Genomic DNA, 922746 nt, shown 5'->3' with positions numbered 1-922746 from the left:
TTCGTTGCACAAAATTTCTCTGAGGCACTTTAGTTGAGTTTGGGGTTTAGAGTTCTGAGTTATGAAAGAGGTTTCAGGTTGCAGGTGTAAGGTTTCAGGGTGTTGGGGGATTTGGGTATTGGGGTGTTAGGGAAGCGTGTTAATTAAACACTTTTGCCCTCCCCCCTCTTGAGGGGGGATAAAGGGGGGTTTACCCTTTGCCCTACCTTAAAATACCTTAACCCTAGAGTTAATCTAACTCAAAATTAGCGATGATAATCGCTGTAAAAGCAAAGGCTAAGACTACAGGCATGGGACAATTTAAAAAATAACTGAAAACTCCTCCCGCAATACTAATCGCAACACTAATTGACAACCATATTTTTTCCTCTGGGGAAAAACCTTTTTCTGCCTTAATTTCCATTAAAGTTTCTTTGGGAATGGGTAAAGGCATTACACTGTGGGGGGGAAAAGCCCAATAATCACGACACTCCAAAAACCAGTCTGTCCAACCATTATGATCACACCACTCTTGAATCCAATCATCACAAAAATGCTTCATCATCCCTGAAATTTATCTTTTCTACAAATGATTTCACCTTATCAAATCTTTTTTTTAAGAGATCATTTTCTTTATCAAATTTAATATTAAAAGTTATAAGTATATTTACTTATTTGATTTTTAGTATTCATTAGACGTCTCCAACAATTCTCAAAATAAGGGAACCAAGCCCTAACTACGAGCCTATATTAATATTTTATGGAGATGTCTATTGTTTCCCTGTCTTGGCTTCACTCAAATCTTAAAAACCTACCCTTGTAAGCCCTCGAGAAGAGGGAGGAGAAGGGGGAAGAGTTAAGACTTTGAGTCATTTTCACAAATTAATAAAAAATGTAAGTTAAATGCGTCTTAGCTTATTATTACTGAACGACTGAGATTAATGAGAGCAATATACTTTACAATACTTAATGTTGACCGTTAATCAAAATCGAGTAATCATGAGTGCAAAAGTAGAGATTTATACTTGGAGTAGTTGTCCTTTTTGTCTCCGTGCAAAGGCTTTACTAAGAGAAAAACAGATAGAATTTACCGAATATTGTATTGATGGAGATAACGCCGCTAGAATGGCAATGACGGAAAGAGCAAATGGGCGTAGTAGCTTACCTCAAATTTTCATTGATGATCAACATATTGGTGGTTGTGATGATATTTATGCCCTCGATCGCGCTGGAAAGTTAGACCAAATTTTGTATAGTTAAAATGAAAAAGTTTCTTTTTATTATAGATCCGATCGCACAATTAGATCCTACTCATGATAGTAGTGTGGCAATGATGGAATCTGCCCAAGTTTTAGGGCATGAGGTTTATATTACTACCATTGATAAATTAAGCGTTGTAGGTGGTAAAGCCTATGGTCATATTTCTCCTGTCACCTTAAAACCTGTACAATTAATTGAAGGAAAGTGGATTGCTGAAAAAGAATGGTATCAAGTAGGAGATGCTTTTTTTTCTCCTCTGGAATTTTGTGATGTAGTGTTAATGCGTAAAGATCCGCCTGTTACAACTGCTTATCTTTATGCTACTTACATCCTAGATTTAGTTGATTCTCAAAAAACAAAGGTTGTTAATTCTCCTCAAGGAATTCGTGGGGCTAACGAAAAAATGTACGCTCTACAATTTACCGACGTTATTCCTGAAACCATTGTTACTCAAAGTAAGAAAGTAATTGCCGACTTTTTACAAGAAAAACAAGCCTTAATCCTTAAACCCTTGGGGGGCAAAGCGGGAGAAGGCATCTTATTTATGCAAGAAGGCGATCGCAATTTTAACTCCTTAATTGAAATTAGCACCAAACAAGGACAAGAACCAATTATGGTTCAAGAATACTTACCATCGGCAAAAGAAGGGGATAAAAGAATTATTCTCTTGGGGGGTAAACCCATTGGAGCAGTTAATCGTATTCCTACGGGTAAAGAATTTAGAGGTAATATGGCTGTAGGTGGCAGAGTAGCTCAAACAGAAATAACTCCGAGGGAATTGGAAATTTGTGATGCGATCGCACCTACTCTTCTTGATGATGGTTTAATTTTTGTTGGTATAGATGTAATTGGCGGTTATCTCACGGAAATCAATGTTACCAGTCCGACTGGTATTAGGGAAATAGACCGTTTAGACCATGTTAATTTAGGACAAGAAACGATTAAATTCCTTTTAGAAGTTGAATAAGTTAATAAGCAGAAGTCGGGAGTCAGAAGTCTCCCCTCATCTCCTCATCACCGTAAGGGTTGAATATATTCAACCCCTAACACCTGCAACCTGACACCTAACCTTATCGAATATTCTTAAACCGAACTGAGGTTAATTATTAATTATTTATCGGTTGGTCATCTTTCCAATTGCCATCAATGACCGTGCCATCAGCAAAATTATAAACTCCTCTGCCATTTTTCTTCCCATTAACAAACTCTCCTTTATAGGTGTCTCCATTGGCATAATCGCAAATGACATCGCCATTTAATTGATTATTTTTAAATGTGCCTTGACAGACATCCCCATTCGCAAAAGTAAAAATTCCTTCTCCCTCAAATTGTCCATTCACAAATTCGCCGTCGTAACGATTACCATTGGCAAATTTATATATACCCTTACCAACTTGTTTGCCGTTTTCAAAATCTCCCTCATATACTCCGCCATCTGCAAATTTATAAATACCCTTACCATGAGGAATACCATTTTTTATTTCCCCCTCATAACTATCTCCATCAGCATATTTACGCTCACCTTTACCACTGATTCTTCCTTCTTGAAAAGTACCTTGATAAATACCGCCATCAGCAAAAGTATAGATTCCTTCTCCTTGAGGTTGACTATCCACTAATAATCCTTCATAGCGATCGCCATTTTCATAAGTACAAATACCTTGGCCATTAATTTTACCGTCAGTTACCATTCCAGTACAACTGTCCCCATTACTATAGATAAATGTACCTTCCCCTTGGGGCAAACCATTGACAAAATTTCCCTCATAGCGACTACCATCAGTAGAGGTATAAACCCCTTTCCCTTCTGGCTTACCTTCTTTAAACTCTCCCTCATACTTATCCCCTTCGGGAAAAACTCTTACACCTTGCCCCTCAAATTGGCTATTTTGAAATTCACCTTCATAGTAACCACCATTGGCAAAAGTATATTTTCCTTTACCTTGCTTTTCCCCATCGACAAAATTACCCTCGTAGCGATCGCCATTACTAAAAGTACATTTGGCTTCACCGTTAAGATTACCCCCTGAAACCTCACCTTCGCATTTACCGCCATCGGGAAGAGTAATAGTATTAGCAAAAACAGGCGATGATGTCATCGTCATGTTGTTGAGAATAGCACTTAATAGGGATATTAATAAGAGATTTTTCGCTTTCATTGTAATGATTTCTGCTTTTTTGATGTGATTTTTAAGACTAATGCAGAGATGATTTATTGATTTAATTATCAACTTAATATCTTATATTAATTAATAATTATTAGCAAGTAATAGCCAAAAAAAATCGAAAATAAGGGGTTTTAGAATTTGAAAGTTAGTTTATAGTTGAATTAATTTCTGATTAATTAAGAACTTTTGTAACTTTATTGCTAATTAAACTAATCATTACAGCACTTATTGCCATTAAGAAAGCCATACCACTACCTGAAGGTAAGGAATATTGTGATTGTAGTAAGGATTCAAAAATGCGATCGCATTTTGTGGCTATATCAATTAAGGTAATACCAAGATAAACCTACCTAGGGAAATCAAACACTCGCTAAGGTTGTAGAAATAATGCAAAATCCCGAACCAGCATCATTACAATTAATAATTTGTTTATAGGAGGTGCGATCGATTAAAATACCCGTTAACGGGGTAATGATAATTTGGAGTAATCGATAAAACACAAGGATAAGTGCGATCGCTATCAGGATAAAATAATATCTTTTACCTATCTTGGACGAGATAAAATCCATATTAATACTAAAAATTCTTTTGCTGGTTTAATTGAGGAAATTAAAAATAATTCTCTATGGAAAAGTCTGAAGGCGGTTAAGTTCGATCGAGTTTACTATGTTAATTTTATGGCATAGGGGTAAGTCATATTTTAGGTACAGATGGAGTAATAGATTATCTTTTTAAATATCCAGCAAATCTTCCTTCTTGATCATTAAGATTTTATCTGGGCTTACGCATTTTTAATAAAAATAAGGGTTTTGAGATTTTTTATCTTTGCTACTTTCAAAATGACGATGTTTTATTCGATGTACGTAAATCATGAGAAAAGATGATGATGAAAGTTTATCTTAAGACTTTTGCTTTATTTTAATGAGAATTATTTTTACTTATGTTATTCTATTTAATGATATATGATCAGTAATGTGCTTTATGGTCTATTGATGAGCTTAATATAAGAAGTAATTATTAAACTATGGCAAAAATCATAACATCAAACGACTGGGAGGAAATTTGGGCAGAAAGTCATGATAATGGTACATATATTTCTTATTCAAGGAATAAATACGGGTATATCATTCAGGGAAAACATCCCTATTTAGGTAGAAATCGTTGTTATGGCATTGATTTACGCAATGGATTATCGATCGAATACAATGAAGTAGAATTTAGCGATGATCTAGTTATTCTAAGAGATAAATTAAATCAACCTCTATTCGGGTTAAGTTTTTTCTTGTCGGGAAAAGTCAGAATTGAGCGTCATGGTTTAACAGGTAAAAGTGAGGAATCTATCGGTAGATATTACTCAGATTGTAATTGTGATGTCAAAGAAACAGAATGGTGGACAAAAGGAGAAAAGTTCAGTCGCATTTATATAGAAATTGAGCCACAAAAGTTTTTTAATAGTTTTTCCCAAGAAGATTTATCTCAAATCCCCCCTTTTTTGCGTCAAACTTTAGTAGAAAAACAAACGCAACCTTATTATGATCAAGGTAACATTACAAGGGAGATGCAAAAAATATTACGACAAATCTTAAATTGCCCTTACCAGGGTTTTATGAAACAGATATATTTGGAAAGCAAATCAGTAGAGTTAATAGCCCTTCATTGTCAACAATTTCAGCAAAATCAGCTTCAAGATTGCCGTTTACAAACAGGAAATTTAAGTGATATTGACAGAATATATCAAGCAAAAGAAATTTTATTAAAAAACTTAGAAAACCCTCCCACTTTAATGGAATTATCAAGACGAGTAGGATTAAATGATTTTAAATTAAAGCGAGGATTTAGGGAACTATTCGGCACATCAACCTTCAAATATTTACACGATTATCGACTCGAACAAGCTAAACAGTTACTAACATCAGGAGAAATGAAAGTTGAAGATGTGGCATTGAAAGTAGGTTTTAATAGTCGTAGTTATTTTGCTTCTGCGTTTCGTCAAAAATATGGAGTTAACCCTAAACAGTTTCAAAAGATATATAATTAATAATAAAATACATAACCCTGAATCATATAAAATTTTTTATAAATATCTATCTATGAATATTAAATACTTAGAACATAAAGTTCGTTTTTTAACTAATGAAAAAGGACAAAAAACTGATGTTTTAATACCCTTAATAGTTTGGGAAAAACTTATCAGCTTATTAAACGAAAAATTATCGGAAAATAGTAATACAAAAGCAGAATTAATTGCTGAATTAAAACAAAGTCTATTAGATGCACAAGAAGGTAAAACTTTTCCCTTAGAAGAACTTTGGGAAGGAATAGAATAGAAAATGACAGAAATTCGTTACACTCTTCCTTTTCAACGTCAGCTTAAACAATTAGCAAAACGTTATCGCAACATCAAAAACGATATTCAACCTACTGTTAAAGAGTTACAAAAAGGAAATTTTGTTGGGAATCAAATTAAAGGTGTACAGCAAACAATTTTCAAAGTAAGAGCTAAAAATACAGATATTCCCACAGGAAAAAGTGGAGGATATAGAATAATTTATCAGGTAATTTCTGGTGAAATTGTCTTACTTTTACTCATTTACGCCAAGTCGGATACTGCTAATATTACAGTTCAGGAAATAGAAAAAATTATTAAAGAAACCTTAAATTAACTAAAGTGAGCTTTTAATCCCTGTACCGTTCAAAAAAAAATCCGTCTGGCGTTCAAATTAAAATTATATATTCCTTATCATCTAATTAACAATTTTTCTTAATAATTCTAGTTTAGTGTGAGGAAGTATAATTAAATCAATGCAATTAAATCGGTTTTTTCTTTATCTGTTGCCTATAGTCACTATTACTTTATTGATTGATATTTCCGTTAAAGCGGAAGAATCAAAAGTACTTAGACTGAGTAAAATTGAACCCATTGCTCAGAAAGCAGAGTTACTTTTAGCTCAAGAAATAGTAGAAATTAGAGGTATTAAGCTCGAACCTTCGGAGACTGGATTACAAATTATTCTTGAAACCGAATCCTTATCAAAATTACAACCCCTAATTTACACTCAGGAAAATACTCTAATTATTGATGTTTTAGATGTCGTGTTAGCCCTTTCCGATGGTGAGGAGTTTAGGGCAGAAAATCCGAGTGATCAGATTTCAGAAATTAGGGCAACTCCTTTGGATAATAACGCTATCAGAATTATTGTCACTGGTAAAACAGGGATTCCCACGGCTCAAGTTGTACCCTCTGAAAGTAATTTAGTTTTGAGTTTGACGGCAGGAGATACGGCAACATCCGAAACAGAAATTGAAGTTGTGGCAACTCAAGAAGGGCAGGAGGATACAGGTTATTTTGTGCCAGATACTTCCACCGCAACTCGCACGGAAACATCCTTACAGGATATTCCTCAATCTATTCAGGTTATTCCCCAACAGGTAATAAGAGATCAACGATCAGATGTTTCTGATGCACTTCTTAATGCACCTAGTGTTCGTAACTCTGCACCTTCTAATTTCGATTCGTTGCGACTGCGAGTTAGGGGATTTTTTAGTCAACCTACTCTGAATGGAATAAAGGAGACGAACGGCTTATCATCCAATGTTGGACCTGATTTAACAGGAATTGAAAGAATTGAAGTTATTGGAGGGCCAAACTCTGTTATTTTGGGTGCAACTTCCCCAGGTGGTACGGTTAATTTTGTCACAAAACAACCTTTAAGGGATCCCTATTATTTTGTAGAGGCAACCTTTGGTAGTTTTGACTTTTATCGTGGTGAAGTGGACTTATCTGGTCCATTAGATGAGGAGGAAAAAGTATTATATCGACTTAACGCATCTTATCGAGATCAAGGATTTTTCACTGAACGGAGTCAAACAAGAAATCTAGTAATTGCACCGGTTTTAAGTCTGGAACTGGGAGAAAATACAAATCTGACTGTTGAGGGAATTTATAAGTATTTAGAACAAGAAGACTACAATTTAGGTTTACCCGCCATTGGGACAATATTTTCTAATCCCAACGGGCAAATACCCAATACCCGCATTACGAATGAGGGTGATCTTGATGTTACTACTGCTAGGATTGGATATAGGTTAGAACATAAATTTAATGAGAATTTATCACTTAACAACGTTTTTCGATACGGATACCTTAACTATGATGGTATTGGTATTAATATTGGTTCTCAACTTCTAAGTGATAATCGCACATTACTAAGAACAGCTAATGATCTCAATGATCGTTATCGTGACTATAGATTTACAACCAACTTGGCAGGAAAATTTTTAACTGGTTCGATCGCACATCAATTACTCTTTGGTATTGATTTGGGAAGATTAAATAATAGTCTCAAATTCACGGGGAGATCAGGCGCGCCTATAGATTTATTTAATCCTATTTACGGTCAACCGGCAGGAGTTGTTACATTTGAACTTGATACCAATACCGTCACAGATGAACTTGGTATCTTATTACAAGATCAGGTAACAATTACAGAAAACTTAAAGTTACTCATCAGTGGTAGATTTGATACTTTCATGCAAACTAATAAAGATTTTCTGGCAGATACGGAGACAAGTCAATCAGGAAGTGCTTTTAGTCCTCGTGTGGGTATTGTTTATCAGCCAATTAAACCTATTTCCCTTTATTTTAATTTTAGTCGCTCATTCGAGCCTGCGATCGGTACGGCTTTTGATGGCAGTAACTTTGAACCCACTAGAGGTACACAATATGAAGTTGGAGTAAAAGCAAATTTGAATGAGAGACTTTCAGCTACCTTGGCATTTTATGATATTACTCAATCAAACGTTTTAACTAGCGATCCCAATAATATAGGCTTTTCTATTCAAACAGGAGAACAAAATAGTCAAGGAATAGAACTTAGTGTTGCAGGTGAAATTTTGTCAGGGTGGAATATTATTGCTAGTTATGCCTATAATGACGGTCGTGTAACTCAAGATAACAGTATCCCTGTAGGCAACCGAATACAAGGAACAACAGCTAATGCGGCTAGTTTATGGACAACTTACGAAATTCAAGAAGGAGATTTACAAGGTTTGGGTTTTGGTTTGGGGTTGTTTTATGTGGGCGATCGCGCTGGAGATACGGGCAATACATTTGAAGTTCCTAATTATTTAAGAACTGATGCGGCTATTTTTTATAGGCGTAATAATTTTAGTGCCGCAATCAATATTAAAAACCTCTTTGACACAGACTATTTTGAAAATGCTTTCAATAACTTAAGGGTTTCTTATGGCGCACCATTTACTGTTCAGGGGACTATTTCATGGAAGTTTTAAGCCAATCCCACCTTCGCCAAACTTCCCACCTTTACAAGGGGGGATTGAGGGGGGTTAAACACCTTTTTTTTCTACTATTTTTATCGGGAATTTTGATATTTTCTGTGTTATCTTGTGGTGTTAATAACAGTCTTAAAGATTCTCAAGTATCAAATCAAGATTGTCGAGTCGTGCAACACGCTAGGGGTGAGACTTGTATCCCTCTTAATCCTCAACGAATTGTCACTCTCGATTTTAACTCTCTTGCGGTTATTTTGGCTTTGGATGTAAAACCGATCGCCACTTGGATAACTACTGAAATCGAAGACGATTTTCCCTATTTTCAAAATAAAACCGATGACATAGAAGTTTTGCGTAATTCATCAGGTCAGCCTAATTTGGAAAAACTTTTATCTCTTAAACCCGATTTAATTCTCGTTATTTCTCATTCATGGTTTGAGCCAATCTATGATAAATTGTCACAAATTGCACCCACTGTAATTTTGCCTTGGGAGGAAATCAAAGGAGATTGGAAACAACATCTTCAGGAGGCTGGAAGGGTTTTTGATCAAACGGAAAAGGCGAATCAATTAATGGATGATTATGATAATCGTATTCAAGAATTGAAAGGTTTAATGGGCGATCGCCCCCCGAAAATCTCATTTATGTTTGTTGCTGATGGGCAAATCGTCATTACTCGTCAAAAATCCTTTGCTGGTGGTATTTTACATGAGTTAGGATTTTTAAATCCCCTCTTTACTGACTCTGGGGATAATGACTTGCCCATTTCTGAGGAAATATTACCTACTATTGATAGTGATATTCTTTTTGTCGCACCATTGAAAAAGGATGATCGATCGGTGATTGAAAAACTACAACAAAAGCCTTTATGGTCAAAAGTCAAAGCAGTACAAAATAATCAAGTATATGTCGTGGATTTTTCCGTGTGGCGTGGGCTTAATATTTTTGCCGCCCATGAAGTGCTTAATGATCTTGAAAAATATCTTGTAAATACTCCTTAAAATTATGGCTAAACATACTTTATTTGTCTGTAAATCCTGTCATCGCGCCTCCCAAGAGCGTCCCGAAAATCCCCCTTTTGATGATGACATTTTCCTTGATAAATTAAACGCTTTATGCAGTGAACAATTCCTCGATGATGAGATAGAAATTCGATCTATAGGCTGTTTATGGGCTTGCGATCGTGGTTGTGTTGTCTCCGTTGGAAGTGTTGATAAACCTACTTATTTATTTGTCAATCTTACCCCAGAAGAAAGCAGTCTCCCCTTAATGGAATTTCTGCAATTATATCTCCATAGTAAAAAAGGTAATATCCCGTAGAAAAAATTACCTGAACATTTGCAGTCTGGGATTTTCGCCCAAATTCCTCCTCTTGGGTTGAGTTAAGGAAAATTTCACATTCTGATTAGGGCTAAAGCCCTTACTACGAAAGCTTTAAAAATATTTCCCCAAGGTAGAAATAGTATGATAGATAGAAATAAGATAATCAATGTAAGAAAATTATGAAAATGATCCAAGTAAAAGGCGAGATTAAACAAGGTGAATTAAAGATAAAAACTCCACTAGAAATGAGTGATGGAGAAGTTGATTTAATTATCTTCAAACAAAGTCAAGAAGCTGAGGAGTTTCAAACTATGCGTCAGTTAGCCAAAGAAAACGGTTATGATTCTAGGGAAAAAATTATGGACTTAATTCATCAAGTTAAGTTAGAAATGCTCGAAGAAAAAGGTAGAACTAAATAATGTTTAATCTTCAGCGTTTATGTCTTGATACAAATGTTTATATTATTGGCATTGAGGATGTAGATTCTCCAGAGGCTAAAATACTGAAAGCCATCGGATATTTTGGCAAAGACAACACTACCATTGATGCTGAAATTATTTTATCCCATGAAGTAATAGACCAAATTAGACGTGTGGGTAAATATTTATGGAATAAGGATAAAACGGGTTTTGCTATTAGTTTAATTTGGTCAAGATTGAATTTTCATTACGTTGATGTTGATTTTAGGTGGCGTGAATTGTCTTCCAAAATTGTTTCTCAAGGAGTTATCCCTACAGAAGATGTGGAAATATACTTAACGGCTAAATTAGGCTTATGTGATTGTTTTGTTTCATCAAATCGAGGCTTAATTAAGGCTATTGCAGATTTTGAATGTTTAACCCCTTCTGAATTTGTTAATAAGTATTTTGAGAGTATCAACTAATTATGGCGAAAACTAGGGTTTTAGAACCGGTTTGAAAAGTGGTAATTTTGACTTGATTTTGAATATTGATCCCCTCTATCCCCTTGAAAAAGGCGAAAATACAATGAAAATCCCTTGTTTATTAAGAAAGATTTAGGAGGATTTCAAACTTTTAAAACAACTTCATTAAACATCACTATTAATTTATCTAACTATGTCATCAAAAAATCATCCCCTTTTCAGACTATTAAAATACAGTAAAAACTATCAAACTCAAATCTCGATCGCAACTATTGCCACTATTTTAAATACTATATTCGATCTTGCCCCTTCCTACTTGATTGGTGTAGCAGTAGATATTGTGGTGTTAAAAGAAGATTCATTTATTGCTCAATGGGGTTTCACTAATACCATTACTCAATTAGCCATTCTCTCTTTGATTACTCTATTGGTATGGAGTTTAGAGTCACTGTCAGAGTTTATTTATGAGCGTCTGTGGCGTAATTTAGCTCAAACTTTGCAACATGAATTAAGATTTGATGCCTATAGTCATTTACAAGAATTAGAATTAAGCTATTTTGAAGAACGATCAACGGGTACGCTATTATCTATCTTAAATGACGATATTAACCAACTGGAAAGGTTTTTGGATTCGGGTGCGGAAAGTATTATTCGCTTTATCACCACCATAATTTTTGTAGGTGGTTCTTTTATACTAATTGCTCCCCAAGTGGCATGGTTAGCTATTTTACCTATTCCTTTTATTTTATGGGGATCATTGGCATTTCAAAAACGACTTGCCCCTCTTTATGCAGATGTAAGGGATAAAGCAGGATTGATTAATACTCGTCTAGCTAACAATATTTCGGGCATTGCAACCATCAAAAGTTTTACCGCCGAAATTTATGAACAATCGAGGGTAAAAAATGAAAGCGAAGCCTATCGCCGTAGTAACCGAAGTGCGATCGCCCTTTCTTCTGTTTTTATTCCTGCTATTCGTTTAATCATCGTCATGGGGTTTATCGCAACCTTATTTTTTGGGGGGGTTGCTGTCAGTCAGAATCAATTAACCGTAGGCACTTACGGCTTTATGGTGTTTATCGTTCAATATCTTTTATGGCCTTTTGCTACTTTAAGCGAATTGATGGATCAATATCAAAGGGCAATGGCTTCTATTCGGCGAGTCATGGGTTTACTTGATACTCCTATTAGGATTCATTCAGGAAATAAAACCTTCTCCACACCAATAAAGGGGGAAATTTCCATCGTCAATGTGAATTTTGCTTATGACAATGGGGTAAAAGTGCTAAAAAATTTATCCATGGACATTCGAGCTAAGAGTAATATCGGTATTGTCGGGGCAACAGGTTCAGGAAAAAGCACTTTAGTTAAATTATTACTAAGATTTTATGAAATTGATCACGGAGAAATTACCATTGATGGTGTTAATATCCAAGAATTATATTTACATGATCTCAGAAAGGCGATCGCATGGGTAAGTCAGGATGTGTTTTTATTTCATGGCACGGTAGCTGAAAATATCGCTTATGGTAACTTTGACGCTACTTTAACAGAAATCATCCAAGCGGCCAAATTAGCAGAATGTGATGACTTTATTCAACAATTACCCCAAGGATACGATACCATCGTAGGAGAAAGAGGGCAAAAACTTTCAGGAGGACAAAGACAACGCATTGCGATCGCCAGGGGCATCCTAAAAAATCCCCCTATTTTAATCTTAGATGAGGCTACCTCCGCAGTGGATAACGAAACCGAAGCCGCTATCCAAAAATCGTTGCAAGTGATTACTAAAGATAGAACAACTATTGCCATCGCCCATCGTCTTTCAACTATAAGGAATTGCGATCGCATTTATGTCATGGATAAAGGGCAAATAGTCGAGCAAGGAAAACATGAAGAATTATTAGCATTAGAAGGAATTTATCATAGCCTTTGGGCGGTGCAGTCGGGAATTAATTAGGGGTTTACTGAATAGGTCTCAAACTCTTACCTACCAAAAGATTAACATCATAACAGGTGTTCTTCAAAATGGGTTATAATCGTTTCCAACTCAATAAAACCGCAGTGCGATCGACAATTCTTCGACTAAAATAAAATCCCTAGGGCGACAATAACCATTTAAGAGGGTAGCGAAGGGTAGGTTTTAGGTTTCAGGTTTCAGGTTTCAGGTTTCAAGTACATGAATAGTATTTTGTCTTTACGAAATAAATAGCCAGACATATTACATATTATCTCAAAATGTTGATAATACAATAGTTTTGCCTATTATTTGAACCATTGAGTAAATAGAGATAATGATAAATATTAGTGGATACAAAATCTAACACCTAACACCTGCTACCTGCTACCTATAAGGTTTTTAGAGTTATTATCCCTCCTTCAGCTTTAACTCTTAGCCCCGAATTCTGAGAGTTAATCTTGCACTAATCAAGAATATTTGCCACTTTACTGCTAACTAAAATAATTATAGTGGCACTTATTGCGATCAAGAAAGCCATACCACTACCTGAAGGTAAGGAATATTGTGATTGTAGCAAAGGTTCAAAAATGCGATCGCTCAATACTCCTGCGGTTAAACTAGAGCAAGTTGTAACTAGAATACCAATGAGATAATCAGCACCAAAAACCCTACCTTGTAAATGATGAGGAATTTTAGCATACCATATAGCCATATAAGAACTCATCATCAAAGGGTGATGAAACGACCATGCAAATCTTGCTATAATCCAAAAACTAGGTAAAGAAGCTAAAGCCAAAATTAAGATACTTATTCCAGTGCCTAAAAAACCCGTAAAAATACCTCGTCTAAGTTTTTTGAATCCTCCCCACACACTAACTATTAATCCCCCCACTACTCCACCCAAACCTCCTCCAGCTACCACTATGCCCAAAATTTGGCTATTACTGTCAGTTTTGGCTAATATCATCGGTTGATATAGAGTTTCGCTAATATCATTGAAAAAGCTAAATAAAGATACCATTATCACCATTGATAACAATTCAGGATGGGAGTAAATATAACGAAATCCAAAGGTTAAATTGGAGAGGTGATTAACTTTTTCTTGATCTTGTTTGATAGTATGAGGAATATGGATCATCAGGATAAAACAAAATGCGATCGCAAATGTTCCCATATCAATTAAGGTAATACCGAATAAACCTATCAGGGGAAATAAAACACCAGCCAAAGCTGGGGAAATAATCCCCGCACCGTAAACCACCATCGCTCCCATACTACTAGCACGAGTGTGATGTTTTTCGGGCAAAATCAGGGGGATAAGGGTAGAGTAGGTAAGAGATTGAATATTACCAAAGCAACCAATAACCGAAGCAATGAGATAAATATGCCATACTTGCAGAGTCCCCAAAAAGGCGAGAATCCCTACGGAAATAGTACAAAATGCCGAACCTGTATCGCTGATAATTAATAATTGTTTGCGAGAGGTTCGATCGATTAAAATACCCGTTAAAGGAGTAATGATCACTTGGGGTAATTGATAAAATACAAGGATAAGTGCGATCGCAGTGGCAGATTCGGTTTTTTGCCACACCCATAGAGTGAGGGTAAAGTAAGTCATGGCACTACCCACGGCGGAAAATAATTGCCCTAACCAAAGAATAATAAAGGTTTTCACATTAAAAAATATCTCACGCAAAGGCGCAAAGGGTTATAATTTTGGTAGTAGTTGTGTTTTAAGCTCGTTAAGGTATAATTCTGTGCCGATCGCACCTGTTAAACCAAGACACATATAAGCAGGAATATAATAAACTCTCCCTTCTTTACTAGCTTCTAAAGATTGGGCGATTTCGTTTTTTGCCCATGCTTGTTGTGTCTCAGTCAGTTGATGTTGTGCAAAATTGTCTATATCCTTGAGGGTTTCTGGTTGGCTGAAGTTATACCCTAACAAGATGATGGAGTCCGCTTTTTCTAATTGAGGTAAAATTTCAAGGGAAATAGGGGTGCGAGTATCAGGCTGAGAAGGGTTCGATTTCGGTGGCGATACCAGTTGAAACCCTAAATCCTTCACCAATGAACTACAAAGCCCCCTTGAATTATCAGAAATTAATTCTTGTAATCCTTTCGCATAGAGTAAAAGCACTTTCGGATGTTTCTTGACTACGGGAGCAAATTCTGTTTTTGCCTTTGCTATTTGAGCTTGAGTTGTTTGTAATAGTTCTTCCGCTTGAGTTTCACGGTTAACTGCTTGGGCGATCGTCTTCATATTTTCCATTGGTTTATCCCAATCTAAAATGAGAGTAGGAGCGATTTTTGATAACATTTCGTATTGACTAGCGTTATTGATTTCAACCCCTAAAATCAAGTCTGGTTTAACCTTTAAAATCTGTTCAATATTGGGAGTATAAGCAATACCCACATTAGTCATGGACTCATTGATATACTTTCCTAAATAGGGGATTTGTTCTAAAGGATTGGTATAATCTTTGGTATAAAAACCGATATGATCAGCAAAAGCAATGGCTTGAACTTGTAAAGCTAAAAGAGGTTCTAAAACATTAGGCCCCAATGCTACAATTCTTTTTGGTTCATCACATATCTTCGCTTCCCCCATTTGATGGCTAATCGAACGACAATTATCATCATTATTATTAGAGATAGAAGTAGAAGTATTCCTAGTACAAGAAATTAAGAAAAAACCAATAATTAGCCGAAAAAAATAGTTAAAGTTTCTCATATAAATAATTCTTAATATTGACCATAAAATTAAACCAATTACTTTGACAAAAATAAATTGATGGACTTTGAAATTATCAGCAATATTACTGAAATTGAAAACATAGCTGTTGGTAATTCAATTCGAGATCTCGATCGTCTTCGTAAGATTTATGGTGGAAAGCGTTGGCGTAAACTCAAGGGCATAGCAACAATTCGTTTAACGAATGGTAAAATTAGAAAAGCAGAAATACATTGGTACGAAGCACATGGCATTGGCAAAAGAGAAATAAAAAGAAAACGTTATTTAGATTAAGACTATGAAAAATTATCAATTTGCAGTCTGTTTAAACAATCAAAATTATCCTGCCTCCTTAGAATTACATAAAATTTATCGTGTTATTCCTGATGAAGAAGCACAACTCGATGGAGATTTAAGAATCATTGATGAAAGTGGAGAAGATTACTTATATCCTGCCACTTATTTCTCACTAATTGAGTTACCCATCGATGTCCAAAAATCCCTCTTAGTAGTAGCTTAAAACTTAATCGACACCGAACCAATCACTGTCAAAGGTTGCCCAAAAGCATTACCAAAATTTCGAGAATTAAAAGTACTACTGATATACTTAACATCAAAAAGATTATTAACATTAAGGGCAATACGCCAATCTTCCTGATTATAAAAAACAGCCATATTCGTCACAAAATAATCCCCTACTTTGTAACTGTTAGCTAAATCACCGTAGCGATCGCCCACATAGTTAAAACCTAAACCAAATCCTAAACCTTTCACATCGCCTTCTTGAAACTCATAAGTAGTCCATAATCCAGCACTGTTATAAGGGGCATTAAATAAACGATTACCTACAGGGATAGTATTGTCTTTAGTAACTCTGGCATCGGTATAAGCATAGTTTGCAATAATTCTCCAACCGGGTAAGATTTCCCCTGCTATATCAAGCTCAAACCCCTGAGAGCGCTGTTCCCCTGAAAGTACGGAAAACAGAGGATTCACTGGATCTGCCGTTACCACATTTTGCTTAGTAATATCAAAATAAGCTAAAGTAGTAAACATTTTTCCTTCTAAAAATTCTGCTTTTACCCCTACCTCAAAACCTTCTGCCGTCTCTGGCTCAAAGGCGTTACCCTTAGAATCTGAACCAAAATTAGGCTTAAAGGATTGGGAATAATTACCATAAATTGATACGGTTTCTATGGGCTTATAAATAAATCCCACCCTTGGACTCCATTTATTGTCTGATCTGTTTACTGAGGTTGCGTCATAGTTCGGATTAATACGAAAATCGATCACATCATAACGAATACTACCGACTAAAATAAATTTATCTCCGAAATTAACCTGGTCTTGCAGAAATACTCCATAGCGATCGTACTGAGTATCAAAGGGTGCGAAAGGTTCTAACTCACTTAAATCAGGGCGAGGAATAGCCCCATAAACAGGATCAAAAATATTAAATAAAACTGGAGTACTAAAATCAACTCTCGTATATTGCTCATCAAAACGATTAAAATTTAAGTCTAATCCCGCTAAAAGAGTATGTTTCACCGAACCTGTCTTAAAATTCCCTACCACATTGGTTTGAATGGTATAATCATCGGAACGATAAGAGCGATCAGCATAAAATAAACTAATATTACCCGTCTTTTCATCCACAAAAAATGGCAATAAGGGGAACACATTATAATTCTGATTAATGTAACGAAAACCATGATTAAAAGTCCAGTCATCGTTAAATTCATGTTTAAAATCATAGCCAACGTTGATAGTGGTATTTTTTAATGTATCATCAAGCTCACCGACAACTCGACTAGATGGCACATTAAATACTCCTTTTCCTCTTGCCGGAATACCTAAGTCAAAGGGGTTTTGCTCATCAGTATATTCTAAAAGCACCGTAAAACTGGTTTTGTCACCAATATCCCACGTTAATACAGGAGCAATAAAAAGTCTTTGAGTATCCACCGTAAAATCTCGGAAACCTGCATCATTAAAGTAGGCAAAGTTTAAACGATAACGCAATGATTTGTCTTCCGTTAAAGGGCCTGAAATGTCGATCGTCGGACGAATAAGAGTATAACTTCCTACCTGTAAACCTACCTCATAAAACGGCTCAAATAACGGTCTTTTGGTGACTAAATTAATAATACCCCCTGGATCGTTTTGTCCATAAAGTACGGAAGAAGGCCCCTTTAATACCTCTACTCTTTCCACGTTAGCGGTTTCTTGAGTGCCAAGATTATCATTTACTCGAAAACCATCCCGCAAAATTGGCCCTCCCGTAAAGTTATCGCTAGTAAATCCCCTAATGGTAAGGCTTGTACTAGCACCGAAAGGACTTAAACGTCCAATCACGTTACTAACATTGCGCAAAGCATCGTCCACCCGAATCACCTGTTGATCTCTTAATACTTGTTGAGGTACAACTTGAATTGATTGAGGTGTATCAAGAATTGGCGTATCTGTGCGAGTTGCGGTACTTGCTGAGGGTACAAAATAATTATTTTCCTGCTGTGCTTCTGCGGTAGCGATGATTTCGATCGAACTCTCTGTTTCCCCTGTAGATGTGCCTTGTTTAGCAGTTAAAATCGTCTCTGATAGGCTTGTTTGAATGTCCACAACGGGGGGAGCGTTTGTACCTGTAATACTTACTCTGACTCGATTATCGGGCAGATTGACCACATTAATTAAAGCAATACCTTCCACTGGATTACTAAGTAAAAATTCTTCTCCCGTTGCCAGATTAAGCACGACGTTAGGAATATCCGCAATAAGAGCATTTTCTGTAATGGTAATCTCAGGAGATGATAATTGCTCATTAGTTTGTAATAAAAGGTTAATACCTTCTTCTGTTTGTGTTACTTCAATATTGTTAATTTCAATAATGTTATTCTGTGTCGTTTCTGCTGGAGAGTTATTGATAATATTTTGCTCGATAATATTAGTTTCCTGTGCCAACACCGATGGACAGAATAAACTGACTGTAAGTACTGTCATTGAAAGATTTTGCCCAATTTTCTTCATTTTATTTTTTGCCTCACTTACCCTAATTAATGCAAATATTTATTATTAGTCAGTAAATGATAGGGGATTTAAGCAAGACTAATCTTTGTGAAACGGACTTTTTTCTTTGTGAAACAGACTTTTTTAGCAATTAGTCAAAAAATTTATAGTTGAACCGATTTAATTAAAAATTATTATCAATAAACTTGAAATTTCGTTTACAATGAATAACGTTATTTTCTTCACTGAGTCATTATCTATCAATTATGACTATTATTATTACTCCTGAAGATAATCAAATTCTATGGGAAGAAACGCTCAAAAATACTTATGTGGATTCTTTAGACTGTAACGATATTACCTATCCTTTTTCATCCATAATGGGGGATGGTTACAGCAGAGAAATAAAATTGACAAGGGGATTAACTATAGAGATTCTCAATTGTGATATTACTCAACACTATTTACTTAAAAATAATGAGACGGCAAGAGACAATATCATATTTCATTTTCATCTTTTTGGCTATCATCAAGACTTAGATACGATCGTTAATAATCAAGAATTTGCTTTATATGGCACTGGTTTTGTACCTCAACAAATTAATGAAGTGCCTCCTCAAAAGGTTTTAGAAGTGAATATTCACGTTGATACGGAAAGATTAATCTCTTATATTGGGAGTAAAGATGGAGAATTACCAAAACCGTTACATAACTTTATTAAACCCCTTACGAGACAAAGTTATGCCTGTGTAGGGAAAGTTACCCCTATGTTAGAAGGGATTTTATGGCAAATATTACGTTGTCCTTTTCAGGGTATCACAAAGCGTATATATCTTGAGGCAAAAGCCTTAGAATTAATTGGTTTAGTCATAGCTGAACAAATAGAAGCATTATCTCAAGAATCTTGTTATCCTAAAAGTTCGATCGAGCAGTGCCGTTGTACGATCGCCCGTATTCATTCAGCAAAAAGCATACTCCTTGCAAATCTGCATCAACCCCCATCCATCGCAGAATTAGCCCGACAAGTGCAGTTAAACGAATATACTCTAAAGCAGGGTTTTAAAGAAGTTTTTAAGACTACTATTTTTGACTACTTACGCAACTATAGACTACAACAGGCAAAGCAGTTATTGGAAACAGGACAAATGGGAGTAAAAGAGGTGATGAATGCGGTAGGATATTGTGATCGACATCATTTTGCTATGGCTTTTCGGAAGAAATTTAATGTCAATCCAAGAGATTATTTAAAGGGTTATCGATTCTAGCTGTAAAGGTAATTTCTCTTGCAAAGACGCAAAGAAAGGTACAAAGTTTTTTTGTCATCTAAGGTGATACTCAATTTTCCCCACCAAAAAAATTCCCTCTACCCCACCAAAGTCTCTTGCATTGTCATAGGGTAATCAGTAACCTATTGTTTATTGCAAATTATTCTAAATATTGGTGTGAGAAAAATGACACAACAACCCCCTAAATACTTCCCGAAGCGATCGCTCTTAATCACCTTCGTTATCACTATTTTCTCTATATTTGATTCTCCTCCAACGAAAGCTAATGAGAATAGTTTATTAATTTCTGAGATTAAAACTAATGTTAAGCAGTCATCATTTATTGATAATAATTTAAAACAGTCTGATATTTTAAGAGTAGGTGATTTACCTTCTATTTCTCAAAAAGCAGAGCAACTTTTAGCACAAGATATAGTACAAGTAACAGGAGTGAAAATAGAACCCTCTGAGACAGGATTACAAATTATCCTTGACACAGAATCTCGATCAAATCTACAACCTTTGATATATAGTCAAGAAAATACTCTCATTATCGACATTTTAGAAGCAGTTTTAGCCCTTGCTGATGGTGATGAGTTCAATGTTGAAAATCCTACCAATGACATTACTACAATTCGGGTAACACCCTTAAATTCTAATGCCATAAGAATTACCATAACGGGTAAAACAGGGATTCCCACTGCTCAGGTTATACCCTCAGACAATAATTTAGTTTTGAGTGTAACGGCTGATAGTCAAACCGCCTCTGAGACAGAAATTGAAATTGTGGCAACCCAAGAAGGGCAACAAGAAACAGGCTATTTTGTTCCCAACTCCTCTACTGCTACAAGAACAGATACACCCTTACTTGATGTTCCTCAATCGGTTCAGGTAGTACCACAACAAGTATTGCGAGATCAACAAATCACTCGTTTAGATGATGCCCTGAGAAATGTGCCGGGGGTAACTCAAAATTTTGGACCTGGTTCTGCTGTTTACTATAGAATTAGGGGTTTTGAAGCCTTAGATAATAATTTTCTCAGAAATGGATTACCTGATCCGGGGGCGGGGGAATTAGTAGAACTTTCGAGTATAGAGCAGGTTGAAGTGTTAAAAGGGCCAGCATCGGTATTATTCGGTTTTGGGAATCCCGGAGGTACAATTAATTTAATCACCAAAAGCCCTTTATCTGATCCTTTTTATCAGGTTGATGCTAGTTTTGGCAGTGAGAATTTTTATCGAGGTGCGATCGACTTTTCTGGCCCCTTAAATGACTCAAAAACGTTACTATATCGTTTCAATACGGCTTATCGTAACTCAGGAAGTTTTATTGATGATTATACTAGCGAATTTTTTGGCATCTCTCCTGTGATTGATGTAAAGATAGGCAATAATACTAGCCTAACAGTAGAAGGAGATTATTTGATTGCGACAGACTATTTTCGTCCTCCCGGAGTGCCGACAGTGGGTACTGTGTTATCTAATCCTAATGGAAAAGTCCCCCGTAATCGTAACCTAGCTGAACCAAATGATATAACTGAGCAAAAGGTAACGAGAATCGGCTATAGACTAGAACATAAATTCAGCGATAATTGGTTATTACGCAACGCTTTTGCTTATAACTATCGTGACTATTACGATAAATTACATTTGCCTAGTGGTTTAGAGGCGGATGGTAGAACTTTGAATCGTTTTTATCGTGAGTATGAATTTGATAGCACGGCTTATAGTTTGACAACCAATGCCATTGGTAAGTTTTCCATGGGTTTAACTAAGCATGAGTTGTTAATGGGAATAGATATAAACCGTTTTGAAAATAAAACCCCCAGTTTTAGAGGTACAGCAGGTTCACCCATTGATATATTTAACCCTGTTTATGGGCAACCAATTCCCGTGCTTACAGGTGACAATTTTAGTGATACAACCATAACAAAATCATTAGGGATTTATCTACAAGATCAAATTACTTTCACTGAGCAATTAAAATTTGTCTTAGGGGTTCGTTTTGACACTTTTGATCAAACCTACGAAAATTTTACAGCCAATACAGAAAGTAGTAGTTCTGATAGTGCTTTTAGTCCTCGTTTTGGTATTATTTATCAACCCATTCCCACAGTTTCTATTTACGGTAGTTATATAAGTTCTTTTGCTCCTGCTTATGGTGCATTTCTCTTTGATGGAGCTTTAAATAATTCTTTTGAACCTCAACAGGGTGGACAGTTTGAGATTGGGGTAAAAACCGATTTTAGCGATCAACTTTCTGCAACTCTCGCATTTTATGATATAATCCTTCGTAATGTTTTAACGGAAGATCCTAATAATCCGGGCTTTCAAATTCAAACAGGAGAGCAAAACAGTCAGGGATTTGAATTTAGCTTAACGGGGGAAATCTTGCCGGGATGGAATATTATTGCAGGTTATGCTTATACCAATGCTAAAATTACTCAAGACAATACTTATCCCGTAGGTAATCAATTACCGAATACGCCTTACAATTCCTTTAACTTATGGACAACCTACGAACTGCAAGAAGGTGATTTACAGGGGTTAGGCTTTGGTTTAGGCTTCTTTTATATGGGCGATCGCCAAGGAGATTTAAGCAACACTTATACTGTACCGATTTATTTTCGCACGGATGCCGCCATTTTCTATAATCGAGATCAATTTAGAGTTGCCCTTAATTTCCGTAACTTATTCGACATAGAATACTTTGAATATGGAGTAAATTCAACCCGTGTTCAATACGGACAACCCTTTACCGTCTTAGGTAGCCTTTCTTGGAAATTTTAATAAACTTAGCGAACTTCTTTGCGCCTTTGCGCCTTTGCGTGAGATTATTCACAATTTAATAAATCGCAACCAAGATCTCTGTTTTACGGGTATTGATTTTGAAAATAATTATGAGATATTTTTGCCGTTGGTTAATATTGGGCTTAATTGGATTTATTCTCGTTACCGCCTGTCATCATACATCCCCTTCCTCACCACTAACGGGAGATTGTCGCATAATACAGCATAGCATGGGAGAAACTTGTGTTCCCCAAAATCCTCAACAGGTGGTTACTTTATCCTTAGCGACTTTAGGAAATACGATCTCCCTTGGAGTAAAACCCATTGCCACCACTAATGAAGTTCATCAAGGCAACCCATCTGTAACATTTGTATCAGGAAACCCTGAAGGAGTCAAACTTATTGGGCTGAAAGAGCCTAATTTAGAGATATTATCTCAACTTAAACCAGATTTAATCATCGGGGCAGATTGGTATAAAGGGATTTATCCTCAACTATCTCAAATTGCACCAACGGTTTTAGGGGAATTAAATTACACTCATTGGGATAGGCATTTAAGTTTTATTGCTGAAGCATTGGGGAAACAAGAAGCGGAAAAAGCTCTTTGGGCTAATTATAACCAACGGATAAAGGATTAAAATTAGCATTAGGCGATCGCTATCAAGATAAAACGGTATCATTTATTTATTTTGGACGAGATAAAATCCATATTGATGCTAAAAATTCCTTTGCTGGTTTAATTTTAGAAGATGCTGGTTTAAAACGCCCTGATTCACAAAATCAAGATGCTCCCTATGGTGCATTACCTATATCTTTAGAGGAGTTAAATAAAGCAGATGGAGATATTTTATTTGTCACAACTTATTCCGATGATGGTACTAAAATTTTAGAAGAAATTAAAAATAATCCCCTATGGCAAAATCTGAAGGCGGTTAAGTTCGATCGAGTTTATTATGTTAATTTTATGGCATGGGGAGCAAGTCATATTTTAGGTACAGATGGAGTTATTGATGATCTTTTTAAATATCTAGGAAATATTCCTTCCTGATCTTAAAAACCAGATTACTGTATAGCATTCCTAGGTTTGTTGTCAAAAAGGATACGATACCATCGTGGGGGAAAGGGGGCAAAAACTCTCAGGAGGACAAAGACAACGGATTGCGATCGCTCGTGCTATCCTGAAGAATCCACCTATTTTAATCTTAGATGAGGCTACCTCGGCGGTGGATAACGAAACCGAAGCCGCTATCCAAAAATCGTTACAGGTAATTACTAAAGATAGAACAACTAATGAATAGTAAATCAGAAATCTTTTAACTTTCTTAAAAATTGTAAAAAACTTAGCGAACTTCTTTGCGTCATGAGTGCCTTTCCGTGAGACAAAAAAATATGACTTATTAATATTAAAAGTGCGGTAATAGTATTCTCATTTTCTATTAATTTTTCACTTGCTTAATTGATAACTTTTTGGACTTTGGGCGAATTTGCGTCTAAATGCTGTGCTAAAGGCTTCAGGGTTGGAATAGCCTACGCTATGGGCAATTTGGGCAATAGTTAAGTTAGAATTTCTTAATAATTCTTGGGCTTGTTCCATGCGATAATTATACAAATAACCGAATACCGTTGTGCCGAAAAGTTGTTTAAATCCTTGTTTTAAGGTGCGATCGTTTAAGCCTACTTTTTGGGATAATTCTTTTAATGAAGGGGGATTAAGATAAGATTTAATTAAAATATCTTTGGCATATTCTACTCGATCGAGATCTTCTTTTTTAATACTTAATTTTTGAGAAGAAACACTGGATAAATCACAACTATTAAATTGCAGGGAAAATAATTCTAAGGCTTTACTTTCTAAATATACTTGCCTTGTTAAACCATGATAAGGACATTGATAAATTTGATGTAAGGCTCTGACTATTTCTGGGCTGTTTTTTCCTAAAGATAGATGAAATTTAGAAGTGCGATCGCCTCTTATTAACTTTTGTAAAGAGGTTGTTTTTTCTTCTGTACAAAAACTATGAAAATAATGTATAGGTGCATAAATACTAATTATTCTAATTTCTGTCTTGCAAGACCATTTTTCTATTTCCGTTAAATCAGGTAGATGGTAAAGATAATTTTCTCCCTTCGATTCTGTGTATTCAGACTTAATTTCAGAAGTATTTAGTGTTTCCACCATAGACATTCCAGATAGATAAAAATGAGCTGTCAAAGGAAAAGCACTTTCATGTCTTCTTTCCAGATACATTGTATCTTTTAATTGTACTTTAATAATTTCAATTGTTAATCCCCCTCTTAAATTAATCTGGCGGTTATATCCTTTTCCAACTCTAGGGGGAAGATGAATAATTGTCTCTTCATTATTATTTTCAAAAGAAAATTCATTCCAATTCACTACTCTCTCGCTCTTTTGAGAATAATTAGGCAAAAAGATAATTGTATTGGGGTCAAATTGAAAAGAATCATCCATGTCATATACAAGAATATTCCTAATTATTGTAACGGGGGATTATCGGAATCATTTTCCTCAAGATTAGTCTCTTTTGTTGGTGTTTCAGAAGGTAATGTTTCCTGTTGATTTTGTTCTAATTCCTGCTGTTTTCTCAATTCTTCCTCTCTTTTTTCTCTTTCAATTCTTGCTTGTGCTTCCCTTTCCTGTCGCTCTTTTTCAAGCTGTCTTTGACGCTCTAATCTTTCTTTTTCAAGCTGTGCTTGTCTTGCTTGACGCTCTTTTTCTTGTTCTAATCTCGCTTGTCTTTCTGCCGCTTCTTTTTTCTGACGAGCGATGCGATCGAATTCTGAACCCGCTACGGTAAAGTTAATACTAACCTGCACCGAAGCATTATTCACACCGGGAGAAGAAAAACGCATTTTTCTCGCCGCTAGCAATGCCTGTCGATTAACCTCTCCGTTACTATGAGAACCAACCACACTAACCCCTAAAACATTACCATTGCTATCAAGGTTAACTTTAACAGTTGCTTTACCCTCCACCCCTTGTAATGCAGAAGGATACTCAGGATTACAATTACTAATACATTTAATACTTTCAGGCGGGGGAGGAGTCGGTTTTGCTTGGGGGCGTGATGGTACGGATTGACTAGTAGCGGCAATATTACTGGGAATGCCAGATACAGTATTTTGGGAGTTATTATTGCTGGTTTGACTACTGCCACGACTTAAACTATTTCTTAAATTACCGACTTCTTCTCCTTGACTACTACTAACGGCACTGGGAGTATTGTTACTACTACGAGATAATCTTCCACTGGAAACGGGGGTGTCTTGGGTAACACGGGCAACGGTGGAAGACTGACCATTATTACGACTTTCTGCCCTTGGGGATGAGTTTAAACTACTACTTAAAGAATTACTATTATCGTTGATGGGTTTTACTGCACGGGGAATATTATTTTTGACTGGTGCATTACTGGTTAAAACCTCTTGAGATGGAGAAATAGGGGATTCAGGCGATGGAGTGATTGAAGGTTGAGGAGTTGTTTCCGTAATCTGCTCTGGTTTTGGGTTATTTTCAATTGCTTCTGATGTTTTTTGAGGTTGCGGAGTAGGATTTACTCTAGCAACTTCTTGCATAGGAGGATTTGGTTTTGTTTCTCTCTTATTCACCGTTGGTTGCGGTGGTACTTCTCTTGTTTGAGGTAAGGGGGGTTTTACAGTTTCTAATTTTGGTTGAGGTTTTTCTTCTGGCTGGGGTTTTTCTTCTGGCTTAACTTCAGGCTCTTGTACAACGATAAATTCAATAGGCTTAGTTTCTTCCGTTAAGGGTTTTTCGATCGAGTTTAGAACTCTAAACATAATACCATGAAGTGCGATCGAACCTAAAACCCCAATGGCAAGAAGTTTTCTTGTTTTTTTTATTTCCTGTTGACGTTGCTCAATACAAGTTACTGAATAAGTCATGATGAATTAATTATTTTAAAGTGAATCAGGCTGTTTTATGACGAAGAAGGCTTTTTTTACTAACCCTCATTTTGCTAATCTTTTTTAACTTTATCGATATATCTTTGCGTTAAAATCTAAACTTTGTTATAGTAAAATATTAAATTAATTAATAATAATTTGCAACTATTTAAAGCAAGTCAATGTCCACAATTGAACTATTAAAAGCAGGGGGTATTGTTTCAATTCCTCTATTGGTCTTTTCTGTGATCACAATAGCTTTGATCATAGAACGTTTTTGGTTTTGGCTGAGGATAAAGTCGAGAGAAAGAGTTTTAGTGAAAGAAGTATTAAAAATTTATCCCTCAGATTGTGTAACAGTGATTAATAAATTAAGAAAAAATCTTGATTTACCCATTGCCAGAATCTTTTTAGAATCTCTTGAATTAGAAAATGCTAATGCTACTGAGTTTCGTTTAGCTTTAGAGACTGCTACCCAAGCAGAGTTACCCTTATTGAAAAGATTTAACACTTTTTTTCAAACAGTCATTACTGTTGCACCATTGCTAGGATTACTCGGCACAATATTAGGTTTAATTCAATCTTTTGCTTCCCTAGATTTGGGCAATACAGGAGGCACAAACACCGCCGGAGTTACAGGGGGTATCAGTGAAGCATTAGTTTCTACCGTAATGGGCTTAGTGGTAGCTATTGTTACTTTGATGTTTGCTAACGTCTTTCGCTCTTTTTATTTACGCCAAATCGCTTTAATTCAAGAATATGGTGGACAATTAGAACTTTTGTATCGTCGTTTCTACGAAAAAGGAGGAGAAGAGAAAGCCTATGCGAATACCTGATGAGCAAGATGTGCAAGGGGAAATTAATATAGTACCAATGATTGATGCTATTTTCTCAATTTTGGCGTTCTTCATTATATCTAGTATTTCTTTAATTAGATCAGAAGGTTTGCCCGTTAATTTACCTTCCGCAAAAACAACGGAATCTCAAAAAGTTGCTCAAATCAATGTTACTATTCAGCCTGATGGCAAAGTTTTTTTAAACAAGCAACCGATAGAAGTTAATGGTTTGCAAGGGGCAGTTACAAAACTAATCCCCAACAGTGAGCAGAGCATGGTAATTATTAACGCCGATGAAAAAGTATCTCATGGAATAGTTGTATCGGTGATGGATGAATTAAGACAAATTAAAGGGGTTGGTTTAGCTATTTCTGCAAAGAAAAAATAAGGCTTTTAAATAGGGGTTGATGAGAAAGTGGTGTAAAGAGTTTAAGCTACAGTCCAAAATATCTATGAATCAGAGACTTTAGCAAGGATAATGATTTTTCATAAATTGCTATTTTTATCAATTATTTTGATGCAGATAAGGGTAGATTTCAGGTTTCAGGTTTCAGGTTGCAGGTGTTAGGGATAGGGGGATGAGGAGATGAGGGGAGAGGGGGAAACAAGTAATTAGTTCAGAGTTCAGAGTTCGGAGTTTTTAATTCTTAATTCTTAATTTTTCCTTTGCCCTTTTACTTTGCACATTGCCCTTTTTGTTATCACTCATAGACGAAAATTTATCCTTAACTCAGGTAAATATAGATTTTTAGGATTTTATTGCGCTTAAAATCCTTGTTTGAAAAGGGTTTCGATTGCCAACAGTAAAGCCTAGATAGTTATTGTGGAATAAAAAGCCGTTTTTGAGTTAGCTGTAGGATAAACGCTCACTAACCGCTATACGGCACAAAACACAAATACAAATAATATTCTTAGTGTACATGATTTGACTTCTACTGTTAGATTCGAGACTTGCCAGATTTTTTTCCACTTATACTAGCAAATATTTGCAATAACTGTTATTTTAATATAGATATTCTAAACAAAACACAAATACAAATAATATATGAAAATGAATCATAGATTATTGCTAGGTAGTTCAGCCCTTGCATGGGGTTTAATTCTGTTATCTAACCCTCAAGCTCAGGCTCAAACATCCACTGATAAATACTATAATAATTCTCAACAACTATCACTTACTGTTAAAGATTTAAGTCAAGAAAAAACAGAAGCCAAATGGTTAGTACAAAATAATATTATTACCATTACAGATATTGAAATAAACGATACAGATTCTGGATTACAATTAATCATAGAAGGCGATCGCACCTCTGAATTACAACCCTTGATTTTCCCCTTTGAAAATACTCTAATTGTAGAATTTATCGAAGCGAGATTAGAGACAGATTTTCGAGAGACGGATATTAGCGAGGAAATTACCGCCATTGAAGGGGTGAATTTAGAAAATGGAGGCGTAAGAATCACTGTTACGGGTAAAAATAACCCTCCCTCCGCTCAAATTATCCCTTCTGATAGTAATTTAGTATTATCTGTTACCCCTGAAAGTAGTGTAGCAAGTGAAGAAGGAGAAGAAGAAGCCCAAACCATAGAATTAGTGGTAACGGCAAATAGAGCGCAAGAGGAAGAGCAAAAAGTTCCTCGCTCGATTACAGTAATCAATCGTCAAGAAATTGAACAACAAAGTAAAATAAGCAGAGATTTAGGGGAAATTTTGCCTAAATTAGTGCCGGGGTTAGCTCCTTCTACCCAAACATCAAGTATTTTTGGTCAACCTTTACGAGGAAGAAATGTTGGGGTTTTAATTGATGGTGTACCTCAAAGTACTAATCGTAATGCTCAAAGGGATTTACGCAATATTGATCCTAGTTCCATTGAAAGAATTGAAATTTTGCGTGGGCCTAGTGCTATCTATGGGGATGGTGCAACAGGGGGTTTGATTAATATTATTACTCGTCAAGCAGAAGATCAGCCTTTTGTTGCTAGAACTAATATTGGTTTTGACAGTATTTTAACTAATTTTGCTGACAGTTTTGGCTTTAATGTGGAGCAGTATTTTGGTGGTAAAAGTGAGGGCTTGAGTTACGTTTTCAACACCTCCTATAGCACTACGGGAGGATTTTTTGACAGTGAGAACGATCGCATCCCTCCAGATCCTCAAGGGCAAGGGGGTTTAGCGGATTTGAACACCTTTAATATTTTGGGTAAAATCGGTTATGACATTGATGAAAACCAAAAAATACAGTTTAGTATCAGTTACTATGATGATCAACAAAATAGTAAATATACATTAGATCCCACTCCTTCAGGACGTAAAGCAGAAGCGAGAAGGGGTTTAAGATTGCCAAATCAGCCGAATACAGAAAACTTGGTTTTAAACCTTAGCTATAATAATCAATCCCTTTGGGGAAGTCGCCTTTCTTCTCAGCTATATTATCGGGATTACTCAACCCGTTTTTTCCCATTTGATTTACGCAGTAGTGCCGCCTTCGGCAACAATGTCTTACAATCAGAAGTACAGTCAGAAAAAATTGGTACTAGATTCGACATTGACAGTCCTATTTTGCCCGATGATCAACTAAATATTCTTTGGGGTTTAGACTATTTTCACGAAGACTCATCCCAACCTGCTGATATATTTGATTCCCAAGTTTTTGCCCGCAGTGATGGTTTAGTATTCCAAAAAACTGGTTCTGGCTTTTTATCCCCTCCTACAGGACAAGATAATATTGGTTTATTTGCACAATTAAGATGGCAACCCATCGAGCAATTTTCCCTTAGTGGTGGTATTCGTCAAGAATTTGTTGATGTGAGCGTTAATAGTTTCACTACTTTGGGAGGTAATCGAGTACAAGGGGGTAATTTGAATTATGATGCGACTCTCTTTAATATCGGTGGAGTTTATGCTTTCAATGATAATATCAATGTCTTTGCTAACTTTGCTCAAGGTTTTTCCATTGCTGATGTGGCGAGGGCTTTGCGTACTGCTCCTAATGCTTCAAGGGTTACACAATTAAATCCTGCCGCCCAAAAAGTAGATACCTATGAGGTAGGAATTAGAGGTAATTGGGATAATGTTCAAGCCTCTTTAGCTTATTTTTACAGTTACTCTGATTTGGGTACAACTTTTGATGCTGATTTTGATATTATCCGAGATCCTCAAAGAATACAAGGTATTGAAGGAGATATTAACTATGATATTAATGAGGATTGGAGTATTGGCGGAACATTGACATGGACGACTGGATGGCGCGATCCTGAAGGTAATGGAGATTTTGATACTCCTTTGGGTAATACCCTAATTCCTCCTGTGAAGCTAACAGCTTATGTTGAAAATCAAACTACTGATACATGGCGTAATCGTTTACAATTCTTGTATTCTGGCGATCGCAATCCGTCAGGGGAAGGTTTTGATCTCGATCCTGTATATAGCTATTTTACTGCGGATTTCATTAGTAGTTTAAAACTCGGTAACGGGGAATTAAGCGTCGGCATTGAGAACTTATTTAATACGTTTTACTATCCTAATATTGCTCAAATTTATGGCGGCAGAAGTCAGAGTGCGGCCAAGGGTATGAGCTTAACGGTGGGTTATCGCTTTGAATGGTAACTTCCTGTAGGATTTGAGAGTATTGAGGGGATAAGAAAAAGGGAAAATGGAAGAAGTTTTTTTATTGCTAATTCCTCATTCTTTTCCTAGAGTACCATCCCCACAAACCTACAAAAAACATTCCTACAGAACATAAAACGTACAACAAATTCATTCCCGCACCCTTTTGCGTACCGAAAAGAGGGCTAAAAATATTATCCGTCATCATCCAAGGCTCAAAAATGCGATCGGCTAAAATACCTCCTAATAAAGCCGAAATAGCACCAACTCCCAATCTTAACCAACTACTAAAAGCAAAAATTCTTCCTTGTAAATTAGATGGAATGAGATCTAAATAAAGACCTTGACGGGTACTATAAATTAAAGGAAAATTTAAACTAGAGCAAAACTGTAATGGTAGCCAAATTAATATAGATTGACCAAAACCAAAGATTAATTTACAGATACTAGCTCCCATTATTCCTATAATAAAACCCTTAAATCTATTTTTTATTTTTCCCCAAAAAGTAATAATTAATCCCCCCATTACTCCCCCAATTCCTGCCGATGCACTTATGCTACCCAAAATAAATGTATTTCCATCGGTGCGAGAAAGAATTAATGGTTTAAAAATACTTCCTCCAATATCGTGGATAAACCAGAATAAAATCTCGATTGTTATTATTGTCAAAAAGTATTTGTTTTCTTTTAAATAAATAAATATTTCTGTTAAATTATCTGTAATTTTATTAGAATGCAATTTTATCTTTTTTTCTTTAATAGGAGTAATAATAACTGTAAAAATAGCCAAAATTAAGGTAAATAAATCTATAAATAAAATACCTGTTAAACTAATTATGGGATATAAAAAACCTGCTAATGCCGGAGCAACAATTTGTGAACCGTAATTTAGAATTGAGGTTAAACTACCTGCACGGATATAATTTTCTGGGGTAACTAAATCAGCCGTAATGCTTTCACTGGCTAAGGATTGCAGTTGAGAAAAGGGAGAAGTTATCGCAATTAATAGATAAATATGCCAAATTTCTAAACTAGAAAAAGTGTAAATTAATAATAAAATAACACTAACTGTTCCCGTTATTATATCTCCTAAAATCATTAACAATTTTCGCTCAAATCTATCAACAATAACACCCATAAATAATCCTGTAATTAAAGTTGGGGCAAGAAAAGCAAAAGAAATAAAAGCTAGTGCAGTGGCAGTGCCTGTTTTTTCCCATGCCCAAATAGTTAAGGCAAAATTAGTCATATTACTACCAATAGTTGATAATAATTGACCACTCCAAATAATTAAAAATTTCCTCACAATTAATTTACTAAAATTTTTTTCTTTTTCTTAATATCTTAAAATAACTCAAATCTACTCCATATTTCTCTTGTAGATGTACTTTTTTCTCTTGTAGAGGTACTTTTTATTTACTCTCTCAGATAGTTTACTGGGATAGTTGATTATTCTTGGTTGATAAATACCAACTCCATAAACCAATTAAAAAAAGTGCGATCGCACTTAGGGTATATAATAAACTTATTCCTGCACTTTTCCCCATACCAAAAACAAAGCTAAATATATTTTCTTGAGTCATTAAAGGGACAAAAAAATAATCAGCTAAAAAACCACCTAAACTGTAGGCAATCAAAGAAAAAATTAAAATACCCATTCGTTGAAAAGCTAAAATTTTACCTTGACTATTTAAAGGAGTTTCTCTTAACCAAATAGTGGTTTCTGCACTTCCTAAAATAGGAAAATGAAAAGAAGAAAAAAATTGGGCTATTATCCAAATAAAATATACATTACTAAATCCAAAAACTATTTTACTTACTCCTGCTCCAATCATACCAATAAAAACTCCCTTCATCGGGTGAGAAAAACCCCCTTTAGTGACAATAAATAAAGCACCTATTACTCCGCCAATACCAGCAGAAGTAGCGATATGAGAGTAAATTATTTGATCATTATTGGTTCGAGCTAAAATTAAAGGTGCATAAATAGAATCTCCCAAGTCATGAAAAAACTGGAAAAGACAAGTTATTATTAGGAGATTTTTTAAGAGCTTATTATTTTTTATATACTGATAACTACTTTTTATTTCTGTAAATAAAATAGCATTTTTATGATAATTAGATGTAACTAAATTTTCTCGATTTTTATGGTTATTAGAAGATGGTATTTGAACAAAATAAATAGTTATTAAGGCAAGAAAAAAAGTACCTATATCCACCATTAAAATTCCTTGTAAATTAATTAAAGGATATAATATTCCTGCCATTGCAGGGGCGATAATACGAGAGCCATAGCCAGATAAAAACTCTAAACTGTTGGCTCGATCGAACTGATGAGAAGGTATCATTAAGGGAATAGTTGTTGTATAGGCTAATTCTTGAATTGAACCAAAACAATTATTAATAAAAGTGGTGATATATAAATCTGTGATGGTTAATTGTTGATTTAATTGCTGAAAAAGCAGAAAAATAGTACTTAAAACGGCAACAAGATCCCCTAAAATCATTAATAATTTGCGTGTGCGTAGTGTGCCTTTAACATCGCACCTATCTACTAAGTAACCTGCTAAGGGAGCAACAAAAATTTGCGGTAATTGTTGAAAAAACCAGAGTAAAGAAAGGCTAGAGGCTTGAGAAGTAGAATCCCATGTCCAGAAAATAAGGGCAAAAGTAGTGATACGACTGCCAATTAAAGAAAAACTTTGACCAAGCCAAAGAATAATAAAAGAATAAATACTATTGTTTTTCATCCACTAAATAACGAAATAAATCATCAATTACTGCATGGGCGGCGATTAAACTAGGTACATTCCAATAGGGGGGAATTTGATATGCTTGATTTGTTTTAACTGCTTCGAGTTGTTGCCAGAGAGGATCTTTTTTTAATTTTTCTAATTGTGCTATGGCAGAGTTTTCCGTCTGTTCACTAACTCCATAAGTCCATAAAAAATAACATCCCCATCGGCTAAGGACATTTGTTCTCGACTAATTATAATTTGAAACGGAGATTTACCTTTTATCCCCTGATTTTGAAAGGCTGGACGAGATAAACCTGTATCCTCTAAAATACTCCCTGCAAAAGAGTTATTTAGATAAAGGCTTATTTGTTGAGGATAAACTCTTACTAAAGATACTTGCGTTTGAGATAATTTTGACCCCATTTTCTGTTTAAATTCGACTAATCGCCCTTGATATTTTTGCAATAACTGTTTTATTTCCTCCTGTTTTCCCAAAACTTTTCCGTAAAAAAGAAGGTTTTTCTGCCATTCTCCATTTGTTTCCCCCTCATCTCCTTATCTCCCTAACACCTGCAACCGTCAAACCTGACACCTAACCTTATCGGATATTCTTAAACCGAACTGAGGTTAAATTGATTACCAAGAAATACCATACTTAACACTAATGGTTCGCCCACTTCCTGCACTGTAAAAGGTGTTAGAAAAGCCTTGAGTCCTTTGGGAGTAAAGGGCAAAATAAAAGGTATCTAATAGGTTTTCAATGCCAATTTGTAATGTACCTTGTCCTAATTTTATGCTACTAATTAAGTCTAAGAGAAAGTAACTATAAACGGGACTAGGATCGACTCCTTCATCAAACGCAGAACTGCGATACCCCATAAAATATTAAATTGAGGGCTAACAGGAGTATCAACACTGAACCTAGTTCCCCAATTTTGGGAGTTTAATTCCCCTTGAAAGATACCGAAGGTACCGGGGCGGCGATCGCGCGGATCACTACGACTGACGTTATCCCGATAGTAAATTTGAGTATCCAGACTGCTCCCCCATAAATCGTTATGACTGTAACTTAAGTTGAGGAGAATATTTTGATCCATTTGAGGACCACCGCCATTAGGAAATTCTAAAGTACCAACCCGTAAGGCTCTTGCTTTCCTTCTTCCTTCTATATAATCTACAGCAGGATCTGAAATAAATGGACTTTCTCGGCGATCATAAAAATAGTTAGCAGTGAATTGGAGTCTTTGATTTTCGTCAAATTGAACCCCTAATTTACCTAAAAGGTTGAAGGTTTCGCTTTCATCTGTTCCTTGAATAGTGGGAATGCGATCGCCCTGTGCATCAAAAGAAGCCCCAGAATCTTTACGAGATAAATCAATGAGAAAATCAAAATCGTCTTTCTTCCCTGAAATACCATAGCGAAGAAAATTCCCAAAACTTTCTCCCTGCAATTCGCCTAGTGTGGCATCTATACCTATTTCCGCCGTAGAAACAAAACTTTCTTCCGTTGGGCGACGAGTAATGATGTTAATAATTCCTCCTGTTGCTTCCCCACCATATAAAGCCGAAGGTCCTCTTAATACTTCAATCCGTTCAATGGCATTGGGGGAAATGGTTTGTAATTCTCGATCGAAGTCTCGGTTATTGACGTTTAAAGGTACACCATCAATTAAAATAGAGGCATTTCTACCCCGCAAAGAAGAAGCCGTAAAAGCGCGATCGGATGGAGGACCAAACCCCGGTACTAACTTCCCTAAAATCGTGCCTAAATCCTCTGTTAAAGCCGTTTGCTCTTCTATTTGTTGACGATTAATCACTGTTACAGAACGGGGAATACGTCTTAATTCGTCAGGTTTTCTTGTGGCAGTGACAATTAAATCAATGGTTTCGGGAATTTCTTGATATTTTTGTGCCTGAGAAAAATCTGATACTGCCTCTGCTTTCAAGGTTAATATTTTGTCTCCCTGAATAATATTTACTTTGGGTAGATTATCTTTTCCTGTAATTCTAATTTGCACATTGCGATCGACTTTTTCTGCTTCTACCGTTGTAATTGCCTCATCAGGAGTAGATAAAATCACATTATTATCGTTGGGCAAACCTAAATCTACATCTAAAATTTCAATAATAATGGTATTTCCTTCTCTGTATTCTTGAATAAGTAATGGCTCATCTGTCAAACTTTTCATTTGTACATCTACCCCCGTTGTTGTTGCTTGGGCTTGAATATCAAAAATTAAATTGACTACCTCTTGAGCTTGAACTAATTGTATAAATGCGATCGGCAATAAACCTGCCATTAAACAAGTGGAATTTATAAAACGTTGCATTATTTGTCCTCACACCATTAATCGTTAAAAAGTAATTGATAAATTTTCTTAAAAAGACTTTGAAATAATATGGTAGAGGTAAAGTAAAAAGAAAATTTCTTAGTAACGGATTATTTTTTCTCTCAAACGGATTTTTTTAGAATTAAGAATTAAGAATTAAAAATTAAAAAGTAACAATTTTAAAAATCACCCTCATCACTCTATCCCCTCATCACCTCATCACAAACTGCTTTGCTTTTGATATTGTTTCGGGGAAACCCCAAATTCCGCCTTAAAAGCCGAAGAAAAACTGCCCAAACTTTTATAACCAACTTGGGAAGCAACCCCAGCAATATTATAATTGTAATCTTTAATTAATCTTTGGGCTTCTAATAAACGATAATGACGCAAATAACCGAAAACCGTCATTTGAAAACAATGTAGAAAACCTTTTTTTAATTTATAATCATTTAAGCCCACTTGTCGTGCTAAATTGATTAAAGAAGGTGGATCTTTATAATTATTAATCAGAATATTTTTTGCTTGATAAATCCTTTCTATATCATCACGATTAAAAGATAATTTTTGTTCTATTTCTAATGTCAAAATTTGTTCAAACTGAAGCCTTAATAAATCCATTATTTTACTTTCTAAATACATTTGAGCTAAACAGCCTTGATAGGGACAATCAATAATCTGTTTTAAAAGTGTTTCTAAGTGAGCAGAGGTTTGACAGTTATATAAAAAAGGTTCTATTTCTTGGTCTTTTCTCCATCTTTCTAAATGCTGAAAAAGAGGATGATTTGATTCAAAGCATAGATGATTCAAAAATTCTTTATCGATAATTAATTTGATCGCTAAAATAGGTTTGTTTGCTGGTATTTCGTCCTTTTCGATCGTATCTTTAATTAAAAATAATTGATTGTTTTTTGGAGTAACTTCACGGGATAAAAATAAATTATCTACAGTAGAAGTATAACCACCTTTAAGATAAAAACTAGACACTAACTGAGACGAGGATTCAACTTTATCTATTTCAATAATTTTTTGATGGTAACAATAATCTTGTATTAAAACTGTCAAGCCATTTCTTAATTCTATTTCCCGCCAAAAACCTGTCCCTAAATAGGGGGGAAAAGGAGTAATCGTTTCAGTCTTACTTCTATATTCTTTGATTTCTCCTTTCTCAATGCTTTCTTGCCATATTGCTTTAAATTCTTCTGTGGAAATAGAAATAGTCACTATTTTCAGCTTGCTACTTATTGATAATAATTAGCATTATATTAGAAATTATATTAATAAACAAGATTGATAAAAATAGTTATCCAAAACTCGATTATTGATTTTTTGGTGTTGGTAAATTAAGCTCTTAATATGTTGGGGTGGTGGGGTTGAATATATTCAATTCTTATGGGAAATTTCTTTTTTATCTTAACTTCGTTCACGACCAAAGGGAGTGTAAGAGATAAAGGCGAACTCTCCGAACTCAGACTAAAATTGATTTAAAGGGTTTCGCCTTTTAGTAATAATATACTGATGTAAGATCTCAATTTATGAAGATTTTAAAATTTCGTTTATAGCGTCAACTATAGGATTAACAAAATCTCGATCTGTCCAATACTGTCCATGACTTAAAGGAGTCCAACTGGAGAAGACATTTCCTGTATCAATTTCAAAATCTTCCACTAATTTATTATAGTCTTCGGAAAGAGGTTGCAAAGGCCAACCTAAACAATCGTCTTTGTCGTAATAATTTTTCCATTGGAATTCTGAATTAGGTTTTTTAAATGCTTGAATACTATCAAAACCTGCTACAAAAATCGGAATATTACATCCTGAAGTGAATAAAAATTTCATTGTTTTCAACTTCAAAAAATCAATCTCATCGTCGTGGGGATTTATATAATCAGAAGAATTCTCATCCCAAATAGTTTCATCCTTATCTTCTTTTTGAGAGTCCCAAATATAATTTGAAATGACTTGACAGCCAAGAGATTGAGCAATAACAATTAAAGGGCATTGGCTATTTTGAAGATTATTTTTTGTGGAACGTAAACTCTCCACGATAATTTTTTGAGTTTGTTTATATACACTATTTTCTTCTTTGGGTTTATGTTCAAGACTTACGGCATCGGAAAAAGCAAACAAGAAAAATTTTCTCAGTTGAAGCCAACGAAGTTTCTCAGAAGGTTCACACTGCATCTTATTCCAAATATTGTACTGATTATCTTGTAAAACTGGTTGATAATAAATTGATTCAAAATGAATTTCCTTCTCTACATCAACAGAAAGTTTTTTTAGTCTTATTTTTAGTAGATTTTCCAATTCACAAGAAAATGTAGATTCAGTTTCTCCCATACCATGAATTGTTAAGATACCCAATTTTTTTGTTTTTATCATAATTTTTACTATTCATGAAAATTCTACTATTCTAATTGATGATTTTTTTTAAGTTTATTAAATAAAAATAAAGAACAAAATGAGGGACTTTTTCTTAGCTTTATTTTATATTAAAAATCTTGATCTATTTGGATATATTTTGATTAATAATTTAACAAAAACTCTCTTAATTGCTCTAAAATATACTCAGATGCGATCGCGCCATTTAAACCATTCCACAAAGCATAACTAGCAAAATAAACTTGATTATTAAGAGTAGCAGGTAGAGATTTTGTGAGAGAATTTTCTTGCCAATCTTGTTTTATCGTTGCGGTTTGATTAGCTAAAATTTCTGAATTACTTTTATTTTTTACGTCGGTATTATAACCTAAAATAAAAATCCAGTCCGCTTGTTTACCAATATCAGGTAAAGATTCCAAGGAAATGGGCATGGTAACACTAGAATTATCATTAGAAATAGTAATTATTTCAAAACCTAATTGACTAAAAATATTACCTAAATCACTATTTTTACTAAGCATAAATAAACTATCATTTAAACCATTTCCTGCTAAAAATAAAACTTGATTTTTATTATTAATAATTTCGGTAAAATCTGCCTTAGTTTGATTTAATTGATTTTCATAGTTATTGATAATTGTTTGAGCTTTTTCCGTTTCATTTAAAGCTGTTGCTAATGTTGTTAAATCTTGTTGCCATTTTCCCTTAATGGTACGATCTTTAAATAATAAATTAGGAGCAATTTGTGACAAAAAATTATACTGAGTTTGATTCCGAGTTTCTCCCAAAATTAAGTCTGGTTTAATTTTAGATAACACTTCTAAAGAAGGATTATTGGCATTACCTAAATTATAAGGCTCAGTGGTGATTAAATTTCCTAAAATGGGATCAATTTCTTTGACGTTAGTAATTTTTTCCCCTTTTTCAAATCCAAAATAACCACCAAAGCCATAGGGTTGATAACCTAAAGAAAGAATTTGAGCAAGATTATAACTACCTAGCACAGCGATTTTCTCTATTTTTTGACATATTTCAGTTATACCAAAATCATGGCTAATATTTTGACAATTATTGGTATCATTAGCTGATTGATTATTACCATTTTGACAGGCAATAATGAGGAATATTGTGCAAAAAAAAAGGATAAATTTAATTGAGATTTTTCTCATAATATATTTAGTTAGTAGTGAGGGCTTTAGCCCTTATTTTCAGAATATTTAAAACCCTAAAGGGTTTACTACAAACCTATTTAAAATTTGACGGAAATTGAACCAATAACCGTAAAAGGTTCGCCCGGATAGATTTCATTTACCCTTCTATTTTCTGAAGCTCGAATATAATTAACATCAAAAATATTTCTAAAATTAAGAGCAACACGCCAATTATCTCGATTATAGAAAATACCTGCATTAGTGAGAAAATAACTATCAAGGGTAAAACTATTGGCATTATCTCCAAAACGTTGATCAACATAATTGAAACCTAAACCAAAGCCTAAACCTTGTAAATCTCCCTGTTGAATTTCGTAACTTGTCCAAAAATTAAAGCTATTGGGTGGCACACTATAAAGTTTATTTCCTTCTAAACCTTGATTATCTTGGGTTATTTTGGCATCAATATAGGCATAGTTAGCAACCATATTCCAACCCGGGAGAATCTCTCCGATTAAGTCTAACTCGAAGCCTTCGCTTTTTTGCTCCCCTGTGGCAACGGAAAAGTTAGGAAAATCAGGATCAGGAGTGGCTACATTTCTCTTGGTAAGATTAAAATAAGATGCGGTAAAAGATAGTTTTTTGTCTAGTAATTCTGTTTTAATACCGAACTCAAATTGTTCTCCTTCTTCGGGATCAAGTAAGTTACCATTGACTGTAATGGCACTATTAGGTACAAATGAGCGACTATAACTACCGTATAAGGAAATAGGCTCTATGGGTTGATAAACTAAACCAATACGAGGAGTAAACGCATCATTGTTTTGACTATCAGTTGAGCCTTCTGGGCTAAATACTGAAGGGCGATTGGTGTTACTTTGATCGATACTATCATAGCGAAATCCGGCTAATAATTTAAGGTTATCAGTAAAAGCGATTTGATCTTGTAAAAAGAAGCCAAAAGCGTCAACAGTGGTATCTCCATCAAAGAAAACAGGCTCTTCTTGAAAATTAGGACGAGGTACAGTATTGTAAATGGGGTTAAAAATATTGATGGGTATATTGGTAAAAAAGTCTCCTCTACCAATGTTATTCAAATCCTGTCTTTTAAAAAAGTCAATTCCTGCTAATAGTTGATGTTCGATCGCACCTGTGTTAAATTTACCCACAGTGTCCAATCTAATTTCATAGGTTTCGCTAGGTTGATCTAAAGAGATAAAATTACGGCTCAATATGCCTGTTTCTTCGTTCAAACTTCCAGCATTTGCTGTCTCAAAATAGGAATCATAAGAAAGATAGTTAAAAGCATGACGAATTTTCCAATTATCACTGAAATTATACTCAAAACGATAGCCTAGTCTTAGTTGCTCAATTCTAGCAATATCATTAGGTTCACCTAAATTACGCTCTCTGGGTATATTAGCAACTTTATCACCGAGGGCGGTTAAACCAAAATCATTGGGGCGCTCATCATTCAAATATTCCACATTCACCAGTAAGTTGACTTTTTCCGTTTCCCAACTAAAAACAGGGCTAATGAAAAATCGTCGAATATCCGTGTCAAAATCTCGAAAAGAGGCTTCACTTTGATAGGACGCATTAACACGATAGAATAAGTTACCCTCACCATCAGGATTAAATGGTCCTGAAATATCAAAACTCGGACGAATTAAACCTCGATTACCTACTTGCAATTGTGCCTCGTAAAAGGGTTGCTTTAAGGGTTTTTTGGTGACTAAATTGATAACACCTCCCGGCTCAACTACCCCGAATAGAATGGATGCAGGACCTTTTAACACCTCAATTCGCTCTAAATTACCTAAGTCAGGAAAACCAATATTACCAAATCTACCGAAGGTTTGACGAAATCCATCCCTTAACACAGAGGCATCGCTGAAACCCCTAATTTGAAACCTTTGCCCACGGGGATCAGCCGAAGTTTGTTGTACTCCGCTCACATTGCGTAACGCATCTCCTAAATCAAGTAATTGTTGATCTCTGATGATTTGTTCAGGTATAACTTGAATAGATTGGGGTACATCTCGAATAGGAGTATCAGTAAGAGTTGCGGTGGTGGCATCAGGGATGAAATAATCTTCTTCTTGTACTTCTTGAGTAGCGACAATTTCGATTTGTTCTTCAGTTTGGGTTATGTCTGCGATGGTGATTCCAAAAACTAAGTTATCATTGATTGATGTCACCTCAACGGTAGGCAATTGATTATTTCCTGCGATGGTAATACGCACACCGCCCTCAACGTTAATCGCCTGAATCTCCTGAATATCATCGGTGGGATTTAATTGTAAAAATTCTTCTTCTTGACTAAGGCTTAATTGAGTGTCTATAAATTCAATGATTAAGTTGTTTTTATCAGGAAAAATAAGCGGTTGTAAACTGTTAAGATTGTTTCCTTGTAAAATCAATTTTAATTTATTATCAGTCTCTCTTAACTCAATATTAGTAATGATAGAATCAATAGTAACCTGAGCAAATAAATGATTATCTTTATTAATTATTAAATTCTCAGCTTTAACATTATGTTGATTAATTAAAGGAATTAATCCTATTAAAGTCATGAAAAATAGCAGTTTGTTTGTTTTCATCTCCCCACACTATTAATATATTTTCTCAACTAAAAATTAAAGATAACCTGAGGTGCGATCGAATTTCTCTTGCAGAGGTACTTTTTTTCTCTTGGAAAGGTACTTTTTCAAAAAAGAAGGGAATAAAAATTGGCTCTATTACCTTGAGTATGCGAATTATTGGTTAGGGTAGGCAAGAGGTAAGCGTTTGAGTCATTTTTAAAAACTAATAAAAACCGAAATTAATTGTGTCTTAGCTTATAAAATATCTAAAGTAAAAAATATTATTAACCTTTAGAATTAATTTGTTATAACTATCGTATGAGAGCCATACTTTATTTATTGTGATTATGCTACTAAAATTTCAGAGAAATAATATTGAAAATTTATGTTTATTCAAATACAGGAAAAAATTAAGCAAGTAAAAGAAAAAAAATTAAAAGTATTAGACTTAAGTTATGATTGCGATCGAGAAGAACAAAAATTAGAGAAAATACCCCCAGAAATTTTTGACTTAAAACAATTAGAATATCTCTCTTTAAGGGGTCATAGTTTAAAGAAAATTCCCCAAGAAATTAATAATCTTATTAATTTGCAATATCTGGATTTATCATCAAATCAATTAGATGAGATACCATCAGAAATGGGGAGTCTTATTTCCTTAGAACATTTAGACTTATCAAGGAATCAATTATTTTGTTTACCTACTACTTTTGTTAATTTAAATAGTCTGATTTATCTTGATTTATCTATTAATCAGTTTTCAGAATTTCCTGAATTTTTAGGAGAAATTGCTAGTTTAAAATATTTATCTTTTGCAGTAAATCGTCTTTATAGCCTGCCAGAATCGATTATCAAATTAAGTAATCTTAACCATTTAGATTTATCTAAAAACAAATTTGTTAGATTTCCCGAATTTATAACCTCTTTAAAAAAATTAACTTACTTAGATTTGTCCGTGAATCAACTAACCAGCCTGCCAGAAAATATTGATCAATTATCTGAGTTAAGAGATTTAGGTTTATTGAATAATCAAATAAAAACTTTACCAACTTCTATGATTAACATGACTAATTTAGAATATATGGAATTATGGGATAATCCTTTACCGAAAAATTTGTCAAGAGAAATAGGATTTGAGGATATTAGAAAATATTTTGATTCTTTAAGATAAGGTGTTTGTTTTCTAATTCATAAAGTAAAATGCTGAGAAAAGATTAACTATGGTTAAACTCCAAATAAAACTATGGTCAGTATCAGTAAAAAAGATTTATTTCAAGCTAAATTAACGGGTAATTTGATCAACTTAGAAAATCAATTACAAAACTATTTTACTAACTCAAATAACTTATCCGATTTTACTCAGGATGAAACAAAAAATAATCTCCATACTTTAACAAAAATTTATTTATATCAAAGAAAATATGACGAAGCAAAACAACTTATTAACTCGATACTAGAAGCGAAAATAACACTATTAGGAGAGGAAAATCATGAAGTAGTTTTTATTTTAGAAAATTTAGCTTTTATTACTTATTTAGAAACTTATTATCCTTTTTTTCAAGACGCTACAGAAGCAAAAAAATTATATCTTAAGTTATTAGCAATTCAAAAACAATTATATGGTCAAAATAGCCTCAAAATAGTTCAAACTTTGATAGTAATAGGTGTTATTAGCACTCAGCAAGAAGCTCCAGCATTTCTTGCTCAAGCTCTTCATATATGTGATAGTACTTTAACAGATAATGACATAGAATTGGCTTATTTTTTATGGCAAATAGGTTCAGCTTTATTTGATAAATGTTATTTTTTTGGTGCTGAATCTTCCGAGTTAGAATATATAGAAGTTGTTTTAACAGAATCCTTAGAAATTTGCCAAAAATACCTGCCTGAGTCTCATCCTTTATTTATTTCTTGTATGATTAATTTAGCCGAAGCTAAACATCATTTAACTCATTATGAATCTGCCGAAAAATTACTAAGAAAAAGTCTTGCTGAATATGAAAAAAGGTTCTATCCTTTTCATCCACAAATATTCAACTTACGTTACAATTTAATAGTTAATTTGCAAATGCAGAGCAAACACGAAGAATTGGTAGAATTAAAAAAAATACAAGATAATTATCGAGAATATCACGAAAAAAGAATCAAAGGAATTGTATTTAGTGTTCCTGATGTTGATACCACCTTATATCCTATCGAAGATATTTTAACAGAAGAAGATCAAGAGTTAGATTTTGATTTTGCTAATGAGTACCAAAAAATGATAGAAAAACAACGAGAATATTTATCTCAAGATAATTTTTATGTCGCTAATTCTTTGGAAAATTCAGCTTATGAAAATTTAAGAAAATCCGAATTATTTTTATTAAATGAAGTTGAAACTTTATTTTTAAGAGCTTTACAGATTAAAGGTAAAATTTTAGGTCATAATCATGACGAAGTTTTAGATATATTAGCAAGTTTAGCTTATGTTTATGAGTTACAACAAGATCAAGATTCTTATGAACTTTGTTCTCAAGAAATAGCTAAATTAAAAATGACGAAATAATCATATGGTTAAACCTTCTACTTTCTTTCTAAGTACATTTTTATTTCCCCTACAAAAATTTCAGCCTGTTTAAATAATTCTTCTGTTACAGGTAAATCAGGCTGCAACATTTCTCCGTAATCATGGGCTTTTCTTTCATCACTTGAGATAATAGGGGATTTGCCCCTACTGCTCCATATTTAATTTGTTCTTCTGTAACTACAAAAGTAGATATGATTCGATCATGTTGAAATCCTATTTCCCAAGCTAAATCATAAATCATTTCTCGCAATGATCGATCTAAAAAATTAACTTTAATAAAGACATCTAAATCAGAATCAGGTTGTGCATCACCCCTAGCACGTGAGCCAAAAATACGCATATCGACAACAGGAGTTATAGATTCGAGACGACAACGAAATTCATTAGCTATTTGAAAATCCAAATTTTCCATAAAATTTAAGAATTAAGAATTAACACATATCACCTCATCACCCTATTAGAATTTTAGACCATAACTTAAACTAATAGTTATATTTTGTCTTGTATAAGTAATATTCAAGCTAAAAAGAATAAAAAATTAATAAATCAGGGGCATAATTTGATCTAAAAAAGCAGATAATGATTTTGTACCTGTAGTTAAACCTCCTACTTTTTCTTCCTCTAAAGGATAAACTTGATTATTTTTTACTGCTTTTAATTCCTGCCAAAAACTATCTTTTCTTAAATCTCCTAATAAATTTGAAGAAGGGGATTTTACTAAAACAAAAATAATATCAGGATTTATCGTTAAAATTTCTTCTGAAGATAAACTAACCCAATTAATGGCACTGGGATTATTCCCAGAAATTGACCAAGGATAGTTCGTTAATTCGTCTAGCACTGAGCCTAATAATGATTCTTTAGTGGCAATAAAAAAGTTTCCTTTATATCCATTAGTCACCAAAACAATTTTCTCATTATTAGCTTGTTTTTTATAATTATCTAATTTAGCAGTAAATTTATTTTTAGCAACTTTAAATTCTTCATCTTTATTGAGTAAATTAGCAAATTTTTCTAAATTATCGATCGCATCTTCGTAGGTTTCTATTTCAATTAAAAATACAGGTGCGATCGCATCTAAGGTATTCCTTTGACTACTATATCCTGCTAGATGTCCAACAATTAAATCTGGTTTAAGTTTTAATAACTGCTCTAAATTTGGTTCTCCATAGCCCGAAATGGGTATTATATTTTTACCTTTTTCTCCGAAATAAATATCACTTTTTGCTAAATTTAATAACATATTATGCACAGCGATGGGAGGATGATTTAATTCTGCTAAAATATCAATACAACTAAGATGTAAACAAACTATTTTTTCAGGAATTTTACTAAATTTGAGCTCATGATTAGACGCATCAGTAACAGATATTAAGTAATCATTATTGATTATATTATTCTCAACAGTTAAAGATTGTTTTTGACAACTGTTTAAGGGAATTATTAAGCTAAAAAAGAGGAGAAAAGAGAATAGTTTTATCATGATCTAGTAATCTTAAATAACCTCAGTTCGGTTTAAGAATATTGGATAAGGGTAGGTGTCAGGTTTCAGGTTGCAGGTTGCAGGTGTTGAGAGAAAGTAATGAGTAACAAATAATGAGTGTTCGGGGTTTTTAATTCCTAATTCTTAATTTTTCCTTTGCCCTCCCCCCTCTCGAGGGGGGATATAAGGGGGGTTTGCCTCTTGCCTCTTGCCTTTTTTCTCCATCATTCATAGATGAAAATTTATCCCGAACTCAGGTTAAATATTGTGTAAAAAATTAATGATTAGGAAAAATCTCAAAAATACTAACTAGCTCTCCTTCCTCCTTCCCCTTATCCCCCCTTCCTCTCATCCCCTCATCCCCCCTTCTCTTCATTCCCCATCATACTACTTTAAAAGTTAATTTTGTAACCTACCCTTAAATTAATACCACTAGCGGCGGCGTTGAAGATTTCGTTGAAACCACTTAAAAATTGTGATTGCACAGGTGCATATTGATTATTGAATAAGTTTTGAATACCTATTTGTAATGTACCTTGTCCTAATTTGACATTACTAATATAATCTACAGTGAAATAATCTGTAACCGGTACTGCATCCACGCCATCTTTAAAAGCTCGATCGCGGTTTGCTACATAAAGAAATTGTAAGCGATTATTCCAACTGGGGGTAGTTTGATGCTCAATATATCCCGTTAATTTGATTGGTTGAATGCGAAAAGTAGAGATAGGTAAATAACTACCGTTATCATCTTCGTCATTTTCTCCCTCAGTCCAACTAAATGTACCACCCAATGACCAATAATCGTTAAGTTGCGTGTCGAGGGTGGCTTCTATGCCGTAAATACGTTCAGGCGCTCTTACTAATTGGGAAACACCATCATTAAAAGCATAGTCTTCTCCTAAATCTGATGTATTGTAAAATCCTGAAATGGAGGCTTGAATATTATTCCATTGCCCTCGCAAACCGATTTCATAGTTATTGACTTTGATAGGTTCAGTTAGCTGTAAGTTTTGATTAATATTGGTGAAATCTGGGGGAGGAGTACGCAATACACCACCAAAGGCAGGTACAGAAAAACCTTGAGCAAAACTAGCAAAGATATTGAATTGTTCAGTAATTTTATATACAGTACCAAGATTAAATACGGTGGCGTTAAAATCAAGGTTTCCTCCCTTAATGGCTGTACCAGAAAAAGTAGTATAATCATCTACTTCTAAACCGATTCTCTCATGACGCAATCCGCCACTGATTAACCAGTTTGGGTTAACATCCCAGCGCACTTGTCCAAATAGTCCTAATTGTCCTAAAGTATGCAGTGGTACAAAAGTTCGCTCATCAATTTTCCGTAAAGTGCCGTTATTATCAAAAGAAACGGGATCAAATACTTCAAAGGGTGCTTGATTGTCCTCTTTCACATAATCCAAACCCCAAACAACGTTAGATTCTCCTCCCATAAATGTTAAAGGGGTATCTATTTGTAATCTTGTCCCCCATTTGTCACCTGTTGCTCTCTGACGGACGATCGCATCAAAGAAACCTCCCCGAAAATCTCCCGCCCCTACAATAGAGGTATAATCACGATAATAAACTTGGGCTAGGGCTTTACTACCCATTAAATCATCATGGGTGTAGGTAGCAGAAACGAAAATATTTTGATCTCCGGCTAAATCTGTTCCCTTTGTGTCAGAGTTAACTCTTAATGCCCTCGCTTTTTGAATGCCGTCAATATTCCTAATGGCAGGGTCTGAAATATAGTTAGTATCTTGCCTCCCATCATAGAAATTGAAAGTTAACTGTAATTTTTGGTTTTCATCAAAATAAAAGGCACTTTTGGCAAGAATGCTGTAAGCAGTGGCATCGATAACTCCTCCTCCGCTAGTTTCAGGAATGCGATCGCCCTCAGCGTCAAAAAAAGCACCGTTATCTTCCCGTTTAACAAATAAGAGATAATCTACCTCTCCAGATTTAGAAGTACCAGAAACCAAACCCCCAACCCGATTATAAAAACTATCGCCGGGGTGAGTTAAAGACAAACCCAAACCTGCGGATAATTCCGTTTCCAAAGTTTCAGGGGAGGGAAAACGAGTAATAATATTAATTAAACCTCCTGTGGCTTGTCCGCCATAAATCGCTGTCGGACCTCGTACAACTTCGATTCGCTCAATAACATCAGGATCAATGGTTCTTAATTCCCGATCTAAGCCATAATTGGAGGTTAACGGCACACCATCAATTAAAATTAAAGGACTTCTTCCCCGTAAATTTTGAATTATAGAGCGAGGAGTGCTTTCACTAGGAGGAGGGCCAAAACCGGGGACTAAATTCCCTAAAATAGTTCTTAAATCGTTGGTAATATTTGTTTGTTCTTCAATTTGAGGACGATTAATTATTGTCACAGAACGAGGTATATTTTCCACTTCTTCTTCACTACGGTTAGCTGTTACCACTAATTCGATGGTTTCTTCTTCTTCCTCTGGATTGGTGGCAATATCGGAATCAGATACTGGAGTGACAGATAAGATAAAACTATTGTCATCGGCAGGGATAATTTGAGCAGAAGGGGCTTGATTTTTGCCTTTAATGGTCATTCTGACTACATTTCCCTCCAAAGGCTCTACCGTAATGGCGGTAATTTCTTCGCTGATATTTTCCTGTTGCAATCCCTCAAATCCTAGTTGAGTCTCTAAAAATTCAATAACTAAGTTATTCTCATTAGGAAAAATTAACGGTTGCAAGGGTTCTGAAGAATCATTTTCGACTAAAATTTGTAATCCTGTTTCTGTGGGTTCAAAAAAAATGTTGTTAATAGTAATAATTTTCGTTTCTTGAGCTAGTAAAAGGTTCGATCGCAAATCAGAATCAATAGTTTCCGCTCTTACTATCATGGGATTTGCACCCAAAATCATTAAGCCTGTCAAAGATAAAAAGTAAAATTGTTTTTTCATTCCTTCACACCAAAATTTTAAAGAAATATATCGCAATCTTCGATATTTATAAAACCAGAGTAAATAAAAAATGTTCTCAATAACTCTTAAATCACAGGATAAAGAATTTTGATAGGCTTTTTTTGCTCGAAAATTACTTTTTTTTGCTGTAGAGGAACTTTTCTTTGCTCATGAGGCTTGTAGTGATACCTTTAGCCATTGATTATCTTTACTCATGAGGTTTGTAGTGATGGCTTTAGCCATTAATTAAAAGCGGATTAAATTGAGTTGGTGAATTATAGCTAAACATCAATTTTGATCTAAATTTCAAGTATTGTTTCTGGTTAATCCATCTGATTAATTAGGATAGTAGCTGATAAATTTTCGGTGTCACACCAAATTGTTTCTGAAAAGCCTTTGTGAATGCACTATGACTACTATAACCCACAAGAGAAGAAATTAGAGAAATATTCGTCTTTTTTTCTCTTAGTAATTCTCCAGCTATTTTTAAACGATATTGACGTAAATAACCGAATACTGTGGTGTTAAATACTTGATGAAAACCTTGTTCTAATTTACGATTACTTAATCTTACCTGTTGTGCTAAATCAGATAAAGTAGGAGGATTATCAAAATTTTTTTCGATGATTTCTTTTGCTTGATAAATTGCCTCCACATCACTAGAATTAAATGAAGATGTTTGAGAAAAATAAGGGCGATCGCACTTAGTTAATAAATCAAAATATAAAGCAATTAATTCTAAAGATTTACCTTCTAAATAAATATTTTTAATTAATCCTTGATAAGGGCAATTAATAATTTGTTTGATCACTAATTCTATAGCGGAACTGAATTTTAAAGGATAACTTAAGGAAAAGTTTTTTTGTTCTTGTGATAAAATTGACTTGAGACAAGGAGGAAAATTTTGTTCGTAACTATTTTCTAAAAAATCAGAAAACTTATTCATATCTAAATGAATATCAACTCCTTTATTTACACTATTTCCTTGATATTTTACGATCGCACCTTGACGATGTTTGCCAATAATATAAGAATATTTATTAAAATTAAAATAATGGTTATTAATCTGACAATCAGACTTTAATTTAAAAGCAAATTCAATACAATCCGTTTCTTCATTGCTATTATCTATAATTAAATCTTGATTTAATTGATAACTATGAATGGTTAATTTTATTCCGCTATTTAACCAAATATGTTGTTTATAACCCTCACCTAATAAAGGAGGATATAACATTGTTATTTCTGTATTTTCATCATTAAATGATTGCGGATTTTCAGCAAGGGTGTAGTTTTCTAATAAATCCCAAAAATCTAGGCTAGAAAGATTAATTGTCATGATTCAAAAATTTAAAATTAAAGTATAAAAAATTATCGAAATACCATTTTTTGTATTAACTCACCTGAGTTGAAGACTCTGATATTAGCGTTAAAATAGCTAATTATAGACAAAAAGAGTAGATAAATTGATTATGTTTAGATTTAAAATCTATTCCCAGAAAGCTGAAATAATAATTGGATTTAGTTAAAAATTAGCTAAAATTCATAGACTAATGTTTTCCATTAATTCTTATTTAATAATCCCCTCTTGCCCTTCTCCCCTTTTAAGGGGAGACACAGAGGGGTTTGCCTACCAAACACTAATAATTTACACGACGAGAAGTGATAGAGCTAAAATTCATTGTTTAACGATGAGCTAATTGAAAAAGTTTAGGAGTAACGCCGAATTGTTTTTGAAAAGCGGCATTAAATGAGGTGGCACTGGCATAACCAATTGTTTGAGCAACAACCCCTACATTTTTCTGTTTTTTGAGCAAATTCTGAGCTAAATTCATTCGATAATGATATAAATAATCAAATACCGTAGTATGAAATATTTGTCGAAAACCCTCTTTTAATTTACGAGTGTTAATGCCCACTTGACGAGATAATTCTATTAAAGATGGTGGATTGTTATAGTTATCAACTATAATTTTTTCAGCATGATATATTGCTTCTATATCCTCTTTTTTTAGTTTAATTTTGATTTGTTTTACCTGTTCAATTTGTCTTAAACTATTAATTTTTAAAGCTAATAATTCCAGCGTTTTTGCTTCTAAATATATTTGTTTTGTTATACCTTGAAAAGAACAATTTATAATTTGTGAAATTACCATTTTCATTTGAGGTGAAATAATTTGCGGTAAGGAAACAGGTAGATTATTATTACCAAGAAAAAAAGGTTTTAAACTTTGGGGTAAACTGTCATCATAATCATTAATTAACGATTCTACTAAAGATTCGTTTAAGTGAATATCTACTGCTTTAGAAGGAATATTTGCTAATTCCTGCCATATATCTCCTTCATTATTTTTGCCAATTACATAGCAAAATCCGTCTTTTACACTAATATTAATATTGGGTGGAATGTACTGGGGCAAACTCAATTTAAAAGCAATCTCTAAAGTTTCATCTATATTTTCTCGATTATCAATGATGACATTTTCAAATAGTTGGTAATTATGAATAATTAATGAAATTCCGTTACGTAATACAATCTCTCTTTTATATCCTTTTCCTAGCCATTCAGGGGCTAAATAAGTGCGATCGCACTTATCCTTAATTAAATTAGGGTTGATGGTGGAAGTATATTGTTGAGATAACTTTTTTAACTCATGATTGTCAAACTTGATGGTCATTATCGATAATTTCTATTATTACCACTATCTTTAATTGCTAGTAATTATAAATTAAATTTAGAATATTGGATACTATCCGACTTGTAAATGTTATTCTCCTCCCTCATAATTTTTCCTAAAGCATAAAAATATACTCTGCTTCTCTCATCTTTTCATAAATAATTTCTGATTGCTATATATAATATAGTTATTGCAAAATTTTACTAAAAAGTGCATCATTAAAGATGCGATCGAAAAATAAGGGAAGTAGTTTATGTTGTTAGAATCACCTTTAACCCTAGATGAGTGCCAATTTTGTAACCTTGTCTCCCAAAATAATGGCGAAGACCCATTAGGGAGTGCTGGATGCTATGATCAATGGTTAATGATGGAATTACCTCAACCATGGGAAGCCAAATTCTGGACTAGCAGAGAAGAATTAAAACCCTTCGTTTCTCTCATGTCTGAATTAATCTCTCAGGGAAAATTAAATAAATTTCGTCTAAGCGCGATCGCACCTGATAAAATATACTCAGAAAAAGGCTTAACCCGTGTAATTTATTATTATCGCCCGGGGGAATTATTTACTAACCTAGAAAAAAGAGAATATCTCTTACCCCTTGATAAAATCAACGACTTAGCTATTAGCTTAATTACATCATCAAATCTGGATGAATTTGAAACATATAGAAAAAATTCAGATAATATCAGAGAAATTTTAGTTTGTACTCATGGCAATGTAGATGTAGCCTGTAGTCGTTTTGGTTATCCTATTTATGAAAAATTGAGAAAAGAATATAGCGATGAAAATTTGAGAGTATGGCGTTGTAGTCATATTGGCGGCCATCGTTTTGCACCAACTTTAATTGACTTTCCCAGTGGTAGATATTGGGGACATTTAAACTTAGAAATATTAGAAACATTAATTAATTCCCCAGAAGATATTAACAAATTGCGTCCTTATTATCGAGGCTGGAGTGGGGTATCATATTTAGAACAAATTTTTGAAGCTAAATTGTGGCAAGAAATAGGCAAAAAATGGTTAACTTATCCAAAAACAGGTAGAGTTATTGCACAAGAAAAAGTAGAAAACGAAGAAGAAGAAGAGCCAAATTGGGCTGAAATTGAAATAAGTTATTTAGAATTAGAAACTCAAAAAGTAATTACTCGTAAAGGAAAATTAGAAGCCAAAAAAGAAATATTGACATTGGCTAAATCGGGTAACAATGAGTTATTTCCTGTTAAACAATATCAACTTAATGTCAATTTTTGAAACTAATAAATAGCAACAGATACAGGAGTTTTTAAATATTAATTAATCAATTATTAAGAAAAAACGCTCCCCTCTACTGCGGGAGAGGGGTTGGGGGTGAGGGCAAGATAATTTTGCCCTGACTTTGAAAAAACCCTGCTTTCTTTCTCTCCTTAATCATTTTGTGTTAATTGTGCCAATTGTGTTAAGGTATCTTTCACTTTTGCCATACTGCCCGGATTAACTAAGCCATAATAGTCAAAAGTATAAATACGATCGCGCTTTACTGCATTTAATTCACTCCAAAAATCCTCTTGTTTCAACTGTTCTAAAATTCCTTCTCTAGCAGGATCAACTATAATAATTACCTCGGGATTTGTCTCTAAGATTTTTTCAGGAGAAAGGGTCACATATCCACTAAATTGACCACTTCCCTGTAAATCTGCTACCACATTATTAACCTTAAATTGAGTTAATAAATCTCCCGTCCAACTATTTTTATTCGGAGCTAAAATCGGCTGACGACTCACTAAAACCAACGTGGAAATATTTGACTCTAACTTTGCGGGTAATAAACTTTGATAACTATCTAATAACGGTTGTGGATCAGCATCGATCGCACCTGCTAAGATTTTAATGGTATCCTGTAGAGCCAACCAACTATCAACTTTTGTGGAAACAGTATTAACTCCCAACTCCTCTAATTTAGCCAAAGTTTGATCACTAAAACCATCTGCACCCACTACCAAATCAGGCTTCAGCTCCATTATCTTTTCCAAATCAGGCTGCGATCGCCCTTCACTTACAGTTGTAATATCTTGAAAACGGGGATCTTGTTTAATTAAACTGCTACCTGCAACCCCCACCAACTTAGAAGCATCTAACTGATGAATTATATCCGCACTAAGGGAAGTAAGGGCAACCACTCGCTCCGCTTGACTAATTGGCTCTTGCTTACTAATTATCTCTTGGGAATTATTATTAGTTGTAGTATTAGTCGGATTAGTGCAACCATTGATACTTAAACCGAAGAGAAACACTAGAGATAATTTTAAAATTAATTGAGATGCGATTGAATTTTTCATAATAAAAACCAAAAAATTAAAAATTAAAAAATAAACAATTATCATCTTCCTATGGTGAAACAGGCATCTTGCTTGTAACTCAGTCGATGTCTATTAAACCAGTCAAAAACGGAAAACAAAATTAACAGCCGCATTAAACCCCGGAGGAGCAAAACGCTTTAAATTAGGATCATCATTAGTTAAACCCCGAACATCTGACCAAACGTAGTATTCTGAGTTAAAGAGATTGAATAAACCCACATTCAAAGAAGCATTTTTAGAGAAATTGTAATAACCCAACAAATCCAATAAAAAATAACCATTGGGCGCAAATAAATCATCCCCATCAATGCGACTCCTATTTTTTGCCGAGACAAAAGTACCAATTAAATCAGTACCCCATCTATCTTCAGGAGCTTTATAACGCAACCCCAATACCGCCTCAAAAGGATTAACAGAGTTCAAAGGTACTGAGCCACTGCCTGAATCATTATTTCCCTCAGCCCAAGCTAAACTAGCAATAATACTGACACCATCTTCTCTAGTGGGGTTAAAGAAATATTCCGCTTTTGCTTCCACACCATAAATTTCTGCACTGTCGATATTTTGACTTTGAAAAAGAGAAAAACCATCACTTTCACGAGTGCCAACACTAACATTATCAATAAAATCTTGATAATCGTTGTAAAATCCAGCCAGACTAAAATCAATAGAAGGATAAGCGCCTCGAATACCTATTTCAAAACTATTGCTTGTCTCAGGCTTTAAATTAGCATTGGGTAACACTGCATAACCAAAGGCAAAATTAGTAAAACCGATATTAGCGTCATCATAAGGAGGACTGCGAAAACCCCTTGCATACTGCCCATATAAAGCTAATTCAGGAGTAGGCTTATAAACAATCCCAATTTTGGGAGAAAATGCCGAATCATTACGATTTTCTACCTTAAAGTTATCCACATTGATACGGCGAAAATCATCATCTTCATTAGCATTTAAACTGAAATAATCCCAACGAATCCCCGGAATAATAGAAAACTGACCTATTTCAATCTCATCTTGTACATATAACCCTAATCTTAAAGTATCCGTATCAGGAAAAGTTTTATTGGGAAACTCTTCTCCTATCACAAACTTACTAATACTACCATCAGGAAAAATTAAAGTATTATCTCTAGGGCGAGAAGTGCTAGTGTTAAACACCTCTAAACCATAAACTAGGCGATGGGAAGCACTACCCGTCATAAAATCACTTTGTAATTGTACCTCACCGCCGATGACATCCTGCTCAAATTTATTTACTTCGTCTCGTACCACAGGAATAAAACTAGGTCTGCCTCTCCCGAAACTTTGTTGAATACCCTCCGAGATTTTTTCTTCTTTAATCTCCGCATTTTGATAGTAAAATTTAGCGTTGAGATTTTGTAACCATCCCGTTTCATTTTCATAGTTATAATCTAAGCTAAAACGGTTACGATTACGAGTATCAGTAGCAGTGACATTTTGGCGATCGAAAAATACTAGATTAGGAGGACGAACATTAAAAGGAGTTGTGCCAATTTCATTTAAGATAATAGTGTCCGTTGTTCCTTGTAAAAATTCCCCTGTTAGTTTTAAGCTATTATTGTCATCAAAATTATAAACTAACTTACTGGTAATACTATAATCAGTAATATCTTGGGGATTAACTTGCACCCCTGAAGCAGTCTTTAATGCTGAACCTCCTGAATAGGTGGCAACGGTAGAAAATTGTAATTTACCCTCCTCATCTTCTCCAGCAATAACCCCTGTCACCGATACGCTTTCATCCGCAGTATCATAGGTAACTTGTCCACTGGTATAAAAAGAATTACCGAAAGTATCTAAATAGTCTTGAGGGTCTTTTGTGATAAAAGAAACCACACCCCCAATGGCATCACTACCGTATAAAGCGGAAGCAGGACCTTTAATAATTTCCACTCTTTTGATAGTCTCTAAGTTGAAATAATCTCTACCTCTACCGACATAGTTATCTGGTACACGAATACCATCAACTTGCAGTAAAACCCGATTACCGTCAATTCCCCTAATGTTGAAATCTTGATTACCAAAGCGATTGGCGTTTCTCCCCACAGATACCCCCGGCTCATATCGAACTAAATCTCGAATATCTTGGACTAATTGTCTTTCTATCTGTTGAGAATCAATTATGGTGATGGAACTACTAGAATCAAGTAATCTTCTGGGAGTGCGAGTGCCTGTAATGGTAATAGTTAAGTCACTAATATCCGGGAAATTTTGAGCAGTAGTGGCATCAGTTTCCCTTATGGCAAAGGTTAAATTATTATCTGTGGGAATAATCTCTGCTTGGGGTATGGTGTTATTTTTACCTGTAATTACCATTCTCACGAAGGAATCGTTAACGGTTGTGGCGGTAATTTGAGTAATATTTGCTGTGGGGTTTATTTCGTTTAATTCATAATTTATTTTTGCTTCTAATAATTCGATAATCAGGTTATTATTTTCAGTTAAAATAATGGGAACTAATGACTTACCTGATTTGGTTAAAATAGTAATTTCTAATCCTGTTTCTGCTTCATTAAAAATAATATCGGTTATTTCTTCTAAGTTTTCATTGTTTTGAGCTATTACAGAATTATTATGATTATTTAAAATTAGTCTATTTTCTGCTTTTACAGGCTCAATAGTAACAAAAATTAGAGGTATTAATAAAGTATATTTAATTATTTGTATTTGTGTTTTTAACATAGTTAAAAAATTAATAATGAAGAATTAATAATTAGTAATTAACCTCCCCCTCTCACCCTTTTCCCTCATCATCTAACAGCTAAAGAAGGAGTAAGAGGACAAATTTGCTTCCCAACGGGGGTATTGAGAATCATTACTTCTACGTTGAAAACCTCGGCGATATTGGTTTCCGTTAACACTTCTTCAGTTTCACCCACTGTGTATAATCTTCCCTGTCGCATAAAAGCAATGCGATCGCTGTATCGGGCGGCAAGGTTAATTTCGTGTAAGACGGTAATGATGGTTAAACCCTCAAGATGAAGTCGTTTGAGCAGTTCTAACAGTTGTAATTGATAGTGAATATCAAGATAGGTAGTCGGTTCATCTAATAGCAACACTTGGGGATTTTGGGCTAAAGCTAGGGCTAAAAAAGCCCTTTGTCTTTCCCCCCCTGACAGTTGAGATACAGGTCGATCAGCATAGGATTCTAACTCAGTTTGAGCTAAGGCTTCATTCACAGCGATGCGATCGCACTTTGTTAAATCCCACTGATACCATGATTGATGGGGGGTACGCCCTAAACTGACTAATTGTCGTACGGTTAAACCAGAGGGAATAATTTGTTGTTGAGGTAAAATAGCGATACGTTTTGCTACGGTTTGAGGGGGCAAACAATGAATTTCCTTACCATCAAGTAAAACTTTCCCCGTGATAGGAGGAAGAATCCGAGCCAAAAGTTTGAGAAAAGTAGATTTTCCCGAACCATTCGCCCCCACTAGACTTAACCATTCCCCCTGTTGTAAATCCAAATCGAGATGATGAACAATAACACGACTGTCATAGCCACCACTCAGGTTATAACTATTTAAAGGCATGATAGGAATTAAGAATGAAAAATGAAAAATGATTAATCAACTTCCCCCTCTCCCCTCATCACCCTATCCCCAATCTCAAAAAGAGCGTTTATACAACAACCAAACAAATAAAGGCGAACCCACCAAAGCAGTTACTGCACCGACAGGTAACTCCACCGCACCGATACGGGAAAGCAAATCCGCCCATGATAGTACGATTGCACCCCCCACCGCCGATAAAGGAATCAACAATCGATAGTCATTACTTTTGAGTAAAAACCGCATAGAATGGGGTACAAGTAAGCCCACAAATCCAATTAAACCCGCTATACTCACAGCACTCGCCGCCAATAGAGTTGCCGTGCCTCCAATTAATAAGCGCGATCGCGCCAACGGAATCCCTAACCCTACCGCTAACTCATCTCCCAAATTGAGAACATTAACAAAACGAGCTAACAAACAAGCGATAATGAGAGCTATGAGAATATAAGGAGTAGCAGTATTTAACTCTGTCCAACCTCGTCCATTAAGACTACCGACAATCCAGTTTAAGGCTTTTTGAATCCTGCCATCCTCCGATAGTATTAATAAAGTAGTTTGGATAGCACCAAAAAGGGAAGAAACCGCTACACCGCCAAGAATGAGACGCTCTACATTTATGTCATTATTCTGCCGTGCTAAAAAGTAAACTAACATAGTCGTCAAAACAGCCCCTAACCAAGAAGCTACAGGTATGAGAAATAAGAATAAGTCAAAGGTAATCAGAACCACAACTACTAAACCAGCACCAGCAGAAATCCCCAACAAAAAAGGAGTAGCTAAAGAGTTGCGTAACATTCCCTGCAAAAGCGCACCAGAAGTGCCTAAAGCAGACCCCACGACAAAAGCCGCAAGGATGCGCGGTAAGCGTAAATCCCAGACAATCACTTGATTTAACTCTGCCCCTCGATGCCATAGTGCTTGATAAATTTCCTCTAAACTGAGAGAAACAGAGCCTATTGACAAAGATAAGCAGAAAGTAATTAGTAGCCCTAAACTAATAGAAATAATTACTATTAATATTCTTCTATTCTCCGAAGGTATTTCTTTGAGAATAGACGAATCGACAGAATTAGCCTCCATTAATTTAGTTTTGTTTAGTGAATAATAAAAGAGGTTCAGAAAATCCCTTAGAAATAAAAGGAACTGTCTCTGCTAGGAGTGAGCAGAGCCTGTAAGCTCCCTCTGGTGTGCGTCCAATAGTTTTCTATGGCATCATCTATTTCTGAACAAGACTTTCAAAACCTTAGATAAGGTTATAACAGATTTTTTAAATTATTGCAAATAATATGCAATTATATTGATTAATATTTTCAACTTAGTTATAATTCAAATCATAAAAGTTATAAATATAACTTCAGTTCGGTTTAAGAATATCAGATAAGGGTTCGGAGTTAGTTAGGTGATGGGGGGATGAGGGGATGAGGTGTCAGGTTTCAGATTTCAGGTTTTAGAAGAAAGTAATGAGTGTTCTTAATTCTTAATTCTTAATTTTTCCTTTGCCCCTTGCCCCTTGCCCCTTGCCCTTTTTGCCACCACTCATAGATAAAAATTTATCCCGAATTCAGGTTAAATATAAGGAAGATTGATGACTCAAATACAAACCGTTAGTGCAGAAGATTTGTTTCGTAGAGCCTACCAGTCGAATTATGGAATCTCATTAAGACGGTAAAATAGATTCTATTGAGTTTCATTTTTCTAATATTTCTTTGATTTCATAGCTTGAGAATAACCATATTGTTGGGTTACACTTTATGTTTCCCAACTTACCCACCATTAACGATGAAATATTTATTTTTTTATTTAACAATTATTTTCTTTTCTCTCACTTTCACTGGATGTAACTATAGCCCCACCGAAGATTTAACGGTAACGATGTCATCCGAAAAAACATCTATTAACCAAGATGAAAAGATGAGGTCTATCTCTCATAGTATGGGTGTAACCCAAGTTGTAGAAAATCCTCAACGGGTTATAATTCTCACTAATGAAGGTACAGATATATTATTAGCATTGGGAGTTAAGCCCATAGGTGCAGTAAAATCTTGGCAGGGAGATCCCTTTTATGATTACATTGAAAATAAAATGACCGATGTTATGGTGATTGGGGATGAATTTAAGCCTAATTTAGAGTTAATCGTTTCCCTCAAACCTGATTTAATTATCGGTAGTAAGGTGCGCCAAGAACAATTATATCCCCAATTAAGTGCGATCGCACCTACGGTATTTTCGGAGACTATTGGAGTAACATGGAAAGATAATTTAAAACTCTATGCCCAAGCCGTTAACAAAGAAGCAGAAGCGGAAAAACTTTTACAGGAATGGGGGCAGAAAGTAGCCACATTCAAAGAGAAATTAGGAGATAATCCTCCCACCGTATCTTTAGTGCGTTTTATTGCAGGAAATACCCGTCTTTACTATGAACAATCATTTCCCGGGCAAATTGTCGCAGAATTGGGATTAAAGCGCCCTCCTGCTCAACAAAAAAAAGATTTTGCTGACGAAATTGCGATCGAAAATATCCCTTTATTGGATGCAGATTACTTATTTTATTTTACAGATAGTTCTCAAGGAGAAAAAGGAAAAGCATCGGAAGAAAAGTGGTTAAATCATCCTTTATGGCAGAATTTAGAAGTAGTAAAAAATGGACAAATTTATCAAGTAAGTGATGCACATTGGACGAGTTCAAGTGGTATTTTAGCCGCTCATAAAATATTAGATGATTTAGATAATTTTATATTCAAAAAAATGGAATAAAAAATAGAATAGTTTTTATACTCATATCTTGACTGATAAAGGTGCAAAACAGGGAAAAGTAATAAAAATTGATAAAAAAACATTAACATTGATTTTAAATATTTAGCTTTATAGTATTAATATCCTTGTGCAAGATTTCAGTTCTAAAGTGGTTATGATAAATTGATAGAGAATAACTTGTATAACATTTATTGAATAGTTTTCATAGTAAAATAAAAGTCTATAAATTATGGTTCTTCAGAGTGTGGTTATGATAAATTAATAAAAAATAACTCCCATAACTTTTATTGAATAGTGTTTATAGTAAAATAAAAACTAAAAGTTTATAAATTATTATTTAATAATCCCCTATTGCCTATTGCCTCTTGCCTTTCAGCCTACCCTAACTAATAATTTACATATTCAAAGTAATAGAGTCCAAAGTTTTTTTGATAAATTACTTAATTCGACTTAATACGTAATCTGTTAGCTCTCTTAAAGAATCAGTGGCAGGGCAAGAAGGTAAATATTGCAACTCTTTTAAGGCTAACTGACTATGCTGATGTGCTAAATCTCTCGCTTTTTCAATACCGTTACTATCGTAAACTAAAGCTAAAGCCTGATCTAAATCTCCTTCTTCACTGAATTCCCTCTCAATAAGGATACTAAGGGAAGGTTTTTCTTCCATAGCAAATAATACAGGGGCAGTTAAATTACCACAGGCTAAATCTGAACCTGCTGGTTTACCCAATACTTCTGTAGGAGAGGTAAAGTCAAGAATATCATCTACTATTTGAAAAGCTAAACCGATATTACGTCCGTAACTATAAATTTGATTTGCAATTCCTTCTCCTGCATCACTCAATATAGCGGCGGCTTTTGCACTATTGGCAATCAAAGAAGCTGTTTTAAAATAACTTTTCTGTAAATATTTTTCTAAACTAACATTAGTGTCAAAACAACTTAAACCTTGTTGAATTTCCCCTTCTGCAAAATCCCTAATTACCTCTGACAATAGCTTGACTACCTGTAGATTATCTAAATTAGCCAAATACCATGAAGACTGCGCAAAAAGAAAGTCCCCAGCTAATACTGCTACACGATTACCAAATAAACTATTGACGGTTGCTACTTGTCTTCTTAACTCTGCTTCATCTACTACATCATCATGAACTAAACTGGCAGTATGAATCATTTCTGTTATTTCTGCTAAACGACGATGACGAGGAGTTAAGTCATCTCCTTTCATTGTTGCTCTTGATACTAATAGCACAATAGCGGGACGAATTCTTTTTCCACCAGCCGTGAATAAATGCTCTGCCGCCGCCCCTAAGATGGGATGTTGGGCTTGAACTAGGCTGGTTAAGTTATCAATCAGAATTGATAAGTCTTTTTCTACAGGGGTGAATATCGAGGTTGCAGTTGTCATTGATGAGTAGAATAGCTAAAAATAGTTTACGAAAGTTTACATATCTTATTGTTATTTTAAGCTATGGTTTCCCCTGTTAGATCTACTTAACAAGATTTTTTCTTGTTTTTTTTAGTGCTACTATGGTGGAAATGCTTATATAATAATGTTTTGAGGATTTGTAATTTTTTTTTTATTTTTCCCCATTTTTTTTTAATCTATGTTATTCTATGAAATAGAGGGGAGTTTGTCCATAAAGTCGCAATTTCCCTAGATTACTTGAAAGAAAGAATCCGAATTCTCCATCGATTGAGAAGGGCTTGATTGGAAATTTCTTGTTACAGTCAAAAAATAATTTGGAGAAGAATAAAGATATTTTCGTTTTATTTGATTTTTATTCCTCTCTAATGGTTAGATATAGTTTTTTGACTATTAGCATTATTTTTTAGATTAGCCAGAAGATGGATGAAACTCTGTAAGTTGTTTCTGAAATAATTAAGTTAATCAAGGGCGATCGCACTTTTAGTGATAATTAATAATTAAGTATAGTAACAAATGCTTTGAAGAAGATAGACAATATTTTTAGTGGTTGATAAGTAGTTTAAAAAGCTAGTTATTTACTACAAAAACAGTCCAAAGGGCAAAGCTAAATGATGTAATGGGCAAGGTGATTTCTGCAAGTAGTTTGATACAGCAAAAATTACTCGTCTCTAAAGACAGAATTTTAAACCCATTATTTTTGATAGAACAATATAATCATTTCAGCTTTGGTCTAAGTAAAAAATATACATACTAATTATTAAGCAGACAAAATTATCCCCCAAAATCTACCTCAGTGGGTTTGGTTTTTTTGATTTTGCCCAGAGGTCTATCTTATTGAGTTTAGGACAGTTTTCTATTGTTATAAAACTAAGTCCTAGTCGGTTTGGTATCAATTTATTCTTTTTCACTTATTGAATCAAAGATGGAAGGATTCTTGATTAATATTCACCATTTACTTGAACCATTACCATGGGGGTTTATCTATGCTAATACCATTAATTGCTTTGTTGTATATCGTCTTAGTTTATTTTTTGCTAACTACTATTTCCCACTGGGAGAAAAAAGGTAGTCAGAAAAAGATTTTTTCTCGTTTTTATCGTTAGGGAAACCAAATCAAAAATTAGGAATTAGTCTTATTAATTTTAAAAAAATATAAAGGCTTCCTCCCTTTCAAGAAGAAGCCTCGGTTTTTTATATAGACTTATTTATGTTTAAGGTCTTTATTAAGGCTGACCTCATTTTATCCTCAGGAACTATATTTACACGTTTTTGAATTTATATGGAGTTTCTTAATATTTTTTTTAGATTTTATAAATTTATATCGCCTTTTGTAAATAAATATTAATTTGTTTTAATTTTTATGAAGAGAAACTCCTAATTGTTGGGAAATCCAAACCTCAAAATTGCGGATAGAAAATTTTTTCGGAGCATGGGGAGAAATCATTGGCTCTACTAAAATAGTAAAAACCCCTAGTCTATTACCTGCTAATACATCAGTAAAGAGGCGATCGCCCACCATAGCAATTTGTTCTAAGGGTAGATTCATGGCTTTAACGGCTTCTCTAAGTTTGCGACGAGAAGGTTTACCTGCACCATAAATGAAGGGCAAATTAAGGTATTGTGCGATGGTTGCAATACGATTTTGACTAAGATTGTTACTTACAAGCCAAAGATCTACATAAGGGCGTATTTCTTCCACCCATGTTAATAATTCAGGGGAAATAATCCGCTCATTCCAAGGAACTAAGGTTTCATCCACATCGAGAATTAAGCCTTTCAAATTATGTCTTTGGATCACATCTGGGGTGATATGAATAACTATATCTCCCAATACAAGGTCTGGTTGTAAAATTTTGGCTTTAGACATTTAATTCAATTAACAACTAATAATCAACAATTGAGAGGTGTTAGGTGTCAGGTTTTAGGTTTTAGGTATCAGGTGTCAGGTTTAACGGTTTTAATTAATTACTAATTATTATTTCCCCAGTAGTAGGTTCAAAAAGATAAATTTGCTCTAAATCTAGTTGGAGTTTTAGTTCATCACCCATTTTCCCTTGCCACTGAATGGGTAATTGTAAATTAATGTTAATCTCTGAGTCAACTATCTTAGCATTAACTAAAACTTCTTTTCCTAATGGTTCGATAACTTCAACTGTTGTCACAAGAAAATTATCAAGAGCATTTTCTTGATCCTTTACTAAGGTAATATATTCTGGGCGAATACCTAAATCCCAACCTTGTCCGTTATGAAAATTGTATTGCTTGAGAAAAGGAGGAGGTAATCGGAGGGATTGTTGTTCATTAATCCAAAATGCTCCATCGTGGTAGGTAACAGGGATGATATTCATGGATGGTGTGCCTAAAAAAGTAGCTACCATGCGATTGACTGGGTTTTGATAAATTTCTGCTGGTGTACCTATTTGCTGTATTCTACCCTGATTTAAAACCACGATGCGATCGCCTAATGTCATAGCCTCAACTTGATCATGGGTAACATAAACTGTAGTAATACCCACTTGAGAATGTAATTTTTTTAATTCTGTCCTTGTTTGATCTCTTAATTTTGCGTCTAAATTAGATAAAGGCTCATCTAACAAAAATACCTTTGGTTGTCTAATAATCGCCCTACCTAAAGCAACTCTTTGTTGTTGCCCTCCCGATAGCTGTTTGGGTTTACGCATTAAAAGATGACCAATATCAAGAATTTCTGCCACTTGTTTAATTTTATTATCTATCAGCGACTTTTTTTCTCCCCGCATTCTTAAGCCAAAACCAAGATTATCAGCAACAGTTAAATGAGGATATAAAGCATAATTTTGAAAAACCATCGCCACATCTCTTTCTCTAGCGGGAATTTCATTCATTAAAACACCATCAAAATAGAGATTTCCCTCACTAATAGACTCTAATCCTGCAATACTTCTCAAAATCGTTGACTTACCACAACCCGAAGGACCTACTAAAACCCAAAATTCTCCATCAGGTACTTCAAAGGTTATATTGCTAATAACTTTTACTTGATTATACGAACGGGCAATGTTTTGTAGTGTAACCGTTGCCATAGTAAAAAATTAGGAATTAGTAATTATGAATTAAGAAAAGGGCAAGTTAAAAGGACAACGGGCAAAGGTGAATAGTGAACAGTTAAAAACTCTTAACTTTTAAGTAGCTCCACTTAATTAAACGTAAAATAGGCTCGGTTAGCAGTAAGGGCTTCAGCCCTTATTTCAAGAACGTTAAAACCCCTAAAGGGCTAACTACAAACTTTCTTTTATTTAATTGGCTCTACTTATCCTCATTACCCATTACTTGTTTCCCCCTCTCTCCTTATCCCCCCAACACCCTAACACCAGCAACCGGCAACCTGAAATCTCTTTCTGAACTCCGAACTTATTTTTAGTTATCAATGAGAGATAAATTACCCCATTTGGGATCAGAAAATGCTTGAATTAAAATATGACCAGCAACGGCTTTAATATCATCCTCACTATAGTTTCTGATTTCGGGCCAAAGGTCAGGGCGTTCTGTATTTACGTGTAATAAAGTAAGATCTTCTTCCCCGTCATAGCTAGTAGGATGCTCGATATAGTCCATTAAACCAACTAAGTTGTCTCTTGCAGGTAAAGCATTAGCTAAAGCCTCTTTACTTAAACTGACGTTGGGATTAGTTTTGGTTTTACCTTGAATGTGACATTGAGCACAATTACTTACAAATAAACGAGAACCTTTTAACGCCTCTTGGTTAGATAAAGTAATAGTTTCTCCAGACTCATTCAGGGGAATAGTACGAATTTCTTCACTTAAACTTAAAGCATTTGCGCTACCGACAAAGGATTGCCATGCAAAAATAACCCCGACAATGAAAATTAAAACAAATTTTTTCATAATTTTGAAACAAATATTTTTTCTTAGTATTTTTGAGGTTCTGATTTATACCCTAATTATTTTCTCTCAAAATCGGTTCATCTTTGAGCAATTATTGTAAAGTTTTGTTAATAATATTGTGTTGAAAGGCAATAAAAAAGGATAGAACGACTGTCCTACCCTCATTTTTTCTGAACTTAATAAATAACTTAAAAGTTACTGCTAAATAATAAATCTACTTAGTTGAGTTACACTTCTGAGCCAACTTCATCGCTATAGCTAGAAGAAAAGCCTCCAGAAAGAATATCAGCTTCTTTGACAAAGCCACTGTAAGCCTCCATACCATGTTCGCCAATATCCAAACCTTTGACTTCTTCTTCGCCAGAAACTCGAATACCAACGGTTGCTTGGAGAGCGTACCAAACGATGAAGCTAAAAGCGACGGTAAAACCACCGATGGATAAGATACCAATAATCTGATTGATGAGAAGAGCTACTCCGCCTCCTGTTAACAATCCGCCCTCAGTGGCAAAGATACCCACCGCTAAAGTTCCCCAAATACCGCAAACTAAGTGAACAGAGGTTGCACCTACAGGGTCATCAATTTTTAATACTTGGTCAAACATGGCAACGGAATAGACGACGATTATACCTGCGATCGCACCAATGATAATAGAACTGAAATAACCAACACTAGCACATCCTGCAGTAATACCGACTAAACCAGCTAAGATACCGTTAATAATCATAGAAAGATCGGGTTTGCCGTCTTTTAACCAAGAAGTAAAAGTTGCGGTGATACCACCAGCGGCGGCGGCTAAGTTAGTAGTAACAGCGATATAAGGAACGTTAGCAGTAGCGGCTAATTCAGAACCGGGGTTGAAACCAAACCAACCAATCCAGAGAATTAAACATCCGAGAGTAGCAATACTCATATTGTGACCGGGGATAGCACTAACTTTACCATCAGAGGAATATTTCCCTTGACGAGGTCCTAATACTGCGGCACCCACTAAAGCCGCCCATCCACCAACAGAGTGAACCACTGTTGAACCAGCAAAGTCAGAGAAGCCTAATTCACTTAACCAACCACCATCCCAAACCCAATGCCCTGTAACAGCGTAGGAAATGGCTACTAATAACGCACTGAAGATTAAAAACGCATCGAATCGAACCCTTTCAGCTACCGCACCAGATACGATGGTAGCGGCAGTGGCGGCGAAGGCTACTTGGAATAAGAAAGAGATAGCCGCAGGTACTGCTTCTGGATAATTTGCATCACCGTAGGGAGTACCATCACCATTGAAGAAGAAGCCTTGTAAACCGATGAAACCGTTTCCTTCTCCGTACATCAATCCAAAACCAATTGCCCAATAAGCAATAGTTGCGATCGCAAACACGATCAAGTTTTTCGCTAGAATATTAACAGCGTTTTTTTGGCGACAGAAACCAGTTTCTAACATTGCGAAACCAGCATTCATGAAAATAACCAAAACAGAACAAAACAGTAAAAACACTGTATCCAAAACGATTTTCACTTGTTCTAAGTCTTCGGGGCCATCGTAACCCTGTGCCATTGCCGCACCATCCCACACCGCAACAATAATCGCCGTCAATGGGATACAAGCCAACCAATAAGGAGAAATTCTGCTAGTTATTTTAGAAATAAAATTAAGAATAATACTATCTTGATTTTCTTTTAAAGATCTTCTCAGACCTCTTTTTCTAGGGATCGTCACCATAATTATTAATTCAATTTACTCGTGAGATAACCGTTAATAAATAAATAATTGATTAACCTATCAATTAACTGTTAAATATTCATATGTTTTATTAGCTCTTTTCTGTATCAAACAATACAATAAAGCCCTGTAATTGCTTAAATATGCTGAAAGAATTTTGGTTTAGTCTCAATCCCCTATATATATTCATCCTTCAGCACTTAGGTGTCTATTTAGGAGGATTTTTATTAATTTACGGTTTTTTGTTCTTTCTCTTACGCCCTTTATTTCGCAGTTTAGAAAGAGACATTGCTTTAGTTACCCTAAATATTTCTGGTTATCCTTTACTCAGTATTTTTACTTTTTTTAATCTTAAATTTACCCTTTATGATTTGGAAAATTTTGTTGGCAAGGATATATTGCAAAAGATTTTAAATGCTTGTCTAATTGTCGTAATTAGTTATTGGCTAGTGGCAATTATCAAAAAAGTTATTATTTATTATCTCAAACAATATACAAAGCAAAGTGAAGTCATGTGGGATGATGTACTTTTACCACTGGTAGAAGCAGTTTTACCCGTCATGGTTTTTTTACTGGGGGGTGTTTTTGTTTTAAACAATTTCGGGGTGGATTTAACGGGTATTTGGGTGGCTTTAGGGGGGGCAACTTTTATTATTGGTTTTGCCCTAAAAGATATATTGGCTAATTTTTTTAGCGGTATTGTTTTGTTAATTGATACTCCTTTTCAATTCGGAGATGTATTGCGATTGGAAGATGGTTCTATCGGGATGTTGTGCCGTATCGGAGTTAGAGTGACCCAAATTTACTTATTTAATCATCATTGTGATATTTATATACCTAATAGTGTTTTGCAAAATCAAAATATTACTAATCTCAGCCGCCCTACATCCTATTATTATTATTCTACAACCATTGAAATACCTGCGGAATTAGAAGTAGATTATCTAAAAAGTTTAATTACTGAAACCGTCTTAGCACATCCTGATACTTTAGCCGATATTGAAAAGAAAATAGCTTTGATTGATCGTTTTTATCTATGTGAAGAAGAAACGAATAACAGTTTGACAGAACAACAAATAAGTGGAAAAAATAGGCTTTTAGCAGAACAAAAAGTTAATATTAAATTGCAAGAAATTGAAGAATTTTTAGAGGCTTTAGTAATTACTTTACAGTTTGCAGAAAAGGGTGGTTTAACATCGGAAGAACTAGAAAATATTTATCAAGAATATCAAGAAATATTAGTTTTAATTGGTTTAAATATTAACTCAGAAATTAATACTGATAATCTCTTAAATACTACTTTTTCTGAATCTCAAGCTCCAGATGGTTTGATAGAATTAGTAAGAGAATGGTATCGTTTTTGGCTTAAAGACCCTAATTTAAAAGAAGAAGACTTATATTTAATTCCTCAAGAATGGGAAAGAAAAATTACTTTATTAAAGAAAAGAACTTATCGACTTTATCAAAAAATTACAAATCCTCAATTAGAAGAAACTCGATTAGATGATTATGTTTTGGAGTTAAGTGATTGGTTTAAATCTCGTTTTAAAGAGCGTAAAAAATGGCAAGACCCACAAATTTGGATCACTGCTTTAAATCATGATGAGGGTTTTCTTTATTATGAATTTAAAATTAATTTTTTTGTAGATGATATTAAATTAGAATACGGCAAAAGAGGCGATCGCATCGCCAGTCAGATTAACCAAGAAATCCTGCGAATTGTTAAACCAGAGAGAAAACAACACCAGTAAAATAAAAATGTCATTAAATATTAACAATTATCAACAAAAATCAATATTTACTTACTGAATAACAAAAAAAAGGTATTAACTATTATATTTAACGAACAAAATTCTTAACAAAATAAATTTATATTTAACCACTAGGGATATAAAGATACATTATTTTTTTATGTTAACAAGTATAAAAAAATATTAAATATTAAATAATCATAAAAGGAGTGCTATTTAACAAAAAATTATCTATATTTAACTTAAAAGTAGTATGGAAACATAAGAAAAATGGATAAAATAGTAACCAAAAAGGATAGAAATGACAATACTATTATTTTGTTAAAGTATAGTAAAGGGAAAAGAAACTTTAGAAAACAAAATTTTGCTGGAATTAATCTCTCAGGACTATCTTTAATAGACATTGACCTATCAGAAACAGATTTAAGTTGTGCAAATCTCGAAAATTGTGACTTAAGGGGAGCAAACTTAAGTAAATCGTGCCTCAAAGGGTCAAATCTCAAAGGTTGTAATTTAAGAGGTGCAATATTGAATGAAGCAGACTTAAGTTATGGAAATCTTAACCACGTTAACTTAACCAAAGCCCGATGCAAAAAAACAAATTTTTATCGTAGTCATATTAGTTCTGCTAATTTACAAAATTCTTATTTTTCTGAAGCCAATTTAGTAGCAACTTCTCTTAATAAAAGTGATTTAAGCTATGGAAATTTTCAAAAGGCTAATTTGAATCATGGATTTTTAACAGGAAGTAATTTAACCCGAACAAATTTTCAAGAAGCAAATCTAACTAACGCTTGTCTGATTCGGGCAATAATAGACAAGACTCTTTTTCAAGGTGCAGAATATAATCTACAAACTTTATTTGATCATCATTTTCTCCCTGAAAAGCATGGAATGAGTGAAGGGGGATATATTTCTGTTGCCGAAATTGTTAATAGTTTGAACTATTTAAGCAAAACAGGTTCTCATTATTTAGGTAAATCAATAATAGTAAAATATTTGGAAAAATCTCGTCCTCATTGTGAATGGGTTAATAGCTTTAAAATTACCAATAAAGGCTCAATTCATTATCAAGGTGCATTGACAGAAATCATTAGTGATTTTGAATTAAAATGGTATCAAGAATGGGTGAAAAATTATATTCAAAATTGTTCCATTATGGTTAAAGGATTTATTGATTTATTAGAACAAGATAAAATATTCCTACAACAAGATAAGATAGTTTCTCCACAGTACCTAAATTACAATTTAGAGCAAAAAATTTCTTAAATCTTGATTCATAACTCATGTGAAAATATTTGACTCTTCTATAGTTAAGAATTAAGAATTAAGAATGAAAAACCACGAATACCTGTACGGGCGAATGGCCATTCGCCCCTACTTCCCCCTTTCCCCTCATCACCTACTACCTGCAACCTGCAACCTGACACCTGACACCTAACCTTATCGGATATTCTTAAACCGAATTGAGGTTATTTAATAACTCCCTATTGCCTTTCTTAAAGTAAAGTAAACGTAAAATTAATTCTGTTCACCCACTTAAAACTCTTTATAATAATGTTCTATGAATGCTCAGATTTAAATTCTTTTCTACAGGATATTAATCATTACTATCAAGAATATAACTTACAAAAAAAGACTCGTTTTTTTCAATACATAAACATGGCTAAATTTTCCCCCTTTTTGTCTTCTCTTGAAACAGAAAAAGACCAAAATAAGAAATGTCATGTATTTTCAATGAAGTTTTACGAATCAATGGAAAAAGCATTATCGAAGGCTTTAGTTGAAAATCAGTTTGAACTTTATTACCAACCATTTATCTGTTTTAACACCCGCAAGATTGTCGCCGTGGAGGCTTTAATTCGTTGGAATCATCCTTATTGGGGATTAATTTCTCCTGATAAATTCATTCCCATCGCAGAAAAAAGTGGATTAATTCTTCCCTTGGGGGAATGGATTATTAGAGAGGCTTGTTTAGACATTCAAGAATTTTTATCGTATCCCCTCAAATTAGCCATTAATATTTCTCCTCATCAGCTACAGGATACTTTTTTTCTTAGGAATATGATCAAGATTCTTCAAGAAACCAAGTTTTACCCACAAAATTTAAGTTTAGAAATCACCGAAGGAATTTTTTTAGAAAATTCCACTAATGTTATAAAACTGATGGTAAAACTGAAAAAGATGGGTATTTCTCTGGCTTTAGATGATTTTGGCACGGGTTATGCAGGTTTAAAATACTTGAACGATTTTCCCTTTGATGTTATTAAATTAGATAAATCATTTATTCACAATATTGCTCGTAAATCTCGACAAAAGGCGATTGTTAATAGTATGGTAACTTTAGCAAAAACTTTGAATTTAACTGTTCATGTAGAAGGCATTGAGAACAATGATGATTTGAATTGGATTATATCTGAAGGCATTAATCAAGGACAGGGCTATTTTTTTAGTCCTCCTTTATCAATTAACCAATTAAAATCGTTTCTGAAAATTTGGGTATATTTATAATAAGTTCGTTTTTGTTTCTTCACTAAAAATACTTACGTTTACTCTTCAAAAAATAAAGAAACTTCAAAAAAATAATTAGGAAATTATGACCGTCTTTGTCTCATAGGTAGATATTTTGACATAATCTCTAAGTTTATAAAATTTATTCTTGTTAGAAAATACATAATCCTTAGACAAACTGCTTCATAAAAAATTCACAATTAAATTTTTATTTTTGAGTATAAATACTGCACTTTTTATTATGTAAAATTTCAACAAAATTTGTTAAAGTTTTGTTAAAAAACTCAAAAAAAAGGCTGATTTTAGTCAAAAAAATTGTTAATATAAAGAAAAAATAAAAAAAATCATAAATAGATAACAAAAAACTTAATATAAACAACGGTTCCTAAAAACAGAGAGGAATAAAAACAAAATTAAGGTAGGAAGAAAAATGTTAGCAAACACCGCAGTAATTGATATTCAAGCACAATATAACTCAGGGGAAAGAAATTTTCCTAAGTTGCAACTCAGAAGAATTGACCTTAGAAACGCTCAACTAAAAGGAGTCAATCTCGGAGGTTGCGATTTAAGTTATGCTGATTTAAGGGATGCCGACTTGAGCGGTGCTGACTTGAGTAAATGCTATCTCAATGAAGCAAATCTCAGTGGGGCAAATCTCACTGGTGCAAACTTAACAGGAGCATACTTAATTAAAGCCTACCTAACTAAAGTTAATTTCCAAAAAGCAATCGTTAAAGAGGCTTATTTTACGGGTAGTTTTCTAACTAGAGCAAACTTTTATAAAGCAGACTTATCTGGGGCATTCCTCAATGGCGCTCATCTGAATGGAGGTATTTTTAAAGACGCATCCTATGATAATACTACTCGTTTTGATAAGGGATTTAACCCTGAATCCTTAGGAATGCAAAAAGTTTCTTCTTTTAATCTTGCCACTAGCAAAAAAGTAACCATTGGAGAAATCATAACTAATTTTGAAACCATTGCATCTATTACTAGTAAGTATTTAGGTGGGACTATTACAGGCAAAAATTTTGAAGATAGTCGCCCTGATGTGGAATGGTTAAGAGAATTTTCTATGGACAAAAATGGTAAGGTAAATTTTAATGGTTCTCTGTCTCATCAAGCTACTACGATACAATTGAAATGGTTTGAAAAATGGACTAATGCTTTTGTGAAAAAATCGTCCATGATTATTCAAGACTTGCCCAATATCATCGAAGAAAAACATTTAACTGTGGACTATTTAATAAAAAAAGGTGTTGCTTAATTAATTTATCTAAGTAGCAAAGAACTATAATTTCAAATTTTTTTTCTTATTTAAAGGTTGATCATTTTCAAAAATATAATCAGCTTATTTTATCTTTATTTATTCAATTATGAATAATATTTAAGAAATCAAAAGATTGTTAAAAAAAGTGAGCAAAAAATCAAAATTACTAATAACATAATAAGAAAAGGATTAGGATTTTGACAAATTAAGTCTTTCACTTTTAGAAGTTAATTAATAATCTCTTAATTAAATTTTATTTTAGAGGAAATAAAAGCCCATGACATTCACACCAACAAAAAGCGATCGCATCGTTGAGAAAATTAGCAAAAATCTCTGGAAGAGTAAATATCCCAAAAAACACGATCACTACACTTTGGAAGACTTTTTTCATTTCGATACCAACAGGGGGGATATTACCGATTGGAATGAGTCCAGAAACGTTCTTGTAACCGAAGATTTTATCGTTGGTTTAATAGAAGGATTAGAAGAAGAAGTCGGTTCTGCCTCCAGTGTGGTTATGTACAACATCGGTAAAGCATGGGGTGTTAGAGACGCAGAATTTTTTGAAAAATGGTTTCAAGAAGAATACGAATACCCTAAAAATATCCATGACATGAACTTACTCTATGTTTTAGAAGCATGGTGGTGGCCTTTTACAACTCAAGGATGGGGCAACTGGGATGTGGACTTAAGTGAACAGAAAAACGGCTTCATGTTTGTTAATATTTTCGATTCCGCCGTCGCTCGTACCCTCGGAGATGTGGGGAAACCCGTTTGTCATATTTATGCCGGTCTTATGGCTGGTTTTTTTAGTCGCTTTATCAATAAACCCCTTAACTGCATTGAAATTCAGTGCTATTCTATGGGTGAAACCTATTGTAAATTTTTGTTGGGAAAACAAGATCGCATCGATGCGGCAACATTTTGGCAAAACGAGGGGGCGGGGGCTAAAGATATTCAGAAAAAATTAGTTAATGGAGAATATCTCAAATGATGTTATCAACCTCTACCGTTGAGGATTTCTTTCAAAGAGCAAATTGGCAGGGATTAAAACAAATTCCAGTCTTCGACGAAGAAGTTACTTCGGAAGTTTTTACGGGAGAAGAGTCTTTAAAACCAGAATTAAACTTTACCGTTGAAAAATTCTTTGCTCTCAATAATTGGTCCGGCAAAACGCAGGTTTTTACTAAGCCTATCTCCGCAGAAGAAGAATTGGAACTATCAGAACAAGGTACTTATAAACCTGTTTACTCCTTGAAAATGACTGTTGCTGAGTTTTTTCAGCGTATGGTATGGCAGGGGCAAGGTAAAAAGAGACAATTAAATATAGCTTCCATACCGGCTATGGATCAAACTCTAATATCTGAACCTGAAAAAAGACAAATTAACGTCAAAGATTTATCCGATTTGTTATAAGGAAAAATTATGTATCCAGAACTACAGGCATTAATTCACGAATCAGAACATCAATATCTACAACAGTCAGACTTAGATAAATTAACCCAAGAAGTCTCGACATTGAAACAAAGATTAGCAGTTTATCGAGTTTTAAGAGATCAAGAAATTAGCATTTTTCAAGCAATAGCAGATAAGTTATTGGAAAATCTCCCCCAAGAAAAGACCCGCAAAATAGAAACTTGTGTGCGTCACTGGTTATTAGTTACTCGTTATGGTGCGATGGCGATGTTATTAAATAATCCTGAATTTTTAGAGCATCGTTTATTAGAGTGGTTGACGGATATTGTTCAAGCCCACGAATATCAAGTCATCTCAGAAAACTTACATTCTTTACTAATCAAAAAATTAGAAAATGTATTAGAAGATGACGGTATTAAATATATCCAACCATTTTTAGATCAAGCTCAACGTCATATTACTGAAGCAGTTTGTATCTAGGTTGATTGGTGAGAGAAGGGAAAAGGCAACAGTGGAAATAAGGGCTAAAGCCCTCACTACAAGCTAGTTTAGTTGTTCTAAGAAATTCTTTAGTAAGAGGAAAAATCAATGATTTCTGTAGCGGATTTAGTCAGAGAAAAACCTTTAAAAGGTAATTATTTCGCTCCTTCAGCCTATGTGCAGGGAGATTTTGAGTTAGGGTTGCTTGAAACTCGTTTAGGCTCTCGTTTAATTGCTTTGCCAGAAGTTTTTTTACAGGGGGTTTATGAGGGTTTAAATGAAGAATTAGGACAAGCGTCAGGTTTAGTGCTTTACAATTGCGGGAAATGGTGGGGTAAAAGTTTTTATCGTCGTTTTTTGCAAGAGGTGAGTGAATATTATGAAACTCCTTTGGCACAAATGGAAATGGTGGAGTTTTTGAGTTGTTTAAAACAATGTTGGAAAACTCACGGTTGGGGAGTGATTGAGTTTAATTTTGACTATTATTCTCAAGGTTTTATCGTGGTTAATACGGTTAATTCTCCTTTTGCCCAAGCCGCCCCCCAAGGTGAAGGTTTCGCTTGTCAACCTGAAGCAGGTATTTTAACCTCTTTCTTTAGCCAATTAACAGGAGAGGATTTATTGGCTCTGCAAACTTCCTGTGAGTCTATGGGTGCAAGTGCTAACTATTTCATTATTGGTTTAAATGAAAGAATGAAGTCTGCAAAAGCGTGGTTAGAGGAAGGGCATGATCATGAAATGGTAATCAATTTACTTTGTAGCGGTTCATCTGAGGCTTAAAAGTGATTGAAAATCAAGTTTATTTCTCGTTCATATATCAGTTAACCTGAAGGTAGTAGTAGATTATTTAAGGTAAGGATAATGGCAAAAACGATTAGATTAGACCCTCTTGGGAAAGAAACGGCAATTAAAACTAACGATAATCTTTTGTCGGGTTTACTGAAAAATGAATTAAATGTCATGCAAGAATGTGGCGGTAGGGGAATGTGTTCTACTTGTCATGTTTATATCAAAGAAGGGATGGAAAGTCTTTCTCCTCTCAATCGTCGGGAAAAAAGAACTTTAGAAGTTATTACCACTTGTAAGATGAATTCCCGTTTAGCTTGTCAAGCGAGGGTGATTGGAGATGGGGTTGTGGTGGAACTTCCTTCGGGGATGTATTTAAGTCAGATTGATGATGTTGAGTCTTTGATTGGTAGAAGAGCTCAGCAAAATATCCTTCATCCTATTTCTGGGAAGATTTTAGTGGAGGAAGGTAAGTTAATTACTCGCTCGATGATTACTCAATTGAGTGATACTAAGGGTGAAGTATCTAAATATTTAGCTCAAAGTGTTGATGCTATTTAATTTATTTAATCAATAAGGGAGTTTTAGATTATGTTAAGACAATTTTCTGATTTAACTTTAGAAGTGGATGGACGTTATGCTCAAGATTATGAGCTACAGTTTTTAGAAGATTATCTCGATTCTCATCAGTTAAGAATGAGTGCTTATATTAAAATTAGAGATAATGCTCAGGCAATTTGCGATCGCGTCAAAGAAGAAAAACAAAAACTTCATCCTAACTGGAAAGACTATTATGTCACTTGTTTAAGAGATATGGTGGATTTATTGCGTTACAGTGCCACTGCTTTATTATTTGATGACATGGAAAGATTACGCACGAATATGTTGTTATGGTTTCAAACTATTTCCCGTGCCTATAATTTTACTGATGATAATATTGAAACCTATGATTTGTTATTGAAGGTTGTACCTGAGTTTCTTACGCCTGAAGAAGCTAAATATGCGATCCCTGCATTTGAGCTTAATTGTGCAGTTTTGGTTTAGTCAGTCAGAAGGTATTTCCGTTTTTTGGTGGTGCGAGGGAAAAGAAAAGATGAATTTGGGAAAAGGGCAATAATTAGATTATTTTCCTCTATTAACTATTAACTATCTCAATGGAGTATTTATTTAATCATGATGGAAAAACAACAAGACATTCTCGGCTATGTAGGCTTAGGTATTTCGGCGGTAGGTGCGATCGCATCTATTGCAACAGCTAACGTGGCTTATGCTTCTGCTGGTTTAACGGTGGGGGTAGGTTGTAATGTATTTAGTCGTAAACAACAGTATGAGGGATTGGTAAATGCCTACAATCAACAACAGGAAACTATTAATGAACTAACTCAAAAAATTGAGAGCAATCACGTTGAATTAAATCAAACTTTGATGGATTATAAAGCGGATTTAGGCACAAGCATGGAAAGGCTACAGCATTCTATTCAAGAACTTCTTAATAGTCAAAAAGCAGACATTGCTCAAGAGATTAAACGCCTAGATTTACAACATCAAGAATTAAATAATGTTGTTAGCAATCTCAAAGAAGTGGAAAATCTTTCCCAAGAATTGCGTAATAATGCTGATTCTGCTGATTTCTTTTATCAACGGGGTGTGGGTTATGAAAAATTAGGTAATATAACAGGTGCGATCGAAGATTACACCGAAGCCATTAAACGAGATGGGAATATGGCAAAAGCCTACCATAAAAGAGGGGTTTTATATCTCGATAGTAATATGAAACAAAAAGCAGTGGATGACTTGCGCAAAGCGGCATTATTATATTTTGAACAGGGTGATATAGACAGCTATCATCAAGCCAGAGAAATGAGTCGCAATATTCATGACTTGAAGATGGAAGCTAATGGTAAAGCAACAGAGATGGTTGTTGGTTCAGAATTGTTTTCTTAAAATTTCATTTATTTACAAAATAAATACTAATCCTCTCACGGGTTGAATAATATTCAACCCCTACTAGCCATTAAAAATATCGGTCTTTTACAATTCGATATAAAATTGGGGGAAACAAAAATCAATGGTAAATTAAACTTAAATTTAACAAGATTACCATTATTTTGATTTATGACTATTAATATTGATCCTATTGATAATATATCCGTTGATATTAGCAATATTAGAACGGTTGTTAATTTATTTGATAATTTTGACGATCCTTTTACTACAGGAAAAGTCGCCAATTTTAATTTGACAGATAATTCCATTGGTAATGGAGAAATCAATATTGTTTTATTTGACCAAACGGGAGAAGGAGCCCCAATTACTGTCAATAATTTTATCAATTATGTCAATGGTGGTCGCTATGATTACTCTATTATTCATCGTTCCGTAGTTACCCCTACTCCTTTCGTCATTCAAGGAGGAGGTTTTACTGTCAATAACTTGACTCTTAATCGTGTGCCGACAAATTCTCCAATTCAGAATGAATTTAGTGAAGAGCGTTCTAATGTTAGGGGTACAATTGCCATGGCAAAGCTGGGAGATGACCCCAATAGCGCTACAAGTCAATGGTTTTTTAATTTGGGGGATAATTCTGGTAATTTAGATAATCAAAATGGTGGGTTTACGGTTTTTGGACAGGTTTTATCTCAAAGAGATTTGAATACTGTAGATGCGATCGCATCTTTGCCAGTGGTAAATGCTTCTAGTCTAAATTCTGCTTTTAATACATTACCTGTTAATCCGAAAAATGTTGATGTTAATAATCCTAGCCTCAATCAAGATGAAGACTTTATTCGTTTTGAAAGTATTACGGTTCAAGATGTAGCTGAATTAACTTTTACCGTAGAAAGAAATACTAACCCTGAAGTTGTCACCGCCACTATTGACACTGAGGGAAACCTCATTTTAGACTACGGTAGCTTTTTCAAAACTCCCCTCTATCGCTTCCAAAACCAAGATTTACCCGGCACATATTTATTTGTGGGAGAAGAAGAAAGACAGAATATTCTCCGTAATTTCCGCAATTTTAAGGAAGAAGGATTAGCTTTCAAAACCGCTAGTCAAGCCGATGGAGATACTATTGCAACAGGGGAAACAGATATTACCATCAAAGCCACCAATCTTTTGGGAGAATCTGTTAGAGATACTTTTAATATCAACGTGACAGGGAATATACCAGAAAATGAAAATCAAGATCAATTAATTCGTTTCAATCGTTTTCAAAATAGAGATATACCCGGTACTTATCTTTATGCGGCAGAGGAAGAAAGTCGTAATATTCGTCAAAACTATACCAATTTTATTGAAGAAGGTATCGCTTTTTATACTTATGGAGCAGATGCTAATTTAGGACAAGATATTTACCGTTTTCAAAATACGAGTCAACCCGGTACATATTTATTTGTAGGGGAAGAGGAGAAAAATAGTATTCTTGCTAACTATCCTCAATTTGTTTTAGAAGGGGTTGCTTTTGAAGTAGCAATTTAGAGGCAAAACTCTTGTATGATGATGAGTAGTTAATCTATATTCTCACGAGTTATCATACAAGACACCCATGACAATTAACATTACTCCTATTAGCGATCAATCTTTTAATCTTGAAACCAGTAGCACTACCATTAATTTATTGAATCATTTTGATGATCCTTTAACCACTGGAAAAGTAGCTAATTTTAATTTAGAGGATAATTCTTTAGGTAGTGGTGAAATTAATATTGTTTTATTTGACCAAACAGGAGAGGGCGCGCCCATTGCAGTCAATAATTTTACTAGTTACGTTGATGGTGGTAGTTATAACAACTCCATCATTGATCGTTCTTTTTCTACTTCTCAATCCAAATATATTTTAGGGGGGGCTTATACTGTCGAGAATTTAGAAGTTAAACGTATTACTCCCAGTGCACCTATTGAGGATGAATTTAGCTCCCAACGGTCCAATAAAGCTGGTACGATTGCTATGTATAAGCTAACAGATGAAGCCAATAGTGCCAGAAATCGATGGGTTTTTAATGTTGGTGATAATCCTGATTTTGATACCCGTGGTGGTGGTTTGACTGTTTTTGGTCAAGTTTTATCCCCAGAAGATTTGAATACAGTAGGCGCGATCGCATCTTTACCCGTTACCAATACTTCTTTGCCGGTAATTAATCCAGTCACCTCTTCTCAATTTTCAACTTTTTTTTCTCGCCTACCCGTTAATGATAATACTATTGCCAACGATTTTAATTTTCCCTATCCCTCTTATCCATTCACCGAAGATAATCAATTTGTCCGCTTTGAAAATATTACCATTGACAATGTACTCGAATTCACCTTCACTGTAGAAAGTAATACTGATCCTGATGTTGTTAGTGCTAGTTTTGATAATCAAGGAAACCTCATTTTAGATTACGGTAGCTCTTTAAAAACTCCCCTCTATCGCTTCCAAAATCAAGATTTACCCGGTACATATTTATTTGTCGGTGAGCAAGAAAGACAAAGTATTCTCAGTAATTTCCGCAATTTTAAGGAAGAGGGATTAGCCTTCAAAACCGCTAGTCAAGCCAATGGAGATACCATTAAGACAGGAGAAACGGATATTACCATCAAAGCCACCAATCTATTGGGAGAATCCGCCAGACAGAGTTTTAAAGTCAGTGTGACAGGAGATGTACCAGAAAATGAAAATCAAGATCAATTAATTCGTTTCAATCGTTTTCAAAATAGGGATATACCCGGTACTTATCTTTATGCGGCAGAGGAGGAAAGTCGTAATATTCGTCAAAACTATACCAACTTTATCGAAGAAGGTATCGCTTTTTATACTTATGGAGCAGACGCTAATTTAGGACAAGATATTTACCGTTTTCAAAATACCAGTCAACCCGGTACATATTTATTTGTAGGAGAAGAAGAGAAAAATAGTATTCTCGCCAACTATCCTCAATTTGTTTTAGAAGGAGTTGCTTTTGAAGTCGCTGTTTAAACTTATCTAAACTAACTGACGTTACGCACTTATTGATGTGTTAAGTTAAGGGAGGTTTCAGGTTTCAGGTTTCAGGTTTCAGGAAATAATAAAAATGATTGAACTAAAAAGTTATCGAGATTTAACGATTTGGCAAAAATCAATGGATTTGGTAGTAATATGTTATCTATCAATTAACTTCTCAATTTCCCAAAACAGAAATTTATGGTTTAAGTAGTCAAATACAAAGAGCCGCAGTTTCAATTCCTGCCAACATCGTAGAAGGAAAAGGGAGAAATCATTTGGGTGATTATATTCGTCATCTTTCTATGGCAAATGGCTCACTCAAAGAATTAGAAACTCATTTGATGATTGTAGGACGATTAGGCTATCTTAACCTGAGTTCGGGATAAATTTTCATCTATGAATGATGGAGAAAAAAAGGCAAAAGGCAAGAGGCAAGAGGCGAACCCCCCTTTATCCCCCCTCAAGAGGGGGGAGGGCAAAGGAAAAATTAAGAATTAGGAATTAAAAACCCCGAACACTCATTATTTGTTACTCATTACTTTCTCTCAACACCTGCTGTTCCTGCAACCTGAAACCTGACACCTACCCTTATCCAATATTCTTAAACCGAACTGAGGTTATCTTAAAGAGCAAGAATTAAAAGTTACTTTAAACAAATGTGAGGAAATTGGCAGAATGTTACATAGTTTAATCGAAAAACTAAGTCAAAATAAAAAAGGGTGAATTTTTCTGACTTTAAACCTGACACCTGATACCTGACACCTGATACCTCAAAACAACAACTAATTATCTTTTTGCGTAACATCAGTAAACTAACTAAAATCTTAAAGTCACATCTTTAACTTTTTCAATAATTTTTAAGGGGTTAAAGGGCTTTGTTAAATAAGCATTTGCCCCTAAATCCATGGCTTTTTGTCGGTGTAAATCATTGTCACGGGATGTAAGTATAATTACAGGTAAATTTTTCCATGCCTCCGATGCTCGAATTAACTGTAATACTTTGTAACCGTCAAATCCGGGCATTTCTAAATCGCAAATAGCCAAATCAAAATGCTCTGATGTACTTTGTAAGGTATTCCATGCTTCCTTACCATCTCGACATTGAGTAACGTTATAACCCACTTGAGTTAAAGTACGATTCAGGGTTCGTCTGACAGCCACAGAGTCATCAATAATCATAATTGATAACTCATCCATCTTAACCGTTAGAGTCTCTTTCTCTATTTCCTTTAACTGTCGTTTGCTTTCTCTTTGAATGAGTAGGGATTTAAAGTAATCAGGAACGAAAATAGGAACAACAGTTCCACTACCTAAGATTGTACAACCTCCTAAATAAGGGGGAATTGCCACAGTATCATCCAAACTTTTACTGACTAAGGGTTTTTCATCCACTACCGCATCCACTGCCATAACGACTTTTTCTCCCCCAATTTGCAATAGTAAACCTGCATAGGGTTGTCCCATGTCAATGGATAAATTAGGTGCATTGTAGGGTAATATTTGTGCGAGATTATAAAAAGAAATTCTTTCGTCTTCCCATAATATTTGATTATCTTGAATTTCGTGGTCAGAAAGACGAATTACTCGCAAGACATTTTCGGAAGGAATCGCCACTGTATGAGAACCAATTTTAACTAGGAGCAAAGAAATAATATTCAATGCCATAGGAATTTTTAGCTGAAAGATTGTGCCTTTTCCTATTTCTGTCTTTACCTCAATAGTACCTCTTAATTTTTCAATTTCCGCTTTAACAATATCCATACCCATCCCTCTCCCTGACAAGTCACTAACTTGAGAGGCAGTGGAAAATCCGGGGGAAAAAATAGTTCCTAAAATTTCCTCTCTGGGGAGTTGATCAAATTCTTTATTTTGAGGAAATAAGCCAAGCATTTTTGCTTTTTCATAGACTTTTTTAATATCTATTCCTTGCCCATCATCAGCAATAGTTAAAATCACATTATTTCCTTCTAGTTTTGCACTTAATTTAATTTGTGCGGGGTTCGATTTCCCTTTTTTTTCTCTTATATCTGGCATTTCTATACCATGATCAAAAGCATTTCTGATAATATGATTAAAGGGTGTTCTGAGAGTTTCAATAATATTTTGGTCAATTAAAACTTGTTCTCCTTCTATAATTAATTGAACAGATTTATGGTAATCTTTATTTAATTTTTCGAGAGGTTTAACAAAACTTCCTGCTAAGTTAATAAAAGGAACTAAGCGCACTTCTCTTAATTCTTGATCAAGGGTATCAAGACATTTTCTCATATCAATCAAAGTCTCTTGAAATTCCCGATTAACTAAGTCAAAATCTTCTCTTAATTCTTGGATTTGAATAATCAATTCTGTTAAACTTTGTAGGGTTGTGTGAATTTGGGTATATTCATCAAATTCTAGGGTGTCAAACTCTATTTTCTCTTCATTTTTCGCTTTTGAACTATGACCATTATGATTAAAATTTTCTTTTTCTCTAACGCTGAATTGATCATACAGATATTCCAGCTGTTCTTTTAAAGGAGATAATAGCCTTGTCCTTTTTTTCAGACTTAAACTCCCTCTTTTTATTTGATTTTCATAGAGGCTTAATTGTTCGTAAAAAACTAATAGTTGTCCTGTTAAATCACCCATTTTATTAACCTTATTAATGGGGATTCTCAAATTACGATTATTACTAGGTAAAGGCGGCTTTTCTAAATTAAATTTAGGCTTATTTTCTGCTATTTTTTGCGGCGTTACTACTGCTGGTTGTTGTTCTATAATTAGTTGTTCAATTTTTTCTGGAGCATCCCCTAATAATAATTTTTGAAAGTAGTCAGAATATTGAGGAAGTTGAGGATTAGTTTCGACAAGATATAGTTGTTTATTCTTTTCTATAAGTGCGATCGCTTCTTTGGTAAAATTAATAATATCATCCTCAGAAGCTGATTTTAACTGTTTAATTAATTGACTAATTTCTACCAACCAATGACAATTAAGAGCTTGACCTAATAATTCACATTCTTCTAATAGAGTATCAATACTGTTTTTGACATTTTTAGGGGTAGCTAAATCCTCACTTTCAATAATTTCTTGCACTCTTTGAATGCAATCAGATAAATCTGACTCTAGGGCAGTTTTGATAAAACTATCATCAGCAAACCCGATTTCCGCCAGTTCATTACTGGGGTTTAAACCTTTTAAAAACTCATCTAATGCAATAATTAATTCATCAGCAGAATGGGTATCTAATAAGCAAGAATTTTTCTCTAATTCCACTAAATTTTCTAATTCTTCAATACCCAAAACTAATAACCCTAAAGTTGTATCCAAATCTTCCACTCTATCTTGTTGTAGGGCTTCAAATAAATCCTCTATTCGATGAGCCAATTTACTAACTAAAGGCATTTCTGCCATTCCTGCACCCCCTTTAATGGAGTGGGCGGCACGACCTAATTCTTTATAAACATCATGTAAATTCTGATTATTTTTAGACTCATTTAAAATCTGCTTTAAATCTTCAATGCCCCTCGTTAAAATCTCTAAAAATTCGGGGGCATCTTCTTCTAAAAAACAATTTCTGGCTTCAAGGGCGATCGCAGCTAAACTATTGGCATCTAACATGGCTTAATGGTGAATAATGAGTAATGATAGGGGAGTAGGGAGAATTAACAATTAAGAATTAAGAATTAAAAAATTTCCTAACAACTGACACCTGATACCTAATCATTGGTTCATTGAAGAATTAGTTGACTTGGAAACGAGATGCAGACTGTTGCATTTCCATCGCTACTTTTACCAACTCTTGTAAAGATTCTGATACTTGATTGGCTTCTTGAGCGGTTTCTGTTGTCACCGTTGCTACTTCTCGCATTTTCTCGTTTACCTTCTGAGAGGTGTTTTTCTGCTCTGTAATACTATTGGCGATGGATTCTAATAGGTTGTCAATATCATTACTGATTTGAGCTAATTTTTGCAGAGTTTCTTTGGTGTCTTTGACTAATTTCGTCCCTGTAACCACCTGAGTGGTGCTTTCTTCCATCATCCTCATCATTTCGCTAGTTTCCTCTTGAATCGTTACTACTAATTGCTCAATTTCTTGGGTTGAAAATGTCACCTGTTCCGCTAGTCTGCGTACCTCATCTGCTACCACTCGGAAGCCCTGTCCGTTTTCTCCCGCCCTTGCGGCCTCAATGGATGCGTTAAAAGCGAGAAGGTTGGTTTTTTCAGAAATACTAGAAATGATACTCACAATTTTAGAAATTTCTTGGGATGAGTCGGCTAAACGTTTGGCTTTTTTAGCGGTGTCGGCTACGGTTTGACGAATTTGATAAATACTGTTTACAGTTTCATCGATGATTTTTTCCCCTTCTTGGGCAGTGAGACGAGATTCTCTGGAGATAGAAGCGGCGTTTTGGGTTGATTCGCTAATTTTCTCACTTTCTTGCGCAATTTCCGCAATAGAAGCCCCAATGGCTTGAATGGACATATCTTGTTTACTGGAGTTTTGGGCTAAATGACTGACTGACTGCCCATTGGCTAAAGCTGTTTCATGAACTTGATTAGCAGAGGTGACAACTTGTTGTACCAATCGCTGAAGATTATTTAAGGTGGAGTTAAACGCATCAGCAATAGAGCCTACTTCCCCTGATACTACTTCCGCTTGTACCGTTAAATTACCCTTACTGGCTTCTTCGATGTCGAGGAGGAGGTTAATTACGTTTTTCTGGAGGTTTTCCCGTTGTTGTTTCTGGAATTGGGCTTCTTTTTCCCGTTGTTGGGCAATGTCTTCAATGGCTTCTGTATAGTCTTCAATTCTTTCTGCCATTTCGTTAAAGGTTTTTGCTAATTGTCCCACTTCATCCTCGGAGGTAATTTCTGCTCTGACATTGCGATCGCCTTTTCCGATTCTTTGGGCAGATTTTTGTAATCTTTGAATGGGTTTAGTTAAAGCACGTCCAAAGATAATCGCTAAAATAATTGCCACGATTAAGGAAGCAACTCCAGCTAAAATTTGATAGGTTAAACTTTGACTGAGTAACCTTTGTAACTGTACTTCAGGAGTACCTCGCACCACAAAAGCAATCTCTTCCCCTCTGAAGTTGGGTAAGGCTTTCACCGCCACGGTAAACCATTGATTTTCAATCAAGAGGCGATCGAAAATATTGCCTCCTACCCCTGTTTCGGCGGTTTGAATTAAGTTTAAATCGGGTAAAGGAATGTTATTTTGAAACTCATCGCTTCCTGCTTCTTGTAAACCAGATGTGACTAACTCAAATCTTCCGTTATTAAACATATAGATTGCCCCATATCCCCCCCCAACTGCGTCTAAAGTTCGTTTTAAAAAGAGGGTTTTACCATTGACAATTTCCCCCGCCATTAAGATAGCAATAACTTGCTGAGATTGAGGATCAGTAACAGGAGTAAAGCTAAAGTTAACTAAGACATCTTGATCAGAAATACTATTAGGTAAAGGGGGTTTTTCTTTTTCAATTTCTGCCCAAGGAATAATCGCATTAGTTTGCATTCTTCTTGGAAATTGTACTACTTCAGAAACAAGATTTTTGGGGTCAAAAATTTCTCCTCCACGATCATCATTAGCGTTGACAATAATTCGTTTATCTAAGCCAATTAAGGTAGCATATTCAATTTGTCTGGCATTAGTTTCGTTGCGTAAAATTTGCCTAACAGTATCTCTTAAATTACTAGGAACTTGTCCATTTTGTTGATAATTTCTAGCGGCTTCAATAATAGCAATATTATCACTTTGTCCCCTAAATCCTGACTCCATCTCACTAATGCGAGAATTATAATTAATCACTGACACGGCTAACTCCGCTATGGACTGGTTTTCTAGCTGACTTCGCCCTAAAACTACGGTAATTAATCGCCCGGCTAACACCACCCCAAAAACGGAAATAGAACTAGAAATAAATAGAGCAATAAATTGTTTATAAGCAATGGGTAAATTAACTAATCTTTGCCATAAATTAACTTTCTTTTTCTTAACTTTTTTCTCTTTTTTGTCCTTATCTAAAACAATATCTTCTTTTGTTAATTGTTCTTTTTGAATCTCTGCGATCGCAACCTTAGCACTTTCGGCAAATACTTCCTCGTTGTCTTGTTCAATAATTTGTTCATATACTGCTACTGCTTCATTGTAATATTTTTCTTGTTGAAACGCAGTGGCAAGATTCAGTTTTGCGATTAAATCTTGAGGATTTTCCTGAACCTTTTTTTGAAGATTAATAATATTATCAGAAAATTCTTTGGTTTTGGTTTTTTGTTCCTGTAAATTTGCCATGAGAGTAACTCCGTATAAAGTAAAATATTGATAATTAAGTAAAACTTTAAAGATAAAAAATAATAACTAATTACTATTTAAGTAAATTTGAATATTATTCATATTTAAAATTGGTAATAACTCTGTCTCATCCTGAATAAAACTGTCCACATATTCACTTAAAAGAGGAATAGGTAAACTTTGCCCTAAATTATCTTGAGTAATTTTATCCTGCAAAAAGTCTTTAATTTCTCCTAATTTCTTGACGATCAAACCCACATTATTTCTACCTAATTTAGTAACTAAAATAGTACTAGAACTAAGACGATTAGAAAAAGAAGGAATATTTTGCAATAGTAAAGATAAATCTAATAACCACAGTAAAATACCCCTTTGACTAATTAACCCCAAAAGACTATTTTTCACCCCCGGAATGGGACAAATATCAGCATAATTAACCGTTATAACCTCCTGTATTTGTTCTAAGGGAATAGCGATTTTTTTTTGATTGGTCAATTCGACAATAAAATAATCCATAGAAGAATTAAGAATTAAAAATTAAGAATTAAAAAAAGGAGTCAGGTAATTTCTCCCCACTCATTACTCATTACTCATTACTCATTACTTAATCAAAGATAATTCTTGACAGTATTCAACAAATCAGTGGGACTATAGGGCTTTGTAATATAAGCAGTACCTCCTTGTCTTAGTGCCCAAAATTTATCAAAATCTTCGTCTTTGGTAGTTACGAAAATAATGGGAACGGTTTTATAATTCATTTCCTTACGAATATGACGACAAACATCTAAACCGCTCATATCCGGCATAACAATATCCATCAAAATTAAATCTGGTTGTCCATTATTGGTTAACCATTTCAAAGCGGATTCTCCATTGTCGGCTAACTCTACTTCCACGTCCAAAGTTTGTAATAAACCATTAACTAGGCGTTGTTGGGATTTAGAATCATCGACTACTAAAATTTTTTTCATACTTTTAAAAATTATTTTTAAAATTGATTAAACAGCTTTTTGAATGTTATCTTGTATTGATTGTACTAATTCTTGGGGATTAAAAGGCTTAGAAATGTATCCTACAGCACCAACCATTTTTGCTTTAACCCTATCTAAAACTCCATCTCTACCTGTTAACATCAAGATAGGAATATCTTTGAGTAAAGCTGATTGACGTAGCATATAGGCTAATTTATAGCCGTCAATATCAGGCATATTGATGTCCATAAGAATTAGATCCGGTTTTTGTCGGACAAAGCTACTCATAGCTTTAGCAGGTTCGGTAATGCTTACCACATCAAATCCTCCTGCAATTAAAGTCATTTTGACTATCCTCTGAATAGCTTGACTGTCATCAATACAAGCAATAAGGGGTTTGTCTTCAGTCTCAGTGGGTTCTTGAAAAGGACTGATGGTGATAATATCTGATTTGATTAGGGGATGTAATAGTAAGGCTAAATCTAAAACAGAATGACGGGAATAAGCGGCAATATCATACAAGGTACGACGATCATCTAAGTAGGGTTTTAATTGTTCAACTTCTTGATATTCGGACATTCTATTACCAAAATGGGTTTTTAAAATATCCCAATTATTCACTCGAGGACGAACAAAAGGAGAAGAAATACATTCTCTGAGAGTAACCCATCCCCTTACTTTCGATTTTACAGGTTCAATCAGAGATTTTAAACTAAGGTTGAGAATTAAAGGGTCTAAACCAACAATTTTTTCAAAGGAAATCGTAGCACGAGGTAAAGCTAAACAAAGTGCGATCGCTTCTTGAGTCATATAACTAAGGATGGTGCGAATCTTCTGCATATCCAAATCACCATCACGCCAATGCTGACAAATAAAACCATAATCATCTTCCAATTCTTGAGGTATGTAAAAACCATGATCAGGATAACACCGAGATAAAAGATATCTAATTCTTTCTCTTTTACCATTAATACTATGGGCATAGTGAATCTTTCCCTCACCTAGATAAATCAGCCACCTTACCGATTCATCATTGGGATCTTGAATCATTAATTTACCCGAAACTTTTTTTGCTAATAATCCCTGTAAGGCTTTATAGGGAATGGCAACTATTTCCTTAACATTAGGAGAAGTAACAGTCTTTCTGGTCATGGTCGCAATCATAATATTACAGTTTAATTCAATTAAAAATTACTATCTTTAAATACAGTCTTTATTCCCACCTTGAATAAGATTTTTACTCAGAAAAAAACCTTTTTATTTTCACCATTTACCCTTAACTTTGTCTTAACCTAAGAGAGAATAAAGTTATAGATGATTCCTTAATTAAAAGCATAACAAAAGATGTTTTTTTTGAGATAAAGATGTGTTCCAGAACACAATAAGTAAAAGAAAAAGTATATTCTTTAACCAAAAAGTGATCTTCAAAAAATAATAAAAATTGTGGGTTAGTTAACAAACAAGAAAAAACAAATAACTCAGTAAAAATACTGAATTTTTATAAACAATTAATAATGTTAGAAGATAGAGAGTGTAGAAAAACTTATAGAGGTAGATTTTTGACAACAAAATCATTGAATTCTGGTTTATTTTTATCTTAAAGATCCTGCAAAATGGACTGGTGAAGGTAGGGAATAGGGAAAACCTCTCTGTTTCCCTCCTTTTAAGGGGAAAAGGGGAACAATAATTGAGAAAAACTTATCAAAATTGATTTTAAAAATTTTGTTTTTCAGTATTACTGTACTGGTGCAAGAACTCAGTTTATCCTATTTTCTGGGTCTTGGCACATTTTTTTATTGCTTAATAAGTATATAGTGATTTATATTGTTAAAATAATTATTGATCAGAATAAAAACATCATTTATGATTAATGATCTTGATTTTAGGAAAAAATATGATACTCTTAGAGCAAAATTTTCGTCCTAATTAGCAAAGATTCGGTTAAGATTACCTAAACAGTATTAATATTGTCCAAGATAACGGGCGTGAGGAGCAAATATCGATGAATTTGAAAAAGTCTGCGTTGAAAACCTTAAAGGAAACCAGTCGCACGTTTTATATCCCCATTAGTCGTTTACCTGATAGTTTGCAAGATGCAGTGACTTCTGCTTATTTATGTATGAGGGCGATTGATGAGATTGAAGATCATCCCCATATTGAGAATAATATAAAGAGGGAAATTCTTACTCAAATTAGTGCTAGTTTGCAGTCTATTAGTAATGATACTGCGGTAGAAGATATTACTGCTTATATTGAACCTTACAAACATTTATTGCCTGAAGTTAGTTATCGTTTTGCTGAATGGGCAACTCTTGCTCCTGTCTCTATTGCAGGTCGAATTTGGGAGGCAACGGCGGCAATGAGCGATCGCATGGCTTATTGGGCTGACAAAAATTGGGTTATAAAAACTAAGGCGGATTTAGATCAATATACTTTCAGTGTGGCGGGTTCTGTGGGTTTACTACTTTCTGATTTATGGGCATGGTACGACAACACAAAGACAAATAGAGAAGAAGCGATAGCATTTGGGAGAGGTTTACAGGCAGTCAATATTTTACGTAATCATCAAGAAGACAAATTAAGGGGCGTAAGTTTTTTCCCCGAAGGATGGCAGTTAGAAGATATGCACCAATATGCCCGTTATAACCTTACCTTAGCAGATTCTTACACTAAATCTTTACCTAAAGGTCCTGCTTTACAATTTTGTCAAATTCCCTTAACTTTAGCTCATGCAACCCTAGATGTTTTAATTTTAGGCAAACCAAAACTTACTCGTAATGATGTTATGGCTTTAGTGGCACAGGTGTGCGGTTAATGTTAAGAATTGGCTATAATTGAGCGAGAATTTTGTAGAAATTAGAACCCTTAGAAGAATAATTGATAACTGAGAATAAAGAGGGGTTTAAGCCCCTTCTCAAAGGCTTAATTACATAAGGATTTTTGTTGAATTCGTCATTATAATTAGTGTGAGGAGGAAGACCATTGAATTTTTGGGTAGAAGAAAGATTACAATGTTTACAACAGGCTTTTAATTCTGAATATTGTCAAGCAGTTGAGCAAGTCAGTCATTTATTAGCTAATCGTTTTCAAGCAGGACATACTCTGTTAATTTGTGGTAATGGCGGTTCTGCCGCAGACGCTCAACATATTGCCGCCGAATTTGTCGGAAGATTTCAAATAGATCGACCCGGATTACCTGCGATCGCATTAGGCACAAACCCCGCAACTCTTACAGCATGGGGCAATGATCACGAATTTGAAACTATTTTCGCCCGTCAAGTACAATCCTTTGGCAAAGCAGGGGATTTATTATGGGTATTGTCCACATCGGGGCGATCGCGCAATATTCTTCATGCTTTGAAAGTAGCCAAAGAAAAAGGTTTAATTACCATTGGTATGGCAGGAAATAATGGCGGAATGATTAGTAGTTTAATTGACTATCCCCTTTTTGTGGCAGAAAAAAATACTCCTTATGTTCAAGAAATACATCTAATTACATACCATCGTATTTGCCAACAAGTTGAAGCCATGTTGTTTGCAGAAAACATCGTCGAAAAGAAAATAGCAGTGTAGGACATGACCTGAGTTTGGCGTTCGGAGTTAAAATTAATAGATATTTAACCTCAACTCAGGTTAAGCAAATGATGAATTCTTCTTTGATAAATTGGCAAAAATTAGCAGAAATTAAAGAGCTAAAAGATTACTTTAATGATGATTTTCAAGAATTTAAAAATAGCATCTGTCATTACTTAAAAATAATGGCAAAAATGACCTCAACCAGTATTCAAGAAATCGCTATTATTAGGGCTTTAGAAGTTACTAACGGCTGTACCCAACACTCTTACCGCAGAAATGATTCAGACTCTCTATCTGTGGAGCAAACCAGAGAATGTATGAAGTTATCAATTTCCTCTATTCGTAATCAGGAAATCATCTTAAAAAATGGTGATGTCTTGGAATTTTCTCCTGAAACAAAAGAATTGATGACTCATATTAGAACCTTATATATGGATGCTTTTAAAAATAATATTGCGTCTCAAGAAAAAGAATTTTATGCCTTTTCAACAGCTCAATTTTTAGCTTGTGGAAAAGAAAAAATAGATTATGGTTTTCAAGTGGTTAAGGATAATTATCAAGATTTATTTACTGATACATTTATCAATAAAGGGATTAAATATATAGAAAAATATTTAGAAGCAATTAAAAATTAAATGGGTTCTATCACTTTGAGTATGTAAATTATTAGTTAGGGCAGGCTGAAAGGCAAGAGGCAATGGGCAATAGGGGATTATTAAATAATAATTTATAAACTTTTAGTTTTTATTTTACTATAAACACTATTCAACAAAGATTATGGAAGTTATTTTCTATTAATTTATCATAACCATTGTAGAAGAAACATTAAATGTTAGTTCTTTTAGAGAGAAAAGGAATTTATTTTTTGCCACCATAACAAACAGTTTCTAACTAACCTCAGCTCGGAGTTATTAATTATCAACTATTTACCTTTGCCTTTCCCCCTCGAGAGCAGGGTTTTTTCATTCTCAAAAATGTCAATGTTTGAAACTAACAAATAGTAACAGATACCTTAAGGGGGGACAATAACTCTAAAAACCTTATAGGTAGCAGGTAGCAGGTGTTAGGTGTTAGGTTTTGTCTCCACTAATATTTATCATTATCTCTATTTACTCAATGGTTCAAATAATAGGCAAAACTATTGGATTATCAACATTTTGAGATAATATGTCGGGCTATTTATTTCGTAAAGACAAAATACTGTTCATGTATTTAAAACCTGCAACCTGAAACCTGAAACCTAAAACCTACCCTCACTGCAGTTTCATTGTCTCCCCGTCAGAACAGATACAGGAGTTTTTAAGTATTAATTAATCAATTATTAAGAAAAAACGCTCCCCTCTACTGTGGGAGAGGGGTTGGGGGTGAGGGCAAGATAATTTTGCCCTGACTTTGAAAAAACCCTGGGGATAAAGGGGGGTTTGCTCATTGCCCTTTTCGCCATTACTCACTGCTGTTAATTTACCTCATAATTATAAGAAATGCTATAAATTTAAAAAAATGACTAATAACTGGTTCTCAGGCACTGTAAACACCGTCATGGGTGTAAAAAAAGAAAGCCAAAATAATAATCAAGAAAACATCCCTTTAAACGGAAAAAAAATTGTTAGCTATCTTGCTGGAACACTGGCTCAAATTGGCTTAATGATCTTGACTCTATGGCTAGCAAATAAAGGTTTTGAGAGTTTAATTAAATACAATTTGAATGAAAAAATTAATATATCAATAGTATGTCTTTTTCTCACCTTTTTTACTATTCGTTCCCGATTTTTCTCCCCTCTTGATAATACTCGATCGCGCCGTCAATATGATCAAGTTATTCGTCCAAAATGGGCGCCTCCTCCATTCGTATTTCCCATAGTGTGGATGAGTATTGGGGTATTAAGAATCGTCTCATCTTATCTGGTGTGGCAAAAATTAGACCAAAATTTTCTTGCTATTCCCTTAATTGTCTTTGCTATTCATTTAGCCTTGGGAGATACATGGAATACTATTTTCACCGTTGAAGGTAGATACGCCTTAGCTGTACCTGTTGTAATATTAGGCCCATTACTATCATCTATTATTCTTGCGGTGCTTTATGGGCAAATAATACCTTTAGCAGGGTGGCTAATATTTCCTTCTTGCGTTTGGTTAGTTGTTGCCTCCGCCTTAGTAACCCGTATCTGGCAGTTAAATAGGGGTTAGAAAGAGGTGTTAGGTTTCAGGGTGTTGGGGGATGAAGGGGAAACTAATCCTTAAATTGCTAATTGTTAATTGCTCTTTTCTTGCATTGAATAACCACAAAAATAAAGTTTAATTGATAAAAATTATCAGATTTTAGGTCATTTAATATAAACTGAAGAATAATGACTTAAGAACGCCCAAAAAAACTGGGATTTAATTATGGCTCTTAATCTTGCATCCAATCGCACCGCTACATCCGTTGACCCTTCCACTGGTATTAATCACATTGTTTGGGCAGATAATGAGTTTATATACCATGCCACCTATGATGAAAATTCAGGTACTTGGGAAAATGCAAATGCGATCGCATCTTTAGGTAATCAAACTATTAGTAATCTTAACTTAGTCATTAATGATAGTTTAATTAGTGAAGGGCAAAGTCAATTGCCCGGGTTAGTGGTAGTATGGCAAGAGGGACAAAAAAACGACAGCGAATTATACTATACAGCCGCCCAATATGATGAGGTTCAAAATTTACAATGGTTAGACACTCCCCAACCTTTAACTGTTGATGAAGTAGCGGATTTAGAGCCAAAAGTTATAGTAAAAGATAATGAGATAATAGTAGTTAGTACGAAGGTTGATATTAATAATGTTGAAAATTTATCCATAAAAGAAGATACAGACGTTTATTTTCAACAATTCACCGTCGATAGCAGTTTATTCACATCTCCACAAAATGTAAGTGTTGCCAACGCCGTTTACTCTCCCCGTCTTGTTAATAATGGCGTAATTAATACAGGAGTCGTTAGAAATGCCTCTTATAATCCCTTCACCGAGAACGAAATTTTAGCTTTTAATGAAACTATTTTAGCCTCTGAGGATAGCTCATTTGAAGGTTTACTTGGCTCGTGGAGTGCCCAAATTTATTTTTCTGGTAGCTTACTCGACTCATGGAAATTAATTGATAGTACTCCTAATGATAGCTTTTTGCGATCGATAATCAAACCCTTTTTCGAGATTTTTGAAATTGAAGGAGTGTTAAAAAGTGGGGTATCTCCAGAGTGGCTTGGTAATCAGGAGCGATCATTATTTGTGGAAACTGTAGCTAATTTAAAGGTAAAAACACCCCTTGAATTAACTGCCCCTTGGAAAGTCAAAAATGATGCAGGAGGAGAAGAAGATTCAAAATCTCCTATTAGTATTGGTGCTTCCATCGATTCTAAATACAGTTTTGAGCCTAATTCACCCTTCGATTTAACTCAAATATTAGATAAAATTACCGTAAGTGCATCCTTAAAGTTTCCCGTTGTTTCTGCCGCCGAAACCGCAGGATTTTTCACCCTTGATTTAACTGGTAGCATTGGTGCAGACTGGGAAGTTACGGGGACTCCTGATCCCATTGGGGGAGATTATTTCCCTGATAATTTTGGGGCGGCGTTGGGTGTTTTAGGCGTAGGTGCTTTAGCTCAGGGTACTATCTTATTATTAACTTTAGATAACAGTAGTAATTTATCTAGTGCTATCCTTGCAGATTTGGCTATTAGTTTAGGAGAAACCTTTGGTGCTTATATCAATGGTATTGCAGAAGGGCTGGACTTTAGTAGTACGATCGGATTTCCCATTATTAGTGCAGGGTTGAGTGGAGAAGTTAAAATTCCTGTTATCCCTATCTTTAGTGCAGGAGTGGATATAGGTACAACTGCCGCCGTTAACTGGGGTTTAGGTGATACAGATACAACTTTTACCCTTAACTTTCCCATTGATTTTAACGTCAAATTAGGTCCTCTCGGCTTTGGCTTAGACTTTTATCCCGGTTGGTCATGGACTATTTTTGACAATGATAATACTTCAAATGCCGTTACTGCAAATTTGGTGTTAGCTAGTGAGTCTCAAGCTCAAGTGATAGGCTCATTACTATATGTAAATTTAGGAGCAACTTTTACAGAGTTACCGAATCCTGATGATTTTACTGTCACTGTTACTGATATAAGTGGTAATGAAGAAATAATAGAAGTTTTTAACGTTTTACAAGGAAATTCTGATACTTCCGTCATCTTGCAGTTAAAAAATGTTATTCCTCCTTCTGCTAATGCTAATTATTTAACCTCAGATAATCCTGACACCACGGAAAACCCCATTGTGTTAAGTTTCACGAATAATGAGGGTTTAGTGGATACTAACGGGAATCTTATCCCCAATATCAACAATTTATCGGTAGAAAACAATACCCCTGATACTTTTAACTTTACTTTTAACCCCACTACGGGCAATAGTCAAAATTACAGTAATTCTTTAGCCATTCAAACTCAATCAGCATTAGAAAATATTGAGGCGGATTTAAGTCAAGATAATTTTCTCAATCTTAGTTTAACCAGTGGTGGTTCGGTTTTGGCGACTTGGGTGGCGGATGTGCCTCCTATTAAACCCATTGCAGGTTTTGTTAATGGCAGTGTTATTACTCTCAATTTTGTGGATACTTTGGGTAATTCTGGGGGTAATGAACCAAATCTTAATCAATTTACCGTCACAGATGAAGATAATAATAGTTACACCGTTGAGAATATTAGTAACTTAGGTAATAGTATCACCTTAACCCTCGATCGCACCGTAGCCCAAGATACCGCATTAACCATTGATTATCAAATCGCTTCTACCACCAATAACAATGAAAGTCTTTATATCCTCAATAGCACCACTAACACTAAACTATGGATTGATAATTTTGAAAGTCTTGCTTTAACCAATATTACTGGTACTAACAATGCTCCTATTTTACTAGGTATAGGTGCAATAGTCGAAAATATTAACAGTAATAAAATTACCCTTGTTTTTGACCAAAATTTGAGCGGAAATCCCATCAATAGTCAATTTGAAGTTATTAACAATGGAGTTACTTATGATATTAACCCAACTGTAACCATTAATAATAATACCGTTATTTTGACCGTTGAACCCCCTACAGGCTCGAATTTGATTGGTATTGGGGATTTAGTGACAGTCAGTTACACGGGGAGTAATACTCAAACTCAGCAACCGTTAACGGGTAGTGGTGGCGTGGTAGCGGATTTTAGTAACGCTCCTGTTATCACCTCTGATGATACTCTCACCACAGTTATTAAATATGGTTTCGGTCCTTCGGGAGATAATTTATTATCTAATATTACTAGCATTCCCGGTTCTACTGGTTTAAATTTATATCCTGTTACCGCTTTAGATCAAGAGGGAAATAGTGTCATTGTTTGGGCAAATGTCGATAGCACAAATATTCCTGTTAATTTAACTCCGGGGGAATACTATACTCAAGAACAATTTGAGAATATAACCGATATTTTAGCTACTTCTGATCTGTACTACTCTATTTATAATCCCAACAGTGGAGAATGGACTATTGCAGAAGCGATCGAAACTTTAGCAGGAACAGATAGTAAAATAACATTAGGGCAAGGGGTTGATGGTAATTTGATGGCAGTGTGGTTAAATACCAACAACGGAGAAACTAATATTTATTGGTCAACCCTAACCTATAATAACGGAACACCTAACTGGAGTACCCCTCAAATACTATCAGACAATGCCAAACCTGATCCTCTTACTGAATTAACTATAACCACCTTAAATGGTCAACCTGCGGTATTTTGGACAGAAACTCAACCACTATCCTACTATGAGTTAACTACTTCTGAACAACCATTAATTTATTATCGTCTGGCAGAAACCGAGGGCATTGCCCTAGTTAATGAAGGAATTTTAGGGGCTGGAGGTAATGGCACTTATAGCGGTGATGATGTAACTTTTAATCAACAAGGTGCATTAGAAAACACTACCACTGGTAAAGGAGATTCTAATACTTCAGTCTGGTTTAAAGCAGGAAACAATCAAATTTCTAGTGCCACATCTGGGGTAATTCCCTTATCGGGTAACTCTTTCAGTCTTGAATTTTGGTTTAAGCCTACCGCCGTTAATGAGAATCAAAGTGTTAATCTTATTGCCTTAGAAAATATCCTCAATTTTTCTGCTCGTGTCAACTCTGGTGATGATTCATTCTTTTCCCTCAATATAAATGGTGAGACTCTGCAAACAAGAGACGGATTTCAAATCTCCCCTAATGATTGGTCTTATATTGTTTTAACTTATGATGAAACTAATGGTTCGATCGAACTTTACCTTAACGGTGAATCTTTGCAAGTATATTCGACTAATACAGGGGAAAATGTCGATACTCTGAATTTAGATATTCCTGATAACACTACCATAACCTTAGCTGATCCGAATAACTCTAATGGTATTTATCTTGACGAAGTAGCTTTTTATAACAAGGCACTCAGTTATAGTGATACGCCAAGCAATTTTAATGATATTGAAAATTTAACAGGTTCAGATATTGCCCAAATTTTACTCAATACTAACGATATTGGCAATAAATATAACTCTCAATATATCACTCCAACCCCATCGGGTGCGAAAAGTTATTATGTCACCTATGACTCAGAATCAAGTATCTGGGAAAATCCTGAACAAATTGAGCCAGAATTTGAAGTTATTCCTACTCAATTATCCTCTGCTAATAAGCCTGAATGGGATATAGTTTCTGCCACTTCTGCTAACAATAACGGTAACATTACCCCCAATGGCACACCTGATATTTATTTACCTCTCAACCTTACTAATCAAACTATCAACACGGTAATTAATTCGATCGAAGTTACTGCTCAAACAGGCTCAGGTACTACTTTAACATGGAGTATTGGCACAGGGGCAGGTAATCAATTAGGGGTTGTACAAAATAATAAATTACTTAATCCCTTAAATCCTGATGGGAGTTTTGCTTATACTGTTCTCAATCCTACCCTTGATTTTGATTTATTTGTCGATGCAGGTTCGATCGATCCTTCTACCTTATCTAACTTTCAATATTCTATCAATGGAGGTAATCCTGTCAACTTCTCTCCTGCGGATGTAACCAGTGAACCCACAACCGTTAACTCTAATCAAGTGATGGGCATTGCAACTGTTACCGAAGCTAATGATTCATCTCTTGCCTTAATCGATAGTGGTTTTATTACTAATACCGATAATGTAGCCATAGGTTATGTCATTACTAACGGCGATTTAAACAATGACGGCAACACTGATGTTGTTATCGGCAATCGGGGTTATACGGATACAGAAGGCAATGTGTTAGAAAATGGCACAATACAAATATTATTCGGTGGCGGTAGTGTATTGAGTAACAGTCAAACCAATCCTTTAACAACTACTGATTTAAGTGGTAATCCTGACGGTGTTTTGATTAAAGGTATTGCAGATGGTGGCGATGGTAACGGTGATTATTCCCTCAGTTTAGCGACTGGGGATGTTAATGGTGATGGTTTTGATGATTTGGTTATTGGTGCACCCAATGTGAATAATGGACAAGGTGCAGTTTATGTCATTTATGGTTCAGCTAGTTTAGCAGGTAAAACTATTGATGTTACTAATTTAGGCTCTCAAGGTTATACTATCACACCTAATATCTCAGGTTCTGTCGCTTTTGGTTATTCCGTAGCGGTGGGAAATTTCAACGGTGGAAGCAGTGCAGATATTGCTATCGGTACACCGGGGGCTAATAATGGTAACGGAGAAGTTTATGTTGCCTATGATGGAAATAGTAACTATTCCACTGTCTATAGTTCACAAATTGAGGGAGAATTAGCCGGTTATTCTCTTGGTGTGTCTGCCTACAAAGGAACATCTAGCCCTAGTACTTTTACTAAAAATACCTCCGATGATCTTATTATAGGTGCGATCGGGTATAACGGAAATGTCAATAATGATTGGGCAGGGGCAGATGATCTTCCTGACGGTACAAATGACCTAAATAGTTATCCTAGTTCTTCCTCCGTGCAGTTGGGTGCAGTGTATGTATTTCGGAGTAATGGCACAACGAGCAATACTTTTTCCTCAACTCCTTATGTTAGTTACACGGGAGCAAATATAGCCAACAGTAATGGCACGGCTAATAATATTTTAGCAGGAAGTGCTTTAGCTAGTGCTGATTTAGATGGTGATGGTACTCAAGATTTGGCGATCGCATCTGAGGGAGCAAACGATAATAATGGGGGAGTATATGTTATCAAAGGAGGGGTTTCGAGTAACAGTAATTATCAAAACCTTGCTACCGTTGCAAATCTGAATATTGTGGGAGGCATTGCCAAAAGTGAAACAGGGGCGGTGATTACCTCCGCAGGAGATTTAAACCAAGATGAGTACGAAGATTTTTTGATTACCGCACCCCAAGCAGGAAACGGCACAGGGCAAAGTTATGTGCTTTTTGGGCCATTAGATTTAAGCCAAATCGGTAAAACATTTGATCTCAACGTCACCGCCAATGACAGCAAAACCACTTTCTTACTTAATGGTAGTCTGCCCTATCAGTTAGCAGGTACAGCAGGAAGAAGTATCGGTGATGTAAATAATGATGGTGTCAATGATTTAATGATAAGCGCCCCCAATGCAGGACAAATTTATAGTCTTTATGGACATCCTTGGTTAGCGGATGATGGTAGCATCAAACTAGCGAATATTACTGCCGATAATGGTTTTGTCATAGATGGCAATTCCTACAGTAGCTTTGATATTGGTGGAATTCCCGTTTCTCAACAACAACTAAATACCTCTTCTGCCTTAGCAACCAATAATGGGGTTGTTTATCTTGCCTATAAAGGTCAAAGTAACAATAATTTATTCCTTACAACCAGTAGCAATCAAGGACAAACATGGAGTAATTTTATCAGTCTTCCTGGTGGCATGACAACGGATAAACCACCTTCGATCGCATTTTATAATGGTGTTTTATATTTAGCTTATAAAGGGGTGGGAAATGATCAAATTAACATCACCTACAGCACAAATAATGGTCAAACTTGGAGTAATCAATATCAAATTTCAGGACAATCAACCCCAGATACTCCCACTTTAGTCGTTTATCAAGGAGAATTACTGGTTTTATTTACCTCTAATGATTCTCAAAGTCGCCTTATTTATACTCATTCAAATAATCCTCAATCGGGCAATTCTTGGTCATCCAATCAAACTATATTGACATCATCGGGGGGTAGTAATCAAACATCGGCTAACGCCATGAGTGCTACGGTTTTAAATGATAATCTTTACATTGCCTATGAGGGAGGAACAAAAAGTAGCCCTTCTACTAACTATTATATTACTTGGACTGATGACACAGATTTGAATAGCCTCTCTTGGAATCTTCATCAAGAGGAGAATATTAAAGCTACAGGTGCAGTGGGATTAACTTCTGATCAAAATAGTCTTTACTTAACTTATCGAGATAGCAACAATAATATTTATTTAGGTAATTCTAATAATGGCAATAATTGGTCTGAATTTTCCCTTATTCCTTCTCAGGATGCCATCGCAACTCCCACTCCCATTATTTCAGGAGGAGAATTAATTATTAGCTACCCTGATCAAAATAATGCCATAGATGTTATTAGTTCTGATATTCCTTATCTAAGTGCGATCGAAGCTGGAAACATAAATATAATTTTAGGGGATGTTAATGGAGATGGTTTTGCGGATATTCTCTCAGGAGGAGAAGGCGGATTAGTTATTGTCTTTGGTGGTAGCACCCAAGATTTATTAGACGGTGCTAGTGGAAGTCAAGATTTAATTATCACCCTAGAAAATGATTTAATTGTAGATGCGGTAAAACTAGGAGATTACAACGGTGATGGTTTAAAAGATTTCGGTGTTTTAACGGAAAATGGCGATTTTTACTTGATTTTGGGTAATACTAACCTTGCAACTCTTACCAATTTATCTCTCACAGAATTTGCCATTAATAATACCGTCAACGTTAATACCATAGGAGACTATAACGGTGATGGTTATGATGATTTTGTAGCCGAGAAAGACGGACAAATTCAACTATTTTTAGGTAATGCGGAAGGAAGTATCACCAATAGCTCGGCGCAGATGAGTTTGGAAAACTTTACCATTGGCGGATTAGGGGATTTTAATGGCGATGGTTATGATGATTTTGGTTATGGACTTCCTCAAGCTAACATTATTGATGATAATAACCCCATTGGTAATGGACAATTTACCTCCTATCTCGGAAACAGTGAATCTCAATTTAACAATCCCGTCACCATTAATCCTTTTGAGGCTTCTATTTACTCAGGGGCGTTAACATCAAGTCAATGGGGGATTTATGGCTCAACTGATAGTAATTCCGTTGTTAATATTAACTCGACTATATCAACTCAAGGAGTGGATTTATCGCCCTCCATCGTGGCTTACAATGGCTATTTGTATATGGTGCGTAATGATAATAATAATAATGACCTTTGGGTACAAAGAAGTCGTGATGGTTATAACTGGGAAGGAGAAGTTAATTTAGGTAGTAATTTTCAAACAGATAAGAAAACTTCTTTAGCTGTCTTTAACAATACTCTCTATTTGGGTTTTAGAGATGTCTCAGAAAGGGTTATGTATGCTTCTGCGGTGGAAGATGACAGTAACGTTGCAGGAATTCGTTTTAATAATCCCATTCAGGTAAGTGGGAATAATCAGTTTCAGGAAAGTGTTGATGGGCCTTCTTTGATTGAATTTCAAGATCAATTATATGTATTCTTTATTTCCACTGATGGCACTAGGGAAATTATTTATTCTGTTTCTGATACCGCTAATAGTAGTAGTTGGAGTGCTAAAAAGAATGTATTTGCTAGTAGTTTTAATCAATCCAGCGATCATCGTGTTAGTACAACTATTTTCAATGATCAATTATATGTAGCTTTTACAGGCAATGGTAATAATTCTCTCAATGTAGCTTCTAGCGGTAATGGTACAGATTGGAGTCGTACAGTATTGTCACAGTTTGCTAGTTCTGAAGGCCCTTCTATCGTAGCAGGAAATGATCAGCTTTATTTATTCCATGAGGGAGCAACTTCTAGCGGTGGCAATGATTTTCAGGTATTTTATCCTACCTCTACCGATGGAGTTAACTGGACAAATGCGATCGCTCTTGATGATAATGTAATTGATGATGCACCCTATGCCACATTTTTTAATCAAAGTATTTATGTGGCAATGGCAGGGTTAAATGATGATTCTCTCAATGTTTATGTATCTGATCCATTTTATGAAAGTAATCAAACTCAACAATTAGGTAGTCAACTCCAAACCATTGGCGATTTTAATGGAGATGGTATCGAAGATTTTGCCGTTTTAGCAGAAGGTTATATTGCTGATTTAGGAATTTTAGATGATTTAGCCTATAAAAATAATCGAGGTGCATTATTTATCTACTATGGTAAAACTACTGATATAACGAATACTTCTCTCCCTGATGTAGTTTTAGCTTATTCGACAGTTTCTGATGGTGATGATCTTTATCAGATGACTAATTTTAGCGCCATCGGTGATACTAATGGTGATGGTTTTGACGATATTGCCATTTCCTCTCCTAATACTTCTCTCACCAGTGACAAAACAGAAGATGGAGTGGTAACGGTGGTATTCGGTGGCACGAGTTGGGGAAATCAATACTCGAAAGATAATCCCTTTGACTTAAGAAGCCTGAGTAATAATCAAAATTCCACTAATAACTCTAATGATAACGGTTTTACCATAAAAGGTTTAGCCAGTTCTCAAGCAGGTGTTGCCCTTGACGGAGGCGATGACGTTAACGGTGATGGATTTAGTGATTTTGTTATCGGGGCGCCGGGGAATGATGATAATTTGAGTTTTGTCTTGTTTGGTAGTGACTTCACCAAAAAAATTAATCAAATAGGTTCGATCGGCGATGATATAATGATTGGTACAGCCACAGGAGAAACATTTATTGGTAGCCAAGGAGAAGACCAAATTTATACCAATGGTGGCGTTGATGTTGTTTATAGTGGCAATGATGATGACTTTATCACCGTTAGTGATACTTATTTCCGCCGTATAGATGGTGGCACGGGAGTAGATATATTAAAATTTGCTGGTTACAATGGGCAGGATTGGGATTTAACTAAACTTTCAGGGCGTTTACGCAACTTGGAAATTCTCGTCATAGAAGATTATGGGGCAAATACCCTCACTCTCAACTCTCTCACCGTTAATCAAATCTCAGACAATAACACCATTACAGTGGTGATGGATAAAGATGATACTCTCAATCTAAGTTCGGATTTTGCAGAAGATGGATTCGTTAATCAATACAATCAAAGATTTATCCGCTATACTTCCAATACCTCATCAGCGACAGTTTTAGTCAACAGTTTTAACGATGTCAATTACTCTCCTATTGATTTCTCCTTATACAACACAGGAGTAGATGATTCAGGAGTTAAAAAACCCAATGGTACTATTGAAGATATACACTATGAATTAACATCATTCCCCTCAACCAGTGTCGGAGAAATTATTATTACCGACGGTAATACTACCATCTCAAGTTTTATCCAACCTAATCAACGTAATAGTAATAATAGCCTAAGCACTGCACCGGGAGACTATACTTATAAAACCTATTTGACAATTCCTGAAAGCGTTAATCCCAATGGTATATCTATCAATGGAAAATGGGCTACTGATGATGAAGGTATAACGATAAAAGTAAACGGAGTTGCTCAAAATCTATCGGTAAATCCTAATTTTAATACTGGTTTTGTGCCTTTTACTCTGGATGAAGGATTTATTTCAGGAGAGAATGCGATCGAGTTTACTGTCAATAACGCAGGTACTACCAATAATCAAACCTACTTGCAAGTACAATTTGAGAATTTTTTTGTTGCTAACGGCAATGCAAGTATAAAATTTAGTGCACCTACCACTAACTCTCCTGAAGTAATTACCATTGCTGAAATTAGCGAAAGTGCGTCTGTTTCTGCTCAATTAAATCAAGGAATTTCTAGTGATATTTTCACCGCCGATAATGTCGATGATAGCCAAACTCGTTTATTTGTTTCTAACCCCACTGCTAACGAAGCGAGTGGAGAAATAGAGTTTACTATTCAACGCACAGGAAACTTAAATAAATATGTCCAAGCTCACTATATCAGCACCGATGGAAGGGCAAAAGCAGGAAGCGACTATAATCCCGTGCTAGGAAGATTAATATTTGCCCCCGGAGAAACAACTAAAACTGTTTCCGTGCCTTTACCTTTAGATGATGTTTATACTGGCACAAGGGAATTTGGTTTACTGGTAACTCTCGAAAAAGAAAGTAATACTCCCCTTAATGATCAATTTTCTATTTATGTTGATCCCACAGATGGACAAATTCGTAATTGGAATCATATCATACTCGATCGCCCTTTGAGTGTTATGAATGGTGATTTAGAATTTAGAGTGACAGCCAATGAGGGAAAAGCCGAGACAAAAATTTACTTTGAAGGAGACAGTAATTTTAATAGTTACTACATTTTTAATCTCAAAACCGAAAAATATGAACCCTTTATTCTTAACGGTGATTTTGGGGCAGAATTATTTGACGAAAATGGAGACGGTAAAAATGACGGTGTTATTCTAAATCTCCAAGATGGTAGCGACTACGACTTAGATGGTGCAGAAAATGGAATCATTCATAAAAGAGGATTTTTCGCCGATGGCGATGCCCCAGAAATCATTTTAGACACTGCCATGTATCGTTTTCGCAGTTTAAACACTGACAGCAGTTATCTTTACGTGGGTGAGGAGGAAAGAAACTCTATTTTAACCAACTACACAAATAGCTTTATTGAAGAGGGATTAGCCTTTTACGTCTCTGATACCCCTGAAGATGGTTTAATCGCCTTCAATCGTTTTCGCAATACTAACCAGACAGGAGGATATATTTACGCAGGAGAGGAGGAAAGTCAGTCAATACAAGCAAATTATCCTAATTTTGCCTTTGAAGGCATTGCTTTTTATACTTATCCTCAAGGCTCACAAATGGCAAATGATATTACTCGCTTTCAAAATAGTATAGGAGGGGCATATATTTATACAGCCTCTCCAGAAACACAAACAGTTATTACCAATTACGCAGATAGTTTCAATCTTGAAGGTTTAGCTTTCGAGGCTTTAGTTTAAACCTCAGTTTGGTTTAAGAATACCCGATAAGGTTAGGTGTCAGGTGTCAGGTTGCAGGTGTTAGCGAATGGGGGGATGAGATAATGAGGGGAAAGGGGGAAACAAGTAATAAATAATAAATAAGTAGTAAGTATTCGTGGTTTTTCATTCTTAATTCTTAATTCTTAACTATTTAACGTCAGTTTGCATTAAGGCAATTTTATCGTTATTTCTAAGAAGCTATAAGGTTTTCTGACTACGAGAAAATAATGCTTTCAGCTTATCCAAAACTCAGGTTAGTTTGGCTGAGGTGTTAAGTTTTAGAGTGTTGGGGTGTTAGGCGATTGGGGTATTGGGGTATTAGAGAAGCGTGTTAATTAAACACTTTTGCCCTCCCCCCTCTCGAGGGAGGATAATAAAGGGGGGTTTACCTCTTGCCTTTTAACTTTGCCCCTTGCCCTTTGCCCTTTTAACATTAATTCCTAATTCCTAATTCAATTAGTTTATTTGTATAACTCTGTAGCTAAACGAAAAGCTAAAATACCGGGGATTAAAGCAATAACCAAAGCTACAAATACTTGAGTTTCAGAAATAGACATAAGAAAAAACTCCTGTAATAAAGGTAAATTGATACAATTTGTAAATTACTATTTAATGTGCCTTAAGATGGTAATAATTGCATGAGTTTGTAATAATTTGCAACAGAATTGAGTAAGTTATGGTTTTATCTCGTTGGTTTGCTTCGGCTAATAAAATAAATATTCACACAAATGCTCTTGCATCTAAAATAAAACAAGATCCTTACTATCGCTTTCAATCAGACTTAGAAATCGAGATTGGAGCGCAATTGGGAATAAAAATAGATGTGAATATTGCTTCTGTAGATGATTGGCTAAGACTGCCGGGTATTTCCATTACTCAGGCGAGGAGTTTAGTAGAAATCATTAATTCTGGAATAAATTTTCTCTGCTTGGAAGATTTAGCGGCGGCGTTGGGAGTATCAGTTTTAAAAATACAATCGTGGCAACCTATTTTATATTTTGCCTATTATGCTGATGATAGTTTTCATGCACCAGCAAAAGTTAATCCTAATAATGCTACGCTTAACCAATTAATAAAAATTCCTAATTTAAGCCAAGATATAGCTCAACAAATCCTGATTGATAGAGAAAGTAATGGTAAATATCGTCATATTGCTGATTTACAAAAAAGACTTAATCTAACTCCAGATTTTGCCTATCACTTAATGAATTATTTTCAGTTTTCTAATTAGGATTTAAGGGCAAGGGATAAACAACAATGGGCAATAGGCAATTAGTGAATGGTGAATAGTGAATAGTTGATAATTAAGAATTAAGAATTAAAAACCCCAAACACTTGTACGGGCGAATGGCCATTCGGCCCTACTTCCCCCTCTCCCCTCATCTCCTAAACACTCTAACACCTGCAACCCGAAACCCGATACCTGATACCTACCTTTATCCGATATTTTTAAACCGAACTGAGGTTATTATTATTGATTGAAAGAAATCCCCTAGTCTCTAATTTGCACAGGCATAATTAAATAAGTCATTTGAGCGCCACTGAGAGGGGTAGCAATAACGGGTTGGGTTGCACCATTAAATTGAAACTTGATTTCATTGGCAGATAGGGCTTTTAATCCATCCATCAAGTAGCGGATATTGAAACCTATTTCAAAGTTATCCCCGTTAATTTCGGCACTAATAGACTCTTTGGCGTTACCTAATTCTTTTGCTTCTACGGATAAGGTTACTTGCTCGTTATCAGAATTCAAGGTAAACTTGACGAGATTATTTTTTTGATCACTTAACACAGAGACTCTTTCTAAACTCTCAATCATCCGTTTGCGATCAACTACCATTGTACGCTCAAAATTGTTAGGAATCAACTGGTTATAGTTGGGATATGCACCGTCTAATTTTCGACTGGTAAGGTTTTGTTGCCCTAATTCAAAGACTACTTGCCCTTCATCGACAAATAAGGCAATGGATTCTCCTTCTTTTGCCATGGAAAGGATTTTTTCTAATTCTCTCAAAGCACGGGCAGGAATGGTTATAGTGAAATTTTGTGCTTCGGTAATGGGGGGATTAGAGTTAATTTCTTCTTCTTCTGATTCTTTTGTCTCCTCAATGGCACTGGTTTTAACAACAGCCAAACGATGGCCATCAGTGGCGGCAAACTCGAGGGTATCAAGATTGCGGGTTAAATGTACTCCTGTTAGAATTTGTTTAGTTTCATCGTTACTTGCGGCAAATAATGAGCCTTTTAAACCTTCATTTAAAGCGGCTACGGGTAATAAAAAGGCTTCTTCTCTTTCCACAACGGGTAATTCAGGATATTCTTCTCCTTTGACTCCTCTTAGCTGAAATTTTCCTGAGAGGGAGTTTATGGTAACGAGGGGATTTTCTTCCATTTCCTCTTCTTCGTAGGAAATAGTTACTTCTCCTTCTGGTAAACGGGCAATAATATCATTTAATAGTTTTGCAGGTAGGGTGATTACTCCTTCTTCTTCTACTTCGGCACAAAAGCAACTGCGCATTCCTAAACTCAAATCAAAGCCTGTAAGGGTGACTTGATTTTTTGTCTGATTTGCCACTAATAATACATTAGCTAAAATCGGATGAGTAGGACGAGTTGGCACAGCACGGCTAACTAATGATAAATTATTTTTGAGATCAACTTGAGAGCAAACTATTTTCACGGTTTTTTGATGGGCTTAACTACTTAGGACTATTGTACTCAAATGTTTTTAATTTAAACACAATCTTTCATTTTACCTCAGTTCGATGCAAGAATATCGGCTAAGGATAGGTTTTAGGTTTTAGGTGGCAGGTGTCAGGTTTGGTTTTTTAATATTGACTCATTACTCACTCATATTAAAAACAAAAAAATCAATTTATTAACTGTTATTGCCAAAAGAGGTTAAGTTTAACTCCAAATTTTAAGCTATGAACACCAGTTTATTCTAATTTATTTGTAAAGAAGTTGGCTAATGGCAGTTAGTTTTTGTTTTAGCAGTGCAAAATTGATAGGTTTACTCATATAATCATCCATTCCTGCATTTAAACATAAGATGCGATCGCTGTCCATGGCGTTTGCTGTCATTGCCATAATATAAGGTTGTTTTTCTGGGAGTAGATTTTGCCTAATCCATTTAGTGGTAGCGATACCATCCATTTCAGGCATCTGCATATCCATCAATATTAAGTTATAGTCTTTCTGTTGAAGAATTTGAATTGCATCTACGCCGTGATTAGCAATATCTGCGTGATAGCCTAACTTTTTTAGTGTTAGTGATATGACTTTTTGATTTACTAAATTATCTTCAACAATGAGAATTTTGAGAGAAGACTGACGAGTTAAAGAAGAAACAGAAGTCGAAACAATAGAAGAAGTTTGGGGATTGTTACTGACGGATAAAACAACCCTAAAATAAAAACTAGAACCTTTATTTTCTTCGCTTTCTAACCAAATTTCTCCTTCCATCATCTCTACTAAGCCTTTACAAATAGCTAATCCTAAACCTGTGCCACCATACTTGCGGTTAATAGAAGCATCTAATTGGGAAAAAGGTTGAAACAATTTTGATTGTTTATGAAGGGGAATGCCGATACCTGTATCTTGAACTATAAATAAAATTTGATAGGCTGATAGTTTCTCATTGGGGTTAATTTTTTTACCTTGAACAATTATTTTAACTTCCCCTTGTCTGGTAAATTTTATGGCATTTGCGACTAAATTAAGTAAAATCTGCCTTAAACGAATTATATCTCCTAAAAAGTAATCGGGAAGAGAATCATCAATCTCAAAAGTTAAGGATAAATTTTTCTCTTGGGCTTGAAATTGCAGTAAATCAATAACCTTTTTTACACACTGTCTCAGGGAAAAATTTTTTGTTTCTAACTCTAGTTTGTTTGATTCAATTTTCGAGAAATTAAGAATATCATTGATGATTGTCAATAAACTTTCTCCACCGTCACGAATGGTGAGTAAAAATTCTTTTTGAATGTTGTTTAAAGGAGTATCTTCTAGGAGATTAACCATACCTAAAATACCATTCATGGGAGTGCGAATTTCATGGCTAATCATCGCTAAAAACTGACTTTTGGCTAAGTTTGCTGTTTCAGCCTCTTGCTTGGCTTTAATTAATAGTCGATTACGTTGTTTAAATTCAAATAAAAGATAAACGCTCCATGCTAATAAACCAGCTAAGATTAAACCAATTATTAATATTATATGAGGGAGTATTGAGCGGTACTTTTTCAGAAAAGAGTTATTGGGAATAATCGTTATTTTCCAGTCGATGCCTCTATATTGTAATTCTGTGGATTGTTGCCATTGTAAATTGTCTTTAGGAGATGCATAGGTGCTACTGTAGATTAGTTGAGAATCTTCATAAATAAAAATTTGATAACCTTTCCATGCCTCTTGACGCAAAAGACTGTAGAGAAAACTATTAAGTTTAACAACGCTAATAAGAAAACCGTCAAATTGAGGAGGTTTGTTTGCTTGGGGAATCAAAAGAGGAATATAAATAATAAATCCTTTATCTCCTTGAATTAAATTGAGTGTGGGACTAATATAAATTGTATTATTGGCGATAGAAGTTGCGATCGCATCTTTTCGTTTATTTTCAAATTTGATATAAAGATTTTTAACATCTTCATTACCTTTTTCAGGTACTAACCAAGTGACATAATATTGAGGATTAACCCATTGAATCGCCTGATACCCAGTATAGTCCTCTATATACTCAAGGGCATCTTTTTCCCATCTTTCCTTGGGAGTGCCTTTTTCGTTTTGCCATCGTTTCTGCATCCTTTCTAAGGCTAATACTCTTGTTTTTAACTCTAACTCTGTTTTTTGCCGTAAAGAAATTAACTGAGTTTGTACTAAATTTTCTACCTGACGGTGATTATATTCTACGAGAAAACTAAAGGTTATAATAGTAATTATCATTACTGTTATCCCTATGGATATGGATATGATTGTCTGAGGTTTACGCCACAGAAGATTAAACATTTTCATCGACATATAGGGATGAGTAATGAAATTGAGGTGCTGAATTAAATATTGGGGAGAAATTAATGGTTCTCTGATTGTGAGTATGTAAATTATTAGTTAGGAAAGGTGTCAGGTGGCAGGTTTGACGGTTAAATAATAAATATTAACTTATAACAATTAATTTTTTTTTTGTTAATTCCTTATTTTACATAGCTTACAGCAATTATTTTTTATTAATTTATCATAGCTACTGTAGAAGAGCCAAATTAATTATTAACTGAGATATTTTCTTGAGTAGTCAACTGAAGGAAAACTTCCTCTAAAGAGGCTTTTAATCGTCTCATTTCATAAATACCCACTCCTTCATGAACTAACATAGAGGCTATTTCTTTGCCCACTTCAGAATCGTTTTTCAACGACAATTTTATTATAAAACGATTATCAATTCCTGTTATAGGTTCAATGATAATTTTGTCAATTGCTTCTATTTTTTTCAGTTTAGAGGTTAAACCATTAACTTCTCCTTCCACCTCTAAATGATAACCCTTATTATTAAGTTGTTGTAAAAGTTCCTCTGTTTTTCCTGTAGCGATTACCATACCCTGATTAATTATAGTGACTGTATCACAAGTCATGGTTACTTCAGGCAAGATATGGGTTGATAAAATAATGGTTTTTTCTTTTGCCAAACTTTTAATTAAGTTACGCACCTCAATAATCTGACGAGGATCTAAACCAACGGTAGGTTCATCTAAAATAATAACAGGAGGATCATGAATTATGGCTTGGGCAATACCCACTCTCTGACGGTATCCCTTTGATAATTTACCAATAATACTATTGGCACGATCTTCTATTTGACATAATTCTATTGCTTTTTTGAGGGATGAAGTGCGATCGCATCTAGGAATATTTTTAATTTTCCCGACAAAATCGAGATATTCTGTCACCGTCATTTCTGGATAGAGAGGGGGATTTTCGGGTAGATAACCAATTCTTTCTCTAACAGCAAGGGGATTTTCATGGACTTCAAAACCATCAATGATTGCTTTGCCGGTAGTCGCAGGGATATAACCACTCAAAATGCGCATTGTGGTAGTTTTTCCTGCCCCATTTGCCCCCAATAAGCCTAAAATTGAGCCTTTTTCTACGGAAAAGGAAATATCCTTGATTGCTTGGGTTGAACCGTAGTTTTTACTTAATTTTTCGACAGTAATCATTGTTTTTTAACTTCAGTTCAGTTTAAGAATATAGGATTAAGGTTAGGTGTCAGGTTTCAGGTGGTAGGGGATGAGGGGATGAGGGGAAACAAGTAATGAGTTAGGAATTAGTTAGGGGCGAATGGCCATTCGCCCGTACAGAAGTTATTAATTATCAACTATTTACCTTTGCCCTCCCCTCTATTTCGGAGGGATAAAGGGGGGTTTGCCCATTACCCTTTTCTTAAAAGTTATAGCAAACTATCCATCAACTCCATGATTTTGACTGCTTCAGGATGAATTGAGTCTTTTTCCTCTGTTTCCTTGGCGATAGCAGACTCTAATAACCCTTTCATGGCAATTAACTTAAGGCTATTTTCTGCAAAGGTAGCACTAATAGCGTCAGCAGAGCTAGTATAACCGATCGCACCTAAGTCCATCAAGGCGGATCTTCTCAATTGTAGCTCTTTTCCTTGCAAAGCAGTAACAAGAATTTCCCCATAACTATCTTCTTCTGTTAGTTGATACATTGCCCTTGCCGCACCATAAGCCACTTTAGGAATAGGATGTTTAAGAAAAGGCTTAATTAAGTTTAGGGCATTTTTTGCCTTTAAAGTACCTAAAGCCTCAATAATCGCCTCATAGGGTTCATGGGGATGAGGTTTTCCTAGGGGTGTACCCTTACCATATTTTGTTAATTCTTCCCCGTCAACCGCCGTTTCTAATAATTTCATCAAAGGTGCGATCGCTCTTGTATCATTTAACATTTCTAGGGCTTGGGCGGCAGATTCACGGACATAATAATCATCACAATCCAAGCATTTAATGAGAGGTTCAACAGACCGATTAAAACCCAATTTTCCTAGGGCTTTAGCGGCATTTCTGCGCAGGGGAAAACCACCATCAGGGGCGCGATCCTCTTTATCTTCTAAAGCCTGAATAAGAGCATTTACTGCCTCATCTGTAGCAACTCTGAATTTGCCTAACCACCAAGCGGCATAGTACCTCATACCGAGGTCTTCTTTTTGTAGTAAGTTAGCTATTGCTTTTTCTGGAGTTAAATTTGCTTCTGTCACGGTTTTTTCTTAGTTAATGAATAATTAATGAGTTCGGTGTTATGAAAGAGGTTTCAGGTTTTAGGTGTCAGGTTTCAGGGTTTTCATTAATTACTAATTCCTAATTACTAATTGCCTTTGCCTCTTGCTTTTTCTATTAGTATCTCTTATTCTCTTCAGTAGTATAATTAATTTTTCTTGTCAGGGAATAAATCATCAAGGGATTCGATGGTATCTTCTGGGGGAATTTCCTTTTCTTTCTCTTCCTCTTGAGTGTCTGTCTTAGGTGATATTTGCTCTTCTACAACGAGATTTTCTGCTTGAGAAGTCACAGTGGTTTCTATTTCAGATTCAATGTTTACATTCTCCTCCATGACTTCTGTATTTTCTTCTGTTATTTTGCTTTCTCCCTCCTCAACATCATTTTCTTTTTCCTCTTCCACAACTACTGATTTATCTTTTATGTCCTCGTTGGCTTCTTCTTGAGAATCGCTAATTAATTCTTCTTCTATGACTTTTTCCTCATCACTCTCTTGAGAAATTTCGCTTACCTCCTGATTATCTTTTTCTTCTTCTTGTGAGGATTCTGTAACATCTAAGTTTGCGATCGCTTCTTCGACTTCTACGGCGGTGGATTCAGGGTCAATTTCTTCCTCTAAATCGTCGATTTCATCCAAAAGGGATTCTGGTAATTCATCATTAACCGATTTGGAAGAAGTTTCGGCGGGTGATTTGCGGAAAATATTTCTAATTCGACCAATTAAGTTTATTTTTGGCTTATTTTCTGCTTTTTCTGTCTCATTATCTGGGGTTGTATCTGCATTATCTATTTCTATCTCCTCATCCTCTGAGGTAGTATCTATTTTTTGTTCTTCTTTACCCTCATCACTAATTGCTATGTCTTTTTCTAACTGAGGAGGAGTAGTTACTTCTTCGATGGTGTCTCTAATAACTTCTTCCCTATATGCTTTAATTTCCGTTTCTGTAGGCTGATTTTTAATTTGAGTTTCTTCTTTTGTGGTTGAAGCGACTGTGGGGGAAATTTCTTCTTTTTCCTCTGGAGGAGTGGTGATAGTTTCTGATGGTTTTTCTGGTGGGCTAGTTGTAACAACGGGTTTTTTCTTACCTAACTGGGATACCTTTGCCAACAGTTGAGCAATAAAAGTTAGAACTGAAAACCCTTCTAAGGCTTGATTTGATTGAGATTCTGCGATTAGGGCTTGTCTTAATTTACTATTTTCCCAAATAAATGCGATCGCTATTGCAACTCCTGCACATTGTCCTAGTAATACAGCACCAGTTATTCTACCTGCACAAATCCATAACACAAGGGCATAAAATAAGCCTAAACCACTCCATAAAAAATCATCTTTCCTATGTATTTTGGGACGAATAAAAGCATTTATATATAGAGATAAACTGGTTATTGCCACAAGAATTGCCAGAAAATAAGCTAACATCGCTTCTTTACCTTTTATAGATTATTTCTGTGATTATTATAAGTCATTAGTTCAATTAACAATTAGGAAAAGTTAAAAGGACAGAGTTAAAAGGCAAGAGGCAAAAGGCAAAACCCCCTTTATCCCCCCTCGAGAGGGGGGAGGGCAAAAGTGTTTAATTAACACGCTTCCCCAACACCTCAATATCCCTGACATCTTTTTCCGTAATCATCTCCAAACTAGGGTCATGAGAAAATAATCGTTACATTTCTTTTCGTTAGTTATGAAGTGTATAACTCTGGTGATAAGCTAAAAAATGCACTAAATTTAAGAAACAAATATATAATGAGCGAATTGCCTTGTCTATTACGGGTTGCCCGTGGTGAAGTTTTAGATCGTCCTCCTGTATGGATGATGCGTCAAGCTGGTAGATATATGAAAGTCTATCGTGATTTGAGAGATAAATATCCTAGTTTCCGTGAGCGTTCAGAAAATCCTGATTTAGCTATTGAAATTTCCCTTCAACCTTGGCGCGCTTTTCAGCCTGATGGGGTAATTATGTTTTCTGATATTTTAACTCCTTTACCCGGTATGGGTATTCCTTTTGATATTATTGAAAGTAAAGGTCCTATTATTGATCCTCCTATTCGTAGTTTGGCTCAAATTGAGCAGTTACATCCTCTACAACCAGAGGAGTCTTTACCCTTCATTAAAACTATCCTTAATACTTTACGTCAGGAAGTTGCCAATAAATCAACGGTTTTAGGGTTTGTGGGTGCGCCTTGGACTTTGGCGGCTTATGCTATTGAGGGTAAAAGCTCTAAAAACTATGCTGTAATTAAAAGTATGGCTTTTTCTGAGCCTGATATGCTTCACAAATTATTAGGTAAAATTGCTGATGCGATCGCAACTTATGTGCGTTATCAAATCGACTGTGGAGCTCAAGTAGTTCAGATGTTTGATTCTTGGGCAGGAGAATTAAGCCCTCAAGACTATGAAACTTTTGCTTTACCTTATCAAAAACGAGTGGTAGAACAAGTTAAAGCTACTCATCCTGATACCCCTTTAATTCTATATATTAGTGGTAGTGCAGGAGTCTTGGAAAGAATGGGACAATCAGGGGTTGATATTGTTAGCGTCGATTGGACTGTGGATATGGCAGAAGCTAGACAAAGACTCGGCAAAGAGATGAAGGTGCAGGGAAATATTGACCCCGGAGTTTTATTTGGCTCACCCGAATTCATTAGGGAAAGAATCCATGACACTGTTGCAAAAGCAGGAAAAGGTGGACATATTCTTAATTTAGGCCATGGTGTCTTAGTGGGGACTCCTGAAGATCATGTTAGAGTTTTCTTTGAAACTGCTAAATCTATTAGATATTAATTGATATAAGAAAGGGCGGGGGCAGAGTAAAAAGGCAAGAGGCAAGAGGCAAACCCCCCTTTATCCCCCCTCTCGAGGGGGGAGGGCAAAAGTGTTTAATTAACCTCCCGTAAGGGTTGAATATATTCAACCCCTACCCCCCCAATCCCCTAACCCCGAACCCCGAACTCCTAACTCAGATGTTATCTTTGAAAAAAGAGTTTACCCCTTACTTTTGAATGTTGTTACCTTCTTGGCTAGTAATAGGTGCGATCGCACTTTTGTTGAGTATTGTTATTAATCGCATACCTGCCGATGACTTACGTTGGTTTTTTCGGCTTAAGCGCCCCTCATGGTTAACTTTTGAGTTTCTTATCCCCTTTATCTGGATTTTTATTTTTGTCTGTTTAGTCTTATCTGCTAGTTTGGTTTGGGATAGCAATATCAATCTTTTTCCCAAAATAATGCTTATGTCTTCCTACGCCATATTACAAGTGTCCATACTAGCTTATACAAGAGTGATGTGTGCTGTGCGTAGTTTAGTGGTGGGAACTGCGATCGGGGCTTTTGGCTTTTTTATTGGTTTAATTTTGGCTTTTTTCGTGGCAAAAGTCGATTCTTCTGCATTGACTCTATTGATGCCATATCTTTTATGGAGTCCTATTGGTACATATGTAACTTGGGCAATGATTCCTTTAAATCGCAATGATATATAGTTACCTGAGTTGGGCGAAAAAAGTATTGAAAAATAATGAGTAGAGGCTTAGAATCGGCAAAATTTTCCCCGAAAAAATCAATTTTAATAATTTTTTATCAATTCTTATCACTTTTCCTTATTATCTTCTCCACTTTTAAGGGGAGACACAGAGGGGTTTTCCCTATTCTTTACCTTAACTTGCAATTTTATATCGAACTCATGTTTTCATTAAATGAAAATTTTTCCATCGGGCATCGTTGCACCCTCTAAAATCGCCTCTGACAAATTAACTCCCGATAAGTCTGCATCCCTTAAACTAGCACCACTTAAATTGGTATCTTTTAATATCGCCCCATTAAGACAAGCACCCCAAAGATAAGCACCTCGTAAGTTTGCCCCTGTTAAATCTGCACCTCTTAGGTTAACTAAGTTCAAATTGGCAAAACTTAAGTCCGCATTGCGCAAATCCGTTTCACTGAGATTACTTTTCATTAAGTTAGCTTGTACTATTTCTGCTCCTTTCATTTGCCCATGATACAATTGGACATTTTTTAAATTGGCTTTGTGCAAGACGCTACGACGGAAAAAAGCACCAGTGAGATTACTTCCTGAAAAATCCGCTCCATAAAGTTTTGTACCACTTAATTTTGCTTCTTCTAAATCCATCCCGCTAAAGTTCAAACCGTGTAAGTCTAAACCGTTAAGAAATGCCCCCTTTAATTTTATGCCGTATAAGGTTGCCCCCCTTAAGTTTGCACCGCTCAACCTCGCATGGTTTAAATTTGTCCAATTTAGATTTGCCCCTTGTAAATTTGCCCCTCGAAGATTAATTCCATCGAGATTTGCACCACATAGGTTAACCCCGGGTAGATTTGCCATGTAAAGACTCACCCATGTTAAAACTGCACCGCTTAATGTTGCTCCCTGTAAATCTGCTTTATGTAATTGAGCGCCTCTTAAATCTGCCTTGGTTAAGTCGGCTTCTATCAGTTGAGCTTCTTTTAACTTAACAAAACTTAAATTTGCCCCATATAAAAACGCTCCTCTTAAATCTGATTCTAAAAGAAAACAACGCTCTAAATCTGACCATGCAAGATGGGTTTCAATCATTTTGGAGTAAGAAAAGTTAGAATTACTCAGTTTTATTCCACTTAAATTACTTTTGCTTAAATTAGTGTTGCGAAAATCTCGATCGCCCTCTTGATAGCGTTTGATAACATCGGTAACAGTCATTTCCTTTTCTCCTTAAAAGATAGCGAAATGGGGTATTAAATCATTTTTTATTAACTAATAATATTAAATGAAAAAAAACAACCTCTCCCTATATTTTATATTCTTTGATTTATCTCTCATTTTTTATCAACAAATTCACATTAAATTTATCGAAACTTGATTTTTATTAATAAAAATACACATCATCTAAGTTTAGAGTTCAGAGTTTGTGATTATAATTTTTTCTTAATAGAATAAGTTACTCCCAACAATAAAATCAAAGCACCGATGACCACTAACAACTGAGGTATTTCTTGAAAAAACCACCATGCAAATAAACTGGAAATAACAGGCTCAAATAAAATCAATAAAGAAATAGTGGTAGGAGAAAAGTATTTTAAAGACCAATTTAAACTTGTATGACCAATTATTTGAGAGATAATAGCCATTAAAATTAAATATATATAAATATTTAAGGAATGACCTCCATAGCTAGTTCCGAAAAGTGGAGGTAAAGGTAATAAACATAATGCTCCTGTGAAGTAAGCAATAGTAACGTATTGTTTTGTGGTAAGTCCTTTCTGTTGTGCCAATGTGCCTAGTAGGATATAGCCACTAGCAAACCAACTACCCATTAATGCCAATATTGCACCTAATAAAGGATTTGAGCTAAAACTATTACCTCCATGGGCAAAGGCAATCAATACACTACCTAAGACTGCGATCGCAATACCGATAATGGTTTTTCGAGTTAATTTTTGTCCTAAGCACCACCAAGAAAGCAAAGCCACCCATAAGGGATTAGTAGTGACGAGACTCACGGAAGCGGCAACGGAAGTAAAACCTAATGAGCTTATCCATGTGGCAAAATGTAGCCCTAAACAAATACCAGCCCCCAAACCGTAATAAACAGCAGAAGAATGATTCTTGTTGATTGTCCATAAATCACCATAAGAGGGAATTAAGAGAAGGGTAGAAATTATTAATCTACCTGCGGCGATGAATAAACTAAATCCAACGGTAACTTCATTTATTTCCCGTTGAGATAAACGCACAAAAATAGCGGCTAAAGAAACGCAGATAATGCCAACTCCTAGAATAGTTCTTTTTTGCCAGTCTGATGGAATGTTCACTTATGAAAAATTGTAGGTATATTCTTTTTATTTTTACGATGAATGATATAAACAAAAATTAATAATAATTAACAATATATTATCTTTCTGTCTTTTATTTCCTTACTGAAGTATAGTAAATTTAGATATTCAATGATATTTTGGGGAGTTCAATATGGATAATTATTCTCCTGCTCACGTTACATTAATTAATAGTAAATTAAAAGAAAAAGTAGAGTATATTCTTTCTAGTCAATCCCTTAATTTAATGGGCAGATCTCCTGATTGTCAAGTAGTTTTAGATCCTCAAGAATATATTACTGTATCCCGTTATCATGCACAAATTCAATTAATAGAAAAAGATGATAATTTTTCTTGGCAAATAGAAGATAAAGGAACAACCAATGGTACTTTTATTAATGGGGAAAAAATCGTTTCTCCTTATACCCTGAAAAGCGGCGATCGCATCTTACTAGGATTAAAAGGACCAGAATTTATTTTCACTACAGAAATATTGAATCCAACGGTATTAGTTGAAGATTCTCCCTCAGAGATTAATCAAGATAAAGATAAATTAGAAAATCAAGATATAAATACCGAGACGCTAAAAGAAGATATAACAAACAAGAAAACTAATAAAGAAAAAATAGTTACTAATAAAATAGAAAAAGAAGAAGAAAATAATCAAAATTTACCTCAAGAAAAAAGAACAGATAAACCGAAAATTGAAAAAGAAAAAATTAACCTTGATACTTATTTAAAACCAATTAGTATTTCTGAAAAAAGTCTTTTCAATTTATTGAATTTTCAAGACATAGCTACCTTAGAAATAGATAGCAAAGAAGTTCAATGTTGCGTATTTAATCCTCAAAATCAATTAATTGCGATCGCACTTTCTAACAAAAACATAGAAATATGGGAATGGCAAACAAAAACAAGAATTTTAACCCTAGAAAATGCCCATAGAATTAGTGTAAATAGCTTAAACTTTAGCCATGATAGTAAAAAATTAATTAGTGGTGGTAGCGATAAAATAGTTAAAATTTGGGATATAGAAAATCAAGTAGAAATAGCATCCTTGTCAGGGCATAAAATGGCAATAAATACCCTCTGTTTTAGTCAAGATGATAAATTGTTAGCGAGTAGTGGCAGTGATAAAATAATTAAAATTTGGAATGTAGAAAATCAAGCAGAAATAGCATCCTTATCAGGGCATAAAATGGCTGTAAATAGCCTTTATTTTAGTAATGATAACCACTATCTAATTAGTGGAGGAGGAGATAAATTAATCAAAATTTGGAATATAGAAAAACAAGAAGAAGAAAAAAATATCAAAATGGAAAATAAATCTCCTATTCAATCCTTAACTTTTAGTCCTGATAATAAATTAATTATTTGTTTACTTCAAGATGGAAAAATTTGTATTTATGACCGAGAAAAAGAAACAGAATTAATCACTTTAACATCTCCTGATATATGGGGAGAATTAATTGCAATTAATCAAAATGGAAATTTATTCATCAGCAAATCCCCAGATAAAGGCATTGTTATTGGGCAAATTTAACCCTGTTGTTTCCTGTTGTTTACCCTCGGCAACACCACTTTTTCATCAACCCTCAATTAAAACCATCAAATCTGTTATCTGAAACCCGAAACTTAACCAAATTCAATATCCTTATGCCAAACTAAGGTTAATTAATTCTCGAAGTTGGTAAAAATAAAAAATTATATATTTCTGCTATATTTGCTAATATTAGTTAATTCTAATCAAAATCTCCCAATGACTTATGTTAGCCCACGATACCTTACCAAAAAGAAATACTAATGCTGTCGTAAAAAATAAATCCCTTAATCAAAGAGATTTTCGCCCTAAATCTAGTCATTCCCACAATCAAGAACAAACCTTAAATAAAAACCCTAGGCGCGTTCAAGAAAGAAATAGTCATACTTCTCAATCTTCAGAATCAATACAGTATCCTCTATGGTTAAAAAGTTTTATCGTCCTTAATCATTTTTCATCTGTTATTTGTGGTCTGAGTGTTGGTACGGCATTGGTAATGTATGGTATGACAGTTTATGCCCCAAAGCAGTGGACTAATAAATATCATCAGTTACAAAATTTGCAAAAACAAGAAAGACAATTTACTTTTACTGATGAAGTTCTGAAGGATACATTGGCAGAATCCGCCCAACAGCAGGGATCTGGTTTTGTAAATCCAGACCAGAGTAAGCCCCCTATTTTCTTACCAGAAACTAATGCCACCGCCATTACCCAAAAATCAATTAATCCAGTCAAAATTAAAAAAGTCAACCCTATTTATCCTGTTGCCTATTAACATTAAACTGATTGGTTCTGTTGCTTCTCATTGTGGTAAATTGTTGATTAGGACAAGGATGAGTAAAAGCCCTCTGTATTTCCCCTTTTAAGGGGATAAGGTAACAAGAAAATTGTCAAATGATAAACAATAATTTATAAACTTTTAACTTTATATTTAACCTGAAACTTTTTAAAGGTTAATTTATCATAACTACGGTAGAAGAATCAATTTATTTCTTTTTAGTCAATTGTTTGTAATAATGCTAAATTATTTAACTTCCTCAAGATGAATGTTTTTAAACTAAAATCTGATAATGACCATGTTGGTAACTCTCAATCTAACAGTAAATTGAGTAACCTAAAATTAGCTTTTACTCAGTTAAATTTTGATACATGGATTAGACTATTACTGATTTGGTTGTTTTTAGTTTTTGGAGCAACTGGTTTAGGATGGCGACTATATAAATTACAAATAGTCAAGGGAGATGAGTTAGTTAAACTGGCAAAACAGCAACAAACATATAACTTTCGTCCATATATTCCCCGTCGCTCGGTTACGGATGCACGGGGTAATGTTATTGCCCTTGATAAAGTGGTTTATAAGGTTTATGTTCATCCTGTGATGTTAAATGAGGATAAGGATGTAGTTGCTGAAAAATTAGCAACTATTCTTACAGACAGGGACAAAAATGAGATTTTAAAAGTTTTAAATAGTGGTGATACTGGCATCGTTTTAGCTCGAACTGTAACGGAAGACCAAGGAAATAGTATTAAAGAATTGGGATTTGAAGGAATTGACCTAGAAAAACGCTATGCTCGTTTCTACCCTCAAGGGGAATTGTTTGCTGACATAATCGGTTATGTGGATACAGAACATAGTGGACAGGCGGGAATAGAATATAGTCAGCAAGATTTATTAGAACGAGATTTAACTCAACTAGATTTCAAATCGATGATGACGGTAAAAAAAGATGGTGAGGGGGCTATTATTCCTGCTTCTTTGCCTGATGGTATCGTCCAATTAGATGATTTACAACTACAACTTACCCTTGATACAAAACTACAAAGGGCGGCAAGGGATTCTCTCAAAGCACAAATTAAAAAATTTAATGCGAAACGAGGGGCAGTTATCGTCATGAATGTGCATACAGGGGAGATAGTTTCTCTAGTGAGTGAACCTACTTACGATCCTAATAATTATTCGAGCTATGATTTTGCCCTTTACAAAAATTGGACTGTAACAGATAGTTATGAGCCGGGTTCAACTTTTAAACCCATAAATATTGCGATCGCACTTGATGAGGGGGTTATTGATTCTAACTCAAGAGTATTAGACGCTCCCAGTGTGGTAATTGATGGATGGCCTATTTCTAATGCTTCTAAAACGGGAAAAGGGTGGGTGAGTATCACCAAAGCCATGGAAGATTCTAGTAATACAGCTATGATTTATACCATGAAAAAACTAAGCCGAGAAAAATACTACCAAAGATTAGAAGAATTAGGCTTAGATAAATTAATGGGAGTTGATTTACCTTTTGAAGCCACAGGATATATAAAGCCGAAAAATATTTTCACCGCCAGAGACATCGAAACAGCAGTATCTGCCTTTGGACAAGGATTATCTCTCACTCCTTTAAAATTAGTACAACTTCACGCGGCCATTGCTAATGGAGGAAAGCTAGTTACCCCTCACGTTGTCAAAGGTTTAGTTAATGCAGAAGGAGAAATAGAATCTAGTGCTTCATTAAAAACTAAACAGGTATTTTCCCCCGAATCTGCCCGTAGTGTCAACCTTATGATGCAGTCAGTAGTTGCCAATGGTACAGGTAAAGCCGCTCAGATAGAAGGCTATCACATAGGCGGTAAAACAGGAACAGCCCAAAAACATGATGGTAGAGGAAGATATAAAGCAGATGCTAAAATCACCAGTTTTATTTCCATTTTACCCAGTGATGATCCTCAATATATTGTTTTTGCCGTAGTAGATGAACCAAAAGGAGCAAATACTTATGGCTCAACTGTTGCCGCTCCTGTAGTTAAAGATGTTATTAAAGCCATTATTAGGACTTATGGAATTCCCCCTTCCTATACTCCCTAAAAGCTAAAAGTTTTTTATTTTCAATTTATTTTTATCTTTTAACGTGAAGTTATTTAGCTGTAATTACTTCCACATAACGTAATATTTTTTCTTTTATTTTAAAGCCTTGACGGACAATTTTTGTGATGGTTTGTTCGGGTATATCATCACGAATTTCTCTATCTACCACTTTACAAACACTAAAATCAGGGGTATCTTCATCAAAATCAATTCTTTCTACTTCTCTACGGGATAAAATAGTTAACAATTTCTCTTGCATAGTGTTGACAAATTTAGGTAATCTTTTAAAGGCTTTGGGGTTAAAATTTTCCTCTTGTAAATTATTATCTAAGTAATCAATTAAAAATTCTAAACTATCAAAAATATCTAATAATTCACTATATAAAGCCTCTTCTTTTGCTTCACTTTCTTGTTGTTGAATTTTGACTAATTGTTGTAATTTAGTTTTTTCTTTCAACAGGTTTTGATTTTCTGATAGTAGTTTGTCTCTTTGAGTTTTTGTGATAATTAACCCGTCTTTTTCTGGTTGATTTTTCTGGGATGAAAAAATATTTTTCCACAAATTAATACTATTCATAATTTTATATTTATTTAGAGAGTTAAATAAGTCTTAAGAAAATAGTTGTTTGCCTAAAGTGCGATCGCGCTCTGAAATTATTTCACTTTCCTGATAGGCTTGATCTAAATTATCAAACTCAGGAACTAAATTAATTACGGGAATAGGTTCATTTAAAGCAGATAAATCATGATTTTTAAACCTTTGAATTAACGGTAAATTAGGTCTAAGAAAATCTGCAATTAAACGCTGTTGATTATCCATTAACTGCTTTCTAGCTTCGGCAATTTGTTTAGGATTATACTTCTTTTTTTTCATTGCCATGGCAAAGGCTTTGACTATTTCAGCATGAGAAGCGGCAGGAGATACTTCTAAAACATCATAAGGATTAGGTATTATTTTATCATTTTTAATCATATTTAAACCTCTTAATTAAATAATTTTTAATGCACGATAAACCTCTCGAAAATTAGGCTCATGAGGACAAATTTGATAAGCCCATCTTCCTAATTGTTGTAAAGTTTCCCAGTCTAATTCCCTCGCTTCTGCACCCTTTAATGCAATTTCTACACAAATAGAAGCTACTAAATATTTAATTTCTTGATTGGAAGAATATCTTGCTTTTCTTACGGCATCTTCAAAGCGATTTTGTTTGAGTAGTTTATCAATTTCTTCTGCTTCTCGACTATATTCTAATCTACTCAGTAAATCTATAACTAAAGGGTTATTTCTATCAATATTTTGTACATCTTTTAGTTTATTAATAGCTTGGGAAAAAGATATTTTTTCATCGGCTACTTGTTGAGAAATTTCTCTCGCTTTAAACTCCGCTAAATAGCTGGCAGATTGATTTGATTTTAATAAATCATACCAGAATTGAGCAAATTCTAAATGCTCTTTTAAATCCTCTATTTTTTGTCTTTGTTTTTCACATAATTTATTAATATTTTCTACCCAATCATGATTATTTTTTATTTCTGTTTGAGAAATTTCTAAGGGATTTTTTGCTTTTCTCCAGCTATGATGTTGTAGATAATAACACCCCTCATAATAGTTTATTAAATGATAGGCTAGTTTTTCTACTCCCGATGAATGTTGTTGAGATGGTTTAATTTTAATCGCCCTTTCTGTGTCGTTTTTCAAACAAGCGGCAACGGCTAAACCATAATTAGTAAATAAGGTTGACAGTTTATCTGTTTTTAATTGAATACTTTTTAATTGTGTTTGATGTTGTAAATAAAATCCGGGAGTGATAAATATTTGTTTGATTTTTATTCCCATCTGGGGTGGATTGCCCATTAATTCTAAGGCTAGATTTTCTCTTCTCAATACATCTCGAAGCTGATAGTATTTATCTAGGTTATTATCTTTATATTTGTCGATCGCACCTTCTACTATTTTAATCAAATCTTCTCTTATTTTTTCATAGTTAATCTCATTGATATTCAACCAAGATATATTCTGGAAAACCTCACTTTTGTTAATATTTAACAATACTGTCATCCAACAATTAATCCATCTTTCTATATAGTTTTCATCTAGTTGGGCTTGATAATAAAGTGCGATCGCCATATTATGTAAAGTGGTTAAATTCGGACTCTGTTTAAATTCTTGCTCTAATTGATTTATAATCTTAATTAAATTTTGAGATTGCCATAGTTGATGTTGTAAAGCTGGTTGGATATGTTTGTTTAAATTATGATCAATTTTGGGATCATAACCGTATTGTTTAAGGAAATTTTGACAGTAATTTTTTGCCTCTTGATATTGAGATTCTTTAACTAAATCTTCAATTTTTTTAATGATTTGTATTTTTTCTCTTTCAATTAAACTTTTTAATGATTCTTTGCTAGTATTAATGGTTGGATTATTAACTAATTTCCATTCTTTGACTGCATTTTGATAGTCATTTTTTTGTAGATAAATAAAACCCCGTAAATAATTTGCCCTTTCTGTCTGAAAATTTTTTAAATAAGATAGAGCAGAGGTAAAATTATGTTGTTTGATGTCAATCAATGCTAATCGATAAGAAGCATCTTTTAATTGGGGTAATTTAGATAAAGCAGATAAATACTGTTTTTTAGCAAGAGTTAGATTATCAATTTTTTCAGCCATTAAACCTTGTCGATAGTCAGTTTTCGCATCAATAACTATCCGCAATTTTTCTTTTAATTCATTCCCATCTTGACGCTGAAATTTATCTAAGGCAACTTCTAATTGATTATAGGCAGAAATGAAATTGCCTTGTTGAGCAAGGGATTTAATAATTTTTAAGTCATTTTCATATTGAATCTGTAGTTTTATTTGATATTCACATTCAATAATTTCTTTATCTAAATCAGCAACTCTATATATTTTTTGTGCATCTAATAAGTAGGGTAATCCTTCTTTGAAAAATCCCGTATCAACTAAATTTTTCCCTTTTTGATACAAAGACTGAAATTTATTTCTACTATTAATTTTATCCTTTAAAACTTGAGCCGTAACAGTAGATTCAGTATCATATAAAATTTCATTAGATTTTTCTAAATATTCTAGGGCTTTAGTTAAAAAACTATTATCAAAAGGATCATTTTTATCTTGTTCAATTAAATTTTTTCCTTGATTTATATAGTGCCTAGCTTTATTCAGATTTAATCGCCATTCTGTTAATTTTGTTTTGACATTTTCTAATAAATAACCCCCAGACATTTCTCTAACTATTTGCTCACGCCAAGAGGGATTTTCTTTCCATAAAGATAAAATTTCTTCCCCTAGCTTAATCGCTTCCTCCAGTTTTTTTAACTTAGCTAATTCCTTCGCCTCTAAAAACTTTTTCTGACTTTTCTCTGAATTTTCAAAAACTGCTTTTGTTTTAGCAATAAAATCAAATAAACCCATCGATATTACCTCTGCATATAAGATTGATTAGTTTGACATAATTCTGTTAAATTAGGAATTAAAATGACTTGTCCTATTTGTAAATTTTGGGGATTATTAATAGTCGGATTCGCTTGAAAAATTAGTTGCCAACCGTCTCCATCACCATAAAAACGTAACCCTAACATATAAAGAGAATCACCAGATTTAACTCGATAATTAAAGCCTCCACACCAATTTAATTCAGGCTTAATTGCTTCTGATTTTTTTGCTACTTCTGTGGATTGATTTTTGTTTTGATTGATAGCTTGTAAACGGTTATTGAAGTTATTTTTTGAAACAAAATAGCCAGTCAAATTACCTACTAATAATCCCATTATTAACACGCTAGCTAGAGTAATGATAAATAATTTTTGTGACTTTTTATTATCTTTTTCTTCTACTTGTGGTAACTCTTTTAAAAGTTTGATAGTAGATAAATCTGTCTCACAATTAGGACAAATATTCGTTTCAATTTCAGTGCGATCGCACACTGGACAAGTTAATTTTTCAGTCATTTTGTTATATATTTAAAAAATAAAATTAAGCTCCAAAAAATTGATTAAAAAAGCTAAAAATAGATGTTACTATCTCGCAAAGAATATCGATAAATAAACCAAAAAAGTTAAATTTATGACGTTGTTTTCTTTTTCTCTTTTTATCAGTTTTATCTGAGTTTTCTTGTTTCTCTAAATCAGTAATTTTTTCAGTCATAAAAACTCCATAATTTTTCTAGGTTGGGCTACACTTTGTTAACCCAACACATTTTTTGACAATTAACGAGTCAAGCCAGTAGCAACCACTCCTGTGGGTAAATCTTGATCAATATACTCTCGTATTTCTTCTAGTAATTCACGATAGAGGCGATCGCTTGTATTGCCATCTCCTCTTTCCATCGCATCGAGAAGATTGATAAACTTAGTTTCTAAAACCTTACCGTGAGAGGGTGCAATACGACAGGCGCGAGCGACACCAAAACGAATTAACAAGAGAATACGCACTAAATCAGGCAAATTATCAAATTCCCGACTACCATCTTCCGCCAATCTCTGCATCGCTGAAACATTATTGCTATCAACCGCATTTTGCATTTCCGACACTAAAATTTTGAGGCGGTTAACTTGATCCTCGTGCATAATATGAGAACAGAATTCTAAAGCAAAATTGAAATCTCTTAAATACATCAATATGGTATCGCGATCGCCACAAGCAAAAGCCTCTAATTCTTTAAGTTTTTCTTCTGCAACCTGTTGTCTATCTCGCTGTAAAACCCCATTGAGATATATTTGATTTGATGCTCTTACAATCTCACCCGCTAATTCATTAGCATTTTGCACCCCATATTCTGTTAAGTTACCCTCTTGATTAAGTTTATGAATTAACTCCTCAACTTTTTGATTAATTTGTTCATCATGATTACCCCTAGAAAAACTACCACTAACCCGAATCGAAGGATTATTTTTCAGACAAGCAGTCATGGTTAAAGCAGAATTTTGCTCATCTAACTCTACCATCACATCAACTTCCGTGCCTCTAGGGTAAGGTTTATCTAACGCTAACCACATATCCCCAATACGCTCATCATTTTTGCGTAAATCAATGCCTTCCCTTACTTCATCAGGGCTAAAAAACTTAAAATGGATTAACTCTTGCCCTTCCCCTTCAGTTTTGAAAGTATGATTCTTTTGAATCGGTAAAACTTCCCCTTGCTTAATTAATTGATAACGAGGATCATCCACTAATTGGATACAATAATCACGAGATACAGTGCCAACCACTTCCGTGACACCAGCAGACACAATACCCGCACCTTCAGCAACAGCATACATGGGGCGAGGATGCACCACCACTTTATCATTTCCAAAAGCCTTTTTCACCTCCTCTTGTACCAATGGTATCTGGCTTGAACCCCCCACCATTAAAACAATATCAATCATATCCGTAGGATAGTCCGAATACTTAATGGCATCGTGACAAATTTCGATACTACGCTTCACCAAAGGCAAAATCATCGCCTCAAATTCTTTCCTTATGATAGTTATATCAATGGGGATTGCCATACCAAACTCGTCAAGGAGGGGAGTAGAGGGATTAACTTTGGCTTCGGTTTTACTGCTTAAATCAATTTTTGCTCTTTCTGTGGCAATTTTCAAATCCGCTTTAAATCTTATTTGTTGGTAGTAAGGCATATTAGCAATTAAGGTATCAATACTATCTAATCCTTCTTCCTTCGCTACCTTCTGCTTAACTAATTCAGCTAACTTGTTATCAATATCATCACCCCCTAACCATAAATCTCCTGCTTTACCCGATTCAATAAAATGACTTCCTGCGGTAGTAATCAAAGATGAGTCAAAAGTACCACCACCAAAATCATATACCAAGATAGTTTTAACATCATCGCTATTGGGCTTAAAACCGTAGGAAATAGCCGCCGCAGTGGGTTCAGGTAATAAAACAGGTTTTCCTAAACCAGCCCTTACAGAAGCGATTTCCGTGGCGTAGCGTTGTTTATCATTAAAGTAAGCAGGTATAGTGATAACAGCTTTAGTAATATTGCCCGTTTGCCCCATATTTTCCTGATAGGCTTGAGCATTTTCTACCACTTGTTTGAGAATTTCTGCACTAATGTCTTCGGGTTGATACTCTTTGCCTCCCAACCACACAGAGAGACTGTTTTCTGTGCCTTCGCTGGATTGAGTAATTTTATAACCGAAGTTTTTTAACTGCTGTTGCACCACATCATCCCCAAAACCACGCCCCATTAAACGTTTGATGGAGATAATAACGTTTTCTGGATCTTGTAATAATTGATTATAGGCTTCTTTACCGACTATTAAACTATTATTAGAAAAGGATACAACAGACCTAACTAAAGTACCATGTTTTGGATCATCAACAACTTGTGCTTCTGCAAATTTGAAAGCGGCAACGGAGTTGGTTGTGCCTAAGTCAATTCCGACTATATTTCCCATAATTGATAGTTAATTTTTTCTTTGCTATCTACTTATCAGTAGCAAAATGTGAATTTATGCAAATTAGGGAAATTTTTTTGAAATTTAATGATTAACCTGAGTTCGGGATAAATTTTCATCTATGAATGATGGAGAAAAAAAGGCAAGAGGCAAGAGGCAAGAGGCAAACCCCCCTTATATCCCCCCTCGAGAGGGGGGAGGGCAAAGGAAAAATTAAGAATTAGGAATTAGGAATTAAAAACCCCGAACACTCATTATTTGTTACTCATTACTTTCTCTCAACACCTGCAACCTGCAACCTGAAACCTGACACCTACCCTTATCCAATATTCTTAAACCGAACTGAGGTTGATTAGTAATTAGCAATTAAGACAAGACAACGGGCAAAGGTAAATAGTGGATAATAAATAATAAATAACTCTTAACTCTCATCCTTGTTACTCATTACTTGTTTCTCCCCATCACCTCATCCCCCTTTCTGCTCAACTCCTAACTATTTGTGCTTTCTCTTAAATATGCTTCAATAAAAGCCTCTAAATTACCATCTAAAACATCATCGACGGCGGCTGTTTCCACATTGGTACGCACATCTTTAACTAATTGATAAGGATGAAACACATAATTTCTTATTTGATTACCCCAAGCGGCTTCTACTATATCCCCTCGAATATCTGCGATCGCTTTTGCCCTTTGTTCCTCTAAAATAACTAAGAGTTTACCCTTTAAAATAGCTAAGGCTTTTTCCTTATTTTGAAGTTGCGATCGCTCCTGAGTACATCTGACCGCTATACCCGTGGGAATATGAACAATTCTCACCGCCGTTTCCACCTTATTAACATTTTGTCCTCCTTTACCTCCTGCCCTAGAGGTAGTAACTTCTAAATCTTTTTCAGGAATATCAATCTTAATGGCTTCCTCTCCCAAACTGGGCATCACATCCACCCCAGCAAAGCTGGTTTGACGCTTTCCATTCGCATTATAAGGAGAAATTCTGACTAGACGATGAGTGCCTTTTTCTCCCTTAAGATAACCAAAAGCATATTTCCCATCTATCTCTAAAGTTGCCGATTTAATCCCCGCCTCATCCCCTTCGGAAAGTTCCGTCAAAGTGACTCGATAATTCTGATTTTCCGCCCAACGAGTGTACATTCTCAATAACATTTGCGCCCAATCCTGAGCATCTGTACCACCAGCACCAGCATTAATCGTTAAAATAGCACCTTTTTGATCATAAGTTCCACTCAATAATTGCTGTAATTCCCATTTGTCTAAATCTTGGGCAAGAGATTTTAAATTACATTGGGCCTCGTTAAATAATTCTGAGTCTAATTCCATCTCTAATAACTCAACAATCGCCTTTGTGTCTTCCAAACTACTCTGCCATTGATGAAATGTATCCCATAAAGACTTGAAATCATTTAATTGCTGTAGAGTTTCCTGTGCCTTTTCCCCTGCTTCCCAAAACTCTGGCTGTGCGGCAACTTGTTCTAAATCCCTAATTTGTGCGTTGAGATTAGGTAAGTCAAAGATAGTCCTGAGTTTTACCCAGGCGCTCAGAGATTATGCTTATATCTTTCTTTAGTTCTGATAATTCCATTGCTATTGAATAATTGTGAAAAAAATTACCGACAACACCAGATATTATCAAAAAAACTGACTATTGTCGAATCTCAACGTCTCTATTGCTTCTCGTCATGTAAATTATTGGTTAGGGGAGACACTCTCACACTCATTAAATAATATTTAAACACTATTGCCCTCCCCCTATCTCCCGCTCTTTTTTCTTTCTCGAAAATAAAACAGCCCTAGGGATAAAGGGGGGTTTGCCTCTTGCTTTTTATTTATCATAACCACACTCTGAAGAGCCATCTCAACAAACTTCAAGAATCAAAAATATCAAATTTATTCAACTTATAAGTAAAGTTACTTTTCGATTGGGAAATATCTTTATAATTTGCGTTAAAATTGTGAGAAAAGACTAACTCTATGACCAATCATTAGTAATTAATAAATTCAAAGATTAAAAAATTTTTGATGAAAAATTGGTCTGTTTTCCGTTTATCTGCAAATTTGTTGTCATATTACTCACATAGGGAATGCCCATAGAATTTGATTATTGGTGGCGTATTATTCTCCCTCCTGTTGCTGGGGGAGTAATTGGATATTTTACTAACGATTTAGCCATAAAAATGCTATTTCGTCCTTACAAACCTATTCATTTATGGGGGAGAAGATTACCTTTTACTCCCGGATTAATTCCCCGTAATCAAGAAAGGTTAGCTAAAAGAGTTTCCGACACAATTATGAATTCTCTTTTAACCCCAGAAGAATTACAAAAACTAGCAAAAAGACTTTTACAAATTGATAGAGTTAAATCCGCTATTTTATGGTTATTGCAATTAGCATTAAAACAAATCAAAGAGGATAAACAACAAAAAACAGCTAAAATCTTAGCAGATATTTTAAGAGATTTATTTGGCGATTCAATCCCTAAACTCCTAAAAACTTTATCCAGAAGAGGGGATTTTTTAGAAACTCAAATTAATCAAATATTCGATCGCATCTTATTAGAATTGAGAATGAATGAAAGTCAAGCGAGACAACTATCAGACTGGCTTTTAAAGGTGGTGTTTTCCCCTGACTTAATCAGACAAGCATTGATTAATTTTTTGACAGATAGAAACATAAATGTTATTGATGAAGGATTCAAAGAAAAAACCAGTGGCACTTATTGGGTAGTAGCCAATTTATTCGGAGTAAAAAATGCCCTAAGTCGTTTAAGAAGTTTTTGTTTAGATGATAAAGAAACCGCTAATACAAGAATTCAAGAACTACTATTATCCTTAGAAATTAGAACAAGATTAAAAGAATTTTTCCTCGATTTATCTTTACAAAATTTACCCGTAGCCACCGTCAAACAATTAAGAGAAACGACTAATAATGCTGTTAGGGATTATCTTCAGGAAAAAGGAGCAGAATTACTTCATGAATTTAGTTATAGTATTGATTGGGATAAAATTTCAGTATTAATCGTTAATCGCTTACAATCTTCTAGTGTGGTTAACAGTTCATTAGAAGTAATTAGTGAAGAACTAGCCTTAATTTTAGAGCGTTATTTAGAAGAAGATTTAGAAAAAATTGTCACCGAAGCTATCCCGATTTTATCCATTGATCAGGTTATCATTGATAGAGTTAATGCTACAAGTCCTGAACAATTAGAAGTAGCAACCCAAAGTATAGTTAAGAATGAGTTACAAGCCATTGTTAATTTAGGTGGTGTTTTAGGAGTTTTTATCGGCGCATTGCAGAGTTTGATATTATGGTTTAGTAATTAGGTTACTCACTTATTTCCAATGTTAAGTTGAGGTAAGTTTTGGGAAGAAAAGAGGATAAGGTGATGAGGGGAGGGGGTGAGGGGGAAATGAGTTAGTTAGGGGCGAATGGCCATTCGCCCGTACAGGAGTTGGGAGTTTTTAATTATCAACTATTCACTATTCACTATTCACTATTCACTATTCACTATTCACTATTCACTATTCACTATTCACTATTCACTATTCACCTTTGCCCTTTGCCCCTTTAACTTCTAATTACTAATTGAATTCGTGGCTAATTTTTTGACTCTGTTAATAATATTCAGTTTTGGTGCATCTATTGGTAGTTTTCTTAATGTGGTAATTTATCGTATCCCAGAAAAGATTTCTCTTGTTTACCCTCCATCTCGATGCCCAAAATGTAAACATCCCCTAGGCAAAACTGAGAATATTCCTGTGGTTGGTTGGCTATGGTTGAAGGGTAAATGTCGTTGGTGTCATACCCCTATTTCTCCTCGTTATCCTTTGATTGAAGCAATGACGGGTTTTTTCTTTGTTTTGATTTTTCAACATTTTGGTTTTTCTTGGTTAACTCTGGGTTACATGGCTTTTATTAGTTGGTTAATTGCTTTGGCGTTAATCGATTTTGATACCATGACTCTACCTAATTCTCTCACTCAATCAGGATTGGTTTTAGGTTTATTTTGGCAAGGATGGTTTGGTTTTAACCTCAGTGATGGAAATGTCAAAGGTTTAGTTTTATCTTTATTTTCTGCTATCGTTGGCGGTGTAGTGGGAATTTGGTTATTTGATACTATTTTAATTGTTGGTAGTATCGTGTTTGGTAAGGCGGCAATGGGAGGCGGCGACCCCAAGTTAGCCAGTATGATAGGAGTATGGTTAGGATGGCAAGGAGTTTTAATAACTGGTTTTTTGGCTTGTGCTGTAGGTACAATTGTGGGTATAGGTGCGATCGCATTTCGGTTGATGAAAAAAGGACAACCCATGCCTTTCGGGCCTTATCTAGTAATAGGTGCAATTATTACGATGTTTTGGGGAGACTATCTAATATCTAGCTACTTAGAATTAGTCGGTTTTTGACACTGCCCTCCCTGAAGTTGTCTGTTGGGAGAAATATTATGAGTGAGAGGAAGAAATTGTAATCAAAATTGCCATAGCTGAAAAATATCTCTAATTTTGCTAGGATTATTTCAGCTAATTAGACGACAAATATTGCCATTAGTTTTCATTTATCCATAACTTACTTATTTCTCTAATAAGATTTTCTCACCCTAATCCAATCACAAAAAAGCTCAATGATTAATTTTTCCAGACGCAATTTTCTACAAGGAGTAGGATTCTCTCTCGCCTCTCTATATATGTGGAATCATCAAGCAACTACAGCCTATGGTAAAACTTTAGCTGAATCTAATACTCGTAAATTAGCCTTTTTGGTGGGTATTAATCACTATGCCCATGGGGATAGTCTTCATGGTTGCGTCACGGATGTTGAGTTACAAAGACAATTGCTAATTCATCGTTTTGGCTTTTTTCCTGAAGATATTGTTGTTTTAACCGATAAACAAGCTACTAGAGAAAATATTTTAACAGCTTTTCAAGAACATCTTTGCCTTCAAGCTAATGCTAATGACGTAGTTGTTTTCCACTTTAGTGGCTATGGCAGACAAGTTAAGTTATTTTCCAGTGATGATAATCGCAATTTAGTCGATAGTTTAGTCGTTTATGATAGTTTACGCTCCGATTCTGAGTTTTCCCATCCATTTGTCGATGATATTTTATTAGATACTTTAGTTAAATTAGCAGAGTCATTAAAAACAACTAAATATACCCTTGTTTTAGATACCAGTTTTATTCCTTCTCCCCTGACAATTAGGAATAAATTATCTTTGAGATCTTATGATTTTCAACCTAACTTAATTATTAGTGAAAAGGAGCAAGACTTTTATCAAAAATTGGTCAAAAGTAATAGTAATTCAATTATTAAAAACAACCAAAACAAATCTTTGCAAGGGCTAATTTTATCTCCTTCTCAAGATAGTATTTCTGTCGAAATAAATAGTCTCAATTTTAAATCAGGGCTATTCACATACAACCTAACTCAATCTCTTTGGCAAGAATTTCCTTCCACGGCTAACTTAGCCCTAATGAAAAATATTGCATCTCAAATGGCTTTATATCACGGTAATAAAGAAAAGATAGATTTTACTACTGATAATAAAAGCGACGTTTTATCTTATCATTTACCCCTTGAAGTTAATAATCGTGGTTCAGCAATTGTAACTAAAATTATTGAATCAAATGTCATAGAATTAGAACTACTAGGACTTCCCTTATTAGTATTATCTAACTATTGTTTAAATTCTTGTTTTAGGGTAGATAATGATGAGCAATTTGTCGTTGTACAAATTAATTCTTTACAAGGAAACAAGGCAAAAGGAATTGTGATTCAAGGAGATAAAAATTTACTTAAAATTAATACTGTTTTGCAGGAATATATTAGAGTGATAAATCAGGATACGGGTCTAAATATTGCTTTAAATGATACCCTCGAAAAAATTGAAAAAGTTGATGCTACAAGTGCTTTAAGTGTAATTGACAATGTTGTTTCTATTAGTAATATTGGTGAAACTTTTGCTGATTGTATCCTTGATAAACTAACCTCAGAAGATGGTAATATTGACGGCTATGGCTTATATTCTCCCACAGGGGTTTTATATCCCAATACAACGCCTCAATCTCCCCATGAAGCAGTTTCTACTGCGGTTAAGCGCTTAACTAAACCTTTAAAAACTACTCTTGCTTCTAAATTATTTAACCTTACATATAATCAATATTCTTCTACTTTACCAGTGAATATTGCCTTAGAAATTACTCATGATAACATTTCTTCAACCCATTCAAAATATACTTTTAATAGTAAGTTAAATAAACCCCATGAATCAGCTAATGTTCACCCAGATAATTTATTAATTAATATTCCTTTAGGCAGTCAATTTACGATCAACATTAATAATGAAACTGAAAAAAATTTATACTATTTACTCTTAGGAATTAATTCTTCCAGAGAAGCGATCGCATATTTTTCTCCTCATTCTACCTTAATCTCCCCCCAAGACAAAATTTCTATACCTGAAAATGCTAGTCCTTTAAAATGGATTGTTAACGCAGGTAAAGGCATAGGAGAATTAATCATTATTGTTAGTAAATTTTCTTTTGAAAATACCCTAAAAAATATCGACAAAATGATAGAAATGAAAAAAGATATGGAACAAATAATAATTTTAGAAAATCCCGAATTAGTTGCTAAATCTATACTGCAGGACATCCATCAAAATAGTGATATTAATCCACAATTATTTAATAACTATAATGATATTTATGCTCTTAATATGAATAACTGGGCAACTTTTAGATATGTATATGAAATTAATTAGAACTAGAGATTAGCCTTCTTGGTTTTTTTGTTGTCTAACTAATTCAACCCCCTTAGAAGTGCCTAAACGAGTCGCTCCGGCATTAATAAGTGCGATCGCATTTTCTAAGGTTTTAATACCTCCAGAGGCTTTTATTTCAATCCTGCCCTTTGTAATTTCTTGGAGAAATTTAACATCCTCCACCGTAGCACCCCCAAACCATCCCGTGCTAGTCTTGAGAAAAGAAACCCCCGCATCCATACAAATTTCAGCCGCTAAACGCTTTTCCGTTGGAGTTAATACAGAAGTTTCTAAAATAGCCTTGATAACTTGTCCTGTTTCTTCCACAATGGAAGCCATCTCTTTATAAATTAACTCGGAATTACCCTCCCTTAACCATCCAAGATTAATAACAACATCCAACTCCTGCACCCCATTTTCCACCGCTTCTTGAGCTTCAAAAACCTTACAATTAGTAGTGCTAGCCCCGGAAGGAAAACCGATAACAGTACAAACCTTTGATTTTTGATTATGAAGCAACTCCGCCGCCACTTTCACTGCCGAAGGATAAACGCACACGGAGGCAAAATTGTACTGTATCGCCACTTTACAAGCATTTTCAACGTCTTTTCTCGTCGCTGTTGGTTGTAAAAGAGCAAAATCAATATAATCCGCAATATCAATATCTGTAGCCGAAATAAAATTACTTCTCATTATCAATTTTTAATAATTAAATCTTTATATGTAATTTTCAAGCAAAGCTAGATTCTTAACTTGAGTTTGATGAAAAAAGTATTGAAAAATAAGGAATTGAAGCCTATTAATCAACGAAATTTCCCCGGAAACAATCAATTATTAAATTGATAAAAAATGTATTTAAAATCAATTTCAACAAATTTTTGTGTCAATTCTTGTTGCTCTTCTCTATTTCCTATTTCCTAACTTCTCCCGTCAATTTTTGGCTAGGAGCAAAATCCGAGTATTACCTATTTCCGAATACAAATGATGTACCCTAGCATTTAGATAAACTCTATACCTGACCCAATTAAAATTAAATTTGCTTTCAATTAACTTTCATCTTCCGTAGGGCGAGTTTGACTAGGAGATGACTCATAAAGAGAATCTAATTTTTGTCTTGCATCTTCTACAGATACAGAACGAATTACCAATAGTGGTTCATTAATCGGTTTGCCTTGCTCATCATATAATTCAGGATGACTAGCCTGATATGGAGAATTTTGGCGGGATTTACTAGGTCTAGGAGTATCAGTCCAAGTACCTCTTTGAGTATCAGCACTAATGGTAATCAAACTGCGAATCAAGTTGCTAATAGCAAAAAAAGCAATGACTGTAAAAGCTAAAATATAAATAAGATGTAACATTTCAACCTCTTATCAATAGTTACTATATAGTTTTTATATATCGAAAATTTCAGAAAAAAAGACCAACCTGATTTTTAATCAATCATTCACCTTTTTGTTTTACTTCTCGCCACCTTCGAGCAACATCCCAACATTCAGCTACTAACTGATGCCAAGGTAATAATACTCTAGTATCAACTCCTGCTTGTCCATCGGTGACATTAAAAAGCATCCTTGCCGTTTCAACCTCTCCTTGAGCTTGTTTTAATCTGTTTAATAGCCCCGTTTGTTCTTCTTGAGAAAGAAAAGGCATATTTTCCGACTCCAACAAGGAAGAAGAACGAGAAAACCAGTATTTAAAATCCTCTAGTAGAGGTAACAAGATTTTCCTGAGTAGTTCTTTTTCAGTAGGTTGAGATGGTTGCATGGTGGTATTTTTTCTTATACTTATTCTACTATTCTAGTTGTTATCTTAACTAAATTTACAAAATTTTACAGATTTCTCATTATCTGTCAAAACGAAATTTAGTAAACCAATTTTCTATTTTTTGGTTAGCTAAAGATACTCGTCAAATTCAAACCCCTATAAACTGAGATAATGTTAAAAAGTGATTTATTAATTTACCGTTATAGCGGAGAAACTATTGTTCCTAAAAAATTACCTTTACAGCCTCGTTTTATTGATTTAGCGTGGGAACAAATAGATTGTTTTGAAAGCTATCTTGGCAAAACTCAGGGGGAATTAGACGCAAAACTCCAAGAATTAGAGGGGGATAGCCCAGACTATCGAGTGAAGAGAGGGTTAGCTCATTTACTCAAAAGTAATTTTTCTCAATTTAACATAGTCAGTCCCCTTGAACCTCAGATATTACGAAAAAAAGTATTTGAAGCGGCGGCAAAATTACCATCTATTCCGCAAAATCGCAGTAAAACCCTAGATGCGATCGCATCTTCTTTAACCGCAGAACTACATAGAGAAGTTTTACCCCAAGAGATAGAAAAAGGACTTTATGCTGACTTACTAGAAAACAGAATTTTAACTGAATTTGATGCTCCCTCCCCAGAAACTTTAATACATCGCTATAACCTCTCCCAAGTACAAGGAATTTTTTACCGTGCTAGTCATATTCTCATTCATGCCCACCGTAATGACCCCGGAGAATATAAACTTTTGTTTCGTTATCTAAAATTATTTCAATTAATGGCATATATCGAAGGAGATGCAGACACAGGATTTACCATTACTATTGATGGGCCTACCAGCTTATTTAAAGTCAGTAATCGTTACGGTTTAGCCCTAGCAAAAATGATACCAGCCTTACTCCATGTAAGCAAATGGAAACTAGAAGCCAAATTGAAAATAAAAGACTTTTACAGTAAACGAGAAAAAATAGGTCATTTTTATTTAGACGATAACTGCGGTTTAGTAACTCACTATGCCAACAACAAAACCTATGACAGTCTATTAGAAGAATCCTTTGCTAAAGGATGGGAAAAACTAAAAACCCCATGGCGTTTGGAAAGAGAAGTCGATTTAATTCCCCTGCCCGGTAGTGTCATGATTCCTGATTTTCGTCTTGTGCATCCTGATGGGAGAGATTTCTTACTAGAAATAGTGGGTTATTGGCGCCCTGAATATCTACAAAAAAAGTTTTATCAAGTACGTCGAGCAGAAACTAACAACTTAATCCTCGCAGTATCCGAGCGTTTAAACCTAGCTAAAGCAGGAGTCAATTTTAAAGATTTACCCCATAAACTTATTTGGTTTAAAAATAAATTGTCTCCTAAAGAAGTCCTAAACATATTGCCAGATGAAGTGTAATTCATTGCAAAATAGCCAAAGTCTCCTGAGTCCAATATAACCTAAGTTCAGGCTAAATTTTCATCTATGAGTGATGATGAAGAGGGCAAGAGGCAAAAGTGTTCAATAAAAATAAACTTCTCCCTAACACCTGCAACCTGAAACCTGACACCTGAAACCTAATCTTATCCGATATTCTAAAACCGAACTGAGGTTAAATAAAAATATTAACCCTTACTCCTTGTGTTTCCCCATTAAAATATATTTCCTTTGACCTTGCCCTTTGTCCTTTGTCCTAATCTCTTTCGCTATTTTTCCTATCTTCACCAAAATATATTAAAGGAAAATTGTTAAAAAGTATTAAGAAAATGAGGCGAAAGGTAGCATCATATCGCAAAATAATCACCGAAGAGATGTTAAGCCTCTGACAAAAAATAATCAGTAAAAGTAACCTCAAAAGGTTATACTGATTAAAAGAAAAAACTCAGCAAGAAATTGAATAGGGTTTTTCAAATCTCCAGACCAGCTTAACGGAATTTCTGGTTTAATTAATAAATAGTATTTAACAAATTATTTGGAGGAATCCATAAATGAGTATTGTCACGAAATCCATCGTGAATGCTGACGCAGAAGCACGTTACTTAAGCCCCGGTGAATTAGACAGAATCAAAGCATTCGTTACCTCCGGTGAAGCTCGTTTACGCATCGCTGAAACCTTAACTGGTGCTCGTGAACGTATCGTTAAAGAAGCTGGCGATCGCCTCTTCCAAAAACGTCCTGATGTTGTTTCTCCCGGCGGAAACGCTTACGGTGAAGAAATGACTGCTACCTGTTTACGTGATATGGACTACTACTTACGTTTAATCTCCTATGGTGTAGTAGCTGGTGATGTTACCCCCATTGAAGAAATCGGTTTAGTTGGTGTAAAAGAAATGTACAAATCTTTAGGTACTGACGTTGGTGCAGTAGCTCAAAGTGTACGTGAAATGAAAGAAGTAGCCACCGCTTTAATGTCCGCAGAAGACGCAGCAGAAGCTGGTACTTACTTCGACTACGTTATCGGTGCTATGCAATAGGATTGAGATTTTATTTCGTTCTCTCCTATTTAACCAATAATATTACTCTGCTAAAACAGTAAGCAAAAGTTCATTTAAGTAAAAAAGGAAATAACAATGCAAGACGCAATTACTGCCGTAATCAACTCTTCTGACGTACAAGGTAAATACCTCGACGCTGGTTCTTTAGGCAAACTCAAAACCTACTTCCAAACGGGACAACTCCGTGTTCGTGCAGCTAGTGTAATTAGTGCTAACGCTGCTACCATCGTTAAAGAAGCTGTAGCTAAATCTTTATTATACTCCGATGTAACTCGCCCCGGTGGAAATATGTACACCACCCGTCGTTACGCCGCTTGTATTCGTGACTTAGACTACTATCTCCGTTATGCTACCTATGCAATGTTAGCTGGTGATGCTTCTATTCTCGATGAGCGTGTATTAAATGGTTTAAAAGAAACCTACAACTCTTTAGGTGTACCCATTAGCTCCACCATTCAAGCTATCCAAGCAATGAAAGAAGTTACCGCTAGTTTAGTCGGTGCTGACGCTGGCAAAGAAATGGGTGTTTACTTCGACTACATCTGCTCTGGCTTAAGCTAATTTGACTAGAAACTTCAGTCACCATTAACTGCTTAAGGCTTAACTATTGAGGTTAGGAATGTCCAGAGTGAGTGCTAGTTTAATTGAAACCTAATTTTGATAATTTTGGCTTAGTTGATTTAGCATTGACTCTTGACTCCTGACCATCAAATGATATAAATAAGATTTTAGTTTTAAAATTACTAATCCAGAAATAAGGCTGGAATCAAATTTTTTTTAAGATTATAGTTTCGGGTTTTTAATAACTATTTAAGGAGCTTTGCCCCATGAGAATGTTTAAAGTAACGGCTTGTGTCCCAAGTCAAACCAGAATTAGAACTCAAAGAGAATTACAAAATACTTACTTTACCAAATTAGTTCCCTACGAAAATTGGTTCAAAGAGCAACAAAGAATCCAAAAAATGGGTGGTTCTATTGTTAAAGTTGAGTTAGCAACTGGTCGCCCCGGTACTAATACTGGCTTAAAATAGATTTATACCATAGGTAGATTTGATTATAACCTAAATTAATAATGAGGGTGGAAAGTTATTATTCTGCTCTTATTTTTTTGTTTACCTCTTTATCTTCATCTTCTAAAAACTTATTGCAACGAATACGAAATAATTAAAATATTGTTAAATTTCTAAAATAAAGTACCCAAATGTTATTTTTTTTACACAACTAACTAATAGTTGGTATATAATTAGATTTAGGTGAGGAGTGAAATAAGTAAAAGTCCTTGAGGTCGAAACATGGCAAGACTCTCGGGGGCTTTTTCTTTTTGATTTGAAGACAAATCACATTCAATCAAGTTAGATGAATCATGAGTATTAATTCTAATTTTCCCGAATCTGCATCATCAGCAAATATTAGAACTCCCCCTTGGGGTATGGTTGCCGTTTTAGAACAAGGTAAAAATTACCGTATTAACAAGATTACCGTTAAGCCGGGACATCATATCAGTACTCAACTTCACTATCATCGTAGCGAACATTGGGTCGTAGTTGCGGGAACAGCAAAAGTAACCTTTAATGGAAAAGAGCAACTTTTATTGCCTAAACAGTCAACTTATGTTCCTATGAATACTCGTCATAGAGTAGAAAATCCGGGGGTTGTGCCTCTGGTAATGATTGAAATTCAAAATGGGGAATATTTAGGGGATGATGATATAATTCGTTTTCCTGACGAAGAATGATCAAATATTTATATATAAGAAAGAATGCGTATTGTTTTTTTTGGGACACCTGAATTTGCAGTTACTACTTTAGAAAAATTAATTATTACAGACAATCACGAAATAATCGCCGTTGTAACCCAACCAGATAAAAAAAGAGGTAGAGGAAGTCAAATGATTCCTTCCCCAGTGAAACAGGTAGCGTTAAAAAATGGTTTACCAATATGGCAACCGTCAAGAATAAAAAAAGATCAAGAAACTTTACAGCGACTCAAAGATAGCCAAGCAGATGTTTTTGTAGTTGTCGCTTATGGACAAATTCTTTCCTCGGAAATATTAGCAATACCAAAATTTGGTTGTGTCAATGTTCATGGTTCTATTTTGCCTGAATATAGAGGAGCCGCCCCTATTCAATGGAGTCTCTTTGATGGGAAGAAGGAAACTGGTATTACCACTATGTTAATGAATGAGGGTATGGACACAGGAGATATGCTACTAAAATCTTATACTCCCATTAATTTATTTACCAATTTTAATGATCTATCTGTTCAACTAGCAAATCAAGGTGCTGATTTATTGTTAGAAACTTTGGAGAAAATTAGTTTAGGACAACTTACCCCTATTCCTCAAAATGATACAAAAGCAACCTATGCTAGATTAATAAGTAAAGAAGACTATACCATTGACTGGTCTAAATCTGCCTTAGAAATTCATAATCAAATTCGTGGATTTTATCCTAATTGCGTAACAATATTTCGGGGACAAAATCTGAAGATAACTCAAAGTTTGCCTTTGGGAGAAATTGAAAACTTAGAATTACCCCCTCAATTTCAAAAACTCCCTAATTATCTACAAGGCATCAATGAAATTTCAGGCAATGTTGGGGAGATCGTAAAAACTATTAAAAATTTTGGTTTTGTGGTGCAAACGGGAAACGGTTTATTACTGATTTTAGAAGTACAGTTAGCGGGGAAAAAGTTACAGTCAGCATGGAGTTTTATTAATGGGACAAGGTTAGAGGTTGGAGAGAGTTTAATTTCTGAAGTTAGTTAAAGATATGACATTTTCAACAGTGTAAAGGTTATTTCTCGAAGCACTTTTGCCCATCAGCCGATCTGAAGTTAGTTAACGTCAGTTCGGGTTAAGGCAATTTTATTGTTATTTCTAAGAAGCTATAAGGTTTTCCGACTACGAAAAAATAGTGCTTTCAGCTTGTCCAAAATTCAGGTTACTTATTATTTCTCTAAACTGATAAGCAAAAAGAGGATAGCTGAAGAAAAATAAATTGCTGAAATTGTTCCCATAATTTAGGATTACGCCACCCTTTGATCACTTCTTCTTCAAGAATGTCTAGGGCAGATGAAGGAGTGTAAGTGGTTTTGGATTGACGATTTTTGGTTAGAGCATAGTATATATCAACTAATTGAAAAATTTGTGCAAGATAAGGAATTTGTTCCATAGTTAAACCATCTGGATAACCACTACCATCATATTTTTCGTGATGATGACGAATTATTTTTAACAAATTAGGACGATTGTGTAAAGGTTGGCAAATTTGTTCTCCGATAACACAGTGTTGATGAATTATTTCTTTTTCTTCTGATGTTAATGCTCCATGTTTGTGGAAAATATAATCGGGAATACTCACTGTTCCTATATCATGAATATAAGCGGCGAATACTAAATCTTCTATATCGCTATGAGGTAATTCTAAATACTCAGCAAAACCTCTAACTAAATTTGCTAACTGAAATGATGATTGATAGTCATAACCAGATTTTGCTTTTATTAAAGTGGCGAGATTGAGCAAAACTTTTTGAGTTTGATTTAGAACTTCATTGAGGCGTTTTTGTTGAGCGAGATTTTTGAGTTTTGGGTACAAAACAGTATGATCGAGTGGTTTTAATACTACATCTTCTGCTCCTGCTTTCAAAGCTTGATGACGCAGTTGGGATTCTTCTGTAACAGACATCAATAAAACGGGGATTGATTGAGTATGAGGTTCGAGTTTTAGATGCTTAGTCAATTCCACACCGTTAATTTCTGGCATTACTACATCGGCAAGAATAACGTCGGGTTGTTCTTCAAAAGCAATTTTTAATGCTTGACGACTATCATTAACTTCTACCACTCTATAACCTTGATATTGCACTAAATCAACGGCGTGAAGTAAACTCAAAGGTTGATCATCTACTACCATAACCTTACTCGGTGTAGAAACTGTGGGAAGGGTTATTTCCTGTGTGCTGAGTTCTTGCACTTGTTTACATTTAATCATAATTAATCACAACCCTCTATATTTTTTATTTAATTTATATAGCAATCCTATTTGAATCACTGCATTTACTCCTTTTCACAAAGAGCAATGAAAGGAATTTTATTTACAAATGATTTCGGAATGCTACACAAAAATCGAAGAAATATTAAATTTTATTTTTTCTATTTTATTGATACTTCTATTGTTAGATATTTATGATGGATTGTCATCAGTTAATTTACGCAATTTTTTCGGATTAAACCATCTTTTTTTCCACTTACTTGTTGATTCTAAATTACTTAATAGTTGCTCTTTTTCTCTTCTTTTTTTGATAATTTCTGCTGTATCCCTTAAGGATAAATCTCGGAAGGGAATTGATGCTCTCGTTTGTAAATGTTCTAATTCCATTAATGATAGAGGGGGCAGTATTCTTTCATTGTAACTAGCTAAAGTTCCGGGCGATCGCCTCCCGATACAAAAGTTTGCACCTAATTTTAATCCTGCTAATTGTAAGGCTGTGCGTACTGCGGCAGAGCAAGAATAAGTCGCTAAAATACCTTCTTGATTAAGACATTTTGCCACTAAAGATAAAAATTCTACAGTCCATAATTGAGGGCATTTAGGGGGGGAAAAGGGGTCAAGAAAAATAGCATCTCCCTGCCAATTTTGTTCTACTAAAGATGCGATCGCATCTCTTGCATCTCCAATTAATAAACTTAATTTAAAGTTAGGTGAAATTACTTGTTTGTTAATAATTAATTCTTGTAAAATATCGACAATTGTTGGTTGCCAATCATTTAGCAGATTATTATTTAAGGCTTGAATGGGAACATTTTCATCTAATTCTAAACCAATGATTTCTATAAAGCACTGAGGATTCTCTTTCAGAATATAGTCTATAGCCGCCGCCGTATTATAACCTAAACCAAAACAAATATCGAGAATGCGTAAATGATTTTGATACTTAATTTTTTCTGGTATCTGACAACCTTTTATATAAGTTATTTCTGCTTCTGTTTTTGCTCCATATTTAGTATGGAATGTTTCTCCAAACTCTGACGAGTAAAAAGTTTTTGAACCATCTTCCGTGATTCTTGTTTCAAAAGATGTCATGATGTCATAAAGAAAAAAAGTTAAGAATTAGGATTTAAGTTTGGCTCTATCAGTTTGAGTATGTAAATTATTAGTTAGGGTAGGCAATAGGAGATTATTAAATAATAACCTATAAACTTTTAGTTTTTATTTTGCTATAAACACTATTCAATAAAGGTTATGGAAGTCCTGTTTCTCTTAATTTATTATAACCACACTCTGAAGAGCTTTAAGTTTTTTAAAATTAAGGAATTAATTATAGAAAAAATCATTAATAGTTTGAGCAACAAATTCTATATTTTCCTGAGTCAATTCTGGGTAAATTGGTAAACTTAAAACTTCTTGCGCTAACTTCATTGAAATAGGATTTGGGTAGTATTTATCTTTATAAACAGGTAATTGATCTTGAGGAATGGGATAGTAAATCATTGAGCCTATGCCTTGTTGAGCTAAATATTCTTTCAGTTGATCTCTTTTTCCATTTATTACTCTGATGGTATATTGATGAAAAACATGACCTTTACTAATATTAGGAGTAATGATATTTTCGTTATTTGCTAATAGGTGATTATAAATTTCTGCAACTTTTTGTCTTGTTTGATTCCACTGATTTATATACTTTAATTTTACTCTTAAAATACAGGCTTGTAAACTATCAAGGCGTGAATTATAACCTAACAATTCATTGTGATAATTCTTTTTTGAGCCGTGAACTCGCAACATTTTCGCTAACTCAGCAAGTTCATCATCATTCGTGACAATCATTCCTGCGTCTCCGTATGCCCCTAGGTTTTTGGTGGGATAGAAAGAATAAGCACCGAAATCCCCTAAATTACCCACGTATTTACCAACTAAGGAATCTCTTAAGGGTTTTTGACAGTTTTCCTGACAATCTGGACAATCACCATAGTATATTGCACCAAATGCTTGAGCACAATCTTCGATAACCTTTAAGTTATGTTGTTTGGCGATTTCCTGAATTTTCCCCATAGCGGCAGGTTGTCCATAAAGGTGTACAGGTATAATTGCTTTGGTTTTTGGGGTAATTTTTTCTAAAATTGAGCTGGCATCGATGTTGAAAGTGGTGGTAGAAATATCAGCAAAAATGGGTGTCGCCCCGACAATACTGATAGATTCAGCCGTAGCATAAAAAGAAAATGAAGTGGTAATAACTTCGTCTCCCGCTCCTATATTTAAAGCTCTCAAGGCAATAACTAAGGCATCTGTTCCAGAATTTACCCCAATAGCGTGTTTCACACCTAAATAATCGGCTATTTCTGTTTCTAGGGCTGTTACTTCTGAACCTAGAACAAATTGAGTTGATTCTAATACAGAGGCGATCGCACTATCGATTTCCCCCTTTAAGGATTGGTATTGAGGCTTTAAATCAAGAATGGGAATTTTCATGAATGACTACTAAGAGGATGATTAATCTAAGAGTTTACACTATTTTTTCATCGGAAAAAACATCATCATTCAGGAGATTGAGAAGGAGGATTTGGGGTGTTTGTAGATGGATTATTTTGCTGTGCTAAACCTTGTTTAATAAAACTTAGGGCTTCTTGATAACTTTGATTTTCTGGTTGAAGACTTACTAATTTTTCCATTAGGGGTAGGGCAGAAGCTAAATCTCCACCAGATAGATAAATTTGAACTAGCTTTTCTAAGGCAAAAATGTTATCAGGTTCTCTTTGCAAAACCAATTTATAACCCTGAGCCTCTTTTTCTAAAATTGCTTGAGCCGAATCAGTTTCTTGTTGTTGAGGTTGATTGGCATTACTAGGACTTTTCAACATTTTTACAACGCCAAAAATTGAAAAAGAGAAAAAAGAAAGCCCAGATAAAATTACTAAAACCCTACGAAAAATTTGTTTAGGAGTGGTTTTTTTATTTGTGTTAACCATTAGTTATAGAAATATTTTAAGCAAGTATCATTAACTATTTTACCCTCGACAAATCCAAGACCATGCAACATTTAGGGTAGAATTATTTTTATACTCGTAATGTGATTGATGTTTATAACCCATGATTTTTCCCGATTTTTCTGCATTTTCTAACCTTGTTCATCAGGGAAATTTTATTCCTGTTTATCGAGAATTGGTAGCGGATTTAGAAACCCCTGTTTCTGCTTGGTATAAAGTTTGTGCAGACCAGCCCCATAGTTTCTTGTTAGAGTCAGTAGAAGGTGGGGAAAATTTAGGAAGATATAGCTTTTTAGGTTGTGATCCGGTTTGGATACTAGAAGCAAGGGGAAATCAGACCAAACAAGTTCATCGTGACGGTAAAATCGAAACTTTTTCAGGAAATCCCTTTAACATCCTCTCTCAATGTTTAGAAACTATTAAACCTGTTAAATTACCAGAGTTGCCCCCCGGTATTGGCGGACTATTTGGCTATTGGGGTTATGAGTTAATTTCTTGGATTGAACCACGAGTCAACGTTTATCCTGCCTCTGCGGAAAGTTTACCCGATGGTATTTGGATGCAGGTAGATAATTTATTGATTTTTGATCAAGTTAAAAGAAAAATATGGGCGATCGCATATGCAGATTTAAGACAGGAGCATTTAAGCCTAGAAGAAATCTACAATCAGGCTTGTGACAAAATTTCTAAATTAGTTTTAAAGCTACAATTACCTTTACCTGTATCCGCAAAACCCCTTGAATTTAACCCCCCGCCAAAAACTCAAAAAAATCATCGCATTCAATACAAAAGCAACACCAGCAAAGAGGCATTTTGTGCCAATGTGGAAAAAGCTAAAGAATACATTAAAGCAGGAGATATTTTTCAAGTAGTCATTTCTCAGAAATTACAATCTCATTATCAAGGTCATCCTTTTGAGTTGTATCGCTCTTTACGTTTGATTAACCCTTCCCCTTATATGGCTTACTATAACTTTCACGGATGGCAGTTAATCGGCTCTTCTCCTGAAGTAATGGTTAAAGCAGAAAAAACTAATGATGGTAAAACCAAAGCCGTAGTCCGTCCCATTGCAGGAACACGTCCAAGGGGCAGAAACTATCAAGAAGACCAATTTTTAGCCCAAGACTTACTCAATGATCCCAAAGAAAGGGCAGAACACGTCATGTTAGTAGATTTAGGCAGAAATGACTTAGGCAGGGTCTGTGTAAAAGGAAGCGTGGAAGTCGATGAATTGATGGTTATTGAACGTTATTCCCACGTAATGCACATAGTTAGTAATGTTGTGGGGGAGTTAGCAGGGGATTACTGTGCATGGGATTTACTAAAGGCGGCTTTCCCCGCAGGTACAGTAAGTGGAGCGCCTAAAATTCGAGCAATGGAAATTATTAATGAACTTGAACCCGAAAGGAGGGGACCTTATTCTGGGGTTTATGGTTACTATGATTTTGAAGGACAGTTAAATACTGCTATCACAATTAGAACGATGGTTGTGGAAACCCTTTCTGGGACGGAAAATCACTTGGTATCCGTTCAAGCTGGAGCAGGCTTAGTCGCTGACTCAGATCCAGACAAGGAGTATCAAGAAACTTTGAATAAAGCTAGAGGTTTGCTAGAGGCGATTAGTAGCTTAAGCTAAGTGAAAATTCGTAATAAAAAAAGGGCAAATTTTTGTGACTTTAAACCTGACACCTGATACCTGACACCTGATACCTGACACCTGAAATTTATTTCATAACTCCGAACCCAAATAATGATTCAGGTTGCTTAAACTCAGAGAATCATTAATAATTGATTCTTGTTAACTCAATTGTCATTTTTAACATGGGTGTTGAACTCCGAAGCTATGTCTATCTCGATCGATTACAACCTCAACACGCTTCCTATATAGGTACGGTTGCTCTAGGATTTTTACCTTTACCCGGTGATGCTTCTTTATGGATTGAAATATCCCCCGGAATTGAAATAAATCGAATTACTGATGTGGCTTTGAAGTCTGCTGTAGTCAGACCGGGAGTTCAATTTGTGGAACGTCTTTATGGTTTATTGGAGATTCATTCTAGTAATCAAGGGGAAGTGAAAACGGCTGGAATGGCGATTTTAGATGCTTTAGGTGTGAGTGAAAAAGATTCTCTTAAACCAGAGGTGGTTTCTAGCCAAATTATTCGCAATATTGACCCTTATCAAGCCCAAATCATTAATCGTAATCGTCGAGGACAAATGTTGTTAGCAGGAGAAACTCTTTATGTGTTGGAAGTTAAACCAGCCGCTTATGCGGCATTGGCGGCAAACGAAGCGGAGAAGGCGGCGTTGATTAATATTTTGACGGTTCAGGCGGTGGGTAGTTTTGGACGACTTTATTTAGGAGGTGCTGAAAGGGATATTAAGGCAGGGGCGGCGGCGGCTTTAGATGCGATCGCAAATATCGGTGGGAGAGTAAGTGTTTCAAAAATAAATGAATAAAAAAACTCTTTGTTTATGGGAATTATAAATAATCCTCATCCTCAGATAAGTTAAGACAAACCTATAATGGTTTAATAAGATAAAAAATTACTATTAAAGAGGATTTAATTTATGGTAGCGACCACCGTTCAAAAAACCTCTCATCGTTTAACTACGCAAATTGATATTATTGCTAAGGATACTACCGCAATTCGTTCTTTAGATTGGGATCGTGATCGCTTTGATATTGAATTTGGTTTGCAAAACGGCACAACTTATAATTCCTATATTATCGAGTCAGAAAAAAAGGCTTTAGTTGATACCTCTCATCTTAAATTTAAACAGTTATACTTTGACGCATTAAATCAGGTTATTAATCCCCAAGATCTTGATTATCTGATTATTTCCCACACTGAACCTGATCATAGTGGCTTAGTTAAAGACTTGTTAGAAATTGGTCCCCACATTACGGTAGTGGCTTCTAAAGTTGCCATTCAATTTTTAGAGGGATTTGTTCACCTCGATTTTAAAAAACAGATTGTCAAAAATGGCGATCGCCTCGATTTAGGTAATGGTCATGTAATCGAATTTGTTAATGCTCCTAATTTGCATTGGCCCGACACCATTTTTAGCTACGATCATGGTACTGGTATTATGTTTACCTGTGATGCTTTTGGGATGCACTATTGTAGTGATTATCTCTACGACGAAAATTTACAAGACATTGAGCCAGACTACCGCTTTTATTATGAGTGTTTGATGGCACCAAATGCCCGTTCGGTTTTATCCGCCATGAAAAGAATGGACGCATTGGGAGAAATTAACCTTGTAGCTAATGGTCACGGACCTATTCTCAAGTATAATGTCAAAGAATTGCTCGATCGCTATCACCGTTGGAGTAGCGAACAAAGTAAAGGGGAAAAAACGGTTGCAGTATTTTATATTTCTGATTATGGATACAGCGATCGCATCTCTCAAGCTATTGCCAAAGGAATTACCAAAACTGGGATTACAGTAGAAATGTTCGATCTCAATGGCATAGAAATTCAAGAAATTCCCGAAATAGTAAGTTCTAGTGCAGGAATAGTCTTGGGAATGCCCCCCCTATCATCTCAAGCCTTAAACAACAAAGTTGGCACAATTTTAGCTACAGTTAACAGCAAGCAATACTTTGGCTTATACGAGTCTTATGGTGGCGATGACGAACCTATCGATCCTTTAGGGACTAAACTAAGAGATTTAGGCTTAAATGAAGCCTTTGCCTCTATTCGGATTAAAGAAACTCCCCTAGAAACCACTTATCAAATATGCGAAGAGTCTGGAGTTGACTTAGGACAGTTTTTAACCAAAAAAGCAACCATTAAGCAAAGAAAAGCCCTTGATAGTGACTTAGATAAAGCCATTGGGCGTATAAGTGGTGGTTTATATATTATTACAGCCCAAAAAGGTGAAACTAACGGAGCTATGTTAGCTTCTTGGGTAACACAGGCTAGTTTTGAACCCCCCGGATTTACCGTTGCCGTTGCTAAAGATCGTGCGATCGAATCCTTACTACAAGTAGATGATACCTTTGTTTTAAATATCCTTGAAGAAGGAAACTATCAAAACTTAATGAAACACTTTTTAAAACGTTTCCCCCCCGGTGCTGATCGTTTTGCAGGAGTAAAAGTTCAAACAGCCAATAATGGTTCACCCATTCTCATTGATGCCTTAGCCTACTTAGAATGTCAAGTCGTTAGTAGAATGGATTGCGGGGATCATTGGATCGTTTATAGTAAAGTTACAGCAGGTAGAGTTTCAAAATCAGACGCATTAACCGCCGTACATCATCGCAAAGTCGGTAATTACTATTAAGAATAGGTAATCTCAGTTCAGAGTTCGGGGTTCGGAAAGGTTTTCTGACTACGAGAAAATAATGCTTTCAGCTTATCCAAAACTCAGGTTATTCACCTTTGCCCTCCCCCCTCTCGAGAGGGATAAAGGGGGGTTTGCCCCTAGCCCTTTTAATAAAAAAAGAATTAAAAGCTAATCAGAAATGAAAAAAATAGGCAGTTTAGGAGAAAAAATAATTGCCCAGTGGTTAATAAATAAAGGTTATTCTGTTATAGAATCAAATTGGCATTGTCGTTGGGGTGAAATTGACCTTATAGTAATAAATAAAAGTTTAAAAGAGATTATATTTGTTGAAGTTAAAACTCGCAGTATAAAAAATTGGGATGATAATGGGCTATACTCTATTAATAACAAAAAACAAGAAAAACTCTGGTTAACAGCTAGTTTATTTTTAGAAAAAAATCAAATATTTACTGATTGGAACTGTCGTTTTGATATTGCTTTATTAACTTACAAAAAATTAACTAACTTTGGGACAGTATTTTCTGTTAATGATAATTGTTTAAGACCAAAGTTTAACTATGAAGGCTATCAATTTGAAATGGTTGATTATTTGGAAAATGCTTTTTAATCTGATCTTCTGCACGTCAAATAGTATTCTACAAGACAATTCAGAATTTAGAATATATTTTTTGGCGTTGCTTAATCATGGTATGAAATTTACTGAAATTATGCCAAAAATTGAGACATCAAAATATTATCATTACTGCAAGAATGCCCATTTCCCCAACCCCATCTAAATGAGAAATCATATACAAAATCAGTAAAGCCTATTTTTTTGTTACTAGATTATCCCCTAACTTTCCATTGAGGAATCTTCAATTGTTTATCAATGCTTTTTCTGCTATAATTGCACTCATGGTAAGGATTGAAAACCTAAATTTTAAGGTCAATTATCTTAACTTAATCGATAGTTGTCTAAGTATAACTAATTGTTATAGTTCATGAAGATCAAAATATATTGCATTTTCCGCAGTATTGACAGAAACAGAAGTTAGTAATAAAGCAACACTATGGGTATCAGAGAAATAGTTGATAATTCAAGCGATTTAGAATTTAGAATCGTTAGATTGATGCTAGTGCCAATAGAAATAGAATTAACTTTTATTAAAGAAATAGCTACTATTCCTTTAGTCTCAGCTCAAAATTAGTGGACTCTCTACTAAATTCTGTTTAGGATTGCCTTGTTAGTTAATAAATTCGCTATTCTCCTGATTATTTTTGCGAGGAGAAAAGTCAAGTATTTACTTTTTTAAAATTATGTATAAAGATATAATTAGTCACCGATTAAAACTTTCATTCTAAGATGATATGAGTCTAATTGTGAACATGGAAAAGTCGGGTTTTTTAAATTTTACAACTTTTAGGAAACTGAAAATATAAAGTATGAAAAACTTTATTTATTCCTGAAGTCAATAGGACAAAGTTCGATGGGCAAAGGGCAAAATGATTTTGCAAGTACCTTGACAAACCAAAAATTACTCGTCTTAAAAGACTGAGTTTTAAACCCATTGTTCTTTGATAAATGATAAAGAAACGATAGGATAAGTTAATAAAAAATGATTTTCTGGGAATCACAAGAATTTATGAAGAGATATAAAAAAACTTTCCTAAGTTAAGAAAATTAAGAAAAACTAATCCATGAGACTACATAAAAACAAGGCAAAATTTTAAGATTGAACTAACATTAATAATTGATTTCTTTACCATAATTACTTTGTCTTTTCATAACTAATTGTGATTAAAACAGTTGAAAGTCAGACTCTTTTTATTAGCTTTATATCGTTAACTAAACATTATCTGATTGTGACAAATTTAAGCAAAATATTTTCAAAATTATCAACACAGAAGCGAAAATTTTGTGAGGGAATTGAATGCCAAAACAAATAATAATTGCAGAAAAAAATCATATAGCGGCAGTATTTGCTGAAGATCAAATTCAAGAATTAGTGGTTGCTACCGGAAACCAACAGGTAGGAGATATTTATTTAGGAACAGTCGAAAATGTTATTTCGGGTATTGATGCGGCTTTTGTCAATATAGGCGATGCGGAAAAGAATGGTTTTATCCATGTTACTGATTTGGGTCCTTTACGATTAAAAAGAAGTGCAGGGGCGATTACTGAATTATTAACTCCTCATCAATCCGTATTGGTTCAAGTAATGAAAGAACCTACAGGAACAAAAGGACCTCGTTTGACAGGTAATATTAGTTTACCGGGGCGTTATTTGGTGTTAATGCCTTATGGAAAGGGAGTTAGTCTTTCTCGACGTATCAAGAATGATAATGAGCGTAATCGCCTTAGAGCATTAGCTATTCTTTTGAAACCTGCGGGGATGGGTTTGTTGGTTCGCACAGAAGCTGATGGTAAAGGAGAAGATGCGATTATTGAGGATTTGGAGTTTCTCAAAAAACAGTGGGAAAAAATCCAACAGGAAGCGAATACCTTAAATCCTCCTGCGTTGTTGAATCGAGATGATGATTTCATTCAACGGGTTTTGCGAGATATGTATAGTGACGATGTTAATCGTATTGTAGTTGATTCTGATGATGCGGTAAGAAGGGTCAAAAAACAGTTAAATAATTGGGGAAGTGGTAAAAATCCTCATGGTTTATTAATTGACTCTCATCAAGATAGCCGTTCTATTTTAGATTATTTCCGAGTTAATAGTGCCATTAAAGAAGCATTGAAACCGAGGGTTGATTTACCTTCTGGGGGATATATTATCATTGAACCCACAGAAGCATTAACGGTAATTGATGTTAACTCTGGCTCTTTTACTCATTCAGCGACTTCCCGAGAAACGGTTTTATGGACTAATACTGAAGCTGCGATCGAAATTGCTCGTCAGTTAAAATTACGTAATATTGGTGGGGTGATTGTGGTTGACTTCATTGATATGGATTCTCGCCGAGATAAATTAAAATTGTTAGAGCATTTTAACCGAGTTTTACAAAGCGATAAGGCTAGACCTCAAATCGCACAGTTATCAGAATTAGGATTAGTGGAACTAACTCGTAAGCGTCAGGGTAAAAATATTTATGAATTATTTAGTCAACCCTGTAGTCATTGTGGTGGTTTAGGCTTAGTGGGTCATTTCCCCGGGCATTATGATTTAGAAAGTCTTACTTCTAATAATTATTATCAACCTCCTCAAATTAGCAAAACAGAGAAGCCTATTCTCGATGAAAAAATTATTTCTCTTGATGATTTTAGTAGCGATAATGATGAGTTAGATTTAGTTAATCATCCTAGTTATCAAGAAAGCAACAATGGTAATAGTCGTCGCCGTCGTCGTCGTCGAGAAAATGGGGTGAAAGAAGAGCCTATTTTAGCGGGAAGTAATGGTAATGGGGGAGAGACTGAAAGTAAGCCTGAAAGAAAAGAGCGTAGTTTATTATCTCGTTCTTTACGCAGAGATGAAAGTCAGTGGGAAAAAGTGGTAGTAGAAATGACTCCTGCGGAGCAAGATGTTTATGCTTTTATGGGGGTTTCTCCTTTACTCCGTTTAGAACAAGAATTTAAAGACCCTAAATCGGTTTTAGTTTATGTGCGTAATCCAGAGGAGCAGGAAAATATAGAAAATATAGATACTGCCACGGAAAAAAATCAGCAAGAGGATATAGAAATAGCTGATGATGAGGACAAAAATGCGATCGAGGTAGCTCCCGCCGCCGAGGTTATTTTCCCCCAAGGGAAGGAAACGATGGTAAATGAATTAGAAATTGATGTACAAGTGGGAGAAGTGGATGAGCAAATAGAATTAGAGGAAGATGACCACTTTGAGGAAAGTTCCAAAGAAGTCTTTGATGGTGATAATAGTGAAACTGCTGAAGAAACTATTACTGATGCCATTATAAAAGAGGCGTCACAGAGCGATCGCCCCGTTGTCAGAACCCGTCGTCGTCGCACTTCTCGTAATTCTTGATTTTAGTTAACTAACCTCAGTTCGGTTTAAGAATATCCGATAAGGTTAGGTGTTAGGTGTCAGGTTGCAGGAACAGCAGGTGGTAGGGGTTTTTAGCAAGGGGCTTAAGCCCTTTGTTTAAGTCAGTTCGGATTAAGGCAATTTTATCGTTATTTCTAAGTTATTTCTAAGAAGCTATAAGGTTTTTTGACTACGAGTTGGTCTGCTTTCAGCTTATCCAAAACTCAGGTTAACTAGGAATTGGTAATCAAAGGGTAAGGGGCAAGGGGCAAAGGTAAATAGTGTTGGGGTGAATAGTGAGTAGTGAATAGTGAATAGTGAGTAGTTGATAATTACTCGTTACTCGTTACTCATTACTTTTTTCTAAAACCTGAAACCTGAAACCTGAAACCCGACATCTTATCTCCCTGTCACCTCCTCCCCCCATAACCCCCTATTCTCATTATTCCTTAATTTCTATACTCGTGAATAACGTAAGGTAAACTAATTACTCTCCCCTCTGCTTTTCCTATTTTCACCTGTAATCCTTCTCCTCCTGCTTTGGTGCGAATATAACCAAGGGCAAAAGGTTCATTTTCATAATTAATGAAACTGGTAATTCTTCCTATTTTTTCTTCTCCTAAAAAAATAGTATTTTCTATGTCTGGATTAATTTCTTGGTTTAATTTTATACCCCAGAGTCTTTGTTTAACTCCTTTATAAGTATTTAATCTAGCAATGGTTTCCTGTCCAATATAACAGCCTTTACTAAATGAAATTGAGTCCCATAAGCCTGTTTCTAAAGGGTTAAAATCTTCTGTTAATTCTTTTTCTGGGGCTGGTCTGCCTCTTAATACTCTTAGGATTTCCCATTCTTTACTACCTATTAATTTAGGTTTTTTTTCGATTAATTTCTGCCAAATAATGTCTGCTTGATCTTGGTTAACTATTAAGTTATATCCTTTTATTTTTAAGTTACATCCCACAGTTAATAAAATTTCTATACCATCTATGGTTAAATTTTGGTGATAAAATTCTGGCTTTTCTAATATTTCTTTATCTACCCAATTACTTAATAATTCTTGACTGTTATTACCGAATATTGTAAATATTTTATAATCTGAGGAAATATCCTTTAATTCTACTTTATCAAAAGGAAATATATAACGATCCATCCATTGGTATAATTTCTGATTTTGATTTGGTGATGTTAATAATAAAACTTCTTCCTCTTTAAAGTAAACACTAACTAAATCGATATTTCTACCAGTAGAATTGACAAAAACTGTATCACATCCTTGCCCAGATTTTAAAGATTGAATATCATTTGTGCTTTGATTATGTAAAAACCTAAGACGATCGCATCCTGTAACTTTTAATAAACCCCAATCACTGCGATCGCACAAAAAAATGTTATCTTCCCATTGAGAAAGGGAAAAATTTTGATTGTTAAAAGTCAATGGTACTTCAAGATTTTCTGCAAAAACTGCCCCTGATTGTATCTGTAATTCCTTTAATTTATTCATAATATTATGGTCAAGCCAATGAAAACTTGTGATCAATGATACTAAATATAATCTTCTTTCATGAGCATAATTAATGCCATAAATCATAATTGATATAAAAATGTTACCTTTAATTGAAGCTATTTTAAATGGTATTAGCATTGGCTCAGTCTTGCTCATCGCCGCTTTAGGGTTAGCGATTGTTTTCGGTTTGATGGGGGTAATTAATCTCGCTCACGGTGAATTAATGATGATTGGTGCTTATACCACCTTTGTGATCCAGAATATATTTAAGCCTTTAGGTGAACCTTTTTTCGATTGGTATATTATCGTTGCCATTCCCGTTGCTTTTATCGTTACAGCATTAGCAGGACTAATTTTAGAAAAAGGAGTCATAAAATTTCTCTATGGCAGACCTTTAGAAACCCTTTTAGCAACATGGGGAGTTAGTTTAATTCTGCGTCAATTTGTGCGTAGCGTTAACGGCTCAATGGCTATCGGTTTAACTATTTTTTCCCTTCTCTTTTTCGGGGCGATGTTTTTCTTTTCCCGCCGTCAAAATTGGTTACAAATTCGCAACCTTTTCCTTTATATTACCTTACCTCTCACAGGTGCGATCGCAATTACCACAGGAATTTTAATCAATCAATCTCAAAATAAATCCCTAACAACTCCCTGGTTTAGTGCCAGAAACGTGGATGTAACCGCCCCAGAATGGTTAAGAGGAGGAATACCTTTAGGAGACTTTCAATTTCCCACTGCCCGTATTTTTATTATCGTTTTAACCTTACTTTGTTTAGCAGGAGTATATTGGTTTTTAAATGTCACAGACTGGGGCTTAAAAATTCGTGCTGTTACCCAAAACCGTACCATGAGTTCTTGTTTAGGTATTCCCACCGCTACCGTTGACGCTCTTACCTTCGCCCTCGGTTCAGGTTTAGCAGGGATTGCAGGAGTCGCCATCAGCCTTTTAGGCTCAGTGGGACCAAACACAGGACAAAACTATATTGTTGATGCGTTTATGGTGGTGGTAGTAGGAGGAGTTGGTAATCTTTTAGGTTCAATCATCGCCGCCTTTGCCATTGGCACTGTTAGTTATATTGTCGGTTCTGGCACTCTTGGTTTAATAATTATGTCTCAAGAATCCTTAACTCCTTTATTAGACATCGTCAACTTTTTTGCAACCACAAGTATGGCGAAAGTTCTTGTTTTCGTAATTATTATTGGTTTTCTGCAAGTTAAACCCTCTGGTATTTTCCCTCAAAAAGGACGCACCGCAGAATTATAAGCTGACGTTACGCAATTAATTTAGAGTTTTATTAGGTTTCAGGTTGCAGGTTGCAGGTTGCAGGTTGCAGGTTGCAGGTGCTAGGGTGATGAGGAGATGAGGGGAGAGGGAGAAACAAGTAATGAGTAATGAGTAAGGGGTAATGAGTTAAGGGTTTTTAATTCTTAATTCTTAATTCTTAATTTTCAACTATTCACTATTCACTATTCACTATTTGCCTCATTCTTCTATCACTGAGGGCTTAAGATTCATCGGTAAATAAAAAGTAAAACAACTCCCCTGATTTTTTTCTGATGTTAGAGTAATATCCCCCCCATGAAGCCTTGCTAATTCACGAGAAATTACTAACCCTAAACCGCTACCTCTATGTTTTTTTTGCAGATGAGTTTGTAATTGAGAGAAAGGTTTAAATAATTTACTTTGAGATTCTTTATCTATGCCAATACCTGTATCAATAATTTGAAAAATTAGATTATTTTTTTCTTTAGTAACTTCAAGAGTTACAGAGCCTTTTTCGGTGAATTTTACAGCATTGGAAAGAAGATTAACTAATATTTGTTTTATACGTCTTTGATCTGCAAAACAATAACTAATATCTGAACTTATTTCCAAATTTAAGTTTAAATTTTTTTCATCAGCCTTAGTTTTTATCAGTGCTAAAGATGATTCACAAAGCTCATATACTAATATTTGTTCAATAAATAATTCTTCTTTTTCTGCTTGTATTTTACTGATGTCTAGCAAATCACTAATTAATTCTAAGAGATATGTTCCCGACTGATAAATTGCATCTATATATTGAGCTTGTTTTGGGTTTAAATCTCCATATAATCTTTGCTGTAACATTTTTGCAAATCCAATTACTGCGGCGATGGGAGTTCTTAATTCATGATTCATGTGGGAGATATATTGACTCTGATTTCTGTGATTTTCTTTGAGCCTTTCTTCTTCTTTTTTTAGGGTTTCTTGTTTTTCTTCAAGGGTTTGATTATAAAGATATAAGGTAATATATTTAGCAATAGTATCAATTTCTTTTATTTTGTTTTTTAAAAATTTTTTATTGGATTCAGTCTCTATGTATAAATAACCCAGATGATACTTTTTAAAAATTAAGGGAATAATGTATATATTTTCACGATTTTTCTGCACCTCATTTTTGGGAAAATTGCTGTAACAACTATAATTTGAATTTAAAATTAATTCATCTTTAATTCTTTTTTTGATAACTTCTAATTTATTTTCTCTTTCTCCCATTAATATTCGATCATATATAATTTCTATCTCATCTTCGTTTTCTGCTAATTGTTGACAAACAATAATATTTTTTACTTCAATTAATTCAGAAATAAAATTTACACAGGAGTTGCAAAAATCTTCTAAATTTTCTGCTGTTTCTAGCAAGAATAGTAGGGAATTATTTTTATCTAAATTTTGATTGTTATCTATGACATCATTATCTTCTACGACAATATTATAGGACATAATTTTCCATGATTTATTCAGTTAAACATCTAAGGTAAATGGTTAAACGAAGTATATAATTTATACATCTACACTCCTAGTTTTTTCTAGGTTCTAACCTTCATTACTGTTTAAAACTGCCTCCGAGAAAAAATTAAAATACTAATTGTTAACAGCAAAACAATATATAAAATTGCGTAAACAACACTACTTAATAGTTCTCCTGTAGAAGGCAAAATGTTATAAACAGCCTCATTTTTTAAATTGAGTCTCTCCAGATCTGGTAAGATTAAAAACAATGCTTTTGTAATTTTTTCAATGCTGGGATTCTCAGTGATTCTACCTAATTCTAATAGATCTCGGCTCAAATGTCCCATAATATAGACCCCAAAACTGAGGAGAGTTGCTAAAATCGAGCTAGTAAAAACCCCAAAAGTCATGGCTACTGCAGTTAATAGGGCTAATTCTAGTAAAATAAATGCGATCGCAACCAAAAGACTAACTAAAGGGAAAGCAATACCTAACATTGCCATAAGAGCGAAATAAGTAATTGTCATTACAGCAACTAACACCAAAAGCACCGTAGATAAACCTAAGTGTTTTCCGACAATAAATTCTGTATTCGTTATGGGCTTAGGCACAAGAATTAAAACAGTTTTTTTCTCAATCTCCTTATTAATTAATCCAGTACCTACAAAGATAGCTACGATCGCACCTAATAAACTGATACCACCGATACCTAAATCAAGGAAAATTTTTTCATCCGCACTAACAGCAATGGGGGGAAGAATGCGAGACGCTAACACCAAAATGAGGACAAACAAACCGATAACATATAAAATACGATCTCTAATTACTTCACGAAAACCATTAGTTGCGATCGCAAAAATACGGCTTATATTCATGATTAGTTCATTCTCTCATCAATAATAAAATACTTTAAATAGCAATCCTTTAAGGAATACCATAAAGCAATTTTAACAAAAAAACGCCCCTCGCCTATGGGAGAGGGGTTGGGGGTGAGGGAAAATTAACCTACAAACCACCCTCAACTATGGCAATCTCTTCCGCCGTCAACCCATACAACTTATAAACCATTTCATCTATCTTTCTCTCTAATTTTTCTGTATCTGCTTCAGGATTTTCTTTCTTTTTCTCTAATATTTTTTCCACTATTTCCATAAATGTTTTTTCTTCTCTTTCACTTATTTTTTTTATCGGTAATTCCTCTAAATAAATTTTTTTCATTCTAAATGCCTGACTACCTAAAACAGAAACAATAGTTTTAAGATAAAACCAAATTAAACTAGAATTTAATAATCCTAATAAATAATAATTACCACCATTTAAAATCCAACAAGTATCTAATGTGTAAAATTTATTATTATCCCAACAAAAACTACTTCTTGATGAAAACTCAGGATACATTATTTTAGGTTTCTCAAAATCTTCCCAATAATTAGAAGCAAATCTCTGTAAAGCATACCATTCGTATCTGATACCAGTTTCAGATTTGTTTCTTTGTGAAAGTTTATCTTTAAATTGTAAAAGATGATTATAAATGGCTGAATATTCATTTTTAAATTGATTTTCAGATATTGTAGAAACACCTTTGATTGAGTTATCTTTATGTAAAGGAAAATGCCAAGGAATATAAATTAACCATAAATCTTGGAAATTAGGATAGTATTTTTGAATATCCCTACCACGCAATAAAGGCTTCATTATCTCGGCTGATTTACTATCTTGATTAATTAAATTTTCCCTTGTTTTACCATCAATAATAAACGCTTCATTATAACCAGTTTTAATACCATAATTGATAGTAATATCCCAGTTTTTTAAAGGTGTGCCTTGACTTTCAACTTTTCTTTTAATTCTTAATACTTCTGAAGATTCAAAACTCCAACTATCTATAGTTAAATTGCTTTGTAAAAAATCTCGCTTAACCTCTGCTAAACATTGCCTAAAATTATTAATATTGAGATGATAACTGGCAAAATTGCCGTATAGAAAATGATGATTATTAATTTTATTTTTCACAAAACCCACAATACAAGCATCTACCGTCGCTTCCTCGAACACTGATAAACCACTAAAATCAATAAAATGAGTTAAAGCAGTATTATCTAATAAAAATTGACGCATTTTTTGCCCATAATTAGCACGAGTAAACTTGTTAGAAATGATAAACTGAAAAACACCGTTAACTTTAAGCAAATTAAAACCTAATTCCACAAAATAAGTAAGCAAATCAGCAATAGAATGATAAATTTGATATTTACTTTTTAAAATAGGCTTTAATGCAGAAAATTCCTCTTGACGAATATAGGGGGGATTACCGATGATGATGTCAAAACCAAGAAAATCCCCATTGTCATCGAGAATTTCGGGAAACTCAAAACGCCACTCAAAACCATTTTGATAAATACGATTATCCCTTTTATCTTCTCTCTCCAACCGTAATTTATTAATCTCTTTTTCTAACTGTTTTTGTTTTTTCTCCCTTGCCTTTTTTTCCTTCGCCGTTTCCGCAAACAAAGAAGTTTGATTCACTAAACCATTTAACTCCCCTTCCAACTGCCGTAAACGAGTAGAAATAGCATCAACTCCCGTAATCTCACTGCTAAGACTTGCCTTAATTTCATTGATTACCCTTTCAACTCTTTGTTTTTCCTGCTTACTCTCAGGGTTGCGATAGGCTTTCACCGCCTCCTTATATTCAGCAATTTGACGCTTTACCTTCGGTGAGGAGATACTATCCTTTAAATCAAAACGACTAATTAAAGAATTACCACACTTAATATTAATATCGATATTCGGTAAAGTTTGCAGAGGAAAAAAAGAAAAACCACCGCCTCTTATTCCCCTCTCCTGCGGGAGAGGGGCTAGGGGTGAGGGTAAATTCTCCTGTGAGAGAGGAGTTAGGGATGAGGATAAAACCCCATTGTCAGGAATAATATAATAGGCATTTTTTAACAACTCAATCCAAAGACGCAAACGGCATATTTTCACCGAATTAATATTTATATCTACCCCAAATAAGCAATTTTCAATAATCACTTGCTTTTCGTGAAATAAAGCCTCTTGAATCCGTCTTGATTCTCGATTTTTAGGATTATAAGCAAAAGGTTTATTATCTTCATCAGTTACTATTAATTCATCATTTTCCACCGTGACAAAATAATCAGTTTTTTTGATGGTTTTTCCTTGCCTATCAAGCAAAATATTCAATTCACTCTTGAGGGCGATAATTTCATTTAAAGCCGAAACTAAAAAATGTCCACTACCCACCGCAGGATCGCATATTTTGATACTATTAATAATCTGGTTAGCTTCTTGTTTATCCTCTATTTTTTCATACAAATCATCAATATTTTGACAATTCCATCCTTTAACTTGATTAAACTTATTGACAATAGCACGGCGAATAGTTTCCCGACACATATACATAGTAATGAAACCAGGGGTAAAATAAGAACCATCTTGATAACCGTTAATTTTCTCAAAGATTAACCCCAATACCGAGGCATTAATGAGAGTTTTATTATCTTCTTGAATTTCTAAACTGCCCTCACTACTAAAATCATAGGCAGAAAGAAAGTTAAATAAATAATCAAGGGTTTTTTGCGGTTGAGTAAGAGGTTTTCCTTGACTATCTTTTAAAACCGTATGGGAATATAAATCTAATTCTATCTGATAATTAAGGCTACTAATACCAATAGTTTGTCTTTCAATAACTGTTACTTCAAAAAGTGAACTATTAAGATAAGGAATATGGTTAAATTTAGCTTGAATATCTGCTTTTCTTTCGTGATTTTGTTTTGCTAATACTTGAAAAAAGAGACATTCTAACTCGTGAAAATTAGTGATTATTTTGCTATTAAGAAAATTAAATCCCCTTAACTCATCGTTACTAAAGTCTCTCCTCGCCTTTGGGAGAGGGGTTGGGGGTGAGGGTAAAAGAGGGGTTAGAGGGGAGTTATAGCGAATTAGTTGCGCCTCAAGAAGTTTAAGAAATAAAATGCGGTTAACCCATGTAATAACTAATTCTAAAGCGATATTAAAGAGTCTTTGTTGATAATTTTCGCCGTATTCTTCAGGATTTTGCAGATAATGGACTTTTTCGCTAATATCTAACTGATTGATAGTATTTTCTAACAATGAAGCGGAGTGCCGTTGATTTTCGGGTAATCTTTGAATAATTTTCTTGCTTCCCTGTTTAACTTCTGCTAATCCAATAATGTGTAATAATTCGCTGTAAAAACCTTGATCTAAACTATTACTATCGTTGGCAAAAGGTTGTTTTAAAAGGTGTTGAGGAGAGAAAAATTTATATAAAATAATTAACTCTTTTTCATCTTCTTTTTTATAGAAATTATTTAAAGTAAAATGAATACAGTTATCTTTTAACTCATTTTCTACCTTATTAATAGTAGTTTTAGCAATTTCTTGATAGAAAAAATTACGATTACTACTAGATAATAATTTGTTATTAAAATCATCAAATAATTTAATAAGTTTTTTATCTTGATAAAATAATTTTTCAAATAAAGTGGCAGGGAAAACATAAAAATCAAGAGAGTTAGTAATAATTAAATGCTTTAATTCTAGGTTTTTATTAATAACTCTTTCCTGTAAATAGTAAAAAAGAAGTTGCTGTAATGATTTACTATTAAACTTCTGCTCATTAATCATTTCTTGGCTGTTAGTGGGGCTTTTAGTTTCGATAATTACCCCTACAGATGATTTGGCATTTTTACCATTATAAATAACTAGATCATGGCTTTCCTTAGTATTTATATAATAGTTAGGATGGTAATAAGTCTGTTTAAAAAAGTTAGCTAAATTGTTTTTATGATATTCTTCTGTTTCGCTTAAATTAGTGTTGATTTGAGTGTATAATTCTTGTAAATTCTGTTTGAATTGATTAATTTCTTGTCGTGAGGGCTTAACTTTTAAAAAGGCTTTATTCAGACTATGAAGAATCGTTTTCATTGATTAATCATGGGTGAGGATTTCAACTATCAATCTAATTGTAATATATAACTCACATCTTGCACAAATACACCGTAGCTATTTCCAAAAATTGGGGTCTTATGCCCGAAATACGGTGCAAAAATCCCCATTTAATTTTAACCCCGAACTCCTGTACGGGTGAATGGCCATTCGCCCCTAACTAACTCCGAACCCATTTAATCTCCTTGGTGTAAATACCGAATTGTCATCAAAATGAGAATTATGTTAAGTTTAGTTAAGCAATAGTTGTTACAATAAAATAGATATAAAAAGCAGAAAAGATAAAATAAGTTAACAACTTATACCCTTTTGCAAACAAACAAAATAAGAAAATATGAAATTATCGTGGCGTACAGTCCTATTATGGACGATTCCTTTTTTAGTAATAGGATTTTTCATTTGGCAAGGAAGTTTTGCGACTAATGTGGGTAACACTGCTAATACTGCTAGTACTCGCATGACCTATGGTAGATTTTTAGAATACTTAGACAAGGGTAGAGTCAGCAGTGTTGATTTGTATGAAGGTGGTCGTACTGCAATTGTAGAAGCGATCGATCCTGAGTTACATCAAGTACAAAGATTAAGAGTTGACTTACCCGGTACTTCTCCTGAGTTAGTTACCAAGTTAAGAGAATCTGGGGTTAATTTTGATTCTCATCCTGTTCGTAATGAAGGTGCTATTTGGGGCATTTTAGGTAATTTAGTCTTCCCCGTATTGTTGATTGCTTCTCTATTTTTCCTTTTCCGTCGCTCCAGTAATATGCCCGGTGGCCCCGGACAGGCGATGAATTTTGGTAAGTCCAAAGCCCGTTTTATGATGGAAGCCAAAACTGGTGTTATGTTTGATGATGTGGCGGGTATTGATGAGGCAAAAGAAGAATTACAAGAAGTTGTTACTTTCTTAAAACAGCCTGAGAAGTTTACTGCTGTTGGTGCAAGAATTCCTAAAGGTGTTTTATTAGTAGGTCCTCCCGGAACTGGTAAAACTTTATTGGCAAAAGCGATCGCAGGAGAGGCTGGTGTTCCTTTCTTCAGCATTTCTGGATCTGAGTTTGTAGAAATGTTTGTGGGTGTAGGTGCTTCCCGTGTCCGTGATTTATTCAAAAAAGCGAAAGAAAATGCTCCCTGTCTAATCTTTATCGATGAGATTGATGCTGTGGGCAGACAGAGAGGTGCAGGTATCGGTGGTGGTAACGATGAAAGAGAACAAACCTTAAACCAATTATTAACAGAAATGGATGGTTTTGAAGGTAATACTGGTATTATCGTCATTGCCGCTACTAACCGCGCTGATGTTTTAGATAGTGCTTTGATGCGTCCTGGACGTTTTGACCGTCAAGTAATGGTTGATCCCCCTGATTTCAAAGGTAGAGTTGGTGTTTTAGAAGTTCACGCTCGTAATAAAAAAATCGCCCCCGAAATTTCCATAGAAGCGATCGCACGTCGCACCCCCGGATTCAGTGGAGCAGATTTAGCTAACTTACTCAATGAAGCGGCAATTTTAACCGCCCGTCGTCGTAAACCTGAAATTACCATGGCAGAAATTGATGATGCGGTGGATCGGGTTATTGCAGGTATGGAAGGCACTCCTTTAGTGGACAGTAAGAGTAAACGTCTGATTGCTTATCATGAAGTAGGTCATGCGATCGTCGGTACATTACTAAAAGATCACGATCCTGTCCAGAAAGTAACCTTAATTCCTCGTGGACAAGCTCAAGGTTTAACATGGTTTACCCCCAACGAAGAGCAAGGATTAATCACCAAAGCTCAATTAATGGCTAGAATTGCTGGAGCAATGGGAGGCCGTGCCGCCGAGGAAGAAATTTTTGGCGATGACGAAGTAACCACCGGTGCAGGAGGAGACTTACAACAGGTTACAGGAATGGCTCGTCAAATGGTAACACGTTTCGGCATGAGCGAGTTAGGACCTCTTTCTCTGGAAGGACAAGGAGGAGAAGTTTTCTTAGGGGGAGGCTTAATGAACAGAGCTGAATATTCCGAAGAAAGTGCCGCTCGTATTGACGGTCAAATTAAGATGATTGCCGAACATGGTCATAAGATGGCAAGGCAAATTATCCGTGATAACCGTGAAGTGATCGATCGCCTTGTGGATTTATTGATCGAAAAAGAAACCATTGATGGGGAAGAATTCCGCCAAATCGTGGCAGAATACACCGAAGTTCCTGAAAAAGAACAGTTTATTCCTCAACTGTAAAAATTTACATTATCTCTCGATAAAATAGATAAAATTTAGGGGTTTTAGCTTTTCTAAGACCCTTTTTTTGTGCTTAACCTGCAACCTGCAACCTGAAACCTGAAACCTGACACCTAACCTTATCGGATATTCTTACTTAAACCAAACTGAGGTTTCTTAAGTAATTAAAGGTCGGATTTGATCAACTATTCCCCGACTTTTTGCATCGGGTGTAATAAACTCTATTTGTTCACTTTGACCTATTCCTAATCCTAACTCAACAGCTCTTTGAATTTGCTCTAACTCCCATATTGATCCATTAGATACCTGATTTGTTGTACCTAATAAACGAAGTAGGGCGATCGCAACTACATCTATTGCAACTCGATCGACTCCTGCTAAAATGACGTTAGAGCGGACTTTTTTTCCAGACGCAGGTCCCCCATTAACAAAGGCTTCCACCCCGTCTAAAAGAACTAGAGAAGGCTTATAGGCTTGATTAATTTCCGCAATCATTAACCGTTGATGGGCAGAAGAATGTAAGTCTCCCATATAGTTAAAGGAGTCTCCCGGTACGTATTTTGCTACCATTCCCACCGAATTTTTGAGAGAAAGGGTAAAATGTCCCCCATATTGATGAGTTTTTAAGCAACAGGTATTGACAATTGCTTCTGAGTCTAAAATAGGACGAGCAAAGGCAAAGCCCTTCTGCCAGTGTGTTCCTTCCGCAGAGATATATTGCCATTTTTCGGCTTCCATTTCATCAAAAACAAGGGTTTTTACACCGTATTTTTCTCCCAATTGAAAAACCCCTTTTTGCTCCATCGCTTGGCGGGTATCTGCCATTCCAGAGCGATCGCCAATGGTCATTTCTCCTACTTGAGCGCCTTGAAATTCTTGAATCAAGGTTTCTAAGAGTTGACTATCAGTAGCCGCAGGGGCAGGATCACCAGTGTTATAGTTAGGCTTAAGAAAAACAGTTTTACCCTTTAATCCAGTGGGTTGTAAAAGATCCAATGCCTGACGAGTACCAGCAGAACGATCCTCATTATAAACCAGTACTACTTTACTTATTTGAGGCGGATTTAAAGGGGAAGATGAGGCAGATTGAGCCGTTACCTTGTTATCGGCAACAGTTGAATTAATAGCACGACAGGCGGAGGGAAATAAAGATGCACCAGTGGCTAAAGTTGCTAAACGTAAGACTTGTCTTCTTTGTAAAGGTCTATCTGAAGGCATAATTGAAGAATTAGAAACTTTTTTCTAGGATAACGAACATTATTTGAAATCTTGGATGGATTGGAAATTTATCGGGCAAAAGCAAAAGTTAATTAAATTCGTGGGAGAAAATTCCTAAATTACTGCATAAATCAGAAAAATGAGACTGATAGATCAATAAGAGCTAAAAGAATTTATTATCTATGTCAAAGAAAAACATTGTCTGTTTCTTATTGATTTTATTGCTTTGTTTTATACCTGTTCAAGAAGCCCATGCTGGTAATTTATCTTTGTTTTCTTCTCTGGAATGGAATCAAGAGCAAACCAATTTCAGCAAAAATCCTCAAAATTTTTCTCAAGAGATTCAAAACCGCCTCAACAGTACCAGAGATAGTATTGGTCAATTAGCTTTATTAATATCACATCCTTGGGGTACTTATGATTATACTAGACCCATTTTTGTTGCTCCTAGAGATGGAGGTGGGATTATTTTTGAAGTTGATATACACTGGCATCGAAATTTAAATTCCCGCAATCATGTTACCAGAATAGCTTGGGAAATAGTTAATAACAAACATTATAAGGCTTCTGTTATTTGGGATGACTCTACTTTCAGCCCAATTCATGAGGAAGAAGTTAACGATTTTTTCCGACAACTTTTACCAAATTAAATTTATTTTTTCTTTTATATATTCAATTATATTGAACTAAAAATTATGTTATCAAATATTACTAATTATACCATAAATAACAGTTTAGAAACGGGTAAAAATATGCTTAAAGAATTAGGAGATCGAGCTATTAATAGTTCTAATAATTTGACTGATGCAATGTCAAAAAATGTTCAATCTAGCCTAGAGTCTTTGTGGAATAATTGGATTGGAAATCATCCTCTCATTGGATTTTTTGTTTCTCATCCTCTTATTTTTATTATTGTCATGATAACTTTAGTTTTAACTATTTGGGGAGTAATTCAGATGATTCCCTCATTATTAGTGCGACTGTGGTTATCTGTGTTTAAATCACCTTTTATCTTAGGAAAATCATTACTGAAAAATAATCAGCAAGATACTCTTAAAGAAGAATTTTATCAACTAATTTTAAACAAGTTAGATGCGATCGAATCTAAGCAAAATCAATTAGAACAACAGTTATCTCAATCAAAAAATCAACAACCTGATTAACAGTTATTATATAACCGATGCTATTTTTTTGTAATAACATCAAGACTCCATTAATTTTCTTAATTTACCTTCTAGTTTGAAATTAAATATGAACAAATTTATCGAAGTTTCTTGTTAGCTTAATCTTAATTTCTAACGGGACTTTTTTCCCTTAAAATTATGACTGTTAAATATTAATGAGAATTAACCAATGAGTGAATATCAATACTACGAATTTCAAACATTAGATCAACCTTTAACAAAGCAACAACAGCAGAAAATTTCCCAGTTATCTAGTCGAGTTAGGTTAAACTCAAGAAAGGCTATTTTTACTTATAGCTACGGTGATTTTCCTGCAAATGAAGATCAGATTTTAGCTGATTATTTTGATGCTCTATTTTACATAGCGAATTGGGGAACAGTGAAATTAATGTTTCGTTTCCCTATCTCTTTAGTTAATATTAACGAATTAAAAAAATACACTTATGATGATTTTATTACTATCGATAAAATAGGTAGTTATTTAATCCTCAAAATAGAAATTAATGACGAGGAAAGAAGTGACTGGATAGAAGAAGATAACAGTTATTTAGATGATTTAATAGAGCTTAGACAACAAATTTTAGCACAAGATTATCGAGTGCTTTATCTAGCATGGTTAAAAGCGATCGAATTGAGTAAATTATACGATGATGCCCCATTGAAAGATATTCCAGAACCTCCCATTCCCCATGGTTTAAATCAACTATCAGAATCATTAAAAATTTTTGTTGAACTATTTGAAGTTAATCAAAATTTGATAAAAGTAGGAGCAACTAATAGTTCTAAAATTACGCCCATACCAGATAATATTTTTTTAGAAAATATCAGTAAACTATCTAATATTGAAAAAGATGATTTTTTATCGAGATTACTACAAGAAGAACCAAATCTTAGCTTAAAATTAAAGCAAAAATTATTAGAATTAAGTGAGTTAACTAATAATAAAACTACCATCGAAAAACGTACAATTAAGCAGTTATTCACAGAAGCGGAAAAAATTGCACAATCAGAGGAAAAAAGACAAAAAGAAGAAGCAAGGCAGAAAAAAATTAAGGAATTAAAGGCTTTTGCTAATCAAGAAAATCAAGCATGGCTAAATGTTGACAATCTTATTCAAAAATCAAACCCCAAAGCCTATGATGAAGCGAAGATGATATTAATAAAGCTGAAAGAATTAGCTATTTATCAGGGAAAAGAAGTGGAATTCTATCATAAATTAGAAGATATAAAACAAAAGTATTCCAGAAGACCAACATTTATTGCACGTCTAAATAATCTATAGTATTTCTCTTTATTTTTTGCTGAAAAATCTACAACTAAGCAATTAATTATTAGCAGAAACGAAATAAATTGCTCAATTAGAACATTACAAAAAAGATAAAAATAGAAGTTAAGATAGGAAAAATCAAAAAATTAATTTTGCTTTTCAAACTGCATTTTCGTTTACTTTTTTCTTTACTCTTTCCAACACCTAAAAAACAGGCTATGAATTTTATAGCCAAGTATCAATAGTTATTTTTTTATAAGTCAAGGCGCATTTAATTTGACATTTTTATTAGCTTTTGAGAATTACTATAACTCTCTATTGTTGTCTTTTGCCCACCTTTATCGGTAAACTTTCGATGCGTCCTAAATTAACTTTAGTTAATCAGATTCCCAATTTTCACAGGCAATTAAATCACCAATTTGGTCTCTTAATAAATAATCGCATTGTTCTAATTCACATTCAACACAAACCCATTCCCTAGCGGGGATGTATTGACATAAAATGTAAATGGGTTGATGACGACTAACAACTCCTTTTTCCACTAAATGACGTGCCTCGTCTCTAATCATCTCAATTGAGTAATCCGTGGCGTTTTTGGTTAAAGTTTTCATCATTTTTGCCCCGTTAATTTTTATCTTGTTTCAATACTTAATATAGTCTAACCCAAGGGAATTGATTATAGTTACTTAATGTATCTTAAATTACATTTTTCTAAAAAAAAATCAGATATCCTAAAGGGTTGCTATAAGCCTAATAGAGAAAAAATACTATAAAAAATCCCCTTTAACAATGTCAAATTTTCCTGACAAATTAAATAGAAATTTTAGGGCTAATTCTTGGGCAATAGGCATTTGTCCATAGGAAAATACCCAAGGTATAGATTTTGGCATATGGGATAAAAACCAATTTTTAACATAAGGGCTACCATAAATAACTACCCCTTGAAGATTATTTTCGGTGAATAATTTAAGATAGAATTTTTGACTTTCAGGGGTTAAACCTGCCCTTCCTCGAAAAGGATTTCCTCGTAAAAAAACCTGTAATAGTAATGGTTGTTGAGTATTTTGTACTGAAAATAGATTATATTCATCAAAAACCTGACGATGATAACCTCTTGTTTGTGGTATTGTAATAGCAGGTGAGCTGCGATCGAGGTATTCACAATTTAATAAATCTTCCACCACAACTAAATTTATTCCCTCAGAGGCATTTTGAATGGGTATATTGCCCCCTCTACTCATACTTTGGGCTAAAATTTCATTCACTGCTTGACTGGCTTCTAAACTGTAAATATCACTCATAGAATGAGATTGTGAATTCACACTTTCACCAAATAGTTTTTGTTTGGCATAAGTAACACGTAAATAACTTTCATCAATGCGACTTTCCGATAAAATACCCGAATCTATGGCTTTAATTACCGATTTAATTGCTATCTCTGGATTTTCAGGCATGAGTAAAATATCCGCCCCTGCCTGTAGCGCTTTAACGGCGATTTCTTCTGGGGAAGCATATTTTTTTACTCCCCCCATAATTAAAGCATCGGTAATAATCAAACCCTCAAAACCCATTTTTTTCCGTAACAAATCCATTAACACCTTTGGTGAAAGAGTCGCAGGATTGTAGGAGTCTAGGGCATTTACCAACAAATGGGCAGTCATAACGCTATCAACTTTTTCCTTAATAACCCTTTCAAATGCAACTAATTCAAGGGATTGTAAACGCTCTAAACTATGATTAATAATGGGTAAATCAAGATGAGAATCTGTTGCTGTGTCACCATGACCGGGAAAATGTTTTGCACTTGTTAAGATAGGATAATTATGACAACCCCTAACAAAAGCAGAAGTTAAATCTTCCACTGTTTTTAATTTATCTCCAAAAGCACGAACATTAATAACGGGATTATCAGGATTGTTATTAATATCTGTCACAGGGGCTAAAATCCAGTTAATACCAATGGCAAGGGCTTCTAGGGCGGTAATTTCTCCCATTTTTTCGGCATATTTAATCGCCAAACTCGGATTCTCATTGTAAATTTCCGCTAATGCCATCGGAGGAGGAAACCAAGACGCACCAGAAAATCTTTGCCCTACTCCTTCCTCTATATCGGCGGCAATAAATAAAGGTGTTTTTGCCCATGTTTGCAATTGTTGAGTGCGATAGGCGATTTCTGCACAGCTACCTCCTAATAAAATAACTCCACCTAAATTCAATTCTTCTATCCATTTTTTCAATTGGGGTTGAGTGGCTTCCCATGCGGGATAACGTATTTGATGATCAAAAATATAACCTGTGGTGCGTACAATAATTAATTGCCCAATTTTTTCAGGCAGAGAGAGTTTTTCAACTGGTAACATAACTTAATGAATAAAAAATTAAGAATTATTTGAAATCTAGTATTTACTATACTCAGTAAAGGAATAAAGTATTCAGGGTTAGTATAAAAACGTTTTACCCTCACCCCCAACCCCTCTCCCACAGGGCGAGGGGAGAATTTTTCCGAATATATTGATTAATTAAAACACCCTGCTTTTTGAGCAATCCCCAATTATTATTGATTATTTTCTCGAAAACAGTAAGCACACATTCCCCAACGGTTTAATTCTCCCTCTGGGCAAAAACTTTGACAACAGGGGCAAGTAGAGTTATTTTTTGCTCTTTGTTTAATAATTTCAAACCATTGTTGCAGGGCTTCTTGAGGGGTTTCTTTAGGCTGTGTGATAAACTCCGTCGATTCGACTAGACTAGGATGACTTAAGTTTGTTTCTGCTTCTGGAATGGGGGGAGTGTTTTGACTATACCATTTTCCAAAAACAAAATATATGTCTTTGATGGGATTCTGAATACGGCGATTAATTTTGATAATCAAAGTGCGTCTTTGTAAGGATAATTCTTGAGCCCATACTGCACTTTGAGTGGCAATGAACAATACTTCTTCTTTAAGATAAATAGGAGATGTATGTTGTGCTATCTTTTGATTAACAATTTCATACCAGATTTTTTTTAACTCATAGTATCTTCTTTGTTTTTCCCATTGTGGTTGAGAGAGAATAGAATTTAGTAATTTATCGATCGAATTTAAGGTCATTAATAGATTATGAGTAAAGTACCTATGTCAGTTCATCCCCTGATAAAAAAGATTATACAAAATTTAGATTTAGATCTTGGAGCAGAATTAAGACGCTATGAAAAGAATACAGTGGATAGCGATATTCTAATTCCTGAATTAATAGAAACTGAATCTATTGACTTGCCCTCAAATTCTAGTTCTTTAGTTTATCATCTCCCTCTTGATAACTACGATGAAGATGGTGAAGATGATGAAGATGAGCCAATACCCGTTGCTTCTCGATTGATAAGCCGCGATCGAGCTTCCTTACTAGATTTAATCTTAACTCCTTGGGGAATTTTTGGAATAATTATGTTTTTCGGAACGAATATTTTGATATTTTTAGGAATCAATAACTTTAATTTCAACAGTTCAAATCAAAAGGCAGAAATAGTTGATCAGAGTAGAAAAGATCAACAAATCATTAATGAAGTGACACCAGAAATAGAACAAAAAGATGAGCAAATAATAGACGAGCAAATAAAAGAAGAAAATGAACAAAAATCTCCTCCTTTACCCTCATCTCTCCCAAGTGTAGATAATGCAAATATTAAAAATAGTATTCCCGCATCTCCCTATCCTGATTTAAAAACAGCTTTAATGAAGGAAATTAATAATAACGAATTAAGTGAATCCTCTTTACCATTACCTCCCCCTTTATCGGAAGAAAACTCAAATACATTACCGAATCAAGATGAGCCTATAGAGGCTAATTCCTCCTCTCAAAATAATCAAAAAAAAGAATATATTATATTAACTAATTATGAAAATATGACTCAATTTAATAATATAAAAAAAGAAATTCCTAACGCTTTTATAACTAATATTGAAGGAGAAATGAAAATTCAGCTAGGAGTTTTTAACACAGAAATAGAAGCTAAAACAAAATCTCAGCAATGGCAAAAACAAGGTATTAAAACTTTCTTGAAGTGATTTATTTCCTGTCAACTTCTAGCCCACTTTCTTTGGTCAAATAGTTTTGTCAAAAGAATTCAGAATGTTTTTTTTGCTCTTTATTTAATCTAATCACAATTAAGCCACCTTAAATAAAAAATAGAGATCTATTATAATAAATAGACCTCTTAAGTAAAATATGGCTAACGACAAGCGTAAAAAATTATCTTTAATTTGTGGAGTTATTTATTAAATCCATAACTGCCTCATACTTAGGTGAACTTTGATTTAAACCCTCTGTTAAACCCCAATAACCATATTTACCATAAGAACCAACATCATTAAAGTTAATAAATTCTCCTCCCCCCATGTTAAACCATGTTTGAAAATACTCTTTATAAATTTCACCCATGCGAGGATCACGGTTAGCCTTGGCAAATAAATCAATTATTTCAGGTGTTGCCGTTTTATCGACTAAGTGTTGTCCTCCTTCGTAAGCCACTAAGGAAAGACCTTGTTCTTTTGCTAATTGAAGATAGCTGCTCATATCTTGATAGGATTTTGCTAATGCACCACCACTAGGACTATTGCTTAATAAACCGCCATTATTGATTTCGTCAAATAGTTTGCTTAAGCCTCCATCAGCTTCTTTTGTCCAAGATATTAGTGTATCTTTGTTATTACTATTGCCAATATAACCGCCAAAATAAGGTGCGATCGCAATTTTCAATGATTTAACCTTTTTATTAATCATAGGTTTGTAAATACTTAGTAATTGAGTCAACAATCATAACCCAATTCTTTTAAATCAAATCCAATTAAATGACTGGTTTTTTGATTACTAAAATTAAATGTGTTTTTTACACGCTCATTAATAGATTCCTTCCAATGATTTTCAATTCCTTCATGTAACTTTAATGGTAATAAATTTGATATGATTTTCATAGGTTTATATAAAAATTTGTTCTTAACCAACCTACCTAAATTTTCTTCATAGGAAGGTCCTGCTAATCGGTTAAAAAATCTCATATACATTAGTTCTAATCCTTGATGACCAATGTTAGACGGCTTTATATCAATATTGGGCACATTTGATATATTAAGAAAATTTAATAATTTTTCAAAAAAGAGTTGTTGATTAAATTTTAATAGCTCCAAAGGCAATACTAAAACTTTATTTTTTCCAAACAAGTTTTGATAATATTCAATCAGTTTATCAAATTCAAAAAAGTCTAAATACATTGGTGTTTCTAAAAAAGGTTTTGAAGTGTTATTTATGCTAAAAAATTATCAATTGTGGCTGTTCCACCAACTATAATATATTGCCGGTAAAGAGACATTAGCATTGATTTTTGTTCTCTAATAATAATAAAAATTTTCGCCTCTGGAAAAGTTGAACAAAAACGATCTGCAACTTCTTTTCCCCAATAACCACATAGAGGGCTTCCAACTAAATCCTCATGAGATAAAACGGGAATAAGTCCCTTTTGAGAAATTTGATTTATTTTAGATAATAAATTTTGACGAACCTGATCTGATTCAAAATCAAAACTATTTGTACTAGCAAACTGAAAAAAAGTTTCACGATAGGATAAAAGATTCAGAAAGCCTTGTTGTTCATTATCGAAAAAGTATTGTTGTAACCAGCTAGATGCACATTTTGCATATCCTACATGAATTAATAAATTATTAATCTCGTTATTCATTATCGTAATTAAATTTTTGTTAAAAGTTGAATAATAACTGCAAATCAAAATACCTTAGTTAAAATTCAAGTTCAGATTTTTTAAGACCGATCGCATCTCTTGGGCTAATTTATACTTATAGGTATCCCGTTGATTATAAACTAGAATTTTTAATTCTAAGATTAACAAATCTACATAGTATAAAATCAAAGCAAAAATTTTGCCATAACATTTAGATTGCACTAAATATCTACCTTGCCAATAATAGGTTTTTCTTTTTAACTGTGCCATTTTTTCTTCATCGGAAGAACCGCCACCTAAATGAATAATAGAAACAGTAGGATCATAATAACGACGCCATCCTGCTTTATAGACACGATAGTTAAATTCGATGTCTTCTCCATAAAAGAAAAAATCTTCATCCAAACCGCCAATTTTCCTTAAAAGAGAGCCTCTAATCAAGAGAAAAGCACCTCCTAACCAGTCAACATCTTTTTTCGTATTTTCTTTATCCCAAGTGTCATCATCAATGTTCGCCCAGTTGAATAAAAAGGGTAAATACCACGGTAAACCTAAAGCAGAAATAAGCGATCGCATCGGATTTGGAAATTTTCGAGTTACATTCTGTAAAGAACCATCTTCATTTAACAATTTACAACTCATCACACCAATATCTTTTTGCTCCTCCATCACTTGTAAACAGTATTCTAAGGTGCGATCGTACACAATTGTATCGCTATTAAGTAATAAAGCATATTCATGATTGGAAAAAGTTTCTCAACCTCGATTATTCCCCCCCGAAAAACCCCAATTTTTGGATTCAGCTAAAACCGTAACCCATTGCCAATTATTTTCTTTTATTATTTGATTTATTTTTTCTGGCGAACCATCTTGAGAATTATTATCTACAACAACAACATGACTATTTTTGATTTTTACTATTTGATTTGACAGAGATTTTAGACAATTAATTGTTAAATCAGGAGTTTTATAATTAACAATAACAATGAGCAATGTTAGACCCGTTTCCATTTTCATAATTAAAGTAGGAACTTTATAATTGATTTAAAAACAATTTTCTTAATCATAGTTTTAATATTTTTTAGCAATCTATTTTTCAATACTTTTGGTTCTTCTACAGTGGTTATGATGAATTAATAGAAAATAACTTCCTAAATAGTGTTTATAGTAAAATAAAAACTAAAAGTTTATAAATTATTATTTAATAATCCCCTATTGCCTATTGCCTCTTGCCTTTCAGCCTACCCTAACTAATAATTTACATACTCAAACTGATAGAGCCATACTTTTTTCATCGAAATCAGTTTTTGTCTGATGGATTTTTGATTTACTCAGCAGACCCTAGTCATTAATTCTTCATAGATAAACCGATACGTTTTAATTTTTCGTTAACCTCTAACACTCTTACTTTTACAACCTGCCCGACTCTGACAACCTCTGTAACATCACTCACGAAGCGATCGCACATTTGGGATATATGTACTAAACCATCTTGATGCACACCTATATCCACGAAAGCACCAAAATTAACCACATTAGTGACAACTCCCTCTAAAATCATACCTTCTTTTAAATCGGTAATTTCCGTGACACCCTCCTTAAAAGTAGCATACTGAAATTCAGCACGAGGATCGCGCCCGGGTTTTTCCAATTCTTGAATAATATCTTGTAGGGTAGGTAAGCCAATTTCGTCAGTGATATACTGCTTTAAATCTAGTTTTTTCAGATGTTGATTAAGTTGAGTTATTTCCGTTAAAGGTACTTTTAAATCACTAGAAATTTTTTTAACAATGGGATAACTTTCTGGATGCACAGCAGTATTATCCAAAGGATTATCACCGTCTCGAATACGTAAAAAACCTCCTGCCAATTCAAAAGTTTTTGACCCTAATTTCTTAACTTTTAGTAATTCTTTTCTATTTTTAAATACCCCTTTTTCATTGCGATACTGCACAATATTATTCGCAATAGTGCTATTAATTCCAGAGACAAAAACTAACAATTCCTTAGAAGCAGTATTCAAATCAACTCCCACATAATTAACACAACTTTCGACAGTTTCTTCTAATTTTTGTTTCAATAATTTTTGATCCACATCGTGTTGATACTGCCCTATTCCAATGGATTTTGGGTCAATTTTCACCAATTCGGCAAGGGGATCTTGTAACCTCCTACCAATACTAATCGCACCTCTGACGGTGACATCCAAATCAGGAAATTCACTAATCGCCACATCACTAGCGGAATAAATAGACGCACCAGACTCATTCACCATCACCTTGATGGGTTTAGTGTCAATCTCCTTTAACACCTCCGTGACAAAATCATCGGTTTCCCGGGAAGCAGTGCCGTTACCAATGGCAATTAAAGCAATATGATATTTTTGGATTAGTTTTTTTAAGCTATTTTTGGCAAGATTTCTTTTTTCTGACCCATTATGAGGAAATATTGCCTGATACTCTAAAAATTGCCCTGTTTCGGAAAGAATCGCCACTTTGCAACCCGTACGAAACCCCGGATCAATACCCATTGTCGGTTTCATCCCTGCAGGAGGAGATAATAACAATTCTCGCAAATTTGCCTCAAAGGTTTTAATTGACTCTGTATCTGCCCATATTTTCATTTCTGAACGCACATCTCGCAGTAAAGCTGGTTTTAATAAGCGATTAAAGCTATCTTTAATAGTTTCTTGGTAAAATTGCTTAATTTCAGGGTTTTTGGTTTTAATTATCTTGGACTCTAAATAGTTAATTGCCCTTTCTTCCTCAAAATCAACGTCTAAACTGAGGATTTTTTCTCCTTCTCCTCGATATAAAGCAAGAATGTTATGGGGGGCGATTTTGGTTAATTTACAGGTAAAACTACGATACATCTCATACTTTGTGCTTCCTTCGGGGTAATCTTTTTTTATCTGAGAGACAAAAGTACCGTTATTCAAAATAAATTCTCTCAAATAGGCTCTTAATTCAGCTTTTTCGGCGATTTCTTCCGCTAAAATATCCCTTGCACCGCTTAAGGCTTCTTCACTGCTGTTAACACTATCAGAGACATATTTTTCGGCTTCTTGACTCAAAGAAATTACCTCTTGTCTCTTGCCTTTTGCCTTTTGCCCATCTTCCGATTGATTTTGATTTTTAACCCACTCTGCTAAGGAAGTTAAACCTTTTTCTCTGGCAATAGTAGCACGGGTTCTCTTTTTAGGTTTATAAGGCAAATAAAGGTCTTCGAGTTCATTTTTTTGTAAACAAGCGGTAATTTGAGCCTTTAAGGGTTCACTGAGTTTGTTTTGAGAGGCGATCGCATCTAAGATAAATTGCCTTCTTTGCTCTAATTCTTGGAGATAATTAAAACGCTCTTGAATGTCTCTTAATTGTATCTCATTGAGTGACCCAGTGCGTTCTTTGCGGTAACGAGCGATAAAGGGGATGGTTGCCCCTTCATTAAGCAACTCTAAGGCACTTTCGACGTTTTCGAGATTGAGGGATAATTCAGAAGCTATAACTTGAGGAATATTGAGCATAGGCTAATAGGACTTTTTGCTAAAATTTTACACTAAAACGAAAACTTGAGTTCAATGTTCCGAGTTCAGGGGAGGTGATTATGAGGGGAGCGATTGAGAGGGGGAAGTAGGGGCGAATGGCCATTCGCCCGTACAGGAGTTATTCTTTCAGTCGTGAACGAAGTTTTGAATTATCAACTATTCACTAATTGCCCATTGCCTACCCTAATCAATAATTTAGATACCTAAAGTAAGAGAGCCTTATTTCTTTACATTTGTTAAGAGAAAATATAGAAAAGTTTACATTTTTTTTTATGTTTAAGATAAATAAAATATTCTGGTAAATTAATCAAAATATAAGCTACTGTGAAAATATGAGAACCATAAAAAAGATAAATAATAATTAAATTCTCAGAGAAAAAACTGTCTAATTAATGTCTCGTTGAAAAATAGAAAAGGAGTATAAATTATGAATGATAGGGTAGAAACTCCTGCCAGAAATGTGGCAATTGTCGGTCCTTATTCTAGTGGGAAAACCACTTTGTTAGAAAGTTTATTATTCGTTTCAGGAGCAATTAATCGAAAAGGACGTGTGGAAGATGGTAATACCATTGGGGATAATTCCATCGAAGCAAAAAACAGGCAAATGAGCGTGGAAGTCAGTTCAGGTTATACGGAATATGAAGATATAAATTTTACCTTTCTCGATTGTCCGGGGTCCGTGGAATTTATGCAAGAAACCTATAATGCTTTAGTGGGAGCAGGTACGGCAGTGGTTGTCTGTGAACCTTCTGTAAGTAGGGTTTTAACTCTCGCACCTTTGTTTAAGTTTCTTGATGATTGGCAGATTCCCCATCTAGTTTATATCAATAAGATGGATCGATCGCAAGATGATTTTATGGATGTTTTAAATGCCATTAAAGATGTATCTAGTCGTCCTCTGGTACCGCAACAGTATCCCATTAAACAGGATCATGATATTATCGGCTATATTGATTTAATTACAGAACAAGCATACCATTATCATCAAGGAGATAAAGCAGATTTAGTTCCTTTTCCTGAAAATCTTAAGGAGTTAGAAACCCAAGCAAGACAGGAAATGCTAGAAACCCTTGCTGATTTTGATGATCATTTATTGGAAGAGTTGATTGAAGATATTGAACCCTCTAAAGAGGAAATTTTAAAAGATTTAAAGCAGGACTTAAGTGCAGATTTAATTGTACCTGTTTTCTTTGGTATGGCAAAAGAGGATTATGGGGTGCGTCCACTACTAGATTGTCTCATCAAAGAAGCCCCATCTCCCAATATTACTGCGGAAAGGAGAGGATTAAAAACCGTTGCCCATAGCCCTGTTATTGCTCAGGTATTAAAAACTTATTACAGTCCCCAAGGAGGAAGGTTATCTTTGGTACGGGTATGGCAAGGAAAAATTACAGATGGCATGACTCTTAATGGGGTCAGAGTGGGCGGTATTTATCGTTTAATGGGAGGACAACAAAAATCTCAAAATATAGCACAAGTGGGGGAAATCGTTGCTCTAGCAAGGTTAGAAGGAATAAAAACAGGAGACACTCTTACCGATTCCGAGAAGGAAATCAAGCCCTTACCAAAAGCGAATTTAATCCCCCCTGTATATGCCCAAGCAGTGACAGCCGAACATCGTCGGGATGAAGTGAAAATTTCAGGTGCGATCGCAAAAATCTTAGAAGAAGATCCCTCTCTCAAATGGGAACAAGATGAAAACACCCATGAAGTAATACTTTGGGGACAAGGAGCAATTCATTTGCAGGTAACACTGGAGCGACTAAGCAATAAATATAACCTGTCTATGGTGGCACAAAATCCCAAAATTCCCTATAAAGAAACTATCCGCAAATCCACACAAGTTCATGGACGTTATAAGCATCAAAGTGGTGGCCATGGGGCGTTTGGAGATGTTTATTTAGACATCAAACCTCTAGCAAGGGGCGAAGGTTTCCAATTCCATGAAACCATTGTGGGGGGAGTTGTTCCCAAACAGTATATTCCGGGGGTAGAAACAGGAGTTAGAGAATATTTACAACAAGGTCCTTTAGGTTATCCTGTGGTAGATGTGGATGTAACCCTTACCGATGGCTCTTATCACTCTGTAGATAGTTCTGAACAGGCTTTTAAACAAGCCGCTCGTATTGCCATGACAGAGGGAATTGTACAGTGTGATCCTATTTTGCTTGAACCTGTTTTATTGGTGGACATTTTCACTCCCAATGAGTTTACATCAAAGGTTTTGCAACTGGTTTCTGCCCATCGGGGACAAATTCTTGGTTATGAGGGTGTAAGGGATTGGAAAAATTGGGATCAAGTCAATGCTTATCTTCCCCAGGGAGAAATGCAAGATTTTATTATTGAATTGCGATCGCTTTCTTTGGGAGTAGGCTTTTTTAACTGGCAATATGACCACTTAGAAATAGTCCCTGATAAGGTTTCTCACCAAGTCTTAGCGGCTTAAAAACAGGTAGGTGTCAGGTTTCAGGTGAGAGGGTGTTTAGGGGATGAGGAGATAAGGGGATGAGGGGAGAGGGAGAAATAAGTAATGAGTTAGTTAGGGGCGAATGGCTATTCGCCCGTACAGGAGTTAGGGATTTTTAATTCTTAATTATCAACTATTCACTATTCATCTTTGCCCTCCCCCCTCGAGAGGGGGGATAAAGGGGGGTTTGCCCTTTTAAAATCTATTTACCCTCTGCCTTTTTTTCCCAATCTGCAATATTCCATGTTTTAAAATCCCAAGGAGTTAAATTCACACCAAATAAATTATTACTAACTCCCACCACATCCGCACGGTGAATGAGAGGAATTACCGCCGCTTCTTCTACCAATAAATCATTCATCTGTTTGAATATTTCCGCCCTTGTCTGTGGATTTAATTCTTTGGTTGCCTTTTGCCAGAGTTGATCATATTCAGGATTACAGTAGCGAGAGTAATTATCCCCAGACCAATTATTACTTTTTTGAGGAATATTATCACAAGTATGATTTTTTAAATAAGCGATCGGATCTGGGCTTAAGTTACCTGTTGTAAACATTTGAACATCAGCAGAAAATTTTTCCACAGTATCATTATTACTAGGATCACTAGAAAATAAGACACTAGCATCAACACTTTTTAATTCCACTCCCACCCCTAAAGATTGCCAGTTTTGTTTAACAATAGCTTGAGTTTTTTGCCGTAAAGGATTAACAGAGGTTTGAAAAACAATCTTCATTTCTACACCATTTTTATCTCTGATGCCATCCCCATTGGTGTCTTTCCATCCTGCCTCATCTAACAGTTGAGACGCTTTTTCTGGATTATACGTCATTAAATTTTCTGAGGATACATATTCTTCTGGTGCAACAATATAGTTATTCGTTGCTTTTCCCGTCACACCATACAACTGGTTAGCAATAGTTTCTTTGTCCACTGCCATTGCTAGGGCTTGTCTCACTTTTACATCGGAAAAGAAAGGATGAGGATATTGTAAACTCGATTTTTCTCCTTCATCTGTGCTACGATTTGGATCGGTAAAATTAAAGATTATTCTTTCACTCAAAGACCCAAAATTAGCCACCAATTGACCTTTTCCACTCTTTTGCAGACTTTCGAGAATATTCGCCTCAACCTGTAAATTATGGGCAAAATCAGCCTCTCCCGTTTGTAATACAGCCCTAGCGGCAGACGTGGCATCCCCTCCCCCTTTAATTTCAATTTGTTCAAAATTCAATTTTTCTGGTTGACGGTAGTAGGAGTTAGGCTGATAAATAACAGAATCTCCAGGCTTGAATCGTACTACTTTATAAGCTCCCGTTCCCACTGGCATAAGGTTATAAGGAGCTTCTCGCACATTGGCACCGTTATATTGGGCATATAAATGTTGAGGTAAAATTAAACCTGCATTTCCCACAAACACTGAATACCAAGCCGGGGTAACTTCTTTAAATGAAACTTTGACGGTATAGTCATCTAATGTTTCTACTTTATCAACGATGGCATAATCTCCAGCATTAACACTACCCACTTGAGGATTAGTAATGAATTCGTAGGTAAAAACGACATCTTTAGCTGTAAAAGGTTGACCATCAGACCATTTTACATCTTTTCGTAATTTCCAGACTACAGATTTTCCATCCTTGCCAATACCTCCATTCTCCAGAGTTGGTATTTCTTGAGCTAGGATAGGTATAAGTTTACCTTCTTTGTCAAAAGATGCTAAAGGTTCAAGAGTAAGACGACTAGCTTCAGAATCTTTAAATCCTGTGGAGAGATGAGGATTAAGAATTGTCGGTGCTTGCCAATAAAGTAATTTTGCCTGTTTCAAATTATTGATATTGGAAGACTGAGAATCGGAGTTACAAGCAATTAGGGCTAAACTGCTCAGACAAATAGTAAGATAACCAGAAAGTCTTTTCAATTTCTTCATAATCAATAACTAAGCAAAATTTTTACCCCATTTTAATCAGATTTTGTTTTATTGCTTAAAAAAGGTTTCAGGTGTCAGGTTAAATAAAAATTAAGAGTTTATTTTTGCCATGCAGGATGAGAAAGTAACGCATCCATTACTCTTACACCCCTAAGTTGATTTGATAGGGGTAAATGCCCGATAGGTGCAGACAAATCCCAGATGAATTCTTGAGGATATTTTGTCCATTTGTTGCCACTTTTCCATTTTAATTTAGTCCAAAGTTGAGTATAGTCTTTGCCTAAAGATAACCACAATTGACGTTGGATTTGATAACCAAATTTGCCTTCAGAGTAGGTTTGCCAAAGAGTATCAATGGTCAACAAATCTGTTTCTGGGAATTTTTCTACTTCGGTGAAATATACCCATTTCCTTCTAATGGCTGTTTCTCCTGCTAATTCACAAAGTTTTACTCTGGTTAAACTATCTGCTTCTTGATATTTTTTTGCTATCAATAATTCTTGTAATTCACTGTAATCAATATTCTTTTCTGAGGATAATTGAACGATTCCTTGGGGAAAATGTTGATTTAAAAAGGTCTCATTTTCTGGATGATTACTATGTTTTAATACTTGATATATTTTACCTTTTAGTGGTGATACTTCTTCGGGATTAGATAATAAAAAATCTCTTAAAAATTGGTAATTTTCTTCTCCTTTTTCAACAATCTCATCAATTAAAGCTATTTTATTTTTATCAGAAGTTTTGGCAAATTTATCTTTAAGGGTTTCTAATTCATTCATTGTTGATTATTTGTTATTTTAAAATATTCTTTTTAAGATAATTTCTATTACCTCTAATTCAAGATTTTATTTTGAATAATGGCTAATAGTTTTTTATATTTTTAGAAATTAGTTAGATAGTTATTATAATTTTATGAGTTAAACAAAGAAACAATAATAAACTAAATTTATCAATTATTATTTTTTCACCCCTACCATTTTACCATTATGGTCTTGAGAAAGAAAAGGAGAATTGAGGGGAATCTTTAATAATTAGGTAAAAGTAACATGATAAAGAAGCAATAACATAGTGGCAATAACTGCACCAAGAAAAGTATTAATAATATTAACGATTTCATTGGTTAGCCAATCTATTTTTTCCTGTAAAGTTGCCCCAATAACGCTTTCTAGGTTAGTAGCGATGAAAGCTGAGATAAGGCATATCACAATACCAATCGGATTGATTAAATTTGTAAGATAACCCAAAAGTGCGATCGCACCACTGGCAATTATACCAGTTATAGTACCTTCTAAACTAATAGCACCTTCTGTACCTCTAGCCACTGGTTGTAAAGTAGTAATTAAAAAAGTGCGTTTACCGTATGCTTTACCAATTTCACTCGCGCAGGTATCGGATAACTTAGTAGCAAAACTAGCCACATAAGCGATGAGAAAAAAATCATCTCCAGAATCAGTGAAACCATAACCCAACGCACAAATAAAGGCAATCAAAGCACTACCCCATACATTTTCTACACTTCTGACTCCTTCTCTTTTTTCTGCAATTCCTTCCGCCATTTTCTGTGCCATACCTACTTTTGTAATTGCAGAGCCTACTAAAAAATAGAACATAACGACAAGATACCCTTGCCACTGAAGACAACCCCAAACAACAACCCCCAAAATCCAAGCATTGAGATAACCCATAACTGTTAGTAACTTTTTGGGGAGCAAAAGTGCGATCGCTAGTAATATTGTATTAATAGTAATCCCCAGTAGCCATGGGTTTTGCAAAATCACGTTAATGATATTCATTGTTTTATTCTCAACCCTTAATAATATTTACCTAACACCCTAATTCCTCAGCTATTGTCAAAATTTATGTTTAGTTTATGTTTACAAATTTATTGACTCTTAAGCGCCAACTGGTTGAGAAAGATAACCTAATTTTTCCAAACCTTGTAAAACTTTGTTAACACTTTCGTCTAATTCTTCAAGGTCTGTGCGACACTCAATTTCAGGATTAGTAGGAGGTTCATAAGGGTCACTGATACCAGTAAACATCTTGATTTCACCTGCACGGGCTTTTTTGTATAATCCTTTAACATCTCTATCTTCACAGACGGCTAGAGGTGCATTTACGAAAACTTCAACAAAGTTGCCTATTTTAGCCCTAACTTCTTCTCTGATAGCACGATAGGGAGAAATGGCAGAAACAATTACGATTACACCATTACGGGTTAATAGTTGAGAAACAAAACCTATACGGCGGATATTTTCGTCTCTATCTTCTTTACTGAATCCTAATCCTTTGGTTAAATTAGTACGTACAATGTCACCATCAAGCACTTCTATTTTATAACCTTGTTCTCTTAACTTTGCTTCTACCTGTTTACTAATGGTTGTTTTACCTGCACCACTTAAACCAGTAAACCAAATTGTTACGCCCTTATGTTCCATATTTTTCAATAGTATTTTTGTCTATAAGTTAATATTCTTTTGAGTATTGTACAAGTGCCTGTTACTCCAAACAAGAAATAAATATTTACAAGAAATAAATATTTAACCTCTGTTCAATACAAAATTGTCGGTTAAGATTTTACGGTATTGAGGTGAACAAGGGCAATGAGCAATGAATTTGATCGCTGCTCAGTAACATTCTTCTATTGATAATAGGGATTATAACGAAGATCGGTACATCCATAATCAATATCCATTTTATAGTAGTAATATTTGAATTCAGCAACAGTGGTAAATTCTGAAGTTAAACTTTAAATTTTTTATTTTCTAATTACACCCCACCAAGTCATGCAATAGGCGATCGCACAAGCTAAAAATAAAATTAACGCTGGAATATTATAAAAGAGTAGGCTCTTAGCCAAAGTACCTAAACCAAAGGCTAGTGTAAAAATTAACCAAATATACCAGTTACCAAGTTGATAAACAATATTTAACTTCCTATTGGCACTATTTTTGTTGAGTTGATCAAAAATTTGCGGCTTCATTAATTCCACTACTGAATATAGCACCATAATCAACCATAACGGTGTGGTCAATACCCAGACTAGAAAAGGACAACTGTTTCCAAGTTGGTAATAGAGAACAATTTGGTAGAGATGGAGCAGGTGAGAGATAGTTAATATCAGCCAGAGATAGCGGCGGTTAGTTTGCAACCATTGTCCTAAATCTCTAAAAATATTCAGTGTCACCAGTGGTTTAGCCACAAAAACTAATAAGAAAGGTAAGGCTGTTGTTAAGGAACTGAAGCGCAGAACAGTAAGGACGTTCTCAATAGTAATTTGAGGATAAAGTATCAGACCAGATACTATTACCATAAAAATAGTAGTAATTACCACTCCTGTCCATCCTAAAGATGCTCGCTCTTGTATTTCCATAAATATTACTTAATATTGAATTAAACAATAATAAATGATATTCTAGTGCAAAATTTAGACCTTATTTTCTACTTCCTAAAAAATTTATAATTAAAGGGGATATTTCTTCAGAAAAATGTTCTTGAGGATAGTGTTTTGCTTCTGGCAATGGTGTTAATTTTAGTTTATTATTCGTTTTAATTAAGTTTTCTACAGAGTCAATTTCTAGCCAAGGGTCTTCATTTCCCCAAATAATTAAACAAGGTTTTTCCCATGTTTTTAAACCTGTTTCTATTTCTTTTGTTGTTTGTTTTAATTGTAAATTTTTGACTATGGTTACTAACATTCTTCCTGCGGCGGATGATGTGACAATAGGTTTTCGATATAAGGCTAAATTATTATCAGAAATCACGAATCCTGAACCTTTTTCTAAGGTGCGATCGACTATTAAAGGATCTTGTGTTACCATATCTCCTAAAAGGGGAAATCCGCATTGAGCAATCTGCCAAGGTAATTTTGCCTCAGTAGTAATAGGTGCGTTTAATATTACCAAATGGTCTATTTTTTCTGGATATTTAAGGGCGTATTGGATGCCAATTGTGCCGAGAAAACCTTGAATAATTAAGGATACTTTTTCTAATTCTAACGTTTCAATAAAATCTTTTAAAGCCTCAATAAAATTATCTGGTTTGTAACCAAATTCTCTTTTTTCTGGTATGTCTGAAAATCCCCATCCTAACCAATCAGGTGCGATCGCACGATAGCCATATTCTGCTAAACTAGGCATCATTTCCAACCAACTAAAACTTTGAGAGAATAAACCATGTAATAAAATTACTGGGACTTTATTATTCTCTTGAGGTGGTAACATTTCCCGATAAAACCATTCAAAATTGCCGACTTTAATTTTCTTTTCTTGTATTTCCACAGATTTTTATTATTATTAAATATTTTTAACCAAATTACAGCATTTGCTGTTATAGGATTAATTAAACTATTTTTTGTTCTTTTACTCAAATTTTTCTTACTTTCAAACGCTATTGTGCATATACAAAAAGGCAAAGTTAAAAGGGTAAGGGGCAAAAGTAAATGGTGAATAGTGAATAATGAATAATGAATAATGAATAGTGAATAGTGAATAATTCCGAACACTCATTACTCATTACTCATTACTCGTTACTTATTACTTATTACTTATTACTTTTTCCAACACCTGAAACCTGAAATCTACCTCAATCAGACTATAATAAATATTGTTATAAAGTTATATGATTAATTAATTATTGGTATTATGACGATCGCATCTAGTTGGATTTATGGGTTAATGGGAGGTATTCTCATTGGAGTAAGTGCCAGTATTTTACTTGCGTTTAATGGGCGTATTGCAGGAATTAGTGGCATGATTAACGGAGTTTTAGAATTTTCGCCTACTCAACGATGGCGTTGGTATTTTTTGGGAGGAATGATTGCAGGGGGATTTATTTATGAGTACATTTTACCCCTTCCTTCCACTCCTGCCTCTGGTGTCGCAGTTATCCCCATGATTTTGGGCGGTTTATTAGTTGGTTGGGGGACAAGAATGGGGAATGGTTGTACTAGCGGTCATGGTGTTTGTGGTTTGGGTAGGTTATCGATGCGATCGCTTGTATCGGTTATTAGTTTTTTGGCATCAGGAATGATAACTGTTTATATCACTAGACATTTAATCAATTAGAGTAGTTTCGTTTCTTCTTTCTTTAATTCATCACCCTGTTTTCTATTTCCATCAGTATTTTTATTGTCTTACTAAATATAACTCAAATTAAATTGAAAAAATGATGAAAAAACAAAGTGTAATTGCCCTAATTAGTGGATTATTATTCGGTTTAGGATTAAGTATTTCTCAGATGGTTGACAGAGAAAGAGTCTTAGGATTTTTAGATGTGGCGGGTAAATGGGATGCAACTTTAATGTTTGTCTTGGGGGGTGCAGTGGGAGTAACTTTGATTACTTTTCGTTTTATTCTCAAATTAAAACACCCTCTTTTTGAGCAAAAATTTTATTTGCCTAGCCGTCAGGATATTGATCTAAAATTAATTTTGGGTGCGGTTATTTTTGGTATCGGTTGGGGTATTGGCGGTTATTGTCCAGGACCTGCTGTTACTTCCTTAGTACAATTGAGTATCAACCCGATTATTTTTATTCTTGCTTTTATTATTGGCTCATTAGGATATGAAAAAATCATGGGTAATGAGTAATTAAAACAAGACAACAAGCAATGAATAGTGTTGGGGTGAATAGTAAATAATAAAAAACTCCTAACTCTCATCCTCATTACTTGTTTCTCCCTGTCAACCCCTCCCCCTCATCTCCCCATCCCCTTAACAACTAATCCCCCTAATACCCTAAATCCTTTAATCCTCTAGTATCCGATTATGGAAAGTAAATTACTGCGAGTCGAATGTTTATTAAAAGGAGTAGCTGATGCTACAAATTATTTACTTACGGTAAAAGATTATAATCAGGGTATTAATCAGGCTTTAGATACTTTAGGAAAAGCAACAAAACTCGATCGCATCTATATATTTAATGTACACCCTCATCCTCAATGGAAAAAACCTGCTTATAGTCAACTATGGGAATGGGTAGCCGAAGGAATCACTCCAGAAATAGATAATCCTTATCTACAAAATATGCCTTTTGATGACTTTATACCTCGATGGTATGATATATTGTCGTCAGGTGGCACTGTCGCAGGAAATGTCAGGGATTTTCCTGAACTAGAAAGAATTGTTCTTCAACCTCAAGGTATTTTATCTTTATTAGTTGTACCTATTCTTATTAAAGATGAATTTTGGGGTTTTGTCGGTTTTGATGATTGTCATCGTGAACGACATTGGACTGAAATTGAAATTTCTACCTTAAGAGCGATCGCAGGTAGTATTGGGGGTATAATTGCAAGAAATCAGGCAGAGCGAGAATTACAAAATCTTAACCAAGAATTAGAAAAAAGAATTGAAACTAGAACCCAACAACTATTAATAGCAAAAGAAGAAGCCGATAAAGCCAATCAGGCAAAAAGTGAATTTCTAGCAAGGATGAGTCATGAATTACGTACTTCATTAAATGGAATTTTAGGGTTTTGCCAACTACTAAATAGAGATGAAAATTTAACTTCTTTACAAAGAGAAAACTTAAAAATAATTAATAGCAGTGGAGAACATTTACTTAACCTTATTAACGATATTTTAGAATTAACTAAAATCGAAGTGGGTAAAATATCTCTTAATATTACTGACTGTGACTTAGATAAATTACTAGACAGTCTGAGAGATATGTTTTATCTAAAAATCTCAGAGAAAAATTTAGAATTAATAATTACTCGTGATGTCGATATACCAAATCATGTTCGCTTAGATGAAAGAAAACTCAAACAAGTATTAATTAACTTACTTCATAATGCTATTAAGTTTACTCATAAAGGACAAATTAGTCTCAAAATACAATCTATAAAAGATAATAAAAATATAGAAAAAACTAACTTATTATTTATAGTAAAAGATACAGGAGTAGGCATTACTCCAGAAGAACTAAAAATTATATTTAAACCTTTTGAACAAACACAATTAGGAATTAAATCTAATCAGGGCAATGGTTTAGGTCTTTCTATCTCTAAGAAATTAGTAAAATTAATGGGAGGAAATTTACAAGTAAAAAGTAGCTTAAATCAAGGCTCTTCTTTTTATTTTCAGATTCCCGCAACCATCATTAAGAAAAATAAAAATATTACAAAACACTCTTTTGATGATAGATTAAATTTAAAACCATCTCCAGAAAAAAATAAAATTTTAATAGTAGAAGATATAGAAATAAATCGTCAATTTTTAATTAAATTATTAAGTCCGATGAGCTTTAATATTTATATTGCAGAGGATGGAGAAAAAGCTCTTGATTTGTGGGAAAAACATTTACCAGATTTGATATTAATGGATGTACAGATACCTATTTTAAATGGTTTAGAAGTAACACAAATTATTAGAGAGAAAAAAAATTTACCTCAGCCTAAAATTATCATTGTTTCTGCTAGTGCCTTTGCTAACGATGTTGAAAAAGCTACTTGTCAAGGTTGTGATGATTTTGTAATGAAACCTATTATCGAAAACATATTATTGAGCAAAATAGCCCAACATTTAGGCATAGAGTTAAGTACAAAAATATCAACTAATGAGGAAAGAGAAACTTTAGAGGAAAAAGAAAAATTAATTAAAAGCAACTTACAAAAGATGCCTTCAGATTGGGTTAAAAAATTAAATAAAGCCGCAAAAGAATTAAATAGAGACAAAATATCTTCACTTCTTCAATTAATTCCTTCTGAATATGATCCACTAGCAAGAATATTAAATAAAATGATAAAAGAGTATGATTTTGAGCAAATAATCAGGCTAACTCAATAATGATCAATGAATATTTTTCCTCAGCAAAACTCATTAGGCACAGTTTTAATTGTTGATGATGTTTTAGAAAATCTTGATTTATTGTCCCAAACGTTGACTTCTCAAGGTTATCAGGTGCGTTGTGCAAAAAATGGCTATTTGGCTTTGATGAGTATTAAGCATGAATTGCCAGATTTAATCTTATTAGATATAAAGATGCCGGGGATGAATGGTTATCAGGTTTGTCAAAATTTAAAAGAGAATTATAAGACGAAAGATATACCGATAATTTTTTTGAGTTCAGCCTATGAAACAGAAGAGAAAATACAAGCCTTTGCGGTTGGAGGAGTTGATTATATTACTAAACCTTTTGAAGTTGCGGAGGTATTAGCCAGAGTTAACACCCAAATGGGTTTATTAAAGACACAACTAGAATTAAAACAATTAAATCAAGAGTTAGAGAAAAGGATAAAAAGAAGAACTGATGAACTAGAAAGATTAAATCAAGAATTACGGTTAGAAAATGAAGAAAGAAAAAAAATTCAAGAAAAGTTAATCTATGATGCTTTACATGATTCTTTAACTAATTTACCTAATCGTACTTTATTTATTGATCGAGTCAAGATGTTGATTCGTCATTGTCATCGTTTTCCTAGTTTCCAATTTGCTATTTTATTTATAGATTTAGACCGCTTCAAGTTAATTAATGATAGCTTAGGACATCATGCGGGCGATCGCCTTTTAGTTTTTTGCGGACAGCTATTCCAAAAATGTGTAAGAGAAAGTGATACGGTTGCCCGTTTAGGAGGGGATGAATTTGGTATTTTACTAGATAATATTAGCGATGTTACCCATGCCATTGATACAGCAGAAACCATCAAAATGCAGTTAAGTAAATCATCTCCCTTATTTAATCATCATTTTAGCCCCTCTGCCAGTATTGGTATTGTTATTGGCAATTATCAGTGTCAAAATGCCACCGATTTATTACGCAATGCTGATATAGCTATGTATCGTGCTAAAGAAATGGGGAAAGCTAGATACGCTATTTTTAACCAAGAATTACATCAACAAGCAATCCAACGTTTAGAAATAGAAAGTGATTTAAAAAAAGCACTGGCATTCAACGAGATGCTCGTATATTATCAACCAATAGTTGAGCTACAAACAAAGCGTTTGAAAGGATTTGAATGTTTAATTAGATGGCAACACCCCAAAAAAGGTTTAATTTCCCCCCTTGAATTTATTCCCATCGCCGAAGAATGTGGTTTAATTTCTTCTCTAGGAGACTGGGTATTACAGGAATCCTGTCGTCAATTAAAGCAGTGGCAAACAAGATATAGCCATCACTCGGAATTAAGCATCAATGTTAATTTCTCCCCCAAACAATTTGAAGATATTTATTTACCCCAAACAATTCATAATGTTTTACTCGACAATGAATTAGAGCCTCATCATCTAAACATAGAAATTACGGAAAATGTATTTTTGTCCAACAACATTACGGTGAGTAAAATTTTAAGCCAACTAGATAAGTTACAAATACCCATAAGCCTAGATGATTTCGGCACGGGTTACTCTTCTCTTAGTTATCTTCATCGCTTCCCCATTAGTGTTATTAAGATAGATGGCTCATTTATTAGACAAATGCAAAACCATAACAAATATTTAGAAATAGTGAAAACCATTACGACTTTAGGACATACTTTAGGAATGAAAATTATTGCCGAAGGAATTGAAACGGAGAGACAACTACACACACTGCAAGAATTAGGATGTGAATTTGGTCAAGGATATTTTTTTGGTAAACCCCTTCAAGCCTCTGTCGCAGAGAAATTAATTCAAATATCGAATAAAGATTAAACTTATGTAACTCGATCGCATCTTTATAAGAATGATTGCATAAAATGAAAAATGGAGACTGATATATAACAAGAAACCACAAGAGAAAAACTTAAATCATGGCAATTTCATTACAAAAAGGGCAAAGAGTCTCACTAGATAAAGTTGCCCCCGGATTAAATGCGGCTTTCATCGGCTTAGGTTGGGATGTAAATACAACAGATACAGGAGTGGATTTTGACTTAGATGCCTCTGTTTTTCTGCTCAATAGCAATGAAAAGCTAATTTCTGACCAACATTTTATCTTTTATAATAATCTCACAAGTCCAGACCCTGAAAAATCTATTAAACACATGGGAGATAATCTCACAGGAGAAGGAGACGGAGATGACGAAGTTATTATCGTTGACTTAAGAAAAGTACCAACAGATGTCAATCGTATAGTTGTAACTGTAACTATTTATGATGCAGATAAGAGAAAACAAAATTTTGGTCAAGTCAGAAACGCCTTTGTCAGATTAGTAAATGTAGAAACCAAAGAAGAAGTTTTACGCTATGACTTAGAAGAAGACTTTTCCACAGAAACCGCTTTAATTATGGCAGAAATTTACCGCAAAGATGGTGAATGGCGTATGAATGCCGTTGGGGCTGGTTATCAAGGAGGTTTACAGGCTTTACTCAATCGTTATCAATAAGAAGCAAAGGGCAAAGGGCAAAGATGAATAATGAATAGTGAATAGTTGATAATTAAGAATTAAGAATTAAAAACCCTTAACTCCTGTACGGGCGAATGGTCATTCGCTCCTAACTAACTCATTACTTATTTCTCCCTCTCCCCTCATCCCCTTATCTCCTCATCCCCTAAACACCCTAACACCTGAAACCTGCTACCTGATACTTCTATACTACTTATTGCTCACTATTTATTACTTATTAATCATCATGGGAATTAATTTACAAAAAGGACAAAGAATTTCACTAAAAAAAGAAGCCCCTAAATTAGAACAACTAATGTGTGGTTTAGGTTGGGATGTCGCCAAGAAAAAAGGCGGTTTTTTAAGTGGTTTGTTTACCACAGATTTTGATTTAGATGCTTCGGTTTTATGTTTGAATCAAGATGGTAAAATAAAATCAAATAGTGAAATCGTTTTCTTCGGCAATTTACGTCATTATTCTGATGCGATTAATCACATGGGAGATAATCTGACTGGCGCCGGAGATGGTGATGATGAACAAATATTAGTCAAATTACCTTTGATTCCTCAAAATATTCACAAATTAGTTTTTGTGGTTAATATTTATAATGCCTTAGAAAGAAGTCAAGATTTTTCCCAAGTAGAAAATGCTTTTGTGCGTTTGGTTAACTTAAGCAATAATCAGGAAATCGCTCGTTATACTCTCTCTGGAAATGGTTATCAAGGAAAAACAGGGATGATTATGGCAGAAATTGCCCGTGTAGGTGACGATTGGGAAATGATGGCAAAAGGTGAAGGTTTTCAGGTAAAAAGTTTGGGTGATGTAATGAAACTTTATAGTTAATAGTTTTATAGTGAATAATGAATAGTGGATAGTCAATTGATTTCAATTTGGAATTAGGAAAGGGCAATTAATAATTAGGAATTAGTAATTAAAGCCTGAAACCTGAAACCTAAAACCTCTATCTTATTCATTACTCATTATCCTTCAACTCCTAATTCTTAAAATCTATGTTTAAACCTCTATCTGATTTGGTTAAATCTTTCGGCAAAGACTCTGGTAATTTATTAGCAAATCGCTATCAGTTAGTTAGTCAAATAGGCAGGGGGGCAATGGGGCAGGTTTATAGAGCCATTGATACTCAATCAGGTGACAACATTGTTGCTATTAAGTTTTTGTCTCAAGCCTTATTAGATGATAAAATGCGTTCTCGTTTTGAGAATGAAGCAAAAATAAGTGCTTTATTAGGGGAACAAAGTCAGCATATTGTTAGGGTTAAAGATTATGGAATTAGTGAAAATCAAGTTCCTTTTTATGTAATGGAGTACCTTGAAGGGGATGATTTAGACAGCCTCATCAAGAAAAAAACTATTTCTGTAGGTAGATTTTTATATTTAATTAAACAAATTTGTTTAGGGTTGGAATGCGCCCATAATGGTATTTTAGTCAATGGACAATTAGCCACTATCATTCATCGTGATATTAAGCCTAGTAATATTTTCTTAGCTAAGACTGGAGAAGGAGATGTTATCGCTAAAATTCTCGATTTTGGCATCGCTCAAATTCAAGAGCCAGAACAGGCTTCAACTCAACAACGCTTCATGGGTACTCCAGAATACTGCTCTCCTGAACAAATGGCAGAAGAAGAGTTACAGCCTACTTCAGATATTTATAGTTTGGGGGTGTTAATGTATCAAATGTTAACTCAAAAAACTCCGATTACCGCAGATGGCAAAACTTTTCAGGCATGGTTTAAGGCACATCATGAGAATATTCCAAAGCCTTTACCTAGTTATCTTCCTTTACCTCCTGAGTTACATGATTTAATTATGAAATGTCTATCTAAGTCGAGATGCGATCGCCCTCAAAATATAGGTGAAATTTTAAAGATTATTACTCCATTAGAGAGAGAATATAACAGAAAAAATAATCCTGAAATTAATAGTAATCCCGACTCATTTGCCAAAAGAAAAACAGTATCTAGTGAAAATTTACCATTACTAACAGTTTATGCTCAAAGTAATTGGCCTAAAGATAAACCCCAGAAAAAAATAGTTTTTCCCTGTTTAACAGAAGCTCAAGAAGGGAGTTTTTCCAGTTTATGGACTATGTTAGAGTCAGATGAAGTTAATCGTTTCATTCCTAAGTCAACTTTTTGTTTTAATCATTTTCTATTTCAACTAAATCCTCATCCGATGATTTTATGGGCTAATTTATTGTATCGCCGTAATTATGAACCTAAATGGCTACCTTGCTATTTAGATTTAAAAACAGAAATTGGCTCTCAAATAGTTAATAATTTAATTAGTAAAAATCTCTATTATATTCTTTTATTTGAATTAGAAAAACCTCATAAATATAAACAGTTATTAACGGTAAAAATTAATGAAGATAAAGCAAAAAAAATAGAACAATTTTTGAGTAAAATGACTCTTTCTCCTTCTTCTCGGTCTCAAGCACAAGTAAGCAAAATAGCTTTGAAAAAACAGTTTGAATCTGTTAAAGATACAATTATTGCGGCAATTAGTCGTAGTAAATAACCTCAATTCTGTTCCAGAATATCGGATAAGGGTAGGTATCAGGTTGCAGGTTGCAGGTGTCAGGTTTAGGGGAGTAATGAGTAATGAGTAATGAGTAACGAGTAACGAGTAATTATCAACTATCAACTATTCACTATTCACTATTCACTATTCACTAATTGCCCTTTGCCTCTTGCCTCTTGCCTACCCTAACCAAAATTCCCATACTCAAAGTAATAAAGCCATAATTTAGGTTAATTATTTTGATTATTGCCACAACAAGTATCTATACCTAAACTTTGTAAGATAATATCACTTACTGCATTTGCGATCGCAAACTCACTGTAAAAACTTTTCTGAAAATCAAAAGATTGCATTTCTGTAACAATAGCAATAACTAACGAACCAAGGTCATTTTCTCCCTCTAAACGATGACGAATAAAAATTTGAGCGGCACGGTTAGCAATGGTTTCGTTAACTAGCTCAGGGATGAATTCATTATCTAGCCATTGATGTAAAGATTTTTTTAACCAACTACGCTCTTTTTCAGGATTTTCCACGGGAGGTAAAACAATAGGTGGAATTGGTTGAGACATGATTAAATATTAGTATATGTTTCCTTCTTTAATAGAAATTATATACATTTGGTTGTGCACATGATCGATGTTCCCTCCATCATTCAGGGATATGCCCACGGTAATTTTTTAATGGCGGATGATAAACAACAATTAGGATGGTATTCTAGCAATCAAAGAGCCTTAATCCCTCTTGATCATCAATTTCACTATCCTAAATCCTTACGGAGGGTAATCAATCAAAATCGCTTTTCCGTAGCCATTAATCAAGATTTTTTAGGAGTATGTTGTGGTTGTGCGCAAAGAGAAACCACATGGATTTCATCAGAATTAATTCAAATTTACTTAGAATTGAATAAAGCAGGATGGGCTTACAGTTTTGAAACTTGGCAGGATGGAAAACTAGCAGGAGGAATTCTAGGTATTGTAATTAGAGGGGCATTTATTGGAGAATCAATGTTTTACCATGTACCAGATGCTTCAAAGGTGGCAATGGTAAAATTAGTGGAACATCTACGACAAAGAAATTTTATTCTGTTTGATGCTCAGATGCAAAACCCCCACTTAGAAAGATTTGGTTCTTATATCATCGATAATCGTAAGTATATGGGTTTATTGGCAAAAGCCCTTGAAGCTAATTGTGATTTTATCTAGTTAACCTGAGTTCGGGATAAATTTTCATCGGTGAGTGATGGCGAAAAGGGCAATTAAAAATTAGTAATTAACCTCAGTTCGGTTTAAGAATATTGGATGAGGGTAGGTTTCAGGTTTCGGAGTTATTATTCAGCCCAATACTATTTATTTTTGTCTCTTGCCCCCCGCCTCTCGAGGGGAGTTTTTTCAAAGTCAGGGCAAAATTATCTTGCCCTCACCCCCAACCCCTCTCCCACAGTAGAGGGGAGCGTTTTTTCTTAATAATTGATTAATTAATACTTAAAAACTCCTGTATCTGTTACTATTTGTTAACCTGAGTTTTGGATAAGCTGAAAGCAGACCAACTCGTAGTCAAAAAACCTTATAGCTTCTTAGAAATAACTTAGAAATAACGATAAAATTGCCTTAATCCGAACTGACTTAAACAAGGGGCTTAAGCCCCTTGCTAAAAACCCCTACCACCTGCTGTTCCTGCTGTTCCTGACACCTGACACCTAACCTTATCAGATATTCTTAAACCGAACTGAGGTTATTTGTTAGTTTCAAATAGTTTCAAAAATTGACATTTTTGAGAATGAAAAAACCCTGCCTCTCGAGGGGGGATAAAGGGGAGTTTGCCCTTTTCTTAATCACTCCCCATGAAAATTTACCCTGAACTCAGGTTAGTTTATTTTTTTTAGGTGTGGGGCTTCTCAGCAATCTAAAATGATTAGTTTAGAAAAAGCCCGAATTAGAGACTTCTGAGCCATTGAGTAGTCCTAAACTGTTCTCAATGAATTGATCCAGAAATGTTTGAGCTTCATTCATATTACCAATATAGCCAACTCCCGCTACTTGTTGATTAAAGGCTTGAAAGCGATCGCTCGATGAACTTAAACCCTGTCCAAAAGAACCAAAAAGATTAGCATTGTTAGCCCATTGTGCGTCACTCCACTCTGCGGAAGAAGCAAGAAAACTAACCCGAGTGCGATCGTCCACATTAAAACGAATAATTGCATCATCATAATCTAAATCTCCTCCACCGAGTATGTCTTCAAAGCCCCAAGTGTTATAACCAAGGTTGGTAACGTGGTCAAAATTATCCACATTGGCGTTTTTATAGGCAAAGAAAACATTTTCAAACTCTTCTGCTGAACCATTAACCGCCATAAAGGGTGCAAACAATTCATCCCCACTGAGGTTAAAGCTAAAAGGCACTGTTTCTAAATCTGCTAGGCTAAGATTTGCATTGGTATCCGTCAGACGATTAAACTCGCTGAGAGCTATGGTTTGATATTCGGGGTTATTTGGGCTATAGGTATTACCATCAGAGTCTATGACTGTACCATTTTCATCTAGGACACGGTAAAATCCAACGGTATTGTTAAAGGCGGCTTCACGGAAAATTGAACCAGAAATGGTATATTCAATTTCACTGGAATTATTCTGGGTGTCAACGAGGTCAATATTAGGATTTGGGTCAGTAATGGGGATGGTATTATTTTCTGGTTGGAAACTGGTATAGTCAGTTACCGTTGATTGCAAAATCGCCAAGGGTAATTGAGATTTGCTTAAACCATCATCTACCGCTTGATTCCATCGTTGGATTTCCTGAGAAGAAGGATTGCGAGAGTAAAGGGTTTCACTGGTGACATTAACTATGGTTTCAACGGATGAGTCTTCAAGGGATGCCCCAAAGTGGTTAACAATTTCTGCTTGACTTTCAGGAGAGCTTATAAAGCTATCGACAAAATCATCAACCTTGTCAAAATCGGGCATTTTCGCAGACCAATTGGCACTGCCTGTGGGATCACTGAGTCTCCCGAAATAGGCTTGATATAATAAACGGGTAAGGTTATATCGATCCATGGTGTTATCAGGAATATTATTATCCCCAATACCTTCTAAATCAAATACTCCTACTTGACCAATAGTTTCAATATTTAGGTTAAGTTGCTGAGTATTATCTAGTAAATTTGAACCGCTAGAAGGTGTACCATTTACTTCATTGCCTGTGGCAAAAAGAATTTTTGGATCTTGATTTTCTGGAGCTAATCCAGAGGTAAGATCGAAACTTTGTACTAATAAACCACCATTACCTAATGCTCCACCAAAAATCGGGGTAACGCTATGACCTAAACCTTCTGCTTCAGGTACATTGAGAGTGCTTAAGTCAACTAGGTTAAAGATACTGGGATTAAGATTGGTAACAATATCTTCTGTTCCCATGTCCATATTATGGTTATTGTGTTCACTATGACCCCCATGACTTCCATGACCCCCATGACCAATGGTGCTACCGTCGGAAGTGGCGATAAAGTGTCCTGCACCCAATTGGAAGGTATAAACCCCCGTTTCTGTGGGAGAATTGGCAGTTAAAATCAGATTTTCTAGGGCTATTTGTGCATATTGGTTGAAGCCACTGGTAAGGGTAATTTCTGAGGCTTGGGCGAGGGTTTCGTTTTCGATTAAAGCATCGGCTAATAAGGCTTGATCTGGTTGGTAGCCTCCTTCAAATTGTCCTGTTTGTAATAAAAGTGCGATCGCAGCTCCATCTAAAATACTTAAATGAACTCCATTGGTAGTACGATAGGCAATAGCTAAATCCGCAAAATTATCTAAATTGTAATCGCCTGTACTCATAGTAACCTGTTCAGGACGTAAACCCGCAACAGGATCAAGATTATCCCCTTCAATGTCAATGAATTCCCAAGGATCAAATTCAAAAATTTCCGTCCAGTCTTCTCCTTGGGAGTCAGTATTCCAACCTGTTACGGTGAAGTCGGTTAAATTAACAGAACCGTCGTTATTTACTTGAGTAAAACCTGCGGTAGTTATATCATTGCGGTTATCTCCGCTCAAATCAGAAATTACTGCCCAAGGTGCTAAATTACTATTTTCATAGGGTTTAAAACTGCTGAGTAAGTTAGTTTGGTTTGTCAATAAACTAGCACCATCATAGACTCGGACTAAACCATCTCCTTCGGTGGTAATTACGACTTCTTGGACAAAATCACTACTAACATCTCCTGTTTGTCCTCTTCTAGGAGTTACATCAACATTTCCGTCAAGGCTCACAGTATAAGACTTAAAATCAGAAGCTCGATAAACTGTGACATTAATATTATTATCATCAGTGCGATCGAAGTTAAAATGTTCTGCAGGAATTAACCAACTATCATCGGTATTTTCAATCACTTGAATTGCCATCATCATCCCCGCATCTTCATGGGGCAGAATATGACAGTGGAAAACATAAGTTCCTAAAAAGTCTTGGAATAGCATCCGAATAGTTTGATTATTTGCTCCCCAAGTTGCTAAAGGCAGAGTATTGTTAGGGTCGATCGCCTCTGGTAAAGTGGTAAAAGTACCCTGTAAAGGATCTTTTTGTAAAACCTCTCCAGAACTAGCATCATAGTAGTGATAGCCAGAACTATTGAGCATTGTCACATCTTCAAGATTACGTTTTTCTGGTAACTCAGTATCACTATCCAACACTTGATAATCATTGATATGGATGTGGAAAGGATGTCCAATATACTTAGTGGGTGCGTTGATACTCCAATTTTTAAGGGTCCATTCTTCGATCGTGCCTAACTGAGCTGTAACCAAAGGACCAAAAGGAAAAACATGATCATTAATCAGAAAAGGATTTTCATAACCTAACCATGTACCCTCCTCATCCCTTGGCAAAGCCGTAAAAGTTTGATATTCCTGTCCTGTTGACTCTTCATAGGCTTTTAAAGCCTCTTGGGTTGCCGCATCTCTTTCTGTAGGATCTCGTCCTACTAATACATCTTTTGTCCAGTTAAACTCTCTTCCCCTCGCAGGTTGCCACTGTTCATCAAATAAATTTACACTAGGTACTTTATTGGGATCATACTCCTCTGGAGTAGTTGTCGGTAAAATATCTTGTACAGGAATAGTAGTATTAATCTGATTAATAAAATCTTCCTGTTGAGCAGGGCTTAAATTTTCAGTACCTTCAGGAACAGTCAAAATAGCCAAAGGACCTGCCGCCTGAGAATTTTCTGAACTTAATTCAGGATAACCACCCATATTCGTAACATTGTAGGTTAACCCATCTTTTTCAAAAGAGTAAACCGAAGTTAATTCTGTAGTGCCACTTTCAAGATAAAATAAAACATCGACTCTTTTCCCGGGTGCTAGGGAAATAATATCTTCTCCTTTTGTGTAATCAGTCGGTGCAGAAGCCCCTTGAGGAGTATATGAACCTAAAACCCCTTCCGCTCGGCGAATTTCAGGGTATTGATGACCATCTTCTCCATAAATGAATAAGGGTATGGGTTCTAAGGTTGTATTACCATCATTGTCTGTAACTCTTTGTTGCAAACTAACATTATAGTAAGCCTGATTACTTTGATTGCTTAAAGAAATACTTTGCCAACCGCCCACGGTTTCTCGATTAGGCTGAAACTCTCCGTTTACTGTCACCATAGTTAAACGGTTAACCAAACCCCCTAAGCTGTCATAGGAAGTTAGCCTTAAACTGGGGTTTTCTTCTCCTTCGGTTTCGTCTGCACCAAAATCAAGATCAATATTTTTGAGAACCGCTAAATTACGGGGTATATCTTCTAGGCTAGGAATGCGACTGAGGGGATCTCCAATTTGAATAAATCCCGATTGCCCCCCATAAACCTGAGCGTTAACAGAAGGGTGATAATGGGGATGATACCAATAAGAACCAATACCATGATCATCAGGTATATCAATATTTGTTGTCCAACTTTGTCCAGTGGTATAACGACTAACTACATTATCTCCAAAACCTCCGGGGGCAGTATGGGCGCCGTGAAAATGGAAATTAGTGGAAGTTGTCCCTCCCAAACCAGCACTACCACCATTGCCATAGGAACTATTACGCACTAGAGTAGCCGCTTGAATTTGTTCGGTGGTTAATCCGGGAATTGTGATTTCATTATCAAAATTAATGCGTAAATCTTCCCCGGGTTGCATAATTAATGTAGGTCCGGGATAGCTAGTGGTAACTGTATCTCCATTGGGAAGACCGTAGGTATATAAAAAGTTTGGCAACCAAAGAGGGGGGGTTTCTCCTTGGGCAACATCTAAATTATCTAAAAGATTTTGAGCATCGAAAATAGAGCGGACGATTTCATCGTTATTATACGTACTCCATTTACCCACAGGATCATAGTTATCGTTGTCTTGGATTGCTGTATAAAGTTCATCGGTGGTTTGTCCTTGGGCTGACCAAAATTCGTCCGTATTCGCCCCTTGATCAAATCCCGGTCCTGTATAGCCAATAAGTCTTAAGTTATAGATAGAATTATTACGAGATTTGCCTGTCCAACCATTGACGATCGCATTTTTGTATTGAGTAAACAGAGAATTAGGACTATTAACAGCAGTTAAACCATTTGCTCCCAATAAAAAATCATTAACAAATTGATCCACATTCGTAATTTGTACGGGGTTACTGCTAATATCGAGATCAATTTCTAAATCTTGACGAGGTTGATTATTATTTTCAATAATGCCCGTTTGAGGATCATAACTGAGACTAGAACTTAAAACAATGTTGGGATTACCTTCGGGAGTTGTAGGGAATATAGCACCGAGGCGATAGAAAAAAGAATCTGACATGATCAACTATCCATTAAAATCGGTAAATTTAAAATAGTTAAAATTTTAATGATTTTTGGCGAAAAAAAGACCTCTTGTCTCAAAAATTTTATTTTTTCTTTACAAACTGTCAATTTTAGATCTTTATTCTCAATATTGCTATAAAATCCTAATATATTAGAAATAAAAAGAGAAGTTAATAGTCACAAAAAGAAAACACCAAAATACAGCGATAAAAGGTTATATAGCAATACTAGCTGAGTTTTATTAACTACTATTTGATAAAAGTAAAAAGCCTGAAGCAAAAGGTAAAAGGGATAGTATCTTCAATGTTTTTTTCTGATAATTGATTATTTATAAATGATTAAGAATTACTATAAGTTAACTTGATTATTAATTTTTAGATAATTTTTGGTTTTTTTTTTAGTGTGGAACAAAAACAAATTGATAACTTTTTTTTAAATTTATTTAAAGGTTTCTATTAATAATAATTAATACTAATTTACCTTATATTTTTTATGGTAATTGTATATTTTTGTTACAGTCATTAATATTTGTTGCGTCGGTTACTGGTAATTAATGCTATTTTGTATGGTTGAATGGAACTAATAGCAAGGAGATAGAGTTAGTGGGTTTCGGTTTAAATGCCCGTTCGGCGGGTCTAAATTTATGTCATGAGAATGCGGAAGAATTTGCAATGACAATGCCTTCTGTGGATTTTGTTCAAGTGCATCCAGAGCATTTTCTACAGGACTTAGGGGGTAATTATGTTTATGCTTTTGAAAAATTAAAGGAAAATTATCCTCTTACCTTTCATGGTTTTGGTTTATCTATAGGTTCGATCGCACCTTTGCCAGAAAATTATCTAAAATTGGTTAAACGCTTACTAGCAGAAAATGAAGGAAGTTTTTTTTCAGAACATTTTTCATGGAGTTCCGTTTCTCATCACCATTTCCATGATTTAATACCCTTTCCTTTTACCCAAGAAGTTTTAGACTATTTTTGCGAAAGAGTTGAACAGGTGCAAGAATATCTCGGTAGTGAGATTTTATTAGAAAATATTAGTAGTTATATGCGTTTCAGCATTTCTGAAATGGACGAAATAGCCTTTATGAATGAAGTGTTTAAACGTACTGGAGCAAAAATGTTATTGGATCTTAACAATCTCTGGGCTAACGCTCAAAACTTTGAAGAAGATGCCTTAGAGAGAATGATGGCAATTAAGCCTGAATATGTCCAAAGTTATCATTTAGCAGGTTGTACAGCTTGGGGAGATAATAATTATATTGACTATCATGGAGAAGCCGTTAGAGATGAAGTATGGCAACTATATCAAAAAGCAATGGAGGTATTCGGAGCTAAACCGACTTTAATTGAATGGGAAAATAATATTCCTCCCATTAGCCGAACCGTGGAAGAAGTCCATAAAGCTAAAGCTATTTTAACGAAAGCCTAGAATTCTATTCAAGCTCAATTCGTGCCAATAATCGCCGATGAGGACAGGTTTCAGATATGACAATACGGCTAGTAAATTAGTTAAGAGGAGGAGAAAAGGGGATGTGGGGAGAGGAGAAAGCCAGTCATAAGTTCAGAGTTTTTAATTCTTAATTTTTAATTCTTCATTTTTTCTTTGCCCTACCATAACCAGAAAAATTTATCTTGAACTCAGATTAGTTTACTTTTTCGAGAAGATTGGAATTTCTAATTTTTGAAAATAATATGATACATCCTCAATTAGAAGAAATAATTAGTAAGTTAAAACAGTCTTTTATTAACTTATATAATACTAAATTAGACAAAATTATTTTATATGGATCTCAAGGGAGAAAAGATGCTCAAATACATTCAGATATTGATATTTTAGTAGTTCTTAAAGGCAACATTGATCCTTATAAAGAAATAGATAGAACTGGAGATATTATCTATCAAATAAGTTTAGATTATGATGTAGTTTTATCTCGTCATTTTATCTCTTCTGATAAATTTAATCATAATAATAATCCATTTTTGCACAATGTAAAAAAAGAGGGAATTATACTGTGAAATTAGAGGTTAATAAATTAATTAAAAAGGCTAAAGAGAGTTTAGTTGCTTCAGAAATTTTAACTCAAAACAAACTTTAGAGACTACATACATAATGACAAAAATAGAGACATGGGAAGATACAGGGCAAGGTTATCCTCTACGTTGGTGGGTTTTGCCGATAGTTTGTTTACCAACTCTGGCGATGTTACTAGATGGAAATATTGTCTTTATTGCCTTACCTGCCATTGGTGATACTTTCCGTGATTTTCCCAATTTAGGAGAGTGGGTATTAGCTTCTTTTTCCTTGGTGGCGGCGGCTCTTTCCTTACCTGCGGGGGAATTGGGCGATCGCATCGGCTTAAGAAAGGTATTTAGCTGGGGTTTATGGTTATTTATTCTCGGTAGTGGTATTTGTTTTTTTGCTTTTAAAGGTTGGATATTAATTTTGGGTAGGGTGATATGTGCCTGTGGGGCGGCAATTCTTGCCCCTGTTGCCTTGGCTTGTTTACGGCGTATTTTTCCTCCAAAAGAACAGGCGATCGCCTTTGGTTATTGGTCTGCGAGTGTCACCATTGGTACAGTGATTGGACCATTTTTAGGAGGATTTTTAGAACATATTGCTAGTTGGCATTGGGTCTTTTTTGCCCCTGTAGTACCTGCTGCGATCGGACTTTTGGGACTGCCTTTATTACCTTTGCTTCCTGCGAAACAAATCTCCTTCAAACCTGACTACATAGGCATAACTACCATCGGCTTTGCTATCTTTTTCTTTCTCTTTTTCCTGATGGAAAGTCCGAATTTATCCCCTAGTCTTAACATTTTGATTATCTGCCTTTTCTTGCTAACGGTGGTAATGTGGCGACAAAGTGCGAATAAACCATCGGCGGTTATCCCTTTAAATATTATTACTCGTAATAGTTGGTATGTTCCTTCTGTTTTACAACTATTTATTCGAGCATTGTTTGTATTTGTTATGACTTGTTTAACGGTTTATTTTCAAGAAGGGAGAAGTTTATCTGCTTTAGACACATCTATTCATATTTTGCCTTTAAGTATCTTGTCAGGGGTTGTTTCTCTTGCCAGTGGCTATTTAGAAAAATCTTTCGGAGTCAAATATTTAATGATGGCAACTCTAACTTTAACCGCCTTAGGTTTTTGGTCTTTGCGAGATATTCCCCTATCTGGATTTGATGGGGGTGACTGGTTTGGCATAGTGGCATTTGGTATCCTTTATGGTAACACCGCCCAACTTTCTCACCAAGCCTTAGTTCATTTTTCCAAATCCCAAGCCATGAGAGGTTCAGCGATTAATACCTTAACCATTAACTTAGGTTTAGCTTTAGGAGCGGCTATTTATAGTATTTTTATCTCAATTGCCTTACCATTAAATTTAAAACAGCAGTCTAATTGGCAATTCCCCGTTGAGATACCTAGCAGTGTTCAAGAAATACTTAATCAGGTAGATCAAAATCTTCATACCTCAAGTCATAGTCAATCGTTACAGGCTTTACAAGAATCTTTAGCCCACAGTTTTGGCTTTGGTTTTGCATTGTGTGCTATTTCCTGTTTAATCGCCATTGCCATTACCTACAGTATGCGTCCATTTTCATCGAATTAACTATTCACTATTCATTATTCACTAATTGCTATTGATGATTAAAAACAATCCTACCACTGCTGAATATGCAGTACAACGTCTAGCTGATTTAGGAATTCGCCATGTTTTTGGCTTACCCGGAGATTATGCCTTTCCTATCGATGATGCGATCGAATCTAACCCTAATTTAACATGGATTGTCTGTAGTAATGAATTGAATGCCGCCTACAGTGCTGACGGTTATGCCCGTGTTTTTGGGGCGTCTATCCTTAGCACCACCTATGGAGTGGGAGAATTAGGTGCGATCGCAGGTGTCATGGGGGCTAAAGCAGAAAGATTACCTATTTTTCATCTGGTGGGGATGCCTTCGACTAGGTTAATGCGGACTCGCAAACCTTTACATCATACTTTCGGGGATGGAGAATTTAACCATTTTCATCAATTATCCTCCGCAACCGCCTGTGTTAGCACCATCTTAACCCCAGAAAATGCAATTACCGAAATGGAAAGAGTAATTGCGATCGCACTTTCCCAACGACAACCAGCAATTATCGCCATAGCTGGGGATTACGCTCAAATGCCAGTGATAGGCAATCCCATACAGGGAGTACCATTACATCAAGTTTCACCCCCAAAAAGTAACCCTCAAGAGTTAGAGTGTGCCGTTAAAACTATCTTACAAAGATTAGAACAAGCCCAACAACCCGTTATTCTTCCCTGTTTTACCCTACTGCGCTACGGATTAACAGAACAATTCACCCACCTTCTTAAAGTTACTGGTATTCCCTACGCCACCACCAGAATTGATAAAGCCGTAATTTCTGAATCTCATCCCTTATATATGGGTATGTATCGAGGAGCAACTTCAGAATCTGCCCTCCGAGAATATGTAGAATCTGCGGACTTAATTCTTGACATAGGAGGAGTATTATTTGATGATGTTTCTACAGGTCATGGTTCAGCAAGACTCGATCGAGAAAAGATTATTTCCATTCATCCCCATCATGTAGAAATTCTCTCTAATATTTGTCATATTAATTCCCAATCCCATACTTATAGCCCTGTTTGGATAGGGGATGTCATTAGTAACCTTATAGAGAATATTAAACCCATTTCCTCCAAAAAATTTCCCCAACCTTCCCCCATTACCCTCGAAAAAAATGCTTCTCAAGCTATTACTTGGCAAACCCTCCGAGCCACAATGCAAAATTTCCTGGAAGCGGAAGATATTTTAATCTGTGAATCTGGTTTAAGCGTTGCTTTCTTATCATCCTTACTATTACCAAAAAACTGTAGCTTTCATAATCAAACCCTTTGGGCGGCTATTGGTTGGGCAACTCCTGCCACATTTGGAGCGGCTTTGGCTAATCCCCAACGACGAGTTATCTTAGTTACAGGCGATGGTGCTCATCAACTTACGGCAAATGAAATTGGCACTATGGGGCGTTATGGAGTTAAACCCATAATTATTGTCTTAAATAATGGCATTTTTGGTATTGAAGAATTTTTAGCAGGAAATAAATCTAATATTTACAATGTTTTATCTCCTTGGAATTATGCTCAGATACCTCATGCAATGGGTTGCGAAAACTGGTACTGTCAAAAAGTTACATCTTTAGATGAATTAAACAACGCCCTTGAAAAAGCAAGACTTCACAATAATGGGGCTTATATAGAAGTTGTTTTAACCGAGAAAATTCCCCCCGCTTTATCTGAAAAAATATACGCTCAACGCTATCAATTATTACCCATAGACACTTATCTGAGTTCGGGATAAATTTTCATAGGGAGTATTGAGAAAAGGAAAAAAGTCAAGAGGCAAAGATGAATAGTGAATAGTAAATAGTGAATAATTAAAAACTCCGAACCCTCATTACTCATTATTCATTACTTATTGCTTTCTCCTAACACCTGCAACCTGAAACTTCAAACCTGCTCTTACCCATTGGTAAGAAGTTAAGCAAAAGTGATTTTTGTCAATGATTTGTTTATAAAAACTAACAATCGCTCTAATCCTTTATTATCCATAACTTAGCGGATTTGACTACCTTAGACTAAATACTCAGAATTTGTTATTCTTATGATTTATGAAAAAGTGCGATCGAAACCCAAAAATAGACCCATCTCACTGATTTTGAGCAAAATAAAACTTCCATCTACAAATGTAACCCCACTGATGGTAAAACTTATTCTTTATCCCCAACTTCAGAAGTAGATCATTTTCCTTATGTTTGCTTCACAAATGATATTAGCAAAGAAGGTATAGAAATCGATGTTTCTAACTTTAATATTACTAATTCTAGTCTGACGGAGATTGTGACCCAATCAATTAACCAATGCGGTGTCAAAGCTAATTATTATGGTGTATATATCAAATCAACATGGTCATCGGTTGTTTTAACCATTGCATCGAAGTTATGTTTATGGCAGTGGGCAAGAATGAAAAATTTTGTTTCTGATGATATTTTTAGTGCAGAAGATAATATCTACACATCATTACAACATTTTTACTGTGCTGATCAAGAACACCCTGATAACCCAATGAAATACTTGGGTAAAGCGAATTCATGGCGCTTAATTGGAATGTATGCCAGTGAACCAAAAACAGGTTTAGTTACAGTACCACAACCTAATCAAAATTTACATATACATGGTATTTGTACAGAAAAAAATTGGGGTGGCCACGTACATCATGAACATAAGATGAGCAAGTTACTCCATATTGATAGTTTAATTATCTATCCCCTTCAAGAAGTTGAAGTAATTGAATCAGATTTAACGATTAAGGATGCAGTATGGCTTGATGATAACCTTGTTTTTACTGTTGTTAACCAAGGATTATTAGATGTGAGTAATCTTCAAATTCACATAGTTCCTAATAATCAATATAGCTCATACATTGGTTGTCGCATTCCCTGGTTAAGCGCTGGTAATTCTTTTAAAATTAATATTCCTAAAAATAAGATTAAATTAAAAACAGGAAAAAACATCATAAATATCATTGCAGACCCAGACAATTTGATTTTAGAAGCCAATGAAAATAACAATATAATGACCCTTGAGGTTTCTATTTCCCCTGTTTAATCTTGGGGCAGATTTCAGATAAAGACTATAACTTGATCTCAGTTCGGTTTAAGAATATCCGATAAGGTTAGGTGTCAGGTTTCAGGTTGCAGGTTGCAGGTGTTAGGATGATGACCAGATGAGAAGAAAGGATGAGAGGAGGAAATAGAGGCTTAGGGTTTGGGGTGGTAGGGGTTTTTAGCAAGGGGCTTAAGCCCCTTGTTTAAGTCAGTTCGGGTTAAGGCAATTTTATCGTTATTTCTAAGAAGAAGCCATAAGGTTTTCTGACTACAAGTTGGGATGCTTTCAGCTTATCCAAAACTCAGGTTAACTTAATCAATTCTACGGCATCTTTACCATCGATCGCATCTAAATAAACTTTTACTTTTTCCTCTTTAGCGGTAGGTAGAGCTTTGCCGATAAAGTCAGGGTGAATAGGTACTTGTCGATGACCTCGATCAACTAAAACTAACAATTTAATAATTTCTGGTCTGCCATACTCTGTAACAGCGTTTAAAGCGGCTCTAATGGTTCTTCCCTTATAAATCACATCATCCACCAAAATTACGGTTTTACCCGTCAAATCAAAGGGTATTTCGGTCTTCTGAGGCGTTCTGGTTTTGATTTGGTCTAAATCATCTCGAAAGAAAGTTATATCTAGCGCACCAACTGCCACCTTAACTTGTTCAATCATTTCTATCTGATTGGCTAATAGATAAGCCAAAGGAACACCCCTTGTATAAATACCCAAGAGGACAACTTGAGATAAGTCTGGTGCTTCCTCGACTATTTGTGAAGCTAAACGAATTAAAGTACGACGTATTTCGTCTGCTGAAAGTATTTCTATTATTTGACGAGCCATTATTTAGATAGATTACATTTGAGTGTATAGATTAAGACGTAAATAAGTGTTCGGGGTTCGGGGTTCGGAGTTAAACTTAACATATAAGTGGCCCCACTTAATTAAACGTAAAATAGGCTCAGTTAGTAGTGAGGGCTTCAGCCCTTATTTCCAGAACCTTTTAAACCCCTAAAGGGGTAACTACAAACTTTCTTTTATTTAATTGAATCTACTTATTATAAATTGAAATAATCAAGAATTAAAAATTAACCGTTCTTCATTTTCCATCCTCACTAATACCTCTACACCCAAAATTAGGATCAACATTGACTGAGCTATGGATTCTCATTGTCATCTATCGACTTGTTTTCCGTTTCTTCTACTGCTAGATTTTCATTTTCATTTAGTAATTGATTTTCCGTTTCCCCTATTGACGAATTCTCATTTTTTTCACTGGATTGATTTTCTATTCCTTCCACCGAGACGAGAACTACAGTTATATTATCTGAACCTCCCCCGTCTTTTGCGTTTTGAATGAGAGTTTTAGCCGCCTGTTCTAGGTTTTCTAGTTCTTGTAAAGATTTGTTAATCAAATCATCGGGTACTTCTTCGGTTAAGCCATCACTACAAAGCAAGAAGCGATCGCCGTTTTGGACATCATCCATTTTTTGTATATCAATACCTTCGTATAAGTCTCTACGTCCTAAACACTGAGAAAGAACGTGTCTCCAAGGATGATATTTTGCATCTTCAGGGGTAATTTCTCCAGCCCGAATCGCTTGAGAGATCCAAGTATGATCGAGGGTAATTTGATTCAATTCCCCATTACGCCAACGGTAAAGGCGGGAATCCCCCACGTGGGCTCGCCATGTTTCATCTTCTCTAAAGACAACTAACACAAGAGTTGTTCCCATGTCCGCCCTTTCAGGATGAAGCACTTGATCTTCTAAAATGCCTTCATTTGCTTGATAAATTGACTTTTCGATTAAATCATAAGAGTCGATGGGTGCATCCCAATTGGCTTCTAGGTATTCTCTAATGACTTCTACTGCAATGCGACTGGCTTCTTCTCCTCCGGCATGACCTCCCATACCATCAGCAAGGATAAAAAAACGTCCTTCGGGGTCTGTATAGTGGTTATCTTGGTTGTAGGGTCTAACTAACCCCGGATCAGTTAACCCAATAGATGTACATTTCATACGGTCAATTAATTGATACTAATATTTATAGTTTACGGTCTAATCTATCTAATTGTCTCAATAAACGGAACAAAGATACAGAGGGAAAAATACTTAAAACAAAAACTGCGATCGCAATTTGCCATAAGCCGTTAACAATTAGTATCGTAGCAGATAAAATTAAAGCTCCCACAAATAGACTATAATTAGTAGCCATCTGCATCCCTGCAATACGTCGCAAAAGGCGATCTGACTCTTGGGAACGAACTCTAATGCGTATATCTCCCCGTTCTAATTTTTCGATGGCATCTTCTAAGCGTCGGGGTAAACCTAAAGCAGTATTGCTTACTTGCACTGCCTGACGACTTAATTCATCAAACAATGACTTACCACCATCATTACTAAATTCTGACATAATTTGTAAAGCGAAAGGTTGTGCTACTTCCATAAAGTTAAATTCTGGATCTAATCCCTTGCCCACTCCCTCTAAAGTAGAAAAAGCTCTCATCACAAAAGTAAAAGTAGCGGGAAAGCGGAAGGGTTGATCATAAGCGATTTCAAATAAATCCTCGCTAATTTGATTGATGGATTGTTCCTCGAAAGGCTTATCCATGAAGTTATCTAACATGAACTGAATTGACCTGCGCACAGGACCGGGATCATCTGTAACAGATAAAGCCTCTAAATCCACCAACGCAGAAACGACGCGATCGGCATTTTTTTCGGTAATCCCGAATAACATCTCAATCAACTTTTCTTTGACATTGGTTTTAATATGCCCCATCATACCGAAATCATAAAAGATTAAAGCACCATCGGGAGCTACAGCTAAATTACCCGGATGAGGATCAGCATGGAAGAAACCATCATTCAACAACTGCTGTAAATAGGCTTTTGCCCCTAATCTTGCCAAAATTTTGCGATCGAGTCCTGCCGCTTCAAGAGCTTCATAATGGCTAATTTTAATCCCCGGCATATACTCCAAAGTTAGAACTCGAGGAGAAGTATAACGCCAATAAACTTTAGGAACATTAACCCAATTCACCCCCCGAAAATTACGGCGAAAAGTATCTGCATTGCGCCCCTCATTCAAATAATCTGTTTCTAGCCAAAGAATACGACTACATTCTTCATAAATCCCTAACCAGTCTCTACCCTTACCCCAACGGGGATGATTTTGAAAATAGCGGGTAATTTGCTTAAGAATCCCTAAATCAATAGTAAATAATTGGGGTAATCCGGGGCGTTGAATTTTGATTACCACTTCTTCCCCTGATTTTAACTGTGCCTTATGTACCTGTCCCAAACTAGCCGCCGCCAGAGGAGTAGGATCAACACTGAGAAATAAATCCTCTAAAGGCTTACCTAAATCTTTCTCAATAATCGATCGCACCTGTTCAAAACTAAAGGCTGGAACTCGATCCTGTAACTTAGACAGCTCGTCCACATACTCGATGGGAAAAATATCTGCACGGGTAGAGAACAATTGACCTACCTTAATAAAAGTAGGACCTAACTCCAGTAAATTTTCTCTAATCCATGCCGCTTGAATACGACGACGGGCGCTTCTTTTTTCCTCAGTATAACCATTAACATAAGTCCATTTTTTACTGTTACGCCATAGTTTAAACAAAAGGATTAACACAAAAGTCCAAATATCAATACGACGACGCAAACGGGAATAATTACTACGATTCCAACGATAAGTTTTTTTCCCTTTTTCTAATTTAGGCTTCACATTAACAGAAGCAAAATCGGGGCTAGATTGTAAGTATTTTTCTGTATTAGAGTAAGCTGAAGACACTGATTGTTATTTTATGAAAGTTTTACTAAAAAAATATATTGACTTTATTTTCAATCTTAAAAGAAACCAGAAAAAATTATATTTAGAACAAATCCAGAGACAAATATATTATTAATCCCTAAAACTTGCCCATCGAATATTTTTTCCTAAGAATCTTCATTATTTTGACGATAATTATTTAATTCTGCCTTTAAACGAGCAATTTCCGCCCTTAGTTCATCTAATAACTCTTGTAAATCCACCTCTGTATTAGCTTCTACTGTAATAGTGGTATCAGTATTACTAGATTGTTGTTTTGCCTTCTCTGCTCTGGCTTTGACTTCTTGGGCAAACTCTTGTAATCTCTGCCTAGTCTCCGCATCAAACTTACCAATATCACTGAGAATATGAGTTAGACTATCTTCTGCTTTTTCGGTTAAAACCTCAGTTAAGGCTTTGCTGAGATAATAAAAATCATTAATTGGGTTAGTCATTGGTAATGTTAATATTTCTTAATGGTTTTTAACAAATTATATCTGAGATTTTCAGATTCCGTTGAGATTATTTTGAACTATTCTCTCCTGAGTTGGATTTATCCGCCATTCTTTAAGATCAATGTACCTTTTTGTACCTGAGTTCGATATAAAATTGTTGAGTGGTGGTAGGGAAAAAGGAAAACCCCTATGTGTCTTCCCTTAAAAGGGGTAGAAGGGGAACAGGGAACAGTATTTATACTTACATAACCTCAGTTCGGTTTAAGAATATCGAATAAGAGTAGGTGTCAGGTTTCAGGTTTCAGGTGTTGGGGTGATGAGGAGATAAGGGGAGAGGGGGAAGTAGGGGCGAAGGGCCATTCGCCCGTACAGGAGTTAGGAGTTCAGAGTTTTTAATTCTTAATTTTTAATTTTTAATTCTTAATTATCAACTATTCACTATTCACTAATTGCCTTGTCTTAATTACTAATTACTAATTTTTAATTACCCCCTGTCCAAAGCAAAAACTATCAGTTAAACTGTTACATTTGTTTATGGAAAGTACGATTAATTACGTCTAACTGCTGTTCACGGGTTAGTTTAATGAAGTTGACGGCATAACCTGATACACGAATGGTTAATTGAGGATATTGTTCAGGATGATCCATCGCATCAAGGAGAGTTTCTCGGTTAAATACGTTAACATTGATATGATGTCCTGTATCGTGGAAATAACCATCTAACATCCCTGCAAGGTTATTGATTCTCGCTTCAGGAGTTTTACCCAATGCGTCGGGAATGATAGAGAAAGTATAGGAAATACCGTCTTGGGCATCTTCATAGGGTAACTTAGCAATGGAAGCCATAGATGCGATCGCACCTTTGGTATCTCTGCCGTGCATGGGATTCGCACCGGGAGCAAATGGTTCACCTGCCTTACGTCCATCGGGAGTGCTACCTGTTTTTTTGCCATAGACTACATTAGAAGTAATAGTCAAAATGGATTGAGTGGGAGTGGCATTACGATAGGCTTTGTTACGGCGTACTTTGTTCATAAAATCACTAACTAAGTTTATCGCAATCTCATCGGAGCGATCGTCGTTGTTACCAAATTTGGGATAATCTCCCTCTACTTCATAATCTACCGCTAAACCTTGTTCATTGCGAATCACTTTGACCCGACTATATTTTATCGCCGATAAAGCATCCGCTACCACCGACAACCCAGCCATACCACAAGCCATTGTCCGATAAACGTCGCGATCGTGTAAAGCCATTTCGATGCGTTCATAGCTATACTTATCGTGCATATAATGAATCACATTGAGGGTGTTAACGTAGAGTTTAGCTAACCATGTTACCAATAAATCAAACTTAGCACTTACTTCGTCATAATCTAGGTAATCCCCTGTAATTGGTGCATAAGGAGGTGCAACTTGCATCCCAGTATTTTCATCTTTACCGCCATTGATAGCATAAAGTAAGGCTTTGGCTAGATTAACCCGTGCGCCGAAAAACTGCATCTGTTTACCGATTCTCATGGCAGAAACGCAACAAGCAATACCATAGTCATCCCCGTATTCAGGACGCATTAAATCATCATTTTCGTATTGAATAGAACTAGAGTCAATGGACACTTTCGCACAATAACGTTTAAATGCGATGGGCAATTTTTCTGACCATAAAACCGTTAAATTTGGTTCTGGGGCAGGACCTAGATTATACAATGTATGCAAGAAACGGAAACTGCTTTTAGTAACTAAAGGACGACCATCTTCTCCCATACCGCCGATTACTTCCGTAACCCAAACGGGATCTCCAGAAAAAAGCTGATTGTATTCTGGTGCGCGTAGAAAACGAACCATACGCAATTTAATTACAAATTGATCAATCAACTCTTGGGCTTCTGCTTCGGTTATTAGACCTTTTGCCAAATCTCTGACTATGTAAATATCAAGGAAAGTGGAAGTACGACCGAGAGACATCGCCGCCCCATTTTGTTCTTTAATTGCCGCTAAATAGCCAAAATAAGTCCATTGGATAGCTTCTTGGGCGGTAGTAGCGGGTTTCGAGATGTCAAAACCGTAGCTTTGTGCCATTTCCTTTAGTTCATTTAAGGCTTTAATCTGCTCGAAAATTTCTTCTCTTAAACGAATGGTATCTTCATCCATGAAATCATATTCGAGGGAAAGTAGTTGATTTTGTTTATCTTGAATGAGAAAATCAACACCGTATAAAGCTACTCGACGATAATCACCGATAATTCTACCTCTACCATAAGCATCAGGTAAACCAGTAATAATTCCTGATTTACGAGCTTTTTTCATTTCGGTAGTGTAAGCAGAAAATACGCCATCATTATGAGTTTTACGATACTTAGTGAATATATCACGAGTTTCAGGATCAATATCATAACCGTATGCTTTTAATGAACCTTCTACGACTCTGATACCGCCAAAGGGCATAATAGACCGTTTTAAGGGCTTATCGGTTTGTAAACCAACAATTTTTTCTAAATCTTTATTAACGTAACCTGCAGGATAGGCGGTGATGGTGGAGGGAATTTTGGTTTCTGTGTCTAAAATACCTTTTTCCCGCTCTTCTTTCATCAATAGTTTTACTTCTGTCCAAAGGTTATTAGTGCAGGAGGTAGCATCTGTTAAAAAAGATTCATCACCTGTGTAGGGAGTATAATTTTTCTGAATAAAATCTCGAACATTAACCTCTTTTGTCCATTTACCTGTTTTGAATCCTTGCCAGGGTTGAGTTGAAAATTCTTCTCTAGCGTGGTCTGTAGGTTTATCTGTAAGGTGAACCATACTTTTTTACCTCGCAAAATATTTGGTTAATAATTTATTTTTCCTTACTTATTATTATAAACTAAATTGGCTTATTAACTAATGAAAAAAATATTTTTTTATTTGCTAAAGATTATATTTATTTACCAAAAATAATGTTGAAATTAATTAGTCTGTTATATTTTTTTACATATTATTTCTTTATAGTAAAAAATCTCTTGATTTCTTAGGAATAGTTGCTAGATAAAAGTCTCCCTTGATTTTTGTTGTATATTAATCAATTCTTCTTAACAAGAATAAAAATATAATGTGTTTTCCCCTATACAATTTTCTAAGTTCGATTACAAATTAATAACGGCTAAGTAACTATATTTCTTTAATATTTTTTTTGGAATATTACTAAAACTTTATAAAAGTTAATTTTTTATCAATATTGTAAATTTTTATCAATATTTTCTCATTTTTTATCTTCTCCTTGATTAATGGATTTGCAGAGAATAAACAAGGGGCTTAAGCCTGTCAATCAGCTAAGATGGAGTTAAATTAACCTCAGTTCTGTTTAAGAATATCCCATAAGATTAGGTGTCAGGTGTCAGGTGTTGGGGATAGGGGGATGAGGGGATGAGGTGATGAGGGGAGAGGGTGAGAGGGAGAAGTAGGGGCTTAGGGTGGTAGGGGTTGAATATATTCAACCCTTACAAGAAATTTCTTTTTTATCTTAACTCCGAACTCAAATGATTACCCTTTTCGCCATCACTCATAGATAAAATTTATCTCGAACTCAGGTTATTAATAGTCAAGTTTAAGAAAACCATTCTGAGCCGATTCCTCTTGCCATCATGGAAGCCATTAAGGGAATTAAGGTAAATCCCACTAACTCAAAGGCAATAATTCCCTTTAATATTTTATATTTGTTGAGACTTATTTCGGGGGCTTTATCTTCTAGTAAAGATTTAACCCAAAGAATAAAAGAAATGGTAGGGTATAAAGACACAGTACCAACAATGAAATAAAGAGCTATTTTTGCCCAAAATACTGGTTGGTGCATATAGTAAGCGGTATCTTTCGCAAAATATAAAACTCTTAAGATTCCAGTGATTAAGATGACTACTGCGGCGGCACCATAGGCACTATCTGCCCAAACTATACGCCATGCTTCTTTTGTTGTTAATTTTTCTTTGAGGGTCAAAAATTCGATCGCCAAGGATGCAAAAATAACTCCTATACTTAGATAATGAAAATAGGCTGTAATGGCACTAGCCCACATAATTAACTCCTGATTAATAATTTACGAGAATAACAGTATTAATTTTATCCCAGTATCGTTATCCTTTTTTCTGTTTGTTAGGACTAGCTAATCTTTTCTCCACTCAGAATAAAAATAGGTGCGATCGCAGCAAAAACTTGACTTAATCCTCTTTTTTCTAATCTATTAATAGAAGATTGAACTACCTCAATATTACAAGCTCTTAATTCAGCTAATCCTTCAGAAATTTGATAGAGGTTTTCCAAATTACTTGCCGTTGCCACTAACCTTCCTCCTTCAGGTAAATAACCCCAACAAGAAGTTAAAATGTTTTTGATTGATTTGCCGCCACCAATACAGATGCGATCGGGTTTTTCTGGTAAAGTATCGAAACAATCTGGAGCATTTCCTTCTACCACTTCCACATTTTCCACCTCAAAACGCCGACAATTTTGCCGTATTAAACCTGCTACCTCTGGATCTCTTTCTATGGCGATAATTTTTGTATTTGGGCATAATAAGCCTATTTCAATGGAAATTGTCCCTGTACCTGCACCTATATCCCAAATAACTGATTTTTCTTCTAATCTTAACCCAGATAAAATTAGTAACCTTACCTCTCTTTTTGTCATAGGAATACCCGGGAGGCGATCGAATAATTCATCAGGAATACCAGGAGTTTTATATTGCCACATATTGTTAAATAACCTCAGTTCAACATCGTAATTGTAAATTTGGCGGAATAAATAAGTAATCTGAGTTCGGGATAAATTTTCACTCATCGGAGTGATGGCGAAAAGGGTAATGGTAAATAGTGTTGGGGTGTTGGGGTGTTGGGGTGAATAATTAATCATTAATAACTCCGAACACTCATTACTCATTACTCGTTACTTATTACTTTCTTCAACACCTGCAACCTGAAACCTGACACCTGACACCTACTCTTATCCGATATTCTTAAACCGAACTGAGGTTAAGTAATGAGTTGGGATAAGGGTTGATGAGGGAAGTATCCAGAAGCAATTCTTAATGATTACACTGTTTAAGAGTTCTATCTTTTAGACCTTTGTGTCCAAACACTAGAAATCAAAATAAAGCACATCAGAAAATAGATAGTTGTTACAACTCCATTCAAATATAGTAAACGCACCGCCCAAATATCAGAAGTGATATTGCCTCCCATCCATAAACTACCATAAACTATCAGCCAAATTAATCCCCACTTTAAAGATAAACGAGCGGTTTTTTTTTCTTTCTGTTCTAAATTAGATTTATAGTTTAAATTGACTAAAGACCAAATAGGTCCAAACAATGGCATTAGATAAAGAGATAGTTGGAATTTGTCTAATTTATCTTGAGGATCTTCTTTCATAGATTAATTAAAATGATAGAATCTATAGGGTTAAGGGAAAACGCCAAGATTAAAAACAAGGTTTAAACAGGAATATCTAAAATCTTTTCAATGCCCTTTGCATTTCTCTTTGATCTTCCCTACGTTTAATGGTTTCTCTTTTATCATGAAGTTTTTTCCCTTTACCTAGCCCTAAACTAACTTTAACCCATTCTCCTCTCAAATACATCTTTAACGGAACTAAAGTTAAACCTTTTTCCTGTAATGCACCAATTAACTTATTAATTTCTTTTTTATGTAATAACAATTTGCGATCGCGCTTTGGTTCATGATTAAAATATTTACCAGTGGTATCATAAGGAGAAATATGCACATTAGTTAACCAAGCCTCCCCATTACGAATTAAAGCATAACCATCTCTTAAATTGACTCTTCCTGCCCTAATAGACTTAACTTCCGTACCCACTAATTGGACTCCTGCCTCATAAGTCTCTAAAATCTCATATAAATATCTTGCCTGACGATTATCACTAATTATCTTCACTTTGTCACTCATTTAATAACCTTCTATCACATCTTTTTATCGACAATCCTTTCATTCTAACAAAATTGGCAAAACCTTGAACCGATTGGAATATTATGCTAAGACTGATTAAACTTTTCTGACTTTAATCTTCTAAACTCGTGGTTTTATAAAAGAAATATAAAGAAGTCAAACCTGACATCTTTTATCGAACTGAGGTAATGAGGAATTTTTTTCCTCTAGTAAATTAATCTTGTTAAACAACTATAATCTAAATAGTCATGATAGCTTTTATAAATTTCAAAGCTCGGTAATTTAACTTTAAAACTAGGGGGAATAATAAATTGATGAATAGGGTAATTTTTTCTTATATTAACAATATCATAATAAATTTTTTCCCATTTACTTAAGCACCTTAAAAATAATTGGAACTGGGAATATAAGTTTTCATACTTGTCCACTAGAGCAATATACTGGAATATTTTAGCAATATTGATAAGTTTAGTATCATCGTCTTCTTTGATCTTAATAACTTTATTAGCAATTTCAATTAAAAAATCTCCCTCTGATTTTGCAAATAATAAAAATGGTTTAATATCTTCAATCATTCCATTTTTTGTTTCTTCAATAAAATTACTAAGTCTCGTAAAATTATCCCAGTTAGTTAAATTGTTTACTCTGAGTAAATCGAGAAAATATAAAAGATTTTCTACTTCAGATATAGAAATAAAATAAGCTAAATATTTGTCTATTATTTTTATTTCCCTTGTTTCTTTGAATTGGCATTTAAAACTATAGTGGAGTTTAATTAACTTTTCTTGAAAAATCAATTTATGATGATTTTCCTTGATTAGATCATATACGGAATCATAAAATGCGAGTAAAGATGGTTGGTTATATTTCTTCTCAATTTTGGTGATAGATCTTAAGTTATCTAGGTTATTAAGAATAATCTTAAAAAACTCTTTTCCAACTAGAAAATAATGCTTTTTGGTTTGACAATATTTTTGAAAATAGCCTTCTAAACGAGCATAAATTAGAAAGTCTGAATGGGTAAATTTTTGATTAAATAATGCTTTTAATGTAACACTAACGCTTTCTAGTTTTTCAAGATGATAGTCATGTAAAGAGATTATTTCTGGACAGATATGAGTACGAGAATATTGTTTAAAGAGGTAGTCAACAAGAGGTTTATCACCGACGAGAGGACGATTCCACCAAGGCTTATCGGCTTTTCTTCCTATGGTTAATTCTATACTCATTTTTTTGTCCCCCATAGTTAACTACAACACCTCCTTTACTTCCTATCATAATGTCTTTTTTTGCTTAATTAATCAGTATATTTATGGATTTTCACAAAATATTTATAAATAAATGTAACTTTGTCTAGTTGTTTATTTTCTCTTTTTAGAAATACTTAAATATTTTTATTTAGTTATTTATAGTTACGTGATTAAGGAGAACTTGTAAGTTTAAAAAATATTACAAACTATCATCTCATTGCTTAAACTTTGGTAGGCTTTTAGCAGTTAACATGAAAAATAAAGCAATCATGCCTTAATAAGTCCTGAGTTCAGAATAAATTTTCATCAATGAGTGAATAGTTAATAGTTAATAGTGAATAGTTGATAATTACTCATTACTCATTACTCCCCTAAACCTGAAACCTACCCTTATCCGATACTTTTAAATCGAACTGAGATTAATAAAAGGTTTAATATAGCTTGAAATTTATAGATAAAAACATGGTTAATATTTTTTCTGACATCGACTTTAATACCCTCAAAAATAATCCTGATTTTAAAGAAGATAGTGTGCGAGAAGTAATTATTTTACCCCTCTTAAAAAGTCTTGGTTATACAGAAAAAAATATCATTCGTAGCAAAACTTTACAGCATCCTTTTCTTAAAGTTGGTAGTAAAAAACGCAAAATTAATTTAATCCCTGATTATTTGCTAAAAATTGAAAATAATTATGCTTGGGTATTGGATGCTAAAGCCCCGAGTGAGAATATTAAAGAAGGTGAGCATATTGAGCAAGTTTATAGTTATGCCATTCATCCTGAAGTGAGAAGTATTTATTTTGCTCTATGCAATGGCGTTGAATTTAGTTTGTTTAAAACTTCTGGTTATGATACTCCTATTTTATATTTTTTTCTCGATGAATTTGATTATTATTCTGATAAGTTAGCTCAATTTTTGTCTTTAAATAGTTTTCAAGTCGGTAAAAATTTCCAATACTTCCCCCCTTCTCAAGGGGGGATAAAGGGGGGTTTTTCTTCTCAAGAAACGTTTTACCCTCACCCCCAACCCCTCTCCCACAGGCGAGGGGAGAAAGAGAATTTTGATTACTTAAATCGCCCTTTATTAAGTGAAATTATCCCGAAAAAACAATCGGCAAAAAGACATTTTGGGGTGCATGGTTATTTCACCAAACAAGTTTGGAATGTGGTGGCATAATATATCAAAAATTTTAGTCAACCCAATGATACTATTCTTGATCCTTTTGGTGGTAGTGGTGTCACCGCCGTTGAGGCTTTAATGAATAATAGAAAAGCGATACATATAGACATTAATCCTCTGGCTATTTTTCTGGTTAACTCTCTCATTTCTCCCGTTAATTTTGATGAGTTAAATGAGGCTTTTAATCGGGTAAAATCTGCCTATCAAAAAAACGAACCAACTACCCCAGAAGAGATTAAAAAAGCCCTTAAACAATATCCTTATCCTCAAGGTTTTAAACTGCCTAAAGGTTCGGATGTTGATACCATAGAAAAGTTATTTAGTGATAAACAATTAGCTCAATTAGCCTTTTTAAAATATCTCATAAATAAAGAGAAGAATAAAAATATTCGAGATACTTTAATGTTAATGTTTTCTGGACTTTTAACTAAAGTAAATCTAACTTATCATAACAACTCAAAAAGACCAGCACCGGGTCAAGAGAATTCATCAGTTTTTCAATATTATCGTTATAGAATTGCCCCTAAACCTACAGATTTAGACTTAATAACTTACTTTGAATTGAGATTTAAAAAAGTAATTTCAGCTAAAAAGGAGATGGAATATTTTATCAATGAAAAAACCATTTCTAATGCTCAAATTGTCAAAGCATCGGCGACAGATTTAAGTTTTATACCTAATGAAAGTATAGATTATATTTACACTGATCCACCTTACGGCAAAAAAATTCCCTACCTAGATTTATCCACTATGTGGAATGGTTGGCTAGATTTAGAAGTCACTGAAAATGACTATAATTTAGAAGCTATTGAGGGAGGAGAAAAGCAAAAATCGAAGGATGAATATAACGAATTAATCGCTAAAAGTATCAAGGAAATGTATCGAGTGTTAAAATTTGACAGGTGGTTATCTTTTGTATTCGCCCATAAAGATCCCGAATTTTGGCATTTAATCATCGATACGGCGGAAAGTTGCGGTTTTGAATATCGAGGGGCAGTAGCACAAAAAAATGGTCAAACTAGCTTCAAAAAACGCCAAAATCCTTTTACTGTGTTATCTGGGCAATTAATCATAAATTTTTGTAAAGTGCGTACTCCTAAAGCGATTATGAAGGCTAATTTAGGAATGGATATAGCAGAAATTGTTATCCAAACTATTGAGGGAGTAATTGCTAAAAATGATGGGGCGACTCTTGAGCAAATTAACGATGAATTAATTATTAAGGGTTTAGAATTAGGCTTTTTAGATTTATTAAAAAAAGAATATTCAGATTTAACACCGATATTATTAGATAATTTTGACTATGATGAGAAAACAGAATTATTTACTCTTAAAAAGGATACTAAATTCAAGTCTCATATAGATGTAAAATTGAGAATTAAGTATTATTTAATCAGTTATTTAAGACGTATGGAAAGGGAAAATAAAACTACGACTTTTGATGAAATTGTATTAAATATTTTACCTTTATTAAAAAATGGTACAACTCCTGAAAATCAGACAATTTTAACAGTATTAGAAGATATAGGGGAGAGAGTGGGGGAAAACCATTGGAAATTGAAAGGAGAAGGACAATTAAGCCTATTTTAACCTCAATTTAATTAAGCATAAACAAAATTAATTATGAATAAAGAATAGTTTTAAGCGTCAATAATTTCAATTGGATATAAAAATGATACTTTCAGGATTAGAAATGATTTTTACTGCTTCATTGCTAAGAGTTGGATTATCCGTTAACCACCATAAAAGAGTATGGGTATCTAAAAGATAACTCATTCATCAACCCCTGTAAAACTATTGATTATTGATTCAGGAAGGGTATCAAAATCCTCAGCCATGGTTACTTTTCCTTTCCAATAACCTGGTTTTCGAGGTTCAGAATTGGCAGTATAGGGAATTATTTTAACGAGGGGTTTTCCTGCTTTGGAAATAATTACATCTTCTCCTTGTAAAACTGCTTCTATCAATTTCGATAATTGACTTTTGGCTTGTTGAATATTAGTTATTTTCATACTTAAATTTATTATAAAAATTTTAAAATGATGTAATATTTACTTAAAATTATCAAATAGCTGAAGTTTCAAAAGCCATAGTTGATAATTAAGAAATTAAAAACCCCCAACTCCTATACGGGCGAATGGCCATTCGCTCCTACTTCTCCCTCTCTCCTCATCACCTCATCCCCTTATCCCCCTATCCCCAACACCGTAAGGGTTGAATATATTCAACCCCTACAACCTGACACCTACTCTTATCCGATATTCTTAAACCGAACTGAGGTTAATTATCAAAATTATCAATGATAGCTTGGGCAAATTCAGAACATTTTAACGGTGGTTCTACGGGAGGAGTCATCATTCTGGCTAAATCGTAGGTAACTTGACGAGATGCGATCGCACGACTGATACCATTACGAATTAAATCGGCGGCTTCCTGCCATCCCATAAACTCTAACATCATTACCCCAGAAAGAATAACTGAACCCGGGTTGATGCGATCGAGTCCTGCGTGTTTCGGGGCTGTTCCATGGGTAGCTTCAAAAATAGCACAGTTGTCACCAATATTAGCACCCGGTCCCATGCCTAAACCACCCACAATGGCGGCGGCGGCATCAGAGAGATAATCCCCGTTTAAGTTCATGGTGGCTAAAATAGAATATTCATCAGGGCGAGTTTGAATCTGTTGGAAGATACTATCAGCGATGCGATCGTTTATCATGATTTTATCTTGCCATTGTCCATTACCATGGGTATCCCAAATCGTATTTAATACTGATTCTACTTCCTTTTTAATAGTTTCTTTTTTCTCAGGGGTGAGAGAATCATAACCCGGTTCAATTTGACGGGCGTTATCTTCTATGGAAATATCGGGATTAGCTTCTTTATTACTTAAAATCCAAGACTCCCTTTCAGTGACACATTCTGCACGAAATTCAGTAGTTGCTAACTCATAACCCCAATCACGAAAAGCCCCTTCTGTGTATTTCATGATATTACCTTTGTGAACCAAAGTCACCATTTGCTTATGTTTTGGTAATCTAAGGGCATTTTGAATGGCACGACGCACCAACCGTTGAGAACCTTTTTTAGAAATAGGTTTGATACCAATACCAGCATCAAGGGGAATTTGTTTGTTTTTAAACTCAGCAGTAGCGGGGATTAATTCTTCATTGAGGAGAGAAATTAGCTTTGCACCGACTTCTGAACCTTGTTTCCATTCAATGCCAAGATAAATATCTTCTGTATTTTCCCGATAGACTATTACATCTAATTTTTCAGGACTTTTATGGGGAGATGGTGTACCTTCATAATAACGACAAGGGCGCACACAAGCATAAAGATCGAAAATTTGTCTTAAAGCCACATTTAAAGAGCGAATCCCGCCACCCACAGGAGTGGTTAAAGGACCTTTTATCGCAATACCATATTCTCTAATAGCAGTTAAAGTATCTTCAGGGAGGTATTGATAAGTACCATATTTTTCACAAGCCTCATCCCCCGCATAAATTTTAAACCAATTTATTTTACGTTTGCCACCATAAGCCTTTTCTACTGCGGCATTAATCACTTTTTCAGTAGCAGGCCAAATATCCACTCCTGTACCATCTCCTCTAATGAAGGGAATAATAGGATCATCAGGTACAATAGGTTGTCCATTATCAAATTTTATTTTACTTCCAACTTCAGGGGGAGTTAATTTTTCAAACATATTCAATTAATTTACAGTCTATTTTTTTTACAACTATATAATGGTACGGCAAAACTATTCTTTAAGGGGGTAAATGTACGAAGAAGTTAATGGATTTTCTTCCAAATTACTCTGAAAACAAAAATAAGATAAAGCAAAAATGTAATTAGATTCTGCACAACTAAAATTTATGAGGATAGATTATGATTCCTAACAAAAATCAAATAAATATTTCTCATCACGCCATTAGTCAATTATGTCAAAAATATCATATTAAAAAACTAGCTCTTTTTGGCTCGGTATTAAGAGATGATTTTACTTCTCAAAGTGATATAGACATCTTAGTGGAATTTATTGAAGGTAAAACCCCCGGTTTTCGTTTTATCGAAATTCAAGATAAATTAACTCAATTATTAGGGCGAACTGTTGATCTAAATACTGCTCAAGATTTAAGTTGTTATTTTCGAGATGAAGTGGTAAACAATGCACAGGTGATTTATGAGAAAAACTGATATTGTACGTTTACAACACATGATAGATTCTGGAAAAAAGGCGATTTCTTTTACCCTCAATAGACAAAGAGTAGATTTAGATCAAGATGAAATGCTTACCCTTGCATTGGTACGTCTTTTGGAAATTTTAGGAGAAGCGGGAAAAAACGTTTCTGAAGCCACCAAAGCAAAATCTCCAAATATACCTTGGCGTTTAATTTGTGGTACGCGCGATCGCCTGATTCATGCCTATTTTGATATTAATCTGGATATAGTATGGGAAATTGTGAATCAAGATTTGCCTTCTCTTATTCCCCAATTAGAAAGCCTATTAAATGAAATTAAAAATAATTAATTATCTAAGCTAAACTAAGCTAAGACGCATTTAACATACCATTTTATTTGGATTATTTTGGATGTTGCGTTGATCACTTTTAAATGCAAAAATTATTTACATCTTTTTTGAGAATCAACCCTATGTTGGTTAAGCAGGGTATTTTGGTAGCTACCTTCGTTTTATATCCTTTATCTTGTTACGGTGGAGAAAAAGAACCATTTTTTCAATTTTCTGATAGAGAAGTTTTTCTAGTTTCTAGTCTTGATGATTCTTTGTCTTTGGAAGAAGGAATAATTATTAGAAAATTCAATTTTATCGGTAATACTGCTTTTAGTAATCATCAATTAGCGGAGGCTGTTAAACCTTTTACCCAGAGAAAAATTACTTTTACCGAACTTTTAGAGGTAGAAAAGATAATTACTAATTTATATACAGAAAATGGTTATATCAATTCTGGAGCGATTATTAATGCAGGACAAAAGTTTAATCCTCGACAAGCAGTTATTACGGTGGAAATTATCGAGGGTAGTGTTTCTGAAATAAAGGTTGAAGGTTTAAAAAGATTAAGAACGGACTATGTTAAAAATCGTCTGCAAATTGCCACGGCAACTCCTTTTAATGTTAATAGATTATATGAAGCCTTACAGGTTTTACAACTCAATACTTTAATTGCAAATATTTCTGCAGAATTGGTTGCGGGGGTAGTTCCTCAAGAAAGTATTTTATTAGTTAATGTTACTGAAAGTGATTCTTTTAGTTTTATGCCTATCTTTAATAATGGGCGTAGTTCGAGTGTGGGTAGTTTTAGGAGAGGGGTGAGGATTAAAGAAGATAATTTATTTGGTTTTGGAGATGCGATCGATTTTTCTTATTTTAATACCGATGGAAGCAATACTTTTAATGGTAGTTATAGTATTCCAGTGAATAGTTATAACGGAAAGATAGAATTTGCTGGGGGTTTTAATGATACTAGAATAATTCAAGAACCTTTTGATGTGTTAAATATTACAGGAAACTCCGAATATTATGAAATTAGTTTTTATCAGCCTGTGATGGAAAAACCGACCCAAGAATTTGGTTTAGGAGTGACTTTCAGTAAGGAATCTAGTCGTAGTTTTTTAGATGGTGAACCATTTCCCTTTTCTTTAGGGGCTGATATTAAAGGCAATACCGAAGTGAGTGCCATTCGTTTTTTTCAAAATTGGACTATCAGACAACCCCAAGATGTGTTTAACTTGAAGTCAGAATTTAGTTTGGGTATAGAGGCTTTTGGGGCGACAATTAATGAAGAATTACCCGATAGTCGTTTTTTGTCATGGCGTAGTCAGTTGCAGTATGTCAGACAATTAGCACCAGATAGCTTATTTATTTTTCAAACAGATTTACAACTAGCTAATGATAATTTAGTCACCTTAGAGCAGTTTTATCTTGGAGGTTTATACAGTGTTAGGGGTTATCCTCAAGATATTCGAGTGACGGATAATGGTTTATTGCTGACTACAGAGGCATGGTTTCCCATTTTGCGAGTGAAAGATATTTGGCAAAATCAAGATGGTGTTTTACAAATTATTCCTTTTGTTGATTTTGGGGTTGGCTGGAATGTGGGCAAAATTCCCAACCCTTCTCCTAATACCCTTATGGGAGTTGGTTTAGGACTTCAATGGCAGATGGGAAATAATTTTAATGCTCGTATTGATTACGGAATTCCTCTTATTCACATTGAGAGGTCAAAAAATTCTTTGAATGATGAGGGTATTTATTTAAATATAAACGCTAATTTTTAAATTATTGTGATTTTGTTCTTTAAAGCCAGATTTTTGAAATAGTATCTTAAATAATCCTTAATTTTCTCTTATTTATTAGTAATTATTCCCTAAATACATAATCGTTTAAAAAATTAGTTTTTCAAGCAACAAAAAAAATATAATTGCTATAAGATAATAGTTATTAACCAATGTAAGTTTAATGGTTTTCAATATCAACTATGAATGTTTATAAATCGATTAATCATAATTATGTCTTTTCTCGAATAATTTTAAGTACTTTATTAGGGTCAACTATTTTTTCTTTTGGTAACTTGAATGTAGAGGCTAAAAATAGTCTTACTGTATCTGATGAAAATCAAGAACAAATTGACTATTTGAGCAAAAATTTAATCAGTCTTGAAAATACAAATAATTCTATTCAATATCGTAAAGGGGGAAGTAATTCTGATATTCCCTACATCATCACTCCCCGTTACACTTTAATCTCTGATAACACTCCCACTCTACATTGGAATGAAGTTGAAGGGGCAAGTAGTTATTTGGTGAAAATTCAAGGGGGAGATATTAACTGGCAACAGGAAGTTAAGGATACTACTGTTGTTTACTCGGGAGCAGAAATGCTCAAAAGTGGTATAGACTATTTTGTTTCTGTGGAAGCTGATACGGGGGTATCTTCCTTGGATGATAGTGGTGCAAAATTAGGTTTTCGCTTAATTACCTCTGAACAATCAAATTCTTTACAAGATGCGATCGCACCTATTCAAACATCAAATCTTAGTCAAGAGGAAAAAGGGATTAAACTAGCTGAAAAATACCATCAATTAAATTTAAATGCAGATGCGATCGCAATTTTAGAACAATTAAAAGCCGAAGGTAGTAAATCCGCTCAAGTGTATCGTCTTCTTGGTGATACCTATGCTAAAACGGGATTAAACTTACTAGCTGAAGAGAATTATCTTACCGCCATTGAACTAGAATCCGCTAATAATAATTTGGAAAGTGTAACAGAAATCCAAGCCTCTCTTGTGGGAGTAAAAATAATGTTGGGCAAATTAGAAGAAGCCGAGGAGTTAAATCAACAAGCCCAAGCAGGATATAGTAAATTGGGCAATGTCGATAAAGGGCAAGAATTAAACCGCACTCTTACCGCTTTAACTCAAGGCAATAGCGAAAATCCTATCCGCACTCGTGGTAGTAGTCAACAGACTAATTCGGCTCAAAATCAAATCGATCAAGTTGTCACCCCTAATTTTGGCAATGACTGGCCTTAAACTATCTAAGTTTTGCTCAAGTTAACAACTTAGCTTATTATTAACCTGAGTTTTGGATAAGCTGAAAGCATTATCTTGTGGTCAGAAAACCTTATAGCTTCTTAGAAATAAGAATAAAATGGCCTTAACCCGAACTGACGTTAAATAGTTAAGAATTAAAAATTAAGAATTAAGAATTAAAAACCCCTAACTCCTAACTCCTCATCACCTCATCCCCCCATCCCCTAACACCTGCAACCTGAAACCTGACACCTATCCTTTTTCGATATTCTTAAACCGAACTGAGGTTATTATTACTAAGCACTTATCCAATGTATAAACACCGTCACTATCACTGGACTATATTTTCGGGGAGATTATGGCTAAATTCCCTTGCTATTGTAGGATTAACGGGATTATTGACTTCCAATCAAATTGATGCTCAAGTAATACCCGATCGCACTCTTGGTAAGGAAAGTTCCATTGTTACCCCGAATCTTACTATTAATGGGATTCCCAGTGAGCGAATAGATGGCGGTGCTGTTAGGAATACAAACTTATTTCATAGTTTTCAAGAATTTAATATTGGTAACGGTAGAGGGGTTTACTTTAACAATCCTGCTGGTATAGAAAATATTTTTACCAGAATAACAGGGCAAAATGTATCAAAAATATTAGGAACTTTGGGAGTATTAGGTAACAGTAATCTTTTTTTGCTCAATCCTAACGGTATTATATTTGGTCCTAATGCCACACTGGACTTAAAAGGCTCATTTATCGGTAGTACGGCTGATAGTGTTGTGTTTGGAAATGGGGTGAAATTTAGTGCCACAAATCCTGAAAATATACCCTTACTCACCATTGGCATTCCCATTGGATTGGAATTTCGCGCTAACTCTGGAGAAATTTCCGTTCAAGGAGAAGGAAGTAACCTGTTTTTAGATTTTTCTAACGGTTCTATAGTACCAGATCAAAGAAATGCGGGACTAGAAGTGTCCACAGGCAAAACCCTAGGTTTATTAGGCTCAAAAATAAATATTACAGGAGGTAACTTAACCGCAGACTCAGGTACGATCGAACTTTGGTCAGTAATTGACGGTAATTTAAGGCTTACTTTTAATGATCAATCCTTAAGAGTTAATAGTAATGCTGTTTCTCAATATGGAGACATTGAACTAATAAATAATGCCTCTGTTTACTTAAGCGGAACAAGTTCAGGGGGGATTAATGTCAATAGTCAAAATTTAACATTAAAAAATGGTTCTTCTTTTGTCACTTTAACTACGGGACAAACAAAAGGGGAAGATTTGAATTTTAAGATTGTCGATTCCGTTTTATTAACTGGTTCATCTCCTAACCAATTACCGAGTGGCTTCTATACTCAAACTTTTGGTGCTGGTAGTGCCGGAAATTTAACCCTTGAAACGGGAAACCTAACCCTCGGAGGTGCTTTAATTTCTGCAAGTACTTTTGGCGAGGGGAATGCAGGACAATTAAGAATATTAGCCAGAGATTCTATTAATTTAATTGATGATGGTTTTGGTGTTACTTTTATCGTAGCTGACTCAGAATCATCGGGTAACGGTGGCAACGTTTTCATTGAAACAAAAAATTTAACTTTAGTAAATGGGGCTCAAATATCAGTAAGTGCTTTTGGTAGTGGAAACAGTGGAAAACTGGACGTTAAAGCATCAGACACCATTCAAATTATCGGTGAAGGACAAGCATTTCCTTCAGGATTATTTGCCCAAGCTATTCGTGCTGGTAATGGAGGGGATTTAACGGTTAAAACAGGGCGTTTGCTTATTCGAGATGGAGGTTTAATCTCCGTTGGCACTCAAGGCAGTGGTAAGGGGGGACAATTAACCATTGATGCTTCTGAGTCTGTCGAATTAACTGGTACAAGAATTATTGGTGTTGGTTCTCGTTTAATTTCAGGTACGGTGGGAACTGGCAATAGTGGTAATATTATTGTTAATACCAAAGATTTAAGAATTTTAAATGGTGCGGAAATTTCTGTCAGTAGTGTTTTTGGCACATTTGTAGGGCAAGGAACACCGGGTAACTTACAAATCAATGCTAATTCTATTTTTCTCAACAATCAGGGACAAATTACCGCAGAAAGTGGTTCAGGAGAAGGGGGTAATATCAACCTACAAGCGAAAGAAAGACTAGAATTGCGTAACAATAGTCAAATTTCTGCCACCGCAGGTACAGAAGGAGGAGGAGGAAACGGGGGTAATATTTTTATCGATTCTCCTTTTATTATTGCTCCTCCCAATGGAGATAGTGATATTACCGCTAATGCTTTTGAGGGGCAAGGGGGAAATATTATTGTTAATAGTCAGGGAATTTTTGGAATTGAGTTTAGAGAAAATCAAACCCCAAAAAGTGACATTACCGCTAGTTCTCAATTTGGACGCTCTGGAAATGTGGAAATTAGCACTCCTAATGTTAATCCTAGTCAAGGTTTAGTGGAATTGGTGAAAAATCCTGTTAATCCTGCTGATTTAGTTGAAGTGAATGCTTGTAGTAAGGGGCAAGAAAGCGAATTTATTATTACAGGGCGTGGTGGTTTGCCTCCTAATCCTGCATCAATTTTAAACGGTGATTTACTGTTGCCAGACTTTGGTATAACAAATAATTCTCTAGCTCAACAAACTAAAGTTACTTCTGTTGCTTCTAAAACACCCGCTCAAGGATGGCGAATGGTGGGAGAAAATGAGATGGTTTTAACGGCTAATACTCCTAGTAATAATTTAATTGAAAAAGGAATTAACCATTATGAAAACGGTCAATTTCAAGAAGCTATTACAAAGTGGCAAGAAGCCTTAAAAGAATTTGAAGAAGATAGTTTAACTCAGTCTATTATTTTTAATAACATTGCGATCGCACTTACACAATTAGGGGAATGGGAAAAAGCAGAGGAAACAGTTAAAACCAGTCAGGAAATCTTAAATAAGATATCTAATAATAGTCAATTAAAACAGTCTATACAGGCTCAATTTTTTAATAACCTAGCCATAATAGAATTAGCCAGAGGTGATGGGTTACAAGCCCTAAAATACTGGCAATCTGCTACTCAAATTTATGAGCAAATAGGTGATCAAAAAGGAGTTATTCGCAGTTTAATTAATCAGAGTAAAGCCTTAAAATATTTGGGTTTAAATCTCCAAGCGAAACAATTATTACAAGAAATTAATACAAATTTGGAACTAATTTCCGATCCTTTATTAAAGGTTGCTGGAGGGAAAAATTATGGGGATGTTTTGCGTTTGCTGGGTGATTTTTCTCAATCAGAACAGGTATTAGAAAAAAGTCTTGCGATCGCGCAGCGCCTCAGCTTTGCTGAGAACGCACAAGAAAACTTATTACCCAATTATGTAAATCAAATTCAACTAAGTTTAGGAAATACTTATTTTGCCCAAAATAACATCACTAAAGCCCTTGAATATTATCAAGAAACAGATACTAATAGTCCCTTTTTAAATTTAGAAATTCAAAGTCAACTCAATAAATTAAAACTTTTAATACAACGAAGAAGATTCTTTTCTTTGAAAAATTTACTTCCAGAAATTTATAATAAAATTAATAATTTACCTCCTAGTAATACCAGTATTTATGCACAAATTAACTTCGTTAATAGCCTTGATAACCTAGCTAAAATAACTTCTGAATATCAAGATTTTGATAAAATTTTAATCTTAGAAAATGCTTTAAAACAAGCCCAAAAAATTGGAGATAAAAGAGCAGAAGCCTATGTTTTAACATATCTAGGGGAGCAATATGAACAGCAAAAACAATGGACACAAGCAGAAAATATAACCAAATCTGCACTTATTATCACTGGACAAATTCAAGGAGATGACATAGCCTATCTAGCTCAATGGCAATTAGCAAGAATACTCAAAGCCAAAGGAGATAAACAAGGGGCAATAACTGCTTATAATCTAGCTTTTGATACTCTAAAAGACTTACGCAACGATTTAGTAACCGTTAACCGAGAAGTACAATTTTCTTTTCGGGAAAGTGTTGAACCTATTTACAGAGAGTTAGTCGCCTTATTATTAGAGGGAGATATTTCCCAAAGCAATTTAATTCAAGCTAGAGAGATTATGGAGTCTTTACAATTAGCTGAATTGGATAATTTCTTTAAGGACACCTGCTCTACGACAAAACCAGTTCAAGTTGATCAAATTGATCCTACCACTGCGGTTATTTATCCTATCATACTGCGCGATCGCCTCGATGTCATTGTGTCTTTACCGGGACAACCCCTGATTCATTACTCAACCCCTTTAAATCAAGATAAAGTAAGACAAATAGTCACCAATTTACAAAAAGCCTTATATGAAGACCCCCTTCAAACTGGACGTATTACAAACAACTATCAAGAAGACGCTCAAACCTTATATCAATCTCTAATTCAGCCCATAGAAACCAAACTGCAATCCAATCAAATCAAAAATCTTACGTTTGTCTTAGATGGTATATTAAGAAATATTCCTATGGCAATCCTCTACGATGGAGAAAAATATCTACTCGAAAAATATTCGATCGCACTTACTCCGGGATTACAAATTTTAGATCCTCAACCTTTTCAACGAAGCCAATTAAGAGCTTTAACCGCAGGTTTAACCGAAGCCCGTCAGAATTTTAGCGCCCTTCCCAACGTCAAAATAGAATTGACAGAAATTGAAAATGAAATAAATTCGAAGGTTCTTCTCAATCAAGAATTCACCAAGACTAATTTAGAAAAATTAATTCAAAATAATAATTTCCCTATCCTTCATTTAGCAACTCATGGTCAATTTAGCTCTAATATCGAAGACACATTTATCTTAACTTGGGATGAATCTATAAACACAAAAGAATTAGATCGTATTTTAAGCCGAGACTTTGCTTCCGACTCATCACCCTTAGAATTATTAGTTTTAAGTGCTTGTCAAACCGCTACAGGAGACGAAAGAGCGGCATTAGGTTTAGCCGGAATTGCTGTTAGGGCAGGAGCTAGAAGCACTCTGGCAACCTTATGGTTAGTAGATGATAGAGCAACCACCGAACTGATGGTTAAATTTTATCAGGAGTTAGCCCGAACAGAAGTAACAAAAGCCGAAGCATTACGCCAAGCCCAATTGTCTTTATTAAAAGACGGTAAACATCAGCATCCCTTCTTTTGGGCTCCATTTGTTTTAGTGGGTAATTGGTTGTAATAAAAAGGGCAAGGGGCAAAAACGAATAGTGAATAGTAAATAGTGAATAGTTGATAACTACTCGTTATATCAAATCCGCTTAATTGCACATGGTATAATCAAGAGGATGTATATTTGTTGTCGTAGATTTTGACCAATGCCTTCAAGAATCAAAATTGAACCCCATTTAAGTTTACAAGAATTAGAACAAGGGTATCGAAAAGCCAAACAAGGGATTGAAAAAATTCACTACCAAGTGATTTGGTTATTAGCACAAGGGAAACGAACCTCTTATGTTTCCCACGTTACAGGATATAGCTTAAGTTGGATTTACGAACTTGTTCGTAGTTATAATCGTTCGGGTGCAAAAATGTTGGGGGATCAAAGACAACATAATCGGGGTAGAAAACCGTTATTAGACGATCAACAATTAGCTCTGCTATATCAAAGATTACAATCACCCCCCGATGATCAAGGACTTTGGAATGGTGTCAAAGTCGCAAAATGGCTCACTCAACTTCTAGATCGTACTATTTCTCCTCAAAGAGGATGGGAATATCTTAAAGGATTAGAATATCGTCTCCGATGTCCTCGTCCAAATCATCAAAATTCTAGCTGCCTTGAACAAAATGAATGGAAAAATCAACTAGCAGAAAAAAAAAAAAGATTCAACAAGAATATCCCGACGCGGACGTTCAAGTGTGGGCTGAGGATGAGCATCGTTTAGGACTCAAACCAGTATTGAGAAGAGTATGGGTAGAAAAAGGTTATCAACCGATAGCTACGGTCAATTGGCGTTTTCAATGGTTGTGGTTATATGGCTTTGTGGAACCAAATACAGGAGAGACATATTGGTGGCTACTACCATATGTAAATACTGAATTGTTTAATCGAGTCTTAAAAGATTTTGCACAGCACTATGAAATAGGTAAAAACAAAAGGGTGATTTTAGCAATGGATCAAGCTGGTTGGCATCCGATTAAAGAAACGACGGAAATACCAGAGGGAATCCACGTTATGCTGATGCCTTCTCACTCTCCAGAATTACAACCGGCAGAACGTTTGTGGCCATTAATAAATGAGGCCATCGCTAATAGGACATTTAAAAATTTAGAAGAGTTAGAAGAGGTAGTTATTAGTAGATGCAAAAAAATTATGGAAGAAAAAGAAATAGTTAAAGGAATAGCCAATTTTTATTGGTGGCCTAATTAATATCTTTTAGTGTGGCTAATTAAACGGATTTGATATTACTCGTTACTCGTTACTCATTACTTTCTTCTGAAACCTGAAACCCTGTAGGGGCGAATGGCCATTCGCCCCTACGTCTTCCTCTCCCCTCATGCCCTCATCACCGTAAGGGTTGAATATATTCAACCCCTACCCCCCTTATCCAAATATTGTTAAGCCAAACTAAGGTTTAGTTAGTTGGTAAGATACCCAGTTTAACAGCCACGCTTAAATCTTGATCATCTCGACGTAAATTTAAAGTTAACTCTGAGCCAACTTTTCTGGATTCCACAATTTTTTGTACTTGAGTAGAATCTTGAATTTTTTCTCCTTCTACTCCTTGGATAACATCCCCTGATTTTAAACCTGCTTGAGCCGCAGGAGAGTTGGGCATAACATTAACAATTAAAACCCCTTCTTCATCAACTAAATTCGGTTTATTCATTTCCTGTAATCGCTCTTTGGTTTGTTCATTGAGAGAAACCATACTAATACCGATATAAGGATGTTCTACTTTACCATCAGCAATTAAGGTTTGGGCAATTTGTGCCGCCCGATTGATAGGAATTGCAAATCCCAATCCCTGAGCATTTTGAATAATGGCGGTGTTGATGCCAATTACTTCTCCGTTTGCATTTAAAAGAGGACCTCCTGAATTACCGGGGTTAATAGCCGCATCTGTTTGAATAAAGTCTAAACGCTTATCTCCCACGCCAATCTCAGAACTCGATCGCCCCGTAGCACTAATAATACCAGTAGTTACAGTATTATCCAAACCCAAAGGATTCCCAATTGCGATCGCCCATTCTCCGATTACCAAATCATCAGAATTACCTATTTCTAAAACGGGCAGATTTTCTGCGTTAATTTGAATGACGGCTAAATCAGTAAGAGGATCAGATCCTAACACTTTACCTTCAAAAACTCGACCATCTTTTAGATTAACAGTTACTTCTGTCGCTCCATCAACTACGTGAGCATTAGTCAAAATTTTACCATCTTCACTGATAATAAAACCAGATCCTGTACCTCTTTGAATTTGCTCATCAGGAATTTGAGGGACGCGATCGCCAAAAAACTGACGGAAAAAAGGATCATTAAACATCGGTGGAACATTAGTTGCAACCTTACGAGAAGCGTTAATTCTGACAACTCCAGGACCAACTTCCCGTACAACTTGAGACACGAAATTAAGGTTGTCATTATTGGGCAATGCACTGACGGTAGAATCATCATTATAAACTTTATCTTCTTTGAGAAGACTATTCTCGCCATCTCTTGTAAAGGCAAATAATTGAGGGGTATTAACTAAATAGTTAGTTCCCACTCCTATACCCGCACCTAATAATAGTAAAGATGCACCTGTTGTTAATCTTTGAATAAATTTATTAACCATAACAGCTCAAACCTCTCTAAAAATAATACAAAATATAAAAATAATTAATTACTAGACTGAAAAGAAAATAAGATAAAAATAATTGCTACACAAATAGATTAATCACACGAACAAAAAAATAAAAAAAGTCAGGGATTAAAGGTGCGAAGGAGCTAAAGAGGAAAACCTATCTTTCTCCCTGACACTTAATACTATAAACAACCGATATGACTTTGATGTGAACCTAAGATGAAATTTTAGTGACATTTAGCCGCCGCATTAACTAACTCATTGGCTACTTTAATAGAATAGGGTTTTATCAGCCACCAAATAAAAGGAGATAGCCACCCTCGGAGGGTAATAGAATAAGCAATATAACTACCGCATAAAGTGGACTCAATTTGATAAGTTATTCTTTGCTCAATACCCGGAATCGCCAGTAAACGAATACTCAACAATTCTCTAGGGCGGACACTTTCTACAAAAGCACGAATAGGAAAAGGAGTCAAACGGGTGACGACAGAAAAAATTAACCCCGGTTTAGGAATTAAGCCCTTAGGTAAATTTGTTTGGGAAAAAAGAGGATGCCATGACATATCTGCTAAATTAATTAATTTTCCCCACACCATATCCACTGGAACACTAGAAGCGACTCGATAGGTTTTATACAGGGAACATTTACATAATAATTTGCCACCTTCTGTCAATAATTTAAAAGAAAAATTTAAAATCATGGTCTTCACGGATTGACGAATACTTGGTGGAAAAATCTTTTATATAGATCACACCATTATCTATGATAACCACTAATAAATAATGTGAACTACCCAACACCAAATTCTAAAATAATAGAGTGTTCTATATGTTTTACAATAATTCTATAAATTGGAAAATGACAAGGATTTACTGATTTTGACCAAAGGAGTTTTAAAACCTTCGTGAGATTGAGAGTCTTGGATGTATATGTGTAAATATTTTAACTTAATGTCGAAAGAAGTCCCACGCCTAGTTTTCCACAAAAAAGACAGTTAAACAGGCGTATGGATGAATTTCGACCAGTAAATGAAATCGACCGTAGGGAATCCACACAAAATGAAAAATCTATGTTAGAATCTATTTATCAATAACCTAGTTTCTGATAATGCTAAAAGTAGTCAAAGTAAGATTATATCCTACAAATCCACAGAAAGAATCGTTAGCTAAGGCTTTTGGTTCTTGCCGTTGGTTGTGGAATCATTTTCATGCTTTGACTAATGAAACATACAAGCAAACAGGTAAAGGGTTATCTCGTTATGACTTGCAAAAGCAATTACCTTCTCTCAAGAAAGAATATGAATGGCTAACAGAAACATACTCCCAATGTTTACAAGTGGTTTGTCTCAATCTAAGTCGTTCTTTTATCAACTTTTTTGAGAAACGGGCTTCTTTTCCTAGATTCAAGTCTAAGCATGGTAAGCAGTCTCTTAGCTATCCTCAAAATGTCAAAATCAAAGGAGATATAATTATTTTTCCGAAGTTAGGAGAGATTTATGCTAAGATTCATCGTTCTATAGATGGTGAAATCAAGACTGTAACTATCTCTAAAAATAAAGCGGAGCAGTATTATGCGTCTATTTTATTTGAAGATGGAAAAGAACAACCATTACCAAACACTGAAGGTAAAGCAATCGGGTTGGATATGGGGATAAAAGATTTTTGTGTCACCAGTGATGGTTCTAAGTTTGATAACCCTAGATGGTTAGCTCGTCATGAACGCAACTTAAAAAATAAACAGAAAGATTTATCTCGTAAACAAAAAGGCTCAAATAACCGTAATAAAGCCCGAATCAAAGTAGCAAAGGTTCATAATAAAATATCTCGCACTCGTGAGGATTTTCACCATAAACTATCACGCAGGATAGTAAACGAAAACCAAGTTGTAATATGTGAGAATCTAAACATCAAAGGGATGGTAAAAAACCATTGTCTAGCTAAGTCAATACAACAGGTAGGTTGGGGACAATTTCAGACAATGCTCAAGTATAAATGTGAACAAGAAGGTAAGATTTATCTTGAAATAGATAGATTTTTTCCTAGTTCCAAAACTTGTAATCATTGTTTGAATATTGTAGATAGCTTACCTTTAGATATTAGACAGTGGGAATGTCCTAGATGTAAAACCAAACACGACAGGGATATGAACGCATCATGTAATATCAGGGATGAAGGACTGCGAATATTGTCGTTAGGAACTAGCGAGTCAGCATCTTGCCCAGATGTAAGACCTAGTAAGGGTGGACGTAAGAAAGCCACTACTAGGCTATCTGTTGGAGATGAAGCCCACACCATAAATCTTTGATTTTGGTGTTGGGTAGTTCACGAATTATCAACATAATTTAATCTTAGAGGCAGTGAGCGAAAAATAACGGTTTTTTGTAGAATAACAACATTATCCTCCCTAGTAATTAGATTTCAAGAGAGAAAACGGTTGATAAGTTTTTTGATGATTCGCTTATAATAATCTGTGGCTATTATATTCTTTACTATGATATTAATAATATTTTTTTTGCACTAAATATGAAGCTATTAAGGTATTTTTTTCTCAAGCAATTAAGTTTTTTTTTCTGGTTAACTTTATTATTTAATCCTCATATTAGTGTTGCTCAGGAAATAAAAAAACCCAATCCTTTAACTACAAATTTTAGTAGTGATTTAATTCCTAGTATTGACAGAGAAATTACCCCATTTGAGAAAAAAAGAATTAGAAATAGAATTGATGAGTTAAATAATTTAGCTGGTGCAGAATTATCTCAAGGTAATGATGATGATGCCTTTTCTGCGTGGTATGAAGCTATTAATTTAAGTAGATATTTGGGCATAGAAGCTGAGATAAAAATGATTAATCAGGTGGGTAAAGTAGCTTGGGATAAAAGTAGAAATCAAGATATTAATTTTCTCACAGAACGATTAAATATAATTGAAAGTCAAGCCACAGAAAATAAAGAATTAGATGAGGATTTTTTGGCTATTTTAATTGATGCCCATGAAGTTTTGCACAATATAGATCAGTCTATTACTCTCAATCAAAGTAATTTAGAAATTGCCCGTAACAATAATGATACTGATCAAATTAAGTCAAGTTTGGAAAAGTTAGGAAATCTTTATCTTGCCAAGTTCGACTATTACAGTGCTGAACCCATTTTTAAGGAACTTTTAGAAATTGCCCGTCAAAATGAGGACTATTTAGGAGAAGGTATTTATTTACGGAAGTTAGCTGAAATAAGTCAGGCTTTAGTTAATCCTGCTAATTCTGTTAAATATAAAGAGGAATTAGTGGAAAATGGTTTACAAAATCAAAATTTAGCTTCTTTAGCTATGTTAAAAATTGCCATTGGCGATGATTATAAAAGTTTAAATGACCCTCAATCTGCTAGTCAATCTTATCAAGAAGCCTTTAACACTGCTTGGAGTAATCAACAATATGCGATCGCAGGAGATGCTCTTAAGAAACTAGGAAAACTATATCAAGAATATGAGCAATGGGATTCGGCACTGCAAATCTATCAAGAATTAATCAAGATAGAACAACAGTCTTATAATCTTTATGGTTTAATGAATACTTATGATTATATGGCAATAATTTATCAACAAAAAGAAGAAGAAAATCAAGCACTTCAATACTGGCAAAAAGCCTTAGAAATTGCCCGTCATCTTAATTATAAAGAAGATTATTTTTTCAATAAAATTAGTCGTGTTAATGAGGAATAAGTTAGAGATTCGTTTATTGGGGTATTGAGAAGAAACAAGTAACGAGTTGAGAGTTAGAAGCTACTAATTGTCAAATATTTAGTTGTGCCTTTTGCTTTTGCTTCCTCAAAACACTTTTCAGCACCCTTTAAATTGGTAAAAAATTCTTGATAATAGTTAATAATTGATTAGAAATAATCGGTTTGCTTAAATAATCATCCATACCTAATTGTAAACACTTTTCTCTTTCTCCTTTGACTGTTCCTGCGGTGAGAGCGATAATAGGAGTATGGGTATTTGTCTCTTTTTCTTTTGCTCGAATCATGGAAGTTGCTTCATATCCGCTAAGTAGAGGCATTTGTAAATCCATTAAAATTAAATCGGGTTGGATTTCTATAAATTTTGCAACGGCTTCTTCCCCGTTTTTGGCTTTAATAATTTTGGCTTGAGGTAATATTTTTGTAATCATGGCTTTGGCAAGAGTTAAGTTAACTCGATTATCCTCTGCAATCAAAATTGTGATGTGAGAGTAACTTGGTTGTGAGATTGTATTCGATTCTATGGGAATAACGGGGGTATTCGCTTTTATTTTTAGTTGTGAGAGAGCGGTAAAAAGTCTATTTAAAGTAATAGGTTTGCTTTGCTGACTCTGAATTCCTAATTCTTTACAGGCTTGATGAATAAAACTATCTTCTGGGGTACTATGGAGAAGAATAATGGGTAATTCTTCGGGAGAGATAAAGAGTTTTTGTCTAATGTGGCGAATTAGTTCAATTCCATCCATGTCAGGCATTTCGTAGTCAACTATGGCGGCTTGATATGTATTACTTTTTGTCAGTTTTTTAATTGCGATCGCACTTTCGTTGACAATATCAGAGTTAATATTTTTCAGAGCCAACATATCTTGAAGAATACAACTATTATTAAAATTATCATCAACAAGTAAAACTTTGTTAATACTCTCTAAACCCTGATAATGGATTATTTCTCCCGCTTCGGTGATAAGATTAAGAGTAAAGAAGAAAGTGCTACCTTTACCTAATTCGCTGGTAAGATTGAGCTTACTACCCATTAAATTAAGTAGTTTGCTAGAAATAGTTAAGCCTAAACCTGTACCACCATATTTACGGGTTGTGGATTCATCTTCTTGAGTAAAAGCCTGAAAAATAATGTCTTGCTTTTGAGGAGAAATACCAATACCAGTATCTCTAACGGAAAAAAGTATAGTGGATTTTTCGTCTTTAGAAGGTAGTAGTTTGATATTTAATTCAATCTCTCCTTTATTCGTGAATTTAGTGGCATTTCCTAGAAGATTAATTAAAATTTGTTTTAGTCTAATCTCATCGGTATAAGCAAAACGGGGCAAATCAGGACTAACATTCAATAATAGTTCAATGTTATGGTTATCTGTGATTTTGTAGCGAATTAAATCAGTGACTTGGGTTGCTAATTCCCATAAATCAACTTTTTCATAACTAATTTCGAGTTTCCCTGCTTCAATTTTAGAAAAATCAAGAATATCATTGATTAACTCTAATAATAGATTTCCCGATTGGTGAACTAATTTTAAATATTTTTTTTGAGTAAAGTTAAGGGAAGTTTGCAAAAGTAGTTCAGAAAAACCAATAACTCCGTTAAGAGGAGTGCGAATTTCATGACTCATATTCGCCAAAAATTCTGATTTTGCCTTACTTCCCGCTTCAGCTTTTTCTCTTGCTTGTTGTAAATTTGCTTCTAATCGATTTCTATCAATGGCACTGGCTATACTATCAGCAAAACTAGATAATAAAGCAACTTCTCCTTCTGTCCATAATTTTTCTTGATGGCAACAACTAAAACCAATCATAGCAATGGCAATATTATTATTCATGATGGGAATATAAACTAATCCCTGAATATCCATTTTTAATAATTCTTGTTTGAAGGGAATATTATCGTCTATGTGTTTGGTAAGAATTTGAAAGGTTTTACCGGCTAAAACATTCTCGGCGGCGGGGGAAAAGGCGGAGGAAGGAATATTCTGTAGGAAAGGATTTTTGATAGTCGGTTGTTTGCCGTCACCATAGCATTCATATTCTTGACTGAAAAATATTTCTGTTGCTTCATGGCGAATACTAATATAGTAAGACTTGTCGGCTTCTATTGCTTTAAGAATAATTGATAAGGATTTATAGATTGCTTGGTTAATATTTTTATTAGATAGCAACTCTTTTGTAGCTTGTGCGATCGCAACTAAGACTTTTTCTTTCTGATATAAAATTTGATTGGTGTTTTTTAATTCATTTTCAAAGGTTTTTTCTGAGGTAATATCTCTGACAATTCCTTCTATTCTGTAAGGAATTCTTTTGTCATCATAAATATATCTAGCTTTATTGTTAATCCATTTAACTTGCCCTTGAGTGGTAATAATACGATATTGTGCTGAAAAACAACCATAATTTGACAAGTCTTGCCACATTTTCCCAAGCATGGGTTTATCTTCGGGATGAATAAATTTTTCCCACAGAGAATTATCTGTTATCCATTCTTCATAAGGCAAACCATATATATCTTCTACACATCGACTAACAAAAAGGGTTTTTAACTCTGGATAACTCATCGCCCATACTACTTCGCTTAAAGATTCTAAAATTGTCCGAATCTCATTTTTTGTTTCTCTTAATTCATCCTGAGCATTTTTGTAGTCTGTAATATCAACTTGTGTGCCAAACCAAAACCAATCACCATTTCTATCTTTTTGGGGCTGTGATTGAACCTGCATCCAGCGAGTTTTATCATTGACAACTACTCTCGCTATATGATTGAAAGATGACTTAGATGCGATCGCTTTTTCACTTTTCTTGAGAAATAAATCTCGATCATCAGCATGAATTATGTTAATAGCGCAAGAAGCATCTTTTAAAACATCTTCCGCTTTCAAACCATTTAAAGCACACCAAACAGGGCTAACATAGGTAAAACTGGAATCTTGGGCTAACTTATAAATGCCGATGGGAATAAAAGAAATTAACTGATTATACTCCCTTGTTTTTTCTTGTAATGCAATCTGACTTCGTTTTTGTTGATCAATATCTTGTATTGAACCATATATTCTCACACACTTACCCTCTTGAAACTCAGGTTGAATAATTGCCCTAACCCAAATCTCTTTACCCTTTGCTGTAACTAAAATTGCCTCTAAAAATCCCGTTTTACCCTCATTAATGGCTTGATTAACCACTTTAATAACATAGTCTCTATTTTTCCCTTGCTTATAAAAATTAATACCTTCTTCTAAAGAAGGTTGAGAGTCAAGGGGAATTTCATGAATTATTTTCGTCATCTCAGTCCAATAATTTTCTCCAGTCAACAGATTGACTTCCCAGCCTCCAACTCTGGCTAGTCGATTGGTTTCTGTGAGTAATTCTTTTGTTTTAATTAATTCAAACTCTCTTGTCTTCTTTTCTGTTATATCCCTTGCCGTTGCATAAATTAAGCCATCTTGACGATAGGCATTCCAATGTAGATAAATATAGTTACCTTGAGAATGACGATAGCGATTTTCAAAATTGATTAATTTCCCCTGATTTATAAGTTGTTGATTTGCTTCAAGAGTCTTAGCAACATCATCGGGATGAATAAAATTAAGATAGGAAAAACTCTCTAAAACATCTAATGAGTAACCCAAAATATCTTCCCAAGCCTTACTCACTTTAACAAAATTACCTTGTAAGTCAGCAACACATAATAAATCTAAAGATAGAGAAAAAAAGTTATCTAAATGAATTTTTTGCTTTCGAGTATCTCTTTCCCTATGAGGTTTAAATTTATTTTCCGTCATTCTCTTTGCCCATATCAAAAAAATTGATCTTTATAAGTTCACATTGAGTCTAAGATTAATAACTCAGTTTACCTGAATTCGATATAAAAGTATAACTTTTGTCTTTTCTTATCCTTATATTCTTAATCCTAGAACAAAGAACTAATTTTAGTATCTAATTCAGAAATACATCGAGATTTATAAAGACAATAATTCACTCCTAAATTAATTAAATATTTTTTTATTTTCTATTATTAATGGTAATAGTGTCATATAGAGATATATTCAAATTGAGAATATTTATGAATTGTTTGGATTATATTTAATTGTTTTTCTATGAAATGGAAAGAAAAATAAACTAAAATTGAATAAGGATTTTTTGAAAATAAAATCAAGCTGAAAATCTTTATTTTCTATTAATAAAAGATTCTATTTTTTGCGGTAAGTTAACTATTAACTGTGTCAATGTAATTCTTATTATCATTATTTTTTACAATTTTTTATTACTAGAATAGACTTTTTCGATAGCCGCTTTTACTTCTTGTAATCAAATGGTTTCCCCTTTTATTTCTATTTGCAAATTATGGGTTAACTTAATTTTAATAATTTCTCTCCATAGTTGCGGTCACCAAAGGTGGGACTACGCAAATCGCAACTTCATAACCAGTATGGATTAAAGTTTCTAAAGTATAACTAATGGACAACACTAAGAGATTTGCGAATAAGAAACTCTATTTCTTCTTTTCCAAACTCTTTAGCTAGTTTTAGTATTTTTTGTATAAAGATAAACGTCAATCATCAATTATCAATCAGGAGACTTAAGCCACTGCGTAAGCCACTTTCAAAGCCCAGATAATTAAAGCGGCAATACTACCTAGAATAATGACCGCAGACACCGCCACAACTATGGGTTTATCTGCCCCGTCAAATTTCATAATGCCACGATTTAAGTCAGACATAGGAAAATATTATTTTTAATTTAAAAATTGCCTACCTTATACATTAACTTAAAACCAATCTCACGGTTCAAATATGAGAAAAATGTCAATATTCTTAACTATCTTGGGGAAGTTAGGGGATGGGGGGATGAGGGAGATAAGGTTTCAGGTTTCAGGTGTTTAGGGGAATAATGAGTAATGAGTAACGAGTAATTATCAACTATTCACCATTCACTATTCACTATTCACTATTTCCTGTCTTAACCAGAAAACTTAAATGCACTCCTAATTTAGTTAAGATTCAAATGTTCACAGGCTTTATCGGTGACAACCCTACCCCTTGGAGTTCGATTAAGAAAACCTATCTGTAATAAATAAGGTTCATATACTTCCTCAATGGTTTTTGAGTCTTCCCCCGTAGCGGCTGCGATCGCATCTAGTCCAACAGGACCTCGGTTAAACTGTTCAATCATAGTAGTCAGAATTAATCTATCAGTCCAATCTAATCCCAAACCATCCACATTATGTAAATCTAGAGCTTCACAAGCTAGAGTTTGATTTATCGCCTTTTCTCCCTTCACTTGAACATAATCTCTTACTCTTCTTAGTAAACGGTTAGCTATACGGGGTGTACCTCTCGAACGACTAGCAATTGCGATCGCACCTTGTTCATCGATAGTCAAATTAAGGATTTGAGCAGAGCGTAACACAATTTCTTTTAACTCATCAATGTGGTAAAATTGTAGTCTTTGGATTAAACCGAAGCGATCGCGCAAAGGAGAAGTTAAAGAACCGATTTTCGTTGTTGCCCCAATCAGAGTAAAAGGAGCAAGGGGAATACTGCGAATTTTTGCCCCCTGCCCTTTCCCGATGGTAATATCTAAACGTCCATCCTCCATCGCTGGATATAGCAACTCCTCTGTAACACGATTCAGCCGATGGATCTCATCAATAAACAATATATCTCCCTTTTTAAGACTCACCAGTAAGCCTGTAATATCCCTAGGACGTTCAAGAGCAGGAGCTGCGGTAATCTTGCAATTTACCCCCATTTCCCCCGCTAAAATTAAAGACATGGTAGTTTTGCCTAACCCCGGAGGACCATAAAGTAAAATATGATCCAAAGGTTCATTTCTTTGTTTTGCCGCCTGAATGGCAATGGACATAACTTCCTTTAAGTCTTTTTGTCCGATATAATCAGCAAAGCGGTGAGGACGAATTTTGTCATCACTTTCTAAGACATCCTCAACTATTTCCGTCGGTAAAAGAATCTCTTTATCTTCATTCTGTGGTGTGTTAAAAGGTTTTTTCTTTAATTGTCTTTGTTTAGGTAGTTGATTATTCTTATCTGAAGATGATGATCTTTTTATAGCCATTGATGTTTTAATCTAAATTGTTGATGGTTTCTCTGGACTTCTTCCCGAAGTCAAGCAACAGGCAACAGTAGTAAAATTAGTTTTAAACTGCACTAATTTTATCTTAATTCTTATCCCTTATGGAAGTTGCGAATTATTGCTGAGTTAACAAAGGAAGATTCTGATAAATTGCTTATTTCCACAGTTTATTGGGATTTTAAATTAGCTAATTAATTAACGGAAAGTATGCAGGTCATTTTTTTGATTCTGCATATTTTTTCTCACCTCTCCTGATATGTAAGTAACGATTAAATTATCTTAATTTTTTAATACACCTAATTATTAAGCTGATAGTTTAAACATAATTGATCGACAAACAAAAAAATAGGCATTAAAAATCATGACAACACCATCAAGAAAAGGATTATCTCGTTTTATCACTACTGAAGCTATTCCTCCTGAATATAAAGATAGTTACGAAAAAATTTGGGATGCTGTGAGACAGGCTTTTAATACTCCTCGCCCTGAAAGTGTAGGTTATTGGCGTTATCCATTATTTTTACAAGTTGGCGATCGCCGTAAAGAGCCTGATATTTTAATAATTGATCGAGAATGGGGAATTATTACTATTGAAGTTTGTCTAGCAACTATTGAACAAATTAGTTGGCTTGATGGAAATAATATCAATTTCTATGAACAACAATTAATCGATAATTTTAAAATAAATAATATTTCTAAATACGTTCAAGTCTTGCGGAAATATTGTGATTTAGAACCGATAAAAAACCAAGAATCAAACATTAACAATAAAGTCATTGGCAAAACTTTAATAGCCTTTCCTTATATTAGCACAGATCAATGGCAATCAAGAGGATGGCAGGGAATAGAAGAAGGTAGCCCTTTTATTTTTAACAATCAATTAGGGGAAGTTGGCTTAAAAAAACGTATTGAAAAAGCTAATCATATTATTGAAGGTGAATCATTAAATGAGCAACAATATAAGTCACTTTTGAGTGTTATTAGTGGCACATCAATTTTAAGAAAACAATTACCAAATATTAACTCCCATCAAGGAAAAACTCGTTATAACATCTTAGCAGAAGCCCAAAAATTAATGTATGAATGGGATGTTAAGCAAGAATGGGCTAGTAAATCAGTTCCTCCCGGCCCGCAACGAGTCAGAGGTATAGCAGGTTCAGGTAAAACAGTTTTATTCAGTCAAAAAGCAGTTATCACCCATTTAAAACATCCTGATTGGAAAGTCGCTTTTGTCTTTTTTACCCGTAGTTTATATCTGTACTTTAGACTAAATAAAAAGGAAATCAGGATACAAGAGACTTTTAAAGAAAATAGAGAGACAATAAAAATAACCACAAATTTGATTCTCTCTCTATGAACAAATATAGCAGACTTCAACAATTTCGTTTTGACACTCATCAAATGTTGGTCAAAAGTAAGGATGCCGCTTTTCAGTTAATGGATAGTATCATGGCTACTGAAAATGCTCGTAGTCTGGCAGAATTTTCTTTGTCCCCCTTTTTTCACCGCCAATGGTCTAGTACATATGAAGCAATAGAAGATTGTCGTCCTAATGGCAACAAATTTATGAGAAGATATATTCAAGAAATTCCCATTTTAGAATATTTTTTATTTGGCATCGACCATACTCGGTGGGAATTTGAAGATAGTCCCACCATGAAAGACAGAACTTATCAATATTCTCATTGCTCTGTCCACTCATCAGTAATAGGACAAGGGTATAGTACCATTGCATGGTTGCCCCAATTAGATCATCAAGGTAGTTGGACATTACCTTTAAGACATGAAAGAATTACATCCTTTGAAACTCCTTTAAATAAGGCAACGTGGCAACTCAAACAAGTTTGTCAAAAATTACCATCCAACATCCCCAAATTAGTGGTCTTAGATTGCGAGTATGGGAACGCTACTTTCCTTAAACAAACGGCAAATGTTAAGGTGAGCAAACTAATTCGAGTTCGTTCTAATCTCTGTTTTTATGGAAATCCTGAGCCTTATAGTGGTAGAGGAAGACCAAAAAAACATGGTGACAAATGGAAGTTAAATGAGTCTGATAATTTCCCCTGTGCGGATGAAGTCTTGGAAATGGAAGATCCATCTTTGGGACAAATACGAGTCAGTAAATGGACACAACTCCATTTTTACAACGCACCATTACAAACACTGACTTTATTGAAAATTGAACGATTAAACCCAAAAAAAACGGGAAGTAAACATCGCCCACTATGGTTAATCTGGGTAGGAGAGGAGTTTTTATCATTAGAAAAGATTTGGAGCCAATACAGTAGAAGGTTTGGTGTAGATCATTGGTATCGTTTTGCCAAACAGAGATTGCATTGGACTTTACCCAATTTTCGCACTCCAATCCAATGTCAAAGATGGAGTGATTTAATTGTTAATATTACTTGGCAATTATGGCTTTCAAAGGATTTAGTCCAAGAACACCATTTACCATGGCAAAAACCACAAGAGAATTTAACCCCTCAAAGGGTAGCTCGGTCAATGATTTCATTATTGATGGAGATTGGAAGTCCGACCCAAACTCCCAAAAGTCGGGGAAAATCCAATGGTTGGCAAAAAGGGAGAAAAAGAAATAAAGCAAAAGTTTATCCCACCATCAAAAAACGGCAATCCAAAAGTAAAAAAAGGCGAAAAACGTAACTTTTAAGAAATAACTAACTCAATTTATTTTCTCTGAGGGCTAATTTTTATTAGCTTACTTATTGCCGTGCAATATTTTCTTAGTCTAAAGTACAGTTATATGATCAAATAGAAAAATTATTCGAGTTATGGATAGAACGTTTTACTAATGGGGAAGTAACCTTTAAAAATGATAGTAATTCTAATTTAAGAGTGCTTCATGCTTGGGGTGCAAAAGAAAGAGATGGCTTATATGGTGAATTATGTAAAGAATTTAACATCACAAAATTATTACCACAAAATACAGGGCAAGGAAATCCTAATCATAGTTTAGCTTATGGATGTCGAGATTTTTTAACCAAAAAACCTCAATTTCATCCTATATTTGATGCTCTAATTATTGATGAAGGACAAGATTTAGTAACGGGAAATGATAATTTAAAATTTATCGTTGATGATGAAAAAAAAGAAGCTATTTACTGGTTAGCTTATCAGTCTTTAAAATCCGTTGACGAAAATGATCCTACTCAAAAACGTTTAATTTGGGCTTATGATGAGTCTCAAACTATCCACTCTCCAAATGCGATCGCACCTAACGCAGAAGTTATATTTGGAAAAAAATTAAGTCAAATATTGGGGGGTGAAAGTGGAGGTATTTATTCAGGAAATATCCGTAAAGCCTATGATATGGAAAGGTGTTATCGTACCCCAGGCAATATTCTCACGACTGCTTATGCTTTGGGTACGGGATTATTGAGAGAAGGTGATATTATTCATCCAAGGCGGATGCGGAAAAAAGACTTACAAGCTATTGGTTTCGAGGTTAAAGGTGATTTTAGAAGTACAACTAAACCTATTACTATCACTCGCCCAAAAGAAAACTCACCTAATTCTATACCTGATTTATGGCAGGATTCAGTAATCGAATTTAATACTTATAATTCCCGTGAAGAAGAACTTTTTGCCTTAGTAGATAAAATTAAGTTTAACTTAGAACAAGATCAATTAAAATCAAGTCGTAATATTTTAGTTATTGCTTTAGGGTACACTACACCTCCCTTATATACGGGTAACAAATTAGAAGAAACTATTGCTAACTTTTTAGTAAAAGAAGGAATTAATATTTATATTCCCAGTGCGCCCAATACTAACCAAATTAAGTTTAATTGGCAAGTTAGTAATCCCGATCGATTTTGGCATAACGATGCGATAACCGTATCAAGGATCGATCGCACTAAAGGCAATGAGGCGGATATGGTTTATATTGTTGGCTTAGATCATATCGCAGAAAATGAAAGTGATCCGAAATTGCGAAATCAGTTATTTGTCGCTTTAACTCGCTCTCGTGGATGGGTTAATATGAGCGGTATTGGGGATTATCCTTTTTATGAAGAAGTTAGAAAAGTGATGGAACAAAAGGACACTTTTATTTTTACTATTAAAGGTGTTACTCCCCCCGAAGATGCCAACGATGATTTAACAGAAGAAGAAGAAAACGAACTTTAATTTTATAAAAAAAACTTTCTGGTGGGCATTGCCCACCTTACAAAATTAAATGTAGGAGAACCTAAAATTATGTGTAAATTATCGATCGAACTTGTACCGCAAACTTGTTGGTTTTCTAATGTCAGAGATCATGTGGACAAAAAAACATGGGATCTACTCCGAAAAGATACCTATAAAAAAGCCAATTATAAATGCGAAATTTGTGGAGGAATTGGAGAAAAACATCCCGTAGAATGCCACGAAATTTGGCACTATGACGATGAAAAATACATTCAAACACTAATGGGATTAACTGCCCTTTGTCCAAGTTGTCATCAAGTCAAACATATAGGATTAGCAAGAGTTAGAGGAAAAGAAGCAGAAGCAAAAAAACATTTAGCTAAAGTTAATAATTGGTCAACCTTACAAGTAGAAAATTATCTCGCAAAAGTTTGGTCTCAATGGACACAAAGAAGTCAATTTAACTGGAAATTAGATCTTTCTTGGTTAGAAGAAAATTTTAATATTAAAGTAACTGAAAAAAGATAATTAAGTCAAGGATTCCAAAATTCTATATCACCAAAAAAACCCAAATCTTTATAATCAATAGTCCAAATTTTACCCTGATATTTTTTAGCAATTACTATTACCGAAGCATCTTCTAAAGTACCTCCCCAATGGGAAAAATTCAACACTAAATCCGATATACTCACAAAATCTGATTCAGAGATAGTCACAATTACTGTTTCCTTCTGAATAACACTTAATAATTTCTGTGCTATCTTCGGTGATTCATTGCGAGATACAAACTTATAAACTTCAAATAATATGGGTAAAGGAGTTAAAACTTCCCCAAAAAGAAGGGAAATTTGGCTAAAACCGAGTTTAGCTTCACTATGATAGTTATCTCTTTCAGATACTAACGCTATTAATGGTCCTGCATCTAATACTAATCGTTTCATTAGCGGTTATTTATATTTGTAGAGGCATCCTTCGGCGCATTTTTAACTATTCCTGCTAACTTTAATAACCCTTCACCATTACGAGGGCGTAACTTTTCTTTTAATGCCATTTGTACTACGCTAGAGGGATTTTCTTGAGGATGCTGTTTTAAATAATTAGTTAATTCTTCCCATAATTCATCGGGTATATATAAAGTTTTTTTCATGATAATTATGTGTAAGTATGACTAATATCATACTAGCTTATTTTTCATCTTTTTAATAACTGGGTATTCATATATTTGTCTATGTTGATATTATCTTCAAGAGAGAATATGATCAGATTTTCCATACGGTTTTCTATCACATCAATACCAGCAATATACTCAGCATAAAAGTAATTATGCAAAAACTCTTCATTCAATAGTCTATTATGACTTTTGCCATATATTCTAGCGACATGATGTATTGTATATCTGGGTGAGCATATACTCGAAAATAGGGAAATGATGTCGTAGGTTAAACTATCATATTCATAGTAATATCCAGTTAACATCGCTACAAGACCATCACAAAATTGTTGAAAAGTAGATACATGAGTTAGGGGTACTATTGATTCAGCTACCTCATGAACGATACCTACACCTTCTTTCCTATTAGAATAGTATGAATATATCAGATATTTGAGAGACGGAAAATATTGATTTTTGTCAAATGTTTAGTATAGGGTGAATCGTTCTGGAATCTGTACTCCTAATATTGCATTGAAAGTCTGGTAGTTGTATGGAAACATTATTTTCTGTAGTCATGTACCATGAAATTATTGATATACTTTAATAGCTTTAGTTTGTCCTCAAAATCTAATGCCTTGATAATAGTATATTCGGTTTGGTTACTTTCTTTCTTCGGAGTCAAATAATATGTTTAACAGTTCATACTTTTTTGTTAAATAATCTGCATAAATTACAAATTATTCCCTGATATATAAGTAGCAGAAAAATCAGAGAGTAAAAATTATGGATACTTGGAAACAACTCAAATCCACTTATAGAAAAGCCTACCATCAAATTACCACTGAAAAACCCCATGAAGATGAACAAAAATATAAAACCTTTGCTTCTTGCGTTGCTATACTATGTCATGATAACGTCAAATACTCTCTGCGCGATCGCCTCTCCTATTTAACTAAATTATTAGACTTATCAGGAGGACCTACAGTCAGAGAACACGCCTGTATTCAGTCTGCCTATGCCATTGGTGATGCGGTAGAAATTAAACATCATGGAATGACAAGCTATGCTTTAGACGAGAGATTTCCCCTGCCCGGTACATGGGATTATCAAAAAGCCTATAATTTCTCTATTCCCCATATCTTCGGCAAAATAATGCCTATTCATATAAAAGTGTGGTTAGAAGAAAATTGTTTTGATGACTCTCCCGAAGACATCCTAGAAATTCAAACACTCTTAGAAACTTCATCCGATTACCAGTATTAAAAGCACATAATTTTCTAATTTTTCACTGATATATAAGTGGAAGATAAAGTTATGAAAAAATCAACTATGGATAATATCAAAGAAATTAGAGACTATCTTTATAACGAATTGTGCAACCTTGAATCTAAAGACAAACATAATCGAGACTTAATGAGGAGAAAAATTAATCAACTTAATTTACTGTTAGAAATGTTAGACAATTTTGAAGAAGAATTAACCCGATACGAATTGATGAACAATACCCAACTTAAATTAAATCATATTGAAACGCAGGAGTATCCCTTATAAAAAATATGAAGCAAATATTCAATTTATTTTACATGATTACTTTTATCTATAGTATAAGTTTTTCCGCTTATTTAGGTTGGTGGATTTTGCGTGATTGGAAGGCTTTAGAGTATTCTCATAATGTCGAAAAAAATTATGATGTCTCTATACATCACCGAATCAATTTAGTGGCAGAAGGCACTGGATTTTTATTATTAAACTGTCTTACTGCTATGAGTGTTATTGGCTTAAATATTAATAATCGAAAAAAAGGTTAATTATCTTTTATATATATAATCAAAAAACATTATTATACTATGTTTTAAATAGTATATTTTAGCTAAATGAAACAAATATTTAATGTATTTTATCTAATTGCTTTTATTTATAGTATCAGTCTTTCTGCTTATGTCGGTTGGTGGATTTTGCGTGATTGGAAGGCTTTAGATTATTCTCATAATGTTGAAAAAAATTATGACATCTCTATACATCACCGAATCAATTTAGCTGGAGAAGCCCCTGTCTTTTTATTGTTAAATTGTCTTACTGCCATGAGTGTAATTGGGTTAAATATTAACAATCGTCAAGACTCTTAATCTATTTTTATCATTTTGTAGGGGTTTAATATTATTCACTGGTGTCAACTTAGGCAGTAAGCAAAAATAAATTTTACACTTTAAGAAGCGCTTACACTTTCAACTTGTACCAAAGCACGATCGCACCCTGAATATTATCTCTGATTATCAAAAAATCGGCGAAATTGATAAAGCGAAGGAATAATTAATCATTTTCTTGAATTAAGTTGAATTTCAATAATTATTACTACTATATTAAACTACTAATTTTTTGCTTAACTTTTAATAATTGAATCTCAATTTCTTTGCCTTTCTCTTGTTGGTTAGTGTTGTTTTTTTGCAATTCATTTTTTGTCAAATTAATATCCCATAATAGTTCATCATAAAATTTAATGGATTCAGCAATACTAACCTGATAATCATTTCTTATTTCTATGGCTAAATCATGGTAATTTTGACGACATTGATTTCTAGCTTCTTTTAATCTTTGCTCATATTTTCTTTCTTCATCTTTTTCTTTCTCATTCATACATATATCAACAGCAAAGCCTAATACTGCAAAAATAGGAGCAATTCCTCGAATATTTTTAGCCATTTTAAACGCACCCCAAGGTTTAAATTTTACCCCTAAATTTTTACCCACATTATAGACAACATCTCTTGTCGCTTTGGATGCAAAATTACCCATAAAATTAAAGGCGTTACCAGCATATTTCCCATAATTATAATTACTATTTGACCCATTAAAATTATAGTCTTGAGTTTTTTTCTTTTCTCTAAATTCAACTTCTACTTTTTGCCCTAAAAGGGATTGTCCTAGTTGTTGCAACTCATTTTCTAAATTATTTAACTCTGATTTAAGGTCATTATTTATCTCTGTAATTATTTTCTCTATTGATAAATTAATTTGTTGTTGAGCATTAGTAATTTCTTGATTAATTTCATCTTCATTGTAACATCCATCGATTTTATTGGCTACTTTATCACCAATCATCATTATCTCATGTTCAAGCTGATTTAAAGCAGAATTGTAAATATTTTTAGCTCTAATTTGAGAGGCTTCTATAATATTTTTTTCCCTTCTTAATAACTCTAATAAATAAGCAATAGAGTCATCATCTGTTACTAATAAATTATAGCTTTTTTCTAATAAGTCCACTAATTTATGTAAGGGAGTGATTAATTTTGCTGTTAGTTTATTTTTATCGATTAATATTTGTAAAGAGTTTAAAAAATCATTAAAATTAGATTCTTCAATCAAGTATTTTTTTTCATCCTCATCATTTTCGTAACGGGCTTGTAAATAGGAATCAGCATCAATAAAACAAGTATAAAAATCTTGATAATGATGAGGGTTAATTACGGTAGAAATAGTTTTTAAAAGTTCGCTTTTTTCTCCTGTTTCACGACTCATTTTATTAATAACTAATATCATTTGTCCGACTCTTTGCATATCATTTGCTACTTTTTTAAAGAAGTCTCCTCCTTGAGGGTTAAAAAGCTCATTAGGTACAACAAATACTAATAAATCTGAGTCAGAAATTTTCTTTAAAGTAATGTCATCATGATCATTTCTTCCTGCATAAATTCCGGGAGTATCAATTAATAAAACCTCATTCCATTGATATTCAGTTACTTTATCGGTGCAAATTTCAGGGCTAATAAGAATAGCAGAATTTCCAGTTAAGGATTTAATTAAAGTTGATTTTCCTGCGTTATATTGTCCAATAAAAGAGATGGTTAATTTAGGTTGTTTTTGATGTTCTAACCAAAAGCTATTAAAATCATCAATTAACATTTTTATTTGTGGTTCAGTGCATGAATTTATCATACTTAAACTAGATAAAACTAGCTCTTTAATAGCATTAGATTCACAGGTAAATGAAAAGTTAAACATAAATTTTTTATCCTGATTTTTTAGTTAGAGTATTTGGACATTTTTAGAAAAGTTAAGAGTTAGAGATTCCTTCGCTATCCCTCGAAATGAAATAAAATCTTTTCCATTGCGTAAATTATCATTTATTTAATTAGATATTTTTTTTAGCTGATTGTTGCAAGATTAAATATTTATCTGTCTCTAATCGATTAAAAATATCTTTGATACGAACTTTAATGGTTAAAAGTTCATTATTGATAGAGTATAATTCTTGACGAGACAAAGAAAAAGAAGATAAAATATCTTGTTCAATATCTTTAAACTGGGTTTCAATTTTTTTGTGAATATCTCCAATAAGATTTATTTGTTGTCTATCAATATCTTGAATTAAGTCATTTTTTAACTTATCTTTTTTCTGCTGAAACTCTTTTTTATCTTGATGTTTTAAACCTCCTGAAAATAATCCTGCAACAATACTTACTCCAGTAGTAACCCATCCTGCCACAACAACCCAACCGGCTGGATTCCACCAATTAGCGGCAACAAAAGCCACCGCACCAATACCACTAAATAATAAACCTAAATTTTTAACAAAGTCTCCAAATCCTGCTTTATAAAAATTTTCAAATTGATAATAAAATTCTATATGTTCTGTATCATATTTATACTCTCTTTCAAATTCTATAAATTTTGCTTTTAATTCCTTTCCATATTTTTCAAAAAGTATCTTAATAGATTTGTTTAATTTAGCACTAAATTCTTTCTCTATTTTTTTTAATATTTTTTCTGCATTTTGATTTCCTAGAGAATCGTCTATAAAAACAAGTATTTCTTGTTTAAATCGTCTAAATAGTTGTTTAATTTCATTATCAACATCTCTTTTACTATCATTTATTTGTTGAAAAAATATTCTTTTAATTTCTTGTTCTTTACTTTGAAAAAAGTTAATTTTATCAGCTATATTTTTCTCAATAAAATCTAATTGTTTTCTTATGTCGTTAATTAATACTTTTGTGCCTTCAAAAAAAGTAGAAGCTCGTCTTTCATTCCCATTTTTATAAACATCTTCAGCGATGATAGAATAAACTTTATCTAGTTTACTTAATTGCCATAATTCGGTTTTATATTCTTGATATTCTGATTGATTACTCAAAAATCCAGCCCTTGCATGAATATCAATAATTGTCACTTCTTCAATGGTTAAATGTTGTTTAACATAAGTCTTAATATGGTTATGATGTCCTGATAATCTTTCTTCGTCAAAGGTTTTTTCAGGTTTAGCTAAAAATCGTTTTATCTGGGTTTCATTTTCCAGTTTTCCTTTGACATTTAATAAGACAATAAAAGGTTTTTCAATGTGACTTAACCTTCCCATTTGTTCAAATTCTGACGGTTGTACAGAGTCATCGCTAGTAAGAAATAATACCATATCCGCTTCGTTGATCGATTTATTGGCTTTTTCGGTGTCTTCTTCTCCTTCGTAGGCATCAATACCCGGAGTATCAATTAATCGTAGATGATTCCATCGATATTCTTGGACATCTCTGGTGGTGCGTTGCCCTCCTTTGCCGATCGTGCTACCATCACCATTAGTTAAGGCTTCTCGAATAGTGCTTTTTCCTGCCCTTGTGCGTCCAAATAAGGCTATACTATAATCTTGGAGGTGTGTTTTCTTAATAGCTAAAGATTCATTTAATTGTTGTAAATCTTGGGTTAAAATATTGTCTATCAGTTGAGTTATATAATTAAATAGTTTTTTAATTTCTCTGTGCTTATGGTTAGAATTACTGTAATTCTTTTTATTGATATTATTCTTAAAACTAGCTAAAATGTTGGCTAACTCTTGACTATATTTTAAGTTAATATTGTAAGATTTGATCGCAATTTCTTGACAAGATTCTAAAGCAAGTTCAAAGTCTGAAGGTTTACCTTCTTTTTTAATAGATTTTGATATTAATATTTCTTTATTGTTATTATTTGTTTTAACTTTAATAGCTAATTGCTCTAAAATATTTGTTTGTTTTTCTCGATTTTTTGCATTAATAAAATTGTTAATATCTTGACGCAACAAATCAACTCCTCGAATATCTATTTGAGGACTATTTTCTGTAGGATTATAACCTCTTGTACAAGTTAAATAAATTTGATCTACATTGAGATAATTTGCCCATTGAGAAACTGTGTAATTTATCCAATCAGAAAAGCAGTTATCCCATTTATCCATACCATTTAAAACAACAAAGACATTAGATTTATAGATACTTAGTTTTTGAAAAATGTATTTGTGTCCATACACTGGATAACCGTCAATAACCAGAATTACTAAGTCTATATCATTGATTATATTTATAATTTTATGATTTTCAAAATATTCATCATGAATAGGAGGAGTATCAATTAAATAAACATCATCATTAAAAAATTTTTGAATCACAAAATCTTTTGTTAGGTGAGTTTGTATTCCTACTTTACTGACTTGTAAGGCTTGTCTGCGACTTAATTGTAACAAGGCATTCATTAACGAACTTTTGCCTGTGTTAGCCCTTCCCATGATGGCGATATTAAAACTTTGGGATAAATCGATATTGTTTAGCATATTTAGCATATTGGAAACTCCATTGATAAGTAAAAATACTTAATTTAAGGTTCGATCGAAGCGAAATATATTTTCTCTCTCTCTATAGTTATCAGTCTCATTTTTCTGATTTATGCAAAATTTACTTAGTGAAATTGAGAAAAAAGATAATTAACTACTTAAAATCCTTAAACAAATATTCTTGAGACGATGTTTAAGCCATTGGAAAATCTGTATATTTACGAGTTTCAGGATCATGAAAAGCTAACATAACATAATATGGTCTTTTCTTAACACCGAATATATTACTCTCAATTTGCATAATTTTTCGATTCTTTCCTGATATGTAAATAGGCAAACATCACCCATAACTAAACATAACTAAAATATGGAAATAACTTTAAACAAAGCTAATAAGCTACTTAATAAGTTTAAATCCGAGCGCAAAAATTTACGAGCAGTGTTTAACCGTGTGCGTTACTACCATGAAGACGAAAAAGTTGAAGCCATTACCTCCGTTGAAGTGAGTTTAGCTAACCTTACTCCCAGAGTAGCCGATGAAATCCAAAGAATGATCAATACTTATCGCAATCAACTGCAAGAATGTTTGGATATTGAAGCGGATTTTTTCAAACTCAAAGAGGCTATTTTTGTTAATAATCAACGCACGGGCATTTCTGAAAAGCTAAGTCAAATTGAGTTTTTAACCTCGAAAGTGGGCTTATATGATGATTTGATTAACGAGAAGAAACGCAATAAAAGGGTTACTTTAACCGTTGAAGATATTAACTATGAGTTATTACGGGAAAACTTATCAGGGCAGGATGGTTCGGGAAAATTGTATATTCAAGTATTTGATGTTGACAGATTAGCTCAAGAGCGTCAAGAGGCAATTACTCAAATGAACCAAGCGGAGGATGAAATTGCTAGGATTAACAATAATACTACTATTAACATTGATTTTACCCTTGCCAGTCGTCGCTTATTGGGTTTAGATTAAATTTGCCAAAAATTTTTTCCAGAAATTTGCATAATTTTTAATTTCTCTCCTGATATATAAATGGAGGTAAAATTCGTCTCTTGGCTACTCGGTTAGCCATTAAGTACATTTTATGTACATCCGAAGTGCATTGACCATAACAATAACATTACCTTAGACGTACCTAGCTGTCTGCCCTTAAACTGTTGTTGGTTGTTGTCTTGGCGACAGTAATCTGTTTACCTGATTTAAGTTCGTTGTTACCCTTAATGTGTTCAAAGTCAATGCACTATTAACAAGGGAGTGAGAGTATTTTATTATTCTTACTCTCTTTCAATTTTAATCCTATGAAAATTCGATCTAACTTTCATTTTATGCTGATAACATAACTTTTTTTACCACTTTCAAGGATTTTCCTGCGGATTTGGCTTATATTGTTAATGAGGATAAATCGGAAAAAGTTGTGTTGAGCGATCTCGGAGAGATCCGCATTGCGGCACGCCTCTTTAGTATCATTAGAGAAAATGGGTAGTGAAGAAAGACAGAAATTACTAATATTATTAAGTATTTATGAAGTAAGAAATATTGCTAATAACAGAGAAGAAGAAAAAACAATTACCCAAACAATCCGGAATATTAAATATAATGTTGTTAAAAATAAAGTTTCTACACTTTATCAAGAAAAGTAATATCAATTAGTTAAAAAAGCTATTCATTGGTTTATTTCTTATTTTAATTAGTGGATTTCTAAACAAGCTAAAAAATAACTGTCAAAACAAAAATACTTTTAATATGTCTATTGTTTCACACATTTTAATCGGTTGCCCCAGTAGCGGAAAATCAACTCTAGCTAATCATATAATTAAACAATATTCTAATTATCAAATTATCTCCACTGATAACATTAGACAACAACTTTTTGGAGACGAAAATATACAGGGTGATTGGCAGTTAATTGAAACGGAAATATTTAAACAAATTGACAGTTATATTCAAGCAGAAAAACCAATTATTTATGATGCCACTAACGCTAAAAGATGGTGGCGAATTTCTCTGTTAGAAAAGTTAGCAAAATATGAAAATGCTAACTGGATTGGTTGGTATTTAAAAACCCCTTTAAATGTTTGTTTAGAATGGAATCAAGAGCGAAAACGTCAAGTACCAGATGATGTTATAACTAATTTATATCAATCCCTAAGAAATTTTCCACCTCTTCCTGCGGAAGGTTTTTTAGCTGTTTATAACATACCTTTTAAAGAAGGTAAATTAGAAATTAATCAATTCAATGATAAAGTTTCAAAATTAAATCGAGTACAAGTCAATCGCACCAATCGCACTGCCAATAGTAAAATACAATTTCATCCTTATTCAAGATTACTAGACTTCGATCGCATCTTCCACTTAATTAGCCTTATAATTAAATATCCCAATCTTGGCAACCTCTCAGAATCCAATCCTGAATTAATCAGAGAAATCTTTGGAGATGAGATTAAATTTAACAGTGAAATAGAAGAAATTTGTGGCTTTTTAACAAAATATTATGACAAAATTTATGCTCAACCAGAAGCCATTAAACAAGACTTAATCTGGCTGGAAAAAATGGGTATTATTAATCAACAAAATTATGAACCATTACCAGATATTGAAATAGTAAATATTGACGATTTAGTAACCCATCCTTACTCAGATATTGAACCATTTACCAGACTAATAAAAACCATTCATTTTATCATCTATCATCCTCTAACTTATAAAGATAAAGAAGGATGTTTGCAAAGTTTAATTGAAGCCATGCAACAAGAAAAAGTTATTAATATTAATTGTGGAGATAGTATTCGTAAAGATATAGAAAAAGTTTTAAAACCCTTTGGCATTTTCCCCGATTTTACCATGAAAAAAGGCTATTTTATCGGCACAGGAATTTTATCTCAAACAGATTTAATCAAGGTATTTCGCTTATTAGAAGCCCAAGCTAATAGTTTATCAGATCCTGTCGCTTTATCAGTCTATGAAACCTTTAAAAGTCGTTTAGGAAATGCTAAAATCGCTCACTCTGAAAGTTACCCTGTCAGGGCAATTTATAATAAAAATATTGTTGATTTAAACAGTCTTCCTAATGATTCTTTAGCCAAAAAAATTGATGTCTTAGAAGATGCGATCGCCTCTGGAGAATTATTAGAATTAAATCGCTTTTTAGGCAGTGCCGAATTTTATAAAGATGACTCTCAATATAATCAAACAGAGGATAATAGTTATTTTCTAATTTATCCATTACAAATAGTTTTTCATAACATTGGATGGTATTTAGGTTATGAATATGCAGAAGGAGTAAATAAAGGATTATTTAAGTTTGAAAGATTAGATAGATTATTTTTATGTAGAAAGACTCATCAATCAAGGGAAATGAAACAACAAATAAACGCCTTAAATAAATTACAAAAACTATATCAAGCTAGCGGAGGAATCTTCCTTGGAAATAACGTCAAATTGCAAAAACAATATCTCGATACTAAACAAAAAAGCAAAGCTGAAATAACTATGGAATTATGGTTTAATAATCATATTTTTAAGTTTATCAGTGAAGGTACAAATCGCTTCCCTTTACAACAAATGAAAATGTCAGCCCGTCTTCATAAAAATCATGAAACAAATCCTCTTTTTACCCTAAAAAAAACAGAAGATAAAAACTTTCCTAATCGTTTTCAAGTAAAATTACCGATATGGTCATTAGAAGACATTGATTTATTACGGTGGATTGTTGGTTTTGGTGGACAAGTTAAGGTAATTAATCCCCCCGAATTAGTAAATAAAGTTAAACAAATAGGGGAGGCTATTGCTCTTTTATATTAAAGTTTAATTTTCTGTAGTAGAATTAACTTGATAATCTTTGATGATATTAATAATTTGTTGACTACTAATATTAGCCTGTTCTGATTTTGTATAAACAGTTAATAAAACTACTGTATTTTCTATTTTCACATAATAAATAAAACGTTATCCGCAACTTTTTCTTTTTGAATACCACTATTTTTTACTCTTACTTTAAATACCTGATGATTAATACCAGATACTCTATCTCTCAGTAATTATTTTATGTTTTTACTTTTTAATAAGCGGGTAACGCGATTCGAACGCGCGACATTCACCTTGGCAAGGTGACGCTCTACCACTGAGCTATACCCGCATCTTTTTGTTTGCGACATTTAATATTGTGTCAAAAAAATAAAAAAATGTCAAGGTTTTTCTTAAAATTTTTCCCGTTCTCAAGGTAAACTCTTAGAAAAATGAAAATTAATCTTTCAACACATAGCCTACGCCTCTAACAGTCTGAATAATTCTTTTTTCCTTATTCGATTCTAATTTCAGTCGCAGGTATCTTACATATACTTCAATGATATTAGAATCTCCGCCAAAATCATAACCCCAAACTTTTTCTAAAATTTGATCACGAGTTAATACTTGTCGAGGGTGGGAAATTAAATATTCCATTAAGTCATATTCCGTAGCGGTTAAATCGATGATGCGATCGCCTCTTTTTACTTCACGGGTACGACGATTCAAGCTCAAATCAAGAAAGTGTAGTTCGTCGGGGTCTTCTTCATTGCTTTTGCGTAAATGGACTCGTAACCTAGATAATAATTCTTCAATACCAAAAGGTTTAACAATATAATCATCCGCCCCTGCATCTAAACCAGCCACACGATCATTGATTTCATCCCTTGCAGTTAAAAGGATAATAGGAATCATGCAGCCTAAACTACGTAACTGACGACAAACATCAAAACCAGACATTTGGGGTAACATCCAGTCTAGCAAAATCAGGTCAGGATTAATTTTTTGAGCAACCTTTAATCCTTCTTTTCCATCTGGTGCGATCGCAACTTCATAGCCTTCATATTGCAACTCTAACTCCAAAAACTTAGCTAATTTTTGCTCATCTTCTACCACTAAAATCTTACTCATTTTTCTCTTTATCTTTCTCTATGGTTTATATCTTAACCTGAGTTCGTGATAAATTTTCATCGATGAGTCATGGCAAAAAGGGCAAAGGGCAAAGGGCAAGGGGCAAAGGTAAATGGTTGATAATTAAAAATTAAGAATTGAAAACCCCGAACTGAGATTTTTTTATAGAACTAAGATAACCTCAGTTCGGTTTAAGAATATCCAACAAGGTTAGGTGTCAGGTTGCAGGTTGCAGGTTGCAGGTTGCAGGTTGCAGGTGGTAGGGGTTTTTAGCAAGGGGCTTAAGCCCCTTGTTTAAGTCAGTTCGGATTAAGGCAATTTTATCGTTGTTTCTAAGAAGCTATAAGGTTTTCTGACTAGGAGAAAATAATGCTTTCAGCTTATCCCGAACTCAGGTTAAGATAATAAAAAAGGAGGCGACAATGCCTCCAGAAAAATGAGAAGTTATCAAATAGTTTGTTTAGACATCGTAATACAATGCAAACTCATAAGGATGAGGACGAAGACGCATAGGGTTAATTTCATTATCTAACTTATACTCAATCCAATTATTGATAAAGTCTTCAGTAAATACCCCACCTTCTGTTAAGAAAGCATTATCTTGTTCTAAAGCCTCTAAAGCCTGTTCTAAAGAGCCGGGAGTGGAAGGAATTTTGCTTAATTCCTCTGGGGAAAGATCATAAATATCCACATCCAAAGGTTCACCCGGATCAATTTCATTTTTAATACCATCAATACCTGCACAAAGCATTGCGGCAAAGGCTAGGTAAGGATTGCTAGTAGCATCAGGACAACGGAATTCTAAACGTTTCGCTTTAGGATTTGTACCAGATAAAGGAATACGTACAGAAGCCGAGCGATTACCTTGGGAGTAAGCTAAGTTAACAGGAGCTTCAAAACCCGGAACTAAACGCTTATAAGAGTTAGTGGAGGGATTACTAAAAGCTAAAATTGCAGGAGCGTGTTTTAAAATACCACCAATATAGTGTAAAGCCATTTTACTTAAGTTGGCATAACCATCACCCCAGAATAAAGGTTGACCATCTTTCCAAATAGATTGGTGAGTGTGCATCCCTGAACCATTATCATTAAATAAAGGCTTAGGCATGAAGGTAACAGTTCTACCATACTTCTTGGCAACATTTTTAATCACATACTTATAAGTCATTAAATAGTCTGCCGCCTCTATCAAAGTAGCAAAACGAAAACCTAATTCATTTTGTCCACCAGTAGCAACCTCATGATGATGCTTTTCAATGGGTACACCACATTCAGCCATTGTTAAAAGCATTTCCGTACGCATATCCTGCATCGTGTCTGTGGGGGGTACGGGGAAATAGCCTTGTTTGTAACCCGGTTTATAACCTAAATTTCCGCCTTCTTCTTCTTTTCCAGAATTCCAACGTCCTTCTACACTGTCAACATAATAGTATCCCTTGTTTTCCGTTTGATCGAAACGAACATCATCAAACACAAAAAACTCCGCCTCAGGACCAAAATAAGCAGTATCTCCGATGCCACTTTGAGCTAAATACTCTACAGCTTTTTGAGCGATACTACGAGGATCTCTGGAGTACCATTCCCCAGTACGAGGTTCTTTGATACTACAAATCATGCTAAGGGTAGGTTCTTTGCAGAAAGGATCAATCCACGCAGTGGTAGGATCAGGAACCATTGCCATATCAGATTCATTAATAGCTTTCCAACCACGAATACTAGAACCATCAAAAGGCACACCATCCACAAAAGAAGATTCGTCTATTTGATCGTAGTAAAAAGAGCAATGTTGCCAAGTACCGGGTAAATCGATAAATTTGAGGTCGATAATTTTGATATTCTGATCTTGAATCATTTTCAAGACTTCTTGGGGAGTTCCGGGCATTAAATTATTTCTCCTTTATTTCTTGTCGTTACTTTTATGTCTTACTCACAAGTCTTAATCCTAAGCACAGTCAAACCTAAGTTTTGTAGCTATTGATACATATATATAAATATTTATTGTCTTTATGCTAATTTTGCATAACTGACAGAAGACACAGCGAAGATGTAAAGAAAAGTTATACTAGCACCATATAAACAAACAATTTTTATAATCTTTTTATATTTAACTACTCCAATAAAGCATAAGATGACTGTTCAAATTAAGCTCAATGAACGCCATCATAAAGTATTACAGGCAACTATTAAGCATTACATCGCAACGGCTGAACCAGTGGGGTCAAAAACTTTAATGAAAGAGTATGACTTTAGCGTTAGTTCTGCGACAATTCGTAATGCGATGGGGAAATTAGAAAAGGCTGGTTTTTTATATCAACCTTATACTTCTGCCGGGCGTATCCCCTCTGATTCCGGTTATCGTGTTTACGTGGATCAACTTTTAACGGAACAAAATACTGTTAAAGTTTCCCTTGATCCTTTTCTCGATGCTACTTGGCTCAATTTATCCGGGCGTTATGAAATTCTTTTTCAAAAAATAACAAAAATTCTTGCAGAAGTAAGTGGCTGTATTGCTTTAATTACCCTACCTCAAGTCTCAGGTAATATTATTCATCATCTTCAGTTAGTTCGAGTTGCTGATAATAAAATTATGTTGGTGATCGTCATAGATAATTACCAAACAGAATCTTTCGTCTTAGATAGTAAGGAATTAACGTTTAATTCTCAAAAGTTACATCCTGAAGTTCTTGATAGTGAGCTAGAAATTTTATCGAATTTTTTAAATCATAAATTAAAGGGTAAATCTCTGAGGGAAATTAATCATTTAGATGGCAGTGAGTTGGATAATGATTTTAAACTTTACACAGATTTTATTAATCATTTGCTCACAAAGATAAAGTCTAGTTATCATTTAGCTCAAAGTACTCCTATTTTATTGCAGGGATTCTCACAATTAGTACAACAACCTGAATTTTCAAGTATAGATCAGGTTAAAATTCTGTTAAATTTTTTAGAAACAGAGCAAAAACAGCTTCTACCTCTTTTATTTAATATTAATGAAAATTTGGACGGAAAAAGAGTAAAAATTCATATTGGTTCAGAAAACCCATTGGAGTCGATGCGCTCTTGTAGCTTAATATCTGCTTATTATTTTCAAGAAGATTATCCTGTGGGTAGTGTTGGCATTATTGGACCGACGAGAATGCCCTATGAACAGGCGATCGCCCTTGTTGAATGTACGGCTAATTATCTATCTGAAAAAATGTAATTTACTTAAGTTCGGGATAAATTTTCATCTATAAGTGATGGTGAAAAGGGCAAGGGGCAAAGTAAAAGGGCAAACCCCCCTTTATCCCCCCTCGAGAGGGGGGAGAGCAAAGGTAAATAGTGAATAGTTGATAATTACTCGTTGCTCCTTACTCATTACTTTCTTCTAAAACCTGAAACCTGAAACCTTATCTCCCTCTCCCCTCATCCCCCCATCTCCCAAACACCTACCCTTATCCGATATTTTTAAACTGAACTGAGATTAAATATGTTTTGTTACTTAGATAATGTAAGATTTAGATTTGATTCATTATCCAAAGAGAAAATTCTTCCTGACTCAATGGCTTAGAAAATAAATATCCTTGTCCATAATTACAGTTTAGTTTTTGTAAAATTTCTAGTTGTGTTTCTGTTTCAATTCCTTCACAAACAACATTTAATTCGAGATTATGACAAAGGGTAATTATTCCTTGTAAAAATTTAATATTTTTAGGATGAGTATTTAATGGTTTAACAAATGCTTTATCAATTTTTATTTGATTTAAAGGAAAATTCCTCAATCTAGCTAGAGAAGAATAACCAGTACCAAAATCATCGATCGCAATTTTAACTCCTAGTTTTTTGATTTCTGATAAAATTTTTGTAATATTTTGAATTTGATGAGCAATGATTGATTCTGTAATTTCTATACGTAAATTATGAGGTGAAATTTGGGTTTTGTTTAAAACATCTTTAATTTGTTGTAAGATATTTCCCTGCTCAAATTGTTGCTCACTAACATTGACATTTATACAAACATTTTCTGGAATTAAATTGGCTTCTTGCCACTGTTTCAATTGATTACAAGCCTTATTTAACACTAATTTGCCAAGGCTAATCATCAGCCCACTTTGTTCGGCGATGGGCAAAAATTTATTAGGATTTAAAAATCCTAATTCTGGATGTTGCCAACGCACTAAAGATTCAATACTGGTTATTTTTCCTGTTTTTAAATCTATTATAGGTTGGTAATAAATAATTAAATTATCTTTTTCAATGGATTTTCTCAGATCATTTTGTAATTGTAAACGCCTGATAAAATCGTCATACATTTCTCTCCCGAAAACTTGATAATCTCCTTTGCCTTTATTTTTTACTTGATACATGGCTATGTCGGCATCTCTAAATAAATCCTCTGCACGAAGATAAGGAGAATTTGTAGTTTGATTATGACTTAAGACAATTCCAATACTACAGGTGGTAAAAAATTCCTGATTATGAATATAAAAAGGTGAGCTTATCTCTACTTGAATTTTTTCTGCAACTGCGATCGCATCTTCAACTTTAGTGATAGAATCGAGGAGAATTGCAAATTCATCTCCCCCTAACCTTGCCACCATATGGGAAGAGGATAAACAACGGCGTAAACTATAGGCAATATCAATGAGAAATTTATCTCCTGCTAAATGTCCAAGACTATCATTAATAGTTTTAAAATTATCTAAGTCAACCAATAATAAAGCAAATAGCTGATGAGGAGTATTCTTAGCTTCCTGCAACAAATTTTCTAAGGTTGCCATAAAATAAGCCCTGTTGGGTAATTTCGTTAGAAAATCGGTATTCGCCGCTTCAATTAACTTAGTTTCCATAAAGCGACGTTTAGTAACGTCCTGAAAAATAGTCACGAAACATTGTTTTTCTCTTTCCCCAATAATAGTAGTTGTTATTTCTAACCATTTAACCTCTCCTTTTTTCGTGATGATGCGTTTTTCTACCGAAGTTGGATTAAGATTAGTAGAAAAGCAAATTTCTCGCAAATATTCTTGGGTGGATACCGTATCTTCTGGATGAATAAAAAAATAGCCTGACTGTTGTCTTAATTCATTTTCTGAGTAATCCAATAATTTACACAAAGTATTGTTAACTATTTCTAGTCTGTAGTCAACATCATGGATAGCAATGCCCACAGCTACTTGGTTAAAAATACCATTTAATAAGTCTTCTCGTTGCTTAATTTTCCCCGCCATTTCCCGTAAGGCTTTACTCAACACCATTCTTTCATCTCGAAACACAGAAAACATGAAATTAGTGTCTGAAATGTCTATATCTGGTTGATAATTGCCTTCTCCCACAGCTTGGGCATATTTTTGTAATTTTCCTAAACGGGTAGTTAAGAAATGGGATAATCCGATAATGGAACAGAAAAAAATAGGATAGGATATGACAAAAAAAGATAAAAATCTTTCACGAATATCTTTTTGTATCTCATTTATTTCTTCTGTTTGCATATCTGCGCCTATTCCCGCAATTATTTGTCCTGATGAATCTTTGATGGGTGCATAATAAGTTATCCAACTCCCCCATTTATCTTTGTAAAAATTTCGATAAACTGTAGCCCCTTCTGCAAGAGTTTGTAAATGATATGATGTGGCGGGGGCAGATTCTAAGAAATCAACGCTTTTTTGAGGGTTTTTTCCTCTCCATACATCTACTAAATAGATAATTTCGGTTTTATCTGTGGGGGATAATTGAGAGATATTGGGGTGAGTAAAAGTAAATAAAAAAATATTGGGGTGTAACTGGTTTATCTTTTCCATCCATTGTAGTTGACTTTTGTAGCGTGGATCGTCTGAACTACCTTCTTCATTGGCTTTGCCTTCTTGGAATAGTTGCTTTAACTCTTCTGTATCAATCTGTTGCGAAGATGCGATCGCAACTTGTTTCAAATTATTTGTCAAACGTTCTAAACTTCGCTTCATACTACTTCTATAAGACCACCAGTAAAGACACAGAAAAAAAAGAGTAAATACAACTGTGTAGCTAATTAGTATTTTTGTCCGCAGACTAATAAATTTTTTCATAGGATTATGGACGAACTGAGTGTAACAAAAGCACTACAAAGGTAAAAAATAATTTGGCTTTAGTAATCACTGACATTGATACGATAAACTAGGAATGATTTTTGGATAACAATATTAATTTAACTTAAATAAGCGAATACTCTCCTAGAAATAGGTATTTTATTTAACAAATAATTTCTTTTATTTTCTTTTCCTGAAAATTAATCCCATTTTCTTTAAATTACTTGATGATTTATAGCTGGCTAAGATTAAGAATTAACTGTTCAAGTATTTCTGGTAACAATTCTAAGGAATAATAGTTACACTTGTATTGTGCATTAACTGCGATCGCACCTACAAAATTATCATCCAAAGAAAAATTATTAATTTGCCATTGAGAGTAAGAGTTAGTACAAAAATTAATAGTATTTAATCCGCCGGATAATCCCTCTCCTATAGCTTTTAAATAGGCTTCTTTTTTTGTCCAAAATTGGTAAAAAGTTTTAACTTGTTCTTCTTTTTTTAAATGCTGTAAATATTGATATTCTTCCTGTGCAAAAAATCTTTTTGCTATCCTTAATAAATTATTATTATCTTCTAGTTCCTCTAAATCAACCCCTAAATTTAATAGAGAGAAACAATAAATTATATCTGTTTTACTATGAGATAAATTAAAATTTAAACCTATATTGTTTATGCTAAAATCTAATACAGGCTTACCTTTTTTATTATAAAAAAAGAATATCTCCTCTGGTTTTATTAATAAATAATTTGCTAAAATAACTCTTAAAATACCTTTATTTACTAAATAGCTATTACATCTTTCTTGAGATTTAAAATATAGAGCTTTATTCAGTTCATCATCAGACAAAAGACTTTTAAAAAAAGGAATAAAATCTAAAAAATTACTAACATTACCATAAAAAAGATGAACATCATAGGGAAATAAAGAAAAGGGTAAAATAGAAATCTTTTGCCAAGATTGTAAATCCCAGAAAGTCATAAAAGCATCAAAACTTTAAGCGCATTTAGGTATAATCAACAAACTAAAATTCCTCTATTACCTGAGTTCAGAGTTAAAGTAAAACGATATTGATGAAAAAGGCAAATAAATTGATTTGTTATCTTCTATTTTTTTATTCACCAACAAATACTCAGAAAATCTTTACCTTCAAACCTGTGGGTTGAACATTGCTCAACCCCTACAACACCGTCAAACCCATCCAAATCGGATATTCTTATATCAAACCGAGGTTATATGATCCCCTCTAATTCTAACTCCTCAATCATTTGTAAACCACGAGGATCACCCAATCTTAGTAAAGCCATCTTCGCATCTTCCTTAACCCCTAAATCCTTATCCTCTACTAATGCCTCAATTAAAGCATCGATCGCAGTGGCATAAACAACATTGTAAGGTAATTCACGACATAATTGTCCAATAGTCCAACCGCAATTACTACGCACTGCTGGAACTTCGTCTTGTCTCAAGGCTTTAATTAACACTGGTAAAGCAGTAATGGTATCTTCATAATTCAACTTAGCAATATTTGCCAAACTACTAGCCGCCCATAAACGAACCGCACTAATATCAGTTTTAAGAGCATTTAACAAAGGTTCAAAAGCTCGCTCGTCGCCATTATTACCCAAAGCCCAAACAATGCCTTTACGCACATAGCCATTCCAATCGTTCTTGAGAGTATTAATTAAAGGAACAACAGCACTTTCATCGGTATTTCGTCCAAGGGCATAAGCAGAACTAACCCGAATTAAAGGACAACTATTATTTAAAAATTCGATTAAAATAGGAATTGCTCTGGGTTCGCTAATTTCGCAAAAAGCCCGAACAGCTTGGATTTGCTCCTGTTTATTATCACTGCGAATCAACTGTAACATTAATTCTGGATCAGGAGCAGGAGAAGACTCAACCTCAATGTCGTCCAATGGATCGAGGTCGGAATCAAAATCAATAGCGGTTTGCTTTAAACTTAGATCATTCATATAAATTAATGATACATGATCAGCCCCAAGAGGTTAATAGTTTAGTATCAATTATGACGAAAAATTACCAAGAAATAAGTACTTCATCAGGATACCAAAATGCGTTCCCCAATGAAACCCTCTCAGTAATTGCTTTGGGGAGTAACTTAGGAGATAGTCAGAAAATTTTAAATGAAGCCATTTTCACCCTCAAAGAAACAGAAAAAATACAATTAATTAATCATTCCCATTGGTATCAAACCAAGCCCGTAGGACCTCCTCAACCAGACTACTTAAATGGCTGTGCCATTATCAATACAACTCTTAGCCCTCATCAACTGCTCAACACTTTGCTCGAAATAGAAAAAAAATTTGGCAGGGAAAGAAAAGAAAAATGGGGAGCTCGCACCCTTGACCTAGATTTAATCTTTTATGGAGACTTAATTTTAAATACTTCCACCCTAGAAATTCCTCATCCAAGAATGAGAGAAAGAACCTTTGTCCTTGAACCCCTTGCAGAAATAGCCCCCCATTGGATTGATCCCGTAACGGGTTTAAGGGTATCTGAATTACTAATCAACATCTCAGAAAATAAGACGTTAAATTTAGAGGCTTAGAGTGTCACGGGGATGAGAGGAGAGGGGGAAATAAGTAATGAGTAACGAGTAATTATCAACTATTCACTATTTACCTTTGCCCTCCCCCCTCGAGAGGGGGGATAAAGGGGGGTTTGCCCTTTTAACTTTGCTCCTTACTTTTTCAGCAATTTTAAATAGTTAAGATGAATTTAACATTAATTTTTGTAACAAAATATTAATTAAATGTGACTGGATGAATAACCAGAAAAAACTAAAATAAATGGCAGAAGAATAGGGATTATAAGGTTAAATAACTGAAGTAAAGAAGAATAATTCCGATAAAAATTGTTAATAAAGACTCTTAATTTGATAAAGTAGATCACGATAAATCTAACTATACTTATTCTTTAGCCAAAGAGACTAAGTACCCATTAAGATTAAAAATTTAAAGAAGATTGACAAAGAGAGGTTTAACTATGAGATTTCGTAGCCTGTTCGTGGCTTTCCTCATCGTCTGCTTAGGTTTTTTGAATGCTTGTAGCGACAATGTAGCCAAAGCGTACGATCCTAATACAATTACTTATGATGAAATTTTAAATACTGGATTAGCAAATAAATGCCCCGAAATTTCTGAGTTTACTCGTGGTAGCATTGCTATTTCTCCTGATGAACCTTTAGCTATTGTGGATATGTGCTTAGAACCACAAGAATACTTTGTAAAAGAAGAACCTGTAAATAAAAGACAGGAGGCTAAATTTGTTCAAGGTAAGCTCTTAACCAGAGATACCACCAGCTTAGAGCAAATCAGAGGTACTTTAACCGTTGATGAAGAAGGGGTTTTAACCTTAACTGAATTAGACGGTATTGACTTCCAAATCGCTACAGTTTTATTACCCGGAGGCGAACAAGTACCTTTCTTCTTCACCATCAAAAAAATGGTTGCTACTACCGAACCCGGTTTCACTGCGGTTAATACTTCTGCTGACTTTAGTGGTGAGTTTAAAGTGCCTTCCTATCGTGGTGCTTCTTTCTTAGATCCTAAAGGACGTGGTTTAAGTAGTGGTTATGATAACGCTGTTGCTTTACCTGCTGGTGCGGACAAAGAAGATTATCTTCGCAGTAATTTAAAGCAGTATGAAACCAGAAATGGCGAAATTTCTTTACAAATCACAAAAGTAGATGGTGAAACTGGAGAAATCTCTGGAGTATTTGAAAGTGAACAACCTTCTTCTACTGATTTAGGTGCAGAAGAACCCGAAGAAGTTAAAATTCGTGGTGTTTTCTATGCTCGTTTAGAACCCCAAATCTAGGTTATTAGTTCGGAGTTCGGGGTTCGGGGTTCAGGGTTTTTTAAAGTAGGTAGGGGTTGAATATATTCAACCCGTACAAAGTGGAGGATGAATCTTCATTCACCTGAAACCTGACACCTGAAACCTGACACCTATTTTATAAATTCTACATTTTTCATTCTTCAATATAATGTCTTTATTTGATTGGTTTGATAATTTGCGTAAGTCTGAACCAGAGATAAAACCTCAGCAGGAGAGAGAAATTGCTGATGGTTTATGGACAAAATGTCCTAAGTGTGGAGTTTTATCTTATACAAAAGATTTACAGGCTAATAATATGGTTTGCTTGGAATGCGAACATCATATGCCTGTTTATAGTGATGAAAGAATTAGTCAGTTAATTGACCACGATACATGGCAACCTTTAAATCATCATATTAATCCCACAGATCCCCTCAATTTTCACGATCGCAAGGCTTATAGCGATCGCCTCTTGGAATTAAAAACAAAAACTTCTCTTACTGATGCAGTACAAACTGGTGTTGGTTTAATTGATGGTTTACCCATTGCTCTAGGGGTTATGGATTTTCGTTTCATGGGGGGAAGTATGGGGTCTGTTGTGGGAGAAAGATTGACCCGTTTGATCGAGTATGCTACTGCTAATATGATGCCAGTGGTGATTATTTGTGCTTCTGGTGGTGCAAGAATGCAGGAAGGAATGTTAAGTTTAATGCAGATGGCAAAAATTTCAGGGGCGTTGCAAAGACATCAAGAAAAAAAACTTCTCTACATTCCCGTCTTAACTCATCCTACTACTGGAGGGGTAACTGCTAGTTTTGCGATGTTGGGAGATTTGATTTTAGCTGAACCGAAGGCAACTATTGGTTTTGCGGGAAGAAGAGTCATTGAACAAACTTTGAGGGAAAAATTACCTGACGGTTTCCAAACTTCAGAGTATTTATTACAACATGGTTTTGTAGATGCGATCGTATCTCGTACTCAATTAAAGAAAACTCTTGCTCACTTGATCAGTTTACATCAGCCGTTTTATCCCATAGGAATGAAGAATTAAGAGGGAGCATATCCCCTGCAAATGTGAATGAAGTTGGAGAATTTTTTTCGGAGACATTGTCTAGCATATTTGGAAAAGTTAGGTTTTGCTTCATGTGCTTGATGCTTGGATTGATTTTAGTAAAGATATTAGAATCAGAAAGAGAAGATGAGAAATGCGATCGCACCTTTATAAAGAGTATCGGAGTACTTTAATTACTAATATTGTTATTGATTATGTATAAATAAACTAATTTATAATTATCAAAATATCATGAATACAAAAACATTTAAAATATCTCTGACCTTTGAAGACATCTTAAATTTAGCCAAACAACTCTCAAACTCTGAACAAAATATACTGATTAAAGAATTACAAAAAAATATAATCACTGATGAAAAAGACAGTCTAATTGATGTGTGTGAAAGAATTGGTAGAAATGCTCAAACTAGAGGATTAACAGAAGAAAAACTAGCGGATTTACTTGCTGATGAATCTTAAAAAAATTATCCTTGATACTAACATTTTAATTAGTGCAATATTAAATCCTGATGGCACTGCTAGAAAGACATTAGAAAAAGCCTATGGTCAGTTTACAATAGTTCAAAGTGAGGAAACTTATCAAGAATTAAAAACGAGAATTTATAAACCTAAATTTGATAAATATATCTCAAATGCGGAAAGAGAAGACTTTTTAACGGCAATGCAAAATAATAGTTTATTTATTCAGACAATATCTAAAATTAGTGATTGTAGAGATATGGAAGATAATAAGTTTTTAGAACTAGCAAAAGATGCCCAAGCCATTTGTTTAATAACAGGTGACAAAGATCTTTTAACCCTAAAAAGTCTTAATCAATATCAAAATTTGATTATCACTGCCAGAGAATTCATGGAATTGTATTAGTAATATAAAGCGAATTGTATTGAAAAAATAAACTTCTATGATTCACATACCCTTATCGGACTTGTCTGAAACTGTCCAAAATCTAGTTAACCAAGCACGAATGACAGGTGATAACTTAACAATTACTGGAGAAGGAAAACCCTTAGCAGTTATTCAACCTATTAAGGAGAAAAAAAGGGCAACCTTCAGGGTGATGAAACATAGAGGAAAAATATTAGGTGATATAGTTGAACCTACATCTAACCTCGTTACTTGGGATGCTTTATCATGAAACTTTTACTAAATACTCATATTTGGCTTTGGTATCTTTTCGGAGATTCTCACCTTTCCAATAATCTAATCAAAACTATCGAAGATGAAATATTTAAAATTAATCTCTTTATTTCTAGCTACAGTTTTAATTTTTTATAGTTGGAGTAAATGGAGTTATAGTCAACCTATAGTTGACAATCGAGGTGAAATCAGGGGGGTTTGGTTAACAAATATTGACAGTGAGATTCTTTTTTCTTCTCAAAATACACAAAATGCGATCGCATCTCTCAAGGAACTAAATTTTAATAGTCTTTATCCTACCGTTTGGAATTGGGGTTACACCCTTTATCCCAGTCAAGTGGCAGAAAAAGTTATTGGCAGTAAAATTGATCCCCACGAAGGTTTGCAAAATAGAGATGTTTTAGCTGAAATTATTACAAAAGCTCATCAGAGTAATATGAGGGTAATTCCTTGGTTTGAATTTGGTTTTATGGCTCCTGCTGATTCTGTTTTAGCCACGTCTCATCCTCAATGGTTAACCAGAAGAAAAGATGATAGTGAAATTTGGATGGAGGGAAAAACCCATGAAAGAGTGTGGTTAAATCCCCTTCATCCCCAAGTACAAGAATTTATCACAGATTTAGTAGTAGAAATAGTTACTAACTACGATATTGATGGGATACAATTTGATGATCATTTTGGCTACCCCTCTGAATTTGGTTATGATAGCTATACAACTGGACTATATCGTAGAGAACACCAAGGCAAATTACCTCCCTTAGACTATCTTGACCCCGAATGGATTGAGTGGCGATCGCACAAAATTACTGAGTATATGGAAACCCTGTTTCACAAAATAAAAGCAATCAAGCAAAATGTAATAGTTTCCGTTTCTCCTAATCCTCAAGAGTTTTCCAAAGAAATGTTTTTACTAGATTGGGCAAAATGGGAAAGAAAAGGCTTTATTGAAGAATTGATAGTACAAATTTATAGAGATAATATGGAGGCTTTTAACCGAGAATTAGTCCAAAAAGACTTACAATTAGCAAAAGATCATATTCCAACTGCGATCGGTATCTTAACAGGATTGAAAGGAAGACCAGTTAATCTCGACTTAATTGAAGCACAAATTAACACCACCAGAGAACAAAATTTTGCAGGAGTCTCTTTCTTTTTCTATGAAAGTCTTTGGAATATTGCCTCAGAAACTCCTCAAGAAAGGCAGGAATTCTGGGCAAAAATCTTTAGTGATAAAGAAGTTTACTAATTGAACGTTAGCTCTACACCGCCTAGTGGAAATAAACCTTTACAATAATTAACAATACACATTTGAATCAATGAATTATCAACCGCAATTATGCAATCAATTTTTAATTTTGAACAATTTATTAACTACGAATTGCTAAAAAACATTTACGAAGGTTGGCAAAAAATTAAAGCGGGGTTAAGTTTAGCCCACAAAAATTTTAGCACCGAAGTTCGTCAAAGAATATTTCCCTATGAACTGCCCCTAGAAAAAGTTTCATCAGAAACATGGACAGTTTTACAGGCTAGATTAGATCAAATTATTGAAGAAGATTGGCAGGATGCAAAAGAAGGAGTTTATCCCATTAACCTTCTATTTGATACCGATTGGGGAAAATTTTTACAAGCATATATCGGTATTTGGTTCGACTATCCTCAGACATGGCAAAGAATCAAAAATAATCACTTTCAAGACTTACCTCCAAATATTGACTCAAATAAATATCCTCAATACTACCGTCGCAATTTTCATTATCAAACTGATGGCTATTTGAGTGAACATTCTGCTAACATCTATGATTTACAAGTTGATATTCTTTTTAACGGTGTTACCGATGCCATGCGTCGCCGTATTCTCAAACCCTTAAAACAAGGCTTAAATACTTTGAATTCTAGTAGCAATCCGAAAATATTAGATGTTGCCTGTGGAACTGGTAGAACGTTAAAATTTATTCGGGCAACTTTTCCCCATGCCAGTTTATATGGGATAGATTTATCAGCCCCATACTTACGCAAAGCCAATGAATTATTATCCCAACTCCCTCAAGAATTGCCCCAATTAGTAGAGGGTAATGGGGAAGAATTACCTTATCAAGATAACTATTTTCAAGGTGTCACCAGTGTCTTTCTTTTTCATGAGTTACCTAATCCAGTGAGACAAAAGGTAATTAATGAATGCTACCGTGTTTTGCAAGCAGGTGGAATATGTATTTTTGCAGATTCGATGCAATTATCTGATTCTCCCGAATTAGAAACGATGATGACTAATTTCCCCATTGCTTTTCATGAACCTTTTTACAATGATTATATTCGGGATGATTTAAAATCTCGTTTGAATGTAGCTGGTTTTAGAAATATTCGGGAAGAAGTTCACGGTTTTAGTAAATATTGGATTGCGACAAAATAATTGATTCAAGTTATGAGACTGAAGCTGAGATATAATACCTGAATTTTAGTATTAAATGGCCTCAGTTCGGTTTAAGAATATCGGATAAGTTTAGGTGTCGGGTGGTAGGGGTTGAATATACTCAATTCTTACGGTGTCAGGGAAGACGAGAGTTCGCTGTGCTTGTTCCGCAAAGCGTTACGGGGTTAGTTAGGGGCGAATGGCCATTCGGCCGTACAGGAGTTTTTAATTCTTAATTCTTCGTTTTTTCTTTGCCCTTTTTACTTTTTGCCTACCCTCCTGACACCATTTTTTTGTCAGCCTCTATATGCTACCGACTTTTTCGAGTAAGATGTGAAAATGATAAAGCTAAAGTTAAATATTAATTAAGGATATACCTCATAATGGTTGACTCGATTATGTATCAAGAGGATGGTTATGTTGTGTTAGAAACTAATCAGCCTGAACAATTATTAACAGAGATGGAATTATTACAAAAATTAGAACAAGTTATCGAAAGTTGCCAAGATATACCTTCAGACATTAATAGTATTGACTCTCTTTCGGAAAAAGCAAAGTATCTTTTAGAAAACTATTGCGAATTTAACATTGATGATGATAACTCCTTACAATGGTATGTGGTGCGCTGGGAAAAAAGATAGATATAACAATCATGAGTTATTTTACTGATTTTAAAATTACTTTTGCTCCTCTGTGTTTAACAGAAGTTTATCAATTAGCTGATAATCCTGCCAATGGTGCGATCGCACTCATGAGTGGCACAGTTCGTTGTCAAACAGAAGGAAAAAAAGTGGAATACTTGGAATATCAGGCTTATGAGCCGATGGCAGTGACAATATTTAAGCAGATAGGAGCAAATTTAGTTAACCAATATCCTGACATAAATAGTATTATCATTCATCATCGTGTTGGTAAGTTAGTCATAGGAGATATTAGTGTTTTAGTCGCCGTGGGATGCCCTCATCGTCGGGAGGCTTTTAAGGCTTGTCAATATGCCATTGATACTCTTAAACATAATGCACCTATTTGGAAAAAAGAACATTTTGCCGATGGTGCTAGTAGTTGGGTAAGTATTGGAATGTGCGAAGCACTTATATAAACCTCAGTTCGGTTTAAGAGTATCCGATAAGGTTAGGTGTCAGGTTGCAGGTTGCAGGTGTTAGGGGATGGGGGGATGAGGGGAAAGGGGGAAGTAGGGGCGAATGGCCATTCGCCCGTACAGGTATTCGTGGTTTTTCATTCTTAATTCTTAATTTTTTATTCTTAATTCTTAACTATTTAACGTCAGTTCGGATTAAGGCAATTTTATCGTTATTTCTAAGAAGCTATAAGGTTTTCTGACTACGAGTTGGGATGCTTTCAGCTTATCCAAAACTCAGGTTAATTAATCAATTATTAAGAAAAAACGCTCCCCTCTACTGTGGGAGAGGGCTTGGAGGTGAGGGCAAGATAATTTTGCCCTGACTTTGAAAAAACCCTGCCTAAAAAGGGGATAAGGGGCAAAGGTAAAGAATGGGAATAAGAATTAAAAACTCCTAATCCCAAACTCTGATTCATCGACTGGTGACTAATTCATTGGACAATTGACTAATGGCTTTAAAGGCAACATCCCATAATTTTTGGGGTTGTAATTCTGGTTGAAATAATGTCCATAGTCTTTTCACTTCTTCTGTATGAAGGCGGTCATCTTCTATTAGAGCGTTTAATAGTTGACGGCGCAAGTATTCTCCTTCTTCTGAAACGAGAAACTGTAGTCCTAATCCTGCGGTGGGTAAAAGGTTAAAGCGATGATCAGAACGTGCGATCGCAATCATATTTTCTAATCTTTCCCATTGAAACTTACCGTCTTTGAAAAGCACTTCTAGTAAACGTTTACGCATGGCGGGAGATTCTTCTGTTAAGAGTCTTCGGGAAACGTAAGGGAAGGATACTTCAACAATACGGAAATCTCGATTTAAACTTAATGCTAATCCTTCTTGAGTTACCAATGAACGGATAATCAGGGCAAATTTTGCTGGTACTCGGAAAGGATATTCATACATCAATTCAGAAAAATCATCGGTGATGGTTTTAAAGTTAAAATCCCCTACACTCTGATCTATGGCATTACCAAAAACCTTTTCTAAGGCTGGTACAATGGGCATAATATCTGTTTCGGGAGTTAAAAACCCCAATTTGACAAAATCACGGGCTAAAGCCTCATAATCACGATTTATCAGTTGTACCACAGAAGATGCGATCGTTTCTTTTGCTTCTTCGCTTAATTGATCCATCATGCCAAAATCGATGTAAGCCATTCTACCATCGGGCATAGCAAATAAGTTACCGGGATGGGGATCAGCATGGAAGAACCCATGTTCTAATAACTGTTTTAAACCAGATGTAACTCCCACTCGAATAATATCATCTGTGTTCAGCCCTGCGGCTTTAATCGTATCTAAATCGTTGAGTTTATAACCGTTAATCCATTCTAAAGTTAAAACATTTTTGCTGGTGTAACGCCAATATATCGCAGGTACTTTCACCTCTTCATCATCACGGAAATTAGCGGCAAATTTTTCTGCATTCCTACCTTCATTTAAGTAGTCAATTTCTTCAAATAATTTAGTCCCAAATTCATCAACAATTAACGCTAAATCATGACCTAAATTTAGGGGTAAAAAAGGACTAATCCAATGGGAAGCCCAACGCATTAAATATAAATCTAGGGTAATTACAGGCATTAAATTAGGACGTTGTACCTTAATCGCCACTTCTTCTCCTGTATGCAGAAAGCCTCGATATACTTGACCTAAACTAGCGGCGGCTACTGGCTTAGGAGATATTTCTCTGTAAGCGTCTTCTATTTTCAGGTCTAATTCTTTTTCAATAATACTGAAAGCTAAATCATTATCAAAAGGCGGTAGTTGATCTTGTAATTTAATTAATTCTTCTAAAAAATCCCTACGAATTAGATCAGGTCTGGTGGAAAGTGCTTGACCTACTTTAATAAATGTAGGTCCTAATTTTGTGAGTATTTTTCTTATTTGTTCGGCTCTTTTTAGTTTGTTTTTTTCTTCTAAATTAAACCACTTATCTAAAATTAATTGGATAATAAAAATACCAAAATAGGTAATAATTTTTAACCCTCTCCAAATTGCTAACCAAGGACGACGATTGTAATATTGTGCGATCGCATCAGGAGAATATCTCAGTAAGGAGTCATTTTCAAGATTTTTGTCTGAAAAAGCGGATTTATTCACTTTTTGAATCAGTTTTAATATAAATAATTTTTAATAGTTAGGGTTTATTATAGCAGGGACTTTGTTCGAGTGAGTTAGGAGTTAATTAGGAGCGAATGGCCATTCGCCCGTACAGAGTTTGGAGTTAAAAGTTATTAATTGTCAATTATTTAATAATCCCCTATTGCCTATCCTAACTAATAATTTACAGACTCAAACTGATAGAGCCCCAATTTTTTGAATTTCCATTATAAATTGATGAGAGATAAAAGGAATTAAATTTCGCTGACGAGTTGCTTTTCCTTCGGCGAAGATGACTAATAAATAGGAGGTTGAATTAGGTAGGGTAATATATGCACAATCATGACGTACTTGCGAAGTCCATCCAGCTTTAGACCAAATTTGAGCATTATTAGGTACACTTTCGCCTATAAAACCATTAATTTGATTTTCTTCGTCATTTATCCCTATCTTTTTTTTACTGGCATCTCTTTTTAGCAAATTTCGCATTTTTTCACAGGCTTTCTCTGTGACGACTAAATTATTCATGATGCTATAAAGTAATCTAGCAACAGCATTGGTAGTTAACATATTTCGATTCTCATAGTTTTCACCCAAAAATATTCTTTCTCTTCCATAAGCACCATCGCACCAAGTTTTCTGATTAACGTTGATAGAGGCAAATTCTTCCCAGTTATAATTCTGGAAATAGTCATTTATCATATTCCTTTGTTTTTGCCATTGAAGAAATTCTAATTCTGGTAATTCATACCCTGACGTAGTTTGAGTTAGAGTATCCATAACTAGACTGGTGGCATCATTACTCGATTCTACAATCATATCTCTGACAGCGCGATCGAACTCTGAGGAGGGTTGAATTTTTCCCTGATTTAACCATTCTTCCACCGCCACTAAATAGAATAATTTGACAATACTTGCAGGATAAATTTTTTCGTTTCCCCGATAGCTAAAACCCTGCAAAGGAGATTTCTCTTTATTCTCCATAACCACCGTCAAAGCAATGTTATTTTTTTTTAACGAAGGGAATTTTTGCCATGTCTTTTCTAAAATATTCTCTGTGGTTTGAGAAAGATGATGATTAGTGACAAAAAAAGTCATCGGAAATCTCCAAAAATTGATAATAAAATTAATGTAACCAATTTTTCTCTTAACTAACCTCGATAATTGATTATTAGTTGTTAAAGTATAGATGTTAAGTTTTATAACAATTGAAATCTTACTATGTTAGAACTATATCAATTTGAACTTTCTCAATTTTCCGAAAAGGTTAGGCTTATCCTTGACTACAAGGGCTTAGAATACAAAAAAGTAGAAGTTACCCCCGGTATTGGACAATTAGAAGTTTATAAAATTTCAGGACAAAGACAAGTTCCCGTATTAAAAGATGGTGATACTGTTATTGCCGATTCAACGGAAATTGCTTTATATTTGGATCGCAAATACCCTGAAAAACCATTAATTCCCACCGATGGAGTTGCTAGAGGTAAATGTTTATTGATGGAAGAATGGGCGGATGAATCCTTGGGTTTAAAAGGGCGTAAGGCTTTCTTTCATGCGTTAAATCATTATCCCAGTTTTCGCTCTTCTTTTCTGCCCGAAAATACCCCTGATATTCTCAAGACTTTTGTTAATGCTTTCCCTTCAGAAATTATGGATGTTTTCAGTTTGGGAGTAGGTTTCGGAAAAGATGTTTTAAAAGAAGCTGAAAAGGGTTTAAAGCAAGATTTAGAGGCTTTAACTTTGATTTTACATGACCAACCCTATCTAACCGGAGATAAACCAACTTTAGCCGATTTGACTGTGGCGGCTTTGACGACTATCATTAAGTTTCCTTCTGTGGCTTATTATGATTTGGATATTAATTTAGAAGGGAAGGGTATTCCGGGTTTAGCAGATAATAGCGCTTATGAGCCTTTCTTTACATGGCGCGATCGCATCTATGCTGATTTTAGACAACCCGTAGATAAATCTAACCGTAATAATTCTAGTGGAAATAGTGGAGATAGTAAACCAACCACCATTGAGATTGAGTAGTTTAGTAATTATAATCATTCAAAAGAAAGGTTTATAGAGGCTTGGGGTATAGGGATGTTAGGGTGGTAGGGGTTGAATATATTTAACCCTTACGAGAAGTTAAGTAAACACTTTTGCCCTCTCCCCTCTCGAGGGGGGATAAACGGGGTTTCTTTTAAAGGGAGACACAGAGGGGTTTGCCCCTTGCCCTTTTAATTGTTAATTTTTAATTGTTAATTGGATGGAATTTGAAATTACTGGAAAAGATTTATTTAATTGGTATCAATCAGCAAAAAGAGATTGTTTAAATAACAATATTAATATTAGTGAACTTAATTTATTTATTATAGAATTAACATCTTTAAATAAACTTAATTTACAGTTAAATAATTATCAAAATCAAGAGTCAATAAACAGTAAATTTTCCTTAGATAAATTAGAAAAAATCTGGAATTTGAGGATAACTAAACGTTGCCCTATTCAATATCTAATTGGTGAGTGTCATTGGCGTAATTTCACATTAAAAGTAACTCCTGATGTTTTGATTCCTCGTCCTGAAACAGAGTTAATTATAGACTTAGCTTCAGAAATTACATTCAATTATTCTTATTTAAAAACAGGTAATTTTCTTGATTTAGGAACAGGTAGCGGTGCGATCGCACTAGGATTAGCCGAGGCGTTCCCAAATAGCTATATTTATGCAGTTGACAAGAGTGAATCTGCCTTAAAAATTGCCCAAGAAAACGCCCTTAAATACGGTTTTGAGTCGAGAGTTAAATTTTGTCATGGTTCTTGGTTTGACCCTATAAATGACCTCAAAAATAGCTTTAGCTTGATTGTTTCCAACCCCCCTTATATTCCCTCACAAATGGTATTAGAATTAGAGCCTGAAGTAGTAAATCATGAACCAAAAATTGCTTTAGATGGAGGAGAAGACGGTTTAAAAGACATTCGTTATTTAATTGAAAATTCTCCCAATTTTTTAGTGAAAGATGGGTTTTTAATCTTAGAAATTATGGCAGGACAAGGTAAAATAGTTGAAAATCTTTTAAAAGAAAATGGCAGTTATAAAAATATTAAAATTGAGTATGATTTAGCAGGTTTAGATAGATTTGCGATCGGTATAGCTACTACACCTTAAGTCACCCAAAGCTACGTTATGAGTGCATAGTCGCTTCCTCGGGAAAAAATCATCAATTCTCCTCGGGTTATGATATATTTTGAGGAGTCATTTTTGATGGTTAAATTGTATGAAAATTATCGACTCAAAAGGTCGTTTATTCGGCAAAATTAGTATTTTAGATTTAGGTGCGATCGCAGTTATAGTTTTAGTTTTAATTGGTATTTTCATTGTACCAGGTCCAAAAGGTTCGATCGCACAAGTGGGTAGTGGGGGAGATACTATAGAATTAAATTTATTGGTAAGGGGTTTAAGCGTCAAAAATCCTCAAGAGTTTCTTCGCTCACTAGAAAATTCTTCCGTTAAAATTATCGTTAGAAATGAACCGGCAGGAAATTTAAATATAGAATCAGTGGAAGAATTGCCCAATTATGTGGTTGCAACTCAACCTGATGGTAGCGTTAAATCTTTATTAGACCCTCGTCCCATTGTTGCTTTAAGTACAGATATGATTCTATACATGAATGGCAAAGGTTCAATGACTAATGATGGCGCAATTTTAGCCAACCAAAAAGTAAAAATTGGTACAGTGTTAGAATTAGACGGCAGCAATTATAATTTTCGTGGCAGTGTTATTGATGTCAGAAAGAAAGAATAACCGAAATTCAGAATTCCGATTTAAAATTTAGATTATAATAGCTTGGGCTTTGCCCAGCTTTACCTACACTTACGGATTTAAAATAACGGCGTTGGGGAATTAAGCTATGATTTTTAATTTAGAGCGGAAATGGGCAATAAGCAATGATACTTGAGTGTTGGACACTTGGAGCAATTCAATAATGCTTTGCATCACGATTAATTAAGCAACCCCAAAATTACCATATCAACTGTTGTTTGCACAATGTTGTGATTGGGCAACGATAACCAACAATTTATCGATAACATCTCTTAATTCTTTGCTTAATGCCGAAGAATTATTTACCATAATAGAAAAAACTACATCATCATCTTTAGTTCTTAAATAGCCCGATAAAGCAGATACTCCCGTCAAAGTTCCAGTTTTTCCCCATAAGTTATTGTCGATTATATCTTCATTCTGAAAACGGTTTTTTAGAGTGCCATTAACACCAGCTAAACTTAAAGAATTTCTGAAAGTTTTTGCATATTCAGTTTTATCCATTAATTTTAATAAAGTTACAAGACTTTTGGGAGTCACTAAATTTTGACGAGATAAACCAGAAGCATCCTTTAGAGAATAATCATTAGATAATAGCCCAATATTTTCTAATATCTTTGTCTGGGAAATAAACTTTGTATCTTGGTTCGTTGCTAAATAACTTAATAAAATTTCAGCATATAAATTATTACTATTTTGATTAATTTCCGCAATTAAATTGTTACTATTAGGAGAGTTAATTTCTAACAACAAATTAGCATCACTTAAATCTATATTTTTTTGATCGATAATTTCTGTTTTTTCTACTTGGATACCATTATTTTGCAGAATTGCTATTAAAGAATCTTGAAAATATTGCTCAGGATTGGGAATAGATAACCACCAATTATCATCATGATTATTAACAGGGAGATTTCCCTCAATTCTTAACCTAGATTCTAAACCCATAGGGTTTAAATTAATACTATATTCTTCATCTTCACTAACAGTTACTCCTTCATTGGTAATAAGCCATTGTTTTCCTGCTAATTTATCAGACCATTTTAATAATATTTGTTTACCGACTTGACTAGGGGTTAAACTTAAAGTAACAGTATTTTCCTCCAAAATAAAACTATTAATAGGAACAGCATAGTAAAAATATAAATCTGAAAATTCCCAGCTATTATTAAAAGGATATTTAATAGGAGAACTATTCACTAAAATTAAATTTTTAACATGATTAATATTTAACTGTTGCAGTTTTTTGGCTATATCCTCTAAATCAGACTTCGTAATAGTGGGATCACCTTTTCCTATAATAATTAATTCATCTATAAATTCTTCTTTTCCCTTAATATAAATAGGAGTTTTGATAGTAAAATTTTCCCCAAAATTTAATAAAAAAGAAGCAGTAGTGAATAATTTAACATTAGAAGCTGGAATAAAATATTTATTCTCATTTAACTTATATAAAGTCTGATTTTTATTAAGTTTTTCGATTAAAATTCCCCAATTTTCTCTACTTCTTTCTGACTGATTAAGAATGCTATTAATAGCTGATTCTAAACCTTGAATACAAACCTGACTTTGATTATACTCCGATAATTCTTTTACCTCTGCTTTACTACTTAAACTATAAAAAAAGATATTATAAAAACCGATTAAGATACTCAATAATACTCTATAGAAAATATTTTTTTTAATCATTGATAAAACCTATAAATAGAAAAATGCCAGAGAAACAATCCCTGACATTTAGCAATTATATTATTATCCGATAATTATGAGTAAAATGTAGCACCAATAAAAACTTTGTCTGCCACAATATCTCAATTTATTTATTTAAGATAATAAAGTTTTTCCGCTTCTAATTGTTCAACTAAAGCAATTTGACCTTTTGCTTTTGCAACTTCTATGCGACGCTCTAAACTTTTAATTAAGTTTGTTCTGTGCGCCTGACGAGCATTTTCAAGAGTTTTTTGACTAATCATTTTCTTTTCTCCTATATATAGATTCAAATTAAAGATATAAAGAGAGAAATAGAGAATAAAATCAGGTAAGTAAATTTATATCCCTTCTCTCTTTCGTCTATGTTTATTGATATTTACTATTGAAGTCCTACTTGTTCAGATGCTCTTTCTAACATAGTAGCTTGACGATTACTTTTACGTTGACGATTATCAACCATTAATAAACGCGCTTGTTGACCAATAGAACTGATATTGCTAGTATTATTATTGAATTTAGCTTTCATAATTCGCCTCCTCTAATTTTCGATGAGTTTAGATTCGAGGCGCGTTCCTTCAGAAGCCATTACTTCTTACTTCCGTCTGACTGTTAAGCAGATGAACGATTTATCCTTACTCTTTTAATATAACTAAAAAGTATCAAATTTGACAACTTTCTTCTCTAACAAATTGTAAAGACTATAAGTATGATATTTTGGGAAAAATTGCTTTATTTTCAATTACTAAATGTAAGTTTAGTTCAATACAAAAACATCGGGTTTAAGGTGGTTTCAAGTTTTAGGTGGCAGGTTTGACGTTGAGTATTTTATCAAAATTTATCAGTCAATCAAAGAATTTAAAGAAAAAAATCAATAAACATAACTTTTTTGTAAATTCTGATGACTCTGGATTATAAAAACAAAACTATTGCCCGTTACTTCTTGTTTTTTCGCCTACCTTCACCTAAGAAATTTTTCCACAAAACCCAATTACTAATTCCTCATTTCTCAAGAAACAACACAACTATTCTTCTGTTTCTTCTTCTTCCTTAGTAGGATAAACGAAACCGTTTGCTTTACCAGTTAAAACAGATTTACCTAAAGATAAGGCTCTTTGAGCTTGTAATTCTGCTTTTTTAAACCAATGAGCGCGACGTTGATTACGTTTAGATTTAGATGTTTTCTTCTTAGGTACTGCCATAGGTTTTAAATAATATAATAAGTATTTTAGTTATTGACACAATTTTACTATTTTAACCATAGTTGATAGATCGTGACAATAGTTTATTTGCCCGTATCAGTGGTTAATTGTAATATTTCAGGGGAATCAAGGGTAGAAGTTGTTTTTTTACCAGACAAACAAGATTTTATTTTTGCCAAAACTTTTTCTTGATCAATCGGTTTTCCTAAAAACCCATTAGCACCGACTAATTTACTTCGGAGTCTGTCAATCATACCATCGTTGCTAGTAAGGATAATGATAGGTACGTCTTTCAACGCAGAAACACGACGAATTTGGGAACAAAGTTCATAACCATTAATAATAGGCATGACTAAATCCAAAAAGATTAAATCGGGTTTCCTTTTCAATATTTGTGATAAGGCTTTTAGAGGTTCTCTAATAGAAAGATATTGATAACCCGCATCAGTGATAATATGTTCCATTATTTCACAAATTTGTGAGCTATCATCAACGCAAACGATTAATTGTTGATAAGTGGTTTTTGTTATTTTATAATTCTGATTCGTGACACCAATTAGGGTAATAGCAACAGGTTGATCTTCAATTTCGATGAGGGTAATTAAGTCTTGTTCAAAGTAGGGTTTTAACCATACGGTAATTTTAAAAATAGTTAGGTTTAATTTATCTGCTATTTCTGTTAAGGGATACTTCCCATTAAGTAAAGAAACTAATTTTTTGTAGGTTTTTTCTTTTCCTTTAAAATGTTGTTGCAATAAGACAGGATTTTTAATAACAGGTGCATAATGGGGAATTAAATGGGTTAAACCGAATTTTTGCCAATGTTGCCATTCGACTTCTAACTCCATCAATATTGATTCAATTTTTAGTAAACTAACAGAAGTTTTTAGCCCAGATTCTTCCGGAAAATTGTCTTCAATAGTAATGACATCATATTTTAATTTTTCTATAAATTCAGCTTGATAAATATCAAATAAAGCCTGTTTAATTTTAATTTTTATCAGAGATAATGCTTGTTCTTTCGTAATTAAAAACCTTTGTAATAAAGAGACTATTAAATGATAGTTCCAACATTCAAATTCTTTCGATTTTTGAATATCTAAAAGATGAGTATCTAAGTCAGGACAATTTTTTTCTAGCAACCTTTGCCATTCACGATAAGGATGATAACCGCCATCTGCCCAGACTAAACGACTCAAACAAAAATAAACACGCCATTCTTTTCCGTCTGCTTTTTTGACATCAATTCTTCCTGTGAATTTTTTCCCTTTCAAAGATAGTAGTGCTTTTTTAAATACTCCTGAACTACTCATTTCTTTCCTTTTTATGATATTAACTTTAGTTGGTAAATGACGAGATTAACAATGAGAGCTATTGTTAAGAAATGATGGTTTGATTGCTATTGCTAGTACGACAATTTTCTGCTTTTTAATATTCTATTACTAATGTGACTAATTAAATTTTCGTTTGAGTGTTATTGATTTTATTAATACCTAGATTAAATATAACGTTAAAAGTTTATTAACATTTAGTGAGCTTTAAAATATTTATTAATTGCTGTGTAGAGTAGTTTACCTTTGCATTTTGATTGATTTTCAGTTATGATTAGCATTGATATTAAGATTCGTTAAGTTTGATGAAAACTTTTGGCTGTTTAATTATTAGAGAAAAAGCATTCTCACTTTCTTATTCTTACTCTGATAGTCCCCCATAACTTAGATGTTTAGGGTAAGTAAAGAGATAGTGAAAATATAGGATAATCTTTGACTTATATAAAAATATAAATCAACCTTAGTTCAGCATAAAAAAGATAAGAGCAGGTTTTAGAGGTTGACTAATGTTCGATTTCGACCCTTATGATGAAAGGTTTAGCGGTTGAATTTTTCAAACATTAGATTTAGTCAATATCTTTAATTCCTAATTGCTAATTGAAATAACCTTTACATTCCTGAAAATTTTATATCGAATTCAGGTTGGATTATTAAATCCGTACTTTACGAATAGAGATTGAGCAAAATTATCCTTTACTACTCATGTTGAGATTGAGTTTAACATGAAAAAATTTTTATTTAATTGTTAGTAATTCATAAAAAACAAAAACAATACAATGCAAATAACTAATCAAATTCATTTCCGGAATCTCAGGGGAGATATTTTTGGAGGTTTAACTGCGGCGGTGGTGGCTTTACCTATGGCATTGGCATTTGGTATCGCTTCTGGGGCCGGTGCATCTGCTGGTATGTGGGGGGCAATCTTAATTGGCTTTTTTGCTTCTTTGTTTGGTGGTACTCCTAGTTTAATCTCAGAGCCTACAGGTCCGATGACGGTTATTGTTACTGCTGTAATTGCTGATTTGATGGCGAGAAATCCTGAAACGGGTTTAGCAATGGCATTTACCGTTATCATGATGGCTGGATGTTTTCAAATTTTGTTTGGGGTGTTAAAACTCGGTAAATATATCACAATGCTACCTTATAACGTTATTTCTGGGTTTATGACGGGCATTGGGGTGATTCTTATTTTTATTCAAATAGCACCTTTCCTAGGTCAAGAAACTCCTAAAGGTGGCGTTTTTGGGGTGATCCAAAATTTCCCTGAATTATTAGGTAATATTAATCCTCCCGAATTAATTTTGGGTATCATCACCCTTGTTATTTTGTTTTTATATCCTCGTAAATGGAAAAATGTTGTTCCGCCTCAACTAACGGCTTTATTAATTGGTACGATTATTGCTACTCTATTTTTCAGTAATTATGATATTCGTACTATTTCCACTATCGGTGAAATTACCCCCGGATTGCCTAGTTGGCAAATGCCTACTTGGAATATGGACAACTTACGCTTGATGTTTGTCAATGCCATTGTTTTAGCAACAGTAGGTTCGATCGACTGTTTACTTACTTGTCTGGTTTGTGATAGTTTAACCCGTACAGAGCATAAATCTGATAAAGAATTGATCGGACAAGGAATTGCAAACTTAATTACTGGTTTATGTGGTGGTGTTGCTGGTTCAGGTGCTACTACTGCTAGTGTTGTGAGTATTCAAGCAGGGGGTAGAAGTGCTGTTGCAGGTATTGTTCGGGCTTTAGTGTTATTAATTATTGTATTGTGGGCGGCACCTCTTACTTCTGGGATTCCTTTAGCAGTATTAGCCGGGATTGTGCTAAAAGTGGGGATTAATATTATTGACTGGAATTTCCTCCGAAGAGTTCACAAAATTTCTTGGAAAGCCGCAGGAATTGTTTATAGCGTGGTGTTATTAACTGTTTTTGTGGATTTAATGGTAGCGGTAGCAGTTGGGGTATTTATCGCTAATATTTTAACTATCGATCGCCTCTCAGAATTACAATCCAATGCGGTTAAAGCCATTACTGATGCTGATGATCAAATTGTCTTAAGTAATGAAGAAAAACAGATTCTTGACTTAGCTAACGGACGTTTATTATTATTCCATCTCAGTGGACCAATGATTTTTGGGGTAGCTAAAGCTATTTCCCGTGAACATAGTGCCATTGATAACTATGATGTGATTCTGGTGGATTTGTCGGAAGTGCCAGTATTAGGGGTGACATCCTCCCTTGCCATTGAAAATGCAATCCAAGAAGCGATCGATCTTGAACGAGAAGTAATTGTTGTTGGTGCTACTGGTAAAGTTAAGCGCCGCTTAGAAAAATTGGGTATTGCAGGTTTAATTCCGGGACATCACTGGATGGGCGATCGCCTTACTGCATTACAAGAGGGTTTAGCAATTGTGCGAGAAAAACAAAGTCACAACTATGAAGCAATAAAAAATTAGACTTTTTGCAGAAGTCAGAGGACGAAAACAGTGATAAAATTTGGTTTTAAACGTTGCTGATTTTAGCTTAATTTTTATTGTGCAAGAGATCTATAAAAAAATTTTTGATTCTAAATGATTACGGGTGTATGATTGATACACCTTTTTTTTATCTCAGTTATTTCGCTAGAATATTCGATTTAGCCAGGTTTCGGATTTTGGGGGCGAATAATCTTTCATCCTGTGGTTTAGTGGTTTAAGACTCTTGAAATTGTGATTATTCCATCAAGAATTGAAAATGAGAAAATCAATTCCTAAGAGATAAAATTTATATATAAAGGAGAATAAGCTCCTATCAATATCTCAATTATTAATAGTTAATGTCTATTGAAACAATTTACGGAAACTTACAAGGATTAAAACCCAGCCAATTCAAACAGTTACAAAAACTATATCATCAAAGAATAAGCGGCGATCGCATCTCTACCGTTGACCTCGCCGAAAGAATAGCCAACCTTAGCACAGAGTTAAAACAGCCCTTGAGCGTCTATCTAAATCGTCGTGGACAGGTGATTAGGGTAGGAGTCGGTACACCCCGTCAAACCCAAATTCCCCCCCTAGAATTGCCTCGTTACGGTGAGTTAAGACTATCAGGGATTCGTTGTTTAAGCACCTCGTTAAAGCCTACTCCCCCCAGTGAAGCTAGTTTAACCGCAATGGTAAGACAAAGATTAGATGCTTTAGTTATATTAACCCTGACAGGTCAAGGAATAATACGCAAAGGAGGAGGAGCGAGAGGATTTGTGGATAAAGCCTATTTATGTCATTTGCTACCCCTCAAAGATACCGATAATTATTGGGATGTATCACATCCTCAATCCTTAGAAGATATAGTCGAACAAGATTTTCTCGATTTAGTTAATAACTTAGAAGCAGAATTTAGCCGAGAATTTATTGCTCAAGAAGTTTCACCCCAACAAGAAAGAGTTTTATTAGTGGGCTTACACACAGGAGATAGAGAAGAACAAAAATTCCAAGATAATCTACAGGAATTAGCCTTACTGGTAGATAGTGCCGGAGGAAAAGTATTAGCTACCATCGAGCAAAAACGCTCTCACCCCCATCCTCAAACCCTTGTTGGTGCAGGAAAGGTAGAAGAAATAGCCCTACAAGTACAAACATTAGGAGCAAATTTAGTGGTATTTGATCGGGATTTATCCCCTGCTCAGGTACGCAATTTAGAGTTACAATTAGGGGTCAGAGTGGTCGATCGCACCGAAGTAATCTTAGATATATTCGCCCAGAGGGCGCAGTCAAGGGCAGGTAAATTACAAGTAGAATTAGCCCAATTAGAATATATGTTACCCAGACTAACAGGGAGAGGACAAGCCATGTCTCGATTAGGTGGCGGTATCGGCACCAGAGGCCCTGGTGAAACAAAATTAGAAACAGAAAGAAGGGCTATTCAAAAAAGAATCACCAGACTACAGCAAGAAGTAAACCAACTGCAATCCCATCGCTCAAGACTACGTCAACAAAGACAAGCCCATGAAATAACCAGCATTGCCATTGTCGGTTATACAAATGCAGGAAAATCCACCTTAATTAACACCCTTACCAATGCCGATGTTTACACCGCAGATCAATTATTTGCTACATTAGACCCCACCACCAGAAGATTGACTATTACAGACCCTAACACATCTGATACAACCACATTGTTAATGACCGATACTGTGGGTTTTATCCATGAATTGCCCCCTCCTCTTGTGGATTCTTTTCGGGCAACCCTAGAAGAAGTAACCGAAGCGGATGCACTATTACACGTTGTGGACTTGTCTCATCCTGCTTGGGAAAGTCATATTGAATCTGTTAAAGCAATTCTTGCTCAAATGCCTCTAGCCCCTTCCGTAGAATTAATTGCCCTCAACAAAATAGATAAGGCAAAGAGTGAACATTTAACCATTGCCAAGGAAAAATATCCCCAAGCGGTTTTTATTTCTGCTCAACAACGTCATGGTTTAACTACATTGCGCGATCGACTTTTACAATTAGTTGCTAGTAATTAAAATAAGGCAAGAGGCAAAGGTAAATAATTAAGAATTAAAAACTCCGAATACTTATTACTTTCTTCTAAAACCTGCAACCTGAAACCTGACACCTGACACCTTATCCCCCTGCAATCTGAAACCTGACATCCCAACACCAGTTAGTGTTATGCTTTGGACATAACCACATAAGTATTTTGAGAAATAAATTTAAGCTGAGAATGACAAGTGAGCAGTACCAACAAAAATTAGTTGTCGATAAAGGAGGAATTAGAATTGATGTTTGGTTAGGAGATAATATCGACAGTATATCTCGATCGCGCCTACAAAAACTCATCAGTGAAGGACAAGTTATCGTTAATCAGCAAGTATGTGAGAGTAAAAAAACTATTTTAAAAACAGGAGATGAAGTAATAGTTAGAATACCGCCTCCTGTTTCTTCTCATCTTATCCCCGAAGCTATTCCCCTAGATATTCTTTATGAGGATGAATATTTACTCATTATCAATAAACCTGCTAACTTTGTGGTACATCCAGCACCGGGTCATAGTCAGGGAACTTTAGTAAATGCTTTATTATCCCATTGTCCTGATTTAAAAGGTATTGGTGGTGTTGAACGTCCCGGCATAGTTCATAGACTAGACAAAGATACAACAGGAGCGATGGTAGTAGCTAAAACAGAGCCAGTTTTACACCATTTACAGGGACAAATCAAGGCAAAAACGGCAAAAAGAGAGTATTTAGGGGTTGTTTATGGTTCTCCTTCGGTTTCAAGTGGTATCGTGAATTTACCCATCGGCAGACATCCATGCGATCGCAAAAAAATGTCAATTTTATCGGAGGATAAAGGAGGAAAACCGGCTGTTACCCATTGGCTATTAAAAGAAAGAATCGGTAATTATAGTTTAATTCACTATGAATTAGAAACAGGCAGAACTCACCAAATTAGGGTACATAGCAGTCATATAGGACATCCTATCATCGGAGATCCTTTATATTCTTCTCATGGCAAATCCGTCGGAGTTAATCTGACAGGACAAGCCCTACACGCTTTTCGTCTCACTTTAACTCATCCTATCACTAATAATACCTTAGAAGCGATCGCACCTTTACCCCAAGAGTTCGAGAAATTATTACGCATTTTAAGACTAAAAATTCATAGCTAGAGATGAGGGGAAGGGGGAAACAAGTAATGAGTGGAGAAAAGGTGTCAGGTTTCAGGTTTCGGATTGCAGGTGAGGAGGAGATGGGGAGATGAGGGGAAGGGGTGAGAGGGGGAAATGAGAGTTTGCTGTGCTTGTACACTCCTTTCAGTCGTGAACAGAGTTTTTAATTATTCACTATTCACTATTCACTTTTAAAACATTCTTAACAATTGAACCCCGATAAATTTTATAACCTGATAGTAGAGAAGAAAATAATTCTTGAATGTAAATAGAAATAGCTACAAATCAATCTTTATGAGTCAGAATTTAATTACAGTAGCGTATATTGGTGCTAGTGCTTTGTTTATCCTTAGTCTAGCAGGGTTATCTAATCAAGAAACTGCCCAGAAAGGTAATATATACGGAATTTCGGGAATGGCGATCGCATTTATTGCCACAGCATTTAGTCCACAAGTAACAAACTATACCACGTTGATAGGGGCGATTATTCCTGCGGTAATTATTGGGGCAATCTTAGCCAGTAGAGTGGCGATGACGGCGATGCCGGAGTTAGTAGCAATTCTGCATAGTTTTGTCGGTTTAGCCGCCGTTTTAGTGGGAGTAGGTAATTACTTACAACCTGAATCAGGGTTAGTGGGTGCAGAGGCCTTTATTCATCAAATAGAGATTTATGTAGGAGTATTTATCGGTGCGGTTACTTTTACTGGTTCAATTGTCGCTTTTGGTAAATTAAGAGCAATCATTAGTTCAAAACCTTTGATGTTACCGGCTAGACATCTACTGAATATAGGAATGTTAGGCGCAACCATTTATTTGGGTTATGATTTTCTTCACTCCGAATTTGGCTTACAACCTCTCCTCATTATGACGGGTATTGCTTGTTTGTTAGGAATCCATCTTGTTGCCGCTATTGGTGGGGCAGACATGCCAGTGGTTATCTCTATGTTAAATAGTTATTCTGGATGGGCTGCGGCGGCCGCAGGTTTTATGCTCAATAATGATTTATTAATTATTACTGGTGCTTTAGTGGGTAGTAGTGGGGCGATTTTAAGTTATATCATGTGTAAAGCGATGAATCGTTCTTTTATTAGTGTTATTTTAGGAGGATTTGGCGAAGGAAGTTCTAACAAGAGTAATTCTGCTCAAAAACAAGAAGTGGGAGAAGCTGTTGCTACTAATGTGGAAGAAGTTGCTGATTTATTAGTTAATGCTAAAAATGTCATCATTACCCCCGGTTATGGCATGGCTGTTGCTCAAGCACAACACGGAGTTTCTGAAATTACTAAGTTATTGCGCGATCGCAAAATTAATGTTCGTTTTGGTATTCACCCCGTAGCAGGACGTTTACCCGGTCATATGAATGTATTGTTAGCAGAAGCAAATGTTCCCTATGACATTGTTTTAGAAATGGACGAAATTAACGAAGATTTTTCTGAGACTGATGTGGTTTTAGTGATTGGAGCAAATGATACTGTTAATCCTAGCGCTTTAGAAGACCCCAATAGTGCGATCGCAGGTATGCCTGTATTAGAAGTATGGAAAGCAGAAAACAGTATTGTGATGAAACGTAGTTTAGCCACTGGTTATGCAGGAGTGGATAATCCTTTATTTTATAAAGAAAATACAAAAATGCTTTTCGGTGATGCTAAAGCTAATGTTGACGCTTTATTAGTAGCATTGAGAGAAAAAACTAGCAAGGGGAAAGCTAACAATAAAGTTTTAGTAACTGCATAGCCTAAGACCTATTAATTTTACCTGAGTTCGATAAAAAATTGTCGGTTCGGGTAAGCAATAGGGAACAGAAAACAAGCAAAAGCATTAATGATTAACATAAAATACTTTTAAATTGATTTTAAATAGTTTTTCCTTTAAATTAATTATGACTCTCTTGCTTCTCACCTTATCTGTCAACACCTTACAATACTCCGAACCCCGTTCACGAGCGAAGGGAGTGCAAGAGCCGAAGCTGAACTTTGAACCCTAACATCTCAATACCCTGTCACCGGCTTCTTTCTTACTTTTTGTCTAAGTTTTGGGGTTATTGAAAAAAAATTTTGTGAAAAGTTGGTTTTTTTGTTGACTTTTTTTAAAAGGTTCGTTATATTAATATATGTGCGTTAAACGAGCGAAAACAAAGCAAGTCAAGCGTTACAAGTCCAAGCCCCCATCGTCTAGAGGCCTAGGACACCTCCCTTTCACGGAGGCGACAGGGATTCGAATTCCCTTGGGGGTATATAATAAAGGAGGGTTAACAGCCCTCTTTTTTTGTGCAAAAGATTATTATAGTTATCTGAATCTGAGTTCGGGATAAATTTTCATCTATGAGTGATAGTGAAAAGGGCAAGGGGCAAAGGTGAATAATTAAAAATTAAAAATTAAAAATTCCGAACTACTAACTCAGGTGTTTTTATTTTTGTTTAGAGGATAATTCTCAAAAATGATTTAGGATTGCTATATATAATTTAATTTGATCTAATCTAAGATTGTTTAACCAAGAAGAATGAAACTGCCTTCTGTCAGAGACACCGCTAAAAAAGCACTTAATTTATTTCGAGTTGACGAAGAGGAAATAAAAAAAATATTAGCAGAAGTGCGATCGCAACTTCCCACTACTGAAGCTCTTTTGATTGGAAAACCACAAGCAGGAAAAAGCTCTATTGTGAGGGGATTAACTGGGGTAGGAAAGGAAATTGTGGGGCAGGGGTTTCGCCCTCATACTCAACATACCGAGCGTTATGCTTATCCTTCGGAAGATTTACCTCTATTAATTTTTACTGATACCGTTGGTTTAGGAGATATAAATAACAGTACAGAGGTCATAATTGAAGAATTAACGGCTGAATTAGAGCGAGAAAGCAAAAAAGCCAGAATATTAATTCTTACGGTGAAAATTAACGATTTCGCTACGGATAGCCTTAAGATGGTAGCGGAAAATCTCCAGAAAAAATATCCTCAGATTCCTTGCTTACTGGTAGTTACATCGTTACATGAACTTTACCCTAATTGTGACACTAATCACCCTGATTATCCCCCCACTTTTTCTGAAATAGATAGGGCATTTATAGAAATTAAAAATACTTTTCAAGGATTATTTGACCAAGCTGTTTTAATTGATTTTACCCTAGAAGAAGATGAATATAATCCTGTTTTTTATGGTTTAGAAGCCCTAAGAGATTCTTTAGCGGAGTTATTACCTTCTGCTGAAGCTCAAACAATTCACAAGTTATTAGATCAAACAGTGGACTCTCAATTAGGAAGCATTTATAGAGATGTGGCTAGGCGTTATATCCTAGCCTTTTCCATTATGGCTGGTACGGTTGCGGCAGTGCCTTTACCTTTTGCTACGATGCCCGTTTTAACTGCCTTAGAAGTGACGATGGTGGGGGTATTAGGTCAACTTTATGGACAGAAAATCAGCGCTTCTCAAGCAGGTGGTATTTTAAGTGCGATCGCAGGAGGATTTTTAGCACAAGCCATAGGTAGAGAGTTAATTAAGTTTGTACCGGGATTTGGTTCTGTGGTAGCCGCTTCTTGGGCTGGTGCTTATACATGGGCTTTAGGGGAAGGGGCTTGTGTTTATTTTGGAGATTTAATGGGGGGCAAAAAACCAGATCCAAATCAAATTAAGGAAGTTATGAAAGATGCTTTTGATAATGCGAAAAAAAAGTTTAAATAAGCGATATTCGATATTCAGGAAATAAAAGAAAAAAGGAAAATTTATTATTCTTTATTATTCAAATTGTCTGTAAATACTGCTCTAAGTCTTCTACTAAGCGAGTTAACTCTGCTTCGCTAGTAAGTCTTATTTGAGGGCTTCTGAGGGTAACTAATACTTTAGCAGAGAAAGGACTAGGGTAAATATTGGGATTGCAAAAAAGTTCTAAAAATACATCTCCTGTATATTGATATTCCATTGCTGTTTTTGGGGTTGGTTTGCCTCCCGTTTTATTTTGCAAGGCGATTTCTTTAAGACTTTGCATTAAATGATTAATTTCTGTCTGTAAATTTTCCGCCGCACTAGAGGTAAAGTTAAAGGAAACTGAACCTTGAATTAAATTAAGTGTTAATTGACTCATACTAACGATAAATTAATGAATAGTGAATAGATTTCAGTTAAAAATTGAGAGTTAAGAATTAGTTTTCGCCTCTCCCCCTCTCTCCTTATCACCCATCTCCCCTCATCACCCTGAACCCCGAACCCTTAATTCAATTATCCTCGTAATCTTCGAAAAGCAATTCTTCAAGAATCCAACTTACTTCTTCTTCTTGAGACTGTATTATATTGATTTTACCAAAACCATCTTTCTCGCCGATGAATAAAATGGGGCTTAAAGGGGTGCAAATATTATATTTTTGTTCTTCTGAGTAAAAACTTGCTAAAAACTGTAATTCTTCGGGTTCTATTTCTGAGGTGTGTTCTTCAATTTCTAAGCTAATAATATTATTTTCTTCTAAAGGTGGTAATTCTCCACTAGCAGTTAAGATAAAACCTGTACGCTTCAAATATAAATTTAATTCTCCTAAAACAGCTTTTGCATCATCAAAGATACCATCAAGTTCTTCTTTATCTTCTACCATAACGGTTTCGCTATATTCATTATCTTCAGAATCTATTTCTTCCGTTAAAATGACAATGGCTAGATCAATAGGCATTAATAAAACGTATATTTTGCCATCATATTCAATTTCATTCTCAATATAACAATCGAGAGATCGCCCCTCATCGTCAAAGATGGTGACAATCTCAGTATCATCATATTGCCCACTATCAGAGGAAAATCCGGGGGAGGACATAATTTTTAATTTAGCTAGAGTTTAGGTAAAAATAGTTTGTAAAATTCAGAATATCATGGTTTGAGATCAGAATGTTAAACTGATAGGGAAAATTAGCGTGAAGAATAATAGTTTTTCTAATATTATTGATTATTTATTTACCCTTATATCCTTAATACGAATATTTTGAGTTAAAACAGTGGTGGATGAGACAACAAGTTCCTTTGCAATGACGGAAAATGCGGAAGATGAATTAGCCTCTGTGGTAGCGGTTAAAAAAGGTAGTTTGCCAAAATTTTATTTGAACGTTTTTAAGCGTCGTTGGTTAATTATCCTTACTTTCGCTGTTTCTGGTTTTGTTCCTGCATTTTTATGGAGTAAAACAGATCCTGTTATTTACCCCGGTAGTTTTAAAATGTTAGTTGAACCTGTAACCTCCGCAGAAAAACTAACTGAACCGACAACTTTAGCTCGAACGGGTGGTAATGTTAATGAAGAGTTACTTTCTATTGATTACCCAACAATTTTACGAATTCTCAAGAGCAACAATATTCTTCAACAGATAGCAGAAAAAGTTAATCAAAATAATCCTTTATATCCACCTGCTTACTTGATAAAAACATTTCAAAAAGATTTAGGTTTGACACCGGCAGAGTCTCTTAGTGCCTCTACTCTTAGTCAAGATCCAAAAAGACAACGGTTGTTATTGGATTTACAAGCTATAGACACACAAATTGCTCAACAGTCAGCACAGTTAACAGAAAACCATCCCAATACATTAAATCTACAAGACCAAAAAGATAATATTACTAATTTATTAGAAAAGGAAACGACCAGAGTTTTACAGGAAAATAAAATAGATCCTAATGTTAACCCCAGAGTTTTTGCCTATCAGGATTCTAGTCGTTTAGCTTTAATTCAAAAGTTGATTGAAACACAAAATCAAATTGATACTCTTTCTTCTCGTTATCAGTCTTTAAAAAATAGCCAAACTCAAACTGGTTCACAATTAGCAGTAATGCCGGGCGTCATCAAAGAGTATAATGACCTCGATCGCCAAATTTCACTAGATACAACTATACTAAATCAATTAACTAATCAGAGGGAAACCCTAGGAGTGGAAATTGCCCAAAAACAGATTCCTTGGCAAATTCTGTCCCCTCCACAAACAGCCATTGATGAATTTGGTAATTTGAAGGGATATTCTCCTGAGCCAGAAAAAAAATTGGCACTTGGTACAGGTTTGGGCACAATTTTAGGGTTATTAGTTGCGATCGCGCTTGAGAAGAGGAGAGATATAATTCATGAAACAAGTGATTTAGAGTATGCTTTTGGTTTACCAATTTTAGGGGTAGTAGAATTAGAGGAAAAGAAAAAAGACCAAGTTACCCTTGAAGAAGAAAATTTTTTCCGTGACTCAAAAAACGTTTATCAAAAGATAACTCCTGTACATATATCACTTTCTCAGGTTTATACAAATCTCCATTTTCAATTACCCAATAGTCATCAAAATCGCATCCTTATTACTTCTTTACATCCCACTCTCAGAAAAACCTTTACATTTAAGTTCAGAAGTTGCTCAAAATTTAGTAGATCAAATTGCACAACATTATGCTTTGACTATTTATAATAGTTCTTTTTTCCTTGAATCTTTTGATTTAAGTTTACTTGCTCAGAAAACAGAAGGTATTGTTATGGTTGTTAAATTAAGACAAACTTCTTTTTCTCAACTCAAAGATGCGATCGCACGTATTCAAACCTATGATCTCACTTTTTTGGGCTTTGTTGTCATTGAATAATAATTAACTTCAGTTCGGTTTAAGAATATCGGAGAAGGATAGGTGTCAGGTGTTTGGGTAGAGGGATGGGGAGATGAGGGGATGAGGGGAGAGGGTGATAAGGTGTCGGGTTTCAGGTTTCAGGTTTCAGGTTTTAGAAGAAAGTAATGAGTAACGAGTAACGAGTAATTATCAACTATTCACTATTCACTATAAACTATTCACTTTTGCCCTTTTCGCTATCACTTATAGATGGAAATTTATCCCAAACTTAGAGTGTCTTAACCATTTGTTATCCTAAACTTGCTATATTGCCAAATCAAACCATTGGAATAAAAATCATGTTTGAAAAAATATTACTATCTAACCCCAGTGCAGAGAATCCTAGCTCTTTACGTCCTCGGAAGGGAATTATTATTGGTTTAGGGCAAGTCGGATTAGCTTGTGCTTATTCGATGTTAATTCAAGATTGTTTTGATGAGTTAGTTTTACAAGATATTGCATCGGATAAACTTGAAGGAGAAGTAATGGATTTTTCCCATGGAATGCCTTTTATTCCACCCACAGACATCAAAGCTGGAACCATCGCCAATGAAGGAAGAAATGCAGATATTGTGATTATTACAGCAGGAGTTGCTCAAAAAGAAGGGGAAAGTCGCCTGAGTTTGCTAGAAAGAAATATTGCCATTTACAAAAAAATTCTCGCTGATGTTGTTAAATATTGTCCTGAAGCAATTATCTTAGTGGTAACAAACCCTGTGGACATTATGACCTATGCAACCCTTAAAATTACTGGGTTTCCTAGTTCCCGAATTATTGGTAGTGGTACTGTGCTTGATACTGCGCGTTTTCGTACCCTATTAGCTAAAGAAATGGATATTGACCCTCGTAGTGTCCATGCTTATATCATTGGTGAACATGGAGATAGTGAAGTTCCTGTATGGAGTACCGCTAATGTTGGAGGAATGAAACTTGTGCCGAATACGTGGGCTGATTTACCTGAAGATGAAAAAGCTACTTTATCGGGAATTTTTCAAAAAGTTCAAAATGCGGCTTATGATATTATCAAATTAAAAGGCTATACTTCTTATGCTATAGGTTTAGCCACTACAGATATTGTAAAGGCAATTCTCAATTCTCAGGAAAGAATTTTAACGGTTAGTGGTTTAATGACGGGTATGTACGGTATTGAGGATGTTTGTCTAAGTATTCCGAGGGTTGTTAGTGAAAGAGGTATCATTAAGACTGTTAATCTAACTCTTTCTGAAGATGAGGAAAAGTTATTACAACAATCGGCAAAGATGTTAAAAGAAGTGTTTGATAAGATTAATTACTGAAAATGTATTTCATAAATACGAATGAATCTAAGTTATTTGTCCATAGAGGAACTTTTTTTAATTTTTGGCATATTAATATTAGCCAGTGTATTTGCTAGTAAAATAGCATCTCGTTTAGGAGTTCCTGCCTTACTTTTGTTTTTGTTGATTGGTATTCTTTCTGGAAGTCAAGGTGTCGGTGGTATCGACTTTGAAAGTTATGGTGTCAGTCAGTATGTTGCCGATTCGGCTTTGGTAATTATTCTTTTTTCAGGAGGGTTAGATAGTAAATGGCGACAAATACGTCCTATCATCAAAGAAGGTTTACTTCTTTCAACCTTAGGAGTTTGTATCACAGCCGTTTTAGTCGGTAGTTTTGCATGGCTTATTCTTGGTAGTTTTTCTAGTTTTAATTTGGGGGTTAACGGTATTAGTTGGACGGAAGGTTTATTATTAGGTGCGATCGTATCTTCTACAGATGCGGCGGCTGTTTTTTCCATATTAAAGTCCAGCAATATCAGATTAAAAAATAATTTACAACCTCTTTTGGAACTAGAATCTGGTAGCAATGACCCCACAGCAATACTTCTAGCCACTTCTATCATCGGGGTTTTAGCACAAGGAGTATTTAATCCTACTGTTATCATTTTTAGTTTATTACTACAAATACTAATAGGTTCTTTTTTTGGCTACTACGGTGGTTTGTTAATGGTGTGGGTGATTAACCGTATTCAATTGGCTTCAGATGGACTTTATCCTGTTTGTGCTTTTGGTTTATTACTTATGATTTTTAGTATCACGGCTTTTGCTCGTGGTAATCCTTTTCTTGCCGTTTATATTATAGGTATTGTTTTTAGTAATAGTAATGTTTTGAAAAAAGAATTAATTATTAGTTTTCATGATGGTTTATCGTGGTTGATGGAAATAACAATGTTTTTAACTCTTGGTTTATTAGTCTTTCCTTCTGATTTACTTTCTAATATTAGTGTCGGAATTGCGATCGCACTCTTTTTAATTTTAATTGCCCGTCCTATTAGTGTATTTTTGTGTCTTGCACCTTTTTCTAAATATAAACAAGCGGATAAGTTATTTGTTTCGTGGGTTGGCTTAAGAGGGGCAGTACCGATTGTACTTTCTATCATGCCTATTACTCAAGGTTTTGAGTACGCAGATCAAATTTTTAACCTTGTGTTTTTCTTAGTAATTATCTCGGTTTTAATTCAAGGATTATCTCTTACACCGATGGCAAGATTTCTTAAAGTGATAGACTAGATTTCTTACAGAAATCAGGAAAGAGGGAATAGTGATGAAATTCACTGTAAAACGCCCAAATTTTACTTAAAACTATCTCGTATAGTTATTCTTTTGGAAATTTTTTGAGCACAAAATAACATTGTTCAGCAATTTCCATACCTTTTTGCCAAATTATTAAATCTTTAAAGTCTTTTATCTCTGACATCTTGAAGTCTTTAATATCAAAAAATATTTTAACACCTTTGCCTTTTGCCCCTTGCCCTTTGCTCCTTTAACTTTGCCCTTGAGCGCATAAATGTTATATCCAACTGGTATTTCTGCTGATAATATTGATGATTAATGAAAACTTAATTGAATAACTATGCTCAAAATCGAACTACCTCAAATTCCTTCCTCTGCATGGCAATGTGAAATCGGCAAAGAATGGGAAAAACCCTATACAGTACGCTACGCTAGCAATTTAGATGATGGAGCTAATCATGGTATGCCTTTGGGTGGTTTTGGTGGTGGTTGTGTTGGTAGAGGGGTAAATGGTGAATTTAATCTTTGGCACATTGATGGTGGTAATCATATTTATCAGTCTTTACCAGCTTGTCAGTTTAGTGTTTTTGAGCAAGTAGAAGGAGAACCTCCCCAAGTATATGCCATGAGTACTAATTCCCCTACTGATGGTAGTTTATCAAGTTGGGCATGGTATCCCCAAGGAAAAGGTACATATTCCGCACTTTATCCTCGTAGTTGGTTTGACTATCAAGGGGTGTTTAAATCTCGTCTTATCTGTGAGCAGTTTTCTCCTATTTGGGCAGGAAGTTACCAAGAATCTAGTTATCCTTTGGCTGTGTTTGAGTGGAGTGTGCATAATCCTACTGATAAGGAAATAACCCTGAGTATTATGTTTACATGGCAAAATAGTGTGGGTTGGTTTACTAATGCTATTAAGTCTCCCACTGTAAAAGTTAGGGATGATGGTAGTCCTGAGTATGAATATCGACCAAAATGGGGAGATAGCACGGGTAATCTTAATCAGTGGATTCAGGATAATTTTAGGGTAGGATGTTTGTTCGATCGCATCCGTATGGAAGAACAACCCCAAGAAGGGGAGGGGCAATGGGCAATTTCTAGCATTACAAACCCTAGCTTAGAAGTCTTTTATCATAGTCGTTGGAATCCCAAGGGAGATGGTGCAGATATATGGGATTATTTTGCCATGAATGGCTCTTTACCAGATTATCAGGATGAGACACCCGCCGAACCCGGAGAACAAATTGCGGGGGCAATGGCGATTAGATTTACAGTTAAACCCGGGAAAACAAAAAAAATTCCTTTTATCCTAGCATGGGACTTTCCTGTAACCGAATTTGCCCAAGGAATCACTTATTATCGCCGTTATACGGATTTTTTTGGTAGAAATGGTCGTAACGCTTGGGCAATTGTACGCACAGCATTGAAACACCATGATATGTGGCAAAATCGCATTAAAGAGTGGCAGAAACCAATCCTAGATCGAGGTGATTTACCAGAATGGCTAAAAATGGCTTTATTTAACGAATTATATTTGTTGAGTGAAGGAGGAAGTTTATGGACTGCGGCAACAGAAAATGACCCTGTGGGACAATTTGGGGTTTTAGAATGTATTGATTATCGTTGGTATGAAAGTTTAGATGTACGTTTATATGGTTCTTTTCCTCTAATCATGATGTGGCCTCGTTTAGATAAATCAATTATGGAGGCTTTTAGTCGGGCAATTCCTACAGAAGATAAAACCCCTCGTATCATCGGTTATAATCAGACACAGGCTATCAGGAAGGCAAAAGGAGCAACCCCCCACGATTTAGGCGCACCAAATGAGCATCCTTGGGAAAAAAGTAACTATACCAGTTATCAAGACTGTAATTTATGGAAAGATTTGGGCTGTGATTTTGTTTTGCTAGTTTATCGAGATTATTTATTTACTGGTGGTTTAGATCAAGATTTCTTGTGGGAATGTTGGGATAGTGTGGTGGAAACTCTCCATTATGTGAAAACTTTTGATTTAGATGGTGATGGTATCCCTGAAAATTCTGGCGCTCCTGATCAAACTTTTGATGATTGGCGTTTACAGGGTATTAGTGCTTACTGTGGCGGTTTATGGATTGCAGGATTAGAAGCGGCTATCGCTATTGGCAATACATTGATTGCAAATCCCCCTATGAATCCTAGTTTACAACCTGATGATTACCCCCAAGGAATTAAAGATGCGATCGCAGTTTTTCAACAATGGTTAACTCAAGCAAGAAGTCTTTATCATGAAACTCTTTGGAATGGGGAATATTACCGCCTCGACAGTGAAAGTGGTTCAGATGTGGTTATGGCTGATCAACTATGCGGACAGTTTTATGCTCAATTATTAGGATTACCCGATGTTGTAGAATCGAAATATGTAAAATCTACCCTCAGAAAAGTATATGATGCTTGTTTCTTAAAATTTCATGATGGTAAATTTGGTATTGCCAATGGAGTAAAACCCGACGGAAAACCTGTTAAAGAAAATGACACTCATCCTTTAGAAGTGTGGACAGGTATTAATTATGGTATCGTTGCTTTTATGATTCTCAACGGCATGAAACAAGAGGGGTTAAGAGTCGCAGAAACGGTGGTGAAACAAGTCTATGAAAATGGGCTACAATTTCGCACCCCTGAAGCGATTACAGCAGTAGGTACATTTCGAGCGAGTCATTATCTAAGGGCAATGGCAGTGTGGGCTATTTACTATAGTCTGGAGAAAAAATAGCAATTTATGAAAAATAACTATCATTTTTAAGGTCTTTGAGACTGTTTCTTGTTCTCTACTTTCCTGATACCACTTTTTCATCAACCTTCTTCCCTATCTTAACCAGACAACTTAAATGCACTCCTAGCTTAATCACTCCTTGATTCCCTCAACAAGTCTGTGAAAAACTCGCACAGATGCGATCGCTCTTTATTTTTTTTAAGTAACGTTAAAATAGAACCTAGGTTAACTATAGTTAACAAAATGAACAGGATTAAACGCCTATAATTAGTTATCAGTATCCCATAAGGATCTAAATCTATGATTGATATAATTATTATTACAATTTTTGTCCTTGCCTTTGGAGGTGTTGGTTTTGACATAGTCGAACTTCTCCCCTCCGAAATTCAAAATCAGGTATCGAACATCCAAGCCTTAAGATGGTTGGTGGCAGGTTTTGCATCCATTATCGGTTTAGCCATAGGTTTAGTGGCACAAACTACCTACCGTCGTTTAGAACAAAAAATCCGTCAAACACCGATTGAAGTTATTATCACCAGAGCTATTGGCTTGGCAATGGGTTTATTATTAGCAAACTTATTATTAGCACCTATTTTCTTATTGCCCGTGCCGAACAACTTTAGCTTTATAAAACCCATGATTGCGATTTTGGGTAGCGTTATGTTTACTGTTTTAGGAGTATCTTTAGCCGACACTCACGGACGTACTTTTTTACGTCTGATTAATCCTAACAGTATTGAGTCAATGTTAGTTGCAGAAGGCACATTAACCCCTGTTGCCACAAAAATTTTAGATACCAGTTGTATTATTGATGGCAGAATACAACAATTATTAGCCACTGGTTTTATTGAAGGTCAAATTTTAGTCCCTCAATTTATTCTCGCCGAATTGCAACAACTAGCCGATGCCACTAATGACCAAAAAAGAGTGAGAGGCAGAAGAGGCTTAGATATTCTCAATCAAATGCAAGAAGAATATCCCGATAAAATAGTCATTCATCCTGAAGAATATGAAGAAGTTACAACTGTGGACGCTAAACTACTTCATTTAGCCCATGATATTAATGCAGTTTTAATCACCAATGATTTTAACTTGAGTAAAGTTGCAACTTTGCAGAAAATTACCATACTCAATGTCAATGATTTAGCTCAGGCAGTACGCCCAATTTATCTACCAGGGGATTATATAGATCTCAAAATTCTTAAACACGGAAAAGAACCTACTCAAGGAATTGGTTACTTAGATGACGGTACAATGGTCGTAGTTGAAGAAGCAAATGGCCATGTAGGAGAAGAGCTAAGAGTTGTTGTTACTTCAGCTTTACAAACCTCTGCTGGTAGAATGATTTTTGCTAAAACCTACGCTTCTGCTGTTTCCTGATCAATCTTATTGTGATAAGTCTTTACTCAGTCTCAACTTTAATCTTATCTAGCTCAAAAAAATGCCTAATTAACCTAAAACCTGATACCTGAAACCCGACACCTGACACCTAGTTAAAAGCGTCCTTTAAAGCCGTACGAGCCGCTAAGTTGCTTCTTGTGGTTGCTAAAATGTCGGCTTCTCTTTGTAGCCTTTCCCCTGTGTTATCTATTTCCAGCAGTGCTTGTTGTTCACTCGCTACCCCATAAAGGTTACTAGCAACCCAGTAGGATAATTCTATCGGTTGAGTAGGTAAGTTTTCAGGTAACTCTATTTTTTGATCTGTTAATTTAGCTGAAAGTTTAACAACATCATGGAGTAATGTGGTTACTTCTTCGGCTTTTGGTTGGAGATTTTCTTGGGGGGGTAGGTCTTCAAACCATTCCACTAAACCAACTCTATAAGGTTTTTGTCTCACATATTCGAGTAGTCTAAACCTTTGTTGTCCTAGGGTAAGCACCTTCATGCGATCGTCTGGTAATCTTTCAAAGTGAATTATCTCAGCACAACATCCCACTTTTGCTATTTCTCCACTAATAGGGTCTATCATTAATACTCCAAAACGTCGATCATATTCAAGAATTGTATTCATCATCATGCGATAACGAAACTCAAAAATATGTAGGGGTAAAGGGCGCCCCGGAAATAGCACAACTTCAGGGAGGGGAAATAATGGTAATTCTCTTACTGCAATGGAGGATGATGCCATAATTTTTATTTTTGTAGGTTGTTTCTTATAATTTTACTAATTTTCTTCTTTTTCTTCTGTGGTTTCTCGTCCAAATTTCCCTAAAAATCGATAAATTTACCCAGTTTATTGGTTATGAATTTCAAATTAACCTAAGTTTAGAATAAATTTGTTTGGTTATGGTAACGGATGAAAAATTAGGAATTAAGACCGGGCAAAGGTAAATAGTTGATAATTAATAGCTCCGAACTAGTCTCCCCCAACACCCTGACACCTGCAACCTGAAACTTACCCTTATCCGATATTTTTGCATGAAACTGAGGTGTTAAAGTAATGAAAGCGTACATTAGAGACAATATTCTTTACATCAATAAAGAGGACATTCCTGAGTATCAAAAAGGGAAATCTGTCGTTAGAAATAATTATTTTTGGGCGTTAAAATCTATCAGCGACTATGCACCTTTTAATGGTGATTGGGAATTTTGTTCTGAAATTTGGATTGCTTTAGGTAGGATGTTGTTATTTTTCTATAATTCTGGTTACTTGGGCGATCGCGAAACCATGTTAGAATTTGAGGACGATGTCTTGATCCCTGATGAATTAAGAGCAGTTTCAACAAAACTTTAAGACTTAAACCCCATGGCAACCTTTCTTCGTCCCTTAAGTTATAAATATCAATGGTTATACGATACAATTTCTCGTCTGGCGGCAATTCCTGTGGGGGGAGAAAAAAAATTTCGTGAATTAGCCTTATTAGATTTACCAATAACCAAGGAGAGCAAAATATTAGACCTTTGTTGTGGTGCAGGACAAACTACTAAATTTTTAATCAATTATTCCACTAATGTAACAGGTTTAGATATTTCTCCTCTTTCCTTAGAAAAAGCTAAGAAAAATGTTCCTCAAGCAAAATATATTGAGGGTTTTGCTCAAAAAATGCCCTTACCTGATCAATACTTTGATATTGTACATACCAGCGTTGCCTTACACGAAATGACGACAGATGAATTAGAGGCAATCTTTGCGGAAGTTTATCGAGTCTTAAAGCCAGAAGGAATATTTACTTTTATTGATTTACATAAGCCTCATAATCCCCTATTTATTCCGGGTATTTTTGCTTTTATGTGGTTATTTGAAACCGATACTGCATGGCAGTTATTGAAGACGGATTTATCGGTCAAATTAATTGATTCTGGATTTAGTATTTTAAAACAAAAATTATATGCAGGAGGCAGTTTACAGGTTATTCAGGCAAAAAAGCCATTAATTTAAGGGTTGATTAAAAAAAGTATTTTGATTGAAAAGTTTTATCATTCATTAATCACCATCAAAAAAGCCCCAATCATGGGGCTTAAAACTTCTTATTGGATTAATCTTAAGAAATTAGAGAGCGTTACCACGAGGTAATACTTCTTCAGGGAAGACAAATCTTTCATGAGGTTGATCTTGAGGTGCCATCCATGCACGTAAACCTTCATTTAATAAGATGTTTTTGGTGTAGAAAGTTTCAAATTCAGGATCTTCTGCCGCTCTTAACTCCTGAGATACGAAGTCATAAGCACGGAGGTTGAAGCCTAAACCAACAACACCGATCGCACTCATCCATAATCCTGTTACAGGAACAAATAACATGAAGAAGTGTAACCAACGTTTGTTAGAGAAAGCAATCCCGAAGATTTGAGACCAGAAACGGTTAGCTGTCACCATGGAATAGGTTTCTTCTGCCTGAGTAGGTTCAAAAGCACGGAAAGTGTTTGCTTGTTCGCCGTCTTGGAATAATGTGTTCTCTACTGTTGCACCGTGAATTGCACAAAGTAAAGCTCCTCCTAACACACCAGCAACTCCCATCATGTGGAAAGGATTGAGAGTCCAGTTGTGGAATCCTTGGAAGAACAAGATGAAACGGAAGATACCCGCAACACCGAAGCTAGGTGCAAAGAACCAGCTAGATTGTCCTAAAGGATACATTAAGAATACGCTTACAAATACAGCGATAGGAGCAGAAAATGCGATCGCATTGTAAGGACGAATACCCACAAGACGAGCAATTTCAAACTGACGTAACATGAAGCCAATTAAACCAAAAGCTCCGTGTAATGCTACGAAAGTCCATAAACCGCCGATTTGACACCAACGGGTGAAATCTCCTTGAGCTTCAGGACCCCATAAAAACAAGAGGGAATGTCCAAAAACATCCGCAGGAGAAGAAACAGCAACGGTTAAGAAGTTAGCACCCTCTAAATAGGAACTAGCTAAACCGTGGGTGTACCAAGAAGTAACAAAAGTTGTACCAGTTAACCAACCACCCAAAGCTAAATAAGCACAAGGGAAAAGAAGGATACCAGACCAACCAACGAATACAAAGCGGTCTCTTTTAAGCCAGTCATCAAGGACATCAAACCATCCTCTTTCTGGCGCACGTCCGACTGCAATGGTCATAAAATAAACTCCGAATGAATATAATTACAACAACGTTTCTTATTTCTCAAGTCTAAATTACTGTTAAAATCAGTTTACAATGACTTACTGAGAAAAGTTTACTTTTCTTAACGTTATATTTATAGTACCATTCTATGGGAAAATATCAAAATTTGACAACTCATTTGTTAAAAAAAGATTAAAAATATTAAAATCGGTTAAGCTAAAATTAGAGCCTATTTATAAGATTACACTGCAATTATTAATATGATTACAATTGATTTATTAGTGAGATATATTCCTGTTCCTTTATCCGTAGAAAAAAAAGAAGAAAGTGAAGCTCAAACCCTTTACAATCAGATCATCGAAGCGATGAAAAGTTCAGAAACTCAAATTGTAGAACTCACTTGCGATAAACAAACTGATAAAAAAATTGCTGTTATTAGTGATCAAATTACGGGAGTAGTAATTTCTCAGAAAGACGGTACAAGTAAAGGCAACAACGTACCCGGATTCTTTGCCGCCCTTGCCGAGAAGTAAGTTAAGTACATAGTTCAACGTTATACTTTTAGGGTTTTCGGGTGTTAGGGTATTAGGAAAATTTTTTGGTTCTACATTCTAAATTTTTATTTTGAGTAAATCAGATATTGCGATCGCAGTTGAAAATCTCAGATTTTCTTGGAGTCCACAAACATCGGTTTTAAACTCTTGTAGTCTTACTGTGCCAAAAGGTGAGTTGTGGATGTTACTAGGAAATAACGGTTGTGGTAAATCTACTTTATTGAGATTATTAGCGAATTTACTAATTGCCGATGAAGGTCATATTTATACTGATTCTCCTCTCGGCTTTGTCTTCCAAAATCCAGATCATCAATTGGTAATGCCAACGGTGGCCGCAGATATTGCTTTTGGCTTAGTTTCTGAAAAATTGAGCTTATCTCAGATTAAAGTAAGGGTAAGAGAAGCCCTCTGTGCTGTTAATCTCCTCGAATTAGAGGATAGACCCATTTATGCCCTCAGTGGTGGACAAAAACAACGTATAGCCATTGCAGGTGCGATCGCACGTCATTGTCAGGTATTATTATTAGATGAACCTACAGCATTATTAGACCCAGATACTCAAATAGAGCTAGTAGCTCTCGTACAAAAAATTGTCAAAGAAAGAAATATTACTGCCTTATGGGTGACACATCGTCTCGAGGAATTAAATTATGCAGACGGCTATTTTTTATTAAAAGAAGGTAAAGTAGTATCACAAGGGAATCCAAGGGAATTATTTAAGAATTAGTGGCAATTGTTACGACTTCAAGATTAAATTTTTGTTAAAATCTACCATTATGACAGCACCAAAAATTAATCTTAGTAAAATATATATGCAAGGAAATGAATGCTACTATTTCTCAGGCTATCTTATTAGTGGATGGCTACAATGTCATCGGTTCATGGGCTTACCTCCAGAGTATAAGAGACCAAAAAGGCCTTGAATACGCCAGAAACTCTTTAATTGAAAGTTTAATTAACTATTCTGGTTATAAAGAGTTAGAAACAAAAATAGTTTTTGATGCCCATTATCAAAAAACTGTTAAAAATGAAGAAAAATACAGTAAAAGTCTTTCTGTTCACTACACATCATATTCAGAAACGGCAGATACTTACATAGAAAAATTTTGTGCTTCTTTTGTTCGTCAAAACCCAGAGAGTCGCACAAGGATAATAGTTGCAACATCAGATCAAGCTCAACGTCACACGGTAGTAGGTTATGGGGCAGAATGGATGTCTGCTCAAAAACTAGCCAAAGAAGTTGATTTTACAAGTATAAGGCAGAAAAAAAACTTACGTTATCGACCAAAGTCTCAAGGTCGTTTTCTGTTCAATTCCCTTGATAGTAAAACTCAACAGGCATTGGTGAAGATGAGATTTGGAGGTGGATAAAGAAAAATTTAGCCAAAATCGTTGAATTATTCTATTAAGACTGTTATGATAGTATTTGGTCTTAAGCGGACGTGGCGGAATTGGTAGACGCGCTAGATTTAGGTTCTAGTATCTCTGATGTGAGAGTTCGAGTCTCTCCGTCCGCATTCTCTAGGTTTCTTTTCTCTTCATCGTTTCAGAAACTTTCTTTTATATTAATTAGTTTTTTTCAATTATTCTTCAATAGTTAAAAAACATTAAGATACTTGTGACAAGTTACATGAAAATAAACGTAAACCATCTACTTTTAATAAAAAAATAACGACAAAACAACCTTTCAGAAAATAATAATACATTGTCAAATATAAATATATCAATGCTTGTAGATTAAAAGTAGAGGAAAAGTAGAATAATACTTATATAGCTATTTATAAACTTATATTTTATAAGCATTTAAACAAAAGCTAAAAAGTAGAGGATTGAGTAGATGAAAGTAGAGAATTTTTATTCATTACCACTAAATCCGAAACGGGTTTTGTTTTTTATTATTGGCAACACGTTTCTGTTTTGACGGTTTCCATTTTGACAGGATTATAATCTCGTCAATTCTAGGTTATTAATCCAAACTCGTTTTAGTTAGTTCTGGTTCAATCACATCCCAAAATAAGTGCGAAGGCTGTGGGCTAGATTTGCACTTGTCTAATTTCTTTCTTTTTGTTTCCACCTTTCATCTTCTCCGAGAAAAAAGAAAGAGTGATCACCCTTAATTTTTAATGATTTCAGGACTTTAGCTCACTCAAGCTAATTAAACAATTCATTTGGCGACCTTAAATATAGCTCGCTAACGAACGGTGGAGCAAAAGAGAACTCCTCAAAAAGCCTTCTCACCGACTGAATCACTATTTATGCTGTTCTGTACCATATCTTTCAAATTCATCTGAAATCTTAGAGAAAAGTGAATAATCCCTCTTACCTTTTTTCTTCGTTTCTATTGCACTTTTTGAGGCAATTTCTAAACCGTTTCATTGACAGACCTTAAATATAGGTCTATATCGAGCGATAACGGAAAACTGATTACTTGAAAACTTTTCAGAGCAACTAACATAGGGATATTTAATGGTTGTTTTCAAGGAAAAAAGAAGCTGAGGAGAAAATTCTGCAAAATCCAAAAGCTCTTGAGGTATTTTTCACCGCCAGAAGATTAGAGAAAATTACAAGAATTTTTACTTAATCACTTCCAGAAACTCAATGAAGTATGAATTATTGAAGCACGAAACAAAGTAATTTATGGTTGCATGTCTTTGAAATACTTTGATGAGAGTACCAACAAATTATAAATACGAAAAATAAATATTCAATTTAAGACACCTAGAAGGACTTATTTTGCCCTTTCAATACCTTCAGGATTAATCAAAATATTATTATGTAATAATCGCAAATAAACGTATATATATTAGGAAAAAATCACTACAATAATTACAGTAATTAAACTTATAAAGTAAGCACACTACTTAAAATCGGAATGTACAAGTATTTTTGGTCAATAAATATGTTATACTTAGGGGACTAGATAAAAAAGTATAATCGGAGTGTACAAAAATTTATGGTTAGTTTAAATAGTCTTAAGAATCTTAAGCAAGGAGGACAACCGACAAAATGGAAAAATACCCCAACAAAAGCAATAAGAATACCAGTAATATTTGAGGATAAAATATTAGCTTATGCACAACAATTAGATCTATGTTTAAGTTCTGATAATCATAATAATAATCGGAGTGTACAAAAGTTTTTAATTGAAATAGCAAATAAAATTGATAATAAAGAAAAAGGCTATAAGAGTAATTCTGCTAGTCAACTAATCAAAGATTTAAAAGATTTAATTAAAGAGATTTAAAATGAAAGAGCAAAGAATAAAAAAAAGAGTCACGACTTATTTTAAAGAAGAAGACTTAATCAAAATGGATGATTTTTGCAAAAAGCATAACATTAAAAGAACAGAATTTTTAGAGAGAGCATTAAACCACTTTGTTAATTCTATTGAAAATGATTTGAATTTATTATCTCTTGCCTATTATTCTGTTTCTGATTGTAATTGGTTAAGATTAGCCGTTGATGATTTTTTATATGATTTATGGGACTCTTACTATCAAGATGAGGATATTGAACCCGATAAAATTCTTGAAGAAGAAAATGTTAAATGGCATGAATATCCTGAAATGATTGAAAAATACGGTTTTGAAAAAGTAGTATCAATCTTAATTAAGTTTATATCTGCGGAAAATAATCTAAGATTTAAAAGGCATAGATTATTATAATCTTATGACTGTTTTTTTGTTATATTAAAAACATCCTTTCAATTCCTACCTGAAAGGACATTACAAAAAAACCAGAAGGTGTTTGCGGTACACCCCAAAACCGTGTGATTACTTAGTTTTTGAAAGTATCTAACTACTTTCAATTAATTCAATTAAAAAATTAATTAATTTAATTATATGACAAAAAATAACAGTTTTTCCCTAACTGAGCTTTTTAGTTCAGATCGTTTTGCTGTATGTCGTGATAAAGAATACTATGAAAAATCATGGCAAAAAGGTAAATCTTATGACTATTGCCAAAAACAATTAAAAATCGGTAAACCTAATGGCTATGGATTGTTAACAGGTGAATTTAATGGAGTAGGTATTGTTTCCATAGACTTTGATGGTGATAGTGCGGATCAAGTAGCTAAAGCTATTGGTTCATGGTTACTCAATCAAGATAGTATGTGTTGGTCAAGTGGCAAAAAAGGTCATTATCAGATTGCATATCAGATACCCACTGAACACTTAGCTCTATGGCAACATATCAGCAAATATGACTTAACCAAATATAAAAACTATTCTGCTATCAATGGCGATCATCTTGAAATACGCTATAAAGGTTGTGCGAGTGTCTTACCCCCCTCTGTTCACCCTGAAACAGGTTATTATAAGTGGATTAAGGAAATCTCCCCCCGTTGTCTATCTTTTCAAGAGTCTTATGATTTACTCAATACCTGTTTAATTTTCATCAAGGATAATGACTTATCTCCTCAAGATGAATTGAGATTAATTGAAACCGCTTTATCTCATATTCTTAGTGATGACTACCATCAATGGGTAACAGTGGGTATGGCATTGTACAATCATGGAGTTGATTTTGATATTTGGGATAAATGGAGTGCTACCAGTGCTAAATATGATGGCAAGGGAATAGAGAAAAAATGGGATAGTTTTAAAAAGGGTTATAAAGTAGGGATAGGTACATTATTTTACCTTGCAAAAAATAATGGTTTTAATCAGTCTCAATGGATGAGAGAGAACCTCAAAAGAAATGTCAAAATACTGTCTAAAACTTATGAAAAATCTGGGAACGATATTAATGAAAATAACGTTCCTTTTTTGTTTGAACAATTAGTAAATAAGTTAGCACAACCTGAGATTAATGAGTCACAAAGATTCTTAGAAATAGGTCAATTCTGCACACAATATAAAGTAGCCCCTAGCTGACTGGTTACAGCGATTAATGCCAAAATAGAACGGGTAAATAAAACCATTGAATTAGAGAATGTAAAATCTAATTTAGATGATTTGATTAATGTTCCCCATGAGTCATTAGATTTAAACTATATTTTTGGGGATTATTTGGCAGAATATATTAAAGAATCAGCTAAAGAAATTCCTACTAATCCAGATGCTATAGTCACGATACTTTTACCTGTTTTAGCATCGGTTATCGGTACAAGATCAAGAATCATTGTTAATCCTAATACTCGTTATATTGTGCCTTTTATTATCCGTTCTATGATTTTTGCTTATATCGTGACTAAATGTCAAGAGGGTATGCTTAACAGTCAATTGTTAAAAATCTTTGAGTTGTTAAAGAAAAAAGGTGAGATTACTAGCACGGATGTAAAACGGTTTATTTGGGAGTTTAAGAGCGTTCCTAATGGTGATATTAACGAGTTGCTATTATCCTTAGTGGAATTAAGTAAAGCCCAACAAATACCGACTAAAAAGGGTATCAAAATCAAGGTAATGTAACTCGCTTAAAATATATACTTACAAAGTATTGAAACATAGTGACTAAGAATTAACCTAAAAACTAAAAGTAGATGAATCCTCTACTTTTAAAAAAGATGCTTTTAACTCTTTGATAATAAGGGTTTTAAGTATTTCTTTTTTTTGACCTCTACTTTTACCTCTACTTTTTGGAATGCTTATATAATAAAGGTTTAAGGTATTATTACAACGTAATCGTAGATAAAGTAGAGGATTTTAGACAGAATATGATCCTTTTTCTTCATTTGAAGATGAAAGTTTATGTTTACATTTCATTTTAACTACATATTTATGCAATAAGTATTTTAGATTTATATGTGACAATAATTAATCAGGATACTGTAGTTGATAAATCTGACAAAGAAGTTTTATTAAATCTTCTTTTTTGGGATTAGTTGGCAAATCATCTAAGAGTTTTAACGCAGTTTCAAAGGGGATCGGATTACGTTTCGCATTTTTGTATAAATCTATAGTTGTTTGACCTGAGAAATCTTGATAGTATTTGGCATTAACCGTTTCAGAATGTCCTAAAGATTTACAACGAACGGTGTCACTAATACCTGCTTGGATACCATTAGCATTACCTAATTTTCTTAAAGTGTGTGTTTGTGATACTTTATAGCCTAAAAATTTAGTTGACCATTGTTCTATTCTTTGATTAGCATTTCTTGAGTAAATATTAAAACTTTTATGATAAAAGTTAGGTACATTCTTAATCTCTAATAAATCAATAATATTTGGATAGGTAGGGGGTATTAATGGCATAGCAATTCTAGCTCCTGTTTTTACTTTTTGATTACCCCATAAAGTGAAATTACCAATATAAATTATATTATCTTTATTATCAGGATTATTTAATGCTTTAAATATGGTTTTATCCTTACTATTTTCTTGAGGATCATTTGCTGGAATATAGTCTCTAGTTAAGTTTTTAATAGCCGCTACCTCAGCTATTCTTAAACCATAAACCAACTGAATAGAATAAACCCATAACCAAAATTTACGATTATTTTCCCTTAATGAATGACTATCTTTAATAGATAATACAGCAACTCTTAATTTTAAAAAATCTTCAATACTAATTGATTGTTCTTCACGATTAAATGTATTTTTTTTCTTTGCATTAGTTTTTAGTTTTAATTTGCTTAATTTGTTATAAATTGTTTTTAGTTGATTGACTTCACATAGTTTAAGAAAAGCATTTAAACATTCTTGATATTTTTGTGTTTCTCTATCTGACTCATAGCTAATTAAAGAGTCATATAACAATTCATAAGATACTTGTTTCTCTTGATTATGTATTTTTTGATAATAATAACCATAAGCTCGTTTATAGCTTTTATAGTCAGTTTCTTTACTACGTTGTAAGCCACGCCGATCATTTTGACTGAAAAACCATGATTCAACTTTATTGATGGCATTAGCAACGGTTATAAGGTCATTAGTAGCGTTTTGATTTATTCCCTTGATGGTTTCATCATACCAAGCCCAAAACTCTATTTCTGACTCATAACCCTTTAATTGTTCATTAATTTGGATTGCTTTTTCTAAGCAACGGTTTAATCCTAAAGTCGTAAAATTTTCTCCAGTGGCATGATCAGATCTTTTTTTGTATTGTGTTTTGAATAAAAAATATAACTTATTACCACGTTTAAACAGTGATATACCTTTAGGCATTTGAGACTTGATATATTTAAAGTATTCAAGTATATCGTTATAACCTTGATAATCTTTTCCCATATTTTTCAACAATTTTTCAACAAATCACTTAAAACCTTGATATTTAGTAAGTTAGAGTTAATTTTAAATTGCCGATAATCATTGAAAAATAAACATTAATATAAATTAACTAGAGTTCGAGTCTCTCCGTCCGCATTCTCTGAGTTTTTTCATGAAAATTAAAACCTGTACAGTAACATATTATTTATTATCGGTAGCATATTAGTTGTATCTTAATAGATTAGATGCTTTTCGTAGCTCTGGTTTTTTTATTACAATGTTAGATATTAACACTGGCTCTTCAAAGTGTGGTTATGATAAATTAATAGAACACAACTTCTATAACCTTTATTGAATAGTGTTTATAGTAAAATAAAAACTAAAAGTTGATAAATTATTATTTAATAATTGCCTATTGCCTGTTGCCCACCCTAACCAATAATTGACAGACTCAAAGCAATAGAGCTTTCGCACTCTTGTCTCTTCTCTCTTTTCTTTTTCCTATCTCCACTAAAATAGAAAAGAAATTATTTATTGTGAAGAAATATGACAGTTGCTCAGAGTAGTTCTATCTCTCAATTTTGGCAGGAGACTTTTGCTCTAAACAAACGTTTATTCATACAGTTAAAACGTCGTCCTTCTACCCTTGTAGCGGGGGTAATTCAGCCTTTTATGTGGTTAATTTTATTTGGGGCATTATTTAGGGGCGCGCCTCAAGGATTATTTGGCAATGATCTTAATTATGCTCAATTTTTAGCCCCCGGTATTATTGTTTTTACAGCTTTTTCTGGAGCATTGAATGCTGGTTTACCTGTAATGTTCGATCGAGAATTTGGTTTTTTAAATCGTCTTTTAGTTGCTCCTTTAACCTCTCGTTTTTCCATTGTCATGGCTTCGGTAATTTATATTATTACTCTTAGTCTGATTCAAACCGCCGTAATTGTTATTGCTAGTGCTTTTATTGGTGCTGGTTTACCTAGTTTTGCTGGACTAAGCGCGATCGCACTTATTGTCTTTTTAATCGTCTTAGGAGTTACGGGTTTAAGTCTAGGATTTGCTTTTGCATTGCCGGGGCATATCGAATTAATTGCCGTCATTTTCGTAATTAATTTACCCTTATTGTTTGCTAGTACTGCTTTAGCACCATTATCTTTCATGGCAAAATGGTTACAGATAGTTGCAAGTCTCAACCCTTTAACCTATGCTATTGAACCCATACGCTATATTTATCAAAATAGTGATTGGAGTCTTTCTAGTGTCGTGATGAATACTCCCTGGGTTGATTTTAGTTTAGTTACCGTATTATCTATACTATTGACTTTTGACTTAGTTATTTTACTAACTATTAAACCCCTTTTAAGTCGCCGTTTTGCCTAATTCCCTCGATTTTTCATCTTAAACTAAAGCATTTTTTTATCTCTTTTTTCTAAATACCAACTTCACTAATTAATTTTTAAATTATCATTAAATTTCAGTGAGTAAGGGGTTTTACCCCTTATAAATACTACCCTTTTTTATCCTCATCATCGAGGTTATAATTATATTTATTATCTAAGTTCAAAAGTATAGATTAATGATTAAGCAAGGGGATTTGGTAGAAGTTGAAATCGATGATGTTAGTAGCGAAGGCAGTGGAGTAGCAAGGGTTGATCAACAAGTAGTTTTTATCCCCAATACCGTAACAGGCGATCGCATCTCAAGTAGAATAGTGAGAGTTAAAAAGAAATATGCTCAAGGGCAATTAGAAGAATTCAGAAAAAACTCAGCTTATCGTATTCGCCCTCGTTGTATCGTTGCCGATAAATGTGGTGGTTGTCAGTGGCAACATATTAATTATTCATATCAATTACAACTTAAGCAAAACCAAGTAAAAGAAACCCTAACTCGCATCGGTGGATTTGCTGATTTACAGGTAGAACCCATTATTTCAGGAGAAGACTTAAGTTATCGTAACAAAGTTAACTACCCCCTCGGAGTTTCGCACACAGGACAAATTAAAGCAGGATATTATCGTCAGGGCAGTCATCAAATTGTTAATATAAATCAATGCCCTATTCAAGATCAACGTTTAAATCCTCTCCTTGCAGAAATAAAGCAGGATTTACAACAATTGCAAATACCCATTTATGATGAAAAAAACCATAAGGGTGCATTGCGTCATCTCTGTTTTCGCATCGGCAAAAATACGGGAGAGATATTACTAACCCTTGTTAGTGCCGAATTAAGTGATGATGCCATGGATAAACAAGCAGAAAAATGGATGAAACGTTATCCCAATTTAGTCGGAGTAACTCTTAACTATAATCCTCAAAAAACAAACGTTATTTTTGGGCAAAAAACAGAATTACTGGCAGGAAGACCTTATTTAATAGAGCAATTTGCCCGACTAAATTACCATTTAAGGGCAGAAACCTTTTTTCAAGTTAATACAACTGTTGCCGAGGATTTGTTGACCGCTATTTTAAATAAATTATCTCTAACAGGAGAAGAAACAGTCCTTGATCTTTATTGTGGAGTTGGTACTTTTACACTACCCTTTGCTCAAAAAGTGAAAAAAGCCATCGGTGTTGAGTCTTATTCTCTTTCCATTGAACAAGCCCAAAGAAATGCAGAAATTAATAATATCGACAATGTAGAATTTATCACTGAAACTACAGAAACATTTTTACCTACTTTAGAGACAAAACCAGATTTAGTTATCCTTGATCCTCCCCGCAAAGGCTGTCAAACGGAAGTAATTGAATCTTTAAAACAGATTAAATCTAATTTTATCTTATACATTAGTTGCCATCCTGCTACCCTCGCCAGAGATTTACAATTACTTTGTCAAGAAGGAGATTATCGAATTATGTTTGTACAACCTGCTGACTTTTTCCCTCAAACTCCCCATGTTGAAACTGCTGTTATCTTGACAAGAATATCCTAAGAGAGACGCTAATGAGTATTTTAAGGGCAAAGTTAAAAGAGCAAACCCCCCTTCATCCCGAGGGGGGAGGGCAAAGGAAAATAGTGAATAGTTGATAATTAATAACTTCTAACTCCTGTACGGGCGAATGGCCATTCGCCCCTAACTAACTCCGAACCCTGACACCTATCCTTCTCCGATATTCTTAAACCGAACTGAGGTTATCTATTATGAAGCCCAAGTTTTAGCACGATTAACAGCTTCTAGCCAGCGATCGCATCTTTGTTTTCGTTCATTTTCCGACATTTTTGGTTCAAAAACTTTAGTATCACTTTTAATCTGCTGAATTTGGCTTAAATTATCCCAGTAACCAACTCCTAAACCTGCAAGATAACCAACACCTTTTGCTGTAAGCTCAATTTCTTGGGGTCTTTCCACAGGAATGCCGAGAATATCAGCTTGAAATTGCAAAAGGAAATCACTTCTTGCCGCCCCACCATCAACAGTTAATAATTCCAAAGGTGTATGGGAGTCTTCTTCTAAAGCCTTTACTACATCATAAACTTGAAAAGCAATACCCTCTAAAGTTGCCCTTGCAATGTGAGCTTTTGTTGTACCTCTGTCTATTCCAACGATTGTACCACGAGCATATTGATCCCAATAAGGAGAACCTAAACCAGCTAAAGCAGGAACAAAATAAACATCTCCAGTATCAGGCACTGAATTAGCTAGGGTATTTACTTCATCGGCATTATTGATGATACCTAAACCATCTCTTAACCATGTAATTGCCGAACCACTAGCCAATATACTGCCTTCTAAACCGTAAGTAATTTCGTTATTAAAACGCCAACAAATAGTTGACAAGAGGCTTTTAGCAGAAGGTACTAAAGTTTTACCTGTGGGAGAAATTAAAAAGCAACCCGTGCCGTATGTATTTTTAGCAATACCCTTATGAAAGCCTGTATGTCCAAAGGTTGCCGCTTGTTGATCCCCTGCAACTCCTGAAATGGGTATTTGCTCTCCGAAAACTTCTGAAGAAGTGTATGCAACGATACCACTATTATCGCATAGTTGAGGTAACATAGATTCGGGAATATTGAATAAGTCTAATAAAACAACATCCCACTTTACCTTGTTGACATTGAGTAAAAGGGTGCGAGAAGCGTTACTTACATCGGTAATATGTTTTTTGCCCCCCGTCAAATGCCAAATTAACCAAGAATCGATCGTACCGAAAGCTAGTTTTCCTTGATTTGCAAGATTTCGAGCATTTTCTACATGGTCTAAAATCCATTCTACTTTACTAGCAGAGAAATAAGCATCTAAAAGCAATCCCGAGCGATTTTTAACCTCTTTTTGTAATTCTCTTTCCTTAAGATTGTCAATTTTTGCTGAAGTTCTTCTGTCTTGCCAAACAATTGCATTATAAATAGGTTTCCCCGTCTCCTTATTCCACACAACCGTTGTTTCTCGTTGATTGGTGATGCCAATACCCTCTATTTGTTTTTTCTCAATATTTCCTTGTTCAATGGCTTTTTCTACCACTGATAAAACAGATTGCCAAATTTCAAGGGGATCGTGTTCTACTTCTCCGGGATTAGGATAGTATTGGGTAAACTCTTGCTGTGCCGAAGAAATAACGTTACCATCTTTGTTAAATATTAATGCTCTCGAACTGGTTGTTCCCTGATCGATTGCCAAAATGTATTTATCCATTATAGTTAGCCTTGATTTTGTGTTCATTCTTTATGGTAACTATTAATGGGGGTTGATAAAAAAGTGATGTCAGGGAAGTGGGTGTCAGGTTTCAGGTGTTAGGGGATGGGGGGATGAAGTGATGAGGTGATGAGGGGAAAGGGGGAAACAAGTAATAAATAAGTAGTAAGTATTTAGTAAGTATTTGTGGTTTTTCATTTTTAATTCTTAATTCTTAACTATTTAACGTCAGTTCGGGTTAAGGCAATTTTATTCTTATTTCTAAGAAACTATAAGGTTTTCTGACTACGAGAAAATAACGCTTTCAGCTTATCCAAAACTCAGGTTAATTACTAATTACCTACCGCTTATATTTTCACATTGAACTAAAACTAAACATAAGGGGTAACATCTTCTTTACACTCATCAGCTAAAAAGGATAAAGAGCGAAATCTTAAGCCTACTAACTGTTCATATAGAGGATTTAATTTACACATAGGGGGAATATGAACAATTTTTTTGCCAAATAAAACAATATCACGTTCAAAAGGACATTGAGAAGGTACCATTTTACAAATAAAACGAGCTAATCTAGGATCTTGAACGTTCATGTCATCCAACCAGTTTTTAACAGGTTTCAATAAGTCTGGAGGGTGACTTTCTTCTTGACTTGTATCTTCTTCTTTCTCTGGATTCCATAAGGTGGCTTCTAAGGATTTTAAGGCTTCAATATCTAAACCCAAAGCCTCCTGAAAAGCATGAACTGCATCCGCTTCTGATTGGCTATATACCCCATTTGCGATCGCCATCATGACTGCGGTACGGAGGAAATTTTCTTTAGTATCGAGTTCATCTCCTAAAGCCTCGGCTAATTCTTGAGGGGTAATAGGTTCTAAATCACCTAAATTTGTGTTAGGTGCTAATTCATCTTGAGTTAAACTAGCAATAAATTCTTTCTCTTCAGGATCAAAATTGCCATCGGCATAGGCAACAGTTAGTAAACCCCGTAACCATGCAGAAATTTGTTTATCACTATATTGATTTAATCTTTCGTTGTTTGTCATCGTTTTGAATAATATATTTGAATGATATTTATATTCAGCAATTGAGCAATGGGCAATGGTAAATAGTGAATAGTTGATAATTAAGAATTAAAAACTCCGAACTCGTTTCCCCTAACATCTTAAACCCTTACAACTAAGGCAATTTTAGGGATCAACCCATTTACCATCGGCTTTGATTAAATTAATTAACTCTTTTACTCCCTCTGTCTCTGGTACTTTTTTGATTTCTTCTCTACCACGATACAGGGAAATATAGCCGGGTTGCTTACCTACATACCCATAGTCTGCGTCCGCCATTTCCCCCGGTCCATTAACAATACAGCCCATTACAGCTATATCTAATCCTGTTAGGTGTTTGGTTGCTTCTCTAACCTGATGTAATACTTCTTCTAAGTTGAATAAAGTACGTCCACAGGAAGGACAAGCCACATATTCTACCATTGTTTTCCGTAATCCTAAAGCCTGTAAAATGCTATAACAAACAGGAATTTCTTTTTCTGGGGCTTCTGTTAAGGATACTCGGATGGTGTCGCCAATCCCTTCTGCTAACAAAGTACCAATTCCTGCTGTGGATTTTATCCTGCCATATTCTCCATCTCCTGCTTCGGTAACTCCTAAATGTAGAGGATAATCCATTCCCAACTCATCCATTCTTTTTACCATGAGACGATATGCCGCCAACATTACAGGCACACGAGAGGCTTTCATGGAAATGACTAGATTACGAAAATCTAAAGACTCACAAATTTTGATAAACTCTAGGGCTGATTCTACCATCCCCTCTGGAGTGTCACCATAGGTAAAAAGCATTCTTTCTGATAAAGAGCCATGATTAACGCCGATACGCATTGCTTTTCCTTGTTCTCTTAAGGAAACAACTAATGGTTCTAATGTTTCTTTGATTTTTTCCCCAATTTGGGCAAATTCTTCCGCAGAATAAGAGGTGCGATCGCTGCTTGGTTTTTCAAATACGTATAACCCCGGATTTATTCTTACTTTATCAACGTGTTTAGCCACTTCTAGGGCAATTTTCATTCCATTATGATGCACGTCAGCAACTAAGGGAACAGGTTGATAAGTTTGTGCTAATTTGGCTTTAATTTCCCCAACTGCTTTCGCATGGGCAAGACTTGGCACTGTCACCCTAACAATTTCGCAACCAATTTCATGTAAACGACGGATAGCCGCAACGGAGGCATCAACATCGAGAGTATCTTCGTTGATCATAGATTGTACTACAACAGGGTTGTTACCCCCAACAGTTACGTTTCCGACTTTGACAGGGCGAGTTTTGCGTCTATGAATAGTAGTATCAAATAAGTTATTGTCTAAATCCCTTAGAGGTTTATCAATAGTTTGCATCGTCTTGCTTTTATGGCTATTGTTTATAATCAATTTTATTTTAAAGGACAATGACAGGGTTTTTAATAATAAACCTTTATTCTCTTGTTCTAAGGTAGATATTTTTTTTCAAGATGTTAAGAATAATAACTTTATAATTATTAAATTTTCTTAAAGTATTTTTATGGAGCAAATCTTAACATATTGACTAAAATCAGACAAATATTTACCATTTTCCATGGTTAGTATTTTTAATAAGTGATTCTACAGTATTTTTTAAGTAAGTGTCTTATATAGCAATGCTATTTGAGTTGTGTTAATTCTTTTGTTGTAAAAAGCAAAAGGTAAGAGGCAAAAGGTAATGAAGATTATATATTCGGTGTTTTTTTCTAATAATTAATTTTTTATCAATGATTTATAAGTACTATATATCAAGAAAAAGATAAATATTCTTGATGGTTAATTTAACAGATATATGGTTGAAAAAATTGAAAATAATTTAACATTTAACATCTTGATTTATCTATAGACAAAAAATAAATTACTAGATCTCATTTTTATTAATTTAGAGTTAATATATTAATTAAGAGGCAGTCAGAAATTTGGAATTCAAGACTGAAATGATAATTATGTTGAAAAATAACTTGAACTGTCATACAAATTCTTTAGGAATTTTTGTCATATTATCACTTATAAGTGTCAATAGTTTAATGGTTGAACCCAGTTTTGCCCAAACTTCTTCCTCACCCATAGAAGAAGATGTGTCTATTACTGGAGATTCCTTACAGGGCTTGGACTCTAGTAGTCTTGCTGGAAATCAGTCCAATACTCCAAAATGGGATGTAACCGTTGAAAGGGAAAAGAAAAAACCCAGTTTTAGCACGGGAAATGAATTTTTTGATTCTTTATTACAAAAGCAATCTGAACCTCCCAAAACCTCTACAGAGGAAAAAATTAACACAAACAAGGGGGATGTTCCAGTTAATCAAGGAGGTACAATTCCTTTATTTAATTTCTAACAGAGATTAGTTATTTTTAATTAAAAAATTAAGCTCACTTAGCTGTTTAAGATGAGGTTTTTGGGTTGTATTAGGTAAGAAGCGAGAAATAATGAGCTAAAGTGGGAAAAATTTATGGCTCTATCAGTTTGAGTATGTAAATTATTAGTTAGGGTAGGCTGAAAGGCAAGAGGCAATGGGGGATTATTAAATAATAATTTATGAACTTTTAGTTTTTATCTTAGCTATAAACACTATTCAATAAAGGGTGTGGAAGTTATTTTCTACTAATCTATCATAACCACTGTAGAAGAACCAAATTTATTTTCAATTTTTGCTGATTATTTAATGGCTAATTACTAAAGATTTCTGCCTCTTTAAGCAGGGGAGCGTTTTTGTCTTTTTCTGAAAGAATTGGAGTTTCTTTTAAGTTCCAATTAAGGTCAATTTCTGGATCATTCCAACGAATTGATCTATCATATTGTGAACTATAAAAATTATTGGTTTTATACAAAACATCGGCAGTTTCAGAAAGCACTAAAAAGCCGTGAGCAAAACCTTCTGGAATCCAGAGTTGTTTTTGGTTTTCTGCACTCAGTTTGACAGCAACCCATTGTTTAAAAGTGGGTGATGATTTTCTTATATCAACTGCTACATCTAATATTTCTCCGTTAATCACTCTAACTAATTTGGCTTGTTTTTGTTGTATTTGATAATGTAATCCTCTTAAGACATTTCGTTGAGAATGGGAGTGATTATCTTGGACAAAGTTGGGATTTAAGCCTGTTTTTTCTTGAAAAGTTCGAGCGTTAAAACTTTCATAAAAAAAACCTCTATCATCTTGAAAAACTTTAGGTTGAATGATAAAAACTTCGGGGATTTCAGTAGTGATAATTTCCATAATATATATAATTTGTCTAGTTTTTGAGAATAAAAAATACCTTGTATTGATTGCCCAGATTTTTAATTAATAAAGACTTCTACTACTTTACTTAAACCAACGGAATTAGAGGCTTTAAATAAGATGCGATCGCCTTCTTTTGTTATATTTTGTAAAGCGGAAATTAAATCTTTATGGTTGCTATAAATTTGAGAAGGAATACCATTTGCACCTTCAGCAATTTGTTTTGTTGCTTCCTCATCGGCTAAAATCAAGACTAAATCAAGGTTTAACTCTTTTATAGTTTCTCCTACCTGACGATGTAATATAGGTGCATAGTCTCCTAATTCTTTCATCGTCCCCAACACTGCTATTTTACGTTTTCCATCAGTTTGGGCTAAAAGTTTTAAGGAAGCCAACATGGATTCATAACCCGCATTATAGGTTTCGTCTAACACCAAAATATCATTGGGCAGAGAATAACGTTTTGCTCTTCCTTTTGGTAAATTAACTTCTATACCTTGTTGTAAAAGAGTTAAATCTAACCCTAAAACTTTGGCTGTAGCTATTGCTCCTAGATAATTTAGGGCATTATGTTCTCCAAGTAAAGGTAATGGGTAGAGTTGATTATCTACTTTAAGGGTGGAGTCGTTGATTAATTCTCCCCGAAAATTTCCCGATTTCAAACCATAGGTAATAGTTTCTCCTGTCCAAACTTTTGTTGCTGTTGCTACCAATAAATCATTATCTCCGTTAATAATTGCTACTCCTGAATTATCCATATTTGCTAATAATTCACACTTTGCTTCGGCGATAGCTTCTCGTGAACCTAATAAACCAATATGAGCAGTTCCTACATTCGTAATTACACCAATATTTGGTTGGGCAATTTCAGTTAATAAAGCAATTTGCCCTTTCCCTCTCATCGCCATTTCTATGACGGCATAATTATCAGTTTCATCTATTTGTAAAAGAGTTTTTGGTACACCAATTTCATTATTATAATTGGCTTCTGTTTTTAGGACTTTTCCTTGTGTTTTTAAAACAGCACTAATTAATTCTTTTGTAGTTGTTTTTCCTACTGAACCTGTTACCCCAATAACTGGTAATCCTAAATTTTGTCGCCACCATTGAGCTATTTTTTGATAGGCTTCAAGAGTATTTTTTACCTGTAAAATGGGAGAATTTTTGTTAATTAAGTTACTATATTTTTCATTAACAATAGATGCGATCGCACCTTTTTCAAAAGCATTATCAAGGAAATCATGACCATTAAAATTTTCGCCCTCTAAAGCTAAAAAAATTTCTCCTCTTTTTAAAGTACGAGTATCGGTACTAATTCCCAAACAATTTTCTGCTAAAATCTGAGAAGAAAAAGAAGAACATTTAGCCTCAGTAATTTCACGGATAAAATCAACATTTGCAAAAGTTTTCATAAAAAGAAAATATAAAAAATCAGTAATTTAAACGATATGAAAAATAAGCATTTATATTAGAATTTTAGTTAGAGGTGAAAACATCCTTACGCAAAATTCTTCAACAATAATTAAACAAAAATATATCACATCATGAACTGCCGTGAATATCAACTCTTTATCAAAACGCCAATACAACAATATCATAGGAGATGAACAATATCTCTATGATCATTTGCTAGAGTGTGTTAAGACCAAATCACCTCAGCAGGTGTTGGATAGATTTAGACATTTATTCATTCAGGCAAGAAATTACGACGATCAGAAAGTATTAGAAGTTTTAGCCAAATTAATTGCCACCAAACGGGCAGAATTAAACTTCCCTTCCGTGTTAAATCGTTGTTGCCATATTCTCATCAATATGTGGCAGTTGAACCCGAAAACCCAACCTTTTATCGTTGAGTTGGTTGAGCTGTTTAACTATCTTCCTTCTGGAGTAGGTATTGGTAAATCTTATTCTAGTCGTATGGTGCAGTTGGTTAGACATTTTTTAACCACTGATTACTATAAACAAATTCAACGTCTCGCAGTTATTATTGGCGAGAATCAAGGGCGAAAAAATAACCTCATTCCCACAAAGCCGAAACAAGAAACAGTGGGAAACCTAATCACTCGTTATCCTTATTTGTATGATCATTGTTTATTAAGTGTTGATAGTAGTTCTGAACAACAACAAACTGTTTATCAAGTCAAAAATCAGTTAGAGAAAAAATTTGAAACGGAATTATCTCAATTTGTTACTTATCAAATAAGGGTAGCACAGGCAGGTAGAGAAAAAATGGCACAACAGGAAAGAGAAAGAATTATTAAACCTGTTACTAATCCTACCCTATTAAGTGATCGTGATTTAGGAAGAAGTTTGAAACATTATGTAGGACCTGTGGAAAATGGCTATTCCTATCAGGATTTATCCCGTAGTTTTTTAACCCATACTAGTGATGTGCGTAATTATCAATTATTCAAAGATGATTTATATGAGTACATAATACAATCCGTAGATGGCAAGTATGGCAAACATAGCTTCAATAAAAGACTTTATGACAAAATGCAGGATTTATACCCCAAATATAATCAAACCAAACCCGATGAATTTCTAAAAATGCGTACTTATAGTCAGGTTTTTAATTATCTTATTGTCGAAAGTCCCCAAAATCCAAATCATTTGGTATTTATGGATATGATTAGTAATATGGGAACAACAAAAACCATTGGCTTAATGTTAAAGTTAGTCTTAGTTTGCAGTAAAGTTAAACCATACTTAGAAAAAAGATTCTCTATCTTATTCAATCACTACGAGTCTTTCACCAGAGAAGGTGCAGGGTGGCTAGTTAGAAGTTTGGAAAAAGTCCATGTAGCTTTTAGTGTTAATTTTGGTAATGTTGATATGTCTTTCTTGAGAAGAATTTATGCCAAAAATTAACTTTCATGACAAATTATCCTCGGTGAGGTTATTTAAAAAAAATATGGCTCTCTTACTGCTCGTCGTGTAAATTATTGGTTAGGAAAAGGTGTCAGGTGGTAGGTGGCAGGTTTGACGGTTAAAGAATAAAAATAATAAATATTAACGGCTCTATCACTTCTCGTCGTGTAAATTATTAGTTAGGGTAGGCAAGAGGCAATAGGGGATTATTAAATAATAATTTATAAACTTTTAGTTTTTGTTTTACTATAAATACTATTCAATAAAGGTTATGGAAGTCCTGTTTCTCTTAATTTATCATAACCACTATAGAAGAACCATATTAACTTATAACAATTACCTGAGTTTTGGATAAGCTGAAAGCATTATTTTCTCCTAGTCAGAAAACCTTATAGCTTCTTCTTAGAAATAACGATAAAATTCCCTTAACTCGAACTGACGTTAAATAGTTAAGAATTAAGAATTAAAAATTAAGAATTAAGAATGAAAAACCACGAATACCTGTACGGGCGAATGGCCATTCGCCCCTACTTCCCCCTTTCCCCTCATCACCTCATCCCCCCATCCACTACCACCTGTAACCTGCAACCTGACACCTAACCTTATCAGATATTCTTAAACCCAACTGAGGTTAGATAATTACTTAAATTTATCCATTCTTCAAGACTTAAATTTTCTGCACGAGCGTGAGGATTGAGATTAAGTTTTTCTAAAGTGTCATTTAATTTTTCAGGAGAAATTAAAGATTTTAAATTATTTTTCAGCATCTTTCTTCTACTAGAAAAACCTAATTTAATTAAACTGTCTAAAAAAGCTGGATTTTTAGCAGGATTAACTAGATTTCGAGGCGTTATTTTTACTACTACAGAATCAACTTTTGGCGGAGGATAAAAGTCCCTAGCTGGAACAGTACAAACTATTTCACAGTCTGCTAAATATTGCACTTTTAGGGTTAGCGCCCCATAAACTTTATTATTCGGCTCTGCTGTAAGTCTTTCCCCTACTTCTTTCTGAATTAATAAAACGATCGCATCTAATTGTTTTTCTGCAGGTTTACTAATAGTGCCTAAAAGTTTTTCGATAATAGGACCTGTGATATTATAAGGTATATTCGCAACCACTTTGTTGTAAGCTAAAAAATCAGGAAAAGGTTGTAAAATTTCTGGTAAATTTAACTCTAAAAAATCTCCTTCTAACAAGAGAAAATTATCTGTTTTTCCATAGTCATTTACTAATTTTTTACATAAATCCCGATCAATTTCCACTGCCAATAATTTGTCAACTAAGGGTAATAATCTTTTTGTTAAAACCCCTGTACCCGGTCCTATTTCTAAAATGCGATCGCCCTGAGTACCAGTTTGGGGATTACTTTTATTTAACTCAGCAGAAAAAATTATTGTATCTAAGGCTTTTTGACTTTTTAACCAGTGTTGTCCAAACTGTTTTCGGGGTCTAATGGTCATCACAAACGCTTAAAGGTGCAATGTATAAGTATAACATTAACTTCATTTATCGAACAGAAAATGTAATCAAAAAAGGGAAATTTGTTGCCCAATACTGATATGATGATAAAGACCCAATCATATTTAATAGTTACCAGTAATCCTCAAATGTCTATTAATCCTTCAATTCCCCTCAGTCAATCAATCCCTGTGGATAAAATTCAATATAATGAGCAAGGATTAGTACCAGCTATTACCCAAGATTATCTTGATGGTACAGTGTTAATGATGGCGTGGATGAATAAGGAATCTCTACGTAAAACCCTTGAGACAGGAGAAGCATGGTATTGGAGTCGTTCTCGTCAAGAATTATGGCACAAAGGAGCTACTTCTGGGCATATTCAAAAAGTGAAAACAATCCGTTACGATTGTGATAGTGATGCCCTTTTACTTACCATTGAGCAGGTTGGTGATGTTGCCTGTCATACAGGAGAAAGAAGTTGTTTTCATCAAATTGATCATTCCAAGTCTGCCCCATCTGCGGATACTTTAACAGAATTGTTTAAAATAATATGCGATCGCAAAGAACACCCCGTTGAAGGTTCTTACACCTGTAAATTGTACGAAGGGGGAGATAACAAAATTCTCAAAAAGATTGGCGAAGAAAGTGCCGAGGTTGTTATGGCTTGTAAAGATAATGACCCCGATGAAATTGTCGCTGAAGTTGCTGATCTATTTTATCATACCCTTGTTGCTTTAGCTTACCATAAGGTTAACTTACGGGATGTTTACAAAAAATTGCAAGAAAGAAGAAGATAATTTAGCTCAACGGACAAAAAAGTAAAAAGCAAGGAGTAAAAGGGAAAGGATTTTTTAGAATACTCTAATGACTATTTATTATTTTCCTAATATTTTTTGATTAATATTGACTGTACATTTGTATCTTGATAAAACTTAACTATAATTTTTCAAATGACAGATATAGATCTCTTAATGATGAATCGGTGTATCCAACTGGCTAAACAAGCAGAGGGAAAAACATCTCCTAATCCATTAGTGGGAGCAGTCATTGTCAAAAATGGAGAGATTGTCGGAGAAGGGTATCATCCTCAAGCAGGATTACCCCATGCGGAAGTTTATGCCCTAAAACAAGCAGGAGAAAGGGCGAAGAATGCTACGGTTTATGTTAATTTAGAACCTTGTAACCATTATGGTAAAACTCCCCCTTGCACTGAGGCTTTAATTGGGGCGGGAGTAAAGAGGGTTGTAGTAGGAATGATTGACCCTGATGAGAGGGTTTCTGGCAGGGGAATAAAACGATTAGCCGAATCAGGCATAGAAGTAAAAATTGGGGTAGCAGAAGATGCTTGTTTGCGTTTGAATGAGGCTTTTATTCATCGTGTTAAAACAGGATTGCCTTTTGGGGTTTTTAAGTATGCTATGACATTAGATGGGAAAATAGCGACGGATACGGGGCATAGTCAATGGATTACAGGAAAGTCGGCACGACATTTTGTTCATGAGTTGAGAAGTATATCATCAGCTGTAATTATTGGAGGTAATACCTTACGACGAGACAATCCTTTGCTTACTACTCACGGTTTAACGTCTCATAATCCTCTGCGGGTGGTGATAACTGCTTCTTTTGATTTACCTACTTCTGCTCAATTATGGCAACAAGATACGGCTAAAACTGTTGTTTTTACCACTCCTCAGCCTGATTCTTCTTTAAAAGATAGTTTACTGTCTCAGGGGGTGGAAATTGTGGAAATAGCGAATCTTAACACGACTATGGTTATGGAAAATTTAGCCAAAAGGGGATGTAATTCTGTTTTATGGGAATGTGGCGGAAATTTGGCAAAAGATGCGATCGCATCTGGTAATATTCAAAAAATATACTGTTTCATTGCTCCCAAAATTATCGGTGGAAAGGGTCTTTTTTCTCCCATTGGAGACATGAAAATAGATAACATGAATAATGCTTTGGCTCTAAAAAACACTTCTATTCGTCAAATAGATGCTGATTTTTTAATTGAAGGTTATTTGAATTTTAATTAATTTTAAAAATACAATATGGCTCTATCACTTCTCGTCGTGTAAATTATTAGTGTTTGGTAGGCAAGAGGCAAGAGGCAATAGGCAATAGGGGATTATTAAACAATTAATAATTTATAAACTTTTAATTTTTATTTTACTATAAACACTATTCAATAAAGGTTATGGAAGTTATTTTTTATTAATTTATCATAACCACACTCTGAAGAACCTACAATATTACTTAAAAATACTAAAATCTCTCAAAAAATAGTCTGATGAAACAAAAAATAAACAAAAGATATATTTATCAACAAATTTTTATAACCCTTAGCCTATCAATAATACCCCTAAACTCTGTTTGTGCAGAACCTGTTATTTATGATTTCACTGTTAACGTAACAGAAGGCTCTCTCAAAGACAATACTTACGATGGCTTTATTATCTATGATGATGAAACAGTTACAGGTGCGGAAGAAGAAATGATTACAGTTGAGGATGGTTTAAAAGTCTGTATGAATTTCTTTAATAAAAACTATGACGAAACTAAAGACTCTGACTATCCCCAATACCCCCAATTGATTCTTAAAGACGGCAAACCTGAAAGTTTGGACTTTTGGCTAGAGCCTAATCCTCGTCGTCAATGGTGGAACAAAAATGGTTGGTTAGTAACCGTTACACAACGTCCAGAAAATAGCAATTTGCCCGTTAATTGCCCAAATGGTGTTACACCATAAAAATATAATTATGGTGAGAGAGTAAGGAATTTGAACTGTTGCCTCTTTCCAGATGCGAAATTGCTTATCCTCGGCGACACCACTTTTTCATCAATCCCTAATTATTAATTAACCTGAGTTTTGGATAAGCTGAAAGCATTATCCTGTGGTCAGAAAACCTTATAGCTTCTTCTTAGAAATAATAATAAAATTGTCTTAACCCGAACTGAGGTTATACCCCAAAACCCCAAGCCCCTACTTCTCTCTCTCATCCTCTCATCACTCTAACACCTGCAACCTGACACCTAACCTTATCAGATATTCTTAAACCGAACTGAGGTTAATTATTCATTTTTATAGACTAAGTTAACTCAATTTGTGAGTCATCACCAATCATAAAACTTAAGGCTTTAGGGCGTTTCGGCACAAAATGTATTTTTGCTCTTTGCCCAATCACACTATCAACTATTCTTTGCTCAATACCTTTTACTTCCGCCGATTTTAAAATTACACTATGCTCAAGATCAATCTCACTTAAGTGAACATTGTCAGCAATACTCGAATAAGGACCGATAAAACAGTTTTCCAGATGACAATTATCTCCAATAATCACAGGACCCCTAATAGTTGAGTTAATAATTGTTGTGTTTTTTCCTATTTTAACTCTGCCAATAATTTGACTATTATCTGTAATTTCATATTTATAATCTGCTGTTAAATTAGTATCCAAAATAATACGGTTAGCCTCTAATAAATCATCTTTTTTTCCCGTATCTAACCACCAATTTTTTAATTCTTGAGCTGAAACAGGTTTTTTATTTTCAATTAAAGATTGAATGGCATCTGTTATTTCCAACTCTCCCCTAGCAGAAGGTTTTAGATGATTAATCACTTCATGAATTGCAGAAGAGAAAAAATAAATGCCCACCAACGCTAAATTAGAGGGAGGATTTTTTGGCTTTTCTATTAATTCTAAAACCTCCCCTTTTTCATTAATTTTTGCTACTCCAAAAGCCGTAGGATTAGATACTTTTCTAAGTAAAATTAAAGCATCTAATTGTTTTTCCTTAAAATCTTGTAAATATAAATCTAAATCCTCTGCAATTAAGTTGTCTCCCAAGTACATAACAAAAGGGGAATCCGTCAAAAAAGGCTGAGCGATTTTTACTGCATGGGCTAAACCGTCAGGGCTATCTTGATGAATATAAGTTATTTTTGCTCCAAATCTGCTACCATCACCAGTTTTTTTCTGTATTTCTTCCCCTGTTTCAGGGCTGATAATTATACCTATATCCGTAATTCCCGCTCTCACAATCGCTTCGATACCATACCAAAGAATCGGTTTATTTGCCACCGGTACAAGTTGCTTTGCTCCCGTATAAGTGAGGGGTCTTAAACGAGTCCCTTTTCCACCAGATAGAATTAATGCTTTCATGATAATACAAAAATTGGCGTTTCTGAGTTTTAGATATGATTTTTAGTTTAGGTGGGAAAGAGGCAAAGGAAAAGAGGCAAAGGCAATTACAAAGTAATTAAAACTACTTACTACTTAACAGTTTCTCTTGTCCTAATACTTTTATGCCCAACAGAGGTTGTTAGACCTCTTGCAAAATAAGAATTTAAGATAGAATTAGTGGAATTTACAACCAATCTTTATCATTGTTCCCTGTTTCCTCACTTCTCCAAGAAGTCTATTTTACCGATAAATCTCTTTTGTGATTAATCAACGCTTTATAAATGAAAAAGAATAGCTACAATGGATATATGCCTATACATTGTCAATTAATATTAAGAAATATTAAGAAAAATGTTAAAGACTGTTGCAAAAACAGGGAAAAATTTATCGGTGTGACCGTTTTAGCTTAAATTCCTAAACATAAGCCATTTATAATCAAATAAGATATTTTTAACAACATTAATTTTTAGGAGATAAATCGTGACAATTAGGGTTGCAGTAGTTGGCGGAGGTCCTGCAGGTTCTTCTACCGCAGAAGTGTTGGCGAAGGCTGGTATTGAAACTTATCTATTTGAAAGAAAGTTAGACAACGCTAAACCTTGTGGAGGGGCAATTCCTCTTTGTATGGTTAGCGAATTTGATTTACCCCCCGAAATTATTGATCGCCGTGTGCGCAAAATGAAGATGATTTCCCCTTCTAATATTGAGGTGAATATTGGACAAACCCTCAAAGATGATGAATATATCGGGATGTGTCGTCGGGAAGTTTTAGATGGTTTTATGCGCGATCGCGCCGCTAAATTAGGGGCAAATTTAATTAATGGAACAGTATATCAATTAGATATTCCTTCTAACGACCGTGACCCTTATGTGCTTCATTATGCAGATCACTCCAATGGTACGGCCCAAGGGGAAATGAAAACATTAAAAGTGGATTTAGTCGTTGGTGCGGATGGTGCTAACTCTCGTATTGCAAAAGCCATCGATGCTGGAGATTACAACTATGCGATCGCATTCCAAGAAAGAATTAGATTGCCTGAAGATAAAATGGCATACTATGAAGATCTTGCAGAAATGTATGTTGGTAATGATGTCTCTCCAGACTTTTATGCGTGGGTATTCCCTAAATATGACCACGTTGCCGTTGGTACGGGTACAATGAAAGTTAATAAAGCCATTATCAAGGATTTACAAGCGGGTATTCGTAAACGTGCCGCTAAACGCCTTGAAGGGGGAGAAATCATCAAAGTGGAAGCCCACCCCATTCCTGAACATCCTCGTCCCCGTCGTGTAGTGGGTAGAGTTGCCCTTGTGGGCGATGCGGCTGGAACTGTTACCAAATCTTCTGGGGAAGGTATTTACTTCGCCGCTAAATCTGGCAGAATGTGTGCAGAAATGATTGTGGAAGCTAGTAATAACGGTCAAAAAGTGCCTTCTGAAGCCGATCTCAAAACCTATATCAAACGTTGGGATAAAAAATATGGTGCTACCTACCTAGTATTAGACATTTTACAGAGAGTCTTTTACCGTAGTGATGCAACTCGTGAGGCTTTTGTGGAAATGTGTGCTGACATTGATGTACAAAAAATTACCTTTGATAGCTATCTCTACAAAACCGTTGTCCCCAGTAATCCATTGGTACAAATGAAAATTACTGCTAAAACCATTGGTAGCCTTTTAAGAGGTAACGCCTTAGCACCTTAATTAAATCCCTGTTTCACGTCAAAGGGCAAGGGGCAAAGGTGAATGATGAATAGTTAATAATTAAAAACTCCTAACCCCCAACTAATATTCCCCTAATATCCTAGTACTAATGGATACTTTATTCGGAACTTGATTTGATAAAGATTCTTTATAGGTTTTTAAGATGAGCAATGGTTCATCTTATTTTTTTTGCAAATTTATTTCCCATTAGAAAAATCTTGGAATCCATCACAAAACCCTTTATCATGGGATTAATGAATTATATTAGAATAGTTTTTTAACTGATTTCAGGAAACTATCAACAAAAAATATATCAATAAATTTATTAGGAGAATAATCAATGACTGCTGAAAGTATGTTGTTTAACGGAGCAATTCTTTGTTTTGTTGTTGTTTTAATTGGTTTAGCTTGGGGCTTTCTTTTACTAAAACTCACAGGTGAAAGCGAGTAATAAAGTAATAAAAAAGAGAAAGGTGGGCATTGCCCACCCTCAAATTAGATCAAAGAAAAATTAAACTATTTATTTGTTAGGCTGAGGAGTCATGCGCAAATAAGGTTTAATTTCTGTAACTCCTTTGGGGAATTTTTGTTTCGCTTCTTCAGTGGGAATGGAGGGAACAACTACGCAATCTCCACCATCTTGCCAGTTAGCTGGTGTTGCAACTTGATGGTTGTCAGTTAACTGTAAAGAATCAATAACTCTTAAGATTTCATCAAAGTTACGCCCCGTACTAGCAGGATAGGTAATAGTTAAGCGTAATTTTTTGTTAGGGTCGATGATAAAAACACTTCTCACAGTAAGATTATTGAGAGAGTTCGGATGAATCATACCATATAAGTCAGCTACTTTACGGTCTTCATCGGCAAGAATAGGGTAGTTAACTTGAGTGTTTTGAGTTTCATTAATATCTTGAATCCAACCTTGATGAGATTCAACACCATCAACGCTTAAGGCTAAAATTTTGACGTTGCGTTTATCAAATTCAGATTTTAAACTAGCTACAGTGCCTAATTCTGTGGTGCAAACTGGTGTATAGTCAGCAGGATGGGAAAACAAGACGACCCAACTGTCTCCAGCCCAATCATAAAAAGAAATTTCTCCTTGGCTAGATGCCTGGGTAAAATCAGGAACTTGATCTCCTAACTGTAATGTCATAAATTTTATCTTTGTTTATATTTCAACTAAAATTTCTAGTTAAAATTGTCTCATATTTTTCTGTATTCATTGTACCAATTATCATTTTTTCTGTTATTCTTTACAAATCTTTACTTATTTTCTGGGTTAAAGGGTTATTTCACTGATAGAATCTTATAGCAACCGAGTCTAGTAATACTATCCATTTGGTAAATATGGGAGTATTTTCCCCTGAAGATGGGAATTTCTCTGGTTCAATAAAATCAATAAATATAAGATAATTATTAAAATAATCTCAATTCTTGGAGGTAAAATTTTGATGAAATTATGGCGTAACTTTATTACTTTTATTGCTGTTACTTTTTTTGTTTGTGCTGGAGTTTTTCATGCACCTGTACAGGCTTTAGATTTTAACACCGTACTACAGGCTAGTCCTCGCATGGTAGCGGCGGAAACAAATCGTCGCAATGCGGCAGATGATTTGTTAACCACTGAATTCGGTCAAAAAATCGACATCAATAACAGTGATATTCGTGATTTTCGTGAGTTGAAAGGCTTTTATCCTAAGTTAGCTAGTATTATTATCCAGAATGCTCCCTATGAGCAAGTAGAGGATGTTTTAAATATCCCCGGCTTAAGTGAAAGCCAAAAGGAAAGATTACAAGCTAATTTAGATAATTTCACTGCTAATCCTCAGTCTAGTGTTTTTAATGAAGGTGATGAGCGTTATAACGCTGGCGTCTATTAATTATTAACTCCATATATACGAAAAAGCGATCGCATCTTTTTGATTTTTTAACTATCTCGGTGCGATCGCACTTTACTTTGAATTGAATTTAATAACCTTACCGCCTACTTATTTTATTAATCTACAGTTTCATAATCTCCGGTAATAGTTTCATCTTTATCATAGTCAAAGTCTAAATCACTATCATCCTCAGATATTTGACTTAAACCGCTCAAAATTTCGTCCTCAATACTCTTAAAGTCGTCGTCATCTTCCAAACTTTCATAAACAGTCGATTCCGCTGAAGGAGAATCATTCCCCATAACAGTTGCGTCTTCTGTAGAATTGTAAGCCTGCGCACCAATATTAACTACTTTATCTCGTAATTCATTAACCATAAGCTCAACTTCTGAAACGGAGATATTTGTATTCTCCATCGCCTCAGTAGCTCTGCGCTCAAGGGTTTGTATTTCTTGTTTAAAATCTTCCCCCACTAAATTAGGAGTTTTTTCTACCATGAGCTGGTAATTGTACATCAAACTGTCTAATTGTTTTTTGAACTCCACTAAATCTAGGCGACGACGATCCTGAGCCGCATATTTCTGAGCGGCTTCTTTCATACTCTCAATTTCAGAAGAACTCAAAGCCCCCGTATTTGTAATAAGAATACTTTTTTCTTGTCCTGTACCCTTATCTTTTGCCGAAACCTTTAAAATTCCATCCACATCAATATCAAAAGAAACCTCGATTTGGGGAACTCCCCTCGGTGCTGGTGGAATTCCAGTCAAGAGGAATTTTCCTAAACTTTTATTATCTTTTGCCATAGGGCGCTCGCCCTGTAAAACATGGACTTCTACCGAAGTTTGACCATCCACGGCTGTTGAAAAAACCTGAGTCCGACTAGTGGGAATAGTTGTATTGCGGTCAATGATTTTGGTACATACCTCTCCTAATGTCTCTAATCCCAAAGATAAAGGGGTTACATCCAACAATAAAAGATTTCTAACTTCTCCACCTAAAACACCACCTTGTACTGCCGCCCCCAACGCTACCGCCTCATCAGGATTAACGGATCGATCTATGGGAATTTGTTTTCCAAAATATTCTTCTATCTTATTGGAAATAGCAGGAATACGAGTTGAACCACCAACTAATACAATTCTGTTTACTTCTTCTTTCGTCAATTCAGAATCTTTCAAAGCCTGTTCCATCGGCGGAATAATCATTTCTACCAAAGGAGCAATTAATTCTTCCAATTGGGGACGAGATAACTCTAATTCTAAATGTTTTGGTCCATTATCATCTGCCGTGATAAAAGGTAAATTGATCGATGTTTCCGATAAATTAGACAATTCTATTTTTGCTTTTTCGGCGGCTTCTCTCAAACGTTGTAGAGCCATTTTATCCGTACTTAAATCAATTCCTTCCTGTTCTTTAAACTTTTCAATCAACCATTTAACAATTATGGCATCAAAATCATCCCCTCCTAGCTGATTATTCCCAGAAGTGGAAATAACCTCAAAGATACCATTACCTAACTGTAGTAAAGAAACATCAAATGTTCCCCCGCCTAAGTCAAAAACTAAAACGTGTTGATCCTCATCTTGTTTATCTAAACCGTAAGCTAACGCCGCCGCCGTGGGTTCATTAATAATTCTCATTACCTCCAAACCCGCAATTACCCCTGCATCTTTAGTTGCTTGTCTTTGAGCATCACTAAAATAAGCTGGAACTGTAATCACCGCCTGAGTCACCGTTTCTCCCAAAAAGCTTTCTGCATCAGTTTTTAGCTTTTGCAAAATCATCGAGGAAATTTCCTGAGGAGTATATTGCTTCCCCTGAATATCGACGTCAACGGTGTTATCTTTTCCTTTGACGCATTTATAAGTCACTCGATTTCTTTCTTCTTCCGTCTCTTCCCATCTACGGCCAATAAAACGCTTGATACTATAGATAGTATTTTCAGCATTAGTGACAGCTTGTCTTTTGGCTAATTGACCAACTAGGCGCTGACTACCCTTGCCAAAACCGACAATACTGGGAGTCGTTCTTGAACCTTCTTGGTTAGTGATGACGAGGGGTTTTCCCCCTTCTAAGACAGCAACGCAACTATTGGTTGTTCCTAGATCTATTCCTATTACTTTTCCCATAGTTAATAGTGATGGCGGTGTTACATTTGAGTTATTGTAATTTAATTATAGTCAGAACCTTTGATGATTTAAACAATTTCTTGACTATTCTTGACTATTTTCTGGGGTTTCCGATTCTGAATCGGTATTTTCAGATTCATTTTCCCCCGGCATAGCTACTTTTACCATAGCGTAGCGCAATACTTGGTCATCAATCATATAACCTCTCACCAACTGCTCTATGACAGTACCTTCAGGATATTCATTTGTGGGTTCTCTGAGCATTGCTTCATGGAAATTTGGATCGAAAGGTTGATTTTCTGGACGCATTGCTGATACACCAACTTTTTTTAAACCTTCGACTAAAATTTTATATACTCCCTGATAACTTTTATGAATAGTCATTTCTCCTTCATTGGCAGGTTTAATTTGACTTCTAGCTCTCTCAAAGTTATCTACGGCTGGTAAAATTTCATTAATGATTTTTTTCTTGACTTGAGATTCTAATTCTTCTTTTTCTCTACTGGTACGACGACGGAAATTATCAAAATCGGCAGTCAGGCGCATAAACTGACTGGTAGCACTTTTTACCTGCTCTTCTTTTAGTTCTAGTTCTTGTTTTAGAGATTCTATTTCTTTTTGTAAGGATTCAACAACACTATTTAATTCATTATTTTCAGTCTGTGGTTCTGTGGTATCAGCTTTTGAAGGTTCAGCGTTTTCTTCATCGTTTACAACAGTTTCAGAAACTGGTTGCTGTTCAAAATCTGTGTCCATAACTTCTAATTCTTGGTTATTTATTTCTTCGGAAGGGGAAGAGTTTGTTTCATGATCGGCAATATCTGTTTTTTTGTCTAATTCAGGATAGTTGTCCGCTTCACTCATCATAGCTTTAATATTGTCCTTCAATAAAATTTGTCAATAGTAATACTAATTATAAGCATACTATTTTCATGATCCCAAAATCAAGATATTTATGGTTAAAAGTGGACGAAAATAGAAAATAAATTTTAGTGGATATACTCTTTTTGTGAAATCTTTTTAAAATATTGATTATATATCATAAATATAGTATGGAAATAAATATCAAAAATTATTATCATAAATTTGTAATGTTTACTTTAGTGTTAGATATATTAACTAGATTTTAGACCTAACATTATCTGAGCTTGATATAAAATTATCGGTTAAGGTTAGCAAAGGGGAATAGGGAACAGGGAATAGAGTTTATAGTTGACATAAACTGGGGTTAAATTGATTTTAAATACATTTTCCTAAATTTAATGATTTTTTCAGGAAAAATTTTGTCGATTATATAGATCTAAACTCCTTATTTTTCAACACTTTTTTCATTAAAGTCAGATAGAAATATAATTGAAAAAGAATAAAGTCCATGTGGAAAATATTTAAGAAACGGAAAAGGTAGAAACACTCATTGAAAATTATTAGCGAAAAATCTTCTTAAAAGGTTAATTAAAGTTATTGTTTTTATGAATTTTTGTCGTTTAAAGACGCTTTGTCTTATTTATTGAAGTTGACAAAATTTAGTTTTTGTTTACACCTATTATTTAATAATAATTATGTTTGCTTATAATATTGCTTAATTTATCAATTATTAGTTTCTTTATTTCTTATTTTCTGTCTAAACTTACGCAAGTCTTTCATTACTTCTTCTGCATTTTGATAGCGATCGCTGAAGTGATAACGAGTCATTTTTTTGATTATACTAGCAGTTGGGCGGCTGACATATTCTTGACTATTCCAAATAATTTCCCCTGTTTTATCGTCTCTGGGTAGTTTATTAGGAAAATTACCTGTTAGGCAGTGAATTGCTAACATTCCCGTGGCGTAAATATCACTACCGAGACAAGGTTGTCCTGCTAATTGTTCGGGAGCGGCATAGCCTTCATTGCCAATGATAACGGTTTTCTGGTCGCTTTTACGAGATATTTGCTTAACCGCTCCAAAGTCAATCAAAACAATAGAATTATTGGTGTTGCGACGAATAATATTATCGGGTTTTATGTCTCTGTGAATTAAATTATATTCTTGAATAAAAGTCAGAATTGACATGATTTCTTCTATAAGAATTAAAACATCTTTTTCTCTATATTTTCCTTTTTCTCTTATTTCTCTCATAATGGTTTTTCCTTCAATATATTCTTGAATCAAGAAAAACTCATTATTTTCTTCTATATATGCTAGTAGTTGAGGTATTTTTTCATGAGTACCAACTTTTTCTAAAATTTTAGCTTCCGTTCTGAACAAACGTTGAACAATTTTTAAAAATTTTGGCTCTTTTGAAGAGGGTGTTAACCTTTTAACGACACAGTAGGGTTTACCGGGGCGTTGTAAGTCTCTCGATAAATAGGTACTGCCGAAACTACCTTTCCCTAGGGCTTTGACAATTTCATAGCGATTAACAATTAAAGAGCCTTGCTCATAGTTGATGATTGAAGGAGCATCGGTAATTTGCGATCGATTCTCCAATAACATTTGTAGCATAGCGATGGATTTTTCTTGGTCTGCTACTTGTTTTTGAATGGTTAATTGTTCTTGTTTTGCCTGATAAGCATTATAACTAACAAGTGCGATCGCACCTCCAAAAAAAGCAAATAGAGGAGAAATAATGGGAATCCATCCCCCCCAAAAAGAAATAATAACGGCACTACCAACAATAATCACAATGGCAACACCTTGCCCTAAAATCATCACTAAAGGGCGAGAAAGAAACAGAATAGAACAACTACCTATCAAACCCCAAAAATAAATCCAGAGAATTTCTTGCCACTCTTGCCAACTCCAGATTAAAGGTTGCCCGTCAATGGCAGAAGTTAAAATTTGACTAGCCATATAACTATGAAGAGTTACCCCCGGCATTAACACCACATCCTCACCTTGACGACTGAAGGGGGTATAAAAAGTATCTTTCAAACTAGGTGCAGAAACACCCATGAAAATAATTTTGTTAGTAATTAATTCGGGGCTAACATTCCCTTGCAAAACCTCATTTAAAGTTACCGTGGGAGTGGGCTTATCTCCTCGGCGATAGTCAATCATAATTTGATAACCATTCGCATCAATATTTTGGTAAGCTCCAATAGTCTGATTAAGGGGTTTAAGGGTTGTTTTACCTAATTTTAATAAACCGTCTTCGGTGATTTCTGGCTCAATTCCCTCCGCCATTAAATAACTCAATGCCATTTGTAACCCCAGAGAGTAAGGAGTGGGGCATCTACTTTCTTGAGGATCAACATAAAATAAATTACGCCTTACTACTCCATCACCATCTATCACTATATCTGCAAAACCGACTAAGTCCATAGCAATAGTTGAAGGAGGAGACACCGCAGGTTGATTTTGCGATTCTAACTTACAAACCGCAGAAATATTGTTACTAACACTAAAAATATTTTTTAACTTTTCTGCTCCCGGCTCAACAGGCAAATCACGATATAAATCAATACCAATACCATAGGGATTATGTTGTGAAAGATTATTGAGGCTTTTAGCTAAAGTAGCGTCACTAATCGGCCATTTTCCTTCTGCTTGAATATCGTCTTCCGTTATTAATACTGTCAGTATGCGATTATCTTCTTTTTCAGCTAAACGTAATCTAATAAGTTTGTCATATGTTCCTAAATCAAAATATTCAAATCCTCCCCCTTGTTTAAGAATTACTGTTAATGTACTAGCAATAACCGAAGCACTAATCACAGCAAAACTGGTTTTTCGCCATGATTTTTGATTTAACCATTGAGAGAAGGATGTTGCCATGATGATAAAGGATTGATAATGAAGAATGAAAAATTAATTAGCTTCTCCCCAATATCCCAATACCTAAAATACCCCAAACTCCGGAATCCTAACTAAATAGTAGAATGTCCTAACGCCAATCCCATAACCAACATTCCTAAAACAAGGAAAGGTTGAGCGCTGGCTTGATATTTAACATCATTTTTTAAGGGATCACGCAAAAAATACATATCTTGGAAGGTGATTTGGGGAATAACTAGGAGTAATAGTATAGTAGCGTAAAGATTTTGACCTAGATAAATTAAATATCCCCCCATGGCAATCTGAAACACATCAATCATAATTACACAAATCCAAGCGGCAGTAGTTACCCCAAACATAACAGGTAATGATTTTAAACCTAAAGTGCGATCGCCCTCCACGCTTTTGAAATCATTAACAACGGCAATACCTAAACCTGCCATACTGTAAACTAAAGTAAGAATAACAACAGTCCAGTTTAACTCTCCGAATAAAGCATGACCTGCCCACCAAGGTAAAGCAATATAACTTGAACCTAAAGCATAATTACCCAGCCAACCATTTTGTTTTAATTTCAATGGCGGAGCAGAATAAATATAAGAAATAAAAGAACCACCTATTGCTAAACAAGTAAGAATAGGAAATTCATGACCTGCCCACACATCCAAACCGTAGGCAACCCCAATTCCTGCAAACAATAAAATTAAAATTTGAGCTACCACTTGGGGGACAGAAATAGCTCCAGAAGGGATAGGGCGATAAGGCTCGTTAATAGCGTCAATGTCACGATCATAAAAATCGTTAATAGTTTGAGTATAACCAGCTAAAAGGGGTCCAGACATTAACATACAAGTTAAAGCCATCATAAAATCCTCAAATCCCCACACATAACCCCCTGAAGAAGCCGCACCACAGACAACACCCCAAATCAGAGGAATCCACGTGATCGGTTTCATTAACTGAAGCCTAATTTGCCAAATACTTTTTGCTTGAGAAGCCCCTTTCATTCCTAGTAGTTGACGGGCTTTAGATCCTTTATCCTCTCGATCTAACTCTACTTTTGTATAGTCTTTATCTTCTGTATTAGTCATTACACTTAAATTTAGACAGCTAATGTTTCTGAATAATTAACAAAATAGCATAACAGGCAGTTAACAATTTGGAATTGGGAATTAGTAATTAAGACAAGGCAATTAGTGAATAGTGAATAGTTGATAATTAAGAATTAAGAATTAAAAACTCTGAACACTCATTACTTTCTTCTAAAACCTGAAACCTGAAACCTGACACCTGACACCTTATCTCCCTCTCCCCTCATCCCCCCATTCCCCCAATATCCGCCACCTAAAACCTCTTTCCAAATTCTCCGAACCCTGAACCCCCAAAACCTTAACTTTCCAATTACCCAACGATATAAGTTTATTTAACTAACACTGGTTTTTTTGCCTCTTGATAATCATTAACTATTTTACGAAAAGCATCTCCGTCTATAGTTTCTTTTTCAATCAACAAATCAACTAAAGAATCTATTAAAGGTCTATTTTCTCGGATAATAGCTTTTGCATTTTCATAGCATTGAGTAACCATAAAGCGAATTTGAGAGTCAATTTTTGCGGCTATTTCCTGAGAATATTCAGAGCGACTCATGGGGTCATTTCCAAGGAAAACGGGTTGATCATTTTCTTCCAAAGCGAATAAACCTAAGTCGGACATCCCAAATTTTGTCACCATCTGACGGGTTAAATAAGTTACTTTTTCAATGTCATTTCCCGCCCCTGTGGTTACTTCATCATTACCGAAAATAACGTCTTCTGCGGCTCTACCTCCTAACAAGCCAGTGACACGGGCAAATAATTGGGTTTTAGAAACTAATCCTTGGTCTTCTTCTGGGGTAAACCATGTTAAACCTTTTGCTTGTCCCCGGGGTACTAAGGTAACTTTTTCAACAGGATCATGCCCTTTTGTTAATGTTCCAACGATCGCATGACCAATTTCATGATAAGCAATTAGTCTTTTACTTTTACTATCTACAAGGGGAGTGCCTTCCATTCCCGCAATTACCCTGTCAATGGCTAAATCAATTTCCTCCATGGTAATCGCTTCTTTTCTGCGTCTAGCGGTAAGAATTGCCGCCTCGTTGAGTAAGTTTGCTAAATCTGCTCCTGAAAACCCGGGAGTGCGTTGAGAAATGGTTTTAAGAGAAACTTCGGGGTCAATTTTTTTATTGGCGGCATGAACTTCAAGGATGGCTAGTCTGCCTTCTAAATCAGGATAATCTACCATAACTTGGCGATCGAATCTTCCGGGGCGTAATAAGGCACTGTCTAAGACATCTGGGCGGTTAGTAGCGGCGATGACGATAATTCCTGTATTTCCCTCAAAACCGTCCATTTCAGTTAAAAGCTGGTTAAGGGTTTGCTCTCTTTCATCATTACCACCACCGATACCACTACCTCTTTGTCTGCCCACTGCGTCAATTTCATCAATAAAAATTAGACAGGGAGCATTTTCTTTGGCTTTACGGAACAAATCACGGACACGGGAAGCCCCAACCCCCACAAACATTTCTACAAACTCAGAGCCAGAAATACTGAAAAAGGGAACTTGTGCTTCACCTGCGATCGCTTTTGCTAAAAGAGTTTTCCCTGTACCGGGAGGTCCTATTAATAATACACCCCTAGGAATTCTAGCCCCGATAGCTGTGAATTTATCAGGACTTTTGAGAAACGTAACTACCTCTTGTAATTCTTCTTTCGCTTCTTCTATTCCTGCTACATCTTTAAATTCAATACCCGTTGCTGATTCCATTTGAAACCTTGCCCGTGACTTACCAAAATTCATTGCCCCGGCGGCACTACTAGCCGAGCGTTTGATTAACAAAAATAAGCCAACAATGAGCATGAAAAGGATAGCTACTTGGATTGTATTAATAACTTGAGTGCTACTAGCAGAACCTGACTCAACCACAAAATCAATGCCTTTTTCTCTAATTTTGGCAATTAATTCTGGATTTTGATTGAATAAATCAACTCTTTCTGGGGATTTTTGATCACCATTTTTTAAATAAACACTAGCTATATTCGTAGTGGGATCAATAACTATTCTCTGTACTTCTCCTGTTTCAATACTGCGAAGTAAATCACTATAGCTAAACTGTTGAGTTTTATTTTGTTGAGCAAAAGCAGAACTTCCCACCATGAAAGTTTGCATCAAGACTAAACTACTAGCAATTAAATTAACTATTTTATTTCTCTTACTTTTTTGACGACGCTCTAATTTAAAAATACTCATTATTAATGATTCCTGAAAAATAATTATGAGAATAATGGCAAATGGTTCTTAATTTTTCATTCTACTTCCTATTCCCTGAAGAATGCCTTTGCCGATTAAACCAATACCCTTGCCGACTACTTCTGTAAGCAAATAAACCAGCAACTTGCCTAAGCTATCCCCTAGAGATTTGACTCCTTTAGCGAGACTATCTCTTAATTCAATTAAAATAGTAACACCCCATGGTATTCCCTTGATGGTATTTAGTTCTTGATAACGGGGATGAGTAATCTGACAACAGACTATTCCCTCATAGGTCAATCTTAACATTTCGTATTGGTCTTCAAATATATTTTTTGGATTTTGCCAGTATTTTTCTCGGCGATATTTCCAAACTAAATTATTGCGAAACATTGCTACTTTACGGGAAGATTTTAATTCTGGTTGGAAAATATTATGTTTAAGAATAGAGTTATCAGCAAAATTGTTAAGGATGAATTCTACAGTAAAGTTAGCGATATTTAAGATGGTATTTTGTAAAATAATTTCTTCTATTTCTAGGCTATTTTCATTTCCATAAGAGTAAGTAAAATTATCAATGGTAATTTCTTTTTTTTCTATTTCATATATAAGAAAGTCTTGAATAAAAGGAATTTTTATTAACTCATTGGTTCCTAATTTCTCTCCCTGATTAATAATTAAATTAACTAATTCTAAATTTTGTTTGGATTCATTTTCTATGGATGAGGGTAAGTATCTTTGTAAAAATTTGAGAGTTGAGTTTTGCCATAATTCTTTAATAAAGGTTTCAACTCTTTTTTCCAGTTCTTCCCTATTGAGTTGTAATTTCTCTGTTTCTAATATTAATTCTTCCCATTCTTGTAAAATAATAATCAGTAATTCTTTTTGTTTACTATTGATTAATATGTCTGTTGCTTGAATTTTTTTTGTATAATTTGTCAGGTTTTTCTGAATTTTTAACAGGGTTAAATCATAGACATTTTCAGGTTGATTAACCAGAATAATAGCATTGGATTTTTCTGTTTTAGCCTTATTTTTATCTTGCTTTTTTACTCTATTAGTATTGTCATCACCGTTTGAATTTGATATTTGATTAAAATTTAGTTGAAAATTTAATAAAGTGCGATCGCTCTCTGACAGAAAACGATTAATCAACCATTTTGCTAATTTTAATTCTCTTTTTCTACCATGCCAATAAATCACATCTGCGGGGGATAATTGATGAGTTTTTGTGTGATTATTAATTTCTTTTATTTGTCTCTCAATTTCTTTGATTCCTCCCTGACATTGAAGGGCTAACCAACTATTGAAATTATTTTGATTGCTTGATAAGCTCTGATTTTGAGTTAAATATTGTTCTCCCTTCGCACAAATTCGAATAATTTTAATTAGCTCATCAATTTCAATATTTTTATAACAATATCCTTTAACAATAGAAAGGGAAGTTAAATCATAAATTAATCCTCTCGGATTAACCATTAATAAGATATTTAACTCTGGATATTCTTTAACCAATAAAGATAAATCTTGGAAAAATTTTTTTACCCTATCTGGATACTTTTCCCAATCAAGAGCGACGGCAACTAAATCACAATTATAATTTTTGATCAGAGAAAAAATATCTTTTAATTTTCCTGTAGCGATAATATTAATGTCTTGATAAATCTCATCTTTACAAATCTCTTTTAACCCTAAAGAAAAAATAGGATCTTCATCTAATAAAATGACATTGATTGAGGATTGAGACTCATTAATAGACATCACATAAACGATTTATTTGAGTATGAGAGGGGGTTAGAAGTTTGGAGTTCGGGGTTTGGAGTTCGGAAAGAGTTTTCAGGTTTCAGGTGTTTTTTATTATTTATTGTCAACTATAAATATAAACTATTCACCATTATCCATTACCCTTCTCCCCTAAAAAGGGGAGACACAGAGGGGTTTCCCTGTTGTCTTGTCTTAATTACTAATTACTGATTATCTATGATGCTAAAGCAACTTCAATCATTTGCTGTAGTTCACCAGTTTGATACATTTCAATCATGATGTCACTACCGCCGATAAATTCACCATTAACATATACTTGGGGTATGGTAGGCCAATTGGAATATTCTTTAATTCCCTGACGAATATCATAATCAGATAATACATCAAATGTTTGAAAAGGAACACCGATAGTATTTAATATTTGGACGACATTATTAGAAAAACCACATTGGGGCATTAATTTTGTGCCTTTCATAAATACCACGATGCGATCGCTCTTAAGAATATCTTCAATACGTTGTTTTAATTCAGGAGTCATAAGTCTTCAATAAGATAAAAAACAATAAATACAAAAAATTAAGAATTACAGGTTCAAAATTATCTCTGATATATTCAGGATTTAAGATTAACTCTTTAAACCAGACCAAGTAGAAGGGGTATAGGTTTTTAAAGCCAAAGCGTGAATCGCTTCTGATTGTAACTCCGCTTGAAGGGCGGAATAAACCAGTTGATGTTGTTTAACTTTGGTTTTACCCTCAAATTGGGAGGAAACAACGATCGCTTCTAAGTGATCTCCTCCTCCCGTCAAATCCTTAATTACTACCTCAGCGTCTGGAATTTCTTGCTGAATAGTTTTTTTAACCTGTTCCAAACTGACCATATTTTTTTAGCTTGGTAATATTTTTTGATGCTTAAATAATAGTTATTTTTATCATATCTCAATATGAGATTTACTTCAAAAGCAGTATTATAAAAAATGAAATAATGAGAAAAACAAGAGCAAAAAGTAACTAAATTGACTTTAATAATATAAACATTGATTTTTACTTTTTTTGAGTTTTAGTTTTTTAGTACTAACATAAATTTATTGGTATTAATAAATACTTTTACTATCTATTGTCCTTTATCTATTAACCAAAATTTTTGTCAATAAATTTTTTTTCCCTGATCTTTTTTCTAATTAGAGTTTACTATTGGGAGTCATAAGCCCATCAAAATCAAGAGTTTTGAGCCATCACTAACTAAAAAAAGCCTCTAAAACCCAAATTTTCCGTAAAAATAAAGGATTTTTTGCCTATCTAGTCAAATATTTTTGATACAAGTCAGCCATTGAAAAATAATAACTATGCTAAATAAAGTCTTTGATTTCTAAGGACTATACTTTAAACCTGCCACCTGAAACCTGACACCTACCCTCGGCGACACAACTTTTTCATCAATCCCTAATTACTGATCGGGAGATTCAATGGGAGTTTGCACAAAACCGATTTCGTATAATTGTTGGTAAGATTTTTTACCTAATTCACTACTAGGGTTTTGAGAACGAATAATTTGAATTAAAAGAGGTACAGCTAATTCAGGTTTATTTTGAGCCCTATGTACTAAAGCTAATTGATAAGTTGATTCATCTCTAAAACTAGCGGTTTTTAAAGCACCTGCCCTTTGCTCTTCTGTGATGCGATTATCTATACCAGCAAAACTTTCTGCTAATTGTAGATAAAAATTGGACAATTGGTTAAAAATTCTTCTCGCTTGTTGTAATTTAGTCGCCGCCAAGTCATAATTTTCTTGACTAATCGCTTCTTCTGCTTCCTGCATTAATCTTTGTCCTCCTTCTAAGCTAAGTAAACTCTCCGTTTGATTTATCGGGGTAACGGTATTTTCTTCGATAATTACTTCCTCCGTAACTGTTTCATTTTGAGCTACTAAAGAAGAATTTATATTAGTTTGTGCGTAGCTAGGAAGTTGAAAAGCAGTAAGAGAGACAACTAATCCTAAACATTGACTAAATCTCATAGAAGATAACAGAGACAACATGAACCAATCCTGTTTTAATTAAATGACTGAATTAAATTTTAAAGTATCTTAACACCTTATCAACCTTTTGCCCGATCGCTTCACTAAATCAATTTTTCCGCTAGGGATAAATTAAAGTATTTTTCCCCATAATTTTCACCCTGTATCACCCGAAATGGTAAGTCTTTTTCTCCCAGATGATTTAAAACTAATATTGCTTCATCAAAATTTTGCTTTTCCGTATATTGATTTACAGTGACAACTGTTTTCAAACCTGCTTTAACGGCGGCAGTTAATCCTTGATTTGTATCTTCAATGGCAATACATTCATGGGGTGATAAATTAAGTTTTTCCAGTGCTAATAAGTAAATATCTGGTGCTGGTTTTTTTCTCTCTACCATATCCCCCGCCGCTATCACTTCAAACCAACTAGCCATAGGATTTCCTAAACTGGTTTCTAATAGTGCCTCCACATTTGCTACAGAAGCCGTAGATGCGATCGCAACTTTTACCCCCTGAGAATAAGCCTCTTGAATTAATCTTTTCACTCCCAAACGTAAAGGAATAGAATTATTTTCCAGTAATTGACGATAATATCTACTTTTTAGTAAATGTAAATGGGCAATAAACTCATCTAAAGACTGATTAATATTAAAAGAAGGCAAATAATTAGAAATATAATATCTAATACGCTCCTTTCCGCCCCCAATCTCCAATAACTCTCCATATAAATCCACATCCCAATGCCATGACAAATTCTCTCGCTCAAAAGCCCGATTAAAAGCTATTCTATGACCATCTCTTTCCGTTTCTGCGATCGTACCATCTACATCAAATATAATTGCCTTCAGATTCATAAAGTTAATACCTCCCGTAAAAATCAAACCCAATTATAACTTCAGTTCGAGATAACATAGATATAGTAAATATCCACAAAAAACTTAAACCATTATGAGTGAACCAGAAAACCTTTTACAAAAAGCATTTTATCTAGGAGTAGGTATTGCAGGATTAGCCGTAGAAAAAGCTAACGATGCCCTACAAGAATTAAAAGAACAAGCCGATAAATTAGTCATTAATGGTGAGTTTCCCCACAGACTACAACAAATAGCCGATGAAATGGTTAATAAAGGGAAAATGAATACAGAAGAAGCCCGTAAATTTGTCGATGAAATTCTCCAACAACAAAATAATCAAAAAACCAGCAAAGAAGAAAATAGCAACTCTTCAGAGCCTCGCATCATTGAAATTATCACTGAGGAAGAAGAAGACAAGGCATAAAGACTCAATTATGATATAATTTGAGAGATTTTAAACCCAATAGATTGACCAATGGCAGAGACGCGCGCAAAAATAGCAGTGGATGCAATGGGCGGAGATAATGCCCCTCAAGAAATCGTAGCTGGTGCAATTAGAGCTTCAGCAGAACTAGATGTCGATATACTTTTAGTCGGCGATCCTGAAGCTATTCAGGCACAATTAGATCACCATGGTTGTACCTCGACCAATATTGAAATAGTAGCCGCCGATGGAGTTGTCTCGATGGAAGAAGAGGCTCTTGTGGGGGTTCGTCGTAAGCCGAATGCTTCTATTAATGTGGCAATGGGGTTAGTAAGGGAAAATAGAGCCCAAGCAGTAGTTTCGGCTGGACATTCAGGAGCCGCAATGGCCGCCGCTTTACTCGGACTCGGCAGACTCAAAGGAATCGATCGCCCCGCTATTGGTGCTGTTTTTCCCACCATGTATGCCAATAAATCAGTAATTGTCCTCGATGTTGGAGCAAATGTGGACTCTAAACCTAAATACTTAGAACAATTTGCCCTCATGGGAACAGTTTATAGTAAGTATGTATTGGGAGTTGAAGATCCAAAAGTAGGCTTGATCAATATCGGTGAGGAATCAAGCAAAGGGAATGAATTAGCAAAAGAAACTTATAAATTACTTTCTGAGAATCCGAAAATCCCCTTTATCGGTAATGCAGAAGGCAGAGACGTTCTTTCCGGAAACTTTGATGTCATCGTTTGCGATGGCTTTGTGGGAAATGTCTTGTTAAAATTTGCCGAAGCGGTAGGGGAGATTATGTTACAAATAATCAAAGAGGAATTACCCTATGGAGTCAGAGGTAAAATTGGTACAGGTATTTTGAAACCAAATTTGCGTCGCATCAAGCAAAGAATTGATCACGCAGAGCATGGAGGGGCTTTATTATTCGGGGTAAATGGAGTTTGTATTATAAGTCACGGTAGTTCTCAGGCGCCTTCTATCTTTAGTGCCATTCGTATCGCTAAAGAAGCGGTGGATAATCAAGTATTAGACCGTATCCGCAATTTTCAAGGAGAGAAATCCGTTAGTAATGAGCAGTTAGGAATTACTAATTAACTATTGAATAGGTTTAGGTATCAGGTATCAGGTGGCAGGTTTTTAGTGTAAATTGAGTACAAATTAGAAAACGTCATTTTTCCCAAAAATCGTGGGTCTTAGATTCCCTGCCGTTTACGGCATTAGTGATATATAATATTTTTTTGGAGGAAAGGTAATCAACCTCGTAGCCTTTGTGAGGGCAAAACGAAATAAAAATTCTTTTTCTACTAAATAAGTGTATAACGTCAGTTAACGAATTAATCTTTATCAATCCGAACTAGAGTGAACTACCCACACTGACCTGACGGTAAAGTCTAGGCTTCCTACCCAAAGAAATGCTTTTTACTTCGAGAAGTAACCAGACTTACTTTCTGGCGATAGGCTTTATCCCCCATTCCAGAGGTCATAATTTTGTTTAGTTTTGTCACCCAATGAGTGCTCATTTATGATCATTGCTTACAAGAGGAACAGTGAAGTATTGGGGCTATCCTTGAAGATAGGTAGTCTCTAGCCTTTATACAACGGGGAGTTCGCCGACTACGGCTACATCTCTCTAGCACCGATTAAGTTAATTATACCATAAACCTTGCCCGTAATTCATGAGGGGAACCGGGGCAGAACTATTTCCGCTCTTTAAAAGCCCCGTCTCACACCTGTTTAATTATTGTTTTTGTCGAAAACTAGGTGTGAGGCTTCTTACGGAAGAAGCTAAAATAACTGATAAATGAATCGATATATTAAGTTTATTAAGTTTTATCCCTATTACTATGAATTCTACCAAAGAAAAAGTACAATCTATGTTGAGAAAATTACCAGATGATTGCACAATTGAAGATATACAGTATCACTTATATGTACTGGGAAAAATTCGTCAAGGCTTACAAATAGCCGATACTCAAGGAGTTTTACAACAAGCAGAAGTAGAAGGGTTGTTAAATAAATGGCTTATCGAGTAGTTTGGTCTCCTAAAGCAGTAGAAGATGTAGAGGCGATCGCAGCTTATATTGCAAGGGATTCACCGTCTTATGCGGCGGCAGTAGTACAAAAAGTAATTGAAATAACCGATGAATTAACCCAAGATGCCACTAAAGGCAGACTAATTCCAGAAATTGAGGAATCAAAAGTAATGGAACAATTTGCTTATAGCTATCGTTTATTGTATCGCATTGAAGGAGAAACAGTAACCGTAGCCGCCCTGATTCACGGCAAAAGACTACTTTACTTAACTGACTAGCCTATTTCAATGGGGAATGAGGAATGAAGAGATTACAAACTCTTCCAAACAAAAGTTATCTGACGCTTATCATCCGTTAGTTTTATCAAAAAGCAAGAGGTTACTTTGAATAGTAGATTACTTCTGAAGCAAGAATTATTAGACAGTATTAGTAAAGTCGCTCAAACTCTCAATATTAATCCTCAATATCCGATTACTGATACCCTGATTTCCGGAGACGATAGCCTTAAAATAGAGAAAATAACACTTAATTTAGAAGCCCTTAATCCTTTTCCTAAACCATTAGTTTATGGCGTAAATTTATTAGATGGAATTTGGCAATTAAATTATTCAACTGCAAGGGAAATAAGGTCTTTAAATAAATTACCTTTAGGTTTAAAGTTGAGGCAAGTTTATCAAATAATTGATACCCAAAAAACATCTTTTTTTAACGTGGCTTTTGTGGAACATTCCTCTGGTTTGGTTAAAGGTTATGTAAAAGTTACCGCTACTTTTTCCCCTCAAATTAAAGATGGTGATTTGCTTCCCCAAGATACTATTAACGTTAATTTTGATAAGCGTTTTTTAGCTATTCAAAAAATAGTTAATATAAAAACCCCCATTTTTGAACCTGTCAAAGTATTTAACGCCAGAAATCCTCAAGGGCGAATACCTAGTTTAAAAGTCACTTATATTGACGAATCAATGCGTATTGGTAGAGGAGGTGACGGCAGTCTATTTATACTTTCTAAAGTTAACAAAATTGCTGATTCATAAGTTTATTTTAGGGGTAATGAGCAAAGGGCAAGGGGCAAACCCCCCTTTATCCCCAAGGTTTTTTCAAAGTCTGGGTAAAATTATCTTGCCCTAACCCCCAACCCCTCTCCCACAGTAGGGGGGAGCGTTTTTTATTAATAATTGATTAATTAATACTTAAAAACTCCTGTATCTGTTCTGACGGGGAGACAATGAAACTGCAGTGAGGGTAGGTTTTAGGTTTCAGGTTTCAGGTTGCAGGTTTTAAATACATGAATAGTGTTTTGTATTTACGAAATAAATAGCCAGACATATTATCTCAAAATGTTGATAATCCAATAGTTTTGCCTATTATTTGAACCATTGAGTAAATAGAGATAATGATAAATATTAGTGGAGACAAAACCTAACACCTGCTACCTGCTACCTATAAGGTTTTTAGAGTTATTGTCCCCCCTTAAGGTATCTGTTACTATTTGTTAACCTGAGTTTTGGATAAGCTGAAAGCATCCCAACTCGCAGTCAGAAAACCTTATGGTTTCTTAGAAATAACGATAAAATTGCCTTAATCCGAACTGACTTAAACAAGGGGCTTAAGCCCCTTGCTAAAAACCCCTACCACCTGCAACCTGCAACCTGACACCTGACACCTAACCTTATCAGATATTCTTAAACCGAACTGAGGTTATTTGTTAGTTTCAAAACTTGACATTTTTGAGAATGAAAAAACCCTGCTTTATCCCCCCTCAAGAGGGGCGAGGGCAAAGGTAAATGGTGAATAGTTGAGAATTAAGAATTAAAAACTCCGAACACCTGTACGGGCGAATAGCCATTGCCCCTACTTCCCCCTCTCACCTCATCACCTCATCACCCTCTCCTCCAAACTCATTTCCCCTCAACCCCCCAATACCCTATTCAATTTCTATCTGTTTGATATTTTGTCCTAAAGTTTGTAACTCTTGCTTTATTTCTTCTTCATTTCCTACCACTAAAGTCACAATTTTGTCTGGGTGTAAATATTCTTGAGCAACGTTCAAAACATCATCTATTTGAGTATTTTTTACCCCTTGTTGATAGTCAAATATAAAGTTTTGGGGGTAATCATAATATTCATAAGTCATCATTCGAGATAGGGTTTGACTAGGATTCTGAAATTTAAAGACAAAAGAGTTAAGTATAGAGTCTTTGGCATAGTTTAATTCCGCTTCTGTAATGGGTTGAGTGCGTAATTTCTCGATTTCTTCTTTCATCGTTTTGATGAATTGAGTTGTTGTATCAGTTTTTGTTTGGCCTCCTGCTACAAATAAACCGGGGTAGTCATAAGCACCTTGCCAAATACCATAGACAGAATAAGCTAATCCTTGGCGAGATCTGATTTCATTATGTAGTCTGCCTCCAAAGCCATTTAAAACCCCATTCATGACGCTAAGGGTAGGATAATTAGGATCATTTAATTTACCAGCTAAATGACCGAGTAAAATATTACTTTGAGTTAGTTGTGGTTGATCAGCAATAAATATTCCTTTGCTCTTTTCTTGTTTTGAAGTGATTGTGTCAAATGTTGGTTTTACCTGTGAATTTCCTTGCCAGTTACCAAAGTATTGAGCAATCTTTTCTTTTATTTGGGAAGAATCAAAGTCTCCGACTATACCCAAAATAATTCCCTCTGGACGAACATATTTACTATGAAAATTTTTAATGTCTGATTGTTGTATATTGTCTAGGGTATTATACTCAATTGTTCTTGCATAGGGGTTATTTTCTCCATAAACAAGTTTTTTGAATTCCCTACTGGCTATGTTTCCGGGGTCATCATTACGACGTGCGATCGCACCTTTTGCTTGAGTTTTCAATACTTCTAGCTGTTGAGAGTCGAAGGCTGGAGATTGTATTACTTCGGCAAAAAGAGGAAAAATAGTGTCTAAATCGTAACTGAGAGAGGAAAAACTAACACTACCCATCGTTTCATCAATAGAAGATTCGATCGCAGCCGCTTTTTGCTCTAAAATAGAATTTAATTGCTCTGGAGAATAATTAGCCGTACCACCTAAACGAATTAAACTCCCCGTTAATTCAGCTAAACCGACTTGAGAAGGGGGATCAAACCTTGACCCTGTGCGAATCACAGCATTACCACTGATTAAGGGTAAACGATGATCCTCTATCAGATAGATTACCATACCATTATCCAATTGATAACGTTCATATTCAGGCAACTTAATTTCCGCTAGAGGGGGAAATTGTAAATCCCGATAAGTAGAGGGAGTAACATCCGCAAAAGCAACATGATGGGTAGTAATGACAATAGCGATGGTTATAAAAGTGAATCCCAACCATTGCCATATTTTGCCTAATTTTTTGATCATAATTTCTAATAATAATAGCTTTTAGTTAAACCAATAGCTAACACCTAAAACCACAAAAAACTACCTTAAATTAAATAAGTATAACTGCGTAAATTTTCCTCATAGTTTTTAATCAATCTTTGAGAATTATCTAAGTCAATTTGATTTTTTGCTAAAGCATTTTCTGTCAAACAACGAAGTTTTTCTGTTAAATCCTCAGCAGAATATTCCACGTATTTTAACACCTCTGTTACAGTATCTCCTTTGACGACATATTTGATTTGATAAGCATCTTTTTTACATTCAATATGCACCACATTTATATCCCCAAAAAGATTATGCAAATTCCCCATAATTTCTTGATAAGCTCCGACTAAAAACATACCTAAATAATAGGGTTTAAAATCATTACTTTCAGGAATTAAATTATCAATATTTTCATCATTTTTATTAGTCTCTAAAGAGTGTAATTCTAAAGATTTTTTTACATCTAATAAATCAATAAACTTATCTATTTTCCCATCGCTATCACAAGTTAAATCAGCTAGAATTGCCTTTTTATTTGGTTTTTCATTAAGTCGATGAATAGGTAAAACAGGAAATAATTGATCAATTGCCCAAGCATCAGGGGCGGATTGAAATACGGACAAATTAACATAATAGGTAGAAATCATTAAGTCAGCTAAATCATTTAAATCATCACTAACATAAGATTCTTTTTGGGTAATTTCATAAATTTTACGACAGCATCCCCAATAAATTTGTTCAGCCTTTGCCCTTTCTTTTAAGGTTAAATAGCCAAAGTTAAATAAACTGATAGCTTCATCTTTAAACTGCACCGCATCATGGTACATTTCTTGATAGTTTTCTTCATCAATATTTTCGTAAGTTTCCCATAAATTTCTAATAACTAAATGTTCTTTTTCTTCTCCAATAATCGGTAATTCTTGAGGCGGATTATTACTATTTACTACATTAAATATTAACACAGAATGATGAGATGCGATCGCTCTTCCACTTTCACTAACAAGAATTGGATGGGGAATATTTTTTTCATCACAGGCATCTTTTACCGCCGCCACAATATCATTGGCATAGTTTTGCATATTGTAGTTTTTAGAGGCATAAAAATTGGTTTTTGAACCATCATAGTCCACAGCTAAACCACCACCAACATCAAGATATTTCATCCCTGCCCCCATCGTTACCAACTGCACATAAATTTGACTAGCTTCTCTAATAGCATCTTTGATAACAGCAATGGAAGAAATTTGCGAACCAATGTGAAAATGTAACAATTGTAAACACTCTAATTGATCAGTTTTTTCTAGTCTATTCACCACTGCAACAATTTCGGGAATAGTTAAACCAAATTTAGCTTTTTCCCCGGTGGAATCTCCCCAATGCCCAGAGCCTTTTGTTTGTAATTTTGCCCTTACTCCTAATTGAGGTTTTAAGTTAAATTTTTTGCTTAATTCTAAGATAATATAAAGCTCATTTATTTGCTCAATTACTATAATTAAATTATGTCCTACCTGTTGAGCTAAAAGGGCAGTTTCTAAATAATCTTCATCTTTATAACCATTACAAATAAGTAAAGTTTCTCCCGTTTCATCTACTTCTAAAGTAGCCAAAGCAATCATTAATTCTGGTTTTGAACCCACTTCTAAGCCAAAATGATAAGGTTTTCCGTACTCTACCAAAGCTTCTACCAATTGACGATGTTGGTTACATTTAATTGGATAAACCCCTCGATAAACATTGTTATAATCATAGCGTGCGATCGCATCTTCAATACAAGAATGTAAGCGTTGTAAACGGTCAGCTAAAATGTCAGAAAAACGAATTAATAAAGGTAACTGAATATCTCTTTTTTGTAAATTTTTAACTAATTCAAATAAATCAATTTTATAATCATTACCTTGAGGAGAAACGGTAATGTTTCCTAACTCGTTTATGGCAAAATAGGGATGCCCCCAACCTTCAATTTGATATAAATTATTACTATCTTCAATAGTCCATAAATCGTTCATGTTTATTTCTACCAACTATGTCGTTATATAACTCTAATCAATATTAATTCCTTGTTGACGCAACTTTTCTTTTAATTCCTGTAACTCTTTTTCCGCCTTTTCTGCTCTTTTTTCTTGTTCTTTTTGTTCTAAAATAGCTTTTTGTACGGACTCGTCTCCCGTTAAGAGTAGATTACCACTTTGATCACACCAACGCAACCATACCCCGTTAACATTTTCAAATTCTCCCTCCCATACCGTTAACCCCAAATTAACTCCTTCTAACCAAGTATCAGAAGTTTCCTGATAATGTATTCCCGTTAGTTTAAATATCTTTAAAACTTGATCACTTAGATATTTTTGTGGATCATAAACTCCATAATAACTCACCCTCATATCTTGATAAATTTTTAGTTTTTCTTCTAATTCTCCTCCTACTTTATTAGAGACAATTTCGAGGGCAAATTCAGGAGGCTTACCAAATTCCCAGATTAGATAACAACGATGATTTTTTTCCCAGAAATTCTCAGGAGTAGTAACATTTAAACTCAAGAAAAAATCTGGAACAATGGGGGGTTTTCCAATACTATAATAAATACCAACATTGGCATCTGCTAAAAAAATCACTTCTTTTCTGGCATGGTAAAGAATGCTAGTTAAAAATCTTTGTTGTTTTGCTGAACCAAAATTATCCACGGGGGTATCATCCTCTGTAATTAAATGACTAACATCAGGTTTGGGGATAAATTCAACTTCATTACCTGTTGGTATTTGTATTTGTGTTACCATTCTTATCTACTTCCTTAAACCTTTCTTTTCATTGTAACTTTAAATTTGCTCTTCTTTGCTGAAAACTTGTTATATTAAAACGAGTTAGTATGACCAACATCAATGGAAATAAAAGGATATGTTAACTTTACCTCGCAAGAAATTTGCCATTGAAGAATATCATCAAATAATCGCATCGGGAGTATTGAAAGAAGACTATTTAATTGAGTTAATTAATGGGGAAATTTTTGAAATGTCACCAGTGGGATTTAGACACGCATCTTGCGTAAATAAATTAAATCAATTACTAAGTTTAAAATTAGGAAATAAAGCTATTATTAGCATTCAAAATCCCATTAAACTTAATGATAATTCAGAACCACAACCCGATATTGTTTTATTAAAACCTCGTCATGATTTTTATGCAAATCAGCATCCTACCGTTGAAGATATTTTCTTATTAATTGAAGTGGCGGATAGTAGTATAGAATATGATCGCACTTTTAAAATTCCCATTTATGCAGAAAATAAAGTACAAGAAGTGTGGTTAGTTGATCTCAATCAAAACTTATTAGAAGTATATCAAAATCCTCAGACAAATTATTATCAAAGTATCAAAAAACTTTCTTCTCAAGATTCTATTACTTTAACTCAACCAGAAACTATCGCCGTAAAACTCGATCGCATTTTGTTTTAGTTTATGGTAATTTGATTGAATGAAAAATATTATATTGAAATCAGTCGAAATAGAAGAATATGTTAACTTTACCTCGGAAAAAATTTGCCCTTGAAGAATATCATCAAATAATAGCTTCAGGAGTATTGAAAGAAGATTATTTAATTGAGTTAATTAATGGGGAAATTTTTGAAATGTCACCAGTGGGATTTAGACACGCATCTTGTGTCAAAAAAATTAATTATTTATTTGCGGAAAAATTAGGTTCAAAAGTGATCATTGGGGTACAAGATCCGATTAAACTTAATGATAATTCAGAACCACAACCCGATATTGTTTTATTAAAACCTCGTCATGATTTTTATGCAAATCAGCATCCTACCGTTGAAGATATTTTTTTATTAATTGAAGTGGCGGATAGTAGTATAGAATACGATCGCACTTTTAAAATTCCCATTTATGCAGAAAATAAAGTACAAGAAGTGTGGTTAGTTGATCTCAATCAAAACTTATTAGAAGTATATCAAAATCCTCAGACAAACTATTATCAAAATATCAAAAAACTTTCTTCTCAAGATTCTATTACTTTAACTCAACCAGAAACTATCACCGTAAAACTTGATCGCATTTTATTTTAGTTTATGGTAATTTGCATAAAAATTATAGCTTTTATAAAATTAAGTGATTATTGATTGTTAATAGTCAACTGAATCATCCCTTGTAAATGTTGTAAAACCGATTCTTTCCGTTTTTGTTTCGTTGAAGGAGAAACACTAGATTTCCAAAACAATAACTCTGTATTTATCAACTTCCAATAACGATGAGTTTCCCTTTGCCAAGATTGCCATTGAGGAAAAGCAGAAACATCTATATTATTCTCTTCAAAAGTTATTATCTCTGTTTGTAAATAATTTTGAATTTTTCGCCATTGAGAAAATATTTGATCTATATCATCAGAATTACTCATAAAAATCTTTTGGAATTCTACCAATAAATTTAACCAGTCAGATAATAAGGGAAAATGTGATTTAGGTAACATTTATACAAAATTGAGTTAGAATAAAAAAATCTAATTACAATTAATATCAACTCTGAAAAAAAGTTTAAACAATCTTTAGTAGAAACAAGATAAATCAGGATAAATTGATTCTCCCTCTGATTATCAGGATTAATGAAAATACCAGAGAGAGATGTCCTAATAGTTATCACTAAAGGCTTATTAACTAATTCAGATGAGAGTAAAAACATCAAAGAAAGTGAAAATATAGACTTCTTTGATACTTCTATAAATTTGCTTGAGAGAGAGTAATTTATTTAAGCATTTATAGAACAAAAATAGTTAATTATACCTAGAGTTTATCTAATCTTTATTTTACCCCAAATTATCTGATTATGAGTCCTATTACACTAATACCTGAATCCACAGACAACAAAACTTATCAAGTCTATATTCCCAATTGGCTAAATAACTGCTTAATTGGAGATCAAAACGATGAAAATAATAACCTAATATGTCGAGCTTTTCAATTCGCCTATTCCTTACACGAAGGGCAAATGCGTAAATCTGGAGAGCCCTATATAGCCCATCCCATAGCTGTTGCCGAGTTATTAAGAGACTTGGGAGGAGATAGCGAAATGATTGCGGCGGGATTCTTGCATGATGTGGTAGAAGATACCCCTACAACTCCCGAAGATATAGAAGTAATGTTTGGTAAAAATGTGCGTCAGTTAGTAGAAGCAGTTACCAAATTATCTAAATTTAACTTTTCTAGCAAAACCGAGAGACAAGCGGAAAATTTTCGCCGAATGTTTATCGCTATGGCTCAAGATATACGAGTGATCGTGGTAAAATTGGCTGATAGACTTCATAATATGCGCACCCTTGACTTTTTGCCCCCAGAAAAACAACGCCTCATTGCTGAAGAAACTAAAGAAATTTTTGCACCTTTAGCCAATCGCCTAGGTATTTGGCATTTTAAATGGGAATTAGAAGATTTATCTTTCAAGTATCTTCATCCCGAAGCCTACAACAAAATAAAAAACTTAATTGCCGAAAGACGCACTGATAGAGAGGCAAGAATTGAAAACGTTATCGACACCATTAACCAACGTTTAGAAAACTTAGGCATTCATCCTGTAGAAGTGAAAGGAAGACCAAAGCATCTTTATGGAATATATCATAAGATGATGCGTCAAAAAAAGGAATTTGAGCAAATTTATGACATCGCCGCCGTGCGTATAATTGTTAATACCAATGATGAATGTTATCGTACCTTAGCCGTGGTGCATGATGCTTTTCGCCCTATTCCGGGCAGATTTAAAGACTATATTGGTTTACCTAAGCCCAACTTATACCAATCGTTACATACTACTGTGGTGAATAGTAACGGGCGCCCCTTAGAAATTCAAATTCGCACCCTCGAGATGCACTATGTGGCTGAATATGGGATTGCTGCCCACTGGAAATATAAGGAAACGGGGCATTCTAATCATCGTCATCTTTCTAGTGATGATGAAAAATTCACTTGGTTAAGGCAATTACTAGATTGGCAAAAAGATTTAAAAGATGCCCAAGAATATGTTGATAACCTCAAGGAAAATTTATTCGATGATGATGTTTATGCTTTTACTCCTAATGGGGATGTCATTGCTTTAGCCAGAGGTGCAACAGCAGTAGATTTTGCTTATCGCATCCATAGCGAAGTAGGCAATCATATGAAAGGTGCAAGAATTAACGATAAATGGTCTCCTTTAGATCAACCCCTGCAAAATGGTGATATAGTGGAGATTATTACGGCAAATAATAGCCATCCGAGTCTTGATTGGTTGAATTTTGTTGTTACTCCTAGTGCAAAAAATCGTATTCGTCAATGGTACAAGCGATCGCACCGTGATGAGAATATAGCCAGAGGAAGGGAGTTATTAGAGAAAGAATTGGGTAAAAATGGTTTAGAATCTTTGCTGAAATCTGACACCATGCAGAAAGTAGCCCAAAAATGCAATTTTCAAAAAGTAGATGACTTATTAGCGGCTTTGGGCTATGGAGAGTTAACCTGCACCCAAATTATTAACCGTTTGCGAGAGGAAAATAAACAACAAACCACGGAAAAACCTCAAACCTTAGCAGAAGAAAGCAGTGCAACCCTTACTAACACCCCTCAACAAAAAACTAATTATCGAGAAATTGATGGCAATAAATATCCCATTGCGGGGATAGAGGGTTTGATGTATCACATTGCCGGATGTTGTAAACCCCTACCAGGAGAAAATATTATTGGGGTTGTAACAAATACTCGTGGTATTTCCATTCATCATCATGACTGCCCTAATGTTCATAATATCCCCGGTGAAAGACTAATTCCAGTGGGTTGGAATCCTCGCAAAACCAATCAACGGAATGCTACTTATCCCATTGATATAGTCATTGAAACTATTGACAGAGTCGGTATTTTACGAGATATTTTAGGACGTTTAAGTGATCAAAATATTAATGTTAGTAATGCAGGAGTAAAAACTTATGTGGGTAAACCTGCCTTAATTTCTTTAACTATTGATGTGCAGGATTATCATCAGTATGAATGTGTGATAGGTAAAATTAAAGATATGAGCGATGTTTTAAATATTCGCCGTGTCAGTGAAATTGGCTAACTGTAACAATCGGAGTGAAAATCCCTACTTTTAGTGTGGCGAAGTAGGGAAAAATTAAATCAAACTTGACACTTGAAACTAGACTAATGCTTTTTGCAGATAGGGTTTAAGATCATTGATAATTCATGATATGATGATAATGTAAGGGCTATTTATCCTATTAAAAAGTAAGTTATGGAGAAAGTTTTAATTTCATCAGGAACAAAACAAAAAATTACTGTGACAGTTGATAGTAATCTGATTGCTGATATTGATAACTTTACTAATAATCGCTCTGCCGCAGTGGAAGAAGCTCTTTTTTTATGGCGACAACAACAATTTGAGGCTAAATTGCGTGAATTTTATTTGAATCGCTCTGGTAATGCTTTAAAAGATGATGAGAATTGGAGTGAAACTACTCAAGATAATGCTATCGCAAATTGGGATGAATCAACGGAGAATAGTTAATGTCAGATTTTGATGTTTTTCCCCGTCAAGGAGAAATATATCTTTGTCGAGCCTCAAAACAATCTGGGGATACAAAAAAACGCCCCGTAGTGGTGGTATCTTTAGATGTCAGAAATCAATATAGTTCAACCGTTTTAGTTGTGCCTTTTTCTTCTTTTATCGAAGGAATTGAAAATAATCCTTGTCGAGTTTTAGTTAAAAAAGGTGAAGGGGGTTTAATGGTTGATTCTGTAGCAATGGCGGATTTAATTACTAATATAAAAAAGAATTATCTTGAATCCAGTGTTTATGGTGTAATTAGTCAATCTTATTTAACCAAAATTCAAAGGGCAATTTCTTTGAGTATGGGTGTTTTTTTGTAAAGCAAAATCAGCTTTTATACAGTAGTTATGATAAATTAACAGAAAATAATTAACAGGAACTTTGATAGCTATGGTTTTAATTATTTCAAAAATAAAATCGTTATAAATTAACATTTTTATTTAACCTGACACCTTTCCTAAGCAACAATTTATATACTCAAAGTGAGAAAGCCAAAAAATGACTGATTTTTTAGCAACTTTTAATCAAATTATTGATAAGTCTTCTTCTAACCCTTCCACAAAAAATGTCTATGAGGCTTTAATTTCGGCGGAAAAATACGCTAATCAAAATAAGATTAAATATGATTTTTCTCAATTATTAGGTAGTTGGCAATTATGTTTTATTACTGGGACAAAAAAAAGTCAACAACAAAGGGGAAACTTCTTAAAAAATGGCTTTTATTTACCAGCGATCGCATCTATTATAATTAATTATTCTATTCCTGAAAATCTCCAACAAAATAAAAATCAAGGCATAATTGAAAATATAGTTAAATTCGGCTTAGTACAGTTTAATGTTAGTGGCGTTTGTAAATTTATTAATAATAAAAATATCTTAGCATTTGACTTTTTATACCTAAAAATGTTTATATTAGGAGCAAAAATATATGAAACGGAAATTAGAGGTGGTAAAGAAAATGAAACTACTTTTTGGGATGCCTCTTTAAAAGACTTAGCTTTTTTTCGTTATTTTCTAGTGGATGAAAATTTTATTTGTGCCAGAGGTAAGGGAGGAGGATTAGCTTTTTGGAAGAAAAAATAAGGCTATTTTTACGCTCATCTTGATAAATATTGTTATCCGTTATCCACCCTAAGCGACAACTTTATATCGAACTCAGATAAATAATAAATAACCTCAGTTCGGTTTAAGAATATCGGATAAGAGTAGGTGTCAGGTGTCAGGTTTCAGGTTGCAGGTGTTGGAGAAAGTAATAAGTAACGAGTAATGAGTAATGAGTGTTCGGAGTTATCAATGATTAATTATTCGCCCCAACACTATTTACTATTACCCTTTTTGCCATCACTCATCAGTGAAAATTTATCCCGAACTCAGATTAAATAAAGTTACAAAAGTTTGATTTTATTCCCCTTCAGATTTTGAGCATTCTAGTTGGGTTTATAATGGTTCTAGTTGCCTCTCATTAAGTCTTTATTATGAAAAAACTATTACTTACCTGTGCTTTTATTGTCGGTGTTAGCCTTGCCTTACTTAATTTTCAAGGTTTAGCAGTTAAGGGTGAATTTGATTCTATTATTATTAATTTTCGTCAAGATATTTCTCAAACAGAGTTAGAATATAACCTGAGTGCGATCGCATCTCAACTGAAACAAGTACCGATTTTGAATAGTATTTTTTCCGAAGAAGAAAGAATTTACATTGTAGAGGGAGATAAGAAAACCATCAAAAAAATCAGAAAATCTCCTTTTAAAAGTGATATTGAATATGTAGAACCGAACTATATTTATCATAGTTTAGAAGTTCCCAACGATCCCGCCTATTCTCAACAGTGGAATTTGCGCAGTATCAATATTGAACAAGCATGGGAAGACAGCAAAGGAGAAGGTGTCACCATTGCGGTAATTGACACAGGAGTAAGTAAAGTACCCGACTTAGAAAATACCGAGTTTGTAGAAGGATATAATTTTGTTGATAATACCATTAATGCTGACGATGATATAGGTCACGGAACGCACGTAGCAGGTACAATCGCACAATCTACCAATAATAACTATGGTGTGGCAGGTATTGCTTACAAAGCAAAAATTATGCCCTTAAAAGTGTTAGGAGAGCATGGTGGTAGTATTGCAGACATAGCCGAAGCCATTAAATTTGCCGCCGATAAAGGAGCGGATGTAATTAATATGAGTTTAGGGGGAGGAGGAGATAGTCAATTAATGCAGTCTGCCATCAAATATGCCCACGATAAAGGAGTTGTCATCGTAGCGGCGGCGGGGAATGAAAATCGTAACTCTGCGGTATTTCCTGCTCGTTATCCTCAAGTTATTAGTGTAGCGGCTATTGATTCTGCGGGGCTTAAAGCTCCCTATTCTAACTTTGGGGCAGGAGTGGATATATCAGCCCCCGGAGGTAGTGAAACAGGCAAAATTTTGCAAGAAACCATCAATCCAGAGAATAAACAACCCGAATTTATCGGTTATCAGGGAACAAGTATGGCCGCCCCCCACGTGGCAGGAGTAGCGGCATTAGTAAAAGCTACAGGGATGGAAAATCCAGATGAAGTGAGAGAAGTTTTAATTCAATCAGCCCGTAGAGTAGAAAAAGACCCCTTAAACCATTATGGAGCAGGGCAATTAGACGCAACTCAAGCGGTGAGAATGGCACTTAAAGGAAAAATTACCCCGAAAGACTTTTTACGCTGGTTAAAAGAAAATGGCTATCTCAACCCTGTTTTTTGGATTAATGGTGGCACTATCACCCTTTTACCGAAATTAGCAATGGTTCTAGGTTCATATTTACTAGCATGGTTTTTACGTAATTATGTCGTTTTCAACCTCAGTTTGAGTGCAGGATTAGTAACTGGCAGTAGCGGTTTATTCTTCCTACAAGGATTATATTTATTTGATTTACCTCAATGGCCTTTTCGTTTAATGGGTAGTTCTGTGCCAGAATTAGGTAATGTGGTTATGGGTACACCTAGTTTAAATCCCTTGTTTGCTAGTGTTTTAATCCCCTTTATTCTGGTTGTTTTATTTCTTCAACATCCTCAACTTAAATGGGGTGCGATCGGGTGTAGTTTAGGTGTGGCATCTTGTCTTGGGATTACTGCTTTTCTAAATCCTTTTGTGTGGGGTTTAGGTTATGGGTTAATGTCTCAAATATTTCTCTTAATCAATGCTTTAATGTGTGTTGGATTAGCTTATTTAGCCAGTAAAAGTGCTTCTTTCAATTAATCTGACCTCAGTTCGGTTTTAGAATATTGGATAAAAGGTGAGGGGGTGAGAGGGGGAAGCGAATGGCCATTTGCCCGTACAGGTGTTCAGAGTTTTTAATTCTTAATTCTTAATTCTTAATTCTCAACTATTCACTATTTACCCTTGCCCTTTACCCCTAATTGAAATCACATCCTAAGCTATCTCTAGTGGCAACCCCTGTGATAGAATTAACCCCAGAAGCTCGATCGCACATTAAAGCTACTTGATAACGGTCAATTACTGCCCCTGTAAAGTCTGCACCCTCTATATTTGTATCATAGAAACGAGTACGAGTTGCGATCGCATCTGTAAAAATAGCGTTGCGTAAGTCAGCAAAATCAAGGGTAACACGATCAATCAATGAGCCTGTAAAGTTGGTTTCCCGTAAATCAGCACCGAACAAAATTCCTTCTGTCATCACAGAATTAGTGAGATTAGATTGATAAAAAGAAGCATTGCGTAGATTAGAAGCGGCAAAAACTGAACCTGTTAAGTCTCGGTGAGAAAAGTCTTCCCCTTCTAGTTGGGCATAGGTAAAATTAACCGCCGTTTGGGCGTTAACAGATTGGGGAGTAAGAAGAATAAAACTAATGGCTAATAACAGTAGAATAATTGCTTTAACGATGAGGGGAAAAAAGCGAGAAATAAAATTGACAATGGGAGAAGGAAGATTGAAAATTGAAAGACGAACTTGGTTAATTAATTCTTGATTAGCCATAAACAATTATTGCAAAAATTCTTGAGCTTCATGTTAATTGTAACCAGTATTAGTGAATTGCAAAGGGAAATAAGCAGGGTTTCTCCTTCTCAAAAAATTGGGTTTGTGCCAACTATGGGCGCATTACATTCGGGGCATGAAAGTTTAATTCAACGGGCAGTTACGGAAACAGATTTTGTGGTAGTGAGTATATTTGTCAATCCGCTACAGTTTGGCAAAAATGAAGATTTAGATCAATATCCAAGACCATTAGAGCAAGATAAGGCAATATGTAAGCAATTAGGGGTTAAGCTCTTATTTACTCCTTCTGTGACAGAAATTTATCCTTCAGAAGAAGAAACCACCATCGTCAATCCCCCCACTGCTATGACTTCGGTTTTGTGTGGAAAATATCGTCAAGGGCATTTTCAGGGAGTGGCTACTATCGTCACTAAATTATTCAACCTAGTCCGTCCAAATGTTGCCTATTTTGGGCAAAAAGACGCTCAACAAGTGGCTATTATCCAAAAAATGACAAAAGACCTCAATATTCCTGTAAAGGTGCAATCTTGCCCCGTTATTCGGGAAAAATCAGGGTTAGCTTTGAGTTCTCGTAATCAGTATTTATCCTCTGAGGAAAAGGAAAAAGCTACTTTACTTTATCGCAGTTTAAGCAAAGCACAACGAGCTTTTCAAGAGGGGCAAAGGGATTGTCAGAAATTGTTACAGATTGTTAAGGAGGAATTTAGATCCCCCCAAACCCCCCTTAATAAGGGGGGCTTAAATCTCGATAATTCCCTTAATAAGGAGAGCTTAAATCTTAATGATTCTCTTAATAAAAAGGGCTTAAATGATATAAATATACAATTGCAATATGTAGAAATAGTTGAGCCTAAAACTTTGCAACCCTTGACGGAAATAAGCGATTCTGCTTTAATTGCGATCGCAGCTTATATTGGTAATACTCGTTTGATAGATAATGTGATTTTAACAGTGACTAAACCGATTATAGCCCTTGATGGACCGGCAGGGGCAGGAAAATCAACCGTTAGCCGTCGTTTAGCTCGTGAATTGGGTTATGTTTATTTGGATACTGGAGCGATGTATCGGGCGATTACTTGGTTGGTGATGGAAAATAATATTAATGTTGAAGATGAAGAAAGTATTGCTTCTTTAGTTGCAAATGTGCAGTTAGAATTGTTACCTAGTGATAATTTACAAATTCCTGTAACGGTAAAAATTAATGGGCAGGATATAACAAAAGAGATTCGCACCCCAAGAGTTACTAATCAGGTGTCAAAAGTTGCGGCACAATCTGCGGTAAGAGAAAAAATGGTAGCATTACAACAAGAATACGGAGCAAAAGGGGGTATTGTGGCAGAAGGGCGAGATATTGGCACGAATGTTTTTCCCCATGCTCAATTAAAGATATTTTTAACCGCTACTCCCCAAGCAAGAGCGAAGAGACGTTTAATTGATTTACAAAATCAAGGAGAAAGTAATATTGATTTAGATACTTTAATCAAGGAAATAGAGGAAAGAGATTACTTAGACAGTACAAGAGCTATTGCACCCTTGAAAAAAGCCGAAGATGCGATCGAGCTTATTACTGATAATTTAACTATAGATCAGGTCATTGAAAAAATCAAAAGCTATCTTATTTTAGTTTAGAGTTAAGAAAGAGGTGACAGGTTGCAGGTTTCAGGTGTTAGGGCGATGAGGAGATGAGGGGAGGGGGAGAAACAAGTAAGGAGTAATGAGTTCAGGGTTTTTAATTCTTAATTCTTAATTCTTAATTTTTAATTATCAACTATTAACTATTAACTATTAACTATTAACTATTAACTATTAACTATTAACTATTAACTATTAACTATTAACTATTAACTATTAACTATTAACTATTAACTATTTACCTTTGCCCTTTGCCCTTTGCCCTTTCACAACCAAAAAATCAATACAACTGAGCTACTTAACTACACAATAGTTAACATCTACATAATAATTAACATTTAATCTTTTTTTGGGGTTTTTTGCTTCTCTCAAATCATTTCTCCAAAGATGCGATCGCATTTTATTTATCATTAAACCCTTGCTAAATGGCAATTTAAGAGAATATTAAGCAATCATAAATCTAAAAGTTTGCTTTTAAACATAATTACTATAAATTAATTGACAAAATACTAAAACTAATAAAATAAAGGCTTAAAAAAGAATTTAAGGCTAAAAAATTAAATTAAAATCTAAATCAACAAAATAGAGTCCTATAGCTACCAAATATAAAACCATAGCACCTGTTAATTTCCTAAAAATTAGTCAATAATGCAAAAAGAATAAATTTTAATCAGACATTAGTAAAATGACTTTAACCCTAGCAGTATATGGAAAAGGTGGTATCGGTAAATCTACCACAAGTTGCAATATTTCCACCGCCCTCGCTAAAAGAGGCAAAAAAGTATTACAAATAGGATGCGACCCGAAACACGATAGCACTTTTACCCTCACGGGTTTTTTAATTCCCACTATTATCGACACCCTACAAGAAAAAGATTTTCACTATGAAGATATTTGGCCTGAAGATGTTATTTATAAAGGCTATGCAGGAGTTGATTGCGTTGAAGCTGGTGGCCCTCCTGCGGGGGCTGGTTGCGGTGGCTATGTGGTAGGGGAAACGGTTAAATTACTCAAGGAGTTAAATGCCTTTGATGAGTATGATGTGATTTTATTTGATGTTTTAGGAGATGTTGTCTGCGGGGGATTTGCCGCCCCTCTCAACTATGCTGATTACTGTTTAATTGTTACTGATAATGGATTTGATGCTTTATTTGCCGCCAATCGCATCGCCGCCTCAGTCAGAGAAAAAGCACGCACCCATCCCCTTCGTCTAGCAGGGTTAATTGGTAATCGCACCTCGAAACGGGATTTAATTGATAAATATGTATCCCATGTGGCAATGCCTGTGTTGGAAGTTTTACCCTTAATTGAAGACATCCGAGTATCCAGAGTCAAGGGAAAAACCTTATTTGAAATGGCAGAAAAAGACCCAACTTTAGATTATGTGTGTGACTTTTACTTAAATATTGCCGATCAAATTTTAGCATTACCAGAAGGAGTTGTCCCTAGTGAAGCCCACGACAGAGAATTATTCGGTTTACTTTCCGATTATTATTTGAATCCTCCTCAAGCCAAAGAAGAGAAAGAGGATGAATTAGAGTTAATGATAGTATAACTCAGTCAGAAGTGAGGGTTGGGCAATGTTCAACCTTTTATTGATCTAACTAAGGGAATTGTGGAAAATTTTGAGTTAAATAATTATTAATTCATCATAAAAGATTGAGTTTGTAGTAATGGCTTCAGCCATTTTAGGTTCGCTCATTGAAAAATAACCTGTGAAGTTTTGATAAATCAATTACCAAAATTTAGTTAGGGATTTACTGTTTTTCCTTTAGATGATTTTAGACAAAAAATAAGGCAATTTAACAACACAATTTAACTCATTTATTCTCAGTAAATTAGAAAAAGGGCTAAAGCCCTTACTACGAACAAAAAGAATTAGTTTATATCAACAATATAGAATTACAAAATTATGACTTTTACACCCGAAAAAACTGCTACTCCTGAATTAAATTTTGAATGCGAAACCGGTAATTATCACACTTTTTGCCCTATCAGTTGCGTGGCTTGGTTATATCAAAAAATTGAAGATAGTTTCTTCTTAGTTATTGGTACAAAAACCTGCGGTTATTTCCTTCAAAATGCGATGGGAGTAATGATTTTCGCTGAACCTCGTTACGCTATGGCTGAACTCGAAGAAGGAGATATTTCCGCCCAATTAAACGACTATAATGAATTAAAACGCCTCTGTGATCAAATAAAGCGCGATCGCAATCCAAGTGTAATTGTTTGGATTGGTACTTGTACCACAGAAATTATCAAGATGGATTTAGAAGGTATCGCTCCTCAGTTAGAACAAGAAATTGGTATCCCTATTGTGGTAGCTCGTGCTAATGGTTTAGATTATGCCTTTACTCAAGGAGAAGATACGGTATTAGCGGCCATGGCGAATCGTTGTCCGAAGGAAGCAGAGGTTAAACAGATAGAAGATAAGCAAGAAAGAAATGCCATCCAGAAATTACTTAATTTTGGCAAAAAACAGGAAGAAACAGTTCATAACGAATATCACGAGCATCCCCCATTAGTCTTATTTGGTTCATTACCTGATCCTGTTGTTACTAATTTAACCCTAGAGTTGAAGAAACAGGGAGTCAAAATCGATGGTTGGCTACCTGCGAAACGTTATACCGAGTTACCCATAATTGATGAAGGTTATTATGTGGCAGGAGTAAATCCTTTCTTGAGTCGCACTGCTACCACTTTAATGCGTCGCCGTAAGTGTAAGCTCATTGGCGCACCCTTCCCTATTGGGCCTGATGGCACTAGGGCATGGATTGAGAAAATTTGCTCTGTATTAGGAGTTGAGCCTCAAGGTTTAGAAGAAAGAGAGGCAAAAATCTGGGAAAATCTGCAAGATTATGTTGATTTAATTAAAGGTAAGTCAGTTTTCTTTATGGGTGACAATTTACTCGAAATTTCTCTTGCTCGTTTCTTAATTCGTTGCGGTATGACCGTGCCTGAAATTGGTATTCCTTATATGGATAAACGCTATCAAAAAGCAGAATTAGAGTTTCTTGCCCAAACTTGTCAGGAAATGGGGGTATCTCTACCTACTATTGTGGAAAAACCTGATAACTATAATCAATTACAAAGAATCAAAAAAATTCAACCTGATTTGGTGATAACGGGTATGGCTCACGCTAATCCTTTAGAAGCAAGAGGAATCAGCACAAAATGGTCTGTAGAGTTCACTTTTGCCCAAATTCATGGTTTTACTAATGCCCGTGATATTTTAGAGTTAGTAACTCGTCCTTTAAGACGTAATAATAATTTGAAGGATTTAGGTTGGAGTAAATTAGTTAAAGAAGAAGCAACTTTGTAATGGAAAAAAACTTAATTAACCTCAGTTCGGTTTAAGAATATCCGATAAGGTTAGGTGTCAGGTTTGACGGTTGCAGGTTGCAGGTGGTAGGGGTTTTTAGCAAGGGGCTTAAGCCCCTTGTTTAACGTTAGTTCGGGTTAAGGCAATTTTATCGTTATTTCTAAGAAGCTATAAGGTTTTCTGACGACGAGTTGGGATGCTTTCAGCTTATCCAAAACTCAGGTTAATTATTGGGAATTAGGAAAGGATAAAAAGGGCAAAGGAGGAATAAAAAATAGTTAACTACTAAATTCGATCGCACTTTGATAATATTGCATACCCCAAAAAATTAAATCAGGATCGATAATTAGTTTTTGACTAAAATCAGGATCAATATCTGCTAAATATCGAGATAATAATAAAGCGTCTCCCCCTGTCAAAACGACTTTACTTTGGGGATATTTTTTGAACCAATCTTGAGCAAAATCTTTGATTCCCGCAACGATAGTATAAACGACACCACTTTGGATGGCACAGGGGGTATTTGTCGCCCAACGGGGAGTTATCTCCCCCATAATTTGTACTTCAGGTAAAGCGGCTGTGTTAAAGAAAAGGGTTTGTAATTGTAATCTTACCCCCGGCATAATAGCCCCCCCTTGAAAGTTTTGTTTCTCATCTGCTCCCGAAAAGGTTAAAGCTGTACCACTATCAATTACTAGGCAAGGAAAACCATAATGACATCCTCCCCCCCATAAAGCTAAGATGCGATCGCACCCCATACTATCATAAATATTGTGTAGGGGTATTTTTTGATAATTAATGATAATTGTTTGAGGTAAGGAAAGATAAATTTTCGTAGCCGATGGCACAACCGAAGCCACATATAAAGACATTCGACTCTGAATATGGCCAAAAAGCTCCTCATCTAAAACCGCTTCTAATTCTTTGACAGTATCCGCCGAAAGGGTATTCCATGTTTTTCTTAATTCTTTACCCTGAAAATAAGCCCAATGGAGTCGAGAATTACCAATCATCAAGCCTAACCAATTTTCCATTATGTCTTTTTATCTCACCCCCAAAATAATTCCTAACAGTAAAATAAAGCCAATCCAGACATTCTGACTAAAAATTTGACCATAATTAATCGAATCCTGATTAATGCCCCTAATTTGGATATACTGCCCCACCCATAAAATAACTGCGATCGCCCATGCTACCCCAAAAAAGAGGTTGAAACCATTAACCATCGCAATATAAGCAAATAAACCAGCCGTAAGGGCATAAAATAAGCCGACTGCATCCCCCACCAAATCATCAAAAAAGATGGCACTCGAATTGATTCCCACCTTGAGATCATCTTCTTTATCACTCATAGCATATACCGTATCAAACCCCATCGTCCATGTTACCGTTGCCCCCCACAACAACCAGGTATTATTATTCAAATTCCCTGTCACCGCACTCCAACTGATTAATACAGCAAATCCCCACGCCAATGATAAAACCAATTGAGGCACAGGAAAAACCCTCTTTGCTAAAGGATAACAGACAATAAAAGGTACAGCCCCCACACAAAGCCAAAAACTGAGGGCATTAAGATAAAAAGCCAACACCGCCGCACAAGCTAAACTAATAAAAAAGACAACTATTCCCACCCTTACCGATAAGGCACGGGAGGCAAGAGGGCGAGTTTTAGTTCTTTCCACCTGATTATCAAGATTTCGATCCCATAAATCATTAATAACACAACCAGCCGCACTGGTAGCTAAACTGCCGAGAATAACAACCCCAACTAAAGGTAAAGGAGGTTTTCCCTCTCCAGCTAAAAATAAAGCCCACAATGCAGGTATCATTAAGATAAGTCTTCCTGCGGGTTTATCCCAACGCAACAATTTAACGATATTTTCCACCAAAGATGATGATTTTAGTTCAGGGGAAGAAACCATAATTTCAAGTAGATTCAAATTCTTTGTCTAAACCTTTTGTTATTGTATCTTAATCAGTGAAAATAATAATTAAGACAAGGCAATGGACAAAGGTAAATAGTGAATAGTGAATAGTGAATAGTTGAGAATTAAGAATTAAAAATTAAAAACTCCCAACACTCATTACTCATTACTCATTACTCGTTACTTATTACTTTCTCCAACACCTGCAACCTGAAACCCTGTACGGGCGAATGGCCATTCGCCCCTACTTCTCCCTCATCACCTCATCACCTCACCATGCCAAACCCTCCGATGCTACCTGAAACAGACTGAATTATGATTTATTGCCAAGGAAATTAAGGATTGCATTAAAAACTCTTTTATCTTCCAGCATCCACCGATGAATTAATACAGGGAAATTTACCTCTTTTCCTACTCCCATAACAGAACTTTTAGGAGGCAAAATCATAGCATCAAAAGGAGTCCACATCACTAGGGTTTCAATTTTACTTAATATATCTTTTACATCATTATTTAAGTCCTGTAAAAATTCACTATTTGGACGCATCTGTTGAATACCTTTTAGGGGTAGAAAATGAGCGTTATTTGTACCGTTATTAGGAGCAGAAATACTAACATATTTATTAACTCTATCAATACCGTCTAATCTCTGTAAATAGTATCTAGTAACTAATCCCCCCATGCTAAAACCAATTAAGTTTATTTTTTCTTGCTCATGAAAATTATTGTTTATGAATTGTTTAAGTTGTTGTGCTAAATCTCTTAAGTCGGCAATACCAATGCTAGGAATTAGGTCAATAGTATGGGGTTGATAACCGTATTTTTCCAAAATATTACCCATGGATTGAAATATTTTCCCTGTATCTGTAATACCGTGAACCATTAATACTTTTTTTTGATTCATTTTTATCTAATTGCCTCTTGCCTACCAAACACGAATAATCGACACGACGAGAAGTGATAGAGCCTAAATTACTGTTTAATAATTGTCTTTTCTCTTCCTAAACTAATAATTTACATAACAAGAAGCAAGAGATCAACAAATTTAATTTATGGTAAGAAAATTCCCTCATTGGCAACAGATTGAATAAATTTTGTCGCCTCATCCACAGGTAAAGGATAACTGAAAAAATAACCTTGCATAGTGTCACATTGTAGATTTTTAAGTAGGTAGGCTTGTTCTTGACTTTCTACCCCTTCTGCAACCACTTGTAAATTGAAGCCTTTTCCTAGAGTTATCACTGCCGAAATAATGGCTAAGTCGCTGGGTTCATTTTTTAAATCTCTGACAAAACTTTGGTCTATTTTTATTTTTTGAAAAGGAAATTTTTTTAAATAACCGACAGAAGAATAACCAGAGCCAAAATCGTCCATAGTAATAGAAATACCTATTTCTGTCAATTCTTCTAAAATTTCTTGGGTTAATTCTGGATGAACAATAATACTTGTTTCTGTTATTTCTAGCTCTAAATATTCTGGCTCTAATTTTGTTTCTTTAAGAATTTGTTTGAGTGATGTGACTAGGTTTGGTTGACATTGCCTAGGGGATAAGTTAACTGCTATTTTAAGGGGAGTTAAACCTGATTGTTGCCATTTTTTATTTTGTTCACAAGCCGTAAATAAAACCCATTCTCCGATGCTATTAATAAATCCTGTTTCTTCGGCAATAGGTATAAATTGGTCTGGTGATACCATTCCTAAATCGGGGTGTTGCCAACGAATTAAGGCTTCCATTCCCGTTACTTTACCTGTGTTAATATTTATCTGCGGTTGATAATATAAGCAGAGTTGGCTTTCTCTTATTGCTTGATAAAGGTTTGTTTCTAAGTGTAATAATTCTGTATTTCTTTTGTTCATGGAGGGATTATAATACTGATATTGATTCCCGCCACTATCTTTACTGCGATATAAGGCTATGTCAGCATTTTTGACTAAGTTTTCTGGGTTTTCACCGTCTTGAGGATAAATAGCTATACCCATACTTAAATGGCAGTATAGTTGATATTCGGAAATAATTATCGGTTGTTTAAGGCTATTAAATATCCTTTTAGAGACAATGGTTGCATCTTGAGGATTTTTGATTTCTGATAACAGTATGGTGAATTCATCCCCTCCCCAACGGGCAATTACATCAGCACTCCTGAGACAGTTTTTTATTCTTATAGCTACTTCTTGCAAAAAGCGATCGCCTACATCGTGACCTAAAGTATCATTAATATGCTTGAAACGATCTAAATCAATAAATATTACAGCTAGTTTACTTTTATACCTTTGAGAACGTGCGATCGCCTTATATAGTTGTTCATTAAATAGATTTCTGTTGCCTAGCTGTGTAAGTAAGTCATGACAGGCTTGATAACATAGCATCTCCTGTGCCATTTTTCTTTCTGTAATATCTCGGACTGCATAGCAAATATATTCTTTAGCACCATAGTAAATACTACTAATATTGACTTCAACATCAATGAAGTGACGGTTGCGATGACGATGAATAGATTCTTGAACTAAATTAAGACGATTTTTTTGAACTTTACGGATTATACTATCATGTACTTCAGGATCAGTGGCTAAAACATCATAAATTTTTAAGGTTAAAATTTCCTCGTTACTATAACCGATTAGACTACAATAGGCTTGATTTGCTTCAATAATTTGTTTAGAAATAGGATCAACTAAAATTATTCCTTCAGATATTTGTCTTACTACTGCTCGATATTTTTCTTCATTTTCTTGCAAATTTTTTTCTAAGGTATATCTATCTTCAAAACAAAAAATATAGCTTTCAATAATATCTTGTTGCTGTTTATAATTAGCATACTGAGTATAGCATTTATTTTGATGTTTAATTTCTCTGATACAAAAATTATTGCCATTTGATTTCAAATCTTGATGTAAATTATCCACAAAAGGATTAGGATAACTATTACGATTAAAATCGGGGAAAAAGTCTTTAAAAAATGAATTAAAGTGAATTATTTTTCCATCTTTATTTATATGAATGTAAGGGGCTTTAATATGGTTATTATTTTGATGTAAAGTAAATAAAACTTCCCTAATAAATTTTTCCTCTTGCTCTTGATTTTCTTCTGTAATAGTAGTTTGTGAAGAAGATATTTTTGGGTATTTAGAATTTATGACAATGTTAGATGAATTAACTGATGATATATTCTCCTCTGAAATAGCTAAATAGCTACCACTTTCTTCATTAATAATTTCATAACAAATTTCAACTTCATTGCCCCCTATTTTTATGGAGTCTCCAGAACTCAATTCATACGACAAACATTTATTCCCATTAATAAATATACCATTAGAGCTACGATTTCCCTTTAAATCACCATCAATAATCCAAAAAAGAGTTTGTTGATTCTCTCCCTTGTATTTTACTGGTAGTATCGTACAATGAAATCGAGATATTGTTGGATGATGAATAACAATTTTATTACTAGAATGACGCCCAATAGAGTGTATTTCATTGCTCAATACTATTCTTTGTCTTATATCCCCATAAGTAATATGTATTATATGTTTTAGTTCTACTGGTTCATTCATTCCCAATAACCTCTAAAGTTATTTTATTGTTTAATTGAATTATTCTTTGATCTGAAAAAATATTAACCTAAATTCGGTCTTTTAGTCATTAATAATTACTGTAAAATTTTCTAATTATTACCATTCTTTTTAAATTTATAACATTAAAGATTGTCAAACACAAAAAAAATCGCTATAATGTGTAAGCGTATTTTATAAATGGGTGCGTAGCTCAGCCGGATAGAGCAACTGCCTTCTAAGCAGTCGGTCACAGGTTCGAATCCTGTCGCACCCGTCCATTTTTTCATTTTCCGTAAAGTCGATGAATGTTATTATCTACTGTGCTTATTTCATGTTGAAATCATTTATACTTGCCCTCATCCGATATTCTTGAGTTAAATAAGTGCGTGAAGCCAGTTAATATATATTCTGATAAACCATTATTTATCAATGATCAAGAATAATTATGCCTTTAATTAAAGTTCAAACATCTATCGCTAATCCTGATCAAGAAAAAGTCAAAGATTTATTGAAGAATTTATCCCATAAATTAGTTAAACCAGAGTCTTATTAATGACAATATTTGAATCTGATTTACCCATGAGTTTCGCTGGTACTTTTGACCCTGTGTGCTATTTGGAAATTAAAAGTGTTGGTACAATGAGTTCTAGTCAGAGTGAACTACCGTAAACCAAATCAAAGATTATGGTGTAGGTTTCCTACCCAAAGAAATGCTTTTTACTTCGAGAAGTAACCAGACTTACTTTCTGGCGATAGGCTTTGCCCCCCCGTTCCAGAGGTCATATAATTCTGTTTAGTTTTGTCACCAACCTTTGTTCATTTAAGTATTCCAACTTGTTTAAGAGGAACAGTGAGGTTTGGGCTATCAGATAATATCTGACAGGTAGTCTCTAGGTTTTTTTTGCAACGGGAAGTTCGCCGACTACGGCTACTCTTTCTTATACCGCTTGATCAGATCATAGCACAAACCTTGTCCGTAATTCATCTCACACCTGTTTAATTATTGTTTTTGTCGAAAACTAGGTGTGAGGCTTCCTACAGAAGAAGCTAAAAATCGTATATATATTGAATTTGCTGACGCAAAAGGGTATTTATGGGGTTGGAATGGATCAACTTTTTAAGTTATCATTTCTTTGATTATTAAAGCGGTAGCGGGGGCTAGTAAAACACCATTACGATAATGTCCCGTTGCTAAGATAATATTTTTGTAGGGTTCTAATTTTTCAATTATAGGAGCAGATTTCCCTTCGGGACGTGGTCTTTTCCCTGTCCATGATAACATGATGGGAGCTTGGGCTAAACTGGGACAAAATGCGATCGCATCTGAGCGTAAATTTTGTAATAATTGGTCTTTTGCAATGACTTCTCCCTTACTATCAGGAAATTCGACGGTTGCCCCTAACCAAAACTCATTATTACCCATAGGGGCGATATGAATATCATTTCCCGTAATGACTGGATTAAAATCCTCTTTGCTTTGCCATTGGTCATATTTTACTAACAATGCTTGTCCTAATACTGGTTTAATTTCGATGGGTATGTGCAATGATTCTAATAGAGAAGAAGTACCTAAACCCGTTGCTATAATTACTATATCTGCAGATAAAGATTGATTTTCTAAAATAACTTCAGTATGATTTTCCGAACGAATATTCAAACCCTTAACTTTCTCTCCGAAAATACATTTAACTCCTTTCATCGATGCACCTTTGACAAGGGCTTTAGTTAAAAATGTAGGACTAACCTGCCAATCATCAGGGGAATAAACAGCCCCAACTATTGAAGAAGTGTTAATTTCTGGACAATGAAATTTTAATAAAGATTGATCCCAAATATCCAATTTATAGCCCTGAGAAGCCCTAAATTGGGCTAATTTTGCGTATCTTTGAAGTTGTTCCTCTGTAAATAATAACTTGACAATACCCTGCCGATTATGGGGAATTGATAAACCTGTGAAATTTTCTAATTCGGAAATCAAAGTTTTATATCGCTTAAGACTTAACTCCCTTAATTTCCAAGCTCTGCCTTTCGTTTTAAGACTAATAATTGCCATTAAAATTCCCAAAGCCGCCCCAGTTGCCCCCGTGCCTGGATTTTTTTCATCGATTAAGGTAATATCAAATTCAGAATTATTACTTAGTTCATATGCGATCGCACTTCCTACAATACCACTACCGACAATAATAATTTTTTTCATTACTTTGATAATCTCATTCACAATAGGCGCAACTTTAATATATTGTAACCCCAGTTATGACTCTGTCTCCATGGACTCAGTTATTCAGTAGGAATATGTGATTTAGGAAGGTATCAGGTTTTAGGCGGTAGGTGTTAGAGTGTTTAGGTGATGAGGTGATGAGGGGAGAGGGCAATCATCGGAAATAGTGCTTTTCAAACAGATTTTTAGGTTAATTTAATTCTAGTTTTTATTTTGTACTAGGTCTATTATTGATATAGATGGATTTTTATAAGTAGAAATGAAGAAAAGAGTAACCCTTAGTTTTCCCCGTACAGTGGTACAAATGCCCGTTACTTATCGATTGGCAAAAGAATTTAACATTGCGGCAAATATTATTCGAGCGGCTGTTGCCCCAAATCAAGTCGGGAAACTGGTTTTAGAGTTATCGGGAGATATTGATCAATTAGAAGCTGCGATCGATTGGATGAAAAGCAATAACATAGGAGTATCCCTAACAACAGGAGAAATAGTTATTGATGAGGAAATTTGTGTTCACTGCGGTTTGTGTACAGGAGTATGTCCCACAGAATCTTTAACCATTAATCCTAGTAGTTATCAATTACAATTTAGGCAACAAACTTGTATTGTTTGTGAACAATGTATTCCCACTTGCCCTGTACAAGCTATTACAAGCAATATGTAACACTTACTTGGGGTTATAAGGAAAAATTTGGTGGTAAAGGTAGAAGTCACCGAGTCACCAAATCAGTAAAAGTGCTTATAAATTAAGGTATTTACCCTAATTTTTAGTTTTTAGGAGATATTCTTTATCATATTTTGTTTCAACATAAGTCCTCAAAAAATATTTAATTTTCAATTGAATTTTTAACAAAAAAACCTATGAAATATTCAACTATTTTTGGCACTGGAGCGTATTTTCTTATTTCATTCTCTTTAATTTCCTCTTTTTTACCAGATAAAGTATTAGCGGAAACACAGATTAAGAATCAATTAGAGTTAACCAATGAAACACCAGCATTTCAAGGTAAAAGGCTAACCGAAGGAGACTTATCCATTGAAATTGATTTCCAGCCCTATAATTTTGAAAGTAATGACAATAATTTAAAATATAGACTTTTTTATCAAGGAAAAGAAAAATTAAAAGCATCTAAAGAGACTTTTTTTTCTCAAGTTTATTTTCAACCCTCAGAAAAAGATAATCCCTATCCTTACATTGTTATTGAAACCTACAGTGGTGGTGCTCATTGTTGTACAAGTTTTTATATTTATACATGGTTGGATGGAGAATTTGTTGAAACCAGTATCGAAAATTTAAACTCCGGCGGAGGAGTTTTTAAAGACTTAAAAGGGGATAATTCTTTGCAATTTGTGACTAATGATAATAGTTTTCTTTATGCTTTTAGTTCTTATGCAGGGTCTTATCCTCCTAGTTTAATTTATGACGTAGGAAAAGGAGAACTAATCGAAAATACTCGTAACTATCCTAATTATCTACGAGAAACCGCCGATAATATGCTAACAGCCCTACAAGAAGGAATAGCAAATGATTATGAAGTCAATGGGGTTTTAGCTGGATATGTGGCTCAAAAAATTTTACTAGATGAGTATGAAGAAGGTTGGCAATTTATGTTAGAAAACTTCGATCGTAATGATACTACTGGTTTAACTATTTATAATGCAGAACTTGAAGAAGTCGGACAACATCCCGATTTCCCCACCGCTTTAAAAGCATTTCTTCAAGAAAGAGGTTATTTAAAAGGAAATTAAAGAGCGTCATAATTATCATTAATAAAAAAAATGGATGATTTTTTAATCGCTATTATTGATTATTAAACAATTGTAATAACTTAAATAAATTAACTTTTGTCTCTGCTGTTGTTTCCCCCAAAAGTCCTGCAATTTCTTGGGCAACTTTCATCTGATTATTAACAACATTATTTACTTGTTTAATCATTTGTTCTTGCATTTTTGTTAATTCTTTCTTTTGTTTAATTTCAGACGTTAGATCTATCATTATGCAGAGAATCAAATTTTTTTCTTCTATAGGGTAAATAAATTCTTTAACAAATATCTCTGGTTTAGGATATTCTTTAATTGAATTTTCTATATTTTTATTCTCTTTCCAAGCACTTTTTAAATGTTCTATATCACCGAGAATATTAACAGCTGATTGACCTTTGATTGCACAACTTTCCAGTTTAAATAGTGTACAAAAAGCAGGGTTAACCAACTGAATTTCTAGGTCAGAATTGACGGCAATTAGTGCATTGGGGTGATATTCCCACGCTAATTTATAGAGATAGTTATGATTATTTTCTAACATTATTTTAATCAGTGCTTTGAGGAAAATATTACTTTAAAGGGAGTATAATTTAAGATTTAAACTTAATAAATAAGGAAAAAATAGCTATAAATTAATTTTATTTAATCATGGGTAAAATTTCATGGATAAATTTTTCTTCTAAGTTTTGAGGGCTAATATTAATAAATAAATGGTCTTTAAATTTCATAACAATTCCCGAGCTACAAGTTTCTAAGCAAAAACAACCTTTTAATTCAACTATTTGGTCTATATTATACTCACTCATTAATGCTTGTAGTTTTGGTAAAACTTCATAAACTCCTAACTGATGACAGGCTGAACCCATACATAAAAATAAGTTTTCTTTAAGCATTTTTCCTCTTTGAAAAGCTCGAACAAATGTTATTCCACATCAAGCTAAAAATCGCTTTATTATCCTCCTATTTAATAAATTTTCTAAGGTCGAAATTCTTATTTTCCCCGTTTGAAAGACACTCTTTTTCTTGAGTAAGAATTAATAATATTCTCTCACTATAGTCAACTGCTCCTTTTAATTGTTGTTGTAATCTATCTAATCCGCCATTGGCATATTCTTCAAAAATTTTAATTCTGGCTTCTTCTTGATTCTCTTCATAGCTAGAAATAATATTTAAGTTGTGGGTGCTAGTAATGCCTAACAGTTTAAATAAAGATTCATAACCACGGGAGTTAAAAACCTCTATACTGATGGGGGAAGGTTCTTTTGCGATCGCACCTAAAGTCACAGAAAAATTATACCTTTTACCTAAAGCGGCGGCGAAAGCCATTAAATCCGCATAAGTAGAAAATACTCCTTGGGGATTATCAGGAGAGATTACTAAATTTTGGACTAAATCAGCTTTATCCTGAGATATTCTAACTCTATTAGACATAATTTTTATGAATTAAAAGGCAAAGTAACAAGGGCAAGGGACAAGGGGCAAAGGGCAAAGGTAAATAGTTGATAATTAATAACTTCTAACTCTTAACTCCTAACTCCGAAACCTGACACCTGACACCTCTTTCCTAACATCCCAAACAATAAATTAATTGCTATTTTTCTCCTCTTTCACTGGTTCTTTTTTACTAATGGAAGGAATTTCAGGGTCTGTTAAATCAATATAGATAATATCTTCTCGACGCACTTGGGCAGTAATAACTTTAAGTTTTTCTAATACCATTAGTTGTTGTGGAAATTTTTTCTGGGTATAAGCACCTAAGTATATTTTTCCTAAGTCCGTAAGTAGTACTAGGTTAGTAGGATTTTGCCAGTCAACGGTATTAATCTTGACAGTAGATTGAGTCAAAAACCCATATAATTCTTGCCAATAAGGAAGATAAGTCTGGGGCGCTCCAATTATTTTTAATGTCGGTAGTTGCTCTGGATTTTCTTTTAAATTGTGGTACACTTCATTAGAAACAAATACTCCATCTTCATCTAAATATCCGATAGTTTGAATTGTTAATTTATTGGTTTTTTCCTCTATTTCAGGAGCAAGTGCGATCGCAACTGGTTTTTTCTCTTCTAAAGAAATTTTTAAATGAGGGGGGAATAACTCTTTTTGAATAACAACATTGTTAACTGGTGCTAAAGTCTGTAAATTTTTGCCTAACTCTTGGGTGGATAGCTTCAATAAAGATTGAGGATACTGTAAAGGAATTAAACTACGCACCTCATCATCACTAAGTAAATTATTACCTTCAATATCTATCTGCTGACTATTCTTAATTACCCAATTAGGTAAAGTAATAAACCAAAACACTCCCCCTGTTAAAGATAAAATCATCAAAAAACGTACTACTGCAATAAAATCTCGCCATCTACGCTCTTTTTTTCTTTCTTCTCGGCGACTTCTAATGGTAGTAGTGGAAACAAAAGTTTGATTAGCCATTGATTTACCAATGATGGTTTCAACCACGATAATAAATAATTGACCCTATTCTAGTTAACAATGGACAATTCTTCACTATTTACTATTTACTATTTAACCTCAGTTCGATTTAAATATCCTATAAGGTCAGGTTGCAAGAGGGGGATGAGGGGATGAGGGAGAAGTAGGGGCGAATGGCCATTCGCCCCTACCGGAGTTCAGGGTTTTTAATTCTTAATTTTTAATTTTTAATTATCAACTATTAACTATTTACCTTTGTCCATTGCCTGTTGCCTATTATTGCCTGTTGCCTATTTAATAACGATTTAGACGGGTTCTAGCTTATCTGTTTTTATCAGTCTTAATATTTCCTTTATAATTAAATCTAGGTAAATTTATATTGAGAAATTAACAATAATTCTTTTACCTCACTAATTCTATATATTTCTAATTATTTACAATGATTTCTCGCCAACATTCTTCAGGTAATGTCATGGAAAATCCCATTTCTGCTATTTCATCTTCATCGACACAAAAATTATCTGACTTAGTAGGAAAAAATAGGTCAGAAGAAGTGACATTGTTGGCGGCGGCGGTTCATAGCGCTCATGATTCTATTGTAATTACAGATACACAACTAGATTATCCAGGACCAAGAATAGTATTTGTAAATAAGGCTTTCACGAAAATGACTGGGTATCAGGAGAGTGAAATTATAGGCAAAACTCCTCGTATTTTACAAGGACCAAATACAGATCGTACAATTTTTAGAGAATTAAAAAATAATTTAAGAAAGGGAAAAGTCTTTTTTGGAGAAGCAATCAACTATCGTAAGGATGGCACGGAATTTTATAATCAATGGCATATTGAACCTATTTATAATTCGGAAGGGAAATTAACTCATTATTTAGCTATTCAAAGAGATGTAACTGAAAAAAAAGAAGCGGAGAAAAAATTAATCTATGATGCTTTTCATGATTCTTTAACGGGTTTATACAATCGAGGTTGGTTTCTCAATGAATTACATAAAAGTTTGATCAAGGCAAATCAATGTCAAGATTCTATGTTTGCTCTTTTGTTTTTAGATTTGGATGGTTTTAAGTTAATTAATGATACTTTAGGGCATTCAGTGGGGGATGTTTTTTTACAAGAAGTAGCCCAAAGAATCAAAAAAAGTATTCGCCCTCAAGATAAATTAGCTCGTTTGGGGGGAGATGAGTTTACAATTATCATTGAGAACGTGAATGATTTAAGTATTGTTTCTAAAATTGCCGATCGCATCCAATTTAATCTACAGAAACCTTTAACTTTAGGCTCTCAAGAGGTATTTACGTCTTGCAGTATCGGAATTGCTTTAAGTAATTTGGGTTATGAAACTCAAGAGGAAATGTTAAGAGATGCAGACTTAGCTATGTATCGGGCGAAATCTTTGGGGAAGTCTCGCTCGGCAATTTTTAATAAAACCATGCACCAAGTGGCAGTTAAACGCTTAAATTTAGAAAATGATTTGCGTAAAGCCCTTGAAAGAGAACAATTAGAGCTTTTTTATCAACCAATAGTTTCGGTTAGTGAGCAAACCATAGTCGGCTTTGAGTCTTTATTGCGTTGGCATCATCCCGAAAAAGGTGCAATTTCTCCCGCCGAGTTTATTCCTTTAGCCGAAGAAACGGGTCTGATTATTGATATTGGTAAATGGGTACTAACAAAGGCTTGTGAGCAATCAAGAAAGTTTAATCAGTTAAATTCAAGTAATTCTTTATTTATGAATATTAACTTGTCTCCCCGTCAATTTAAACAGTCTGATTTAGTTGCGACAGTGGATGATATTCTACAAAAAACAAAATGCGATCGCCACTTAATTAAATTAGAAATTACCGAAAGTGCTATTTTAGGAAATAATAATACTGCAGATTTAATGTTAAAAGAATTAAAGGAATTAGGTGTAAAATTGTGTATTGATGACTTTGGTACAGGTTATTCGTCTCTCAGTCGCTTATATCAGTTTCCCATCGATATTTTGAAAGTTGATTCCTGTTTTATTCGTGCCATTGGAAAACATGAAAAAAAAGAAAAAATCCTTGCAAGTATAGTGAATTTAGCTCATAACTTAGATATGGAAGTAGTGGCGGAGGGAGTAGAAACAGAATTTCAACTAAACAAAGTTAAACAGTATCAATGTGAATATGTGCAAGGTTACTTATTTGGTCATCCCCAGTCAAGTCAAGACATTGAAAAACTCATTAGAAGTTAGTAACTCTTAGCTCAGATAACTTAATTCAAATAACTTATACTTAAAGATGGAAAGATTTTAATTATAATGGCTTTCTTTATCAATGAAATATTCAAGACTGTTATGGGGGTTTTTCGTCTTTCTTTGTCCAGTAAAAATATCGGAAGTTTTAGCACAAAATCCCAGTGAAACAGTTACCATTGGAATTTACGAAAATCAGCCAAAGGTTTTTTTTAATGAGGATAAGAAACCTTCTGGTTTTTGGGTGGATATTATTAATGAAATTGGTAAGCAAGAAAATTGGTCTATTAACTATATTCCCTGTGAATGGAGTCAGTGTTTAAGTTTAGTGGAGCAGGGCAAGTTAGATTTGATGTTAGATGTTGCCTATTCTCCAGAGCGCGATCGCATCTTTGATTTTAACCATGAAGTAGTTGTAGCTAGTTGGTCTCAGGTTTATGCTCGTAGAGGTCTTAAGTTAGAGACAATATTAGATTTAGACGGCAAAAAGGTAGGAGTTTTAAAAGATAGCATTCAACAAGAAGACATTAATCAATACATGAAATCCTTCGGTATTTCTTCTGAGCTGGTGGAAATAGATAGTTTTGAACAGATATTCGTACTTTTGGAAAAGGGAGATATTGATGCGGGAATTATCAATCATCTTTTCGGGAAAATTGCTCAAACTAAGTTTAATGTTGAAAAAACAAATATTTTATTAAATCCAGCCCGTTTACATTTTATCGTTAGAGATAAAGATCCGAAATCACTATTACCAAAATTGGATCGCCAATTAGAAAAATTAATAGACAATGCGGATTCTGTTTATTATCAAGCGAAACAAAAATGGTTAGAACCAGAGTCTAAATTTAGTTGGTTAACTGTTAAAAATGAAATAATAGATTTGGTTTTTTATCTACCTTTTATTGGTTTATTTTTTCTTCTACTTCGGAATTTTTCTCTCAAAAAAGAAGTTAATCACCGCATAGCTTTAGAAAAAAAGTTAAAGGATAGTCAACAAAGTTATGCCAGTCTGGCTTCTTCTTTACCTGTGGGAATTTTTCGGACTAATAATCAATTTCAATGTATTTATGTTAATCATCATTATACAACCCTAACGGGTATTTCCTTTAAGGATGCGATCGCAGATAAATGGAAAAATGCCTTTCACCCCGATGATAAAGAATCCATTTTAAGGTTATGGGAAAAGTCCATCAAAGAGAAAACTATATTTGAGATGGAATGCCGTTTTCAGCATCGTGATGGCAAAGTTGTTTGGGTTTATACTCAATCTTTACCAGAATATGACAGCGAAGGAAATTTAAAAGGTTATGTGGGAACTTTAACGGATATTAGCGATCGCAAATTAGCAGAGTTGGCACTCAAAGAAAGTGAACAAAGATTCCGCAACATGGCGAAAAATGTACCCGGGGCGATTTTCCGTTATATTTTATATCCCGACTATACTGATAAAGTTATTTATATGAGTGATGGATGTTATGAACTTTGGGAAATTAAAGCCGAAGAAATTACCGATAGTATTAAAATTCTTTGGAATTTGGTTCACCCAGAAGATATACCAGCTATGCAGGAATCTATACTCAAATCAGCACAAACATTACAACCTTGGTTTTGGCAATGGCGAATTACAACCCCTTCAGGTAAGAAAAAATGGTTAGAAGGCTTTGGCAGACCGACAAAACTAGATGATGATACGGTACTTTGGGATAGTTTGATTATGGATGTTAGTAATCGTAAACAAGCAGAAATAAATTTAGCTAAAAGTGAAGAACGTTTGCGCTTAGTCACAGAAAATATGAGTGACTTAATTTGTTTATTTAATGCCGAGAAAAAACTGATTTATGCAACTCCTTCTTGTGAGTCTTTATTGGGTTATACCGCAACGGAGTTAAAAGAAATAGATTTAGAAGCACTTTTTCACCCTGATGATCATAGCTATATTTATGATAATTGTTCTCTTTATTCCACCCATAGTGATGAAGATAGTCGAACTATTACCTATCGCATTCTTTCTAAATCCGGGGATTATATCTGGTTAGAAACCCTTAGCAAAAAAATCTATGATGACCAAGGAAATTTACTTTATATACAAACGACATCAAGGGATGTGAGCGATCGCATCTCTATGGAAGTACAATTAAAACATGATGCTCTCCATGATAAATTAACGGGATTACCTAATCGTAATTTATTAATCAAAAGACTTGATTTAGCTTTAAAAAGAAATCGTCGTTACGCTCAATCTAACTTTGCCCTTTTATTTTTTGATCTCGACAACTTTAAATTAGTGAATGATAGTTTAGGTCATTTAATTGGCGATGAATTATTATTACAAATTGGGACATTATTACAAACTTTTATTCGAGATACAGATATAGCCGCCCGTTTAGGAGGAGATGAATTTGTCATTCTCCTTGAAGATATAAAAGAAGTAGAACAAGCCGTAGTAGTTGCTAGAAGAATTTTAGACTCGATGCGATCGCCGTTTATGGTTTCTAACCGACAGGTATTTACGAACAGTAGCATTGGAATTGTCATTGGTAATCATAAACATAAAACACCTCAAGATGTTCTCAGAGACGCGGATATAGCGATGTATAGGGCAAAACACCAAGGAAAAGGGAAATATGCCATTTTTGACCCCCATATGCACCAACAAACTGTCCTCAGACTAAATTTGGAAAATAATTTAAGAAAGGCGTTAGAGGAAAATCAATTTGTACTTTATTATCAACCAATTATTAATTTAGATAAACTAACTACCGAAGGATTTGAAGTTTTAATTAGATGGCAACATCCCCAAGAAGGGATTGTATTTCCTTGCGATTTTATCAGTGTAATGGAGGAGATTGGTTTAATTAATGATTTGGGAGAGTGGATTTTTAAAACTGCCTGTCAACAATTATCTCAATGGCAAAATCAGTTTAATTTACCCTTAAAAATTAATATTAATCTTTCGGTGCAACAACTCACAGAATCTATTATTCCCTTACTCGACAAAATTCTCGATATTTACCCCATTCAACAAAATACATTAGTGTTGGAAATTACCGAAAGTATGTTGATTAAAGATTTTGAAGGCACTAATAATTTATTAAGCCAGATAAAACAAAGAAGCATTCAAATCAGTATTGATGATTTTGGTACAGGATACTCTTGTTTAGGATATTTACATCAATTATCCGTGGACGCTTTAAAAATAGATCGCAGTTTTATGAATTTTTCTTCTTCTAAAAACCACAATCAAGTAATTGTTAGCTCTATTTTAGCTTTAGCTCAATCTTTAGGAATACGCGCGATCGCAGAAGGTATTGAAACGGAAGAACAAAGACAATGGTTAATTAGCCAAAAGTGTAAACTAGGACAAGGATATTTGTTTTCACCCCCCATAGCAAAAGACAAAGCGACAGACTGGCTAAATTTTCAAAGACTTAATTAACCTCAGTTCGGTTTAAGAATATCGGATAAGGGTAGGTTTCAGGTTTCAGGTTGCAGGTGTTAGGGTGATGAGGGGATGAGGAGAGAGGGAGAAACAAGTAATGAGTTAGTTAGGGGCGAATGGCTATTCGCCCGTACAGGAGTTAGGGGTTTTTAATTCTTAATTCTTAATTCTTAATTCTCAACTATTCACTATTCATCTTTGCCCCTTGCCCTTTGACCTTTAATATCTTTCATCAATAATAATCCATTCATAACCATTGATAATTCCCTGAAAATAATCCGCCATTGTCTCAATAGGATAAGGTGTATTGCCATTTTGTCCAAACCATCGCTCATAAATATCGATCGCACTTGGAGTATCAGTAGTAACACCTTGCATAAATTTAACGATAGCCTTATTAACTAAACCACGCCATTGAGACTCATCTTCAGGAACAGTACAAGCATAAGACTCAATCATGTAGGGAAATTCAGGGACAATTTCATAATCTTGACCGTTATCACTTTGTTTTTTCAAAGCCTGTAGTAAAATTCCATCTCCTGCAAATCCGTCTAAATCGCCCTTCTGTAACATTGCCCACCCCTCTTCCTCACTTTTAACAGGAACAAGAGTTGCTGATGAAGCATATATTTTCATCGCTTTTTCATTAGTGGTATTAGGAATAACCCCAACTTTTGCACCGGTTAGATTATCACTGTTAGCAAAACCACTGCCTCGGTTAACAATCATCTGAGTGCCACTCGCAAAATAACTAACCGTAAAATCAACAAATTTTTCCCTTTCCCATGTTACGGTAGTCGAACCACATTCAATATCAATAGAACCATCTTGGATTTGCTCAAAACGATTACTGGGATTGATTCTCACAAATTCTAAGGTAACTGGTGTATTTAATTGCTTTTGAGCCTCTGCCTGTATTAACTCAAGAATATCAACAGAATACCCTACGGGTTTTCCCTGCTCATTACGAAAAGCAAAAGGGGGAGTATCATCTCGATAACCAGCACGAATCACCCCTGTTTCCTTTATTCTTTCCAAGACAGTACCAGCCAAGACAGGGCTTGAGCATAAGCCTAGACAAGTAAAAGCGACACCAATATTTAGTAATTTTTTCCACATGGACAGGTTTTAAATAATTAAAGAATGAATAATTTAATGATTAAAAGGCTATAAGCAACATTTTTATTTATGAGACTTCTGGTAAAAATTACGAATTTACCACCGTAAAACAGGCATCTTGCCTGTATTTCTGGAGATCTCTATTCTGCTAACATTTCGCCTCTTAATCTTATACCTAATTCCTAATTCCTCATTGTTGATAATTTCTAGTAGTTTCTCATTCTTTGAAAACGAGTTTGACCTAAATTATATCGGTTAGAAGAAGATTCTTCTCCGTCAATTCGGTCAATTTTTGTGGAATTGTTACTATTATCTTCAATTCTGTGATATTTTCCTGATTTATCAATTTCTTTACGAGGCTCTGCTTCAGGGGCAACAATTTCTTGTATTGTGCCTTGTTGTAATATTTCTTCCTCAGAAATCGGCTCTGTAGTGGATTCGATAGTATTTGGTTCAAGAATAGACTCAATATTATTTTGATCACTATTTTGATTTTGTTCCTCTAACATATTGGGAACTACATCTTGGGGTGCAGACGCAGAATTATAGCTAAAATAAACGTGACCTAGTATTTTCCCCTCATAGGTTCTTTTGGTAAAACGCCATCCGGGATTTAAAATAATTTTCATAGGAGATTCGCTGATTCCCTTTGCAGAGCCAATTACCACGGGAGGTTGACCCGGACTACGACGATTTAAGCCCATTAACAATAAATTTCCGTCTTTTTCCACTAGACTGAGAATATACTCTAAGCCGTAATCTTGACTGTCATAACGAATAGAATAACCGTTAGCGTCCGTGCTACGGCGACAATGTCCACTAAAATCAAAATTTAATAGTAATAGATCTACATTGACGGGATTTGCTCCTGTTTCATTCCAACATTGATTTTTACCCGGAATTTGTTCGATGACGATTAAATTATATTTATCTTCTCCGTAGGGTTGAGCTACCGCAATAAATTCTTCTTGAGGGACTTCTGTTTCCTGAAAAGTAACTGATTTTGCGGAGTTGATAGGTAGAAAACTAGCTAAGGCTGTTAAAGCGATAATTGAAAGTTTCCGAGAGACTAGGGATTTAAACATATTTATTACCAATAGATAGATATTTTGCTCACACTGAAAATATTGCCACAAGAAATAAAGATCAAGCAATAATCCTGACTAAAAAGGAATAAAGTAATTATCCTTTTCCTGATATGTTATCTGACTTGTTGTTTCTTAGTCATGTTCCTTCCATTTTTATTTTTGTTTTTATCATTTTTATTACAAAACTTTTTTAATAGGGCTAAAGCATTTAGTTAGTTTTTTAGCTCTCAACAAGTTGACTAATCAATATAATATAATGCCCTAAGTTAATTTGCCCTTGGTTTGATGGAGGATATTGGAAAAAAGAAACTTCTCGTTGTATTTCACAGGGAAAAGGAGGAAATTTTATTAATAACTAAACAATAGAAAATAATTATTTATTTATATTATTTTGTGAACAAATGTTCAAGAATTAAAGTGTAATAAGAAAATTTATTTTTATTTTATTTTTTTATATTTATTTAAAACTTAGATATAAGCCTAAAGGTCTGAAATTATTATTAGACAATCAATTGATTCAGAGGTAATAGTTTTTGCTTAAAAATATTTTTTCAAAATTATCCCCTATTTGGGTATTGAAAAATAAATAAATTCAAGTAATAATATACAAAATAAGGAAAAATGTAATCTTAAAAATTTTGTGTGTGAGGAATTGAAAATGAATAATCGTTTTTTTTCTACTCTCGTTTTAATGGGAGTAAGTGCGATCGCATTTTTTCCATCTCAAGTGAGAAGTAATCCTGTTAATAATGCAGATATTTTGCAACAGTTGGAAAACTATAATCAAGAAAACAGCAAAAAAAGCCAAAATCAAGTCACTTCGGTTTCACAATTAAGAGATGTATCACCCACAGACTGGGCATTTGAAGCCTTAAGAAGTTTGGTGGAGCGTTACGGTTGTATTGTCGGTTATCCCGATCGCACCTACCGAGGAAATAGAGCTTTAAGTCGCTACGAATTTGCCGCCGGTTTAAATGCTTGTATGCAACAAATGGAAAGGTTAATTGCTTCTAGTGAGTCAGTGTTAAGGGAAGATATAGAGAAATTAAAGCGTTTAATGAGCGAATTTGAAGCAGAATTAGCGGCTTTAGGGGCAAAAGTTGACAATTTAGAGGGTAGAGTAGCTTTCTTAGAGGATCATCAATTTTCTACTACCACTAAGCTAACAGGAGAAGTCGTAATCGGATTAGCTAGTATTTTTAATGGGCAGAAAAATAACGGTAGCGAAAATATTGAACAAGTACCAGTTTTAGGGAATCGTACCCGTTTAGAGTTCAACACCAGCTTTACAGGAAGAGATTTACTTTATACTCGTTTAGCCACTGGTAACTTCCCGGATTTTGCTGATACGGCAAATACTCCTCAAGCAACTCTTGCCTTTGCTCAACCCGATGATAATGATGTAGCGGTGGAAGTTTTAAACTACAATTTCCCGATCAGTGACAATGTTACTTTATGGTTAGAAGCCACTGGGGGTGCATTTGACGACTTTACCAATACCTTAAGTATTTTAGATGGAGATGGTGGCAGTGGTGCGTTATCTGTCTTTGGTACTCGTAACTTTGCTTACTACGAAGGAGAAGGGTCTGGTTTAGCCTTGGAGGGCAATTTTGGACAATTTGGTTGGAGTGTTGGATATTTAGCCTCTGACGCTTCTTCTCCTCAAAATGGAGAGGGATTGTTCAACGGTGCTTATGGGCTTTTAGGACAAGTGGGCTACTATCCAAATGATAATTTCGGTATTGCTTTTGCTTATGGACATGGATATAACACAAGTGCGATCGCAGCTAATAGCCGTAAATTTAGTGAAACCATTGCCCTTGCTAACGATGACATCAATACATCTCACAACACCTACTCTTTAACCATGTCATGGCAATTAGCCGAAAGTTTTGTTTTGGGTGCATGGGGTGGCTACTCAAAAGTTTCAAACCTAAACTCTTTTGATAACGGTTTATACACTGTAGGGCGAGGCACATCCGACTACTGGTATTGGGCGGCCACTCTTGGTTTTCCCGACTTATTTAAAGAGGGTAACTTAGGAGGTATTATCGTTGGTATGCAACCTTGGCAGTCAGAGAGTAATATCAGAGTTAATGGAGAAAGACTGAGAAATGATGATAATTCTTTCCATGTAGAGGCATTTTATCAATATGCTCTCAACGATAATATTAGTATCACCCCTGGGGTTGTTGTTGTGACCAATCCTGCTAATAATACTAATAACGATCCTTTAGTTATTGGTACGATTAGAACTACATTCACTTTCTAAAAGGTTTTAGGGTGTTTAGGGGATGAGGAGATGAGGGGAGAGGGAGAAACAAGTAATGAGTTAGTTAGGGGCGAATGGCCATTCGCCCGTACAGGAGTTAAGGGTTTTTAATTCTTAATTCTTAATTCTTAATTCTCAACTATTCACTATTCATCTTTGCCCTTTACCCTTTTTTAATCTTTTATTGCTATAATTGTTTTTTTCGTTGAGTGTGGCAATGGATAAGATCACCATCGTGTTAGTTGAAAGTCATGATCTAACGAGGATTGGATTAATTAACGCCCTTAAGGATTTTGCACATATAAAAGTCATTGGGGAAGCATCAAAAATTCAAGAAGGGTTTAATCTTATTCAAGAAAAAAATCCCGATATTGTTATTATTGATTTAGCTTTATTCAGTACTGAAGAAATTGAATTTATCCGTCAGTTGAAAAAATTTCATTCCTCAGAAGAGAAGCCACTCAAACTTATAGTTTTAATGATAGAGAGTGATGAAGATTCTGTTTTACAAGCCTTTGCCCTCGGTGCAGACTCTTACTGTTTAAAAAACGTTTCCATCGATAATTTACAACAGGCGATACAAGTTACCCACGAAGGAGATAGTTGGATTGAACCAGCGATCGCATCTATTATTTTAGAACAAGCAAAAAAAAGTTATCAGAAAAAAACAGAAGATTTAAACACAAAAGATATAGAAAAAATAGAAATAGAACCATTATCTCCAGAATCTCAGGAAATTATCGACAATTCATCCCTAACAGACCGAGAAATGGAAGTATTAGAGTTAATTGTTGCAGGAAAAAACAATGCAGAAATAGCAGAAGACTTATATATTTCCATCGGCACTGTGAAAACCCATGTTCGTAGTATTCTTGCTAAACTTTGTGTGTGCGATCGTACCCAAGCCGCCGTCCATGCTTTACGCTCTGGTTTAGTAAATTAACCTGAGTTCGGTTTAAGAATATTGGATAAGGGCAGGTTTCAGGTTGCAGGTGGCAGGTTTCAGATGAAATTAGTTCAGAGTTCAGGGTTACTTACTTTACTATTATTCACTATTGCCCTTCTCCCCTTTTAAGGGGAGACACAGAGGGGTTTCCCTAATGCCCTTTGCCCTCTAAAAAAACTATCTACCACCAACAGTGATAGAATCTACCTTAATATGAGGTTGCCCTACAGTGACATAAATACTCCCACTCACAGAACCGCAGAAACCTGCCGCTAAACCTAAATCTTGAGATGACATAGAGATTTTAGTCATAATTTCTTTCGCTTCACCAATCAGAGTAGCACCCTTTAATGGTTTGGTTATTTTGCCATTTTCGATTAGATAGGCTTCATCTACGCCGAAATTAAACTCTCCTGTGGGGCCAACACTGCCACCGCCCATTTTTTTGCAGTAAATACCCTTATCCACCGAAGCAAAAACTTCATCAAGGGTATATTCACCGGGAGCAATATAAGTATTGCGCATACGAGAAGCGGCGGGGAAGCTATAACTTTGTCTTCTACCACTCCCTGTACGAGGATGATTAGTACGAATTGAACCAGCACGATCTGCCAAAAAGTTCTTTAAAATGCCATTTTCAATTAAAAGAGTACGTTGAGGAGGCATTCCTTCATCATCCATATCAATACTACCAAATGCTTGTTCTGTTAAGCCTTCATCCCATGCGGTTAAATTTTCATGGGCTATTTTCTCTCCTTTTTTGTCCATGAAAGGAGTGCTTTTTCTTTCGATTTGAGTTGTTTCGAGAAGATGGCCACAGGCTTCATGGAAAATTACTCCACCAAATTGATTTGCCATGATTACAGGATATTGACCAGATTCCACATAATCGGCATAAAGCATTTTTCCAGCGGATTCTGCAACTTCTTCCGCTACTGTGTCATAATTCCAGTTTCTCAGAAAATCGGGGTTGCTGGTGTCTCCATCTCTTTTACCAATGGATGAGCGATGTTCTCCATCTGCACACAATAAATTATAGCCCACGGATTGGGTTAAACGAATATCACGGGCAAAAGTGCCATCACTAGAAGCAACCAAAACTTCTTGCCAGTCACGAAAATAAGCGGCACGGCGGGATTGTACATGATTTGCAATTTTGTTTAATTGATGATTGGCACTGAGGAGAATATCTCCCATCTCTTGCATATTGCTACAGTTACCTAACCATATATCTTTATTTTTGGCGGTAGCGTAATCTCTAAATATTTCTAAGTTAATTTCAGGAATAAAAGCTGTACCTTGGGGGATAGTTAAACCTAAAATGGAGAGGGCTTTTTCTAAGGCTTGTTTTAAGCCATTAAAGGTTAAATCATTGGTACTTACATAACAGTCTTGTTTGCCCCGAAATACCCGAACCCCTGCCCCTGTCGAAAGTCTAGGGGTAATACTGGTAATAATATCATCTTCTGCCAAGCAACTGATATAGTTAGCTTTTTCTAAGAAAAATTCGATAAAATCTGCACCAGATGCCCTGCCTATACCAAGAAGGGTTGAAAGGGGTTTTTCCCATGTTAAATCGAAGCGATCGCCTGTGGGATGATAAGATAAATTCGGGATTTCACGAGATATTAGTAAAGTTGGGGACATATTTTATAACTATTACTATAATTACTGTTGATTTTTTGCTTTATATCCTGTCTATTATAGTTACTAATTTTATGGACAAATATCCACTCAATTAGCTTTATAGACTTTAACGTCTAATGGCTTAACTACAAAGCTCACTATCGAGTCCTTAATCCTAAAAGATTAAACTTCTCGACTACTTTTGGTGGTTTTATTTCTAGCTAAAACTTTTACGTTGGTAGCTTAATAGTTAAGGAAAAATTAACTGAATCCTTACCAACAACCCCATAGTTTTAAGGTGAAATATTTAATTTTTAAGGTTCATTTAATCTTATTTATAACATATTTGACCATAAATTCGGTAAAATAATTTAATACGTCAAGTTTTTGTTTCTTCCGAATGCCTTAGTTGAAAGAATTTAGGGTTGCTAATTTTTAGATAACCTCAGTTCTGTTTCAGAATATCGGATAAGATTAGGTGTCAGGTTGCAGGTTTTAGGGGAATGAGGGGATGAGGGGAAGTTAAGTAAACACTTTTGCCTCTTTCCTACCAAACATCAACAATTTACATACTCAAAGTAATAGAGCTATTGATAATAACGAAAAATATTTGGTTCTTCTACAGTGGTTATAATAAATTAATAGAAAATAAATTTCATAACCTTTATTGAATAGTGTTTATAGTAAAACAAAAACTAAAAGTTTATAAATTATTCTTTAATAATCCCCTATTGCCTATTGCCTCTTGCCTACCCTAACTAATAATTTACATACTCAAAGTGATAGAGCCAATATTTTACTTTTTTTTGCGATCTTCCCAACGATAAAGAAAAACCATAATAGCAATTACTGTTATTTGTACAAATAAATTATAAATGTTATCACTAACGTTTTTTCCTGCTAATAATTGAGCGAAAAAGATAAAAGCTCCGATCGCACCTGATGCTCCTAAACCTAAATAAATAAACTTTCTTAAACCTTTATAAGGGGCTTGGGCTTCTGCTTTTAAATAGGCGTATTTTTCAGAGCTTAATTTATTATTTTTCTGATTATCAGAATTATTATTCATAAAAATTATTTAAAAATAAAATGTTGTTTAATCATATCAAAGAAAGAGCAATCCCAATAGTCATAATGACCAACAATGAGATCATCTTTCAATTTTAATTCACTTCTTCCTGACACAGAAATAAAAGGTTTCCACGGTAATGGACTATTCCAAGACATTGTCCAACGGGTATTAATTTGATTTTCTATTTGATTTATTTCATGTAATTCTAAGTTTAAATTACTAAACCATTTTCTTAAAAAAGCAATCATTTCCTGATATTTTTTTAGTCCATAAAAATCATAAACAGGATCTTTAAAATGGACATTTTCGGCATAAATTGCATAGGTTTGATCTTCAGGAAATTTTTGATAATCTTCTTTGATAATATCGATTAAATTCATTTTTTTATATTAATTTATACTAAATTAGAAAACTGTATTTGATAAATAGTCCAAATATCCACTAACCAGAGAAAAAAGGTAAAAAAGAACAAAAAAATATACATCCAAGGTTGTGCTAAAGGACGAATATCTGTCGTATCAATGTTGGTTTTATTCTGCACCTGTTGAACCATTTTGGCAAAACCAGCAATTCTCATCGGTAGTAAATAGGCTTTATCTCTATTTTTTGAGACAAAATAATAGACTAATCCTCCTTGCCCTGTAGTACGCATTTTCAGACTATCAATTTCTCTCCAAGATAAATGCCATCCCTTACGCCATAACCATTTTACCCATTGAGGATAGGTGACGGCTATACCCTCATTATCAACGATGACTCTTTCACTCAAAATAGCAAAAATTGCGATCGCACCTAAGCCAATGAGTAAGGAAAGTAACCAAATAGGGAAATTGAGAGAAGTTGTTTTGAGCAGAAAAGGCAAAGGAATTGTTAAGGCGAAATAAAGATTAAGAAGGGTTATTTTGATTAAAGGAGAAATAGGATAAATTGATGATTCCATAATAATTTTTTTATCGCATTTATTAAAATTATGAGGCTTAAGCCCCTTTTTGCATCTTGCTTACCCTCACTTAGATTAAGTTATGCGGGGCAGTGAGTCTAATTTATCGACGGGAAATATCCATTAAAAACTGCTTACTATTTTTCACAAACTTTGATTTAGGCATATTACTATACCAACGAAATAAAACTTTTCCTAATAATTGAGGATCATGGCGAACATAAGCACTATCTCGATTCTCACTCATGACATTTGCTTTAACAATTCTTCGACCCAATTTTTCCACCTCTTCCCGATCCAAATATACAGGATGACAATGTTTTTCTGCATACTTTCTCAAAGCCTCTGGAGAAGGTTGTCTTCCCTGCACTAAAACCGCATCAAATATTTTTTTCCCACACACTTTATCTATCGCTTTAATATGATCACTAACTGTATAACCATCGGTTTCTCCCTTTTGAGTCATTATATTACATACATAAATTTTAGGAGCAGAGCTATTCAAAATAGCTTCTCTAATTTCAGGTACTAATAAATTAGGAATAATACTTGTGTATAAACTACCGGGCCCTAAAATGATATATTCTGCCTGTTGAATTGCCTTAACTACCGCCGGGGTAGCAGGTGGATTAGTGGGATTACATCCTAGTTCAACTATTTTCCCTCCAGCATCAGGAATATTAGACTCTCCATAAATAACTCTGCCATCCTCTAATCTTGCCCACAAAGTGACATCTTCTAGGGTTGCCGGTAAAACTTTCCCCTGAATCGCTAATACCTTAGAACTTTTTGCGATCGCACCTTCTAAATCACCAGTAATATTAGTCATAGCGGTTAAAAATAAATTACCAAAACTATGACCATTTAATCCTTCCCCTGCGGTAAAACGATACTGGAATAACTCTGTCAATAATTTTTCTTCATCAGCCAATGCCGCCATACAATTGCGAATATCCCCGGGAGGTAAAATACCCATTTCTCGTCTAAGCCTTCCCGATGAACCCCCATCATCAGCAACCGTTACAATAGCGGTAATATTAGCACTATATTCTTTTAAACCCCGTAATAAAGTTGATAAACCAGTACCACCTCCAATAGCTACTATTTTTGTCCCCTTATTTAAACGACGATAATGCCAAAGCACATCGATTAATTCTTCATCTTTATCTGGTTTTAAAACCTCTGTAATTGAACCTAAAGTGCGAGTTTGCCCCCACAATAATAAAAATAAACCCAGAAACAAAACTAAGGGGCCAGAAATATGGCTAGGAATATAATTAGTAATTTGATCTAAAGTATTAAAAATAAACTCAAAAATGCGAAAAACAGGAGTTAAGTTACTCCAAATAGCTAATCCTAGGGCAATCATAAAAGCCCCAATAATGCTCGTAAGTAGCCAACGCTTCACAAAAATTCCGGGGGAAAGCCATTTAAAAAGATGATTGACTTTTTTTCGGTGTCGGGGTTTTTTTTCCATAATCTTTGAGGGATTTTCTGCAAAACAGGGATAGTAGTTTAATTAATCAAGATTATATCTGAATTCTCAAAAACAAATCGGGGTAAATATGGAAGGTTTCAGGTGTTACGGTGTTTGGGGGATGAGGAGATAAGGGGGGTTTGCCCTTTTCGCCATCATTCATAGATGAAAATTTATCCCGAACTCAGGTTACTTAGTTAATTTTACGTAGAATAATACGGAAAATACTTAAATTATTACAAGTTTATTCGCCATAATTGACATCTAGTCTAAAATAGAGACAGCAAAGGTGTATCTTTATATTTTTAATCTTTTTAATTAAATTACTTGTCACAAAACCCTTAATAATGCCTTCCCCCGATAATTTTTCATCTATTGAATCATCAGAGAATAGATTTTTGTCTCGGCAATCACTCCCCGCCGTTTGGAAATATATCACGGTTGCGATCGCATATTTTGTCACAGCAATACTTTCAGATTACTTTACTACTTATCCAGAAACAGGTTCAACTCCCATTTGGATTGCTGGAGGAGTAGGAGTAGGTTTAATCTGTATTTGGGGGGATTCTTTATGGTGGGCTTTATTAATAGGCATTTTAGGGGCAGAAATATTGATTTATCAAAGTTGGCTAGGTATTCCTGAGCTAATTTTAACTTTAACTATCACGGCAATTTCCACTTTAGGTAAGTTATTGGCTGTGTATTTAATACAATTATCCGTTGGTAGCTATCAATTTATTTGTCGTATAGAAAATACCATTAAGTTTATTGCCTATGGTTGTTTCTTGAGTCACTTACCTGTCGCTTTTCTCTGTGCTTTAATCATTTGCCTATTAGGAAAAGCACCTTGGGAATTATATTTTGATATAGCTTTAACTTGGTGGTTAAGTGATGCCTTCGGTATTTTGGTTTTTACCCCTTTAATTATTGCGTGGAATAATTATTTCTCAGGTTTTTTGGTGAAGGTTAATCGTTGTTATTGGCAAAGTGTCATCATTGTCGCTTTAACTATCATTATCATTTATTATGTTTCTATCGGTTACAACGTTGAATATTTACTTATACCTTTACTGGTGTGGACTGTTTTTAAGTTTCAGGAATTAGGTGGAACACTATTAACTTTAATTATTGCTATTACTTTAGGCGTAACAACTCTCAACGGTAATACTTCTTTTTCTCAAGATAATATTAGAGGTTCTTTACTTTTTTTACAATCTTTTATTGCTTGTATTGCCATTACAACTTTGGTTTTGAGTGCTGTATTAAATGAAAAAAATCAAACGGAAAAAGATTTAGCTCTAGCAAATGAAAACTTAAGAGCAAAGAATTTACAGTTAAAGGATTTAAGTAAACAACAAAGGGAAGATAGACGACAAAGGGAAAAAATTTTAGTCGAATATAATAAAGCCCTCAAAACTCAGTTAAACTTAGCAAAAGCCAAAGAAAAAGCAGAAATTGTCGCAAAAGCTAAAAGTGAGTTTCTCGCTAACATGAGCCATGAAATTCGCACTCCAATGAATGGGGTAATCGGTATGGCGCAACTATTATCTCTTACCCATCTGAATGAAGAGCAACAAACCTATGTCCATACTATTATCGATAGTGGGGAAACTTTGCTAACTATCATTAATGACATTCTTGATTTTTCTAAAATTGAATCAGGTAATTTACAATTAGAAGAACGTCCTTTTGCTTTTCGGGAAATCATTAAAACTATTATTAATTTACTTTCTCCCCAAGCAGAAAAAAATAATATCCGAATTTCTTGTTTTATTGCACCACAAATTCCCTCTAATTTATTGGGTGATAGCATTCGTTTCAGGCAAATACTGCTTAATTTAATGGGTAATAGTATTAAGTTTACTCACGTTGGTAGCATTAAGATTTATGCAGATATAAAAAATGTTTATAGTCAACAGGGATGGCAAGAATATGAAATAATGATCAGAGTGGAAGATACTGGAGTTGGCATAGAACGCGATCGCCTCTCTTATTTATTTCAACCATTTTCTCAAGCAGATAATTCAATTACCCGTAAGTATGGCGGTACAGGTTTAGGGTTAGCTATTAGTAAAACTTTGATCAACCTAATGGGGGGTACAATTTGGGTTGAAAGTAACGGTAATATCGGTGGTTTTCCCCCAGAAAACTGGTTTTATCATCGCCAAAAACAACCGGGATCAACATTTTATTTTACATTTCGGGCAAAAGAAGTTCTTAGATGTTATTTAACATCAAAAAAATCTTTTTGTATTATTGAGAATTTAGACAATATCAAACCGTCAAATCTCCAGATTCTTTTAGCTGAAGATAATCTTGTTAACCAAAAAGTGACTCTTTCCTTTCTAAAAAAATTGGGATATAGTGCAGACATTGCCAAAAACGGATTAGAAGTCTTAAACAAAATCGAAAACAAGACTTATGACATCATCTTAATGGATGTACAAATGCCCGAAATGGATGGTTTAACCACCACAAAAAAAATTAGAGAAATGTCCATCAAACAACCTTTTATTATCGCTTTAACTGCCAATGCTTTAGATCAAGATCAACAAATGTGCTTATTTGCAGGAATGAATGATTATATTCGTAAACCAGTGAAAATAAATGAACTTAATCAAGCTATTTTGAAAATTAAGAACTGACGTTACGCACTTATTCATGTGTTAAGTTAAGGGAGGTGTCAGGTTTCAGCTTTCAGGTATTAGGGTTTTAGAGGGAAATTTCTTTTTTATATTAACTCTGAACTCTGAACTCCGTTCACGACTGAAAAAAGTGTACGAGCGCAGCGAACTCTCTGAACTCTCATCCCCCTAATCCCCAAACTAAGGTATTATAAGGGTTATAGTTTATTTTTCTCAATTTCAGAAACAAAGTATAAAGTATTATGAGTAAATCCTTTAATTATGATTTAATTATTATAGGTGCTGGTGTCGGAGGTCATGGTGCCGCTTTACACGCTGTTAAATGCGGTTTGAAAACTGCCATTGTGGAAGCAGGAGACATGGGTGGTACTTGCGTTAATCGTGGCTGTATCCCTTCTAAAGCCCTTTTAGCCGCTTCTGGAAAAGTAAGAGAGTTAAGAGAAACTGAACATTTACAGTCTATGGGGGTTACTGTCGGCGGTGTTAGTTTTGATAGAGGTGCGATCGCATCTCATGCTAATGATTTAGTTAGTAAAATTCAATCAGATTTAACTAATAGCTTAAGCCGTTTGAAAGTAGATATTATCAGAGGTTGGGGTAAAGTAGCTGAATCTCAAAAAGTTATCGTTATCGGGGATGATGGTTCAGAGAAAGTCATCACAGCGAAAGATATTATGTTGTGTCCGGGTTCAGTGCCTTTTGTGCCTAGAGGGGTAGAAGTGGACGGAAAAACCGTTTATACTAGCGATCAAGCGGTAAAATTAGAGTCTTTGCCTCAGTGGATTGCTATTATCGGTAGTGGTTATATTGGTTTAGAATTTGCTGATGTTTACACTGCTTTAGGTTCAGAAATTACCATGATTGAAGCCATGGATCAATTAATGCCTACCTTTGATCCTGATATTGCTAAAATTGCTGAAAGAGTATTAATTAATAGCCGTGACATTGAAACCTACACAGGCGTATTTGCCACCAAAATTACCCCCGGAAATCCAGTAAAAATAGAATTAACAGACGCTAAAACCAAAGAAATAGTTGATGTATTGGAGGTTGACGCTTGTTTAGTAGCCACAGGGCGCATTCCTGCCACCAAAAACCTCGGTTTAGAAAATCTCGGCATTGAAACCGAAAGGGGCTTTATTCCCGTCAACGATAAAATGCAAGTGTTAAAAGATGGTAAAGTTGTACCCCATTTATGGGCAGTCGGTGACGCTAATGGTAAAATGATGTTAGCCCATGCCGCATCAGGACAGGGTATCATTGCTGTAGAAAATATGTGCGGTAGAGACAAAACCATTGATTATCGTAGTATTCCCGCCGCCGCTTTTACTCATCCCGAAATTAGCTATGTGGGCTTAAATGAGCCTCAAGCCAAGGAATTAGGCAAAAATTATGGTTTTGAGGTAGCCACCGCTAGAACCTACTTTAAGGGCAATTCTAAAGCCTTAGCAGAGAAAGAAACAGACGGGATCGCTAAAATTATTTTCCGCAAAGATACAGGGGAATTACTCGGAGTCCATATTATTGGTATTCACGCCTCGGATTTAATTCAAGAAGCGGCAAATGCGATCGCATCTCGTCAAACCGTTCATGAATTAGCCTTTAATGTTCATGCCCATCCTACCTTATCGGAGGTATTAGACGAGGCTTACAAACGGGCAAGTTAATTTTGAGTAAGGAGTAATGAGTAGGGGCGAACGGCCGTTTGCCCGTACATGAGTAAGGAGAATTAAATAAAATCTGAAACCTGACACCTCTCAATTGTTAATTATTAATTAAAAACATGAATTACTTAGTTGCTGTATTGTCCGATCGCATCCAAGCAGAAGATGCTTACACTGCGCTTGAAAAAGCGGGTATTCCCACAAAACAAATATCAATTTTAGGAAAAGGTTATAAAAGTGCCGATGAGTTTGGTTTAATTAAACCTGAAGATGAGGGGCGTAAAAATGCCATTAGAATGGCTTATTGGTTAGTGCCGTTTGGTTTTTTTGGTGGCTATACTTTTGATGCCATTACCAGTATTGATACCTTTGGTTGGGCTGGTGAACCTTTTAACCATATTATAGGTGGTTTTTTAGGTGCGATCGGTGGTGCTATGGGTAGTTTTTTTGTGGGGGGAAGTATCGGTTTAGCAGAGGGTAGTGGTGATGCTCTACCTTATCGTAATCGTCTTAATCAGGGTAAGTATTTAATCATTGTTGAAGGAGATCAAATGACCAAAAATCAGGCTACTAGAATTTTAAAAGTTTTTGAGCCTGAAAATTTACAGGGCTATCAAGGATGATTAAGGGGAAAAGGGCAAGGGGCAGGGGGCAAAGGTAAATAGCGAATAGTGAATAGTTGATAATTAAGAATTAAGAATTAAGAATTAAAAACCCTTAACTCCTGTACGGGCGAATGGCCATTCGCCCCTAACTAACTCATTACTTGTTTCTCCCTCTCCCCTCATCCCCTCATCCCCTCATCTCCCCATCTCCCTAACACCTGCAACCTGACACCTAACCTTATCGGATATTCTTAAATCGAACTGAGGTTACTAAACTACTACTTTTTAAAATTATTCACCCAATCCTCTAAAACCTTTCCTGCCACTTCTCTGCCTCCTAAACCAAAAGCAAGTGCGATCGCAACTGCAATACCACCAGTTAATAAGCCAAAAGCGAGATTAACAATATTTGGGGCAATGCCGATTCTTTCTAAAGCCATAGCTGAAACCATGACAATAATAGCAATACGAGCCGTTTGGGCAAGAAAATTCGACTGATTAGTGCCAGAGTTAGCAATTAATCTGAATACTAAATTGGCAAAGTATAAGCCAATGGCAAAAACCAATAACCCCGCTAAAATTTGTCCTGAAAGAACCAGAATAAAAGCCACAACGCTTCTAAGGGCATCTATTTCCAAAATGTCGACTGCTGTTAAAGATGCAACTAACATTACTGCCACTAAGACGATAACTCCCACAATTTGAGAAGGAGTTTGCTGGGTAGTTGTTTGGATATTATTCTCTACTTCTTCTGTTTCTTCTGCTTGAGGACTTTCTTGGGTTACTCCTAGCCAAATGAAAATATTATTGAATCCGACAGTAGTTAAAAGATTTGTAATTAATTCAGATAAATATTGCCCTGCGACATAAGCCAAACCAATAATTACGATCGCGGCAAAAAGTTTTGGTAATATATTTAATACCTGATTGAGCATTTCTGTGGCAGGAGTAGAAATGGCATCAATTTGCAAAGCATCAAGGGCAGTTATGGCAATAGGTATTAAGACTAATACATACACCACAGAACCAACTATTTGAGCCAAAGATTGACTATTTTCCTTTCTGCCTAAACCGAATTTTTCTCCGATTTGATTTATACCACTAGCCATTAACAGATTTGTTACAACCTTTTTAATGATTTGTGCAATTACCCAACCAATGGCCGCAATAATTATCGCCGCAAAAACATTGGGTAAAATGCCAACAATTTCATTAACTAACTCTTCTAAAGGACGTAAAGTTCCCTCTAACCTTAAAACACCTAAAAGAGCAGGTAAAAATAAAAGATAAATGAACCAGTAAAGGGCGTTACCAATTGTTTCGCTTAAAGCAATAGTTTCTGTTTCTGAATTTTCCCCTTGTATCTGTTGATTCAAACGTTTATCTACTTCTAGTTTGCCTAAAGCACTCACCACTAAAAGTTTAATCACTGTGGCTAATGCCCAAGCCAATGCAAGCAATAAAACTGCTCCCCCTATACGAGGCAAAAACTGAGTTATTTCCTGTAGTAAGGCATTTAAAGGTTGAGAAACAACTTCTAAATCTAAAGCGTTAAGAAAAGCAACAATAACGAATAAACTAATAATCCAACCGACTATTTCTCCAATCCATTGTTCAATCGGTAAAGAAGAAGGGTCTTCGCTATTAGTAATCCAAGCGGCAATTTTATTGTCGATTTCAGTTTTGTGTAACCATTTTTTTACTTGCCCTTTAAAAAGACTGGCAAAAATCAAACCTATTACCAGAATTAAAAGGGCTTTTGCTATGACAATCAGATTTTCTCCCAATGCCCCATCTAAGGAGAATGTGTTTATGGGGTTTTCAATCTGAGCGAGAATATTTACTGTCTTAAAAGACGGATTCAATAAAGAATTGTCAAACATTATTTTTACTATTTTTGATTCTTTACGTTTTTTCTATCTTACTTATATTTCATTTTTTATTCAAATTTCTTTTCTCTAATTTATTCTTAAATATTCCTCCAAAAAGTAAAAATTTTAATTAATATCCAATTCATATCCGATAAAAAAGAGCTTTTTTGAGTCAATTTGTCGATTTTAATTCAAGTTTCAAGAAAAAAGTAATATCTTTCTAGGATTATCAAAATTAGTTTTATAGATTATAAATATAAATTGCGTTAACAAAAAAATACGATTATTTAAACTATATTTATTCAGTTTAAACTAGAAAAATATAGCAAAATAAGTTTATAGAATTTATTAATTAATAAAATTTTATCAGTAAAAAATTAAGTTTTTAATAACTCTTTTCAATGAATTTAATACTATTTTTAGTAGATTAATATCACTTTTCCTCTTTTTTAATCTTTCTTTTCCCTCAAAAGTAAATAAATTACTATCACTAATAAATGATATTGAGTTAATTAATCATTGCTTAGAATTAGCTGAACAAATCAAAACCCTTTTCAACTAAAAGTTTTAAGTACAATAAAATCGGAAAAAAATGCAAAAAATAGTTTTTTGTCTCCAAAAAAACTGTATTAAATTATTTCACCGAATTTATGGTCAAATATGTTGTAAATAAGATTAAATGAACCTTAAAAATTAAATATTTCACCTTAAAACTATGGGGTTGTTGGTAAGGATTCAGTTAATTTTTCCTTAACTATTGGGCTACCAACGTAAAAGTTTTAGCTAGAAATAAAACCACCAAAAGTAGTCGAGAAGTTTAATCTTTTAGGATTAAGGACTCGATAGTGAGCTTTGTAGTTAAGCCATTAGACGTTAAAGTCTATAAAGCTAATTGAGTGGATATTTGTCCATAAAATTAGTAACTATTTCTAGCTAATCCGAATCAAGATAATTGAGGCTGTTCTACAGTAGTTAACTTGAGTTCTGGATAAATTATCGATGAGTGATGGCAAAAAGAGCAAGGGGCAAGGGGCAAAGGTAAATAGTTGATAATTAAGAATTAAGAATTAAGAATTAAAAACCTCTAATTCATTACTCATCACTCCCTCTTAAACAAAGATTTTAGAATGAAATAGCCCTGCCTTAAAAAGCGAGATACAGAGGGGTTTCCCAAATCCGCTACCGAAAATAATAATTTACACGATGACAAGTAATAGAGCCATAATTGATACAAAATAACAATTTATGAAAAATTAGTTATTGCCGTTCGAGTCTTTGATTTATAAATATTTTGAACTGTTGTCCGTTAGCTATTCTCCGTTGCTTACCCTCGGTCTGAGATCTTGCACCAGTACACTAATACTAGAAAACGAAACCTTTAAAATCAATTTTAATAATTTTTTTATCAATTTTTATTACTTTCCCCTGTTTTCTACCTTCACCAGTCCATTTTTGGCTACAAGATCTGAGTCAGTGACACCAGTTTTTCGTCAACCTCTATTTAATCATTACTGTTTTGGCAATTTCCTTAATGGTTTCTGTAATGGGGTGGTCTTCATATTTCAACGAAAAAATACCATTACTAGCAAGTCTGATGACATCTTTTGATTCTGGCAAAATTCCCACTACAGGAAGACCATAGGTACTTTCTATTTGTTCTGACATTTTCATGAAGTTATATGCCGCTAATGCCTTGTTAATAATTAAAAATATTTGGGGTACTTTGAGTTTTTGTGCAACTTCCACCGTTACCGCAGTTCCCTGAAAGTCTTGTTTATCGGGACGCAAAACCACAAACACAATATCAGAAAATGTGAGAGATAAAAGAGTTTCTTCGTTTAAGCCGGGGTGAGTGTCAATAAATAAATAGTCTAGTTTTAATTTGTCCACTAGGCTTTGAAAACCATCAAATAACAACTCAATGTCAAATCCTTCTCTGAGAATACGAGAAATATCATTGATTTTCATACTGGAAGGAAGTAGATATATCTTGCTATCTTTATGGGCATTTTCTTGTAAAACATGGGTTACATCACAAGCGACTTTTTCTATGGGACATTGACCCCAAAGAAAATCATTAAGAGTATATTCTAGTTTTTTCTCATTGACACCGAAAAGAATATGAACCCCCGGAGATTGAATATCAGTATCTACTATTCCGACTCTATTTCCCTGACTTGCGACAATACTGGCAATATTAGCAGTGAGATTTGATTTTCCGGTACCACCTCTGTAGGAATGAATTGAAATTATTTTAGCCATAAAAAAATCCTCTTGAAAATCTTTTTTTATCTTAATCAACAAAATAAATAACTTAATAAATTATTTTTAATTTTTAACGGCTCTTTGTAGTTCTGCTTTAGCTCTGTTATAACCTAAGACGGCATTGAGTAAATTATTTTGAGCTTGAACTAAACGAGTTTGAGCGTCTAAAACTTCTGTTTGAGTTGTAACACCTGCACTGAATCGAATTTGGGCGGCTTCGACTGCTTCTTGGGCTCGATTGACCGCTTGTCTTGCTGTGTCAATATTTTCGATTTGGGAGGGTAATTGTAAGTATGACCGTTCTACTTGAAAGCGTATGGAATCGGCTTCTTGAGAGTATTCTTGATCGGTTCTAGCAATGTCTGCATCGGCTTGTCTTGCCCTTGCGTTAGCCGCACCACCGTCAAAAAAGTTCCAGTTTAACTGTAAGCCAAAAGCATATCCTGTGGAAAAATTACCATCTACTAAGGTATTGATTCTGGGGTCATCGGTATAAGATTGTAACATTTGATAATTAGCAAACAAGGCTAAAGTTGGTCTAACTTGTGCTAGGGCAATTTGTCTTTGGGCTTCAAAACTTTTACGTTGGGCTAATTTTTGTTGTAGTTCAACTCGGTTTTTGTATGCCATGATGATGCTTTCTTCTAGGGAATATTCCCAAAGATCACTCATTGCGATCGCATCTGAGGCAGATGGTGTAACAGTGGGGGGTAAATTTAATAAACGAGCTAAATTACGTTGTGAGGTTTGTTGAACGGTTTGGGAATTTCTTAAGTTTTGTATGGAGTTATCGAGTTCAACTTGGGCATTAAGTAAATCCACACGGGTGGCTAACTGGGCTTCTAGTTGCAACTGTAAGCCTTCTAATCTAATCTGTCGGTTAGTTACGTCACTTTGGTTAATTTTTACTTCTTGATCTGCTTGTTGAAGGTCATAGTAAGCTAAGGTGACATTTAAAACCAGTTCATTTTCAATTCTTTGAACTTCTAACTGGTTGATTAAAACTTGTTCTGAGGCAGAGTTGATAGTTGCTTGACGACCGGGAGAGTAAATATTATAGTTTAAGCTCACAGTACCATCAATGAAAGTACCCGCATAATTTTTGATGTCTCTTAGGGCTTCCCTACTGCTTTCTAAAGAACTTTGAGCGCTCAGAAGATTTTGTTCAACATTATTTCTTTCTATCAATAAAGAAACGATGGTTGGTATGACAGTGGGATCAGCAGGGTTCAATTGTTCTAATACACTATCAATCTGATCAAGTTGATTTTCAATGGCGGGAATAGAAGACTCTAACTGTGCTATTTGATTTTCCGTGTCTTGTTCACTCGCCTCGGTGGATAAACCTTGAGAAGCCTCCTCTCGGCGAGAAGCAGTAACCGCCGCCGAAAGAGTAGGAAATAGTGCAGCTCTGGCTTCGTCTAAGACGGCTTGACTTTTCTCTAAGTTAATTTTGGCTATTTTTAACTGTTGACTATTTCCCTTGGCAACTGCGATCGCATCTTCTAAAGATAAAGGAATAGTAACGGTTTCTACTTCTTGGGGAGTTGTTGGCAACTCTAAAGGATTCGGGTTGACTCGTAAGTCTGGAGGAATACTATTTTCAACCTCTGAAGGGTTTTGACTTAAGAATAATTTTTCATATTCAGAGAAATTAAATTCTTGTGTATCAATAGTTTGATACTGATCATCAATAAAAGGAGTGATTTCTTCTTTTTTTTGGTCTGCCATATTTAACAAAAGTTCATTTGCTAACAAAGATTTTTGAGCGACAAACAGAGTGGTTATGTTAACAAAAGTTAATATCAGAAGATTAAAACCACTACCTCTAAAAACTTTATTTTTAGAAATATAAATCATTAGAAATTTTTTCATTATCTTCATTTATGATGGTAGGAAAAAAGTTTAAAAAGTATAATGGACAAAATACAATCACGTTATAAAACCTTAACCAAATTTAAACTAAATGAATCCGAAATTGAAGAATTATTAACTTATAACGAAAATAAGTTCAAACAAAATAGTAATATCAATGATTTTATTTCTTTCCCACTAAAATCAGAACCTCACGTAAAAATTTGGCAAAATTATAAAACCTTAGCTGATAAAATTGGTACTAATAATAGCTTAACTTTTCCATTAGTTCAACTGAAATTTCCCGTGCGAGAGGGCATGAGTCAAAATGAACAATATCTTCGGGCAGTGCGCAAGGGAGAATGTGAAGAAAATTTCCGATTTGAGGGAGGATTACAATTAACAGACCCAGATAATTTACAACTGGAAATAAAAGATACTCTTGCAGGAGCAATACCTATTATCATTGCCCCTAATCGTCAAGACTTTGAGCTTTTAATTCAAGCCATCACCAAAAAAAATGAACCTGTAACCATTCCCCCATCCATGGGAGCTTGTATAATTGGGGGTTATAACAATTGGGATCGAATCAAACAATATCGTCTTGAATGGGAAAAAAATAATCCTAACCATTGCACCCAAGAAGATTGGAATCAAGAATTTAAAAGACTAATACCCCAAAAATCTTTATATCAAGACCGTTTTATTATTCTTAGTCAAGGCTTTTATAGCAATGTTAGTGCCACTCAACTAGGTTTAACAGAACAACAGTGGCAAAAACTATCTCTCACTATTCGTTTAGAGCATGAGTGCACTCATTATTTCACCCGTAGAGTGCTTAACTATATGGGCAATAACTTACTAGATGAGCTTATTGCTGATTACCAAGGAATTGTGGCGGCTTTAGGGTATTTTCGGGCTGATTGGTTTCTCCACTTTGTTGGTTTGGAATCCTTCCCAAATTATCGTCAGGGAGGAAGACTGGAAAACTATCGAGGAAACCCTCCTTTATCAGATCAAGCATTTAAAATACTTCAGAATTTGGTAAAAACCGCCGCGGAAAATTTAGAGCAATTTCATAACAAATACTTTAACTCTACTCCCACAAAACAAGAAAGTATTTCCTTACTAATGGCTTTAACAACTTTAACATTAGAAGAATTGGCTTCCGATGATTTCGAGACTCTTGTTCAAGAATCTATAAATTATCAAAAAAAATTCTTTAAGATTGAGTAAATATGGTTATACTTTGGACAAGAATAATTGACTCTGAAAAAAAGGAGAAAATCAAGGAGAAATAGGTAATATTCAGATCTTGACCCAAAGAATAGATGACTAATGAAGGTGACAAACAGAGTTGAGTAATAATTTTAATTGAAGCATACTCAAGATATTTGTACCATTTTAGCTAGTTAGTCGATGTTATTTTAAAGCAAGATCCCTAATAATAATCAGTATTTTTTATTATCTCAAATTACCAACTTCGCCAAAATAAAACAAATTATAAGATTGCGGAGAATAAATTGAATTATGACAGATGTTTTATTACAGGAACTAAGCAATAGCGATATTGAATGGCTCAAAAACACAGGTCAAACTCAAAGAGTCGCTGTTAACACCCTTTTAATTGAACAGACAAAACAAGTTGATTTTGTTTATATCATTATTCAGGGAGAATTTATTGCTACTTTAACCCGTCATGAAAAAGGACGACTAGGAGAAGTTTTTGCCGCTTTAGAAGATAATCAAAGTCTTGAACAAGAAATTGGCAAATTTTCTGAGGGTGAAATTTTGGGGGAAATGAGTTTTTTAGAAGTGAATCCCGCCGCTAATAGTATAAGAGCGATCGCAGATTCTGTGGTTTTAAGTATTCCCCGTGAATCCCTAAATCAAAAATTACAACAAGATTATGGATTTGCCGCTCGATTTTATCGAGGAATGACCATACTGTTACTCGAAAGATTCCAACATCTAATCACTCTCTATTTGAAAAAAAGACTAGGTCAAATAGCCCCCCTCCAAGAAGTGTCTCTCATTTTTGGTGAACTAAGAGATTCAGATGTGGACTGGTTTCTACAAAAAGGTAAATTAGAAACATTCCCTGCTAATACCGTTTTAATTCAATCAGGGGAGCAAGTAGAAAATATTTATATATTGCTTCAAGGAGTAATGAATGTTTCTGTGAGTGAACAGAAAAAAAATCGTCTCAATAGCATTTTTGCTCTTTTAGAAAGTGACGACAATACATCCTCCGCCCCTGTAGAGCGAGAAATTGGTCACATATCAAGGGGAGAAATAGTAGGAGAAATTGCGGTTTTAGAATCCCATCGCTCCTACTGCACAATTAAAACCTTAGAAAACTGTTCTGTTTTGGTCATCTCAAGACAACAAATGATTCTTAAACTACAGCAAGACGTCGGTATGGCATCACGCTTTTATCGAGTAATTGCAAAACTAATGTCAGGTAGGGTGCAAGGCATGATTAGTCGTCTGGGGTTCGGCAAAACTTCTTATTCCCAAGGAGAGACACTATCCCAAGATACAACTTATGAAGATGAAATCGACTTAGATGTTATGGATAATCTGACCCTCGGCGGTGCAAGATTTGATTGGATGCTAAGAAGATTAAAAGTTAGTTAATATTTGATGACAAAAATTTGATATGTCCTTATTTTCCATTGGCACATTAGCACATTAGTTGAAACATCAAACAGATAACGAAATATTAGTATATAAGGGAAATTCATATAGCAATGAGTAAACTATTCAGACAAGAATCTCTCGAACGTCTTTCTTCCCCAGAAAGATTAGACCAATTAATGCAGGTTATAAACCCCAAAGCATGGGTACCTTTAACCGCAATGAGTTCTTTAGTATTAGTAGGAGGACTTTGGAGTGTTTTTGGTCGTATTCCCCTGACAGTAACAGGTCAAGGAATTTTAGTTCAACCTCGCCGTGTGGTTCAAGTTCAAGCCCTAGGGCAAGGAAGAATTATCACATTAAATGTCAAATCAGGTGATGTGATCAAAGAAGGAGAAATATTAGGCACTATTGACCAATCCTCTTTAAGACAACAATTAGCCCAAGAAAAACAAAAATTAGCCGATTTACTCAATCAAAATCGGGATACAACACAAGCAGAAGGACTAAAAAGAGAACTAGAAAGAGGAACTTTAGAACAAAGAAAAGATAACTTAGAAAAAACCCTCGATCGCGAATCTATCATACCTGTTTTACGAGAAGAAAATTTTGCACTATTAGAAAAAAACCGTATCAACCTACAAAAAAGTCTTGAGAACCTCGAAACAAACGTTCCTCTCGTGCGTAAAAGAAGTATTACTGCCCTTGAAGAACAAAGAAAAAGTTTAAATGAGCGTATTCGGCAAATTAATGTCCTACTACCCACCCTCAAAGAAAGAATTGAAAGTCGCCGTAAACTCCTCGAAAAGCAATTAATTACAGGGGATGCCCTCTTAAGCGCAGAACAACAACTATTTGAAAATATTGCCTCATTATCTAACCTAGAAGCAGAATTAAGTCAACTAGATGTGAGAGAAGCCCAAATAGAAAGAGAATATCTACAAGGTTTAGATCAAATCAATAATCTTAAAAGTAAGCTCCAAGAAATAGAAGTACAAAAAACAGATATGCAACGACAATATCTGGAAAGTCTCAATCGTCTTGATGATATTCAAAATAAAATAGACGAAGTTAACAGCCAAATAGCCAGTCTAGATCAACAAAAACTAGAATCATCCTTTAACAGATCCAATCAAGTCGATGAAGTAAAGCGTAAAATAGCCCAATTAGAACTTCAATTAGCGGATCAAGGAAAAATTATCAGTAAACATCATGGCAAGATTTTAGAATTAGCCATCGTACCGGGTCAAGTAATTCAAAGTGGTACTCGTGTTGGCTCTATTGAAATAGATGAAGAAAATAGTCCTTTGATTAGTGTTACCTATCTTGCCGACAGAGATGGACAAAAAGTCAAAGAAGGGATGACAGTTCAAGTGACTCCTAGTCTCGTCAAAAGAGAAAGATACGGAGGAATTTTAGGTAAAGTAACCGATGTCTCAGATTTTCCCGTCACAACTCAAGACATGACTGCAATTATCGGTAATCCAGAATTAGCCCAACAATTAGGACAAGAAAAAGCACCCATACAAGTATTTGCTGAATTGGAAAAAGACCCTAACACTTTTAGCGGTTATAAATGGTCTTCTTCTAAGGGTCCTAATGAAGAACTATCCCCCGGCACTACCACCACAACTCGTATTCAAGTGGGAGAAGTTGCACCAATTTCCTACATTATTCCCTTATTTAGATCTTGGACTGGAGTTTATTAAAATTTGCTTTAAAATACTTTAAAAAAGCTAAAATTTACAATAAAACACTCTAATTTAATTTAACCTATATTTTATAATTAGGTCTATAAAAACTATTTTTAGAATTTAATTTAACTAATTTTATTACCACAACACCTGAGTTCGATAAACAATTAATAATTTAGTAATTAGCAATTAATTAAAAGCCTGAAACCTGATACTTTCCCAAACTCGATATTCTTGCATCGAACTGAGGTCATAACAATGGCTGATGATTACTTTTTTTACTTTTAAGATTGGATGTTATAAATTATGGCTTTTGCATTTTTATCAAAACTGTTTTCTTCTCCCCAAACAAAAAGAGTTCGTACTCCTACAGTTATTCAAATGGAAGCGGTGGAGTGTGGTGCGGCGGCTCTGGGGATTATTTTAGGTTATCACCGTCGTATTGTACCGTTGCCCGAATTAAGGCGAGAGTGTGGGGTATCTAGAGATGGTAGTAAAGCATCAAATGTATTAAAAGCGGCTAGAATATACGGCTTAAATGCGAAGGGTTTTAAAAAATCCTTAGAAGAAGTGCAAAAACTTCCTCCCCCTTATATTGTTTTTTGGAATTTTAACCACTTTTTAGTTGTAGAAGGATTCGTAAAAAATAAAGTCTATCTCAATGATCCCGCTTCAGGTCCTAGAAGCATTACCTTAGAAGAATTTGACCAAGGTTTCACAGGAGTTGTCTTAGTTTTTGAACCGGGGGCAGATTTCACCAAAGGAGGTAAAAAACAAGGAATTATACCTGCTTTAACTGCTCGTTTACAAAATTCTCACGCCGCAATTTTATTTTGTCTTTTAACAGGTCTATTTTTAACGATTCCTCGATTAGCCGTACCAGCGTTTACTCAAGTTTTTATTGATGAGGTGATAGTAGAAGGTCGGCAAGACTGGCTCAAACCGTTATTGTTAGTAATGCTATTTGCCGTTATCCTCATAGGAGTTTTGGCAAGATTGAGGTTGACTTATTTGCGAAGATTGATGCTGAAACTGTCAATTTCTATGTCAGGGCAATTTTTATGGCATACTTTGCGCCTCCCCATTGGTTTTTATGCCCAAAGATACGCAGGAGAAATCAGTAATCGATCGCAGCTTAATCAAAAGGTTGCTAATATTTTATCAGGACAGTTAGCCACAACGATCATTGATACGGTGATGATTGTCTTTTATGCCTTAATCATGTTTCTTTATGATTGGGTATTAACAATAATGGTTATTTTCTTTGCCGCCATTAATTTCGTCGCTCTGAGATATTTAGCCCGTACCAGATTAGATGCCAATGCCCGATTAGCCCAAGAGAGCGGAAAAGTGGCAGGGGTTGCCATTGGGGGAATTATGACCATTGAAACAGTGAAAGCCGCAGGTTTAGAGTCAGACCTATTTTCTAAATTTGCAGGTTACTATTCTAAAATGGTTAATGCTCAACAGGAATTGAGTTTACCCTCTCAAGTTTTATCTTCTATTCCTAGTTTGTTAACCTCCCTTGCAACCACCGCTATTTTAGTGGTAGGAGGTTTTCGGGTGATGAATGGCAATCTTAGTATTGGTATGTTGATTGCTTATCAGGCTTTAACTCAAAGTTTTTTATCTCCAGTGAATAACCTACTTAATTTCGGTAGCACTTTACAGGAATTAGAGGCAGATTTAGGACGCTTAGATGATGTTTTAGCCAATCCTATTGATACTGAAGTGGAAAGAGGGGAACAGGTAGAAACAGAAACCAATACCCAACTAGCAACGGTGAACCAAGATAATTTTAAACTAAAAGGTTATATTGAATTACGCAATATTAGTTTTGGTTATAGCCGTTTAGAACCCCCTTTAATCAGCAATTTCAGCTTAAGTATCAAACCCGGGCAAAGAGTAGCTTTAGTAGGAGGCAGTGGTTCAGGTAAATCCACCGTCGCAAAATTAGTAACGGGACTTTATGCGCCTTGGGAAGGGGAAATTTTATTTGATGGTATTCCTCGCACTCGTTTATCAAGAGCAGTTTTAGCTAATTCTTTGGCAATGGTGGAGCAGGAAATCTTCCTTTTCGCAGGTTTAGTACGGGATAACTTAACTCTTTGGGATTCTACTGTACCTGAAGAATATATCATTCAAGCCTGTGAAGATGCGGCAATTCATGATTTGATTTTAGCTATGCCGGGGGGTTATGAAGGGGAGTTAATTGAAGGGGGTATGAATATGAGTGGAGGACAGAGGCAACGCCTAGAAATTGCCCGGGCTTTAGTGCGAAATCCCTCAATTTTGGTCTTGGATGAAGCCACCAGTGCCCTTGATGCAGAAACAGAGTTAATTATCGATCGCAATTTGCGCCGTCGAGGCTGTTCTTGTGTTGTGGTTGCTCACCGATTAAGTACGATTCGAGATTGTGATGAAATTATCGTTTTAGATCGAGGCAAAGTAGTACAACGGGGAACTCATGAGGAACTAAGGGAACAAGGAGGTATTTATGCCCAGTTAACCAGTTCCCAAGAAACCGAAGAAGAAGAACAAGAACAAGGAGTGTTGATCTAAAGCTATGACAGAACAAACTTTATTACCCGAACAAATTTTAGTTAAAGGTAACGAACCTTTATTGTTAAATGACCCTCAAACCGTGTGGTTAGTGGAATCAGGTTCATTAGTATTATTTTCTACCCTGATTGAAGATGATAAGCCTCAAGATATTCGCCGTTATTTATTCACCGCCGTAGAGGGAGAAATTTTACTAGGAGTTGATTTTCTCTCGGATGAATATGGCATAATTGCGGTGGGTTTAGAGGAAACGGTTTTAAGAAAGTTCTCTTTTCAAGATTTTTTTGAACCCTTGATCCACAAAACTTCTGATTCTGACCCCAATCAAGATCTAAAACAGATTACCCCATTAGAAACATGGTTACATCATTGGGATGAGTGGTTAGCCCGACAGTATGTAAAAATCACTGAATTTCCCTTAAGTTTGGTTACAGCCGAGGGTAGTCATTTTATTTCTTTAATTGAAGGGCAAAGTCTTCAAGCTAGAAAAGGGCAGGTAGCTTGGATTGACGTTCGCTCAGGAAGTTTCCATTGGATGGGATTAGAGGAAATAATGCTTGAGTCGAATTGCTCTGTTTTTCCCCTGACTCCTGAAATGTGGTTAAATACAAAAGAACAGACGGAAATTTATACTTGTCCCACTTCTGATTTAGAAAATTGTCAAGATTTAAGTCTTAGTTTAAATCAATTTCATCGTTATCTATTGCATTATCTTCGCTTAGTTGTTGTCAAGGAACAAGAGGAAAATTTTCAACAGTTTCAGCAACGGCAGGAACTCAATGTTCAGGTGACAGAAAGTGCCTTGGGGGGATTAAAAGAAGTTTTACACCCTGAAGAGGTGGGCTTTTTCCAAGAGGGAATGCCTTTATTAGTTGCCGCAGGAGCTATCGGCAGAGTTCAAGGAATTACTGTTCTTCCTCCTGCTAAGTCAGAAGATTTAAGTCGGATTAAAGATCCCCTAGATGCGATCGCACGGGCTTCTCAATTTCGTACCCGTCGGGTGTTATTAATGGGGGAATGGTGGAAACAAGAAAACGGACCTCTTTTAGCTTATACCCTAGAAGAAAATAATCCTGTGGCATTACTACCCCATCGGGGTAATAAATACGTTTTGTTTGATCCAATTACGAAAACGAAAACTCCTGTTAATGAGGCGATTGCTGAAACTTTGTCGGTGGAAGCCTATATGTTTTATCGCCCTCTGCCTGGTGGCATTTCCCATTTTTTGGAAGTGTTTAAATTTGGTATTCGGGGTTATGAAAAAGACGTAATTGCCATTGGTGTTATGGGTACAGTTGGTACTCTTATGGGGATGGTAACACCTCAAGCGACTAACCTTTTAGTTAATAATGCGATTCCTGACAGTGATCAAGGTTTGTTATGGCAAATCGGTTTAGCTTTATTTGCGGCGGCTTTTGGACAAGCGGCTTTTCAGTTAGCCCAAGGGATTTTTTCTTTAAGGGTAGAGAGTGCGGCTGATGGGGTTTTGCAACCCGCCGTATGGGATCGCTTAATTAAACTCAGTCCCGCTTTTTTCCGTAAATATGCCACAGGGGATTTATTGGTGCGTTTGTTGGCGGTGGGGCAAATTCGTTCTCAGTTAAGTGGGGCGACTCAACGTACTCTTTTAAGTGGTATTTTCGCCCTGTTAAATTTGGGGTTAATGTTTATTTACAGTGTCAAATTAGCTTTAGTGGCAATGGGCATAACCCTTGTAGCGGCAATTGTTACCACTGTTTCTAGTACCATGCTTGTACGCCGACAAAGGAAAACAGAGGAGTTAGACGGGGAGTTAAATGGTCTAAGTATCGAGTTAATTAACGGAGTTTCAAAATTGAGGGTAGCGGCCGCCGAAGAAAGGGCTTTTGCGGCTTGGGCAAAAAAATTCGGTCAACGGACAAAGTTAATGGCTGGTATTCAAAGAATTAATGATAGTGTTACGGTCGTCACAGAAGTCTTACCCTTAATGAGTTCGGTATTATTATTTTGGTTTGCCATTATGTTTATTCAAGGTGCGATCGCAAAAGGCATACCGGGAGGCTTAAATGCAGGTACTTTCTTAGCTTTTAACTCTGCTTTTGGCACTTTTTTTAGTGGTGTAACCGATTTGAGTGTTACTATTACCGATGTTTTAGAAATTGTCCCCCTATGGGAAAGGGCAAAACCTATTTTAGACGGGAAACCCGAAGCAGACGTTACCAGTGCTGACCCTGGACGTTTAACAGGACGTTTTACAGTAGATCACGTTACTTTTCGTTATCGTGAAGATGGTCCCTTAATTTTAGATGATGTCACCATTGAAGCAAACCCCGGAGAATTCATTGCTCTGGTGGGTCCTTCCGGTAGTGGTAAATCAACAATCATGCGTTTGTTGCTTGGTTTTGAAACCCCTTTAGCTGGAACAATCTATTATGATGGACAAGATTTAGCAGGTTTAAATCCTCAAGCCGTCAGGCGACAATTAGGGGTTGTTTTGCAAAATGGACGTATCGGTGCCGGTTCTCTGTTTGATAATATTACTTCCGGGGCTTTAGTTACCCTTGATGAGGCTTGGGAAGCGGCAAGAATGGCGGGTTTTGCCGAAGATATTGAACAAATGCCTATGGGGATGCACACGGTTATTAGTGAGGGGGGAACAAACCTTTCTGGGGGTCAAAGACAAAGGCTTTTAATTGCCCGTGCCTTGGTTTTAAAACCAAAAATTATTTTCCTTGATGAGGCCACAAGCGCCCTTGATAATCGTACTCAATCCATTGTCACCAAAAGCCTCGATCGCATGAACGCCACTAGAGTAGCGGTAGCCCACCGTTTAAGCACCATCCGTAACGCCGATCGCATCTATGTTTTAGAAGCAGGGCGAGTGGTGCAGGTAGGTAATTTTGATCAACTGATCCAAGAAGATGGATTATTCGCTAGACTTGCCGCCCGACAATTAGAGTAACCTCAGTTTGGTCGGGTTTGACGGTTGCAGGTGTTGAGGTATTAGGGGATTAGGGAATTAGGGTGTTAGGGGATTAGGGGCTTAGGGTGTTGGGGGTAAATGAGAGTTTGCTGTGCTTGTACATTCCTTTCAATCGTGAACGGAGTTTTTAATTATCAACTATCAACTATTCACTATTCACTAATTCATTTTATCTATTACCGATAAAACAAAGACTATCTCTGTTGTTGGGGCAAAATTGTCGTGCTACTGGATTTTGATGTAGATATACTCTTTCTAAATTTTTTAAATCCCACAGGGGTTTGATTCCTGCTTCTGTTACTTGATTGTTATTGAGAGATAATTCTTCTAGTTTGCTCAGTTTTGCTAAAGGAGTTAAATCAGAAATTTGATTATTATCTAACGATAATTCTTGTAAGTTAGTTAAATTTGCTAAGGGTTTTAAATCGCTAATTTTATTTTCTCTAGCATATAATTCTTGTAAGTTAGTTAAATTTTCTAGTGGTTTTAAATCACTGATTTTATTCTGATTAATATATAAAGTATTAATTTTTTTTAGATATTTAATTGCTTCAAAATTATTAGTATTAATATTGCTGATATATAATTTTTCGAGGTTATTTAATGATTTTAAAGGGGTTAAATCTTGAATGGGATTATGACCTAAAACTACTTTCTTTAAATTAGTCATCGATTGTAGAGGGGAAATATCGACAATATTGTTATTGTATAGATTTAAGTCTGTAAGATTGATAAAACTTTTGAGTGGTCTTAAGTCGGAAATATTTTGATTTGCTATAGTTAGGGTGAATACTCTAGGGGCGATTTCAGCGGCTTCTGCACAATTTTTTACATTTAAAGCCTTAGTGATTGCATTAATGGTTTTTTCTGTTTCAGCAGATAATGATTGTTGTTCGCACCATTGACTAAAACTCATGTTTGAATTTTGTGCATTCACTTGTATCGGTGAATAAATAAGAGGGGAAATAATTACACTGGCAACAAATAAACTTTTTTTAATTAAGGACATTCTTAACCTCTATTACACTTTTTTTTAGTTAATATTTTTCTTAAATTAGTTCATATTAACATCATTTTTCACTTTGTTTCTCAATTTATTATCTATTTTTAGACTGTATAATAATATCAATAAAAAACTAATTCCCATAACTCCTGCAATGGGATTTTTATCTATTCCTGTTATCCAAGATGGTACTAAGTTGTTATATTTTACCATTTGTCCTACATTTACAATATAGTATCCCCACACTAAGCCACTATGAATGCCAATACTAATACCCAATAAGTTAAGATGCGATCGCTTCCCTAATACTAAAATATATCCTAAAATAACTAAAGCGGGAAAAGTAACACTGGTACGAATTACTTCAGGTAGGGGTTTAATGAAATGTAAAAAAGCAAAAATAAAAGCATTTAAACCAGCAGAAAAAGCCAGAGAAAAATCTCTTTCTAATTCCCATAATAAAAAGCCTCGAAAAAATAATTCTTCTGCCAAGCCAATACCAATGGCACTTATAAATCCTTCTGTTAAGAGTTTAACCAAGGGTAAAGAAGGAGACTGAAAACTTACCCACCCCAATAAAAATTCAACTCCAAATAATAGCCAATTAGAAATAAAACCAATAATTAAACCTTTGATTAAAAAAAGAAAATTGGTGCGAGAAAAAACTAAACCATAACTTTTAAAAATATTCGATTTATCATACACAAATTGACCCCAAAACTTAACCAAAAATAGAAAAATGACAAATAAAATTGCCATGGTTATAATAGTAGTTAAATTAGGATCTTTTGCTCCTAGAAAATAATAAGTAGAGAGTAAAAAAGGAGACCAAATAAATAGTAAGGCTAAGACAAATAGCCCTAACCTTACAACTATAGGATAATTTTTGATATGAGATAAAAGCAAAATGAGGACAATTAATAATTAATATAAATAGTAATAATAAACCATTATTCCGCAGGTTCGATCGTGCTAGTTAAACCTTTACTTTTTAAACTTTCACAATAAAACTCAGCGTGTTCCAAAGCACATACTGTTACTAAACCAACACCATTTGTATGAGCTTCCATCATTACACTAACCGCTTGAGGTTCACTCATTCCAACGGTTTCCATCAGGGTTTCTACGACATATTCCATCGTATTGAAACTGTCATTATGCAGTAAAACTCGATAACCCGGATGATGTTTTTTTTCACTATTAGCTTTTGTTTGCGGATTTTGAATAACCTGAGTTGCCATAAAAGTTGATAACCTCCATCTGTATAATAAATAGTGAATAATTAATAGTTAATAGTGGATCACTAATTAATGATATTAACAAGTTATTTAACCACTAATTCTCGATCAACATAATTCCTAATTCTTCTAATCCCCCAACAGACATCGCCATAAATATATACAGGCAGAATGACTTTTTTACCCCTTAAAAATCCTAATTTTTATCAAAACTCCAATAGAATAACTAAGCTAAGACGAAATCAACATCACTTGTGCCTTCCGTTTCACCTTCCCCAGATTGTAATTTTGCTCCGTTAATTTCTACGGCAAAGGGAGTATTTCCCATCTTTAAATTATAGTCTGTGGCAGAATCGGTATAGCCTACACTAGCAATCATTTGTCTTCCACTGTCAGTATATTGAAAAACAAGCATTTGATTTTTAGATTTTTCGTTATCGTATGCCCAGATTACCATATACTGTTTATCCTGATATTCAAATACTTTGGGAGGGCGATTAGGGTTGTAGCGCCCCGACTTACCAAAACTTTTATCAAGGAAATCTTGAACGGAAGAAGTTTCGACAACGGCAAAAGCAACCTCTTCTTCTGGATTAGAAATTTGAGCATCTTCGGGGGTTTCGGGTAATGCTTCTTGCTGTTTTTTATTTTGGAAATAATCAACGGCTTTTTTTACTCCCACAGCACCAACAGCCGCTATTCCAGCACCAATGAGGACGTTGCGTAATTTACTCATGATAGTTTTTTAATTTCTTGTGTCTAACTAATCTTTATCTTACAGCACTTTTTAATGGTACAAACTACTTCTTGACACGGTAGCGATGCTCATTCTAAAGCATTTTAGTAGTGGGCTAGGAAATATAAACATCTAAATCAAATCGTCAGGGAAAGAGTGAGCAACAGGCAACAAGTAAACGTTTGAATGATAACAAGGGGCTTAAGCCCGTCGCCTAATAAAAAAGTTAGGTTTAATAGATCTTAGATGACTTCTTAAGTATAAAGATACTAATAGTTTAAAATTAATTTTGAGAAAAATTAACCAAAACCTAAAGCCTGAAACCTACTTAGAGAGTCATATTTCTATATCGCACTTCGGCTAAATTTGATAAAATATGGACTCAGTATCACACAAGGAAATAACTGCTAATGAGGGAAAAAATTACCATTCTCAAAGAAAATCTAGCCCGTACAATTGTGGGGAAGGATGATGCCATTAAATTAGTTTTAGTTGCTTTATTAAGTGGAGGTCATGCTTTACTAGAAGATGTACCCGGAGTGGGTAAAACCCTCTTAGCGAAATCTCTTGCAAAATCAATTAATGGTAAGTTTCAGCGTATCCAATGCACTCCTGATTTATTGCCTAGTGATGTAACAGGAACAAATGTTTGGAATCCCAACAGTCGAGAATTTGAGTTTTTAGCAGGTCCTGCTTTTGCGAATGTTTTACTAGCAGATGAAATCAATAGGGCTACTCCGAGAACTCAATCCGCATTATTAGAAGTAATGGAAGAAAAACAAATTACCATTGACGGAGTTGCTAAGATTGTACCGATACCTTTTTTTGTTATTGCCACACAAAACCCTGTAGAGTATCAGGGAACTTTTCCCTTACCAGAAGCACAAATGGACAGATTTGCTATTTCTTTGAGCCTTGGTTATCCCTCCTTTGAGGAAGAGTTGCAAATGTTAGAAAAGCAGTTAAATCCTACTTTAGTGGAAGAATTAGAACCCTGTGTGAGTTTACAAGACGTGAAAGATTTACAAAAAGAGGTATTTTCAGTTAGGGTTGCGCCAGAGATTCAAAAGTATATCGTTAATTTAATCAATGCTTCTCGTCAGGATGATGATATTGCTTTGGGAGTAAGTCCTAGGGGAACAATTGCTCTACAAAAAGCATCTCAGGCTTTAGCTTTCTTGGAAGGGAGAGATTATGTTATTCCCGATGATATTAAATTTTTAGCACCTAGTGTATTATCTCATCGTTTGATTCCAGCAGGAGGCAGAAATGCAAAAGTGATTGTAGCTCGGTTACTCAATACTGTTGCGATCGCGGAGTAATATCGAGGGCAAACGTATAATGCCACCGGAACGGGGAGGGGATAATTGTCAACTGTTCATTTTAAGGGGTATCATGTTTTTTAGGTCAAAAAAAAGAAAAAAAGTAACTTTACCACTAATATTAGCTTTAATAGTCCTTTTCTGTTCGATTTTTGGATGGGGTGCATCCTTAGCGATGAATCATCAATCTTTGACCGCAGGAACAAAATCTGTTGATAAGGCAGTAGGTAACTTTGTTATTGGTAAAGACTTATACTTAGAAAATTGTTCCACTTGCCATATACCAATTCCTCCCGCCGTTTTACCCTCGGAAACATGGCAGACAATTTTGGAAAATCCGGGTAATCATTATGGTGTAAGAATAGATGGCATTGTCCGTTTTACCCAAGTTTTAATGTGGCAATATTTACAGCAATACTCAAGGCAACTGCTAAAAGATGAACCTCGACCAAAATTTATTGCCCAGTCTCGTTACTTTTTCGCTCTACATCCTGATATAAAATTTACAACCCCAGTTACTCACAATACCTGTATTGAGTGTCATAATCGAGCTATAGAATTTGACTACAGTGTCACTAACGAGTAAATGAGTCAGAAGTAGGTAGCAGGTTTCAGGTAGCAGGTTTCAGGTAGCAGGTTTCAGGTGTTTTTATTATTTATGATCAAACTATAAACTATTGCCTATTGCCCACCCTCATGAAACCATTTTTTCATCAACCCCTAATCACTAATTGAAATGGCTATCAGGAAATTACCAGACAACTTAATTAAATTAATTGCCGCAGGAGAAGTTATAGATTCATTAGTAGCCGTTGTCAGAGAGTTAGTAGAAAATAGTTTAGATGCAAAAGCCGATCGCATTTTTGTGTCCATTTATCCAGAAACATGGAATTTACAAGTAGCCGACAACGGAGAAGGTATTACCCAAGAAGATTTACCTCTGACGATTCAACCCCATGCCACCAGTAAAATAAACAATACTAATGATTTAATTAATATTCACACGTTAGGATTTAGGGGTGAAGCCTTACATAGTATCGCTCAGTTAGCACAGATTAATATTAGCAGTCGGGTTACTAATGATTGCGGTTGGGAAATTATGGCAGAAAATGCCCAACTACAACATATTTATCCCAAACCTTCAGCCGTGGGGACAATAGTAAGAGTTAACGACTTATTTGGCAATATGCCTGTGAGAAGACAGGTAAATCCCCCTTTTAAACAGCAGTTGAAAAAAATTCAAATTTTGTTAGGAGAATTTGCTTTATGTCATCCTCATATTACTTGGCAATTATTAGTGAATGATCGCTTAATTTTTTCCATTAGTCGTAGTAATTCTGCGGATAAAATTTTACCGCAATTATTAAAAACTATTCATTATTCTGATTTAAAAACTATAAAAAAAGCAATTGATACTCCCTATGAAAAATCTATTTCTCACCTTGAATTAGTTTTAGGATTACCCGATCGCATCTCTCGTCCTCGACCAGATTGGGTTAAGATAGGAATCAACGGTAGAATAATCAAATGCCCTGAGTTAGAATCAGCTATTTATAGCAGTTTTCATCGTACCTTAGAAAGGGATCGTTTTCCCGTCGCCTTTTTACATTTACAAACATCTCCTCGACAAATAGACTGGAATCGACACCCTGCTAAAGCAGAAATTTTCTTAGATAATATTGAATTTTGGCAGGAACAAATTAAAGATACTATTGCAGAAATTTTTAAATTAACTGATAATAATATATCTCAAAAATGGGAGAATAAAAGAGTCGAAAATATCCTTAAATTAGCAGAGAATAAGAGTATTTATCACCTAGAAACGCCGGAAATCAAAGAAAGAGAAAAAAGTCCAGAAGAAAATATCGGTTTAATTGATTTACAAGTCATAGCTCAAGCAAGAAATACATATATTGTTGCAGAACATTCCCAAGGAATATGGTTAATAGAACAACACATCGCCCATGAGAGAATTATCTATGAACAATTACAAAATCAATGGGAAATAGTAGCCTTAGAAAATCCCATTATTTTAGATAAATTACTACCTAAACAAATAGAACAACTAAATAATATTGGTTTGGAAATAGAAACTTTTGGGGAGGATTTATGGGCATTAAGAGCCATTCCTAAAATACTTTTAAATAGAGATGATTCTCTGTCGGCAATCATGGAATTAAGTTATGGAGGAGATCTCAATTCTGCCCAAGTTGCGATCGCCTGTAGAAGTGCCATTCGTAATGGTGAAAAACTGACCATTAAACAGATGCAAAACATCGTTGATAATTGGAAAATCACGAAAAATCCCCACACCTGCCCCCATGGCAGACCCATTTATTTATCCCTAGAAGAGTCTTCTTTATATCGCTTTTTCCGCCGTCATTGGGTATTAGGAAAAAGTCATGGCATTGAGGAAAAAAAGACATGAGCCACCCCCCCCTGATCGCTACGGATCAAGAAAAAGGTGGCTATATTCCTATATTTGAATTATAACAAATTAGAAAAATAATGTCAATAGTTTTTATGTTCTTTTTAAGCTATTTCAAATAAATTTATTAGTAACGATATTAACGGTAAAGTATGTATTTTATTGTACAAAGGTTGAATAAAAAATTTTTTTCAATAAAATATATACAAGGGAAAATATAAAAATTAATAGATAAATAATCATAAAAATGCACAAAATTCCAGTAACGGTAATCACAGGCTTTTTAGGTGCGGGAAAAACTACTCTTTTACGACACTTATTACAAAATAATCAGGGAAGAAAAATTGCGGTTTTAGTCAATGAATTTGGAGAAGTAGGCATTGACGGAGATTTGTTGCGAAGTTGTCAGGTATGCGATACCGAGGAAGAAGAAAATAACATCATTGAATTAACAAATGGCTGTCTTTGTTGCACAGTCCAAGAAGAATTTTATCCGACCATGCAAGAGTTATTAACAAGGAAAGATGCGATCGACTCTATCATTATTGAAACATCCGGATTAGCTTTACCAAAACCCCTCGTACAAGCCTTTAAATGGCAAGAAATTCGCACCCACGCCACCGTTGACGGTGTGGTGACGGTAGTTGATGCCCAAGCCTTAGCTAATGGTACATTGGTGGGAGATTTAGAAGCCTTAGAAGCCCAAAGGGCGGATGATCCTAGTTTAGACCATGAAACCCCCATAGAGGAACTATTCGAGGATCAATTAGCCTGTGCCGATTTAGTATTATTAACCAAAACTGATTTAATTAGCGAAACGGATTTAACTCAAGTGAAGTCTTGGTTAGAAAAAGAATTACGTCAAGGAGTAAAGGTGATACCCTGTCATCAAGGAAAAATTAACCCTGATATTTTACTCGGTTTTAACGCCGCCGTGGAAGATGATTTAAACAATCGCCCTTCCCATCATGATACAGAAGAAGACCACGATCACGATGATGATATAAATTCCCTTGAGTTAGTAATTCCCGAAACTTCCAACCCACAAGATTTAATCCAAGAATTACATAGACTAATCACAAAATTTGAAATTTACCGCATCAAAGGATTTGTTAACGTTCCCGATAAACCCATGAGAATGGTATTACAGGGAGTGGGCGATCGCATCGAAACATTTTTTGATCGTCTTTGGAAACCTGAAGATAACCGAGTAACCCGCCTTGTAATCATCGGCAAAAATTTAGAAAAACAAAAAATCAATCAAGAATTAAATAACCTTAGTTCGGTTTAAGAATATCCGATAAGGTTAGGTGTCAGGTGTCGGGTTGCAGGTTTCAGGTGGTAGGGGATGAGGTGATGAGGGGAAAGGGGGAAACAAGTAATAAATAATAAATAAGTATTCATGGTTTTTCATTCTCAATTCTTAATTTTTCATTCTTAATTCTTAACTATTTAACGTCAGTTCGGATTAAGGCAATTTTATCGTTATTTCCCCAATCTCCCAAACCTTAAATTTGGCAACCTGATTGTTTCTAAGAGTCAATGCCTGATACTATAAAACCTGATCCTTTATCAACTTAACAAAAATTTATATGAGTAATATTATAGAGACGATCGCGCCTCATGGAGGGCATTTAGTCAATCGAGTGGCAACTCCTGCCGAAAGAGATGAATTTATGGCACAAGCAGATAGCCTTCCTAGAATTGAATTAGATGATCGTGCTTTATCTGATTTAGTGATGATTGCTATTGGTGGTTTTAGTCCTCTCAACGGGTTTATGGCACAGGATGACTACGAAAGAGTCGTAGAAGAAATGCGTTTAATGAACGGATTACCTTGGGCTGTACCTGTAACCCTTTCTGTTAGTGCAGAAGTAGCGGAACCCTTAAAAGAAGGTAGTTGGGTACGTTTAGATGATCATACTGGTAGATTTGTTGGCGTATTGGAATTAACCCAGAAATACCGCTATAACAAAACCCATGAAGCAGTAAACGTGTATCGCACCGATGAAGAAAAACATCCCGGAGTTAAAGTGGTTTACGAACAAGGAGAAATCAACCTTGCAGGGCCTATCTGGCTACTACAAAGAGACGATCACCCCTACTTCCCTAAATATCAAATTGATCCCGCCGAATCCCGTAAAATGTTTGTAGAAAGAGGCTGGAAAACCGTTGTCGGCTTCCAAACTCGTAACCCCATTCACCGCGCCCACGAATACATCATCAAATGTGCCTTAGAAATCGTTGACGGTTTATTCCTTCATCCCCTCGTTGGTGCAACTAAAAGCGATGACATTCCTGCCGATGTAAGAATGCGTTGTTATGAGATTATGGTGGACAACTACTTCCCCCAAAACCGAGTTATTCTTGCCATCAATCCATCCGCTATGCGTTACGCAGGTCCTCGGGAAGCCATTTTCCATGCTTTGATTCGCAAAAACTACGGTTGTACTCATTTTATCGTTGGTAGAGATCACGCAGGGGTAGGCGACTACTATGGTACTTATGATGCTCAACATATTTTTGATGAATTTAAACCAGAAGAATTAGGCATCACCCCTCTTAAATTTGAACACGCCTTCTATTGTACTCGCACAAATCAAATGGCAACCTCAAAAACCAGCCCTGCTACCAAAGAAGAAAGAATCCACTTATCAGGTACAAAAGTAAGAGAAATGTTGCGTCGTGGTGAATTGCCACCTCCAGAATTCTCTCGCCCTAAAGTGGCGGCTGAATTGGCTAAAGCTATGCACCAATAGGGATTAGAAGTTCGGAGTTCGAGGAGTTCGGGGTTAAACATTCCCTACTCAAACTAGAGTTTATAATGAATAAAAAAGAAAAACAATCTTCGTCATGGCCAAAAAACAATCTAAAGCATTTAAAGATTTACAAAATCTAAAACCCATAGAAAAAAAACAAAAGATTAAAATAAGTAGAAAAAAATCATCTTCTCTTGATAATTTTGCTCATGATATAAAGGAAAACCATCCTGATTTAGTTATGAGAAAAGTCAAAAAAGGAGAATTGAAAATGTCTGAGGTAATATGGAATTTTGTCGCCCCAGAGATGGAAATCGTAAGTGATTTAGAAGAAGGTCATAGGTTAGTTTCTGTGGCAATATTAGCATGGAACTTATCCCTATTACCTGAACAAGAAAGAAAAGATAATATTAATAATTATTTAGTAGATTTAGGTATTGATAATGACCCTTTAGAAAGTCAGGCTTTTAAAAAATTTGTACAAGGTTTTATTGACAGAAAATTAAAATATTTTGCTGATATTGATCGTGTTATTTTTGATTTTAAGTTAGAGGAACGACGAGACACTTTTCATCTTTCTATCGCTTCCCAACTTAATGAAGATTAAACATTTTCTAATGGTTTATTCATGGTTTCAATTCTTAAGAAATAAGTTAAAACTGCCGCTAATAAACAAATAACAACTAAAAAATATAATACATTATTAACTCCTATTTTAACCCTGAGAATAGGTAATAAAAAAGTGCCTAAAACAGCCCCTGATTTTGCGATCGCAGCCGACAATCCCGCACCACTAGCCCGAATAGAAGTAGGAAAAACCTCTCCTGAAAGTAGAAAAGTCGTGGAATTAGGACCAGCATTCATAGAAAAATTAAAGATAAAAAATCCTGTAAAAACCAAAATTAAATTAGAATTACTGACCCCTGCTAAAGCTAAAAGAAATAAGCCTAAAGCCATACCAATGAAGCCGAAAATTTGTAGTTTAATTCTGCCTATTTTATCTACTAACAAAACAGCCGCTAAAAAACCAATGATTAAGAATAAATCAACAATAGCCGAACCTTGTGCCGATTGACTTTGACTTAATAAAAAATTATCCTCTTGGGTAAAAGCTAAAACGGCGATAATCGTAGGGGTAAAAATGCCAATGCCATAAGTGGCAATATCTTGTAAAAACCATGGTAAAGAAGCAAATAAAGTATTTTTGAGATATTTTTTCGAGAATAAAGTATTGTAATTAAAGTCGTTTTCTTGAGGTTGAGGATCAGTTTCAGGGGTGATTTTTATATTTATATCTAATAATTCTGAGGCGGCAAGAGTAGCTTCTTGATAATCCCCTTTAGCAATAAAATAACGAGGACTTTCTAATAAAAATTGCATCCTTAAAAAGCCGACTAAAATAGCTAAAATTAAACCGACTCCGAGCATAATTCGCCAACCATATTGAACAGCAAAAATAGTCGCATCATCAGAGAAAAAAAGACATCCTTTAATGACTAAAATACCCGTTAAAGCACCTAATAAAGCACCCACAGCCTGAAAAGTGAATGCACCGACAACCATTCTTCCCCGCAGTCGAGAAGGAATATTTTCCGTAATATAGGCAACACTAATCGGATAATCAGCACCAATACCAATGCCGACTAAAAAGCGGAAGAAAATTAAAGAAAAAGCGTCCCAAGCTAAAGCAGTACCTGCACTAGAAACGATAAAAATTATGACATCAATTAATAACATTTTTTGTCGCCCAATTTTATCCGTTATTGCCCCTAAAGTTAGTGAGCCAATTAGTGAACCAAAAATTGCCGCTACTGCCACCGAACCAATTTGGGCAGGAGTTAGTAAAAAATCTTTTTCGAGGAAAGGTAAAGCAATGCCGATGATGAAAAAATCAAAGCCATCAAGGGCGATTAATCCTGCGGATAAAATCCATAATAACCACATGGGAGTAGTTAGTTTTGATTTGTCTAATGCTTGTTCAAATTGACTCATTTTCTCTCAACTATAAAATTTCCATTACTGACGTTAAAATACTCAATCAATCATATTCCTTAAACCACAACAAGCACTATATGCGATCGCGATCGCATCAACACTATCATCAATAGGTAAATCAGGTAAATCAAATAACTGTTGTAAGGTAGAAGCAATTTCTGCTTTTTTTGCCCTACCATTGCCTAAATGAGCTTTCCAACTAGACTGATGAAGAAAAATAGGGGTCAAATGAGCGTCTCGAAAACAAACCAAATTAATAACCCCTAAAGCCTGTAAGACTCCTCCAGCCGCTTTAATTTGACGATTAAAAAAAGGCATTTCAATGGCAACTCCTTCTGGTTGAAACTCATTAATAATACTAACAAAATCTATCTCTATTTCCGCTAAACGCTCTCCCGTCGTCATCTTCTTACTGGTTTCAATAATTCCGTACTCAATAATTTCCGGTAAAGAAGTTTCATTTCCTGACAAAATTGCCCAACCAATAATCGCTAATCCCGGATCAATTCCTAACCAAATCATATTTTTTATCTTAAATAATCTTTTAAGTATATCTTGACAAAATGCTAACTTAATGATTAAATTGATTTTCAGTAGATCACAATGGGTAAATCTTTACTTTTTGATCTTTATGACTATTCTATGAGTCGAACAACTAGACTAACCTATGACAGAGGAACATTAATCCTACATCCGCCACCTAGAGGTAAAGCATGGATTGATTACGCCACTTGGGACGATCGCATCGAAAAATTCCGTATTCAGGCTTTAGACTATCGCTACTTAATAGAAACCTTACAGAGTGAGGATATTGACCTAATTGACTCGGCAAAAGAATTTTATCCTTTAGACATAAAATTACAGGGTAATAAAACCCCATACCCCCATCAAAAAGAAGCCTTAGAAGCATGGAAACAAGCCCAGAGACAGGGAGTTGTCGTATTACCAACGGCGGCAGGAAAAACTTTTTTAGCTCAAATGGCGATCGCATCTACTCCTAGAACAACTTTAATTGTAGTACCAACATTGGATTTAATGCACCAATGGTACGCAGAAATAAAGGCTTCCTTTAGTAATATAGAAGTAGGCTTATTAGGAGGAGGTTCTCATGATCGCACCCCCATTTTGATTGCAACCTATCATAGTGCCGCAATTCACGCCAAAACTTTAGGGAATCATTACGGACTGTTAATTTTTGATGAGTGTCATCATTTACCCACAGACTTTTTTCAAGTTATAGCCGAAGAATCGATCGCACCTTATCGCTTAGGTTTAACTGCAACCCCAGAAAGAGAGGATGGCGGCCACCATTATTTGAACCGTTTAATAGGCTCAGTTATTTATCGTAAAACCCCCGAAGAATTATCAGGAAAAACTCTTGCTCAACATCAGGTTATTTCTTTAAAAGTAAAACTAAAAAAAGAAGAAAAACAACGTTATGAACAAGCAATAAAAACAAGAAATAATTTCTTAAAACAAAATAATATTTCCCTGTCCAGTTTGCAAGGATGGCAACTTTTTGTTCAAGCTAGTTGTCGCTCAAACCAAGGCAGACAAGCAATGTTAGCCCATAGAGAAGCAAAAGAAATTTCTATGGGAACTCAAGGTAAATTAAGACTATTAACTGAATTAATAGAAAAGCATTATCCTGACAAAATTCTTATTTTTACGAATGACAATAATACTGTATATAAAATTTCTCAAGAATATTTAATTCCTGCAATTACCTATCAAACTCCTGTAAAAGAAAGACATGAAATTCTCCAAAAATATAAAGAAGGAGATTACAAAATAATTGTTGCTTCTCATGTGTTAAACGAAGGGGTGGACGTACCTTCCGCTAAGATAGCAATAATTTTATCTGGTACTGGTTCAACAAGGGAATATATCCAAAGATTAGGAAGAATTTTAAGAAAGGCAAATCAAGGGGAAAAATTCGCAATTTTGTATGAAATAGTGGCAGAAGATACCAGTGAGGAAAAAACTTCTGCAAGGAGAAAAGGAGAAACTAATTACTCAGTCAATAAACCTAATAACAATCAAGGGGAAATTATTTTTTATCCTCAAATCAATCAGGGCTTGAGGGCGGCAGAGCCTAAAACTACATGGGGAGAGGAAGAGTAGATATTAGCGTTAGGGAGAAAGAGAGATGAGGGGAGAGGGAGATAAGGTGTCAGGTGTCAGGTGTCAGGTTTCAGGTTTTAGAAGAAAGTAATGAGTGTTCAGAGTTTTTAATTCTTCATTCTTAATTCTTAATTATCAACTATTCACTATTCACTAATTGCCCTTTTCTTAATTCTTCGATTCCATTAATTGAAAACACTGAGAAGCGATCGCCCAGTCCTCTTTTGTTGGTATAATCAGTATCTTAGAGTTAGAGTCAGCAGTAGCAATATTTTCATTGAAGAGGGATTGGCTATTTTTCTCTAAATCCAATTTCAAACCAAGAAAACCCAAACCTTGACAAACTTTTTCTCGGATAAAAGCAGAATTTTCCCCTACTCCTGCAGTAAAAACTAAAGCGTCTAAACTACCCAATGATGGTAACATAGATGCGATCGCTTCTTGTAATCGAAAAATGTACATTTCTATTGCCAAAATCGCTTTCGGATTATTTTCGGATTTAGCCTTTAAAATAGTCCTTAAATCAGAAGAAATTTCGGACATTCCCCATAAACCAGATTCTTTATTCAAAATATGGTTAATTTTTTCCCCATCATAGCCATATTCGGTCATAAGATGAATTACAATTGCAGGATCAATAGAGCCGCAACGAGTACCCATCATCACCCCTTCTAAAGGAGTAAACCCCATAGTTGTATTAACACTTTGCCCATTTTTTACTGCTGTAATTGAGCAACCATTACCTAAATGACAGGTGACTAAATTCAAATTCTTTAAAGGTTGCTGTAAAATCTCAGAAGTACGTTGAGAAACATATTCATGGGAGATACCATGAAAACCATATCTTTGAATACCCCGCTTATAGAATTCATGATTAAGAGGATAAATTTTAGCGTAAAGAGGAATATTTGTATGAAAAGCAGTATCAAATACAGCTACTTGGGGTATGTCACCCAAAATATTTTCCACACTCTCTATCCCTTCTAAATGGGCGGGGTTATGATTAGGGGCAAGGGGAATTAATTTTTCAATGGTGGCTTTAACTTCAGAATTGATAAGGGTTGCTTGAGAGTATTTTGTTCCTCCATGAACCACTCTATGTCCAACTACATCTATATCGGATAGATGCTCTAAAACCTTAGTTTCACCCTCAACCATCGTTTTAAGCATAGTCTTAATGCTTTCTAGGCGATTATGGTCTGATAAATAGGTAGAATATTCTTGACCATTACTTTTCACCTTTAATAAAGTATGTCCTAAGTTCAGTGTCCAATCAATAGTTGCCTCCCAGATAGGAGAAACAAAATTTGGTTTTTTTCCTCGACTATCTAAGTCATATAAACAACTTTTTTGAGAACTAGAACCAGCATTAAGAACTAAGACTTTCATGGTTTATTTTAATAATTTCTGCTTTACTTTGCGCAAACGGCTAGAAAGACTCCTGACAATTTCTAAAGAAAATAAGGGGGTTTCTTGTAATAAGAATAAAAATCTTTCTCTATTTAATTCCGCTATTTTGCATTCTGTAAGTGCGATCGCCGTGGTACATCTGTTATGTTCAGGCTGGACTAAAGCCCCTTCTCCAAAAACATCATGTTGATGTATTGTTTCCACCACCTGATCATCTTTTCTTAATTCTATTTCCCCAGACATTAAAGCAAACATACAATTTCCTTTCTCCCCTTGACGAAAGATAACCTCTCCGGGTTGAAAAGTTTTGACTGGTAAATGATTAAAAAAAAGATCTACTACTTCACTTGGTTCTAGCATATTTATAATTTAATCCAAATAAATTTAACAATTACTTTACTATCTTCTCAGGATTTGCTCTCATTATAGGTTAAGAATTATTTAAGAATCATTTTGAATTTACTAGAAAAGCCTCTCAGATTTTAGCTAACTATTTGAAGATAAAATAATGTATTTAAAACATTCATAAATTAAATCCCCTTGAGATAGAATTACTAATCGAATTTCGATGTTAAAATACCTGAATTTAACTAAATACAAGTTATGGTCTAACAGTTTTTACTGTTTAACTTTTATCACTCTGATGAGTTTATGAAAAGATTGAAAATAAGGAAATGAATAAAGGTAAATGTGAGCATAAAATTTCCTCACTTTTCTCATTTTTTTGAGCATAAACCCATTAAAAAATTGTTATGGGATTCAATTAAAACCTAATATATTAATAAAGAATAGGCAATAAGCTATAGTGATAATTCTTAAAAAGAAGTGATAATTCTTAAAAAGATCATCAAAGATAAATAAAAAATTAATAAGTAGAATAAAATAAAAAGAAAAAAGAAACTCAAGTGAATGTAAATTTATCGTGGAAATAAATAAAAAAAGTAAGAAAAAATAAATATTAAGTGTTGAAAAATAAGTAGTTTCAATCTTCACTAAAAAAGTTTATTTTTCTCATTTGAGAATAACAATTATTTTTTTAGGGCAGAATGTGGGTTATATCGAACTCAGCGAAGAATTTAGTTTTAGTAGATTAGGGTGTTAGTGAAGAAACTTATTCTTAAACTGCTAATTTTTACCTGCCTTTATCCTTTGCTTTTTAACCAACACAACCAGAAAAGTTGACCCTGAACTCAGATTTTTTTACAATTTATCTCGAATTATCACAGAAATACGCAAACAACAAAGATAATTATTTTATCAGATCTCCTTTTAAGTTTCAGGTACAAATGCAATGAATAAAATCAATTTTGTTCGCTTTCAACAAATCTATAGTCAATGGTGTAACAAAAAGAAAATTAAGGCTATTTTTCGTTGGTTGAGGATGCTAACTTATCGTTTGATGCCTCCTTCTCATCCTGAAGAAATCAAAACTCTTCATTTACAATTATCTCAAGATTCCGCTTGGAGCAAAGATTTTATTTTATGTACTGTTTCTTCTTGTTTAATCGCCACTTTTGGTTTAATTGCTAACAGTAGTGCGGTTATTATTGGAGCAATGATTGTGGCACCGTTAATGTTACCTCTGAGAGGACTAGCTTTTTCCGCTTGTGAGGGGGAATTATTGCTGTTTCGGAGAGCCTTTTTATCAATTGTGGGGGCTACCTTAGTCTCACTATTTCTCTCTAGTTTTATTGCTCAATTAGTGGGACTTCAAGAAGTTAGCTCAGAAATTTCTGCTCGAACTCAACCTAATTTAATTGATTTAGGTATTGCTATTAGTGCTGGTGCAATTAGTGGTTTTGGCAAGGTTAGAAAAGGTATTAGTGATACTTTAGCGGGAACTGCGATCGCAGTTGCTCTTATGCCTCCTTTATGTGTGGTGGGTATTTCTTTAACTATGGATAATTATAGTTATGCACTTGGAGCTTTTTTATTATATGCAACGAACTTACTTGGTATTACTCTTGCTTGTATGATTGTGTTTATCATCTCTGGTTATACTAAACCCAGTCAAGCATTGGGATGGACTTCTTTGTTAACTTTATTATTAATTATTCCCCTCAGTGCCAGCTTTTATCGCCTAATACAGCAACAACGCATTGAAAGAGAAATTCGAGCAAAACTTGTCAACGAAACTATCACCGTTGGTACAGGAGTGGAAGATACTCAAATTCAGGTTATATGGACAACTCAAACACCTACTATTTATGTAACCATGGAAACTGACAAAGAAATAACCCCTAATCAAGTACGCTTAGTACAAGATTTTCTCAATCAACGTTTACAAAGAGAATTTGAATTAGTTTTTTATGTCGTTCCTCTTCATCGTATTACCACAGAAATTCCTACAGATAACCCTCAACCATCGGATATAACAAAACCAACTAAAGATAATATTCGTTGGCAAATAGACAAAAATAATTATCTCAAACCTTATTCCCCATAAAATCTTAATCAACTAGAGCAAAATTTAAACTAATTTAACGGTAACTTTGCACCAACTGACCAACTATGCAAGAATAAAAGACTGTATATCCGTATTTTTAAATTTATTTCATCTAAAAATTAATCTTAACTATGAAAATAGGCGATCGCGTTAAAGTTAAAGAATCTGTGATAGTTTATCATCATCCTGAACATAAAAAAGAACCTTTTGACATCAAAGGAATGGAAGGAGAATTGATTAAAATCGTAACCGAGTGGCAAGGAAGACCTGTTAGCGCTAATTTTCCTTATCTGGTTCAATTTAGCAAAAAATTTAAAGCTCACTTAAGAGAAGAAGAAATTACCATAGTAGAGTCATAAACAATAGACCTCTTGCAAAATAAGAATTAAAATAAAATTAGTGCAGTTTAAACCCCATTTTATCACTGTTCCTTGTAGCCTATTCCCTGTTGCCTAATTTATGCGAGAAGTCTAATATATCATCCCTAGTGAAAAAAAATATAACCAAAACTCAATATTTTTGATATATATGTTACTAGGGAACAAAAAATAAAGAAATTTTATGTTGTGTCTGGATTTACCACCAATTGGCGCTAATGAGAAAGCATCAGTCAACTATGATATTCTTGTAGTTGAAGATGAGCAGTTGATTCGCAATATGATTGCCTTAAATCTTGCAGATGAGGGTTACAATGTAATTCAAGCAGAAAATGGCAGAGAAGCATTAAACGTTCTTGAGCGTATTGGAGAAGAAAACTCCAAAGAAAAAATAGATCTGATTATTCTTGATTTAATGTTACCAGAAGTCAATGGCTTAGATATTTGTCGTTTACTACGTTATCGAGGAAATAATATTCCTATCCTTATTTTGAGTGCCAAAGCGGCTGAAACAGACAGAGTCTTGGGCTTAGAAATAGGTGCAGACGACTATGTAACTAAACCTTTCAGTATGAAAGAACTTATTGCTCGTTGTCGTGCCTTACTACGCCGAAATAACATCAATAACAATATCTCCAGTGCTATTCGTCAATTTAAAGATATAACTTTATATACAACAGAGTGTAGGGTAACTGTCAGAGGAGAAGAAGTAAGTCTTTCGCCTAAAGAATTTCGTCTTTTAGAACTATTTATGACTTATCCAAAAAGAGTTTGGGATAGGGAACAACTCATCGAAAATATCTGGGGTGCTGATTTTCTAGGAGATACAAAAACCGTTGATGTCCATATTCGTTGGCTAAGGGAAAAATTAGAGCTTGATCCTAGCAATCCTGAATATATAGTAACGGTAAGAGGATTTGGTTATCGTTTCGGATAAAAATTGAGTATTAATAAAAAACCTCAGTTCGGTTTAAAAATATCTAATAAGGTTAGGTTTCAGGTTTCAGGTGTTAGAGTAATGAGTAATGAGTGTTCTGAATTTTTAATTTTTAATTTTTAATTCCTAATTATCAACTATTCACCTTTGCCCTCCTCCCTCGAAAGAGGGGATAAAGGGGGGTTTGCCCTTTGCCCTTTTCTCCATCATTCATAGATGAAAATTTATCCCAAACTCAGGTTAAAAAGATAAGCTCAATACAAAGAGAATTTGTTGCGTTTTGATGCTATCCACTGTGTTTTACCAGAAATCTATCTCGCTCTATGGGTCATACATACCTTGGGGAGATAAGCCCCTCTGGGTTAATTTAAGCAATTAAGTTAATTTAAAGGCTGTCAGTGAACCTAGAATACTTTCAGTTTCGGGTCAAGGAATGTCAAAATAACAGCGAAGAAAATGAAGTAAACGATCTTTTAAACTATATAGCAATTTTTCCTCAGAATCCTTGGCTTTCAATCCTTAGGAGTTATCAAATTTTTCAAATCTGGTTTTTGTGCAATATGAAACGTATTAAATAAAATAAATTAAATAAAAAAAATTTGATGTTGCTTAATCATAGTATGAAATGTACTAAAATTATGCCAGAAATTGAGACATCAAAATATTATCACGATCGCAAGAGTACCCATTCTCTATTTCACACCTAAATGAGAAATCACTAAAATCAGCAACGTCAAGAATTTTTCAAGATGCTAAATGTCAGCAATTTGCCTTTTTTTATTCCCTAACGTCATTAAAATTATTAAATCGGCAAAATCTAACATCTTTGTCGTTATTTAATCTTTTGAAACAGAAGGGAGAGTGCAACAATTCACTTCATCTAAACAGATTTTTCCCCACTGCAAAGCCCAACGCACTAACTCCACACGATTATCAGTTTTGGTTTTAGAAAGAATATTACTAATATGATTATCAACAGTTCTTTTACTAATCTCTAGTTTATCTGCAATATCATGATTAGTTAGTCCTGTCGCTACTAATTCAAGGATTTCTAATTCCCTTTCTGATAAAATTGGAAATTCTGACGTGTTGCCAGTAGTCATAAGTGTTTTTAATCCAGTATTTTTGCTTATTATTATTCTTATTTTATCTCAAATCACGACAAACTCTAAAGTTTTCAATGAAAGAGTATCATCAGGAAAAGGCTACAATTGCAATTTTGTTTAGTAAAAATTAATTATTATTGGTAACATCGTATATACAACAAATATTTTTTTAATTCTGAATTGAGTCAAACTTTATGACTTCATTCAAAGTCTAAACAATAATGAACTAGCAAAAATTTGATTCTAAATAACTATATTTTATTTTTAATAATATTTTTTCGTGCATTTTGACAATATTTCTCTTATTCAAATATTAGCTGTTTTGTCTGCATCAGCGGCAGGAGGATTGAGAATAGGTTTACCCCTACTAATTATTGGTTTAATTAGAATAGATCAACTCTGGCATAATATACCTTTTCTTTCGTCATTTCCTCCGCAAGTTGTCATTGGCATTTTGAGTAGTTGGTCATTATTTGAACTATTAGGCAATAAAAAATTAATTGGATTAAGAATAATACAAATTATTCAGTTGATTTTTAGTCCTTTTGCGGGGGGAATAATGGCGGTAGGTGTTGCTCGTTTATTAGAGGTACAAATAACTCCTTTATGGTTTTTAGGATTAATAGGAGGCTTATTTGCATTCGTATTAAAATTAGTTCAAGTTGGCTGGTTTTTCCGTTTAGGAAAAATACCAATCATATTTATTTTTATCGAAGATTTTTTATCTGCTATTTTAGTTATATTTGCCTTGGATGCCCCTGAAAATGGAGGTTTAATTGCTATGCTATTACTTTGGATCGCAATACGTAGTTCTACAGAATGGAAATATCGAAGGGAAACTATTAGCGAAAAATAAGTTTCAATGAGGAATTAAGAATACGCAACGGGTAAAAGGTAAAGTTAAAAGGGCAAACCCCTCTTTATCCGCCCTCAAGAGGGGGAGGGCAAAGGTGAATAGTTGATAATTAGGAATTAAGAATTAAAAATTCCGAACACTCATTACTCATTACCCTAACACCTGAAACCTGACACCTCCTCTTGTTAGCAACTAGCTCCTGTTAGAATAATCTGCGATCGCACTTATATAGAGAAAATGTACAATTAAGATTCCGCCCCAAATCAGACTAAATTGACTAGCCCAAGACCACTCAGGATGATTAAAATTGTGAAAAAACCATACACCCGAATTAGTAGCGATAAAAAGTGCAGTATGGACAGCAAAATTCATGCGATCATCTAATTTACGAAATTCAGGATCATTTTGACGATCAGGTTTTCTGGGCCAACGTGGAGGCATAATTTTTGAAATAACTCAGATAAAATTTACACATTTCTTTATATTATACTCAGTAACAATAAAAAGCATCGAATGATAATCTAATTAAAGAGACTGTTGGGACTCTACACTTTTTGAAAATCTAGTCTTTTAACATATAATGAGATCTCGCATTAGTAAAGCAATACTTAAAAAACCTTTAAAATGAATTTTAATAAATTTTTTGTCAATTATTATTGCTTTTATCTTTTCTTTAGCTTCACCAGACAATTTTATATCAAAATTAAGCAACTGTAGTAATACCACTTTTTCATCAACTCCTAATTATTTAGATACTGACTTCAAATGGAAATAAAAAATACTTTACTCAAAGAAAAATTATCAACCCCTTTAAAAATAGGTTCAGTGGTTGTTAATAGTAGAGTTTTACAATCTCCCCTTTCAGGGGTAACAGACTTAGTATTTCGCCGATTAGTAAGACGCTATGCCCCTGAGTCAATGACTTATACAGAGATGGTAAGTGCGACCGAAATTCACCACCTACAACAATTACCCAGATTAATGGAAATTGATCCCCATGAGCAACCCATAAGTATTCAACTATTTGATTGTCGTCCTGATTTCATGGCAGAAGCCGCCCAAAAAGCCGTTCAAGAAGGGGCAAAAACCATTGATATAAATATGGGATGTCCAGTAAATAAGATTACCAAAAAAGGCGGTGGTTCTCGCTTACTCAGACAACCAGAAATTGCCGAAGCGATTGTTAAAGAAGTAGAAAAAGCTGTAAATGTACCTGTTACGGTAAAAACTCGTATTGGTTGGAATGATGATGAAATTAATATCCTTGATTTTGCCGAAAAAATGGAAATAGCAGGAGCTCAAATGATTACTATTCATGGACGTACCCGTGAGCAGGGTTATACTGGTAAGGCTAGATGGGATATAATCGCTCAGGTAAAGGAGAAATTGAGTATTCCTGTTATTGCCAATGGTGATATTTTTTCAGTAGAGGATGCCATTCGTTGTTTAGAAATAACTAATGCTGATGGCATCATGTGTTCTCGTGGCACTTTGGGTTATCCTTTTTTAGTCGGACAAATTGATCATTTTTTTAAAACGGGGCAATTGTTACCTATTCCTTCTCTATCAGAACGTTTAGAATGTGCGAAAGAACATTTAATGGGTTTATGGGAATATAAGGGCAAAAGGGGCATTTATCAAGCTCGAAAACATCTTACATGGTACTGTCAGGGGTTTAAAGGGGCGGCGGAATTTAGAGATCAATGTACTCGCATTGATACTGTAGAAGAAGGTATTAATCTTTTACAAAATGCAATTACACAACTAAAACTTTCTCTTTAAAACTATCCTCATTTATACTCACGAAATGGAGCTACGCGATCGCAAAGCAATAAAACGGGAGTTAATTTCAACCTGAATTTGATATTGAATATAGTTACTATCAAAGAAAAGATTTGTTATAATATAAGTTTGCATTTTATTAGGAGAACAACGGCAATTATGGCTGGATCAATCGTCAACGCTGATGTTTGGATTAGTGAGTATATCACCCCTTACGATATTTATGCTCACGGAATTACCAGTATTTTGGCACATAAGAAAACCCCTTATCAAGAAATGTATATTGTGGAAAGTGGTGCTTATGGTAAGGCTTTGGTATTGGATGGTAAATGGCAATCTTGCACGGGAGATGAGTTTTTATACCATGAAGCATTAGTACATCCAGCTATGGTAAATCATCCTAATCCTGAAAATGTTTTGATTCTAGGAGGCGGAGAAGGTGCAACGACTAGAGAAGTTTTCCGTTGGCATAGTGTTAAACAAGCGAAAATGGTAGATATTGATGGGGATGTAGTGGAAGCCTGTAAAGAGTATTTACCGGAAATGCACCAAGGTTCGTTTGATGATCCTCGTTTAGATTTAGTGATTGGTGATGCTTTTGAAGTTATTGATAACAGTGAAGCAAAATGGGATGTAATTATTTCTGATTTGTCTGACCCCATTGAAGAAGGACCTTCTTTCCAATTATTTACTCAAGAATATTTTGCTCGTCTTAAGAAAATTTTGAGAGAAAATGGCATCGTTGTAATACAAGCAGGTCCGATCGCACCTGCAAATTTACATATTCATGGACGTTTAGTAAATACCCTGAAAACAGTTTTTAGCAACGTTCACTCTTATTTTGCCCCAACTTGCACTTATGGGTCATCTTGGGGGTTTGCAATAGCCTCTGAGGCAACATTTGAAACTAGACCAAACCCTGAAAAAGTTGACCTTTTACTCGAACAAAAAACCACTGCTGATTTTCGCTCTTTTGATGGTATTAGCCTATTAGGAATGTTACAAACTCCGGGTTATGTCCGTCAATGTATTGAGAAAGAAACAGAAGTTTATACTATGACAAAACCGCCCAAATTCTTCGGAAAAGGAGTTAGCAATTAACATGAGTTAGGAATTAGGAGTTAGGAGTTTCATGCCCTTTTGACACTCCTCAGCCTAAAGGCGTGGGGATTCTTAGTTCAACCACATCCCTTAAATTCACTTAATTGCTTAAATCAATTCAGAGGGGATTATGTCCCCAAGCGTATGACCCTTTTCAGAGTCGGTTCGGGTATGCCCTACCCTACCTGAAAACTTGAATACTTTGTTTTCTGTGCTTATCAGCTCAAAGACTTTACCTGTCGGAGCTTTTCCCAACAGAACCTTATGACTTTGGTTTTCAAGGTTCAATGAATCGATTAGATTCGAGGTTTTTAAAGAGGTTGATTACCTTTCCTCTAAGAAAATAATAACACACTGATGCCCTAAAGGGCAGGGAACCTTAGACCCACAGATTTTTGGTAAAGAAAAATTGGCAGAAGAATTAGTTTTAAAATGAGTTAGGAATTTAGAGTTAAAACAAAAAGATATTGATAAAAAAGTCAATACAGCAATTTTCATTTCGTTAAACCACACTTTGCATTCTCCTTTGCGACTTTGTGAGAGATAAAAAATGTAGTTTATTGATAAAAAAAGCGCTGTAAATTAATTTTTATGGCTCTTGCCTTTTGCCTCTTGCCTCTTGCCGACAAAACACCAATAATTTACATACTCAAAGTAATAAAGCCATTTTTATTTTTAATTTTTTGATTCACTGACAAATATTTAGGAAATTTTACCTGACACCTGACACCGAATACTTCACGGTAGATATTTTTGAACAACAAATAAACCAGTCAAACCCACTGCTAATAAGGCAAAAAATAAAGCAATATTCACATTAACATGAAGTTTTCTTGCCCAAGGGCGAGAAGGATGTATCTGAGTTGAAGTCCATGCAGATAATAAAACTAATGTAACAACGGTTAAACCTGCTGGTAAATGCCAAGAGTGTCCTAAACTACCATAATATCCTATAGTTCCCATTAAACCGATAGATAGAAGAATAAGGATAAGAATCACTAAGATTGTGCCTGTAATCCAATGAAAAGGGCGTAACCAAGAAGGGCGAGGTTTTTTTTCTGTACGATTCTTCCACAAATATATTCCCGAAAATGCCAGAAGTAAATATCCTGTGATACTTAATCCCATTGACCAAGCGGCGATTTTCCACAACCAAAGAAAAGAAGGTAAATTCATCAGAATTAGAAATTACAAGAACTATTGCAATTAGCAAATAGTCAATAGTGAATAGTTAATATACCCCGAACCCCGAACCTAACCCCGATAACTTATTGTAACCATTAATGATCGTCTATTTTCCAGTAATTATTAATAAATGAAGGGATAAAGTATCAGTAAAAGTAATCAGAGGTAAACCTCAATATGGAATAAAAACCGATAAGATAGGTAACAACTAGATTAAAATGAGTTATTATCTTATCTTCATAAAAGACGACCTTTGAAGTCGTTGAGTTTAGATTTGCTCACATAAACTATACAGGAGATTTAACAATTTATGCAACAACTTGTCGAACCTACCATAGACTTCAACAGTGACGTATATAAGGATGCTTATAGTCGCATTAATGCCATTGTAATCGAGGGTGAACAGGAAGCCCATGATAATTACATGGACATGATACCCATGCTCCCAAATCATGAAAAAGAATTAGCCAGTTTGGCAAAAATGGAATTTCGTCACAAAAAGGGTTTTCAATCCTGTGGTAGAAATTTGAGTGTCACTCCTGATATGGATTTTGCTCAAAAATATTTTGCCGAGTTGCACAGTAATTTCCAAAAAGCTAAGGAAGAAGGAAAAATTGTCACTTGTTTACTCATTCAGGCTTTAATTATTGAAGCATTTGCGATCGCAGCTTATAATATTTATATCCCTGTAGCTGATCCTTTTGCTCGTAAAATTACTGAAGGTGTTGTAAAAGACGAATACTTACATCTTAACTTTGGTGAAGAATGGTTAAAAGCAAATTTTGAGGCATCTAAAGCTGAATTAGAAGAAGCTAACCGTCAAAATTTACCTATTATTTGGAGAATGTTAAATGAGGTAGAAAAAGACGCAAAAACTTTAGGAATGCCCAAAGAAGAGCTAATTGAAGACTTTATGATTAGTTATGGAGAGGCTTTAGCTAATATCGGCTTTTCCACCCGTGAAATTATGAAAATGTCCTCCTATGGCTTAAGAGGAGCATAATAGGGTTCGGAAGTTTTGAGTTCGGGGTTCAGGGTTTTTTATTCTTAATTATCGACCATTTACCTTTGCCTCCCCGCTAAATAGGGGGGGTTTACCCTTTACCCATAGCCCTTTTGTTAATTACTAAAGTTCTTCGTTTTGGAACTATTTGCTATAGTAGTTATTTAAGTTCTCTCATTTAGCCATTGAGGAAATTTTGGCATGAATAGAGAACTATCATCTCCCCACAATCTACTATGCTATGAACCGTCAAATATTTACATGGGAAATTCCCCTTTATAGACTGAAATCAAAGGAACTTTGGTGGGAATGGTTTTATGTTCTCATTTTATTTTGTGCTGCGATTTTTTTATTTTCTCTCAATTTAGGGGCATTACCTTTAAGGGATTGGGATGAAGGTACATTTGCTCAAGTAGCAAAGGAGATTTATGAATCATCTTTTTCCCATTGGCACTGGCTTTTCCCAACAATTTGGCAGGAACCTTATCTCAATAAACCTCCTCTCATTCACAGTTTAACGGCTGTAGTATATAGTTTCTTGGGGGTTAGTGAATTTTCCACGCGCATCATAGGAGCGACTTTGACGGCTAGTTCTGTTCCTTTACTATATTTACTCGCCAGAGAGCTATTCTTGCCCCGTTATTATGCTTTATTTTCATCTTTAGCTTATTTGACCATGATGCCTGTAATACGTCATGGACGCTTGGCGATGTTAGATGGTGCAACTTTATGTTTTCAATTATTGTTATTTCTTTGTTTGTTAAAAACTAGAAGAGATTTAAGGTGGGCTTTTCCTGTTGGTCTTAGTTTAGCATTAATTTGTTTAACTAAAGGATGGATGATGGGAGTATTATTAGGTGCGATCGCATTTTTATTCCTTCTTTGGGATACACCGAGACTACTTACTTCTTTTTATCTTTGGAGTGGGATTATTTTAGGGGTTTTACCTGTCGTTGCTTGGTATGCGGCACAGTATCTCTATTATGGAGAAACCTTTATTCATACTGCCATTCAAGAACAATCTTTGAATCGAGTTTTTACTGCTGTAGAAGGTAATCAAGGAGCGGTTTGGTATTATTTAGTTGAATTAATAAAGTATCCTTATCCTTGGATTTTTTTAGCATTGTGGGGATTTAAACTTGCTTGGGAAAATCTGAATTGGAGTTGGTCAAAATTTATTTTAATTAGTAGTAGTATTTATCTTATTGTTATTTCCTTAATGGGTACAAAACTTCCTTGGTATGTAATGCCCATATATCCTTCTCTTGCTTTAGCAGTGGGAGTGGCTTTAGGAGAAGTCAAATCTCTACCCTCTTATATTTCTTACCCTTCTGCTTGGAAACAATTTTTCTCTTTGCTTACAGTTGCTATTATGGGGGGCTTCATTTATTTTGCCATTACGAAGCCAGAGGATCAGCATTTACTAACAATTTTCATCCTACTTTTTATTACTTTTTTATCGGTAACTATACTGTTAAGAAAAAAAGACCAACAATTTATTCCCGTGTTATTTTGGGGAATGTTTGTATCACTGATGGTGTTTTTCTCCTCAAACCATTGGTTGTGGGAGTTAAATGAGGCTTTTGCAGTTAAACCAGTGGCAAACTTGGTCAATGAATTTGTACCCAAGGACAAAAAGGTATATATTAATTTTGATTATGAGCGCCCATCCTTAAACTTTTATAGTGAGCGTCAAGTTACAGCCATTAATGAAGAAGAATTGAAACAATTAATAAAATCTCCGAACTATTTATTAGTTAATCATAAAATTTTAGAGAGTTTAAATCTCGTTTCTGATAAAGATAATATTTACTGTAATTTATCTGATAATATTCCTGAACAATCTACCCATTCATTTAATTGTTTTGAAGCCGTTACTAAACCTAAATCTAATTTCACTCTCTTAAAACCTATTCAATGAATAATATCAACCATTTATTTAAACAATTACATTTACAATCAACTAACCATAAAAAGTATGTAACTCTAAAAAAAATCGGTATTAGCTTACTGTGGTTTATTTTTTGGCTACTAATTTATGGTATTTGTGTCTTTATTCAACCTGAATTGGTATTCATTCCTATGCTTTTAAATTTGCCTTTAGCAACTTTTTTTTGTATAGGAATTATCCTACAATTTTTATCTATTTTTATTTTTCATTACCCAGAATCTTATGATATTCTTGTTAAATTTCTAGTTCTTTTTTTTTCGTTTTCTCTTAATTTCATTTATCGTAATTTAATTTTTCAAAATCCTATTTCCCTAGGAAAAATTATTAAATTTAGAGCTATTGAATTTTTGCTTTGGCTTATTCCTTGGTTAATTACTATATTGTTTTTAGGAACAATTGTACGCCTAACTCAGTAATTATCTACATATGAAATTATCAGTAAAAATACTTAAAGAACTAAAATTTTGGCAATGAGATATTAGAAAGAAGTTGATAAAACAACGTTACCCGTTACTTGTTGCCCTTTATACTTCTTAATTCACTTAGCTACAAAATCTCTGATGTAAGCTATAACTGAGGGAAAGAGAAATCAAGATAATATAAAAAATTTAAGGAGTAAATTGTGCGCGTTTTATTGGTATATCCCGTTTTTCCACCTACATTTTGGTCTTATGATAAAAGTCTGGAATTAGTCAATCGTAAAGTTTTACTCCCCCCTCTTGGTTTAATAACCGTTGCGGCAATTCTACCTCAAACATGGGAAATGAAATTAGTCGATCGCAATATTCGGGCTGTTACAGAGGATGAATGGGCATGGGCGGATATAGTCCTTTTCTCAGGGATGATTGTACAAAAGACGGATTTATTATCTCAAATAGTGGAAGCCAAACAAAGAGGAAAATTAGTAGCTGTGGGTGGACCTTATGCTACATCTGTACCCGAAGAAATAGAAGGAGCAGATTTTCTCGTTTTAGATGAAGGAGAAATTACTTTACCAGAATTTGTGAAAGCCGTAGAAAGAGGTGAAACTCAAGGCATTTTTCGCACCGATGAGAAACCAAGTGTCACGGAAACTCCCATCCCCCGTTACGATTTATTGGAATTAGATGCCTATGATTCCATGTCTGTACAATTTTCCCGTGGTTGCCCTTTTCAATGTGAGTTTTGTGATATTATTGTACTCTATGGTCGTAAACCTCGCACTAAAACCCCACAACAACTGCTCAAAGAATTAGATTATCTCTATGAGTTAGGATGGCGCAGAGGCATTTTTATGGTGGATGATAATTTCATTGGAAATAAGCGCAACGTCAAATTATTACTCAAAGAATTAAAAGTATGGCAACAACAACATCAATATCCATTTCGTTTTAACACAGAGGCTTCTGTTGATTTAGCCCAAGATGAGGAATTAATGGAGTTAATGGTTGAGTGTTATTTTGATGCGGTATTCTTAGGAATTGAAACTCCTGATGAAGAAAGTTTAAAATTAACCAAAAAATTTCAAAATACCCGTAATTCTCTTGAAGAAACCATTGATACTCTTATTCGAGCAGGAATTAGACCCATGGCAGGTTTTATCATTGGTTTTGACGGTGAAAAACAAGGATCAGGCGATCGCATCATTGAATTTGTAGAAAGAGCGGCTATTCCTACGGCTATGTTTGGGATGTTACAGGCTTTACCCAATACAGCATTATGGACAAGATTAGAAAAAGAAGGCAGACTGCGTCATGACGGCAAACAGGATATTAACCAAAGCACTCTGATGAATTTTATCCCCACTCGCCCCATAGATGAAATTGCCCAAGAATATATTAAAGCCTTTTGGGAATTATATGATCCCCATACATTTCTCGATCGCACCTATCGTTGTTTTTTAAAACTGGGTGCGCCGAAAGCTAAACCTCCTTTTAAACTACCCTCCTTAATAGACTTAAAAGCCCTTGCCATAGTAGTTTGGCGACAAGGAATCAAAAGAGATACTCGCTGGAAATTCTGGCATCATCTTTTTAGTATTATCAAGAATAACCCCCCCGTCTGGGAACATTATCTAACTGTATGCGCCCATAACGAGCATTTTCTCCAATATCGTCAAATTGTACGCATGGAAATAGATGCTCAACTTCAAGAGTTTAAACAACGAGAAGAAAATAAAAAATTAGTACCCGAAGTTGTTCTCAATTCCTAGATACTTTAACATCTAATTCTCAGTAGGGAAGGTTTCGGGTGTCAGGTTTCAGGTTTCAGGGTGTTTAGGGGATGGGGTGATGAGGGGAAGGGGAGATGAGGGGAGAGGGAGATAAGGTGTCGGGTTTCAGGTTTCAGGTTTTAGAAGAAAGTAATGAGTAACGAGTAACGAGTAATTATCAACTATTGACTATTGACTATTCACTATTCATTAAATTGCCCTTTTCACCATCACTCACTCATAGATGAAAATTGATCTCGAACTCAGGTTAATTACCTTTTACCCCAATGAATCGCTATCATAGAAATTTAGATACTTTGTCTGAAATATTGCAGAATTAAAAACATTTCCTAGAAATTATGACCATTAAAACCCCCGTAGAATTTCAAGACGAATTTGACGTAATCGTAATTGGTGGAGGACATTCTGGTTGTGAAGCCGCCTTAGCAAGTGCAAGACTCGGATGTCGCACCATGATGTTAACTCTCAATCTCGATAAAATCGCTTGGCAACCTTGTAATCCTGCGGTGGGTGGTCCTGCAAAATCTCAGTTAACCCATGAAGTAGATGCTTTAGGTGGCGAAATTGGCAAAATGGCCGATCGCACCTATTTACAGAAAAGAGTTTTAAATAATTCCAGAGGTCCTGCGGTATGGGCATTACGGGCGCAAACCGATAAAAGAGAATACGCCGCCGTGATGAAAAACATTGTCGAAAATGAGCCTAATTTGTCCTTAAGAGAAGGCATGGTGACAGATTTAGTATTAGGCAAAAACGATGAAGTAATCGGAGTGCAAACCTATTTCGGCACTTGCTTTAAAACCAAAGCCGTAGTGCTTACCACAGGTACATTTTTGGGGGGGAAAATCTGGATTGGCGGTAAATCTATGGATGCAGGAAGGGCAGGAGAATTTGCCGCCGTAGGCTTAACAGAAACCCTCAACGATTTAGGCTTTGAAACCGACAGACTGAAAACAGGAACACCAGCCCGGGTTGACAAGCGCACCGTTGACTATAGCAAAATGGAAGTACAACCCCCCGATGAACAAGTGCGTTGGTTTAGTTTTGATCCTGAAGTATGGATTGAAAAAGAACAGATGAACTGTTACTTAACCCGTACTACTGCCCAAACCCATCAATTAATTAAAGATAATCTCCATTTATCGCCCATTTACGGTGGTTTTATCGATTCTAAAGGACCGAGATATTGCCCTAGTATTGAGGATAAAATTGTCCGTTTTGCTGATAAAGAAAGCCATCAAATCTTCATTGAGCCTGAAGGCAGAGACATCCCAGAGCTTTATATTCAAGGGTTTTCCACTGGTTTGCCCGAAAACATCCAATTAGCCATGTTACACACCCTTCCCGGGCTAGAAAACTGCGTTATGTTGCGTCCTGCTTATGCGGTGGAATACGATTATTTACCCGCCACTCAATGTTATCCTACCCTGATGACGAAAAAAATTGAGGGGTTATTTTCCGCAGGGCAAATTAATGGTACAACAGGTTATGAAGAAGCCGCCGCGCAAGGCATTGTGGCAGGGATAAACGCCGCCCGATTTGCCCAAAATAAAGAAATGATTATCTTTCCCCGTGAACAAAGTTACTTAGGAACTTTAATTGATGACCTTTGTACTAAAGAATTGCGTGAACCTTACCGAATGTTAACATCTCGTTCTGAATATCGTCTCACATTACGCTCTGATAATGCGGATCAGAGATTGACCCCTTTAGGGCGAGAAATTGGTTTAATCTGCGATCGCCGTTGGGATCTATATCAACGTAAACAAGCGAATATCATCGCTGAACAAGAAAGACTCTATGAAACGAGAATTAAAGAGAGAGACGAGGTAGCTTTGCAAATAGTAAAGGATACCCAACAGAAGATAAAAGGCTCAATTACCCTTGCAGATTTGTTACGTCGTCCGGGTTTTCACTATGAAGATTTAAGCCGATATAATTTGCATAATGAAGAGTTAAATCAAGCGGAAAAAGAAGGGGCAGAAATTGAAATTAAATACTCAGGATATATTAAAAGGCAACAAAATCAGATCGAACAAATTGCCCGTCATAGTAATAAGAAATTAGATGAAAATTTGGACTATATGGCTATAGAAACTCTATCCATGGAAGCAAGGGAAAAACTAACGAAAGTCAAACCTTTAACCGTTGGACAAGCATCCCGTATTGGGGGAGTCAATCCTGCAGATGTCAATGCTTTATTAATTTATTTAGAGTTGCAAAATAATAAAAATCAAGATTTAGTTAAAGGTTGAGAAAAACTCACTAATTTGACAACTAAAATCGGGTAATAATGCACTACTAATGGAATCTCCCTCCATTAGAGTCATCACTAATCTTAATTGACTCTGAACACGACGATAAACTTCTACTTGTTTTAATTGCCAATCTACTATCCAATATTCTCTTACTCCTCGATTAGAATACAATTTTAACTTTATCTCTTTATCTCTTTTTATATCATTGGATTTCTGAGATAAAACTTCTATCACTAACTCAGGCACACTGGTAAAATGTCCCGCCTCATCCACACAAGATTTTAATCTTTCATGACTAATCCAAATTAGATCAGGAATAACATTATTATCATCGCTGAAAATTATACTTGGATTGATAATTGCTTCTCCTAATTTACTTTGACTTGACCAAATATCTAAAACTGTCGCTATTTTTGTAATGCAGATTTGATGTTTCCAATGAGGCGCTCTGGTCACGTATAATTCTCCATCAATAATTTCATATCGATAATCATTTTCTGGTAATAACTCCAAGTCTGCCCTTGTCCATTTCATCACAGTTTTAGGACTAACACTCATATCCTTTTATTTATTATTTCAAAAAACTCCTAACCCCTAACTCCTAATTCCTAACTCTAAACTCCTAATAATTTAGATTTGGGATTCTTGACGTGCGATCGCAGCTTGTTCAGGATGAATACCTAAACGGGTTAAATTCAAACGCCCTTTATTATCAAAGCCACGAATTTTGACCACAATTTCATCACCAATAGCGACTTCATCTTCCACTTTACCCACACGATGCTCTGCTAATTGGGAAATGTGAATCATGCCCTCTTTACCCGGCAACACTTCCACAAAAGCACCGATGTCAATGATGCGAGTAACACGTCCTAAATAGACATCTCCTTCATTAAGTTTGCGAGTCATGGTTTGAATGATACGTTTTGCTTGTTGCGCCCTTTCTGCTTGGGTTGCACAGATAGTAACAGTACCATCATCGCTAATATCTATTTTAGAACCAGTTTGCTCGGTAATCGCCTTAATGGTTTTACCACCGGGGCCAATCACTAAACCAATCATTTCTGGATCAATTTTCATGGTCATTAAACGAGGTGCATAGGAAGACAATTCCTTGCGAGGTTCACTAATGGTTTTTAACATTTCTCCGAGGATATGCAAACGGGCATCTTTTGCCTGATTAATGGCTTTGGCAATCACTTCGATACTTAAACCAGTAATTTTCATATCCATTTGCAACGCAGTAATACCATCATCTGTACCTGCTACTTTGAAATCCATATCCCCCAAAAAGTCTTCAATACCTTGAATATCGGTGAGAATACGAATTTCATCTCCTTCTTTAATCAAACCCATCGCCGCTCCACTTACAGGCTTAGTAATAGGTACACCTGCATCCATTAACGCAAGGGTAGAACCGCATACCGAACCCATGGAGGTTGAACCGTTGGAAGACATCACCTCAGATACGACTCGAATCACATAGGGAAATTCTTGTTGAGGAGGTAATACAGGGGTTATTGCTCTTTCTGCTAACGCACCATGCCCGATTTCCCGTCTTCCGGGCGATCGCAATGGCTTTGTCTCACCCACAGAGTAAGGGGGGAAATTGTAATGATGTAAATAGCGTTTTTCAATATCAGGGTGTAAATCATCCGCTAAATCCTGAGCATCTCCAGCAGTTCCTAAAGTGGCAATAGAAAGCACTTGGGTTAAACCTCTTTGGAATAAAGCACTACCGTGAACTCTAGGAGGTAACAAACGTACACGAGAAGAAATGGGACGCACTTGATCTAATTTTCGTCCATCAACCCTTACCCCTTCCTCAATAATTTGTTGACGCATTAATTTTTTGGTCAATTTCTTAAAGAGGCTTGGTATTAATTTAGAGTTTTCCGTCACCGCCACTTTAATTTCGTTATCATCCTCTAAAGCGTTGATTGCTTCTTCTACTTTTTCTAATTGGATTTTATCTAACGCTTCATCTCGCAGTTTTTTATCTAAATCAAATTGAGAGAGAACTTTTTTGATCTCTTCGGAGGCTTGTTGATTAATAAAATTTAATACCTCTTGATTTTCCTCTTCTTTTTCCTCCACAACAATACTAATACCTAATTCCTGAATTAAGTCTTGTTGGGCTTTAATTAACTCTTGGATTGCCTCATAGCCAAATTCGATCGCTTCTATGACATCTTGTTCAGGCAATTGATTCGCACCAGCTTCCACCATCACGACTCCATCAGGTGTACCTGCCACCACTAAATCTAAATCACCTTTTTCGATTTCACGGAAAGTAGGATTAATGATAAACTCATCATTTAATAAACCCACACGCACCGCCGCCATCGGTCCAGCAAAAGGAATTTGAGCCACTAAAGTTGCCACTGATGCCCCTGTCACCGCTAATACATCGGGGGGTACTTCCTCATCCATAGACAAAGTAGTTGCCACGATTTGAATGTCATCCCTTAACCAAGAAGGAAATAAAGGACGTAAGGGGCGATCGATTAAACGACCTGTTAAAATAGCCCTTTCAGGGGGTTTGCCTTCTCTGCGTAAAAATCCTCCCGGAATTCTTCCAGCCGCATATAATCTTTCTTCGTAATCCACAGTTAAGGGTAAAAAATCAATACCTTCTCTTCCTGCACTACGAGTTGCTGTAACGAATACTGCTGTTTCTCCAGCCTGAATTAAAACCGCACCACCAGCTTGAGGAGCTAATAATCCTACCTGTATTTTTATATCTCTTCCTTCAAAAAAAGAAATTGATTTATTATATTCTTCCATTCAAAATTTCCTTATACTTCACTTTTATCTCTATACACTATGTAATCCTAACATTTTGCAGGTCTAACTCACTAGATATTAATTGTTATTTATTATTTGCTTGAACTGTGTATTAAGTAAAATTATCATTACATTAATGTACGCTAGCGTACGGACGAAAAAATAAATTTTATAAAATATTGTAAATATAAAGTTTTTTAGATAATACTTTGAGCAAGAAAAATATAAATTCTGAAAATCAGTTATTAAATAACCTACCCTTATCAGAATATCAAAGGCTTTTGCCCCATTTACAGGAAGTGATGTTAGTTTCAGGATCAGTATTACATGAACCTTATGATGCTATTAATTATGCCTATTTCCCTGTATCCGCAATGATTTCCTTAGTGTCAATTATGGAAGATGGTTCAACGACAAAAATTGGTTTAATTGGTAACGAAGGAATGATTGGTGTACCTATTTTTTTAGCTTAATTGGCGAGAAGCCTCACGCCTAATTTTCGACTAAAAAAATACATCAAATAGGCGTGGGATGAATCGCCCAACAAAAAAAATATCCGAAGGATTCCACATTTCCTCGAATTTGTGTTAACATAAATTATATCAAACCTCGTTTGCTCTAACTTAATGTTAAAAGTCATTAAAATCAGAATTTATCCAGATTCATCTCAAAAACTAGCACTGGCAAAAGCCTTTGGTAGTTGTAGATGGCTTTGGAATCATTTTTTGAATTTAATGAATGAGACTTATAAACAGACAGGTAAAGGTTTATCAGGTTACGATGTTAAGAAGTTAATCCCTGAGCTAAAAAAACAGGAGGAAACTTCTTGGTTGTCTGAAACTTACTCTCAGTGCTTACAACAGGTTTGTTTAAATCTTGGAGTAGCCTTTAATAATTTCTTTGAAAAAAGAGCAAAGTATCCTAATTTTAAAAGCAAACATGGTAAGCAGTCTTTACAATACCCTAGTAATGTCAGTATTAAAGGCGACTGTCTTAATGTTCCTAAAATTGGTTTGGTTTATGCAAAAATTCACCGTCCTATTGATGGAAAAATTAAAACCGTAACTATTACCAAGAATTGTTGTAATCAATATTATGCCTCTGTCTTGGTTGATGATGGTAAAGATAAACCAAAAGTAAGCTCTGAAGGTAAAGCTATAGGAATTGATTTAGGATTAAATCATTTTGCTATTACCAGTGATGGGAGTAAGTTTGATAACCCAAAAATATTAAAAAAACATGAAGTTAACTTAAAGAGAAAACAGCAACAATTATCCCGTAAACAAAAAGGGTCAAATAATCGAAATAAAGCAAGATTAAAAGTTGCTAAAGTACATAAAAAAATTACTAATTGCCGTGAGGATTTTCTACACAAACTATCTCGTAGGATAGTAAACGAAAACCAAGTTATAGTGCTAGAAGACCTCAATGTTAAAGGTATGATAAAAAATCATTGCCTAGCCAAAGCTATTCAACAGGTAGGTTGGGGGCAATTTTGTACCATGCTTAAATATAAAGCGGAACAAGAAAGATGAATTAGATTTAACTCAAGAGTTTATTTCTAATATGCTAGGAGTCCGCCGTGCGGGAGTTACAATCGCGGCCCATGCACTACAAGATGCAGGAATTATTCGCTATAACCGTGGAAAAATAGTGATTTTAGATCATAAAAAATTAGAAAAGGCTTCTTGTGAATGTTATCGGGTTGTTCAAAATGAATTCATACGTTTATTAGGATCTCGCAGAGGATAAAAATGGCTCTATCAGTTTGAGTATGTAAATTATTAGTTAGGGTAGGCTGAAAGGCAAGAGGCAATAGGCAATAGGCAATAGGGGGTTATTAAATAATAATTTATAAACTTTAAGAATGAAAAACCACGAATACTTACTACTTATTTATTATTTATTACTTGTTTCCCTCTTTCCCCTCATCACCTCATCTCCCCATCCCCCCATCCCCTAACACCTGAAACCTGCAACCTGACACCTGACCTTCTCCGATATTCTTAAACCGAACTGAGGTTAATTAGCAATCATATCTAAGTTAGTATTAACGGAATCTTAACTTAGCACTATCTGTGGATAAAAATCAAATCTCTGACAATCAAATACTAGCTTCAATTTCTCAAGATGATTATAAAATGCTATTTTCTCACTTAGAAAAAGTTTCTTTATTATCTGGACAAGTAATTTATCAACAACACAAAGTAATCGAGTATGTTTATTTCCCTCTGCATTCAATGATTTCTCTGGTTCATAATTTATCAAATCAAACAACAACGGAAATAGCTTTGATTGGTAATGAGGGGTTTGTTGGTTTATCTGTGTTTTTAGGCGGTAATATTGCTAGTGGTGATGCTATTGTGCAAATACCAGATAGTGCCATGAGACTTGATGTTAAGATATTTGAGGCAGAATTTAAGCGATTATTAAATTTTTCCTAGGTAATTCATGATTATTCCGACAAATTGAAGGTCAATAGCTTAAGATTAAAATACATAATCCATTTAATTATTAATATTTTAAGATAGTGTTGTTTCGTTCTAAAATTTTTTCCATTCTCTTAAGTCTTGGTGTGGTTTCTGTTTGCCCATCTGTGGTAAAAGCACAGACTTTGTTACCCTACACACCAGAATTAAATAGTGAATACTTGGATAATTATGGTTTTCAACTAATACAAGATGCTGTGAAATTAATTCATTTTCGAGAATTTGATTTGGCTTCTTCTCGTGCAAGGTTGGCAGTGCAGTTATCTCCTAATCATTATGAAACATGGTTTATTCTAGGTACATTAGAAATTCAGACGGGACAAATTGAGCAGGGTGTCAATGCCTTATTAGAAGCGAAAAAACTAGCACCAGAAGAGTCAGAGGTTTTATTTTCTTTGGGTAATGCTTATTTTCAGTTAGCCGAATATGAATCTGCTGTCAAAGAGTTAAAAGCTGGTCTTAAAATTAGTGATGAAGTTCCACAGGCTTATTTTGATTTAGGTAATGCTTATCTCAAACTGAATCAGTATGGAGAGGCAATCACTGCTTATCAGGAATCGATTAAGTTAGAGTCACAGTTTTGGCCTGCCATCAATAATATTGGTTTAGTGGAGTATGAACAAGGAAAAACGAATGAGGCAATAGCTTCTTGGCGAAAGGCTTTAGAAATTGATTCTCAACAAGCTGAACCTACTTTGGCGATCGCAGTTGCTATGTACTCACAAGGAAAACAACAAGAAGGGATAAAACTAGCTCAACAGGCTTTAAGTTTAGATAACAGTTATGGTGAAATTGACTTTTTAATTGAAAATCTTTGGGGAGAAAACCTAATTGAAGATACCCGTAAACTGTTTGCTAATAGTGAAATTGCATCTTTGCTAGAAAACTAAAACTAGGTTTCACAGTGTTGTTTAGTAACTCGATGGCGATAGGCAAACATATCGTGAAGACGAGAATTAACCCACCAACCTAAACATATTTCGCTTAACCATCCCCCCGGAATTTCATACTCTATTTTATCGGTAAGGCGAGTATTAGCCCCTTCGGTTTGAAATTGATGATAATGAGTCCAAGATACCATTGGACCTTTAATTTGTTCATCAGTAAATTGTTTGTATTTTTCGTATTGACTATGTCTGGCAATCCACGGAATATTAATAAAACCAAACATCAAGACAAATTCTGATGTTGCTCCCACTTCTAAACCCCCTTCCCTACGAATAACTTTTACTGGTTGCCAAGGGGGCGTTAATATTTGCAAAATATCTTCTCGCTCGTGAAAATGCCATACTTTGTCGATGGGGGCATTAATGACACTAGAATATTTAAAATTTAACATGAGAGTGAATAGTGAATATTGAGTAGTGAATAGTGAATAATTGATAATCAAAAAACTCTCAATTATCTAACACTTTCTTCTAACCTATAGATTCTAACTGAGTTCGATGAAAAAGGTATTGAAAAATAAGGAGTTGAGACTTAGAATTGGCGAAATTTTCTCCGAAAAAATTAACTTTCTTGAGAAAAAATGTATTTCAAATCAATTTAACTGTAGTTTGTATCAATTATAAATACTATTGCTTTTTGCCCTCCCCCCTCTCGAGGGGGGATAAAGGGGAGTTTGTCTCTTGCCTACCCTAACCGACAATTTTATATCGAACTCAGGTGATTTTGTCCCGAACAGAGGTTATATTGAAGACTGTTATAATTGTGAAACTGTACTTAAATAAGTAATTTTATTTTTGGAATATTAATGAAAATTCGTCGTCAACAACCATCTCCTCCCGTTGCTATCGAAACTCTACGTTATCAAGTTAAATTACCTGAGAGTGAACCTCAAAATATTTTAGAAAAAATTGTTTGGCAAAAAGAAGAAGAAGTGGCAAGGATGCGAGAAAAGGTATCTTTGTTAGAGTTACGAAAACAAGTTAGTCAATTAAATGATGCACCTCTTGACTTTCTCAGTGCCTTAAAAAATTCATCTCGTCAACCTGCTTTAATTGCAGAAGTGAAAAAAGCCTCTCCTAGTAAGGGTTTAATTAGGGAAGATTTTGATCCTGAAGTCATTGCCAAAGAATATGAAAAAGCGGGCGCAACTTGTTTATCTGTTTTAACGGATAGAGAGTTTTTTCAAGGGAGTTTTGATAATTTAAGTATTGTGAGAAATGCGGTCAAAATTCCCCTTTTATGTAAGGAATTTATTATCTATCCCTATCAAATTTATTTAGCTCGTTTACAGGGAGCAGACGCAGTTTTACTTATTGCCGCTATTCTTAAAGATGCTGATATTAATTACTTTTTAAAGATTATTAATGGTTTAGGAATGACTGCCTTAATTGAGGTTCATACCCTAGAAGAGTGCGATCGTATTTTAAATATTGAAGGGGTAAAATTAATGGGAATTAATAATCGTAATTTACAAGATTTTTCGGTGGATTTAAACACTACAAAAAATATTTTATTAGCCCGTCAAGACATTATTAAGGAGAAACAAATAACCGTTGTTAGTGAATCAGGTTTATACGAGAAAAAAGACCTTGATTTTGTTCAGTCTGCAGGGGCAAATGCTGTTTTAATTGGAGAATCTTTAATGAGACAGGAAAATTTAGTTAGTGCGATCGAAAATTTATATCAGGGGTAATATTTAACATCCATTTGGCATAAGAGTATAGGATTTGAGATGGTTTCAAGCCTTAAGTGTGCTTAAATTATCCCCAATATCTAACACTCAAATATTACCATTGCCTATTGCCTATTCCAGATCTCAACTAAAAATCATACCTTAATTCAACAACGCCTTTTTAATAAATTAATGATATGGGATTTGCCGTTGAGATTAAAACCTTTTCCCTTACCCTCATCTATTATCCTTTACTGCCTGATTAAGTCGAAAGAGAAATCATTACCGATCGAGTTTCTTTTTGTTTATGATAGAGAGATATGTTATAACTGGGCATTTTTGATTTTATTATGACCAATCAGCCAGACAGAATTATTATATTTGATACCACTTTAAGAGATGGAGAACAATCTCCCGGGGCGAGTTTAAATGTAGAAGAAAAATTAAATATAGCCAAAGCCCTATCTAAATTAGGAGTTGATGTTATTGAGGCGGGATTTCCCCATGCTAGTCCGGGGGATTTTAACGCTGTACAAAGAATTGCAGAAACCGTAGGCACGGAAAATGGCCCCACCATTTGTGGTTTAGCAAGGGCAACTAAGCAAGATATTAAAAGTGCAGGAGAAGCTCTTAAACCTGCTTTTAAACGCAGAATCCATACTTTTTTAGCTACCTCTGATATTCACCTTGAGTATAAGTTGAAAAAAACCAGAGCTGATGTATTACAGATTGTGCCTGAAATGGTAGCCTATGCCAAAACATTTACTGATGATGTAGAATTTTCCCCTGAAGATGCAGGAAGAAGTGATCCTGAATTTCTCTATCAAGTTTTAGAAGCTGCGATCGCATCTGGAGCGACAACAGTAAATATCCCCGATACAGTAGGTTACACAACTCCTAGCGAATACGGTGCATTAATCAAAGGAATTAAAGATAATGTGCCGAATATTGACCAAGCAATTATATCTGTGCATGGACACAATGATTTAGGTTTAGCCGTTGCTAATTTCCTTGAAGCAGTGAAAAACGGAGCAAGACAATTAGAATGTACCATTAATGGCATCGGTGAAAGAGCAGGAAATGCGGCATTGGAAGAATTAGTGATGGCTCTTCATGTGCGCCGTCAGTATTTTAACCCCTTCTTGGGTCGTCCAACTGATTCTACTGAACCTTTAACTAACATTGACACAAAACAAATTTATAAAACCTCCCGCTTGGTATCTAACCTAACTGGCATGATGGTGCAACCCAACAAAGCTATAGTGGGGGCGAATGCCTTTGCCCATGAGTCGGGAATTCATCAAGATGGCGTTTTGAAAAACCGTCTCACCTATGAGATTATGGACGCAGAATCCATCGGTTTAACCACTAACCAAATTGTATTAGGTAAGCTATCTGGTCGTAATGCTTTCCGTACCCGTTTACAGGAATTGGGCTTTGAATTGTCCGAAGATGATTTGAATAAAGCCTTCTTGCGTTTTAAAGAAGTGGCAGACAAAAAACGGGAAATCACTGATTGGGATTTAGAAGCCATTGTTAATGACGAAATTCAACAACCCCCCGAATTATTCCGTTTGGAATTAGTACAAGTTTCCTGTGGTGATCATTCTTCTCCTACCGCCACAATAACCCTAAGAACCCCAGACGGTAAGGAGTTGAGTGACGCTTCCATCGGAACTGGACCTGTGGATGCAGTTTATAAAGCCATTAATCGAGTGGTAAATATTCCTAATGAATTGACGGAATATTCAGTCAAATCCGTTACTGCTGGTATCGATGCTATGGGAGAAGTTACTATTCGTCTTAAACATGAGGGTAAAACCTATTCAGGTTATGCGGCGAATACAGATGTTATTGTTGCTTCTGCCCGTGCTTACGTCAGTGCTTTAAATCGTCTTTATGCGGCTTTGGAAAATAGAAAGGGAAATCCCGATTTAGCTTTAGCTAATCAGTAATTGGCTCTTAAATTTGCCCTTAAGATTATTTTTGAATAGTGAATAATTGATAATGCTAATGATTAATTACTCCCCTAAACCTGACACCTGACACCTGCAACCTGAAACCTAAACTCCCTGACACCTACCCTTATCCGATATTCTTAAACCGAACTGAGATTATTTAAACATATATTTATCTTAGAAGGGGAATTTAATCCCCTTTTTTTTATTCAAAAACTATGGGAAAATAATGGTAAAAGTAAGGTGACAAAATAGTAAACTAATGGTGCAGTAAATACATAACTATCAGTGCGATCGAGAATTCCACCATGACCGGGAATTAATTGCCCAGAATCTTTAACACCGGCATCTCTTTTCATCATCGACTCCATTAAATCTCCTAATAGACTAACCACTCCGATTAATAAACCTAAAAAAGAACCAGTAATTATCCACGCATCCCACTGCAATAACCATGCACCAACTAAACCTACCAAAATACTTCCTGTAATTCCTGACAGAGAACCCTCAACGGTTTTTTTCGGACTAATATGAGATAATTTAGTTTTACCAAAATTCTTCCCGATTAAATAAGCACCAATATCCGCCGCCCAAATACAAGCCATTGCCATAAAAGTCAGTTTAAGGGCATCAGGAAAACTACTAATATCAAAAGGATGTATGGGAAAATAACCATCTAAAGGTAAATTATGAATATTGGGAATAGATTGAGCATAAGCAGTATTTTGATCTAAACTAACTCTTAAACGTATCCAATAGCTAGGTAAATATCCTGCATAAAACAGCCCTAAAATAGAAGTTGATATATCCGCAATGGTTGCTAACTTCGGTTGAAAGAGCAAATAAAAACAAATTAACGCCCCTGCAAGGGCAAAGGTTGCATCCGTTAAATTAGGAACAAAAGTGGCAGTGATTAATAATAGTTGAGAAACTACTAGAGTGGTTTTTGCGGCGGGTTCGATTCCTTTAGCTTTAACTAAACGAAAATACTCTAATTGGGCGAGAAAGACTATCACACCAAAACAGATGGTAAAATATAAACCCCCCAATATAATCATTATCAAAGCAAGGGCGATCGCAACTATAGTACTAATAGTTCTGGCATAAGGCATATCTTAACAATTGACAACATATTTGGGACTAATCTTTTATTTTACCTTAAAATTTAAGACAATCAGGATCATATTTTCTTTAGTAATAGATAAAATAACATGGTGAATAACTTTGATCAAATTTCCTTACTATTGCATCAAAGTACCATCGGAAAACATCTTCCGCAGAATCTTTATGTGCATATTTCTACTTTAGATTTTTTAGATAAATCTATTCAAGAATATGAATTAAAAGCGAGGAAAACTATTAATAATATAAGCACCTTCACTCTCATTAAATTTAGTTTGAGTGAACCAAAAATATCCTATTTATTTTATCCTGAATTTTTAACTAATCCTCATCCTCCTTTAGCCAAAAGTATCGTTGTTAATTTAAAGGATTTAACAACCAAAAATATAGAATATTCTCAGAGTAATAATCCCCCTATTTTGCACCGCAAAGAAACTTTTTTAACTCCCAACCATCCAAACTATCAAAAATTTGCATATTTAACCCATCTCGAAGAAAAACTAGGACTTTTAGACAATCCTCGCTACATAGGAACTCAAAAACAATGGAAGCAATTATTACAAGATAATTTTATTAGTTTTTTCGACCACTTTTTAATTTGTAATCTTAATGATAATCCAGCAGAATTTATAAAAATTAAGCGTCACCGTGCCGCTATGGTAAGAAATAGACTTTCTCGTCCTGTAAGATTAGTCTTAGAAGCAGGTTTATTTGCAGAAAAAAATAGTTTTTTTGACTATGGTTGCGGTCATGGCTTAGATGTTGAAATCATCAAAGAAAAAGGCTTTATCAGTCATGGATGGGATCCTTATTATCAACCTTATAATCCTTTCAAAAAAGCAGATATTGTTAATTTAGGTTATATAATAAATGTGATTGAAAATGTCACAGAAAGACGAGAAGCATTAATCAAAGCATGGTCATTAACAAAAGAAATATTAATTGTTTCTGCTCAAGTTTTAATTGACGATCGCACTTCTGGTTATATGATTTATGGAGATGGCATTGTTACCGAGAGAAATACTTTTCAAAAATATTATGAACAAGAAGAATTAAAAAACTACATTGAACAAGTTTTAAATGAAGAAGCAATACCCATTGGCTTAGGAGTATTTTTAGTTTTTAGAAATGTAGAAAAAGCTAATAATTTTCGTCTTTCAAGGTTTCATTCACGGGTTAAATCTCCTCGTATTTTATCCCCTGCCAAAAAATTCGCTGACTATGAAGAATTATTAAAACCATTAATGGATTTTTATAGTGAAAGAGGAAGACTACCTCAAAAAGGGGAGTTACTTCAAGAAGAAAAAATTAAGGCAGAATTTAGAACTTATCGACAAGCATTTAAAGTTATTTTACAAGTAACAGATCAAAAAGAATGGGATAAAATTGAAGATCAAAGAAGACAAGATATATTACTTTATTTAGCCTTAAGTCGTTTTAGCAAACGCCCTACTATTAGACAACTATCTTCTACACTAAAAGCAGATATAAAAAGTTTATTTGGTAGCTATCAAGGAGCTTGTTTTTTAGCAGATGAAATGTTAATAACCCTAGGTAATTTGGAAATTGTAAGAAAAATTTGTGAGGAAATGACATTTGGTAAACTCTTTGAAAAAAGCTATTTAGTACATATTAATAATTTAGATAATTTACCTACCTTACTGAGATTATATGAAGGGTGTGCCAGCAGAACAGTGGGCAGAATGGAAACAGCAAATTTAATCAGATTCCATCTCAATATTCCTCGCATTAGTTATTTATATGTTCCCAATTTTGACACAGAAAAAGAACCAATTTTGTTTTCAACAATGAGTATTGATTTACAAGATTTGCGGGTAAAATATCGTAATTATGATAACGAACCAAATCCACCAACAGTTAAAGATAAAGAAAAACTGATACTGAGAGATTTACAATAACCTTTGAAAAAATAGCAAGGGGCAAAGGGCAAATGTAATTAATTAGTTTCTCGTAAGGGTTGAATATTTTCAACCCCTACCACCTGCAACCTGACACCTAACCTTATCGGATATTCTTAAACCGAACTGAGGTTAAATATTCCTAATTCTTTGGTGTCGAATGGTGTTAATATTTTGTAACAAATAAATTATTTACAATAGTCATTAAAATCAAAAGTTTATCTATGTATTATTTTCCAGAGCCTCCTTTAGGGTTATTGTTTTTTGGTTTTTTTATTGGTGTTACTTGTGGTTTAGCTTTTGAATCAACATTAAAACAACAGGTTAATATTTGGATGAAGCGGGGACAAAAAAATAGAACATCTGATATGAGTGCGATGTCTCGTCTAACTTTACCATTTTTTGGGGTTTGTCTCGGAATTTGTATTTTTCTAGCGGCGGGTTTAGAGATTTTTACTTATAACCGTGTTATATCCTATCTCATTTCTGGGGCTTTAACTCTTCTAATTGGTGGTTTAATTTGGAATCAATTACAAAAACTGATTATTCAATTATTAGAAGGAGGCTCAAAAGCTCTCGATTTAGATGCTTTTTACTAAAAAACCGAAGTTACACACAATATAACCTCTGTTATTCAGTAAGAATATCCGATAAGGTTAGGTGTCAGGCAAGTTGCAGGTTGCAGGTGTTAGGGAGATGAGAAGATGAGGGGAGAGGGGGAAGTAGGGGCTTAGGGTTTGGGGTGGTAGGTAGGAGTTGAATATATTTTTAACGTCAGTTCGGATTAAGGCAATTTTATCGTTATTTCTAAGAAGAAGCTATAAGGTTTTCTGACTAGGAGAAAATAATGCTTTCAGCTTATCCAAAACTCAGGTTAACAAGTACGTAACGTCAGTTAATAAAACTATTTTCTTCTAATAACTTTTCTGCGTCTGTACCCAAGATAATGGTAATGTCGGAATCAATATCTCCTGTAGATGAATATTCTAATTCACCAAAATTTAACACCCTTTGAATTTGTTGGGCTGATTCATTATCCCCTTTCTGGACAATAATTTGAGTGGTAGTGGTGGGAATAGTGGATTTTTGACTAATGTAAACATTGCGATAACCGTTTTCTCCTAACAATTCCGCTAATTTATCATCTAATTGTCGGTTGGGAGTGGCGTTTTTGATAGCTATACGGATACGGCTGGGAGAAAGGCGGTTATATGGGGTTGCATTTTCGATTTGTAAGTATTCTTCGATAACGCTTTGCTTATTCTCCTCGGAAATTAGCCAATAACTTAGTTGATATTCTCTAGGATAGCTTGGACGTCCGGGTAACATTAACATTCTAATATCTTTTTTGTCTAAACCAAGCGCAAAACCTGCCAGTGTCATTATTTGTGAAGATGTTAAATCTGTATCTATTTCTTCTTGCAATAAGTCAATTATTTGCGGTGTTTTAAATATCATTTGGGGCGATCGCATCTTGTCACCCAATGCTTTCAACAGTATTTGTTGTCGTTGTACCCTACCTATATCACCTAAATTATCTTGACGAAAACGAGCAAACTGTTCTGCTTCTTCTCCATTTAAGACTTGTTTTCCTTGTTTTAAATCAATATACAATCCTTGAGTGCGATCGATGTATTGCATATCTACAGGCACATAAACCTCCACACCCCCAACCAAATCCACTAACTTTTTAAATGCGTCAGTAGTCACCCTGATATAATGATCTACTGTAACACCGTTTAAATTATCTTGAATAACCTCTTTAACTAAAGGCACTCCCCCTCTTGCATTTGCCCCATTAATCTTTGTGTAAGCCCCATTTGGTAAACGCACACGACTATCCCTCGGAATAGATAGCATTTTTAAGGTATGAGTTTCAGGTTCTAAACGTACCAGTAACATTGTATCACTACGACCGGTAAATTTATCTATACCCTCGGCATTAGGCACTCTATCAATACCCATTACTAAGATATTAGTTGACTGCTCAAGAGGTGACGTAAATAACGCTGACAAACCAAAACGTTTCAAAGCCTGTAACTTTTCCGTAAAAGGCTCTATATTTACAGGCAAAGGGCTTTTCAATGCCACTGTCATACCCACAAAACCCGAAACAGCCGCAGTGAGGGTAAAACATCCTCCCCAAATAAAGCCCTGTAATAAAGGAGAAACTGATTTTTTCACAGAATAGGTTTTTTTTATTTTAGATTTAGAATTATAGGATTGACGTGCCAATTTATTTTCGGGTTCAAAAATTGAGGTTGTTTTTGTGGTTTAGATCACTGATACATATACCATACTATAGTGACCTTAAATGACTTCGTCAAAAAGAATTTCTTGACAAATTCAATTACAATTTTTCTGGAAGAGGGAAATAGACATCTGGTAAAGAATTCGATTTTTCTGAGCATTTCGGGCTTATAGCTAGACTTATGAACAAGTATGATAAATAATTGAACATTTATAAGCAAGAATTATTATTTATTTTTTACCCTTCCAATTTCATTTGATTTAGATTTTATATAGAATCAGCAAACATTTTTAATTATGAGAAATAACAAATTTATACCTGTTATTTTAGCAGGAGGAAAAGGAGAAAGATTTTGGCCTTTAAGTCGTTTACAACGTCCAAAACAGTTTCTGTGTTTGGATAACAGTGATGAAAGTTTATTGCAAACCACCGCAAATCGCTTATTAAACCTAGCAGGAGGTTGGCAAAATTTATTGGTTATCACCTCTGAGTTATTAGCGGAAGGGGTGAAACAGCAGTTACCCTCATTGCCACCTGATAATATTTTAGTTGAACCCACAGCAAAAGATACAGCCCCCGCTGTTACATGGGCTAGTTTAGAAGTAAAGCGTCGCTATGGTGAAGATGCAATTACAGCTTTTTTTCCTGCGGATCATTATATCGGGAATCAAGAACAATTTGAGAAAATCATTGAGACTGGAATAAAATATGCTCAAGAAAAGCAAGGTATCATCACTTTAGGAATTAAACCAGACTATCCTTCCACCGGTTATGGTTATATTGAACAAGGGGAGAAACAAGAAGAAAATGATGGTATTTCCTTCTATCGAGTAACTCGCTTTACTGAAAAACCTGACGAGAAGACAGCAAAAGAGTTTATTGCAACGCAAAAATATAGTTGGAATAGTGGAATGTTTATTTTTCCTGTAGAAGTGGTGTTAGAAGAATTACAAAAACACGCACCGCAAATTTTACAACCTTTACAAGAAAAGGGAAAGTCAGCTTATACACAGTTAGAAAAAATTAGTATTGACTATGCCTTAATGGAAAAAACTGATTTAGCTTACGTGATTCGGGCCGAATTTGGTTGGGATGATTTAGGAGATTGGAATGCTTTAGAAAGACTTTTGGCAAAGGAAAATAACAATATTCTGGTGGGAGATTCTCTTAATCAAGATAGCGAAAATAATATTATTTATAACAATCAGTCTGACGAAATTGTCATGACGATTGGGGTAGAAGATTTAGTTATTGTTAGGGAAGGAAATGCCACTCTAATTGCCCATAAAAATAAAACACAGGATATTAAAAAAGCTCTCAAATTATTACAACAAAGAGAAAATAAAGATAATTTCTTATAATTAGGCGTTTCGGAGAAAGTAATGAGTAATCAGTAAGGAGTAATGAGTAGAGACAAAGGGTGATGAGAGGAGAGGAGGAAACAAGTAATAAATAATAAGTGTTCGGAGTTTTTAATTCTTAATTCTTAATTATGAACTCAACTATTTACCTTTGCCCTCCCCCTCTCGAGGGGGGATAAAGGGGGGTTTGCCTCTTGCCCATTGCCCTTTTCCCTATCACTCATAGATGAAAATTTATCCCAAACTCAGGTTATCTAGTTATTTTAACCCCTAACCCCTAACTCCGAACCCTAAAGCCAAATTTAGTTAGCTTTTGCTAATAAAGGATTTTCTCTTTGGGCATTGATGATGACTTTTCCATCTTCGCCAATATCCACAATAGCAGAGTCACCCTCTTGAAGACGTTTAGATAAAATTTCCTCTGCTAAAATATCTTCAAGTAGTCTCATGATAGCACGACGTAAAGGTCTAGCTCCATAAGCAGGGTTAAATCCTTCTTCGATTAGACGCTCTTTGAATTTATCGGTTACTTGTAAGGTAATTTCTTGCTCAGTTAAACGGGCAAAGACTTCTTTTAACAAGATTTCCGAAATTTCTTTTACTTCTTCTTTATTGAGTTGACGGAAGACGATTATTTCATCTAAGCGGTTGAGAAACTCTGGACGGAAGTAGTTTTTCAATTCTTCGTTAACTAGAGAACGAATGCGATTGTATTGAGATTCATTTTGATCTTCTTCCAATTCAAATCCTAAACCACCGCCACCTTTTTCAATGACTTTTGAACCGATGTTCGAGGTCATGATTAAGAGGGTGTTTTTAAAGTCAACGGTACGACCTTTAGAATCGGTCAAGCGTCCATCTTCTAAAATTTGTAGTAGTAGGTTAAATACATCAGGATGGGCTTTTTCAATTTCATCGAAAAGCACTACAGTATAAGGACGACGACGAACTGCTTCTGTTAGCTGTCCTCCTTCGTTATAACCTACATACCCGGGAGGAGAGCCAATTAATTTAGAAACAGTATGGCGTTCCATGAATTCTGACATATCTAAGCGAATCATTGCATCCTCTGAGCCAAAGAAGTAGGTTGCAAGAGCTTTGGTAAGTTCGGTTTTACCTACACCAGTGGGACCAGAAAAGATGAAAGATGCGATCGGACGGTTAGGATTTTTCAGGCCCACTCTAGCACGACGAATAGCACGAGAAATAGCTTTTACAGCGTCTTCCTGACCGATAATTCTTTGATGGAGAGTTTCTTCCATGTGTAAGAGTTTATCAGCTTCAGATTCGGTTAATTTTTGAACGGGTACACCAGTCCAAGAAGCAACGATATGAGCTATTTCTTCTTCATCGACAATGGGATTATCGTTAATGTCGGCACTTTTTTTCTTCTGATCTGCTAAAGATCTGATTTCGGCTTTAATCTCCATTTCTCGATCGCGCAATTCTCCTGCTTTATCGAAATCTTGGGATCTCACCGCTTCATCTTTTTCTTTAAGAACTTGTCTCAATTCTTGGTCTAATTCTTTTGCTTCGGGAGGAAGTTGAGAATTTAAGAGGCGTACTCTTGAACCAGCCTCATCAATAAGGTCAATAGCTTTATCTGGTAAATAGCGATCGCTGATATAACGATCAGACAATTTAGCCGCCGCCGCTAAAGCCTCATCAGCAATTTTGAGCTTGTGATGTTGCTCATATTTTTCCCGTAACCCGAATAAAATTTCGATGGTTTCTTCTACGCTAGGTTCACCCACCATGACGGGCTGAAAACGTCTTGCTAAAGCCGCATCTCTTTCAATATGCTTACGATATTCATCAAGAGTGGTGGCACCGATACACTGTAACTCACCTCTAGCTAAAGCAGGTTTGAGGATATTCGCCGCATCGATCGCACCTTCTGCCGCCCCAGCACCAATTAAAGTATGAACCTCATCAATTACAAGAATAACATTTCCTGCTTGACGGATTTCATCCATGATTTTTTTGAGTCTTTCTTCAAACTCACCACGATATTTCGTACCAGCTACCAATAAACCAATATCAAGGGTGACAACTCTTTTTTCTTCCAATAAATCAGGAACATCTTTATTCGCTATACGTTGAGCTAAACCTTCTGCGATCGCAGTTTTACCAACCCCGGGTTCACCAATTAACACAGGATTATTTTTAGTGCGACGACCCAAAATTTGGATTACCCGTTCAATCTCTTTTTGACGACCAACCACAGGATCTAATTTCCCATCCACCGCCAAAACCGTCAAATTAGAGCCAAATTCATCCAAAGTAGGAGTTTTATTAGAGCGACTACCACCACCCACACCTACTGCAGTGGTTTCTGTTTCACCTAACATCCGAATTACTTGAGTGCGAACCTTACCTAAGTCCACTCCCAGATTTTCTAAAACTCTAGCGGCAACCCCTTCTCCTTCACGAATTAAACCGAGAAGCAAATGTTCTGTACCGATGTAATTATGACCTAATTGACGAGCTTCTTCCAAAGATAATTCTAGGACTCTTTTCGCTCTTGGAGTGAATGGAATTTCTACCGCTACAAAACCAGAACCACGCCCAATAATTTTTTCTACTTCAATCCGAGCGTCTTTGAGATTAACTCCCATCGATTTGAGCACCTTTGCCGCTACTCCAGTGCCTTCTCCAATCAAACCGAGCAGTATTTGCTCAGTACCAACAAAGTTATGACCCAAGCGACGAGCTTCTTCTTGGGCTAACATAATCACTTTTATCGCTTTTTCTGTGAAGCGTTCAAACATAATTGTCTTTACTCACCCTATGCCATGTTTATAGCTGATTTTAACATAGGATTAGGGTTAGTCTGTGTCTGAGGGTACATTCAATTGTTCGGTAATCTGTATTAACACTTTGAAAAAAGGAAAAAACAGCCATTTTAGAAAACAAGAAAAATAATTGTCACCTCAGAAAAATAGCCTTTATTTACTTTTGTTGTTCAGCAATAATATCAAGTTACCTGAGCTCTGGATAAATTTTCATCTATGAGTGATGACTAAAAGCAGGGCTGTTTCATTTTCGAGAAAGAAAAAAGAGCGGGAGATAAGGGGAGAGGGAGATGGGGGGATTTTTGATTTGTAGATTTTAAGTAAGAATAAAAAATCTTGAAACAATCAATTAATCATAATAAATTATCAAAACTCATTACTCATTGCTGTTACAGTCGAACGAGAAGTCACCTTCTCGCACTCTGCTTCAAAACTGTACGTGCGACTTTCACCGCATACAGCTCCTGAATAACAAAGCTCTTGACATGAGCAGAAATTAATCTATTTCCTTGTTTGATGAGTTTTCACAGCTATATCTTTTACCTCAAAAAGGGTATCCAAAGCATAACACCATTACTTATCCCCAAACATCTTTGTTATCCGTCTCTTGTCTGCCTATCTTTGGAGTTACCCAAAGCATTTGCTTTTAGAGACATCCTCTCCCTTCAATGGTTTATGGATGGTTTCCTACTGTTTTCACAGAACCGTTGAGGGTTACTTCGTTCCTAATCATCATTGATTGAACTGTTAGGATGATGCTATCCACCGAGAACTATATGGGATACTTGTAAATAACGTAACGACATTATTTACCCTAGTTCCATTAACATTTTGTTCATAGCTTAACAGCCCCTTTAGCTATTTGTAATTAACGATGGTTCAGATACATCTTGACTTTCGCTATCCATAAGTTCTTGCTTGGCGGGTGTCCAATGGGGGCTATCAGATACCGCCTTCTCTCCTCGCTCATCACCAGAAAGTTACCAATTTTCCAGCAACAGGAGACGCTTTCACTCCAAGTATCAAGAGGGTAGGATTTACACCTACATGATGATTAAGTTGTCAATGTACTAAATAAATTGATACATTGCCGCTAATCCCCTAGATTATAAATCTAGTTTCTAGCGAACGAATCGCACCGTTACTTATTACTCCCTCTTAAACAAAGATTTTAGTATGAAACAGCCCTGCCCTTTCCCCTCATCCCCCCATTCCTGACACCTACCCTTATCCGATATTATTAAACCGAACTGAGGTTATATAAACTGCTATGAAATTAATTTTAAACAGATTTTTCCCAAATTTAATAATGTTTTCAAGGAAAATCTTGTCGATTAATAGCTCTCAAATCCTTATTTTTCAATACTTTTTTCATCGAGCTTAGATAAGAATGGTTTGTTTATTTTTAATTTCTAACTTTCCATTGAAATCTATTAACTATCCACCATTAACTATTCACTATTCACTATTAACCCAAAGAAGTTTTGTCTCAAACTGATGTAATCAACCAGCAAAAATCATAAGAAAAATTTTCATTTGATATTATGGTGAAGGTGAAAATTATTTGAAATACAGGAAAATATCAAAAACAAATAACATCACTTTTTGAACAAGAATAAAACTCCCTAGAAAATTGAATGATATTTGAAGAATGAAAAAAATAGTAATTTTGTTTATTATCTCCTTACTAATGGTCCTAACATTACCCCAACCTTCAAAAATATGGGGTCAAACATCCTTTGCAGAGATTAGAGGAGTCTGGATTACGAAAAATGATAGTGATATATGGTTAGATACTCCTAAATTGGAATCAAGTATTCAAGAATTAGCTCAACTTAACTTTAATACTATTTATCCTGTTGTCTGGAATTCTGGTTATGTTTCTTATGATAGTGCTGTGGCAAAAAGAGTAGGAATACCTATCATTAAAGCGGGTAATAATAAAGACATGATTGCAGAAATTACTTATCAAGGTCATTTAAATCGACTTTTGGTTGTACCTTGGTTTGAGTTTGGTTTTATGGCTCCTCCTTCTTCGGAGTTAGCACTTAAGCATCCTAGATGGTTAACCAATAGGCGAGATGGCAGTAAGATAGGAAATAGTGCGGCCGGGCAAGTTGTCTGGCTAAACCCTTTTCATCCTCAAGTGCAACAGTTTATAACTGATTTAGTTCTGGAAATTTGTACCCGCTATCGAGTAGATGGTATTCAATTTGATGATCATATGGCGCTACCACGAGACTTTGGATATGATCCTTATACCGTAAATCTTTATAAACAAGAAACGAAAAAAAACCCTCCTGCTAATCCTCAAGATAGAGAATGGGTAAAATGGCGTGCTGATAAAATTACTGATTTCATGGTGAGATTAAATACTCTTCTTAAACAAAGAAATCCCAATTTTATTTTTTCTGTTGCTCCTAATCCTTACTCCACTGCTTATAATCTCTTTTTACAGGATTGGAAAAGATGGGTTAATTTAGGTATTGTGGATGAATTAATTATTCAAGTTTACCGCCCAGATTTGAATAGTTTTGTTCGGGAATTGAATGTACCTGAAGTGCAAAATGCTCGTAAAAAAATACCTACAGGGGTTGCGATTCTAACAGGACTAAGAAATAATCCAAGCCCGATAACTCTTATTGAAGACAAGGTTAGACAAGCAAGAAGATATAGATTAGGTGTCTCATTTTTCTATTATGAAACTCTTTGGATAGAAAAACCAACTGAAACACCCGATTTGAGAAAAGCTGTTGTTAGGGCTTTATTTTACAATCCTCAGCCTCGTTTTCCTGTCAGTAAAATATGAGGTTAGTTCAGTTTAAAAATATCAATTAAGGTGTCAGGGTGTTTAGGAGATGGGGAGATGAGGGGATTAGGGTGTTAGGGTTAGTGTTATTAATTGAACACTTTTGCCCTTTACCCTTTCCAGTATTACTCAGAGATGAAAATTGATCCTGAATTCAGGATAGGATTGCCATACAAGCTAGAAGTTGACACTCCTCGGCATGAATGCACGAGGATTCTTGGTTCATCGAGTCCACTTAAACTAACCCAATTGCTTAAATTAGTCCAGAGATGGTTCTCTCCTCAAGCGTATGCTCTATTTCAATAGCGGTTCGGGTATGCCCTACCCTACCTGAGAAATTAAAATACTTGGTTTCTCTGTACTTACTGCTCAAAGACTTTACCTGTCGGAGCTTTTCCCGACAGAACCCTATGACTTTGGTTTTCAAGACGGAGCTTACAAGCTCCTGAACCAAGTTCAGGAGACAGCTCCTCGTTCAATAAATCGATTAGATTCGAGGTTTTTAAAGAGGTTGATTACCTTTCCTCTAAAAAAATGTTATGTATCACTAATGCCGTAAACGGCAGGGAACTTTAGACCCACGATTTTTTGGTAAAAATAGAATTTATTTTCGGTTTTAACGCTTGTAAACTAATGCCACCACGATGGGCAACCATTACCCCAATCGCTTCTAAATAAGAGTTAACGGTGACAACATTTAAGCCTAATTTTTCTGGGGTGACATCTAAAACCGTGCTATTTTCTTTTACAGCAATTATTAAAGTATTCAAGCCACTAAAGCTGAGGGTTGCACTTCCGCCACAGGCATTTGCAGGAACAATTAAACAATTTACATCCTCTGCCCAAAAGCTATAGTTGTCTTTTGTTAGTGTATATTGAGGGGCTCGACTTAAACCAACTAACACGCAAGGAAGAAATGTAAAACCTAATTCCTCAGCGGCCGCTTTTGGTGATATATTAATATCTAAGGGTAAAGGGGATAAAGCCGGGGCGTGAGCGCTAGGGATTTGAAACTCTCTTACTAATAAGTGAGAAATCACTGCCTCTGCCCCTGCTAAAGCATCAACACCTTCTCCATAACGATAATTTTGTAGGGCTTGGCTATCATTATCATCAGGAAACCGAGCAATAACGGCAAGGGCATTAACTTTCCTTTCTTTAATCAGTTTTTCTCCTGCTCTTAATAAACTATCTGGGTTTTTGATCGTACCCCAACTTGCTCCGCTATCAGCAATTCTTAACTCTACTCCTAATGGTTCATCGGTAATAATATATTCGTTGATTTCTATTCCTAAAGTTGCCCTAACAGCATCAATAGTTTGTATATGTCGGTAGAATAATTCTGTTTCAATACTTTGATCGAAAATGATACCGATATTATTTTGTCTGACTGGTTGCAATCCCCATTTGGCACTGGCAAATTGGTCGAGGGCGTATCCTTCTACATAATAGATGTTATCTGTTGACCAATATAAATTTGCCCCATTCATAACATTAGGGTGGGTAATGAGGCGATCGCATCCTTGTGCTATGGCTCTTGCTATGGGTAGTGCATCCCCGGCATAACCGCCTATATCAGCACCGATTCCTGTGGGAATAATTAAAACTGTGGAGTAAGGTTTATTGTTAGTCACTTATCTGGTTATTATTGCTTCTACTTTAACTTTTTTTTCTATTTCATTTACTGAGGTAATTGCCCATCTTAAGGGTTTACCCTGCTGATTTAATGTTTGTTCAATTTCCTGTTTAAGGATAAGAGGATTCGCTGGTAAGGCTATTTCCGTACTAATAAAATGAGTTGTCATTATCCCATGGTAGTAATGAATAACTGGTGTAAAAAAATTCTATCAAAAAAGAAACTCTATTCTCGACCTCAGTTGGATAATATCGATTATTTTTAACTCGGAAGATAGGTTATATGATTATTTGAAGTATCAGTAAACAAGTTAAGCAGAATATATTTTGGTATTTTGATTGATAATGCCATATTTAGGAGCAAAAATCATCGCTAAAATGAAAATTATGGTCATTAAAACGACAATACTTCCCCCCGTAGAAACATCAAAATGATAACTTAAATAAGTGCCTAAAACACAAGATAGAACACTACTAACTATTGATAAGATTAACATTTGATCAAAACGATCTGTAAGTAAATATGCGATCGCACCCGGGGTTACTAACATCGCTACTACCATAATAATTCCCGCCGTTTGTAAAGCCGTTACAATAGTCAAAGCTAAAAGAGATAGCAATGTATAGTAGATAGTTTTGGTATTTAAGCCGATAGCCTTAGCATGATTGGGATCAAAACAAAAAAGTAGTAAATCTTTACGACGTATTAAAATTACAACTAAAGTAATACCACCTGCAATTAGAGTTTGAACAATATCTTCTGGGGAGATACCCAAAACATTACCAAATAAAATATGAAATAAATCGATGTTACTAGGAATTTTGGTAACTAAAACTAAGCCGAGGGCAAAAAATCCTGTAAAAATTACACCTATTACGGTATCTTCTTTAAGACGAGTTTTTGATTTCACATAACCAATGGCCACCGTTGCACCAAAACCAAAAATAAACGCACCAAGGGCAAAAGGAATATTTAAAGCGTAGGCTACGACTACCCCCGGCACAACTGCATGGGAAACCGCATCTCCCATTAATGACCACCCTTTGAGGGTTATATAACAAGATAATACCGCACAAACAATCCCCACAAAGGCACTTACCCAAATAGCCTTCACCATAAAACTATGCTGTAAGGGTTCAAGTAACCATGAGACTAAACTAGAAAACACAATCATTTTAATTGGAAATTAGTAATTAAGACAAGGCAAAAGGCAAGAGGCAAAGGAAAAATTAAGAATTAAGAATTAAAAACTCCGAACACCTGTACGGGCGAATGGCCATTCGCCCCTACTTCCCCCTCTCCCCTCATCCCCCATCCCCTCATCACCTGTGACACCTGCAACCTGACACCTGAAACCTGAAACCTCTTTCTCATTGCTCCCCTAAACCTGAAACCTAAAACCTGACACCTCATTCCTAACTTTGAACTCTCTAATCCCTTAATTAAATATTTGCTTAACACTATTCATGGGTAAACCGCCAAAAGTCATGGTTAAATTTTCCTCCGTAAAGGTTTCCTCCGTGACTCCTTCCGCTAAGATAGTACGATTTAAAAGGATAGTGCGGTCGGCGTAGCCGCACCTTCGGTGACCGCAAAATGTAGCAATAGAAGCTAAATCATGGGTAGAAATTAAAATTGTATGTCCTTCTTCTCTCAATTGTATTAAAAGGTCAATGATATTTTTCTCTGTTTTTACATCAACCCCCGTAAAAGGCTCATCTAAAAGAATAACTTTACCCTCTTGTGCCAAAGCCCTTGCCAGAAAAGCTCGTTTTTTTTGTCCTCCCGATAATTCCCCTATTTGCCGATGACGAAAATCGACCAAATTCACCCTTTCTAAACTTTCCATTACTAATCGACGGTCTTTTTGACTGGGAATACGTAGAAAATTCATATAACCATAACGCCCCATCATTACCACATCAAAAACGCTGACGGGAAAATCCCAATCTACTTCATCTGCTTGAGGCACATAAGCCATTAATTGAGATTTTTGGGCTTCAGAAACGGATAAATTACCAATACTAACTTTACCCACTGTTGGTTTTAAAAAACCCATAATCGCCTTAAATAGAGTCGATTTACCCCCACCATTAGGACCAACCAAAGCCGTTATTGATCCCTGTTTGACACTGGAAGAAGCATTATAAAGGGCTAATTTCCCATTGCTGTAGGTAACGCTGAGATTCTCGAAATTAATATTTAAGGGTTGAGTTGGGGTTTTCATCATTGATTTTATCCTTAAAGTTTATAAATGAGGTTTTTGGGTAAAAATTATGTTATGTTTTGGTTGACAATTTTTAGTTTTTAGAGAGCATTGTTAACTATTAGTTGACATTGATTTTTTATTTGTCAATTAGGAAAAAATTTTTAATTGTTCACTCCTGCTAACAAACCATTAGTAATAGTGCGAATATCGTATTCTAATAAGTCCAGATAAGTCGGCACTGCACCTTCTTCACTTGAAAGAGAATCCACATATAGATTTCCGCCAAATCTTGCCCCTGTAGTTTTTGCCACTTGTTTTTGTCCTTCATCATTGACAGTAGTTTCACAAAAAATAGTAGGAATATTATTCGCTTCAACTTTTTCAATCACCGATTGCACCTGTTTCGGGGTGAATTGTTGTTCAGCATTGATAGGCCATAGATAAATCTCTTTTAAGTCGTAATCTCTGGCTAAATAGGAAAACGCCCCTTCGCAACTGACTAAATATCTTTTATCTTCGGGAATCCTCGCTAAATCAGACTCTAAGATGCGATCGAGTTCTTTGATTTTATCGCTATAAACCTTTGCATTATTATTATAAGTATCAGCATTCTCTGGATCTAATTCCACAAAAGCCTGACGAATATTCTCCACATAAATTAAAGCATTTTGGGGAGACATCCAAGCATGAGGATTTGGCTTATTGATATAAGCACCTTCTTTAATCGGAATTGGTTCAATACCTTCAGTTAATACGACAGAAGGAACATCTTGCACATTTCCTAAAAATTGTTCCATCCAGCGTTCTAAATTCATGCCATTATAAAGAACTAAATCCGCTGATTCAGCTTTCACTAGATCACTAGGAGTAGGCTCATAACCGTGAATTTCAGCCCCAACACGGGTTATTGATTCAACAATTAATTTATCTCCAGCCACATTTTTCGCCATGTCAGCTAAGATAGTGAAGCTAGTTAAAACCTTCTTTTTTCCTTGCTCATTATTCAACTCTGTATTATTTATTTGTTCACTTTCTGGATTACTGCTCTGGTTTATTTCTGACGAGCCATTACACCCTATCAAAGCAAATCCCAGTAAAACAGTAAATATTAAAAGTTTATTTTGAGATTGTGAAAACCTTATCATAAAGATTTTTCATTTTTTATTCATTTTCTTTTCATAATATCTTAAAATTTACCCAAACATCAACCATCATTTTTGATAAACAACCTTAGTTTTACTTGTATTAGTTGAATTAGGGGATAAAAGGAAACGAAACTAAAACATCAATCTTTAATCTGGGGCTGATGAAAAAGTGGTGTCGCCGAGGGTTGGCAATAAGCAATTAAAAATTAATAATTAATTAAAATCTGACCTGCTCCTAATCGGATATTTTTAAGCCCAACCGTTAAGTTATAAGCAACCTTTCTCAGATAAAACTAAGGAATGTAGAGACAAATTAGTTTCAGAACAGTTGTATCTTAAATTATAGACAATTATAAAGTACGAAAAGAATTGACTTTAGTTATGCTGACATTGTCCGAGAGTTAGCAAGTTTTTTTCTCAAAAACCTGTGGGTCTAAAGCCCTTTCATATAGGGCATTAGTGTGTTATGATTTTCTTGGAGGCAAGGTAATCAACCTCTTAAAAAACCTCAAATCTAATCAATTCACAGAATCTTGAAAACTGGCGATATGAGGTTATTAATTATTAAGAGGAAGGCTTCTCACGATGAAATCTCTAAGCTGATAAGCACAGAGAAACAAAGAATTAAGTATTCTTTACGGTAGGGTAGGGGGCATACCCGAACCGACTTTGAAATGGTTCATACGCTTGAGGACATAATACCCTCTGGATTGATTTAAGCAATTAAAATAAAATGGATGTAGTTGAATCAAAAATCCTTGCACCTTCAAATTAAGGAGTGTCAACTTCTCACTCTGCATTATATTTCAAAATAGTGCAGAATTGTTCCCAACCACAATTATTTATAGACTTAGCTAAATTGTGATTTGTTGCGATGTTTTTCACTGCCGGATTTTCTACACAAATGACTTTTAATTATAGTTAAAAAACTAGCGATAACTAATACCTTTTGCTCGTCAGTAGAATATATTCTATAGCGATATAGTTTTAACACTTTAATGACTTGATGTAACTTATTAGTATTAATTCATCATAAGCAATAAGGAATGGTAATGTTTTACTAAAAAACATAAATCTGCCATAAACGATGGAGTTTTTAACCCATTATTTTCGGCAAAGAAGGAAAATTAAGCCATAATTATCTCTGATTTTTTTGTGAGGAAAAATAAATAACGTTTTTACTCGTTAACTTTTTCAACCCTTTCTAATTGCCACAAAATTTGATTGCCCTCTCGTCTAACCCTAGAAACAATCCAATTACGCCATGACCATTCTTCTCCTCTACTGGTGACTGCACTCGCGTTAATATCCATTAAATCTGCTAATTCCGAACTTGTAATTAAATAGCCATTACGAGAAATATCTTCAGCAATATGTAAAGTGTCAATCATGTTTTTTAACTGTTTAACTCTTTCATCACGAGTTAAATTTTGTTCTTCCCCATTATTGTTAAGTAATTCGTTCATGATTATTCTTTGAGTTATCTATTTTTACTTACTTTTCTGTAATCTATTCTACCATCTGTAATGATAAATTATACTCAAAAAAAAACTAATTTGACATAGAAATTACTTCTTAATTTAATTTATTTTTATTTCTATTATCTGAAATCATTTCCACGAAAAACTCTCTCTATCACTCAATTTTAGTAGATTCTTGATTTTGGTTACTTTATTTAAATTATTATTTAAGTGATAACACTTAGATCTATTAAGTATTTATTTTGTTCATGACTTTCTTTACACAAACTTTATAAAAGTTGAATCCTTATAATGGATTTTTATTATTTAAATAAATGAGCAAAAAAAATTAAAGAAAGTACTCTTAAATAATTCAAGAGAATAAAATAGGAGTAAATATGATTTTTTTATCTATCAGCATTATATTTATGATTTTTACTGATAGAGATACAGTTTTGTTGTAAAACTATGTTTAATTGACTGTTTCGTTATTTTGCATTTTTTGTATTTGTCTTAATTGTTCGTGTTGTTGCTGTATTTGAATAGACAAAGAGTTACAAACTAAATCACATAAGTCAAAGACGAAGGGATTAGAAATTTGATAATATACATTGATACCTTTTTGAGTCCGGGCCACAATTCCCGCTTGTGCTAAGATTTTCAGGTGTTTAGATACATTGGCTTGTCCCAATCCTGTTTTATCGATGATTTCTGTAACATTTTTTGAACCAGTCCTCAAACAACACACAATATTTAAACGACTGGTTTCTGATAAGACTTTAAAAAAATCAGCAACCAAATCTAAAGCGGCAGGGGGCATTTGTGCCATTAAGCAATCAGATAAAGATTGAGTATTATTTTTTTCTTCAACTTGAGAATAGGACTTGTTAATCATTTTTATTCAACGAATACTTATCTGCTTTGATTGATGTTTAAAAGTAAAGGATTCTCTAAATACACATTTCATAATGTGAAAACAAATAGGGTATAAAATAGGGTACATTGTTGATTATTATTAGTCCCTATTATTGAGCTTTTACCTGTATCATCAATAATTGATTATATCATGATAAAGTAAATTAACGAAAGTTCGGATTATTCGTTTTACTGCAAATGAATAAATCTGTTGATAGTTATTCTAAAAAAGAGATAAGTTGCCATAATTAAGATAAAAAGTTTATTAAGCCAGTCTCCTCTAAGCGCGTAAAAAGTCTGTTGATGACGACGATAAATAGTATCTATGTGGGTTTGATATTCATTAAGATTAGAAAGCCAAACAGTATCACCACGAGGATTAACTATTGCTGAGTATCCTGTATTAGCAGCCCTTGCCATCCATTTCCCTGTTTCTATGGCACGCATAACATCTTGAGCGTGGTGTTGGAAAGGCATACTATTCCTATAGTGAGCATTGTTAGCCGCAGTAATGACAAATTCTCCTCCTTTCAAGGCTTGTTGTCTAAATATTTCACTAAAAGCAGAATCATAGCAAATAGCAACTATAACAGGCAATTTAAATTGTTTGCTCTCGTCTTGTAGGGTAATGATAAAACTTTGATTATAATTTCCTGCAACTAACTGAGTATCAAGAGGGGATAAACGACGGATAACATCTCCTAAAATTTGTTGAAAGGGAATATATTCTCCTAGGGGAACTAATTTTATTTTATCGTATCTGCTAATAACATTTCCATTTTTATCAATACTGAATAAACTATTAGTATAATCGTAAGTACTAAGAGTTTTAAATGCACCTAAAATAATGGGTATTTTGTTTTCTTTGACTGTTTTATAAAAACTCGTATTTTTTTCTATATCTTCATTAAAAAAAGGTAAAGCTGTTTCAGGAGTTATGATTAAATCAACATTTTTTTGTGCTAGGGTTTCATAACCTTTTTTGTAGTTAACTAATGCTTTTTTTAAACCTGGATCATATAGTTTAATTTCATTGGGTATATTTCCCTGAATAATCCCGACTTTAATCGCTTTATTAGGGGAATCTTGAAGAGGTGTTTTGTAGATTAACCAACCATAAATATGGATAGATATAAAAACAAATAATGTAATAAAAAGTACCAATTGAAAATATTTTCTATCTTGATTTACAGGTATTAAATATGTTTTAATAGTATAAAAAATAAGGAAATTTATTAATAAAATAAAAGCGGTAAGAGTGGTTGTTCCAGAAATAGTTAATAACTGTAAGATTGGTAAATTATATGGACTTTGAGTATAAGCTAAAGATGACCACCAAAGAGAGCCAAGACTCCAACATTTTTCTAAAATACACCAACTACTAATTCCCAAAATAAAGATAATCCAAGAATAAAAATGTGATTTACTATATTCTATTTTGATGATAAAGTTAATTAATCCAGACCAAATAGTAACTAAAATTGCTCCCCAAAAAGTGATGAAAAGCCAACAGATTAAAGCTATTAATAAACTATATAACCAAGGAATACCCATCCAAGTCATGGGATGAATTCCCGTAATCCAGAATAAAGCAGTACCATGATAACCAAATCCCCACAAAAAACCGGCGAAAGTGGCGGTAAAAAATGATTTATGTATGGCAAAAATAAGGGGAATAAGAGCTACATAAGCTAGAAAATAGCAGTTGAAAGGGGCAACAGTTAACCCCATTAATACGCCCCCAAAAAGAGCTATTATCAAACTGGGTATGTGTAAAAGAAATTTTGAAGATGAAGAGAGAGGAGAATGTAAGATATAAGAAAATTTTTTGTCAATCAAGGCTTTTATCTTTGCGATATTTCATTGGTTATTGATTATACAGCGAAGGAATAATTGTTATAGGATGACTGATTATAATTCATTTACCAAACAGGATCAGAATAAAGATTAATAGTTAGTTCTTCTATACCACTAGGAACGGAACTAATACAAGCACAAATAGGAGTTCCATCATCTAATTCTACTTCACAAGCATGACAAGATCCCATTAAACATCCCGTTGGAATAAAAACATTTCCACGTTTTGCAACATCGAGCAATGGTTCGCCTGTTTCTGCTTCAACAGTAACATTATCAGGTAAGAAAGTCACTTTTACAGTAGTCATAGAAATGTTTATTTTTAATAGTATAAAATTCTACTGTACAAGTTCAAAAAGAGAAAGGGCAAGGGGCAATGGTTGATAATTAAGAATTAAGAATTAAGAATTAAAAACTCCTAACTCCTGTACGGGCGAATGGCCATTCGCCCCTACTTCCCCCTATCACCTCATCCTCCCTTCGCTCTAATTGTTGCTCCCTAATTCTTAAGAGTGATAACCATTTCCTAATTTCTGCTTATAATGAAGTGGATAATTAAATGCGTGTGAGATAGGTTAAAGTCGTGGATGAGTTAAGGGAAGTATTAGAGTTAGCCTCCGAAGAAGAAATACATCAAGTTACGCAAATTTTATTTTGTCGTCGTTTTAACCCTTTGGACTACTGGCAAACCCCTACACCCCATGATGTTCAGAGCCTAGATTGGCAAACATCTTTAGATTATATTGAAAATCGATTTAGGTTTTTAGCCGCAGATGGTTTTACTGTTTTACGGGGGCAGTATCATTCTTTACGATATAAGGATATTTTAATTAGGGTATGTCGTTATCTACAAATATCTTATAGTAGAAGCATGGATGCGATCGCGCTTGAGTCAGAAATTTTTTTACACCTATTACAGAAGGCATGGGAAAAAATGTCTCCTCGGGAGCAATATTCTTTGAGACAAAAGGTGATTAATTCTTTAGCAAATCATCCTCAACCCCAGCCTTTACCTGTCAGTTTACAACATGATCCTCTCAAAATTTTAGTTAGGGGAGGAGGTTTAGTTGCTGTTAACTCTCTTTTTAAACCTTGGTTATTACAAAAAATAGCCCAACAATTTGCTATTCATTTCGCTACATATCAAGTTACTAAAAATACTTTGATAAAAGGCAGTCTAGCCACTGCTAATCAATTACAAGGTTATGTCAGCTTACAAATGGCAAAAAGGGGCATGGTGATGGCTTCTGCTCGATATACTGCGGTGAGAAGTTTTTTTGCTTTTCTTACTCCTGCTTTATGGGCTTGTTTTTTTGCTGATTTAGGATGGAGAGCGATCGCAACTAACTATACTAGAATTATACCCGTTGTGTTTGCTTTGGCTCAAATACGCTTAACCAGAGGAGATTTTAATTAAGAATTAAGAATGGCTCTATCAGTTTGAGTATGTAAATTATTAGTGTTTGGTAGGCAAGAGGCAAGAGGCAATAGGTAATAGGGGATTATTAAATAATAATTTATAAACTTTTAATTTTTATTTTACTATAAACACTATTCAATAAAGGTTATGGAAGTCCTGTTTTTCTTAATTTATCATAACCACTGTAGAAGAACCTTAAGAATTAAGAATTAAGAATTAAGAATGAAAAACCACAAATACTTATTACTAATTTATTATTTATTACTTGTTTCCCCCTTTCCCCTCATCCCCCCATCTCCTCATCACCCTAACACCTACTACCTGCAACCTGACACCCGACACCTGACACCTAACCTTATCCGATATTCTTAAACCGAACTGAGGTTAACTAATGATTTGTTTCTCCCTCTAAATCATACTTTTGAATTTTGCCTTCCTCAGTTTCTTTCAATTTCAGTTACCCTGACTCACCATTTTTAATTGATTAATAGTTTCTAGGGTTTTTCTTTTTTCTCGTTGTAATGGTTTTTGCACTGCCTCTAAAGGTAATTGATCAATTTTTGCGATCGCAATATCGAAATTTTTGACTGCTTCTTCTAAAACGAGAATATTATTGTCTGTTTGTCCTTTGTTTCTGAGTATTTGCCCTTTTAAGTAATATAACTCTGGATTTAACGGCGTACTTTCTAATGCTTTGTTAACAAATGTAAGAGCTAAATCATAATCTCCTAAATCTCTGTAAGCAAGAGCGATACCACGATTAACTAAATACTGAGGAGAGGCATAGGTTTGTAAATTAGCGATAGCCTGTTGAGGACTAGAAAAAGGTAAATTAACCGCTAAAAATAAGTTTAAATAACCTTTAATTAAGTTTAATTCTGGATCAGTAGAATCTATTCTTTCCGCCTGATCAAAATAGTTGAAAACAGCTTGTAATCTAGTAATAGCTGCGATCGCCCCCTTACTTTGATATTCGCTAGCACCCATTAAAAAATTGCCCACTGCCAAATACAGATTACTACGTAAAGGATCGTCATTGCGGATAGCTTTAGCATAATCCAAGGTTTTTTGAGCATAAATATCCAAATTATTCCAATCCTGTTCCGTATAAGCCAAAGAAGCCCGTAAAGCCGCCGACATAGGATCATTAAAACTGCTTTTTTTAGGTAAAGCAAGATACTCTTTCGCTTCTACATAATTCCCCTCTTCAAATAAAGCCTTAAACGCCAACTCCGTTTCCTCACTAATATTACGAGGATTAACTGTGCGAAAAGGATCACCCGCAAAAGCTGAAGAAGCAAAACTAATCACCGTCAAACTAGATAAAATCCCCGAGGAAACCAAAGACCACAAAAAAAGATGCTTTTTGTCCCTCAACCCATTGAAAAATCGGTGAATATAACTAAAACGATTAACAAAAACAAAGCTCATAACTCATACCATGATAAAGCCTTAGAATAAAGCAATTTGCTTAAAATTCTAACTCAAAGTTTTTCCAGTTTTTATAATTAAACCTTAGTTATTTAGCCAAATCATTGGATAAGGGCGGGTTTTATTTTTTTAATATTGACTCATTAGTCACTCATATTGAAAATAAGAAAATCAATTTATTTACTGTTTTTGTCAAAATTTGTTGATTTTAACTTCGTTCATGACCGAGATTAGTGTAAAAGCCAAAACGAACTCTCAGAACATAGAACTCTGAACTCAGACAGTTGAGTGAGTCCCATATTTTGTTGTTAAATATATTTGACTACATAGACCCAGATTCCTAAAAGTTTTCTGAAAAAGAGAACGACTTAAGTTATAATCTTGCTGAGTATAATTATCTAAGCAATTATATTAGTTTTGCGCAGGAAAAAAATTTTCCTGTCACCCTTTGACGCAATATTAAAGGGCTAGATTCTTAAAATTAATAATAACAACTAGATTTAGATTATCTTCTATTATTTTAATTTTATACTGAAGGGTAATGCCGTCTTTATTTTATTAGCCATGAACGAACCTGATTTCAACCGAGCCAAGCAATCTATAGAATCTACTCCCAAAATAAAGTCCCCCAATGGTAGTCACACTAACCCCAATGCAGGGAAAAAAATGCGACCAAAAGATGAGTCACCTGATTTAAACATGAATTCTAATTCGATTACTCCCAGTAATATCGCAAAAATAAAAGTAATTGGAGTTGGCGGTGGCGGTTGTAATGCCGTCAATAGGATGATCCAAAGTAGTGTGGTGGGGGTTGATTTCTGGCAAATAAATACAGACGCTCAAGCCTTAGCTCAATCCATGACTACTTATTGCTTACAGATTGGGCAAAAATTAACCAGAGGTTTAGGGGCTGGTGGTAATCCTGCCATTGGTCAAAAGGCGGCAGAAGAATCTAGGGATGAAATAGCAAAAGCCCTTGAAAATACTGATTTAGTATTTATTACTGCTGGGATGGGGGGTGGTACAGGAACAGGAGCGGCGCCAATTGTGGCAGAAATTGCTAAGGATATGGGCTGTTTAACGGTGGGGGTTGTAACTCGTCCTTTTACTTTTGAGGGTCGTCGTCGAACTAATCAGGCAGATGAGGGCATTAGAGCTTTAGAAAGTAAAGTCGATACTCTTATTGTCATTCCGAATAATCAGTTATTGGCAGTTATTCCTCCTGAAACTCCCCTGCAAGAATCTTTCCGCATGGCTGATGATACTTTGCGTCAAGGAGTACAAGGCATTTCTGACATTATTACCATCCCGGGCTTAGTCAACGTTGATTTTGCCGATGTCAGAGCGGTTATGGCAGATGCTGGATCAGCTTTAATGGGTATTGGTATTGGCTCTGGTAAATCAAGGGCAAAAGAAGGTGCGATCGCAGCTATTTCTTCCCCATTAATTGAGTCTTCCATTGAAGGAGCAACAGGGGTAGTTTTAAACATTACTGGTGGAAAGGATTTAACCCTACACGAAGTAAACGCCGCCGCAGAGACTATTTATGAAATTGTCGATCCCAATGCTAATATTATTTTCGGGGCTGTGATTGACGAAAAAATGCAGGGAGAAGTAAGAGTAACAGTGATTGCCACTGGTTTTTCAGGAGAGAAAAAAAATAATCCTGATCGTGCTAAAACCATCCCATCTCCGCCAAACCTAGATTCTCCCACCTCAGAAAATAAAGAAACCGCTAATAACTCTCCTGAAACTGATCCTCAAAGTATATCTTCTGGATTAGATATTCCTGAATTTCTACAACGTCGTCGTTTTCCTCGCAGTTAGGAAAGAGGTGTCAAGTTTCAGGTTGCAGGTGTCAGAGTGTGGAGGTATTGGGGTTTTAGGGGGAAACAAGTAATGAGAGTTCGCTATGCTCGTACACTCCTTTCGGTCATGAATGGGGTTTTTAATTTTTAATTTTTAATTTTTCATTCTTAATTCTTAATTCTTAATTATTTACCTTTGCCCTTTGCCTCTTAGCCTTTGTCCTCCCTTGACAATTGTACTAAGATATAAACTAGCTTAATATAAGTTACATAGATGAATTTAAACGAATATACATTAAAAACAAGAGAAACTGCTATATATCCACCAGAAACTTTTTTGGAATATCTGACTCTCGGTTTAGCCAGTGAGGCGGGGGAAGTCAGTGGAGTAGTAAAAAAATATATTAGAAAGGATCAAAATTTAGATGTTGCTAAAGAAAAATTAGAAAAAGAATTAGGGGATGTGATGTGGTATTGGGCAAGATTATGCGACGAGTTAGGTTTAGATCCTCAACAAGTAATTGAGAACAACATTAAAAAACTACAAGCAAGAAAAGTAAATCAAACCTTACAAGGAGATGGAGATGATCGATAATTTAGAAATGTTAGATCCCTTATTTGCCGTTGAAGTATTAAGTAAATGCGATCGCCCCAATTTACTTTGTTATCTAGCTATGCACCAAGACTATAGCGAAGACTTCGTCTATAGTGAGATGTCTAAATTGGCTAATTACTCAGAAGCAGAATTGGGAGATAGAATCGTCCGCAATTGCGTGAATAAATCCCATTGGGGTATTCTTGAACATCCATCTATCACCTTTAATGTTATCAATTTTCCCCATTCCGTAATGGTTCAGGCTAGAACCCACAGAGTCGGTGTATCTTTTGATTGTCAGTCTCAAAGATATACTTGTAAGAGAATTTTACGTCTTGCTCAACAAATAGAAGAAACCCCAGAAGATGCCATAAATTTAATTGAAAAAGTCTTTTATTTTCGTGCTGTAGCCCATTATTTTGACAGAGAAGGAAATAAATATTTTTACTCTCCATCAGCCCGTAATCAAGATATTTTATTTACTCAAAAAGCAGTCTTGTATTATGCTGAAAAAGTAAATCAACAAGGCTACGCCCCTGAACACGCAAGGGATTTATTAACTCAAAATCTCCGACAACATTTTGTCGTTAGTTTTAATGCCCGTAGTTTACTACACTTCTGCGATTTGCGTTTACCAAAAGATGCACAACCAGAAATTAGAAATTTAGCCGAATTAATTTTTGAACATTTCCAAAAGTGGATGCCTGAAGTTGCGAATGTCTATGCTAAGAAAAGAATGGGTAAAAATCTTCTTGCTCCCTAATTTTTAACTTAGTTTAAATTAACTAAAAAATCGTTATAGAATGAAATTAAAGAATTAAATTAGCTATTATGAACTTAGATCAGCAACTACGAAACTTGATCCAAGAAGCCCCTAATTATGGTGTCCCTGCGGTTATTATGGAAAATGGGGTAATCCCTATTATTAATGCTTTTGCTCAACAATTAGGTCATCAAGAATATTATCTAAGACAAACTTTAGACAACAACTTGGTATTAACAATATTGGGTAGTGATCAACATCCAGAGTTAGAAAAGAAAGTAATCTATGCTTTTCCTAGCGTTCAATCCGCCGCACAATTCCCCGACAGTAAAATTGATAGTCCAGATATTGTTGCCCAACAAGTTCCTGTCAGTCAAATACTTTTTCAAATGTTTACAATGAAAGGCGTTGATAGTGTTATTTTTGTAGATGAACCCAATCAATACCAACAAAGTAAAGAAGTTTATTGCGATAAATTACAATCAGCAATTAGACAAAATTTGAGTAACTTGATAAACTCCGCTACTTCTCCTAACCGACTTGCTTAGAGAAAATCTTTTAAGGGTAGGTGTCAGGTGGTAGGGGTTGAATATATTCAACCCTTACGGTATTTAAGGGATGATGAGTAATAAGTGTTCGGAATTTTTAATTTTTAATTTTTAATTCTTAATTCTTAATTCCTAATTATCAACTATTCGCTTTTGCCCTCCCCCCTCTCGAGGGAGGATAAAGGGAGGCTTGCCCTTTTCTCCATCATTCATAGATGAAAATTTATCCCGAACTTAGGTAGATTTATATTTTTTCGTAATTACGCTTTGATACTTATTATAAATTTCGATTCCGGGGATAGGGGTGTTAAACTCTTCAGGTATTTCAAATTCATCGGGGTCATAATGTTCACGAATTTCTTTTAAAATTAGGTAAAAATGACTCCATGAAGTCATCACTTCTAATAGGCGAAGAAATTGAATATATATATCTTGGTATTTTTGTTTCATAGCAATGTATTGAAGCATCCTCGCATAATCTTCTTCCCTCGTTTTATCAATAGGCAATTCAATGACTTTCCCTAGTTGGTCAAATAAATCTTGATTTGCTCTTACCAAAATTTTTATATCATTAAAATCTAGCAAATTTCTTTTTAATAGGTATTGGACTATTTCCGATATTATTCTTAATAAGGAAAAATTCTCTAGTTGATATTTTTTAAAAAGGTACATTAATTTAATACCTAACTCATCTTGACGGGCTAATTTTTTGAGAGTTTCAGTATATACATTAATAGCATCTTTTCCTTCTTCACTATGAATTTCTGGTAATATTTCTTGCTGTTTTTGTTCTAATTTCTTAATGAATTCTTCAGAGTTTAATTGTTGTTCAAGTAAACCGAGAAGAAAGCGATACATTTCTTGTTGTTTACTACTACGATAGGATAACTCTATTTGTTCAATTTTCAAAAAACTATTTCTGGCTTCTACGGCAACTCTAAATAATGCAATATAATTTTTTAGACCTTTATATTCTCCAATTTCATAGGCAAACAATTTAGAAATATGGACAAATTCCAAAAATTCAGGATTATTGAATTCATTGTTATCTAAGGCTTTAGCTATGGGCGTAAGTATTTTCAATTCTCCGAAAACTCTTTGATGATGCTCAATCACTTCCTCCGGGATACTATCATGAGGTTTATGAATTATGGATTCTAATTTTTCTAGCATACTTTTATCTCCCCAAAGAGGGCGATTCCACCAAGGCTGTAAGTTACTGTTAGATGTTTTATCTGCCATATTTTTTACCAGAAGAGATTAGAGAAAAAGTTAGGGAAGTTGACGCAAAAAGTCTGTAAAGTTTTTGATATTTAATAAATCGTTAATTACGATCATAAATTAAAATTGAATTTAATGATACACTTTTTGAATGAATAAGGGTTAATTTTTGTCTTGTGAGGTTAGCCTTTTGTATTGCTTATTTTATAATCCACCTAATAGGTAGTTAAGTTAATGGTTTTTTATCTATGATTAAAACAGCAATGGGTCTAAAAATAAACCCTGAAACTTTCCAAGAAAAAATTAAAGCGGTTGTTGCGAAGGAAATTCAGCTTGAGTTGGAGTGCCAAATTGAGTTACCAGAAAATGATCAATTGCTGATTTTTATTAATAGTTATTCTGAAGATATTTTAACAAAAATTATTAATTTAATAAAAGAGATTATTGCTGATTATAAAATTACTGATTATTACTCAATTGTTAATATTGAAAATCAAGATATAGTTTATTTTTCTTCTGTAAATGGATCTGAAAATAATCAAGATTTATCTAATGTGATAGAAAATATAGAAGATGGAAAAGCCTCAAATACTTTTTATAAGTCTGCAAATTTTTCAGCAGGTTTTATCATTTTTATTTTAGGAGTTATTTCTTTAACTATTTTTGGTGTTACTTACTATTTCACTCGTCCCTGTGTTTTAGGTACTTGTACTTTGATTACAGATACAGAAGTTGCGACAAATAATTTATTTAATCAGTTAGAAACAAATAATTTAACGGATAGTAAAATCAAAGAATTGATTGCTGATTTAGTTCAAAATATCGAAACTTTAAAAACTATACCATCTTGGTCTAAGGAACATGATCAAGCTCAAATGCTTATTAGTAGTTACCAAGAAAAGATTAATGATTTACAGTTATTTTTAGATGCTAAAAGTGTTGCTACTAATGCTCAAAATATGAGTGAAAAATTACCTCTTTCTTTGGATGAATGGTTAAGGGTCAAGCAATTTTGGCAAGATGCGATCGCACTTTTGAATAAAATAAAAAGTGAAGAATTTAAAGAATTTAAAACCTTAAGAATTAACTCCTATCAACAACAATTATCCTTTGTAAACAAACAAATAGAGAAAGAAAATTTAGCAATTAATAAACAAGAAAACGCCGAAAAAATAGTAGCACAAATCAAGGGAGAAAATAATATTACTAATAGTTTAGAAGCCCTGAAAGAAAGAGAAAAAAAATGGAAATCTGCCATCCAAGAAATAGAACAAATTCCACCTCAAACTGCAGTATATCAAGAAAAAGAAGAAATTATTAATGATTATCTTCAGCAAATTAGTAAAATTCAAAAGAAAATTACCATTGAAGAAAACGCATTAAATCTGAAAAAAAATATAGAAGAGAAAATGAAATCTGCCCAAGAGCAAGAAAAACAAAATCAATGGACAAAAGCAGTTAATTTATGGCAAGAAGTTATTAATTTAACTGGTACTATTCCCCCAGATAGTTGGTTAAAAGATGAGATTGAAAAACAAAAAAACGAAGCTGAAGGAAAATTAGAAATTGCCCAAGGTGCGTTAAAAAAAGCAGTTAAAAGAGAGGAAATAAAAACCAAATTAAGAGAAATTTGTCAAAGTTCAGAAAGAATATGTAGTTATACTGTTAGTGATAGTAATATTAAAGTTTACTTAACAGATGAGTACATCCAAAAAATTACTTCTCTTTCGGTAATGAGTGATTTAACCAATAATAATGAACAAGAAAAACAGATAATTAATCATATTAATCAGGTAGAGAAAAACTATCAATATATTAGCTCTAAATATCAAATACCAGTGGAAATATATAATCCTCAACAAAAGTTAATTATGATTTATAATAGTTATTTATAATTTTTGAATATAAGTTGAAAATAAAACTAATAAAAAACTTATAAAATTCTGTAAAATTTGATGCTAATAATCAAAACTCATTTAACCTATAATAAGCGAGTCAAAACAGAATCTAAAGCAATGTTAATTACAAGAACTCAAAAAAGGAAAATTCAATTAATTATCAACAAAATCCAGAAATCTTCTAGTTGGCAAGGTTGTGTTTTATTAAGTGTTATTCTACTCTTGTGTTCTAGTTATGCGGTTTATGCTCAAGATAGTTCTACTTCCTTAGAAATAATTACAGGAGAGTTAAAAGTAGGATTAGATACTTTATGGGTAGTAATAGCTTCAATTTTGGTTATTGCGATGAATGCGGGTTTTGCGATGTTGGAAACTGGATTTTGTCGCAGTAAAAACGCCGTTAATTTACTCTCCAAAAACTTAATTGTTTTTGCCGTATCAACTTTGGCTTTTTGGGCTATCGGATTCGGTTTAATGTTTGCCGATGGAAATAGTTTTATTGGCACTCAGGGATTTTTTTTACAAGGAGCAGATAACAGCCCCGCCACGGGAGACGCTTATGAAGGGGTTTACAACGCCTTGAGTTGGGCTGGAGTGCCTCTGTCGGCAAAATTTTTATTTCAGGTGGCTTTTGCTGGTACGGCGGCGACAATCGTCTCTGGTGCGGTGGCAGAGAGGGTTAAATTCATTGATTTTTTATTTTTCAGTTTTTTCTTAGTTGCGATCGCATATCCGATTATAGGGCATTGGACTTGGGGAGGTGGATGGTTAGCAGACGCTGGATTTCAGGATTTTGCAGGTTCAACAGTAGTGCATTCTGTAGGGGGATGGTGTGCTTTAACAGGAGCAATAATTTTAGGACCAAGACTAGGAAAATATTTATCGGATGGTGGTATAGTACCCCTACCCGGTCATAATTTAAGTTTGGCAACTTTGGGGTGTTTTATTCTTTGGATTGGTTGGTTTGGCTTCAACCCCGGCTCAACCATGGCGGTAGGAGAAGATATAGCCTATATTGCGGTGGTGACGAATTTAGCGGCTGCCTCTGGGGGATTGACAGGCACTATTAGTAGTTGGGTATTAGCAGGAAAACCTGATTTATCTCTAAGCATCAACGGTATTTTATCAGGATTAGTAGCAATTACTGCAGGATGTTCAATGGTATCTTATTCTAGTGCCGTTACTATTGGGGCATTAGCTGGTATTTTGGTGGTTTTTTCTGTCTATATGTTGGATAAATTAAAAATTGATGATCCCGTCGGTGCAGTATCAGTACACTTAGTTAACGGTATTTGGGGTACTATTGCCGTAGGTTTATTCGCTGATGAGAACATTACAGGGGATGAAAGTATTGCGGGTTTCTTTAGTAATGGTACTTTTGCATTACTTGGATCACAGATTTTAGGGGTTGTTAGTGTGGGTATTGCGATGATTATTTTTAGCACGATGTTTTGGGTTGTGCTAAGGTCTATTTTTGGCTTAAGAGTTTCTCAGGAAGAGGAATACTTAGGTTTAGATATTGGTGAACATGGTATGGAGGCTTATACTGGATTTTTTGATTTTGAAGGAGAAAGCCAATAGTAATTAAATTTAGTTCGGAGTTATGAAAGAGGTTTCAGGTTTCAGGTTTCAGGTTTCAGGTTGCAGGTGTTAATTAATTACTAATTGCCTTTGCCCATTATCTATTGCCTATTCCTCATTCCCGATCTAAACTAAAAATCATAGCCTAATTCACCAACGCTGAATTAAATTTTTTTCAATCCCCAACTGCTGATGTTAAGTGAGAATAATGTTTATATAATTGAGGATTTATTGACCGAGGAAAAGTATTTTTTAGCTAAGAAATATATTGAAAACTTATTAGAAACAAATCAGGAAAATTATCTTCTCAAAAATTATTTAGCGATAACATATCTTTGTTTAGAAGAAAATGATTTAAGTGCTGCTATTTACTTAGAATTGTTATTAAATATTGATGAATTAGAAATAGATAGTATTACGGAAACTATTTTTAAAATTGCCCAACTTAAATATAGTCAACATAATTTTAATTTAGCAATAGAGTTATATTATCAAGGATTAGAATTAAATCCCAATTATGTCGGTGCTTATATTGATTTAGCTCACATTTTTGCTCAACAAAGTAATATTGATTTAGGGATAGAAGTCTTAAAAAAATTATTAGAAAATCAACCTAACTGTATTATTGCTTATGAAAATTTGGGTAAATTATGGGAAGATATAAAAGAATGGAAAAATGCGATCGCAGTCTATGAACAAAGTAAAAAAATAGAGCCTCAAAATTTACAAATTCTCTCCTCCTTAGCAAATTGTTACCTCCAAATTGATGATTTTAACTCCGCAAGAAACATCTTAAAAGAAATAATAAAAATCAATCCTCACCACATTCAAAGCTATGGGCAATTGGGTTATGTTTATCTCATGGAAAAAAAATTAAATTTAGTTGTCGATACATGGAAAATATTAATTAATCAAATACCCAAAATTATTAATGACTACCAAAACTGGTATCAACAAGAAATAGTAATTAAAGTAAATAAAGAAGAAGTAATTAAACTAAATATTGACTTAATTGATAGTTTACAAACGAATAAATCATTAGGAGAAATTAGTCAGAATATCGGTCATATATTATTTAAGCAAGGAAAATATAAATTAGCCATCTATTATTATCAAGTTTCATTAGAACACAAAGTAGAAAATGATACCATTTATACTAATTTAATTGTTAGCCTTTTCTACCAAAATCAGTACGATAATATTAATATTTATCTTGAGAAACTGAAGGTAATTAACTCTCATCAATATCAAATAATTACACAACAAATTAATTCTAACTTAGACAATAAAAAAGAAGATGAGTATCAAATTAATAATCCCGTCAATCAATATTATGAAACAGCCTATGAATGGGCAAAACAAAATAATCGATTAGAAACAAACTATTATCCTTTTGAGTTAGACAACTACTTATACTTAAAACCACCAAAAACTATTCATAAACAAAATCATCCCAGTTTTTACTTCCCTGAAAAAATAGAACTACCTAAACCTTTTCTTGTCAAAATTCCTAACGGTAAAGTTTATTTAAAAAAGACAGAAGGAAGTAGTGCCATTATCACAGAAAATAATTATTTAATTGGTGATTTATCTCCTGAATCTCCTGCTTTAAGTCCAAATCATCCTGATAGTCACCCTAGTAAACATTCTCTCTTAAAAAGCACTTTTCTTCCGACTAAAACAACAATAAAAGGTAAAGTTTTAGTATTAGCTGGTTTATTAAACAACGTTTATTTTCATTGGCTATTTGATATTTTGCCCCGTCTCTATTTAGTTGAATTATTGGGAATAAATTGGCAAGATATTGATTATATTCTAGTGGATTATAGAACAAATTTTCAAAAAGAAACTTTACAAATATTTAATATACCACCAGAAAAAATATTACCCCTTTCATTTCCTTTATATCTTCAAGCTGAAGAATTAATTATTCCTTCCTTCCCCGGTTGTATCGCTTGGATGCCTTCTTGGAGTTGTCAATATTTAAAAAATAAATTATTAGGATACAACAAAGAGCAAAAACCCCATAAAAAATTATATATAACCAGAAATAATGCCCATAGTCGTCGTCTTATTAATGAGCAAGAATTAATAAAATTATTGAAAAAAAATGAATTTGAAATAGTTGATTTAGAGTCATTTTCTGTTAAACAACAAGCAGAATTACTATCTCAGGCAAAAATAATTATTTCTCCTCATGGTAGTGGTTTAAGTAACCTTGTTTTTTGTCAACCTAATACTAAAGTTGTGGAAATATTTGCACCGAATTATGTTTATCCTTGCTATTGGTTGGTAAGTAATTTAGTTGATTTAGATTACCATTATATAATTGGTGAAACTATCGGTAGTTTTCACTTTCACTCTTTCCTTTATCCTGATAGTAGATTAGAGGATATTTATTTGGAAAACCCCAAGGCTATATTGGATTTAATTCTGTTATAGCACTCACTAAGTTGTTTAGGACGCTCAAAAATTCTTTTTTTTGTTCATAATGACAATTAGAAATTTAACGATGTATTATCTGACGGTTAACTACCTTAACCAATAATTTAGATAATTAATTTAGATAACAATAAGTTAAGAGAACCAAAAATGATTAATTTAGAGGTGATAAAACATTATCAAACTAATGGCATTAATTGTGATGTTACTACCAAAGATGTTATCAATAAACTTCAGGATTGGGATCGCCGATTTGGTGTTACTATCAGTGATGTAGAGCATGATCAAGTAACGGTATATTTTCAAACATTACCAGATAATTTACAAGAATTAGCGATCGAAATTTATGATTTTTGTCCTGATGTCATCGATCAAGGTTATGGTTGTATGGATGATATGTTATCAATGATGTCCGAATCGAGTCAAGAAATTAATGAGGAAATAAGGGCATTACTTGAAGGAGTTGACATGGATAACCCAGATTTTGGGTTGCAAATTTTGGCAAATGTTCTCAAAATTGAGCAAAAAGTTAGCTTATGGTGGGATTAGCTCACTAATTAATCTAAAACTCCCACTCGTTCATCTCAACAACTAAGGGCAGTAAAAATTATTGTATCGAACTCAGGTTATTATAAAGAAAATATTAAGTTTCATTGCTATAATCGCTATTTATGACAGCCCAATTAACTAATCCGAATAAAGTAGAACATAGTAAAGTTAAATCTGGAATCAAACAAGCTCAAGATTATTTATTTTCCCTACAAGAAAAAGATGGTCATTGGTGTGCCTATCTCGAATCTAATGTCACTCTCACCGCAGAAGCAGTCTTATTATATAAAATTTGGGGAATTGACTCCCATAAACCTCTTCATAAAATAGAACATTATTTGCGATCGCAGCAGAGAGAACACGGTGGTTGGGAACTATATTACGGTGATGGAGGAGATTTAAGCACATCAGTAGAAGCCTATATGGCATTGAGATTACTGGGTGTTGCCCAAGAGGATGAAGCCCTAACCAAAGCGAAAAGATTTATCTTAAGTAAGGGTGGTATTAGTAAAAGTCGCATCTTTACCAAATTTCACCTAGCGATTATTGGTTGCTATGATTGGCGAGGAGTGCCTTCTATTCCTCCTTGGATTATGTTATTACCCCAAAATCCTATTTTTACCATCTATGAAATGTCTAGTTGGGCAAGAAGTAGCACTGTACCTTTATTAATCGTATTTGATCAAAAACCCGTTTTCAAGATCGAGCCCAAAATTAACCTCGACGAATTATACAGCGAAGGCAAAGAAAATGTTAAATATGAGTTGCCCCGCAGTGGAGATTGGACAGATATTTTTGTACAATTAGACAACCTATTTAAATTTGCCGAAGACATCAATTTTGTACCCTTCAAAGAAGAAAGTATTAGGGCGGCACAGAAATGGATTATTGAAAGGGAAGAAGCAACAGGAGATTGGGGGGGAATTATTCCTGCCATGTTAAACTCTCTGTTTGCCTTCAAAACTCTTAACTATCACGTCAATGACCCCATGGTAGCACGGGGATTGGAAGCAGTGGAAAATTTTGCCCTTGAAACCCACGATGATTATTTAGTACAAGCCTGTGTTTCTCCTGTGTGGGATACTGCATGGTGTTTACGAGCTTTAGTGGAGTCAGGAGTTGCCCCTAATCATCCTGCTTTAATAAAAGGGGGAGAGTGGTTATTAGACAAGCAAATTTTAGATTATGGTGATTGGGTAGTCAAAAATCCTCACGGCAAACCCGGGGGCTGGGCGTTTGAGTATGAAAACCGTTTTTATCCTGATATGGATGATTCTTCTGTGGTAATTATGACTCTTCACCAACTAGAGTTACCTAGAGAAGATTTAAAAAAAGAAGCGATTTTGCGGTGTTTGCGTTGGATTGAAACCATGCAATGTCATAATTATGGTTGGGCGGCTTTTGACATCAACAACGATGCTAATTGGTTAAATTTACTACCCTATGCCGATTTAAAGGCGATGATTGATCCTGCGACGGCGGATATTACTGCTAGAGTATTAGAAATGGTGGGTAGTTGTGATTTGCCGATGTCTTCTAGTAAAGTTCAAAAAGCGATCGCATTTTTACTTCATCAACAGGAAAATGATGGTAGTTGGTTTGGTAGATGGGGAGTTAACTATATCTATGGCACATCTGGGGCATTATCCGCATTAGCTGTAATTGCACCTCAAACCAGTCAAGAAGCCATGAAAAAAGGTATTAACTGGTTAATTAACTGTCAAAATCCCGATGGTGGTTGGGGTGAAACCTGCGATAGTTATAAAAATCCTGCATTGAAAGGTAAAGGAAATTCCACCGCCTCTCAAACAGCATGGGCATTAATTGGTTTACTTGATGCTGGTAAGGCTTTGGGCAAATTTGAACAGGATAGTATTAATAAAGGAATTAATTATTTACTATCTTCTCAAACTGAAACAGGTACATGGGAAGAAAAAGAATTTACAGGTACAGGATTCCCTCAACATTTTTATATCAACTATCATTTATATCGTCATTATTTTCCTTTAATTGCATTAGGAAGATTTGAAAATTTTTTAGTATAAATTTATCTTAATTTTTCTTAAAAAGAACATAAAAACTGTTGACAAAATATTCTTTTATTGGTTATAATATAGGAGAATATCACATAGCCACCTTTTCTTGAGCCGTAGCGTTCGAGGAGGTGGCTGTTGTTTTTTTTGAGTTAATTATTTATGAGTTAAGGTGTTAGGTATAAATTAGTTAGGGATTAGGAGTTTTTAATTATCAACTATTCACTATTCACTAATTGTTCTTTATTCCAAATTTTTTAAAGGAGTCCACCCCGGAGTCCATAAATTACGATCTTTTAATTGTTTGGCGTTAATCCAAAATCTGACTTGGCTATCACAAGAAGACATCATTTCTGCAAATACCCATTTATCTTCATTTTTGCGGTTAATTACTTGAAAATGCCTCCACCCCCAAGTCTTTTGTGCGGCTGTCCACTTTGAACCTAGAAGATGAGGGAATTTCTGTTTTTTCGCCATTTTGGTAATGATTAAGTTATGATTGCTACAATGTTTTTTGTTTACTGTTCCTCATTATCCTAAGATAACTTTCAAAAATAATAAATATAATCTGAGTTCGATATAAAATTTTCTGTTTATGGCAGAAAAAAGACAAGGGTAAAAAGCGAGGGTGAATAGTGTTGGGTAAGTAGTTGACAAGTAATAGTATAATTAAACACCTTATACCTGCCTTTATCCAACATTCTTATGTCGAACCGAGGTTAAATATAAGACAATTTCTATGTCTTTAAACTAATCTAGGAATAAATTAATCTTTGTAATCGCTGATATGGTCAAGATGTCACTAACTAAAATAGCTTTTATTTTTATTTTCAATGTCTCTCCATTATTTGTCATAAGTATTAGTAAACCAGTTCAAGCACAAACCCCCTCTTCATCTTCCGATAGTCTTTTACATAATGCTTTACCTCCTTTAAAACCCACTTCTCAACGGTCTATTTTGCCAGAAAATAAGGCTTATACTCTTGATACGGGAGATGTGATTCAAGTAACGGTTTTTGGTTTACCTGATCAAGGAGGGGTTGCACAGGTGTTTAATGATGGTACTGTTACTTTTCCCTTAATTGGGACTGTTAATGTGAGGGGAAAAACGATTATGGAGGTAAATGATTTACTAGCAAGTCTATATAGTCGTTATTTAAAACGTCCTTCTATTACAGTTATTTTACAACAACCTAGACCTCTAGAAGTTGCCATCGTGGGAGAAGTTAATGTGCCGGGGAACTATAATTTGTCTGGTGGTACTCAAATTCAGCAAAAAGAAGGACAAACCCAAATAGCTTCTAATACTCCTTCTTTACCAAAGGTTTCTGATTTATTTACCCTTGCAGGGGGTTTAACGGTTTCGGCGGATGTTCGACAAATTCAACTCAAGAGAAGGGAAAAAGGGAAAGAGGTGTTTTATGTGCTAGATTTTTGGCAACTACTGCAAGAAGGAGATTTAGCCCAAGACGTGAAATTAAAAGATGGTGATGTGATTATTGTTCCTAAAAAAGATGTCATTGACCCTAATGAGTATAGACAATTAGCGGATGCAACTTTTGGGATTAAATATGTTGAACCTCCCAATGTTACTATTGTGGGGGAGGTTAACCGCCCGGGTTCTTATACTGTACCCATTGAACAAGGTCTTCCTCGTCTTACAACTGCGATACAACAAAGTGGTGGCATTCGGGAGTTAGCGGATATTAGAAATATTGTGATTTCGAGAACCACTAGAGATGCTAAACAGCAAAAAATAGAGGTTAATTTGTGGGAAATGTTAGAATCGGGGGATATAAATAGGGATGTTTTATTGCGTGACGGAGATACGATTTTTATTCCGACGGCGAAGGAACTTGAACCCAGTGAGGCTCAAAGGTTAGCTTCTGCTAATTTTGCTCCTGATGAGATTGTGGTGAATGTGGTTGGTTCGGTACGAAATCCGGGTTCAACGGTTTTAAAGCCGAATACTTCTTTGAATAATGCGATTTTAGCGGCAGGGGGTTTTGATGAAAGGAGAGCAGATAGTAGTACGGTGGAGTTGATTAGAGTTAATCCTAACGGCACTGTTACAAAAAGAAATATTCCTGTCAATTTGGCGGCCGAGGTGAATGAGCAAACAAATCCGATTCTCAAAAATAATGATGTGATTGTGATTAATCGTAGTGCGATCGCAGCTTTTGGAGATAGTGTCGAAAGTGTTTTAGGTCCTATTGGTAGGAGTTTTTCACTGTTAGGATTTTTCAATATTTTTCAGTAAAATGATTGTGGGGGGTAAAGAGTTTTTTATATTGAAATTTATTTTAATTTTAGGAGTTGTTAATGTTACCAGAAAAGTCTAATATTTCTTCTTTTTCTAAGTCTAATAATTACGATAAAAATTCTTTTGCTTCAGGAGAAATAAATCAAGGTTTTGTCCCTTCTCTTTCAGCATTGGAAAATAATTTGGAGAAAAAAGAACAATCTCAAGAAGAAGATAACGGTAAGACTCCCTATTTATTAGAATTATTCAAAAGGCGTTGGGCTTTTATTTTGGGTGCAACCTTGGGAGTCACAACTGGGGTGACTTGGTGGACTTTTCAACAATCTCCTATTTATCAGGGTAAATTCATGTTGTTAGTAGAAAAACCCATGGAAAGCCAAACACAGCAAAATCAACTTGGAACTGGGCTTGATGGAGGAAATACAAATACTAATATTGACTATAGTACAGAAGTTCAAATATTAGGTAGTGCTAGTGTTTTAAGTCCTATTTTAAAGGAAATTTCTGATCGTTATCCAGATATTTATGAGGATATTAATTTACAGAATTTAGAGAATTTGGATATAAAACAATTGGATAAAACCAAACTAATTGAGGTTAGTTTTCGAGATGAAGATCCTGAAAAAATAGCTTTTGTGTTAGATACTATTGCTTCTGAATATTTAGAAAATGGACTGAATTCAGGAGAGCAAAATATTGGAGAAGGCTTAAAATTTGTTCGTAGTCAGATACCTATTTTAGAAAAAAATATTAATAATTTACAAACAAAAATAGAAAAGTTAAGAACCGATTATAAATTTATTGATCCACAAATTCAAGCAACGGAATTAACCCAACAATTAGTTGCTACAGAAAAGGAATTCTTTGCCACTCAAATACAAATTCAAGAAGCAGAATCGGCTTATAATAGTATTCAACAAAATCTTAAATTATCTCCTGAAGATGCGATCGCACTTAGTTATTTAACAGAATCACCAAGGTATCAAAACTTATTAAAACAGTTACAAGAAATTGAAATTGAATTGGCGAAACAGTCGGCAGTTTTTACAGATTTAAGTCCACAAATTATTACCTTAAAAGACAAACAAAATAATATTCTTAATTTAATAGAGCAAGAGAAAGCTAGATACTCTTTAAGAAATAACAATCAAAAGAATCTACAAGAAGCGATCGCAATTCCTAGTAAAATGAGGGATAAATTAACTCAAGATTTAATTGCAAAAAGAGACGAAATTAAAGTTTTAAATAGTAAAAAAGATAGTTTACAAAAAGTATTAGATAACCTTAACCAAAGAATTGCCAGTTTACCCGCCGTTACTCGTGAATATAATAATTTACAAAGAGAATTAAATACCTCGACAGAAAGTTTAAAGCGCTTCTTAGAAACAAGAGAAAAACTAGAGTTAAATAATATTCAAAATAATCTTAATTGGCAAATTATCTCTCCTCCTCAAGTGGGAGAAAGTCCTGTTTATCCCATTCCTCTTTACAATCTGTTATTCGGTTTATTCGGGGGTTTAACTTTTGGTACGGTGGTTGCTTCAATTATAGATAAATGCGATCGCAGTATTTACGATGTTAAAAAACTAAAAACAGTTACTCAACTGCCTATCTTAGCAGAAATACCTTTTGATAAAAATATTAATTTAACTACTAAAAAACAAAATATTCCCGCTTTTTTTACCTCTAATTCTCCTCAGAAAGAATCATTAGAAAAAGACAAACTTTCACTATCTTCTAGTTTAGAATCCTTCCGTAATCTTTACACAAATATTAGTTTATTAACCCCCAATTTACCCTCAAAATCTGTTGTTATTAGTTCTTCCATTCCCAGAGAAGGTAAATCAACTATTAGCTTAAATCTTGCCAAGGTAGCCACTAGTATGGGACAAAAAGTATTATTAATAGATACAGATTTTCGACTACCTCAATTGCATATATTAGTAAATGTTGACAATAATCAAGGTCTAACTCATATCCTTACAGGCAAAATTCCTTGGCAAAATGCGATTCAATCTCCCAGTCAATGGGATAACCTTTCTATTATCACCGTGGGAGAAGTATTGTCAGATCCAAGTAGCTTATTGTATAGTCAAGCAATGTCCACGATGATGCAACAAATACAAGCGTCTCAACAGTTTGATTTGATTATTTATGATAGTCCTTCTTTATTAAGTTTTTCTGACGGTAAAATAATAGCATCTCAAACAAATGGATTAATTCTCGTGGTCAAAATTGGTAGCACTAAAGATTATGAATTGAGGCACGTTTATGAACAATTAAGAGTTACCAATACAAGAATATTAGGATTAATTTCTAACGAAATAAGATAACCTATAAAGAAAATCAGTTAATATTTCCCCATTATGAACGATATTGAAGTCCGTGTACAAAAATTGGAAACTGAAATCAGTCGCTTAACAAATCTGATTGAAGAATTACAAGAACAATTTATTTTACTACCAGATATTGCTAGATACGGTACATTACAAAAATTTTTAAAAAATAAGGATTTTCGAGAAGCAGATATAGAAACCACTAGAATAATGTTAGAAGTAGCAGGAGAACAAAGAGAAACCCTCTCTCCCGAAGATGTTAGTAAGTACCCGTGTAACTCTCTACAGGTTATAGATCAAATGTGGTATAAGTATAGTAGTGGGAAATTCAGTTTCGGAGTACAATTAAAAAATTATTATGAGGCGGGGGGTGATATTGATACCATTAGGGCTCAAGATGTCAAAGTTTTAACGAAGTTTGCAGACAAAGTAGGATGGTTAAACGAGAATAAACAACCCAGATTTTCTGAATATGATGATTGGGATTTTAGTTTATCTGCCCCTGATGGTTGTTTTCCTGCTCACTGGTGGAAATCTCCCTATGGGTTAAAAATGGTTACATTTTTCTTTTCTCGTCTTATTTCTTGCAATTTAATTTGATGTCTTTTTTCTATTTTTTCATATTAATTGATTTATTTATTCTGGAGGAGTTTGAAAAATAATTTCTTTAATTTCTGCTGATTTTGTCGTCATATTTAAAATCTCATTACCATATTTTTATTCATTCTAACTTATATTTTATAATAAACTAGACCCTGAAGGGATCTGCTACGCAGTACGCACCTCCCACACTTAAGAAATGCGATCTAATCTCTTCTAATAAGCCATATTATTATTACCATTTAGAAGGATTATTAGGATGTAATTGATCATTTTCCCACGATAAAGAATTATTTTGTATATATTCTTTAATTCTTTCTAAAGATGGATCATTTTTAATGATATGCTCATAATAATTACGTTGCCAAACGGGATTTTTAGGTGTATCACGAATAATATTAATTCTTTTAGTTGTTGCTGATTTAAAACCAGCTATCAATGAAGATAATGATTTAGGTTTCATTGATATTCGTTGCTGTGATGATTGAATGGTTTGTAGGGGCGAACGGCCGTTCGCCCCTACTACAATATTTTTATTTATTTGTTGATCAATAATTACAATTCCATGAAAATGATTAGGCATAATAACAAATTCATCTAATTCAATTTCTCTTCTAATTTCTGCTGATTTTAACCATTCTTCTTTTACCAATTCACCAAAATTATTTAAGATTATTTGATGATTAATAATTTCACCAAATAAACATTGACGTTCATAACAACAAATGGTAATAAAATAAAATCCTGATTGAGAATAATCATATCCTTTTAAACGAATTGATTGACGTTTATGTATATCAGGGTTATATTTCATAATTAATTATTTTAGATTTTATTGTAAACTAAGTTATTTTTTTTTACTCAAAAGATGCGATCGCCCTTAAGTTCGTAGTAAGTCATTTAGGGTTCAATTATGGATACTGGTAAATTAAATTCAGTCAAGTATGAATAAATTTAATAAATGTTGGTTTAATATTTATTTTTCAAAATTTTTTTGATTTCTTTCACATCTTCAGATAAATCTGCTATTACAAAAAAGAAAGCCGCTAAAGCCATTTGTGATAAGCCAACAATTGAGAAAGCTGGATAACCAGAGCCAAAAGAGATAATAATAACTAAAGCTCCTATAATCAAGAAAAAAATACTTATAGCCTTTAATAGTTTTTTCGTATCCATGTCAATTTGATTAATAACAACTACACAAGAAAGTATAACAAATGAGTAAAACTTTATTTAGCTTTATTTAACTCGATACATTGAATACAAAACCCCTGTTCATGACCTTGATATGCTTAAAATAGTAAATTATTGTAAAAAATATAAGCATAAATACTATGACTTGGTTAGAAACATATCATCAACACGTTGAAGAAAGAGCCAAATTAGGCATTCCCCCCTTACCTCTTAACGCCGAACAAACATCACACCTGTGCGAAATGTTGCAGAATCCCCCAGAGGAATTAAAAGAAGAATTAATGATGTTACTGCGCGATCGCATTCCTCCCGGAGTGGACGAAGCATCCTACGTCAAAGCAGGATTTTTAACCGCCGTGGCAAAAGGAGAATTAACATCCCCCATTATCTCCAAACAAGGAGCAGTGAGCTTATTGGGTACAATGATGGGAGGTTATAACGTGCAATCCCTCGTCAGTTTACTAAAATCTGCTGATAATACCGTAGCATCCGAAGCCGCCAACGCCCTTAGTAAAACCCTCTTAGTCTTCGATGCCTTTAACGATGTCTTAGAATTATCCGAAAACAATTCCTACGCCAAACAAGTAATTGACGCATGGGCAGAAGCGTCATGGTTTATCAGTAAGCCCAAAGTAGCGGAATCCATCACCGTGACAGTGTTTAAAGTGCCGGGAGAAACCAACACCGATGACCTATCCCCCGCTCCCCATGCCACCACTCGCCCTGACATTCCTTTACACGCCTTAGCGATGTTGGAATCGAGAATGCCTGAAGGGTTAGAAACCATTGCTAAATTAAAAGAAAAAGGACACCCTGTGGCTTATGTCGGTGACGTAGTGGGTACAGGTTCTTCTCGTAAGTCTGCAATCAATTCCGTTTTGTGGCATTTAGGAGAAGAAATCCCCTTTGTACCTAATAAAAAGTCGGGCGGTTATGTCTTAGGAGGCAAGATTGCACCTATCTTCTTTAACACCGCCGAAGATTCTGGAGCATTACCCATCGAGTGCGATGTCACCAACTTAAATACAGGGGATGTCATCACTATTTATCCCTACGAAGGCAAAATCACCGACGAAAACGGCGAAACCATTACTACTTTTACTCTCAAGCCTGAAACCATTTTAGACGAAGTGAGAGCAGGAGGACGCATTCCCCTTTTAATTGGACGTGCCTTAACCGATAAAACTCGCCAAGCATTAGGATTAGAGCCTAGCACCTTATTTGTACGCCCCCAAGCCCCTGCTGACACTGGCAAAGGGTTTACTTTAGCTCAAAAAATGGTAGGAAAAGCCTGTGGTGTGGAAGGAATCCGCCCCGGCACTTCCTGCGAACCGATAATGACTACCGTAGGTTCTCAAGATACCACTGGACCTATGACAAGAGACGAATTAAAAGAATTAGCTTGTTTAGGATTCAATGCAGATTTAACCTTACAAACCTTCTGCCATACTGCCGCTTATCCTAAACCCGTTGACATCAAAACCCATAAAGAATTACCCGATTTCTTCTCTACTCGTGGCGGTGTTGCCTTACGCCCGGGAGATGGTATCATTCACTCATGGTTAAATAGAATGTTATTACCTGATACTGTCGGCACAGGAGGCGATTCTCATACCCGTTTCCCTTTGGGTATCTCTTTCCCCGCAGGTTCAGGTTTAGTGGCATTTGCGGCGGCTTTGGGGGCGATGCCTTTAGATATGCCTGAGTCGGTTTTAGTCAAATTCACAGGGGAATTGCAACCCGGAGTTACTTTACGAGACATCGTTAACGCTATTCCTTGGGTAGCTATGCAGGAAGGTAAGTTAACCGTTGGCAAGGAGAATAAAATCAACGTCTTTAACGGGCGTATCATGGAAATGGAAGGCTTACCCGATTTAAAAGTGGAACAGGCTTTCGAGTTAACTGACGCTACTGCGGAGCGTTCTTGTTCTGGTAGTACAATTAAACTCAGTGAAGAAACCGTAGCCGAATACTTGCGATCTAACGTTAGTTTAATGAAGAATATGATCGCACGGGGTTATCAGGATGCACGTACATTATTGCGCCGTATTGCCAAGATGGAGGAATGGTTAGCGAATCCCTCTCTTATGTCTGCGGATGAAAATGCTGAATATGCAGATATTATCACCGTCAATTTAAGTGAAATCAAAGAGCCGATTGTTGCCGCTCCTAATGACCCTGATAATGTAAAACTGATGAGCGAATGTGCTGGTGATAAAGTGGATGAAGTTTTCATCGGTTCTTGTATGACAAATATAGGACATTACCGTGCGGCGGCAAAAATCCTTGAGGGTGCTGGTACAGTGAAAGGGCGTTTATGGATTTGTCCTCCTACCCGTATGGATGAGCAACAGTTACGCAATGAAGGGGTTTACGGCGTATTTGCGGCGGCAGGTGCAAGAACTGAAATGCCGGGTTGTTCTTTATGTATGGGTAATCAGGCAAGGGTTGAGGATAATGCGACAGTTTTCTCAACTTCTACTCGTAACTTTAACAATCGTATGGGTAAAGGTGCAAGGGTTTATCTCGGTAGTGCTGAGTTAGCGGCAGTTTGTGCTTTATTGGGTAAAATTCCTACTGTGGAAGAATATAGCGCGATCGTCTCTGAGAAAATCGATCCTTTCAAGGGTGAATTATACCGTTATTTAAACTTCAATGAAATTGACGGATTTGAGGATGAAGGGCGCGTAATTCCTTTAGATCAAATGCCGAAAATTGAGGACATTTTGGGTATGCCAGTATAATAATTATCGGGTGGGCATTGCCCACCTTTTAAGAAGATATGTCTTGATATAAAATAATGTCAAAAAGAGACAGTTTACATTTATCCTTTTATCCTTGCGTCATGCTTTAGAAAAAGATGGTTGGAAAATTACTGATGATCCTTTAATTTTAGTTCTGGAAAACACCTTACTAAAAGCTGATTTAGGTGCTGAAAAATTTTTTACAGCAGAAAAAAATAATCAGAAAATTGCGGTTGAAGTTAAAGATTTTGATTCTCCTTCGGTGATTAGTGAATAAAAAAAAACCATCGGACAAATGCAATTTTATCAATGGGCTTTAGAAGAGCAAGAACCGAAAAGAAAATTGTTTTTGGCAATTCGTCAATCTGTATATTTAAAACATTTTCAAAAACCTATTTTTCAATTAGCTATTAAACGAAATAAAATCAATTTAATTATTTTTAATTCACAAAAAGAGGATATTTTACAATGGATAAATCAATAACATACGCTGACATTTTAACTAAAGTTTTAAGACAACAATCAGCTATTCAACCTCGATTACAAAATTTGAAAATTAGTTCTGGTGAAATGGAATATTCAATTTAGATAATATCACTTTTGAAAAGGAGTTAAGGAAAGGATGCGATCGAACTTTAGGTTGATTTGGAAGTATAATCGCTACTATTTTAATAATCTTTCATATTCTTCATGACTTCCTATCCAAACCCAAATATAATCTTCTCCATCTTTAAAAGCTAAAGCACGGTAATTAATACCAACTCTAACTGACCAGAATTTTCCGACTTTTTTGAAATATAAAGAAGGATGATTTAAGTCATTTTTTAAAAGTTCAAAATTCTTTTTCGCTAATATTTGAATTGATTCAGGTAACTGATAAAAACAGTTCCAAAATCTACCATTAGTTCGATGCACCTATAACTCCTGTAGTTGATTTTTAGTCTTTTCTAATAAGGCTTCCTCAATCAGAAAATCAAGTTTTCCATCATTAGAATCTTGCTCAATTTGCTTTTCCCATTGTTGAGTATCTAATTCATTAATCCAATTTTTTAAATAGGTAAAGTCATCTGAGGTAAGAGTTTCAATTTCTGCTTGAATTAATTGTAATTTTGTCATCTCAATTATCTTTTAACAATAGTTTTCCCTATTTTTCTTCTATGTTACCATTTTATAAAAAAATGCGATCGCACTTTAGATCAACACTTTTGCATAAGCATATCTAATCGTATATATTTAAAACATTTACAAAAACCTATTTTTCAATTAGCTATTAATCGACATTGAATCATGTTTATTTCTAATCATAGTCTTTCTTCTGTACCTTGCCCCTGTGGAAGTCAAAAGCCGTTAAATCAATGTTGTGATGTCTATTTACAAGGACAATTACCCGCACCTACCGCAGAAAAATTAATGCGATCGCGCTATTCGGCTTACTGTCTCAAAAATATAGATTACCTATTCAACACAGAACATCCTAAATACCGCAAACCCAATAGTAGAGCCATGATTACGGCAACTGCTAACAGTCTTATATGGCTTGGTTTAACCGTACTTAACACCGAGAGAGGCAAATCTGAGGATGAAACGGGTATTGTGGAGTTTATCGCAGTATATCAAGAAGGAAAATCTGTCGCTCAACTGCACGAGCGATCGAATTTTATCAAGGAAAAAGGTAAATGGTATTATACTGATGGAGAGATTTTACCACCCATTCAACCCAAAAAAAACGAACCTTGTTGGTGCAACAGTGGCAAAAAGTTTAAATTGTGTCACGGTAAAACTAGGTGATGAAAGGTGCGATTGCTTTTAAACCTTCCCATTGAGATATAATGATGAGTCGAACAAGCACGGGACAATATAGAGTGATATGAAAGTAATTATTATAGGTGGAAATGGTTTTGTCGGTTCGGCTTATAAGCGTTTTTGTGAAAAAAACAGTATCGATCATTTAATAGTAAATAGACATAATTATCACGACTATATTGGTACTAAAGCCGATATTTTAATTAATGCTAATGGCAACTCTAAAAAGTTTTTAGCTACTCAAGAGCCTTTAGTTGATTTTGATGCTTCAGTGCGATCGCTCCGACAATCTCTAATTGATTTTCCCTGTGATAAATATGTATTTTTATCTTCCTGCGATGTCTATTCTGATTGTTCAAGTTACGAGTCAACAAAAGAAGATGTTGTCATTGATATTAGCAAACAAAGCCCCTACGGTTTTCATAAATATTTAGCAGAATTATGTGTTCAACATTGCCATCATGATTGGTTAATTTTCCGCATGGGAGGATTTGTGGGTGAACATTTAAAGAAAAATGCAATCTTTGATATTTTATGGGGCGATCGCCTTTGGTTACATCCAGAAAGCAAATTGCAGTATATTAATACCGATATAGCGGCCATGAGAGTGATGGAAATAATAAAAAAAGGCTACTCTCAAGAAATATTTAATCTTTGCGGCAATGGGGTAATTGAGTTACAGGAAGTGTTAAACATGACTAATAGAGAAGTTGAAATCAATACGGAAGCGAAACCCGTTCATTATGAAGTGAATATTGATAAAATTCAGTCAGTGACTGATATTCCTTCCACTCGTGACGCAGTGATTGATTTTGTTCAAAGTAATAGATAATGAATTTGGCTTTATATTTTATTAATAATGCTCTCGTGTTTCTTTATCTAGCAGTCAACACATGAAAAGTAACTCTAAATCTCCTTATCAAAAACTAATGCTGAGAATATTGCATAATTTGCAAGGATTATCAGTAATTTTAGCGGTTATTACTGCTTTTTGGACATATAACACTTATGATGGACGTTGGGGCAAAATTGCTTTTCTTCCTGACTGGAAAGAAATAGAGGGGATACATGGAACTTTTGGCTTATGGGTATTATTAATATTACCTATTTTTATTATCTATAGTATTCATAAACAAGCCCAAAAATTAATTCAAAAAGATAGTTTAGATAAACTAAAATTAATTAATAAACCTATTTGGTGGTACTCCCTTCATCGTCTAGTTAATACTTTTAGTATTTTCGCTTTAATATTTGCCGTTTTTAGTGGAAAAATGATGGATGAAAAATGGTTGCCTCAAGGAGAATTAAATCATTATTGGTACTATTTGCATCTTATTTCACTGATTATTGTTGTTTTAGCTATAGCGTTCCATGTATTAATTATAGCAAAAATAGGCAGTTTTAGTTTTTTATTATCAATCTTTAAACTCGATTTTAGAGAGGACGAAAACCCTAAATATTGGCCAAATAAAATTAAATCATTGCCTGAAAATTATCGAGAAATTATGATTAATGAATGGACAAAAACTCCTGCTTATTTAAAGATTAGTGAAATAGTTTTGATTTTCACCATTATTTTAGCTTGGGTTATTTCTTGGCTTAAATGATACAAGTTTGAAGAGATGAGGAGAGAAGGTATTAGGAGAATATTCGAGTATTGGGGTATTGGGATGTTGGGGCAGGGCTGTTTCAAAATAAAAAATTAGGTTAACTGAGATTAAGTAAGAGTAAGAGTAAGAGTAAGATATACAAGGATTTTTTTCTATTAGTTAAAACTTTATGAACAAAAATCCCCTCATCTCCCTCACCCCCTATCTCCCGCTCTTTTTTCTTTCTTGAAAATGAAACAGCCCTGGGATGTTGGGGTGATGAGAGGAGAAACGAGTTAGGAGTTAAGAGTTACTAATTATCAACTATTCACTATTAATTATTAATTATTTACCTTTGCCTCTTACCTTTGCCCCTTGCCCTTTTAACTTTGCCCTTTTTTAATCTATTCACTTTTGCCCTTTGCTCGTTGCCTAATACCACCAGACAGTTAATGTTAATTTTAGATCAAACTCAGGTGATAACGATAATAAGCGGCGCAAGCACCTTCAGAAGATACCATCGGTGCGCCTAGCGGATTTTCAGGAGTGCATTTATTTCCAAAGGCTTGACACTGATGAGGTTTTTTTATTCCTTGTAAGATTTGACCACTAATACAATTATTATCAGCGTTTGATGTGGTAGTGGAAACATGATTAAATTTTGTCTCTGCATCAAACATTACATATTTTTCTCTTAATTTAAAGCCACTGTTATCTATATTTCCTATACCACGCCATTGATAATTTGTGATTTCAAATATTTGATTAATCAGTTTTTGAGCTTCTTTATTTCCTTCTTTTTTTACACATCTACTATACTGATTTTCTACTTTATTTTCCTTTTTTTCTAGTTGTTGAACACATAAATAAATTCCTTGTAAAATATCAGCAGGTTCAAAGCCAGTGACGATAATAGGTATTTGATATTTTTGAGAAATAGTTTCATATTGATGATAACCCATAACAGTACAAACATGACCCGCCGCTAAAAAACCTTGTACTTGACATTGAGTGGAGGATAAAATTGCTTCCATGGCAGGAGGTACTAAAACATGAGAAACTAAGAGGGAAAAGTTATTTAATTGCTTTTTATCCGCTTGATATACAGTCATGGCGGTAGTGGGGGCGGTGGTTTCAAATCCCACAGCAAAAAATATTATTTCTTTATGGGGGTTTTCTTCGGCAATTTTGATGCAGTCGAGGGGAGAATAAACGATGCGAATATCTGCCCCTTTTGCTTTAATACTCAGTAAATCTTCTTTACTACCGGGAACTCTTAACATATCCCCAAAAGAACATAATATCACATTAGGTAAAGATGCGATCGCACCTGCTTTGTCTATTTTCTCAATATCGGTGACACAAACAGGACATCCAGGACCATGTATTAAAGAGATTTCAGAAGGTAATAATTGATCTAAGCCGTATTTCAAAATAGAATGGGTTTGACCGCCACAAATTTCCATAATCTGCCAAGATTTAGTCGTAATTTCCCTAATTCTTTGAGCATACTGTTTTACTACCGTTGAATCTCTATATTCGTCAACAAATTTCATCTCACATCATCTGATTATTTTGTTTATTACTTACTAGGCTAAGACGCATTTAACTTACATTTTTTATTAATTTGTGAAAATGACTCAAAGTCTTAACTCTTCCCTCTTCCCCTCTCCCCTCTCGAGGGGGGATAAAGGGGGTTTCCCTTTTCCCTACCATCACCATTCTATTTAAATTCTCCCTTAGTTCTTGAAAATAACTCCAAAGTTTACCTATTGCCCATTCCCTGTCTTAACTAGACAACTTAAGTGCAAATCGACTTATACTCATTATTTATCCAAATTACTTTTATCCTTTCGATTTTTTACCATATGCCTTTGCTGATGCCTTAATCCAAATAAAAGCTGCGATCGAAAATGGAACGGTAGCGGCTATAATGCCTGTTATTAAAGGGTGATTTTGGGCGATGGGCGACACCAGAAAAAAAACAATAATACCTAAACAATAAATTAAACCGATAAAAGGTAAACCAATTACTAAAAAAGCGAAACGACTATCTTTATCCATATAAGCCTCTATTGTGAGAGAAAATTACCAAAAATAACTAATTTCATAACTTAATTCTGTCAACATTTTCCTTAGCAAAGGAAGACTCAAACCAATAACATTACTGTGACAACCTTCTATTTTTTCGATAAAAACTCCCCCTTTTCCTTCCAAGGCAAAACAACCAGCACACTTTAAAGGCTCACCAGTAGCTACATAAGCTCTAATTTGTTCGTCGGTGACATCAGCAAAGTAAACATCTGTAACACCACATTGAACAATTTGACGATTATTGATAGTATCTATTAATCCATGACCAGTATAAAGCCTCCCCATTTTACCACGCATATACTGCCAACGTGCGATCGCAACTTCTTCATCTTCAGGTTTACCATAAATTTCCCCATCCACTAAAAGCAAAGAATCACAGCCCAAGATAAGAGAATCATGATAGTTTTGGGCGACTACCTCCGCTTTTTTCATTGCCAAAGTATTCACTAAATCTATAGGTTGAGGTAGATTAATCAACGATTCATCATAGTCACTTTTATGAACTATAGGTTCAATACCTATCATACGTAATAACTTTAGTCTTGCAGGAGAAGCAGAAGCAAGGACAAATTTAGGTGTCATAAAAATTGATTTAGAATATATTTCAATACATTTTCATTGTAAGTCTTAACTAATAATGATAACGACATTGAATAATAATAACCTCATCGTCTAAGACTTGATAAATTAAGCGATGCTCTTGATTAATACGTCTTGACCATAATCCGCTAAAATCAAACTTTAACGGCTCAGGTTTGCCAATACCATCAAATGGATTTCTTTTTATATCTTTAATGATTTGATTAATTCTTTTTAAGATTTTTTTATCCTGACTTTGCCAATATAAATAATCATGCCAACCGTCTTCTAAAAAGGAAATTTTCATGACTACTATTCTTCTTCGATTAATTCATGACTTTCGTATTTTCCTTGTTTTAATTCTCCTAATGCTTTATAAAGTCGCTGAGCATTTTTTGGACTCCGTAATAAATATAAAGTCTCTTCGATCGCGCTATAATCCTCAAGGGACATCATTACCACAGGCTTTGCAGATTGACGAGTAATAATAATCGGAGTATGATTTTCGCAAACTTCATTCATTACATGGGTAAAGTTTTTTCGAGCCTGAGTATAAGTAATTACATCCATAATGTTTAGAGACTAATTCTATTTTTAGTTTACCGTTTATGTACTTATATGGTTGATCATACCTCAGTTCGATTTGAAGAAGGCAAAAAGCAATCATTTTGATTTAGAGAGGGAAATTCTGACTTGCCTCCCCCTAAAGCAGGGTTTTTTCATTCTCAAAAATGTCAATTTTTGAAACTAACAAATAGTAACAGATACAGGAGTTTTTAAGTATTAATTAATCAATTATTAAGAAAAAACGCTCCCCTCTACTATGGGAGAGGGGTTGGGGGTGAGGGCAAGATAATTTTGCCCTGATTTTGAAAAAACCTTCCCCCTAAAGGTGTTGAGTCAAAGAAGCAAAAGAGCCTATTTTTTCAACTCTAGTGTATAGTAATATAAGGCTACAGGTTGATCAAAAGCTACAAAATAATCGGGGTCTTGAGGTGATAAGTAAATAGCAGTAAATTGCTTTGCTTTAATCAAATTTGAGTTAATTAAATGATATTTAGTGGTTGTTTCTACTAAGTTTAAATAAACACTATTAGGACGGCGAAAAAATTGCCTTGTTACTTCACTGGTAATAAAATCTTTCTCAGAAATATTCTCTTGTTGCCTACCGATAACCGTTGAAATTAGTTCATTTTCTCCTCTAAACTTAGTAATTTGCTCCGTTGTATTATTAGGATTTATCACAACTTTTTCCACATTATCTATTCCTAAATAGGCTTGTGCAATAGATAAACTATTGAATTTACGATCCGCTATGATAATGATTTGTTTATTAATTTTTTGCGGTACAAAATTATCCTGTTGAGGATAAAAACTACTCTCAATAAACTTAACTGAAAACTGTATTTTTTTATCTATATATTCATTATTTTGCTCAAAACCCGGTGTTTGAAACTTAGGTGCTAAAGGGGCAATTTGTTCCTTTAAAATACTTGTAACTTCCCATTTTCCCTCAAACCAATCAGGAAAAATTAAGTCTTTTTCAGGTTTTGGTAATAAAATTTTCTGTTGCCATGACGGATATTGATTAATTCTATCTTCTAAGGAAAGGGCGAAAATAGGATTGATGTTTGTAACCAGAATAGAGATAATGACGATAAGCAAATAAATAAATTTTTTCAACATTAATAATAATTTTCGATTACTAATTATTAATTTTTGATTGATTTTATGCCTAATTTTGTGATACAAAACTAAAATTATAAACATTATAAATAATAATCATTAGGCTCTATATTTATGGTTTTAACTTTAGAAAATCTGATCGCTATGGCAGAGGATCAATTAACTGAGTATAGTACAGATGCGAGAAAAATAGAAAAATTACGCCGTAAAATAGGAATCGCTTTAAATTTTCAAGAACAACAAAAACTTAAACAAGAATTGTTAAATAAAATGCCTCAAGGATTTTGGGCAAAAAAAATTGAAAGTCAGCGTCAATCTTTCGCCTTACCTTTTTGGGGTATCGGTGGATTAGGTTTATTATTGGGTATTTCTTCTCAACAATATTTAGATTTTCTTGCACCTGCGATCGCAATTCCCATTGCTATTAAAATTCAACAATATGGTTGGAAATTACAAGCCCAAAAATTATTATTAAAAACTTTTGAAGATATTGAAAAACGAATAGAAAACAGTTAGTAATTACTGATTAGCAACAAAAACAGTATTATTTTCTATCTTTACTTGATAAATGGGCAAATCAGAAATGGCTAACCCCTCCACCACCTTGCCATCTTCTTGAAATTTAGAATTATGGCAGGGACAAATAAAAAGATTTTCCTGCTTATTCCACTCTACTAAACAACCCATGTGGGTACAAGTAGGCTCGATCGCAATCAGAGAATTATCTTCTTTTAAAATTACTAAAACAGCACCTATCTCTAAATTTTCATTCAGTAAAAAACCATTTTCCTCCAAATCAGTCAAAGAACCTAATTTATAAAAATTATTTTCAGTTTCTTGGGCAAAAACTTTATGAAAAACAGGTAAAAAAGTAGTAAAAATGAAGGAAAAAAGAGTTAAACTAAAGAATCTGCGTCTTTTCAATTAATAACTCCTAACGGATAATATTGGTCTAAAATTGTATCTTAATTACTCACAAAATCATATTACTTATTACTTATTATAAAAATTATAACAAGCCCACTAAATGTAAAGGACCATGACCACTAATTAACTCAATTAAAAGTGCTAAAAAACCCACCATAGCTAAACGCCCATTCCAAACCTCAGCAACGGTAGTTAAACCCCATTCCCATTTTTCTTGGGGATACATCTTCATATTCTTCTTAGGATGGGTAACTTGATCAAACCTTAGAGGGGTTTCTTCTAACGCAGAAGTAGTTAAATTAGTTAAAGCATCAATAAACATCGGATGAGTATTTAAAGCAGGAACTCGCTTAAAGTTACTGATACCAACTTCCTCCGCCACTTCTCTATACTCTAAGTCAATTTCTTGTAAAGTCTCAATATGCTCGGAAACAAAGCTAATAGGCACAACTAATAAATCTTTGATATTTTTCGCCCCCAACTCCTCCAACGCATCCTCCGTATAAGGTTTCAACCATTCCACAGGCCCAACTTTGCTCTGATAAGCAAGAATATAAGGATTACCTGTATTCAAGGTTTTCATGATCAATTGAGTACATTCTTCAATTTCCACTTGATAAGGATCACCTGCTTCAGTAACATAAGTTTTTGGTACACCATGGGCGCTAAAGAAAATATATACTTTCTCTGGTTGTTCAAACTGTTGTAACTCTTGTTTAATCAAATCTGCCATCGCTGACAAATAATCAGGGTGATTATACCAAGAAGGAATTAAAGTATATTCTATTTTTTGTAATTGAGGATCTGTTTTCCACATTTCTTCCAACACCCTAAAACTAGAGCCACTGGTACTAATGGAAAATTGGGGATATAAAGGTAAAATAACCAGCTTTTCAATGCCATCCTCCTTAATACGTGCGATCGCTTCCTCCGTGAAAGGATGCCAATAACGCATTCCCACATATACTTGAATATCAGACCCCTGCCCAGATAACTTAGACTGTAAAGCCTGAGCTTGAGCCTCGGTTATTTGTAACAAAGGTGAACCACCACCAATTTCTAAATAGTTTTCCTCCGATTTCTTACTGCGCAGAGTAGAAATTAACCAAGCAAGAGGTTTTTGTAACCAAGGAAAAGGCAAACGGATGATTTCAGGATCAGAAAATAGATTATATAAAAAAGGACGTACATCCTCTAGTTTTTCTGGACCACCTAAATTTAATAATAATACTCCTGTACGACCCATGATTTTTATAATGATTATACTTAAATTTTCTTTACTAAGTGTAACAATTTATGATTGCTAATTTAGAATCAAAATGTACAAACTGCCCTTAAAAGACACTTATTGATGATGATATATTGGTTTTTGTTAAAGATTTTAATAATTTATCTTAACAATATGAATATTTATTTTTAAATCTAACCTTAAGTATAATTCTTTATTGCAATAAATTGTCAATATTCAGTTACGAAATGTAAAAAGTATTGTGGGTTAGGAGTTCGGGGTTAGGAAAGAAGTGGCAGGTTGCAGGTTTCAGGTGTTTTTATTAATTGTTAATTACCTTTGCCCTCCCCCCTCGAGAGGGGGGATAAAGGGGGGTTTGCCCTTTCATAATTCAAACCGAGCATCTGAATTATTTATACCTCAAATCAGCAATACCTCTTAATTATCTACTAATAGACTTCTCCTGATAAGATAAAATAAAATTTGTTGGCAGTCATATCAAGATCTATGTTTAAATTTCTCAAACAAGTTACAGATTACGCCAAAGGAAGCGTGGAAGCGGCTAAGTATATTGGACAAGGATTTGCCGTTACTTTCGACCACATGAAACGCAGACCTGTAACAGTACAATATCCCTATGAAAAATTGATTCCGTCTGAAAGATTTAGAGGTAGAATTCACTTTGAATTTGATAAATGTATCGCCTGTGAGGTGTGTGTTCGAGTTTGTCCTATTAATTTACCCGTAGTTGACTGGGAATTTAACAAAGCCGTCAAGAAAAAAGAATTAAAACACTACAGTATTGATTTTGGGGTTTGTATTTTTTGTGGCAACTGTGTGGAATACTGTCCCACCAACTGCTTATCCATGACAGAAGAATATGAATTAGCAAGTTACGATCGCCATGAATTAAATTATGATAACGTAGCTCTCGGACGTTTACCCACTAAAGTCACTCAAGATCCCATGGTAACTCCATTAAAAGAATTAGGCTATCTTCCCAAAGGAGTCTTATCTCCCCATGACTTACCTAAAAATAGTCCAAGGGACCGAAAGCACCCCGAAGATTTAATCGAACAATAAACTTATACTATAACTTGTGAAAAATTTTATTAAAAAGGTAAATTAAATCGTGGAAATCGCACAAAGTGTCCAATTTGTTGCTTTTGTTATTTTATCTCTCCTGATGATTGGCGGAGCTTTAGGAGTTGTTTTATTTGAAAATATTGTTTACTCTGCTTTTCTTTTGGGGGGAGTATTTTTAAGCATATCAGGGCTTTATATTCTTCTCAATGCCGACTTTGTTGCCGCCGCTCAAATTCTTATCTATGTTGGGGCGATAAATGTTCTTATTCTATTTGCCATTATGTTGGTTAACAAAACTGAAGTCTATCAACAAGTAAGAGGTAGATTAATTCGTCAAGTATCTACTGCTTTAGTTTGTGTGGGCTTATTTGCCTTACTAGGCACTATGGTTTTGGCTACTCCATGGCAATTATCAGAAACCTCCCCTGCGGTAGTAGAAAATACCATTGTTGCTATTGGCAAACATTTCTTCAGTGATTACTTGTTACCCTTTGAAATTGCCTCTGTTTTATTATTAATGGCAATGGTTGGGGCGATTATCTTAGCACGTAGAGACTTAATTCCTGAAGCTCAAAAAACCACTGAAGTTTATACCACATCCTTCACCTTACCTGAACAACCTAGAGAATTAATTACGACAGGTAATGATAACGACAATAATTAATGTTTAAACAAAAATGATGGAAATACAATTAGAATATTTTTTACTTTTAGCCGCAGCATTATTTTGTATTGGTATTTATGGACTAATTACTAGTCGTAATGCAGTTCGAGTTTTAATGTCGATCGAACTTTTACTTAATGCTGTTAATCTTAACCTAATGGGATTTTCTAATTATTTAGATCCCGCAGAAATTAAAGGTCAAATATTTACGATTTTCGTAATTACCATTGCGGCGGCGGAAGCGGCCGTTGGTTTAGCGATTATTCTCGCTATTTACCGCAACCGTGACACCATCGACATGGAAAGATTTAACCTCCTCAAATGGTAGTCAATGAGATCATAAATTAGGAATTAGGGGTTAGGAGTTAAAATTAATGAGTTTTGACAAAAATAGTGAATAAAAGAGTCAGTAGTCATAATTGTTCAAGTTAGAAATTGACCGTTTATTTATTCACCACAAAAGAAGCTATCTAGTCTAACTAGATTTCATAAGTAATTAAGCAGTAAAATCTCCACATTAACGATATAGACTGATAATATCTCTATTTATGTGTAAATTTCTGGAGTGACATCAACTAAAATTGATTATGAATCAACCCAAAGTGATATTTCTTGATGCCGTCGGTACTATTTTTGGAGTTAAAAATAGTGTGGGAGATGCTTATATTAAAATATCTAGTCAATACGGTGTAATTAGAAATTGTCAGGAAATTAACCAATATTTCTATGAGTGTTTTAAGTCTTCTCCTCCTTTAGCCTTTAAGACGCAAAATAAACAAGAAATTCAGCAATTAGAATATCAATGGTGGGAAAAGATAGCTTATGATACTTTTGCCAAAGCAAACGCCTTAGGAGAATTTACCGATTTTAAAGCCTTCTTTGCGCAATTATATGATTACTTTACCACTGCCGAACCTTGGTTTATCTATGATGAAGTAGTATCCTGTTTAAAAAAATGGCAAAATCAAGATATACAACTAGCAATGATTTCTAATTTTGATACTCGTATTTATGACGTTTTAAAGAATTTAAATTTGGCCACCTATTTTCAAACAATTACAATTTCTTCCTTAACAGGAGTAGCAAAACCTCACCCTCAAATATTTTTAAAGGCTTTAGAAAAACATGATTGCCAACCTCAAGAGGCTTGGTATATTGGAGATAGCAAACAAGAAGATTATTGGGGAGCAAAATCTGTAGGAATGCAAAGTTTTTGGTTAAATCGTAGAAATTAAAATCCAACTAGAGCAAATTCCGTTAAGATTAGAATAATTATAGAGTAGAAAAGCAGGAGCAATATCGGTAATAATGAACAATATTTCTTATTTAATAGTTACCACCGTAGCTAATTTCGTACAAATATATTTAGCCTTAATTATTGTTAGAATCTTGTTGAGTTGGTTTCAAACCGCAGATTGGGCGGCAAATATTATTTCTTTTCTTGCCCCAGTAACAGACCCTTATCTTAACATTTTCCGTTCTTTAATACCTCCTTTAGGGGGTTTAGATTTATCTCCCATTTTGGCTATTTTCCTTTTACAATTAGTACCTCAACTTTTAGGTGCGGCTTTATTGTAAATTATTTTCTCCTCGGAAATAAATAATAACTATCTTAAGTTAGGAATTAGGAGTTAAGAAGTTGTTTAAGAAGTTTTTGTTTCCCCTAAATCCCCTTTAATAAGCATTCGGTATCAAAACGTTTTTCCCTCACCCCCAACCCCTCTCCCACAGGGCGAGGGGTAATTTTTCTCAAAATAACTGATTAATTAATCTTTAAAAACACCTAAATTCGGAGTTAAATTTAATATATTTTGACGAAAACAGTTAACAAATAGATTTTATTGTCTTCAATATAAGTTATTAATGAATTAATTTTCAAAAAATCAAACCTGAAACCTGAAACCTGAAACCTGAAACCTAATACAACTAAACAGATGAATAATTGCGTAACGTCACTTATTAAACAGAGGTGATGTTAATGATATATTATGTGATTGCAATTATAGAATGATCAGAAATATCAAATGAAAGAATTATTAAAGGGTTTGAATATATACTTAATTGGGATGATGGGATCAGGTAAAACTACTGTAGGAGAGTTATTAGCAAAAGAGTTGGAATATCGTTTTTTAGATACGGATGCAATTATTAGCGCTGTCAGTGAGAAAAGTATTAATCAGATTTTTGCCGAAGATGGAGAAGATGAGTTTCGTCAGTTAGAAAGTGATGTTTTGCAAGAAGTCTCTGCTTACTTATATACGGTGATTGCTACAGGAGGGGGAATTATCCTCCGTCAACAAAATTGGAGTCATCTCAGAGATGGTATGGTAGTGTGGTTAAATGTTCCTATTGATGTTTTGGTACAAAGATTAAAAGATGATGACACTCGCCCTTTACTAAAGCGGGAAGAATTGCAAACAAAATTAACCAGCTTATATGAACAAAGAAAGTCTCTCTATCAACAAGCTGATATTACTATTGGTATTGAGGAAAATGATAACCCTAACGATATTGTCCAAAAAATAATGGTTGAAATTCCTCATAAAATTAGGCAAGAAAACAGTGATCTAAATTAATTAGATTATGTTGTATTTTTCTGTTGGTAGAAAAGCTAAATATTAATAAATTTAATAATGACTTCTCGCCAATGAGACAAATAATTAGGAGAAAGAAAAATACTTTGTAATTTTTGCCATTCTCGCCATTGTCTTTCTTGATCTTCTTTGATTAATAATGACAGTTGTGGGAGATTTTTTTCCCATTTTTTTCCTACTAAATCAGATAAATAACTCATTAAGCATAAGTTATCTTGAATATTTCCTAAAACCGTTTGTAACTGTTTAACAAAACTAATATATTCTTGATATTTAGGTGGGTAAAAGTCAGTAAACAATTCTAGTTGATAACGTACTTTTTTAGCTTGTTTTCTTAGTTGATGTAAATATTTTCCTTCTTGATTAAGGATTTCTTTTATTTCTGTATCTGTTAGATTATATTGAAGTTTTATTTCGTGATTGTTTTCTAATTCAGTACCTGTTAACCATGCTGATTGTAGGGAAAAAGAGGCAATTTGTGGAAGTAATAAATCTGGTAATAATTTTTCTGTTTTCAGAGCTGAAATTTTATTTAATTCCGGAATGTCTAGCCAATCTAAAAGGGCTTGTTTTAATTTTAAATATTTTTTGCCTTTTAAAATATATTTACTACTAGGAAAATGAAGATGTTTTTTTTGATTAAATTCTTCTTCTAGTTTTGATAAAAATTTTTCTTCTTCTCTTGGTAAATTAGGTTTAAATTTTGTCTCTAAGTTAATATTAATAATATCTACATCTCTTTCCTGTCCTAGAATACGGGCAATTTTTCCTACAGTGCGATCGCATATTATAGATGGAAGAATTAAAACTCGATCGAAGCTAAGTAAAGAACTTCTTAAGCGTCTCATCGCCACCCGAATTTGATGTAGATTTTCGGGATCATTTTCTTGAAAAATTTTTTTTTCATATTTAAAAATTTTGTGACTATGCTTAGAAATTGCCCCATAGGCATAATCACCGATAGTTGTCGGATTGTTGTTCAAAGTCGATGAAGACATAGATCAACCTCCAGTGTAAATTTTAGATGTATTTATTATAGTAAAACATTCTTTCAATTCTCTTGATTAATTACAAAAATTAACTATTTAATTCCTCTATATAATATGAGAAAATTTAAGACAATTTTTTAACTCCTTCTCGCATTCAAACAACACCAATTATCTCTTTTCCATAAGGCTGCGATCGCCCATCCATTTTGTTCTAAAATAGAAGCAATTTCGTTAGATTGTTCTACTAAAATACCACTTAAAATAACCCAACCATCGGGCTTTATAATCTCTGCCATTTCGGGTATCATCGGTTTAATAATTTCTGCCAAAATATTACAAACAATACCATCAAATTTTTGCCCCTGCAATTTCACTTCTTCAATGCTTCCCTGAAAGACTTTGATATTATCCACCTGATTGAGTAAACTATTTTCTTTTGTTGCTTTCACTGCTAAAGGATCTGTATCTACTGCTGTAACTTCTTTCGCCCCTAAAAGTCTTGCTCCAATGGAAAGAATACCAGAACCACAACCAATATCTGCTATGTTTAAATTAATTTCATCATCATCTATGCGCATTTCTAAAGACTCAAGACAAAGTTGAGTTGTCGCATGAACACCAGTACCAAAAGCAGAACCGGGATCTAAACGAAGAATGATACGATCGCGCAGCGCCACTTTGTGATCGCAATTTTCAGGAGGTTCAATCCAAGCAGGATAGATGGAAAAACGGTCTCCAATATCCATCGGTTGCCAATATTGCTTCCAACTACTTGCCCAGTCCTCGTTATTAATTAATTGCCATGTTACAACTGGTGGCTTTTCCTGTCCAGCCATAATAAAATCTTGTTTGAGAGAAAGAGCAAGAGCGGCTAAATCAATGGTATCAATACTAATAGTAGGGACATAGCCTTTAATTAACCAATTGTCCTCTTCTTTCATTAAAGCAGTACCCTGACAACCAAATTCTTGTAAACGCCAAAATACACTATCTTCTAATTCGGGAATGTAATTTACTCGGATTTCCCACCAATTTTCAGTCATAAATTCAATCAATCAGTTAAAAATTAAAAATGAGATTTCCCTTAGCCCCCTTTAATAAGGGGGAGTTATAAAGAAACGGGAAATTTACGATTAAAGAGTTACTGTGTAAGCATCAGTGACACCGGGTACTTTTAAGATTTCCCCTAAAATACCTTCAGGTAAAGGATCATCAATGGTTAATACCATCACCGCATCTCCACGGACAATTTTACGTCCTACTTGCATACTCGCAATGTTCACATTGAAATTACCCAACAAAGACCCTATTTTACCGATAATACCGGGCATATCTCTGTGAAGGGTAAATAACATATAATTGTTAGGTGGTACGTTAACAGGGTAGTTATCTAGGTTGATGATACGAATTTCACCATCATTCAACAACGCACCTGTCACCGAGTGAGTGCCTTTTGTACCTGTGGCTTCGAGGTAAATGGAGTTACTGTAATCTTTAGCGGTGGTATCTCTAGTTTCTGTGATGTGGATGCCTCTTTCTTTAGCTTCGATCGCAGCATTAACGTAGTTTACCCTTTCTCTAAGAGCTTTAGAAAGTAAACCCTTAATTGCCGCCACGACTAAAGGTTGACTGTTATTATCAGCTAAATCCCCTTGTAAAGTTACATTGAAACTCTCGACTCTATCTCCTGCTAATTGTCCGACTAAATTGCCCAAAGTTTCGGCTAAACGCATATAAGGACGTAGTTTTTCCATTACATCAGGACTTAAACCGGGGATGTTAACAGCACTACGAGCGGGAAGGCCAAGTAAGACATCCCTAATTTGTTCAGCAACATCAATGGCAACATTTACTTGTGCTTCGGCAGTGGATGCACCTAAATGGGGAGTAAGAATAACATTACTACCTAAAGATTTTAGAGAAGATTCCCCTAAAGGCTCAGTAGCAAAAACGTCTAAAGCCGCTCCTGCAATTTTCTCATTCGCCAAGGCTTCATAAAGGGCATCTTCATCGATAATACCACCACGGGAACAGTTAATAATTCTAGCAGTGGGTTTCATTTTAGCTAAAGATTCAGCATTGATGAGGTTTGCTGTTTCCTTGGTTTTAGGGACATGAAGGGTGATATAATCAGATTCTGTGAAAATTAAATCTAAATCTACTAAAGTACATCCTAATTGATTAGCTCTTTCTTGAGAAATAAAAGGATCATAAGCTAAAATCTTCATCCCCATTGCTTTAGCGACGGTGGCTACATGAGAACCGATTTTTCCCAAACCAACAACACCAAGGGTTTTTTTGTAAACTTCAGAACCCATAAACTTTTTGCGATCCCATCTACCTTCTTTCAAAGATTGGTTAGCATCAGGAATATGACGAGAAAGAGATAACATCATCGCTAAAGCGTGTTCGGCCGCCGCAATGGTATTTCCTTCAGGGGAGTTGACAACAACGATACCTTTACGAGTTGCGGCAGGTACATTTACGTTATCAACGCCAACCCCTGCCCGTCCAATAATTTTAAGGTGGGTTGCGGCTTCGATGACTTCTTCCGTAACCTGAGTACCAGAACGAATCATTAAAGCATCATAATCAGAAATAATACCTGCTAATTCTGAAGGGGATAATCCTGTTTTAACATCAACTTGTGCTACTTGAGAAAGAATTTTAATCCCTGCTTCATCAATGGGATCGGATACGAGAACTTTTGCCATACTAATTAACTATAATGTTTAACTCTAACTGCGATGGTTAATTTACTTTGACGCTGATTAATCGCAGTTTTCATCTTACCATTATTATTCACTCAGTCTGTTAAAATCAATAAATGTAACGGGATTATTCTCAACAAGAGTGTCTTTAGTTATTTTTGCGACGGGCAATAGTAATTAGTAATTAAGACAAGGCAATAGGCAATAGGCAATAGGCAATGGTGAATAGTTGATAATTACTCATTACCTCCCTAAACCTGACACCTGACACCTGAAACCTGACACCTCTCCTCTACTTATTACTAATTACTCCCCAAAATATATTTATTTTTATTTTCGAGCCTTAAACTTTAAATTTTGAATATGGATGTGGGAAACTTTCATGGCGTTAAAAGTGCTTATTTTTGATTTTGATGGTACGATCGCAGATAGTCGCATTACTTTAGTAAAGATAGCGAATGAATTGGCAGATGAATTTGGTTATGACCCCGTTACTGAAAGTGACATTGTAAGATTGAGTAATCTTAGTTCTAAAGATGTTATTATCCAGTCTCCTATTCCTGCCTATAAAATACCATTTTTATTAAGAAGAGTAAAAAGACAATTAAATGAACATATTGCCTATTTACAACCTTTTGAAGGTATGAAAGAAGCCTTAAGTAATTTAAAGAAGAAAGGATGTTATTTAGGAATAATTACATCTAATTTAGGGGCTAATGTTTCGTTGTTTTTAAGGAAAAATAGTTTAGATAATTATTTCGATTTTGTCTATTCTGCAAATACTCTTTTTGGTAAGAATAAAGTAATTAATAAGGCCATTGATAAACACCGTTTGCTAAAGGATGAAGTGATTTATATTGGTGATGAAACCCGTGATATAGAAGCGGCTAAAAAAAGCAATATCAAAGTGGCGGCGGTGACTTGGGGTTTTAATTCTGCTAGTGTTTTAAAAAAATATAATCCAGATTTTATCTTAGATAAGCCTCAAGAATTATTAGATATTATTGAATGCAACTGTGGTCTTAATAAATCTTTGCAAACATAAATTTAAAGGGCTAAAAACTAGAGATAATATCAAGTAAGATACTATCGAACCTGACCTTAAGATTTCTAGTCGTTAACCCTTGAAAATGATAATAATATATAAAACAGATTATCTTTTGATTTAGATAAATAAATGTATTAGGCTTCGTTTTTTCCCGTTTGAATATATAAAATCAGGAGAAAAACGGTAGGCACGAGTACAAATAAAATAGTAGCTACAAAGCCCAAATCGTTAACTTGCATTTTGGTTAGTTCTCACTATTTAATTAACTCTATCTACATTATCACAGATTCGCTTTTTTTCTTCTTTCGATGACAAGGTTTTTAACTTCGAGTTAAGGATGCAAATGGGAGTCATTCCAAGTGAGAATCCACGCCAAAAGGGGTAGTAAAATAATACTAGCAATGGTAATAATACCGATAATTGAAATCATGTCTATGTATTCTAATGGCATAACAGTTACCCCCTGTTAATTTTAGGTTTTCCCGTTGCCCAATTAAAAATCAATGATTCTTATGGCTACACTTTCATCTTAACTATTAAAAGAAGCGATCGCATCTATTTTGTTTATTTTGTTACAAAAATCATTATCTTTAACTATTAGAATGTACAGGAAGGGTAATAAATTCGATCGCATCAACGAGGTTTTCAAAATTATTTAAAGTTTCAATTTTTGGGTTAAGATAAGTCAATTCTGGTACAATGCGATTAACGATTCGCTCGAGGCTAGATTGACAACGATACTGACAGACTTGAGAAGCAAAATTAATAAGAGCATCTGCATCTGATAAAGGATTAGAGTTTATATTGTTATCGGTATTAATAAAATTAGTCAAAGAAGGCATATAACCCACAAAAATGCGATTTTGTGCAGAGAGTGTTAAATAATTGTTGTAATTATAAGTGATAACTCCAAGGGCATTTTCTAGGGCTAAAGGGGTTAAGGGATAGTTTTTTGCCATAAATTCCCTTGAATGATAATTATTAAGGAATAATCTGGCGTTTTTATTTCCTTCTTCCCCATAACATTGTTTCATGTACTCAATATACTCATTCTTAGAAGAAGAAAGCATATAGAAAAAATCTTGCAACTTTTCATCATGAAGAATGACTATCCCCGGAAACCGCCGACTAATTTGCCATATATCCCCATACAATTCGGCATTATTACCAATATGATAGATATTGACATCCCCCTGATTCAATTCTAACCATGATATTTGCTCAATTTTATATTCTTTGACGGCTACTTCTGTTTTTAGTTTAGCATCCCATGGGCTTTGATTTGTCCAAAAGGTAATTTCAGCTTTTTCTTGTAGAAATGTTAATAACTTTATGGTGTAGTTGGTAATGTCGCTGTTAGCAGGAGGTAAAGGGGAAAACCAATTTATTTTCATTATTTTTCTTCACTATTTTTTGACTAACTGGTTAACTTTTCAATCACATTCATCCAACTTATATTCATTGATTCATAATGGCTTCGAGCATTTTTTCCCATTATCATTGATTGTTTAGGATTATCCCATAATTGATCCATTGCAGATGCGATCGCATCTGGGGTAGAATCAACAATAATACCCGTTTCTTGATTAACTAAAAATTCCAAAGGGCCACCAGAATCAAGACAACTAATAATCGGTTTAGAAGATAACATTCCCTCAAGGGTAATATAGCCATAATCTTCATCAAAAGGAGGATAAATTACTCCTAAACATTCGCTATAGTAGGTTAATTTTTCTTCCTCTGAGATTCTGCCCACAAAAATAGCCCTATCCTCAATACCTAATTTTTCCGCTAAGATTTGTAAATCTCGGTCATATTTTCCATCATCCGCCGCCCCTGCAAACACAACTTTAACAGGATAATGAGTTTTTGCCATTGCCTCTAAAATCAATTCCTGTCTTTTAATTTTGGTAAGACGACTAGGAAAAAAGAAATAACGTTGAGCAGATTTACTATAAAATTTTTCCGCATTTTGGGGGGGGTGATACAACGGAATAGAATCAACATTATTATAGTATTTGAGTCTATTAGCTACATTCTGAGAATTAGCATAAATTTTCTTACATTCGGCAAAGGCACGATTATCAGCATTAATAATAGTATCCCTTATTTGTTGACCATCAGGATTTTGAGCCAATCCACATACAGGTTTACCCCATAAATCATAAGCATCTCGATGTTGATGGAGTAACCATAATACTTTATTGGGATGGGGAGTTAAATAAGCAGGAAACTTGAGAGGAATAACTAAATCAATTTTTTGTCCGCAAGATTCAGTAATATCTAAAAGACGAAACATTAACATAGTATCTAAGATGCGTTGATTGGGGTAACTTTTAAAAGGTATAGTCACCAATTCCGCCTCATAACCAAATTTTCTTAATGCTTTGAGCAGGGAATCTGCATGAATTTCAGCTCCTCCCATAATAAAAGGTGCTGACACTGAAAGAACAATTATTTTCATGATTTATGTCACACTCAGTGCTGAATCTAAGTACAGTAAAAATAAGAATTTAAAATTTATAAATTAATAAAACCACTAAATCTTACCAGAAATTTTATCTTTTTACTAGATAAAAAACATTATCAATTATTGGTTTATTTGACAACTATTTTATTATTAACTGTTTTTCTTATAGTTGATTAATAGTTTTTTCTAAAGATTTATTTTTATTCTTTAAATTGCTATTAATGGAACTTAAAACCTGCAAATCTTCTTCAAAATTAGAATTCATAGTTTGAATTTCTGCCAACAAAACTTTATTGATTTTTACGGATTCTTCTAAAGCCTGTAAAACATTATTATTAACTTCTCTTTGATCCTTAAATAAAAATCGCAAAATCTTAAGACTTTTGCTCATAAATGGTTTTACTAAAATTAAGGGAAATTTATCAAAATTCTGAGGCAAATTCTCCCTAACTTTTGCTCTCTGTTTACCAACTTCAATTAATTCTTGTACATAGTCAATTTGTTTATTTATAGAATCCCAATAATTATTATAGCGATTATTTGTTTTATTTTTTTGCGAAAAAGATGCAATCTTTACAATAATTTCATCTTGAATTTTTTGTTTATTTATGGTAGGGATATTCACTTCTAACATAATTTATTACCTATTAGGTTAAATCTATATCTTGAGCAGTATAAATAAATTAGTAAATGAAAACAATAGTAAGTGCAAAAAATGCCTCTCTTACCTTGGATATAATAAATTATCCCTAAAAAAAGAAAAAAGGTGTCAGGTTTAAAGAATTAATTACTTCAGAGCTATTGGTGTTCTTATTATTTTATCTCGGAAAATGACAAAAGAGGGTTATATATCAGGGAGTACTTTGTATTTTATGCAAACTATCACAAAAAATTTAAAAGGTGTGCATATATTTTAATTATAAAAATAATTATTTTTTATCTTATTTTCTACATAATGAATTGTTAAGAAAAGATTAGATTTTTAGGATTAGATTCTATGGCTTTACTATAGCAATCCCATGCTTTTTTATGTTCACCTTTTTCAGCATTTATAACAGCTAATTTATCGTAAATTGATGAATCTGGTTTTTAATTCTTTAATATTTAAACTTTCTTGGGATTAATAAAGATAATTCCTTGATGATTTTCTGTATGACTATGACCAGCAAAAAATAATATATCCCATCCTTTTTCATCCCATAATATCTCATGAAATTCGGCTGATTTGGGTTCGACTAAAAACACTATTTCTGCATTGTTTATTTGGGCAATTAATTCCTTGTTCTTCTACTTCAAAAAGTCTGCGTCTAGCCACATCAAAACGCTGATGTAACGCATAATAAAGAGTTTGCCACTGTTAGTTAAGGGTTGCCAATTCGGGTGCTGGGGGTAAACTACCAATAAATTGCTCTTTTATATATCCCTGATGAATTATGGTGAAGAATTAACAAATTATTTAAAACATCATCAATAGCTTTTTTAATTAATTGAGATTGTTTTTCTTGATATGGTAAAAATATAAGTTCTTGTCAAAAAGATCCAACTTGACTATAATATTTACCAACTATCAACCATTAACCATCAACAATCAACTATTAACATCTAGGGGCTTGATTTTGTCTTCGAGTCCCTATGATTTTTTGTATCTATATCTGAATTTATAAATAACTATTCTTTTTTCCCTCTAAAATCGATGAATGTGAAGCGATCGCTCCTTATCATATTAACAGCTATTTCTCTATACAGCGTTTTTTTTGCCTTGACTCAAAGTTTAACAGAGACTCAAATTCAGTCACGCTTGGAGTTATATCAAACTAATCTGATTCTTAACGCCTCGGAGTGGCAACCATCTTCAGACAATCAAAAAAGTTTTACCCAAAACCTTCTCGGCAATAATCCCTACTTAATCGCACAGGAGCAGTATAATAACATCTTAACTGAAGCAGAGTCGGTTAAAGGAAGTGAAAAGATTTCCAATCAAGAAGATAAAGCAATTGCTTCAGAAACTCCTAGAAAGCAATTAAAGCAAGAAATACAGGAAAATCAGGCGTTTATTGAAGACTTAAAAATTAAGCTAGGAATTATTTATGCTTATCAAGAAAATAATGATAAAGCAATCGCTTATTGGCAAGAAATTAACGATAAAAGCACAGCAGAAATATTAAATTCAATTTGGATAAACAATAGTGATATTAGTGTAAACAAACAAGAAATCATCGAAAAAAAATTAAATGGATGGTTTGAAAATATAACTTTATCTAAGCTGTATGCTATTGAAAATAATCTTAACAAATTAGAAGAAATTAATAATAAAACCCAAGAATTGGCAGAAAAAGCCATCAAAAGATTATTATTACTAAGTGTTATTCCTGTTGTCGGAGGCTTGATTGGTTTTGGTTTAATTATTTTCTTAATTGTACAATTAGCCTTGAAAAAAGAAGAATCAATTTTAGCAACTAATGCGGGAAAAACGTGGGATTCTCCTTGGGATTGGGAAATAATAGGGCAAGTTTTAATCGTTGGATTTTTCTTTCTTTCTCAGATTTTATTACCGATTCTCATTGGCGTAAGTGGTTTTAATCCGACTGATTTAGACATAAAAGGTAAAGCATTATATGTTTTAGTTACTTACTTATTAATGGCCGGAGGAGGGTTATCAGTTTTATATTTATCCATTAAATCTTTTTTCCCTCTACCGACAGATTGGTTTAAATTAACGAATAAAAATTGGTTTTGGTGGGGCTTAGGAGGATATTTAACAGCAATCCCTCTCGTATTCTTTGTTTCTTTACTTAATCAACAGATATGGCAAGGGAAAGGTGGAAGTAATCCTTTGTTAATGTTAGCCTTAGAGTCTCAGGATAAATTTGCTTTAATTATATTTTTCATTACTGCCTCTATTGCCGCCCCTATTTTTGAAGAGATAATATTTAGGGGGTTTTTACTTCCTTCTCTAACTCGTTATATGTCAGTGGGTAGTGCAATCGTTGTTTCAGGTATTATATTTGCGATCGCACATTTGAGTTTAGCGGAAGCCTTACCATTAGCAGTATTGGGGATTATTTTAGGAATCGTTTATACTCGCTCTGGTTGTCTTTTAGCTTCTATTATGGTACATAGTCTGTGGAATAGTGGCACATTGTTTAGTCTATTTCTATTGGGTAGTAAGTTAAGTTAGAGGTTGCAGGTTTTAGGTGTTAGGGAGATGAGGTGATGAGGTGATGAGGGGAGAGGGAGATAAGGTGTCAGGTTTCAGGTTGCAGGTGTTGGGGATAGGGGGATGAGGGGATGAGGGGAGAGGGGGAAACAAATAATAAATAAGTAATAAGTATTCGTGATTTTTCATTCTTAATTATTAATTTTTAATTATCAACTATTCACTATTCACTAATTGCCTTGTCTTAACTACTAATTCCTAATTTATTTCTAATATTTAATTGTTGATGATAAAAACATCTATTACCGTAACAGCGAAACAAATGCAGGAGATAGAGGAAAGAATATTCTCTGAGGGGATGCCTGTGGCTAGTTTAATGGAAAAGGCGGCGGTGTTTGCTAGTCAAAAAATTACCCAACTCTATCCCCTAAATCTTTATCAAAAAGTTGGTTTTATTATTGGTTGTGGTCATAATGGTGGTGATGGTTTAGTTATTGCAAGGGAATTATTTTTACAAGGGTTTCAGGTATCTCTATATATTCCCTTGAGAGAAAAATCAAAGGATTTGACTAAACAACATTTACAATACGCTGAATTTTTGGGTATTGCTTCTGTCGAATTTATTGAGGATTTATCCACTTGTGATTTTATTGTGGATTGTCTATTTGGTTTTGGCTTAACTCGTAATATTGAGGGCAAATTAAGGGAAGATATTATCTGGTTAAATCAACAATCCATACCAGTGGTTAGTATCGACATCCCTTCTGGCATTCACACTGATACAGGTAACGTTTTAGGCATAGCAGTAAAAGCAGTATATACTCTCTGTTTGGGTTTGTGGAAAGTTGGTTTATTTCTTTCTTCGGCGGTGGAATATACGGGGAGTTTGCATTTGATTGAGATAGGTATTCCTGAATCTTTGCTTATGGGTGAGGGAATCAGAAATGATGATGATGAAAGGGAAGAGAAAAACCCCCCTTTATACCCCCCAAATAGTGAGGAGAGAAAAAGAGAAAAGAATCAGACAGAAAATGTTAATTATAGTTTCCATTGTCAATATGTATCTGAGACAAATCCCCGTATCATTACTAAAGAAGATGTCAAAAATTGTTTACCCTTACCCCGTCACGTCAATACCCATAAATATAAACAGGGAAATTTACTTTTAATTTGCGGTTCAAATCAGTACGCAGGAGCGGCTTTATTAGCTGGTTATGGTGCAAAATGTGGGGGGAGCGGAATGATTACTTTTGCTGTGCCTCATGGGCTTAAAAAAACCCTTATATCGCATTTTCCTTGGGCTTTAGTAATTGGACTTCCAGTAAAAGAAGAAGGAACTATTATTTCTCTTCGTAATCTGGATTTAAACAAATATGATGCGATCGCATTTGGTATGGGAATAGGTAGAGAAGTTAGTGCATATCAAGAGCAAACATTAGCACCAATTTTAAATAGTGAAGTGCCTTTAATTATCGATGCAGATGGTTTAAACATTTTGGCGGAAGGGAGATATTGGCAGACAATTAAACAAAGAAAATCTCCAACCATTCTTACTCCTCATATAGGGGAATTTAAAAGACTATTTCCCCAACTCAATTTATCAGAAAATTCATTAGAAGTCTTAAAAATGGCTTCTAAAATGACTAATACAACTATTTTACTCAAAGGGGCAAAAACTTTAGTCAGCGAAAAGGGAATTAATAATTGGATTGTCAATTTAGGCACACCAGCCTTAGCGCGGGGAGGAAGTGGAGATGTATTAAGTGGTTTTTTAGGGGCAGTTATCGCCCAAACCAATTTCAACATTTTTCCTGTTTCCAAGGTAGTTGCTACTTGTGGTTGGTTACATCAGCAAGGAGGAATTTTAGCCGCTCAAAATCATACGGAAATGGGGGTTGATGGTGTTACTTTGAGTGAGTATATTAATAAGGCGGTTGTTAAGACGTTGGGGGATTAAGATAACCTCAGTTCGGTTTAAGAATATCCGATAAGGTTAGGTGTCAGGTTTCAGGTGTCAGGTTTCAGGTTTTAGAAGAAAGTAGTGAGTGTTCAGAGTTTTTAATTCTTAATTTTTAATTTTTAATTTTTAATTCTTAATTATCAACTATTCACCCCAACACTATTCCCTATTCCCTATTGCCTTTCTCTATCAAGCTCAAGTTATATTGATAATTTTAATTACCATAAACCCTACCTTTCCACTGCCCTCCTTTTCCTTGCCAATGTCTAAAAGCAGAATCAATAGTCATTAAAGTATATAAAAATGCGATCGCACTTAAGCAAAAGGAATAAAATATTGGTAACTGATAGAGTTTTACGGTGGGATAGTAGCTCAATGCCATCAATAATAAAGTTATTAGAGAGATAATCAGTAAGGGTATATTGAGAGTATATAAACTATACAAAAATGCGATCGGACTGATTAAATAAGTGATAAACATTCCCAAAATAGTACCTATTAACAACAAAGTCGAGTAATTTAATTGAGTAAAAGCCGTCCGTGCTACCATATTCCATATAGGGTTTAAGGTGGGGTATTTTCTTAAACTAACAGTATTGTTACTTAAACCCAACCAAATACCATGATTAGGGGGTAAACTTTTTTTCACTAAACTAGCTAGAGTACAATCATCAATTAATGCTTGTTTTAGTGCTTCAATGCCACCAATACGAGTTAGGGCTTTCTCTCTAATCAGGATGCAACCCCCCGCCGCCCCAGATACTTTACTACGAGGGTTATTAATTAGAGGAAAAGGATAGAGTTTTTGAAAGAAAAAAATAAAGGCAGGAATTAATAGCTTTTCCCAAAAACTTTGACAATGTAATTTAACCATCAAAGAAACTAAATCAAGGTTATCTTTTTCCGCTTTTGCTAATAGCTGACTTAAGTTATCTACCGAGTGTTTTATATCTGCATCAGTAAATAAAAAATAATCCGTTGACAAATTTTGTCTAGCCCATTCAACTCCCTGAGACATTGCCCATAATTTACCACTCCATCCTTGGGGTAATGGTTTACCATTAAGAATAATTAGTCGATGAGTTTGATTTTTTTTTCTGGCTAAATTTTCTGCTATTTGTGCAGTATTATCTTCACTTTGATCATTGACTAAAATAATTTTAAAATCTCCTTGATAATCTTGATTTAAAAGAGATTCTAAACAAATAGAGATATTTTCTGCTTCGTTTCTTGCAGGTATGATTATTGTTATATTTAGTTTTTCTTTTAATATTTGTGACTCTAAAAATTGATTACATAACCAAAAATTTCCCCTCGCTGTTATTAAGTAAATCCAAATAATTAGGGATAAGGTAGCAAAAATTATCATAAAGTGAATAGTTAATAGTTAATAGTTAATAGTTAATAGTTGATAATTACTCGTTACTCATTACTTTCTTCTAAAACCTGAAACCTGAAACCCTGTACGGGCGAATGGCCATTCGCCCCTACGTCTCCCTCTCCCCTCATCCCCTTATCCCTCAAACACCGTAAGGGTTGAATATATTCAACCCCTACCACCTGCAACCTGCAACCTGAAACCTTTTAATTATCAATAGCTTGAATAATTGCAGAATAGTCGCTGTCTGCTTCTCCATTTTCCACTGCTAGGGTAGTTATTTCTTTTATTCCTTCTAAAGTTGTTGTATTTAGATTAATAGTTTGTGCTGAGGCTAAAAATAAATTAATGTCTTTAAGTAAGTGCTTGGTAGGAAAGTTAGGATTACTAAAATTATGATCACACATTCTTTGTAGTTTTTTATCAAACGTGGGGGCATATAAAGCACTGTTACGGAGAATTTCCATAAAGGTTTCTACCTCAACACCTTGTTTTTGAATATAACTTAAACTTAGAGCAAAAGTACTGGTTAACCCTGCTATCATCTGATTTAGTGCCAGTTTAAGAGCCGCCGCACTGCCTATTTCACCGATGTAAAGAGGTTTGGGGGAAAAATGAGTTAAAAGTTCTTCCACTGCCCTAAATAGGCTTTTATCACCACCTACCATTAATAAAAGTTTTCCGCTTTTAACTTCAGGGATACTACCTAAAACAGGGGCTTCGAGATAGTCTCCCCCTTTTTCTTGAATTGTTACATATAACCCTTTACTTTCTCCGGGGGCAATGGTGCCCATTTGAATAATAGTTTTTCCCTCTAAGTCAACTCCAGAATCGAAAATAACTTCTTGGATAGCACCAATATCACTCAACATTAAAATAATAACATCTCCAAATGCGATCGCTTCATGAATATTGCTAGTAACGGGAATATTCTTTTCTTTAAGAGACTCTAATTTAGCTTGAGTGCGATTATAGGCTATGACGGGAATTTGAGCTTGTGCTAACCTTAAAATCATCGGATACCCCATCAACCCCATGCCTAATACGGCTACCTTTGTCATACTCTCTCCTTTACTTGAAATCTCAGCGAACATTATATCATCTCAGTTCGGGATAAAATTTATTGGTTAGAAAAGAGGTTTTTTAACTACATCTTTCAATATATTCCACTTCTGGTAATTTACCAACTCTGTAACTGGTTACAACTTTTCCGTCAGTTTCAAAAATTAGTCGGTAGTTTTTATCTTCTTCATCTTGGGGTATAAAAGTGAGATAATGTCCTTTGGGATTGTATGGATGGGCAGATACTTTGATTTTATCTCCATAAATTGATTTAATTTTTGTTTCACTATCTCCAATTTTTGCTCCAGAGATAGTAGTGACTTTGGGGTTATTTATATCAATTCTGGCAATGGTATCACTGGTAATATATTTTTGTTTACTTTTTTGTTCATCTTTTGTTACCATGAATGATACATCTTTTAATTCTCCTTCTGTTTGTAAGTAGTAACAACTATCACTTCCTGCATAGGCAAGATATAATTTTGTCTTTGTTGCCATTGCCGCTTCGGGCAGATTCATTCCTACTTTTATCGAGTCAATACTATTAATACTCACTTTCGACTCAATGGTTAATTGTGACTGGGCTTGAACAATCAATACAGTTAAAATCGATAGCAAAAAACTAAGAATACCAATAGATAAGATTTTTGTTTTGTTACTCATTTTTAATAATTTCAAGGCTATGCTTTAGTTCAAAATGATTTAAAATTACTGTAGTTAAAACCCCTTTTATTCAACAAATACAAATGTCTGAAATTAATCCCGAAATTGGCATTATTATGGGTAGTGATTCTGATTTACCTACCATGAAAGGTGCGATCGCAGTTTGTGAACAGTTTAACATTAAATATGAAGTTGCGATCGTTTCTGCCCATCGTACCCCAGAAAAAATGGTAAAGTATGCTCAAAACGCCCATAAAAGAGGAATAAAAGTAATTATTGCAGGGGCAGGGGGGGCCGCCCATCTTCCCGGAATGGTTGCCTCTCTTACGCCTTTACCAGTGGTAGGAGTGCCAGTAACCACGAGACAGTTACAAGGTGTTGACTCTTTATATTCCATTGTGCAAATGCCTAGGGGAATTCCTGTGGCTACTGTTGCCATCGGAAATGCGGAAAATGCAGGTTTATTGGCAATTAGGATTTTAGCCTCCCAACAACCCGATTTACTAGAGAAAGTGCTTAAATATAGTAATAATTTGCGACAAATGGTAGAAGATAAACAAACTCAATTAGATAAAATCGGTTATGAAAAATATTTAGAATCGATGAAACCAGAGTTCGGAGTTAAGCCTTAAATATATTGATAAAAATAATAGATAAACTGATTTTATATCTTTTTTTCTAAGTTTAACAGTTTTAGTTTTTATCGGTACAAAGAGAGTTAATTATCGCTCTCAATGCTTTATTCCACAAGGTTTTTTATTTTTCATTCTCCCCAAAATCTTAACACCACCCAATCTCCCATTACCCATAATCAATGATGAGGGAAAGATAAATTAACACCATGCCAGAAGATAGAGAAAATCAAGATAAAGAAATTAAAGAAAATCAACCTATAACCTTTCAAACTCACTTTACAGGAATCATGGAAATGTATAGTGACTCAGAAACAGTTTGTAACTATCTTAATGATCATCGAGGGTGGTTTGTGCGTTGTGCTGAACCGATGAAAGCAATTCCCTATGGTGAAAATGGTTATACTCTAATTATCGGACACTATGGTGCATTTGGCTATAATGTTGAACCGCAAATGAGTGTTATTTTAGAGCCTCCCATAGAAAATCACTACACTATGTATTCTATCTCTAATCCCGAATTTAATCATTCTGGTTATCAAGTTAATTATCGTTCAGAGATGACGATTAATCCCATCCCCATCACATCGGCGGCAAAAGGGATAGAAAAAGCCTATCATCGTCATAAAATCAGCCCTCCTGAAATTATTACCTGCATTAATTGGTGTTTAGATTTATTTGTTACTGTCTCTTTTCCCCCTTTTATTTACAAACTACCAATGTCAGTAATTTATGATACAGGCGATCGCCTCTTGAGACAGATAGTTAAACAAGTATCACCAAGATTAAGTTATAAAGTACAAAAAGACTTTCATAGTCGCTTTAATTTGCCAATTCCCCCTGCTAACGCAAGAACTTGTCAACCATTACAAACACCAGATAAAGTAGAAATAATAAATAATTTAAAATAAAAGATTAAAAATTTTACCTACAATCTGATACCGACTAATTATTAACTCTTAACTACTTACTATAAAAATGAAATCAATCAAGGATAATTGGTGGCAAAAAATAACCTTAGCAACAGAAAAAGCAATTCAATTAGATGCTTTACATTCTATTCCTAATCATTACCAAATTTTTGAAGATAATAATATTCCTTTTATTATTAGAGTTGTTGATAATCTAAATCGTAAGGACAAAGCGAAAAAAGAGCAAAATAAAGTACAAAAAAAAGACCCTAATTTTAATCCTTTTTTACCCTACGAAGAAAATTTATTTATAGGGAATATTAGTGATACTCATTTAGCAATTTTGAACAAATATAATGTTGTTGATAATCACTGCTTAATTATTACCCGTGATTTTGAGTCTCAAAATGACATTCTCAACTTTCATGATTTTTATGCTCTTTGGACTCTTTTAAAACAAATTAAGGGATTAGGTTTTTATAATTGTGGTAAATTATCTGGTGCTTCTCAACCTCATAAACATTTACAATTAATTCCTGAAATTTTTACTAATAATATAAGCAATATACCTATTAATAAAGTACTCTTAGAAAAAAAAGAATTTAATAAAAAAGTTACCTTAGATACTTTTCCCTATGAACACAGAATTATGTATTTTTCATCTGAAGTTTTAACGAAAAGTGTAGAATACATTGCCGAACTAACAACAGAATATTATCGACAAATTCTCAGGGATTTAGGAATAGAAATAAAAGATAATCAACCGTCAAAAGATTATAATTTACTAATTACTCAGGACTGGATAAAAGTAGTTCCTAGAAGCCAAGAAAAATACGAATCAATTTCTGTTAATTCATTAGGTTTTGCTGGAGCTTTATTAGTAAGAAATCAAGAACAATTAGAGAAAATTAAACAAGATAAACCTTTAAATATATTGGCAAAAGTCGGATTTTAAAACCGGAATTCCGAATTTTCTTTTATCAAACCTAAAGGAAGAATTTAGGCTTTATTACTTAGAGTATTTGAATTATTAGTTTAGATAGGGAAAAGGGAAAAGGCAAAAGTGTTTAATTAACCTCCCCCTCTCTCCTCATCCCCTAATACCCCAAAACCTGCAAGGGGCAAACCTGACACCTACCTTTATGATAATTTCATAACTCAAATAGGATTGCTATAGTTTATGCCCCTTCTCTTAATTTATCTAAGACGCCACGATCTTCTAAAGTAGAAGTATCCCCTGCAATCTCTTGCCCAGAGGCTAGACTACGCAATAATCTGCGCATAATTTTCCCTGAACGAGTCTTTGGCATTCCATCCGTAAATCTGATTTCTCCCGGACGTGCGATCGCACCTATTTCTTGGACGACATGGGCTTTAAGCTCATTTGCTAACTCATCACTGGGAGTAAAACCACCTTCAAGGGTAATAAAAGCAAAGATTTCCTCCCCTTTAATATCATCAGGTTTACCGACAACCGCCGCCTCTGCTACCGCAGGATGAGATACTAAAGCTGATTCCACTTCCATTGTGCCTAAACGGTGTCCAGAAACATTGATTACATCGTCAACACGACCCATTACCCAAAAATAACCATCTTCATCCCGTCTCGCACCATCTCCAGCAAAATAGAGATACTGTCCATCTTTCGGGGCGATATGTTCCCAATAAGTATTACGGAAGCGATCGGGATCTCCATATACTGTTCTCATCATACCGGGCCAAGGATGCTTAATCACCAAATAACCGCCCTCATTATCACCCACAGGATTCCCATCTAAATCCACCACATCGGCAATGATACCGGGGAAAGGATGGGTAGCTGAACCCGGTTTAGTAGGAGTCGCACCGGGGAGAGGAGTAATCATAACGCCCCCTGTTTCCGTTTGCCACCAAGTATCCACAATGGGACATTTTTCTTTCCCGATTACCTTATGATACCACATCCATGCTTCTGGGTTAATGGGTTCGCCCACTGTACCTAAAAGCCTTAAAGAAGACAAGTCACGGGCGTTGGGGTGATGTTCTCCCATTTTGATAAACGCACGGATAGCAGTGGGAGCGGTATAGAAAATATTTACTCCATATTTCTCGATTATATCCCAGAAACAACCAAGGTTAGAAGGACGAGGTACACCTTCATACATGACGCTGGTAGCACCATTGGAAAGAGGCCCATAAACGATATAACTGTGACCTGTAATCCAACCCACATCAGCAGTACACCAGTAAACATCCTCATCTTTGAGGTCAAAAATCCATTTGCTAGTCATGTGAGAGTAAAGGTTATACCCCCCTGTGGTGTGAACTACCCCCTTCGGTTTGCCCGTGCTACCACTGGTATAGAGAATAAATAGCATATCCTCACTATCCATCATTTCGGGTTCACAATGGGCAGAAACACCTGCTTGTAAGTCATGCCACCAATGATCTCTACCTGCTTCCATGGGTACTTTTTCTTTGGTACGTTCTACCACCAACACATTTTCTACGCTAGGGGTATGGTTATCAGCAATGGCTAAGTCAACCTGCTCTTTTAAAGCAACTACTTTATCTTTACGGAAACCACCGTCAGCAGTTACCACTAATTTTGCTTGAGCGGCGTTAATTCTATCCCTGAGAGCTTCGGCACTAAATCCCCCAAATACCACACTATGCACCGCCCCAATTCTGGCACAGGCTAACATGGCGATCGCAGCTTCGGGAATCATGGGCATATAAATAGCAACAACATCCCCTTTTTTCACTCCTAATTGCTTCATCACGTTGGCGCATTGACACACTTCCCGATGAAGTTGAGCATAAGTTAAAGTACGACTGTCACCTGGTTCTCCTTCCCAGATAATGGCGGCTTTATTGCGTCTTGGGGTGGTTAAATGGCGATCGAGGCAGTTATAAGAAATATTTATTTTTCCATTCACGAACCACTTAGCAAAGGGAGGATTAGTCCAATCGAGAACCTGATCCCACTTTTGAAACCAATCTAGTTCTTGCTCTGCTAATTCTTCCCAGAATTTAATGGGGTCTTGAGCCGCCCGATTATATAATTCTTGATATTGCTCCCAACTTTTTATACAAGCTCTTTCTGAAAATTGCGATGAAGGGGCAAAGGTACGTTTTTCTTTAAGTATCGATTCAATAGTTGGTTGAGACATAGATAAACTTTTCTTATCTTTAAAATGCAGATTAAAATTTCAACTTAACTCATTTTGGAGTCATAAACTATTAATTTTTGTAGCTTTTTTCCATATAAATTCTCTTGATCATTTATTGTATTCCGAAAATAAAAGATGCGATCGCTGGAAGTGTATGTGCAAAACAAGATATGATTAAAAGATTGAAAGAAAATTCCGTTAGAATAATTAAAGTTTATAAAAATAAGTTTCTAGTACTTCAAGAACTATATATAAAAATTATTTATTTTTTGTTATACATAATCTATGTTTACAAATTTAACAGTTAAAAACTTCCGTTGTTTCCAAAATTTAACTTTAAACAATATATCAAGATTAAATCTAATTGGGGGGATGAATAATGTAGGTAAAACATCCTTATTAGAAGCAATATTCCTTTTATTAGGTGCAAATATTCCTGATTTATCACTCAGAATTAATATGTTTAGGGGTATTGAACAATTCACAAATAATTATGAAACAATGTGGGGATGGCTATTTAATAATAAAAAGATAGATAATATTATTGAATTGATTGCAAAAAATAAAAATGAAACTAAACCTGAAATTTTAACAATTAACTTAAGTTCAGAAAATTTCTCTTTATCTCCACAGCAAAATATGCAAGATAAACCGAAATCACTTAGCTCATTAACGACAGAATTAATTCCAAATAAACTCAATTTAACTTACAAAAAAGGTGATTTAAAAGTAGACTCCAGCTTAATGGTTACTCCGGACGGCTTAATAACTGGAAAAAGAGAACCTATTTATTTAAAACCAGGAATTTTTATTTCCTCCAAACTTCGCTCCAATAGAGAAGATACAGAAAGATTTAGTAATTTGGAAAAGAAAAAGCGTCAAGATAAAATAGTTAATATCCTACAGTTATTAGAACCTAGATTGGAGCGTTTAGCAGTTTTGATTGAAGGAGGTTTGCCTATGATTGCAGGAGATATTGGAATAGGAGAATTAATCCCAATTGCTTACATGGGTGAAGGAATTTCCCGCTTACTATCGATAATATTAGCTATAGCTACAACAGAAAATGGAGTAGTTTTAATTGACGAAATTGAAAATGGGTTACATTATTCGAAAATAACTGATATATGGAAAGGAATAGATTTAATTTCTCGTCAAACTAATACCCAAATATTTGCTACTACCCACAGTTTTGAATGTATAACATCAGCCCACCAAGCATTTAATAATGATAGTAATTACGATTTTACTTACCATCGATTAGAAAGAGTTAATGATTTTATTCAAGTATTTTCTTATGATAAAGAAACAATTAATACCTCTGTTGAAATGAATTTTGAAATGAGATAATGTCCCAAGAAATTAAACAAATTAATAAACCAAAATTATTAATTGGAGAAGGTAAAGATGAAATTAGATTCTTTCAAAGTTTTCTTAAATATTTAAACATTTGTGACATGATGGTAGAGTCTTACAATGGCAAGGATAACTTATATTCTTATCTAAAAACATTAGTATTGAGACCAAATTTTTCTCAATTGGTTTCTATTGGAATTACTAGAGATGCTGATAATAAACCCATTGAGGATCTTTTTAAGAGTATTTGCTCTGCACTAAAAAGAGCAAATTTATCAAATCCGAATAATTTATCAAAATCAAGCAAAGGAACACCGAAAATTAATATATTTATTCTGCCAGATAATCAAAATTCGGGAATGCTAGAAACTTTATGCTTAAAATCATTAAAGAATGATATATCAATGAATTGTGTTGATAAATATTTTGATTGTATAAGACAAAAATCAGATATTTTCCCCAAAAACATAGACAAAGCTAAAATTCACGCTTGGTTAGCAAGTAGAGAAATTCCAGATAAACGATTAGCCGAAGCATCTGAAGTAGGTTACTTTGATTTTAATAACTCAGCTTTTGATAATTTAAAGGAATTCATCATATCCCTTTAATTAACTTGAAATTACATGAATTATCGCATTATAGTAGCGCCAAATCATTTGTATAAAAAAATGCTATCAAAAAAGCATAAGCAATAGTGTTAGTATCTGAAACTTTTTTTTGTAAAAATTTATTTTTTAAGTAGAATTTATAATTGTGGTTCTTCTACAATGGTTATGATAAATTAAGAGAAACAGGACTTCTATAACTTTTATTGAATAGTGTTTATAGTTAAGAGAAAAACTAAAAGTTTATAAATTATTATTTAATAATCGCCTATTGCCTATTACCTACCCTAACTAATAATTTACACGACGAGAAGTGATAGAGCCATAATTGTTATATAACTAAACTCTACAATGGAAAAGTAAACATTAATCAGGATAATAAATTCACCCGATGAAGAAAATACATATTGCTTTATCCACCCATAATTTAAAAGAAAGTATTGAAGAATATAGTAAACGTTTATCAGCATCACCAATTATAATTATTGAGAATGAATATGCCTTGTGGAAAACAGAAACTGTTAATTTCTCTGTAAGACAAGACAAAAGCGTAAAACAGGGAAGTTTAAGACATTTAGGCTGGGAAGATTCCGAAGCAACAACATTTAGTCAAGAAATAGATGTAAATGGTATTGTTTGGGAAAATTTTAATGAGCAAAACCAATTACAAGAAATAGAAAATCTATGGCATTAAAACAATTTTTTTATTCCTAAAAATCTCTTTTTTCTAAAAACAATAAAGTTGCTTACCAAGGTCAAATGACTTATCCTAATCCAGAGCAAATATATCCTTTAACTAATTATAGTCGTCTTTGTTTCTTAAAAAATATCGTTAAAAATCCAAATATCATTGTTGGTGATTTTACTTACTACGATGATTTTGAAAATCCTTTAAATTTTGAAAAAAACGTATTATATCACTTTGATTTTATTGGTGATAAATTAATTATCGGTAAATTTTGTGCTATTGCTAGTAATGTTAAATTTATTATGAACGGAGCAAATCATCCTTTGAATAATTTCACCACCTATCCTTTCGCTATTTTCGGTAATGGATGGGAAGATAAAATGTCAGTGGAAGCAACATCAAAAGGAGATACTATCATTGGAAATGATGTGTGGCTAGGTTACAATACAACGATTATGCCCGGTGTGAAAATTGGGGATGGTGTCATTGTAGCGACTAATTCGATGGTAACAAAAGACATTCCTGCTTATCATATTGTTGGCGGTAATCCTGCTCAAATTATTAGAAAACGTTTTGATGATGAAATAATCAATTTTTTATTAGAATTAAAATGGTGGGATTGGACTTTGGAAAAAATCACAAAATATATTCCCGTATTATGCAGTAATAATATTCAAGAACTAAAAAAAATTGTAGAGGAATAATTTTCCCAAAAATACATTATTTTTGTAAGACAATCATTATACTTTTTGCAAAAGTCAGTATAAAGATATATTATTCTTGATTAATCTTAAATAGAATTATATTTAATTTCTTTTTTGACGAGTCATAATAAATTAGGCTCTCACACAGTCGTTATAATAAATTAGCGGAAGATGGCTTCTATAACGTTTATTGAATGATATTTATAGCAAAATAAAAGCTAAAAGTTTAGAAATTATTATGTAAACTAGAAATATAAAAGCAGTGATAGATTCTCTTGATAACAATCTTCATGCTTGTGCTTATGAATCATGAAACTCGTATAAATAGTATCATTATTGATTATTGTCCTTTTGTCATTTCTCCTGAGACTTCCTTTGTTGATGTCTTAAAAAAGTTGTTAATGGGTCATGATTTTTTAATTGTTGCTAATAACTCATTTCCTCTCGGTTATATTTCTCCTCATATCATTATCAAAATTGTGGCAGAGAATATTAATCTTTATTCTCTTAGGGCTAAAAATTTTTGTCAATCTTTTCCTTATATTTCCATTGATAATCTTCCTGATGTTTTTACCATTGCAAATAATCTTTATCTAAATAAATATCAACTTTATGGATGTTTAAATGAGCAAGGTTTTTTAAAAGGAATTATTACTCCTCATAGTATATGTCAATATTTTAATACTGAATATATTTATCAAAAAATTTCTGTTAATGAAGTTATAAAGCCCAATTTAAAAATTGTTCATCCTCATCAATCATTAATTAATATAATCAATATTTTAAATGAAGATTCGTCTAATGATGGACTTATTATAGAAAAGGATTCAAGGTGTGAAATTTTTAGCTATCGTACTATTTTAAAAACTATTTTAGAACCTGATTGGAAAGTCAAAAAGGTTAAAGATTTAGAGTCTGAAGATTTATCTTGTTTTATTAGTACCGAAAAAATAAGTATTATTAGTAACTTAGTTATCAATGATTCTCTCTTATTAGTAAGTAATAATTTTCAAGGGAAATCGAGTAATTATAATTGTGATTTAGTTGATAATTTACCATCAGAAGATGTTAAAAATTTTTCTTGTGGAGTTTGTAGTCGTCTTTTTTTAGTAACTCCTAAACGGTTATTAAAAGTGCTAACTCCTTCTTGGCAATTTCAATATTTAAAACGGAAACAACAGGAAATAGATACTGTCAAAACTGCTTTTAAAATAGAACAAAAACAGGTTGAGCAGGAAAAAATTCTTTCTCAACTTAGTTATCGTATTCGTAAATCTCTACAATTAGACACTATTTTACATAGTACTGTTAATGAGGTTAGACAATTTTTAGATTGCGATCGCGTCATTGTTTATCAACTTTATCCTGATGGGGATGGAGTGATTATTGCGGAGTCTGTCGTCGAAGGAGTAATGTCTATTCATGGGCGGGTAGTACAAGATCACTGTTTTGCTAAGGATTTTATTCAACCCTATCTCAATGGTAGAATTCAGGCAGTTGATGACGTTTTTGAGGGAAATTTATCACCTTGTCACCTAGATTTGCTCTTAGGCATTCAAATACGGGCGAATTTAGTTGTACCAATTATCTATCATGATGGTTTATGGGGCTTACTAGCCGCTCAAAATTGTCGTCAAACCCGACACTGGCTAGAAGAAGAAATCGTCTTACTGCAAAAATTGGGATCTCAGGTAGCTATTGCCATTCAACAGTCAGAATATGCTCAAAAAGCCCTAGAAATTGCTAAATATCAAACTGCGATCGCATCTTTAGGCAATACGGCTTTACTGAATAATGATATTCAAACCCTGATTAATGACACCGTAGAAATTGTTAGCGACACCTTGAAAGTAGAATATTGCGATATTTTGGAATTACAGGCTAATCAAGCCTCATTTTTAGTCAAAGCAGGAAAAGGATGGTCATCAGACTGGATTGGAAGCGCACAAGTAGGCTCATCTCCCCGTTGGATGCCGGGCTATACCCTGAAGGTAATGCAACCAGTAATTACGGATGATTTATTAGTAGAAACCCGTTTTAGTCCATCCCCTTTTTTACATAATACAGGAATTTTAAGTGGTGCGACAGTGAATATTGGTGGAGAAGATAATTATTTTGGCGTGATAGGAGTTTATAGTAAAATACCCCGTAAATTTACCAGAGAAGAAATTAATTTTTTGCAAACAATTTCTAATGTTTTAGCTACTGCTATTGATAAAAATAGAACTCAAATGCAGTTAGATTACTTTTTTAATCTTTCTTTAGATATGTTTTGTATTACGGGAGTTGATGGTTCTTTTAAAAGGATTAATTCTAGTTTTTTAACTACATTAGGCTATGAAGAAAAAGAAATTATTAAAGGCAATATTCTATCTTTTATCCATCCTGATGATTTAGAGATTACTAAAGCCGAATTAGAAAAATTAAGTAGGGGTTTTAAAAGTGTTAATTTTGAAAATCGTTGGCTAACAAAAGACGGGCAGTATCGTTGGTTAGCTTGGAAAAGTTTACCCTATGAAGAGGGCTTAATTTATGCGGTGGCTAGAGATATAACTCTTGCCAAACAAGCAGAGTCTCAACTTCGCAGTCTCAACGAAGAATTGGAAATTAGAGTTAGGGATCGCACGGAAGAATTAGAACAAACTACCACAAGATTAAGAACTTTTGTTCAAACTGCGGGGACAATTTTAGTCGTCTTAAATCAAGAGTATCGCATTGTGGAATGGAATGAAGAAGCGGAAAAAATCTTTGGATGGCAAAGAGACTCTGTATTAGGGGAAGATTACTTTTTACTTTTTGTTGCCCCTAGTAATCGAGAAGATTTAAAAGATATATTCAATAAAACCCTTAATCAAGGGCAAGTGCAGAGAAACTTAGAAACAAAAATACTAACAGCCGATGGTAGTGAAAGAACATTATTATGGAATATTAACCGTTTTACAGATAATCATGGGCAAGGTATTGGTATTATCGCCTGTGGGCAAGACATCGAAGAAGTTAGACTCGCACAACTAAGATGGAAATTAAGTGAGGAAAGATTCCGCAGTATTTTTAATCAAGCCGCCGTTGGTATTGTGCAAGTTAGTTTACCGGGTAAATTAGTCTTAGCTAATGATAAGTTTATTCAACTATTAGGATTTGATCGCAACGATTTAGTGGATGTGGATTTTCATTCTTTGATTCATCCCGATGATGTTTCTGCCACCCTCACAGATTTATCCTATCTTTTAAATGCTAATCAAGCCACTTTCGAGAGAGAAGTGCGTATTCGTTGTAATAGTAACAGTCATGATTGTTTTCTCTGGATTAACTTAAATATGTCAGTGGTGTGGGTTGCCGTTGAACCATCTTACTTTATTGCTGTAATCAATGATATTAGCGATCGCAAAAAAGCAGAGGAATCCTTACAGGAAAGTGAAGCCCGTTTAAATAGTGTGTTAAGTTCACTACAAGATGTGGTTTGGTCAATGTCTTTACCAGACCTAAAATTAAGATATATAAACCCTGCTTGTCAGATACTATACGGTTATTCTCCTGCAGACATATTAGCAAATCGGGGGATTCTCTTAGAAATGGTTATACCCGAATATCATCAAGAAGTAGAGTCAACATGGAAAAATATCATGGAAAACTATCATCTCGGAGTCTTACAAAATCAAAAAGAGATGAATTGGGAAATTGAGTATAAAATTCAATTATCAAATGGGCTTCATCGTTGGATAAGAGAGCGATCGCATATTGTATATGATAAATATGGTAGAGCAGTAAGCATTGATGGTATTTCCACCGATGTCACCGAAAGACATGAAGCGGAAGAAAAACTGTTTAAATCCTTACAAGAAAAAGAAATTCTCCTCAAAGAAATTCACCATCGAGTTAAAAATAATCTTTATGTCATTTCCGGTTTATTAAATCTGCAATCTAGCTATATAGAAGATGAACAAGTAAGGAGTTTGTTCGATGATAGCCAAAACCGCATTCAAACCATGGCAGTTATCCATGAGCAATTATATCAATCCGATGACCTATCACAAATTAACTTTGCCGACTATATCAATCGCCTCGTTTCCAATCTTTTCCTTTCCTATAACCATTATCATACAGGTATAAAACCCGTTACTTATTTACAAGAATGTCGTCTAAATATTGAAACAGCTATCCCCGCAGGATTATTAATCAATGAATTAGTAACCAATGCTTTTAAACACGCTTTTCCCACAGGAGAAGGAGAAGTAACCATTAACTTAATTGCCAAAGAAGAAGACATAGAATTAGAAGTCAAAGATAATGGTATTGGCTTACCTGATAATTTAAACATTGAGCAAACAAACTCATTAGGTTTACGCCTTGTCAGACTTTTAGCTCAACAATTAGATGCAGAAATAGTAGTCGAAAGCGAAAAAAATCAGGGTAGTTGTTTCCGTCTTTGCTTCAAACCTTGATTCGAATGGAGATTAAACTAGAGGAACGTATTTTGATACATTATCTATATCTACTCGAAATAATAGAAAATATTTTTATTGATTATGTTGCGAAAAATTCCCCTAGCATTAGTTGGTTTAACGGTTGGTTCAATTCTCACTGTCATAGGTTTTGTTGCTTATGGCACAGGAAACTCTACCCTTAATTTAGCCGGTTTCTTTTATGGTATTCCCCTCTTGTTAGGAGGATTAGCATTAAAAGCCGCCGAATTAAAGCCGATTCCCTTCTTGAAAGAGACTACCCCCGAAGTTTTAGCTTTAAGAAAAGAAAAAGCTACTGCCACTCAAAATCAATTGAGATTAGATGTTACTCGCTATCGTTACGGACAAGAAGCCCATTTAGATGAAGCCTTACAACGTTTAGGTTTAAGCCCTACGGATGATGAAAGACCCATTTTGACAAAAATTCAAGAAGATAAAATCGATAATCATTATGCTTTGATTTTGTATTTTGACTCACCCTTAATTAAGCTAGAAACTTGGCAGGAAAAACAGGAAAAAATTACGAAGTTTTTTGGCCCCGGAATTGAGGCAAAAATTTCTCTAGCAGGGGAAAATGAAATTGAATTAGCCTTAATAACAAGTTCATAGCCTACTTTTACCTCAGTTCGGTTTAAGAATAATATCAGATAAGGGTAGGTGTCAGGTTGCAGGTTGCAGGTGGTAGGGGTTAAGGCAATTTTATCTTTATTTCTGAGAAGAAGCTATAAGGTTTTCCGACTACGAGTTGGTCTGCTTTCAGCTTATCCAACACTCATTAATCATTACTTATTTCCCCTTAACACCACCCCATTCTTAACCCCGAACTCTCCTAATTAACGCTCCACCAACCAAAACCCGGACCGATAAAACGAATGGTAATCCAAGTAAAAGCTAAGAGTCCAATACCAATCCAAGCTCCACGGGTGGTTAATTTATAAGCATCTTCGGCTTGTTTTTTGGTGAGGGGTAGCCAAGGATAAAGTTTTTCTTCTTTACCGTAATCATCCCCTAAGTTTTCTTTTCTACGTTTTGATTCTCCCATGATAGTTTCCCTAATCTAGTTAATAAAATGAAAATTAATTATTGATAACCCAATTGACAAGGGTACGCACAGCAAAGCCTGTACCACCTTCATTATTGACAGCGTTGGGTTTATCTGTCCAAACTGGTCCTGCTATATCTAAATGAGCCCAAGGAGTGTCTTTGACGAACTGTTGCAAGAATAGAGCGGCGGTGATTGAGCCTCCTGCACGAGTACCAGTATTTTTCATGTCGGCAATAGGAGATTTCATCTGTTCAAAATATTTACTTTCCATGGGCATTTGCCAGAATTTTTCTCCTCCTGCTTCGGCGGCAATTTTTAACTCGTTGGCTAATTTATCTTCCGTTGTCCATAATCCTGCTATATCGTTACCTAAAGCAACGATACAAGCCCCTGTTAATGTGGCTAAGTCAACCATCGCATCAGCACCTAATTTGTCGGCATAAACAAGAGCATCTGCAAGGGTTAAACGCCCTTCTGCATCGGTGTTGTTAACTTCGATGGTTTTCCCATTGGAGGCAGTTAAGATGTCTCCGGGGTGCATAGCCTTACCGCTAATCATATTTTCGGTGACTGCACTGATAAAGTGTACTTCTACTTCTGGTTTTAAAAGTGCGATCGCTTTTGCCGCCCCAAAAGTAGCCGCCGCACCGCCCATATCCATTTTCATGGTTTCGATGCCACTACCACTAACTTTGAGGTTTAAACCACCAGAGTCAAAGGTTAAACCTTTACCGACAATGGCTAGTTTTCGTTTTGCTGTGCCTTGGGGTTTATAGACGAGGTGAATAAATTTAGGGGGCAAATCAGAGGCTTTAGCCACTCCTAAAAATGCCCCCATGCCTAATTTTTCGCAGTCTGCTTGTTCGAGAATTGTTAATTCTAAATTATGCTCTGAGGCTAAATTTTGCACCATTTCCGCCATGGTAACAGGATTGATGTCGTTGGCGGGAGAGTTGACTAATTCTCTGGCTAAAATTACCCCAGAAGCAATATTTTGGGCTTTAGTGATTGCTGATTCACTGGCGAATAATCCCAGTAATTCAACGGTATCGAGATTGATTTTACTTTCTTCTGGCTCGGATTTAAAACGATTGTCTTGATGAGAAGCGAGAATTATACCTTCGCTGATAACTTGAGCTAGAATTTCGTCTTCATAATTATCACAATTAATTGCTACACCTAATTTTGCTACTTTTCCTTGCTTGGCAATACGGGCTATATTTCCTCCTGCCTGACGGAAAGTATCTAGGTTGACATCTTCTGGTTTTCCTAAACCAATGATGATAATTTTTTTGATGGCACTATCTCCCCCTACACGTGCGATCGCACTTACTCCTTCTTTGCCTGTAAATTCTGTTTCAGCGATTAACTCGCTAATGGTATTTCCTAATTTTTGATCTAACTGATTTAATTCTTCTGTTAGACTGAGGTTGTCATCAGCGAAAAAACTTAGTGCTAAAGCTGAACCACTCCAATCTAATTTGTTAATATTGCTGATTTTTATATCCATTATGTTCTGAGGAAATATTTTGGTTTTATCTTATTTTTAATTTTTACCATAAATCTGCGGGTTTTAGGTCTCCTGCCCTTTAGTGCATCAGTGTGTTATTATTTTTTTTAGAGGAAAGGTAATCAACCTCTTAAAAAACCTCGAATCTAGCAGATTCATTGAACCTTGAAAACTAGCGATATAGGGTTCTTGAGAGGAATGCTTCTCAAGGTAAAATCTCTAAGCAGTAAGCACAGAGAAACCAAAGATTAAGTGTTTTTCTCGGTAGGGTAGGGCATACCCGAACCGACTCGCTCTATGGGTCATACGCTTGGGGAGATAAGCCCCTCTGGGTTAATTTAAGCAATTAAGTTAATTTAAGGGCTGTCGGTGAACCAAGAATCCTTGCACCTTCAGGTCAAGGAGTGTCAATACTTCTAAAGATTATATAGCAATCCTATCATTTCCCTAAGTCCTAGATATTTCGTCACTTTGGAGCAAAAGACAAGGGGCAAACCCCCCTTTTTCCCCCTCGAGAGGGGGGAAGGCAAAGGTAAATAGTTGATAATTTAAGAATTAAGAATCAAAAACTCTGAACTCTGAATTTCACTTAACCTGCTTCAATTAAACATTATTACGAAACAAATAAATCAGAAAAATTAGCGATAAACCTGATAGTCAAAATCGGGAAAAATATTATCCATTATTTCTAGCTTTAATAACCAATCTCCGTTAATATCCCCGTTTTTGATCTCTTCGTAAAGTCGGTTAAATCTCAATAAATGATTTTTTGTCCTTTTGACGGCATAATCTACCATTGTGCCTGTGTGCATAATAAATGCCCAATCCGATGATTGTGCTAGTAATAATTCTCTTCCTGCTTGGTTTAATGCTCTTAATTCTAATTCGCTCTCTGGATTGCGTTGGGCTAACTCAGTCATTTTTTCAATGGCTTTGTGAAGATGCGGATAAATCCAACTATTACTTTCATTTAACCAAAATTCATGGTATCCCTTATAACCCCAACTAGATTGAGCGGGGGTTGCCACTTGTTGGGTGGGGTGATTTTGTAAATATTCCCCCAAAGTAGTCATCACAATGGTTTCTTGATCAAACCATATTTTGCGACATAAAAAATCAAGAAATTGTGGACCTTCATACCACCAATGTCCGTATAATTCAGCATCATAGGGAGAAACAACAATTGGCTCTCTACCCATCACCCCTGCTAGGTGCTTCACCTGTTGAATTCGGTTAAACAAAAAATTTCCAGCGTGTTCTGCGGCTTTTTCTTTTGCCCAATATGGGTCATAAAGACCTTTTTCTGAAAGACTACAGGTGCGATCGGTAATTTTGTAGTATTTAATGCCTACATTTTTTCTTTGACCATTGGGCATAATATAAGGTTTAATATATTCGTAATCAGCTTCCCATCCTAAATCTTTATAAAATTCTCGATAGACAGGGTCACCCGGATAACCGATTTCTGAAGACCAAACCTGTTGGGATGACTCAGAATCCCGCCCGAATACCGCAACACCTCTAGGGGTAAAAATAGGGGCATAAGTACCAAAACGAGGTACAGGATTTCCATGAATTAAACCATGTCCATCAGTGATAAAATATCTTAATCCTGCTGAGGCTAAAATATCCTCTAAGCCTTGATAGTAAGCACATTCAGGCAACCATATCCCCTTGGGAAACTGTCCAAAATTGTCATGATAATGGTCACAGGCTACCTCAATTTGAGCTTTAACCGCATTGGGATACATTTTCATTAATGGTAAATAACCATGAGTAGCCCCACAAGTCACAATGTCGAGATTATTGCTGTCTTGAAAAGTTTTAAAAGCTGAGACTAAATCCCTTTCTGACTCATTCCATATTTGTCGAATCTGAGCAAATTCTTGTTCATAATATTCAGCTAAATACTTGAGGTGTCCATTATTTTGATTGCTGATAACTTCTTTTAGAATTAATTGCTCTAATTTTTGGAGATATTGATCATAACGATGTTGTAAGAGTTCATCTTTTAACATAGACACAAGAGTCGGTGTTAGACTCATGGTGATTTTGAATTCTACTCCATCTTTTTTTAAGTCTCTAAAAACTCTTAGTATGGGAATATAAGTTTCCGTAATTGCTTCATATAGCCACTCTTCTTCTAATACATAGTCACTTTCTGGATGACGAACGAAGGGTAAATGTGCGTGTAATACTAGGGCGAGATAGCCAAGAGCCATAATTTATGTTAATAACTGTTCTTTGGTTATGATGATTAGTGTACAGTTTTTTCAGAGAATAAGGAGAAGATTTTTAGCTGATAAAAGAAGGACATAAATGACTTAAAGTACATTCTGGACAACGAGGTTTACGAGCATTACAAACGGCTCTACCATGATAAATAATACTAATAGAAAAATTTTCCCACTCTGCTTGGGGTAATAACTTCATCAAATCTTTTTCAATTTGTATCGGGTTAGAATGCTTAGTTAAACCTAGACGATTACTAAGCCTTTTTACATGGGTATCTACCGTTACTCCTTCAATAATACCGAAGGCATGAGCTAATACTACATTAGCGGTTTTACGGGCAACTCCGGCAAGGGTTAATAATTCTGTCATAGTTTGAGGTACTTTCCCATCAAAATCATTAACAATTCTGATACAGGCATTCTGAATATTTTTAGCCTTGTTGCGATAAAAACCCGTGGAGCGAATTAAATTCTCTATTTCTTCTCTATCGGCTTGGGCAAAACTTTGGGCATCAGGAAAACGTTTGAATAAAGCCGGTGTAACTTTATTTACTCTCTCATCGGTGCATTGTGCTGACAAAATTGTCGCAACTAATAACTGTAGGGGAGTATCATAGTTCAGGCTACAAGTAGCGGTAGGATAAAGTTGTTTGAGTATATTTAAAATTTCGATCGCTTTTTTCTTCTTACTAATTCTCATTTTCTGAACTTTGTACTCGTTCCTATTAGGGACTTTATGTCTTTATTTATTATACTTAGGGGTTGTGCAAAATATATTTTGATTATCAAATTCGATCGCATCTTGGACTAATACCGTAATATTTTTTAAAAGCCTTAGAAAAAGAAGGTAAACTGGCATAACCACACATCATTGCTACATCGGTTATTTTTATTTTTTTATCTCTTAATAAACTGTGAGCATATTCCATTCTTTGACGGTGTAAATAATTAAAAATTGTTGTATTAAATAATTTTTTAAAACCTGATTTTAATTTACATTCATTGATACATAATTGTCGAGATAATTCTTTTAAACTAGGAGGATTTTGTAAGTTTTTTTTCATAATATTTTTTACTTCTTGCAAAGCAATAATATCTTTTCTACTAAGAGAAGAAATTTGATTAAATCCTATTTTATTGTTTTTTCCTAACCATAAAGCCAGTAATTCTAAAGCCTTACTTTCTAAATAAAAGTTTCTGGTAAATCCCTGATAAGGACAATTTACAATCTGATTTAAAGCACTATTCATATTAATATTATTTTCCCCCTGACGATAACAAGGAGGCACATTTTTACCCGTAATTAATAACTGTAATTCTGAGGGTAAAGTGTCTAAAGAATCTTCACACATTTCTCTTAAAGTTGACAAAGAAATTCCGACTCTAACTTTTAAGATGCGATCGCCTTTTTGCCAATATTCCGTTTCCTGTCGAGACTCCCAAAACTCAATATAATTTTTTCCTGCCGTTTCTGAAACATAATCTGTTACCCCATGATAAATAGTTTTAACATTGCCAGAAACCACAAAATTAATTACAAAATGCTCATCATTTTTCTGATCATATTGACTGGTTAACATCACATCTTCATACATATGATAATCAGAAATTTCTAAATATAAATCACGACGTAAAGGGATATATTTTTCCTCAGAATATCCTAACAAACCTTTTTCACGCCAAACTTCTTCTTTTTCTCCTGAAAAAGTAGTGAAAGATTCTGATTCCTGTTGCCAATAATTACTCCAATTAACTGTTGAAAGTGCGATCATTGTTATCTTATAAAGACGTTATAATAAGTCTTTTTTTATCAAATTATTTAGTATATATCATTAAATGATACCCTGAATTATACTTTAATCTTAAATAGAATTTTTTTAATGAATATAGTTAAATCATTGTTATTTTTCCTAATTACGGGATTAGCAGAAATCGGAGGAGGTTATTTAGTTTGGCTGTGGTTGAGGGAAGGAAAAAGTTTTAAGTATGCTATTGTTGGCTGGTTAATCTTAATGTTATATGGCGTTTTGCCCACTTTTCAACCCACTAATTTCGGTAGAGTTTACAGTGCCTATGGTGGTGCTTTTGTTTTCTTTTCTTTATTATGGGGCTGGAAAATAGATAAAATTCCCCCAGATGCTTATGATTGGTTAGGAGTTGTTATTATTCTTTTGGGGGCAAGTATTATGATGTATGCCCCCTAGCCCCCCTTCAAAAGGGGGGAACAAGTGCAAAGATATGTTGAAAAGTCCCCCTTAATAAGGGGGATTTAGGGGGATCTTAAACTTTTCAAACAACTTCTAAGATAAAATTTGGATAGTTTAAGACCAATTTTATTCGCTTTTTCCATGACAACTAATTCACCAGAAAACCTTGAAAAATTTATTACTTTTTGTAAACAACACATTAAAGGGCAAGAAAGAAAAGAAGCTCAGATTTTTTTAGATAGATTTTTCCAAGGGTTTGGTTATGATGGTGCGTTAGAAGCAGGGGCAAAATACGAAGAAGCTATTAAAAAGGGTAGCAAAAAGAAAAATACAGGATTTGCCGATTTAGTCTGGAAACCCAAGCTACTAATTGAGATGAAAAAGCGAGGGGAAGACCTTAGTAAACATTATGCCCAAGCCTTTGAATATTGGTCAAGGTTAGTACCTAATCGCCCTCGTTATGTGATACTGTGCAATTTTGATGAGTTTTGGATTTTTGACTTTAATTTACAATTAGATGAACCTGTTGATATAGTTAAGATTGAGGATTTAATCCACCGACAATCCGCCTTTAACTTCATGATGAGAGGGGATGTCAAATCTATCTTTAAAAATAATCAAGTTGATGTTACCGAAAAAGCGGGGCGACGACTAGGGGAGTTATTCCAAATTCTGCAAAATCGCTTATTAAGGGGAGTTGGAGAGGATAAACACTTATTAACAGAGGTTGGGGGAAATAAATCTACAGTTACTCCCCTCTCCTGTGGGAGAGGGGCTGGGGGTGAGGGTATTATCAAAATTCAACGCTTCATCTTGCAATGCGTCTTAGCCATGTTTGCAGAAGATAGAGGATTGTTACCCCATAATCTCTTTATCCGTTGTGTGGAAGAATGCTTAGAGGGTGCTAGTAGTTACGATGTGTTGGGGGGTTTATTCCGTGAAATGAATAATCGGGGTGTCACTCCTGCGGGAAAATATCAGGGAGTCGAATATTTTAACGGTGGTTTATTTGCCACAGTGGAAGCCATCGAGTTAACCAAACCAGAGTTAGAAATATTGGCAACGGTTGCCCGACAAGATTGGAGTAAAGTACGCCCTGCAATTTTTGGTAATATTTTTGAAGGCACAGTCAACGCCCAACAACGTCACAGTTATGGTATCCACTACACCTCTGAGGCGGATATTATGAAAATTGTGCGCCCCACCATTAGTAAGTATTGGGAAGATTTAATTGACAGTGCAAATACCATCAAAGATTTAACTAATTTACAACTTAAATTACAGGAATATAAAGTTTTAGATCCTGCTTGTGGTAGTGGAAATTTTCTCTATATTGCCTATCAAGAATTAAAAAGAATTGAGCAGTTATTATTAGATAAAATAAAAAGTAAAACTAAGGGCAATAATCAACAGTTTAATCTCAGTTTTGTTACTCCTAATCAGTTTTATGGTATGGATGTTAATCCCTTCGCTGTGGAGTTGGCAAAGGTTACTTTAATGATAGCTCGAAAAGTTGCGATCGATAAATTTAATTTAACTGAACCTGCTTTACCTTTAGATAGTTTAGATAACAATATTATTTGTTGTGATGCCTTATTTACTGACTGGGTAAAAGCTGATGCTATTATCGGTAATCCTCCCTTTTTAGGTGGTAAAAACATGAGACTAAATTTAAGTGATGATTATGTAGAGAAAATATTTACTAAATTTAAAGATGTTAAAGATTCGGTAGATTTTTGTAGTTATTGGTTTAGAATTAGTCATGATAATTTAGATGAAAATGGTAGAGCTGGATTAGTAGCAACTAACTCTATTTCTCAAGGAAAAAGCCGTAAAGCATCCTTAGATTATATTATGCAAAATAAAGGCTATATTCATGAGGCAATTTCTACTCAAGAATGGTCAGGAGAAGCGGCGGTTCATGTTAGTATTGTTAATTGGTGTAAAACTATTCCAGATAGTTATATATTAGATAATCAGTTAGTAAAAACTATCAATTCTTCTCTCACTTCAGAAATAGATGTCACTCAGGCTAAAAAGTTAAAGATGAATAAAAATCTCTGTTTTCAGGGAATAATTCCAGTAGGAAAAGATTTTTATATTGATGAAAAATTAGCTTTAGAATGGATTAAAAAAGATAGTAAAAATAAAGACGTTTTAAAGTTATCTGTTTCTGCGGATGATTTGACTAAAAATCCTCACGGTAAACCTAGCCGATGGATAATTGATTTTAATGATTTAGATTTAGAATTGGCTTGTGATTATCAACAACCTTTTCAACATATTAAAGAAAATGTTAAACCAGAAAGAGATAAAAATAGAAGGCAAACTACGAGATTAAATTGGTGGAAATTTGGTGAAAAACGCCCATTAATGAGGGAAGCAATAAAACATTTATCTTATTATTTTGCTATTCCTAGACATTCAAAGTGGTTTATTTTTCTTCCAATTAATTCCAATTATTTACCTGCAGATTCAACAGTTATTATTACTTCGGATGATTTTTATATATTAGGTATTTTAACCTCAAAAATACATAGAATTTGGGTTAAAGCTCAATCATCAACTTTAAAAGGAGATACAAGATATACTAATACCACTTGTTTTGAAACCTTCCCGTTTCCCTCACCCCCAGCCCCTCTCCCAAAGGGCGAGGGGAGTAAGAAGAAGATTGTGCAACAAATAAGGGATAAAATGACGGAATTACATGAATATCGCACTGAACAAATGGAGCGAAAATCATGGGGAATTACTCAGTTATATAATGCCTTTTTTCATGAGCCTAGTAGTAAGTTATATCAACTTCATCAACAGTTAGATCAATTAGTAATGAAGGCTTATAATTTTGATGAAAATGGAGATATTTTAGAGCAATTATTAAACTTAAATAACCTCAGTTCGGTTTAAGAATATCGGGTAAGGGTAGGCTTCAGGTTTCAGGTTACAGGTGTTAGGATGTTTAGGGGATGAGGGGGAAGAAATGCAATAGGGGTTTAGGGTATAAGGGAGAAACAAGTAATGAGTTAAGAGTTAAAAATTATTAATTATTCACTATTCACTATTCACTATTCACTATTCACTATCTACTTTTGCCTCTTGCCTCTTGCCTCTTGCCTCGCCCGAAGGGCTTTAATTATCAAGGGTGAGGAAGTTTTCCAAAGCAACTATCATTTTGGGAGGCCAACGTCTTACTTCTTTAAGCCACTCTACATTTTTATAACGGCTATCCATTCCTACTGTTGCCACCCAGTTACTCTCTGCTTCTCCTTGTTTACCTTCTTCCCATAAAACTGCAGTTAAAGCCGCTCTCATATCAGGAAACATTGGATATTTACGTACTATATTGCGCATTTTAGTTAAGGCTTCTTGTTTTTTGCCTAGTTGATAAAGGGCAAGGGATTCATTGGCACTGGCAAAGGCAAAATTTGGGGCTAATTCCGTGGCTTTATGATAGTATTTTACCGCTTCATCCCAGTTTTCTAGTCCTGCATTCGCATTACCGAGGTTATTATATGCCATTGCATCTTCTGGATCTAATTCTAATACTTTTTGATAATCTGCGATCGCATCTTGATATTTTCCTAAACCTTCATAAGCAACGCCTCTATTTAAGTAGGGGTCTGGTGCATCAGGAGCTAATTTGATAGACTCGTTATAATCGCCGATGGCTTCAGCAATTTTATTTTGACTAACTCTTGCATTGCCTCTATTGCTCCAAACAGCAGGGTTAGAGGGGAATTCATTAATTAATTCAGTCCAAAACTTTTCTGCTTGAATAAAATCTCCTTTTTCCGTTGCCTCAATGGCTTGACGGGCGATTTCTTCTCCTGCTTGTAGTTGTGCCTCTGTGGGTATATTAATATTTTCTTCGGCAATTACAGGGGAAATAAATAGAGATAAGCAAATCAGTAAAGTGATAAAAAATCTGATCATAATTTCTGTTGGTAATTTAAGATTGATTGCAATTTTAAATCATTTGTTAGATTATTGGTTAACTATTGCCAATATTTGTTGATGAATTTCCCGATTAAAAGCTATTACTAAACCATCTATTTTCATCTGATTAATATTTCTAAAAGGTTGAAAATCACTACCATCAAAATGAGATGCGTGCTGCGTAGCAGATCCCTTCGGGATCGCTCCTGCTTCCCTTGCCACAAAAGCTAAACTAGCACTATCAATTAGATTACCTTTATCAATAACAAAACCAGCTAAATCACCGTTAATTAAATCTAAATAATCAGGTATATTTTCAGGAGGGTTATAGTCTGTGGCACTGCACCAAGTATCAAATATAGGCTCGAATTTCGTCTTTAAAGAGGTTAAAGCAAAACTTAAATAAATTTTGTTGGAATTTAGAGATTTTAATTTTAAAGGCTTTGCCAACTCCAAATCATCATCAATAGCACCAATAAAAGCACCTTTTCCTTTTAGGGCATAAAAGTAATGTTTTCGTTTAGGTTGTAAAACAAATACTGCCTCATATTGTTTATTTTTAATAATATTTAAAATGATAGAAAAACAAGATAAATTATCTAAATAAGCCCTAGTGCCATCAATGGGATCTAAAGTAATTAATAATTCCTCATCATCCTCTAAATTTGTTCCTCGAAAATATTTAGTATTGTAGGATTTTGCATATTCCTCACCAAAAAATTTCAACTCAGGAAATTTTGCTAATAAAACTAATTCAATAGCAGTTTGAATGGTTAAATCAGCATCTGTTAAAGCATTAGCATAAAAGTTCTCGCCATAGTCTTTCTCTGATAGTCTTTCTCTGGTTGAGTTTGTATTTGAGACTGAATATTACAAGCATATTCCCCCGCTAGTTTCAGGGTAGGAAGTAAAGTTTTTATGATTTCTAGGGATTTCATTTACCTGAGTTAGATATAAAATTGTCTATTGGTGTTAAGGTGTTTGGAGGATAGAGGGAGAGGTTGAGAGGGGAAAATAAATAATGAGTAACGAGTAATAAATAATAAATAAGTAATAAGTGTTCGGAGTTTTTAATTCTTAATTCTTAATTTTTCCTTTGTCCCATGCTAATTTTGCCGCTCCCACCATTCCCGCTTGATTTCCTAATTGAGCAACTGTTATTTTTAGGTTAATACGAGAACTGGGTAAGACTCTTTTTTCGATTTCTTTTTGTGTGGAAGAGAGAAAGTATTTTGCACCAGCCGAAACTCCTCCCCCAATAATAACAACTTCGGGAGTAAGGATATAAATTAAACTGGCTAATCCTGCCCCTAATTGTTTCCCATAATTGTGCCAAAACATCAAGGCGGTAGAGTCGTTTTGTTCGGCAAGGGTTGCTAACTCTGCCGGGTTTTTTCCTGTTTCACGAATGATTGCTGTAGCTGAAACATACTGCTCTAATGAGCCTCGATTACCACTATTGCAGGGGGGGCCATCAGGATTAAGGGTGATTAATCCTAGCTCTCCCGCCGCTCCTAAATGCCCTGTAAATAGTTTGTCGTTGATAATAATTGCTCCTCCAACTCCTGTACCTAATGTCAAGAGAATGGAGTTATGATAATTTTTTCCTGCACCTAACCACGCTTCCCCTAATCCGGCACAGTTGGCATCATTGGCAATGGTGGTTTTTAAGCCTGTTTTTGCTTCTAATTCATCGGCTAGGGGTACATTTTCCCATCCTGTTAAATTAATGGCAACAAGGGCGATTCTGCCTTGAGTATCAGTAGGTCCGGGAGTTCCTACACCTATGGCTATGGCTTGGTTTTGGCTATTTAATTGTTTAACCATAGATGCGATCGCATCTATTACCGCTTTGGGAGTGGCAGGTTGGGGAGTAGGAATGGTAACGGATTCCAAACAACTACCATCTTGAGTGAAGCGACCTAATTTTATCGCAGTACCACCTAAATCAACGCCAATAACTTCTGGTTGCATTTTATTTTCCCTCTGATTCAATCAAAGATTTTAATAATGGTTGTAAATTAGCAAATGCTTTGCCACGATGGCTTAATTTTTGTTTCAACTCAGAAGGCATTTGAGCAAAGGTTTGACCCACTTCAGGCACGTAAAACACGGGATCATAACCAAAACCCCCTTCCCCTTGAATTTCTGTCAATATTTGCCCCAAACAAACCCCCTCTGTCTCAATGACGATTTCCCCTTGAGGATTAGAAACTGCGATCGCACATACAAACTGAGCGGATCTATCTTCAAAGGGTGCTAACTCTCTCAATAGCCTTGCAATACGCTCTTGATCGGTTTTACCATAACGAGCCGAATAAATACCCGGTTGTCCATTTAACGCCATTACTTCTAGTCCTGAATCATCTGCGATCGACCATTCTCCGAGGGTTTTAGCAGTCTGTGAAGCCTTCAAACGAGCATTTTCCCCAAAAGTAACCCCCGTTTCTTCCACATCAAATTCTGGGGGTTTGAGAGCCAATTCCACCCCAAAATCTGATAAATGTTTTTCCATCTCCTTTAGTTTGCCTGCATTACTGGTAGCAACGACTAATTTTTTCATACCACTTAAAAAATAATTATTTCTATCAAATTGAAGACAAATTATTCAACAATTAACAAATCCCTCTTTAAATAAGGTTGCAAAACCTCTGGAATGCGGACATTACCATCAGGCAGTTGATAGTTTTCTAAAATTGCCGCCATAGTGCGCCCCACTGCCAAACCAGAACCATTGAGAGTATGTACATACTCTGTTCCCTTTTTACCTTTTTCCTTGAAGCGAATATCCGCCCTTCTCGCCTGAAAATCAAAACAATTAGAGCAACTAGAAATTTCCCTATAAGTATTAGCTGAAGGCATCCACACCTCCAAGTCATAACACTTCGCCGCACTAAAACCAATATCTCCTGTACATAACTCTAAAACTCGATAGGGCAGTTTCAAAGCCTGTAAAATTCTTTCCGCATCCTTGACCATTTTTTCATGCTCTTCCACACTAACATCAGGGTGAACAATTTTCACCAATTCTACCTTATGAAATTGATGCAAACGGATTAATCCTCGCATATCTCGACCATAACTACCAGCCTCTCGCCTAAAACAAGGAGTAAAAGCACAATGATAAATAGGTAACATTTCTGCCTCAAGAATTTCCTGACGATAGAAATTAGTGACAGGCACTTCTGCGGTGGGAGTTAACCATAAATCATCTTTATCACACTTAAAACTTTCTTCCGCAAACTTCGGTAACTGCCCTGTACCTTGTAAAGTTTCACTATTCACCAACACAGGGGGCATAATTTCCACATAACCCGCTTCAATTTGTTGATCCAACATAAAATTAATTAAAGCCCTTTCTAATGCCGCACCAGCACCAATTAAGGCAATAAAACGACTTTGAGCGACTTTTACTGCCCTTTCTGAGTTGATAATGCCCCATTTTTCCCCAATATCTCCATGAGGGATAATATCTTTATTTTCAGGGATAAATTCATCTCCCCATCTTCTCACCTCGACATTTTGGCTTTCATCTTTGCCCACAGGAGTGCTATCACTGGGCAAATTAGGTAATTCTAACAATAAAGCCTCAATATTAGCCTTTAACTCTCTTTCTTGGGGTTCTAAATCCGCTAATTTAGCTTTAACTTCATTTCCCTCTTGTTTGAGAGTGATTATTTCTTCACTTTGAGGGTTTGCCCCTTCCCTCATTTTCTGTCCAATTAATTTACCGATTTCATTACTACGGGCTTGTAATTCAGTCCTAATATTTTGAATGTCTCTTTGCTTACTATCTAAATCAAGAATAGATTGCAATTCATAATTGGGACTACGCTTATGTAATTTATCTAAAACTTCTTGGGGATTTTCTCTAATTTTTTTGATGTCTAACATAACCAGTCAGTATATGATATTAACTTAATTTTTTATAGTAAAAATAACAGATAGAAATAATAGTATGATTACCTTTTTACTTAGTTTCAAAAACTTGTTCTCAGTTGACTTTAGTTTCTTATAACTGAGTATTTAAGTTATTTAATATTAACGAAATATTTGCTAATTCCCAATTCCTAATTAGAATATTCCTATTTACTCTCTGCTTGTTTTTTCTTTCTTTCGGCTTCCAAAACATCTGCCATTACACTTAGCATTTGATTCATTTTTTCTAAGTTACTACGATATAAATCTAAATCTTTTTTCAGTTTTTCTACTGGCAGTTGTAATTTGTCAATTAAAGGCTGAATAAAATCAGTAAATTTACTTTCATCTTTAATAAATTCACCGTCACCTTTTTCTATTAGAGTATAGAAACCAATGGCAAATAAACGACTATATTTAAAGCGAGGATTTTCTAAATTACTGCGCCAATGAGAAGCAACAGCTTCTAAATCTCCCTCTCCAGAAGGGTTTAATAACCAATCAAGAATTTCTTGAGCAGATTTCCCCTCGACAAAATTTAGTAAAGTTTGTGATTTGCTGATATATTCTTGAGGGTTATTTTCAATGGATTGACATAAAGCATTGAAAATTGATTCTTTATCTGACTCAGGTTTATAACCCTGCATGAATTGTTGAAAACTTTGATACACTCCCAGATAATAAATAGGATCGGGATTAAAATCAACATTAACTGCTAAGAGGTGCATTTCTACCATTAATTCTTCTACCACACGACGATAGATAGAGTTAATGGGGCGTTGATGATGTTGATAAAAACTTCTTTTAGTGTCGGAAACAGTGCGATTTTTATCCACGAAAAATAATATATTGCTTAATAGTTTTGTTAACAATAGTTAATTATCTCATATCTTCATGATTAATGAACTTCTGTTTGAGATAAGATGGTTAACTCTACTTAAACCTCAGTTAAGAATTAAAAACCCCCAACTCCTATACGGGCGAATGGCCATTCGCCCCTACTTCCCCCTTTCCCCTCATCATCTCATCACCTCATCCCTTAAACACCCTACCACCACCTGCAACCGTCAAACCTGACACCTACCTATTAAACCGAGCTAAAGTTATTTACTTTCTTCCTATGAGCCTTTTAGACAAATTAATCTTAAGATAGATCAAGGTATTATTGAGAAATGTAAAGAAAATTATGGCAGATCATTTAATTAGAGCAACAGCGGCCGATGGGGGTATTCGTGCAGTGGGAGTTATCACCACTAAAGCAGTACAAGAGGCAAGGGATAGACACAAATTATCTTATGTAGCTACTGCGGCATTGGGAAGAGCGATGTCATCGGGTTTGCTTTTAGTTTCTAATATGAAAAAAGAAGGGTCTAGGGTAAATATTAAAATTAAGGGAAATGGCCCTTTAGGTGGTTTATTAGTCGATGCAAGATTAGATGGCACAGTCAGAGGCTATGTTTCTAATCCTTTTGTGGAATTACCCCCCAATGAGAAGGGAAAATTAGATGTGGGCGGTGCTGTGGGCAAGGAAGGTTATCTTTATGTTGTTAGGGATATGGGTTATGGTTATCCTTACTCTAGTACTGTTGAATTAATTTCAGGGGAAGTCGGAGAAGATATTGCTCATTATTTAGGTACATCAGAACAAACTCCTTCAGCTTTATTGGTGGGAGTATTTGTGGGAAAACAAGGAGTTACTGCTTCTGGGGGTATTTTGTTGCAGGTATTACCAAAGGCGGCAGAAGATCCACAGTTAGTGGAAACTTTGGAATCTCGTGTTAGTCAGTTAACTGGTTTTACTCCTTTATTACGTCAAGGGAAAACTTTACCTGATATTTTTACGGATTTGTTAGGGGATTTTGGTTTAAATATTTTCCCTGAAATTCAGATGGTAAGATTTGATTGTGGATGCTCTTTCGATCGCGTTTTAGGTGCTTTAAAAATGTTGGGTACTGACGAATTAGCGGATATGATTGAAAAAGATGGAGGGGCAGAAGCTACCTGCCAATTCTGTGGAGAAGTGTATCACGCTAATGTTGATCATCTCCATGATTTAATCGAAGATTTGAAAACGGGCAATGGATAAAACATTTCAAGAATAATGTTTAACGAGAAATTAGGAATTAGGATTTGATTTTTTCTCGATCACGAAATGGCGCTGCGCGATCACTAAAGTGGCGCTGCGCGATCCCGAAGGAATCTGCTTCGTAGCACGCAAAAATACCCTCAAGAATTATTGATTATTTGCAGTGACTCCCAAAGATTGCTCGATCGCATCTAAAACCACATCAGTTAAAATTTGAATACGATAACGACAAGTTTGAGTTTCGCTAGAGGCAAAAGTGCCATTTTCCCAATATTTATTACTACCTGCACCGCCACCACATAAACCGAAATAATGACAATTTTCAGCACATAATTTAACCCCTGTTTTCATTTCCTGATAAATGCCCTTAAATTTTTCCGTTTCACAAATTGACTCTAAAGAATCAGTTAAAATATTGCCAAAAATAAAATCACCATATTCAGGAGTTTTGACTGATAATAATTCGGGATCAAAAGTGGAAAAATTACCTTGATAATCTATATTAATAATAGAAAAAGGATGATTCATTTCGGTATGGTTTAATCTTTTTTGATGATAAATTAAACTAATTAACGTTTCAAATTCTCTGATAAAAAAGGGTAATTTACTTTCTGTTATTAACTGCCAAAATCTTTCGATGAAATAACGATATTTTTTTTCAACTTCACTACCATTTAATGAACTAGAATCATTAACTCCCTCGGTTTCTTCCATATTAAAAGCAAGGTCATAAATTTCATTTTCCGCAAAAAAATTAAACATCTCATCAGGATAATCTAAGGAGTCCTTTGTAATAACGGAAATAGTATTATAAGGGATATTATTTTTTTGTAAATATTTAATTCCTCTCATGGTTAATTCATGGGAATTACCTCCTTTTCTATTCTTACGGTGAGCATCATGTAAAAAAGCGGGTCCATCAATGCTAACCCCAATACTAACAGGATATTGTTGCCAAAAATCACACCATGCTTGTGTAATTAAAGTACCATTAGTTTGATAAGAATAATTAAAACTTAATTCAGTTTGATTATATTTTTTACTGGTATTTTCAATTATTTCAAAAGCTGATTTATAAAAAGAAATTGGCATTGTTAATGGTTCTCCTGCGTGCCAACATATGGTAAAGCTATCTCGACAAAAAGGGCTAGTAAAAATACTTTTAAAAATAGGTTCTATTAAATCTAGTGAAAGTTTATTTTTTAAGTTGCGATCGGGCAAATAACAATAGTCACAATCTAAATTGCAAAATGAATTAGGCTGAATAACCACTAAAGAAATTGGGCCAAACTCTTGATTTTCTGAACGGAGATAATTGGTTTTTTCTTGGCTAGTTAACATAAAATATTTAATTAATTTATTAAGTTTTAAAAAGTTTTTAATTATTGATAAAATTTCTATTTTTTAACAGTTCGTGCCTTTTGCCCTTCCCCCCTTAAAAGGGGAGACACAGAGGGGTTTACCTCTTACCTACCCTAACCAATAATTCATTCACATACTAAAAGTAATAGAGCCTTTTTAACTACTAATTGTTAATTGTTAAAAGAGTGTTTAAGCATTGACTAACGGCGATTGAGAAAACCTCCACCATTACGCCAAGGAGAACGATTTGTCCATCTTCCCCAGTCATCCCAACCTCTCCAGTTATCCCATCCTCGGCGATTGTTAACAAAACTACCCCGATTGCTATCAACCCAACTGCCTCCTCTTCCATTTCCCCAACCTCCTGCTATGAGGTTATCATCTATATCAGAAGTGAAATTATTGTCAGATTCTCCCTCTTGTTGTAATTGTTTTTCTCTTTCCTTCAACTCCTCTGCGATACGACTAATGCGATTTTCTAAGGGGTTTAAAGATTCTTTGATGGAGTCTGCAGTTGTGGCTTGGGATGAACCACAATAAGCAACGGTAGATATTGCTAATAAAAAACCCATCCAAGTTGTATTCGTTGTTTTTATCATTTTGTTAACCTTGTTAATATTTAACTTTTATCTTGAATAGTGTGATTAATTATCAAAGGGGATTTGTTCGTAGTTATTAATTGTATTACAAAAGAAAGTTTTTAGATGTTCCTTTGTCACAATGGTAACAACTCCATCTTCTCCTAGCCATCGGTTAACCATTGTCGTCATTTCTTCGTTTCCCACTAAGTAACCTTCCATCATACGTGCGATCGCATAATTAGCGACATTAAGAAAAGTAGAATTATTTTCAGGAACGATACAAGAAACCCCATAGTTACCATAACCTTGCACACCTTTCGGGAATAGTTCAAAATCTGCCGTCATTTGTGCCTGTTGAGATTCTCCGTCCAAAATAATAGCGTCTCCTGCTAGAGCATCAATCTTGCCCTCTTTTAAGGCTTGTAAACCTTCCTCTGTAGTTTTAACTTCCACTAAAGTTGCATCAGGATGATTCAGAGAAATGGCGGAATACACAAAAGTTAAAGGCGGAATACCGATTTTTTTCCCAGAGAAATTATCTATTGTTTTGCCTTTAGGAATTAATAAACGAATATCGGATTGAGTATAACCTAGGGTATAGTCCACAAATTGATCTCGTTGCCAAGTAAAGACGGTATTACAAGCAATATCAATTTCCCCTGTTAAAATTTTGGAAACGGCATCAGAAATATTGTTAACTTCAACAAAACTAAGTTGGATTTGTTTACCAAATCGTAATTCTAGTTGTTTTTGAATTTGTTTAACAACATCAATAGAATAACCGTCTAATTCTTCGTTAGAATTGTTATAAGCATAAGGTACTAAACCAAAAGGAGTACCAACCACCAAATTACCCGTTCTGGAAATTCTCTCTACTACCGTCTCAGCAAAAGCTGGTTTAATTCCCACTGACAATATCAATGTCATGAGAAAAGTCATCAAAATTTTTCGGAACATCCTTTTTAAATCAGAGATTTATAGTTTTCAAGGTAAATTCTAATAGAAATAACAGAAAGCAACCTAACAAAACTTTTTCTTTAATCCCTAATTATTTTCAGAATTTTATAGTTAGTAAGGTAAATTTAATCGTATAATAGTAAATTGTGTCAAAATAGAAAATGTTATGCCTAAAGTAAAAACTAAGAAATCAGCCGCTAAACGTTTCCGAGTTACTGGCAGTGGCAAAAAAATCTTTCGTCGTAAAGCGAACAAAAATCACTTACTAGAACATAAAACTGCCGAACAAAAACGTCGTCGTTTAAGTAATCTTACCTTAGTACACGAAAACGATGTTAAAGAAGTTCGTTTAATGTTGCCCTATTCTAAAAGATAAGGCTGAATTAGATTAAGGTAAGTATTGTTTTATATTTTGTCAATAAATTATTAAAACCATAGTAAAGATAAAAAAATGACTAGAGTAAAAAGAGGTAACGTCGCTCGTAAAAGACGTAAAAAAATATTAAAGTTAGCTAAAGGTTTTCGTGGCTCTCATTCCAAGCTCTTCCGCACGGCTAATCAACAGGTGATGAAGGCTTTGCGTAATGCTTACCGCGATCGCCGTAAGAAAAAAAGAGATTTTCGTCGTCTCTGGATTACCAGAATTAATGCGGCTGCCAGAGTACATGGCATTAGCTATAGTCAACTAATCAATAAATTGGATAAAGCGAATATCAGCTTAAATCGCAAAATCTTAGCCCAATTAGCTATTCAAGACGCTGAAGCATTCCAAAAAGTAGTTGAATTAGCGGTTAACGCCTAGTTGATAGAGCGTCAATGGATAACTACTCCATTAGAAATTAGCAGGGGGTTTAAACCCCTTGTTAGAAATGATCAAAAGTCTTTGCTTATTTTCACAGAAAATTTTAGCCTAAGCTATTCAAAGCGAGAGTCAAGAATTCAGATGAAAAGAGTAAGGAAAGCAGATTTTTCCTTTTAGAAATTAATTCTAATTTTAGTTTTGCAAGAGGTTCTATCACTTTTCTTTTTTCTTTCCTTAATCTGTAATTTTAGAGCGAACTGAAATGATCTAGGATAATATATAAAATTAAATCTTATCAGTTTGGCTTATATTCCATGTTTAATCGTCTTTTTCGTTCTACCAAACGCTGGATTAGTAATAGTTTAGAAAATGCCCTAGAAGAAGCATATCAAAGAGCATTGACGATCAAAAAAATAGAAGACGAGCATTTTAAAGGTCAGAAAATATCATTTCAAAATTGTGACTATGGGGAAAGTGTTTGGGCTTATTTTCAGAGCGAATTAAAATCAAATTTAAGAGTTATTAAAGTAAAAATTAATCAATTTAAAACAAATAAATCGATACATACTTTTTTATCATCTAAATCAAAAAATAGTCACTATAACTATAACCACTCTGGAGATTATAATTTTGAATATGAACAAGAGATCATACTAGAAAAATTAAATTTTATTGATCAAATACTAGATAAATATAATGCTGACTATTATGAAACATCATCTGTAAAAATAGATTCTAACTCTCCAAACCAAAATATAAATAATAACCCTTCCTTAGCAAAGCAAAAAAATATTCAAAAACAGGATAAAAACGATAATAACTTTGAATCTAGTTTGGAAACCGTTTCAGATAAAACTAGCGTTTTGCCCCGCTCATTTTTAAGGACTATTGATAGAATCAAGCAAGAAATAGACCCAAAATCATCCGAAAGTGAACAGGATGTTCTTAATAGGTTTAGAAAATCAAAATATAAAACTGCCATATCTATTAAGTTTTTATTACTATTAATAATAGTGCCTTTATTAGTGCATAATGTAGCCAAAATAGCATTAGGAAAAGTATTTATCGATCCTTATTTTAGTCGCCATGAAGAAATAGTTTTTATTAATCAAGATTTACAAGAAGAAGCCTTAATAGAATTGAAAAACTTTGAGGAAAACCTAAATTTAAAAGTGATGTTAGGTATAATTCCAGAGTTATCCATTGAAGAAAAAGAACATGAAATAAAAGCCAAAGCCCAAGAATTAGGAGAAGAATATCGTCGGGAAAGTGCTAACGCCATCAAAAATATTTTTGCTGATGTATTTTCTTTAATTGCCTTTGGTATTGTTATCTACTTTAGTAAAAGGGAATTACAAATTTTAAAGTCTTTCATTGATGAAACTATCTATGGTTTGAGTGACTCAGCAAAGGCTTTTCTGATTATTCTTTTTACAGATATGTTTGTGGGATTTCACTCCCCCCACGGTTGGGAAGTAATTTTAGAAAGTATTAGTCGTCATTTTGGCTTACCCGAAAATAGAGATTTTAATTTTCTTTTTATTGCTACTTTTCCCGTTATTCTCGATACAGTTTTAAAATATTGGATTTTCCGTTATCTCAATCGCATTTCTCCTTCTGCGGTAGCTACTTATAAGAATATGAATGAATCCTAGAAATTGAGAGGAAAAACAAAATAAAAATAAACTTTTAACAAAAAAATCAGCAAAATAAAGCAATAAACTCTAAAAAAAAAGATTAATTAATTATATTGTCAAATAGTAATTTATAGACATAATAAAGAAATATTAAAAAACTAGAAAAATTTGTAAAACTTAACTAAACTTATTTTTAAGTATCTAAAAAATTATAATAATCAATATGAGTAAAAACACAAAATTTCAGATATTAATTATTGGAGGGGGAGCGGCTGGAATTACTGTTGCTTCCCAGTTAAAAAATAAAAATTCTAAACTAAATATTGCTATTATTGAACCTTCTGAAAATCATTATTATCAACCTGCTTGGACATTAGTAGGAGGAGGAGAATTTCAATTAGAAGACACGGTTAAACATGAAGATAATTTGATTCCTCAAGGGGTAACATGGATTAAAGATTTTGCAGAAAATATTGATCCTGAAAATAATCAAGTTACGACTAAATCGGGGAATGTTTTTTCCTATGAATATTTAGTTGTTTGTCCGGGTATAACCATTGATTGGGACAAAATTAAGGGCTTAAGGGAAAATTTGGGCAAAAATGGGGTGACAACCAATTATATGAAGGAATATGCCCCTTATACATGGGAAACAATCAAGAATTTTCAAGGGGGTACAGCTATTTTTACCTTTCCCGCCGGGGCAATTAAATGTCCGGGAGCTCCACAGAAAATTATGTATTTAGCGGAAGAAGCCTTTACTAGACAAGGAGTTAGGGAAAAAACCAATATTGTTTATGGTAATGCAACGGGTAAAATGTTTGGTGTTCCTGCTTATAATGCACCATTAGAAAAAATTGTCGATCGCAAAAACATTAATGTTAAATACGGACATAATTTAGTAGAGATAAAAGGAGATACAAAAGAAGCAATTTTTGCCACGGGAGAAGGGGAAACAGTAACGATTAAATATGACATGATTCATGTGTCTCCACCGATGACTACTTATGATTTCATTAAACAAAGTCCTTTAGCGAATGAGCAAGGATGGGTGGATGTTGATCAATTTACCTGTCAGCATACTAAGTATAAAAATGTGTTTGGTTTAGGTGATTCTTCTTCTTTACCCACTTCAAAAACTGCGGCGGCTATTAGGAAAGAAGCTCCAGTAGTTGTGGCAAATATTTTAGCTTTAATGAGTCAAAAAACCCCCCAAGAAAAATATGGCGGCTATGCTTGTTGTCCTTTAATTACGGGTTATGGAAAAACCATCATGGCAGAGTTTGACTATAGTAAGCAACCAACTCCTAGTTTTCCTCTTGATCCCACTCAAGAGAGAGCTAGTATGTGGTTAGTGAAAAAATATATTTTGCCTTGGTTATATTGGAATAGAATGCTGAAGGGTAAGCCTTTTGAACCTGATAGTTGGCGTTTTCTTTTACCAAAAAATTAATACAATCATAATTTAGAAAGTGGTGGGTTAATGCCCACCTTATCTATTTAATCTCTTAACCTCAGTTCGGTTTAAGAATATCCGATAAGGTTAGGTGTCAGGTTGCAGGTTGTAGGTTGCAGGTGTTTAACATATTCAACCCTTACGGTGATGAGGAGATGAGGGGAGAGGGTGAGAGGGGGAAGTAGGGGCTTAGGGTTTTGGGGTGGTAGGGGTGAATATATCTAACCTCAGTTCAGATTAAGGCAATTTTATCGTTATTTCTGAGAAGCTATAAGGTTTTCTGACTACGAGAAAATAATGCTTTCAGCTTGTCCAAAACTCAGGTTAATCTCTTAATATTTAATATTCAGCCCAATTTAATCAATCAAAACAGAGAGAGTTTCCGATAAAATTTCAGAGGAGATGCGATCGCATATTTGTACTTTTCCAATAGCTTCAGGAAGAATAAACCTTACTTTACCGTCTTTAACTTTTTTATCCATTTGTAGATGATCGATAATTTCTTCTACCTTGAGATAATGGGGGATAGTTGTAGGTAAACCAGTTTTAGCAATCAATTCATCTTGCCGATGGGCTTCATTTTCTGTCCATAATCCCATTTTCACAGCAACTCTACCCGCCGCTACCATCCCAATTGCCACCGCTTCTCCATGAACAAAAGTCTCATAATTAGTTAAACTTTCGATGGCATGACCAATAGTATGACCATAATTAAGAATCGCTCTAATACCAGACTCTTTCTCATCTTGACCGACTACATCTGCTTTAGCTTGACAGGAACGAGTTAAAATATCATTTAGGAGAGCCTCATCAAAATTATTTAAGCTATCAATACTCTGAGCCGATTCTAGGGCTTCAAAAAGGTTTTTATCCCAAATCACTCCATATTTAATCACCTCTGCCATACCTGCCCGAAACTCCCTTTCAGGTAATGTCTTCAAAACAGAAGGATCGATTAAAACTAATTTCGGCTGATAAAAAGCTCCAATCAAATTTTTTCCTTGAGGGTGATTAACCCCTGTTTTCCCCCCCACAGAAGCATCTACCATCGCTAAAAGAGAAGTGGGAATTTGGACAAAATTAATTCCTCTTAACCAAGTGGCGGCCGCAAAACCTGTCATATCTCCTACCACTCCTCCGCCTAATGCCATCAAAGTGGAATTGCGTTCTAATCGGCATTTAAGAGCAGTATCATAAATTTGGGCAATAGATTCTAGGTTTTTGTAATTTTCCCCTGCGGGTATTAAATGATAATTTACCTCAAAACCTTGATTTTGTAGAGAATCGATCGTTATCTGTCCATAGTAGTCAAAAATTTCTGGGTTAGAAACAACGAGAATTTTTTTACCAATAGCTAAATGACTTGCTTTTTCTCCAATATTATTTAATCCCCCAGCATTGATGTGGATTGAGTAAGAGTTTTCGGGTAGATTAACGGATATTATTGATGCCATTGAGTGATGTAGTCGTGAATAATAGTTTTTTTTAATTTTATCTTAAATATTACTTAAGTTCGATATATGCTTAAGTAACCTCAGTTCGGTTTAAAAATATCGGATAAGGGTTCGGAGTTCGGAGGAGAGGGAGATGAGGTGATGAGATGAGGGGGTGAGAGGGGTAAGTAGGGACGAATGGCCATTCGCCCGTACAAGTGTTCGGAGTTTTTAATTCTTAATTCTTAATTCTTAATTCTTAATTATCAACTATCAACTATCAACTATCAACTATTCACTATTCACCTTTGCCCATTGCCGATTTCCTGTTCCCTACCTAAACAAGAAATCATATCTAAAACCAGCAACACCAAAATTGCTACCATCCAAGTTCGATCCCGAAGGGATCTGCTACGCAGCACGCATCTATTCAGAATCATTAGCTAAGATTAACCTATATCAACTCACAAGAGAGAAAAATAATATGACAACAACTGGTGGAAAATGCCCCGTGATGCACGGTGGTGTAACAACAAACAGTATGTCGAATATGGAATGGTGGCCGAAATCACTCAACCTCGATATTTTGAGTCAGCACGATAGCAAAACCAACCCCCTCGGAGCGGATTTTAACTATCGGGAAGAAGTAAAAAAACTTGACGTAGCCGCCCTCAAAGAAGATTTACACAGACTAATGACAGATAGTCAGGATTGGTGGCCTGCCGATTGGGGGCATTATGGTGGCTTGATGATTCGTTTAAGTTGGCACGCCGCCGGTACTTATCGTATTGCCGATGGTCGAGGTGGTGCTGGTACTGGTAATCAACGTTTTGCTCCTCTCAATTCTTGGCCTGATAATGTCAACTTAGATAAAGCTCGTCGTTTACTTTGGCCTATTAAGAAAAAATATGGCAACAAACTCAGTTGGGCTGATTTGATTACCTATGCAGGTACGATCGCATATGAATCTATGGGCTTTAAAACCTTTGGTTTTGCCTTTGGACGAGAAGACATTTGGCATCCAGAAAAAGACATTTATTGGGGTTCAGAAAAAGAATGGCTTGCTCCTAGCGATAATCCTCAAAGTCGCTATTCTGGTGAACGAGAATTAGAAAATCCTTTAGCCGCCGTGATGATGGGGCTAATTTATGTTAATCCTGAAGGAGTGGACGGCAACCCAGACCCCCTTAAAACTGCCCACGATGTGCGTGTTACCTTTGCTCGTATGGCGATGAATGATGAGGAAACAGTGGCTCTTACTGCGGGTGGTCATACGGTGGGAAAATGTCACGGTAACGGTGACGCAGGGTTACTGGGTGCTGAACCTGAAGCCTCTAACATAGAAGATCAGGGCTTAGGTTGGATTAATAAAACTCATCGTGGTATCGGTCGTAATGCCGTAACCAGTGGTATTGAAGGAGCATGGACAACTTATCCTACTCAATGGGACAACGGCTATTTCCGCCTATTACTTAATTACGACTGGGAACTGAAAAAAAGTCCAGCAGGTGCTTGGCAGTGGGAACCCATCAACGTCAAAGAAGAAGATAAGCCTGTGGATGTGGAAGACCCCTCCATTCGCCGTAATTTGGTTATGACTGATGCTGATATGGCGATGAAAATGGATCCTGAATATCGGAAAATCTCCGAGCGATTTTATCGTGACCCGGAATATTTTGCCGATGTCTTTGCTCGTGCATGGTTTAAACTGACTCACCGAGATATGGGACCTAAAACCCGTTACATTGGTCCTGATGCACCCCAAGAAGACCTAATTTGGCAAGATCCTATTCCTACGGGAAATAGCAACTATGATATTCAATCTGTGAAAAAAAAGATTGCAGAGAGTGGTTTAACCATCCGTGAAATGGTATGTACCGCTTGGGACAGTGCCAGAACTTTTCGGGGTTCTGACAAGCGTGGAGGGGCTAACGGGGCACGTATTCGCCTAAGTCCTCAGAAAGATTGGGAAGGTAATGAGCCTGTACGTTTAGCTAAAGTATTGACCATACTCGAAAGTATCGCTCAAGATAGTGGTGCAAGTGTTGCTGATGTGATTGTATTGGCGGGGAATGTTGGTATTGAGAAAGCCGCTAAAGCAGGAGGTTTTGATATTACCGTTCCTTTTTCTCCCGGTCGTGGTGATGCTACAGACGAAATGACAGATGTAGAATCCTTTGCACCCCTAGAACCCATACACGATGGCTACCGTAACTGGCTTAAAAAAGATTATGCCGTTAGTCCAGAAGAATTAATGCTCGATCGCACCCAACTGATGGGATTAACAGCCCCTGAGATGACGGTTTTGGTTGGTGGAATGCGTGTTTTGGGTACTAATTATGGCGGTACTAAACACGGCGTTTTAACTGATCGTGAAGGCGTATTAACCAACGATTTCTTTGTGAATCTCACAGATATGAATTACCAATGGAAACCTGCAGGTAATAATTTGTATGAAATCTGCGATCGCATCAGTGATCAAGTTAAATGGACAGCAACAAGAGTTGATCTAGTATTCGGCTCAAATTCAATTCTTCGTTCCTATGCCGAAGTTTATGCCCAAGACGATAATAAAGAGAAGTTCGTCCATGACTTCGTAACTGCTTGGACAAAAGTAATGAACGCTGACCGTTTTGATTTAGCTTAACTCTAATTAACTAAAGTGACTTCAATTAAGGTTGAGATAGCTTCAAAAATTGTAGGGTGGGTATTATTGCCCACCAATAAAAAAATATTTAGACAATACTGCATAAATTATCGAAATGATACTGATAGATAAATAGACCTTCAAAAAAGAAAATTTATGTTTGGAAATCAAGCCAATTTTGCCCCCGCCGAAGCCTTTACCATCATCATACTATTTAGTGCGATCTCCGATGGTAGTTTTGAGGACGAAGAAAAGGACATTATTCTTAATATTCTCAAAAGAATGAAAACTTTTCGTTACTATGGGGGCAATATCGTACAGTTAATGTCAAATTGTCTTAAATATTTGCTAAAAGATCCAATTCAGGCTTTGGCACAAAGTGTTATCTCTTTGCCTCAAGAATTACACGAAACAGTTTTCGTTGTGGCGACAGATATTATTATGTCTGATGGAAAAGTTACAGAAAAAGAAGCGGCAACTCTAGATATGTTAGCTAAATATTTATCTATCAGTCCTACTCAGGTAACAAAAATTATTGAAGTAATTGCTATTAAAAATAAAGGATAATTTTTTTATTAATCTTCGATAAATGTTGCCCAAAATCAATTTTGATAGGTAAAACTTTAAAATAATTACTTTTTCCTAACTTTTAAAGAATCATTAAAAATGATAAAATACTAAGATCTGAGATAATTGACCAGCAAATTCATATAAATATAAAACGAAAAAGGACAGAATCTAAAAAAATTCTGCCCAAAAAACTTTATTTATACTTATGTGATTTAGATGCTATCTTTCAAACTTAGATCTTTTTTACTCATCATCATCAATAATCATACTGTCAGGAGAATAAGTACGAGCAGACTGATCATCAATAATTACATCTTCATCATCCGTAAGAGAAGAAGATAAGCGATTACTTTCGTCCATAAGAGCATAATCATTACCATTTACCTCTCTGACAACGTCGTTTCCTTCCCAATCCTGACGTTCATAAGCATTGAAGCCAGTACCCGCAGGAATTAAACGCCCAATGATTACGTTTTCTTTCAAACCTCTTAACCAATCATTTTTACCCTCGATCGCAGCTTCTGTAAGTACCCTTGTTGTTTCTTGGAAACTTGCCGCTGAGATAAAGCTATCAGTATTCAAGCTGGATTTAGTGATACCCATAATCAAAGGAGTATATTGTACAGGTGCGCCGCCAGTGATAGACATGGTTTCATTGTCTTTTTCAATTTGACGCAATTCCACTAACTCCCCAGGTAAACGGATAGTATCACCACCGTCATCAACTCTTACTTTAGAAGTCATCTGACGCACAATCACCTCAATATGTTTATCAGAAATGTCGATACCTTGAGATTGATATACCCCTTGAACCTGATTAACCAAAAATAGTTGAGCCTTTTCTAATGCCGCTAAAGCACACTCAAACATTCCTTGATTATCCTCTTGCTCTTGATAGTAGGCATAGAAGATTTCCAGTAATTCATGAGGACTAGCTAAACCATCAGTTAAAGGATCGCCCGTTTCCACTCTTTGATTGTCATTCACGATAATGTTTTGGTTAGGACTCAAAGGATACTCAGTAATAGTACCATCATCCTCAATTACCTTAACATCGATCGCTTCATCATCACGATATTCCACTTGACAGAAGCCGGGGCGACGTGCTAACAAGGCAGGTTCTTTGGGTTTACGCGCTTCGAGTAATTCTTCAATTCTTGGTAAACCTTGAACGATGTCCCCTGTTTTTGCCCGTTCAAATACGAGTAATACTAAATTATCACCCCGTTGAACTAAATCCCCTTGCTCAATATGTAAAATCGCACCCGCAGACACACGATAAGGACGAGCATAACGTAAGACTACTCGATTATCTTCCACTTTCAGAACTTTACCTGATTCAGGAGAAGTTATATTTTCCGCTAATAGATCCCCTTGAGTGACAAAATCTCCTGCCTTACAAGTAGGCTTAGACTCAGTTTGTATATCAATCATGTCAGATTTTCTGACCACTAACACACGACGGATTGCTTCAACCCCTTCTCTTACCCCTTGAATAATACCTTCCTCTTGACAGAGAATTTGAGTTGTACCAACTACATCTCCCGGAGCAATTTCTTGTCCATCCTCCACTAAAACACGAGTGATAATATTGGGTTCTGTTTCCAATTCACGACGTAAAAGGACGGATTCTAATACCACAATTTGTAAGCGGAAACAACCTTCTTCGGCTTCGTGGGGAACTAACTCAATATCCGCACTCATGCCCTCATGGGTTTCTAGTACTAATTGAGTGGTAACTAACTGTACTCCTTCAACACTTTTAACTCTTTCTCCATCTTTGAAGAAAGTACGCATTACGGGTTTTAAGTTAATAGCTGAACCTTGAGTATTCAATGATTCTTGGGAAGGAGATTGAGTAGTATTGATTACTTCAAATTGTCTGATAGGACGTAATAATAAACCAACCCCTTCATTGGTATCAACAAATTGGGCAAAGTATTCTTCCTCAGTAATATTATTAGGAGCAATTTGAGTACCCGGAGGAATAATATTATCTTCGTCGATATTAGCTAAATAGTCAGGATCTAAGTCAAGGTATAGTTGACCCGGTTTAACGATAATTTCTCTCAAAATATCATTTTTCTGAACAACCTCAACCACCCCACTAGACTGACAGAAAATATCTTTAACAATTTCTGTTCCTGCTTCTACATATTGACCATCTTCTACTAATAACAAGGAGATGTCTTTATTAATTTCGTGACTTTCTTCAGGAATCCAGACAATAGTTCCCTCTTTGATTACCTCATAACCTTGTTTTTTGTTACCTCGCCCTGTTTCTAACCCTGCATAGCGAATTAACCCTCCAGTGTTAGTGGTATAGGTATCATCAATTAATTCAGCAACAACCTGATTATTTTGTACTTTTGTACCCTGAACTACTTTTAAAGCGAAGCGATCGCCTTTTTGGGTGTGAATAACGTATTGTTGTTGACTACCATGATGTTCGAGATAAATATCTGCCTGATCCAAAGAAACGGAAGCAGTAATAATTTCGATTTCTCGGCTACCTTCTTCAAAACGGCAAACACCACCACTTTTTGTTTTTAACTTGGTTTCCGCTAATACAGAACCGGGCTTAACTTTGTCACCATTTTTCACTGCAGGTTCGGCACCGGGGGGTAAATTGTAAACCTGTCCCGATAACACCCAAATCAAACCATTACGAGAGGCGGTTGTAGTAGTATTACCCTGTTTATCGGTTTTACTTTCAGGGGCAATATCTGCAAAATGCACTTCTCCAGATAAGTCTGTAGCAACGTCTTTAGTTACTTTCTCTGTGGATCTGGTTTTTTGGGGCATTACTTCAGCAATGAGGTCATTCTCTTGAATTACATCCCCTTCTCTGACCGCTAATAAACTATCTTTGGGTACAGAAATTTTTTCAGCACCAACGATAACATCCCCTGTTACCTCAACAACTAATTTCTGATCTCCATGACGGGTACGAGTTTCACGGACTTTTAATTTCTTGCTGAATTTAACCGTACCAGAGGTTGGAGTAGTAATACGACGAGCAACTTCCCCAGTAAATACTCCTCCTGTGTGGAAAGTTCGCATGGTTAACTGAGTACCGGGTTCACCAATAGATTGAGCGGCAATAATCCCGATCGCTTCTCCCATATTTACCCAGTCACCGTGAGCCAATGACCATCCATAGCATTTTTGACACACCGAACGAGCGGTCTCGCAGGTTAAAGGAGATCTTACTTTTACTTTATCAACCGCCTTGCCAATGGCTTTTGCTAAATCATCATCAATGGCTTGATTACGGGTAGCAATAACTTCCCCTGTGTCAGGATCAATCACATCTTCTGCTAATACTCTTCCAAATAAACGATCAGATAAAGGAATCAAAATGCGATCGCCGTCTTTCATGGGAGTAACTTCGATACCTCGGTGAGTACCACAATCATTTTCCCGAATAATTACATCCTGAGAAACATCCACTAAACGACGGGTTAAATAACCAGAGTCTGCGGTACGCAAAGCGGTATCTACTAAACCTTTACGAGCGCCATAAGAAGAAATAATATATTCAGTAACGGTTAAACCTTCACGGAAATTAGTTTTAATGGGTAAGTCAATGATTTCTCCTTGAGGATCAGCCATTAAGCCGCGCATACCAACCAACTGACGTACCTGAGAGATATTTCCCCTCGCCCCAGAAAACGCCATCATATAGACAGAGTTAAGAGGATCAGTTTCACGGAAATTTTTGACTACTTCATCTTTCAAAGATTCAGAAGTATCATTCCAAGTATCGATTACCTTCTGGAAACGTTCAACTTCAGTAATTTCACCATTAGCATAACGACTGAGAGTATTTTTGATGGTGGACTCAGCCTCTGCTAACATTTCTTTTTTGATAGGAGGAATTTTCAAATCTTCCACACTAATAGAAACCGCCGCTTGAGTCGCATAACGGAAACCCAAAGTTTTTAACTGGTCACAAACAGAAGCACAACGGGCAGAACCTTGTTCGGTAAAAGTTTTAGCGATTAGCTTTTTTAAGCCCCCTTTATCGATTACTTTATTATAGAAAGTTTTATTTTTAGTCTCTTTCTGATTAGAAGTCATGGTGTTTAGTTGATGGTTAAAAGTTTTTACCAAAATTCAAGAAGCAAAAGTCAAAAATAGATTTTATCTTTCTCAACTTGCCACAAAATTAAAGATTGAATTCCTAATTGCTAATTCCTAATTACTGATTAAAATTACAACTCCTCGTCGTCATCTTGACCTAAACTGGATAAACTGTAATCTTCCTTATAGGTAGGACGCTTAGGCGCTCTCCCTGAAGCCTCCATCAAGTCAACTTCTACGTGTTCGCTACCTTCTACAACCTTATGGACAGAAACATCTAAACCTAGAGATTGTAATTCTCGTAAGAGTACCTTAAAGGATTCAGGTGTACCGGGATGAGGAATTGGTTGTCCTTTAACGATCGCATTTAAGGCTTCATTACGTCCTTGCATATCGTCGGATTTGACTGTTAATAATTCCTGTAAAGTATAAGCCGCACCATACGCTTCTAAGGCCCATACCTCCATCTCTCCGAATCTTTGTCCACCCTGTTGAGCTTTACCACCGAGAGGTTGTTGTGTCACCAGAGAATAAGGACCGGTAGAACGAGCGTGAATCTTATCATCCACCAAGTGAACTAATTTAAGCATATAGGCTTTACCCACTGTCACGGGGCGATCGAATGGTTCACCACTACGACCATCATAAAGTTGAATTTTACCGGGGTTATTTTCATCAAAAATCCAATCTTTACCCGGTTTCTTCGAGGCATCTTTTAACAAGCCATTGACTGTATTTCGAGACGCTTCCTCTCCATACATTTCATCAAAGGGAGTCATCTTGAAGCGATAGCCTAAATGCTCACCAGCCCATCCTAGAAGACACTCAAACACCTGTCCCACGTTCATACGGGAAGGAACACCCAGAGGATTTAAAACGATGTCCACAGGACTTCCATCGGGCATATAGGGCATATCTTCACGGGGGAGGATGCGAGAAATAATCCCTTTGTTACCATGACGACCCGCCATTTTGTCTCCCACTTGAATTTTGCGTTTTTGAGCCACATAGACACGGACTACCATATTCGCTCCGGGGGGTAACTCATCACCTTGTTCGCGGGTAAACACTCGCACATAGACAACTCTTCCTTTTTCACCGTTAGGTAAACGTAAGGAATTATCACGAACATCTCTGGCTTTTTCCCCGAAAATTGCCCGTAACAGTTTTTCTTCTGGAGGTTGATCTGATTCACCTTTAGGGGTTACTTTACCTACTAAAATATCACCAGATTCTACCCAAGCACCCACACGGATAATCCCTTGTTCATCGAGGTTGAGTAAAGCATCTTCACCGACATTAGGAATCTCACGAGTAATTTCTTCAGGACCTAATTTTGTTTGACGGGCTTCTATTTCGTGTTTTTCCACGTGAATAGTGGTGTAAATATCCTCTTGTACCAGTCTTTCACTAATTAAGATCGCATCCTCGTAGTTATAGCCTTCCCAAGGCATATAAGCAACGGTGATATTGTTTCCTAAAGCTAACTCTCCTCCTTCGGTGGCAGAACCATCCGCTAATACTTGTCCGGGTACTACTTCCTCTCCTTCATCAACCAAAGGCTTTTGATTTAAACAGGTATCTTGGTTAGAACGCTCATACTTTTGAAGATTGTAAACTAACTCCTCTCCTTCCTTGGTTTTGAGCTTAATAGTTTTTGCATCCACATAAGTAATTTTGCCATAATGACGGGAAACAATTACCATTCCAGAGTCTCTTGCCGCTTGGGCTTCTAAACCTGTACCCACTAAAGGACGTTCCGCCCGTAATAAAGGCACTGCCTGACGTTGCATGTTAGAACCCATCAGGGCACGGTTAGCGTCATCATGCTCAAGGAAAGGAATCATAGAGGTAGCCACAGAAACAATCTGTACAGGAGACACCGCTACATAGTCCACTTGATTAGGGGTTGTGGTAGAAAATTCTTGACGATAGCGAATAGGTACAGATTCCCCTAAAATATTACCTTCCTCGTCGGTGGAAATGTCCCCCGGAGCAACTCTTTTATCGTCCTCTTCATCGGCAGTTAAGTACTCAGGAGTTAAGTCCCAACGAACTTTTCCATTCTCAACTTTATAGTAAGGAGTAGTAATAAATCCGTACTCATTGATTCTGGCATAGGTAGCCAAAGAACCGATTAAACCTGCGTTAGGTCCTTCAGGAGTTTCCACGGGACAGATACGTCCGTAGTGGCTAGGGTGAATGTCTCGCACGGCAAAACCTGCTCTATCTCGACTTAAACCACCGGGGCCTAAAGCAGAAATACGGCGTTTATGGGTTAATTCAGCTAAAGGATTGGTTTGATCCATGAATTGGGATAACTGAGATGAGCCAAAAAATTCTTTTATAGCCGCTACTAACGGTTTAGGGTTAACTAAAGCCGCTGGAGTTAAGGTATTAGGATCACCTACGGTCATTCTTTCCCTGATAATTCTTTCTAGGCGGGATAAACCGACTCTGACTTGATTTTGTAATAATTCTCCTACACTTCTAACTCGTCTATTGCCGAGGTGGTCAATATCATCTACTTGCCCAATATCAAACTCAAGATTAATGAGATAGTCAACAACGGATAAAATGTCTTCAATAGTTAAAACTCTTACGTTGTAAGGGACTGTTAAACGCAGTTTTTTGTTCATTTTGTAGCGTCCAACTTTTCCTAAATCATAACGTTTAGGATCAAAGAAGCGACTTTCTAATAAGGCTTGTCCACCGCTTACGGTTGGAGGTTCACCGGGGCGTAATTTGCGGTAAAGTTCCATGAGAGCATCATCAGTACTGGGATTGCCCTCTTTCTCTAGGGTTTTATGGTAAAATTCCGCATGGCGTAAACGATCCATAATTTCTCTATCGGTTAAGCCCATAGCTTTTAACAATACTTGGGCTGAGATTTTACGGGTTTTATCGATTCTGACCCATACGACACCATGTTTATCCGTTTCAAATTTTAGCCATGCACCCCGATTAGGAATGACGGAGGCGGAGTAAGTTCTTTTTCCGTTTTTGTCCACCTCTGATTTAAAATAAACCCCGGGCGATCGCACTATCTGATTGACAATTACCCTTTCTGCACCATTAATCAAAAACGTACCTCTATCAGTCATCAATGGTAGATCACCGATAAATACTTCTTGTTCTTTTCTTTCTCCTGTTTCTTTGTTTAACAACAATGTTGGTACATATACCTGTACTGAGTAAGTTGCATCTCTTTTTTTTGCTTCTTCGATGTGGTATTTTGGTTCTTTGAGGCGATATTTCTCCCCAATAAAGTGTAATTCTAGTTTTCCTGCATAATCAGTAATAGGCGTAAAACTGTTGAGTTCTTCGATTAAGCCATGCTCTAAAAACCATTTGTAACTAGAGCGTTGAATTTCGATTAAATCTGGTAACAGTTCTTGGGTTTTCATAGGTTAGTTGTCAATGATATTGAATTGATCTATTTAGATTCTGGGGTCAGGGTTTCGGTTATTTATTTTCTTTACCCTTGCTTTATTTTAAATTTAGAGGTTAAATAATTTACAGGCGTTCTTGGTTGTTTGGGATGCGATCGCCTCTACTGATTGTCCTCGGATTTGGGCTAGTTTCTCCGCTACATGAAGCACATATGAAGGTTCATTGCGTTTACCACGATGGGGAGTAGGAGCTAAAAAAGGACAGTCCGTTTCGATTAAAAGACGATCATCAGGAACAATAGAAGCACTTTGATGGACGGTTTTGGCATTTTTAAAAGTTACAACCCCACTAAAGCTAACATACATTCCTAAATCAAGAAACCACTGAGTTTCCTCTGGATTTCCTGCCCAACAGTGCATCACTCCTGTTATTTTACCGTGTTCTTGGTTAAATCTTACTAAAATATCCCGTAGGGCGGTAGCCGCATCTCTACAGTGAATAATGACAGGTTTATTTAATTGATAGGCAATTTCTAACTGTTTCCAGAAAACTTCTTTTTGTAACTCTGGTTGATTATCTTTGTAAAAATCTAAGCCCATTTCTCCGATTGCCACCACTTTGGGGCTGGATTGGGCAAATTCTAATAATTGCTGGTAGGTAGTTTCTCCTTCCCACTTGTTGGCAGAAAGGGGGTGTAGACCCACACTACAGTACAACTCAGGAAACTTTTCTGATAATTCTTTGATGCGATCGAACTCTTGGGGTTCAACACAGGAATGGATAAGTTTATTTACCCCAACCGATTGCCAACGACTGGAAACTAAATCCAAATCTTCCTGAAAGACATCAAAGTTTATGTGTACATGAGTATCAATCAGTTGCATTAGTGTTTTTTTGCCTAATGGTACAGGATTTTAATTAGGAATTAGGAACTAAGAATTAGAAATTAGCTTTTGCGATTATTCCTTAATCCTTAATTTCCGTTTTCATACTGATGAATTTCTGATAACTCCTAATTTTTCAAGGGTTAGATTCCCTATTTTATTTGAGAAAAAAATTAGCTAACTATTGTTAGCTATCGTATTGAGTGTTTAAGCGGTAAAAATTAATACCCCAATACTTAAGAGGCTTGTGCTTGGTTTATTTTAGAAAATGCTTTAGCTAATCTAGCTTTTTTTCTTGCACCGTTATTTCTGTGATAAACACCTCTTTTAACTGCCTTATCAATTTTGCTGTATGCCGCAGATTGACAAGTTTGTACTGCCTGTTTTAACTCATCACTAGGAGAAGTTGCATAGGCTTCTACCGCTTGAAAATATTTTTTCATGAGGGTTTTAACCGCAGATTTGTAAGCCTTGTTACGGAGGCGGTTACGTTCGTTAATTTGGATTCTCTTGAGAGCAGATTTTGAATTAGCCACTATCCTTAATTGTTTTACTTAGACTACTATTTAATGATAAGTTTTTTCATAGAATATCAAAATATCTATTTTAACTTTCTATGGCGACTCTTGACAATACCCCTTTAATTATGAGTAGGGAGAAAAGGGCAAAAGGCAAACCCCTCTTTGTCTCCCCTTAAAAGAAACCCCCCTTTCGAGGAAGGAGGGCAAAAGTGTTTAATTAACACGCTTCCCTAATAACACCCCAACATCCTTACACCTCTTTTCTAACTTATAAGGATTTTATAAAGCACCAGCCGCAGTTTTATCAAACAAACCACCACTAAGATGATTCGTCAAATTAATTGCTTGTAAAATTGGTTTTCCATTCAAACCGTAAGGATAGTCAACAACTGTTACAGCTCCATTTCCTTGTTTAATATTCCAAAAATTAGCAGATTCTAACCCTAATAAATAACAGATAATTACCTTATTTATAGCATCATGAGCGGCAACTAAACCTGTTTTCATTTTGCCTTCTTCGATATTCTCTTTGACGATTTCTTGCCAAGATGCGATCGCTCTATCCCAAACTTGCTGTAAATTCTCTCCTTCAGGCATTTGTACAGTTTCAGGTTTTGCTTTCCATTGTGCCAATAAACCGGGAAATTCTGCTTCAATTTCTGTTTCTAATTTGCCTTCCCATAAACCGTGAGAAATTTCTTCTAAATCTTTTTTAGTGGTTAAATTAACATCGGGATGATGCTTAAGAATAATCTCTGCGGTTTCTTTCGGGCGAGATAATGGGCTAGTGACAGCAAAATCAATTTGCACATCCTTGAGAAACTCAGCCGCTTTTTCTGCTTGTTGTCTGCCGTTATCATTGAGAGGAATATCTTTGACACCCTGAAAACGTGACATTCTATTCCACTCTGTTTCTCCATGACGCACCAACAATAATCTTAACCCTTGTTTTTGCTCAGGGCGAAAATCTGGTAAAGGTGTGCCTAAATGCCCAATTTGATTTAAAGATTCCAACTGAACTGAATCACCGAAGTTACCTGTAAAATTTAAGACATTGACACAACAATTAGACTGTTGCAAACAGTGATAGTAAGCAGGAGACATTCCCAACGCAGTGAGAATTAAGCAACGATTAATACCATTATGGGCAGTAATTAAAATGGTTTCACCATCGTGTTTCGGGATAATTTCTTGCCAAAACTCTTGTGCTTGTTGATACAAGTCTAATACAGGATAAAACTCTTCACCCTCAAAAGTCATCTTTAACTCATCAGGTTTTTCTTTCCAAGTGCGATAGGCTTCAGGAAATTCTCTTTTGACATCTTCTTTTTTCCATTTTTCCCACTCAGGTAAGTTAATTTCTCTCAATTTCTCCATCACAGTGATAGAAGGTTTATACTGATTGAGAGATTGAACAATTTGAGCGGTTTTATAAGCTCGTTGTAATGGACTGCTATAAAACGCCCCTAACTTAACATCCTTGAGGGCTTCCCCCAATAATTGAGCTTGTTTTTCTCCTTTTTCCGTAATCACCGATTCATCACAACGCCCTTGTATCATTTTTTGAGCGTTGTAACTACTTTGACCATGACGAGCTATTATTACACGAGTGGACATAATGAATTAAAAATTAAGAATGAAGAATGATTTGAGTTCGGAGTTCGGGGTTCGGAGTTCGGAGTTATAATATAAAGAATGGACTTATCCAATGGTTATTGAAATAAGGGTTAAAGCCCTCACTACGAACGAGGTTATATTGATATTTTCAAGAGATGTCTAATATTTCCTCTCTCCCCTACTCCCTACTCCCCACTCCCTACTCTTGACACCTAACTATTGTTAACGCTCAATGGTAAATTGTCAATTTTCCCCTCCAATTACTACGTCTTTGATGCGTAAACTAGGACTACCACAACCAACGGCTAAACCATTTTGCCCACCTTTTCCACATCCTCCCGATTCATCCCAATAAAAATCATCGCCGATCGCTTCTATATTGGCAAGGGTTTTAAAGACATTTCCTGATAAAGTAACGTTTTTCACAGGTTCAGCTATGATACCATCTCGAATCATCCATGCTTCTCCTGCGGTGAAGGTAAACATCTCCCCGTTTGTCATGCCCCCTAACCAATTTCGGGCGTAAACTCCTTCTTTGATATTGCTGAATAAATCTTTAACAGGGGTATTACCTTTGCCTATCCAAGTATTTGTCATTCTCACGATGGGAGGATAATGATAGTTTAAACAACGGGCGTTACCAGTGGGTTTTTCTCCTAGTTTACCAGCCGTTTCTCTGGAATGTAAACGCCCTACTAATACTCCATCTTTAATTAATTGAGTGGTGGTGGCAGGTACACCTTCATCATCATAATAATAACTGCCTCGATGTCCTTCTGGTTGCGCTCCGTCAAAAATTTGTAAAAATTCACCGCCAAATTTACGCCCCATTGTCATCACTTCTAATAAGTCGGGGTTTTCATAAGCCATATCTGCTTCTGATAAATGTCCAAAGGCTTCATGAACAAATAGTCCTGCTAAGATAGGATCGATAACTACAGTATAAGTGCCCCCTTTGACAGTGGGCAAGTCTAAGGCATTAACCGCCCTTTTCGCCGCACTTTCTATCTGTTTATCAAGGTTGAGTAAGTCTTCAAAGCCTCTCCTTGTGCCTGTGGTTTCTCTCCCTGTTTGCACTAATTCCCCTCGTTTAGCGGTGGCACTAAAACGCATTTCGCTGTCTATCCACGTTTGCTCAATTAATGAGCCTTCGGAGGTGGCTAAAACTATTTTTTGTTGAATATCACTGTATCTAACAGTGGTACTGGTAATATCTTTATGATAACTATTTAAAATGCGATCGCATTTTCCCACTAAATCCTTTTTTTGAGAAAGGTGGATCAGACGTGGATTTGTGCCTGTTAAGGGCAATTTACAACTTGTCACCACAGGTTCAACCTCTGCAAGGACTGTTTCGTCATCACCAATCAATTGAGCGGCAGAAATGGCATCACTGATGCAATCTGCTATCTGAGTTAAATCATTAAACGTAGCAAAACCCCATCCTCCTTTACGACAAGCTCTAACTTGTCCTCCAATTGAAGTGCCTTCGCTAATATTTTCAATTTGCCCGTTACGCATTTTAATGTTACTCCCCTGAGAAGATTCTAGGCGAATGGACAAAAAATCAACATTATCTTTATAAGAGTGAATTAATTGTGATAGGAATTGCGGATAGTCTTTTTCTTTCATGAAATGTAAATAGCAATAAAAATAGTTGAGTTAAACTTAAGCAATGTAAGCAGGGGCAAAGTGAAAGGGGCAAAAGGCAAAAGGCAAAAGGCAAACCCCCCTTTATCCTCCCTCGAGAGGGGGGAGGGCGAAAGTGTTTAATTAACACGCTTCCCTAACACCCCAATACCCTGAAACCTCTTTCCTAACTCCTAAACCCTAACCCAGAAATTTCCTATCTTCCTATCTTAAGACTAAACTATTTATTACATAACCATACCACCATCAACGTTAAATACTTGTCCTGTAATGTAAGAAGAAGCAGTGTCGGCGGCTAAAAAGCGAATCATTCCGGCGATTTCTTCCGGTTTACCATAACGATTAAGGGGAATAGCTTTTAAAATTTCTTCGGCTTCTAATCCACTTGTCATATCTGTTTCAATGAATCCGGGGGCTACGGCATTAACGGTGACTCCCCGACTAGCAAATTCTTTGGCGAGGGTTTTGGTAAAACCGATAACTCCTGCTTTTGCCGCACTATAGTTAGCTTGTCCGGGATTGCCCATTTGTCCTGCTACCGAAGATATATTGATAATTCTTCCACTTCTTTGTTTTAGCATGATTTTACTAACAGCTTTACAACATAAAAAGACCCCTGTAAGGTTTAAATCGATTACTTTTTGCCAGTCTTCTAGCTTCATTCGCAACATTAGTGTATCACGAGTAATTCCTGCATTGTTGACTAATATATCTATACGTCCCCATTTATCAGTAGTAGTTTTGATCATGGCTTCTACTTGTTCCTGTTGGGAAACATCCCCTTGAACTGCGATCGCATCTCCTCCAGCATCAATAATATCTTTAACTAATTCTTCCGCAGATTGACTACTGTTAGCATAATTAATCACGACTTTTGCCCCTTCTTCCGCTAGGGCGATAGCGGTTGCTTTTCCAATCCCTCTCGAAGCTCCCGTAACAATTGCCACTTGCTCTTTTAATTTTTGTAAGTTATCAGGTAACAATTTAACCATAAGACTTTTTAATTTTTTCCTTGAAAAGTTGCCTTGGATAGTTTACCCTAATTTAACTCTGGATTTATTGTAAAATTGAGATTGATCATTTTTAGTAAATAAATAGGTATAAAAATTTATGACTGCTTCTTTAGCTAATTTTCTTTGGAGTTTGGTTTGGGGTGCTGCAATCGTAGTTATTCCCGTTACTATTGGTTTAATTGTCGTTAGCCAAGCGGACAAAATCCGTTAATAATATAGTTTGATACGTCTGTTATCAATTTCTTTTCAGGGGGCATAACCATAAATTGCTCATAAGGTAAAACCCCCTGACAGTTTTTGAGAAAGATTAAAAATTAATGTCTAGTTATGACATGGTGTTAAAGATAGGCAGTGCAGAATCAGATAATCTGGTTAAGATAAAAGAAAACATAGCAGTTTTAGTTTGAACAATGGTTAATTTTGGTTTCAACTCCGCCAGTGTATTGGGTATCGTTTTGGCTTTAGCAGGGGCTGGATTGTATTTAATGCGTTCTGTTAGACCTGAAGTCTCTAGGGATCATGACATCTTTTTTGCCGCAGTCGGCTTACTTTGCGGTTTTATCTTATTCTTTCAAGGGTGGCGGCTAGATCCCATTTTGCAATTTAGTCAACTGTTACTTTCTGGCTCTGCTATCTTTTTTGCCGTTGAGAGTATTCGTTTAAGAGGAGCTACTTCTGAGAAAGTGAGGGGGTCGAGAGCTAACTCCTATGTAGAAGATGATCGCCCTGTTAATCGTCGTGTTTATCGTGCAGAGTTGGATCAAACAGATGCTTATGATGATTATTATGAGGAGGAGGAAATTCCCCGCCGTCGTTTGCAAGGTACAGCCGTAAGAAGCCCTCGCCCTACAACAGGGTATGAAGAAAATCCCCGCCCTCGTCGTCCCCGTCGTCCTTCTAGCAGTTATAATCAAGAGCCTCCTAATCCCCGCAGTCGCAATACTAGCCGAACTCGTCCCAGTCGTTCCAATTATGAAGATTGGCAAGAAACCCCCGATCATTGGGATGATGAATCTTCTTCTCCCCGTCAAGATTATTCTCGCCCTCGGAATGATAGAGGAGTAAGTCCTACTACTGGTGCAAGACCAAAAAAACGTCGTCCGAAGTCTGCTGATGATATTGTTTCTAGCGTTGGCACTGAATATGTGGACTATCAACCCATTGAACCCGAACAATCTGACTATGATGATTCTCCCAAGGGCGATCGCCCCTCAAATCCTGATAATTTCGATTATTAATTTGACTAAATTGGTCTAGTTTTGAAACAACTATTTCTGTTACTGCTTGTGTTCTCTGCTGTGAGTTTGAATGGGTGTAACTCCAGCAATGTTTCTTCTTTTTCCACGTCTCTTAACAGTCGCTATAATGATGAACAACCTGCCATTAGCGGTGATGGTCGTTGGTTGGCAATGGTTTCTAATCGCAATGGACGTAGGGAAATTTTACTCTATGATTTACAATTAAGAAATTTTGTCGATTTACCCGGTTTAAATATTGGTAATGCTATTAATGATAGTCCTAGCTTAAGTCGTACAGGACGTTACATTGCTTATATTTCTAGCATACAAGGCAGACCAGATATTTTTATTTATGATCGAGCAACAAAACAAACTCAGTTGGTAACTCAGGGTTATCGCAGTTGGTTAAGAAATCCTCGTATTAGTCCTGATGGTCGTTATATCGTTTTTGAAACCGCTAAACGAGGTCAATGGGATATTGAAGTTATTGATTTAGGCATTAGAACAGAACTCGATCGCCCCGATGGTGAAGTAGTACAATAATTTGGGAACAAAAATAAATTAAAAATCGTCATCTGTGATTGGGTGATTGAGTTATTAGGTTTTAGAGTGATTTGATTCTTAGCTTTCAATTCTCAATTCCTTATTCTAGTTATCTTTGTTCTGTCAAAAATTATTATTACCGATTATGAAATACAAGTTAATTCTTATACCAACTGTTTTACTAAGTTTGTTAATTCCTAACTATTTTTTGTCAAATTCTCTTAAAGCTCAAAATTCAGAGGATATTATGGAGTCTGTTACTCCCGCCATTGGCGATACCAGTCAAAATTCTTTAGATTGGAATGGTGTTTATGAAGGAATTTTACCATGTGCTAGTTGTGAAGGAATTAAAACTACCATTATTTTGAATCAAGATTTAACTTTTGTTCAACAAGTACAGTATTTAGGAATTGATGAGAGAACATGGGAGACAAAAGGAACATTTCAGTGGAATGAAGCAGGTAATCGGATCACTTTGCAAGGGATTGAACAAGCTCCTAATCAGTTTATTGTAGGAGAAAATAGGTTAATTCAATTAGACATGAACGGCGATCGCATCTCAGGAGATTTAGCGGATAAATACATTTTAAACAAGGTAGCACAAGCATCTATGACTGAAGATTTCCTTACCGATGTTCGTTGGCAATTAACGGAAATGATGGGTAAACCTGTCACAAAAAGTGAAAATCAAAGAGAACCCATTTTTCTCATTTTTAACTCAGAAGAAAATAGAGTCAACGGATTTGCAGGGTGTAATAATTTTATGGGCGGTTTTGAATTAAAAGAAGGCAATCGTTTGACATTAAAACAAATGGCATCAACCATGATGGCTTGTGAAAATATGGAAACAGAAATTAGTTTTTTGCGTACCTTAGAACAAGTGGATAATTACACCATTAAAGATGGGGTGCTAAGTTTAAATAAAGCCAAGATGAGTCCACTATTAGTATTTACAATGGCTCAATAGACTTCTTGCACTAAATCAATCATTCCAGAATAACGACAATTAAAATTTGATCTTTTCTTATTTAACCTGAGTTTTGGATAAGCTGAAAGCATCCCAACTCGTAGTCAAAAAACTTTATAGCTTCTTAGAAATAACTTAGAAATAACGATAAAATTGCCTTAATCCGAACTGACTTAAACAAGGGGCTTAAGCCCCTTGCCTAGGTCAGAAGAAAGCCCCTTGCTAAAAACCCCTACCACCTGCAACCTGCAACCTGACACCTAACACCTAACCTTATCAGATATTCTTAAACCGAACTGAGGTTATTTAAGAATCCCCTGTTGCCTATTGCCTATCTATAAAACTAATAATTTATACCACCAGAAGTAATAAAGCCTTAAAACTCTCCTAATGAGAAACAATACCGCTCCATTGAATCTTTTTCTCTTTAGTGCGACGATAGGAAAAGAAATCTTCTGGGGTTTGATAAGTACAATAGGGTGCGATCGCAATTTGATTTAAATTTATTCCTTGTTGTTGAATTTGTAAACTAATCACCTGAGTCACATTTAATCTAACTTTATTTTCCTCCTCATCAGGTAAAATTGGTTGGTTTTCTATTTGTAAGGCTTTTTCAATGATTAATTCCGAGGGAGTATCTGAAGGGAAAATAGTTTTTAAAACCTCGACGGCAACTTCTTCATTGACTTGATATACCTTACCATGAATAGCCGGACCTAAAGCAAACAGTAAATCTTCTAATTTTGCCCCTTGAGATTGTAAAAGTGCGATCGCCTTTGGTACAATTGCAGTGGAAGTTCCACGCCATCCTGAATGAATTGCCATTACTCCCCCAGTACCTTTATCAGCAATAAGAACAGGTGTACAATCAGCACTAGCACACCAAACTGAATCTAAAGACTTACTAGAGATAATACCATCCCCCTCCAATAAATCAGCACCGGATAAATAGTGGCTATCTAACGTTGCAGTAGAAAAGAGAATATCACTATGAATTTGCTTAAGACGATAAACAGAAGCATTTGGATTCAAATAACTAACGAGAATATCCGGGGAATCTCCCTGAAAATGACAAGTAAAAAACCCGTGTTGCCAATTTCTTAGCAAATCACAGGTTAAAAATCTACCTTTTTCCGTCTCTCGCCATTGCCACATAGAAGAATTAGTCATATACAATGAAGAATTGAAAATGAAAAATGAAGAAGTAAAGGCTTTATTCCTTTATCGTCTCAATGATTAATATATATCTAACCAAACATTTTTCTACATTCTACATCGTACATTCCCTATTCTTTCAAGGAATTAATATTGAGTAATACTACAAGTTAAAGGGCAAGAAGCATATAAAGCTCTACGAGTTACTTTCTCATTATCTTGTAACCACCCCAACCATTTTACTTCATTAGGATGAACACCTTTGAGAGTTAAAATAATAGAGCTGAAAAGAATACAGGATAGGATTACTCCTAGCATACCACTAGACACAAGTACGAGCGCACTAGCGGGGAAAACGGACTGTAAAACTACTGCGGCTAAAACCCCCACCGTCATCAATACTACCACTAACGGAAAGCCTACAACTAAAAAACAAACAGTTAAGGTTAAATTCCAAACCAGAAAACTTTTTGTCATAGACAACAAATAACTATCGTGCCAAGTATTTTGATTTGATATGTGCATTTCTTTTCGCTCCTTCAGATTTCTAACGACAACAAACAGACAACAAACAATATAAAGTTTAGATAAAGTTTCAGTATAAACAACTAGATATGTGTTCCTATATTGTCAGTATAGGCAATGAAAAATGAAAATGAGGATTTTTGTAATATTTTTTTACATCTTATCCGAAAAAGATGTGCTAATAAATGGCTTACAAGACTTAAATTCATTGATTCTGAGGGTTGCAAATTCTCTATTTTGAAAATTTGTTACATTTATTTACAATACAAGGTTTTTTTCTCAGTTTTAACTTTCTTCCGTTGACCTCGGTTAATATCTTGGGGTTTTAGAGGGATGGGATGAGAGGGGAAGGGGTGATGAGGTGATGAGGTGATGGGGGAAAGAAGTAATGATTAATAAGTGTTCGGATTTTTTAATTCTTAATTATCAATTATTTACCTTTATCTTTTCTTTGCCTTTTGCCTCTTGCTCTTTTAAAATCTATTAACCCCAACACTAAATTCTCAATTAATCTTTCCTTTCGTTCAAATTCTTTGCTAATCTCTAAAAATAGTCCTATAAACATCCTTACTTCATTTACTAAGCAAAAATACTCATGGCACAACAGTTAAATTTATTGAATCAAGGTCAAATTATTCCTACTGCTTTACATACAGAAATGGAGAGATCCTATTTGGAATATGCTATGAGTGTGATTGTAGGGAGAGCGTTACCAGATGTGAGAGATGGTTTAAAACCTGTTCATAGACGTATTCTGTATGCTATGTATGAATTAGGATTAAGCCCCGATCGCCCTTTCCGCAAATGTGCTAGAGTAGTAGGGGATGTGTTAGGAAAATACCACCCTCACGGCGATCAAGCGGTGTATGATGCAATGGTACGCTTGGTGCAAGATTTTTCTAGTCGTTATCCGTTGTTAGCAGGCCATGGCAATTTTGGCAGTGTGGACAATGACCCTGCGGCGGCGATGCGTTATACTGAAACTCGTCTTGCTCCTATTTCCTACGAGAGTCTATTAGAAGAAGTTAACGATTCTACCGTTGATTTTACCAGCAACTTTGATAATTCTCAACAAGAGCCAGTTGTCCTTCCTGCTAAGTTACCGATTTTATTGTTGAATGGATGCTCTGGTATTGCTGTGGGTATGGCTACCAATATTCCACCCCATAATTTAGGAGAAATTGTTGATGGTTTAATTGCTTTGATTGATCGCCCCGATTTAGATGATAATAAGCTAATAGAGTTGATACCTGGTCCTGATTTTCCCACAGGAGGAGAGATTATTAACCCAGATGGTATTAAAGACGCATATTTGACAGGAAAAGGTATTGTAACTATTCGGGGAGTAGCTACCATTGAACAATTAAGGATAGAAAAGAAACGTATTCGGGAAAAAACTGCCATCATTGTCACAGAATTGCCCTTTCAGGTAAATAAGGCCGGGTGGATTGAAAAAGTAGCAGATTTAGTTAATCAGGGAAAAATTACTGATATTGCTGACATCCGAGATGAGAGCGATCGCACTGGTATTAGAGTTGTGATAGAATTGAAAAAAGATGCCCAACCGCCACAAGTTTTGCATCAACTTTATAAACAAACTGCATTACAAAGTAATTTCGGGATAATTATGCTTGGTTTAGTGAACAATAAACCTTGTCAATTGTCCTTAAAGGAGGTGTTAAATGAGTTTTTACAATTTAGAGAGCAGACTTTAAAAAGGCAATATAGATATGAATTAGAGGAAAAAAGAGAAAGAATTCATTTATTAGAAGGATTGCTAAAAGCATTAAAAAATATTAAAAAAGTTATTTCTATTCTTAGTAATTCCGCCGATGGCACAACAGCAAAAAATACATTACAAACAGATTTAAAAATTTCTGAGGCACAGGCTAACTCTATTCTGGCTATGCCATTGAGGAGAATTACAGGGTTAGAGAAACAAAAATTAGAAGAAGAGTATAAGCAACTGCAAGAGAGAATTAACCAATTACAACAGTTACTCGAAGACAGAAACGAATTACTCAAAGCCTTAAAAAAAGAATTGCGGAGTTTAAAACGTAAATTTGCAGATAATAGAAAGACGAAAATTTTAAACTTAAAGAGTATTAAAGAAGAAAAAACCTCTAAAACTACGACGAAACAGACAAAAAAAGAATCATTGCCTTCCCTCCCCCTCGATTTTTCCCAAAAAATGCCAGAGGATGCTTTAATTCATATTACTGCTAAGGGCAAGATTTATTGGCGTAAACCTGCCACTATTTCTGATACACCCATTGTTAAGAAAAATACTGATTTAGTTATTTATCAACAAACCGTTAAACCCAAAGCAGAAAAATTGATTGTCTTTTTCGATAGCGGGAAGGCTTACCCTCTTTCTCTGCCCGATATTCCTGCTTATCCCACCAAACAAACCATTGATAGACTGGTTTCCAATAGCGCCACTCAAAATGATGCGAAACCCATTGCCTATCTTTGTTTAGAGGATACAAAAGCTAATGGTTTACTGATGTTAACTCAAGGGGGTTATGTGAAGCGAATTAGTATCAGTGAATTAGATGGTTTAGGTAATAGAGGCTTTCAACTGATTAAATTAAAACCGAAAGACTCCCTCCAGTTTATCTTACCAGTAAGCGAAAACTCAGAAGCTGCGATCGCAACTAATGGGGGAAGAATTTTAAGACTAGGAATAACGGAAGATAATGTTGCCACTATGGGTAAAAGTGCGCAAGGAAATGTCGGTATTAAATTAAGATATGGGGAAAAAATCATTGGCTGTGAAAAAGTTGATAGTAAAAGCAATTTATTATTAATTTCTGCGTTAGGATACGGTAAATTATTACCCATTAAAAGTTTGCGTAAAATTCGTTTAGGAGATTTGGGAAATCAGGCATTTAAGTTTAAGAGTAAAGAAGACTATTTAACTAATATTCTCTTAGCAGATGAGACTGATACTCTTGTGGCAAAAACTGAAACTGACAACCGTTATTTATTAGATATAAGTAAACTATCTATTAATAATCAAACGGAGAAATCTTTAATCAAATTAACCAATGATGAAAAAATAGAATTAACAATTAAATGGTGGGGAATTGACTAAACTAATTTGGCTCTATTACTTTGAGTATGGGAATTTTTGTTAGGGTAGGCAAGAGGCAAAGGGCAAAGTAAAAGGGTAAAAGGTAATTTAATGAATAGTGAATAGTGAATAGTTGATAATTACTCGTTACTCCCTTAAACCTGACACCTTCAACCTGATACCTGATACCTGCCACCTCTCCTCTCATCCCCTCATCCCCTCATCTCCCCAACACCTGTAACCTGACACCTGACTCGATATTCTTAAACTAAACTGAGGTTATTTATTGCCTATTACCGAGGCGCTGTTGCCTACCTTCACCGACAAATTTATATCGAACTCAAGTTTAACTGATATTTTCGCATTGAACTGAAGTCTATTTAAGCTATAATTGCCTAGTTTAAGGCTATATTGATTGTTCCATGATAGAGAAATTAAGAAATATTTTTACTACCGCTTTAGTGAATGCGTTTGGAGAAGAATTTGCTAATATTGACCCATTAGTTGTTCCAGCTAGTAATCCTAAATTCGGTGATTATCAATGCAATATTGCCCTACCTTTAGCTAAAAGTTTACAACAAAAACCAAGGGCGATCGCAGAAAATATTGTTAATCATGCCCAAACTCAAGATTTTTGCTTACCCTTAGAAATTGCAGGACCGGGTTTTATTAATATTACTATTAAGCCAGAATATATTGCAGAAAAAATAAAATTAAACCAACAAGATGAGAGATTAGGAGTTGAAAAAGTAAGTGAAAAACAAAAAGTAATTGTTGATTTTTCAAGTCCAAATATTGCTAAAGAAATGCACGTGGGGCATTTAAGATCTACTATTATTGGAGATAGTATAGCTCGTGTATTAGAATTCAGAGGGCATGATGTTTTAAGACTTAATCATGTGGGTGATTGGGGTACACAATTTGGAATGTTAATTGCCTATTTACGCCTAGAAAAACCCGAAGTTTTAACTACAGCCAATGTAGTGGATATAGGTGATTTAGTTACTCTTTATAAACAAGCAAAAATCAAATTTGATAACGATGCAGAATTTCAAGAAACTGCCCGTCAAGAAGTAGTAAAACTGCAAAATAAAGATGCAGAAAGTATCAAAGCATGGCAATTATTATGTGAACAATCCCGTAAAGAATTTGAAATTATTTATCGGCTATTGGATATTAAATTAATAGAGAGAGGGGAATCTTTTTATAATCCTTTTTTACCCGATGTTATTAAAGATTTAGAGACTGCGAATATCTTAACAGAAGATCAAGGAGCAAAATGTGTTTTTCTTGATGGTTTTGTGAATAAAGAAGGAAATCCTTTACCCCTAATTGTACAAAAATCCGACGGTGGTTATAACTATGCAACTACTGATTTAGCCGCAATAAAGTATCGTATTAAAGAAGATGAAGCAGAAAGAATAATTTATGTAACAGATGCTGGACAAGCTAATCATTTTGCTCAAGTTTTCCAAGTAGCAAAAAAAGCCAATTTTGTGCCTGACAATGTGGAATTAGTCCATGTACCTTTTGGCTTAGTTCTAGCAGAAGATGGCAAAAAAATCAAGACTCGCTCAGGTGAAACTATTAAATTAAAAGACTTATTAAAAGAAGCAGTAAATAGAGCGAAACAAGACTTAGAAAATAGATTAACAACCGAGGGAAGAAATGAAGAAGAAGATTTTATTAATGAGGTTAGTCAAATAGTAGGATTAAGTGCTGTAAAATATGCAGATTTAAGTCAAAATCGCACCACTGATTATCGTTTTAGTTATGATAAAATGTTAGCACTGCAAGGGAACACTGCACCTTACCTTTTATATGCTTATGTAAGAGTGCAAGGCATCAGCAGAAAAGGTAATATTGACTTAGATAAATTAGAATCAAATCAGGATATTCTTCTTACGGAAGAAACAGAATTAGTCTTAGCAAAACATCTTTTACAGTTAGACTATATCATCAAGGAAGTAGAGAAAGATTTATTACCTAATCGTCTTTGTTTATATCTATTTGAATTAAGTCAAAAATTCAATCAATTTTATGATCAGTGTCCTATTTTACAGGCAGAAGAAGAAGTTAAATTGTCTCGTTTAATTTTGGCAGATTTAACGGCAAAAACTATTAAATTAGGTTTATCGCTATTGGGTATTTCTGTTTTAGAAAGAATGTAATAAGAGTCAAAAATTCAAAAATAGATAAGTTTAATGTGATTATGTAAATTATTGATTTAGGTAGCAAATTTAGAAAGAGGCAACCCCCCCTGTATCTCAGGGTTTTTTCAAAGTCAGGGCAAAATTATCTTGCCCTCACCCCCAACCCCTCTCCCACAGTAGAGGGGAGCGTTTTTTTTAATAATTGATTAATTAATACTTAAAAACTCCTGTATCTGTTACTATTTGTTAGTTTCAAAAATTAACATTTTTGAGAATGAAAAAACCCTGCTGTATCTGCAGGGCTGTTTCAAAATAAAAAATTAGGTTAACTGAGATTAAGTAAGAGTAAGATATACAAGAATTTTTTTCTATTAGTTAAAACCTTATGAACAAAAATCCCCTCATCTCCCTCTCCCCCTATCTCCCGCTCTTTTTTCTTTCTCGAAAATGAAACAGCCCTGTCCCTGTATCTGCCCTTTTAAGGGAGAAAAATTGCCCATTGCCTATTGCTTATCCTAATCAATAATTTACACGACGAGAAGTAATAGAGCCAACAATATTGTCTTAGATTATTTAGAACTTTTTAAGATAGTAATTGAAAAAACAAACATAATGTAACCAACTGCATAAGAAGCAATAATATCACTCACCCAATGAACTCTTAAATAAGCACTGCTTATACCCATTAAAATTAGTGAAAAGACTGCTAAACTGTATAAAAATACTTTTAATTTAGGGTAGGACTGAGAAATAAAATAACAAATAAGAAAATATAATAGTAAATTTCCTGCCGCATGACCGCTAGGATAGCTGTTGCCAAAAGCATTTTCCACTAAACGATCTAAAGGGCGAGAAATTGCAAATAAAGGTTTAAAAATTTTGTCAATTAAAATTAAAATAAAGAGACAAGAAAAAGCCATTACTTGAGCTTCTTCCCAATATTTTTTCCAAACTAAAACACCTAAAGTAAATAAAACAAAAAATATAGCTACTTCAGCTTCTCCTAAAAAATAAGATGCTCTGGCAATATAAATAAACCAACCGGGTAAGTTTTCATGAATAGTTTGAAGTAAATATTCATCTAATTCTTTCAGCTTTCCTGTCACGACAAAGGTTGTCAATATAACAAAATACAGAATAGTTATTGAACAAATAATAATTTGATTTTTACTAATATTTTTGAGAACTTTTTTAGGCTTTATAATATACTTTTTTATCATATTTATATTTTATCTTGACCTTAAAAAAATAACACGTAAAAATGTTAATTAAGTTTAGTATCTGTATCGATTTTGTTGTATTAATCAAAAAATATGTATTTTGTTTCAAGGAGGCGATTTATGAAGTGGTGGGCTTCTCCTAATCGTAATACTCCTTATTGGTTGTTATATCAAAGTCACTCAATTAGTTATGTACTATCTAAGGTCATAATTGCTCTGCTACAAGAAAACTATTGCTTGTCGCCCACCCACATAGATCAAGTTATGCTTAACAATGAGTATAAATAACTTCTCGTGTGTTTTTAGATGTCAATAATAACAAGTTAAACCTTCAATTATAGTGGTTTTAATGCCTAAAATCACCTGAGTTCGATATAAAAAAATTGTCTGGTGAAGATTGGGAACAGAGAAACCCCTCTGTGTCTCCCTTTAAAAGGGGAGAAGGGTAATAGGGAGGGAGATTATAATTGAAATAAACTGCTGTTAAACTGATTTTAAATATATTTGTCTCAATTTAATGATTGTTTCAGAGAAAATTTCGTCGATTAAGATTAATAGTTGACTTCTTATTTTTCAAAAGTTTTTTCATCGAACTCAGGTAAAATCTATTACTTTTGTCTTTATATAATTTATTGATCTTCAACAATAGAATCTCCATTTATATCCACAGAGGAAGAAGATTGATTAGGAATTGCTAAAACGATCGCATCTATGACCTTTCCGACACAGAGAATCTCTAAACCTAAATCGCTGGGGTAAGTTTGACCTTTAGGAACGATCGCTCTTTTGAAACCTAGTTTAGCCGCTTCTTTAAGCCTTAATTCCATTTGTGAGACTAAGCGTACTTGCCCCCCTAAACCTATTTCACCAATTAAAACCGTACGGGGGTCAACGGTGCGATCGCGAAAACTAGCCACAATGGCAATAGCCATGCCTAAATCGGCGGCGGGTTCTTCGACTCCTAATCCCCCTGCGGATGCTACATAAGCATCTAATTTGGAAAGGGGAATTCCCACTCGTTTTTCTAAAACCGCTAAAATCTGTTGCAGTCGATTATAGTCAACCCCTGTGGTAGAACGACGGGGAGAAGTATAACTGGTGGGACTTACTAAGGCTTGTAACTCAACAACTATACATCTTGTCCCCTCACAGGAAACGATTGTAGCCGTACCGGGGGCTAATTCATCTCTACTGCTTAAAAACAACTCAGAAGGATTAGAAACTTCGTCTAAACCATGATCCACCATCTCAAAAATACCGATTTCATGGGTTGCCCCAAAACGATTTTTCACAGATCTTAATAAACGATGGGAAGCGTAGCGATCGCCCTCAAAATATAGTACAGTGTCGACTAAATGCTCTAACACCCTAGGACCTGCGATCGCACCTTCTTTAGTTACATGACCGACGATAAATAAGGTAATTCCCTCTCTCTTTGCAACCTGCATTAAGGCAGAAGTACATTCTCTTACTTGAGAGACAGAGCCGGGAGCAGAGTTGAGAGTGGCAAAATGAAGAGTTTGAATACTGTCAATAATCGCAACTTGAGGCTTGAGAGACTCCAATTCCCTTAAAATTTCTTCCAAATCTGTTTCTGCTAAAACATAAAGATTCGGTTCACTATAGTCTTGATTAGTCTGATTCCCTTTGTGTCCATTACCATTATGATTGTGATTAAGATCCTCCTCATCTTCTTCTATCACTCCTACCCCTAGACGAGAAGCTCTTAATTTGACCTGTTGTCCCGATTCCTCGGCTGAAACGTAAAGAATGCGAGGAAAACGGATCGCTAACTGATTAGCAGTTTGTAACAATAGGGTTGATTTGCCAATACCGGGATCTCCCCCAATTAACACCAAAGAACCCGGAACAATTCCCCCTCCTAGGACTCGATCGAGTTCCTGATAGCCAGAATTCATGCGAGGTTGTTCTTCTTCTTTTATATCAGAAAACTTGACAGAAATTCTTGGTTGTGGGGAAGTGACGTTTTTTTGGTGAGGACGAGCATTTGACTGCCAACCACCTCGGCTAAAGTTTCCGTTACTATTAAGGATGACTTCTTCCAAAGAACCGTAAGTATCGCAACTGGGACATTTTCCGAACCACTGAGAAGATTCTGCACCGCAACAGTTACAGATATAAACAGTTCTGGTTTTTGCCATATTTTCTTTGCCCTATTGCCAACAATTACCCCATAATGCTACCAAAAAAGTTCTTTCTACTATCAGGTTTTTACTAATTCTTAACTAAAATTTCATCTTCAAGAGATTTTAATTCACCAATTCACCTCAGTTCGGTTTAAGAATATCGAGTCAGGTGTCAGGTTGCAGGTGTTGGAGAGATGAGGGGATGAGGAGAGAGGGAGATAAGGTATCGGGTTTCAGGTTTCAGGTTTCAGGTTTTAGAAGAAAGTAATGAGTAACGAGTAACGAGTAACGAGTAATTATCAACTATTCACTATTCACTATTCACTATTAATTAAATTGCCCTTTTCTCCATCATTCATAGATGAAAATTTATCCCAAACTCAGGTTAGCTTATCTATATAGCGTTCCACTAACAGTATTGCAACTAGGTCATCAATGGGGCGAGGAGGAACTTTCAGGCTTTGAGGAATTAATCTTCCTAAGCCTTTTGGAGGATACATTTGCCAGTATAGCCCTCTTGCTTCTAATGTGCTGTTTTTTTCATCTACGAATTCAATAGCAGATGATAAATTTAGTTTATCTATTATTTTCTGTTTCCACTCTTGAGAGGTGGTCAAATTCCCTATGATTAACTTATTGGGTTGATACTTAGACCACAATTGTTGAATGGATGCGATCGCATCTTCACTTTTTATCACTTCATGCCATAAAATTTGCTTATCTATTGTCACGATAGCCAAACCACATTTATCCCTACCCGGATCAAAACCTAAAAATATCATAAATGACAAACTCCGCAAAAATATAATAAACTTTTTACAAACTAGAGATAAAAATAGTATTACCCTCAAAAAGCTAAAATATAAATAAAAAAGTAAACATCTGGAAAAAGGTAAAAAATCTGAATGTTAGAGCAAATTTTACATCCTTCTATCGATTTCGGTATTGATACTGCTTTTATTTTAGTGATTTTGGTTGCGTTGGAAGCTGTATTATCTGCGGATAATGCCATAGCTTTAGCCTCTATTGCTCAAGGCTTAAAAGACTCTAAACAACAACGATACGCCTTAAATGTTGGGTTACTAATGGCTTATGTTTTAAGAATAACCTTGATTATTACCGCCGCTTGGATTGTTAAATTTTGGCAGTTTGAATTATTAGGAGGATTATACTTACTCTGGCTAACTTTTCGTTATTTCGTCAATTCAAATCAAGAAAATGGTGAAGACGATGAAAACTCAAAACTGAATTTCAAAAACCTGTGGCAGGCAATACCGATTATTGCTTTTACTGATTTGGCTTTTTCCTTAGATAGTGTCACCACTGCCATTGCTGTTGCTGATGAAATCTGGTTAATTATCGCAGGAGGTACTATTGGAGTTATTGCCCTACGTTTCTTAGCTGGTTTGTTTATCCATTGGATTCAAATATTTACCCATTTAGAAGACGCAGGATTTATTACTGTTGGTTTAGTAGGCCTCCGTCTTATTCTTAAAGTGGCTTATCCTTCTTTAGTCCCTCCAGAATGGCTTATGATTGGTATTATTATTGGAATGTTTACTTGGGGATTCTCGGAAAAGAACGATTTAGAAGTTAAAGATTCTCCTGAATCCTAAAAAAAAAAAAATACTTGTAACTTTTTTCGCAACAGCAAAAAAAAGGAGAAAGGAGCGGAGGAGAGGGGGAAACAAGTAATGAGTAATGGTGCGATTCGTTCGCTAGAAACTAGATTTATAATCTAGGGGATTAGCGGCAATGTATCAATTTATTTAGTACATTGACAACTTAATCATCATGTAGGTGTAAATCCTACCCTCTTGATACTTGGAGTGAAAGCGTCTCCTGTTGCTGGAAAATTGGTAACTTTCTGGTGATGAGCGAGGAGAGAAGGCGGTATCTGATAGCCCCCATTGGAAACCCGCCAAGCAAGAACTTATGGATAGCGAAAGTCAAGATGTATCTGAACCATCGTTAATTACAAATAGCTAAAGGGGCTGTTAAGCTATGAACAAAATGTTAATGGAACTAGGGTAAATAATGTCATTACGTTATTTACAAGTATCCCATATAGTTCTCGGTGGATAGCATCATCCTAACAGTTCAATCAATGATGATTAGGAACGAAGTAACCCTCAACGGTTCTGTGAAAACAGTAGGAAACCATCCATAAACCATTGAAGGGAGAGGATGTCTCTAAAAGCAAATGCTTTTTGGGTAACTCCAAAGATAGGCAGACAAGAGACGGATAACAAAGATGTTTGGGGATAAGTAATGGTGTTATGCTTTGGATACCCTTTTTGAGGTAAAAGATATAGCTGTGAAAACTCATCAAACAAGGAAATAGACTAATTTCTGCTCATGTCAAGAGCTTTGTTATTCAGGAGCTGTATGCGGTGAAAGTCGCACGTACAGTTTTGAAGCAGAGTGCGAGAAGGTGACTTCTCGTTCGACTGTAACAGTAATGAAAGTTAGGCGTTTTTTATTCTTAATTCTTAATTCTTAATTCTTAATTCAATAAGGGGATTGATGTCCATTTCTTTCCGTAATATTGCCTTAGTGGCGATAACTGTTTTACTAATTCTTCTGCTGTGGCAGTTAAGAAGTTTACTGGTTATATTAATGATTTCCGTTGTTTTGGCGGCTACCCTTGCTCCTATTGTCGATTGCGGGGAAAAAATGCGTATTCCTCGCTGGTTAGGAGTTATTTTGGCTTATTTATCTATTATCTTAATTATTACAGGGGGAGGATTAGTAATTGGGCCTACTGTCATAGCTCAAATAGAGCGGTTATTACAAAAACTTCCCGGATATTTGGACATTATTACAAATTTAACTCAGTCGTTAATTATTCGTTTTGGTATTACTGAGCCTCAAGCCTTAAATTTAATTGATCAGTGGCTTGATTTACAGGCTTTAGCATCTTGGGCAGTGCGATCGAGTCAGAAGGTCATTTTAAGTTCTTTAGGGCTTACGAGAGGCATTGTCGGAGCTATTTTTAATATCTTATTATCAATTATTCTTTCTGGTTATTTATTAGCTGGTTCAAAAAAACTAATTAAAGACTTTGTCAGTATTTTCCCTTCTCCTTGGGATGCGAAATTAGAAGCCCAATTCCCACCTATGAGCGATCGCATGGGAAAATATATTCAGGGTAGAATTTTAGTTTCTCTTATCCTTGGTGTTGCCATTACTATTGGCTTAAAATTCATCGGAATCAGTGAATTTGCCCTTGGTTTAGGGGTTATTGCTGGTTTTACTAACCTTATTCCTTTTTTTGGTCCTGTTATTGGCTCTATCCCTGCCTTAATAGTTGCGATCGCCCAAGGGGGGTTAACTTTTTGGTGGGTTCTACTCTTATTTGTTATTATTCAAAATGTAGAGACTTATGTACTAGATCCTTTATTAGTAGGTTCAAGTGTGGAAATTGAGCCTTTATACCAACTCTTAGCAGTGTTGGGTGGGGTGCAAGTTTTGGGTATTATTGGAGCATTAATAGTTCCTCCTTGGGTAGCAGGGGCAGGGGTGGTATTAGAAAATCTTTATCTCAAACCAAAACTGACGAAAGAAAATGCCAGTAGTTAGTCTCTGATTGTTTAATCTCCTGATACTCAATACTATAAACAAATTGTCGAAAATCAAGTTATCTTTAATGTTATAAGCCTCCATCGAAGCTAAACCCACTGACTTTTATACACCCATGATTATTAGTTATTGTCTAAATCCTAATTGCTCCCAGCCGAAAAATCATCCTAAACTAAAACAATGTTATACCTGCGGTGCAAATCTGATTTTAAACAATCGTTATCGTGCCATTAAAGTTTTAGGAAAAGGAGGATTCGGTGCGACTTTTATTGGAGTAGATTTAACTGTAACTGAAAATCCTTTGTGTGTTATAAAACAATTACGCCCCAATGCAGATGACCCCCAAGCGGTTAAAACGGCAATTAATTTGTTTGAAAGAGAGGCGAAAATTTTAGGTCAGATTAATCATCATCAAATACCAAAATTATTAGACTATTTTGAAGATCAAGGACAATTTTATCTAATTCAAGAATTAGTTAATGGTCAAAATTTACAACGAGAAATAAAATATGAAGGAGTTTATGGAGAGTTAGCTTTACGAAGATTTCTCCTAGAAATTACCCCTGTTTTAAAATATATCCATTCCCAAAAAATCATTCATCGTGATATTAAACCTGCAAACATCTTACGTCGCAAAAAAGATGGGAAACTAATCTTAATTGATTTTGGTGCGGTGAAAGATGAAGTTAATACCAAATTGGCGAAAACCTTTGGACAAACGGCATTAACTAAATTATCTGTGGGTACAATGGGTTACGCCCCCCCCGAACAACTAGCCATGCGTCCAATATACTCTAGTGATATATATGCTTTGGGAGCAACGTGCCTTTATTTGTTAACAGGGAAATCACCGAAAAATTTTCCCATCGACTCGGATAACGGTGAATTATTATGGCAACAGGAAGTTTCTCTGAGTGACAAAATGGTTAAGATTTTAGAAAAAATGTTGGCTATTAATGCTAGAGATCGTTACAAAAGTGTGGACGATGTGATTATTGCCCTTGACGTAGAATCCCTTGAAGGTAATATGTTAAGTATTCCTACTCCTGTATCTAGCGTTGGAGCAAATATTTCTTCTTTGTCTGAAACGGAAATTACCGTTGGTGATATTAGTAAAACCATGTCTCCTGCCCAACAATTAAGACAGGCAATCCAAAAACGAAAAACAAAAAGCGATCGCCCCAAGAAAATGTTATTAAAATGGAATGAGGAAAGATTTTTTAATGCTCACAACAACGGCAAAAAAGACTTTAGTGACCAAGAGTTGCAAAACCTCAATCTACAAGGAAGCAAATTAATTAAATGTATTTTTCGCTATTCTCAATTACAAGGGGTTAATTTTAAAGAGAGTAGTTTATCTCAAGCCAATTTTTACTCTGCCGATTTGACGAATGCTAATTTTATTAATGCCAATTTGTTTCAGGCTTATTTTTCCAAAAGCAACCTTGAAAACGTTGACTTTACAGGGGCAAATTTAGGCAGTGCCGACTTCACTAATGCCAATGTGACTAACGCTAATTTTTCGGGGGCAAACTTAAAAAATGCCAAAATTAATCAGCAACAATTAAAATCTGCAAAGGTAAATCGAAATACAACGTTTCCTGATGGTAGTCGTCTTTGGTGGAAGATTTTTTAAGTGAACGAATTTTCTCAAACTCTTAACTTCACTTGAGTTCAATGTGAAGTTGTCTGCTGGTGGTAGGGGATTTGGGGAAACCCTCTTATTTTATTAGGCGATCGCCTTTATTTTTCTTTTAAAATTTGAAAATGAAACAGCCCCGCTCCTATTTAGGGGGGATAAAGGGGGGTTTACCCCTTGCCTTTTGCCTTTATTAACTATGAATTCTCGGTTCAGGATGAAGGTTACTTAAAGTATCACTTTCTAGTTGTGCCAATTCAGATAGGCGTAAATCAACAATGGTGCGATCGAAGTATTGAGTAGCCAATACCCAGTAAATGCCATAATGTCTAGCTTCAGAAGCCATTAACCCTCGGTAAAACTTTGCTAACTCTAAATCAGGGCAATGTTGGGCAAGTAATCCTAATCTTTCATGCGATCGCGCTTCAATTAAAGCAGAGACAAGCAGAGAATCTAAAAGTCTGTGAGGTTCTTGTTTTTTAATAGCCTGTTTCAAAGTAGCACCATAAGGAGAAGGTTTTAAGGGAGCAAGAGGAATATTTTTTCTCTTTAACCATTGATTTACCTGCTCAAAATGTTCTAACTCCTCCTGTGCGATCGCTGTTAACTGATAAACTAAATCCTCATGGGCAGGATAGCGAAATAAAAAATTCACCGCCACCCCCGCCGCTTTGCGTTCACAATGAGAATGATCAAGTAAAATGAGATCAAGGTTATCCAAAGCCTGTTCTAACCATGCAGACTGAGTGGGTTGACAAAGTAAGTTAATTTTAGTGAAACTAAACACGAATTTGTAAGCAATCAAAAAATAACCAGCCTACCCATAATAAAATAAATTTAGTTAGACTAGGATAAAAACTTATATATTTCTATTAGTAAACATAAATATCTTAAATAAATAGAATGAGTAATAAAAGATTGGTTATCGGAGATGTTCATGGTCACTACGAAGCATTATGTTCCTTGTTTAATCACATTGCTCCCCTAAGCGAGGATCAAGTTTATTTTTTAGGAGATTTAATTGATCGTGGTCCTGAAAGTTCTCAGGTGGTAGAATTTGTCATGAAAAATGACTACCATTGCATCCTTGGTAATCACGAAATTATGTTACTCGATGCGTTAGGAAACGGAAAACTTAATCATCAAGCCTTCCAATCGTGGTTACAAAATGGAGGCAACGCCACTGTAATGAGTTATGGTCATAAAATGCCTTCGGCTGAACATATAGACTGGATGAAAAGTCTTCCCTTCTTCTTTGACTTAGGAGATTATTGGTTAGTTCATGCTGGAGTTGACCCCCGTTTAAATATTACTCAACAATCCCCAGATCAATTTTGTTGGATTCGCTCAGAATTTCACAGTAGTGAAAAGCCCTATTTTCAAGATAAAACAATCATCATTGGTCACACCATAACCTTTACCTTTAACGGACTAAAACCGGGTCAAATTGCCAAAGGAGAAGGATGGCTCGGCATAGATACAGGAGTTTATCATCATGAGCAAGGATGGCTAAGTGCCTTAGATTTAAACACGAATACTGTTTATCAGGTAGATAGTTTTGGCAAAAATTTCCGTTCTCTTCCTCTGTCTGAAGTAACCCATAACGTTAACACTCGTAAATTGTTCGCCCGTCGTCAAAAGGTGTTGTTTTAAGTTTTCAGAAGTTGAAGGGATGATTTCAGAGAATTGCCTCCGACTCTGACACTCCCTTCTGCGGTTCCAATCATTTTTTCTGAGCAAAATAAGCCGTTAAAACTTTCTGTACAATGGGACCTGCGGTTGAACCGCCTCCACCTCCTGAATGCTCAACAAAGGCAACCACAACTATTTCAGGGTTCTCATAGGGAGCAAATGCTCCAAACCAAGCATGAGATTTTCCCGGTGGTGCTTCGGCTGTACCACTTTTTCCTGCTACTGCCACTCCATCTACTGCCGCTTTACCCCCTGTACCGTTCGTAACGACGGCTCTTAAACCTTCTCTAAGGGTTTTTAAGGTTTCAGGCTTTAAGTCTAGGGATTTACGTTTTTCAAGGTAGGAAGGATCTTGACGCAGGTGAGGTACTACAAGATTACCCCCATTGGCAGGAACAGCAAACATAACTGCTACTTGTAAGGGTGTTGCGAGGGTAAAACCTTGTCCGATAGACATATTAACTGTATCGCCTACAGTCCATTCCCAATTAAATCTTTCCTTTTTCCACTGACTGTCAGCAATTAAACCGGGGGTATCTTCTTCTAATTCAATACCTGTCTTACTGCCAAAGCCATATTTTCTTGCCCACTCAATTAGGGTTTCTCCTCCCACTCCATTGCCAATTTGTCCAAAAAAAGTATTACTACTCCAAGCCATTGCCCTAACGAAACCCATGGGGCCAAATCCTGATCGATTCCATTCTCCAAAGGCTGTGCCACCAACTCTTAAATAAGCATAGGTAGGAAGAATTGTACTGGGTTTATATTTGCCTGATTCTAATCCCGCAGTGGCAGTTACGATTTTAAAGGTAGAAGCGGGAGGAAATCCTCGTAAACTACGATTAATAAAAGGATTACCTTTTCCTTGTACTTCTTTCCATAACTGAGTGGTGATTTTTCCAGAGAAAATATTGGGATCAAAACCGGGATAGCTAACCATTGCTAAAACACTACCATCACGGGGATCAAGGGCAACAACTGCTCCTTTGCGATCGCCTAATGCTTGTTCTGCGGCTTTTTGTAAATCTAAATCAAGAGTTAAAGTGACATCATTTCCTGCTTTTGCTTCTTTCAGCCCTAATTTTCCTAAAACTTTTCCTGCACCATCTCTTTCTAAAAGTATTCCTCCCCATTCTCCCCTCAAATCGGACTCAAAAGCAGACTCAGCTCCCATTTTACCGATGACATCCCCTAAACGATAACCTTGCTCTTTTCTTTGGGCGAGTTCTTCTGCGTTAATTTCTCTGGTATATCCTAATACATGAGAACCATTTTTCCCATGGGGATAATATCTGATAGTATCGGTATCGACTTCTACTTCTGAGAGTAAATTACGATTTTCTTCAATAGCCGTAATTTGTTGAGGGGTGAGATTACGGGCAATACGAACTAAGGTAGGAGAGTCGTAGTTTTCTTGTTCGAGGGTTTTTTGCAACTCTGTTTCAGGGATATTAAGAATTTGTGCTAATACAGAGCGAATTTCCGCCCAATTTTCTTGTTTTCGTACAATAGGCCATAAATAAGCTGAGTGGGATAAACGGGTAGCCCCTAATATTCTGCCTTTACGGTCATATAAATTACCTCTGACGGGGGGTTTAGGGAGAATTTTAGTACGATTGTTTTCTGCTTTTTCCTGATATGTATTCCCTTCTACTAATTGTATATATGCTAATCGAGATGCGATCGCACCAAAAAAGAAAAGACTAATAAGCAACATGATAAATATAGGTTGGTCTTTTTGTCCCACATTCAACCAAATTTTTTGCCGTTGATTACGAGTATCAGAAAAAGTAACTTGACGACTTTTTAAGGAAGATTTCTTAGACTTTTTAATAATTGAGGTTAGTTGCATATTATTTGAGATGGGGATGTTTATAAATCACAGGGTTAAGTCCAATAATTGCCTACGGCAAACCCTCTTTAAAGAGGATAATTTATGACAATCATTTATTATATTAGAGGGCGTTGGAAAGAAATTAATCAGTATCAGTTATTTGCAATTAAACATTCTGGCTCTATCACTTCTCGTCGTGTAAATTATTAGTGTTTGGTAGGCAAGAGGCAAGAGGCAATAGGGGATTATTAAATAATAATTTATAAACTTTTAGTTTTGTTTTACTATAAACACTATTCAATAAAGGTTATAGAAGTTATTTTCTGTTAATTTATCATAACCACACTCTGAAGAACCAACATTCTTATATAGCCGTTTATTCTTCATCTTCCCATAAGCAAGAATTTTGTCGGATACTTCGATAATCTCCATTACCGATAATAAGATGATCTAAAATGGGAATGCCAATTATTTTTGCTGATTCCAATAATCGCTTCGTTAAGTTCAAATCTTCGATGGAAGGCTCTAAATTTCCCGAAGGATGATTATGAGCAATAATTATATTTGTAGCAGACTGCCTAATCGCTTCTCGAAACAGCTCACGAGGATGAATTAAAGTTTCTGTTGCAATACCAATTGTAATAACCTGAGTACTGATTAAACTGTTTTTTGTGTCTAATAATAGCACGGCAAAACGCTCTTGAGATTGCCACATTAGTTCGTGACTGAAAGCCGCCGCCGCCGCATTTGGACTGTCAATAATCGCCCTTGCACAGGGGCGAAATTGAAATGCTCTTTTTCCTAATTCTACACCAGCAAGAATGGTTGTGGCTTTAGCAGGACCTATACCCTGAATCTCCATTAATTCTGTGGGAGAAATAGTACGTAACACATCCAAAGGATCTTGTTTATTTTGACCCAGTTGATTCAAAATATATTGAGCTAATCCTACCGCCGATAGTTTGCCTTTTCCTTGCCCTGTACCTAATAAAATGGCAATTAACTCCGCCGAGCTTAAATTCCTTGCTCCTAATTCTAATAATCTTTCTCTAGGGCGTTCACTTAAAGGTAAATCTGCGATCCTCAGATTATAAACCATGTCATTGTTACAAAATGAAATCTTAATCTTTATTGTAACCTCGTTTGTCGATTTAAGATCTGGTTTCAGAGTTTTTAATTATTCACTATTCACCTTTGCCCTCCCCCCTCGAGAGGGGGGATAAAGGGGGGTTTGCCCTTTAATGACTTGTTAATTGCCACTGAATGCTTCCAAAGCTGACTTAAGTGCGATCGCAGTGTGAGTCCAATGAGTTCCTCCCTGACAAAAAACAATGTAAGGTTCACGTAAAGGACCGTCGGCAGAAAATTCAGAAGTACTACCGTCAATAAAAGTACCTCCTGCCATAACTAAATTTGTATCATATCCGGGCATGGGTGCAGGTACAGGGTCTAAATATGAACCGATGGGGGAATTTTTTTGAATGGCACGGCAAAAAGCTACTAATTTATCAGGGCTACCTAGTTTAACTGCTTGAATAATATCTCGACGGGGAGTAAAAGGTAAAGGGTTTACTTCATAGCCCAATTCAGAAAAAACATAAGCAATTAGGTGACTACTTTTCATTGCTTCGGCTACCATCTGAGGTGCAAGAAAAAACCCCTGAAATAAAAGGCGATTTTGCTCAAATGTTGCCCCTCCACTGCTACCAATACCGGGGGCTGTTAAACGACAACAGGCTTTTTCTACTAAGTCTTCTCTTCCTGCGACATATCCTCCTGCGGTAACGATTGTACCACCCGGATTTTTAATTAATGACCCTGCCATCAAATCGACTCCCACGGCGGTGGGTTCACTTTTTTCGATAAATTCTCCATAGCAATTATCCACAAAGCAGACAGTATCGGGATTTTGTTTTTTTACTAACTGTACAACTCGGGCAATATCGGCAACAGAAAGACTTTGTCGCCAAGAATAACCACAAGAGCGTTGAATTAATACTAATTTGGTTTCTGGTTTGACGGCGGTGGCTAAACCCTCCCAATCAATGCCTCCTTCATCTGTTAGGGCTAATTCTCGATATTTTACTCCCCATTCTTGTAATGTACCTTGTCCCTCGCCCCGTACTCCAATTACTTCCTCTAGGGTATCGTAAGGATGTCCTGCGACTGCTAACATTTCGTCATTAGGACGTAATACCCCGTAGAGACAGGATGCGATCGCATGAGTTCCCGAAACAAATTGTATTCTCACGGCGGCTTTTTCAGCCTCAAAAACTTGAGCGAAAATTTGGTCTAATACGTCTCTACCTAAATCATCGTGACCATAACCGCTTACACTAGAAAAATGATGCACTCCCACTCGATGATCTCGAAATGCTGTTAAGATTTTGTTTAAATGATGTTTTACCTGTTGATCAATTTCTGCAAAGGTAGGTAATAGTTTTTCTTGGGCTGAATCAATTAATAAATCAATATTCATACTGGATGTAAATGTCGTTTAATATTTGTCGTTGAATTCACGAATGGAAGCGTACTGCACCGATTGCATCTTATAATGAAGATAACTAAATATCTATAATTTATCAATTTAAGGGATAGGGATTCATCGTGTTTACAGCTACCACTTTACCTAACTCAAACTTGCCTCAAGATTTATTTGGTGCGATCGCATCTTTGAAAAAAGAATTAAATGCCGTTATCCTCGCTCACTATTACCAAGAAGGAGATATTCAAGATATAGCGGACTATATAGGAGACTCTTTGGGATTATCTCAACAAGCCGCTTCAACTTCTGCGGATGTTATTTTATTCGCAGGAGTCCACTTCATGGCAGAGACGGCAAAAATCCTCAACCCCGATAAATTAGTACTTTTACCAGACTTAGAAGCAGGTTGTTCCCTAGCTGACAGTTGCCCCCCCGATAAATTTGCTCAATTCAAGGCACAACATCCAGACCATATCGTTATATCTTATATAAACTGTACCGCCGAAATTAAAGCATTAAGTGATATTATCTGCACCAGTTCCAATGCCGTTAAAATTGTACAACAAATCCCCCCAGAACAACCAATAATCTTTGCACCCGATCGTAATTTAGGTCGTTATGTAATGGAACAAACAGGGAGAGAAATGGTATTGTGGGATGGTAGTTGTATTGTTCATGAAACATTTTCTGAGAAAAAAATTGTTCAACTAAAAATAGAACATCCCCAAGCTCAAATCCTTGCTCACCCTGAATGCGAGACTCCTGTTTTACGCCATGCAGATTATATCGGCTCCACAACGGCATTATTAAAATATGCCATGCAAAGTAATTCTTCCGAATTTATTATAGCCACTGAACCCGGAATTATTCATCAAATGCAAAAAGATGCCCCCCATAAATCTTTTATTCCTGCCCCCCCAGAAAATAATTGTAATTGCAACGAATGCCCTTACATGAGATTAAATACCTTAGAAAAAGTTTATTTAGCTCTAAAAAATCGTACTCCTAATATTGAAATTCCCCCTAGCATTCAGCAAAAAGCCTTACAACCTATTCAGAGAATGTTGGAAATGTCTTGAAGACTCTCACCATTAAATCAATAGATTGTAATGGGAGATTCTGAACTGCAATTACTTGCAATTCCCTCCTCTCTCACGAGGGTTGCTAGGCTGACTGGTACTTACCTTACTGGGTCATACATCCATCTAGGAAACCTAGACACCATGCCAATTCATGGTTAGCCTTGACTTTCGGAGGGACTCCCCGTAGGTGGACGTTAACTCCACATCATCAATTATAGCATAACGTTGTTTGCCGTCACCTACGGTAACTCTACTCAAACTTGTTATTTAATGGGAGTCTTACGTTAATAAGATAAAAAAGGATGTTATTGGAATTATTAATTAACAATTAAGAAAAGGGCAAGGGGCAAATGCAATTAATAAAAGAATATACTCCTTGTCATTCTTTACAAAACTTAATAGAATAGGAATCATACCACTAAGTATAAATTCTTATTATCATGTTTAGTGCAGAATTTCCTTGGCTAACAGCCGTCATTGCCTTACCCCTTATCGGTGCTTTTGCAATTCCCCTCATTCCCGATAAGTACGGAAAAAATATTAGAAATTATAGTTTGACTATTGCTTTAATAAATTTTTGCTTAATCGTTTACGGTTTTTGGCAAAATTATTCTATCTACGACACAAATTTTCAACTACAAGAATCTTATAGTTGGTTTCCGCAAATTGGTTTAACTTGGAGTTTAGGGGTTGATGGTTTATCCATGCCCCTAATTGTTTTATCTGGCTTAATCTCTACCCTTGCCATTCTCGCTTCTTGGCAAGTAGAAAAAAAATCGAAATTATATTTCTTCTTATTGTTAGTTTTATATAGCGCTCAAATTGGTGTTTTTGCCGCTCAAGATTTATTATTATTCTTTATTATGTGGGAATTAGAGTTAGTTCCCGTTTATATTTTAATTTCTATCTGGGGTGGGAAAAAACGTCTTTACGCCGCCACTAAATTTATTCTCTACACTGCTTTAGCTTCTATTTTTATCCTTGTGGCAGGTTTAGCAATGGCATTTTATGGGGATAATTTCACCCTCAACATGGCTGAATTAGGCATGAAAAATTATCCCATTGCTTTAGAAGTATTAGCTTATGTGGGATTTTTAATCGCTTTTGGTGTGAAGTTACCTATTTTCCCTTTTCACACTTGGCTACCAGATGCCCACAGCGAAGCATCCGCTCCAGTTTCCATGATTTTGGCGGGGGTATTGTTAAAAATGGGTGGTTATGGTTTAATTCGTTTCAATTTGGAAATGTTACCAGATGCCCATATTAAATTTGCTCCTTTATTAGTAATTTTAGGGGTAATTAACATCGTTTATGGGGCTTTTACTGCTTTTGCTCAAACTAATTTAAAACGTCGTCTTGCTTCTTCTTCCATCTCTCACATGGGTTTTGTCTTAGTAGGTATTGCCGCTTTTACCGATTTAGGCATGAATGGGGCAATGTTGCAAATGTTATCTCATGGTTTGATTGCGGCGGCGTTATTTTTCCTCTCTGGGGTAACTTATGAGCGTACTCATACTTTAATGATGGATGAAATGGGCGGTATGGCAAAATCCATGCCAAAAACTTTTGCTTTATTTACTGCCGCCTCTATGGCTTCTTTGGCTTTACCCGGAATGAGTGGCTTTGTTAGTGAGTTAAGTGTATTTTTAGGTTTTGCCCAAAGTGATGCTTATAGCTCAGTATTTAAGGTTGTGGTAACGGTATTAGCGGGGGTTGGTTTAATTTTAACTCCTATCTATTTACTGTCTATGTTAAGGGTTGTTTTTTACGGCGAAAATGTTACCAGTTTAAAGTTAGATGGTTTTCAACTTGATGCTAAACCCCGTGAAGTTTTTATTACCGTTTGTTTAATTATACCTATAATTGCGATCGGACTTTATCCTAAATTGGCAACGGAAAGTTATGATTTAAAAACTGTGCAAGTAGCCAGTAAAACAAGGGCTTCTTTAGAGGTAATTGTCAATCATTCTGTTGAGAATATTCCTGCTAATTTTACAATTGCAGAGATTAATAATTAACCTCACTTCCGCTTAAAAATATCAGAAAGGGCAGGTGTCAGGGTATTGGTGATGGTGGAAAAGAGTGAGAAGGCGAAGTAAGGGCTTAGGGTTGTAGGGGTTGAATATATTCAACCCTTACGGGAAATTTCTTTTTTATCTTGTAGTTATTTAAATTAACTTTGAGACACTTTTAAAAATTTAATTCTTTGATAAACAAGAGCTAGAGATTTTGATTTTGTTTCATTCTCTATTTAAAACGACTTTAACTCCAAACTCAAATTATTGTCTTTTGCCCCTTTCATTTTCAACTTTGCCTGTTGCCTTTTCCCTATTCCCTTGTCTTAATTCCAGTTACTCGTTGCCCTTTTGATTTATTGATGTTGGGATTTAAGTTTTTCTTTTTCCCATGATAAAGTTTGTTCTAACTCCTGTAATTCTTCTCGTCTTGTTTCCACTTCTAAGCGAATACGAGTTAAATCTTGACTCTGAGAAGTCAACTCTTGACGCCACTTTTCCAGCCTTGCCTCTTCTTCAGGTATATTTATATTTATATTACTGCGAAAATTCCCTTCAATTAAATATTCTTTGAGTAAATTTAAAATCCAGTCTTTGGCTGATTGACAACGTAAAATCTGTCCTTGATTATTTAATTCCACTAACAATAATAATCCCTCTTTAAAATTATCATCATCATTATCTAAAGGGATATATTGATTGTTGCAAAAAGTCCATTGTAATTTAGACTCCTCCACAGCAAGAAGATTTAATAAAAATTTTCCTGTGTCAGTATCTCTAATAACTTCGGCTAAATGCAACATCTTTGATAATCAATTTAGGGTTTAGGTTTTTGGGGGAAATAGAGGCTTAGGGTGTTGGGGTTTTTGGGGATTAGGGAAGACGAGTTCGAGGTTCGGGGTTTTTAATTATTAACTATTTACCTTTGCCCTCCCCCCTCTTGAGGAGGTATAAAGGGGGGTTTGCCCTTTGCCCCTTGCCCTTTTAACTTTGTCTTTTTCCCTTTACTCTAATTATTTTAGTAATTCTAGGCGTTTTTGTAAGATTTCTCCCTGAATTTTGCTTTCTGCTAAGGCATTACGAGCATTTTCGATAATGTCATTGGGTGCTTTATTAACAAAATTAGGATTGTTTAAACGTCCTTCTAAGGATTTAACTTCCCCTTCAATTTTAGAGAGTTTTTTCTCTAGTTTTGCCGTTAGTTTCTCGATGTCGATTATACCTTCTAAAGGAATCAAAATTTGAATTGTACCTACTACAGAAGCGATCGCTTTTGAAACTTCATCGGTTAAACTGTCAGTTATAGTTAAATTCTCGACTTTTGCTAATTCTATGATATAGTTTTGAGTTTGTTGCAAAATCTGCCTTTCTTCAGGGTTTTCTGATTGTAGAATGGCGTTAACTTTTACTCCTGGTTTAATTTCTGCTTCCGCACGAAGATTACGAATAGCGCGTATTGTCTCGAAAAGAAGACTAAAGCTAGTTTCCAATTCTTCATCGATGAGAGTGGTAAAGGTAGGGGTAATAACTGAGGGAGTTTCTTCCGTTTCTATCTTAATTAAAGAGTCATTTTTTTGAATATTACCGAATATCTCTTCTTTAAAGTTGGCTAACCATTGCAAAGTTTCCTGTCTTTTCTCCACAAAGATGAAATTTTGATAGATAAACCATCCCGTATAACCTAAACCAATTAGGCGTAAGAAAGGAGAAAGTAAGGGAAAATCATGGATAGCGGTGGTAATAGAGGAAATCAATTGAATAACTACTAATACCAAAAATGCGATCGCAACTACGGTAAAAGGTTGTTGATATTTTCTCAGGAAACTGCTAATTTGTTCGGGTAATTGATCTAATAAACTTACTACTTGATGACCTAATTTAACGATAGTGCCTTCCTCGGTATTTTCAAAACTGATAAGGGAAGGTTGAGTCATTTTTTGAATAGTAGTTAACTCCATCAATTCATCTACCACAGGTAAAGATTGCAGAGCTAGACTATCATCGCTATTTTGAGTTAAAGTGTGCCAAATTTCCTCGGTGATGTGAGGCATGAAAGGATGTAACAATTTGAGGATACCTTCTAAAACATAAGCAAGGGTTTGTTGTGCTACTTTACGGGAAGCAGAATCTTTATCTTGCCATAAACGAGTTTTCACTAACTCGATATACCAGTCGCAAAAATCACCCCAAATAAACTCGTATAATCCCTTTGCCGCTTCCCCTAATCCGTAATTATCAAGATATGTTTCAGTTTCTTTGACAATTTGATTAAAACGTGATATTATCCAGCGATCGCATCCTTCTAGTTGAGTTAAATTAGGATAGCCCAATTGGGCGGGGGTTTTACCATCTAAATTCATCAACACAAAACGCGCCGCATTCCATAACTTGTTGGCAAAATTACGGGAGGCTTCTACCGACTCGGATTCATCGGTTTTACGGTTATATTGTAAACTAATATCTTGCCCCGCACCAGCTACTTCACGGATTAAAGTGTATCTTAAGGCATCTGTACCGTATTTATTGCATAAAAGTAAAGGATCAATGCCATTATTGGCGGATTTTGACATTTTTTTGCCATTTTCATCCCTTACCAAACCATGAATATAAACGTCCTTAAAAGGCATCTTACCAGTAAAGTGACCTGACATCATCGTCATACGGGCAACCCAGAAAAAGATAATATCAAATCCCGTCACCATAGTGGTATTGGGGAAGTAAGTATTAAAATCATCGGTATTGTTAGGCCATCCCATGGTAGAAAAAGGCCACAACCCAGAAGAAAACCAAGTATCTAATACATCTGGATCTTGAGTTAAAATAATATCCTCACCATATTTTTCAACAGCTTTGTCCCTCGCACTTTTTTCATCATGTGCCACAACAAAAGGAGTCTCATCGGTAATTTCCCCATTAGTTAAACTGGTAACATACCAAGCAGGAATTTGATGTCCCCACCACAGTTGTCGAGAGATACACCAGTCTTGTAATTTAACTAACCAATCACGATAGACTTTTTCCCATCTTTCAGGCACAAAATGAGGGGATTGATTATCGTCTAATTCTGCTAAGGCTTTTTTGGCTAAGGGTTCGATTTTCACAAACCATTGAGTTGACAGTAAAGGTTCAACAGGTACTTTACCTCGATCGCTGTATGGTACACTATGACGATAATCTTCAACTTTGACTAAAAATCCTTCTTCCTCTAGTCGTTTCACCACATTCTTACGCGCGACAAAGCGATCCTGTCCTGCAAATTCTCCTCCTTCTTCATTAATTGACCCATCTTTATTTAAGATATTAATGAAAGGTAGATCATGACGTTTACCTATTTGAAAATCATTATAGTCGTGGGCTGGTGTCACTTTAACACATCCTGTACCAAAAGCGCGATCGACAAATTCATCAGCAATAATGGGAATCTGACGATTAGTAATAGGCAAAGTAACGGTTTTACCAATTAAATCTTGATAACGCTCATCATAGGGATTTACTGCCACGGCGGTATCCCCTAACATCGTTTCAGGGCGAGTGGTAGCAACCTCTACATATCCATCCCCTTCCGTTAAAGGATAACGAAAATGCCATAAATGTCCATCAACTTCCTTATTTTCTACCTCTAAATCAGACACCGCCGATTGAGATTCTGGACACCAATTCACCATATATTGACCACGATAAATCAATCCTTCTTCATACAGTTGCACAAAAGCAGTTTTTACCGCATCACATAAATTCTCATCGAGGGTGAATCTTTCCCTACTCCAGTCAGCAGATAACCCCAATCGCTGTAACTGATTAACAATAGTGCCTCCTGATTGATGGCGCCATTCCCAAGCCTTTTCTAAAAACTTTTCTCTACCTAAATCGTAACGGGTTTTACCTTCGGCTTTGAGTTGCTTTTCAATGATTGTCTGTACCGCAATACTAGCATGATCTGTACCGGGTAAACAAAGGGTATTTCTTCCTTTCATACGGTTATAACGCACAAGGGTATCAATCAAGGAAGTATTAAAAGCATGACCCATGTGTAGAGTGCCTGTAACATTTGGAGGAGGAATTACGATCGCATAAGTTTCTCCTCCCTTATCGGGATTAGCTTTAAAGGTTTCTTTTTCTTGCCAAAATTTTTGCCACTTTGCTTCTGTTATCTGAGGATCATATTGAGGAGGTAAGATGGTTTCGGGTGTAGTCATAATAATAGAATTTTTTTAGTTAAATATAAATATTTATCTATTGTGATCTTATTTATTTTCCCACAGATTAACTCTCAAAACTTACCAAATCAACATAAAAAAACCCACTCGATTGAACGAGCGGGAAAATAATTTTTATTTTTTTATTTACACTTACTATTCGTTTAAAGGATATTAGAAAGTGAAAGTGGTTCTTAATGTACCGATGATCTGATCGTCATTTTGTCCTTGATTTGTGGAATTAACCCAAATTACACCGGGAGTCAATGAGATATTGTCAGTTAACTGATACTTGTAGAAAGCCTCTACGTGAACAGGAAGAGTGGTACTAGAAACACGAACACGACGAGAGTTACCAGCCGCATCAGTGATGAAGTAAGTAGGAGAAGCATTATAGGGTTGAACACCAGCAAAGATACCTAAAACACTTCCTTCTTTACCTAAATCAGGGAATGCAAAACCACCGCCATAGGTCCAGATGTCATCATTTCCACGACCAATTCTGGTTACGTTAGAATAGTTGAAGAAGGCACTGAAGCTGATAGAGTCAGTGATACGCCATGCAAATTGGCTTCCGTAAGAATTGACAATTTTATCTTTCTGATCAACCGTTGCTCCGGGGAAACGACTCTGAAAACGTTCATTAAGAGCAGATGCACTTTGGTTAGCGAATGTTGTACCAACAATTCCTGCAGTACCGCCACCACCAAATAAAGCAGTATCAGCTTTTTGGAACGCATTAACGTAGGTAAAACCTAAAGCAACAGTATCACTGAGGTTAAAGTTTAATTGGCTTAATAAAGCATAGTCACCATTGAAAATACCTTCACCGTCAGCAGGAGAAGCGGCACTACTTGCACCACCAGCAAGATAACCTACGGTTAAAGTGCTAGGTCCGAGTAAACCTTCTAAGAAACCTAATTGATAACTTAAACCGGCACCAGAACCACCACCAATACGATAGATGGGGTTTTCAGAAGCAAAGGTACTTAACGCACCATTACCACCGTCATAATCTTCAAAGAAAGGATTGAGAGTAGGAGTGTAGTCGCTGTGAATACCACCAAAAGCGGCTAAGTAGGCTTGAATTTGTGAATCTTTACCTAATTTGATAGGAGCATAGTATGCTAACCAGTCAACTAAAACATCATTTCCAGAACCGGGATAGAGGTTGAAGGTTTGATTTGTAGTACCACTACTTCCAGAAGTTGGGACGTTAGTAATAGGTAAGCCACCTGTTCTGTAGCGGTTAGTACCTGTGGTATTAAATGCTCCAAAATTTCCAGCAGATAAACGGGTAACAAGGTTGTCTTCCCCTGTGAAACTGGTATTTAAAGCTAAACGAACACGATTACCTAAAATAGCTTGGTTACCATCTTCAAAGGCTTGAGTTAAAGCAATGATTACTTCCCCTTGTAACTTAGTAGTTGTAGAGAACTGATGATCTTCTAAGAATGCAACTCTGCCTTCTAAGTTATCAACTCTTGCACCCAATGCCGCTAACTCAGCTTCAAACTCAGACATTAAGCGTTTTAGTTTTTCAATGTCTTCTCTTAATACTGATTCGCTAGAAGCAATTAAACGTTCCATTTGTTGCATACAAGCGTTTAAACCAGCCGCAAATTCATAACGACTTAATGCTCTGTTTCCTCTATAGGTACGATCGGGATAACCAACGATACAACCGTAGCGTTCAACAAGGCTTCTTAACGCTTCAAATGCCCAATCAGTAGGAGATACGTCTCTTAACTGAGAAACACTGGTTACTTGATCTTGAGAGGTAACTCCGCCCTCTGCACCGTAACTATCTAATTGATTAATAATTTGAGTGTTACTATCGTTATTAGCTTGGGCTAAATTGATTTCTTCACCAGCTTTAGCGGGAGAATTTGCTAATAAACTGGCTCCTACGATGATAGGAGTAACTGTAATAGATTGCCAAAAGTTTTTTTTCATTGTTGAGCTTCCTCACACCTTAATTTATTGGAAGTTAATAATCTGCCCTCAAAGAGCTAGATAGATTTTTGTTTATTTCTGAATATCATATTAGCATGAAAAATTTATTGTTCACTAAAATTTTAATCATTTTGTTAAGGTATCTTAACTTTTACTTAATATTATTTTATTTCCCATAGATTTCTCCGAATAGTACGAAAAAGCATTTTTATCCCTATTATTTTTACGGTTATTAGAATAAATGGATAGGAGAAAAAGTAAATATAACCGAAGAAAAATCCTACTAAATTAATTTATTCTTAAGTTAGAGAAACATGACATAAGATACCAGCCTAAATTGCACATTCCTGCTGAATAACTGAGGTTGTGTCAATTACATTGATTCAAATGTAAAAAATACGGATTTTGTTGTAGTTAAAATCTTCCCTTGAAAAGAGTTTTGATTCCTAGAGGCAAAACTTTAAGTATTTTCGATAATGTCCCATAAAGAAAGAGCCCCAAGAAGTTAACTAGGCTGACCTACTAACTTGCTGGAACTCTCTCTTTAATTTTTTTATAAGGGCATTTAAATTATCAGACTTCTGACTGCTGGAAGGAATGGTTTAAAAAATGCTTATAACTCAATATTTGTTAGTCAAATAGATGTATAAGTATATTTAAAAACTAAACAGCTCCAGCACACAGCCGAATCTGAGAACCTAAAGACCCCACGAAATTACTACTACTATCTATCATGGGCATCACCTCCTGTTTCCCTTAACGGCTTTAAAATTTTGTTTGATTTAATTGTAGATCATGATTCTTGGAAATGGCAAGAGTGTTTTTTTATTTTACAGATTTTTAATTGAAATTCAATTCCTAACCCTTAATTCCTTAATACCACTGGACATTTTATCTTCAACTAAAGATTGCTCAAGATTATGTTAGTTAATCTGTGAGAAAATAATGCTTTTAGCCTATCCAAAACTCAGGTTATTTTAATTTGCCCGATCGCAATATACTAACGATAAGCCAAATACCGAGAAAAGTGGCGGCGGCAAAAAGAATATTACTGATAAAGATAAGTTGAGCAGTGGTTGCCCCAGTGGAAATAATTGCGGCACCCATAGTCAGAGAACCAACTACTATGCTAAAAGATAATCTGTTAGCAGAATCGTCTAAACTACGCCTTAAACCTTCTAATTCTCTAAGTTGAAGTTTCCATTGGAAAGTTTCTGAACTTAGTCTATCTAAGATTACATCTATTTGACGGGGCGATCGCAAACTAATTGCTTTTAAATCTAAGACTGTCCTAAATAAAGTTTGGAAGGGAGTATCACCAATTAACTGACGACGGAATAAATCGGTAATTAAGGGCTTTATTTCTGCAAGAAGGTTAATTTCGGGGTTAAACTTACGAGCGACACCTTCTAAATTAGCTAAACTCTTGGCATATAATCCCATATTGCCGGGGAGTTTGATTTTATTCCGACGAGAAACGTCTAACACTTCGTAGAATACTTCACTGAAATTCAATTGAGATAAACTGAGATTATAGTATTTTCTCAGCATACGACTATAATCATTTTCCAGTTGGGCTAAATTAGTTTTGTAGCTATTGCTTTCTGATAACTCAAGAGTCAATTGGGCACATCTTTGAGCATCTATATCAACGATTGCTAAAAGCATTTCCGTCAATAGTTGCTGAGTACGAGGGTCAAGTCTGCCAATCATCCCACAGTCAATTATTCCTAATCTGCCATCACTCAAATAGAATATATTACCGGGATGAGGATCAGCATGAAAAAAACCATCTATAAAAATTTGCTGAAAAAATGCTCTAAATAATAAGGTACTAATTTCTTGTCTTTTTTTGCTGTCAGGAGCTATGTCAGCGTCTAAGATTGGTTTACCGTCAAGCCACTCCATTAATAAAACTTTCTCAGTGGTAAACTCCCAATATATTTGCGGAATTTCTAATTGTTTACTATCAAACCAATTACTATTGCTAAGGTTCAATCTGAGTTTATCGGTAAATTGTGCTTCTTGGCGAAAATCTAACTCTGCTTGTACTGCTTTTGTAAACTCATCAGCTAAAGTAACCACATCATAATCATTGCCAAAGTCTGTGAGTGCAACTATTTCAGCAATACTTTTAATCAAATTTATATCCTGATTGACGATTCTTTCTATGTCTGGGCGTTGAACCTTAATCGCAACTTCTTCACCAGTAACAAGAGTTGCTTTATGTATCTGTGCGATCGAACCTGCAGCGATAGGATTATGATTTATATCAGCAAAAATTTTATCTAGGGGTTGATTTAATTGCTCCATCAAAGTTTTTTCAATGAGTCCCCAAGGCACTGGTGGTACTTGGGCTTGAAGGGCTGTCAGAGCCTCTATATATTGAGGAGGTAATAAATCTGGACGAGTACTTAATAGTTGTCCAAACTTGACATAAAAAGGACCTAACTCTACTAAAATTTTACGTAGTACCTCCGGTGGTGGAAGTTGAGGGCGATCTGATTTTCCCCCTGTCAAAACACTACGCATATAATCCCAACCATTACCTAAAACAATTTCTACAATTTCTCTTTGACGAGTACTGGTTTGAGTTAAGGAAAACATAATTGATGTATATTAGTCTTTGGATTTATAATTAATACTAATACTTTAAAGACAAACTTCTGAATTTTATTTTCGTGTTGACAGCAAATTAAATTAACTATTTCACCGTTTTTCTTAAACTAATTTATACTATTATACTATTAAAAAACCTCCTATTGATTCATAGCTCCATGATGACCTCCACAGAACTAATCGTTAAAATTTCTTCTCAACTTTGGTTAAAACTTTACTCTTTGTCAACCCACGTCCCTATTGACTTTGTTAAAAATTTCTCGGAGTTAATCAATCAAAAAGATTCTCAAGATAAAATAAAATTATTCTTCCCTAATAAATATCAAAAAATTGCCCTCTTTTTTTCCGATAGTAATATTTGCATATCCAGCTTTTTAGTAGAAAATAATGGGAAATGCGTTGTCAAAATAGTAGATATTATTTCCGTTAATAATCTAGCTAAAAAAATAGAAAATTTTATCGATAATAATTCAGAATTTTCTAAATATATAGAAATATTTTTTGATTCTAATCAGTTCAGTTACTCAGAGCAAATAATCGGTACCGTTGACCCGAGAGAACAGATAAACATAGAATATTTTTCTTTTAGCAAAGATGATTTTTCCGCTAAATATATTTTTTCCTCAACCAAAGGAAGTAGTAATTTGGTTATTTTATCTCCTCAACAAGAAGAAATAATTACTAAAAGTCCTCATTTTCCCGCTATTATTACGGGTCATAAAGGTACAGGAAAAACCACTACAGCCCTCTATTCTGCTCTAATAGAAGAGGGAAAGCTAGAAGAAGATTTACCAAAAAAAATACTGTTTTTAACTAAAAGTAAATCAGATGCTCAAAAATATCAAAAGATTAGTCAAAAAATAGTTAGTGATAATAATATTAACTTTACTAATTATCTTCATTTAGGGAAAAATATTATAGAAAAATATCCCCTAATTTTTAACTATAAATTTCTATCCCAAAGACAGGTTACTTTTTATAAATTTTATGAGGAGTTTTTTAAGAGTCAACAAGTAATTTCCCTTAATCCAGAGTATTTGTGGGAAGAAATCAGGATACTAATAAAAGGCTCATTTAAAAGTATTAGGGGGGAAAATAATCTACTTAGTCTTAAAGAATACCTAGCTTTAACAAATCAAAGTGTTTTTCCGTCAAATTCAGATTTTAATTTCATTTATAATTTAGCAACCTATTATCAAGAATGGCTAATTTCGCAAAACTATTGGGATGAATTAGATTTGACTCAATATTTACTGCGTCAATTACCTAGCAATTATCAGGGAGATTTTGATGTTGTTTATATTGATGGAGTGGAAAATTTTTCAGAATTACAAACACAATTTATATTAAAGTTACTAAAAATAAAATCCAATGATGATTATTTACCACAAATATTTTTTGTGGGGGATAACGATAATTATTTGAAAGTTAATAACCAAAGTTGGAATAGATTAAAAAAGATTTTAATTAATTGTTTTCACAAATTACCTCAGTGGGCAAAAATTAGAGAATTAATTGAAAATACTGAGTTAAATGGTAGCTTTTTATATAATAAAAATATAGTTAATCTTCAATCGAAAATAGCTAGCATAGCGGGGATTTCTCTCAATCATAAATCATGGATTCAATCCTTTAATAAACCTTTAGTCATTTCAGAAATAAACTCGGAATTTATCATAAATAAATCATCTCTCAATATTGATAGTGCGATTATTGTATTTAGCGAAGCAGAAAAAGCAAGATTACAAAATATTTTTTCTCAAGATAGTGAAAGAATCATTAGCTTTAATGAAGTAGATAGCTTAGATTTTGAAGAAGTTTTAATTTGGAAGCCTTTTGATAGTAATAATGACATTTTTAATTCTCAGATTGGTAGCTTATATGATTGTAATAATCCAACAGTGTATAAGCAAGACTTAATATATTTATGTTCTAATTTAGGAAGAAAACAGGTATATTTTTATGATGATACTTTTGACAGTATCTGGAATGAGTCTGAGATTAATCAAACGCTAGAAATCGGTTATGAAACTGAACTAGAATCAATGTTTAATAGAAAATATAGTTCGGATCAAGAAATACATATTGCTGATAAATATTTAGAGTTAGGGAATAATAAAAGTTATCAAATAGCAGAGCAAATTTACAATCTTTATCAAGACGAATTTGGGTTAAACAAAGTTAATGCTCTTTGGGAAGAGAAAAAGGGAAATTATGGTAAAGCAGGGGATATTTGGAATAAAGTAGGTCTTTTTGATTATGCGATTAATTGCTGGAATGAAGTTGATCATAAATTATGGTTAGCTAAATGGTCTGTTTTGGATAATGAAGAGTGGCAAAAAAGAGGATTATATTTTGAGAAAATTAATAATTATAAATTAGCAAAATTATGTTATGAAAAAGGTAATGATTTTGAAGGAAAATTAAGATGTTTAGCACGGGATAATCAATGGGAATTAGCAGGTGATGAATGTTTGGAAAGAAACCTATTAGAAAGAGCAAATGAATATTATGATTTAGCGGATAAATTTTATCGTCAATCAGAACAAATGAAGTTGGCGATAAAAATGTGGACAAAGCTAGGTCAATGGAAAAAAATTGCGTTAATTTGGGAAGAGTTAAATCAATGGGAAAAAGCAGGTAATTGTTGGCAAAAAGATGGAGATATAGAAAGGGCGGCAAATTGTTGGCAAAAAGCACAAAAATGGACGGAAGCACAAAAATGTTGGGAAGAATTGGGAAATTGGCGAGAGTTAGCTTTATCTTATGAACATGAAGAAAAATGGATTTCTGCGGCTCAAACATGGCTAAAAATTACGGAAATGGAAAAAGCCGCTTTATGTTATCAAAAAGGAAATCAATGGGATTTAGCCGAGAGTATCTGGCAGAAATTAGGATATTGGGGTTTTGTTGCGATCGCACTTCAACAACAAAATAAATGGGAAGAAGCGGCACAGGCTTGGAGTAAAACAAACCCAAATGAATTACAAGGACTATGTTATGAGCAATCAGAAAAATGGGATCAAGCAGAAAAAGCGTGGTTAGAAGCCAAAAATTGGTATAGAAGTATTCTAGCTGGTGAAAAACAAGGAAAATGGCAAGAAGCGGCTGAAAGTTGGGAAAATTTGGGAGAATGGCAAAAAGCAGGAGAAGCATGGGAAAAAATTAATCAGTTGGAAAAAGCCGCCCTTTGTTTTGAAGAAGGAGAATTATGGCATTTAGCTCAAAAACATTGGCAAACCTTGCAAAAAAGCGATCGCCTCGCTGAAAACCTCGAAAAACAAGAAAAATGGCAAGAATCTGCCCAAGAGTGGGAAAAATTGCAAGAATGGGAAAAAGCAGGAAGAGCATGGCAACAAATAGGAGAGAAAGAAAAAGCCGCCCTTTGTTTTGAAAACGGGGAATTGTGGCACTTAGCAGAGGATTGTTGGCAGGAATTGGAAAATTGGGAAAAACTAGAGTATGTTTGTAAAAAACAAGGCTCATGGCAAAAAGCCGCTCTGGATTGGTTGAAAGTTAATCAATTTGAAAAAGCCGCCCTTTGTTATGAACAATGCGACAATTGGCAAAAAGCCGCTCAATACTGGGCTCGTGCGGCACAGCAAAACCCCTCGGGAGTGCAAAATTGGGAAAAAAGTGCCAATGCTTATGAACAATTACAAGAATGGGAAAAAGCCGCTGAAAATTACCTTAAAGCAAGCAATCATGAGAAAGCAGGTTTATGTTATGAAAAATGCAAACATTGGGAAAAAGCCGAAGAATGTTGGCGTAAATCGTGGAAATGGGAAAAATTAGCCCTTGTTTGCGAACATCAACAAAAATGGGAAGAAGCGGGAAAAGCATGGTTTTCCATTAAAGAAATAGAAAAAGCAGGTTTATGTTATGAAAAAGCCGAAAATTGGCAAAAAGCCGAGGATTGTTGGCGACAATTAAATAATTGGCAAAGGTTAGCAATGGTTTGTGAGAATCAACAGCAATGGGAAGAAGCCGCACAACTGTGGCAATTTTTAAGTGAATGGCAAAAAGCGGCTTTAGCCTGTTTAAAAATGGATGATTTGGAAACTGCGATAAAATACTATGAGAAGGGAGGTTATACTCAGGAAGCAGAAATTTGCCGTCAAAAACTAAATAGTTAATAGTTATTAATTACTTCTTCCTTCTTCCTACTTCTGACTTCTAGCCTCATTATTAATTATTAATTTTTAATTCTTTAGATATGACATTAGAACAATTATTAATCAGTAAATTTCAAACATTATCACCCCACAGAAAGCAAGAATTGCTAGATTTTGCGGAATTTTTAGCTCAAAAATCTGACTCCCAATCTCAAGGAAAATTGTCTAACAATAAAACCACAATAAGGGGTTTATGGAAAGATGTTGTGGTAACAGATGAGGATTTAGATGAAGCAAAAAAAGCAGTATTTAAGAATATTTCAGAGTGGGATTAATAACAGTATGATTACTTATGTAGTTGACACTCATGCTCTAGCTTGGTTTATTAGTGAAGATGAAAGATTATCTTGTAAAGCTAAAGAAATTTTGACTCAGGCTGAAAATGGAGAAGTTAAGGTATTAATCCCTACCTTGGTAATGGCAGAACTTACTCATATTGCTGAAAAAGGAAAAGTAAAGATTATAATCGAAGAATTACTAGATAAGATTAATCAAGGAGATGGTTTTAGTATCGTTGGTTTTGATTTTGTAATTTTTCAACAAATGCTAATTCTCCCTAAACATTGGGATATTCATGATCGCATTATTGCCGCAACAGCCAGTTATTATCAATCAACATTAATTACTAGAGATCAAATTTTAGGGAATTTTCCCAATCTCAAAACTATTTGGGAGTAAAAAGAATAAACCTGAAAGCCTTTCAAGTTATTAATAAGTCAAATTGAGATAAAATAGAACAGCTAGATAATCAGAATTATTCTTAGATAAAATAACTGACTAATGGATATTAAAAACGGCTTCGTTGGTACTATTGGCAACACTCCTTTAATCCGTCTTAATAGCTTCAGCGAAGAAACAGGATGCGAAATTTTAGGCAAAGCTGAATTTTTGAACCCCGGCGGTTCAGTTAAAGATAGAGCGGCATTATATATTATTCAAGAGGCAGAAAAACAAGGATTACTTAAGCCCGGAGGTACGGTGGTAGAAGGTACGGCGGGAAATACGGGTATCGGTTTGGCTCATATTTGCAATGCGAAGGGATATAAATGTGTAATTGTCATTCCTGAAACTCAATCTCAAGAAAAAATGGATTTGTTACGTACTTTAGGGGCTGAGGTTAGGGCTGTTCCAGCTGTGCCTTATAAAGATCCCAATAATTATGTTAAGTTATCGGGTAGGATTGCAGAAGAAATGGATAACGCAATCTGGGCAAATCAATTTGATAATTTAGCTAATCGTCAAGCCCACTATGAAACAACAGGAAAAGAAATTTGGCAACAAACTGATGGTAAAGTTGATGGTTGGGTTGCGGCAACAGGCACTGGAGGAACCTTTGCGGGGGTATCTTTGTTTCTAAAGGAAAAAAATCCTAATATTCAGTGCGTTTTGGCTGATCCTATGGGTAGTGGTTTGTACAGTTACGTCAAAACAGGGGAAATAAAAATTGAGGGTAATTCTATTACTGAAGGTATTGGTAATAGTCGCATTACCGCTAATATGGAAGGTGTACCCATTGATGATGCGGTACAAATCCACGACAATGAAGCCTTAAGAGTTATTTATCAGTTACTCTATAAAGAAGGTTTATTTATGGGCGGTTCTGTGGGTATAAATGTAGCAGGTGCGATCGCACTTGCCAAACAACTAGGCCCCGGACATACCATTGTGACAGTTTTATGTGATGGTGGGGCTCGTTATCAATCCCGTCTTTATAATCCTCAGTGGCTTAAGTCTAAGGGCTTAACTATTCCTCAATTCTAGGCAATTAATTTATTCTATTAAACTACAACATTATGCAATTTATTCGTCAACAAATTATTCCTTTTATTACGATCGCGATCGCACTTTTTGCCTTAGTGGCAGTCACAGCCCGTAGTTTTATTGCTACAGATTTAGCAGAACCTGCCCCGATAGAAACGATTACGGGGAGTTCGGAGAGTTCGCCTTCGGCTCTTACACTCCCTTCGGTCGTGAACGGAGTTCGGAGTTCGGAGTTAAGATAAAAAAAGGGCAATGGGCGATGGGCAAGAGGCAAAAGGCAATAGGCAATGGTAAATAGTGGATAGTGAATAGTTGATAATTAAGAATTAAAAACTCCGAACACTTATTACTTATTTATTATTTATTACTTATTATTTATTACTGGTTTCCCCCTCTCACCCCTTCCCTTTATCTCCCCATCTCCTCCTCACCCGCCACCTGACACTTTTTCCTAACCGATAATTTACACAACGAGCAGTAAGAGAGCCAAAGTTATTTTTCTATTTTTCAATCTGCTTCATTAAAGTAGCCATTTCCAAAGCATTCATGGCATAATTCCATCCTAAATTACTTTTTATTCCCGCTCTTTCTAAAGCCTGTTGCATTGTGTCTGTGGTGACAATTCCGAAAACAATCGGCACACCAGTATTTAAACCAACAGAAGCAATTCCCTTGGCCGCTTCATTGCAAACATAGTCAAAATGGGGGGTATCTCCTCTAATAACTGCCCCTAAACAGATAATGGCATCATAACGCCCTGTAAGAGCTAATTTTTTGGCAACTAAAGACACCTCAAAACTACCCGGCACCCAAGCATAATCTACCTGATTTCCTTCTGGGTTTATATCCACTCCATGCCTTTTCAAACAATCTTGACAGCCAGATAATAACTTATTCGTAATTAAATCATTGAAACGTCCTATGACTAATGCAAAACGTAGATTTGATGTATCTTGAAAATTTCCTTCAAAAATTGCCATGTTTACCAGTAAATATTTTTGTCTAATTTGGTGAGCAAAAATACTCATTTTTTTGATTGAATTTGGATTTTGCCCACCGAGTTAAATTTTGTCTTAATTCTTAATATTTCTTAACAAAAAGTGAAATTAAACCACGAAAAAGTTTAAGACAGCAACAGCAACCACTAGGGCTAACCAGATGCCAGAACCTAAGTATAATAAGGGCTTAGACTGCTCCCAGTTTTGTGGGGAAGCATAAGCAACAGGCACATAAACGATCATTAAGAAAGAAAAAAGCACTAGCGCGGTTAATACTAATTGGAATATAACTCCCATTTTCTTAATCTCCTAAAAATATATTTTTTTAACTAAACTTTATTAGATTAGTTTAGGCTAATTTGTGTCATTCTGACTAATGAATCCTTTGACTGTTGATTGTTTTTATGAATAGTCAGAGAGAATCTACATTATAATAAAGTAATTTGTGTAATTTTACTATATCGTCTAATTTGTTATGACCGCTAATTCTCATTCCTCTGCATCTAATAATCTCTCGTTTTCTATGGATGATTTTTCTCAGGCTTTAGAACAAGAACAGTATGACTATCATTTTAAGCAGGGAGATGTTGTCAGGGGGAAAGTGTTCGAGTATTCTTCCGACGGTGTTTATGTAGATATTGGCGGTAAATCCCCCGGTTTTGTTCCTCAGACAGAGGTGGACTGGCGAGGTTCTTCTAATGTTAAAGAAGTATTACCTTTAGAGCAGGAATTTGATTTTGTTATTATCAAGGAACAAGATGCAGAAGGACAAGTGAAATTATCTCGCCGTCAATTATTTATTGATCAAGCATGGGATAATTTAAAGGAGATTGAAGAAAAAGGTGCGATCGTGCAAATGTTGGTTACAGGAGTTAACCGTGGAGGTGTTTTTGGTGAAGTACAAGGTTTAAAAGGTTTTATTCCTAAATCCCATTTAACTCAGAAAGAAGATTTGGAGACTTTAATAGATCAAACTGTTGATACTAATATTCTACAATTAGACCAAAAAGAAAATAAGTTAGTATTAACCCAAAGAAATATTGCTCGTTCTTCCGCTCTATCTCAACTCAAGGAAAACGAAGTTGTTGCTGGTAAAATAGCTAAAATTCAACCCTATGGTGTTTTTGTCGATTTTGGTGGTGTTAGTGGTTTACTGCACATCAAACAAATTAGCGAGGGTAAAGTAAACGCTTTAGAAAGTTTCTTTCAAATAGGAGAAGAAGTAAAAGTTGTAATTATGGAAATTGATACTTTTAAAAATCGTATCTCCTTATCGACAAAAATATTAGAAACTTATCCCGGAGAGTTTTTAGAAAATAAAGAAGCAGTAATGGCAAATGCGGAAGAAAGACTGGCAAATAAAAAAGCACAGAGTTAGTAGGTAGGGGTTGGAAAAAAATTAATTGGTGTCATGGGGGTAGGTTTCAGGTTTTTGGTTTTAGATATTTTTCACTGTTAATTGTTAATTACCTTTGCCCCTTGCCCTTTGCCCTTTTAACCTTGCCCCTTGCCTTTTTTATACAAACTTAAGATTTTCACTAACCTGAGTTTTGAATAAGCTGAAAGCATTATTTTCTCGTAGTCAGAAAACCTTATAGCTTCTTAGAAATAACGATAAAATTGCCTTAATCCGAACTGACGTTAAATAGTTAAGAATTAAAAATTAAGAATTAAAAACCCCTAACTCCTAACTCCTAACTCCTGTACGGGCGAATGGCCATTCGCCCCTACTTCCCCCTCATCACCCCATCCTCCCATCCCCTAGCACCGTAAGGGTTGAATATATTCAACCCCTACAACCTGACACCTAACCTTATCGGATATTCTTAAATCGAACTGAGGTTAACTATGGTAAAACCATCCAAAATAAGCCCACTAGGGTTAAGCTCATAATGCCAATGAGATGATCAAAATCTTCTAGGATGCGAGGTAATTTGATAACCGCTTTTTTGATTAAGACAAAGTAAACTAACCAACCAATGAAGACTGTAATTAGGGCTTTAATAATATTACTTAGGGTGTAAGTAGATAGATAGAAACCGTTAGCAAAAATTAAACCTGCCAACAAAAAAATAACTCCAAACCAAAAACCCCAATTTTGTTTTAGTATCTTGGCGGATGTATCGTGGGGTAAAAAAATAAATTTGGCGAAGGAAATAGCTGTACCAACGGCGGCAATATTCATTAACATTACTTGCCATGGATAAAGATTTTTAACCGTTAAAACTTTGGCACAATATCCAGCGAGTAAAGGTACACCGGAAATGGATAAACTAGCGATGACTAAGGCTATCCATAAATAAGTATTAATATTAGTGTGTTTTAATTCTTTGATATTCCGTGTTGGCAATGAACCTGCCATTAAAAATAAGCTAGATTTTACTAAGCCGTGAAAAAGGGCATAAATTCCTGCAACGGGAGGAGAAGCCAAAACAAAACCTAATTGAGATACGGTGTGAAAGGCTAACATTCTCTTGACATCGCTTTCAAAAATAGCGTAGATGACTCCTAGCAGGGCAGTGGCTATAGCTACAATGCGTACAATATGATCCATCTCATCCACAATTAAAGCAAGGCGAATTAGGGGATAAACTCCTGCTTTAACTACTACTCCTGATAACAATGCGGATACGGGGGTTTCGGCGGAGGCATGGGTGAGGGGCAACCATAATCCAGAGACAAAGACTCCTCCTTTAGCTAATAATCCTAACAGAATAAGTGCGATCGCTTCTGGGGGGGAATTACTTAAACCGTTGAAACTAAAAGAATTATTAGCTTTGTAGATTAAAATTGCTCCTATCAGGTAAAACAACATTGCTGTATTACTAACAAAGAGATACCGTAAACCGATCCAGATACTTTTGTCCGTGCGAGGATAAACTATTAAAAGAAAAGCGGCAATGCTAATAACCTCAATGGCAACATAAAAACTGATAAAGTCGTAGCCAATAAAACAAGCGTTAACACTACCGTAGAGAATCATTAATTGGGTATAGAAAAAAGCCTTTCTTTCCTCATACCAACAATAAAATAAGACGGCAATGGTAACAAGACTATTGGTAAGAATAAAATAGCCACTTAGCTTATCGATGAAAAGACTAACACCAAAATTGTCTAATAATTGTAAAGTTAAATCCTGCCCAGAAGTGAGTAACCAAAAAGGATACAAAACAGAAATTGATAAAACTGCAAGGGAAAGTATGCGACTACATTTTGGCAATAAGTAAATAATAAAACCTGCCAAAAAAGGTAAAGCTAACCAAATTAAAGTAATAGTATCCATTATTTTCCAATAGTATTTTCAATCTCGTCGGTTTCTAATGTAGGATTATCAACAGCTAATTTCATGACACCCACTAACATCAAAGCCTGAATGGAAAAACCAATTACAATAGCTGTTAAAATGACTGCTTGAGGTACTGGGTCCGCATAATCAACGTTATCCTTAGCGGTGAGAATAGGGGTAAAAAAACCCTTCCGAGAAGCAATAAAGACATAATAAGCAATAACCCCACTACTCATTACATCCATGCCCATAATTTTCATAACTAGATTACGCTTTAACATAATCCCTAAAAATCCACAGAGGATTGTCGCAAGAATAAATCCCTCTAAAATTATCATTGGCTTAATTGTCAGTTCTTTAAATAGCTAAAAATCAATAAATATAAAATTTTAAATAGAGTTTAATCTATAATAATTGTTCTAATATAAAACATATTTTTACCGTTGACAACTGATTTATTCCTTCTTTTATGGGTGAGGTGATAGAATTTTGATCATGATGAATATAAGTTTAACTTTCAGTAGTGCGATCGCTCTTTTTACGGCGATGGTAATTTTAGCTTCAATACCCAGCATGAGCGTTTTAACCGTATCAACACGAACCATTACTCACGGTTTAACTCATGGAATTTGGACGGCTATGGGCATAGTTTCGGGAGATATTTTATTTCTAATTGTGGCGATTTATGGTTTATCAATTTTTGCGGGAATTAATATTTTTTTCAGTTTAATTAAATATATTGGTGCTTTATATTTATTGTGGTTAGGCTTAAGTTTATGGAGAAAAACACCAGTCAATCAAATCTTAGTTAAATCAAATGAAAAGTCTTCTTTTATAGCTAGTTTTCTCATGGGATTTGTGATAACAACTGCCGATTTAAAAGCGATTCTTTTTTATTTGAGTTTTTTACCTGCTTTTTTGGATTTATCTAGTGTTTCTTTAATGGATACTTTTATTATCATTTTAATTACTATTATTGCTGTGGGGGGAATCAAGTTTATTTATGCTTTTTTTAGTTATAAAACAGGCTCAGTTTTAAAGAAAAATAATAATTTTAAATATATTAATTATGTCGCTGGAACAATGATGATTGCGATCGCATTTTTCCTCTTATTTAAAACCTGATACCTGCCTTGATATTATTAAACTGAACTGATTTAATTTAGCTTATAACGTGTATTTTTAAAAAATTAGTGCCTTTACTAATTCCCGTAGGAATACCCGCCATAATTAAGATGCGATCGCCTTTTTTCGCTAAATTGCGTCTATGAATAACCGTTTCTACCTGATTGAGTAAATCTTCAAAGTTGAGAGGCTCTTGATCAATTAAAATCGGCTTCACACCCCAAACAAGATTAAGACGATGATAAACTTTATCTTCTACCGTTAAAGCTAACACAGGAGTTTTAGAACGCTCTCCCGCCGCAATTATGGCACTATAGCCACTTTTCGTATAAGCAACAATGAATTTGAGAGACATAGTTTTGTCAATGGCATTTAAAGCCTCGCTCAAAGCATGGGTTTCATCACTCAAAGAAGGAGGATGATTCGTAAAATTCAAATTAGGTTCAACACTTAAAGCTATTTTCGCCATCATTTCCACCGCTTTAACAGGATATGAACCGACTGCCGACTCTCCTGATAACATAATTGCATCCGTACCATCAATAATCGCATTGGCTACATCACTGGCTTCTGCACGGGTGGGACGAGGACTGCGTATCATACTATCTAACATTTGTGTAGCGGTAATTACCGGCTTAACTTGTCGATTACATAAAGAAATAATTTGTTTTTGCAGTAAAGGAACTTTCTCAGGACTCATTTCCACTCCTAAATCTCCTCTTGCCACCATGATGCCATCACACTCATTAATAATTTCTTCGAGGTTATCAACCGCTTGGGGTTTTTCAATTTTGGCAATTACAGGGGTATCTTGTGCATTATTTTGAGCTAAAAATTGTTTTAAAGTGATTATATCTTGCGCCCTACGAACAAAACTGAGGGAAACCCAATCAACTCCCTGAGATAAGCCAAATTTTAGATCTTTTTTATCCTTTTCTGTCATAGAAGGTAAGCGCAGATTAAGACTTGGTAAATTCACCCCCTTACGACTTTTAAGGATTCCCCCTTCTATTACTTCACAAATAACCATAGGTTTCTCTATGGCAACAATTTTAAACTCTAACAAACCATCATCGAGAAGGATTTGTGTACCAATTTCCGCTTCTTCTGCTAAGTAAGGATAGTCAATGGTAATGATATTTTCTCCTGTTTGCTCCCAATTTTCGGGAATAAGAGTTAATTTATCTCCTTGCTTTATCTCTACTTGCCCTGAAGGTAATTGACCAACTCTAATCTTTGGTCCTTGTAAATCTTGTAATAAAGTAATAGGAGTATCTAATTCTTCTGATACCCTTCTTAGTAAAGATACAATTTGAGCATGGTCTTCATAAGTACCATGAGAAAAATTTAGTCTAGCCACACTCATTCCCGCCATTACCATTTGCTTAATAATTTCAGGAGAGTTACTCGCAGGTCCTATGGTTGCGACAATTTTAGTATGGTGCTTCATTTTTTTCTTTATGTAATTTAGTCCTGTCAATATTTTCAGGATAATTACTTTTTTTGAATTTGAGGTTAGGCGAAGGTTAACACTCTTATTTCATTGAAGGTACTGGAAAAAATAGCAAAATAGCCTTGTTTTGTCTCAAAAATTCTCTATTTCTTCCATTCTAATCAAATACTATTGATACAAATGCTCGATTTGTGAAAAATAACTATTTGGCTAAAGTCTTTAATTTATAAGTATTCTGAGCTGTTTCTTGTTCCCCGTCGCCTGTTATCTCCCCCTAACACCACTTTTTGATCAACCCCTAATTAATCATTGATTTCCTACTTTTTCTTTTCTCCCGGTTCTAATATCCTTTGAAACAAATATCCTGTACCTCTAGCGGTTAAAATCAGTTCAGGATTGCTAGGGTCATCTTCTAATTTTGCTCTTAAACGGGATACGTGAACGTCCACAACTCTAGTATCGACATGACGCTCAGGTGTATATCCCCAAACCTCCTGTAAGATTTCTGAGCGAGAAAAAGGTTCTCCTGATTTACTTACAAGCAGTTCTAGTAAGCTAAATTCCATTCCTGTTAAGCGGATTCTTTGATCTCCTTTGTAAACCTGTCTTTTGTTGGTGTCAATTCTGATAGAGTTAATGGAGATAACTCCCGAACTAGGTATTCCTGCAACTCCTGTTTTGTCAACTCTTCTTAACACAGAGCGGATTCTTGCTTCTAATTCTTTGGGAGAGAAAGGTTTTACCACATAATCATCTGCTCCTAGCTCTAAACCTGTAATGCGATCTGCTACATCTCCTAAAGCAGTTAACATAATAATGGGTATATCAGATTCTTTTCTTAGTTCTTGACAAACTCCATAGCCGTCTAATTTGGGCATCATTACGTCTAAAACCACTAAATCTGGTTGAGTTTCATGAAAAGTTGCGATCGCATCTTCTCCATCAGCGGCAGTGACAACATCATAACCAATCATCGAGAGACGAGTTTCTAAAATACGGCGAATACTTGCTTCATCGTCAACTACTAAAATTTTCTCTTTTTGAGTTTCCAATTTTTGCTCTCCTATACTAAAGATTTTTCTTATATATTTATTTGATCTAGTTTATAGGAAAAATGAGTCATGAGGAATCAGTAATCAGTAAATAATTCGGGCTTACAGAAAAAGTATTTTGTCAGGTAGCTAAAGGAATAAAGAGCAAACCCCCCTTTATCTCCCCTCGAAAGGGGGGAAGGCAAAACTTTTTAATTAACTTCCCGTAAGGGTTGAATATATTCAACCCCTACCACCCCAATACCCTAACACCTGAAACCTGACACCTGCTACCTGAAACCTAACCCGATTTTGTATTCTTGGGCTGAATTGAGGTTTACTTAGTATTCCTCGTACTCGGGCATTTTCTGTTTTTGGGGAATATTTACTTTTTGGGGACGATAATCATCCTCAACATCATCATCCCACATATCATCTTCTAAGGATTCGTCATATTTAGAGCGTGTTTCCGATTTATCATAGTTATTGAGTTGATAACGAGGTGCAGGTTCTCTTTCAACCCCACTTTCTCCCCAGTTGTCTTCTTCTATTTCTTCCTGATAAGCCATTGCTTCTTGACGACGGGCAGGAGGAGGAGTAATAACTTCTGCTTGTTCCCATTCATCTTCAGTCCAATTTTCCTCTACCACAGCCGTGCGTTGAGGTTTCGGTTGGGCAACGGGTCGCATTGGTACTCCTGTTGGTAACTGATTTTCTGGGGGAGTGGTAGGTGCGTAGTACATCTCGTCTTCGTCTTTTTCCCAAGGAGGACGACCAATTCCGAGTCTTTCTAATAGCCCTACTGTTATTTGTGTTACTCGTTCCTCTGCACCTTCAAAAACGATAATACGATTAGGTCCACTACTAACAATTTCATCTACAGATATTTCATAGGTACTAATTAACTGTTCAGGTATTTGGGGAAGACCGATCGCAGCTATAATTAAAGAGTTTAATTGACCATTTTCTTGATTAAATTGAAAATCTCTTACCTTACCTAAAGGTTCACCTGTTTCGGTGACAACTTCGGAATTAATTAAAGCACTATAAAGGTCTATATCAACATCTTCAATGACATCCTCGTCTTCTACTAAAACCACGTCTCCCATTTGTGAAATGCGATCGAGATACATATATTTAGGAATACCAGACATGGCTAAACGATTATCTCTTAACCCTAGTGCAACTACTTCTCTGCGATCGACATCTACTAATACCTCCTTGACAACCCCTAATCTTTTGCCTGTATTTCTAGTAATAACTTGAGTATTTAAAAACTCATTCCTTAAGCTACTTTGTGCATCTATCATAATAATTTAATATGTATCTAACAAATATACTTGACTTTAATTTGTTAATTTAATTTAACTTAATCCTAGTCATTTGATAATAACTCATATTTATGATTTTTGATATTTCCCCCATAGCTTATCCTGTTCAGAAAAAATTTCCCAATTTCAACCAAACTCAAAAATGTACCAATCATCTTACACCTAAGCTAGTTTGCATTTCTTATAGAAGAAAAACCTTTCTGCTTCCCCCAATGGGCTTTAATAAGTCCCTTACTAAAATTTATGATTTGGAAGTCTTTGGTTAAAGGCGGGTCAGAATTTCCCCCTAAATCATACTTTTGCCTCTTGCCTTCTTCAATTGATTACAGTAAATAGCTATTGACAATCTGATTAAAAAAATCTAAATACTTAGGATAATTACTGATGATATTTGAACCTGAATGATTATCTTGATATTTATTTCTATTCAGCCTTTTAGTATTTTCATCATTAATTAATCCTCTAAATAATAGTCCAGAATAGTTATTTTTCTTTTTTATGACAGGAGTATCAATTACACTTATTAACAAAGGTTGATTTTCTAACTTGTAAACAAAGTTTAACTGTATCTTGTGTGGTGAAATACTATTTACTTGTATTCTACTCTCTTGCAAACTTAAAAGATTATTGTTGATGAAATTTAAACCTGAGCATTTACCCTTTGGAAAAGTAATTAATCTACGAAAAACTATTTGAAACCGTTGAAACTGATAACTAATAATTTTAGCGATAAAGTTATTGACAATAATATCTAAAGAATTGGAATGAGCTTTTTTTTTATAACTGAAAGACACTTTTCCCATCTCAATATTAATATTTATGCCTTCATGGAAAGATAATTGGAAAGAATGAGGTTTACAAACTACAGGCTCTTTTAATTGCCAATGGGGGGGGATAATTCCTTGTTGATATAAATTTACCAAACTTAATTGATTAGGCTTGAGAGATTTCGCAAAAATTATAATAGTTATATCTTGATAATCATATATTTTTAAAGGCTTTTGAGGTTCAAAGTTGTTCGGAAAAGGTATTTTCATCTGAAGTTAAGTATTGTAAAGTAAAATTAAGAAGAGCATCACAGTTTATATTAATTGTAGGAAAATATTATGACTCTAGCAGTAGGTACTAAAGCACCCAATTTTACAACCAAAGATGATCAAGGTAACACCGTTTCCTTATCCGATTTTGCTGGTAAAGTTGTGGTTTTATACTTTTATCCTAAAGATGATACTCCCGGTTGCACTAAAGAAGCTCAAAGTTTCCGTGATAACTATACCGAATATCAAGGCAAAGATATGGTAGTTTTGGGGGTGAGCAATGATGATGAGGCTTCCCATAAAATGTTTAAAGAAAAGTATGGTTTACCTTTTCAACTTTTAGCTGATACTGATAGAAGTATTACTAAAGCCTATGATGTGGAAATGACTTATAATGGGCAGATTTATCCCCAAAGAGTAACTTACATCATCGATGGAGAAGGAACAATTACCCATGTTGATGACAAAGTGCAAACTGCAACTCATGCTCAAGACATCTTGGCTATTTTAGGCTAATCAAACTGAGTTGGAGATAAATTTTTTGGGCAAGGGGCAAGAGATAAACCCCTCTGTTTCTCCCCTTTTAAGGGGAGAAGGGCAAAAGAGTTTAATTAACTTCTCCCTAGTACCCTAACACCCCAATAACCCAATCTCCTAACCTCTCAAATTATTCCGCCGATTTTAAAACAGCTTCTGCGGCGGCTTCGGCTGTGCGTATTGCACCATCAAAAAAACCTGCCCACCTTTCTGCGATTTCTGTTCCAGCCCAGTAAATACGGTTAAAAGGCTTATTGATTGATTGTCCAAATCTTGTCCATACTCCCGGAGGCATGAAAGCGGCATAACCACCGCCTACCCATTGATTGGAAGGCCAGTCTTGTATATCAAAGGTTGTGGGAGATAGGGCTTGTTGTCCTAAATATTTAGCTAAGTCTGATAAAACAACGGATTTTTGTTCAGATTTAGTTAATTTTATCCACCGATGATAGCGATCGCCCATGACAAAAGTAGCTAAGACTCCTTTTCCACTGCGAGGGTCTGAACTATCGGCAAAAAGTTCAATCCATTCTGTGTTTCCCATACCTACTCCGGCAAGTCCTTGAGAACGCCAAAATGGTGTTTCATAGGAGATTAACAATTTGGCTAATGTTCCCATGGGAAAGCGTTGAGCGAGTTGTTGCTTGATAGGTGGTAAGGGAGGATGATAGGTTATTTTTCCTGCTAAATAGGGAGGCATGGCTACAATGACGAAATTAGCTTGATAAATGCCTTTGAGGGTGGTTACTTCTACTCCATGATCATCTTGAGTGATTTTCACCACCGCTTCATTGAGATGAATTTCGTTGTTTAATTCGGTGACAATTTTACTGGGTATTTGTCCTGCACCATCGTGGATAAGTTCCGCTTCTGGATGTTCGGCTTGGGAGGCGGACTTGTTTCCCCATAAAACGTGTAATAGTGAAACTTCATCGGGTTCAGCAGGTCCTAGAAACCCCACTGCACGGCACATATAGGCAAAATACCAACGACCGAAATCCGTTTGCGTATTTTCTTGAATCCACTGAGCAAAAGTTTGGCTGTCTAGTTTTTTATTTTCTTCGTTAGCTTCTGGATATTGAGGGGATAAACTTTGGGAAAGCTCATCAAAGGTTTTCCATGCTTTCATTGCATCTTGCCATTCTTCCTCGGGTACATTAGGGCGATCGCCTTCTGCAAAACCCTGAAAAAAGCCATTAAATTCTTGCCGTTTGTCGTTGTAGATTAGCACTACTTTCCCTTGTAAAGGAGAAGGAAAACGAGGAATATTATATTCGTCTAATAAAGCTAAAAAGCGGTCTTGAGTAGGACCTACCCATTGACCACCTAAATCTATATACTGGTTGGGAGCAATATGTTTTCCTAACATACGCCCACCGACGTAGTCTTGGGCTTCAAAAACCAAGACATTTTTTCCAGCTCTTTGTAAGTTGCGTGCCGCAATTAATCCAGATAAACCAGCACCGACAATGATGCAATCATATCTATGCGCCATTCTTATTAAGATCCCATAAAGTTATTTATAGCTGAATTATAGTATCTATATAAAAAATATTGAAAAACCTTAATAAAGATTAAAGACTTAATTCCTGAGAGCGTAGATAGGCAGATTTAACGGCGGAAATAACGGCACTGCGAAAACCTTTTTCTTCTAGGGCGGCAACTCCCGCAATGGTTGTTCCTCCGGGGCTTGTGACTTGATCTTTCAGGAGGGCAGGATGTAAGTTTTTTTGCTTAACCAGTTCTGCTGTACCTAAGACTGTTTGTACTGCTAATTCAAGAGCGATCGCACGAGGTAATCCAGAAGCCACACCACCATCAGCTAAAGCCTCTATCATCAGGGCAACAAAAGCCGGACCAGAACCAGATAAACCTGTCACCGCATCCATTTGATACTCTGGCACTTGAATCACAGAACCGATCGCCTCAAATAGAGATAATGCTAGACTTAATTGAGACTCAGAAACTTTGCCATTAGGTGCGATCGCACTCATTCCCTGTCCGACTAAAGCCGGAGTGTTAGGCATAACTCTAATAATAGGAAGAGAAGCAAAAGCCCTTTCCAACTGAGAAAGAGAAGTACCAGCCAAAATCGATAAGATGAGTGGAATATGACGATGAGGATTTATGGTTAAACCTTCGACTACCCGTTCAAAAATTTGCGGTTTAATCGCCAATAACAATACCTGAGAATCATCTAAAACCCTTTGATTATCAGTAGTGGTTTCCACCTGATATTTTTCCTCCCACCATTGACGACGAGAGAGTGCAGGATCACTAATAATTATTTCTGAAGCAATATATATATTTTGTGCGAGTAAGCGGGAAATAATCGCTTCAGCCATTACTCCACCGCCAATTACTCCTAATTTAAAAGACACTATAGATTTTGCTATTTTAGGACGACTTTATATAGATAATAATGATATGAGTAATCTAGCTTCTGTGAAAACTAGAATTATTGGGCCATAGAATCAGTTAACTCTGTAGAGGAAGTTTCATTCCAAAGAGCATCAAAAGATTTAGTTAATCCTTCAGAGCCAATTTTTGTATTACCATTCTGATAAGATTTACCAGAGATTGTACTAACTTTGACATTTCTGGGAGTGAAAAGGAAAATACTTTCACCGATTCTCTCTTGATGACCATCAATGGCGTAAGTGCCTCCTGCGACAAAATCAACCGCTCTTTGAGCTTCTTCTGCTTCCATTACATTCAAGTTAAGAATAACAGATCTTTGCTCTTTCAAAGTTTGAATTACTTGGGGAATTTCATCAAAAGAATGAGGCTCAATTACTACTACTTCATTCACAATATTATTTACTCCTGGCATTCCAATAACGTTGTTGGGTAAATTGCTCGAAAAATTGCCACTGTCAAGATAAGAAGAAGAAACATCGCTAGATTTATGAGCAGAAGTTTCCCTATTATCTCTAGGGCGACGACGAGAAGAAGAAAGGGGAGGAGTAACTGGGGCTTCTGTTTGAGGTATAGCTACCTCATTCATCTCAATATCAGAAGGGGGTAAATCTTGAGTAGTCATACTTTCAATTTCCTCCTCATAGTATTGGTAATCGCCTTGTCCTCCACCAATAATGTCTTTTAATTTGCCTAAAAAATTACTCACGGGTTTAATTCCTTAACGACTCTAGTATCATAGTATAAACTTTGTTATTCTATACGATAATTTACCAAGAATTTTTGCTTAAAATCCAATTTTGAATTCCATCGGCTAAAGTAAATGCTAACTGTTTTTGTGCAGAGCTGTTAGTAATCCATTCAAACTCCTCTGGATTAATCATAAAACCTAATTCTAATAATACTGTTGGGGATTGGTGAGGTCGAGTTAAAGCCAAGTTATTCCAAAAAATTCCTGCGGAATCTCTATCTAGCTGATTTATTAAATAATTGTGCAGATAAACGGCTAAATCCTGCGCTTGGGGATGATACCAAAATGTGCTAACTCCCTTAGTTTTTTCGGCGTTACCTCCATCGGGTAGGGCGTTATAGTGGATGGATAAAGCTACGGTCGGATTTACATTCCTAATCATTTTAGCTCGATCGCCCAGAGAAACAAAACTATCATCATTTCTCGTTAAGTAAACCCTTGCCCCTCTTTTTTCTAACTCTTGGGCCACTAATTTAGAAACGATTAAATTAATATCTTTTTCAGGATACCCTGTTGGTCCTAAAGCCCCAGATTCATTTCCACCATGACCCGGATCTAGTAAAATACTAGCACCATTCAAACTCTGATTACTTTTCAGATTCGGGGGATGATTGATGGTTAAAATTAAATTATTACCTTCATAACGCACATCATAACCCCACTGTTGAGGGGATTTAAAAGAAAAGATATAGTCAATTTGAGTAGGATTGACTTGATACCAGTCGAAACGCTTAATTATGGGATTATCATCAAAACGAATAGTATCAGTTTGGGCAACAATATTATACAAACTTAAAGTTAAAGAATCATCATCTTGTTTGATACTAAGAGGCACTGCACTTTCTAAGGGAAAAATTATTTCCGTTTGAGTCTCTTTGACTTTAGAAGTGATACTGCGAATATAGCTGAGGGGAAGGGTATTTGTCGGTAAAACTCTGGTTTCTTCTGCTTTAATCCAACCCCCATAATCGAGCCTTAGCCATTCTCCTTCTTTTCCTGTCACTTTTGCCCTGACTCCTCTAGGTAAAGGTGTTAACCTTGAGTAATTAGTACCAGCACCAGTTCTAGCAATACCCTGCTCTGCAATCACTTCCACTACTTGTAACTCTTGAGGATTAAGAATAGTTATGCTACCTTCTCCTTTTCTTTCTGTGGTTTTACCTTGATAATCCATGACAAAAATCGGATTTAAGTTGGACACGGTATTACTAAATTGAACACATCCAGAAACTTTCTGCCAAGAATTGCCTACTGTGGAGATGGGGTTATTGTTGTCAATCAAAACTGAGGCGTTACCGGGTAGATTAATGGTATTTAAGGCAGGAGTTAGGGGTAAAGTATCCTGATTAAGTTTTACTGTGGTATTTGAGCCGAGGGGGGTAATGGCAGAGAAGCAGACATCTTCATTGGGTAGTTTACTTATATCTACTTGGGGATTTAATAAATTTGCAGAAAAATTGTTAATTTCTTCTAAGTCAGGCTGATTATCAACCCTTGTAATCACTCGATTTAATTCTTCATTGTCGTAACGAATTGTTATTTGATTTTTGCCCATTTTTAGAGGAATACTGGGGGCAAAATAGCCTAGAGAGGAGCGATTTATAGATTTACCATTAATTATGACATTACCAGAAGCAGGAGCAGAGCCAATAATAAAGATAGATTCTGCTGTTGTTTGATGATTAACGGGGGGATAAACAATTTTTAAAGATTGAGATTGAGCAGAGCTAGATTCTGCGATTAAATTCAAGCTAATGGTGATTAAAAAACTTTTCCAAAAAATATTGTTAGACATGGAGATTAATTATAGTTAATAGTTTTAGTTCAGAGTTCAGAAAGAGGTGTTAGGTTTCAGGTTGCAGGTTGCAGGTTGCAGGTGATAGGGAAGCGTGTTAATTAAACACTTTTACCCTCCCCCCTCTGGGGGATAAAGGGGGGTTTGCCTCTTGCCCTTTTACATCTATTCACTAAATAATTTTAATTTGATGATAGGAGTATATCACCAGCTTTTTCTGGGGGTAAGGGATGGGAAAATAAATAACCTTGTCCCCATATACAACCCATTTCTTGGATGATTTCTAGTTGTTTTTCTGTTTCTACTCCTTCGATAATTACTTCTACCCCTAAGTCAAAGGCTAGAGATAGAATTGCTTTTATCATTTTTGCTTTTTTTTGGTTTGTTTCTATATCTGTTACAAAACAGCGATCGAGTTTTAAGCCGTTAATTGGTAATCTATGTAAATAGCTAAGACTGGAGTATCCTGTGCCAAAATCATCTATCCATAATTGTATATTGCGATCGACGATCGCATCTAGTATATATTGGGTAGATTGTTCTTGAAAAATAGGAGAACTTTCTGTTATTTCTAACTTTATATATTCAGGATTAACTTTGGTTTCTTTGAGAATATTATCAAGGGTGGGTAAAAATTTTTCACTATTTAATTCTTGACTGGATAAGTTAATACTAATAATGGGAATTGTTTTATGATTATCTGAAGAATTTAAAATATGATTATGCCATTTATCTAACTGTTTACATCCCTCTTTTAGTACCCATAAACCTATGGGAATAATTAAGCCTGTTTGTTCTGCTAAATTGATAAAGTGAAAAGGTGTGACTATTCCTTTTTGAGGGTGATTCCATCTAATTAGACTTTCAAAGCCTTTTAATTGATTATTAGTTAAATTAATTATAGGTTGATAATAAAGGATAAATTCTTCTGCTTCTAAGCCTTGTCTAATTTCATTTTCTAATTGTAATTCTGCAAGGGCTTCGTTGTGCATATCTCCTTGAAAAACTTGATAATAGGATCTTTTTTGGGATTTGGCTTTATATAAAGCTGTATCCGCATATTGTAAAATTTGAGGTGGGCTAAGATAATTATATTGCTCTTTTTCTAAACTACTACTAAAAAAAATACCAATACTGATACCACAAAATAATTGATGTTTATTAATAACAAAAGGTGGTTTAAAGGCATTATTAATTTTCTCTGCTAAATTAATTATTTCTTTGATATTGTCAATATCATCCCAGAGAATAGTAAATTCATCTCCTCCTAACCTTGCAACAATTTCTTTTTCTCCTAAACAATTACGCAGTCTCTCACCAATGGCAATTAGTAGTAAATCTCCCACACCATGGCCTAAACTATCATTAACGGCTTTGAAGCGATCGCAGTCTAGGAATAAAATGCTAAACTGATATTCATTGGTGGAATCTTGCTTGAGTTTATCTAAACATTGAGTTAGTTTTTGCATAAATAAACTACGATTGGGCAACTGAGTTAGTTGATCATAAAAGGCTTGACGATGGAGTTTTTCTTGTGCTAATTTATATTTAGTTACGTCCTCCACAGTACCTTCATAGTAAAGTAAATCCCCTTTAACATTACGTACGGCTCTTGCATTTTCTGAAATCCAAATAGTTGTACCATCACTGCGATAAACTTCTGATTCAAAGTTGCTAATAACCTCATTTTCTTCTAATAGTTGAACAAATTGCTTACGGCGGTGGGGTTGTACATAAAGCCTATTTTCTATATCATTGAGGTTTTTAATTAGTTGAATGGGAGTGTCATAGCCATAAATTTTGGCTAAGGCTTTATTGGCGGAAAGATAATAACCGTCAATGGTAGTTTGAAATATACCTTCTACTGCATTCTCAAAAAAGTTGCGATACCTGTCTTCTACTTGAGATAATAATTTTTCTGTGCAGGGGCGATCGCCTATATCGGTTATAATACCTTCAATGCCTAATAGTTGCCCTGATTCGTCAAAAATACCTTTTCCTTTTTCCCATAACCACTTAACTTGATTATCTTTGGTAAAAATACGATACTCGATACTATAAATAACTTTCTTATTCAAACTGTTTTTGATGGTGTGTGAACTACCCAACACCGAATCGAAGATTACGGTGTGGGCTTCCTACCCAACAGATAGCGGTGTAGTGGATTTCTTACGTCCTCCTCTACCACGTCTTACATCTGGGCAATAGGCTTTATCCCCCGTTCCAGAGGTGAGGGGCTGTGTGCGGAATTTATTTCCGCTCCTTGTAAGCCCCGTCTTTAATATTCGTAGTCCTTCATCTCGGATGTTAATTGCCGCATTTATATCCCTGTCATGCTTTGTCTTACATTTTGGACATTCCCAATGTCTTATGTCCAAAGGCAAACTATCTACTCTCTTAAGGCATACATGACAAGTTTTAGAACTGGGGAAAAATCTATCTACTTCCATATATGTTTTTCCTTCTTGTTCCGCTTTATATTTAAGCATGGTACAAAATTGCCCCCAACCTACCTGTTGAATAGCTTTGGCTAGGCAATGATTTTTTATCATACCTTTAACATTGAGGTCTTCTAGCACTATAACTTGGTTTTCGTTTACTATCCTACGAGATAGTTTGTGTAGAAAATCCTCACGGCAATTAGTAATTTTTTATGTACTTTAGCAACTTTTAATCTTGCTTTATTTCGATTATTTGACCCTTTTTGTTTACGGGATAATTGTTGCTGTTTTCTCTTTAAGTTAACTTCATGTTTTTTTAATATTTTTGGGTTATCAAACTTACTCCCATCACTGGTAATAGCAAAATGATTTAATCCCAAATCAATTCCTATAGCTTTACCTTCAGAGCTTACTTTTGGTTTATCTTTACCATCATCAACCAAGACAGAGGCATAATATTGATTACAACAATTCTTGGTAATAGTTACGGTTTTAATTTTTCCATCAATAGGACGGTGAATTTTTGCATAAACCAAACCAATTTTAGGAACATTAAGACAGTCGCCTTTAATACTGACATTACTAGGGTATTGTAAAGACTGCTTACCATGTTTGCTTTTAAAATTAGGATACTTTGCTCTTTTTTCAAAGAAATTATTAAAGGCTACTCCAAGATTTAAACAAACCTGTTGTAAGCACTGAGAGTAAGTTTCAGACAACCAAGAAGTTTCCTCCTGTTTTTTTAGCTCAGGGATTAACTTCTTAACATCGTAACCTGATAAACCTTTACCTGTCTGTTTATAAGTCTCATTCATTAAATTCAAAAAATGATTCCAAAGCCATCTACAACTACCAAAGGCTTTTGCCAGTGCTAGTTTTTGAGATGAATCTGGATAAATTCTGATTTTAATGACTTTTAACATTAAGTTAGAGCAAACGAGGTTTGATATAATTTATGTTAACACAAATTCGAGGAAATGTGGAATCCTTCGGATATTTTTTTTGTTGGGCGATTCATCCCACGCCTATTTGATGTATTTTTTTAGTCGAAAATTAGGCGTGAGGCTTCTCGCCAATTAAGCTAAAACTCCCTGTAAATCTAAAGGATGTGTAATTTTTACAAGATTGATTTTGTCATTTTCCATCAACTCATTTGGGGTATAGCCAGTTAAAGACACACAACCTTGACTAATATAGTCTTTTCCCCATTGAGGATTATAACTAATACGAAAGAAGACTCCTAAACTAGAATCAACTATATTGGCTAACTGTCTTTGACTTTGACGTAATTGGGTTTCAATTTGCTTTTGTTTGAGAAAACTACCCAACTGGGAGGTAATTGTTTCCAAAAAATTAATTAAATCATAATTTATAGATAAGGATTTATGAGTAAAAAAGACGAAAATAGCAATAATTTCATCTCCTACCATCACGGGAATACCTAAAGCGGTTTTTAATCCAGATTGTTTGGCGTAGTTTTTCCTTCGAAAATGGGAATCTCGATGTATATTCTGCCACCATATTGCTTTTCTCTCTACCCACACTTTCCCGGGTAAGCCTTCTTCAAAGTGAAAAGAAAAGTCATAACTATGTTGCTGAAAATCTGCTAAGGCTAAAGGAAAATTATCAAAATAGGGATTATCCTTGCGATACCATGCCACGGAATAGTTATAAACATTGCCCTCAAAATTGGGTAGCCACACCTCGGCAAAATCCCATCGGGTAATCTGACATATTTCCTGTATCGTGTGCAATAATGCGGTTTCTAGGTTATTGGCAGTATTTATAACTTTTGTTAAATCAAAGAGAAAGGATTTTTCTTGTTCATTTCTCCTTTTACCTGTAATTTCCTGAATTATACCGACTAAATATAATAATTCTCCTGTAGGTGCATAGATTCCTTTTCCTTTTTCCCACACCCATTTTATATTGCCATTAGCACTAACAATTCTATATTCTAAATCAAAATGAGTACGAGATGCGATCGCGCTTTCAGTTTCTTCTCGAACAGAATTGCGATCGAGAGGATGAATTAAACTAGAATAAGATTTAGAGGTATTATTTAATAAGTATTGGTCTTCATAACCTGTTAAATCCCAACAATTTTTGCTGATGTAATCCATTGTCCAATATTTATCATTACGACATTGATACACCACTACAGGTAAATTACTAATTAAAGAAGATAGCTGAGAAAGACGAGTGGCACAGTCAATAATTGAATGGGTAGAGAGAGGGTGAAAAATAACAGCAATAACCTTTTCCGATTTCCAAGTAACTGTGCTAATAGATAAGTTATATAGCTCAAACTCGTAACTATAACAAGAATTTAACTCTCCTGAAAAATAGTTATGATTTGTTAAAGGCTTTACTAAAAAACAATTTCCCTGTGAGAAGCCTAAAATTTCTCGAATGGTATAGGGTTGAATATAGTCTTGCAAACGGGGCTTTGATTTAGAGGTAACAAACTTCTCTTGAAAAAGATGATTTCCAGAAATTAGCTCAAAATTATCCCTGCGGAATAAAGCAATAGGTTTATCAATAGTTTCCCCATTGAGATTAATATTATCCAGATTTCCAGTCAAATATATAGATTCATAAAGATTAGTCAAAGAATTGTAGCTTCTCTCTTGTTTTTCTTTATTTTTAGAATCCATAAATTAACCCCATTAAAAATTTAGTAATGCTTTACCTACATACAATCCAGCCCCATTGGTAAGAAATTAAGCAAAAGTGATTTTTGTCAATGATTTGTTTATAAAAATTAACAATCGCTCTAATCCTTTACTATTTATAACTTAGCGGATTTGATTACCCTAGACTAAATACTCAGAATTTGTTATTCTTATGATTTATGAAAAAGTGCGATCTAAACCCAAAAATAGAGCCGTCTCACCTAAGTCAACAGAGAAAAGTCTTAAGAGACAGAGTTAGCAAAGAATTGAGCTTATAATTAATAATTGTAACTATATACTTGACAAATTGCACGCAACTTTAATCTCTAACTAATGACTACGTTTTAATCGCCTTAATTTTATGCCTTTTGAATTCCCAAAAAAGTGATTATTGTATCGCATTTTTATTTTTTAATAATTTTAGCTCAAAATTATTCTCTAATTAGCTGTAACAAGTAATAGTAACTAAAAATACCGTTTTACTGCTTATTTTTCAACAATTTTATAAATGTCTTCCGGGTTATCTTAACTTTGGATATGATAAATTATCCCTAAAAAAAGATGTCAAGTTCTAGGTTGAATTAAAATTGTTATAGTCATTTCAAATAAAAATGAAACAAAATCAAAGTCTGTAACTACTGTTTATCAAAGACTTAAGTGGTTAAAAGTGTCTCAAAGTTAGTTAAAATAACGATAATTTATAACTCAAATTTTGTATCTGGCAAAAAATGAACTGCTCGAAGTAGAGAACAGGAAATAGAAATAAGAATTGACAAAAAAACTATTGAAATTTATTTTAAGGATTTATTTTTTTAGTATTATCGTACTAATGCAAAAAAGATCTTAATCCCATAAAAATAAGCGGGTTAGCTATACTACATTGACAAAGTTAACAAAAAATGCACAAAAATTGAGTTTTTTAGCCAAATTTTGGCTAAGAATTATATGTTTACATATTGAAATCCTTACAGTGAAAACCTTTCAAACCATTGCAAGAGTGCCTATTTCCCTCATCCAAGGATTTTTTCAATAAACTCTAATTAGGAATAAGAAATCAACCATTATTTAATTTTTCATTTTTCATTCTGCATTGTTATAGATGTAGGCTAATATTAGTTTATATTTATAGAGATTTACTGTTCAACATTTAAAAATACTTGATTTTTATTACAGGTAGAAGAATAATGATTTTGATGATCGGTTGGTTTGAATGGGCTGAATATTTAAGTATTGTATTAACTATCATAGGTTTATGTCTTAGCCTCACCATAGACAATCAGATTCTATTTATTATTGCTATTACCTTCACCCTAATTCTCAGTTTAATCAACCGTTTTCGCTCTGAAAATCGAACAAAAGCAAGAATTGCAGGGGCTTTGAGTTTACAAATGAGACGTTTTTCTGCGGAGGTTGCCGAGGTTAAAGAAACTATTGATGAATATATTGAGAAACAGAAAGCAGTTATAACCCCTCCTAAATTAGCCAGTAATACCCCTAAGTCTGATAATCAAATTATAGCCTCCTTACAAGATGATCTTGAAAGTATCAATAAATCTGTTACCAGCATAATTGAATATATTAAAGAACATAAATTAGAATTAAGATTAAAAACTTTAGAGCAGTTATATCAAACAAATCAAAACATTAATAAAAGTCAAAATTTTCCCAGTTCATCTATAAAATTACCTGACAAAAATGCCTTAACTAAAACAGTTAATTATGATTTAGAAGCACCACCAAAAATTGCTTGGAAATGTATTCATATAATCAATGCCCATCAGCAATCGGTTACAGATTTAAAAATCACAAAAGATAATAATTATTTATTAACCACTTCATGGGATCAATATTTGCGATTATGGTCATTAGAAACTGGAGTTGAAATTGATGGAGTTGAAATTTCTGATCAAGGTGTCGTTGCTGTTTGTGTGAATAATCTTGATTATATAAACTATGGTATTGCTACAGGGGGCTTAGATCAAGATGTCAAAATTTGGTCATTGAAAGGAGATAAAAATAAATCTTGGCGTTTGTCATTAGAACATACTATGAGTCTTCATGAAGGTTCAATTAATGGTTTAGCCATTGCTAATGAGCAGAAAATCCTTTTAAGTGGTAGTTCAGATCAAACTTTAAAACAATGGGATTTAGAGACAGGAAGACTTTTATCTAGTAGTTTTGACGAGAGTGGTGCTATTGGTGCAGTGGCAGTTTGTGAAAAACATGAATATGTTGCGGTGGGGGGAGGCGATGGAGTTATTAGTCTATGGCAGTTGGCAGGAGAAAATAAATTAGGGGCATTAATTGGCAATATGTCTTCCTTAGATGCGATCGCAGTTAATAGTACAGGAGAATTAATAGCGGGAGGTTGTGCAGATGGTTCAATCAAAATTTGGCGTTTACCCACAACAACATTTAGTCTTTACCTCGAAATAGAACCTTTTTTAGAGTTAAAGGGACATCAAGGACAAGTGATGGATTTATGTTTTAGCCCTGATGATAAATTATTATACAGTGCGGGGACAGATGGTTTAATCAAAATTTGGCACCCTAGTAGTGAGTCAGAATTAGGACACTTAAAAATTAGTGATGACAATCGTATTTTCTCATTATCCTTAAGTAAAGACGGAACTATCTTAGCGGCAGGGGGAGTTGATGGGACTGTCAAAGTTTGGCAACAGTCAACTTTTTGACACTCCTCGGCATGAATGCACGAGGATTCTTGGTTCATCGAGTCCACTTAAACTAACCCAATTGCTTAAATTAGTCCAGAGATGGTTCTCTCCTCAAGCGTATGCTCTATTTCAAGAGCGGTTCGGGTATGCCCTACCCTACCTGAGAAATTAAAATACTTGGTTCCTCTGTACTTACTGCTCAAAGACTTTACCTGTCAGAGCTTTTCCCGACAGAACCCTATGACTTTGGTTTTCAAGACGGAGCTTACAAGCTCCTGAACCAAGTTCAGGAGACAGCTCCTCGTTCGATAAATCGATTAGATTCGAGGTTTTTAAAGATGTTGATTACCTTTCCTCTAAAAAAAATATTATATATCACTAATGCCGTAAACGGCAGGGAACCTAAGACCCACGATTTTTTGGTAAAAAAGGACAATGGGCAACAGGCAAAGGTAAATCTTCAATGAAGATGAAATTGAATAAAATCAATCACCTTTTCTAATCCTTCTCCTGTTTTTAAATTAGTGAAAATAAAAGGTTTATCACCACGCATTTTTTGAGAATCCCTTGTCATCACCTCTAAACTAGCACCAACATGAGGAGCTAAGTCAATTTTATTGATTACCAAGAGGTCAGATTTTGTGATGCCAGGTCCCCCTTTACGGGGTATTTTATCCCCTGCGGACACATCTATAACATAAATGGTCAAGTCCACTAACTCAGGGCTAAATGTCGCCGCTAGATTGTCTCCTCCGCTTTCCACAAAGACAATATCTAAATCCTTAAAAGTTGTTTCCAATTCCTCGATCGCCTCTATATTAATGGAAGCATCCTCCCTAATAGCGGTATGAGGACATCCCCCCGTTTCTACTCCTTTAATTCTATCGGGAGTTAAGGACTGCGATCGCACCAAAAATTGAGCATCTTCTTGGGTATAAATGTCATTAGTAACTGCGGCGAGGGAGTATTTTTCTCGCATATTCTTGCATAAAGCGTCTAAAAGAGCGGTTTTGCCCGATCCAACAGGTCCTGCGATGCCGATTCTAAATGTCATTGCTTAGTTTGTCTCTCAGTTGCTTGGTTAAGGTGGGGAGAGAGGGAGGCGTGGGAAGCATGGGAAAGGGAGGAGAAATTAATTATTAAATAATTCCCTATTGCCTGTTGCCCTCCCCCCTCTCGAGGGGGGATAAAGGGGGGTTTGCCTTTTGCCTACCTTCACTAATAATTTACAGACTCAAAGTCAGAGAGTCGTTCTGTCTATACCATTCAATGGTACGTTTCAAACCTTCTCTGAGATTCATTTTAGCAGTAAAACCGAAGGTTTCTTTCGCTTTAGTTGTATCTAAACAACGGCGGGGTTGCCCATTGGGTTTGTCGGTTTCCCAGATTAATTCACCGTCAAATTCCATCAATTCACAGATTAATTCTGTTAAATCCTTAATGGAAATCTCAAAATTCGTACCGAGGTTAATGGGTTCGCTACTATCGTACATTTGTGTACCCATAACAATGCCTCTCGCCGCATCATTGGAGTATAAAAACTCACGGGTAGGACTTCCATCCCCCCAGACAGGGAGGGTGCGATCGCCTCTTTTTTGGGCTTCATGAACTTTACGAATTAAAGCAGGAATTACATGAGAACTACGGGGATCGAAATTATCTTCAGGGCCATATAAATTAACAGGTAGAAGATAAATGCCATTAAAACCGTACTGATTGCGGTAGGCTTCCAACTGTACTAAAAGGGCTTTTTTAGCAATACCATAAGGGGCGTTAGTTTCCTCTGGGTAGCCATTCCAGATGTCTTCTTCTTTAAAAGGTACAGGAGTAAACTTAGGATAAGCACAAATTGTACCGACACAGGTAAATTTTTCTACCCCTGCTTGATAGGCGGCATGAATCAACTGCGCCCCCATCATCAAGTTATCATAGAACAATTCCGCAGGTTTTTCTCGATTTAAACCAATACCACCCACGTGGGCGGCTAAATGGATGACAATATCTTGATTCGCAACGACTTTTTGACAATTTTCCCACACCGTTAAATCACAATCGCGCGATCGAGGTACAGTAATTTTATCGGGGTTTGCCCCTGCATTAATCAATTCCGCAACCACTTGTTTCCCTAGAAAACCAGCTCCACCTGTGACAAGAATTTTTTTCGTACTTAAATCTAACATAACAATAAATAGTTAATAGGTTAATAAAGTTGAGATGTATATATAGGAACAAAGCTAAGTGATGCTAAAACGGAGAATAATATCATCAAAATCTCTGTCTCCCCCTCCGTTTAAATCCTCAAAGCCAATGACGTTAGCACCAAAATTGGTGACATGATCAAGTTTGTCCGAATTTGCACCAGCAAAGGGAAAATAAATTTCTTCGCTCCCATTGCCAAAATCTCCAAAATCTACTTTTAGAAATGGTGCATATAATTCACCGCCGAAGATGCTAAAAGCAAAACTTTTAGTTGTGAAATTTTCTGCGGCTAAAGTTGAGCCTGAAGTTGATAATCGGTTTGATTCAGATAAAGCAACCTCTACGTAACCTGCTTCTGTTGGGTTAATTTCTGTACCCGTGAGAGGATCTAATACTGCCCCAGATTCATTTAAAATACGATAAAACCCCATTTCACTATTAAAAGCCGCTTCACGACTATAAGAACCAGAAACAGTAAAAGATTCCCCTTGAGTTAACTCCCTAGCATCAATGAAATTAATGGGAGTGGGAGATGTTAGCTCGTCTGTCAAATCGGTGACTAAATCCGTTGAGACAGAAAATGAGGCATAAAAAACTTTACCATCAGGATCTAAATATTGATAAATTTCATAACCAGAGGCTAAATCTTTGACTGCTACCCCCATGTTTTCCCCAATGGGTTGACCTGTATAGGGATTACGCATAACCGCTCCATCAACTTCTACATAAGAAACATTGGAAACACGGTTAATATCATTGTCAACATTGACCTGATGGGGTGTACTCGGAACAGTAAAAGGACCTTCAGGATTACTGCTTGGATTATTACCGGGGCCGCCTGGATTGTAAACTACAGAATAATCCCCAGAGGAAGGAAGTTCAACAGTTTTGATTTGATTAATAGCTTCTTCATCCCCAGAAAGAATAATATCGTAGTAATTGTCGTGATCTTCAATGTACGTATTATCATAAGTGGGTTGTGCTAAAGATAAATCTGCTAACCCTTCCACTCGAATTGAACCAAATCCAGAAATTTCATAATCAACCCCTGTTTCTACAAGCTCAATTATATTACCTGAAGAATCTTCAGCTTTCACCAAGAAAAATTTTTGATAATCCGTTGGCAAAATACTAGCAATACCATCGGGGGAAAATCCAGCACTGGTATAAATACGAAGACGGAAAAGGGCTTGTTCTCCATACAAGTCAGAACCGCTATTATTTTGATTAGTAACTAGCCAAAGGGGCGCACCTTCTCCTAAATCACTAAAACGATTTAACTTAGCCGTAACCATTTTAGGTCCATTACCTACAACATAAGGATTTTGGCTATCAACAGTTATACCTACTGCACTCATTAAACCATCTTCACCAATCATTTCTAGTGGGGTTGAGTCTAACACCGTAGAAACGGATACAGGATAAATTGCTCCCTCTGTACCGGGAATTCCCCTATTGCCAAATTCTCCTGTAATTACCACTGTTTGCCGTTCATTATATTCTGCATTGGGCAAAAAAGAAGCAATAACAGGTGTCACCACCACACCATCGTTACGAGTAATTCTAAAGTCTGTAGGATTAACGGTTGTTGGTAACAAGGGAAAACTAAAAACAACGGGAATATTATCTAATTTTTCAATATCAACATCATAAGTTGCTTGAACTGTATCAGTGCTAATAGCAGAAGTATAGGCTCGTTGATTCATGGTTGTATTGCCCCCCAAATCTTGCCAAGAAACGTTATTCGCAAAGGCAATATCCTGAGAGGCTTGATCTGTTCCCGTCATGCCGGGTATTCCCATATAGCCTTCAAATCCATAATTAGCAGTAATAATTGTTCCTTCTTTACCAAAAAGATCTGCATTAAGCAAGATACTTGTATTAAGTGAAGAACTTTTCCCAGATGTGTTTGACCTATCGTTGGCGAGGTAGGCGATAAGTTGATCTGCTAGGGAGGTATATTCAATTGTCATAAGCTATTATGCTCAAGTAATGTCAAGGAAATATAAATTTCGATCATCGAAGGTAATGCTACACCGAACGCAATTTCAAGTTCCATAGTACCGTAGATCGAATAATCGATTTGCTTATTTTTGGATACGGTTAATGGGAGAAGAGGAATTAAGTAATTTTTTATCTCCTTATCCTCTTATTTTTTTATATCTTTCTAGTTAACACTAGGTCGCATATTATGACGAATATAGGCTTGATCTTGGACTTTATCACCATTACTGATACCTAAAGCCTCTAAGTCTGCATCTACCATCAAATTAACTAACTGGGGGAAGGTTAAAGATGGTTGCCAACCTAGTTTTTCCTTAGCTTTAGTGGGATCTCCAATTAATAAGTCCACTTCTGCGGGGCGTAAGTAGCGCTCATCAAATTCCACATAATCTTCCCACTGGAGGTTAACGTGAGAAAAGGCTAATTCCAAAAATTCTTTCACAGAATGGGTTTCCCCCGTTGCTACCACATAATCATCTGGCTCATCTTGTTGTAACATTAACCACATAGCCTTAACGTAGTCTTTAGCATAACCCCAATCTCTTTTTGAGTCTAAGTTACCTAAATACAATTTTTTCTGTTGCCCTGCCACAATACGTGCGATCGCCATTGTGATTTTACGAGTAACAAAAGTTTCACCTCGGCGGGGGCTTTCGTGGTTGAATAAAATCCCATTGCAAGCGAAAATGTTATAGGATTCACGGTGATTTACTGTTTGCCAGTGAGCATAAACTTTTCCACAAGCATAAGGGCTACGGGGATAAAAAGGGGTAGTTTCCTTTTGGGGAATTTCCATTACCTTGCCGAACATTTCTGATGAACCAGCCTGATAATATCGCACATCAATACCTGTGCGCTGTCTATAGTCTTTAATGGCTTCTAATAGTCTCAATGTACCCATCGCCACACTATCAACGGTAAACTCAGGGGCATCAAAACTGACCCTTACATGAGATTGAGCTCCCAGATTATATACTTCTACAGGTTTAACTTCTTCCAGAATACGTCTTAGGGTTGTACCATCGGTTAAGTCTCCATAGTGAAGAAAAAACCGAGCATCTTGTTGGTGGGGGTCTTGATAAATGTGATCAATTCTATCAGTATTGAAGGTGGAAGTTCGTCTAATAATACCGTGAACCTCATAACCCTTTTCTAACAATAGTTCACTCAAATAAGAACCATCTTGCCCTGTAACGCCGGTAATTAAAGCTATTTTACGATCAGTCATAATAAAATATATTTCGGATATATTAAAAAAATGTTTCCTACTGTTTTGCTAAGTTTAACTTAAGTTGTATCTTTTTTATTAGGTAATTTTTAGACTTATTGAGGTTAAATTCAGAGAAAACTAGACAAGTAAAGTTAATATATTTGATTTTTATCTGTGATAAATTAATGGTTTTCAATTGTTACCTAAAATCGACTCTTATCTTATATTCTTGGTTCTAACTGAGGTTTTATTTAGGGCATTTGTCTAAATATCCATGATCCCTGATAATATATGTCAGTGTTCAACAGGTTTTGTCATGACTTTTTCACTTCTTATCAGTTTTGGCTTGATTCTCTTTGCCTATTTGTTGGGTTCTATTCCCACTGGTTATTTAGTGGCTTTGGTTTTAAAAGGTATTGATATTAGGGAATATGGCTCAGGTTCTACGGGAGCAACAAATGTATTAAGAACCGTAGGGAAAGGGGCGGCGCTGACAGTATTATTAATCGATATGTTAAAAGGGATCTTGGCAGTAGCCAGTGTAAAATTATTTTTTATTTATGGTGGTGGGGAAATATTGCCAATACAATGGCAGGATTGGCTGATTGCGATCGCATCTTTATTAGCTGTTTTAGGTCATAGTAAATCTATTTGGTTAAAATTTTCTGGGGGTAAATCTGCCGCTATTAGCTTGGGAATTTTACTCACTATGAATCCCTTTTTGGGATTAGGTACTTTAGGAGTATTTGTAATTGTATTGTCTATCTCAAAAATTGTTTCTCTTAGTTCTATCAGCGCTGCGATCGCAGTTAATATATTAATGTGGCTTTTACAGCCTACTGCTCCTTATATTGTTTTCGCTATCATTGCCGCTAGTTATGTTATTATCAGACATCGCAGTAACATCGATCGTATCTTATCAGGAAAAGAACCCCGTATCGGACAAACGGCATAATTCAATCAGCAATCACAAAAAGGGCAAGGGGCAAAGGTGAATAGTAAATAGTTGATAATTAAAAATTAAAAACTCTAAACTCCGTTCACGACTGAAGGGAGTGTAAAAGCCTTCGGTGCGAACTCTCGTCTTCCCTAACACCTGCAACCTGCAGCCTGACACCTAACCTTATCCGATATTCTTAAACTGAACTGAGGTTATTTATTGACATTTTTTAGATAACTAATATCTGTATTTGTGCCAAAACTACTTAAAACTCTTGCGGCTTCGTCATAAGTAACCTCTTTTTGAGGTTGAAACAAAATAATATAGCCAAAGGCTTTTCTCGTGTTGGCAGATTCACCATTTTGCCAATCTAAGTATAATGCAGACCAAGCCCCCGGATCTATTTTACTTAAATCCTGAAATCCCCATGTTTCCTTTAAAGCATCTAAAGTAACATTAGGCAACTTTTCCCGAAAATCTAAAGGCACTTTCCACGTGATCAAATTTTCCCTTGTTAATGGTTTATCCGGATTAAAACTGGTAAATTCTCCTTGCTTTAATAGGGGGGAGGGTATTAAACCTGCCTCGGCTAATCCTTGTATCACGGCAAAATCTGGATCTGAAACTGGTACATCGGTAAAAATTGGTTTACTATTGGGATTAGCTTCACGAATTAATTTACTGTTGACATCTTGGAAAAGAAGATTGTTAGTTTGCACTAACCAACGGGCATATTCTCGACGAGAAATAGTATTATAGGGGTTTATTACTTCTGAGTTGGAAACAATACCTAATCTTGCTAATTCCTGTAGAGGAGGGGTTAAATCTTCACTAACGGTATTTTCTGTATTTTCTGTGGGAGTATCTAAAGAGCTATTATTCGCACTTTCCGAAGTATTATAAGTCAGAGATAACTCTGTTTCACTACCTTGAGGAGTAAGGATAAGACTTAATGTTAGATTATCCCCTTGATGAGTTGCATTAATGGAGTTTTCTTGGGATTTCGTTATTTGCCAGTTATTTGCTGATAACTCTTGTTGGTAATAATTTACTATTAAATTTAAGGGATCAGGCGATCGCCATTTAATAGTTTGTTGGTTAACATTAATTAGAGTAGATGGTTCGTAAATAGGAATAATTTGAGGAAAGTTAGACGGAAGATTAATCTTATCACTATTGTTTTCTGGATTATCGGCTAATGTCGAATTATCTGTCTGATTAGGATTATTAGCACCATCAGTGGTATTAGTTGTATTATCATTCAACTGAGAATCAGGAGCAAAACGAGATTCTAAAGCCTGATTACCGCTACATCCTGCCAAAATAATCAATAGAGGAAGAAAGTATAAAATTCGAGCCATTGCCTATTTATCTGAATTAACATTATCACTATTCTATAGTTTTCTCATCGTAAAGGTTTCTTCGTTAGGGTTTTAGCCCCATTTCTGATGTCTAAATCAAAAATAATTGAAACAAATAGCAATTTATGAACAATCATTATTACTACTCAAGCCTTTGAGTTATCGTTATTTTAAACCGTTACCTATTGCTTAAACTTGGCGACACCACTTTACTTTTCTCTCAATCCTTATTTAGTTTGAACTATTTATTAAGTGTTAGATTAAATAAAAACTATTAAATTCATAACGAAAAAAACATAGTATTAATAATGATTACTTTACTGACGGATTTTGGTTTACAAGATATTTATGTAGGAGTGATGAAAGGGATTATAAAAACAATTAATCCAGATATAGATATTATTGATTTAACTCACAATATTCCTCCTCAAAATATCATCGCCGCTAGTTTTGCTTTGGCAAGTGCTGTGGATTTTTTCCCTGATGATACCATTCATTTAGCTATAGTTGATCCTACCGTTGGTAGTGATAGAAAAATAGTTGCGATCGCATTTGAAAAGGGTTATATAATATGTCCTAATAATGGCATAATAACAGGAGTTTTAAACAAGTATCAACCACAACAAGTTTATGAATTAACGAATAGTAATTATTGGCTTAATCACAATCCTAGCAACACTTTTCATGGTAGAGATATCTTTGCACCAATGACAGCTTACTTAAGTAAAGGTATCGGATTAGAAACTTTAGGTCATAATCTTAATCAAGAAGATTTAGTTATTTTAGATGATATTAATCCCATAATTAAAGAAAAGGAAATAATTGGTTCAATTCAATATGTTGATATTTATGGTAATTTAATTACTAATATCCCGTCTAAAATGTTAGAAAATAAATCTTGGTATGTACAAGAAGGAGATAACAAAATTTTTCCTCAATCCACTTATAGCAACATTAAAAAGAAAGAATTACTTACCCTTATTGGTAGTCATGGATATGTAGAAATAGCCATTAATCAGGGTAATGCTAAAATGATTTTAAATAAAGAATATGGTGATTTTATTACAGTAAAAATAGAGTAATTTCTTCGCAGTGATAAATTATTTTGGCTCTATTACTTCTCTTCGTGATAAATTGTTCATTGAAAAAGGGAAAACCCCTCTGTGTCTCCCCTTAAAAGGGGAGAAAGGGAAAAGGGAAGAGAGGATTTTAAAACTTAAATTTTATAAATTTTTATTTAACCTGAGTTTTGGATAAGCTGAAAGCATTATCTCGTAGTCAGAAAACCTTATAGCTTTTTAGAAATAAGAATAAAATTGCCTTAACCCGAACTGACGTTACACCCCAAAACCCCAAGCCCCTACTTCCCCTCTCATTCTCTCATCACTTTAACACCTGCAACCTGAAACCTGACACCTGACACCTATCCTTTTCCGATATTCTTAAACCGAACTGAGGTTATTTAACCTAACACCTGTAACCTGTAACTTTCTACCGACAATCAATTATGTTTTTGCTTAACACCAGTTATTAATTGCTACTAATCTAATTTCTTAAAAGTTTTCAAACTCCGCAGACGATTTATAGCACAAGCTAACTCGAAATGACGAAACATGGTTAAATCCCCTTGAGGAAAATCTGTTAATATATCAAGCCCTTTCGTCTCTAAATCTTTCATCAATAAATTGATAGCTTCGGAAAGGGATTTTTTTTGTCCTAAATATTTTTTCTGTGTATATAATATAGAAAATGCGATCGCTCTTAGTTGACCATTCTCCACTAACTGAGAAACAGAAGCTAAATCAATATTTTCTATCCCAAATTGGATTGTATCTAAATCTCTGACTTGAATTTTGACATCTCGCTTACCTCTTTTTGCGGAAATACTTTCAGGATTAATAAAACGGGGAGTAATCTTACCAAATTTGATACTATCGCCCCCCTCCCTAAATTGAGGAAAATCGAGTGCAATTTGTTTTGCCTTATCCGTCACATCTAAAGGTTGAAAACTATCCATAGCAATGACAGTATTTGCTACTTCAAAATAATCCCCACTTCCCCCCATCACCAAAATCGTAGAGACACCATAATCTTCATATAATGCCTTAATTTTATCCACTAAAGGAGTAATTGGTTCTTTTTCTTTAGCAATTAACTTCTGCATTCTTCCATCTCGAATCATGAAATTAGTTGCCGAAGTATCCTCGTCAATCAACAATAACTTACTGCCCACTTCTAAGGCTTCCATAATATTAGCACTTTGAGAAGTACTACCACTGGCATTTGGAGTATGAAAATTAACCGTTGATTTACCTTGAGGAAGATGATTAATAAAAGGAGAAATATCAACTCCTGTGATGCTACGCCCATCTTCAGCTCGAATTTTTACCCCTGTTGAATTTGTTATTACTAATTCTCTACCATCATCAGGAATATGATTATATATCCCCAATTCGATGGCATGAAGTAAAGTTGATTTACCATGATAACCCCCCCCAACAATAAGAGTAATTCCTTTTTTAATACCCATTCCCCTTACTTTACCTCGATTTGGACAGATAAATTCCACTTCCAGAGAAGGAGGAGATTGAAATTTAATCACTTCTTTTCCTTGTAAGGGCAAAGGAGAAATCCCACTATCACGGGGTAAAATGGCATCGTTTGCCACAAATGCCACTAAATCTTGATTCTCTAATTCCTGACGAATATAATTGGCATCTTCAACGGTTTCTACATGGTATTTAACATCTTGATGATTAAGTACATCATATAACAGGCATTTGTTAACTATTTCGGGGATATTTTCACAAAGTAATTCTATGGCTTGAAATCCTAAAATTCTCCTCCCATTAGCGGGTAGCCCCACCACTAAACGCACTTCTAACTCTTGTTTATTCAGTAAAACACTACTGCGTTGTATCACTTCTTGAGCAATGTCGGCAATGGCAATCAAACCACTTTTTCCACTACCTCGCCTTTGACTAATTTGTTTAAGATGATCAATAATTTGGCGATGAATATAATCTGTTAAAGCAATATTGCGAATAGAAGAATCAAATAGATTTTCAGGAAATTTGGCTATGGATTGATTTATCTTTATTCTAATTTTACTAGGAGAAGCAAAAGGATCTCCTTGAACATGATCTATTATTAAGTTAAAGTTATCGAATTTATACTCACTTTTTATACTTTTATAAGCTGGATAACTTTTTCCATCTAAGTTTTTTAATAATTCTTTTAATTGTAGATTATTTTTCATTGATAAAATGGTTTTCTTACTTTGGATGTGATAAATTATCTTTAAAAAAAGGTGTCAGGTTTCAGGTGGCAGGTGACAGGAGAGTAATGAGTAATGAGGATGAGAGTTAGGAGTTTTTAATTCTTAATTCTTAATTCTTAATTCTTAATTCTTAACTATTCACTATTGCCTATTCCCTATTCCCTGTCTTAACCAGATAATTTGAGTACAAAACTAGCTCACTCATTACTCAAAGGGTAGGGGCGGCGGCAAGTAGAGTTTTTGTATAAGGATGTTGAGGATTGTTAAATATTTTCTCGGTGACATCTAGTTCAACTATTTTACCACCATTCATGACGGCAATGCGATCGCACAGAAAACGGGCTACGGATAAGTCATGGGTGATGAATAGATAAGTTAGCTTAAATTCCTGTTTCAGTTCTAGCATCAATTCTAATACCTGCGCTTGTACCGTTGCATCTAACATACTGACAGGCTCATCACAAATCACTAATTTCGGTTGTGTAATTAAGGCACGGGCAATGGCAACTCTTTGTTGTTGACCCCCGGAAAGTTCTTTGGGATAACGGTTATAATATTCTTTGGGGTCTAATCCTACTCGTTGTAGCATAGTTTCAACCCGTTGACGATTTTCTAATTTATTGCCTAGTTGATGAATGATTAAAGGTTCAATAATAGATTCCCCTATAGTCATCATAGGATTTAAACAGGCGTGGGGGTCTTGAAAAATCATTTGAATTTCCCTTCGCAAACCTCGTAACTGTGACCTAGAAAGGGTTGTTAGGTCTTTTCCCTGCCATAACACCTGCCCATTGGTTGCCCGAATTAATTGCAAAATAGTACGGGATAGGGTGCTTTTCCCGCAACCAGATTCCCCCACTAAACCGAGGATTTCTCCTTGCCAAATGTTTAAATTGAGATCATCAACGGCTTTAATAAACTGACTTTTTTTCCCTAATAATTGCTCTATAAAGTTAACTGAAATAGTATAATATTTTTGCAGATTTTTTAGTTCTAATAAGGGCTTATTTTCTTCTTTTTTTTCTTCTTGATTCTGATTTTCTGTATGATGAAGATGAAAAGCGGCTTTTAACAATGACTTGGTATATTCATGTTTGGGACTATATATAACATCTTTTACTGTTCCCATTTCTACCATTTTTCCGCCATACATAACACCAATGCGATCGCAATATTTTGCTACCATAGCTAAATCATGGGAAATCAATAATAATCCCATATCTCTTTCTCTACATAATGCAGTTAATTCCCGTAGAATTTCTCCTGCAATAGTAACATCTAAACTGGTAGTAGGCTCATCGGCAATAATTACTTTAGGTTCTAATAATAATGCAAGTGCGATCGCAACTCTTTGTCTCATACCACCACTAAACTCATGGGGATACTGATTAAATCTATCAGGGGATATTTTCACCGTAGCTAAAGCAGTGAGGGCTTTTTCTTTTGCTTGAGATGAAGATAAATGGGGTTGATGAGCCTTGAGAGTTTCGATACAATGATCTCCAATAGTCATTAAAGGATCAAGCCTTGTCATAGGGTCTTGAAAAACTAAAGCAACAACTTCCCCTCGAAATCTGCGTAAAGCAGAAGCAGAATAATCATAAATAGACTTCCCTTGAAACCTTGCTTCTCCCTCTACCGTTGCCTGATTAGGTAAAAGACGCATCATCGCTCTGCCCAAAGTCGATTTACCACAACCAGATTCCCCCACTAACGCCATTATTTCCCCTGTATTCAGTTGAAAAGAAACACCATCTACTGCCCAAGAGGGGTTACTATCATCTGCTCTGTGAATAGTAGAATAGGCAATACGTAAATTGTTAATGTCTAAAAGGCATTGACTCATAAAAGAAACAGGGGATTAACAAACTGGATAAGTGCTAGTCAATTATTGATTACTAACTGCTGATTAGTCAATTTTTTCACTAAATCTAAATTATAAGCAAAAGGTCTTTTTATCGGTTGATAATCTTTGACATGAGTTTCTCCATGACGTAATACAGCATTAACTAACAAACAAGAATCATTACTCAAATTGATTGCACCATGAGGAATACCGGGGGGAATTGTAATCACTTGGGGATTATTTTCTGTTAAATGTAGATACTGATATTGACGATTTTGCAAAACCACTAAAACAAAATTACCCTTTACAACTAATAATTGATCCGTTTGAAAATGATGGACAAATAAATCATCAATGGTGTGCGGTGGGATTTGCACTAACATGGTTTCATGGCTAGACTGGGGAGTGTAAAATAAAGCCATTCCTCCTTGAATTGATTGCAATTTTTGTTGTGAAACACTCTTGATTTGTGCCATTTTGTTCACCTTTTCTTGCTCTTTAATTCTAAGATAATCAAAATATTTGTTAAAAAATGTTAAGTTAGTTACATAAATAAACTTTGAATATAACTAACAAAAGACAAATTATTATTAAAAGATATTGGGAAAAAATAAATCAGAAATAAACAAATATAATTATATTTTAATAAACATTAAAAAGTAATTTTATCAAAAATAAAAAATAGAAATAGATATGAGTATAAGTGATATAGCTATTAATGAAAATATGACAAAAATATTAGGAGAAATAGTATTTTTAATGGGCAGTTGTGACAATTCCAGAAAATACCCTATTAGTTTTATTATTAACTACCTTTTACCATCAATACATCTAAATCAATATAGACTTTATAGAACCGTAAAAGAAAATAAGCCTATTGGTTTTGCTTGTTGGGCTTTTGTTAGTGATCAAGTAGAAGAACAAATGATTAAAAATGATATTAACTTGACTATTGAAGAAAGAAAGTCAGGAGAAAATCTCTATATTCTTTACTTTATTGCACCATTTGGTCATGCAAAAAAAATTAGTCAAGACCTAAAAAATAATATTTTTCCTTATAGAATGATCAAAGGTTTAAGACTGACTAAAGATAGTAAAAAAATAGCCAAAATCGCCATTTATCATAACAGAAATAAAAGTTAGACAAAATCTTTCATCAGGCTATAATCTAAGGGTAAATATCCTATGTGAAGGAAAAAATACTCCAAAATGGGCAAATTATATCAAGGCACGGAAAGCCACGATCGCATCGACATTAGAAATACTAACTTTAATGTAGTTTGGGCAAAATCTGGGGTTGATGTTGTATATGCTAGAGAAGATAACGACACTATCTCCGGGGCAAATGATCAAGACATCATTAATGGTTATGGCGGAAAAATGGTTATGGCGGAAACGATTTTCTTATGGGTGAGGGAGGAAGAGATAGTATATATGCAGGTCAAGGAAATGACACCATTCACGGGGGGTACGCTAATTGGGTTCCGGGTGGTTCAGATGACGGAGACGACTACATCAGAGGAGATGAAGGAGATGATGCCCTGATTGGAGAAAGAGGTAATGATACCCTTTTGGGTGGAGCAGGTAATGATTATCTTGATGGTGGAGATGATAATGACGAGATTCGGGGCGGTTCAGGCAATGACACAATTTATGGCAGAAGGGGCAATAATAGCTTATCTGGAGAAGACGGAGATGACTATATCAGAGGAGGAGTCGATCGAGATGTAATTGATGGTGGTAATGGTAATAATGAGATTTGGGGAGGTAATGGACAGGATACTATCAATGGTGGTGTAGGACATGACAAAATTCACGGAGATGAGTTCATTGAAGTAGATGTCAGACTGCCTGTAAGTCAATGGAAATATTATTTTATTAGGACAAAGGATGTAATTAATAGTGGGGCTGGAAATGACACCATTGAAGGCATGGGACACGATGATGTAATTGATGGTGGAGAAGGTAACGATATTATTTATGGAGATTATATAAAGCCTATAGGAACATATGTAGAGGATATATATGTATATGGAGATGATTATATTAACGGAGGTTTAGGAGATGATGTCCTTTATGGCAATTGGGGAAATGATACTCTTTTATCAGGAGAAGGTACAGATATTCTCTTTGGTGGAAAAAGTAACGATTTACTAAAGGTGACAGGAGATCCCTCCCAACAAGGAATCAATATATTATTTGGTGGTGAGGGAGATGATAGCATTATTGGAGGTGATCATTCTACCCCGGCAGAAAATCTCCTACTGCCTCCATTTTTGGAACAGGAGCTTAAAAACTTAAAAGACTTTATCAAAAGTTTAGAGAATGCCAACAATTTTTTACCTACTATCGGTGAAGTGATAGATGGTGGACGAGGATTTGACACCATTGAGGCGGGACAAGGCATGGATATTATCATGGCAGGATTACCCACATCTGCCAATACTCAAGACAAAGTGCAGTTGATTTACGGTAACTCCAAAGAATCGAAAATACCAGAGCCAGATGTATTTGTCATCACTACAGTAGAATTATCTCGACAAGAGCAAATTAATCAAGCCATGATTGCGGATTCTCTAAACCTAGTTCTTAAAGGGTTGAAAATCTTAGCCACAATCGTTGATGTTTCACAAACCGTCGTACCTATCGGAAAACTACCCGGATTAGTTCTTGATATGGGGGTTTATGGGGTAGAGCTATGGAAATTTATTGATAAATACACAGGAAAACGACCAGATGAACCGAGTATCCTCGATAAAATGACGGTAATCCCCGATTTTGATCCCGGTTTGGATGTCTTATATTTAGACAATGGCGGTGGAAAACTAAGATATACAATAGAATACAAAAGTCAGATTATAGGGAATAAAATTTATCAAGGTCTTGTATTCAGCGATGCTCAAGGAAAGATACCACAACCGAGAGTGCTTTTACAGGGTTTTACAAATCGTGACATGGAAAGAATTATCAGAGATGAGAATCAGATTTTGCCAACTACTGGGGAGTTTGTCGGTATTTCTTTCTTACCAAATCTCAATAGCCCCGATAATTCTGAACCCCCAAGACAACCGTCAGAACCGTTGAACTTAGGAAATTTTTTTACTCTGACAGAAGATAATGACTTTGTCCAAATTGAAAATTCTAATCCCACTGAGATAATTACTTTAGCAGGAGATGACACAATTATAGTGGACACTCAACAAAAGGTTTTAGCTGGTATAGGAAATGATGAAATTTATGCAGGTGTAGCCAGAGGAGGCAATACTTTATCTGGGGGACTAGGGGAAGACGCATTTTGGTTTTATGATGAGCATGGAGGAGAAGTAATCAATACGATCAAAAATTTACTAGGAGATGTTGATCAAGTTGATTGGGAAGTATGGCAAGAGAATGTTTACCAAGAATATATCAACACTTTTGGCGAGGGAAGATTAAATGTAGTTGTCGATTTTAATCTTGAAGAGGATTTAATTGGTTTTACTGATTTTCTTATTCCTGTGGGAATAGATAATGTTAGCTGGAGAAAACAGGGTAGTGATTCGGTTATTTCTTTATTTGAGAGAGAGATTATTCTTTTACAAAATACCCCCACGGAAAATTTAACTCCTGAGCATTTTATCTTTGACAATTCTTTGTTTGAAAAAATTTCTGACGGGAATAATATTCTCAATACTTTTAGTATTTTAGATGAAGAAGAAAACTTAACTGACACTGATACTGAGAATAATGGTTTTAATGATGAGACTCTAAATACAAGATTAAGTAGTGAGGAGTTAATCAGTAAAAGAAAGCTAATTAAGATTCAAGAGGAAGAAGAGTTTTTATCTTCCACAGATAGTAACATCATTGTAGGCACTGATGGTGATGATAAGATTATTGTCGATGGTAATCAACAGGTTTTTGCCCTTGGGAGAAATGATCAAATCTATGCCAGTATATCTTCAGGGGGTAATATCTTATCTGGTGGTACGGGTAATGATGAATTTTGGTTTTATGATGACAATGGTGGGGATTTAGTTTTAAATATCGTTGAAAATGTGGTTACTGGTGGTGGTAGTCTCAATTTTGATGTTATCGAAGAGTATGGTAAAAGTTTTCAAGATGCAATTGTTAATACAATCACTGATTTTAGTGTAGAAGAAGATGTAATTGGTATTGTGGATTTTCCTTTTCCTTTAGGGCTAAATAGTTTTGAATTCAGACAAGAGGGAAATGATTTTATTATTTCTTTATTTGAACGAGATATTATTCTTTTGCAAAACATTCGAGAGGAAGACTTAACCACAGAGAATTTTATTTTTGATAATTCTTTGTTTGACCAAATTTTGACCAATACTCTTAATAACTACACTGATAAGCAAGTAATTGTCGATGTTTCTTCTGCCGACACCGCCTTTCCAGAAGACGTTATTATCACTTCACCTCAGCCTGATACCTCAACAGTATTCATTGCAGGTAATCAAAATCATACCTTTGAGTCAGGCATTGCTCCAGACTTTTTTGACCTGATTTCTGGTGGTACAAATATTATTCAGGGGATACTACCTCAATTAAATGAAGATATGATCGAAGGATTCGGAGAAAATGATCAAATAACCATTCAAAATAGTCTTTTAAGTGCTGAAAAAATAAAAGTATCTTTCGCTTTTGGTTCTACTATTTTTTTAGAGATTGATGGTGATAGTGATGATAACATAGACTCTAGTATGACTATTGAAGGTGATTTCACTGACGCTCTATTCCTTGTCAATCCTAGAGAAGACAATACCGATATTACATTGAAAGTGCTGGATACTCCTATTCATCGTTTTCAAAATAAAGATGTGCCGGGGGCTTATATATTTGCAGGAGAAGAAGAAAGCCAAAGTATCAGAGATAGTCATAGTAACTTTGCAGAAGAAGGATTAGCTTTTAAGGTAGCTCACCAAGAAGATAGTTTAATCAGAATCAATCGTTATGAACTACGCATTTCCGCTACGCTGAGAAATGCGTTTCTGACGCTTCTTCGCCCCAATTTGCCTCATGTTTCCACACTCGGTAGAGCTTGACGACTCTGCGTCTAAAGAGGCACGTTCCATACCCCTGATGTAATTTTCGATGACCATAGCGGCAGCAGTATCACGATTAGTAGTAAATCCACAGTTTTCGCACTTATGCACCCTCTCAGATAAAGATTTTTTCTTTTGATGTCCACATTTAGGACAAGTCTGAGAGGGTTTTACTTTGCGAGTAGGAATTTCTATGTACATTCCTCCTGCTTCTGTTACCTTATAAGCAATCATGGACTTGAGTTCTCCTATCCCTACATCTAAGATAGAGCGATTAAGTCCTGTTTTTTGCTTTTTACGTTTACTACCTTTTTTAGCTTTTTTGGTCATTCCCTTGATGTTAAGTTGCTCTGTACCGATGAAGCTATTACGGCTAACGATTTCTACCGATACTTGATGATGCCAATTGTGCCGTTGACGAGCAACTTTACTTTGAATTTTACCTACGGCTTTAGCAGACTTTTTCCATCTACAAGAGGCTTTTATCCCTTTACGGGGATTTCTTTTTTTCCTAGCTTTCTTTGCAACTTTATTGATTTTTTGTTGAGATTCTTTTAAAAATCGAGGATTTTCGATAAAATTCCCCGATGAATCTGCTATAGCATCATTTACCCCAAAATCAAGCCCTATTACTCCCTTATCCGTTTGATAGCGAGTAGGGATACACTCTACCGTGATTGATGCGTACCATTTTCCTTGTTTGTACAGAATCGTACAGGTTTTAGGTTCACCCCAATCTCTAGCTTGTCCACGCATCTTAATTTCTCCTAAATTTGAGATTTTAAGCCTACCGTGCTTTCCGTTACTTAGAGCCTTCCATCCTGCTTTACAAGGATATGTCCATCCTCTGTAATGTCTAGCAGACTTGTACTTTGGATAACCCGACTTTAGTTTAAAAAATCGCTGAAAGGCAAAGTCAACACGCTTTACCGTTGCTTGGAGAGCATGAGAACCTAGCTTCTTGTATTCTATCCATACTTCTTTAAACTCAGGTAAAGAATTTTGTTGCTCAAAATAAGTCACACTTCTACCATATCGCTTATATTGCTCCCTGCGATGAGTGATACACGCATTATAGAGATCCTTGTGCAATCTCCGCCAATAGTGCATTTTCTCGTTTTGAGCTTTATTCGGATATAGTCTAAATGTAACTCTTTTTATAGCCATCTATAATCAAAAAGTTTTGCTAAGATATTCGTTATTATATCATGCAGTTGGGGGATTGTGTATTGAAACCCAGAAAAAGCTCTCATAGTGTTTTTAGCGTTCACTTACATCTAGTTTTTGTCACTCATTATCGGAGAAAAGTATTAACAAAAGAAATGATTGTAAGACTAGGAGAAATGTTAGAACAAGTAGCAAAAAAGTTAGATTGCTTTATCTTAGAATTTAACGGTGAACCAGACCATGTACATATTTTGCTAGACTTGCATCCTAAAAATGCTATCTCCACAGTCGTCGCTTGTCTAAAAAGCTCAACGGCTAGAATGCTAAAAAAGGAATTTCCTCAAGAAGTAAAAAAATACTATTGGGGGAAAGTGTCTTTCTGGTCTGGTTCTTATTACGTAGCTAGTACGGGTGGTGCGACTATCGAAAAGCTCAAAGAATATATAAAAAATCAGGAAGGGGGAAAATAAAATTAGGTGTTGCTATCCTTCCCCAATCCGCTTACAGCTGAGATTGGGGACTGCCGCAACGGACGTTCAAAACAGAGATATACCGGGAGCTTATCTATTTGCTAGTGAGGAGGAAAGTAAAAGTATTCGAGATAATCATAGCAATTTTATAGAAGAAGGCATTGCTTTTTATGCCGCATCTGCGGGAAGTAGCACAGGCTCTGGAATATATCGCTTTCAAAGTTTAGTTAATCCTGGTGCTTATATTTTTGTAGGGGAGCAAGAAAGACAAAATATTATTCAAAATTACTCTGATGTTTTTGTAGAGGAAGGCATAGTTTTTGAAGTGGTAGTTTAAAAAGTCTTTGGGATACCTCTGTGTATCCCCTTGAAAAGGAAGATGGGAAAACAGTTAGATGGTCTATCTTAAATGTCAAAAGAGGACTCCTATCAGCATTTGACAATACAAAAAAATACATTACAAATCCTTTAGTCCTGACGAAAGGAAGGAACTGGGAGATGAATTTTGACCAACAAAATAAACCTTTAGTCCTTAGTATCAGTGGGTTTTGGTAATCGTTTACAGTAATCTTGGATAATCTCCGACATACTTACATTTTTAGACTTAGCGTAGTAAGCAAGTCTTGTTTTTTCGTCTTCGGTTAACCTTAAGGTAAATTGGATTTTTCTGACCATTGACAATACATTAAATATGATGTGCGATTAACGATAACGTAACCAGTAATGTGGGTGCTAGTGCGACAAATAATTACAGTACCTAGATAACTAAATAGTCAAAGTATAAGGTTGTTAACTCGAAAAACTCAGTTAACGTAAAACCTTTAGCCCTGACGATAGGAAGGGTCTGAGAGAAATGACACCTAGATACTGGTTCCGTAGGGCATAGGGTAGCACAGATAAGAAACTGTGTTTAAAATGCTTGTGGAGTCGGTCTGACGGGGGTTAAGAGCAATCTTGATCTAGTTAAGAGGCAATCTGAAAGAAGCAAGAATCACCCATCACAATCTTTGATTTGATGGTGTGAGTGTCAACAAGTGTAAATCTTGGGTGTACTAACAAGTAGGGCGATGTATCGCCCCACTAAAAAATTAAGATAAAGTCTCAATTAATTTGTTTTTAGCAATAGTTAAAGCCTCTTCTAATTTACTGGTATCTTTACCCCCACCTTGAGCAAAGTTAGGTTTTCCTCCGCCTTTTCCATCACAAGCAAGGGCGATTTCACGGATATATTCATTGGCGTTTAATCCTTTTTCTTGATAAATTTTATCGCTGAACACCCCTACAACGCTAACTTTATTTTCTTCAGGAATAGAAGCTAAAATGACTGCTGAATTACCTAATTTTTCTTGCAATTTTTTCGCCGCAGATTGTAATGATTTTGCATCCAAATTATCTAATTTAGCCACTAAAATGTTAAATTCTCCGATATTTTGGGCTTGATTAACTAGATTTTCAGACTTCAATAAAGCTAACTCTTGTTTAAGATTTTCTACTTCTTTTTGAGTTGCCTTTAATTCATCTTGTATATTGGCAAAACGTTCGGTAATTTCTTCGGGTTTAGCTTTTAATTTATCCCCTAATTCTTTCACCACATTATCTCTTACTTTGAGATACTCTAAAACTGACGCACCTGCTACCGCTTCAATTCGTCTGATACCTGAAGCAACCCCCGTTTCGGAAATAATTTTAAATAGACCAATTTCTGCTGTATTATTAACATGAGTGCCTCCGCACAATTCCATCGAAACGCTAGGAATATCGATAACACGCACTTCTGAGCCATATTTTTCTCCAAACATTGCGATCGCACCTTTGGATTTAGCTTCTTCTAAGGGCATTACGGAGATATAAGCAGTATGGGCTTCAGCAATCCAAGTGTTAATTAAATCTTCAACCTGTTGTAATTGAGATTTAGTGAGAGCTTGAGGGCAATTAAAATCAAAACGTAACTTATCAAAGGATACTAAAGAACCAGCCTGAGAGATGTTTTCATCAACAACTTTTTTCAAGGCAGATTGTAATAAATGAGTAGCGGTATGATTGGTTCTGACACGGTTACGACAGGCTTTATCAACGGTAGCACGTAGTTTTTGCCCAATGTTGATTGTACCTCTTTCCACTGTGCCATAGTGAACAAAAAAGCCCGACTCTTTCTGCACATCCTCGATAGAAACTAACACATCGTCTCCTGCTAAATAGCCCTTATCGCCAATTTGACCACCTGATTCAGCATAAAAAGGAGTTTTATTCAAGATTAACTGAACTTTACTTCCTGATTCTGCTTTTTCTACCGATTTGCCCTCAACTAATAGCGCCTCAATCTGACTAATTAATTGATATTCGTGGTAGCCTAAAAATTCCGTAGGGTGGATATGCTCCGCTAACTTATCGATGCTACCCTGTACCGTTAAATCAATGGTTTCATGGGCAGACTGCGATCGCCCCCTTTGAGCTTCCATTTCCGCCTCAAAACCTTCAATATCAACGGTTAAACCCTCTTCTTCTGCAATTTCTTGGGTCAATTCGAGGGGAAAACCATCAGTATCATAAAGGGTAAAAGCATCCTCTCCTGAAATAACGGTTTTTTGGTCTTTTTTTAGTTTAATAATCACTTCATTTAAGAGTTTTTCACCCCTTTCAAGGGTTGCCAAGAAAGCAGATTCTTCCCGTTGTAACTCGGTTTTAATTACCTTTTCCCTTTCCCTAGTATTGCTATAAACCCCTTCTAAGAGTTGTATCGCCTTTTCTGCCACTTCATTGATAAAATTACCATCAATACCAATTAAACGACCATGACGCACTACACGACGTATGAGACGACGTAAAACATAACCTCTCCCCGTATTAGAAGCAGAAATACCATCAGCAATCATTTGAACTACAGAACGAACATGATCCCCAATAACTTTTAAAGATACTTTTGTTTTATTCTCCGCCGTGCCATAGTCAATATCTGCTAACTTAGCCGCAGTTTCAATAATGGGGAAAATCAAATCAGTTTCGTAATTATTCGGCACTTGTTGCAGAATTTGTGCCATTCTTTCTAACCCCATGCCCGTATCAATATTTTTATTTTGCAAAGGTGTTAAATTACCTTCTGCATCTCGGTTATACTGCATAAACACCAAGTTATAAAACTCGATGAAGCGGGAGTCATCTTCTAAATCGATGTTATCATCCCCCAATTCGGGCTTAAAATCGTAGTATAACTCAGAACAAGGTCCACAAGGACCAGTAGCTCCAGATTTCCAAAAATTATCTTCCTCTCCCATACGAATAATCCGTTTTTCTGGTATTCCTACCTCATCTCGCCAGATAGCAAAAGCCTCGTCATCTTCTCTAAATACACTAACGACAATTCTTTCTGGAGGTAACTTAAACACTTGGGTTGACAACTCCCATCCCCATGCGATCGCTTCTGACTTAAAATAATCACCAAAGCTAAAATTCCCCAACATCTCGAAAAAAGTATGATGTCTGGCAGTGCGTCCCACATTTTCAATATCATTAGTGCGGATACACTTTTGCGAAGTAGTAGCACGGGGATATTCAGGGGTTTTTTGCCCTAAGAAAATAGGCTTAAAAGGAAGCATTCCTGCTATAGTAAGTAAAACGGTGGGATCTTCAGGTATTAATGAAGCACTAGGAAGGATTTTGTGTTGTTTTTCGGCAAAAAAGTTTAAAAATTTCTCTCTGATTTCGTTTCCTGTTAAAGAAGGAGGAATATTAGTCATAAAGTATTATCAATAATGGTCTATATCCTATTATTGCTGATTTTTGTTGCTATCATTAAGAAAGTGTTTCTAAGAGTCGTTGTTAGTGCGAAAGTATGGAATTTGAGTATGATGAAAATAAAAGTAATATCAATAAAGAAAAACACGGCATTGATTTTGAAGAAGCCCAGTTATTATGGTTAGACAATAATCGGATTGAGATAAAAGCAAATTCAACCAATGAATTTCGGATGATAATAATTGGTAAAATTAAGGAAAAATATTGGTCTGCAATAATAACATATCGCCAAACTAAAATTAGAATTATATCTGTTAGACGTTCGAGAAAACAAGAGGTAAATTTTTATGAAAGCTGAAGAATTAGATTTATTATTTGAAGAAGGAAAAGAAGATATTTTAGAATATTTTGATTTATCAACGGCAAAGCGCCCTGCTTTGGAAAAGACAAAAATTGATTTGGATTTACCCCAATGGATGATAATTGCCTTAGATAAAGAAGCAAAAAGATTAGGTATTGAGTCTCAATCTTTAATTAAAGTTTGGATTGCTCAACATTTAGATTCCGCTAAAATATAGTAAAAGAGAGTAAGTAATTATGAATAAATTTGATTATACGATTACTATTCAATGGAGTGATGAAGATAATTGTTTTGTGGTTTTTTTCCCTGAATTTAGTCAGAATGTTATGCAACCTTTTACTCACGGTGAAACCTATGAAGAAGCCTTAAAAAATGGGCAAGAAGTTTTAGAGTTAATTATAGAAGAATATCAAGAAGATGGTAAAATTTTACCTCAACCTAAAACCTTTGTTTTTGCTTAATTATTACCCCATATTTTCACCCATAATATTCTTGAAAAACCTTATCTAATAATTCACCATTTAAGTTTAATATTTCATCAGTGAGACGGATAATTTCAATATTGGGCATCGCTTGGGGGCGTATTTCATTGACAATGTTTATCGCTTCTTGAATGTTTTTGGTAAGATAAGTGAGAATAGTTAAAGCCATACCAGAAGAGCGACTTATTCCCTCATGACAATGAATTAAAAGTTTACCTTCACCTTTATAACTTTCTTGAAAATTATCAGCAAAATTTAGTACTTGATAAATTATATCCTTTGTCACAATTTCCAATCCTAACTCATCTTCTTCAGACCAAATATCATCAAATTCTAACTCTAAAACACTATGACGATTTTCCTCTTTTTTCTCTGTAATAGATAATGGAGCATAAATACGCCATGCAGGATTCATAATTGAAATAACTCCATCGGCTTCATCAATATAATCATTGACTTCACTCACTCCACAAATGATAATTTCCATATTACTTTTCTCCAATTTTAATGATAAGATTATTCGCTTCTTTTACTACTGTTATATATTTTATATTCAGAGTAAAATTCCCCTAAAAAGGGGATTATTCAAGAACAAATTTAGCCAAACATACCGTAAGGGGCTTCTTCTAACCAAGTTTCTACTAATTTAATAACTTGTTTATTATTAGTATCAATTTTCAGGTTATGACGACAATTAATATACTGAATTAATTCTGTTTGTAGGCTTTTTTTAATCATATTTAATTGATTTTCAATTTCTTTTTTATTCACTTGAAAACGGATTGCAATTTCTTCTTGATCTAAACCGATTTTCTTTTCATTAATTAAATAATAATCGCCTCCATAGGTTAACTTTAATAATTTTTTTTGAGCAGGACTTAAATTAACAAAAAGTTGTTGTAACTTAGCATATAAAGGCTTTTTGTAGCAATTAGTTAACCAATTTTCAATTAATTTATTCACCGTATTGAGTGGAGGAGTATTGAGATTGATAGCTTCTGCATCGTCATTATCTTTACTCAACTTACTTTCAACTACCTGAACAAAATTCTGGAAAATTGTTTCATTAAGTTTTCCTTTTTCTTTAGATATTTTATCCTGACGACTGTCTAACAATTGGGCAATGGTAGTTTGTCTTAAACCTAAACCATAATTTAAAGTTAATAATCTTAATTTATGTTGATCATTTTCTTTTATCTTTTGTAGAATTTCAACCAATAATAGGTTTAGTTCTTGTTTATCCAGAAAATTTGAGGAAGAATTACCTGTCATTTCTGTTATTTCTTCTTTTTCTCTTTTGAATAAAATGTTTTCCAGACTTAAACTATTAATCGCATCTTCATTATTATCTATATCTGATTGTAAAGGAAGATTATAAGCATAAGCAGAAGGACGTTTTATTTTTTCATAAGCAACAAGAGAATTATGACATTTTCTCATAATTTTTTGAAAAATAGAAGTAGAAATATTGAGATAATTATTTTCACCTCCAATACTAGAATCAATGTTGATTAGACTTTTATAAAGACCAACTATTTTAGTAATTTTTTCTAAAGTTGGCTCAGAAATCATTTCCCCTTTTTTGATTTTTATTTCATTGCCATAAACTTCTTGAAAACACTGCCAAAGTAACAAGTAAGAATTAATTTCTTTTTGACTATATCCTCTGTGATTTAAAGCACTCTTTAAATTATTCTTAGTGGTATTTTTTAGCAAACCCCAATAACTATACTTAGCGACACCGTATTCTTTATTAAGACTATCTTTCATAAGATTGTATAACCATCTTTGGCTATAAGTTTTAATATGAGAATAGTTAGGGTTAAATTTTCTAAATTCTTTTAATATTTTATGAGGATTACTGGTATAGTCTCTAAGAATGTTAAAGCCCTTAATATATTTCTCTGTTTCAGAAAGTTTACCTAAATAAACATTTTTTCTGGTAAAAAAGTTTTTAATTACCCAATAGCAATTAAATTCGAGATAAGCCATTAAATGATTTTTTGCCCAAGGATTATTTTCAATATTATTCAACCAATAAATAAACCACTGATTTTCATCCAAATCATCTAAATTAGAACTATGTTTATTAAAATTGAGAACTAATTTTACATCTTGTATCCATCTTAATTGAACGTAATTTTGTTTTTCTTCCCAAACTAAAAATTTAGTAAATTTATCAGTTAAATTGATAGGTGCAGAAATATAAGATATTGTCATTTTTTTCAGTGGCGATAAAGTTTATAATATCTTCATGAGCTACTTTTGTTTCAGCTCGGAAATTAGTATTTAGTTCTAATTAATTCAGTTTTCCTTTCAGTCTGATATAATTAAATAAATTGTTTAGTATTTAGGTATTAGTTCGTTGCAGAAATTGAGGACAATATAAACAAATTGAAAGGTTTTGATAAGCCATAAATACTCAATTAGCTTTCTGATAATTTCAAGTCTCCATTTATATATCAGGAGAGATTTTATTTTTTATGCAATTTGAACGATAATTAAAAAAATTTTCCACCGTAATCACAACAGTTAAGTTAGTTACTGATTACATTTTTATAATTTAATTGTTCTTGATAGAAATATCTACGGGTTTGATGCGAACAAGGAAGATTAACTTATCAAGAGATATTTTGGCTTTGCCGTTGAGAGTAACAAAGCCTTAAAAATTAATTGTTTTAAAGCACTATGACCTCAGTTTAGTTTAAGAATATCGGATAAGGAGAAGTTTTAGGCTTTATTTTTCTAATACTTAATGAGTCAGTAACAAGATTGAAAAGAAAAATATCAATAAGTATGAGCTTTCTGTAAATTCCTATTACTTTTTCCTCCTCCCCAACACAAAAAAAAAGATTTATGGAAAACTCAGGTCACTATAATAAAACTGTGAATAAATGTTAAGAATATCTGAGCCTCCTAAACAATTTGGCGATCGAGATAATTCTCTAACCTAATATTAGACACCTGATACCTTTACGCCAAAGAAAATTTTATATCGAATTTAGGCTTTGACTGGTATTTTTATCGGATTAATCAAAATATGGACGCATTAAGAAGACTTGTAATAATATTATTGAATTTAAAGAATTAATAACATCCCATGACGGTAGCTGTATAGGTTTTGCCCAAGGATTCTAACCCTCCTACAAATAAATTAACTTGATAGGGTTGAGCATCTGGGCGAGGGGTTGATTCTATTTTTAAGGGTTTATTTGTAACGATATTCACTGCTTCTTGATTAAAAAATTGATCAGCAGTTTGGTCACTGTATTTAAGATATATTCTAATATCGAAAGGGCCTCCGTCATTGGAGCTAATTTCAACTAAATAACGACGGAAAGTGTTGTTATTACTAGGTACAGCCCAATCTGTGTTCCAGTTATTCCGAGTAATATTGATACCAAAAGGTGCGGGAATGGTGGGTGTGGAAACAGTTTTTGTCACAGTGCTACCTTGTCCACCAACTAGAGGAATAGGGGTTGTTATCAAACTTCCGATGAGAAGAAATAAGCTCAAAAATTTCTGATTCATCAAATTAAACTCTGATTTGTTGTTTACTGAAAAAATAGATTTTCCAAGTTAATTCTAATTAAAATAATTCATAAAAACTCAATCTTCCAACTCCTAGAGGAAAAGCAGTGGGATTATTTCCTGCAGGAAAAACAGTAACATCATACATATAAGTAGTGTCTTGACTAGGATTTCGCACCGCTTCTAAACGAACAGTAAAAGTTGTACCGGGAGGCACGGGGGGATTAAAGAGAATATTTACTCCTGTTCCTTCTGATAATTCTGAGGGTTGAATGGTTAATGTCTGACCTTGATTGTTTTGATCCCCAATGAATGCGGAAGTGTTGTCAATATTGAGAGCTATCATTTCGGGGCTTTCTTGTTGTTGAATTGTTATTTGTGCGATCGCTTCTATAGAATTACTGGGGAGAGTAAAGGTAAAGTAATAGTGTGCATCAGGTAAGTTAACGGTGGAGTTAGGGGTTTTTACTCCAACAAAAACGGGAGGTTTACCTGTGAAAAAAGTTGCTTGACTATCATTTTGACTATGAGCTGAAAAGGGAATAATGACAGTATTTGCACTGATAATTAAAAGGGTAATTATTTTTAAAAATTTCATATTTTTATGAGAGAAATACTAAGTTTTAAAATTTTTATAAACTTGTTGGTTTTTCAAAAAATAATTTAGCTAGTTTACCTTTACCTAAATAAGAATCAATTTCATAAAAAATATTGTGAATAATAAAAACTAGAGAAATCGACATTGTAACTGCCATAAAATGGAAAAAATGACGGGTTTCAATAAATATACTTATTGCTCCTTGTATAGAATTGACTTGTCGATAAGTATGAAATAAATCTTCTACCAAAGAGATAATGAATACTCCTCCTACATAGATTAGGCTCTTATACATTACTCGTATGTAACCCGGAGAGTTGGAATAGAGATTAATGAAAGGCATTGCATCCATAATTGCTACAACTTTAGCTGCCACTAATGCACTGATAATTGTTTTGGAAAAAACATAAACATCAATATCATACTCAGCTAATAGAAATTTCATTGTAATCAATATATAGGCAAAACCTATTAAAAAAAATAGAGTTAATGAGCCAACTTTTTTGAGTTCTTTTTTTATTTTTTCCTGCATAAAACTTGAATAAATTGATTAAATAAAAACTTAATCTTAAACTATCCAAATTTTATCTCAGTTTTTATTTTGCAAGAGGTCTAATATAAAATTTTTATGAATACTTTTGAGGGTGATATATAAATCTATTTCTTTTTGTAATAATAATTTTTTTTAATATAACTTGTGGTTAGATAAGAGTTTCACTATCTAAAACCGTTTCAATATTTTTATAGATGTTAACAGCTTCTTCACGGGTATTGCCGATGCTTGTTAAGCCTAATTTGCCAAATTCTGATAATGCACCCATAAGATGAAAAATAGTACCTGTTTTAGTGCTACTGTCAAAGTGTAGTCGATGTTTTGTGACGATGTCCATTAAATCATTAGGTAATAAACCATGATAATTCGGTTTTTGTAAATTGTCTGATGCTAGGTAATATTTTACTTTTTCTTCGGGACTATAAAACAATCCATCTTGATAATTATAAGTTCCATTTGTTAAGAATTTTAAGGTCATAAAAGGGTGAGTTGTGCCACCTTTTCTTAAGTTTATTTCTATGGCATATAGTTGCCATTTATTATTTTCTTTAACTGCTAAAAAATCAACTCCAAATCTTTCCATTGCTCCTTTTTTTGCCAATGCTTCTCCTACTTTTATACCTAATTCTTGCAGTCGCAAGCGATAGCCACTATGAGCTGGAAAAGAACATCCTAGATAAATTTGTTGCTCATCTCCCCCTAAAATTTGGTCATGGGTGGATAATATTTCTACTTTTCCATTGGGTGTAATATAGCCCTGTACGCTAGGAGAAAATTTTTCTTCTCCTTCAATAAATTCCTCTACAATTACTCCTAATTCAGGGATGCGATCGCAGTATGACTGCCATGTTTCTTCTTCGCCTTGCACCTTAGCCTCATGAATAATTTGAGCGATTAAGTTTTCTGCTTTTACTAAAGATATATCGAGAGAAAAAAGAGGGGATATACCACTAATATCTAAAACAGCATTACCCTCTCCAGAAAAACCCTCATTAAGTTTAATTACTACTTTTTTTAAATGGGATTTTTTGATCAATAATTGTGCTGTTTCTCTAATTAAATCATCAACAGTAAACACTAGCTGACTTCCTTCTGGATGAAGTAAATTACATTGACTAAAGATTTCTCTACTGCCACTTTTTGAACCCCAATAGCTTAATTCTGGGCTAGAAGCTAGTAAAGGAATATCTAATTTGATGGATAATTCTTCCTCCAAAGGAGTAGAGTTAAAACAAACCATATAACTCTTGTTAGGACGTAAAGAATTTTTAATTTTTGTTACTAAACGTGGTCTTTCTAGTATTTTTTGTGTTAGTGGTTTAAGAGAACTGTCATAGGTTGTTAATAATAATAGTCTTTCTCTAGCATGGGAAAAAGGAATACCCGGGAGAAGTTGTAAATAATAGTCAACAATAATGGGAGATAAGGGTTGGGCTGTAATGTAAATGAGGCGAGTATGGGGATTTCTTAAACGAATCAGAGAAAATAAAAGTCTTTCTTCATAATGTAAAAACCCCGCTACTTTTCTACCAACTCTTTGATCAATACTAAAAGAGGGAATTACTAATATATCTGTATCATCTTCATCTAAAATATCTCTATCTTGCCAACAATTACGTAGTTTATCTTGCAATTCTTTAAATCTTTCTTTTTCTGATGAAGTAATTACCATGTTTCCCCCCTTTTTGCCTTTTTTCTAATATATCTGAGTTCGGAGTTCAGAGTTCTGAATTCGAGGTTATAGTTAACATATATTGACTAATTTCTGGGCGTTGCTAATTTTAGATATGATTTTTCATTTAGGTGGGCAATAGGGAATAGGCAATAGTGATAATATCTTGACGTCCCAATTTTTGGCATAATTTCGGTACATTTCATACCATGATTAAGCAACGCTAATTTTTGATTAGACTTCTTGCACAAGTCAGAGAATGGGGAAGAGAAAAGAGGTAAAGGTTAAGCGTTTTAGTCATTTTTAAGACTTAATAAACACGGTAAGTTAAATGGGTCCTAGTTTATAATTGAGTTTAGTTGTTTTAAATAACTCATATCCTCTTTTCGATTAGTTTGTATTTCCCATATATGAATATTTTGGGAAGGTAAATTACTTAAATTTTTCTCTAAATTTTGCCAATTTTGAATTAATTGATATTGAATATTATAAGTTTTGGCTAGTTGTTGAAAATTTATATTTTGGGGAGTAGCAAAGTAATTTTCAAAGACATTTTCATAGTTACTAATGGGTAGCATTTCAAAAATTCCACCACCATTGTTATTAATTAAAATAATAATTAAACAACCTTGAAAATGATTATTGATTAAAAAACCATTGGTATCATGTAAAAGGGCTAAATCTCCCGTCAAAAGAATGGTTATTTTTTGTTTATAAGCTACACCTAAAGCAGTGGATAAAGTGCCATCAATACCATTAGCACCTCTACTAAAATAAATGTCATATTTTTTATTATTTTTTTGCCAGAAAAATTCAGCATATCTAACAGACATACTATTGGCGATAAAGATTGTAGTTTTTTCAGGTAAATATTGAGATAGTAACCAAGCAATTTTCCCCTCAAATAATTTATTGTTATTTCCTATTTCTTGATTGAGTTTAAGAGATATTTTATTGTCTATTTCTAGCCACCGATGTAGATATTTTAAATCATAGGGTTGATTATTTGAATAAGTTTTTAAAAGACTAAATAAGTATTCATAGCTCACTCTTAAATGTTGAGAGTTGCTATGTAAAGCATCAAAGTTATCATCAAATTCTGTAATAATATAAGTAGTAATTTTATGTTTATTTAACCATTTTCTTAACTCTTTACTGGTGGGATATTCTCCTATTAAAATAGCTATTTCAGGAATAAGTTTTTCTCTATATTGTTCGTCTCTTAAAATCGTGTCATAAGTAGTTATTAAATGACTATTACAATGACTATAATTTCTCACGGGAGATAAAGCCTCTGCTAATACAGGAAATCCTAATATATGGGCTAAAAATGCGATCGCATCACAGTATAATTCAGGTTGGGAAGGAGAATCAACTCCTGCAATGATGATACCTTTGGTCAAAGTTTGCCAATGTTTTAAATAGTTAATAAAGTCCTGATTAACACAAGTAAATGAAGAGATAGATAGATGAAAATTAGAAAATAATTGTTTTTGTATGAAATCTTGTTTTTCTTGATTAAAATTTAATTGCTCAATGGGAACTAATGGCTCGGTAAATGGTATATTAAAATGAACTACTCCCTTACTAGGAAATTGTGCTTTTTCCCATCCATAGATAATATTTTGTCTCAAATAAAATAAGTCTTCTAATTCTGCAGAAGGTAAAGATAATTCTGTTTGCCAATTAGGATAACTACCATATAAATTAACTTGATTAATAGTTTGTCCTGCATGACAATTTCTTAGTTGAAAAGGTCGATCAGCCGTGAGAATAATTAAGGGTATATGACTATACTTAGCTTCAATAATTGCTGAATAAAAGTTCGCCCCTGCTGTGCCAGAGGTGCAAATTAAAACCACTGGTTTATTTGTTCGTTTAGCTAAACCTAAAGCAAAAAAAGAAGCTGATCTTTCATCTAAAATAGGAATACTTGTAATTAATTTATTTTCAGCAAAAGCAACTGTTAGAGGAGTTGATCTTGAGCCGGGAGAAATGATTGCATATTCTAGCCCTAATTTAGTAAAAGTTTCAACAATTAAGCTACTCCAAAGGATATTTTTATTCCGAAAATCTAAAGACATTTAATAAGTAACAATTAATGATTATAAAGATTTTATTATCTCTAATTAATTTTTTGATATTTTTCACAAAACAGAAGCTATTATATAATGATTATGGACTATATATCAACTAAAATAATCGATTAATTTTTGATAATTAAATATTAACTATTCATGGAAATTATTGAGCTAGATTTTATTGATTTACTATGGGCTTGGGGACTTATTCTCATGGCTATTAGTCTATCTATTTGGCAAAAGCTAGGCTTTGAAGGTCAATTTTTATTAGCGGCGGGGCGATCGCTACTACAGTTGATGTTTTTAGGTTACATTCTGGAATTTATTTTTGTTATTGATAATCCTGTGGCGGTAGTTGCGATAATTTTAATCATGATTACCATTGCGGCAATAGTTGCCCGAAATCGTATTAGTAAAAAAATCCCCCGTTTACTGCAAACAGTATGGTTAGGCTTATTCTTTAGTAGCTCTTTTGTTGTTGCCTATAGCATTGTATTTATCATTCAACCAGAAAGATGGTATAACCCTCAATATTTAATTCCCCTAGTGGGTATGATTTTGGGAAATACCCTCAATGGTGCGTCTTTGGCAGGGGAAAGGTTAGCCAATATGATCAAAAATAACCGTTTAGAAATTGAAACTCATTTGTGTTTAGGTGCAACGGGCAGAAATGCGATCGCATCTTATCGTTTAGATGCCATAAAAGTGGGCTTAATCCCGATTATAAATTCGATGATGGTAGTGGGGATGGTAAGTCTTCCGGGGATGTTTACTGGGCAGGTTTTAGCAGGAAATAGCCCTTTATCGGCGGCATCCTATCAGATTTTGATTTTATTTATGATTGCCCTTGCTAATTTAATTACTATTTTAATCATCACTGAGGGAGTATATCGACATTTTTTTAATGCCCGTCAGCAATTCGTTATCGATTAGGAATTAAGGGGAAAATAAGAGCTTAGGGTATTGGAGTATTAGGGAGAAACAAGTAATGAGTTAGGGGTTAGGAGCTAGTTAGGGGCGAATAGCCATTCGCCCGTACAGGAGTTAGAAGTTATTAATTATCAACTATTCATCTTTGCCCTCTCCCTCTCGAGAGGGGATAAAGGGAGGTTTGCCTCTTGCCTCTTACCCTTTGCCCATTCATTGCCAATTACTTACGAATTCTTAACCAACGCTTGATACAGCCTCTTTTGCCGCATATAAAACTTCTAGGGTAATTTTCTCAAAACCTCTGTCTCTGGCAAACTTTTCTGTATTACGTTTAACTTTACCTCGCACAAACCCCGGCACTTTATTTAACTCTTTTTGAGCTTCTGTATCCCAGTTTAAATCAGAGTCGGCGGAGATTCCTTTGGTGATTACTTCTTTGGTATCATGACCACCAAATATTTCTAATAAATGATCTTCCATACCTAGGGTAAAGGAATTATAGACTAAATCGGCGATCTGGTTTGTACCTTCATAACCCATAAAAGGTTTATAGCCAATGGGGAAGTTTTGAATATGAATAGGGGCAGAAATGACACCACAAGGAATATTTAAACGTTTGCCTACGTGACGCTCCATTTGTGTTCCAAAAATTGCCGCCGGTTCAATTTTGGCGATCGCATCTGCTATTTCTCCATTATCATCACTAATTAAGACTCGATCGCAATATTCACTTACTTGTTGAGTGAACCAATCTCCATCATACTTGCAGTAAGTACCGGCTAAAACCACATGGATACCCATTTCCCGAGCTAAAATTTTGGTCATTGCCACAGCGTGGGTATTATCCCCAAAAACAACGGCTTTTTTCCCCGTCAAATTTTGACAGTCGATAGAGCGAGAAAACCATGCCGCCTGAGAGACATAGAGGGTTTGATGTTCAATAAATTCTTCATAATCCACATTTGCCCCTAAACCGTTGAGAATTTGCTGAATTTTACGCACACAACGGGCAGTTTCTACCACTCCCATGGGGGTTATATCCACATAGGGCATTCCCCATTCCTCCTCCAAATAACGGGCACTCATTAATCCTAACTCTCGATAAGGCACAAGGTTAAACCACGCAGAAGGAATCTTTTTCAAGTCATGTACCGAAGCACTATCAGGTAAAATTAAATTAACTTCAATACCCAAATCTCTCATTAATCTCTGTAATTCCGTACAATCATGATTGTTGTGGAATCCTAAAGTGGAAATCCCGATAATATTTACTGAAGGGTGAGGGGTTTTTTCTGTGACCACATCTCCTTTCTTCTGGGCTTTTTGCAAATAAAATTGTATAATTTGCTCTAAAGTGCGATCGCCTGCCTGTAATTCATTAACTCGATAATGGTTAACATCTGCCAATAAAACATCACTATTAGAATTTAACTGAGCCCGTTGCACAAAATTTTCTAAATCTTCCTGTAAAATACTTGAAGTGCAAGTGGGAGTTAAGACAATTAAATCTGGTTTTTCTTCCTTGTCTTTACGAACAATATTATCAACAACCTTTTCTTGCGAACCCCTTGCCAATACATTCCGATCAACTACACTAGCTGTAACAGGAGTAAAATCCCTTTCCCTTTCCAACATCGATCGCATTACGTTAAAATAATCATCACCGAGGGGGGCGTGCATAATAGCATGGACATTTTTAAAGGAACTAGCGATTCTTAGAGTACCGATGTGTGCTGGTCCGGCGTACATCCAGTAAGCTAATTTCATAGGGTAATTTCTCCACTTGTTGATCTCTTTTTCTAGTTTCCTTCTTTCTTCTAAAATTAGAGATATTAAGTTACAAATATTTATAAAAAATAAATAAAATTAATAACTAATCTAAGTTATGAGTTAGGAGTTCATATTTTTAGATTAAATTTAAATAATAGTCAAGATATATTGACAAAAAATAAGCTAAATTGACTATATTTTACTCAATAGTGAAGTTTTATGAATTTTTAACAAATAACCTTTATTTAATAAATGTATGAATAATTATGTTAAGAAAACTAGGTAAAATACAGGATTTATTATTGCTAATATTTAAAATTTCCCTACCTTTAAGCATTGTTTTATATGTGTTGAGAGGTTTGGGTTTTCTAGGATTTGTGTCAGGGGGAGTTTTATCTTTCTGCATTTTAATCTCTATTTTCTCCTTGTTAGGTTTTTTTCTGGTAAAAACTTATATTTGAATCATCTACTTTTTACTTTCTTAGATTAAGACGCAATATTTATACTGCCAACTGTTATGCTTGGAAGCTACAAAAAACTGTTGCCCGTTGCTAGATGCAAAGTTGCTTACCCTCACTATAGGTCAACTTATGCTTTTCCTGAGTATATGTGAAAGTGAATAAGAAAAAAGAACTGTTGGGAGGGATGAAAAAAAGAGAAACTCATGATATACTAGCAAAGTTCAGCAAATAAAAACTGCTGAGTTAAATATAATTATTATTGTGAAAGCGATTCATTAAAAGGAAAGAATAGTAATTTTTATGAAAATCACCCAGGAAAAACTTCCTGCCAGTCAAATCGGTTTAGAAATCGAGATTCCTGCAGAGACAGCTAAAAACACCTATGAAAAAGTAATTAAAGAAATAGCAAAAACTGCTAATATACCCGGATTCCGTAAAGGAAAAGTACCTCGCCCGATTTTACTACAGAGATTAGGGGCAAATAGAATCAAAGCGGCTGTTTTAGATGAGTTAATACAAGATACCTTCAAGAAAGCTATTGAACAAGAGTCCATCAATGCGATTGGTAACTATAAATTGCGTTCTGATTTTGAGCAATTAGTTGAATCATTCCAAGTGGGAGAAGCCTTCACCTATCAAGCCGCCGTCGATGTGCCTCCTGAAGTTAATTTAGGGCAATATCAAGGATTAACTATCAAAGCAGAAGAAGTAGTTTATAATCCCGAAGATGTAGATAATTTAATTAAAGAGCGTCAAGAAAAACAAGCTACTTTAATTCCCGTGGAAAATCGCCCTGCACAAATGGGTGACTTAGTGGTCATTGATTTTGTCGGACGTAAACCGGGAGAGAATGAAGGAGAGGAAGGAGAGGTTATCCCCAATACAGAAGCAAGTGAATATCAGACGGAATTAAAAGAAGGAAGATTTATACCTGGCTTCGTGGAAGGTATTGTAGGGATGAATTTGGATGAAACGAAAAAATTACCTCTAACTTTCCCAGAGGATTATCCTCAACAAGAATTAGCTGGAGAAAATGTTATCTTCACTATTACTCTTAAGGAAATCAAAGAGAAAGAATTACCTGAGTTGGATGACGACTTTGCCCAAGAGGTAAGTGAATTTCAAACCATGGCAGAGTTGAGAGAATCCTTAGAAAAGCAGTATCAGGAAAAAGCTAGTAACGAAACTAAGCAAAATATTCAGGCGGCAATTGTTGAGGAATTATTAAAACATACCACCATTGATTTACCTGAAACTCTGATTGAGGAAGAGGTACAAAATATTCTCATGCAAACAGCTAATCAAATTCAAAGCTATGGCATGGATATTAATCAATTCTTCACTAGAGAGATGGTAGGGAGAATGAGAGAAACTGCTAAACCTGAAGCGAATAAAAATCTTCACTCTACTATGATTATTGAAAAAGTTTCTGAGCAAGAGAATATCTCTGTTAGTGAGGAAGAAATCAATAACAAATTTAATGAAATCAAGGAAAGTCTTAAGGATAAAGACGTTGATGAGGAAAGACTCCTTAAATACGTTAAATCTGATTTAATAGCAGAAAAAACCCTTGATTGGTTAGCAGAGAAAAATACTATTGAATTAGTGCCTCAAGGTACTTTAAATAAAGAGGAAAATGAGGCTGATTCGGAAGAATCTTCTGAAAGTTAATTAATCACTCAATTTAAACCTGAGTTTGATATGAGATTTTCTCTTTATAGTAGGTAGGAAAAGGCGGTTAATAATTAGCAATTAGTCATTAATTAACCCAAGCTTGGGATAAATTTTTGTCTATGAGTGAAGATGGAAAGGGCAAGGGGTAAAGGAAAAATTAAGAATTAAGAATTAAAAACTCTGAACTCGTTTCTCCCTAACCCCCCAATTCTTCAACAACCTGACACCTGCCTAAACCTGATTTTTTTTAGACATCGACCACATTTCTCAAAATAAGGGAACCAAGCCCTAACTACGAGCCTATATTAATATTTTCTGCCAGATGTCTATTGAACTGAGATAATTTCAGAGTATTAAGTAAGATATTCGGGAGAAAATGATTGCTTGTTAGTGGTTATTTCTCCCGAAACCTGAAACTGCACCATTAGGAAAATTCATCATTACTAATTTTTATGACAGAAAATCAAGCAACAGAAGTAAAATATGGTGAAAGGGCGATTGAAGAGGGTAAACTAATTACATTCCCTAATCCTCGTCCGGGTAGAGTTTACAATATCAGTGTTACGTTACCTGAATTTACTTGTAAGTGTCCTTTTTCTGGTTATCCAGATTTTGCCACTATCTATATTAATTACTGCCCTGATGAGAAGGTTGTAGAATTAAAAGCGATTAAACTCTATATTAACAGCTATCGCGATCGCTATATTTCCCATGAAGAATCAATTAATCAAATTTTAGATGATTTCGTGGCGGCGGCTGATCCTTTATCTATCACAATTAAGGGAGATTTCAATCCTCGTGGTAATGTGCATACCGTAGTTGAAGTCAGTCACAAAAAGTAATTAGGAATGAGGAGCTAGTAATTAGTAATTAAGGCAAGGCAATAGGCAATAAGCAATAATGAATAGTTTATAGTTGATAATAAATAATAAAAACACCTGAAACCTGCAACCTGACACCTGACACCTGAAACCTGACACCTGAAACCTGACACCTGAAACCTGACACCTGAAACCTCTTTAATTGCTGATTCTGTGACCAATATCTCGACGATAATACATATTATCGAAATGTATTTTGGCTACTCCTCGGTAGGTAGATGCGATCGCATCTTTGAAATCAGAGCCTCTACCGGTAACTCCCAAAACTCTACCGCCGTCAGTAAGGATTTGTCCATTATTTAATTTTGTACCGGCATGGAAAACCATTACCCCTTCTTCTTGGGCAGTGGGGATGCCAGAGATGACATCTCCTTTGCGATAACTACTGGGGTATCCTCCCGCCGCCATAACCACACAAACGGCACTACCTTCATGCCATTCAAAAGGTGGTAATTCTGCCAGTCTTTTTTCTGTACAAGCGAGTAAAATATCAATCAAAGGGGTTTTCAGCATCGATAAAACCGCTTGAGTTTCAGGATCACCAAAACGACAATTAAACTCTAAAACTTTAGGCTCTCCCTCTGGGGTAATCATTAATCCTGCATATAATACCCCCACATAGTCAATATTTTTCTCTTGCAATTGTTTTAATGTGGGTTCTAAAACCTCTTTCGTAATGCGTTGACTGAGGTTATCATCTAAAAGGGGAGTCGGTGCATAAGCTCCCATTCCTCCAGTATTTGCTCCCGTGTCTCCCTCTCCGATTTGTTTATGGTCTTGAGCAGAGATAAGAGGGCGAATTGTGTTACCATCGGTGAGAGCTAAAATGGACACTTCTTGTCCTGTTAAAAATTCTTCCACCACTACCTTAGCAAAATCCTGAGCAAAAAGTTCGTCGATCGCATCTAAGGCTTCTTTTTCCGTCATTGCTACAATTACCCCTTTTCCGGCGGCTAATCCATCGGCTTTTACCACAATGGGCGCCCCTTCTTTTTTTATATATTCTTTAGCAGGAGACGCAGAGGTAAAGGTTGCCGACTTAGCAGTGGGTATTCCCCCAGCCACCATTAAATCTTTTGCCCAAGATTTACTTGCCTCGATAATAGCACCATCTTGTTTTGGTCCAAACACTTTCACTCCATGGGGTTGTAAATAATCCGCAATACCTAAAGATAAGGGTAATTCAGGACCTACTACTACTAACTCAATCCCTTTTTCCTGCACTAAATTTAAGATACTGGCAAAATCATCCACTGCGATCGCCACATTTTCACATTTTTCTAATACAGCAGTACCTCCATTGCCCGGAGTACAGAAAACTTTTTCAACGGAATCAGATTGTAACAATTTCCATGCTAAAGCGTGTTCTCTCCCGCCATTCCCAACAACTAAAACTTTCACTTTACTTTTAATTATTTCTTCTATATCAATACAGTGTTTAATTTTACTGACTTTAACGGACAATAAGCAATAGTGTCAAAAAGTCTTTCTCATGAAGAATATAAATGGTTTTTTTCTATATACTCTTGGATACTTTTAATTACAGTTGAATCATGATGATTCTCTCGATAATTACTAGAAGAATAAGGGGGAATATGACAAGATGCGATCGCAAAGTGCCACTTAGTGAATGCTCCTGAGTTACTATGACGATTAATCTTTTCTATATCTTCCTGTGTTAAGGGATAATTTTCCCGAGGAATAACCAAAATTTTGACCTGAGACAAAAGTTTTTCGGCTTGATACCATTGAAAAATTTGATCAACTAAATCACTACCAATCACAATGGTAAAATTATTATCCTCTCCCCATCTCTGTTTTGCCTTTTCTAAAGTATGAATAGAGCGGCGATCGCTCACCTCTGGAGTATGATGAAGATGAGGATAATCTCTGTGTAAATCCCTAACCAACAAATCTAACATTTTTTGACGATGGACAAAGCCACTAGCATGACTCTTAAAAGGATTATCAGAAGCATAAACCGATACTAAATCATAGTGATTAGCCAAATAAACTAAAATTTTTTGATGAGAAATGGTTGGAGGGTCTGCACTTGTACCAAAAATAGCTATTTCCATGCTCTTTATTCCATAACAGGGGGATATTCCAAAGACACCGAACCTAAATAACCCTTACGAAAATCTTGTAATAATTGCCTCGCTACTCTTTCCTTATCGTTTTTGTACTTCCTAGCCGCTAATTCATAAATAAACTCTTCTCCTGTCATCTCCAAAGGATCTAAACCATAACGAGATTTTAGCACCTCATCAGAACCCAATTTAACTAATAAATCGACAAAATCAGCCGCTACCAACTGATTATCGTAAGCCGCCTCTCCAATATCTTCACAAATAGCTAATTTTAAAGCATCCTCTTGATTTTCTAACTTCCAAGGAATAACTCCCGGTGCATCTAACAATTCTAATTGATCAGAAATACGAACCCATTGTAACTGCTTAGTAACTCCAGCTTTTCTGGCACTAGCCACAATTTTTCTCTGCAATAAGCGATTAATCAACGCAGATTTACCCACATTAGGAAAGCCGATTACCACGGCTCGAACAGGACGAGGTAACATTCCACGACTACGACGACGTTCATTTACTTGTTTTTCCATCGATTGGGAAGCCTTTTTAACAGCTTTCACCCCTTTACCATCTTTAGCATTAGTAAAAAAAGGAATTTCCCCTTGAGCGCCAAACCACTCTTGCCACTCTTTTCTTAAAGAGTCAGAAATCATATCTTCTCTATTTAAAACTAAAAGACGAGGTTTATCTCCTATCCACTGCTTCAACTGAGGATGATGGGAAGCAAGAGGAATTCTAGCATCTCGCACTTCTAAAACCACATCAACTCTTTTTAACTGTTCCTTGAGTTGTCTTTCTGCCTTGCTGATGTGTCCGGGATACCATTGAATGATTGCCATGAGAGATATTTGCTTATTATCTTTATTTTATTGAGATTGATAAGATATGAAGGGATTTTTAGGATTTTGCTAATGACCATTATACCGTATCACCTGAGTTCGATGAAAAAAGGATTGAAGAATAAGGAGTTGAGATCAATAAATAGACAAAACTTTCTTTTAAAAAATCAGTTCTATTTAGGAAAAATATATCAAAAATCGATTTTTGTGGGGAAATAGTCTATTGACTTTTCACAAATGATTTAGAATTGCGGTATATCAACAAACTTTTTAATCATGGAAAAATTGCTTCTTCAGAGTGTGGTTATGATAAATTAAGAGAAACAGGACTTCCATAACCTTTATTGAATAGTGTTTATAGTAAAACAAAAACTAAAAGTTTATAAATTATTATTTAATAATCCCCCATTGCCTCTTGCCTCTTGCCCTCCCCCCTCGAGAGGGGGGATAAAGGGGGGTTTGCCTTTCAGCCTACCTTAACTAATAATTTACACGACGAGAAGTGATAGAGCCGAAAAATTTAATTAACCTCAGTTCGGTTTAAGAATATCCAACAAGGTTAGGTGTCAGGTTGCAGGTTGCAGGTTGCAGGTGGTAGGGGTTTTTAGCAAGGGGCTTAAGCCCCTTGTTTAAGTCAGTTCGGATTAAGGCAATTTTATCGTTGTTTCTAAGAAGCTATAAGGTTTTCTGACTAGGAGAAAATAATGCTTTCAGCTTATCCCGAACTCAGGTTAATTATTGACACATCTTAGTAATTTCAAATTAAGTCATGTATGAAAAAATTTATGGTGTAGTTCACGTGGGCAAAAACTTGTTAATTGTAGGTTATAACAAGAAAGACAAATGGTCTTTTAGAGTTGTTACCCAAGAGGGAAAAATAGTGAAAGAAACGACAGATTTTCTAACGGCTGAAAGTGCGGAAAAAGAAGGTTATATCTGGATAGAAAAGAATCTCAGTTCAGTCTAATAATATCAGAGAAGAGCGTTGGAGTGTTAGGGGATTGGGGAAGTAGGGGCTTGGAGTGAGGGCTAAATGGTTAATTATACCCTAACTTTGAAAAAACCCTGATTTATTAGAAAGGAATATCGTCATCATCTTCAGAAATTTCTATAGAAGGGCGATTAACTATTTTTGGAAGTGCTAATTTTGTTTCTGTGAAAACAATGTCTCCCTTAAAACTTTTGACTACACTTTCTGCGGCATTTCTGGCTAATTGTGTATTGAATTCTTCATGATTAATTTCTACTGACGAGGACATTACTGGTTTTGACGGTGGTTGGATTTTAGCTGTCTCAACGGGTTGATTAACTGGAGTTTGAGGAATAGAAGATTTTGTTTCTGTGGGGGATGGATTTTCTATGGGCTTAGTGGGGGGTTGAGTAGGTTGGGGGGGAGAATTATCATCATTGTCTAATTTTTGATTTTTTAGGGCTGGATTTTCTATGAAAACAACATTCATCGGTTTTTGGTAAACATGAGCAAATCCTGCTTCTATGTCTTGCTGTTGTCTTTTTCCTATGTCTAATAAAAATCTACTTGCTACTTCTAGGGTAACGGTTTGACCTTCTATTTGACGAATATGACAACTTTGACGCAAAAATGATTTAGTTGCAGTGGGTGTAACTGCTTCAATTACTTTTTCTTTTACATCTGTATATGAGTCAAAATTGACAGGTGTTGAGGGTTGATAAATTTGAGGAGTTTGAGGAGTTGAGTTGTCTTCAGGAGGGGGAGTAATTGCCTGTGATGTTTGTGTTTCTACAGTTGTATTTTCTCTTTTTTCTTGAGTTACTCTTTTTTCTTGAGTTAAAGGTGCAGTAGCTGTTTGACTAGAATTATTTACCATTACTGTGGTAAGGGCATTTGCTGAAGGCAATAAACTTAATAGGGTAATTTCTAGCCAAAGGCGAGGCTGAGTAGTGTTTCTTATTTGTACTTCGCTATCTTTTAGTTTTTTTTGTCCTTGCAGAATTACTTTTAAATCCCATTGATGGGCTTCTTGAATCAATTTTTGCCATGTGTCATCGGTTATGGCGACTAATTCTTTTTTCTGAGGAGATGTTTTCGCAATTAGTAGGGTAAGATAAAAATTGGCTAAGTTTTGTAAAACGATTAATGGTTCTCTACCTCGATCGAGCAATTTACGACATTGGATGATTACTTCTTCAGGATTATCAGATGCGATCGCACTTATTAAAGCCAATAAATCTTGTTCTGAGACTGCACCCACTAAATCCCATACCCTTTCAGGAGTAATAGTACCAGATAAAAGACTGAGTTGATCTAATAAAGTTTGAGCGTCACGCATTCCCCCATTGGCTAATTGTGCGACTAAAGATAAACCTTCAGGAGTAATATCAATATTCTCTTTTATGGCAATATCTTGTAAATGTTTAACCATTTCTATCAAAGGAATACGGCGATAATCAAACCTTTGACAACGGGAAATAATAGTTGGTAATACTCTTTGAGGATCGGTGGTTGCAAGGACGAAAATTACCCTCGGAGAAGGTTCTTCCAATGTCTTTAAAAGGGCATTAAAAGCGGCCGTACTAAGCATATGACACTCATCAATCACATAAACCTTATAACGACACTTAACGGGGGCATATTGAGCTTTTTCGATGATTTCTCGAATATTATCAACTCCCGTATTACTAGCAGCATCAATTTCTACCACATCCAAAGCAGAGCCATTACTAATACTTTTGCAGACTTCACATTTACCACAGGGTTCTGCCGTAGGGCGATCGCTTTCAATACAATTTAGAGATTTTGCTAAAATTCTGGCACTAGAAGTTTTACCGGTACCACGAGGACCACAAAATAAATAAGCTGGTACTATTTTCTCATTTTTAATCGCATTAATTAAAGTTTGTGCGATCGCTTCTTGTCCTGTCAATTGGGAAAAAGTTTGAGGTCTATATTTATGATGTAAAGGCTCGTAGTTCATGAGTTGTTTCTTCAGATAGTTGTCTAGTTTGAGATATTAACGATGAAAATTATGAGTACTAAAAGTTAACAATCTTACTTATTTTTTTGAGATTGACAATTAAAAGTTAACAATAGAGATATTGACAATCAAGACTATTGTAAACCGTTTCCTTCGTTAAATCAGAAGAATCAAACATCATAAACTAAAAGCCATAGAAACATTCAACTCACATCTTGCAATAGTAGTCAGTGAGTGTCAGATTTGATTATTTTTTACTATTTTGAAAATTGAGGCAACAATTAAGATTTTTTTCAACTAATTCTTTTTTCTTAACCTAAAACCTAAAACCTGCAACCTGAAACCTGAAATTATGCGTTTTTCATTATCTTTTTGATCATGTTATCTTTTACCATCATTTGTCTAAATACTTCAATTAAGTAATCTTGTGCCTGTTCCTTGCTCAGGGCTTTAACTTGGTCTTTTAATACTTCTAATTTGAATTGTTGTTCTAGGGTGAGACTTGCTGATATATCCATTTTCACTCCTCCGTTGATTTCGTTGTTATAAAGCTAACATACGGATATTAAAGCGTCAACTTTGTCAACCTTTCTGTTTATTTTGTTACTTTTCTTAATGATATTTTTACATTTTTTTATATTTCAAGGAGAGAAGGGCAACAGGCAATTAGTGAATAGTGAATAGTTGATAATTACTCGTTACTCATTACTTTCTTCTAAAACCTGAAATCTTAAACCCGACACCTTATCTCCCTCTACCCTCATCACCTCATCCCCTAAACACCCTAACACCTGCCACCTCCCTGTAGGGGCGAATGGCCATTTGCCCCTATTTCTCCCGCTCATTACTTATTTGTCTAACTGAAGTTAGTTGCTCCAAAAGTTTTTTCCGTTAGCAGACAATTTAAGGGAGTTATTGTTTTCCTCGTGACGATGGATAATTTCTGTTTGAGGAACACCTGTTCTTATTCCAGCTAAATCAAAAGCCTCTTTGACGCGCCAACGATATTCTCTACCGACATCCCATTGTTGTATAGGTTTGGTTTTGATTAAGAGGCGAATCATAATTCCCTCATGGTTGATTTTATCGATACCGAGGATTTCGGCGGAAGATAACATTTTTTCGTGCCAGTAAGAATCTCGATACATTTGATCGGCTACATTTTGTAAAACATTGATGGTTTTTTTGATGTCTGCATCCCAGTTAATTTCTACGGTGAAGTTAACTCTTGACCAATCTTTTGTAGCATTGATGACGGTGAAAATTTTGCCGTTGGGAATTACTTTTAAGTTACCATCTAAATCTCTTAAGGAAGTGGTATAAAGGTTCATGCTTTCAACAAAGCCACCAAGTCCATTGATTTCTACCACGTCACCGACTGCATAGCGGTCTGTAATTAGTATCAAAATACCGTTGAGCATATCTTCTAAAAGATTACGAGAAAGAAAGGCAAATACTACCGCTACGGCACCAGCACCGGCAAGAACATTAGGACTAAGCCCCACAACGGATAAGGACATAAAAACTGCGATCGCGCCGAAGATAAAAGTTGTTGCGCCTCTGAGGGCGGGGGAGTAGGTATTAACTCTTAAGTTAGCACGATTAGATTCTGGTTCAAGTTCTTGTTTTTCTTTTGCCCAACGATTTAAAGCGTAGTCAATCCAAAAATCAACAAATTTATCGGTTAAAATCATCAAAATCCAAATCACTGGTAGCAATACCGCTTGGATTAAAAATAAATTAAATAAGAAACGGGTTTCTCGATAAGTAAATGCGATCGAGCTTATGGTGAAAAGAACAATGGTAAATTGACTGAGAAATAAAAGACTGGAAATCAATTCACTAATGTTAATTTGTTGACGAATAATATTTTGTTTTTTCAGAACAAGACTCGGTATTAATTTTGCGGAAAAAGAAATACCCTCAAAAAACATTTTCCTACCATTGTCAAACATATTTTGAAAGGGATTATTTTGTGCTGAATCTCCTATTTCTCCTGATTCAGAAGTGTAATTTCTTTCTACGGGCTTGGCTTCAGGATCTACTAAAAGACTTTTTTGGATTTCTTTTAATTTATTGCTGAGATTACGACGCCATTTATAAGCTAGTTTTGCGAAAAATTTAATGATCAGAATGCAAAGAAGTGCGATCGCAACTGTGACTAAAGAAATTTGTATTCTCAACAAGGGTTGTTGACGATCCATTTCCAATCCCCATAAAGCCTCACTTAATGCTTTAATGACTATTCTTCGCCATCTTTCGGCTAAATCGTCAATGGTTTGATTGTTAGCTCTGGCATCAACTCTGGTGACAGTAATTAAGGTTTGTTGAGTAATATTCAGCTCCGGTTTTGCCGCAATAAATATAACCTTTTGATTATTTTCAACTCCAATATCAACTACTGGGGTAAGAGGATGAAGGGGTTTTCTTTTTGTAGATAACCAAAATTGTAACTTCTGTTGAGGTAATTTACCTATTTCCCCAGAATCCGCCATAGACTCGAATATTTGGCGAAAAATATTTTGAATAGACCTTGCCCTTTGTTCTACTTCAAATGCAACCTCTTGAATTGGTCTATCAATATTTCGAGGAGAAGCCACTATAATCATATCTTTATTAAATGCTGACAATAACCTCGTATTAATCCGAAGATTCCTATTGCCATAGAAAAAAACATCACTACATAATGACCTACCACAAGCTCTAGCCCGATTTAAGTCCCATGCTGGAGTTTCTGGTAATCCTGTATTTGTATTAAAACTAGGCATAAAAGGTATTTGACTAAGGGCTTGAGGACTAAAACCGACACAGAAAATAAATGAGAGGATGATGATAAGAGAATATTTATAAATTTTTTTGATCATTTTCTTCTTGACATAAAGTTAATCACACCCCATTAATATAACAGTCTATTTTGGATTAATGACTCATTGTCTTTACTCAACCTGAGTTCGATATAAAATTGTCGATTAGGGTAATCAACAGGCAATAGTATTTATAGTTGACATAAACTACGGTTAAATTGATTTTAAAAATTTAATCTTCTAGTGTTAATGCACTGGTGTAAGGTCTTAAGTTTTAGCCAATAACAAAAATAGTTATGCCACTGAAAGTAAGAGTGAGCAGGATAATCACAGCACACCAACGAGCTAATTCTTTGCCACCGATGAATCGAGTTAAGGCAACTTTAACCAGAGTATTCATAAATACAGCAATAAAAATACTTATTTTTGCCACGGATAAAGACATATTTTGATTGACGGCACGGGCTAGGGAAATACTAACTGCGTCCACATCAGCTAATCCTGATAAGGCAGAGACTAAATAAACTCCTGTTTCTCCAAACCATTGTTCTCCTGCTTTTATTAACAAAGATAAAACAATTAAAATCAGAGCATATTGAACGGCTAAACCTAGTTCTACTGGATTAGATAAGGTTATGGGTACTTCTTGATTTTTTTCTTTGATTCCTCGCCAAATGAAGATTAAAGCAATTAAAATCGGTGTCAAGCCTAAAATAGTTAAAGGTATCGCCAATTGTTTCGCCAATGAGGAATTAATTACAGTTATCTGTAGCAATAAACGAGGTGCCATCGTTCCCGTAGCGAGTGCGATCGCAGTTGCCAGAATTTTAGTTTGTCCTTGCCCCTGTTTTGCCATACGAGATAAAGCTATGGTGGTGGCGGTAGAAGAAGCAAAACCTCCCAAAAACCCGATTAATAAAACTCCTGATTTATCTTTCCAAAGACGAATAATAAAATAACCTACATAAGAAATACTAACGATTAAAAGTACTAGAAGCCCAATTGCTCTGGGATTAATAGCATTCCAAGGACCTAAATCCTGATTGGGGAGTAAAGGTAAGGTAACTAAAGCCAAAAGAAGAACTTTAAGAGTAGCAATTAATTCTTCTTGTTTAAGCCAAATTAACATTTGCCGAATTTCTGACTTCAGTTTTAGTAACCAACTGACAATTACTGCCACTGCAATAGATTCTAAGCTCAAATCTTTAACTACTAAAGCTCCTAGTAAAAAAGTTATCAATAAAGCAAATTCAGTTGTTGTACCATAATCTTGGGATTTTTGAGCCGTTAACACATAAGAGGTACTAACGAGAATGGCAAATCCTAAAAAAGTCACTCCTAAAATACCCCATCCCCATTCTTCTGCGAGTAACGCAGTTATGCCACCCAATAAACCCACTAAACCAAAGTTTCTTAGTCCGTCACTACCTAATTCTTCAGGGCTTTCTCTGTTACTCCATCCCCTTTCTATACCAATAATTAAACCTAAAGTTAAGGCAATTGTTAGACGACTAATAATTACTAAATCCATTCGTTTGGAATATTATGATTAAAAGGGCAACGATGCACAGGGCAAAAGGCAAGAGGCAAAAGGCAAGAGGCAAGAGGCAAGAGGCAAACCCCTCTTTATCCCCCCTTGTTTCTGTTTTATTTTTGAACTATCCCCATCCATTATGACATCTTTTACCCAGTGTAATTGGTTTTCTATTCTCCAATGATTTCTTATTTTTTTCCTACTTCTGTTGCTGTTTCTAAAATTATCTTAATTGTTTGTTTTTGATAATGAAGTGCATCAAAACTAAATGTTTTATTTTCTGTGGTCACTGCTTTTAATAAGTCTTGAATTTCTGGTAATTTGTTAACTAAATTATTTAACATTTTTTCAACTTATAATAAATGCGATCTTTTGCCCTTTTCACCATCACTCATAGATGACAATTTATCCTGAACTCAGGTCAATTACTATTTAAAATTATTGTGGATACTGACTTCACAATTATCGCATTTACCACAACTAAAATCCCTACCTTGTGGAAATCCAAAAGCATCGAGGAGAAAACCCCAACGACATTTTTTTGTTCCCATATATTCTTCGGTTAATCTGACTAATTTTTTTTGTTTTTGAATTAAAAATTTGATATTTTCTTGAGGATTTTTGAGATTAATTTGATAGTTAAATGGGTCTAACCAATATAATTGTTTACTAAGATTTAAAATTGAAAGATATACTTGTTTATCTCTGGATAAATTTTCTATATTCCCTTGAAGTGGCAATTTTTTAATTATTTTAAGTGCTTCTTGATATTGTTTAATTCGTCTTTGGAGAAAGTATTTTTTTATATTTTTATCTTCGGGATTAAAAAAGCCCGTTTTTTCACTAATTAAGGTTATTGCTTCTGCTAGTTTGCCGTCTCTACCACCTCTACCTATTTCTTGAATATACTCAGAAAGAAAGAGGGGGGTTTGATAGTGAAATATCCATCGCAGGTTAGGTTTATTAATACCCATGCCAAAAGCAGATGTACATACCACAAATTTGATTTTTTCTTCTAACCAATCTTGTTCAATGTTTCTGCGAATACTTGCTTCTAATCCGCCATGATATGCTTTATTTTGATAACCTAATTCATTTAGTAAGTGACTAATATTTTCACTATCTTTTCTGGTTCTGACATAAATTAAACCACTTTGTTTATTTTTATTTTTTATGTGGTTAATTAATTGTTTTTTCCTACTTCTAGGAGTCCAAATAGTTTTAATTTTTATCCGTAAATTATCTCGATAAGGACTAATTAAAAATTTTTTAGGATTCGATAATTGCAAATATTCTTGAATAATTTTTTGAGTATTATTATCGGCTGTGGCGGTGAAAGCGGCGATGGGTAAAATCATAGATTCTTTTTTCATAGCCATTTGAGAAGAATTTAGTTTAGATTTAATTAAACTAGAACGAATTGCACCTAAACGTAGATATGTCGGGCGAAAACTATCCCCCCACTGACTAAGACAATGGGCTTCGTCTAAAATTAGAGCATTGATAATCAAGTTAGGATGAGAAATTATTTTCCAAATAGGCGGAGAAAGGAGAGTTTCTGGAGAAAGATATAGCAACCTTAATTTCTGATTTTCTAATAAGTTTAAAGTAAAGGTGCGATCGCGCTTTTTCATCTCACTATGTAAAATAGAAGCGGGTAAATTTTTCTGTCGCAACTCCAATACTTGATTTTCCATTAAAGCCACAAGGGGCGAAATCACTATAGTTAAACCTTTTTGTAATAGGGCAGGTAACTGAAAACAGAGAGACTTACCCCCACCTGTAGGCATTACTACTAAGCAATCTTTACCTGATAAAATTGAGTTAATAATTTCCTTTTGAGGATAACGAAAATTATCATATCCCCAATATTTTTTTAGATTATATTTTAAGAATTGTAACGAATTATTCATAAATTTATGAAAGTCTAAATAGTGAAGGAAAGATTAGGAAAAAGAAGGGATATTGCATTCAATTGGAGCAAAATTGATTACAATAAATTCTGTGTTATCTTATTTTCAGTTATTTACGAAAAATAGTTACTATTTCTTCCTAGTTTCTTCTTGACTAACTATTATCAATAAAATTTAGGAAAAACTTAGTTAATATAGAAAAAAGATTTGAGGAACAAAATATGTTAAAAGCGATCGCATCTATAGTTAGTATTACTTCAATTATTTTACTTAATCCCACGAATATATCAGCACAAACTCAAGACTTTAATGCAAATAGTTATCAGAAAAATACCAACAATTCATTAATAGCCCAAACCATGCCTCGCCTACGTTTTAAATTACCAGATAGGGGAGTGCCGGGGGCAAGAATTGGGGGGGCAACCAGAAGTGGCGACAAATCAACGGTGGTAACCGCCATTATTCCTCCTGAAAAATTGGCATTAACCATTGACGACTCACCAACAATCTTTGTTTATCTGCCTAAGAATGATGCTTTTGAGGCTAACATCAAAGTGGTAGAGGAAAATGGGAAAGAAATATACACTAAAAATTTCACCCCTCCCAATGAAGCAGGAGTTTTAAGGGTCAAATTACCAGCTAACATTAACCTAGAAGAAAAAAAATTATATAAATGGGAGATTCAGTTAATCTCAGAAGACGATAACCCATTAACAGCTTTTAAATTAAGAACAGTTGGTTGGTTAGAAAAAGTTTCTTTACCTGAAGAAATGCAACAGGAAATAACAACAGATAAAGAATGGGATAGCTTAAATACCTTAGCGGAAGCAGGTATTTGGTATGACACCCTAGAAGGATTAGCTTTATTACGTGCTGAAAATCCACAAGACAATCAAATTAAGAAAGAATGGGTTGAATTGTTGAATTCCGTCGGTTTAGATAGTATTGCTGAAATTTCTATCTTCCCTGAAGTGGTACAAATAAATTAGATATGAAAAAAGGGCAAAGTTAAAAGGGCAAAGGGCAAAGGTAAATAGTGAATCACTTGTAACCTTCAACCCCTAACCCCGAACTCAGGTTATGATAATTGATAATGCTTTATCTTTGATTCAACCTTTGTAATTCAAAATTTTTTCTATTTTTCAATGCGCTTACCATTACCAAAACAGGAAAGAGAAAATCCCCTTTCTGAACATATAGGGGAAGTCATAGAAACTTCAACCACAGAATTTTTAGCCCAATGCTTAGAGCCAGAAGAATTAAATTTTCCCACTATGCCACCCTTTGGCAGTTGGGTTAAATCTCTTGATGAAGAATCTGGAAATAAAATATTTGCTGTGGTGACAAATGTGACGACTGCTCCTGTGGATTCTGTACACAAAGCAAGAGCTTTAGGTTTAACTTTAGCAGAATTAAGGGAACAGCAACCGCAAATTTTCGCTATGTTGAGAACCGAATTTAGAGCAGTAATTATTGGTTTTGAAACTCCTGCTACTAATGACAATAATGGCTATAGTCCCAGTAATGGTAATATATACCAATATTTGCCTCCCCGTCCTCCTCAAATTCATCAAGGGGTTTTTCGTTGTGTGCCTGATGAGGTAATCAAGTTTACTGCTAATCCAGATTTCTTAAGGGTTTTATTACAAGTGCAAAATACTCCCGTTGAATCTCTCATTGCCGCTACCTTAAGAGAATCATACCGTTTGAGAAATGGCGATCGCACTTGGTTAGTTAATGCCGGTAGGACTCTTAGTGTCTTATTGAAAAATGATTATGATTGTTTAAAGTATATTCTTAGTCAAGTTCATTGGTAAAATTAACAATTAGTAAGTAGTAATTAAAACAAGGCAATGGGCAATAATGAATAGTGAATAATGAATAGTGAATAATGAATAGTGAATAGTGAATAGTTGATAATTACTCATTACTCCCCTAAAGCTGAAACCTGCCACCTGACACCTGAAACCGACCTTTATCTAATATTTTTATGTCGAACTGAGATTAATTATTATTAACATAAAGCGTTTGTGTGGGGTAAGCGAAAATAATTTTATGGTGATAAAATGCCTTTTTTATAGCAAAATTTACCTCATTTTGAGCCATACGAGAAATATATAATTCGTTGCTATGAACATAATAAATGATGTCAAAATTTAAGCTAAAATTACCAAATCCTGAAAAAAAGGCAATATCAAAGGTGACATTTTTTATCCCAATTAATGCTTCTTTGATTATGTCGGGAATCGTCTCCAAAACTGCATTTTCTGTTTCATAAACTACCCCTATTTTTAAGATTACTTGTCTGCGTTGCATTCTTTTAAAATTGCGTAATCTGGAGTTAGTTAAATCAGTATTTGCCAGAATTAATTGTTCTCCTGTTAGGGCTTTTATTCTTGTTGTTTTGATGCCAATATGTTCCACATAACCGATATAATCATCTATTGCTACTAGGTCTGAAATTTCAAAAGGGCGATCGAATAAAATAGCAAAATAACTAAATAAATCTTGTAAAATACCTTGAGAAGCTAAAGCCAAAGCCACACCACCTATTCCCAAACCAGCCACGATTGCCCCTATATCAAAACCCAAATTACTGAGAATAAAAATAGTTGCTAATGTCCAAATTACCACCCTTAAAGCAGGAAATAAAGCATTAATTTTACGCTCAATTTCTTTATTAGAATCATGATATTTTTGACCATAATATTCAATTAAAATTTTTGAAATATCCACTAATAATCTTCCCACGCAAAAAGTTGTGGCAATAATTGAAAATGTTTTAACAGCACCGAGAATACTTCTATGTAATTGAATTTCTTTAATGGTAAGGTAAAATAGACCAAAATAGGTAATGGGTAAAAAATGTTTTGCTAAAATATTTGTAATTTTATAAGCGAGTAAATTTTGATTATCTTTACTAATTTTTTTTAATTGTCTAACTACAATATTTTTAGCTACCCTCAAGAAAAAATAACCTAACACTAGCAGAAAAATAGAAATAATTATATCTTTCACTAAACTAGGTAGTTTTTCTGATAAATTAATAAAAAAATCTAACATAAATAACTATTGATTAAAAATTTATTTTATAAAAACTATACAATCCTCAATGAGTCGGAATAAATCAATTATTAGAAAAAAGAAAGCGTTGCAGATATTATTGTTATGGCACTTATAAGAGTACCTATTCCCTTTTGGATACCATTTTTTTTCACAAATGATTTAGTACTGCTATATAACTAATATATAATCTTTGTATCATAGCACCGAATAGATATTTAAACTATTAATAATTATGAAAACCTTAAAATTTAGACAATCTATATTTTTCAAAAAAATAGCTAAATTACTAACTATATCTTTACTATTTATAAGTTTAAATTTATTAATATCTAGCTGTAACTCTATCAATAAAACAGACAATTCATCAAGAATTATACAATCAGTTTTAAGCGAACCAAAAACTTTTAATGTGGTACTTTCTCAAGAATCACCCAATATTTTTGGTTTAACCTATGAGGGGTTAGTAAGAGAAAATCCTTTGACGGGTGAAATTGAACCAGCCCTTGCTAAAAGTTGGACTATTTCTGATGATAAATTAACTATTATTTTTACTTTAAAAGAGGATTTAAAATGGTCTGATGGACAACCATTAACAGTGGATGATGTCGTCTTTAGTTATAATCAAATTTACCTCAATGAAGAGATACCAACAAATGTTAGGGATAGTTTACGCATTGGTCAAAGTCGGGCTTTTCCCACGGTAGAAAAATTAAATGAATCTCAAGTTAAATTCACAATTCCTGAACCATTCGCTCCGTTTTTAGATAGCACAGGATTAGCAATTTTACCTAAACATATTTTAGAAGAAAAAGTTAACACTAAAGGCAGTGATGGAAAGCCACTTTTCTTATCTTTTTGGGGTGTGGACACTCCCCCTGAAGATTTGGTAGTTAATGGTGTTTATAAATTAAAAAACTATGTAACTTCTCAACGAATTATTTTCACAAAAAATCCCTTCTATTGGGAAAAAGATATTATGGGTAATCAACTACCTTATATAGAAGAAGTTGTATGGGAAATTGTCGAATCAACAGACACTTCTTTATTACAATTTCGTTCAGGAAGTTTAGATTCTGTTGGCATTACACCTGAATATTTTTCCCTTTTAAAGAAAGAAGAAAAGAGGGGTAATTTCACTGTTTTTAATGGTGGTCCTGCCTATGGTACAACTTTTATGGCGTTTAATCTCAATCAGGGATCGAGAAATGGTAAGCCTTTAGTAACCCCTTATAAATCAAGATGGTTTAATAATGTCAATTTTCGAAGAGCGATCGCGCATGGTATAAATAGAGAGAGAATGATCAATAATATTTATCGGGGTTTAGGAGAGCCTCAAAACTCCCCTATTTCGGTGCAGTCACCTTTTTATGATCAAACTATTAAAGGATATGATTATGACCCAGAATTAGCCAAGCAAATACTTTTAAAAGAAGGTTTTAAATATAGAGAAGATGGCAAACTTTTAGACTCAGAAAATAATGAAGTTAGGTTTACTCTTTTAACCAATGCAGGAAATAAAATTAGAGAGTCTTTAGGTTCACAAATAAAGCAAGATTTAAGCCAAATTGGTATTACTGTGGACTTTACCCCGATCGCATTTAATGTTTTAGTGGATAAATTAAGTAATTCCTTAGATTGGGAAGCCCATATTATTGGTTTTACTGGTGGTAACGAGCCTAATGGTGGTGCTAATTTATGGTTTCCAGATGGAAATTTACATCTTTTTAATCAAAAACCCCAACCCGGAAGACAACCAATTGAGGGTAGAGTTATCGCTGATTGGGAAGCCAAAATTGGACAATTATATATAGAGGGGGCAAGAGAATTAGACTTTGAAAAAAGAAAAGAAATTTATGATCAAACTCAGCAATTAGCCTCTGAATATTTACCCTTAATTTATTTAGTTAATCCCTACTCTTTATCTGCTGTCAGAAATCGTATTGAAGGAGTTGAATATTCTGCCCTAGGGGGTGCTTTTTGGAACATACAAAAACTAACCATTAGAGATTAAGAAAAGTTAAAAAGGCAAAGGTAAATAGTGAATAGTGAATAGTGAATAGTTGATAATTACTCGTTACTCATTACTCCCTTAAACCTGACACCTGCCACCTGATACCTGCCACCTCTTTCCGAACTCATTACTTGTTTCCCCCTCTGCCCTCATTCCCCCATCCCCCCAACACCCTAACACCTAACCTTGTCCGATATTCTTAAACCGAACCGAGGTTATTTATGACCTAAAAATTTCATGGGAATGCCTCCTTTAGGGCTTAAAACTACTCCACGACGACGGGGTTTTACAGCTTTTTTTGTGACTAACTCCAAATCGTACTCTCGGAGTATTTTAGCCACTACTAAGCGCATCTCATAGGTAGCTAATGCCTCTCCCAGACAACGGCGCACTCCTCCCCCAAAAGGTAAAAACTCATAGGGGGAATATTGTCGGTGTAAAAATCTTTCTGGTTGAAATTGATTGGGATTGGGATATAAGTCTTCTCGTTGATGGGTTAAATAAATGCACCCTGTCACTATTGTTCCTTTTTTGACTGTTTGCCCTAATAGTTGCACATCTTCCGTTGCTACTCGGGGAAAGGTTAACATTGCCACTGGATAGATTCGTAGTGTTTCATTACAAACGGCGGTAAGATAGGGTTGTTTATAAATTGTCATACCGTCACTATCTGGAGGTAAGGTGTTTAATTCTTGCAGGAGTCTTTCTTTTACTTCTGGATAATAGTGAATCCAATACAATGCCCATGACATTGCGATCGCAGTAGTTTCATGTCCTGCAAACAGAATTAACATTAATTCGTCTCTTAATTCTTGGTTGGTTAATCCTTCTCCATTTTCGTCTTTCGCTTCTAAAAGCAGGGATAACATATCTACTCTTTCTGAGTTTTTTTCTTTTCTTCTCTCTTCTATTTCACGGTAAATTAAATCATCTAATCTTTTTTTGATTCTGAGAAAACTACCCCAAGGACTCCATTTTCCGAAATCTTTCCTTAGCCATTCATAAAATAGGAAACTAATATTAATTGGCTGGTTGAAGCGGTCTAAAATATCTTTGATTAATTGTGCCATTTGCAAAAAGCGATCGCCTTCTGTAAGTCCAAAAACCACCTTAAGTATTACTTGTAATGAAACTTCCTGCATGGTTTCCCTAGTGATAAAAATATCATTAGTTTTAAACTTACTAAATAAATTATCAACTATTTCCTGCACCGAATTACCATAATAGATCATGCGATCGCCGTGAAAGGGAGGCATCATCAATTTTCTTTCTCGTTTGTGTCTTTTTCCGTCCAAGGAAAGTAAAGAAGAATAACCCACAATAGGAGTAAGTACCGTGTTTAACTCACCGTCAGCAAAAAAGGTTTGACGATCATTAGTTAATATTTGCTGTATAGCATCTGGATGATTAACAAATAAAATATTATTACCAAACCCAGTAATTTGAGCAGTAAATAAATCTTGATACTCTTTGACTGCCTGACTCATATATTCAGGAGGATTCAAAATCCACTTTACAGTCTGTAACCATACAGGAGTTGATAATTGATTGACGTAAACCATTTCTATATTCTTCTTCTGTTTATTTTTTAGTTAATCCCCTATAAAAACACATTAATCCAGATCCAATAAAAATCGCATTAATAATCCAAATGATAATTTTTAACAAGGAAAGTATATTATTAAGACTTGAGTTTAAATTTTCTTGAACTGTAAATATTCCTAAAAATATAGAAAAGAAATAGTTAATAGCTAAAGCAATAATTAAAAACAAAAACCCATATAAAAAATATTGAGAAGGCTTATTTTCCTTTTTTTTACCAAATGCGGCTTTAAATAAATCAAAAATAGCATCAAGAATAATATCTAAGGGGGAATCATCTTTTTTTTGCTTCATCGGAAAAAAACTCCCATTAAACCAAAAATGAATATTAATGTAGTTATTATATAAAAAAGAACGACTTTTTTGTACCCCTCTACAATTTTAGGCTTAAAGTTGGTAAATTCTAATTTTTTGTATTTGAAGCTGTTTTGTAACTCGCAACAACAAAATTACTTCGAGTTGATTGAAAGTTCTCAAAACATTAAGGGTTGAATGATATTCAACCCCTACAAGTTTATATTAAGACATCTTAACTCTGAACCCCTAACTCCTAACTCCTAACTCTGGTTTATTTAGTTTCGGAAAACTCTGCATCGATAACGTCATCTCCACCATCGTTGTTATCAGAATCGTTAGCACTTCCAGTAGCATCTGCCCCGGGAGCCGCACCACCCGCTTGTTGATAAACATTACTACCGATGGTATAGAGAGTTTGTTGTAACTCAGGCATTACGGTTTTGATTTTCTCGTCATCATCTTGACCTACTGCTTCTTTTAAGTCTTTGATTAAGCCTTCTGCTTTGGCTTTATCATCCGCAGAAACTTTATCCCCTAATTCATTGAGTTGTTTTTCTGCTTGATAGACTAAAGAGTCAGCTTGGTTTTTACGCTCGATTTTCTCCCGTCTTTCTTTATCCGCCGCCGCATTGGCTTCCGCTTCCTTAACCATGCGCTCGACTTCTGTGTCGGGTAGGGTGGAAGCTCCTGTGATACTGATGGATTGTTCTTTACCAGTACCTTTGTCTTTTGCAGTTACGTTTAAGATACCGTTAGCATCGATGTCGAAGGTAACTTCAATTTGAGGAATACCACGGGGTGCAGGAGGAATACCATCTAAGCGGAAAGTTCCCAAACTCTTGTTATCTTTGGAAAACTCACGCTCACCTTGTAAAACATGGATTTCTACATTGGTTTGACCATCAACGGCAGTAGAGAAGGTTTCTGATTTTTTGGTGGGAATAGTGGTGTTTCTAGGGATGATTTTAGTCATCACACCGCCGAGGGTTTCTACCCCTAAAGATAAAGGAGTTACGTCTAATAAGAGAATATCTTTTACTTCCCCTGCCAATACGCCTCCTTGAATTGCCGCACCAACTGCAACCACTTCGTCAGGGTTAACGGTTTGATTGGGTTCTTTTCCTAGAACTTTTTTAACGACTTCTTTAACCGCAGGAATACGGGTAGAACCACCAACTAACACTACTTCATCAATATCGTTTGCACTTAATTTCGCATCTTTAAGAGCTTGTTCTACAGGAATAGCACAACGATCAATTAAATCAGAACATAACTCCTCGAATTTAGCTCTAGTTAAGGTTAATTCTAAGTGTTTAGGTCCTTCTTGAGTAGCGGTGATAAAGGGTAAGTTAATATCAGCCTGAGAAACGCTAGAGAGTTCTATTTTTGCTTTTTCTGCCGCTTCAGTTAAACGTTGTAAAGCCTGTTTGTCTTTGCGTAGGTCAATACCTTCTTTTCCTTTAAAGTCTTCGGCTAAGTAATCAACGATTTTTTTATCAAAGTCATCACCACCAAGGTGGGTATCACCAGAGGTTGCTAATACTTCAAATACTCCATCACCAACCTCTAAAACAGATACGTCAAATGTACCACCGCCCAAGTCAAATACTAAAATGGTTTCATTACTTTTTTTATCTAAACCGTAAGCAAGAGATGCGGCGGTAGGTTCGTTGATGATACGTTTTACTTCGATACCTGCAATTTTACCTGCGTCTTTGGTGGCTTGACGTTGAGAGTCATTAAAGTAAGCCGGTACTGTAATAACAGCTTCTTTGACGGGTTCACCTAAATATTTACTAGCGTCTTCAATTAGTTTGCGCAATACTTGGGCGGAGATTTCTTCGGGAGCGAATTGTTTACTTTGAGAGGGACAATCCAACTTCACGTTTCCATTTACGTTTAATACCTTGTAAGATACTTCAGTGGTTTCGTTGGTAACTTCGTCGAATCTTCTACCAATGAAACGTTTTACTGAGTAGAAGGTGTTTTCAGGGTTCATTACCCCTTGACGTTTAGCAATTTGACCTACGAGGCGATCGCCATTTTTGGCATAGGCAACCACAGAGGGAGTGGTTCTAAAACCTTCAGCGTTAGCAATAACAACAGGCTTACCACCTTCCATTACTGCTACACAAGAGTTAGTCGTTCCTAAATCTATACCTACAACTTTTCCCATAAATAATAACTCCGTTTTACTATAAGTTAATTTCTATCTATAAAAGCAAACAACTAAGATTGTGAATAAAAAATAGATAAATTTACTCAATTGCTTATTTCTTTCTCTATATTGAGGGAAAGTGGCTATTTTCAGGTAGTGTAGTTTTCCGTACCTATTTTCAGGGGTGTTAGCAAAGTCATGAGGTGAGGAGGAAGAATAGGGATTGAAGAATCACGAGGAAATATTTATACATTACATACAAATTACTTAGCCTAATATAACCTGAGTTTTGGATAAGCTGAAAGCAGACCAACTCGTAGTCAGAAAACCTTATAGCTTCTTCTTAGAAATAACGATAAAATTGCCTTAATCCGAACTGACGTTAAATAGTTAAGAATTAAGAATGAAAAACCACGAATACTTACTACTTAATTTATTATTTATTACTTGTTTCCCCCTTTCTCCTCATAACCTCATCCCCCCATCCCCTAACACCTGCAACCTGACACCTGACACCTAACCTTGTCGGATATTCTTAAACCGAACTGAAGTTAATATAGTCATCTATACTGAAAGAGAAGCAACTATTAGGATCATTTCAGCGAGAAAAGCGTCTAAAAAGGAGAGAAAACTATATTCGACATCAAACTGAGAGTTAATTATACAGAAGAGCAAAAAGTCGATCGCATCTATATTTTTCATGGAAAATCTTCACCCTGACTCGGCAACTTATTACTCATTACTTATTTACTACGCTAAACCTAATACCTAATACCTTTCTAAACCGAATATTCTTGTCGAATAACTGAGGTTAACTGAACTATTATTTATTTACAAAACTCTTCCCCACGGCGATATAATTCACGGGCATAATCAGTCCATGTACCTTGTCCCCAATAACGGAAACAACTGGTTTCCACTAACATGGTGTATAGTAATGCCTCTTGATAGTCGTGTCTTTGAGTTACGCTTGGGTCTTCAGCAACAGCGCGATCGAATTTTTGATGGAACATTGCACTTAATTTATTCATGGGTTCTAAAACATTTTCATAGCCTTTAACCCAACTCAAATCATTAGTCCATGAAGCCCCATCCATGTGGAATTGATGATCGTTTTCTTGCAGATGTGCGATCGCATTTTGGACAGATTCAGGGGAAATATCATCGCCAATAGCATTCCAGATTTTATGTTGTCCAACGGGCTGACAAACGGGGAAATCTTCCTCTTTTACCCCCAAAGACTCTACCAATTCAATATATTCTGTGCCGTTTAAACCAACAACCCCTTCCCCGCTATCTTTAATTTGATACCACACAGGATGATAACCTCCGGGAAACTCATTCATCATGACTCCACCGTTTTCACCGTCAGCGATTTGAGAAACACAAGAAGGGACAGAAATATCACCAATATTTTGTCTGCCTCTACCCTTGGCTTCATAGAAAGGTTGCATTTGTGCTACTAACTTAGTATCAGACCCTTGAGTTTTAATCAAAGCAACAATACTAACGCTTTCACCCCTAGAATTTTTCGCCACCAAACGATTAGGTAAATATTTATCGTCATGATATAAACCGCCTCCTTCTGGACGTTCTACAGAATGCTCCTGTACTAACAACCAACGATAACCACAATCTTTCAGGGCTTTAATATATTCATAAGCAGTGTCAGGATGATTTGGTAAGTGCATTTCTGGAGGAGAGAAACCCTTGACTCTTCTTAAAGCATCATCCCCGAAAATAGAAGCAAAATGATGTTGCCAAGCCAAAATTTGCAATTTAAGATCGGGAATAGGAGTAGAAGGTGCAACAGCGTGAGACCACATTGTTCCTAACCATTCTACATAACGATTATAGTGAGGATCACAAGTAATTTTTTTCAGATTATCAATGATGTCATTGCGATTCATTTGCTGAAATCCCCATAGCAAATTACCTGAGTAATCCAGCATAATTCTTGGACTGCAACCATTGCCCACTAATTCAGGGATAAAATCCCCCATGCGACTATAGCACCAAGCAAAAGTACCAGCGTTGTGATTATCTCCTTCTCCTTGATGCTCAAACATATATTGTAAGTTACAAATCAGACTGCCATCATGACCTGCAGGAATAGTTGGCTGGTGCATATGTAAAGCACAGGCAAAAGCAGACTTAATTTGATGAGGATTGATATTGGAATGGGGTAAAAAAATAGGATCTTGATGATTGACTATAGATAATATCCTTGCTTCTGAACCGCAAATCGGGGGCATAAAAGTTGTTTGTGTAGGCATTTTTTCTCCTAATATTTTCTCTGAAGATGTCTAGGTACTTTGAGCAATAATTCTTTATCTAATTACAACCAAAGTTCTTGATTTCACCTTGATTTTACCTCAATTATTTCTCTTTATTTTTTCAAGTTTTGATAACTTTTTTGAATATTGTTAACTTTTTATTAAATTTTACAAAGATTTTCTAATTTATTCTTCTTGCCAAAGAGAAACCTAATCTTTTATAATTGCAAAATAAGATTGAATTAATCATAATTGAGTTTCGTAATTTTATCAAAATAAAGATTAAATTTTAACTAATTATTATCTTAATTAAACAAATTAAAAATAACCTCAATCAACGAATGGAAATAACAGTAAAATGGCGATCGCATCTTCAAAAAGCACTACATAAGAATCGCTCACAAGTTTTTAGTAAATATATACAACTAGCAACCATTACAAAAGAAGGTTATCCCGCCAATAGAACCGTTGTGTTCCGAGGTTTCTTAGAAAATAGCAACGTTATACAAATTATTACCGATACTAGAAGTGAAAAATATAGCCATTTACAAACTAATCCCGTCGCAGAAATTTGTTGGTATTTTGCCAAAACTAGAGAGCAGTTTAGAATTAGAGGAAAGATAGATTTAGTAATAGGAAATAATAATAATTTAACTTGGCAAAAAGCCCGTCAAAACACATGGAATAATTTAAGTAAAAATGGAAAAGAACAATTTTATTGGGATACCCCGGGAGAGGAAAAAATAGAGAAAGAAAAAGAAGAACAAATCCCTATCATTGATGAGAAAAACCCTCCCGAAAATTTTTGTTTATTGTTATTAAATCCTGACAAAGTTGATCACTTAGAATTGAGAGGTAATCCTCAAAATCGACATTTATATACCTTACAAGACAATAATCAATGGTCATATACTGTGGTTAATCCTTAAAAAAAGTTGAGGGAAAAAGGAGTATTATGAGCGTAGTGAGCTCTCCGAACTCCGTTCACGACTGAAAGGAGTGTACGAGCGCTCGAGCGAACTCTCCGAACTCAAATTATTGCCCTTTGATTGAGTATAAATTCAGCAATAGTCAAATCTATAGGAGTTGTAACTTTTAAGTTGGTTTCTTCTCCTGAGACTATGCGCACAGGAAAACCACATTTTTCTAATAAGGCGGCATCATCAGTAACTTGCCATCCTAATTTTAAGCCGCGATCGTGACATTCTTTTAAGAGTTTAACATCAAAACCTTGAGGAGTTTGTGCCGCCCAAAGATTATCTCTTGTGGGAGTATCGGTAATCAATAAATTCGAGTCAACTATTTTTATCGTATCTTTTACAGGGATAGCGGCAATTAAACCCTGACATTCTTGTAAAACTTCGGCACAACGATTAAATAAATCTGGAGTTGCTAAACATCTAGCACCATCATGAATTAGGACTTTTTCTGCTTTTTCTGGCAATGCTTGTAAACCATTATAGACAGATTCCTGACGAGTATCTCCCCCCTTTATTAGTTTGATTGGTTTACAGGGTTTAATTTGGTTAATAATTTCTTCAAATGTTGGAAAATCATAGGTTTGCCCCATAATACCTATCCATTCGATACTTTCCGCTTTGTCGGCAGAAATTAAAGTCCATGCAAGTAAAGGTTTTCCTTTTAACTCTAATAATAGTTTATTACGAGAACTTCCCATTCTTTTGCCCATTCCCGCCGCCGGAATTAATAAATACATTATTTTTATATTTTGTTTTTATTTTCTATTGAACAATAGTATATTTTATGGGAATCTCAGATGTTCAGTTGTTCAGTTGATGGATTTTTAAAATCTTGTGATAATTAATGGTTGACAATAGCCACTATAAACTCATGATTGATAACTAAAAGTTGACGAACTAAACTATATTATTTTATTTAGGATCGAACAAACAAAAACAATTAAGAGAAGCCAGAAAACTGCCACCTGAAACCTCTCTCTTGCCGAACCACTGAGACTTATTGAGGAAGTGTAGCCGCCCCAAAAGTTGCATTGAATTGACGACACCAAATGGCTACGGATTTATAATTTTCTAAATTTACCTCAGAAGGAATTTTATAACGTTGTTTACCCTTCACTTTTTTGAGAGGTTCTAAAGTAACATAATCACCTTCTTTGATACTGTGTGTTGGTGCTTTGGTTGTACCGATTACGTCTTTATTTTTGTGTAAAATGACGAAAAGATCGGGTCCAGAATCGGTTTTAAAGTCTTCTCCAAATTCAATATATTTATTTTCACCTTCTCTTACCACAGATACACTACCACTGGTGGGGTGTTCTCCAGAAACAAACATTGGCATTTTCATCGCTATTAATTGTCCAGAAGTATCAATGTGATTTGATAACCTTTGTGTTGGTTTAATCATGGCACAAACATCTGGTAACATCATCGCAACAATTGCAGGAACAACTGAAAAGGCAATAATCGCAGTGCGTTTCATTTTTCTTACTCCCTTATTATGAAATTCTGCTTTTTCTGATTAAGAATATTTTTCCCCATGTTAATAGTAATCTTAGGAAATTTAACTAACTACGAGAAAATAATCAATTCTTATGCCTTTAAAAAGTAAATGGATAAAATTACTCAGATTGCTTCAATTTTATAGTGCCTAGATAAATAAATACTCAGATGCAAACTTCAATAGCTAACGCCATAATTTATTCTCTAACTCTCTAACCTGACGCTCAAGGCGATCGATTCTTCCCCTTAATTCATCTACTTCCGACTGACGAGACACTCCTAAATCCTGTAATACATTGCGAATTTGTCTTTCCATTTGGGCTTGTAAGTTACCTTGATCCGATTGAATCTGTTTCATGATGTCATCAACCATATTTTTCGCTTGATCGGGATTGATTTTTCCTTCTTTAACCCATTGCTCACTTACCTCTTTGATTTTTTCGGCGGCTAGGGATGTAGTACCAACACCTATCATTAATATTTGTTTTAACCAATCGTTATTTTCCATAATTAAACGAAATATTTATTAGTATCTACTTTTATCATAAGCCAGTCTTGATTTAAAAAGGTAAGGTATTTTCACCATCTTAGTAACTGATGTTACGCAAAAAGATAATTAGTTGTTGTTTTGAGGTATCAGGTGTCAGGTTTGACGGTTGCAGGTTGCAGGTTGCAGGTTGCAGGTGTCAGGTTTAGGGGAGTAGTGAGTAATGAGTAACGAGTAATTATCAACTATCAACTATTCACCCCAACACCCCAACACCCCAACACTATTTACCTTCGCCCATTGTCCTTTTAAATTTTCTCCTTGCCCTTTGCCTTTTTCTCCATCATTCATAGATGAAAATTTATCCCGAACTCAGGTTAAGATAGCCTAATCGTCCTACAATCATCAAATGAGTTTCTAATTCTTTGAGTGAGCCATTTGCCATAGAAAGATGACGAATATAATCACCCAAATGATTTCTCCCTTTTCCTTCTGCGATGTTGGCAGGAATTGAAACTGCGGCTCTTTGTATTTGACTACTTAAACCATAAATTTCTGTTTTGGGAAATAGAGAAGTTAATTGATAACATATTACTACCAAATCCATTGATTTTTGCCAAACCGTTAAATCTCGATAACTTTTTAGTTCAATCATTTTTATTATTTCCTGAAACCTGAAACCTGAAACCTGAAACCTCCCTTAACTTAACACATCAATAAGTGCGTAACGTCAGTTAGTAATGAAAAGAATATCAAAATCAGGCGCAAATCTGATTATAATTAAATTGCGTAACAGTTTCCCTTAGACTATTTTAAGTATTTTTAGTTATTGAGATAGAGATAACAATGATTGCTACTGCAAACCTATCGGAAAATAATGACACACGAAGCCTTGCCGTGGTTGAAACCTATAAATTAAGTAAGGTATATGTAACAGGTTTTTGGATGAATAAGAAAGTACCTTCTCTCAACGATTGTACTCTCAAGGTTTATAAGGGAGAAACCTTCGGTTTATTAGGTCCTAATGGGGCGGGAAAAACAACTCTTTTAAAAACTCTTTTAGGGATTATTCGACCAACTTCAGGTAAGGCATTATTGTTGGGTAAACCCCTTGGAGATAGACAGGTAAAGCAAAGATTAGGTTATCTTCCAGAAAATGCTTACTATTACGATTTTCTAACTGCGTGGGAATTTCTTAGTTTTATCGCTGATTTATTTAAAATTCCTAAATCGCAACAAAAGCAGAAAATTTTACAATTATTGGATTTGGTAGGATTAGCCAAGCAAACAGCCCAGAAAAAACAATTAAGACAGTATTCTAAAGGAATGATGCAAAGGGTAGGTATGGCTCAAGCCTTAATTAATGATCCTGAAATAGTCTTTTTTGATGAGCCAATGTCTGGTTTAGATCCTTTAGGACGTTATCAGGTTAGGCAAATTATACTCTCTTTAAAAGAACAAGGTAAAACTATTTTTTTCAACTCCCATGTTTTATCTGATGTGGAAAAAATATGCGATCGCATCGCCATCTTAGCAAGAGGGGAATTACTGAAAGTCGGTTCTTTAGACGAAATTTTAGGCACGAAAAAGAGCTATCATGTTGTCCTTAAACAAGGAGAAAATAACAATGACTGGAATCAATGGTTAACTCACATCAAACAGGAAAATAATTTTATATCGGGAGAATTAACAGGTAATCAAGAAGAGTTTATCCATTATGTTAAAAGTATCTGTGCAGAGTTAATCTCCATGAATCTAAGCCGTGACTCCTTGGAGGAATATTTTATTCGCATCTTAGAAGAAAAAGGAATTACCTCTAGTCAGTAAGAGAAATCCTTATTTTTCTTACTTGTTTTCTATCTGTTTAATTATTTCATCGCTCTTTTTATTGTTATATTTATTATTTTGTAAAACATCCTCATTAAAAGAACCCACGAGGACACTATTAATTGTAGTTCTGGTGTTGTAACTCCATTGGTTTAAAGGGGAAGGCAAAAATTTGTCTCCGTAGGCGATGAAGATAATAACATATACAGGGAAGAACTTGACTAATCGTATAGCCATTCCCCCTAGTAAACTGCCAAAACCATTGAAAAATTTGAGATTTAGACCAATTTTCATAATCATTATCTTGGACTGATGAAACGAATTTATATGTCTTCACCTAAGATAACAAAAATTATAATTCACTTTTCTTTGTCTCGATATAATTCTTAAATCTTTCTAAGTCTGCCTTCAAGGTAGATTCTACTACTTGCCCCAGAAAAAGATTATCCATTAATTTGCCGATGATACCGGGTATGGCATAAGCCACCGTCAAACGAACAATACTATTAGAATGGCGATCGTAAAAACGTACGGCCCCACGATTAGGCAAACCATCAACGGATTCCCATTGAATAATTTGATTTTTCTCTAATTTGACGATGCGAGATAACCAACTAAATTCAAACCCACCACTAGCTAATCGCCAACGAGACAAGTCAGGATCATCAGCTAAAATATGAACAGAATCAATCCATTTCATCCATTGGGGCATCTGTTCTAAATCAGACCATAAACTCCAAACCAAGTCAATAGGGGCGTTTACTTCTATTTGTACACTATGTTCGAGCCAATTTGTCATCGCAAATTTTGATCACTTAGTTTTACAGAATTACTCAATCATAACAATAACCAGTAATTGATCGGTAACTTAACCGAAAAAATCCGCTAGAATTATTAATTATCAGTTAAAAATTAAGAATGGAGAATGAATAGTTAATCGTCCATAAAGGAATTGTTTAATTGCCCATAACTAATCATTAATTACTAATTAATTTTATCTGATCTGTTAATACCCTAACTGCCCGTCACTAATCGCTCTTCTTGCTTTTCTCATACCCAAAATTTATTAATCATTATCTACTTTTACCTGAAAAGGCAGAAAGGGAAAAGTTATATTTATTGAAATTTTAAAATAATCACTTTATTTCTTCTTTTTATCAACTCTAATATGAACTCAATTAAACTCGATTTTAATACTATTTTCCCTTATCAATTGGATGAATTTCAACAGGAAGCTATTAGCTATTTAGACGAAAATAAGTCTGTTGTTGTCACTGCCCCTACGGGTTCAGGAAAAACCATGATAGGAGAATATGCTATTTATCGAGCTTTAACTAATGGTAAAAGAGTTTTTTATACGACTCCTTTAAAAGCCCTTTCTAATCAAAAATTTAGAGATTTTCAGGATAAATTTGGACAGACTTGGCTAGAAAATTTGGGAGTTTATGCCGAAATTGGTTTAATTACTGGGGACACCATTATTAATCCTAATGCACCAGTGGTTATTATGACCACGGAAATTTTTCGTAATATGCTCTATAGTACCCCTATTGGAGAGGTTGGGACTTCTGTACAAGACGTACAAACAGTGGTTTTAGATGAGTGTCATTATATCAGTGATATGTCTAGGGGGACTGTGTGGGAAGAATCAATTATTTACTGCCCTTCTCATATTCAATTAGTAGCATTGTCAGCAACTATTGGTAATCCTGAAGATTTATGTCGATGGATAAATAGCGTGCGTAAAGCGAATTTACAACAGGGAAAAGTTAGTGAGTGTGTCTTAGTAAATTCGGATTTTCGTCCTGTACCTCTTAAGTTTTATTTTAGTCATAGTAGGGGTTTATTTCCTCTTTTCAGTGAAAAAAATTCTCAAAATCTTAAGTTAAATTCCCAATTAAAAAGGTTATTAGCTACGAATAAAAGAGGTAGATTTAGTCAAAGAGATTGCCCTAGTATTAAAACTATTGTGCAACAATTAAGTAATAATAATATGCTCCCCGCTATCTATATAATTTTTAGTCGTAGGGGTTGTGATCAAGCAGTAGAATCTCTTAGTTATCTGAATTTAGTTACGGTAGAAGAAAGTAGAAAAATATTACTTTATTTGCTTTATTTTCTCATGATAGAAAATTTAGAACTACAGGCTAAAATTATTGAATTTGCCAAAAAAGAGCATGAAATTGCTTATAACAAAATTATTGACTTTATTGCTAATGAAAAAGAAGCAGGAGAGGCATTAGTTGATTATTTAATTGATAAGCCAATTTTTAAGGAGCGTTTACTAAGATTTTTAGCAGAACATAGTGAGGTAGCTAGAACTAATCAAATAGAACCTTTAACAAGAGGGATTGCTTCTCATCATGCTGGAATTTTACCTGCTTGGAAGGAGCTAGTTGAAAGATTATTTGAATTGGGATTAGTTAAAATTGTTTTTGCTACAGCAACTTTGGCGGCGGGTATTAATATGCCTGCGAGAACAACGGTTATTTCTGCGTTGAAAAAACGTAGTGATGATGGACACCGTTTGTTAACTCCTTCTGAGTTCCTACAAATCGCTGGGAGGGCGGGTAGAAGGGGCATGGATAAGGTGGGGTATGTGGTGACAGTTCAAACTCCTTTTGAGGGAGCTTTAGTGGCTTCTAAATTGGCAAAAGCAACTCCTGAACCCTTACGCAGTCAGTTTACTCCTAGTTATGGCATGGTTTTGAATTTATTGCAGAAACATTCGATTGAGGAAGCAAAGGAGTTATTAGAGCTTAGTTTTGCGGAGTATTTGGCGGAAATTCAGTTATCTCCCCAAGAAGATGCGATCGCATCTTATACGACAGAAATAACTAGATTAGACATAAGTTTAGCGGAATTTAATAGTAAAGAGATTGCGGCTTATGAAAAATTAAAGGAAAGAAGAAAGCAAGAAAAAAAAGTACTCAAATTATTTGAGAGAAATTGGTTACAACAAAAACAGAAATCGATTCTTCCCCAATTAGAAGATTTAAAAATTGGTAGCATTCTTGATTTAAGTCGTCATCATAAGAAAAATGCCTATGAAACTCAAGGAGTTTTTGTTAACTATGTAGTTAATGGTAATCAAAGATTTTTGCTTTGTTTAGGGAAAGATAATAACTGGTATCTCGCTTCTTTCACTGACGTGGTGGATATTAACAGTGGTAGAATACCTGATTCTTTGATTGAAAAATTATATCTCCCAGAAACTCCGGAAATTAGAGCAGGGATGATTAATTCCGGTGATGAGCAATCTTTAACGGTTTCTCAACTAATTGCCGAATATGCCCAAGAAAGTGTCGATAAAAGCGAAGAAATTATTTATCAAATTCAACGTATCGAAGAAGTAGAAGCTGCGATCGCATCTCATCCTTTAGATAAAATAGATAACATCAATCAAATTGTCAAAAATAATCGTAAACGACAACAACTCAAACAAGAATTAAGCAGAATTCAAAGTCAATATCAACGCTATAAGGCAAATAGTTCCTATTATTGGCAAGAATTCCTAGCTTTAATCGAAATATTGAGAGAATTTGGCGCATTAGAAGGCTATCAACCCACACCTTTAGGAATCGCCGCCGCCACCATTAGGGGAGAAAATGAATTATGGCTAGGATTAGCTTTAACATCCCATCGCTTAGACTATTTGACACCCCATCACCTTGCAGGAGTTATCACAGCTTTAACCACAGAATCATTACGCTCTGATACATGGGTAAGTTATCAACCATCCCCAGAAGTATTAGACGCTTTAGGAGTTCAAAAAATGGACGATGTAAGCTATAGTCCAGAATCAGAATTATGGGAAATCCGTCGTAAATTATATCAGGCACAAACAAGACGAGATATTTCTATGCCCGTATGGTTAGAAAGAGATTTAATCGGACTAGCCGAAGCATGGTGTTTAGGGGCTAGTTGGGAAGAAATTTGTAACAATACAACCCTTGATGAAGGAGACATCGTTCGAGTTTTAAGGCGCACTGTGGATGTGTTAGTACAGATACCTCAAGTGCCTAGCTTAGATTTTAGTTTAATTCAAACGGCGAAAGAAGCAGCAAAATCCATGAAACGTTTTCCCATATAATTTTGAGCTCATTCGAGAGATTGGGGAAATGAGTTCGGGGTTAGGAGTTAGTTAGGGGCGAATGGCCATTCGCCCGTACAGGAGTTAGGAGTTTTTATAGTAATTTCAAATAAGAAAGTTACATTTAACTGATAAATTCCGAATTAGGATGAGTTTGATGCCATCTTTGACGGTAAATAACCTCTAAATCACTACCCGCTTTGCGAAAAATACGTACTTGGTTAAACCAGAATGCTTGAAATAAGCGGTAGAAAACTACACTAATAATAGCCACAATTAACCCCATGGCAGTGGAAATTAAAGATTCGCCAATACCTAGTGTTACTCCAGTAGTGGAAGCTGTACCCAAATCACTGACAGAAATTGAACCTAGAGAGCGAATCAAGCCTAATACAGTACCTAATAATCCTAATAAAGGAGCAAGGGCAATAACACCTTCTAAAATTTTGTCCCCTTTACGCATTAAAGCCAATTCATCATCTGCCCCTGTTTCTAGGGCTAAATGAAATACGTCTGGATCAGGATTGTCCAACTGTAGAGGGGTATTTAAAAATTTGCCTAAAGGATGATTACGATAACGGGAGGCGATTTCCCCTGCTTTTCCCCAATTAGTCATTGCCGCATCCATAATGCTGTTAAGAATCAACTCTTCTTTAATTAAGACTTTTGACCAAAACCAAATACGCTCTATAATTGTTCCCAGAGCTAAAATCGAGAGAAATAATAAAGGCCAGATGGCAACCCCACCTTTATCGATTAATTCAGCTAAAGTCATTTATTTTTATTCCTTATATTAAAATCAATATATGTTTTTAATTTACCAATTATTAATTATCTCCTAAAGAGTAATTAGTGAATAGTGAATAGTTGATACTAAAAAACTTCTGGCTTCTGACACTTGAAAGCTGACACCTTTGTCTTAGCCTTTATGCTTCATACAGATTAATACGAGGAAGACGGTGTTTGAAACTACAGAGAATTTCCCATGAAATTGTACCAATGGCGTTTGCCCAATCATCAGCACTTATGACTATTTCTCCTTCTTCGCCTAGTAATGTGACTATTTCCCCCACTTCTAAATCAGGAAATGCTGTAACATCTATCATTAATTGATCCATGGTAATATTACCTATTTGAGGGGCTAGTTTACCTTGCACAATCACGTTCATTTTATTGGACAATAGACGGGGAATTCCATCGGCGTAACCGATACCAACAACGGCAATTTTCAGGGGGCGATCGCATCTAAAAGTATGTCCGTAGCTAACTCCTGTATGAGCGGGAATAGTTTTAATTTGAGTAATTCGAGCTTTTACCTCTAAAACTGGTTTTAATGGCACTGTATGACGTAAATGGGGGGCGGGATATAATCCATATAAGGCTAATCCAACTCTGACTAAATCATAATGTAAACTGCGATCGCACAAAGTTCCGGCAGAATTGGCTAAATGTAGGCAGGGAATGGAAATATTTGCACTTTTGAGGGCGAAAATGGCTTCTTCAAAACGAGATTGTTGTAGTTTCATCACCGTTGTGTCTTCTTCATCGGCGGTGGCAAGATGAGAATAAACGCTTTTGAGTTGTAATTGAGGAAATTGCTGTACATATTTGACAAAATCCACCGCATTATGCCAATGAGTACCTAATCTTGACATTCCTGTATCTAATTTCAGATGCACTGGTAAAACATAGTTTAAACTCTGCAAAGTATCAGCGAAAACCTGTGCTTGATGTGGACTGCATAAAGTGGCTTCAAGATTATGTTTAACAATTTCTTTGACTTCATCGGCGGTGTTAATTGCCCCTAAAATCAAAATGGGGGCTTCTATTCCTGCTTGTCTTAACTCAATTCCTTCAAGCAAAGTTGCGATCGCAACTGCATCAACTCCAGCTTTGATAACTGTTTGAGCAACTTTAACAGCACCATGACCATAGGCATCAGCTTTGATAACTGTCATGAGCTTTGTACCTGAATTTAGCCATTGTTTTAACACTTTCACATTGTGGGTTAAGTTGTGATGATTAATGTTAACCCACGCCCGTTGTTGTTGTAGGGGAATCATTCGGTCAATCCTTGTTTCAAAGCAAATCTTACTAACTCAGTACGACTATTTGTACCTGTTTTACTAAACAAACGACTAACATATTTTTCCACATTACGGACACTGGTGTCTAAGGTTTTGGCGATTTCTTTATTCATTAATCCCTGTGCCACTAAATCTAACACGCTTTGCTCTCTGGGAGTTAAATCAATTTTGATGGGAGAGTCCACCGTTGTAAATTTTCCACTACCTTCTAAGCGATCTTTAATATCCTTAACATCTCTTAATAGTTCATCCAACTGCACATTGCTAGATACTTTATTATCTTTACTATTTCGTTGTTTTGCCAGTAAATTAGCCACAATGGCTTCTAATTCGTCAGGATCAAAAGGTTTTGGTAAATAAGCATCACATCCCGCCGTATATCCTTCGATGCGATCGCTTGTCATACCTTTGGCGGTCAAAAACACTACTGGCACATTACTATAACGACTATCTTGACGTAACTGAGCAAGAAACTGTAAGCCGTCAACTTCAGGCATCATAATATCAGAAATAATTAAATCAGGAATATCCTCTTGTATTTTGTCCCACGCTTCTTTTGCATTACTAGCTACTTTCACATCCCAATCATCATTACAACTTAAGTAGGCTTGTACAGACTCTCTTATTCCAGGCTCATCATCTACTAACAAAATTTTTTCCACTTCAGACATAAAATTCAACCCTAACCAAAGACAAACTAACAACTATAATAACCCGAGATCTACAATAACAAGTAAGGAAAGGCAAAAAGACTTCCGGTAAAAATTATGATTCTTGCAACGTATTTCGGACTTCTAGCCCGATTTCTATCAGATGTCTATTTATCGGTTAAGGTAGGCAATAAGAAAAACTCCTCTGTATCTCTCCTTTTAAGGGGAGAAAGGCAATAGTATTTATAATTGATATCAACGTTAAATTGATTTCAAATACATTTTTTATCAATTTTTCTTACAATTCTTTGTTTACTACCTTTACCAGTCTATTTTTAGCTAGATGCAAGATCTGAATTGAATAAATGCACCTTAGCTTTATTCCTAATTCCTAAATTCTAAACTAATTTAATCCTAACCAGCTTAATAAACCTTGTCCACTAAAATATTCAATAGCTAAAGTGATGATAAAACCAATCATTGCGGCTCTTCCGTTCAATTTTTCAGCATAGTCATTAAAACCAAATTTAGGATCTTCCACATTAGGGGTTTTCGTTGGTTCAGGTTGATTCATGGTTTTATACTCCTTATCAGTACTTGTATAAAAAAATATTAACTTTTGTTAAAATCTTACCACAAAATCTTGACGAAAAAACTTATATAACCATTTTCACCTCAATTCAGTTTAAAAGTATCGGATAAGGTCAGGTTGTAGGAGTTGAAAGTTTTTCAATCCTTATGGTAGCAAGTTTTAGTTTTGATATTAGCAACAACTTTGTTTTTTATTAGTAGTCTTATTTTCTTGATAAAAATTTCCCTTTGTTATTTTAGGATCACGTTTTATTTGACTATGTTCATTAAAATTTTTTGCCTTTTCTAAAGGGATTTCTTCCAAAGGATTAATTCCTATTATAGATGAAGAATAAGGACTATTTTCTTTTGTCATAATTTGAAAAGTTTTATCACAAACCGCCATTCTTTCTCCTCTATAAAAAGTATTTCCATCATCATCTTCAACTTTTTTCCAAGGACCTTTATAAATAATTGCTTGATTTCTTTCTAAACATTCTCCTTCTTTACCTTTATAGGCTCTTACGGTTAATGAGCGGAATTCAATACCATCAATTACTTGCCAAGGGGTATCTTGTCTTGTTAGTATTTCGATGCCGTAAAATCCTGCTTCTGCAAACATTTCTAAAAATAAATCTTCTCTAAAAGCACCAGCAATACATCCACTCCATAATTCAGAATCATTAGTAATTTCTGATGGTAAATCTTCATCACAAACTATATCTGAAATAATGGCTCTACCTCCTTTTTTTAACACTCGATATATTTCTGCAAACAGTTGTTTTTTATCTGCTGTTTTGACTAAATTTAAAACACAGTTAGAAATCACAACGTCAATGGAATTATCTTTAATTAAAGTTTCTTCTTGACGGAGGCGATCGCACTCTGCTTCAAAGTTTCTTAAGTGTGATAAATTCTGAATAGGATTAAGGTTCAAATAAGATTCTACCTTACTTAAAGGCAACTGTAAATCTTGAATTTTTCCTTTTACAAAAGCAGTATTATTATAACCAATTTTATTTGCTATTTCTGATTGATATTTTTGAGCTAAATTTAACATCTCATCATTAAAATCTACTCCGATCACCTGTCCATTTTTTCCTACTTTCTGAGCTAGAATATAACAATTTTTTCCCGCTCCTGAACCCAAATCTAAGACAGTTTCTCCTAAATTAACATAACGAGTAGGATCGCCACATCCATAATCTTTTTTGATAATTTCTTCAGGAATAACAGCTAAATAAGATTGATCATACTCCGTAGGACAGCATAAACTAGGTTGATGTTCTTTCGCTCCTAACTCATATCTTTCTAGTACAGAATTTTCTACATTATAATTCATAATTTATGGTAATTTTCTCAATATTTTTACTAACTTTAGTATAAACTTAAATATATCAAAAAAATTAAAAATGAGATTAATTTAAAATAATATATGATGCTAACAATTAATGCTAAAACTGATATATCATAATGATGTAAAATTAAAAATTATCAACAAATAACCCTCAGTGTCTTTTATGGATGAGATACCCGTTGCCCAAAGAAAAGTTAATACTACACCTCAAAATAAGCCTTTCCCATTTAGTATTTTCTTGGCTTTGGGAAGTGCAATCATAACTATGTCTCTTTTTTGGTTATTTTCTCAAACTCTATCATCTCAATCTCAGCAACAAGATACTCCGTCAGTAACCGCCTCGGAAACAGTCTCAGACAATATCCCCACTACCGAAAACAATCCTCCTTCGTCAGATACGGTTGAAATACCAGAAAACATCTTAGGACATTTAGGCTACGAACAAGCTCCTATGAGTGAGTTAAAACCCGTTACAGCCGATGGTAGAATCAAGTTGAGAACAAAAGCCGCAGAGAAGTTTTTAGAAATGCAATCTGATGCGAGAAGAGAGGGTATTACTCTAGTAGCTATTTCAGGATTCAGAACCATTGATGATCAAGAATATCTATTCTTTAATATCAAAGAACAAAGAAAGCAGGAAACCTCAAAACGTGCAGAGGTAAGTGCTCCCCCGGGTTATAGTGAACATCATACGGGTTATGCGGTAGATATTGGAGATGGAAATGCTCCAGCAACGAATCTCAATACTAATTTTGAACAAACAGCCGCTTTTCGTTGGTTAGAGGCTAATGCGGCGAAATATAGCTTTGAGTTATCTTTTCCAGAAGACAATTTGCAAGGAATTAGTTATGAGCCTTGGCATTGGCGCTTTGTGGGGGATACTCATAGCTTAGAAACTTTTTATAAAGCCCGTGAATTAAAGACTAATTTACAACCACAAATGTAAATCTTTCCAAAAATTTTCGCTCCAACCATAGTAATAATTGCTACATTAAATTTAGTCCAAACTATACTCACATAAAAAAATATTATGAGTCATTTAATTGCGATCGCCTATGATGATATATTCAAGGCAGAAGAAGTAAGACTAACCCTCGCAAAACTGCAAAGAGAGCATCTAATCGAATTAGAAGATGCGGCAGTAGTAGTTAAAAATGCAAAAGGAAAAGTCAAACTCAAACAAGCCATTAATTTAACCGCCGCAGGGGCAACCAGTGGTGGTTTTTGGGGTTTATTAATTGGAACATTATTCTTAGTACCTTTATTTGGTGCGGCAGTAGGCGCGGCAACAGGTGCGATCAGTGGTGCGTTGAGTGACATTGGTGTGGATGATGAATTTATGCGCGAATTAGGGGAAACCTTACAACCCGATACCTCGGCATTATTTATCTTGATTAAAAAAGTGACTCCAGATAAGGTTTTGGATGAAGTAAGTAAATATGGTGGCAAGATTCTTCGTACTTCTCTGAGTAAAGATGATGAAGAACAATTGCAAGAAGTATTAAATAATCGTGGGGTTTTACCCTTAGATGAATCCGCAATGTCGTAAACGATTCGAGGCAGCAGGGCTGTTTCATTTTCGAGAAAGAAAAAAGAGCGGGATATAGGGGGAGAGGGAGACAGGGTTTTTTCAAAGTCAGGGCAAAATTATCTTGCCCTCACCCCCAACCCCCGAACTCCGAACATCCTACTTATTGACAAAATTACGGAGAATCGTTAATAATATACTTATTCCTCATTTCTCATTTCCGGGTGCACCCTGCACCCCCTCTTCATAAGCAGTCAGGGTAGCCATGGACATCAATCAGCTTAAAACTGCCAGTTTATTACTGATTATGGGTTGTCGAAAACAGGAATTAAATTAATTAACTATGGTAAGGTGTGCAGTTGACTGATAAGATAACAAACAATAGCAAGATTACTGATATAAGTAAAATTAGTTTCACATATAAGAGGAAAATATGACTCAAGATAGAGTAGTTATTATCGGAGTTGCTGGTGACTCTGGTTGCGGTAAATCCACTTTTTTACGTCGTTTAGAAGATTTATTCGGAAAAGAATTTATGACCGTTATCTGTCTTGACGACTACCATAGTTTAGATCGTAAAGGAAGAAAAGAAGCAGGTGTTACTGCTCTTGATCCTAAAGCGAATAACTTTGATCTTATGGCAGAACAAATTGCCGCTTTGAAAAATGGTCAAGCTATTGATAAACCTATTTATAATCATGAAACTGGAGAAATTGATCCTCCTGAGAGAATTGAACCTAACAAGGTAATTGTAATTGAAGGTTTACATCCTTTCTATGATGAGAGAGTCAGAAATTTGGTTGACTTCGGTGTATATTTAGACATCAGTGAAGAAGTTAAAATCCAATGGAAAATTCAGCGTGATATGGCTGAAAGAGGTCATACTTATGAAGATGTTTTGGCTTCTATTAACGCTAGAAAACCAGATTTTACTGCCTATATTGAACCTCAAAAACAATATGCAGACATCGTTATTCAGGTGTTACCAACTCAATTGATTGAAGATAAAGAAGGTAAGATTTTACGAGTACGTTTAATCGAAAAAGAAGGTATTGAACACTTCGAGCCTACTTATTTATTCGATGAAGGTTCAACCATTGATTGGCGCCCCTGTGGACGTAAATTAACCTGTGCTTATCCGGGATTGAAAATGTATTATGGTCCTGATAACTACATGGGTAATGAAGTTTCTATTTTAGAGATTGATGGTCAATTTGATAATCTTGAAGAAATTATTTATGTTGAAAGTCATTTAAGCAGAACGGGTACTAAGTACTACGGTGAAATGACAGAATTACTGTTAAAACATAAAGACTATCCCGGTTCTAACAATGGTACTGGTTTATTCCAAGTTTTGGTTGGTTTGAAAATGCGTGAAACTTACGAAAAATTAACTGGTAGTGCTACTTTCTCCACAGAAGAAGAAGTTGCTCAAGTATAATCAAACCTCAGTTCGGTTTAAGAATATCGGATAAGAGTAGGTGTCAGGTGTCAGGTTTCAGGTTGCAGGTGTTGGAGAAAGTAATAAGTAACGAGTAATGAGTAATGAGTGTTCGGAGTTATTAATGATTAATTATTCACCCCAACACTATTTACCATTACCCTTTTCGCCATCACTCATAGGTGAAAATTTATCCCGAACTCAGATTATTTATTTCGCCCTCACTCCCAACCCCTATCCCACGCTTGAGGGGAACATTTTTTCCTAATAATTGATTAATTAATAGTTAAAAAATCCTGTATCTGTCATTATTTGATAGTTTCAGCAATTAAAATTTTTGAAAATGAAACAGCACTACCCTTTTTTATTAGACATCGACCACATTTCTCAAAATAAGGGAATCAAGCCATTACGGGCATAATGTATTATGCCCCTACGAGCCTATATTAATATTTTCTACCAGATGTCTATTGATTACTGAGGGAATAGGTTTTTTCTTTCATACTTGCCACTACCAAAAATTGTTCAATCCCTACAACCTTCCCTTACCAGATATTTTTGCTGAACAATTGAGGTAAGATGCTTAAAATTTCATAATTGATTTAACTACTGTTAGAGCGGAATAACTAACTCCTGCTGTGCCTTCTCCCGGATGGGTTGAGTCTCCTACTAACCAAAGGTTTTTGATAGGGGTGCGATTAGCAAAGCCAAAGGGGCCAAAAGTATTGATTCTTTGACCTATTCCACCAACAATTCCTTTTTCTCTAGCTGTATAATTGGCAAAAGTTACGGGAGTAGCACTTTCTTGATGAATAATGGTTTCGGGAGTAAGATTAAAATATTCTGCTAAACGTGCGATCGCATCTTGAGTATAATTAAGTTTGAGGGCTTCGTATTCTGCTTGAGAAATATTCCACCAACGATTAACATCCGTAAAAGAAGAAGCGATAATAGTTGCTTTGCCTTCGGGGGCTCTACCATCTCCGGGTTTACTAACAGAGACAAACAAAGAATTAATCTCTCCGATTTCCCCTTCATAATCATATAAAAACTGTAAATGAGGAGGACAATTAGAAGGGATGGCAGATTCGTCAACCCCTAAATAAACCACAAAAGCACCGGATGCAGGAGGTAATTTTTTCACTCTTTGGGCGTAACCACGGGAAATATTGTCTGTCATTGTTACTAAGTTATTCACGGTGACATTCCCGATTACATAATCTGCTTTTTCTTCTTTTATTTCCCCAGTCTTTAAATTTTTTACCCTTACTCCCACCGCTTTACCTTTTTTTGTATGGATTTTGTCCACTTTGTGCCTCATTAAAAGTTTCCCGCCATATTTATTTAAACCTTCTTCGAGGCGATCGCACAACACTTGCATACTACCCTGAAGATGGTATAATCCTTGAGGCTCTTGAGAGACAGATAAGGCAGTGGCGGCATACAATAAAGCTGTTTCCTCTGTATCCACCTGAGAATATAACTTTAACTGCATATCAAGGAAAGTTTTTAACCTTTTATCATGGGCTAAACCCAACAATCTTAAAGCATCAGCCACCGTCATAAAAGTAAAAGGTGCAGTGACAAAAGTATCTAATCTTATCGCTTGTAATAATTGACCGAAATCCCAGAGACTGCGAGGGGGTAAAATAGGATCACGGGCTTGAAAACGCCAACTAGCTTCAAATAAAATTCTCATTAACTCCCAAAATCTACCACTATTAGGAAAATGCCCTTCTCTTTCCATCTTCCACTTCTCCCGATTTCTCCATACCATAATCGGTTGTTTCTCTTGGGGTAAAAAGACAGCACAGGCAGGATCACAATTTGTAGCTGGGGGTAAATCTACGCCCAACTCTTGAAACACTCGATGATGAATTCCTCCTACCTCTAAACCTGCTACTTGAGTCGCCCCCACATCAAAAATAAAACCTTTGCGTTTAAAAGTAGAGGCACAACCTCCAGAAACAATGGCTTGATCATAAATAGTGACGTCATAACCATAACGAGCTAGTAATGCACCTGCGGTTAATCCTCCAATTCCTGCACCGACAACAATAACTTTCTCTTTATGCCCCATATTTGAGTTTATTTGAATCTACTCTTGCTTAACAAATCTTAACATAAGTTAAATAACTTTTATTAATTATCAACTATCAACCATTCACCTTTGCCCCTTGCCTATTGGCACATAGAATAACCTCAGTTCGGTTTAAGAATATTGGATAAGGGTAGGTGTCAGGTTTCAGGTTGCAGGTTGCAGGTTTAGGGGAGTAGTGAGTAATTATCAACTATCAACTATTCACCCCAACACCCCAACACCCCAACACTATTTACCTTTGCCCTTTGCCCCTTGCCCCTTGCCCTTTTATTGCCTTTTGCCCTTTTATTGCCTTTTGCCTTTTTTTCTCCATCATTCATAGATGAAAATTTATCCCGAACTCAGGTTAGAATAATGAGGACTTCTCACCTGCATCCGTTAAAATGTTGATTGAGATTAATGGATAAGCAGGAGAATGAGTAGGATTAACCCTGAAAAGTTTGACTGGGAGAGGATAGAAAAAGCCTTACAAGTAGAATCAGAATATGGCTATAAAAATATTCAAGGAAAACTGTATCGTTTCAGTGAATTTCTTTGTTTAACTTTTGGTGATACTCCCCCCGTCACAAATCTTCTGGTTGCGTTTCGTTGGCAAGAAACCGCTAAAAAATTCGCTCGTTATTCTCATCTCACTATCCTTGAGAGGGAAGATTTAATTAATCAAACCCTTAATTTGATTGGGGAGGTAAAAGAGATGATTGTTAATAAACCTTACTATCATCCCGTGGCAGAGGAAGTAAAATCTCTGGCAGTGGCTGAAGTCAAACCCCCTTCCAATACCTCTGTTGCCCCTGTTACTCTTAAGTTAGATGATCCTGTTACTTTACTCAAGGCAATTTCTCTTAGACAAGGAGAGTTGTTGAAAAAGTTGCAAATAGTCACTATTCGAGATTTACTTTTCTATTATCCCAGAGATCATATCGATTATGGTCGCCAAGTGAATATTAAGGATTTAGTAGCAGGGGAAACTGTTACTATTGTGGGAAAAATCAAAAAATGTGACTGTTTCAGTAGTCCCAAAAATAAGAAATTAACTATCTTTAGTCTCATTATCATTGATCGCACTGGAGAAGTCAAAATCAGTCGATTTTTTGCTGGAAATTTTTATAGTAATCGGGGATGGCAAGAAAAAATGAAGCGACAATTTCCCCGTAATGCTATCGTGGCGGCTTCTGGTTTGGTGAAACAGAATAAGTATGGTATCACCTTAGAGAATCCAGAGTTTGAGGTGTTAAACTCTCAGGGAGGAAATATTAATTCCCTCAAAATTGGTCGTTTACTGCCTGTATATCCCCTTACCGATGGTATTCCTGCCGATGTGATTCGCAATGGAGTGATGGAGGCGATGGTGGCTTTACCGCAAATCAGTGATCCGTTACCTGTTATTCTAAAACAACAATATGGTTTAATGGAATTACAAGAAGCGATCGCACGTATTCACTACCCCGAAGATCAAGATCAATTATCCCATGCAAGGCGCCGATTAATCTTTGATGAATTTTTCTATCTGCAACTCGGATTTTTACAACGCAGACAAGAACAAAAAGAAAGCCGTATAGCGGTGTCATTTACCCCTAATGGTAGGCTAATCGAGGAATTTAACCAAATTTTGCCTTTCAGCCTCACTAACGCTCAAAAAAGGGTCATAGAAGAAATAATCAAAGACCTCCAGTCCCCTTCTCCCATGAATCGTTTAGTACAAGGAGATGTGGGTGCGGGAAAAACCATTGTTGCGGTGTTTGCCATTTTAACTGCCTTACAATCAGGGTATCAAGGGGCATTAATGGCACCAACGGAAGTATTAGCCGAGCAACATTACCGCAAAATAGTCGGTTGGTTTAATCTGCTTCATTTGCCCGTAGAGTTGCTCACAGGGTCAACCAAAACCGCTAAACGTCGTCAAATTCATGGTCAACTCGAAAGCGGTGAATTACCTCTTTTAATTGGTACTCATGCCCTGATTCAAGATCCTGTACAATTCCGTAATCTGGGCTTAGTTGTCATCGATGAGCAACATCGCTTTGGGGTACAACAACGGGCAAAATTACTGTCCAAGGGGCGATCGCCTCACGTTTTGAGTATGACTGCAACACCCATTCCCCGTACCCTTGCCTTAACCCTTCACGGTGACTTAGATGTGAGTCAAATTGATGAGTTACCCCCCGGCAGACAGCCCATTCAAACAACGGTTTTAACAGGCAAACAACGCCCCCAAGCCTACGAATTAATTAAGCGAGAAGTAGCACAAGGAAGACAGGCTTATGTGATTTTCCCTTTAATTGAAGAATCAGAAAAATTAGATGTCAAAGCTGCGATCGCAGAATATGAGAAATTTAGCGAAAAAATCTTCCCCAATTTCAACGTTGGTTTATTACATGGAAGAATGTCATCAGCAGACAAAGATAAGGCTTTAAACGCCTTTAGAGATAATGAAACCCAAATAATTGTTTCCACCACGGTGATAGAAGTCGGTGTCGATGTGCCTAACGCTACGGTAATGTTAATCGAAAATGCGGAACGTTTTGGCTTATCCCAATTACATCAGTTAAGAGGAAGAGTGGGTAGAGGTAGCCATAAATCCTTCTGTTTGCTAGTGACGAGCAGTAAAACCCCTGACAGTATTCAACGCTTAAATGTCCTCGAACAATCTCAAGATGGTTTCTTTATATCCGAAATGGATTTAAGATTAAGAGGACCGGGTGAAGTATTAGGTAGTCGCCAATCAGGTTTACCAGATTTTGCCCTTGCTAGTTTAGTGGAAGATCAAGAGGTGTTAGTATTAGCAAGGGAAGCGGCGGAAAAAATTTTATTACAGGATAAATATATGCAAGGGGAGAATAGTCTTAAAGATGAGTTACAAAGACGTTATCAAAAATTAATCGGCAATGAAATTTTGACATAGAAATTTAATAAAGGGCAAAGTTAAAAGGCCAAAGGGCAAGGGGCAAACCCCCCTTTATCCCCCCTCTCGAGGGGGGAGGGCAAAGGAGAATAGTTGATAATTAAAAACTCCGAAAACTCATTACTTGTTTCACCCCCTCCCCTCATCTCCCCATCACCTCGTCTCCCTCCCCTCTGAACTTTAAGTTCTGAACCCCGAACTCCTAACTCATCTCCTCTGCCTCCCATAATTTCCAAGACAGAAATTAGTTACCTATTAGTTCTAACTCTTTCACATTTTGTTACAATAACGTATGATCAGTTTATAGTCTAATATCAACTCCTAAATGTCCATCATCAGAAATTTAGTGTCCAGAAAATGCTAAATTTTTAAAATCGATATTGTTGGACGTGAATAGAAATCGACTCAACTATCAACCATTAGGATCAGAATATAAAGAAGTTTGCTGATTCTTCAATTTCTCTAACCATTTTATAGAAACACTTATTATGAAAAAAGACCTAACTAAATATAGAAATATAGGCATTTTTGCCCACGTTGATGCGGGTAAAACTACAACCACAGAGAGAATTCTTAAGTTAACTGGTAAAATCCATAAATTAGGGGAAGTACACGAAGGAGCTGCTACCACAGACTTCATGGAACAGGAACAAGAAAGAGGGATTACGATTCAATCCGCCGCTACATCTTGTTTTTGGAAAGATCACCAATTCAATATTATTGACACTCCCGGACACGTTGACTTTACCATCGAAGTATATCGTTCTTTAAAGGTACTTGATGGTGGTATCGGTGTATTTTGTGGTTCTGGTGGGGTTGAACCTCAGTCCGAAACAAACTGGCGTTATGCAAACGAATCTAAAGTTGCTCGTATTATTTATGTCAACAAATTAGACCGTACTGGAGCAAATTTTTACAACGTGGTTAAGCAGGTAGAAGAGATTTTAGCCGCTAAACCTTTGGTTATGGTATTACCCATCGGTATTGAAACTGAATTTAAAGGGGTTGTGGATTTATTAACCCGTAAAGCATGGATTTGGGATGATTCTGGAGATCCAGAAAAATACGTCATTGAGGATGTTCCCGAAGACATGAAAGAAGATGTAGAAATGTACCGTGAACAGTTGATTGAAACTGCGGTAGAGCAGGATGACAATTTAATGGAAAAATATCTTGAGGGTGAGGAAATTTCCATTGATGAAATTAAAAGTTGCATCCGTAAGGGTACAATGAATCTTTCTTTCTTCCCTACCTATTGCGGTTCTTCTTTCAAAAACAAAGGAGTTCAATTAGTATTGGATGCTGTGGTTGACTATTTACCTGCTCCTAACGAAGTTCCTCCTCAACCCATTGTTGACTTAGAAGGTAATGAAACTGGTGAGTTTGCTAAAGTTGATCCTGATGAATCTTTAAAAGCCTTAGCTTTCAAGATTATGGACGATCGCTATGGTGCTTTAACTTTCACCCGTATTTATTCTGGGGTGTTAGAAAAAGGTATGACCGTCTTAAATACTGCTACTGGTAAAACCGAGCGTATTGGTCGTTTGGTGGAAATGCACGCTAATAACCGTGAAGAAATCGATCGCGCTCAAGCAGGGGACATCGTAGCTATCATCGGGATGAAAAATGTGCAAACTGGTCACACTTTATGTGATCCAGATCATCCTGCGACCCTTGAACCCATGGTATTTCCTGATCCTGTTATTTCTATCGCCATTAAGCCTAAACAAAAAGGTAGTAACGAAAAAATGGCTCTTGCTCTTTCCAAAATGGTACAAGAAGATCCTTCTTTCTACGTTGAAACCGATCAAGAAAGCGGTGAAACCATTATTAAAGGGATGGGTGAATTACACCTCGATATTAAAGTGGATATTCTCAAACGTACTCACGGTGTAGAAGTAGAAGTTGGTAAACCCCAAGTTGCTTATCGTGAATCTATCACCAAAGTTGTTAACGATTCTTACACCCACAAGAAACAATCTGGTGGTGCGGGTCAATTCGCTCGTATTGATTACACCATCGAACCAGGTGAACCAGGTAGTGGCTTCCAGTTTGAATCTAAAGTAACTGGTGGTAATGTTCCTCGGGAATACTGGCCTGCGGTTAACAAAGGTTTTGAGTCTAGTATCGATAAAGGTGTCCTCGCTGGTTTCCCCTGTGTGGATTTAAAAGTTACCTTAACTGATGGTGCTTTCCACCCCGTTGACTCAAGTGCGATCGCATACGAAATTGCCGCCAGAGCAGCTTATCGTCAATCTTTACCTAAAGCAAGTCCTCAGTTGCTTGAACCCATTATGAATGTGGACGTATTTACCCCTGAAGATCATGTAGGGGATGTTATTGGTGATCTTAACCGTCGTCGTGGCATGATTAAAAACCAAAACACTACTCCCATGGGTGTCAGAATTAAAGCTGAAGCTCCTTTAAGTGAAATGTTTGGTTACATCGGTGACTTAAGAACTATGACTTCTGGCCGTGGTCAATTCTCCATGGAATTTTCTCACTATGCACCTTGTCCTAAAAATGTTGCCGAGGAGGTAATTAAAGAAGTTAAGGAAAGAGAATTAGCCGCCGCTAAATAATTAAGTAATTAAGTAATAAGTAGCAGTCAGAAATTAGGGTATTAGAACCTGTTTGAAAACGACTATTTCTGATGATTGATCCCCCCCCTAGCCCCCCTTCAAAAGGGGGGAACAAGTGCAAAAATATGTTGAAAAGTCCCCCTTATTAAGATTGATCTTAAAGTTTTTCAGATTGAGGATTTACAGAAAAATATTGCAGAAATAGTCAATAACAATCGCTTATCTCTAGTTTATGCTGATAAATTATTTAATCTTAGTGATGAGTTGATTAAAGAAACTAATTATTTAAAAAAGGAAAATCGTTTACCGTTAAAACTTCATACGGCGGTAGGGGATGCCACTCGTATTGCAATTATTCATCGAGAATTTTATAAGCATAAAGAAAAGTATATTCATTTAATTCAAGAATATTTGAGTCATAGTTATTTAGAAAATAACCCTGTTGAAAAATATTACAAAAAAGAAGGATCTAAAAAAAGTATTTTACAAAATATTCCTCTCAATTTAGAACAAATAAAAAGAATAAAAGAAGGGATTTTATTACTATTAAGTTTAGATAAACTAACGGAGGAAGAAAAGCAATTAGAAGAAGATTTTATTAAGAAAAATAAGAACTATCTATTGGTGAAAAAGCTAGAAGAAAATAACTATTATTTAGCTAATTTTACTACTGAATTACTAAAAATTAATCGTTTTTTAAATCTTAATTTTAATATATCTTTAAAAGATTTGTATGAAATAGATTTTAGTCAATTGGTTAATAAATAAAATAATGTTTAACGTTTTTTTATAACATTTTCAAAAAAATATGGATGAAAAAAATAAAGAATATAAGATAAAAGTTGCAGGAGAAATTATTAAACCGGGGCAAGTTAAGCAAATCGAAATTCCTGTGGCAAGATTGCCTACTCAAACTTTAATTTGTCTGCCTGTAACTGTGATTAATGGTTTGGAAAAAGGGGCGAGATTATGGGTTAATGCGGCAATTCATGGGGACGAAATTAATGGAGTGGAAATCATCCGTCAAGTGGCAAATCATGTCAATCCTCGGCTTTTAAAGGGTACTTTGATTACTGTACCCATTGTCAATGTATTTGGTTTTATCGAACAATCTCGCTATTTACCTGATCGCCGTGACTTAAATCGTTGCTTCCCGGGTTCAGAAACTGGCTCTTTAGCCTCTCGATTGGCGAATATTTTTATGAGGGAAGTGGTGGGTAAATGTACTCATGGTATTGATATTCATACGGCGGCGATTCATCGTATTAATTTACCGCAAATTAGGGCGAATTTAGATGATCCTGAGACGATGCGTATTGCGAAGGCTTTTAATAGTCCGATTATGATTCATGCTACAACCCGTGACGGTTCATTGCGACAGGCGGCAAGTTCTGAGGGTATTCCTACGTTACTTTACGAGGGAGGAGAGGCTTTAAGATTTGATCAAGATGCGATCGCAGTTGGGGTAAGAGGTATTTTTCGGGTGATGAAAACTTTAGGGATGTATGATAATCCTGTGGAAAATGGAAAAGAAGAAACTTCAGTGAGGGTTAACCAATCAAAATGGTTACGGGCATCTCAAAGTGGTATTTTCCAATTGAGAACAAAATTAGGGGCGAAGGTAGAAAAAAAACAGTTGGTGGGTACGATTACGGATGCTTTTGGCAATAAAACCATTGCAGTGAAAAGTAATATTGAAGGTATTGTCATTTCCCATGTGCAAAATCCATTGGTTAATCAGGGGGATGCTTTGATTCATATTGCGATGACTCCCATTAACCCGAGTTAGGGGTTCGGGTTTATGAAAGAGGTGACAGGTGGCAGGTTTCAGGTTGCAGGTTGCAGGTGTTTTTGTTTTTTCTTATTTACCATTGCCCTTTAATCTCCACAACCCCAAATCATCTATGTAGTGTAACTAAAACCTTAACTCCGTATTCTTGTTCAAAAATGGGCTTTTTATACTCTAAATTCCATAACTCTAAAGCACAGTCGTCCCCAACAATGGTAGGATGCAAATGAAGATGTAATTGTTTATATTCTTCATCATATCTACATTCTAAGTCTTTAATTGCCCCTATTTGTCTTCGATCAAGTGCGATCGCAAGTCTTAATATCGCACTCAGTTGTTTAACCATTTTACGGTGATTATCCGATAAAGAAGCGTAATTTTCATGTTTACGTTTTGGCTTACTCTTGCGATGATAACGAGCAATTTGAGCAATTAATTCAATTTCAATTTCACTAAAACCTAATAATTCAGCGTTGCGAATCAAATAATAAGAATGTTTATGATGGGCGGAATGGGATATATATAAACCGCAATTATGTAAAATAGTGGCACTCCAGAGATATTCTCTTTCTAAGTCTCCCCAAGAGTGCAGTTGACCCTTCATACTATCAAATATATTTAAAGCAAACTGTGCAATTCTTTCGGCGTGGGCTAAATCTACTTGATATTTATGAGCGATTTTATAAATATTACGAGGTCGTACTTCTCCTTGATAAGCCAGACGATTTTCAATATATCCATTTTGTAACATCCAGTCAACTATAACACCTTCTCTCAATGCTCTCTCACATACAGTCAATGAATCCACTTCCAACATTTTCATTGCCTCTACTAAAATAGTTGTACCTGCAATAATAATTTCTGCTCGACGCTCAGACATCCCTGTTATGGATACTCTTTCGTTGTAATCCATTTTGGTTAATTTAACGAGGATTTCTTCTATATCCTTTAAAGGCATTTTATAACCATTCAGGGTTATGGGTTCAACGCTATTGCTATCAAGGGCATGAATCATGGCAAGGGTTTCTGCTGTGCCGGATGTCCCCACTAGCATGGGTTTTTCTCCTGTATGAAGAGCATTTCTAAATTCTTCTACAGGCCGTTCTAACATCCCTTGAATATAAGCACTAAGTCGAATAAAATCTTTACTGTTAATAGGATCACTATGGATAAAATCTTGGGTTAAACGTACAGCACCAACTTTTGTACTACTCAAAAATCTTGCTTCTTGGGCATCTCCTAAAATAATTTCCGTTGAACCGCCACCAATATCAATTACAGCATGGACTTTTCCGCCAAAATCCATCCCAGACAAAACCCCTAAATAAATTCTTCTTGCTTCTTCTTGCCCAGAAATTAAATCGACAGTAATCCCTAACTCATTTTCAACTCTTTGTAAAAATTCTCGTCCGTTGGGGGCTTCTCTTGTGGCACTGGTGGCAACTGCTATCAACTGATTAACTTTTAAACTTTTGGCTAAATCCTTACAACGTCTTAAGGCTTCTAATGCTCTATTCATAGCACTATCAGTTAAATTTCCCGTATCCAAATCGCGATCGCCCAATCTTACGGTATCCTTTTCTTTAGCGATGATAGAAAAAGAAGGTATCTGAGCATTGATGTGTACTACTACCATATGAATAGAATTAGTACCAATATCGATCGCACCTAAAATACAATCTTGTAAGGCTTTTTTCTGGACACTTTGATAAGATAACTGATTAGTATAAGTCATGAGTTTGAGTCAGAGAGATTCGATCGTCCGATTACAATTAATTCCTGATTATCTTATTGTTCATGATCCGTTATTTATTGTCAATTAAATAATGAAAGAGACTTATTTTTTTATCGCTTTAGGCGCAATTTTAGGGGCATTAAGTAGATATTATTTAACTTTATTCTGTCTCAATAAGTGGGGTAATAAATATAGTTATGGAACACTATTTGCTAATTTATCTGGGTCTTTTTTAATAGGTTTTATTTCCACTATTATTTTTTATAAAATTATTTCTTTAGAATTACAACAATTTATTTTAATCGGCTTTCTTGGAGCATACACAACGTTTTCTTCTTATATTCTTGATACCTCAAATTTATATCGAGAAAAGAGATTTATGGATGCAATTTTTTATGGGATAGGTACACCTCTTATCGGCTTTATTTGCATCGAATTAGGTATTATATCCGCCAAAATTTATAATAGTTTATGAGGTTCATGAGCGGGTTTATTTCAAGGTCAATCAGAAAATGTTGGGGTATTAGGAAATTAGGGAGAAAATAATTCTTAATAAATTGTATAACAAAGCATTGTCGCTACCTTCTAAGCTCCGTAAATTGCTAATTACTAATTATAAATTAATCTTTTTTTAGTTATTTCAACTAATTTATTCTTCCTATAATTATGCAAAAAATCTAACTTCTCGACTTAATAGATAAAGTAATTTGAGCTAATTTAATACCTATTTCAAGACAAAATAATCCCAGAATTGGACTGCCAATCCAATATAGCAAATCTCGAGATAAATTATTTAAGTTGACTGCGGTATTTAATTCATAGGTAGAAAAAGTTGTATAAGTTCCTAAAAATCCTGTTATTAATAGTAGAACTAATTCGGGATGTAAAGGATATTTTCTCGCCAGAATAGTAGATAAAAAACCCATGAAAAAACAGCCACTAATGTTTATCAAAAAAATGTCAATGGGGAATTGAGTTTTAAAATTTTGAAGTAACCACAAGCCTATATAATATCTACATAAAACTCCTGCGATCGCACCTAGAGAAATAATTATAGGAATGCGTATTTGTGGATTTTTAACCATACCATAATGATGATAAAGTTTTGTGGAAAGAAATTAATAAAAATATAACACTTCATTTAACTAATATTAAATAACTTTTATTACATTAAAACCATAATATATAATCAAGCTGATTCTAAACAGATAGAAAACGCTAGAATTTAAAATTAGTGAATATATTTATATTTATTTATCGTGAAACAAAATATAAAAAGTCATGAATTAAGAAATTTATACAAAATTAGCATTTTTTTCTTAATAATAATATTACTTCTAGGGCTAAATCGTTACTATAGTTTTTTTGCATCCTATGATATGGGAATTTTTAATCAAATTTTTTGGAATAATTTACACGGAAATTTTTATCATAGCTCTCTTGCTTCTGCTATTTCTACTCATGTCACCAGTGGCGAATCTTTACCCTTAGTTAATGACAGTTACTTGGGTCATCATTTTAGCCCTAATTTATTACTATTTTTACCGCTATATTTTCTTTTTCCTTCCCCTGCCACTTTAGTAATCATACAATGTTTATTAATTACAGGGGCGGGAATGGTCCTTTATTTTTTGGCACGACAACATATAGACCATATCATTTCTTTATTAATTGTAGTCAGTTTTTACAGCGCGATCGCAGTTTTTGTACCCACTTTATCCAACTTTGATAATATATCTCAACTGCCCATATTAGTTTTCAGTCTTCTTTTCTGTTTGGAAAAAAATCAATGGGGTTTAGTGGCTTTATTTTCCCTATTGCTTTTGGGTGTAAGACAAGAAGCAGGATTAAATTTATTTGGAATAGGAATTTATTTAATTATCACTCGTCGCCATTGGATTCAAGGATTAATAATGGCTATTTTTTCCTTCATTTATATGATTTTTATTACTAATGTAATTATGCCCCAATTTACAGAGGATGTTGGAGAAAGATTCATGGTAGATAAATTCGGGCAATATTTACAAGATAATAACCCCTCTACTTTAGGAGTAATTTGGGGTATGTTAACTCAACCTTTATTAGTATTAAAAGAATTAATTTCTCCCTTTGGTGATACCGTCGAATATTTTTTAGGACAATGGCTATCTTTAGGCTTAATACCAGCCCTTTCTCCCGCTTCATGGATAATTACTTTTTTCCCTCTCCTTACTCCTTTACTTGGTCAAGGAAAATCTATTTTATCCTTAAATATTCGTTATGCGATGATGATTACCCCCGGACTATTTTACGGAACAATTTTATGGTGGCGAGGACAATCTTTCGGTAATTTTTATCAAGATTTAAAAGCACTTAAACCGAGAAAATTAGGGGCAAGATTTAAAAAATTTTGGCTTAGTTGTATTGTTATCTCTTTACTATTAGGTTTTACCTCCAGTGCAACAGAATTAAGCCGTGCTTTTTATTTCGTCATGCCAGATTCATTTCAACCCTTAGTATATGTATCCTTACCCCGTCAATGGCAACATTCTGCTTCTATTTATCAGCTTTTAAAGCAAATCCCTAAAGATGCCAGTGCGAGTGCAACTAATAATATTATTCCTCATCTCAGTGGTAGAGAGGCAATTATTCGCTTACCAATGATAGGGTTTTTAGACACAAACCACCAACCTCAAACCGTTGATTATATTATCGCTGATTTATGGGAATTAGAACGTTATAGCGTTGTTTTTACCAAGGAAAAAGGATGGTTAGAAGCCATACAAGGGTTGATTAAAGAAGTAACAGAGAAAGAAGAATATAAGATTGTTGCTCAAAAAGATAAGGTAATTTTGTTAAAAAAAACAAGCCAGTAGGAAAAGGGCAAGGGGCAAAGGTGAATAGTGAATAATAATTGAAGAAGGCAAAAGGCAAACCCCTCTGTGTCTCCCCTTAAAAGGGGAGAAGGGCAAAAGTGCTTAATTGACTTTCCCCCAACACCCTAATATCCCAATAATACCCTAATCTCCAATCATCCTTTTTAACAGCTCATTATTTGCCAATTCCTGCGGTTAAAACCTCATTACCAGATTCCGTTACTAAAACATCATCCTCAATTCTGACACCAATACCTTTCCAATAATCGGGAATTTCAGGTTGCCCTTCAGCAGGGGTGATGTAAGGAGAAATATAGATACCGGGTTCAACAGTTACAATATGTCCTGCTTGAAATGTCGTCCAATTTTCCTTATCTTGTTTATAATTGCCCACATCATGAACATCTAATCCTAACCAATGCCCCGTGCGGTGCATATAGAAAGGCTCGTATTTTTTCTCCTCTATAATCTCTTTACTGTCTCCTTGCAACAGTTTCAACTCTTTTAAGCCTTCTACTAATACCTCCACTGCTTTATCATGGTATTGGTTATATGTATTACCCGGTTTCACCATCTCGATCGCAGCTAATTGGGCTTCTAACACTAGCTGATAGATGTCTTTTTGGCGAGGGTCAAATTTGCCATCAACGGGAAAAGTGCGGGTAATATCGCCATTATAATAGCCATAGGAACAACCAGCATCTATCAATAGCAAGTCCCCTGCTTCCATTCTGCGATTATTTTCAATGTAGTGCAAAATACAAGCATTTGCCCCAGAGGCAACAATAGAAGGATAAGCAACCCCATCTCCTCCTAAACTTCTGAAAGTGTGTTCAATTTCTGCTTGAATTTCATACTCATATTTACCCGGTTGAGCAATTTCTTGGGCTTTTTTGTGGGCTTTGACAGAAATTTCCGTTGCCTTGCGAATCATCTCGATTTCTGCTGGACTTTTTATCATTCTTAACGGATGTAAAACAAAATTACTATCCTCAATACCAGTAGGTCCTGTACCTCTTTTAGGGTAGGATTCTGTTAGTTTTTGCCAATAATGAATAATACGGGCATTAAAGTTTAAGTCTCTACCTAAATGATAATAGATGCGATCGCCACTTACTAAATATTTAGGTAATATTTCATCCAACTCTTCGATGGAATAAACTGCATCAGCTCCATACAAATCCTTTGCCCCTTCCACTCCCACACGATAACCCGTCCAAATTTCCTTAGCTAAGTCTTTCGGTTGAACAAAAAGGATAAATTGATGCTCACTATGATTAGGTGCTAATACTGCAACAGCAGAAGATTCATTAAAACCAGTGAGATAATAAAAATCACTATCTTGACGATAAACATACTCTACATCATTGTGCATCACTGCATAGGGAGCGCTATTAAATACTGCCACCCCTTTACCGATTGCAGACATCAATTTTTGCCGACGTTGTTTATATTCCAAAGGAGAAATCATCTTGAGAAGTTTGCCATATACATTATTTTTAGAATTCTATCATTGACTATTACCAACCGAGTCCACAGAATTGAGTAATTATGCTTAAAAAAGGTTTCAGGTTGCAGGTGTCAGGAGATGAGGGGATGAGGTGATGAGGAGAAAGGGGGAAATAAGAATGAGTTAGGAGAGTTTGCTGCGTTCGGACATTCCTTTCAGTGGTGAACGGGGTTTTTAATTATCAACTATTTACCTTTGCCTTCCCCCCTCAAGAGGGGGGATAAAGGGGGGTTTACCCTTGCCCTTTTACCGTGCATGAGTGCCTGAGATAGCAAAAAGTCTATAACATATGAATGATAAATTAAAGCATATTGAAAGCTAAAATCATCATAAAAAAAATACACAGTAATTAGAAAAAGAAAAATAAATTGCTAAGATACTCAATTAAGGATCAGCTTAGAAACTATCAAGAGATAAAATCGTCTCTGTCAAAGTAAGTTAAAATTTTTATTTCAATTAATTATGTTAGAACAGCAATCTCTTTTAAACAAGATCAAAAAATTAACCGTTATCGGTGCAACCGTTGCTAGTTGTTGGTTGACTCAAACTACTAGAATATTAGCTTTACCTCAAGAAGTAATTTTAGAAAAACTTAAGCCTATACCTGTATTTACCATCGCTGACTCTCAAGGTGCACCATTAATCGCTTCCACAGAAGATAATAACAGAGTTGCAGGAGTTTTTATCAGTGAAAAAGATGCTAATTCCTTTGTTGAAAGATTAAAGCAAGATAATCCCGATTTAGGTAAACAAGTGCAGGTTGTGCCAGTGTCTTTGGCAGAAGTTTATCAATTGTCGGAGAAAAATAGTCAACAACAAGATGGTGTACAATTTGCCTATGTGCCATCTTCTCAACAAATAGAACAAGCACAACAACTTAATAACCAATATCAAGGTGGAGTACCTTTGTTTGTGGCGAAAGCAGGAGAAGACCAAGGTTATTTAACTATTAAACAAAATGATCAAGAAGTTATACCTTTCTTTTTTGAGAAGCAACAAGTACAACAATTAGTGGAAAATTTCAAAAAAGCACAACCTGATTTAGCTAATTCTGTACAAATAGAGGTTGTTATTTTAGAAGGAATGTTGGATGCCATGAAACAAGGGGATGACGAAATGTTGACGAGAATTGTTTTATGGCCTTCTAAAGAGTCTCTTGAGTTTTTACGCTCTAATACCCCTCAATAGGAGTACTTTTCGAGTTTAAAAAAAGAGGGATAGGGGCTTGGGGTTTTAGGAAACTAGGGAGAGATTTCTTTTTGATTTCAACTCCTAACTCTATCTTAAACTCAGGTCTTACATCTAGCCAAAAATAGACTGGTGAAGCTAAGGAATAGGGAAAAAGAAACAATTAATAATAAGAATTGATAAAAAACTTATTAAAATTGATTTTAAGAATTTTGCCTTATAGTGTAAATGTACTGTCACAATATCTCAGTTAATCTGAGTTCGATATAAAATTGTCTAATGCTGGTTGTTTGGTGGTGGTAGCGGATTTGGAGAAACCTCTCTGTGTCTCCCCTCAAAGGGGGAGAAGGGGAACAGGGAAAAGTATTTACAATTGATACAAACTGTGGTTCAACTTATTTTAAAGACATTTTTCTCCATTTAATGATTATTTCGGGGAAAATTTTGAGGATTTTTGATTCTTAAATTGACGATATTTTGTCACTAACACAACGTGAGCGGTAAATTTATATATAGACCTAAAACCTTTACTATAAGTGTTATATATTTAAATCGCTAAGTATATAGTTAAAGTATAGCCAATAATTAACTTTTAACAAGTGATTACCGTTAAGTCCCTTAATTTATCACTACAAGCTAAAACAAATTTTTCAATTAGATATGACATTAGGTCAAAGTTCATAGTATGATAGTAAAAAATAAAATTTGACGATCTGTAAAAATAAAAAAACACAATGAAAAAATTAGGTTTATTCTTATCTTCCTTACTTTTGGCAGTAACATTCATGTTTGCTGCGATCGCTCCTGCTCAAGCTGATACAGTAGAAGTAAAAATGGGTGCAGATAGCGGTATGTTGGCTTTCCAACCTGCAAAAGTAACTATTAAAGCAGGGGACACTGTAAAGTGGGTAAACAATAAATTAGCTCCTCATAACGTAGTTTTTGATAGCTCTGTAAAAGATGCAGATAAATTAAGCCACAAAGGTTTAGCATTTAGCCCCGGAGAATCCTTTGAAGTAACTTTTAACGAACCCGGTGAATACCCTTATTACTGTGAACCTCATCGTGGTGCTGGAATGAATGGTACTATTATTGTAGAATAATTAAACTGAAAATACTTACTTTTCATCACAAGCATTGAAGGCGGTTTTATACCGTCATTTTTTTTGTCTAAATAATCCCATTTATTTACCCAAATTAGTGGCTCTATTACTTCTCGTCGTGTGAATTATTGGTTAGGGTAGCCAACAGGCAATTATTAAATAACCTCAGTTCGGTTTAAGAATATCCGATAAGGTTAGGTGTCAGGTGTCAGGTTGCAGGTTGCAGGTGGTAGGGGTTTTTAGCAAGGGGCTTAAGCCCCTTGTTTAAGTCAGTTCGGATTAAGGCAATTTTATCGTTATTTCTAAGAAGCTATAAGGTTTTCTGACTAGGAAAAAATAATGCTTTCAGCTTATCCAAAACTCAGGTTAAATAATAATGGCTCTATCACTTCTCGTCGTGTAAATTATTAGTTAGGGTAGGCAAGAGGCAAGAGGGGATTATTAAATAATAATTTATAAACTTTTAGTTTTTATCTTACTATAAACACTATTCAATAAAAGTTATAAAAGTTGATGTATTATTTGCTTAAAAGATTAAGATTTTTCTGCAAAATATGGAAAATAGAAATTGGCAATTAATCGATACCATTGTCGAAATTAAGTCCCCTTGGGTTACTTTAATAGGCGAAAGAATTAAAGATGATCAAGATAATATTTTAGATTATTGGAGAGTAGAAAAAGAAGATTCTGTAATAGTTGTGACTAGATATAAAAATTCCTTAATCTTTCCTAAATCAACATTTCGTCCCGGAATTAAGAAGGTGACTATTGATTTTGCAGGGGGGAGATTAAAAAAGAATAATAACTTAGAAAATACAGCTTATAAAATTTTGCAAAGAGAATTAAATCTAACTCAAGATAAAGTTAAAATAATTACTCCAATTAATCAGCAAGGATTTATTATTAATAGTTCGTTTAGTAATCAAAAATTATGGGGTTTTTATTGTGAATTAAAATCAGATATTAGTCTTGATAATCTCTTTATTGGTGCTATTTATAGTTTGAATAGCAATGATTTTAAACGCTTATTAAACGATTTACAGTGTCTTCAGTGTCGCAGTTTACTTTTAGAGTGCGTTTCTCAAGGATTAGTTGCGACTTTTTAAAAATAAAGTATAGAATTTAACTGACAGATTTGTTTTTTTAGTATCTATATTTCGCAAGACTGTAAACTTAACACTGCAATCATATTTTATATTATGACTACTCAAAGTATCATTCCTAGCTACAATCATGATCTCAATTTTATTCGTGACGAAATTAGGGCTTTATTAGAAAAAGGTTGTATTAGCCGTCATCAACCTTTATACGTGTTGGCTAACTATGTGCCGCCTAGAGAATGGTTAAATATTGAAAGGCAATTGGAAGAAAAAGATTTCTTATTGCGCGATCGCATCTGTGATTTATTGACAGAGGAAAAATGGGACAATGATTAAGTTAAGTTTTACTGAAAAAGTGTTGTGATGAAGATAAGCAATAGGCACAAAGCAAGAGTTTTAATGATTATTATTAACCTGAGTTCGGTTTAAAAATATCGGATAAGGTTAGGTATTAATTAGGTTTTAGGTTTCAGGTTGCAGGTGTTAGGAGATGGGGGGATGAGGTGATGAGGGGAAAGGGGGAAATGAGAATGAGTTAGGAGAGTTCGCCGCTCTCGAACATTCCTTTCAGTCGTGAACGGGGTTTTTAATTATCAACTATTTACCTTTGCCCTCCCCTCTCTCGAGGGGGGATAAAGGGGGGTTTACCCCTTGCCCCTTGCCCCTCGTCCTCAAATTAAACAGTTGAGAGAATTAAGAGGACTTAATTTTTTCCAATTCCTCTCTTAAAGCAATGACTTCTTGAGTAAGTTGTTGAATATTTTGATAGGGATTATTCTCCGCCTTTGTTTCTACTGTTTCATCATAATTAGGATTATTATTGGTGTTTTCGCTCTTATTTTGAAAGAATTGCTCAATAATTTTTTTTGCTTCTTCTTCTGTTAGTGCGCCCTTCTCTTGCCATTCTTGAGATTTTTTTTGTAATTCTGTTGTTAATTCTGAGACAATTTGATTGCGCTTGTTATTGTCTTGCAAAGTTTCAATGGCTGAAGCCGTAGCACCCACTACGGTGCGAAAACCCTGTTGCACAAAATTGATTAAGTTATTATTCTCCATGATGACTAACTAATAAGTAATATTTTTAATTTAAGACATTGACCTTAATATAGCCTAGCTTGAATAGTCCTACTTTTTTAGTTCATCACTGTTTCTTTCGATATATCCTTACTACTAATTGCCCGTCGTTTTGGTTGTTGACTATCCTTAGACGTGGGAGAATCCACTGAATCATCAAGAGTAATTTTTATTTTAGGACCAGAACTAGCTAAACGAATCACCATTCCATGTTTAACTAATACTTTATTAATCTTTTTTCCGTTGATAAATGTACCGTTAGAACCTAAATTGATTAATGCCCAATCTTTCCCCCTCGGACGAATTTCTAAATGATGTCGTGACACCACCGCACTATAAAGCACTACATCATTGTCATTAGCTCGTCCAATTCTAATCACCGAGTTGGGATCAAAGTTCCATTTTTGAACTGCAACTGATTTGAGGGGGTGTAATAGAGTTAAGGTAATCACCGACGTTCCATGGGAGTAAAGAGTGCAATTATTCTTAAGTCAAATACTATTTTACTAAATAGTCTGACTAAATCTACTCTCATATTCTACATGATTTAGGAATTGATGAGTAATAATTAACCTCAGTTCGGTTTAAGAATATCGGATAAGGTTAGGTATTAGGTTTGACGGTTACAGGTTGCAGGTGTTGGGAGATGGGGGGATGAGGTGATGAGGGGAGAGGTGGCAGGTATCAGGTGGCAGGTGTCAGGTTTAAGGGAGTAATGAGTAACCAGTAACGAGTAATTATCAACTATTCACCCCAACACTATTCACTATTCACTCATAGATAAAAATTTATCCCAAACTCATACGAAATTAAGTTGTAATCAATGAGGCTCGCCAAATATAATTACTGAGCGAGTAAGACTTTTGATAATTTCAGTAGTAACATCACTTACAGCTAGTCCTCCGGCAGTGCGTCGGCGAATGGATCTTAAAATTACGAGGTCAAAATTTTGTTTATGGGCGGTATGAATGATTGCTTCTGCGGGGTCTGAATAACGGAGAGTTTTGATTGTAACAGATGTTTTTGGAGCTATTTGTTGTACTCCTAAGTGTAGGGCGTTTTTAAAATTTTCGATGTTATTTTTGCTTAAGTGGCGATCATATACATGAAGTAAGGTGATAGTTCCTTGGTTACTTTCCGCTAAAATACAGCCTAGTGCGATCGCATTTAGGGTTTTCAGATCAATTTTTTTGACGGGTACAAGAATTTTGCGTAGATGGGTAGGCTCGTCTAACATTTTGACAACGGCAACAGGGCAATGAGAAGACCAAAAAACGTTATCTATTAAATTGCCAAATAAACGAGCTTGAATGGTGCTAGTGGGACTCCATCCCATGACAATAAGACTGCCTTTATTTTCTTTGGCGGTGCGACTAATTCCCTCGGCTAAGTCGTCATCTATGCGAATAATGGGCTTGACTGATACTGAAAATTGTTTACTATATTGCAATGCCCTATTAATTAACTGATTACTGTTATGAAAGGCAAAATCCAACTCAGGTTCATCCATGTGAACATGAGCTTTGACAATGGATAGGGGGATAACTAAACCTGTTTCATTTCCTGCTAGAATACAAGCCATTTCTACTAGGGATTTTTCTGTTTGAGGATTTGCGATGGAAACTATGACTGTGCGATACTGCTCATTGATGAAAGAATGTTGATAGTTATTGGATAACTGTAGAGAGCGACTATTACTATTTTCTATTAAATTTGTATCGACTTCTGATTGAAATAGATTACGGGCAAATTTGCTGGTTAAAATCGGTCCACTAACGGAAGTAATTAACATCATCACAATCACCCCATTAAATACCGAAGGAGATAACACCCCTGCATTAACACCTGCTAAGGTAGCGGCTAAGGTGGCGGCTACTTGGGGGAGAGATAAAGACCACATAGTCAAACATTGATCCCAACTATAACCGAATAAGACTTTGGGGATTAAACTGGCGATAAATTTACTCAGAAATAGTGTTATGACGATGCCTAAAGTAAGCCATAAATCTTGGCTAAAAATAGTCGCAAAATCAGATATTTTCAGGATTAAACCAATAGAAACGAAAAAACAGGGAATAAATAGGGTGCTACCCACAAATTCAATTTTTTCCTTAACAGGACCATTTCCTACCACATCATTAACAGCTAAACCCGCTAAAAATGCACCGACAATTTGATCTACATTAATTAATTGAGCCCCCACTGAAGCCAAAAATACGGCTAATAGAACAAATAGAAATTGATTACTTTCTTCATCTCCTGTGCGGCGGAAATATTCTTTCCCAGCGCGATCGAATCCATACAAAACAATGGCACAATAAATGGCTAAACTGGATAACTGTAAAATCAAACTAGCAAGGGTAAAATCTCCTCCATAAATAGAAAGACAAATCGCTAAAACTAATAAAGCTCCAATATCTGTGAAAATAGTTGCCCCAATGGTGATAACAACTGCTTCATTTCCCGCAACCCCCAAACGATTGACAATGGGATAGCCCAACAAAGTATGAGAGGCTAAAAGTGAGCCAATTAAAATAGAGGCATTCAAACCCATGTTAAAGGCTAATCCCAAGGCTGTACCAAATACTAAAGGTACAAAAAAAGTACTAAACCCGAAAAAGAGCGATCGATTTTTGTTCTTGCGAAAATCCTCTAAATCAATTTCTAAACCCGCCACAAACATCAAATAAATTTTTCCAATATCGGCTAAAAGACTCATGGATTCGCTTTTGTAATCCAATAAACCTAACCCGTCACTGCCAAAAACCACCCCAGCAAAAAGTAATCCAACTAATCCGGGTAATTTGATACGCTCAAAAATAGGGGGAATAGTGAGAATAACTAGAAGTAAAATAGTAAAAGTAGTTAGAGGACTATCGGGAATAGAGCTTAAAAATTCAGGCATTGAGTTAATATTTCGGCTTTTGTGCTGTTAATATTGTTACACTATGATGCTTAATTAACCTAGTTTCAGCTCAAAATACTTACTTTTTAATTATACGACCTAAAGTCATAATTTATAGTTCAAAAAAACTGTTGCCTATCCTCACCGAGATCAAGTTATGCCCAACCGTGAATATATTAGACATCGACCACAATTCTCAAAATAAGGGAACCAAGCCATTACGGGCATAATGTATTATGCCCCTACGAGCCTATATTAATATTTTCTACCAGATGTCTATTAATCATCAATCACTCACCTTTGCCCTCCCCCCTCTCGAGGGGGGATAAAGGGGGTTTTGCTCCTTGCCCTTTAATTATTATCCATTTCTGAATGCTGGTGCGATCGCATTGGGAGCATCTTCAGTGACCGCTTTACAAAACTTAATAGTTAAGCAGTGATAACCAAGTAATAGTAGGATAGATGATGAGTAAATACTTTAGTGCCTAAATATTCACCCTTGGTTAGTTAAAACCCTGAATTCGGCAATAATTAAAGCATAATAAATCACCCTAATTGATTCGATGAGTAACCAAAATTCGATCATTACAGAGTTATTACAATTCTTTCCTGATCGGCGCTTGCAGATGTACTTTAAGTCATCTCTGACTGCCCTTTCCCACGCTATGGAGGATCAAGTTTTAGCAGGAAATGAAGAGGCTTTAATCATTGCTAGTTTTCAAAAAGAGAAGTTTTATCGTCAAGAAGCCCATCGTTACCTACGTATTGGGAAAAAGTCTCGCCATGTTTATGTCTTAGCCGCACCAGAGACGGAATTTAAACATAATTCTGATGTCTATGAAAAAATAGCTTTTGCTCCTGATGATAGTTTGACAATGGAGTGGCATTTAATTGTCATCAGTCCTAATTATGCTAATTGTTTGATTTGTCGGGAAAAACCTTACTCTAACTCGGAAAATTCCTCTGAAAGTTTAATGATGATGGACAATAGTCGTCGTTTTGAGGGTATTTGGACTTATGATCGAGAGATTAGTGTTAAGGCGGCTGAACTTCTTTTATATCGAATTGCGGAGTATCGCCCTGAGTTACAAGCCAAAATTCAAGATGCGATCGCATCCTATTGTGCCGATTTTTGTGCCTTAGAAGAAACTAATAATATTATCAATCCTGATCCCTTTGTGCAAAGGTTAGTCACCTATTTACAAGCAGGGCAGTACAAATTAATTAAAGCGAATCGTTTCCTGAGTGCCAAGGAAAAAAAAGAGAGGTTATTAAATTCTGTTACAGGTGCAATACGCAGATCCCTTGATCCCGAAGAAATTTTGCAAGTAGCTGTGGATAAATTAGGTGAGGGTTTTGGGGTATGTCGTTGTTTAATCTATCGCTGTCAGGAAAATGACTTAAATGCTCATATTAATCATGAGTTTCTCAACGAAAATATCAATTCTGTTAAGGGGGAAGTATGGCCTTTAAAAAATAATCCTCTCTTTCAAGAAATTCTCTCTCTGCGAGAGTCTATTAGTATTGATGATGTTACCATTGATCCTCGTATTCAGAAAGACCCTACTATATTATCCAAGTTAATTAAAAGCTGTTGTATTGTTTCTTGGTTAATTGTCCCCATTCTCTATCAGGGTAAACTATTAGGGATGATGGAATTGCATCATTGTGACAGTAATCCCATTACTTGGAAACCTGAAGATATTGCCCTAGTAGATGCGATCGCAACTCAAGTAGGAGTAGCCCTAATTCAAGCGGAATCCTACGCCCATTTAGAAGACTTAAACGAACAGCTAGAAGCCTTAGACAGAACCAGATCCAACCTTGTTGCTATCACAGGTCACGAATTACGTACCCCCCTTTCTACTATTCAAGTATGCTTGGAAAGTTTAGCCAATGAACCCGATATGTCTGAGGAGTTACGACAGGTAATGCTTACCACGGCTTTACATGATGCAGAAAGAATGCGCAAATTAGTACAAGACTTTTTAACCCTTTCCCAACTAGAAAGTGGTAGAGTAGAATGGAATCCTGAACCCTTATCCTTAGAAGAATGTATCGAATTATCCTTATGTCAAATTCGCTCTCGCAAAGACAAAAATTCCCTGCCTAAAATTCGCATTAATATTAATCAAACCTTACCTCTAGTACAAGCCGATGGAGAGTGGTTAGTGGAAGTATTAAGCAAACTTTTGGATAATGCCTGTAAATTTACCAATGGCAACGGTGAAATTGTGATTAATGTGGAGGAAAAAAATAATAATATCCTTAAAGTTACTATATCCGATAATGGTAGAGGTATAGAACCCGATCGCCTCGATAAAGTCTTCGATCGATTTTACCAAGAAGAAGGAGCATTGAGAAGATCAGCCGGAGGTACAGGATTAGGATTAGCCATTTGTCGCCAAATTGTTAATAATTGGGGTGGGAAAATTTGGGCAGAATCTCAAGGGAAAAATCAAGGTAGTGAGTTTCATTTTACCATTCCTGTTTTTAATAATGATTCTATTTCTAGTTCAAAAAATAATTAATAAATTCTGCATTTCAGAAGCAGTAAATAATGGAAAAACTGATTTTATTAACTACATTAATTTTGGCTTTTTTAGCTTATTATTATCAAACACAAATAAGAATTAACTACCGCAGAAAAACTCTTAAACAAAGCTCATTTCCAGAAGAATGGATTGATTTTTTATCTAAATATATTTATCTTTATCGAATTATTCCTCAAGAATTAAAGCAAGAATTACATAGTCATATTAAAATATTTCTTCACGAAAAAGAATTTATTTCCTATGACAAACAACCAGTAAATATCGAAACAAAACTTGCGATCGCATCTCAGGCTTGTTTATTACTATTAGGAGATAAAAGACAAAAAAGAAATTATTTTCCCTACCTAAAATATATATATATTTACCCTAATTTAATTGTCCAAAAAAAAGGAGAGCAGATGTCTGCAATCTTGTCAGGGCAATCTTCAGTAGGCAATAAATCAGGCAAAGATGGAGTCGTTTCTCTCTCATGGCAGGAAGTCATCAAACAATCATCATCACCCCATCAGATTGAAAATGTTATTCTACACGAATTTGCCCATCAACTAGATCAAGAATTTGGTACAGCGACAGGAGTACCACGACTAAGCAACCTCCAAGAAACTCTTATTTGGGGGGAAATCTTAAAAAAAGAATACGAAAAGCACTATCAGGCAGTTCACAAAGGTAGAATAACCATTATTGATCCCTACGGTGCAACTAACATGGCAGAGTTTTTCGCTGTGGTTACGGAAGCCTTTTTTCTCAAATCCAAATTATTAGCGGCTTATCATCCTTTACTTTATAATCAGTTAAGTAATTATTATGGAGTCAATCCCATTGAATGGAAACCCAATTAGTGAATAGTGTTGGGGTGAATAGTTGATAATTACTCATTACTCCCCTAAACCTGCCACCTGAAACCTAACACCTAACACCTAACTAAGCGATTGCTATTCTTAATTTATGAACAATATTCCTATAGAAATTATTACTAGAATAATAGATCTAAAAAAGCAATTACAAAAGGCTAGTTATGCTTATTATGTATTAGATAATCCCATCATGGAAGACTCTGTTTATGATCAATTATACAGAGAATTATTGACCCTAGAAAATCAATATCCTAGTCTAATAACTCCTGATAGTCCTACTCAAAGAGTGGGAGATAAATTAAGCAATCAATTCAGTTCAATACCCCATAATATTCCCCTTTATAGTCTTGATAATGCTTTTAATTTTGCAGAACTAAAAGAGTGGGAAAATCGTTGGCAAAGACAATTAAATAATGTTCCAGAATTTGCCTATGTTTGCGAATTAAAAATAGATGGATCTGCCATAGCTTTAACCTATGAAAATGGTATTTTAGTAAGAGGTTTAACAAGGGGAGATGGAGTTACAGGAGAAGATATAACCAATAATTTACGAACTATTCGCTCTATTCCTTTACGCCTACAAATAGATAATCCTCCTGAAGTTTTAGAGGTAAGAGGAGAGGCTTTTTTACCCTTAGATGAATTTACTAGAATTAATGAGGAGCGAGAGAAATTAGGAGAAAATTTATTTGCTAATCCTCGTAATGCGACGGCAGGAACATTGAGACAATTAGATCCAAATATTGTTAGTGCCAGAAAGTTACAATTTTTCGCTTACAATGCTCATATTTTACCTGAAAATAATAACCTAGATACTCAGGAGCAAGTATTAAAATATCTAACAGAAATCGGCTTTTTAGTTAATCCTAACTATCAAGTTTTTAATAACCTACAAGCTGTAAAAAAATATCTTGATTATTGGGAAAAAAATCGTCACAATTTGCCATATATGACGGATGGAGTTGTCATTAAAATAAATTCTTTTTCTTTACAAAATCAACTAGGTTTTACTCAAAAATTTCCTCGATGGGCGATCGCACTTAAGTATCCCGCCGAAGAAGTTCCGACAGTGGTAGAAAGAATAATCGTCAACGTTGGACGGACAGGGGCAGTAACTCCCATGGCAATAATGAAGCCTGTACAGTTAGCAGGTACAACAGTTCAAAGAGCTACTTTACATAATGGCGATCGAGTGCGAGAATTAGATATTAGAGTGGGGGATACTGTGACTATTCGCAAAGCAGGAGAGATTATCCCTGAAGTAATAGAGGTTTTAACAGAATTAAGACCAGAAAATACTCAACCCTTCCAAATGCCTACTCATTGCCCTGAGTGTAATTCACCCCTCGTCAAACCTGAAGCCGAAGCGATACTTCGTTGTGTTAACACTTCTTGCCCCGCCATTCTTCGAGGTAATCTGATTCATTGGGCTTCCAGAGATGCTATGGACATAAGAGGTTTAGGAGAAAAAATTATTATCTCTTTAATGGAATATCGATTAGTAAATTCGATCGCAGATTTATATAAATTAACTCCATTTCAATTGGTTGACTTAGATAGAATGGGGGAAAAATTAGCACAAAAACTAATACAAGCTATTCAAGAGAGCAAAAAACAACCTTTTGCTAGGGTTTTATATGGTTTAGGAATCCGTTACGTAGGGCAAGTAAATGCAAAAATCTTGGCAGAAAATTTTGAAAACATTGATAATTTAGCCAAGGCAACTCAAGAAGAATTAGAATCTGTTTATGGCATTGGTGGAGAAATAGCAAATGCTGTATTTTTATGGTTTAAAGTGCCAGAAAATCAAAAATTAATTAGTGAACTACAAACTCTCAATTTTAGTTTAGCCATAGATACAAAAAACAAACAAACTAATCAGCAATTATTTAATAAAACCTTTGTTTTAACTGGAACATTACCAACCCTAAAAAGAGAAGAAGCAAAACAAATTATTGAGTCTGCGGGGGGAAAAGTTACTAGCAGTATTAGTAAAAAAACTGACTTTGTAGTAGTAGGAGAAAAAGCAGGTTCTAAATTAGAAAAAGCTCAAAAACTAGGAATAAAAACCATAACAGAGGAGGATTTACTAGCTTTAGTTAAATAATCCTATTTTTCTATAACTACATTAGGATTTGGGTGGTTTTTAAGTATCCAATAGTAGGTATTAGATTCTATTTTTTCAACAATTAATAAGTTAGCAAACTAAACTCTATTTATTATGTTGAGAATTTTGTAAAGACTCTATTTTTTCTAATAATTCTTGAATCAACTTGCTTTGTTTTCTTAAAGTTAATTGAGTTTTAATTCTTGCTAGTAATTCTGGTTTACGAAAGGGCTTATTTACATAATCATTTGCCCCTAAACTATAAGCCTCTATGAGATGATTTTCTTCAACACTAGCCGTAAGAAAAATTACTGGTATATCTTCATATTCAGGATTAGATTTAATACGGCGACAAACTTCTAAACCGCTAATATCTGGCATCATTAAATCCAATAAAATTAAGTCGGGATTTAAAACTTTTAATCTCTCTAACGCATCTTTTCCACTGAGGGCTAAACTGGTTTGGTAATGTGCCGATTCAAGTATAATATTTAATAATTTTAAATTTTGTTTCAAATCATCAACAATTAGGATAACTGATTCTTCTGGATTAACTAAATCTAAGTTACTCATATTTATGGTTTTGTCCTACCTTACATCAATAAAGTGCTTTTAAAAATCCTCATCAATATTCATCTCTTGATTTAAAATTAGTAGATGTTTTTCTATCATTTCCCAATCTACTAATTTAGCACTTAAGTCCTTTTTTATTCTACCTTTATCCAACCAAATTACCCTTTGAGCAAAATTTTTTACCCACTCCAAATCATGATTGATAACAATAATTGTCATCTTTTTTTCTTCATTCCAAACTTGTAATTTTTCTCTCAACCAATGGGCATTACCCTTATCTAAGGCTGAAGTAGGTTCATCTAATAATAAAACCGAAGGTTGCATAATTATAGCACGTGCGATCGCAACTAATTGTTTTTGTCCCAAAGAAAGCTCATTCTCTCTTTTTTCTAACCATGACTCAATGAAATTAAATTCCTGTAAACAATATATTAGTCTTGTTTGTATCTCTTTCTCCGATAAACTTTGAAGTTGTAAAGGATAACTCAAAGCAGATTTTACATTCATCCCCAATAACTTCGACTCTTGAGGAATTAACATTACCTGACGACGAAATTTTAAAACATCCCAATGATGAACCAATTTTCCTCGAAAATATAAATCTCCTTTACTAGAAGTACATAAATGATTTAAAACTTTTAATAAAGTACTTTTTCCTGCACCATTACCACCAATTAAAGCAATTTTTTCCCCTTCATTAACATCAAAAGAAATATTATCTAACAAATGATTCTGATGAATTTTAGTCAGCAAACTAATATTTTTCGCTTGTAAAATAGGAGAAATAGACATATATGCAAATTGAATCTAATTTATATTAATGGCTCTATCAGTTTGAGTATGTAAATTATTGATGTTTGGTAGGCAAGAGGCAATAGGGGATTATTAAATAATAATTTATAAACTTTTAGTTTTTCTCTTACTATAAACATTATTCAATAAAGGTTATGGAAGTCCTGTTTCTCTTAATTTATCATAACCACACTCTGAAGAACCATATTAATTATTTTATTGTAAGCAAGAAATATTTAAATATTCAATATATCTGATATTTTTCTAGCCATTAATTTATCGCAAAATTATTAATAATTACTATATTTTAATAATCATAATTAAATCAATTTCCGTGGAATTTTTCAAACTGATTTGTTTTTTCTGTTAAACCAAAATTATTCATTATAGTCACCACTCCCCAAGCGGTAAAAATGCCAATCACTAAACCAATAGCTAAAAGTATTATAAACAATTTTTGAATTTCTTTTTTTTTCTGTGGAGATATTTTTTCTACCTCATTATCTGCAGAAAAATCATTAACATTGCCAGAGTTTTGACCAGGATCAAAAAAGTTATTATTCATAATATTATTTCTCTTAATAGTAAATCTCTTGTTAATATAACATTCCACAAAAAAATAGAGGCAATAAACTTAAGATTCGCCTCCTAAAATTTTTAACTATTTAGTTGAAATATGCTTTTTCGATATAATTATTACTTTTACTTATTAATTATTACTTCCCAACGTTGACTCATGACAATTGAAGCCGATTCAAACCCTAAACCCAATCTCTGCCCGTCAAGAAATAATCGGTTAATCGAGCTTCAGGTGAACCTTTTTCAGGGGTGTAGCAGTATTCCCAACGGGTGAGAGGAGGTAAAGACATTAAAATCGACTCAGTGCGCCCATTGGTTTGTAAACCAAAAATTGTACCACGATCATAAACTAAGTTAAACTCAACATAACGTCCTCGGCGGTATAATTGGAAGTTGCGCTCTCTTTCTCCGTATTCGGTATTGCGACGACGCTCAATAATGGGTAAATATGCAGGTAAGAAAGCATCCCCACAACTTTGAGCAAAAGCAAATAAATCTTCCCAATTACGAGACACTTTGCCTACTTTTTCGCTGTAAGCATTGGCTTCCCCATCAGCATTTGAACCAGCGTAGAGAATACCGCTATCATCCTGATAGTCAAAGAAAATACCACCAATTCCTCTGGCTTCCTTACGGTGTTTTAAGTAGAAATATTCATCACACCAACGCTTAAAAGTAGGATAATATTCTTTATGATGGCGATCGCACGCATCTTTATGAACTTGATGGAAATGAATAGCATCTTCTTCAAAAGCATAATAAGGAGTTAAATCTGCACCACCAGCAAACCACCAGATAGGACCTGCTTCAAAATAACGATAGTTGAGGTGAACCGTAGGAATATAAGGGTTTTTAGGATGCAACACCATAGAAGTACCTGTAGCGTAAAATCCATAACCTGCTCCTTCAGGACGTTGCATTAAAATAGAAGGAGGTAAAGTATCACCCCAAACCTCAGAAAAATTAACACCACCTTGCTCAAAAATACCGCCATCACGAATAACTCTGGTGCGGCCACCTCCACCTTCCTCTCTTTCCCATTTATCTTCACGGAAACGAGCTTTGCCGTCAATTTCTTCTAATCCCTGACAAATTTTGTCTTGTAAATCCATTACAAAACGCTTTGCTTTCTCACGGGCATCGCTAGGAGGTAAAACTCTTTTTGTATCGTTGTTGATTAAAGGTTGGTTGACTAAACTGCTCATATTATTTTTGGACTGGTTAAAACATTCTTTTCATAACTATAAAGTGATGATACCAATAATGTCATCCTTGCTTAATAAAACTTCATATGAAAAAAAGAAGAATTAAGAGGTATCAGGTTTCAGGTGTCAGTTTTTATTTAATTCCTTTTATGTTTTCTATGTTTTTCCCAGCTAATAGCCCCAATACCCCATTCCTTACTCCAAATTCAAATTAAGTAATGTAAACATTAGTGCATAGATTTTTCTTTTGGGTTAAAATCATAAAAACAAAATATAACAATAAAGAGATTAAAGATGACTGCAACCGCAATTAAACCTAAAAGTGATAAAAAGAAAGAATTAAAAGAAACTTTATTAACTCCTAGATTTTATACCACTGACTTTAAAGCGATCGCAGAAATGGACATTTCCGCCCAAGAGAAAGAATTACGGGCGATGTTGCAGGAGATGAAAAACGACTATAATCGCAATCACTTCGTTAGAGATGAAGAATTTGAACAAACATGGGATCATTTAGATGAACAAACAAGATCCGCTTTTATCGATTTCCTTGAAAGATCCTGTACTTCCGAATTTTCTGGGTTTATCCTCTTTAAAGAAATTTCTCGCCGTATCAAGGACAAAAACCCCTTACTGTCCGAAATTTTTAGCCTAATGGCAAGGGATGAAGCCCGTCATGCAGGATTTTTAAATAAAGCCATGAGTGATTTTAATATTTCCCTAGACTTGGGATATTTGACCAAAAATAGAGTTTATACCTTTTTCAAGCCTGAATGGGTGATTTATGCTGTATATTTATCTGAAAAAATCGGTTATTGGCGTTATATCTTAATGTATCGTCACTTAGAGAAAAATCCTCAATACAAGTTCTATCCCCTTTTCAAAAAATTTGAGCATTGGTGTCAAGACGAAAGCCGTCACGGTGACATTTTTAACGCCTTATTACGCTCTCAATTTTCCATGTGGCAAGGATGGCAGGCAAAATTATGGTCAAAATTCTTCCTCTTATCCGTATTTGCAACCCACACCTTAACGGTACATGAAAGAGAGGATTTCTACGAATCCGTTGGTTTAGATGCCAAAGAGTACGATCGCCAAGTCATCGAAAAGACTAACAACACTGCGGCAAAAGCCTTTCCCGTCATATTAGACACCAACCATCCCAAGTTTTTCGCAGGTTTGGAAAAATGTTCTGAATATAACTTGCAGATGTCTAAAATTGATGAAAGCAATCAGCCCAATTTCATCAAAGCATTGAGAAAACTTCCCTTACAAATTGCCATTTTCTTTAATTTACTCGGTTTATACTTTATAAAATCCATCAACGCAGAAGAATTAAGAGGTGCGGTTAATTAAAAAAGACATCTCCAAAAATTAGCATTTTTCCCGCTTAGTTCGGGCTTATAGCCCGAATTCGATCGAAGTCTAAAGAGTTCGGAGTTAAAATAATCGATTCAAGCAAAAAGGCGATCGCAAAAAGATCTGTTATTTAGAACCCATCTAAACTTAAGAACAATTTTTTGTGTCTTTGTAGTGAAAAATAGACACTCTAACCAAAAAAAGAGTAATTATTCTCCAAAAGGGGAGGGGGCATAAAGCCCCCTGTTAGGAATGAAGTTCGGAGTTTGGAGTCGCTAACTATTATAGCGAAAAAAAATATAGTTGGGAGCTTTTTTCAAATTTTATTGATAAAACCCCATCAAAGTTAGTTAATCATCAGCAAAAACATAACGATATAATTCAGAGCCATCGGGTTCAGGACTAGATTCCGCAAACTCTACAGCTTCTTCAATCAAAGCATTAATTTTTTTATCGATCGCATCTAACTCTTCTCTGGTAGCAATTTTATTATCCGTGATATACTTACCAAATTGAATAATAGGATCTTTTGCGTTCCAAAATTCTTTTTCCGCCGGGTCTCTCAATTCATCAGGATCAGCCAAAGAGTGACCACGAAAACGATAAGTTAAAGTTTCAATTAAAGTAGGTCCTTCTCCTGCCCTTGCTCGTGCGATCGCCTTTTGTGCTACATCTCTAACAGCCAATAAATCCATTCCATCGACTTCATAACCCTCCATATTGAAAACACTAGCTTTCTTATAGATTTCAGTTTGAGAAGCCGCCCTTTCATGAGCCATACCAATCGCCCATTTATTATTTTCCACCACAAAAAGAATTGGTAACTTCCACAATGCCGCCATATTGAGACATTCAAAAAACTGCCCATTATTAGTAGTACCATCCCCAAAGAAACAAGCAGTCACCTGATCAAAATCAGTCTCACCCAAAACCTTACGACGATACATACTTTGATAAGCCGCCCCTAAAGCCACGGGGATACCCTCACCAATAAAAGCATAACCGCCCAATAACTTATGCTCGGCAGAAAACATGTGCATCGAACCGCCACGCCCTTTACTACACCCAGTCGCTTTACCAAATAATTCCGCCATAACCTCCTTCGCAGGTACACCACTACTTAAAGCATGGACATGATCCCTATAAGTACTGCAAACATAGTCTTCTCCCGGACGCATAGACTTAATGATACCGCTAGAAACCGCTTCTTGTCCATTGTAGAGGTGAACAAAACCGAACATTCTACCACGATAATACATTTCAGCGCACTTATCCTCAAACATACGCCCTAAAACCATGTCCTCATAATACATGAGGCTTTCTTCTTTATTAATTTTAACTTTGGAGCTATCAAATTTAGGTATAGTTCTTTCTTTTACCATAATATTTTATTTTAGTTGCCAATTAACAATTATTTCATTATCTATGATTAATCGGCAATTAGAATTAACGATTCAATAATTATTTATCTCCTAATATTTGACCTTGCTGATTAAATTACTTAAAGATGCTTGTGAAGTTCTTTTAATTATATATTTCCTTTAATTATATATGATGATGAATAGAAAATATTTGTGGCAATATATCAATTTCCCTCTTATTACGAAAGCTATAATAAAACCTAAAGAAGAGTGAGAATTAGCCATTTACTTTAGTGAATGGCAGAACGAACGTCGCAGAATTTATTCTGCCTATTTACCTTTTTGATTTTCTATGTATTTTTTGATTGTTTCTGTACTAGCATTACCTGCGGTTGAACAAAAATAACTAGGAGTCCATAAGGTAGGTAATTTTAATAATTCAGGAAATTCTTTTCTTAAATGATGAGATAATCTACCTTTCACTCTTTTGATGATTACAGATGGAGCGTAAGTAGGATTTGTTTCAATAAATAAGTGAATATGATCAGGCATAATTTCCAGTGCAATTAACCTCCAGTCATTTTCTGTACACAACTCAAATATTATTTCTTGGCAACGTTTGACTATCTTGCCTTTTAGTACTGCTTTTCTTCTTTTTGGACACCAGACAAAATGATAATTTAACAAAGTTACTGAGTGAGGATTTCTGCGGTAATCTTCCATTATTTTGTTTATTTTGCTAATATATTCTACATAACTAATATACAGTAAGAAAATGTATGGAAGCCAACAAGTTTTATTGAACCCAGATAAAGATACTAAGTCTGTACTAGAGTATATCTGCATTGAAGCGAACAAACTCTATAACATCGGGCTTTATTATGCTAGACAAATATACTTTAAAGAGCATCGCTATATAACTAAGTTTGAGCTAGACAAGGAAATAAAAACTAACCTTCATTATCGGGCTTTACGCTCTTGCGTAGCTCAACAAACATTGAGAAGTGTTTATGAGGGAATGTCAAGCTATAAAACTCTAAAAAGTAAAGCTAACAAGGGTGATTTACACTTTAAACCTAAACTTCCGAATTATCGTAAAAAGGGTTTATATCAAGCGGTTTACCCTGCTAGGTGGGTTAAGTTGGCAAAAAATAACCAACTAAAATTTACTCTAGGAAAGCAAACAAAAGTATGGTTTGGAATAGATCATTTTTATTTGCAAATGCCTTCTAATCTCAATTATAAAGACATTAAGGAATACAGAATAATACCTCGAAATGGATGCTTTTATCTGGAATTTGTGTATGAGCAGAAAATAGAACCAATTTCTTTATGCCAAGACAATGTACTTGGTATTGATCATGGAATTAACAACTGGCTAACTTGTGTGTCTAATGTAGGTACTAGCTTTATAGTTGATGGAAAACAAGTTAAATCAATGAATAACTGGTATAACAAAAAAGTAGCAATACTGAAAGAGAATAGGACACAAGGTTTTTGGTCAAAAAGGTTAATGAGAATAACCGAAAAGCGTAACCGTCAAATGAGAGACGCTGTTAATAAGTCAGCTAGAATAGTTATCAATCATTGCTTACAAAATAATATAGGTACTATTGTTTTTGGTTGGAATCAAGGACAAAAGCAAGAAGCAAATATGGGAAAAAAGACAAATCAAAAGTTTGTAGTTATTCCAACAGCAAGATTAAAAGACAGAATTAAAGATCTGTCTGAGTTGTACAGTATTCAGTTCATAGAACAAGAAGAAAGCTATACGAGCAAGGCTTCTTTTTTAGATTTAGACTTCATCCCTACTCACGGTGAAAAACCCGAAATTTGGAAGTCGAGTGGAAAAAGAGTAAAGCGTGGATTGTTCCGTACAGCTAACAACTTATATATCAATGCCGATTGCAACGGTAGTGCTAATATTATCCGCAAAAAAGTAACCGCAAAGTCAAGTATTCTCAGTAATGTAAATCTTGATGGAGTGTCTATGGGTGCTTTGATACATCCCCAGAGAATTAGGCTCTGGTCAGCTAAGACAAAGCGAAGCAATGTGGATTTATCCCATTGGTCTGCAGACGCTTAGAATCCTCGGAATTTATTCAGTAGGAGTTATCAATTGTCATCGAAATTGATGGAGATACCCATTTTACAAATGACGGTATCGCTTATGATCTAACTAGAACTGCCATCTTAGAGAGTTATGGATTAAAAGTAATTCGGTTTACTAATCATGATGTGATTCACTCTTTTGAAGGTGTTTGTCAAGCCATCGAAAAAGCTCTTGAGATCCCCCCACCCCCCCTTAATAAGGGGGGGTCAATACAGGCTTTTAGAAAATAGTTGAACTTAATAATTGACCCACCAAAAAATTCCAAGCAATAACTTCGTCTTTACAAAAACTTTATATAGCAATTTAAGTAGTATTACGGTTATGTAAATCTCTTTTTTCGGGCAGTCTGGTAATTAGAGATCCTATGTGTAAATAATCAATACAAAACCAGATTTATAAATAATATTTTATACCCATAACTTAACCTTAAACTGCTAGAGAAAAAAGAGGAAATTGCTATGCTAACCAACAATCAAAACAAAAATCAAAAAAAACCCCTAGTTACTAATTTTATCCGTAATTTATTACCTTTCGGTGTCAGAAGCCAACAGGGTTCAACTCTTCCAATGGCGATCGGTTTAGGTAGTGCCATGATGATTGTTGGTGCAGTGGCAGTTATGAAGGGTGGGCAGGAGAATACAAATACTACATCCTCAGAGCAAAGCAAACAAGCAATGGCAGTCGCAGAGGCTGGTGTGACGAATGTTCAATCATTTCTGGCAAAAAACCCTTCTTTAGCAATGCTTGATTTAGAAGACTGGCAGGAAATTGTAAAAGTAGATCCGAATGATCCGAAAAAAGTAGAAGATAAAATAGTAAGTGCAATCCCACCTTTAGCTGAAAAAGTTGAAGAGATGAAAAATGCAACTAATACAGGCTCTAGCAATGGAAATCAAGAATCATATCTATGTAAAGCAACTCAACCATCTAGCACATCATCACTCGATTCAAGTTTGGGAGAAACGTTTAACGCAGAAAAAATAATTGAAGGTTTGCAATCAGTTGCAGGAGTCAAATCCAATTCAAAGGATACTCAATGGGTTCCCGTTGGTAACAATGGTTCTTATAAGTTACTGGACTATTCAAGAAATGCAAGTGAAGATGGAGCGATAGCAATCATTCAAGGAAAAGTAGGAAATGCAGTTGCACAGCTAGCTATTGATTTGCAGGGTAGTTTTAATGTCGAAGGCGGTACAATCAATTCAGAAAGTACACCAATTATGATTGATGGTTCAGGAGATGGTGCACCTGCACTATGGATTACAGATAATACAGACAATGATTTTGGTAATAATGATTTTGGCGGAAATGTAAAAATTACTGTTTCTGATTGTAAGAAAATGGTAGGGGAAAAACCTGACGAAAATGGTAATTTTGAGTATCAGCCTTATAAGAATGGTCCAAAAAGCAAAGGTGGTACAACCGTTTTAACAAAAGAACCAATGCCTCCAGTTCCTACACCACCAAGTGATGCAATTTCTCTTTCGGCTATTACAGGAGACATGGCACTTCCAAGAATAAATGTAAAAGTTAAAGGTAAAACAATTAATGATACAAAAAGTTCTGATGGTTATTATCATTACAAAGTTAATGTTAGTCAGGGAAATAGTATTAACTTAAAAGGAAATGATACTTTATCAATTAACGACAATGTTGTTCTCCATTTAGATGGTAATATGTTGCTTTCTGGAAATTCAAAAATTAAAACTGATTCGAGCGAAAAATTACAGATATATGGAAGTCAAAATACAACAAGTATTGGAATTAATGGTGGTGGAGAGTCAGGTAATGTTTTCATTCATGCACCAAATGCAAATGCTGGTGTAAATGGAGGAGGGAGTTCTTACCCTAACATTTCTGGTTCTATTTGGGTTAAATCGTGGGGTAAAGGTTGGTCAAACTCTAACTCAGGAGTTTTGGTTGCAAACCCTGGGAAATACGCCGATTACTTAAGTGGTGAAACTCGCCAAAAACCCAAATCTTCTACCCCTGAACCTATTACCACAACTTATAATAATGTTGGTAAAGTTTCTAATTTTACTAGACAACCTATATCTTCCAACAAATAACTATTCAAATAATTAAAGAGAAACAAATCATCGCCTCTTCGGGGGCGTTTTTTTATGGGATTGAGAAATAAACAAGAAAAGATTAAGCTATGATTGAACTAACAATTAATCAATATTGTAGGTAGTTATGTGGGGTAAATTTCAACAGAGTGAACTTAGAATAGAAGTCTCCGCCGATGAAAAGAAATTAAAGGATAGTCTTCTCAACATTGAACAATTAGAAAAATGGTTTTTTCCTCTTAAGTTTCAAGATAAGCGTCCAAACCAACTAGAATCAGGGGATAAGTTTATCATTAAATTGGGATTAGTTGAAGTGAGAAATGAAGTAGAAATTATTAACAGTAATTGTATTCGCTTTTTATTAAGTGGAGGAATTGACGGCTATCAAGAATGGTGTTGGGGTGATGAATGGATTCAATCTCGCTTAGAAGGTGTGTCAATACTGCCTTTGAATTTTGCCCAAACTATGAATTTATTAAGGTTAAGAACTTTTGTGGGTGCAGAAATTGGCGAGAGAAAATAATAAATAATTTGCTAAAGAATATCGATTATTTTGAAATCATCAATTATGATCAAATATTAAAACAGAGGGAAATCTGAAACTGGGAAAACAATGATTGAAAGAATTGGGCAATGGTTAAAATTAATTCCAACAACCATTCAACCCTATGATCCTGAAAAGGATGATGTGAAAGGTAAGAATGGGGATTCAACTGCTACTCATCCTGTGGTTAAAGATGGAGATTTAGAATTTTTGTTTTATCAGTTATTAGAAGGGGTTGCTAACGGGTGGCAAGAGTCTCGTATTGAGCAATTTTTTGAAAAATTAGAGCCGAGAATTTCCCTTGAAACTTGGTTAGATTGGTTACAGCGTTACCGTAATCAGTTAATTAAGTCTTCTCATGGTCATAGTCAATTGGCAGTAAGAATGATTCGTTTAGGTGAATTGACAGCAACATTACCTTTTATGCGAGGAGTGGGAGATTTAGCTTATGAAATAGGTAAAGAGTTATTAAATCAGACAACATCAAACAATTTTGTTAATTCTTTCAATTCCCATCATCAAGAAAATATAGATAAAAATATAGATAAAATTGAAGATAAAACGCCTATAAATGAAGTAACCGAAAGTTTAACCGCAAAAATAAACTCTCCTACATCATTAGGGGAACTACTATCTTTATTACAAAAAGATGAAAATTTTGCTTCTGAAATTGCCCATCAGTTAAACTTAAATACGGTTGATCCTAGTGTAATTATTGCCAAAATCGTTGAGCAAACAGAATCAGATTCTTTACCTATTTTTTCCGGTTCTATTTCTGAAGAATTAGTAGAATATTTATTCAATTTAGGCTTAGAAAAAGCATCGGCAGGAGATTTTGAAGAGGCTTTAATTTCATGGAATCAGGCTGTAACTCTTAACCCCGATTTTGCCCCCGCTTGGCATAACAAAGGTAGTGCTTTAGCTTACTTAAATCGTTTACCAGAAGCAGTTCAAAGTTTCGAGCAGGCGATCGCACTTAATGTAAATGACCTCGATTCCTGGTACGATAGAGGGAGTGCTTTATTTAGCATGGGACAATGGCAAGAAGCAATCATTAGTTGGGAAAGAGTAATTGGGATTCAACCTAATCATTATCAAGCGTGGTATCATCGAGGTCTAGCCCTAGAAAAACTAAAAAAATTAGGGGATGCGTTGAATAGCTATGGAAAATGTTTAAGTATTAATCCTCTTTTTACTCCAGCTCAGAAGCGACAAGAAAAATTAAATTTGCTCCTTTCCTCTAATTCAGAAAATTAAAACTTAGAACCTGTTTGCAAAGCACTATTGCTGATTATTGATCCCCAAAAAATATATTGGAAAGTCCCCCTTATTAAGGGTGATTTAGGGGGACCTAAAACTTTTCAAACAACTTCTCAATTATGGTCTTTTTTTGCTATATTTAACCTGAGTTTTGGATAAGCTGAAAGCATCCCAACTCGTAGTCAGAAAATCTTATAGCTTCTTCTTAGAAATAACGATAAAATTGCCTTAATCCGAACTGACGTTAAATAGTTAAGAATTAAAAATTAAGAATTAAGAATGAAAAACCACGAATACTTACTACTTATTTATTATTTATTACTTGCTTCCCCCTTTCCCCTCATCACCTCATCACTCTAACACCTGCAACCTGCAACCTGCAACCTGACACCTAACCTTATCGGATATTCTTAAACCGAACTGAGGTTATATTTATGAATCGTTTTTAGTGAAAATATTGATAGATTATCTGAGCTAAATTATCCCCAATTCCTGATACTTCTGCTAACTGTTTAACCGTTGCCTGACGAATATAATCCACCGAGTGAAAATGAGCTAAAAGCCTTTTTTGTCTCTCAAATCCCAACCCCGGTATCTCATCTAAAATTGATTTACGACTAGCTTTTTGTCTTTGTTGACGGTGAAATGTAACAGCAAAGCGATGGGCTTCGTCTCTTAATCTTCTTAATAATTGTACTCCTGATTGTTCTTTATTCGTATCAAGAGGTAAAGATTGATTGGGTAAAAATATTTCTTCCCTTTTTTTGGCTAAACTAATAACCTTAATTTTCTCCATTAAATTCATTTCTGTTAAGATTTCACAAACCGATGAAAGTTGACCTTTTCCTCCGTCAATCATCACTAAATCTGGATAATCTTCTGTATGGGAAAAACGTCTTTTAATTACTTCTTGTAGAGATAAAAAGTCATCAGAGTGACCTATTTTGATTTCGGGATTTTTAATCTTGTAATGACGATAATATTGTTTTGCAGGTAAACCATCAATAAAAACAACCCTTGAAGCTACGGCATTTGAACCTTGCAAATGGGATATATCATAACCTTCAATGCGGCGAGGCAGAGTGGGTAAATCCAATATTTTGGCTAAATCTTCCATACCTTCTAAATTAGTTTGACTAAACTTTTGACTTCTTTCTAGCTCTATTTGAGCATTCCTAGCCACCATCGAAATTAATTCGGCTTTTTGCTGTCTTTGAGGAATAGTAATAATGACTTTTTTACCCTTTTTTTCTCTTAGCCAACTAGCTAAAATTTCTTCTTCTTTGAGAGGATATTGAACTATTATTTCCGTAGGAATTTCTGAGAAGTCAATATTTTGATAGTGTTGTTCTAAAACTCGTTGTAAAATTTCTCCCTGCTCATCATTATGACCATTATCGGTAAAAAATCCTAATCTGCCAATTAAACGCCCTGCTCGAATCTGAAACAGTTGAATACAAGTATAATTTTCATCCTGAGCAAGTGCGATCGCATCTCTGGAGATGGTATCATCAGGTAAAGCAACTTTTTGACTGGAAAATAATTGTTGTAAACTCAGAATTTGATCCCTATATTGAGCCGCCTTTTCAAATTCTAGGGCTGATGAAGCGATTTCCATTTGAGTTTGTAATTGTTTAATTAATTCATCAGTACGCCCCTGAAAAATAAAAGCAACTTTACTAATAATTTCCCGATATTGTTCAGGAGTAATTAAATTTTGACAGACTCCGGGGCATTTTCCTAGATCATAATTCAAACAGGGGCGATCTTTATATAAAGGCTTCGATCGCTGTCGTAAAGGAAAAGTACGTTTAATAATATCTAAAATTTCTCTTAACCTTCGACTATCCACATAAGGACCATAATAGCGATCGAGTTTATCAGTTAAACGACGCTTACGAGTAATAAAAATACGAGGATAATTTTCAGACCAAGTAATGCAGACATAGGGATATTTTTTATCATCCTTAAGTAAAACATTAAAATGGGGTTGATGCTGTTTAATTAAATTTGCCTCTAAAGCTAAAGCCTCCGCTTCCGTGTCGGTGACAATATATTCAATATCTCTCACCTGAGAAACCATTAAAGCTATTCTATGGGTATGTTTAGCAGAAGGATTAAAATAAGATTTAACCCGTTTTTTGAGATTTTTCGCCTTACCAATATAGAGAATATTTCCAGATTTATCTTTCATAAAATAAACCCCAGAATCATCAGGCAAACTTTTTAATAAATCCTCTACTTTCATCCCATAACCATGCTATTTTTCATAAACAAGACAATTAAAAATGAAGAATTAGGAATGAAGAATTAGCTTCCCCCTCTCCCCCTCTCTCTAATACCTCAATCCCGAAAACTTCAAATTGCCTAATCATTCTTTTCATTCTTTTTATTATCAGACTTTGGACGAGTAAATTGAGACGCCGCAGGGAAATACTTCACAGGTTCATTTTGTAATGCTGTCACCATAAATTGTCGCCAAATGGGGGCGGCGTATCCCCCTCCTGTCACCCCACTTCCTAAACTGCGATTGAAATCATCATTCCCAATCCAAACAGCTGTTGCTAATTGAGGCACATAACCCACAAACCAAACATCTCTTTCCCCTGAAGTTGTACCAGTTTTACCCGCCGCAGGTCTGCCAATGTCAGCACTACGAGCTGTTCCCCCTTGTATTACTTGAGTCAAGGTTGCAGAAAGAGAAGCCGTCGCCCATTCATTTAAAACTAATTTAGGTTTAGGGGTATTATCTAACAAAATATTTCCATCACTATCTGTGACTTGTACAATCATTGTCGTGTCTGATTGCCAACCATTATTAGCAAAAGTTGCATAAGATTTGGCCATTTCCATGGGTGTAACTCCCATCGGTCCTAATGGTAAGGATACAACAGGACTTAAGGGGCTTTCTATACCTAACGTGCGACATACTTCAATTACTTTATCTAAGCCTATTTCCTGCCCTAAAACCACTGCGGGAATATTTAAAGACTGACTGAGAGCTTGAATGATACTAACATCTCCTCCCCCAAAACTTCCACCATAGTTTTGAGGACGATAATAGCCACTTCCATCTCGATAACCTTTAGAATAGTTAGCAACTGACGAAGTAGGAGTGTATTTACCTGTGGCAAAGGCAGTGTAAAAAACAAAGGGTTTAAAAGCAGAACCGGGTTGACGACGAGATTGTAACACCCGATTAAATTGGCTTTGTTCATAATCTACACCCCCCACCACTGCTTTAACAAAATGGGTTCGAGGGTCGATCGCAACTAGGGCGATTTGATCCGCCTTAACTCCCCATGACACTAAATTACGATGGGATTTTTGGACGATTTCTTCCGCCTTAACCTGTAAATCATAATCAATAGTAGTTTGAACATGAAGTCCCCCCTTAGTAATCATCTCTTGTCCAAAACGTTCTATTAATTCTTTGCGCACAGAATCAGTGACATAGGGAAGTTTACTACTTTGCCATGCTTGAGGCTTACCTAAATAAAGGGGAGTTTTTTTAGCGGTTTCAGCCTCTTCACTGGTAATCCAGCCCAAATCCACCATTCTCCCTAAAACTAAAGCCTGTCTTTGTTTAGCAATATCATAATTAGCAAAAGGGCTATAAACTTCAGGGGCTTGAATAATTCCCGCCATCATTGCCGCCTCTGCCAAATTTAGTTCTCTTGCAGACTTATTAAAGTAACTTTGAGCCGCCGTTTCTGCACCATAATTGTTATGCCCCCAATAAATATTGTTGAGGTACATTTCCAAAATATTATTCTTCTCAAAAACCTGCTCTACTCTTACTGCTAAAACTGCTTCTGCTAATTTACGAGAAAAAGTCCTCTGATGGGACAGAAAAACATTTTTAACTAACTGCATTGTTAAGGTTGATGCACCTTCTACCACCCCACCACTTTGAATATTAACCAGAATTGCCCTACCGATACTGGTAGGATTGATACCTTTATGATCATAAAAATTACTATCTTCGATCGCCAATACTGCCATCTTTAAGTTAGGGGAAATATCCTGAAAATCTACTGTTGTGCGATGTTCTTCCCCGTGATATGTAGTTAGTAAACGTCCCTTAACATCATAAATGTAGCTAGTTTGAGAAGGAACATAATTTTTTAAAACCCTTACATCTGGTAAGTTACGAAAGCTAACGGCTAAACCAACCAAACCACCTGCTATAGCTGATGTGGTCAATAATGTTAGACCTAAAAATGTCCCAGTGGTTACTTTTACCACTCCCATAAAAAAATTAGTAGGGGTTTTTGGATTGGGGACAGGATTATTAGTTTTACCTTTGATGCTAGTAGATGCCACAGTTTTTGACCAAAAAAATAATTTTATAAAATAGTTGCAAGAGTATTACACTAGCTTAGTTACATAACATTATAATTAAGCAGAAAAGGACTGCGCTTTATCCTAGCACAAACCTTTTATAATAAATCAAGATTCAAGAATTAAACTTGACATAACTAAGGTTTTTCTTTAGTTTAGCTATAAAAAACGGATAATTAACCCATCAGGAGTTTTAAAAACATATGTTTGTACTTAATGGTTATGAGTATTTTTTAGGTTTTCTGATAGTTAGTAGTTTAGTACCTATTTTAGCTTTAACAGCGTCTAAATTACTACGTCCAAAAACAGGAGGACCTGAAAGACGCACTACCTATGAATCAGGGATGGAACCCATTGGGGGGGCATGGATTCAATTTAATATCCGTTACTATATGTTTGCCCTTGTGTTTGTAGTTTTTGACGTAGAAACAGTCTTTTTATATCCTTGGGCAGTGGCATTTAACACATTGGGTTTATTAGCTTTTGTGGAAGCCTTAATTTTTATCGCAATTTTAGTAGTTGCCCTCGTGTATGCTTGGCGTAAGGGTGCTTTAGAATGGTCGTAAAGAGTAATTAGGAATTAGTAATTAAGACAAGGCAATAGGCAAACCCCCCTTTATCCCCCCTCGAGAGGGGGGAGGGCAACAGTGTTTAATTAATTTCTCCCTTATCACCGTAAGGGTTGAATATATTCAACCCCTACCACCTGAAACCTGCCACCTGAAACCTAAAACTTTTACCCTAACCCCCAACTCGGATCAAGTCCATTACAATAAAAATGATGCTATCTTAGTAAAGAAAAACTTATGAATACTTCTGCTACAGATTTAAAAAACTTAGAGAATCAGGCAAAGGAAAAAATCCTCAATCCTGCCGCCCGTAGTCAAGTAACTCAAGATTTATCAGAGAATATAATTTTAACCACCGTTGATGATTTACATAATTGGGCTAGATTATCAAGTTTGTGGCCCCTGCTGTATGGAACCGCTTGTTGCTTTATTGAATTTGCCGCTCTAATTGGCTCTCGCTTCGATTTTGATCGTTTTGGGCTTGTTCCTCGTTCTAGTCCCCGTCAAGCTGATTTAATCATCACCGCAGGAACTATTACTATGAAGATGGCACCCGCTTTAGTGCGTTTATATGAGGAAATGCCTGAGCCTAAATACGTTATCGCTATGGGTGCTTGTACTATTACAGGGGGTATGTTTAGCAGTGACTCTACTACAGCAGTGCGTGGGGTTGATAAGTTAATTCCTGTTGATGTGTATATTCCGGGTTGCCCTCCCCGCCCTGAAGCTATTTTTGATGCGATCGTAAAATTGAGAAAGAAAGTAGCAAATGAGTCAATTCAAGAGCGTGGAACTGTTAGAAGTCAAATCAATAGGTATTATTCCACTACCCACAATATGAAAGCAGTTGATCCTATTCTGACAGGTAAGTATATCCGCAGTGAGTCCAGAAATAATCCCCCTGCTGAATTAGCGGCGGCAATGGGAATGCCCGTAGATACAGCAAAATTAACAGAAAAAACCCAAAAGGAGGCTTAATCATCAATGACAGAAGCAAATAATAATAACAATCCAGAAACAGAAAATCAGCAAGAAAATAACGAGGTGGGAGAAATTGTCCAAGCGGGGATAACATCTCAATGGTTGACGGAAAATGGTTTTGCTCATGAAGTCCTCGAAAAAGATCATTCAGGAGTAGAATTGATTAAAGTTGACCCTGAGTTTCTTATTCCCATTGCGACTGCTTTACGTGCCTATGGATTTAATTATCTACAGTGTCAGGGTGCTTATGATTTAGGTCCAGGAAAAGAATTAGTTAGTTTTTATCATTTACTTAAAGTAGAAGATAATATAACTAATCCTCAAGAAGTGAGAATCAAGGTTTATTTGAATAGAGAAAATCCTCAAGTACCTTCTGTATATTGGATTTGGAGAGGTGCAGATTGGCAAGAAAGAGAGTGCTATGATATGTATGGCATCATCTACGAAGGACATCCCAATTTAAAACGTATTTTAATGCCTGAAGATTGGGTGGGTTGGCCTCTAAGAAAAGATTATGTATCTCCAGATTTCTATGAATTACAAGATGCTTATTAATTACTAGCCAATAATTAACTTAATAATTAAGGGGTACTGGGTTAGGGTGTTAGGGAGATAAGGTGTCAGGTGGTAGGGGTTGAATATATTCAACCCTTACGGTTTTAGGGAGAAATTTCTTTTTTATTTTAACTCCTTACTGCGTAAAGCTTTGCGGAACGAGCGCACCGAATTCTCTGAACTCAAATGATTGCCCTTTTCGCCATCACTCATAGATGAAAATTTATCTCGCACTCAGGTTAAATAGGTATTAGCTCCTCAAAAATACCTATCAGTAACCCGCCGATTACTTTATAAAATTTCTCAATTTGTTTCACACTTAATTGAACATAACTCTCAGTTGTCGAAAAAGAAAATATAATCTACCATTGGAAAAGAGTATTGAATAAAAACAATGCTTTATTTGATAGCCATTGAATTTTGTCGATGCTTATTTTTGATGCTCAATTAAAAGTTAGGGAAAATATGAGTAGATAAATGAATAATACGATTACTTTAATTTGGTTAGCGTTACCTTTTGTTGCTGGTTTTCTCGTTTATTTATTGCCCAAATACTCTAGTTATTTGAGTTTAGGAGGATTATTAATATCTATTTCTTATCCTGTTTGGATATTGACATCAGAAGTAGATTTTACTTTGCGGCTATTGGATAATTTTGGTGTTACTTTGTATGTAGATCAACTTAGCGGTTATTTTATTCTTACTAATTGTCTTGTTACCATTGGGGTGTTAATTTATTGTTTGTCGGAAGAAAGAAAGGCTTTTTTCTATACTCAATTAATGATTCTCTACGGTAGTGTTAATGCCTGTTTTATTGGCTATGACTTTATTAGTTTTTATGTTGCCATCGAGGTGATTAGTATTGCCGCTTTTTTGCTTATGGTTTATCCCCGCAGTGATAAGAGCATTTGGATAGGATTACGATACCTTTTTGTTAGCAATACTGCGATGTTATTTTATTTAATTGGGGCAATTTTAATTTATAAGGCGAATAATTCTTTTAGTTTTGATGGTTTAATTAATTCTCCTCCAGAAGCGATCGCACTTATTCTGTTAGGATTATTAGTAAAGGGAGGAGTGTTTGTATCTGGATTATGGCTTCCTCTTACTCATGCTTCAGTGGAGACTCCATTGTCAGGATTACTTTCGGGCATCGTGGTTAAGGCGGGAATTTTTCCTTTTCTTCGTTTGGCATCTATCAGTGATGAGGTGGACTTTGTTATCAGAATTGTCGCCATTGCTACGGCTTATTTAGGAGTTATACAGGCTATTTTTGAAAATGATACTAAAAGATTATTAGCTTTAAGTACTGTTTCTCAATTAGGATTTATCATTGCCTCTCCTATGATTGCTGGTTTTTATGCCTTAACTCATGGTTTGGCTAAATGCACTCTTTTTTTAACTGTTGGTAATTTACCTAGTCGTGACATTAAACAATTGAATCAAGAAGGAGTTAATTTTTATCTTTGGTTTGTGCTATTTTTAGGAAGCTCATCTATTATCGGTATTCCTTTATTAGCTGGTTTTAGTGCCAAGGTAATGGTAATGAAAAATATTTTGAGTTGGCAAAATATACCTTTCAATTTAGCAGTTATCGGAACAGCGATCGCACTTTCTAAACTAATTTTTCTCCCCACTGCTAATACATCTATATCTGAAACAGCAGTGAAAAGAGGTTATTGGCTAGGAGTCAGTATTTTAATGGGAGGATTAATAGCAACTAATCTGATTTATCCTCAAACCTATACCGTTGTCAATATTAGTAAAGCCCTAATCACATTTGCGATTGGAGCATTAATATATCTATTCATACTGAAAAAAATTACCCTAAAATTGCCCCGAACACTAGAAAAATTTGATAACCTGATTGGTATCATGAGCTTAACTGTGATTGGCTTATTCTGGATGGTTTTACCCATTGGCTAAAAAAAATTAAAGAATTATTAACTATTAACTATAACCATGAAACTAGCTGAACCCGTTATCGATTATAGATATGATAATCAAGTACCACAACAATGGGTAGAGGTTTTAGTGGATTGTGTCTATGCAGAGGGATTATATACTTATCAAAATAAACCCGATATTCTTATTAAAGCAGGAGATATTGTTAGTGTTCCTTTTGGTAATACTATTGTTGGAGGGGTAGTAGTTAGGATTCTTTCTCAACAGCCTGATAATCTTGATTCTAGTCAGATTAAAGAAATAGATGATATTGTGAGTAGTGGTTTTTTTCCTTCTCACTATTGGGAATTGTTAGAGCGCACTGCCAATTATTATTTAACGGATTTAATCAATGTAATTCGGGTTGCTTTACCTCCAAAACTTTTGGGGCGATCGCAGCGTCGGGTTAAGTTATTATTCAATAATATCCCTGAAAATCCTGAAGATTTCTGCACGGTGAAAGAATGGGAAGTAATTAAATTACTCAAAAAAAGCAAACAAGGGGATTATAGCTATCGTTTTATCACCCAGAAGGTCAATAATAGCCGAAAAGCAATTTCTTTGTTGGTAAAAAAACAATGGTTAGAAACCTATTTACAACCCCCTAGTAAGGCAAAACCAAAATTTACAAAAGTTGTCACCTTTCTAGGAGAAAATAACAACTCAGAAAAATTGACTCCTAAGCAAAAAGACGTTTTAAAAAACCTCAAAAATCATGATGGAGAATTAGCTTTACAGGAATTATTAAAAGTATGCGAATTGAATAGCGATTCTGTAGTGAAAACCTTGGAGAGAAAAGGATGTATTGTTATTCAAGAAAGAGAAACCTTGCGTTTATTACAGGATTCTAACCCCACCGAAGATCAACCAAAATCATTAACTTCCCCTCAAAATCAAGCCTTAGAATTAATTAACAGTTTACATTCTTTTTCCACTGTATTATTACATGGTGTGACAGGTTCAGGTAAAACAGAAGTATATCTACAGGCGATCGCACCCATCTTAGCACAGAAAAAATCTGCTCTTGTATTAGTCCCCGAAATTGGTTTAACTCCTCAATTAACAGATCGATTTCGGGCAAGATTCAAAGGACAAGTGTGCGTTTATCATAGTGCCTTGAGTGATGGAGAAAGATACGACACATGGCGACAAATGCTGACAGGTGAGCCTCAAGTGGTTATTGGCACAAGAAGCGCCGTGTTTGCCCCTTTACCTAATATTGGTATTATTATCTTAGATGAAGAACACGATACCAGTTTTAAACAACATCAACCTATCCCCACCTACCATGCTGTTAAAGTAGCCCAATGGCGTGCAGAATTAGCAGATTGTCCCCTTATTCTAGGTTCAGCTACCCCCTCCCTTGAAACATGGCAGAAAGCCTTTTCTGTTTTTCCTAAACCCCTTAAAATTAATAATATTGAGGATTTGTTAGTTAGCTCTTATCCCCATTATTATCTTTCCTTGCCCGATCGCATCTTAGAAAGACCTCTCCCCCCAGTAGAGATAATCGATATGCGTCAAGAGTTGCGTAAAGGTAACAGAAGTATTTTTAGCGATCGCCTCAAAGTAGAACTGCAAAACCTTAAACCAGAAGGAAAACAGGCGATTTTATTTATCTCTCGACGGGGTCACAGTACTTTTGTCTCTTGCCGTAGTTGTGGTTACGTTATGGAATGCCCCCATTGTGATGTTTCCTTATCTTATCATTATAGCCATCATGGTGCAAGGGAATTATTACGTTGTCATTATTGCAATCATGCAGAGCTACACCCAAAGCAATGTCCTCAGTGCTTTTCCCCTTATTTAAAATTTTTCGGCACGGGAACACAAAAAGTTGTATTGGAAATGGAAAAAGAGTTTCCTGACTTGAAAGTATTGCGATTTGATAGCGACACCACTAGCAGTAAAAATGCTCACCGCCGTATCTTAACCGAATTTGCCCAAGGAGAAGCGGATATTTTAATCGGGACACAGATGTTAACCAAAGGTATTGATTTAGCTAATGTTACCCTTGTGGGGGTAGTATCTGCCGATGGTTTGTTGTTTCATTCCGATTACAGAGCCTCAGAAAGAGCCTTTCAAACTCTCACCCAAGTGGCAGGAAGGGCAGGCCGTGGGGAAGATAGAGGCAAAGTTATCATTCAAACCTACTCCCCCGAACATCCTGTTATCCATGCAGTGCAAAATCATGATTATTTGGCTTTTTGTGACCGAGAATTAAAGGAAAGGGAGAGTTTAAGCTATCCTCCTTATGGTCATTTGATTTTATTACGTTTTAGTGGCTTAGACGGGGATAAAGTTCGAGATAGCGCAGATGCGATCGCTTCTTTATGTGCTAATTTATTACCAGATTATATGGAAATTTTAGGACCTGCCCCTGCTAATATTATGAGGGTAGCAAGGCGTTATCGATGGCAAATTCTGTTAAAAAGTGAGAAAGAATTTTCTTTAGAAATAAAACAAGAGCTAATCAATTTAAGACAATATTGTCATAATTCTGTTTCATTAGTTATCGATCCAGACCCCTTAAGAATTGAATAATTTGTCTTTATTGGTCAAGATTTTCTAAAATATCTTGTATAACCTGAGTTTTGGATAAGCTGAAAGCATTATTTTCTCGCAGTCAGAAAACCTTATGGTTTCTTAGAAATAACGATAAAATTGCCTTAACCCGAACTGACTTAAACAAGGGGCTTAAGCCCCTTGCTAAAAACCCCTACCACCTGCAACCTACAACCTGAAACCTGACACCTAACCTTATCGGATATTCTTAAACCGAACTGAGGTTAATTAAAATATCTCTCATTCCAGCAATTTCTTTCCAGTTCATATTAGAATATTTTTCCTTCACATAGGGCAAATTGTCAGTAACTTTTTTGGTTGCTTCTCCTATTCTTTCCAATCCGTGAATGACAGCGAAAATAGTTTTTTCATCTTCACAAAAATCATCAAAATTCAAACTATCAATAAATCGATTAATAGAGTTAATTGTGTCTAAAATATCATGTAAAAAGTCTTTAACTATTCTTTTCATAGATAAATAACCTCACTTAAAATTTGCTTCCCGATATGAGGTTTTAAACCTTTTTTCATAACTAAATCTACTTTTTTGCCTAACCTATCACTAAATAAATTTTGTAACTTGCCATATTTTGCCAAGCCAAATCTTGCTTCTGGCTTAAAAGTAACTAACAAATCTATATCGCTATTTTCCGTTTCTTCTCCTCTCACATAAGAGCCAAATAATCCTAATTCATCTATTTGATATTCTTCTTCAATTTCTAACTTTATTTTTTTGATGTTTTCTTTGAGAATGTCTAATTTATTCTTTTTAACCGTTAGTGTCATTTTTACATCCTCTTATCTTCATACAGTTGAGAATATCAGAGTAATTTAGTTTATTTATATCTTTGTTTTCATTTTACCTAAATAATTTATAAAATCAATGAAAATAGTTAGCAATTCAAAAATAAGTTCTGTTAACTCTTTTTCTTTAAATCTTTTAAGACTATATTGATTATTATTTATTGGCAAAAAAACTTTATCATTTTTTATGATGTCAGTTCATTTACCCTAATAATTTTTTCGTTATGACTATTATTAAATCATTTCTTTTTTCCATAACTCTATGTTTATACTTACTTTCTTCACCCTTAGTGAAAAGTGCAGAATGGGAAGAAATTCAAGCTAGGGGTAAAATTATTGTTGGAGTTAAAGATAATTTACCACCACTAGGTTTTACTGACCAAAACGGTAATTTACAGGGATTTGAAATTGATTTAGCTCATAAATTGGCAGAAGAATTATTAGGAGATAAACAAGCAATTAAATTTGTACCTCTCCTCAATCAAGATAGGCTAAATGCTGTCATAGAGGATGATGTGGACATTGCGATCGCATCTATTACTTTTAATTCTTCTCGTCAAAGATTAGTGGATTTTAGCGACATTTACTATTTTTCTGGAACAGGGATTATAGTCAAAAAAAATCAATTTTTGAGCAATATTAGGGATATTTCGGGAAAAATAGGCATTTTAAACAATTCAAGAGCGATCGCAGAAATTCAATATCAATTTCCACAACTATCATTACAAGGAGTTTCTAGCTATCAAGAAGCCCTAGAATTAATGGAAAAAGGAGAAATGCAGGGTTTTGCAGGAGATGTAATGGTTTTAACGGGCATAACTCAACAAACATCAAATTATCAGTTATTACCTCAAATTATTGGAGCATATCCCATTGCGATCGCACTTCCTAAAGGGAGACAATATCAATCACTACGAAACCAAGTTAATCAGGTAATGAGAAAATTAAGGCAAGAAGATTGGTTTAAGGAAAAAGCTAAATTTTGGGGCTTACCGTGAATAGATTTCAAAAGGGCAAAGTAAAAAGGGCAAAGGTAAATAGTTGATAATTAATAACTCCTAACTCTGTACGGGCGAATGGCCATTCGCCCCTAACTCACTCATTACTTACTCATTGCCTAAGAGAAAATCCTGTAAAGAAGGTACTTTTAATCGTTGTTTTTGAGTGTGGGATTTATGAGTTAAATCCATTAGTAATTGAGAGTAAATCCCCTCGATAATTGAAGGTGCATTCATCTTATTATGATCAATATTTTCTACTAATTGATTTACCACTCTGATAAATGGTGCGAGTCTGCCATCGTCAAACACTTGCGGAAAGGCTAACCTTTCAGGAATTTTTATTTCTTCTAAGGGTTGATTGTCCCTAGAAGCGTATAATTTAAAACCGTGTACATAATCCTTGAGGTTATCACTGCCTAAGACTAATGTGCCTTTTTCTCCGTAAATTTCTAGCCAATGACCGCGCCCTTGATAGGTAACTGAGCTAAGATTAACCTGTACTGGTGTGCCGTCATTCAATTCTAAGGTTATTAAACAGGTATCATCAGCAGTAACAGGCTTTAATTGATTGTTAGACAAAGGATCAGGGCGTTGGGATATGGCACAACCTAAATAAGCAGAAATTGTCGCTATTTCCCCAAATAACCAGTGAATATAGTCAAAAGCATGAGATCCGATCGCACCTAATGCTCCTCCTCCTCTTTCTTTAACGGAATACCAATTCCATGCACGGTTAGGATTGCCCCTTGATGCCACTAACCAATCGATTTTGATAAGTCTTGTTTTACCGACATAGTCATTATCTAAATATTCCTTGAGTAATTGCCATGCAGGAATAAAGCGAAATTCAAAGTCAGGGACGACAATTTTTTGCTTTTGTTTAGCTAAACGATAAATTTCCCTAGTTTCATAAACATTGAGATTAAGGGGTTTTTCGAGCAAAATATGCTTATCGTGGTTAAGGGCAATTTTTGCCATGTCATAATGCAGAAACGGAGGGGTAGAAATACTGACTATATCTACTTCGGGTAAACGGCAAATATCCTCTAAATCATCCATTGCATGGGCAATATTATACTCAGAGGCGATGGCTTTTGCTTTATCTAAGACACGATGATGTATTGCAACCACCTCTGTGCGAGGGTGAAGTTGAAAAGCAGGTAAATGAATTTGTTTACCAAAACCCGTGCCAACAATAGCAACGCCTAGTTTTTTTTCACTCATATCAATTAAACTCAAAATATATCAAAGTTCGTAGGGGCATAATATATATTATGCTCATATTGGCTTTAGCCATTAATTATTCCTTGTAAAGATAGAAACCCTAAAGGGTTTACTACAAACTAATTTTTATTAGACATCTGGTAGACAATATTAATATAGGTTCGTAGTTAGGGCTTGGTTCCCTTATTTTGAGAATTCTTGGAGATGTCTATTTACGTTAAACTACTCAGTGAGGGTTGAATATATTCAACCCCTACATTACTTATTTCTCATTACTCTTTAAATATTAGAAAAACCAACCGTAAGAGTGTAAACCTTTACCCAATAAATTGACTCCTAAATAACAAATCCATACCACCAAAAAGCCTCCTGCGGCTAAAAGGGCAGGTTTTCTTCCTTGCCAACCCTTGGTAATTCTGGCGTGTAAATAAGCGGCAAAGACTAACCATGTAATTAATGCCCATGTTTCTTTCGGATCCCAACTCCAATAAGACCCCCATGCTTCATTTGCCCATACAGCCCCTGAAACAATACCGATGGTTAATAAAGGGAAACCTAAGCCGATAATACGATAACTGATATTGTCAAGGGTATCCACTAAACTCAAACGCTCAGGAGAAAGTTGATTGACAATGGTTTTTTCCTGGGTTAACACGGCTGTACCGCCTTGATTCTCAACTTCTGTGATTTTTTCCCCTTGATAGTTTAATTTTAAGGCTTTAACATTGCGGTAAGCTCCTGTACCGACAGAACTACCTCTTAATTGAATTTCTTTGCCCTGAGTTAAAATCAAAAATGCGATCGCAACTAATGAACCTACCATCAAAGCAGAGTAACTAAACATCATGACACTAACGTGCATCATCAACCAATTAGATTTTAAAGCAGGAACTAAAGGTTCGCTATGTTGCATTTCTGGGGGGAGAGAAAGGGTAGCAAAAGCGGCGATACCCATAGCAGTAGGAGCACTGACAACTCCCACTAAACGACTACCACTCATCGATTCTGCAATTAAATGCACTGTGGTGACACCCCATCCCAAAAAGAAAAGGGATTCATAAAGATTACTAATAGGGAAATAACCCCCTTCAATCCAACGCGCCAACAGTAGAGAGGCGATAGATAAATTACCGATAATCATGCCCATTGTACCGAGTTTAGGCAATATTGAAAAATTGGGAAAAGCTGTACCTACCCAATAAAATAACATGGTGATAAACAACACAGCGAAAGAAACGTTATCTAAAATATTTTCTAAACTAACTAAATCCATAGGGTCAATATATTAAATTTATTTTCTATTATCCATGATGACCCACCTCAATTGCATCTACTCAAAAATTTACGTGGGGAAGAGGGAGATGAGGTGATGAGGGGAAGGAATGAGAAGGGGAAATCGGAGCTTAGGGGTTAATAGTTCAGAGTTGTTAATGAACCTCAGTTCGGTTTAAGAATATCCGATAAGGTTAGGTGTCAGGTTTCAGGTTGCAGGTTGCAGGTGGTAGGGGTTTTTAGCAAGGGGCTTAAGCCCCTTGTTTAAGTCAGTTTGGGTTAAGGCAATTTTATCTTTATTTCTAAGAAGCTATAAGGTTTTTTGACTACGAGAAAATAATGCTTTCAGCTTATCCAAAACTCAGGTTAATTATTAATTATTCACTATTCACTATTCACTGATTACTCTTTAAGCAATACTGCCTCTTTTTCTTGCTTCCTTGTAAGAAACCCCGACATTTTTGATTCCAGCTTTGATCATTTGTTCTTCTAATAAGGCAAAAAAACGGGTGCGATCGCTTCCTTTGATTACAGCGAGATTATGGGCTTCAGCTAAAGCAACAGGATAGCCAAAACCCTTATCAACTTGAGCAAGGGTAATACTTAGAGACTGATTGAGGAGAGACTCATTTTCCGCTACCCATTGGGGAAACTCAACCCTAGCAATTTCCGTGCCAACATGGAGATAACAGAAGTAAATATGGTTTTCTTCTCCATATAAATCTAAAATACGAGAATTACTACGGAATATAGCACTTCTTTCTCCTCGTTGTAAAAGGTGAGTCCAAAGATTAACATCTCTGAGGGGTTCAACTTTCTGACAGGGTGTTTTATCCACTTCTTCCCCACAAAATGCCATACAATTAGGATTATCGTAGGGACATAAAGGAAAACGAAGAAAGTTAATTGCCGACGTGCTACGGGAAGCACTAACATATCCCACGAAAGGAATTTTTGTCTGTCGTAAACTTTCCCATGCTTTTAGGATAGGATTCAAAATTTCTTCTCTAGCCTCAACGGGTAAAGTTTCTAAAAACCAGTAAACCAATGAGCCATCCATCATGGCAAGGTTAGGGGTATCAAAATGAGCTCCGGGAGGATTTACCCAAGTACAAGCCATTTCTGCTAATACCTCGGCTTCAGCTACAGTGCGTCGATAACTCATCCATTCTTCGGTACGAATTCCCCATTTTCTGGATGCGTAGAGGTCTTCACTTTTATAGTATATTTCAGGAAGGGTATCAAGGAGAGGATGTAAATTTTGCCCATAATGCAACATAATTCGCCCAATATTGATCAAATAACAATAGGCAATTTCATGATGAGAGGGAGCAATTTGAGAACCATCTGCCGAAAAAACACTATGATTATTAGGGGCAATGGGAATTTTTACTTTTTTAGTAATCGATTCTTGAGGGGTAGCGGCAGTAAATAAGAGGCGATCGCTCCATTCTTTTTGAGCTTTAATAAAAGTATCTTGGTCTTTTTCGACTATTGCTAATAATTGTATTGCTTTTTCCAAACGCTGACTACTTTTTAGGGCTTCTTTTTGGATTTCTTGCCCCATGTCTGGCATTTGACGGGCTAATTTTGCTAAATCTAACACGGCTGTTTTTATCTGGGTATTTGGAAGTGAGGGGATTTGGGGGATTGGGATATTGGGGAATTGGGGTGTTAGGGTTCGGGGGTGTCAGGTTTCAGGTTGCAGGTGTTAGGGAAATGAGTAATGGGTAATGAGTGTTCGGAGTTATTCACTATTCACTATTTACCTTCGCCCTCGCCCTTTTCTTAATTTCTAATAGATTTAAGCATTTCAACTAATGTATGATGTGCGTCTTTTGCATCAATTAGAGTATGATCAAAGTTAATTCTTAATGGTTTTTCCTCGTTATTATCGATAATTAGCAACATACCTTTATTATCAATAGACAACATTTTCGCACTATTTAAATTTTCTAAATTACCATAATGTTTGGCATATAAGACTAAGGCATCTCCATGATCATCGTTCATATGTTTACAGATGCGATCGCTCACTGCGGTGGTAATAGTTTCACTCATGAGTTAATAAATATGATCCTATAAAATAGCTTTTTGACAAATTATAAGCTAACACCCAGTCAACTTGCCATTTTTATGGCTCTTCTACAAAATAAAAATATATTGATAAAGAAAAGGAAGCGATCTCAACTCAAAATCATAGCTTAATTCACCAACTCCTAATTTTTTACTCATGAAGTTTTTGGGCATTGATGACGTAAAAATTATTAAACACAGCAATAGTTTCAAATTGGTAAATATACAAATTAGTTGTATAAAGACTTAGCAATAAATAATTATTTCTTTTCGTATTGGAAGCGATTAATTGGGGTATTTTATTTTTACCTGTATCGACTATCAAATTGCAAACCTGACTTTTGATCATCTCTTCCAAATTGGACGATTGAGCAGGGCAAATATTTTCTTTAGCATACCGAACTAATTCTTCTGTGGCGAACTTTTCGTATTTAGTGGAATTGGGGTTAGTAAGAGTCAAAATTATTCCCATAATTAAAAAAAAGCCCCCACCAACTGCTAACAAAACACGGGGAAACTTACGCTCTTCGAGAAATAATGGATTCATATTTAGACAGCTTTTTTTGGATAATTACTGGATCATTTTAATGAAATTATGTTATAATCAGAAATCGTAATGGCGAGCGTAGCCAAGTGGTTAAGGCAGTGGATTGTGGTTCCACCATTCGTGGGTTCGAGTCCCATCGTTCGCCCTCCTAAAAGTTTATGTTAATTTACTAACTCTTCACAAAACAGTTTACATCAATTTTTTTAGGTAAAGCTCAATAGAAATTCCTACATATAATTCTAAGATAATTGGATCTTTATTGTGATGTCACTCCGTTATTAAATTGTCTTTATCTCAGATATTGCATCTAGCTAAAATGGACTGGTGACGGTAGAGAATAGAAGAAATCCCTCTGTGTTTTCCATTTTAAGAGGAGAAGGAAAACAGGGAACAATAAATAATTGATGAAAAACTTATTAAAATTGGTTTTAAGGATATTATTTTCTAATATAAAAGAACCAATGCAAGATTTCAGTTTATCTTAATACTCTTCGATTGAACTGGAGCTAACCATATCAGCAAAAAATCTGATTCATCAAAAAATCTCAGAAATTGATATTATTATAAACAAAATGTAAATAAATATTAAGGTTTATTTTAATGTTTCTATATTACGCTCTTGGTGTATTACTAATATCAGTAATCATAGGTGTTGTTATTTATCTACTAACTCCTCGGACTTTTGAAACTCCTGAAACTGTTGCAACTTCATATGATGAGTGGACAGAAGATGGAATTTTAGAATTTTATTGGGGTGAGCATATTCATTTAGGTCACTATGGTTCTCCTCCAAGACGCAAAGACTTTTTAGAGGCAAAAGCTGATTTTGTTCATGAAATGGTCAAATGGGGAGGATTAGATAAATTACCCCGTGGTACTAAGGTTTTAGATGTCGGTTGTGGCATTGGTGGAAGTACCCGTATTTTGGCAAAAGATTATGGTTTTGAAGCCACAGGCATTACCATTAGTCCAAAACAAGTACAAAGGGCAACGGAGCTAACTCCTGAGGGTGTTAGCGCTAAATTTCAGGTGGATAATGCTTTAGATCTTTCTTTCCCTGACAATAGTTTTGATGTGGTATGGTCGATCGAAGCTGGTCCTCATATGCCAGATAAGAATAAATATGCTCAAGAGATGATGAGAGTTTTAAAACCCGGTGGTACTCTTGTGGTAGCCGACTGGAATCAAAGAGACGATCGCAAAGTTCCTCTTAATTGGTGGGAAAGAATCGTAATGCGTCAATTATTGGATCAATGGTCTCACCCTTCCTTTTCTAGTATTGAAGGCTTTTCCGAACAAATTGCTGAAACAGGTTTAGTCGATGGAGATGTAGTCACAGCCGATTGGACTCAAGAAACTTTACCTTCTTGGTTAGAGTCTGTTTGGCAAGGCATAGTTCGCCCCGAAGGTATTATCAAGTTTGGTTTATCTGGTTTTATCAAATCCTTGAGAGAAGTTCCTACCATGATTTTAATGCGTGTGGGCTTTGGTAGTGGTCTTTGTCGCTTTGGGATGTTCAAAGCTGTTAAAGCTAAATCTGCTACTTCTACTAAAGAAGCTAATACTAATGAAGTGGTTAATGTCTAATATTCATTAGGGGTTAGGGGTTAGTTAGGGGCAAATGGCTATTCGCCCGTACAGGAGTTAGAAGTTATTAATTAACCTCAGTTCGGTTTAAGAATATCCGATAAGGTTAGGTGTCAGGTGTCAGGTTGCAGGTGGTAGGGAGATGAGGAGATTAGGGGAGAGGGTGAGAGGGGGAAATAGGGGCTTAGGGTTTTGGGGTGGTAGGGGTTGAATATATTTAACTTCAGTTGCCCTTCTCCCCTTTTAAGGGGAGACACAGGGGGGTTTGCCCCTTGCCCATTGCCCTTTTAACCTTGCCCTTTTCTTAATTGTTAATTGCCATATTCACTCGATAATTTTTTTTTAATTCAAAATTAAGCATTTTGGACAAAGTTTCAGAGAGAATTGTATTATCCAGACAAGAATTAACAAAACTGGTGTGATTTATGTTGACTCCTGTTAAATTAGCTTGAGATAAGTTTGTATCGTCAAAAATTGCCCCGTCGAGGTTTGCCATTTGTAAATCGGCATTTTGTAAGTTTGCTCCTCTTAAATCTGCCCCTCTTAAGTCTGCACCAACCAATATTGCTTCTCTTAGATTTGCATTCTGTAGATTGGCATTTTGTAAATTTGATCTACTTAGTCTTGCACCATATAAATTAGCTTCTGTTAGGTTACTATTACTCAGATTTACTTCTTTCATAAATGAGCGGGTAAAATTAGCTTGATAAGCACTAGACTGTTTCATGTTTGCTTTACTCAATCTTGCTTCTTGAAAATTACTCCAGTTGAGGTTACTGTTTCCGATAAAAGCCTCTCTCAAATTAACACGGTAAAGACTAGCTCCACATAAGTTAACTTCTGCTAAGTTTCCATTGCGTAAATTACTATGGCTAAGATTTGCGGCACTAAGTTGAGTTTTAATAAGATGCGATCGCACCATGAAAGCTCCAGTGAGATTAGCTTTAGTCAAATCCGCTCCATTAAAAACTGCTTCACTTAACTTGCTATACGTAAAATCAGCCCAGTTGAGTTGAGCATGAGAAAAGTTAGATTTAGTCAAAAAACAACGACTAAAATCAGCTCCGATTAATTTCGCATATTGTAAATCCACCGCCACTAACACCGATTCAGATAAAGTTGCTGATTGTAAATTAATCCCTTGAAACTGTCGAATACCCTGCTCATAGTTTCTCAAAAATTGATTTATTTTCATCTCTATTAACCTGAAGAATTGATTTGACTAATGGGGAAGATTTTAAAATCTCACTTGAACGACCAAAATGCGAATTAATTGTATGTCATTAAAAATGTCTTTTTAGCATTTTAATACTGAATAACCGTTGATGGTTAGGGATTTGTAATTACTCTTAATAAATATTTTAGATTCTTGAAAAAACCTTATTTTGTCTTACTTTTAGAAAAAGATAATAGCTACATTAATGATATTTTCCTAGGGTATCGAGTTCATCCCTTTACTTTACTTACTTTTATAAATTAGTCCTCAATTAAAGTTAATTTACCATAAAGAAATAGTTAATTTTCTTCACTCTTGCCTTTTGCCTTTCGTCTGACTACTCCAGGAAGTCTATCGATGGTGATAAGCGGAAAAATAAGGGTAACTAAGATATAATTTAAGAAATGTAAATCTTAGCCCCATAATTCAATCAAAATATCGAAGAGTATTGCAGTAATGGAACGAAAAAAAATAGTTGCGATTGTGACAGGAATAGTATCTGTTTTATTGGGAGTTGTTTATTTAATTTTGGTAGAGTTATTGGACTCAAGAGGAGCGATGATTCCAGCCCCAATTAATGATGTTTCTTTACTTTTATCATGGTTATTCTCGTCTCATTTTTACCTATAATTTATCTGGTGTTACCTGAATTCAGGATAAATATTCATCTCTGAGTGACGGGGAAAAAGGGAAGGGGCAAAGGCAATTAATAATTAGTAATCAATTAAAGCCTGAAACCTACAACCGAAAATCTGTCTTTATCCAATATTCTTCAATCGAACTGAAGTGGTGTTCGATACAAAATGATTGGTTTGCTTCTTATTGTATTATTTTTCTTTGTTATGACAACTATTCGATTAATGCACGCTAAATTACATCGAGTCAGGGTAACATCTGCAAATGTAGATTATGTTGGTAGTATTTCTATAGATCCAGATTTGATGGAAAAAGTTGGTATTTTACCTTTAGAAGAATTAGATATTGTTAATCTCAATAATGCTAAACGCTGGTCAACTTATGCCATTCCGGGGGAGAGGGGAAGTAAGGAAATTTGTCCTAATGGCGGGGCGGCTTTGTTGTGTCAAGAAGGGGATATTTTAATTATATATGCCTATGAAGAGTGCGATCGCGGTGAGTTAATAAAAAAAGGACATAAAGCAAAAGTATTAGTTGCCGATGAAAATAATAATATAGCGGATTTTTTTGAGCAAACCTTAACCCCCAATCAGGATAAATTCCACTTTCAGGAGAGATGTTAGAGATAAATAAACAGTGCGGAAAAAGTGGTTTTATTGCCATAGGAATCAAGGATTAAGAATCAAGAATTCAGGGTGTTGGGGAGATAAGGTGATGAGGGGAGAGGGGAGAGGGAGAAATGGGTAATGAGTAATGAATTATTATTCACCATTCACTAATTATCTATTGCCTGTTGCCTTTTCTTAATTCCCCAACCTTATCCGTGAATCCTGCATCTAACAGATTTCAACGAAATTTAATAAATTATTCAACAAAAGTTTAACCATAAATTCAATAAAGCCATAATTTGGCGATCAAAAGAATCAGTTAACTGATGGCTCAATTGCCAACTATCCACTACGATACCTGAACAGAGTAACATGAGGTAGAGAATGGAATATTTAAACATGGATTTAGCACAGTCTTTTTTTTCCGGTTGCTGTAGTAGTTGCCATGCTTTATAGATGAAAGTTAGTCCCAAAATAAGAGCAAAAGAAAAATAAACAAATCCTGCACTATGTAAAGGATAGATAAAGATTAAACTAAAGGCAAAAGTAATCCAAGTATAAATCCAAATTTGTTTAACCGTTGATTCAACGCCTTCTACCACAGGTAACATTGGCACACCAACTTGTGCATAGTCGTCACTAATCATCAAAGCCAAAGCCCAAAAATGAGGAGGAGTCCAAAGAAAAATTAATGTAAATAATGCCCATGCGCTCCAACTTAAATCTCCTGTTACAGCCGCCCAACCCACAAGAGGAGGAATAGCTCCAGCCGCTCCTCCAATGACGATATTTTGGCTAGTATGACGTTTTAACCAATGGGTATAAATAAGCATATAAAAGACAATCCCCGTCATAGCTAATAAGGCAGACAAAAGATTGACGGCAATCACTAAGATGCTAAAGGAAAGAATTGCTAGGAAAATTCCAAAAATAATTGCATGGTTAGATTGAACTCTCCCCGAAGGAATAGGACGTTTTCTCGTGCGCTTCATGTCATAATCAATATCTTGATCATAAACGCAGTTGAAAGTTTGGGCAGAAGCGGCGGCTAATGTTCCTCCTAATAGGGTCATAATTAAGAGTAAAGGATCAACTGTGCCTTTTCCTGCCATAAACATAGAGGCAGTAGTTGTTATTAAAAGTAAGGGAATAATACGAGGTTTTGTGAGGAGATAATAACTTTGAATAACTTGCCAAAAGTTCTCGTTACGAGGTGAAATACTTGTTCCGATCATGTTTATTGTTTTTGCTGAATTATGTTTAAGGTTTTAGCCTTAAGCTAATATTTGTTATCAGTTTTTTGATGTGATTAAGATTGATTGAAATAGACAGATTTTCAATTTAATTAGATGAGGGATCTAAATAAACTCTTTCTTCAAGGTTATGCTAATTTTTTATTTATGGAAAAACTAATTTAAAAGAGAAATGGTGGTATCTTCATCTCTGAGGGTATAAACAGTGAAAGTTATTAACATCCCAAAAAGTGCCGCTCCCATGGTATGGTGAGCTACGGTAAGAGGTTCTACTTGTAGATGAAGGTAAAATGTAGCAATACCGAGTAATATTTGGCTTACTAAAATTACAGTGATATATTTAGTCAAGTTTCGCAATTTTAGGCTTAAAGCAGGGGTTTTTCTCGCTAAAATAACTAAAGTGATAGTGGCGATAGTGGCAGGAAGCACTCCGATAATATGACTATTCATGACAAAACAAAGTTGATTCCCGGCAAAGCATTGATGTAAAGCCCATTGAGAGGCAACTAAACCCCCTAAAAGACATTGAATATATACGAAAATAGATGCGATCGCCCCTATGAGAGTTAATTTACTTACATCCGTAGCTGTGCCTTGATATTCACTGAGACTGCTACCAATAGCGATTAATGTGCCAAAAAACAGTAAAGCAGTGCCTAGATGAGCAGTAACAATGTCAAAACGCAATAATTCTGTGACTGTCAAACCCCCCAAAATTCCTTGAAAGATGATTAAAAATAGAGCAAAACTAGAGGCATAGGGCAACCATTGAGGTAGTTTACGGCGATGCCACCAAGAAGCAATGACCAAAATAATGGTAGTAAAACCAATTAAAGCCGCATCCAGTCGGTGAAACCACTCTAAAAATACCTGTAAATTCATTTCCTGAGTGGGGACGATTTTACCGTAGCATAAAGGCCAATCAGGACAAGCTAACCCCGCATTCATAACCCTCGTTGCCGCCCCAATTGCCATCAAAGCCAGAGTTGCGATCGCAATTTTCCATATTAGCCACCTAATCCATCTAAGGGGATGAGAAGAAGAGAAGGAAAAGAAAGAATTGTATAAAGCTGAATCTGTCATATTAAAAAATGCCATTGAATTTCTAAGGTTGATCTTAGCTTAGGATCAAATTTCTGGTACTTTTGGTATTTTTAGAATCTTTCTTGATTATTTTTACAAAAGTTAACAAAACTCTTTTTTACCTTAGCCATAATCTCTGATGAAGGGCAAAGGTAAATAGCTGATAATTAAGAATTAATAATTAAGAATTAAAAACCCTTAACACTCATTACTCGTTACTTATTACTTTCTCCCAACACCTGCAACCTGAAACCTGACACCTTTGAACACTAATACCCCAACACCCTAAACCCCGTTAATTATGGCTTAAGTAACCGTTGTAAGGTACAATAAGCAAAATAAGATTTTATTGAGAAGGACAGATATTGTGGCTTTTAAGATCGGTTTATTAGGACTAGGTACTGTTGGCACGGGTACGGCAGACATTTTATTTAATCCCGATGGCAGACACCCCCTCCTTCAAAATATAACTATTAGTCAGGTAGGGGTAAAATCACTCGAAAAAAAACGCAACATTGATTTACCCTCAGAAATTCTGACCACAGATTTAGAAGCCATTGTCACTAATCCCGAAATTGATATTGTTGTTGAGTTAATAGGTGGTTTAGAACCCGCCCGTAGTCTTATTTTAAAAGCCATCGCTCATGGTAAGCACGTTGTAACGGCGAATAAAGCAGTAATTGCCCGTTATGGTGGAGAAATTTTTGCGGCGGCTAATGAAGCGAAAGTTTATGTTTTGTCAGAAGCGGCCGTAGGGGGAGGTATTCCCATTGTTGAACCTCTTAAACAGTCTTTAGGAGCGAACCGTTTAGAAAATATTATTGGGATTGTTAATGGCACTACTAACTATATCCTTACGGAAATGACCGAAAAAGGATCTGACTTTGGACAGGTGTTAAAAGTTGCCCAAGATTTAGGCTATGCTGAAGCTGATCCTACTGCTGATGTAGAAGGTTATGATGCGGCGGATAAAATTGCTATCTTAGCTTCTCTTGCTTTTGGTTGTTTAGTCAAACGGGAAGACGTTTATTGCGAGGGCATTACTAAAATTACTAGCAGTGATATTAATTATGCTGAAAAATTGGGCTTTGTCATCAAATTACTTGCCATTGCTCACAAGGTACAATCTACCACGGAAACTCAACTACAGCTAAGAGTTCATCCCACTTTTGTGCCGACATCCCATCCCCTAGCAAATGTCAATGGTGTTAATAATGCTATTTTAGTGGAGGGTTCACCCCTCGGACAAGTCATGTTTTATGGACCGGGTGCCGGTTCAGGCCCTACCGCTAGTGCTGTAGTTGCCGATATTATGAACATTGTGGGGGTTCTCAATACTGATAAAACAGGAGATAATCTCGATTCTTTACTCAGTTGTTCCCCTCAAGGTCAGGGTCAAATTAGCCCTATAGAGGAAGTTTTTAGCCGTTTTTATGCCCGTTTCCTCTGTGCAGACGTACCGGGGGTCATTGGTCATCTAGGTACTGCTTTTGGCGAAAATAACGTCAGTTTAGAGTCTGTGGTTCAAATTGGATTTCAGGGGGATTTAGCAGAAATTGTGGTTGTCACTCACCATGTTAGAGAAGGTAACTTTAGAGAGGCGATCGCAGAAATTCGCAGTTTAAATGCGATTAAGAATATCCCCAGTATTATTCGAGTGCTGTAGTTTGAATCAGGGGTTATGAAAGAGGTGTCAGGTTGCAGGTGTCAGGTGTTAGGGTGATAAGAGGATAAGGGAGAAATTAATTAAACACTGTTGCCCTCCCCCCGGGGGATAAAGGGGGGGTTGCCTCTTGCCTCTTGCCTCTTGCCTTTAGCCTTTTTGAAAGGAGATAAATACTATTTTTACACCACCTCTCGCTAAATTAATCGAACAATTACAAAAATTACCCGGCATTGGTCCTAAAAATGCCCAGAGATTAGCATTACATATTATTAAACGTTCGGATAAAGATGCTGAAGCCCTAGCTCAAGCTATTCTGGACGCAAAAAGAAGAGTAGGTTTATGTCAAAAATGTTTTCATTTATCGGCTGATCCTGTCTGTGAAATCTGTCGTAATCCTAGTCGAGATCAAAGTATTATCTGTGTTGTTGCTGACTCTAAAGATGTAATCGCCTTGGAAAAAACCAGAGAATATCAAGGTTTATATCATGTAATTGGGGGGGTTATTTCCCCAATGGATGGTATCGGCCCTGAACAACTGCACATACAACCACTAATTCAAAGAGTTAGTCAAGAAAAAATTGAGGAGGTGATTTTAGCGATTAATCCTAGTGTTGAGGGGGAAACGACTACTTTATATATTGGTCAATTAGTTAAACCTTTTACAAAAGTTACTCGTATTGCCTTTGGTTTGCCCATGGGAGGCGATTTAGAATATGCAGATGAAATAACCCTTGCTAGGGCGTTAGAAGGGCGCAGAGATTTTGATTAAGATTGATCTATTTTTTAATATTCTTGCAAACAAAATAGAAATCAAAAATATAATGGAGATTATTTACTATTGATATACTTATCTGTTCCTTTTTCCTTTTTCCTGAATTCTGTAAAAATCCCTATTTTTCTACATGAGAAACAAAACGATGAGCAACAGTTTCTGGTTGAATAGCAGATAATACTACATGGTTGGAATCTGTGATGATTACGGCTCTGGTTCTTCTGCCATAGGTTGCATCGATTAATTGTCCTTTATCTTTTGCTTCATTGATGATACGTTTAATAGGGGCAGACTCAGGACTAACAATGGCAATGACTCGATTAGCGGCCACTATGTTACCAAAACCGATATTTATTAATTGAATATCCATAAATTTTACTGATAGTTGACAGTTTTAAATTTATCCTTTATCTTATCGCTATATTTTTAGAATAACAAGAATTTTCGTCAATATTCTCGGAAATTTGACATTGTTTTTATATTCCTTACGACTTTTTAATAATTACTAATTACTTACTCAAATGGATTTTTTGCGATCGCTTCCTATTGGTATATTTATAGAAAAGCCCATCTCATGGCTACATAAATTAGATCCTCGTGTTAAGTTAGCATGGTTGATGAGTGTAATTTTGACACCTTTGTTAGCAAATCCTTATTGGCGTATTTTTCTGGTCATTTTTTTGTTACTTTTGACAGTGTTGGCAAAAATTCCGTGGCGTATTCTGAAAACACAGGTTAGTCTATTAGTCTTTTTTCTGGTTATTGTATTTTGTGTCACCATATTTTCTGGGGATGGATTTAATCTTAATTACCAACCAACTTTGCCCCCAAGCACATTACCAACCCCTCAACCCACGGATTATCGATATGTATTGCTAGAAATCGGTAATTTTACCATGACAAGAAGAAGTTTAGATTTAGCGATTCGAGTTACCACTTTAATTTTTACTTTAGTTTATAGTAGTAATTTGTTTTTGTTGACTACAGCCCCTGAAAAAATTACCGCAGGAATTGAAGATTTATTATCCCCTTTAAGAAGATTTAATTTACCAATTACAGAAATTATTTTAACTTTAACTTTGGCATTAAGATTTATTCCTTTAGTGTTAGAAGAAGCTCAAAATTTAATTAGATCCATCAAAACAAGGGCAATTAATTGGAAAAAATTAGGTTTTAAAAAAAGTATGCAAATATGGTTAATTGTAGCAGAAAAATTATTACAAAATATCCTATTAAGAGCTGAACAAATTGCGATCGCGATCGAAGCTAGAGGTTTTACAAATCCCCATGATCATTTAGTACAATGGCATGAATTAAAAATGATAAAAGCTGATTTTTTCGCTTTATTTAGTTTAATAATATTTTGGTTTTTTCGGGTGATATATGGTGGTTAAATATTTTTCAATAAATCTTTTATAACATTATAATTAATGGTTCTTCTACAGTGGTTATGATAAATTGACAGAAAATAACTTCTATAACCTTTATTGAATAGTGTTTATAGTAAAACAAAAACTAAAAGTTTATAAATTATTATTTAATAATCCCCTATTGCCTCTTGCCTACCTTAACTGATAATTTACATACTCAAAGTGATAAAGCCGAATTAATTGATATAGAAAATATAGTTAACTTACTTCATTTTTACCTTTTACTTGATAGAATAATAAATCTAATTTACACCTAATGATTCTCCCACTTCTTCTATGTCTGTAATCAATTTTTTCAATTTTTCTATAAATATTTCTATTTCTTTACTATTATCTGTAAACAAACTATCATGATCTTTTAATTTTTCTAGTGCGCTATCTGACTCAATTAAAGTTGTCAATTCTTCTCGAAAATTGTTGATTTTATCTTTAAATAAAAATCTAGCTTTTTCTATATTCTCCTCACTATTTTCTCTAAAAGAGCTTATTTTTTGCTCAATATTATTAATACTCTGTTCTAATAATTCTTCTAAGTCTGTAGAATAATTAGCTAATTTTGGCTTTAAGTTATCTTCTAAATTACTGTTTATATCCTCTTGATAGTCATTTATTTGGTTAGTAAAATTTTCTAAATTATATTCAATTACTTCCTCTAAATAATTAACTTTTTCCGATAAAATTTCAATTTCTTGTTGTGTAGATTGCCAAGTAATCTCAATACTTTCATGATTAGCTTGTAAAGACTCCCATAATTCATTAAAAATAGTAATTCCTTCTCCTAAAATTTGTAAGTGATGAGTCTTCATTTTCTCTAATTGTTGCTCAAATTTATCAAAATAGCCATTGAGAGTTTGCATTGGTGAATTTAACTCTTTCTGCTGATTAATCATGGTTTCATTCAGTTGTTTAATTTTATTAGATACTGCAACCATCTTTATCTGTAATAAACCTTGTTGAGTAATTATTATTTGAGGAAAATTAGATAGTTTTTTTTGCACTTCTATTAATTGTCTAACGACTTCCTCTTGTTTGTTATTATTTTTTTCAATGACATTATTTAAGTTTTCTCTAATATCGTTGAGAATTTCTGTCATTTTACTTAATTCTTCTGGTAAATTTTTTCTTACCTCACTTATATATTCTAAACTTGAAATTAACTTTTCATTAATTAACATTTTGATTTATCCTCTTTTAAAAATTTAGTACAAGTAAAAATTAAAATTAATTAGTAATAAAAAAAATAAATAATAAGTATTTTATAAAAGATATTAATTTAAATACTAAATATCAAAACTTTCTAATTCTGCATGGACTTTTTCCACTATTTCTTCTGTATCCATTAATTGATTACTTATATTTTCTATTTCTTGCAATGAAGGTTCAATATTGTCGATATTAGTAATGTTATCTTTAATCTGCTCTAAAACACTATTTAAGTTTTCTTCAACTGTTATCATCTCTTCTTCTATTACTTCTTGATAATCATTATTTAGTAAATTTTCAATGGTTGTTAAATCAGAATCTATATCTTGTTTAAATTCATTAAGCAAATCAATATTATTATCTTTAAAACCACTAAATTTATTTTGTAATTCTTCTTCAAAATTATCTATATTCTCTTCAATATCTTGAGGGTATTTATCTTGAATATTTATCTGTAATTCTTCCAACAATGTCTCTAGTTTATTTGTTTTATCAGTGCAGGAATCAGTAAAAGATGTAAAAGTAATATTTGTATCTTCTATCATTGTCTCTAATGTGCTGTTAATATCTATAATTAATTCCTGAAAAGGCGAAAAAGAATCATCCATTTTATTAATTACATTTTCCAAGTCACTGGTGATATTTCCATTCTCATCTTCTCTATTTCCCCCAGTGAATGATATATTTTCCTCTAAAATTTTTGTCATTAAATCTTCTAACTTTTGAGAAGCAGTATTTAATAACTTTTGATTTTCCTCTAACTCTTGTAAAGTATTTTGTTGTTGTGTTTGCGAAGTTTCTCCTAACTCTTGAATTTGGGTTAACATATCTCCCAACAATTTTTCAAAATCGACTAATTGGCTTAATGCTTCTTCTTCTTGAGTTTCCATTTCCTCATCATTTGTGGTTAATTTATTCATCAAATTAGTTAATAAATCATCTATTTGTTGGCTTGAATTTTCTAAATTTTCTGCCTCCTGTTGGGATTCTTCTGTTAAACTGTCAAATAATTCATTTATTTCCGCCATTTTTTGACCTATATCGGCTATTTTCTCCTGTAAAACCTCTATTTCTTCTTCTGTTTCTTGTATCCCTTCTTGTTTATCTCCTTTTTCTGCCCCCCTTGACATCTTACCCGATGATTTTTCTTCCGCCGAAGATTTATTCTCTTCAGATTCTTTTTTTCCTTGTGAATCGTGGGGAGACTTTTTTTCTTCACCATCTTTTAAAGATGATTTTTCACTGTCACCAAAAGAGTTTTCTTTTTCTCCCGAAGAATCATGGCTACTTTCTTCTACATCATCTTTATTATCACCATTATTCGTTTTCGCTAATTCTCCCTCTAACTGGTTTAATTTTCCTTGTGTTTGTTGTAATTCTTCTTCCGTTGGTAAGTCACCTTGTTGCATTTTTTTGGCTATCTTGCCAATATACTCACCTACCTCTAGCACGTTACTCCCCTGTTTTCCTCCCAATTCTTCGGCTAAGGCGAGAAGACTTTGACTATTTTGCTGTAAATCCCCTGCTAAATTATTAATTTCTTGTGATTTTGCCTCCCCTTTTCCTTCCAAGCCGAAACCGATTAAACTACCTAATACACCTAAACCACCGATACTAGAGGCAACTATTTTTTTTGCTTTTTCTGATATTTCCATAATTTCTTTTGTTATGTGATAGATTTTATTGTTTCTAAACTAGATTGATATAACTGTTGTGCGGTAGATAGTTTATTATTCATTTCCTCTAAGCTATCATTATTTTTTTCGAGGGAAATCACTATTTTCTCTCCCGATTCTTCCGTTAAAGATTCTATTTTTTTTGATGTATTTTGTAAGGTTTTTATTTCCTCAATAATATCTTGAAATTCTCCTTGTTTAATCTTCATATTTAGCCAACTATTGAGCTGTTGATTTTCTTCTTTACATACTTGTTTTAGTTTCTCTAAATTTTCTTCAATACTATTGAATAATTCGAGAATTAAATTTTTAATTTCTGCTATTTTTTCTTTAGATAAATTTTGTAAGCTATCGCTTTTATTTGTTAAATATTCTCGTTGTTCTCTAAATTGCGATCGCATCTTTTCACTAATATCTTGAAGGCTATTTAAATTGTTATTAGTTTCTTCTAAATAGTTTTTTAAATCATTATCTAAAGTTTCTATTCTACTTTGCCACTCGTTAATATTATCTTTTAAACTATCAGTAAGGGTATCAGTTTTTTGCTCAATGTTATTAATATCGTCTTGAAAAGCTGAAGAATGTAATCTAATCTTTACCATTAAATCATCAGCAATATTATCAATAAATTTAACCTGCTCATTTAATTTTATCAAAGTAGCGTGAGAAACCCCTGTTTGAGTCAGTAAATTTTCTTGTATTCTCATCATTTTTTCACTCAAACTTACGGTTGTATTTTTAGTATTTTCTTGGAGATTAATAATACTTTGACGCAGAGAAGTAACACCATTATTAATCTTAGAAAAAGAACCAGAAGACAACTCCAATTTAGATTCCATTACTTCTAAACGCTCAGTCATTTCATCAATTAAATCATTTATTTTTTCCATTTTTAAATTCTTATTTAGTAGAGGAATAAAAGATAACAGTGAAGCGAGAGAAAAAGACAAAGGGCAAAGGCAATTAAAAATTAGTAATTAACTAAAACCTAAAACCTGCCACCTAAAACCTGAAACCCACCTCAATTAAATATTCTTATCGTTAAACTGAAGTTATAAAAACTCCTGACTCCTCTTTTTTCTAAAATCTTCCCAATAACTCTTGCACCTCCTCAAACACTCCCAAAGCAGTATTTAAGCCAATATTAGTCGTATCCATTGCTGTCATTAGAGTATCCTTAGTGGTGTCAACAGTGCCACCTAAATCCGTCACCAACTCACTCAAAGTCGTTAAAGCATCCTCAATATCTTCTGCCGTAGAAAGTAAATCCTCAAACATACCCTCCGCATTGCCCGTAAATTCATCTAAAGCTGAATTAGCAGATTCTTGAGTATTATTAGCTTCTTCCTCAGCTTTTTCTCTCACACTAGCAGTAATTTCCTGTAATTGAGTTGTTAAATTGCCTATCATGTCATTAATACGAGAAATAGCGTCTTGAGCGATTTCTTGTTCCATTTCTCCAGCTCTAACTTCGATTTCCTCCTCATTACTACTGAGGGCAGAATTAAAATCATTTTCCAACTTACTTTGAGACTCCGAGACAGTTTCCTCCAAATCTTGCTGCACTTCTTCTACCTTAGTTTGTAAAGTTTCTAATGCCTCTTTAACCGAATTAAATACCTCCTCAAACTCAGAAGACTTAGTATCACTATCTTCCCCTAAAGCCGTTATCTCAGTTTTAGTATCTTCAACCATCTGATTGGCTTCATCCTGTGCAGACTGTAGATTCGTTTGTAAATCACTGATTCCCTGTCTTAAATTTTCTGTTTCCCCATTTAACTCATCTCTAGCATTAGAAATGCGCTCAAGTAAACCATCTGCACGAGTTGATAATTCATCCCAATTACTATCAAATTGCTGACTAACTTCCGCTAACCTTTCCCTTGCCTGATTTAAGTTTTCTTCAGCTTCATCCGCACGATTTAACAATTCCTGTAACTGAGTTACAGTTTCGGCTATACTTTGTTCTAAATCTACCGCCATAATTTTTACTCCTTAATTTGTTAATAATTGACTTTTATCAATGATTTGTAGTAAAGGCTAAAGCCCTTATTTTGACTATTCTTATCGATGTCTAATAGAAATCTGGTAAAAACACAGGCAAGATGCTTGTTTCAAGGGGAAAATCGTAAATGTTTTGAAAATTTATTTCAAATCATCCGAAATCAATGCCAAATTTTTCCGCCGCAGATTTAACCCCATCAATTCCTGCCTCAACGGGCTCTTTAAATGCGTCTAAATCGTCAATTAAACCAGCTACAACCTCTCGAATACCAGAAGATTCACTTTCAGCATCAGTGACTTTTTGCACCATATCTTCCACAGAGTCTGTCACCTTACTTACCGCAGAAGCAATCAATTCTTGTAATTGAGCCTCTATCTCACTTTGAGCCTTATCCATCAAGCCACTGACACCCCCAGATATCGCCTCAGATGTGGAACTTAAAACACTGGTAAAATTCTCACCAATAGAAGTAAACTCATCCGCCATTGTCTGAATTTCACCACTAACGGTTTCTTGCCCTTGATTTACTTGCTCAGAAAAATTCTGCATTTCTTCATCCATACGACTACTAACATCTTCTAGTTTTTCTCTCAATGCCTCCATTGCTGACAAACTAGATTCAAAAGCACTTCTCAACTGCTCCTGACTAGCTTGTAAAGCTGTTTGAGACTCTTTCATAGCGTTTTGTGCCGTTTCTTCTGTTGCCTCTGTAGATGCTTTTCCCTCCTCAAGATTAGTTTTCAACTGATTCATTTTTTCCATAGCTGTTTGTAACTCTTGCACCATCTCCTCTTGAGCCTGTGTCATAAAGTTACCCAACTCCGTAGCACTACTCTCAAACTCATTAACGGCGGTTTCTGTTTCCGTTTGATTGTCTGCAATTTCCTGTTGCATTTGGGTTAATGCACCTTGCACTTCTCCTAATGTTTCCGCTACCTGTGCCTGTTTTTCCTGCACATTGGCAACTAATTCGTTAGCTTCGGCTTCCACCTCTTGCGCTAGAGTAATTAGATTTTCTAAACGCTCAGGAAATTCCATAATTAGTTGAGATAGTAGATTGAGACTGTCACTTAATTCACTCATAATATATTTTGTGTTGGTATTGGATTTTAGTAAAATTAGTAAAAATAGTTAAAACTTTTCCCTACCCTAATTAGTAAACTTAAACGGAAAACTAGCCTAAAGAGAAAAAGCGTCAAGCACGGCATTAATAGCTCCGATCGCAATTTTCGCCGCCGCAATTTGTGGTAAGATAGGGCTTATACTAGCGGTAACGGAAGTGCCAACGGTAGTCATAGAAATTTGTTCAACCATTTCACTAGCAAGAGACGACACCGCATCTTCCATAGCTTGTTCAAAAGTTTGTGTTAATTCATCTTTAGTGGTTTGCCCCGCATATTCACTAGAATTTGTCATGATTTCGTTGAGTCTTTCTTTTAACTCATCCGCTAAATTCATGTTTTCATCTTCAAAGGAGGAGAGTAAGTCATCAAAACTGCTAGTTAAATTTTCCAGTTGACTGGTTAACTCACTCAATTGCTCACCCATAAGATTTCCACTAAAATCAGTTAAAAGAGAATCCATTTCTCCTTTATTAGTTTCTCCAATATTAGTCGCGGTTTCCTCAAATTTAGCCTCTGTTTCTTCTTGAGTGCTTTCTAAATCACCTTGTAAATTACTGGTGTTGTCACTGAAACTGTTAAAAAACTCCTCAGCTTCGCTATTACTGTTAGCAAGGGAATCTTCAAGATTACTAATACCCTCAGCTAAATCAGCAAAAGTTTGGCTTAATTGTGCAAAAAAGTTGTCTAACTCTCCTTGTTGATTATCAATTTCGGTTTCTACCTCTGTTTCTTTTTCCTCCACCGATTGACTAATTTCCTCAAGTTTTGCCTGAAGTTGAGTTAAGGCGGCTTGTAAGCCAGTTAACTCCGTTATCATTGCTTCGGAGTCTTCGGTGAATTCCTTCTTAGAGTTTTCAAACTCACTACTAGCTGTTTCTAAACTATTAGTAACTTCTTCTAAACAATTATCTAAGGATTGATTAGTTTCTTCTAATTGCTGAGTAAACTCCGTCATCTGATTATTTGCTAAATCGAGGGCGGTGAGTAATTCTTCTAGCTTCTCCACCGACTCATCAATATTCTGCTCCATTACTTGTGCATCTGCCATGATTTTCCCCTTTTGTGTGCTAATTTGTTAATACTTGATAAGCCAAAATTTATTTAACTTAAATTATCTATTCATGTTTGAAGATAAATAAAACTTTTGCTTGTCTTCACCAAATAAAATAAATTGAGATTACTAAGCCAAAACCGTTTGAATCGCATCTAAAACGGGTTTAATATCCTCAATCAAATCAGTAACTTCGTCAACCTTATCAACTATGTCACCGATACCGCCATCGAGTAATTCTCCCGATTCTTCTCCTGCGTCTTTGAGAAAACCTAAAGCATCCGTTAAACCTCCTGCAGATTCTGTTAAATCTCCCATTAATTCTTCTGTGAATTTAGAGGTTAGATTACTGATTAAGTCTCCTGCTTGAGATTCTAAATTTTGAGTCAGATTTTCTGCCCCTGATTTACTTTGCTCTGCAACATCTTCAAATTCAGATTGTAAGCTCTCAAGTTTATTGCTTAACTCTTCAGCTAAATCGCTAAATTGTTGTAGGATATTTTCTTTTTGAGTTTGGAAACTTTCCGTAGCGGTATCTACTGCACCATTAAATTCTTCAATATTTCCTTTTACCGTTTCTTGATAGCTTCCCATTTGCTCCTCAGTTTGTTGTATATTTTGGGAATATTGCTCAAATCCTGACTTATTCTCTTCAGTTTGAGAGTCTATTTCCTCGGTGATTTCCTGTTTACGGGCTAGTAAATCTTGTAAACGGGTTTGAAAATCTGTCATTAGTTGAGTAATTTGTTGATTAACCTCATTGGTTTTTCCGTCAAATTCTCCCATAATTCCTTTGGTATTTTCTAATTCCGTTTCAAGGGTATTTTCAGCTTCTTCTAACTCACTAATCATTGCTTCCCATTTAGCTTGGGCTTCTTCTCCTGCTTGAGATAAATTTTCCGCAATTTCTGTAGCTTTTGTAACTATTTCTTCTACTTGAGTAAAAGATTTTTCCCCTTCTAAAATTAAAGCCTGCGCCCTTTCATCTACTTGCTCAATCAGGGCATTAATTTCTTCTGTCGCCATTATTTTTCCTCCATCAGAAGGTAGTTTTAATTAATATTGTTTTTATTTTTGGTTAATAACAGTTACAATTAATAAGGTCATAACTCTACTGTTTCAAGAATTTTTCTCCACTTATAGTTGTCTTTACTCTTGAAATAAATATATTAATTCTAGGTTGGTTAATCGTTATAATTTATTGATACAGTAATATTTTAATTTTTTTTTCAGTTGTCGTATTAAACCACAGAAAAATTTAAGATTTATATTAATTTTTATTGCACTTTTTTTGATTATTTTACTTTTTGTTAAGTTTTTTCTCTGTTATGTTTTTTTCTCCTAAATTTCTTGAGCAAATTTTTCTTAAGTTAGTGTTATTTTTCCTTCTTTTTATAGAGGCTGGAGAAGCAAAAGGGTTAACAAACAAGGTGGTTGGGCAAAATAGTCTTGTGAGGGAGATAAATAGTAGTGAGTCGCAGATAATAGCTAACAGTAAGAGAGAAAGGCTAAGGGTTGCAACAAAGTCTTTTCCTCCTTTTGCTTTCGAAGAAAATGGGCAGTTTGTCGGTTTCAGTATTGATTTGTGGAAGGAAATCGCTAATGAGTTGGATGTCGATTTCAATATTTATGGGGAAAAAACTATTTCCGATTTGCTTAATTCTGTGACTGACGGTTATACAGATGTGGGAGTAGCAGGGATTACTATTACTTGGGCAAGGGAAAAAGATATTGACTTTTCTCACTCTTTTTTTGAATCTGGTTTACAAATTCTTGTGCCTATGGAAACGGTTTATCCTTGGCAGTTTTTCTTTGCTTTTATTTTTTCTCCCATTCTTTGGAGTACTGTTGCTATAATTGTTGTTGTAATTGCGATCGCATCTCATTTAATTTGGTGGTTAGAGAGGAAAAATAATCCACAGATGTTTCCTGAAAATTATAAAGATGGTATTTGGGAGGCTTTTTGGTGGGCAGTTGTTACCGTTGTGACAGTGGGCTATGGAGATAAAACCCCAACGGGAAAAGCGGGGAGAATTATAGCGACAATCTGGATGTTTACAGGCGTGTTGTTAATTTCCTATTTTACTGCCTCAGTAAGCTCAATTTTAACAGTGCAGAGACTTGATAATAACATTACTACCATTCAAGATTTATATAACAAATCCGTTGGCACGGTGAAAGGTAGCACCGCCGCAGAATTTTTGGCTTCAACCAAAAGCTATGTTGTCTTATTTGATTCTATTGAGGACGCTTTCCTTGCCCTTGATGATGGTAAGATAAAAGCAATTGTCTATGATGCACCTGTTTTACGTTACTATTCTCGCAGTGATGGTGCAGGGAAAGTGAAAATTGTTGGCTCAGTTTTTGAGAGACAAAGCTATGGAATTGCTTTAAAATCTAATAGCCCTTACCGAGAATCCATTAATCAAGCTATTCTTAAACTAAAAGAAGATGGCACTTATGAGCGTATTTATCAACAATGGTTTGGTGCTGATTAAAAAGTTGCTAACTAATATAAACTCAATTCTGCTTAAGAATATCCGATAAGGGCAGGTTACAGGTTACAGGTTGCAGGTTTCGGGGTATTAGGGAGATGAGGGGAGAGGGTGAGAGGAGGAAATTAACTCTTAACTCTCAATTTTTAACTGAAATTTATTCACTATTCACTATAAACTATTTACCCTTGCCCATTCCCTGTCTTAACGAGACAACCTAAATGCCAAACTAGCTTATTATAACTAATTCCTCATAATTTATCACGATGAAAGATAAGATAATTATTCATAGTAAATACCAAATGATTCAAACTCTTGAGAATTTCAATGAGGAAAAGATTTATTTAGTTAAAAATATTGTAAATAATCAAAAATATCTACTTCAGTCATTGGATTTGTCATTGATTACCCCAGAGGAAATAAATCATATAAGAGAGAAAATAGAATTAATTAAAAATATCGCCAAACAATCTGAGAATAATCAAAGATTTCCTTCTCTTGTTGATGTATTTGATGAGAAAAAAGCAATAGTTATTATTTATGAAAAATTTGGGGGCAACAATCTTCAAAACATTCTCAATAGCCGACAATTATGGACAGAATTAGAAGCTGTTAATTATCTTTACTATTTATTAGAGAGTTTAGATTTAATTCATCGTGAAAACTTAGTTCATCAAATAATTAAACCACAAAATTTGACCATCAATAATCAACAAATATTTATTAATAGTTATGGTAAATTAAGCAATTTAAAATCGTCTTTGATGGAAACAGTAACCCTTGAAGATAAATTATATATCGCTCCTGAACAAATTAGAGGCAAAATTAAAATTAGTAGTGATATTTATGCTTTAGGTATGGTAATCATTAGCCTAGTTACGGGAAAAAATATTCTTAGTTTAGAGGAAGATGATACAGGCAAAATAATTTGGAGTGAGGGAGAGAAATTGACAGCAAATTTTATTCAAATTATCGATAAAATGATTGCTTATCAAACACAAAATCGATATAACAACTGTCAAGAAGTTATGGCGGATATAGCTAAGTTTTTCCCTCAACGTGTTTCAGAAAAATCTCTTGATTATTCAACAGAAAATATTGCTCATTATACCCCCACTGAAATTATAATTCCAACGGAGAAAGAGGAATTTAGTCAGGAAGAAAATTATAGTAACTCAAGTTATCTTAATCCCACAGAATATGTGGATTCAAATAATTCTAATCAAAAAGAAAAGGAAATTATAGTTAATGATACTGAGTTAATTAATGCTGAAGATGATATTAAATCTTTATTACCTTTAGCAGAAGAATATTTATCCGAAGAAAGCAAATCTTTTTCCGCCAGAATCGACAGTCAAAATCAAAGAGAAATTAGCAATGATAATACTGTCAGTAACTCATCATCTTTGCTACCTTATTCTGAGCATAAATTCAATTTAATTCGTCAAATTAAGACTCCTAGAGGAATTTTAATTAGTTTTATTATTTGCATTTTAATAATTTTCTCTTTTTCTTGGCTAAAAAGCTATTTATATCAAAAAAAGGTAGAGAGTTTAATTACAGAAATTCAGAGCTATTATGAGCAAGAAAATTTTGATGAGTGTATTGCATTAATTAATTCAAATACAGTACAATCTTTACCTATTGCTAATAGTTTAACAGATGAATTTTTAGGTAAATGTTGGTTGGGTTTAGCGGAAATTCAAGCAGTAGATGGTAATTTTGCTGAGGCGATTAATATAGCGATACAAATTAATCGTGATTCTTCTGATTATGAGAGGGCAAGACAATTTATTGATGATTGGTCTGAACAACTTTTTTTAGAGGCTAAAATTCTTTGTCAAACTAATAGTGAATTGTCTTTAATAGAGGAAAAATTAATGCCTATTCCTGAAAGCAGTAAATGGAAAAAAGATGCTTTAAATTTATTAGATCAATGCGAAAATAATACTAATAATAATCAAGTTATTCCTCTTTGTCCAGGTCCTTTATGTCCTGAATAATCAATTAGTATTTTTGCTAGATTTAAGTTGCCCCCTCTATATTTCTTAAAAAAAAGTAGGTATCAATATTTTCTTTTAAACGGTATAGTTGGGCAGGGCGTTTAACATCTTGACGGGTTTCCCCTGTCGGTTCAAGAATATTCGCTCTTTCAATGCGACGACGAAAGGATTTGCTTTCTAAAGTGCGATCGAGTATGATTTCATATACAGTTTGTAAATCTCTAAGGGTAAATTTTTCTGGCATTAAATAGGCTGGTAGGGAAGTATATAATACTTTATTTCGTAAACGTTCGATCGCTTTTTCCAGAATATAATTATGATCAAATGCTAGGGATTCTTTAATTTTGTTATTTTTTATGGGAGACCATTTAACTGCACTAACTGAGGATGAGGTTATATCGTCGGAATTTGTCTTTAATTGGATATTTTCTGAGGGTAATAAAGCAAAATAAACCGTTGTGACAGACCATCCCCTAGGATCTCGTATTTTATTGCCAATAGTAAAACATTGCTCTAAATAGGGCGTTTTTACTCCTGTTTTCTCCTCTAATTTTCTTTTGGCGGTATCTTCTAAAGTTTGGTCATTTTCTAAATCGATAAACCCTCCTACTAATGTCCATTGATTTTTGAAAGGATATTCTCCTCGCTTTACTAATAAAACCTGTAATGCCAAGTCAAAAACCGTGAAGATGACCGTATCGACAGAAGTAGAAGGGCGATAGAATTTACTAGGGTCATAATTTTTAAAAAACTCTGTTTCTGAATTGTAGTTTTGATTTTTATTCATTTATTCTCAGTAAAAATGACTCTCTTAATTGGGACATGATAAATTATCTCAAAAAAAGGTGTCAGGTTTCAGGTGGCAGGTTTTAGGTTGAATTAAATATGTTTTATCGGACAAAATTATCTTGTATTTTTATTGTAACATTTTTGATAAAAAATAAATATTTAACCTTATTGTTGAATAATTATTAACATTAAATAATATTTTTTTTCAATGATTTATTATCAATTAATATATATCTATAAATATCTATAAAATCTGACAAAACGTTCTCATTTACCAAGAGTAAAAACTGAATAAACGCTCATGTGAACAGACTAACAAAACAAAGCCAATAAATTTAGATATAATCTTCTATTGTGGTTGATTCAGAAAACTATGAAACGAATTAGTTACCCAATACTAAAATTATTCTTAATTTTAACGATTTTTAATTTAGTTGCTTGTAACCAAGAAAAAATATCAAGATCTACACAGGAAAACACAACAGAAATAAATCAGAATCAAACAGAAAATCGTCAAGAAAAATTAAATATAACCGTTACAATTCCTCCTCAGAAATACTTTGTTGAAAAAATTGGCGGCGAGTTAGTCAATGTTAATGTGATGATAGGACCTAGATTAGAACCTCATACCTATGAGCCACAACCCCAACAGTTAACCAGTTTAGCCGAATCCAGTGCTTATGTTGCTATTGGTGTCCCTTTTGAAGAAGTATGGTTGAATAAAATCACAACAGCTAACCCTCAAATTGTCATGATTAATTCTGGAGAAGGCATTAATAAAATACCTTTAGTAGGTCACGATCATGATCACAATCATGAAAATGATAATCATAATCATGAAGATGAACACAATGAAGATATTGAACATAATGAAAGTAATTATACATCAGAAACGAGTAGTCCAGATCCCCATATTTGGTTATCTCCAAAATTAGCTAAAATTCAGGCGGAGAATATTTATCAAGGTTTAGTCAAAATAAATCCAGAAAATCAGCAAATATATCAAGAAAATTTAACTAAATTTCTAACAGAAATCGATAATATAGACCAACAAATAAAAGAAAAATTAGCACCAATTAATAATAGAAAATTTTTCATTTATCATCCAGCATGGGGATATTTTGCTCAAGAATATAACTTACAACAAATACCACTAGAATTTGAAGGACAAGAAGTCACTTCTCAGGAGTTAAGTAATTTAATCAAACAAGCAAAAGCAGAAAAAATTAACACGGTATTTGCTCAACCTCAATTTAATAATAAAACTATGGAAATATTTGCTAAAGAAATTGGGGCAGAAATAGTTTTATTAGATGATTTGGCTCAAAATTGGTCTGAAAATATGTTATCTACTGCGGACAAATTAGCAAAAGCTATGACAAATAATACTAATTAGTGATGAGTAATTTTGTCAAGAATAAATTAGATTTGAAAAAATAAAAGTGGTCATTTATATCTGATTTTCGACTCATAAATATATGCTCAATGAATGTGTCATCAAATTAAAAAATATTCATGTTAGTTATGGTAAAAATCTAGTATTAGAAAATATTAATTTAGAGGTAAAAGAAAAAGATTTTATTGGCGTAATTGGTCCTAATGGTGGCGGAAAAACTACTTTATTAAAAACTTTATTAGGATTAATCAAACCCCAACAAGGGGAAATTTCTATCATGAATTACCCTCTAAATAAAGGTAGAAAATATATTGGTTATGTTCCTCAAGCCTTAGAGTTCGATCGCACCTTTCCTATTTTTGTGGAAGATGTAGTAAGAATGGGCAGACTATCGACAAAACATCTCTTTAAACCCTACAATCACCAAGATGAAGAAATTGTTAACCATTGCCTTCAGCAGGTAGGAATGGCAAAATTGCGATCGCGCCCCATAGGGGAATTATCAGGAGGAGAGAGACAGAGAGTATATATAGCCCGTGCTTTAGCCACTAAACCGAGTATTTTACTATTAGATGAACCTACCGCTAACGTTGACTCAAGAGTACAAAACAATATTTATGAGTTACTAAGAGAATTAAACGAATATATGACCATATTACTAATATCCCATGATTTAGCGGCAATTTCTAGCTATGTAAAAACCATTGCTTGTTTAAATCGTCGCCTACACTATCACCAAGATAAACTTATTACCCCAGAAATGATTCAAGCAACTTATCAATGCCCGGTGGATTTAATTGCTCATGGTATTCCTCATCGAGTGTTACCAAAACATAAATAACCTGAGTTAGGGATAAATTTTCATCTATGAGTGATGGCGAAAAGGGCAAGGGCAAATAGTGAATAGTAAATAATTAAAAACTCTTGTAGGGGCGAATGGCCATTCACCCCTACTTCCCCCTCTCCCCTCATCACCTCATCCCTTAAACACCGTAAGGGTTGAATATATTCAATCCCTACCACCTGCAACCTGAAACCTGACACCTACCCTTAACCGAGATTAATTTAAAACCAACCAATTATATTTCTGATAGCTAAAATAATTACCGTAATCATAAAGATTCTTTTTAACCATAAATTACTCATTTTTAAAGCCCATTTTGCCCCTAAAATAGCTCCAAAAAACATAGTTATTCCTAAAATAATACCTAGCTGATAATCAACTAATCCTTGACTCATAAAAATAGCCGTAGCAATAAGAGAAGAAAAAATATTTAAAACCTTTGTAATTGCCACTGCCTCCACAAATGTCATGTTTAAACAGCCAATAAAAGTAGCGGTTAAGGTAGTTACGTAACCTCCACTAAAAAAACCACCATAAACTCCCAATAAGAAAGTAAGAAAATAGCCTATTTTTTCCATTAAAGGTGAAGATTTTTCCTGTTTTTCTACTCCTTTATTTTTGTTAATTATAGAAAAAATTAACACGGCTATCATAAAGACAGAAATCAGCAAAGGCATTGTTTCAGCAGGAATTATTAATACTAATAAAGCCCCTAAAATTGAACCAATAACCGTCAAAATTGAGAGTAAGGGTATATCTTGCCTTTGTTTAAGAATATCTCCCTTCAAAAAAGGTATTGTCCCCCCGATACTCATAAAAATTAGTGCAAACATATTGGTTGCGATCGCATCAGTCGGAGAAATTCCAAACTCTAACATTACAGGCACGGTAATGAGGGAATTACTACCCGTCACCACCCCAATAATGCTTGTGACAAGAAAAATAAAGACTAAAAAAAATAATTGAAATAAGGTCACAATTGATTAAGATTAAGCCAAGATTTCTTCTAGTTGATGTTTTTGCCACAGAGATTTATATAAACCCTCTTGAGACAAAAGTTGCTCATGGCTACCCATTTGTACAATATTACCATCTTCCATAACTAAGATGCGATCGGCATTTTGAGCCGCCGACATTTGATGGGTAATAAAAATAACAGTTTTATTCTTCTCCCGCTTAAGATTTTCTAAAATTTGCGTGGCCGTCTTATTATCGACACTAGACAGAGCATCATCTAAAATCAGAATGGGAGCATCTGTGTATAAAGCCCTAGCTAATGAGCTTCGTTGTCTTTGCCCACCAGATAAAGCAATTCCTCTTTCTCCCACCAAAGTATCATATTTTTGCGGAAAATTGACAATTTCAGGGTGAATTTGGGCTTGTTTTGCCGCATATTCTACCTCTGTTATTTCACCCACAGGATCACTATAAGCGATATTATTTTTAATAGTAGTGGAAAATAAGAAGCTATCTTGAGGCACATATGCGATCGCAGCTCTCAAATCTGTTAAATTAATGGAGGTAATATCGATACCATCCAAAAATAACTGCCCTTGAGAAATATCAATTAAACGAGGAATAGCATTAGCTAAAGTAGATTTTCCCGAACCAATTAAACCTACAATTGCCACTGTTTCACCAGCATTAATTTGAAAATTCAAACTATTTAAAGCAGGTTGAAAAGCATTAGGATAAGTATAAGTTAAATTAACAGCTTTGATATTTCCCTTGATATTTTCTATAGGCAAATTTACATTATCAACATCATTTTTAATTTTGGGTTCAACTTCCATAATTGCTTCAACCCTATCAATACTAACCTCACCCCGTTGATAAGTAGTAATAGTAAAACCAAGTAAAGCAGTAGGAAAAACTAATCTTTCTACATAAATAATTAAAGCAATAAAATCCCCAACAGTAATTAAACCCTTTTCAATATCAGAAGTGCCAAACCACAGTAAAACTAATAAACTAATATTGGCAATACCACCAATAATAGGAAACAGTAAATTGCGAGTTCTTGCTAAACTTAAATTAGCCTTAAGCAGGCGTTGATTTTTGTGAGAAAAAGCCCTTCTTTCATTATCTTCTTGAGCATAAATTTTAATCAGAGAAATACCGCTCATATCTTCCTGAATTAACTCACTAATATCCGATAATTTCTCTTGTACCTCAGCTTGATCAATCCTTAACTTATCACTAAATAACTGTACCGTAACTAACATTAAAGGATAAATAGCCAATGTCATTAAGCTCAATTTAACATTGATAAATAACATGGCAGGTAAAGTCAAACCATAGGCAAAAATAGTATTAATTAAACTTAAAATTGCAAAACCAACTAAACGACGAATATTGTCCACATCGCTAGTAGCACGGTTAATTAAATCACCAGAAGTATTAGTATTAAAGTAAGCCGGTTCTAATTTTAAAAGGTGTTCAAAAATTCTTTGTTTTAAATCAAACTCTACCTGTCTGCCAATACCAAAAATAAGCACACGGGAAGCCATACGAATCGCCCACATTATACAGGCTAAAACAAACAAAATGACCACATAACTAACAAGACGATTAAAGTCAAAATTAGCTTGTAAATCATCGAAAATATCCCTAATCAACCAAGGAATATAAACACCAATGACATTGACAACAAATAAAGCGGAGATCCCCCAATATAAACTTTTTAAATGAGGTTTTAAATATGATATTAACTTTGATAATCGATTAGCCTTAGCCATGCTTTACTATCTTTATTTTTTCTTCATTTTTATATGATAAGCCAGTCTGCATTGAAGTTTCATCATAGTGTTGGGATGAATGGATTTGAAAAGGGCAAAGGGCAAGGGACAAACCCCCCTTTATTCCCTCTCGAGAGGGCAAAGGTAAATAGTTGATAATTAATAATTTCTAACTCTGTACGGGCGAATGGCCATTCGCCCCTAACTAACTCCGTACCGCTTTGCGGAACGAGCGTTCTCTCGTTCCCCCCCATTCCCTAAACACCCTGACACCCGAAACTTGACACCCCAATCCTCATCCAGAAGTATCGAGATCTTATGAAAGAAAAAACAGTGGTAATATAACTTTATGATCAAAGACTTAAATGTCTGTTGGACTAAATTAAATCTTTTCATATTCAAAATAAGTAAAAATTATGCCATTATTGACCACTGGAAAAGCATTTATTAAAGATTTAGAAAAAGCTGGTTCTGTTGCGGTTTATGCTCCTTTAGAGGGCGGTTTTGAAGGACGTTATCAGAGAAGATTAAGAAGCTATGGTTATCAAACTTTTAATCTTTCTGCTAGAGGTTTAGGAGATTTAAGTGCTTATTTGATGAATGTTCACGGGGTGCGCCCTCCTCATTTAGGAAAGAAAAATATCGGACAAGAGGGAGCAGTAGGACCTACTTATTTTGTACCACCTATTGCGGGTTATCAGTTAGAAAATTTACCTGCTAAGGCTAAAGGTTTAGTTTTATGGATTATTGAGGGTTTTGTACTTTCTAATCAAGAAAAACAGTATCTAGTTGATTTAACGAAGCAAGAACCAAAAATTAAAGTAGTATTGGAGTTAGGAGGCGATCGCTTCTTCCGTTGGCAATCTTTATCCGAAGCGCTGTAAATATTTAGCAATTAGCAATTAGGAAAAGACAAAAGGGCAAGGGGCAACGGAAATTAAAAATTAGTTTCCCTATCTCTCCCCTTCGCCTCATCATCCTAACACCTGCAACCTGAAACCTGACACCTAAACTTATCGGATATTCTTAAACCGAACTGAGGTTAATTACCTAAACTTCTCACTCAGGTGATTTTATTTTTCTGATTTAAAAAGGTAAAGTTTTGTAACTTAATCACTCATTAACCTAGAAAATATTGTTATATTATTCATATAGAAATCAGATAAAGATTTCTACTCGAAAGACAAAACAGCTCGTTGTAAACTTTGAATAAATTGAGGTAAAAAGGCTGAAAACAAGGTTAAATCTTTGTCTTTTGCAATCCGAAACAGCTTGTATTCTGTTCGAGATTTTCTGACCTGTTAGTAATGAGAGCAAGGGAACTAATCGATGGTCAAAGTTAAATAATTGACTACTTAGTGCAACTCTGTATAGTGTTAATTTAAGGTAGAAAATATAGTCTAAAAATAAGGAGGTTAATTAAGCTGTTTACGGTAAGTTACGTTGTCCATAAAATCAATAGCAGTAGCCAGTACCAGAGTCTTGAGTTTTCTAAAATGTGGCTTTAAGGGAGTAAGATGATAAACTAGAACGTATAGTTGTTATCTCTCTGAATATTATCACCAAGGATAGAAAGCAAAAAAAGGACGGGTCAACTTTCGGGCTACTGTTGTTGTTATGAGAGGTTTTTTATGATTACGGTTAAAGGTGAAATTCAATATCGTGCGATCGCATCTGGCACATGGGTTTTAGTTAGCGACACAGGAGAAACCTATGAGTTGTATAAGCCTTCAGAAAATCTGCGTCAGGAAGGATTAAAGGTAGAAATAAAAGGTAACATTAGAAGCGATGTTATGACCATTGCAATGGTGGGGCAAATCCTTGAAGTGAAAGAATTTAGTATCTGTCGATAAGCCTGAAAATTAGGAATATCCCTTAAAGTCAACATCCTAGCATCTTTGATCATTCAAACATTTTTTCATCAAAGCCCAATTACCTTATAATTTATCAAGGATAATGACTTAAGAGGTTAAGATGAAAATCGGTGTCCCTAAAGAAATAAAAGATCGAGAGTTTCGAGTAGGTTTAACTCCTGCTAGTGCAAAAGTTCTGATTGAACAGAATCATCAAGTATTCATCGAAGATAATGCAGGTCTTGGTTCTGGTTTTACTAATCAAGATTATGAAAATATAGGGGCAAATATCGTTGATCAAAGCACTGCATGGAATCAAGAATTAATCATTAAAGTCAAAGAACCTCTAGCAGAAGAATATCAATATATTAATCAGGGACAAATATTATTCACATATCTTCACTTAGCCGCCGATCGCATCTTAACAGAATTTTTACTTAAAAGTGGCGTAACTGCGATCGCATATGAAACAGTACAATTAGCTGATGGCAGACTACCTTTGTTAACACCCATGAGTATCATCGCTGGGCGACTCTCGGTACAAATTGGTGCGAGATATTTAGAAAAACAGCAGGGCGGTAAAGGAATTCTGTTAGGGGGAATGCCGGGGGTTACTCAAGGTAATGTTGTTATTCTAGGAGGAGGTATCGTTGGTACAGAAGCGGCGAAAATAGCGGTAGGAATGGGCGCAAAAGTAACTATTTTAGATGTAAATATTGATCGTCTTTCTTACTTAGAAACTCTATTTGGTTCAAGAGTTGAACTACTTTACAGCAATTCCCAACACATAGCCCAAGTTGTGCCTCATGCTGATTTATTAATTGGCGCTGTATTAATTACAGGTAGAAAAGCACCTATTCTTGTTTCACGGGATTTAGTTAAACAAATGTCCCCCGGCTCGGTTATTCTTGATGTCGCAGTGGATCAAGGTGGTTGTATTGAAACTTTACGCACAACATCCCATAGTCAACCTAGTTATGAAGAAGAAGGAATAATTCATTTAGGTATTCCCAATTTACCCGGTGCAGTACCTCGCACGGCAACTCAAGCCCTAAACAATAATACTTTACCCTATATTGTTAAATTAGCAAATCAAGGAATTGGAGCTTTAAAACAAGATCCTAGTTTAGCGCAAGGGTTAAATATACAATACCATCGTTTAGTACATCCTGCGGTACAACAAGTTTTTCCCGATTTAGTCACCACTTAATCAAACTATACTTTAACTGGTCGGTTAAGGTAAAAAGGGCAAGGGACAATCATTTGAGTTCGGAGTTCAGGGTTCGGAGTTCGGAGTTAAAATTAACAGATTTCGAGAAAAAAAACTAATAAATCGATTTTCTCTTTTTAATCGTTTGAGTAAAGAACCAACATTCAAAAAATCAAACCTGAAACCTGACACTTAGTTCCTAACCCTATTCTTAACACCAAACCGAAATTAATTAATTGGGGGAGCGATATACTCTTTAATACCAACATAATCTAAGTAACGCTTAATAGCTTCTTCCGTATCCCCTGCAAAGGCAACTTGTCCTTTATTTAACCAAATACTGCGATCGCACAAATCTTGAACATAGTCTAAACTATGAGAAACAAACAAAATAGTACTACTTTTTTCCCACAAATCTTGAATTCTTTGCCTTGACTTTTGAGTAAAACGAGCATCCCCCACAGACAAAACCTCATCTAAAATGAGAATATCAGGTTCAACATCCGTCGCCACAGAAAAACCTAAACGAGCTTTCATACCAGAAGATAAGGCTTTAACAGGTATCTCTGCATAGTCTTCTAACTCCGCAAACTCCAAAATTTCCCGAATACGCACCTTCATATCTTCTTTGCGATAACCTAGCAAAACTCCATAAAGAATGATATTGTCTTGCACCGACATTTCCATGTTAAAACCAGCTCCTAACTCAATTAAAGGAGCAATTCTTCCCCTAACTCGAACACTACCTTCTGTGGGAGGTAAAATACCACAAATTACCTTTAAGAGAGTGGATTTCCCCGCACCATTAGAGCCAATTATCCCGACTTTTTCCCCAGCACTAACGGAAAAGTCAACATCTTGCAAAACCTGTTTTTTAGCTGGTTTGATATGTTTCCCTTGCAAAAAAGAAAAAATAGTTCTTTTCAAATCATAAGAAAATTCCTCTTGGGTTCTACGCCACAAAGAAACTTGATCTAATCTAATAACTTCTTGAGTCATTTTTTATTTAATAAAATATTAATTTATTTAAGTAATATCGAATAATTAAAATATCAATAAAATCAATTAGTTTTATAACAAATCCATAAAAGCAGATTCAAATTTTCGGAAAAACAAAATTCCTAAAGTTAAAATAATAACTCCTGCTAAAATTCCCTTAAACAATAACATAGCACTGGGTATATTTCCCATAAGGCTAATATCTCTTAAACTTTCAATGATTGACACTAAAGGGTTTAAACCAAGGATAGGTTGAATTCTGGGTGGTACGATTTCCGCAGGATAAAAAACGGGACTGGTAATCCACATAACGAAAGTAGTAATTTCATAAAAGTAGCCTAAATCTCGAAAGAAAACAAATAAAGCACTAACAAATAAACCTACTCCTGTACACACCAAAACTAAAGAAAAGAAGGGAATTAATAATAAGAATATATAGAGAGGATTTTTGCTATTAACAAGAGTTACAATGGCTAGTAAAGGAAAGGAACTAATCATAAATTGAAAAATATTCGCCGCAATCATTGAGAGAGGAAAAACGGGAATAGGTAATTTAATTTTATTGAGTAAATCTCCATTAACAACAATACTACTGAGTGCCTGTGTAGTGGAAGAATTATAAAAGTTGATAACTAATAAACCTGTAAAAGCCGCTAAGATATAACTAATTAAGGAGTCATTATAATAAGAAGCAAAAGTCGAACCGAAAATAGTAGTATATAATCCTGTCATAATAATAGGATTTAACAATGACCAATACACACCCAAATAAGAACCACGATAACGAGTATTAAGATTTTGTGGTACTAAGACGGAAAGTAAATCCCAATAACGATGAAAATTTCGCCAAAACGCTGACTGCTCTTTTTCTTTAATCTTTTTCTTTCCCGCTAAAATCATAAACAATAACAATACATCAATTGAGTAACTCCCTTTGGAATAGGTCTATTGTATCCTAGAGTTACCTCCGCTCGATATGAAATTTTGGGGTGGTGGTAAACAAAGGGCAAAGGTGAATAGTGAATAGTTGATAATTAAGAATTAAAAATAAAAAATCCTTAACTCTGAACTCCGTTCACGACGACTGTACGAGCAAAGCGAACTAACTCCCTGAACTCATTTCCCCATCCCTCCATCACCCCTTAAATCTATCTAAATTGGATATTCTTTATATTGAACTAAGATGAATTCAATTATTTTAGTAAATTAAATTGTAATAAAACAGATACATTTTCAGGGGTAAGAATTTTCTGTAATTCTTTAATTTCGTTTAATAAGCCTATTTCTTTTGAGCATTCTTCTTGTAATACTCTTATATAAGATTGACGTTTTTCTTCAGAATCTGCTTCTGCTAGCATCTTAATAGCCATATTCATGTTATTAATTGGATTGCTCATATTCACAATGAGCTTACTAATAATTTCGTCTTTTAGCTCCAGCATATTTTCATTATTTTTAATTTTTTTGTCTTTTTCCTTAATTTTTTCGAGAATATCTTGAACTAATTTGCGATTTTTCTCTAGTTTTGCTTCAAATTCTTGTTCTAACTCTTTTTTTCTTTGTAATCTCACGTCCACTGCTTCTAGTAATTCATCAGGGGTAAAAGGCTTGGTTAAATAGTCATCAGCCCCCATTCTCATGCCCATACGAATATCTTTTTTATCAACTTTAGCTGTGACAAAGATGCAGGGAGTCATTAAAGTTTTCTCATCTATTCTCAGTTTTTCTATAAATTCATAGCCGTCCATCTCTGGCATCATAATATCGCAGATAACTAAATCAGGAGGATTTTCTCTGGCTACTTCCCAACCTAGTTTTCCGTTTTCTACTCCTGTGGCTTCATAATTATTCAATCTTAATATTTGCAGGATATTCTCTCTAATTTCCTTTTCATCTTCGATGACTAAAATTTTAACCATTAATCTTTAATTTATTTTTGTTAATAAAATTAATACGAATTAATTGATAATTCTATTTTCAGAGATTTTCTATATTATTACATAAATTTTTTCTAAGAGTTTTAATTATTGTGTCTAATCTAATTATTTCTGATAGTCTATAAATAGATATTTAAAAAATTATTCAATGTAAATATTAACTTTAATTAAGTTTTTTGGTTCTTTAAAATGAGAAATTTTAGCTGACCTTTATTAGCCAAAGAATTTCTTTAATTGTTGTCTGTGTCAATTTTTTTGTTCTTTCTTGAACAATCTATTTATTATTATTCTTCATTTTCTATGACTTATCAGTTTTTGGAACTACAGTCTCTAATTATTTCTTGTTTTTGTACTGTTTCCCCTGATGTGAGTATCGAGGATGCAATCAGAAAGTGGCACCGTGCGATCGCATCTTAATTTATAAATTTGAAGGTCATTGGGGAGGACAAATTATTGCTGAATCAGTAGATAAAAAATTTACCAGTGCTTTAGGTAATTACGTAGAAGATAGCTGTTTTCAAGATCAAGTTTGTAACTTATATCAAGGAAAAGACCCCGTTGTTGCCAATAACGTTTATGAACAAGGTTACACCCCCTGTCACATTAAATTATTAGAACAATATCAAGTTAAAGCTAATTTGATTGTACCCCTAGAAGTATCAGGAGAACTGTGGGGCTTACTTATCGGTCATCAATGTGAAACTTATCGAGAGTGGCAATAATTAGAAGATGTAGAGCTATTAAAGGAAATTAGTTATCAAGTTGCCATCGCAATTTATCAAAGTGAAATTAATCAAAAATTACAAAAAGAAATCTATGAACGTATAGTTGCAGAAAAATTATTACAGCGACAAAAAAGCCAGTATCGAAACCTCATGGAAATTTTACCAGTGGGGATATTTCGCAATGATTTACGGGGAAATTGTATTTATGTCAACGAGCGGTATTGTCGAATCACAGGTTTAACTCCAGAATCCGCCAATGGTATTAGTTGGCAAAAAATTATTCATCCAGAAGATTGGGAAAAAGTGTTTCAGGCATGGGAAAATTTAGTTAATTATCATCAACCTTGTGAGCTGGAGTGCCGTTTTTTACATCCCAATGGCGATATTGTTTGGGGTTTTAACTATTTGTAAAGATATTAGTGAACAAAAAGCGATCGAATTTGCCTTAAGAACAAGTGAAGCTCGTTGGCAATTTGCCCTTGATGGTGCTAGTCATGGAGTCTGGGATGTTAATTTAGTCACTAACGAAACCTATTATTCTCCTAAATTTATGGAAATGCTTGGTTATGAACTTGGAGAATGGGGAAATAGTTTCGATGATTGGCACAAATACAGATATAACCGATCGCATCCTCATGGAGCAGGAATTGCTTAAGAGTAAAAATAACTTTCAACGTTTAGTAGAAGAAATAGGTAATAACTTTGTTATTTTTAGTCATACTTTAGAAAATGTTATTACTTACGTTGGCGGTGGCATAGAATCAATTTTTGGACTGACAAAAGAGGAGGTAATCAATAAATCTTGGGTAGAAGTGGTTAACTGGCATGAAAACGGACTAGAAAGAGCCTTGGTATCCACATCGTTAATTCTTAATGCCGAAGATATAGTATTAGATGAATTTGATATGTCTTTTACCCATAAATCAGGAGAAGAGAAAATCATTCGTGTTTGTCATCATGTGGTTAAAAATGATCAACAAGAAGCGATCGCCATCGAAGGAATTATCGAAGATATTACCCAACAAAAAAGAGCTTTGGATGCTTTACAAGAAAAAACCCAAGAACTCGATCGCTTTTTCTCCCTAGCCCTAGATTTACTATGTATTGCCAATGTTGATGGTTATTTTCTCCGTCTTAATCCCCAGTGGGAGAATATTCTCGGCTATAAAATAGAAGACCTAGAAAGCTCCAGATTTCTTGACTATGTTCATCCAGATGATATACAGAAAACCCTAGATGCGATCGAACATCTCAAATACAATGTAGAATTACCCTACTTTATTAATCGTTATCGTTGTGCTGATGGTAGCTATCGTTGGATTGAGTGGCGTAGTGCTTCTGATGGTAATTTATTCTATTGTGCGGCCAAAGATATAACCGAAAAACTGAAAACCGAAGCGGAAAAACAAACCCTCATTAATGCCTTAGAAAACAGTAATCATCTCCTGCAATGTATTAGTAATGCTCAATCTCAATTTATCACTGCTGAAAACCGTCTGACTATTTTTGAAGACCTATTGGCTAATTTATTGGAATTAACGGACAGTGAATATGGCTTTATCGGAGAAGTCTTATTTAGAGATGATGGTAGTGCGGAAATGAAGGAAACTTTTTTAAAAATAAAAGGAGTACCTTATATTAAAACCCATAGTATTACGAATATTGCTTGGAATGAAGAAACCCAGAAATTTTATGATGAAAATTATAAACGGGGTATGGAGTTTGACAATATGAATACCCTTTTTGGAGCAGTAATCATGACGGGTAAACCAGTGATTGCCAATAGCCCTAAAACAGATCCTCGCAGTGGTGGCACTCCTAAGGGGCATCCTCCTTTAAATGCCTTTTTAGGATTACCTTTCTTTAACAAAAACAGATTACTTGGTGTGGTTGGCATTGCTAATCGTCTTGGTGGTTATGATCAATCTATTGTTGACTATTTACAACCATTTTTAGTGACTTGTAGTAACCTCATTGAAGGTTATAGGCTCGATCGCGATCGCCGTAAAACAGAGGAAAAATTAGCCCTAAGTAATGAGGAATTAATCAGAGCAACCCGTCTTAAAGATGAATTTCTAGCCAATATGAGCCATGAGTTAAGAACCCCTCTTAATGCTATTTTAGGTAATGCAGAAATTCTCACAGAACAAGTTTTTGGAGAACTCAATAACAGACAAATCAAATCTCTTAAGACGATTGAAAGCAGTAGTAATCATTTATTATCATTAATTAACGATATTTTAGATGTTGCCAAAATAGAAGCAGGACAAATCACCATAGAATATGTGCCCACCGATATTAAAAGTTTGAGTCAATCCGCTTTAGTGTTTGTGCAACAACAAGCCCAGAAAAAAGGTATTCAGTTAGAACTTAGGTTTGCTGATAATCTTCCTTACCTACCATTAGATCAAAGACGCATTCGCCAAGCTCTGATTAATCTACTTAATAATGCGGTTAAATTTACTCCACAGGCGGGGAAAGTCACATTAGAAATCAGTGTATTTGAAGAAGAAGAGAGTCAGGAATTATTAATAATGGGGGAAGAGAATATTATCATGAAAACCTTTATTCGTTTTGCGGTGATTGATACAGGTATTGGTATTGCCCCAGAAAATATAGAAAAGTTATTCAAGCCTTTTATTCAGATAGATAGTGCTTTAAATCGCAAATATACAGGTACGGGCTTAGGTTTATCGCTAGTGAAACAAATTGTCGAGCTTCATGGGGGAAGTGTAGGAGTGTCAAGCGAGTTAGGCAAAGGTAGTTGTTTTTATTTTAATCTTCCTTCCAATTATTGTAATATCCCTCAATCTTCCATCAAAGAGCAAGAAAAATCCCCCATCAAAGATAAGATGATAACACCTTCCGTGATTTTGTTCGTGGATGATGATGAAAGTAATATTGCCACTATTTCTGATTATTTAGAAGCCAAAGGCTATAAATTACTAATTGCTAAAAATGGTTTACAAGCGTTACAAATAACTAAAACTCAACATCCAGACTTAATCATCATGGATATTCAAATGCCTGAAATGGAAGGTTTAGAAGCGATCGCACTTATTCGTCAAGATGAAGATATTAAGGATATACCCATTATCGCCGCCACCGCCTTAACAATGGAAGGAGATGAACAAAGTTGCTTAGACGCAGGAGCGAATAACTATATGAGTAAACCCTTACGACTTCGAGAATTGGTTGATAAAATCGAGACTTTATTACAATTTGAACTCAGGTAGGTTGATGGATAAAGTGATTTCAATTGCTTAACTGTTCAGTACGATTAGGGGCTTCTGTATTGCTTCCTGTAAAACTTTGGAAAAGAGCAAAACCTGCAATCGCAGCTATAACAATACCGCCAACAATACCCGCCATTTTTAGTTTATTATTTGTGGGTTCGGGTTCAATGGTATCCTCCGTTGGGTCTTCTGAATGGGCATAACGATGGAATAAGAAATCTAAAGCATAATTCCGTAATTCATAATATCTAGGATCTTCCGTGATTTGGGAACGATTACGGGGACGAGAAAAGGGAATATCAAGAATTTCACCAATTTTTGCACTAGGACCATTGGTCATCATCACGAGGCGATCGCACAGAAAGAGAGCTTCATCAATATCATGGGTAATCATCATTACCGTTAAATTATGTTCAGCACAAATTTGTAATAATTCCTCTTGTAACTCTTCCTTGGTAATGGCATCTAACGCCCCAAAAGGTTCATCTAAAATCAAAACTTCAGGACGAATTGCCAAGGCACGGGCAATGGCAACCCTTTGTTTCATACCCCCAGAGATTTGATAGGGTTTTTTCTGAGCGGCTTCAGTTAAACCAACCATCGCTAAATGCTCTTTAACAATAGTGTCTTTTTCCTGTTTATTTTTGTCAGGATAAACCGCATTAACTGCTAAATAAACATTTTCATAAACTGTTTTCCAAGGAAGCAGACAGTAGTTCTGAAATACCATCATGCGATCGGGTCCTGGTTCAGCAATGACTTTATTTTTAAGAGTTACTTTACCAGTGGTGGGCTGATTGAAACCTGAAACCATGTTAAGCATAGTTGATTTACCACACCCTGAATGTCCGATAACACAGATAAATTCTCCTTCCTTAACGGTTAGGTTGACTCCTTCCAAGACAGTGTAATTTCCGTTGGGAGTGGGATACACTTTGGAAATATCTTCAATGGTTAAAAATTCTGTTTTGGCTAAAGTTGTAGTTTTTTCCTCGGTATTCATTAAACTTTGCATGGCGTTTTAGTAGTGAATAAATGTTAATTGGGAATGATTAAAAGGGTAAAGGGCAAGGGGCAAGGGGCAAAGGTAAATAGTGAATAGTTGAGAATTAAGAATTAAAAACTCCGAATACCTGTACGGGTGAATGGCCATTCGCCCCTACTTCCCCCTCTCACCTCATCACCTTAACTCCTGACTCCTGCGTTAATTTCGATTTCCGATACTTCAAAATTACGGCGGATGGTGAATCTTTCTAAATAACCGATGGGGTCATCTGGATTGAATACCATCTTGTCAAAGAGTTGGAAGGAGGTGCGATCGCTCTCTAGGTCTGGAATGCCTAATTGACGACAGGCTTCCCCAAATAAATCAGGGCGACGAACTCGATCAATTATTTCTACCCAGTTGCGGGGGAAAGGAGTATAACCCCATCGAGCTAATTGAGTTAAAATCCATAGGGCTTCTACTCTTCCCGGACAGTTGGCGCGATCGACATGAAATTGATTGAATCTCAATAGAGGTTCAGTTTTTGTGCCGTAATTGTAAGGATCAACAAAACCGGGGCGAATATATTTTTGCTCAACTCCCACATATTCGGGACGAGCTAATATTTCCACAATTTCTTCTCGATTACGACGATCATCACAGTAGGCACAAGCCTCCATCAATGCTTTTATTAAAGCCAAGTGAGTTTGTGGATATGCTTGAGCCCAATCTTCTCTCACTCCTAATACTTTTTCTGGATGACTAGCCCAGATGTCTAAATCAGTGGCAATGACATAGCCAACGTCTTGTAAAACTGCCTCAGAGTTCCAAGGTTCGCCGACGCAATAGCCGTCAATATTACCAGCTTTTAGGTTTGCTATCATTTGTGGAGGAGGAATCACTGTTAAATTGACATCATTATCAGGATCGATTCCCCCTGACGCTAACCAATAACGTAACATCAGGTTATGCATGGAAGCGGGGTGTACCATCCCAAACGTGTGTACTGTATCTGGAGTTTGATGGATAATTTCTCTTAACCCATGAACATCGGTAACTCCCATTTCTTGAAATTTTTTTCCTAGAGTAATAGCGTTACCATTACGACTTAAAACAAGAGAAGTAATGATGGGAATAGATGGTTTACCTCCTGCTCCAACAGTCATACTAAGGGGCATCCCCGCCACCATTTGTGCTGCGTCAAGGCGTTTTTCGGCTACTCCTCTGGCGATATGTTGCCATGAATCCTCCCTAATGAGGTTTACTTCTTCTAAGCCATATTCAGCAAAAATACCTTTCTCTTTGGCAATAACTAAAGGCGCACAGTCGGTTAAGGGAATAAAACCGATATTGAGATTAATTTTTTCTAAACCGTTACGGGCAATTACTTGAGGACTAGCAGTAACTTTGTTTTTGTTCGATCGCTTCTGTTGATTGAGGAAGTAAACAATTTCATTACGGAGACTGTAATAACTGGGATGATTTACCACCTCTAATCGTTGTCTTGGGCGGGGGATTGGTACTTCGAGAATCTGCCCAATATGAGCCTCTGGCCCTGTGGTTAACATGACGATGCGATCGCTCAATAGTAAAGCCTCATCCACATCATGGGTTACCATGACACAGGTTACATGATTTTCCTGAACAATCTGCATTAAACTTTCTTGTAAATTCCCTCTAGTTAAGGCATCTAGCGCCCCAAAAGGTTCATCTAACAGTAATACTTTCGGTTTTGTTGCCAAAGCTCGTGCGATCGCAACTCTTTGTTTCATCCCCCCAGAAAGTTGATTAGGACGCTTATTAGCGGCGTGTCTCAATCCGACAAGGGCAATATTTTCTTCAATAATTGCCTTTCTTTCTCCTTCAGGATAATGACGTAAAACTCGATTAACCGCAAGGGCTATGTTTTCTCTGACCGTCAACCAAGGTAGTAAAGAGTAATTCTGAAATACCACCATCCGTTCTGGACCCGGTTCAGTAACTTCTCTTCCTTCGAGAATAACCCCTCCATGAGTAGGATTGAGTAAACCTGCAATCATATTTAACAGGGTTGATTTACCACAACCAGAATGTCCCACAAGGGAGATAAATTCCCCTTTTTGAATGGAAAAGTCAATATTTCTTAAAGCAATATACTCACCACCATTAGCCAGAGGGAATATTTTATCAACGTGATCAACTTCAATAAAATTCGACATCTTTTTCAATAAACAATTAATAATTAGCAATTAAATAACTCCTAACCCCTAACCCTGTACCGCTTTGCGGAACGAGTGCAGCGAACTCTCCGAACTCTTATCATCTATTTTTGTTCACCCGGAACGACAATACTGGCAATAAAACCAACGAATCTATCTAGTAATAAACCGACTATACCCACATAGATTAAAGCAATAATAATTTCACTCATTAAAGAACTGTTATAAGCATCCCAGATAAAGAAGCCAATACCCACACCACCAATTAACATTTCTGCGGCAACAATTGCTAACCAAGATAAGCCGATACCTATTCTTAAACCAGTAAAAATATAGGGAACTGAAGCAGGAAATAAGATGTTAAAAAAGTATTCAGTTTTGGATAATTTTAATACCCTAGAAACGTTGGTATAATCTTGGGGAATTTTTTGCACTCCTACTGTTGTGTTAATAATAATAGGCCAGATAGCAGTAATGAAAATAACAAAAATTGCCGAGGGTTCTGCTTCTTGAAATGCCGCTAAAGCAATGGGTAGCCAAGCAAGAGGAGGAATAGTTCTTAATACTTGGAAAATGGGATCTACCGCATCATAAATAATTTTATTTGCCCCAATTAAAATACCTAAACCAATCCCAACTATTGTGGCTAAAGAGAATCCAATCGCAACTCTTGTTAAACTGGCAAAAATTTGAATTGCTAATCCTTTATCTGTACCCCCATTATCAAAAAATGGGTCAATAATTAACGGATAAGTATCTTCAAAAACCTGAACAGGACTAGGTAAATTTGAATTTTGACCTGTACAGACAATTTGCCAAATTACTAAAAATACGATGATAGCAACCGCAGGACGAATTACTTTTTTAGAATACAAAAAGCTGAGGGGATTTTTTTTACGGAGTCTTAAATTAATACTAGAATTAGCCATAGTTAAAAAAGGAATGATTTGAATAAAAAATAAAATATAAGGTGATCATTTTTTAGCTGAATTGTTGTGGCAAAGAGAAGTAAGTTAGACGCATTTTGCTTATATTGTTTATTGGTTGATAGAAAATAAATAATACTTGTAATTATTGCCCCTTGCCTCTCGCCTCTTGCCTACCTTAACCGAGAATTATTGATGTGAAGTTTATGTTAAGCCTTAATAGTTTTGATTTTGAGACTATCTAAATAGGCTTGAGGATTTTCAGGATCAAATGTGATACCGTCAAAGAAGGTTTCAACCCCACGAGATGGGCTAGTAGGTATTTCTGATTCAGGCACACCTAAAGCTGTTGCCGCCTCTCTCCATAAGTCTTCCCTATTGACTTCATCGACAATTTTCTTGGTGTCGGTGTCAGCAGGAATATAACCCCAACGGATATTTTCTGTTAAAAACCATAAATCATGACTCTTGTAAGGATAAGAAGCGTTATCAGTCCAGTATTTTTGCATTAATTCCGTATCCTCAAAGGTTGGATCTCCATTACCATAGTTATATATACCCTTGGAGCGATCAATAATATCCTCAAAAGGTACTTTAAACCATTCCCGTTTGGAGACAATCTGACACATTTCCTCTTTATTTTCAGGCTTATCACACCACTGTTGGGCTTCTAAGACTGCCATCAACAGGGCTTTAGCGGCTTTAGGATTAGCGTCAACCCAATCTTTACGCATACCAAAGGCTTTTTCAGGATGGTCTTTCCAAAGTTGCCCTGTGGTAATTGCTTGATAACCTACTCCCTGATTGACAGTTTGTAAAGGCCAAGGTTCACCCACACAGAATGATTCCATCGCATTAACTTTGACGTTTGCTACCATTTGAGCCGGTGGTACAACAATAGTGGAAACATCTTTCCCCGGTTCTAATCCTCCTGCCGCTAACCAGTAACGAATCCAGCAGTCATGAGTTCCACCCGGGAATGTCATCGCTACTTTTGGATCAGTTACTTTGGTAAATGCCTCTTTGAGGGGGGATGTATCTAAACCAACTTTAAGATCTTTATAGTTATTTCCCAACATGATACCTTGACCATTGACGTTTAACCGTGCCAAAATATACATTGGGGTGGGTTTGCCATCGGTGACAGTTCCCATACTGATTAAGTAAGGCATGGGGGTTAAAATATGGGCTCCATCTATACCGCCACTAGCCGAACCTAAAACTAAGTTATCACGGGTTGTTCCCCAAGAAGCCTGTTTAATTACTTCTACATCAGGCATACCGTATTTTGCATAGAAACCCTTTTCTTTTGCGATAATTAAGGGGGCGGCATCGGTGAGGGCGATAAAGCCTAGTTTTGCTCCAGTTACTTCGGGAGCATCTTCAGGAGAAATAACGGGGGCGTTTTCAGGAGTGGTATTTTCGGTGGTGGTTTGATTTCCCCCTCCTTGGGCGCAACCGTGTAAAATTGCAGTAGTTAGGGCTGTTGCCCCTGTGGTGAAGATAAATTTACGTCGGGATAGTTTGGACATGAACTATAAATTTCTAAGTAATTTAAACATTTCTTAAGTTTGATGTACATAAATTTAAAACTTTATTTTTTCTTTATTTTGTATGTTTAGTCACATTTTTTTGAAAATTTGCAGTAAATGAATTTTATTTATTCTAAATCTGCATATAAACGAAAAATAATGGTTAATCGCTAACAATTTTTATTTTTCCTTGGCAGGATAATTCTTCTTCATTAAGAATTAAATCAGTAATAGCAACATCATTTCCCAAATCAACTTCAAATTCTTTAATAATTACCATTTCTGGGAATAAAATGCTGTTAATTTCAATGGGATTAAAAAGTAAAGTATGGTCATTTTTCAAGGTTAAACCAGTGGTAATATTTATGTTTGATAATTCTTCTTTTTGATTTTTTATCTGTCCTTCTATAATTACTTTTTCTGTATATAAAGTAACATTTTGCCAATAAAAGCTATATTTTTCTAAAATTGATTCTGGATTTTTTATTCCTTTATAATCTAATAGTAAAGCTAATAAATCAATTAATCCTTGGCTTAGTAGTTTTGAAGCTAATGATTTTTGAATATCTTTTTTCTTTAAGTTAATTTCTCCTTCTGCAAAAATAGGATGTAATAACTTTAATGGTTTTCCTCTTAATATGCCTCCTAAATTAACTGCTATTTCTTCGGTTTTTACTTGGGCATGATTAATACAAATTCCCTGATAGTTGGCTTTTTCTGCTGATAGAAAAACTTGCTCTATTTTTCCTCTTAAAATTTGTCTATCTCCTGCATGAATTTCTATGTTTAATGTTTCGATTTCTTGCAATTGCGATCGCACCCATAGTTTAATAGCAGGAGTAAGGATGTGAGAAATAATCTCTGATTTATGTTTTACCATCAGTTTTTAGGATATAGTAATTAAATTTTTGGTTTGAGCTTTGAATTTTATCATTGATTAATTGATAATTGAAACTAGCATAGTGAATCAATCACAGTAAACTAATTGTTGATAAAGAATGGCCAACTATAAACAAGAGATAGGGACTTTTGAGTCTGAAATAAGCCAATTATGGAAAGAGTACAAAAAATTTTAAGGGAATGGGGTATTGCCTCTCGTCGAGAAGGGGAAAAAATGATTTTAGAAGGGCGGGTAAAAGTTAACGGTATAACCGTTAAATTAGGTGATCTCGCTTCGGCTCAAAGGGATAAAATAGAGGTAGATGGAAAGTTGTTAACCTCACAACGAAAACCATCTTTAATTTATTTATTACTTAACAAACCAAAAGGATATATATGTACTTGCGATGATCCCCGTCAAAGAAAAACAGTTATGGATTTGTTACCAGCAGAATTAAGAATAGGTTGCGGTATTCATCCTGTGGGAAGACTCGATCGCAATTCCAGTGGGGCGTTAATATTAACTAATGATGGTGCATTAACTGTTCATTTAACTCATCCTCGGTATAATCATCCCAAAACCTATTCAGTGACACTCAGAGGAAAAATCCCCCATAGATTTATCAAGAAATGGGCAGAAGGATTTATGTGGGAAGGGAAAAAAACTCTCCCAGCAGAGATTAATATTAATTACCAAGATGAGCAGAAAACTCAAATGCAAATCACCCTCAGAGAAGGAAGAAATAGACAAATAAGAAAAATTGCCGAACTTTTTGGGTATCCTGTAATTAGTTTACACAGAAGTGCGATCGCATTTTTAAATGTTTCGTCTCTTTCAACAGGAGAATATCGCTATCTAACCACAAAAGAAGTTAATTATCTCAAAGAATTACATTATCAGTAATTTGTATTATTTTACTGATTTAATCCGTCTAATTATCCTAATTAATTTAATTTTTTATACTGTTTTATCTCTCTAGTAACAATTATGTTATTCCTTCGATTTTTTGCTTCTAAATCATCCTCTGAAACCGTAGATTATGACGCTGTCAGAAAAACTATATTAGAAGAAATTGGTCAAACACTAAAACAAAAAAGACTGGAACTCAATTATACTGAAGAACTCGTCAGTAATCAAGTTCATATTCCTATAACTACTGTAAAAGCGATCGAAAATGCAGATTTTACCCATTTGCCTGAACCTATTTTTATCAAACAAATTATCAACAAATATGCTAACTACTTAAAGATAAATGGAGAAGAATTAAGTAATTGTTTTCCCTTAGAAAATAATAAAAAAGCACAAAAACAGTATCTCAAAAAATCATCTAACTTCAAATTTAATATCCAATTATCTCCGAAATATCTGTATTTAATTTACTTATTTTTAATCCTATTTTCTATTAGAAGTTTGAGTAATATTTTGGAGTTTAGGGAATTTCAAGAAACTAAACTACCTCAAACAGAAATAGTAGAAACAGATACCAGCAAACAAAATCAACAACCTCAAGCCATTCCTGCCGTAGAAAAAAAAGAAGAGTCAGTTAAATCCGAGCCAGAAGAATTAAGTTTAAAACTCACCGTTAAACAAGATGCTTGGGTAAAAATAATTGTCGATGGTAAACCAGTTTATGAAGGAATTTTAGATCAAGGAACAGAGAAAGAATGGATAGCCAAAGAAAAATTAACCATTCGCACAGGTAATGCAGGAGGGGTAATGATTAGTTTAAACGAGCAAAAAGCAAAAGAATTAGGTAAATTGGGACAAATTGAGGAGGTTACTTTTGAACTGCCAAGAAGATCGTGAAATTTAGTAGAAGGTGATGAAAAACTGGTGTCAGGGAATGGGAAATGGTAAATAATTGATAATTAATAGACCTCTTACCAAATGAAAATTAAGATAAAATTAGTGCAGTTTGAAATGAATTTCACCACTGTTCCCTCTTCCCTTTTCCCTAACTTCTACAAGAAGTCTAATCATTGCGCGAGTATAAAACAGGAAACTACTATACAATAAATCTTAATTGAATATACGTAATTAACTATGACTACTCCAGAACTTGAAATCAATCAGGAATTCAGCGATTTAGAAGATTTTACCCCCTCTAAAATCAGTCATAAAGACGAAATTGAAACTGTTATTTACAGTTTAGAAGAAAACGATAGTGCCATGGTGCAAAAAACTGATGAGGGATATATCTGGAAATTTCAATATGGCACAGTAGAAGTATTTGTACAATTGACAGGAGAAACAGAGGAAGATTTATTCAAAGTTTGGTCTGTTGTTTTACCTTTACCGGCAAAAAATGAAGCCGAATTAATGCGTTTATTATTAGAAATGAATTGGGATGGAACTTTTGAAACAAATTTTGGTATTTTTAATAATCAAATAGTGCTTTCCACTCAGAGAACAGTTGATGACCTTTCTGCTAGTGAAATATCCCGTGCTATTACCCTAGTGGCATCTCTAGCGGATGAGTATGACGAGGAATTACAATCTAAATACTTGTAGTGTTTAGCGGACATTTTGCATCAATGGGACAATACTTAATAAACTTCTAGCTTTCTCAAACAAAAGGCAAAGGTTGAGAGAATTGACTATTTTTTATAGAAATGGATTTTAACTTTCATTTTGTATAAAGATCTAATGAGTAAAGCGGGTAAAATCAAATTAGTAGCCGTTGGGCAGACGGTGTTGCAGTCTGTGGAGGATAAAGGATACGGGGGCAAAGAGCAATCTTTGCCTAGTTCCTCCCGAAGAAGCAGAAAATCCAAGTAGCGATATTTGGAAGTCCACGCCTGTATGCGTAGCATCAGCGTGAGAGTGTCACATTATGGTGAAAACTAAATTCTCTTACCTTGCCCTAACTAATCAAAGATGTGTCGAGTAGGTGCAGAATCTGATTCAATCCAAATCAAAAGCGGGACTGAACGGACTTGAACCGTTGCTAACAGCGCTTAGGAGGCGCTTGCTCTATCCATCTGAGCTACAGCCCCAAATTTTAAGTTTTGTAAAGAAGATAATTCTAGTTTAGCTAATTTATTGGGTCTTGAACAATTTTTTCTGGTAATTGGGGGAGATTAGGTTTCCCGATTAGTTATTAATCAATTTTTACAATCAAAGATTATGATGAGTCGAATCAAAATTTTATCTTGGTTAACTGTGATTTTTTTCTGTTGGACATTACTAGGTTGTAGTGATACGATCGAAAGTGTTCAAGCCTTCAACAGTGAATCAAAGTCTCCGATTCCAAGGGTGGAAAATATCAGTGAAGTTGCCCCCCCTAAATTAATTCAAGAATTAAATAAAAACTTTAGTCAGACTAAACCAGAGGTAAAGATTCTTTCCCCTCAAATAGATGAAATCGTTAATTCTCAAGATGTCTCTGTTAGTTTACAGGTTAAAGGGTTAGATATATTTAAGGATGAAGAATTAGGAATGGGACCTCATTTACATTTTTTCCTAGATGATAAACCTTATCAAGCTATTTATAGTGCCAGTGAGCCTATTATATTAGAAGGTTTAGCCCCCGGTACTCATACTATTAGGGTTTTTGCTTCTCGTCCATGGCATGAAAGTTTTAAAAATCCCACAGCCTATGCTCAAACAACGTTTCATGTTTTTACTGCCACTGAGGACAATAATCCTTCTCAAGATGAGCCTTTACTCACCTATAGCAGACCTCAAGGCACTTATGGAGCAGAGCCGATTATGTTAGACTTTTATTTAACTAATGCTCCCCTTCATGTCGTTGCCCAAGAAAATCCTGCGGATGATATTGCTGACTGGCGCATCAGAGTCACTATAAACGGAGAATCTTTTTTATTGGATACGTGGCAACCTATTTATCTGACGGGTTTTAATAAAGGTCAAAACTGGGTTAAGTTGGAGTATATTGACGAAAATGGTAATGTGATTCAGAATGCCTTTAATAGTACAGTAAGGGCAATAAATTATGATCCTTCCCTTCAGGATACCTTGGCTAAATTAGTTACAGATAAAATTAGTTTAGATAAAGTAAAAGCAATTGCCCTAAAAGATTATCAAGGGTTGCAAGAGGTGAAGACTCAAGAGAAGGAAGAAATTATTGAAGAAGAATTATCCGAAGAAGTAGAGGAAGTGAAAGAAGAAAAATCGGAGATTTTGGAAGAAGAGTTAACTCCAGAAGTCATAGAGGAAGAGTTAGTTGAAGATGTGACAGATATAGCTGAACCTTCGGTGAATGAATCTAAGCCAGAAAACATGAAGGTGGAACAAGATAAGGATATTTTACCGCAAGAAATTGAACCTACCGCAGATTTAACAGAGGAGCAAAATGAGCAAGAAAACATAAGCGAGGAATTAGAAACAAAAGAAAATAAGCAGGAAGATGTGAATGATTCTGATAATCAATAATTAGTAAAATTTATTACTAACCTCGTGAAAAGGGCAAAAAGCAACCCCCCCTTTATCTCCCCTCTCGAGGGGGGAGGGCAAAGGTAAATAATTGATAATTAATAACTTCTAACTTCTGTACGGGCGAATGGTCACTCGCCCCTAACTTACCCTGAACCCCTTACCGCTTGCGGAACAAGCACTCGATCGTTCTCTCGTATTCCCTCACACCTACAACCTGAAACCTCTTTTCCAACCCCTTACTTTTGTTTCATCACCATTGAAGGATAAATTATTTCAGACAAAGGTTGATGAGACAGACAATACCAATGACAGGTAAACAAATCTGGTTCTTGTGTACCAATAGATGCGATCGCAGGTGTGGCAGGGAAAGGCCAAAGACGGTCAAAAATTATCTGTTGCTCTAATAAACGGAATTGCAATAAGTAAACAGAAGGAATAGCCTCAATAGAATCTAATAAATTTTCAGCCAAATGACAAAGTTTTCGGAAAATATCTGGGGATAAATGACAAGGTTGTTGATAGTCATTGGGAATCATTCCTTCACTAATGACTGAACCATAAATCAACTGTTCATGAGTAAAAATGATAGGCAACCATAAATCCCCTAAATATTGATTATCTTGACTGGTGTGATAACCAAAATTCTTTTCTACCCATTGTCGTCTTTTTTCTAATTCACGACAAGCAAAATAAATCTTCTGAGCGGGAAAAACAAACCAATCGGGTAATTTAATCGTCAAAGGACAATATACTAAGTTGGATGAAGGGGATAATAACTGTAGAGATTTTGACCACAAATCGGCACCACTAACAATCTCAATTTCTGAATGGGGATTAGACTTTGTAACTCCTCTCGCTAAAGCTCTAGCCATCCTCTCCGCCACAGGGGCATTAGGACTAATTTTACCTCCTTCTACTTGAGCATTGACGATAATGATAACTTTTGACATTCTTTAACTGATGTAGTTCTATACTTTATTATCTCAGTAACGGTAACTTAATTCTTGATTTAACATGAACTTCTTAGTATTTATTTTTTCATCATTTTAACCTCGCCATTGATAATAACTTTTCAGGGCATTGCAAATATCCTCTATTTTTACTGGCTTAGAAATATAATCATTCATTCCCACTGCTAAACATTTTTCTTTATCCCCTTCCATAGCATTTGCCGTCATAGCAATAATATAGGGTGGTTGTTTTATTGTATGTTTCTCTCGTATTTTTTGAGTAGCAGTTATTCCGTCTAAAATTGGCATTTGCACATCCATAAAAATTATCTCATATTTTATCTCATTTAATCTATCTAATACTTCCTGCCCGTTGTTCACTAAATCTATTTTATAACCTAATTTTGACAAAATTTTTACAGTTATTTTCTGAATGACAAGATTATCTTCTGCTAATAAAATTTTTATATTCTTTGTAAATTGCTCAAGGTTAAAGGGCCGTAAATAAATATTTTCATCAGTTTTGAGAATCTCATTTTTTTCTGCTATAACTTCTAGGGTAATAGAAAAAATACTGCCCTGATTTAAGGTGCTTTTAACTTCGATTTTCCCCTTCATCATTTGAATCAATTTCTGACTGATGGCTAATCCTAAACCTGTACCTTGAGAATGTAAACGAGTTGACTCTACCTGCTCAAATGCTATGAAAATTTTTTCTAATTTGTCTGAAGGAATACCTAAGCCAGTATCCTCAACAACAAAATTTAATTCAACTTTATTTTCTGAGAGTGGAATGGCAATAGTTTTAAAAATAATTTTTCCTTGAGGAGTAAATTTAACAGCATTTCCTAAAATATTAATTAGTATTTGTCTTAATCTTTTTTCATCTATTTTGATAGTAACAGGTAAAAAGTGACTGTGTTCAATAATAAAATCTAACTTTTTCTTTTGTGCCGCTACTTCAAACATTCCTTCTAGTAACAGGAGAAAATCTTTAAAATTTACTACTTTTTCCTCCAAAAATAGTTTTCCTGCTTCGATTTTTGATAAGTCTAAAATGTCATTAATTAATGTTAATAAATGTTCTCCTGATTCGTGAATTAGCCTTAAATCATGTCTTTGTTTTTCCGTTAAAGCTGTTATGTTATCAAATATTTGTGTTGTTCCTAGAATAATATTTAAAGGTGTTCTTAATTCATGGCTCATATTGGTGAGAAAGTTACTTTTTGCTAGGTTCGCAACCTCTGCTTCTTGCTTAGTTTTCTCTAATTCAATATTTTTTTCAATCAAATAATTCCTAGATAATTTTAATTCTTGCAGGGTTTTATCTCTTTCGTGCAGTAAAGCAATAATGAGTAAATTAACGCAAGCCATTACGGTAATAAAAATTTGTAAATCAACGAGGACTTGTTCTTTATTAGTACCATCTAAAATAGAGATATTAATAATGGTTTTATTTATACATAAAATTGAAATTAACGCATTAAAATGGTTGGCAATTAAAGCCTTAAATCTAAAAGTACACCAGACCAAAGGAAGCAATAAAAAATATTTTAAATGTAATGAATAATCAAAAGTAAAATAAACAAAAATAACAGTTATAGAAATAAAAAATATTAACTCTTTAGCATTATTAATATCATTATAAATCAAACTATTTAATTTTCTTTTAAAAGAAGTAAAATTTTTAATTTTATTAAAATATAGCCAGTCTTTCCAAGTAAAAAATAAAGGAGTTATGAGCAAAATTGCTGTAATGTTAGAAATCCACCACGTAAACCACGAAAAAATAATTAAATCTGAACTAATTTTCCCTTGTAATAATAAAATACTAATACCAAAAGTTGCGTTTAATATTGGTGCTAATAAAGCAGAAAAAAAGATAAACTTTCCTACTCTTTGTAGATTTTGCAACGGGGATTCTTTACTATTAGAATGGCGAAGATAGTAAGCAGAAACACCAGTACCAAACATTGTGCCTAATGCCATAATACTAATAGCGATAGTATAGGATATGACAGACCAGAAATTATTAAGATTAGAAAACGCCCAAAAATTAGCTAAAAATGAACCTAAAAAAACACTGGGTAAAACTTTATAACCCCATAAATAGACAAAAGCAACGGCAAAGCCATCGGGAAACCAAACAGGGGTAACGGAATCAGGAGTCGATGCTAACCAACGACATAACAGGGAAATAGCATAGTATAGTAGGGCAAAGATAAGTAAGACAAAAGGATTGCCTATTTTTCTAATCTCAAAACCATTGATGAGGTTTTTTGGTTTAAATGTCATTGTTGATTAGGCATGGTGCTTCAATGTTATATAAAACTTAATACCTGTGCTAAGGTATGGGTAAGGTTGTTGATACTGTAATAATTTTCGCATCTCTGACGAGCTAGTTTGCCTCTTTGTTTTGCCTCTTCATAGTCACTGAAAAGAAGACTTATTTGTTGTGCAATTTCTGCGGGGGATTGAGGATTGATTAAGTAGCCTGTATCGCTCAAAATATGGGGAATTTCTCCTACTTTCGTGGCGATTATTGGTTTTGCCATTGCCATTGCCTCAATCAATTCTAAGGGGCATTTAGCAATATTTGCTGGAAGATTATGGGGGGTTATCATCATTATGTGGGAAAGTGCGATCGCATTTTGAATTTGGTCAAAAGATTGAGGTTGTATAGTAATTATCCATTTCCCCCATTTTTCCTGTAGCTGTTGATAGTAATCTTTATTTTCTGGATTTCCTCCCACTAAAATTAATCTTAGCTGAGGATTATTTAATTGATCTAAGGCTGTTAATATATCTTCTATGCCCTGCCCTGCTTTACAAGTGCTTGTTACCATCAAGAGTTTATAGTTATTTAAGCCATATTTTTCTCTCAATTCCTCTCCATTGAAATTGTCAGGGTTAAATACTTGAGTATCTCTAACATTAGGTAAATAAGTGCCACCATAACGGTATTCGAGAAACTTACTACTAACCGTAATACCGCCCACACGATTCATTGCCTTTTCTAGCCATTTCAAATAAAGAGGATGCCCGGGTTTTCTCAAATCACTATCTTGACTAAAAACATCATGGAAAATCTGCCCTTGATATTGCCAATCATCTCCGCCCCATTCTCCCATTTCCCAATCATCTAAATCAAGAATTAAAGGCTTTTTTCCTCGCCATGCTTTTATCAAACCCACTCCAAAACTACTTAATTGCGGTTTAATAACATATAGAATATCTCCGTCAATTTCCCCACTCAAATCAAACATCGTTTTTACCAAAGAGGGTAAAGGTTTACCATGAAAATAAGTGATAGACAAACCATAGGGAGGAGAAGGATAAATTTCACCCCCAAAAAGGAAACCATAAATGTTTACCTGATAACCTAATTTTTGTAACCCTTGAGAAATAGTATAACCCCTTGTTGTACCGTGAAGGGATAAATCGGGTATTAAGACTGAGATTTTTTTTTCACTCATCGGTTTCTGGTTAAATAAAAAAGGTATCAGAAGTCAGAAGTTAAGGTTTTAGAGAGAAACCTATTCTTAAGAGGCTGTGTGACGAAGCGTCTCCGCCACCTTGTAAATGCCGTAAATAACTAATCACTAATTACTAATGACTAATTTTTCTCCCTTCCATTCTAAACAATCACTCATTTTTTCTCCATCATGATAGGCGGCAAGTAATATTTCGCTGGTTTTTCCCAATACTATATTACCTGTACGAGAAATTGCGATCGCACCTAAGTCTCTTTTATTTTCCCAAGCCTCTTTCATGGATTTTTCCATTGCTTCGTTTAAAGACAAGCCATCAGTAACACGAATAACAATTTTTGCCGCTAAACACTCATCGATAATATCTTCTCCAATACCCGTGCAACTCACCCCTGCATAACTATTGGCATAATTACCCGCAGGCATAGCCGAATCGCTAACTCTTCCCACCTTTTCTAAACCTTTCCCACCTGTCGAAGTACCCGCACTTATCCTACCATATTGATCTAATGCTACCACTCCAATAGTACCCCTACGAGCATTCGGGCTAACTTCTGCTACCACTCCTGCCATTTTCCTTGTAAAATTATTTTTTCTTTCTTCTATCCACTCTTGCAAACGTAAGTCGGTTAAAGGATCATAAATAGGTAACTGTAATTCTCTGAGTAATTCTGCACTCCCGTAATCTGATAAAACTCTGTCTTCTTTATTTTGAAGGATATTTGCTAAATTAATCGGATTTTTGACTTTAGAAACATTAATTACACCGCTAAATCTTTGCTTTTCTCCATCCATTAAAGCCGCACTCATTCTAATTTGTCCATCAGATTGTAATACAGAACCCGTACCCGCATTAAAACGAGGGTTATCCTCCAATAGCTGACAACCTTTGATAACTGCTTCTGTGGCGCTTTTTCCCTCTAACAACAAATTATAAACCTGTGTGACGATACCATAAAGAGATTCTCGTATTGCTGTTAATCCCCCCTCACCCTTTAATGAACTTCCTGCTCCGCCATGTATAATAAGTTTTGGTTGCACTTTACTGGTCATGATTATTGTCCACTAATATTAAGTCAATCTCTATATTTTACAAATATTTACATTCTTCAGTAGTTTATAGTCATTTAGAGGATTTATTGTGATGCACTCTCTCTCAATTCCCACATGGATAGTTCATGTTTCCAGTGTTATTGAATGGATAGCGGCAATTTGGTTTGTATGGCGTTATGGAGAAGTAAGTGGCGATCGCAGTTGGTATTGGTTAGCATATGGTATGTTACCAGCCCTAATTAGTGCTATGTGTGCTTGTACATGGCATCTATTTGACAATGCAGAATCTTGGCAATGGTTAGTAACCATTCAGGCTTTAACGACTGTTATCGGCAACATAACCCTTTGTATCGGTGCTTGGAAAATTTGGCAATCATCTATTACCACCTAAGTTAGAGATAAAATTGTCGGTTAAGGTAGGGAAAAGGGGAAACCCCTCTATATCTTCCCTAAAAAAGAGAGAAGGGAAACAGAAAAAAGTGCTTTTAATTGGCTTTTAATTGAGATAAACTGATTTTAAATAGATTTTTTGTGGCATCAGTTAATATTGAAACTATAAAACCGTTTCGGATTTAAGCATTTTTTCATAACACCACCAACCTAATAAAATAACAATAAAAGAGAATACAAATAAAAACCAAAAATGAATTTTAATATCACTAAATAATGCTCCTTTTCCCCATATTTGAATTAGAGCCTCATTCATATGAAAAATAGGATTAAACTGAGCTAATTGTTTCATTTTTTCAGGAAATAAAGAACTGGGGAAAAAAGTACCTCCTAAAATTAATAAAGGCACTCCAAAAGTCGCTACAATAGAGTTAACATCCTCGGTTCTTTTTGCTAATTGAGTACCAAAAATAAAACCTACTCCTACATAACTAATTATACTCAAAATAATGATAATTAAGCCCAAGAAAAAAGAGCCTTCGATGGGTTTTCCTAACAAGAAAAGTAATCCATAAATCAGAATAGCTTGACAAAATGCGATCGCACTATGAGCTAATAAAATGCCTAAAAAATAAGCAATTCCCATCAGGGGTGAAATAAATAGACGAATGAGAGTTTTTTGTTCTCTTTCTCCTACAATAGTGGCAATAGTCCCCCCTAAACAACTAAAAAATAAAGCCGCCCCCATCAAACTCGGAGGGGCAGATATTTTCATTGCCAAACTCACATCAATTTTAGCTCTTTCCGCAATAATATAACTGTTTAAAACGAGAATTGTTAAAGGAAAAACTGACCAAAAAATTAAATTTCTTTTTCTCTTTAATAATTCCTGTAAAATTCTTTGAAAAATAGCAATAGTTTGCTCATATAATTTCATATTAACTAATTAGAATCCCGTCTTCCTAAATCGTAAACAGCACAACAAATAACAGCTAAAATTCCGACACTAATTGACCAATTTCTCCCTAAACCTATCTCTACTAACCAATTACATAAAAGTCCCAAAATAAGAAAAGGAATAACACTCATCAAAGAAGCTAAAAAAGCATTTTGAGATTCTCTACCTTTCCGAGTCCGCTCAAATTCTGCTTCAGAAGTATAAAGGAAACGTTCAGCAAAATTAAACCAACGATATAAACCATCAATCACCATTTCTCTTAATTGAGCAAATCCCAGATATAAGGCTAAACACCATAAAAAACTACCAGTAATAATAGCAATATTAATTTCCCAATGAAAAAACCACATAATAGCAAATAATTAAATTTTAATTAGAATTTTTATTATATGAGATTAGGTTAAAAAATATTTAAAATCTTTGTTTTCTCAACTCATTAATAATTAATCTCAGTTCGGTTTAAGAATATCCGATAAGGTTAGGTGTCAGGTGTCAGGTGTCAGGTTGCAGGTGTTAAGGTGTTAGGGGATGGGGGGATGAGGTGATGAGGGGAAAGGGAGAAAATAATGCTTTCAGCTTATCCAAAACTCAGGTTAATTAGCAATTTAGTAATGGGGTGAATAGTTGATAATTAAAAACTCCTCATTCCTAACTCTTTTCAATTCTCCAACACCCTATTTTTTATACATCATGCCGGGTAATTGGGTAACTAATCCTTCTAATTCTAACTGTAATAAAATGCCCGATACTTCCGCCGAAGTTAAATTCGATTGGTTGACGATAACATCAAAGGGAGTAGGTGAAGATGCGATCGCATCATATACTATACTCAAAGGCTCTGATAAATTGGGTTTTGGGGTTTCGAGTAAAGTAGGAGGAGAAGAAGTTTCAGCAAAAAGGGATAATTGTTGAGGAGAATTTAAGTCAGGAATCGCGCCTAAACTAGATAATAATTCTTTTTCAGTAATGATTACCTCCGCTCCATTATGAATTAAACGCAGACACCCCCTTGCTTGAATATTATCAGGAGTGTTTGGTAAAGTATAAACATCTCGGTTAAATTCCGTGGCATAGTGGGCAGTAATTAACGCACCCGACTTTTCCGGTGCTTCCATCACCAATATCGCACGACATAAACCCGCCACAATCCGATTTCGAGCGGGGAAATTACCCCTTTCAGGGAGACTTCCATAGTCATATTCAGTTAAAATAAGTCCTTTTTCTGCAATTTCTGCCATTAATTGTTTATTATTGCTAGGATACACCCGATCAAGTCCATTTCCTAAAACTGCGATGGTTCTTCCTCCTCCATCTAGGCAACCACGATGAGCTATCGTATCTATTCCTTCTGCTAATCCAGAGACAATAGTAAAGCCATTTTGTGCTAATACCTTACTAATATTGTAAGTCCATCTTTTACCGTGTTCAGTTGGCTTTCTCGTGCCAACAATGCCGATAAGAGGCGTTAAACCTTGATTTTCAGAAATATCGATTTCTCCTTGATAATATAAAACGGGAGGAGGACTAGGAATTTCTAATAATAATTGTGGATATTTTCTTTCAAAAGGAGTGATAAATTGAGGATTTTTCTCTTTATGTTTTATGTATAGTTGCTCTGGATTTATTTTTCCCTTTTCTTCTTTGATTTTATTAACTAATTTTTTTCCTATTCCTTCTATTTTTAACAATTCTGATTCATTTATCTTCCACGCTAATTCAACACTGCCAAAATAATCATAAATTCTTTTTAAAGAAACCGCCCCAATACCTTTTATTTTTGACCAAGCTAACCAATATATTTTTTCTTTTTCAATATTGTTCATTACAAATCAAAAATTGATAATTTGATTATTTTCAACACTTTTCTCATACAAATGTCTAGCCTAAATCAAAAACTTTCACACGACCTAAGTTCAACCTAAGAATATTGGTTTTAGGCTTTAGTTAATTACTAATTACTAATTGTTAATTGTTAATTGTTAATTAGAGATTGCTAATAATTTTCTGTACAATTTGCATACCAGTCACCGCTTGCCAACCAAAAATTAATAACATACTCATATTTAAGCCAACATGGGTGAATCTAGCAAAATCATTACCTTTCTGCATATAAGGTACAAGAGAAACAGACACCGCCACCATTGCCATCATACCTAAACCCGCTAGTAAATGAGGACCTACAAATAATTTACCATTGTTAATGTAAGTGACAGCCATTCCCCCTACCGTGCCTAATACCACCAATGCCATAAAAATTGAACCGACTTTATGATGACGATTGGCAAAATTACCTTTGATTAATTCTTTTCTTTCTTCTTTACTAGCTTGACGGGTTTTTTTGACCTTAATGCCAAGATATAACGCATAAATTGCCATAGCAAATAACACCCACATCATAACGGGGTGTCCAAATTGAGACCAAGTTTTCACTGCTTCGGGTATTTCAAAATTCATGGTTTTGAGAAAACATTTAAAATAACTTCATATAATTTAACATAATTAGAGGTTGCGGAAAAAGTGGTGTCGCTGAGGGAAAATTGACCATTTATTGATTAAGCATAAAAGAAACGATCTATTCTGACTCGATATCATAAATAAGTAATAATTAAGTTATGATCTCTCTGAGTATAATTGATTGAGGTCAACTTTTTCAACATCGTAGCTACCAAGGATTTTTACGGTTTTTGTCACTTTTTCTAACTCTTTTAAGGCTTCTTGAATAGGTTTTCCGTCGCTATCTCCTTGTAAATCAAGGAAAAAAAGATATTCTCCCAAACAGCGCTTAGTAGGGCGAGATTCTATCTTTGTCAAATTAATTTGTTTCTGGGCAAAAATTTCTAATGGTTTTACCAACACCCCCGGAATATTGGCTTCAAAAGCAAAGCCAACCGACACATGATTTCCTCTTGTTTTTCCGATGCGATCGACAACCCAAAAACGGGTACAATTATCAGGATAATCGTTAATATTTTTAGCTTTGATCGGTAAATCGTATAGTTGTGCCGCACGAGAAGAAGAAATAGCACCAGCGGTAGGCTCTTGATTTAAGTGGTGTAAAGCCTCTGTCGTGGAATTAGTGGGAATTAAACGAGCTTGGGGAAGATTTTTTTCTAACCATTTCTGACATTGCGCTAATGCTTGAGGATGAGAATATATTGTTTTTATCCCTTTTAAAGAACGACCACGAGAAAGCAAATTATGTATAATCGGGATAGTTAAACCTTTACGAATATATAAGCCGTCCAATTGCCATAAAGTATCGAGAGTAATAGCGACAGTGCCTTCAATGGAGTTTTCTATCGGCACCACTGCTATATCTGCTTTTCCTTGTGCTAAGGCATGCAAAGTTTGAGAAATACTAGGTATAGGAATTAACTCAGATTCAATGCTATGAATTTCTTTGAGGAGTCGGGAATAGTAAAGTGTCGCTACTTCTGAGTATGTACCTTCTGGTCCTAAATAGGCAATGATTTTTGTCATATTATCTTATCTCGTCGGAAATGATGCCTTCTGCCGATATTTATCTTATCAAGGCAGAAGTAGGATGAATCAAAGTTTCTATTTTTTTATGATTTCATCCCCCTTCCAGAGTTTATCCTAGTTTGTACCAGAAAATACCACTGCGGGAAACTTCTCTTGAGCTTGAAACATGGTAGTTTTTCCAGCGTTTTCCTGCCAAAAATTAATGACTTCTGTTGCTTGGTTTAATAATTCAATTTTCTCAGTTTCAGTAATCCAAGTTTTTGTGTCTAATTCATCTTTTAATTCTTGCCAAGCATCGGTACGAGGCCAGAAATAGTAAGGAGTTAAAGGACTGATACCTTTACTAATAACATAATCTACAGCTAAGGCAACATTTTTATCTAACCAAACGACCTTAAGCACGAAACGACCTTCAATGTTTGTTTCTAATTGATTTTCTATAGTGGTTTCCAATTAAACCTCCGAATAAAACTACTTAAATACAAATAATATTTATACAAACTAACATTATACCCTAAATACAGACTAATATCTTTAAAATCTCAAAAGGAACAGGGCAAGGGGCAATAATTTGAGTTCGGAGAGAACGCTCGAGCGCTCTTACACTCCTTTCAGTCGTGAACGGAGTTCGGAGTTCAGAGTTAATATAAAAAAGAAATTTCCCTCTAAAACCCTAATACCTGAAACCTGAAACCTGAAACCTACTACCCTTATCCGATATTTTTAAAACGAACTGAGGTTAAATTAACTCACGAGAGGTGAGCTTTTCAATATTGGCTTGAGTTTGATATAACAAGTTATCACGACTATCTTTTACTTGGTCTATTTGGGGTAAAAGATTACGGGATTGCAGACTCATGTGTATTTGTAAATGAGCTACATAATCACTCACATCCTCTTTTTTGTGTTGATGAAAGGCAGATGACGGTAAATTCATGGGATGATAAAAATTTTATATATAGCCTGTTTGTTAGCTCAGAATTTATCATTTTTTTTCTGAACAGTCAAGATTATTCGGTGGTATTAGAATTATTATTGCTAATTTTTAATATTTCTTAATAGCTTTTGTGAGGATTTGTTTGGAGAAGCTAGTTATGAATGATCAATAGACATCTCCAATAATAGACATTTTAAGGGCTGAAGCCCTTACTACGAGCCAACGAAAAATAATTTATGGAGAGATCTAATTTTTGTTCTAGTCGTTGAACTGTAACCACATCTGTTAAGTTATATTGCAAGGGTGTAATGGTAATATAGTTATCTTTGTTTGCTTGAACATCGGTGGGTAAATCTGGAGGCAAGTAAATATGTTCAGGTTGTTCAATTTCTTCTACTACTTCCCCGGCTAACCAATAATAACTTTTTCCTCTGGGGTCAAATCTTTGTTGAAAATTCTCTGTATAGCGTCTGATACCCTGACGAGTGATTTTGACTCCTTTGATTTCTGGCTCGGAAACGGGGGGAATATTCACGTTTAATAAGGTTGCTTCGGGTAATGGATTTTCAATTAACTGTTGGATTAACTTTAGAGCGTAATTGGCGGCGGGTTGAAATTCCTTGATGGTAAAACTAGCTAAACTAAAGGCAATGCTTGTAATTCCTTCCATTGTACCCTCCATGGCGGCAGACACTGTTCCTGAGTACAATATATCTGTTCCTAAGTTTGAGCCTTGATTTATTCCTGAAAGAACAAAATCGGGGGGATTATCTTTTAAAATGGCACTTAACGCTAATTTTACACAGTCTGATGGTGTGCCAGAACACGACCATGCTGTTACTTTTTCGTGAAAAATTCCTTCGATTATGTCTGCACGAATGGGTTGATGGAGCGTTAAACCATGTCCTGTAGCTGATCTTTCTCTATCTGGTGCTACAACTACTACTTCATGATCACAGGATGCGATCGCATTTGCTAATGTTCTAATTCCCTTGGCAAAAATACCATCATCATTACTAATTAATATACGCATTTTTTGAGCAATAAATTTAAGAGGTTATAAAGTTAGATTGAGAAGTGAAATAAGAAAGAGATGATCAATAAAAATGATTAATTTTTAATTAGTTAACATCTTGCAAATTTCTGCCAAAAGGAAACAAAGCAATTGGGATTAACTTAAAATGTTGTTGAGCAAAAGGAATGCCAATAATAGTAATAGCCAAAATTAAACCATGAACAAGATGAGAAAGAGCAATTTCCCAACCAAATAAAATTACCCAAATAACATTAAAAATCATAGTCAAAAGATTACTAGAATCTTCAGCAACGACATTAATTTTACCAAAAGGAGTTAAAGTAGCTATGCCAATTTTGATAGTTTGTAAACCGAAAGGGATACCGATAATTGTTAAACAAAGACTTAAGCCACCAATAATATAGCCCAATCCACTCACAAAACCGCCAAAGATTAACCAAATAATATTGCCAAGTAGAGTCATAATAATTCTCTAATTTTTATTTTGTAAGAGGTCTATTCCTGATTTTTGAATTTTATCACATCCCGATTTTTGTTTTTATTTATAGTTGAGTCCATATTTGTTCATATTCTGCAAAAAACTGACTTTCGAGAGGCTCAATAAATTCGCTTTTTGCTAAAACTTCGGGAGACATTAAGGGTATTTGACGATTAGTTTCCGAGAAATTTGTTTCTACAGGAGAAATTCCACTACTAAATAAACTAATTTGCCGTGCAGATTTTGACTGCCAACAAAAATCAATCCAATTATAAATTTTTTCCAACTCCGATGATTGATTACGAGGTTTTACCCATATATCTGCCCATAGAGAAGTGCCAGAAAGAGGAATTACTGCTTTAATGTTATGGTATCTTTCTATTAAGGGAATTATATCCGTTGACCATCCCACAGCTAACCATGTGTCGCCTAAAATCAGAGGTTGCAAATAGTTACGAGAATCATAAAATTTGACTTGTTGATTTAGGGTTTTTAATTCCGGCAATAGGTTATTAATTTGCTTAAGATTCTTTGTATTGTATGAATAACCAAGTTTTTTTAACACTAAACCAATAACTTCCCTCGGTTGATTGAGAAGGGAAAAACGGTGTTTTATTTCTGGTTTCCATAAGTCTTCCCAGTCTTGGGGTTGCCATCCTAAATTTTGCAATTTATCTTCTCGGTAGGCAATCATAGTATATCCCCAACGGTAAGGTGCACCCCAGATTTGACCTTGATTATCTAATTTGCCCTGATTATTTCTGATAACTAACTTTTGGAATAGAGGAGATAATTTAGACCAATTTTCTAATATTTTTAAGTCTAGGGGATCTATTAATTCATTTTCAATGGCAAATGGTAGCCAATAGTTACCTAAAGTAGTTAAATCTTGTTTGTTGATTTCCCTTTGATTATTGCCGATGATTGATAATTGGAGAGTGGATTTTGGGGAATTATTATTAAGGTTATTAATTGTCTTTTCTTGTTGAGTCAATAGAGACTGATAAAGTTTTTCTAGGGTAGATTCTGGTTTTAGTCTGACAATACCTAATTTTGCTGATTCTTGTTTGATATTTGTAATTAATTGGTTAGGGAGTGAACCTTCTAAAATGGCAATGGATAAATCAGAGGCACTTTCACAACCAGATAAAACGCTAGAGAGTGCAACACTTCCACTACCTAATAAAAATAAGCGACGACTAAGCATAAAAATTTGATCTTGATTTCACCGATAAGCGAATCTACTTTCAACTTGTTTTTTAAAGTATTTTTTTATGTTTTTATCTTTACAATAGTTAACAAAATACCGTTGATAAATCTTAAATTAATCAGGAATACTGAGGATAATTTTATAACAGACTTTAGCATAGAAAGAAGAAAAGATAAACTATTTTCCTTAATTTTGCGAGATATTCTATTTATGACTGATAAACAACAAGATTTGAAGAAAATTCACAAGAGAATTGGCCAAATATACTTAATGGTGAAACAATTAGCCGAACACGTGGGATGGCAAGGAATAGATAATTCTCATATGAGTTTAGACAATGATTTAACGAATCTAACTTCTCAACAAATGGATCTTTTAAATCAATCTTCTTCTGATTCTTTTCAACCTTCTACGTTTAATGGTAGAGAAGGTTTTTCTTCCGAGCATCACCAGTTATTAAATAATCATAAAGATATTTTGGTGGATGATAATTCTTTACAAACTTCTTTTTCTAGTTCTTACTCTTCTGTTTCTGATAATGTCAACATATCTTCTGAAGAGCAGGTTAATCGTTTAACCGCCCAGTTAACAGCCGCCTATTACCGTATTGCTTGTTTGGAGGAACAATTATTGGCATTTCGTAACGATTTGGCTCATAGAGATGATGATTTTTATCGTTTACAGTAAGGTATTACCCAAATTAGACATAAAATTATGGGTGGGGGTGAGGAAATTTTGTTAATTGATAGGTTTCAACTCTTTGTTTTTCAATAGTTTTTTCATTAAATTCAGGTGATTATGAATCTCAAAGCCTTATTTTTCAATATTTCTTTTCTCGAGTATCATAACTAGGGCTAAATGCCTGAAATCTGAAATTAGCTAGATTTAAAACTGAAGAATAATCTTTTCTATGGCAGATAATAATTCTTCTTTTGTCATACCTAATAAATGAGATGCGATCGCACTTCCTCCTGCTCCCACTCCCTCTTTGACAAAACCTTGCTCATAAACTTGCAAACTGGGAAAACGGGAATTACTAAAATTCAATTGTGTTGCACAAACAGACACATCCCCGATTAATTGAGCTAATCCGACGGTGTCTCCTGTGGTGTCTTCGGCTACCCACCGAGTTGTACCAACGATAATATTGTCTAAACAGGTTTCAAGGTTATAGTAACGATTTAGGGCTTTGATTAGGGCATAGATAGCTAACATTTGTGTGCCTCCTGCCAACATTACCCCCACTGTTGTACTAGCAGAAAGAGCGATCGCACTTACTACTATTTGCATCGGATCACCCACTGCGGCGATAATTTCTAAGGGATCATTAAAATTATAGTTACTATTTTTTAACCCTCGGCTGACAATCTCCCATTTTTGTTGATGATTACATACAGGATGGCTACTATTAACTTTATCTTGAGCTTCGATACCTAAAGCAGTTAACACCGCCAAAGCTGTTGTTGTACCTCCTACTACGCACTCACTCAGAATTAAATAGCTATCTTCTGCTTGTTGGGCAAGGATTTTTCCCCATTTTAATCCTTCTTGATAGAGATGTTTGACAGTATCTAGGGGTAAGGCTTTTCCCGTGGAAACACAATTAGCACTTTTTCCTCCTAAGTCAATATTGGCAACGGAAGGAGATTGCAGTAACCCTGCATTGAATATAATTACAGGTAGATTAAATTTTTCTACCACCGCACGACTGATGAAAGTGGGGGAGATTCCTACATCTAGGGGGGGTAAGGGAAAAATTGATTTTGTTTGAACACCTTTTACCAAAAATTCTGCATCAGCTAAAGCAGTATAGCGGCGAGAGTCAACGGTTGCCCCTGCGGTGGAAATGCCTTCGATTAAAGCTGTATTTGTAAACCCTAATGTGCAAGTGAAAAGAGGAAGACAATTAATATATTTGTTTAACCATCTCTTTCCCTGTTCTAATTGAGAATAGATTTTTATATCATTTTTAAAAAGCATCATTAAAAATTAGAAATTAGCAGTTAGTAATTAGCAATTAGAAAGGTTCTATCACTTCTCGTCGTGTAAATTATTAGTTAGAGTAGGCAATAGGCAATAGGCAATAGGCAATAGGAGATTATTAAATAATAATTTATAAACTTTTAGTTTTTATTTAACTATAAACACTATTCAATAAAGGTTATGGAAGTTATTTTTTATTAATTTATCATAACCACACTCTGAAGAACCATTATAAACAAAGACTATATTAATTAAAATTATGAGTAGATCAATAGTAACAGGATTTGGCTTTTTTTCAGGAGTTTTTTATCCTTTTTTAGCTCTTAAAATTATTTGGCAAAATAAAACTTTATGGCAATATTTAATTATTCCTATTTTGATCAATATTTTAGTCGGGATTATTTCTTATATTTTATTACTCAATCCTAGTTTAAATTTTTATGATAATTTTACTAATAATCTTATTCTCAGAGTTGATCAATTAATTGATAGTCTCCCTCAATGGCTAGAGTTTCTTACCTATATAATAAGTGCGATCGCATCTTTTTTAAAAGGAATAATTATCATAATTTTATTGATTTTAGTTGGTTTTGTTATCTTACAATTTGGGGGTATTTTGGGTTCTCATTTTTATGGAAAGTTGTCGGAAAAGATAGAAATTTTGAAAAAAGGTAATTTAGATTTGATTGAAATTAATATTGTTAGAGAAATTTTTAGGGCTATTTTATTTGAATTAAAAAAACTATTATTCATTATCGTTTTTAGTATTCCTTTATTTTTACTAAATTTTATTCCAGCTTTTGGTAATTTAATCTCATTAATCGGCGGATTATCTATCACCATAACGATTATTTGTTTAGATTTTTTTGATGCTACCCTAGAAAGAAAAAGACTATCTTTTCGAGAAAAACTGAAATTTGTTTGGGGAGGTTTTCCTCTTACTACTGGTTTTGGTTTGATTTGTTTAGCTTTAATAAGTATTCCTTTCGTTAACTTAATTGCTATCCCTATTTGTGTTTCAGCAGGTACTTTATTAATTTGCGATCATAATACACCACGTTAAAATAACCTCAGTTCAGTTTAAGAATATCGGATAAGGGTAGGTGTCAGGGAAAACGAGTTAGTTAGGGGCGAATGGCCATTCGCCCGTACAGGAGTTAGGAGTTTTTAATTATCAACTATTCACCCTTTATCCCCCCTCTTGAGGGGGGATAAGGGGGTGTTTGCCCTTTTAACTTTGCCTCTTGCCGACTTTCACCGACAATTTTTATATTGAAATCAGGTGATTTATAGGATTTTTTTCATATAATTTCCCCATAATAAAGCCGCCTGAGAGCTACTACTGTTGGTAGGAGAATTATCATCATTACCTAGCCAAACTCCCGTCAAAATATTATTTTTTGGCACATAACCAATAAACCACAAATCAACCCCTTTATTCGTTGTACCAGTTTTCCCTGCCTCCTGTTTGCCTAAATAAGCAGTTCTACCTGTGCCTGAAACTGTGACCTGTTGTAACATTCTATTCATGGTTTCGGCGGTAGTTTTTTTAATCGCCTGTTTTTGCTCATCTCCAGTTTCATTGAAACGATAGACTTCTCTACAGGTAGTATGATTATCAAAATCTTCACAATCTCTACCATCCCGAATTACTTTAATAGCATGGGGTTTTGACCAAATTCCCTGATTAGCAAAAGCGGTATAAGCCCCCGTAATTTCTAAAAGGTTAACTTCACTCTGTCCTAATATTAGCCCCGGCACTGGATTTAAGGGAGATTCAACCCCTAACTTTTTTGCCATATTCACCACTGAAGATAAACCCACATCTTTCGCTACTCTCAAAGCTACAGAATTTTCTGATTGAGCTAGGGCTTGAGTCATGTTTGTCGCTCCCCCTGTTCTTTCACAGGCTTTATATTGAAATCCTTGCCATAGCAATGGCGCGCAAGAATAGGTTTTAGAGGCACTTATACCGCTCTCTAGGGCGGCTGAATAAGCAAATACCTTAAAAGTTGACCCCGGTTGTCTTTGGGCCATTGTTGCTCGATTAAACTGGCTTTCGTTGAAGTCTTTTCCCCCCACTAAGGCAATTATTTCTCCATTTTTACTATTTAAAGATGCGATCGCACCTTGGGAAAAATTATGGGATTTACCGTTGCTATCAATATGATTTTTGAGGCTTTCTTCGGCAATAGTTTGAATTTTGGGATTTAAACTGGTTTCAATGATAAAATCACCCTCTTGGGTGAGGTCATCCCCTAATAATTCTCTCATTTCTTGGAAAACGTAACTATAATAATAAGGGGCAATTACTTGAGATAAAGTCTGTCTAGCTTTAGGACTAATTTCAATGCGCGATCGCCTTGCTTGGGATGCTTCTTCATTACTGATCATACCCAAATTCTCCATTCTGGCAATGACACGATTGCGTAAATTAACGGCAGTATCGTAGTCTTGCACGGGATTATAGGCATTAGGAGCGGGTAAAATTGCCACTAGAGTAGCTGACTCATTGATGTCTAATTCTCTTGCTGACTTATCAAAATAAAATTGTGCCGCATCTTCAAAGCCATATAAATTGATACCCAAATACACCCGATTCATATAGGTTTTGAGAATAGTGTCTTTGCTGTAAATCGCTTCTAATTTGGTGGCTACAACCATTTCTCGCCATTTTCTTGCCAAATTATTTTCCCTACCCACTGCTGGATATAAACTTCGGGCTAATTGTTGAGTAATAGTACTTGCACCTTGTCTTCCCCCTTCTTGATTTACCAATACTGCTCGAATAATACCAAGAGGATCAACTCCAAAATGCCAATAATAACGACTATCTTCAGAAGCAAGTAAGGCTTGGGGTAAGTAAGGAGAAAATTCTTTGAGGCTTTCTAATTCTCGATGGGGGGATTCGATACGGGGGGAAAGTAAAGTTTTACCATCTTCTGCATAAACTACCGTTGAACCTCCTGTATGATCAGGAATAGGATGAACTTGGTATTGGCTCCACTGTAAAACCATAAAACCCAATATTAACAATAAGCCCACACTGGTGCTAAGTAAACCATAACGAGCAAATAACACCCAGTTAGCAGGGGATTTATCGTAACGAATTTCGATCGCTTCTGCTAATTCTGGAGGTCCTAAAGTGATAAGATCATTATGGAAAAGATTAAGGGATTGATAACGCTTGCCACCACAATATACCCCGTTAGTAGAATTTAAGTCCTTAATAATAAACTGTAGAGGATTATTTTCATCTCTTTCAATCACGCAGTGAGTTTGACTAATAATCGGACTGCGGATGACAATATCACAATTTTTACTACTACGTCCTATGATATAGCGATCTCCTAATAAAGGATATACTTGAGGTCTTTTTTCTTGACCATTTTTAACATAAATAGAGGGTACTTTTGCATTTGCCTTAAGCACGGGAAAATGTACTTGTGCCTGAATTGTTTGCCAAATCCCCGTAAATGCTTGAGAAAAAGAATTGCTATTTGATTTGTTACCCATATATCTTTAATGAGGAATTATTAATTAGAAATTTGCAATTAGCTTTTATAAGTTAGTCACTATCGTTTTAAGAATAGTTAAATGGCTTAAGTAAGTTCAAAAAATTTATGCCTCATTTTACCGAGACAATGACATTGGGACATGAATTATGAAGTTAACTATTCACAAAATTAAGAAGCAATCTTAGTTTCCTTTTTAGTCAAACTTTCTTCTAACAATGAATTAATTAAGTAGCCCCACTTAATTAAACGTAAAATAGGTTCAGCTAGTAGTAAGGGCTGAAGCCCTCGGTTGTTTCAAGAACGTTTGAAACCCCTAAAGGGGTAACTACGAACTTTCTTTTCTTTTATTGGATCTACTTAGATAAACTATTTATACTTATCTTCTCTTTCTGTGCCAATGTTTCTAAACGTTGGTATAAATTTTCAGGTATTTTTTGAAAAAAATTATCATTATTTTTTCTACCACTAAAAGGTTTAGGAATAGGAAAACCAGTACTTTTTAAAGTATTAATTGTTTCTTGTAAAGCATCCAAACCGTATTTCAAATTATTCATAACTCTAATTCTCTACAAAATTGATGAACTTTTTTATATTGAACTTTTTTATATAAATTGGCTTAATTGGACGATGTGCAGGTATTGATAATGTTTTTCCATCACTTCTAATAAAAACCACATGAAAAGTGCTTTTTTGTCTCCATTCTATACCATAAGTTTGTGCTACAGTTTTCACATTTTCAATCCGCCAATCGTGAGGATTGAGTTTCATTTTTGCTAAAATTCTATCTGCTTTACTCATTAATTAATATTTTGAGAATATGGCGCTATCTTTGTTCAAGATACAATCAGTTTATCTATTTTTTCGTACATATCTCTCAATCTCAGATCTTGCATCTAGCTAAAAATGGAATGATGAAGATAGGGAAAAGTTAACAAGTAAAGGTTTGAGTTAGTTTTTAAAATTAATAAAAAAGGAAAGTTTAATGCGTTTTAGCTTAGAGATAAATATGTTATAGAAAATATTAAAACTCCTAATAATAACCATAACAAAAAACAAAAACGAGTTAAAAATAAAGCCTTTTTAATTACTGTTTCATCAATTTCCCTTTCAGGTTTTCCCAACAAGGGTTTAAACTTTTTTACCCCCTGATAACTATTTTCACCTCCCAATTGCACCTTCAAAATAACAGCATAAATGCCTTCACTCCAACCAGAATTAGGGCTAGGGTCTTGTATGGCATATTTTCGACATTCTTTAATGTTATAAATAGGATTTAAAGAAATCAAGCCTAAGGTTAACACCGTTAAACGACAAGGCAACCATGTTATATAATCTTCCCATTTTGCGCTAAACCAACCTATATCTTGATATGGTTCTCTTTTATAACCTATCATTGAGTCTAAGGTGCTTAATGTTTTATATGCGATCGCACTTGGTACACAACCAACTATAGGAATAAAACTTCCCAACAAAGCATAAAATAAGGGTGCAGTAACTCCATCAGTAGCATTTTCTGACACGGTTTCTAACACTGCCCGATAAATTTCTTCAGTGGATAAATTATCTGTATCCCTACCCACATAAAAACTGAGACGATGTCTAGCCTCGGATAAATTATTCTCTTTTAAAGCCGATAAAACATCTTCCGCCGCATCTGATAGGCTTCTACCTGCAAAACAACTAGCTAATAAAATAACTTGAAAGACAAACCCTAACCAAAAATTAACTCTTGATAGTAAATAGATAATTAACCAAGTAATTACCCCACTACCCAAAACCAAAACTAAGCCCAAAATAACTCCTGCTATTTTCCTAACGGTTTTATTCTCAGTTTGGTGAATGACGAAATTAACCGATTTTTCGATTATCCAACCTATCAACTGCACAGGATGAAACCAATTTTTCGGATCGCCTATAAGATAGTCTAAAATAGAAGCCAGCCAAATAATGGTCATAAATTTAATGAGTAATTCAGATAAGGCAAAGGGCAACATTGTTGAATTAATTTCCCCTAACATTCCAAAACCCTAACTTGTGACTCCTGATTTATTAGTAATTATTTACTCCTATGCCAACTGCTTGAGATAAATTATCTAAATTGTTTTCTTCTAGCTTTTGGCTTAATCCCTGTAAAATATCGGGTACAATCCAAGGACCTTGATAAACCCAACCACTATAGAATTGTAGTAAAGTAGCCCCGGCAGTGATTTTTTCCCAAGCGGATTCGGTGTCAAAAATTCCTCCCACTCCGATAATGGGTAATTTTCCCTCTGTTTCTCGATAAATAAAGCGAATTACTTCGGTTGAACGTTGTCTTAAGGGTAAACCACTGATTCCCCCTGCTTCTTCGGTGATTGGCTTTCCTGTTTCATTTAGTATTTTTGTATGTAATCCCTCTTTTTTGATGGTTGTATTAGTTGCAATTAATCCTGAAAGTTGATATTGCTGAGATACCTTGATAATTGACCTGATTTGCTCATTTTCTAAGTCTGGCGCAATTTTGACTAAAATTGGTTTTTCACCCTGATTATGGCTTTGTAAAGTATCTAAAATTGGCTCTAATTGTTCACCCCCTTGAAGCGATCGCAATCCCGGCGTATTAGGAGAACTTACATTGATCACAAAATAGTCAGCATGAGCTTTTAAAACCTGAAAACTTTTTAAATAGTCTTCTTTTGCGTCATTTAACTCTGTTATCTTCGATTTACACAGATTTATCCCAATGGGAATAGTTCTTTCTTGTTTTTGCCACGTTTCTTGTAATCTAAGTGCGATCGCCTCTGCTCCTTGATTATTTGCCCCCATACGATTTAATAAAGCCTTATCCGCAGGTAAACGAAACATTCGAGGCTTAGGATTACCCTCCTGACTATGGTAAGTAACAGCCCCCAACTCAGCAAAACTAAAGCCAAAACTAGACCAAATTCCCGCCCCCTGAGCATTTTTATCAAATCCAGGAGCCAAACCTAAAGGATGAGCAAAATTAAAATTCCAGAGAGACTGAGAAAGATGAGGATAATTAACGCAAAAAGAATTTTCTAATTGTTGAATAATCCATCTCCCCCAAGTTTTATCTCGTTGAGACTGAATGTTATGAAGAATATGAAGGGCTTGATTGTGAGCAGACTCTGGATTTCCCTTTAAACTAGCAAAAAAAAGCGGATAAAATGGTTTAAAAAGATTAAGCATAATAATAATATTTTAAGGTTTTTTGTTAAAGTTAATTTAACTTAATTAACTGTCAAGAAAAGGTTGAGATATGTTAAGCAATAGTTAAATAAATCTAAAACGTAAACTGAATAAAAATACAAGTTGATCTTGAATATAACTGGTTTTTAGCTCAAAACGCCTTGATCCCAAGTAGGTAATAATAAGGTAAAGATAAAAACAACCGATAAATTTTACCTTAAAAAGATGACACATAATAACCAATGTACTTCAGCTTGTCGATACTGTCGATTCTACTCTCCAGAAGGGAGACGGGGGGGAATGTGTTCTCAGCTAGGAGTTTCGGTGAAAGCTCACTGGAAATCATGCCATTTTGCATCCCCCGTTTTTGATAATAATTGGCAACCTTTACCAGATATTGCCTTACTGGAAAAATCATTTTCTTTAGGATGTGCAACTCCTCAAGTGAATTTTACTATTGAATCTAACAAGGTGACGGAAAGTAATGTTAATTCCACAGAAGAAATTGTTTCTAATTAGTTTAATTTTATTTACAGCAATTTGAAATCTAATTGATAACCATATTGAGAAAAAAAGGGAGTAAGAATAATTATTTTACAGTTATTTATCTGATAACACAATGCTGTAAATTTCGGTGGAACTTTTGGTGTCATTTTTCCAGTATTTATTATCAAAAACGAGAGTATTTTAGTCTTCTGATTCCATGAATAAGATAGTCAACTATTCTCATCAACTTATTTGATTATTTATTCATTGTATTAACCCCTTGAAACAACATCACTAAACCAGCAATAACAATTACAAGGGCAATAATTCCTAAAATTAAGTCTAATTGGCTATTATCTATCATCATCAATATAATATTTAGAATATATAATTAATTATGGAAGCCAAGGGTAATCACGGAAATTAGGAGGACGTTTTTCCAAGAAAGCCTGTTTACCTTCTGCACCTTCTTCTGTCATATAATAAAGTAAAGTGGCATTTCCTGCTAACTCCTGTAGTCCAGCTTGGCCATCACAGTCTGCATTAAAAGCGGCTTTCAAGCAACGTATGGCGATAGGACTTTTTTCTAATATCTCCATTGCCCAGTTTATTCCTTCCGTTTCCAATTCTTCCACAGAAACGACTGTATTTACTAAGCCCATATCTAAAGCCTGTTGGGCGTTATATTGCCGACACAAAAACCAAATTTCACGGGCTTTTTTCTGTCCCACAATTCTCGCTAAATAACTCGCACCAAAGCCACCATCAAAACTACCAACTTTCGGCCCTGTTTGTCCAAAAATAGCATTATCTGCGGCAATGGTAAGGTCACAAATTAAGTGTAAAACATGACCTCCACCAATGGCATAACCAGCAACTAAAGCAATGACCACTTTCGGAATACTACGAATCAACTTCTGTAAGTCTAAAACATTCAATCGGGGTACTCCTGCATCGTCAACATATCCCCCTTTACCCCTAACAGATTGGTCCCCCCCAGCACAAAAGGCATATTTCCCATCTGTATGAGGTCCTGCACCAGTTAGTAGTATGACACCGATTTTTTTATCTTCCCGTGCATCACAAAAAGCATCGTATAGTTCAAATACAGTTTGTGGACGAAAAGCATTACGTTTATGAGGTCGATTAATTACTATTTTGGCGATGCCATCCCATTTAAAGTAAAGTATGTCTTCGTATTCTTTGACTGATTGCCAGTGGACATTCATTAGCTGTTAGTCTCTTGTTTTTTCTATGATTGACCGTGAATATTATACTATAACCTTTGCTCCTTGCCCTTTGCCCATTCCTGAATACTGATAATTGGTGCATCTCAGCATTGAGATAAACGCCATATCATAAATGATTTAGGATTGTTATATTGTAATAATAAGGAAAATTTGAGTCTAAAACTTTGGGGTTTAAAATGGCTGAAATCGATAATTTTTTACAGGATATAGAAAGTAAATATCAACAAAAAAATCAACAAGTATCAAAGGTTAATCATAATCAGTTAGATAGAGAGCAAAAAAAATCCAACAATTCTGATATTGATAGCTTTATTTCGGAAATAGAGTCACAAAAAAAGGTTACAGAAAATCAAGATATAACGGAGGATATAGTCTTAGAGATTGAGGGAAAATTTCAGCAAAAAAAATCTAGTAATTCCCTTAACTCAACATCGAATAAGAAAGATAATTTAATATCAGAAATAGAGTCTAAGTTTAATCAAAAACAGTCTCAATCAAAAATAGATTCTGATGATATTATATCTGATATAGAAAAACAATATAAACAAAAACAATCTGCTCATAAATCGCAAAAAAAATCTGGAATTGCAGAGAATTATATCAGTGAATTAGTTACTTCTTATCATCAAAAACAAAAAGAAATTAATCATAACAAAAAATCTGAAAATTTAGAAGAAATTAGACAACAAGAGTTAGAAAAACAAAGACAAGAAAAGTTAATCACTAGAAAAGCAGAGGTATGGTTAAAAAATTTAGATCCTTATTCTGATGAAGGCTTTTGGTTTGAACAGTTCGCTCTTTCTTATCCTACTAAATTAGAAGCTGCGATCGAATATTTAAAAGCACTGTCAAGTAGTTAAAACTAATAATTATTCAGAAATATTTATGCTGACTGTGGGCGGAACATCCATTTCTTTAATTGCCTTACTGCAAATTGTAATTGCTTTAATTTTAGTTATTATTATTGGCAAAATTTTCAAGAAAATATTTAAGGAAAATATCCTTAATAAACTAAATATAGACTCTGCGAATAGAGAAACATTTGCTAATATTATTAGTTATTTTTTTGGTGCAATATTATTTATTTTATTATTACAATATTTTGGAGTTAATTTATCCACATTAGCCGTTATTGGAGGCGGTTTAGGTTTAGGAATTGGTTTTGGTTTACAAGATATAACAAAAAATTTTATTAGTGGCTTAACTCTTTTATTTGAAAGACCAATTAAACCGGGAGATTTTATTGAAATAGAAAATATAAAAGGATATGTAACAGAAATTTCTACCCGTTCCACTGTGGTTGAAACTCAGGATGGTTCAGAAATATTTATCCCTAATAGTTTTTTTATTAATCATCGTTTTACGAACTGGAGCTATAATAGCTTCACTGCTAGAATAATTATCCCCATCGCAGTTGCCTATCAATCAGATTTGGTATTAGTTACAGAATTACTATTACAGTCAGCTTATCAAGAATCAAGGGTTGTGGCACATCCTTCCCCAGAAGTTTTATTAGTTGGTTTTGGAGATAGTAGCCTTAATTTAGAGTTACGAGTATGGATAAATCCTATTGATCAAGAGCCAGAAATAAGAAGTAATTTGAATTTTATTATTGAATATCTTTTTCGTCAATATAACATTACTATTCCCTTTCCTCAAAGAGATGTTTGGCTCAAAAATTATTCTGATGTTTTAGAGAATAAAAATATAAATATTAGTCAGGAAAAAAATAATCAAAATCATCATCATAAGTCAAAAAAATCAATTAAAGATATGTTATGGGAAGTAGATTATTTTCAAGATTTTAATGAGATAGAAATACGAAAATTAATTGAGTCAGGATACAGAAAAAATTTAGAGAAAGAACAGATTTTATTCAAAGAAAATGAAATAGGAGATACTTTTTATATTATTCTTTCGGGCAAAGTTGAAGTATTTGTTGAAAAAATAAATAAGCATTTAAACTATTTAAAGGCAGGTAGTTTTTTTGGGGAATTATCTTTGATGTTAGGAATGCCTAGAACCGCTACAGTTAAAGCAGTAGAACCAACAATTCTTTTTTGTATTAATCAGGCTAATTTTAGAAAATTGTTAATGAAAAATCCTGAACTTTATGACTTAATCGTTAATAAATTATCGGAAAGAAAAAATGAGTTAGTAGAAAGACAAAATGAGTTGAGAAGGATGGGATTAATTGATAAGGAGGAAGATGATAATAACCCATTAATTTGGGTAAGAAATAGATTAAAAAAATTAATTACTTAAAATACATAATATTTATAGTCATTTTAAATAAGAATAAAACAAAATCAAAATCTCTAGCTCTTGTTTATCAAAGACTTAAGTTTTTAAAAGTGTTTCAAAGTTAATTGAAATAACTATATTTACTTACTTTAGATTATCTATAGATTTTTCTAAGCAATATAACGCCCTTTTATCATTGCCGATGTGTTTCCAACATTCTTTTGCATATTCCCATTGATGACTTTTTTCGTAACATTCACCTGCTTTTTCATATTGAGGCATTTTTATCCATATTTTAGCAGCTTCTGTCCATTTTTCCTGCTTTTCACAAATATTTGCTACATTTTCCCATTCTTCTAGCTTTCTGTAACATTCTTCCATTTTGCTAAGATGATTAATCTTTTTGTAGCAGATAAGTGCTTTTTGAATATCGTCAATTTTTAGGCATTCTTCTCCTGCTTCATACCACTTACCTTGTTTTCCTAAACAGTAAGCTAATTTTTTGGTGTTGTTTAACCCTCTCCAACAATCTTCTGCTAATTGCCAACAGCTACCTTTTTCATAACATTCTGCGGCTTTTTCCCATTCATTTATTTTTTGCCATGCTTTCCCCGCAGATTCCCATTGTTGTAAACTTTGATAAATTTCGGCAATTTCCTGCCAATTTTTTGCTTGTTTATAGAGACAAATTGCTATTTTTAATTTGTTATCAACTATACGCCAGTATTTTTCTGCTTCTTGCCAATTTTCAATTCTTTCGTAATATTGGGCTGTTTTTTTGATTTCTCTGATTCTTTCAATGGCTTTACTTTCTAAATCTGTCTTGCGTAATTTTCTCCATATTTTTATTGCCTCTAGCCATTTATCCTGTTTTTCACACATCAAAGCAACCTGATGCCAGTTACCTAACTCTCGCCAACATTTTTCTGCTTCTTCCCACTCTTCACATTTTTCATGACATAAGGCTTTTTGTTGAAGGGGGTTGACTTTTGCCCATATTTTTGCCGCTTCTGAGTATCTTTGTTCTAGTTCAAGTGCGATCGCAACTTGATGCCAAGATTCTGATTCCTGCCATAACTCCATCGCTTTATCTAAATCATTAGCCTGTTGATAACAGTAAGCCGCTTTATTTTTATCTTCTATTTTAAGCCAATTTCTAGCACTCGATCGCCATTTTCCTTGATTTTGACAGCAAATAGCCACTTTTTCCCAGTTTTCTAATTTTTGCCAACATTTCTCAGCTTTATCCCATGCCTCCACTTTTTCCCAACACAACGCCGAAAACTCAAATTCTTCTGCTTTTTGCCAACATTCCCCCGCTTTATCCCATTCTTGCAAACTTTCCCAAAGAGGAGAGGCTTTTTTCCATTCCTCTAATTTTGTCCACATTTGGGCTGATTTGTCTAATTGTTTATTTTCTTGATAATATTCGTTGGCTAATTCATAGTTATGAAAAGCATCTATTTCTCTCCCCATTTCCTTTAATTTATCTCCAGCTAATTCCCATTGATTTAACTTTTCTAAGCAATCAATTTCCTTTTCTTTATTATTACTTTGCTGATAGCAATAAATAGCCATGGCAAAATCATTTTCTCGATAGAAATAATCTCCTCTCAAATTCCATTCCTCTTCGGCTAAATATCCCCATTTTTTCTGCCATAAATTATTATTTACTTCTGCCCAACAACGAAAAGCATTAACAAAATCATTAATTTTATCCCAATATTCTCCTGCATTTTCCCAATCTTCTTGCAACTCTGACAATAAGGCTTTGACTCTATTTATTTCTTTTTCATCTTTTATTCTTTCATAAATTTGAATAGCAATTTTATAACTTTTTTCGTTACCTTCATTAACGTAGTCTTCCGCCGCTTCTCTCATCTTATCTATGCTTTCATAAGACGCAAAAATAGTTTCTAATTCATCTAAATTACCTTGAGTTACTAAATTTTGAATTTCTGGTTTATTCCAAAAATCTATAGTTTGTTGATCATAAAAATATAACTTATTTCTTGCCCTTGTTATGCAAACGTATAAGCAGTTATATTTAAAATTATTTAGCTCCCTAATTGCTTGATTATTACGATTTTGCCAACTATCAAAACCAGTAAAAAAGTTCCAAATTAAAACTTCATCAAATTCTAAACCTTTTACTTCTTGAATCGTTAAAATTCTTTCGCTATCTTGAGGAAAATACGAGGCTAATCTTTCTTTTTCATTCTCATCACTAACAATAATGGCATTTTTAAGACCAAAAGAGGCTTTTTCTTGAAAAATTTGCTCAGGACTCTCTTTTAAAATAAAAGGTTTTATTTCTGATTCTAACCATGTTTCTTGTTTAATTAATTCTGATTGATTATTACTATTTTCTCGGATTATGTTGACAATAGCTGAACCTAAATTAACGATACCACTATAGGAACGAAAATTGATAGTTAAGTGTTCAGGCTCAATTTGTTTATTAATTTGATTGATTTGATAATAATTTTGATAGGATTGATGAATATTATTTTTTATTTTATTCCAACTAAAACCACTGGGGTTAATTGTTTGGGCTGGATCGCCTGTAAAAAATATTTTTGGTAAGCTATAACCATCATTATTTAAAATTAATAATCTTAGTAAAAATTTAACTTGAATTTGAGTTAAGTCTTGGATTTCATCGCAATAAATTTCATGATATTCCCCTTGATAATCTTCTGGTATTTGTTTTAATAAGTAGTGAGTATAATCTAATTCATCCCAATATTCGTGGGATTCTAACCAGTGCTGATAATTAGTAACTAGCTGATAAACTTGTTGGTAATTTATATCTCTTCTTAAAGTACTATGATTAATTAATTCTTGATATTGTTCATAAGTAATGAGATTATTTTCTAAATTAATTGCTTCTAATGAGCCTTTTAATAAATGTCTAATTTCTTCCCATAAAGATATTGGATTGAGATTATTTATTTTCTGAATTTGGTGTTGATAAAAATGATTAATAAAACGATACAAGTTAACTTTGTTTTCAGGCTTAAATCTTTTAATATTTAATCTGTATTTTTCACTAAATATTTGACATAAATTCTGATAATCTATATTAATAAAATTATCTAGTTTTTCAGGATAAATACGCTTAATTATATTTTCTGCATAGTTAGTTAATGAGCGATTATAAGTTACATATAAAACTTGATAGGACGATTGATCATTTTTTTGATTGTGGGCATTATGAAGAGCTAAATAAAGTGCGATCGAAGTTTTTCCACTTCCTGCACTGCCTGTTAATAAAGTAGGTAAATTAGGTTGTTGCTTGATTATTTGATACTGTTGAGATGATAAAATTAAATCAGGATCAGTTTGACTTTCAGGGTTAATTGTAAAAGAGAAAAAATCACTTTCTTGATGAGTGAAATAACTACAATTAATACTTAAATTATTATCACGCCAAAGATGTTCTTGTACAAGATTTTCCTCTAATTCTTCATGGCTTAAATTTTCAATATCTTCTACGCTATATTCTCCGATACCATTTATAAGAAACTTACCTCTATCCAAATCGTCATGGGGGATAAAATCAACGATTTTAATAACAGAATTATCCTGATTATCTTTTAATAAGGTTGCGATAATTCGATAGTTTAAATTATATCTAATACGAAAAATCTTTAAGCTACTATTAATTTTTAATTCCCTAATTTGACGGTAGGGAATACTATTATGAGTAATTCTTCTTACTTTAAATAAAAAACGACTACGCTCTTTGGGGCTTAAAGCTCTAATCTTATTCCAAACTCGAACGGAAAATAAAATTGGTATAGTCACGGGAAGTCAGAATTTGAAAATAATGAAGAATTAAGGGCTTATAGAACCTCTTAAATCTTTACTAACTTAATTCAATAATGACATCCAGAAAATAAGTGAATTACAAAAAGTAATAAAATTTAACAAATACATTGGAATAAAAAAATATAATCTGACACAGACATCTTACCCATCACGTATCAAAAATAAGAAATCTTGTTTCATAAACAATAAGAAATCTTGTTTCATAAACAATAAGAAATCTTGTTTCATAAACCACTCTTTGGTTACTGAGGAATTAATTTAATCAAACTTCTTAATGTCGAATTAACAGACTCTGAATCGGGAAAATACTTTTTCACGTCAGGATCAAGGATAATTATGTCAGAATTATTTTCTGGAGGGAAATATTCTGTTTTTCTCGTACCGTCTTCATAGTGAATAGTAACACTGTGTCCTTTTTGATACTGTTGATAATATTTACCTCTCACTGGGTTTTTGAGTTCAGTTAAATCATATTCTTCTCTCAAATTATCTTCTAACTCACATTGTATTTTATTTTTATCCTTCATAAAACCTCCTTTCTTTTGGTGTAACTAATCTTGCACTAATTAAACGAATTTTCTTACCACGTTCGACAAAAGAAACAAACAAACATCTACCCTGACTAGACAAACCTATTATAATATAGCGATTTTCTGTTTGAGAATGATCGGGATCGTCAAAATTGATTGATAATGGATCGTTAAATACTGAACTTGCTTCCTCAAAAGAAACTCCATGTTTTCTCTTATTTGTTTTAGCCTTACTATCATTCCATTCAAACTCTAAATCCAATTAACTTTCTCTCCTTTTTTGCTTAAAATTTCATGAATTTTTGTTGGGTTACGTTAACACTAACCCAACCTACAGAGTTATCAATAAACGTTAATAAAAAAGGGTTGAACAATGTTCAACCCCTACGATATAAAAGGTGAAACAGGCATCTTGCCTGTAGGTTTTAAGGAATTACATCATTCCCATACCGGGCATTCCCATGCCACCCATGCCGGGCATTCCTCCGCCCATGCCACCCATATCGGGCATTGCAGGTTCAGGAGCGGGTTTTTCTACCACTAAGGCTTCGGTAGTTAAGACTAATCCGGCAATGGATGCGGCGTTTTGTAAGGAGGTACGAACTACTTTTGCAGGGTCAATAATACCAGAAGCGATTAAGTCTTCATATTGTCCTGTTAAAGCATTGTAACCGATATTAGCATCAGATTCTTGAACTTTGGCAACAACGATCGCACCTTCTACTCCTGCGTTTTTAGCAATTTGAGCGAGAGGGGCTTGAATGGCTCTGAGGACAATGTCTGCACCGATTTTCTCTTCTTCGATGGTAAGACTATCTCTTAATTCGGCTACTTTGGGAGATAAGTGAATTAAACTTGCACCACCTCCGGGTACAATTCCCTCATCCACTGCGGCTTTAGTAGCGTTAAGAGCGTCTTCAATGCGTAATTTTCTTTCTTTTAATTCAGTTTCGGTAGCCGCACCTACTTTGATGACTGCTACACCACCAGCTAATTTAGCGATACGCTCTTGTAATTTTTCAGTGTCGTATTCAGAATCAGTTTCTTCGAGTTGTTTACGGATTTGAGCAACTCTTTTTTCTATTTCGGCTTTATTTTCTCCATCGGCAACAATAATGGTGTTATCTTTCTCGATGGTGATTTTACGAGCTTTACCTAAGTCATCTAAATTGGTAGTATCAAGACTTAAGCCAATTTCTTCAGAAATCAAACGTCCGCCAGTTAAGATAGCAATATCCTGTAACATGGCTTTACGGCGATCACCAAAACTAGGTGCTTTGATAGCGGCTACATTTAAGACACCACGGGCTTTATTAACTACGAGGGTAGCAAGGGCTTCTCCTTCAATGTCTTCGGCAACAATGAAAAGAGGTTTACCTGCACGGGCAACATTTTCTAATACAGGGACTAAATCAGCAATAGAGCTAATTTTTTTATCGGTAACTAAGACGAGGGGATTTTCAAATTCAACGATTTGTTTTTCTTGATCGGTGACAAAATAAGGAGACATATAGCCTCTATCAATCTGCATTCCTTCCACTACTTCTAATTCGGTGGCTAAGGATTTAGATTCTTCTACGGTAATCACGCCATCTTTAGTAACTTTATCCATGGCGGTAGAAATCATTTGCCCGATTTCTTCATCATTTCCTGCGGATACGGTAGCAACTTGGGCAATAGCGTCTCCTTCTACGGGTTTAGCCATAGCGGAAATTTCTTTCACTAAAAGTGCGATCGCCTTATCAATACCACGACGTAACGCCACGGGGTTAGCACCAGCAGTAACATTTTTCAGGCCCTCTTTAATAATTGCTTGAGCGATAACTGTAGCGGTGGTTGTGCCATCTCCTGCAATGTCTTTGGTTTTAGAAGCAACTTCGCGCACTAAACGAGCACCAGTATTTTCTAAGGGGCTTTCTAATTCGATTTCTTTAGCAACGGTAACACCGTCTTTAACAATTTCAGGTGCACCGAATTTTTTTTCTAATAATACATTTCTACCCTTAGGTCCTAAAGTCACTTTCACCGCATTAGCAAGGGCGTTAACTCCTTGTTCTAGGTGTCTTCTGGACTCTTCTTTAAAAGATACAATTTTAGCCATAGATATTTCTGCTGTAAGACTATATTTATTTTTTTCCCATAGATAAATTTAGCACTCTTAGGTCATGACTGCTAATACGGTTATCAGCACCTTTTCTTTGATTAAGTAATGAGCAATTAGTATTAAGGTTTTAGGGGATTGGGCTGTTAGGGAAAAATGAGTTAGGGGTTAGGAGCGAATGGCCATTCGCCCGTACAAGAGTTTGAAGTTATTAATTATTCACTATTCATCTTTGCCCTCACCCCCAACCCCTCTCCCACAGTAGAGGGGAGCGTTTTTTCTTAATAATTGATTAATTAATACTTAAAAACTCCTGTATCTGTTACTATTTGTTAGTTTCAAAAATTGAAATTGACATTTTTGAGAATGAAAAAACCCTGGGGTATAAAGGGGGGTTTGCCCCTTGCCTCTTACCCTTTTAAGAGGAGACACAGAGGGTTTTGCCTTTTGCCCTTTTAACCTTGCCCATTGCCTTTTTTTATCTATTTACTGGTTATAGATGATGACTGAAAGTGTTAAGGCTACCCAAAACAAAAGAAACATTTTCTTCTCCACCATAAAAAATGAGGGAGGCTTGGGTTTCACTCCAACGGCTGATAAAGTGGGGTTGTAAACCAAAAAGAATGATTAAAACAGCTAAAATCAGGGCAGGAATTCTCTCACTCCACAAAACTCTGGGCAAATTGCTTAATTCGGGGGTTAAGCGTCCAAAAAAGACTCGATTCACCATTAACAAGAAATAAACTGCGGTTAAGCCTGTGCCAATTAAACATAGTAGGGTGGGAATGGGAAAAATGGGGAAGCTACCTCTGAATACTAAAAATTCGGAAATAAAGCCAACCATCCCGGGAATACCGCAACTAGCCATTACTGCTAATATCATTAAACTACCAGTAACTGGTAAACCTTTTTCAGGATTGAGTAAGCCTCTCAGATAATTCACATCACGACTACCAGTTTTTTTATAGACAATACCCACCAAAATAAATAACATGGCACTAATTAAGCCATGACTAACCATCTGTAAAATGGAAGCCTGTAAACTCAAGCGGGTAGTAGCAGATGCAGCAAGTAAAACATAAGCCATGTGGGCAATGGATGAGTAGGCAACTACTTTTTTCATATCCTTTTGCGCGATCGCACACATAGCACCATATAAAGCACTAATTCCCGCCAGAAAAGCCAAGTAAGGGGCAACCACGAGCCAACCTTCAAGGAAAAAACCTACTCCGAAACGTAATAAGCCATAAGTGCCTAGTTTCAACAATACCCCTGCTAACAAAACCGAAACTGGTGTACTAGCTTCAACGTGGGCATCAGGAAGCCAAGTATGGAAAGGAAAAATGGGGATTTTAATAAATAAGCCGATTAAAAGGGGAATTAAGAGCAAAACTTGAGTGCCAACGGGTAAAGCATGGGACTTCAAAGGTTCAAAAGCAAAAGTTGGCTCTCCACTAAACCAAACTAAGCCCAAAAAAGAAATTAAGACGAGGAATCCAGATAAAGCGGTGTAGAGTAAAAACTTCATTGCCGCATAACCTCTTTTTGCTCCTCCCCAAACCGCAATGAGAAAATATAAAGGTACAATTTCTACTTCATAAAACAGGAAAAATAACAATAAATTTTCTGCTAAAAATGCTCCTGCAACTCCTCCTGTTAAAAGTAAAATCATCCCATAATAAAAACGAGGTCTTTGAATATCTTTAGGAGAGATATAAATAGCAATTAAAGTTAATAAACTATTGAGAGAAATAAGGGGTAAAGATAAACCATCAACCCCTAAATCATAGCCTAAGCCGAGCCAATTTAGCCAAGAAAAACTTTCAGTAAACTGAGTATCAAATAAGCTAATGTCAAAATTACTCCCAATGATGATATTAATAATGAGAGTTGCGATCGCAATAATGAAAGCAATATTGCGATAAATGAGAGTATTTTTAAAGCTAGGTAAAAAACAAACAATTATTGCCCCAAAAATAGGCAACCATATCAAGGAACTAAGCATATTAAATAATTAATAGTTGATAGTTAATAATTTTGAGAAAAACTTTTTAATTAAACATTTAGCAGATAATATCTATATAGTTTTGTAATGAGGGCTTTAGCCCTTTTTTGAGGGAATTACTAAAGAAATTTATTATTGTTCAATTCCTCATTAAAATGATCCCCAATAGTTAAGAATATTATTCCATTGTCCACTGAGGATAGACCACATTAATAATACCACTCCGACAATGATGGTTAAGATATAGAACTGAGATTGACCAGATGTATTATATTTAAGGGTATTGCCTCCGAAAATAGTTACTAAACTAATCAGGTTAACCACTCCATCAATAATGTAGCGATCGCACCATGTGGTAAACTTAGCTAAATTAGAGACAAAAGCCACAACTGTAAATTGATAAATCTTGTCTAAATAGAAATCATAGGCAAGTAAATCTTGAATGACTCGCACGGATTTTTCCACAGGGCGATAAAAACCTTTTCTGAGGGGAATTAAAAAGCCGATAACACAACCCAACAAACCAGAGGCGATAATTAAAGGTAAGGCATAACTAACCACCATAGCAGTATTGTTTAAAATAGGAGCATTAGGACTTAACCAGAGAGAATAATCAAAAGGTAGAATTGGAGCAAGTAAAGTAATAATAGTTAGGGAAACCATCGGAATTGCTAACTGCCAAGGAATTTCAGGAGCTCGACGGGTTTTAGGTTGAGTTTTGCCCAAGAAAACAGCCCGAAACACACGGGTAAAATTAAGGGCATTAATCAAATTAACTAATAAAAGAATCCCTAATAACCACCAAGAAACCTCTAAACTACCATTAAACCAGCGATGGAAAGTAATTAACATTCCCGAAGGCAATAAAGCAATGATTCCCGCACTGCCCGTCATGTAAGCAAGGGTTGTACTCGGCATTTTAGACCAAATTCCCCCCATTTCCGTAATATTTTGGCAACTGGTAGTCAGAATAATTGAACCTGCACTCATAAATAGTAAAGCCTTGGCAACCCCATGACAGAATAAAATCAAAAAGGCAATATCCACATGACCCAATCCCACGGCAATAAAGACTAAACCTAAATAAGCACTGGTAGAATGGGAAAAAGTCCTTTTAAGATCTATTTGTGCTAAAGCAATTAATGACCCTCCAATGGCAGAAATCGCACCAATTACCACCAAAGTATGAGAAGCCACAGGAGAAAGAGTGAATACTGGTTCTAATTTAATTAATACATAAGCACCAGCAGAAACTACGATCGAATTTCTCATAATACTAGCTGGATTAGGACCTTCCATCCCCTCATCTAACCAAAGATTTAAAGGGAATTGAGCGCATTTGCCCGTAGGACCTGCAATTAGAGCTAAACCAATCAAAGTTGCCGTAAAAGTGGGAATAGAGGGGTTTTCTGCCCATTCTTGTAACTGAGAAAAACTTAATCCTGCTCCATCACTAGATAAAGCAACAATACCCATTAACAACAAAATATCCCCAACTCTTTTGGTAAGAAAGGCATCTCTAGCCGCCGTAACAACAAGGGGCTGTGCATACCAGAAACCTACTAATAGATAAGTAGAAAGGGTTAACAACTCTAACAAACCATAACTGAGTAAAAGGGAGTCACTTATAGCAATACCCCCTAAAGCCGCTTCAAAAAAGCCCATTAAGCCAAAAAATCGGGCTAATGACCAATCTTTCTCCATATAGCCAATGGCAAATATTTGTGCCAGTAAACTAATAATGGTGACTAACTCTAATGCACCACTGCTGACAGGAGAAATTTCGATGGCTAAAGACAAATCTAATTCAGCAATACTAAACCAAGGAAAAACAATACTTTGAGAGGGAAAATTACCAATATTAAAAAAGATGATACTACCATGAAAAAATGATAGTAAGGTCATTAAAATATTCAAATAAGCCGCCGGGCGAGGTCCTGTTTTGCGAATAAATCCTAATGCCCAAGGCAGACTAAAAATAGCCCCTAACAATCCATATAAGGGGATAAACCATATATGCTGAATAAGAAAATTAATCATGCTTATTGAATAGTATGTTTATGTATTAAAATAACTTTATCTACTTTTTTATCTACTTTTCTTGATGAATCGATTTTACAGCAATTTGTTAAGAATAAATAGACCTGAGTTCAGAGTTTGAAGTTTAGGTTGTGGATTAAATTTTGTCAGAAATGCAAATCAATTTTGCTATGTTTAAAATAAATTCTTGACCCTAAACTATCAATTACGACCTAGGAATGTTTTGAATAAGTGCAACGAAGATAGGGGATGTTGCGTTTAACAATAATGATACAATTATTTATTAAGTTTTATTAACAAAAACAAATAACTGAAGTATGGGAAATCAAATTGAGGATTTGTTACAACCTTTTCAAAGATTTGGGATTAATTTGGGATTAAAAAGAATTAAAAATTTATTAGCTTTACTAGATAATCCTCAAGAAAAAGTGCCAATAATTCATGTAGCTGGAACTAATGGTAAAGGCTCTGTTTGTGCTTATTTATCATCAATTTTAACCGCTTCGGGATACAAAACAGGACGTTACACTTCTCCTCATTTAGTTAACTGGACGGAAAGAATTTGTCTTAATGAAAAACCCATAGAAGAAAATATTTTAATAGCAATTTTAGAAAAAATAAGATCGGTTATTAATCCTAATGATCCCGAATGTCCCACTCAATTTGAAGTAATTACGGCGGCGGCTTGGCTTTTTTTTGCTAATTCAGAGGTTGATGTCGCAGTGATGGAAGTGGGTTTAGGGGGAAGGCTTGATGCTACTAATGTGTGCGATCGCACTTTGGTTAGTATTATCACCTCTATCAGTCGAGAACATTGGTTCATATTGGGGGATACCCTCAGTAAAATTGCCACGGAGAAAGCAGGAGTTATTAAGGAAAAATGCCCTGTAGTGGTAGGAAGTCTTCCTGAAGAAGCCGTTAGGGTAGTCAAAAATCGAGCGGAAGAATTAAACGCTCCCACAATTTGGGTAGAATCAGCCCAAAAATTATCCCCTAATCAAGCTGAATATGAAGGGGTTAACTACCCTTTAGCTTTAGGAGGAGATATACAATTACAAAACTCAGCAATTGCGATCGCAACTATCAAAATATTACAAGAAAAAGGTTGGCAAATCCCCACATCTGCCATAGAAGAAGGCATGAAAAACACCCGTTGGCGAGGAAGAATTGAATGGGTGAAATGGCAAAAACGAGATTTACTGATTGACGGGGCGCATAATGTCGCTTCTGCTGAGGTTTTAAGGCAATATGTGGATACCTTGCATAAACCCACTACTTGGGTCATGGGAATGTTAAACACAAAAGACCACGAAGGTATTTTTAAGCAATTATTACGTCCTGAAGATCAACTTCATTTAGTACCTGTACCAGATCATAGCACCGCCGAACCCGAAGAATTAGCAATATTAGCAAAAACCATTCAACCTCAATTAAAACAGGTACAAACTTACGGCGATTTATTCACTGCCCTAGATTCTGTTACCAACAATCAGGAAACTGCAACCACATCTATTGTCCTTTGTGGTTCTTTATACCTACTAGGATACTTTCTTAGTAAGTTAGGGTAAGGGCAAAAGGCAAAAGGCAAAAAGCAAACCCCTCTATGCCTCCCCTCTCGAGGGAGGAGAGCAAAAGTGTTTAATTAATTTCCCCCTAATCCCCTAATTTCCTCCTCATCATTACCCAAAAAAACCTTTTAAGATAAAATACGAATACTTGTTCATATATTAATCTATTGTCATGGGAAAACATTGTTGCACAGAAAGTAATAGCAGTCATAATCATCGCCATGAAAGAGAAGATGTAAATCTAAAAAAAGAGGTTATATCTGTTATTGTTGTCAGTGTTTTATTTATTTTTGGTTTTGGTTTTGAGAATCAATTACATAACACTATTTATTCTTTCGGAGAATATTTAGTTTTTATACCGGCTTATCTTCTTGCGGGTTGGAATGTTTTGATGAGTGCGGGGAAAAATATTGTTAAAGGTAAATTTTTTGATGAAAACTTTTTAATGACTGTTGCAACTTTAGGGGCGTTTGCTATTCATAAACTCCCTGAAGCAGTAGCAGTGATGCTATTTTTCAAAATTGGTGAATTATTCCAAGAATTGGCGGTAAATCGTTCCCGCAAATCCATTAAATCCTTACTGGAAATTCGTCCTGATTATGCTAATCTTCAAGATGAGGATGGTATAAAAAAAGTTAATCCTGAACAGGTCAATATAGGCGATTTCATTGTTGTTAAACCGGGAGAAAAAATACCTTTAGATGGAGAAATATTAGAAGGTGATTCTCAGGTAGATACATCGGCTTTAACAGGAGAATCTGTACCCCGCATGGTGAGGAAGGGAGAAACAGTATTAGCAGGAATGATAAATCAAACAGGGGTGTTAACTCTTAAAGTAATTAAACTTTTTGCAGAATCTTCCATTACTCGAATTTTAGATTTAGTGGAAAATGCTAGTAGTAAAAAAGCTTCTACACAAAAATTTATGAGTAAATTCGCTCAATATTATACCCCGATTGTTGTTTTTACTTCTTTAGCTGTTGCTTTGATACCACCGTTATTGATAGCTAATGCTAGTCATGGCGAATGGGTTTACCGTGCTTTAGTATTATTAGTCATTTCTTGTCCCTGTGGATTAGTGATTAGTATTCCTTTGGGTTATTTTGGGGGAGTTGGCAGAGCGGCAAAAAAAGGAATTTTGGTAAAAGGGGCAACTTATCTCGATTCTTTGTTACAGGTGAAAACCATAGTTTTTGATAAAACTGGTACTTTGACAAAAGGGGTATTTCAGGTAATGGATATAGTTCCTTATAATGATTTTACAAAAGAAGAATTATTAGCTTTTGCTGTGGGAGTAGAAACCTATTCTTCCCATCCCATTGCTGAATCTATCCGTCAAGCCTATGAGGGAGAAATTGACGATTCTATTATCGATAATTATCAGGAATTAGCGGGTTATGGTGTCTCTGCTATCATTGACGGAAAACGAGTAATTGCAGGGAATGATAAACTATTGCATCAAGAAAATATCTCTCATGATACTTGCAATGTTACTGGTACTGTAGTCCATTTAGCGGTAAATAATAATTATGCAGGTTACATTTTGATTGCCGATCAAATTAAAGAAGATGCCACATTTGCTATTTCTCGTTTGAAAGAGTTAGGAATAGAAAAAACCGTGATGTTAACTGGAGATAATAAAGTTATTGCTTCAGAAATTGCCAAAAAGCTAGGGCTAGATTCTTATCAAGCGGAATTGTTACCAGAAGATAAAGTTACAGCTTTAGAAAATCTTATTCATCAAAGTAAAGAAAAAGAAAAAGTTGCGGTGGTGGGAGATGGTATTAATGATGCTCCCATTATTGCAAGGGCAGATGTGGGTATGGCAATGGGAGGTTTAGGTTCAGATGCTGCGATCGAAACTGCTGATATAGTAATTATGACTGATGCTCCTTCTAAAGTACCAGAAGCGATCGAAGTTGCAAGAAAAACTCATCATATTGTTTGGCAAAATATTGTATTTGCTCTAGCTGTAAAGGGCTTATTCATTATTTTAGGGACTTTTGGGGTAGCAAGTCTTTGGGAAGCTGTCTTTGCCGATGTAGGAGTCGCTCTGGTTGCTATTTTTAATGCCACTAGAATCATTAATCAATGACCTTAGTTTTTATTCTGTCCTTATTAAACAATAAATAAAACTTATCTAAACCTAAGAAAACTTCTATTTATATTATATTGCTATAAATAAAAAATATTATTAGACTGATAATAGTTAAGTAAAGCTAATTAATCAGAAAAAAAGATGTTGAACTTTAATTTATTAATTTTGATGCGATCGCCTTTTAATTTTATCAAAGAAAGATTAGAAAATTTAGAAATTAGCACCAAAGAAACCGCCGAAAAAATAGTTAACTTAATTCCGAATACCTGCCCTTTTGCCAGAGAAATTAGGCTTTTTAACCGTTCAATCTTTAAAATTCCGCCTTTGTGTAAACTAAATCCTTTTTATGAAGATTTAATGATGTTACGTTTTAGGGCATTATCTTTTCTGTGTGAAATAGGAGAAGATATAACCCCTTATTGTCAATAAAATTCCTTTTTTTCTTTTATCGATGTTTATTGTCGATTAATCGGTTTCAACTCCTTATTTTTTAATACTTTTTTCCTTGAACTCAGGTTAATTAACTTTGTTAAAATTAGGCATTAAATGTATTTTTTAATATTGAGCAAATAAGATAGTGACCAATAATAATAGTTATCAAGATTTATATAATTTACAAAGATTTGTTGATGCACAGGAAAAAGTATATAAAACTGTTATCGATGAATTAAAAAATGCAAAAAAAAGCTCCCATTGGATGTGGTTTATTTTTCCTCAAATTAATGGTTTAGGTAAAACTTCAACTTCTATTTTCTATAGTATTAAAAGTATTCAAGAAGCAAAACAATATATCAATCATGATTTACTTGGGAAAAGACTAAAAGAGTGTGTAACAATATTGCTCACTATAGAAGAAACCTCCTCAGAAAAAATCTTTGGTTTTCCTGACTGTATGAAATTAAAATCTTCTCTGACTTTATTCTCCGAAATATCCGATAGTGATTCTATTTTTTATCAAGGGTTAAATAAATTTTTTCGAGGTAGTAAAGATGAGAAAACTTTGCAAATATTATCTACATTAGAACGGTAAAAGATTAGACACACTAATTAATTTTGTGAGGGCAAGATAATTTTGCCCTGACTTTGAAAAAACCCTGTTTGGTACTGCTATATATTGAAGAATCCTATCTTGTAGAAGGATATGGATTCTGAACTGCAATTACTTGCAATTCCCTCCACTATACACGAGGGTTGCTAGGCTGACTGGTACTTACCTTACTAGGTCATACATCCATCTAGGAAACCTAGACACCATGCCAATTCATGGTTAGCCGTGACTTTCGAGGGGACCCCCCGTAGATACCCGTTAACGGTATACTTTGATTTTACCAAATAGGAATTGCTACTGCAATATTTTTTTGTTGGATCGGGTAAGGTTTGAGAGTCACCTCTCTCCCCTCCCCTAAGAACCGTGCGTGACTGTTACCAATCACACGGCTCAAGCCTTACTTCAAGCCTTTGACTTGGATTTTGAATGTACCTGTTTATGACAAGCCTTGTGTAAATGTACAAGATTATCAGTGGAGTCTTCACCACCATACTTAACGGGTACGATATGATGGGTTTCTATTTGTTCTCCGTTGAACAAGTTTTCACCACATACAGGACATTTCCATTCCTGATTTTCAGCTATTAGGTAGTATTTACTACCTTTTGCCCAATAGTTTTTACCCTGTTTAAGTTTGCGGTTATTCCAATATTCACGGAGTAAGGAATCATCTGGACTGGCATTGCCCTTAACTTTGATGTGTCTGATTATAGGTGTACTAGCAATGTTGTAAAGAATAAGATTTAATTCTTTTCCTTTTCTACTAATACCCTTACACATAAAAGTCCAGTGATTTTCCTTATGTGTTTGAAAGTATCTGTTTCTAACCCATTTTTTTGATTTATTGGGATGCCTACGTCTTGCCCAATGCCAGAGATATTTCCATACACGATAATTGATGTATGAGAAGGTTTCTTTGCTTGTAGTACCTCTATAGTAGTTAGCAAAACCTCTGAGAAGTGGATTTAATTTTTTGATAACTTCTTCTTGAGTCTGTGCTTTCATTTGAGATAGTGTTTTACCTATCTTTTTGCAAAAGGCAAGGACTTTCTCTTTCTGAGGTTTAATCAATAACTTGCCTTCATATTGGCGAAGGTTGAACCCTAAAAAGTCGAATCCGTCATTTATATGAACTATCCGTGTCTTCTCAGCACTGATTTCAAGTCCTCTTTCTGATAACCATTGCTTTATCTGGATAAGCACTTTTTCCAAAGATTCTTTATCTTTTGCAGTGACGACAAAATCATCTGCATACCTGATGATGCCTAGCTTTGGGTTACATTGTTTGATATATTCCTCTAACCCGTGCAATCCAATGTTTGCTAACAACGGACTTATAACACCACCTTGAGGTGTGCCTGTCTCGGTAGGGTTGTGGACACCACTATCGATAAATCCTGCTTTTAACCATCCTTTGATTAGTTCCCTTTTCGGGTGACTATCAATCATTTTTAGGATAGATTCATGGGCAATGTTGTCAAAAAATCCTTTAATATCAGCATCTAAAACCCAAGTGTCTGATTCAAATTTACCATATTGGTTCTTTCCACAACGTAGTCTGATGAAACATTGTTCGATGGCATCATGACAACTTCTTCCGCATCTAAAACCGAACGAATTTGGTTCAAATACGGCTTCCCATTCGGGTTCTAGTGAATTTTTGACTATTGCCTGTGCAACTCTATCTCTCACAGTTGGGATTCCGAGAGGACGTTTCTTGCCGTTAGACTTGGGTATATAAACCCGTTTTGTGGGTACTGCTTTTGGCATTTCCCATTCATTGACAAGTTTTACTCGCTGTGCAGGGGTGTTTATCACCTCCTTGTCTATCCCTGCTGTTCGCTTTCCGTCATTGACTTGAGTAATTTGTCTAACACTCAGCAATAGGTTTGATAGGCTTCTTATTAACAGTTTCTGCAATCTTCTTAATAGCTTCCACTGACCAAGTTTTCTGGCACGGAAGATTCGGCAACGCAAGTTCTTAACAACTTTATAGGCTTTTTGCCAGTTGACCTGACTCCAGTCCTCTAGTTGTCCATTGTCTCCATTTATCAAAATTGCTTTTGACATCTAACTTTTAACTCCGTTTAGAATTTTGTTTTCGTCTCTGTCCGTATAAGACCCAGAGGAAGTCTGCTATTGCTTTCGCTTCAAGGGCAAATTTTGAACCCTTATCTCGACCATTACAGTCGAGCATTCGCTTTTTCCTCCATCTTCTGCCCTCCAGAGAGTTCCATCTTTGTTGCCTCAGACCTACTCTTACGAGACTCTGTAGGGTTTACCCTGTTGTACCATTTGAAGTTTTGATGTGATTAGGATGGTTAGCTCTTCTGCGGTAGGAGTTCGATTCTACAAATAAACATTGCGACAAGATTTATTTCACCTACTTACCTTTTTGGTTCAAGCCTAACAGGGATAATTTGGCTTGTTGATGAATGACGCAGTTTATTAACTAACTTAGACTATGTTCATCCTCCTAACATCTCCCTCTTGCTCCTTACCGCTTAATCCCTAGCAGTATCGGCTACTTTCAGGGTCTGCATTCCAACTGTTTCGTTACCTACTCGGTTGTGACCACACTCTTTACGAGAGTGCTTTCTGTGAGGGCTAGTGGTAGAATACACTAGGGTACAAGGTTGTACCAATTCAAATGACCAGTTCAGGTCGCACGTCACAATTCATCCCTACCTTAAAGAAGGATAAGGTATTCTTGCTCCCATTTAGATAAAATAAACTCAAACCTATAAAATATAGGTCTAATCAAAAAAGAAATAAAATACAGTTTATTAATATGATTAATTATAAAATAGTCCAAGAAGAATTAGGAAATATTAAGCAAATTACGGAAGAAGAAAAAATAAAAAAACTCTCTCAAGATTACTATTATTTTAGTCCAATATTGTCAGAAAAATTAGCTGATAAAACAGGAGATTTAGTCCTACAACCAACTAGCGAAGACGAAATTCTGCACATTGCCAAAATTTGTGTCAAGCATCAAATTCCAATTACTATTAGAGGGGCAGGCACAGGCAATTATGGTCAGTGTATCCCTCTCAATGGGGGAATTATACTAGACATGACAGAAATGAATAAAATTCAGTGGATAAAGTCTGGTATTGCCCGTGTTGAAGCGGGAGTAAAAATGAGTATTTTGGAAAGGGAAGCTAATAAGCAAGGATGGGAATTGAGAATGATTCCTTCTACCTATAAAATTGCTACTTTAGGGGGATTTATTGGCGGTGGTAGTGGTGGAATTGGTTCAATTAATTATGGTCAATTAAGAGATAGGGGAAATGTGCATAAAGTTAAAGTTGTTACTTTAGAAAAAGAACCAAGAATTATTGAATTAATAGGAGATGAAACTCAACAAATTAATCATGCTTACGGTACAAATGGTATTATTACGGAAATAGAAATTCCTCTTGCTCCTGCCTATAATTGGTCAGATTTTATTGTAGTTTTTGATGATTTTATGAACGCTGTAAAATTTGGTCAAGTCTTATCTGATAGTGATGGAATTATTAAAAAATTAGTTAGTATTCACGCTTACCCTATTCCTAACTATTTTCTTGCTCTTAAACCTTATTTACCCCAAGGAAAAAGTTGTGCTTTTTTAACTATTGCTGATAATTCTTTTTTACCTTTACAAGAATTAGTAAAAGAATTTAGAGGGGAAATAACTTATAATCCTCAAGATAAACAAGAAAAACCTTTACAGCTTATTGAATTTACTTGGAATCACACCACATTTCATGCTAGAAATATTGACCCAAATTTGACATATTTACAAACTTTCTTTTGGAATTTAGAGCAAGTAGAGAAAATGTACAAACACTTTGGGGATGAAGTGATGATTCATTTGGAATTTTTAAGGGTAGGAGGAAAAGCAATTCCTGCAGGATTACAGTTAGTTAAATTCACTTCAGAAAAACGACTTAATGAGATTATTAAATATCATGAAGATAATGGAGCAAATATTGCCAATCCACACACTTATATTTTAGAAGATGGAGGCAGAAAAAAAGTAGAACCTGAACAACTTAAGTTTAAGCGAATGGTTGATCCTTTTGGCTTAATGAATCAGGGTAAAATGAGAGCATGGAATCAATAACTAAGTCAACTAAATTTTTAAGTTATTAATTATGATTTACTAAAAAAATTAACTATTTCTTGAGCTATAAATTCTGTCCCATTTTTGTCTAATTTATTATTAGTTAAAGGTGCGATCGCATCTTGTTTTAAGAAATCCCAATTGCCCTCAAAAAAATCAGCATAATTAACAATGCGATGATAGCCATAGTTACGTAAACCATCAAGGAGAATTTGAGCTTCTGCAAAACCATCACGAGTAATACTAATTACAGGCACATCAAGACGTAAACTTTCTGCAAAAGTGCTATAACCCGGTTTAGAAACAACTTTTCCGCATACAGGCATAAAATCCACAGGGCGTAAACTATGGCCATCAATTCTTAATAAATTAGGCAAATCAGGGGCATTTTTCGCAAAAGTAATAAATTGCCAATCAGAGAAACTAGCGAGATTTTCGTAAGGAATCGCCTCTAATCCTAATCCTCCAAAAGTTAGTAAAACGGTTTTCTCCTTTGGCTTAATCAACTCAAACTTATCTCTTAAAACTTCACAACTATAACGAGGATTGCCACCTGTTAAACCCACATCTTCAAGCAAGGGAAAACTAGACATATCCTCTGCTAAAGGTAAACGAAATAAACGCTCAACCTTTTCATAACGACTTCTCAGCCAGTGTGTAACTTCTTGAAAATCATCCCCCCAAGCCTGATAGATAAAATCCCAGCCGAAATTGCTCATCATCCAACAAGGAATATCAGCTTTTTGGGCAATAGTAGAAGCCATCGCTGGAATATCAGCTAGAATTAAACCAACCTTATTTAAACGAATAAAATTTACCTCTCCGGCTACAATCTCCGCTTCTTTTTGACAATACTCTTTCATACTTTCCAGAGTTGCCCCCAAATCCATGGTTAAACTATCGGATTGAATAACTCCCACGTCAAACGCCCGTAAACGATGAATAAAATCACCCTCTATATAAGACTCTAACAACCAACGGGGTGCAGTGGTAACGACTACCAGTAAAATATCGGGATTGAGCTTTTGTACTTGTGATGCTACCGTAGCCATGCGCACTGCGTGACCAAAACCATGATTGGTTATTGCTAAATATAGAACAGGTCGAGACATAATAAATAATTAAGAATTAGGCTAAAAAATATTTTAATTGATTTAAGACAAATTTATGTCATTAGTTAATTCAAGTAGTGTTAACAAAAAATCATCTAAAACTTATCTATATTTGCATATTTGGTCATCGAGAGAATCTCAAATTTTTTCCTCATTAAAATATAATTAACTATCTAAGACCTTTATATATTTTGATTAAAGTTTTTTTATACTAAGTAAAGTAATTAATTCTTGTCCAAATTATATTGAAAAAATATTAGATTTTATCATTATTTAAAAATTTTTTATTTGCGCATATGCCAACTCAAACTTTTTTTAATTTACCAGAAGCAAAGCAACAAATAATCATTGAAAAATCTCTTGAACAATTTGCTAATCACAGTTATGAAGCGGTATCTATATCTCGAATCGTGCAAGAAGCAAGAATTGCGAAAGGTAGTTTTTATCAATATTTTGAAGGGAAAGAAGATTTATATTTATACTTAGTTGATATTGGAATTGCTAGACAAAAATCTTTTATTGAAAATGCTGATTTACCACCTATTGAAAATGGTTTTTTTCCTTATTTAAGATCTCTATTAAAAACAAGTCTTGATTTTCAACTAAGTCATCCCCATTTTACACAAATTTTATTTAGATTACCTAATTATGGAGATATTCCTTTCCGTGACGAAGTTTTTCACCGCACAAAAGCTGTTTCTATTGCCTTTATTAAAGAAAAAATTGAATATGCGATCGCACTTGGACAATTACCAAAGTATCTTAATCCTGATATGGTAGCTTTTATGATCGTAACCTTGGGCAATGAATTAAGACAATTTATCCCCAGACATTTAGGAATAAAAGTGGAAAAATTAGTCAAAGAAGATACACCACTAGATGTTAATGCTATTAACCAAACCCTTGATGATTTCGTCAGCACCCTTGAAAAAGGTATCGGTAAAGATTAAGAGGGATTGGGGTGATGAGAGGAGAGGTGGCAGGTATCAGGTTGCAGGTGGCAGGTGTTGGAGAAAGTAATAAGTAACGAGTAATTATCAACTATTCACTATTCACTATTCACTATTTACCTTTGCCCCTTGCCTACCAAACACCAATAATTCACATACTCAAAGTAATAGAGCCTTTAAAACTATTTGATTTAGCTAAGTAAGGCTTTAGTTTCAGACTCTCCAGCTTTATTCAACATTTTCTTGAGCTGATAATTGAAACCGATAATTACAGCAACCTGAGTTAAGAAACTACCCAACAAGGGTAAAAATGAAACCTCCCCTACTGCCACTGCGGGAAAAGGGGAAAATAGCCAAAAATTAGCCAATCCAGAACCACTTGTGATAATAAAACTCCACAATGGAGCAATAATTAAGAAACTAACTACACTCGTAGCAATGAGATTTCTTTTTCTGGTTTTTAACAGTAACAATAGTTGATAAATGGTGGCATAAATTACCATCATCAGCGCCCCAAGAATTAATCCTGTGAGCATCAATACCTTATCTTCACCCCATGAAAAGATGACAATAGCAGGGGTTACATATAAGTTCATTAATAAAATATTAAGTGCGATCGCACCTATAGCAGGACTTTTCTCTCCTAATAATAAATCTTTAACTAAATGTCGATGGTTAGAATTTTCGTACCGAAAACGACTCCAATCAAGTAAAGTTTGTCGTTGAGGAGTTAAAGCAAGAGTTATCAATAAAAGATAAAAGAAATTAATAATCAGAAAAACGATTAATTTATCCTTAAAATCAGAACCTGAAAGACTGTTTTCCTGTAATGTAAAACCAAGGTTGAAGACAATAAAACAAGCGGAAATTAAATAACTATGATATTTAGAAATCGCTACCTCATGGGGATTATGAAAACGACGTTTAACCCCCTGCCATAACCAGAAAGTCCAAACACCATAATTGGCGATAATTAAAGCAAAACCAGTCCAACTATTTTGCCACCAAAAATTACCATACCAATTAAGATTACTTAATCCTTCTATAGATAAATAGCCAATGGTATTAGGAGAGAGAAAAGTTGCTTTGACTAAATAAGCTAAAAACATACCGGGATAAAATAGTGCAAACCAATCAAAAGAAGTTGCACTCCAACGATAAGCCTCCAAAGAAACCCCCATATTAGTTAAACAGAAAAAGAAAATAGCTAAACTACCTAGCCATGCCTGAAAACCACCTAAACCATTAGAGATTAAACTAAACAATAAACTAGCTGTATAAAAGAATAAACAACTAGCCCCCAACACTAGATAAAAACCGAAAATTAAAACAGGGGGAATATTTGCTTTCAAACCTGCGAAAAAATGTAGAGGAAGAGCTAAAGCACCAAAAAGATAAACTAAAATAGGTACACCAAGCATTTTACCCCCCATAATCGTCATGGCAGATTGGGGAGTTAAACGAAGAAAATTAAGAGTATTTCGAGTATTTTCTTTAGAAATATCAGTGATTAACATATAACTACCAACTACTAACAGAATAAAAATACCCATAATGCTCATGGTAGTAAATAAATCTAACCACCATAATTCTTTCAGAGCCATGATATTACCTAATAAATCTTCTTGACACACTCCTAAATTGGAATAAGAATCGGCGGGAGTGGAAGTGCAATAACGGTTACTGTATCGATGTTCTAACGTAGGTAATAAATTATTTAAGTAAAGATATAGTAATACTTGACCAATAATTGACGCTAAAGAAACGATGACAACATTTTTGGGTTTTAACTTACCTTTTACTTCTCGAAATAATTGGGGATTTCTTGCACCTATAAACTCGATAACATGGGGATAAAATTGCCTAAACATACTCCCTATCTCTCCTTATTTATTTACTCAATGAATTATTCTTTTCTCATAATAACGTTAGTTATGGTTGTTAAGTTCCTAAATTTAACGTCAAAGAGTGAAGGGAAAGGGGCAAGGGGCAAAGGAAAAATTAAGAATTAAGAATTAAGAATTAAAAACCTCTAACTCCTGTACGGGCGAATGGCCATTCGCCCCTACTTTCTCCTCATCCCCCCATCCCCCTATCCCTGACACCTGCAACCTGCAACCTGACACCTGATACCTACCACCTCTCCCCTCATTCCCTCATCACCCCAACACCCTAAACCTAAGCTCCAAGTTAGACAAGAGGTCCTAAACCAACTTTGGGAGCGTAAATGGCTCGATCGCCCAATTCATGCTCAATGCGCAATAATCTATTATATTTAGCCACTCTCTCACTACGGCACAAAGAACCTGTTTTAATCTGCCCTGCACGGGTAGCAACAGCTAAATCAGCAATAGTAGTATCTTCTGTTTCTCCAGAGCGATGACTAATTACAGAAGTGTATCCCTTGCGGGTAGCTAAATCTATAGTGCGTAAAGTTTCGGTTAAAGTACCAATTTGATTTAATTTGATTAAAATGGAATTTGCAACTCCTAAATCGATACCTTTTTGCAAACGGGTAGGATTAGTTACGAATAAGTCATCTCCCACTAATTGAATTTTTGAACCTAATTTTTCGGTCAAAATTTTCCAGTTATCCCAATCTTCTTCTTGTAAACCGTCTTCAATGGAAATAATTGGATATTTACTTACTAATTCTTCTAAATATGCGATAAACTCACTGGGAGAATGGGCAGAACCATCATAGACATATTGTCCATCTTTGTAAAATTCACTTGCCGCTACATCCATCGCTAAAGCTACATCTGTGCCAGGTTTGTAACCAGCAGATTCGATCGCAGCTACTAACAAATCGAGAGCTTCTTGGTTAGAACCCAAATTAGGAGCATAACCGCCTTCGTCACCCACACCAGTTAGTAAGTTTTTATCTTTTAAGACTTTACTCAAACAACCAAAAATTTCAGCACCCCATCTTAAAGCCTCAGAAAAAGACTCTGCCCCAACAGGCATAATCATAAATTCCTGAAAATCCACGTTATTATTGGCATGAGAACCACCATTTAAAACGTTCATCATTGGCACAGGTAAAACATTAGCCAGAGGACCTCCTAAATAACGATATAAAGGAATGCCCAACTCAGCGGCCGCCGCTTTTGCATTAGCCAAAGAAACCGCTAAGATTGCGTTTGCCCCTAAATTTTTCTTATTTGTTGAACCATCTCTATCAATCATTGCTGTATCCACAGCAACTTGATCAAAAGCATCTAAACTTAACAGTACAGGGGTAATTTTTTCAATGATGTTATCTACTGCTTTTAAAACTCCTTTACCTTCGTAACGACGAGAATCCCCGTCGCGCAATTCATGGGCTTCAAATGTGCCAGTAGAAGCACCACTAGGAACTTGAGCAATACCCACAGCACCGCTTTCTAAACGCACTTCAGCTTCTACAGTAGGTTTTCCTCGAGAATCTAAAATTTCTCTAGCGGTAATATCTTCAATTAACATGGACTCTTGTTCTAACATAAATCAACTCTATTTAATTTCTTGTCTATTGTTCAACAAAATCTAAACCAATAATACTCCTAGAACTGTCAAAAATAATGACAATTTGCTCATCAGCACGATTAAATTGCAAATCCATCACAACTATATCTGTACTATCAATGCTTGAACCTAATCTCACTCGCATATCTTTAATACCTTTGAAATCGCCATTTTGAGCGATAATTTGATTCCACTCAGTTTCTATTTGTGTGGAAAAAATACTTTCCTTGAGGAAAGGATGAAGAAACCCTCTTGCTTCGCTGTAATTTCCTTCCGCTATATCTTCCACAAATCGTTGAGCGATAGTTTCAATATTTTCAATGTTAGGAAAGTCAACCCCTACAACTTCTTGGCTATCATTAAAAATAACGATCCAATCTTCAGTCACATTTTCAAATTCTAGGGTAACGAAAACTAAATCACTGCCGGGGGTTTCAATAACTTGAGTTTGTTTTCTGGCTTTAAACTTACCATTCTTGGTATTAACTCTATTCCATAAACGCTCCATTCTTTCTTGAGATAAATCATCTCTTAATTCTGGGGTTGCATAAGGAGTTATTTTTTCAAAATCCTGAGCAAAAAAAAGTTCAATCATTGTTTCCGCTTTTTCTTTGAGGATTGCGGATGTATCTTGAGTGTTTGACTGTGCGGTAAGGAAAGGTAAATGTAACTTTTGAGCATAGCCAGAGGTTTGATAACTAAATCCTCCTAATAAAACGGATAAAGTACCAACAGCGATAAAACGACTAATTTTCATGAAAATTAAATAACTAAATCTGAGTAGGTTAATACTAAAAATAATCGTTAGCCTAGTCTTTAATTAGACTACTGCTTAATCTTATACCATTAGAATTACCATTTCTCTTTAAGTAGTTAGACAAAATGGATTGTAAGTTTTGACTTTGTCTGCTTTTAATTTTTGTTTAGGTCATGGGAATTATCTTGATCTATAGTCATTAATCATTGATAATTGATCAAGAATCAGATCAAAGCATACATCGTAATTATATTGTCAATACAATGATAAAAACCGATATTAAACCTAATATAGATAGCCCTTTTAACTTAAAAGTTTATTTACAAGAAAAGAAAGAAATTGTTGAGAAGGCACTAGATGACTCTTTGCCCATAGAAAAGCCTGAGAAAATTTATGAGGCAATGCGCTATTCTTTGTTAGCTGGGGGAAAAAGATTACGCCCTATTTTGTGTTTAGCGGTAGCTGAATTGTTAGGACAAACTGAGGATGTGGCTATGCCTACGGCTTGTGCTTTAGAGATGATTCATACTATGTCATTGATTCATGACGATTTACCTGCGATGGATAATGACGATTATCGTCGGGGAAGATTGACAAATCATAAAGTTTATGGTGAAGATATTGCAATTTTGGCAGGGGATGGTTTATTGGCTTATGCGTTCGAGTTTGTGGCGATCAAAACATCTTGTATTCCATCGGAAAGGATTGTTAAAGTTTTGGCTATTTTAGGTAAAGCAGTTGGAGCTAACGGTTTAGTGGGTGGGCAGGTTTTGGATTTAGAATGTGAGGGAAAAGCGGATGTTACTGCAGATACTTTAAGTTTTATTCATCGTCGTAAAACAGGAGCTTTATTAGAAGCCTGTGTTTCTTCTGGTGCTGTTTTGGCTGGTGCTTCTGAGGATGATTTAGCGAGATTGTCGGTGTATGCCCAAAATATTGGTTTAGCTTTTCAAATTGTTGATGATATTCTTGATGTTACTGCTACTTCTGAGGAGTTGGGTAAGACTGCCGGAAAAGATATTTCTGCTCAAAAAGCTACTTATCCTCGTATCTGGGGTTTGGATACTTCTCGTCAAAAAGCAGAAGAGTTAATCAAAAATGCGATCGCACAGTTAGACATATATGGTGACAAGGCTCAACCACTACGTGCCATTGCTGAGTATATTATTAACCGTAAAAATTAGGAAAAGGAAAAAAATGGAAGTATTAAGGGATATATTTTCTAATAAACTTTTAGTTATCCCCTTATTAGCCTGTTTTTTGGCTCAAATCATCAAAGTTTCTGTGGATACTATTGCTAATCAGAAATTTAGTTTTCGCTATATCGTAAGTACAGGGGGAATGCCTAGCGCTCATTCTGCGTTAGTGGGTGCATTGGCTACAGGCACAGGACAAATTTTAGGTTGGTCATCTCCAGAATTTGCGATCGCAACTATTTTTGCAGTAATCGTTATGTACGATGCGGCAGGAGTTAGACAAGCGGCGGGAAAACAAGCGAGAATTTTAAATCAAATTATGGATGAATTTTTGCGTCATGAGGATTTTAACGAAGAAAGATTAAAAGAATTATTAGGGCATACTCCTTTCCAAGTTTTAGTCGGCTTGTTGTTAGGGATATTAAGTTCTTTATTTTTACTTCCTTTATTCTCTAAATAAATCATATTAAACACAAATATCTAGGCTCTCTTACTGTGAGTATATAAATTATTGGTTAGGAAAAGGTGTCAGGCGGCAGGTGGCAGGTGTCAGGTTAAATAATAAATATTAATTTATAACAATTAATTTTTTGTTATCGTTAATCTCTTAATTTACATAGCTTATAGCAATTATTTTTTGTTAATTTACCATAGCAACTGTAGAAGAACCAATATCTATATCAATTGTATTAAAATAAATAACAATAAATTTTATTTTAAATAAACTATTCTTAATTTATTTCCAATTTCAAACCTGGTAAAAATTTCTGTAAATTTTTGAGAGATTTTTTTTGCCAAGGAATCTGTTCTGAACCCAAAATAATTAATTGTAATTTCTTTTTTTTTCTCAAACTAATTACGAACTTTGATAACATACTAATACCAGAACTGTTTAAAAAATGTAGCTCTTTAAGGTTAATAGTCATATTTTCTGGGTCATTATCTGCTACTGATTCTAGTAAATCTTTGATAGGAGAATATTCTTGAGGACCACTTAAACTTAATTCTCCTTTGAATATAACAGCCCAATTATCAGCGTTAAACTCTACTAAATAATCTTCTCCTTGGATTTTTTTATCTTGCATATTTTCTCTGTTTAATAAATATTTTTTTTATTACTATTAAATATCTTATAACAAAAAATGAGATTATAATTATTGATAATAATTAAGACGGAGAAATTTAAACTTCTATCTGCACCATTGTCGTTACTAGAAAAAAACTATCATGGTTTTGAGAAGACATTTTTTCAAACTTCCAACCTATTTCTGCGTTGTAGTCATTGATAATGGTTAAAATACCCAAACCAGAACACTGATCTTCTTCTAAAGCGTTTTTTTCTAAGTGTTCTATGTATAGGTTTTCTGGGTCATTATTTTGCAATTTATGAATAAAATTCTCTAATTTTTTCTGATTATTGACAGTGACACTATTACTGGCAAAAACGACAGCAATTAAACTACTATTTTGTAGAAAATGAACTCCAAATTTTATTTGGGAATGGGCTTCTTCGTAATTATATTTCATCGCATTTTCTAATAGTTCGTTAGCCACATAAGAAACTGCCGATTTACTCTCATGAATGCGTTTTTGCTCTTCTATTTGGCTATCATCCAAAGGTAAAAAAGTAGTAAAATAATCTGCAATAAAATAAGCAGATAAGCGATTATTTCGCCAACGTTTTTTAAGAGGAACAGAAGTCGGCGTAAAGGTTAATTCTAGGGAATCTTGTTCTGGAGGAAATTTATCAATAAAGTTACCAAAAGTTTGCATCCTATGACCCATTTTAGTTCTATATATTGCGTCTATTTTTATTATAATATTTTGCTTAACTCTCCGAACTCATCTCTCCCTCACCCTATGCAGTTCTCCTTTTTATAATTGTTCTTATCTCAAACTTGGGCTATACATGAAGCTATTAATTTTGATAGTCTTCAAATTTATTCTGTAAACTCTAAGCCATTATTTTTCACACAAATTAATAATTTAAAATGTAGAATGTAAAAATAGCGGAAGTAGCGGGGAAATTTTTATCAGCAAAATCCAATTCTTACCCTTACTGAAAGAATGTGACTAACTAGGCATTTTGTCCGCTTCTTCTCATTGAACAAAGACCAATTACATTATTCTCAATTCTCAGACTTATGAATCAGTCAGGTAACGAATCTAGCAGAAAAAAACACCCCCTTTTAAAGTCGTTTCTCGCCTCTTTTGCCATTGGTGGGTTTTTAACCTCTTCTATTCCTCTACAAGCTCGAGCGGAAATGGTGGATAGCCCTAAAGTAGTAGTGGATGAGGTGTGGCAAATTATTAATCATGAATTTGTCGATCGCAATTTTAATCGGATTGATTGGATTAAGAAAAGAGAAGAATTATTAGAAAAGAATTACAGTAGTAAAAAACAAGCCTATCGTGCCATTAACCAAGCCTTAAAAGAATTAGGTGATCCCTATACTCGGTTTTTGCCCCCCGAACAATTTGAAACTCTTACCAGTCAAACATCAGGGGAAGTTTCAGGGGTAGGTATTCGTATTGCTATTGATCCTCGTACTCAGGATTTATATATTATTGAAACTATTCGTCAATCTCCTGCAGAAGAAGCCGGTTTACAAAGAGGCGATCGCATCGTCAGAATAGATGGAAAACCAACCGCTTTGATGGATTTAGATCAAGCCTCAGAAGCCCTGAAAGGAGAATTAGGAACTGATGTAAACCTAGAAATAGCCAGAAGAGGAAAACCCGCCTTTAATGTAAGCGTCACCCGCGCCCAATTTGAAGTTCCTTCCGTGGATTTTGCTATGAAAAGAGAAGGAGAATTGAATATTGGTTACATCAAACTAGAAGAATTTAGTTCCCATGCCGCCGAACAAATGCAAAAAGCCATAAGAGAATTGAATCAACAAAAAGCCCAAGGTTTTGTCTTAGACTTACGGGGTAATCCGGGGGGATTATTATTTGCCAGTGTGGATATTGCCAGAATGTGGATGTCTCAAGGAGAAATCGTGGATATAGTTGACCGTCAAGGGGGACATCAAACTTTTTCTGCGGATAATTCTGCCATTACTGATTTACCCTTAGTGGTTTTAGTCGATGGTGATTCTGCTAGTGCTAGTGAAATTTTAGCGGGGGCATTAAAAGAAAATAGTCGAGCGACAATTGTGGGGACAAATACTTTTGGTAAGGGTACAGTTCAATCAGTTCATTCACTTTCTGATGGTTCAGGGTTAGCTGTGACAATTTCTCGTTATTACCCTCCTAGTGGCACAAATATCAACAAAAAAGGAATTGCACCCGATATTGTTCAAGCCTTAACCCGAGAAGAACAGTATTTATTAAGTCAAGACCCATCATTAATCGCCACTAAAGCTGATTCCCAATACTCAAAGGCGATCGCAATCTTACGTACAGTAGGCAAGTTAAATCATAACAATAACAGTTATGGCAGTATTTTAAAATAACCTCAGTTCGGTTTAAGAATATCGGATAAGGTTAGGTTTCAGGTTTCAGGTTGCAGGTTGCAGGTGTTAGGGGATGGGAGGATGGGGGGATGAGGTGATGAGGTGATGAGGTGATGAGGGGAAAGGGGAAAGTAGGGGCGAATGGCCATTCGCCCGTACAGGTATTCGTGGTTTTTCATTCTTAATTCTTAATTCTTAACTATTTAACGTCAGTTCGGGTTAAGGCAATTTTATTGTTATCTCTAAGAAGCGATAAGGTTTTCCGACTACGAAAAAATAACGCTTTCAGCTTATCCAAAACTCAGGTTAAAATAGGCAAAGGGTAAAAGGCAGGGGAAAGAGGGCAAAGTAAAAAGGGCAAGGGGCAAAGGCAATTGAGCAATAATTAATAATTAGGAATTAATAATTTAAGAATAAGTTTTTCCCTAATACCCCTATTCCCTAACTCCCCAAATTCCGAACTCCCTATATTATTATGAAAAAATATGCTAAACAGAAATATCACTTAACTCACGAGTAAGATGATCAAAAGGAGCATCCACTAAATTAACATCATCCATTCCCGCTTGAAATGCCATATCCTTAATCATTTCTTTCATGATTTGAATACCGCGCACAGTAGGGCCAACAGGTACACCTAAAGAGTTATAGGTTTCCTTTAAACCCTGTAAAACACGCTCATCTAAAATAGCGTTATCTCCTGCCACTAAAGCATAACTAGCATAGCGAAGATAATAGTCCATATCTCTTAAACAAGCCGAATAACGACGAGTAGTATAAGCATTACCTCCGGCACGGATTAATTCGGGTACTTCCTCAAATAATTGACGAGAAGCATTTTTGACGATGTCGGGAGAGTTACCGTTAATCATCGTAGCAAGTTTAATTCTGGTAGTACCAGACTGAAAATAAGATTTTAAAGAATCTAGGGCATTACGATCCAAATAGCGCCCCGTAACATCATAGTTTTTGATTAAACTGGTGACAGCATCAACTAACATTTTTTTCTCCTAAACAAGATTTTATAAATTCAAGTTAAACAGTTAGTTTTGATCTTATATCTGATTATGTGATAAAAGCCAATATGCTAAGGAATTACCTTTTTACAAATTAAGACTACTGTTAACTCATTCAAGGAAAGAGTGGCTTCCTTTTACAATAATGATTATAAACAGCGAAACCATTATCTTATTTCTTTACCTCAATTGATAAGAAAAGTATAAAATCTTTACATCTTCCTGAGAGTTTTTGAAAAATTGCAGGGAAAAAGACAAGAGGCAAGGATAAATAGTTGATAATGAATAACCCCGTTCACGACTGAAAGGATTGTACGAGCACAGCAAACACTCCTCTCCCCAAGCCCTTACTTCCCCTTCTAATTATTCTACTTAGACCTTGAGATATGCTAAGATTACTTAGTTGAAACTCTGAAATAATTATCGGAAAAATTCAATATCAATGACTAAATTAAAACGCCCTAGCTACCCTCGCTTAGAAATACATCTCCTTAGAGAAGGAATTGTCGAATCAATACATCAAGCTGAGGTTGTGGTTGCTGATGATCGAGGAAGAGTTCTTGCAGTTGCCGGGGATGCGGAAACATTCTCTTTTATGCGTTCGGCAATGAAACCTTTTCAAGCTCTTGCTGTTACTAGTACAGGAGTTATTGAGCGTTTTGATTTAGATGATCAGGATTTAGCTATTATTTGTAGTTCTCATCAGGGTACTATTGAACAAGCTAGGCAGGTTTTTAATATACTTTGGCGTGCGGATATTGAGCCTAGTTTTTTGAAATGTCCCATTCCTGCGGGAAAAAATAGTGCTTTACAACATAATTGCTCAGGAAAACACGCTGGAATGTTAGCTACTTGTAAACAGAGAAATTGGAATTTAGATACCTACTACTATAAGTCTAATCCGATTCAAGAGTTAATATTACATAAAATTGCTGAATTATTGTCTATTCCAGCCGATGAGATTATGAGTGCGAGAGATGATTGTGGTGTGCCTACCTATGCTCTGGAATTGTCGCAAATGGCAACTCTTTACGCTAAGTTAGCTAGTGGTAATAGTATTGATTTAGAACGAATTGTCAGAGCAATGACCAATCACCCCACCATGGTAGCAGGAGAGGGTGCTTTTGACACTGAATTAATGAATTTAACCGATGGCAGATTGGTTAGTAAGTCAGGGGCCGAAGGTATTCAATGTGTGGGAAATATTGGACAGAATATGGGATTAGCAATTAAGGTTTTGGATGGTGCAAAAAGGGCAAAATATGCCACTGCAATTCATGTTTTAAAACAAATGGGGTGGATAACTCCTGCGGTGGCAGAAAATTTAGGAGAAATGTTCTTAAGAATTGATGATTATAGAAGGTTGGAAGTGGCAGGGGAATTAACTTTATTGTAAGAATATTGAATAATTAAGGCTCTTCAGAGTGTGGTTATGATAAATTAATAAAAAATAACTCCTATAACCTTTATTGAATAGTGTTTATAGTAAAATAAAAACTAAAATTTTATAAATTATTATTTAATAATCGCTTCTTGCCTTTTGCCTCTTGCCTGTTGCCTACCCTAACCAATAATTTACATACTCAAAGTAATAGAGTCATAATTAATAATGATGGGGTAAATAGTTGATAGTAAATAATTTGATAATAAATAATATCTAAACTTCTAACTCCGAACTCTGATTTCTCAATCCTCCTAATCTTCGACACCTGAAAGCTAAAACTGTCATGCAAATATACCTTGATTCTTGTGCCACTACTGCACCTCATCCAGAGGTTGTTAAATTGGTGCAGGAAATAATGAAAGATAATTGGGGTAACCCCTCTAGTTTACACTTTTGGGGGGAAAGGTCAGCGATGGTTTTAGAAAAGGCTCGTTTTTCCGTGGCTTCTTTGCTTAATGCTGATTCTGGAGATAATATTATTTTTACTTCTGGTGGCACGGAGGCTGATAATTTAGCTATTTTTGGCACGGTTTATAATTACTCCCAACCACAACACATAATTATTTCTAGCGTAGAACATTCTGCGATCGCATCTCCTGTTACTATGTTGGAAAAGCAGGGATGGCAGGTAACAAGATTACCAGTGAATCGAGAAGGCAGAGTCAATCCAGATGATTTAAGGAAAAGTTTACGGGATAATACTGTTTTAGTGTCTATTATTTATGGACAAAGTGAAGTCGGCACGATTCAGCCCATTACGGAGTTAGCTGATATAACAAAAACCCACAGTAAGGCTTTATTTCATACTGATGCAGTGCAGATAATGGGGCGCTATGAAGTGGATGTATCTGCTTTAAAAATTGATTTATTGTCTCTTTCTGGACATAAATTTTATGGTATGCAGGGAGCAGGAGCATTATATATTAGAGAGGGTATTGAGTTGCAACCTCTCATAGGCGGTGGAGGACAAGAATTAGGGCTACGTTCAGGTACACAAGCACTATGTGCGATCGCCGCTTTAGGGTTAGCATCCCAATTAGCACAAAAAGATTTAGAAAGTGAGAGTTTAAGGTTAAGGGAATTAAGAGACTATTTCATTGACTTAGTAGAGCAAGAATGCCCTTATTTACAACTAACGGGAGATAGATATTATCGTTTGCCCCATCATGCCAGTTTTATCATTAACCATCCTCATCGAGAAATTACAGGGCGAAAAATGGTGAGGGATTTAAACCTAGCTGGTATAGGTATCAGTGCGGGTTCTGCTTGTAGTAGTGGTAAATCTTTACCATCCCCCACTCTTTTAGCAATGGGATACTCAGAAACTGAAGCCCTCCGAGGAATTAGAATAAGTTGCGATCGCACTACCACTAAAGAAGATTTAGAATGGGTAGTAATGGTAATCAATCAATTAATGAGTCGTTAGGGAAGATGAGTTAGGGGCGAATGGCCATTCGCCCCTACTTCCCCCTTTCCCCTCATCACCTCATCCCCCCATCCTCCCATCCCCTAACACCCGCAACCTGACACCTGACACCTAACCTTATTGGATATTCTAAAACTGAACTGAGGTTATTTATCTTTGCCCCTTGCTCTTTTGCTTACTAAAATCTTTTTTCAGCAACCTCTACTTATAGAAATTTACCAATTCAGTTAATTTATCCCATGGCTTTCCACTGGCAATTATATCGAGACATTTTTCAATTCCCTGAAGATGTTTTCCAAATGGAATTAATCCTGCCACTTGCAACGCTAAAGAAGCATTTAAAGCCACGACTTCAGTCTGTGCTTTTGTCCCTTTTCCTTGTAATACAGAGCTTAAAATAGTCGCATTCTCTTCCACGTTACCCCCTTTCAAAGCCGCTAAAGACTCATGGTGCAAATTTAACTCTTGGGGATTAATCGTTGTTGTGGTAATTTCACCTTCATTGAGCAATGCTATATCGGTAATGTCTCCTAAACCTGCCTCATCTAATTTTTCTCTACCGTGTAAAACAACACCTCTATTTATCGATAGTAATTTTAAGGCTTCAGCCACAGGATTGATAAATTGAGAATCATAAACTCCGATAACTTGCCCTGTGGGGTATAAAGGATTAACCAAAGGACCTAATAAATTAAATATCGTCCTAATTTTTAACTCTTTTCGTATCGGTGCAACGGATTTCATAGCAGGATGCCATCCGGGGGCAAATAGAAAAGTTATTCCAACTTCTGAGAGGGCTTCTTTTGCTATTTTGTCACTAACATTCAGTTTAATTCCTAAATATTCTAATACATCCGCAGATCCCACTTTACTGGAAGCAGAGCGATTACCATGTTTTGCTACCTTAACTCCTGCCGCAGATGCAACGAAAGCAACAGCCGTGGAAATATTAAAAGTAGATGCACCATCTCCCCCTGTGCCACAAGTATCAATCACAGCCTCTGAATAATCAATTTTCTCTGATTGTAGGGATTGATTTTGTAAAATTCTTGCCATACCTGCTAATTCTTCTGCACAGACACCTTTTGCTTGAATAGCGGTTAAAATCGCCCCAGAAAGGGCAGGAGAGATTTCTTCTTTGAGCCATCCCGTCATTAACTCTCCTGCCTGAGTTTCGGTGAGGGATTGTTTTTCTAATAGTTGTTTGAGTAAATCAGACCAATCTTTATCCATTAATCCTTTAATCTTTAATATAATGCTTATTATCGCTATAATCCTATCAGAGAATAACCTAGGAAGTAGATAAATCATCAGAAAGCAGTAGGCAACAGGCAACGGCTAAGAGTCAACAAGTAAGGTTTTGAATCTTTTTTAAGAATTAAATCAAAATTGTTAATTGATCATAATCTCATCAATAATTGCATTTTTCTTGAGTAGTTCGGCAAAATAATTTTAAGGAATTCGGGGAAAAGCAGAAAATTTTAAGTATTCCCTTAGATAAATGGATTTTAATTTCAATGTTACAAGAGTTCTAAAAAATAGTTAAGAAGATGAATTATATATAAAGTATTATTTTTCACAACCAATTATCTACAAGTATTATCACAGTTATATATATAAAGTTTTATTGCATTATTTCCCGAAAAATTGTAATCTATAATACCATAATCTGAATAGCAAAATATCATTATAATATATTTAAGGAATAAAATAACTATGGCTAGAAGAAAAACTAAAGCAACAACAGGTTTAAGTAATCCTAAATCTAAAGTAAATTTGACTATAACTCCTGAAGCTAAAAGTGCTTTAGATGTTATCACCAAAGAAATGGGGTTAACCAGATCTGCTTTATTTGAGGGACTTTTAAACGGTTCTATTTCTCTTTCTAGCCAAAACTCAGAAAAGAATATTGATATTAGTTTTAATGAAGATAAATCTGATGGGGAAACTATTTCCCAAATCAATATTTTAGAAGGAGAAAACGTTGATAATCAAGAAGAAAAAATGGACTCTATCTCTGAAGATTTAGAGGATTATAAACATAAAATTAGTGTGTTAGAAAAAGAGATTAAAGCACAAGAAGAAAAAAATAATTCTCTTGAACAGGAGTTAGTTAAAAAATCTTCTGAAATTCAAAGTTTAGGAGAACAAGTCAAAAATTTGAGTACAGTAGAAAAAGCAGAAAATAATCACAATTTTGAAGCAAAAGTTACTGAGTTAAAGAAAATTATAGATGAGAAAAACAGTGCGATCGCATCTTTAGAGGAAAAAATCAGTCACTTAGAACAGGAAGTTAAGCAGTCAAAAGAATCTGATGATTTATCTGTACAACAAGACCTTGTTGAGCAACTAAAATCTCAAATAGAATCTAAAAATAGACAAATCCATGATTTAGAACAGGCAAAAAATAACGCTATTTCTTCTACTAGAAACAGTTATGATCGTGGCATTCAAAATCACCTTACCCTAACTAACGAAAAACAAAAAACTATAATTGAACACTTAGAAAAAAGAATTGCTGAATTAGAAAGTTTTGCATCCATTGGAGAACAATTCCTCAATAAATGGCGTTCAAAAGTATATTAATGAAATGATATGAGTTCAGAGTTCGGAAAGAGGTGGCAGGTGGTAGGGGTTGAATATGTTCAACCCTTATGGTATTTAGGGGATGAGGGGAGAGGGAGAAACAAGTAATGAGTTAGGAGTTAGTTAGGGGCGAATGGCCATTCGCCCGTACAGGAGTTAGGAGTTTTTAATTCTTAATTGTCAACTATTTACCTTTGCCCTCCCCCCTCGAGAGGGGGGATAAAGGGGGGTTTGCCTCTTGCCTCTTGCCTCTTACCTAACCTTAACCGACAATTTTATATCGAACTGAAGATAAGAATAATTTTTTGATCCATAGACGATCAAGCTATGTCACAATGAAGACGATATAAATAAATTGAACAATAACTAGCATGGATAGTTTGAAATTATACGAGTACGCATGGTTAGTACCCGTTTTACCCCTACTCTCTGCAATGGTAGTGGGTCTGGGATTAATTTCTTTTAACCAGTTTACTAATAAATTACGACAAGTTAACTCTATTTTTATAATCTCTACTACTGGAGTTTCTCTAGCTTTATCCATCGGACTTTTTTGGAGTCAGTGGCAAGGTCATGAAGCCTTTACTAAAATGTTTGAATGGGCATCGGCAGGAGATTTCACCCTCAGTATGGGTTATACCATTGACCACCTCAGCAGTTTGATGATGGTAATTGTCTGTACTGTTGCCCTTCTGGTCATGATCTATACTGATGGTTATATGGCTCATGATGCTGGTTATGTGCGTTTTTATGCCTATCTGAGCATCTTTGCTTCTTCCATGTTGGGCTTAGTTATTAGTCCTAATTTAGTACAAGTCTATATTTTCTGGGAATTGGTGGGGATGGCTTCTTATCTCCTCATCGGTTTTTGGTACGATCGCAAAGCGGCGGCAGATGCCTGTCAAAAGGCTTTTGTTACCAACCGTGTCGGTGATTTTGGCTTACTCCTCGGTATGCTTGGTTTATATTGGGCAACTGGTAGCTTTGATTTTGGCGTAATGGGCGATCGCCTCCAAGAATTAGTGATTTCAGGTAATATCGGCAGTTGGTTAGCGATTTTATTCGGTATTCTCGTCTTTTTAGGACCTGTGGCTAAATCTGCACAATTTCCTCTCCATGTGTGGCTTCCTGATGCGATGGAAGGTCCTACCCCCATTTCTGCGTTAATTCATGCGGCGACAATGGTTGCGGCTGGTGTATTTTTAATCGCTAGAATGTACCCTGTATTTGAGCCGATTCCTGAAGTGATGACGGTGATTGCTTGGACAGGTTGCTTTACTGCTTTCTTGGGTGCAACTATTGCCTTAACTCAAAATGACATCAAAAAAGGTTTAGCTTATTCCACCATCTCCCAGTTAGGTTATATGGTGATGGCTATGGGCATTGGTGGTTACAGTGCCGGTTTATTTCACCTGATGACTCACGCTTATTTTAAAGCGATGCTATTCTTATGCTCTGGTTCAGTTATTCATGGCATGGAAGAAGTAGTTGGCCATGAACCAGTTTTGGCTCAAGATATGCGTTTGATGGGAAATTTGCGTAAATATATGCCCATTACTTCCACTTGTTTTTTAATTGGTACTTTGGCGATTTGTGGTATTCCTCCTTTTGCAGGATTTTGGTCTAAAGACGAGATTCTTGGTTTAGCTTTTGAAGCCAATCCCGCTCTCTGGTTGGTGGGTTGGTTAACGGCTGGTATGACCGCATTTTATATGTTCAGAATGTACTTTATGACCTTTGAAGGAGACTTTAGGGGTAAAAATGAAAAAATTAAAGCTGATTTACTTCAAGCGGCAGGAATGAGCGTTTCTGAAGGTGGTCATCACGGAGAAAAACCCCATGAATCCCCTGCAACTATGACTTTTGCTTTAGTCATGTTAGCAATTCCTTCTGTGTTTATTGGTTTGATTGGTTTTCCTTGGAATAACCGTTTTGAAGCCTTTATTTTCTCTCCCAATGAAGTGGAAGAAGTTGCTCATCATTTTGACTTAACCGAGTTTTTAATCATGGGTGGTAATTCTGTCGGTATCGCTTTAATCGGTATCACCATCGCTTCTTTAATGTATCTTCAAGGTAAAATTGACCCAAGTGCGATCGCATCTAAGTTTCCTAGTTTGTATAACTTATCCTTGAATAAATGGTACTTTGACGATATTTACGACAAAATCTTTGTCAAAGGCAGTCGTCGTATTGCCCGTGCCATTATGGAGGTGGACTATAAAGTCGTTGATGGTGCAGTTAACTTAACAGGATTAGTAACCATCATTAGCGGTGAAGGCTTAAAATATTTAGAAAATGGTAGAGTACAATTCTACGCTCTCATTGTTTTTGGGGCTGTTTTAGGTTTTGTGGTTGCCTTTAGTGTAGTTGGTTAACCTCTTGAAACTAAGTAATAAGTAATAAGTAATAAGTAACAAATCGAACTGAAATAGTGCTATGGTGAAAAAAATTATTGCCATTACAGGATTAGCCCTGATTAATTTGAGTGTAGCTTTCAGTGCTTCTGCTCGAAACATTGTAATTAAGTTTCCCTCTGGTAGTTATTGTGGATTTTATTCTGGAGAGATTGGCTTAAATGATACTTTTAGTCTTAATTTGGGGAAAAATCAAACTTTAGTTATAACTAATCCTTACGGGCAGGAATATTCAGTTATCGCCCCTAATGGCAGAGTTTTACCGGTGGGAAATTATGTTTATCAAGACGTAAAGGAATACTATACAGGCAATCAAGCAGGAGTTTTTAAAATTAGAGTGGATCATCTCTACGATACTCCTAGTATTGAATTGCAAATTTGCGCTTATTAAATTTATCAATCATTTGATTTTAGGGGAATATATTATGATTCAAGTCTCAACTGAAAGCAGAATAGAACTATAATAAGTTCCTAAACATTGTTACTGCGAACCGATGAATATAGTTCCCCGTTTAATACCTTTTTATCAACCTGATATTAATACATGGTCATTGGAAGCAAGATTGTTACGCTGGTTGACATTTCTCTGGATTGCTCTTGGTTTAATTATTCTTTTTTCTGCTTCCTATGCAGTGGGGATTGAGGATAGTGGAAATGGTTGGTATTATTTTCAACGACAATTTTTTTGGGCTGTTATTGGTTTAATTCTTTTTAAGATAATTATTCAGATACCAATTAGTTATATTTTAAAGTGGTCAGGATGGGGATATGTTGCTTGTTTATTTATGATTTTTCTGACGGTTATCGGTTTGGGACAAAATATTAATGGGGCACAGAGATGGTTAAGTTTAGGTCCTATTCAAATTCAACCTTCAGAATTGCTTAAACCTTTTTTGATTTTACAGGGGGCAATAGTTTTTGGTGGTTGGAAAAAGTTAAATTGGACGGTTAAGGGTACATGGTTGGGAATTTTCGCTTTTACTTTAGCCTGTATTTTGAAGCAACCTAATTTGAGTACAACGGCTTTGTGTGGTATGACGTTATGGTTAATGGCTTTGGCTGGTGGTGTGCCTTATCTTCAGTTAATGGTAACGGCGATGGGGGGAGTGTTGGTGGCGGGTTTAAGTGTGATGGTAAATCCTTATCAGTTAAGACGTATTACTTCTTTTGTTGATCCTTGGGCAGATGCTAGGGGGGATGGTTATCAGTTAGTGCAAAGTCTGTTGGCGATTGGTTCGGGGGGAGAGTATGGAGTTGGTTTTGGGATGTCTCAACAAAAATTGTTTTATTTACCTTTCCAATATACGGATTTTATTTTTGCAGTGTTTGCGGAAGAGTTTGGATTTATTGGTTGTCTATTGTTAATTTTGCTATTAGTTAGTTTTACGACTATTTCTTTTTTGGTGGCTATTCGCTGTCATCATCCGACTAAGCGTTTAATTGCTGTGGGGGTAATGATTATTTTAATTGGTCAGTCTTTAATTAATATAGGTGTTAATATAGGTGCGTTACCAACTACTGGTTTGCCTTTTCCTTTTTTAAGTTATGGTGGTAGTTCAGTGTTAAGTAGTTTAATGTTGGTTGCTTTGTTAATTCGAGTTGCTATTGAAACTAATATTACTGAAAAGACTTCTGTTTAGTTGGTGAGTATTTTAAAGGGATGATGGTACAACCTATGGAGGATTATAATTTCTTAAATAATCGCAATCAAGCCATTGAAAATTATATTCAACGGGTGACGGAATTGACTCAGTTAAAACAAACTATTCCTACTAATGAGGAGTTGCTGAAAATTGCTTCAGAATTAGGTATTAGTGATGGGGAAATTGCTATTGCTCAAAAACAGTCTCAAGCTCATTTTTTACGGGCTCAGGGTTATTATTCTCTCAATCATTGGGAAGATGCGATCGCAGAATTGGAGGAAGCCTTGGCTTTTAATCCATCTCATTTACCGATGTTACATTTATTAATTAACGCTTATATTGGTAGATGGAAAGATAAGCATAACCGTCAGGATGAAATACAAGCAAGACTAAGAATTAAGCAATGTTTAGAAATTCAACCAGATGATCAAGAATCTCTCAAATTATTAGCTAAATTAGATCAATCTATTCGTAACTATCAATATCGATTTTGGAGTTTAGGGGCGATTACCGTCTTATTTTGTGGTTCGATAATTGGATTTTTTATTTCTGATAATTTATCCTTAAATTTATTTAATAAAAATGATCAAATTTTGCAAAATTTACAACAGGAACTCAATTTAGAAATAGATACTTTAAGAAAAGAACAAACTTTGTTATATAATGAGTCTTTAGAACAATTAAGAAATCAACAAAGAATCAATAATGATCTAGAAAACAGAATCATAGAATTACAAAATCAAATTAAAAATTTAGAGCAGAAAAACCAAGAATTACTCAATAAAATTAATCAAAATCAATCATCAGAAAATCCATTTAACCAAATACCTGAATCAGAAATTAATGAATAGAAAAGGATTAGCTTTACACACTACAACGGGAGAATTAGGAGTTGCTTTTGTTGATAATCAAGGAAAATATTATTGTCAGTCGTGGGATTTAGGTAGAGATTTAGCCAATCAATTACAGGTAAAATTGCAGGAATTTATCGCTCCTTTATGTTTATGGTCAGATTTGGATTTTCTGGTAGTTGCGATCGGACCTGGAAGTTATACTAGCACACGAATAGGAGTAGTAACTGCTAAAACTCTAGCACAACAATTAAATATTCCTGTTTATGGTATCTCCACTTTAGAAACTTTGGCATGGAATCAGGCAATAAATAAGCCAGAAAATTCTCTTTTAGCAATAGAAATGAGAGCTAATAATGAAGATGTTTATGGTGGAATTTATCAAAAAAAAAGTAATGATTTATTAATAAAAATACTTGCTGATGAGCAGTTAAAAAAACAGAAATGGATGGAAATAGTTAGTAAGTATCAAGTTAAATTTGAAGAAAAAATAGAGGTGATATTTGCTCCTGATAAGTTGGGATTTACTGCTAAAAATTTATTAGAAATAGCTGAAATTAAAATTAATTGTGAAGGGATAATAAATATTGATAGTTGGCAGACTTTACAGCCGTTTTATAACTAACTTAGGGGCTTGGGGTGTTTGGAAGCAGGGTTTTTTCATTCTCAAAAATGTCAATTTTTGAAACTAACAAATAGTAACAGATACAGGAGTTTTTAAGTATTAATTAATCAATTATTAAGAAAAAACGCTCCCCTCTACTGTGGGAGAGGGGTTGGGGGTGAGGGCAAGATAATTTTGCCCTGACTTTGAAAAAAACCTGGTTTGGGAGATGGGGGGATGAGGGGAGAGGGAGATAAGGGTGTCAGGTTTCAGGTTTCAGGTTTCAGGTTTTAGAAGAAAGTAATGAGTAACGAGTAATTATCAACTATTCACTATTCACTATTCACTATTACTATTCCTTCTGAAATTTATCCATAACTCAGATTAAGAATTAAAATTCCAAAATTTCAGTTAATGCTATACTGATAACTTAAGCAACTAATTTGTTGTTTTATTCGACCTAATTAAACTATATATCATTAATTTCAGCATTTCTTCAGGAAGACTATGAATACTTCCCTCCAATCATCTAGTAAAGAAGCAATCTTACAATATTTGCTGAAAGAAAATCAGGCTTCAGCACAAAATATAGCAGAAGCTATGAATATTAGTACCCAAGCAACTCGCAGACACTTAAAAGATTTGCTAGAACAGGGTTTAATTGAATATGATTTAATTCGAGTGAAAACGGGCAGACCTCAATATTTGTATTCTCTGTCACGTCAAGGGCGCGATCGCTTCCCTCAGAATTATGGAGAATTTGCCGTTTCTTTTTTGGATACTCTCACCGAAACAGTAGGAGAAAATGAAGTTAGTAGGGTATTACAAAAACAATGGGAGAAAAAAGCTGATAACTATCGTAAATTCATGACGGGTAAATCCTTACAAGAAAAGGTAACTCGGTTAGTAGAAATGAGAAAGGAAGAAGGCTACATGGCGGAATTATTTATAATCGAAGAAAATCCCCCTCAATTTTTTATTTCTGAGCATAATTGTGCTATTTCTGATGTAGCTGAATCTTATCCTCAAGTTTGTAGTCACGAGTTAGAAATGTTTAGTTCTCTGTTTCCTGAGTGTTTAGTAGAGCGCACAAACTGGATTCATCAGGGTGAACATCGTTGCGGTTATTTAATCAAGATTTGCTGAATACATTCATTCACTTTACTTATTACTCTAATCTAACCGGAAATTTTAGAATCGATCAGCCTTATAAAAATCAAACTGATGATAACACTGAACCTTGGGCAACTAATTGAAGACTCTCACCATAAAATCAATAGATTGTAATGGGAGATTCTGAACTGCAATCACTTGCAATTCCCTCCTCTCTCACGAGGAACAGCTAGGCTGACTGGTATTTACCTTACTGGGTCATACATCCATCTAGGAAACCTAGACACCATGCCAATTCATGGTTAGCCGTGACTTTCGAGGGGACTCCCCGTAGGTGGACGTTAACTCCACATCATTGATTATATCATAACGTTGGCGTTGTAAGGGTCAACGGCCGTTGACCCCTGCAGGTCACCATTAACAACATTGTTTGTCGTCACCTACGGTAACTCTACTCAAACTCGTTGTTTAATGGGAGTCTTACTTCAACAAGATAAAGGGCATTGTTTACTTTACCATAGGCGGCGGCGTGGGGGCGATCGCAATCATCACCATAACCATAGGTAATCAATCGATTTCGATTTAAACAGAGTTTGGTAAACTGGGGTGCGAGTAAATTAAATAACTCAAATCTTGACTTCAATTCGGGAAAACGGCTTTGATAATTTAAAATTGCCTGTCGAACTTGACTCCAAAACTTCCATTCAGAATAGTTGGCATAGGTTTCTAATAAATCAGAAAGATAACGGTGATGACAAATAAATAAACCTGCAAAAATAAATTGACATAATCCTTCTGGGGGTTCAGTTAATAGAATTTTGCGTAAATCATCGGTTAAGTTTTCGAGTTCGGGCAAGGGATATTCACTAACATTCACATCATCGACAAAATCTTTCATGGCTAGACGGTGAGGAGTATGGTTTTTCAATACTAAAATTGTATTTTCTCCATGGGGTGAAAACACCACTCCATAACGATAGAGGTAATGTAAAAGCGGCGGTAAAACAGTATTAAACAGGCGATCTAACCATTGCTCTAAGGTTAAACCTGATTTTTCCACTAACTGAAGGATATAGGGAGAATTTTGATAGTCACAATGTAAGAGAGATGCGAGGGTGATGGCTTGTTCATCGTCTTCGAGATAGCTTAAAACACTTTCCCGCCATAGGCAACCTAACATTTCCTTGTATTGATAGGGTGCGCCAGAGAGATTTTGATAATAGGGGTGATTGTAGTTTAAACTCGCAATTTCTCCGGGTAAAATGAGGCGACATTCTTGACTTAAAAATGAATCTCCATCACAGATAGATTTTACCCACTCAGTTACTTTTGGGGCGACTTGGGTTCGCTCGTTGGGTAAGCCACGGTAAACTAAGGTGTTCAAAATACTTAGGGGGAGTTTTACGTGATGTTTTTGGCGATGGCTAATATTGACAAAGGTACGAATGGATTGTTGTGGGAGATATTGATCTTGACTTTTGCCCAAATATATGATTGATTTAAGGGCGATCGCCTCTGCAAATAAAGGAATCACAATATTTTTCCATTGCCAATCATGGACAGGAAGAAAATAATAATCTTCTGGGTTTAGTTGTTCATTGAGCAAAATTTGCTTAAATGTTTGGGTTGTTTCGGGTTCTAATTCTTCTGTGATTAGCCGTTGATAATCTAATGATGGAATGGCATTAAAAGCACTGTCTTTGCGTGCGATCGCAATCCATGTCATACAAATTGGCTCTTTACTCTCTGGGGCATGGAGAAGATAATCATCATAGCCGAATCCGATACGCCCTTTATTAAAAGTAATCCAAGGATGTCCTTCCATTTCCCCTTCAAGGTGAGCATAGTCCAAAGCTAATAAATCCACTTTTTCTGCCATTTTATTCCGTTGAATGTGAGCATCTGCCACCAGAGTATTACTCAATTCTTTAATTAGATGGGCGGTGGTTTCTGCCGTCATGCCCACGGTTTCATGAATGTCAATGGCAAACTGAAACGGACTTGTAGCGGTTTTCCACTCACCGTTTTCTCGACGATAAATAGATTCTGGCAAAACACGGTAACTATCAAAAAGACGTTTTTTTGCTTGAA

The 922746-nt window shown here is 35.0% G+C and carries 755 protein-coding genes, 6 tRNA genes, 9 pseudogenes and 1 riboswitch (2 of these 771 only partly in view); of the genes and pseudogenes, 374 read left to right on the top strand and 396 right to left on the bottom strand.

Going from position 1 to position 922746, the window contains the following annotated elements:
- A protein-coding gene (locus tag CYAN10605_RS10260; protein WP_015219871.1) for a superoxide dismutase crosses the window boundary here: on the top strand, positions 1-33 show its 3' portion. It extends 570 nt beyond the left edge of the window; 33 of the gene's 603 nt are visible here — the last part of the coding sequence; the start codon falls outside the window, past its left edge; the stop codon is at positions 31-33.
- A gap of 196 nt (positions 34-229) precedes the next feature.
- On the opposite strand, the gene CYAN10605_RS10255 is transcribed toward CYAN10605_RS10260, so the two are convergent.
- Positions 230-541 (bottom strand): slr1957 family protein, encoded by a 312-nt coding sequence (locus CYAN10605_RS10255; protein ID WP_015219870.1) that lies wholly within the window; start codon positions 539-541, stop codon positions 230-232.
- Positions 542-978: 437 nt separating this feature from the next.
- Here CYAN10605_RS10255 and grxC point away from each other — a divergent pair, with 437 nt between their 5' ends.
- Positions 979-1239: a glutaredoxin 3 gene (grxC, locus tag CYAN10605_RS10250; protein WP_041922811.1), complete on the top strand. Its 261-nt coding sequence runs from the start codon at positions 979-981 to the stop codon at positions 1237-1239.
- 1 nt (position 1240) lies between these two features.
- On the top strand, positions 1241-2206 hold the full coding sequence (gene gshB / locus CYAN10605_RS10245) for a glutathione synthase (RefSeq protein ID WP_015219868.1): 966 nt from the start codon (positions 1241-1243) through the stop codon (positions 2204-2206).
- A 139-nt stretch (positions 2207-2345) separates the two neighbouring features.
- Here gshB and CYAN10605_RS10240 read toward each other — a convergent pair whose 3' ends face one another.
- Positions 2346-3398 (bottom strand): MORN repeat-containing protein, encoded by a 1053-nt coding sequence (locus CYAN10605_RS10240; protein ID WP_015219867.1) that lies wholly within the window; start codon positions 3396-3398, stop codon positions 2346-2348.
- A gap of 368 nt (positions 3399-3766) precedes the next feature.
- Entirely contained in the window at positions 3767-3976 is a 210-nt protein-coding gene (locus CYAN10605_RS18580; RefSeq protein ID WP_150108949.1) for a hypothetical protein, read from the bottom strand.
- 455 nt (positions 3977-4431) lie between these two features.
- Between CYAN10605_RS18580 and CYAN10605_RS10235 the strand changes: the two genes are divergently transcribed.
- The 9 genes from CYAN10605_RS10235 (at position 4432) to CYAN10605_RS10195 (ending at position 12865) form a co-directional block, all read left to right on the top strand.
- The gene (locus tag CYAN10605_RS10235) at positions 4432-5445 is read left to right on the top strand and encodes a helix-turn-helix transcriptional regulator (RefSeq protein ID WP_015219866.1); all 1014 of its coding nucleotides are present in this window, start codon (positions 4432-4434) and stop codon (positions 5443-5445) included.
- 52 nt (positions 5446-5497) lie between these two features.
- Complete coding sequence (locus CYAN10605_RS10230; protein WP_015219865.1) at positions 5498-5734, top strand: hypothetical protein; 237 nt, start codon at positions 5498-5500, stop codon at positions 5732-5734.
- A gap of 3 nt (positions 5735-5737) precedes the next feature.
- Entirely contained in the window at positions 5738-6070 is a 333-nt protein-coding gene (locus tag CYAN10605_RS10225) for a type II toxin-antitoxin system RelE family toxin (RefSeq protein WP_015219864.1), read from the top strand.
- Positions 6071-6209: 139 nt separating this feature from the next.
- Positions 6210-8699: a TonB-dependent siderophore receptor gene (locus tag CYAN10605_RS10220; RefSeq protein WP_015219863.1), complete on the top strand. Its 2490-nt coding sequence runs from the start codon at positions 6210-6212 to the stop codon at positions 8697-8699.
- Between the two features lie 104 nt (positions 8700-8803).
- Positions 8804-9700: an iron-siderophore ABC transporter substrate-binding protein gene (locus tag CYAN10605_RS10215; RefSeq protein ID WP_206536250.1), complete on the top strand. Its 897-nt coding sequence runs from the start codon at positions 8804-8806 to the stop codon at positions 9698-9700.
- A gap of 4 nt (positions 9701-9704) precedes the next feature.
- A complete protein-coding gene (locus CYAN10605_RS10210) occupies positions 9705-10019 on the top strand; it encodes a DUF1636 family protein (RefSeq protein WP_015219861.1) in 315 nt (104 codons plus the stop codon).
- 188 nt (positions 10020-10207) lie between these two features.
- A complete protein-coding gene (locus tag CYAN10605_RS10205) occupies positions 10208-10441 on the top strand; it encodes a hypothetical protein (RefSeq protein WP_241212760.1) in 234 nt (77 codons plus the stop codon).
- Positions 10441-10905, top strand: a complete 465-nt coding sequence (locus CYAN10605_RS10200; protein WP_015219859.1) for a PIN domain-containing protein — start codon at positions 10441-10443, stop codon at positions 10903-10905. Before CYAN10605_RS10205 ends, CYAN10605_RS10200 begins: the two co-directional genes overlap by 1 nt.
- A gap of 193 nt (positions 10906-11098) precedes the next feature.
- The gene (locus tag CYAN10605_RS10195) at positions 11099-12865 is read left to right on the top strand and encodes an ABC transporter ATP-binding protein (protein ID WP_015219858.1); all 1767 of its coding nucleotides are present in this window, start codon (positions 11099-11101) and stop codon (positions 12863-12865) included.
- Positions 12866-13328: 463 nt separating this feature from the next.
- Here CYAN10605_RS10195 and CYAN10605_RS10190 read toward each other — a convergent pair whose 3' ends face one another.
- Together CYAN10605_RS10190 and CYAN10605_RS10185 are read right to left on the bottom strand one after the other, a co-directional pair.
- On the bottom strand, positions 13329-14561 hold the full coding sequence (locus tag CYAN10605_RS10190; protein WP_015219857.1) for an MFS transporter: 1233 nt from the start codon (positions 14559-14561) through the stop codon (positions 13329-13331).
- Between the two features lie 12 nt (positions 14562-14573).
- On the bottom strand, positions 14574-15599 hold the full coding sequence (locus CYAN10605_RS10185; protein WP_015219856.1) for an iron-siderophore ABC transporter substrate-binding protein: 1026 nt from the start codon (positions 15597-15599) through the stop codon (positions 14574-14576).
- 60 nt (positions 15600-15659) lie between these two features.
- Here CYAN10605_RS10185 and CYAN10605_RS10180 point away from each other — a divergent pair, with 60 nt between their 5' ends.
- Complete coding sequence (locus CYAN10605_RS10180; RefSeq protein WP_015219855.1) at positions 15660-15893, top strand: hypothetical protein; 234 nt, start codon at positions 15660-15662, stop codon at positions 15891-15893.
- A gap of 4 nt (positions 15894-15897) precedes the next feature.
- The gene (locus tag CYAN10605_RS10175) at positions 15898-16119 is read left to right on the top strand and encodes a hypothetical protein (RefSeq protein ID WP_015219854.1); all 222 of its coding nucleotides are present in this window, start codon (positions 15898-15900) and stop codon (positions 16117-16119) included.
- Here the strand turns inward: CYAN10605_RS10175 and CYAN10605_RS10170 are convergent.
- A complete protein-coding gene (locus tag CYAN10605_RS10170; protein ID WP_241212759.1) occupies positions 16116-18596 on the bottom strand; it encodes a TonB-dependent siderophore receptor in 2481 nt (826 codons plus the stop codon). The genes CYAN10605_RS10175 and CYAN10605_RS10170 overlap by 4 nt on opposite strands.
- Before the next feature lie 272 nt (positions 18597-18868).
- Here CYAN10605_RS10170 and CYAN10605_RS10165 point away from each other — a divergent pair, with 272 nt between their 5' ends.
- The 5 genes and pseudogenes from CYAN10605_RS10165 to CYAN10605_RS10150 all read left to right on the top strand — a co-directional run.
- Positions 18869-19867, top strand: a complete 999-nt coding sequence (locus CYAN10605_RS10165) for a helix-turn-helix domain-containing protein (RefSeq protein ID WP_015219852.1) — start codon at positions 18869-18871, stop codon at positions 19865-19867.
- A 186-nt stretch (positions 19868-20053) separates the two neighbouring features.
- Positions 20054-22657, top strand: a complete 2604-nt coding sequence (locus CYAN10605_RS10160) for a TonB-dependent siderophore receptor (protein WP_015219851.1) — start codon at positions 20054-20056, stop codon at positions 22655-22657.
- Positions 22658-22767: 110 nt separating this feature from the next.
- Complete coding sequence (locus CYAN10605_RS19305) at positions 22768-23295, top strand: ABC transporter substrate-binding protein (RefSeq protein WP_083887254.1); 528 nt, start codon at positions 22768-22770, stop codon at positions 23293-23295.
- 44 nt (positions 23296-23339) lie between these two features.
- Positions 23340-23705, top strand: coding sequence for an ABC transporter substrate-binding protein (locus CYAN10605_RS19440; RefSeq protein WP_083887281.1), 366 nt, complete (start codon positions 23340-23342; stop codon positions 23703-23705).
- 46 nt (positions 23706-23751) lie between these two features.
- Positions 23752-23946 (top strand): annotated as a pseudogene (locus CYAN10605_RS10150) (ATP-binding cassette domain-containing protein); the annotation flags it as partial.
- 155 nt (positions 23947-24101) lie between these two features.
- Here CYAN10605_RS10150 and CYAN10605_RS10145 read toward each other — a convergent pair.
- Positions 24102-25127 carry an AraC family transcriptional regulator gene (locus CYAN10605_RS10145; RefSeq protein ID WP_015219850.1) on the bottom strand — a complete coding sequence of 342 codons (1026 nt, stop codon included), beginning with the start codon at positions 25125-25127 and terminating at the stop codon, positions 24102-24104.
- Positions 25128-25150: 23 nt separating this feature from the next.
- On the bottom strand, positions 25151-26578 hold the full coding sequence (locus CYAN10605_RS10140) for an energy transducer TonB family protein (protein WP_015219849.1): 1428 nt from the start codon (positions 26576-26578) through the stop codon (positions 25151-25153).
- Positions 26579-26760: 182 nt separating this feature from the next.
- Here CYAN10605_RS10140 and CYAN10605_RS10135 point away from each other — a divergent pair, with 182 nt between their 5' ends.
- From CYAN10605_RS10135 to CYAN10605_RS10125, 3 genes are all read left to right on the top strand, one after another.
- Entirely contained in the window at positions 26761-27414 is a 654-nt protein-coding gene (locus CYAN10605_RS10135; RefSeq protein WP_015219848.1) for a MotA/TolQ/ExbB proton channel family protein, read from the top strand.
- Complete coding sequence (locus tag CYAN10605_RS10130; RefSeq protein WP_015219847.1) at positions 27401-27802, top strand: ExbD/TolR family protein; 402 nt, start codon at positions 27401-27403, stop codon at positions 27800-27802. Before CYAN10605_RS10135 ends, CYAN10605_RS10130 begins: the two co-directional genes overlap by 14 nt.
- A gap of 663 nt (positions 27803-28465) precedes the next feature.
- A complete protein-coding gene (locus CYAN10605_RS10125) occupies positions 28466-31021 on the top strand; it encodes a TonB-dependent receptor domain-containing protein (RefSeq protein ID WP_015219846.1) in 2556 nt (851 codons plus the stop codon).
- 67 nt (positions 31022-31088) lie between these two features.
- Here the strand turns inward: CYAN10605_RS10125 and CYAN10605_RS10120 are convergent, their stop codons facing one another.
- The 9 genes and pseudogenes from CYAN10605_RS10120 to CYAN10605_RS10085 form a co-directional block, all read right to left on the bottom strand.
- Positions 31089-32330 (bottom strand): MFS transporter, encoded by a 1242-nt coding sequence (locus tag CYAN10605_RS10120; RefSeq protein ID WP_083887253.1) that lies wholly within the window; start codon positions 32328-32330, stop codon positions 31089-31091.
- A gap of 124 nt (positions 32331-32454) precedes the next feature.
- A complete protein-coding gene (locus CYAN10605_RS10115) occupies positions 32455-33771 on the bottom strand; it encodes an MFS transporter (RefSeq protein ID WP_015219844.1) in 1317 nt (438 codons plus the stop codon).
- Positions 33772-33921: 150 nt separating this feature from the next.
- A pseudogene (locus tag CYAN10605_RS17860) lies at positions 33922-34293 on the bottom strand (ABC transporter substrate-binding protein); the annotation flags it as partial.
- A gap of 102 nt (positions 34294-34395) precedes the next feature.
- Entirely contained in the window at positions 34396-34638 is a 243-nt protein-coding gene (locus CYAN10605_RS18575) for a TonB-dependent receptor (protein ID WP_150108947.1), read from the bottom strand.
- Positions 34569-36089, bottom strand: coding sequence for a TonB-dependent receptor plug domain-containing protein (locus CYAN10605_RS10105; RefSeq protein WP_051018124.1), 1521 nt, complete (start codon positions 36087-36089; stop codon positions 34569-34571). Before CYAN10605_RS10105 ends, CYAN10605_RS18575 begins: the two co-directional genes overlap by 70 nt.
- Before the next feature lie 219 nt (positions 36090-36308).
- Positions 36309-37310, bottom strand: coding sequence for a helix-turn-helix domain-containing protein (locus CYAN10605_RS17855; RefSeq protein WP_015219843.1), 1002 nt, complete (start codon positions 37308-37310; stop codon positions 36309-36311).
- 309 nt (positions 37311-37619) lie between these two features.
- Positions 37620-38468: a hypothetical protein gene (locus CYAN10605_RS10095; protein WP_015219842.1), complete on the bottom strand. Its 849-nt coding sequence runs from the start codon at positions 38466-38468 to the stop codon at positions 37620-37622.
- Positions 38469-38611: 143 nt separating this feature from the next.
- Entirely contained in the window at positions 38612-39637 is a 1026-nt protein-coding gene (locus tag CYAN10605_RS10090; RefSeq protein WP_015219841.1) for an ABC transporter substrate-binding protein, read from the bottom strand.
- An 80-nt stretch (positions 39638-39717) separates the two neighbouring features.
- Positions 39718-42222, bottom strand: coding sequence for a TonB-dependent siderophore receptor (locus tag CYAN10605_RS10085; protein WP_015219840.1), 2505 nt, complete (start codon positions 42220-42222; stop codon positions 39718-39720).
- 367 nt (positions 42223-42589) lie between these two features.
- On the opposite strand from CYAN10605_RS10085, the gene CYAN10605_RS10080 reads away from it, so the two are divergent.
- Both CYAN10605_RS10080 and CYAN10605_RS10075 read left to right on the top strand, forming a co-directional pair.
- Positions 42590-43375 carry a leucine-rich repeat domain-containing protein gene (locus CYAN10605_RS10080; RefSeq protein WP_015219839.1) on the top strand — a complete coding sequence of 262 codons (786 nt, stop codon included), beginning with the start codon at positions 42590-42592 and terminating at the stop codon, positions 43373-43375.
- 72 nt (positions 43376-43447) lie between these two features.
- Positions 43448-44752 (top strand): tetratricopeptide repeat protein, encoded by a 1305-nt coding sequence (locus CYAN10605_RS10075; RefSeq protein WP_015219838.1) that lies wholly within the window; start codon positions 43448-43450, stop codon positions 44750-44752.
- Between the two features lie 85 nt (positions 44753-44837).
- Here CYAN10605_RS10075 and CYAN10605_RS10070 read toward each other — a convergent pair whose 3' ends face one another.
- The 5 genes from CYAN10605_RS10070 to CYAN10605_RS10050 all read right to left on the bottom strand — a co-directional run bounded on the left by CYAN10605_RS10070 (position 44838) and on the right by CYAN10605_RS10050 (position 51882).
- A complete protein-coding gene (locus CYAN10605_RS10070; protein ID WP_015219837.1) occupies positions 44838-45185 on the bottom strand; it encodes a nucleotidyltransferase domain-containing protein in 348 nt (115 codons plus the stop codon).
- Positions 45186-45311: 126 nt separating this feature from the next.
- Positions 45312-46256 (bottom strand): ABC transporter substrate-binding protein, encoded by a 945-nt coding sequence (locus tag CYAN10605_RS10065; RefSeq protein ID WP_015219836.1) that lies wholly within the window; start codon positions 46254-46256, stop codon positions 45312-45314.
- A 392-nt stretch (positions 46257-46648) separates the two neighbouring features.
- On the bottom strand, positions 46649-49204 hold the full coding sequence (locus CYAN10605_RS10060; protein WP_015219835.1) for a TonB-dependent receptor domain-containing protein: 2556 nt from the start codon (positions 49202-49204) through the stop codon (positions 46649-46651).
- Between the two features lie 340 nt (positions 49205-49544).
- Positions 49545-50543 (bottom strand): helix-turn-helix transcriptional regulator, encoded by a 999-nt coding sequence (locus tag CYAN10605_RS17850; protein WP_015219834.1) that lies wholly within the window; start codon positions 50541-50543, stop codon positions 49545-49547.
- Positions 50544-50889: 346 nt separating this feature from the next.
- On the bottom strand, positions 50890-51882 hold the full coding sequence (locus CYAN10605_RS10050; RefSeq protein WP_015219833.1) for a helix-turn-helix transcriptional regulator: 993 nt from the start codon (positions 51880-51882) through the stop codon (positions 50890-50892).
- Between the two features lie 253 nt (positions 51883-52135).
- On the opposite strand from CYAN10605_RS10050, the gene CYAN10605_RS10045 reads away from it, so the two are divergent.
- Entirely contained in the window at positions 52136-53134 is a 999-nt protein-coding gene (locus CYAN10605_RS10045; protein WP_015219832.1) for a ferredoxin family protein, read from the top strand.
- A 152-nt stretch (positions 53135-53286) separates the two neighbouring features.
- Here the strand turns inward: CYAN10605_RS10045 and CYAN10605_RS10040 are convergent, their stop codons facing one another.
- From CYAN10605_RS10040 to CYAN10605_RS10025, 4 genes are all read right to left on the bottom strand, one after another.
- Entirely contained in the window at positions 53287-54198 is a 912-nt protein-coding gene (locus CYAN10605_RS10040; RefSeq protein ID WP_015219831.1) for an ABC transporter substrate-binding protein, read from the bottom strand.
- Positions 54199-54300: 102 nt separating this feature from the next.
- Entirely contained in the window at positions 54301-56925 is a 2625-nt protein-coding gene (locus CYAN10605_RS10035) for a TonB-dependent hemoglobin/transferrin/lactoferrin family receptor (RefSeq protein ID WP_015219830.1), read from the bottom strand.
- Positions 56926-56993: 68 nt separating this feature from the next.
- On the bottom strand, positions 56994-57779 hold the full coding sequence (locus CYAN10605_RS10030; protein ID WP_015219829.1) for an ABC transporter ATP-binding protein: 786 nt from the start codon (positions 57777-57779) through the stop codon (positions 56994-56996).
- A 75-nt stretch (positions 57780-57854) separates the two neighbouring features.
- Positions 57855-58880: a FecCD family ABC transporter permease gene (locus CYAN10605_RS10025; RefSeq protein ID WP_015219828.1), complete on the bottom strand. Its 1026-nt coding sequence runs from the start codon at positions 58878-58880 to the stop codon at positions 57855-57857.
- Between the two features lie 699 nt (positions 58881-59579).
- Here CYAN10605_RS10025 and CYAN10605_RS10020 point away from each other — a divergent pair.
- Positions 59580-60554 carry an ABC transporter substrate-binding protein gene (locus CYAN10605_RS10020; RefSeq protein WP_015219827.1) on the top strand — a complete coding sequence of 325 codons (975 nt, stop codon included), beginning with the start codon at positions 59580-59582 and terminating at the stop codon, positions 60552-60554.
- Positions 60555-60990: 436 nt separating this feature from the next.
- Here the strand turns inward: CYAN10605_RS10020 and sds are convergent, their stop codons facing one another.
- The 5 genes from sds to CYAN10605_RS09995 all read right to left on the bottom strand — a co-directional run bounded on the left by sds (position 60991) and on the right by CYAN10605_RS09995 (position 67589).
- On the bottom strand, positions 60991-61962 hold the full coding sequence (gene sds / locus CYAN10605_RS10015; RefSeq protein WP_015219826.1) for a solanesyl diphosphate synthase: 972 nt from the start codon (positions 61960-61962) through the stop codon (positions 60991-60993).
- A 1372-nt stretch (positions 61963-63334) separates the two neighbouring features.
- Positions 63335-63850, bottom strand: coding sequence for a YqeG family HAD IIIA-type phosphatase (locus tag CYAN10605_RS10010; protein WP_015219825.1), 516 nt, complete (start codon positions 63848-63850; stop codon positions 63335-63337).
- A 94-nt stretch (positions 63851-63944) separates the two neighbouring features.
- Positions 63945-65045, bottom strand: coding sequence for an ABC transporter ATP-binding protein (locus CYAN10605_RS10005; protein ID WP_015219824.1), 1101 nt, complete (start codon positions 65043-65045; stop codon positions 63945-63947).
- 334 nt (positions 65046-65379) lie between these two features.
- Positions 65380-65868 carry a cytochrome c family protein gene (locus tag CYAN10605_RS10000; protein WP_015219823.1) on the bottom strand — a complete coding sequence of 163 codons (489 nt, stop codon included), beginning with the start codon at positions 65866-65868 and terminating at the stop codon, positions 65380-65382.
- Positions 65869-66095: 227 nt separating this feature from the next.
- Positions 66096-67589 (bottom strand): ammonium transporter, encoded by a 1494-nt coding sequence (locus tag CYAN10605_RS09995; RefSeq protein WP_015219822.1) that lies wholly within the window; start codon positions 67587-67589, stop codon positions 66096-66098.
- A gap of 143 nt (positions 67590-67732) precedes the next feature.
- Between CYAN10605_RS09995 and CYAN10605_RS09990 the strand changes: the two genes are divergently transcribed.
- The 14 genes from CYAN10605_RS09990 to CYAN10605_RS19145 all read left to right on the top strand — a co-directional run bounded on the left by CYAN10605_RS09990 (position 67733) and on the right by CYAN10605_RS19145 (position 81152).
- Entirely contained in the window at positions 67733-69340 is a 1608-nt protein-coding gene (locus CYAN10605_RS09990) for a mechanosensitive ion channel family protein (RefSeq protein WP_015219821.1), read from the top strand.
- Positions 69341-69610: 270 nt separating this feature from the next.
- Positions 69611-70609 (top strand): pentapeptide repeat-containing protein, encoded by a 999-nt coding sequence (locus tag CYAN10605_RS09985; RefSeq protein WP_015219820.1) that lies wholly within the window; start codon positions 69611-69613, stop codon positions 70607-70609.
- A gap of 393 nt (positions 70610-71002) precedes the next feature.
- Positions 71003-71851: a putative bifunctional diguanylate cyclase/phosphodiesterase gene (locus tag CYAN10605_RS09980; RefSeq protein ID WP_190274998.1), complete on the top strand. Its 849-nt coding sequence runs from the start codon at positions 71003-71005 to the stop codon at positions 71849-71851.
- Positions 71852-72281: 430 nt separating this feature from the next.
- Complete coding sequence (locus CYAN10605_RS09975; RefSeq protein ID WP_015219818.1) at positions 72282-73118, top strand: pentapeptide repeat-containing protein; 837 nt, start codon at positions 72282-72284, stop codon at positions 73116-73118.
- A 280-nt stretch (positions 73119-73398) separates the two neighbouring features.
- The gene (locus CYAN10605_RS09970) at positions 73399-74115 is read left to right on the top strand and encodes a V4R domain-containing protein (RefSeq protein WP_015219817.1); all 717 of its coding nucleotides are present in this window, start codon (positions 73399-73401) and stop codon (positions 74113-74115) included.
- Complete coding sequence (locus CYAN10605_RS09965; RefSeq protein ID WP_015219816.1) at positions 74112-74537, top strand: hypothetical protein; 426 nt, start codon at positions 74112-74114, stop codon at positions 74535-74537. The genes CYAN10605_RS09970 and CYAN10605_RS09965 overlap by 4 nt, the downstream gene beginning before the upstream one ends.
- A 9-nt stretch (positions 74538-74546) precedes the next feature.
- On the top strand, positions 74547-75017 hold the full coding sequence (locus CYAN10605_RS09960) for a bilin-binding protein (protein ID WP_015219815.1): 471 nt from the start codon (positions 74547-74549) through the stop codon (positions 75015-75017).
- 108 nt (positions 75018-75125) lie between these two features.
- Positions 75126-75797: a V4R domain-containing protein gene (locus tag CYAN10605_RS09955; RefSeq protein ID WP_015219814.1), complete on the top strand. Its 672-nt coding sequence runs from the start codon at positions 75126-75128 to the stop codon at positions 75795-75797.
- A gap of 81 nt (positions 75798-75878) precedes the next feature.
- Complete coding sequence (locus tag CYAN10605_RS09950) at positions 75879-76364, top strand: 2Fe-2S iron-sulfur cluster-binding protein (protein ID WP_015219813.1); 486 nt, start codon at positions 75879-75881, stop codon at positions 76362-76364.
- A gap of 30 nt (positions 76365-76394) precedes the next feature.
- Entirely contained in the window at positions 76395-76847 is a 453-nt protein-coding gene (locus CYAN10605_RS09945) for a bilin-binding protein (protein WP_015219812.1), read from the top strand.
- Between the two features lie 129 nt (positions 76848-76976).
- The gene (locus CYAN10605_RS09940) at positions 76977-77747 is read left to right on the top strand and encodes a hypothetical protein (protein ID WP_241212758.1); all 771 of its coding nucleotides are present in this window, start codon (positions 76977-76979) and stop codon (positions 77745-77747) included.
- A gap of 171 nt (positions 77748-77918) precedes the next feature.
- Positions 77919-79283, top strand: coding sequence for a peptidylprolyl isomerase (locus CYAN10605_RS09935; RefSeq protein WP_015219810.1), 1365 nt, complete (start codon positions 77919-77921; stop codon positions 79281-79283).
- Positions 79284-79350: 67 nt separating this feature from the next.
- The gene (locus tag CYAN10605_RS09930) at positions 79351-80760 is read left to right on the top strand and encodes a peptidylprolyl isomerase (RefSeq protein ID WP_015219809.1); all 1410 of its coding nucleotides are present in this window, start codon (positions 79351-79353) and stop codon (positions 80758-80760) included.
- Positions 80761-80924: 164 nt separating this feature from the next.
- Positions 80925-81152: a four helix bundle protein gene (locus CYAN10605_RS19145; protein ID WP_306302780.1), complete on the top strand. Its 228-nt coding sequence runs from the start codon at positions 80925-80927 to the stop codon at positions 81150-81152.
- Between the two features lie 430 nt (positions 81153-81582).
- On the opposite strand, the gene CYAN10605_RS09925 is transcribed toward CYAN10605_RS19145, so the two are convergent.
- From CYAN10605_RS09925 to CYAN10605_RS09905, 5 genes are all read right to left on the bottom strand, one after another.
- Entirely contained in the window at positions 81583-84366 is a 2784-nt protein-coding gene (locus tag CYAN10605_RS09925) for a response regulator (protein WP_015219808.1), read from the bottom strand.
- A 121-nt stretch (positions 84367-84487) separates the two neighbouring features.
- Positions 84488-87046, bottom strand: a complete 2559-nt coding sequence (locus tag CYAN10605_RS09920) for a methyl-accepting chemotaxis protein (RefSeq protein WP_015219807.1) — start codon at positions 87044-87046, stop codon at positions 84488-84490.
- A 66-nt stretch (positions 87047-87112) separates the two neighbouring features.
- Positions 87113-87562 carry a chemotaxis protein CheW gene (locus tag CYAN10605_RS09915; RefSeq protein WP_015219806.1) on the bottom strand — a complete coding sequence of 150 codons (450 nt, stop codon included), beginning with the start codon at positions 87560-87562 and terminating at the stop codon, positions 87113-87115.
- 92 nt (positions 87563-87654) lie between these two features.
- Positions 87655-88017, bottom strand: coding sequence for a response regulator (locus CYAN10605_RS09910; RefSeq protein WP_015219805.1), 363 nt, complete (start codon positions 88015-88017; stop codon positions 87655-87657).
- Positions 88018-88044: 27 nt separating this feature from the next.
- Positions 88045-89169 (bottom strand): response regulator, encoded by a 1125-nt coding sequence (locus CYAN10605_RS09905; protein ID WP_241212757.1) that lies wholly within the window; start codon positions 89167-89169, stop codon positions 88045-88047.
- 850 nt (positions 89170-90019) lie between these two features.
- Between CYAN10605_RS09905 and CYAN10605_RS09900 the strand changes: the two genes are divergently transcribed.
- The 5 genes from CYAN10605_RS09900 to CYAN10605_RS09880 all read left to right on the top strand — a co-directional run bounded on the left by CYAN10605_RS09900 (position 90020) and on the right by CYAN10605_RS09880 (position 105825).
- Complete coding sequence (locus CYAN10605_RS09900; protein ID WP_015219803.1) at positions 90020-90832, top strand: squalene/phytoene synthase family protein; 813 nt, start codon at positions 90020-90022, stop codon at positions 90830-90832.
- 167 nt (positions 90833-90999) lie between these two features.
- Positions 91000-91590, top strand: coding sequence for a D-sedoheptulose 7-phosphate isomerase (gmhA, locus tag CYAN10605_RS09895; RefSeq protein ID WP_015219802.1), 591 nt, complete (start codon positions 91000-91002; stop codon positions 91588-91590).
- A 68-nt stretch (positions 91591-91658) separates the two neighbouring features.
- Entirely contained in the window at positions 91659-92228 is a 570-nt protein-coding gene (locus tag CYAN10605_RS09890) for a hypothetical protein (RefSeq protein WP_015219801.1), read from the top strand.
- 865 nt (positions 92229-93093) lie between these two features.
- Positions 93094-93780, top strand: a complete 687-nt coding sequence (locus tag CYAN10605_RS09885) for a TspO/MBR family protein (RefSeq protein WP_015219800.1) — start codon at positions 93094-93096, stop codon at positions 93778-93780.
- 198 nt (positions 93781-93978) lie between these two features.
- Positions 93979-105825 carry a Calx-beta domain-containing protein gene (locus CYAN10605_RS09880; RefSeq protein WP_015219799.1) on the top strand — a complete coding sequence of 3949 codons (11847 nt, stop codon included), beginning with the start codon at positions 93979-93981 and terminating at the stop codon, positions 105823-105825.
- A gap of 482 nt (positions 105826-106307) precedes the next feature.
- On the opposite strand, the gene psaM is transcribed toward CYAN10605_RS09880, so the two are convergent.
- Complete coding sequence (gene psaM / locus CYAN10605_RS09875) at positions 106308-106403, bottom strand: photosystem I reaction center subunit XII (protein ID WP_015219798.1); 96 nt, start codon at positions 106401-106403, stop codon at positions 106308-106310.
- A 119-nt stretch (positions 106404-106522) separates the two neighbouring features.
- On the opposite strand from psaM, the gene CYAN10605_RS09870 reads away from it, so the two are divergent.
- The gene (locus CYAN10605_RS09870) at positions 106523-107077 is read left to right on the top strand and encodes a ComEA family DNA-binding protein (RefSeq protein WP_015219797.1); all 555 of its coding nucleotides are present in this window, start codon (positions 106523-106525) and stop codon (positions 107075-107077) included.
- A gap of 261 nt (positions 107078-107338) precedes the next feature.
- Here the strand turns inward: CYAN10605_RS09870 and dnaN are convergent, their stop codons facing one another.
- The 5 genes from dnaN to CYAN10605_RS17845 all read right to left on the bottom strand — a co-directional run bounded on the left by dnaN (position 107339) and on the right by CYAN10605_RS17845 (position 114543).
- Positions 107339-108526: a DNA polymerase III subunit beta gene (dnaN, locus tag CYAN10605_RS09865; protein WP_015219796.1), complete on the bottom strand. Its 1188-nt coding sequence runs from the start codon at positions 108524-108526 to the stop codon at positions 107339-107341.
- A gap of 269 nt (positions 108527-108795) precedes the next feature.
- The gene (locus CYAN10605_RS09860; RefSeq protein ID WP_015219795.1) at positions 108796-110784 is read right to left on the bottom strand and encodes an ATP-binding protein; all 1989 of its coding nucleotides are present in this window, start codon (positions 110782-110784) and stop codon (positions 108796-108798) included.
- A 311-nt stretch (positions 110785-111095) separates the two neighbouring features.
- Positions 111096-112049 (bottom strand): ABC transporter ATP-binding protein, encoded by a 954-nt coding sequence (locus tag CYAN10605_RS09855; RefSeq protein ID WP_015219794.1) that lies wholly within the window; start codon positions 112047-112049, stop codon positions 111096-111098.
- A gap of 230 nt (positions 112050-112279) precedes the next feature.
- Positions 112280-113104 (bottom strand): C-phycocyanin alpha-cysteine-84 phycocyanobilin lyase subunit CpcE, encoded by an 825-nt coding sequence (cpcE, locus tag CYAN10605_RS09850; RefSeq protein WP_015219793.1) that lies wholly within the window; start codon positions 113102-113104, stop codon positions 112280-112282.
- A gap of 167 nt (positions 113105-113271) precedes the next feature.
- On the bottom strand, positions 113272-114543 hold the full coding sequence (locus CYAN10605_RS17845; RefSeq protein WP_015219792.1) for a Ycf66 family protein: 1272 nt from the start codon (positions 114541-114543) through the stop codon (positions 113272-113274).
- Between the two features lie 324 nt (positions 114544-114867).
- Between CYAN10605_RS17845 and hemE the strand changes: the two genes are divergently transcribed.
- Positions 114868-115905 carry a uroporphyrinogen decarboxylase gene (hemE, locus tag CYAN10605_RS09840; protein WP_015219791.1) on the top strand — a complete coding sequence of 346 codons (1038 nt, stop codon included), beginning with the start codon at positions 114868-114870 and terminating at the stop codon, positions 115903-115905.
- 218 nt (positions 115906-116123) lie between these two features.
- Positions 116124-116600, top strand: coding sequence for a TspO/MBR family protein (locus tag CYAN10605_RS09835; protein WP_015219790.1), 477 nt, complete (start codon positions 116124-116126; stop codon positions 116598-116600).
- Between the two features lie 209 nt (positions 116601-116809).
- Here the strand turns inward: CYAN10605_RS09835 and CYAN10605_RS09830 are convergent, their stop codons facing one another.
- Both CYAN10605_RS09830 and CYAN10605_RS09825 read right to left on the bottom strand, forming a co-directional pair.
- Positions 116810-117814, bottom strand: coding sequence for a pentapeptide repeat-containing protein (locus CYAN10605_RS09830; RefSeq protein WP_015219789.1), 1005 nt, complete (start codon positions 117812-117814; stop codon positions 116810-116812).
- A 212-nt stretch (positions 117815-118026) separates the two neighbouring features.
- A complete protein-coding gene (locus CYAN10605_RS09825; RefSeq protein WP_015219788.1) occupies positions 118027-118926 on the bottom strand; it encodes a DMT family transporter in 900 nt (299 codons plus the stop codon).
- Between the two features lie 154 nt (positions 118927-119080).
- On the opposite strand from CYAN10605_RS09825, the gene CYAN10605_RS09820 reads away from it, so the two are divergent.
- The 3 genes from CYAN10605_RS09820 to CYAN10605_RS09810 all read left to right on the top strand — a co-directional run bounded on the left by CYAN10605_RS09820 (position 119081) and on the right by CYAN10605_RS09810 (position 123320).
- Positions 119081-120469, top strand: coding sequence for a WD40 domain-containing protein (locus CYAN10605_RS09820; protein ID WP_015219787.1), 1389 nt, complete (start codon positions 119081-119083; stop codon positions 120467-120469).
- A 223-nt stretch (positions 120470-120692) separates the two neighbouring features.
- Positions 120693-121241 carry a hypothetical protein gene (locus tag CYAN10605_RS17840; protein ID WP_015219786.1) on the top strand — a complete coding sequence of 183 codons (549 nt, stop codon included), beginning with the start codon at positions 120693-120695 and terminating at the stop codon, positions 121239-121241.
- A gap of 267 nt (positions 121242-121508) precedes the next feature.
- Positions 121509-123320, top strand: a complete 1812-nt coding sequence (locus tag CYAN10605_RS09810; protein WP_015219785.1) for a peptidoglycan D,D-transpeptidase FtsI family protein — start codon at positions 121509-121511, stop codon at positions 123318-123320.
- Between the two features lie 49 nt (positions 123321-123369).
- On the opposite strand, the gene CYAN10605_RS09805 is transcribed toward CYAN10605_RS09810, so the two are convergent.
- The 7 genes from CYAN10605_RS09805 to prfB all read right to left on the bottom strand — a co-directional run bounded on the left by CYAN10605_RS09805 (position 123370) and on the right by prfB (position 131346).
- A complete protein-coding gene (locus tag CYAN10605_RS09805; RefSeq protein ID WP_015219784.1) occupies positions 123370-123897 on the bottom strand; it encodes a nucleotide exchange factor GrpE in 528 nt (175 codons plus the stop codon).
- Between the two features lie 33 nt (positions 123898-123930).
- On the bottom strand, positions 123931-124293 hold the full coding sequence (locus CYAN10605_RS09800; protein WP_015219783.1) for a J domain-containing protein: 363 nt from the start codon (positions 124291-124293) through the stop codon (positions 123931-123933).
- A gap of 15 nt (positions 124294-124308) precedes the next feature.
- Positions 124309-126756: a YfgM family protein gene (locus CYAN10605_RS09795; RefSeq protein WP_015219782.1), complete on the bottom strand. Its 2448-nt coding sequence runs from the start codon at positions 126754-126756 to the stop codon at positions 124309-124311.
- 5 nt (positions 126757-126761) lie between these two features.
- Positions 126762-127292, bottom strand: coding sequence for a LysM peptidoglycan-binding domain-containing protein (locus CYAN10605_RS09790; RefSeq protein WP_015219781.1), 531 nt, complete (start codon positions 127290-127292; stop codon positions 126762-126764).
- A 25-nt stretch (positions 127293-127317) separates the two neighbouring features.
- Positions 127318-127488: a hypothetical protein gene (locus tag CYAN10605_RS18855; RefSeq protein ID WP_015219780.1), complete on the bottom strand. Its 171-nt coding sequence runs from the start codon at positions 127486-127488 to the stop codon at positions 127318-127320.
- A 62-nt stretch (positions 127489-127550) separates the two neighbouring features.
- On the bottom strand, positions 127551-129749 hold the full coding sequence (locus CYAN10605_RS09785) for an Hsp70 family protein (protein ID WP_015219779.1): 2199 nt from the start codon (positions 129747-129749) through the stop codon (positions 127551-127553).
- Positions 129750-130238: 489 nt separating this feature from the next.
- A protein-coding gene (prfB, locus tag CYAN10605_RS09780; protein ID WP_015219778.1) for a peptide chain release factor 2 occupies positions 130239-131346 on the bottom strand; the annotation gives its coding sequence in 2 pieces (ribosomal slippage) (positions 130239-131273 and positions 131275-131346; 1107 coding nt in all).
- 499 nt (positions 131347-131845) lie between these two features.
- Between prfB and CYAN10605_RS09775 the strand changes: the two genes are divergently transcribed.
- The 3 genes from CYAN10605_RS09775 (at position 131846) to CYAN10605_RS09765 (ending at position 136518) form a co-directional block, all read left to right on the top strand.
- Positions 131846-133084, top strand: coding sequence for a DUF445 domain-containing protein (locus tag CYAN10605_RS09775; RefSeq protein ID WP_015219777.1), 1239 nt, complete (start codon positions 131846-131848; stop codon positions 133082-133084).
- A 261-nt stretch (positions 133085-133345) separates the two neighbouring features.
- Positions 133346-134164, top strand: coding sequence for a prepilin peptidase (locus CYAN10605_RS09770; RefSeq protein WP_041922476.1), 819 nt, complete (start codon positions 133346-133348; stop codon positions 134162-134164).
- A gap of 215 nt (positions 134165-134379) precedes the next feature.
- Complete coding sequence (locus tag CYAN10605_RS09765; protein WP_015219775.1) at positions 134380-136518, top strand: caspase family protein; 2139 nt, start codon at positions 134380-134382, stop codon at positions 136516-136518.
- Between the two features lie 9 nt (positions 136519-136527).
- On the opposite strand, the gene deoC is transcribed toward CYAN10605_RS09765, so the two are convergent.
- The 3 genes from deoC to CYAN10605_RS09750 form a co-directional block, all read right to left on the bottom strand.
- Complete coding sequence (gene deoC / locus CYAN10605_RS09760; protein WP_015219774.1) at positions 136528-137211, bottom strand: deoxyribose-phosphate aldolase; 684 nt, start codon at positions 137209-137211, stop codon at positions 136528-136530.
- A gap of 353 nt (positions 137212-137564) precedes the next feature.
- A complete protein-coding gene (locus tag CYAN10605_RS09755; protein WP_015219773.1) occupies positions 137565-137879 on the bottom strand; it encodes a DUF2973 domain-containing protein in 315 nt (104 codons plus the stop codon).
- Between the two features lie 82 nt (positions 137880-137961).
- Positions 137962-138285, bottom strand: a complete 324-nt coding sequence (locus tag CYAN10605_RS09750; RefSeq protein ID WP_015219772.1) for a DUF2605 domain-containing protein — start codon at positions 138283-138285, stop codon at positions 137962-137964.
- Positions 138286-138456: 171 nt separating this feature from the next.
- On the opposite strand from CYAN10605_RS09750, the gene CYAN10605_RS09745 reads away from it, so the two are divergent.
- The 6 genes from CYAN10605_RS09745 (at position 138457) to fmt (ending at position 143523) form a co-directional block, all read left to right on the top strand.
- Complete coding sequence (locus CYAN10605_RS09745; protein WP_015219771.1) at positions 138457-139680, top strand: DUF790 family protein; 1224 nt, start codon at positions 138457-138459, stop codon at positions 139678-139680.
- Between the two features lie 569 nt (positions 139681-140249).
- Positions 140250-140735, top strand: coding sequence for an allophycocyanin subunit alpha (apcA, locus tag CYAN10605_RS09740; protein WP_015219770.1), 486 nt, complete (start codon positions 140250-140252; stop codon positions 140733-140735).
- Between the two features lie 96 nt (positions 140736-140831).
- On the top strand, positions 140832-141317 hold the full coding sequence (gene apcB, locus CYAN10605_RS09735) for an allophycocyanin subunit beta (protein WP_015219769.1): 486 nt from the start codon (positions 140832-140834) through the stop codon (positions 141315-141317).
- A 266-nt stretch (positions 141318-141583) separates the two neighbouring features.
- On the top strand, positions 141584-141787 hold the full coding sequence (locus CYAN10605_RS09730) for a phycobilisome linker polypeptide (RefSeq protein WP_015219768.1): 204 nt from the start codon (positions 141584-141586) through the stop codon (positions 141785-141787).
- Between the two features lie 332 nt (positions 141788-142119).
- Positions 142120-142491, top strand: a complete 372-nt coding sequence (locus tag CYAN10605_RS09725; RefSeq protein ID WP_015219767.1) for a phosphomannose isomerase type II C-terminal cupin domain — start codon at positions 142120-142122, stop codon at positions 142489-142491.
- 24 nt (positions 142492-142515) lie between these two features.
- Entirely contained in the window at positions 142516-143523 is a 1008-nt protein-coding gene (gene fmt, locus CYAN10605_RS09720) for a methionyl-tRNA formyltransferase (RefSeq protein WP_015219766.1), read from the top strand.
- A 190-nt stretch (positions 143524-143713) separates the two neighbouring features.
- On the opposite strand, the gene CYAN10605_RS09715 is transcribed toward fmt, so the two are convergent.
- The 4 genes from CYAN10605_RS09715 to CYAN10605_RS09700 all read right to left on the bottom strand — a co-directional run bounded on the left by CYAN10605_RS09715 (position 143714) and on the right by CYAN10605_RS09700 (position 147723).
- A complete protein-coding gene (locus tag CYAN10605_RS09715) occupies positions 143714-144748 on the bottom strand; it encodes an HD-GYP domain-containing protein (RefSeq protein WP_015219765.1) in 1035 nt (344 codons plus the stop codon).
- 192 nt (positions 144749-144940) lie between these two features.
- Positions 144941-145840, bottom strand: a complete 900-nt coding sequence (locus CYAN10605_RS09710) for a tRNA (5-methylaminomethyl-2-thiouridine)(34)-methyltransferase MnmD (protein ID WP_015219764.1) — start codon at positions 145838-145840, stop codon at positions 144941-144943.
- A 231-nt stretch (positions 145841-146071) separates the two neighbouring features.
- Positions 146072-147226, bottom strand: a complete 1155-nt coding sequence (locus tag CYAN10605_RS09705) for a DegT/DnrJ/EryC1/StrS family aminotransferase (RefSeq protein WP_015219763.1) — start codon at positions 147224-147226, stop codon at positions 146072-146074.
- Between the two features lie 65 nt (positions 147227-147291).
- Positions 147292-147723 (bottom strand): tetratricopeptide repeat protein, encoded by a 432-nt coding sequence (locus tag CYAN10605_RS09700; protein WP_015219762.1) that lies wholly within the window; start codon positions 147721-147723, stop codon positions 147292-147294.
- Between the two features lie 121 nt (positions 147724-147844).
- Between CYAN10605_RS09700 and trpE the strand changes: the two genes are divergently transcribed.
- From trpE to rne, 5 genes are all read left to right on the top strand, one after another.
- A complete protein-coding gene (gene trpE, locus CYAN10605_RS09695; RefSeq protein ID WP_015219761.1) occupies positions 147845-149377 on the top strand; it encodes an anthranilate synthase component I in 1533 nt (510 codons plus the stop codon).
- Between the two features lie 185 nt (positions 149378-149562).
- The gene (gene ccmP, locus CYAN10605_RS09690; RefSeq protein ID WP_015219760.1) at positions 149563-150201 is read left to right on the top strand and encodes a beta-carboxysome protein CcmP; all 639 of its coding nucleotides are present in this window, start codon (positions 149563-149565) and stop codon (positions 150199-150201) included.
- Between the two features lie 111 nt (positions 150202-150312).
- A complete protein-coding gene (locus CYAN10605_RS09685; protein ID WP_015219759.1) occupies positions 150313-152034 on the top strand; it encodes a diflavin flavoprotein in 1722 nt (573 codons plus the stop codon).
- Positions 152035-152215: 181 nt separating this feature from the next.
- A complete protein-coding gene (locus tag CYAN10605_RS09680) occupies positions 152216-152644 on the top strand; it encodes a YraN family protein (RefSeq protein ID WP_015219758.1) in 429 nt (142 codons plus the stop codon).
- A gap of 1303 nt (positions 152645-153947) precedes the next feature.
- Positions 153948-156002: a ribonuclease E gene (gene rne / locus CYAN10605_RS09675; protein ID WP_015219756.1), complete on the top strand. Its 2055-nt coding sequence runs from the start codon at positions 153948-153950 to the stop codon at positions 156000-156002.
- Between the two features lie 449 nt (positions 156003-156451).
- Here rne and ygfZ read toward each other — a convergent pair whose 3' ends face one another.
- The gene (ygfZ, locus tag CYAN10605_RS09670; RefSeq protein WP_190274997.1) at positions 156452-157507 is read right to left on the bottom strand and encodes a CAF17-like 4Fe-4S cluster assembly/insertion protein YgfZ; all 1056 of its coding nucleotides are present in this window, start codon (positions 157505-157507) and stop codon (positions 156452-156454) included.
- Between the two features lie 100 nt (positions 157508-157607).
- On the opposite strand from ygfZ, the gene CYAN10605_RS09665 reads away from it, so the two are divergent.
- Positions 157608-158774 carry an ABC transporter permease subunit gene (locus tag CYAN10605_RS09665; protein WP_015219754.1) on the top strand — a complete coding sequence of 389 codons (1167 nt, stop codon included), beginning with the start codon at positions 157608-157610 and terminating at the stop codon, positions 158772-158774.
- Between the two features lie 219 nt (positions 158775-158993).
- Here CYAN10605_RS09665 and CYAN10605_RS09660 read toward each other — a convergent pair whose 3' ends face one another.
- The 3 genes from CYAN10605_RS09660 to CYAN10605_RS09650 all read right to left on the bottom strand — a co-directional run bounded on the left by CYAN10605_RS09660 (position 158994) and on the right by CYAN10605_RS09650 (position 165233).
- A complete protein-coding gene (locus CYAN10605_RS09660; RefSeq protein WP_015219753.1) occupies positions 158994-160256 on the bottom strand; it encodes a sensor histidine kinase in 1263 nt (420 codons plus the stop codon).
- A gap of 110 nt (positions 160257-160366) precedes the next feature.
- Entirely contained in the window at positions 160367-161140 is a 774-nt protein-coding gene (locus CYAN10605_RS09655) for an ABC transporter permease (protein WP_015219752.1), read from the bottom strand.
- A gap of 130 nt (positions 161141-161270) precedes the next feature.
- The gene (locus CYAN10605_RS09650) at positions 161271-165233 is read right to left on the bottom strand and encodes a class I SAM-dependent DNA methyltransferase (protein WP_015219751.1); all 3963 of its coding nucleotides are present in this window, start codon (positions 165231-165233) and stop codon (positions 161271-161273) included.
- Between the two features lie 355 nt (positions 165234-165588).
- Here CYAN10605_RS09650 and ftsH2 point away from each other — a divergent pair, with 355 nt between their 5' ends.
- Positions 165589-167469 (top strand): ATP-dependent zinc metalloprotease FtsH2, encoded by a 1881-nt coding sequence (ftsH2, locus tag CYAN10605_RS09645; RefSeq protein WP_015219750.1) that lies wholly within the window; start codon positions 165589-165591, stop codon positions 167467-167469.
- Between the two features lie 156 nt (positions 167470-167625).
- Here the strand turns inward: ftsH2 and CYAN10605_RS09640 are convergent, their stop codons facing one another.
- Positions 167626-168687 carry a DUF362 domain-containing protein gene (locus tag CYAN10605_RS09640; RefSeq protein ID WP_015219749.1) on the bottom strand — a complete coding sequence of 354 codons (1062 nt, stop codon included), beginning with the start codon at positions 168685-168687 and terminating at the stop codon, positions 167626-167628.
- A 182-nt stretch (positions 168688-168869) separates the two neighbouring features.
- On the opposite strand from CYAN10605_RS09640, the gene CYAN10605_RS09635 reads away from it, so the two are divergent.
- The 3 genes from CYAN10605_RS09635 (at position 168870) to CYAN10605_RS09625 (ending at position 171153) form a co-directional block, all read left to right on the top strand.
- Positions 168870-169337: a hypothetical protein gene (locus CYAN10605_RS09635; RefSeq protein WP_015219748.1), complete on the top strand. Its 468-nt coding sequence runs from the start codon at positions 168870-168872 to the stop codon at positions 169335-169337.
- A gap of 45 nt (positions 169338-169382) precedes the next feature.
- Positions 169383-169850, top strand: a complete 468-nt coding sequence (locus tag CYAN10605_RS09630; RefSeq protein WP_015219747.1) for a hypothetical protein — start codon at positions 169383-169385, stop codon at positions 169848-169850.
- 190 nt (positions 169851-170040) lie between these two features.
- Positions 170041-171153 carry a hypothetical protein gene (locus CYAN10605_RS09625; RefSeq protein WP_015219746.1) on the top strand — a complete coding sequence of 371 codons (1113 nt, stop codon included), beginning with the start codon at positions 170041-170043 and terminating at the stop codon, positions 171151-171153.
- Between the two features lie 362 nt (positions 171154-171515).
- On the opposite strand, the gene CYAN10605_RS09620 is transcribed toward CYAN10605_RS09625, so the two are convergent.
- The 3 genes from CYAN10605_RS09620 to CYAN10605_RS09610 all read right to left on the bottom strand — a co-directional run bounded on the left by CYAN10605_RS09620 (position 171516) and on the right by CYAN10605_RS09610 (position 174229).
- Complete coding sequence (locus tag CYAN10605_RS09620) at positions 171516-171749, bottom strand: DUF4327 family protein (RefSeq protein ID WP_041922475.1); 234 nt, start codon at positions 171747-171749, stop codon at positions 171516-171518.
- A gap of 156 nt (positions 171750-171905) precedes the next feature.
- Positions 171906-173498, bottom strand: coding sequence for a glycoside hydrolase family 3 protein (locus CYAN10605_RS09615; protein WP_015219744.1), 1593 nt, complete (start codon positions 173496-173498; stop codon positions 171906-171908).
- A 194-nt stretch (positions 173499-173692) separates the two neighbouring features.
- Positions 173693-174229 (bottom strand): DciA family protein, encoded by a 537-nt coding sequence (locus CYAN10605_RS09610; RefSeq protein WP_015219743.1) that lies wholly within the window; start codon positions 174227-174229, stop codon positions 173693-173695.
- A 9-nt stretch (positions 174230-174238) separates the two neighbouring features.
- Here CYAN10605_RS09610 and CYAN10605_RS09605 point away from each other — a divergent pair, with 9 nt between their 5' ends.
- Positions 174239-175183: a hypothetical protein gene (locus CYAN10605_RS09605; RefSeq protein WP_150108946.1), complete on the top strand. Its 945-nt coding sequence runs from the start codon at positions 174239-174241 to the stop codon at positions 175181-175183.
- Positions 175184-175373: 190 nt separating this feature from the next.
- On the opposite strand, the gene CYAN10605_RS09600 is transcribed toward CYAN10605_RS09605, so the two are convergent.
- The 6 genes and pseudogenes from CYAN10605_RS09600 to CYAN10605_RS09575 all read right to left on the bottom strand — a co-directional run bounded on the left by CYAN10605_RS09600 (position 175374) and on the right by CYAN10605_RS09575 (position 180370).
- Positions 175374-175898: a hypothetical protein gene (locus CYAN10605_RS09600; protein ID WP_015219741.1), complete on the bottom strand. Its 525-nt coding sequence runs from the start codon at positions 175896-175898 to the stop codon at positions 175374-175376.
- 26 nt (positions 175899-175924) lie between these two features.
- Positions 175925-176386, bottom strand: a complete 462-nt coding sequence (locus CYAN10605_RS09595) for a hypothetical protein (RefSeq protein ID WP_041922474.1) — start codon at positions 176384-176386, stop codon at positions 175925-175927.
- 32 nt (positions 176387-176418) lie between these two features.
- A complete protein-coding gene (locus tag CYAN10605_RS09590; protein WP_041922473.1) occupies positions 176419-176850 on the bottom strand; it encodes a hypothetical protein in 432 nt (143 codons plus the stop codon).
- A gap of 54 nt (positions 176851-176904) precedes the next feature.
- A pseudogene (locus tag CYAN10605_RS09585) lies at positions 176905-177579 on the bottom strand (glycosyltransferase family 2 protein); the annotation flags it as partial.
- Positions 177580-177606: 27 nt separating this feature from the next.
- A complete protein-coding gene (locus tag CYAN10605_RS09580) occupies positions 177607-177861 on the bottom strand; it encodes a glycosyltransferase family 2 protein (RefSeq protein WP_190274996.1) in 255 nt (84 codons plus the stop codon).
- Positions 177862-178198: 337 nt separating this feature from the next.
- Positions 178199-180370 (bottom strand): Tex family protein, encoded by a 2172-nt coding sequence (locus tag CYAN10605_RS09575; protein ID WP_015219740.1) that lies wholly within the window; start codon positions 180368-180370, stop codon positions 178199-178201.
- Positions 180371-180818: 448 nt separating this feature from the next.
- On the opposite strand from CYAN10605_RS09575, the gene CYAN10605_RS09570 reads away from it, so the two are divergent.
- Positions 180819-182837 carry an elongation factor G gene (locus tag CYAN10605_RS09570; RefSeq protein ID WP_015219739.1) on the top strand — a complete coding sequence of 673 codons (2019 nt, stop codon included), beginning with the start codon at positions 180819-180821 and terminating at the stop codon, positions 182835-182837.
- 223 nt (positions 182838-183060) lie between these two features.
- Here CYAN10605_RS09570 and CYAN10605_RS09565 read toward each other — a convergent pair whose 3' ends face one another.
- The 6 genes from CYAN10605_RS09565 to CYAN10605_RS09540 form a co-directional block, all read right to left on the bottom strand.
- On the bottom strand, positions 183061-184788 hold the full coding sequence (locus CYAN10605_RS09565; protein ID WP_015219738.1) for a peptide ABC transporter substrate-binding protein: 1728 nt from the start codon (positions 184786-184788) through the stop codon (positions 183061-183063).
- 98 nt (positions 184789-184886) lie between these two features.
- Positions 184887-185570 (bottom strand): GUN4 domain-containing protein, encoded by a 684-nt coding sequence (locus tag CYAN10605_RS09560; RefSeq protein ID WP_015219737.1) that lies wholly within the window; start codon positions 185568-185570, stop codon positions 184887-184889.
- Positions 185571-185822: 252 nt separating this feature from the next.
- Positions 185823-186584: a TIGR00297 family protein gene (locus tag CYAN10605_RS09555; protein WP_015219736.1), complete on the bottom strand. Its 762-nt coding sequence runs from the start codon at positions 186582-186584 to the stop codon at positions 185823-185825.
- 99 nt (positions 186585-186683) lie between these two features.
- The gene (cysC, locus tag CYAN10605_RS09550; RefSeq protein ID WP_015219735.1) at positions 186684-187229 is read right to left on the bottom strand and encodes an adenylyl-sulfate kinase; all 546 of its coding nucleotides are present in this window, start codon (positions 187227-187229) and stop codon (positions 186684-186686) included.
- Positions 187230-187549: 320 nt separating this feature from the next.
- The gene (locus tag CYAN10605_RS09545; protein ID WP_015219734.1) at positions 187550-188164 is read right to left on the bottom strand and encodes a hypothetical protein; all 615 of its coding nucleotides are present in this window, start codon (positions 188162-188164) and stop codon (positions 187550-187552) included.
- A gap of 61 nt (positions 188165-188225) precedes the next feature.
- Complete coding sequence (locus tag CYAN10605_RS09540) at positions 188226-189071, bottom strand: alpha/beta fold hydrolase (protein ID WP_015219733.1); 846 nt, start codon at positions 189069-189071, stop codon at positions 188226-188228.
- Positions 189072-189434: 363 nt separating this feature from the next.
- Here CYAN10605_RS09540 and CYAN10605_RS09535 point away from each other — a divergent pair, with 363 nt between their 5' ends.
- The 7 genes from CYAN10605_RS09535 (at position 189435) to CYAN10605_RS09505 (ending at position 197633) form a co-directional block, all read left to right on the top strand.
- Positions 189435-189857 (top strand): YeeE/YedE family protein, encoded by a 423-nt coding sequence (locus CYAN10605_RS09535; RefSeq protein ID WP_015219732.1) that lies wholly within the window; start codon positions 189435-189437, stop codon positions 189855-189857.
- 100 nt (positions 189858-189957) lie between these two features.
- Positions 189958-190380, top strand: coding sequence for a DUF6691 family protein (locus CYAN10605_RS09530; RefSeq protein WP_041922470.1), 423 nt, complete (start codon positions 189958-189960; stop codon positions 190378-190380).
- Positions 190381-190557: 177 nt separating this feature from the next.
- Positions 190558-192576, top strand: a complete 2019-nt coding sequence (locus CYAN10605_RS09525; RefSeq protein ID WP_015219730.1) for a hybrid sensor histidine kinase/response regulator — start codon at positions 190558-190560, stop codon at positions 192574-192576.
- Between the two features lie 6 nt (positions 192577-192582).
- On the top strand, positions 192583-194418 hold the full coding sequence (locus CYAN10605_RS09520; RefSeq protein WP_015219729.1) for a two-component system response regulator: 1836 nt from the start codon (positions 192583-192585) through the stop codon (positions 194416-194418).
- Between the two features lie 98 nt (positions 194419-194516).
- Entirely contained in the window at positions 194517-195092 is a 576-nt protein-coding gene (locus CYAN10605_RS09515) for a TerD family protein (RefSeq protein WP_015219728.1), read from the top strand.
- A gap of 247 nt (positions 195093-195339) precedes the next feature.
- On the top strand, positions 195340-195936 hold the full coding sequence (locus tag CYAN10605_RS09510) for a TerD family protein (RefSeq protein WP_015219727.1): 597 nt from the start codon (positions 195340-195342) through the stop codon (positions 195934-195936).
- Between the two features lie 167 nt (positions 195937-196103).
- Positions 196104-197633: a serine/threonine protein kinase gene (locus tag CYAN10605_RS09505; RefSeq protein WP_015219726.1), complete on the top strand. Its 1530-nt coding sequence runs from the start codon at positions 196104-196106 to the stop codon at positions 197631-197633.
- Between the two features lie 233 nt (positions 197634-197866).
- On the opposite strand, the gene CYAN10605_RS09500 is transcribed toward CYAN10605_RS09505, so the two are convergent.
- On the bottom strand, positions 197867-198208 hold the full coding sequence (locus CYAN10605_RS09500) for a DUF8822 family protein (protein ID WP_015219725.1): 342 nt from the start codon (positions 198206-198208) through the stop codon (positions 197867-197869).
- 60 nt (positions 198209-198268) lie between these two features.
- On the opposite strand from CYAN10605_RS09500, the gene aat reads away from it, so the two are divergent.
- Entirely contained in the window at positions 198269-198841 is a 573-nt protein-coding gene (gene aat, locus CYAN10605_RS09495) for a leucyl/phenylalanyl-tRNA--protein transferase (RefSeq protein WP_015219724.1), read from the top strand.
- A 714-nt stretch (positions 198842-199555) separates the two neighbouring features.
- On the opposite strand, the gene CYAN10605_RS09490 is transcribed toward aat, so the two are convergent.
- On the bottom strand, positions 199556-204445 hold the full coding sequence (locus tag CYAN10605_RS09490; protein WP_015219723.1) for a multicopper oxidase domain-containing protein: 4890 nt from the start codon (positions 204443-204445) through the stop codon (positions 199556-199558).
- A 574-nt stretch (positions 204446-205019) separates the two neighbouring features.
- On the opposite strand from CYAN10605_RS09490, the gene CYAN10605_RS09485 reads away from it, so the two are divergent.
- From CYAN10605_RS09485 to CYAN10605_RS09465, 5 genes are all read left to right on the top strand, one after another.
- Positions 205020-205880 (top strand): MbnB/TglH/ChrH family RiPP precursor modification enzyme, encoded by an 861-nt coding sequence (locus CYAN10605_RS09485; protein WP_206536249.1) that lies wholly within the window; start codon positions 205020-205022, stop codon positions 205878-205880.
- Between the two features lie 263 nt (positions 205881-206143).
- A complete protein-coding gene (locus CYAN10605_RS09480; RefSeq protein ID WP_015219721.1) occupies positions 206144-206467 on the top strand; it encodes a nucleotidyltransferase domain-containing protein in 324 nt (107 codons plus the stop codon).
- A 94-nt stretch (positions 206468-206561) separates the two neighbouring features.
- Positions 206562-208067 (top strand): MFS transporter, encoded by a 1506-nt coding sequence (locus tag CYAN10605_RS09475; RefSeq protein WP_015219720.1) that lies wholly within the window; start codon positions 206562-206564, stop codon positions 208065-208067.
- A gap of 34 nt (positions 208068-208101) precedes the next feature.
- The gene (locus CYAN10605_RS09470; RefSeq protein WP_015219719.1) at positions 208102-209823 is read left to right on the top strand and encodes an alpha-keto acid decarboxylase family protein; all 1722 of its coding nucleotides are present in this window, start codon (positions 208102-208104) and stop codon (positions 209821-209823) included.
- A gap of 539 nt (positions 209824-210362) precedes the next feature.
- Complete coding sequence (locus CYAN10605_RS09465; RefSeq protein ID WP_150108945.1) at positions 210363-211130, top strand: CARDB domain-containing protein; 768 nt, start codon at positions 210363-210365, stop codon at positions 211128-211130.
- Between the two features lie 301 nt (positions 211131-211431).
- Here the strand turns inward: CYAN10605_RS09465 and pyrR are convergent, their stop codons facing one another.
- The 10 genes and pseudogenes from pyrR to CYAN10605_RS09415 all read right to left on the bottom strand — a co-directional run bounded on the left by pyrR (position 211432) and on the right by CYAN10605_RS09415 (position 222565).
- Positions 211432-211971: a bifunctional pyr operon transcriptional regulator/uracil phosphoribosyltransferase PyrR gene (pyrR, locus tag CYAN10605_RS09460; RefSeq protein WP_015219718.1), complete on the bottom strand. Its 540-nt coding sequence runs from the start codon at positions 211969-211971 to the stop codon at positions 211432-211434.
- A 452-nt stretch (positions 211972-212423) separates the two neighbouring features.
- Positions 212424-213149, bottom strand: a pseudogene (locus CYAN10605_RS09455) (PP2C family protein-serine/threonine phosphatase); the annotation flags it as partial.
- A gap of 25 nt (positions 213150-213174) precedes the next feature.
- Positions 213175-214866, bottom strand: coding sequence for an ABC1 kinase family protein (locus CYAN10605_RS09450; protein WP_241212828.1), 1692 nt, complete (start codon positions 214864-214866; stop codon positions 213175-213177).
- 212 nt (positions 214867-215078) lie between these two features.
- Positions 215079-215405 carry a DUF6825 family protein gene (locus CYAN10605_RS09445; RefSeq protein ID WP_015219715.1) on the bottom strand — a complete coding sequence of 109 codons (327 nt, stop codon included), beginning with the start codon at positions 215403-215405 and terminating at the stop codon, positions 215079-215081.
- A gap of 522 nt (positions 215406-215927) precedes the next feature.
- Complete coding sequence (pflB, locus tag CYAN10605_RS09440; protein WP_015219714.1) at positions 215928-218204, bottom strand: formate C-acetyltransferase; 2277 nt, start codon at positions 218202-218204, stop codon at positions 215928-215930.
- A 781-nt stretch (positions 218205-218985) separates the two neighbouring features.
- Positions 218986-219450 carry a DUF2214 family protein gene (locus CYAN10605_RS09435; protein ID WP_015219713.1) on the bottom strand — a complete coding sequence of 155 codons (465 nt, stop codon included), beginning with the start codon at positions 219448-219450 and terminating at the stop codon, positions 218986-218988.
- An 83-nt stretch (positions 219451-219533) separates the two neighbouring features.
- The gene (cbiT, locus tag CYAN10605_RS09430) at positions 219534-220124 is read right to left on the bottom strand and encodes a precorrin-6Y C5,15-methyltransferase subunit CbiT (RefSeq protein ID WP_041922785.1); all 591 of its coding nucleotides are present in this window, start codon (positions 220122-220124) and stop codon (positions 219534-219536) included.
- Positions 220125-220480: 356 nt separating this feature from the next.
- Entirely contained in the window at positions 220481-220801 is a 321-nt protein-coding gene (locus tag CYAN10605_RS09425; protein ID WP_015219711.1) for a hypothetical protein, read from the bottom strand.
- 76 nt (positions 220802-220877) lie between these two features.
- A complete protein-coding gene (smpB, locus tag CYAN10605_RS09420) occupies positions 220878-221336 on the bottom strand; it encodes an SsrA-binding protein SmpB (protein ID WP_015219710.1) in 459 nt (152 codons plus the stop codon).
- A gap of 206 nt (positions 221337-221542) precedes the next feature.
- Positions 221543-222565, bottom strand: coding sequence for a hypothetical protein (locus CYAN10605_RS09415; RefSeq protein ID WP_015219709.1), 1023 nt, complete (start codon positions 222563-222565; stop codon positions 221543-221545).
- Positions 222566-223048: 483 nt separating this feature from the next.
- Here CYAN10605_RS09415 and CYAN10605_RS19140 point away from each other — a divergent pair, with 483 nt between their 5' ends.
- Together CYAN10605_RS19140 and CYAN10605_RS09410 are read left to right on the top strand one after the other, a co-directional pair.
- On the top strand, positions 223049-223762 hold the full coding sequence (locus CYAN10605_RS19140; RefSeq protein ID WP_241212756.1) for a type I restriction enzyme HsdR N-terminal domain-containing protein: 714 nt from the start codon (positions 223049-223051) through the stop codon (positions 223760-223762).
- A 3-nt stretch (positions 223763-223765) separates the two neighbouring features.
- Positions 223766-225355 (top strand): DNA methyltransferase, encoded by a 1590-nt coding sequence (locus CYAN10605_RS09410; RefSeq protein ID WP_277422503.1) that lies wholly within the window; start codon positions 223766-223768, stop codon positions 225353-225355.
- Between the two features lie 66 nt (positions 225356-225421).
- Here CYAN10605_RS09410 and CYAN10605_RS09405 read toward each other — a convergent pair whose 3' ends face one another.
- From CYAN10605_RS09405 to CYAN10605_RS09390, 3 genes are all read right to left on the bottom strand, one after another.
- The gene (locus tag CYAN10605_RS09405) at positions 225422-225541 is read right to left on the bottom strand and encodes a type II toxin-antitoxin system VapC family toxin (protein WP_015219708.1); all 120 of its coding nucleotides are present in this window, start codon (positions 225539-225541) and stop codon (positions 225422-225424) included.
- The gene (locus CYAN10605_RS09400) at positions 225538-225777 is read right to left on the bottom strand and encodes a type II toxin-antitoxin system Phd/YefM family antitoxin (RefSeq protein WP_015219707.1); all 240 of its coding nucleotides are present in this window, start codon (positions 225775-225777) and stop codon (positions 225538-225540) included. Before CYAN10605_RS09400 ends, CYAN10605_RS09405 begins: the two co-directional genes overlap by 4 nt.
- A 268-nt stretch (positions 225778-226045) precedes the next feature.
- The gene (locus tag CYAN10605_RS09390) at positions 226046-227473 is read right to left on the bottom strand and encodes an NADP-dependent isocitrate dehydrogenase (protein ID WP_015219706.1); all 1428 of its coding nucleotides are present in this window, start codon (positions 227471-227473) and stop codon (positions 226046-226048) included.
- A 182-nt stretch (positions 227474-227655) separates the two neighbouring features.
- Between CYAN10605_RS09390 and CYAN10605_RS09385 the strand changes: the two genes are divergently transcribed.
- From CYAN10605_RS09385 to CYAN10605_RS18370, 6 genes and pseudogenes are all read left to right on the top strand, one after another.
- Positions 227656-227964, top strand: a complete 309-nt coding sequence (locus tag CYAN10605_RS09385) for a nucleotidyltransferase family protein (RefSeq protein ID WP_015219705.1) — start codon at positions 227656-227658, stop codon at positions 227962-227964.
- Positions 227951-228298 carry a HepT-like ribonuclease domain-containing protein gene (locus tag CYAN10605_RS09380; protein ID WP_015219704.1) on the top strand — a complete coding sequence of 116 codons (348 nt, stop codon included), beginning with the start codon at positions 227951-227953 and terminating at the stop codon, positions 228296-228298. Before CYAN10605_RS09385 ends, CYAN10605_RS09380 begins: the two co-directional genes overlap by 14 nt.
- 122 nt (positions 228299-228420) lie before the next feature.
- On the top strand, positions 228421-230064 hold the full coding sequence (locus CYAN10605_RS09375) for a ShlB/FhaC/HecB family hemolysin secretion/activation protein (protein WP_015219703.1): 1644 nt from the start codon (positions 228421-228423) through the stop codon (positions 230062-230064).
- A 200-nt stretch (positions 230065-230264) separates the two neighbouring features.
- Positions 230265-231317: a tetratricopeptide repeat protein gene (locus CYAN10605_RS09370; protein WP_015219702.1), complete on the top strand. Its 1053-nt coding sequence runs from the start codon at positions 230265-230267 to the stop codon at positions 231315-231317.
- 311 nt (positions 231318-231628) lie between these two features.
- The gene (locus CYAN10605_RS17835) at positions 231629-236509 is read left to right on the top strand and encodes a CHAT domain-containing protein (protein WP_015219701.1); all 4881 of its coding nucleotides are present in this window, start codon (positions 231629-231631) and stop codon (positions 236507-236509) included.
- 136 nt (positions 236510-236645) lie between these two features.
- A pseudogene (locus CYAN10605_RS18370) lies at positions 236646-237700 on the top strand (IS630 family transposase).
- Positions 237701-237905: 205 nt separating this feature from the next.
- Here the strand turns inward: CYAN10605_RS18370 and CYAN10605_RS09350 are convergent.
- Together CYAN10605_RS09350 and CYAN10605_RS09345 are read right to left on the bottom strand one after the other, a co-directional pair.
- Positions 237906-239111 carry an HhoA/HhoB/HtrA family serine endopeptidase gene (locus CYAN10605_RS09350; RefSeq protein WP_015219700.1) on the bottom strand — a complete coding sequence of 402 codons (1206 nt, stop codon included), beginning with the start codon at positions 239109-239111 and terminating at the stop codon, positions 237906-237908.
- Positions 239112-239347: 236 nt separating this feature from the next.
- Positions 239348-239824 (bottom strand): hypothetical protein, encoded by a 477-nt coding sequence (locus CYAN10605_RS09345; protein WP_015219699.1) that lies wholly within the window; start codon positions 239822-239824, stop codon positions 239348-239350.
- A gap of 407 nt (positions 239825-240231) precedes the next feature.
- Here CYAN10605_RS09345 and CYAN10605_RS09340 point away from each other — a divergent pair, with 407 nt between their 5' ends.
- Both CYAN10605_RS09340 and CYAN10605_RS09335 read left to right on the top strand, forming a co-directional pair.
- Positions 240232-241428, top strand: a complete 1197-nt coding sequence (locus tag CYAN10605_RS09340; protein ID WP_015219698.1) for an RNA-guided endonuclease InsQ/TnpB family protein — start codon at positions 240232-240234, stop codon at positions 241426-241428.
- Between the two features lie 218 nt (positions 241429-241646).
- On the top strand, positions 241647-242837 hold the full coding sequence (locus CYAN10605_RS09335) for a tetratricopeptide repeat protein (protein WP_015219697.1): 1191 nt from the start codon (positions 241647-241649) through the stop codon (positions 242835-242837).
- Positions 242838-242964: 127 nt separating this feature from the next.
- On the opposite strand, the gene CYAN10605_RS17830 is transcribed toward CYAN10605_RS09335, so the two are convergent.
- The 3 genes from CYAN10605_RS17830 to ruvB all read right to left on the bottom strand — a co-directional run bounded on the left by CYAN10605_RS17830 (position 242965) and on the right by ruvB (position 248929).
- Positions 242965-246636, bottom strand: a complete 3672-nt coding sequence (locus tag CYAN10605_RS17830; RefSeq protein WP_015219696.1) for a PAS domain-containing hybrid sensor histidine kinase/response regulator — start codon at positions 246634-246636, stop codon at positions 242965-242967.
- A gap of 797 nt (positions 246637-247433) precedes the next feature.
- Complete coding sequence (locus CYAN10605_RS18850; protein WP_015219695.1) at positions 247434-247574, bottom strand: hypothetical protein; 141 nt, start codon at positions 247572-247574, stop codon at positions 247434-247436.
- A 269-nt stretch (positions 247575-247843) separates the two neighbouring features.
- Positions 247844-248929 carry a Holliday junction branch migration DNA helicase RuvB gene (gene ruvB, locus CYAN10605_RS09320; RefSeq protein WP_015219694.1) on the bottom strand — a complete coding sequence of 362 codons (1086 nt, stop codon included), beginning with the start codon at positions 248927-248929 and terminating at the stop codon, positions 247844-247846.
- 379 nt (positions 248930-249308) lie between these two features.
- On the opposite strand from ruvB, the gene CYAN10605_RS09315 reads away from it, so the two are divergent.
- The 4 genes from CYAN10605_RS09315 (at position 249309) to CYAN10605_RS09300 (ending at position 253621) form a co-directional block, all read left to right on the top strand.
- A complete protein-coding gene (locus CYAN10605_RS09315) occupies positions 249309-250304 on the top strand; it encodes a DEAD/DEAH box helicase (RefSeq protein ID WP_051018120.1) in 996 nt (331 codons plus the stop codon).
- Entirely contained in the window at positions 250301-251608 is a 1308-nt protein-coding gene (locus CYAN10605_RS09310) for an NF041680 family putative transposase (protein WP_015219693.1), read from the top strand. The genes CYAN10605_RS09315 and CYAN10605_RS09310 overlap by 4 nt, the downstream gene beginning before the upstream one ends.
- 192 nt (positions 251609-251800) lie before the next feature.
- Positions 251801-253093 (top strand): DEAD/DEAH box helicase, encoded by a 1293-nt coding sequence (locus tag CYAN10605_RS09305; RefSeq protein ID WP_051018118.1) that lies wholly within the window; start codon positions 251801-251803, stop codon positions 253091-253093.
- A gap of 69 nt (positions 253094-253162) precedes the next feature.
- On the top strand, positions 253163-253621 hold the full coding sequence (locus CYAN10605_RS09300) for a hypothetical protein (protein ID WP_041922780.1): 459 nt from the start codon (positions 253163-253165) through the stop codon (positions 253619-253621).
- A 5-nt stretch (positions 253622-253626) separates the two neighbouring features.
- On the opposite strand, the gene CYAN10605_RS09295 is transcribed toward CYAN10605_RS09300, so the two are convergent.
- Positions 253627-254034, bottom strand: coding sequence for a type II toxin-antitoxin system VapC family toxin (locus CYAN10605_RS09295; protein WP_015219691.1), 408 nt, complete (start codon positions 254032-254034; stop codon positions 253627-253629).
- Complete coding sequence (locus tag CYAN10605_RS09290) at positions 254034-254240, bottom strand: hypothetical protein (protein ID WP_015219690.1); 207 nt, start codon at positions 254238-254240, stop codon at positions 254034-254036. The genes CYAN10605_RS09295 and CYAN10605_RS09290 overlap by 1 nt, the downstream gene beginning before the upstream one ends.
- Before the next feature lie 789 nt (positions 254241-255029).
- Here CYAN10605_RS09290 and CYAN10605_RS09285 point away from each other — a divergent pair.
- From CYAN10605_RS09285 to CYAN10605_RS09270, 4 genes are all read left to right on the top strand, one after another.
- On the top strand, positions 255030-255509 hold the full coding sequence (locus tag CYAN10605_RS09285) for a hypothetical protein (protein ID WP_015219688.1): 480 nt from the start codon (positions 255030-255032) through the stop codon (positions 255507-255509).
- 51 nt (positions 255510-255560) lie between these two features.
- Entirely contained in the window at positions 255561-255797 is a 237-nt protein-coding gene (locus CYAN10605_RS09280) for a hypothetical protein (RefSeq protein ID WP_015219687.1), read from the top strand.
- Positions 255798-255802: 5 nt separating this feature from the next.
- On the top strand, positions 255803-256054 hold the full coding sequence (locus CYAN10605_RS09275; protein WP_015219686.1) for a hypothetical protein: 252 nt from the start codon (positions 255803-255805) through the stop codon (positions 256052-256054).
- 66 nt (positions 256055-256120) lie between these two features.
- Positions 256121-256372 carry a hypothetical protein gene (locus CYAN10605_RS09270; protein ID WP_015219685.1) on the top strand — a complete coding sequence of 84 codons (252 nt, stop codon included), beginning with the start codon at positions 256121-256123 and terminating at the stop codon, positions 256370-256372.
- A gap of 229 nt (positions 256373-256601) precedes the next feature.
- Here the strand turns inward: CYAN10605_RS09270 and CYAN10605_RS09265 are convergent, their stop codons facing one another.
- The gene (locus tag CYAN10605_RS09265) at positions 256602-258248 is read right to left on the bottom strand and encodes a GTPase (protein ID WP_015219684.1); all 1647 of its coding nucleotides are present in this window, start codon (positions 258246-258248) and stop codon (positions 256602-256604) included.
- A 130-nt stretch (positions 258249-258378) separates the two neighbouring features.
- Positions 258379-260823 carry a GTPase gene (locus CYAN10605_RS09260; protein WP_041922466.1) on the bottom strand — a complete coding sequence of 815 codons (2445 nt, stop codon included), beginning with the start codon at positions 260821-260823 and terminating at the stop codon, positions 258379-258381.
- A gap of 367 nt (positions 260824-261190) precedes the next feature.
- Here CYAN10605_RS09260 and CYAN10605_RS09255 point away from each other — a divergent pair, with 367 nt between their 5' ends.
- The 3 genes from CYAN10605_RS09255 to CYAN10605_RS09250 all read left to right on the top strand — a co-directional run bounded on the left by CYAN10605_RS09255 (position 261191) and on the right by CYAN10605_RS09250 (position 264631).
- Positions 261191-261802, top strand: a complete 612-nt coding sequence (locus tag CYAN10605_RS09255) for a hypothetical protein (protein ID WP_015219681.1) — start codon at positions 261191-261193, stop codon at positions 261800-261802.
- A 470-nt stretch (positions 261803-262272) separates the two neighbouring features.
- Positions 262273-262470, top strand: coding sequence for a hypothetical protein (locus CYAN10605_RS18565; protein WP_133117779.1), 198 nt, complete (start codon positions 262273-262275; stop codon positions 262468-262470).
- A 103-nt stretch (positions 262471-262573) separates the two neighbouring features.
- Positions 262574-264631, top strand: coding sequence for an AAA family ATPase (locus CYAN10605_RS09250; protein WP_015219680.1), 2058 nt, complete (start codon positions 262574-262576; stop codon positions 264629-264631).
- 3 nt (positions 264632-264634) lie between these two features.
- Here the strand turns inward: CYAN10605_RS09250 and CYAN10605_RS19300 are convergent, their stop codons facing one another.
- From CYAN10605_RS19300 to glnA, 4 genes are all read right to left on the bottom strand, one after another.
- Positions 264635-264760: a hypothetical protein gene (locus CYAN10605_RS19300; RefSeq protein WP_277422472.1), complete on the bottom strand. Its 126-nt coding sequence runs from the start codon at positions 264758-264760 to the stop codon at positions 264635-264637.
- Between the two features lie 133 nt (positions 264761-264893).
- Positions 264894-264965, bottom strand: a tRNA-Gly gene (locus CYAN10605_RS09245).
- A 107-nt stretch (positions 264966-265072) separates the two neighbouring features.
- Positions 265073-265744, bottom strand: coding sequence for a response regulator transcription factor (locus tag CYAN10605_RS09240; protein ID WP_015219679.1), 672 nt, complete (start codon positions 265742-265744; stop codon positions 265073-265075).
- Positions 265745-266204: 460 nt separating this feature from the next.
- Positions 266205-267626, bottom strand: a complete 1422-nt coding sequence (gene glnA, locus CYAN10605_RS09235) for a type I glutamate--ammonia ligase (protein WP_015219678.1) — start codon at positions 267624-267626, stop codon at positions 266205-266207.
- A gap of 246 nt (positions 267627-267872) precedes the next feature.
- On the opposite strand from glnA, the gene hrcA reads away from it, so the two are divergent.
- On the top strand, positions 267873-268949 hold the full coding sequence (hrcA, locus tag CYAN10605_RS09230) for a heat-inducible transcriptional repressor HrcA (protein WP_015219677.1): 1077 nt from the start codon (positions 267873-267875) through the stop codon (positions 268947-268949).
- A gap of 295 nt (positions 268950-269244) precedes the next feature.
- Here hrcA and CYAN10605_RS17825 read toward each other — a convergent pair whose 3' ends face one another.
- The 3 genes from CYAN10605_RS17825 to CYAN10605_RS09215 all read right to left on the bottom strand — a co-directional run bounded on the left by CYAN10605_RS17825 (position 269245) and on the right by CYAN10605_RS09215 (position 273768).
- Positions 269245-271686, bottom strand: coding sequence for a bifunctional diguanylate cyclase/phosphodiesterase (locus CYAN10605_RS17825; protein WP_051018115.1), 2442 nt, complete (start codon positions 271684-271686; stop codon positions 269245-269247).
- A gap of 334 nt (positions 271687-272020) precedes the next feature.
- Positions 272021-272770, bottom strand: coding sequence for a 4'-phosphopantetheinyl transferase family protein (locus CYAN10605_RS09220; protein WP_015219675.1), 750 nt, complete (start codon positions 272768-272770; stop codon positions 272021-272023).
- A gap of 251 nt (positions 272771-273021) precedes the next feature.
- Complete coding sequence (locus tag CYAN10605_RS09215; protein ID WP_015219674.1) at positions 273022-273768, bottom strand: HEAT repeat domain-containing protein; 747 nt, start codon at positions 273766-273768, stop codon at positions 273022-273024.
- 53 nt (positions 273769-273821) lie between these two features.
- On the opposite strand from CYAN10605_RS09215, the gene folK reads away from it, so the two are divergent.
- The 10 genes from folK to CYAN10605_RS09165 all read left to right on the top strand — a co-directional run bounded on the left by folK (position 273822) and on the right by CYAN10605_RS09165 (position 281354).
- Positions 273822-274364 (top strand): 2-amino-4-hydroxy-6-hydroxymethyldihydropteridine diphosphokinase, encoded by a 543-nt coding sequence (gene folK, locus CYAN10605_RS09210; protein ID WP_150108995.1) that lies wholly within the window; start codon positions 273822-273824, stop codon positions 274362-274364.
- Between the two features lie 437 nt (positions 274365-274801).
- On the top strand, positions 274802-275635 hold the full coding sequence (locus CYAN10605_RS09205) for a photosystem II manganese-stabilizing polypeptide (RefSeq protein WP_015219672.1): 834 nt from the start codon (positions 274802-274804) through the stop codon (positions 275633-275635).
- A gap of 169 nt (positions 275636-275804) precedes the next feature.
- Complete coding sequence (gene accD / locus CYAN10605_RS09200) at positions 275805-276686, top strand: acetyl-CoA carboxylase, carboxyltransferase subunit beta (protein WP_015219671.1); 882 nt, start codon at positions 275805-275807, stop codon at positions 276684-276686.
- A gap of 252 nt (positions 276687-276938) precedes the next feature.
- The gene (locus CYAN10605_RS09195; RefSeq protein WP_015219670.1) at positions 276939-277166 is read left to right on the top strand and encodes a hypothetical protein; all 228 of its coding nucleotides are present in this window, start codon (positions 276939-276941) and stop codon (positions 277164-277166) included.
- On the top strand, positions 277156-277572 hold the full coding sequence (locus CYAN10605_RS09190) for a putative toxin-antitoxin system toxin component, PIN family (protein ID WP_015219669.1): 417 nt from the start codon (positions 277156-277158) through the stop codon (positions 277570-277572). Before CYAN10605_RS09195 ends, CYAN10605_RS09190 begins: the two co-directional genes overlap by 11 nt.
- 37 nt (positions 277573-277609) lie before the next feature.
- A complete protein-coding gene (locus CYAN10605_RS09185; protein WP_015219668.1) occupies positions 277610-277843 on the top strand; it encodes a type II toxin-antitoxin system Phd/YefM family antitoxin in 234 nt (77 codons plus the stop codon).
- A gap of 84 nt (positions 277844-277927) precedes the next feature.
- A complete protein-coding gene (locus CYAN10605_RS09180; protein ID WP_015219667.1) occupies positions 277928-279091 on the top strand; it encodes a glycoside hydrolase family 10-like protein in 1164 nt (387 codons plus the stop codon).
- 90 nt (positions 279092-279181) lie between these two features.
- On the top strand, positions 279182-280255 hold the full coding sequence (locus tag CYAN10605_RS09175; RefSeq protein WP_015219666.1) for a class I SAM-dependent methyltransferase: 1074 nt from the start codon (positions 279182-279184) through the stop codon (positions 280253-280255).
- Positions 280256-280638: 383 nt separating this feature from the next.
- The gene (locus tag CYAN10605_RS09170; RefSeq protein WP_015219665.1) at positions 280639-280896 is read left to right on the top strand and encodes a CRR7 family NDH-1 assembly protein; all 258 of its coding nucleotides are present in this window, start codon (positions 280639-280641) and stop codon (positions 280894-280896) included.
- A gap of 11 nt (positions 280897-280907) precedes the next feature.
- On the top strand, positions 280908-281354 hold the full coding sequence (locus tag CYAN10605_RS09165) for a molybdenum cofactor biosynthesis protein MoaE (RefSeq protein ID WP_150108943.1): 447 nt from the start codon (positions 280908-280910) through the stop codon (positions 281352-281354).
- A 454-nt stretch (positions 281355-281808) separates the two neighbouring features.
- Here the strand turns inward: CYAN10605_RS09165 and CYAN10605_RS09160 are convergent, their stop codons facing one another.
- Both CYAN10605_RS09160 and CYAN10605_RS09155 read right to left on the bottom strand, forming a co-directional pair.
- Positions 281809-283497: an ABC1 kinase family protein gene (locus tag CYAN10605_RS09160; protein WP_015219663.1), complete on the bottom strand. Its 1689-nt coding sequence runs from the start codon at positions 283495-283497 to the stop codon at positions 281809-281811.
- A 192-nt stretch (positions 283498-283689) separates the two neighbouring features.
- A complete protein-coding gene (locus tag CYAN10605_RS09155; protein WP_015219662.1) occupies positions 283690-284595 on the bottom strand; it encodes a serine hydrolase in 906 nt (301 codons plus the stop codon).
- Positions 284596-284718: 123 nt separating this feature from the next.
- On the opposite strand from CYAN10605_RS09155, the gene CYAN10605_RS09150 reads away from it, so the two are divergent.
- The 3 genes from CYAN10605_RS09150 to CYAN10605_RS09140 all read left to right on the top strand — a co-directional run bounded on the left by CYAN10605_RS09150 (position 284719) and on the right by CYAN10605_RS09140 (position 287288).
- Positions 284719-285531 carry a glutathione S-transferase family protein gene (locus CYAN10605_RS09150; RefSeq protein WP_015219661.1) on the top strand — a complete coding sequence of 271 codons (813 nt, stop codon included), beginning with the start codon at positions 284719-284721 and terminating at the stop codon, positions 285529-285531.
- 220 nt (positions 285532-285751) lie between these two features.
- Positions 285752-286651, top strand: coding sequence for a peptide chain release factor N(5)-glutamine methyltransferase (gene prmC, locus CYAN10605_RS09145; protein ID WP_015219660.1), 900 nt, complete (start codon positions 285752-285754; stop codon positions 286649-286651).
- 109 nt (positions 286652-286760) lie between these two features.
- Entirely contained in the window at positions 286761-287288 is a 528-nt protein-coding gene (locus CYAN10605_RS09140) for a DUF4330 domain-containing protein (protein ID WP_015219659.1), read from the top strand.
- Between the two features lie 225 nt (positions 287289-287513).
- Here the strand turns inward: CYAN10605_RS09140 and dacB are convergent, their stop codons facing one another.
- From dacB to CYAN10605_RS09125, 5 genes are all read right to left on the bottom strand, one after another.
- Entirely contained in the window at positions 287514-288995 is a 1482-nt protein-coding gene (dacB, locus tag CYAN10605_RS09135; protein WP_015219658.1) for a D-alanyl-D-alanine carboxypeptidase/D-alanyl-D-alanine endopeptidase, read from the bottom strand.
- A 131-nt stretch (positions 288996-289126) separates the two neighbouring features.
- Positions 289127-289279 carry an arginine synthesis PII-interacting regulator PirA gene (pirA, locus tag CYAN10605_RS18845; RefSeq protein ID WP_015219657.1) on the bottom strand — a complete coding sequence of 51 codons (153 nt, stop codon included), beginning with the start codon at positions 289277-289279 and terminating at the stop codon, positions 289127-289129.
- 116 nt (positions 289280-289395) lie between these two features.
- A complete protein-coding gene (locus tag CYAN10605_RS18840) occupies positions 289396-289542 on the bottom strand; it encodes a hypothetical protein (RefSeq protein WP_015219656.1) in 147 nt (48 codons plus the stop codon).
- A gap of 38 nt (positions 289543-289580) precedes the next feature.
- A riboswitch (Glutamine riboswitch) is annotated at positions 289581-289642 on the bottom strand.
- A 396-nt stretch (positions 289643-290038) separates the two neighbouring features.
- Positions 290039-290215 carry a 50S ribosomal protein L32 gene (gene rpmF, locus CYAN10605_RS09130; protein WP_015219655.1) on the bottom strand — a complete coding sequence of 59 codons (177 nt, stop codon included), beginning with the start codon at positions 290213-290215 and terminating at the stop codon, positions 290039-290041.
- A gap of 83 nt (positions 290216-290298) precedes the next feature.
- A complete protein-coding gene (locus CYAN10605_RS09125) occupies positions 290299-291528 on the bottom strand; it encodes a response regulator (RefSeq protein WP_015219654.1) in 1230 nt (409 codons plus the stop codon).
- A 794-nt stretch (positions 291529-292322) separates the two neighbouring features.
- Here CYAN10605_RS09125 and bicA point away from each other — a divergent pair.
- The 6 genes from bicA to CYAN10605_RS09095 all read left to right on the top strand — a co-directional run bounded on the left by bicA (position 292323) and on the right by CYAN10605_RS09095 (position 300880).
- Entirely contained in the window at positions 292323-294011 is a 1689-nt protein-coding gene (bicA, locus tag CYAN10605_RS09120) for a bicarbonate transporter BicA (protein ID WP_015219653.1), read from the top strand.
- A gap of 359 nt (positions 294012-294370) precedes the next feature.
- Positions 294371-296059, top strand: coding sequence for a GTPase HflX (hflX, locus tag CYAN10605_RS09115; protein ID WP_015219652.1), 1689 nt, complete (start codon positions 294371-294373; stop codon positions 296057-296059).
- A 200-nt stretch (positions 296060-296259) separates the two neighbouring features.
- Positions 296260-297204: an RluA family pseudouridine synthase gene (locus tag CYAN10605_RS09110; RefSeq protein ID WP_015219651.1), complete on the top strand. Its 945-nt coding sequence runs from the start codon at positions 296260-296262 to the stop codon at positions 297202-297204.
- A gap of 294 nt (positions 297205-297498) precedes the next feature.
- Entirely contained in the window at positions 297499-298938 is a 1440-nt protein-coding gene (gene pntB, locus CYAN10605_RS09105; protein ID WP_015219650.1) for a Re/Si-specific NAD(P)(+) transhydrogenase subunit beta, read from the top strand.
- Between the two features lie 426 nt (positions 298939-299364).
- A tRNA-Glu gene (locus CYAN10605_RS09100) sits at positions 299365-299437 on the top strand.
- A gap of 267 nt (positions 299438-299704) precedes the next feature.
- Positions 299705-300880, top strand: coding sequence for a YcjF family protein (locus CYAN10605_RS09095; RefSeq protein WP_015219649.1), 1176 nt, complete (start codon positions 299705-299707; stop codon positions 300878-300880).
- Positions 300881-300938: 58 nt separating this feature from the next.
- On the opposite strand, the gene CYAN10605_RS09090 is transcribed toward CYAN10605_RS09095, so the two are convergent.
- Complete coding sequence (locus CYAN10605_RS09090; protein WP_015219648.1) at positions 300939-301280, bottom strand: hypothetical protein; 342 nt, start codon at positions 301278-301280, stop codon at positions 300939-300941.
- Positions 301281-301410: 130 nt separating this feature from the next.
- Positions 301411-301998: a DUF3727 domain-containing protein gene (locus CYAN10605_RS09085; protein ID WP_015219647.1), complete on the bottom strand. Its 588-nt coding sequence runs from the start codon at positions 301996-301998 to the stop codon at positions 301411-301413.
- A gap of 181 nt (positions 301999-302179) precedes the next feature.
- Here CYAN10605_RS09085 and CYAN10605_RS09080 point away from each other — a divergent pair, with 181 nt between their 5' ends.
- From CYAN10605_RS09080 to CYAN10605_RS09050, 6 genes are all read left to right on the top strand, one after another.
- Positions 302180-303607 (top strand): GumC domain-containing protein, encoded by a 1428-nt coding sequence (locus CYAN10605_RS09080; RefSeq protein WP_150108942.1) that lies wholly within the window; start codon positions 302180-302182, stop codon positions 303605-303607.
- Positions 303594-303776, top strand: coding sequence for a P-loop NTPase family protein (locus CYAN10605_RS09075; protein WP_041922464.1), 183 nt, complete (start codon positions 303594-303596; stop codon positions 303774-303776). The genes CYAN10605_RS09080 and CYAN10605_RS09075 overlap by 14 nt, the downstream gene beginning before the upstream one ends.
- A gap of 320 nt (positions 303777-304096) precedes the next feature.
- Positions 304097-305092, top strand: a complete 996-nt coding sequence (locus CYAN10605_RS09070) for an L-lactate dehydrogenase (RefSeq protein ID WP_015219645.1) — start codon at positions 304097-304099, stop codon at positions 305090-305092.
- Between the two features lie 21 nt (positions 305093-305113).
- The gene (locus tag CYAN10605_RS09065) at positions 305114-306343 is read left to right on the top strand and encodes a potassium/proton antiporter (protein ID WP_015219644.1); all 1230 of its coding nucleotides are present in this window, start codon (positions 305114-305116) and stop codon (positions 306341-306343) included.
- A gap of 343 nt (positions 306344-306686) precedes the next feature.
- Positions 306687-309095 (top strand): GH116 family glycosyl hydrolase, encoded by a 2409-nt coding sequence (locus CYAN10605_RS09055; protein ID WP_015219642.1) that lies wholly within the window; start codon positions 306687-306689, stop codon positions 309093-309095.
- A 300-nt stretch (positions 309096-309395) separates the two neighbouring features.
- Complete coding sequence (locus tag CYAN10605_RS09050) at positions 309396-310475, top strand: PIN/TRAM domain-containing protein (protein ID WP_015219641.1); 1080 nt, start codon at positions 309396-309398, stop codon at positions 310473-310475.
- A gap of 109 nt (positions 310476-310584) precedes the next feature.
- Here the strand turns inward: CYAN10605_RS09050 and CYAN10605_RS09045 are convergent, their stop codons facing one another.
- Positions 310585-311223, bottom strand: a complete 639-nt coding sequence (locus CYAN10605_RS09045; protein WP_015219640.1) for an LON peptidase substrate-binding domain-containing protein — start codon at positions 311221-311223, stop codon at positions 310585-310587.
- 312 nt (positions 311224-311535) lie between these two features.
- Between CYAN10605_RS09045 and CYAN10605_RS09040 the strand changes: the two genes are divergently transcribed.
- Together CYAN10605_RS09040 and CYAN10605_RS09035 are read left to right on the top strand one after the other, a co-directional pair.
- The gene (locus CYAN10605_RS09040) at positions 311536-311829 is read left to right on the top strand and encodes a hypothetical protein (RefSeq protein WP_015219639.1); all 294 of its coding nucleotides are present in this window, start codon (positions 311536-311538) and stop codon (positions 311827-311829) included.
- 12 nt (positions 311830-311841) lie between these two features.
- Positions 311842-312474 carry a class I SAM-dependent methyltransferase gene (locus CYAN10605_RS09035; RefSeq protein WP_015219638.1) on the top strand — a complete coding sequence of 211 codons (633 nt, stop codon included), beginning with the start codon at positions 311842-311844 and terminating at the stop codon, positions 312472-312474.
- Positions 312475-312585: 111 nt separating this feature from the next.
- On the opposite strand, the gene psbD is transcribed toward CYAN10605_RS09035, so the two are convergent.
- On the bottom strand, positions 312586-313641 hold the full coding sequence (gene psbD / locus CYAN10605_RS09030) for a photosystem II D2 protein (photosystem q(a) protein) (RefSeq protein ID WP_015219637.1): 1056 nt from the start codon (positions 313639-313641) through the stop codon (positions 312586-312588).
- 246 nt (positions 313642-313887) lie between these two features.
- Between psbD and CYAN10605_RS09025 the strand changes: the two genes are divergently transcribed.
- The 8 genes from CYAN10605_RS09025 to CYAN10605_RS08990 all read left to right on the top strand — a co-directional run bounded on the left by CYAN10605_RS09025 (position 313888) and on the right by CYAN10605_RS08990 (position 319592).
- Positions 313888-314160: a UPF0367 protein family gene (locus CYAN10605_RS09025; protein WP_015219636.1), complete on the top strand. Its 273-nt coding sequence runs from the start codon at positions 313888-313890 to the stop codon at positions 314158-314160.
- Positions 314161-314251: 91 nt separating this feature from the next.
- Positions 314252-314908 carry an energy-coupling factor ABC transporter ATP-binding protein gene (locus CYAN10605_RS09020; protein ID WP_015219635.1) on the top strand — a complete coding sequence of 219 codons (657 nt, stop codon included), beginning with the start codon at positions 314252-314254 and terminating at the stop codon, positions 314906-314908.
- A gap of 95 nt (positions 314909-315003) precedes the next feature.
- Positions 315004-315552 (top strand): NYN domain-containing protein, encoded by a 549-nt coding sequence (locus CYAN10605_RS09015; RefSeq protein WP_015219634.1) that lies wholly within the window; start codon positions 315004-315006, stop codon positions 315550-315552.
- Between the two features lie 65 nt (positions 315553-315617).
- Positions 315618-315698: transfer RNA gene (locus CYAN10605_RS09010), tRNA-Leu, on the top strand.
- A 1436-nt stretch (positions 315699-317134) separates the two neighbouring features.
- Positions 317135-317425, top strand: coding sequence for a hypothetical protein (locus tag CYAN10605_RS09005; RefSeq protein WP_015219633.1), 291 nt, complete (start codon positions 317135-317137; stop codon positions 317423-317425).
- Position 317426: 1 nt separating this feature from the next.
- Positions 317427-317846: a hypothetical protein gene (locus tag CYAN10605_RS09000; protein WP_015219632.1), complete on the top strand. Its 420-nt coding sequence runs from the start codon at positions 317427-317429 to the stop codon at positions 317844-317846.
- A gap of 177 nt (positions 317847-318023) precedes the next feature.
- Positions 318024-319058, top strand: a complete 1035-nt coding sequence (locus CYAN10605_RS08995) for a PriCT-2 domain-containing protein (protein WP_015219631.1) — start codon at positions 318024-318026, stop codon at positions 319056-319058.
- A 135-nt stretch (positions 319059-319193) separates the two neighbouring features.
- On the top strand, positions 319194-319592 hold the full coding sequence (locus CYAN10605_RS08990) for a hypothetical protein (RefSeq protein WP_190274995.1): 399 nt from the start codon (positions 319194-319196) through the stop codon (positions 319590-319592).
- A gap of 345 nt (positions 319593-319937) precedes the next feature.
- On the opposite strand, the gene CYAN10605_RS08985 is transcribed toward CYAN10605_RS08990, so the two are convergent.
- Positions 319938-321350, bottom strand: coding sequence for a hypothetical protein (locus CYAN10605_RS08985; RefSeq protein WP_015219629.1), 1413 nt, complete (start codon positions 321348-321350; stop codon positions 319938-319940).
- A gap of 525 nt (positions 321351-321875) precedes the next feature.
- Between CYAN10605_RS08985 and CYAN10605_RS08980 the strand changes: the two genes are divergently transcribed.
- Positions 321876-322706 (top strand): ABC transporter permease, encoded by an 831-nt coding sequence (locus CYAN10605_RS08980; protein ID WP_015219628.1) that lies wholly within the window; start codon positions 321876-321878, stop codon positions 322704-322706.
- Positions 322707-322905: 199 nt separating this feature from the next.
- The gene (gene rlmD, locus CYAN10605_RS08975; protein ID WP_041922770.1) at positions 322906-324255 is read left to right on the top strand and encodes a 23S rRNA (uracil(1939)-C(5))-methyltransferase RlmD; all 1350 of its coding nucleotides are present in this window, start codon (positions 322906-322908) and stop codon (positions 324253-324255) included.
- A gap of 207 nt (positions 324256-324462) precedes the next feature.
- Here the strand turns inward: rlmD and glpK are convergent, their stop codons facing one another.
- The 3 genes from glpK to ispG form a co-directional block, all read right to left on the bottom strand.
- The gene (gene glpK, locus CYAN10605_RS08970; protein WP_015219626.1) at positions 324463-325953 is read right to left on the bottom strand and encodes a glycerol kinase GlpK; all 1491 of its coding nucleotides are present in this window, start codon (positions 325951-325953) and stop codon (positions 324463-324465) included.
- 371 nt (positions 325954-326324) lie between these two features.
- Positions 326325-326996, bottom strand: coding sequence for a Mo-dependent nitrogenase C-terminal domain-containing protein (locus CYAN10605_RS08965; RefSeq protein WP_015219625.1), 672 nt, complete (start codon positions 326994-326996; stop codon positions 326325-326327).
- A gap of 144 nt (positions 326997-327140) precedes the next feature.
- A complete protein-coding gene (ispG, locus tag CYAN10605_RS08960) occupies positions 327141-328358 on the bottom strand; it encodes a (E)-4-hydroxy-3-methylbut-2-enyl-diphosphate synthase (RefSeq protein ID WP_015219624.1) in 1218 nt (405 codons plus the stop codon).
- Positions 328359-328966: 608 nt separating this feature from the next.
- Here ispG and CYAN10605_RS08955 point away from each other — a divergent pair.
- Positions 328967-329356: a hypothetical protein gene (locus CYAN10605_RS08955; protein WP_190274994.1), complete on the top strand. Its 390-nt coding sequence runs from the start codon at positions 328967-328969 to the stop codon at positions 329354-329356.
- Positions 329357-329687: 331 nt separating this feature from the next.
- On the opposite strand, the gene rfbC is transcribed toward CYAN10605_RS08955, so the two are convergent.
- Entirely contained in the window at positions 329688-330236 is a 549-nt protein-coding gene (rfbC, locus tag CYAN10605_RS08950; protein ID WP_015219622.1) for a dTDP-4-dehydrorhamnose 3,5-epimerase, read from the bottom strand.
- A 62-nt stretch (positions 330237-330298) separates the two neighbouring features.
- Complete coding sequence (locus CYAN10605_RS08945; protein ID WP_015219621.1) at positions 330299-331651, bottom strand: UDP-N-acetylmuramoyl-tripeptide--D-alanyl-D-alanine ligase; 1353 nt, start codon at positions 331649-331651, stop codon at positions 330299-330301.
- Between the two features lie 142 nt (positions 331652-331793).
- Here CYAN10605_RS08945 and CYAN10605_RS08940 point away from each other — a divergent pair, with 142 nt between their 5' ends.
- Positions 331794-333110: a Sll1247 family protein gene (locus tag CYAN10605_RS08940; RefSeq protein ID WP_015219620.1), complete on the top strand. Its 1317-nt coding sequence runs from the start codon at positions 331794-331796 to the stop codon at positions 333108-333110.
- Between the two features lie 605 nt (positions 333111-333715).
- Here CYAN10605_RS08940 and rsmA read toward each other — a convergent pair.
- Positions 333716-334573: a 16S rRNA (adenine(1518)-N(6)/adenine(1519)-N(6))-dimethyltransferase RsmA gene (rsmA, locus tag CYAN10605_RS08935; protein ID WP_015219619.1), complete on the bottom strand. Its 858-nt coding sequence runs from the start codon at positions 334571-334573 to the stop codon at positions 333716-333718.
- Positions 334574-334720: 147 nt separating this feature from the next.
- On the opposite strand from rsmA, the gene hisIE reads away from it, so the two are divergent.
- From hisIE to CYAN10605_RS08920, 3 genes are all read left to right on the top strand, one after another.
- Positions 334721-335371, top strand: a complete 651-nt coding sequence (gene hisIE / locus CYAN10605_RS08930; protein ID WP_041922768.1) for a bifunctional phosphoribosyl-AMP cyclohydrolase/phosphoribosyl-ATP diphosphatase HisIE — start codon at positions 334721-334723, stop codon at positions 335369-335371.
- A 153-nt stretch (positions 335372-335524) separates the two neighbouring features.
- On the top strand, positions 335525-336610 hold the full coding sequence (gene ribD, locus CYAN10605_RS08925) for a bifunctional diaminohydroxyphosphoribosylaminopyrimidine deaminase/5-amino-6-(5-phosphoribosylamino)uracil reductase RibD (protein ID WP_015219617.1): 1086 nt from the start codon (positions 335525-335527) through the stop codon (positions 336608-336610).
- Positions 336611-336864: 254 nt separating this feature from the next.
- Complete coding sequence (locus CYAN10605_RS08920) at positions 336865-337323, top strand: hypothetical protein (protein ID WP_015219616.1); 459 nt, start codon at positions 336865-336867, stop codon at positions 337321-337323.
- Positions 337324-337663: 340 nt separating this feature from the next.
- On the opposite strand, the gene CYAN10605_RS08915 is transcribed toward CYAN10605_RS08920, so the two are convergent.
- Complete coding sequence (locus tag CYAN10605_RS08915; protein WP_015219615.1) at positions 337664-338737, bottom strand: glucose-1-phosphate thymidylyltransferase; 1074 nt, start codon at positions 338735-338737, stop codon at positions 337664-337666.
- 501 nt (positions 338738-339238) lie between these two features.
- Between CYAN10605_RS08915 and chlP the strand changes: the two genes are divergently transcribed.
- Complete coding sequence (gene chlP / locus CYAN10605_RS08910; RefSeq protein WP_015219614.1) at positions 339239-340462, top strand: geranylgeranyl reductase; 1224 nt, start codon at positions 339239-339241, stop codon at positions 340460-340462.
- A 340-nt stretch (positions 340463-340802) separates the two neighbouring features.
- Positions 340803-340913: a cytochrome b6-f complex subunit PetM gene (gene petM / locus CYAN10605_RS08905; protein ID WP_015219613.1), complete on the top strand. Its 111-nt coding sequence runs from the start codon at positions 340803-340805 to the stop codon at positions 340911-340913.
- A 69-nt stretch (positions 340914-340982) separates the two neighbouring features.
- Here the strand turns inward: petM and CYAN10605_RS08900 are convergent, their stop codons facing one another.
- The gene (locus CYAN10605_RS08900) at positions 340983-341618 is read right to left on the bottom strand and encodes a peroxiredoxin (RefSeq protein WP_015219612.1); all 636 of its coding nucleotides are present in this window, start codon (positions 341616-341618) and stop codon (positions 340983-340985) included.
- Between the two features lie 298 nt (positions 341619-341916).
- Here CYAN10605_RS08900 and psbU point away from each other — a divergent pair, with 298 nt between their 5' ends.
- Positions 341917-342345 (top strand): photosystem II complex extrinsic protein PsbU, encoded by a 429-nt coding sequence (gene psbU, locus CYAN10605_RS08895; RefSeq protein WP_015219611.1) that lies wholly within the window; start codon positions 341917-341919, stop codon positions 342343-342345.
- Positions 342346-342461: 116 nt separating this feature from the next.
- On the opposite strand, the gene dnaK (CYAN10605_RS08890) is transcribed toward psbU, so the two are convergent.
- The 10 genes from dnaK (CYAN10605_RS08890) to CYAN10605_RS08845 all read right to left on the bottom strand — a co-directional run bounded on the left by dnaK (CYAN10605_RS08890) (position 342462) and on the right by CYAN10605_RS08845 (position 356158).
- Entirely contained in the window at positions 342462-344474 is a 2013-nt protein-coding gene (dnaK, locus tag CYAN10605_RS08890) for a molecular chaperone DnaK (protein WP_015219610.1), read from the bottom strand.
- An 84-nt stretch (positions 344475-344558) separates the two neighbouring features.
- Positions 344559-345341, bottom strand: coding sequence for a nucleotide exchange factor GrpE (gene grpE, locus CYAN10605_RS08885; RefSeq protein ID WP_015219609.1), 783 nt, complete (start codon positions 345339-345341; stop codon positions 344559-344561).
- 720 nt (positions 345342-346061) lie between these two features.
- Positions 346062-348230: a CHASE2 domain-containing serine/threonine-protein kinase gene (locus tag CYAN10605_RS08880; protein WP_015219608.1), complete on the bottom strand. Its 2169-nt coding sequence runs from the start codon at positions 348228-348230 to the stop codon at positions 346062-346064.
- A 92-nt stretch (positions 348231-348322) separates the two neighbouring features.
- Positions 348323-349321, bottom strand: coding sequence for a chlorophyll synthase ChlG (chlG, locus tag CYAN10605_RS08875; protein ID WP_015219607.1), 999 nt, complete (start codon positions 349319-349321; stop codon positions 348323-348325).
- A gap of 328 nt (positions 349322-349649) precedes the next feature.
- On the bottom strand, positions 349650-351521 hold the full coding sequence (gene ftsH / locus CYAN10605_RS08870; RefSeq protein ID WP_015219606.1) for an ATP-dependent zinc metalloprotease FtsH: 1872 nt from the start codon (positions 351519-351521) through the stop codon (positions 349650-349652).
- Between the two features lie 48 nt (positions 351522-351569).
- The gene (locus tag CYAN10605_RS08865; protein ID WP_015219605.1) at positions 351570-353282 is read right to left on the bottom strand and encodes a DUF3685 domain-containing protein; all 1713 of its coding nucleotides are present in this window, start codon (positions 353280-353282) and stop codon (positions 351570-351572) included.
- A 217-nt stretch (positions 353283-353499) separates the two neighbouring features.
- Positions 353500-353823, bottom strand: coding sequence for a Grx4 family monothiol glutaredoxin (gene grxD, locus CYAN10605_RS08860; protein ID WP_015219604.1), 324 nt, complete (start codon positions 353821-353823; stop codon positions 353500-353502).
- 87 nt (positions 353824-353910) lie between these two features.
- Positions 353911-354165, bottom strand: coding sequence for a BolA family protein (locus CYAN10605_RS08855; RefSeq protein WP_015219603.1), 255 nt, complete (start codon positions 354163-354165; stop codon positions 353911-353913).
- Between the two features lie 566 nt (positions 354166-354731).
- Positions 354732-355322, bottom strand: a complete 591-nt coding sequence (locus CYAN10605_RS08850; RefSeq protein ID WP_015219602.1) for a hypothetical protein — start codon at positions 355320-355322, stop codon at positions 354732-354734.
- A gap of 83 nt (positions 355323-355405) precedes the next feature.
- Positions 355406-356158 (bottom strand): HAD family hydrolase, encoded by a 753-nt coding sequence (locus CYAN10605_RS08845; protein WP_041922766.1) that lies wholly within the window; start codon positions 356156-356158, stop codon positions 355406-355408.
- 94 nt (positions 356159-356252) lie between these two features.
- Here CYAN10605_RS08845 and CYAN10605_RS08840 point away from each other — a divergent pair, with 94 nt between their 5' ends.
- From CYAN10605_RS08840 to CYAN10605_RS08820, 5 genes are all read left to right on the top strand, one after another.
- The gene (locus CYAN10605_RS08840; RefSeq protein WP_015219600.1) at positions 356253-356582 is read left to right on the top strand and encodes a hypothetical protein; all 330 of its coding nucleotides are present in this window, start codon (positions 356253-356255) and stop codon (positions 356580-356582) included.
- A gap of 51 nt (positions 356583-356633) precedes the next feature.
- Complete coding sequence (gene plsX / locus CYAN10605_RS08835) at positions 356634-357680, top strand: phosphate acyltransferase PlsX (protein WP_015219599.1); 1047 nt, start codon at positions 356634-356636, stop codon at positions 357678-357680.
- A gap of 749 nt (positions 357681-358429) precedes the next feature.
- Positions 358430-358618: a hypothetical protein gene (locus CYAN10605_RS08830; protein ID WP_015219598.1), complete on the top strand. Its 189-nt coding sequence runs from the start codon at positions 358430-358432 to the stop codon at positions 358616-358618.
- A complete protein-coding gene (locus CYAN10605_RS08825; RefSeq protein ID WP_015219597.1) occupies positions 358603-358896 on the top strand; it encodes a type II toxin-antitoxin system RelE/ParE family toxin in 294 nt (97 codons plus the stop codon). Before CYAN10605_RS08830 ends, CYAN10605_RS08825 begins: the two co-directional genes overlap by 16 nt.
- Positions 358897-359001: 105 nt before the next feature.
- The gene (locus CYAN10605_RS08820; protein ID WP_015219596.1) at positions 359002-359652 is read left to right on the top strand and encodes a PAP/fibrillin family protein; all 651 of its coding nucleotides are present in this window, start codon (positions 359002-359004) and stop codon (positions 359650-359652) included.
- 890 nt (positions 359653-360542) lie between these two features.
- Here the strand turns inward: CYAN10605_RS08820 and CYAN10605_RS08815 are convergent.
- From CYAN10605_RS08815 to CYAN10605_RS08805, 3 genes are all read right to left on the bottom strand, one after another.
- Positions 360543-361997: a M16 family metallopeptidase gene (locus tag CYAN10605_RS08815; RefSeq protein ID WP_015219595.1), complete on the bottom strand. Its 1455-nt coding sequence runs from the start codon at positions 361995-361997 to the stop codon at positions 360543-360545.
- 65 nt (positions 361998-362062) lie between these two features.
- Positions 362063-364009, bottom strand: a complete 1947-nt coding sequence (speA, locus tag CYAN10605_RS08810; protein WP_015219594.1) for a biosynthetic arginine decarboxylase — start codon at positions 364007-364009, stop codon at positions 362063-362065.
- A 33-nt stretch (positions 364010-364042) separates the two neighbouring features.
- Positions 364043-364777, bottom strand: coding sequence for a Uma2 family endonuclease (locus CYAN10605_RS08805; RefSeq protein ID WP_015219593.1), 735 nt, complete (start codon positions 364775-364777; stop codon positions 364043-364045).
- Between the two features lie 118 nt (positions 364778-364895).
- Between CYAN10605_RS08805 and CYAN10605_RS08800 the strand changes: the two genes are divergently transcribed.
- Complete coding sequence (locus CYAN10605_RS08800) at positions 364896-365453, top strand: Uma2 family endonuclease (RefSeq protein ID WP_015219592.1); 558 nt, start codon at positions 364896-364898, stop codon at positions 365451-365453.
- 59 nt (positions 365454-365512) lie between these two features.
- A complete protein-coding gene (locus tag CYAN10605_RS08795) occupies positions 365513-366070 on the top strand; it encodes a Uma2 family endonuclease (RefSeq protein ID WP_015219591.1) in 558 nt (185 codons plus the stop codon).
- A gap of 47 nt (positions 366071-366117) precedes the next feature.
- On the opposite strand, the gene patD is transcribed toward CYAN10605_RS08795, so the two are convergent.
- A complete protein-coding gene (gene patD / locus CYAN10605_RS08790) occupies positions 366118-366471 on the bottom strand; it encodes a heterocyst frequency control protein PatD (RefSeq protein ID WP_015219590.1) in 354 nt (117 codons plus the stop codon).
- 353 nt (positions 366472-366824) lie between these two features.
- On the opposite strand from patD, the gene CYAN10605_RS08785 reads away from it, so the two are divergent.
- From CYAN10605_RS08785 to CYAN10605_RS08765, 5 genes are all read left to right on the top strand, one after another.
- The gene (locus CYAN10605_RS08785; RefSeq protein ID WP_015219589.1) at positions 366825-369080 is read left to right on the top strand and encodes a RelA/SpoT family protein; all 2256 of its coding nucleotides are present in this window, start codon (positions 366825-366827) and stop codon (positions 369078-369080) included.
- Positions 369081-369254: 174 nt separating this feature from the next.
- On the top strand, positions 369255-369527 hold the full coding sequence (locus CYAN10605_RS08780; protein ID WP_015219588.1) for a ribbon-helix-helix domain-containing protein: 273 nt from the start codon (positions 369255-369257) through the stop codon (positions 369525-369527).
- Positions 369527-369889 carry a type II toxin-antitoxin system PemK/MazF family toxin gene (locus tag CYAN10605_RS08775; protein ID WP_015219587.1) on the top strand — a complete coding sequence of 121 codons (363 nt, stop codon included), beginning with the start codon at positions 369527-369529 and terminating at the stop codon, positions 369887-369889. The genes CYAN10605_RS08780 and CYAN10605_RS08775 overlap by 1 nt, the downstream gene beginning before the upstream one ends.
- A gap of 178 nt (positions 369890-370067) precedes the next feature.
- Positions 370068-370652, top strand: a complete 585-nt coding sequence (locus CYAN10605_RS08770; protein WP_015219585.1) for a hypothetical protein — start codon at positions 370068-370070, stop codon at positions 370650-370652.
- 392 nt (positions 370653-371044) lie between these two features.
- A complete protein-coding gene (locus tag CYAN10605_RS08765) occupies positions 371045-372802 on the top strand; it encodes a S8 family peptidase (protein ID WP_015219584.1) in 1758 nt (585 codons plus the stop codon).
- Between the two features lie 157 nt (positions 372803-372959).
- On the opposite strand, the gene CYAN10605_RS08760 is transcribed toward CYAN10605_RS08765, so the two are convergent.
- Positions 372960-373541 (bottom strand): pentapeptide repeat-containing protein, encoded by a 582-nt coding sequence (locus tag CYAN10605_RS08760; protein ID WP_015219583.1) that lies wholly within the window; start codon positions 373539-373541, stop codon positions 372960-372962.
- A gap of 30 nt (positions 373542-373571) precedes the next feature.
- Between CYAN10605_RS08760 and panC the strand changes: the two genes are divergently transcribed.
- From panC to CYAN10605_RS08745, 3 genes are all read left to right on the top strand, one after another.
- Positions 373572-375191: a pantoate--beta-alanine ligase gene (gene panC / locus CYAN10605_RS08755; protein ID WP_015219582.1), complete on the top strand. Its 1620-nt coding sequence runs from the start codon at positions 373572-373574 to the stop codon at positions 375189-375191.
- Between the two features lie 688 nt (positions 375192-375879).
- Entirely contained in the window at positions 375880-376749 is an 870-nt protein-coding gene (bchL, locus tag CYAN10605_RS08750) for a ferredoxin:protochlorophyllide reductase (ATP-dependent) iron-sulfur ATP-binding protein (protein WP_015219581.1), read from the top strand.
- A 357-nt stretch (positions 376750-377106) separates the two neighbouring features.
- Positions 377107-378516 carry a ferredoxin:protochlorophyllide reductase (ATP-dependent) subunit N gene (locus CYAN10605_RS08745; RefSeq protein ID WP_015219580.1) on the top strand — a complete coding sequence of 470 codons (1410 nt, stop codon included), beginning with the start codon at positions 377107-377109 and terminating at the stop codon, positions 378514-378516.
- 278 nt (positions 378517-378794) lie between these two features.
- Here CYAN10605_RS08745 and CYAN10605_RS08740 read toward each other — a convergent pair whose 3' ends face one another.
- From CYAN10605_RS08740 to CYAN10605_RS08725, 4 genes are all read right to left on the bottom strand, one after another.
- A complete protein-coding gene (locus CYAN10605_RS08740) occupies positions 378795-379550 on the bottom strand; it encodes a pantothenate kinase (protein WP_015219579.1) in 756 nt (251 codons plus the stop codon).
- Between the two features lie 9 nt (positions 379551-379559).
- A complete protein-coding gene (locus CYAN10605_RS08735; RefSeq protein WP_015219578.1) occupies positions 379560-380441 on the bottom strand; it encodes a 4-hydroxybenzoate solanesyltransferase in 882 nt (293 codons plus the stop codon).
- A 316-nt stretch (positions 380442-380757) separates the two neighbouring features.
- The gene (locus tag CYAN10605_RS08730; protein ID WP_015219577.1) at positions 380758-381348 is read right to left on the bottom strand and encodes an esterase/lipase family protein; all 591 of its coding nucleotides are present in this window, start codon (positions 381346-381348) and stop codon (positions 380758-380760) included.
- A 146-nt stretch (positions 381349-381494) separates the two neighbouring features.
- Positions 381495-383996 (bottom strand): EAL domain-containing protein, encoded by a 2502-nt coding sequence (locus CYAN10605_RS08725; protein ID WP_015219576.1) that lies wholly within the window; start codon positions 383994-383996, stop codon positions 381495-381497.
- 200 nt (positions 383997-384196) lie between these two features.
- Between CYAN10605_RS08725 and CYAN10605_RS08720 the strand changes: the two genes are divergently transcribed.
- Positions 384197-384270: transfer RNA gene (locus CYAN10605_RS08720), tRNA-Arg, on the top strand.
- A gap of 171 nt (positions 384271-384441) precedes the next feature.
- Positions 384442-384656: pseudogene (locus CYAN10605_RS19135) on the top strand (phenylpyruvate tautomerase MIF-related protein); the annotation flags it as partial.
- Positions 384657-385113: 457 nt separating this feature from the next.
- On the opposite strand, the gene CYAN10605_RS08710 reads toward CYAN10605_RS19135, so the two are convergent.
- Entirely contained in the window at positions 385114-386193 is a 1080-nt protein-coding gene (locus CYAN10605_RS08710; protein ID WP_015219575.1) for an NAD(P)/FAD-dependent oxidoreductase, read from the bottom strand.
- 280 nt (positions 386194-386473) lie between these two features.
- Between CYAN10605_RS08710 and CYAN10605_RS08705 the strand changes: the two genes are divergently transcribed.
- Together CYAN10605_RS08705 and CYAN10605_RS08700 are read left to right on the top strand one after the other, a co-directional pair.
- Positions 386474-386878 carry an NIL domain-containing protein gene (locus tag CYAN10605_RS08705; protein WP_015219574.1) on the top strand — a complete coding sequence of 135 codons (405 nt, stop codon included), beginning with the start codon at positions 386474-386476 and terminating at the stop codon, positions 386876-386878.
- Positions 386879-387075: 197 nt separating this feature from the next.
- Positions 387076-387963, top strand: coding sequence for a hypothetical protein (locus tag CYAN10605_RS08700; RefSeq protein ID WP_015219573.1), 888 nt, complete (start codon positions 387076-387078; stop codon positions 387961-387963).
- A 52-nt stretch (positions 387964-388015) separates the two neighbouring features.
- Here CYAN10605_RS08700 and CYAN10605_RS08695 read toward each other — a convergent pair whose 3' ends face one another.
- From CYAN10605_RS08695 to CYAN10605_RS08680, 4 genes are all read right to left on the bottom strand, one after another.
- The gene (locus tag CYAN10605_RS08695) at positions 388016-388519 is read right to left on the bottom strand and encodes a PAS domain-containing protein (protein ID WP_015219572.1); all 504 of its coding nucleotides are present in this window, start codon (positions 388517-388519) and stop codon (positions 388016-388018) included.
- 97 nt (positions 388520-388616) lie between these two features.
- Positions 388617-388871 carry a (2Fe-2S) ferredoxin domain-containing protein gene (locus CYAN10605_RS08690; RefSeq protein WP_015219571.1) on the bottom strand — a complete coding sequence of 85 codons (255 nt, stop codon included), beginning with the start codon at positions 388869-388871 and terminating at the stop codon, positions 388617-388619.
- Positions 388872-388938: 67 nt separating this feature from the next.
- Positions 388939-389409 (bottom strand): DNA phosphorothioation-associated protein 4, encoded by a 471-nt coding sequence (locus CYAN10605_RS08685; protein ID WP_015219570.1) that lies wholly within the window; start codon positions 389407-389409, stop codon positions 388939-388941.
- Between the two features lie 153 nt (positions 389410-389562).
- Positions 389563-390435: a cell division protein FtsQ/DivIB gene (locus tag CYAN10605_RS08680; protein ID WP_241212753.1), complete on the bottom strand. Its 873-nt coding sequence runs from the start codon at positions 390433-390435 to the stop codon at positions 389563-389565.
- 412 nt (positions 390436-390847) lie between these two features.
- Here CYAN10605_RS08680 and CYAN10605_RS08675 point away from each other — a divergent pair, with 412 nt between their 5' ends.
- Together CYAN10605_RS08675 and CYAN10605_RS17820 are read left to right on the top strand one after the other, a co-directional pair.
- Entirely contained in the window at positions 390848-392638 is a 1791-nt protein-coding gene (locus CYAN10605_RS08675) for a putative bifunctional diguanylate cyclase/phosphodiesterase (RefSeq protein WP_015219568.1), read from the top strand.
- An 82-nt stretch (positions 392639-392720) separates the two neighbouring features.
- On the top strand, positions 392721-396077 hold the full coding sequence (locus CYAN10605_RS17820) for an EAL domain-containing protein (RefSeq protein ID WP_015219567.1): 3357 nt from the start codon (positions 392721-392723) through the stop codon (positions 396075-396077).
- 222 nt (positions 396078-396299) lie between these two features.
- On the opposite strand, the gene CYAN10605_RS08665 is transcribed toward CYAN10605_RS17820, so the two are convergent.
- Both CYAN10605_RS08665 and CYAN10605_RS17815 read right to left on the bottom strand, forming a co-directional pair.
- Positions 396300-397199, bottom strand: coding sequence for an amino acid ABC transporter substrate-binding protein (locus tag CYAN10605_RS08665; protein WP_015219566.1), 900 nt, complete (start codon positions 397197-397199; stop codon positions 396300-396302).
- Between the two features lie 206 nt (positions 397200-397405).
- A complete protein-coding gene (locus CYAN10605_RS17815; protein WP_015219565.1) occupies positions 397406-398284 on the bottom strand; it encodes a DUF3747 domain-containing protein in 879 nt (292 codons plus the stop codon).
- Between the two features lie 655 nt (positions 398285-398939).
- Here CYAN10605_RS17815 and CYAN10605_RS08655 point away from each other — a divergent pair.
- Both CYAN10605_RS08655 and CYAN10605_RS08650 read left to right on the top strand, forming a co-directional pair.
- Positions 398940-400559: an iron uptake porin gene (locus tag CYAN10605_RS08655; protein ID WP_370670894.1), complete on the top strand. Its 1620-nt coding sequence runs from the start codon at positions 398940-398942 to the stop codon at positions 400557-400559.
- Positions 400560-400776: 217 nt separating this feature from the next.
- Positions 400777-401502 carry a LuxR C-terminal-related transcriptional regulator gene (locus CYAN10605_RS08650; protein WP_015219563.1) on the top strand — a complete coding sequence of 242 codons (726 nt, stop codon included), beginning with the start codon at positions 400777-400779 and terminating at the stop codon, positions 401500-401502.
- Between the two features lie 180 nt (positions 401503-401682).
- On the opposite strand, the gene CYAN10605_RS08645 is transcribed toward CYAN10605_RS08650, so the two are convergent.
- The 5 genes from CYAN10605_RS08645 to CYAN10605_RS08625 all read right to left on the bottom strand — a co-directional run bounded on the left by CYAN10605_RS08645 (position 401683) and on the right by CYAN10605_RS08625 (position 406620).
- Positions 401683-403152, bottom strand: a complete 1470-nt coding sequence (locus CYAN10605_RS08645; RefSeq protein ID WP_015219562.1) for a TldD/PmbA family protein — start codon at positions 403150-403152, stop codon at positions 401683-401685.
- 775 nt (positions 403153-403927) lie between these two features.
- Positions 403928-404200, bottom strand: a complete 273-nt coding sequence (locus CYAN10605_RS08640) for a DUF3493 domain-containing protein (protein WP_015219561.1) — start codon at positions 404198-404200, stop codon at positions 403928-403930.
- A gap of 5 nt (positions 404201-404205) precedes the next feature.
- Positions 404206-404583, bottom strand: coding sequence for a DUF2358 domain-containing protein (locus CYAN10605_RS08635; RefSeq protein WP_015219560.1), 378 nt, complete (start codon positions 404581-404583; stop codon positions 404206-404208).
- Between the two features lie 14 nt (positions 404584-404597).
- The gene (locus CYAN10605_RS08630) at positions 404598-405143 is read right to left on the bottom strand and encodes a hypothetical protein (RefSeq protein ID WP_015219559.1); all 546 of its coding nucleotides are present in this window, start codon (positions 405141-405143) and stop codon (positions 404598-404600) included.
- A 103-nt stretch (positions 405144-405246) separates the two neighbouring features.
- On the bottom strand, positions 405247-406620 hold the full coding sequence (locus CYAN10605_RS08625; RefSeq protein ID WP_015219558.1) for a gluconeogenesis factor YvcK family protein: 1374 nt from the start codon (positions 406618-406620) through the stop codon (positions 405247-405249).
- A gap of 398 nt (positions 406621-407018) precedes the next feature.
- Between CYAN10605_RS08625 and CYAN10605_RS08620 the strand changes: the two genes are divergently transcribed.
- The 3 genes from CYAN10605_RS08620 (at position 407019) to CYAN10605_RS08610 (ending at position 411552) form a co-directional block, all read left to right on the top strand.
- Complete coding sequence (locus CYAN10605_RS08620) at positions 407019-409265, top strand: MASE1 domain-containing protein (RefSeq protein ID WP_206536248.1); 2247 nt, start codon at positions 407019-407021, stop codon at positions 409263-409265.
- Between the two features lie 242 nt (positions 409266-409507).
- Entirely contained in the window at positions 409508-410932 is a 1425-nt protein-coding gene (lpdA, locus tag CYAN10605_RS08615; protein WP_015219556.1) for a dihydrolipoyl dehydrogenase, read from the top strand.
- A gap of 116 nt (positions 410933-411048) precedes the next feature.
- A complete protein-coding gene (locus CYAN10605_RS08610) occupies positions 411049-411552 on the top strand; it encodes a hypothetical protein (protein WP_015219555.1) in 504 nt (167 codons plus the stop codon).
- 260 nt (positions 411553-411812) lie between these two features.
- Here the strand turns inward: CYAN10605_RS08610 and CYAN10605_RS08605 are convergent, their stop codons facing one another.
- From CYAN10605_RS08605 to CYAN10605_RS17810, 3 genes are all read right to left on the bottom strand, one after another.
- Complete coding sequence (locus CYAN10605_RS08605) at positions 411813-413417, bottom strand: mechanosensitive ion channel (RefSeq protein WP_015219554.1); 1605 nt, start codon at positions 413415-413417, stop codon at positions 411813-411815.
- Between the two features lie 1485 nt (positions 413418-414902).
- On the bottom strand, positions 414903-415667 hold the full coding sequence (locus tag CYAN10605_RS08600) for a MinD/ParA family ATP-binding protein (protein WP_041922462.1): 765 nt from the start codon (positions 415665-415667) through the stop codon (positions 414903-414905).
- A gap of 66 nt (positions 415668-415733) precedes the next feature.
- Entirely contained in the window at positions 415734-417530 is a 1797-nt protein-coding gene (locus tag CYAN10605_RS17810; RefSeq protein ID WP_190274991.1) for a TolC family protein, read from the bottom strand.
- A 57-nt stretch (positions 417531-417587) separates the two neighbouring features.
- Here CYAN10605_RS17810 and CYAN10605_RS08590 point away from each other — a divergent pair, with 57 nt between their 5' ends.
- The 5 genes from CYAN10605_RS08590 (at position 417588) to CYAN10605_RS08570 (ending at position 427361) form a co-directional block, all read left to right on the top strand.
- Entirely contained in the window at positions 417588-418760 is a 1173-nt protein-coding gene (locus CYAN10605_RS08590; protein ID WP_015219551.1) for a DUF7005 family protein, read from the top strand.
- 294 nt (positions 418761-419054) lie between these two features.
- Positions 419055-420164, top strand: a complete 1110-nt coding sequence (locus tag CYAN10605_RS08585) for a cyclic nucleotide-binding domain-containing protein (RefSeq protein WP_015219550.1) — start codon at positions 419055-419057, stop codon at positions 420162-420164.
- Between the two features lie 113 nt (positions 420165-420277).
- Positions 420278-421873, top strand: a complete 1596-nt coding sequence (locus tag CYAN10605_RS08580; RefSeq protein ID WP_015219549.1) for an NHLP bacteriocin system secretion protein — start codon at positions 420278-420280, stop codon at positions 421871-421873.
- 291 nt (positions 421874-422164) lie between these two features.
- Entirely contained in the window at positions 422165-424420 is a 2256-nt protein-coding gene (locus tag CYAN10605_RS08575; protein WP_015219548.1) for an NHLP family bacteriocin export ABC transporter peptidase/permease/ATPase subunit, read from the top strand.
- Between the two features lie 4 nt (positions 424421-424424).
- Positions 424425-427361, top strand: a complete 2937-nt coding sequence (locus CYAN10605_RS08570) for an NHLP bacteriocin export ABC transporter permease/ATPase subunit (protein ID WP_015219547.1) — start codon at positions 424425-424427, stop codon at positions 427359-427361.
- 190 nt (positions 427362-427551) lie between these two features.
- Here the strand turns inward: CYAN10605_RS08570 and CYAN10605_RS08565 are convergent, their stop codons facing one another.
- The 4 genes from CYAN10605_RS08565 to CYAN10605_RS08550 all read right to left on the bottom strand — a co-directional run bounded on the left by CYAN10605_RS08565 (position 427552) and on the right by CYAN10605_RS08550 (position 430359).
- Entirely contained in the window at positions 427552-428391 is an 840-nt protein-coding gene (locus CYAN10605_RS08565; protein ID WP_015219546.1) for a leucine-rich repeat domain-containing protein, read from the bottom strand.
- A gap of 45 nt (positions 428392-428436) precedes the next feature.
- Positions 428437-429291: a CPBP family intramembrane glutamic endopeptidase gene (locus CYAN10605_RS08560; RefSeq protein ID WP_015219545.1), complete on the bottom strand. Its 855-nt coding sequence runs from the start codon at positions 429289-429291 to the stop codon at positions 428437-428439.
- Positions 429292-429335: 44 nt separating this feature from the next.
- Positions 429336-429626 carry an ATP-dependent Clp protease adapter ClpS gene (gene clpS, locus CYAN10605_RS08555; RefSeq protein WP_015219544.1) on the bottom strand — a complete coding sequence of 97 codons (291 nt, stop codon included), beginning with the start codon at positions 429624-429626 and terminating at the stop codon, positions 429336-429338.
- A gap of 223 nt (positions 429627-429849) precedes the next feature.
- On the bottom strand, positions 429850-430359 hold the full coding sequence (locus CYAN10605_RS08550) for a hypothetical protein (protein WP_015219543.1): 510 nt from the start codon (positions 430357-430359) through the stop codon (positions 429850-429852).
- A gap of 410 nt (positions 430360-430769) precedes the next feature.
- Here CYAN10605_RS08550 and CYAN10605_RS08545 point away from each other — a divergent pair, with 410 nt between their 5' ends.
- The 6 genes from CYAN10605_RS08545 (at position 430770) to CYAN10605_RS08520 (ending at position 437475) form a co-directional block, all read left to right on the top strand.
- Complete coding sequence (locus CYAN10605_RS08545) at positions 430770-431681, top strand: AAA family ATPase (RefSeq protein WP_015219542.1); 912 nt, start codon at positions 430770-430772, stop codon at positions 431679-431681.
- 73 nt (positions 431682-431754) lie between these two features.
- On the top strand, positions 431755-432267 hold the full coding sequence (locus tag CYAN10605_RS08540) for a dihem cytochrome c family protein (protein WP_071880508.1): 513 nt from the start codon (positions 431755-431757) through the stop codon (positions 432265-432267).
- A gap of 144 nt (positions 432268-432411) precedes the next feature.
- Entirely contained in the window at positions 432412-434109 is a 1698-nt protein-coding gene (mutL, locus tag CYAN10605_RS08535; protein ID WP_150108941.1) for a DNA mismatch repair endonuclease MutL, read from the top strand.
- A gap of 247 nt (positions 434110-434356) precedes the next feature.
- Positions 434357-435400, top strand: coding sequence for a cobalamin biosynthesis protein CobW (gene cobW, locus CYAN10605_RS08530; protein ID WP_015219539.1), 1044 nt, complete (start codon positions 434357-434359; stop codon positions 435398-435400).
- Positions 435401-435701: 301 nt separating this feature from the next.
- The gene (gene sat, locus CYAN10605_RS08525) at positions 435702-436868 is read left to right on the top strand and encodes a sulfate adenylyltransferase (RefSeq protein ID WP_015219538.1); all 1167 of its coding nucleotides are present in this window, start codon (positions 435702-435704) and stop codon (positions 436866-436868) included.
- A gap of 94 nt (positions 436869-436962) precedes the next feature.
- Positions 436963-437475, top strand: a complete 513-nt coding sequence (locus tag CYAN10605_RS08520; protein ID WP_015219537.1) for a hypothetical protein — start codon at positions 436963-436965, stop codon at positions 437473-437475.
- Here CYAN10605_RS08520 and CYAN10605_RS08515 read toward each other — a convergent pair.
- Complete coding sequence (locus tag CYAN10605_RS08515; RefSeq protein WP_015219536.1) at positions 437472-438860, bottom strand: MFS transporter; 1389 nt, start codon at positions 438858-438860, stop codon at positions 437472-437474. The genes CYAN10605_RS08520 and CYAN10605_RS08515 overlap by 4 nt on opposite strands.
- A 42-nt stretch (positions 438861-438902) precedes the next feature.
- Positions 438903-439385, bottom strand: coding sequence for a crossover junction endodeoxyribonuclease RuvC (locus tag CYAN10605_RS08510; protein WP_015219535.1), 483 nt, complete (start codon positions 439383-439385; stop codon positions 438903-438905).
- A gap of 120 nt (positions 439386-439505) precedes the next feature.
- Here CYAN10605_RS08510 and CYAN10605_RS08505 point away from each other — a divergent pair, with 120 nt between their 5' ends.
- On the top strand, positions 439506-440987 hold the full coding sequence (locus tag CYAN10605_RS08505) for a DEAD/DEAH box helicase (RefSeq protein WP_041922756.1): 1482 nt from the start codon (positions 439506-439508) through the stop codon (positions 440985-440987).
- A 168-nt stretch (positions 440988-441155) separates the two neighbouring features.
- On the opposite strand, the gene CYAN10605_RS08500 is transcribed toward CYAN10605_RS08505, so the two are convergent.
- The gene (locus CYAN10605_RS08500; RefSeq protein ID WP_015219533.1) at positions 441156-442376 is read right to left on the bottom strand and encodes an acetate kinase; all 1221 of its coding nucleotides are present in this window, start codon (positions 442374-442376) and stop codon (positions 441156-441158) included.
- Between the two features lie 3 nt (positions 442377-442379).
- Positions 442380-442757, bottom strand: coding sequence for a cyclic nucleotide-binding domain-containing protein (locus tag CYAN10605_RS08495; protein WP_015219532.1), 378 nt, complete (start codon positions 442755-442757; stop codon positions 442380-442382).
- Between the two features lie 931 nt (positions 442758-443688).
- Between CYAN10605_RS08495 and CYAN10605_RS08490 the strand changes: the two genes are divergently transcribed.
- From CYAN10605_RS08490 to CYAN10605_RS08480, 3 genes are all read left to right on the top strand, one after another.
- Positions 443689-444843 (top strand): DUF389 domain-containing protein, encoded by a 1155-nt coding sequence (locus tag CYAN10605_RS08490; RefSeq protein ID WP_015219531.1) that lies wholly within the window; start codon positions 443689-443691, stop codon positions 444841-444843.
- Positions 444844-444974: 131 nt separating this feature from the next.
- Positions 444975-445202 carry a ferredoxin-thioredoxin reductase variable chain gene (locus CYAN10605_RS08485; RefSeq protein ID WP_015219530.1) on the top strand — a complete coding sequence of 76 codons (228 nt, stop codon included), beginning with the start codon at positions 444975-444977 and terminating at the stop codon, positions 445200-445202.
- A 202-nt stretch (positions 445203-445404) separates the two neighbouring features.
- The gene (locus CYAN10605_RS08480) at positions 445405-446157 is read left to right on the top strand and encodes a winged helix-turn-helix domain-containing protein (protein ID WP_015219529.1); all 753 of its coding nucleotides are present in this window, start codon (positions 445405-445407) and stop codon (positions 446155-446157) included.
- Between the two features lie 836 nt (positions 446158-446993).
- Here CYAN10605_RS08480 and pedR read toward each other — a convergent pair.
- Positions 446994-447260, bottom strand: a complete 267-nt coding sequence (gene pedR, locus CYAN10605_RS08475) for a photosynthetic electron transport-dependent transcriptional regulator PedR (protein WP_015219528.1) — start codon at positions 447258-447260, stop codon at positions 446994-446996.
- A gap of 325 nt (positions 447261-447585) precedes the next feature.
- Between pedR and CYAN10605_RS08470 the strand changes: the two genes are divergently transcribed.
- On the top strand, positions 447586-448119 hold the full coding sequence (locus CYAN10605_RS08470; protein ID WP_241212812.1) for a DUF4126 domain-containing protein: 534 nt from the start codon (positions 447586-447588) through the stop codon (positions 448117-448119).
- Between the two features lie 192 nt (positions 448120-448311).
- On the opposite strand, the gene CYAN10605_RS08465 is transcribed toward CYAN10605_RS08470, so the two are convergent.
- On the bottom strand, positions 448312-448560 hold the full coding sequence (locus CYAN10605_RS08465; RefSeq protein ID WP_015219526.1) for a hypothetical protein: 249 nt from the start codon (positions 448558-448560) through the stop codon (positions 448312-448314).
- A gap of 324 nt (positions 448561-448884) precedes the next feature.
- Between CYAN10605_RS08465 and dusB the strand changes: the two genes are divergently transcribed.
- Both dusB and CYAN10605_RS08455 read left to right on the top strand, forming a co-directional pair.
- The gene (gene dusB, locus CYAN10605_RS08460; protein WP_015219525.1) at positions 448885-449901 is read left to right on the top strand and encodes a tRNA dihydrouridine synthase DusB; all 1017 of its coding nucleotides are present in this window, start codon (positions 448885-448887) and stop codon (positions 449899-449901) included.
- 159 nt (positions 449902-450060) lie between these two features.
- Complete coding sequence (locus tag CYAN10605_RS08455) at positions 450061-451002, top strand: spermine/spermidine synthase domain-containing protein (protein ID WP_015219524.1); 942 nt, start codon at positions 450061-450063, stop codon at positions 451000-451002.
- 738 nt (positions 451003-451740) lie between these two features.
- On the opposite strand, the gene CYAN10605_RS08450 is transcribed toward CYAN10605_RS08455, so the two are convergent.
- On the bottom strand, positions 451741-452178 hold the full coding sequence (locus CYAN10605_RS08450; RefSeq protein WP_015219523.1) for a DUF4079 domain-containing protein: 438 nt from the start codon (positions 452176-452178) through the stop codon (positions 451741-451743).
- Between the two features lie 319 nt (positions 452179-452497).
- Between CYAN10605_RS08450 and CYAN10605_RS08445 the strand changes: the two genes are divergently transcribed.
- The 5 genes from CYAN10605_RS08445 (at position 452498) to mnmG (ending at position 459608) form a co-directional block, all read left to right on the top strand.
- On the top strand, positions 452498-453190 hold the full coding sequence (locus tag CYAN10605_RS08445; RefSeq protein WP_015219522.1) for an aldehyde oxygenase (deformylating): 693 nt from the start codon (positions 452498-452500) through the stop codon (positions 453188-453190).
- A gap of 241 nt (positions 453191-453431) precedes the next feature.
- Positions 453432-455111 (top strand): ArnT family glycosyltransferase, encoded by a 1680-nt coding sequence (locus CYAN10605_RS08440; protein WP_015219521.1) that lies wholly within the window; start codon positions 453432-453434, stop codon positions 455109-455111.
- Positions 455108-455557: a hypothetical protein gene (locus tag CYAN10605_RS08435; RefSeq protein ID WP_015219520.1), complete on the top strand. Its 450-nt coding sequence runs from the start codon at positions 455108-455110 to the stop codon at positions 455555-455557. The genes CYAN10605_RS08440 and CYAN10605_RS08435 overlap by 4 nt, the downstream gene beginning before the upstream one ends.
- Before the next feature lie 206 nt (positions 455558-455763).
- Complete coding sequence (locus CYAN10605_RS08430; RefSeq protein ID WP_015219519.1) at positions 455764-457332, top strand: B12-binding domain-containing radical SAM protein; 1569 nt, start codon at positions 455764-455766, stop codon at positions 457330-457332.
- 359 nt (positions 457333-457691) lie between these two features.
- Positions 457692-459608 carry a tRNA uridine-5-carboxymethylaminomethyl(34) synthesis enzyme MnmG gene (mnmG, locus tag CYAN10605_RS08425; RefSeq protein ID WP_015219518.1) on the top strand — a complete coding sequence of 639 codons (1917 nt, stop codon included), beginning with the start codon at positions 457692-457694 and terminating at the stop codon, positions 459606-459608.
- Here mnmG and CYAN10605_RS08420 read toward each other — a convergent pair.
- The gene (locus tag CYAN10605_RS08420; RefSeq protein ID WP_015219517.1) at positions 459594-460169 is read right to left on the bottom strand and encodes a Uma2 family endonuclease; all 576 of its coding nucleotides are present in this window, start codon (positions 460167-460169) and stop codon (positions 459594-459596) included. The two genes, mnmG and CYAN10605_RS08420, sit on opposite strands and share 15 nt — an antisense overlap.
- A gap of 72 nt (positions 460170-460241) precedes the next feature.
- Complete coding sequence (locus tag CYAN10605_RS08415; protein ID WP_015219516.1) at positions 460242-462398, bottom strand: polyribonucleotide nucleotidyltransferase; 2157 nt, start codon at positions 462396-462398, stop codon at positions 460242-460244.
- Positions 462399-462607: 209 nt separating this feature from the next.
- Here CYAN10605_RS08415 and CYAN10605_RS08410 point away from each other — a divergent pair, with 209 nt between their 5' ends.
- The 5 genes and pseudogenes from CYAN10605_RS08410 (at position 462608) to CYAN10605_RS08390 (ending at position 465777) form a co-directional block, all read left to right on the top strand.
- Positions 462608-462871, top strand: a complete 264-nt coding sequence (locus tag CYAN10605_RS08410; protein ID WP_015219515.1) for a cyclic nucleotide-binding domain-containing protein — start codon at positions 462608-462610, stop codon at positions 462869-462871.
- A 153-nt stretch (positions 462872-463024) separates the two neighbouring features.
- Positions 463025-463927: pseudogene (locus CYAN10605_RS08405) on the top strand (RNA-guided endonuclease InsQ/TnpB family protein); the annotation flags it as partial.
- Positions 463928-463964: 37 nt separating this feature from the next.
- Positions 463965-464150, top strand: coding sequence for a helix-turn-helix domain-containing protein (locus CYAN10605_RS08400; protein WP_041922460.1), 186 nt, complete (start codon positions 463965-463967; stop codon positions 464148-464150).
- 326 nt (positions 464151-464476) lie between these two features.
- Entirely contained in the window at positions 464477-464842 is a 366-nt protein-coding gene (locus CYAN10605_RS08395) for a Crp/Fnr family transcriptional regulator (RefSeq protein ID WP_041922751.1), read from the top strand.
- 86 nt (positions 464843-464928) lie between these two features.
- Positions 464929-465777, top strand: a complete 849-nt coding sequence (locus CYAN10605_RS08390) for a tetratricopeptide repeat protein (RefSeq protein ID WP_015219513.1) — start codon at positions 464929-464931, stop codon at positions 465775-465777.
- 2 nt (positions 465778-465779) lie between these two features.
- Here the strand turns inward: CYAN10605_RS08390 and CYAN10605_RS08385 are convergent, their stop codons facing one another.
- Positions 465780-466226 (bottom strand): SRPBCC family protein, encoded by a 447-nt coding sequence (locus CYAN10605_RS08385; protein ID WP_015219512.1) that lies wholly within the window; start codon positions 466224-466226, stop codon positions 465780-465782.
- 414 nt (positions 466227-466640) lie between these two features.
- Between CYAN10605_RS08385 and trpC the strand changes: the two genes are divergently transcribed.
- Positions 466641-467528: an indole-3-glycerol phosphate synthase TrpC gene (gene trpC, locus CYAN10605_RS08380; protein ID WP_015219511.1), complete on the top strand. Its 888-nt coding sequence runs from the start codon at positions 466641-466643 to the stop codon at positions 467526-467528.
- A 329-nt stretch (positions 467529-467857) separates the two neighbouring features.
- Positions 467858-469462: a 2-isopropylmalate synthase gene (locus CYAN10605_RS08375; RefSeq protein ID WP_015219510.1), complete on the top strand. Its 1605-nt coding sequence runs from the start codon at positions 467858-467860 to the stop codon at positions 469460-469462.
- A 212-nt stretch (positions 469463-469674) separates the two neighbouring features.
- On the opposite strand, the gene CYAN10605_RS08370 is transcribed toward CYAN10605_RS08375, so the two are convergent.
- Positions 469675-470577, bottom strand: coding sequence for a phosphatidate cytidylyltransferase (locus CYAN10605_RS08370; RefSeq protein WP_015219509.1), 903 nt, complete (start codon positions 470575-470577; stop codon positions 469675-469677).
- A gap of 99 nt (positions 470578-470676) precedes the next feature.
- Here CYAN10605_RS08370 and CYAN10605_RS08365 point away from each other — a divergent pair, with 99 nt between their 5' ends.
- Both CYAN10605_RS08365 and CYAN10605_RS08360 read left to right on the top strand, forming a co-directional pair.
- Positions 470677-472506, top strand: coding sequence for a DNA phosphorothioation-associated putative methyltransferase (locus CYAN10605_RS08365; protein ID WP_015219508.1), 1830 nt, complete (start codon positions 470677-470679; stop codon positions 472504-472506).
- 224 nt (positions 472507-472730) lie between these two features.
- Positions 472731-473105: a hypothetical protein gene (locus CYAN10605_RS08360; RefSeq protein ID WP_015219507.1), complete on the top strand. Its 375-nt coding sequence runs from the start codon at positions 472731-472733 to the stop codon at positions 473103-473105.
- A 292-nt stretch (positions 473106-473397) separates the two neighbouring features.
- Here CYAN10605_RS08360 and CYAN10605_RS08355 read toward each other — a convergent pair whose 3' ends face one another.
- Positions 473398-474690, bottom strand: a complete 1293-nt coding sequence (locus CYAN10605_RS08355) for an LCP family protein (protein ID WP_015219506.1) — start codon at positions 474688-474690, stop codon at positions 473398-473400.
- Positions 474691-475053: 363 nt separating this feature from the next.
- On the opposite strand from CYAN10605_RS08355, the gene CYAN10605_RS08350 reads away from it, so the two are divergent.
- Positions 475054-476118: a mannose-1-phosphate guanylyltransferase gene (locus tag CYAN10605_RS08350; protein WP_015219505.1), complete on the top strand. Its 1065-nt coding sequence runs from the start codon at positions 475054-475056 to the stop codon at positions 476116-476118.
- 302 nt (positions 476119-476420) lie between these two features.
- Here CYAN10605_RS08350 and CYAN10605_RS08345 read toward each other — a convergent pair whose 3' ends face one another.
- Complete coding sequence (locus CYAN10605_RS08345; protein ID WP_015219504.1) at positions 476421-478889, bottom strand: ATP-dependent Clp protease ATP-binding subunit; 2469 nt, start codon at positions 478887-478889, stop codon at positions 476421-476423.
- A gap of 1675 nt (positions 478890-480564) precedes the next feature.
- On the opposite strand from CYAN10605_RS08345, the gene CYAN10605_RS08340 reads away from it, so the two are divergent.
- On the top strand, positions 480565-481722 hold the full coding sequence (locus CYAN10605_RS08340; RefSeq protein ID WP_071880493.1) for a glycoside hydrolase family 10-like protein: 1158 nt from the start codon (positions 480565-480567) through the stop codon (positions 481720-481722).
- A gap of 572 nt (positions 481723-482294) precedes the next feature.
- Here the strand turns inward: CYAN10605_RS08340 and CYAN10605_RS08335 are convergent.
- The 9 genes from CYAN10605_RS08335 to CYAN10605_RS08295 all read right to left on the bottom strand — a co-directional run bounded on the left by CYAN10605_RS08335 (position 482295) and on the right by CYAN10605_RS08295 (position 491252).
- Positions 482295-483356 (bottom strand): DUF3326 domain-containing protein, encoded by a 1062-nt coding sequence (locus CYAN10605_RS08335; protein ID WP_015219502.1) that lies wholly within the window; start codon positions 483354-483356, stop codon positions 482295-482297.
- Complete coding sequence (locus tag CYAN10605_RS18835; RefSeq protein WP_015219501.1) at positions 483357-483527, bottom strand: DUF8621 family protein; 171 nt, start codon at positions 483525-483527, stop codon at positions 483357-483359.
- A 141-nt stretch (positions 483528-483668) separates the two neighbouring features.
- Positions 483669-484532 (bottom strand): metal ABC transporter permease, encoded by an 864-nt coding sequence (locus CYAN10605_RS08330; protein ID WP_015219500.1) that lies wholly within the window; start codon positions 484530-484532, stop codon positions 483669-483671.
- A gap of 264 nt (positions 484533-484796) precedes the next feature.
- Complete coding sequence (locus CYAN10605_RS08320) at positions 484797-485588, bottom strand: metal ABC transporter ATP-binding protein (protein ID WP_015219499.1); 792 nt, start codon at positions 485586-485588, stop codon at positions 484797-484799.
- Positions 485589-485728: 140 nt separating this feature from the next.
- Positions 485729-486712 (bottom strand): metal ABC transporter substrate-binding protein, encoded by a 984-nt coding sequence (locus CYAN10605_RS08315; protein ID WP_015219498.1) that lies wholly within the window; start codon positions 486710-486712, stop codon positions 485729-485731.
- 1178 nt (positions 486713-487890) lie between these two features.
- The gene (locus CYAN10605_RS08310; RefSeq protein ID WP_015219497.1) at positions 487891-488178 is read right to left on the bottom strand and encodes a hypothetical protein; all 288 of its coding nucleotides are present in this window, start codon (positions 488176-488178) and stop codon (positions 487891-487893) included.
- A gap of 466 nt (positions 488179-488644) precedes the next feature.
- Entirely contained in the window at positions 488645-489067 is a 423-nt protein-coding gene (locus CYAN10605_RS08305) for an ArsR/SmtB family transcription factor (protein WP_015219496.1), read from the bottom strand.
- A gap of 209 nt (positions 489068-489276) precedes the next feature.
- The gene (gene lnt / locus CYAN10605_RS08300) at positions 489277-490818 is read right to left on the bottom strand and encodes an apolipoprotein N-acyltransferase (RefSeq protein ID WP_041922749.1); all 1542 of its coding nucleotides are present in this window, start codon (positions 490816-490818) and stop codon (positions 489277-489279) included.
- Positions 490819-491009: 191 nt separating this feature from the next.
- Positions 491010-491252 carry a 2Fe-2S iron-sulfur cluster-binding protein gene (locus CYAN10605_RS08295; protein WP_015219494.1) on the bottom strand — a complete coding sequence of 81 codons (243 nt, stop codon included), beginning with the start codon at positions 491250-491252 and terminating at the stop codon, positions 491010-491012.
- A gap of 275 nt (positions 491253-491527) precedes the next feature.
- On the opposite strand from CYAN10605_RS08295, the gene CYAN10605_RS08290 reads away from it, so the two are divergent.
- Positions 491528-492361: a YaaW family protein gene (locus CYAN10605_RS08290; protein WP_015219493.1), complete on the top strand. Its 834-nt coding sequence runs from the start codon at positions 491528-491530 to the stop codon at positions 492359-492361.
- Between the two features lie 456 nt (positions 492362-492817).
- Here CYAN10605_RS08290 and CYAN10605_RS08285 read toward each other — a convergent pair whose 3' ends face one another.
- Positions 492818-493795, bottom strand: a complete 978-nt coding sequence (locus CYAN10605_RS08285; protein ID WP_015219492.1) for a Sll0314/Alr1548 family TPR repeat-containing protein — start codon at positions 493793-493795, stop codon at positions 492818-492820.
- A 666-nt stretch (positions 493796-494461) separates the two neighbouring features.
- Here CYAN10605_RS08285 and ftsZ point away from each other — a divergent pair.
- The 4 genes from ftsZ (at position 494462) to CYAN10605_RS08265 (ending at position 497509) form a co-directional block, all read left to right on the top strand.
- Positions 494462-495622, top strand: coding sequence for a cell division protein FtsZ (gene ftsZ / locus CYAN10605_RS08280; protein ID WP_320002323.1), 1161 nt, complete (start codon positions 494462-494464; stop codon positions 495620-495622).
- A 255-nt stretch (positions 495623-495877) separates the two neighbouring features.
- Positions 495878-496198 (top strand): nucleoside triphosphate pyrophosphohydrolase family protein, encoded by a 321-nt coding sequence (locus tag CYAN10605_RS08275; RefSeq protein WP_015219490.1) that lies wholly within the window; start codon positions 495878-495880, stop codon positions 496196-496198.
- Positions 496188-496961: an FAD-dependent thymidylate synthase gene (gene thyX / locus CYAN10605_RS08270; protein ID WP_241212811.1), complete on the top strand. Its 774-nt coding sequence runs from the start codon at positions 496188-496190 to the stop codon at positions 496959-496961. Before CYAN10605_RS08275 ends, thyX begins: the two co-directional genes overlap by 11 nt.
- A gap of 68 nt (positions 496962-497029) precedes the next feature.
- The gene (locus CYAN10605_RS08265) at positions 497030-497509 is read left to right on the top strand and encodes a hypothetical protein (RefSeq protein WP_015219488.1); all 480 of its coding nucleotides are present in this window, start codon (positions 497030-497032) and stop codon (positions 497507-497509) included.
- Between the two features lie 234 nt (positions 497510-497743).
- On the opposite strand, the gene CYAN10605_RS08260 is transcribed toward CYAN10605_RS08265, so the two are convergent.
- Positions 497744-498751 carry a hypothetical protein gene (locus CYAN10605_RS08260; RefSeq protein ID WP_015219487.1) on the bottom strand — a complete coding sequence of 336 codons (1008 nt, stop codon included), beginning with the start codon at positions 498749-498751 and terminating at the stop codon, positions 497744-497746.
- 227 nt (positions 498752-498978) lie between these two features.
- Between CYAN10605_RS08260 and CYAN10605_RS08255 the strand changes: the two genes are divergently transcribed.
- The 5 genes from CYAN10605_RS08255 (at position 498979) to shc (ending at position 507245) form a co-directional block, all read left to right on the top strand.
- Positions 498979-500625, top strand: a complete 1647-nt coding sequence (locus tag CYAN10605_RS08255) for a hypothetical protein (protein ID WP_041922458.1) — start codon at positions 498979-498981, stop codon at positions 500623-500625.
- Positions 500626-500685: 60 nt separating this feature from the next.
- Positions 500686-502209, top strand: coding sequence for an ammonium transporter (locus CYAN10605_RS08250; RefSeq protein WP_015219485.1), 1524 nt, complete (start codon positions 500686-500688; stop codon positions 502207-502209).
- A gap of 192 nt (positions 502210-502401) precedes the next feature.
- Positions 502402-504651, top strand: coding sequence for a glycosyltransferase 61 family protein (locus tag CYAN10605_RS08245; RefSeq protein ID WP_015219484.1), 2250 nt, complete (start codon positions 502402-502404; stop codon positions 504649-504651).
- A gap of 150 nt (positions 504652-504801) precedes the next feature.
- Positions 504802-505200 (top strand): DUF4253 domain-containing protein, encoded by a 399-nt coding sequence (locus CYAN10605_RS08240; protein WP_015219483.1) that lies wholly within the window; start codon positions 504802-504804, stop codon positions 505198-505200.
- Between the two features lie 122 nt (positions 505201-505322).
- Positions 505323-507245: a squalene--hopene cyclase gene (shc, locus tag CYAN10605_RS08235; protein WP_015219482.1), complete on the top strand. Its 1923-nt coding sequence runs from the start codon at positions 505323-505325 to the stop codon at positions 507243-507245.
- 231 nt (positions 507246-507476) lie between these two features.
- On the opposite strand, the gene CYAN10605_RS08230 is transcribed toward shc, so the two are convergent.
- Positions 507477-507710 carry a TIGR02450 family Trp-rich protein gene (locus tag CYAN10605_RS08230; protein WP_015219481.1) on the bottom strand — a complete coding sequence of 78 codons (234 nt, stop codon included), beginning with the start codon at positions 507708-507710 and terminating at the stop codon, positions 507477-507479.
- Between the two features lie 319 nt (positions 507711-508029).
- On the opposite strand from CYAN10605_RS08230, the gene CYAN10605_RS08225 reads away from it, so the two are divergent.
- From CYAN10605_RS08225 to CYAN10605_RS08215, 3 genes are all read left to right on the top strand, one after another.
- Positions 508030-509493, top strand: a complete 1464-nt coding sequence (locus CYAN10605_RS08225) for an SLBB domain-containing protein (protein WP_150108940.1) — start codon at positions 508030-508032, stop codon at positions 509491-509493.
- Between the two features lie 62 nt (positions 509494-509555).
- The gene (locus tag CYAN10605_RS08220; RefSeq protein ID WP_015219479.1) at positions 509556-511829 is read left to right on the top strand and encodes a GumC family protein; all 2274 of its coding nucleotides are present in this window, start codon (positions 509556-509558) and stop codon (positions 511827-511829) included.
- 33 nt (positions 511830-511862) lie between these two features.
- Positions 511863-512432 carry a GUN4 domain-containing protein gene (locus CYAN10605_RS08215; protein WP_015219478.1) on the top strand — a complete coding sequence of 190 codons (570 nt, stop codon included), beginning with the start codon at positions 511863-511865 and terminating at the stop codon, positions 512430-512432.
- 235 nt (positions 512433-512667) lie between these two features.
- On the opposite strand, the gene CYAN10605_RS08210 is transcribed toward CYAN10605_RS08215, so the two are convergent.
- Together CYAN10605_RS08210 and CYAN10605_RS08205 are read right to left on the bottom strand one after the other, a co-directional pair.
- Positions 512668-513246, bottom strand: a complete 579-nt coding sequence (locus tag CYAN10605_RS08210; protein WP_015219477.1) for a transposase — start codon at positions 513244-513246, stop codon at positions 512668-512670.
- A gap of 155 nt (positions 513247-513401) precedes the next feature.
- On the bottom strand, positions 513402-513608 hold the full coding sequence (locus CYAN10605_RS08205; protein ID WP_015219476.1) for a hypothetical protein: 207 nt from the start codon (positions 513606-513608) through the stop codon (positions 513402-513404).
- Between the two features lie 158 nt (positions 513609-513766).
- Here CYAN10605_RS08205 and acnB point away from each other — a divergent pair, with 158 nt between their 5' ends.
- Entirely contained in the window at positions 513767-516370 is a 2604-nt protein-coding gene (acnB, locus tag CYAN10605_RS08200) for a bifunctional aconitate hydratase 2/2-methylisocitrate dehydratase (RefSeq protein WP_015219475.1), read from the top strand.
- A gap of 94 nt (positions 516371-516464) precedes the next feature.
- A pseudogene (locus CYAN10605_RS08195) lies at positions 516465-516854 on the top strand (element excision factor XisH family protein).
- 179 nt (positions 516855-517033) lie between these two features.
- Here the strand turns inward: CYAN10605_RS08195 and CYAN10605_RS08190 are convergent.
- Both CYAN10605_RS08190 and CYAN10605_RS08185 read right to left on the bottom strand, forming a co-directional pair.
- The gene (locus CYAN10605_RS08190; protein WP_015219473.1) at positions 517034-517285 is read right to left on the bottom strand and encodes a ParE family toxin-like protein; all 252 of its coding nucleotides are present in this window, start codon (positions 517283-517285) and stop codon (positions 517034-517036) included.
- Positions 517286-517486 carry a hypothetical protein gene (locus CYAN10605_RS08185; protein WP_015219472.1) on the bottom strand — a complete coding sequence of 67 codons (201 nt, stop codon included), beginning with the start codon at positions 517484-517486 and terminating at the stop codon, positions 517286-517288. It lies immediately after the preceding gene.
- Positions 517487-517657: 171 nt separating this feature from the next.
- Here CYAN10605_RS08185 and CYAN10605_RS08180 point away from each other — a divergent pair, with 171 nt between their 5' ends.
- From CYAN10605_RS08180 to CYAN10605_RS08170, 3 genes are all read left to right on the top strand, one after another.
- On the top strand, positions 517658-518158 hold the full coding sequence (locus CYAN10605_RS08180; RefSeq protein ID WP_015219471.1) for a YchJ family protein: 501 nt from the start codon (positions 517658-517660) through the stop codon (positions 518156-518158).
- Between the two features lie 79 nt (positions 518159-518237).
- On the top strand, positions 518238-519005 hold the full coding sequence (locus CYAN10605_RS08175) for an NAD-dependent epimerase/dehydratase family protein (protein WP_015219470.1): 768 nt from the start codon (positions 518238-518240) through the stop codon (positions 519003-519005).
- A gap of 61 nt (positions 519006-519066) precedes the next feature.
- Positions 519067-519780 (top strand): cytochrome b/b6 domain-containing protein, encoded by a 714-nt coding sequence (locus tag CYAN10605_RS08170; protein ID WP_015219469.1) that lies wholly within the window; start codon positions 519067-519069, stop codon positions 519778-519780.
- A gap of 443 nt (positions 519781-520223) precedes the next feature.
- Here CYAN10605_RS08170 and hypD read toward each other — a convergent pair whose 3' ends face one another.
- From hypD to CYAN10605_RS08140, 6 genes are all read right to left on the bottom strand, one after another.
- Entirely contained in the window at positions 520224-521318 is a 1095-nt protein-coding gene (hypD, locus tag CYAN10605_RS08165) for a hydrogenase formation protein HypD (protein WP_015219468.1), read from the bottom strand.
- A gap of 289 nt (positions 521319-521607) precedes the next feature.
- The gene (locus CYAN10605_RS08160) at positions 521608-521826 is read right to left on the bottom strand and encodes a hypothetical protein (protein ID WP_015219467.1); all 219 of its coding nucleotides are present in this window, start codon (positions 521824-521826) and stop codon (positions 521608-521610) included.
- Positions 521827-521850: 24 nt separating this feature from the next.
- Complete coding sequence (locus CYAN10605_RS08155; protein ID WP_015219466.1) at positions 521851-522438, bottom strand: Maf family protein; 588 nt, start codon at positions 522436-522438, stop codon at positions 521851-521853.
- A 49-nt stretch (positions 522439-522487) separates the two neighbouring features.
- Positions 522488-522742, bottom strand: a complete 255-nt coding sequence (locus CYAN10605_RS08150; protein WP_015219465.1) for a Txe/YoeB family addiction module toxin — start codon at positions 522740-522742, stop codon at positions 522488-522490.
- A gap of 5 nt (positions 522743-522747) precedes the next feature.
- The gene (locus CYAN10605_RS08145) at positions 522748-523005 is read right to left on the bottom strand and encodes a type II toxin-antitoxin system Phd/YefM family antitoxin (protein WP_015219464.1); all 258 of its coding nucleotides are present in this window, start codon (positions 523003-523005) and stop codon (positions 522748-522750) included.
- 348 nt (positions 523006-523353) lie between these two features.
- Positions 523354-524121: a DUF6816 family protein gene (locus tag CYAN10605_RS08140; RefSeq protein ID WP_150108939.1), complete on the bottom strand. Its 768-nt coding sequence runs from the start codon at positions 524119-524121 to the stop codon at positions 523354-523356.
- A 114-nt stretch (positions 524122-524235) separates the two neighbouring features.
- Here CYAN10605_RS08140 and CYAN10605_RS08135 point away from each other — a divergent pair, with 114 nt between their 5' ends.
- Entirely contained in the window at positions 524236-524637 is a 402-nt protein-coding gene (locus CYAN10605_RS08135; RefSeq protein WP_015219462.1) for a hypothetical protein, read from the top strand.
- Positions 524638-524640: 3 nt separating this feature from the next.
- Here the strand turns inward: CYAN10605_RS08135 and CYAN10605_RS08130 are convergent, their stop codons facing one another.
- Together CYAN10605_RS08130 and hemH are read right to left on the bottom strand one after the other, a co-directional pair.
- Positions 524641-525045, bottom strand: coding sequence for a QcrA and Rieske domain-containing protein (locus CYAN10605_RS08130; RefSeq protein WP_015219461.1), 405 nt, complete (start codon positions 525043-525045; stop codon positions 524641-524643).
- An 85-nt stretch (positions 525046-525130) separates the two neighbouring features.
- The gene (gene hemH / locus CYAN10605_RS08125; protein WP_015219460.1) at positions 525131-526294 is read right to left on the bottom strand and encodes a ferrochelatase; all 1164 of its coding nucleotides are present in this window, start codon (positions 526292-526294) and stop codon (positions 525131-525133) included.
- Positions 526295-526783: 489 nt separating this feature from the next.
- Between hemH and ndhI the strand changes: the two genes are divergently transcribed.
- The 6 genes from ndhI to CYAN10605_RS08095 all read left to right on the top strand — a co-directional run bounded on the left by ndhI (position 526784) and on the right by CYAN10605_RS08095 (position 530602).
- Positions 526784-527359, top strand: coding sequence for an NAD(P)H-quinone oxidoreductase subunit I (gene ndhI, locus CYAN10605_RS08120; protein ID WP_015219459.1), 576 nt, complete (start codon positions 526784-526786; stop codon positions 527357-527359).
- 49 nt (positions 527360-527408) lie between these two features.
- Entirely contained in the window at positions 527409-528026 is a 618-nt protein-coding gene (locus CYAN10605_RS08115; RefSeq protein WP_015219458.1) for an NADH-quinone oxidoreductase subunit J, read from the top strand.
- A gap of 22 nt (positions 528027-528048) precedes the next feature.
- On the top strand, positions 528049-528354 hold the full coding sequence (nuoK, locus tag CYAN10605_RS08110; RefSeq protein WP_206536274.1) for an NADH-quinone oxidoreductase subunit NuoK: 306 nt from the start codon (positions 528049-528051) through the stop codon (positions 528352-528354).
- A 259-nt stretch (positions 528355-528613) separates the two neighbouring features.
- Positions 528614-529261: an HAD-IA family hydrolase gene (locus tag CYAN10605_RS08105; RefSeq protein ID WP_015219456.1), complete on the top strand. Its 648-nt coding sequence runs from the start codon at positions 528614-528616 to the stop codon at positions 529259-529261.
- Positions 529262-529334: 73 nt separating this feature from the next.
- Complete coding sequence (locus CYAN10605_RS08100) at positions 529335-529604, top strand: YggT family protein (RefSeq protein WP_015219455.1); 270 nt, start codon at positions 529335-529337, stop codon at positions 529602-529604.
- Positions 529605-530050: 446 nt separating this feature from the next.
- Positions 530051-530602 (top strand): shikimate kinase, encoded by a 552-nt coding sequence (locus tag CYAN10605_RS08095; protein WP_015219454.1) that lies wholly within the window; start codon positions 530051-530053, stop codon positions 530600-530602.
- A gap of 35 nt (positions 530603-530637) precedes the next feature.
- Here the strand turns inward: CYAN10605_RS08095 and CYAN10605_RS08090 are convergent, their stop codons facing one another.
- The 3 genes from CYAN10605_RS08090 to serA all read right to left on the bottom strand — a co-directional run bounded on the left by CYAN10605_RS08090 (position 530638) and on the right by serA (position 534323).
- On the bottom strand, positions 530638-531618 hold the full coding sequence (locus CYAN10605_RS08090) for a CHAD domain-containing protein (RefSeq protein WP_015219453.1): 981 nt from the start codon (positions 531616-531618) through the stop codon (positions 530638-530640).
- A gap of 128 nt (positions 531619-531746) precedes the next feature.
- On the bottom strand, positions 531747-532652 hold the full coding sequence (gene prmA, locus CYAN10605_RS08085) for a 50S ribosomal protein L11 methyltransferase (protein ID WP_015219452.1): 906 nt from the start codon (positions 532650-532652) through the stop codon (positions 531747-531749).
- A 90-nt stretch (positions 532653-532742) separates the two neighbouring features.
- Positions 532743-534323 carry a phosphoglycerate dehydrogenase gene (gene serA, locus CYAN10605_RS08080; protein ID WP_015219451.1) on the bottom strand — a complete coding sequence of 527 codons (1581 nt, stop codon included), beginning with the start codon at positions 534321-534323 and terminating at the stop codon, positions 532743-532745.
- Between the two features lie 379 nt (positions 534324-534702).
- On the opposite strand from serA, the gene CYAN10605_RS08075 reads away from it, so the two are divergent.
- The gene (locus CYAN10605_RS08075; protein ID WP_015219450.1) at positions 534703-535365 is read left to right on the top strand and encodes an HAD-IA family hydrolase; all 663 of its coding nucleotides are present in this window, start codon (positions 534703-534705) and stop codon (positions 535363-535365) included.
- 137 nt (positions 535366-535502) lie between these two features.
- Here CYAN10605_RS08075 and psbM read toward each other — a convergent pair whose 3' ends face one another.
- From psbM to CYAN10605_RS18830, 5 genes are all read right to left on the bottom strand, one after another.
- Positions 535503-535607 carry a photosystem II reaction center protein PsbM gene (psbM, locus tag CYAN10605_RS18145; protein ID WP_015219449.1) on the bottom strand — a complete coding sequence of 35 codons (105 nt, stop codon included), beginning with the start codon at positions 535605-535607 and terminating at the stop codon, positions 535503-535505.
- Between the two features lie 351 nt (positions 535608-535958).
- A complete protein-coding gene (locus CYAN10605_RS08070) occupies positions 535959-536762 on the bottom strand; it encodes a hypothetical protein (RefSeq protein WP_015219447.1) in 804 nt (267 codons plus the stop codon).
- A gap of 23 nt (positions 536763-536785) precedes the next feature.
- Complete coding sequence (locus tag CYAN10605_RS08065; RefSeq protein WP_015219446.1) at positions 536786-537832, bottom strand: glycosyltransferase family 4 protein; 1047 nt, start codon at positions 537830-537832, stop codon at positions 536786-536788.
- A 169-nt stretch (positions 537833-538001) separates the two neighbouring features.
- Positions 538002-538472: a hypothetical protein gene (locus tag CYAN10605_RS08060; protein ID WP_015219445.1), complete on the bottom strand. Its 471-nt coding sequence runs from the start codon at positions 538470-538472 to the stop codon at positions 538002-538004.
- A 470-nt stretch (positions 538473-538942) separates the two neighbouring features.
- Positions 538943-539083, bottom strand: coding sequence for a hypothetical protein (locus CYAN10605_RS18830; protein WP_190275016.1), 141 nt, complete (start codon positions 539081-539083; stop codon positions 538943-538945).
- A gap of 448 nt (positions 539084-539531) precedes the next feature.
- Here CYAN10605_RS18830 and CYAN10605_RS08055 point away from each other — a divergent pair, with 448 nt between their 5' ends.
- A complete protein-coding gene (locus CYAN10605_RS08055; protein ID WP_015219444.1) occupies positions 539532-541016 on the top strand; it encodes a CPBP family intramembrane glutamic endopeptidase in 1485 nt (494 codons plus the stop codon).
- Between the two features lie 265 nt (positions 541017-541281).
- Positions 541282-542952, top strand: coding sequence for a bifunctional ADP-dependent NAD(P)H-hydrate dehydratase/NAD(P)H-hydrate epimerase (locus CYAN10605_RS08050; protein WP_015219443.1), 1671 nt, complete (start codon positions 541282-541284; stop codon positions 542950-542952).
- A 217-nt stretch (positions 542953-543169) separates the two neighbouring features.
- Here CYAN10605_RS08050 and CYAN10605_RS08045 read toward each other — a convergent pair whose 3' ends face one another.
- From CYAN10605_RS08045 to CYAN10605_RS08035, 3 genes are all read right to left on the bottom strand, one after another.
- Positions 543170-544324 (bottom strand): glycosyltransferase, encoded by a 1155-nt coding sequence (locus CYAN10605_RS08045; RefSeq protein WP_015219442.1) that lies wholly within the window; start codon positions 544322-544324, stop codon positions 543170-543172.
- A 215-nt stretch (positions 544325-544539) separates the two neighbouring features.
- Entirely contained in the window at positions 544540-545394 is an 855-nt protein-coding gene (locus CYAN10605_RS08040) for an NAD(P)-dependent oxidoreductase (RefSeq protein ID WP_041922741.1), read from the bottom strand.
- Positions 545395-545476: 82 nt separating this feature from the next.
- Positions 545477-546058 carry a hypothetical protein gene (locus CYAN10605_RS08035; protein WP_015219440.1) on the bottom strand — a complete coding sequence of 194 codons (582 nt, stop codon included), beginning with the start codon at positions 546056-546058 and terminating at the stop codon, positions 545477-545479.
- 83 nt (positions 546059-546141) lie between these two features.
- Here CYAN10605_RS08035 and purE point away from each other — a divergent pair, with 83 nt between their 5' ends.
- From purE to CYAN10605_RS08020, 3 genes are all read left to right on the top strand, one after another.
- Entirely contained in the window at positions 546142-546690 is a 549-nt protein-coding gene (gene purE / locus CYAN10605_RS08030) for a 5-(carboxyamino)imidazole ribonucleotide mutase (protein WP_015219439.1), read from the top strand.
- A gap of 209 nt (positions 546691-546899) precedes the next feature.
- The gene (locus CYAN10605_RS08025) at positions 546900-547601 is read left to right on the top strand and encodes a DUF1997 domain-containing protein (protein ID WP_015219438.1); all 702 of its coding nucleotides are present in this window, start codon (positions 546900-546902) and stop codon (positions 547599-547601) included.
- Between the two features lie 67 nt (positions 547602-547668).
- Positions 547669-548556 carry an ATP adenylyltransferase family protein gene (locus tag CYAN10605_RS08020; protein WP_015219437.1) on the top strand — a complete coding sequence of 296 codons (888 nt, stop codon included), beginning with the start codon at positions 547669-547671 and terminating at the stop codon, positions 548554-548556.
- 223 nt (positions 548557-548779) lie between these two features.
- Here the strand turns inward: CYAN10605_RS08020 and acs are convergent, their stop codons facing one another.
- Positions 548780-550753 (bottom strand): acetate--CoA ligase, encoded by a 1974-nt coding sequence (gene acs, locus CYAN10605_RS08015; RefSeq protein ID WP_015219436.1) that lies wholly within the window; start codon positions 550751-550753, stop codon positions 548780-548782.
- 285 nt (positions 550754-551038) lie between these two features.
- On the opposite strand from acs, the gene CYAN10605_RS08005 reads away from it, so the two are divergent.
- From CYAN10605_RS08005 to CYAN10605_RS07980, 6 genes are all read left to right on the top strand, one after another.
- On the top strand, positions 551039-552103 hold the full coding sequence (locus CYAN10605_RS08005) for an AAA family ATPase (RefSeq protein ID WP_015219435.1): 1065 nt from the start codon (positions 551039-551041) through the stop codon (positions 552101-552103).
- Positions 552103-552717: a DUF3226 domain-containing protein gene (locus tag CYAN10605_RS08000; RefSeq protein WP_015219434.1), complete on the top strand. Its 615-nt coding sequence runs from the start codon at positions 552103-552105 to the stop codon at positions 552715-552717. The genes CYAN10605_RS08005 and CYAN10605_RS08000 overlap by 1 nt, the downstream gene beginning before the upstream one ends.
- A gap of 388 nt (positions 552718-553105) precedes the next feature.
- Positions 553106-553408 (top strand): VOC family protein, encoded by a 303-nt coding sequence (locus CYAN10605_RS07995; protein ID WP_015219433.1) that lies wholly within the window; start codon positions 553106-553108, stop codon positions 553406-553408.
- A 65-nt stretch (positions 553409-553473) separates the two neighbouring features.
- Positions 553474-554106, top strand: coding sequence for a CatB-related O-acetyltransferase (locus CYAN10605_RS07990; protein ID WP_015219432.1), 633 nt, complete (start codon positions 553474-553476; stop codon positions 554104-554106).
- Positions 554107-554408: 302 nt separating this feature from the next.
- Positions 554409-558548: a PAS domain S-box protein gene (locus CYAN10605_RS07985; protein WP_241212810.1), complete on the top strand. Its 4140-nt coding sequence runs from the start codon at positions 554409-554411 to the stop codon at positions 558546-558548.
- A gap of 84 nt (positions 558549-558632) precedes the next feature.
- Positions 558633-559178: a DUF2854 domain-containing protein gene (locus CYAN10605_RS07980; protein ID WP_015219430.1), complete on the top strand. Its 546-nt coding sequence runs from the start codon at positions 558633-558635 to the stop codon at positions 559176-559178.
- Between the two features lie 220 nt (positions 559179-559398).
- Here CYAN10605_RS07980 and CYAN10605_RS07975 read toward each other — a convergent pair whose 3' ends face one another.
- From CYAN10605_RS07975 to CYAN10605_RS07955, 5 genes are all read right to left on the bottom strand, one after another.
- Positions 559399-559611: a DUF2839 domain-containing protein gene (locus tag CYAN10605_RS07975; protein WP_015219429.1), complete on the bottom strand. Its 213-nt coding sequence runs from the start codon at positions 559609-559611 to the stop codon at positions 559399-559401.
- Positions 559612-559645: 34 nt separating this feature from the next.
- Entirely contained in the window at positions 559646-561124 is a 1479-nt protein-coding gene (locus CYAN10605_RS07970) for a leucyl aminopeptidase (protein WP_015219428.1), read from the bottom strand.
- Between the two features lie 638 nt (positions 561125-561762).
- The gene (locus tag CYAN10605_RS07965) at positions 561763-563346 is read right to left on the bottom strand and encodes a glycoside hydrolase family 57 protein (protein ID WP_015219427.1); all 1584 of its coding nucleotides are present in this window, start codon (positions 563344-563346) and stop codon (positions 561763-561765) included.
- Between the two features lie 73 nt (positions 563347-563419).
- Positions 563420-564058 (bottom strand): endonuclease III, encoded by a 639-nt coding sequence (gene nth, locus CYAN10605_RS07960; protein WP_015219426.1) that lies wholly within the window; start codon positions 564056-564058, stop codon positions 563420-563422.
- Between the two features lie 85 nt (positions 564059-564143).
- A complete protein-coding gene (locus CYAN10605_RS07955; protein ID WP_015219425.1) occupies positions 564144-565130 on the bottom strand; it encodes a helix-turn-helix transcriptional regulator in 987 nt (328 codons plus the stop codon).
- Between the two features lie 108 nt (positions 565131-565238).
- Between CYAN10605_RS07955 and CYAN10605_RS07950 the strand changes: the two genes are divergently transcribed.
- Positions 565239-565562 carry a YnfA family protein gene (locus CYAN10605_RS07950; protein ID WP_015219424.1) on the top strand — a complete coding sequence of 108 codons (324 nt, stop codon included), beginning with the start codon at positions 565239-565241 and terminating at the stop codon, positions 565560-565562.
- 144 nt (positions 565563-565706) lie between these two features.
- Complete coding sequence (locus CYAN10605_RS07945; protein ID WP_015219423.1) at positions 565707-568472, top strand: DNA methyltransferase; 2766 nt, start codon at positions 565707-565709, stop codon at positions 568470-568472.
- Between the two features lie 222 nt (positions 568473-568694).
- On the opposite strand, the gene CYAN10605_RS07940 is transcribed toward CYAN10605_RS07945, so the two are convergent.
- The 7 genes from CYAN10605_RS07940 to psb29 all read right to left on the bottom strand — a co-directional run bounded on the left by CYAN10605_RS07940 (position 568695) and on the right by psb29 (position 574255).
- Positions 568695-569498, bottom strand: a complete 804-nt coding sequence (locus CYAN10605_RS07940; protein WP_015219422.1) for a tetratricopeptide repeat protein — start codon at positions 569496-569498, stop codon at positions 568695-568697.
- Positions 569499-569549: 51 nt separating this feature from the next.
- Positions 569550-570260 carry an inositol monophosphatase family protein gene (locus CYAN10605_RS07935; RefSeq protein WP_241212824.1) on the bottom strand — a complete coding sequence of 237 codons (711 nt, stop codon included), beginning with the start codon at positions 570258-570260 and terminating at the stop codon, positions 569550-569552.
- A gap of 29 nt (positions 570261-570289) precedes the next feature.
- A complete protein-coding gene (locus tag CYAN10605_RS18825) occupies positions 570290-570439 on the bottom strand; it encodes a hypothetical protein (protein ID WP_190275015.1) in 150 nt (49 codons plus the stop codon).
- Between the two features lie 139 nt (positions 570440-570578).
- Positions 570579-571475: an ROK family protein gene (locus tag CYAN10605_RS07930; protein ID WP_015219421.1), complete on the bottom strand. Its 897-nt coding sequence runs from the start codon at positions 571473-571475 to the stop codon at positions 570579-570581.
- Between the two features lies 1 nt (position 571476).
- On the bottom strand, positions 571477-572064 hold the full coding sequence (rdgB, locus tag CYAN10605_RS07925; RefSeq protein ID WP_015219420.1) for an RdgB/HAM1 family non-canonical purine NTP pyrophosphatase: 588 nt from the start codon (positions 572062-572064) through the stop codon (positions 571477-571479).
- A gap of 41 nt (positions 572065-572105) precedes the next feature.
- Complete coding sequence (gene serS / locus CYAN10605_RS07920; protein WP_015219419.1) at positions 572106-573395, bottom strand: serine--tRNA ligase; 1290 nt, start codon at positions 573393-573395, stop codon at positions 572106-572108.
- A gap of 191 nt (positions 573396-573586) precedes the next feature.
- Positions 573587-574255 carry a photosystem II biogenesis protein Psp29 gene (gene psb29 / locus CYAN10605_RS07915; RefSeq protein ID WP_041922455.1) on the bottom strand — a complete coding sequence of 223 codons (669 nt, stop codon included), beginning with the start codon at positions 574253-574255 and terminating at the stop codon, positions 573587-573589.
- A 350-nt stretch (positions 574256-574605) separates the two neighbouring features.
- Between psb29 and hslO the strand changes: the two genes are divergently transcribed.
- The gene (gene hslO / locus CYAN10605_RS07910; protein ID WP_015219417.1) at positions 574606-575505 is read left to right on the top strand and encodes an Hsp33 family molecular chaperone HslO; all 900 of its coding nucleotides are present in this window, start codon (positions 574606-574608) and stop codon (positions 575503-575505) included.
- 147 nt (positions 575506-575652) lie between these two features.
- Here hslO and grrM read toward each other — a convergent pair whose 3' ends face one another.
- The 3 genes from grrM to grrP all read right to left on the bottom strand — a co-directional run bounded on the left by grrM (position 575653) and on the right by grrP (position 578375).
- Positions 575653-576846 carry a cyclophane-forming radical SAM/SPASM peptide maturase GrrM/OscB gene (grrM, locus tag CYAN10605_RS07905; RefSeq protein WP_015219416.1) on the bottom strand — a complete coding sequence of 398 codons (1194 nt, stop codon included), beginning with the start codon at positions 576844-576846 and terminating at the stop codon, positions 575653-575655.
- Between the two features lie 221 nt (positions 576847-577067).
- On the bottom strand, positions 577068-577466 hold the full coding sequence (grrA, locus tag CYAN10605_RS07900) for a GrrA/OscA1 family cyclophane-containing rSAM-modified RiPP (protein WP_015219415.1): 399 nt from the start codon (positions 577464-577466) through the stop codon (positions 577068-577070).
- A gap of 45 nt (positions 577467-577511) precedes the next feature.
- Entirely contained in the window at positions 577512-578375 is an 864-nt protein-coding gene (gene grrP / locus CYAN10605_RS07895) for an extracellular substrate binding-like orphan protein GrrP (protein WP_241212809.1), read from the bottom strand.
- 196 nt (positions 578376-578571) lie between these two features.
- On the opposite strand from grrP, the gene rpmI reads away from it, so the two are divergent.
- From rpmI to CYAN10605_RS07875, 4 genes are all read left to right on the top strand, one after another.
- Positions 578572-578781, top strand: a complete 210-nt coding sequence (gene rpmI / locus CYAN10605_RS07890; protein WP_015219413.1) for a 50S ribosomal protein L35 — start codon at positions 578572-578574, stop codon at positions 578779-578781.
- Positions 578782-578856: 75 nt separating this feature from the next.
- Entirely contained in the window at positions 578857-579207 is a 351-nt protein-coding gene (rplT, locus tag CYAN10605_RS07885) for a 50S ribosomal protein L20 (protein WP_015219412.1), read from the top strand.
- Between the two features lie 314 nt (positions 579208-579521).
- On the top strand, positions 579522-580862 hold the full coding sequence (locus CYAN10605_RS07880) for a proton extrusion protein PcxA (protein ID WP_015219411.1): 1341 nt from the start codon (positions 579522-579524) through the stop codon (positions 580860-580862).
- 205 nt (positions 580863-581067) lie between these two features.
- Positions 581068-582297: an NAD(P)/FAD-dependent oxidoreductase gene (locus tag CYAN10605_RS07875; RefSeq protein WP_015219410.1), complete on the top strand. Its 1230-nt coding sequence runs from the start codon at positions 581068-581070 to the stop codon at positions 582295-582297.
- A gap of 359 nt (positions 582298-582656) precedes the next feature.
- Here CYAN10605_RS07875 and aroB read toward each other — a convergent pair whose 3' ends face one another.
- Positions 582657-583754, bottom strand: a complete 1098-nt coding sequence (gene aroB / locus CYAN10605_RS07870; protein WP_015219409.1) for a 3-dehydroquinate synthase — start codon at positions 583752-583754, stop codon at positions 582657-582659.
- A gap of 463 nt (positions 583755-584217) precedes the next feature.
- Here aroB and katG point away from each other — a divergent pair, with 463 nt between their 5' ends.
- Positions 584218-586380 carry a catalase/peroxidase HPI gene (gene katG, locus CYAN10605_RS07865; RefSeq protein WP_015219408.1) on the top strand — a complete coding sequence of 721 codons (2163 nt, stop codon included), beginning with the start codon at positions 584218-584220 and terminating at the stop codon, positions 586378-586380.
- 156 nt (positions 586381-586536) lie between these two features.
- Positions 586537-586947: a tellurite resistance TerB family protein gene (locus CYAN10605_RS07860; RefSeq protein WP_015219406.1), complete on the top strand. Its 411-nt coding sequence runs from the start codon at positions 586537-586539 to the stop codon at positions 586945-586947.
- 246 nt (positions 586948-587193) lie between these two features.
- Here CYAN10605_RS07860 and CYAN10605_RS07855 read toward each other — a convergent pair whose 3' ends face one another.
- From CYAN10605_RS07855 to fabG, 7 genes are all read right to left on the bottom strand, one after another.
- On the bottom strand, positions 587194-591033 hold the full coding sequence (locus tag CYAN10605_RS07855) for a DNA-directed RNA polymerase subunit beta' (protein WP_015219405.1): 3840 nt from the start codon (positions 591031-591033) through the stop codon (positions 587194-587196).
- Positions 591034-591167: 134 nt separating this feature from the next.
- Positions 591168-594443: a DNA-directed RNA polymerase subunit beta gene (rpoB, locus tag CYAN10605_RS07850; protein ID WP_015219404.1), complete on the bottom strand. Its 3276-nt coding sequence runs from the start codon at positions 594441-594443 to the stop codon at positions 591168-591170.
- 93 nt (positions 594444-594536) lie between these two features.
- Positions 594537-595313, bottom strand: a complete 777-nt coding sequence (locus CYAN10605_RS07845) for a TatD family hydrolase (RefSeq protein ID WP_015219403.1) — start codon at positions 595311-595313, stop codon at positions 594537-594539.
- Between the two features lie 236 nt (positions 595314-595549).
- Entirely contained in the window at positions 595550-595849 is a 300-nt protein-coding gene (gene rpsT, locus CYAN10605_RS07840; protein ID WP_015219402.1) for a 30S ribosomal protein S20, read from the bottom strand.
- Between the two features lie 264 nt (positions 595850-596113).
- Positions 596114-597451, bottom strand: a complete 1338-nt coding sequence (locus CYAN10605_RS07835) for a histidine phosphatase family protein (protein WP_015219401.1) — start codon at positions 597449-597451, stop codon at positions 596114-596116.
- A gap of 243 nt (positions 597452-597694) precedes the next feature.
- Positions 597695-599083 (bottom strand): TldD/PmbA family protein, encoded by a 1389-nt coding sequence (locus CYAN10605_RS07830; protein ID WP_015219400.1) that lies wholly within the window; start codon positions 599081-599083, stop codon positions 597695-597697.
- Between the two features lie 245 nt (positions 599084-599328).
- Positions 599329-600093: a 3-oxoacyl-[acyl-carrier-protein] reductase gene (gene fabG, locus CYAN10605_RS07825; protein ID WP_015219399.1), complete on the bottom strand. Its 765-nt coding sequence runs from the start codon at positions 600091-600093 to the stop codon at positions 599329-599331.
- A 118-nt stretch (positions 600094-600211) separates the two neighbouring features.
- On the opposite strand from fabG, the gene psbX reads away from it, so the two are divergent.
- The 4 genes from psbX (at position 600212) to CYAN10605_RS07805 (ending at position 602862) form a co-directional block, all read left to right on the top strand.
- Positions 600212-600325, top strand: a complete 114-nt coding sequence (psbX, locus tag CYAN10605_RS07820; protein ID WP_015219398.1) for a photosystem II reaction center X protein — start codon at positions 600212-600214, stop codon at positions 600323-600325.
- A gap of 199 nt (positions 600326-600524) precedes the next feature.
- A complete protein-coding gene (locus CYAN10605_RS07815; RefSeq protein WP_015219397.1) occupies positions 600525-601352 on the top strand; it encodes a Ycf66 family protein in 828 nt (275 codons plus the stop codon).
- A gap of 66 nt (positions 601353-601418) precedes the next feature.
- A complete protein-coding gene (locus CYAN10605_RS07810; protein WP_241681878.1) occupies positions 601419-601895 on the top strand; it encodes a TolB family protein in 477 nt (158 codons plus the stop codon).
- Positions 601896-602040: 145 nt separating this feature from the next.
- Positions 602041-602862, top strand: a complete 822-nt coding sequence (locus CYAN10605_RS07805; protein ID WP_015219395.1) for a copper resistance protein NlpE N-terminal domain-containing protein — start codon at positions 602041-602043, stop codon at positions 602860-602862.
- Between the two features lie 387 nt (positions 602863-603249).
- Here the strand turns inward: CYAN10605_RS07805 and pgeF are convergent, their stop codons facing one another.
- Positions 603250-604032: a peptidoglycan editing factor PgeF gene (gene pgeF / locus CYAN10605_RS07800; RefSeq protein ID WP_190275014.1), complete on the bottom strand. Its 783-nt coding sequence runs from the start codon at positions 604030-604032 to the stop codon at positions 603250-603252.
- 132 nt (positions 604033-604164) lie between these two features.
- Positions 604165-604542 (bottom strand): hypothetical protein, encoded by a 378-nt coding sequence (locus CYAN10605_RS07795; protein WP_015219393.1) that lies wholly within the window; start codon positions 604540-604542, stop codon positions 604165-604167.
- Between the two features lie 595 nt (positions 604543-605137).
- Here CYAN10605_RS07795 and CYAN10605_RS07790 point away from each other — a divergent pair.
- The gene (locus CYAN10605_RS07790; RefSeq protein ID WP_015219392.1) at positions 605138-607639 is read left to right on the top strand and encodes a DNA gyrase/topoisomerase IV subunit A; all 2502 of its coding nucleotides are present in this window, start codon (positions 605138-605140) and stop codon (positions 607637-607639) included.
- Positions 607640-608040: 401 nt separating this feature from the next.
- On the top strand, positions 608041-609789 hold the full coding sequence (argS, locus tag CYAN10605_RS07785; RefSeq protein WP_015219391.1) for an arginine--tRNA ligase: 1749 nt from the start codon (positions 608041-608043) through the stop codon (positions 609787-609789).
- A gap of 551 nt (positions 609790-610340) precedes the next feature.
- Here the strand turns inward: argS and CYAN10605_RS07780 are convergent.
- The 3 genes from CYAN10605_RS07780 to CYAN10605_RS07770 form a co-directional block, all read right to left on the bottom strand.
- Positions 610341-610892 carry a phosphatase PAP2 family protein gene (locus CYAN10605_RS07780; RefSeq protein ID WP_241212807.1) on the bottom strand — a complete coding sequence of 184 codons (552 nt, stop codon included), beginning with the start codon at positions 610890-610892 and terminating at the stop codon, positions 610341-610343.
- A 728-nt stretch (positions 610893-611620) separates the two neighbouring features.
- On the bottom strand, positions 611621-613153 hold the full coding sequence (gene radA / locus CYAN10605_RS07775) for a DNA repair protein RadA (RefSeq protein ID WP_015219389.1): 1533 nt from the start codon (positions 613151-613153) through the stop codon (positions 611621-611623).
- A 365-nt stretch (positions 613154-613518) separates the two neighbouring features.
- On the bottom strand, positions 613519-613920 hold the full coding sequence (locus tag CYAN10605_RS07770) for a pre-16S rRNA-processing nuclease YqgF (RefSeq protein WP_015219388.1): 402 nt from the start codon (positions 613918-613920) through the stop codon (positions 613519-613521).
- Between the two features lie 123 nt (positions 613921-614043).
- Between CYAN10605_RS07770 and CYAN10605_RS07765 the strand changes: the two genes are divergently transcribed.
- The 3 genes from CYAN10605_RS07765 to CYAN10605_RS07755 all read left to right on the top strand — a co-directional run bounded on the left by CYAN10605_RS07765 (position 614044) and on the right by CYAN10605_RS07755 (position 618356).
- On the top strand, positions 614044-614754 hold the full coding sequence (locus tag CYAN10605_RS07765) for a TerC family protein (RefSeq protein ID WP_015219387.1): 711 nt from the start codon (positions 614044-614046) through the stop codon (positions 614752-614754).
- Positions 614755-615664: 910 nt separating this feature from the next.
- Positions 615665-616720: an AI-2E family transporter gene (locus tag CYAN10605_RS07760; RefSeq protein WP_015219386.1), complete on the top strand. Its 1056-nt coding sequence runs from the start codon at positions 615665-615667 to the stop codon at positions 616718-616720.
- A gap of 115 nt (positions 616721-616835) precedes the next feature.
- Entirely contained in the window at positions 616836-618356 is a 1521-nt protein-coding gene (locus tag CYAN10605_RS07755) for a serine/threonine-protein kinase (RefSeq protein WP_015219385.1), read from the top strand.
- A 196-nt stretch (positions 618357-618552) separates the two neighbouring features.
- On the opposite strand, the gene CYAN10605_RS07750 is transcribed toward CYAN10605_RS07755, so the two are convergent.
- Positions 618553-619146, bottom strand: coding sequence for a MiaE family protein (locus CYAN10605_RS07750; protein WP_015219384.1), 594 nt, complete (start codon positions 619144-619146; stop codon positions 618553-618555).
- Between the two features lie 116 nt (positions 619147-619262).
- Here CYAN10605_RS07750 and CYAN10605_RS07745 point away from each other — a divergent pair, with 116 nt between their 5' ends.
- Positions 619263-620012, top strand: coding sequence for a metallophosphoesterase family protein (locus CYAN10605_RS07745; protein ID WP_015219383.1), 750 nt, complete (start codon positions 619263-619265; stop codon positions 620010-620012).
- Between the two features lie 70 nt (positions 620013-620082).
- On the opposite strand, the gene mrdA is transcribed toward CYAN10605_RS07745, so the two are convergent.
- The 3 genes from mrdA to CYAN10605_RS07730 all read right to left on the bottom strand — a co-directional run bounded on the left by mrdA (position 620083) and on the right by CYAN10605_RS07730 (position 624364).
- Positions 620083-621903 (bottom strand): penicillin-binding protein 2, encoded by a 1821-nt coding sequence (mrdA, locus tag CYAN10605_RS07740; protein ID WP_015219382.1) that lies wholly within the window; start codon positions 621901-621903, stop codon positions 620083-620085.
- Between the two features lie 358 nt (positions 621904-622261).
- A complete protein-coding gene (gene radC / locus CYAN10605_RS07735) occupies positions 622262-622984 on the bottom strand; it encodes a RadC family protein (protein WP_015219381.1) in 723 nt (240 codons plus the stop codon).
- Positions 622985-623134: 150 nt separating this feature from the next.
- Positions 623135-624364 (bottom strand): methionine gamma-lyase family protein, encoded by a 1230-nt coding sequence (locus CYAN10605_RS07730; protein WP_015219380.1) that lies wholly within the window; start codon positions 624362-624364, stop codon positions 623135-623137.
- 128 nt (positions 624365-624492) lie between these two features.
- Between CYAN10605_RS07730 and nadA the strand changes: the two genes are divergently transcribed.
- Together nadA and CYAN10605_RS07720 are read left to right on the top strand one after the other, a co-directional pair.
- Positions 624493-625449, top strand: a complete 957-nt coding sequence (gene nadA, locus CYAN10605_RS07725; RefSeq protein ID WP_015219379.1) for a quinolinate synthase NadA — start codon at positions 624493-624495, stop codon at positions 625447-625449.
- Between the two features lie 443 nt (positions 625450-625892).
- Complete coding sequence (locus CYAN10605_RS07720) at positions 625893-627470, top strand: NAD(P)H-quinone oxidoreductase subunit 4 (RefSeq protein ID WP_015219378.1); 1578 nt, start codon at positions 625893-625895, stop codon at positions 627468-627470.
- Positions 627471-627823: 353 nt separating this feature from the next.
- Here the strand turns inward: CYAN10605_RS07720 and CYAN10605_RS07715 are convergent, their stop codons facing one another.
- The 4 genes from CYAN10605_RS07715 to CYAN10605_RS07700 all read right to left on the bottom strand — a co-directional run bounded on the left by CYAN10605_RS07715 (position 627824) and on the right by CYAN10605_RS07700 (position 636226).
- A complete protein-coding gene (locus CYAN10605_RS07715) occupies positions 627824-628270 on the bottom strand; it encodes an HmpF-related protein (RefSeq protein ID WP_015219377.1) in 447 nt (148 codons plus the stop codon).
- 210 nt (positions 628271-628480) lie between these two features.
- A complete protein-coding gene (locus CYAN10605_RS07710) occupies positions 628481-631663 on the bottom strand; it encodes a valine--tRNA ligase (protein WP_015219376.1) in 3183 nt (1060 codons plus the stop codon).
- A 174-nt stretch (positions 631664-631837) separates the two neighbouring features.
- Positions 631838-633619, bottom strand: a complete 1782-nt coding sequence (locus CYAN10605_RS07705) for an iron uptake porin (RefSeq protein WP_015219375.1) — start codon at positions 633617-633619, stop codon at positions 631838-631840.
- Positions 633620-634591: 972 nt separating this feature from the next.
- On the bottom strand, positions 634592-636226 hold the full coding sequence (locus CYAN10605_RS07700; RefSeq protein ID WP_015219374.1) for an ABC1 kinase family protein: 1635 nt from the start codon (positions 636224-636226) through the stop codon (positions 634592-634594).
- 170 nt (positions 636227-636396) lie between these two features.
- On the opposite strand from CYAN10605_RS07700, the gene CYAN10605_RS07695 reads away from it, so the two are divergent.
- From CYAN10605_RS07695 to CYAN10605_RS07675, 5 genes are all read left to right on the top strand, one after another.
- Positions 636397-640374, top strand: a complete 3978-nt coding sequence (locus tag CYAN10605_RS07695; RefSeq protein ID WP_015219373.1) for a tetratricopeptide repeat protein — start codon at positions 636397-636399, stop codon at positions 640372-640374.
- 80 nt (positions 640375-640454) lie between these two features.
- On the top strand, positions 640455-640688 hold the full coding sequence (locus tag CYAN10605_RS07690; RefSeq protein ID WP_015219372.1) for a DUF2281 domain-containing protein: 234 nt from the start codon (positions 640455-640457) through the stop codon (positions 640686-640688).
- A gap of 7 nt (positions 640689-640695) precedes the next feature.
- Entirely contained in the window at positions 640696-641091 is a 396-nt protein-coding gene (locus CYAN10605_RS07685) for a type II toxin-antitoxin system VapC family toxin (RefSeq protein ID WP_015219371.1), read from the top strand.
- A 102-nt stretch (positions 641092-641193) separates the two neighbouring features.
- Complete coding sequence (locus tag CYAN10605_RS07680; RefSeq protein ID WP_015219370.1) at positions 641194-642174, top strand: cysteine synthase A; 981 nt, start codon at positions 641194-641196, stop codon at positions 642172-642174.
- A gap of 32 nt (positions 642175-642206) precedes the next feature.
- A complete protein-coding gene (locus tag CYAN10605_RS07675; RefSeq protein ID WP_015219369.1) occupies positions 642207-642416 on the top strand; it encodes a DUF8624 family small hydrophobic protein in 210 nt (69 codons plus the stop codon).
- Between the two features lie 258 nt (positions 642417-642674).
- On the opposite strand, the gene ribH is transcribed toward CYAN10605_RS07675, so the two are convergent.
- Both ribH and psbZ read right to left on the bottom strand, forming a co-directional pair.
- Entirely contained in the window at positions 642675-643154 is a 480-nt protein-coding gene (gene ribH, locus CYAN10605_RS07670) for a 6,7-dimethyl-8-ribityllumazine synthase (RefSeq protein ID WP_041922740.1), read from the bottom strand.
- 126 nt (positions 643155-643280) lie between these two features.
- Positions 643281-643469: a photosystem II reaction center protein PsbZ gene (gene psbZ / locus CYAN10605_RS07665; RefSeq protein ID WP_015219367.1), complete on the bottom strand. Its 189-nt coding sequence runs from the start codon at positions 643467-643469 to the stop codon at positions 643281-643283.
- Between the two features lie 178 nt (positions 643470-643647).
- Here psbZ and CYAN10605_RS07660 point away from each other — a divergent pair, with 178 nt between their 5' ends.
- The gene (locus CYAN10605_RS07660) at positions 643648-644550 is read left to right on the top strand and encodes a S1 RNA-binding domain-containing protein (protein WP_015219366.1); all 903 of its coding nucleotides are present in this window, start codon (positions 643648-643650) and stop codon (positions 644548-644550) included.
- A 468-nt stretch (positions 644551-645018) separates the two neighbouring features.
- Here the strand turns inward: CYAN10605_RS07660 and CYAN10605_RS07655 are convergent, their stop codons facing one another.
- Together CYAN10605_RS07655 and CYAN10605_RS07650 are read right to left on the bottom strand one after the other, a co-directional pair.
- A complete protein-coding gene (locus CYAN10605_RS07655; protein WP_015219365.1) occupies positions 645019-646455 on the bottom strand; it encodes a cation:proton antiporter in 1437 nt (478 codons plus the stop codon).
- The gene (locus tag CYAN10605_RS07650) at positions 646455-646796 is read right to left on the bottom strand and encodes a cation:proton antiporter subunit C (protein WP_015219364.1); all 342 of its coding nucleotides are present in this window, start codon (positions 646794-646796) and stop codon (positions 646455-646457) included. The genes CYAN10605_RS07655 and CYAN10605_RS07650 overlap by 1 nt, the downstream gene beginning before the upstream one ends.
- A gap of 157 nt (positions 646797-646953) precedes the next feature.
- Between CYAN10605_RS07650 and CYAN10605_RS07645 the strand changes: the two genes are divergently transcribed.
- Complete coding sequence (locus tag CYAN10605_RS07645) at positions 646954-647583, top strand: LysE family translocator (RefSeq protein WP_015219363.1); 630 nt, start codon at positions 646954-646956, stop codon at positions 647581-647583.
- 37 nt (positions 647584-647620) lie between these two features.
- On the opposite strand, the gene pyk is transcribed toward CYAN10605_RS07645, so the two are convergent.
- The 4 genes from pyk to CYAN10605_RS07625 form a co-directional block, all read right to left on the bottom strand.
- The gene (gene pyk, locus CYAN10605_RS07640; protein ID WP_015219362.1) at positions 647621-649033 is read right to left on the bottom strand and encodes a pyruvate kinase; all 1413 of its coding nucleotides are present in this window, start codon (positions 649031-649033) and stop codon (positions 647621-647623) included.
- Between the two features lie 320 nt (positions 649034-649353).
- On the bottom strand, positions 649354-650088 hold the full coding sequence (gene rpaB / locus CYAN10605_RS07635) for a response regulator transcription factor RpaB (RefSeq protein ID WP_015219361.1): 735 nt from the start codon (positions 650086-650088) through the stop codon (positions 649354-649356).
- Positions 650089-650408: 320 nt separating this feature from the next.
- Positions 650409-651377 (bottom strand): PRC-barrel domain-containing protein, encoded by a 969-nt coding sequence (locus CYAN10605_RS07630; protein ID WP_015219360.1) that lies wholly within the window; start codon positions 651375-651377, stop codon positions 650409-650411.
- A 344-nt stretch (positions 651378-651721) separates the two neighbouring features.
- Entirely contained in the window at positions 651722-652435 is a 714-nt protein-coding gene (locus CYAN10605_RS07625; protein ID WP_015219359.1) for a hypothetical protein, read from the bottom strand.
- A gap of 69 nt (positions 652436-652504) precedes the next feature.
- Here CYAN10605_RS07625 and CYAN10605_RS07620 point away from each other — a divergent pair, with 69 nt between their 5' ends.
- Positions 652505-652951: a peroxiredoxin gene (locus tag CYAN10605_RS07620; protein WP_015219358.1), complete on the top strand. Its 447-nt coding sequence runs from the start codon at positions 652505-652507 to the stop codon at positions 652949-652951.
- Between the two features lie 151 nt (positions 652952-653102).
- On the opposite strand, the gene CYAN10605_RS07615 is transcribed toward CYAN10605_RS07620, so the two are convergent.
- The 7 genes and pseudogenes from CYAN10605_RS07615 to CYAN10605_RS07585 form a co-directional block, all read right to left on the bottom strand.
- Positions 653103-654467: a flavin monoamine oxidase family protein gene (locus CYAN10605_RS07615; protein WP_015219357.1), complete on the bottom strand. Its 1365-nt coding sequence runs from the start codon at positions 654465-654467 to the stop codon at positions 653103-653105.
- A 79-nt stretch (positions 654468-654546) separates the two neighbouring features.
- Entirely contained in the window at positions 654547-655353 is an 807-nt protein-coding gene (gene proC / locus CYAN10605_RS07610; RefSeq protein WP_015219356.1) for a pyrroline-5-carboxylate reductase, read from the bottom strand.
- Between the two features lie 77 nt (positions 655354-655430).
- Positions 655431-656099, bottom strand: a complete 669-nt coding sequence (locus CYAN10605_RS19390) for a cell division protein SepF (RefSeq protein ID WP_015219355.1) — start codon at positions 656097-656099, stop codon at positions 655431-655433.
- A 61-nt stretch (positions 656100-656160) separates the two neighbouring features.
- Complete coding sequence (locus CYAN10605_RS07600) at positions 656161-657936, bottom strand: N-acetylmuramoyl-L-alanine amidase (RefSeq protein ID WP_015219354.1); 1776 nt, start codon at positions 657934-657936, stop codon at positions 656161-656163.
- A 182-nt stretch (positions 657937-658118) separates the two neighbouring features.
- On the bottom strand, positions 658119-660047 hold the full coding sequence (locus CYAN10605_RS07595) for a bifunctional diguanylate cyclase/phosphodiesterase (RefSeq protein ID WP_015219353.1): 1929 nt from the start codon (positions 660045-660047) through the stop codon (positions 658119-658121).
- A gap of 27 nt (positions 660048-660074) precedes the next feature.
- Positions 660075-661300: pseudogene (locus tag CYAN10605_RS07590) on the bottom strand (RNA-guided endonuclease InsQ/TnpB family protein).
- A 153-nt stretch (positions 661301-661453) separates the two neighbouring features.
- Positions 661454-663034: a PAS domain-containing protein gene (locus CYAN10605_RS07585; protein WP_015219352.1), complete on the bottom strand. Its 1581-nt coding sequence runs from the start codon at positions 663032-663034 to the stop codon at positions 661454-661456.
- A 1202-nt stretch (positions 663035-664236) separates the two neighbouring features.
- On the opposite strand from CYAN10605_RS07585, the gene CYAN10605_RS07580 reads away from it, so the two are divergent.
- Positions 664237-665745: a WD40 repeat domain-containing protein gene (locus tag CYAN10605_RS07580; RefSeq protein ID WP_241212806.1), complete on the top strand. Its 1509-nt coding sequence runs from the start codon at positions 664237-664239 to the stop codon at positions 665743-665745.
- Between the two features lie 442 nt (positions 665746-666187).
- On the opposite strand, the gene ureG is transcribed toward CYAN10605_RS07580, so the two are convergent.
- From ureG to gmd, 4 genes are all read right to left on the bottom strand, one after another.
- Positions 666188-666781 carry an urease accessory protein UreG gene (gene ureG / locus CYAN10605_RS07575; RefSeq protein WP_015219350.1) on the bottom strand — a complete coding sequence of 198 codons (594 nt, stop codon included), beginning with the start codon at positions 666779-666781 and terminating at the stop codon, positions 666188-666190.
- Positions 666782-666953: 172 nt separating this feature from the next.
- A complete protein-coding gene (locus CYAN10605_RS07570; RefSeq protein ID WP_015219349.1) occupies positions 666954-667907 on the bottom strand; it encodes a GDP-L-fucose synthase family protein in 954 nt (317 codons plus the stop codon).
- A 54-nt stretch (positions 667908-667961) separates the two neighbouring features.
- Positions 667962-669899, bottom strand: a complete 1938-nt coding sequence (locus CYAN10605_RS07565; protein WP_015219348.1) for a DUF4114 domain-containing protein — start codon at positions 669897-669899, stop codon at positions 667962-667964.
- Between the two features lie 194 nt (positions 669900-670093).
- Positions 670094-671158, bottom strand: coding sequence for a GDP-mannose 4,6-dehydratase (gene gmd, locus CYAN10605_RS07560; protein ID WP_015219347.1), 1065 nt, complete (start codon positions 671156-671158; stop codon positions 670094-670096).
- A gap of 298 nt (positions 671159-671456) precedes the next feature.
- Between gmd and plsY the strand changes: the two genes are divergently transcribed.
- Positions 671457-672095 (top strand): glycerol-3-phosphate 1-O-acyltransferase PlsY, encoded by a 639-nt coding sequence (gene plsY / locus CYAN10605_RS07555; protein ID WP_041922452.1) that lies wholly within the window; start codon positions 671457-671459, stop codon positions 672093-672095.
- A gap of 197 nt (positions 672096-672292) precedes the next feature.
- Here plsY and CYAN10605_RS07550 read toward each other — a convergent pair whose 3' ends face one another.
- On the bottom strand, positions 672293-673441 hold the full coding sequence (locus CYAN10605_RS07550; protein WP_015219345.1) for an S-layer homology domain-containing protein: 1149 nt from the start codon (positions 673439-673441) through the stop codon (positions 672293-672295).
- 308 nt (positions 673442-673749) lie between these two features.
- Between CYAN10605_RS07550 and CYAN10605_RS07545 the strand changes: the two genes are divergently transcribed.
- The gene (locus CYAN10605_RS07545; protein WP_015219344.1) at positions 673750-674523 is read left to right on the top strand and encodes an SAM hydrolase/SAM-dependent halogenase family protein; all 774 of its coding nucleotides are present in this window, start codon (positions 673750-673752) and stop codon (positions 674521-674523) included.
- A 458-nt stretch (positions 674524-674981) separates the two neighbouring features.
- Here CYAN10605_RS07545 and CYAN10605_RS07540 read toward each other — a convergent pair whose 3' ends face one another.
- The 3 genes from CYAN10605_RS07540 to CYAN10605_RS07530 all read right to left on the bottom strand — a co-directional run bounded on the left by CYAN10605_RS07540 (position 674982) and on the right by CYAN10605_RS07530 (position 679043).
- Positions 674982-676700 carry an ABC-ATPase domain-containing protein gene (locus CYAN10605_RS07540; protein ID WP_015219343.1) on the bottom strand — a complete coding sequence of 573 codons (1719 nt, stop codon included), beginning with the start codon at positions 676698-676700 and terminating at the stop codon, positions 674982-674984.
- A 229-nt stretch (positions 676701-676929) separates the two neighbouring features.
- Complete coding sequence (locus tag CYAN10605_RS07535; protein ID WP_015219342.1) at positions 676930-678567, bottom strand: dipeptide ABC transporter ATP-binding protein; 1638 nt, start codon at positions 678565-678567, stop codon at positions 676930-676932.
- A gap of 38 nt (positions 678568-678605) precedes the next feature.
- Positions 678606-679043, bottom strand: coding sequence for a cupin domain-containing protein (locus tag CYAN10605_RS07530; protein ID WP_015219341.1), 438 nt, complete (start codon positions 679041-679043; stop codon positions 678606-678608).
- A 217-nt stretch (positions 679044-679260) separates the two neighbouring features.
- On the opposite strand from CYAN10605_RS07530, the gene CYAN10605_RS07525 reads away from it, so the two are divergent.
- Both CYAN10605_RS07525 and CYAN10605_RS07520 read left to right on the top strand, forming a co-directional pair.
- Positions 679261-679710: a protein-lysine palmitoyltransferase gene (locus CYAN10605_RS07525; protein WP_015219340.1), complete on the top strand. Its 450-nt coding sequence runs from the start codon at positions 679261-679263 to the stop codon at positions 679708-679710.
- A gap of 263 nt (positions 679711-679973) precedes the next feature.
- Positions 679974-683615 (top strand): calcium-binding protein, encoded by a 3642-nt coding sequence (locus CYAN10605_RS07520; RefSeq protein ID WP_051018111.1) that lies wholly within the window; start codon positions 679974-679976, stop codon positions 683613-683615.
- Here CYAN10605_RS07520 and CYAN10605_RS07515 read toward each other — a convergent pair.
- A complete protein-coding gene (locus CYAN10605_RS07515) occupies positions 683529-684782 on the bottom strand; it encodes an RNA-guided endonuclease InsQ/TnpB family protein (protein ID WP_015217944.1) in 1254 nt (417 codons plus the stop codon). The genes CYAN10605_RS07520 and CYAN10605_RS07515 overlap by 87 nt on opposite strands.
- A gap of 41 nt (positions 684783-684823) precedes the next feature.
- Between CYAN10605_RS07515 and tnpA (CYAN10605_RS07510) the strand changes: the two genes are divergently transcribed.
- Together tnpA (CYAN10605_RS07510) and CYAN10605_RS07505 are read left to right on the top strand one after the other, a co-directional pair.
- Complete coding sequence (gene tnpA, locus CYAN10605_RS07510) at positions 684824-685252, top strand: IS200/IS605 family transposase (protein WP_015217945.1); 429 nt, start codon at positions 684824-684826, stop codon at positions 685250-685252.
- A 43-nt stretch (positions 685253-685295) separates the two neighbouring features.
- Positions 685296-685589, top strand: coding sequence for a hypothetical protein (locus CYAN10605_RS07505; RefSeq protein WP_015219339.1), 294 nt, complete (start codon positions 685296-685298; stop codon positions 685587-685589).
- A gap of 188 nt (positions 685590-685777) precedes the next feature.
- On the opposite strand, the gene CYAN10605_RS18140 is transcribed toward CYAN10605_RS07505, so the two are convergent.
- Positions 685778-685927, bottom strand: a complete 150-nt coding sequence (locus tag CYAN10605_RS18140) for a YlcI/YnfO family protein (RefSeq protein ID WP_071880491.1) — start codon at positions 685925-685927, stop codon at positions 685778-685780.
- Positions 685928-686340: 413 nt separating this feature from the next.
- A complete protein-coding gene (gene alaS, locus CYAN10605_RS07495) occupies positions 686341-688986 on the bottom strand; it encodes an alanine--tRNA ligase (RefSeq protein ID WP_015219338.1) in 2646 nt (881 codons plus the stop codon).
- A 95-nt stretch (positions 688987-689081) separates the two neighbouring features.
- On the opposite strand from alaS, the gene CYAN10605_RS07490 reads away from it, so the two are divergent.
- Genes CYAN10605_RS07490 through CYAN10605_RS07480 form a run of 3 tightly spaced genes read left to right on the top strand, consistent with a single transcriptional unit; the run spans position 689082 to position 689806 of the window.
- Positions 689082-689342, top strand: a complete 261-nt coding sequence (locus CYAN10605_RS07490; RefSeq protein WP_015219337.1) for a BrnT family toxin — start codon at positions 689082-689084, stop codon at positions 689340-689342.
- Entirely contained in the window at positions 689332-689562 is a 231-nt protein-coding gene (gene brnA, locus CYAN10605_RS07485) for a type II toxin-antitoxin system BrnA family antitoxin (RefSeq protein WP_015219336.1), read from the top strand. The genes CYAN10605_RS07490 and brnA overlap by 11 nt, the downstream gene beginning before the upstream one ends.
- A gap of 19 nt (positions 689563-689581) precedes the next feature.
- Complete coding sequence (locus CYAN10605_RS07480) at positions 689582-689806, top strand: type II toxin-antitoxin system HicB family antitoxin (protein WP_015219335.1); 225 nt, start codon at positions 689582-689584, stop codon at positions 689804-689806.
- A gap of 16 nt (positions 689807-689822) precedes the next feature.
- Here CYAN10605_RS07480 and CYAN10605_RS07475 read toward each other — a convergent pair whose 3' ends face one another.
- The 7 genes from CYAN10605_RS07475 to menD all read right to left on the bottom strand — a co-directional run bounded on the left by CYAN10605_RS07475 (position 689823) and on the right by menD (position 698265).
- Complete coding sequence (locus CYAN10605_RS07475; protein ID WP_015219334.1) at positions 689823-690314, bottom strand: dual specificity protein phosphatase family protein; 492 nt, start codon at positions 690312-690314, stop codon at positions 689823-689825.
- A 110-nt stretch (positions 690315-690424) separates the two neighbouring features.
- Positions 690425-692047, bottom strand: a complete 1623-nt coding sequence (locus CYAN10605_RS07470) for a hypothetical protein (protein WP_015219333.1) — start codon at positions 692045-692047, stop codon at positions 690425-690427.
- Between the two features lie 867 nt (positions 692048-692914).
- Positions 692915-693358 (bottom strand): hypothetical protein, encoded by a 444-nt coding sequence (locus CYAN10605_RS07465; RefSeq protein ID WP_015219332.1) that lies wholly within the window; start codon positions 693356-693358, stop codon positions 692915-692917.
- Positions 693359-693416: 58 nt separating this feature from the next.
- Complete coding sequence (locus tag CYAN10605_RS07460) at positions 693417-693956, bottom strand: DUF2808 domain-containing protein (protein WP_015219331.1); 540 nt, start codon at positions 693954-693956, stop codon at positions 693417-693419.
- A 34-nt stretch (positions 693957-693990) separates the two neighbouring features.
- On the bottom strand, positions 693991-694401 hold the full coding sequence (locus CYAN10605_RS07455; RefSeq protein WP_241212805.1) for a hypothetical protein: 411 nt from the start codon (positions 694399-694401) through the stop codon (positions 693991-693993).
- A 256-nt stretch (positions 694402-694657) separates the two neighbouring features.
- Positions 694658-696181, bottom strand: a complete 1524-nt coding sequence (locus CYAN10605_RS07450; RefSeq protein ID WP_015219329.1) for a peptide ligase PGM1-related protein — start codon at positions 696179-696181, stop codon at positions 694658-694660.
- Positions 696182-696519: 338 nt separating this feature from the next.
- A complete protein-coding gene (gene menD, locus CYAN10605_RS07445; RefSeq protein ID WP_015219328.1) occupies positions 696520-698265 on the bottom strand; it encodes a 2-succinyl-5-enolpyruvyl-6-hydroxy-3-cyclohexene-1-carboxylic-acid synthase in 1746 nt (581 codons plus the stop codon).
- 153 nt (positions 698266-698418) lie between these two features.
- Here menD and CYAN10605_RS07440 point away from each other — a divergent pair, with 153 nt between their 5' ends.
- Positions 698419-699195, top strand: coding sequence for an ABC transporter permease (locus CYAN10605_RS07440; RefSeq protein ID WP_015219327.1), 777 nt, complete (start codon positions 698419-698421; stop codon positions 699193-699195).
- A gap of 231 nt (positions 699196-699426) precedes the next feature.
- Here CYAN10605_RS07440 and bchB read toward each other — a convergent pair whose 3' ends face one another.
- On the bottom strand, positions 699427-700959 hold the full coding sequence (gene bchB, locus CYAN10605_RS07435; RefSeq protein WP_015219326.1) for a ferredoxin:protochlorophyllide reductase (ATP-dependent) subunit B: 1533 nt from the start codon (positions 700957-700959) through the stop codon (positions 699427-699429).
- A 764-nt stretch (positions 700960-701723) separates the two neighbouring features.
- Between bchB and tig the strand changes: the two genes are divergently transcribed.
- A complete protein-coding gene (tig, locus tag CYAN10605_RS07430; RefSeq protein WP_015219324.1) occupies positions 701724-703094 on the top strand; it encodes a trigger factor in 1371 nt (456 codons plus the stop codon).
- 455 nt (positions 703095-703549) lie between these two features.
- Positions 703550-703939: a preQ(1) synthase gene (queF, locus tag CYAN10605_RS07425; protein WP_015219323.1), complete on the top strand. Its 390-nt coding sequence runs from the start codon at positions 703550-703552 to the stop codon at positions 703937-703939.
- 177 nt (positions 703940-704116) lie between these two features.
- On the opposite strand, the gene purD is transcribed toward queF, so the two are convergent.
- The 3 genes from purD to ylqF form a co-directional block, all read right to left on the bottom strand.
- Entirely contained in the window at positions 704117-705379 is a 1263-nt protein-coding gene (purD, locus tag CYAN10605_RS07420; RefSeq protein ID WP_015219322.1) for a phosphoribosylamine--glycine ligase, read from the bottom strand.
- Positions 705380-705468: 89 nt separating this feature from the next.
- On the bottom strand, positions 705469-706056 hold the full coding sequence (locus CYAN10605_RS07415) for a nicotinate-nucleotide adenylyltransferase (RefSeq protein ID WP_015219321.1): 588 nt from the start codon (positions 706054-706056) through the stop codon (positions 705469-705471).
- Between the two features lie 5 nt (positions 706057-706061).
- Positions 706062-706904: a ribosome biogenesis GTPase YlqF gene (gene ylqF, locus CYAN10605_RS07410; RefSeq protein ID WP_015219320.1), complete on the bottom strand. Its 843-nt coding sequence runs from the start codon at positions 706902-706904 to the stop codon at positions 706062-706064.
- A 769-nt stretch (positions 706905-707673) separates the two neighbouring features.
- Here ylqF and CYAN10605_RS07405 point away from each other — a divergent pair.
- Positions 707674-707871: a hypothetical protein gene (locus CYAN10605_RS07405; RefSeq protein WP_015219319.1), complete on the top strand. Its 198-nt coding sequence runs from the start codon at positions 707674-707676 to the stop codon at positions 707869-707871.
- A 106-nt stretch (positions 707872-707977) separates the two neighbouring features.
- Here the strand turns inward: CYAN10605_RS07405 and CYAN10605_RS07400 are convergent, their stop codons facing one another.
- From CYAN10605_RS07400 to CYAN10605_RS07380, 6 genes are all read right to left on the bottom strand, one after another.
- Entirely contained in the window at positions 707978-709858 is a 1881-nt protein-coding gene (locus tag CYAN10605_RS07400) for a DNA polymerase III subunit gamma/tau (RefSeq protein ID WP_015219318.1), read from the bottom strand.
- A gap of 350 nt (positions 709859-710208) precedes the next feature.
- Complete coding sequence (locus CYAN10605_RS07395; protein WP_015219317.1) at positions 710209-710376, bottom strand: NblA/ycf18 family protein; 168 nt, start codon at positions 710374-710376, stop codon at positions 710209-710211.
- 348 nt (positions 710377-710724) lie between these two features.
- Positions 710725-712722 (bottom strand): mechanosensitive ion channel family protein, encoded by a 1998-nt coding sequence (locus tag CYAN10605_RS07390; protein WP_015219315.1) that lies wholly within the window; start codon positions 712720-712722, stop codon positions 710725-710727.
- 214 nt (positions 712723-712936) lie between these two features.
- The gene (locus tag CYAN10605_RS07385; protein WP_015219314.1) at positions 712937-714193 is read right to left on the bottom strand and encodes an MgtC/SapB family protein; all 1257 of its coding nucleotides are present in this window, start codon (positions 714191-714193) and stop codon (positions 712937-712939) included.
- A gap of 191 nt (positions 714194-714384) precedes the next feature.
- Complete coding sequence (locus tag CYAN10605_RS18815; RefSeq protein ID WP_015219313.1) at positions 714385-714540, bottom strand: hypothetical protein; 156 nt, start codon at positions 714538-714540, stop codon at positions 714385-714387.
- 84 nt (positions 714541-714624) lie between these two features.
- Positions 714625-716109 carry a RecQ family ATP-dependent DNA helicase gene (locus CYAN10605_RS07380; protein WP_015219312.1) on the bottom strand — a complete coding sequence of 495 codons (1485 nt, stop codon included), beginning with the start codon at positions 716107-716109 and terminating at the stop codon, positions 714625-714627.
- 221 nt (positions 716110-716330) lie between these two features.
- On the opposite strand from CYAN10605_RS07380, the gene CYAN10605_RS07375 reads away from it, so the two are divergent.
- Both CYAN10605_RS07375 and CYAN10605_RS07370 read left to right on the top strand, forming a co-directional pair.
- Positions 716331-717098, top strand: coding sequence for a DUF928 domain-containing protein (locus CYAN10605_RS07375; protein WP_015219311.1), 768 nt, complete (start codon positions 716331-716333; stop codon positions 717096-717098).
- 156 nt (positions 717099-717254) lie between these two features.
- A complete protein-coding gene (locus tag CYAN10605_RS07370; protein WP_015219310.1) occupies positions 717255-717926 on the top strand; it encodes an HAS-barrel domain-containing protein in 672 nt (223 codons plus the stop codon).
- 187 nt (positions 717927-718113) lie between these two features.
- Here CYAN10605_RS07370 and CYAN10605_RS07365 read toward each other — a convergent pair whose 3' ends face one another.
- A complete protein-coding gene (locus CYAN10605_RS07365) occupies positions 718114-719172 on the bottom strand; it encodes a mechanosensitive ion channel family protein (protein ID WP_015219309.1) in 1059 nt (352 codons plus the stop codon).
- Positions 719173-719407: 235 nt separating this feature from the next.
- Here CYAN10605_RS07365 and CYAN10605_RS07360 point away from each other — a divergent pair, with 235 nt between their 5' ends.
- On the top strand, positions 719408-721186 hold the full coding sequence (locus tag CYAN10605_RS07360) for an ABC transporter substrate-binding protein (RefSeq protein ID WP_015219308.1): 1779 nt from the start codon (positions 719408-719410) through the stop codon (positions 721184-721186).
- A 215-nt stretch (positions 721187-721401) separates the two neighbouring features.
- On the opposite strand, the gene CYAN10605_RS07355 is transcribed toward CYAN10605_RS07360, so the two are convergent.
- The 5 genes from CYAN10605_RS07355 to CYAN10605_RS07340 form a co-directional block, all read right to left on the bottom strand.
- A complete protein-coding gene (locus CYAN10605_RS07355; RefSeq protein ID WP_015219307.1) occupies positions 721402-722748 on the bottom strand; it encodes a cytochrome P450 in 1347 nt (448 codons plus the stop codon).
- 19 nt (positions 722749-722767) lie between these two features.
- The gene (locus tag CYAN10605_RS07350) at positions 722768-723082 is read right to left on the bottom strand and encodes a hypothetical protein (RefSeq protein ID WP_015219306.1); all 315 of its coding nucleotides are present in this window, start codon (positions 723080-723082) and stop codon (positions 722768-722770) included.
- A 274-nt stretch (positions 723083-723356) separates the two neighbouring features.
- The gene (gene dnaK / locus CYAN10605_RS07345; RefSeq protein WP_015219305.1) at positions 723357-725261 is read right to left on the bottom strand and encodes a molecular chaperone DnaK; all 1905 of its coding nucleotides are present in this window, start codon (positions 725259-725261) and stop codon (positions 723357-723359) included.
- Between the two features lie 546 nt (positions 725262-725807).
- Positions 725808-725945 (bottom strand): hypothetical protein, encoded by a 138-nt coding sequence (locus tag CYAN10605_RS19125; RefSeq protein WP_241212804.1) that lies wholly within the window; start codon positions 725943-725945, stop codon positions 725808-725810.
- 125 nt (positions 725946-726070) lie between these two features.
- On the bottom strand, positions 726071-727519 hold the full coding sequence (locus CYAN10605_RS07340) for a polysaccharide deacetylase family protein (protein WP_015219304.1): 1449 nt from the start codon (positions 727517-727519) through the stop codon (positions 726071-726073).
- Positions 727520-727860: 341 nt separating this feature from the next.
- On the opposite strand from CYAN10605_RS07340, the gene CYAN10605_RS07335 reads away from it, so the two are divergent.
- On the top strand, positions 727861-728448 hold the full coding sequence (locus tag CYAN10605_RS07335; RefSeq protein ID WP_015219303.1) for an Npun_F5749 family FMN-dependent PPOX-type flavoprotein: 588 nt from the start codon (positions 727861-727863) through the stop codon (positions 728446-728448).
- 101 nt (positions 728449-728549) lie between these two features.
- Here the strand turns inward: CYAN10605_RS07335 and ispD are convergent, their stop codons facing one another.
- The 4 genes from ispD to CYAN10605_RS07315 form a co-directional block, all read right to left on the bottom strand.
- Positions 728550-729236 carry a 2-C-methyl-D-erythritol 4-phosphate cytidylyltransferase gene (gene ispD / locus CYAN10605_RS07330; RefSeq protein WP_015219302.1) on the bottom strand — a complete coding sequence of 229 codons (687 nt, stop codon included), beginning with the start codon at positions 729234-729236 and terminating at the stop codon, positions 728550-728552.
- Positions 729237-729496: 260 nt separating this feature from the next.
- Positions 729497-729979: a DM13 domain-containing protein gene (locus CYAN10605_RS07325; protein ID WP_015219301.1), complete on the bottom strand. Its 483-nt coding sequence runs from the start codon at positions 729977-729979 to the stop codon at positions 729497-729499.
- A 204-nt stretch (positions 729980-730183) separates the two neighbouring features.
- Entirely contained in the window at positions 730184-730507 is a 324-nt protein-coding gene (locus CYAN10605_RS07320; protein ID WP_015219300.1) for a phasin family protein, read from the bottom strand.
- Positions 730508-730847: 340 nt separating this feature from the next.
- Entirely contained in the window at positions 730848-731141 is a 294-nt protein-coding gene (locus tag CYAN10605_RS07315; RefSeq protein WP_015219299.1) for a four helix bundle protein, read from the bottom strand.
- 191 nt (positions 731142-731332) lie between these two features.
- Here CYAN10605_RS07315 and CYAN10605_RS07310 point away from each other — a divergent pair, with 191 nt between their 5' ends.
- On the top strand, positions 731333-732313 hold the full coding sequence (locus CYAN10605_RS07310) for an ABC transporter ATP-binding protein (RefSeq protein WP_015219298.1): 981 nt from the start codon (positions 731333-731335) through the stop codon (positions 732311-732313).
- Between the two features lie 18 nt (positions 732314-732331).
- On the opposite strand, the gene CYAN10605_RS07305 is transcribed toward CYAN10605_RS07310, so the two are convergent.
- Both CYAN10605_RS07305 and CYAN10605_RS07300 read right to left on the bottom strand, forming a co-directional pair.
- Complete coding sequence (locus CYAN10605_RS07305) at positions 732332-732607, bottom strand: hypothetical protein (protein WP_015219297.1); 276 nt, start codon at positions 732605-732607, stop codon at positions 732332-732334.
- Between the two features lie 58 nt (positions 732608-732665).
- Positions 732666-733112 (bottom strand): SRPBCC family protein, encoded by a 447-nt coding sequence (locus CYAN10605_RS07300; protein WP_015219296.1) that lies wholly within the window; start codon positions 733110-733112, stop codon positions 732666-732668.
- A 369-nt stretch (positions 733113-733481) separates the two neighbouring features.
- Here CYAN10605_RS07300 and CYAN10605_RS07295 point away from each other — a divergent pair, with 369 nt between their 5' ends.
- Positions 733482-736406 carry a DEAD/DEAH box helicase gene (locus tag CYAN10605_RS07295; protein WP_015219295.1) on the top strand — a complete coding sequence of 975 codons (2925 nt, stop codon included), beginning with the start codon at positions 733482-733484 and terminating at the stop codon, positions 736404-736406.
- 124 nt (positions 736407-736530) lie between these two features.
- Here the strand turns inward: CYAN10605_RS07295 and CYAN10605_RS07290 are convergent, their stop codons facing one another.
- The 5 genes from CYAN10605_RS07290 to CYAN10605_RS07270 all read right to left on the bottom strand — a co-directional run bounded on the left by CYAN10605_RS07290 (position 736531) and on the right by CYAN10605_RS07270 (position 741055).
- Entirely contained in the window at positions 736531-737181 is a 651-nt protein-coding gene (locus CYAN10605_RS07290) for a MotA/TolQ/ExbB proton channel family protein (RefSeq protein ID WP_015219294.1), read from the bottom strand.
- A 151-nt stretch (positions 737182-737332) separates the two neighbouring features.
- A complete protein-coding gene (alr, locus tag CYAN10605_RS07285; RefSeq protein ID WP_015219293.1) occupies positions 737333-738469 on the bottom strand; it encodes an alanine racemase in 1137 nt (378 codons plus the stop codon).
- Complete coding sequence (locus CYAN10605_RS07280) at positions 738466-739164, bottom strand: response regulator transcription factor (RefSeq protein WP_015219292.1); 699 nt, start codon at positions 739162-739164, stop codon at positions 738466-738468. Before CYAN10605_RS07280 ends, alr begins: the two co-directional genes overlap by 4 nt.
- 382 nt (positions 739165-739546) lie before the next feature.
- On the bottom strand, positions 739547-739717 hold the full coding sequence (locus tag CYAN10605_RS18810; RefSeq protein ID WP_015219291.1) for a CAB/ELIP/HLIP family chlorophyll-binding protein: 171 nt from the start codon (positions 739715-739717) through the stop codon (positions 739547-739549).
- Positions 739718-739906: 189 nt separating this feature from the next.
- Complete coding sequence (locus CYAN10605_RS07270) at positions 739907-741055, bottom strand: DUF8838 domain-containing protein (protein ID WP_015219290.1); 1149 nt, start codon at positions 741053-741055, stop codon at positions 739907-739909.
- A gap of 169 nt (positions 741056-741224) precedes the next feature.
- Between CYAN10605_RS07270 and CYAN10605_RS07265 the strand changes: the two genes are divergently transcribed.
- The 3 genes from CYAN10605_RS07265 (at position 741225) to CYAN10605_RS07255 (ending at position 744039) form a co-directional block, all read left to right on the top strand.
- Entirely contained in the window at positions 741225-742016 is a 792-nt protein-coding gene (locus CYAN10605_RS07265) for a M15 family metallopeptidase (protein ID WP_502688797.1), read from the top strand.
- A gap of 84 nt (positions 742017-742100) precedes the next feature.
- Positions 742101-742619 (top strand): DUF1269 domain-containing protein, encoded by a 519-nt coding sequence (locus CYAN10605_RS07260; RefSeq protein WP_015219288.1) that lies wholly within the window; start codon positions 742101-742103, stop codon positions 742617-742619.
- 412 nt (positions 742620-743031) lie between these two features.
- A complete protein-coding gene (locus tag CYAN10605_RS07255) occupies positions 743032-744039 on the top strand; it encodes a phosphoribulokinase (protein ID WP_015219287.1) in 1008 nt (335 codons plus the stop codon).
- A 583-nt stretch (positions 744040-744622) separates the two neighbouring features.
- Here the strand turns inward: CYAN10605_RS07255 and crtD are convergent.
- Both crtD and CYAN10605_RS19295 read right to left on the bottom strand, forming a co-directional pair.
- Complete coding sequence (crtD, locus tag CYAN10605_RS07250; protein WP_015219286.1) at positions 744623-746119, bottom strand: C-3',4' desaturase CrtD; 1497 nt, start codon at positions 746117-746119, stop codon at positions 744623-744625.
- 218 nt (positions 746120-746337) lie between these two features.
- On the bottom strand, positions 746338-746460 hold the full coding sequence (locus CYAN10605_RS19295; protein WP_277422491.1) for a hypothetical protein: 123 nt from the start codon (positions 746458-746460) through the stop codon (positions 746338-746340).
- A 95-nt stretch (positions 746461-746555) separates the two neighbouring features.
- Between CYAN10605_RS19295 and recG the strand changes: the two genes are divergently transcribed.
- From recG to CYAN10605_RS07225, 4 genes are all read left to right on the top strand, one after another.
- Complete coding sequence (gene recG, locus CYAN10605_RS07245) at positions 746556-749042, top strand: ATP-dependent DNA helicase RecG (protein ID WP_015219285.1); 2487 nt, start codon at positions 746556-746558, stop codon at positions 749040-749042.
- Positions 749043-749530: 488 nt separating this feature from the next.
- A complete protein-coding gene (fusA, locus tag CYAN10605_RS07235; RefSeq protein WP_015219284.1) occupies positions 749531-751624 on the top strand; it encodes an elongation factor G in 2094 nt (697 codons plus the stop codon).
- A gap of 264 nt (positions 751625-751888) precedes the next feature.
- Positions 751889-752392, top strand: a complete 504-nt coding sequence (locus CYAN10605_RS07230) for a hypothetical protein (RefSeq protein ID WP_015219283.1) — start codon at positions 751889-751891, stop codon at positions 752390-752392.
- A 40-nt stretch (positions 752393-752432) separates the two neighbouring features.
- Positions 752433-753413, top strand: coding sequence for a succinylglutamate desuccinylase/aspartoacylase family protein (locus CYAN10605_RS07225; protein ID WP_015219282.1), 981 nt, complete (start codon positions 752433-752435; stop codon positions 753411-753413).
- A gap of 109 nt (positions 753414-753522) precedes the next feature.
- On the opposite strand, the gene CYAN10605_RS07220 is transcribed toward CYAN10605_RS07225, so the two are convergent.
- A complete protein-coding gene (locus tag CYAN10605_RS07220; protein WP_015219281.1) occupies positions 753523-755148 on the bottom strand; it encodes a Ppx/GppA phosphatase family protein in 1626 nt (541 codons plus the stop codon).
- Positions 755149-755239: 91 nt separating this feature from the next.
- On the opposite strand from CYAN10605_RS07220, the gene crcB (CYAN10605_RS07215) reads away from it, so the two are divergent.
- A complete protein-coding gene (gene crcB / locus CYAN10605_RS07215) occupies positions 755240-755623 on the top strand; it encodes a fluoride efflux transporter CrcB (protein ID WP_015219280.1) in 384 nt (127 codons plus the stop codon).
- Between the two features lie 202 nt (positions 755624-755825).
- Here crcB (CYAN10605_RS07215) and crcB (CYAN10605_RS07210) read toward each other — a convergent pair whose 3' ends face one another.
- Entirely contained in the window at positions 755826-756233 is a 408-nt protein-coding gene (gene crcB, locus CYAN10605_RS07210; protein ID WP_015219279.1) for a fluoride efflux transporter CrcB, read from the bottom strand.
- A gap of 174 nt (positions 756234-756407) precedes the next feature.
- On the opposite strand from crcB (CYAN10605_RS07210), the gene CYAN10605_RS07205 reads away from it, so the two are divergent.
- Entirely contained in the window at positions 756408-758003 is a 1596-nt protein-coding gene (locus CYAN10605_RS07205; RefSeq protein WP_015219278.1) for a DUF2079 domain-containing protein, read from the top strand.
- Positions 758004-758178: 175 nt separating this feature from the next.
- On the opposite strand, the gene CYAN10605_RS07200 is transcribed toward CYAN10605_RS07205, so the two are convergent.
- Entirely contained in the window at positions 758179-759474 is a 1296-nt protein-coding gene (locus CYAN10605_RS07200) for an aminopeptidase P N-terminal domain-containing protein (protein WP_015219277.1), read from the bottom strand.
- Between the two features lie 501 nt (positions 759475-759975).
- On the opposite strand from CYAN10605_RS07200, the gene CYAN10605_RS07195 reads away from it, so the two are divergent.
- The 4 genes from CYAN10605_RS07195 (at position 759976) to CYAN10605_RS07175 (ending at position 763240) form a co-directional block, all read left to right on the top strand.
- On the top strand, positions 759976-760701 hold the full coding sequence (locus tag CYAN10605_RS07195; RefSeq protein WP_015219276.1) for a Tic22 family protein: 726 nt from the start codon (positions 759976-759978) through the stop codon (positions 760699-760701).
- A 734-nt stretch (positions 760702-761435) separates the two neighbouring features.
- Positions 761436-761804, top strand: coding sequence for a plastocyanin (gene petE / locus CYAN10605_RS07185; protein ID WP_015219275.1), 369 nt, complete (start codon positions 761436-761438; stop codon positions 761802-761804).
- A gap of 554 nt (positions 761805-762358) precedes the next feature.
- A complete protein-coding gene (locus CYAN10605_RS07180; protein ID WP_015219274.1) occupies positions 762359-762910 on the top strand; it encodes an NUDIX hydrolase in 552 nt (183 codons plus the stop codon).
- Between the two features lie 93 nt (positions 762911-763003).
- A complete protein-coding gene (locus CYAN10605_RS07175) occupies positions 763004-763240 on the top strand; it encodes a DUF4327 family protein (RefSeq protein WP_015219273.1) in 237 nt (78 codons plus the stop codon).
- 357 nt (positions 763241-763597) lie between these two features.
- Here CYAN10605_RS07175 and CYAN10605_RS07170 read toward each other — a convergent pair whose 3' ends face one another.
- The 3 genes from CYAN10605_RS07170 to CYAN10605_RS07160 form a co-directional block, all read right to left on the bottom strand.
- Positions 763598-763960 (bottom strand): hypothetical protein, encoded by a 363-nt coding sequence (locus CYAN10605_RS07170; protein ID WP_015219272.1) that lies wholly within the window; start codon positions 763958-763960, stop codon positions 763598-763600.
- Between the two features lie 77 nt (positions 763961-764037).
- The gene (locus CYAN10605_RS07165) at positions 764038-764430 is read right to left on the bottom strand and encodes an FHA domain-containing protein (RefSeq protein ID WP_015219271.1); all 393 of its coding nucleotides are present in this window, start codon (positions 764428-764430) and stop codon (positions 764038-764040) included.
- Between the two features lie 368 nt (positions 764431-764798).
- Positions 764799-766883 (bottom strand): cation:proton antiporter domain-containing protein, encoded by a 2085-nt coding sequence (locus CYAN10605_RS07160; protein WP_015219270.1) that lies wholly within the window; start codon positions 766881-766883, stop codon positions 764799-764801.
- A 563-nt stretch (positions 766884-767446) separates the two neighbouring features.
- Between CYAN10605_RS07160 and CYAN10605_RS07155 the strand changes: the two genes are divergently transcribed.
- The 3 genes from CYAN10605_RS07155 to ligA all read left to right on the top strand — a co-directional run bounded on the left by CYAN10605_RS07155 (position 767447) and on the right by ligA (position 772399).
- Positions 767447-769414, top strand: a complete 1968-nt coding sequence (locus CYAN10605_RS07155; RefSeq protein ID WP_015219269.1) for a DICT sensory domain-containing protein — start codon at positions 767447-767449, stop codon at positions 769412-769414.
- A 29-nt stretch (positions 769415-769443) separates the two neighbouring features.
- Entirely contained in the window at positions 769444-770277 is an 834-nt protein-coding gene (locus CYAN10605_RS07150; RefSeq protein ID WP_015219268.1) for a M90 family metallopeptidase, read from the top strand.
- Positions 770278-770383: 106 nt separating this feature from the next.
- Entirely contained in the window at positions 770384-772399 is a 2016-nt protein-coding gene (ligA, locus tag CYAN10605_RS07145) for an NAD-dependent DNA ligase LigA (RefSeq protein ID WP_015219267.1), read from the top strand.
- A 105-nt stretch (positions 772400-772504) separates the two neighbouring features.
- Here the strand turns inward: ligA and CYAN10605_RS07140 are convergent, their stop codons facing one another.
- The 4 genes from CYAN10605_RS07140 to hemF all read right to left on the bottom strand — a co-directional run bounded on the left by CYAN10605_RS07140 (position 772505) and on the right by hemF (position 775548).
- Entirely contained in the window at positions 772505-772972 is a 468-nt protein-coding gene (locus CYAN10605_RS07140) for a response regulator (RefSeq protein WP_015219266.1), read from the bottom strand.
- Between the two features lie 39 nt (positions 772973-773011).
- Positions 773012-773764 carry an ABC transporter ATP-binding protein gene (locus CYAN10605_RS07135; protein WP_015219265.1) on the bottom strand — a complete coding sequence of 251 codons (753 nt, stop codon included), beginning with the start codon at positions 773762-773764 and terminating at the stop codon, positions 773012-773014.
- A gap of 325 nt (positions 773765-774089) precedes the next feature.
- Positions 774090-774329, bottom strand: coding sequence for a hypothetical protein (locus tag CYAN10605_RS07130; RefSeq protein WP_015219264.1), 240 nt, complete (start codon positions 774327-774329; stop codon positions 774090-774092).
- Positions 774330-774525: 196 nt separating this feature from the next.
- Positions 774526-775548, bottom strand: a complete 1023-nt coding sequence (hemF, locus tag CYAN10605_RS07125; RefSeq protein WP_015219263.1) for an oxygen-dependent coproporphyrinogen oxidase — start codon at positions 775546-775548, stop codon at positions 774526-774528.
- 294 nt (positions 775549-775842) lie between these two features.
- Between hemF and acsF the strand changes: the two genes are divergently transcribed.
- Positions 775843-776904 (top strand): magnesium-protoporphyrin IX monomethyl ester (oxidative) cyclase, encoded by a 1062-nt coding sequence (gene acsF, locus CYAN10605_RS07120; protein WP_015219262.1) that lies wholly within the window; start codon positions 775843-775845, stop codon positions 776902-776904.
- Between the two features lie 353 nt (positions 776905-777257).
- On the opposite strand, the gene pdhA is transcribed toward acsF, so the two are convergent.
- Both pdhA and tnpA (CYAN10605_RS07110) read right to left on the bottom strand, forming a co-directional pair.
- The gene (gene pdhA / locus CYAN10605_RS07115) at positions 777258-778289 is read right to left on the bottom strand and encodes a pyruvate dehydrogenase (acetyl-transferring) E1 component subunit alpha (protein ID WP_015219261.1); all 1032 of its coding nucleotides are present in this window, start codon (positions 778287-778289) and stop codon (positions 777258-777260) included.
- A gap of 309 nt (positions 778290-778598) precedes the next feature.
- On the bottom strand, positions 778599-778994 hold the full coding sequence (gene tnpA, locus CYAN10605_RS07110; RefSeq protein ID WP_083887276.1) for an IS200/IS605 family transposase: 396 nt from the start codon (positions 778992-778994) through the stop codon (positions 778599-778601).
- 49 nt (positions 778995-779043) lie between these two features.
- Here tnpA (CYAN10605_RS07110) and CYAN10605_RS07105 point away from each other — a divergent pair, with 49 nt between their 5' ends.
- The 5 genes from CYAN10605_RS07105 to CYAN10605_RS07090 all read left to right on the top strand — a co-directional run bounded on the left by CYAN10605_RS07105 (position 779044) and on the right by CYAN10605_RS07090 (position 784251).
- Positions 779044-780354, top strand: coding sequence for an RNA-guided endonuclease InsQ/TnpB family protein (locus tag CYAN10605_RS07105; protein ID WP_015219259.1), 1311 nt, complete (start codon positions 779044-779046; stop codon positions 780352-780354).
- A 32-nt stretch (positions 780355-780386) separates the two neighbouring features.
- Positions 780387-780611 (top strand): endonuclease domain-containing protein, encoded by a 225-nt coding sequence (locus tag CYAN10605_RS18130; protein WP_083887248.1) that lies wholly within the window; start codon positions 780387-780389, stop codon positions 780609-780611.
- A 228-nt stretch (positions 780612-780839) separates the two neighbouring features.
- The gene (locus CYAN10605_RS07100; protein ID WP_015219258.1) at positions 780840-782450 is read left to right on the top strand and encodes a hypothetical protein; all 1611 of its coding nucleotides are present in this window, start codon (positions 780840-780842) and stop codon (positions 782448-782450) included.
- A 127-nt stretch (positions 782451-782577) separates the two neighbouring features.
- Positions 782578-782973 (top strand): hypothetical protein, encoded by a 396-nt coding sequence (locus CYAN10605_RS07095; RefSeq protein ID WP_015219257.1) that lies wholly within the window; start codon positions 782578-782580, stop codon positions 782971-782973.
- Positions 782974-783063: 90 nt separating this feature from the next.
- On the top strand, positions 783064-784251 hold the full coding sequence (locus tag CYAN10605_RS07090; protein ID WP_015219256.1) for a tetratricopeptide repeat protein: 1188 nt from the start codon (positions 783064-783066) through the stop codon (positions 784249-784251).
- 448 nt (positions 784252-784699) lie between these two features.
- Here the strand turns inward: CYAN10605_RS07090 and uvrC are convergent, their stop codons facing one another.
- Entirely contained in the window at positions 784700-786502 is a 1803-nt protein-coding gene (gene uvrC / locus CYAN10605_RS07085; protein ID WP_015219255.1) for an excinuclease ABC subunit UvrC, read from the bottom strand.
- A gap of 119 nt (positions 786503-786621) precedes the next feature.
- Entirely contained in the window at positions 786622-788580 is a 1959-nt protein-coding gene (locus CYAN10605_RS07080) for a transglycosylase domain-containing protein (protein ID WP_015219254.1), read from the bottom strand.
- A gap of 221 nt (positions 788581-788801) precedes the next feature.
- Here CYAN10605_RS07080 and ndhC point away from each other — a divergent pair, with 221 nt between their 5' ends.
- From ndhC to priA, 5 genes are all read left to right on the top strand, one after another.
- Positions 788802-789164, top strand: a complete 363-nt coding sequence (ndhC, locus tag CYAN10605_RS07075) for a photosynthetic/respiratory NAD(P)H-quinone oxidoreductase subunit C (RefSeq protein ID WP_015219253.1) — start codon at positions 788802-788804, stop codon at positions 789162-789164.
- Between the two features lie 240 nt (positions 789165-789404).
- On the top strand, positions 789405-790145 hold the full coding sequence (ndhK, locus tag CYAN10605_RS07070) for a photosynthetic/respiratory NAD(P)H-quinone oxidoreductase subunit K (protein ID WP_015219252.1): 741 nt from the start codon (positions 789405-789407) through the stop codon (positions 790143-790145).
- 6 nt (positions 790146-790151) lie between these two features.
- The gene (locus tag CYAN10605_RS07065; protein ID WP_015219251.1) at positions 790152-790703 is read left to right on the top strand and encodes an NAD(P)H-quinone oxidoreductase subunit J; all 552 of its coding nucleotides are present in this window, start codon (positions 790152-790154) and stop codon (positions 790701-790703) included.
- Between the two features lie 477 nt (positions 790704-791180).
- Positions 791181-792629: a cation:proton antiporter gene (locus tag CYAN10605_RS07060; RefSeq protein WP_015219250.1), complete on the top strand. Its 1449-nt coding sequence runs from the start codon at positions 791181-791183 to the stop codon at positions 792627-792629.
- 36 nt (positions 792630-792665) lie between these two features.
- Complete coding sequence (gene priA, locus CYAN10605_RS07055) at positions 792666-795191, top strand: primosomal protein N' (RefSeq protein ID WP_015219249.1); 2526 nt, start codon at positions 792666-792668, stop codon at positions 795189-795191.
- A 229-nt stretch (positions 795192-795420) separates the two neighbouring features.
- Here priA and CYAN10605_RS07050 read toward each other — a convergent pair whose 3' ends face one another.
- Positions 795421-795684: a HepT-like ribonuclease domain-containing protein gene (locus CYAN10605_RS07050; RefSeq protein WP_015219248.1), complete on the bottom strand. Its 264-nt coding sequence runs from the start codon at positions 795682-795684 to the stop codon at positions 795421-795423.
- Entirely contained in the window at positions 795681-795998 is a 318-nt protein-coding gene (locus CYAN10605_RS07045; RefSeq protein ID WP_015219247.1) for a nucleotidyltransferase family protein, read from the bottom strand. Before CYAN10605_RS07045 ends, CYAN10605_RS07050 begins: the two co-directional genes overlap by 4 nt.
- Positions 795999-796240: 242 nt before the next feature.
- On the opposite strand from CYAN10605_RS07045, the gene CYAN10605_RS07040 reads away from it, so the two are divergent.
- The gene (locus CYAN10605_RS07040) at positions 796241-797014 is read left to right on the top strand and encodes a transporter substrate-binding domain-containing protein (protein ID WP_015219246.1); all 774 of its coding nucleotides are present in this window, start codon (positions 796241-796243) and stop codon (positions 797012-797014) included.
- 108 nt (positions 797015-797122) lie between these two features.
- Here CYAN10605_RS07040 and CYAN10605_RS07035 read toward each other — a convergent pair whose 3' ends face one another.
- From CYAN10605_RS07035 to CYAN10605_RS07015, 5 genes are all read right to left on the bottom strand, one after another.
- On the bottom strand, positions 797123-798241 hold the full coding sequence (locus tag CYAN10605_RS07035; protein ID WP_015219245.1) for a Gfo/Idh/MocA family protein: 1119 nt from the start codon (positions 798239-798241) through the stop codon (positions 797123-797125).
- A gap of 286 nt (positions 798242-798527) precedes the next feature.
- Complete coding sequence (ccsB, locus tag CYAN10605_RS07030; RefSeq protein ID WP_015219244.1) at positions 798528-799514, bottom strand: c-type cytochrome biogenesis protein CcsB; 987 nt, start codon at positions 799512-799514, stop codon at positions 798528-798530.
- 408 nt (positions 799515-799922) lie between these two features.
- Positions 799923-801119, bottom strand: coding sequence for a DNA double-strand break repair nuclease NurA (locus tag CYAN10605_RS07025; protein WP_015219243.1), 1197 nt, complete (start codon positions 801117-801119; stop codon positions 799923-799925).
- A gap of 182 nt (positions 801120-801301) precedes the next feature.
- Positions 801302-801574: a DUF2470 domain-containing protein gene (locus tag CYAN10605_RS07020; RefSeq protein WP_015219242.1), complete on the bottom strand. Its 273-nt coding sequence runs from the start codon at positions 801572-801574 to the stop codon at positions 801302-801304.
- A gap of 166 nt (positions 801575-801740) precedes the next feature.
- Positions 801741-802136 carry a DUF4359 domain-containing protein gene (locus tag CYAN10605_RS07015; RefSeq protein WP_015219241.1) on the bottom strand — a complete coding sequence of 132 codons (396 nt, stop codon included), beginning with the start codon at positions 802134-802136 and terminating at the stop codon, positions 801741-801743.
- A gap of 72 nt (positions 802137-802208) precedes the next feature.
- Here CYAN10605_RS07015 and CYAN10605_RS07010 point away from each other — a divergent pair.
- Together CYAN10605_RS07010 and CYAN10605_RS07005 are read left to right on the top strand one after the other, a co-directional pair.
- Positions 802209-802281, top strand: a tRNA-His gene (locus CYAN10605_RS07010).
- Between the two features lie 455 nt (positions 802282-802736).
- A complete protein-coding gene (locus tag CYAN10605_RS07005; protein ID WP_015219240.1) occupies positions 802737-803723 on the top strand; it encodes a methyltransferase domain-containing protein in 987 nt (328 codons plus the stop codon).
- Positions 803724-804027: 304 nt separating this feature from the next.
- Here the strand turns inward: CYAN10605_RS07005 and CYAN10605_RS07000 are convergent, their stop codons facing one another.
- Positions 804028-804918, bottom strand: coding sequence for a pentapeptide repeat-containing protein (locus CYAN10605_RS07000; protein ID WP_015219239.1), 891 nt, complete (start codon positions 804916-804918; stop codon positions 804028-804030).
- 477 nt (positions 804919-805395) lie between these two features.
- Between CYAN10605_RS07000 and CYAN10605_RS18805 the strand changes: the two genes are divergently transcribed.
- Positions 805396-805569 carry a hypothetical protein gene (locus CYAN10605_RS18805; RefSeq protein WP_015219238.1) on the top strand — a complete coding sequence of 58 codons (174 nt, stop codon included), beginning with the start codon at positions 805396-805398 and terminating at the stop codon, positions 805567-805569.
- Between the two features lie 212 nt (positions 805570-805781).
- On the top strand, positions 805782-806198 hold the full coding sequence (panD, locus tag CYAN10605_RS06995) for an aspartate 1-decarboxylase (protein WP_015219237.1): 417 nt from the start codon (positions 805782-805784) through the stop codon (positions 806196-806198).
- Positions 806199-806443: 245 nt separating this feature from the next.
- On the opposite strand, the gene CYAN10605_RS06990 is transcribed toward panD, so the two are convergent.
- Both CYAN10605_RS06990 and CYAN10605_RS06985 read right to left on the bottom strand, forming a co-directional pair.
- Positions 806444-807418, bottom strand: a complete 975-nt coding sequence (locus CYAN10605_RS06990; protein ID WP_015219236.1) for a heme o synthase — start codon at positions 807416-807418, stop codon at positions 806444-806446.
- A 174-nt stretch (positions 807419-807592) separates the two neighbouring features.
- Entirely contained in the window at positions 807593-808519 is a 927-nt protein-coding gene (locus CYAN10605_RS06985; RefSeq protein ID WP_041922730.1) for a COX15/CtaA family protein, read from the bottom strand.
- A gap of 367 nt (positions 808520-808886) precedes the next feature.
- On the opposite strand from CYAN10605_RS06985, the gene CYAN10605_RS06980 reads away from it, so the two are divergent.
- Both CYAN10605_RS06980 and recR read left to right on the top strand, forming a co-directional pair.
- The gene (locus tag CYAN10605_RS06980; protein WP_015219234.1) at positions 808887-810185 is read left to right on the top strand and encodes a homoserine dehydrogenase; all 1299 of its coding nucleotides are present in this window, start codon (positions 808887-808889) and stop codon (positions 810183-810185) included.
- 175 nt (positions 810186-810360) lie between these two features.
- Positions 810361-810954, top strand: a complete 594-nt coding sequence (gene recR / locus CYAN10605_RS06975) for a recombination mediator RecR (protein ID WP_041922447.1) — start codon at positions 810361-810363, stop codon at positions 810952-810954.
- 121 nt (positions 810955-811075) lie between these two features.
- On the opposite strand, the gene remA is transcribed toward recR, so the two are convergent.
- Positions 811076-811327 (bottom strand): extracellular matrix/biofilm regulator RemA, encoded by a 252-nt coding sequence (gene remA, locus CYAN10605_RS06970; RefSeq protein ID WP_015219233.1) that lies wholly within the window; start codon positions 811325-811327, stop codon positions 811076-811078.
- Positions 811328-811478: 151 nt separating this feature from the next.
- Here remA and CYAN10605_RS06965 point away from each other — a divergent pair, with 151 nt between their 5' ends.
- Entirely contained in the window at positions 811479-812351 is an 873-nt protein-coding gene (locus CYAN10605_RS06965) for an energy-coupling factor transporter transmembrane component T family protein (protein ID WP_015219232.1), read from the top strand.
- Between the two features lie 278 nt (positions 812352-812629).
- Here the strand turns inward: CYAN10605_RS06965 and CYAN10605_RS06960 are convergent, their stop codons facing one another.
- From CYAN10605_RS06960 to CYAN10605_RS06930, 7 genes are all read right to left on the bottom strand, one after another.
- The gene (locus CYAN10605_RS06960; protein ID WP_015219231.1) at positions 812630-813562 is read right to left on the bottom strand and encodes a coiled-coil domain-containing protein; all 933 of its coding nucleotides are present in this window, start codon (positions 813560-813562) and stop codon (positions 812630-812632) included.
- Positions 813563-813667: 105 nt separating this feature from the next.
- Positions 813668-815245: a coiled-coil domain-containing protein gene (locus CYAN10605_RS06955; RefSeq protein WP_015219230.1), complete on the bottom strand. Its 1578-nt coding sequence runs from the start codon at positions 815243-815245 to the stop codon at positions 813668-813670.
- Positions 815246-815256: 11 nt separating this feature from the next.
- Complete coding sequence (locus CYAN10605_RS06950) at positions 815257-816156, bottom strand: hypothetical protein (RefSeq protein ID WP_015219229.1); 900 nt, start codon at positions 816154-816156, stop codon at positions 815257-815259.
- Positions 816157-816346: 190 nt separating this feature from the next.
- Entirely contained in the window at positions 816347-817249 is a 903-nt protein-coding gene (locus CYAN10605_RS06945) for an apolipoprotein A1/A4/E (RefSeq protein WP_015219228.1), read from the bottom strand.
- Between the two features lie 172 nt (positions 817250-817421).
- Positions 817422-818354: a hypothetical protein gene (locus CYAN10605_RS06940; protein WP_015219227.1), complete on the bottom strand. Its 933-nt coding sequence runs from the start codon at positions 818352-818354 to the stop codon at positions 817422-817424.
- Positions 818355-818450: 96 nt separating this feature from the next.
- Positions 818451-819443, bottom strand: a complete 993-nt coding sequence (locus tag CYAN10605_RS06935; RefSeq protein WP_015219226.1) for a coiled-coil domain-containing protein — start codon at positions 819441-819443, stop codon at positions 818451-818453.
- 132 nt (positions 819444-819575) lie between these two features.
- Positions 819576-820472 carry a coiled-coil domain-containing protein gene (locus tag CYAN10605_RS06930; RefSeq protein ID WP_015219225.1) on the bottom strand — a complete coding sequence of 299 codons (897 nt, stop codon included), beginning with the start codon at positions 820470-820472 and terminating at the stop codon, positions 819576-819578.
- 302 nt (positions 820473-820774) lie between these two features.
- On the opposite strand from CYAN10605_RS06930, the gene CYAN10605_RS06925 reads away from it, so the two are divergent.
- Together CYAN10605_RS06925 and CYAN10605_RS06920 are read left to right on the top strand one after the other, a co-directional pair.
- Positions 820775-821944 carry a transporter substrate-binding domain-containing protein gene (locus CYAN10605_RS06925; protein WP_015219224.1) on the top strand — a complete coding sequence of 390 codons (1170 nt, stop codon included), beginning with the start codon at positions 820775-820777 and terminating at the stop codon, positions 821942-821944.
- Between the two features lie 263 nt (positions 821945-822207).
- Positions 822208-823944, top strand: a complete 1737-nt coding sequence (locus CYAN10605_RS06920) for a protein kinase domain-containing protein (RefSeq protein WP_015219223.1) — start codon at positions 822208-822210, stop codon at positions 823942-823944.
- 22 nt (positions 823945-823966) lie between these two features.
- Here the strand turns inward: CYAN10605_RS06920 and CYAN10605_RS06915 are convergent, their stop codons facing one another.
- Positions 823967-824731, bottom strand: a complete 765-nt coding sequence (locus CYAN10605_RS06915) for an NUDIX hydrolase (RefSeq protein WP_015219222.1) — start codon at positions 824729-824731, stop codon at positions 823967-823969.
- A 375-nt stretch (positions 824732-825106) separates the two neighbouring features.
- Here CYAN10605_RS06915 and CYAN10605_RS06910 point away from each other — a divergent pair, with 375 nt between their 5' ends.
- Positions 825107-826129, top strand: coding sequence for a metal ABC transporter solute-binding protein, Zn/Mn family (locus tag CYAN10605_RS06910; protein ID WP_015219221.1), 1023 nt, complete (start codon positions 825107-825109; stop codon positions 826127-826129).
- An 82-nt stretch (positions 826130-826211) separates the two neighbouring features.
- A complete protein-coding gene (locus tag CYAN10605_RS06905; protein ID WP_015219220.1) occupies positions 826212-826970 on the top strand; it encodes a metal ABC transporter ATP-binding protein in 759 nt (252 codons plus the stop codon).
- A gap of 224 nt (positions 826971-827194) precedes the next feature.
- Here the strand turns inward: CYAN10605_RS06905 and CYAN10605_RS06895 are convergent, their stop codons facing one another.
- Both CYAN10605_RS06895 and CYAN10605_RS06890 read right to left on the bottom strand, forming a co-directional pair.
- The gene (locus tag CYAN10605_RS06895; protein ID WP_015219219.1) at positions 827195-827950 is read right to left on the bottom strand and encodes a sulfite exporter TauE/SafE family protein; all 756 of its coding nucleotides are present in this window, start codon (positions 827948-827950) and stop codon (positions 827195-827197) included.
- A 12-nt stretch (positions 827951-827962) separates the two neighbouring features.
- On the bottom strand, positions 827963-829711 hold the full coding sequence (locus CYAN10605_RS06890; protein ID WP_015219218.1) for an ABC transporter ATP-binding protein: 1749 nt from the start codon (positions 829709-829711) through the stop codon (positions 827963-827965).
- 416 nt (positions 829712-830127) lie between these two features.
- Here CYAN10605_RS06890 and CYAN10605_RS06885 point away from each other — a divergent pair, with 416 nt between their 5' ends.
- The 3 genes from CYAN10605_RS06885 (at position 830128) to ald (ending at position 832774) form a co-directional block, all read left to right on the top strand.
- Positions 830128-830595 carry an NAD(P)H-quinone oxidoreductase subunit N gene (locus tag CYAN10605_RS06885; RefSeq protein ID WP_015219217.1) on the top strand — a complete coding sequence of 156 codons (468 nt, stop codon included), beginning with the start codon at positions 830128-830130 and terminating at the stop codon, positions 830593-830595.
- A 747-nt stretch (positions 830596-831342) separates the two neighbouring features.
- A complete protein-coding gene (locus CYAN10605_RS06880) occupies positions 831343-831564 on the top strand; it encodes a hypothetical protein (protein WP_015219216.1) in 222 nt (73 codons plus the stop codon).
- A gap of 121 nt (positions 831565-831685) precedes the next feature.
- Entirely contained in the window at positions 831686-832774 is a 1089-nt protein-coding gene (gene ald / locus CYAN10605_RS06875; protein WP_015219215.1) for an alanine dehydrogenase, read from the top strand.
- Positions 832775-833002: 228 nt separating this feature from the next.
- Here the strand turns inward: ald and CYAN10605_RS06870 are convergent, their stop codons facing one another.
- The 3 genes from CYAN10605_RS06870 to CYAN10605_RS06860 all read right to left on the bottom strand — a co-directional run bounded on the left by CYAN10605_RS06870 (position 833003) and on the right by CYAN10605_RS06860 (position 835692).
- Entirely contained in the window at positions 833003-833773 is a 771-nt protein-coding gene (locus CYAN10605_RS06870; protein WP_015219214.1) for an ABC transporter ATP-binding protein, read from the bottom strand.
- A gap of 72 nt (positions 833774-833845) precedes the next feature.
- On the bottom strand, positions 833846-834673 hold the full coding sequence (locus CYAN10605_RS06865) for an ABC transporter permease (protein ID WP_015219213.1): 828 nt from the start codon (positions 834671-834673) through the stop codon (positions 833846-833848).
- 293 nt (positions 834674-834966) lie between these two features.
- Complete coding sequence (locus CYAN10605_RS06860; protein ID WP_015219212.1) at positions 834967-835692, bottom strand: response regulator transcription factor; 726 nt, start codon at positions 835690-835692, stop codon at positions 834967-834969.
- Positions 835693-835953: 261 nt separating this feature from the next.
- Here CYAN10605_RS06860 and CYAN10605_RS18800 point away from each other — a divergent pair, with 261 nt between their 5' ends.
- Genes CYAN10605_RS18800 through CYAN10605_RS06840 form a run of 5 tightly spaced genes read left to right on the top strand, consistent with a single transcriptional unit; the run spans position 835954 to position 839671 of the window.
- Positions 835954-836127: a hypothetical protein gene (locus tag CYAN10605_RS18800; RefSeq protein ID WP_190275013.1), complete on the top strand. Its 174-nt coding sequence runs from the start codon at positions 835954-835956 to the stop codon at positions 836125-836127.
- Positions 836103-836432, top strand: a complete 330-nt coding sequence (locus tag CYAN10605_RS06855) for a GAF domain-containing protein (RefSeq protein ID WP_041922444.1) — start codon at positions 836103-836105, stop codon at positions 836430-836432. Before CYAN10605_RS18800 ends, CYAN10605_RS06855 begins: the two co-directional genes overlap by 25 nt.
- A gap of 27 nt (positions 836433-836459) precedes the next feature.
- On the top strand, positions 836460-836846 hold the full coding sequence (locus CYAN10605_RS06850) for a PAS domain-containing protein (protein WP_306302779.1): 387 nt from the start codon (positions 836460-836462) through the stop codon (positions 836844-836846).
- Positions 836812-837090 (top strand): PAS domain-containing protein, encoded by a 279-nt coding sequence (locus CYAN10605_RS18535; RefSeq protein ID WP_015219211.1) that lies wholly within the window; start codon positions 836812-836814, stop codon positions 837088-837090. Before CYAN10605_RS06850 ends, CYAN10605_RS18535 begins: the two co-directional genes overlap by 35 nt.
- Positions 837002-839671 (top strand): ATP-binding protein, encoded by a 2670-nt coding sequence (locus CYAN10605_RS06840; RefSeq protein ID WP_083887247.1) that lies wholly within the window; start codon positions 837002-837004, stop codon positions 839669-839671. Before CYAN10605_RS18535 ends, CYAN10605_RS06840 begins: the two co-directional genes overlap by 89 nt.
- Before the next feature lie 19 nt (positions 839672-839690).
- Here CYAN10605_RS06840 and CYAN10605_RS06835 read toward each other — a convergent pair whose 3' ends face one another.
- From CYAN10605_RS06835 to CYAN10605_RS06815, 5 genes are all read right to left on the bottom strand, one after another.
- A complete protein-coding gene (locus CYAN10605_RS06835; RefSeq protein ID WP_015219209.1) occupies positions 839691-840686 on the bottom strand; it encodes a nitrate ABC transporter ATP-binding protein in 996 nt (331 codons plus the stop codon).
- 170 nt (positions 840687-840856) lie between these two features.
- Positions 840857-842854, bottom strand: a complete 1998-nt coding sequence (locus CYAN10605_RS06830) for a nitrate ABC transporter ATP-binding protein (RefSeq protein WP_015219208.1) — start codon at positions 842852-842854, stop codon at positions 840857-840859.
- Between the two features lie 104 nt (positions 842855-842958).
- On the bottom strand, positions 842959-843783 hold the full coding sequence (gene ntrB, locus CYAN10605_RS06825) for a nitrate ABC transporter permease (protein ID WP_015219207.1): 825 nt from the start codon (positions 843781-843783) through the stop codon (positions 842959-842961).
- Between the two features lie 206 nt (positions 843784-843989).
- Positions 843990-845312, bottom strand: a complete 1323-nt coding sequence (locus CYAN10605_RS06820) for a CmpA/NrtA family ABC transporter substrate-binding protein (RefSeq protein ID WP_015219206.1) — start codon at positions 845310-845312, stop codon at positions 843990-843992.
- 163 nt (positions 845313-845475) lie between these two features.
- Positions 845476-846192, bottom strand: coding sequence for an LmeA family phospholipid-binding protein (locus CYAN10605_RS06815; RefSeq protein WP_015219205.1), 717 nt, complete (start codon positions 846190-846192; stop codon positions 845476-845478).
- A gap of 168 nt (positions 846193-846360) precedes the next feature.
- On the opposite strand from CYAN10605_RS06815, the gene CYAN10605_RS06810 reads away from it, so the two are divergent.
- The 4 genes from CYAN10605_RS06810 to CYAN10605_RS19290 all read left to right on the top strand — a co-directional run bounded on the left by CYAN10605_RS06810 (position 846361) and on the right by CYAN10605_RS19290 (position 848970).
- Entirely contained in the window at positions 846361-847095 is a 735-nt protein-coding gene (locus CYAN10605_RS06810) for a pseudouridine synthase (RefSeq protein ID WP_041922442.1), read from the top strand.
- Between the two features lie 84 nt (positions 847096-847179).
- Positions 847180-847998 (top strand): helix-turn-helix domain-containing protein, encoded by an 819-nt coding sequence (locus CYAN10605_RS06805; protein ID WP_015219203.1) that lies wholly within the window; start codon positions 847180-847182, stop codon positions 847996-847998.
- Positions 847999-848235: 237 nt separating this feature from the next.
- Complete coding sequence (locus tag CYAN10605_RS06800) at positions 848236-848703, top strand: YbjN domain-containing protein (protein ID WP_015219202.1); 468 nt, start codon at positions 848236-848238, stop codon at positions 848701-848703.
- A 135-nt stretch (positions 848704-848838) separates the two neighbouring features.
- Entirely contained in the window at positions 848839-848970 is a 132-nt protein-coding gene (locus CYAN10605_RS19290; protein ID WP_277422494.1) for a hypothetical protein, read from the top strand.
- A 143-nt stretch (positions 848971-849113) separates the two neighbouring features.
- On the opposite strand, the gene CYAN10605_RS06795 is transcribed toward CYAN10605_RS19290, so the two are convergent.
- Positions 849114-849188 (bottom strand) — tRNA-Arg (locus CYAN10605_RS06795).
- Between the two features lie 130 nt (positions 849189-849318).
- Here CYAN10605_RS06795 and CYAN10605_RS06790 point away from each other — a divergent pair.
- Positions 849319-850587 carry a DUF6130 family protein gene (locus tag CYAN10605_RS06790; protein WP_015219201.1) on the top strand — a complete coding sequence of 423 codons (1269 nt, stop codon included), beginning with the start codon at positions 849319-849321 and terminating at the stop codon, positions 850585-850587.
- Positions 850588-850826: 239 nt separating this feature from the next.
- On the opposite strand, the gene CYAN10605_RS06785 is transcribed toward CYAN10605_RS06790, so the two are convergent.
- The 4 genes from CYAN10605_RS06785 to CYAN10605_RS06770 all read right to left on the bottom strand — a co-directional run bounded on the left by CYAN10605_RS06785 (position 850827) and on the right by CYAN10605_RS06770 (position 856084).
- Positions 850827-851540 (bottom strand): hypothetical protein, encoded by a 714-nt coding sequence (locus CYAN10605_RS06785; protein WP_015219200.1) that lies wholly within the window; start codon positions 851538-851540, stop codon positions 850827-850829.
- A 96-nt stretch (positions 851541-851636) separates the two neighbouring features.
- A complete protein-coding gene (locus CYAN10605_RS06780) occupies positions 851637-853835 on the bottom strand; it encodes an MASE1 domain-containing protein (protein WP_015219199.1) in 2199 nt (732 codons plus the stop codon).
- Between the two features lie 26 nt (positions 853836-853861).
- Entirely contained in the window at positions 853862-855016 is a 1155-nt protein-coding gene (locus CYAN10605_RS06775; protein ID WP_015219198.1) for a glycosyltransferase, read from the bottom strand.
- Between the two features lie 126 nt (positions 855017-855142).
- The gene (locus CYAN10605_RS06770; protein WP_015219197.1) at positions 855143-856084 is read right to left on the bottom strand and encodes an isoaspartyl peptidase/L-asparaginase; all 942 of its coding nucleotides are present in this window, start codon (positions 856082-856084) and stop codon (positions 855143-855145) included.
- A 91-nt stretch (positions 856085-856175) separates the two neighbouring features.
- Here CYAN10605_RS06770 and CYAN10605_RS06765 point away from each other — a divergent pair, with 91 nt between their 5' ends.
- Complete coding sequence (locus tag CYAN10605_RS06765; protein WP_015219196.1) at positions 856176-856475, top strand: DUF2499 domain-containing protein; 300 nt, start codon at positions 856176-856178, stop codon at positions 856473-856475.
- Positions 856476-856637: 162 nt separating this feature from the next.
- Here CYAN10605_RS06765 and CYAN10605_RS06760 read toward each other — a convergent pair whose 3' ends face one another.
- The 10 genes from CYAN10605_RS06760 to CYAN10605_RS06715 form a co-directional block, all read right to left on the bottom strand.
- Positions 856638-857411 (bottom strand): ABC transporter permease, encoded by a 774-nt coding sequence (locus CYAN10605_RS06760; protein ID WP_015219195.1) that lies wholly within the window; start codon positions 857409-857411, stop codon positions 856638-856640.
- A 5-nt stretch (positions 857412-857416) separates the two neighbouring features.
- Complete coding sequence (locus tag CYAN10605_RS06755) at positions 857417-857782, bottom strand: hypothetical protein (protein ID WP_015219194.1); 366 nt, start codon at positions 857780-857782, stop codon at positions 857417-857419.
- Positions 857783-858106: 324 nt separating this feature from the next.
- Complete coding sequence (gene dprA, locus CYAN10605_RS06750) at positions 858107-859246, bottom strand: DNA-processing protein DprA (protein WP_041922723.1); 1140 nt, start codon at positions 859244-859246, stop codon at positions 858107-858109.
- A 169-nt stretch (positions 859247-859415) separates the two neighbouring features.
- Positions 859416-859886, bottom strand: a complete 471-nt coding sequence (locus CYAN10605_RS06745) for a DUF4079 domain-containing protein (protein ID WP_015219192.1) — start codon at positions 859884-859886, stop codon at positions 859416-859418.
- 156 nt (positions 859887-860042) lie between these two features.
- Complete coding sequence (pheA, locus tag CYAN10605_RS06740; RefSeq protein ID WP_015219191.1) at positions 860043-860912, bottom strand: prephenate dehydratase; 870 nt, start codon at positions 860910-860912, stop codon at positions 860043-860045.
- 117 nt (positions 860913-861029) lie between these two features.
- A complete protein-coding gene (locus CYAN10605_RS06735; protein ID WP_015219190.1) occupies positions 861030-861368 on the bottom strand; it encodes a 30S ribosomal protein PSRP-3 in 339 nt (112 codons plus the stop codon).
- 286 nt (positions 861369-861654) lie between these two features.
- Entirely contained in the window at positions 861655-861852 is a 198-nt protein-coding gene (locus CYAN10605_RS06730; RefSeq protein WP_015219189.1) for a hypothetical protein, read from the bottom strand.
- A gap of 193 nt (positions 861853-862045) precedes the next feature.
- A complete protein-coding gene (surE, locus tag CYAN10605_RS06725; RefSeq protein WP_015219188.1) occupies positions 862046-862885 on the bottom strand; it encodes a 5'/3'-nucleotidase SurE in 840 nt (279 codons plus the stop codon).
- An 88-nt stretch (positions 862886-862973) separates the two neighbouring features.
- Entirely contained in the window at positions 862974-863351 is a 378-nt protein-coding gene (locus CYAN10605_RS06720) for a YccF domain-containing protein (protein WP_015219187.1), read from the bottom strand.
- Positions 863352-863430: 79 nt separating this feature from the next.
- Complete coding sequence (locus CYAN10605_RS06715) at positions 863431-864573, bottom strand: extracellular solute-binding protein (RefSeq protein WP_015219186.1); 1143 nt, start codon at positions 864571-864573, stop codon at positions 863431-863433.
- Between the two features lie 213 nt (positions 864574-864786).
- Between CYAN10605_RS06715 and CYAN10605_RS17805 the strand changes: the two genes are divergently transcribed.
- On the top strand, positions 864787-865263 hold the full coding sequence (locus CYAN10605_RS17805; RefSeq protein ID WP_015219185.1) for a hypothetical protein: 477 nt from the start codon (positions 864787-864789) through the stop codon (positions 865261-865263).
- A 198-nt stretch (positions 865264-865461) separates the two neighbouring features.
- Here CYAN10605_RS17805 and cobT read toward each other — a convergent pair whose 3' ends face one another.
- Positions 865462-866559 carry a nicotinate mononucleotide-dependent phosphoribosyltransferase CobT gene (gene cobT / locus CYAN10605_RS06705; protein ID WP_015219184.1) on the bottom strand — a complete coding sequence of 366 codons (1098 nt, stop codon included), beginning with the start codon at positions 866557-866559 and terminating at the stop codon, positions 865462-865464.
- A 259-nt stretch (positions 866560-866818) separates the two neighbouring features.
- Here cobT and CYAN10605_RS06700 point away from each other — a divergent pair, with 259 nt between their 5' ends.
- Positions 866819-867622: an EI24 domain-containing protein gene (locus CYAN10605_RS06700; protein WP_015219183.1), complete on the top strand. Its 804-nt coding sequence runs from the start codon at positions 866819-866821 to the stop codon at positions 867620-867622.
- 224 nt (positions 867623-867846) lie between these two features.
- Here CYAN10605_RS06700 and CYAN10605_RS06695 read toward each other — a convergent pair whose 3' ends face one another.
- From CYAN10605_RS06695 to CYAN10605_RS06675, 5 genes are all read right to left on the bottom strand, one after another.
- Positions 867847-870075, bottom strand: coding sequence for a PBP1A family penicillin-binding protein (locus tag CYAN10605_RS06695; protein ID WP_015219182.1), 2229 nt, complete (start codon positions 870073-870075; stop codon positions 867847-867849).
- A gap of 355 nt (positions 870076-870430) precedes the next feature.
- Complete coding sequence (locus CYAN10605_RS06690) at positions 870431-870631, bottom strand: hypothetical protein (RefSeq protein ID WP_041922441.1); 201 nt, start codon at positions 870629-870631, stop codon at positions 870431-870433.
- A 4-nt stretch (positions 870632-870635) separates the two neighbouring features.
- Positions 870636-870875, bottom strand: a complete 240-nt coding sequence (locus CYAN10605_RS06685) for a hypothetical protein (protein ID WP_015219181.1) — start codon at positions 870873-870875, stop codon at positions 870636-870638.
- Positions 870876-871066: 191 nt separating this feature from the next.
- Positions 871067-872032: an adenosylcobinamide-phosphate synthase CbiB gene (cbiB, locus tag CYAN10605_RS06680; protein ID WP_041922720.1), complete on the bottom strand. Its 966-nt coding sequence runs from the start codon at positions 872030-872032 to the stop codon at positions 871067-871069.
- A gap of 94 nt (positions 872033-872126) precedes the next feature.
- On the bottom strand, positions 872127-873266 hold the full coding sequence (locus CYAN10605_RS06675; RefSeq protein ID WP_015219179.1) for a quinone-dependent dihydroorotate dehydrogenase: 1140 nt from the start codon (positions 873264-873266) through the stop codon (positions 872127-872129).
- Between the two features lie 225 nt (positions 873267-873491).
- Between CYAN10605_RS06675 and CYAN10605_RS06670 the strand changes: the two genes are divergently transcribed.
- Complete coding sequence (locus tag CYAN10605_RS06670) at positions 873492-873785, top strand: hypothetical protein (RefSeq protein WP_015219178.1); 294 nt, start codon at positions 873492-873494, stop codon at positions 873783-873785.
- A gap of 223 nt (positions 873786-874008) precedes the next feature.
- Here the strand turns inward: CYAN10605_RS06670 and CYAN10605_RS18795 are convergent, their stop codons facing one another.
- Positions 874009-874119: a hypothetical protein gene (locus tag CYAN10605_RS18795; protein WP_015219177.1), complete on the bottom strand. Its 111-nt coding sequence runs from the start codon at positions 874117-874119 to the stop codon at positions 874009-874011.
- Between the two features lie 28 nt (positions 874120-874147).
- Positions 874148-874981 carry a 1,4-dihydroxy-2-naphthoyl-CoA synthase gene (gene menB / locus CYAN10605_RS06665; protein WP_015219176.1) on the bottom strand — a complete coding sequence of 278 codons (834 nt, stop codon included), beginning with the start codon at positions 874979-874981 and terminating at the stop codon, positions 874148-874150.
- 197 nt (positions 874982-875178) lie between these two features.
- On the opposite strand from menB, the gene CYAN10605_RS06660 reads away from it, so the two are divergent.
- On the top strand, positions 875179-875862 hold the full coding sequence (locus CYAN10605_RS06660; RefSeq protein WP_015219175.1) for a salt stress protein, Slr1339 family: 684 nt from the start codon (positions 875179-875181) through the stop codon (positions 875860-875862).
- Between the two features lie 25 nt (positions 875863-875887).
- Positions 875888-877267: a mechanosensitive ion channel domain-containing protein gene (locus tag CYAN10605_RS06655; RefSeq protein ID WP_015219174.1), complete on the top strand. Its 1380-nt coding sequence runs from the start codon at positions 875888-875890 to the stop codon at positions 877265-877267.
- 123 nt (positions 877268-877390) lie between these two features.
- Here the strand turns inward: CYAN10605_RS06655 and CYAN10605_RS06650 are convergent, their stop codons facing one another.
- The 6 genes from CYAN10605_RS06650 to CYAN10605_RS06625 form a co-directional block, all read right to left on the bottom strand.
- Complete coding sequence (locus CYAN10605_RS06650; RefSeq protein WP_015219173.1) at positions 877391-881056, bottom strand: UvrD-helicase domain-containing protein; 3666 nt, start codon at positions 881054-881056, stop codon at positions 877391-877393.
- Between the two features lie 266 nt (positions 881057-881322).
- Entirely contained in the window at positions 881323-881607 is a 285-nt protein-coding gene (locus tag CYAN10605_RS06645) for a hypothetical protein (protein ID WP_015219172.1), read from the bottom strand.
- A complete protein-coding gene (locus CYAN10605_RS06640; protein WP_015219171.1) occupies positions 881597-881872 on the bottom strand; it encodes a BrnT family toxin in 276 nt (91 codons plus the stop codon). The genes CYAN10605_RS06645 and CYAN10605_RS06640 overlap by 11 nt, the downstream gene beginning before the upstream one ends.
- Before the next feature lie 171 nt (positions 881873-882043).
- A complete protein-coding gene (gene groL / locus CYAN10605_RS06635; protein WP_015219170.1) occupies positions 882044-883711 on the bottom strand; it encodes a chaperonin GroEL in 1668 nt (555 codons plus the stop codon).
- Positions 883712-884204: 493 nt separating this feature from the next.
- A complete protein-coding gene (locus tag CYAN10605_RS06630) occupies positions 884205-885716 on the bottom strand; it encodes an NADH-quinone oxidoreductase subunit M (protein WP_015219169.1) in 1512 nt (503 codons plus the stop codon).
- 150 nt (positions 885717-885866) lie between these two features.
- A complete protein-coding gene (locus CYAN10605_RS06625) occupies positions 885867-887756 on the bottom strand; it encodes an NAD(P)H-quinone oxidoreductase subunit F (protein WP_015219168.1) in 1890 nt (629 codons plus the stop codon).
- Between the two features lie 317 nt (positions 887757-888073).
- Here CYAN10605_RS06625 and CYAN10605_RS06620 point away from each other — a divergent pair, with 317 nt between their 5' ends.
- From CYAN10605_RS06620 to CYAN10605_RS06605, 4 genes are all read left to right on the top strand, one after another.
- Entirely contained in the window at positions 888074-889324 is a 1251-nt protein-coding gene (locus CYAN10605_RS06620; protein WP_015219167.1) for a bifunctional folylpolyglutamate synthase/dihydrofolate synthase, read from the top strand.
- 172 nt (positions 889325-889496) lie between these two features.
- Positions 889497-891419 (top strand): heavy metal translocating P-type ATPase, encoded by a 1923-nt coding sequence (locus CYAN10605_RS06615; protein WP_015219166.1) that lies wholly within the window; start codon positions 889497-889499, stop codon positions 891417-891419.
- Between the two features lie 144 nt (positions 891420-891563).
- Complete coding sequence (locus CYAN10605_RS06610; protein WP_015219165.1) at positions 891564-891851, top strand: Mo-dependent nitrogenase C-terminal domain-containing protein; 288 nt, start codon at positions 891564-891566, stop codon at positions 891849-891851.
- Between the two features lie 148 nt (positions 891852-891999).
- Entirely contained in the window at positions 892000-892452 is a 453-nt protein-coding gene (locus CYAN10605_RS06605; RefSeq protein WP_015219164.1) for a DUF1810 domain-containing protein, read from the top strand.
- A 420-nt stretch (positions 892453-892872) separates the two neighbouring features.
- On the opposite strand, the gene ltrA is transcribed toward CYAN10605_RS06605, so the two are convergent.
- Positions 892873-894540 (bottom strand): group II intron reverse transcriptase/maturase, encoded by a 1668-nt coding sequence (gene ltrA, locus CYAN10605_RS06600; protein WP_015219163.1) that lies wholly within the window; start codon positions 894538-894540, stop codon positions 892873-892875.
- 721 nt (positions 894541-895261) lie between these two features.
- On the opposite strand from ltrA, the gene CYAN10605_RS06595 reads away from it, so the two are divergent.
- Positions 895262-896581, top strand: coding sequence for an FAD-binding oxidoreductase (locus CYAN10605_RS06595; RefSeq protein WP_015219162.1), 1320 nt, complete (start codon positions 895262-895264; stop codon positions 896579-896581).
- Positions 896582-896610: 29 nt separating this feature from the next.
- On the opposite strand, the gene CYAN10605_RS06590 is transcribed toward CYAN10605_RS06595, so the two are convergent.
- Entirely contained in the window at positions 896611-897693 is a 1083-nt protein-coding gene (locus tag CYAN10605_RS06590) for a glycosyltransferase family protein (protein ID WP_015219161.1), read from the bottom strand.
- A 296-nt stretch (positions 897694-897989) separates the two neighbouring features.
- Between CYAN10605_RS06590 and CYAN10605_RS06585 the strand changes: the two genes are divergently transcribed.
- Complete coding sequence (locus tag CYAN10605_RS06585; protein WP_015219160.1) at positions 897990-898643, top strand: TetR/AcrR family transcriptional regulator; 654 nt, start codon at positions 897990-897992, stop codon at positions 898641-898643.
- 191 nt (positions 898644-898834) lie between these two features.
- Here CYAN10605_RS06585 and CYAN10605_RS06580 read toward each other — a convergent pair whose 3' ends face one another.
- From CYAN10605_RS06580 to CYAN10605_RS06570, 3 genes are all read right to left on the bottom strand, one after another.
- Positions 898835-900514: an ABC transporter permease family protein gene (locus CYAN10605_RS06580; protein WP_015219159.1), complete on the bottom strand. Its 1680-nt coding sequence runs from the start codon at positions 900512-900514 to the stop codon at positions 898835-898837.
- A gap of 319 nt (positions 900515-900833) precedes the next feature.
- Positions 900834-902126, bottom strand: a complete 1293-nt coding sequence (gene eno / locus CYAN10605_RS06575; protein ID WP_015219158.1) for a phosphopyruvate hydratase — start codon at positions 902124-902126, stop codon at positions 900834-900836.
- Between the two features lie 25 nt (positions 902127-902151).
- On the bottom strand, positions 902152-902904 hold the full coding sequence (locus CYAN10605_RS06570) for a DUF3887 domain-containing protein (RefSeq protein ID WP_015219157.1): 753 nt from the start codon (positions 902902-902904) through the stop codon (positions 902152-902154).
- 263 nt (positions 902905-903167) lie between these two features.
- Here CYAN10605_RS06570 and crtE point away from each other — a divergent pair, with 263 nt between their 5' ends.
- The gene (crtE, locus tag CYAN10605_RS06565) at positions 903168-904088 is read left to right on the top strand and encodes a geranylgeranyl diphosphate synthase CrtE (protein ID WP_041922439.1); all 921 of its coding nucleotides are present in this window, start codon (positions 903168-903170) and stop codon (positions 904086-904088) included.
- 13 nt (positions 904089-904101) lie between these two features.
- Positions 904102-904560 (top strand): divergent PAP2 family protein, encoded by a 459-nt coding sequence (locus CYAN10605_RS06560; protein WP_015219155.1) that lies wholly within the window; start codon positions 904102-904104, stop codon positions 904558-904560.
- Between the two features lie 271 nt (positions 904561-904831).
- On the opposite strand, the gene CYAN10605_RS06555 is transcribed toward CYAN10605_RS06560, so the two are convergent.
- Together CYAN10605_RS06555 and CYAN10605_RS06550 are read right to left on the bottom strand one after the other, a co-directional pair.
- Positions 904832-905185 (bottom strand): slr1659 superfamily regulator, encoded by a 354-nt coding sequence (locus CYAN10605_RS06555; protein WP_015219154.1) that lies wholly within the window; start codon positions 905183-905185, stop codon positions 904832-904834.
- A 97-nt stretch (positions 905186-905282) separates the two neighbouring features.
- Positions 905283-905885 (bottom strand): slr1658 family protein, encoded by a 603-nt coding sequence (locus tag CYAN10605_RS06550; RefSeq protein ID WP_015219153.1) that lies wholly within the window; start codon positions 905883-905885, stop codon positions 905283-905285.
- Between the two features lie 359 nt (positions 905886-906244).
- On the opposite strand from CYAN10605_RS06550, the gene ctpB reads away from it, so the two are divergent.
- Positions 906245-907558: a carboxyl-terminal processing protease CtpB gene (ctpB, locus tag CYAN10605_RS06545; protein WP_015219152.1), complete on the top strand. Its 1314-nt coding sequence runs from the start codon at positions 906245-906247 to the stop codon at positions 907556-907558.
- A 488-nt stretch (positions 907559-908046) separates the two neighbouring features.
- On the opposite strand, the gene apcB (CYAN10605_RS06540) is transcribed toward ctpB, so the two are convergent.
- Complete coding sequence (gene apcB, locus CYAN10605_RS06540; RefSeq protein ID WP_015219151.1) at positions 908047-908559, bottom strand: allophycocyanin subunit beta; 513 nt, start codon at positions 908557-908559, stop codon at positions 908047-908049.
- A 457-nt stretch (positions 908560-909016) separates the two neighbouring features.
- Here apcB (CYAN10605_RS06540) and CYAN10605_RS06535 point away from each other — a divergent pair, with 457 nt between their 5' ends.
- Positions 909017-909970, top strand: a complete 954-nt coding sequence (locus CYAN10605_RS06535) for an asparaginase (protein ID WP_015219150.1) — start codon at positions 909017-909019, stop codon at positions 909968-909970.
- A 331-nt stretch (positions 909971-910301) separates the two neighbouring features.
- The gene (locus CYAN10605_RS06530; protein ID WP_015219149.1) at positions 910302-911444 is read left to right on the top strand and encodes a cysteine desulfurase family protein; all 1143 of its coding nucleotides are present in this window, start codon (positions 910302-910304) and stop codon (positions 911442-911444) included.
- A 201-nt stretch (positions 911445-911645) separates the two neighbouring features.
- Here CYAN10605_RS06530 and trpD read toward each other — a convergent pair whose 3' ends face one another.
- Positions 911646-912677: an anthranilate phosphoribosyltransferase gene (gene trpD / locus CYAN10605_RS06525; protein ID WP_015219148.1), complete on the bottom strand. Its 1032-nt coding sequence runs from the start codon at positions 912675-912677 to the stop codon at positions 911646-911648.
- Positions 912678-913160: 483 nt separating this feature from the next.
- Here trpD and CYAN10605_RS06520 point away from each other — a divergent pair, with 483 nt between their 5' ends.
- The 7 genes from CYAN10605_RS06520 to sufR all read left to right on the top strand — a co-directional run bounded on the left by CYAN10605_RS06520 (position 913161) and on the right by sufR (position 920688).
- Positions 913161-914030, top strand: a complete 870-nt coding sequence (locus CYAN10605_RS06520; RefSeq protein ID WP_015219147.1) for a hypothetical protein — start codon at positions 913161-913163, stop codon at positions 914028-914030.
- A gap of 371 nt (positions 914031-914401) precedes the next feature.
- Entirely contained in the window at positions 914402-916405 is a 2004-nt protein-coding gene (locus CYAN10605_RS06515) for an NAD(P)H-quinone oxidoreductase subunit 5 (protein ID WP_015219146.1), read from the top strand.
- A 61-nt stretch (positions 916406-916466) separates the two neighbouring features.
- Entirely contained in the window at positions 916467-916835 is a 369-nt protein-coding gene (locus CYAN10605_RS06510; RefSeq protein WP_015219145.1) for a hypothetical protein, read from the top strand.
- 103 nt (positions 916836-916938) lie between these two features.
- Complete coding sequence (locus CYAN10605_RS06505; RefSeq protein ID WP_015219144.1) at positions 916939-918084, top strand: FtsW/RodA/SpoVE family cell cycle protein; 1146 nt, start codon at positions 916939-916941, stop codon at positions 918082-918084.
- 20 nt (positions 918085-918104) lie between these two features.
- On the top strand, positions 918105-918938 hold the full coding sequence (locus CYAN10605_RS06500; RefSeq protein ID WP_015219143.1) for a tetratricopeptide repeat protein: 834 nt from the start codon (positions 918105-918107) through the stop codon (positions 918936-918938).
- The gene (gene tsaB, locus CYAN10605_RS06495; RefSeq protein ID WP_015219142.1) at positions 918931-919563 is read left to right on the top strand and encodes a tRNA (adenosine(37)-N6)-threonylcarbamoyltransferase complex dimerization subunit type 1 TsaB; all 633 of its coding nucleotides are present in this window, start codon (positions 918931-918933) and stop codon (positions 919561-919563) included. Before CYAN10605_RS06500 ends, tsaB begins: the two co-directional genes overlap by 8 nt.
- A gap of 486 nt (positions 919564-920049) precedes the next feature.
- Positions 920050-920688, top strand: a complete 639-nt coding sequence (gene sufR / locus CYAN10605_RS06490) for an iron-sulfur cluster biosynthesis transcriptional regulator SufR (protein WP_015219141.1) — start codon at positions 920050-920052, stop codon at positions 920686-920688.
- A gap of 418 nt (positions 920689-921106) precedes the next feature.
- Here sufR and CYAN10605_RS06485 read toward each other — a convergent pair whose 3' ends face one another.
- Positions 921107-922746: the 3' portion of an IucA/IucC family protein gene (locus CYAN10605_RS06485; RefSeq protein WP_015219140.1), read on the bottom strand. It continues 184 nt past the right edge of the window; the window shows 1640 of its 1824 coding nt (coding positions 185-1824); its start codon lies beyond the right edge, outside the window — the gene reads right to left on this strand; its stop codon occupies positions 921107-921109.

The sequence above is a fragment of the Cyanobacterium aponinum PCC 10605 genome, assembly GCF_000317675.1.
Classification (GTDB): domain Bacteria; phylum Cyanobacteriota; class Cyanobacteriia; order Cyanobacteriales; family Cyanobacteriaceae; genus PCC-10605.
This window is presented reverse-complemented; position numbering and strand designations above follow the sequence as displayed.

Coding starts and splice junctions, on each gene's coding strand:
- CYAN10605_RS10255 (WP_015219870.1), bottom strand. CDS start 541: ATGAAGCATTTTTGTGATGATTGGATTCAAGAGTGGTGTGATCATAAT.
- grxC (WP_041922811.1), top strand. CDS start 979: ATGAGTGCAAAAGTAGAGATTTATACTTGGAGTAGTTGTCCTTTTTGT.
- gshB (WP_015219868.1), top strand. CDS start 1,241: ATGAAAAAGTTTCTTTTTATTATAGATCCGATCGCACAATTAGATCCT.
- CYAN10605_RS10240 (WP_015219867.1), bottom strand. CDS start 3,398: ATGAAAGCGAAAAATCTCTTATTAATATCCCTATTAAGTGCTATTCTC.
- CYAN10605_RS18580 (WP_150108949.1), bottom strand. CDS start 3,976: ATGGATTTTATCTCGTCCAAGATAGGTAAAAGATATTATTTTATCCTG.
- CYAN10605_RS10235 (WP_015219866.1), top strand. CDS start 4,432: ATGGCAAAAATCATAACATCAAACGACTGGGAGGAAATTTGGGCAGAA.
- CYAN10605_RS10230 (WP_015219865.1), top strand. CDS start 5,498: ATGAATATTAAATACTTAGAACATAAAGTTCGTTTTTTAACTAATGAA.
- CYAN10605_RS10225 (WP_015219864.1), top strand. CDS start 5,738: ATGACAGAAATTCGTTACACTCTTCCTTTTCAACGTCAGCTTAAACAA.
- CYAN10605_RS10220 (WP_015219863.1), top strand. CDS start 6,210: ATGCAATTAAATCGGTTTTTTCTTTATCTGTTGCCTATAGTCACTATT.
- CYAN10605_RS10210 (WP_015219861.1), top strand. CDS start 9,705: ATGGCTAAACATACTTTATTTGTCTGTAAATCCTGTCATCGCGCCTCC.
- CYAN10605_RS10205 (WP_241212760.1), top strand. CDS start 10,208: ATGATCCAAGTAAAAGGCGAGATTAAACAAGGTGAATTAAAGATAAAA.
- CYAN10605_RS10200 (WP_015219859.1), top strand. CDS start 10,441: ATGTTTAATCTTCAGCGTTTATGTCTTGATACAAATGTTTATATTATT.
- CYAN10605_RS10195 (WP_015219858.1), top strand. CDS start 11,099: ATGTCATCAAAAAATCATCCCCTTTTCAGACTATTAAAATACAGTAAA.
- CYAN10605_RS10185 (WP_015219856.1), bottom strand. CDS start 15,599: ATGAGAAACTTTAACTATTTTTTTCGGCTAATTATTGGTTTTTTCTTA.
- CYAN10605_RS10180 (WP_015219855.1), top strand. CDS start 15,660: ATGGACTTTGAAATTATCAGCAATATTACTGAAATTGAAAACATAGCT.
- CYAN10605_RS10175 (WP_015219854.1), top strand. CDS start 15,898: ATGAAAAATTATCAATTTGCAGTCTGTTTAAACAATCAAAATTATCCT.
- CYAN10605_RS10170 (WP_241212759.1), bottom strand. CDS start 18,596: ATGACAGTACTTACAGTCAGTTTATTCTGTCCATCGGTGTTGGCACAG.
- CYAN10605_RS10165 (WP_015219852.1), top strand. CDS start 18,869: ATGACTATTATTATTACTCCTGAAGATAATCAAATTCTATGGGAAGAA.
- CYAN10605_RS10160 (WP_015219851.1), top strand. CDS start 20,054: ATGACACAACAACCCCCTAAATACTTCCCGAAGCGATCGCTCTTAATC.
- CYAN10605_RS19305 (WP_083887254.1), top strand. CDS start 22,768: ATGAGATATTTTTGCCGTTGGTTAATATTGGGCTTAATTGGATTTATT.
- CYAN10605_RS10145 (WP_015219850.1), bottom strand. CDS start 25,127: ATGGATGATTCTTTTCAATTTGACCCCAATACAATTATCTTTTTGCCT.
- CYAN10605_RS10140 (WP_015219849.1), bottom strand. CDS start 26,578: ATGACTTATTCAGTAACTTGTATTGAGCAACGTCAACAGGAAATAAAA.
- CYAN10605_RS10135 (WP_015219848.1), top strand. CDS start 26,761: ATGTCCACAATTGAACTATTAAAAGCAGGGGGTATTGTTTCAATTCCT.
- CYAN10605_RS10130 (WP_015219847.1), top strand. CDS start 27,401: ATGCGAATACCTGATGAGCAAGATGTGCAAGGGGAAATTAATATAGTA.
- CYAN10605_RS10125 (WP_015219846.1), top strand. CDS start 28,466: ATGAATCATAGATTATTGCTAGGTAGTTCAGCCCTTGCATGGGGTTTA.
- CYAN10605_RS10115 (WP_015219844.1), bottom strand. CDS start 33,771: ATGAAAAACAATAGTATTTATTCTTTTATTATTCTTTGGCTTGGTCAA.
- CYAN10605_RS18575 (WP_150108947.1), bottom strand. CDS start 34,638: ATGGGGTATCGCAGTTCTGCGTTTGATGAAGGAGTCGATCCTAGTCCC.
- CYAN10605_RS10105 (WP_051018124.1), bottom strand. CDS start 36,089: ATGCAACGTTTTATAAATTCCACTTGTTTAATGGCAGGTTTATTGCCG.
- CYAN10605_RS10095 (WP_015219842.1), bottom strand. CDS start 38,468: ATGATAAAAACAAAAAAATTGGGTATCTTAACAATTCATGGTATGGGA.
- CYAN10605_RS10090 (WP_015219841.1), bottom strand. CDS start 39,637: ATGAGAAAAATCTCAATTAAATTTATCCTTTTTTTTTGCACAATATTC.
- CYAN10605_RS10085 (WP_015219840.1), bottom strand. CDS start 42,222: ATGAAAACAAACAAACTGCTATTTTTCATGACTTTAATAGGATTAATT.
- CYAN10605_RS10080 (WP_015219839.1), top strand. CDS start 42,590: ATGTTTATTCAAATACAGGAAAAAATTAAGCAAGTAAAAGAAAAAAAA.
- CYAN10605_RS10075 (WP_015219838.1), top strand. CDS start 43,448: ATGGTCAGTATCAGTAAAAAAGATTTATTTCAAGCTAAATTAACGGGT.
- CYAN10605_RS10070 (WP_015219837.1), bottom strand. CDS start 45,185: ATGGAAAATTTGGATTTTCAAATAGCTAATGAATTTCGTTGTCGTCTC.
- CYAN10605_RS10065 (WP_015219836.1), bottom strand. CDS start 46,256: ATGATAAAACTATTCTCTTTTCTCCTCTTTTTTAGCTTAATAATTCCC.
- CYAN10605_RS10060 (WP_015219835.1), bottom strand. CDS start 49,204: ATGAAAAAACAATTTTACTTTTTATCTTTGACAGGCTTAATGATTTTG.
- CYAN10605_RS17850 (WP_015219834.1), bottom strand. CDS start 50,543: ATGACAATTAATCTTTCTAGCCTAGATTTTTGGGATTTATTAGAAAAC.
- CYAN10605_RS10050 (WP_015219833.1), bottom strand. CDS start 51,882: ATGACCATCAAGTTTGACAATCATGAGTTAAAAAAGTTATCTCAACAA.
- CYAN10605_RS10045 (WP_015219832.1), top strand. CDS start 52,136: ATGTTGTTAGAATCACCTTTAACCCTAGATGAGTGCCAATTTTGTAAC.
- CYAN10605_RS10040 (WP_015219831.1), bottom strand. CDS start 54,198: ATGAAAAATTCAATCGCATCTCAATTAATTTTAAAATTATCTCTAGTG.
- CYAN10605_RS10035 (WP_015219830.1), bottom strand. CDS start 56,925: ATGTTAAAAACACAAATACAAATAATTAAATATACTTTATTAATACCT.
- CYAN10605_RS10030 (WP_015219829.1), bottom strand. CDS start 57,779: ATGCCTTTAAATAGTTATAACCTGAGTGGTGGCTATGACAGTCGTGTT.
- CYAN10605_RS10025 (WP_015219828.1), bottom strand. CDS start 58,880: ATGGAGGCTAATTCTGTCGATTCGTCTATTCTCAAAGAAATACCTTCG.
- CYAN10605_RS10020 (WP_015219827.1), top strand. CDS start 59,580: ATGAAATATTTATTTTTTTATTTAACAATTATTTTCTTTTCTCTCACT.
- sds (WP_015219826.1), bottom strand. CDS start 61,962: ATGACAACTGCAACCTCGATATTCACCCCTGTAGAAAAAGACTTATCA.
- CYAN10605_RS10010 (WP_015219825.1), bottom strand. CDS start 63,850: ATGTCTAAAGCCAAAATTTTACAACCAGACCTTGTATTGGGAGATATA.
- CYAN10605_RS10005 (WP_015219824.1), bottom strand. CDS start 65,045: ATGGCAACGGTTACACTACAAAACATTGCCCGTTCGTATAATCAAGTA.
- CYAN10605_RS10000 (WP_015219823.1), bottom strand. CDS start 65,868: ATGAAAAAATTTGTTTTAATTTTCATTGTCGGGGTTATTTTTGCATGG.
- CYAN10605_RS09995 (WP_015219822.1), bottom strand. CDS start 67,589: ATGGTGACGATCCCTAGAAAAAGAGGTCTGAGAAGATCTTTAAAAGAA.
- CYAN10605_RS09990 (WP_015219821.1), top strand. CDS start 67,733: ATGCTGAAAGAATTTTGGTTTAGTCTCAATCCCCTATATATATTCATC.
- CYAN10605_RS09985 (WP_015219820.1), top strand. CDS start 69,611: ATGGATAAAATAGTAACCAAAAAGGATAGAAATGACAATACTATTATT.
- CYAN10605_RS09980 (WP_190274998.1), top strand. CDS start 71,003: ATGGCTAAATTTTCCCCCTTTTTGTCTTCTCTTGAAACAGAAAAAGAC.
- CYAN10605_RS09975 (WP_015219818.1), top strand. CDS start 72,282: ATGTTAGCAAACACCGCAGTAATTGATATTCAAGCACAATATAACTCA.
- CYAN10605_RS09970 (WP_015219817.1), top strand. CDS start 73,399: ATGACATTCACACCAACAAAAAGCGATCGCATCGTTGAGAAAATTAGC.
- CYAN10605_RS09965 (WP_015219816.1), top strand. CDS start 74,112: ATGATGTTATCAACCTCTACCGTTGAGGATTTCTTTCAAAGAGCAAAT.
- CYAN10605_RS09960 (WP_015219815.1), top strand. CDS start 74,547: ATGTATCCAGAACTACAGGCATTAATTCACGAATCAGAACATCAATAT.
- CYAN10605_RS09955 (WP_015219814.1), top strand. CDS start 75,126: ATGATTTCTGTAGCGGATTTAGTCAGAGAAAAACCTTTAAAAGGTAAT.
- CYAN10605_RS09950 (WP_015219813.1), top strand. CDS start 75,879: ATGGCAAAAACGATTAGATTAGACCCTCTTGGGAAAGAAACGGCAATT.
- CYAN10605_RS09945 (WP_015219812.1), top strand. CDS start 76,395: ATGTTAAGACAATTTTCTGATTTAACTTTAGAAGTGGATGGACGTTAT.
- CYAN10605_RS09940 (WP_241212758.1), top strand. CDS start 76,977: ATGATGGAAAAACAACAAGACATTCTCGGCTATGTAGGCTTAGGTATT.
- CYAN10605_RS09935 (WP_015219810.1), top strand. CDS start 77,919: ATGACTATTAATATTGATCCTATTGATAATATATCCGTTGATATTAGC.
- CYAN10605_RS09930 (WP_015219809.1), top strand. CDS start 79,351: ATGACAATTAACATTACTCCTATTAGCGATCAATCTTTTAATCTTGAA.
- CYAN10605_RS09925 (WP_015219808.1), bottom strand. CDS start 84,366: ATGTTAGATGCCAATAGTTTAGCTGCGATCGCCCTTGAAGCCAGAAAT.
- CYAN10605_RS09920 (WP_015219807.1), bottom strand. CDS start 87,046: ATGGCAAATTTACAGGAACAAAAAACCAAAACCAAAGAATTTTCTGAT.
- CYAN10605_RS09915 (WP_015219806.1), bottom strand. CDS start 87,562: ATGGATTATTTTATTGTCGAATTGACCAATCAAAAAAAAATCGCTATT.
- CYAN10605_RS09910 (WP_015219805.1), bottom strand. CDS start 88,017: ATGAAAAAAATTTTAGTAGTCGATGATTCTAAATCCCAACAACGCCTA.
- CYAN10605_RS09905 (WP_241212757.1), bottom strand. CDS start 89,169: ATGACCAGAAAGACTGTTACTTCTCCTAATGTTAAGGAAATAGTTGCC.
- CYAN10605_RS09900 (WP_015219803.1), top strand. CDS start 90,020: ATGAATTTGAAAAAGTCTGCGTTGAAAACCTTAAAGGAAACCAGTCGC.
- CYAN10605_RS09890 (WP_015219801.1), top strand. CDS start 91,659: ATGATGAATTCTTCTTTGATAAATTGGCAAAAATTAGCAGAAATTAAA.
- CYAN10605_RS09885 (WP_015219800.1), top strand. CDS start 93,094: ATGACTAATAACTGGTTCTCAGGCACTGTAAACACCGTCATGGGTGTA.
- CYAN10605_RS09880 (WP_015219799.1), top strand. CDS start 93,979: ATGGCTCTTAATCTTGCATCCAATCGCACCGCTACATCCGTTGACCCT.
- psaM (WP_015219798.1), bottom strand. CDS start 106,403: ATGTCTATTTCTGAAACTCAAGTATTTGTAGCTTTGGTTATTGCTTTA.
- CYAN10605_RS09870 (WP_015219797.1), top strand. CDS start 106,523: ATGGTTTTATCTCGTTGGTTTGCTTCGGCTAATAAAATAAATATTCAC.
- CYAN10605_RS09860 (WP_015219795.1), bottom strand. CDS start 110,784: ATGATAATTACTATTATAACCTTTAGTTTTCTCGTAGAATATAATCAC.
- CYAN10605_RS09855 (WP_015219794.1), bottom strand. CDS start 112,049: ATGATTACTGTCGAAAAATTAAGTAAAAACTACGGTTCAACCCAAGCA.
- CYAN10605_RS17845 (WP_015219792.1), bottom strand. CDS start 114,543: ATGTTAGCTTATTTTCTGGCAATTCTTGTGGCAATAACCAGTTTATCT.
- hemE (WP_015219791.1), top strand. CDS start 114,868: ATGAGCGAATTGCCTTGTCTATTACGGGTTGCCCGTGGTGAAGTTTTA.
- CYAN10605_RS09835 (WP_015219790.1), top strand. CDS start 116,124: ATGTTGTTACCTTCTTGGCTAGTAATAGGTGCGATCGCACTTTTGTTG.
- CYAN10605_RS09830 (WP_015219789.1), bottom strand. CDS start 117,814: ATGACTGTTACCGATGTTATCAAACGCTATCAAGAGGGCGATCGAGAT.
- CYAN10605_RS09820 (WP_015219787.1), top strand. CDS start 119,081: ATGGATAATTATTCTCCTGCTCACGTTACATTAATTAATAGTAAATTA.
- CYAN10605_RS17840 (WP_015219786.1), top strand. CDS start 120,693: ATGTTAGCCCACGATACCTTACCAAAAAGAAATACTAATGCTGTCGTA.
- CYAN10605_RS09810 (WP_015219785.1), top strand. CDS start 121,509: ATGAATGTTTTTAAACTAAAATCTGATAATGACCATGTTGGTAACTCT.
- CYAN10605_RS09805 (WP_015219784.1), bottom strand. CDS start 123,897: ATGAATAGTATTAATTTGTGGAAAAATATTTTTTCATCCCAGAAAAAT.
- CYAN10605_RS09800 (WP_015219783.1), bottom strand. CDS start 124,293: ATGATTAAAAATGATAAAATAATACCTAATCCTTATGATGTTTTAGAA.
- CYAN10605_RS09795 (WP_015219782.1), bottom strand. CDS start 126,756: ATGGGTTTATTTGATTTTATTGCTAAAACAAAAGCAGTTTTTGAAAAT.
- CYAN10605_RS09790 (WP_015219781.1), bottom strand. CDS start 127,292: ATGACTGAAAAATTAACTTGTCCAGTGTGCGATCGCACTGAAATTGAA.
- CYAN10605_RS18855 (WP_015219780.1), bottom strand. CDS start 127,488: ATGACTGAAAAAATTACTGATTTAGAGAAACAAGAAAACTCAGATAAA.
- CYAN10605_RS09785 (WP_015219779.1), bottom strand. CDS start 129,749: ATGGGAAATATAGTCGGAATTGACTTAGGCACAACCAACTCCGTTGCC.
- CYAN10605_RS09775 (WP_015219777.1), top strand. CDS start 131,846: ATGCCCATAGAATTTGATTATTGGTGGCGTATTATTCTCCCTCCTGTT.
- CYAN10605_RS09765 (WP_015219775.1), top strand. CDS start 134,380: ATGATTAATTTTTCCAGACGCAATTTTCTACAAGGAGTAGGATTCTCT.
- deoC (WP_015219774.1), bottom strand. CDS start 137,211: ATGAGAAGTAATTTTATTTCGGCTACAGATATTGATATTGCGGATTAT.
- CYAN10605_RS09755 (WP_015219773.1), bottom strand. CDS start 137,879: ATGTTACATCTTATTTATATTTTAGCTTTTACAGTCATTGCTTTTTTT.
- CYAN10605_RS09750 (WP_015219772.1), bottom strand. CDS start 138,285: ATGCAACCATCTCAACCTACTGAAAAAGAACTACTCAGGAAAATCTTG.
- CYAN10605_RS09745 (WP_015219771.1), top strand. CDS start 138,457: ATGTTAAAAAGTGATTTATTAATTTACCGTTATAGCGGAGAAACTATT.
- apcA (WP_015219770.1), top strand. CDS start 140,250: ATGAGTATTGTCACGAAATCCATCGTGAATGCTGACGCAGAAGCACGT.
- apcB (WP_015219769.1), top strand. CDS start 140,832: ATGCAAGACGCAATTACTGCCGTAATCAACTCTTCTGACGTACAAGGT.
- CYAN10605_RS09730 (WP_015219768.1), top strand. CDS start 141,584: ATGAGAATGTTTAAAGTAACGGCTTGTGTCCCAAGTCAAACCAGAATT.
- CYAN10605_RS09725 (WP_015219767.1), top strand. CDS start 142,120: ATGAGTATTAATTCTAATTTTCCCGAATCTGCATCATCAGCAAATATT.
- fmt (WP_015219766.1), top strand. CDS start 142,516: ATGCGTATTGTTTTTTTTGGGACACCTGAATTTGCAGTTACTACTTTA.
- CYAN10605_RS09715 (WP_015219765.1), bottom strand. CDS start 144,748: ATGATTAAATGTAAACAAGTGCAAGAACTCAGCACACAGGAAATAACC.
- CYAN10605_RS09710 (WP_015219764.1), bottom strand. CDS start 145,840: ATGACATCTTTTGAAACAAGAATCACGGAAGATGGTTCAAAAACTTTT.
- CYAN10605_RS09705 (WP_015219763.1), bottom strand. CDS start 147,226: ATGAAAATTCCCATTCTTGATTTAAAGCCTCAATACCAATCCTTAAAG.
- CYAN10605_RS09700 (WP_015219762.1), bottom strand. CDS start 147,723: ATGGTTAACACAAATAAAAAAACCACTCCTAAACAAATTTTTCGTAGG.
- trpE (WP_015219761.1), top strand. CDS start 147,845: ATGATTTTTCCCGATTTTTCTGCATTTTCTAACCTTGTTCATCAGGGA.
- ccmP (WP_015219760.1), top strand. CDS start 149,563: ATGGGTGTTGAACTCCGAAGCTATGTCTATCTCGATCGATTACAACCT.
- CYAN10605_RS09685 (WP_015219759.1), top strand. CDS start 150,313: ATGGTAGCGACCACCGTTCAAAAAACCTCTCATCGTTTAACTACGCAA.
- CYAN10605_RS09680 (WP_015219758.1), top strand. CDS start 152,216: ATGAAAAAAATAGGCAGTTTAGGAGAAAAAATAATTGCCCAGTGGTTA.
- rne (WP_015219756.1), top strand. CDS start 153,948: ATGCCAAAACAAATAATAATTGCAGAAAAAAATCATATAGCGGCAGTA.
- ygfZ (WP_190274997.1), bottom strand. CDS start 157,507: ATGAATAAATTAAAGGAATTACAGATACAATCAGGGGCAGTTTTTGCA.
- CYAN10605_RS09665 (WP_015219754.1), top strand. CDS start 157,608: ATGTTACCTTTAATTGAAGCTATTTTAAATGGTATTAGCATTGGCTCA.
- CYAN10605_RS09660 (WP_015219753.1), bottom strand. CDS start 160,256: ATGTCCTATAATATTGTCGTAGAAGATAATGATGTCATAGATAACAAT.
- CYAN10605_RS09655 (WP_015219752.1), bottom strand. CDS start 161,140: ATGAATATAAGCCGTATTTTTGCGATCGCAACTAATGGTTTTCGTGAA.
- CYAN10605_RS09650 (WP_015219751.1), bottom strand. CDS start 165,233: ATGAAAACGATTCTTCATAGTCTGAATAAAGCCTTTTTAAAAGTTAAG.
- ftsH2 (WP_015219750.1), top strand. CDS start 165,589: ATGAAATTATCGTGGCGTACAGTCCTATTATGGACGATTCCTTTTTTA.
- CYAN10605_RS09640 (WP_015219749.1), bottom strand. CDS start 168,687: ATGCCTTCAGATAGACCTTTACAAAGAAGACAAGTCTTACGTTTAGCA.
- CYAN10605_RS09635 (WP_015219748.1), top strand. CDS start 168,870: ATGTCAAAGAAAAACATTGTCTGTTTCTTATTGATTTTATTGCTTTGT.
- CYAN10605_RS09630 (WP_015219747.1), top strand. CDS start 169,383: ATGTTATCAAATATTACTAATTATACCATAAATAACAGTTTAGAAACG.
- CYAN10605_RS09625 (WP_015219746.1), top strand. CDS start 170,041: ATGAGTGAATATCAATACTACGAATTTCAAACATTAGATCAACCTTTA.
- CYAN10605_RS09620 (WP_041922475.1), bottom strand. CDS start 171,749: ATGAAAACTTTAACCAAAAACGCCACGGATTACTCAATTGAGATGATT.
- CYAN10605_RS09615 (WP_015219744.1), bottom strand. CDS start 173,498: ATGTTACCAGTTGAAAAACTCTCTCTGCCTGAAAAAATTGGGCAATTA.
- CYAN10605_RS09610 (WP_015219743.1), bottom strand. CDS start 174,229: ATGACCTTAAATTCGATCGATAAATTACTAAATTCTATTCTCTCTCAA.
- CYAN10605_RS09605 (WP_150108946.1), top strand. CDS start 174,239: ATGAGTAAAGTACCTATGTCAGTTCATCCCCTGATAAAAAAGATTATA.
- CYAN10605_RS09600 (WP_015219741.1), bottom strand. CDS start 175,898: ATGATTAATAAAAAGGTTAAATCATTGAAAATTGCGATCGCACCTTAT.
- CYAN10605_RS09595 (WP_041922474.1), bottom strand. CDS start 176,386: ATGTATTTAGACTTTTTTGAATTTGATAAACTGATTGAATATTATCAA.
- CYAN10605_RS09590 (WP_041922473.1), bottom strand. CDS start 176,850: ATGAATAACGAGATTAATAATTTATTAATTCATGTAGGATATGCAAAA.
- CYAN10605_RS09580 (WP_190274996.1), bottom strand. CDS start 177,861: ATGGAAACGGGTCTAACATTGCTCATTGTTATTGTTAATTATAAAACT.
- CYAN10605_RS09575 (WP_015219740.1), bottom strand. CDS start 180,370: ATGCTCAATATTCCTCAAGTTATAGCTTCTGAATTATCCCTCAATCTC.
- CYAN10605_RS09570 (WP_015219739.1), top strand. CDS start 180,819: ATGAATGATAGGGTAGAAACTCCTGCCAGAAATGTGGCAATTGTCGGT.
- CYAN10605_RS09565 (WP_015219738.1), bottom strand. CDS start 184,788: ATGAAGAAATTGAAAAGACTTTCTGGTTATCTTACTATTTGTCTGAGC.
- CYAN10605_RS09560 (WP_015219737.1), bottom strand. CDS start 185,570: ATGAATGAATTAGAAACCCTTAAAGATAAATTTGCCAAAACTTCTGAT.
- CYAN10605_RS09555 (WP_015219736.1), bottom strand. CDS start 186,584: ATGAATATCATTAACGTGATTTTGCAAAACCCATGGCTACTGGGGATT.
- cysC (WP_015219735.1), bottom strand. CDS start 187,229: ATGGAACATAAGGGCGTAACAATTTGGTTTACTGGTTTAAGTGGTGCA.
- CYAN10605_RS09545 (WP_015219734.1), bottom strand. CDS start 188,164: ATGGAAATACAAGAGCGAGCATCTTTAGGATGGACAGGAGTGGTAATT.
- CYAN10605_RS09535 (WP_015219732.1), top strand. CDS start 189,435: ATGACGATCGCATCTAGTTGGATTTATGGGTTAATGGGAGGTATTCTC.
- CYAN10605_RS09530 (WP_041922470.1), top strand. CDS start 189,958: ATGATGAAAAAACAAAGTGTAATTGCCCTAATTAGTGGATTATTATTC.
- CYAN10605_RS09525 (WP_015219730.1), top strand. CDS start 190,558: ATGGAAAGTAAATTACTGCGAGTCGAATGTTTATTAAAAGGAGTAGCT.
- CYAN10605_RS09520 (WP_015219729.1), top strand. CDS start 192,583: ATGAATATTTTTCCTCAGCAAAACTCATTAGGCACAGTTTTAATTGTT.
- CYAN10605_RS09515 (WP_015219728.1), top strand. CDS start 194,517: ATGGCAATTTCATTACAAAAAGGGCAAAGAGTCTCACTAGATAAAGTT.
- CYAN10605_RS09510 (WP_015219727.1), top strand. CDS start 195,340: ATGGGAATTAATTTACAAAAAGGACAAAGAATTTCACTAAAAAAAGAA.
- CYAN10605_RS09505 (WP_015219726.1), top strand. CDS start 196,104: ATGTTTAAACCTCTATCTGATTTGGTTAAATCTTTCGGCAAAGACTCT.
- CYAN10605_RS09500 (WP_015219725.1), bottom strand. CDS start 198,208: ATGTCTCAACCAATTCCACCTATTGTTTTACCTCCCGTGGAAAATCCT.
- aat (WP_015219724.1), top strand. CDS start 198,269: ATGATCGATGTTCCCTCCATCATTCAGGGATATGCCCACGGTAATTTT.
- CYAN10605_RS09490 (WP_015219723.1), bottom strand. CDS start 204,445: ATGTCAGATTCTTTTTTCTATCGCCTCGGTGCTATATTCCCTACAACT.
- CYAN10605_RS09480 (WP_015219721.1), top strand. CDS start 206,144: ATGATACATCCTCAATTAGAAGAAATAATTAGTAAGTTAAAACAGTCT.
- CYAN10605_RS09475 (WP_015219720.1), top strand. CDS start 206,562: ATGACAAAAATAGAGACATGGGAAGATACAGGGCAAGGTTATCCTCTA.
- CYAN10605_RS09470 (WP_015219719.1), top strand. CDS start 208,102: ATGATTAAAAACAATCCTACCACTGCTGAATATGCAGTACAACGTCTA.
- pyrR (WP_015219718.1), bottom strand. CDS start 211,971: ATGGCTCGTCAAATAATAGAAATACTTTCAGCAGACGAAATACGTCGT.
- CYAN10605_RS09445 (WP_015219715.1), bottom strand. CDS start 215,405: ATGACTAACCCAATTAATGATTTTTATTATCTCAGCAAAGCCTTAACT.
- pflB (WP_015219714.1), bottom strand. CDS start 218,204: ATGGTTCACCTTACAGATAAACCTACAGACCACGCTAGAGAAGAATTT.
- CYAN10605_RS09435 (WP_015219713.1), bottom strand. CDS start 219,450: ATGTGGGCTAGTGCCATTACAGCCTATTTTCATTATCTAAGTATAGGA.
- cbiT (WP_041922785.1), bottom strand. CDS start 220,124: ATGTGGCAATATAAAACTCCTGGTATTCCTGATGAATTATTCGATCGC.
- CYAN10605_RS09425 (WP_015219711.1), bottom strand. CDS start 220,801: ATGAAAGAAGATCCTCAAGATAAATTAGACAAATTCCAACTATCTCTT.
- smpB (WP_015219710.1), bottom strand. CDS start 221,336: ATGAGTGACAAAGTGAAGATAATTAGTGATAATCGTCAGGCAAGATAT.
- CYAN10605_RS09415 (WP_015219709.1), bottom strand. CDS start 222,565: ATGAGTATAGAATTAACCATAGGAAGAAAAGCCGATAAGCCTTGGTGG.
- CYAN10605_RS19140 (WP_241212756.1), top strand. CDS start 223,049: ATGGTTAATATTTTTTCTGACATCGACTTTAATACCCTCAAAAATAAT.
- CYAN10605_RS09405 (WP_015219708.1), bottom strand. CDS start 225,541: ATGAGTTATCTTTTAGATACCCATACTCTTTTATGGTGGTTAACGGAT.
- CYAN10605_RS09400 (WP_015219707.1), bottom strand. CDS start 225,777: ATGAAAATAACTAATATTCAACAAGCCAAAAGTCAATTATCGAAATTG.
- CYAN10605_RS09390 (WP_015219706.1), bottom strand. CDS start 227,473: ATGTTTGAAAAATTAACTCCCCCTGAAGTTGGAAGTAAAATAAAATTT.
- CYAN10605_RS09385 (WP_015219705.1), top strand. CDS start 227,656: ATGATTCCTAACAAAAATCAAATAAATATTTCTCATCACGCCATTAGT.
- CYAN10605_RS09380 (WP_015219704.1), top strand. CDS start 227,951: ATGAGAAAAACTGATATTGTACGTTTACAACACATGATAGATTCTGGA.
- CYAN10605_RS09375 (WP_015219703.1), top strand. CDS start 228,421: ATGTTGGTTAAGCAGGGTATTTTGGTAGCTACCTTCGTTTTATATCCT.
- CYAN10605_RS09370 (WP_015219702.1), top strand. CDS start 230,265: ATGAATGTTTATAAATCGATTAATCATAATTATGTCTTTTCTCGAATA.
- CYAN10605_RS17835 (WP_015219701.1), top strand. CDS start 231,629: ATGTATAAACACCGTCACTATCACTGGACTATATTTTCGGGGAGATTA.
- CYAN10605_RS09350 (WP_015219700.1), bottom strand. CDS start 239,111: ATGGTTAATAAATTTATTCAAAGATTAACAACAGGTGCATCTTTACTA.
- CYAN10605_RS09345 (WP_015219699.1), bottom strand. CDS start 239,824: ATGATTTTAAATTTTTCTTTTAAATTATTGACAGAAGGTGGCAAATTA.
- CYAN10605_RS09340 (WP_015219698.1), top strand. CDS start 240,232: ATGCTAAAAGTAGTCAAAGTAAGATTATATCCTACAAATCCACAGAAA.
- CYAN10605_RS09335 (WP_015219697.1), top strand. CDS start 241,647: ATGAAGCTATTAAGGTATTTTTTTCTCAAGCAATTAAGTTTTTTTTTC.
- CYAN10605_RS17830 (WP_015219696.1), bottom strand. CDS start 246,636: ATGACGGAAAATAAATTTAAACCTCATAGGGAAAGAGATACTCGAAAG.
- CYAN10605_RS18850 (WP_015219695.1), bottom strand. CDS start 247,574: ATGTCTGACTTAAATCGTGGCATTATGAAATTTGACGGGGCAGATAAA.
- ruvB (WP_015219694.1), bottom strand. CDS start 248,929: ATGGCTATAAAAAGATCATCATCTTCAGATAAGAATAATCAACTACCT.
- CYAN10605_RS09315 (WP_051018120.1), top strand. CDS start 249,309: ATGACAACACCATCAAGAAAAGGATTATCTCGTTTTATCACTACTGAA.
- CYAN10605_RS09310 (WP_015219693.1), top strand. CDS start 250,301: ATGAACAAATATAGCAGACTTCAACAATTTCGTTTTGACACTCATCAA.
- CYAN10605_RS09300 (WP_041922780.1), top strand. CDS start 253,163: ATGTGTAAATTATCGATCGAACTTGTACCGCAAACTTGTTGGTTTTCT.
- CYAN10605_RS09295 (WP_015219691.1), bottom strand. CDS start 254,034: ATGAAACGATTAGTATTAGATGCAGGACCATTAATAGCGTTAGTATCT.
- CYAN10605_RS09290 (WP_015219690.1), bottom strand. CDS start 254,240: ATGAAAAAAACTTTATATATACCCGATGAATTATGGGAAGAATTAACT.
- CYAN10605_RS09285 (WP_015219688.1), top strand. CDS start 255,030: ATGGATACTTGGAAACAACTCAAATCCACTTATAGAAAAGCCTACCAT.
- CYAN10605_RS09280 (WP_015219687.1), top strand. CDS start 255,561: ATGAAAAAATCAACTATGGATAATATCAAAGAAATTAGAGACTATCTT.
- CYAN10605_RS09275 (WP_015219686.1), top strand. CDS start 255,803: ATGAAGCAAATATTCAATTTATTTTACATGATTACTTTTATCTATAGT.
- CYAN10605_RS09270 (WP_015219685.1), top strand. CDS start 256,121: ATGAAACAAATATTTAATGTATTTTATCTAATTGCTTTTATTTATAGT.
- CYAN10605_RS09265 (WP_015219684.1), bottom strand. CDS start 258,248: ATGTTTAACTTTTCATTTACCTGTGAATCTAATGCTATTAAAGAGCTA.
- CYAN10605_RS09260 (WP_041922466.1), bottom strand. CDS start 260,823: ATGCTAAACAATATCGATTTATCCCAAAGTTTTAATATCGCCATCATG.
- CYAN10605_RS09255 (WP_015219681.1), top strand. CDS start 261,191: ATGGAAATAACTTTAAACAAAGCTAATAAGCTACTTAATAAGTTTAAA.
- CYAN10605_RS09250 (WP_015219680.1), top strand. CDS start 262,574: ATGTCTATTGTTTCACACATTTTAATCGGTTGCCCCAGTAGCGGAAAA.
- CYAN10605_RS09240 (WP_015219679.1), bottom strand. CDS start 265,744: ATGAGTAAGATTTTAGTGGTAGAAGATGAGCAAAAATTAGCTAAGTTT.
- glnA (WP_015219678.1), bottom strand. CDS start 267,626: ATGCCCGGAACTCCCCAAGAAGTCTTGAAAATGATTCAAGATCAGAAT.
- hrcA (WP_015219677.1), top strand. CDS start 267,873: ATGACTGTTCAAATTAAGCTCAATGAACGCCATCATAAAGTATTACAG.
- CYAN10605_RS17825 (WP_051018115.1), bottom strand. CDS start 271,686: ATGAAGCGAAGTTTAGAACGTTTGACAAATAATTTGAAACAAGTTGCG.
- CYAN10605_RS09220 (WP_015219675.1), bottom strand. CDS start 272,770: ATGACTTTCTGGGATTTACAATCTTGGCAAAAGATTTCTATTTTACCC.
- CYAN10605_RS09215 (WP_015219674.1), bottom strand. CDS start 273,768: ATGAATGATCTAAGTTTAAAGCAAACCGCTATTGATTTTGATTCCGAC.
- folK (WP_150108995.1), top strand. CDS start 273,822: ATGACGAAAAATTACCAAGAAATAAGTACTTCATCAGGATACCAAAAT.
- CYAN10605_RS09205 (WP_015219672.1), top strand. CDS start 274,802: ATGAGATTTCGTAGCCTGTTCGTGGCTTTCCTCATCGTCTGCTTAGGT.
- accD (WP_015219671.1), top strand. CDS start 275,805: ATGTCTTTATTTGATTGGTTTGATAATTTGCGTAAGTCTGAACCAGAG.
- CYAN10605_RS09195 (WP_015219670.1), top strand. CDS start 276,939: ATGAATACAAAAACATTTAAAATATCTCTGACCTTTGAAGACATCTTA.
- CYAN10605_RS09190 (WP_015219669.1), top strand. CDS start 277,156: ATGAATCTTAAAAAAATTATCCTTGATACTAACATTTTAATTAGTGCA.
- CYAN10605_RS09185 (WP_015219668.1), top strand. CDS start 277,610: ATGATTCACATACCCTTATCGGACTTGTCTGAAACTGTCCAAAATCTA.
- CYAN10605_RS09180 (WP_015219667.1), top strand. CDS start 277,928: ATGAAATATTTAAAATTAATCTCTTTATTTCTAGCTACAGTTTTAATT.
- CYAN10605_RS09175 (WP_015219666.1), top strand. CDS start 279,182: ATGCAATCAATTTTTAATTTTGAACAATTTATTAACTACGAATTGCTA.
- CYAN10605_RS09170 (WP_015219665.1), top strand. CDS start 280,639: ATGGTTGACTCGATTATGTATCAAGAGGATGGTTATGTTGTGTTAGAA.
- CYAN10605_RS09165 (WP_150108943.1), top strand. CDS start 280,908: ATGAGTTATTTTACTGATTTTAAAATTACTTTTGCTCCTCTGTGTTTA.
- CYAN10605_RS09155 (WP_015219662.1), bottom strand. CDS start 284,595: ATGACTTTTTTTGTCACTAATCATCATCTTTCTCAAACCACAGAGAAT.
- CYAN10605_RS09150 (WP_015219661.1), top strand. CDS start 284,719: ATGTTAGAACTATATCAATTTGAACTTTCTCAATTTTCCGAAAAGGTT.
- prmC (WP_015219660.1), top strand. CDS start 285,752: ATGGAATTTGAAATTACTGGAAAAGATTTATTTAATTGGTATCAATCA.
- CYAN10605_RS09140 (WP_015219659.1), top strand. CDS start 286,761: ATGAAAATTATCGACTCAAAAGGTCGTTTATTCGGCAAAATTAGTATT.
- dacB (WP_015219658.1), bottom strand. CDS start 288,995: ATGATTAAAAAAAATATTTTCTATAGAGTATTATTGAGTATCTTAATC.
- pirA (WP_015219657.1), bottom strand. CDS start 289,279: ATGATTAGTCAAAAAACTCTTGAAAATGCTCGTCAGGCGCACAGAACA.
- CYAN10605_RS18840 (WP_015219656.1), bottom strand. CDS start 289,542: ATGAAAGCTAAATTCAATAATAATACTAGCAATATCAGTTCTATTGGT.
- rpmF (WP_015219655.1), bottom strand. CDS start 290,215: ATGGCAGTACCTAAGAAGAAAACATCTAAATCTAAACGTAATCAACGT.
- CYAN10605_RS09125 (WP_015219654.1), bottom strand. CDS start 291,528: ATGAGTAGTTCAGGAGTATTTAAAAAAGCACTACTATCTTTGAAAGGG.
- bicA (WP_015219653.1), top strand. CDS start 292,323: ATGCAAATAACTAATCAAATTCATTTCCGGAATCTCAGGGGAGATATT.
- hflX (WP_015219652.1), top strand. CDS start 294,371: ATGTCTATTGAAACAATTTACGGAAACTTACAAGGATTAAAACCCAGC.
- CYAN10605_RS09110 (WP_015219651.1), top strand. CDS start 296,260: ATGACAAGTGAGCAGTACCAACAAAAATTAGTTGTCGATAAAGGAGGA.
- pntB (WP_015219650.1), top strand. CDS start 297,499: ATGAGTCAGAATTTAATTACAGTAGCGTATATTGGTGCTAGTGCTTTG.
- CYAN10605_RS09095 (WP_015219649.1), top strand. CDS start 299,705: ATGAAACTGCCTTCTGTCAGAGACACCGCTAAAAAAGCACTTAATTTA.
- CYAN10605_RS09090 (WP_015219648.1), bottom strand. CDS start 301,280: ATGAGTCAATTAACACTTAATTTAATTCAAGGTTCAGTTTCCTTTAAC.
- CYAN10605_RS09085 (WP_015219647.1), bottom strand. CDS start 301,998: ATGTCCTCCCCCGGATTTTCCTCTGATAGTGGGCAATATGATGATACT.
- CYAN10605_RS09070 (WP_015219645.1), top strand. CDS start 304,097: ATGTTTGAAAAAATATTACTATCTAACCCCAGTGCAGAGAATCCTAGC.
- CYAN10605_RS09065 (WP_015219644.1), top strand. CDS start 305,114: ATGAATCTAAGTTATTTGTCCATAGAGGAACTTTTTTTAATTTTTGGC.
- CYAN10605_RS09055 (WP_015219642.1), top strand. CDS start 306,687: ATGCTCAAAATCGAACTACCTCAAATTCCTTCCTCTGCATGGCAATGT.
- CYAN10605_RS09050 (WP_015219641.1), top strand. CDS start 309,396: ATGATTGATATAATTATTATTACAATTTTTGTCCTTGCCTTTGGAGGT.
- CYAN10605_RS09045 (WP_015219640.1), bottom strand. CDS start 311,223: ATGGCATCATCCTCCATTGCAGTAAGAGAATTACCATTATTTCCCCTC.
- CYAN10605_RS09040 (WP_015219639.1), top strand. CDS start 311,536: ATGAAAGCGTACATTAGAGACAATATTCTTTACATCAATAAAGAGGAC.
- CYAN10605_RS09035 (WP_015219638.1), top strand. CDS start 311,842: ATGGCAACCTTTCTTCGTCCCTTAAGTTATAAATATCAATGGTTATAC.
- psbD (WP_015219637.1), bottom strand. CDS start 313,641: ATGACCATTGCAGTCGGACGTGCGCCAGAAAGAGGATGGTTTGATGTC.
- CYAN10605_RS09025 (WP_015219636.1), top strand. CDS start 313,888: ATGATTACAATTGATTTATTAGTGAGATATATTCCTGTTCCTTTATCC.
- CYAN10605_RS09015 (WP_015219634.1), top strand. CDS start 315,004: ATGAATGCTACTATTTCTCAGGCTATCTTATTAGTGGATGGCTACAAT.
- CYAN10605_RS09005 (WP_015219633.1), top strand. CDS start 317,135: ATGGTTAGTTTAAATAGTCTTAAGAATCTTAAGCAAGGAGGACAACCG.
- CYAN10605_RS09000 (WP_015219632.1), top strand. CDS start 317,427: ATGAAAGAGCAAAGAATAAAAAAAAGAGTCACGACTTATTTTAAAGAA.
- CYAN10605_RS08995 (WP_015219631.1), top strand. CDS start 318,024: ATGACAAAAAATAACAGTTTTTCCCTAACTGAGCTTTTTAGTTCAGAT.
- CYAN10605_RS08985 (WP_015219629.1), bottom strand. CDS start 321,350: ATGGGAAAAGATTATCAAGGTTATAACGATATACTTGAATACTTTAAA.
- CYAN10605_RS08980 (WP_015219628.1), top strand. CDS start 321,876: ATGACAGTTGCTCAGAGTAGTTCTATCTCTCAATTTTGGCAGGAGACT.
- glpK (WP_015219626.1), bottom strand. CDS start 325,953: ATGGATAAATACATTTTGGCAATCGATCAGGGAACAACCAGTTCGAGA.
- CYAN10605_RS08965 (WP_015219625.1), bottom strand. CDS start 326,996: ATGACAAACAACGAAAGATTAAATCAATATAGTGATAAACAAATTTCT.
- ispG (WP_015219624.1), bottom strand. CDS start 328,358: ATGCAAACTATTGATAAACCTCTAAGGGATTTAGACAATAACTTATTT.
- CYAN10605_RS08955 (WP_190274994.1), top strand. CDS start 328,967: ATGTTGAAAAATAACTTGAACTGTCATACAAATTCTTTAGGAATTTTT.
- rfbC (WP_015219622.1), bottom strand. CDS start 330,236: ATGGAAATTATCACTACTGAAATCCCCGAAGTTTTTATCATTCAACCT.
- CYAN10605_RS08945 (WP_015219621.1), bottom strand. CDS start 331,651: ATGAAAACTTTTGCAAATGTTGATTTTATCCGTGAAATTACTGAGGCT.
- rsmA (WP_015219619.1), bottom strand. CDS start 334,573: ATGACCATTAGACCCCGAAAACAGTTTGGACAACACTGGTTAAAAAGT.
- hisIE (WP_041922768.1), top strand. CDS start 334,721: ATGTCTATTAATCCTTCAATTCCCCTCAGTCAATCAATCCCTGTGGAT.
- ribD (WP_015219617.1), top strand. CDS start 335,525: ATGACAGATATAGATCTCTTAATGATGAATCGGTGTATCCAACTGGCT.
- CYAN10605_RS08920 (WP_015219616.1), top strand. CDS start 336,865: ATGAAACAAAAAATAAACAAAAGATATATTTATCAACAAATTTTTATA.
- CYAN10605_RS08915 (WP_015219615.1), bottom strand. CDS start 338,737: ATGAAAGCATTAATTCTATCTGGTGGAAAAGGGACTCGTTTAAGACCC.
- petM (WP_015219613.1), top strand. CDS start 340,803: ATGACTGCTGAAAGTATGTTGTTTAACGGAGCAATTCTTTGTTTTGTT.
- CYAN10605_RS08900 (WP_015219612.1), bottom strand. CDS start 341,618: ATGACATTACAGTTAGGAGATCAAGTTCCTGATTTTACCCAGGCATCT.
- psbU (WP_015219611.1), top strand. CDS start 341,917: ATGAAATTATGGCGTAACTTTATTACTTTTATTGCTGTTACTTTTTTT.
- dnaK (WP_015219610.1), bottom strand. CDS start 344,474: ATGGGAAAAGTAATAGGAATAGATCTAGGAACAACCAATAGTTGCGTT.
- grpE (WP_015219609.1), bottom strand. CDS start 345,341: ATGATGAGTGAAGCGGACAACTATCCTGAATTAGACAAAAAAACAGAT.
- CYAN10605_RS08880 (WP_015219608.1), bottom strand. CDS start 348,230: ATGGCAACATCCTTCTCTCAATGGTTAAATCAAAAATCATGGCGAAAA.
- chlG (WP_015219607.1), bottom strand. CDS start 349,321: ATGACTAATACAGAAGATAAAGACTATACAAAAGTAGAGTTAGATCGA.
- ftsH (WP_015219606.1), bottom strand. CDS start 351,521: ATGAGTATTTTTAAATTAGAGCGTCGTCAAAAAAGTAAGAGAAATAAA.
- CYAN10605_RS08865 (WP_015219605.1), bottom strand. CDS start 353,282: ATGTCTATTAATGAGTCTCAATCCTCAATCAATGTCATTTTATTAGAT.
- grxD (WP_015219604.1), bottom strand. CDS start 353,823: ATGACTCCTGAATTAAAACAACGTATTGAAGATATTCTTAAGAGCGAT.
- CYAN10605_RS08855 (WP_015219603.1), bottom strand. CDS start 354,165: ATGGTCAGTTTGGAACAGGTTAAAAAAACTATTCAGCAAGAAATTCCA.
- CYAN10605_RS08850 (WP_015219602.1), bottom strand. CDS start 355,322: ATGTTGTCTCTGTTATCTTCTATGAGATTTAGTCAATGTTTAGGATTA.
- CYAN10605_RS08845 (WP_041922766.1), bottom strand. CDS start 356,158: ATGAATCTGAAGGCAATTATATTTGATGTAGATGGTACGATCGCAGAA.
- CYAN10605_RS08840 (WP_015219600.1), top strand. CDS start 356,253: ATGAGTGAACCAGAAAACCTTTTACAAAAAGCATTTTATCTAGGAGTA.
- plsX (WP_015219599.1), top strand. CDS start 356,634: ATGGCAGAGACGCGCGCAAAAATAGCAGTGGATGCAATGGGCGGAGAT.
- CYAN10605_RS08830 (WP_015219598.1), top strand. CDS start 358,430: ATGAATTCTACCAAAGAAAAAGTACAATCTATGTTGAGAAAATTACCA.
- CYAN10605_RS08825 (WP_015219597.1), top strand. CDS start 358,603: ATGGCTTATCGAGTAGTTTGGTCTCCTAAAGCAGTAGAAGATGTAGAG.
- CYAN10605_RS08815 (WP_015219595.1), bottom strand. CDS start 361,997: ATGATCAAAAAATTAGGCAAAATATGGCAATGGTTGGGATTCACTTTT.
- speA (WP_015219594.1), bottom strand. CDS start 364,009: ATGAACGATTTATGGACTATTGAAGATAGTAATAATTTATATCAAATT.
- CYAN10605_RS08805 (WP_015219593.1), bottom strand. CDS start 364,777: ATGGTAACACAAATACAAATACCAACAGGTAATGAAGTTGAATTTATC.
- CYAN10605_RS08800 (WP_015219592.1), top strand. CDS start 364,896: ATGTTAACTTTACCTCGCAAGAAATTTGCCATTGAAGAATATCATCAA.
- CYAN10605_RS08795 (WP_015219591.1), top strand. CDS start 365,513: ATGTTAACTTTACCTCGGAAAAAATTTGCCCTTGAAGAATATCATCAA.
- patD (WP_015219590.1), bottom strand. CDS start 366,471: ATGTTACCTAAATCACATTTTCCCTTATTATCTGACTGGTTAAATTTA.
- CYAN10605_RS08785 (WP_015219589.1), top strand. CDS start 366,825: ATGAGTCCTATTACACTAATACCTGAATCCACAGACAACAAAACTTAT.
- CYAN10605_RS08780 (WP_015219588.1), top strand. CDS start 369,255: ATGGAGAAAGTTTTAATTTCATCAGGAACAAAACAAAAAATTACTGTG.
- CYAN10605_RS08775 (WP_015219587.1), top strand. CDS start 369,527: ATGTCAGATTTTGATGTTTTTCCCCGTCAAGGAGAAATATATCTTTGT.
- CYAN10605_RS08770 (WP_015219585.1), top strand. CDS start 370,068: ATGACTGATTTTTTAGCAACTTTTAATCAAATTATTGATAAGTCTTCT.
- CYAN10605_RS08765 (WP_015219584.1), top strand. CDS start 371,045: ATGAAAAAACTATTACTTACCTGTGCTTTTATTGTCGGTGTTAGCCTT.
- CYAN10605_RS08760 (WP_015219583.1), bottom strand. CDS start 373,541: ATGGCTAATCAAGAATTAATTAACCAAGTTCGTCTTTCAATTTTCAAT.
- panC (WP_015219582.1), top strand. CDS start 373,572: ATGTTAATTGTAACCAGTATTAGTGAATTGCAAAGGGAAATAAGCAGG.
- bchL (WP_015219581.1), top strand. CDS start 375,880: ATGACTTTAACCCTAGCAGTATATGGAAAAGGTGGTATCGGTAAATCT.
- CYAN10605_RS08745 (WP_015219580.1), top strand. CDS start 377,107: ATGACTTTTACACCCGAAAAAACTGCTACTCCTGAATTAAATTTTGAA.
- CYAN10605_RS08740 (WP_015219579.1), bottom strand. CDS start 379,550: ATGGAAAATTGGTTAGGCTTGATGATTGGTAATTCTCGACTCCATTGG.
- CYAN10605_RS08735 (WP_015219578.1), bottom strand. CDS start 380,441: ATGGTTTCTTCCCCTGAACTAAAATCATCATCTTTGGTGGAAAATATC.
- CYAN10605_RS08730 (WP_015219577.1), bottom strand. CDS start 381,348: ATGAATCAAAAAAAAGTATTAATGGTTCACGGTATTACAGATACAGGG.
- CYAN10605_RS08725 (WP_015219576.1), bottom strand. CDS start 383,996: ATGAATGAACCAGTAGAACTAAAACATATAATACATATTACTTATGGG.
- CYAN10605_RS08710 (WP_015219575.1), bottom strand. CDS start 386,193: ATGAAAAAAATTATTATTGTCGGTAGTGGTATTGTAGGAAGTGCGATC.
- CYAN10605_RS08705 (WP_015219574.1), top strand. CDS start 386,474: ATGAAGAAAAGAGTAACCCTTAGTTTTCCCCGTACAGTGGTACAAATG.
- CYAN10605_RS08700 (WP_015219573.1), top strand. CDS start 387,076: ATGAAATATTCAACTATTTTTGGCACTGGAGCGTATTTTCTTATTTCA.
- CYAN10605_RS08695 (WP_015219572.1), bottom strand. CDS start 388,519: ATGTTAGAAAATAATCATAACTATCTCTATAAATTAGCGTGGGAATAT.
- CYAN10605_RS08690 (WP_015219571.1), bottom strand. CDS start 388,871: ATGCTTAAAGAAAACTTATTTTTATGTATGGGTTCAGCCTGTCATCAG.
- CYAN10605_RS08685 (WP_015219570.1), bottom strand. CDS start 389,409: ATGTCTAATAGAGTTAGAATATCTCAGGATAAAGCTGATTTAGTCCAA.
- CYAN10605_RS08675 (WP_015219568.1), top strand. CDS start 390,848: ATGATTTCTCGCCAACATTCTTCAGGTAATGTCATGGAAAATCCCATT.
- CYAN10605_RS17820 (WP_015219567.1), top strand. CDS start 392,721: ATGAAATATTCAAGACTGTTATGGGGGTTTTTCGTCTTTCTTTGTCCA.
- CYAN10605_RS08665 (WP_015219566.1), bottom strand. CDS start 397,199: ATGTGGAAAAAATTACTAAATATTGGTGTCGCTTTTACTTGTCTAGGC.
- CYAN10605_RS17815 (WP_015219565.1), bottom strand. CDS start 398,284: ATGTTTAAATCCCTAGTCTCTCGGAAACTTTCAATTATCGCTTTAACA.
- CYAN10605_RS08650 (WP_015219563.1), top strand. CDS start 400,777: ATGGATAAGATCACCATCGTGTTAGTTGAAAGTCATGATCTAACGAGG.
- CYAN10605_RS08645 (WP_015219562.1), bottom strand. CDS start 403,152: ATGTCCCCAACTTTACTAATATCTCGTGAAATCCCGAATTTATCTTAT.
- CYAN10605_RS08640 (WP_015219561.1), bottom strand. CDS start 404,200: ATGAATAATAATTCTGATAATCAGAAAAATAATAAATTAAGCTCTGAA.
- CYAN10605_RS08635 (WP_015219560.1), bottom strand. CDS start 404,583: ATGAATTTAATCGATATTATCAAAGAAGATTATCAAAAATTTCCTGAA.
- CYAN10605_RS08630 (WP_015219559.1), bottom strand. CDS start 405,143: ATGGAATCATCAATTTATCCTATTTCTCCTTTAATCAAAATAACCCTT.
- CYAN10605_RS08625 (WP_015219558.1), bottom strand. CDS start 406,620: ATGGAAAAAAAACCCCGACACCGAAAAAAAGTCAATCATCTTTTTAAA.
- lpdA (WP_015219556.1), top strand. CDS start 409,508: ATGAGTAAATCCTTTAATTATGATTTAATTATTATAGGTGCTGGTGTC.
- CYAN10605_RS08610 (WP_015219555.1), top strand. CDS start 411,049: ATGAATTACTTAGTTGCTGTATTGTCCGATCGCATCCAAGCAGAAGAT.
- CYAN10605_RS08605 (WP_015219554.1), bottom strand. CDS start 413,417: ATGTTTGACAATTCTTTATTGAATCCGTCTTTTAAGACAGTAAATATT.
- CYAN10605_RS08600 (WP_041922462.1), bottom strand. CDS start 415,667: ATGGCTAAAATAATTTCAATTCATTCCTACAGAGGTGGTACCGGAAAA.
- CYAN10605_RS17810 (WP_190274991.1), bottom strand. CDS start 417,530: ATGATTTATATTTCTAAAAATAAAGTTTTTAGAGGTAGTGGTTTTAAT.
- CYAN10605_RS08590 (WP_015219551.1), top strand. CDS start 417,588: ATGGACAAAATACAATCACGTTATAAAACCTTAACCAAATTTAAACTA.
- CYAN10605_RS08585 (WP_015219550.1), top strand. CDS start 419,055: ATGACAGATGTTTTATTACAGGAACTAAGCAATAGCGATATTGAATGG.
- CYAN10605_RS08580 (WP_015219549.1), top strand. CDS start 420,278: ATGAGTAAACTATTCAGACAAGAATCTCTCGAACGTCTTTCTTCCCCA.
- CYAN10605_RS08575 (WP_015219548.1), top strand. CDS start 422,165: ATGGCTTTTGCATTTTTATCAAAACTGTTTTCTTCTCCCCAAACAAAA.
- CYAN10605_RS08570 (WP_015219547.1), top strand. CDS start 424,425: ATGACAGAACAAACTTTATTACCCGAACAAATTTTAGTTAAAGGTAAC.
- CYAN10605_RS08565 (WP_015219546.1), bottom strand. CDS start 428,391: ATGTCCTTAATTAAAAAAAGTTTATTTGTTGCCAGTGTAATTATTTCC.
- clpS (WP_015219544.1), bottom strand. CDS start 429,626: ATGGCAACTCAGGTTATTCAAAATCCGCAAACAAAAGCTAATAGTGAA.
- CYAN10605_RS08550 (WP_015219543.1), bottom strand. CDS start 430,359: ATGAGTAAATTACGCAACGTCCTCATTGGTGCTGGAATAGCGGCTGTT.
- CYAN10605_RS08545 (WP_015219542.1), top strand. CDS start 430,770: ATGAGGGAAAAAATTACCATTCTCAAAGAAAATCTAGCCCGTACAATT.
- CYAN10605_RS08540 (WP_071880508.1), top strand. CDS start 431,755: ATGTTTTTTAGGTCAAAAAAAAGAAAAAAAGTAACTTTACCACTAATA.
- cobW (WP_015219539.1), top strand. CDS start 434,357: ATGCACAAAATTCCAGTAACGGTAATCACAGGCTTTTTAGGTGCGGGA.
- sat (WP_015219538.1), top strand. CDS start 435,702: ATGAGTAATATTATAGAGACGATCGCGCCTCATGGAGGGCATTTAGTC.
- CYAN10605_RS08520 (WP_015219537.1), top strand. CDS start 436,963: ATGGCCAAAAAACAATCTAAAGCATTTAAAGATTTACAAAATCTAAAA.
- CYAN10605_RS08515 (WP_015219536.1), bottom strand. CDS start 438,860: ATGAGTCAATTTGAACAAGCATTAGACAAATCAAAACTAACTACTCCC.
- CYAN10605_RS08510 (WP_015219535.1), bottom strand. CDS start 439,385: ATGATTTGGTTAGGAATTGATCCGGGATTAGCGATTATTGGTTGGGCA.
- CYAN10605_RS08505 (WP_041922756.1), top strand. CDS start 439,506: ATGAGTCGAACAACTAGACTAACCTATGACAGAGGAACATTAATCCTA.
- CYAN10605_RS08500 (WP_015219533.1), bottom strand. CDS start 442,376: ATGAAAGTCTTAGTTCTTAATGCTGGTTCTAGTTCTCAAAAAAGTTGT.
- CYAN10605_RS08495 (WP_015219532.1), bottom strand. CDS start 442,757: ATGCTAGAACCAAGTGAAGTAGTAGATCTTTTTTTTAATCATTTACCA.
- CYAN10605_RS08490 (WP_015219531.1), top strand. CDS start 443,689: ATGAATAAAATCAATTTTGTTCGCTTTCAACAAATCTATAGTCAATGG.
- CYAN10605_RS08485 (WP_015219530.1), top strand. CDS start 444,975: ATGAAAATAGGCGATCGCGTTAAAGTTAAAGAATCTGTGATAGTTTAT.
- CYAN10605_RS08480 (WP_015219529.1), top strand. CDS start 445,405: ATGTTGTGTCTGGATTTACCACCAATTGGCGCTAATGAGAAAGCATCA.
- pedR (WP_015219528.1), bottom strand. CDS start 447,260: ATGACTACTGGCAACACGTCAGAATTTCCAATTTTATCAGAAAGGGAA.
- CYAN10605_RS08465 (WP_015219526.1), bottom strand. CDS start 448,560: ATGCCTCCACGTTGGCCCAGAAAACCTGATCGTCAAAATGATCCTGAA.
- dusB (WP_015219525.1), top strand. CDS start 448,885: ATGGAAATAAAAAATACTTTACTCAAAGAAAAATTATCAACCCCTTTA.
- CYAN10605_RS08455 (WP_015219524.1), top strand. CDS start 450,061: ATGGCTGGATCAATCGTCAACGCTGATGTTTGGATTAGTGAGTATATC.
- CYAN10605_RS08450 (WP_015219523.1), bottom strand. CDS start 452,178: ATGAATTTACCTTCTTTTCTTTGGTTGTGGAAAATCGCCGCTTGGTCA.
- CYAN10605_RS08445 (WP_015219522.1), top strand. CDS start 452,498: ATGCAACAACTTGTCGAACCTACCATAGACTTCAACAGTGACGTATAT.
- CYAN10605_RS08440 (WP_015219521.1), top strand. CDS start 453,432: ATGAACCGTCAAATATTTACATGGGAAATTCCCCTTTATAGACTGAAA.
- CYAN10605_RS08435 (WP_015219520.1), top strand. CDS start 455,108: ATGAATAATATCAACCATTTATTTAAACAATTACATTTACAATCAACT.
- mnmG (WP_015219518.1), top strand. CDS start 457,692: ATGACCATTAAAACCCCCGTAGAATTTCAAGACGAATTTGACGTAATC.
- CYAN10605_RS08420 (WP_015219517.1), bottom strand. CDS start 460,169: ATGAGTGTTAGTCCTAAAACTGTGATGAAATGGACAAGGGCAGACTTG.
- CYAN10605_RS08415 (WP_015219516.1), bottom strand. CDS start 462,398: ATGGAAGAATATAATAAATCAATTTCTTTTTTTGAAGGAAGAGATATA.
- CYAN10605_RS08400 (WP_041922460.1), top strand. CDS start 463,965: ATGCTAGGAGTCCGCCGTGCGGGAGTTACAATCGCGGCCCATGCACTA.
- CYAN10605_RS08385 (WP_015219512.1), bottom strand. CDS start 466,226: ATGTTAAATTTTAAATATTCTAGTGTCATTAATGCCCCCATCGACAAA.
- trpC (WP_015219511.1), top strand. CDS start 466,641: ATGAAAATTCGTCGTCAACAACCATCTCCTCCCGTTGCTATCGAAACT.
- CYAN10605_RS08375 (WP_015219510.1), top strand. CDS start 467,858: ATGACCAATCAGCCAGACAGAATTATTATATTTGATACCACTTTAAGA.
- CYAN10605_RS08370 (WP_015219509.1), bottom strand. CDS start 470,577: ATGCCTTATGCCAGAACTATTAGTACTATAGTTGCGATCGCCCTTGCT.
- CYAN10605_RS08365 (WP_015219508.1), top strand. CDS start 470,677: ATGGTGAATAACTTTGATCAAATTTCCTTACTATTGCATCAAAGTACC.
- CYAN10605_RS08360 (WP_015219507.1), top strand. CDS start 472,731: ATGTATTATTTTCCAGAGCCTCCTTTAGGGTTATTGTTTTTTGGTTTT.
- CYAN10605_RS08350 (WP_015219505.1), top strand. CDS start 475,054: ATGAGAAATAACAAATTTATACCTGTTATTTTAGCAGGAGGAAAAGGA.
- CYAN10605_RS08345 (WP_015219504.1), bottom strand. CDS start 478,889: ATGTTTGAACGCTTCACAGAAAAAGCGATAAAAGTGATTATGTTAGCC.
- CYAN10605_RS08340 (WP_071880493.1), top strand. CDS start 480,565: ATGAAAAAAATAGTAATTTTGTTTATTATCTCCTTACTAATGGTCCTA.
- CYAN10605_RS18835 (WP_015219501.1), bottom strand. CDS start 483,527: ATGACAACTCATTTTATTAGTACGGAAATAGCCTTACCAGCGAATCCT.
- CYAN10605_RS08330 (WP_015219500.1), bottom strand. CDS start 484,532: ATGATTGTGTTTTCTAGTTTAGTCTCATGGTTACTTGAACCCTTACAG.
- CYAN10605_RS08320 (WP_015219499.1), bottom strand. CDS start 485,588: ATGATGAAAACCCCAACTCAACCCTTAAATATTAATTTCGAGAATCTC.
- CYAN10605_RS08315 (WP_015219498.1), bottom strand. CDS start 486,712: ATGATAAGGTTTTCACAATCTCAAAATAAACTTTTAATATTTACTGTT.
- CYAN10605_RS08310 (WP_015219497.1), bottom strand. CDS start 488,178: ATGAACGAATTACTTAACAATAATGGGGAAGAACAAAATTTAACTCGT.
- CYAN10605_RS08305 (WP_015219496.1), bottom strand. CDS start 489,067: ATGATTAACAAGTCCTATTCTCAAGTTGAAGAAAAAAATAATACTCAA.
- lnt (WP_041922749.1), bottom strand. CDS start 490,818: ATGGGGTTAACTGTTGCCCCTTTCAACTGCTATTTTCTAGCTTATGTA.
- CYAN10605_RS08295 (WP_015219494.1), bottom strand. CDS start 491,252: ATGACTACTGTAAAAGTGACTTTCTTACCTGATAATGTTACTGTTGAA.
- CYAN10605_RS08285 (WP_015219492.1), bottom strand. CDS start 493,795: ATGAGCTTTGTTTTTGTTAATCGTTTTAGTTATATTCACCGATTTTTC.
- ftsZ (WP_320002323.1), top strand. CDS start 494,462: ATGCGACCAAAAGATGAGTCACCTGATTTAAACATGAATTCTAATTCG.
- CYAN10605_RS08275 (WP_015219490.1), top strand. CDS start 495,878: ATGAATTTAAACGAATATACATTAAAAACAAGAGAAACTGCTATATAT.
- thyX (WP_241212811.1), top strand. CDS start 496,188: ATGATCGATAATTTAGAAATGTTAGATCCCTTATTTGCCGTTGAAGTA.
- CYAN10605_RS08265 (WP_015219488.1), top strand. CDS start 497,030: ATGAACTTAGATCAGCAACTACGAAACTTGATCCAAGAAGCCCCTAAT.
- CYAN10605_RS08260 (WP_015219487.1), bottom strand. CDS start 498,751: ATGGCAGATAAAACATCTAACAGTAACTTACAGCCTTGGTGGAATCGC.
- CYAN10605_RS08255 (WP_041922458.1), top strand. CDS start 498,979: ATGATTAAAACAGCAATGGGTCTAAAAATAAACCCTGAAACTTTCCAA.
- CYAN10605_RS08250 (WP_015219485.1), top strand. CDS start 500,686: ATGCTAATAATCAAAACTCATTTAACCTATAATAAGCGAGTCAAAACA.
- CYAN10605_RS08245 (WP_015219484.1), top strand. CDS start 502,402: ATGTTAAGTGAGAATAATGTTTATATAATTGAGGATTTATTGACCGAG.
- CYAN10605_RS08240 (WP_015219483.1), top strand. CDS start 504,802: ATGATTAATTTAGAGGTGATAAAACATTATCAAACTAATGGCATTAAT.
- shc (WP_015219482.1), top strand. CDS start 505,323: ATGACAGCCCAATTAACTAATCCGAATAAAGTAGAACATAGTAAAGTT.
- CYAN10605_RS08230 (WP_015219481.1), bottom strand. CDS start 507,710: ATGGCGAAAAAACAGAAATTCCCTCATCTTCTAGGTTCAAAGTGGACA.
- CYAN10605_RS08225 (WP_150108940.1), top strand. CDS start 508,030: ATGTCACTAACTAAAATAGCTTTTATTTTTATTTTCAATGTCTCTCCA.
- CYAN10605_RS08220 (WP_015219479.1), top strand. CDS start 509,556: ATGTTACCAGAAAAGTCTAATATTTCTTCTTTTTCTAAGTCTAATAAT.
- CYAN10605_RS08215 (WP_015219478.1), top strand. CDS start 511,863: ATGAACGATATTGAAGTCCGTGTACAAAAATTGGAAACTGAAATCAGT.
- CYAN10605_RS08210 (WP_015219477.1), bottom strand. CDS start 513,246: ATGAAATATAACCCTGATATACATAAACGTCAATCAATTCGTTTAAAA.
- CYAN10605_RS08205 (WP_015219476.1), bottom strand. CDS start 513,608: ATGGATACGAAAAAACTATTAAAGGCTATAAGTATTTTTTTCTTGATT.
- acnB (WP_015219475.1), top strand. CDS start 513,767: ATGACTTGGTTAGAAACATATCATCAACACGTTGAAGAAAGAGCCAAA.
- CYAN10605_RS08185 (WP_015219472.1), bottom strand. CDS start 517,486: ATGACAAAATTACAATTAATTCAAGCAGAAATTGAAACTCTTACCTCA.
- CYAN10605_RS08180 (WP_015219471.1), top strand. CDS start 517,658: ATGTTTATTTCTAATCATAGTCTTTCTTCTGTACCTTGCCCCTGTGGA.
- CYAN10605_RS08175 (WP_015219470.1), top strand. CDS start 518,238: ATGAAAGTAATTATTATAGGTGGAAATGGTTTTGTCGGTTCGGCTTAT.
- CYAN10605_RS08170 (WP_015219469.1), top strand. CDS start 519,067: ATGAAAAGTAACTCTAAATCTCCTTATCAAAAACTAATGCTGAGAATA.
- hypD (WP_015219468.1), bottom strand. CDS start 521,318: ATGAAATTTGTTGACGAATATAGAGATTCAACGGTAGTAAAACAGTAT.
- CYAN10605_RS08160 (WP_015219467.1), bottom strand. CDS start 521,826: ATGGATAAAGATAGTCGTTTCGCTTTTTTAGTAATTGGTTTACCTTTT.
- CYAN10605_RS08155 (WP_015219466.1), bottom strand. CDS start 522,438: ATGACACCTAAATTTGTCCTTGCTTCTGCTTCTCCTGCAAGACTAAAG.
- CYAN10605_RS08150 (WP_015219465.1), bottom strand. CDS start 522,742: ATGAAAATTTCCTTTTTAGAAGACGGTTGGCATGATTATTTATATTGG.
- CYAN10605_RS08145 (WP_015219464.1), bottom strand. CDS start 523,005: ATGGATGTAATTACTTATACTCAGGCTCGAAAAAACTTTACCCATGTA.
- CYAN10605_RS08140 (WP_150108939.1), bottom strand. CDS start 524,121: ATGTTGAAAAAATTTATTTATTTGCTTATCGTCATTATCTCTATTCTG.
- CYAN10605_RS08135 (WP_015219462.1), top strand. CDS start 524,236: ATGGTTTTAACTTTAGAAAATCTGATCGCTATGGCAGAGGATCAATTA.
- hemH (WP_015219460.1), bottom strand. CDS start 526,294: ATGGGTCGTACAGGAGTATTATTATTAAATTTAGGTGGTCCAGAAAAA.
- ndhI (WP_015219459.1), top strand. CDS start 526,784: ATGTTTAAATTTCTCAAACAAGTTACAGATTACGCCAAAGGAAGCGTG.
- CYAN10605_RS08105 (WP_015219456.1), top strand. CDS start 528,614: ATGAATCAACCCAAAGTGATATTTCTTGATGCCGTCGGTACTATTTTT.
- CYAN10605_RS08100 (WP_015219455.1), top strand. CDS start 529,335: ATGAACAATATTTCTTATTTAATAGTTACCACCGTAGCTAATTTCGTA.
- CYAN10605_RS08095 (WP_015219454.1), top strand. CDS start 530,051: ATGAAAGAATTATTAAAGGGTTTGAATATATACTTAATTGGGATGATG.
- CYAN10605_RS08090 (WP_015219453.1), bottom strand. CDS start 531,618: ATGTCTTCATCGACTTTGAACAACAATCCGACAACTATCGGTGATTAT.
- prmA (WP_015219452.1), bottom strand. CDS start 532,652: ATGACTGAAAATTGGTGGGAAATCCGAGTAAATTACATTCCCGAATTA.
- serA (WP_015219451.1), bottom strand. CDS start 534,323: ATGGCAAAAGTTCTCGTATCCGATCCCATTGATGAAGCAGGGATTAAA.
- CYAN10605_RS08075 (WP_015219450.1), top strand. CDS start 534,703: ATGGCGTTAAAAGTGCTTATTTTTGATTTTGATGGTACGATCGCAGAT.
- psbM (WP_015219449.1), bottom strand. CDS start 535,607: ATGCAAGTTAACGATTTGGGCTTTGTAGCTACTATTTTATTTGTACTC.
- CYAN10605_RS08070 (WP_015219447.1), bottom strand. CDS start 536,762: ATGAAAATAAATTGGTTTTCCCCTTTACCTCCTGCTAACAGCGACATT.
- CYAN10605_RS08065 (WP_015219446.1), bottom strand. CDS start 537,832: ATGAAAATAATTGTTCTTTCAGTGTCAGCACCTTTTATTATGGGAGGA.
- CYAN10605_RS08060 (WP_015219445.1), bottom strand. CDS start 538,472: ATGTTAGAAGTGAATATCCCTACCATAAATAAACAAAAAATTCAAGAT.
- CYAN10605_RS08055 (WP_015219444.1), top strand. CDS start 539,532: ATGAATGTGAAGCGATCGCTCCTTATCATATTAACAGCTATTTCTCTA.
- CYAN10605_RS08050 (WP_015219443.1), top strand. CDS start 541,282: ATGATAAAAACATCTATTACCGTAACAGCGAAACAAATGCAGGAGATA.
- CYAN10605_RS08045 (WP_015219442.1), bottom strand. CDS start 544,324: ATGATAATTTTTGCTACCTTATCCCTAATTATTTGGATTTACTTAATA.
- CYAN10605_RS08040 (WP_041922741.1), bottom strand. CDS start 545,394: ATGACAAAGGTAGCCGTATTAGGCATGGGGTTGATGGGGTATCCGATG.
- CYAN10605_RS08035 (WP_015219440.1), bottom strand. CDS start 546,058: ATGAGTAACAAAACAAAAATCTTATCTATTGGTATTCTTAGTTTTTTG.
- purE (WP_015219439.1), top strand. CDS start 546,142: ATGTCTGAAATTAATCCCGAAATTGGCATTATTATGGGTAGTGATTCT.
- CYAN10605_RS08025 (WP_015219438.1), top strand. CDS start 546,900: ATGCCAGAAGATAGAGAAAATCAAGATAAAGAAATTAAAGAAAATCAA.
- CYAN10605_RS08020 (WP_015219437.1), top strand. CDS start 547,669: ATGAAATCAATCAAGGATAATTGGTGGCAAAAAATAACCTTAGCAACA.
- acs (WP_015219436.1), bottom strand. CDS start 550,753: ATGTCTCAACCAACTATTGAATCGATACTTAAAGAAAAACGTACCTTT.
- CYAN10605_RS08005 (WP_015219435.1), top strand. CDS start 551,039: ATGTTTACAAATTTAACAGTTAAAAACTTCCGTTGTTTCCAAAATTTA.
- CYAN10605_RS08000 (WP_015219434.1), top strand. CDS start 552,103: ATGTCCCAAGAAATTAAACAAATTAATAAACCAAAATTATTAATTGGA.
- CYAN10605_RS07995 (WP_015219433.1), top strand. CDS start 553,106: ATGAAGAAAATACATATTGCTTTATCCACCCATAATTTAAAAGAAAGT.
- CYAN10605_RS07990 (WP_015219432.1), top strand. CDS start 553,474: ATGACTTATCCTAATCCAGAGCAAATATATCCTTTAACTAATTATAGT.
- CYAN10605_RS07985 (WP_241212810.1), top strand. CDS start 554,409: ATGAATCATGAAACTCGTATAAATAGTATCATTATTGATTATTGTCCT.
- CYAN10605_RS07980 (WP_015219430.1), top strand. CDS start 558,633: ATGTTGCGAAAAATTCCCCTAGCATTAGTTGGTTTAACGGTTGGTTCA.
- CYAN10605_RS07975 (WP_015219429.1), bottom strand. CDS start 559,611: ATGGGAGAATCAAAACGTAGAAAAGAAAACTTAGGGGATGATTACGGT.
- CYAN10605_RS07970 (WP_015219428.1), bottom strand. CDS start 561,124: ATGGATATAAAAATCAGCAATATTAACAAATTAGATTGGAGTGGTTCA.
- CYAN10605_RS07965 (WP_015219427.1), bottom strand. CDS start 563,346: ATGGCTCTTGGCTATCTCGCCCTAGTATTACACGCACATTTACCCTTC.
- nth (WP_015219426.1), bottom strand. CDS start 564,058: ATGAGAATTAGTAAGAAGAAAAAAGCGATCGAAATTTTAAATATACTC.
- CYAN10605_RS07955 (WP_015219425.1), bottom strand. CDS start 565,130: ATGATCGCACTTTCAACAGTTAATTGGAGTAATTATTGGCAACAGGAA.
- CYAN10605_RS07950 (WP_015219424.1), top strand. CDS start 565,239: ATGAATATAGTTAAATCATTGTTATTTTTCCTAATTACGGGATTAGCA.
- CYAN10605_RS07945 (WP_015219423.1), top strand. CDS start 565,707: ATGACAACTAATTCACCAGAAAACCTTGAAAAATTTATTACTTTTTGT.
- CYAN10605_RS07940 (WP_015219422.1), bottom strand. CDS start 569,498: ATGATCAGATTTTTTATCACTTTACTGATTTGCTTATCTCTATTTATT.
- CYAN10605_RS18825 (WP_190275015.1), bottom strand. CDS start 570,439: ATGAAATCCCTAGAAATCATAAAAACTTTACTTCCTACCCTGAAACTA.
- CYAN10605_RS07930 (WP_015219421.1), bottom strand. CDS start 571,475: ATGCAACCAGAAGTTATTGGCGTTGATTTAGGTGGTACTGCGATAAAA.
- rdgB (WP_015219420.1), bottom strand. CDS start 572,064: ATGAAAAAATTAGTCGTTGCTACCAGTAATGCAGGCAAACTAAAGGAG.
- serS (WP_015219419.1), bottom strand. CDS start 573,395: ATGTTAGACATCAAAAAAATTAGAGAAAATCCCCAAGAAGTTTTAGAT.
- hslO (WP_015219417.1), top strand. CDS start 574,606: ATGGCAGATCATTTAATTAGAGCAACAGCGGCCGATGGGGGTATTCGT.
- grrM (WP_015219416.1), bottom strand. CDS start 576,846: ATGTTAACTAGCCAAGAAAAAACCAATTATCTCCGTTCAGAAAATCAA.
- grrA (WP_015219415.1), bottom strand. CDS start 577,466: ATGATAAAAACAACGAATACAACTTGGATGGGTTTTTTATTAGCAATA.
- grrP (WP_241212809.1), bottom strand. CDS start 578,375: ATGACATTGATATTGTCAGTGGGAATTAAACCAGCTTTTGCTGAGACG.
- rpmI (WP_015219413.1), top strand. CDS start 578,572: ATGCCTAAAGTAAAAACTAAGAAATCAGCCGCTAAACGTTTCCGAGTT.
- rplT (WP_015219412.1), top strand. CDS start 578,857: ATGACTAGAGTAAAAAGAGGTAACGTCGCTCGTAAAAGACGTAAAAAA.
- CYAN10605_RS07880 (WP_015219411.1), top strand. CDS start 579,522: ATGTTTAATCGTCTTTTTCGTTCTACCAAACGCTGGATTAGTAATAGT.
- CYAN10605_RS07875 (WP_015219410.1), top strand. CDS start 581,068: ATGAGTAAAAACACAAAATTTCAGATATTAATTATTGGAGGGGGAGCG.
- aroB (WP_015219409.1), bottom strand. CDS start 583,754: ATGGCATCAATAATATCCGTTAATCTACCCGAAAACTCTTACTCAATC.
- katG (WP_015219408.1), top strand. CDS start 584,218: ATGACAACAACTGGTGGAAAATGCCCCGTGATGCACGGTGGTGTAACA.
- CYAN10605_RS07860 (WP_015219406.1), top strand. CDS start 586,537: ATGTTTGGAAATCAAGCCAATTTTGCCCCCGCCGAAGCCTTTACCATC.
- CYAN10605_RS07855 (WP_015219405.1), bottom strand. CDS start 591,033: ATGACTTCTAATCAGAAAGAGACTAAAAATAAAACTTTCTATAATAAA.
- rpoB (WP_015219404.1), bottom strand. CDS start 594,443: ATGAAAACCCAAGAACTGTTACCAGATTTAATCGAAATTCAACGCTCT.
- CYAN10605_RS07845 (WP_015219403.1), bottom strand. CDS start 595,313: ATGCAACTGATTGATACTCATGTACACATAAACTTTGATGTCTTTCAG.
- CYAN10605_RS07835 (WP_015219401.1), bottom strand. CDS start 597,451: ATGTCCACTCGTGTAATAATAGCTCGTCATGGTCAAAGTAGTTACAAC.
- CYAN10605_RS07830 (WP_015219400.1), bottom strand. CDS start 599,083: ATGAAAGAAAAAGACTATCCGCAATTCCTATCACAATTAATTCACTCT.
- fabG (WP_015219399.1), bottom strand. CDS start 600,093: ATGGTTAAATTGTTACCTGATAACTTACAAAAATTAAAAGAGCAAGTG.
- psbX (WP_015219398.1), top strand. CDS start 600,212: ATGACTGCTTCTTTAGCTAATTTTCTTTGGAGTTTGGTTTGGGGTGCT.
- CYAN10605_RS07815 (WP_015219397.1), top strand. CDS start 600,525: ATGGTTAATTTTGGTTTCAACTCCGCCAGTGTATTGGGTATCGTTTTG.
- CYAN10605_RS07805 (WP_015219395.1), top strand. CDS start 602,041: ATGAAATACAAGTTAATTCTTATACCAACTGTTTTACTAAGTTTGTTA.
- pgeF (WP_190275014.1), bottom strand. CDS start 604,032: ATGACTAATTCTTCTATGTGGCAATGGCGAGAGACGGAAAAAGGTAGA.
- CYAN10605_RS07795 (WP_015219393.1), bottom strand. CDS start 604,542: ATGCACATATCAAATCAAAATACTTGGCACGATAGTTATTTGTTGTCT.
- CYAN10605_RS07790 (WP_015219392.1), top strand. CDS start 605,138: ATGGCACAACAGTTAAATTTATTGAATCAAGGTCAAATTATTCCTACT.
- argS (WP_015219391.1), top strand. CDS start 608,041: ATGATAGAGAAATTAAGAAATATTTTTACTACCGCTTTAGTGAATGCG.
- radA (WP_015219389.1), bottom strand. CDS start 613,153: ATGGCAAAAACCAGAACTGTTTATATCTGTAACTGTTGCGGTGCAGAA.
- CYAN10605_RS07770 (WP_015219388.1), bottom strand. CDS start 613,920: ATGATATTTTTAGGTTTTGATCCGGGTAGGGATAAATGTGGTTTGGCT.
- CYAN10605_RS07765 (WP_015219387.1), top strand. CDS start 614,044: ATGTTAGAGCAAATTTTACATCCTTCTATCGATTTCGGTATTGATACT.
- CYAN10605_RS07760 (WP_015219386.1), top strand. CDS start 615,665: ATGTCCATTTCTTTCCGTAATATTGCCTTAGTGGCGATAACTGTTTTA.
- CYAN10605_RS07755 (WP_015219385.1), top strand. CDS start 616,836: ATGATTATTAGTTATTGTCTAAATCCTAATTGCTCCCAGCCGAAAAAT.
- CYAN10605_RS07745 (WP_015219383.1), top strand. CDS start 619,263: ATGAGTAATAAAAGATTGGTTATCGGAGATGTTCATGGTCACTACGAA.
- mrdA (WP_015219382.1), bottom strand. CDS start 621,903: ATGCAACTAACCTCAATTATTAAAAAGTCTAAGAAATCTTCCTTAAAA.
- radC (WP_015219381.1), bottom strand. CDS start 622,984: ATGGTTTATAATCTGAGGATCGCAGATTTACCTTTAAGTGAACGCCCT.
- CYAN10605_RS07730 (WP_015219380.1), bottom strand. CDS start 624,364: ATGAATATTGATTTATTAATTGATTCAGCCCAAGAAAAACTATTACCT.
- CYAN10605_RS07720 (WP_015219378.1), top strand. CDS start 625,893: ATGTTTAGTGCAGAATTTCCTTGGCTAACAGCCGTCATTGCCTTACCC.
- CYAN10605_RS07715 (WP_015219377.1), bottom strand. CDS start 628,270: ATGTTGCATTTAGCCGAAGTTATTAGAGATACTGACACAGGAAAATTT.
- CYAN10605_RS07710 (WP_015219376.1), bottom strand. CDS start 631,663: ATGACTACACCCGAAACCATCTTACCTCCTCAATATGATCCTCAGATA.
- CYAN10605_RS07705 (WP_015219375.1), bottom strand. CDS start 633,619: ATGAAAAAAAACTTTTGGCAATCTATTACAGTTACTCCTATCATCGTA.
- CYAN10605_RS07700 (WP_015219374.1), bottom strand. CDS start 636,226: ATGTTTTCCTTAACTCAAACCAGTACTCGTCAAAGAGAAATTGTAGAA.
- CYAN10605_RS07695 (WP_015219373.1), top strand. CDS start 636,397: ATGATGACCTCCACAGAACTAATCGTTAAAATTTCTTCTCAACTTTGG.
- CYAN10605_RS07690 (WP_015219372.1), top strand. CDS start 640,455: ATGACATTAGAACAATTATTAATCAGTAAATTTCAAACATTATCACCC.
- CYAN10605_RS07685 (WP_015219371.1), top strand. CDS start 640,696: ATGATTACTTATGTAGTTGACACTCATGCTCTAGCTTGGTTTATTAGT.
- CYAN10605_RS07680 (WP_015219370.1), top strand. CDS start 641,194: ATGGATATTAAAAACGGCTTCGTTGGTACTATTGGCAACACTCCTTTA.
- CYAN10605_RS07675 (WP_015219369.1), top strand. CDS start 642,207: ATGCAATTTATTCGTCAACAAATTATTCCTTTTATTACGATCGCGATC.
- ribH (WP_041922740.1), bottom strand. CDS start 643,154: ATGGCAATTTTTGAAGGAAATTTTCAAGATACATCAAATCTACGTTTT.
- psbZ (WP_015219367.1), bottom strand. CDS start 643,469: ATGGGAGTTATATTCCAATTAGTATTAACCGCGCTAGTGCTTTTTTCT.
- CYAN10605_RS07660 (WP_015219366.1), top strand. CDS start 643,648: ATGACCGCTAATTCTCATTCCTCTGCATCTAATAATCTCTCGTTTTCT.
- CYAN10605_RS07655 (WP_015219365.1), bottom strand. CDS start 646,455: ATGGATACTATTACTTTAATTTGGTTAGCTTTACCTTTTTTGGCAGGT.
- CYAN10605_RS07650 (WP_015219364.1), bottom strand. CDS start 646,796: ATGATAATTTTAGAGGGATTTATTCTTGCGACAATCCTCTGTGGATTT.
- CYAN10605_RS07645 (WP_015219363.1), top strand. CDS start 646,954: ATGATGAATATAAGTTTAACTTTCAGTAGTGCGATCGCTCTTTTTACG.
- pyk (WP_015219362.1), bottom strand. CDS start 649,033: ATGAAGCACCATACTAAAATTGTCGCAACCATAGGACCTGCGAGTAAC.
- CYAN10605_RS07630 (WP_015219360.1), bottom strand. CDS start 651,377: ATGATAGATGCACAAAGTAGCTTAAGGAATGAGTTTTTAAATACTCAA.
- CYAN10605_RS07625 (WP_015219359.1), bottom strand. CDS start 652,435: ATGAAAATACCTTTTCCGAACAACTTTGAACCTCAAAAGCCTTTAAAA.
- CYAN10605_RS07620 (WP_015219358.1), top strand. CDS start 652,505: ATGACTCTAGCAGTAGGTACTAAAGCACCCAATTTTACAACCAAAGAT.
- CYAN10605_RS07615 (WP_015219357.1), bottom strand. CDS start 654,467: ATGGCGCATAGATATGATTGCATCATTGTCGGTGCTGGTTTATCTGGA.
- CYAN10605_RS07600 (WP_015219354.1), bottom strand. CDS start 657,936: ATGTCTAACAATATTTTTTGGAAAAGTTTTTTAATCACCATTAGCTTG.
- CYAN10605_RS07585 (WP_015219352.1), bottom strand. CDS start 663,034: ATGGATTCTAAAAATAAAGAAAAACAAGAGAGAAGCTACAATTCTTTG.
- CYAN10605_RS07580 (WP_241212806.1), top strand. CDS start 664,237: ATGATTTTGATGATCGGTTGGTTTGAATGGGCTGAATATTTAAGTATT.
- ureG (WP_015219350.1), bottom strand. CDS start 666,781: ATGACATTTAGAATCGGCATCGCAGGACCTGTTGGATCGGGCAAAACC.
- CYAN10605_RS07570 (WP_015219349.1), bottom strand. CDS start 667,907: ATGTTAGATTTAAGTACGAAAAAAATTCTTGTCACAGGTGGAGCTGGT.
- CYAN10605_RS07565 (WP_015219348.1), bottom strand. CDS start 669,899: ATGACAATTGAATATACCTCCCTAGCAGATCAACTTATCGCCTACCTC.
- gmd (WP_015219347.1), bottom strand. CDS start 671,158: ATGACTGATCGTAAAATAGCTTTAATTACCGGCGTTACAGGGCAAGAT.
- plsY (WP_041922452.1), top strand. CDS start 671,457: ATGACTTTTTCACTTCTTATCAGTTTTGGCTTGATTCTCTTTGCCTAT.
- CYAN10605_RS07550 (WP_015219345.1), bottom strand. CDS start 673,441: ATGGCTCGAATTTTATACTTTCTTCCTCTATTGATTATTTTGGCAGGA.
- CYAN10605_RS07545 (WP_015219344.1), top strand. CDS start 673,750: ATGATTACTTTACTGACGGATTTTGGTTTACAAGATATTTATGTAGGA.
- CYAN10605_RS07540 (WP_015219343.1), bottom strand. CDS start 676,700: ATGAAAAATAATCTACAATTAAAAGAATTATTAAAAAACTTAGATGGA.
- CYAN10605_RS07535 (WP_015219342.1), bottom strand. CDS start 678,567: ATGAGTCAATGCCTTTTAGACATTAACAATTTACGTATTGCCTATTCT.
- CYAN10605_RS07530 (WP_015219341.1), bottom strand. CDS start 679,043: ATGGCACAAATCAAGAGTGTTTCACAACAAAAATTGCAATCAATTCAA.
- CYAN10605_RS07525 (WP_015219340.1), top strand. CDS start 679,261: ATGAGTATAAGTGATATAGCTATTAATGAAAATATGACAAAAATATTA.
- CYAN10605_RS07520 (WP_051018111.1), top strand. CDS start 679,974: ATGGGTGAGGGAGGAAGAGATAGTATATATGCAGGTCAAGGAAATGAC.
- CYAN10605_RS07515 (WP_015217944.1), bottom strand. CDS start 684,782: ATGGCTATAAAAAGAGTTACATTTAGACTATATCCGAATAAAGCTCAA.
- tnpA (WP_015217945.1), top strand. CDS start 684,824: ATGCAGTTGGGGGATTGTGTATTGAAACCCAGAAAAAGCTCTCATAGT.
- CYAN10605_RS18140 (WP_071880491.1), bottom strand. CDS start 685,927: ATGGTCAGAAAAATCCAATTTACCTTAAGGTTAACCGAAGACGAAAAA.
- alaS (WP_015219338.1), bottom strand. CDS start 688,986: ATGACTAATATTCCTCCTTCTTTAACAGGAAACGAAATCAGAGAGAAA.
- CYAN10605_RS07490 (WP_015219337.1), top strand. CDS start 689,082: ATGGAATTTGAGTATGATGAAAATAAAAGTAATATCAATAAAGAAAAA.
- brnA (WP_015219336.1), top strand. CDS start 689,332: ATGAAAGCTGAAGAATTAGATTTATTATTTGAAGAAGGAAAAGAAGAT.
- CYAN10605_RS07480 (WP_015219335.1), top strand. CDS start 689,582: ATGAATAAATTTGATTATACGATTACTATTCAATGGAGTGATGAAGAT.
- CYAN10605_RS07475 (WP_015219334.1), bottom strand. CDS start 690,314: ATGGAAATTATCATTTGTGGAGTGAGTGAAGTCAATGATTATATTGAT.
- CYAN10605_RS07470 (WP_015219333.1), bottom strand. CDS start 692,047: ATGACAATATCTTATATTTCTGCACCTATCAATTTAACTGATAAATTT.
- CYAN10605_RS07465 (WP_015219332.1), bottom strand. CDS start 693,358: ATGAATCAGAAATTTTTGAGCTTATTTCTTCTCATCGGAAGTTTGATA.
- CYAN10605_RS07460 (WP_015219331.1), bottom strand. CDS start 693,956: ATGAAATTTTTAAAAATAATTACCCTTTTAATTATCAGTGCAAATACT.
- CYAN10605_RS07455 (WP_241212805.1), bottom strand. CDS start 694,401: ATGAAATTTCTATTAGCTGAGTATGATATTGATGTTTATGTTTTTTCC.
- CYAN10605_RS07450 (WP_015219329.1), bottom strand. CDS start 696,181: ATGGTAATTACTTCATCAGAAAAAGAAAGATTTAAAGAATTGCAAGAT.
- menD (WP_015219328.1), bottom strand. CDS start 698,265: ATGTCTTTAGATTTTCGGAATAAAAATATCCTTTGGAGTAGCTTAATT.
- CYAN10605_RS07440 (WP_015219327.1), top strand. CDS start 698,419: ATGGAAATTATTGAGCTAGATTTTATTGATTTACTATGGGCTTGGGGA.
- bchB (WP_015219326.1), bottom strand. CDS start 700,959: ATGAAATTAGCTTACTGGATGTACGCCGGACCAGCACACATCGGTACT.
- tig (WP_015219324.1), top strand. CDS start 701,724: ATGAAAATCACCCAGGAAAAACTTCCTGCCAGTCAAATCGGTTTAGAA.
- queF (WP_015219323.1), top strand. CDS start 703,550: ATGACAGAAAATCAAGCAACAGAAGTAAAATATGGTGAAAGGGCGATT.
- CYAN10605_RS07415 (WP_015219321.1), bottom strand. CDS start 706,056: ATGGAAATAGCTATTTTTGGTACAAGTGCAGACCCTCCAACCATTTCT.
- ylqF (WP_015219320.1), bottom strand. CDS start 706,904: ATGGCAATCATTCAATGGTATCCCGGACACATCAGCAAGGCAGAAAGA.
- CYAN10605_RS07405 (WP_015219319.1), top strand. CDS start 707,674: ATGTATGAAAAAATTTATGGTGTAGTTCACGTGGGCAAAAACTTGTTA.
- CYAN10605_RS07400 (WP_015219318.1), bottom strand. CDS start 709,858: ATGAACTACGAGCCTTTACATCATAAATATAGACCTCAAACTTTTTCC.
- CYAN10605_RS07395 (WP_015219317.1), bottom strand. CDS start 710,376: ATGGATATATCAGCAAGTCTCACCCTAGAACAACAATTCAAATTAGAA.
- CYAN10605_RS07390 (WP_015219315.1), bottom strand. CDS start 712,722: ATGATCAAAAAAATTTATAAATATTCTCTTATCATCATCCTCTCATTT.
- CYAN10605_RS07385 (WP_015219314.1), bottom strand. CDS start 714,193: ATGGATTTAGTAATTATTAGTCGTCTAACAATTGCCTTAACTTTAGGT.
- CYAN10605_RS18815 (WP_015219313.1), bottom strand. CDS start 714,540: ATGTTAAATAATTTAGTTAACAAATTACCAGAAATTCAAGACTTATTA.
- CYAN10605_RS07380 (WP_015219312.1), bottom strand. CDS start 716,109: ATGAATAATTCGTTACAATTCTTAAAATATAATCTAAAAAAATATTGG.
- CYAN10605_RS07375 (WP_015219311.1), top strand. CDS start 716,331: ATGTTAAAAGCGATCGCATCTATAGTTAGTATTACTTCAATTATTTTA.
- CYAN10605_RS07370 (WP_015219310.1), top strand. CDS start 717,255: ATGCGCTTACCATTACCAAAACAGGAAAGAGAAAATCCCCTTTCTGAA.
- CYAN10605_RS07365 (WP_015219309.1), bottom strand. CDS start 719,172: ATGTTAGATTTTTTTATTAATTTATCAGAAAAACTACCTAGTTTAGTG.
- CYAN10605_RS07360 (WP_015219308.1), top strand. CDS start 719,408: ATGAAAACCTTAAAATTTAGACAATCTATATTTTTCAAAAAAATAGCT.
- CYAN10605_RS07355 (WP_015219307.1), bottom strand. CDS start 722,748: ATGGTTTACGTCAATCAATTATCAACTCCTGTATGGTTACAGACTGTA.
- CYAN10605_RS07350 (WP_015219306.1), bottom strand. CDS start 723,082: ATGAAGCAAAAAAAAGATGATTCCCCCTTAGATATTATTCTTGATGCT.
- dnaK (WP_015219305.1), bottom strand. CDS start 725,261: ATGGGAAAAGTTGTAGGTATAGATTTAGGAACGACTAACTCTTGTGTA.
- CYAN10605_RS19125 (WP_241212804.1), bottom strand. CDS start 725,945: ATGAAAAATATAGATGCGATCGACTTTTTGCTCTTCTGTATAATTAAC.
- CYAN10605_RS07340 (WP_015219304.1), bottom strand. CDS start 727,519: ATGCCTACACAAACAACTTTTATGCCCCCGATTTGCGGTTCAGAAGCA.
- CYAN10605_RS07335 (WP_015219303.1), top strand. CDS start 727,861: ATGGAAATAACAGTAAAATGGCGATCGCATCTTCAAAAAGCACTACAT.
- ispD (WP_015219302.1), bottom strand. CDS start 729,236: ATGTATTTATTAATTCCGGCGGCGGGAATGGGCAAAAGAATGGGAAGT.
- CYAN10605_RS07325 (WP_015219301.1), bottom strand. CDS start 729,979: ATGAAACGCACTGCGATTATTGCCTTTTCAGTTGTTCCTGCAATTGTT.
- CYAN10605_RS07320 (WP_015219300.1), bottom strand. CDS start 730,507: ATGGAAAATAACGATTGGTTAAAACAAATATTAATGATAGGTGTTGGT.
- CYAN10605_RS07315 (WP_015219299.1), bottom strand. CDS start 731,141: ATGATTGAACTAAAAAGTTATCGAGATTTAACGGTTTGGCAAAAATCA.
- CYAN10605_RS07310 (WP_015219298.1), top strand. CDS start 731,333: ATGATTGCTACTGCAAACCTATCGGAAAATAATGACACACGAAGCCTT.
- CYAN10605_RS07305 (WP_015219297.1), bottom strand. CDS start 732,607: ATGAAAATTGGTCTAAATCTCAAATTTTTCAATGGTTTTGGCAGTTTA.
- CYAN10605_RS07300 (WP_015219296.1), bottom strand. CDS start 733,112: ATGACAAATTGGCTCGAACATAGTGTACAAATAGAAGTAAACGCCCCT.
- CYAN10605_RS07295 (WP_015219295.1), top strand. CDS start 733,482: ATGAACTCAATTAAACTCGATTTTAATACTATTTTCCCTTATCAATTG.
- CYAN10605_RS07290 (WP_015219294.1), bottom strand. CDS start 737,181: ATGACTTTAGCTGAATTAATCGATAAAGGTGGGGTTGCCATCTGGCCT.
- alr (WP_015219293.1), bottom strand. CDS start 738,469: ATGATTCCCCTACAACAACAACGGGCGTGGGTTAACATTAATCATCAC.
- CYAN10605_RS07280 (WP_015219292.1), bottom strand. CDS start 739,164: ATGTCTGAAGTGGAAAAAATTTTGTTAGTAGATGATGAGCCTGGAATA.
- CYAN10605_RS18810 (WP_015219291.1), bottom strand. CDS start 739,717: ATGAATCAACCTGAACCAACGAAAACCCCTAATGTGGAAGATCCTAAA.
- CYAN10605_RS07270 (WP_015219290.1), bottom strand. CDS start 741,055: ATGAATTATAATGTAGAAAATTCTGTACTAGAAAGATATGAGTTAGGA.
- CYAN10605_RS07260 (WP_015219288.1), top strand. CDS start 742,101: ATGAGTCATTTAATTGCGATCGCCTATGATGATATATTCAAGGCAGAA.
- CYAN10605_RS07255 (WP_015219287.1), top strand. CDS start 743,032: ATGACTCAAGATAGAGTAGTTATTATCGGAGTTGCTGGTGACTCTGGT.
- crtD (WP_015219286.1), bottom strand. CDS start 746,119: ATGGGGCATAAAGAGAAAGTTATTGTTGTCGGTGCAGGAATTGGAGGA.
- CYAN10605_RS19295 (WP_277422491.1), bottom strand. CDS start 746,460: ATGAATGATGGAGAAAAAAAGGCAAAAGGCAATAAAAGGGCAAAAGGC.
- recG (WP_015219285.1), top strand. CDS start 746,556: ATGAGTAGGATTAACCCTGAAAAGTTTGACTGGGAGAGGATAGAAAAA.
- fusA (WP_015219284.1), top strand. CDS start 749,531: ATGAAAAAAGACCTAACTAAATATAGAAATATAGGCATTTTTGCCCAC.
- CYAN10605_RS07225 (WP_015219282.1), top strand. CDS start 752,433: ATGGATGAAAAAAATAAAGAATATAAGATAAAAGTTGCAGGAGAAATT.
- CYAN10605_RS07220 (WP_015219281.1), bottom strand. CDS start 755,148: ATGACTTATACTAATCAGTTATCTTATCAAAGTGTCCAGAAAAAAGCC.
- crcB (WP_015219280.1), top strand. CDS start 755,240: ATGAAAGAGACTTATTTTTTTATCGCTTTAGGCGCAATTTTAGGGGCA.
- crcB (WP_015219279.1), bottom strand. CDS start 756,233: ATGGTTAAAAATCCACAAATACGCATTCCTATAATTATTTCTCTAGGT.
- CYAN10605_RS07200 (WP_015219277.1), bottom strand. CDS start 759,474: ATGATTTCTCCTTTGGAATATAAACAACGTCGGCAAAAATTGATGTCT.
- CYAN10605_RS07195 (WP_015219276.1), top strand. CDS start 759,976: ATGTTAGAACAGCAATCTCTTTTAAACAAGATCAAAAAATTAACCGTT.
- petE (WP_015219275.1), top strand. CDS start 761,436: ATGAAAAAATTAGGTTTATTCTTATCTTCCTTACTTTTGGCAGTAACA.
- CYAN10605_RS07180 (WP_015219274.1), top strand. CDS start 762,359: ATGGAAAATAGAAATTGGCAATTAATCGATACCATTGTCGAAATTAAG.
- CYAN10605_RS07175 (WP_015219273.1), top strand. CDS start 763,004: ATGACTACTCAAAGTATCATTCCTAGCTACAATCATGATCTCAATTTT.
- CYAN10605_RS07170 (WP_015219272.1), bottom strand. CDS start 763,960: ATGGAGAATAATAACTTAATCAATTTTGTGCAACAGGGTTTTCGCACC.
- CYAN10605_RS07160 (WP_015219270.1), bottom strand. CDS start 766,883: ATGCCTGAATTTTTAAGCTCTATTCCCGATAGTCCTCTAACTACTTTT.
- CYAN10605_RS07155 (WP_015219269.1), top strand. CDS start 767,447: ATGAGTAACCAAAATTCGATCATTACAGAGTTATTACAATTCTTTCCT.
- CYAN10605_RS07150 (WP_015219268.1), top strand. CDS start 769,444: ATGGAAAAACTGATTTTATTAACTACATTAATTTTGGCTTTTTTAGCT.
- ligA (WP_015219267.1), top strand. CDS start 770,384: ATGAACAATATTCCTATAGAAATTATTACTAGAATAATAGATCTAAAA.
- CYAN10605_RS07140 (WP_015219266.1), bottom strand. CDS start 772,972: ATGAGTAACTTAGATTTAGTTAATCCAGAAGAATCAGTTATCCTAATT.
- CYAN10605_RS07135 (WP_015219265.1), bottom strand. CDS start 773,764: ATGTCTATTTCTCCTATTTTACAAGCGAAAAATATTAGTTTGCTGACT.
- CYAN10605_RS07130 (WP_015219264.1), bottom strand. CDS start 774,329: ATGAATAATAACTTTTTTGATCCTGGTCAAAACTCTGGCAATGTTAAT.
- hemF (WP_015219263.1), bottom strand. CDS start 775,548: ATGAGCAGTTTAGTCAACCAACCTTTAATCAACAACGATACAAAAAGA.
- acsF (WP_015219262.1), top strand. CDS start 775,843: ATGACTGCAACCGCAATTAAACCTAAAAGTGATAAAAAGAAAGAATTA.
- pdhA (WP_015219261.1), bottom strand. CDS start 778,289: ATGGTAAAAGAAAGAACTATACCTAAATTTGATAGCTCCAAAGTTAAA.
- CYAN10605_RS07105 (WP_015219259.1), top strand. CDS start 779,044: ATGTATGGAAGCCAACAAGTTTTATTGAACCCAGATAAAGATACTAAG.
- CYAN10605_RS07100 (WP_015219258.1), top strand. CDS start 780,840: ATGCTAACCAACAATCAAAACAAAAATCAAAAAAAACCCCTAGTTACT.
- CYAN10605_RS07095 (WP_015219257.1), top strand. CDS start 782,578: ATGTGGGGTAAATTTCAACAGAGTGAACTTAGAATAGAAGTCTCCGCC.
- CYAN10605_RS07090 (WP_015219256.1), top strand. CDS start 783,064: ATGATTGAAAGAATTGGGCAATGGTTAAAATTAATTCCAACAACCATT.
- uvrC (WP_015219255.1), bottom strand. CDS start 786,502: ATGAAAGTAGAGGATTTATTAAAAAGTTTGCCTGATGATTCTGGGGTT.
- ndhC (WP_015219253.1), top strand. CDS start 788,802: ATGTTTGTACTTAATGGTTATGAGTATTTTTTAGGTTTTCTGATAGTT.
- ndhK (WP_015219252.1), top strand. CDS start 789,405: ATGAATACTTCTGCTACAGATTTAAAAAACTTAGAGAATCAGGCAAAG.
- CYAN10605_RS07065 (WP_015219251.1), top strand. CDS start 790,152: ATGACAGAAGCAAATAATAATAACAATCCAGAAACAGAAAATCAGCAA.
- CYAN10605_RS07060 (WP_015219250.1), top strand. CDS start 791,181: ATGAATAATACGATTACTTTAATTTGGTTAGCGTTACCTTTTGTTGCT.
- priA (WP_015219249.1), top strand. CDS start 792,666: ATGAAACTAGCTGAACCCGTTATCGATTATAGATATGATAATCAAGTA.
- CYAN10605_RS07050 (WP_015219248.1), bottom strand. CDS start 795,684: ATGAAAAGAATAGTTAAAGACTTTTTACATGATATTTTAGACACAATT.
- CYAN10605_RS07045 (WP_015219247.1), bottom strand. CDS start 795,998: ATGACACTAACGGTTAAAAAGAATAAATTAGACATTCTCAAAGAAAAC.
- CYAN10605_RS07040 (WP_015219246.1), top strand. CDS start 796,241: ATGACTATTATTAAATCATTTCTTTTTTCCATAACTCTATGTTTATAC.
- CYAN10605_RS07035 (WP_015219245.1), bottom strand. CDS start 798,241: ATGAGTGAAAAAAAACTAGGCGTTGCTATTGTTGGCACGGGTTTTGGT.
- ccsB (WP_015219244.1), bottom strand. CDS start 799,514: ATGGATTTAGTTAGTTTAGAAAATATTTTAGATAACGTTTCTTTCGCT.
- CYAN10605_RS07020 (WP_015219242.1), bottom strand. CDS start 801,574: ATGAGTGAAACTATTACCACCGCAGTGAGCGATCGCATCTGTAAACAT.
- CYAN10605_RS07015 (WP_015219241.1), bottom strand. CDS start 802,136: ATGAATCCATTATTTCTCGAAGAGCGTAAGTTTCCCCGTGTTTTGTTA.
- CYAN10605_RS07005 (WP_015219240.1), top strand. CDS start 802,737: ATGTTTCTATATTACGCTCTTGGTGTATTACTAATATCAGTAATCATA.
- CYAN10605_RS07000 (WP_015219239.1), bottom strand. CDS start 804,918: ATGAAAATAAATCAATTTTTGAGAAACTATGAGCAGGGTATTCGACAG.
- CYAN10605_RS18805 (WP_015219238.1), top strand. CDS start 805,396: ATGGAACGAAAAAAAATAGTTGCGATTGTGACAGGAATAGTATCTGTT.
- panD (WP_015219237.1), top strand. CDS start 805,782: ATGACAACTATTCGATTAATGCACGCTAAATTACATCGAGTCAGGGTA.
- CYAN10605_RS06990 (WP_015219236.1), bottom strand. CDS start 807,418: ATGATCGGAACAAGTATTTCACCTCGTAACGAGAACTTTTGGCAAGTT.
- CYAN10605_RS06985 (WP_041922730.1), bottom strand. CDS start 808,519: ATGACAGATTCAGCTTTATACAATTCTTTCTTTTCCTTCTCTTCTTCT.
- remA (WP_015219233.1), bottom strand. CDS start 811,327: ATGGATATTCAATTAATAAATATCGGTTTTGGTAACATAGTGGCCGCT.
- CYAN10605_RS06965 (WP_015219232.1), top strand. CDS start 811,479: ATGGATTTTTTGCGATCGCTTCCTATTGGTATATTTATAGAAAAGCCC.
- CYAN10605_RS06960 (WP_015219231.1), bottom strand. CDS start 813,562: ATGTTAATTAATGAAAAGTTAATTTCAAGTTTAGAATATATAAGTGAG.
- CYAN10605_RS06955 (WP_015219230.1), bottom strand. CDS start 815,245: ATGGAAATATCAGAAAAAGCAAAAAAAATAGTTGCCTCTAGTATCGGT.
- CYAN10605_RS06950 (WP_015219229.1), bottom strand. CDS start 816,156: ATGGAAAAAATAAATGATTTAATTGATGAAATGACTGAGCGTTTAGAA.
- CYAN10605_RS06945 (WP_015219228.1), bottom strand. CDS start 817,249: ATGGCGGTAGATTTAGAACAAAGTATAGCCGAAACTGTAACTCAGTTA.
- CYAN10605_RS06940 (WP_015219227.1), bottom strand. CDS start 818,354: ATGAGTGAATTAAGTGACAGTCTCAATCTACTATCTCAACTAATTATG.
- CYAN10605_RS06935 (WP_015219226.1), bottom strand. CDS start 819,443: ATGGCAGATGCACAAGTAATGGAGCAGAATATTGATGAGTCGGTGGAG.
- CYAN10605_RS06930 (WP_015219225.1), bottom strand. CDS start 820,472: ATGGCGACAGAAGAAATTAATGCCCTGATTGAGCAAGTAGATGAAAGG.
- CYAN10605_RS06925 (WP_015219224.1), top strand. CDS start 820,775: ATGTTTTTTTCTCCTAAATTTCTTGAGCAAATTTTTCTTAAGTTAGTG.
- CYAN10605_RS06920 (WP_015219223.1), top strand. CDS start 822,208: ATGAAAGATAAGATAATTATTCATAGTAAATACCAAATGATTCAAACT.
- CYAN10605_RS06915 (WP_015219222.1), bottom strand. CDS start 824,731: ATGAATAAAAATCAAAACTACAATTCAGAAACAGAGTTTTTTAAAAAT.
- CYAN10605_RS06910 (WP_015219221.1), top strand. CDS start 825,107: ATGAAACGAATTAGTTACCCAATACTAAAATTATTCTTAATTTTAACG.
- CYAN10605_RS06905 (WP_015219220.1), top strand. CDS start 826,212: ATGCTCAATGAATGTGTCATCAAATTAAAAAATATTCATGTTAGTTAT.
- CYAN10605_RS06890 (WP_015219218.1), bottom strand. CDS start 829,711: ATGGCTAAGGCTAATCGATTATCAAAGTTAATATCATATTTAAAACCT.
- CYAN10605_RS06885 (WP_015219217.1), top strand. CDS start 830,128: ATGCCATTATTGACCACTGGAAAAGCATTTATTAAAGATTTAGAAAAA.
- CYAN10605_RS06880 (WP_015219216.1), top strand. CDS start 831,343: ATGATTACGGTTAAAGGTGAAATTCAATATCGTGCGATCGCATCTGGC.
- ald (WP_015219215.1), top strand. CDS start 831,686: ATGAAAATCGGTGTCCCTAAAGAAATAAAAGATCGAGAGTTTCGAGTA.
- CYAN10605_RS06870 (WP_015219214.1), bottom strand. CDS start 833,773: ATGACTCAAGAAGTTATTAGATTAGATCAAGTTTCTTTGTGGCGTAGA.
- CYAN10605_RS06865 (WP_015219213.1), bottom strand. CDS start 834,673: ATGATTTTAGCGGGAAAGAAAAAGATTAAAGAAAAAGAGCAGTCAGCG.
- CYAN10605_RS06860 (WP_015219212.1), bottom strand. CDS start 835,692: ATGGTTAAAATTTTAGTCATCGAAGATGAAAAGGAAATTAGAGAGAAT.
- CYAN10605_RS18535 (WP_015219211.1), top strand. CDS start 836,812: ATGGCGATATTGTTTGGGGTTTTAACTATTTGTAAAGATATTAGTGAA.
- CYAN10605_RS06840 (WP_083887247.1), top strand. CDS start 837,002: ATGAACTTGGAGAATGGGGAAATAGTTTCGATGATTGGCACAAATACA.
- CYAN10605_RS06835 (WP_015219209.1), bottom strand. CDS start 840,686: ATGCAAAGTTTAATGAATACCGAGGAAAAAACTACAACTTTAGCCAAA.
- CYAN10605_RS06830 (WP_015219208.1), bottom strand. CDS start 842,854: ATGTCGAATTTTATTGAAGTTGATCACGTTGATAAAATATTCCCTCTG.
- ntrB (WP_015219207.1), bottom strand. CDS start 843,783: ATGGCTAATTCTAGTATTAATTTAAGACTCCGTAAAAAAAATCCCCTC.
- CYAN10605_RS06820 (WP_015219206.1), bottom strand. CDS start 845,312: ATGTCCAAACTATCCCGACGTAAATTTATCTTCACCACAGGGGCAACA.
- CYAN10605_RS06815 (WP_015219205.1), bottom strand. CDS start 846,192: ATGGTAAAACATAAATCAGAGATTATTTCTCACATCCTTACTCCTGCT.
- CYAN10605_RS06805 (WP_015219203.1), top strand. CDS start 847,180: ATGTTATTCCTTCGATTTTTTGCTTCTAAATCATCCTCTGAAACCGTA.
- CYAN10605_RS06800 (WP_015219202.1), top strand. CDS start 848,236: ATGACTACTCCAGAACTTGAAATCAATCAGGAATTCAGCGATTTAGAA.
- CYAN10605_RS19290 (WP_277422494.1), top strand. CDS start 848,839: ATGAGTAAAGCGGGTAAAATCAAATTAGTAGCCGTTGGGCAGACGGTG.
- CYAN10605_RS06790 (WP_015219201.1), top strand. CDS start 849,319: ATGATGAGTCGAATCAAAATTTTATCTTGGTTAACTGTGATTTTTTTC.
- CYAN10605_RS06785 (WP_015219200.1), bottom strand. CDS start 851,540: ATGTCAAAAGTTATCATTATCGTCAATGCTCAAGTAGAAGGAGGTAAA.
- CYAN10605_RS06780 (WP_015219199.1), bottom strand. CDS start 853,835: ATGACATTTAAACCAAAAAACCTCATCAATGGTTTTGAGATTAGAAAA.
- CYAN10605_RS06775 (WP_015219198.1), bottom strand. CDS start 855,016: ATGAGTGAAAAAAAAATCTCAGTCTTAATACCCGATTTATCCCTTCAC.
- CYAN10605_RS06770 (WP_015219197.1), bottom strand. CDS start 856,084: ATGACCAGTAAAGTGCAACCAAAACTTATTATACATGGCGGAGCAGGA.
- CYAN10605_RS06765 (WP_015219196.1), top strand. CDS start 856,176: ATGCACTCTCTCTCAATTCCCACATGGATAGTTCATGTTTCCAGTGTT.
- CYAN10605_RS06760 (WP_015219195.1), bottom strand. CDS start 857,411: ATGAAATTATATGAGCAAACTATTGCTATTTTTCAAAGAATTTTACAG.
- CYAN10605_RS06755 (WP_015219194.1), bottom strand. CDS start 857,782: ATGTGGTTTTTTCATTGGGAAATTAATATTGCTATTATTACTGGTAGT.
- CYAN10605_RS06745 (WP_015219192.1), bottom strand. CDS start 859,886: ATGAATTTTGAAATACCCGAAGCAGTGAAAACTTGGTCTCAATTTGGA.
- pheA (WP_015219191.1), bottom strand. CDS start 860,912: ATGACAAAAATCATTGCCTATTTAGGACCAGAAGGTACATACTCAGAA.
- CYAN10605_RS06730 (WP_015219189.1), bottom strand. CDS start 861,852: ATGAATTTACCGTCATCTGCCTTTCATCAACACAAAAAAGAGGATGTG.
- surE (WP_015219188.1), bottom strand. CDS start 862,885: ATGCGTATATTAATTAGTAATGATGATGGTATTTTTGCCAAGGGAATT.
- CYAN10605_RS06720 (WP_015219187.1), bottom strand. CDS start 863,351: ATGACTCTACTTGGCAATATTATTTGGTTAATCTTTGGCGGTTTTGTG.
- CYAN10605_RS06715 (WP_015219186.1), bottom strand. CDS start 864,573: ATGCTTAGTCGTCGCTTATTTTTATTAGGTAGTGGAAGTGTTGCACTC.
- CYAN10605_RS17805 (WP_015219185.1), top strand. CDS start 864,787: ATGACTGATAAACAACAAGATTTGAAGAAAATTCACAAGAGAATTGGC.
- cobT (WP_015219184.1), bottom strand. CDS start 866,559: ATGATGCTTTTTAAAAATGATATAAAAATCTATTCTCAATTAGAACAG.
- CYAN10605_RS06700 (WP_015219183.1), top strand. CDS start 866,819: ATGAGTAGATCAATAGTAACAGGATTTGGCTTTTTTTCAGGAGTTTTT.
- CYAN10605_RS06695 (WP_015219182.1), bottom strand. CDS start 870,075: ATGGGTAACAAATCAAATAGCAATTCTTTTTCTCAAGCATTTACGGGG.
- CYAN10605_RS06690 (WP_041922441.1), bottom strand. CDS start 870,631: ATGAATAATTTGAAATACGGTTTGGATGCTTTACAAGAAACAATTAAT.
- CYAN10605_RS06685 (WP_015219181.1), bottom strand. CDS start 870,875: ATGAGTAAAGCAGATAGAATTTTAGCAAAAATGAAACTCAATCCTCAC.
- cbiB (WP_041922720.1), bottom strand. CDS start 872,032: ATGACCATTATTTGGCTGGCTTCTATTTTAGACTATCTTATAGGCGAT.
- CYAN10605_RS06675 (WP_015219179.1), bottom strand. CDS start 873,266: ATGCTTAATCTTTTTAAACCATTTTATCCGCTTTTTTTTGCTAGTTTA.
- CYAN10605_RS06670 (WP_015219178.1), top strand. CDS start 873,492: ATGACACATAATAACCAATGTACTTCAGCTTGTCGATACTGTCGATTC.
- CYAN10605_RS18795 (WP_015219177.1), bottom strand. CDS start 874,119: ATGATGATAGATAATAGCCAATTAGACTTAATTTTAGGAATTATTGCC.
- menB (WP_015219176.1), bottom strand. CDS start 874,981: ATGAATGTCCACTGGCAATCAGTCAAAGAATACGAAGACATACTTTAC.
- CYAN10605_RS06660 (WP_015219175.1), top strand. CDS start 875,179: ATGGCTGAAATCGATAATTTTTTACAGGATATAGAAAGTAAATATCAA.
- CYAN10605_RS06655 (WP_015219174.1), top strand. CDS start 875,888: ATGCTGACTGTGGGCGGAACATCCATTTCTTTAATTGCCTTACTGCAA.
- CYAN10605_RS06645 (WP_015219172.1), bottom strand. CDS start 881,607: ATGAAGGATAAAAATAAAATACAATGTGAGTTAGAAGATAATTTGAGA.
- groL (WP_015219170.1), bottom strand. CDS start 883,711: ATGGCTAAAATTGTATCTTTTAAAGAAGAGTCCAGAAGACACCTAGAA.
- CYAN10605_RS06630 (WP_015219169.1), bottom strand. CDS start 885,716: ATGCTTAGTTCCTTGATATGGTTGCCTATTTTTGGGGCAATAATTGTT.
- CYAN10605_RS06625 (WP_015219168.1), bottom strand. CDS start 887,756: ATGATTAATTTTCTTATTCAGCATATATGGTTTATCCCCTTATATGGA.
- CYAN10605_RS06620 (WP_015219167.1), top strand. CDS start 888,074: ATGGGAAATCAAATTGAGGATTTGTTACAACCTTTTCAAAGATTTGGG.
- CYAN10605_RS06615 (WP_015219166.1), top strand. CDS start 889,497: ATGGGAAAACATTGTTGCACAGAAAGTAATAGCAGTCATAATCATCGC.
- CYAN10605_RS06610 (WP_015219165.1), top strand. CDS start 891,564: ATGTTGAACTTTAATTTATTAATTTTGATGCGATCGCCTTTTAATTTT.
- ltrA (WP_015219163.1), bottom strand. CDS start 894,540: ATGTCAAAAGCAATTTTGATAAATGGAGACAATGGACAACTAGAGGAC.
- CYAN10605_RS06595 (WP_015219162.1), top strand. CDS start 895,262: ATGATTAATTATAAAATAGTCCAAGAAGAATTAGGAAATATTAAGCAA.
- CYAN10605_RS06590 (WP_015219161.1), bottom strand. CDS start 897,693: ATGTCTCGACCTGTTCTATATTTAGCAATAACCAATCATGGTTTTGGT.
- CYAN10605_RS06585 (WP_015219160.1), top strand. CDS start 897,990: ATGCCAACTCAAACTTTTTTTAATTTACCAGAAGCAAAGCAACAAATA.
- CYAN10605_RS06580 (WP_015219159.1), bottom strand. CDS start 900,514: ATGTTTAGGCAATTTTATCCCCATGTTATCGAGTTTATAGGTGCAAGA.
- eno (WP_015219158.1), bottom strand. CDS start 902,126: ATGTTAGAACAAGAGTCCATGTTAATTGAAGATATTACCGCTAGAGAA.
- CYAN10605_RS06570 (WP_015219157.1), bottom strand. CDS start 902,904: ATGAAAATTAGTCGTTTTATCGCTGTTGGTACTTTATCCGTTTTATTA.
- crtE (WP_041922439.1), top strand. CDS start 903,168: ATGATAAAAACCGATATTAAACCTAATATAGATAGCCCTTTTAACTTA.
- CYAN10605_RS06560 (WP_015219155.1), top strand. CDS start 904,102: ATGGAAGTATTAAGGGATATATTTTCTAATAAACTTTTAGTTATCCCC.
- CYAN10605_RS06555 (WP_015219154.1), bottom strand. CDS start 905,185: ATGCAAGATAAAAAAATCCAAGGAGAAGATTATTTAGTAGAGTTTAAC.
- CYAN10605_RS06550 (WP_015219153.1), bottom strand. CDS start 905,885: ATGGGTCATAGGATGCAAACTTTTGGTAACTTTATTGATAAATTTCCT.
- ctpB (WP_015219152.1), top strand. CDS start 906,245: ATGAATCAGTCAGGTAACGAATCTAGCAGAAAAAAACACCCCCTTTTA.
- apcB (WP_015219151.1), bottom strand. CDS start 908,559: ATGTTAGTTGATGCTGTCACCAGTTTAATCAAAAACTATGATGTTACG.
- CYAN10605_RS06535 (WP_015219150.1), top strand. CDS start 909,017: ATGACTAAATTAAAACGCCCTAGCTACCCTCGCTTAGAAATACATCTC.
- CYAN10605_RS06530 (WP_015219149.1), top strand. CDS start 910,302: ATGCAAATATACCTTGATTCTTGTGCCACTACTGCACCTCATCCAGAG.
- trpD (WP_015219148.1), bottom strand. CDS start 912,677: ATGGATAAAGATTGGTCTGATTTACTCAAACAACTATTAGAAAAACAA.
- CYAN10605_RS06520 (WP_015219147.1), top strand. CDS start 913,161: ATGGCTAGAAGAAAAACTAAAGCAACAACAGGTTTAAGTAATCCTAAA.
- CYAN10605_RS06515 (WP_015219146.1), top strand. CDS start 914,402: ATGGATAGTTTGAAATTATACGAGTACGCATGGTTAGTACCCGTTTTA.
- CYAN10605_RS06510 (WP_015219145.1), top strand. CDS start 916,467: ATGGTGAAAAAAATTATTGCCATTACAGGATTAGCCCTGATTAATTTG.
- CYAN10605_RS06505 (WP_015219144.1), top strand. CDS start 916,939: ATGAATATAGTTCCCCGTTTAATACCTTTTTATCAACCTGATATTAAT.
- CYAN10605_RS06500 (WP_015219143.1), top strand. CDS start 918,105: ATGATGGTACAACCTATGGAGGATTATAATTTCTTAAATAATCGCAAT.
- tsaB (WP_015219142.1), top strand. CDS start 918,931: ATGAATAGAAAAGGATTAGCTTTACACACTACAACGGGAGAATTAGGA.
- sufR (WP_015219141.1), top strand. CDS start 920,050: ATGAATACTTCCCTCCAATCATCTAGTAAAGAAGCAATCTTACAATAT.